We start from the raw sequence: 877,307 nt of genomic DNA, 5'->3' as shown, positions 1-877,307 counted from the left end.
GATGGACCTGTACGCCCTTCAGCTACTCGAGAAGAAGGGCATGAAGCCCATGCTCTACCCGATGGCCAACGCCATAGCCGTCGCCATCAAGAAGTTCAGCGGAAAGAACGTCCTGATTAAGGAAATTCGCGTTTCGGACAAGCACGTTGAAGTTGATATGCTGATTCTGGGGTGATGTGAATGTTTGAGAACGTTATTGCAGACCTTCTCAGGGTTGATGGCGTCAAGGGAGTTGCCATAGTGAGCAAGGACGGTCTCCTCATCGAGGGTCAGGCGAGCGACAGGACGATAGACGTTGAGAGCGTCGCCGCGATGGTCGCGACCATCTACGGTACTGCACTCAACGTGTCCAATGAGGTCTTCCACGAGGAAGCCGTTGACATGGTCACGCTCGAATCGCCGAAGGGCAAAATCATTACCGTCGAGGCGGGTGAAAACGCGGTCCTGACGGTTCTCACAGACCCGAAGGTCAACCTCGGCCTCGTCAGGATTTACCTCAAGAGGAACGCCCAGAAGGTCGCTTCAATGCTTTAGCCGGTGAAAGCGGATGTTTGGGGGCAAACTGATACGGATAGAAACTAATGAAAGCCTTCCCGAGGTCATTAAAAGCCTCGGGGACGGCTACGTTCTCTTTTCTTGGCGCGAGGGAGGGGACCTTAGGAGGGCGTTTCTTTTCGTTAGCTCTGGAAAGGTTGTTGGAGCGTTCGTGGAGTCAGTGCTCCAGGGCTACGCCAGGGAGGGAGAGGTCGCAGTGGAAGACATAGAAAATGCGTTGGCTGGAGGTTTAGTAAAGGCCTACGAACTCTATGCGGCATCATCCAGGGAGATACTCTCCGAAAGACCGACACTCCGCGTGAGTTCGTTTCCCTTCGCGAGCATCAGCGGCGATAACGTTGAGGGCCTACTAAAGCTTTACCGCTCCTTCAGCGGTTGGCTTCAGGTTCGCGCTGGAGACAGAGAGTGGCGCTTGGTCGTTGAAAACGGCATGACACTTAAGGCTCATTTAACTGGAGAGAACCTGCTCGGCGACGAGGCTGTTCTATCGCTCCTCAGGGAATTCGGCCACGTAATCAAAAACGGTACATACCGCTTCTTCTCGGGAACCGCTAGACTCCCCGAGGGAAGTGAAGTCGTTGAACACTCAACTTCCTTCCTTGACGTCGTTGAGTCTTTCCAGCTAAAGAGGGTCATTGAGTCCGGGTTATCCTTTTAAACCCCTTCCTTTTTCTCCAACCGATGCGCTATGAAGCTTGAGAAGTTCATACCCGACGCCAGGACGCGGGCGCTCATAGAGAGGACGCGCGAGTTCGCGAGGGGTTTCTTTGAGAGGGAGGGAACGCACGGATTCAGCCACGTGGAGAGGGTCTTCAACCTCTGCATGCACATAGGCAGGGAGGAAGGGGCGGACCTCGAAGTCCTCGCCCTCGCCTCGCTCCTCCACGACATAGCGAGGCCCCTTGAGGACGCCGGCAAAGTTGAAGACCACGCGATAGAGGGCGCGAAGATGGCTAAGCGCTTCCTATTGAGCCTCGGTTATCCGGAGGAGAAGGCAGAGGCGGTTGCTCACGCAATAGAGGCCCACCGCTTTTCAAGGGGTCCGGAGCCGAGAACGCTCGAGGCGAAGATACTCAGCGACGCGGACAAGCTCGACGCGATAGGCGCGATAGGTATAGCGAGAGTCTTCATGTACTCCGGCGAGCACGGGAGGGATATTGAAGCATCCCTCAGGCACTTTGAGGAGAAGATACTCAAGCTCAAGGACCTGATGTACACCGAAACCGCGAAGCGCATCGCCGAGGACAGGCACCGCTTTACCGTTGAGTTCATCGAGAGAATTCGGCGGGAAATCGAGGGCGAGCTTTGAGTTCTTCCCCTTTCGAGCCACATAATAACCTTTTTAAAGGGCTTCCTGAATTAAGGGTTAGCCCATCAAGGTCATTCTAAGGAGGTGAGAACGTGAAGGCGCCAATCTGTGAGGTTTGTCTCAAGACCGACGACATTCTCTGCCCCGCTGACGAGAAAAAGCTTCAGGAGGGTATAATCTCCGAGCTGGACGTTAAGGTTGCACGCTTACTCTACAAGCTCCTCGGCGACGTTGACATCGAGTTCAAGAAGGCCGTCGAGGCCGGGGACCTTATCGTTATCGTTGTCGGAGAGGGAGACGTCCCGATAACCATCGGCAAGGGTGGGAAGAACATAAAGACCCTCATAAGGGAGCTCGGAAAGCGCGTTAGGGTCATCGAGGGCATGAAGGCGGAATCAACCGACGAGCTCAAGAAGCTCGCCTCCGACCTGCTCTATCCTGCCGGTGTCTTCGGCGTCAACGTCGTTTACAGGCCCGGAGGTGAGACCTACTACAAGGTTCTCGTCTTCGGCAGGGACAGGAAGAAGCTCCCGGAGAAGCCCGAGATACTCGAGAGCGTCCTGAGCCAGATAGTTGGAAAGGAGGTCAAGATTTCGTTTGTCTGACCCTATCTTTTCTTGACTTCCCTTATGAATTCCCGAGCTGTAAGCACGTAAAAATAGTGATTCATAATCCTTGCTCGGCCCGTTCTGGAGTCGTCCTTTAAGACAAAGTTCCCGAAGTGCTTCGTGTTCTCTGTGATGAGATACTTTGCTTTGGACGCGAAAACCGCCTCAAGGAATTTCACATCATCGGGGTCTTGGAGTTTTACAAGAGTCTCCTTATCTCTCAGAGCGTGTTTGGGCTCACGAAACTTCGAATTAGAGCGGATTATGCCCAGTATCCTATTGGCTTTATCCACGAGGTTCCAATACGTTTCGGGAGTTGCGAACTCCATCGCTATCGAGAACAGAGTAATCTCCATCTCATCGAGTATTTCAGGAGTAACGTAGTTTTCAATCTCCTTGGTTTTTAGCATTTCCAGAATCTTCCACGCCGGGCTTCTGGTTTCATCTCTGGATTTAAGCGCGCTCACTAAAATCGACGTGTCAATGACGGTTCGGAGTTTTGGCATTGGCTCACACCAAACCGGCTTTCCTGAGTTTCTCTTCTATCCTCTTGTATTTCCTGAAGTTTTTCTTTCCAGCATCGAGGAGCTTTTCCAGTGACTGGTCTATCCCAACGGATTTATCCGATTTGGGTGCGAGTCTGTCAAGCTTCCCAGAGCGAGAAGCTTCGATGAGGCTCTTAAGCTCAAAGAACCACAGAACATCTTCCGGCTTTTCACCTATTTTCTTCGCTATGCTCTCGGCCATGAGCTTTGTAACCTCGCTGGAAGTGCTCACGGTCTCGCTCATCTTCTCACCATTCCAAACTTCGGTTGGGAGTAGATTAATGTTTTGGTGCAATCGAATACCTTTAAAAGCTCGCCCCTACTCCTTCTGGGGATTGGCCATGTACAGGACGCACTACTCGAGCGAGATAACCGAAGAACTCAACGGCCAGCGCGTTAAAGTGGCCGGCTGGGTGTGGGAAGTCAAGGACTTAGGCGGAATCAAGTTCCTCTGGCTCAGGGACAGGGAGGGAATAGTCCAGATTACCGCCCCGAAGAAGAAGGTTGACCCCGAGATATTCAAGCTCATCCCGAAGCTCAACAGCGAAGACGTCGTCGCGGTCGAGGGAATTGTAAACTTCACGCCCAAGGCGAAGCTCGGCTTTGAGATTCTCCCGGAGAAGCTTGAGGTCCTCAGCAGGGCGGAGGCACCTCTACCCCTCGACCCGACCGGGAAGGTCAAGGCCGAGCTCGACACTCGCCTGGACAACCGCTTCATGGACGTCAGAAGGCCGGAGGTAATGGCAATATTCAAGATACGCTCGAGCGTCTTCAAGGCGGTCAGGGATTTCTTCCACGAGAACGGCTTCATCGAGATTCACACGCCCAAGATTATAGCGACGGCAACCGAGGGCGGAACGGAGCTCTTTCCAATGAAGTACTTCGAGAAGGACGCCTTTTTAGCTCAGAGCCCTCAGCTCTACAAGCAGATAATGATGGCTTCGGGCCTTGACAGGGTTTATGAGATAGCGCCGATTTTCAGGGCGGAGGAGCACAACACGACGAGGCACCTCAACGAGGCGTGGAGTATTGACGCGGAGATGGCCTTCATCGAGAGCGAGGAGGAGGTAATGGCGCTCCTTGAGAGGCTCGTGGCTCATACAATCAACTACGTCCGCGAGCACAACGCGAAGGAACTCGAAACCCTCAACTTCGAGCTGGAGGAGCCGAAACTGCCCTTCCCGAGGCTGAGCTACGATAAGGCCCTTGAGATTCTGGCGGACCTCGGCAAGGAGATTCCATGGGGCGAAGACATAGACACCGAGGGCGAGAGGCTACTCGGGAAGTACATGATGGAGAACGAAAACGCTCCGCTTTACTTCCTCTACAAGTACCCGAGCGAGGCGAAGCCCTTCTACATAATGAAGTACGACGATAAGCCAGAAATCTGCAGGGCCTTCGATTTGGAATACCGGGGAGTTGAGATAACCTCCGGTGGCCAGAGGGAGCACCGCGTTGATGTTCTCGTCGAGCAGATTAAGGAGAAGGGGCTCAATCCAGAGAGCTTCGAGTTCTACCTCAAGGCCTTCCGCTACGGAATGCCCCCGCACGGCGGCTTCGGCCTTGGAGCTGAGAGGCTGATAAAGCAGATGCTTGACCTCCCGAACATCAGGGAGGTTATCCTGTTCCCGAGGGACAGGAAGAGGCTCACACCGTAAGGCCTTTATACCTTCCTCCCTTTCATTGTGTAGGCAATTGTGTACATATTGGTGTACGGAGGTATGCATAATGAGAAAACTCGTGGCTTTAATCTTGGCGGTACTCGTCTCTTTATCCGCACTTCACATCGGGAGTGTCGGTGCGTCGGACATTAAGTACGCCAGTGTCACAGGTATCAGTCTGCCCCTTGGAGGCAGTGCCCAGCTGGGCCCGTACACTGTTAAGTTCACTGATGCGAGCCTTGGCTGGGACAGCGTTTATCTAACTGTTGAAGGTCCTGATGGCAGGATGAGCGCCGTTCTTAAGGTGGGCAAGTCTTTGGCGTATCCCTCCAGTGACCCCGATAAGATGCTCCTCAACGTCTCGGTGCTCTGGATTAAGAGCGACTCCAAATCCGTGCTCCTGACGATAAGCTCACCGCTCACCAAGCTCTACTCGGGCAAGGCCATACCCGTTGGTACTGAGTTCAGCCTTCCCTCCGGATTCCCCCAGATAAAAATAAAGCTCCTCTCCGTTTCCGATACCGAGGCAACTTTCACGGTTAGGATGCCCTACGGAGCCTCATACACCCTTGAAATCCCAAAGGGTCAGTCAAGGTCCGTTTCATACAAGCTGGATGACCTTCACACATACGTTAGCTACCTCTCCATTGAGGTGCTCAACACCACCAAGAACAGCGGTGCGGTAATCAACCTCTACATCCCGAGGGTCGCGTCCACAACGCTCAAGGTGACCGTCCCTGGGGAGGAGACCCAGGAGAACCCAACGACCCCCGTTGTTGAGACAACAATCCTCTACAACGACCTCGTTTATGTGGGTGAGAGGCTTCCGGTTAAGTACAACGGCACCACTTACTACTTCAAGCTCCTCTCAGTAATCCCAGATTTGGCGAGGGTAGAAGTTTACACTGCCAATAAAACCTACGCAACCTACACCCTAGAAGCAGGTGACGTTCCCAAGGCCATACCGGGAACTCCGTTCCTCGTGGCCATCTCCAAGACCCAGCCCGACTACAAGAGGGCCATACTCAAGGTCTACGGCCCAATTGAAGCCGAAGTTAATCCAATACTCCGCTCGGCTCAGGTCGTTGCCAACATAACCGCCGTCCCGAAGAAGGTTCTCCTTGGCCAGGACATAGTGCTCTCGATAGGCGTTGAGAACCTTGGCAGGGGCGATGCATATCAGCTCAACGTCGCGGCTCCGATTCCAAACGGGTTCCAGCTCGTCAGCATGACCAAGAGCTGGCAGATAAAGAACCTCCCCGCCTTTACCAAGCTCCCAATGCTCGTCTACGTCCTCAGGCCCACGAAGGTCGGCAAGTTCGACATCGGCAAGGTTCTCGTGACGTACTACGACGACCAGAGCCTTGAGACCGGCAAGATGAAGACCATCTACTCCGCCCCGCTCACCGACATCGAAGTCTATGCAATACCCAAGCTCTCGCTTAACGCCCTCGCCTACAACGGCACCTGGAGCAACTACGTCACCGCCAAGGTGAACAGCACGGTAACGCTCGCCCTGACCGTTCAGGCCTCGAAGGGCAACCCGACCTACGAGTTCATCAAGAACGCGACGCTGGTGCTTACCTATCCGAAGTCGCTGAAGGGCCAGACCGTGCTGAACCTTGGCACGATAAAGGCCGGCGACGTTAAGACCGTCAAGGTTCCCCTGCAGGTTCTCGGAGAGAACCTCTCCCTCGTAAAGGCAACCCTCAAGTACCTCGACCCCCTCGGAAACGCCCACGAGGTTAACTTTGGAACCGTTGCAACCGTGAACAGCATCCCACCGGAGGTCATTGTCAAGGAAGTCAAGGTCTGGCCCAAGCCCGACGAACTCCCGGCGTACATCAACCAGACCCTCGCGAAGATGGACAACGCCACCCCGCTTGCCGAGCAGATACTCAGCGTTGCCTCAGCTTATGTCCCACCGAAGAAGGAGAGCAACCCCTGGAAGCTCCTGGCGATAATCTTCATCCTGGCGACCCTCGTCCTCGCCGGAGTCACCTACAACTACTGGCGCGAACTCGAGGCCCTCAAGGAGAAAGTCCTGAGGAAGAAGCAGAGGCGCCCAGGAGGACTGCCAAAGAAGGACGAGGAAGAGGATGAGATAGAGCTGCTTTAGCCTTAGTCAATTTTTTAAATCCCTTCCATCCCTTTTCTCCCATGAGCGCGTTCAAGTACAAGCAGGTTATCGTCTCGCGGAAGGACTTAAAGCTCAGCAAGGGCAAGTTCGCGGTTCAGGTGGCTCACGGCGCAGTAACCGCCGCTCTAAAGGCCCAGAAGGAGAAGCCCGAGTGGTTCAAGGCCTGGTTCAACGAGGGACAGAAGAAGGTCGTCGTCAAGGCTGAAAACCTTGAGGAGCTGTTCCAGCTGAAAGCCCAGGCTGAGAAGCTCGGTCTCCCTACGGCACTGATAAGGGATGCAGGATTAACAGAGATTCCCCCGGGGACAATAACCGTCTTAGCCATCGGGCCCGGGCCAGAGGAGCTGGTAGACAAGGTTACTGGCCATCTCAAGCTGGTGTGAGTCATGGATTACCGCGAGTTCTTCTCCCAGTTCCGGCACCTGAGCGAGAAACCGGGCATAGGGGGTAGAATCAAAGCCCTTCCCGAGGACTTCGTTGTCATCGAGGAACCCCTCCCCCAGATTTTTGAGGGGAGGAAGCACGCAATTTTCCTCCTCAAGAAGCGCAACTGGGACACGATGGCAGTTATTAAGGAGATTGCCAAGCGCGCCGGGATAAGCCACCGCGAGATAGGCTTCGCCGGGACGAAGGACAGGCACGCAATAACCTACCAGTACATAAGCGTGCCCGCAGAAGCGAAGGAAAAAGTTGAATCGGTTCAAATCCGGGACGTCGAGCTGAGGTTCGTCTCCTGCGGCCGGTTCATAAAGCTCGGCCACCTGCTCGGCAACAGGTTTAGGATAATCGTCAGAGACGTCGACGAGGACGCCTTTGAAAGGGCTAAGGAGATAATCCGGGAGCTCCGCGAGAAGGGGGGCTTTCCAAACTACTTCGGCTACCAGCGCTTCGGCGAGAGGAGGGTGGTAAACCACCTGATTGGAAAGCTCCTTCTGCAGGGGGAGTTTGAGGAAGCCGCAAGGCTCTTCCTCGGCTACGCCGACGGGAGCATGGAGGGCGATGAAGCCAGAAAGAACTTCTGGGAGACGGGCGACGTTGATAGGGCCCTGAAGGAGTTCCCACGCTTCCTCCGTTACGAGAGAATCCTGCTCTACACCTACAAGAAGACAGGAAGCTGGAAAAAGGCCTTCCTGTCGCTCCCGCTCCCGATAATGCGCATCTTCATTCACTCCTACCAGAGCTACCTCTTCAACCTCTATCTGTCGAGAAGAATCGAGGAGCTACCGCTCAGCGAACCGCTGGTCGGCGATATCGTCGTCCAGGTGAAGGGAGGAATACCGTACCGCGACAGGACATACCGCGTCACCGAGACTAACATCAACTTCGTCCGTGAGAAGGTGGAGAGGGGCGAGGCCATGGTTTCGGGCCCGCTCTTCGGTTTCGCGATGAGAAGGGCGAAGGGAATTCCCGGCGAACTTGAAGGGGGAATCCTTGAAGAGGAAGGAATAACTCTTGACGCCTTCAAAAAGCTCCCGAGGCCGATGGCAGAACCCGGTGGAAGGCGGGAACTCCTCATTCGCCCAATAGGCATGACTTACGGCTACGTTCCCGGAACTGGAATGTGCTTCCGCTTCTTCCTCCCGAAAGGTGTCTATGCAACGAGCGTTTTGAGGGAAATTATGAAGGACCACTGAAAGCAAAGCCTTATATTCCCGCAACCTTTCCCGTCTTCGGGTGAGAGAATGAGGATTAAGGCTATATCCCTCGACATAGACGGCACGATAACCTACCGCGACAGGACTCTGAGCATCGACGCCCTGAAGGCCATAAGGCTCGCCGAGAGGCTCGGCGTTCCGGTCATGCTGGTCACTGGGAACTCCGTTCCCTTCGCCGAAGCAGCCGCCGTTTTCATAGGCACGAGCGGGCCGGTCATAGCTGAAGACGGTGGAGCGCTCTCGCTGAAGGGCGAGGGGACGATGAGGAAGCGCGTTTTTCTGGCAGATATGGACGAGGAGTGGATACTCTGGAGCGAGCTGAAGAAACGCCATCCCGAGGCAGAGCTGAGTTACTCGACGATGGAGCGAAAGGCCGGTCTCGTGATAACCAGAAAAGTTCCCGTTGAGGCCGTTAGGGAAATCATAGAGGGGCTGGGGCTTAACCTGGTGGCCGTTGATTCCGGCTTTGCAATCCACGTGAAGAAGCCCTGGATTAACAAGGGGACGGGAATAGAGAAGGCCTGCGAGTTTCTCGGGATAAAACCCGACGAAGTCGCCCACGTCGGCGACGGTGAGAACGACCTCGATGCCTTCAGGGTCGTCGGCTACCGCGTTGCCATCGCCCAGGCCCCCGAAAGCCTCAAGCAGAGAGCTGACTACGTTACCGAGAAGCCCTACGGGGACGGCGGGGCGGAGGCGGTAATGCACATCCTCAAGAAGTTCGGCTACTTGGGTGAGGACGATGAGAATCCGCCCGGCGACACTTGACGACGTTGGAGGAATCGTTGAGCTCCATACCGTCGGAGAAAAGGTGAGCGGTAGCCTCTACGAGCGCTACACCCAGGGTGGCCCCTGGATGGCCGTTGAGACCTTCTCGATTCACCTCAACAACCTCCTGCTCGATGACCAGCTTATTGCAGTGGCCGAGCTCAACGGAAAGGTTGCCGGCGAGGTTGAGGTGCTGTTCTCAGAGGAGCCAATCAACGGGGAAATCAGACGGATAGGGCACGTTGACGTCATAGAGGTTCACCCAGATTACAGGAGAAAAGGCGTGGGCAGGGCACTGATGGAGTTCGTTGAGGACGTTGCGAGGGAAAGGGGAGTCGAGATGCTGACTGTTCAGCCGGAAGAGGAAGCGGAGGGTTTCTACAAAAAGCTCGGCTTCAACGTTGAGGTCTTTGAGGGGACTACCGTGTGGGTTCCATTGAAGGGTGAGGGCAAGACAGAGCCAACCGCATTTAGCTGGGATGACGTTAAAGAGCTTGAGCTCGTCGCGGGTCGTTTTCAGAGCTCGTACAGCATGTATTTCTCGGCGTTTAAGGACAGCATTGCGGGGATACACTACACGGTCGAGTCCGGAAGGGTTGGGGAGTCCTATTACGCGCTCAGGAACCTTCCGGGCAGGGAAGGGGTTGCGGTTCTTCTCTGGGGCAGGGTCGAGGACCTCAAATCCCTCCTTGGGAGGGCAAGGGCTCTCGGATTCAAACGGGCCCTGACGGTCCTTCCGGGAGAAGTTGAAAGCTTTGGTGCCGAAAAGATACGAAAAATCAAAATACTCGCGAAGGAGCTCACCTGAGGAACTCCCTGGCGAGCGCCACTTCCATCGCGGTGCCGAGGTGAAGGACGTCCTCATCAACGTCGAACTTTGGATGGTGGTGCGGATAGACGATTCCCTTCTCCTCGTTCCTTATTCCGAGGGCGAGGAATGCTCCTGGAACGCGCTGGAGGTAGTAGGCGAAGTCCTCGGCGCCCATAGTGGGGGGAACTTCCCCGTGCCTGAGGCCGTATTTCTCTGCAACTTCTCTGGCAAACTGCGCCATATCGGGGTCGTTGATGGTTGGGGGTGTAAGGTCCTGCACGCTTACCTCGGCCTTTGCTCCGTGCGCTGAGGATACTCCCTCTGCAATCTCCTTTATTCGTTTCTTGAGAAGGTCTCCGACCTCGTTTTTGTAGAACCTGAACGTTCCTTTGAGTGAAACTTCCTCCGGGATGACGTTGAAGGTCGTGCCACCGTTTATCGCCGTAACGCTGACAACGGCCGTTTCCTTTGGGTCAACGTTCCGGCTCACAACCGTCTGCAGTGCCAGAACTATTTCGGAAGCTATTGGTATGGGGTCAACCGTTTCGTGTGGGCTCGCTCCGTGTCCGCCCTTGCCGATTATCTTCGCCTCGAAAAATCCTGCTCCCGCCAGGAACGGCCCCTCGCGGATTCCAATGACTCCGCTCGGCAGGTCCATCCACACGTGGAAGCCGAAGATGGCGTTAACTCCCTCAAGGGCACCCCCTTCAATCATCTTTAAAGCCCCGTTTCCACCTTCCTCCGCCGGCTGGAACACGAGCCTGACCCTGCCGTTGAACTCGTCAATGTGCTCGGCGATTATCTTTCCCGCTCCGAGGAGCATGGCCGTGTGGGCGTCGTGACCGCAGGCGTGCATCTTCCCTGGAACGCGGGACTTGTAGGGAACATCGTTCTCCTCCTGAACAGGCAGTGCGTCCATATCGGCGCGTAACGCTATGGTCTTCTCGCCCTCACCGATGTCGGCTATGATTCCCGTCCCAACGCGTTTTATCCTGTATCCCCACTCGCGAAGGTGCTCCTCAACAATCTTTGAGGTTCTCTCCTCCTCGTACTTGAGTTCCGGCCACATGTGGAAGTCTCTTCTCCACGCTATTATCTGGTCCTTAATTCTCTCGGCTTCCTTGACGGGGTCCATTCCAATCACCGTTTCATCGTTGGTAGAGCTACATATTAACTTTTCGATGGGCATCTAAAAGGATTCCCGACCGCAAAATTTATAAACCCCCCTAGAAAGGAGATAACGGCGTCGTCAGGTGGGCCGGTAGCTCAGCCTGGTATGAGCGCCGCCTTGGCAAGGCGGAGGCCCCGGGTTCAAATCCCGGCCGGTCCACCAACATTTGGGCTGGGCCCGTGGTCTAGACTGGTTATGACGCCACCCTGACAAGGTGGAGGTCCGGGGTTCGAATCCCCGCGGGCCCACCAGTTACAAACTTCGCCTGCGCGAAGTTTGACCAAGGTTCGTAGCTCCTTTTGGAAAGCGATATTCCGGATGATTTTCTCATTGACTTGTCGTCTTGAGTGTGAGAACCTTCCAATTGCTCCTTTTGCAGAGGTTTACTTTTAGAATCGACGCCCGAAGGGCGTCAAAGGAAAATAAACCCTTTGAAGGGTTGTTTTGGGTGATTCTCTCTTAGAAAGCTCGATTTTCCCAATAAAATCCCCCTTCCCTTGAGCCCTTGAGCGAGGAGCTACTAACTTTTGGTGAAGCTTTTCCCAAAAGCTTCAGCGCTGGCGGAAAAGTAGGTGCTTTTTTGAAATTCGGCAACTGTGAGAGAGTTTCTTTTTGACTTGCTCTTTCAAGAGTGTTTCATTTCCCAAACGGCGTCCAAAGGACGCCAAAAATAAGTTGAAACTGTTTCACTGGGCCCCTTTAATGTTAAACTTGTGTTGAAGTTCCCACTTTGAGAGTGCACGACTGACTTCTTGCTCTTTGGTAAGAATGGCGTTCTTTTCGCCAGCCTTTCTTAAAGGCTGTACAAAAGCTTTAGCGCAAGGTTTATTAAGAACGAAAAAGCTCGATGTCCGTAGTTATGCAAAGGTTTATAAAACGTCCCCGGAAACACTTTCCAGTCTTCGAGAATGCTTAACTTTGGGGTGATGCTCATGGGAAGGACTGTTAAGGTCGGTTCAGCCGGAAGGTTCGGTCCAAGGTACGGTCTCAAGATTAGAAGAAGGGTCGCGGCCGTTGAGGCCAAGATGAAGCAGAAGCACGTTTGTCCCGTCTGCGGAAGGAAGGCCGTCAGGAGGATTAGCACCGGCATATGGCAGTGCCAGAAGTGCGGTGCCACCTTCGCCGGCGGTGCCTACCTGCCGACCACTCCGGCAGGAAAGGTCGCGAAGCGCGTTGTCGCTTCCAAGGCCTGATTCTTTTCCTTTGAGGTGATTCCTATGGTAGTTGCCATCTACCGCTGTGCCAAGTGCGGTAAGGAGGTCGAGCTCGACCTCGCCACGACAAGAGAGGTCCGCTGTCCCTACTGCGGAAGCAAGATACTCTACAAGCCCCGCCCGAGGGTCGCGAGAAGGGTTAAGGCCATCTGAGCCTTTTCTTTCGAAAGGCTTTTATCAACCAAACCCAAACGAGTGGTTGCCATGATGCTGATAACGACTTCCCACAGACCGACGAGGAGGACGAGAAGCTTCGGCCACGACCTGGAGAAGGTCTTCCCCAACTCGCTCTACCTGACAAGGGGAAAGAAGACCATCCAGGACCTGCTCATGGAGGCCTACGACAGGAACTACGAGAGGCTCTTGATAATCAACGTCTGGAAGGGCAACCCGCTCAAGATGACCTTCATCAAGGTTGACCCCGACGACTGGGGCTACCTTGGCTACCTCTACCTCCACGGCATCAAACTTCAGCGTGAAATCGGTTTCAGAAACCTGAGGCCAATCCGCGAGGAGATGCCCTTTGTCGTGACCACTGCCAAGCGCGTTGGAATAGACCATACGGCCTTCGCCCAGGCCTTCGCTGAGCTCACCGGCGGAAAATTTGTGCCGAGGGGCAACAAGAGCCTCCAGACGATAGCGGACAAGAACAACACCGATGTAATCGGCGTAATCGAGAACTACCCACGGGGAATGGCCGTCAACTTCTACCGCTTCGACGTTACAAAAGACAGGCCCGTTGGGCCGTTAATCCTCGTGAAAATCTGGATTATGGAGGACGGGCGGAGATGGGACTACAAGGAGGCGCTGGGTCTGAAGAGGTCTGGCCAATCGAGGGAGTGATTGAGCTTGCCTTTCCCGACGAGGAAACGGCCAGGGTTGTCTACGAGAGCGTTCTCTACGAGCACAAGACAGTCCCCTACAGGCGGAGCAGGATTGATTTCCTTCTCGACGGAAGGAAAATCGTAATCCGCTTTTTGGCCAGGGACAACTCGGCCTTACGGGGAACGCTGAACTCCTATTTGAGATGGATTAAGGTCGCGATGGATTCTCTGGAAGTTTAGCCTAAACTATTTAAAGCCCCGCCCTTATTCTAACCCGGCATCACGATTACGGAGGTGTTGTCATGCAGGGTATTCCGCCGCAGGTTCAGTCCATGCTGGCCCAGCTTGAGAGCTACCAGCAACAGCTTCAGCTTCTCGTCCAGCAGAAGCAGAAGGTCCAGCTCGAACTCAACGAGGCCAAGAAGGCCCTTGAGGAAATTGAAAAGCTCCCCGACGACGCGGTCGTCTACAAGACCGTTGGGACGCTCATCGTCAAGACCGACAAGGCCAAGGCCGTCGAGGAGCTCAAAGAGAAGGTAGAAACTCTCGAAGTCCGCCTCAGTGCCCTTGAGAGGCAGGAGAAGAAGCTCAACGAGAAGCTCAAGGAACTGACCGCCAAGATACAGAGCTCGCTCCGCCCGACGGCGGGCTGATTTCCCTTTTCTCCTCCGGTGGTGGGCATGGAGCAGAGGGGCGTTATTAACATCGGCCTTCCAGAGCTGAGCGAGGAGGAGATAATAGAAATAGGAGAGCTGGCGCAGAGGGTCATAATAAAGCACGTCTTCGACGCACTCAATCGGAGCGACGTCAAGGACATCGAGGTAACCACGAGGATAAACCGGGACGAAACGCTCAACCTCGAAATCGAGGTCTACCTCGAAGTGCCGGTCTTCGTCAAGGTGGACGTCGAGAGGCTGATTGACGAGGCCCTCGAGAAGGCCTACGAAGCGGTAGAGAGAAAGCTGAGGGAGATTGCGGGTAAGGGTTAAATTCAGTTTTGACAACATCTTCTCGGTGGGAGAATGAGGCACAGGGAAGTAGCCGAGGCCTTCGCAAGGGACGTCAGGAGACTGCTGGGAGACAACGTCATCGAAATCATACTCTTCGGCTCCGTCGCGAGGGGAGAGGCCAGTGAGGAAAGCGACGTTGATATCCTCGTGATTGTCAAGAAAAACCCTTGGGATAACCAAAAGAAGCTTGCCGACCTCGTCGTTGATTATCTTCTCAAGTACGGCATTTACGTGTCCCCCAAAGTCTTGAGCGTTGAGGAGTTTGAGTTCATGAAGGGCATAAACTCGGCGTTTTACATCAACGTGAGCAGGGAGGGAGTTAGGGTTGGTCACTGAGGTCGAAATACTCCTTAACGATGCCCATGAATCTCTTGAAGCGGCAAGAGTGCTTCTTGAGAATGGATTTTACAGAGATGCGATTAGCAGAGCATATTATGCGATGTTCTATGCGGCAAGTGCCCTTCTTCGTGCTAAAGGGGTCGTCACAAAAAGCCACCGAGGAGTTATTGCAAAATTCGGGCTTGAGTTCGTGAACACGGGTATCGTTGAAAAATACTATGCAAAGGCGCTTTCCCTTGCCGAGACAAGCAGGGAGCGAGCTGACTATGACCCAACATACCGCCCAAGTGAAGAGGAGGCCGAAAGCATAATAGAGGACGCAGAACGCTTTATTGAGCGGGTAGAAAAAGCATTGGAGGAGCTGAAATGAAAGGAAAGCTCAAGCTTAAGCGCTTCCTCCAGCGCTCGCGCGACAAATCCTACCTCCTCCTCTGCCACCACAACGCCGACCCCGATTCCCTCGGCTCGGCGATAGCCTTCGCCCGCTACCTCAGGTTTATCGGCGTTGAGAGGGTTAGAATAGGCGTTGCCCAGAGCGTTTCCTCCTACGCGAAGAGGCTTTTGACGCTCTCGCCCGTTCCCGTTGAGAAAAACCCAACCGTTGATGAAGACGTTGTCGTAATCTTCGACACCTCCTCCCTCGAACAGCTCGAACCGATTGAGATTCCGAAGGGGAAGACGGTAATCCTGATTGACCACCACGTCGAGAAGGAGAGGCCGATTAAGGCCGACATAGCGGTCGTTGACTCCTCAAGGACATCAACCGCCGAAATCGTGTGGGAGCTGTTCAAGTACCTCGGCTTTGCCGATGAGGAAAGCGTGAGGGCTCTTTTGGCGGGAATCGTTACCGACACGGCCAACTTCCGCTTCGCCAACGCGAAGACCTTCAAAGCGGTGAGCGAGATACTGGAGAGGTTTCCGCTCCAGATGGGGGAGGTATTTTCCCTCGTTGCCCCTGCCAGCGACGAAAACACCGACAACGCCCGGAGGATGGCCGTCCTAAAGGCCTGCCAGAGGCTCGAAATCATGAAGTTCAGGAAGTACATCATCGCCGTCTCGAAGGTCTCGGCCTACGAATCCTACGCCTGCAAGGTCTTCCTCCAGCTTGGGGCTGACATAGCGATAGTCGGGAGCGAGAAGAAGGGCGTCAGGATTTCTGCAAGGGCCAAGGAGAGCCTCGTGAAGAAGGGCCTCCATCTTGGAAAAATCATGGAGAAGGTGGGGCCCATCATTGAAGGCTCTGGCGGTGGCCACGCCGGGGCCGCAGGAGCGAACGGAAAGGCCAACCTTGATAAGGCCATAAAGCTAATCCTAAAGGAGATTGAGAAGTTTTTGAAAAGTGTTGATGGACAAACTTGAGAAAGTGGAGAGTTATGAAAATTACAGGCTCTAAAGTTCCCGTTAGCTAAGCTTAACCTCTTTATTGCTCCTTAAAGCATTTTCTTTTGAGCCTTTTAACCACTATCCTGGCCACCTCCAAAGCATTCTCTCCTGAGACCTTCTCTAACAGCCTCTGCGCGCCTGCGGGCCTCCTCGGGAACTACATTCGTGTCGCCACCCATATGTCTGATGAGTTCAATTACAGCGTCATATGCAAGCGACACGAAGGCACTGAGCTCTCGGCCATCGCAGTTCCTGCGCTCCGGTTCATACCACATTTCGCTTGACCAGGGGCTCTGACAGATGCACCCGTTCTCAAGGGCCGTCCTAATGCACGGCGGGAGTGGTTCGTTGTAGAACCATGTCTTGAGCCAGCTGAGGTCATGGAGTATCGCCTCGACGCCGAACTGTGCAAACCTCGTGCCAAGCTTTCCGACAATCACTTGGGCCATCATGGTCTTTAAGTTGCGCGGGTCCATATGCCTAACTGCTTCCTTCTCACGCTCAAAGAGTAGCCTCGCCATCTTGAGCGCGTTTCCTTTAACGCCGGTGCGCTCCTTCCAGCCAAAGACGCCGTACCAGACGAGGGTTGCTATCTGCTTCGGGTCGTTGAGTGCCTCTTTAAATGCTGAGGGAATTTGTTCTGTGGTCCCGGTGTCCATTCCCCCCGTAGGGGCTCGTTTGAACTCCAAGGAGGAGTAGTCTTTGTTCGGTTGAAATATAGAAGCCCTTTCCTTCTCGAATTTTCCCATATAAGTTCCCGTTGTCCCTTTTTTATCCAGCTCCATTCTGAACGCTTCTATTATATCCTTTATTGTTTTATATTTTGGTTTCCACCCCCACTCCTTCCTCGCTCCAGAGTCATCCACTCTCTCTATTTTCACATCACCTAATGCTCTTAATATCTCGGGGTCAGGTTGAATATCAATCTTTGCACCGGGTATTAGCTCCTTGAGTTCATTCACAAAGTCTTTCACGATGACTTCAAGACCAACGACGTTGTATGTCCTTATCCTAATGCGCTCTTCTGGGGCATAGTATAAGTCAACAATTGCTCTCGCGGCGTCTTTGTAATACATGATGGGGACTTTGGCATTCTCCGGTAGCCAAAGGGAATATGGTTCGCCCCTGAGTGCGTGTTCTATTGCCCATGGTATGCACTGAGCGATTCCAGGATGCTTGACACCTGGCCCGATGACCTCGGGATATCTAACGGCGCGGAAGTCTATTCCAAATTTGTGATTGTAATAAAGACCCATAAGCTCGCCGTAGACTTTGGATATTCCATAGAGAAGCCTTGGTCTTTGGATGTCGATATCCGTGATTACGGGACTCGAATCAGGATGAATCATGGATGCTAAGGAACTTGCGTAGGCGATTTTCTCTACATTGAAAATCCTTGCAGCTTCAAGTATGTTATAAGTGCCAGTGAAGTTAACCTTATGACAAGTCCAGGGGTCGCTTTCGCACATTAGGCTAAGCATTGCTGCGAGATGAATGACTCCTTCGGGATGATACTCCTTAAAGACATTCTCAACATGTTCCCTAACTGAGATATCTCCCTTCACAAATCTGGCGATTTCCGTTAACTCTCCTCTGGGCTCATGACGTCCAATAATGATGACTTCCTCTCCCCTCTTTGCTAACTCCTTAACGACTTCCCTACCTATAAATCCCGTGCCTCCAGTAACTAAAATGGCCATAAAATCACCCCAATGTTTGTTGGAGTTCAGGACCTATAAACATTTAGTTAGTTTTGTCCAATATCGTTTCGTGTATCTTCAAGATGGCCTGAACCAATAAACATTTTAATGATACTCCGATTAAACCTTAAAGGTGTTGAAAACATGGCGAAGTGCCCGCTGTGCGGAAAGCCCCTTGACTGGGGGGAGCTGATTGAGCAGATGCTGAGCCTTGAGAACGCCAAGGAGATGCTGAAGGACCGCGAAAAGTTTATCGAGGCCGTCGAGGGCTTTGCCTTCAAGTGCCCCCACTGCGGTGAGGAGTTCTACGGCAAGTACCTGCCGAGGGATGAAGCGGAGAAGGTCTTCGAGCTCCTCAACGAGTTCAAGGGCTCGATAGACTGGGAGAACAAGCGCGTCCGCCTCAGGCTGAACAGCCTTTTAGCTCTCGACAAGATGCTCGAGAACTGGGACAGGAAGATGAAAGGGTAACCCTTTTTAGGTTTTGGCACTATTTCAATCGTCCGGTGGTTTCTGTGGAATCGGTGAAGGAGAGGCTCAACGCCGGTGACTTCAAGGGCGCCCTTGAGCGGGCGAGGTCCTTAGACGACCCTCTGCAGAGGATTTTAGCGCTCAGCCTGGTCATGACCGAGTTCCCGCGCGAGGAGGTTCTCTCCGAGATGCTCGAAGCGGTTGAGAGGGTCACAGGCACCTACGAGAGGGCAATAGCGTATTCGCTCGTCGGCAGGGCGTTCTACATCCTCGACCGCGAGAAGGGCGGTTTCTTCTACTTCGAGCGGGCGGTGAGCCTTGCGAAGTCTCTCCCATCGCCGAGGCTCAGGGGTGAGGCTTTGGCGGGAATCGCGAGGAACCTCGTTTTAGCGGACCGATACGGCGATGCCTACATCCTCTTCAGCGAGGCCGTTGATGAAATCCAGCGCGCGAGGGGGTTGAGTTCAAGGGCCCTTGAAACGCTCCGCCGGGTCGCGAGGCTCATCGAGAAGAGCGCCGACGAGATTCCCAACGAGAAGGCCTTAGCATTTTACCGGCTCGCCCGCGACATCTACGACTCCCTCTTCTTCAAGCTCCAGGCCAAACACCTCTCCGACAAGATTGCGCTCATCGAAGATGTTCTCAAGCACGGCAGGGCCGTCGTCACCGAGCTGATAGAGAAGGGCGACGTCGAGAGGGCTATCGAGGTGATGCGCTTCCTCCCGCTGGAGGACAGGGCCGTTGAGATGCTCCACCTGAGCTACTGGCTCTTCCTCCACGAGAGGCCCTACCTTGCGAGAAAGGTCTTCAACGATGCCCTTGACCTGATTCTCGTCGGAAAGTTCCAGCCGAGGGACGGCGAGATTCTCTCGATAGCCCGGAAGATGCTCAAAATCGGCCGTCTCGAGGAGCCCCTAATCCTGGCCGGCGTCATCAGGGACGGGGGGCTGTCATCGGAGCTCCTCGGCGAGGTTGCACTCGCCTACTCCCGGAAGGACCCGGCGAGGGCGCGCTCGATAGCCGAGGGGATACGGGACGAAAGCGTTAAGAGACGGGTTTTGAATGCCCTCGAGGGTGGTGAAGATGTGGGACACGAGCAAGGACTACCGCTTACTGGTGGCGGAGAAGGCGATAGAGCTCTTCCTGAAGACGGTTGAGGGAGCGAAGTTCAAGGGTCACTGGGACAAGAAGAAGGCGATAAAGCTCGGCAAGGAGATGCTCCCTGAAATACAGGCGATGCGCTACAGCTACATAGAGCCGAACGAGCTAATCGAGACCCCCCAGATGAAGGCCCTGAAGGAGAAGGCCCTTGGAATAATCGAGGCCCTTGGTGGAGAGGACTGGCACCACAAGTTCATAAGCAACGCCTCAAAGGACGAGCGCGAGAAGGTTGAGGAACAGGTTGCGAAGATTCGCTTCTTCCTGAACACGATACTCGGCCTCGACAAAAGGCTCGCCCTCGGAAAGATAAACGACCCGGTCATAGCGGTCGACATCAAGGTCGGCGAAGTTATGAGCGTCGCCAAGCACCCCAACGCTGACAGGCTTCTCGTCACCAACGTGAACATCGGCGACAGAGCCATTACCGTCGTCACCAACGACTTAACGGTTAAGGAAGGAAACCGCGTGGCGGTCGCGTTGCTCCCGCCGGCCAACTTCAGGGGAATAGTCAGCGAGGGCATGTTCCTCGGCGCTGGGGAGGGCGTTCTCAAAGATGTCAAGGGCGAAATCGGTGGCCTGCCCAAGGGCATTCCGCTGGAGGCCTTAAACGAGACGAGGAACTTGGTCGAGGCGTTTTTGAAAGGATGACCTCTTACTATACCCTTTTGTCGCTTTTCAACTCTCCTTAAGTTGCCCGAAGAAAAGTTATAAACGTTTATCCCCAAACATAATAACGGTGACTGGACGTGGGGTGGAGCAGGCTCGTTCCCGTGGTTATCCTTGTCGCCCTCATAGCTGGCACGCTGGTGGCCTTGGGAGGCCTGCCGTCTGACGGGGAGGATTCTCAGGGGCTTTCCTCTTTCTGTCCATCTACGCCCACCGCGAGGGTTGCCTCCTTTGACTGGGGATTCATAGCCCTTGAAAACGCCAGCGAGGTTAGAAACGTTCCCTTCGTGAAGTTCAGCGTTGACCCGTACGGCAGAACGAACGTGAGCACAGGCAACGTGACGGCAAAAGTCCCGGTCATGGTTTTAATGGCCTGTAGTTACGATGGAAAACTCCTCTGGAACCTCACGCTTTCGGGCTACGCCTGGGCCTACGATGACGGGGAATACGGCATCCAAGCAAACGGAACGGAGACTCCTGCCCTCCTTGTGGCGAATACGAGCGACTACCCCTACGTTCTCGTTTATCAAACCACGCCGAGGTCTTATTCTGAATTTAGAAACTACGTGTCAATCAACGACTACTTCTACGTTCTCGGCAGAAACGGAACTGTTAGAGAGTTCGACCTTGGGCGGGGCTTCGTTCCCATCAGGAACCCGTTCCTTATTTCCAACGGTACCTACGTGCTGATGGGCTTTGAAAGGCCTCAGCCGGATGGTTCTCCAATGTCCGGCTACGTCATGATTCTAAACGGAACTAAGGTTGTCTGGAGCAGACTCTTCCAGATGAACGACCCGAGCTGTCTCTGCTACGTCATTCCCGGCTGGGGCAGGATTGACAGAAACGGGTGTGCTGTATTCGGCCTCTACGACGGCGAGGGGAGGTACTGCAACGGGGAGTTCACATACGTAGCCAACACGACGGGGTGAATCGAGGAAAGACCGGAGATGCCGTCCTTGCGGTTCTCTGGGGTGTTCTTTTTCCGTCCATTCTCCCTCCGAAGCTTATCCGTTGTTGAGGCGCCAGCGTTGAGTGGAGCTCCCTTAGAAGTGTCATTAGGTGCGAAATAAAAATGAGACAAGAAAAGGCCTTCACTCTACGCCCATTCTCTTCCTCACAACTTCCAAAGCCCTCTCGGCATCGCTCTTGAACTCCGGATAGCCAAGCTCCTCCATAGTCTCCGGCAACGGGACGCCAAGCTCCTCGTGCCAGCCCCTAAGCCTGTAGAACTCTTTCCTCGTCTCAAGGAAGTCGTTGTAGTCTATGAAGGCCGCGTTCCCCTTGGCCGGCCCGTCCGGCTCCGGCTCCCACCAGCGAGGCGGAATCGTGTCGTCGAGCGGAGGCGTCACCCAGTCGAGGGCGTCGTGAATTCTGGCTATGCTCTCAACTGCCTGGGCAATTTTCCTGAGCCTCTCGACCGTCCACTCCTCGCCGGTCGCGAGCGAGTAAAACTTGGCAAGGTCTTCCATCCTGTAGGACACGAACTTGCATGTTCCGAGCATGTCGGTGATGTAGCTCTCGTCCCTGCCCTCTATGAGCGAAGGCACGAGCTCCTTCGCCGGCCCCTGGTTCGGTAGCTGATGCGGTCTCGGCCAGCCCCTCAGGTGAGACGCTCCAACGTCAGCTGTGGCGTAGCTGAGGGCGTAGGTTCTCCTTCCGCGCGGGTCCCAGGCTGGACTTTCCATGCCCTTCACGTGCACGGCGAACTCGCAACCTCTACCGAGCCTCTCGCAGGCCCTCTTTACACCATCGGCGAGAATCGCTCCGATGCTCTTTCTCTCTGCCATCAGCTTGATGAGCCTCTCCTCGGCCTCCTCGTCGCCGAAGCCCTTGACCGGGAACCCTATCTCCTCCTCGCTTATGAGGCCCCTCTCGACCAGCTCAAAGAACCAGGCTATTGTGTTGCCCGTCGCTATGCTGTCGAGGCCGAGGTCGTTGACGAGCCAGTTGAAGTATGCCACCGCCGGGAAGTTGAAGACGCCCGTTGCCGCTCCAAGCATCGCGATGCTCTCGTACTCGGGCTTGACGCGGATTTTCCTGCCTTTGTACTCGACCTCTACATACCTGGCGCACTTAATCGGACAGCTCTTGCCGTGGACGAACCACTCGGGCTCTACCTCGTACTTCTTGACCTCGTCGCCCCCGAGTCTGCTGGCCAGCTCATCGGGAATGTAGGGCCTTGAGAAGTTGTAGGCCGGGCTCATTCCGAGGGAGGCCGAGCTTCTCAGCGCATCGCTCGTTCCGTAGTTTCTGCTGTGCTCATACTTCGGGTCGGTCGCGAAGTGCTCGTAGAACTCCTGCCAGAGCCTCTGGAACTCCTCTGGGCTGGCGACAGGTGGCTTCTCTCCAGGCTCCACTACAACGGCCTTAACCTTCTTGCTCCCGAGGACTGCCCCGAGACCGCCCCTTCCGCTCGCGCGCTCGGTGTCGTAAATCACGTTGGCAATCCTGCTGAGCCTCTCGCCGGCCGGGCCAATTAAAGCTAGGCTCGCCTTCGGGTGCTCCTTCCAGAGTTCTTTAGCGACCTCGTAGTTGCCCCTGCCCCAGAGGTGCTTTGCATCTCTGATTTCCACCTCCCCGTCGTGGACGTAGAGGTAAACCGGCTCCTCGGCCTTCCCCTCGATGATTATCGCGTCGAAGTGCCCCTTGAGCTTGGGTCCGAAGGCGTCTCCACCGCTTGAATCGCTGATTAGCCTCGTCTCGGGGCTCTTGCTAACGGCTATGACCTTGCTGGAACCCGGAATCAGGCCTGTCAATCCACCGGTGGCGAAAACGAACTTGTTGGCCGGGCTGAGCGGGTCGGTTCCCGGCGGGACTTCCCGGTAAATCAGGTAGTAGCCGAGGCCCTTTCCGCCGACGAACTTCCTTATCACATCATCGGGAAGTTCCTCGTAGGTGACCTTTTCCTCGGTCAGGTTCACTCTCGCTATCCGGTTCTTGTATCCGTACATCAGACACACCTCCTGGCTTTCTCCCTATCTTCCCTACTCAACCTCCAGCCCATCGCTCCGGCGTTCTCTTCCACGTGCTCCTTCCTGCCGGCCTTGGGAATCGCTATAACGTTCTCCTCCCAGATGAGGTAGTTTAGGGCCACCTGAGCTGAGGTCTTGCCATATTTCCTCCCTATCTCGGTCAGGCATTCGTTTTTGGCTAGCGTCCCCTTCTCCAGCGGGGTGTAGGCTATCAGCGCAATCCTCTCCCGCTTCATGTAGTCGAGCAGACCGCTCGTTTCGGGCCAGCGGTCGCGGAGGGAGTACTTTACCTCATTGGCAACGATTTCGTATTTCCTCATCGCCTCCTGAGACCGTTTCAGAAGCTCCAAGTCGAAGTTGCTGACGCCGATGTAGCGGATGAGGCCTTCATCAACCAGCTCCTCAAGGGCGTGGAGGGTCTCCTCTATTCTTTTCCACTCGGTTCCGGGCCAGTGGAGAAGGTGCAGGTCAATGTAGGTGCCGAGCCTCTTAGCGCTCGCCCTTACCGCTCTCTTCGCCCTCTCGTAGCCGAAGTTCGTGGGCCAGACCTTGCTGATGATGAAGAGCTCGTCCCTGTCAAAGCCCTCGATGGCCCGTCCAACCAGCTCTTCCGAGTGGCCGGCACCGTAGAACTCGGCGGTGTCTATGAGGTTTATGCCGAGTTCGAGGCCGTAGCGGAGAACCTCAACGCTCTCCTCGTCCCGCGAGTAGTCGGGGCTCTCGTAGCCACCTATCCCCCAGGTGCCGAGTCCTATCGCGGTTACCCTATCCGAACCGATAGCCTTCAAGTCCTTAAAAACGCCCACAATACCACCTAATAAAATAGAAGCGTTTAACCCCTTTTAAGGTTTCCGTTTGAACGCTAAAATCTATGTCACAAAGTTGTGGAATCAGACCTCTTCGAGCTTCTTCCTGACTTCCTCGGTGTTCCTCCTGGTTTCCTCAAGGGCGTTCTTCAGCTTCTCCAGCTCGACCTTGAACTCGTTCAGGGTCTTGTTTACCTGGTAGAACGCGAATATGAGCACGACGAGTATAATCAGACCGAGGATTATGCTTATCCATCCGCTTGGGGTCGACATATGCTCACCTCCCCAGGGCATTTTCATCCCTCCAGGTTCTTTACCACGTCGTTGTCTATGACGAGCTTGAAGGGCCTGGCCCGGTAGTACTTCTTGGCCCTCGGGTCATCTGGCTCAAGGCGGAGCTCGCTCTCGACGAGTCCTGCCTTCTCAAGCTTTTTGAGGTGGAGATACAGGAGTTGCCTCGATATTCCAAGGGTCTTGGCGAGCTCGTAAACGTACCACTCTTTTTCGCAGAGTAGCTTGAGTATCTTAACCCTGACCGGGTTGGAGAGTGCATCGCATACCTTTGCCAGCTCCTCGACGCTCTGGACCATGGTCAACACCGCTGATTGGGCCTGGAGGGGATAGGAAAAGAAGAGATAAAAGCTTTCCGCTCAGCCCACTATACTCTTGTATTCTTCTTCACTCAACACCTGGGGCGTGTAGGTGACTCCATACCTGTTCTGAAGCAACCTGGTGAACGCCCTCAGGTGGTTTTCACTTCCGCTCCTCAGGCTCTCGAACACCGCTTTTATGTCCTCGTTGTCCGTCCTCTTGAGCCACTCGTCCAGGTCCTTGATGTCAATCTCCTCTATGAGCGCCCCCACCTTGAGCGCCTCAACCTCGCTTTCGCTTCCCTGTGCAACGAGCTTTTCATAGAGTTCCTGCATCTCCGTGCTGTTGAATTCGCCAATCCCCATCCCCGCAACGGGGTCGGTTAGGTTGTATTTCTCGATGAGTTCAAGCACCATGTCCATGTGGGTCTGCTCACTCTGGGCTATGTTGCTGAATATCGGAAGGCCTGTCTTGTTGTAGAGTGTGAGATAGACGTCCCTCGCGAGCTTTTCTTCCTCCCTCATGTAGAGGATTGCCTCAATCTCGTCCTGGCTCAGGTTTTGAGCCGGATAAGCGGAGACGTTTACCATCGTTCCCTCTGGACTCGCCCCGGCGCCGTACCCCTTATCCTCTGGAGGGCCTCGGGTCTCGGGAGGCCCCTGAGTTGTGCTCGTATCCGTGCTCGTTATGCATCCGGCCCCAACCGTGGCCAGGAGGAGCAGGGCAACGAGCAGGAAGCTCATCTTTTTCATCCACTCTCACCCCGGAGCTCGGTTATAATCTCCTCCAGCATGGCCTTGAACTCCTCCCTGTCCAGGTCGTACTTGTACTCAATCTCAGCCAGCTTCTCGTCGGGGGTTGCCTCTATCCCCTTCTCCTTCAGCTTCTCTATCAGTGCGTCCGTTGAAATCCCAAATTCATCGGCGAGCTCCTGGACGGTGTAGTACTTCATCATGGTTCCCGTTATGTAGACCGTTGAGTTGGTTGACTCCTCGTAGTGCACGTCCGTTGTCTCGCCCTCCTCGCTACCAACGTAGGCCGAAAAGGCCTGGTATCCTCCCGCGAGGAGCAGGAGGGGTATTATCAGTCCCGCGATGACCTTTACCTTGGAGCTCTTGAAAGCGGACTTCAGCATGACCCACATGCTCCTGAAGCCAACGGCCAGGTGGACTGCCACGAGACCAATCATGACGAAGCCAAGGTAGGTGTGAACGTTGGTCAGCGTGTCCTTGTCCATCCCAAGGAACGTCCACCCAATGCTGTCCGCTATCCTTCCGCTGGGCGCCAGGTACAGGCCTATTCCCGTTATCGCTATCGCCACGAAGACTATCAGGAGGAGCAGGTCAACGACTCCCCTGAGGAGTGCGGAGGCCCTCATTGGACCACCTCCGGTGGGCATTTTCCTATACAGAGCATCTTTTTCACCTCATCAACGCGTATATTATGAGCCCTATCACGATGAAGGGCAGGAGCAGGAAAGCCAGCTTGGCGAATATTATCAGCAGTGCGAAGGGGAGGAACAGCCAGCCGAAGCCGAATCCCCTCCTCCCGTGCATTGGACCCATTACCGGTCCGAATCCCCTTGGCATTTTCACCACCAAATCACGCCGTCTGCTTTAACTCTCGACGAAAAGAAATGAAAGGCTTCAAATGCCGAACCTTCCAAGGAATCCCCTCATCCACTTCCAGGCGTGGGCGAAGGCGTTGGTGATTGTGCTGGTTATGCCTCCGTCCTGGGCAGTGTTCATCTGACCACCCATGGCGCCGTGGCCGTGGCCCATTCCACCCATACCACCCATTCCGTGGGCCGGTGCGGAGCTTAGTATCTCGTCAACCTGGTCCTGCGGAAGCACCTGGGCGGTGTAGTTGATTCCCATCGCTTCAAGCTGGCCGACGAAGGCCCTGAGGTGGTTCTCACTGCCGGCCATGAGGTTGCTGTAGACGGTCTTGATGTCCTCGTTGTCGGTCTTGGCAATCCAGTCCTCGAGGTCCTTTATGTCGGTCTCCTCGATGAGGGCACCGACCTTAAGGGCGTCCTCGGTGCTCTGGCTTCCCATCTGGACAAGCTGGTCGTAGAGGTTCTGGAGCTCCTCGTTCTGGAAGACTCCTACCTGGTTGAGCGTGTCCGGGGCGGTCAGGTTGTACTTCTCTATAAGACTGAGCACCATGTCCATGTGGGTCTGCTCGCTCTGGGCTATGTTGTTGAATATCGGAAGGCCGGTCTCGTTGTAGAGCGTCAGGTAGACGTCCCTGGCAAGCTTCTCCTCTTCAACCATGTAGAGCAGGCCGTTAATCTCGTCCTCGCTCAGGGGTGCGTAGTAAGTGGTTAGCGTGCTGTTGAGCATGGGCGCCGTCTGGGTGCTCTGGCTCGCGTAGGGGTTGGGTCCCGGCTGACCGCGCCACGCCGCGACTCCTCCCAGGGTCATTCCTATTAACAGGGCAATCAGCCCCAATCCAAACCACATCTTTCTCATGTTCTCAACCTCCTCCATGTGTAACTTTAATGTTACATATGCACGGATGGTTTATAAAGTTTGCGGTTATTGAGAAATGTACCTGGGAGACCAAAAGGGGAACCACTGAAAAAGCAGGGGGACGTTCTACTCAAGAAATCTGTCAGGAAAACCCAGTGATGGTGCAACGCAGTCTAAAAAGTTGAAATTTGGAGAAAAGGATTAAGCTCCGAACTTCTCGGAGCGGTTCATGAGGTCCATCATTATCGGCACTATGTCGTGGCCCCTTATCCTGCCGAGCCCGCCACGCATGCACTCGCGCTCGCCGAAGCTCTCGGTGTGGTCTGGCCTGACGCCACCACCAGCTATGAGAACCGGAACGGGGTCCCCGCTGTGGTTCATGACCTCGCATGGCGTGCTGTGGTCGCCGGTTATTGCTATGACCACGTCCTCGAGGTCAACGTGCTCGATGATGTAACCTATCATCCTGTCGGCCTTCTCAATCATCTCAGCCTTGAGCTTCGGGTTGTTGTCGTGGCCGGCAGCATCGGTCGGCTTGAAGTGGAGGAACACGAAGTCGTACTCCTTGAGCAGTTCGACGGTCTTCTTTGCTTTAGCCATCTCGTCGGTGTTGTACTCACCGGTTGCACCCTCCGGCGTGTAAACGTCGAAGCCTATCGCCCTCGCAACGCCCTTGACGAGTGAGACCGCTATGACGGCTCCTGCCCTGACCTTCCACTGCTCGGTGAACTTCATCGGAATGTTCGGGTAGGTTCCGGCTCCCCTTATCAGGAGGTAATTGGCCGGGGGCTTGCCCTCCTTCCTGCGCCTCTCGTTGATTGGGTGCTTCTCAAGAACCTCGTGGGCCTGCCTGACGAACTCCTCAAGGATTTCCGCGACCTTCTTGCTCTCCTCGTCCTCCCAGGTGAACCTGTGGGGGGGCTTTCCAGCCTCGTGGGGGTCGTTCTCGCCGACACGGTAGCCCTTGGCCATACCCTTGAGAACCAAGACCGCCCTGTGACCGGTGGCCCCAACGAAGATGAAGTCAACCGGGAGCTTCACCTTCTCCTGAATCGCCTTCGCGAGCTCGTGGGCTTCCTCGGTGCTTATCCTTCCAGCCCTCCTGTCAACGATTATCCCGTTCTCGATTGTTGCGAAGTTAACCCTAAAGGCCAAATCGTCCTCATCCAAATCCAACCCGACGCCGAGGGCCTCAAGGAAGCCCCTTCCGCGGTAGACCTTGTAGGGGTCGTAGCCGAAGATGCTCAAATGTGCCGTGTCGCTTCCCGCCGGCTGGCCGGGCTTTATCGGGTCCTGCTGGCCGAGGATTCCAAGTTTCGCAAGCTTGTCCATGTTCGGGGTTTTCGCGTACTCCAGCGGGGTCTTTCCTCCAAACTCTTTAATCGGTCTGTCGCCGAGGCCGTCGAGGATTATGAGAAGTCCCTTCCTCTTCTTCATACCTATCACCGGGGGTGATTAGTCGGGCCGGTTAATAAGTTTGTTGGGCAACCTTTTAAACGGCTCCCGGGAAGGTGTTCAGGGGGAGAAGAATGCTTGAGTTCGCAGTATGGACGCTCTCAATAGTCATCGGAATAGCGATTCTCGTGCTTGCAGGGGACAAACTGTCCGATAAGATAATCGAGGTCGCGAGGAAGGCCGGAATCTCGCCCCTCGTCATAAGCATTGTCCTCGTGAGCCTTTCAACCACGTTGCCGGAGATAACGACGAGTGCCCTCGCAAGCTACCAGGGCGTCAACGGAATAGCCCTTGGAAACGCCCTCGGGAGCATATTCGCCAACATCGCCCTAATCCTAGGTCTCGCTTCGATGATTAGGCCCCTGAAAGCGGGCAAATCGGCCTACGAGAACTCCCTCGTTATGCTCGCCTCCCTCGTCTTCCTAATCCTCCTCTCCCTCGACGGCACCCTCAGCCGGCTCGACGGACTTCTGCTCCTCCTTGCCTACGCTATCTACCTCCGCTGGCTTCTCAAGAAGCACGCGAGGAGCGAGGTCGACTGGGAGCCGAGCGGGAACGTTACTGCCCTCGACTACGTTCTCCTAATCGTCCTCGGCCTCTTCCTCGTCGGCGGTGCTGAGGCTGTGGTCTTCGGTGGCAAGAACATCGCCCAGGCCCTTGGAATCTCGGACTTCGTGATAGGAGCGACCGTCGTCGCAATCGGAACGTCCCTCCCCGAGATGACCAACGCCCTCTACGGGGCAATAAGGGAGCGCGGGAGCATAAGCGTCGGCAACATCATCGGCGCCAACATAATGAACGCCCTCGTCGTCCTTGGAATAGCCTCCGTAATAAGGCCCATTCAGACCGGGGCTTCCGTGCTGACAATCCTCCTCGTGCTCTTCGCAATGATTCCGATGATAGTTTCGCTGAAGAGAACCGGCGGGATAGACAGGCGCGTCGGGGCGTATTTCCTCGTCCTCTACGCCGTCTACCTCGTCCTGATTTTCTCGGGCGTGGAACTGTAAGGTTTTTAAGTCCTCTCCCTTTCTTCCTTCGGTGGTGAGAATGAAGGTCCTGTGGGCACCGTGGAGAATCGAGTACATACGCTCACCCAAGCACGATGGCTGTATCTTCTGCGACTTCCCGAAGGAGAACCGGGACAAGGAGAGGCTAATCCTCTACCGCGGAAAGCACGCCTTCGTCATAATGAACAACTACCCATACAACCCCGGCCACGTGATGGTCGCTCCCTACCGGCACGTCGCCAACTGGGAGGAGCTGACCGACGAAGAGTTGCTCGAGATAATGAAGCTCACCCAGCTCATGATTAGGGCGATAAAGAAGGCCATGAACCCGGACGGCTTCAACCTCGGCGTGAACCTCGGCAGGGTTGCCGGTGCGGGAATAGACAGCCACGTTCACCTTCACATAGTCCCGCGCTGGAACGGCGACACGAACTTCATGCCTGTAATAGCGGACACCAAGGTCATCCCCGAATCGCTTGAAGAAGCCTACGACGAGCTCAAGAGGGCCATAGAGGAAGTCGAGAGGGAAGTTTGAGCTTCCATATGGATTCTCTTTCTTCTGGCAAGCTTTTTATAGTTCCTCGTCCCCCTATTTCTCGAAAACCCTTTGGTGGTGTCTGAGTTGGAGCGGAAAAGCCTTCCCTCCAGGAAGCCCCCCGTAAAGAGGGGCGAGCGCTACAAGGTTCGGATTGAAGGCCTCGGGAAGGGCGGAGACGGCATCGCCCGGATTAAGGGCTTCGTGATTTTTGTGCCGAACACCGAGGTTGGAGAAGAGGTTCAGATTGAGATAAAAAGTGTGAAGGAACGCTTTGCCTTCGGGGAGGTCGTTGGCTGACCTCCCTCATATCTTCCTTGCCCTAATCTTGAACTTCTTGTCGAGGGGAAGGCCCTCGAAGGGCTCGCTCCCGAGCTCTATGACCGGTATCTCGGCCTCGATTACGGACTCCTTCATACCGTGCCTGACCCGTAGCTCCCTCAGCTTGCCGTCCTGAACCTTGACCGCTAGATACGTTCCATCCTCCGCCTCTCCCTCTAAGAGGAAGTCCTTACCGAACTCCATCGCGATTCTCTTGACGAGGGCAGGTGCGGTCTCCGGAGTTATGTGCTCGACCTCTCCCTCGCTTCCGTTGAACCTAACCACCGGGCATGCCATCGAGGAGCAGAACTCCTTTATTGCCTCCGCTATGCCCTTTGCGAAGTTCTCGAGGGGTTTCCCCATAAAAGCCTCCCCAAAGCCCGCCCAGCTTGCCGTGACCTTGAGCTTTCGCCCCTCCATCTTGAACGTGACCGTCAGGATTCCCTTGTCCCCTCTGAAGGTGTAGATTGCCTCCTCCCTCCCCATGCCGACGTCGAGCTCGAACTCGTAGCCGAAGTTGAAGATGAACCGCGGGACTTTGAACCTGACCCGACCGTTCTGGAAGCTCTCGAAGTACGGGAAGAACGGCAGGGTCTTTTCGGGCTCGCTGAGTATGACCTGGAGTGTCTCCCACCCGTACGGCAGTTCAACTTCAAAGCTCTTCGACTTCACGTTTGTCCACCCCTTTTTAAATACGAAGAAAAGACAGTTGAAGGGTTTTTAAAACCTACGGAATATCACTCGCCGTTTGCAACTTTTTCCCACCTTTCTTTCGTCCTCTTCCAGCAACCCGGTGGCATGAGTTCCCTCTCCGGGCAGTAGCCGAGCTGAATGCACCTCGGCCCGAGCTTTGCCCACCTTATAATCGGTCTGAGCTCCTCGTTCTTCGCAATCTCCTCCAGCATCTTCCAGGCCACTTCGCGAATCTCCCATTGAGCCCTCTCGCAGAGCCTGAGGCCAAAGAAGTGCTTCAGCTCGCGCAGGTTCATCGTTACCACTATCTTCGTCCGCACCGCCTGGGGGAGAATGAAGCGCGCGTCCTCCTGATGAATTCCAGCTTTGTAGCTCTCCTCGTAGAGCTCGATGGCTTCGCGCATCAGCTTTTTCCATTTTTCGTAAAGCTCCGGTTTCTCCTTGATGCTCTCGGGGATTACAAAGGTCTCTTCAACATCATTTGGGTTTAGTTTTATGTATCTTTGTGACTGTTGGGTATAACTTGCTATTCTATGACGGACAAGTTGATGCGAACAAACACGAGAACAGCCCTCAATCGAGAACGTCAGGACCGCGTGTTCAAGTATTGACTCGTGGCCGTAGCCGAGAACCCTCGGGAGGTGCATCTCAACATCCTTCTCGGTGGTTCGCTCGAAGGCCTCGCTCTCCCATTCGTCCCAGTAGCTTATGAGGGCCGACCATGTGACGGTTTCAAGGGGCTTTTTCGTATAATTGACGAGCCTGACCCTGATTCCACTCATGCCGAGAATCACCAACGGGCAAAGGTGCTCCTCCTTATTAGGTTTGCTTTGACGCGGGGGAGTTAAAGGAGGGGTTTATTTAGTGTCCCTTCTCGCCAGTTTAAGTCTACGTTTGGAAAGGAAGGAACGAGATGACTTCAAATAATTTCAGGAAAACCGATGTTTTTCCGACGAAAGGGTTATTAAATTCAGGGAACAGCCTTAAACGGTGATGCACATGGTGGTTAGCCTTGCCGGAAGGGACGTTCTCTGCCTCCAGGACTTCACGAGGGAGGAGATTGAGACTATTCTCAAGACCGCCGAGATGATGAAGATTTGGAACAAGATTGGAAAGCCCCACCGCGTTCTCGAGGGCAAAACGCTCGCCATGATTTTCCAGAAGCCCTCGACCAGAACAAGGATTTCCTTCGAGGTTGGAATCTACCAGCTCGGTGGCTACGGCCTCTACCTCAACGCCAATGACCTTCAGCTCAGGCGCGGTGAGACCATCGCCGACACCGCGCGCGTCCTCAGCAGGTACGTCGACGGAATAATGGCGAGGGTCTTTGACCACAAGGACGTTGAGGACCTCGCCAAGTACGCGAGCGTCCCGGTCATCAACGGTCTGTCCGACTTCTCCCACCCGTGCCAGGCCTTAGCCGACTACCAGACCATACTCGAGAAGAAGGGCAGGATTCAGGGCCTCAAGATAGTCTACGTCGGTGACGGAAACAACGTGGCTCACTCGCTCATGATAGCCGGAACCAAGCTCGGAGCCCACGTCGTCGTTGCCACTCCTGAAGGCTTCGAGCCCGACGAGAGGGTCATTAAGTGGGCCGAGCAGAACGCGGCCGAGAGCGGTGGCTCGTTCGAGCTCCTTCACGACCCGGTTCAGGCCGTCAAGGACGCGGACGTCATCTACACCGACGTCTGGGCGAGCATGGGCCAGGAAGCCGAGGCCGAGGAGAGAAGGAAGATATTCCAGCCGTTCCAGGTCAACAAGGAGCTCGTCAAGCACGCCAAGCCCGACTACATCTTCATGCACTGCCTCCCCGCCCACAGGGGCGAAGAAGTTACCGACGACGTCATAGACAGCCCGAACAGCGTCGTCTTCGACCAGGCCGAGAACAGGCTCCACGCCCAGAAGGCCGTTATGGCCCTCGTCATGGGTGGAATAAAGGTTTGAAGCCCTTTTCTCTCTTTGTCCCTCTATTGAACGGTTTTTGTCCGTTGTGAAAGCGGGCTTTCGTAAATGGTGCAATCTATGAAAGTGAGCTTTCATAAAATGTGCAGTTTGTGAAAGTCTTGTTTCACAAACGGGGAACCTTTTAAACCCTCCCCCCAACTCCCCACATGCTCGAAAAGCTCTTCAGCCTCGGTTACTCCAAAACCTTCGCGGAGCGCTATTACGAGCTCTGGGGTGAGAGGGCCTTAGCTATCGCCGAGGCCATGGAAAGGCCCCTGCCGAGGTGCTTCCGCGTAAACACCCTACGAATAGAGGTTCCTAAGCTCACCAAGCTCCTCAACAAGAAGGGCTTTCAGTTTAAGAGGGTCCCCTGGGCGAGGGAGGGCTTCTGCCTGACGAGAGAACCCTTCTCAATTACCTCCACGCCCGAGTATCTGAGCGGTCTCCTCTACATTCAGGAGGCCAGCTCGATGTATCCTCCCGTTGCCCTCGAACCAAAGCCCGGAGAGGTAGTCGCGGACATGGCCTCAGCCCCTGGCGGAAAGACGAGCTATCTGGCCCAGCTAATGGAAAACGAGGGCATTATCTACGCCTTCGACGTCGGTGAAGACAGATTGAAGGAGACCCGCTTAAACCTCTCGCGCCTCGGCGTTACGAACACCGTTCTCTTCCACCGCTCTTCGCTCTACATAGACGAGCTTGGCGTTGAGTTTGATAAAATCCTCCTCGATGCACCGTGCACCGGCTCGGGAACGATACACAAGAACCCCGAGCGGAAAGCTAACAGGACGATGGAAGATGTGAAGTTCTGCCAGAACCTCCAGATGAAGATGCTTGAGAAGGCTTTGAGCGTCCTCAAGAAGGGCGGAATTCTGGTCTACTCCACCTGCTCGCTCGAGCCGGAGGAGAACGAGTTCGTAATCCAGTGGGTTCTCGATAACTTCGACGTCGAGCTGCTTCCCCTCCGCTACGGCGAACCTGCCTTAACGAAGCCCTTCGGAATCGAGCTGAGCGAGGAAATAAAGAAGGCGAGGCGCTTCTATCCTGATAAACACGGGACGAGCGGTTTCTTCGTCGCGAAGCTCAGGAAGCTTTAGCCTTCTCCGCTTCTTCGCCCGTTTCCCCAAGGAGCCTCTCCTCTATCTCGTGGAGCTTTTCCCTGACATCGTCGCTTAGCATCTTTTCCAGTTCCTCCCGCGCCTTCTCGGCCAGCTCGAACTTTGAATTGAACTTTCCGAGCTTCACCCAGTCTATCTTTTTGCCCTCGACGAAAACGTCTATGTCGCAGAGCCTCTTGTAGCCCCTGTATTCGAGCCCCTTCAGCAGGAACTTCACGCGGAGCGGGTCTTCCCACGTCAGGAGCTTGAGCCTGTAGACAGGAACGCGCATGAAGGGCCTCGGGTAGTCCCAGTCCCAGCCCTCACCGACGATGAAACCGAGGTCGAGGTTCTCTATGACGAGCATGAGTCTCTCAATGTTCTCCTCGTAGCGCTTCGCCGTGTCGTAGAGCTTTATCGTTATCTCGTTCCACTCGGGCAGGAGCTTGAGGAGAAGCAGGGGAGTGTCCATGAGCAGTTCCCGATAAACGCTTAGAAAATCCTTTCTCACGAGGACTGCCCCTTCCACGTCTTCTGGCCCTATCGGTGAGCTCAGCTTTTTCCTCGTCAGGCCTATTATGGTGTCCATCGCCTCCCCCTCGTCGAGGGCGGTTCTTATGTCCATAACCTCCCCGCCGTACTTCTCGGCTATCAACCTGAGCCCTTCCTCGACCCTCTCCGGAACCCTGAGGAATATTATCGCGCTCTCAACGTGAACCTTCTCGACGGGCAGGTTAGCGTTTATTATTCTGCTCAGAACCGCCGGAGCGTGGCACCTTATGAGGAACGCACTCTCGGGGGGAATGGTCTCCTTCTTCCACTCGTCCGTGACGAAAAGCACGGTCTCAAATTCACTGCTCTCCTTTATCGCGATGTCAGTTGAAGTCTTTTCGACGCCAAAAAGCTCCCCGATTGCTGATTCGAGGGCTTCTCTGTGTGGAGTCCTCAGGAAGATAATTGAGGGCCCAAAGCGAAGCAATCTCATCACAACCCCCTCCTGAGCCTGTAACCGCGAGCGGTGTCGGTTCCCACGGGGTAGTCCACCTTCACAACTCTCCCGCTCGGCAGGAAGATGAAGTTGACGCCGAGAACAGCGTTCAACCCCTTCGAGATGACCTTGAAGTTGTGGCCGTAGAGCTTGAAGTCGGCATCTTTATCGGCAACGTCCCTCCAGCAGTGGCCGAGGGCGAAGGTCCTCCCGCCAATCTCGACGACGCTTCCCGGCTCAACCAGGTTCTCCCCAAAGAACCGCCTCAAGAGTTCCGGGTCGTCCTCGTTGCCGGGTACGATGTAGAGCTTGGCGCCGGAACCCTTGAGAATCCGCGCGAGCTTCCTCAGGCCGGCCTCGTAGGCTGGCTTCAGGTCGGGCCTCCGTTCGAGCTTGACGTTGTCCACCAAGTCGCCGGTGTGGATTATCACATCGGGCTTGTACTCGTCTATGAGCTCCTCGATGAACCGGTAAACGCTCTCCGGTGTGTCCCCTATGTGCATGACGAGGGTTTCGTCAGCCTTCTGCCTGAGCTTTCTAAGCTTTCTCCTCCTCAGGAAGCCGAGCATCGGAAGCACTGTACGTTAATTGGGGCTTGGTGTATATACGCTTTCCGCCCCCGAGAAGGTTATTAAGGGTTCCCGAGTAAAGCGAATCGGTGTCCAAAATGAAGGTTCTCGTTCTCGGCGCCGGAAACGTTGGAAGGGCCATAGCGTGGGATTTGAGGGACGAGTTTGACGTCCACGTCGCAGACTTAAGCGAGGACAGATTGAGGGCCGTCTCTGAGTTCGCCACACCGCTCAAGCTCGATGCCTCTCGCTTCGACAGGCTCGTTGAGACAATGAAAGGATTCGAGCTCGTTATTGGCGCACTGCCCGGTCGCTTCGGCTATTCATCAATCAAAGCCGCGATAAAGGCCGGCGTTGACATGGTAGATGTCTCGTTTATGCCAGAAAATCCGCTCGAACTCCGCGAGGAAGCTGAAAACGCACAGGTTACGGTGATATTCGATGCGGGCTTCGCCCCCGGGCTGAGCCACATTCTGATGGGCAGAATTTGGAACGAACTTGACGACATGAGCGAGGGCTACATCTACGTTGGAGGCCTTCCAAAGGAGCCGAGACCGCCACTTTATTACAGAATTACATGGTCACCTAAGGATTTAATTGAAGAGTATACCCGGCCAGCGCGGGTTATACGGGACGGCGAAGTTAAGGGGATAGACCCGCTCTCGGAGGTTAAGACCGTTGAAATAGAGGGCTTCACCTTCGAGGCCTTCCCGAGCGATGGTTTGAGGAGCCTGCCTGAGAGCGTGAGGGTTGAAAAACTTGAGGAGTGGACGCTCCGCTGGCCGGGACACCTTGAGAAGATGAAAGTTTTAAGGGAGCTTGGGTTCTTCAAGGAGGAACACGTTGACAAGACGCTCGAGGTTATAACCCCGCTGATGACCTATGAGAGTCCCGATTTCTCGATTATGAGGGTTATCGGAAGCGAGCCCGGAAGGACGATAAGCTATACCCTCTACGATGAGGAGAGGGAATTCACCTCGATGGCGCGCGTAACGGGTTACACCGCCTCCGCCATAGCGAGGCTTGTAGCCGAGGGAAGCTGCATCTTCGGCGTCATTCCGCCCGAGATTCTCGGCATGCGCATAGACACCTTCAGGAGAATTCTCGACGACCTTGAGGAGAGGGGAATAAAGCCGAGGAGGGATGAGAATGCTTCACCTGGTGATAGCTGATTCGGAGCTTGAGCTCGTGCCAAAATCGATAGTGGAGCATCCCGCCGTTGTGAACTACGCGAGGAGGAGGGGCAAGAAGCCGGAGGAAGTGATACTTGACAGCAGTTACCACCACGCGGCGCTCAGGAAGCTCGAAGACGGTGAGAGGCGCGGAAGACCGGACATAGTGCACATCTGCCTCCTCAACGCCTTAGAGAGCATAGCCAACAAGGAGGGGAAGCTCCGCGTTTACGTCCACACGAGGAACGACGAGGTGATATACATAAAGCCAGAGACGAGGCTTCCAAGGAACTACAACCGCTTCCTGGGCTTAATGGAGAGCCTCTTCAAGAACGGGGTCGTTCCAAAGGATTTAGCTCTACTCCGCATCGAGAAGAAAACGCTGGGTGAGCTCGTGGAAGAAATTGGTCCCGACGGGGTCTTCGTGATGCACGAGGAAGGGGAGCTAATGAAGCCGAGGGACTTCGGAAAGGTTCTGGCGGGGCTTGAGAACCCGCTTGTCATCGTTGGTGGCTTCCCGCACGGGGACTTCAGGAGCAGGGTCGAGGGGAAAAAGGTTAGCCTCTACCGCGAGCCCCTGATGGCGTGGACTATCGTTAACGAGGTGCTGGTCAATTTTGAAGCGTTCCTGAACTTTTGAACTTATTCCCATCCTTCTCCGCGTTCCCTATGCACAATGTTTTTATACAATCTATTACATCCCGCTTTGAACGTTCTAAAATATGGGGGTGCTTGCAATGAGGAAGGTAAACGTGATGATGGCCCTGCTTATTACGGGCTATATCCTCGGTGTGTGGAGCTTTCTAGTGGTTCCAAAGTACTACATGGTCTTTGGTCTCAAGGGATTCCTGATTTCGCTGGTTCCGGCTGTCGTTGCGCTGTTCCTGGCATACAATGAGGCTCAAAGCACCAAGAAGACAAGGTACCTCATCTACGAGCTCCTCTTCAAAGTTGCGAGGGTTCCGGCTGTTATATTCACGCTACTGATGTTCCTGCTTGTAATCCTTGGTGTCACCGCTTACGCCTCGGGCTGGGGTCTTGTGTATCTCTTTGGAGGCAACACCGAGTACACGGTTCCCCTGGCCATTCTAACAATACTCCTCGCGGCACTTCTCCTCATGCTCGCTAAGGGCAGAACCCTTGAGTTCATATCTGGAATATCAGTCCTCATGATTCTGTTCACCATTGTTTCAACACTCCTCATCAGGAGCAAGGCCATGAGCGTTGTCACATCCGAGCAGGCGAAGTATTACATGAACCAGGCTGTTTCGAGCATAACCTCCTTCAGCCAGCCACTCACCTTTGAGGGCGTCATTATGCTCCTTGCTTCGGTTATTGTAGCCTTCGGTCTTGGTGCTGGAGTCTACTACGTTCTCGGCAGTTTTGCTCCCGAAGACCTTGATTTCAGGCGCGTTCTAATAGGGGTGTTCTTCCTTCAGATAGTCCTCAGCTTCGCCGCCGCTTACACAATGGCGTACTCCCTCGGCCCCGCGTTCCAGGCCTTTGAGAAGAGTGTTCACAACCCCAACCTTAGCGTCGAAGAGACCTACAAGATGTACTCCCAGTTCAGAGCCCTTCAGGCCTACGCCACCAACAGCACGACCCCACTTCCGCAGTCAATCAAGGTGTTCTACTTCATCCCGCAGATTATCAAGGGCAACGTTCCAGGTGCAAGCGCCATAACGCTCTTGCTCGTCCTGTCGTTCTACTTCGCGGGTCTTACCACAATAATAGTCCTCCTTGAGATGGGAACCCAGATGCTCTCTGAGGTTATGCAGCTCGGCAGAACAAAGGGACTCGCTGGCGTTTCAATAGTGGGCATATTGATTTCAATAGTTATGACACTGGGCTCTGCCAAGACCATGTTCTTCGCAGTTCCCTTCAGCGTTGGTGCGATAATAGCGCTGATTGAAGCATATCCCGTGCTGAAGTCGGACCTGGTCTCTAAGAAGGGCATTGTTTCGATTTCAATGGCTTTCCTGGCATTTGTGGGCATCTCTACACTCTACTACGCATTCAAGAGTTCAAGCGATGCCGTTAAGCTCGGCGCGGTGCTCGGACTCGTTCTCCTGGTGCCCCTCCTGATGAACGGGGTGCTCCTGAAGAGCCGCCGCTGAGCTTTTTCAAAAATTTTTTAAACGCCTTCCCGAACTCAAACCAGAACGCTTACGGGAGGTATGTGAGATGGGAGACAAGACCAAGGTTCAGGTCAGCAAGCTCAAGCCCGGAAGGTACATAATTATCGACGGAGAGCCCTGCAGGATTGTGAACATAACCGTTTCTTCCCCTGGAAAGCACGGTTCAGCCAAGGCCAGGATTGAGGCCGTTGGAATCTTCGACGGCAAGGTCAGGAGCATCGTCAAGCCGACCAGCGCTGAAGTTGACGTCCCGATTATCGACAAGCGCGTCGGACAGGTTATAGCGATAACCCCCGATACTGTTCAGATTATGGACATGGAGACCTACGAGCTCTACGACGTTCCCTTCGAGGGCGGCGTCGAGGACGAGGTCAAGGACCAGCTCAAAGAGGGCATCACCGTCGAGTACTGGGAGACCCTCGGCAGGATTCAGATTAAGAAGGTCAGGGGCGAGTGAGCCCCTTTTCTTTGCACAACCTTTTAAAGCTCCTCTTCTCGAAAACTCTGGGGTGGGCCTATGGTTAACTTCAGCGAGCTGATTCTACGCAAGTTCAGGAACATCGCCGGGTCGCGCTACGAGGAGATAATGAAGGCCTATCAGGAGTTCTTCCTGACGGAGGAAGAGCTTCAGATTCCGGTGATAACTTCGATTCTCCTCGTCGTGGACAGGTTTTCCGGGAGGATTCCCAACGAGGTTTTCGACGTTCTATCCGCTTACCCCGGCGCGCGGGTCGACGTGGTTTACCTGATAGACGAGGGGCTGTTCGCGCTAATCCGCGACACCCTCGGCGAAAGGGAGGCGGAGGAGTTCCGCAGAAAGGAGGAGTCCCTCGGGAGGGAGATAATAACCCTCGCGGAAAGGGCCCTGAGCGAGCTTGGCCTCGATTACTCGGCTGAGATAACCTTCGCCGACAAGGTTGAGTTCATTGAAACCGAGAGCGAGGGCAGGGATTTGCTCGTCATATCGAGACACTTTGGCTCCGAGAGTGTGAAGACCCACAAGGTTAGTCCGGTTGTCTTCAGAATTGTTCAGGGGATTAGGAAGCCCGTAGTCGTTTACTGAGGTGATAGCATGAACGCCCAGGAGATTATAGCGCTCGCAGTGTTCCTCGGGGTTTATGCCTTCATAATAACCGAGAGGATTCACAGAACAGTTGCCGCGATGGTCGGAGCGAGCGTCATCCTGCTCGTCGGCATAGTGCCCTGGGAGAAGGTTCCCGAGTACCTTGACCTGGGGACGATTCTCCTCCTTGCCGGGATGATGGTCGTCGTGAACGTCTCCCGCGAGAGCGGGCTCTTCGAGTACATTGCCATAAAGACGGCGAAGCTCTCAAAGGGCGACCCCATGAAGGTCCTCCTCCTGTTCTCGGTCGTCACCGCGGTTGTGAGCGCTTTCCTTGACAACGTGACGACGGTTCTCCTGCTCACTCCGATGCTCCTCTACATAACGAAGAGAATGAACGTCAACCCGGTTCCCTTCCTGCTCGCCGAGATATTCGCGTCAAACATAGGCGGAACCGCGACGCTAATCGGCGACCCCCCGAACATAATGATTGGCTCCGCCGCGAAGCTCAGCTTCAACGAGTTCCTCACCAACATGGGACCGATAGCGGTCGTTGACCTGTTCGTGACTGTGGCCATCGTCTACTTCGCGTACAGGAACTCGATTAAGGTCAGCCCGTCAAAGAGGGCGGAGATTGAGAGGCTGATAATGGGGATGGACGAGCGCGATGCAATACGTGACAGGGAGCTCTTCAGGAAGTCGGTGATAATAATCCTCGCGATAGTTCTTGGCTTCTTCCTCCACGATACAATGGGGGTTGAGCCAGCGGTCATAGCGCTCCTCGGCGCCTCAACGATGCTCCTCTGGAGCGGCTTCTCTCCCGAGGAGGCCCTAGAAAAGGTCGAATGGGCTACGCTGTTCTTCTTCGGTGGGCTATTCCTCATAGTTGGTGGCCTCGTCGAGACAGGCTTCATAGACGCGCTCGCCGAGAAGATTATAGGCATGATACACAGCGAGGCACAGGCAATATTCGTAATCTCGTGGTTCTCGGCGATATCAAGTGCAATCGTTGACAACATTCCCCTCACTGCCACGATGATTCCTCTGATAAAGGCGATGGGTTCGAGCATGAACACCTACCCCCTCTGGTGGGCGCTCTCACTCGGCGCGTGTCTCGGTGGAAACGGAACCGCCATCGGCGCGAGCGCCAACGTCGTGGTTATCGGTATAGCTCACAGGGAAGGTGTCAGGATAACCTTCGGCGAGTTCCTGAAGGTCGGCGCGGTGATAATGTTCTCGACCGTCGCGGTCGGGAGTCTGATGCTCTGGGTTAGGTACGGACTGTGAGGTGATATCATGAGAATACTCGTACTCGTTGACGGCTCGAAGTGGAGCCAGAAGGCGGCGCTCCATGCCTTTGCCGTTGCGAAGAGCAAGAAGGCCAAGGTGGTTCTGTTCTCGGTTCTCGACAGGAGGGAAGCCCGGGCGATAGCGTTCCACGCCAGCGTTCGGAGCGGAAGCCTGGAGGAAATAAAGCGCTTTGAGGAGACCCTGTGGGAGGAGAACAAGAAGAGCATAAAGGACCTGCTAACGACCCTCCTTGAGCTCGGCCAGCGTGAAGGGGTCAACTGCGCCTTCAAAATCGTTGAAGGCCCCGCAAAGGACAGAATCCTTGAGGAGGCGAACTCGGGCAACTACTCCCTCGTGGTCATGGGCGCCTACGGGAAGAGCGGGAAGACGAGGATAGGCTCGCTCCTCGAAGAGGTCGTCGGCCACATCGAACCGCCCGTGATGATTGTGAGGTAGCTTTAAAACCTCTTCCCCCATCTCGGGCCGGGTGGTGGTATGGAGTTCCTCTACACCTACGAGACCCTCAAGCTTGAGTTTCCACTCGCTGAGCCGGAGGAAGCGAGATACGTTATCCTCGGGGTTCCCTTTGACGGAACAACGAGCTACAAGGCTGGAGCGCGCTTCGGGCCGACGCTGATACGGCAGGCGACGCTGAACCTTGAGAGCTACGTACTGGACTACGACCTTGACATAGCCGAACTCCCGATAGCGGACATCGGCGACATAGCGGTCGTCGCCGGCGACCCGAGGAAAACCGCTGACAGGGTCAGGGAGACGATTGAAGAGCTCAAACGGGTGAACCCGAACGCGATACCGATACTTCTCGGCGGAGAGCACTCCCAGACGCTCGGAGCGGTTGAGGCTTTAAGACCCAAAAGCTACGTCGTCTTCGATGCCCACCTCGACCTTCGCGACTCCTACGAGGACAACCCCTACAACCACGCCTGCGTCGCCAGGAGGATAGCGGAGCTGGGCGTCAGGGAGGCAATGTTCGGAATCAGGAGCGGGACGAGGGAAGAGGTGGAATTCGCAGAGAAGGGCGGAATCCGCTGGGTTCACGCGAGGGACTACGACTTCGATTCTTTTGTCGAACTCGTTGAGCCCCTCCCGGAACCGGTTTACCTCTCTGTGGACATAGACGTCTTTGACTTGGCCATTGTCCCGACGACGGGAACGCCCGAAGCCGGCGGTCTGGGCTTCTGGGAAGTGATGGAGGCAATAGAGTGGCTGGTGGAAAACAAGAGAATAGCGGGCTTTGACATTATGGAGGTAGCCGGAGAAACGCTGGGCAATCCAACAGCTTTGACTGCCGCAAAGCTCCTTTTCTACTTCATCGGGGCAATGGAAAAAATGGGGAAGTTATGATGCCCTTGCCCTCTTCTTTTCCTGGTACTTTCTCATCCTGTCTTCCACAGTTTCCGGCTGGAGGAGCTTGCTCTTTAGGAAAGGCACCCAGATTGTCTCAGTTATCACCGACGCGAGAACCGTTATGACGGTCACCGCGAGAATCACTTCTCCCCAGTAAACCGTCAGTGTACTGCTTTGGTACTTCATTGCGAGGCTGAGTGGCAACGCTGCGAGCGCCGATGGAACCACGCCCCTCGGACCCTCAAGGGCTATGAAGAGGTACTCCTTCGGCCCCCACCACTTGAGGATTGGCAGTGCCGCTATTGGCCTGGCGACGAGCATTATGAAGTATGCCACAAGGATTCCTCCCCAGAGGTTCTCGGCGAGGGGCTTGAGGTCGAGGCTGGCACCGAGGAGCACGAAGATGAAGACCGTCGCAATCGCCGCGAGGCTCTCGTTGAAGTGAACTTCCTTCTCAATGGCCTTCATAACCCTGTTGAGAACCTGCGGCTTCTCCTTCCTGCTGAAGACCTTGTAGTTACCGAGGATTATTCCCGTAACGGTCGCGACGAGGTAGCCGGAAGCCTGAAGCGACTCGCCAATCATGAAGCCGCTGAAGGCCAGGAAGAGTGAGAAAATCTCAATCTCCGGGAACTCGAATATCCTGGTCTTCTTGATGAACCAGTAGCCGAAGGCGCCGACGGCGATTCCCACCGCTATCGAAACTGCAACCTCATAGAGGAAGTACATCACGGCGGCACCGTAGACGTTTATGTGGGAGCTTAGGCTCGCGAAGAGCCCGCCGCTGGCCTGGGGAACGAGCATGGCAATCGCAACCGCTGTCAGGACTATGCCGAGCGGGTCGTTGAAGATGGACTCCGTAACTATGGTTGTTTCGATGTCCTGCTTGACCCTGTACTGCCTGAACAGAGGGATGAGCGTTGCCGGGTCGGTTGCGCTTATGATGGCACCGAAGAGGAAGCCGATGAGAAACGGCGCATGGAAGACGAACGAGAAGAACCAGGCCGACAGAAGAGCCGTGATGAGGAGCCCAACCGTATCGAGGGTTGCTATCGTTGGCAGGTTTCTCTTCAACAGCTTCCAACTCAGGTTGTGTCCCTCCGTGAACAGAATCATGACCAGACCGAAGACACGGACGTAATCAAAAAGCTCGTGGGCAACGTTTCTCGGCATCAGAGTTGCTATCGGACCGAGTATCATACCCGCGATTATGAAGAGCGGGACGTATGAGATGTTGTAGCGCCTGCTTATCAGCATGGCGATTATTCCTGAACCCAGCACCGCGACAAGGACCCTTGCAATGACGTCCACTGCCATGGTATCGCCTCCTTGTTTCTTCGTTCATCGTGTCGTCATCCAGATTTTAAAGCTTTCCCCGGGCATTTTTAAGAATTAGGCCGCTCTAACGATAGAGTTTCGGAAAAAGAGCCCGGAAATTGGCTTTTATGTATAGAAGGTTGAACCACTCACCAGAGGTATATGCCCTCGATGGCGTGATAATACGCGCGGTAGATGTCTTTCTTCGTAACGACTCCGAGGAGCTTTCCGTTCTCATCCACCACCGGAAGAAGGTTCTGGTCGTTCATCAGAATCTTCTCCAGAGCGTCCTGCGCGGTTTCCCTCGGCGTTACAACCGCGAAGTTCCTCCTCATAAACCTCTCGACAGGAAGCTTTTTGATGGACGTTGATTTGCCCAGTATGTCCGGGACCCCTATTATTCCTATGACCCTGCCCTCATCGTCCACAACGGGAAGGAAATCGTGGCCGGTCGATGCTATTATGCGCTCAACTTCCATGAGGGGTCTCTTTGCGTTGATTCTAACGACCCTCGTGCTCATTATCTCGTGAACCGCTATCGTTTCAAGGATTAATGGCCTTCCAGTTTTGACTTTGATTCCCTTGCGTTCGAGTTTGATTGTGTAGATGGAGGAGCCCTTGAAGAAGGCCCTTGCCGTCAGGAACGCAACGACGGAAGTCAGGGCCACAGCCGGGGAGTAGGCGTAGGTTCCGGACATCTCGGTTATCATTATTATCTGGGTCAGAGGGGCCTGCGTGGCCGCCGCGAAGAAGCCGGCCATTCCCGCCAAGGCGTAGGCCTCGACGTTTGCCGGGACGAAGTGAGAAACTATGGTTCCGAAGGCGGAACCGAGCATCGTACCTATGAAAAGGCTCGGGGCGAAGATTCCGCCGGAAAAACCAGAGCTTATCGCCAAAAGCGTTGCTGTCATCTTCGCCAGCGCGAGAATGATTAGCGTCTCAAGGGCGAACTTTCCAAGGAGGGCGTCCTTTATGCCGCCAAAGCCGATTCCAAAGATGCCATCGCGGGGCAGGAGCATTCCGATTAGGCCGATTCCCAGGGCGCCAATTAACAGGCGGAGCTCGAAGGGATACTTTTTGGAGAACCGGTCGAAGGCGTCGGTTGCCATGTAAAGGGCCCTCGTGTAGGCGTATCCGATGAGACCAAGAACGACGCCGAGGAGGAAGTAGAAGGGAATCCCCGCGAGGACGCTGATGTTGGGATTCAGAACCGGAAAGCGAGCCGGATTGTGGAGAACCACGAGGGTTATGGCGTTGCCTATTATAGCGGATACGAATATCGGAACGAGGTTTATCGTTATCGCTCCCATATAGATGACCTCAAGGGCGAACATTGCACCTGCAAGGGGTGTGTTGAAAGTTCCCGCGATTCCAGCTGCCAGGCCGCAGGTCGTTATGAGCTTCCTCGCCTGCGGTTTTGGGAGCTTCTCCGCCAAAGCTGAATCGAGCGCGGCACCTATGAACGCGGCCGGGCCTTCACGGCCGAGCGGTGCTCCAGAACCAATGGAAATCGCAGTTGCAAGGGTTTTCAGAAAAGCGAGCCTCGCACCAATCTTACCGCTCTTGAAGATTATGCCTTCGATGACCTCGGGGACACCGTTTCCCCGTAACTCGGGGTATTTCTTCACCATCGGCGCTATCAGGAGCGCGCCGAACACAGGGAGGAGAATGTACCCGAGGTTGACCCCGTGAAACTCGTAGGAAATCCTTGGAAGCATGGAAGTGAAAAACAGGGAGTGGATGGCCTCGATTAGCAGGCGGAAGGCCAAAGCACCAAGCCCACCAACTAAGCCCGCTATTGCGGCTATCCCGAGGAGGATTGACCATTTTCTGACGTACTTCCCGAGGTCCCACTCCCCGTTCATAGTCCTCAACCGAAGAAGGCTCCCATCATGTCCATCTGCTCGTCGCTCATGGACTTCACTTTGAACTCGGGCATCTCGGCCTTGAGCTTTTCGTACTCCTCCCCTGTTATCTCCCTGGCCTCACCGTTCTCGACGAGGTAGAATATTCCGTAGTCCGGGTCGCGGTAGGCCACGAGGAACTTCCCGACCTCAATGTCGTCGAAGTTCACGAAGATGACGTTTCCGCCGGTGTAGGGCTTCTTGCACTTGAAGGGGAAGCTGGAGGAGTTGAGCATCGCATCACCCAAGGCCTGGTTGGCCCTCTCACCGTTTATCTCGGTCCAGAAGGGTCTTCCCTCGAAGTCGCCCTCGACGACGATGAGGAACCTCTGACCGTCGAGCTCGACTATTGGGGCTCCCTTCTCCTGAAGTATCTTGAAGAGCTCACCGATTGTCTCGGCGTTTCTCAGAGAGGCAACGAATCCCTCAACCTTCATGTCTTTCACCGTTTCCAACTCCAAAATCCGGGTTATAAGCGTTTGGGAGAAGGTTTTTTAGAGGCCCCGAAAACTTTGGGCGGTGGTGAGATGTTAGTAGATGCCGACCTTCACCTTCACTCCCGCTACTCCAAAGCCGTCTCGAAGGCGATGACGATACCGAACTTAGCCCAAAACGCGCGCTTCAAGGGTCTCGGTCTCGTTGGAACGGGTGACATTCTCAACCCCCACTGGGAAGCAGAGCTCCTCAGATACGCCAAGAAAGTCGATGAAGGGACTTACGAGCTCAACGGGATTCGCTTCCTTCTCACGGCGGAGGTCGAGGACAACAGGAGGGTTCACCACGTCCTGATTTTCCCGAGCATAGAAACTGTCCGCGAGATGAGGGAAATCCTTGGGAAGTACTCAAACGACATCGAGACCGAGGGCAGGCCCCACCTGAGCCTCTCCGCGGCTGAAATAGCGGATATAGCCAACGACCTCGATATTTTAATCGGCCCGGCCCACGCCTTCACCCCTTGGACGAGCCTCTACAAGGAGTACGACAGCTTGAAGGAGGCATATGGAAACGCGAGGGTTCACTTCCTCGAGCTCGGCCTCTCTGCCGACAGCGAGATGGCCGATATGATAAAGGCCCACCACAGGCTCACTTATCTCAGCAACAGCGATGCCCATTCGCCGATGCCCCACCGCCTTGGGCGGGAGTTCAACCGCTTTGAGGTTGAGGAGGTTACCTTTGAGGAAGTCCGGAAGGCGATTCTAAGGCGCGGCGGAAGGAGAATCGTCCTGAACGCTGGTCTCGACCCAAGGCTTGGGAAGTACCACCTGACGGCCTGCTCCCGCTGTTACGCCCAATACTCCCTCGGCGAGGCGAAGGCCTTCAAGTGGAAGTGCCCCAAGTGCGGTGGTCGGATAAAGAAGGGAGTTCGCGACAGAATACTCGAGCTGGCGGATACGGAAGAGAGGCCGAAGGACAGACCGCCTTACCTGCGCCTCGCTCCCCTCGCCGAGATTATCTCAATGGTCATCGGCAAAGGAGTTGAGACCAAAGCCGTTCGGCTGATATGGGAGCGCTTTTTGAGGGACTTCGGGAGCGAGATTAGGGTTCTCGTCGACGTTCCCGTTAAGGAACTTGCAAATGTCCACGAGGAGGTAGCTAAAGCCGTATGGGCCTACCGCAACGGGAAGCTCATCGTTATCCCCGGCGGTGGCGGGAAATACGGGGAGATAAAGCTCCCAGAGGAGATTAGAAAGGCGAGGGTTGAAGACCTTGAGAGCGTTGAGGTAGAAATTCCCGAGGAGACCGAGAGGCCGAGGCAGAGGAGCATAACGGACTTCCTCAAGGTTGCCAGGTGAGATTGGCAGGATTCGTGAAAAGTTGCTAAACGTGATTGGCAAGTTTGCCCGAAAGGGTAATAAGTAAGAAAGTAGGAAATTCCTACGGTGATGGGAGTGGAGGTGGTGAAGGTATCCACCAAGGGGCAGGTCGTCATACCCAAGGAAATCCGCGATGCCCTTGGGATACGGAACGGGGATTATCTTGTCGTGATAGAGAAAAACGGCTACATCGTGATGAAGAAGCTGAGTGTTGAGGACGTTTTCAAAGAGGGTGAGGAACTCGCAAAGACCCTTGAAATCACGAGGGAAGACGTAATCAGGGCCGTGAGGGAAGTGAGGTATGAGGATTCTACTTGACACAACCACTGCTTCAAAATCTTAAGCCGGGTGAGTTCAAATGAGGGAATCCGAAATCATAGACCTCTTCCTCAGGCACCTCAACCGGCAGGGTGACCTGCCACTCGGGGACGATGCCGGTGCCTTGAAGCTCGGTGAGAAGTGGCTCGTCGCGACCAACGATATGCTCGTCAGGAAAACGGACGTGCCCGATATAATGACTCCCGAGCAGGTCGGCTTCAAGGCAGTAACGATGAACGTGAGCGATATAGCTTCGATGGGGGCAAGGCCAATAGGTTTTCTCTTCTCGCTCGGGATTCCAGGGGATTTGGATTCGGACTACCTTGAGGGGATTGCGAGGGGAATCGGTGAGGCCCTCAACTTCTACGGCCTCCCGGTTCTGAGCGCCGACACCAACGAGGCCGACGACCTAATAATAGACGGTATATCTCTGGGGCTTGCCGAGAGACCCCTCACGCGCTCTGGAGCGAGGCCGGGTGAATTGCTCTGCGTCACCGGCGACCTGGGGAGGGCTTTGGCCGGCTACCTCGTCTGGAAGAACGGGCTCGAGGTGAGCGACGCCGTCAGGAAGGTCCTCTATGAGAAGTTCCTTGAGCCAAGGGCGAGGGTTGAGGAGGGGATTGCGCTCTCAAAGGTGGCCAGCTCGGCGATAGACATCAGCGACGGCCTCGCGAAGGAGCTTTACCTCCTCGCGGAGATGAGCGGTGTTGGACTCGAGGTTTATCCGGAGAGACTACCCATCGGCGAGGGCGTTGAGGAGGTGGCGGAAATTTTGGGCCTCGACCCGGTGGAGGTCGCCCTCGCGAGCGGGGAGGAGTTCGAGCTGGCCTTCACGGTTCCACCGGACATCGTGGATAGCATTGATTTTGAGTTTTCGGTCATCGGTGTCGTCACTAATCAAAAGGGCGTTTACTCGGTGGCAAACGGGACTAAAAAATGCCTTCCTAGGCTTGGTTGGGAGCACCTGAGCCACCAGAAGGTTTATAACCGCTGACATGGAAGGACTTCCGTATGTTCAGTAGTATCAAAATGGAAGTGCTGACCGGCATTCAGCAAGTGAGATGCGCGAGTTGGCACTACTTCTTTCTCGCCATCGCCACGTATTATGCGAGTGTTCTCCTCTTCGCCCTTCGCTGGAAGTATGTTCTCAAGGGAACCGGCGTTGACGTCCCCCTGGGTGAGCTCTTCAAGGCAAACCTGGCGGGACTCTTCATGAACAACATAACTCCGATGAGCAGAGGTGGGGGTGAGCTTCTCAGGATGCTGTGGGTCTCCAAACTTCGGGGAGTCCCAATGGGAATCTCGGCCGTTACCATAATCTACGAGAGGATACTTGAGTCAATACCTGTCATGGCTATGGTAGCCGTTGGTTTTCTGTACTTCACGACTTCAGAAGCGCTGGTGTTAATGCCCCTCATGGTAGGGCTTGCCCTTATATGGATGAAGTGGGAGAGGTTCATAGAGCTCACCCTTCGTGTCTTTCGGGTAGACCTCTCAAAGGAGGAACGGGAGAGAATAGTTGCCCTTAGAAAATGCAGCAACGTCAACCTAGTTGGAATCGGGGCCAGTTCCCTCGTCTGGATTCTTGACGTTTTGAGGCTCAAACTAATCACACTGGCCTTTGGGTTGAATGTCTCCCTCCCCATCTTGGTGTTCGTGTCGGTGGTTAACCTCATACTTGGCATCGCCGCCTTCACTCCCGGCGGGATTGGGGTTGTCGAGGGTGGCTTGGTCGGAACACTCACATACTTTGGCCTTCCCCCAACACTGGCCGTTTCGGTTGTGGTACTCGAAAGGTTTATCTCCTATGTGTTGGGTAGCCTATCGGGACTGATGGTGCTCCTCACATCCGGGGGAAGGGAAGTATGGAGAGCCTTAAAATCGCGCTAGTGAGCGACTGGTACTACCCAAAGCTCGGCGGCGTCGCGGTTCACATGCACGACCTCGCGCTCTACCTGCGGGGGCTTGGACACGAGGTCGCTATAATCACGAACGACCGCGAGACGGGCAAGGAGGCCGAGCTGAAGAGGGAGGGGATAGATTTAATCAAGGTTCCCGGGTACACCCTCGGGAGCGTTGGCATAAACATGAGTGTATTCTCCCACAACGCGACGAGCATGATTCCTTACATAAAGGATTACGAGGTCGTTCACGGGCAACACGCCTTCACGCCTTTGGCGCTTAAAGCCGTCTCCGCAGGGAGAAAGGTGGGAAAAGCAACCCTAATCACGACGCACAGCATTAACTACGAGAATTCCTCCGCAATACGCGCCCTTGCCAGGATGACCTTTCCCTACTTCAAATACTACCTCCGCAACCCCCACAGGATAATAGCCGTCAGCAAGGCCTCGAAAGAGTTCATAAGGCGTTTTACCCGGGTTCCGGTTGAGGTAATCCAGAACGGGGTTAACGTCGGGTTCTTTGACATTCCACTCTCAAAGGAGGAAGCCAAGGAGAAGATGGGCCTCGTGGAGAGGGTTATCCTCTACGTGGGCAGGCTGGAACCGAGGAAGGGCGTGAGCACGCTCATCAACGCAATGAGGCACGTGGACGGAACCCTCCTGATAGCAGGCCAGGGGAGCATGCTTCCCCTCCTAAGGGAGAGGGCAAAGCTCCTCGGGGTCGCTGACAGGGTCAGGTTCCTCGGCATGGTCGAGTACTCGAAGCTCCCCGTACTGTACCGCGCGAGCGACGTCTTCGTCCTTCCGAGCCTGAGCGAGGCCTTTGGAATAGTCCTGCTCGAGGCAATGGCCAGCGGGACGCCGGTCATCGGGACGAGGGTCGGTGGAATCCCCGAGATAATAGACGGCTGCGGTCTGCTCGTCCCGCCCGGGAACGCCCGGGAGCTCGCCAACGCAATAAACCTCGTCCTTGGCAACCAGAGCGTTGAGAAACGCCTCGGCCGTCTCGGGAAGAGGAGGGTCGAGAGGGTCTACGACTGGAACGTCGTCGTGAGAAGAATAGTGGCGCTCTACCGGGAGGTCCTCGACGAGGTGGCGGAGAATGGCTAAGACGGTAATACTGACCTTCGACGTTGAGCATGACTGCCCACCGTTCGCAGAGACAAGGCGGGGCATGAAGGAGGGCCTCCCTCGCGTTATGGACCTCCTTGAGGAGTTTGGGATAAAAGGGACTTTTCTCTTCACCGGCAGAATCGCGGAGGAATTCCCGGGGCTGGCGGAGCGCGCTGGAAAAAAGCATGAACTCGGCTGTCACGGTCTTGAGCACGAACGCTTTGACCGGCTTTCCTTTGAGGAGGCAAAGCGCAGGCTTGAAGAGGCTAAAGAGATTCTCTCCCGCTTTTCCGAGCCGGTCTCTTTCCGCGCCCCCAACTTCCAGTTTCCGGATAGCTACTACCACATCCTGGCCGAGCTCGGCTTTAGGGTTGACTCAACCAAGGCCCGCCACAAGGGCTGGCGCAAAGGGGTTACCGAAATCAACGGCGTTCTCGAAGTTCCCGCCACGACGACCTCTATAGTCACGCGCCTCCCGTGGGGGATACAGGAGAGGTTTCACAGAAAGTTTGAGAGTCCAGTCGTGTACATCTTCCATCCCTGGGAGTTCGTGAGGATGCCCAAGCGCTTGAGGCCCGACTGCTGGTTCGGGACCGGGGAAGGGGCGTTGGAAAAGCTCAGAAAGCTGATTGAGTTCCATCTCGATAACGGTGCGAGGTTTTTAACGCTCCGGGAGTTCTATGAGGAATACCAAAAGCTTAAACGTGAGTAATTGGAGTTCTTCTTAGGTGAGAGCCATGAAGGAGGCCCTTTACTGGGAGCCCCTTGAGGGAGGCAAGGTTCGCTGTAAGCTCTGTCCTCTCAACTGCATCATAAACGAGGGCAAGAGGGGTTCCTGTAAGATTAGGAAGAACGTCGGAGGAAAACTTTACACGCTCAACTACGGCAAGGTTTCAGCCATCGGAGCCGACCCTGTGGAGAAGAAACCGCTCTTCCACTTCTGGCCCGGCTCGTGCGCGCTCTCGATAAGCTCTGTCGGCTGTAACATGCACTGCAAGCACTGCCAGAACTGGGAGATAAGCCAGGCGGATGAAAGCTTTCCATACCTCCACGACATGACGCCCGAGATGGTCGTTGCCATAGCGAAGCGCTACTCCTGCGAGAGCATAGCCTACACCTACAACGAGCCCGTAATCTGGTACGAGTTCGTTCTCGACACGGCGAAGCTCGCGAAGAAGGAAGGAATCTACAACCTCCTCATCACCAACGGCTACATCAACGAGGAGCCTTTTAGAGAACTCGCGCCCTACATCGACGCGATGAACATCGACATCAAAGCCTTCAGCGACGAGTTCTACATGAAGATAGCCGGAGTTCCGAGCGGTGAGCCGAGCAGGAGGACGGCGGTAATAGCGAAGAAGGACTTTGGAATCCACGTCGAGTTAACGTATCTCATAATCCCGACGCTCAACGATAAGGAAGAGGAGATACGGGCATTCGCCAGATGGGTTGTCGATGAACTCGGCGACGACACGCCGGTGCACTTCTCGCGCTTCTTCCCGCACTACAAGCTCCTCCACCTTCCACCGACACCGCTCGAGACGATAGAGATGGCCTACCGCGTAGCTAAAGAAGAGGGCCTGAAGTTCGTCTACATCGGCAACGTGCCGGGTCATCCGGGTGAGCACACTTACTGCCCCAAGTGTGGAAAGCCTTTAATAGTCCGCTACGGCTTTGAGATTACCGAGTACAATATCACCGAGGACGGAAGGTGTAAGTACTGCGGTGAGAGAATCCCGATAGTTGGCACCTACAAGAAAAGGCGCTATCCGGGGATGTGGTGGTGAAAATGGATAAGATTGAGGCGATTTTTTACATCGAAGGCCTTTCCAACGACAAGAAAGCTTTGGAAAGCGCTGTAGAAAATATCGTGAAAGAGCTAAAGGGGGAGAACCTGGTCGAAGTTCTCGAAATTAACCCCGAGGATATAATGGAGGGGGAAGGGGTACTCAAGTACTCCGCAGTAATAGAGGCGAAAGTTCGGGGAACCTTTGAGGGAGTTGTCAATGCCGTCCTAAAGTACGGTCCTGCCATCGTTGAAGTTCTCGCTCCCGGTAAAATCGAACTGGACTCAAAGAGCCTCATGAAGATTCTCGGGGATGTATCCCTCGTAATGGGGAAGCTGATGAACAAATTTGGCAGTCTCGCGGCCTATCCGGACCTGAGCGAGGTTCCAGAACCTAGGATTGGGTATTCGAGGGAAGAAATTGAATCCCTAATTCTCGACGACAGGTACATCAGATATCGCCTTGTAATAGAGGTTTCCGGCAAAGACAGAGCTTCTGTTGAGGAAACCATGAAAAAGGCCCTGTCGCTGGAGGGGTGTTTGATAAACGTCATGGCACTTGAGGGCTCAGAGGAAGACGGAGAGTTCAAGGGACTCCTTGCGGTTGAGCTCTTGTCGAACTTTGAGACGCTGTTCCAGCTGGTTGGCAAGTACGCTCCTGTTGCCATCTCAATCCTTGAGCCAGAAATCATAGACGTTACCGCGGGAGAACTCCAGAACACTTTGACTGACCTTGGAGGTTTCGTTAACGAGCTCACGAGCAGACCAGTTAAAAAGGCCCTTATGTCAAACCAATGATATTATCGGCAAAAGGCGAATTTGCCATAGGCATTTAGTTAAGCTTTCTTTTATCATTTACGGCAATCGGCGAGCTTTTTTGGGCCAGTGAAAGGGTCTGAAAGCGAAAAGTATATATACCCTTTGGGCGCCAAATGACAGTGACAACACTTAGATGGGGCTTTAGCCCAACAACTTAGGGAGGTGTTGTGAAATGAAGGTGAAGAAAATCGCGGCACTTGCTGTTGGTGCCGCAATGATTGGCGCCACCATCGGCTTCGCCAGCGCCACTACCGATGTTCAGAAGATACCGAAGAGCTTCTTCGTCAAGTCTGACGGTACCCCGAACGTTAAAATCGTGGTTGGAAGCAACGCTGCTGCTATGGACGTTGCGAGCGCCGCTGACATAGCTGTCGCCCTTGGAAGCCTGCTCTACACCACCAAGCAGGTTGAGGCCCAGAACGCTTACGTTAAGGTTAAGGCTGAGTACCCGCCTGAGACCGAGGCCATGTGGACTATCTACGCTTACAACTTCACCACTATAACCGAGGACCACGGAGTTAGCAACATAAGTGAGTGGGCCACCTCTTACAAGGAGCTTCCTGGCGACTACTGGTACAACGGTGCGGCCTTTACTGCCAACTACACCGAGTGGCAGGCTGCATTTAACGTTCCGGTTACCCTTGAGGGTAAGGACAAGGCCGGCAAGTACAGCATTGACTGGCACGTTACCATAGAGAACCCTGCTCTTAAGAGCATCGACCCGAGCAACTGGACTAAGACCGCTCCTCCGCAGAAGGCTGACATCGTCGTCGAGCCGGGTAAGCTCAACATCCTCGTTGACTACGTCCTCTACAACTACAGCGTCACCACGACTAAGAAAGTCACCATTGGAGAGCCCGAGTGGGGTGCCACAACTGAGAGCAAGAGCGTTACCAAGTACTACATCGGCGACGCCGAGGAGGTTGCCGCCAACGGCGGTACCATCGTCAAGGAGGTCTTCCCGGGCGTTGGTGCTGGTATGGACTTCACCGTTCTCGGTAAGGAGTACCACGTCCTTGAGGTTGGCAACGGCACTTTCACCGCCGGTATGATACCTGAGGACAACCCGATGTGGTACGAGGTTGGCCAGAGCAAGACCATTCCGGGAACCAACTGGGTCGTTACCGTCCTCGACATCAACCTCCAGGAGACCAGGGCCCTTGTCATAGTCAAGGACGCCGCCACCGGCGCCCAGACCGGCCAGGTCATCCTTGACAAGAGCTCTCCGAAGTACTTCGTCGAGGAGGACGGCCAGGTTGAGGCCTACGACAGCCTCAGCGAGGCCGGAGGCAAGGCTGGTCTCGTGCTTACCCTTGAGGACACCTTCGTCGGTATCGACAACCACATCATCGCCAGCATCTCTGCTGAGTATGACATCGAGACCCTCGGTCCGGTCTTCCACCCGGCCGACGGATGGAACGCTACCGTCAACACCGCCCTCAAGGACGGCAAGTGGTACATCACTAACATAACCATTGTCAACGCCGTTAAGAAGGAGGGCAACCCGCTTGACGTCTTCGGCGTCTACGACCTCAAGTACAAGTTCGAGAGCAAGACCTACGACAAGTACTACAACCCGGCCACTGAGGAGTTCGTAGAGGCCCCGAAGGGCAAGGCTTACCTTGTTGCCTACGCCTACATCTGCCTCAAGGAGAAGGAGGGCAAGGTCGTCGAGAAGGAGCTCAAGGTCGGCGACAAGATTCCGGACAGCGACTACACCATCGAGGGCATCTACGCCACCGCTACCACCGTTGAGCTCAAGCCGGTCACCGAGCCGATTGTCTACATGGACTACGAGATTAACGTCAACGACCCAGGAAGCAACCTCATCCTCGTCGGCGGTCCGGTTGCCAACAGCGTTACCAAGTACCTCGTCGAGCACAACGTCAGCAAGGTTGACTGGTACAACAGCGCTGGCGACGTTGAGTACCTCCAGGACGCCCTTGGTGGCTACGACGTCGTCATCGTTGCTGGTGCCACCAGGAACGAGACCAGGGTTGCCGCCGAGAAGCTCATGAAGCACATCGCTGAGCTCGCGAAGGAGTGAACTCCTTCCCCTCTTTTATCTTCGCTTCTTATTCCCTGGGAGGTCTTCTGAATGAACAAAAAGACAGTTGCTCTAATCATTGTACTGCTAGTTGTTCTGGCGCCAGTTTCCTACGTTCTCTATAGCTACTCAAAGTTCTCCAATGTCATTAACCCTGGAAATCCCAAGGGCGAATCTCACTACGTGGTTTTGTACTCTGGCGGTCAGTTCTACATCATGAATCCAGCTCAGTACAGTCAGGTTCAGAAGTCTCTTCCTCCCGGTTCAAAGGCCTTTAACATAACACTCAAAAGTTACATAACGGGCAGTCCAGAGGTTGACCTGAACCTTACGCTGAGAGGTCTCTATGATAGGTTTGTGATAGTCTTAGGGAGCCCTGATGTTCAAGAGTGCAAGACTAATCCCAATCTTTACCCTGGAAGTTGCCAGTTCAGGACGGCCGCTGTTACTGAGATTTCCGCACTAGTGTCGAGCATATTTTCAATGAACTACTATCTGCTCGCGAAGTCCAAGGGCTATGACAATGCCAGCGCAAAGGAATACGCCTACGAACAGACCCAGCTGAGACACGATGTGGCCTATCTAAGCTTCTGGACAAAGTTCGAGATAGGTAGGGGAGCCCTCGGAAACGAAAAAGTGCTAACGGTCCTCCTCATCGGGCCAGCTGAAGGCGCGAAGTGCAATTGCGTTTACATCCCCCGCAAGGGTCTTCTCGTTATCGAGGGGACAACGGACGAAACCCTTCGCGCGGAGATAGTTCTCATTGAGAACATCATAGGGTTCCAGTGGCCCGAGGGCAAAAACCCAGAGATAGTCTCGGCTACAGGCTGATTTTTCCCTCCAGGATTTCCCTTTTATCCTCCCCAACAGCCCTGAAGAACTCATTCTCGTCCTTGAAGGGCCTCTTTGCGAGGATTCTGGTTGCGGTCTTCTTTCCGATTCCAGGGATGAGCTGCAGAACCTTCGGACTCTCGCGGTTCACGTTTATCGGAAGGGGAACTCCCGTTATGCTCCTGAAGCCGTGGTCAACTATGAGAACGTCGTAGAAGCGGTTGAGGGAAACTTCCTTGGGAATCCCTACGATGAGTGGGTAGCTCCCTATCTGCCTTCCGTAGGTCAGGCCATTGTCGAAAACCTCTGCCCGAACGTCCCTCAGCACAGTTCCAACGGGGACGACCCTCTTGAGCATCGGCAGGTCAATCTCGTGCCTTATCTTGTGCCGGTAGTGCTGAATCAGCCGCTTGTGCTTTTCAGTCCTGACCTTGTTCCGCATGTGCCACAGGGGCGTTCCTGGGAAGACTACGACCTGCCTTATGTTTATCCTCCTCACCATCAGCCCGTCGTCAAGGAGCCTCTTAAGGAACTGGAAGGTTATCTCGTAGCTCTTTTTCGTCTCGCCCGGCAGGCCGAAGATGATGTTTATCCCAGGCAGGAGCCAGGGCATTCCGTTGTAGCCCCTCCTCGCGCCTACCTCGTTGAGAATCTTCACTGCCTCGTAGGTTTCTTCGGCGGTCGCGTTCAGATTGTTCAGCTTGGCAACCTTGGGGTCGGCGCTCTCAAGGCCGAAGGCAACAACGTTGCCCGGCGTCCCGTACTTTATGAGCGCCTTTGCAATCCTGACGCTCTCCTCCGGGTAGTTGGCTATGACTGCTGGATTCGCGTTGTCCACGTGGAGCGTTTTAACGTCCGGTGCGACCGACCGGATTCCGGCGAAGAGCTTTTCAATGGCATCGGGATTGGGAACCGGAACGCGTCCGTTCGGCCTCGCCATGTAGGAGAATATACAGCTCTGTCTTCCAACCCTGAAGTGCCTCACACCGAGGTTGTAGAGGGCTTTTACTTCCGCAACAACATCCTCAATCGGCCTGTCCTCAACTTTCCTGTATCTCACCGGCTCGGTGCAGAAGGAACAGCCGCCTATTCCCATGGCCTTTGGACAGCCCCGCTGGGTTTCAATCTCCACGATGACGAAGTCGGGATAATCTGGAAACTGCTTCACAACTTCTGACCCAATAATTGCATAATCGCGTAATTCGTTATAGTCTCTGAACCTGAGAGGGTCTGCGTCCTTCGGATTGGTTAGATAATCGAAGAGAAAAGCCTCCAGGTCTCCGTAGACGACGTGGTCAAACACGCTCTCGGCCAGCTGGAGCTCCCTGCTCGTGATTTTAACGCCTCCCATCGAGGCCGAACCCATAAAAGCTGGCCCACCAAGGATTTTGATCGCCTTCACGTCCCTCAGGAACCGTGCCACCTCTTCAACGCTTCCAGGGACGGCTGAGAGGTATTTTCCGGGTGTGTGCAGACCACCAATGTAAACTACCAAATCGGCCTTCTCCAGAATCTCTCTGGTCTTTGGAAAGTTGGGGGTCTTGTTCCTCGTCTCTATCCCCCTCTCACCGAGGAAGGTCGCGCGCAGGTCGTCAATCGTCAGGTAGAATACCTGAGCGTCCTTTCGGGCCTTCTTTATCGCGCCGTAGGCATATCTGGGGTAGATTCCAAGGTAGGGCGGAACGCCGAGACCCGCCGGTTCATCGGTGTAGCCGTCTATCAGCACTATCCGCATGTCCCGCCGTACGCGATGGGTTTTAAAAACCAATCGGCCAACAGTGATGGGGGTAATCATGGAAGGGGGAGCCGTTCCCGACTGGGTTGATGAAGTGCTGAAGGAGCTTTCGAGGCTCGGTCCAAAGGAAATTCTCTCGCATATAATCGCGCAGGAGCTCAAGAGGGCCGAGCTCTACTATGAGCTTTACGAGATGAGCGGCGAGGTAACCTGGGACCAGAGGGTGCCGAGGCTTTTCAAGCACCTTTATGAGAACTCCCTCAAACGAGCAGAGGGCTACGTTAATCTCTTCCGCGAGCTTTTTCCGGGGGAATCTCCGGAACCGCCCAAGGTTGACACACCCGGCCCCAAAATTTTAAAGGACAGGCTCTGGAGGCTGGTCTACTCCGGCAACGTCGGCGAAATAATAGAGTACCTGATTCAGCTTGAAGACCTCTCTGACAGAATCCTGACGAGGCTTGAGGGACTCCTCTCGGAGGACGCTAAGGAGGCCCTTTCCCGGGCAAGGGCGCTTGAAAACACGAACCGAGAACTGTTGAGGGAGCTCTACCGCGAGCTCACGGGTGAGGAGCCCCTATAATCCCCTCATCCCTCAGGCGCTCTTCAATCTCCTTGACTTCAGCCGGGCCGAGCTGGAAGACTCTCTTGCCCGAGTGGGGGACGGAGTTCAGCAGGTTTCTCACTTCTTTGAGCTTTCTCTTGTCAATCCCAAGCATATGGGCTGACTTCTTGAGGGCCGAAGCGACCGTGCTCCTTCTGTGCTGGAAAAGGGCCTTGACGAGGTTCTCGTCGAGCTCTATACGCTCGTCCCCCGGTTTTGGCTCGATTACGACGACGGCTGAATCAACCTTCGGTCTCGGCCAGAAGGCGCCCTTGCCAATCCTCTCGACGAGCTCGACGTTGGCCTTCGCCTGAACCATCAGCGAGAGGCGCGAGTAGTTCTTATCCCCCGGCCTCGCGACCATCCTCTCGGCGAACTCAAGCTGGTAAATCAAAACCGCCCGCTCGAACTCGTGCTTTAGGAGCTTGAATGTCACCGGCGAGGAAATCTGATACGGCAGATTGGAAACCATCTTGTTGAATTCCGGCCACTCGACCTTAACTGCATCCCCCTCGATGAGCTCAACGTTTGGCCAGGCATACTCCTTCCTCAGAATCTCTATTATCCGCCTGTCCTTCTCGATGGCGTAGACCTTTCCCGCCCTCTCGGCGAGCTCCTTTGTGAGAACGCCCAGTCCCGGCCCGATTTCGAGAACGACATCGCGTTCGCTCAGCTCTGCCCTCTCGACGTTCCTCTCGATGATGTCGGGCACTATCAGAAAGTTCTGGCCGAGGTCGCGGTTGGGTCTGAGGTTGTACTTGTAAATAAGGGAGAAGAGCTCGTCCCTCATCCCCTGAAAATCCTCCTGTGGCCGACGAAGAGCTTGTAGCGGTCCTTGTCCTGGAGCTCATCAACGATTCTCTTGGCTATCATCTTGACCGGGTCGGGGAGGCCCTTAACGCGCTTTCTCAGGTCCTCAAAGCTCTTGAAGGGCTCCCTCTGCCTCTCTTCAATGATTTCCCACATGTGCTTCTTTCCTATGCCCGGCAGGAGCTCGAGGCTGTGGAGCCTGTTGGTTATCGGGGGGGCAACGTTGAAGAACTGGATGAAGCGTTCTTCATTGTTCTTAACAATCTCCTCTACGACGTAGGGGAGTTCCGCTTTGGCCGTGTCGGTCAGGTCGTTGTAGGTTATCTTCTTGTTGATGAGGAGGATTTTATCACGGTTCCCCTTGCCGATGAAAACCCTCTCGTAGAGCATTAGGTCCTCTTTGGGCGTTACCTCAAGGAGCGTGAAGGCCTTCTCACCGAGCACCTGGGCAACTGGCTTCCCGCTTCGCCTGCCGGTTGAGATATCGAGGTACCCCTCGGGAAGGTAGTCGAGCACGTAAGCGTACTCCTCATATTCAAGGTTTCGCCTCTTCTTCTCGAGGCTTTCACGGTAAGAATGTCTCCTGTACCTGTCCATTCTCTCTCCCCCAGAACTTATTTTGGCCCGGAGTTTTTATACTTTCCTCACGCTAAGAAAAGGAGAAAATCAGTCGAGGGGCCGGTACTCATCAACGAGCTTGACTATCTCCTCGGCCTCCTCGGGCGAGGGCATGTAGTCCTCCTTCGCGAAGATGACCCTGATGTCGAGGTAGTCCTCGGGGAGGATGTCCACTATCTTCGAGGCTATTCTGTCGTCAATCCAGTCAAAGAGCTCCATGAGCTTCTCTTTGAGCTCCTTCGCCTTCTCTGGGCTGAGCTTGGCGAACTTCTCGGCATGCTCAAGGCTAACCCTTGCCTCGTAGAACATCGGCTCCTCGGGATTCTCCTCCATGCCCTCTTCTTTCCTGCGCTCGAGGAGCTCCCTGGTCTCGGCTATCGTGAGGTAGCGCTCCCCGAGCTTTTTACGGCCTATCATGCTCATCCCTTCTGTGGCCTGAGGTGAACCGGGTGTATGAAGAAGGTCTTAACCTTACCCCCGTCCCTTATCTGGACGATGTAAGCATCGCCGCGCTTGCCGACGACGGTTCCGGTCCTTCCGTGGAACCTCGGGTCGGGCATGCCCTTGTGGTAGCTCGGCTCTATGACGATGTGAACCCTCTGCCCGACCTCAAACTCCTGAAGGAACCTGGTGAGCGGGGGAAGACCCCTCTTTCTCGGCTTCTTGCTGAGCTTACCCCTGGTCTTCCTCCTAAAGCTGTGCGCCTTCTGAACCATTTCCACCACCTCTCAACTTTTACGGGCCCCAACGGGCAAACTCGGATTTACGACACGGGATTTTTCAAGGGGGAACGCTTTTCGCTCCGTTTAGACTTAGGACTAACCCCCTGGGAATCACTAAAACCTACAAGGGCCCCTTTATAAATCTTTCACTCAAAAGGTGGAAAAAGGAAAGTCATCCGCGCCTCCGCAGTGCAACGAGAAGCGAAAGTAGAAGGATGATTCCCGGCCCGCAGATGCTCCCTTCGGGGGATTCCTCTGTTGTGAATACCTTGACAGGAACTCCCTGTGTTTTCTCGATGGTTACTGGTTCGTCCACTGTCTTCACTCCGAGTTCTCCCTTTGTGGCCACTGGTCCGGGAGTTAGTTCAACGTCCACAGGCATTACGTTGACCCTGAAGCCGTACGTTCCAATGACGGGGCCCTCTGGTTTTGATTGCAGGTTGGACAGTATTGCAAAGCCCCGGAAGTACAGCACCGCTCCTGAGGCGGTTGTTTCCCTCCAGATGGCTATGAAGGAATTCCCGTTTGCGCTCACTCCCACGGGCTCTGACAAGAACTCAGGCAGGGTCGTTTTTTCCCATGGCATTCCATTGGAGACCGCGACAAAGCTACCAACCACTATTCCCATCGTGTCGGTTTTTATGACCGCGTAGGTGGTGTTAAGGCCATCGTTGCAGGCCAGCCTGAAGGCCTCAACGACAGTTGGCTGGAAAAGGAGGTAGTTCCCCGAAACGGTCAGCGCCGGTGCCGGTTCCGTTGAAGATGTTCTCGTGCTCAGGACGGTGACGTTTTCACTTTTTTCAGTGCATGTTTTCTCAGGAATCAGGGTGTACAGCTTGGCCCAGATGGTGGAGTTCCCGACGATTGCCCCAAGAACCGTCCCGTTTGAGGAACCTCCGAGAAAGTAGACTGTATTCCCCAGCGAGAGCGCCGATTTTATGAAGAACCCCTTGAGCGAACTCGTCACCTTCCACGTTCCAACTGGGTTGCCCTCTTTATCGAGCCTCAGGTAGTACCAGTTCCTCTCATCGTGCAGTATCAGGTAGTATCCGTCCCCACCCTTTCCAATCGCCGTGCTGTAAAGTTCCCTGGGGCCGTGAGGTATCCTGTACTCCCCGGCCCAGAGGAGTTTCCCGTTTCCGTCGAGTGCCAGGACGACCGGAACCGTGACCTGCTCGTTCCCCCTGAAGCTGTCAACGTGGGTCGCGATGAGTATCTCATTTCCCGCCTGAACAGCGTCGTCAACGGTCATTATCCAGCCCGGGCTCACGTTGAGCAGGTAATCCTTGGACCACAGGAGTTTTCCGTCCCTGTCGAGTTTAATCACCCAGATGTCTGTGTGATTTCCCTCGTCGCTCTGCCCGATGAGAAGGATTGAGCCGTTGGCGGTTGCCCTGAAAATTCTCGGTGAGGGGTACAACGGGGCACATTTTACGTTCTCGCCCCACTTAATCGAGCCGTTGGGGTAGAAGTCCCCAATCCAGGCCCCTGAGACCACTGGCGTTCCATTGGGGGTCAAGTTGAACGGAACAACGACGATGAAGCCTCCAGCCCCATCGTTCCCTACACCCGCTATCACCTCTGGATACGTTGCCATACCTTCTGGCGGTGCAAGTATGACCGCAGAACCGCTGACCAAGCCAATCGTGAGCAATGCAACAAACACCGCTGGGAGAAACCTCCATGACATACCTGCCACCTAATCCAACTCTACAGAGGAAATATAAAAAGATTTCTGGGGAAAACGTTTCTACTCGTCCAGGATGTTCAGCACGTCGAGCCTCTCGCACCAGGCTTTCTTCCCGAGCAAATCGCTAACGCTCGGCTTCGTTCGGCCTTTATCGCCGGAAACAAGTTCCTTGATGTAGAGCCCCCCGTCGGTGACGAGACGAAGCTCGAAGTGCTTCTCGTCAACCCACCTCGCCTCGGCCTCGTGAACCTTCCTCACCCTCACCTTGTCGGCCCTCGCCTTCCTGACGCGCCAGGGTGTTCTCTGGTGTATCTCAAGTCCCCTAAGCTTTCTCGCAACTTCCTCGGCTTCCTCCTGCGTTACGCCCTCTTCGACGAGGACGAGCGCGAGGTATTCCTTTCGGTGATTCTTCGTTAGAACCTCCTCGGCTTCCTTCGCCGAGACGAAGCGAAGATTAAGAACCTCCACCTTCCTACTCGCGTTTATCTCCTCCGCTATCTTCCGGAGGTCAACCCTTCTCCTCCTCGGGCTCTTAATTTCAACTATGAAGGGCCTTCCGTTGCCGAGGGTTCTGACATCAACGTCCTCTCTCCCCGCGCCTTTGAAGACGCACTTACCTTCGAAGGCCTTCGAAAACGCCCGACAGATTATCGAGGCTACGCTGTCCTCGAAGTCGGGCAGGGGCGTCTGGGGAATCCCGCGCACGAGCTTTCTATAACGCCCGTAAACGTAAACCGGGTTGATTTGAAGCTCAACCTTATCGGAGAACGGCTCGACTATGAAAACAAGGTCGGGGTTCTTCGAGGTTTCCTTTCCCGTTGCCCTCCCAAAGGCCTTGCCGAGCTCGCGGTTGAACTCACGGTTTATCGGCTCGGCGGTGTCAATATTGAACTCCTCCCAGATAGCCTTCTCTTTCTCCTTGATTTCCTCCGGGAAGCGGGAACCGACGAGAAACGTCTCGAACTCGATATCCTTGCTCGCTTCCTCCATGGCCTCCACGAGCTCGGGAATCCTCTCAAAGACGTTGTGGCAGAGCTCACACTCCTCTGGCTCAGCTATTGGCTCCAGTCCTCTCGCGGAGCGCTCCATGTTGAGGACGAACCTTATTGCTTTCCCCCGCTCCTCGTTAGTCCCCTTACCGAGCCTGGCGAAGAGCCTGCCGAGGCAGTGGTCGCAGAGTTTGTGCTCCTCAAGAACCCTTTCGGCCTTCTCGACTATCATCGTCCCACCCTAAAGCTTTTTATTCCTCCGCCCAAGTTCCTCCGATGGCCACTCGGAGGGAACGGATAATAAGCCTTTTGGAGGAGCGGGATTATTCCGTGAGCGAGTTAGCCCAGGTTCTCGGAATCCGGGGCAAGGGGAGCAAAAAGCTCATTCTGGAGGACCTCAAGGCGATTCAAAAGACCCTGAAGCGCGAGGGAAAGGTTCTGCTCGTCAAGCCCGCCGAGTGCAGGAAGTGCGGTTTCGTTTTCAGGCCCGAAATCAACATTCCCTCCCGCTGTCCGCGCTGTAAGAGCGAGTGGATTGAGGAGCCGAGGTTTATGATTGCCGAGCGTTGAGGCAAAAGCCCTTATAAGCCGAGCCCCTATTCTCATCGGTTGAAGTGAGCGAGGCGATGCTTATGAGGAAGGTTGAGGAGTTCATGAAGAGACATGGACTTGAGGTAGGCGACCTCGTGAGGGTCGTCAAGAGGGAAGGGGACGAGAGAATTACCTTTGAGGGCCTCGTGATGCCACCCTACGAGCTTTCGCCCGGCGAAACGCTGACGATAAAGCTCGACAACGGCTACAACGTCGGCGTTCTCATCGATGCGATTGAAAGCGTTGAAATCCTTGAGAAGGCCGTCGAGAAGCCGAAGATGGAGTTCAAGGAAGTTCTCCCGCGGAAGGAGGGCCTCCCGAACGTCAGGATTCTCGGAACCGGTGGAACGATAGCGAGTAGGATTGACTACAAGACTGGAGCTGTTCACCCCGCCTTCACCGCCGAGGAGCTTGCGAAGGCCGTCCCAGAGATATTCGAGATGGCCAACGTTACGCCTGAACTCATAATGAACATTTTAAGCGAGGACATGAAGCCGGCCTATTGGGTTAGGATTGCCGAGGAAGTGGCCAAAGCCATCAACGGCGGTGAGGACGGCGTTGTGATAGCACACGGAACTGATACAATGGCCTACACCGCCTCGGCCCTGAGCTTCATGCTGAGGAACCTGACGAAGCCCGTCGTCCTCGTTGGAGCCCAGAGGAGCTCCGACAGGCCGAGCAGTGATTCTGCTATGAACCTCACCTGCGCGGTCAAGATGGCGACGAGTGACGCTGCCGAGGTCATGGTGGTGATGCACGGCGAGACGAGCGACACCTACTGTTTAGCCCACCGTGGAACGAAGGTCAGGAAGATGCACACCAGCAGGCGCGATGCTTTCAGGAGTATAAACGACGTCCCGATAGCAAGGATATGGCCGAAAGGTGGGATAGAGTTCCTCAGGAGCGACTACAGGAGGAGAAGTGAGGGAGAAGTCATAGCCGACACGAAGATTGAGGAAAAGGTTGCAATCCTGAAAATCTACCCAGGAATCAGCGGTGAGCTCCTCGACTTCCTCGTTGATAAGGGCTACAAGGGTGTTGTGATAGAGGGAACCGGTCTCGGTCACGTTCCGCAGGACTTCATCCCCCACGTCCAGCGCGCGGTCGAGGAAGGCGTGGCAGTCTGCGTCACGAGCCAGTGCCTCTACGGCAGGGTGAACCTAAACGTCTACTCCAACGGCAGGAAGCTCCTGAAGGCGGGGGCGATACCCTGTGAGGACATGTTGCCAGAGACGGCCTACGTCAAGCTCATGTGGGTCCTCGGCCACACGAGGGAGCTTAGTGAGGTAAGGAAGATGATGCTGACGAACTACGCCGGTGAGATTACGCCCTACACGAGGTACGACACGTTCTTGAGGTGATTGGGATGGGAATCCGGGCCGTTTACAAGAACGGCGTTTTCAAGCCCCTCGATAACGTCAACCTGCCCGAGGGAACCGAGGTCGAGGTAGTTGTTGCAAATCCGGTGGAGATTGTGAGGAAGTATGCGGGGGCACTTAGGGAGCTTAGGGACACTCAGGACGTTGATTGGGAGGAGGCGTACCATGAGTACGTTCTCAAGAGAGCTAGTAATGGTTGACTCAAACGTCTGGATAGACTATTTGCTTGGCGAAGAGCGTGGAGTCGAGCTAATGGAGCGTTTGGTTAGCGAGTACAACCTCGCAATAACCCCCACAATATACGGGGAGGTCGTCTTTCAGCTACTCGCGAGAAACTACACGAAGCTCAAGGGAAGCTACAAGTTCTACTCGCTCAGGAAAGAGCTTTCCAAAAACCCCGACCTCTACAAGCCAGTTGATACCTTTGATGAACTCCTAACCTCGCTCTTGGCCTCGAATGCTTTGGTTTTCCTCGACGAAACCTGGGAAGTCGTGCGCCTCTCCCGCGAAATACGGAAAAAGTTTGGTCTGCTCCCGAACGATTCCCTGATTGCGTCCGCCTGTGAATATTACGGGATAGGTAAGATTGCAACCTTCGACGATGACTTTTTGAGAACCAGTCTGGAGGTGTTAAGATGACCGAGAAGTTCGATTACAAGGAGCTCGGCCTTAAGGTCGGCCTTGAGATTCACAGACAGCTCGATACCAAGAAGCTGTTCTCGCCCGTTCCGAGCGAGCTGACCGAGAAGGTTGACTTCACCTTTGAAAGACGCCTCAGGCCCACGATGAGCGAGCTCGGAGAAATTGACCCCGCGGCCCTTGAGGAGTTCAAGAAGGGGAGGAAGTACATTTACGAAGGCAACTACGAGCTGAGCGACCTCGTTTACATGGACGAGGAACCGCCAAGGGGGCCTGACAGGGAGGCTTTGGAGGTTACCCTCCAGATTGCCTACCTGCTGAACGCCAAGCCCGTTGACGAGGTCCACTTCATGCGTAAAATCGTCATTGATGGCTCGAACGTTTCGGGCTTCCAGAGGACGGCGATAATAGCGCTCGACGGAAGGGTTGATACTCCGTGGGGAAGCGTTGGAATCCCGACGATATGCCTTGAGGAAGACGCCTGCAGAATCGTCGAGAGGAAGGAGAAGGAGGTAATCTACCGTCTCGACCGCCTCGGCATCCCGCTCGTTGAGATAAGCACGACACCGGACATACACCACCCGGAGCAGGCCAAGGTGGTCGCTAAATACATCGGCGACGCCCTGAGGGCCACCCGGAAGGTCAAGCGCGGCTTAGGAACGATAAGGCAAGATTTGAACGTCTCGATTAAAGGTGGCGCCCGCGTCGAGATTAAGGGAGTGCAGGAGCTCGACATGATTCCGCTCATCATCGAGAGGGAAGTTGAGAGACAGCTCAACCTGCTCAAGATAAGGGACGAGCTCCGCGAAAGGGGCGTTGAGCCCGAGGACATCAAGGAGGAGTTCTACGACGTTACCGACGTCTTCGAGAACACCGGGTCCAAGATAATCGCAAGAACGATAAAGAAGGGCGGTAAGGTTTTGGCAGTCAAACTGCCGAAGTTCAGGGGTTTAATCGGCAGGGAAATTCAGCCCGGCAGGAGGCTCGGCACTGAGATGGCCGACAGGGCGAAGAAGTACGTGAAGGGCATCTTCCACATCGATGAATTGCCGAATTATGGAATTACAGAAAAAGAGGTTAATGCAGTTATTGAAAAACTCAACCTCGGAGAGCTCGACGCCTTCGTTCTGGTCGCGGCGGACGAGGAGACCGCAAAGAAGGCCCTCCACGAGGTGATTAAGCGCGCGAGGGAAGCCATTGAGGGCGTCCCAGAGGAGACGAGGAGGGCCCTGCCCGATGGAAACACTCAATACATGCGCCCGCTCCCAGGAAAGGCCAGAATGTACCCCGAGACTGACATACCCTCGATTTTCATTCCGCCTGAGGAGAAGGAGAGGATTAAGGCGAACCTGCCCGAGCTCCCGCAGGAGAGGGTTGAGCGCTACGTGAAGGAGTACAGGATTGACAAAAGCCTTGCCGAGACCCTCGTAAACGACGAGCGCGACGAGCTCTTCGAGGAGCTCGTGAAGAAGGGAATCAAGCCGTCTTTGGCCGCTTCAATCCTCGTGGTCGTCCTCAAGGGCCTCAAGAAGGAGGTTCCGATTGAGAACATCACGGACGAGCACATCAGAGAAGCATTTGAGCTTTACCTCGATGGTAGGATAGCGAAGGAGGCCTTTGAGGAGATATTCAAGGAGCTCGCGAAGAACCCGGAGAAGACCGCCGAGCAGGTGGCAGAGGAGAAGGGGTTAACGCTCCTCAGCGAGGAAGAGGCTGAGAAAATCATTGATGAAGTAATCCAGGCAAACATAGACGTCATCAAGGCCAAGGGAATGGGCGCGATGGGCATGATAATGGGAAGGGCAATGGCAAAGCTCCGCGGAAGGGCCGACGGCAAGCTCGTGAGCACCTTAGTGAGAAGGAAGATTCAGGAGCTGAGCGGGAGCTAACTTTTTAAGTTCTTTTTCTTACTTTTATTGATGGTTAAGGCGAAGTTCGTTGTCAGATACTTCGTGCTCGACTCTAGGGATGTTGATGTCAGAAAACTGGCGGGGACTTATATAGCCCTGCCTAGCCCTGACGTGGAGAGCCTGTACTGGGCACTTTATCAGATTCTCATGTCGGAGAGTAGTGCAACGGTTATCAAAACGCCAGAAGACATCTATTACGTTGCTGAAGGCGCTCACGTTATTAAAAATGCCAAGGAGAGCTATGAGTTCGTTATACGTAGAGAAAACGGGCTAAGAAGGGTTGCTGAAGAAATACTCGGTGTGAAGAGGCTCAAGCTCGACACCGTTGTGAACATCGTCCAGGCCGCTCTTTGGGGTTTGGCAATCCTCCTCGGCTACTTGGGCTACAAAAACGACGCTCTCAACGAGGTTTCCTCATACATGGCCCTTCTCTTTCTTCTCTCTGGGGTTATTGAGAACTTCAGAAGGGGCTACAAAAAGCGGGAGCGGGTCAGAGCATCGGCTCCTCATCACGCCTCAGAGTGAGGGAAAAGCGCTCATCATCCCCTTTCCCGTTTTCCCTCTGCCCTTTTAAAGCCTGCCTTACCAACGCGGGGCGAAAACCATTTAAAGCGTGAAGTTGTTTTCTCTCCGATGAAGTTCGTCAACGCCGTTCCAATCCTCTACTACGAGCTCAACGTTCCGCCGGAGCGGGTTAGGGCGGCCTTTCCCTCGGCACTAGAGTTCAAGAACCCTACTCCAGAGAGCTTCTCAATCGTGCAGCCACCTGGAAAGAACGCGGGACTGCTCGTGATTGACGTTAAAGGAGAGAACCGCTACGTCTTCGTCCTTTCGGTTAAAGATGAGCTGGTTTTAATCAACGAAACCTTACCGAGAGTCTTTGTAATCCATCCAAAGAACCTCGGAGAGTTTTTCAGGGCCCTCGCTGAGGACGAGCTTGAGAGCCTCAAGGGCACCAAGAGGAAGGGAAAGTGGTGGCGTTTTCTCATAGACTTCGCCGCAACTTCGGGGGTCATTTATATCGAGAACGAGCTTCACATAGGCTTCTGGACGGCGATTCTCCTGGCCGTAATCTTCGCGGAGGTTGAGCACCTCTTCGGCCCCAAGCAGGTCAAGGGGCCTGCCACCGAGCTCGATGAGAAGACGGTCAGGAAAATGTACGAGGTTTCGGAGAAGAAGGGAAAGGTGGTGAAGGTCTCCCTTTAGCGTCCCAGCTCCTTGTGGGCTTTCGCGAGGTGCTTCGCCGCTATCGCCGCGAGGAGCGAGAGTTCCCCAGCCAAAACCGCTCCCGCAACTATCTCCGCGAACTTCTTGGCGTTTGTTCCAGGTGGGTCGCCCCCTCCAGCGACGCCCATAATGCTTAAAGCCTCCCTCTGGGTCGGGACGCGCGTTCCTCCCCCAACCGTTCCGATTTCGAGGCTCGGCATTGTTATGCTGATGTAGAGGTCTCCCTCAGGCGTAACTTCGGCGAGGGTTATGCCGTGTGAACCTTCGGTAATCTGTGCCTCGTCCTGCCCCGTGGCGAGGAATATTGCCCCGACTATATTGCCAAAGTGGGCGTTGAAGCCGTAAGAGCCAGCCTGGGCTGAGCCGACGAGATTCTTGCGGTAGTTTACCTCTGCAATGAGTTCCGGAGTGGTCTTCAGCTTCCTCTCGACTATCTCACGCGGAATTATTGCCTCCGCTATCACCGTCTTACCGCGTCCGTTGATGAAGTTCATCGCGTTGGGTTTCTTGTCAACGCAGAGGTTGCCAGAGAGAGCGAGATAGCGAACGTCGGGGAACTTCTCTTCGATGACCTTCATTATCTCCTCGCTCGCTATCGTCACCATGTTCATTCCCATAGCGTCGCCGGTCTCGAACTCGAAGCGCAGGTATAGGTTGTTGCCCACTATGAAGGGCTTAACGTCCCTGAGCTTTCCGTGCCTGGTGACCTTGCTGACGGCCTTCTCCTGGAGGTAGTCGATGTTCTCCTTCACCCACTCCGCGACTTCCCTCGCCCTCCTCGCATCTGGGCACTTGAGTAAAGGAGCGCGCGTCATTTTGTCGTCTATGAGCGTCGTTTTGACGCCACCTGCCTCAGTCAGGGCGGAGCAACCGCGGTTCACGCTGGCAACGAGCGCCCCCTCTGTTGTGGCGAGGGGTATGTAGAACTCGCCCTTCGCGTATTCCCCGTTGATTTTGAGCGGTCCGGCAACGCCCATGGGTATCTGGACGACGCCTATCATGTTCTCGATGTTCCTGCCGATGACCTGCTCGGGGTCTATGCTGTAGTGCCCGATGTGCTCAAGTTTCACGCCGAGCTTCTTCTCAAGGGCCTTTCTCCTGACCTCGGTCGCGGTTCTCTTGTCCGTGTACTTCTCAACCTGGTGGAGCTTTACCTCTCCCTTAACGACCTTCTCAACGAGCTCCTCAAACTCCATTTCAACACCCCCAGAATCAGCCGAAAATCCATTCCTCGAGGACTTCTCCGATTTCCTTGAACGCGACGGCGGCGTCGCTGTTGGGGAGGTACTTGATTATCGGAACTCCAACGTTTATGGACTCGGGGACGTTGTAGTCGAAGGGAACCCACCCGAGAACCGGGACGTCCAAATCCTCTTCTATGGCTTCTATTATCTTATCAACGACATCGGCGCTCTCGCGAACCTTATTCAGGACGACGCCGATGTTGAGGTTGTACTTCTCCCCGAGGGCCTTCAGTTTTTCTATCTCGTTCTTAACCATAGTCTCGAACGAGTAAATCGGAGAACGCTCTATTTCAACGACTATAAGCTGATAGTTGGCGACCTGAAACGTTGGGAGGGTATCAAAGGGAACACCCGTGGGGGAGTCGACAAAAACGACGCCGAACTTGTACTTCACCCTCTCAAGGATGTCAACGAGCCTCCTCGGAGAGATTCCAAGGACGTCCTGAAGCTGTGTGCTCCCCGGCATCACGTAGACGCCGGTTTCCTTGTGGCGGTATATGGCCCACTCCGGGTCAACGTCCGGGTTCTTTAGGAGGGTGTGGACTGTGTATTTAACCGTGTCTAGGGCGAAGTGAAAACCGAGGTTGGGCAGGTAGAGGTCGCCATCAACGGCCAGAACGCGGTACTCCTTCATGGCAAGGTAAGAGCTAAGGTTCGCCGTTGTGGTTGTTTTGCCGGCTCCGCCACGCCCCGTTACGACTATCAGTGCCATCGCTACCCCTCTAAGCTTCTCTGTTGGGAGTTGAGGATATAAGGTTTCCGATTGAACTTCCGTCGGTACGTCGCTTTCTGCGTATGCACCTACACAATTCTGTCCAGTGATGGGCCTTAAGGACTCGATGAACACAAAAGGTTTATATCGTCCCCGTTTAGATTCCCATTGTAAGGTTAAGGAGATGGTTGCCATGGCTGAAAAAATGCCCGCTATTATGAAGACCAAACCTGCCTACGGGGCGGAGCTCGTTGAGGTTGACGTTCCCAAGCCCGGGCCGGGCGAGGTTCTTATCAGGGTTCTCGCGACGAGCATCTGCGGAACCGACCTCCACATCTACGAGTGGAACGAGTGGGCGCAGAGCAGGATTAAACCGCCCCAGATTATGGGCCACGAGGTCGCTGGAGAGGTCATCGAGGTTGGCCCAGGTGTTGAGGACCTTCAGGAGGGCGACTACATAAGTGCGGAGACACATATCGTCTGTGGAAAGTGCTACGCCTGCAAGCACAACCGCTACCACGTCTGCCAGAACACCAAGATTTTCGGCGTCGATATGGACGGTGTCTTCGCGACCTACGCCATCGTTCCGGCCCAGAACGCCTGGAAGAACCCCAAGGACATGAAGCCCGAATACGCCTCACTCCAGGAGCCCCTTGGCAATGCAGTTGATACCGTTCTTGCAGGCCCGATAGCGGGCAGGAGCACGCTCATAACCGGAGCCGGCCCGCTCGGACTGCTCGGCATAACCGTCGCGAAGGCGAGCGGTGCTTACCCGGTCATCGTGAGCGAGCCGAGCGACTTCAGGAGAAAGCTCGCCAAGAAGGTCGGTGCTGACTACGTCATCAACCCCTTTGAAGAAGACCCGGTCGAAGTTGTCATGAGCATAACCGACGGAGCGGGGGTTGAGGTCTTCCTCGAGTTCAGTGGTGCTCCCAAGGCCCTTGAGCAGGGCCTTAAGGCGACGACCCCTGGAGGAAGGGTCTCCCTGCTCGGGTTGTTCCCGAGGGACGTCACGCTCGACTTCAACAACCTCATAATCTTCAAGGCCCTTGAGGTTCACGGCATCACCGGAAGGCACCTTTGGGAGACCTGGTACACCGTCTCAAGCCTCATCCAGAGCGGAAAGCTCAACCTCGACCCGATTATCACCCACAAGTACAAGGGCTTTGACAAGTTTGAAGAGGCCTTCGAGCTCATGCGCGCCGGAAAGACCGGCAAGGTCGTTTTCTTCCCGAAGGAGTGATTTTTCCTCCTTTTCTTTCACCGCAATTCTTAAGTAAACCCTACCCCACTTCCCCCGGAGGTGTTGGAATGGAGCTGAGCTATCAGGAGAAGCTCACCCTCATCAAGCTCAACGAACTGAAAAAAGCGAAATTCGAGGAACTCGTTAAAGAGACCGGTCTCGAGCAGGTAGCTGTCATGAGGGCCGTTCTCGGCCTGCAGGCGAAGGGTTTGGCCAAGCTCCACGAGAGGAGCGAGAGGGTCGTTAAACTCACCGAGACCGGAAAGAAGTACGCTGAAATTGGCCTTCCAGAGTGGAGGGCCCTAAAGCTCCTCCGAGAGAGGGGAAAGGTCACGCTCGACGACCTCAGGGAAGTCCTCAGCGACGACGAGCTGAAGCCGATAGTTGGCCTCCTCAGGAAGGAGGGCTGGGCGAACGTCAGGAAGGAGGATGGTAAGCTAATTCTTGAAATCACGGAGAAGGGACTTAAAGCTGAGGAGAGGCCCATTGACAGGGCCCTAAAGCTCCTCGCCGAGAAGGAGGTCGTTCCGGTTAACGAAATCGAGAAGCTCGTTCCTGTCAAGGAGCTTAAGAGGAGAAAAATCGGCGAGGAGGAAACCGTAACCGAGAGGGAAGTCGAGATTACACCGGAGGGCGAAAAGCTTGCGCCAAAAGTCGAGCTGAAGCGGGAGGTCTCCGTTCTAACCCCTGAACTCATAAAGTCCGGCAAATGGCGCGAGGTCGAGTTCAGGAAGTTTGACATAAAGGCCCCTGTGAGAAGGATTTACCCGGGCAAGAAGCAACCCTACCGCGCTTTCCTCGACAAGATAAGGAGAAGGCTTATCGAGATGGGCTTCATCGAGATGACTGTTGAGAGCATGATTGAGACCCAGTTCTGGAACTTCGACGCCCTTTTCCAGCCCCAGAACCACCCGGCGAGGGAGTGGACCGACACATACCAGCTCAAGTACCCGAAGAGCGGGCACCTACCCGAGGCGGAGCTCGTTGAGAGGGTCAAGGCGGCCCACGAGCACGGTGGGGACACAGGCTCGCGTGGCTGGGGCTACGTTTGGTCTCCGGAGAGGGCGATGCTCCTCATGCCGAGGGCTCATGGTACTGCCCTTGACGCGAGACAGCTCGCGAAGGGCGTCGAGATTCCTGGGAAGTACTTCACAATTCAGCGCGTTTTCAGGCCAGATGTCCTCGACAGGACACACCTCATCGAGTTCAACCAGATTGACGGCTTTGTGGTTGGAGAAGAGCTCAACTTCAGGCACCTCCTCGGAATCCTGAAGCGCTTCGCGGTGGAGATAGCTGGGGCCAAGAAGGTGAAGTTCCTACCCGACTACTACCCGTTCACGGAGCCGAGCGTCCAGATGAGCGCCTACCACCCCGAACTTGGCTGGGTCGAGTTCGGCGGTGCCGGAATCTTCCGCGAGGAGATGACTAAGGCTCTGGGCATCGACGTCCCGGTCATCGCGTGGGGAATCGGAATCGACAGGCTGGCCATGTTCAAGCTCGGAATAGACGACATACGCTACCTCTTCAGCTACGACCTCCGCTGGCTGAGGGAAGCAAAGCTGGTGTGGTGAGCGAAATGGCACAGAGCGTAAGGTACGACCCTGATGTTGACATCCTCTACGTTCAGCTCTCGAAGAAAAAGCCTGTTGATGCCGACATGAAAGGAGATGTGGTCATAGACCTCGACGAGAACGGAGAGGTCGTTGGCTTCGAGATTTGGCGCGCGAGGGAGCTAATCCTGCCGGAGTTCATGAAGTTCATCGAGAAGATAAAGGCCGAAAAGGCCCACGTGGAGGGTTGAAGATGCCAAAGTTCGACGTGTCAAAGCGGGATTTGGAGAGGCTTGTCGGGAAGGAGTTCACGGTCGAGGAGTGGGAGGACCTCTTCCTCTACGCCAAATGCGAGCTGGACGACGTGTGGGAGGAGAACGGTGAAATCTACTTCAAGGCTGACTCAAAGGACACCAACAGGCCCGACCTCTGGAGCGCCGAGGGGATAGCGAGGCAGATACGCTGGGCGCTCGGTTTCCGGAGGGGACTGCCGAAATACGAGGTCGAGAAAAGCGACGTTACCGTTTACGTTGACGAGAAGCTGAAGGATATCCGTCCATACGGTGTTTACGCAATCGTTGAGGGGTTGAGCCTCGACGAAGAGGCTCTCAAGCAGATGATTAACCTCCAGGAGAAGGTGGCTCTGACCTTTGGAAGGAGGAGAAGGGAGGTAGCAATAGGCATCTTCGACTTCGACAAGGTGAAGCCCCCGATATACTACAGGGCGGGGGAGAAAACCGAGAGGTTCGTACCGCTCGGCTTCGAGGAAGAGCTTACGCTGGAGGAAATCCTCGAAAAGCACGAGAAAGGGAAAGAGTACGGTCATCTGATTAAGGACAAGCCCTACTACCCTCTCCTCGTGGACAGCGAGGGTAAGGTTCTCTCGATGCCCCCGATAATCAACTCCGAAACGACAGGAAGGGTGACAACGGAGACGAGGAACGTCTTCGTCGACGTCACCGGCTGGGATTTGAACAAGGTCATGCTTGCCCTTAACGTCGTCGTTACTGCCCTGGCAGAGCGCGGAGGAAAGATTAAGAGCGTTAAAGTCGTTTATCCCGACTTTGAGATTGAAACGCCCGATTTAACGCCGAAGGAGTTTGAGGTCGAGCTGGACTACATAAGGAAGCTGGCCGGCCTCGAGCTGAGCGACGGCGAAATCAAAGACCTCCTCGAGAGGATGATGTACGACGTAACCCTTGAGGACGGCAAAGCAAAGCTCCTCTATCCGGCCTTCCGCGACGACATAATGCACGCCAGGGACGTTTTAGAGGATGTCCTCATCGCCTACGGCTACAACGAGATTGAGCCCGAGGAGCCGAAGTTAGCGGTTCAGGGCAGGGGCGACAAGTTCATTGAGTTCGAGGACGCCGTTAGGGAACTCATGGTCGGCTTCGGCCTCCAGGAGGTCATGACCTTCAACCTGACCAACAGGGAGGCCCAGTATGACAGGATGAATCTCCAATACGGAAGGGACTACTTCAACAACCCGCCGGCTGAACTCGTCGAGATAGAGAACCCGATAAGCCCGAAGTGGTCGGCGCTGAGAAACTGGCTTCTGCCGAGTTTGCTCGACTTCCTGAGCCAGAACACCCACGAGGAGTACCCGCAGAGGCTCTTTGAGGTCGGCAAGGCCACCCTGATAGACGAGGACAGGGAAACGAAGACCGTCAGCGAGAGCAAGCTTGCCGTCGTGCTGGCCCAGCCGAGGGTTACCTTCACCGACGCGAAGGAAATCCTTGACAGCGTGATGAGGCATCTCGGCTTCGAATACGAGCTTGAAGAGGTCGAGCACCCGAGCTTCATCCCCGGCAGGGTTGGAACGGTAATCGTAAACGGCCAGACCATTGGCGTAATCGGCGAAATTCACCCAGCGGTTTTAGAAAAGTGGGGAATCGAGATGCCCGTTGCGGGCTTCGAGCTGTTCCTAAGGCCCCTCTACACGGAGCCCTACCTTTAGTCCCTCTTTTTCCTCTTCTCAAGGAGGGCGCACATGAGCTCGAAGTTTGTAACACTTATGAGCACCTCAACGTCAAAGACTTCCTCCATTCTCTCACCCCAATTTTAGGTTCTCGTGCCTCTTTATCAAGTTTGCTGGAATTTTTTCGTATTTCGTTCGAATTTTGGATTTACAAAAGTAAAGAAACTTGGAGGATTTTCGGGGAAGGCTTTTTATACCCTCCGCTAAAGCGCCAACCATGAAGCTGGCTCTCCGCGTGGCCTACGACGGAACGGCATTCTACGGCTTTCAAAGACAGCCCGGAGTGAGGACGGTAGAGGGGGAACTCATCCGCGTTTTGACCAAACTAAAAATCATCGAAAGCCCGGAAGAGAACGACTTTAAAGGTGCCTCGCGGACGGACCGCGGAGTTTCCGCGTTCTTCAACGTGGTTTCGTTCGTTCCCGGCGAGAGGAGTGACCTGGCGAGGCCAGAGGTGCTGAATAACCATCTCCGAGATGTCTGGGTTCTCGGCGTTGCCGAGGTTCCCGCTGACTTCCACCCGAGGTTCTGGGCGACCTCGAAGACCTACCGCTACTACCTCGTCGATGAGGGCTTCGACCTTGAGAAAATTCGTGAATGCGCCAAGCTCTTCGAGGGAACCCACGACTTCTCGGCTTTTGCGAAGCTTGAGCCGGGCAGGGACCCGATTAGGGAGATAACGCGCATCAGCATCGTTCCAAGACACGGCTACTACGTGGTTGAAATCACGGGCAAAAGCTTCCTCTGGGAGATGGTGCGGAGAATCGTCAACGCGCTCCGCTTCTGCGGACTCGGTCTCCTCGAGCAGGAGGACGTTAGGGCCATGCTCGCGGGGACTTACAGGAAGAAGGTTCCGCCCGCTCCTCCAGAGAACCTCGTTCTGTGGCATATAGAATATCCGGGCGTCGACTTCAAAACCGACGAGAAGGGCCTTGCCAAAGTTAAACGCGACCTCTTTGAGCGCTACTCAAGAGCTCTGACGAGAGCGGCGCTTTTTGGTGACTGCCTCGTTGAGCTTTGATTCCTTGTCGTAGTACTTCCCGTAGTACTGTTTCAGAGCTTTCTGCCTCTCGATGAAGTGCGTATAGAGAAGCGGGTCGTCGTCCGCGACGTCAACTATAACCGCCCTCATGCCCTTCTTCGGCCTCAAGGCCCTTCCTATGGTCTGTATCGTCATGATGTCGCTCTTCCCTCCTCCTGCGAGGATTATCGCGGAAATCTCAGGTATGTCAACTCCCTCCTTTAGGAGGGTCGAGATTAAAACCGGAATCTCGCCGTTCTTGAAGGCCTCAAGGACCTCCCAGCGGTTCTGACTCTTGGAGCTGAGAAACTCGGCCTTTATTCCTTCTTTTTCAAGCATCTCCTTCAGGATTTTGCCGTGCTCTATGCGCTTTACGTCGATGAGAACGCGGTGGCCCTTTCTGACGAGCTCCTTGGCCTTCGCCACTATCGCCCTGTTCCTCTCGTCGTTGTTCATGACGACGTCCTCGTAGAGCTCCTTGTAGCGCTCGCTGAAGGACGGCATGCTCGACTCGTAGGTTATGACTTCAAAGCGGGGCTTGGCCAGGAAGCCCTCCCTTATCAGGTCCTCGGCCTTTACCTCGTAGATTATCGGGCCGACGACGGCCTCAATCTTTATCTCCTCACCGCGGACGCGCCTCCACGGCGTCGCCGAGAGCCCGAAGCGGTAAACCTGCGGGAGGCTTATTCCAAGCTGGTAAAATTTCTCGGCGGCGGAGGTCCTGTGGCACTCGTCGAACATGACTATCGCGTAGTCGTTCTTCAGCTTGTCAACGCCCCTCGAAAGGAGGGTCTGTATCATGGCCACCGTTACGTTCTCCTCGTTCCACTTGTTGTCGCCGACGATTCCTGCTTTAACGCCGAGGAGCTCTTCAACCTTCTCGGCCCACTGGTAGAGGAGCTCCTTCGTGTGGACGACGATGAGCGCTGAAAGGTCAAGCTCGTGGATTATCCTTAACCCGACAACCGTCTTTCCGCTCCCGACCGGCAGAGCTAAAACGCCCATCTTCTCCTTCAGGGCTTTCCTAACGGCCCTTTGCTGATAGCGCCTCAGGGAGTAGTCCTCGTTCCACGTTGAGTTGAGTTTAACCCCGCGAACCTGCCGTTCGTCCTTGATTCTAACGCGGTAGCCCTTGCTGTTGAGGAACTTCTTGACCCTCGGAAGCAGACCGACGGGGAATGTCTTCTCGTAGGGGTCGTAGAGGCTCTCGGGCTTCTCCCATTTGCCGTAGTCCTTCTTGTAGGTGAGCAGGTCGTAGATTTTGAAGTAGACGCTCGGCTCCGCCTTCTCGACCTTAACCAGTGCCGAACCGTCGGGAATCCTGAGGACAACCACGGGCATGGCCAATCAAAGCGAGTGTGGAAAAAGGCTTTATAGACCTTTTGGAACAACGGCCTAAGGTGGTGGCATGCTGAGGGAAATTCTTCAAACCTTCGACGACCTGATTGTCATAAAGGAACCCGTGAGCAAGGAACTTGAGATAACGCGCTATCTGCTGAAGTACCGCGACAGGCCGGTTCTCTTCGAGGACGTTGACGGCTGGAAGGTCGCCGGAAACATCTGGAGCACCCGTGAGAGGATAGCCCGCTTCCTGAACACGAGCAGGGAACGCCTGATGCACGTCGTGGCGGACGCGATGGAGAACCCCGCCCCTTACAAAACCGTTGAAAGCGCCCCGTTCCTGAAGAACTCGACGGAGGACTTTTCCCTTCTTGAACTGCCTGTTCCGAAGTACTATCCCAAGGACGGCGGGCCATACTTCACCTCGGCGATGGTCATCGCAAAGGACGATAACGGCTTTGTCAACGTGTCCTTCCACAGGATGATGGTCAGGGACGAGAAGACCGTTGCGATAAGGCTCGTCCCTAGGCACCTCTACGCGATGTGGAAGGACAAGGCCGAGCACGGAGAAGAGCTTGACGTTAGAATCGTCGTGGGAAATCCAATTCACCTGCTCCTCGCAGGCGCTACCAGCACTGCCTACGGAATCAGCGAGCTTGAGATAGCATCGAAGCTGAGCGAGCTCGCCTTCGGGAAGCCGGTTGAGGTCGTTGAGCTGGGCGGAATTCCCGTGCCGGTCGAGAGCGAGTTCGTCTTCGAGGCAAAGATAACTCCAGAGCTGGTCGATGAGGGCCCGTTCGTGGACATAACGGGAACCTACGACTACGTGAGGAAGCAACCGCTGGTAGTCTTTGAGAAGATGTACCACGTTGACGACCCGATTTTCCACGCCCTCCTGCCAGGTGGCTACGAGCACTTCATGCTCATGGGCCTTCCAAAGGAGCCTCAAATATACGCGAGCGTCAAGCGCGTTGTGCCCAAAGTTCACGGGGTAAGGCTGACGGAAGGAGGAGCCATGTGGCTCCACGCCGTCGTTTCGATAACCAAACAGCACGACGGCGACGGCAAGAACGCGATTTTAGCGGCCTTCGCCGGCCACCCGAGCCTTAAACACGTCGTCGTCGTTGACGAGGACATAGACATCTACGATGACAGGGACGTTGAATGGGCGATAGCGACGCGCTTCCAGGCAGATAGGGACCTCGTGATAGTCCCCAACGCCCGCGGTAGCTCCCTTGACCCCTCGGCGGAGAAGAGCTTAACCGCCAAGTGGGGCATAGACGCGACGAAACCCCTCGATAGAAAAGAAGAGTTCGAGAGGGCTAAGCTTTAGCCCCCTCCGCTTTTCTCACAATCTTACCCACCAGCAGGTCTATTATCTCCACCTTCTCGTAGAGGTACCAGAGGACGAGGAAGCTAAGCCCCGTCGAGAGGAACGGGTTGATTAAGTAGAGCGGACTGAGGGCGATGAAGACGGCGTAGCCGAGCAGGAACGCCGAGAGCGAGTAGAGAACCTTACCCGCTCCGAGCCTGTAAGTCGCGTAGAGGCCGGCAACCGCTATCGGAACTTCCCAGGGGACGAGTATGAACTTGCCCCAGAGGTGCCAGCCGAGCCTTGGAAAACCGTACCAGACGCCATTCGGGAGGAAGGGAATCCCTCCTGTGAAGAAGTCCGCGAGCAGGTGCAGGCCGTTGCCCAGAACTCCAAGCGGACCGAAGGGGAGCATGTAAATGAACGAGATGAAGCCGTGGTTGAAGAAGGTCCTCGTGAAGTCGCCGGTGATGAGAAGCATCTGAATGAAGCTGTAATCGGGTGCGGAGTTGGCTATGACGAATAGCCCGAGGAGCTTCCTGTTCCATCCCCTCCAGGTCCCTATGAGGTAGGCAACGAAGATGTGCATCGGGAGTAGCATTCGAACACCTCAGAATTCTTCGAAATTAAAACCTAAAAAGTTTTCTGAACAAAATTGAGAAGTTGAAAACAGAACGCAGTCACTTCACGAGGGTTAGGAAGATTTCTTCAAGGCTTGGTTCTTTCACCTGCATTGTCAGAATCTTTGCTCCCTGGGAAGCCACGTAATCGTGAAGCTCCTCGCGAATGTCCTCGGGCGAGACGACACGATACTTGTTCTCCCCGAGAGGAGCGACGTTCCATTCAGCAGAACTCCAGTCTACGGGCCTGTTCGTCTCGATGATGATTGTGTAGCCTGCCTTCTTGAGGAACTCGCGCTTGATGTTCTCAATGCTGTCCTCCAGCACAAGCTTGCCCTTGACGATGACGCCAACGGTATCGCAGACTTCTTCAACATGCGCGAGAATGTGGCTCGAAAAGAAGACAGTCTTTCCAGCCTTCCTCTGCTCTCTGATAATTTCCTTGAACTCGGCGATGCCAGTCGGGTCGAGGCCGGTCATTGGCTCGTCGAGGATGAGCAGTTCGGGGTCGTTTATCAGGGCCTGAGCGAGGAGAAGCCTTTGACGCATTCCCTTCGAGAATTTGCCGACTTTTTTATTCCTGACCTCCCAGAGGTTAACCATTTTGAGAATCTCCTCTGCCCTCTTTTCCCTCTCCACCTTGGGAATTCCGAAGGCCTTGCCGAGTACATCAAGGGTCTGCATGGGGGTTAAGAAATCCCAAAGAGTGGCGTGCTCGGGCATGTAGCCGATTTTGGCTTTGGTCTTTACGAGCTTGCCCTCGTTGAATTTTCCGTCTCTGAAGACTTCCTCGCCGAGGAGCTCAATCCGGCCCTCCTGCGGAAAGACGAGGCCGAGTAAGCTGAGGATTGTCGTGCTCTTTCCTGCTCCATTCGGCCCGAGGAATCCGTAAACGACTCCCCTTGGAACCCTCAGAGTGAGCCCATCTAGGGCCCTAACATCCTTATAGACCTTGACCAGATTCTCAACCGTAATCATAACCATCACCTCATGTCCATACGGAGGAAGCGCCAGGTCGCGATGCCGAGGTAGACCAGGGTCATAACGACGAGCAACGCAACGTTTACCGCCCGCTTCTTCATCGCTTGGTCGATTCCGGCGTATTCGACTTTGTAATCGGTGTAAGTGTGGGTTTCCCCATTGATTTCGACTGTTTTCGTTACCTCCTTGTAGTCGTTAACTGCGTCCAGGATAACGGAGAACTGGGAGCTGGGTGAGTAGAAGAGGTATTTTGTGTAGTAGTCGGCTTTGTAATCTAGGAGCTCCTGCATACTCGAATTCTCGGGGGCATGCTCCCCTGCCTTGTACATGACGAAGGCGGGGAGGAATATGTACAGTAAAAAGAACACACCCAGTGCAACGCCGAGGGACGTTCCAGACGAGCGGACGAAGGTCGATATTATGTAGCCTATGGCAATGAACTCCAGCATCGTTAGGAGGAGCAACAGGTTGAGCAGGAAGACGTCTGAGGTTATCTTTGAAATGGAAACACCAACCCACTGAAGACCAGCGAGGGTGACGAAGCTCGTGAGGAGCAGTGCAACGCCGAAGACAACGAGCTGCCCAACGTACTTCCCAAGGATGTACCCGAGCCTCGTCACGCTCTTGCTGAGGGCTATCCTGATTGTTCCATCCTCAATCTCCTTGTTTATCGCCCCGGCTCCAAAGACTATTGCCAGGATTCCCAGGAAGAAGAGTGCCGTTTTGCTTGAGAAGGTTATTATCGCCGCTATTGCTTCGAGTTCGTTTGTTATCCCCTCCTGTTTCATGTAGTAGAACGCTGGGATGTACAGGGCGATTATTATCGCCATTATAGCCCACAGTTTCTTTGTTCGCATTCCCTTCATGAACTCAAGTTGGAATCCCCAAAACACTGGGAGCACCTCCCTCACTCTCGGTGGAAACTAAAGACGGGAGTATAAAAATTTTGTCCTCAGAATAGGAATGAAATTAGAGTCCCCTAAGTTCAAGAACGAGTTCCGCCCTCGGGCAGTGCCTCTTCAGCCTGTTTAGAACCTCACCCTTACCCCCGAGGACGGGCCAAAGGATTGAGTCTATGTGGAGCGGGGGAATTTCGGTTTTCTCCGCAATCCCCTTCCAGAAGCTAACCGGCGGCTCGGTGGTGAAGTGTTTGGTGTAGGCGTTTATCCTCACGTCGTCCGGAATTTCGATGGCCATCGGGTAGGGAACGAAAGCTCCAAAGGCAATCCTCCCCGCGTAGCCGAACATCTTCACGGCGAAGACTATCGTTTTCGCGCTCCTTTTAGCGTTCATAACCTTCGCGAGGTCGTCTCTAAGCCTTTCCATGCCGTTGAAGTAGTAATCCCTCAGCTCGTCCATCGAGAGAGACTCTAAGAAGGGCTCAACCCTCTCGATTCTTTTGAGCTTTCCGGCAACGAGACGCCTGTTGGTCTTCGAGTTGGGGAGAAACTGGGCGTAGGCCTCCGCTATATCTCTGGGTGGGTTCTCTGAAAAGTGCCTCGAGAACTCCCACCACCAGTCCTCGCCTTTCCCGCTCAGCTGGTAGCTGACGAGCGCGTTGGCCATGACCAGCTTGATGAAGAGTTCGTCGTCCTTCAGGTTCTCCCGAAGGTTTCTCAGTGCATCGAACTGCAAATCAACCTTCTCCTCAATGGTTTTCGCGCAGTCGAGGCCGAGCTCCCGCAGTATTTCCACGAGCCTGTTGACTTTCTCCTTGTCCTCTCTGTATTTTACCCTCACGAAGCGGTCGAGCGTCATTGCGCCACGCTCCTTATCAACCTTTCCAGAAAGGCGTTCTCGCTCACAACCTCGGCCCCGGTGTTCCTCGGAAGGCCGAGCTCGACCTTTGCCCTTATCCCGTGCTCCCTGAGGTGGTCGTTAAGCTCCGCCGAGAGCCTCTGAAACTCCGCCTTCAGGATTAGGCCGTAAACCGTCGGCCCCCAGCTGCTCTGGCCTGCGCCGTAGGTTTTCTTGCCCAGCCAGTCGAGGATTAGCTTAACGTCCTCCCTGAACTCTCCTCCCTGAAACTCCGCGAAGTGCCTGCCGACGAGCCTCTGTATCGCCGAGAGGTGCTCACCGAAGGCCCTAACGTTCCTCTCCTTTAGCGCGGGCAGTAGGCCGAGCAAAATGCGGTGGCTTATCTCCATGGCCACGTTGACGTCCCCAAAGTTTCCGCTCATTATCGGCTTCTCTTCCTCTTCATCGAGGCCCGGCTTGACCTCGGGAATCACGAGCAGGAACGCCCACTCCCCGGGAAACTCCTCGCGGAGTATCAGCGGGGGGATTCCTTCTTTAACCCCGCCATCGAGGACGAAGCCGCCATGGGCGAAGGCGTAAATCCCGGCCCCGCTGTTCTTCCCCCTTCCGAGAACCTCGGCGAGTTTCTCAATCGAAACGTTCAGGTTGTTGAGCCTCGCTATTGCTGTTCCAACGGCTAAGCTCAGCTGTGTTGTTGAGCCGAGACCGACGTGCCTTGGAATTGCCTTCCGCACCTCGATTAGGTACCCGGTTCCCGTTCCAAAGGCCGAGTTCATTCTCTCAACGGCCTTCTTTATTGTCTCCACGTCCTCGCCTTCAGCCTTTACCTCGAGCCGTTCAGCGGGCAGAACCTTCACCTCGTAGCCACCTTCGAGCGCCACCCCAAGGCTCCCGAAGCGCCTTCCGAGCGAGCCCGTTGGGTCTATCAGGCCGAGGTGAAGCCTCTTCGGTGTCCGAATTATCATGCCCATCACCCTTTTATTGACTCCCGAGAATCATCCTCGGTGGTGCTAATGAAGTTTGCGGGAGTTAATCTTGACGAGCCGAGGATAATGGGAGTGATAAACGTCTCGCCCGAGAGCTTCTACAAGGGGAGCGTGAGGAACGACGAGAAGGCCCTTGCCGAGACCGCCGTTAGAATGGTCGGGGAGGGCGCGAGCTTCATAGACATTGGCGCGAAGTCAACGGCCCCCTACCTCGAGACCCAGATTCCACTTGAAGAGGAAATCAGAAGGGCTGTTTGGGCTGTCAAGGTCGTCAAGGACGCGGTTGATGTTCCCGTGAGCATAGACACCACGAGCGCAAAGGTTGCGGAGGAAGCTTTAAAGGCCGGCGCCGACATCATAAATGACGTAACCGGCTTCAAGGGCGACCCGGAAATGGCGAAGGTTGCCTCTGAGTACAGCGCTCCGGCCGTTCTCTGCGCCCATGGGAATGTGAGAAACTTCTCTGACCCGGTCAGAACGGTTATTGAGTTCCTTGAGGAGAGCCTGACGATAGCGGAGGAGCACGGGGTTGAAGATGTTGCCGTTGACCCCGCCATCGGCTTCCTCCGACCGGAGTGGCCACCCTGGTACGAGTGGGACTCGAAGGTCATAGCTAACCTCAACCTGCTCAAGCTCCTCGGAAAGCCAATCCTCGTCGGCATCTCGCGGAAGTCCTTCATAGGTGCGATAACGGGCAGGAAGGACCCATCTGAAAGGCTCGCCGGCAGTCTGTCGGCAACGGCAATAGCGGTTCTGAAGGGTGCAAGAATAGTGAGGACTCACGACGTGAGGGAAACGCTCGACGCGATTAAGGTCGCCGAGTTCATCGGGCGCTTTTCCACTTAGAGTTCTTCGCCCTCTTCCATTCTTCGAGGAGCGTTATCAGAAGCGACAGCGAGACGGGGCCGATGATGATTCCGACGAAGCCGAAGGCAATGTAGCCCCCGAAGATTCCCACGAGGCTGACGAGCGCGTTAACGCCCCACTGCCTCTTGCCGAGCCTCTTGGAGAGGACTATATCCGGCGTTGGGGAAACTAGGATAAAACCGAGAATGCCCATCGCGAGGGCCTTCCAATAGAGACCCGAGGTGAACAGGTAAATCGAACTCGCGCTCCATACAATCCATCCACCAACGACCGGAAGGAGTTCGAGGATGACAACCAGTATTCCAGCTGCTATTGAGCCCCCCGCGTCCGATATTCCGAGAACGTAAAAGAGGAACGCGAGCACGGCACCTTTGCCAACACTGACGAGGAGCCATCCACGTAGGAGGTAATGAAGGGTTTCCGTTGCGCTGTTTATGAGCTTTCTTGCTAGTTCTTCCCTGCTGGGAGGCAGGAGGGCATATATCTCGTCTTTTATCGCTCTCGCGTTCACGAGAACGCCGTAAAAGGCAAAGACCGCAACGATAATCTGGAGGGACAGCTTGGGAAGGGAATAAGTGTAGCCCAGAACGTAGGAGTTGAAGCGCTCCGCTATCGCGCTTGAGAGCTTGTTGAGAAGGTCGTAGACCCCTGATGGCAGGTTGAGGCCGAGAAGCCAGGCGAAGAACGTGTCAACGTAGTCTGTGAGGGAGTGCTTGATATCGTTTATCCAGAGGGCAAAGCCGAGGATGAAGAGAAACGAAAATACAGTCAAGAGCCCCGTGAGAAGAAGTGCAGACCAGCGGTTGCCTATTCTGACACTGAGCCTCTCGTGAAGGGGATAGAGGATGTAAGCGAGGGTAACGGCCACAATAAGGGGAGAAAGGACAGGACTAACGGTCTGCCACGTGAGGTAGAGGACCCCCAGTGAGACGCCAATCCAAACCGCCGTTTCAAGCTCCATCCAGCATCCCCAGGTATTTTAGGATTAGCTCCCTCGCGCTCGGCTTGCTGAAGACTATCAAATAGCCCCTCTCATCGAGGATGAAGTCCTTCCCGAGCGCGAGTAAAGTCTTCTTGAGCTTCACGATTTCGGCCCTCTCGATGTCCACCCGCTCCTTGACTTCCTCCGGTGCATCTATCTCCTTCAGGGCCTTCTCGAGCCTGTTGAGAACGCTCCTGTTGACGAACTTGACCGGGCTGAAGTCCGGCTCCTCCGCGACAATCTCGCCCGGGTCAATGTAGATGCCCCAGTGCTCCTTGGCACACTCGAAGGGGTATACGTAGTCCTCCCCGTAGTCGGGGAGGTAGAGCTCCCTTATCACCGCGAGGAGAAGCCTCCTGGCGTCTTTCCCGTAGAACTCAATCCTGAGCTTGAACTTCCTGTCGTCGAAACCATTCTCGAACACCTCAAGCTTCTCCTCGCAGAGCATCCAATCACCTCCTCAGGTAAGGTTCAAGGTAACTCGGGTCGAGGTAGAGCGCCTTACTTCCGGTTATTCCGAAGTTGCTTGGAGTTTCAAGGTTCTTGTATATCACAACCCTTGCGCTCGTAACGTTCATTAACTTTTCGAGGGTCGCCATGGCAGTGTCCATTCCGCCGGTCTCGTCCACGAGTGTTCCTGTGACGTTCTCTGCGAACCACGTCCTTCCTGTGGCGAACTTCTTGACCTCAGAGACGCTCATGTTCCTGCCCTCGCTCACCGCCTGAAGGAACGCCTGGAAGTAGGTGTTTACCATGTTGGCTATGATTTTCTTCTCCTCATCCGTTAGTCCCCTCCACTCGGCACCCATGTCCTTGTAAGGACCGGTCTTGAAGACCTCAACCTTTACCCCGTTCCTCTGATAGTTCTCCTGCAGGTCGTAGTGAACGTACAGGACGCCGATGCTCCCCACCTCTGCGAGCGGACTCGCGACTATCTTGTCGGCCCCGCTGGCTATGTAGTAGCCGCCGGACGCCATTATTCCGCCGGAATAGGCAACCACTGGTTTGACGAGGGCGAGTTTCTTGACTGCGGAGTGGATGTCCATAACGGGGCCGACATCACCGCCGGGGCTCTCAATCCACAGGAGAACCCCTCCGATTGAATCGTTGCTCGCGATTTTCCTCAGAAGGGGGACGACTTCAAGGGCCGTGTACTCGTTTATTATCCCGAAAATCGGGACGATGGCTATCGTTTTTCCTCCCGTCCCGTTGATGAGCGAGCGCAGGTAGGCAACTTCGTCCTTCAGCTGGCTGAGCTGGTAGCTTGATGTCCCGTTGCAGGTAACGTTTAGGGGAGTTTCCACTACCGCGGGGGCAGTTGCGTTTGGTGAAACCGCTATCGGGGAAGTCGCCTGGTAGAGCACCGCGATTGCCACAACTGAGAGCGCGAGCAGAAGAGCGAGGACGGCCGAGACGTACTTCCATATGTTCTCCTTCATCCTCTCACCTTAGACCCCTTGTCGGGCCAACTTTTAAACCTACCCTCGCTAAGCTTTTTATATTCCCCCGAGAAATTCGGGGCAGGTGATTGCATGGAGATTGGGGTGACAATATATCCCCATTTCGTTACAAAGGACAAGAGCCTCGCGTCAATCCTGGCGGACGTCAAGATTAAGGACTACGACTTCGTTTCAATCTTCCCGCACACGCTCGGGCTAATCAAGAACGGCATCGTCGTCGAGAAGAAGCTCAGGAACATCGAGACAACCCTCAGGGGAGTCGGGATAAGCTACATCGTCAGGATGCCGACTTCGGTCAACCTGCGCGACCACATCTACTACACGCGCCACTTCCGCGTTGCCAAGGCCGTCGCCGATGTTGCAATCAAGCTCGGCGCCAAGGTCATAGTCATGCAGAGCGGAAGGACCGGGAGGCTCGACCTCGAAATCGAGGCCATACAGCAGTTGGCCGACATGGTCGGACCCTTTGACATAAAGATAGCCCTCGAGAACACCTTCAGCGTCAAGGACACGCTCTACGTCGTCGAGAACGTCGAGAGGGACAACGTGGGCTTTGCCCTCGACGTGGCTCATGCCTTCCTCAGCGCCCAGGGCAACGAGGAGAAGCTCTTGGAAGATGTGAAGCTCGGCACCGACAAGACGGTAATCCTGATGATACACGACAACTTTGGAAAGCTCTTCCCGCAGGTCGAGCCAGAAGATGCCCTCGCCTACGGCGTTGGCGACCTCCACCTGCTCCCGGGTGAGGGCAAGATACCCTTCGGCAAGGTTCTCCGCCTGTTTGGCGACGTCCCGTTGCTCCTGAAGGTCAAGGACCCCGAGAAGTTCTCCAAGATACCGAGCAAGCAGGGGCTCATAGAACTGCTAACGAGCCTCTAATTCCAGCCTTTTCCCGATTTCCCTATAGAGAACCGCGAGGGCCTTTCCTATCGCTTCTTTCTTCCTCGTGAAGTGTGTGACGTCCTCGCTCAGATTCTCGCGGATTAGCTTGGCTGCTTCCTCAATCGTTATCAGCCCTTCGAGCCATGCGTAGGCGAATATTGCCTCGGCAACGTCTCCCCTCGCGTGCTTGTCGCTCCTCGGCGGGGCGAGCTTTCTCAATCCAGACATCTCAAGGGCCAGGGCCAGTGAGGCGTTTGGAACCCTTTCGCCGGTCGGCCTTCCGATGTACTCGCTCAACGCCAGGGAGAACGCAAAGTTGAGGAGCGAATCCCCGAACTTGGCCAATCCCTTGTCCGTGAAGTCCCTCTCGTACCTCATCCCCATCACCCGAAGAACGCCTCCATGTGCCACAGCCCCGCGTAGTGAATCCCGACGAGCATCGCTACGAGGAGGGTTATAAAAACGTAGTCCTCGGTCTCGGCAAGGGCGCACCACGCCGGAACGGCCGGAAGGAGGAGCCTCGAGGCGCTCACCGCAGGAACGCCGGTTATGAGGTACTGGAGGGCGACGGTCGGCGCCGAGAACGTGAAGTCCGCCCAGCGCCTCTGCCTCGCGAGCAGGAACAGCCCCACCGTGTAGGGGACGAGAAAGGCCCAGTGGTGGAGGAGCCAGTGTATTCCCCTCAGCCTGAAGTCCCCGACGTGCCAGTTCTGCTTTACGAACCAGCTCCCGAGGAGCCATTCCGCCTGCGCAATGGGTCCGTCGAGGGAGGAATCCCAAGTTCTTTCGATTTCGAAGTACGTGAAAGGACTTCCACTGACTTGAACGAAGAACGCCGCGAGAAGGGCACAGAACACCGCGAAGGGAATCAGGAAGCGCTTCCATTCCCTGGAGAGAATGAAAGCCGGGGCGAGGAGGACCATTGAGTACTTTGCCGTGACTGCGAGCCCGAGGAGAACGCCCGCTGCTTCGGGCTTCCTATCCCTGAGGTCATAGGCCGCGAGAGCGAGGCTCAGCGCGAGGGCTTCACTGTAGGGGGCCGTCGTAAAGAGGACGTACGCTGGGTTGAGGGCCAAGAAAAGGGCCGGTCTCAGGCCCCACCTCCGGAGGACTATAAAGGGCGGTATGAAGCTCAGGAAGTTCGCGAGCAGAAAGGCTGAGAGCCATGTCTCAAGCCCGAGCTTAGAGAGTGCTCGTATCATCAGGGGAAAGAGCGGGCCGAAGGCGAGTTCATGAACGTCAAAGTAGCCCTTCTCAGCTATGGTGATGAAGTGCAGGCCGTCCCAGCGGAAGGAGAACTCCTCGACTCTGAAACCGACCGCGTGGAGCAGAATGAGCTTTCCCGCGAGGACGGCGAGGACGACTATGAGCCCCTTTTCTCTCGGAGTTAGCTCTCTTACTGCCATCAAGATGAATAAGAAAAACGTCTTAAAAGGGTATTCATTCGAGGGCCTTCTTCCAGGCGTCGAGAAGAACCCTCGCGCGGTCGAATATCTTCTGCGCGGCCTCCTCAAGGACTTCCTCCGGCTTGACCTTGCCGTCGGTAACGACCTTGAAGCGGGGCTTTCTGGCCATAAGAATCGGGTGCTCGATGGTGTAGCCGGCGAACTTGACGTGCTCGTTCTCGTGGAGCACCTCGTTGAGCAGGTTAGCGAAGGTGTGGTCCTCTCCTTCAAGATAGAACTCCAGCAGGTTCTCCTCGCGCTTTATAACCTCAATCCTCATCAGCATCACCTGATAAAGCTTTCAACAGCTCTTCTAAGGCCTGCTCCTTGTTCTTGACCAGTTCGTATTTAAACTTATCCTCCTTCCACTCCGCCAGGCCGAGCTCGACAAGCTTTTCAATAACTTCCTCGGGCTCAAGGTTGAAGGCGACGCTGACGGGAACCACCACTTCTCTAATCTGCCTCGTCGTCTGGAGCGCGATTTCGGATAAAACCTCTCCAAGCTTTCTCATGAATTCAACCGCCTCGCCCCAGGGGAGGGAAGTTACGAGCTCATTATCTCTCAGCTCCGCCGTTTCGCCGAGGAGTTCGAGGGTTCTCAGGATTATGGCCGTTGAGACGCTCGTTCCAGCTTCGCGCAGGAGGTCGTCAACGGTGTAGTGGTAGAGCCCGCGCCTGTCAGGATAAAGTTTGGCCCTTACGCGGTTGTGAATCTCTCGTATCTTCCTTATCGCCTCTCTTATGTCGTCCTTCGTACCCTGGACGTTTATCTTCAGCGAGTCGAGCTTGCCGTGGACGTAGATGAAAGCCGGCAGGCGGAGCCTCTGGAGCTCCTTCATGAACTCCTCCTTTTCCACGTCGCTCTTGACGTGAATCGTTATTACCTTCTTGGCCCTCATAGAGACACCTTCAGCTTTCTGTAGTAGGGGGAGAGCTTTCTCGTCTCGACGTTTCCACAGCGCGGGCAGATTAGCTTGTCCCCGCGCCTGATGAGGGGCGTTCTGCAACGGGAGCAGAGGGCGTAAACGACGCCGAGGTCCTTTCCTTTCGTCGAGAGCTGTATCGGGCTCTTCTCGTTGGCTATAACCTTCGCCCTGACCACGTCGCCAATTTTGAACTCCTTGGTTATGTCCTCAACAAACCCTTCCTTGACCTGTGAGATGTGGATTCCGGCGAGCTTTGAGGTCGCTATCTCCCTGTCGTTCTCGCGACCCTCTATCTGGAGGAGCTGGACGATTACGGCCTGTGGCTTGACCTCTATGACCCTCGCGAGGACTATGTCCCCGACCTGCGGAAGGGGCGGGGTATCGGTCACAGGTTCGACGCTTATCTCCATCTTCTCCGGGTTGATTCTAACCTTGCCCGCTCTGGTTGCGTAAAGTTCGCCGTTCTCCTCTCTAACTCCCTCACCGGGCATGAACTCCTCTATAACTCCTAGGTAATCTCCTGGGAGGACAAGGTCACCGTTTTTAACCTTCCTATCTTCCATCCCCTCACCTCCGAAGATTTTCCTACGCCTTCTTTTTAAGCGTTCCCCAACGTTTATAGGCCGAAGGAAAAAGTTTTAGTAATTCGAAACGATGGAAGGGTGGTGGTAGGAATGAGAATGCTTCTGATACACGCCGACTACCTCGAGTACGAGGTCAGGGATAAGGCCTTGAAGAACCCCGAGCCGATAAGCGACGAGCAGAAGAAGGGCAGACTCGACGAAGTTCTGGCGGTTTTCATAAGCGTTGAGAAGGCTGACGAGGCAAACCCCGACGAGGTCGTCGAGAAGGCTATAGCCGAGATAGAGGACGTTGCGAAGCAGGTCAAGGCCGAGAGGATATTCGTTTACCCCTTCGCCCACCTCAGCAGTGAGCTGGCGAAGCCGAGCGTTGCCCTCGAGATACTCAAGAAGATAGAGGAGAAGCTGAAGGAGAAGGGCTACGAGGTCAAGCGCGCTCCCTTCGGCTACTACAAGGCCTTCAAGCTGAGCTGTAAGGGACACCCGCTGGCCGAGCTCAGCAGGACGATAGTCCCTGAGGAGGGCGTTTCAAAGGAGGAGCGCAACATAGCCCTTGAGAAGGAGGAGAAGGAGCTCGTCAGCTACTGGTACATTCTAACGCCGGAGGGAGAGCTCATAGAGGTTGACAAGTTCGACTTCACCGGCCACGAGAACCTGAGGAAGTTCGTCAACTACGAGATAGCCAAGAACAGGATTGCCGACAGGGAACCACCGCACGTCAAGCTCATGCTGGAGCACGAGCTCGTTGACTACGAGCCGGGAAGCGACGGCGGAAACCTCCGCTACTACCCGAAGGGACGCCTTATAAAGGGCCTCCTCGAGCAGTACGTCACCGAGAAGGTCGTCGAGTACGGAGCGATGGAAGTGGAAACCCCGATTATGTACGACTTTGAGCACCCCGCTTTAGAGAAGTACCTCAACCGCTTCCCGGCGAGGCAGTACATCGTCAAGAGCGGCGACAAGAAGTTCTTCCTCCGCTTCGCGGCCTGCTTCGGCCAGTTCCTCATCAAGAAGGACGCGATAATCAGCTACCGCAACCTCCCGCTCAGGATGTACGAGCTCACCCGCTACTCCTTCAGGCGCGAGAAGAGCGGCGAGCTTTCCGGCCTCAGACGCCTCAGGGCCTTCACGATGCCCGATATGCACACCGTGGCGAAAGACCTCAAGCAGGCGATGGACGAGTTCAAGAAGCAGTACAAGCTCAGCATGGAGGTTCTTAAGGGCGTTGGGCTAACTCCAGACGACTACGAGGTTGCCATAAGGTTCACCCGCGACTTCTGGGAGGAGAACAAAGACTTCATCGTCGAGCTGGCCAAGATAATCGGCAAGCCCGTCTTGATAGAGATGTGGGACCAGAGGTTCTTCTACTTCATCCTCAAGTTCGAGTTCAACTTCGTTGACAACCTCGACAAGGCCGCCGCTCTGAGCACCGTCCAGATTGACGTCGAGAACGCCGAGCGCTTCGGCATAACCTACTACGACGAAGAAGGCAAGGAGCGCTACCCGCTCATACTCCACTGCTCCCCGAGCGGAGCCATCGAGCGCGTTATGTACGCCATCCTCGAGAAGCAGGCGAAACTCCAGGCCCAGGGCAAGAAGCCGGCCTTCCCACTCTGGCTCAGTCCGATACAGGTTAGAGTGATTCCGGTCAGCGATGACGTCATGGACTACGCGCTCTACGTGGCAGGAAAGCTCGAAGGGGCCAAGATTCGCGTTGATGTTGACGACACCGGCGACAGGCTCAACAAGAAGATAAGGAAGGCCGAGAAGGAGTGGATACCCTACATCATCGTCGTCGGCAAGAATGAGAAGGAGCAGAACACCGTCACCGTCAGGAGGAGGGAGGACGGCAAGCAGGTCGAGATGCAGTTGGAGGACCTCATCAGGGAAATCAGGCAGAAGACGGAAGGCTTCCCCTACAAGCCGAGGCCCCTACCGCTTCTCCTCAGCAGGAGGCCCAAGTTCAGGGGCTGAAAGCTTTTTCAACATTATCTTTTCTCTTCCCCTGCTTACCTTGAGGGAGTAGACAACAGGCTCGAAGTCCGCGTAAGGCGCCTTCAGGAAGTAGAGGAGCTCCTTGACGTGGTCCTCCATTATCCAGGACTTGGCAAGGAGAACGTAGTCGCTGACGTTGGAGACCCACGCCACAAAGCGCCTTGATACCATGTCGGCGTTGAGGGGCAGTAGGAGCGTTGATTCTGGGAAACGGATGCTCTTGTGTGCTATCGTCTGGTTGAGCAGTTTCAGCGTCTGCTCCTCGCCGAGCATGAGTGAGGCCCCATCGAGGGTGTAAATCATCCGTATGGCCTTTCCAGATTTCAGTTTGTCCCGGAGTGGCCCGCAGTAAATCATGTCCACCTTGGGGTTTATCGTCTCGGGCTCAACTTTATCGAGGTAGAAGACGTTTTCAATCTCGGTTCTCAGCGGGGAGTAGCGGGAGCCAAATATGTCGATTATCGCCATTTTTGAACCTTTGAGGGCATTGTCGGCGTCGAGCCCAACGCTGGCGCACCTGTGGAGCAGACTGCGGAGTGGGACGCTGTAGTTTGATATTACAGTAAAGTAGCCGCTCTCAATGGCCTTTCTCAGAAAGAGGAACAGAATCTGCCATGCGGAGGAGTAGGCGTCGTAGATAACTGCAACGGTAGAGCCCCTCATCCGGGAGGGAGGAAAAACTTCCAGGAGGGTCTCCATTCGTCACCCTCCCGGGGGCGTTCCCGAGAACACCTCGTTCAGGAACTCCCGAGCCTCTTCGCTGAACTGGTCGAGCTTGACCTCCTTGCCGAACTTGTCGTAGACCTTTCCGTCCCTGAAGTTGAGCTCGAATATCTCGTAGTGCTCCTCGCTCTTCTCGTGGAGCTTTATTCCGTGACCCTTCAGGTGGTTCTCAAGGTTCTCGATGTCAACGTACTTGCCGCACTCCTCGCACTTATAGAACTGCCAGAAGATGTAGTCTTGGCCCGCTAAAACGTTGGCCTTTATGTGGTTTATCAGCGCACCGCCGAGGTACTCGTAGACGTCCTCCTGAACGAGCTTGCCGTTGTCGTCAACGACCTTGAAGCCGGCCCAGACTATGTGGTCGTTTATGTCAGCGAGGGTCGCCTTGAGGTAGCGGTAGGTCAGCACGAAGCTCCCGTTCTTGATGTAGAAAACTCCCTTGTCGGGGATGGCCACTATGTGGATTCCCTTAACGTCCTTCCCGGCGAGCGAATCGGCCTCGTCCTTGTTCTTGGCCACATCGATGAAGACCTTGACGTTGCTCTTCTTGTGGATTCCTATTATCGTGCTTCCCTCAATTTCCCAGTGGTAGTCGTCGAGGTAGCGGACCTGCGTGTACACCTTCTTAACGCCGGGACTCAGTTCGCTGTACATGCTCACCACCTGAGAAGGTTCTCGCGGGTGTTAATAAGCTTTAGCGGAAAAGCTTAAAAACTACCGCCCAAAGCGCCTCTGCCTCTTCTGGAACTCGCGGATGATTCTGAGGAAGTCAATCTTCCTGAACTCCGGGAAGTAGACGTCCACGAAGAACAGCTCGCTGTAGGCTATCTGGTAGAGGAGGAAGTTGCTTATCCTTATCTCACCGCCTGTCCTTATCACAATGTCCGGGTCGGGCATGTTGGGATAGTAGAGGTAGCGCTTTATCAGGTCCTCGTCTATCTCTTCCGGTTTGAGCTTTCCAGCCAAAACGTCGCTCACTATCTCCTTCACCGCGTCTGCAATCTCGCTCCTTCCGCCGTAGGCCAGGGCGATGTTGAGGGTGTAGTTGCCGTACTTTCTGGTAACCCTCTCGGCTTCCTCCGCCGCCTTCCTGACGTTCTCTGGGAGCATCTCCTTCCTCCCGATGACGTTGACCCTTATCCCGTACCTGTGAACCCTCTCGTCCTCAACGAGCTCCTTGAACTTCTCCTCGAAGAGGTTCATGAGGGCGTTTACCTCCTCTGGGGAGCGCTTGAAGTTCTCTGTTGAGAAAGCGTAAACGGTCAGCGTCCTTATTCCAAGCTCCCGGCACCACTCGAGGATTTCTTCAAGCTTTCGCGAGCCGAAGAAGTGACCGTACCAGGGGGGCTTCTCAAGCTTCCGGGCCCACCGCCGGTTCCCGTCCATTATGATTGCCACATGCCTTGGAATGTTCCCCGATTTAACCTTCTCCAGGAGATAGCGCTCGTAGAGGTCGTAGGCGGGCTTGAAAATAATGTGGGGGATGTGGGAGAGGAGCCTGTAAATCATGGCCCTCACTCAAGCCTCTTCCTTGATTTGAGGTGCTTCTCGGCGAGCTCCATGTAGATTTCCGCGTTCTTCTTCGTCCACTCGATTTCCTCCTCGGTGAGCTGTCTCACGACCTTGCCCGGGACGCCGAGGACGAGGCTGTAGTCGGGAATCTCCTTGCCCGGCGGGACGAGAGCCCCGGCGCCGATGACGACGTGCTTCCCTATCTTCGCGCCATCGAGGATTACGGAGCCCATGCCGATGATGACGTAGTCGCCTATTTCCGCTCCGTGAACGACGGCATTGTGGCCTATGGTGACGTACTTTCCGATAATCGTTGGCTGGTTGTGGGAGGTGTGTATGCTCACGTTGTCCTGGACGTTTGAGCAACAGCCGATGTAAATCTGCTCGATGTCGCCCCTGAGAACCGCCGAAGGCCAGACGCTCGTCTTCTCCTCCAGAACAACGTCCCCAATGACGGAGGCGCTCTCGTCAACAAAAGCGGTCGGGTGAATCTTAGGCTTCTTTCCGTTGAACTCGTAAATCGCCATTTTTCATCACCGGGTTATAGTCCCGGGGAGAACTTATAAAGATAACCGGCCAACTTAACCGGGGAAAGACCATGAGGTACAGGAGAGGTGCCAGCGCCGAACGGGAGCTGATACGACTCCTTGAGGGGGCGGGGTTTGCGGTCCTCCGCTCGGCGGGGAGCCACAGGGTTGACCTCGTCGCGGGCAACGGAAGGGACTACCTGTGCATCGAGGTCAAGAGCACCCACTCAAAGAGGCTCTACATATCATCTGAGGACGTTGAGAAGCTCGTTTCATTTGCCGAGAGCTTCGGCGGGAAGCCGGTCTTGGCCGTCAAGTTCATAAACGTGGGCTGGCGCTTCTACTTTCCCGGTGAGCTAAGGAAAAGCGGTAAGAACTACCGCGTTGAAGTTAGTGACGCTTTCCACACCCTCGAAGAGCTCGTCGGGAAGCAGAGAACCCTTGATGGGGTGATTGGCGATGAGGTTTAAATTGTGCGCCCTCCTGATTGTCATGCTCCTGCTGGTTCACATACCAGCCGTTTCGTCCGAGGGCTCATCCCTTCTGAGCGTCACGGTTCTCAACGACACCATTCCCGCACTTCCGGGGAGCACCATTGTCGTTCCGTTCTCGATAACCAACCTTGGAAACGAGACGATAAACAACGTTACCGTTTACGTTACCGGGCCTGCTCAGGGCTTTCAGTACAGTGTTAAGGTGATAAGGACCCCCATCGAGCCCGGAAAGAGCGTGAACGACACGATAACGGTCAACGTCCTCAACGTTCCGCCAGGGAAGTACAACCTGACCCTCGTCGCGAGGGCCGGGAACTTCTATTCAACCGCGAAGTTCGTGGTTTCCGTTGGTGTTCTCTCGGACTATTCCCTCTCCGTTGAGGTGGGAGGCAAGTACATATACGGAAACGACGTTGTCATTACCCTGAAGGCAATCTCCAAGTCCAACGGCGTTCTCCTGGGTTCCCTCGGCTATAAAATAGTCAGAGAAGGCGTTATTCTGAAGAGCTACGAGAACTCGACGTACCTGAACCCGGGCGAGGTCTGGGAGAAGGTAATCGTCCTGAAAAAGCCCGACGTTGGCAACTACACAGTGGTGCTCTGGGCGAACTTTGGAGGTAAATACAAGAGGGTCGTGAAGACGTTTGAGGTGTACCAGAGAAAGCTCCAATATGAGGTCTACTTCCGCGACGGTGCTATCTACGTTCGTGTCTTCAACTCCACAGGGGGAGTCCCTGGCATAGCGGTCTCCATAGACAACGTTACCTTCAAGACAGACGTTGACGGTGAGGTTTCCTACCTCGTTAACGAACCCGGCGTTTACAGGGTAACCCTCAACCTCGACGGGAGGATTGTAACGACCTTCGTGGACGTCAAGAAGCTAATCGTCAGCCCGCGCGTCCTCAACGGCTCCATCGTGGTCAGGGTCATGGATTCAACCGGTGTTCCCGTTCCCAACGTGACGGTTGTGGCATCGGGGCCGCTCGGCACGGACTATTCGGTGACCAACTCCTCGGGCATCGCGGTTGTGAACCTTAACAAGACCGGCTACGGAAGCATCGTCATCAAAGCCGAGAGCGACCGCTACCTCCCGGGCGAGGCTGTAGTGACGGTTTCAAAGCCCCCTTCCCCCACAACGTCAAGCTCCAGCCAAACCCAGGCTCCGACTAGCACATCCTTACCCTCGAACACCACCGCCCAGTTCCCTCCCGGGACATCAGAAGCCACACCAAGTGGCTCAACTCACGTAGGACTAATCCTAATCCTCGCCGGGTTAATCCTCGCGGGAACATCCTACCTCGCTTTTGCCGTTCCAGTAATCCACGAGGAAACCCTCGACCGCTACTACTTCCTCAAGGTCCGCGCCCCGAGGCTCCGCCCGCTGAAGAACTACCGCGTTGAGCGTGCAGTTAATGCCGTTGAGGTAAGGACTACAAAGGGCAACGCGAAACTCGAGAACGGAAAACTCGTCTGGGAGCTCGACCTTGAGCCGGGTGAAGAGGCCTATCTCCAGGCCGTTCTCGGCTGACATTTTCTTTCCATTAGTAAACCTTATTAAGCCGACCGAATACATTCAGATGACAGTCTAAAGGAGGCGAAAGCCATGGTGAACCTCGAACTGCTGAAGAAAATCGTCGAGGCCCCGGGCGTTTCTGGATTTGAGTTCCTTGGCATCAGGGACGTCGTTATAGAGGAGCTCAAGCCCTACGTTGACGAGATTAAGGTTGACAAGCTCGGAAACGTCATAGCGCACAAGAAGGGAAGCGGTCCAAAGGTCATGATTGCGGCTCACATGGACAAGATAGGCGTCATGGTCAACCACATAGACAAGGAGGGCTACCTTCACATCGTTCCCGTCGGTGGAGTTGACCCGAGGACGCTCGTTGCCCAGAGGATAAGGTTCTTCACCGAGGAGGGCGAGCGCTACGGAGTCGTTGGCCACATTCCGCCCCACCTCCAGAAGCCCGAGGACAGGAAGAAGGCCGCTGACTGGGATACGATAGTCGTTGACGTCGGCGCCGAGGGCAAGGAGGAAGCCGAGGAAATGGGCTTCCGCGTTGGAACCGTCGGCGAGTTCGCTCCAGCATTCACCCAGCTCAGCGAGAACAGGATTGCGACTCCGTACCTCGATGACAGAGTTTGCCTCTACGCCATGATAGAGGCCGCCAAGGCCCTCGAAAGCCACGAGGCGGACATCTACTTCGTTGCGAGCGTTCAGGAGGAGGTTGGCCTTCGCGGTGCCAGGGTTGCGAGCTACGCGATTGACCCGGAGATAGGCATAGCGATGGACGTCACCTTCGCCAAGCAGGTCGGCGACAAGGGCAAGATTGTGCCCAAGCTCGGTGGCGGACCGGTCATGGACGCCGTTGGCCCGAACATCCACCCCAAGGTTCGCGCCTTCGCCGAGGAGGTCGCCAAGAAGTACGACATACCGCTCCAGGCCGAGGCCAGCCCGAGGCCGACCGGAACCGATGCCAACATAATGCAGATTAACCGCGAGGGCGTCGCGACCGCCGTGCTGAGCATACCGATACGCTACATGCACAGCCAGGTCGAGACCGCGGACATAAGGGACATCGACCTCACCATAAAGCTCGCCAAGCACCTCCTCGAGGAACTTAAGCCGATGGACCTCACTCCGTGATGGAGTTCCGCGATGGAAAGGTTTATTGGCTTTTCTTCCCTTCTTATATCCGGTGACCCGATGATAGCGGTCGTTTCAATTGGCCCCATCGAGCGGTCGCTCGTTGAGGGCGTCGTTGACTTCGTAAGGAATTACTACTCGCGCTTCGGGATTAGTGTCGAGTTCGTTGGTGAGGTTCCGGCCGAGCCCTTCTCGGTTGCCTTCAACGCCAGGAGAAACCAGTACCTCGGGAGGATTTTCCTGCCGACGCTCTCCGCCCTTCGGGAGAAGCTTGGGGCAGTAGCTATTCTCGGCATCACGGAACTCGACCTCTACGAGGAGGGGCTGAACTTCGTATTCGGCCTGGCAAACCCCTCCTTGAGGAGCGCCATCGTCTCGGTTCACAGGCTCAGGAACGAGTTCTACGGCCTCAAACCAGATGACGGGCTCCTCCTTGAGCGGGCCGTCAAGGAGGCGATGCACGAGCTCGGCCACGTTTTCGGTCTCAAGCACTGTCCGAACCCGAGGTGCGTTATGCACTTCTCGAATTCCCTCCTCGATACCGACGCCAAGGGGCCCCTCTACTGCCCGAGGTGCGAAGAGAAGCTTGAGGAAAACCTTAGGAAACTGGGGGTGTTGTCGTGATTGAGGTTGAGGTCAAGGGCTACGCCGACGATAAGGTCTTTGAGCGCGTTAGGGAGAGCTTCCGGCTCATAAGGAAGGAGTACCACGAGGATACCTACTATCAGCACCCGTGCAGGGACTTTTCAAAGACGGACGAGGCCCTGAGGATTCGCGTGAGGCGCTTCAACGGCCACTTCGAGGCCTTCTTGACCTACAAGGGGCCTAAGCTTGACTCTGTCTCGAAGACGAGGGAGGAGATAGAGGTTCCCATCGAGGACCCCGATGCCCACGCGAGGATTCTTGAGGCTCTCGGCTTCCGCGAGGTTCTGACCGTCGAGAAGGTTCGCGAGAAGTACTACGTGGAGAAGGGCATCACCCTGACCCTCGACGAGGTTGAAGGCGTCGGGAAGTTCGTGGAGATTGAGGCTCTGACCGACGACAGGGAGAAGGTCCCCGAACTGGTTGAGAAGCTGAGGGGAATACTCATGGAGCTCGGCGTTACGCGCTTCGAGAGGCGTTCCTACCTCGAGCTACTGCTCGGGAAGGGGGGCTGAATGGGGAAGCTGGATGAACTGTTCGGTGTAATCAAGGGAAAGCGACCGGATACGGAAGTGCTAACCGAGATAGAGGACAGACTGCTCGTTGATGATGTTCCCGGGGCCATAGCTCTCCTAGAAGAGCTCGAGAAGGAGCAGAACGTCGTCATAGCTGTCAGGATGATTCTCCGAAAGATTCTCCGCATGAAGGAATCCGAAGAGACGGAGGTTCGTTTCGTTCCGCTCCTCAAGCAGCTCGTTCCCTACATCAACGGGGTGAAAAATGAGCGCTACCGCGCACTCCTTCTCGGCGAACTGGCGATGGGTTTCTACATAATTGGGGCCGAACTTGAAGGTGATTTCGCCCTTAAAGCCTCGATAAACCTTGCTCTGAATCATCCAGACGTGCTGAGGGACATAATAATGGGCCTCATTAACGCCGGCCTCTTCCCAAAGGCCGGTTACGCAATGAAGTTCGTTAAGGACAAGGAAAAGCTCGACGTTGTTCTCGTTCACCTTGCCGAGGTTCTCTACGAGAGGGGCGAGGCCGAGAAGGCTCTAGCGGTGATAGGTCACATAACGAGCAACTTCCATCGGGCCGTTGCGCTGCTTCACCTGGCCCAGTTTGAGAAGGACAGGGACAGGGAGAAGGCCCTTCAGTTCGTTGACTGGGCAATAAAGCTCGCCGAGAGGATAGAAGACCCCGACGCAAGGTTCGAGCTGATGCTCAAGCTCTACGACCTGAGGCACGAGATAAGCGGCGAGCCCCTCAGTTTCTCCGAGCTACTCGCGAGGGAAACTCCTGAGGAGACAGAGCGGGCGGAAGACCAAGGGCCCTCGACAGGAGGAGGGAGTGAGGAACCTTAACCCCTATCTCGACGAGCTCTTCAACCCGTTCTGCAACCTCTCTGGGGGTTCCCTGGAGGAGTACCCTCCCACCGTTTAAAACCACGAGTCTGTCAGCTTTTCTGAAGAGAAAGCGCGAATCGTGCTCGACCATAACGACCGTTGTTCCTGCCCTGTTGAGCTCCTCAACGACCCTCAGAACCTCCCGCTTCCCCTTTGGGTCGAGCTGGGACGTCGGCTCATCCAGAACAAGGTGGCTCGGCTTCATCGCTATTACGGACGCTATGGCCAGCCTCTGCTTCTCGCCTCCGCTGAGGTTGGGGGGAAACTCGTTTTCGAGGCCCTCGAGACCGACCACCTTAAGGGCCCACTCAACCCTCTCCGCTATCTCCTCCCTTGGAAGGCCGAGGTTTTCAAGGGCGAAGGCAACCTCATCCTCAACGGTCATGTTGAACAGCTGACTCTCCGGGTTCTGGAGGACGAGACCGACGAGCGTTGAAAGCTTTGAAACCGGCGTTTCCGTCGTTTTGAAGGTCTTCCCCGTTCTCGGGTCCCGGACAATGACCTCCCCCGAGAACGCCCCCCCAATCGAGTTGGGAATTATCCCGTTCAGCGTTAGCGTGAGGGTTGACTTACCGCTCCCGCTCGGGCCGAGGATTCCCACGAACTCGCCGTCCCCTATTTTCAGGTTCACATCCATTAGGGCAGGGTTTTTTGAGCGCGGGTACCTGAACGTCACGTCCCTGAGTTCAATCATTTCCTCGCCACCCTTGGGAGCAGGAACGCTATGCTGATTATGAACACCAGGGTCGAGAATATCTCCAGCCTGCCAATCCACATGAGGAGGATGTACAGAATCTTCAGGTCAACCGGCATAGTCGGTGAGGTTATGCCGATGCTCAGCCCGACGTTGCCCTGTGCGGAGGCCACCTCAAATAGTGCGTTCGCGAGGCTTGCCTTGACGCGCAGCATCGTGTAAACGGTGCCGAAGAGCAGGAACGCGAGGTACGTCATCGTGAAGCTCATGACCTCCTGTATGTCCTCCTCGCTGAAGACGTAGTTGCCGACCTTCCTCTTTATGACGGCTCCTCTAGGGAGGATTGCGCTCTCTATGGTCCACTTCAGGCTCTCGTACATCAGGGTAACGCGGATGAGCTTGATTCCACCGGCAGTGCTTCCCGCACCGCCACCGATGACCATAAGAATCGCGATTATGAACTTCGCGACCTCGGGGTAGTTCGAGAGGCTCGTTATCTGGAACCCTGTACAGCTTATAGCCGAGACCGCGTGGAATATCGCCCCCTGAAGGGCCTGACCGACAGGGTCGCCCACCTGATAGAGGCTGTAGGCGATTATCGCGATTGCGGGAATCAGGAATATGAACATGTAGCGGACCTGGATGTCCTCAAAAAAGGGCTTCAGAGACTTGCTCTTGAAGAGCTTGTAGTGAACGGTGAAGTTGACGGCGCCCATTATCATGAGAAAGATAGTGACGGCGTTGATTGCAGGGCTGTGGAAGAAGCCTATGCTCTGGTCGTGGGTGCTCATACCACCTGTTCCAAGGCCCGTCATCGCGTGGGTGAGGGCATCGAACGGGTTCATTCCGTTTATGTAGTACAGGTAAGCGCCGACGAGCGTGAGGGCAAGGTAAATCTCGAAGATGACCTTTGAGGTGTTGACGAGGTTGGGGAGTATCCTCTCGCTCCTCGCCTCGGCCCTGTAGAGCCTCGCCGCCGCGACGCCCGGTCGTATCAGAATCGAGAGGGCCACGAGGACGATTCCGATTCCACCGAGCCACTGCATCCACGCGCGCCAGAAGAGGAGTATCTTCGGGTAGCTGGAGAGGTTACTCATCATGGTAAGTCCCGTTCCCGTCCACGCGCTCATGCTCTCGAAGTAGGAATCCACGAAGCTCATGTTAGCTATCTTCATGAAGGGAACGACGCTCACGAAGGACGCGAAGAGCCACGTGAAAGCGGCCGCAATCATGGCCTGTCTCAGGTTAACGTCCTCGACCTTGCTTGAGTGTCTGCTCAGCCAGGCACCAAAAAGAACGCACGCCATTCCTGGAATGGCGAAGTACGGGACATATTCAATCTGGTCTGGGTAAAACCATACCAGGAGCACCGGGAAGAGGTAGGCGAGACCGACTCCCTGAAGGATTGAGCCTATGAGGTTCTTGACGACGAAGAGGTCAGTCGAGACGTTGATGCGCTTCCTGAATTCGAGCATCGCCTCACCGTCTCGCCTAAGGGTGGCGAGAATAAAAGGTTTTTCGTAAGGTTTAAGGGGAGCCTAACACCACTTGGGTCGGTGGTAGAGGTGGATGAACGGGAAGCGCTGATTAGGGCAGGAGAGATAGCAAGGAAGGTTAAGGAAGAGGTTGTTGACCTAATCAAACCGGGTACGAAGCTCTACGACATAGCGGAGTTCGTTGAGAGGCGCATAGTCGAACTCGGCGGGAAACCAGCTTTTCCCTGCAATCTCTCGCTCAACGAGGTGGCGGCGCACTACACCCCCTACAAAGGAGATGATACCGTCCTCAAGGAAGGTGACTACCTCAAGCTCGACCTCGGCGTTCACGTTGACGGCTACATAGCGGACACCGCGGTGACGTTCCGCGTTGGAATGGAGGAAGACGAGCTCATGGAAGCGGCGAGGGAAGCCCTTGAGAACGCCATAGCAACAGTCAGGGCCGGAGTGATGGTCAGGGACGTCGCGAAGGCCATCGAGGAGACGATACGCGGTAAGGGCTTCAACCCGATAGTTAACCTCAGCGGTCACAAAGTCGAGCGCTACAAGCTTCACGCTGGAGTCAGCATTCCGAACGTTTACAGGCAGGCCGATACCTACGTTCTCCAGGAGGGAGACGTCTTCGCGATAGAGCCCTTCGCGACGACCGGCGCGGGGCAGGTGATAGAGGTCCCGCCGGCGCTGATTTTCATGTACGTCCGCGACAGACCGGTCAGGATGCTCCAGGCGAGAAGGTTGCTCATGCACATCAAGCGCGAGTACAAGACCCTGCCTTTCGCGTACCGCTGGCTCCAGGGCTTTATGCAGGAGGGACAGCTCAAGATGGCACTCGCACAGCTGGACAAGGCCGGTGCGATATACAGCTACCCGATACTGCGCGAGGTCAGGGGCGGTATGGTGGCACAGTTCGAGCACACGGTCATAGTCGAGAAGGACGGGGCTTACATAACGACGTGAGCTCCCTTCTCTTTTGTTTGCTTGAAAATAGCCACGGTATCTCGAGTCCCGCGCTTCTATAGGGGGATGTAAGAGAAGTGTGGGAAGGAACCCCAAACGGGCTCGGCAGTTTGTTTGGCGCCGGGGCAGGGATTTGAACCCTGGTGGGCGGACGCCCACGGGATCTCGAGTCCCGCGCCTTCCCAGGCTAGGCTACCCCGGCGCGGTCTTTGGTTTGCTAACCGGTTTTATAAATCTTTCCGCGAAAACTTTATTAACCTAAGTTAACTAAAATGTCGCCGGTTGCAAAGGTTTAAATCCCAGGAGAACCAATATATAAATTGCAGGAGGTGGCAGAAATGGTCGGAATTCAGGTGCAGGAGGTAATGACGGACAGGTTCCAGAAGATAAACATCGACGCCCCCCTTTCTGAGGCGATAGGAATCTTCGAGAAGGAAGACCCCGACCTCATTCTGGTGTTTGATGGAAACCTGTACAAAGGCGTTCTGACCCAGGACTTGATTATCCGCTCCCACCTCAAGTGGGACCCAACCAAGGCCAAGGTTAGGGACGTTTACAAACCTGCTCCGGTTATAAAGCCTGACGAGGACTTGAGCAAAGCGGCAAAGCTCATGATGGAGGTTGACCTCCGCTCCCTTCCCGTTGGGGAGAGCAAAGCTGAAATCATCGGTGTTATAAACGATATAGCCGTTCTCGATAGGGTCGCCGAGACCGAGTTTGGTAAGAAGACCGTCGAGGAGTTCATGACAAAAGACGTCATAACCCTCAAGCCGGACGACACCGTCGCCAAGGCCCTCGCGACAATGCGCGACCACGCGATATCGAGGATTCCGATAGTTGACGAGGAGGGAAGACTCGAAGGCCTCGTCACGCTCCACGACCTAATCGTTAGGTTCATCAAGCCCCGCTTCAGGGCCAAGGCCGGTGAGCTGGCCGGTGAGAAGATACCACCCTTCAGCATGCCCCTCCGCGATGTGATGATTAGGGGAGTCATAACCATACTCCCGGACGCGAAGGTCAGGGAAGCGGTCGCCACGATGAAGGACAACGATATAGACGGCCTCGTCGTCGTCAACGAGAACAACAAGGTCGTCGGAATACTCACCGTCAAGGACCTGCTCCTGCCCATCTCGAAGATGACGGAGAAGGAGGCAAGGTTCTACCTCCAGCTTGGCGGTGACGCCTCGATACTCAGCGACTTCACGAGGGAAAGGATAATCGAGGACATCAAGCGCTTCGTCGATGGCTACGAAGATTTACTCGGCCAGGAGGGCATAATATACCTCTACATCAGGCGCTTCCCCGAGAAATTCAGGGGAGTTCACCTCTACCAGGCCAGGATGAGGGTCGTCACCGACAGGGGCGTCTTCGTTGCCACCGGCGAAACCTGGGGAGCGATACAGGCGGTTCACGACGCTTTGAGGGCCATCGAGAGGCAGCTCCTCCAGAAGGCAGAATTGGAAAAGGACACGCGCTACGCCAAGAGGTTCCTCGAAAAGCTCGGCCTCAGCTGAGCTCCTCGAACTCCCTTTCTATTATCCTTCTCTGTTTCTCGTTGAGAACCTCCAGGTTTATCACAAGAACGAGTGCTCCTCCCTCTGCAACAACCCTGTCCTTAAGGTTCAGCAGGAACTTGACCGCGTTCTCGAAGCCGTTCTCAAGCATTAAGTACTCGAAGGCCTCGACGTATATCGTTCTGTAACCCTGGGCCAGCGCACGGGCTATTAAATCGGTAAGGATTTCAATTTTCGTTGGGCTTATGGCGTAAACCTGTGGTCTCTCCTCCAGCTTGCCCTCCTTCGCGCGCGTGACCCAGAACACGAGGGTCTCAGGATTCAACGAGTTCTTTAAAGTTCTTAGGTCTTCCCTTGTTAGGACGACGGTTCCGGGCATGGCCCACAGCTTGCCGAGCTTTCTGAAGGCCTCTTCTCTTGAGCGGAAGAGGAAGACTCCTTTCTGGGGGGAAAGTTCTCCGTCCGCTTTGACGGGGGTTACGGGATAGAACACGAACTTCACCGCGCCAATGGCGGCAATCAGGCGGAACATTCCCCCAAGGAAAAACCCTATGGGTGCAAACCAATCTATGAACCTCGTGACGGGGTAGGTTATGTTGAGTGCGCCAAGCAGAATGAGACCCCAGGGGAACATTGCCTCAGGCGTTCCGCGAGAGATAACGTATTTATCCAGAACCCAGCCGAGGTAGACAAGCGACCCTCCGAGAACCAGGGAGGGAAGCACTGCCTCTTGGGTTGGGCTCTTGAAAACATCTGTCGCAAGAAGAAAGAGCCAGATGTACGAGGCAACAGCTAGAATGGAGATGTAAACCGTGTGCCTGAAATCGGTCTTCCCGTACTTCAGATGGAACGCCCCCCAGATTATCAGAATTCCAAAGAAGAAGTTTGGAATCTTGGCGGCTATAACGTAAGCCTGGGGATTTATGTGGACACCCAAGGGGGCCAGAATGTAATCTTCGATTCCAATTGCGTCTATGAAGAACGCGGTGCTAATTAAAACCCACCCCTTATCCCTAGTTTCATAGGCTTTGTAAGCAACGGCAACGAAAAGTACCCACCTTGAAATAAAGTTGAGGTAGGGTATGAGGTTGCTTCCAGGGATGCTCATTTCTCCATCACCAACTTCTCCTGCCTCACTACCACGAGGCTGTTTGGCGGGACGTTGCGGTCAACGATAACGCCCGGCCCTATAAAAGAGTTGCTCCCAATCTTCCTGCCCGGATAGATGCTGACGTTGATACCAACCTTTACGTTGTGCCCGATTATTGCCCCGAGCTTGTGCCTGCCGCTGTCCTCGAGCTTCCCCTTGATTTCAACCTTGACGTTGCCCCTGTCGTGCCTCAGGTTTGCCGTTATCGTCCCCGCGCCGAGGTTCGTGTTTTCTCCTATTATCGAGTCGCCGACGTAGTTGAGGTGAGGCGCGTTGCTGTTGTCCATTATGATGGAGTTCTTGACTTCAACCGCGTTGCCGATGTGGCAGTTGTCGCCTATGCTCGTGTACGGCCTTATGAAGCAGTTCGGCCCTATCCGGGAGTTCCTGCCAATCTTCACGGGCCCGATTATGTAGGCCCCACTCCTGACGATGGTTCCCTCGCCGATTTCAACGGGGGGAACTATCACCGCCCCTTCCTCGACCGTTCCTCTAATCTCGTGCCTGAGCCTGTTCTTGAGCAGGTATTCGTTGAGCTCGAGTAAATTCCACGGCCTTCCGACGTCGTTCCAGTAGCCGTCGTAGGGAACCGCCACAACCTTAAGCCCGGCGTCAATCATGAGGTTAATCGTGTCGGTTATCTCGTACTCCCCGCGCTCACTCAGGCCGGTCTTCTCTATGAATTCGAAGACGCTCGAACGGAAGGCGTAGATGCCAAGGTTGGCGTAACCCTCTATTTTGCCGGGCTTCTCGGCTATGCGCGTTACCCTTGAGCCTTCAACCTCGACCTTGCCGAAGTGACTCAAATCCTCGAAGTGCTTGACGACGATGGCGACGTCCGCTTTCTCCCTCCTGAAGGCCGAGACGAGGTCTCTAACCGCCTCCTCCTCGAAGTAGATGTCGCCGTTTGCAACTATGAACTCGTCCTCCACGCTCTCCCGGGCGCTCTCTATGGCCTTCGCCGTTCCCTCTCCGGGCAACTGCTCCACGTAGGTTATCGGCTTGCCCCCGAACTCGTCTCCAAGGGTCTTCTTTATCCACTCGCTCCGATACCTAACCACAATCACGAACTCGTCAACGAACGGGTACAGGTTCTCGAGGACGTACTCGATTATCGGCCGGTTGGCGACCTTGAGAACCACCTTCGGCCTGTCGTCCGTGAGGGGGCGGAGCCTTTCACCCTTTCCAGCTGCGAGGATTACACCCTTCACATTATCACCTCCAGAGCGTAGACAACGACGGCAACCAAACCGAAGAGGATTAGGAAGTATCTTCCGTTTTTCTCGGCCATGCGCTCAAGGAGGGGCATCAGCAACAGGCTCCCGAAGAAGGCAGAGGCAAAGGCAGTGAAGGGAACCCACGCCGGGTCGCTCGACTGCCAGCTCCCGAGCTGGACGAGACGAAGGATTAGGTAGGCCGGCGCCACCATGAAACCCCACTGAAGGGCTTTCTTGGCGCTGTGGCCGGGTAGGAGGAGCCCGAGGGTGACTGTGCCCGTTCTCGTGAGGGGGCCGAGCAGGGCAAAACCCTGAAGGATTCCGGCGGAGATGGAGTCGAGTATGCTCGGCTGTTCCGGGAGCTTTCTGTCAAGCTCTTTGAGCGGGTTCTTCGCCGGGTTGAGGGCCGCGAGGAGAACTATTGTCACTCCCACGAGGGTGTTAGCTACCGTGGAGACCTCGGCCGAAACCCTGCATGAAAAGCTCGAGACTGGGAGCCCTATCAGAACCGTGAAGAGGGTCGCAAAGAAGAGGTACTTAAGCTCGGCCTCGTAGATGCCCTTCATCGCTTCAAGAAGGAGCCTCGAAAACCTCTCCCTGAAGCGGAACAGAACGGCGAACGTTACACCGAGGTAGGCCGGAACGAGGAAGGAGGAATAGCCCTCGACCAGCGAGGAGACCCAGTTCGCCTCGGGGCTGAGAGGAAGCCACGACGTCAGCGCAACGATGAGCCCCGAGAGGAGCGCTTCTATAGGCGTGCCCATATCTACCACAGCTTGATTTAAAACGGGGAGAACATAAACTTTTCGTGGTGGTGGAAATGAAGGTTACCATCATCTACGAAAACCATTCCGGCTTCAGAAAGGGCCTCCTTGGCGGGCACGGCTTCTCGGCCCTCGTGGAGCGTGGGGGCGTCAGGGTACTCGTCGATACCGGAACGGACGGTAGAGTCCTTCTCAACAACATGGAAGCTCTGGAAATCGAGCCGGACTCGATAGATTACCTCTTCATCACCCACGGCCACTACGACCACACCGGGGGCTTGAAGGCCCTCCTGGAGGCACGCTCGAAGCCGCTGAAGGTAATCGCCCACCCCGGAATCTTCCAGAGGAGGATTGCCCTGAAGCCGAGGAGGAGGGAGATAGGGATTCCCTTCACGCGGGAGGAGCTTGAGGGGCTCGGCGCCGAGTTCGTTCTGAAGGAAAAGCCCTTTGAGTTCGCCGAGGGCTTCATGAGCTCCGGCGAGATTGAAAGACTGACCTGGGACAGGGCCGTCGGCTACTTCCCAGATGGAACGAAGGACCCTGTGAAAGACGATATGGCGCTCATCCTCGACCTCGGCGATTCAACGGCCGTAATCACCGGTTGCGGGCATTCGGGGGTTATCAACATCGTCAGGCACGCCGAGAAGGTCAGCGGAAAGCCAGTGAAGGCCCTAATCGGCGGACTGCACCTGATTGGCGCGAAGGAGGAACTGCTTGAAGACGTCCTCAAAAACGTCAAAGCTAAGCTCTACGCGGGCCACTGCACGGGGCTTGAGAGCTTCGCCTACCTCCGCTGTCGGCTTGGAAAGCTGGTCGAGCCCCTGCACGTGGGCAAGGTCATCGAGCTTTAGCGATACGTTTTTATATTTTCGCACCATTTTGGTTTTTAGAACACACCGAGGGAGGGTGGAAATATGGGACTTGGAGCGATAGTTGACAAACTTAATAGGTACGAAGGCCTCTTCGAAAAACTCGGCCTTCTCCTTGTCGCGGTGTTCTTCCTGATGGTGATAGCAGGCTTCACCGATTCGTCGCACGTCGGGAAGCTGATGAGCCTCGTGTTGCTGTTCCTCGTTGCCCTTGCGTCGCTGATTGGGGTAATCATCTACCGCTCGCTCGATTGAATACCTTTTTAAGGCCCCTCCCCAACCTTTTCTCCGCGAGATTGAGGGAGGGGTGAGAATGAAGAATCCGTTTGAGAAGATGCCGACGGTTCTTACCGCTGACGAGCTCATCGACAAGGCCTTCAGGAGGGCCGAGAGAGCTGCATCTGCCTACAACCCGCCCGGCGGGAAGGTCGCGAAGGCGAGGCAGAGGGAAGAGCTCAGAGTTAGAACCGTCTCGAACGTAGTTCGCGACAACCTCAGGAAGATACTCGACAGAACGCCCGGTGTCTCGACGCTCCCGAAGTTCTATCAGGAGTTGGTTGACACGCTCGTCGATAGGGACCAGTTTCACAAATCCCTCGCGAGGGTCAACTGGGCGATAAAGACCATCAGGAACCTCGAACAGCGCCACGTCGAGAAGATACGCTATGAGCGCGACCCGAAGGAAATAGCCAAGCTCCGGAGGGCCTTCTACGGCCGAGTTGCGGACATACTCCACGAGATTGACGACGATTTGCGCTATCTAAATCAGGCCAGAAACGTTCTCAAGGAGTTACCAGTCGTCGATTTGGAGCTCCCGACGGTGGTTATAGCGGGCCACCCGAACGTCGGCAAGAGCACTCTCCTTCGTGCCCTGACCAACGCGAAGCCAGAGGTTGCGAGCTATCCGTTCACGACGAAGGGCATAAACGTCGGCCAGTTCGAGGAGCACTACCTCCGCTACCAGGTCATAGACACGCCCGGTCTGCTCGACAGACCTCTCAGCGAGAGGAACGAGGTTGAGAAGCAGGCGATACTCGCTTTGAAGCACCTCGGAGACGTCATCGTCTACATCTTCGACCCGAGCGAGTACTGCGGCTTCCCAATCGAAGAGCAGATGCATCTCTTCGAGGAGATACTGAACGAGTTCGGCGAGTTCCCGTTCATAGTGGCGATAAACAAGGTGGACATCGCGGACGAGGAGAAGACAAAAGCCGTCGAGGAGTTCGTTAGGGCCAGGGGACTTGAGCCCATTAAGATTTCTGCCCTAACGGGTGAGGGCCTTGAGGAGCTCAAGAAGAGGGTAATAGCTGTCGTCGAGCCGAAGGCGAGGGAGCTGGCGAAGAAGATTATGGAAAAAGAGCTCTCGAAGTTCAGGGAAGGATAAGGTAGTGCGGAACTTTTATATTTTGTAATACCAATTTCTCTTTTGGTGAACTACATGGGCTCCACGGTGATGAGCATAAGGATTCCGCAGGAACTCAGGCGGGAGATGAAGAAGTACGACATCAACTGGAGCGAGGAGATAAGGGAGTTCATTCGGAAGAGGATTGAGGAGGAAGAGAAAAAACGGGCCCTTCAGGAGGTCATAGAACTAGTCGAGTCACTTCCCGGAGTCCCCGAAGGGACTGCAAAACGGCTCGTGAGGGAGGACCGTGAGGGTCATTGATACCTCGGCCCTCTGCAAGTTTCTGCTGAAGGAGAGCGGGTGGGAAAAGGTCATACCCCACCTTCAGCCCGAGAACGATGCCCGAACTGTTGAGATGCTCATCACCGAGTGCGCCAACGTCATCTGGAAGAACGTTAGGATACACAAAACTCTCCAGAGGGAGGAAGGAGAGAGGCTCCTCGATGCCCTTTGGCTTCTCGTTGATAAGGGAGTCATAACAGTTGAGGAGAACCGAAAATACCTTCGGGAAGCCTTTGAACTGAGTGTTGAGCACTGCATAGCGGTCTACGATGCCCTCTTCATAGCGCAGGCCAAGGAACTCAACGCAACCCTCGTTACCTGCGACGAGAAGCAGGGGCGGATAGCCGAGAAGCTTGGAGTTAGTACAGTAGTTATTTGAGCTCAAACCAAACAGACCAGAACAAGACCAAAGGCAAATTAGAAAAGGGTTCAGGCCTCCTCCTTGAGGAGAACCGCGTTAACAACTCCGTCCTGGCCGGGCCTGCTGGTGACGACGGCCTTGCCAATCTCGGTCTGGATGATGGCGCCCTTGGTGATGATGTTTCTCCTCGCGTACTGCCTGTTGGCCGGGTTCTCGATGACGTTGAGTATCTTGACCTTCTTGCCCTTACCACCGTCAAAGACGTTCGCGTAGAGGGCCTCGACGAGGCGAACCTTCCTGTTACCGCCGTAGGTCCTGATTATCTTCCTCCTCTCCCTGTCCTCGGCGACTCTGGTGTTAGCCGGCTCTCTTCCGAGCTCCCTCTTCCTCTTCTTCCTCGCGAGGACAATCCTTCCACCTGAGGGCTTTTTAAGTGACCTTCCCTGCCAGATAGCCATTTATCTCACCTCGATTAGCCTGATGAACCCATCGCCACTTTCGGGGGTTCGTTTATAAGCTTTTCTTAGGGACAACGCTTTTAAACGCTTCCGTCGTTACTAACATCGGTGGTGTATATGGGAGCGCTGGATGCCTTTTCAAAGGCCTTCTCCCTCGTCGCGGAGAACAAGAGGGCCTACCTCCTCGTCCTCGTGGCGTTACTGCTCCTGTCAGTTCTGAGTTTCTCTCAGTTCACTCACTCGAATGAGGCAATTGTTAGAGAGAAAGCCTACTCAAACGTTCTCTTCGAGGAGTATGGAACGACCTCTGCCTCTCCCGATGCCCTGATTCATGAGCTTGAAGCTTCCCTCTTGGAGCTGTTCATCACTGTAATTGTGCTCTCCCTCGTTGAGTACAGCGTTGTTAAGGCTTACTTCCTCTCGCTTGAGGACGAAGATTATTCCCTTCTCGAACTTCTCACAGAAGCCGTTCCAAGGATTCCGGCGGTGATACTGGTCAACATCCTCGCGTACATAACGGCTCTCCTTGTTGCGGCCATACCCCTTGTACTCCTCCTCGTAGGTGCGGCCACTTTGAATCTTCCCATCGCGTTCTTTGGTCTGTTGCTGTTCTTTGCAATTCTCCCGGTAATTCTGACGTTCTTTGTCCTCGTTGTTCCCGCGTACGTTGAGAGCGAGGGCATTGGGGCGTTTGTTGAGGCTTTTGGGCTTACCTTTAAGAACCTTCTCAGCAGTTTCGGTTACGGTGTTCTTTCGTTCATTCTCGCCTTTGGACTCGCCCTCCTGATGGCGCCGCTCCTCATCCCCTTCATGCTCTCCAACGCTAATCCGCTTGTGATTGCTGTTGTCGAGGCCCCTTTCAAAGCCCTTTTCGTGTGCTTCCTCTGGGTAGGAGGGGTTCTCCTCTACAGGGACTTCAAGGGGATTAAGGGAAGAAAAGAGGAGTTCCTTTACTGATACCTCTTCTTTTTCGCGGCCTCGACTAGCCCCTTGAAGACCGGCGCCGGGTTCATTGGCCTCGACTTGAACTCGGGGTGGAACTGGGTCGCTATGAAGTAGCTGTGCTCTGGCAACTCAAGTATCTCCATTCTCCTCTCGTCGTCGCCCGCGATTCCGCTGAAAACGAGGCCAGCTTCCTCGAACTTCTCAATGTAATCTGGGTTTACCTCCCAGCGGTGCCTGTGCCTCTCGTAGACTATCTCCCTGCCGTAGAGCCTCTTCGCGAGGGTGTTTGGCTTTATGTGGACCGGGTAAGCGCCGAGCCTCATTGTTCCGCCGAGCCTGTCGAGGTCCCTCTGCTCCGGCATCAGGTCAACGACCGGATAAGGCGTCTGCGGGTCAATCTCCGTCGAGTGCGCCCCCTTGAGCCCGAGGACGTTCCTCGCGAACTCAACGACCGTCAGCTGGAAGCCGAAGCAGATTCCGAGGAAAGGAATATCGTTCTCCCTCGCGTAGCGTATCGCCATCATCTTGCCCTCGCTTCCGCGCGCTCCGAAGCCTCCGGGAACGATTATGCCGTCAACGCCCTCGAGGAGCTTAACGCCCTCCCTCTCGACGTCCTCGGCCTCAATCCATCTGATTTTGACCTTGACGTCGTTGGCGACGCTCGAGTGCTTCAGGGCTTCCTTAATGCTGAGGTAGGAATCCGCCAGCTTGACGTACTTCCCAACGATTGCAATCTCGACTTCCTTATCAAGCGCCTTATACTTCTCCACCATCTCGCGCCACTCATCAAGGCTGGGCTCCCTCTCGGGAAGGCCGAGCCTCCTCACGAGGTACCTCGCAAGTCCCTCCTTCTCGAGCATTAAAGGCACTTCGTAGGTGTCCTCGACGTCGTAGGCACTGATTACCGCCTCCTCGGGAACGTTGGTGAAGAGGCTTATCTTCCTCCTCGCGCTTTCCTCAAGGGGCTCCTCGGAGCGAGCCACTATCGCGTCGGGCTGAATTCCAAGAGAGCGCAGTTCCTTGACGCTGTGCTGGGTGGGCTTTGTCTTCTGCTCGCCGACGACCTTGAGCTTGGGCACGTAGGTGACGTGGACGAAGGCGACGTTCTCTCTTCCTTCCTCGAGTTGCATCTGTCTCGCGGCTTCGAGGAAGGGCATTCCCTCAATGTCTCCAACCGTTCCGCCGATTTCAACGATAACGACGTCGTAGTCCCTCGCGATTCTCCTTATGCGCTCCTTTATCTCGTTGGTGATGTGCGGAATCACCTGAACCGTCGCGCCGAGGTATTCGCCCTTCCGCTCCTTCTCGATGACGGCTGAGTAGACTTTTCCAGTGGTTATGTTGTGGTCGAAGCTCAGGCTCGTGTCGAGAAAGCGCTCGTAGTTTCCGAGGTCGAGGTCAACCTCACCGCCGTCGTCGAGGACGAAGACCTCGCCGTGCTGGTAGGGGTTCATGGTTCCGGCGTCGTAGTTGAGGTAGGGGTCAATCTTGATGTTCGTCGTTCTAAAGCCCCTTGCCTTCATGAGCATGCCAAGAGAAGCGCTGGTGATTCCTTTCCCGAGACCGCTAACGACACCACCCGTAACAAAGATGAACTTCGTCATGGCAAAACCTCCAGAGGTTATGTGGGGCTTTGATGGAAGGGTGTTTAAAAAATTAACTTAACTCAGAGCTCGGCCTCGATGCCGTCTTCCTCGTCTTCCTCGAGCTCCCGAATCTCGTAGACCTTGAGGGGAACCTTCTTGAGGGCCTTGCCAACAACCGCCTTGGCTATCCTCTCGGCGTGCTCTATCGTCTGGGCGTTGTAGACCTTGAGCGTTAGATACATGCCGACGAGGCCTACGTTCCCGATTACGAAGGCGCTCTCGAAGTGCGCCCCGCAGACGGGACACTGGGAGTAGCCGAGCTCAACGCGGACGAAGTCAAGCTTCTCCCTGTTGAGTGCCTTCGTTACCTTGCTCACGGCCACGTTTATCGCGTCCTCGCTCGTCTCAACGTCCCTCACGATGATAGGCGCCTCGAGAACCACCAGATAGTCTCCCATCTCGCTCACCTCACCCGAATGCGAAAAGCCTGTCGTCTTCACCCCTAAATACGCCGAGCCTCACGCCGGCATCTATGAACCCGTGTGCGTAGTTCAGCGCGGCAAAGGCCGTGACGTAGTCGCCCTTCTCGTAGTAGTACCTTGCGTCCTCAAAATAGCTCTTTGCCATCGTTAGGAAGTCCATCGCAACCGCGTGGAGAAGGCTCTTCTCGTGAACGGCTACCTCAAGTCGCTTGAGGGCCTCTTCGGTGATTCTAAAATACTTCTGGAGCTTCTCATCGGTTACCTCGCGCTCCACACCGCTCGCCTCGGTCGTGCTTTGAAAGTCCTCTTATAAACCTTACCTCAGAAACTTTGCCTGCGCAAAGTTTCATCAAAGCTAGTAGCTCCTTCTGAAAGGCTAAATTTCAAGTGATTTCTCTATCAATTGGCCCTTTTGAATTTGAGAACTTCTCAAGTTGCTTCTTTGTTTTGGTTTAGATTGTAAAATTGACGCCCAAAGGGCATCAGGGAAGGGTAAACCCTTTTGTATGGCTTGTTTTAGCAGGTTCTCCTTTTGGAAAGCACGATTTACTGGCAAAATCTATTCATTTGGACCTTTGGCGAGGAGCTACTAACTTTTGGTGAAGCTTTTTCTAAAAACTTCAATCACCGACCTTGGTCAAACTCTGTGGGACTTTCGTCCCTCGCGTCGAGCAAAGCTCGACGTTGCGCAGGCGAGCAAGCTTTAGGAAAGCTTGACCAAAGAAGTTCCCTTCTCACCAACGGGGCAAAAAGTCAGTCGTGCACTATCGAGTTGAATAGTTCAACGCGAGTTTAAAATTAGTAGGGACTCAGCGAAACAGTTTCAACGTATTTTTGGCGTCCTCCGGACGCCGTTTATAGAGTGAAACTCTCTCCAAAGAGCAAGTCAAAAAGAAACTCCTTGCAAACTGTTGAATTTCAAAAAAGCACCTAACCTTCCGCCAGCGCTGAAACTTTGCCTTCGCAAAGTTTCATCAAAGTTTGTGATTCTTTTTGTAGGGGTTCCCTTGGGAGTGTTTGCGCTTTTAATGGACTCTTGTAGAATGCGAATTCCCTGATTTTGGAAGCTTTCTCACGCGGGTTTACTTTTCTCGCGCTCCTTTGGAGCGCTTCTTAGAGAAACCCCCTTAAATAGCTCCTTTGGAGAGAATTCTTTGAGAGTACTGGCACTTTAGAGTGCAAACTTCTTAGAGTTGCATTTTTGGAAAAGAATCACAGACCTTTGTCAAACTTCGCGCAGGCGAACAAGCTTTAACAAAGCTTGACCAAAAGACCGCCCTTCTCACCAACGAGCAAAAAGTTAGTCGTGCACTCTCGAATTGGAGAGTTCGATGCGAGTTTAACATTAAACAAGCCTTGTAAAATAGTTTCAAATTCTTTTTGGCGTCCTTCGGACGCCGTTTGGAGGGGTGAAACACTCTTGAAAGAGCAAGTCAAAAAGAAACTCTCTCACAATTGATAGATTTTAGAACATGCACTACTCTTCCGCCAGCGCTTGCGCAAGCAAGGGCTGAAAGGGGGGCAGTAGGGGCTGTCGCCCCCCTGGGGGTCCCGACGTCATCGCAACCCCGTACTCGTCGGGCAGATGGAGTAGGGCAAAGGTCTTATAACCTTCACCCCAACCGAGAACGGTGCGAAACATGGGTGGAACAGTGAGCAAGATAATCCGCTTCCGCGACGAGGAGGAGTTCATAGAGGATATAGACTTCGCCCTTGAGCGCTTTTCCTATCTGGCGAGCAAGTACGGCCACAACCCGGTTGGTGGAATTGTCCTCTGGGACAGCATAGCGGTTAGGGACGACGAGGGGATAAAGCTCTTCCGCGTCGGCGAGTTCCCCTACTTCGAGGGGACTCTAAGGCTCGACCTTGAAACGCTTCGTGTCATGGAGCGCTACTTCGACGAGCTTGAGAGCAGGTGGGACGAGCTCACCGTCGAGGAGATAAACTACTTCGTCGAGATGCTCAACGAAGCTTTAGGTGAGGAGAGGGTTTACTACGACGCCTACTCGCTCGGCCTCGACAGGAACACCGCCTACATAATCCTCGATTTGGTTGCTCTCAACTACCTTGAGAGTGTTCTTGACGGAAGGGACAGAGAAATATTCGAGGAGGCCGTTGAGGTTCTGCTCAAGTACATCTAAACGGTTAATGAATTGTTTACTCGCAGAATTACATAATCCATTGATTGAACAATCGCGGGGTGATGTCGATGCTCTTCAAGAAGAAAGGCGTCTTCACTGAGGAAGACGCGCGGAAGGTAATCGAGGAGATGAGCAAACATCCGGAAGAGAAGGAGCTCATAGTGATGGCCGAAGCGGTTACGGCCGAGGCAAAAAGGCGCCTCTGGGACTACGCGAGGGCAGTAAAGCTGATGGCCGACATGACGGGCGAGGAGAGGGAGGTTCGCGTTGAAATCCTTGAGGGCTACGTGAGCGAGAAGGTTAAGGGAATAGACGTTGAGACCCTGTGAGGTGTGACCATGAAACTCATAATGGCCGAGGTCTTCAACAGCTGGCAGGGTGAAGGGGGGAGCGTTCCGGGAAGTGCCTTCGGGAGAAGGCAGATTTTTGTTAGATTTGCGGGCTGCGACCTCCACTGTGCCTGGTGCGACTCAAGGGAGTTCATTGACGCATCTCGCGTTTCGCGGTGGCGCTACGAGGTCGAGCCCTTCACGGGGAAGTTCGAGTACAGGCCGAATCCCGCGGAGCTTGATGAGGTCGTTGAAGCCATTACTCGACTCGACACGGGGGATATACACTCGATAAGCTACACCGGGGGAGAGCCAACCCTTCAGGTGAAGCCGTTAAAAGCCCTTATGGAACGCATGAAAAGCCTCGGCTTCGACAACTTCCTCGAAACACACGGCGGACTCCCGGAGCTCATAAGAGAGGTCGCCCCGCTCACCGACTACGCGAGCGTTGACATAAAGGACGAGACCGCTAAAGCGACCGAGGACTGGCGCTCCCTGGTTCTCCGCGAGGTTGAGAGCATCAGGATTCTGAAGGAAGCGGGGGTTAAAGTTTACGCCAAGCTCGTGGTCACTTCGGAGACAAAGGTTGAGAACGTCCGCTGGTACGCCGAGCTTCTGAAGGGCCTTGCTCCCCTGGTAATCCAGCCGCGAGAGCCGATTGAGATTAGCCAGGCAAGGCTGATGGAGCTCTACCGCGAGGCCTCGCTCATCATGGGGCGGAAGAACGTTGGACTGAGCTTCCAGGTTCACAAGTACCTCAACGTTCTCTGAGGCGGATGAGCAGGGCGAGGAGGACCATTAGCCCGGGCCTGCAGATTGATTTCTCCTCCTTTCCCCTCTCTGAGGTTGACCCTGTTGTGTTCTCTGGTGGAACTGTGGACGTTGTTGAGTTCGTGGGTGTTATCTTTTCCTTCGACACCTCGTTGTAATCGACGAGTTCAGGATAAATCGTGAATTTTTCGCCCGCGCGGAAGAGGCCGTAAACTGTGCCGTTGGTAAGGAAGGCGTATACCGGCCAGAGCGAGCAGGTTGGGAGTATTCTTTTTCCAACTTTCGCGTATCCAGAGGGGAGCCCGTAAAAACTGACCGAATATCGCGCGGGATAAACGAGTACCCCACCCTTAACCGTAACGTATTCCAAGACCGGGGTCGAGAGGAAGTACTTGGAGTAATGGGAGACGTTGGAAAGCCTGGTTCCCTTTGTTGAAGCCATCATCATTCTCTTCCAGGTTTCATAAGGCACGGAACCTGCCTTAATCCACTCCCTTTTCCCGGGAATAAGGCGTATCAGCGTGATGTTTCTCGAGCCGTTCATTGAGACGCCCAGGTAGGGAGTTCCGTTCACAAAGGCCACGCCGAGGTGGAAGATTCTCTCATTGGCACCACCGAAATAGAAGGCGGGGTTGCCGTAGTCGTCCTCCTCCGGCGGGTCGAAGGTTCTCAGTATGGAACTCAGGTTTACCTGGAAAAGCCTGCCGTCGTAGCCGAAGAGGAGAACATAGTGTATGTCCGCCGGAACGTTGGGGCCACCGGGAATGAGAATTCCGCTGGCGGACAGGTCCAGGAGGAAGAGGGCAAAGGTGCCGTTCGTGAACCCGCTGGTGTCGATGCTGACATTATGAGGAGCGACGTAGACGTAGGAGTAATTCCTCCCTCCCGTGAGCTCAACGAGTGGTTTCACCGGCTTGGGGAGTTCAAGGTTCGGCAGGGAGCAGGCGTAGTAGTAGCATCCCCCATCCCCCTTCCTTCTCTCCGTTTTGAGCTTTAACACGGGTTCCATGCTCCCGTTGCGGTAGGCGAGAATCAGTGGCGGGGCGCTCGGAGTTGAGCCGTTAAAGACTAGGGGTATTATCGGGGAGACGTAGTCCCCTGTCGCGCGAAATTCCTCGGGTATGAATTTATCGCAGTCCACGAACTCGGCCTGGGGAAAGTAGACGTAGATTGTTCCCTTGTAAACGAATCCCCTCATTCTCGAAACGACGTCTGGCGTGCCGTTAAATTTCGCCAGGAGGGGTTTGAGGTCCGGGGAATAGGTGTAGTTCTGGGTGAACGTCCCGGTGATGTTGAGAACCGAGAGGTACGTTTTGAGAACGCTGAACGGAAACGAGACGTTGGAGCCGTTCAGCTTCACAACTGACCCGTTCAGGAGCTTTAGGGGGTATGTTTTCAGCGGAATTCCATTAACACCGCCGAGCCTGCCGACAGCGCTCCCGTTCTCGATGGTGTAGTGAACCCTGAAGTCGAGGGCTTTGGCGTCCAGACACTGAAGCCTGTCGGTTAGGCTTGAAATCGGACACATTCCTTCGTAGAACTGGTAGAAGTAGTAGACGTCCAGCTCAAAGGCGACGGTCTCGTTGACGAGGTAGGGCGTTGTGGCGAAGAGAACGGGGTCCGGCAGTTCGACCTCTGGCGGACAGGTGCCCTTTCCCGAAACTTCGTGAGTTTGATACATTAGAGAAGCTATCAGCAGAATTATTAGGGCGATGCCCTTCATTTTTGCCATCTTACTCACCATAGTTGTTTCTCGCTAAACGTTTAAAAGCGTTTGGTCAACCTTCTTTGGCGATGATGACATTGGCCTTTGGGGTGACCGATGCCCGGAAAACCCACCTGAGCCATAAAGCTTAAATCTTTGCATCTTCTCCTTATCTTGGTGGTAATAATCGAGGTTCTCCGGTGTGAGCACTGTGGAGCACCGCTCGATGTAACCCCCGAGGATATAATAGTGGTCTGCCACTATTGCGGTTATCCAAACGCCTATGACAAAGTTTTCACGGAGAAGAACGTCTTCTTCGTTGAGAGCCTTCCCAAAAAAGAAATCCTTCGCCTTTTCTGGGAGCGGGTTAAGAAAGACCCTGATTACAGCGGGATACGGGGAAAGATAAAGGTTATCAAGGTTGAAGGGGTTTACGTTCCCTTCTGGTTTGGAATCGTTAAGGGGCAGGGTCAAATGAGATATGTCGTCTATGAGAAGAAGGGTAGCCAGACCAGAGCCGTTGTTAAATCCAGAAAATTCAACATGGAGTCCCTCGTCTGCGTTCCAGCCCGGAGAAGCGTCTATGATATTGCAGTTGAAAATTTGGCGCTAAAATTTGAACGATATGGGTATTTATCCTTCAAAAGGCTGGAGGATACGTTGAGGTATATGATGGACATCAAGCCGATAACGGATTTAACTCCTGATAAGTGGGATGGCCTTAAACTGGCGTTTCTGAACGCTGACTTTGGAAAGGACTACGCCAGAATTGCCCTTCAGGACCGGGCCTCCGATGTTGCCAAAGAGCGCCGTGTTCCCGATGATGCTGAACTCCGGTTCTTTAGGTTCGAGGGGGAGACCCTTGACATGGCCCTCGTGTTTTATCCCCTATGGAAGGTCTATTATGACGTCGAGGGTGGGACGTACTTCGTCGCCTACGATGGTCACAGGGGAAAGGAAGTCCTGGCCGTTGAGCCCGTTAGGATATGGAGAAAGGTCTGGTATGCATTGGTTTCCCTACTTGGAATCTCCCTCGCGGGGCTTTTCTCTTCCCTCTACGGGAACATTGGCTACTGGAAGGCCCTCTCGGATGCAGGGAAGAGTGCACTGGGTATACTTGTGCTTCCGGCGCTGGGAGCGTACATCGGCTTTGAGCTGGCAAGGGGCTATGGACGGAAAGTGGCCCGCGATGTGAGGGTTGAGAAATGAAGGTCAGGTGTCCCCACTGCGGTGCGGAGTTTGAAGTCAAGGAAGAGGGCATCGTGGTGTGTCCCTACTGTGGATTCCAGATAAAACTCGGCGAATCCAGAACGTTTACTTACCCCCTGCGGGTCGAAAATCCCTGGAACGTGCTGGCCTCGTTTATACGCCTTCAGCGTCTGTCCCCTGCCGATGTTGAATGGAAAGCCCGTATCATTGAGAGAGAACTCCTCTATGTCCCATTTTATGTCTTCTTCGTGAAGGCAAAAGGCGTTGCCCGAAGAGGTATAATTTCTAAAGAAGGGGCAGGTTACGTTGAGTTCTTTAACTATGTCACCATGCCTGCAGTCGGGGGTTTTGACGAGCTCGTTAACTACCCTTACCCGTGAGAGGCAGGAGGTATTTCGATGGACACGTCAACGGCAGACTTCTTGAAGAGACGATTGAAGCCTCCGAGGCCGTGAAACGACTCAGGGATGAACTCAGAAACATCCTCAAGAACGAAGCGCGACGGTACTTCCACTGGAGCAACGTTGAGGTGGGAATGACAACGTTTGATGTCCACCTTGACGGACTTGTCTATTATCCAATCTGGCGAATCAGGTATAAATATGGCCTTTTCACGTATCTGGCCTACGTTGATGGGGCTGACGGTAGAGTTCCCTACGCTGAGTTTCCTGTGTCTCCTGTTAAACGAATGACGAACCTCTCCCTCGGATTTCTGCTCCTGACCTCTGGGTTTTTAATCGGCAGGTTCCTGTATTCGTATGGTGTAACAGCCCCAATTGGTTCCGTTGCAACTGCGATATGGGCTTCATATCCCTCTTTGAAGAGGGCCTTTATGGTCAAGGGCAGGACGAGTGAGCACAGGCTTTTGTCTGAGGTCGCGGGGGATTACATCCCGGAGGACGAGGTCTTTAAGACAATACGGCGCTTCCTAAAATAACGCCGTCCGTCAAGTTTTTAAATCCCCTCTTTTAGTTACCTTCGGAAAGATTAAGGGGGTGAGACCTTGCCGGCGGTCATAGAGGAGGTCGCAAAGGTTTCCTTCGAGAGGGTTGGAATGCACTCCCACATAAAGGGCCTCGGCCTTGACGAGAACGGAAGGGCCAAGTTCATCGCCGACGGCATGGTCGGCCAGGTTAAGGCGAGGGAAGCGGCCGGAATAGCGGTTGAGCTTATAAAGCGCGGGAAGCTCGCCGGCAAGGGAATTCTCCTCGTCGGCCCGACCGGGAGCGGTAAAACGGCGATAGCGATGGGCATAGCGAGGGAACTCGGCGAGGACGTTCCCTTCGTCCAGATAGCGGGAAGCGAGATTTACTCGGCCGAGGTCAACAAGACGGAGTTCCTCAAGCAGGCGATGAGGCGGGCGATAGGCGTTAGAATCAGCGAGGAGAGGAAGGTCTACGAGGGCGAGGTCAAGAAGATTGAGATAAGGCGCACGAGGCACCCGTTCAACCCCTACGTCGAGATTCCGGAGAGCGTCATCATAACCCTCCGTACGAGGGACGACGAGAAGACGATAAGGGCCGGCAGGGAGATAGCCTACCAGCTCATGGAGCTCGGCGTTGAGGAAGGCGACGTCATACAGATTGACGCCGAAACGGGCAAGGTCTCGAAGGTCGGGACGACGAAGGAGGAAGAGGGGCTCTTCTTCAAGCGCAAGGTCAGCCTTCCGAGCGGGCCCGTGCTCAAGATAAAGGAGTTCACCTACACCGTCACGCTCCACGACCTTGACGTTGCCAACGCCCGCGGAAACATCTTCGGCCTGCTCTTCAGCACAGGGGCGGAGATAAGCGACGACGTCAGGAGACGCGTTGACGAGACGGTTAAGAGCTGGATTGAGGAGGGAAGGGCGACGCTTGTTCCTGGAGTGCTCTTCATAGACGAGGTTCACATGCTCGACATCGAGGCCTTCTCGTTCCTTGCGAGGGCGATGGAGAGCGAGCTCGCGCCAATTCTCATCCTAGCCACCAACAGGGGAAGGACGAAGATAAGGGGCACCGACATCGAGGCACCGCACGGAATACCCGTTGACATGCTCGATAGGTTGCTCATAATCAACACCGAGCCATACAAGAAGGAGGAAATCAGGGAGATAGTCAAGATTCGCGCAAGGGAGGAGAAGATTGAGGTGAGCGAAGAGGCCATAGAGTACCTCGCGGAGCTCGGCGAGAAGACCAGCCTCCGCTACGCCGTCCAGCTTCTCGCCCCAGCGAGCGTCTTGGCCAAGGGCGGAAGGGTCGAAAGGGAGCACGTTGAAAAGGCCAAGGAGTACTTCGCCGACCTCAGGAGGAGCATCGAGTTCGTCGAGAAGCTCGAGGGGATGCTGAGCTGATTTTCCCCTTTCTTTGGTTTCTCTGAGTATCATGTTACAGCGGAGAATGTAGAAAAGGAGAGCTCGTCGCCATCGGCATCGCAACTTCCCTCGCGTTGTCCCTGTGTCACCGGCGATTTCAAAGGTACTGGCGGTCTTCACTCTCCTCCTCGTCCTCGGCGGAAACTACATGAAAGCGCTCTGCGTCAGCCCATAATCTCTACTAGTTCCCTGCTCAGCTTGAGGTGGAACATGAACTCGTTGTAAACCCTGTCCTCCCGCTCGAAGACGAGCTTGAGCTCATCGAGGTTCGCTTTGCCTCCGAACTCGCCGAAGACGAGGATTCCGTTGAGCTCTATCACACCGAAGACTGCCGCGAGATTGAAAAGGAGCGTCCTGAGCTGGTAAGCCGAGACCTCGTGTTTTCCAAGTTCCTCCCTCGGATATTTGAATAGGAAGTACTCAAGCCCCTCCATCTCCGCCACGTCGGTTATCGCTATGTCTGCCGTCAGGAAGACGAGCAGGGTGGGCGTCATTCTGTCGTACCTCTTGAGGGACTTGACGATAATCTCGTCGTTGTTGTGGGCCGGCTCGCTCACGCTCTCGGCGATGATTATCCTCGGCTTCAGCCTCTCGAACTCCTTGAGGGCTATGTAAGCCGCTTTCCGGCTCCTCTTCGTCCGCCTGTTGCTGAACTCCCTCAGGAGGTGGGCGTTGAGAACCTCACGTGAAATCTCCTCAAGCTGTTTGTGCCTGTACTTGTAGTTCATCGCGTCCTCGATTTCCTTCTTGACGCCCTCGGCGACGACTATCTGATAACCCTCAAGCGGTCTGTATGAGGATATGAAGCGGTGGTAGAAGAGGTTCGTATCGGGCGCGAATGCAACGCCTTTCTTCAGCCTCTCGTAGAGCTCCAGCGTCCTTTCAAACTCGTCGAGGTTGTCGTAGCGGAGGATTCCGGCGGAGATGAAGCACTCGTAGAAGTCGCTCCACGTCGGGAGTTCTGAGGAGAGCCTTGGCGGAACGCGGGCGTTGAAGGCCTTCCTGTCCGTCAGGACTTCGAGGCGGTAGCCCCTCTCGCTCGGCTCCGCCCGGAGGAGAGGAAGGCCGTAGAGCGGGTAACTCACCCGTAGCTCGCCCCTCTCGGCGAGGACGTTCATGAGGACCTGCAGTTCTGGCTTCACTATGACCTCAGCGGGCTTCATCTCCATCCCCCAGGAAGTTCTTGATGGGTTGCATGTGGGTTGGAATCATCATGTAGGGCCTGTCCGGGAAGTCCATGTCGAGCAGGCCCATGTAAACTATGAACGACACAGGGAACTCGCGAATCTGGACTATCGCGGCCGCGACCAGGGCTTTCCTGCCGGAGGTTATGTCGAGGCCTATCCTGTAACCTTCACTTTCGAGCTTTGAGAAGAGCTCTTTGAACTTCCTGTCGGCCTCGAAGAAGCCGTAGTCCTTAATCACCACGGCCTCAATCTTCGGCCTGAGGTTGTAGGCTTTGGATATGGTCTCTATGGCCCTCACCACCTTCGGAAGGAGGTTCCTGTAGCGCTCCTCGGTGAATACGTAGACCCGCCGGATTTCCCGCTTTCCCTTGCCCTCCTTCAGGATTTTGTAGTAGGTGTTCACGACCGCCCAGGGCGAGCGACCGAGCAGGGTAACGTACGCTATGGGTGCCATGTTCATCACTCCACCAGTATCATTCCGTAAAGGGCGCTCTCTGAAAAGTCTATTTGAACCAGCGAGCTGATTTCAATCCCAATCGCGTCGAGGCTTGGCCGGACTTTCGTTGGAAGCCGGCAGGGCCCACCGCGCTCGAAGGGGCAGTCCGGGCAGAGGTTGCAGTTGCCGGGGAAGAGAGCCATCGCGTAGAGCTTTCCCTCCCTGAAGAGCTCGGCCTCGCGCTTGAGAAGGTATAGGATTGCCTCCCGTTTCTCCTCCTCAAAGCGCTCCATGTCCACCTCGAACTTTATGAGAATGGCCCTGCTGAAGTGGCTCACCCACTCCCTTGCCTCCCTCCAGTCCGGAACGTGGGGAGGACAGCTCGGCCTCTTCCCGTACATCGGGCAGGTTCGACACTTCCAGACCGGCCTCGGGGAGACGACGATTTTCTCGGCCGGTATCTCCTTCTCCCAGAGCACGCGCATGGTAGGTTAAACGCCCGCGGGGTATTTAACGTTGGCGCAACCCTTTTACGGATGAAGACGTAGGTTTGAACATGAGGAGCTGGGTGCCGTTGCTAATAATCGCGCTTCTAATCGGGTCGGGCTGTATAAGTGGGGGAGGTGAGAAAACGACCGCACCTAAGACCCTTGAGGTCGGTTCAGTCTTCCACAACGGGAGCTACATCCCCGTTAAGTTCACCTGCGACGGCGAGGACATAAACCCGCCGATATTCATAGGGAACATAAGCGAGAAGGCGAAGAGCCTCGTCATCATAGTTGACGACCCCGATGCTCCCGCGGGAACCTTCACTCACTGGATTGCCTGGGATATCCCGCCGGTGGGCGAGATTCCCGAGGCGGTTCCGAAGGTCGGCGAGGTTGAGAAGCCGATTCCGATGGTTCAGGGAAGGAACGACTTCGGGAGGATAGGCTACGGTGGTCCCTGCCCGCCTGGGGGGAGTGTTCATCACTACCACTTCAAGGTCTATGCCCTCGACACGACGCTGAACCTTCCGCCGGGGGCGACGAGAAAAGAACTGGAGAAGGCCATGGAAGGCCACGTTATCCAGTGGGGAGAGCTCGTGGGGCTCTACAGGCGGAGTTAGGTGCTTTTCTTTTCTGTCAACTTCACCACGAGGTTTATCGCGCTCTGCAACGCCGCGAGGAAGTTCAGGGCGAAGAATATCCAGTCCCCGATTATGTAGGAGTATATCGTCAGCAGGGTCGAGGCGGTCACGTAGATTATTATGAACTGCATGTTCAGGGGACACTTTCTCGTCCTTATTGTTTCCAGGGTCTGAGGAACCCAAGCGCTCACGAGGAGCAGCATTCCGAGCAGTCCGATTATCTCTCCGCCGTTCATGGTCTCACCCGGGATAAAAACGGGCTCCCCTAAAAAAGGGTTGTGGCGGGATTTCTGTCAAAAACGACAGATAAAACGGCTGGTTTTAACTTCCTCGCGCTAAAGCTCGCTCGCGAGCATTGAGGTTGCCCACGTTTTGACGTCCTCGTCGAGGATGTCTTCTATGAGCTTCATCGCTCTATCGAGTTCACCCTTCCTCGCGAGTCTGAGCGCGACCTCCGCCTGCACCTTCGACCTGTTGGCGAGGTCGGTTATATGCTCCGCTATGTAGAGGGCGTCGTCGAACTTCCCCATCTCAAGGAACTCAAAGGCCAGCCCCATCAGGTTCTTCGTCGGGTTCTTTGTTGATAGTGCCGTCTCTATCGCCCTGTCAAGGGCATCCCTGTAATCCTCCCCCTCCTTCGCCATCTCCACGACTATTCCGTTGACGGCCTTGGAACGGACGCTCCCGTCAGGTATTCCCCCGGCGAGCTTCATGGCCTCGTCAAATTTCCCTGCCTTCACGAGCTTCATGACTGCATCGTAAAGGGCCCGCGAGCGGTACCATGCCTGCATGAAAACCCCCATATCATTATAACCCCGCCCGATTTAAGGGTTCTGGTTGTGTTAACTTTATAACCTCCCCATCAGATAGAACACCGGTGGTCTGATGAAAAAGGCTGGAGTGCTCCTACTGTTGCTGGTTCTCCTCGGTTTCTCCGCCGGCTGTATCGGGAGCAACGGCACGACGGGCACTTCTTCAACATCGACAACCTCAAAACCGGCCTACGTTGACGTCAACGGCACGAGGATTTACCTGAACGAGATTCACTTCTACATGTACGGTATGAAAACCTGCCCCCACTGCCGGCACATGCATGAGTGGATTCCCCAGGAGTACGGTGAGAAGGCCTTAACCTACTACGAGCTCGTGGACAACCAGACGAACATGATGCTCTTCAACGAGCTCGCCCAGCTCACGGGCATAACCGGCGTTCCGGCGATAGCGATTACCTACAACGGAACACTCTACGCAGTCATAGAGGGGGAGTTCAACGTGACCGCAACGCCTCAAATCATCGCGACGGCAATCAAGAACGACGGCGTGCTACTCCTAACCGGCAAGACCTACCTGCTCTCCTACAAGGACCCCAAGGCCAAGCTTGTCATAGATGCGCTCTACACGATATTCGTGAAGCACCAGTCCGTTGACGTCCAGAAGATTTTCAATGAACTGAAGGCCAACTCGACGGGCTGACCTTTCGTTTTCAACCTTTCGTTTTGGAAAGGGTGAAAAGCCCCTTCGGGTATTCTCCACCATGAAGAGCGAAATCAAGGCCCTCGCGATAATCCTGCTGGCTTCCTTCGGGTTAAGCGCCGTAGTTCTCTACCTCCTGGGCATTCCGGGCTTTATCCCCAAGTTCTACGCCCTGGCGATGAGCGACTCGATAAACCCCTGCACCTTCGTGATTTACACCATGCTCCTCATCGCAATATCAGTAAGGGAAGTGTCGCGGAAGAGACTCTACATCATCGGCTCGGCCTTTATCCTGGCCGTTTACGTCTCGTACTATCTCCTCGGCGTCGGCCTGCTCTTCCTTGGACAGTACATTCCCCTGTGGCTCGCGGGAATCTTTGCGATAGGATTTGGAGTTTACACGATAGTCACAGGGATAATGGAGCGCTCGAGGATAGGCGACAAGGGAAAGATAAGGAAGAAGATATTCAGCGCCGACGCGACCTTTGCCGGCTCCTTTGCCCTCGGCGTCGTGGTCTCGACGACGCTCCTGCCCTGTTCCGCCGGCAGTTACCTCGTCTACGCGACGATAATAGCCCACGGGAGCAGGGCCCTCGCGTTCTTCCTCCTGGCCCTCTACAACGTCATCTTCGTGCTTCCCCTCGTCGTAATCCTCCTCGCCATGGGGAGCGTGAGCGAGAGCAAGCGCTTCTCCCAGGCGATGGTCAGGCACAGCATGGAACTCTCAGTCGTCGCGGGATTTCTGCTCATCGCGATAGGCGTTTGGGTGTTACTGACCGGTGGGGTCTGAGTCGTCAAAAAGTGCCGCTTCCCAGTCCGCATATGCCCGCGAAGGGACAGACCGAGCAGTCCTCTGTGTAAGGCTTGAGCGGGGGTTCACCCTTTACGGCCCTCGTTATCTCCCTCGCCCTTTCCATGGCTTCATCATCGCCCTGAAGCACGAGGGTGACGCTTCCCTCAGCCCCTCCAGCGCCACCGGAGGCTATGGGTACCGCCTCGACTCCTGCCAGTATCTTGTAAGCTTCGACCTCCGTCACAGGGTGTGAGTGAGGTATCGGGACGAGCGCCGCGTAGAGTCCCGTTCCCCAGTCGAAGGAGTATATGCCCGTGAGCTTGGCGCTCTCCTCAACCGGCGTTGGCACGAACTTTTCAAGGCTCACCGGGGTGATTGTGAAAACCCCCTTCGTTATCGTCCATCCGAAGGTCTTGCCTATCGTTCCCCCGTCCGGAGCCGCGGCAAAAACCGCGACGTTCCAGTTTATGTCGATGGCGTTGGCGCCTTTGATAAAGACGTCCTTCGGGCCCATTCTCCGGAGGGCCTCCTGAGGGTCGTCGAAGGGCTCTCCCCGGTACAGAACGAGGTGCTTTGGCCACGTTTTCTTCGGCGTAACGCAGGTTCTTCCATTGCTTATTGTCCCAATCGTCCACTTCTCCTTCTCTATTTCCTTACCCAGTATCTCTTCCGCAATGTATGCGGCAGTTGTTCCCGTTGCTATGTAAACGAAGCCCTCTTTCAGCGCGCGCTGAACTTCCGGCATGGCGACAACGGCCTTCGCTATGAGCCTCTTGCTCTCGGGTGGCGTAAGAGTAACGAGCGCCCTTTTCACGTCAATCACCGGGCTAAAATACGCATCGAAAGGTATAAACCTTCTCTTAGAGGGCCCGAGAAGCCTTAGCTCAGCCGAACAGCTCTATGCAGACCCTGCACTCCGAGGGATTAACCTCTGGGTCTATCTTGGCGTGGAAGGAGCAGACGTAACCCTTGCCGAGCATCTTGAGGGCTATGCCGATGAGCCTCATGTGGATGTCGTACTCGCTCGGCCGGAACTCTGCTATCTCGTCTGCAAGGTTCTTGAGGTCCTCGTCAACGTCTTTGAACTTTGAAACGTCTATGAGCGCACCCCGGTCCATGTTGAGGTAGCGCGAAACCGCCGACTGGGTGACGTGAAGGAGCTCCGCTATCTCGGTCTGCTTCAATCCTTTCTCCCGGAGGTGCTCCACGAGGCGTCTCCTGAGGGAGGGGTAAACGTAGCGAGATGCGACCTCGAAGGCGTTGACCTTCATATGCAAAACATGACCCGCGGAATACTTAAGGCTTTTGGTCCTTTTGAAAACTTAGTCAGCTTATTTTTGTTGATTTGTAAACCGAGAGCTGGCCTTGTTCTGGATAAAAAATTTAAATCACTTACCATAACATTCATATGACAAGTGTCATAATAAGGGGGTGGAAAGATGGCCGTGAAGGTTCCGAACAGCGGAAAGGAAGCGGGCGTTCTGATGAGGTGCGACCAGTGTTCAATGAGCCTGCCGGGAGGGTGTACCTTCAGGGGAATCTGTGGCAAGGACCCCGACCTGAACTCCCTTCAGGAGGCCCTCATCTACGGAATAAAGGGAACCGCCGCCTACTATTACCACGCCTACGAGCTCGGCTACAAGGATGACGAAATCGGCTTCTTCCTGTCAAAGGCCCTCTACTCGACTCTCACCAACGTGAACTTCGACAAGAACCGCTTCCTTGAGCTCATCCTTGAGAACGGAAGGATACACCTCAAGGCTATGGAGCTCCTTGATAAGGCCTACACAGAGACCTACGGAAACCCGGAGCCGGTCAAGGTTCCGACCGGAACCGAGGAGGGGCACGGAATTCTCGTCACCGGCCACACCTACAGGGCGCTCTACGAACTCCTCAAGCAGATTAGGGAGATGGGCCTCGAGGACCAGATTAGGGTCTACACCCACTCCGAGATGCTCCCTGCCCATTCCTACCCGGAGTTCAGGAAGTTCAAGTCCCTCTACGGCAACTGGGGCGGTTCGTGGGTCTACCAGAGGAAGGAGTTCACCGAGTTCCCGGGAGCAATCCTCGGAACCAGCAACTGTGTCCAGCAACCACCGAAGAGTTACGCCGACAGGATGTTCACCACCGACATAGCGGGCCTTGAGGGCGTTCCCCACCTCGAGAACGACTACGAACCCCTCATCAAGCGCGCGCTCGAGACGCCGAAGATGGAAAAGAGGGACGACGGCTACATCGTCACCGGTTTCCACCACACCAACGTGCTCCCGCTCATGGACAAGCTCATCGAGCTGATAAACGAGGGCAAGATAAGGCACGTCTTCGTCATAGGTGGCTGTGACGTCCCCAACCCGAAGATGAGCTACTACGAGAAGCTCACCGCGATGGTGCCCGAAGATGCCATAATCCTCTCGGCCGCGTGCGGTAAGTTCCGCTACAACAGGCGCGACTACGGCGAAATCGAGGGAATACCGCGCTTCATGGACTTCGGCCAGTGTAACAACGTCTACTCGATAATCCAGATTGCCGGGGCGCTCGCGAAGGAGCTGGACGTCGGCCTCAACGAGCTCCCGGTCAGCATAGTCCTCAGCTGGATGGAGCAGAAGGCCATCGGAATCCTCTACAGCCTGCTATACCTCGGAATCAAGGGCATCTACATCGGACCCAAGGCTCCGGAGTTCTTCACGCCGAACGTCTTCGAGACCCTCAGGAAGAAGTTCGACCTCAGGCTCATAAGCGAGCCCGAGGAGGACTTAAAGAGAATGCTCAACTCCACCACCGCTGTGAGCGAGGACTCGCCCCTGCTCGACTGATTTCATATCTCCCTTTTCTTCGTGTTCTTTCATACACATTTCTGCCCAGAAAGACTTAAATATGTCCCTAATGACATTTGTCATGAAGGTGGTATCATGACCGAATTGCTCTCAAACCGTGAGCAGAAGAAGGAAGCCCTGAAGGCCCTTCTCCTCAGGATTCATAACGGTGAGGATGTTAATTCACTTAAGGAGGAATTCCGGGCAGTTCTAAGCTCGATATCTCCCCTTGAAATCCCAATCATCGAGCAGGAGCTCGTGAAGGAAGGCGTTTCCGCCAAGGACATCGCCAAGATGTGCGACCTTCACGTCGAGCTCTTCAGGGAGGCCGTGAAGGGAACGGACGAGGTGGAGGAGAAGGAACTTCCCGAGGGGCATCCCCTCTGGGTTCGCTATATGGAGAACAGGGAAATCCTCAAGGACGCTGAGATGCTGAACCTCTACGCGAGAACCCTCGCAACGACGAGAGATGAGCGCATGAGGGAGGAAATCCTCGGAGTTCTGGAGGAGATAGTTGGAAACCTCCGGAAGGTCGGCTTCACCCACTACAACCGCGACGAGATGCTGACGTTTCCCTACATTGAGAGGAGGGGTTTGACGGCAATAGCAACTGTCCTCTGGACGAAACACGACGAGATAAGGTTCATGCTAAAGCACCTTTACGGACTTCTGGCCCGGAGGGATGAGATGCCCTGGGAGGGGTTCGTTGAGCGCTTCAAGGCGAAAGCCGGCGAGGCATCCTTTGCGCTGAGCGATATGGTCTTCAGGGAGAACAACATCTACTATCCAACCCTCAAGGCCCTCCTCAGCGACGGCGAGTGGAAGGCAGTAAGAATGCAGGACGACGAGATTGGCTACTACAAGGTGAACCCGCCTGCATGGGACCCCGGGGAGGACGTTAAACCGCTCCAGCCCTGGCAAATCAACCCGGAGCTGAGCGCGGAGGAACTGCTAAGCCTCCCAAAGGAGGTTCAGCAGGCCCTTAAAGGCCAGCCCCTGGAGTTTGATAAAGGCCAGCTGAGGCGCGAGGGGGACCTTGACCTCGGCACCGGTTTCGTGAGCGTCGAGGAGCTTAAGGCCATATTTGAGGCCCTCTCCGTTGACGTTACCTTCATAGACAAGGATGACCGCGTTCGGTTCTTTTCCCCGGGCGAGAGGATATTCACAAGGACGCCGTCGATTCTCGGACGGCCGGTCCAGCTCTGCCACCCTCCGAAGAGCGTTCACATCGTTAACAAAATCCTGAGGGCCTTCAAGGAGGGCAGAAAAAGGGAGGCAACGTTCTGGCTCAGGCTCGGCCCGAAGTACGTCTACATCAAGTACGTGCCCCTCTTTGACAGGAACGGGAACTACCTGGGAACCCTTGAGATTACGATGGACATCGGAGAGTATAAGAGGATAGAGGGCGAGAAGAGACTGCTCGACTGGAGGGATTGAGATGCGCGGGGATGAGGGAATCTTTAAAAAACGAGTTGAGCGCTTTCAGGAGCTTTTGAGGGAGAACGAGATAGACGGTGCCGTCATCAGGACGCTCTCCAGCTTCATATACTTCACCGGAACCAAGTGGCTCAGGCCGAGCCTGTTCATACCCGCTGATGGGGAACCCCTTGTTTTTGTTGTTAAGGGTGAGGCGGAGCTGTTCAAGAAGAGGAGCTGGATTGAGAACGTTGTTGAGTACCAGCGCGTTGAAGACCTCATGGCCGGTGTTGTCAGCTGGGTCCACAGGAACGGTATGGAAAGGGTTGGCCTCGAGTTCGGGGTCGAGAGGGACGCCTACCTGATATTCCTGAAGATATTTGAGCGCCTAAACCCGACTGTGGAGATAGTGGACGTGCTCAACCTCACGATGAGCCTGAGGATGATAAAGGACGAGTGGGAGCTGGAGAACATCAGGAAGGCGGGAAAGATAGCGCGGAAGGGAATGAAGGTCGCCGGGGAAGTCATAAAGCCCGGTGTCAGCGAGCTGGAGATAGTGGCAGAGATAACGAGGGAACTCATGCTCAGCGGGAGCGAAGAGCCTAAAGTGTACGTCTCAACGACTCCAAGGGCCCACGCCGAGCCTTTCCGCGACCTGAAGGTTCCCGAAAACGGCGTCGTTACCGTCGTCATCGGAACCGACTGGAACCACTACTACGCCAACACCGCGAGGACTTTCATCGTTGGTGAACCCGGCGAGAGAGTTAAGAAAGCGATGGAAGTCAAGATGGAAGCCTACAAACTCGCTCTGGAGGAGACGAGGGTTGGGGCCCCGATAAATGCAGTTGAAAAGAAGATTGCCAGCCTTTTCAAAGAGAGGGGCTTTGGGGACGCGTACATAGCTGGCTACACACACGGCGTTGGTCTGCTCGTGGAGGAACCTCCCATAGCGACGATAGTGGTTCCGCAGAGGGCCACCCGAGTACAGGAAAACATGGTTCTCACGATAATACACCCGCCTCTAATGATTCCCGAAGGGGCAATAAAGCACGAGGACACTTACATCGTCAAAAAGGATGGGCTGGAGAAGGTGACCTAAAACACCCTTGCATATCCCCATTTCCTGACGCTCGTGAGGATTGATGTCTCTGTGCTCTTTATCCCCTCTATCCTACCGAGCTTTTCAACGAGGAAGTTCTCAAGTTCCTGCAAATCCCTTACCGTCACCTGCATCAGTATGTCGTGGGCCCCGGTCGCTATGCCCAGGACGTCCACCTCCGGGAGCTCCTTCAGCTTCTCAACGGCTTCCTTTATCTTGCTCGGCTCAACGTCCACCGCTATAAAGGCCACTATTGAGTAGCCGGCCTTGAAGGGGTTTATCAGCGCCGCGAACTTCCTTATAACGCCCCTCTCAACAAGCTTTTTAACCCTGAGCCTGACCGTCGATTCCGGCACCTTAAGCCTTCTCGCTATCTCCGAATAGCTGGCCCTCCCGTCCTCCTGGAGGATGTGAAGTATCGCCCTGTCGAGTTCGTCAAGCCGTTCAATCTCAGCCATTTTGACCCACCAATTTTGAATTTTTGTGATGTTATTTTTAAAGTTTTCCGCTAATTTCGCAAAAATTAACCGAAATTCCTATTAATTCCAAACGCATATGGTTAACGGTGGTTCCATGTTGCCCCCAAAGGATGAGGTTATTCAGGGCTACTCCCGCTACATCTCGCGCGCATCCCACGTTACCTACGCCCCAATCGTCCCCTACAAAGCTCGAAACGCCCTCGTCTGGGACGTTGAAGGGAGGGAGTACATAGACTTCCTGAGCGATGCGGCCGTTCAGAACGTCGGGCACAACAACCCGAGGGTCGTTGAGGCCGTCAAAAAGACCGCCGAGAGGTTGCTTCACTTCACCTTTATCTACGGCTTTCCGGTAGAGCCATACCTTTTGGCCAAAAAGCTGAGCGAACTTGCCCCCGTTGAGAACGCGAAAGTTGCCTTCGGCCTCAGCGGGAGCGATGCGAACGATGGCGCCATAAAGTTCGCGAGGGCCTATACGGGAAGGAGGTCTGTAATCGGCTACCTCAGGAGCTACTACGGCTCCACCTACGGCGCAATGAGCGTTACCGGTCTCGATTTTGAGGTTCGCTCAAAGGTCGGCCAGCTCAGCGACGTTCACTTCATCCCCTACCCCAACTGCTACCGCTGTCCCTTCGGGAAAGAGCCGGGGAAGTGCCGTATGGAATGCCTTGAGTACCTCAAGGAGAAGTTCGAGGGCGAGGTTCACGCTGAGGGAGTAGCTCTTCTCTTAGCTGAGCCGATACAGGGCGATGCCGGAATGGCGGTTCCGCCCGAGGGCTACTTCAGAAAGCTCAAAAGGCTCCTCGACGAACACGGCATTCTCCTCGGCGTTGATGAAGTCCAGAGCGGTCTCGGGAGGACGGGCAGGTGGTTCGCCATCGAGCACTTCGGCGTTGAGCCCGACATCATAACCCTCGCAAAGCCCCTTGGCGGTGGATTGCCTATAAGTGCAATCGTCGGAAGGGGGGAGATAATGGATTCCCTGCCCCCTCTCGGCCATGCATTCACCCTCTCAGGAAACCCCGTCGCGAGCGCCGCGGCTTTAGCCGTCATCGAGGAAATCGAGGAGAAGAACCTCCTTCAGAGGGCCGAAAAGCTCGGGAAGAAAGCAAAAGAAAGGCTTGAAAGAATGAAGAAGAGGCACGAGCTCATCGGCGACGTCCGCGGGCTTGGCCTGATGCTCGGCGTTGACCTCGTAAAGGACAGGGAAACCAAGGAGAGGGCCTACGACGAGGCCAAGAAGGTCGTCTGGAGGGCCTACGAGCTGGGCTTAATAGTGGCCTTTCTCCAGGGCAACGTGCTGAGGATTCAGCCCCCGCTGACTATAGAGGAGGAGCTCCTTGAGGAAGGCCTTGATAGGCTTGAAGAAGCAATTGAGGACGTTGAAGAAGGCAGGGTTTCAGATGAAGTCCTTGAAAAGGTGCAGGGGTGGTGATTGACAAAAGCATGCTTATTCTCAACTTTTCCGAAAACTTTTTATACAACTACCTACACAGCCCGAGCGGGCTTCAATGGAAAGCCTGGAAAACGCAAGGAAACCCGTTCTCAAAGTGGGGATAGAGGATAGGGTTGAACCTTCCAAGGCTTTGGTTTTTGGCCTTCAGCACGTTCTGGCGATGTTTGGGGCGACGGTGACGGTGCCTCTTGTAGTAGGCGGGGCGATAGGGCTCAGCGGTTCCCAGATAGCGACGATGATACAGGCCGTCCTGCTGGCGATGGGAATAGCAACGCTTCTCCAGACGACGATAGGCTCGCGCTATCCGATAGTCCAAGGTTCGAGCTTTGCCTTCATCCCAGGGCTGATAGCAATTGGCTCAAGCATTGGAATGGCCGCGGTTCAAGGGGCGCTAATCGTTGGCGGGCTGATTGAGGCCCTAATCGGCTGGCTCGGAATAATCGGAAGGGTCAGGAAGCTCTTCACGCCCCTCGTTACTGGGGTTACGATAACTCTCATTGGCTTCAGCCTCGCCGACGTGGCCGTTAATAACTTCTTCAACGCCTACGCCGACCCCTCCGGCGGGACCGTCGGAAGGGCCGTGCTTGTGGGTCTGATAACGTTTCTCACAACCCTCTTCGTTGCACTGAGGGGAAGGAGAACGAGGGCAATGCCGGTCGTTGTGGGTGCCCTCGTTGGCTACGCGGTGAGCTTTCCCCTTGGCCTCGTCAACCTAAACCTCGTGGAAAGCCTTCCTGCTCTAAGCGTTCCCAAGCCGTTCCCCTGGGGAGAGCCGGTATTCGATTTAACAGCGATAGTGCTCCTCCTCTTCGCCTTCATGGTCAGCATCATCGAGAGCGTTGGTGACTACCACGCGATAGCAACGGTTACCGGTTCCGAGATAACTGAGGGAAGGATAGCAAGGGGTATAGGCGCTGAAGGCCTCGCCTGCTCGGTAGCCGGTTTCCTCGGGGCCTGCGGAACCACGAGCTATTCAGAGAACATAGGTGTCGTTGCCCTTACCAAAGTTGGTAGCAGGCACGTGGTTCAGGTGGGGGCGGTTATCCTGATTCTCCTCTCGCTCCTCCCGAAGTTCGCGGGTATCTTGGCCTCAATGCCCGCCCCGGTCCTCGGCGGCCTGACGCTGGCTCTCTACGGCATGATAAGCGTTACTGGGCTTAGGCTGATAAAAGAAAAGGTTGAGTTCAACGACAGGAACACGCTGATTCTCGCGGCCTCGCTGATAGCCGGGCTTGGCGCACCGCAGCTGCCGCCTCAGCTCCTTGAATCCCTTCCAAGGCTCGTTTCGAGCATACTCGAGTCGGGAATGGCGGTAGGAGCCCTGACTGCAATAATCCTGGAAAGAATCCTTTAAAGGGGAAGAAAAGAGGGGCTCAAGCCCCTTCCTTCTTTTCGACCGGCTTTGATTCCTTCTTTTCGGCGGGTTTGCTGGTCTCCTTCTTTGCAGTGGACTTGGTGGCAGGTTTGGCGGGGGTGGGCTTCTTGGGCGGCCTTATGCCGTAGCCAAGTATCTTGAACTCGAAGACCTCTCCGTCGCGGAGGTGGTAGCGGTAGGTTCCATCTTCCTTCTTCTCAATCTTGACGACCGGGAAGCGGTAGTCGCCGTACTTCTCGTTGAGCTCCCTGACCTTGTCAGGGTGAATCGGCACCCAGTTGAAGAGCTCAAGCGCATCCTCAGTTCCGTCGGTCGTCAGGATGTAGGCCTCGCTGAAGCCGAGCGCTCCCGTTGGGCAGACGTCGACACAGAACTGGCAGAACGTACAGCGGCCGTAGTCAACCTTCGGGTGGGGCCTCTTCTCCATCTTGCCGTCCACTTCGAGCCAGGTCATCTCTATTGCCCTCGCCGGGCATATCTGACCGCAGAAGTTACAGCCGACGCACTTCTTCCAGTCGAGCGTGTGGAATCCTCTGTACTTTGGAGCGGGCTCTATCTTCTCGAAGGGTATCTTTATCGTCACGGGCTTCTTGAAGAGGTACTTGATGCCCATCCAGGGCTTGACGAAGGACTTCTTGAGCTTGACCTTTTCCTCACCAACGACTCTCGCGGGCATCGTCATCACCTGTCTATGTCGGGCGGACAGTTGTCAAGGGTCTTCAATATGACCGGCACGTCGGCGAGGCGGGCTCCCTTGAGGAGCTCCTCAAGCACCGTAACTCCGTGGCTCTGGCTCGGTCCGCGGACGTGGACGCGGTAGGGCTTGTGGCTTCCATCGCTGACGACGTAGGCTCCGAAGTCGCCCTTGGTGCTCTCAACGTGGGCGTAGGCGTCTCCTGCCGGAACCTTGAACCTCGGCAGGTTCTTGAGCTTGGGGTCCTGCACCATGTAGGGCCCGCTCGGCGGCCCCATGTCGAGAAGCTGTTCGAGTATGTAGAGGTCCTGCTCCAGCTCGTACCTCCTGACGAGAACGCGCGCGAGGCTGTCTCCTTCCTTCAGGACCGGAACCTCGAAGTCGAGCTCTGGGTAGAGGTAATAGGGGTCGTCCTTCCTGACGTCGTAGGGAACTCCCACGGCCCTGAGGTTCGGCCCGGTGACCGCGTGCTTGAGGGCGAACTTCTTGTCCATCACGCCAACGCCTTCAGTCCTCTCGAACATAATGTAGTTGTCAAAGAGTATCTCATCGAAGTCCTTGAGCTTGGACTTGATGTACTCAACGGTGTCCCTCAACTGCCTCAGCCACTTGTCTCCTGGGATGTCCCTCCTGACTCCTCCGGGGACGGTGTAGATGTGGTAGACCCTTCCGCCGGTGAGCTCCTCAAAGAGGCGCATGAACCTCTCACGGTAGGCGGCGGCCCACTGGCCCGGGGTGTAGAGGCCTATCTCGTTTCCAAATCCCATTATCCAGAACATCCATGCTGAAACTCTCGCCATTTCAAGCACAACTGTCCTAATCCATATCGCCCTCTCAGGAACCTCCCAGCCGACTATTTCATCAACGGCCATCGAGTAGATGTTTTCCGGAACGTCGCTCTCGGGAACACAGATACGGAGGAGCAGGGCAATGTTGGTGAAGTAGGGCCTCTGCTCGGCGAGCTTCTCGAAACCGCGGTGCAGGAATCCGGGGTTAACTATGGCCTTCTCTATCCTGTTGCCATCCATCTTGAGGATTATGCTGAAGTTCTCGGTCGCCATGTGCTGTGGACCGAAGAACAGCTCGTAGGTGTCCTTGGCTATCGGGGTCAGGTACATGTCGTGCTTTCTCGCTTCCTCCCTAAGCTCCTTTGGAACCTCCAAATTCGCCATGAGCATCACCTCATATCACGTAGTTCGTCTTACTCTCATCGTACCTGTCGAAGTCATCACCGTAGATTGTCTTGACGTAGCTAAGGGTGTTGAAGTCCTTCCTGAGCGGGTGCTTCTCGTATTCGCGCGGCTCGAGTATGAACGGTCCGAGCCTCGGGTTGCCCTTGAAGTTTATGCCGAAGAACTCGTGTGCCTCTCTCTCGTAGGTCTCTGCAACGGGCCAGATGTCCATGGCAGTCGGCACCTCTGCGTTCTCCCTTGGAACCCTCGTTCTGACAAATGCATGAACGCTCTCGCTGACGCTCCAGAGTTGATAGACGAGCTCGAACTGGTTCTCCTTGAGCCAGTCAACGACGCTTATCTGCATGAGCATCTCGAACCTCTCGCTGGCAAGCTCGAGGAACTCGTGTATCCTCTCGGCGGGAACCTTGAACTCTATCCTCTTCTCGCGCCTGACGCTTCCCTCCGCGTAGGGGGCCTTCTCGAGGAGCTCCTTCACGAGCCTGCCCTCCTTGGTGTTCGGGAGCTCGGGCTTTTTCTCCTCGGCCTTCTCAACGGGTTCAACCTTGTTCTCAACCTTGTTATCGTTCACAGCCATGCCAACCACCTCTTGGCGTCCTTCTCACGCCATCCCTCTCCAAAGAGCTCGTCCTGGTTCTTCCTGTACCACTCGTAGTTCTCCCTATACCTCTTCCAGCCGTCCGCTTCCCCGCTCTCTATCTTCCTCATTATCTCCTGAATTCCGTCCATCACCGCCTCAGGCCTCGGCATACAGCCGGCTATTGCGACATCTATGGGAATGTACTTGTCAAGCTGTTTGACAACGTTGTAGGAGTCCCAGTAGACGCCGCCGTTGATTGGGCATGAGCCGTGGGCGAGGATGTACTTGGGGTCGGGCATCATCTCGTAGGTTATGATGATTCTCTTCAGCGTTTTTGGCGTGACGTAACCCGTAATCAGGAACAGGTCTGCCATCCTTGGGGATGGGTTCGGCATCATACCGAATCTCTCAATGTCGTAGCGAGCTGTAAAGAGGGGCGGCATCTCTATGCCGCCGCACCCGGTACAGAACGCCACCAGCCAGATGCTCTTCTTTCTCGCCCACCTGAAGAGCGGCTCGAAGAGCTTGAACTCCTTGAGCTCGTAGCTTATGAAATCCTCTCCCATCTTTCACCACCCCATCGTGAGGATTACGGCTATTATTCCCAGTATGGTCGGCCACTTCCAGAAGAACTTCGCGGCCTGGTCGATGGTGAAGCGCGGGTAGATGCTGGCGACGAATATCGCGATGAAGAGCACCGCTATCTGCTTGACGAGGAGCTCGAGCAGGTTACTCGCTCCGCCAAGGAAGAGCACGGCGAAGAACGCGGTCTCGGCGAAGAGCTGAACCGCGTGCTGGGTGAAGAGCAGTGCCGCGTGCTTGCCGCCGTACTCGACCATTGGACCCATCGAGATTTCCGCGGGGGCGGTGATGATGTCGAAGGGCTCGAGGCCGAGCATCGCCTGGAAGACTATGTCGAAGACGATGAAAGCTAAAAGCAGTGCTGGAACCGTTATGCTCCAGCCGTGAATCCCCTGGAGTGCCACTATGTTGCTCAGCTTGAAGGTTCCCCAGTGCTGGATTAATGCTATCAGCGCGAGACCATACGGTAACTGCATGGCAACCATGGTGAGCAGACCACGCTGGACACCGACCGCTGAATAGGGGTTGCCCGAGCTCATGGCACCGAGCATTATCCCGAGCATCGGCACCTCAAGGAGGTAGGCGACAACTATCAGGTCGGCGTTGCTGCTGAAGAGCTGGAAGTTGGCGATGGGTATGAACAGGAGCGCCGCTATGCTCGCTCCGAGGGCAAAGACAGGTCCGAAGTCGTAGATGAAGCCGTGGCTTATGCTCTCCTTCTTTCCGAGGAGCTTGAGGGTATCGAGGATTGGCTGGTAGATGGGCGGCCCAACGCGCCTCTGGATTCTCGCCATGGCCTTCCTCTCGATACCCATGAAGATGAAACCCATGAAGGTGGCGTAGATTATCATGCCGATGGCCTCAAGTGCTAACTTCCAGTCGAACATTCACAACACCCCCCACAGTGCTAGGATTAGGAGTACCACCGCAAGATACCAGGCGTAGCTCTGGACGTTTCCGTTGTAGAACCCTTCCCTCAGGGAGTCAGCGAAGTCCTCGAACATGCCGGCGAGGCGCTCGTAGAACCTGTCCCAGCTGTACTTGAGCCAGAAGTCGAGGGCTTCAGCGAGAGGCCTGTAGAAGTTCCTCCTCATGCTGAGGTTGTAGTCCTCGGTGACTGGGTTACCTGACTGGTAGGTGTCGGTGACGGGGACCTTCCTGGCCTTCGCTCCGTAGATGAATATGAGTCCCGCTATCGCGAGGCCGAGGGTCAGGATTACGGTGACGAGGAGGGCGTTGTAGGTTCCAGTTGGGGTTACGAGCTTGAAGTAGTCACCGCCGACGGGGTTTCCGAGGAACTTTCCTAGGTACTCAGTAACGAGGCCCGGGGCGATACCGAAGACGAGGTTCGGGATAGCCAGTATCGCCATGCCTATGAGGAGCGGGAGCGGTGCCTCCTCAACATCATCGAGGTCGCTCGGTCTCTGGCCGAACCACACGGCGTAGAGGAACCTGACCACGTAAGCAAACGCCAGACCGCTTCCAAGGAATATCGCGCCCGCGACCAGCGGCATGTGGGCGCTTATGGCGGCCTCATAGAGGAGCCACTTGCTGGCAAAGCCCGCCATCGGCGGAATTCCTGCGAGGCTGAGAACCGCTATGAGGGCCATCGCGAAGGTTATCGGCATCTTCTCCGCCAGACCACCGAAGTCCTCGAACTTGGTCTTACCGGTTCTCAGGATAAGCGCCGCGACGACGAGCCAGAAGAGGCCCTTGAAGACCGCGTGGCTGAGGACGTGGAAGAGCGCTCCCGCGAAACCGAGGGTCGTTCCAAGGCCGAGACCGAGGAGGATGTAGCCTACCTGGCTGACGGAGGAGTAGGCGAAGAGCTTCCTTATGTCCTCCTGGAGCACCGCGAGGAAGCCCGCGACGACGACGGTTATCGCTCCAAGCCAGGCGATGATGTACGAGAACACCATGTGGTTGTGCCAGACGCCGAGGGCGGTGTAGAGTTTGGTTCCCATCAGGATGTAGAGGAGCAGGAATCCGTAGGCTCCAGCCTTGCTGAGGGCTCCGCTGAAGAAGGTCGTGTAGCTCTGGTCAACCTCGCTGTAGGCACCGGGCGCCCAGACGTGGAGCGGAACGGCGCCTGCCTTGACGCCAAATGCCGTCAGGAAGAGCAGGAACACGAGGGCGGTGAGGCTCTTGCTTATGCTCCCGAGCATTGCGTCCATGTAAAGAGCCTGTCTGATTGTTCCGAAGTCGAGAGCGCCGGTCTTTGCGTAGAGGATTCCAATCGCTATGAGCATCGCGTAGGCGCCGATGACGCTGAGCACGAAGTACTTGAGGGACTCGTGCCTGTTCCTCTTAAGCACCATCATGAAGCTCGCGAAGGTCATGAGCTCCCAGAACAGGAAGAAGCCCACGAAGTCCCCGCTGAGGAAGACGCCCAGCACTCCGGTGTAGCTCATGAGGGCGAAGAGCCACTCGTAGGAGCTCCTTGAGGTGCTGGCCATTCCGAAGGCCATCGCAACGCCGACGAGCGAAGCCACCGCCGCGAAGTACCAGGTGATTGTGTTGAGCTGGAAGAGCAGCTTAAAGCCGCCAATCGTTATAGTGTGGGTCACGGTTTCGGGGTTGCTACCCGCTATCGTTGAGTAGTACTTGGCGAGTATCCCCAGGGGAACCGCTGCACCAAGGATTCCAACAATCTCGCGTATTCCCCTGATGTCAAGGGCCCAGGCTATGAAGCCAGCCACCAGAGGTGCGAAGAGCATTATCATGAGCTCGTTCATGCTCCCACCCCCATCAGCGGGACGTTCTTAATGTACTGGGCGACGTTGAAGAGGTCGCTTCCGGCCTTCTGGGAGACGCTCCAGAGGTAGTTCGGGTAGACGCCTATTGCTATTACGAGCACCACCAGAAGGACGACTATGGCCATCAGAGGCACGCTCTCTGAAATCCTCTCGCCCTCTCCCTCGAACCAGATGGCGTGAATCAGCCTGAAGTAATAGACGGCCTCCACGACGCTGGCCGCGAGGACGAGGAAGGCTGCCCAGGTGTAGCCGACTTCAATGGTCGCCAGGATTATCCTGAGCTTGCTCCAGAAGATGTTGAACAGCGGTATTCCAACGGCAGCAAAGGCACCGACCGTTATTCCGAAGGCGGTAACCGGCATCCTCCTGCCGAGTCCGCGGAAGTTCTCAATCTCGGCCCCTCCAAGCTGTACGGCAACGTAGCCAACGCCGAGGAACAGGAGAACCTTCACTATCGCGTGGTTGACCATCTGGAACACTCCAGCGTCAACGCCCGCCTGGGTTCCGAGGGCGAAGGCGAGCGCTATGAGTCCGACCTGGCTGATTGACGAGTAGGCTATCATTCTCTTGACGTTCCTCTGCCTCAACGCCGAGAACTCCGCCACGACGACGGTGAGGGTGGCCATCACTACGAGGAGCCTGAGGACGTTGTGCCAGGTTCCGACCGAGCTCATGAGGTAGAGAACCCTGGCCATCGCGTAGAGGCCGGCCTTGACGACGAAGGCCGAGAACATGGCCGTTACCGGGTGCGGTGCGGCCTGGTATGCATCGGGCGCCCAGGCGTTGAGCGGGAAGAGCTCCGCCTCTACCGCGAGACCGAAGATTATGAGAGCCAGTCCGACCTGGGCAACGGTCGGGTTGATGTGGCCGGCGAGCTGGGCTATCTGGGCCATGTTGAGTGTTCCGGTGGCGCCGTAGATTAGCGCGACGCCGATTAGGAAGAAGCTCGAACCGATTCCTCCGAGAATCATGTACTTGAGCGAGGCTTCAGCAGCTTCGCCGGTCTTGTTGTAAGCCGTCAGCGCGTAGGCCGTTATGGCGGTTATCTCCATGAAGACGAAGAGGTTGAAGATATCGCCGGTCGCTATCATTCCAGTGGCTCCGAGCATCAGCAGGAGGAACAGCATGGCGTACTTGTCTATTGGCTCAACGTCGATTGCCTTGAAGTTGAATACCGCCATGAGGAAGCTAGCTAAGGCCACTATGAGCACGAAGAGCGCCGCGAATTGGCCGAGGTAAAGGTTGATTCCGACCGGAGGCTTCCAGCCGCCTGCCATGACGATTATCGGCTTTCCAGTTGAGTAAACCTGCTGGAAGACCCACGCCGCTATTCCCGTCTGTATCGCGGTGATTATCAGCACGTAGGTCTTTATCGCCTTCTTCCCGAGCCCCTTAATCAGGGGAACGAAGAAGGCACCGAGGAGAGGTAACGCTATGAGGAGTGAAGCGTACTGCCCGTTCATCCTCTCAACCTCCTTATCTCCTCAATGTTGAGGGTTCCGTAACGCTTGTAGAGGACTATAACCGCGCTGAGGGCCATAGCGGTTGTGGCAACGCCTATGACTATCGCCGTCAGAACGAGCGCCTGCGGAATCGGGTCAACGGCCTGGTTGGGCCCTATTCCCTCGCTCAGAATTGGCGCGCTCCTTCCGGAGATGTAGCCTATGCTGACGAGGAGCAGGTTAACGCCGGTTTCCATGATGCTGAGCCCAATGAGCATCTTGAGGATGTTCTTCTTGACGAGTATCGCGTAGAGGCCTATGAGCACGAGGGCAATCGCGCCGAAGTAGAATGCACTGATGTGTGGCACGCTCATTCGCTCACCTCCTCCTTGAGCATGTTGTCAATGATTCCGCTGAGCTCGGTGCCGACCTTGAGGCCTATGATGGTGTATATTATCGGTATGAAGCCACCGCTGAAGAGCCTACCGATGTTGTCGTGTCCCCAGCCCCAGGTCTGCCATATCCAGTCGAAGAGGAAGTAACCGCCTATCGCGAGGCCTATGAGGCCGACGATGACGTAGCCCATTCCAACGAGCCCCTCGGTCTTCTCAAAGGCCTTGTGCGGAATCTCATACATGGTGAATGCCATGTAGAGCAGCAGGAACGCCGTCGCTATGGTGGCTCCTCCCGGGAAACCTCCACCCGGGGTCAGGTGTCCGTGGATGAAGATGTAGGCGCCGAAGAGTATCACGAAGGGGACGAGGAGCCTTGTTCCTGTGGTGAGAACGATTGACCCCTCGGTCTTCGCGGTTCTCCTCTTCTTCCTCTCCCAGAGAAGCGCTCCAACACCGGTGGAGGCTATGAAGAGGACTGTGACCTCACCGAGGGTATCGAAGCCACGGTAGTTGACGACAACAGCGGTAACGGCGTTGACGGAGCCCGTCTGCTCCTTAACATGGTCGAGGTAGTACTGTCCGACGAGCATTTTATCCTGGCCGAAGGGAACTCCAGCGAGTCCCTGGGCGAGCCAGTAGCCGATGATAAGCAGGGTAATTATCGCGAGACCCCTCTTCAGTATGCTCACCATCTTACCCACCACCCGGGCCTCTCTTCCTCCTCTGTCTCAAAGCGCTGGGTTCTCTTTATGGCGAAGATGAATATCGCACCGCTGAGCGCGGCCCCTATGGCCGCTTCGGTCATTGCCACGTCTGGCGCCTGAAGGATTAGGAACAGTATTGAGGCGAACAGGCTTACCGCGGCCATTCCAACGGCGGCCGCGAGCAGGTCCCTCCACTCAACGGCGAGTATTGCCGAGATTATCATAACGCCGATTATGATGTAGTTGATACAGGTTACGCAGTTCATTCGCTCACCTCCTCCGAGGTCTCGGGAGTCTCACCCTCAGCCTTTTCGGCCTGCGCCTTGCTCGCGAGGTGTTCTCCATACTTGTCAACGACGCTACCGTGCCAGAGAGGAATTCCGCGCTTGTAGGCGGCCCTTATGAGTGCGTGGGCGCTTATCGGGTTGGTGAGCAACAGGAATCCCGCGACAGCTATCGTCTGCACTATCCACGCTGGAGAATAGCCCTTTCCAACGGCCCAGATTCCAACGCCCACTATGACGCCCAGCGAACCGAGGGTGGCGCTTTTGGTGGACGTCTGCATCCTGTTGTAAACGTCGGGCATTCTTATCAGACCGAGTGCTGACAGGAAGTAGAAGAACGTCCCTATGAGGACGAGGACTTCACCGATTATCGCCAGAACGCTCATAGGCCTCCCTCCAGGTAGCGGGCAAAGGCTATGACTCCACCGAAGGCAAGGAGCGCGTAGACGAGGGCGACGCTGATGTAAATCATCCTGCCGTAGTAGAGCGCGAAGAGCACCATCAGCCCGGTGGTTATGGTCGTCATAATGTCAACGGCGACCAGCCTGTCAACTGTCGTCGGTCCCCTGAAGACCCTGTAGGTGCTGAGGAGCGTTGCTATCGCAATCAGGGCGAGATAAATGTTAATCCCTATCATCCGAATATCACCCTCAGGTACTTTTCAAAGGGCCTCGTTATGGCCTCGGAGGCCTTTTCAACGTGCTCAGAATCGTCCTTGGCGTTGAGAACCTCGTCCGGAACCCAAATCCAGTGGATGAAGTAGTTCTCCCCGTCGACGTCGAGGGTTATCGTTCCGGGCGTGAGTGTTATCGAGTTTGCCAGAGAAAGCTTTCCGGTGTCGCTGTTGAGAACCGTCTTGCACTTGACGATTCCGGGCCTTATGGGCCTCGCCGGGTGAAGAACCCTGTAAGCAACGTCAAGGTTGGCCATTATCATGGCCCACAGGAAGTACGGTATGTAAGCTATTGCGTAGGCGACCCTCTTTGGATGGAGGTTTGCCAGTCCTGCTTTGGTGAAGACGTCGTGCGTCAGTGCCGCTACTATTAAAGCTATAACGGCTCCGGTTATCAACTCCTGGCTGTCAAGGCTGGCCGTGACGACCAGCCACAGAATAAACAGCACGATAAAAGTGTAGGCGAACTTGCTGGCGCGACTTGCTTCTTCCATACTCAACCCTCCGGAGGTTGATGCACTCATTTGGAGTGACTATCGAAGGTTGCCAACCATAACTTATAAACCTTACCTGGGAAGAAGAAAGGTTTAGAACTTTTGGTTAAAATAGGGGTCTCTAATTTGTCCCATAGTCCGGAAAAGCGTCCACGAGCGTTCATTCTTCGAGAAGAGGTAACAAAATCTTTTGGGGAAAGAGGGGATACTGGCCAAAAAAATTCGGTCAGTAGATGGATATCCTCTTGACGCCTTCGAGCTTTGAGAGCTCGTTGATGAGGTCGCCGGGTATGGGCTTCTCGGTTATGATGGTCAGGGTTGCCTCAGGGTAGAGCTCCGGGTCTTCCGCGACGACCTGAACTATGTTGATGTCGCGCTCCGCTATCTTCTGCGCAATCTTGGCAAGGATTCCTATGGCCCTCGGCTCGGGCTCAATCTCGATGACGCCGTAGCCGACGTGCCTGCCGACGTACTTCATATGGACGGTCGGCTCGAGGTTGGTGTATATTTCCTTGAGTTCCGGAACCTTGAGTATCATGGCAACGGTTTCCTTAACAACGCGCCTGTCAACGTCGAGGGCCTTGGCTATCTTGGTGTAGGGCACCTCGATGTCTCCAGCCTTTATCTTCATGTCCTCTGAGACCTTGAGGCCGTACTTGAGAAGCGTCTTGGCGATTTGCTTTCTGACGGGATACTCATCAAAGTAATGCTCAATCTTCCCCCACATGAGCTACCACCCAGTTCAGTTCACCAGTAGACTCTTTAATCCAATAGTATTAAAATGTTTCCATGCCCGCATGTCTTCAAGGGGGGAATTTAAAAGTCTTCCGGACGGATGTTTTGTCCATCAACGGGTTTTTAAACGCACCGTTAAACTCACGACCATGATAGAGCTTCGCCTTCCCCACGTGACGTTTGAGGATTTGGGAGATACGATAAGGCTAATCTGGCGTGAGACCCTTTACGCGGACTTCCCAAAGCGAGAGCTTGAACGGGTCATCCGGAAGAAGTACCGCGTCTCACCTCAAATCACGGCCCGAAACGGCGCGTTAATCATAGACACCGACTACGAGAAGGTTGAAGGCTTCATAGCGCTCTACATCCAGAACAACCTTGGCGCGCTCCTCAGGAACCGCTACACGAAGAGGAAGGTTATCTACATCCACGAGGGGCTTGGCGTTCCGCTCCTCGGCTACAACGCATTCGGTTTGATAGACAGAGGAACGAACCTGATTCAAATTAGGGGCGTCAGCGGGTGCAACCTGAGCTGTATCTTCTGCTCCGTTGATGAGGGGCCATATTCGAGGACGAGAAAGCTTGACTACGTCGTTGATATCGACTATTTGATGAAGTGGTTCGACGAGGTCGCGAGGATAAAGGGAAGGGGTTTGGAGGCACACCTCGACGGTCAGGGTGAACCGCTCATCTATCCCTTCAGAGTGGAACTCGTTCAGGCGTTGCGGGAGCACCCGAACGTCTCGGTAATCTCGATGCAGAGCAACGGGACGCTCCTCAACGACAAGCTCGTCGAGGAGTTGGCGGAGGCCGGCCTCGACAGGGTGAACCTCTCAATACACTCCCTCGACCCGGACAAGGCGAAGATGCTCATGGGAATGAAGAGCTACGACCTTGAGCACGTTCTGGAGATGGCGGAGGCCCTTGTGAACGCGGGAATAGACGTCCTCATTGCCCCGGTCATAATCTTCGGAATCAACGACGACGAGGCGGAAGCATTCATAGAGTTCGCGAGGAAAATCGGCGCCGGAAAGCGCTGGCCGGCCCTCGGCTTCCAGAACTACATTCCCTACAAGTTCGGCAGGAACCCGGTCATAGCCAAGACTGTCCCCTTCAAGGAGTTCTACGCCTGGCTGAGGGGGCTTGAGGAGAAAACAGGAATGAAGCCCCTCGTCCTGAAGCCGAGCCACTTCGGCATGGAGAAGCGCGAGTTCATTCCCCTCGCCTTCCGGCCTGGGGAGGTCGTAAAGGCAGAGGTCGTCCTTCCGGGCAGGATTGAGGGTGAAATGCTTGCGAAGGCCAGAAACCGGCTCATCGAGGTCGTTGGAACGAAGGCGGAAGTCGGGGACAGAATAAAGGTGAGAATCGTGCGGACGAGGCACGGTATCTACATCGGGACCGAGGTTTGAAAAACTTTTTAAAGTAAATTCCCAACTTCTTTTGATGCGTTATGAGGGGGCGCGCCCTTATTGTCCTCATTGTAGTCGCCGCAGTTATTGGCCTCGGAATAGCTTCGGAATTCTCAGTGCTCTCCGAAGTGTCGGGGGAGTCCCATTTTGATGGTTCTCTTATTCTCAACGATACCGGCTGGAGGAGTGCTCCAGAGAATCCCAACGTCGTTTACGTGGCCCTGCTAGTTTCCGAGCCGCAACTTTTGGAAGCCCTTAAAAGTTCTCTCTCAACAGTTATACGCTCCCATAACTTGACCCCTGAATTCGTTGATGAACCCATGAACTACGACCTCAAGGGACGGCTTGTCGTGGTTTTCCTTCCCCACTCCTTCAGCAAGAACCGGATTCTCTATCGGGAATACGGGGTCTCTGGAATCCTCTACTACTCCTACGCCGGTGATGCCGAGACCTTTACCTTGCTAACAAACGGCAAAACCCTCTCAGGAGAAAACCTGGAGAAGCTTGCCATAAAACTTCGCGTTTCGAGCATCGAAAGGCTAAACGAAGAGCGTATTCTCAACCAGACGGTTTCCGTGACCTACTGGTGGAAACTAAGGGTAAAGGCGGGAATACTCACGGATAGAGACCCCTACAAGACGATTGCCGAGCAGATTGCCCTGGAGCTGGATAGCTTCCTGAGGAGTCATTAGTTCTGTTTTTGGGGTGGAATCCATGCGAACCGGTGCGACCGTGTTCCTCCTCTTACTTCTTGTTGCACTCCTTGTTCACCAGCTCGTGTCCCACAGCACCTCCTGCTGGTGGAGTTCGGAGGTAAACCCCTCGCTGGAACCCGGAAACGGAACCGTGTACGTTTACTTTGATGGAGGGGGCAACACGTACCTATACCTTCCCGTCTACCTGAACGGGTCCCTCCGTCCGCTGGGACTAACTCCGATTTTTGTTGACTGGAACGCTTCCAACGTCACCGGAAACGTCCTTATCGTGTCAGTACCATTCTGGGGCGAATTTGCGGGCTTTCTTTCGGTGACGTACCGTGCTAACGTAACAATTGAATACTACAAGAATGCCAGCGTCAGGGAAGTGGTTCTCAGGCACGTCAACGGGCAGAAAGTTCCGGCCGAGCTCGCCGCGAGGGCTCATCTCACAGTCACGATGAGGGCAGGGTACCTTTCAAAGTTCGACCCGTATCTCGAGCTGGCAAAACTCATCTCCGAGAAAACAGGAAAAATTTTGAGGACGTCAGATAAACCTTGAGCTCCTCACCCTCAGCTCTCCCCTTTCGTGGAGTTCCAGGAGGATTTCTGCTATCCGCTCTCCAGCCCTTCCGTCGCCGAAGGGGTTCGGGGCGTTTGCCATCCTCTCGTAGAACTCTTCCTCATCCATCAGCCGACCAAGATAGTTGAGGGCGCGTTCCTTTTCGAGGCCGACCAGCACGTTTCCGCCGGCCTCAACCGTCTCCGGCCTCTCGGTGTTGTAGCGGAGGGTTAAACACGGCACACCGAGGATTATGGCTTCTTCCTGTATTCCTCCCGAGTCCGTCATTATCGCGAAGGCGTTCTTCTCGAGCCTGAGGAAGTCGAGGTAGCCGAGGGGTTTCGTGACGGTCAGGTTCTCAATAGTCTCTACCCGTTCGAGTAGCCCGAACTCCTCGAGCCTCTTCCTCGTGCGCGGGTGCATTGGGTATATCGCCCTCATCGGCAGGCTTTCGAGGATTTGGACGAGCTTCTCAAGGTTCTCTCGGCTGTCCGTGTTCTCTGCCCTGTGGGCCGTAATGAGGACGTATTCCTTTGGTGTAAGGTTAAACCTCTCAAGGACGTCGCTCTTCTTCTCCGCCACCTCGGCGTTCTGCAAAACCGCATCAACAATCGTGTTGCCGACGACGTAGACGTTCTCGGTTATCCCCTCGCGTTCGAGGTTTTTCCTCGCCTCTTCCGTTGGGGGAAAGAGAACCTCGCTCGCGTGGTCTGCAAGAATCCTGTTTATCTCCTCTGGCATCGTTCTGTCAAAGCTTCTCAAGCCGGCCTCGACGTGAGCTACCGGAATCTTCAGCTTGACGCTGGCCAGAGCTCCAGCCAGAACCGTGTTGGTGTCGCCCTGAACGAGCGTAACATCTGGCCTCTCGTCCATCAAAACCCTCTCTATTTTTATCATCGCCTTTCCGGTCTGCTCCGCCTGTGTTCCAGAGCCGACCTCGAGGTGGTAGTCTATCGGTGGAAGCTCAAGCTCCTCAAGGAAGACGCTGCTCATCTCGTAGTCGTAGTGCTGACCTGTGTGGATTAGAAGGGGCTCTACGCCCCTATCAAGGAACGCCCTTATGACCGGCGCGAGCTTTATTATCTCCGGCCTCGTTCCAAAGACGAAAGCGGGCTTCAAAACTCTCCCCTCCCGATGCCCTTGAAGAGGAAGCCCCTCGGCGGGTTCTCAACCACGTGCCTGCCGTCTATGAGAATTCTCGTCCGCATGAGCTTCCCAAGGCTTTCCCAGTCGAGGGACTTGAACGCCGTGTGGTCGGTCGCTATGACAACCGCGTCCGCGTTTTCAACCGCTTCCTCGACGCTCCCGCTCGTGCCCGGGACGAAGGGGTCGTAGGTTTTAACGGCCTTCACGTCCCCCTCTATCTCTTCGATGAAAGCCAGCGCCGGCGAATTCCTCGTGTCGTCGCTGTCGCCCTTGTATGCCAGTCCGAGGACCGCTATGGTGGCGTCCTCGGGCGGAACGTTCAGCTCCTTAAGCGCCGAGAAGAGCAAATCCTTCGTGAAGAGGGGCATGGAGTCGTTTATCTCCCTCGCGAGCTTTATGAGCCCGAAGTCCTCTTTGGCTGGCCAGAGGAGGAGGTGCGGGTCCTTCGGGAGGCAGTGGCCGCCGACCCCTATCCCGGGGGTGTGGATTCTAACGCGCGGGTGCGTGTTGGCAAGCTCTATTGCCTCGAAGACGTCTATCCCGTACTGGTGAGCGAGAAAGGCGAACTCGTTCGCCAAAGCTATGTTCACGTCCCTGAAGGTGTTCTCCATCAGCTTGACGACCTCACTGACGGTCGAGTTCGTCTTGAACGTCTGCCCCTTGACGAAGGAGCGGTAGAGCCTTTCGGCCATCTCGGCGCTCTCGGGCGTTATCCCGCCGAAGATGCGGGAGTTGTAGACGAGCTCCTTAAAAATCCTGCCCGGCATTACCCTCTCCGGCGCGTGGACCATGTAGAAGTCCTTTCCCGCCTTGAAGCCCGTCAGCTCCTCGATGAGCTTCGCCATCTTAACCGTCGTGAGGGGCGGAACGGTGCTCTCTATGACCACCAGCGAGCCCCTTTTCATTGCCTTTGCAACGGTTTTAACGGCGCTCTCAAGGTAGCTCAGGTCCGGCGTTTTGTCCTCCCTCAGGGGGGTTTGAACGCAGATTATGTACGCATCCTTCCCCCGTATCTCCTCTGGGTCTGAGGTTGCCCTGAGGTTGCCGCTTTCAACGGCCTTTCTGAGCAGCTCGTCTATCTCGGGCTCGACGATGTGGGCTTTCCCCGAGTTTATCTTCTCGACTACTTCTTCCCTTATTTCATAACCGGTGACATTGAAACCGGCGTTCGCGAACATTATCGCCGTTGGGAGGCCTATGTAGCCGAGGCCTATGACCGCTATCTCCCTTATCCCGTCCATCACTTCCACCGGAGCGGGTTGGAACGGCCGGATAAAAGCCTTTTTGAGGTAACGATTTTGAAAGCGTTGGAACCGTTTTGGTGCGCCTATCAAGAACTTCCTTCGCCTGGACACTCTTGTTCACTTAGCCCGGTAGTAGTGGCCCGGCGAAAACCTACATCATGGAAGGAAAGCGTTAGAAAGCGTTTTTCATTGAAAGGAGCTATCTGAAACGTCCGAAAAAACGCTTCTGCAACCGTTTTTTGGAAAGCCTTATATTGGACAAAGCCGTTCACTCATCGGCGGGTGGTAGAATGAAGGTGTGGATTGACATCACAAACGCGCCTCACGTTCACTTTTTCAAGGGCCTCATCAGGGAACTTGAGAAGACTGGCCACGAGGTTCTAATCACGACGAGGGAGTTCGACGGTCTTACCGGAATTCTCGACATGTTCGGTTTCGACTACTACGTGGTTGGAAAGCACGGGGGTTCCACCCTTGAGGGCAAGCTCATCGCGAGCGCCGAGAGGGTTTACAAGCTCAGCCGGCTGATAATCGAGGAAAAGCCGGATTTGGCGGTTTACAAGCACTCGGTCGAGGCACCGCGCGTTGCCTTCGGCCTCGGGATTCCAAGTATAGGCTTCGTTGATAACGAGACCGCCATAGCCCAAAACAAGCTCATACTCCCCTTTACGAAGCTCCTCCTCTTCCCGAAGGCGATAGACGCCTACGAGCTCCTCAAGTGCGGCGCCGACCCCAACGGCATGAAGCCCGTAAACGGCTTCTCGGAACTGGCGCATCTCTACGGCTTCAGGCCCGACAGAAAGGTCCTCAAGGAGCTCGGCCTCAGGAGGAACGGCTACATAGTGATGCGCACCGAGCCGGTCAAGGCCAACTACTTCAACGGGCCCGAGAAGAGCGTCCTCGAGGACGTTATCCCCCTCCTACCCGAGATGCCCATCGTGCTCTTCCCGAGGACTGAGGAGCAGAGGAGGCGCTTTGAGCGCTTTGACAACGTGATAATGCCCGAGAAGCCCGTTGACAGTTTAAGCCTCCTCTACTACGCGAGGCTCATGATAGGAGCCGGCGGAACTATGAACAGGGAAGCAATAGCTCTCGGAACGCCGACAATCTCGACCTACCCCGGAAGGCTCCTCGCGGTCACGAGGTGGCTCGTCGAGCTCGGTGTCAAGTTCCACTCAACTGACCTGGTCGAGGTCGCGGAGGTGGCAGAGCGCATGATAGAGGCCAACGGGAGGTACAGGAACTACATAAGGAGCGTTGTCGCCGGTCTGGAAAACCCGATGGACGCGATACTGAGGGAAATAGAAACATACGAGGAGAGCGGGACCTTCGAGGTCTCAGAGGCCGGCAACCTTCGGGGTTACGTAAGCCTCGATGAGGGCCGCAACTAAGAGCATCCCAACCGTTACCGCGTAGAGCTTCAACGCCTTTTTCATTCCCTCTTTGAAGCCCCCTGCCGGTTCTTCGGCCTCGCGTATGCTCCTGTACCAGAGGATTCCCGCGGTTCCAGCCAAGACGAAGGCCGGGATTTCAACGAGGCCGTGTGGGACGAGCCCGAGGACGATTTTGCTCGCCGGGACGCCTATCTTCACGAAAAACCCCGCAACGATTCCAACAACCAGACCGTTGAAGAGCATCATGACCCAGGGGCCGAGCCCGAAGAACAGCCCCGAAACGAGGACGAGGAGGGCAACGCCGGCGTTGTGGGTGAATATCCTGACGAAGTTATCGAAGGGGTTCGGTGAGAGTCCGCCGAGCTCGTTCGCGAGTTTGAGCACGTACTCCCCGGCTTTCTCGGTCTGAAGGTAGGCGTAGGCAACGCCGAGGACTATTCCAATTCCAAACGTCCCGAGGAGCAGGGAGAAAGTCCTCTTAACGTTCACGCCCTTCACCCTTCGAGGGCCTTCTTGAGGGCAATCTTGAAGTCCTCGACGTTCACGTAGGGCATCTCCACGTCAAGGCGCATAGCGAAGAACTCGTCAATCAGGCTTTCGAGCTCCTCGATTTTATGCCCTTCAAGCTTCCTCTCAAGGTCGTGGACTGCCTCCTCAGGGTGCATGAAGAAGTCTCCCGTAATCCTGACGTGCTCAGCTATGCCGTCCCTCTCGTCGAACTCAATCCTTATGAGGCCCTTCTTGGCCTTGTGCTCACCGACGTGGTGCTTCATACCCATCCCCGTTGTAAGCTCGCGGGAGAACTTTTTAAAGGTTGGGTTAAAGTGGGAGCGGTGGTGAAGATGGTCTATAAGGAGATACAGGAGAGGGCGAGGCTTTCTCTGAAGAAGGCACTCGACGAGATGCTCACCGAGGCCGGAAATGAGTGGGACGGCGAGATAACCTTCGACGATACGCCAAGCCTCGAGCTCGGCGACTTCGGAACGGCCATAGCGTTTCAGCTCGCTAGGGTTTTCAGGAAGGCCCCGAAGCTCATAGCGGAAGAGCTTGTCGAGCGCATCGAGAGGCCCGAGGGCATAGTCGAGGTTAAGGCGGTTAACGGCTACATCAACTTCTACGTTGACTACTCCTACTTCGGGCGCGAGCTGGTTAGGGAAATCCTTGAGAAGGGAAGCGCCTACGGCGAGAGCGAGGTCGGAAAGGGCAAAAAGGTCATCGTCGAGCACACCTCGGTCAACCCGACGAAGCCACTCCACATGGGACACGCGAGGAACGCGGTTTTGGGCGACACGATGGCGCGGATTATGCGCAGGCTCGGCTACAAGGTTGAAGTTCAGAACTACATCGACGACCTTGGAGTGCAGTTTGCGCAGGTCCTCTGGGGCTATCTTAACCTGAGAGAGGAGTTCGAGAGGATTGAGGCCGAGTTAAGGGAGAAGGGCCTGAAGGAGGACTTCATAGACCACGTCATGGGGCTGCTCTACGTGGAGGTCAACAAACGCATCGAGGAGAACCCAGAGGTGGATAAAGAGGTTCGCGAGCTCATGAAGAAACTTGAGGAAGGAAACAACGAGATAGCCGAAATCGGCAGGAAGCTTGCCGAGCGCGTCGTTAGAGCTCAGATGCTCACGACCTACCGTATGGGCATCGCCTACGACCTGCTCAGCTGGGAGAGCGACATAATGCGGAGCGGAATCTTCGAGGAGGCCTACGAACTCATCGAGGCCAACGAGAACTTCTTCTGGGGGAAGGATGGCAAGTACAAGGGAGCGTTTGTAATGGACCTCCGGAAGCTCTTCCCTGACATGAAGAACCCCTTCCTCGTCCTCAAGAGGAGCGACGGAACGGCAACCTACACAGGCAAGGACATAGCCTATCACCTCTGGAAGTTCGGCAAGGTGAAGGCGGACATGCTCTACAAGCTCTGGGACGAGATTGAGAACCACGAGACCTGGACGACGGCTCCGGACGGAGAGGAGATGCCCGGCAGGTTCGGCAGGGGGGATATAGTCATAAACGTCATCGGAGCGGAGCAGAGGCACCCCCAGATGGCGATTAAGTACGCCCTCCAGCTCCTCGGCTTTGATGAAAGCGCGGAGAACTTCCACCACTTAGCTTACGAGCACGTTGTGAGGCCGGAAGGTAAGTTCTCGGGCAGAAAGGGAACCTGGGTCGGCTTCACCGTTGACGAGGTCCTCAACGAGGCCGTTCAGAGGGCGAGGGAACTGGTTGAGGGGAAGAACCCGAACCTGAGCGAGGCGGAGAAGGACAGGATAGCCGAAGCGGTCGGAGTCGGCGCGGTTCGCTTCAACCTCGTCAAGTACAGTCCTGACAAGGTCATAACCTTCCGCTGGGACGACGTGCTCAACTTCGAGGGGGAGAGCGCGCCGTACATACAGTACGCCCACGCCCGCTGTGCGTCAATCCTGAGGAAGGCCGGGGAGAGCGGAGTCGAGACCGACTGGAAAGCTCTGCTTGAAAAGGCTGACTTCTCAAAGCTGACCCTCCGCGAAAAGGAGCTCATCAAGCTCCTCGCCAAGTTCCCGGAGGTAATAGAGAGCGCAGGCAGGGACATCAAGCCCCACCTGATTCCGGCTTATCTCAACGAGCTGGCTTCACTCTTCAACAAGTTCTACATGGACCACCCGGTGCTTAAAGCTGAGGAAGGCGTAAAAGAAGAGCGCCTGCTCCTCGTTCTGGCGGTCAAGCAAGTGCTCAGGAACGGACTCGAGCTGCTCGGCATAGAGGCGCCGGAGAAGATGTGATTGGCCTTTCTTAGCCCTTCAATATTTTTTCCACGAGGGGGTCTATTATCCGGTACTCCCTGTTTTCTTTCCTCACCCAGCCCATTTTCTCAAGGTTCTTCAGGAGCGCAGATAGTCTCGCGTTCGTTATAGGTCCGCTCTTCGCTTCCACGTAGTCTTTAACCTCCCTCCAGCGTGAGAGGCCCATTGCTATCGCCCTGAGAATTAGGGAGTACCTTGGAGAGCGCTTTTCGAGTTCAAGGAGCTCTTCCCGTATCATTGCCCGGACCCTCTCGACAGTTCTCTCCATAGCTCTCTCAAAACTTCCATTCTTCCAGTAATTAAACCCGAACTCCACGAGCCAGCCCGGAATGCCGTCGAGCTCATCGACAGCTCTCTTTATTTCTTCTTCCCGAACTCTTAAGCCGACTTCTTCAAATCCCGCCCGCAGGAAAGCCTCTGAGAGTTCCCTGGAGAATGGTTTGACCTCCACCTCCTCATAGACCCTGCCGAATAGTGGACTTGAGTAGTCGTCGATGCCTATGAAATCATGGAGGAGGCCGACCTCTGAGCCGGTAAACACGAACCCGAGGTTCGGCAGGGAGTCGTAGGCGTGGGCTATCCCCGCCAAAAGGTCTTTTCCACCCCTCGGTCCGTAGAATCGAAGGTACTGGGCCTCATCGAAAGCCAAGACGACCCTTCCGAACTTCTCCCCGAGGCCGTTCAGGAGTTCGAAGATGTCTATTATGGTAGTCTCCTTTGGTTTGATTTTTATCCCGGCCAGATTAACGCTCCCAAGCTTTATCCCACTCAGAAAGCCAAACCTGCCTCTCCCGAGGAGTATCTTTCTAATCTCATCCACAAGAACGGCGGGGCTTATCGTGCCGCCTCCCGCTGCGTAGAGTCTCCTCGCGTCGAGGTAAAGGCCGAGACCATCAAATTCATTAAGAGTCACCCTCAGGAGGGAGCTTTTCCCCACTCTCCGGATTCCGATGAGAACCGTTATCGGGTACTCTTCCATTCCCTTAAGCAGAGAGTTCAGCTCCTTCTCCCTGTCGAAAATTTCCTCCCTCCTGCTCTTCGGCCTCGGGTCAAACAGCATAGGTATCGCCCCCGATACTAAGTATCGGTACCGATACTTAAATGTTGCTGAGGCAAACAACAGCAATATATAATGAAGGTGTAAAAAAGAAGCCCGCAAGTAGCTCAGTGAATCTTGTACCTCAGGAACGCGCCGAGGCCTCCAAAGGCCTTGTAGAACTGCTGGCCCTCCTCGGTGTCGAGGGAGATTATCTCCACGTTCGAGCCGGCTTCCTCCGCCATCTTGATGAGCTCCTCCGCGACGTCCCACTTCTCGAAGGTTATGTTCTGACTGCCGCACTTCGGACAGTGGGTCAGCTTCTTCTTGTAGACGTGGAACTCCTGCTCGCTCATCGTCTTCTCCTCGCTCCAGCCGCAGTTGTTGCACTTGGCCTTGACGCGAACCTTGTCATAGCCCTCGCTGATGAGGAGCGTGTCAACGGCGCCGAGCTCAAGGGCCTGGCGGACTTCCTTCTCACCGTAGGTTATCATGCCAGTGTCCTTGACGAGGTGCCTGAAGAAGTCCTGTATAAGCTTCCTCTCCTTCACCGCCTCGTGGTCCCTGAGTATATCGCTGGCCTTCTCAACGAGCTCCCTTAGGCCGTACTCGCCGTGGTAGCTTATGTCGACGACGCCGATGACCTTCTTCCTCAGCTCGTGGTGGAGGTAATCACCTTCAACGAACTCCTCCTTGGTCGGCCCGGGACCGCCGATGATGATTCCCCTCAGCTCGCCCTTCTCAAGGAGCGGGAGGAAGGCCTTGTTGGCGTGCTCGCCGATGCGCTTCATGAACTCGTGCGTCTCCTGCTCGCGAATCCTCTCGTAACGCCTCGCCGACTGACCACCGGCCCTCGTCTTTCCTGGAACGTTCGAGGTGAGCTCGTCTATAACCTCAATCCTCTTGCCCCTGAGAAGGCCTATCGTTGCCTCGTTCTTCTCGACGGTTATGAGGCCGTACGCGTCCTTAACGCGGAGCATTTCTTCGAGGGGCTCGGTGACGAAGGTCTGGTCACAGCGGTAGAGGCGGACCTTGAGGGGTTCCGGCGGGACTATGGCCCAGAGCCTTATGTCGCTGACACCTTCCTGCTCGCTGACGTTTCCCACGAAGAGGGCGAGGCCGTTCTCCGGGGTCTTGCGGTAGAGCTTGAGGTGCTGCATCGCCCTTTCAAGCGCTCCTAAAACGTTCTTTCGAGTTGACTTGCTCTTGATGTTCTGGGCCGTTCCGTACTCCTCGCGGAGCTGTTGCATGACCTTGTTTATGTCGTAGCCGGCCGGGATGTAGAGGCTGACGAGTTCGGTCGCTCGACCTCGATAGCTCTTGAGTTCTTCAACCTTCTTCTTGAGCTCGTACATTTCCGCTGACTTGTGAGACATGAGCATCACCCCTTCTCTTCCCGTTCCCGGTTAAAAGGGGCCACTTATAAAAGTTGGCCTAGAAGAGGGATAGGATTATGAGTATAAACGCGCCGATGACTCCTCCAATGGCCAGGATTAGCAGTGTCAGCCAGTTTATTGGGACGTGCGTGACCCCAAGGAAGTTCAGGACGCCAATTATGATGAGGCCGGTAATCGCGTTCACCGCGAGCCACTTGAGAATCGCTATGGTAAGGGCCAGGATTGCCCACCCAACGATTGCGAGAAGGAAAAGGAGAACCAGAAGGAGGATAAAATCCGGCATGGTAACACCTCAGAGTTTTTCTAAGGTCTCCTTAGCTATCTGTCCGAGGGGAACCCACTTTTTGCCCTCAAATGGGAGAACGACTTTGTCTTCCACGCCGGTGAGTTCCTCCACGAGGGGTTTGAGCTCGCTGAGCCCGAGTTCTCCTATGACGACCAGCAGAAAGCCCTTCTCGTCCCTTTTGCCCTCGCGAAGGCCCCGCTTTATCTCCTCAACTATCCAGGAGCGGTACTTTCGGGCCAGTTCAGGATAGGTTTTGATGATGTCGTAGGCGAGCACCATGGCGTTTTCTCTGATGTAGGGATTCCTGTGGTGGATTAGGGACATCAGTTTCTTGAAGTTGCCCTCATCGAGGTACTTTGAGAGAACGCTCCTGTCGGTTTCCAATACCTGGGTTAGGGCTAAGAGAGCATCGCCCACTATTCCGGGGTTTTCGTCGTCGAGAAGTTCAACTATCGCGCTCATGACCTTTTTGTCCTTAATGGCATCCTGAACAAGGAGCTCGAACTGTCCCGATTCAAGCATCTCCTTAACTTTCTTCTTTTTGGAGCCGAAGCTGAAGATAGGCATGTAAATCACCGGATAATTTTTATGTTAATCACTTTTTAGTTTTATTCAACAATTCATCCAAACTCGAATTGAGTTCTTGATTTGTGACATTTGAGATATTACCCACTTTTTTTACTGTTCCTACTCGGGGGTCTAAAAATTTTTTGAGAATGAAAACTAATACCACGAGAGAAACCGCAGCCATGAACAGATATTCAATTGCACCCTGGGCCTTTCTTATCAAGAATATCACCCATTATGCTTTCTTAAAATACTAAACTAAAGAGAATAGAATCGAGTCTCTTTAGTTATCACTTCGTAGCATTCTCGCTCATGTTTTCCAGCAAGCCACTAGCTTTGCTACCTGACTCGTTAGCAACCTTCTGTGCAGTGCTGCCCTTTCCTTGGAGCTGCTTAACAACTATCAGTATAATTACCAGCGCCGCGGCAATCATGAAGAGGTACTCAATTGCACCCTGGGCCTTCCTCATCATGGCAAATCACCTCCAAAGGTTTACTTCAACCTAAACTCGACTAAAAAGGCTTATATATCTTTCTACCCAATACTGAGGAGAGGCATACCCAATATTGCAAGGACTCCAAGAGGTGTGCATTCATGTTGGTGAGCTTTCACTGCGAATCATCGAGCATTGAAGATTGCGTTGAAGAAATCAACAAAAAGTCAGAAAATATCCTACGTGACCTCCCAGGCTTTGTAAATTCTGCAAAGATATTGTTGAGCTTTGGAGCCTTCATGAACCTTGGCGTCGTGCTGGCAGTTGACAAATCCCTCACCGCTCACAAGGTTGTTCGGGCAGATTTTTCTTCCGGCAAAAACAAGGAGGATGCCATCAACAAAACACTCGAGAAGCTCAATGCGATAATCCCAGACCGCGCCAAGATAGTTGATTTTGAAGTGAAAACCTACACCACACCTGTAACGAGGAGAACCTATGCAGTGGGGGTAGTGGTCTACAACGTTTTCGAACAGAAGAAGCCCATCGGAGAGTACACCCTCAAAGAGAGACGAAAACTGATAGCGATGGTTCTGGAGGCCTTCAACTACAACCCAAAGGTTCTCAACATCTCAGAGCTCGCGAGGGTCTTCGGGGTTTCCAGGGACAGCATCTACTATGACATCGAGCAGATACTCAAAGAGGCGGGCAAGTCTAAGTAGTCCAAATCGGCCTCGGTGTTGCGGTGAGGATGAATATGATAGCCACCAGTATCGCAAGGGCTATCCTCTTCTTGGATATTGGCGATACCTCGTCGAGTGCTCCGGGATTCCCAGCGGAGCCAATGAGGAGAACGAGCAGTCCCCAAATGAACCAGCCACTCCAGAGGTAGCTCATCCCGATGAGAACGAAGGCCGTGACGTAAGTCACTATTCTGTGTGTCCTTTCGCCGATGAACGCCCTCAGCACGTGTCCCCCGTCGAGCTGGGCAACCGGAATCAGGTTGAGGAACGTGACGAGCAGTCCGACCCAGCCGGCCATCGCTATGGGGTGAAGGAATATCACGTAGTTGTCCGGTATGTGAAGCACTGCTTTTGTAAGGGCCTCGAAGATAAGATTTGTTCCAAAGTAGACTCCTCCCTCCGTCTGGGGCACCATACTCTGCGGAACCACAATCGAGAGCTTCAGACCTATTGCCGTAACTGGAATCGAAACGAGGAAACCCGCTATCGGCCCGCTAACTCCAAGGTCTATCGCCGCGTCCCTTGTTGGTAGCGGGGACTTAACCCTTATCACAGCGCCGAGGGTTCCTATCAAGCTAAACGGGAACGGGATGAAGTAGGGCATCGTGGCTCGAACGCCGTGGTATGCGGCCGCTATCTTATGGCCGAGCTCGTGGGTTCCGAGAATTGCCATGACGCTGACCGAGAAGGAGAGCGCTATAAGGTATGGGTCCCTCATCCCGGGAAGTCCGTAATAATCAAGGGCTGAGATGTAGTTGAGGGCCAGCATGTAGCCGGCAAAGAAAGTCGTCGCTATGGTCGCGAGCAGGAAAACCCAGGGTAGCCACTTGTTGTCTGGCTTGACCTCCCCCGCGGGAAACACGAACAGGAGGACTTTGTCATCACGCTTTTTCAGCGCAACCCAGTAACCGAGCCTCTCCATCTCGCTCAGAACTCTCTCAAAGTTCGGCTCAAGGATATCCTCAACCTCGAAAACGAAGACCCTCCCGTCGAAGCCAGCAAACCGGAGGTTGTAAAACGTCCTGAGTTTGGCCTCGACCTCCGGCGGAAGGCCCGGAGTCTCGGCAACGTGAATCTCGGGGGTGGGGACGGATTCCAGCGATGGGCTACGTGGTCTTTCGGCATCTTCCCTCGCGTAGCCCACGAGAATCATGTCCCCTCCGCAACGGGGGCACGAGCGCTCAAGAAGGGGCTCGGTGGAATCCCTCTCCTCGCGGTAGCCACAGTTAAGGCACTCATAGATTCCCCTCGGCATCTTTTACCTCCTGATTAAAATTGGGGGGAGGGTTAAAAAGTTAGTCCTTTGCCGGTGTCCTCTTCACCGGTATGCCCCATCCCTTGGTTTTATGTCTGTCACGATGATGAGCCGTTCGTCCCAGTAAACCGTGTAGAAAACTCTGTAATCTCCAATTCTAAAGCGATAGGTGTTCGTCTCTTTTGTTTTGCTACCCTTCACGGGCTTCAGGTCGTAGGGTGGTTTCGGGTAGGGGTTGGTTTTCAACGCCTCAAGGAACTCGGCCAGCTTCCGGCGTTGAGCTGGTTTTAGGTATTTTCTGGCCTTTTTAACAACGCTCCTGTCCACAATGACCCTGTACAAAGTTCTCACCTAACTTAGAAGCTCCTTAATTGCCTCGTCTACAGTGAGGCCTTCATCGGGGTTCTCTTTTAGGTGTTCAGCACGTCTTTTGAGCGCTTGGTACTCTTCCTCCGGAATCACATCAGCATCATCTTTTTCCGCCTGAAGCTTTAGAAGCTCCAGCTTCAGCTCTTCAAGTTCCCTCTCGATTTTCTCGATTCGGTTGATGATTACCTGAACGCTCTCGCTCACAATACCACCATTGGGATGTTGTAATCAGACCTCAAAAGGTTTGCGAAGTCGAGAAAAAATGAAAACGGCTCAACCTTCCTCGACCTCAACCTCACCTGAGTCGGCGTCAACCCTAACTTTCATTCCGCTCTTCAGCTTGGACACATCGATTCCCTGAACCATTGGAATGCCGGCTATTATCGCGCCCGTCGCCACTATCGTCTCGGCTTCGCCGACGATTATCGCCTTCGGCACCTTTCCGTTCTTCTTGAGGGCGTAGATTACGTAGGAGCCGACGGTTGAGCCCTTTCCGCGTGGGAAGGCGAGGATTTTGCCCGCTATGCTCTGGCCCCTTATGTCGCTCTCCGCGTCGGTTACGATTCCAGTCTCGGGGTCAACCCCACCGAGGAAGGAGAGCGGTTTCTTCGACACTATCAGCTCGCCCTCGGCCTTCCCGCCGACGACCTTCCTTCCCTTCAGCTTCATTTTACCACCTCACGGTGCCTCCTTTATGAGCCTCTCGGCGTCGTCGAGCCTTACGCTAAAGCCGAATGAGCGGAAGTAGAAAGCTGACTTCCCGCTGTTGGTGGCGATGCCGTTATACCAGCCCTTAATCGGCGACACGACGAAGCACGAATCCGCTATAATCCGCCCGTTGTAGCGCTCTATCGTTTCGGTGTAGCCGAGCGAGTCAGATAAAGCCTTAACGGCCCTGCTCGCGGTTATGAATAGCGGTATCTTTAGGGGCCTTCCGCGCATTCTCAGAAGTTCGGCTACCTCCTTGATTTCCATGAGGGAAGCGTGAGGACAGCCGATGAGAATCATGTCTATTTCACCCCAATCGTCGGAGAAGCTCTCCCTGACGGCCCTCAGGTCGGCGTCTTCAACCGTTATCGTCTCTATCCCGTCAGAAATCGCGTTTCTGTATTCGGGCGTTTCGCCTTCGACGTGGTAGAGCGCTATCGAGCCCGTCGCCGCCATCGAGGCGCCGAGCTCCTTGAGGTAGTCCAGGCTCTCCGGTTTCAGGCCGGTTATGTAGGGCACGTCGTTTCCGAGAGTCTTTCCGAGGTGGTAGCCGAGGGCTGAGTAGTCAACGAACGTTTTGACTTTGGCTTCTACCTTCACCTTCACGGTCGCCTTCCTGTTTTCGTCGAGGTGGAGTCCGTACTCCGGCGTTTTGCCGACTATGGCTGATGCCAGGCTCGACGGCCCGCCCTCGCGGTTGGTTCTGGCCCCTATTATCGAGTTGGCAAAGCTAACCGCCGAGCTCTCGCTCCAGGCCAAGTGGTCCCCGAACTTTGGAAGGTTCGCCCCGTAGTATGGGGTGCAGGTCGAGGTCACCTCTATCCCCATCGCGCGGTAGAGCTCCAAAACTTCCCTCTGCTTCTCCATGAACTCGTCGTCACCTATTCCCGCCGGGTTGAGGGTCGTGTAGACGCTGACCTTCGCCCCCGCCTCCACGAAGTCCCTCAGGAACTCAATGCCGGCCTCGCCGAGGTTTTTGTAGGAAACCCCTGCAATCTGAGCGCTCTTTATGGGAATCAACCGCTCCGCCCCGTAGATGTCACCGAGCGCAACGAGGATTTCCATTGCCTTCTGGAGCGCGTAGCCGTACTCACCGGCCAAAATCAGCTCCTCTTCCTTCGTCAGGTACATAACACCACCGAACTGAGAACGGCCTTGAAGAATATAAAGCCCGCTCCGAAAGATTTATAAAGTCTCTCCTGATGACTAACTAACGGGTCGAGCAGCGGGGTGGGGCAGCTAGGAGTGCCCGCCGGGCTCATAACCCGGAGGTCGGAGGTTCAAATCCTCCCCCCGCTACCAGATTTCTTGTGCCCTCATGCCAATTTCTCTGGGATTCATTCAGGCGATGTCCTTTTTAACCCTTCGAGCGATTTCTCAACGGTGATTTCGATGGAGCGCGTCGTTGAGATTCTGAGGGAGATTCTGGAGATTCCGTCCCCAACTGGATATACAAAGGAGGTTCTGGCGCACATTGAGAAAATGCTCGACGGGGCAGGAATAAAGACGAGGTACACCAACAAAGGGGCGCTTCTGGCCTACAACCACCCGGAGCCTGAACTCGTCATTGCGGGCCACGTGGACACGCTGGGTGCGATGGTTAAGGGAATCCTCCCAGATGGACACCTGAGCTTCACGAAAATCGGCGGGCTTCTCCTCCCGACGTTTGAGGGCGAATACTGCACGATAATAACCCGCTCCGGGAAGCGCTACCGCGGAACGCTCCTCCTCAAGAACCCGAGCGTCCACGTTAACAGAGATGCCGGAAAGAAGGAGCGCAAGGAGGAGAACATGTACATTCGCCTCGATGCGGAGGTCGAGAAGAAGGAAGACACCGAGAAGCTCGGCATAAGGCCCGGCGACTTCATAGCCTTCGACCCGAAGTTCGAGTACGTGAACGGCTTCGTCAAGGCTCACTTCCTCGACGACAAGGCGAGCGTCGCGGTGATGATTGACCTGCTCCTTGAGCTGGCGGGCGAGCTTGAAAAGCTCCCCGTGGCGTTCTTCTTCTCGCCCTACGAGGAGGTCGGCCACGGCGGTTCTGCAGGCTACCCATCAACGACCAAAGAGTTGCTCGTCGTTGACATGGGAGTTGTCGGCGAAGGCGTTTACGGCAAAGAAACGGCCGTTTCAATAGCGGCGAAGGATTCGAGCGGGCCCTACGACTACGAGATGACGACAAAACTCATCGAGCTGGCAGAGAAGAACGACATACCGCACGTCGTTGACGTCTTCCCCTACTACGGCTCCGACGGTTCTGCGGCATTGAGGGCCGGCTGGGACTTCAGGGTTGCGCTCATCGGGCCCGGTGTCCACGCGAGCCACGGGATGGAGAGGACGCATGTCAAGGGCCTCCTCGCGACGAAAGAGCTGATAAGGGCCTACATAGAGGATAAGTTCAGGGTTTAAGTTCCTCTTTCTTCTTACTCTCGAAGTCCGGGCATCCACATATATTCTCGCGGGAATAATTCTCTTGAGAGTTCAATCCGGAAAGAATGTGGAAGGGAAAGCCAAAACAAAACCTTCACTCAATCTTCGCACCGCAGACCGGGCAGAACTTCGCCCCCTCTGGAACTATGTGGCCGTTGGGACAGCGCTTGATTTCGTGCCCGCAGTATGGGCAGAAGCGCGCCCCTGGTGGAATCGGTTTGCCACAATAGGGGCATATCTCCTGTTGCGCTGGCTGAGCTGGAGCCGTTTGCTGGGGTTGCTGTGGAGCTGGGGGCGCACCGGCGTAGGGCTGTGCTGGGGCCTGCTGGACGGGCTGAGCCGGCTGGGCCGGTTGCTGGAAGAGCTGGGGAACGAGCACCATTCCGGTTCCCATTCCAGCCCCTGGGCTCTTGCCAAGTTCTGCCGCGACCTGCTTCACCGTGTCCATCTGCATTACAGCCTGAGCGTTGCCCGTCTGCATGAGCCAGAAGAGCCTCTGGCGCCATTCGTCTGTGGTGTTAACGCCTTCAATCTTAACATCAACCAGCTCGAGGCCCAACCTGCGGAAGTCCTCCATGAGCTTTATCTTCACCTGAGTGCTGACCATGTCGAGGTTCTGGAAGAGGTCAACTATCGAGTAGGCAGAGAGGTGCTTCATCATGCCCTCGTTGAAGTAAGCCCTGATGAACTTGGTAACGTCGCTCGCGTCGTACAGGCTCTGGCCACCAACAACTTCCGTGATGAAGAGAACCGGGTCCGCGACCTTGAACCAGTAGACGCCGTAGTACTTGACAGGTGCCAGCTCCTTAGTCTGCGTTTCGCCACCGTAGCGCCCCTGGAACTGCTTCATGCTGACGAAGATTATCGTTGCCTTGAAGGGGCTGTTGCTCCCGCCGACGAGCTTGTAGAGGAGTGGCAAATTCTGCGTCGTCAGCGTGTGCCTTCCAGGCCCGAGAACGTCGTAGATTTTTCCGTCGCGCATGAAGACGGCCACTTCGTACTCGTGGACTATCAGCTGGGCACCCCACTTTATGACCTCGTTCGGGTACCTCCAGATTATCTCGTCCTCACCTGGGTTGACCCATTCGATTACCTCAACCATATCACTCACCCACCGCGAAGCTCATCCTCTGGTTAAGAACCTCTTCAAAGTTCACGAGCTTGTCGTCGAGATTGAGAACCGCCATGCCAAGGGCCTGAGGGTTCGCCACCTGGGCGTTTAACGCTTTGGCCTCGTTAAGTATCTCCTCAGCGAGCTCAATCATCTTGGCGTCGTACTCGATGAGCCTTTCGAGTTCCTTCTCCTTAAACTTGACCCGGTCGAAGTAACCGTGGTAGCCGGCCTCGGCGTGCTTTACCCTGCTCTCAAGCATCATGAGCTTCTTCCTCAGGTTTTCAATGCCCATCAGCTGCTGGCAGTTCACCATGGCGCACCTCTGCAGGGCCCTCTCAAGTTCTCTCTTTGCCTGTCCCAGAAGGTCGGCCACCTTTCCCCTAATCAGCCTGTCGTCTTCCCTGAGGAGTTCTTTCTTCTTGTAGCCGTGGAATCCGGGCACGATAAGTTCAAGCTTCTCCATAATCGAGGTTTCCTTCCCCATCTTATCACCTCAAATCGGCTGGAAGTAGAGGTTTCCGGAGCGACCCTTTATTACACCGCTCACGATTCTCTTCTTCACGGCGCCTTTAGAGCCTATCCCCCACGCGCCGACCGCCCCGGGGATTAGGCCGCCCAGCAGGCCGAAGGGCGTTCCGAAGATTGCCGACGCTATGAACCCGAGAACCGCCCCGGCCCCGATTACGCCCATCGCCATCGCACTGGCTTTCTTTCTGGCACCGCTTTCAAGGGGGTATTCTGCCGAGATAACCCTTCCATCGGTTCCGTCGACGTAGCCCCAGTATTCCTTTCCGGCATACTCGTAGCGGAGCTCCCAGAGCGGGTAGTGGACGAGACCGAGGTATCTTACTTCGAGTTCGAGCTCGTCTTCGCTGACGCTCTTGTCTTCCTGCCTCGCCTCTCCAATTAGGGCGTTTATCAGCGCAACCCTCGCGAGCTCTTCGGCCTTCTCCTTCGGAACCTCCGGCTCGTAGTAGTGGCCCTTCTTGACGACGTCCTCGCTGAAGAAGACCTTGCCCCTAATCGGGAACGGGTAGCCCTCAAGGAGGGTCTTGAAGGGCGAACCCGCTGGAATTCCCATGAACTGAACTTCCTCAACGGTCGGCCAGAGCCTGCTCCTTCCGTGCAGGTAGAAGAAGTAAACAGGAACCCAGTGAAGTTCTTTCTTGGTTATCTTCGCCCCAGTTATATCAGCCGGAGCGCCGTACTGCCTTGAGAGGAACTTCAGCAGAACACCGCCGGCGTCCTTCTTCATCGGCGGGAAGAAGAAGTGCTCACCGGTTTCCTTCGTGTGAACGTGGAAGGTCGTCCCGCAGTAGGGGCAGGTGGCGACCTCAACCGTGTCGGGAACCTTGAAGGTCGCGGAGCAAGTGGGACAGGTAACCTCCATTTCAACCACCCCTCTCAACGCGCTGGCCCTCGAGGACTTTGAAGCCGAAGTACCCGCTCAGAACCGAGCCGAGCCCTATCGCTATCCCCGTCAGCGCGTAGGCGCTCGCCGCGGCACCGTAGGCCCCGCCTATGGCCCCTATCAGAATCCCGAGAGCGACGCCACCCATGTACTCCGCCCGCCGGAGGGTTGACATCGGTTCCGTCGAGGCGACCCTCTTCCCGTCCCAGCCCGCGAAAACCGAGTGGTATATCGAGTTCTCGAACTTGTAATAAACCGTCCACATCGGCAGGAGAACGAGACGGGTGTTGCTCGGTTCCTCGGCCTTCACGTCAAAGCGGTCTATTCTATCTGCCTTGGCGGAGTAGCGGTTTCTAATGACGTCTATCGCATCTTCGCGCATCATGAGCTTTGCCTGCTCCTCGTCCATCTCCGTGTTGAGTATCTCCAGCTTGAGCTTCTCCCACTGCTCCTCATCGAGGTCGAGCAGGCGCTTTTCTTCCGGCTTCGTCTTGGAGTAGTGCTTTATGATGTCGTCAACTCCAAAGCTCGCCACCTGCCTCCTGGCCGGCCCTATGAGGTGCAGGGTCTCGCTCACGACGTCGTGGTAGTGCCTCTCAACGGTGTGGCACCGCGTTTCCGTGTTCCCCTGGCTGTCAGTGTATGTTTCGCACTCCTCCTCTCGGACGGTGTAGTCCACTTCGCCGCTAACGTAAACGTCACCGACCCAGTACGGCGCGTAGTGGCCCTCAACGCCGACGACCTGAATCGAGTCCTTAATCCGCTTGAGGTCAAAGTCCTTCTCGACCATGCGCCAGAACGCTTCCGCGATTTGGTTCTTGTTGAGCGAAGGAACCAGGAACATGTCCTCCGTCCTGAGGTTCCCGGTTAGGTGGTTAGGGAAACCGCAGTACGGACAGACGGCAACAATCGTTTCCGGGGTCACCTCAAGGGGTGCCCCGCATCGTTCACACTTGAAGGCCTCCATGGGCATCACTCATCTTAGTTATGTCCCAACACCTATTTAAGACTGCCCATGCCCCTTTGCGTTTCGCGGCTCAAACCATTTTATCCTTTGAACTGCTATTATCGAACTCTCTTGCAACAGGCTTCAAAATTCAAAACCATAAGGTTTAAGAAGCAAACTTCATGATTTTGATTATGACTCAACAGGTGCGTTCAGGTGATGGACAATGATGGTAACCGACACCAAATCATCTGGAAGGGGCACGTTCCTATGGAGAATCAACCCCTTTGAGGTTATAGCTTCAATCTGGAAAGACGTCGTCGAGGGCTCCAGGGTCGCGGTTCCCCATGCTGTAGGCACAATGAAGACGAGCCACGGTTCAGTGGTGGAACTCGAACTCAGCGTGGTTCTCTACCCCTCGGAGAAGAGGCTCGTCGTGAAGGACGGTGACGAGGTGTACTTCCTGTTTCCGGTGAGCCCTGCCGACGGCCCGGAGGGACTCTACGTCAAGCTGATAGAGGCGCTGGGGATGGTAGCATGAAGCGCAAGGAAGCCAGCGTTGAGATAAAGTCCGGCATGGGCTCCGTTGAGGCCATACTCCACGACCCGGTGCAGTTCATAACAAACTGGCCCTACGTGGTCAAGGTCAGGGGCAGAAACCCGGTCGTGGCCGAGATAATGCTACCCCGCTTCGTCTTCAAGTTCGGGGACACCTACGAGTTCGAGTTCCACGAGGACTACAACAGCCACATCTACGAGGGAAAGGGAAAGAGGGGCAACCTGACGGTCGTGATAACCCTCAAGGAATGGCAGAAGTACGTTTCTGCCAATGTGGAGCTCTCCTACTCGGGCAGGGGCGAGTTCTTCCTCGGGAAAACCCTGGAGATACTTGTCGAGGGGATAGCCAGAAACCTTAAGGAGCTGGCGGAGGCTTCGAAGCCAATCGAGGTCGGCAAGAAGACCGAAAAGGCCATACTCGAAGTGGACTTCTCCGACCCCATGAGCGTCGCCAACTTCCTGGCAAAGGCCAAGATGGTTCACAGCGGTCTACACGTCATCCCGGAGGGAGGCTTCTTCAACGTTCTCAACGAGATTCTTGAAAAGGCGGGCAGTGAGGTTCTCTACCTCTCGGGAATAACGTCCGATGGAACCAGCGGTTTCAAGGTGCTCGTCAGGGGCAGTCAGGTTCTGGCTGTGGAACTCAGGAACGGAAGTGACGTTAAGACCATCAAGGTCGAGGGAGAGGACGGTGTTAGGGAAGCCGTTGAGCTCCTTTCAAAGGTTTCCGGGGCCTATATGGTAAACGCATGGGTTCCGGCTGGAGGTGTTTGAGATGATTAGGAACATGAACAGCTACCCGCTCTACGACGACGGTAGCCATAAGGTTTACTGGCTTGGAATTGAGGAAAGCGAGGACGAGAAGGGGATACTGACCAACCAGTACCTTGTCATTGACGGAAACGAGGGCGCGCTTATAGAGCCCGGCGGGTTCTTCGTGTTCTCCCGCGTTCTCAAGAACGTCTCCTCTCTGATTCCCCCAACGCAGATTAAGTACCTCATGTACTCGCACCAGGACCCCGACGTAGTTGCGGGCTTAAACCTCTGGTTCGAGTACGCACCGCTGGCGAAGGTCGTCATCTCGGAGCTGTGGGTGCGCTTCATTCCGCATCTGGCAGTAATGAGCGCTGGCAGAACCGTTGGAATCCCCGATAGGGGGGCGGAGTTCAAGCTTGGAAACTCGACGATAAGAGCCGTTCCGGCCCACTACCTCCACAGCCCTGGCAACTTCGCCTTCTACGACGAGAAGAGCGGAATCCTGTTCAGCTCGGACATTGGAGCCGCCGCCTTCTCGAAGGACGAGTGGTACCTCTTCGTTGAGGACTTCGACGAGCACACGAAGCACATGGAGGGCTTCCACAAGAGGTATATGAGCTCAACGAAGGCCCTTAGAGCATGGGTCCGCTCGGTAAGGAAGCTGAAGCCCAAGATGATAGCGCCACAGCACGGGGCGATATTCAGGGATGAAGACGTTGGCAGGTTCCTTGACTGGCTCGATTCGCTTGAGGTTGGAATCGACGCCTTCGAAGAGGAGTTCTACGGGGACTGAGTTCTTCAACCTTTGGTTTTAAATGAAAATTTTTCAAAGTGTTTTTAAATGACGTACGTCATCTAATCCCCGGTGGTTCCATGAACCCGATGGAGAAGGCGTTTGAAGAGGCTATGAAAAATCCCAAACTCCGGAAGAAACTGCGAGTGAAGGCCTTCCTCTCGCTCCTGCTCCTCGTAGGGTTCCTCGGGGTGGTCTTCATAACAATCGGCACGATGATGGCGAGCAAGAACGGAACGTTCCTCGGAATGACTCACCTGGACTTCCTAAAGTTGCGCGCTCGCTACGGTCTCTTCATGATGGCCCTGATAACAATACACATAATCATGAACAGGGGCATAATGCGGAAAGAGCTTGGCCTGCTCTTCGGCTAATTCTTTCGATTTTTACATAGTTCTTCGATTAAAGCTACCGCCCTCGGCACCGCACCCAAAACCTCATCGCTGAGCTCGGTTCCAAGGTCAATCTCCTTCGCAACTATCCCTACGAAGTGAACCTCCGCCCTGGCGAGCCTCTCGTCGAGCTTCATGAGGAGCTTAAGGCCGTCTATCGCCCCCATGAAGTGCGCGCTTCTTATCTCCGCTTTCAGCTTCTCAAAGACATCCTCTCCTTCGAGGTGTATAACTTCTCCCGGCTTGAACTTCTCGCTCAGAATCGCGTCAACGATTATCAGCCTCTCCTCCCCGTTGTAGTGGCTTGAGAGCATGAAGATGTCGGTTCCGACTTCGAGGACGTTGTAGCCCTTCTCGGCGAGGATTCTGCCGACCTTGAGCCCAACTCCGTCGTCCTTCATCAGCTCGTTTCCTAAGGCAAGGATTAGCGTTCTCATTTTGCCTCCCTCACGGAGTTGTCCCGGGGGTTTATGAGCCTTATCGAAACCCTTATATACTCTTTGCAGTAGTTACAACCATATCAAAGTTTAAAAGGAGGATGTTCCGATGACGTGGAAGATTGCGCCGTTGCTTCTGGTGCTCGTCGTTTTCTCGGTGGGTTGTCTAGTCCAGACGGGAAGCGAGACGACATCCCCTGGCTTTGTCCTCAACGTGACTTACGTCCCCTTCAAAGTGTCCCTCAACGTTACTGCTGTCGCGATTAACGTGAGTGCTAACTTCATCGGCTACAAGAGCCTTGTCATAAACGATGTTTATCCCGCCATACTGATAAAAGCGGGTCCGAATGTAAAGAACATTTCCGCCTTCAGACTCTCGAAGGACGTTTATCTTGTCGTTCCCTCCCTCGACGAAGACTCCTCGGAGAAGTTCTACTCCCTAACGGTATGGCTCAAGAACGGCTCCGTTGCGATAGCGAACATAAAGTTCTCCGGAACCCCCGCGAAAGTCGTTGACATGGTCGTCAACTACGAGGTCGAGAAGAACGGGACGCACTACGTCGTCAGGCCCATGAGCTGGTCTATAGGTGAGGTAACACTCTGGAACGAGCCCTTCAACGTAACTGTTGAACTGCCGAAGCCAATTCAAATCGTCAACGCTCCCTCAGTTGAATACAGAAACGGCACCTACGTCCTGCCCGAGGTCTGCAAAACGACGAGCGGAGGCGTTACCGTCCTCTACAGATACTCCATTGGCGACGTTTACGTCGTTGGCCCCATTGGTGAGGGCTTCGTCGGGAAGATATACTTCCCCTGCGAGAAGATGGCGGGAAAGTGATTCAGGAAATCAGCTCAACTTTTTCTTTCTTTGCGGGTTCGATTGGGAAGTAAAAAAGGAAATCAAAGCTTCGCTACATGGACAGAACAGGAGATGCATGGGTCGTAAGCCCTTACCACCATCTCGGTGAGGAACTTAATCCTCTCTGGGTCGTCGTTGTAGTGCTTCTCGGCCATCATCCTGACGTGCTCCTCCATCATGGCGAGGTTGAAGGCGGTTGGCGTTATGATGTCGGCGTAGGCGACCTTTCCGTCCTTCACTTCGAGCGCGTAGACGAGGATTCCGCGCGGTGCCTCGGTCGTGCTGACGCCGAAGCCGTCTTTCACAGTTACCTCGTCCCTCGGCCTTATCGGCCACTTCGCGAGGGCCTCGTCGAGCAAATCGATTCCGCGCTCGATGAAGTAGACGAGCTCAAGGGCCTGAGCCAGGTTGTTGGCGAAGGGATTCGTTGGACGGAGAAGCTCCTTATGAGCATCGTAGAGTTCCTTCGCCCTGCCGTAGAGGAGCTTCCAGTTGTTGACGACGCGCGAGATGGCACCGACCATGAAGGGCTTTCCGTGGTAGTGGGAGTGCTTGGCGAAGCTGTGCTCAACTACGAACTCCTTTATGTGCTCCCTATAACTCTCGCTCGGGAACTCGTTTCCGTCGCTGGCCTTTATGTAGTCGCCGTAGATTCCGTAGACGTCGTTCCTCGGCTTCACGGCGAGGTGCGTTATCGGCCCCTCAACCTCCTCGTACTGCTCCAGCTTGGCGAACAGCTCGAAGGTGTATTCGGCCTTCGGAAGGGCCTCCTTAAGTTTATCCTTCATCTTCTCGAGGATTTCCCTGCTTGGGAGCTTTCCAAAGCCTCCGAGAACGACGTTCTCCTGGTGTATGGCCCTCGCTCCCAGCTCGTCCATCATCCAGCTTCCGAGGTTCTTGAGGTCGAGCGCTATGCCTATCTCCTTCTTGTACTTATCGACCATGTGGAGCGGTCCGGAGTAGCCGAGGTAGTCTGGTAGAACGAGAAGGTAGAGGTGGAGTGCGTGGCTCTCAATCATGTCGCCGATGTAGAGGACCTCCCTCAGGGCCTGAATCTCCTCGCGCGGGGTGAAGCCTATCGCCTTCTCGGCCGCCTCCACGGCGGTGAGCTTGTGCGCCGCTGAACAGAAGGAGCATATCCTCGGGTAAACCGCGAGGGCCTCGTCGAGCTTCTTGCCGATGGTTATGGCCTCGAAAAAGCGCGGCCCCTCTATGATGTTGAGCTTGACCTCCCTGACACCATCGTCGCCGATGACTATCTCGACGCCACCCTTACCTTCTACCCTTGCGATGTGGTCAACGGTGATTGGCAGGTAAACGTTCTTCATGAGCCATCACCCTCAAAGATTTTCTCAACCATCTCCTCAAGCTTCTCGTTGTGGGCGTTGAAAATCTTCATCCTCTCAAGGATTTCCTCCTTGGTCAGGCCCTTCTCCTTGAAGACCCTCGCGAGGGAGTCGAACCAGGCAACGTCGTAGCCTATCGCGCCCCTGCAACCGATGCACGCTATTCCAAAGCTTGGACACCTCGCGTCACAGCCGGCCCTCGTTATCGGACCGAGGCAGGGTTCACCCTTCTCAAGGAGCACGCACGGGTTGCCCTTCAGCCTGCACTCAAGGCAGACCGGGTAGTCTATGTCCTCCGGCCACGAGCCGACGAGGAACGTTCCAAGGGCGTAGAGGAAGTCCTTCTTCTCCGGCGGACAGCCGTAGATGTTGTAGTCTACCTTGATGTACTTCGAGACCGGCTCGGCCATCTTGGGCTGGAACTTCACCTTTCCGTCGCCGTAGACGGTCTTCCAGAGCTCCTCAAGGGGCTTGTCCTTCTCCCAGCTCTGAACTCCCCCCTGAACGGCACAGGAACCTACAGCCACCACAATCTTCGCGTTCTCGCGGATTTTCTTGACGAGCTCAACCCCTTCCTCAGTCGAGACGCTACCCTCGATGAACGCGATATCAACGGGCTCGTCCTCGACGCTGTTCCTGTCGAGCATGTACCAGCAGACTATCTCGGCTCTTGGAAGGAGCTTGAGCAGTTCGTCCATCATCGCCAGCTGGAGCTGACAGCCGTAACAGCTCGTTAGAGCGTAAAACCCAATCCTGACTTTCTTCTCCTCCATCGTCACCACCTCAGTCCAGCAGGCCGGGCGTTGATATTATGTCGAAGTAGCCAAAGACCGGGCCATCTTTGCAGATGTACTTCCAGCTCGTGCTCGTTCCGGCGACGCAGTGGCCACACTTTCCTATTCCGCACTTCATCTTCCTCTCGAGCGTCACGTAGATGTTCTCAGGGCGGTAGCCATAGTTGATGAGGGCCTCGAAGACCGACTTGTACATCCTTGGCGGACCGCAGATAGCCACTGCCGTCTTCTTCGGGTTGGTGTTGGCCTCGACTATGAACTTCTGGGGCCTTCCGTGCCTTCCTGGCCAGTCTGGGTCTCTGGTCACGCTCTGGATTATCTTGACGTTCTCAGCCTCGGCGAGGTCCTTCATGGCTTCGAGCTCCTTGTAGAAGAGCAAGTCCTTTCCGTAGCGGGCGGTGTTGATGAAGGTTATGTTGCCGTACTTCCAGCGGTTGTCCATCGCGTAGAGGAAGACGCTCCTCAGCGGAGCCGTTCCGAGACCCGCCGCTATAAGGAGCAGGTCCATGCCCTCCCAGTCGTCAACTGGGAAGCCGTTGCCATAGGGACCGCGGACGAGAACTGTATCGCCGGGCTGGAGCCTGTGGACGACTGTGGTGACCCTTCCAGCTTTCCTTATGCACAGCTCGAAGAAGCCCTTCCTCATCGGCGAGGAGCAGATGCTTATCGGGACCTCTCCAACTCCCGGAATCGTGAGCTGGACGAACTGGCCGGGCTTGAACGTCCAGGTCTCGGCTATCTCGGGGTCCTCGAAGCGGAAGAGGAAGAGCTTCTCCGTATCGGTGAGCTTGTAAACCCTGAGGACTTTGGCCCTGTGGAGGGCGTAGGGGTTATCGTCGGGCATCATAATCTCCTTGGGAACGACCTCGCTCATACGTCCTCACCCCTTATGTTTTCGGCGTAGGCGAAGCCCTTCTTCGGTATCTCCTCGGCTATCTTGGCCGGACAGGAGCGCTCCTCAAGGCCGAGGATAACGCGCAGGTTGCGAACGAAGCTTATACCGGCGGGACAGAACGCGGTACACCTGCCACAGCCGACGCAGAAGCTTAACCCGAGCTTCTCGTTGTAGGAGTTCTTACAGAGGTAGCGGTTCATGAAGCGGTCCTTTTTGGTGGGCCTGAAGTTGTGGCCTCCGGCAACGAGGCCGTGGCTCCTGAACTGGCAGGAATCCCAGCGCCTCTCGCGGTAGCCGGTTACGCCGTCAAGGTTTACTATGTCCTGCACCTCGTAGCAACGGCAGGTCGGGCAGGTCGTGTTGCAGATTCCGCAGGCGAGGCACTTCTCGGCCTCTTCCTCCCACATCGGGTGCTCCATCTCAAGTTCAAGCAGGTAGCGCAGGTCTCCCCAGTCCTCGTGGTACTTGAAGGCCTCGCTCCTCTTCCTCTCGAACTCCCTGAAGGCGCAGATGTCCTCGGTGGTGACTTCCTCGAAGAGCTTGATGTTCTTGTCAACTATCCTGTGTCCCTTGGGCGAGCCAACGCGGACGAGCCAGCCGTCGGGGAGCTCGTGGAAGAACAGGTCGAAGCCATCATCGGCGAAGTCCGTCTCGCGGAGGTTGCAGAAGCAGTACTCGTCGGGCATACAGCTGATTCCTATTATGATTCCCTTCTCCCTGCGAACTTTGTAGTACTTGTCGGGAAGCTCGTCGAGGTAAACGGTGTCGAGTATCTTGAGGCCGAAGATGTCGCAGGCGTGAACTCCGAAGAGCACGAATGGCTCGACATCCTCAATGGTCTCTCTGTATTCAGGCTTGCTGAGGTCGAACTCGAAGAGCTTCTCCCTGGGCTTGAAGAAGAACTTCTTCGGGGGCATTATCGTTCTCGTATAGTTGAACTCCACCTTCCTGACGTCATCAACTTCGCGGAAGTCGTAGAACTTCTCCGATATCTTGACCGGGGCGTAGAGCTTGCCCCATTCCTTGAGCCTTTCAAGGAAGGCGTAGGTGTTTTCCCTCGGCAACTTAACGTATCTCAACCCCACCACCTCCGATGAACATAAACATACACACGACCATTTTTGTTCCCTCAATAGGGACTTACCCGGAGCCTAAAAAAGCGTTTTTAAACCCGAGAATTCTAAACCAAAGGTTTACATCGTTTGTTTAGCCTAACGAGAGAAGAAAACAAAAGTGCTTTAGCGACCGCACACCGGAAAGCTTTTTATTAGGTGGCCCGAACGAATGCCGGTGTGGGAGATGAAGACCCGAACGCTCGCTGCAATCGCACTCATCCTGCTGGTTCAGCCTTACGTTCTCGCCCTTCAGCCATCCCACCTCTGGAGCTACTCCGATACCTGCGCCGTGTTCTCGATGGCAGTCAACGGGAACGGGACAATCGGCCTCGCCTTCGGCTACTACGCGGAGCTTTTGAGCCCCGACGGAAAACTCCTCTGGAAAGCGCCGACGCGTGGAATAGCGTACTCCTCGGCGCTCTCCGAGGGCGGTATCCTCCTAATCGGAACCGAAGGCAGGTGGCTTCAGGCTTTCAAGGACGGAAAGGTCCTCTGGGAGAGGGAACTGAAAAACGCCGTCGTTAGCGTTTCAATCTCTCAGAACGGTAGCCTCGCCGTCGCAGGCGACGCTTCGGGGTGGGTTTACCTGTTCCGAAACGGAAATCTCGCATGGGAAAAGCGCGTTGGGAACTACACATGGAGCGTTTTGCTCCGGAACGGCACCGTTTTTGCCGGCTCCGATTCGGGGCTCTACTCCTTCTCGGTCTCTGGGAAACTCCTATGGCGCGATAATCCAGGTCCAGTAAGGAAAGTCCTAACGGTCAAAAATGAAGTTTTAGCCCTTGTTGTTCCCCAGTCGGAGTCGTGGAGTGAGGTCGTTGCTTATTCCCTCGATGGAAAGGTTCTCTGGGAGAAGAAATTCAACGGCTACGCGAGGGCCATTTCAACCGACGGAAAGAGCGTTGCGGTTGCCGGAAACTTCGGCAACGTTACCCTGCTCGACCTCGATGGAGAGGCTATTTACTCAGTCCCGCTGATTGGTTACGCCTACGACATCGCAACGATGGGGAACTACACGGTTGTCAGTTACGGAAAGACCGCTGAGCTGATTTCTCCGAACGGAACTGTTGTTTGGTTCGAACGCTTCAATGGGACGGCCTATCACGTGGCTTTCTCTCCGAGGGGCTACTTCCTCACCGAGTACGGCTCCCACGACGTCCAGAACTGCTACAGCGTCATAGAGGCGTGGGCCCTTGCGGGGGTCTCACCGACAACGCCCGCAACCCAAACCTCAACCCGTGAAAGCTTCGGCTTCAATCCGTACGTTGGCGCCTTCCTTATCCTGGCGGTCGTTCTCATGGGGGTCCTGCTATGGCGGAAGCGGTCGTAGCCAACAACCTCGTCAAGCGCTACGGCGATTTCGAGGCGGTAAGGGGAATCAGCTTCAAGGTCAGGAGGGGAGAGGCATTTGCCTTACTCGGCCCCAACGGGGCGGGAAAGACAACCACCGTTAGAATGCTGACGACCCTGACCTCAATAACCTCCGGCGAGGCCTACGTGAACGGCTTCAACGTCAAGACCGAGAGGCTCGCGGTGAGGCGCTCGATAGGCCTCGTTCCGGACGTTTCAAACCTCTACGACGAGCTGACCGTCAGGGAAAACCTGCTCTTCATGGCAAAGCTCTACGACGCCCCCCGTGAGAGGGTCGATGAGCTGATAAGGGAGTTCGAGCTTCCTGCCGATAAGAAGTTCGGCAGGCTGAGCACGGGCTTCAAGAGAAGGGTCACGATAGCCTCGGCCCTCGTCCACGAGCCGGAAGTGCTCTTCCTCGACGAGCCGACGAACGGCCTGGACGTTCACTCCGCGAGGGCTGTGAGGTCTTTAATCCGCGCCCTGAACAGGAGGGGAATGACGGTCTTCATAACGACCCACAACATGGTTGAGGCCGAGACGATTCCCCAGAGGATAGCGATAATGAGAGACGGAAGGATAGTCGCCGAGGGCAAGAGGGGCGAGCTCGCGAAGTTAGTGGGGAGAAAAACCGTCGTCAGGCTCTCCGTCGAACCCCTGAGCTCTTCCCTTCTGAGGGCCCTTGAACGCTACAATCCTTCCTTCGAGGAGGGGAAGCTCGTCTTCGAGGTTGATGATGTTGATGGCTTTCTGGAGGAGCTGTGCTCGCTCAGGGTTGAGCTCGGCTTTAGGGTTACCTCCCTGTGCACCGAGATTCCCGGAATTGAAGACGTTTTCGTCGAGCTGACCAAGTGCCCGTGTGGGGGGTGTCCCCTTTGAAGGTTCTAACAATAGCGGAGAAGGAGCTGAGGGAGTACCTGCTGAAGCCCGGTTCAATAAGCTGGGGCGTCGTTTTTCCGCTCGTCTTCACGCTGGCCTTTGCGGTGCGCTTCGGCGACGTTGACCACCTCGCCCCCGGCCTTCTTTCCATCTCGGTCCTCTTTGGCACGACGTCATTTGTCTCCTCTTCGGTAATCTTCGAGAGAAGACTGAGGACGTTTGAAAGGCTCCTCGTTGCGCCCGTGAGCTACCTTGAGATTGTCCTCGCGAAGGTTCTGACGGGTTCCCTCTTCGGGCTCTTCGTCGGCCTCGTGGGTCTGCTCTTCCTGAGGTTCTTCATGGCCTACCCAATCTGGAACATTCCTCTCCTCGCGGTCTATCTGGTTCTCTCGGCCGTCGCCTTCTCCGCCCTTGGCCTCTACGTTTCCCTCGTCGTTGAGAACCCGATAAACGCGATGACGTGGCTCAACCTGATAAGACTGCCCATGATGTTCACGAGCGGGGCGATAGTTTCGCTCCTCCTCTTCCCGAGGTGGTTCATAGCCGTAGGTCTGCTCACCCCGATGACGTACTCCGTTGATGGCCTGCGCTTCGCGATGCTCCACTACTACGACGTCGTCAATCCACTCTACTCTCTCCTCGTCCTGCTCCTGCTTGCGATGGTCTTCGTTTACCTCTCGGTCACGAGGATTGAGCGCCTTTACTGAACCTGAGGACGAAGAACAGGATTACCATGAAGACGGTTATGTACTCGCTCCAGACGAAGGGGACGATGTCAATAACGCCAAGCGTGAAGATTACCGCGAGGATTATCACGATAACAAGCAGAACCCTGTAGACCGTTTTCCTCTCCATGCCATCACCGGAAAAGAAAAGGGAACGGGGCTTAAAAATCAGCCGGTCGCGTTTGCCGTCGTGTTGGTGGAGCAGACGAGGGGCTGCGGCTGGTACTTGAAGAGCTCTGGGTGAAGCAGTTCTGCCATCTCTTTGATTGCCAGCACAATCCTCGGGCTGGGCCTCTGGAAGACGTTGGGGTCGCTCACGGTGTAGACCCTTCCGTCCTTTGCCGCCTTTATCGTCGAGAGCGGGCCCGAGCAGAATATCTTCGGGTCAACGTAGGCCGAGGCTATAATCACCACATCGGGGTTCCTCGCCACTATCTCCTCGGCACTGACCGCTTTCCAGCCGGTAACGTCCTCGAAGGCGTTCTTACCGCCGGCAATCCTGATTATGCCCTCGGCAAAGGTGCCCTTTCCGGCTATCCAGTAGCCGTTGTATGTGCTGACGAGGTACATCACGCTCGGCCTGCTCGCGTTGGCGACGAGGCCCTCGATGTAGCTTATCTGGGCCTTCATCTCCGCCACGACGAGGGAAGCCTGCTCCTCCCTGTTGAGAACCTTTCCGAGGAGCTCAACCTGCTGGTAAATTCCGTCGATGCTCTTCGGGTCAACGATTACCACAGGTGCAATCTTCTCGAGGTCCTCAAGGAAGCCCTGCTTGTAGAAGACCGCGCTGTCGGCTATAATCAGGTCTGGCTTGAGCTTTGCAATCTCCTCAAGGTTCGCGTAGGCTCCGTAGCCACCGACCTTGGTGATGTTCTTAACGGCTGGAGGCCAGTCCGCGTACTTCGTGACGCCAACGAGCCTGTCGCCGGCTCCGAGGTAGAATATCGTCTCGGTGATGCTCGGGGCGAGTGAGACAATCCTCTGGGGCTCCTTCGGGATTGTGACGGTCCTGTTGGCCATGTCCTTAATCGTGAGCGGATAGCTTGTCTTGAAGGCCTCTGGGTGGAGAATTCTTGCCATGGTCTCGATTCCGCGGATGAGCCTCGGACTCGGATGAATGAGGTCGTTTTCGTTCTCAATCATATAAACGCGGCCGTTCTTAACCGCGCTGGTTCCAGCGAAGAGCTTGTAGGCTTCCTCGACGGTCATACCGCAGTGAGGGGTGAGTATTATGACGTCGGGGTTCCTTGCGAGAACCTCTTCAAGGCTGACCTGAGGCCAGTTCTTGGTGTCGTTGAAGATGTTCACGCCGCCGGCGATGCTGATGACGTCGCTTATAAAGGTGTCGCCGCCGACCGTCGTTAGCGGGTCGTTCCAGGTAACGTAGAAGACCTTAACCCTCGGCTGGTCCTTCATGAGCTCCTTCATTGCATCTACCTTGGCGTTGAACTCGTCGATGACCTCTTTGGCCTTATCTTCCCTGTTGAATACCTTGCCGAGGAGCTCTATCGCCCGGGGTATCTCGTCGAGGCTCTTGGGGGCCACGATTATAACCGGCGCAATCTTTTCAAGGCTCTCAAGGTAGCCCTGTTTGTAGAGAACGGCGTTATCGGCTATGATTAAATCCGGCTTGAGGCTGGCTATCGTCTCGAGGTTCGCGTAGATGCCGTAGCCACCGACGCTGGGGATGCCCTTAACCTCGGGGGGCCAGTCCTCGTAGCCGGTGTCGCCGACGACCCTCTCAATGAGGCCGAGGTAGTAGAGATCCTCGGTTGTGCTCGGGGCGAGCGAGACAATGCGCTTTGGTTCCGCCTTGATTGTTACCGTTCTGTTCGCGAAGTCCTTGACCGTTATCGGGTAGTAGCCCTTCTCGGCTTGGGTCGTGCTGGAGCTGGTTGCTTGACTCGTCGTTGAGGTCGTTGAGCTGGTTGGTGTAGCTGTGGTCGAGGGGGATGAGGTTGAGCTCGTGCTCTCATTTGAGGCGATACAGCCCGTCGCTACAACGGCTCCAAGCAGGAGCAGGACGACGAGGAGTGCGGTTCTCTTCATGGTTATCACCTGGACGTTTTGTCCGGATTAAATGTCCAGGGGTGTTGAGAGGGAAGGGTTTTTAAAGTTGTGGTCGGGGGAGAAAAGTCAGGTTTTGCCGACCCTGAAAAGGTCAACCCGCGTTATGATTCCGACTATCTTGCCCTCCCTGTTCTGGACGAGAACCGCCGGATGGTCCTCCAGGAGGTACTTAACGACCTCCAAATCCTCGTCCTCGTTGACTATCGGGAATGGCTCCTCCATCACCTCCATGACCTTGCGGTCGTAGATGTCCTCGTATTCGAGGCTCTGTCTGACAAGTGTCCGCTCCGTTACCGAGCCAACGACCTTGTTTCCAGAAACGACGGGAATCTGGGAGATGTTGTGCTCGTTCATCAGCTTGATGACCTTCTCAACCTTCTCGTAGGGCTTGACGAAGATTACGGGTGAGGACATAACGTCCTTCGCTCGAGGCTGGGCCTTCTTGCACTCAAGGAGGGCCTGGAGGATTCGATTCAGCGTTGAGAGCCTCGGGTCAACTTTGCCGGCCTCAAGCTTCGCTATGTAAGCCTGCGTTACGCCGGCTTTTCTGGCGAGCTCTTCCTGCGTTATGCCGAGCTCCTTTCGAATTCGCTTGATTTCCCTGGGGTCAATCGGCCGGGGGATGACCACCATAAATAACCACCGGTTATTAAACGCGCCCAGGGGTTATAAGCCTTCCTCAGAAGGGCGTCGAATTGTGGGCCGGGCACAGAGGCCCGCGCTCATTCGCTCACGCGGGTGGATGCTCCCGGCCCTGTGGGCTCGGCGTGAGCACGCTCCGCTCATCGAACCCGACTACCTCGCGGAGGCGGGAAAACCGAGCCCGTGCGAGGAGACGAGTTGTCCCCTCGCTGTCGGCGGTTAAGAATAGGACAGGGGACTTAAAAGCTTTAGCCGATGGATATGAGAATCACGCCGAGGACGGCCAGGATTAGTCCCTCGAATATCCTCGCGTTCGGCTTCTCCTTCAGCAGGAGAACCGCGAGCAGGGACGCTATTATCGGGTTTATTGCCGAGACGGGAGCGGCTATCGGCGAGCCGACGAGGGAGACCGAGTAGACGAAGAGGTACTGGCCGAGGATTAGGCCGAGAACCGCCGCACCGACGAGGACTAGGGCTTCCCTCCTGCTTATCCTCCTTACCTCCTCCCCGTATCTCGGGAGGAAGACCGAAACCCCAAGGGCCGCGAAGACCATTCTAACTCCCGCCAGCTGAAGCGATGGTATGCTCTTCGTCAGGTAGTCCATTATCGTTATGGCGACGCTCCATGAGATTGGTGCTATGAACGCGAAGATGAAGCCGAGTCTGTCGGCGTGCTCCTCTTCCTCGGCCCTCTTGACGATTATTATCGCCAGAACGACGAGAACCGCTCCGATGATTACGTGGGGCTTAACAGTTCTGCCGAGGAAGAGTATCGCCCACAGGATTGCCCACAGCGGATATGTTGAGGTTATGGGCACGGTTCTTGACACGCCCATTCTCTTCAGGGCGTTGAAGTAGAAGTAGTCGCCGATGACGAAGCCGAACTGGGCGGATATGAAGGCCAAGATGAGCAACCTCGTGGGGAGCTTAAAGACGCTCAGGTTCCCGGTGAGCGCGAAGATGAGCAGGAAGAGAGTTGAGGCAACGTAGAGCCTGAATATGTTGGCGCCGATGGGGGAGAGTCTTCTCAGTCCCACCCGGACGAGTATCGTTGAGGATGCCCACGAGAAGGCCGATGCAAGTGCGAGGAGGACACCAAGGATTAGAGTTTGCATGGTTCTCGCTCACGGTGAAGCCTTAAAAAATTAGCGCTTTAACGTTTAGATGAAAGTATGAAAAAGGCCTTAATAATCACGCGCCAACTATCGGCGATGATGACCTCGGCAGGGCTGACGTCAGGATGATGACGATCTTGAGTGCTGAAAATGGAAAGGTCAGCGGAGGATTACGTTTATCTTCTTTGGCCTTATTGCAACGCTGTACTCGCTTGAGACGTCGCGGATGATTCTGTTTATCGTTTCCGTGATATCCCTCTTTATCCTCTCGTCCGAAACGCCCGAGTACGCACCGAAGAGACCGCCAACGCTCTCCTTGACGAAAGAGGCTTCGATATCAACGTAAACCGTCGAGCCCTGAATCTCGTGGTTGAGCTTGAGCCACTTGAAGGTAACCCTCGGTATGAGTTTGAGCTCGGCGTGGATTCTGTTCTTGAGGGTTTCTATTGCCGGCTCGATTCTGCTCCTCAGCAGGGTCTCCTCGGCTTCTTTCTTCTTTTCCTCGGTGAGCGGGGCGAGCTCCTCTATTCCCGCTTCCTTCAGAAGCCTCTCGACTTCCTTCTCAAGCAGTTCCTTCTTGGCAAGTATCTCCGCCGCTTTTCCGCTCGTTACCGTCTTCTTAGCCGGCGCCGGTCTCTTGAGGGACCTCTCCACGAGCTCAACTTCAACGTTGTGGACGGTTATGTAGCGGTTTATTGAGCTTGAGAGCTCCTTGGCGTGCCTGCTGAGAATCGTTCTGATGGTTTTCTCCGTAGTCGCCTTGTCAAAGGGCCCCTCGACGGCAATGGAAAGGTTTATCTCGAGCTCCCTTCTGCCCTTTATGTCAAAGTACGCCTTTGTGACCTTCATTCCGGCCGTTTCAAGCTCTTTGACGACGGTTCTCGCGAAGTTGCTGAAGTACGGCCAGACGTCTTCGAGAACCGAAAGCTGAATCCTTCCGTCCTTCGTTACGGCTCCGGTCTTCTTCTTGTCCTTCTCAACTATCTCCTGGGGTCTAGCCTCCTCGCCGTTGAGAACGACGCTTATGTCCCTGAGTATGGGCTTGTACTCGGCCTCCCTGAGGATTATCGGGGCGTGCTTGCTGACGATGTGGAACAGTCTCTTCTCGGCTATCTCAAGGCTTCTCTTGTCCGTGCTCTCGGAGCTTCCGTAGACGTGAACGTTGAGGTAAACGACTCCCTCACCTACGTTTGCGTCAAACTCTATCCTGTTTATTGAAACGCCCCTTATCCTACTCGCCTCTTTGATGATGTTCTCTGCGTACTTCTTGAAGGCTTCCTCTGGGATTCTTCCTCCGGTGAAGTTAACCACTATCTCTGGCTTTCCTCCAGCGGGTTTCGGAGCGGGTTTGGGGGCCGGTTTGGGGGTGGCGGTTGGAGCAGGTTTTTCCTCAATCGTGGGTTTCTCTTTGGGCTTTTCCTCTGGAATCTGTGTCGGTTGTGGTCTGGGAACTTCAATTTTCGGTGGCTGAACTGGCCCACCGGAGAAGAGCTCCTCCAGAGGTATCTTGGGGGTCTCAGAGTAAACGTCAAGGTTCTCAGCGATTGAAAGCTTCATTTCAATTTCGTCGAGGGAGTAAACGTCAACGACCATTGGCCTGCCGAGCAGAGATTTGAGAAGGTTGACTGCATCCTCTCCAATCAGCGTTTGCTTATTGTCAACTATAAGGCATTCCACCGCCAAAACCTTTGAGCTATCGAAGAGCACCGTTATGTAGTACTTCGCGTTCTTGTCCTTGGCGAATATCTTGAGGAAGGCTCCCTTGCCCTCACTGAGGGCTTTTTTGATGAGTTCATTGAGCTCGCCCGCCGACGTTACCACGACGTTCTCGACGAGCGGTGCCTTGTCCGGTAACTGCATCTCCACCACCATTAGCTATATATATCTCTATCCGCTTAAAGAACTCGGAAGGAATTCACGGCTTAGTATATCAAAGCCCCTATTTAAACATTGTTGTGCAGAAAACGGGTGATGCTGATGAGAATCCTCATCCTCGGTGGAGGGGCCCTCGGACGCTCGATAGCCGAGGCACTCAAGGGAGAGTTTGACATAGTCATCGTTGAGAAGGACGAAATCCGCGCGCGAGCCCTGGAAGAGAGCGGTTTCCACGTCGTCCAGGGCGATTTCTCCTACACCGCTACCCTCCTGAAAGCTGGAGTTGAGAAGTCGGAACTCGTAATAATCACAACCATGGACGTTGATACAATCAAGAAAACTGTCTACGTAATCCGGACCAACAACAAGGAGGTTCCCATCCTCACAGTTCTCCCTGATGAAATCAGCCTTGAGGAGCTCACCGAGAGCATAAAGGAGAGCTTTGAAGCCGACGTCAAAGTTGATTACGCCATCTCCCCGAGAACCGCCCTGAGGGATGCGCTCATCGGTATGGTGAAGCACATCGGCGAGCGGAAGAACGTCAACCTTCTCGTGAAGAAGCTCCGCGAGTTAAAGAACGAGAGCGATTCCCTTCTCATAGTCATGCACGACAACCCCGACCCGGATTCCCTTGCGAGCGCCGCCGCACTGAGCGTCATAGCCCAAACGCTCGGCTTCAAGACAAAGATAGTCCACGGGGGAGAGATAACCCACCACGAGAACCGGGCTTTCGTAAATCTCCTTGGAATCGAAGTTACACGCGTCTCAAGGGGTTCCTACGAGCTGAAGCGCTATCCATTCATAGCACTCGTTGACTGTCAGCCAAACGGGAACCTCACCATTCTTGAAAGCTCCGATTACGGCAGGATTAAAATCGTCATAGACCACCACCAGGTTCTCCAGCATCTCTCGGACGTCATCCCCGAGGACGCGTTCCTTGACATCAGGCCAGACGTTAACTCCGCTTCGTCAATTCTGGTCGAGTACCTTCGGGGACTCAACATCTCGGTTTCGCCACCGCTCGCAACTGCCCTCTTCTACGGAATCTACATAGACACAAAGAAGTTCTCGAAGCTGAGCCCGGTTGACCTCAAGGCGATAGAGTTCCTGGCCGGTAAAGTTGACTACGAGCTCCTCGACAAGATTGAGCACCCAGACATCAGCACGGAAACTGCCGAAATCCTTGCGAGGGCCATAATGCACAGGAGGATTTACAAGAACGTCATAATAAGCAACGTGGGCTTCATAACGAACCGTGACGCCCTCGCGGAAGCCGCTGACTTCCTTCTTCGCCTTGAGGGGATAACAACGGTTCTCGTCTTCGGCATAGTGGACGACAAGATTGAGATTTCCGCGAGGACAAGGGACGTCAGGGTGAACATCGGCGCGGTGATGAAAGAGGCCTTCGGCGAGATGGGAAGCGGTGGCGGTCACGCCAGGGCCGGCGGTGCGAGGATAAGCCTCGGAATCTTCAAGCTCGCCAAGGACAAGAACTCCCTGCTGAAGCTCGTGGAAGAGGCTGTCACAGAAAGGTTCTTGGAAGCGTTAAAGGTGAAAGAGGGTTAATCCTCCTTCGCTTTCACGAGAACGATGTCGCCGATGGCCGTGACGCGGTCGTAGGGAACTCCGACCTTTTCACCGGGCAGGACGAGCGCGAGAACCTTTCCCCTTCCCTGGTCAATATCGATTAGAACCTCATCAACGTAACCAACGTAGTAGCCCTTTGTGTTGTAAATCTGCTTGCCGTAAAGCTTTGAGAGCCTCATCACCATTTCAATCACCGCCTTAGGTTATCAATGAGCATATTTAAGCGTTGCTACTTGCCTTTCCTGCCGAAGTTCCTGAACTTCTCGAAGCCCCACCTGCCGAGCGCTCCAAAGAAGGTGAGCGCCATCGCACTGCCGGTGACGATGAGTATCGCGGTAACTCCGTGTTCCACCGACTGCAGGGGGCCGTAGTCTTTCAGGAGGAGCAACACCGCAGACGCCCCTCCAAGGTACGTCGCGGGGCTTAAAAGGGCGTCCGTGAAGTTCGTGGGCTTGATGAAGAGGCTCGTCCCGAGGACGATTCCAAGCATTACGTTGGCGAAGGTCGCGTTTATTCCCCGGTTCGCCCACCAGAGGGCGAGGGCAAGCGTCACAACCGCGCCGAGGACGAAGGAAACGGCCGAAGTCCGGAAGTCCCATTCTTCGTCGGCCCTCAGGCCGAGAACGGCTCCAATGATGAGACCCACGTAAATTCCGTATGCGAAGAGCTGGTTTTCGTAGGGCCCGTAGGCGAAGACCGCCAGGAGAAAACCGAAGAACGCACCAACCCCTGCAAACGTTAAAGTTGCCCCTACGTTGACCTTCATTCTACCACCTCAATCCTAATCCTGTCGCCGTCGTTGAGGCCGAGCTTTTTCCTCAGGTTTACCGGTGCCACTATCTCGGCAATCTTTGGGGGATGAACCGTTCTTGAGGGTATCACAATCGCTCCCTCAATGCCGTCAATCCTCACGCGGTAAGCCTTGACGTCGCCGAAGGTCCTCCCCTCCTTGGTAAAACCGGGGATTATAACGGGCCTAGCGTTGCAGAGGGCATCGAAGACCGTCTTTGGGAAGAGAACGCGAACGTTCAGTGTTCCGGGATAGGGCTCAAACCCAAGGTACTCCCTAATCAGAGGCGCGTACTGCCTGACGTAGTAGGCACCCTCCCCGAGGCCCGAAACAACCTCCCCGACAATCACGCCGGTCGAGAGGGCCTTTGAAATCTCGTCGCAGAGCCTCTGGAGAAAGCTCGCGCCCTCGGGCGTTACCTCTATGAGTGTCTTCTTACCCTCCACGTTTCTCTCGATTAATCCCTCTTCCTCCATCTCCCTGAGGAGCCTCAAAACGGTTTGAGGTGAGACCTCAAGCTCGTCCGCGAGCTCCCTTACGGTAACCCTTGTCATCTTTCCTACCGCTCCCCTTCTCGCGAGGGAAACGAGGAGTTTTATGTTCTTCATCTTCTCACCTTCGAGAGCTTATCGGCAATCCTGAGCGGTTTTGGATAGCCTTCACCAAGTGCCTTCACGACTTCAACCGCCGACCTCAAATCGACCAGATGTCCGACGCTTACATAAGCTTTTCCTACCCTTTCGTAGAGGTTCTCCGGCACACCGCGGAGCGGTCTCTTCGCCACGCCGATGACTGGCCTTCCGAGGATTAGCCCGATGTGGGAGGCCAGCCCGTAGCCCCTCGGGTGCGCCCTCCCGTGGCCCTCAACAAGAAGAACGTCGAAGTCCGCGTTTTTGACGACCTTCAAAACGGGCATCGTCTCCCTGAGGAAGAAATAGGTGGGGATGTAGGGGAAGCTGACCTTTACCTGGGCGGTTCTCGTCTCGATTGGCTCGCACTCTGGAAAGGTGCATATTACGAGGGCCGAGACGGCATCGTCTCCCCGGTAGGAGACGTCAACCGCTCCAACGGTCTTCACCCTGCTGGGGTCGAGCGGTCTCTCGACTATCCTTCTTGAGAGCCTCCTCTGGAGCTCGGCTATCTTTTTGAGTTTTTCGGTAATTAGGTAATCCTTTAATTCAGTCATTCTTTAGGGCCTTCTCAAGTTTCTCCTCAAGGCTCCTGTTGAGCTTGGCCCTCGTGAGGTCCTCAAGGGTTCTCTCCAGGGCGTAACGTGCTTGGTCTTGCTTCTGTCTCACGTTAACAAGTCCCTTTGGATACTCAAGCGTTATGAGGGCGTTGTAAACCCTCTCCATCTCGCGGTAAACAGTCTCAGCGGTGTCGAGGTCTCCCTCAAGGAGCCTGTGGAGGAAGTACCTCCTGAGCTCACCTATGAAGTCCCCAACGCCGAGAACGTAGTCCGCCTCGGGAACACCGAGCTCACCGGGAGTTGGATAGGGCCTTCCGCGAACGTAGCTGAGAAGAAGGGATGCTTCAACAAACTCCTGATGGGCGGTCTGAACGTAGCCGGAGTAGTAGAGGTCGGGATGGTTTTTCAGCGTCTCCCTCAGCAAGTTCACCCGCTTTCCGGCTTCTCTCAGCCTTTCCTCAGCGAGGTTTAGCTCGTTCCGGTGGACGGCTTTGACGGCGTCCCCGCTGAGCCTCACTATTTCCCTCGTGACCTTGAGCGCCTCTTCCCTCAGGGAATCCTTCTCATCGAGAACTTTTCTGACTGACTCGATTATCTTTTCTATCTCCATGTTCCCACCGGAGGGAGTTGGAGAAGGGACTTAAAAATGTGGGCCCGGCCCATCCCCCACCATCATCGAAGGCGTCGCCATCCTCAGGCGGTCCGGAGGAGGCGGGCCCTGTCCGCCCGGCATCGTCCACGGGACTTCATCGAAGGCTCAGCCCACTCCGTCCGGCGGGCCAACCGGGCGGGACCGTCGTAGAAAATTCTTCGGTCGAAATTTTAAGGCTTTCGAAGTTAATAACCTTCAGGAATGTTAGTTTTCCTAATTCATGCCGAAAATTATATAAGCGTTCCACCGAAGCGGGCCTTGCTAAAAGGAAAGGTGGTGACGCTCATGGCTGAGAAGGTTAGGAACATCGTCGTTGAGGAGCTCGTCAGGACTCCGGTCGAGATGCAGAAGGTTGAGCTCGTCGAGAGGAAGGGAATCGGCCACCCCGACAGCATAGCCGATGGTATAGCCGAGGCCGTCAGCAGGGCCCTCAGCAGGGAGTACATCAAGAGATACGGCATAATCCTCCACCACAACACCGACCAGGTCGAGGTCGTTGGAGGTAGGGCCTACCCGCAGTTCGGCGGCGGTGAGGTCATCAAGCCGATTTACATCCTCCTCTCCGGAAGGGCCGTCGAGATGGTTGACCGTGAGTTCTTCCCGGTTCACGAGATAGCGATAAAGGCCGCGAAGGACTACCTCAAGAAGGCCGTCAGGCACCTTGACGTCGAGAACCACGTCATCATTGACTCCCGCATAGGACAGGGTAGCGTTGACCTCGTTGGAGTCTTCAACAAGGCCAAGGAGAACCCGATTCCGCTCGCCAACGACACCAGCTTCGGTGTCGGCTACGCCCCGCTCAGCGAGACCGAGAAGATAGTCCTCGAGACCGAGAAGGTTCTCAACAGCGACGAGTTCAAGAAGGAGTGGCCGGCCGTCGGCGAGGACATCAAGGTCATGGGCCTTAGGAAGGGCGACGAGATTGACCTCACCATAGCGGCGGCAATAGTTGACAGCGAGGTCGCGAACCCCGACGAGTACATGGCCGTTAAGGAGGCCATCTACCAGAAGGCCAAGGAGATAGTTGAGGCCCACACCGAGAGGAAGGTCAACATCTACGTCAACACTGCCGACGACCTGAAGAACGGAATCTACTACATCACCGTCACCGGAACGAGCGCCGAGGCAGGCGACGACGGTAGCGTTGGTAGAGGAAACCGCGTCAACGGCCTCATCACCCCGAACAGGCACATGAGCATGGAGGCTGCCGCTGGAAAGAACCCGGTCAGCCACGTTGGAAAGATTTACAACCTCCTCTCGATGCTCATAGCCAACGACATCGCCGAGCAGGTCGAGGGCGTCGAGGAGGTCTACGTCAGGATTCTGAGCCAGATAGGAAAGCCCATTGACGAGCCCCTCGTCGCCAGCGTCCAGATAATCCCGAAGAAGGGCTACTCAATTGACGTTCTCCAGAAGCCGGCCTACGAGATTGCCGACGAGTGGCTCGCCAACATAACCAAGATACAGAAGATGATTCTCGACGACAAGCTGAACGTTTTCTGAATTCCTCTTTTCTTCTACTGTTCTGGAGTCCAAAAGTTTAGAAATTAGTAGGGAGCGCTCTGCTTCAGGGCTCTGAGAAGTCTGGCTTCCTCTTCCATTATGGCGAGCTTCTCGCTCTTAACTTTCGCGAGCTTAACGGCAACGTTCTTCTTCTGTTTGGCCATCCTGACGAGCCTTGCCTCCTCAAGGACGAGGAGCTCCTTCCTCTTCTTAACGACCTCAAGCCTCCTCTGGAGGATTGACTTAACCCTCTCCATGGTATCACCTACTCCATTAGGGGGCCCTAAACCTTATAAGGTTTTCGGTGAACGCCAAAGTTCATTTCGTCAATCAGCGAAGTAAAGCTTAAGCGCATTCAGTCTTCCCGGTTACGGGGGTGAAGGGGATGAGGCTCGTCGCGATAACAGACCTTCACGGCAATGTGAAGATGAGCCGAAAGCTCGCCGAGCTAATTGCAGAGGAGAAGCCGGATATCCTCCTAGTAGCGGGCGACATAACTCACTTTTCGGGAGCCGAAACTGCCAGGAAGGTTCTCCAGCCCCTCCTTGAGACGGGCGTTCCGATACTCTCGGTTCACGGCAACTGCGACGGCAGGGACGTTCCGGAGTTGCTCGACGAACTCGGAATCTGGGTTCACGACAGGAGGAGAGAGCTCAACGGAGTTGGCTTCGTCGGAGTTGGGGGTTCAAACATAACGCCCTTCAACACAATCTGGGAGCTCACTGAGGATGAAATTCGAGAAATCCTGCTGAGGAACTACCGCCCCGGCGATATAATTCTCTCCCACGTTCCGCCGAGGGACACGAAGGCTGACCTCGTCCATTCCGGCCTTCACGTCGGAAGCAGGGCCCTCAGAGGGTTCATCGAGGAGAACCAGCCGCCGCTTGTCATCACGGGCCACATCCACGAGGCGAGGAGCGTTGACCATGTTGGGAAAACGGTAATCGTGAACCCAGGCCCGCTCTTCAGAGGGTACTATGCAGAAATAATCTTGGCCGATAATGTCATTAACGTTGAACTGAAGTCCCTCTGAAGTGTTCGTCATTCTTCCCATTTACTTTGGGTTCTGTTTAGTGGTAATTTGGAAACTACCACTTGATAATCATAAAGTCTGTCGCCCGTTCAACACCTACATAAAGAAAGGTTATAACAAATTACCTCAACCCCCACGCGGTGGTAGTTGTGGAAGCGATGAGGGTGAAGCTGCCCGAGGAGACGGTTAAGCGCCTCAGGGCTGATTTGAGAGAGCTAAGAAGGGACATTCAGCGCCTGATGGTGGTTGATAACTATCCTCTCCTTCAAAGGCTTGAAAAAGGCCCCAGTCCCGCCGATTGGGCAACATTCAGTGCCTACCTGCGGATGATTCACCTCAGTGATGATGTAATTCCCCGTGAGGTCAGGGAGCGGATTTCGAGGCACAGAAAGAAGTTTTTAGATGAAATAAATAAACGTCTTGCTAAGACCGGTGGGGGCTACTGGGTGACGATTGAGAACGGTGATACCTTGCTCAACTATTACGATGAGGGGGGCGGTCTCCAGAAGGTCAAGCTTGGCTACGTTGACGTCATGAACATACTCGGTGCGAGAAACGTTGACAGAGTCGTTGAGATAATAATAAAGAGAAGCAGGGGGATTTTTGGAGATTAAACGAGCTTTTTCTCCCTCAAAACCTTCTCCATCCTGTCCATCGCTTCCTCAAGCTGCTCGTAAGCTGTTGCGTAGCTTATCCTTATGTACCCCTCACCGGCCTTTCCGAAGGCCGAGCCCGGAACGACCGCGACCCTTGCTTCTTTCAACATGAGCTCGCTGAACTCCTTGTCGGTTAAGCCCGTGTCCCTAATCCTCGGGAATATGTAGAACGCTCCCTTCGGCTTCACGGTCGGAAGGCCCATCTCGTTGAGGCGCTTCCAGACGAGGTTCCTCCTCCTGTCGTACTCCTTCCTCATCTCTTCGACCGCCTTCCAGCTCCGTTCATCCTCAAGGGCCTTCGCGGCGGCGTACTGGACGAAGGTAACCGGACAGGTGGCGTTGTACATCTGGAAGCGGGTCATCTTCTCGATTATCCAAGCCGGAGCCGCGACGAAGCCGAGGCGCCAGCCGGTCATGGCGAAGGTCTTGGAGAATCCGTTTATGGTTATAGTGCGCTCGAACATGCCGTCGAGAGATGCTATGCTGTGGTTCTTGACGCCGTCGTAGACGAAGTGCTCGTAAACTTCATCGCTGAAGACGATGAGGTCGTGCTCAACCGCGAAGTCTGCAATCTCCTCAACGTCCTTCTTGGTCAGAACCGCGCCGGTCGGGTTGTTGGGGGTGTTTATGATGAGCGCCCTGGTTTTGTCGCTCACGTGCTTCTCAAGGTCGTCAACGGAAAGGCGGAACTCGTTCTCCTCGTAGGTCGGGACCTCAACCGGTTTTCCTCCGGCGAGAATAACGGCCGGAGCGTAGCTGACGAACATGGGACTCGGGATGAGGACTTCTTCCCCGTCCTTGAGGAACGTTGCAAGGCCCATAATAAAAGCCTGGTTCGCCCCAACGAGCACCATTATCTCGCTCTTCGGGTCGGCCTCGATGCCGTTCTGCTCCTTGAGCTTCCTCGCTATAGCCTCGCGGAGCATCGGCAGGCCTGCGTTCGGGCCGTAGTGCGTCATGCCCTTGTCAAGGGCCTCCTTGGCGTACTCCTTTATATGCTCCGGCGTGTCGAAGTCAGGTTCGCCGATTCCAAGTGATATGAGACCCTCAACGCCCTGGGCAAGGTCGAAGAGCTTTCTAATCTCAGAAGGGTTGACGAGTTCGAGTCTGTCGCTCAGCGCCATGAACCTCACCGCTCTTCCTTCTCGCCAATGTTTATAACCTTACCTGGACGAAAAGATGAACATCGAAGTGCTGATATGGACGTTGAGGTATATCTAGGGGGTTGGAGTTTTCTCCTCGCTGGGAAACTTCCAGTTCTTGGTAATCTTTGCGACGTTTCTAACGAGTACTCTCTCCTCGCGGTTTCTCTCGACGAGCTTCTCGAGGAATGAGATTAGGTCGTCGTAGGTTCCCCTCTCGACCGGGAACGGAACGCGGTCCTTTCCGCCAACGGCGTAGGTGAACTTGAAGGGGTCCGGCGGGTGCGTCACCCTGTCCTTCCAGCTCGGGGGCGTCTCGTAGACCAGCTCGACCACGAGCGAGAGGGCCCTCAGCGTGCTCGGCCCGAGCCCCTTGAGGAGAAGAAGTTCCTCGTAGTTCCCGACGCTCAGCTCCCTCGCGAATTCAAGGGCCCTCACGTTGAGCTCCAGCTTCCCGAGGCTCTCGTAGCGCTTTAAAATGGTCCTCTCATCGACGTCCCTTGGACGGTAGTACACCAGCGGGCGGTAGCCCTTTGCGATGGCCTTTATCCTCTCGACCTCGCGCGCCACCTTCTCCGGTCCCTCGCTCACGAGGTCGAGGAGCGTCTTCTGGAACTCCCGGGAGTCCCTTGAGACGGTGTTTAGGGCAAGCTCCCCACGGATTCCCGCTATCGCCTTGTGGGGGTCGAGGGTGAATGTTTCGGCGTCAAACCAGTGGTAGCGCCTCGCGAGTTTGGCTTTCTCGTTCATTCCCTGCTGTATCACCGCCCAGTTGCCCTCTTCATCGAGAAAGAAGGCGTGGTGGTAGAGCTGGTAACCTGCCTGAAATGCAACGGTGTCAACCTTCGCGACGAGCCGGGACGTTCGGATGTAGGGTTCCGGGTCGAGTTCGTAGCGCTCCGCTATGGTTTTCAGCTCCTCCGGCGTTCTTCTGCTTGCTTTCCCTTTGCCACCTGCCACCTTAACGCCAAGCTCCTCCCGCGAGAGGGCCTCCTTTATCATGCCCACCGTTACCGTCGTCGAGCCCGAGGAGTCCCAGTCCATGCCGATGAGGTTGTTGAAGGCCTGGAACCAGACCGGGTCGGAGAGCCTCTCGAGGAGGCCCTTCGTGCCATACTCGTCAACGGCGAGTATTAGAACTAGTCTCGTCAGCTTCCTCATCCTCTGAGCGAGCCACGCGGGAACATGGCCGCCGTGGAGGGGCAGTTCGGCAACGTTCCGCATTGAAGTTGAATAAGCCTTCGGGGTTTTAACCCTTATCCCGATAGATTTTTCGAGTTTTTCGGATGAGTCCTACGAATCTCCATAAAAGTGTTGGAGTTTTCAACGGAAAGCCTTTTTATTGAGCGGTTCGATTCTCATCTGCATAGTCATGGGGGGTTTGAGAATGGGAGTTGAAAAGGTTCCGAAGTATGACATCCCGACGGTCAAGGTGGACTACGTTTTTATCGAGCTTGACAAGATGAAGCCCCACGAGCAGCTCGTCCAGAAGGAGCTTGAGGCCTTCATCGAGAGCGTCACGGGAAGTGGCCTCTTCTGGAAGCCGATGCTCCTCGCGAAGATTCCGGGAACGGACGAGTACCTTATCGTTGACGGCCACCACCGCTGGGCCGGCCTTCAGAAGCTCGGCGCGAAGAGGGCTCCTTCAGTCATACTTGACTACTTCAGCGACGACGTTAAGGTCTACACCTGGTACCCGGCCTTCAAGGGCGACCTCAACGAGGTCATCGAGAGGCTCAAGAAGGAGGGCCTTGAGGTCGTTGAGGACCCCGAGGCCGAGGAAAAGGCCGAGCGCGGTGAGATTGCCTTCGCCATCGTCGGCGAGAAGGTTTTCGCGATTCCCGGAGGTCTTGAAGAGCAGAAGAAGGTCAGCAAGGTCCTCGATGAGATGAGCGTTGAGGGCAAAATTGAGCTCATCTACTACGGCCTCAAAGAGGACGCAAGGGAAGACATGGCCAAGGGCGAGATTGACTACGTCTTCATCAGGAAGGCCCCGACGAAAGAGGACGTCATGGAGCTCGTCAAACGCGGTGAGGTCTTCTCGCCGAAGACGACCAGGCACGTGCTCCCCTTCAACCCGGACAAGATTGACGTCAAGCTCGAGGAGCTCTTCTGAGTTCCAACAGGTTTTTAAATTTTGCATCTTTTATTCATTAGCTCCGATGACGATGGATTAACCGGCTGACGCGTGATGACATCGGCCTTGACTGAGGGCGCACCTACATAACCACTTACAAAAAAGGGATATAAACTCCAGCTCCCAAAACTGGACGGTGGGAAAATGCTGAAGGCGCTCGCTCCCCTCCTCGCGGGGGCCCTCGTGGACAGGCCCGGAATCGGCCATTTTAAAATAGTCCGCTCCATCAAAGAAGTTCCAGAGGAGAGGGCCGTCGTCGTTGGCAGGGCTGGCTCAAGGGTTCCTCGGGGATGGGAGCTCGTGACCGTGAGCGCCGCGAGGGGCTTCTTTGGCCCAAGGGAGCTCCACAGAATCCTTGAGGGCATCGTGGCAAGCCTTAAAGGTGACCCCGATAAGGCAATTGTCATAGCCTGTCCCGAGTACCTAGCGCTCCACAACGGTTTCAACGCGCTGATAAAGTTCCTAAACGACGTTCGCGACTACGCGATTCTCATGGGGGGCAGGGTTTACCTCGTCACCGACGAGCTCGCCTGGGACCCGAGGGAGTTTGCCCTTCTAAAGAGGCTCGAGGATTAGGCCTTTAAACCCTCTCTTCCAACTTCTCTGGGGGTCGTGATGCTCCGAGGTCTAATCTTTGATGTTGACGAGACTCTCGTCTACTATGAGGGTTACAACCTGAGACGTTGGTATGAGGAGGTCGGAAGACCTGCGATGGAAAAACTCGGCGTGGTTCTCGACTGGGAGACATTCAGGCGGATTGTTAAGGGCGAGCTTTCGCGAACCTACGTCGAGCGCTTTGGAATAGGCCACGTCGAGTTCTGGAAGGCCATGGACAGGGCCAACAGGGCTTACCGTGAGAGGCTCCTTCGTGAGGGGAAAATCAAGCCGTTTCCAGACGTTGGGGCCCTTGAAGAGCTGAGAAAACTCGGACTGAAGATGGGGGCGGTCAGCAACGCCTCCCAGGACAACACTGAGCTCGTTCTGAAAGCTTTTGGCCTCGATAAGTATTTCGACGTAATCTTTGGAAAGGATTACCGCTATCTCGACGGCGTTAAGCCCAACCCGTACCTAATCAAAAAGGCCCTGAATGCCCTTAGCCTGAAGCCGGAGGAGGTTCTAATCGTCGGCGACAGCTCCAACGACGTTTTGGCTGGAAAAAACGCGGGTATAAAGACGGTGAACGTCGTCCGCTTTGAAAAAGTCCCGGGAGCGGACTACTACGTAAAAGACCTGTGGGAGCTCGTTGAAATGGTGAAAAATTGGGGCTCACATGCCCCCGCTGACCGCTAGCTCTATTATCTTCCTTATCTCGACGAGGAACTCCATCGGGATGTCCCTGAGCATCGGTTCGAGGAAGCCCTTGACTATGAGCTGTGTCGCCTTCTCCTCGTCGAGTCCCCTGCTCATGAGGTAGAACAGCTCCTCCTCGCGTATCTTGCCTATCGCTGCCTCGTGGCTCAGCTCGGCGTCGTCAACCTTGCTGACCAGCCCGGGATAGGTCTCCATCGTGGCCTTGTCGCTGAGGAGCAGGGCGTCACAGCTTATGTGGCCCTTCGTCTTTGGTGCTTCTGCCCTTATGATTCCGCGTGTTATGACCGTGCTCTCGTCCATTATCACAGCTTTGCTCGCGTTTATTCCCCCGGCGCCTTTGCCCTGGAGGTACATCTCACCGCCCAAATCCACGAACCAGTCTTTCTGACCGAGCAGAATGCCGTTCAGCTCGACGTAGCCGTTCTCATCAACCCAGTACTTCGGATTTGCGACGTTGCTCTTGCCGGTTCCGAGGCCGACGGTGGTGTTGATGAAGCGCGCTCCCTTTCCTATCTTTGCCCTCGTCATGGGCCTCGTGTGGACGTACTCCGGCCAGTTCTGCAGAACGGTCAGCTGGCCTTTGGCGTTCTCGTGGAAGTACGCCTCCGTCATGTCAAGGTGGAGCGAGTGCTTGACGAGAATTGGAGCGGTACAGCCCTCTATGAGGTGGAACTCCGTGTTCTTCTCCGCGATTATGATTATGTGCGGTGCTTGGGCCAGTGCGCTCTCCTGAATCAGGAAGAACAAGTGGAGCGGGAACGGAACCTTGAGGCCCTCCTTGACGTAGAGGAAGATTCCACCGTTCCACACGGCAGTGTGATAGGCCGTAAGCTTGCTCTCGTCAACGCGGAAGAGCTTGAGGAAGTGCTCCTTGACGAGGTCGGGATACTTTCTCACCGCCTCCTCTGTCGGAAGGACTATCAAGCCCTTCTTGGCCCACTCCTGGAGGAACTGGTTGTAGATGACCCCGGTGTCGGTCTGAACCGCTAAGCCGGCTATGTACTTCTGCTCGACCTCGCTGATTCCAAGCCTGTCGAGGAGAGCCTTCATCTCCGGCGGTAGGTCGTCGAGGCTCTCGATGTTCTCGGGCAGGCCCTCGACTTCCGGTTTTGCTATGAAGTGGAGCAGTTCCTCCTCGCTTATGACCGGGTCGTTCAGCGGGGCCCTCTCGAACGCTTCTAACGCCTTGTACCTTATCCTCGTCATCCACTCCGGTTCCCTGTTCCTCTTTGCGAGCTCCTCAATCTGGTTCTCGATTATGGCCTTGGCATCGCTCATGGTTATCGTTTCCGTCATGCTCCCACCTCCTCGAAGATTCCGGCGAAGCCTTCTCTGTCTATCCTGTCAACGAGCTCTCCCCCGCCGGTCCTCACAATCCTGCCGTCCTTCATGACGTGGGCGGTGATTCTGTTTTTGTCGATGTGCTCGAGGATTCTGCCGTAGTGGGTTATCAGGAGTATCGCGGTTCCCCTCTCGTGGAGCTCCTCAATCTTCCTGCTGATTACGCTGAGCGAGTCAACGTCAACACCGCTGTCGGGCTCGTCCAGAATCAGGAGCTTCGGCTCAATGAGAACCGCCTGGAGGAGCTCAAGCCTCTTCCTCTCTCCACCGGAGAAGCCGACGTTCACGTAGCGGTGCAAATCCTCTTCCTTAAACCACAGCTCCTTCGCCTTCTCAACTATAAGGTCGTAGGCCTCCACCGGGTCGAGCCCCTTGAGCTCGACCAGAACCTGCTGGAGGAAGTCAATTATCCTAACCCCCTCCACCTCGGGCGGAACCTGAAAGGCCAGCAGAATCCCGCGCTTGGCCCTCTCGTCCGGGCCGAGTTTGGTTATGTCCTCGCCCTCGAAGAGAATCCTTCCGTCCCTGACCTCGTACTTTGGGTGACCCGCTATCGTCAGGGCGAGAGTTGATTTACCGCTCCCGTTGGGCCCCATTACCACGTGGAACTCGCCGGGTTTGACCTCGAGGTTGACCCCCTTGAGTATCTCCTTGTCCTCAACGTTCACGTGAAGGTTCTCAACTTTGAGCATTAGCTCACCCCCGTGGGTAACGTAGATGGGACGTTTTTTAAGCATTACTGGACACGGATGTGAATTCCAAGAGGGGAAGAAACGAAAAGTAGAAAAGACCGCTCAGTGGGCGAGCGGAAGGGTCTCGCGAATCTTCCTGAGGAGCTCGTCCTTGGCCGGCGAGTCCTCGAGGGCTATCTCAAGCACCTCGTCAATCCGCTCGACCGGGTAAATCTCTATTTTCTCGGCCTTGTCCGGGCTCAGGAAGACGTCCTTCTCGTTGGCCTTGGGGATTATGACCTTCTTTATGCCGGCCTCTATGGCAGCTTCAATCTTCGGCGTCGCACCGCCTATCGGCAGGACCTCACCGCGGACGCTGAGCGAGCCGGTCATGGCAACGTCCTGCCTTATCGGAATGTTCTCAAGGGCCGAGATGACGGCGGTGGCAACGCTTATGCTCGCCGAATCGCCTTCGACGCCCTCGTAGGTCTGGAGGAACTGGACGTGGATATCGTACCTGCTGATGTCCTCGCCCTTGTAGCGCTTGATTATGGCCGAGACGTTCTGAACGGCCTCCTTCGCTATCTCTCCGAGCTTTCCTGTGACGATTATCTTTCCTTCTTCCTTGCTCGCGGCGGGAGCAACAACCGCTTCAATCGGCAGTACTATACCGCTCTCCTCGCCGATAACAGCTAAGCCGTTGACGCGACCGATTTCGCTTCCCTCGCTCTTTATGACCTGGTACTCCTTCTTCCTCTCGATGTACCAGTCGGCGAGTTGCTTTTCGAGGGGCTTCGCGAGCTTGAGGGCCTCGAGAACGTCTTCCCGCTCGACAACCTTCTTGCCCTTCTTTATCGCGATGTCTCCGGCGGCCCTCACTATACCGCCGAGGTCGCGGAGGCGTAGCGTTAGGTGGCCCTTCCTGCCGGCCCTCTTCTGGGCTTCGCGAACGATTTCCTCGACGGCCTCGCGGGTGAAGTGCGGAATCTTGCCGTCGCGCTTTACCTCCTGGGCAACGAACTGGACGAGCTTTCTCCTGTTCTCTATCGTATCGGGCATCGTGGTTCTCATGTAAACCTCGTAACCGTAGCCCCTAATCCTCGAGCGGAGCGCGGGGTGCATCTTCTCTATCGTGTCGAGGTTTCCGGCCGCAACCAGTATGAAGTCACAGGGAACCGGCTCGGTCCTCACCATAGCTCCGCTTGAGAGCTCGCTCTGACCCGTAATCGGGAACTTCTTCTCCTGCATCGCCGTCAGGAGGCTCTGCTGCATCTTGAGGGTTAGTGTGGCTATCTCGTCTATGAACAGGACGCCCTTGTGGGCGCGGTGTATCATTCCCGGCTCAACTCTCTCATGAGCAGGAGTACCTAATCCACCACTCTGGAACGGGTCATGTCTTACGTCGCCAAGTAGTGCACCTGCGTGCGCTCCCGTTGCGTCTATGAACGGGGCCTTGGTTCTTCCGCAGTTGTCAACGAGGAGCTTGGGGACGAGGACGGTGTTCCTGAAGCGCATGTTCGAGAGCGCCATCATGGTGAGGATTATGACGAAGATTCCCATGAGGAGCGTCGTTGCCGTGAACTGCAGGAAGAGGGCGAACATGACGGTGAACATGACAAAGAGCAGTATGTAGGACTTCATGCTCTCCTGGCTCTTTGCCTTCTCGCGGTACTTCTCGACTATCCTCCTACCCTGGCACGCCGGAACAGTTTTGATTTTGGGCATGTTCTCGTCTTCTGGATTCGGGAAAACGAGAATGTCTTCGAGGTTCTCTGTTGGAAGGAGCTCCGCCATCGCCTGGCCGAGCATGGACTTGCCCGTTCCCGGTTCGCCGATTAGGAGGACATGCCTCCTCTGGGTTGCGGCGGTTTTTATGACCTCAACCGCGTGGTCCTGCCCGATGACCTGGTCTATGAGCTTCTCGGGAACCTTGATTTCCTCGGTCGTCTCAAACTCGACGCCAAGGTCCAGTTTTTCCCCGTACTCGCGCGGGAGGGGTTTTTCCTTAACCATCTCCTCCTCGCCCATCTCCTTTCCCTCTCTCATCTCTAAGACCCAATGAACCGGGCGATTTATAACCTTTTTCGACGGCGGTGGAAAAAGATAAAAGCCCGGACGAGAACTCAACTCAGGTGAGAGTATGAAGGTTGAGGAGCACGTTGCGTTCACGGCCAAACACGGGGACTGGAGCGTCGCCAAAAAGCTGACCGACATGGAGAACGAGGGGATAGCGCACTTTTTGGCCGGAGTTTCAAACACGGTCAACGCGAGGATTGGCGGCTACCTGAGCGATGCAGTAGACGTTGAAGGCATAAGGAAGCTCGCCGAGGAGCTCAGGAAGAGCTCACTGGCCGATACCGTCGTTGCCCTCAAGTCCCCCGGAACCGCGAGGAAGCTCGGCAACCTTGTGAACGAGACCGACAAGAAGCTCAGGAAGCTCCTCGTGGATGTTGCCAAGGCCTACCTCGTCAGGGAAACGCTCAGGCCCCTTGTCCCCATTGATTGCCCTGAAGGAATCCTCGAAGGCGTTGACGTGGAGTTCCCCTTCGAGGATGAGCACGTCAACTTTACAGCCAAGCACGGACGCTGGATAGTCGTCAAGAGGCTCATCATAGACGAGAAGACCCCGATGCTCGACGTGGCGAGACTGCTCGCGAGCATAAACGAAACCGTTACCCTCAAGCTCCCCGTTTACGCGGACATAGACGTAGGGGGAATCGAGGAGGAGTTCTCGGCCTTCAAGAAGGTCAAGAAATCGGACATTCCAAAGGTCATAGAGGTTTACGAGGCGTTCGAGCCTTCACTCTACGCGGACGAGCCCTTCGAGGAGCACGCGAGGGTTTACGCCCTCAGGGTGGCGCTCGATAAAATCGGCCTCAACCTTGACGTTCCCGCCAAATCCCTCGAAAAGTACCTCGAAAAGAAAGGATGATGAGGCCGAGGACACCCGAGGAAACGATGAGGAATCTTCGCTTCGCTGACGGAGGTGATTGAGATGGAGAAGAGGGTTGTCTACACGGAGAAGGCCCCCAAGCCGATAGGGCCCTACAGCCAGGCGATACTGGTCGAGGGCGGAAAGTTCCTGTTCGTTTCCGGCCAGATACCGATTGACCCAGAGACCGGAGAGATAGTCGGCGAAACCATCGAGGAGCAGGCCGAGAGGGCCATAAGGAACATGCTGGCGATAGTTGAAGAAGCAGGGGGAAGCGCTGAGAACGTGGTCAAGGTTACCGCCTTCCTCAGCGACATCAACGACTACCCCAAGTTCAACGAGGTCTACGAGAGGTTCTTCTCAAAGGCGAAGCCCGCCAGGGCGGTCGTTGAAGTGGCCAACCTGCCCAAGGGCGTCAAGGTCGAGATTGAGTGCATTGCCGTCCTCTGATTCTTTCCCTTTTGAGGTGGAAGCATGAAGGTTAGGATTAGACGCGAGCTCCTCGAGTACCTTCTCCAGCTCGCGAGAAACGCCTACCCAAACGAGTTCGCGGGTTTCCTGAGGGAGAAGGACGGAATTTTTGAGGAGGTTCTGATAGCCCCGAACCCGCATGCTGGGCCGAGGAGCATATTCTTCGACACGTGGATGCTCCCCTACGACGAGAGCATTAAAGGAACGGTTCACTCCCACCCGAGCCCGGCTCCTTGGCCGTCCGAGGGCGATTTGGAATTCTTCTCGAAGTTCGGCGGGGTTCATCTCATAATAGCCTGGCCCTTCACGGAAGATAGTGTAAGGGCCTACTCGAGCGACGGCGTTGAGTTGCCCATCGAGGTTGTGGATTAAGTTTCATATGAAAAGTTTTATTAATCCCCCTGGCGTTATTCTTTCTCGGTGATGCACGTGAAGGTCAGGGAGCTCTTTGAGAGGCTCGACGAAAGGCAGAAGAAGACCGTTATGCGGTGCGTCGAGAGGTGTGGAATCCCCGAACTGGAGGCCGAGATAGAGCCAAAAGTTAACGAGGATGCCGTTAAGTTCCTCAAGGTTCTATCGAACCCGCTCAGGCTTGCGATTCTGAAGCTCCTTCGCGACCAGTGGCTCTGCGTCTGCCTCATCTCCGAGGCGCTTCAGCAGGACCAGACCCTCATAAGCCACCACCTGAGGACGCTCAAGTCCCTCGGACTCGTTGAGGAGCGGAAAGAGGGAAGGATGCGCTTCTACAGGGCGAAGCGTGACGTTATCGAGGAGTACCTTGCCAAGGTCAGGGGGGAGCTCTTGGGTGAATGAATGGCAGAAGCTCGTTGATGAGCTAATTCAGGAGCTCGGCGGATACTGGGGCCCCTTTGAGATGCTCGCGGCCCTAATGGAGGAGCTGGGGGAGCTGGCAGACGCAATGCTTGGCTACGAGGGAATCAAGGGAAAGGCTGACGAGGAAAAACTCCGCGAGGAGCTCGGCGATGTTCTGTTCGCCATCCTCTGCATAGCCAACCACTACGGGATAGACGCGGGGGAAGCCCTCAAGCTGAGCGTTAAGAAATACCGGTTCAGAGATTCCAAATCAGAGAGTTCGAAAACTCGGTAATTACCAGGGAGTAAACGCCCTTCATTTTAACATCCTGTTCTACATTTTTCCTTAGGATTACCCCAGCTTTGGCGCTTTAGAATAACCGAATGACCCGAAAAAGTTTTTGAGAACGAAATATTTTTATAGGTGTTGGCAAACTTTCCCAGTAACTAAAACGGAGGTGAGCGGATGAGCGATAAAATAACCGCTGTTGACCTTCGGATTTTGAAGTTGCTCGCCAAGAACGCCCGTCTCACTTACAAGGAGCTTGCCGAGCTTCTCGGCACGACCAGGCAGAGGATTTCGAGGAGAATGAACAGGCTTGAGCAGAACGGGGTTATACTCAAGTACACCGTCATACCGAACTACGATGCCCTCGGTTACATTCATGTTATCCTTGGTGTTACCGTTAGACCTGACGTGGACGTCGGTGAGCTCATCGCGACCCTCAAGGAGGACGAGAACGTCAAGATAATCCAGCGCGCCCTCGGTTCCCACAACTTGGTTCTGCACATAATCGGCCCCAAGGACATGAGGGAGCTTGAGAAGATTATAGCAGAGGTCACCAAGAAGATACCGGGCATAGAGCACCTCGACATAACCTTCGTCACTGAGACCGTCAAGTTTGAAGCCCTCTGATTTTTCTTCCACTTCGTAAGGGGAAAGCGTAATAAACCCCATCCATAATTCAGCCCAGGTGTCAGGGATGCTCGAAAGGCTCATCACCGACGTTGCAGTCGTTGCAGTGCTCGGCGTTGGTTCCTACAAACTCGGCGCCCTCGACGGAAAGGGTGCCCTTTCAGCTGCACTTCTCGGACTGGCTGTCATTGAACTCGGTGGCATCTACCCGTTCCTCGCGCTCCTGACGTTCGTCGTCCTCGGTGTTTTGGCGACCAAATACCGCTACGATGAAAAGCGGAAGAAGGGCGTTGCCCAGTCCAACGGCGGGGTGAGGAGCTGGGGCAACGTGATTGGCAACGGTCTCGCGGTGGTTCTCTTCCTCGTCCTTGAGAAGCTCTCAATGATGGACACATTCTGGGCAGCGACCTTCTCGGCGATAGCGACCGTTAACGGTGACACACTCGCGAGCGAGCTAGGAAAGGTCTTTGGAAAAAGGCCGAGGCTGATAACTAACCTCAGGCCGGCGAAGCCGGGAACCAACGGCGCAATCTCGCTCGCCGGCGAGATCTTCGCCCTCCTCGGTTGCCTGGTGATAGTGCTCTTCGCCCTTCCCTTAACCCAGCACAAACTTCAGATGTTCGTGGCGGTTCTTATAGGGGGCTTCATAGGGGTCAACCTCGACAGCCTTATCGGGGCGACGCTTGAGAACCGGGGAATCACCGACAACAACTCGACGAACTTCCTCGCGAGCCTGCTCGGTGGCCTCGCCGGAGCGGGGATATTCTACATCCTTTCGTGAGTTTTAAGAACTTCTTCTCTGAACCCTAGACGGCGGATGATGACTACGGCGGATTCCCGAGCGGTGAGGACGACCTTAGGGTCTGACGCCAGAAAAAAGGAAAGGGGTCACTCCCCCTTCTCGTTCTCCCTCAGAAACTCTTCGTAAACCTCCCAGAGGGAAACGAGCGTCGCCGGAATGCCGTGCTCGGTGGCAAAGGTCATGTACGGGGCCAAGTCAATGACGTAATCTGCGAACCGGAACAGACCGCGCGGGATTCCCTCGCGCGAGCCGATGAAGACAACTACCTCCCTCGCGTGGTGCATGTCCCTGGCGAGCTTATCTTTGACCTCAGCCAGGGTCGGCCCCTTCGGGTCTGTGATTATGAGCAGTCTCTTGTTCCTCCTCTTGTCGCGAATCACCTGGTAGAGGTCCCAGAGCGAGACGGGAACCTTCTCCACCTTCCAGGGGTACGCCTCGCGCTGTATCTTGTAGCGGCTCTCCTGGCCGGCCTTGACGCCCCTCAGGAACTCCATCAGCTCAAAGGCGTCCATCTTCTCCTTGGGCGCTATTATGAGCTCCTTGACCTCGAAGGCCTGTGCCGCTCTGCCAATCTTCTCGCCGAACTTCCTGCAGGCCTTATAGTCGCCCCAGTAGGGCATCTGGACTATCGTCAGCTTCCTGAAGAGCTTCCTCGCGTCAATCTTATCGGGAGTGTACTTCCTGTACTCCTCACCCGGAAGGACGGAGATGTAAGCTCTGTCACCTATTATCTCGACCTGAACGACCTTGTCGGGCCAGCTGAGGTTCACGTCGGCGTTGGTGAGCTCCTTGATTTTGGCCCCGAGAACCCGGTTCACGTCTATGCTTGAGAAGTCGTGCTTCCCGCGCCTCTTGGTTTTGACGGCGTAGGTCTCGTTCTCGCCGATGAGGTGTGCAATCTTCTCGGCGCTCTCGGCTATCCTATCGAGGTCGGCCTCGGTCTCGACCAGAACCGGGATTACCCTCTCGACCTCGGGAATCTCAAGAAGCTTTTCAAGGGCATTTTCATCAGCCTCGACCAGAACCAATCCCGTGTAGCCCATCGGTGCAACCCAGACCTCTGCCTCTGGGATTGCCTCTCTGATGTAGTTGCCGGCAACGGCCTCCATGTCGCGCTGGGTCTTGACGAGGAACTTCATTCTCTCACCCCCTCTGGAGTTGGAAGGGCTTTTAAAAAGGTTCTCGATTTCAAAGCTCCCTGAAAACCCTCTCAAGAACCGGGTCTGGGATTCTATACCCTCCCCCCGTCTTCTCGACGTAGCCGGACTTGACGAGGTTCTCTAGGAGCGCCGAGAAGTTGGAGTCATTTATGTAGCCGAGCTTCATCGTCACGTAGTCCTTGATGTCCCTCCAGCGGGAATAGCCGAGTGCCACCGCCTTCAGAATCACCCGATAGCGCGGGCTGTACGAGAACAGCCTTGAGAGCTCCCTGCCGACTACCGCCTTAGCTTCCTTCAGAACCTCCGCGATGGCATCGTCATGGCCAAGGTTGCGGGTTGTTCTGATGTAGCCGTAGAGGGCAAGCCAGCCGGGTATGCCGTCGAGTTCCCCCACGGCCATTCTGAGCTCGTCGTCTCCCACGGGGACACCTGCTTCCTCAAAGCCCTTTCTGAGGAATTCCTCACTCAGCTCGGGCGAGAACCTCTTGAGCTCGATGTCGTGGTGGTACCTGCCGAAGAGAGGTGCCTCAGGGTCGTGAAACTTCAGAAAGTCGAAGAGCAGACCGACCTCTGAACCGGTAAGTACGAAGGTCAGGTTCTCAAGGTTGTCCACGGCGTAGGCTATTATACCATCGTATCTCGTCGCACCGCCGAACCTGAGGTACTGAGCCTCGTCGAAGGCTATAATCACCCGGCCTTTTCTCTCCCCATACTCGTTAAGGGCCTCGAGCAGTTCCGTGAGCGAGAAACCTTTGGGGGAAACCTCAATCCTCAAGCCCGAAACGGCTATACCGCGAATTCTTGAGAGAAAATCCTTGAGCTCCTCCAGAAGCCGACGTCTGCCTTCCAAAGACGAGACAATCGCCCTTCCTATTGCGTACCTGCTCACGGAAGAATATTCGGAGTACGTCTTCCTCACATCAACCTTCACCGAAGGATAAGGAAGCTCGTTGAGCGCGACGTTGAGGAGCGAGCTCTTGCCAAGCCTCCTGATGCCCAACAGCAGTATAAGCCTTTCCCCGCGCTCAACGGCGTGTTTAATCTCTCTCAACTCTTCATCCCTGTCAAAGAGTTCCTCCCGTTTGGTCTTGGGGTAGGGTGAGAACAGCACAACTTGCACCCCCGCAAGTTACTTGTAGGGGTGCAAGTTAATAAGCCTTTTGGAACGCGTGGGTAATTTGCCAGAGCGGAACCAGAAAAGAGATTTTTCAGGAGGCCATCAGGCCTCCGGCTCGGCGAGGACCTTAATCTTCCTAATCTCGGCGCGCTTAATCGGGTATATCTTCCTCGCTTCCTTGGCAATCTCCTGGGCAATCTGGCCGTTGACGGACTGGAGAACGAAGTCGGCGAAGTTGAGCTCCTCGGCCTTCTTGTAGATGATGTCCTGCATTATCTTCCTTATGGCCCTCTCCTGGCTGGTCTGAATGCGCCTGTAGGCTATGACCATGCCCATAACGCGGAGCTTGTAGCCGTCCTTGGTGGTGATGTTGAAGATTCCGTCAACGCGGGTGGTTCTCCTCCTGACGAGCGAGCGGATGTAGCTCCTCGCGAGGGTGTGGCCCTTGAACTTGGTGTACGCGTTCTGGCCCTTAACGTCGTAAACCTGGAAGTAGAGCTTGACGTGGCTCTTAGTGAAGTCGCCGGTGAGGTCCCTAAGGGTGGTCTCGATAACCCTTCCGACGACCTTTTCTGGCTCGTCGGCCGGGGTGAGGCCAATCTCCTTGCTTCCGAAGAACTCCGGAGCGTAAATCACGAACCACTCTTTCATCTTCCACTTATCCTTGGTAGCGGCTGCCCTACGCCTTGGGTTACCCCTTGCCATCTTAACACCTCCAATTCACACCTTTTCGGTCATTTCCTCGGCGACCTTGACCGAAAACACCAAATCATCGAGCGCTTTGATGAGTGTCTCAATCTCACCCGAGTATTTAACCTTTGTTATGACGTCTCCATCAACCCATCGGGTTCGCACATTTAAACTTTTCTTTAGCTCCGCCGGCATGGCCTCGTTGTCGACCTCTATCGCCTCCGCTACTGCCCTTGCCCTGAGCTCATCGCCGTAGTGCCACCGTATCTCAACGTTCGCCTCAATCTTCATTGCTCTTCACCTGCTTCGCCAGCGCTTCATTGAACAGCTTTATGAACTCGTCTATCCTGCCCTTTGGGAATCTAATGCCCGCGGCAATGGCGTGGCCGCCTCCCTCGCCTCCAAGCTTCTCGGCGACCTCCTTCAGGGCCTCACCGAGGTGGTAGCCCTTTTTGAGCGCTTTCTCGGTTGTCCTTGCTGAGGCCTTAACGAGGTTCTCGTCCTCCTCGCTGTCCGCTATCACAACGACGGGCTTCTCGGGGTTGGCCAGGCCAGCGTTGATGGCCATGTTCGCCACTATGCCCACGAGCGTGTCGCGGATGTTCTTGCCGGCGTAGAAGACGTAGGCGTGCTCGCCTTCCTCGGCCATGCTCCAGTTCTGAATCAGGAACTTTCTCGCCTCTATCTGCTCTCTCTTGTAGTCCTCGAGCATCTTTCTTGCCTTCCTGTAGGCGTCTTCATCGCCGAGGCATATTGCCACTCCGAGCGTTCCCGCGTTCAGACGGCCGGTCGCGTTGAGGAGCGTCGCGAATTCCCTCGCCTCGTGCCTGACGTCGCCCTCGGGATAGAGCGGGCTTATCACCACGTCGCCGATGAGCCTGTCGATGGCCTCTTTCGGCGCGGAGTGCTTTATCATGTGGACGAGCAAAGCCTCGTGGAGCTTCCGTTTTTCCTCCTCGCGGAGCTGCCAGTAGTGGACTTCCGGGTCGAAGCCCCTCGCGCGGAGCCATTCGATTGCCTTCCTCTCGTCGCCGGTAATCTCCGGTATTTCGGGATTGGTTGCGTAAGCCAACATCTGGTAGAGCGGTCTGCTCTCCCTGCCGAAGAGCCTCAACTCCTTCCTGACCTCAAGGATTCCGAGCTTCTTGCCGTCCTCGAGGATTTCAAGGTTGAGGCCGTGGAAGGTGCCGTCTATCTCCTGCATGTCGCCGACCGCGCCAACGGTCGCTATGTAGGCCAAATCCCTGTTCTTCTCGTTCATCTCCCTGGCCAGAAAGTAGGCGACGCCGGAACCGCTCAAATCGCGGACGCTGTTGGCCCCGAAGGGAACCGGGTTTACGAGGACCTTGGACTCGCTCGAAAAGTCGCCCTCCGGCGGGTGATGGTCGGCAACGACAACCGTTCCGTCGAGCTTCTTCTCAATGAGCTCTATGGAACCGCTTCCGAGGTCGCTGAAGACGTATATCTCCCTGTTCTCACGCGCGAGCTCGTCGATGAGCTCTTCACTGACCTGCTTGACGATGCTGAGCTGAAAACTTCCGCCTTCCCTCGCTACCGCTTTGGCCAGAATAGCGCCGGCGGTAATCCCGTCCGCGTCGCGGTGCGAGATTAGCCTTATGGTGTGACCTAACTCGATGTGCATCTTAATAAGCTCGGCTCCCTCGCGAACCCTCTCCAGAAAGGCTTCCCTGTCCACGGGGCATCACCAAGGAAGAAGAAGGAGAGGGTCAGCGAACGAGGAGCTTTGCCTGCTCCGGGTCGTAGCGCCACTTCGCCGGAAGCTTTCCGGTTCTCCTGTAGTACTTGACGAGGCGCCTAATCTTGCTCTCGATGAGCTGGAGACCGCGCCTTGAGTGCTTGTCCTTCGGGTGCTGTTCGAGGTGCTTCCTGAGGTTGACCGCGCGCCTGATGAGGAACATCAAGTCCTCGGGAATCTCGGGCGCGAGGCCGTTCTCCTCGAGAATCTTGGTTATCTTCTTGCCGGTGACGAGCTTGACGCTCGGTATGCCGTACTGGTCGCGGAGAATCGTTCCTATCATGGCGGTGCTGTAGCCCTCTTTCCTGAGCTTGACAACGAGAGCCTCAACCTCCTCGGCGGTGTACTCCACCCAGGTCGGCGGAGCGGTCCTCGGAGGCCTCTTTGAGCCTGACTTACCCCTCTTTCTCGCGTGCATCCTTGCCATACAACCACCTCCCGGTGACGGCCAGCTCCCGCCAGCCGCCCCTTCGCGTTGGGAATTGAGGAGGGATTTAAAAACCTTTGCCCGTAAAAGCTCTGTCCGAATCATTCTGAAGAACAATTGAGAGGAGTTCAAAAATTAAAAAGAACCTCTAAAAAATCCAAATCCTCGCCTCGCGGTACTCCCTGAAGGGCAGGGCCTGGAGCGTGGGCTTTATCTTCTCAAACGTCTCAGTGGGGACGTAGAACTTCACCGAGCCGTTGGGGGCTTTAAGCTCGACAGGGGTCTGGCCGTTGGCCTCGTTGCCGAGGAAGCCCTTTCCGCGCTTTATGGAAGTCTCCCCAATCCTCGCCACGAAACTCCTCGCGCTCTCTTTCGCGTAGTCGTCCACGTGCTCCACGAAATCGGGCGGAAGCTCAAGGGACGAGAGGTATTTCTCAACGGCTTCCTCGTACTCGGCCCTCGCCTTGACGGCGGTGTACAGTGAGATGTAAGCTCCCCCGTACACGAGACCCCTCTTGAGGGCATCGCCCCAAGTTCCCTCCTTCATCCGGATGTAGTAGACCTTATCCCCCACAACGGCCCATATTCCAAACTTGGGCTTTCCCCTCGCTATCTCCTGAACGGGAACTATCAGCTGTGCGTCCATAATTCCTCACCCTTCACCTCTGTTTGAACGACGTAAAAAAAGAAAGGACCGCGTCAGTCAACGTCGTAGGCGTAGCCCTTGACCGAGAAGCTGTAAACCCTACAGCCGAAGTCGTTGCAGGCCTTAACCGTCACGTGGTAGGTCGTCTCGTGCCTTCTGGCTTCGAGCTCGCTCTCGTCCGCGTACTGGACTGCCTTCTCGGTGACGTAGTCGAAGGTTGCATCGACGAGCTTCTCCTTGACCCAGTCGAGCAGGCCCTCCTTGAAGGCCTCCTTCGAGAACTTCTTGGAGTCGCGCGCGTCAATACCCTCTTCCGCTGGCGCGTCTTCGTCCTCGGGGATAAATGCCTCAACACCGCCGACGATTGTTTTTACCCCCTTGGCCGTTGCGACCATGCCGTAGACTATCTTCGAGCCTATGCTCCTCGCCTCGACCATCTTCGCCGTCAGGACGCCGATATCCTTCCCGGTCTTCATTACCTCCACGCTGTCCTCGTACTTCGTGTAAACGGTTCCAACGTCTCCCTCACCCGGAACGGTGTAGCGGTGGGGCACTATCCTCGCGTAGAAGAACCGCAGGCTTCCCGTGGTTCCGAAGTTGATTGTCCTCTTCTCCTGTCCGTTGACGAGGGCCCCGGGGACGGTTATCGTCACGTTCTTGCAGAACCGGCACTCGAACCGTAGCTTTCCGACGTCGAGGTTCTCGTCCCACGTCGCGTTGAGGAGCTTCACCACGGGCTCTGTCCGGTACTTCGCCTCGATGTTGAAGGTGTAGAAATATCTTTTCCAGTCGCCGTAGTTCAGCTCAACGCTGAAGGATACGAAGGAAAAGCCTATCTCTGTAAGGTTCGTGAAGGTTATCGTGTACGTGCCGTTGCCTCCTTCAACGCGGTCATCGTCGTTGCCGTAAATGCCTATGTAGCTGAGATTGTACCGCTCTTCCCGCCCTTCCGGGTAGATGACCGTGACCGGGGGAGCCTCAATCCGGAACTCCGCCGTGTCGCCGTCAAGAACCACAGTTATGAACTCATTGGGCTCTATCTCTTTTCCGTTCAGCAGAAACTTCACTTCACGCTTCACCCTGGGCTTAGGGGGCTCAGTTAGCTTTTCTTGGACTTCTCCGTACTTCGGCACCTCTATCGCGGGCGGGGCCTTCGGGTGGGACAGCGGGTCGGTCGGGTTCGTTCCTTCCTTCCACTCCACGAAGTCCGAGAACCCGTCTCCGTCGGTGTCTGGTTTCGTTGGGTCCGTTCTTATCGAAATCTCCTCGAAGTCGGTTAATCCATCGCCGTCGGTGTCGGGCTTTCTCATGTCGGTGTGCCACCACGTAATTTCGGCGTTATCACTTATCCCGTCCCCGTCGCAGTCCTGGAAGTAGGCGCAGGAGTCCCCTTCGATTATTCCGTCGGAGTCAAGGTCCTGCGCGCTCGGTGAGCCTGTGGAGGACCTGTAAACCTCGGTAACTCCATCCGGGACTACCGGAACAACATCAACCGAGTCCAGAAGTCCATCACCGTCCGTGTCCGGGTTTGCAGGGTTTAGATGAGTAATACGCGTCTCCGTGATGTTCGCGAAGAAATAGGCGTATTCAAAGTTCACCTCCTCGCCATCGCTCAAGCCGTCCCCGTCGGTGTCGGGGGAGAGCGGGTTCGTTGCCGGCGGGATAAAGCAGACCTGACCTTGGTACTCAAAGTAGGAATCGTCTACGATGGGTTCAGGATAGTATGAGAGCAGGTAGTCGTAGTTCTGAACGCAGACCGTGCCCTATGTCATGCTGTAATCGAGTGTCCAGTTGTAGTAATATGCGAGTGTATCGGTTACAACGATCCAGTCCGGAGTTGCGTTGTGGTAGGCGTAATACGCGAGCTCCGGGAGGACTTCCTCAAGGTCGCTCAGTCCATCGCCGTCGGTATCACCTGCCAGCGGATTCGTGCCGAGCCTGACCTCCCAACCGTCGTAGAGGCCGTCATCGTCGGAGTCTATCTCCACCGGGTTCGTCCCGGCTTCCAGCTCGTCCCTGTCGTTCAGGCCGTCCCCATCGCAGTCCGGGCTCGTGAAGCAGATGTAGAACTTCTGGCCGTTGAGGAGGGGGCTCGGGTGAGAGGGCCCGTCCCATTCTACCGCTGAGTAGGGATACATTCCCGGATGGTACGAATCATCGTAGGGCAGAATCTCGTTGCCGTCAACTATTCCGTCGCCGTCCCAGTCGGGATTTAGGTAGAAAGGTCTCTCTTCAGCTCCGTTCCAGCTCAGGGACATTCGAACCTCGAAGTAGTCGTCTATTCCGTCGCCGTCCGTGTCCCAGGACGTTGGGTCCGACGGGGGCAACTTAACTCCGAAATCGCCGTAAACCTCAAACTTGTCGCTCAGGTGGTCGCCGTCCGTATCGGGGCTCCTCGGGTTCGTCCCGTAGAAGGCCTCAATGGCATCTCCAAGGCCGTCGAAGTCCGTGTCGCTCAGAAACGGACTGCTCCCGAACTTCAGCTCGAAGCCGTCAGAGAGGCCGTCGCCGTCAGTGTCCGGGTTGGCCGGGTTGAGGTGGTAAATCATTCCGTAGTGGGTCTCGTTGTAGGCCAGCTCAAATGCGTCGCTTAGGCCGTCCCCGTCGGTGTCAAGGTAGGCCGAAGAATCGGCGACTGCTGGCACCGGCCGGGCCAGTGGAGCCAGTAGGAGGAAGATGAGAAGGAGCACCCTCTTCATTCCCCTTCCTCCGTCCAGACGATTTTGCAGGAGTCCCCGGCGAGGAACGTTACGTAGTCCCGCTCTATGGTCTTCTCCCGGCCGTCTTTGACGAGAACCGCACTGTAGTGGTAGGAGCAGGCCACGAGGTTCGTGCTGACGACGGAGCAGTTGGGCTCGCTTACGCTCAGCTCCCTGAAGTCAACCGCCCGGTAGAGGGCCTCGTGGAGCTCGACGAGAGACTCTTCGTCCACAACGCTCAGGTCGAAGAAACCGCTGACGTTCTTCTCGTCCTTAACCGCCGAGTAGTAAGCCTTTATCAACCCGGGCCCCTTCGAGAGGCAGTCGAAGGTCGAATCCGGGACGAGGGAGGCGTTCACGGCGAGTGTTCTGTTGAAGACCTCCGCCGTCATGACCCCGCTGGGCTTTTCCTCGACTCCGGCGGGCGTTTCCCCGGTCTGCGTCTGTCCGCCGGTCTCGGTTGAAATGGAAGAGGTGCTCGACGAGCTCGTTCCGGTCGCGCCCTGCTCCCCGCCGGGAGTTCCGGTTGTCGGGCTCTGACCAGTGCAACCGTTCGCGATGAGAACAACGGCAACGAGGAGCACGGGCAGAAGCCTTACCGCCCTCACTTCAGAATCTCCCCCTCGCGCTCAAGCATCTTCTCGTAGTTGGCGAGCGTCAGCCGTATTTCCACCTTGTCGTTGGGGTCCTTGTCCATCTTCACGATGTCGCTCTCGCGCCGGTAGTCGAACCAACCGCGCTCTTCCTCCTCGTCCTCGTCGTAGTAGTCCTCGTAGCGCTCGATGTACTCGATGAAGACCCTCTTCACCTTCGACCTTCGTATGAGGCCGACCTCCTTCTCCGCCACGTAGACCCTCGAAATCTCCCACCACCAGTCCCGGTTGCCAGTCCGTATCTTAATCTCCGGCCGGTACCTGCTCAGGACGTTCCACTTCTCCGCGAGCTCGCCGGCCCGGAGCTTGAACTCCTTGTGGCGTATACTCTTCACGAAGTTCGACGTTGCGTTCTTCAACGCGTCCATAAACCCCATTTCAGCTCACCTTCCGGGTCTTGAAATTTGAAAAAAGAAAGCTCACCATCTCCTGTGGTTCGGTCCGAGGAGGACGTAGAAGTCGTTTCCGGCCCAGGCGTAGTAGTAGTTCGCGTGAAAGCTGACGTGGCAGTAGCACTCGTCCTCGCCGTAGACGTAGTCGGGCGTGAAGGGGACGCTGAAGGACTGGTCGAGCGTCAGGTTGAGGTAGTACACCCTGTTGTCGTTCTCGTCGTAGTAGTAGCCGGTCGTTACGTTGTAGAGGGCTATCCTCCCGTCGAATCCAACCGCCAGCTGGGTGTCGTAGGTGTTGAACATTATCGAGAACGTTTTGGCCCCGGGAATCGTAACTGTCGCCGGGTAAACTCTGGCCACCGGGACGTAGACGTCGTTGGAATCGTATTTCCCAGTCAGCTCAATCCAGGTGAAGCGGTCGCCGTTGTATATCACCGCGTCCTCGATGTAGTGCTGGTAGGCGAACTTTCCTGGGACGTTGGTGAGCAGGGTGTAGAGCTTTCCGGCCCCGTACTTGTAGTAGCCTGCGACGTCGTAGAGGTAGAGGCCGGTCTCGGTTCTTATCAGCAGACCTTCCCCGTACTTCATCGGGTAGACCGCCACAATGTCCTCGGGGAGCGTTATTGACTTGGGCGTGACCGCGGGCAGTCCATTCTGGCGGGCGTTGTAGAGCTGGTCGCTTGTGTAGGTAATCACGTAGAGCGTTTTACCCTTCCAGGCCGTGTAGTAATAGTTGCCCCTCCTCGCGAGGGCGGTCACGCCGTCGGCGTCTATGTTCCAGCTCACGTAGCCGGTGGTCTCATAATACCGGAGTTTGCCCTTCGGCGTGTCCTCGCTCTTCAGTTCGTTATCGTAAATCAGGTAGAGCTTTCCGTCGGTTCCAGCGAAGAAGGGCTCGTCGGAGTCGTAGATGTTGATGGAGATGTCCCTTGGCGTCGCGGGGAGAACGTAGACGACGCTCAGGCGGTACTTGTTGATGTCCTCACCGCTGTAATACAGGTTCTTTATCTCACCGCCCCTGACCTCGACGAGGTAATTCCCGAAGGCGAAGTAGACGTCGGGAAGCCCCGCCGCCGCGTACGAGGCCCAGCCCATCCAGTCGTGGACGTTCCTGTAGTCTGGGCTCTTCAGCAGGTGAATCCTCACGCCCTTGAGGTCTCCGAAGTTGACCTCCTCGAAGGTGAACGATTCGAGAACGCCCTCAAGGTTCAGCTCCCCCGGCGCGGAGGTAGAGGTGCCCGTCTCGCCTGCCGTCTCCGTTCCCGTGCTCTCGCTCAGCTCCTTTCCAACACTGAAGGTGTGCTCACCTTTGAGCTCTGAAACGGGAACGACGATGTGGGCGAAGCCCCTGCTCCACGCCACCCCGATTTCAAGCGTGTTGTCGTCGGGCTGAACGAGTTTGACGTCGAGAACGAGGTCGGGGAAGGTTATGGTCCCGACGTAGTGATACGCGCTGTCTTCCCCAAGCTCGTAGAGGTAGAGCTTGTTCCCGTACGCGAGCGCGAGGTAGAACCAGCTGAGCGATGCCGATGACGGCCGTTTCTCGACCTTCAGGGGTTCGCTCACGTAAACCGCGTCGTCGTCCCAGTCGTAGTAGGCCGTGACCACCGAATTGGAGTCGCTTGAGTACAGAACCACGCTTCCAACTTCGTCGTGGTCGTTCGAGACAATCTGCCAGCTGTCATCGCCGAGGCCGGAATCGTGGACGTTGAGGTCCGGGTCAACGTAGTAGAACCCGCAGGTGGTCCCCATGTAGAAGCCCGCGATGGTTCCATCTCCAAAGGCCGGGTGCATCGAGAGGATGGTGCAGTCAAAGGTGTAATCCTCACTCTCGGCGTTGCCACCCTCAAAGGTCGTGACGGTGAGGTTGTCCTCGAAGGACGTCACTATCGCGAGCTTTCCACCTATCACCGTGGTCGCGTAGGCAAGTACACCCTTCTTTTCGCGGTACTTGTTGAGGGAGCGCAGGTAAACGCGAACGACCCCGTTCTCCCAGCCGATGTACTTATCATCGTCAAGCCGTATGAAGTCAAAGAGGTCGCCAACCACCCTCCCTGCCTCAGTGTAAACCCCATCGCTCCTGAGCTCGAAGTAGTAGACGTTCTTTCCGACCTGAAAGACCACGTTGTTGGCGGAAACCTCGTCCGGCGATGCCTCCCAGTTGGCGCTCGTCTTCGCGAAGTCCGCGGGTTTTTCTATAACTATGACCCCCACCTCGGCGTTCGTGCCCGACAGCGAACCCGTGTGAAGGGAATAGCCGAGCTCTTCCGTCGGCTCAAGGTTGAGGCTCTGGTATGCCCAGGGCTCCGCCTTTACGCTTTCCTCTGGCGTGGCCGTTGAACTGGTCGTGGGACTCTCTCCCTGGTTGCCTATCGAGCTTGAGGTAGCGGATTGGCTCTCGGTGGTTGGCGTATTGGTTCCGCCCATACAGCCGGCGGATAGAACCACAAAAACGAGAAGGATTGCAATCAAAACCCTCTTCATGACACCACCCCAAGAAAACGCGGTCCGGAGGGTAATCCCACGGGAAGGTCAGAAGTGGCGGTCTCGGATTGTTGATGTCGTTTATCCCCTGCGCATTTCAGGGAAGCTGGAGGCGATGCGGAGGTATCCGAAGTCGCAAAGACATTGAGAACCGCAGGGTGCCCGGCTGGAAAGCCGGTAACCACTTCCGCCCATCCCTCGTCGGGTGGAACCTGCAACGGGTCAGAGGATGGCCTTTCAATGAACTTCAGAAGAACGGATTCGGGGTCAGGACTATCCCCGTCGTTTCTTGGAGCCACCTCACGCCCCGGTTCCCGCGAATATCCGACGTAGACCGTCCCGGCGACGGCCCCGAGAACAATCAAAAGGGCGACCGCCACCACGACTACCTTCCTCATGGGAAGCCCTCCAAAGAACTAAACGGTACCAGCGCCGGTATTAAACTAACTTGGCCGAGGGGATATATTATCCTTTCCTTAGGTTGCCCTAATTCTCAAATCAGAAAGCGCAGGGCGATGAAAAGCCCGATGACGAGGAGCGTGAGCACGAAGGTTACGCTTATCGCTTCCTCGGCCTTGAGCCTGTATTGAGCCAGAATCGCGTTGGCCGCTATTGCCGGGGGCATGCTTGCCTCGACGAGAACCGAGTAGAAGACTTCAGGTCTGGCCCAGCGGAGGGTGAGGAAAACGAAGGCGAAGGGAATCGCAATCCTGAAGGTTCCAACCTCCAAGAGCTTTCTGACGTCGAAGGCTCTCAGCGTTATCCTCGAGCCGAAGTATATGAGGAGGAGAGGTATGCTGAGCCAGCCTATTGTTTTTATCGGCTCAATGATTCCGGCTGGGGGCTTTATCCCTGCGATAACGAGTGCCAAAGCGATTAAATTGGCCAGCGTCGGCGGGAACTTGAGGGCCTTCAGAAAGCTCTCCCTGACGCTCGCGCCCCCGCTGGAGTAGTGTGCCGCTATGAAAGTCACAATCGGAATTACTATCATCGAGTTGGTCGTCGAGTAGAGTATCGCCGGCGTTATGTCGCTGAGGAAGAGGCTCGCGATTGGAAAGCCCAGCGCGGCGGTGTTGGGGTAGATAGAGAGCACCATCAGCGCGCCGGCCCAGGGGTCGTCCTTGAGCTTGAAGCGCCCGTAGAGATAGGAAGTCGAGAGGCTTATGCCGATGACGAGGAAGACGTAGAGGAAAACGGTCTTTATGCTGAGGAGATATGCCAAATCCTTGCTCGCGACGTTGCCGAAGATGAACAGGGCGAGCAGAACGTCGTTGACGAGAATCCGAAGGTAGTCGAAGGGCTTCTCCGATTTAATCAGCCTTTTGAGAACGTAGCCCAGAGCTATGAGCGCGAGCATCTCGGCGATGTTCATGGTTAGAACTAAAGCTCAGCGTTTAAAAGGGTGTCGAAGCAGTAACTTAAAATCCTCCAAGGATTGTGCTGAGCCTGTTTCGAGATTTTCTACAGGGACTGGAGGTATTCAGCGGGTGTGGTTATTCTGCATTTGGGAATCTCGCCATTTAGCCTAAGGATGTCTGAGTCCCACGTTAAAAGAGCATCAAGTCCCATTTCAATGCAGTTGGCCAGTATTATGGCGTCTCCGGGAAGGAGACCATAACTCTCAATGAGTCCCTCCGCCTCCCACAAAGTGTGTTCGCTTATAGGGGAGTAATTGAGAACCTCAAACAGCCTGAGAGCTGGCTTTAGAGCAGGTGATGATTTAACAACAAGCTCCGGCTTCTTTTTGAGTGTGAACGGCCTTTCACCTGTCTCATTTCGAATGATTAGGTACAGAACCTCGGAATAAACGATGTCGTTGTAATATGGCTCTGTGAGGGCGAGAAGCTCTGAGATATTTCACTCACCAAAAGATGCTTCAGTATAACGTTAGAATCTATCATCACGCGGTCCATGCCTCATCGGCCTCGGCGATAAGCTCGTCGGCGTTTCTCTTCGGCTTGAGAGTTCCAAAGGTCTCGTTGGCAACCTTCAGCCTCTTCAGTGCCCGTTCTATAGCGAGCTTTGCGAGCCTTTCATCTACTCCGTCCGGTATTTTCACAACTATCTCACTCATATGTGGGAGTAATCTCCAGACGATAATAAACCTTTCGCGTGGATTCTTGCCAAACGCCTGTTCACGAAACAAAACGAGAAACGGAATGGACAAAATCAAAAGAAAAGAAGTGGGGGGTCACTTCTTTTCCTTCTTCTCGGCCTTGTGGAGTGGCCACCAGGCCTTCTCGCCGAAGAGGCTCATCATGGCCGGGCCGAGGAAGTAGACCGCCAGGGTTGCCGTTATGAGCACTCCAGCGGCCAGCGCGAATCCTATCTCCCTCGTTCCCCAGGTCGAACTTGTCATCAGCGCCCCGTAGGTCGTCGCCAGCACCGCCGCGAGGCCGATGACGACGAGGTCCATGCTTCCTGCCGCGACTATGAGTGCCTCCTTCGGCGAACGGCGCTCGAACTCATCGCGAGCCTTGACGAGGTAGAAACTGTTGTAGTCTATGCCGACTCCCATGAGCACTACGAAGACCATCAGTGGCAGGAACCACATTATCTCCTGCCCGAAGACCTTCTGGAAGAGCCACGTGGATATCGCTATGCTGAGGAGCACTCCCGTGCCGATGGTGGCCATCGTCGAGATGACCGCTGGAATGCCCCTGAGCGTCGGTATGAGGGACAGGAACATCAGCACGAGCGCCACCGGGAAGATTCTGTGCCAGAATATGTTGTTGATGAGGTTGCTGAGGTCGAGGTCCAAAGCGGCTCCACCGCCGACCATGCCCTTGGCTATCTTTCCGCTGGATTCGTAGCCCTTCATGAGGTCCCTAATCCCCTCGACCATCTGGTGGGCGGGCTTCGTCGTGGCCTCGTACTTGCTGACGACCTCGATGAGCACCATGTTTCCAGTGGTCGAGATGTACTTGTCCCCGCCGATGGCCTTGAGCTCCTCAAGGCTCGCGTTGACCGGCTTTCCGAAGGGCTGGGTAACGGTGTAGACGTACTTGACACCGTCAATCTTCTCGATGTCCCTGACAATCTGGTTGATGGTCGCGAGGTCCTTATCGGTAACCGGGTGGTTGAACTTGATGAGGACGTAGGTTGCGCCCATGACATCAGCACCAAGCTTGCTCTGGCTCACCTCAAGGAAGTGGTAGGTCTCGCTGTCCTTCGGGAGGAAGAGCTTGACGTCGTGGGTTCCGTTGAAGTTGGTGAAGGCGTAAACGGCCGGCGCGAGCAGGAGCAGGAATATGAGTATGACCGCCTTGGCGTGCTTGATTGACCACTTGGCGATTCTGCTCTCCTCATGTACGTTGGTCTCCTGAACGTGCCTGATGTGCCTCGGCCACCAGAATATCGGCTTGTCGCCGATGAGGACGGTTATGGCCGGGATAAAGGTGAGGCTCGCGATGAGGACGACGATGACTGCTATGGGCGCTATGATACCCATCTGCTTGAATATCGGGAACTCCCAGGCGAGTATGAAGCTCGCGAAGGCTATGATGTCGGTTGAGGCGCTGGCTAAAACCGCGTCCTTGGCCCTCTTCAAAGCCTCGCTCGCGGCCCTGTCGTGGTCGTAGCCTTCAGCCAGGTACTCCTTGAAGCGGTGCAGGTAGTAGGTCGAGTAGTCTATACCGAGACCTAACGCGGTCGTCACGGTAATCATCTGGGCCCAGCTTCCGACATTGATGATGTCCCCCTTGGCGAGCAGGTAGAGGATTCCGAGAGCTGTTAGCGTTGCCGTTGCGACGCCGGTGAAAGGCAGGAGCGTTGCGAGGAGGGCAACCCCGAGGATTATGAGGAGCACTATCAGCGCACCGATGAAGCTGAACTTGGTCGTCTTGTTGTTGTCCTCTTTACCGTAGTGTATCATCTCGTAGGTCTGAACCGGCGTTCCGCTGATGTAGGCCTTTGCATCTGGGAAGTACTTCTTCATCTCCTTCAGGAGGACTTCCTTCGCCTTGAGGGTGTTCTCGTACTGGAACTTGCTCTGCTCCTCGAGATTGGTCGTGTTGAGGCTCTTCGGAACCATCGTTATCAGCATCGTCGTGTTGTCCGGGCTCTTGAGCATGCCGATGTAGCTTTCAGCGAGGCTGTAGATGGACGGATAAATCCCCTCCTCTATCGGCTTAACGTCCTCCCTGGTTATCTTTTCTGGGTCGTCCCTGAACTGGAAGGCAATATCCACGAGCTCTTTGGCGTCTATGTTGAGCTCAACTCCGAGGTTTATCTCCTTCACGAACTTCTCGACGAGCTTCGCCGTCTTCTCCTTGACGAGGGCCTCGATATCGGAGTCGCTCATCGGATAGTTCTTCGCGACTGCAAGCATTATCTCCTTCAGCGTCTCCTTGACGTCCTCGGGGGCCGTCACGTTGGCGAGCTTCTCGTTGACGCCCTGCTCAAAGAGCTCGTAGGCTATCGTGTAGGCGTCCTTTCCGGCATAAATGTCGTCAACGACCTTTCCAATGTCTATCGGCGCGTTCCCGGCGAGGCTCGTGATAATCTCCTTGACGGCTTCCTTCACGCCGACTCCCCTGGCGAGCTCCTCAGGGTTCTTGACGACGGCGTTGACCATAACCGTGGCTACATTCTCGTTGCGGAGCTTCTCCGCGGTCTTCTGAATTAAGATTTCCTTCGCTATCGGCGCGACGTTTCCGTTTGAGTCGTAGACCTCGCTTATGACGCTCTCCGGAAGCTCAACGCCCTGTCCCTTCATGAGCTCGGCGAGCAGGAAAACCGTTGCCTTTTTCAGCGCCTCAGGGTTCTTCGCCAGAACGCCGGTTGCGTTGGCGTCGAAGGTAACGACCGTCTTCGCTATCGGCTTGGCTAACGGCTTCTGTTCTGCCGGAAGCTTCTCGGCCAGCGCCCCTGCGAGGAGGTTCTCCTCAAGCTCCCTGGTCGGACCGTAGATGAGGAGCGTCCTCAGTACCTCGTCGGCGTTGGGCATCTGGAGGAGCGGACTGCCGGCCATAAGAGCCTTCGCGACCTCGATTGTGGCGTCCTCAACGGCCAGAGCGCTCGGGTCCCTTCCGAGGCTTATCGAGACGTTGACGATGTAGGCGAGAGTCTTCGCGGGAACCTCACCGAAGCCCGGAACGGTGTAGCTACCACCGGCCATCTCGATGACCGTTGGCAGGTTCTTGAGCGCGTTGCTCGCTATCTCCTCAACGGGCCTGACCGCGTTCTCGCCGAGCTGAATGAGGGCGTAGTTGCTTCCGGCCTGCTCGTCAAACGCAAGAACTCCCTGGTAGAACGCAACCGAGTAAGCCTCCGCGAGGTTCTTCTGCATCGGGTCGGCTATCTGGGTCAGAACTATAGCCTTCGTGACGTTGGCCAGGAAAGCGTCGGTTATGGCCGTTGCCCCGTAAGCAGTGTAGGCAGGATAGGTCGCGTTGTAGACCGCGTAGACGAATTCAACCGGAACGCCGAGCTGGGTCGCTATCGCCTGTGCCGTCATTTCGCTGAGTCCGCTCTGGTAAGCTCCTGCCTGGACGAGGGCCCCGTAGGTTCCGAGGACGCCGAGGTAGGTCTTGGCGTAGCCGTCGCTCAGGTTGTAGAGGCCGAGGTTGAGGCTCGCTATCGTTGAGTTCAGCGTTCTCAACTGCTCGCTTGCATTGGTGAGGTTCTGGTGAAGCTCAACGTAGGCCAAATCCGTCTGGTTAAGCGCCTCCCTGAGGGCGAGGCTCTGGTTGTAGAGGGTCGTCAGGTTGGCTTCGAGCGCGAGATAAGCCCTTGCCAAATCTGGAACGGTTTCGTTGAGAACCTTTACCTGGTTAGTCAGGTTCTCAATCTGGATTAGCGTCATTCTGTAAGCCATGCTGGCGTTGAGGGCCGAGGTGTAGAGAATACCCGTGAGATTTGCGGTTGTCTTCGTGAGGTTGAGGGCTATCTCGTAGGACTTGTTGTGGAGCAGTTCAACGGCATCGTAGTAGGAGGTAAAGTTGCTCCCGTAGGGTTTCGCTTCTGCTTTAAAGCGCTCATAGGCTTCTTTAGCCTGGGGGCTGTTAACGTTGATTCCCGTGATGATTATGTACGTCATGTTGTCGTTCTGGGAGAAGCCCGGAAAGTACTCGCTCATGTTGTTCTGAACCTCAACGCTCTCCACGTGCTTGGGCATGAACTGGCTCATGCTGTAGTTGGTGACATCGCTCAGCTTCATCGCCAGCGGCGTTGCGAGCACTATGACCACTATCCACACCGCGACGATGAGCTTTGCGTGCTTCACAATCCAGTCGTTCCACGCCATCGTTCATCACCTATGTTGCCCTTCAACACTTCTCTTTTAAACATGTCTATTTCCGACATGTCGTCACAGGGAATAGTTTATAAAGGTTTTTGGTCATCCACATGTCAGGGGTGGTTGCGACGGAGTTCGAGAGGAAAATCATAAAGGGCCTCTTCACGGTCCCTTTGAAGAACATAATCCTCGTCATCGTCGGATTAAAGGGAGAAACACACGGCTACGAGATACTCAAGGAGCTGGAGAAGTTCACGGTTGGAATCTGGAAACCGAGCCACAGCAACCTCTACACGCTCCTCAACAAGATGGTGGAGGAAGGTCTCCTAGAACCGAGGGAGGAGTACCGCGGTAAGGTGAGGCGCGTAAAGTACAGGCTCACAGACAAGGGGTGGGAGTACCTGAGGACGTCGAACGACTTAGCTTTGCGCTCGCTCTACACCGCGATAAGCTACCATGAGAGGCTCAAGAAAAAGATTGAGGAAATGGGCCGCGAGAGGAAAATTGACAAGGAAACGTTGAGGGAGTACCTTGAGCTCCTCAGGCAGATTAGGGACCTTCTTGACGACGAAATTAAGGCCATAGAATCCAGGCTCGGATGAATCCAGATATCTTCGGCTTTTTGGCCTTTTCTGACTTTGTTACTCCGTACCTCTTCAGTTTCTTCGATTCATAATTGAGCCGACAAACCGATAAACTTTTATATACCTTTGGCGCCAGTTAAGTACAGAAAATTGTACTACAAAAGTCTGTACCTGGTGGTAGCATGGACGAGCTGAAGGCCCAGCTTGAGGAACTGAGGAGGAAGCTGGCCCTGCTTGAGGAGAGCGTTGACCCCGTTGACGAGGTCATGCTCTCCATAAAGGAGAGGCTCAGGAAAAAGCTGAGCGACGGCCAGCTTCCGGAGCTTGACGAAGAGAAGGCAGCGAAGACCCTCAAAGCACTCGCGAATCCAGACAGGATTAGAATCCTAAAGATGCTATCCAAACGGCCGATGGGTTTCAAGGAGATTAAAGAAGCCCTCGGCGTTGAAAGTCCGACCGTTTCGCACCATCTCAAGCTCCTCCTCAGGACGAGGATGGTCAGAAAAGGGGACAGGTACGAAATCTCGCCCGACGGACGTTTGTTTTTGCGCCTGCTTGAGATTATAACTGCTTTGGAGGGGGTGGAAGAATGAGTTACCCTTTCTATATTGAGGAAAGCCCGCGCTTCAAAATCGCGGAGTACCTGAAGAAGATAACGGCCGTTCTGCTGATAGTCTGGCTCTTCAAAGGTTATCTCGGCCTTGAGCCCTACAACCGCTACCTCGTTTACTCGATAATCGCGCTGATATTCGCCTTTGAGCTGCTGAGCGTCGGCAAATGGGTTGGAGTGACCGTTACGGGAATCGTCTTCGCGCTCGCCAAGGGCTTCCTGTGGACGAGCGTTTTTCTCTACTTCGGCGGCTGGCTTGGAATGCCCGGCGACCTGCACGACTTAGCTGGAAGGGCCTTTGCCTACGCCGTCGTCCTCTCAATAGCGGGACTGCTCATCGGAAAGGGCGAAGAAAAGCGGTTCACTTGGAAGGTCGAGAAGAAGGCTTACGAGTTCAGCGGTGCTGAGTTCGGGGACGTGAGGCTGAAGGGACGCGGGAAGGCATATCCCGTCAAGTTCGGGAACAGGAGGGTTGGCTGGGCCATAGAGGGCGAGGTGGAGGTTGAGGCCGAGACCCCTCTCGGGACTATAAAAAAGGCCCTCTCAAGCCCTGTTGTGGTCTGGGGTGAGCTGACCGTCGGGAAGAAGACGAAGGCGGAGGAGGGCTTTGTCGCTGAAGTGAGCAGGCTAATCAACCCGGACAGGCTCTACAAGAACAAAAAGGGCTCAACGGCCGTGGACCTCGGAATCATTAAGGTCTACGAGGGCGAGGACTTTGAGTATGTCAAGGTTCCCTTCGTGGAGGTCATCGAGACACCCCACGGAGAAGAAGTGAAGATAGGACCCTTCAGAATCCGCGATGGGAACCCTAGAAAGCCGAAGGAAATGCTCACCATCAGGGAACTCCGCAACGGCTTCCAGCTCACAAAGGTTGGCGACCGGCTGAAAATCCAGACCGACGAGTTCTCCATTGAAGTCGACGGGAACAGGGTTGTTTACAGGAGCGGAAACGAAACGCTCAGCCTCGGCGAAGCCGTCTCGCTCCGCTCCGGGGATATATCAGTTACCGTCGGCAAGGGACGGGCAAAGATACGCATCGAGGACGTCGTAATCTCGGCCAGGAACGGAGTCGTCAAGATTAGGGCCGGCGGCAGAACCCACACTATAGAGAACGACGAAGCTTACCGCCTGGTGGTCAGGAAGGCGAAGGAGATAGTGGACGAGCAGAGCGCCGGCCTCATCGAGGGCTTCGGCGTTGACAGGACCATGCTCACGCGGCGCGTTAAGGAGCTCCTAGACGAGCTGATGAACTACGTGGGGTGAGGGTATGGAGCCGGAGAAGCGTCTCAATGGCGCCGAGGAGGCCCTCTTCGACTTCCAGTCCGGGCCGCTGGAGGGATGGCTGTGAGGTTTGAGAACGTCGAAAGGGTCTGGATGAAGCTCGTCGATGCAGATGTGGAGGTACTGCCTTCATCCGACGGAGCGGTTCACGTTGAAGCCGCCCCGGAATCGGCGTTTTCCCTGAAGGAACGCTCCGGGAAGCTCAGCATCCTTACATCCACGGAATGGAAGCTCAAAAATCTTCCAAGGAAAGACAAAGAGCGCGCCCGGCTGGTCGTGAGAGTTCCAGAGGGCGTAGAAATAGCAGGGGGAATGAAGCGGGCCTCTCTGCACGCTGAGGCGGTGAGCTTCGACTCCCTCGCGATTGGAGAAGCCACCGCGGAGCTCTCGGAATGTTCCGTCAGAGACCTCGCGGTCGGTCCTGCAAGGCTTAATGGCTCTCTCTACGTTTGGAAGAAGACGAAGATAGCTTTCTCCATGGGGAGCCTTGAGCTCAAGGTGCTTGAACTGGAGGCACCAATCGACGCCTCGGTCGTCATGGGCTCCCTCAGACTGTCCCTGCCCGAGGACTGCGATGCAACTGTGGAGGTCGCGGGAAACGCTGACGGGGTCATCCTGAATTCGGGACGGCTCCTCGGGAGTGGCGAGCACAGGATTCGGCTCTCAAGCGCGAAAGGTGTCGTTGTGGTTGATACTTGGGGTGAGTTCGATGATGTTTGAAAACGTCCGGGAAGTTGACCTGAAGGCCACGAACGGCCGGGTTGAGATTGAGGGCTGGGAAAACGACTACGTTGAGGTTAACTACACGACACACGGCGAGGTGGAGGTGATAATCGAGAACGAAAACGGGAAGCTCGTCATAAGGGAGGAGCCGAAGAGAAGGTTCCGGTTCGCGGGCGTCCTCAAAGCGGAGGAAGGCTGGGCCGAGATAGAGCTTAAAGTGCCAAAGGGCGTCCCGGTGAAGGCCAAAAACGTGAACGGGGAGATTATAGCTGAAGGCGTCCGCTTCACCGGCGTGACCACGGTGAACGGTGAGATAACGCTCAGAAACTGCGAGGCCGAGCTGATAAAGAGCGTGAACGGCGAGATAGAGGCCCACCTTCCCGTTGCCGGCCCTCTAGAGGTTTCCACTGTGAACGGGGACATAGAGGTGACCCTCGAAGAGCTCGACGGTGACGTCTCGGTGAGCTGTGTCAACGGCGACATAACGCTCCGCCTCACCGAGTTCTGCGACGCGAGGGTTGAGGCAAGGAAAGTGAACGGGGACGTGAAGCTCATCGGAATCCAGGACGGGGTCATCGGCACCGGGGACTTCATAATCCGGGTGAAGACCGTGAACGGCGACGTTCGGGTTGAGCTGATTTGATTCTTTAATTCCCTAATTATCTAATCCTGCAATTCAATGATTGTTGATGGCAAGGGGGTTAGCGGACATGCTCGACTCGAGAATGGGCCGGAACTTCTGGCTCTACGCGGTGGGCAGGTGGATTTCGCGGGCCGGATGGGTGGTTCAGGACGTCGCGGTCCCGCTCTACGTGCTCGATAAGACGGGAAGCGGGGCAATGATGAGCCTCTTCGTGATGGCTGAGCTGATTCCGGGTCTTGTAGTCAACCCGATTGCGGGCGTTGTGGGCGACCGCTACGACAGGAAGAAGCTCATGTACGGTCTCGATATAGCTAGGGGGATTCTGCTCTTCGCCGTTATCGCCTTCAACCTTCTCGGCATCTATCAGCTCCTCGCGGTTCAGGTGGTCATGAGCGTCATGGGGGCCTTCTTCTCGGCGGGCATAGTGGGAATGTTCCCGGATTTGGTGGAGAGGGAGCAGCTGGCGAGAGCGAACTCGATACTGCAGAGCGGGGGACAGGTCATCAGGATACTCGGCCCGATTCTTGGTGGTGTAATCTATGCTCTCGGTGGGATTAAGCTCGCCATGCTGATAAACGCGGTCAGCTTCTTCGGCTCCGGCCTCTTCGAAGTTCTAATTGACTACCGCCGGGAGACGCGGGAGCTTTCAAACCTGCGCGAGGTCTGGTCGGAGATGCTCGACGGCTTCCGCTTCATAAAGGGCTCAAAGAACCTGATGGTCCTCGTGAGCTTTGGCGTCCTCCTCAACACGCTCCTCAACCCCGTCTTCGTCGTGGTCATCCCCTACCTCGCGAGGGTCGAGCTCGGCCTCTCCTCCGTCCAGTTCGGGAGCGTCGAGACGGTTGCAACGCTCGGCGCCCTCGCCGGGAACCTGCTAATCGCTTTGAAGCTCGGCCAGCGGTCGGAGGGTGTGCTCTTCAGGGCCCTGTTTACAGAGCTCGCCTGTCTCACAGCCCTCGCCTTCGTGACGCGCTCCATACTTGGTGAACTTGCGTATCCGGCCCTCCTCGTGACTATCTGCCTCATAGGGTTCTTCAACACCCTCGTGAACGTTCCGCTGTTCACAAAGCTCCAGAAGGCGGTCCCGGACGATTTTCGCTCCCGCTTTTTCATGGCCCTTGAGACTGTCATGATGGCGACGACGCCGCTCGGCATGGCCCTCGTCGGTCCCCTGCTCGACGCCGCGGGAGTAACACCGGTGGTCCTCGCGCTCACGATTCCGAGCGTGCTCATAGCGTTATACTACTACCTCCGCTTCGGGAGAATTGTTATAAGCATCGGTTCGGAAAAGCTGGAGGTGGTACCGTGAGCCTCGGCAGGAACTTCTGGCTCTTTGCCATCGGCCGCTTTATTTCCCAGCTCGGCTGGGCAGTTCAGGACGTCGCTCTGCCGCTCTACGTGCTGGACAAAACGCACAGCGGCTCAATGATGACGCTCTTCATCTTGGCGGAGATAATCCCCTCAATCCTCGTCATGCCCTTCGCCGGCGTCGTCGGCGACAGGTATAACAGAAAGTGGCTCATGGTCGGCTTCGACCTGCTCAGGGGAGTTCTTCTCTTCGGCGTCATAGCCTTCAACTTCCTCGGAATCTACCAGCTCCTGGCGGTTCAAATCGTGATGGCAATCCTCGGTTCGTTCTTCTCCGCTGGGACGGGGGCAATGTTCCCGGATTTGGTTGATAAGGAGCTCCTTGAAAAGGCCAACTCGACGGTCGCCTCGCTGACCATAATAGCGCGCCTCCTTGGGCCGGCCCTTGGCGGTTTAATCTACGGAATCGGCGGGATTAAGCTCGCCATGCTGATAAACGCGGTCAGCTTCTTCGGCTCGGGCCTCTTCGAGATTCTCATTCGCTACGAGTGGAAGGCGAGGCCGATTGAAGGGCTCGGCCAGGTATTGAGCGACATAAAGGAAGGCGTCCGCTTCATTTTCAGACACAGCTACCTTAAGACCCTGATGACGTTCGCGATATTCATGGGAATCTTCGGTGCGCCCTTCGGTGCCGTCCTGCTTCCCTACGCGATGAGGGAAGTGCTCAAGTTCACGAGCGTCCAGTTCGGCCTCATGGAGAGCTTCTTCATGGGCGGGGCCCTGCTCGGAAACATCCTCATAGCGGTTAAGTTCGGTAAGAACGCCGGAAGGTTCCTGTTCAGGGCGATGTTCATAAACGGCTTCGTCATGGTGGTCTTCATTTGGCTCATATCCCCTGCTTCTGGCCTGGGAAGGAACGAAGCCTTCGCCCTTTTGATGGCAGTTTCAATCATCATGGGAGTGGCCGAGGCATTCATAGACATTCCGATACAGTCGAAGATTCAGCGTGCCGTCCCGAGCGAGGTTCGCGGCAGGGTCTTCTCTGCCCTCGGAATCCTCACGAGGATTGCCACGCCCCTCGGTCTCGTCCTCGTCGGTCCCCTCCTGAACATCTACCCCGCGTGGCTCGTGGCGTTTGGGATGTGGTTTGGCATGGCAGTCGTGGTGGTCTACTACTGGGTGAAATACCGGGATGTCCTTCTAAAAGACGTTGACGGGCCACCAGCGGCAGAAGTGGAGAATCCGAGGCCGTAAAACTTTTAAATACTTTTTGTAACTTTTGTTGACGAGCTCGTGGGGGTGGTAAAATGAGTGCGGTGGACCTCGTGATGGGTAAAATACTCACGGACATGCTGGAAATAGACGGGGTCATAGGGACGATAGTGGTCGACAAGGACGGCCTCGTCATCGAGTCGGCGATGAAGAAGAACCTCGACCGCGAGGCCATCGCCGGGGTCCTCCACGAGCTCGTTTCTGCCATAAAGCTGATGGGCGACCAGTTCGGGGCAGGAGAACTCAAGGAGGCCATTCTTGAGTTCAAGAACGCCAGGATGTTCACCAACCCGATAGGAAGCGACTACTACCTGATAGTCATCGGCGACGCCGACCTCAACCTCGGCAGGATGAAGCTTGAGCTCAGGAAGGTCCTCCCGAAGCTCGAGGAGATGCTCTACTGAGGTGGTCGCCATGCCCATCCGTCTCCTTTCCTTTTTGTGGAGGGAGAAACCGGAAATCTATGAGATGGTCATCACCCAGGACGGCCTCAGCCTTGAGGGCAACGAGAGGCTCGGGGCGCACATAGAGGACGTTCTCCACTACATCGAGAAGAAGGCTGGAGAGCTGGGCCTTGAGGGGAGCGTAGAGGTCTTCATCCGCAACGGGAAGAAGGTGATAGCGATAAAGCGAATCGGCGGGCTCGGAGTTGCCGTCGTCAGCCCGAGCCTTGAAGAGGCCGAGAAGGCATTGAAAGACGTGGAAAGCAGGGCAAACGAACTCCTCAGCGACCGCTACGAGGAGGCAATGGAGGAGTACCGGCGCTCTATTTGACCTCCTTCAGCTTCCCCTCGCGCTTTTCTATGAGCCTCGCCATCACGAAGAGCAGGTCGCTGAGCCTGTTGAGGTAGACGAGCACCTTCTCCCCTATGCCGACCTCAAGGTAGAGCTTCGCGACCCTCCGCTCGGCCCTTCGCGCTATCGCCCTGCAGACGTCGAGCTTCGCACTTGCAATCGTTGAGCCCGGCAGGACGAAGGCCCTGAGCTGGAGCTCGTCTTCGTACTTCTTAGTGAGCTCCTCAAGCCAGCGAATCTCGTTATCCCCGACCTTCGCGTACTTTCCCTTGCTCGCGAGTTCTGCCATTAGGTCGTAGAGCTGGACTTGAACCCTCTCAAGAATTCCGGCCATTTCGTCCGGCACGTAGTGCTTTGCCTCGCCGATGAAGCTGTCGAGTTCGTCAATCGTTCCGTTGGCTTCCATTATCGGGGAGTTTTTGGCGACTCTTTCGCCCGTGAAGAGGCCGGTTAAACCTTTATCGCCAGTCTTGGTGGTTATCGGCATTCGCATCACCAGCGTTTTTAACATCTCCATGTTTATTAGGCTTCCGGAAAGCTTTTTAGGGTGACCGTGAAAGAACTGCGGGTGATGCTATGAAGCGCCTGGCGGTTGCAATCGTATTACTATTCTTGGTAGGGCTGATTCCGACGTCGTTTTCTGTCGGGGCAAGCACTACCCACGTTACAAAGACCGTTTCAATAGAACCGACCGATGATACGTGGATAGCGGAAAGCGGTTACGTGGACTACAAAACTTACAGACTCGCCGTCGGTACCTATTATGGCAAGGAGGAGAGGGCCTACCTTAAGTTCAACCTCAACGGGGTCATCCCCAAGGGCGCCGTTATAGTCAGCGCAACCCTCTGGTTGCACGCTTATAACCACTACGGTTACCGCACTCATAACATCTCTGTCTACGGCGTCCTCGATGACAACTGGAGCGAGGATACCCTTAGGTGGTACAATCAGCCCACCGATGCCGTCGGTCCCCTCGACTGGAGAGTCATCTCGCTTCCGGACGGAAACGTCAACGCCGATTTCACCTGGAACGTTACCGAGTTCGTCAGGGAGCAGTTTGAGACCGATGGCGTCGTCAGCTTCTACCTCCACTCGAACCTCAGCCACGTGGACGTCAAGGACTACATATACTTCACCTCCAAGGACAGCAAGTACATTGACGAGCACCCCAAGCTTATAATCGAGTACTACGTTCCCGTCGCCGTTAAGTCTCTCGAAATAAACGAGCCCCTCTACTCTGGAATCCCGAGCAAGGTTTATGTCAGCATTACCAACAGCGGAGACGCGGAGACCAACGTCACCTTCTACCTTAAGATAAACGGCGTTCCGCTCTACACTGAGAACCTTACCCTCGGACCAAAGAGCACCGAGACCCTTGAGAAGACCTGGATTCCGATGGCTAAAGGGGAATACAACGTCACCGCAGAGGTCGTCGGCGATGGAATCAACGACTTCATCACCAAGCAGGTTCAGGTTTACGTTAACCCCTACAGGCTGTTCTACGGCCTCACATACCTCTACGAGAACGGCTACAACAGGATTGCACCCCAGCTCGATGAGCTCTACGAGAACCTGACCGCCACCGTTCAGGAGCTCCAGAAGTGCGGTGTGAACCTCGGCGACCTCTCCGACGACGTCAAGTGGATTGAGACCAACTACAACCTCACCAAGGCCGAGTACGCCAAGTTCCTTGAGATGAAGAACAGAACGGCGCTCTTCCTTTCGGGGAACAGGCTTTACACTTACTCCGTCATGGTTCACATAAGGAAGGCCCGCTTCCTTGCGCAGGACGTTGTTGAGAGAATCGAAAAGGTTCTCCCAATACTCCAAGAGACGCTCGTCAAGGTCGAGCCCCTCTGCCACCCGCCGGTGAACGAGACCAACCAGACCCAGACGAACCAGACGGCCGGAAACGTGACCGCGCCCTCGAACGGAACCGTGACAAACCAGACGATGGCCAACTACACGATTCACATCACCAAGGCCCTCATAGACCTCTCGCACGGCCAGTACTACTTCACCAAATACGGCTTCACCGGCCTCCAGGAGAACATAGAGGAGCTCGGCTGGGAGGTTAACGTCACCTACGCCCCGCTCACCTACGACGAGCTGAAGAAGTACGACGTCGTCATACTCACCAACCCCAAGACGAAGCTGAGCGACGAGGAGATAAGCGCCCTCAGAAAGTACGTTGAGGAGGGAGGAGCACTCTTCGTGGCCGGCGACTGGTACAAGTACCTCAGCGAGGGCCTCAACGTACTCCTCGAAGGCACCGGCGTCCAGTTCGAGAAGACCGAACTCATGGACGACGACAGGAACAGTGGAAAGCTCTACTACCCGTTCGTCGGAATCTACAACAGGGACTGCGCCATCACCAAGTACATCCCCGAGAACTGGACGATGTACTACAACGGCGACACCCTCAAGATTACCGGCGACGCGAAGTGGATAATCAGGGGCTACGAGAGCGCCTACGCAGTTGACGCCGAGGGCAACACCGTCTACGAGAAGGGAAGCGAGCCCGTCGTTGCCGCGGCGGTAACCTTTGGAAAGGGCAGGATAGTGGTCTACGGTTCAAGCAAGGCCCTCAGCGATGCCTACTATGGCAAGTACATCAAGAGCAACTGGCCCTTCATCAAGGGTGCTCTCCTCTGGCTCGTCGGAGAGGAGAGCTGATTTCCTTCCTTTTCTTAAATTTCCCTCGGCGGGACGAGAATTCCGAGTTCCGTTATTATGCCCCGGACGTATTTCCAGGGCGTGACGTCGAAGAGGAAGTTTCTCACGCGGTAGCCCTGCCTCGCGTAAGGTCTCTCGAGTATCTCAACCTCGTCGCTCTTGAGTTCTGGATGGAGCTTGAAGCTCTCGGTTGCGACGTAGAAAGGAACGCCGTTGTCGTGGCACGCAAGAGCGAGGAGGTAGGTGCCGGCTTTGTTCACAACCGCCCCATCGCGCGTTACGTTGTCCGCTCCCACAAGGGCTATCGTGGCGTTCCGGGCGAAGAGGCCGAGCTGAGCATCGGTTATGACCTCGAAGCGGATTCCTTCCCGTTCGAGGGCGCTCGCCAGCGCTATTCCCTCATAGTCGGGGGCGCTCTCGGTGAGGATTACCTTGAAGTTCACCCCCTTGGCCTTTGCCGTCCTGAGTATCTCAAAGACCGCCGACGAGAAGGAGTGTGTTATAACCGTGTCGCCGTCCTCTATGAGCTCGCTTCCGATGTTGCCGATTGTCTTCTTCGCCTCGTCAATCAGGCGGAGGAACTCTTCCGCCCGGGACCTGACGAGGATGGGGTTGTCCGTTACGGGAATGAAGCGCGAGAGGTTGTAGAGCGAAGCCATCGTTGGGTTTATCCTTGGAAGCTCGTGCCTGAGCTCAATGAGGGCCTTCCTCAGCTCGTCGCCCTCAAGAAGGTCTGCCAGAATCAGGTAAGCTTCCGCTCCCCGTCTGGCCATCCAGCTTGCACCGCGTATCCTCTCGGCGCGGAGTTCTTCAAGAACGGATTTGACCTCGGGGGGAAGCATTTCGAACCCTCACGGCACGGTTCTGTCGGGGTGAACCACCATGCCGGTCTCGGTTATCTCGTAGGGTCTTATGACGTTGTCGAAGCCGCTTCCGCGGAACTTGGTGACCTTGATGGCCCTCATCAGCTTTCCATCGCGCTCGAGGAGTTTCATCTCGATGACACCGCTCACAAGGTACTCCTCGATGTCGGTCCTCTCGAGTTCAGACGTTATGAGAACCGTCACCTTGAGACGCATCATGCTCTTGACGAACGTCAGAAACGCCCTGCGGTAGTCAATCTCGTCCTTTGTGGCCAGCTTGAGCATCGTTATCGGGTCAACGACCACCCTCGAGTAGCGCCTGACCCTGAACTGCTCCTTTATTGATTCGGTGAGCTTGTTGAGGTTCTTGGCGAAGGTCTCGAAGAAGTCTTCAACCAAAACGTAGTGCTCGGTTGTTGGGGTAGCGTCAATTAGGGTGAAATCCTCGTGGTAAACGTCGAAGCCCATCCTCCCGAAGTCCTCTCTTATGTTCTCGGCGGGCTCTTCAAGGGTTATATACAGTACACTCTCCCCGTTTGCAACCCCCGCCATCGCAAAGTGCATGGCCAGGGTCGTCTTTCCGGTTCCGGGCGAACCCTTGACGAGGTAAACCCTTCCGGGAATCAATCCACCGTGAAGCATTACGTCAAGCCCAGGGACCCCGGTTGAAATCCTTCCTGCGACCATCGCCTCTCAGCCATAACTTTTAACGACGTTCCCAATATAAGCTTATCTCTTCCCGTGGACACCGAATACCCTTCGAAAGAACTTTGAAAAAGGGAAGGGACGGGAAAGTCCCAACTAACCTCGGTGGGAATCACGAGAGCGTCTTTAGGACGAAGGCGAGCAAATCGGCAAGCTCCCTCGCCCTCGTCTCAGGTGAAGCACCCATGTGCCCGCTCTTTGTCTCGACGCGGAGATAAACCGGTGCTCCTACCTCTTTCAGCTTCAGGAAGAACTTTATTGCATGGGCCGGGTGCACGCGGTCGTCGTGGAGGCCGGTGTAGATGAGCGTCGGCGGGTATTCTGCAGGCCTGACGTTGTGGTATGGAGAGTATCTCAGCAGGAACTCCCTGTCCTTCGGGTCGTCGGGGTTGCCGTACTCCGGAATCCAGACGCTACCGATGTAGAGTTTGTGGAAGCGCATCATGTCTATGACGGGGTAGCCTATCAGCGCCGAGTCCATTACGTCCGGCCTCTGGACGAGGGTTGCCGAGACCAAGAGGCCGCCGTTGCTCCTGCCCCACGCCGCTACCCTGTATCCTTCGCCCTTCAGCTTCTCAAGGACGGCTATGAAGTCGTCGAAGACGTTCTGCTTGTTCTCCCTCATTCCTGCCCTGTGCCACTCCTCACCGTACTCGCTTCCGCCGCGCAGGTTGGCCATTCCGAAGGTTCCCCCGCGCTTTATGAAGGGAATCGCCTGCGGGAAAAAGCGTGGCGTCAGCGAGATGTTGAAGCCACCGTATCCGAAGACCCAGGCTTTCTTCTCGTCCCTCTCGCCCTTCACGAGGAAGTAGTGAACCTTTGTCCCGTCCTTTGAGACCGCGAAGTCCTCTTCGACCCTGAAGTTCCCCTCGATTTCTTGTCCCTCGACGAGCTTGAGCTCTCCGTCGAACTCGTAGAGCCTGTAGGGAACGGTGAAGCTCTCGTAGCGGAGCAAAACCTTCTTTCCGTCGGCGTCGAGCGGGTAAACGCTCCCAGGGAGGTCGAAGGTCATCTCGTCGAGCTTTTCTCCGTCGAGCGAGTAAACCTCAAGCCTGTGGCTCGCGTGCACGAGCCTGCCCGCGAGGATTTTGTCCCCGACCAGAACGGCCCACTCAAGGGGGAACTCGCCCTCGGGGATTACCTCCTCGACTTTTCCGTCCTTGACCGCGATGAGCTTTCCTAAGCCCTTCCCCTCTCTGGTCAGGAGGTAGAGCTTTCCGTTGATTACGTCAACCGGCTCGACCGGAACCTCAGCGGAGTAAACCTTCTCCCACTTCTCGGGCTCGTCTATCGGGCCGGCGTAGATTTCCGCGCTGTTCCAGCCAAACGTTACCGTAACCATCGCCGTTCTCTTGTCACTGCTCTTCCTCAGCGAGATGAAGTAGCCAGACCCGAGGCCCTCGCCGAAGACGAGTTTTTCTCCGCTTGCGTCCTTCCGGAAGAACCTCTCAGCGGGGGCTTTAACTCCGTCGGGGGTCTCTCCACTCCTGTAGAAGCGGGCGAAGTAGTAGCCGTCTTCAAGGAAGGTGACGTTCCACACCGACGGCCTGAGCTCCTCGATTAGCTCGCCGGTTTCGAGGTCGACGATTCTCGTTATTCCCTCGTCGGCACCGCCTATCGAGAAGCTGTAGGCCAAGAACCTGCCCCTTCCGTCCGCGGTGAACCCCTGAAGGAGAACTTCATCGTTGAGCTCCTTCTCAAGCTCCTTCGAGTCAACTATATCCTCTCCGCCGAGCCACATGATAATTTGCCTGTCCCTCTCGCGGTACATCGCTATAACGCCCTTCTCCGTCAGCTTCGCACCTGTTAAGACTGGAATCGAGTAGTACTCCCAGACCTCGGGAAAGAGTTCGTCGCTCAGCTCTCCTATGAACTCTCTAAACCTCCTGTTCTCATCCTCGACGAGCTTTAGAACGCGCTCGTCCTTCAGGTTCTCGGCCCATATATATTCGTCCATGAAAATCACCGTCTTAACGTTCGGCGGAGGGGATAAAAAGGTTTGCCGTCCCGACGCTCCACACATTGTCTTTCACTATCCCAATGGCGAGCACCTTCTTTTCGAAGGGAAGCTCCAAAGCCTTTCTCGCGAGTTCTTCAGCACTCTCGAAAGCCGGGAACTCAAGCTCGGTGAAGCCAAGGTTGTACGTTGCCGTGACGAAGGCCTTTCCTTCCCTCAGCTCCAGCTCTCTCACCCAGAACTCATCTTTTCCGGCGAAGCCGAGCCAGCCCTTACCGCCGGTTCCGATTATCCCGGCTATCCTCGGCGTGCTGTATTCATCTCTCTCGTAGTCGAGGGCATCAAGAACGTGGATTAGGGCCTTCTTCGGGCTTTCCCACTCGAGGGCCTGAGCTATGAAGTCCGTCTGGAGGCCGTTCGTGATTACGGCGTATTCGCTAAGGAGCCTCACCACCGGGTAGCTCACGTAGGGGTTGTCCGTCTCCGTTAGGTTCTCGATGTAGACGGCGTTTCCCCTTACGATTGCCCTCCTCCTCGGAAAGGAGCGGGAGCAGAGGAGGTAGAAGGCGAAGGGCTTCCCCTTCATAAGCCCGACCCCGAGGGTTCTGCCAGTGTAGGTCACGTTACCACCTCCCCGAGCCGGTCTTCCTCGATGGCCAGCTTGATTTCCCGCGCTATCCTCCTTCCGACGCTCATGGGCTCGTTCCAGTAGAGCCTTCCGTACCAGTGGAGGGCGTTCGAACCGCCGTCGATGCGCGAGGCGAAGCCTATCGCCCTAAAGCTACCGTTGTAGGCGAAGTGGAGCGCGAAGGGCCCGATGATTCCGGGCGGTTCGAGCTTCTTCATGGCTTCCACGAATGCCAGACCGTAGTCGTAGAGCCCCGGAAGGAGCGACTCCCTCAAAGCGACGCCAACGTTTCCCGCTATCGTGTAGGGGAGCGGTTTCACCGGCCAACGGGCGTTTCCGTCGGCGATAACTACCCTCTCGTCGACGCCGAGGAGTTCGAGCCTTTCCAGAATCGGCGAGTAGAAGAAGTGGACGTAGAGGTAAACGCCCGGGACGAACTCCTCTATCCTGTGGGGTTCCTTAAGCTCCCCTAACTTCTCATCAAGCTCCTCCCCGCGCGCTATGAAGTGCCCGCTCCCTCCCCTCGGCCCCTCAAGGCGGACGAAGTAGAGTTTCTCCGGCTCAACCTCATCGGGCTCGATGACCCGAATCCTCGGAATTCCCGCCTCGTCGAGGGCTTTATCCTGGAGTTCAAAGTTGGTTTCCCACTTGAGGAAGCGCCTGTTGCCGAAGAACTTTGCTTTGGCTCTCTCTATCCTCTCAAGGCCGAGGTAGGCCACGAAAGAGCCGTGAGGGATTACTATTCCGTCGTCTTCGAGAATCACGCCCATGTCTTCAGTGACTACAAGCTCGTCCGCGAGCCTCGTGGAGGCGTAGAAAGCTTTTCTTTCGGGCTTCACGTAGAGTCTCGTCCTGAACACCTCGTCTTTGGCCCCGAGGAGAATCTGAAGGGAGGAATGAGACGCTATCGTCGAGATTATCATCCAACCACCTCCGAGAGTTCCTCGAGCGTCAGAATCTTCCCGTCCCTCGCGATGCGCATGGTATCTCCGCTCAGCTCATCTATGACGATTAGCTCGCCGTCAAGCCTGCCAAACTCGAGCTTAAAATCAACGAGCTGGAGGCTCTTCGAGGAAAAGAACTCCCGCAGGATTTCCGCGACCTTTCTGGTGGTTTCCTTCATCGCCTCAACCTCTTCTTCCCCCGCGATTCCGAGGGCAGTTACTGCTTCCTCCGCTATGAGTGGGTCGTCGAGCGAGTCGTCCTTCAGGGTGAATTCCACTATCCCGAGCCTCTGGAACGGCCTCACCCAGCCTTTGTAGCGCCGAAGGAAGCTTCCGTAGGCCAGCTCGCGGTAGATGACCTCCAGCGGAATCCTCTCGGCCTTCAGAAAGCGGGCTTTTCTATCGTCAATTCTCTCCACGAAGTGCGTCTTTACGCCGTTCCCCTCAAGCAACCTGAAGAAGAACTCGGTCTGCTTCAAAACGAGGCTTCCCTTCCCGGTTTTCTCGCCGATTACCTCGTTGCCCCCGCTGTCCTCCCTGCCTTCCCTTCCGAGAACCGTGTCCTTGAAGTGGAAGATGAGAAAGGGCCCGTCCTCGTAGACGTCCTTCGTCTTGCCGGAATAGACGAGCCTCAAGCTCTCACCCCTTCCTCAGCATGTCGTTGATGAGCTTTATCGCGCATAAATCACCGCACATCGAGCAGGCCTCAGTTTTCGTCGGCCTCTCCTTCCTTATCTCGATGAACTTCTCCCTGTCCTGGCTCAGCTCGTACTGCTTCGCCCAGTCGAGTTTACCGCGCGCGAGGCTCATGAGGTAGTCCTTTTTAAAGTCGGCCTCGAAGCGGGTCAAATTGACCGCGTGGGCGGCTATCTTCGCCGCTATAACTCCCTCGCGGACGTGCTCAACAGTAGGCAGTCCGAGGTGTTCAGCAGGGGTAACGTAGCACAGGAAGTCAGCGCCGTTCAACGCCGCTATCGCTCCCCCTATGGCGGACGTGATGTGGTCGTAGCCCGGAAAGATGTCGGTAACGATTGGGCCGAGGACGTAGAAGGGCGCGTTGTCAGTTGCAACCTTCGCGAGCTTTATCTGGGCCGGAATCTGGTCAATCGGCACGTGGCCGGGACCCTCGACCATCGTCTGGACCCCGGCTTCCCTCGCGCGCCTTACGAGCCTTCCGAGGGTGTAGAGCTCGGCAATCTGAAGCTCGTCGCCCGCATCTGGAAGACCGCCGGGTCTAAGTCCATCGCCGAGGCTCAGAACAACGTCGTACTCCTTGGCGAGCTCAAGCAGGTAGTCGTAGTCCCTGTAGAACGGGTTCTCCTCGCCCCAGTGGAGTATCCACGCCGCGAGGAAGGTTCCTCCGCGCGAGACCATGCCAACGACTCTTTTCACCCTCTTCATCTTCTCGACGACTTCTTTAGTAACTCCGACGTGAATCGTCGTGTAGTCAACGCCGTCCCTGAAGTGCTTCTCAACGGCCTTCCACATGTCGTCCTCGGTCATCTCGATGATGGCCTTTCCCTTAGCCAGCATCTCCTCGGCGGCCTGGTAGATTGGAACTGTGCCAATGGGCGCGTCAACGGCATGCATGATGGCCTTCCTTATTGAATCGAGGTCACCCCCTGTGGAGAGGTCCATTATCGTGTCGGCGCCGTACTTGACGGCGACCTTAGCCTTCTCTATCTCCGCCTTAACGTCCACTATGTCGCGCGACGTTCCAATGTTGGCGTTGACCTTAACGCGGACGACGTTGCCCACCGCGACCGGCTTAACCCAGTCGTGGCGGACGTTCCTGAATATCACAGTGTGCCCCTTCGCCACGCTCCTCCTGAGCTTTTCGGCGCTTATCCCCTCCCGCTCGGCGATAAACTTCATCTCCTCCGTGATTACTCCCCGCTTGGCATCCTCAAGCTGGGTCATTCCAATCACCCGGTTTTAAAACCTGTTTATAACAAAGTTTTTAAATTTCAAAACTCAGTTTTGAGCGGGACTTAAAAGGTTTTGGGTGGTCGCGATGCTGAGGGAGATAGAGATAAGCAGGGCGATAATAGAGGCCTACACTTCCGAGCTCCTCGAAAGCCTGAGCCTCGACGTCGCTATTGTGGGTGCCGGCCCCTCGGGGATGGTAGCGGGCTACTACCTCGCCAAGAACGGTGCGAAGGTGGCCATCTTCGAGAAGAAGCTCTCAACCGGGGGCGGAATCTGGGGCGGCGCGATGGGCTTCAACAAAATCGTCGTTCAGGAGGAAGCGAGAGAAATACTCGATGAGTTCGGGATAGACTACAGACCATCCGGAAACGGCCTCTACGTCGCTGACGCCATCGAGACGGCAACGACGATAGCGAGCAAAGCCGTAAAGGCCGGCGTGAGGTTCTTCAACATGGTTGAGGTTGAGGATTTGGTTCTCAAGGAGAACCGCGTCGCGGGAATCGTAATCAACTGGACGCCGGTGATGATGACGGGTCTTCACGTTGACCCGCTCACGGTCGAGGCGCGCTTTGTGATTGACGCCACCGGCCACGGAGCGCAGGTTACGCAACACCTCGTCAGGCGCGGTCTCCTCCAGGTTCCAGGGGAGGGGCCGATGTGGGCCGAGAGGGGCGAGGAGCTCACCGTAAAGCACACGAGGGAGGTCTTTCCGGGCCTCTACGTCACGGGGATGGCCGCCAATGCCATCGCTGGAGCGCCGAGGATGGGGCCGATATTCGGGGGAATGTTCCTGAGCGGAAGGAAAGCGGCCCTTGAAATCCTTGAGAAGCTGAGGTGATGGGATGGCCGTCCTGATTGTAGCGGGCCTCGACACCGGGGGCGGGGCCGGTTTAAAGGCCGACATCGAGACGGTCTCCGCCTTAGGCGAGCACCCGCTCCCGGTTCTGACTGCTGTCACCTACCAGAACCCCTCGGAGGTGAGGGGCTATCATCCCCTCCCTCCGGAAGTCGTGAGGGAGCAGATACGGGCCGTTAAGGACGGCTTTGAGGTCAAAGCGGTCAAAATCGGGATGCTGGGGAGCGGTGAGATTGCCCAGGCCGTGAGGGAAGAAACGGAAGGCTTTACCAGGGTTTTCGACCCTGTGATGGCCTCAAGCACTGGTGCGAAGCTCATTGACAACGCTGAATCGCTCAAGACCCTCGTTCCCGGCTCGATAGTCACGCCCAACGTCCCGGAGGCCGAAGCGCTGACCGGCCTCAAAATCCGCTCGGTTGAAGATATGGGAAAAGCCGCGAAGGCCCTCGTGGAGAACCTCGGCGCCGAGGGTGCTGTCGTAACGGGGGGACACCTTGACCTCACCGACGTCCTCTACTGGCAGGGAAAACTCTACAGGTTCCCGGGAGAAAAGGCCGAGGGCTTCACCCACGGAACCGGCTGTGCCTTCTCCTCGGCTCTGGCGACGTTCCTCGCCAAAGGACTTGAGCTCCCTAAAGCCGTCGAGATGGCGAAGCGCTTCGTTGAGAACTCCATCAGGTTTTCAAAGGCGGAAGCCAGAGCCGTAAACCCCCTCTGGGAGCTGGAGAGGGACTCTTACCGCTGGAAAGCTGAGAAAGAGCTTGAAGGGGCCGTTGAGGAGCTGGTGGCCTTTGGAGAGAGTCTCAAACAGTATGTTCCGGAGGTGGGAACTAACTTCGCCCTCGCGACGCCCTTTGGAGAAGTCTTCGCCGTCAAGGGAAGAATCGTCCGCTATGGAAAGACCGTAAAGCCCGTCGGCCCCGTCGAGCTCAACGCCAGCGACCACCTGAGGAGGGCCCTCCTCAGGATGCGCGAGTTCTACCCGGAGCTTAAAGCGGTTCTGAACCTCCGCTACTCGGAGGAGCTGATAGAGAAGACAGAAGAACTCGGTCTCGTCGTTTCGTTCTACGACCGCAGGGAAGAGCCTGAAGAGGTGAAGAGGGCAGAGAGGGGGACTATGGAGTGGGGCATCGAGAGGGCAGTGAAAAGGGCCGGAAAAAGGCCCGACGTGGTTTACCATCTCGGCGACTGGGGAAAGGAGCCGATGGTTCTGGTCTTTGGACGGGACGCAGGGGAGGTCGTGGAGAGGGTGCGGAAGCTCTTGGGCTAACGTTTTAACTCCCTCTTCCCTATTTATCCCGGTGATTCCATGCTCATAAGGGGGAAAGTTGCAGGTAGCGAAATCCCGCGCTTCAAGCACCGCTGGTTCGGAATCCTCGAAGTTGAAGCTGATGGCGAAAAGTATCGCCTCTACATGACGGGCAACGTTGCCCAGTGGTTTCTGAACGGCGATGAGGTTGAGGTTGAAATCCTCCACAAGCCAAAGGAGAAGGACGGCGTTAAGGTTCTCGACTTCGACGATTATAGGCTGTGGAAGTTCTACGAGGGCGATAGAATTCCGGTGTGGCCCCTCTTCGAGAAGGAAGTCGAGGCCAAGCGCTACTCGCCTTTGACCGGCGAGCTCCTCTACACCTACAAAATCCGCGCCCGCGAGGCGAAATACGAGTCCGACTTCGAGGCGATAGCCGAGCTGGAGCAGTACCACTACGCGAGCCAGAAGGAGAAAGTGGCGTTATGGCGCTGTGAGAACGGCCACATCTTCGAGGCCAACACCAAGCAGAAGTGCCCAATCTGCGGGGCTGAAAGCCACATACTCGAGATAAAGGGCTCAACCCCAGCGTCGCGCTTTCTCATCTTCGAGCTCGTCGAGAGGGAAGAATACGAGCCGAGGATTCTCAGCTACGTCCGCGTTGACCCGCCGATACCGCTCATGCACCGTCGCTTGCCGAACGGCGAGGTGGAGAAGAACATCCGCGAGAAGGTCTTTCCCGAGGACTGGTTCCATCCGGCCTTCTGGCCGGAGCGCATAATGAGGGAGCTCTACGAGGAGCTGAAGAGGAAGTACGGGAAGAGGAGAATAGCCCGCTCCTACCTCTGGGAGCAGGCCAAGTGGAAAGCCTTGGCAGAGACCAACACAGCGGGCGCGAGGATTGCGAGGGTTGTGGTTCACCCCGACTACCGCTCCGACGGGCTGGGTCAGTTGAGCGTCAAGTCGGCCCTCGAGTGGATAGCCGAGCGCAGGATTCCCGAGATGCGGAAGAGGAAGCACATCGTCGAGACCATAGCGCAGATGGCCCGCTACAACCCGTTCTTCGAGAAGGTCGGCTTCAAGTTCCTCTGGGAGACCGCGAGCGGAAGGCCGGTCCTCTTCTACCCTCTGACCGAGGAGGCAAAAGAGTACATCGAGCGCTTTTTGAAGGAGGACCCCTACGCGCCTCCTGAGGGCAGGCTCTGGAAGCCGAGCTACGGAAAGGTTGAGCCCTTAGCCGGGCCGATAAAGTTCCTCAACGTCAGCAAGGTCTTCGAGAGCGAGCTCGACATCAAGGGCCTGCCCGAGGAGATTCAGGAACTGCTCAAGGCCTTTGGAGTGAGACACCGCGTTATCCAGAGGCCCGTTTTACGGAATTTGAACTTCGAAATCCAGCCGGGCGAGCTCATAGCTGTTGTCGGCGCGAGCGGGGTGGGGAAGACGACGTTGCTGAGGCTTATCCTTGGAGCGGCCAACGGCTGGTGGGAGGAGCGCTTCAGGCCGACGGAAGGTGAGATTGAGGTTCCCGACAACGCCAAGGTCTCGGTTATGATTCCCGGTGAGTTCGAGCCGACCTTCGGGACGGAGAGCATATTGGAGCACGTTTACAGGAAGATAGGCGACCTCAACGCCGCTGTGGAGATACTCAACAGGGCGGGTTTGAGTGACGCCGTCCTTTACAGGGCGAAGTACGGCGAGCTGAGCACGGGCCAGAAGGAGCGGGCGAGGATAGCGTCCCTTTTGGCAGAGAAGCCCAACCTGCTCCTCATTGACGAGTTCGCGGCTCACCTCGACACGCTGACGGCGATGCGCGTCGCCAAGAAAGTAGGGGAGATAATCCGAGAGGCCGGAATAACGGCCCTGATAATCACCCACAGGCCCGAAGTGCTGAAGGCCCTTGACCCCGACAAGGTGCTCTTCGTGGGCTACGGGACGGCGAGGCTAAAGAACGCAAAGGATGTCGAAAAACGCTGAGCCGAGCCAGTGAAGGAGGAAGCTTGGGGCAAAGCTCTCCCCTTCCAAATCCATTTTTGCGAAGATTATTCCGGCCACCAAAGCGTAGGGCACCTCTACTCCGGGCTTCCCTATATGAACGAGCGTGTAGGGGATGTCCTGGAGGACTATCGCCAGCCACTCGTTCTTTCTGGCGAGCGGGAAGAGGAGGAAGCCCCTGTAAAAGGCCTCGTGGGCGAGCATTATCAGCCCCATGCCGAGCTCCCCGAGGAGGAAGCTTCCCGGGCCCGAGTAGGGAAAGACAGGGTAGTAGTTTCGCATTGAGGGAATCGTAGCCCCGTAGAGGCTGAGCGGAATTGAGAGGGCGAAGAGCAGGAGGAATAGCTTGACGCCTCTGCGGTTCGGTGGTTTGAGCCCCAGCTCTTCCGGCCTGAAGCCGAGGGCCATCGAGATTGCCAGGGGAACGAGCAGGTAGGCAACGAGAACAATCAGAACGTGCCCCCAGAAAGAGGCAGGGATTAGCCAGGGGACGAAGCTCAGGGGAAAGAGAAGGACGTAAAGAAGCGAAGCTCTGTCCATTCTTCACACCATAAAGCTTATCTGGACGGTGTTGGCATAGCGCCTGACCTCGATTCCGCGGTTTGTGAAGGCTATGCCTATCTCAAGGGGCCTCTTGGGGTTCGCCCTCCTGATGACGCGGATTCCGACCTCGTCGCCGATTCTGTCTTTGTTGAGCCTGTTGATGTGGTCGTAGAGCAGTCTGAGGAAGTTCCGGTAATCCTGCATCTCCTCTAAGAATTCTCTCTGCTCCGGGTTTAGCCTGGGGTATAGGTAGCGGTGGAAGAACCAGTCGAAGGAGCTGTAGGTCTCGGAGGCGTGGGCGAAGAGGAGCTTGTAAAAGTCTATGTTCTTGTTGCCAAAGGCCGAGTCCATGTACTCAATGGCCTTGCCGAGGTAGTTCGCGGCCTCGCTGAGCTTCATCCTTATGAGCCTCACGTCAAGGTCGTTGCCCCTGAGGAGGAGCTGGATGTAGCGCCCACCTCCGTAATCCATGTAAATAGTGTTGTAGAACAGCACGAGCCTCGACGGGCGAACCGTCATGTACTGGGCAAGCCTCCGTATGACGTCCGAGAGCCTGTTAAGCCCGCGCGGGTCCCCGATTAGGAGGGCCTCCATTCCGTAGAGGTTCTCCTGGATGACCACGTCGTTGTCGAGCCAGAACTCCACTTCCCTCCTCCAGCCCGGCATGTTGTAGCGGTTCAGGATTCTGAGGTCGAGTATCGAAACGGGAACCTCCTTCTGAACCCTGCCAAAGCGCTTCTTGAAGATGACGACGGGATGATAACCGCTCGAGGGGTTGAGGTACGATACTGGAATCTCCATAACGCGCCTGAGGGCTAAAAGGGCATCCTTAATCTTGGGTATGTCATCCTGAGTGAACCTGCTTCCCAAGTCCTGGAGGAGAATTTCAAAGCGACTCGCCATGCGCACCCCCTAAGAAAGAAGATTGAAAGTGGGGGTTAAAAACTTCACTCAGAGCCCTTCTCCTCAGCGGCCTTGGTCTTCTTCTTGCTGGTGGTCTTCTTGGTGGTCGTCCTCCTGGTCTTCCTGCCCTTGGTGCTCTTCCTGGTTCTCTTCTTGGGCTTCTCTTCCTCCTCGGCCTTCTCGGCTTCTTCCTTTGGCTCCTCAGTCTCCTTGGTTTCCTCGTCCTCTGCCTTCTCCTTGGCAGGCTTCTCCTCCTGAGTGGTCTCGGTGGTCTCCTCGGTGGCTTCGGTAGTCTCAGCAGGCTCGGCCTCTTCAACCTTTTCCTCAATGACCTCTTCCTCGGCTTCGGCCTCCTCTGGAGGCTTGAGAAGCTCCTCCACGTTCGGCTTGAAGGTTATCTCCTCGTAGCCAAGGAACTTGAGGTCGCTCTCAAGGAGTATCTCACCGAGGGCAAGGGTTCCCCTGTCAACCTCGTCGAGAACCGGGGTGAAGTCAACTACGACGTCCTTCTCTCCAACCTCGATGATGACCTTGTTGGCGTCGACCCTCTGGAGGCGGAGCTCAATCATGCCCTTGACCTTCTCTATCGGGTCCTCGACCTTCTCGACTATCTCGACCTCATAGATAAGGTGCTTGCCCGCATACGGGTGGTTGAAGTCGACCCTAACACGGCCCCCGCTGACGGTGAGGACCCTTCCCTTGAGCTTCCTTCCGCTCTCGGTCTCAATCTCGACCGGCATTCCTGGGAACGGGATTATGCCCTGCCTCCTGAACTGGCCGAGGGTGAAGGTCTTGATAAGCTTCCTGTCGCGCCTTCCAAAGCCCTTCTCGGGCGGAATCTCTATCTCGTACTTCTTACCGACCTCAAGGCCCTCCAGGGCTTCGTCGAGACCCTGAAGGACGTGGCCGGCACCGACCGCTATCGGGACCGGACCGTAAACGCCGTTCTCCTTGTAAATGCCAGCCTGCTTGGCTATCTCCTCATCGGTAGTGTCGAAAATCTCGCCGGTTTCCTTAATCTTTCCGGTGTAGCGGAGCTTTATGACGTCTCCCTTCTCAACCTTGACCATCTTTACAACCCCCTTTTTCGGGCTCTAACCGGAGTTGTGGAGTTGGTTTTTAAGCTTTCCCGCAACGATAAGCTAATAAAAAGGCCCTCCCAAAAGGCCCCGGTGGTGGGAATGGCGATTAGGATATACAACACCCTCACGAGGCAGAAGGAGGAGTTCAAGCCCCTTCGCGAAGGCGAGGTTAGAATGTACGTCTGCGGCCCGACGGTTTACGATTACCCCCACCTCGGCCACGCGAGGACTTATATTGCCTTCGACGTCATAAGGCGCTACCTTGAGCACAAGGGCTACACGGTTCTCATGGTCATGAACTTCACGGACATAGACGATAAAATCATCAAACGCGCCAACGAGACCGGCGAGGACCCGAAGGAACTGGCGGAGCGCTTTTTGAGGATTTTCCTCGAGGACATGAAAGCCCTGAAGGTCAAGCCGGCCGACGTCTACCCGCGCGTCACCGAGCACATGGAGGACATCATCAACTTCGTGAAGAAGCTCCAGGAGAAGGGCTACGCCTACGAAGGTAGCGACGGCGTTTACTTTGAGGTCAGAAAGTTCAAGGAATACGGAAAGCTGAGCAAGATAAAGCTCGAGGACCTCGTGAAGGGCGCGCGCGTCGAGCCCGGTGAAGGCAAGAGGAACCCCGAGGACTTCGCGCTCTGGAAGAAGGCGAAACCCGGCGAACCGAAGTGGGAAAGTCCCTGGGGCGAGGGAAGGCCCGGCTGGCACATAGAGTGCTCCACGATGAGCAGTAAGTACCTCGGAGAGAGCTTCGACATCCACGGCGGAGGAAACGACCTCATCTTCCCGCACCACGAGAACGAGATAGCCCAGAGCGAGGCCTGCTTCGGCCACGAGTGGGTTCACTACTGGATGCACACGGGTTTTCTGATGGTGAACGGCGAGAAGATGAGCAAGAGCCTCGGCAACTTCGTAACCGTTAGAGAGCTCCTCAAGCGCTACGACCCGGAGGTTATAAGGCTCTTCGTCCTCCAGAGGCACTACCGCTCGCCCCTCGACTACAGCGAAGAGGGCATAGAGCACGCCAAGAACAACCTTGAAAGGCTCTACAACACGCTCGAAAACATCCGCGTGGCAATGGAGAAGGCGGAGATTTCCTTCCGCTGGGACGAGCCCGAGTTCAGGGCCTACGAAGCCATAAGGGACGCCAGGAAGAAGTTCTACGAGGCCATGGACGACGACTTCAACACGGCCGAGGCCTTGAAGGCGGTCTTCGAGGTCAGCAACGCTATCAATAGATACCTCACCGAGGTGGAAAAGCCGAAGGAGAGCATCCTCAGGAAGGCGTGGGAGTTCTTCAAGGACGTCGGCGAGGTCTTCGGCCTGTTTGAGGACTACTTCAAGGAGCAGAAGGCCGGAAACGAGGAGGAACTCATAAAGCTCCTCGTTGAGGTCCGCGCCCAACTCAGGAAGGAGAGGAAGTTCGATTTGGCTGACAAAATCAGGGACGAGCTGAGAAAGCTTGGAATCCAGCTGGAGGACACACCGCAGGGAACGGTCTGGAAGAGGATTAAGGTTTGAGCTCTTTCGCTTCTTTCCTGCGGGACTACTTTTGGTTCTTCTGGGGTTCTTATTGCAACAACCGCGTAAGCAGGAACACGCGCCTGAGCCGGCTTCTTTCAATTCTCCTCGAGTCTTATTGCAACCTCGACAACCTGCCCGTCCTGGTCAACGATGATGGCCACTTTCAATTCTCTTCGAGTCTTATTGCAACCTATGAGGATTCTCTGGAGGCTGAAAAGCGTATTCTTGCTTTCAATTCTCCTCGAGTCTTATTGCAACACGCTGCCTGGTACGCTCGCTTATATCCCCCTCATAGCTTTCAATTCTCTTCGAGTCTTATTGCAACCTCGACAACCTGCCCGTCCTGGTCAACGATGATGGCCACTTTCAATTCTCTTCGAGTCTTATTGCAACCTATGAGGATTCTCTGGAGGCTGAAAAGCGTATTCTTGCTTTCAATTCTCCTCGAGTCTTATTGCAACACGCTGCCTGGTACGCTCGCTTATATCCCCCTCATAGCTTTCAATTCTCTTCGAGTCTTATTGCAACCTTTTCCAAACCCATTTTTGACCTCCGCTATTTCGCCAACATCTTTCAATTCTCTTCGAGTCTTATTGCAACCAATAAGGGCGATATAGCGTGGTTCACAGAGTAACCTTTCAATTCTCTTCGAGTCTTATTGCAACCACCGCGCCAACCGGACGGCAGTTAAGGAAAATCCTACTTTCAATTCTCTTCGAGTCTTATTGCAACTTACTTTATATCATTGATGAGGCTTCGGGCGTTGATGACTTTCAATTCTCTTCGAGTCTTATTGCAACCATACCTTTGAGATAGATTTCTACGATTTTGTCCCTCCTTTCAATTCTCTTCGAGTCTTATTGCAACGAGAAGTTCGACCTTGACGCCCTACCTCCTCTCCTGCTTTCAATTCTCTTCGAGTCTTATTGCAACCTGACTGGGGCTATTGTGGGCTTCCTTGGCATGATTCCTTTCAATTCTCTTCGAGTCTTATTGCAACCAATAAGGGCGATATAGCGTGGTTCACAGAGTAACCTTTCAATTCTCTTCGAGTCTTATTGCAACCACCGCGCCAACCGGACGGCAGTTAAGGAAAATCCTACTTTCAATTCTCTTCGAGTCTTATTGCAACTTACTTTATATCATTGATGAGGCTTCGGGCGTTGATGACTTTCAATTCTCTTCGAGTCTTATTGCAACCATACCTTTGAGATAGATTTCTACGATTTTGTCCCTCCTTTCAATTCTCTTCGAGTCTTATTGCAACGAGAAGTTCGACCTTGACGCCCTACCTCCTCTCCTGCTTTCAATTCTCTTCGAGTCTTATTGCAACTGCCAGGCTGAAGGAGGGCCTTGCGAGGGACCTTTACGCTTTCAATTCTCTTCGAGTCTTATTGCAACACGCCACCGCGGCCTCGAACATCATGCTCGCCACTTCCTTTCAATTCTCTTCGAGTCTTATTGCAACACGTGAACTACTTCGGCGAGAGGACCAGGATATGGTTTCTTTCAATTCTCTTCGAGTCTTATTGCAACAAAGAAAGTCGATTACGGCACGATACATCAAGAGCTCTTTCAATTCTCTTCGAGTCTTATTGCAACTATTCGACAAGATATCAAGCGTTTATGACTACTTCACTTTCAATTCTCTTCGAGTCTTATTGCAACAGGGCGCAAAACTCGTCCTTCCGCCCAACGAAGAGAAGAGAACACCGGAATATTTAAGCCTTTCTGGAAACCTGCGTTTACCCGGGGTCGGTCGTGCTGACCGTCACGTTGTCTCTCGCGGGGATTGGGTATCGTTCTCATGCCTGGCCCGGGGCACCGGTGGGATTTCTAGACTCACGAGAGCGTTTTAATGTTGGTTTTGAGGCAGTTTTGGTTTTGTCTGGCGGAATAATTGAACCTCATCAGGGTTCCAGTGGAAAGCTCCCCGCTCGTATCCAATCTGTTCGCTTCGAAAAAACTTCGTAACATTCCACCTGGAATCTGGAACACTATGTCGCATTTAAGGATTTGTAAAATCCGATTTCCAACCGCCTCTTCCGCCCGCTTGTTTTGAATTTTCCTCTCTACCGGGGCCCTTCTGGTCTCGGCCCTTTCTCACCGTGATACTCCCCTGAGAAAAGTGCCGGCTGATTTTATATCAAACCATGCATATTTAGCGGACAACTTAATAACCCACCGTAATGTTTAAAACCCGCAGGTCTTATAAGCGCCAGAAACAACGGCCAACGGTGGTTGAAATGGTGCGCTACATGGTAACCTCGGCACTCCCTTACGCGAACGGGCCGATTCACGCGGGCCACCTAGCGGGAGCGTATCTCCCGGCAGATATATTCGTTCGCTATCTGAGACTGAAGGGCGAAGAAGTGCTCTTCATCTGCGGAACCGACGAGCACGGAACACCGATAACCTTCCGCGCGCTCAAGGAAGGCAGAAGCCCGAGGGAAATCGTTGACGAGTTCCACGAGCACATAAAGACGACCTTCGAGAGGGCTAAAATCAGCTTCGACTACTTCGGCAGGACCGAGCTTCCCGTCCACTACCGGATAAGCCAGGAGTTCTTCCTCAAGGCCCTTGAAAACGGCCACCTCGTCAAGAAGGTCACCAAGCAGGCCTACTGCGAGCACGACAAGATGTTCCTCCCGGACCGCTACGTCATCGGAACCTGCCCCTACTGTGGGGCAGAAAACCAGCGTGGCGACCAGTGTGAGGTCTGCGGGAGGCCCTTAACGCCGGAAATCCTCATCAACCCGCGCTGTAACATCTGCGGAAACCCGATAACCTTCAAGGACTCTGCTCATTACTACATCAAAATGCAGGACTTCGAGGAGAGGCTCAAGAAGTGGATTGAGAGCCAGCACTGGAAGCCCAACGTCAAGAACACCGTCCTCGGCTGGATTAACGAGGGGCTGGAAGAGAGGGCCATAACGCGCGACCTCGACTGGGGAATCCCGGTTCCCCTCGACGACGAGGACGTTAAAGGGAAAGTCCTCTACGTCTGGTTCGAGGCACCGATAGGCTACATCTCCATAACCATCGAGGCCCTCAAGCGCGCTGGAAAGGAAAAGGAGTGGAAGAAGTTCTGGCTCAATCTCGACGGCGAGACCAAAGTTATACACTTCATCGGCAAGGACAACATACCCTTCCACGCGATATTCTGGCCGGCGTTCCTGATGGCCTACGGTAAATACAAAGACGAGGAAGTCGAGGCCGAGTGGAATCTGCCCTACGACATTCCCGCCAACGAGTACCTCAATCTTGAGGGCAAGAAGTTCTCGACGAGCAGGAACTGGGCCATCTGGGTGCACGAGTTCCTCGACGCGTTTCCAGCGGATTACCTGCGCTATTACCTCACCGCGATAATGCCCGAAACTCGCGACAGCGACTTCAGCTTCGCCGACTTCAAGGTCAAGATAAACGAGGAGCTGGTGAACAACCTCGGCAACTTCGTTCACCGCGCGCTCACCTTCGTGAACCGCTACTTCGATGGAGTCGTTCCGGAAAGGGGCGAGCTCAACGAACTGGACAAGGAGGCCTTTGAGGAAATCCAGAAGGCCTTCGAGGAGGTTGGTGAGCTCATAAGCCAGTACCGCTTCAAGGACGCGCTCAGAAGGGTTATGGAGCTGGCCATCTTCGGCAACCGCTACTTCGACCACCAGAGGCCCTGGAAGACGGCAAAGACCGACCGCGAGAGGACGGCCACCACCGTGAACGTCTCGCTCCAGATAGTTAAAGCCCTCGGAATCCTCCTTGAGCCGTTCTTACCGGATGCCAGCGAGAAGATATGGCACCTGCTCAACCTTGAGGAGCTCAAGCGCTGGGAGTTCACCGAGATTCCGGCCGGTCATCGCGTCAGGAAGGCAACTCCGATGTTCAGGAAGGTCACCGACGAGGACATCATCTACTTCATCCTCAACTACATCGCCAGAGGAAACCCGGAGAGTGCTAAACTGCTCCTCGACAAGTACTACAAGCGGGACGACGTTGTGAAGGTCGCCCTGGAGCGCTTCAAGAACAAAGAGGAGGCGAGGGCAATACTTAAGAGCGTCTACGGCGAGGAACTCGAGGTTAAGTCCGAAAAGCCCGGAAAGGCCTCGAAGAAGGAGAAGGTGAAGAAAAAGGAGGGTGGAAAGATGGACTACGTCAGCTTTGACGACTTCGCGAAGCTCGACCTCCGCGTTGGAAAGATAATCGAGGTCAAGGACCACCCGAACGCCGACAGGCTCTACGTGGTCAAGGTTGATTTGGGCGACGAGGTCAGACAGCTGGTGGCTGGCCTTAAGAAGTACTACAAGCCGGAAGAGCTCCTCAACAAGACCGTCGTCATCATAGCGAACCTCGAGCCCAAGAAGCTCCGCGGTGTCGAGAGCCAGGGAATGCTTCTGGCCGCTGATGACGGAGAGAACGTCGCCCTGCTCATGCCCGACAAGGAGGTAAAGCTCGGCGCGAGGATTAGGTGAGGCCTTTTTTGAAATCCCTTTCTCTTCCTCCGTTCCTGTACGTGGGGCGTGGTGTTCCCCAAGGGAAGAAAAGCCAAAGAGGTTTCTCTCCAGACTCGGTCGAGAGACTGAGGGAGCTATAGGGCGAACAGGTCATCGAGCTCAAAGACTAAGAAACCATCCTCCCTGAGCTTTTCCGCGTTTTCCACTCTTTTACCAACGAGACCCAGCTTAATCTCTTCCGCCTTGAGCTTAACGAGGCCGCTCTTCCGCTCCAGCTCGGCCAGTATCCTCTCGGCGTCGCGTTTCCTCAAATCGCTCCACTTGACCTCGAAGAAGTATGTCCTGCCCCTTTTCAGCCCCACGAAGTCTATCTCTTCGCTCTTACTCCACCACCTCCCACCCCTCTCGAAGGCAAACTCCCTCCAGAGGAAATCGGCAACGACCCTCTCAAAGACCCGCCCCATGTGGTGGTCGAAGTTTGCTTTGACCTCCTCAAGAACCTCGCAGTAGAGCTCCCGCTCAATCCTCTCCCTGTTCGGATAGACGAAGCGGAACCAGAAGCGGAAGTAGTTATCGGCGAACTCGTAGCGGGTGTTTCTCCTCTTCTCTGGCTCAAAGGCCGGGTGAACCTTGGCTATCACCCTTATCCTCGCGAGGTTGTCGAGGTAGCGCGAGACGGTTCCCCTGTCAAAGCCAGTGAAGTTCACTATCTCCCCGAAGCTCGTCTTCCCGAAGGCTATCGCCTTTAGTATCGCGAAGTAGCGCGCCGGCTCCCGGAATTCCTGCCTGAGGAGGAACTCCGCCTCGGTGTAGAGGGGGCTCTCCTTCCGAAGGAAGAGCCTTTCAACGTTCTCCCAGAATGATAACTTTCCATCAAACTGCCTCAGATATGCCGGAATCCCGTCGGCCACTCCATAGGCCTTCAGCCAGTCCTCCGGAGAGTAGCCCGGAAGGAACTCCCTAACGTGCCAATACATCAGCGGCTTCACGTCGAGCTGCATAGTTCTTCTCCCGTAGAGGGGGCTCTTATGACCAAGGAGTCTTTCCATCATGCCTATCGATGAACCCACGAGCACGAGCTTGACCTTTGAGTTCTGAATGTGTAAATCCCAGGCCTTCTGCAGGAGCGAGGGAAATGCTGGGTTCGAGGAGACAAGATAGGGAAGCTCGTCAATCGTTACGACGACTTTTTCTTCCCTCCTGGCTATGTACTCAAAGAGCTCGACCCAGCCGAGGTCGGAGCGGGCGAGGGGGAAGTCATCGAAGAACTCCCCGACCTTTCGTCTGAACTCCGCGAGGTTCTCCCGCTCGCTCCTCTCGTCGGCGAGGAAGTAAATCAGGGGAACGTTTTGGAATGCCTTAAGAACGAGTGCTGTTTTCCCAACTCTTCTCCTCCCATAAACTACTATCAACTCCGCTTTCTCACTCTCAAAGGCCCCCTTCAACGCCTCAATCTCGTGCTCCCTGTTCACAAATTGTTGTATCATGATTAGACTAATCACGTTGCAACTATTTAAGGGTTTCGATGGGTTGTCCCGTTTGCGGGGTCAGATTTGTCAGAAAGTCGGCTCAAGCGCCGTTGAGAGTGAATGTCAATTAAGGAGAAGTTCTCACTATCTCGTCCACTATGTACTGGAACTCTCTGAGAACCTTTTATCCGACTGAATGAGGCAGGGAAACTCGTCTATCATAACAACGACTCCCTTCTCGGCAAGATACCTGAAAACATCGGAAAAGCTTGAGAAAGAAGCCTCGCTGAGGAAAGCCGAGCTTGTGGGTCTTGACAGCCGGGGAAAGAGTTACGGCCTCATCGCCAAGAGTGTTAATGGAAAAGAAGGGCTGAGAAACGAGGGTTGCCTCGTCTGGGACTTGAGAGACTTCAATATCCCAACTAAGGGCCTCTAAAACACCAGCTCCACCCAGTTCTCCTTTCCCCTCTTATAGACACGCACGAGTCCCTTCTCCTCAAGGCGCTTGAACATCCTCCAGGCGGTCGTCTTCGGAATCCCGAGGGCTTTCCTGACGTCGGCCTGCTTGGCCCTTCCGCCCTGGTCGTAGACGTAGAGGAGTGCGTTGATTTCCTCGTCGGTGAGACCCATCGCTTCAAGCTTTTCCTTGAATTCCTCCCTTGAGAGGGGCAGGTTCCCTGGGTTTCCTCTCTTCTTGGCCCAGTATGCGACTGCTGGTATGCCAATGACCGCCAGAATGCCGAGTATGGGGAACAAGTCTCTCCCGCCGGACGCTGCTGAGGTGCCCGGTTCCTGGGGTGAGGTGCTTTCAGGGATTGTTGCCGGGGAAGTTGACGTTGATGCGGTTGAAACCGTGCTGGATGTTGTGGACTGCGTGTTTGAGATTGGGGTTGTCGTAGTGGAAGTTGTGGTGGTTGAGGGGGGCGAAGTAGTGGTGGTTGGGAGGGGGAGGATGTAGGAAACGCTCTGGTTTCCCGGCGGCATGGTTATCGTGTCGGAGGTTATTTTGAGGGGAACGTCGCTCAAATCAACGACCACCGCTCCTGGGGGGAGCTTTATCGTCACGGGGTATGGGAAGCTGTAGGTTAGGTTCCAGACTTTCCCTTCCTTTGATGTCAACGAAGCCGTAAAGTACGTGACAGTGATTTTAGTCGTCGAATTGAGGACGTAAACAGTTAGAACGCTCCCGTTCTTCTCGAAGAGGAGAGGGTTTCCGTTCTCGTCAAGCACAGCGAGGCCGGTGATGTCTTCGCTCAAAAGGGGAATTTCAACTGCCACTGAGTAGTTCGAGGGAACCACTACCTCAGTCACCTTAACGTATCCGCTGCCGTAAACTTCGACCGAGACGCTCTCGACCGTAGCTTGGGACAAAACCACCGGCAGGGTGAGTAGCAGGAGTACTACTGCCAGGGCTTTTTTCACGGCTCTCCCTCCGGAGTTTATCTTTTATCCCCTGAGCCCTCTCCTGGAGTCTTCTTTGGGGGTGTACTTGGAGAGCCTTCAGTGGAACTTCCGGGGAACGAGGGATGTCCGGGGGTTGTGTGGGTGATTCCCCGTATCTTGCCCCTTCTTTCCAGTTCCACCAGAATCCTGGGAATTTCTTTGAGCAGTCTAAGAACCTCCTCGCTGTTTCCGCTCTTGATGGCGTTCTCAAGTTCTGCCCTTATGGTAAGGAGTTCGGTTGCGTTGGCCCCGCCTTTGATGAGCGCATCAATTCTGCGGAGCTGGGCCTGCCCCATAAGTCTAGCCTTCATCGTAACCGAGTTACGAACCGCCAAGTTCAGGGCCTCCTCAAGCTTCAGCCTAGATGTCTGGAGGAACGCCACCTTGTGAACTATGTCCTGGGTATCGTTCTCCTCAAGGGATTCTTTCAGTCCCTCGTAGACCCATAGCGTTTGGTTGTACTCGGCTTCGAGCTCCCTCAGCTCCTCTCCGCTCAGCTCGCCCGATTCAATTAGCTTCCTAGCGTATTCCAGAACGTTCCCAGCGATGGCCACTTCTGTTTCGGCGATTGAAATCCAGTCGGTTTTCTCCGTCAATTCTTCCCCTCCAAACCGGCAGAACGTTATGGCCGAGTGATAAAGGTTCATCGCCTTTAGGGCCTCCTCAACGCTCTCGTTGTATTTTCCGTCCCTGTACAGCTCCCAGGCCTTTTCGCGAAGGGCGTCAGCCTGTTCAGAGGTGCAGTTGACTGAATGGGTGTAGTTGGCAAGCCGGTCCAGTGCAAGGAGCAGTCCGTTTGCTCTCGTTGACGCAGAGACGGTCTCGGAACTAACCCCGCCGACTGCCGGAACGAGTGAGACGAGGAGTATCCCGATAATCATGAACGCGATTTCCCTCACGGTTATCACCGCTTTAAGTTACGGCTCATCCCTAATTAGGGAAGCGGTGGAACAAAGGACTTAAAACGTTTCCGCAAGTTCCTTTCGATTTCAGGCGGATAGAATTAGGGGCGAGGGGGATATAACGTTTTCTCTAACGCTTCAACTCCACCCAGTTCTCTTTCCTTCCCCGGATGATTCTCACGAGTCCCCTCTCCTCGAGGCGTTTGAACATCCTCCACGCGGTCGTCTTCGGAATCTCGAGCGCGTCCCTTATCTCGGCCTGACTGGCCCGTCCGCCGTGCTCCAGCAGGTATTTCAGCGCAAGCTTTTCCTCCTCCCTCAGCTCGTCGCTTTTAAGGGCATCTTCAATGGGGTCAGCTTTGGTCTCACCGCCATCGTTTCCGGACCGTTTCCTCCACCATATGAAAAACACTCCTCCGACGAGAACAGCCCCGCCAAAGGCCAGGAGAACTTCAAGGGCACCGCTTTTCTGGTTCTTGCCCGTTGGGGGGTTTTCAATGATGTATGAGACGCTCTGGTTGCCCGGAGGCATCGTTATGGAGGTTCCGTTTATTCGAAGGGGGATATCGCTCAAATCAACGATGACGGCACCATCGGGCAGGAGGACCTCAAAGGGGACCTCGGAGGAGAAGTTAACCGTCCAGACTATTCCCCTCTTGGAGGTGAGGTCGGGGGTGTAGTAGGAAATCCTAACGAGCTCGGCGCTTCCGGGGGTAAATCAAGAGAGACTCGTTGGTTTCCTGGAAATCGATGGGGTTTCCCCGGGAGTCCTCAACGATGATGTCTTGGGCGTGTTCGGTAACCGGCACGATTAGCGGTTCGGTGTAGTTATCTGGCACTATCGAGATTTCCACCTTGACGTAACCGTCCTCGTAAACGAAGAGCTTTACGGTCTCCTGGGCGAGGACCGGGGAAGCCAGCAGAAGCAGTGCAAAGACGAGCGCCGTGCATCGGAGCCTTCTCATTCCTCCACCTCCAAAATGAAAGGGGTCAGGAGTGCGCGTTGATGAAGGCCTCCACCTCCCTCAGGAGGGTGACGGCGGCCTCGAAGTGTTCTTTCGCCTTCTCAGGCTGTCCGGTGCGGAGCAGGCGGATTCCGAGCTTGTATTCGTTCATGGCGCTCTTAAGCTGGACTTCCGCCTTCGAGACGTCAACGCCCTCGCGCTTGAGCTTCATGAGCTCCCTGCCGTCGCGGACTATTCTCTCGCGGAGCTCCTTGAGCTTCTCGAAGTTTCCGTCCCACTTGAAGTGGCCCCTTGCCATGGCCTTTCCCCTGCCGAGTTCCATCTGGAACTCCTTGACCACGTCCCTCTTCTCGATTATGAGGTTAAGGGCTTCGTCCCACCTGCCCTCGTCCGCGAGGGTCTTGACGCTCGTGTAGAGCTCAAGGAACGCGGTGTAGGTCTCGTTCAGCTCCGGATTCGGGTTCTCGCTCAGGGTCCTGTTGGCGAGCTGGATTGCCCTCTCGCCCTTTGCAAGGAAGCGCTCAACCACTTGCTCCGCATTCTGATGGAGCATCTGGAGCCTCAGTTCCTTCAACGCGGAGTCGAGCTCGGCCTTCTTCTGGAGGGCAACCTCGTAGTCCTCCCTTGCCTTTGTCAGGTTTCCAGAGCGCACGTCCTCCATCACGAGCTTGAACGCCTCAATGGTCTCGTTGTAGAGTTCCCTCGCCTCGGTGACGTTTAGTCCCTTCTCACCGGCAACGTTGATGAGCCTCTCAGCGTAGCGCAGGTAGGCCCTGGTTCTCTCAACCTGTGCCCTGAACTGGGCCTCCACGTTGGCGCCGGCTCCCTTCATCGGTGCCCTAATCTCCGACAGCACGAGCCGGTAGTAGTGCATCGCCATCAGCGCGTCCACCATGGAGGCGTTGTAGTTCCCCGCCTGGAACTCGCTCAGGGCTTTGTTGTAGTGCTCCTCAGCTAAGGCGAGGTACGTCGAGTTCGTCATGTTCTCGGGAACCTTCGCCTCGGTGAACTCGGCGAGCCTCTTGAGGTTGTTTATCAGCTTTTCAGCAACTACCTTCTCCTGCGGAACCTCGTTTGTCCCTGTGGAGTTCTCTGACCCGCTCGCGAGGGCAAAGGGCACCACGCTCCCCACGAGCAGGGCCGTCAATATTACCACGAGCAACTTCCTCACGGCCATCACCGTTCCCCTCTTGGGGGCCCAAATATTTTAGGGTCGCGGTGGAACGCGCGTTTCAAATCGTTCCTTTTTCCTCAAGCTCCTTAGCCAGGAGCGCAACTGTCAAGATGCCCTCAAAGATGCTCCCAAAGTTCGGGACCTCCCCGAACTGGGCAAAGAGAGTTCCGTAGCGCGGGTGCCACGCATCGACCTGCTTCCTGTTTTTGGCGGTTATGATGTAGACAACCCACTCCCTCTCCTCGAGCCACTCAACGAGCTTCCAAGCGTCGGCCATGTCTTTGACCTCAAGGCCAAACTTCTCGCGGACCTTCCCGGTGAGCTCCTCCATAGTCTCCACCGATTGAGCTTTGCATTGTGATTAATAAACCTTCACAGGAGCATCTTGAGCGCGACGAGGATTAAAACCCCAGCAAATGCCCTTCTAAGGGTCTCTGGATGGGCCCTGTGGGCCGCTAAAGCGCCGAGCCTGCCGCCGATTATGAGCCCCGGAGCAAGGAGGAGGGCCATGTGTAAATCAACCTGCCCAAGGCGGTAGTGCTCGAAGGCTCCAGCCAAGGCCGTGAAAAAGAGGGCAAAGCTCGAGGTTCCAACGGCGTACCTCATAGGTATGCCCACGAAGGTGTGAAAGAGCGGGACGTTGAGAACGCCGCCGCTTATGCCCAAAAGCCCGCTTACGAGGCCCGAGAGGATGCCCACAAGGGGAACGCGGGAGTAGTGGACGGTGCCGTCTTCGTCGTGCGGGTTGCCCTTTCCGCTCGCCATCGTGTAGGCAAGGTAAAAGAGGAGCAGCGCAAAGGCCAGTTTGAGTTCCTTTCCAGGGAATTTAGAAGATAAGTAGGCGCCGATAACTGCGAATGGGACGGAAAAGACCTCTTTCAGGAGAACGACGCGGTAAAGGACCGCACCCCTTCGAATGTGGGTCAGCGAGGCGGAGAGCGAGCTGAGGACTATGCAGGCCAGACTCGTGCCGATGGCGAGGTGTATCGGCTCTCCGAGGAGGACAAGGGTCGGCACTATCAGAAAACCGCCGCCGACACCGAGGAGACCCGCTATAAACCCAATGCCGAGGCCGATGATGAAGTCGAGGAGATACTGAAGCATGAAGGCCATTGGAAGGGTCTCTTAAAAACCTCACGGAACCGCGAAGCCGAGCCCCTTGAGAATCATTCTTAACGCCAGGAGGAACATCACAACGGCGAATGCCTTTTTCAGGGAGGAAGCCTTAGTTCTCTTGGCTATTCCTGCCCCGAGCTGGGCCCCTAATATCAGCCCGGGCACGAGGAGGACGAGCCAGTGGAGTTCTACGTTGCCCATCATGTAGTGCTTTATCGCCCCGGAAGCTGCGGTGAACACTATGGCAAAGCTTGAGGTCGCGACGGCGTAGTGAATCGGCAGTCCAAGGTAGGTCAGGAAGGGCACGTTAATGATTCCTCCGCCGACGCCGAGAAGACCGCTCGCGATTCCCGCGAAGAAGCCACCGACCGGGACGAGCTTGTAGTTCACCTTAACGTCCTCAAGCCTGACCTCGCCCGGCTCTGCCGTTTTCTTTCTGTATATCCTCACTGCAACGACGATTAGCGCCAGCCCGAAGATGACCTTCAGCCCGGAGGCGCTGATGAAGGACGTGAGCCATGCCCCTATGTAGGCGCCTATAACGGCAGTTGAGGCCAGCAAAAGGCCCACTTTGTAGTGTATCCTCCTCTGCCTTGAGTAGGCAATAGCCGAGCTGAGCGATGTGAAAACAACTGCCGCGCTGGAAGTTCCGACCGCGTGGTGCATCTCGACGCCGAGCAGGTTGAGGGTTGGCACTATCAGGAAGCCCCCTCCGAGGCCAAACAGTGCCGCGAGGACTCCGATGAAGACACCGACCGCGAAGTAGCCGAGGTATTTCAGCATTAATCATCCCTCAAAATGCGTCGTATGGCGTCGCTTATGCCCCATACTTCAATAATACCCGCACGGGAAACATTCTCAAAGTGCCTGTCGTTGGTCACGAGGATTGCCCCGCTTTTCAGGCACGTCGCCGCGTGGACGGCATCCGCAAGCTGGGTTTCAGGGAAATACGGAAGAACGCGGAGCACTTCCTCCCTGCTTGGGTTCACAATCGTGACACGCCTTTTAATGAACTCATAGAAGTCCAGCGCGTTGAGCTTTTCGGCGTATTTTCGGTATTCGGCCATCAAGACGTCGTTTGCCACCAGAACGTAGCGTTTGCTGGTTAAAAAATGGAGTAAAAGCTCGGTAGTGTCAGTCCAGCCCCGTTTAACCGCCGCTATGAAGACGTTCGTGTCGAGCAGAAATTTACAGTCTGTAGAGCTCCTTCGCAACTCTGTTCCCCTCTTCCCTGGTTTCAGCCTCAAGCTCCTCTAAATTCACTTCTCTTGAGTTCCTGACGAGTTTTTCGAGCATTTTCTTGACGTTGAAGCGCCTCAGGACTATCGTATCGCCGTCTATCTCCGTAACGAGGAACTCCTCGCCGGGCTTGATGTTAAGCTTTCTCCGGACGTCCTTTGGGATTACGACCCTGCCTTTGGAGTCTATCTTCGTTACTCCCACTTTTCCCACCATTCCCACTTTTGGTCATTGGTGTTTTAAAGCCTTACCATTCAAAGGCAACGGCCTCCACGAGCTTTACCAGGGCCTCAAAGTCCTCCTCCGTGAAGTCCTTCGGAAGGCCAAGCCCTTCCCCCTCTCCCCGATGATACCTGAGTCCGTTGCGCTCCGCTATCTTCACGACCTTTTCGGGAACGTCCCCGATTACCGGCCCCTCTCCAGGTCTTCCGTCGAAGAGGCGGAGCCTGATGAGCGTTCCCTCAAAGTCCGGCTCGAAGCCGAAGGCAAAGACGTTTCTCCCCGGGACGTCGTGGTCGGTTAAATCGGCTATCGCTTTTACCGCAACTTCCACCAGCGGCCACTCCTCGGGCTCCTCGATGACGAAGGCGAGCCTGTCAGAGAAGTCCCCCTCGTCGTCGCCGAACTCGAAGATTAACCCCTTCTCAGTCTCAATAACTTCGCCGTAAGGTTCGAGAAGGCCCTTCAGCCTTTCCCTCCACTCCATTCAAACCACCTCAGAGCATCTTTACCTCCTCGGGCGGACGAACCTTAAGGACTTCGCGGTTCACAAGCGTCTCCGGAACCTCACCGCGCAGAACTGCTAAGAGGTTTCTAACCGCCTGAAAGCCCATGTCCTCCATAGCCTCCTTTGAGAGGCCGGCGTAGTGGGGCGTTAGAACAGTCTCCCACTCGTAGTCGAAAAGCTCGTGCTCCTGAACCGGCTCGTTCTCAAAGACGTCGCTCGCGTATCCCTTTAGCTTACCCTCTTTGAGGGCTTTAACGAGGGCCTTTTCATCGACGAGGGTTCCGCGTCCGATGTTGACTAAATATTTGCCCTCAAGGAGCTTCAGCCTATCCTCGTTGATGATGTGATAGGTTTCCCTCGTCGCCGGGAGGGCGAGGATTACGATGTCGCTCTCCCTCAGCACGTCGTCGAGGGGAAGGTACCTCGCGCCAACTTCCTCCTCGATATCGGGCTTCCGCGAGCGAGACCAGTAGAGTATCTCCGTCCCCATCGCCTTCATTCTCCGCGCTATTGCCTTCCCTATCGCCCCCATGCCGAGGATTCCAACCTTTTTGCCGTAAACCGTCTCGATGCCCTTGAAACCGCTCCAGACCGTCCTGTGGGAGTCCCACTTTCCAGAGCGAATGAACCTGTCGGCGTAGGCGATTTTTCTCAGAAGAGCTATCGTTAAGCCGACGGCGAACTCCGCCACCGCCTCGCTGAGAACGCCTGCCACTTTGGTGACGTAGATTCCCTTCTTGGTTGCGGTCTCGATGTCAACGTGGTCGTAGCCTGCTGAATGACAGCTTATAACCTTCAGCCTTTCAGCTTTCTCAAGGACTTCGCCGGGAACCGGGTTGAGCGGGGAAACTATCAGCCCGTCGTACTTCCCGATGACCTCTTTAAGCTCCTCAACGCTCGGATAGAGGATAACGTCAACGTCCGCCCATTTCTTGAGTTCCTCAAGGGGTTTGCTCTTCATCTTGAAGAGGACGGCCACCTTCGGTCTCATGCTACCACCTTAAGACCCCTATCGAAACGAACCTAATAAGGTTTCTCCCGACGAAGTGGCGAATCTCACCTGAGAAAGCTTAAAAACTCCTTCCAGTTCTCCCTTTAGGTGGTGCAGATGGGGAAGGTAAAGCGTGAGAAGTGGAGCAACGAGTTCAGCGAGTGGTACAACGAGCTCCTCGAAACGGCTGGAATTATCGACAAGCGCTACCCGGTCAAGGGGATGAACGTCTGGCTTCCGTACGGGCTGAAAATCATGCGCAACATCGAGGCCTTCATAAGGGCCGAGATGGACAGGACCGGCCACGAGGAAGTTCTGTTTCCGGCGCTCATTCCTGAAACCGAGTTCCAGAAGGAGGCTGAGCACATAAAGGGCTTCGAGGACGAGGTTTACTGGGTTACTCACGCCGGTCTCGACCCCCTCGACGTCAGGCTCATCCTTCGCCCGACGAGCGAAACTGCCATGTACTCAATGTTCTCCCTCTGGATTCGCTCCCACGCGGATTTGCCCTTCAAGGTCTACCAGATAGTCAACGTCTACCGCTATGAAACCAAGCACACGAGGCCCCTCATTCGCGTTAGGGAAATCAGCAGGTTCTTTGAGGCCCACACGGCTCATGCCGACTTCGAAGATGCCGAGAGGCAGATAAAGGAGGACCTTGAGATATTCGACCGCCTCGCGAAGTTCCTCGCTTTACCTTACATAATTTCAAAGAGACCCGATTGGGACAAGTTCCCCGGCGCCTTTTACTCGCTCGGCGCCGAGATAATGATGCCCGACGGGAGGACGCTCCAGATAGGCACGATGCACAACTACAAGCAGAACTTCGCCAAGGCCTACAACATCCAGTACGAGACCGAGACGGGCGACCACGAGTTCGTTCACCAGACGACCTTTGGAATGAGCGAGCGCCTTTTAGCGGCGGTCATAGCGGTTCACGGCGACGACAGCGGAATGGTTCTCCCGCCGACGATAGCGCCGATTCAGGTCGTTATCGTGCCCATTCCGAAGAAAGACGCAAACGTTGACGTCTTCGCCTACGCGAGGGAGATAACCGAGGAGCTTAGAGAAGCCGGCTTCCGCGTCCACGTTGACGAGCGCGACATAAGGCCGGGAAGGAAGTACTACGACTGGGAGCTGAAGGGCGTTCCCCTCCGCATAGAGGTCGGCCCGAGAGATGTAGAGGGAAGGAAAGCCGTCCTCGCGAGGCGCGACACCTTCGAGAAGGTAACCGTCGAGCGCGATGCCATCGTCGAGGAGGTGAAGAAGACCCTCGACGCGATTCACGAAAACCTCTACAACCGCGCCAAGGAGTTCCTTGAGAGCCACATCAAGCGCGTTGACACGATTGAGGAAGCCAAGGCCGTCTTCGAGGACAGACGTGGCATAGTCGAGATTCCCTGGTGCGGTGACGAGGAGTGCGGGCTTAAAATGGAAGAGGAGCTTGACGCGAAGATGCTCGGAACGCCCTACCCGGAGGAGAAGGCCAGAGAGGGCATCGAAGGCAAGAAGTGCCCGGTCTGCGGCAGGGAGGCGAAGTTCGTGGCGAGGTTCGCGAGGACCTACTGATTCCTTTTCCCTTTTGGTGGTTTCCATGATTCTCGGAGTCCACGACGGCCACGACGCCGGGGCTGTTCTGATAGACGGCGAGAGGATTTTCGCGGTGAACGAGGAGCGCTTGAACCGGGTCAAGAAGTACAGGGGCTTCCCCGAGCTGAGCATCACGGCCGTTCTCGAGATGGCAAACGCTGACCCGGAGGACGTTGAGGTGATAGCCGTCGCCGGGATTTTCAGAAAGCAGAAGCGCCTCATCGAGCTTGAAAGAAGGTTGAAGGCCATCTTCGGCCCGGAGTTCAAGAGGAAGGTCCTCTTCGTCGAGCACCACTTAGCGCACTCGGCGAGCGCCTACTACACCTCGGGCTGGCGCGAGGCTTTAGCTGTTAGCATAGATGCGGCTGGAGACAGCCTGAGCTCCTCGATTTACGTGGCGAGGGACGGCGAAATGATTAGGATAGCGCAGAGCACCTACATTGACTCCCTCGGCGACTTCTACGCCTCGGTTACGGAGCTTTTAGGATTTAAGCCGATGCGCCACGAAGGAAAGGTGATGAGTTTAGCGGCCTACGGACGGCCGACCTACGATTTGAGCGCTATAATCGAGCTAAACGGGCTGACCTTTGACAACCACCTCAAGGTCATCGGCGTTGAAGCGACTAAAAAGCTGGCCGAGTTCTTCGGCTATCCCCTCTCAAGGGCGAAGGAGATAGCGAACCAGATGAAACGCGGGAAGCTCGACGGCGAGCTCCAGAGGAAGGCCATCGAGATAGCTGCTAGCGCGCAGAGACACCTTGAGAAGCTCCTTGAGGAGCTCGGCGTTAAGCTGAGTTCAAAGGGCATTCCCTTGGCCTACGCCGGTGGTGTAGCTCAGAACGTCAAGGCCAACGCGGTTTTGAGAAAAATCTTCGGGGACGACAATCTCTGGGTCTTTCCCGCGATGGACGACGGGGGGCTGGCCTTTGGTGCGGCAATCTTTGTAAAGGCCCAGCTCGAGAGGCTCGACGGAAAATGGAGGCCGTTCAAGCTCAAACACGTCTACCTCGGCCCGTCCTACGGGAGGGCTTACGTTGAGGAGTTCCTGAGAAAAGAGGGGCTTGAGTTTGAGGAAGTCAACGAAAAGTTCGTTGCCGATATTCTTAGCGAGGGGAAACTCGTCGGCTTCTTCCAGGGGGCGATGGAGTTCGGGCCTCGCGCGTTGGGCAACCGCTCGATTCTGGCCAACCCCTCCGACGAAAAGGTTAAGGAGAGGCTCAATCTGGCGCTTAAAAGGGACGTCTTCCAGCCCTTCGCGCCCTCCCTGCTCTGGGAAAAAGCTAAAGAATACCTCGAAGACCTCGAAGGAAGGCCGAACGAGTTCATGACGATGAGCTACACCGCGAGCGAGGAGTTCAGAGAAGCCGCTCCGGCGGTCGTCCACGTGGATGGCACGACGAGGCCTCAAGCAGTGAGGAAAGAGGTGAATCCGAGCTACTACGAAGTCATTAAGGCCTTCGAGAGGAGAACCGGCATCGGGGCCGTTCTGAACACGAGCTTCAACATGCACGGCGAACCGATAGTCTGCTCACCGGAGGACGCGCTGAGGACATTTAGAAAGGCCGGACTGGACGTTCTGGTAGTTGAGGGGTTCGCAGTGTGGAAAAAAGAATGAAATCACCCGCTCGCTACCTCTATCAGCTTCCGCATGTGGATTTCAACGGTGTCAAAGACTTCCGCCTTAACGTCGCCAGGCTTTATTATGAGGGGAAGCTCGGTGCAGCCGAGGATTACGCCCTCAATTCCTTCCCTTTCTATGTAGCGGTTGATTAGCTCGACCACCCAGTCCCTGCTGGCGAAGTTCTCGAACATGAGCTCCTCCTTGATAATCCTGTCGAGCTCGTTCATCTCGTCCTCGCTCGGCGTGACGACCTCGAAGCCCGCCTCGCGGAGGGCGTTCTTGTAGAAGTCCGCGGTCATGGTTGTCTTCGTTCCGAGGAGGAGAACCTTCTTAACTCCCCTCTTCCTCATCTCCTCGATGAGGGCGTCTATTATGCTGACCATTGGGACGTTTACCGCTTTCTGGACGTCGGGAAAGACTATGTGGGGAGTGTTTGCCGTCAGGGCTATTATCTCCGCCCCGGCCCGCTCAAGGGCCTTCGCCGCGTTTATGAGTATCTCCTTTCTCCCCTCCCAGCCGTTCGGGTTGTGGATGAACTCCTTGAAGTTTATCGAGTAGATTATCAGCTCCGGGTAAACATAGGGTTCGAACTTTTCGCGGCTTATCTCAAGGTATTTCTTGTAGTAGTAGAGCGTTGATTCCGGGCTCGTTCCGCCGACGAGGCCTATCCTCCTCATGGCAATCACCGGGTGTAGTAGGTCGGCCCCGCTATCAACCTTTTGGTTAAAAACGAAAGGTTAGTGAAAGAAAAAGTTTACAAAAACGTGAAAAACGGGTGAGAACCCGAAAATCATTCGTTCTTCAGGTGGACGTCGAGCTGCGGGAACGGAATCTCTATGCCCTCCCTGGTGTAAAGCTCGTAGATTCCCCTCGTGAGGTCGCCCTTGACGGCCCAGTAGTCCTCGGTCTTCGCCCATGCTCTGAGCTGGAGGTTTATAGAGGAGTCCGCGAGGGCCGTTATGACGACGCTCGGTTCCGGCTCATTGAGAACCTTCGGGTGGCCCTTCATGAGGTCCATCGCGAGCTTTATAGCCCTGTCAAGGTCGGTTCCGTAGGCGACGCCTATGTCAACGTCCACCCTCCTCGTGGGCATTCGTGTATAGTTGGTTATGACGCTCCCCCAGACGAGCTTGTTGGGAATCGTTATCAGTTTGTTGTCCGGCGTCAGAAGTTCGGTTCCCATTAGACCGATGTTGTTTACTTTGCCCGTTTTGCCCGCGACCTCCACTACCTCTCCTATATCAACGGGCCTCAGCGCGGCGAGCCAGACGCCGGCCGCGAGGTTCGTAAGCGTGTCCTGCAGGCCGAAGCCGAGGATTAGGCCTACCACCGCCGACAGGCCGAGGATTACCGGCGACACCGAGATTCCAACGGCCCCAAGGGCCACGATGAGGACTATCAGGTAGAGGCCAATAGCCAGAAACCTGCCGAGGAACTCGACGACCAGCGGCGGAAGCTTGGTCTTTCTGAGGGCCCGTTTGAAGGCCCCAACGACGGCTCTCGCAATGACGTAACCCACGATGAGAATTGCGAGGGCAGAAATCAGCTGAAACGGCGTCACCCCAACGTAGGGGAGCGCCTGGTTTAGGTTCACCATACCAACAACCTCCATACGAAGTTTTATCAAGAAAGGTGGGAAAAAGGACTTAAAAAGGTTCGGGTTAGATAAGGCGCTCAACCTCGTCCCAGAGCCGCTCAGCAAGCTCGCGCTTGTCCATTCTCGGGAGCTTCTTAACACCATCGCGGGTGACGAGAAATACCTCATTCTCCTCGCTTCCGAACGCTTTGAGGGTGTTGGCAACGACTAAATCACTTCCCGCGCGCTCAATCTGCTTTCTGGCTTCTTCGATGAGCTTATCCTCGCTCGTCTCGGCCTTGAAGCCCACGAGGAAGACCTCAGGCTGAAGCTCTTTAACGCGGTCTATTATCTTAGGCGTCGGCTCGAGTTCGAGGGTTAAACTCCTACCGCTCTTGATTTTTTCGTCCGCCCTGTTCTTGACGCGGAAGTCGCTTACGGCGGCGGCCAAAACGACGACGTCGTATTTCTTCGCCTTCAGCTCGTTTTCTATCGCCTCAAGCATCTCCTCTACCGTTTCCACCTCAATCTGGTTCTCGACGAAGCTCGGGACGCTTCCCTTCGTCCTGATGAGCGTAACCTCCGCCCCCCTGAAGTCCGCCTCTTCGGCTATTGCAACTCCCATTCTGCCACTGCTCGCGTTGGTGATGTAGCGAATCGGGTCTATATACTCCCTCGTCGCGCCTGCCGTGACCAGGACGCGTTTCCCCTCGAGGCTCTTTGGATGGAGCTTCCTGATGACGCGGTAAACTATCTCGTCGGTCGTCGCCACTTTAGCTTTGCCCTCCTCGAACCTCGGCCCTATGAACTCGACGCCCAGCTTTTTGAGCTTCTCGATGTTCTCAACGACTATTGGGTGCTCGTACATGCTGGAGTGCATTGCGGGGGCTATCATAATCGGGGTGTGGGCGAAGGCTGTGGTAACAACGGTCGTGACGGGTGTGTCGTCTATGCCGCAGGCTATCTTGCCTATGGTGTTCGCCGTCGCGGGGCAGACGAGAATCAGGTCGGCCTTGTTCTCGTGGTCTCCGGCCAGCTCGACGTGCTCTATGAATCCCGTAATCTCGGTCACGACTGGATTCCCTGTGGCGAACTCCATCGCGTAGGGGTGAATTATTTTTTGAGCGTTCTCGCTCATCACCGCGTGCACTTCCGCGCCGTGCCTTATGAGCTCCCTTGCCAGCTTGACGCACTCGACAGCGGCTATGCTCCCGGGAATCGCGAGAACGATTTTCTTGCCGACGAGCTTCCGGCTCTTCGTGGCGTAAATCAGCTTAACGTGGTGAAGCATCGAGACCACCGAGAATAGTTGGAGAGAGGGGTTAAGAAGCTTCTGACTTAACCAATGGCTCAGACAAGGACTATCTCTTTGTCGGAAGTGCTGGGCACGTTTGCCCTGAGCTGGATGAAGAGCCCACCATCAACGATTGAGCTCCTAACCTTCTCGGTTTCAAGGAGGTTGACCTTACCGATTGTCAATTTAAGCACGGTGTCAACGAGTTCCTGAGGGGCGTCGGCGGAGGTGCCGACTATTATCGTATCCGGGTAAAACTTGCTGACGTTGTAGAGGAGCAGTATGACCACGGGATAAGAGCCCTCTGAAACGTCCACCCTGAGGAGAAATGCCTCATGGATTGCCCTGCCCGTTTCCCGCTCATCCACTATTGTGACTTCCACTGGCACGTCCACAGCGGAGGCTAACCTCAGCAGGAACGTTTGAAGGGCGTTCTTTGATACCGTCGTTCGGACGACGACGCTCTGCGTATCCTCGCGGTAGTAGACCCACTGGAGCTTGGAGTCCTCCCTAAGTATGACGCCCATAACGTTGTTGAGCCTCTTCACGGGGACCTCGAACTCCAGCGACATCATAGTTAATCCCCTCGCAGGGGTAAGTGTAACTTTAGTTTGTGGGTGAGTCGTTTTGAGCCCTTATTAAGTTATTGGATGTCGGCCTGACTATTCCTCACGGACGGCATCTTCCTCAAATTTTTTGACCTCTTCCTCGGTTCCAACCCATACGACGAGCGTTGGTTCAACGGTTATCATCCCGTCCTTAATCATGGGCTTGATTTCGCATATCGCTTTCTCTATCTTGAAGCCCCTGTCAACTACCTCAATCACGATTGGCAAATCCGTTGAAAGCCTCATGATGTCACTTGAGTGAATCCTGCTCTTCTTTCCAAAGCCGTAGATTCCCCGGTAAACGGTTGCACCGGCTATGTCCATCTCGCGGAGCTTCTCAACTATCGCCTTATACAGTGGCTTTCCGTTCCAGCGGTCGTTCTCGCCGATGTAGATTCTAAGCCTGAGCGTGTTCCAGTGTTCAACTTCAACCATACCCTCACCTCCTCGCCATTATAAACCCAAGAAACACTAGGCTTATGGTTACAAAAACGTTTGCCAGCACGTTGAGGCCCGCTATGAGGTACTCCCTCTCGCGGAGGAGCGAAAACGTCTCATAAGAGAAGGTTGAGAACGTGCTCAGAGCACCGCAGAAGCCCGTTCCAAGGAAGAGCCTCCACTCCGGCGTAACGTCAACGCCCCAGAAGAGCAGGCCGTAGAGGTAGCCGAGAATAAAGCTGGCCACACTGTTCACGAGGAGCGTTCCAACTGGGAAATCCCGGTAAGTGGGGAGCAGTCCTGAGAGGTAGAACCTTGCGAGAGCTCCCAAGGCGCCGCCGAGTGCTATCAGCCCCATCAATCTCGCGTTCATTCCATCACCCCTGCCCTTTGCCTGTTAAATGTCTTCTTCAGCGAGAAAAACGTTCATCCCCAGGCGATTAGGAACCTTTAAAATCTTTTGGTTTTCGTCCAGGGCCATTCTTGTTCCCAAAGGCATAGGAGAGGTAGTAGTGTATCAGCTCCTCCACCTTCGAGAAGTCCCTCTCCCCAAGGCCCAGCATCTTCCTGAGGCGCCTGTTCTCGGCTATCAGCCCTGAAAGGGTTATGGCAAGGTTCTGGTTGTCCAGGGCGGAGTAGTACGTCCTGAACTTCAGGGGGGACCAGTGCCCTTCAAGTTCGTAAAGCCTCTCTTCGAGCCCCTTTATCTCCTCCTCCAGTCTCGCAAGTTCTTCCTCGTCAACTTCCTCATCAAGGTAGCCGTCAAGGAGTATTATCCTAAGGGCCTCCTCCGCTCGGAAACCGTTCCTCCTGCAGGTCTCCTCGATTCTCTTCCAGAGCTCGTCAGGGACGTTGAAATGAACCTTCCTCCACCTGCCCTTGGCCCATACCGTGACCTTCATCGCATATCCCCCAGGCGCTTTCTGAGCTCCGCGTTTTCCCTGCTCAGCTCGCTTCTCAGCTCAAGCATGTAACTCCGGTCCTCTTTCGCCTTCTTCTCGAACTCAACGAGTTCCCTGTAGTTGGTTTCCATTTCTTCAAGCTTCCTGAGCAGTCTTTCCCTCCTCTCGAGGAGGAGCCTGAGTTTTAGGGCCTTCAGTGTTCTTTCAAGGCCCTCCGCGTCCCTAAACCTGTTTTCAATCTCCTTCCGGTTTCGCCTGATTCTATCAAGTTCTTCACCACTCACCTCAATCTCAACAGCCAACGTTTCTCCCTCCTCTCCTTCCGCCCGCGTTCTGGGCCGACTTCCCTACCGGCAAGGAATTCCACTGCTTCAAGTATCGCCCTCCTCTCTGCCTCCGTGGGTTTTCTCCCGGCCCGGTAGTCAAAGCTCTCTATGAGTCCTTTAAGCCTCTTTCTCAGCCCTTCGAGCTTTCTCCTCTGAACCTCTGAGAACCTTTTCCTCAGGCTTTCGTCGGTAATCTCCCTTAGAACTTCCTCGTAATGTCTCCTGCAGAGGATTGCGGGCGAGTTCTCATATGTCTCGATGAGGTTTGGAAGCCTGTCGGCGAGGGATTCGATTAGGATTCGCTCCTTCTCGGCGGTAAGCCTGCAGAGGAGACACTCCTCGGTTTCATTCTCCCCGCGCAGGTAGCTCTCAAGAACGTCCTCGTAAATGACAGATACTCCGTGGGGGCCAAGAAGGGGATTGGAGAGGGCCAGCCGGAGGACCTTCCAGGCGTGTCTCCTGCAGAGACCCCCGCTCCTTCGAAAGGCCCTCCTGACGGCCGGGTCATTGGGATGCTCGTAGAGTATGGTCTCAATCTCTTCATCCTCGAACTTCTCGACTAACCTGCAGACCGGACAGCCCGGTTCTTCCATTGCCCTTCGGAGTTCTGCCTCAATAACGTCCATAGGCTCCACTAAAGGTAACGCATCATCGAGTCAACGACCGCCAGCGCGCGGTAGGTGTTCTGGAAGTTGGATATTCCCAGTTCAAGGCTCCTCCTGAAGCCGCCGTTGGGGTTCTGGAGCTGGCGGATGAACCACACGTGCCTCCTCGGACAGGTGGGGGTCTCGTTCTGAAGCTCAAGGCCCCTCGTTGCGTAGAACGTCGGCTCAAGGTATGGCGGAAGGCTGTAAGGCACCTCGGTGAACCCACCCCAGTCACCGCAGAGCTCACAGTTCCTGAAGTGCGGGCTCTTGGGCGGGCGGTAGCCGAGGGTGTAGAGCGTGAAGAGGGCCTGGTAGGTCATGGTCGTGGTTGGTTGCTTGACGCCGTAGCCGTTTCCGTTGCGGAACTTCATCACAAAGGCCCTAATCGCGTCCTTTTCGGTGGAATCGAACTTCAGACCAATCTGGTTGAAGGCCTTGGTGACCCAGTAGGTGGCTTCGAGTGGTGTCGCCGTTCCGAACTCCTCGCTTCCTCCGAGTCCGACCGCGAACTTGCCTTCCGCGGGGTTGTACTTGGTGAAAACGATGTCGCTCTTCTCCCTCGCGACGTCCTTGGCTCCGAGCAGGGCGAGACCTTCGAGCGCCATCGCTATTGCCACGACTGCAGTCTGGGGCTGGATGGCGTTGCTCAGGAACTCAATGGTTTTCTCAGGTTCCGGGAACTCGATGCCGAGGAGGTTGTAGATTTTAATCGCGTAGTAGGTATCGTTCACGTTGGTATCGTCGAGAACGCTAACGAAGCAGTAACCTCCATCTTCGTGTCGCCTGTCCGTGACGTATCGCAGGACGGCATCAACGTCAACATAACGTCCGATTTCGTAAAGCTTCGAGCCCATTCTCTCACCTCCCGTGGAGAACAGGCGTCATCAGCCCCTTTCGGGCGGTTCGGGCTCGAAGCCCCGGGCGGACGCCATCGCCCGTATTCACTCGGAGTGGTGCCTTAAAAGCGTCGTGGTTCAACGCTCTAAAGAACGCTTATAAATCCAACCCTCCCTAGGTCTGAGCGAGGGTAGAATATGGAGTTCATAGGCTTCACCTACGTCACCAACTTCCTTGAAAACACCCTGAAGGACGCGATGTTCGAGGTCGTTGACGAGGCCAACAGGCTCTTTGCGGACTGGGGCCTGCGGGTGAGGTTCATCTACCTCGACAGCCTGACCCTCGAGCCGGGCTATCTAATCAACGTCAAAACCCCGGAGGGCACGGTAAGGCTTTACCCGCTCGAAGTCCTCGTTGATTTCCTCGACTACCGCCTCAAGGTTGAACTTGAGAAGGATGATGAAATCGCCATGAACAAAATCCTCGGCCTGATAAGCTTCCCGCTCGCGTCGAGGAACCGCTACTTCGACTTCTACGAGAGCTTCTTGGGATTCCAGGCAGAGAGACTCGGCAGGAGGATAATGGTGCTCTCCATGAGGCCCTTTGAGTCGGACGTTCTGCGGATGGCCCTCAGAACCCTTGAGAACCCCCACGTGGAGGAGGAAGTTAAGCGTCTCGCAAGGAGAATTCTCTCGCGCGAGCTTGAAACCTTCAAGGGGCGCCTCCTCAAGGGCATCCTTCACGAGGTCGGCCACGCCTTCGGCCTTGAACACTGCTCCAACCCCTGCGTCATGAATCCTCCGGCAACGATGGAGGAGTGGGACTCCCGGCCGGCGGTCTTCTGTGATTCCTGCATGGAAAAACTGAACGAGAGCTTGGGGAGCTTCACCCTTTGAGTTCCCTGACAACCTTGAGAACCCTTCCTGCGTGTCCCTTTGCCCGGACGTTGCGCTTCTCCCACACGATTTTGCCCTCGGGGTTTATGATGAACGTGCTCCTTATGACGCCCTCGTACTCCTTTCCGTAGCGCTTCTTCTTTCCCCACGCGCCGAGGGCCTTGATGAGCCGAACCTCGGGGTCGCTCAGGAGCTTAACCTTTAGCCCGTGCTTCTCCTTGAAGCGTCTGTGGCTCTCCACCGAGTCCTTGGAGACCCCAATCACCTGGAAGCCGAGCTTCTCGAACTCAGAAAGCAACTCGGTGAACTCCTTTGCCTCGGTCGTACAGCCCGGCGTGTTGTCCTTTGGGTAAACGTAGAGAACCGTCCACCTGCCCTTTACGATGTCCCCGAGCCTGACCTTCCGACCCCCTTCGTCGTAAACCTCAACCTCAAGGAACCCCATGAAACCACCGGGGCTTTTAGGGCGCCCTAATTAATAAACCTTCCGCGGGAAACGTTTTTTAGCGGGAGCGCGTAGTCCCTTCTTAGGTGGTAGCATGAGACTTCCGGGGCAGAAGACGAAGATTATAGCGACCCTCGGCCCGGCTTCACTCAAGGAGAAAACGGTTTCTGCGATGGTTCGCGCGGGGATGAGCGTCGCGAGGCTCAACTTCGCCCACGGCGACCTCAAACAGCATGAGAGGGCGGTAAAGCTCGTCAGGAAGGTTTCAGAGAAGCTCGACAGACCCGTCGCGATACTCGGCGACCTGCCCGGCGTCAAGATTCGCGTTGGGGAGATAGAAGGCGGTTCCGTCAACCTGAGGCGCTGGCAGACGATAACGCTGACCACGAGGGACGTCGTTGGGAACGAAGCGGTAATCCCCGTCGAGTTCAAGGACTTCCCGAGGATGGTCTCCAAGGGCGACGTGATTTACCTCAGCGACGGCTTCATAGCGCTCCGCGTTGAGGAAGTCCGCGGTCAGGACGTTATCTGTAAGGTTCTCGTTGGAGGTACGCTGTTCTCCCACAAGGGCATAAACGTCCCGAAGGCGAGGCTGGCGATAGATGCGGTGACCGAGAAGGACTTGGAGTTCGTGGAGTTCTCCCTTGAGGTCGGCATCGACGCCGTAGGAATAAGCTTCGTGGGCTCGGCCTACGACGTCCTCAAGGTCAGGCGCTTCGTTGACTCCCACCACGGAAAGCTGTTCCTCATCGCGAAGATAGAGCGCCCCGACGCGGTCAGGAACTTCGACGAGATTCTCAACGCCTCCGACGGCGTGATGATAGCGAGGGGAGACCTTGGAGTCGAGATGCCCATTGAAAAGCTCCCGATACTCCAGAAGAAGCTCATTAAGAAGGCCAACTGCGCCGGCAAGCCCGTTGTGACGGCCACCCAGATGCTCGAAAGCATGACGCACGAGAAGCTTCCTACCAGAGCAGAGGTCACCGACGTTGCCAACGCAATCCTCGACGGAACCGACGCCGTTATGCTCTCCGAGGAAACTGCGGTTGGAAAATACCCGGTTGAAGCCGTCAAGATGATGGCGAGGATTGCCAAGACCACCGAGGCTTACCGCGACAGCCTCTGGACGAGCAGAACGGTCGAGTGGAAGATGAACGAGTGGAAGGGACGCGGACCGACGAAGGGAACGATAAAGGACGCGATAGCGAGGAGCATCATAGAGGCCCTCAACTCAATTGACATCAAGTACATACTGACGCCCACCAGAACCGGCCAGACCGCGAGGCTCATAGCGAGGTTCAAGCCGAAGCAGTGGGTTCTGGCCTTCGTCACCAACGAGTGGGTCGCCAACACGCTGATGTTCTCCTACGGAGTCTACCCGTTCAAGGTGGAAGAAACGAGCGAAAGGGAGATAATCCGCCTCATAACGGGCCTCGGGCTCGTGAGCGAGGGCGACACCGTTCTGCTGACCAAGGGAACGCCGATAGGAAGGACCGCGGGAACGAACACCATAAGGATTTTCAACGTCTGACCCTTTCTTTTTTGCCTTCAGTACCTCAGCCTCGGGTTGTACTCGAGGAGCATGAGCCCGTTCTTGAAAATCCTTATCGTCCCGCTCTCCGAGAGGCTAATGGCCATCGCCTTCGTCAGCTTGGTTATTCCAGCGGCCGCGATGTGCCTGCTCCCCAGGCCAGGGGGTAGCATCAAATCGATGACCTTTGGCTCGACCTCGAGGTACCTCCCTGCTGACACTATCCGCCCATCCTCCCTTATGACGAACGCACCGTCGAGCTGGGCGAACTCCTTTATTATCTCCTTGCTGTCCCTGTCAAGAACGTTTATCCGGTGTCCCTTGAATGGGTTGGGAATAAGCTGGTGGGAGTGCTTTAGAACCCTCCTCGTGTCGCCGATGACGAATATCGTTCCGACCGGCGTTCCTTCCCTGCCCTCTATGCTGAGCTCTATGGCAATCTCAAGCATTCTCTGAAGGACGCTCTGGTTCTGGGCGAAGAAGCTCTTCATCGCTGAGATTCCCTTCTTGACGGTCTTGATGCCTATCGCGTCCTCGGTAACGTAGACGAAGGAATCACCCTCGCTGACGATGTTGTGCTCCATGAGAAACGCAGAGAGAAGGTTGAGCACGTTGTTGAGGTCGAGGTTCTGGGGGATGGATACCTTCTTGACCTTCTCATCCTCAACGTCAAAAGATGAACCGACGAGGACAACGGGCAGGTCGGTGTCGGGTATCTTCTCTTCTTCTACTTCCTCCATTATCACGAGGGCTTTGGCACCGAGTCTCTTGGCTATCTCAAGGGCGCTCTCTATGAGAACGGGATGTATCTTCATGGCACTTCGATGTTTTTCGGCCAAAAAGGTATAAAAAGATAGCGGGGAAGCGATAGCGGTGATGTCATGAGGGTAGTGGTTGCAATAACCGGTGCGAGTGGGGCAGTGTATGGAATAAGGCTCGTCGACGTTCTTCGCGAACTCGGCCATGAAGTCATTCTTCTTGCGACGGAGACCGGGATAAAGGTTGCCCGCCACGAGCTCGACGTTGAACTCAAGCCGGATTACCCGGAAGACAATCTCTTCGCCCCAACCGCCTCGGGTTCTTACCCGTTTGACGCGATGGTAATCGCTCCCTGCTCGATGAAGACCCTCTCTGCGATAGCCAACGGTTACGCCGACAACCTGATAACCAGAACTGCGGACGTCGCTCTGAAGGAAAGACGAAAGCTCGTGCTCCTTATACGGGAAACTCCTCTCAACGCCATCCATATCGAGAACATGCTTCGTGTGACTCGCGCGGGAGCGATTGTAATGCCCGCCTCGCCTGGATTTTACACAAAGCCGAAAACTGTGGATGATATAATAAACTTTATAATCGGCAAAATCTTAGATATTCTGGAAATTAACAACGATATTTACCAGCGCTGGGGGATTCCCCATGGTACAGTTGGATGACCTTGATAGGGCTATACTCAGACTCCTCAAGGAGGACGCTCGCCTGACCATCTCCGAGATAGCGGAGAGGTTAAATCGACCCGAGTCAACGATACACTTTAGAATCAAGAAGCTCCTGGAACGGGGTGTAATCGAGCGGTACACGATTATTCTGGGTGATTCACTTCGTCCCAAGGCGGTTGCGCTGATTTACATTCAGGCCGAGACACCAATCATCGAGGACTTCCTTGAGAAGTACATCAGCTACATCATGAAGACCCTCTCTATTCTCCCCAACGTTCTCGCGGTCGCGAGAAGCGGTAAGGACAGCGTCGTTGCCCTCGTCGGCGAGGAGAGCGAGGACAAGCTCAACAAGTTCATTGACGAGACGATAAAGGTATTACCAACGCTGAAGCGCGTGGAAGTGATTCCCCTCCAGGACTTCGTCAAGGGCGAGGACCTCGTGGGCTTCCTCGTGAGGGTCTGACATGGAGGTTGAAGTGAAGTTCAGGGTTGATTTTGAGGAAACGAGGCGGAAAATCGAGTCCCTTGGGGCCCTCTTCGTCAGGGAGGAGCTCCAGGAGGACGTTTATTTCTCCCTACCCCTCCCAAAGCTCCTCCGCGTGAGGAAGCTCGACAACCTCGGGAAAGCTTTTCTGACCTACAAGGAAATCAAGGATTTGGGCAGGAACGAGGAGTTCGACGAGTTTGAAGTTGAGGTCTCGGACTTTGAGGCAACCGTCGAGATTCTCAAGCGCCTTGGCTTTGAGGAAGACGTTGTGGTTAGGAAGAGGAGGCTTGTGTACCGCCTGGGCGATGTCACCTTCGAGCTCAACGACGTTGAAGGCCTCGGCGGTTTCCTCGACATAGAGGTCATCTCAGATGACGTTGAGAAAGCGAAGAAGAAAATCTGGGAAGTTGCAAAGCTCCTCGGCCTGAGCGAAGACGATGTGGAGCCGAGGCTTTACCAGGAGCTCATAAGAGAAGCTATGAGAAACGAGAAGAAGGATGAAAAAAGCTGACCTAGGGCCCGTTCCTCACTTGGCCGTGGCGACTATCTTGATTATGTCGTTGAACTCCAGCTCGTAGTCCTCTCCGACGCGCCTCTTCGTTCTGGCGTTTACCGCGTAGAGGAAAGTCCTTCCAAGGTCGGTGTGAACCTTATAGGCCAAATCCTTCGGCGTCGAGCCCTTCGGGAGCAGGTAGACGTGCGGTAGGACGTTGCCGAACTGGTCGGTGAGCTTGTTCTCGTCCTGAACCGGGTAAACCGGAATGAGGTTAAGCAACTCGAAGACCGCTCTGTTTATGACCTCCTGAACGCCGGTCGAGCCAAAGCGGTCGAGGACTTTCTCCTTAATCAGCTGAAGGGCCTTCTCCTGCTTGGGGTTCATCTTCTTGACGATTTTGAAGTCGCCCGAGCCCGGAATGTATTCAATGAAGCCCGCCTTTGCCGCCTTCCTGAGGGTCAGCTCCGCGGCGGCCGAAGTTGGAACGACGAGGTAGCCCCTCTTCTTTCCCTCCTCGATGAGCCTCTTGATTTGCTCGTCTGTGGCGGCATCTGCCTTGTTTGCGGCTATTATTATCGGCTTGTTGATTTTTCTCAGCTCGCGGACGAAGGCGAGCAAATCCTCGTCGCTCCACTTGGTGGGGTCGCCCGGAAGGCCCACCTTGTGAATCGCTTCCCACACGTCCTCCTCGGTTACTCCAATTCCGGAGAGGTGGTCGGCTATTGCCTGCTCTAATTTCATGTGCTGGAGTTTAATCCTCTTCGCGAACTTCTCCCAGCCCTTCTTGAGGATTCCGTAAATCCAGTAGTCTATCTCCCTCTCAAGGAACTCGATGTCCTCAACTGGGTCGTGGTAATCCGTCGGCTGACCCTCGGCGTCGGTCTTTCCGGTGGCGTCTATGACGTGGATTAAGGCGGAGGCCATTCTCAGGTCGTCGAGGAACTTGTTGCCCAGACCGCGCCCCTCATGAGCTCCTGGCACGAGACCGGCGACGTCAATCATCTTTATCGGAATCAGGGCCTTCCCATCGCGGTACTCGTAGTTCTGGGGGTTCGGCTCACAGCCGAGCTCTTTGCAGGGGTGCTCCGCTATGGCATAGCTCACGCCGACGTTGGCATCGATGGTGGTGAAGGGGTAGTTCGCTATATCAACGTCAACGAGCGTCGCCGCTGAGAAGAACGTTGACTTTCCGACGTTTGGCTTTCCCACAACGCCTATCTCCATTCCTCCCACCGGCCTAAATTGGGGGGAGGGTTTTAAGAGGTTGCGGTGAGGGGAAGTATCGAGCTACAAAAATTTATTTAATTTTGGCCCGTGGTATTCAAAGAGGTGGAGTGAGATGAAAAGGTCCCTTTTCCTTGTCATCGTCCTTATATTGTTGCTATCCCTTGTCCCGGCCCGGGTGATGCCCTTTGAGTTCAATATGGACGGCCTGATGAAAGAGGCTGTCGTAGTGGGAGTGGAAGAGGTGAACGGCACAGTCTATGCTCTCGGCATTGCGTCGAGTGGTGGGGGCTCCTGCGATGGGTACGCGGTACTGCTGGCAATCTCTCCCAACGGCACCCTTGAGTGGTGGAAGGTCTTAGCTAGGGAAAGGTTTGAGGGAATTGACACTGATGTGGAGTTCTGGCCTTACTTTGAGATGGTCTCGGACAAAGGATGGCTGATGGTAAGTGGCGTTGAGTGCGTCGAGAATCCATGGGAAAACAAGTATGGCCTCCAGTCGTGGTATTTTCAGTGGAACGAGCACGGCGATTACAAAGAGGTATCCTTCTCCGGTATCGCCTCTGGGCTCACGGTGTTGAACGGAACCCCCTACGTTCTGATAACCTATCCCGGCCGCGCTTCCCATATCTCTATTTTCAACACCTTTGGAAGGGATTTGGCGGCCTTTCTCAACTTAACCCTCACGGATATAACCACAGATGGGCGGTTCATATACACCGCGGGCCTCGCCGATGACGGTCTTCCCGTGTTCCTCAAACTTTCACCCTCCGGGAAGGTTGTGAAGTCCCTTAAGTTCCACTTCAGGCCCACCGGAGTCACTCCAGTGAGGGTGAAGTTATTGGAAGGTGAACCCGTGCTCCTCATGTGCAGTTCTGGAACAGGCAACGTTATCTACCCCGAAAGGGGCAAAGCCTTTTCCGTTAGGGGTTTCTGTCCCTTTGATGCCGAGTACATTAATGGAACGACCTTTATCGTGGGAGTGTACGATGAAGAGGGCGCCGTTTTGAAAGTCCACAACGACGTTTTCACGCTGACATTAAACCCTGACTATCTCTTTACGGTCATCTCGGGTGAATTCATCGGGGGCGGTGGAAACGGGAGATTTTACGTTGCCACGCTGGAGAACTTTCTGAGGGAAGGGACAACCTTCCACGTCATCCCCAAGTGGGTAGACCCGGATATAGAGCCCTTCAAACCTGTGAGGGGCGGAGTTGGGTATATGGGCCTGATAATGGATATCAAACTTTTGAATCCTCTGGGATACGTGGAGGTATGGCCCAACCCGTTGAATGCCGATGTGTACATTGATGGAAAGCCCGCTGGGAGCGGTGCGACGAAACTCGTACTGCCCGGTGGCAGGTACAACCTGGCAATCTACGCCCACAACTGGACGGCTTACAAATACGAGGGCAATCTCACTGTGATTCCAGGGAAGAAGATGGTTCTCAACCTTCCCCTCACGTGGTACCGCGGGTGGATAATCGTCAACGGTACACCCAGGGACGCTGAAGTGTACGTGGACGGTGAATATGAAGGCAGAATCGGGGACAACATAACCGTTGATGCCGGCAACCATACAATCACGATAAAATCGAATGGGTACAGAACCCTCATCAGGAACGTAACTGTCCCCGCCTTCAAAACGGTTTACCTCAACGTGACTCTTGACCCAGCCGCCGTCCTCTGCCTAACATCGCAGGTGTCAAATACGAAAGTTTACATCAACGGAACCTTCTACGGTGAGATAAAATACCCGAACGATGAACTCAGGATTGAGCTTCCGCCGGGGAAATACGTCCTCACGGCGACGCGTGAGGGCTACCTGAATTACACGGAGGAGCTTGTCCTCACCGCTCCATCGGTGGTTCCTTTGAAAATTTGGCTTAGGTCAGCCTACGGCCTTCTTAACGTTACGACCGAGCCTCCAGGTGCAAGGGTTATCGTGGATGGGAGGGAGCTAGGAACGACTCCCCTCGTTATAAGCCTGCTCCAGGGAAGACACGGAGTAAGGGTTCTGAAGGAGGGCTATGAACCTTATTCCGCCAACATCACCATAACCGCGGAAGAGATGAAACTCCTGCCGCTGAGACTGAAGCCACTCAGAACGACTTCGCCGGAGACAGCTCCTCGGGAAAGCCCTCCTATGGGAGCTGTTCTCGGCGTTACGCTGACAATGCTTGCCGCTGGTCTGATAGTTCTCTGGAGGAGGAGCAGGGGCCCATGACTTTCAGTTTCCCAAGCAGAGTTCACTCGAAAACTATAACTTTTCTTTTTCCTAATCCCTTCGGTGGAAACAATGCGCGTGGTTGTTCTCGTCGAGGACTACTCGGGCTATGAAAGCCCGTTCTTTGCACAGCACGGCGTCAGCTTCCTCATCGAGGCGGACGGCAGGAGAATTCTCTTCGATGCAGGTCAGAGCGCCGAGCCAGTGCTCCACAACATGAAGCTCCTCGGAATCGGGCCAGACTCGATAGACCACGTCTTCCTGAGCCACTGCCACTACGACCACACCGGCGGGCTCTTGGGGATTTTACAGGCCATCGGAAGGCGCGTTCCGGTTGTAGCGCACCCCTCGATTTTCAGAAGGCACTTCATCACGAGGCCATACCTCCGCGATGTTGGCATTCCCTTTAGGCGGAAGGAAGTTGAAGAGCTGGCAGACCTCTACCTCACCGCCGACCCGCTTCCAATAACGGAGAACGTCCTCTCAACCGGCGAAATAACCGCGAGGGAGGACTTTGAAAGGGCCGAGCTTGAAGTTTACACCATCGAGAACGGAAAGGTCGTGAGGGACGAACTGAAGGACGACATGAGCCTCGTCGCTAAGACTCCAGAAGGACTCGTTGTTATAAGCGGTTGCAGTCACGCGGGAATTGTGAGCATAGTGAAGCACGCGATACGGCTGACGGGAGAGGAGCGGGTTAGGGCCGTCATCGGGGGCTTTCACCTGATTGAAGCGAGCGATGAGAGGATAAGGAAGACCGTACAAGAGTTTCAGAGGCTCGGCGTTGAGGAGGTCTACACCGGGCACTGCACCGGTCTGAGGGCGGAGGCAGAGTTCCTGAAGGCCTACGGGGGGCGCTTCCACAAGCTCCACTCGGGGATGGTCATCGAGCTCTGAGCTCCTCAAGGCCGAGGGCAAGCTTTACTGATTTCTCGGCTATGACGTCCATAGGGTCAATCAGGGGGACGCTCAGGTCGTCCGGCTTGAGCGCGACGCTGACCTCAGTACAGCCGGCTATTATTCCGTCAACCCTCTTTTCGAGCTTCTTCGCGACCCGCAGGAGGAGCTCCCGCCCGTAGGCAACGTTTCCGGCTTTGACTCCCCTGTATATCCCCTCCATCACAAGCTCCTGCCCCGTCCTGTCCGGCGTCACGATGGCTATTCCCCTTTTAAGGAGCGCGCGGTGGTAGACGAGGCCCTTTATCGTTCCGTCAGTTGCGAGAAGGCCCACCTTCCTGAGGCCCATCTCCTTCACGCGTTCTGCAGTTTCTTCGACCATGCTGACGAGCGGAATCCGTATGGCCTTCTGAATGTCCTCGGCGAAAAAGTGAGCCGTGTTGCAGGGCATTATTATGAAGTCCGCCCCCCAGCTCTCGAGCTTTCTGGCGCTATTTATGAGCTCGGGCCTCGGGTCCTCGCCCCTGCCGAGGATGTAGGCGGTTCTGTCCGGGATTTTCGGGTTGTTGTAGATGATGATTCGCGGGTGCTCCTGGTCCTTTTTAGCCGGGGTTTTCTCAACTATCCTCCGGAAGAGCTCTGCCGTCGCGAGCGGGCCCATTCCGCCGAGGATTCCGATGACCCTCTCGGCCATCTTCACTCCTCCAGCCACACCGAGTCGTCGCCTTTGTAGTTGAGCTTCACTACGAAGAGCCTGAAGGGCTCGTCCTTCTCGTTGATTACCCAGTGAACGGTCTTCGGCTTGACGAGGAAGATGTCCCCAGGCCTCGCGAGGTACTCGGTCTCGCCGATGCCCAGCCGGGCTTCACCGCTCATTATGTAGAACAGCTCGTACTGGTGGAGGTGGTAGTGCTTCTTAACCGTCTGTCCCGGTTTGACCTCGACTATCTGGGCGTATGAACCTTCAGGGAGTTCGCCCTCGAAGAGAGGTAGTTTCCTGTAGGTGCCCCTGTCTATGAGGTTTTTGATTTCGGCCTTCACCCTCTCACCCCACTAAAATTCGCTCAGGGGTCTGAAAAAGGTTTTCCTTTCGACCCTCATCGAAAGGCTCAAAAGACTTTTATAGTTGTCCATCCCACAATGGATTGGACAAACGTCAACGGTGGTGGACATGGAGGCACTTGAAAGGGCCCTTAAGTGGGCTGAAGAAAACCTGAAGGCTGAGTACATCGAGCTGCGCTACGAGGACCTCAGGAAGACCACGCTCGGCCTCAAGGACGGCGTCTTCACGAGCTTCACGGGGAAGCTCCACAGGGGCGTTGCCATAAGGGTTCTGGCGGACGGTGCCTGGGGCTTCGCCTCGACGAGCGAGCTTGAGAACCTTGAGAAGAAGATTGAAGAGGCCTACAAGCTCGCTAAGGCGGCCGCGCAGACGAAGAAGGAGAAAATCCAGCTGGCCGAGATAAAGCCGGTCGAGGACTTCGTGGAGAGCAAAATGCGCGTCAAGCCAAGGGAAGTTGACATCGAGGAGAAAGTTTCCCACCTCAGGGAGCTTGAGAAGCTCCTCAAGGAGGACAAGGCCGTAAAGAGCGTTCAGATTCGCTACGAGGACGGCGGTGGAAGGAAAATCCTCCTCACCAACGAGGGAACGAGGATAGAGTGGGACTACAACTACCTCTACCAGGGGGCCTACGTTACCGGAAAGGCCGACGGAAAGCTCGCGATGGCGAGGGACAGCATTGGAGCCGTTGACTACGGCTGGGAGCTCATGACCGAGATAGAGCCGAACGAGAAGGTGAAGGAGAGGCTCCTCAGGAAGATGCACAGCCAGCTCAAGGGTGTTGCCCCGAAGCGCGGTGAGTGGCCGATTGTGGCCGGCCCGATAGTCGTCGGAATCATCGCCCACGAGGCCCTTGGCCACCTCGCCGAGGCAGACCTTACCATAAATTCGCCCTTCAAGGACCTCATCGGCAAGCAGATTGCACCGGAGTACGTCACGATGAGCGAGCGCTACGTTGAAGGTGGCTTCGGAAACGACAAGTACGACGACGAGGGCGTTCCGGTTAAGGACATTCACATCATCGAGAACGGAATCCTGAAGGAGATAATGCTCAACCGCGAGTACGCCCACAAGTGGGGCATGGAACCCAACGGCCACGCCAGGGCTGAGAGCTACCGCTATCCGCCGATAATCAGGATGCGCAACACCGTCTTCGAGCCCGGCGACCACTCTTTCGAGGAGCTCATCGAGGACATCAAGTTCGGCTACTACGTCGTTGACTTCCGCGGTGGACAGGCCCAGCTCAACAGCGCCTTCCAGGTCGGAATCCAGGAGGGCTACGTGATTAGAAACGGAGAAATAGCGGAGCCGATACGGGACACCTCGATTACCGGCGTCGCGATAGAGGCCCTCAAGAAGATAAGCGCCGTCGGCAAGGACTTCGGCCTTGAGGTCGGCTTCTGCGGAAAGGGGCAGACTGCCTTCGTCAGCTCCGGTGGCCCGCACATGAGGTTTGACGGGGGAATTCTCATCGGGTGAGGTGGTGACGATGGAGAACCTCATACGCTACGCCGAGAAGTTTTTCGACGAGGTTGAGATTGCAGTTTACCGCTCAAGGGATGTGAGCGCGAACGTCGAGCTCAACGAGATTTCGATGGCCTCGACGAGGAGTGGGGCGGTAACGATAATCCGCGGTATAAAGGACAAGCGCCTCGGTCTGGCCATAGTGGACAGCGACGAGGAGAAGCGCGTTAAGGAAGCGATAGAGCAGGCCGCGAAGATGGCGAGGCTCAACAGCAGGGACGAGAAGTGGGTCTCCCTGCCGGAGCCGGGGAAATACAGGGAGAAACCCAAGCCCAACTACGAGCTAAAAGAAGCTTCTCCCGACGTTCTCGTTGAGATGCTCGTCAGGGCCATAAAGCTCGCCCGCGAGAAGGACAAGCACGTGGTCGTCGCCGGCGGGGAAGGCGGCGTCAGCTGGGAGGAGAGACAGATAGTGAACTCCCACGGAATAGACGTCTTCCAAGAGGGCGGCGCGGCGTTCTTCTTCGTTGAGCTGGTGGGCAGGAAGGGTGACGTTGTAACGCCGGGCATCTTCGACTTCGACGCGAAGAGGAATTTGAACCTCGACGTTGAAGGGGTTGTTGAGAGGGCCGTCCGGAAGGTCAAGTGGGCCTACAGCGTCAAGCCGAGCAGGAACGAGGAGGTTCCGATAATCCTCGGTCCATGGGCGATTGCAGGTCTCTTCAGCTACGCGCTCCTTCCGGCCTTCAGCGGCGAGCGCCTCGTCAAGGAAACCACACCCCTGGCCGGCAAGGTGGGCGAGAAGATTGCGAGCGACGTGATAACGCTCTGCGACGACCCCTTCTACGAGCTGTCGCTTGAGCCCGTCATAGCGGACGGCGAGGGCGTTCCGACGAGGAAGAACGTCCTAATCGAGGACGGAACCTTCAAGGGCTTCGTCTGGGACAACTACTGGGCGAAGGTTTACGGAACCGAGAGCACCGGAAACGGGAAGAGGGATTTAAGGAGCGGCGGAATCAACATCGGCTTCCACAACGTCGTGATTGAGAGTGGCAAGCGCTCCCTTGAGGACATGATTTCGGAAATCGAGCGCGGCTACTTCGTGGACGGCTTCCAGGGCGCACACTCCAGCAACCCAGATAACGGAAACTTTGCCGTAACTGCCAACCCCGCCTTCCTCATCGAGGACGGCGAGGTCGTCGGCTCGAGCGTCTTCCTCATCGCCGGCAACGTCTACGAGCTCCTCAGGCAGGCGAGCGAGGTAAGCAGGGAGCAGACCGTGATGCCCTTCATGAACACCATAACGACGCCCTTCATAAGGTTCGAGAACGTGAAGATAGCGGGGAAGTGAACCGGCCCTTCTGTCATTTTCAATCTTTCCGTTTTTCTAACCTTAAGGGTGTTTTATCGGGAAAACCCCCGCTTTTAAAGTCCCGTTCTCCGCGCAGAACATCACTTCAGAACCCTGAAGTCAATCGCGATGTTGAACTGCCTCGGAGCGTAGGGGCGGACTTTCCTCCGCTCAAGGAACTCGACCGAGAAGCCCAGCTCCCGCGCGACGGCCTTAATCCTCGCCTCGTGCTCCGAGTAGAGGTCCTCCTCCGGACCGAATCCGTAGTAGTGAACAACACCCCCGTTCCTAACGCTCAGCATGGCCTCCTTCAAAAAGCGGTCAGCGAACTTGGGCAGGTTCATTACAACGCGGTCGGCTCTGAGCTTTCCGGCAACTTTTCTCACGTCTCCGAGGATGGGAACGACGTTGCTGGCTTTGTTCAGCCTGATGTTCTCCTCGAGGTAGCGAACCGCCCATGGGTTCAGGTCACAGGCAAAGACGAGCTTCGCCTTCCTCGCGAGGAGGATTGAGTAGGGCCCGACACCGGTGAACATGTCGAAGACGACTTCCCCAGACTTCGCTTTCTTAAAAATTCTCATTCTCTCGGTGGCGAGGCGGGGTGAGAAGTAGACTTTAGCAACGTCGAGCCTGAGCCTTATCCCGTTCTCGCGGTGGAGGGTTTCAGTTCTCTTCTCCCCTGCGAGGTGTATCAGCTCCCTAACGCGGTATTCGCCCTCGACTTTACTCCCCTTGGCGAAGACTGCCCTTATGTGCCTGTGGACTTTGAGAATTGCCTCGCCGATTGCCCTTCTGTAGGGCATCAGCTCCTCGGGGAGCTCGATTACCGCGATGTCGCCGATTATGTCGAAGGAGCTTGGAAGGAGCGGTCTAACATCATCGGGGACGTCAACTACCTCGCGATAGCTGTGGGGTCGCTTCTCAAGCCTTTCAAACTCGGCCTCGACCAGCTCGAAGCCCTCAACTTCTCTCGTGACGGGAAACAGAACGAACTCACCCTCCCGCCTGACGGCGTATCCTTTCGCCAGAACGCCGAGCTCGATGAGCTTCCTCCGCACTTTTTCGGCCTCTCTCTTGGGGACTTTGACGGCGAGCATGACGGTTCACCATGATGGAGTTCAACACGAACACAGTCTTAGCTTCAAAAAACTTTCCGCTGGTTCTCAAAGTTTGTGATTCTTATAGGGCTCCTCTACAATAGAATTTCAAAATCAAGCCCGCCGTTGAAAGTTTGAATTCACAGGACTAAGGCTTTTCCAAGCGGGTTATATTTACCCGCGCTCCAAAGGAGCGCTAAAGACGTGAACCCACTTAAAAGGCGCTTTTAAAGGAATTCGCCCCAAACGAGCAACTCGAAGAGAAATTCACTCAAAAACTGCTCTTCAAAAGGGAATCACGAATTTTGATGAAACTTTGCCCACAGCCTTTAACAAAGGCTGGCGAAAGGAATGCCCTTATAACCAAAGAGCAAAACGTCAGTTGTGCACCAACCAAGTGCAACATTGATAAGAGTTTGAACACTAAATAAAATAAAGCCTCCCGAGTAGTTTCAGCTTATTTTTGGCGTCCGAAGGACGCCTTTCCGGAGGAAACCCTCAACGGTTGGGCGAGTTTGACAGAAACCCACCCGGAAATGAATACTTCCAAAAAAGCACCCTCTCTTCCGCCAGCGCTTGCGAAGCAAGGGCTGTTATGGTGCCCCGGCCGGGATTTGAACCCGGGGCGCGGGCTCGAAAGGCCCGCATGTTTGACCGGGCTACACCACCGGGGCTCGATATTAGGGAAGGGTGAGCGTTTAAAAATCTTTCGTCAGGTCTCGGCAAACCTTTTTAAACCTCCCCCCGAGCCTCAAGCGATGGCCATGAAGACCCTCGCGGACGTTCTCAGGGAGGCACTGAGGGAGAAGGGCATAGAGAGCATCGGAACGCTCTCAAAGCGCTTTAGGAAATCCAAAAACAAACTCCAGGACATCGCGGTTGAGATAGTCCACGGCAAGGGCGCAATCTTCCGCGTCCCCGAGAAGACGGCAGTTGCATGGGACCTGAACGGGAACCGCGTTGAAGGCTCTTACTACGCCTACGCCCCCCTCTGCATGGCGGACAAGTTTGAAATGGTTCTCTCCCCGGAGGAGCTCCGCTCAAAACTTCCGGAGTGGCCCTATTTCATAATCGACCTCCAGCTCTGGGACAAACACACTCAAAAGGAAAAGGGCAAGGTCTGCCTCCAGGTTAACCAGAGCTACGGCCTTCTGCGCGACTACTTCACCGGGAGAGAGCTGGCTGTAACGTGGGCCAACGAGGAGTTTCAAGAGATGTTCCACGGCCCCCTCGACAGGATTACCGCCTACGAGGGTCCGACTGCCGAGTTTTTGAAGGAGAAGGGAGTAGACGAGGTCGTTCTCCTTGACCCCTGGGCGGATGAGGTTTTAAGCAAAAAAGACTTCGGCGTTAAGGCCTTTGTAATCGGCGGAATCGTAGATACCGGTCACGACAAAAAGCTGACGCCGAAAATAGGTGAGGAGCTCGAAAATGCTGGAATCCAGGTCAGACGAAGGAAAATAGTCCTCAGGGGCGACGTTACCGGCGTTCCTGATAGAATAAACAGAATCCTCGGCATAATCCTCAAGATGATGGTGGAAGGAAAGCCAATGGACGAGGCCGTTTACGAGTTCCAGGAACCGCTTCACGCGCGCTGGAGACTCAGAAAGGAGCTTCCGAAGAGGGCAACCCGCTACATGGTGGACGGGAAGACCTATCGCGTTGTCGAGAAGGAACTCTTCAACGAGTACTCGAAGTGGCTCAAAATCCGCTGGGAGGACTTTGTTAAAGTTCTCAGGGAGCTTGACTTGGTCGCGCTCGATAGAAAGAGGATTCACCACCTTAACAAGATTTCGAACGCGAGGCTCATTCGCGGAAAGCTCTACCGCGTGATTCTGCTCAAAAAGGCCGCGATGCTCTGCTACAACTGCTGAAATCGTTAGATGAATGAACCAGATGGCATTTAAACCCTGTCTTCAACTTTCTTCGGGGGTTGACATGGGAGTAAGCGCGCTGATTCTCTTCCGGAATTACAACATTGGAACCCAGCAGGTTATGGGCGGCTCTCCGTGTGAGGTCATACCAAGAATTTACTCCAAGTTCAGAAAGGCTCACTGCCCGGAGCAGGCGATTCTGAACATAATAAAGGAGAACGGCAACGTTGTCTTCGGCGAAGGGGACAACAAGATGTTTACCGGCTATGACTTTGTCTACAAGGTGTGGTACACGGGAAAGACGCTCTTCATCGAGAACGAAGACCTGCTTGAGGATGATATGATTCAGGAAGTCCTTGATGAACTGAGGAAGGAGTTCGGAGAGGTAAAGGTTGAGGTAATAAAGGAGAGAGACGCGACGCTCTTTGAGATTCAGCTCAGATAATCCGCTATCTTATGTATCCCCTCAGTATACCCGCCATCAGGAGCAACCCGAATAGGCCAACGCGTATCGCGAACTTTGTCTCGGGGGGCGTCTCAGGGAGGTCGATTCCGAACTGACCTCCTCCCCGCCCTGAAGGGCGAGGGTTCCAGCGAATTAACCCCTCGCATGGACAGGAAGGTTTGAGGGGTTCTCATTAAGGAACCCGTTGGAACGAGTTCTTCGAACCCCTCGGGGAGGGCCTTCCCCCCGTTACCCCTCCTCTGAGCGTAAAGACCGCTCGGATTAGGGGTTATGGTGTTCACGGCCTTTTTCAAAATGTTAAAGGCACCAACCAAGTCCGCATTAAAAACAAGCCCCGTTGCGGGACACTTAAACAAACCACGAACGAAACGAGCCTCCTCATGAGGCCTCCCGCAAACGGGACAAAGCTTAGAAGTGAAAGCCTCATTAACAAGCTCAACCTGAATACCATACTCCTCTGCAACCTCAGTCAAGCGTTTGATAACGTAATTAAACCGCCAGACGTGAGAGAGGATAAAATTCTGCTTTTTGCTCCGGTCAGAGTTCCTCGCAATTCCCTTTGGATAACCAACGACAATCTTAGAAACGCCCAACTCGTAAAGTTTCCTCATGGTTTGCCTTACCGCCGTGTTAAGGTAGTGTTTCGCCTGAAGTTTGGACCTCCTATGCATTCTCCTGAGTTTTCTACTCGTTTTGGCTCCACTCTTATTGAGTTTAGACTGGTAATCGGCAATTTTTCTCCTCCAATAAAAATCAATACTCTTCAAAGGCCTTCCATTCACGAGGAAGCTTTCCCCGTTTTCCACGTAAACGGCCATGAGATTGTTCACTCCCAAGTCAATTCCTGCTGAAAGGCTTCCCTTTGGAGTTCTCGGGAGTTTAACCCACTCACCACCCTCAAGCTTTTCCTCGACGGTAAAGCTCAAGTGGGCATACCACTTCCTCCTAACCGGGTCATAAGTGATTTCTAAGCGTCCCTGCTTGCCCTTCAGGTGAATTCTGCCTTTGAACTGAATTTCTAAGCGTTTGAATTTGCCAATGCCTTTTAGAATGAGTTTATTACCCTCAATTTTGTATTGGTCGTTTCTGAGGACGATTAAGGGTTTTCTCCTCCCGTTTTCTTTGAGGTAGTTTGGTGGTTTAGGCTTAAGCCAGTTGGGAAGTTCTCCATTTCTCTTCTTCCGGAGGAGTGAGAAGAAACTCCTCCAGCTTTCAGCGTTCTTCCTCGCTATTTGTTGAACGGTTGCAGAGCCAATTTCCCGTTTAAACTCTTCATAAACGGTTTTTTCGGTCGAATTGAAGTCCACGATTTTGCCCTCGAAGAACTGTTGTCTTCGCAGGTAGTTTACGCGGTTCCAGACTTTGGTTCCAGTATCGGCTAATTCGAAGAGGATTTTCGCTTGCTCTTTTGAAGGTTGGAGTTTAACCATTACTGTTCGCTTCATTTTAAAGTATGGTATGAATTTTAAGCTTTAAAAGAGTATCGCTTTCCTAATTGAAGGGCCGTTGAGCAGTTTACTGCATCCCCGCCCTAAAGGGCGAGACTTTCAAAAGAAAAATGTAATACACTACCCACTTTGCCATTGCACCACCGGAGGGATTAAAAAGTCATGCCTTAAAAGAATTACGACATTATGTATTACAAAGAGGACCCGGAAGGGGAGAAAGAAAGAACTCAGAAGAACACTATAACCGCGTCCCCAACGACCGCAGTCTCGACCTCTTCCCCTTCGCTGAACACCGCCTTCCTGATGACGACGTCGTCTTTGCTCAGCTCGACCTTTTCTCCATCGACCTCGAACTCAACCTTTCCGGTCTCCTTGAGGGCCTTTGCCACTTCTTCCGCGTGTTCCTTGAGGTAGGCGGTAATCTTCGGCACGAGCTTGCCGTAGCGCGGCCCGACTGTCCTGAAGTTGGGCTTTATCTCGGTTATGCGCTCCTCGAGCTCAGGCTCACCTTTGATGACCTCGAGTCTCTCGATGTTCATCGTTCCGGCTATGTCCCTCTCGATGGTCTTGAGCTTCTCGTAAGAATCGGTTGCATAGATGGCCACGTGCTTGAGCTTGGCGTTGAGGGCGAGGCCGTGAGAGTTCTTGTAGCGCCTTATCACGCCGACTATTTCTCTCGCCAGCTCGCCGAGCTTCTCGGCCTCTTCGTCAATTCTGTCCTCCCTGAACTTCGGCCAGTCGAGGAGGTGAACGCTTTTAGCGCCAACCCTCTCGCGGAAGAGGTTCTGGTAGAGCTCCTCGGTGATGTGCGGGACGAAGGGCGCCATCAGGAGCATCAGGTTGTAGAGGAGCTCGTAGAGCGCCGCTTTTGCCTTGAGCTTGCTCTCCTCGTCGTCGCCGTAGAGGCGGTACTTAATCATCTCGATGTAATCATCTGCCACCTCGTGCCAGACGAAGGTTATCAGCTCGCGCGTGAGCAGGTTGAAGCGGTAGCGCTCCATCTCCTCGGTGGCGAACTTGATGAGCCTGTGGAGCCTGCTGAGAATCCAGCGGTCGAGAGGTTCGAGCTCCTCTGGCGCTTTGTCCGGGTCGAAATCAGCGAGATGTCTCTCGGCGAAGCGGTAGATGTTCCAGACCTTCTGCAGGAAGCGGAAGTTGTAGTCAACGGTCTCCCACTTGAACGGGTGGTCCTCTCCGGGCGGGGCGAGGGCCGTCCAGAGCCTCAGAGCGTCGGCGCCGTACTTCGGAATGACCTCATCAGGGGCAACGACGTTGCCGTAGCTCTTGCTCATCTTCCTTCCATCGGGCCCGGCGACCATTCCGTTGATGAGGACGTCGCGCCAGGGCTTCTGGCCGGTGAGCATGTAGGTCCTGAATATCGTGTAGAATGCCCACGTCCTTATGATGTCGGTTCCCTGGGGCCTGAGCGCGGTCGGGAAGTTGTGCTCGAACCAGCGCTTGGCTTTTTCGTCGCCCTTGATAGCCTCGTGCCACTTGGTTATTATCAGCGGGGTTATGCTTGAGTCAACCCAGCAGTCGAGGACGTCGGTGACGGGCTTCGGTTCGCTTCCGTCGGAGCACTTCCTAGGAGGCTTGTCAAAGCGCGGGTCAACCGGAAGCTTATCCTCGTCGGGCAGTATTATCTCGCCGTTATCGCAGACCCAGAAGGGAATCGGCGTTCCGAAAACCCTCTGCCTGCTTATGACCCAGTCCCAGTCCATTGACTCGGCCCAGTCCTTGAGGCGGAGGAACATGTCCTCGGGATACCAGTTGATTTCCTTCGCGACCTTCACTATCTCGTCCGTGAAGTCCTTGACCTTGATGAACCACTGCTTCTTGGGCAACAGCTCAATCGGGGCCATACAGGAGCTCCTCTCGGTGTGTCTGAGAACGCGGTGCCTTATCTTCTCCTTCTTGTAGAGGAGGCCCATCTTCTCGAGGTCTTCGGCAATCTTCTTCCTCGCTTCCTCTGTCTTGAGGCCGGCATAGGGTCCGGCGTTCTCGTTCATCGTTCCATCCTCATTGATGGCTATGATGACCGGCAGGTTGTAGCGCTTCTGCCAGACGACGTCCTGCTCGTCACCGTAGGTACAGTTGTAGACCGCTCCGGTTCCAAAGCTCGGGTCAACGTCCTCGTCAGCCAGAACCGGCACCTCGCGCTCGAATATCGGGAGCTTGACCTTCTTGCCGACGACGTCTTTGTAGCGCTCGTCCTCCGGGTGGACGAAGACGGCAACACAGGCGGGCATGAGCTCGGGCCTCGTGGTGGCTATCGGAACGTAACCGGAACCATCGGAAAGCGGGAGCTTGATGTAGTAAAGGTAACCTTCCTCCTCGACGTAGCCGACCTCGGCCTTGGCAAGGCTCGTCCTACAGCGCGGGCACCAGTAAACCGGGTGCTCGGCCTGGTAGAGGAGGCCCTTCTTGTAGAACTCGATGAGGGACTTTTGGACTGCTGCCTTGTACCAGTCGTCCATCGTGTGGTATTCCAGGTCCCAGTCGGCCGAGTAGCCTATCCTGATGAACTGGTTGCGCATGGCCTCGATGGCCTGCCAGGTCCACTCAACGCACTTCTGGAGGAACTTCTCTGGCTGGTCCTTGCTTATTCCGAACTCCTTCTCGACCTTAAGCTCGGTAGGAAGCCCGTGGTTGTCGAAGCCCTGCGGGAAGAGCACGTTGTAGCCGGTCATTCTCTTATAGCGCGCGATGATGTCAATCCAGGTGTGGCTGAGCACGTGACCGAGGTGGAGCGTTCCGCTCGTGAACGGGGGCGGGGTGTCAATCGCGTAGCTCGGCCTCTTCTCGTCGAGCTCGTACTTGTAGATTTTCTCATCGAGCCAGAACTTCTGCCACTTGGGCTCAATCTCATTCGGGTCGTAGTTCTTCGGGAGCATGGACATCACCCTTTAGGTTTTCAAACGATGTTCTACCCTCAGAAGGGGGCTTTAAAAATCTTGGCGGTGCCCTTTTGAAGACTAACCAAGAGGGAAAACCGACGAATTCAGGCGTTGAAATCTGCGTTACGGTGGACGATAGGCACCACCAGTGCGCTGAAATGAACCGGGGCTTAAAAAGTTTGCTACTTAACCGCCACCAGCCAGTACCTCCTGTCGTTGGGCCTCAGCTCGTGAAGGTTTCCGTAGATTTTAACCTTCCTGAAGTGCTTCTCGGCCAAGAGCCTCATCTCCCTCGGCGTGTAAATGTTCAGTTCATCGTCCACCATGAAGGCCCTAACGCTCCCATCGGGCTTCACTATCTGCACGAGCCTCTTGAAGCGGAGCTTCTGAAAAGCCGGCTCCACCTCGCGCCAGTCTGTTATGACCAGCCTCTCATCGCCCTTCCTCTCGTCCCATACTATTGGACCGTCCCTTCCCCCATAGTACCAGCATGGGAAGTCCGCTATGAAGACCCCGCCCGGTTTCAGCGCCTGTTTTACAGAATTAAATAATCGCTGAATTGCAGAATCATCGAAATACATGATTGATGAGAAGAACATAGTTACTGCATCAAACTCTTCCTCGAACTCAAGTTTAAGCGCGTTTCCCTGCAGAAACTCGATGCTGAGCCCTTCCCTTTCGGCCTTTCTTCTCGCAACTGCCAGCATCTCCTCGTGGAGGTCGAGGCCCGTAACCTCGTAACCGCGCCTCGCGAGTTCGAGCGTTGGAATCCCGGTTCCGCAGGCGAGGTCGAGGATTTTCTTTACTCCCCTTTCGGCCTCTTTCCGGAACAGCTCCTCCACGAAGTCAATCTCATCCTTAACCCGCTCGGCCCTTCGCCTGTAAATCGCGTCGTAGTACTCGGCCAGAACGGTGTAGAGCTCGTGCATGGTACCACCTAAGTGAAGTCGAGTTCAATCTTAAAATCCTTCTCCCAGCTCCCTGAACGCTCCAATAAGCCTGTCGTTCTCTTCTGGCTTCCTCACCGAGAAGCGCACGTATTCCGGCAGTCCGAAGCTCGCACAGCTTCTCACGAGGATTCCGCGCTTCTTCATGGCTTCAACGAACTTCCCAGCGTTCCCGACGCGCTTGATGAAGAAGTTTGCGTCGCTTTTAACGTTTAAGGTTTTTTCAAGCCTCTCCTTTTCGCGCCAGATTATGGGCATCGTCTTCCTGAGGTGCTCGAAGCCATCTTCAATTAGGAATTCGAGAAAGGCAACTCCCGTTGAGCCTATGCTCCATGGCATCCTAACGCTCCTGAAGGCCTCTTCAAAGCCGAGAACGTAGCCGACCCTTATTCCCGGCAAACCGTAGCTCTTGGTAAAGGTTCTGAGCTTCACGATGTTCTCTCCCTCAGGACTCTCCGGTTTTTTCACGAAGTCTATGAAGGCCTCGTCGAGGACGAGGAGCGCCCCTCTGTCTTCCACCGCATCGAGGAGTGGCTTGAGCTCCCTAACATGGTAGAACCTGCCATCAGGGTTGTTGGGGTTGCAGAAGAAAACGACCGAGCCTCTCTCGACGAGTTCTGCCAGCTTTCCCGGCTCGTTCGGACCTTTGACGACCTTCGCCCCAAAAATTTTCGCTGTTCTCTCGTACTCGCCGTAGGTGTGCTCCGGTATTATCGCCTTCTTCCCGCGGAGCGCGAGGATTCCAAGCAAATAGAGCGCCTCGGTGATGCCGGCCGTTACAGTTAGAGGCTCGCCAACAAGCCCTTCCAGCTCTTCCTCAAGCCTCTCGTAGTAGGGGTAGCGGTTACTGATTTCTCTCGCGCGTTTGAACATCTCGTCGAGCCACTCCGGCGGGTAAGGATTGAGCGACGCCGAGAAGTCGAGCAAACCTTCCTCCCTCGCGCCTCCGTGGTAGGTCGAGAACTTCACCGGCTCGAGCATGGACACACCCCCGTTGTGAGGAGTAAAAGGACGATTCCAATCCATTCGGCAACGACGAACCAGTAAACCTTCAGGGCTCGTTTTATGTCCTCGTTTTTCGGCTCCCTGCCCGGGAAGTGATAGACGCCGGGCTTCTCAAGCCAGACTCCAAGAACGGCGCTCATAGCTGACATCGGCTTGTCAGAGTTAATCTTGAACTTTGCAAGGCGGTAGTGCCTGAGAACCTTCCCACCGCCGAGGGGGAGGTAGAGGAGAACCGTTAGCCTCGCCGGAATGAAGTTAAGGACGTCGTCCAGCCTCGCTGAAAACTTGCCGAAGAACTCGTAGCGCTCGCTCCGGTAGCCGAGCATGGCATCGAGCGTGTTCACCGCGCGATAGAGCAGGGCTCCAGGGAGGCCGAAGAGGAGGAAGTAGAACAGCGGAGCGATTACGGAGTCGTTGAGGTTTTCAGCCAGGCTCTCTATCGAGGCGGAGTTGAGGTGAGCTTCATCGAGGGTTTCAACGTTCCTGCTCACTATCATCGAGACGGCCTTCCGCTTCTCCTCGATGTCCTCAGTTACAGTCCTCTCTATGTGCTCGTGGAGGCTCCTTACCGCGAAGGAGCTTTTCAGGAGGTAAACTGCCAGAACGTAGTTCAGCGGGGAGGGGAGGTAGCAGGGAAGGAGCGAGAGGACCAAAGCGAAGGCAATAACGAGCAGGGCCGTTAAAGCTCCTGCGAGGAAATCGGAGAGGGGGCCTCTTCTTTTCCACTTCCTGTCGAGAAAGCCTGCTATCCTCCCGAACCAGACTACGGGATGGAGCTTAACAGGTGGTTCCCCAAGGAGGAGGTCCCAGAGGAGCGCGAGGAGAAAAACGATTAGGGCGTCCATTCCCCGAAGGCCTCCCTGATTTTAGCGTACTCGGCGAGCATCTCATCATTCGGCTCGCGGACTCCGCGACGCACGTACCAGGCCGGATGTCTCAGGTACTCCACTTCAAAGCCGAGCTCCCTCAGGGCCCTTTCGGCGGTTCTGCCGAGGGCAAAGACGGCTTCCGGCTTAAGGATTTCGAGTTCCCTCGCGAGGAGTTCGTAAGCGCCTTCCGGAACGCGGGACAGCCTGTTGCTCGGAGGGTTGCACTTCACGACGTTGGTTATGTACACGAAGTCCGGGTTGATGCCGAGGTGAAAGAGAACCTTCCTGAGTAAGCTTCCGGAGGCGTCGCGGTAGAAGCACACGCCGGTTTTTCCGCAACCTCTCCTTCCCGGCGCTTCGCCCACGAGGACGACCCTGGAACCCGTCCAGCCGTTGGCAAAGGGCAGTCCCTCGAACTCGCCGACCTGGAGCTGGTAGCGCAGGTTCTCCTCACCACAGAAGTACTCGGGGTCCGTTAGAAGGGAGCAGTAGAGGGCAGAAAGCTCTATCGCCCGGGCCTCTGAGGACTCATCGGTCACCAAAAACCTTTCCTTCGGGTTGTAAATCGTCCGAGAGTAGGTTCCGTAGGTTTTCTCATCCAGACTCAGGAAATCGCGCCAGGTTTTCAGCGAGATTTGCCCGGTCAGCAGGTTTCGCGGGTTAACATAGACGTCGCCAACCCTCTGGAGTTCATCAATCCGAATCAGCATAATGGATAAAAGCTCCAAACCCTTTATAGGCTTGGTGGTTGGATGAAGGGAGTCGCCTTTTTCTCAGGTGGCAAGGACGGCCTCTACGCGGTTCACCTTGCTGAGAGAAACGGAATCGAGGTTCCCTACCTTCTCGCGCTCAAAACGACTATAGGCCTCTCGCCCCACTGGGAGAACTTCAACGCTTTAAAAACGCTCGCCGACGCGATGGGGAAGGAACTGCTAACCTTCGACATGAGCAGAGGGAGCAAGGCACTAGCGGAATTCATAGCTTCGCTGGACGTTGACTACATCATTGCCGGCGACGTCCTGCTGGAGGACCACCTGAAGTGGATTGAGCTCCTCGCGGAAGAAGCCAGAGTCAAGCCCCTCGAACCGCTCTGGGGGTGTGATACAAGGAAACTCGCCGAGGAAATTTTGAATGCGGGCTTTGAGTACGCGATAATAGCCGTGAACCGCGAAAAGCTCGGCAAAGAGTGGCTCGGCTACACCTTCCGCTCGGTCGCCGACCTAGAGCTCTTCCTCGAAAAGAATCCCGGTGTTGACCCGGTCGGCGAGTTCGCGGAGTTTCACACCGTTGTTTTAGCGTCTCCGCTCTTTGAGGGGCGCTTTGTCCCTGAAATCATCTCGACCGAGGAGAGTGAGAGGTATCACTGGGTTAGGTTCAGGCTGGTGAGAGCATGACCCCCGAAGAACTCCTCTTTAAGCTTGAATCCAAAGGAGTAACCCTCGAAAAGATGCTCGACACCGCGTTAGAGCTCTACATCGGCGACGAGCGCGAGAAAGTCAGGAAAAGGCTGAGGGAGCTGATGCTGAGGTATCTGGGCGACATCAACGTCCAGGCTCTGCTCCTTTCGGCTCTACTGCTCGAAGAGAACTTCAAAGTTGAGGGCGATCCCGTGAACCTTGTGGCTGATGAGCTCATCGGCATGAACATCGCCGAGCTCATAGGCGGGAAGATGGCGCTCTTCAACTTCTTCTACTACGACACCAGAAAGCCCGGAATTTTAGCCGAGCTTCCGCCTTTCCTCGACGATGCGATAGGTGGCTTTATAGCGGGCTGTATGACGAGGCTGTTCGAGGAGGTGTAGCGGTGCGTAATCTTCTACCCTTCTTCACGCGGATTCCGGTCAAAGGTGACTTCGAGAGGGTTAAAAATGAGCTCTGGGCTCTCCCGCTGTTGGCGCCCCTAACGTCGGCCCTGGCGACGCTCGTTCTTTACCTGAAACTCCCACTGAGCAACGTCTTAGCCCTCCTATCCCTCTACCTCACGATAGGCCTCCTCCACCTTGACGGTTTGGCTGACTGGGCCGACGGAGTCATGGTCAAGGGCGACCGCGAGAGGAAGGTTAAGGCGATGAAGGACTTAAACACGGGCATAGCCGGGGTTTTTGCCGTCGTCATGGTTCTCCTCCTGCAGGTTTATTCTCTCCCATTCCTCCCGTTCTACGCGCTCTACCTGGCCGAGCTGAACTCCAAGTTCGCCATGCTCTTCGCCCTCGCAACTAAAAAGCCCCTCGGTCGGGGCCTTGGGGCGTACTTCATGGAGGGCATGAACGGAAGGCAGCTGGCCATCGGAACGGTCCTCTACCTCCTCCTGCTCCTGCCAATAGTCTATATCGAACCCCTCTCGCTCGCGTCTCTCTTAGGCCTCCTTGCGGGAGCCTACGTCGTTCACCTCTCGCTGGAGAACTTCAGCGGGCTGAACGGTGACTGCATCGGGGCTGTGGCAGAGATAACGAGGGCCGGGGCGCTCCTGGGAATGGCGGTGGTTTGGCAAGTGATTTAAAGGAAAGACACTAAAGGTTGAACGGTGGGAGAATGGAGGACATAGAGAAGATATTCACAAAACTCCCCCCAGAGGCGAGAAAAGAGCTGTTGGATTACGCCGAGTTCCTGCTCGCAAAGTACGGGGCAAGGAAAAGAAAGGGGTTCAGCTTTACCTGGGCGGGGAAGCTGAAGGACGTTAAAATGACCTCAGTGGAGCTTCAGCACAGGGCCTTGGAGTGGCGGAGCGATGTATCTGATTGACACCAACGTTTTCCTTGAAATCCTGTTGGGTCAGGAAAAATCCGAGGTTGCAAAGCGGTTTTTGAGTTCGCACGTTGGAGACCTTGCAATGAGCGATTTCACGCTTCATTCCATCGGAGTGATTCTTTTCAGGCTCAAGAGGCCAGAGTTATTTTTGGAGTTCATCAACGACACACTGCCCAATATCGAAGTTGTAACGCTTCCAACTCCCGACTATCCCCGTGTTGTTGAATTTCACGAAAAGTACGGACTCGACTTCGATGATGCTTACCAGTGCGCAGTCGCAACGACTCATGGTCTAACAATCGTAACCATGGACGAAGACTTCAGAAAGGCTCCCTGCGAAGTTAAAGTAATTTTTCTCTGATTCAGGGGATTGCCGATGATAGTCATCATGGCCGGCGGGCGCTCGAGCAGGATGGGGAGGGAAAAGCCAGTTCTGAAGGTCGGTGGAGTGCCGATGCTCCTCCGCGTTCACCGCGAGGCCGAAAAGGTCGGTGAGACAGTCGTTGCCATCTCCAAGAGCACGCCGAAAACGAGGGAGTTATGTCTCCGCGAGGGGATTCCTTTCGTTGAGACGCCTGGAAACGGCTACGTTGAGGACGTTAAGTGGCTCCTCCGCGAGTTCGAGCCGTTCATCAGCGTCTCCGCGGATTTGCCCTTCGTCAAGGCGAACGACATAGCGCGGATTTCAGGGGCCTTTGACGGGAAAACGAGCCTGACGGGGGTTCTACCGCTAAAGCTGGTTCCGAAGGATTTGAAGCCCGTCGTTTACAGGGGCTACGTGATAGTTGGCTTAAACGCCGTCGGAACTGAGGGCGAGCGGTTCTTCGAGCTGAGAAACCCATTGCTCGCTTTGAACGTCAACACGCCGGAAGAGTTAAAGCTCGCGGAGAGGATAGCGGGGCTGGTGGGAAGATGAGGGGGAGCGAGGTTAAAGGGGCGGTGGCGTTCGTCATCTTCCTGGCGCTCGCCGTGCTGTTCCTCCTTGGTTTCCTGCTCTTTGCGGTGGTTTTAATCGCGGTTGGCCTGCTGGTCTTCATCGGGTTCTACATATACATTCGCCTGAAGCTCTGGTGGGCGAGGAGACACCCGCCGAAGGAGCTTGAGAGGCCGGAGGATTATTTTTGAAGTCCCAGCTCCCCTAAAATCCTCTCAACGTCAAGGTTCTCCCCCACGACCCTCGCGAACCTCTCGATTTCCCCCTCGATGCCTCACCGCTCAACTGAAATTGGCTCAAGGCCCTTCTCCGCCCTCAGGAAGTTGAGGAAGCGCTCCGTGAAGGCGAAGTTGTGGAATATTCCGTGAAGGTAAGTTCCAAAGGCCCTCTCGCCTATCGCCCCCTCCGGCTCGAAGGCTCTGACGCCGTTGATTGCCTTAATCACTGAGAACGGCCTTTTTGAGACGCTCCTTCCGAAGCGTATCTCGTAGCCCTCGACGGCCATTCCTTTAGCGGGTTCCCAGAGAACCTCCGCACTCAGGTGGTTTGTCCTCTTGGTTTTCTCGAAGACCGTCTTGGCCGGCAGAAGGCCGATTCCCCTAACCGTTCCGCGCTTGGACTCGACAGTGTCGATAATCTTATCCCCGAGCATCTGGAAGCCGCCGCAGATTCCGACTACAAAGGAACCCTCGCGGTGGGCCTCTATTATCGCGTCCTCAAAGCCCTCCCTCCTCAGCCAGAGCAAATCCTCGACCGTGTTCTTGCTTCCCGGGATTATTATCACGTCGCCCTTAATTTCCTCAGACCTCGTCACGTAGTCAACGCCGTTCGCCCAGTGCAGGGGCTCGAAGTCGGTAAAGTTGCTTATGTGGGGGAGCTTGATTATCTGTATGTGAAGCTCGCCCTTCACCTTGGGGAACTCCGCTAAGGAATCTTCTTCGGGAAGGCGGTGCTCGATGTAAGGAATAACACCGAGGGTCGGCTTCCCGTAGCGCTTCTCAAGGTAATCAAAGCCCGGCTTTAGGAGGGAAGCGTCCCCGCGGAACTTGTTAAAGACAAAGCCGATTATTGCGTCCCTTTCCTCTGGCCTTAAAAGCTCCATCGTGCCGACTATTGAGGCAAAGCTTCCTCCCCGGTCTATGTCGGTAACGAGGATTCCCTTCGCCTTTGCGTGGAGCATGACGCGCGTGTTGGCTATGTCGTAGTCCTTGAGGTTAATCTCGACAGGACTGCCGGCCCCTTCAATTATGACGAGGTCGTGCCTCTCCTTCAGCTCATCTAAGACTACCATCGCCTTCCTGAAGAGTTCCTCCTTCCGCGAGAGCATGTATTCGCGAGCTGAGACGCTCCCAATCGGCCTCCCCATGAAAACGACCTGGCTCCTCATATTTCCTTCGGGCTTGAGCAGAATCGGGTTGAACCTAACGCTCGGCTTTTTCCTGCACGCTATCGCCTGCAAATACTGCGCCCTGCTTATCTCACCGCCTTCGATGCTCGGGGCCGAGTTCAGGCTCATGTTCTGGCTCTTGAAGGGAACGACGTCGTAGCCGAGGTTCGAGAAAACCCTGCACAAGGCAGTAGCGAGGAGCGACTTGCCTGCTCCCGAGGACGTTCCGAGGACCATCAAGGCTTTTCCCATCTCCAACCCCAAAGCCTATAAGCGGGACTGGATAAAAACTCCACGGTGGTTGGAATGGAGAGCCTCTTCCTTCTCGTCCTGGGCAACACCGAGATAAGCACCGTGCTGGGGATAAGCGTTGCCGGAGCGACGCCTGAACTGACGAAGCTGACGCCAGTGGCCGACGCGGAGTACCTATTCCACGAGAAGCCCCTGACGATTGACGTGATTCCCGTAACGCCCGAAGGCCACCCAACGCCGGCCATAATCACCAAGGCCGCGAGGGAGCTTGCCAACTTTCCGATTCTCGTCGTCAGGGGAGGAACGTATTTAGCCCCTCTCGTCCCGCACGTCCACATCAGCGACGCGATTGGAAGGGACTTCAGGAAGGAGCCTGCACTTCCCGAGTTCGGCGATATAATCAAACGCGCCAAGCTCTTCGGCGAGGAGCTTAACAAGACGCCGGTGAAGGAGCTCATAATCGGCGAATCGACGCCGGGAGGAACGACAACCGCTCAGGCCGTCCTCTGGGCGCTCGGCTACGAAGCGAGAACCTCTTCAGCCTCCCCGGATAATCCCCAGAGCCTCAAGGAGAAAGTCATCGCAGAGGCATTCGAAAGGGCAGGAGTTGAGAAAGGTCAGCTGAGGGACAACCCCCTCGAGGCCCTCAGGCAGTTCGGCGACCCGATGATGGCAACGGTAATCGGCATTGCGCTCGGCTTTAGGAAGGATATCGTTTTAGCGGGCGGGACGCAGATGCTGGCAGTTTCGGCTCTCCTTAAGGCCCTCGGCGAGGATTTAAGCAGGTTCATGATTGCCACGACCAGGTGGGTCGTGAATGACAAGAGCGCAACCTTCATCGAGACCGCGAAGGAAATCGGGATAGTGACATATTCGGCCGACCTTGACTTCTCGAAGAGCGAATTCAAGGGATTGAGAGACTACGAGAGGGGCTACGTCAAGGAGGGCGTTGGAGCGGGAGGCGCGACGTGGCTGGCCGTTAAGGCCGGCTTCTCGCCGGAAGAAGTCAGCGCGAAGGTCGAGGAGCTGTACAGAAGGCTCATGGAGATGAAGTGAGTTCCCGCAGGAGTTCAGCTTTTATTTATCCAGCTTTTCCGACTTTTGTAAGGTTAGAAACGTCAGTACTCGAACTCATAGTCCCTCTCCCTCATCTTCCGTATCATCTCGGTTATGTCCTCCACGTCTTCTGTGTACTCCGTTTCATCCTCCGCGAGTCGAATTAGGTCCTCAGGGGTTACCCTGCCCTTTCGAATTTCCTTTAACCGTATTTTCAACAGGAGGTTCTGTGCATCGAGGAACAGCTTCTCGACCTGCCTCTCAACATCCTCCATTCTCTCACCGGTCCTAATAGGAACCGAAACTATTTAACCCTTCCCGCATCACGGAAGCACGGCACTTCAAACTCCCGATTCTCCCGCGCGCTCCTTCTTTAGAGCATCAATTGCGTGGAGTAGTACAAAGGCAAGGGCAGAGACGACGGCCACACCGACGGCCGGCTGGGAGCGCTTCGCGAGGAGGGCCGCGGGAATGGCAAAGGCGTAGAGAAGGGCAACGTCGAGGAGTGCCTTCTTCAGGCGTAGCTTCCGCCCAACGAGTGTGCCGATGTTGATGAGGATGTATCCTAACGCAAGTATCGTGCCGGCGTAAAGGGGAAGCAGGGCAATGCCTCTGCTTGAGCCCACGAGGTAGTAGAAGATTGCTCCGATGGCGATTGCTCTCGCGACGTTCACCAGTAACCGCCGCAATGTCCCACCGGTAAAGCACTACAAAAAGAAGTATTTAAATCTTTTTCCGGTTAGTATGCCTGGCGGTAGCCCAACATCTCGTCCCCCTCCCACTTTCTTAAACTCTCCTCAAGCGCCTCCCTGACCGCCCTGCCGATGCTTATGCCGAGTTTCGTCGCCGTTCCAGCCCACTCCGTTTCGCCCTCGAATGCGAAAACCCCGATGCCGTCGCTCGTCGTCCCGGTGGCATTGTATCCGAGCCTCAGGAGGGTGTAGGTTTTTGCCTCCGTTGCCGTCATTATCGCGTTGGCCATCGCACCGACCGTAAGGCCCTCCTCGATAACGAGGGCGACGTTTATCGTCCCAGGCTCCCACGGTGGTGGCTCTTCGCCTGCTATTGCAGGGTTGGTTATTCCTGCGGTAACGTAGGCCTTAACGCTCCCGCTCCTCGAAATTGCAAGCACTTTGCCGATGTCCGCGGCCGTCATGAAGCCGACGAAGTTTTTCAAACCGTTTTCGCGTTCGAAGGCGAGGCAGTCGGCTTTGTAGTCGCCGGAGTAGTTCTTTGGAACCTTCATGAAGAAGAAGCCGTTTGCTCGGGTTAGACCTCCCCTGTGGGGCGCGTTGCTGAGCGAGAGCATCGGTTCATTGAAGGGCAGGATGAAGTGGTTGAACTCCATGCATACACCTCTTTAGGAGGAGATATAACCCTTCCCCCGGTGATGTTAAACGCTTCCGTTTGCTGAAAGGTTATTAAGGCCGAGAAATATTTTACCCCGGTGGTAATATGGGCGTTGAGGAGCACAAGAGAAAGGCACCAAAGAAGTTTCGCTTTGCTGTCATAACGGTCAGCGATACCGCGAGCAGGGGCGAGAAGGAAGATAAGAGCGGGAAGTTCCTCATCGAGGAGCTGGAGAAGGCGGGACACGAGCGGGTTCTCTACAGGGTCGTGCCGGACGAGAAGATGGCGATAATCGGGGCGGTCGTTGAGGCCTTCGAGAGGGGAGCAGAAGTCGTCGTTACCTCCGGCGGAACGGGGATAGCGAGCAGGGACGTGACGATAGAGAGCCTGAGGCATCTTTTCGATAAGGAGCTAACGGGCTTTGGTGAAATCTTCAGGCTGATGAGCTACGAGGAGATAGGCACGGCCGCAGTCATGACGAGGGCAACTGCGGGCGTCATCAGGAGCTCGGGAAGGGCGATGGCGGTCTTCTGCCTGCCGGGGAGCCTTGGAGCCGCGAAGACCGGAATAAAGATTATCCTCAAGGAGGCCGGCCACGCCCTCAAGCACGGGAGGGAGTAACCTTATAGCCTGTTACTCCGTATCCTCGAAGGGTGAAGCCGATGGAGAGCGTTGATGACGTTAAGAAACACGTTCCCCCGAAGGACGAGAGAGTAAAGGCCCTTCGAAAGTTGCGGGGGGCACTTGGAACGTTCGACGAGGAGACGATTCAGTGGGCCATTCGGGAGGCTGAGGAAATTTGAAGGACGTTGTCTTCATGGAGAAATATCACCTAATGCCCTCCGATGCCCAGATAGTTCTCACCTGCAAGAGCTACGGGGTTGATAAGATTGCAACCTTTGATTCCGACTTTATGAGAGTTGATTTTCTCAAAGTTTTGGGGGTGTGAAAATGAGAGAATTCAAGCGCCTCACTCCCTACCGGGAGGCATTAAAGTTACTCCTTGACGACCTGGGTGAGATTGGGGAAACCGAGGAAGTTCCGCTGGAAGATGCCCTCGGCAGGGTTTTAGCTGAGGATATAGTTTCGCCGATAGACAGCCCGCCCTTTGACCGTTCGGCAGTTGACGGCTATGCCCTCCGCGCAGAGGACACCTTCCCCGCGAGGGAATACAGCCCCGTCGAGCTGAGGGTCGTTGACGAGATTGTCGCCGGCGAGGAAAGTAAAGCGAAAGTGGAACCCGGGACGGCAGTAAAGCTCATGACAGGCTCGAAGATGCCAGAGGGGGCGAACGCGGTTCTGATGCAGGAGATGGCAGAGCGCGAGGGGGACGTGATAAGGGTTCTCCGCCCCGTTGCTCCGGGCCAGAACGTTGCCTTCGCCGGCGAGGACGTGAAGAAGGGGGAGGTAATCCTGAGAAAGGGGCAAGTTCTCAGGCCTCAAGACTTGGCACTCCTCAAGAGCGTGGGTTTCAGGACGGTTAAGGTCAAGAGGAAGCCCCGGGTTGGGATAATCGTTACGGGCGACGAGCTGATTGAGGAGTTCGACGAGGAGGCGTTGAAATCCGGTAAAATCCTCGAGAGCAACTCGGTCATGCTGAAGGGTCTTGTGAGGCAGTACTTCGGCGAGCCGGTTTTTTACGGCGTCGTTCCCGACAACGAAGACGCGATAAGGAATGCAATCGAGAGGGCGAAGGCCGAGAACGACCTCGTGCTCGTCACCGGCGGTTCGGCCTTTGGAGACAGGGACTTCGCCCACAGGTTCGTTAACCTGCTCTTCCACGGGACGACGATAAAGCCGGGCCGGCCGATAGGCTACGGCGAGAGGGTCTTCATAATGAGCGGCTACCCCGTGGCTGTCTTCGCGCAGTTCCACCTTTACGTCAAGCACGCCCTGGCGAAGCTCGTTGGGGCGAGGAACTATGAGGTTCGCGTTAAGGCAACGCTAACCGACAGGATTCCCAGCCAGCTTGGAAGGCACGAGTTCGTCAAGGTCTGGTACGAGGACGGGAAGGCAAGGCCTATCAGGAAGAAAGGTAGCGGGATAATAAGCTCGCTCGTTGAGAGCAATGGTTACGTGGAAATCCCGGAGGACAGTGAGGGGTATCTCGAGGGAGAAGAGGTTTGGGTAACGTTGTACTAAAGGTCCCCCACCAACATCCCGCTGTCCGGGACCTTTATAATTTCTCTAACATCCTCTGGAAGTTCTTCAATAATCTCCAATTCTTTTTGGGTAATATCCTGAATTATCTCCATGACCTCGCGCTTTCTCTGTTCCAATATGTCATAGACTGGATTATCCCTAAGCCAAGGTATAATTTCTTTAACATTTTGCTCGGGAGGTTTCATAAGACCACTCTCAGTCATGGCATTATCTATTATGCGTTTCGTATTAATAACATTTTCTGTTCACTTTTTGCACATTAATTTTAGTGGTAAGCAAAAATAGAAAACAAACCAATTAGGAACAGACTTGATAACCGGAACAAGCAGCGAAATGTCGCCCGCCCGTAACGCCCGCCCTCATCGAAGGCAACGCCACACTCAGGCGGGTTAACCCAGGCGGGCGAGAACTGTGCCCGGCCTGGGTTTCCCGCGGTCATTGTGCTCCGGGACGCGGAAGGCCCTCCCGCGGGGACCTCGCTGAGGCCGGGCTGTAGCCCCCGCATCGCCCCCCGGTTCATTCTCCCCGGGGTCCTCGCGCGGGGGCATTGTTAGGTAGGGGGCGCGGTTTATAAACCCTCACTCGAGGAGTTTTCTTAACTGGTTGAAGAGGCGCTCTTCAACGCTGTTCCTGTCTATTACGAGAATTAAAGTGCCTCCTTTGACCATAACTAGGTCCCTAAGCTTGGATAGAAACTTCATGAGGGAATCCCATGAGTTATACATGCTCAGGTATTCAATGCAGTCAAGAACGACAACACCAGGAATTCCCATTCTAGCGGTTTCCTCCAGATATTGGAAGGTTATTTCAGTCATTTTTGCGAGCTCTGTTGGATTAAGCGTTCCTGCTATGTTCTCCCTTCTAAAGGGAACCGCCGTTACAAAGTATGTTCTCCATCCTTCGCGGGAGTACTCCAAGTCCCTTAAAAACGCCAATACCGGTGCATTTTCAAGCTTTGGTAGCAGGGTCTCAAACTCTTTTGGCTGGACTATAATCGTGCCGCTGTGTATCTCCGGGGCCTTCACATCAATGCTTCCCTCAAGGAATTCCCTCGTGGATGTAAGACGATACATTGAGTACGCCATCATAACCGTTAGGGCCGTTGAGAGGGTAAACCCTATGGGAAGGTACCACTCGTAGAGGCCAAAAAGCGCTGCTGGAACGAGATGGAGGCCAAAAAGAAGAACGCTGAGATAGAGCACCTTTGCGGGTTTCTTGTAAATAGCCTCTATGGGTTTCAGCAGAACACCACTCGCAAAAACAAAGGCACCGCTTACACCGAGAGAAACCCCAGCAGTTAGGGCCCAGTCGGCGTTACCCGTAAACCTATACACGGCAACGACGAATCCGTAGAATATCGGCGCCATCAGGCCCATTTTTTTGAGGGTTGAGTGGGACAGCGGTATCGATTCCTCCTCAAGAAGCCTAACTGCACCAACGAACATGAGCATTGCAAAAATTGTCAGAGAAAGTTCGGCTATTGTCTGTAGAACGCGATTCGTAGATGCAGAAAGGGCAACCATTATGAAATCCGCAATCCATGCCACAGAGAAAAACAGAGCCGACCTGCGCCTGCGCTTTAGGTACACCCTCATTATCAGTGCGAAGGCCGTGAGGTCAGCTATCATGACGAGAAGCCCGCTGACAAAGGGCATTATGTCATTTACCGCCATGGACAACCCTCCTTGGGTCGGTAAAGCCGTCCCATCTAAACGGTCCGGCCGGCGGAGCCCGGACGGCGGTTTCCTCTTCAATCTTCACAACGAGCACCTCCGGTCTGGCTATAACCACGGCCAGCAAACCCCTTTCTCCGTAGTCCACCACGCGGTACCCATCCTCGGTTTTCCTGACCGGGAAAATCAGGGTGAATGGCCAGTTGGGGTAGTAGGATATCCCCCTTCTCCCGGGAACCCCAACGAGGTCACCGAAGAGGTAGTAGCCGTAGAGCGGGACTGCCCTGGCGTTTGGGAACCTCTCCTCAACTTCCTTGAGAAAAGCGACGTCTGTTCCAACACCGCTTAGAATAACGGCCTCTATGTCCTCAGACGCGCTTTCAAAGAGCCCGATTAAAGGTGGTGCGGTTCTCGCAAGGTTTATCCTGTCCCTCCTAAGCACGCGCTCGGTGTAGCGGACGAGAGGGTTGAGAATTCTCAGGACCTCCTCAACCCCTTTCTCCTCCAAAACTCTCTTCAGCCCGTCGGTTTCCATTCCTATGAAGTACAGGTAGCCACCGTAGCCCCACACGAGCTCGCTTATCTCGTCCTGATACCAGCCGTAGGGGCCGTGTGCAAGGGCACGCATCCTGCCCGGGGGAAACGTTTCGTTCAGGCCGTAAAGTTCGTCGAGGGCAGATTTAAGGTACGAGACGAGGTATCTCACGTATGCCCTGTCCCAGTGCCCGATGGCCCTCTCGCGCGTAGTTCCTGAGGACTGGTAAAAGCGAACCATGCCCCGGTAGCCCTCAGGCAGAAAATCGAGCCAGTTGGCACGCAGGTAGTCTTCTTTGACGAAAAAGCCCCTGCTGAGCAGGTTCTCGACGGTCTCTACCACCGTGTCCCCGAGTAGCTCCTCAACCCCGAAGGAGAACTTCCTCCAGTATGGGGATTTCTCAAGATGGAATTCAATGACCCTTTCGAGGTGGCTTAGAACTTCGTCTTCTTCGACTTTAAGGGGTTCCTCGATTAGACCTTTCGGAACATCTTCGTACGTCATGGCATGTAATTGTTCACAGGAGAATATAAGCCTTTCTTAAACGTCTTTCTAAACGAAAGTTGCATTTTGAACCCATAGGGTTAAATAAACCAACGCCCAATGTTGATGGGTGACGCCATGCCCACCGTTATATATCGCAAAACCCTGCTGGATGGGTTTAAATACACCCTGAGCAAGGCCGTGGAAACGACTCCGTTCTGGAAAGAGAAATTCGAGGGTCTTGACCTGGACGGGATTTCTCCAGAAACCCTCGGCGAACTAACGGCCAGGGTAACAATCAAGCCCCACGACCTTTACGAGAGGTCCCGCGTTTGGCCGGACTACATACGGGAGGGCCGTCTCTTCCACGCGGTTATGCGAACCAGCGGGACGACCGGCCGGCCGAAGAGGGTGCCCTTCACCCCGGACGACAAGAGACGAACCGCACGCCAGATGGCGCCGTGGGTCAACGAGTACTTCGAGAAGGGCGAGAGAGTTGCTTCCTTCTTCCCGCCGCTGCCGTCTTCATCGGGCACCTTCGCACTGAGCGGGCTTGAGAACAACAACGCTGGAGTTGCGTACTTCCAGGTGCCGATTACTTACCTCCAGAACAGGGAACTCCTTCTCAAGGAGCTTGAGGACATAAAGCCAACCTCGATATGGGCCCTAACTGCCACCGCCTACAACCTCGGCCTCATCCTGCCGGAGAAGCTCAGGGAGGACGTTAAAACGATAGTCGTCGGCGGTGAGACACTCACTCCAGAGCTGGCCAAGGCCACCCTTGAGCTGTTCCCTAACGCCGTCGTCATAGACAACTTCGGCTCGACGGAGGACGACGTTACCGGCTTCAGGATAGTTATGAGAAAGGGAGCAACGCCCTTCCACTTCGGGGAGTCCGTAATAGTCCTTGAGGACACCGGCGACGAGGATTATCTGGAATACAAGAGGCTCTACATTACCAAGGTCATGCGCGAGGGCGAGCTAACTGGATTACCTCTCTTCAACTACGACATCGGCGATTTGGCGAGGCTCGAAAACGGAGAAGTCGTCAGCATAATCCGCGTTAAAGACGTCGTCGTCCTCTCCGGGGCAAAGCTCCACATAGACCAGGTCATGGAGATAGTCTACGGCCATCCCGAGCTCAAGGACTTCGTGATGCTCTACCACCCGCTCTCGCCGGACAACCCGAGGCCCAAGGTGGTCATAAGGGTTGCCTACGAGGGCGAAAAACCGGCTGGAATCGAGGATGAGGTGAGGGAGCTCATCTACGAGGCCAACAATCCGGTTCGCTACGAGGTCGAGGAAGCGAAGAGCTCTGAGCTCATAATCGAGGCAGTTCCGCTGGAAAAGCTCCGCGAGGGCCTTCCAGTCAGGCCTGGGAAGACCAAGAGAATATACGTCGCCGGAAAGGACTTCTGATTTTCTTCCCTTTAACCACCTTGTCATAATGCCGAAAAGTTATTTAAGGCCCTTCTCAGATTTCCAGCCGGTGGTGGGAATGGCGAAAGCGAAGATTATCCACGACGGAATTCACGGTAGCATGAAGGTCACTGGGGTAATCCTCGAACTCGTCAAAACGCCCGAGTTCCAGAGGCTCAGGCACATAAGACAACTCGGTCTGGCGTACCTCGTCTACCCCGGCGCCAATCACTCGCGCTTCGAGCACTCCCTCGGAACGTGGCACATAGCAAAGCGCCTCTCCGACGAGGTCGGGCTCGATGAAGACGAAAGCCTGCTCCTTCAGGTCGGCGCTCTGCTTCACGACATCGGGCACGGGCCCCTAAGCCACACCTTCGAGGGAATCTACAGGCACTACGTGAAGGAGCGCGACCACATGCGCCTCGGCCAGGACATCATAACCGGAAGGATAAACATCACCGGCGATGAGGACGGGGGGAAGATTCCGGAGATACTGGAAAGCCACGGAATTGAGCCGAAGGAAGTGGCGGACCTAATCCTTGGCAGGGCGAAGAAGCCCTACCTTGGCCAGATGCTCCACGGGGGAGTTGACGTTGACCAGCTCGACTACCTCATCAGAGACGCCCACTACACCGGCGTCGCGCACGGAATAATAGACCTTGAGAGGCTCCTCAAGGTGCTCGAAATCCACGATGACGAGCTCGTTGTCGACGAGAAGGGTGTTGAAGCCGTCGAGGGAATGATGGTGGCGCGCTCGCTGATGTACTCGCGCGTTTACTTCCACCACACGGTGAAGATTGCCGAGGGCATGCTGACCAGAGCTCTGGAGTTCGCCCTCGAGGAGGACCACCTCTGGGACTTCTGGAAGATGACCGACTGCCGGGTTCTGGTCGAGCTGGAGGACTTGGAAGGCCTGCCTGCGGAGCTCACGAGGCGCGTCCTTTACAGGAAGCTCTACAAGGCCGCGGTTCTCGCGAGCGCAGAGGAGCTCAGCCAGGAGGAGAAGAGAGAGTTGCTGTCTGCTTACAGAAACGTCAAGAGGAGGCAGGAGCTTGAGCGGGCCCTGGCGGAAGCGGTCGGCGCAAGCGAGGGCGAGGTAATCCTTGAGTTCAGCATAGCCGACCTGATGCTCAGCGAGCCGAGGCTGAAGGAGACCGGCATAAAGGTGCTCCTCGAAAACGGCGAGGTTCAGCCCCTCTCGAAGGTAACGCCCCTTGCGAACGCCCTCAAGAGGAGGCAGACCCCCAGGTGGGCCGTTCTCATAGCCTCGCCGGAGAAGTACGTCGGAAAGCTCCGCGAGAGCTGGAGAAAGGTGCTCTTCAGCTGAAGAGCTTCGCCTTTATCTCCTTTTTGAGCTCCTCAATCATCTCAATGAGCTCGTCGGCGTCCTTAACTTCCCTGAGGCTCTCCTTCGGGATTATGGGGACCTCCTTGACGACTTCGGTCTTGGTCTTCTCAAGGATGAACACGCCGTCGGAGTTGATTATCCTGCCAACCTCGGCCACCATCTCGGCCCTCTTCACCGTCGAGCGGGTCTTCCTCTCGTCTATCCCCGTCAGGATTCTGAACTCGTCGCCCTTTGAAACCGCGTTGAACGGGGCCTTCTTAACCTTCACGAGGCCGAGACCTAGGCGCTTCAATCTCTCAAAGACTTCCTTTTCGAGGGGGCTCTCGGGCTTAACGTCGAGCTTCGCCTCGACCCTCGCGTTCAGAACGTCAATCGGCTCGGCTAAAGCCTCGTCGAAGAGCTCTTCGAGCCTAATCGCCACCTCAAGTGAAACGGCCTGCTCACCGCGCTCGTAGTTGAGGAGGGTCTTCCTCGAAACCCCGAGGAGCTGTGCCAGCTCGTTGACCGAATAACCGTGCCTCTCGCGAAGCTCCCTGAGGAGTTCGCCGTTTATCCGAACGTAGAGCCCACCGCGCTCCGCGAAGATAGCCGGTAGCTCGTTGTTGGTGAGGACGTCGTAGAGCGTTTCCGGTCTCAAAGCGTAGATTCCGAAGCGCTCGTAAACAACTCCCTCCTCAAGTTCCGCGTTCTTCGAGCGAAGGCCCACTATGAGGGGGGAGGCGTTGAAGAACTTCGCGAGCCTCTTCAAATCCTCGGCCTGCTCCTCGGTAACGGTGTCTATGTTCGCGACGACCTTGAGGAAGAGAAGAACCACTAACCGGCTCGCGACTATGTCGAAGCAGGAACCTCTAAACTCAAGGCGGGCCGTTTTGTAGCCCGCGCTCCTGAGTATCGCCTCAACGGTTTTGATGAGCTTCTCCCTTTCCATCGGGTTTAAATACTCGTAAGGGCTTAATAAAGTTAAGGTGCGCCCGATGAGGCCGGTCGTTCTCAAAGGCAACCTCGTTTCGCTCGCCGTTCCGCTGAGGGACGACGTAAGGAAAGCGTGGCTCTGGTTCAACGACAGGAGCGTGAGACTCTTCTTAACGGCCCCGGAGGAAGTCTTCTTCTTTGAGGACGAGATGGAATGGTATGAGAGGATTAGAAAGGCAAAGGAGCGCGAGAAGGTCTTTTCGATAGTGGAGAACTCAACCTCTTCCCTCGTCGGTTTCATAGGACTCCACAGGATAGACCACCGCGACGGAAGGGCAGAGCTCGGTTACTTCCTCGGAAGGGAGCACTGGGGGAGGGGCTATGGAAGCGAGGCGGTGAAGTTGGCCCTCGATTACGCCTTCAACTGGCTCAACCTCAGGAAGGTCTACGCGAGGGTCTACGAGCCGAACGTTGCCTCGATAAAGGTCCTTGAGAAGAACGGCTTTGAACTCGTCGGGAGACTGAGAAAACACCATCACGTCCCCGGTTATGGCTTCGTGGACGAGCTGATTTTCGAAAGGTTTAGAGAAGAATAGGGAAAGAAGCTCACTCGAGCTTCTTGTAGCAGAACCACCAGTCGTAGCACTCGATTTCGCCCTTGGCCTTGGCCTCTTCTCTCTGCTTTTTCTCCTCGATGGTGCTGGCCGGCGGGATGATGGCCTTGTCGCCGATGAGCTCGTTCTCGGGCCACTTGTGCGGAAGGGCAACTCCCTTCTCGTCGCTGACCTTGAGGGCCTTGACGAGCCTGAGTATCTCGTCCCAGTCCCTGCCGACCTCGGCCGGGTAGTAGACGATGGCCCTTATGACGCCCTTGTCGTCAACGATGAAGACAGCCCTGGCGGTTATCGTTGCTCCGCTCGGAATCATGCCGAGCTTCTCGGCGAGCTCACCGCGGTCGTCGGCTATGACCGGGAACTCAATCTCAACGCCAAGGTTCTCCTTAATCCACTCCATCCACTTGATGTGGCTGAAGACCTGGTCAACGCTCAGTCCAATCGGCTCGACGCCGAGCTCCCTGAACTTGTCGAGCCTCTTCTGCATGGCGTAGAACTCGGTCGTACAGACCGGGGTGAAATCTGCTGGGTGGCTGAAGAGTATGAACCACTTGCCCTTCTCGGCGAAGTAGTCGGGGAGCTTTATCACTCCGTGGGTGGTCTTGACCTCAACCTCTGGGAACTTTTCTCCTATGACGACCATTTTTCATCACCTCTTCTTTTTGTGTGTCGTCTTCACTATAAACCTCATAGGTTCGAATATATAAGTCTTTCGGTTCGTTTTTGGGCAAAAACTTGGCGGATAAACAAAGGCCTTTTAAACCCAGTGAGGAGAAGTCCAGACTCGCTTAAAAATGGTTGTCATTGTGTAAACTGACACAAATTTCCGTTGTCAAAACTCAGTGAACAGGAATGTTTATTCGCCTTTAATCTTCCTAACCTCGACCCACGTTGAATGGTACGCCGAGCCGTTCCCGTAATCCTCAACTGTCCCGTCTGTCGTCAGGAAGTTGGCGTTCCAGCCGAGGAGCCTGACCCAGAAGGCCTTGTAGAGCAGGACAACTCCCCTCGGAACGTCGTCGCTGAGCTTCGCTTTTGTTCTTATCCTCCCGCGGTCGTTGAAGACCTCAACCGTCTCGCCGTCTTCAATGCCCCTCTCCTCCGCGTCAACAGGGTTGATGTAAAGGTTGGGGTCAACCATTCCGTAGGTGTTGTGATACTGGCTCGTTATCGTCATTCTGTAGGTTGGCGTGAGCAGGCGGAGCGGGTACTTTCCTTCAAACTTCTGGTATTGGGGAAACGGGCCTAATCCCCTCTCAACGGCCCTCCGCGAGAAGAACTCGATTTTTCCGCTCTGAGTTTCCCACATTCTCGGCTTTTCAGGGATTTTAACGAAGCCCTTCGCCTTCAGCTCCTCAACGCTAAGCCCGTTGAGCTCAAGGACCTTTCGAATTACTTCCTCGTCGCTCTCGTAGAGGTAGGGATTATCTATCCCGAGGGCCTTTGCAAGCAGTCTCGTTACCTCGCTGTTGCTCTTGCCGTACAGCCTCGCGACCGGCTCGTTCAGAGCAACGTAGCGGTGGTAGTAGGAATCCGCTATGTCAAGCCTCTCGAAGAATGTGTTTGCCGGCAAAACGACGTCCGAGTAGAGGGCCGTGTCTGTGAGAAAGATGTCGTGCATAACGACGAAGACGTCGCTCTCGCTTAAGGCTTTTCTCAGCCGGTTCTGGTTCGGAAGGCTCGCGAGGGGGTTGGAGTTGTAGACGTAGAGGAACTTAATCTCACCCCGCTCGATGTATTCTGCCAGCTTTATCTGGGGAATTCTTTTAGCCGGCTTCGTTCTCAGGAACGCGCCTTCTGCGTAGGACTTGTCTATCATTTTCATGTCGTAAATGAAGCCGAAGCGGTGGCCGACGAGGGCGGGAAGAATCGCTATCGCCCTCACTGCCTCGCCTCCAGCAAGGGAGCGCTGGAATCCGTAGCCGATGTGAACCACTCCCCTCTTCTCCGCGAACTCCCGCGCGAAGGTCTCTATCTCCTCGACGCTCAGCCCCGTTTCTTTGCTTACATAATCAAGCGATAGTGTTTTTACATAATTCCTGAATTCTTCAAAGCCGTAAACGTTCTCGCGGACGAAGGCCTTATCGTAAAGTCCCTCCGCGATGATGACCTTCGCAACGCCCAAAGCCAAAAGAACGTCCGTGTCAGGCTTCACCTGGAAGAACCTGTCGCTTTTCCTGGCAGTTTCGGTTCTGACGACGTCAACCGTCCAGATTTCAAGGCCGTGCCTTTTGGCGAGGGCGAAGCCGTGAAGGTTCGTCCAGAAGGCGTTTATCCCCCAGTAGACGATTAACCGCTGGTTTTTAAGCTCCTCGGGGTCGAGACCGACGGCGGTTCCGTAGACGTCCTTTAACGCCTCCTGCCCGGCCCTGTCGCAGATTCCGTAGTCGAGCACGGCGGTGTTGAGGTAGTGGAAGAGCCTTAACGGGAACGCGTAGTTCACAACTCCCCTGTCGCCGGCGTACTGGTAAACTAAGACGCTCTCACTCCCGTGCTCCTTGATGGTCTCCTTAAGCTTCTTCGCTACGAGCCTTATCGCCTCTTCCCAGCTCGCTTCTCTGAAGGAACCGCTCCCCCTCCCGCCGGTTCGGATTAGAGGGTTCTTTAGCCTGTCCTCCGAGTGGAACCACTTCGGGAGCAGAGCGCCTTTGGGACAGAGAAAGCCGGCCGTTATCGGGTGCTCCGGATTGCCCCTAACCCTGAGCCTTCCGTCTCTGAGCTCGCTCACCATCGAGCAGGTGTCGTAGCAGTCCCGCATGCAGACGGAGAAGGGCATGGCAATCACGGGGAAATCTTAACCTTGAAGGCAACGTCCCTCTCGACGAGAACCTTTCCTATCTCCTCGGGCAGAACCGCCATGTCCCAGGCCTTGAAGGGTCCGTACTCCCTCAGGTCTGGCCCGAGAATCGCTGGAAGCTCGGCGGTGACGATGTAGGCTTCCCGCAGTGGTCTTTTAGTTGGTGTTTCAGCTTCGCCCGGCTCGGGTTCGACCTCCGGAAGCTCTTCCCCGACATCTGGAAGCTCCTCGCGCTCGACGAAGGCCCTGAGAATCCTGAAAATCCTCCTCTCCTCGTCGGTCATCTCCGCTATGGTCCCCTCGACGGCGAGGTCAACAATCTTGTGGAGGCGGAGCTTGATTATCTCCTTCATCAGCTCCTCCGCTATCTTGAGCTGGGCTAAGTAAAGTCTCTCCTCGACGCTTTCGCCCCTCTCGCGGGAGCTCTCGGCGCTCAGCTTGAGGGCCTTGATTAGGCTGTCGAACTCCCTGTAAAAGTCGTCGTCTAACTCCGTCAGTTCGACGCTGGAAAGCTCCTGCTCAAGCAGTTCCCTGAGCTTGACGATGTCCATGCCACCACCTCAGAGAAAAGGAAAAGGGAATCACTCCTCGACGCGCGGGGCGAGGAGGAACACGAGCCTTCCTTCGTCCCTAATCATGTACTCCATCTGGAGGGGCATCTCGTTGCCGAAGCGGAGGATTACCTCATCGGCCTTGCCGATGCCCTTTATCATGTCGCTGAGGTAGCTGATTCCGTAGGCGCTCTTGGTTTCCTCCTCGACCTCGAGGTCAAGCAAGCCTTCGTCCTCAAGGGTGAGCTTAATCTCAACCTCGTTGGTCTCGCCCTCGGCCTTCATGACGAACTCGCTCTCGGTGGCGATGAACTTTATGGCGTCGCTGACGAGGGAGGCATCTTTAACGGCCTCCTTGAGAACCTCGCCGAGGACGACAACCTTGGCCGTGAACGGGAGCTCCGGAAGGTCGAGCTCAAGCTCCTCAACGTCTATGAGCGGAAGGCGGAACGTTCTCTTTGCCGTTCCCTCGAAGGTTATCTCAAGAAAGTTCTCGTCGCCCTTCCTGAGGATGAGCGTGTCCTTGGCCTTTCCGCGCTTGAGTATCTTCTTGAACTGGTCCATGTTGATTCCAACGGTTTCCGGTTCCTCGACCTCGTACTTGGAGAATATGCTCTCCGGGAGGTTGAGGTCTATGAGAACGACCCTGCTCGGGTCCATCGCGCGCATGCTTATACCTTCCTCGGTGAACTTGAAGGCGGCCTCGTCTATCAGGTTGCTCGCTGTCGCGATAAGGTCTGCAAACTCCTTGGCACCGTCAAAAACGACCTCGAACGGCATCTTCATCCCTCCAGTATTTTAAGCATGAGCCTAACCCTTTCTTTTCCGCGGAATAAATAAGCTTTTCCGTTGTCGGTATCAGGAACCCTGCGGTAGGCTTCCTCAAGCTCCTTCAGGGCCTTTCTCGCGAGCCTGATGAGGGTTTCGCGCTCGAGCTCGTTCACTCGTAGGCCCTCCATACGTAGCCGCACTTGGTGCACTTGTAGAATATCGTGCTCGGCTCGTCGCCGGCCCTCGTCTGCATCTCCCACCAGTAGGCCGTGTCGTTGCCGCACTTGGGACAGGTGACCTTGGTGGTCGGCAGGGTCTTGACGTCTTGCTCAATGACGACTATCTCCTCGTCCGGCTTGTGCTCGACCTTCTGCGTTATTCTGGTTTTAGCCCTGTCCTTCTCCTCGTCAAAGGGCTCCTCGTAGCCACAGACGCGACAGACCCAGACCTTCTTCTTCCGGTCAGGGAGCATGAGGTTACCGCACTTCGGACAGAACTTCATGAGCATCACCCCTCTAGCCGGGGGTTGGGTATGTGGGTGGAGAATAAAAAGTTTTGCCAGAAGAGGCGGTAGGAGATAAATGAAACATCAGCCCTCGATGTAGAACTCGGCGCTCACGGTGAGGGTCATTTGTTGAGTTGAAACTTTCTTCACTATCTTATAATGGCCAGATGAGAGCTTCAGCTGGGAGAGGCTGACCTTCTGGGTCCAGCTCTTCCCGGGTTCAAGCTGAACAACCGACTGAATGAACATTAGGTCAACGTTTACCTTGACCCATTTTCCGTTCTCCTCGCGATAGAGCTCGAAGGGATAGCCAACGGTAACGGTCTCGTTGCCGTTGTTGGTAACTGTCAGGACCATCGTGTCCGTCGGTGAGTAGCGCTCCCTATCGAGGGAAAGATTAATCGGGGCCTTCTTTCCCTGTGACGCTTCGGCCGAGCTGTTGGAACCAATGAGGAAGTAACCCGCCACCAATCCGACGATTATTAAAACCGCAAGGACTGCCCTCTTCACGGACACCACCAAGATAAACTCACCACAAGAGTAATTAACGCTTTCGTTCGTTTCAAAATGATTTGAAGGGGTTTGATTTTAGCCGTGATTTAAGCCCCTTATTTGACCCCCTGATTTTACGCGCACGGTTACGGTGCCTGGCGGGGGTGCGCGGTGAATGAAGGCCAGGCACCGCTGGAAACGCCTTGAGAAGGAAGCTTATAACTTTTTCTTCAAGAAAATCCGAGACCGTTGGAGAATCCTTGGAAGTAAACCAAGGTAAGAATGGAAAAGCTGGAGGGAGCCCAATCACTCCCTGAGCGGCAGGCCGTGGTCGAAGGAGTAGTAGACCTTCTGGAACTCGGCGCGGAAGCCGTAGACGTCGCGCCTGACCTTGACCGGGTCCTCCTTGTCGATGAGGACGCGGCGGATGAACCTGGCAATCTCCTTCATGTCGTCCTCGAACATTCCAACGCGGGTCATCTCCTGGACGCCTATGCGCAGACCGCTCGGCTCGTTGACCTTCTCAAGCGGGTCCCAGGGCAGAAGGTTCTTGTTGAGGATTATGCCGGCCTCTTCAAGGAGCGGTGCCGCCCAGCCTCCGGCAGCGGGGTGGAGGTCGCTGACGTCAACGATGACCTGGTGGCTCTCGGTGTAGCCCTTGTCCTCACCGATGACCTTGAAGCCCTCCTCTGCAAGGGCCTCGGCCAGCGCTTTCGCGTTCTTGACTATCTGCTTCGCGTACTTCTCACCGTACTCGAGCATCTCGGCCGCGGTGAGGGTCTTTCCGGCCATGTGGTGGAGGTGGTGGTTGCTAAGGACTCCTGGGAAGATGGCCCACTGGAGCTTGGCTATCTCCTCGGTCTCGCCGAAGCGCTTGTAGATTATGACACCTCCCTGGGGTCCGGGGAAGGTCTTGTGGGTCGAGGCGGTGATTATGTCGGCACCCTCGCGGAGCGGGTCCTGGAACTGCTTTCCGGCGATGAGTCCAAGGACGTGGGCGCCGTCGTACATGACGTAGGCGCCGACCTCTTTAGCTACGGGCGCGAGCTCCTTGACCGGGTGCGGGAACGGGAAGAGCGAGCCACCGAAGACGACTATCTTGGGCTCGAGCTCGCGTATGAGCTTCTCGGCCTTGTCAACGTCGATGTTGAACTCCTCGTTGTCGAAGGGCCAGGTGTGGACGTCAAGGCCGCGCATTCCGGCGGCACCGAAGGGCATGTGGCTTATGTGGCCACCGTGGCTGGTGTGGAGAACTATCGCCTTGTCTCCCGGCTGGGTGAGGCCGAAGAAGACTGCCTGGTTAGCGTTGGTTCCGGAAATCGGCCTGAGGTCGGCAAAATCACTCTGGAAGAGCTTGGTGAAGAGCTCGACGCCGATGAGCTCGACCTCGTCAACGTACTTACAACCCTGATAGTACCTCTGCTTCGGCCAGCCCTCGGCGTACTTGTGCATGAAACCGCTCGCGACGGCCCTGGTAACCGTCGGAGAAGTCACGTTTTCGCTCGCTATGAGGTTTATCGTGTGGGCCCTCCAGTGCTCGTGGTCCTCAATAAACCCCAAAACCTTGTCGCGGTATTCACGGTAGCTCATCGCGGACACCTCGGTTGTGCTTCGAACGACGGGGATATAAACCTTACCACACCTGTGCACACGTGCAGAGTTGTGCATTATCGGCCTCGAAGGGTTCTTAAGCGGGACACTCAAGCGAAGAACATGCCCTCTGGAAGAATCCGCAAACTCAGCGACGACGGCCTCGGGGTTCTTTGTGCGGGGAGCAAGACCGTTTACATCCCCTTCGCTTACCCCGGCGACATGGTTAGGGTCAAATCAACGAGAAGGCGCTTCGGCAGACTAATCGCGAGGGACTTCGAGCTTCTTGAGCCTTCCCCGCTGAGGGTTCTTCCGAGGTGCCGGCACTTCGGGAAGTGCGGCGGCTGTCTCTGGCAGGGGCTGAAGTACAAGGCCCAGCTCAAACTCAAGGCCGAACTCTTCGAGCGAATCACCGGAATAAGGGCCGAAATTAAGGGCTCGCCCAAAATTTGGGGCTTCCGCAACGTCAGCAACTTCATCGTGACGACCAACGGCGTTGGCCTCAAGGAATACGGAAACCCCCTTGGCGTTGTGGACCTTTCGGAGTGCCCTGTCTTCTCGAAGAGAACCCCCGAATACCTGCGCGCCCTCCGCGACTTTCTGGCGGAAACGGGGCTTGGGCCGTGGGATTTGAGGAGAAAAGCCGGCGACGTTCACTACCTCCAGGTCAGGGAGGGCAAGTTCACTGGAGAGGTCATGGTAAACCTCATAGCCCATCGCAGGCCCGCTGAAGAAACAGCCGAGGCCTTCAGGGACTACTTCTCCTTCGCGGATTCCCTTTACTGGAGCCTCAAGGCCGACGACCGGGACGACCCGCGCGGAGAACCCCTGCACGTTGCGGGGAGCCACTTCATAAGGGAGCGGATTGATGACGTGGTGTATCTCATCCACCCCAACAGCTTCTTCCAGACCAACAGCCACGCCCTTGAGCTTCTCCTCAGGGCAGTTGGGAACTTCACCGACGGCGAAAGGGTTCTCGACCTTTACTCCAGTGTCGGCACCTTCGGTGTCTGGCTGGCGAAGAGGGGCTTTGCCGTTGAAGGGGTCGAGGTTAACCCCTTCGCGGTTGAAATGGCCAACAGAAACGCCGAGCTGAACGGGGTAAACGCCCTATTCCGCGTTGGGAGGGCTGAGGAGACCCCGATAGGCGACTACGACACCGTGATAGTGGACCCACCTCGAAGGGGACTGAAGGAAGCCGGGGAACTGCTGGTGAAAAGTGGAGCTGAAAGGGTCGTTTACGTCTCCTGCAATCCAAAGGCGTTCAGGCTCGACTACGAGAACCACCTGAAAAAAGCTTACCGCGTGGATGAAGCGGTTCTCGTGGACATGTTCCCGCACACGCCCCACGTCGAGGCGATTGTTGAACTCACCCGGAGACGTTAGGTTTTTAAATCCCCTTTTGTACTAACAACGGTGGGATTCTATGGTTTTGGGTGGGAGGAAGAAGTTAAAATTCATAAACGGAATACATCACGGGAGTCACCTCGACACCGTCTGCACCTCCCAGAGGGCAGGGTTGAATCTTATCGAGGATGCCGTTCTCGGGAAGTACCCGGCCAGGAGCGTTGAGTTCGAAAAGAAAAAGCTCCTCGGAAAGGAAAAGCTCTCCTATGAAGTTGTGGACGTCCCCCTAGCCCGCGGCCTGGTTCTCAGAGTCGTAAAGCGTGACATGGAACCGGTCACAGCTTTTCCTGTTCTTGAGGGGGTAACGGTTGAGTTCGAGGTTAAAGAAGTCCTTGAGTGGAAGAAGTGGCCCGAAGCTAACGTCTCGGGGGCGGTTTTGAACGAATATTCCCCCGCGGTTACCTTCTACGCAACCGACTACATCGAAAGGAAGAAAGCCTATCTAAACTCCGAGAAGCTCAACGTTAAGCTGGCTTTCTTTGTGTACACGGGAACGGCGGAGGAGCTCAAGAGGGAAACCACGAAACTGCCCGACGGTAAAGAGGTCGTCATTGACCTCAACGAGGCCGAGATACTTCTTCCAGCGGCGGTGAGCGTTCAGGGGGCTTTTATAGACGACTACGTCATGACCACTCATGTCCTTGAGCTTGAGGAAGTCGAAACGCCCTGCGGGGCCGGCTACATGATGCTCCTCAGCAACGAGCCCGTCGGAAAGGTCAGGGCCTTCGCGCTGAAGGAGAACCTGGAGGGAGAAATCGAGAAAGGCGCGAGCCTGAAGCTCGCCGGATGGCTTCAGGGCGGACTTTGACTTTGCTTTTCAATCGAAGTCCCATATAGTCCTTCCTTCGTAGAACAGCATCACGTAGCCGCAGTTTTTGCATATCACAATCTTGACCTTATGGGCAGTGAAGCCCCACTTGCTGTCGAGCTTTCCCTCCTCAACCTGGAAATCAGTTCCCCCACAGAGCGGGCACTTAAGCCGTCTGCCCTCCATAGTGTTCACCACGGATGATAGGAAAGAAGAATATAAAAGTCTGTCGGAATCAGACGGCCCTCCAGAAGGGGTCCTCCTTGGCCTTGACCTTGGCGGTCATCTTGAGGGCCCTCAGGTCGCTCTCATCGAGCTCGTTCTTGAGCTGTTTGAGAAGTATTATGACGTCGTTCTTGGTGAGGTCAACGTAGAGGGTCTCGCCGGGATGGATGTGCCTGCCAACTATCGCCCCCTCAATCGCTATGGCAACAGCGTCCCCCTTCTTGGCCTCCTGAACGAAGTCGTTCTTGTTCTTGATGGACTTGATGACGCCGACTTTCTCGCCCGTTTCCTTGATGAGGGTCACTCCCGGCCTTATCCTGCCCTCAAGAACCTCGACACCGACTATTGCCGGCTTGCTCCTCCTGAAGACGTAGCGCTCGTCAGGGTAGAGCTTGATGACGCCCGGGAAGGTGACGTTCTTGAGTAGCTTGCGCTTCTTCTTCTCCTCTTCCGCTTTCACCCAGGCCTCGTAGTCCTCTATGAGCTTGTAGATAATGTTCCCGACGAAAATCGGCACGCCCTTGGCCTTCGCGACCTCTTCTGCATCTTCGTTCACCTTGACGTTGAAGCCGAGAACCACTCCGTACTTCGGCTCCTCCTCGCGGACGCTCAAAGCCTCCATAACGTCGGTCTTGCTGATGTTTCCAACGTCGGCCTTCCTTATCGGAATGCCCTTCTCCTGGAGCTCCTTGCTCAAAGCTTCGAGGCTTCCGAGGGTGTCGGCCTTGACGATGACGCCGATTTTACCAGTGCTTATGACGACGCTCTGTATCTGGTTCAGGATTTCCTGCTTGGCCTTCTCCACTTCCTCCTCGCTCCTCGCGGCTATTACCGGTGAACCGGCCAGGGCCTCTTCGAGACCCGGTGCGGCTATCTTCACACCGGCAGCGGCGGTGACCTCGTCAACCTGGTCAAAGCGGAAGCGCGGGTCGCGAATCTCGTCGAGGGGCTTGGGCTTGAGCAGGGCGCGGATTTTGGTCACTATCGCCTTGTCCTTTCCGCCAACGACGATTGTATCGTCCTTCCTCAGCGTTCCATCGTAGATTATGACGTCTATCGTTGTTCCGAGGCCCATCTCCTCCCTGACCTCGAGAATCGTTCCGCGCGCCGGTCCCTCGACCTCTATCTTGAGCTTCTGCTCGAGGTACTTCTGGCTGAGACCCGCGATGAGAACGAGAAGCTCGGGAACGCCGATGCCGTATTTGGCCGAAATCGGGACTATCGCCAGCTCGCGCGTGAAGTCCTGAACGCGGTCGAAGCGGTTTGCCTGGAAGCCGAGCTCGTAGAACTTGCCGATGAGCTCCCAGAGCTTGGTTTCGAGCTCCTGAACGGCCCTCTGGTCCTGCTTCTTAATGTTGACCAAAAACGGCTCGTCCTCCTCGACCACCCAGCCTTTTATCCTGTCTATCTTGTTGGCGGCGACTATGAAGGGCGTCCTGTACCTCCTGAGTATCTCGATGCTCTCTATGGTCTGGGGCTGAAAGCCCTCGTTTATGTCAACGACGAGGACGGCCAAATCGGCTAAGCTTCCTCCCCTCGCGCGCAGGCTTGTAAACGCCTCGTGGCCAGGCGTGTCGATAAAGAGAAGCCCAGGGAGCTTTATCTCGCCCTTCCAGAGCTTTATGAGCGGTCCGGCGAGCTGTTTGACGACGTCAATCGGAACCTCCGTCGCTCCGATGTGCTGGGTTATTCCGCCCGCTTCCTTGCCCGCTACGTTGGTGCGCCTAATCCTGTCGAGGAGCGTCGTGTTGTGGACGAGTATCCCGTTGGCGACGAAGTTGTGGGTCTCGGTGGTTAGGTCGTAGACGTAGCCGTCGTAGTCGAACTCCTCGACTTCCTCAACGGGGATGAAAACGAAGTTCTCGGCGAGGTTGCGGACGTAGGCGACATCGCTTGAATCGAACTCCCTGTTGCGCCAGACCTCAAGGAGCTCCCTTCCGAGTTCCGTAAGCTTTCCGTCCTTTATCAGGCCGTCCTTTTCGAGGGCTTTGAGGTAGTTGTGGTCCCCAGACTTGCCCTCAAGCACCGCGAGCTTCCTCGCGAGCGTTGGGGAGCCCCTCTCGATTGCATCGAGAATCCTCATCAGGGTCTCGTAGCTCGGCGCCTCGCTGGACTCGTACTTTGAGTAGAACGGAACGAAGGAGTTGAGCTCCGTCCTCGTGAACCCGAAGAGGAGCCTGAGGCGCTTGAGCTCCTCGAATATCGGGTAGGTTTCGCTCTTCTTGCTCCTCGCTATCACCCTTTCAAGGCGCTCGGCTTTCTCCTTCACGGTAAACCCGATGAACCGCCTGAACGCCTCAAGGTTCCTCCTGCCTGAAATCACGAGGGTTGTGTATTCCGAACGGTAGAGCTTTGAAACTATGCCGAACCTGAGAAGGACGAGTGAAAGCCCCTCAAGGAACTCCCGAGATGCACTCGTCACTTCGATTCTGACGTCCTTGAGGCTTACGTGTCCGTCGGCGTCGAAGTATCCCCTGAGGAACTCGGCAACGTATTCCCTCGGTGCGACGAAGAGAACGTTCGGAACCCTTATGCTCCTCGCCTTCTGCCTCTCTGGATAGTCAAAGAGGGCGCGGATGAGCCTTATCAGGGCGTTCTTTCCATTCCTGATTTCAATCTCCCATGAGGTTTTTCTCCTCACTCTGACGAGCTCGACGCCAAGGGCCTCCACTGCCTTGAGCCTCTCAAATACCTCAACGTCGTTGTTGGCTATCTTCTCCTGGCTCCCGTCGCCAAACATGACGCCGGCGAAGTAGAAGAGGGCCTTCCATTCATCGTCCGTTTTCGGGAGTCTGATGTAGTGGACCGGCTTGCCTGAGCGGTGAATTCTCGGTGTGAACGCTATCCTCTCAACTCTCTCCCAGAGGCCTTCAAGGTCCTCGGCGCGGAAAACGTTGGAGCGGACCTTGTACTCCTTTTCTCCTTTGAACCTGTCCCTAATCTCATTGAGAACGTCTTCCTCAAGCTTCACTATAAGTTCTGGAGTCGAGAGCTTTCTTCTCACAAAGCGCTCAAAGACGTCCCTCTTCTCGTTGGCATGGATGAACCTCGGAACCGCGACGTAGTCGCCGGGCCTGAGCTGGTCCGCCCGTTTCCATCCCATCGTCGTGAGGAACGGATGCTCCGGAGTCACAGAAACGCTGTGCCAGTTCTTCAGTCTGACTCTCACCATCTTGCCCCTGTGCCTGATGCGCCACACGTGGGTTCCCGTGCGGAGAGAAACTCTTGCATCCCCACCTGCAGACGTTATTGGGAGTGAAAGCTCCCTGATTTCCTTTTCACCGTCGCGCTCAACAACCCTCTTTCCCATCCTGAAGAGCTCTTCGAGCGTTACCCTTCCAAGGCCTGGGACGACGACAGTCTCGCTCGGGAGCAGGCACTTGCCGTGGTCAACATGCCCGAGAACCGCTATGATGGGCTGTCTAATCCTCTTTGCCATCTTCATCACCTGAGCATAACTCATGGCTGGCCTTTTAAAGGGTTCGGGGCAAGGATTAAAAAGGCTGGTGGTAACTCTCGACGGTGGTGAGATGATAGCGCTCGCACTCGGCCTGATTGTTGGTCTTGGGCTTGCGTTCCTGCTTGGAAAGGTGAAGGGCAGAAGCTACGAGCTGACGATGGCCCTCTACACTCCTCTGTTCGTCTACATAATCGCCAACGGCCTTTCAATGCACGTGAGCGGAAACTTCTTCGTGAGCACGCCGCTCGGCGACTATCGGCCCGGAGAGCTTGCGGGAGTCCAAACGTTTCTTGCGCTCATTCTGGCTATTATCTACACTGGCTTTCGAGGAAAAAGAGCCCTCACCGTTGATGAGTTCTCGAGCGTCTCACTTTTGACGTGGATACTAATCGCCTTTGGAATTGGGTTGGCCGCCAGTGAAAACCAAGTACTGCTCATCCTGGGCCTTACGCTCTATGTCCTACTCGGGGCACTATCCCGGAGAAACCCCCTCGGGTGGCTCAGGGCAACCCCATGTCAGGGAGAACTTACCGACATCGCCGGTTCCCGCGGTCTCTCGTGTCTAACTGATGAAGACGGTCTCACTATATATCGGGTTGAGAACACCTTGGTCGTCGGCGGAAGACTCCCGCGGGAGTTTTCCCGGTGGAAGGACGTGGTGGAGTGTATGGCTGACCTTAGAACTGACCGGACGCTCCGTGTCATATCTTACCTCGTCCCGCTGGCAATTCCTTTCATCGGGTTTTTAATGGGTCCGGGAGACATTACTGCACTGGTTCTTGCGGTGCTCGTAGTTCCGCTTTACTTCGGCTTGCTGATAATCTCTGTCAGGAAGACGAGGTCGGCGATGGAACGGGAATGCGAGGAGGTCATTGATGAATATGCCAAGTTTGTCCGGGAGAGAAAGAAGGGAAAGAGAGAGTTCGTTATCGGCTAATCTTTCTTTTCTCATTTACCTCTCAAGGCAGTCCATCGTGTCGAGGTACTCCTTCCTTGCCCTCGCGTGTGTGTGGTAGAACCAGTCCGCCGCTTTACAGTAGCTGTAGAGCTCCTCCGGCTTGAAGTAGAGGCTTATCTCCCTTTCGGCGCTCTCTGGGCTGTCGGAGGCGTGGATAACGTTGTATATCGCATCGCCGACGTCGAGGCCGTAGTCACCCCTTATGCTTCCGGGCTCAGCATCCTTCGGGTCGGTGGCGCCGGCCATCTTCCTGACGACGCTTATGGCGTATCTGCCCTCCACGACCATCACGACGCTCGGGGCCTTGGTGATGTAGTCTATCAGAGCCTCGAAGAAGGGCTTACCCCTGTGCTCCTCGTAGTGCTTTTCGGCGAGCTCACGGTCAATCCATATCATCTTCATTCCCACTATCTTGAGGCCCCTCTTCTCAAAACGGCTTATGATTTCGCCCATGAGGCCTCTGACAACGGCGTCCGGCTTCAGAATAACGAGTGTTCTCTCTATCTGCTTGTCGGCCATAGGCAACACCGCTTATAGAATGGGGCGCGCGGTTAATAGGTTTTTTGGAGTCACGGCAGAAACAGTTGGAAAGGATTAGAAAAGAAAGAAATCACTTCCTCTTGGCCCTCTGAAGGCGAGCCTCCTGGAAGGCCTTGGTCCACTTGAGCTTCCTCGGGTTCCTGCCCATGAAGTAGTACTTCTCGCACTTGCTGGAGCAGAAGAAGAGCACTCTGCCGTCGTTCCTGACGAACATCTTGCCCGTTCCCGGCTCGAACTCCCTTCCGCAGTAGGAGCAGACGTTCCAGCGGGCCATTTTCAACGCCTCCTCCTGATTTCTCTCGCCTCACGCTCGGTCTCCCTGAGGATGACTATGTCGCCGACGCGAACGGGACCCTTAACGTTCCTCCTGATGACGCGACCCTTGTCGCGCCCCTCGAGGATTCTGACCTTGACCTGGGTAACGCCACCGGTGACGCCGGTTCTTCCAACGATTTCGATAACCTCGGCGGGGTAGCCTTCGTCGCTCATACCTCACACCTCTGAAAGACTCGCGGGATGAACCTTAAACCTTTCGTGATAAGGAAGGAAAAGGAGCTCACTTCATGAGCTCCCTAACCTTCGTGGCAATCTCCTCAACGAGCTCGCGGGCCTTGCCGGGCTCGATGATGGCGACGCTCGCGGCCGGAACCTCGATTCCAGCGGCGGCGCCGAGTTCCTTCTTGCTCGGAACGTAGATGTACGGAATCTCCTTCTCCTCACAGAGCGGCGGAAGGTGGGCAACTATCTCCTCGGGGTCAACGTCCTCGGCAATTATAACGAGCTTGGCCTGGCCCCTCTCGACGGCCTTGGTGGTCTCGTTGGTACCCTTCCTTATCCTTCCGGTGTCGCGAGCAATCTCAACGGCCTCAAGGGCCTTCTCGGCAAGCTCCTGGGGAACCTCAAACTTCACGTAGCTCGGCTTCGCCATCTTTCATCCCTCCGAAACCTCATCGTTCATCCAGTTTTGCGAGGGGAGTTTGGGCGAGAATTTAAAAGGGTTTCGCTATCTCACCTTCCTCAAAACGAACTCGCAGTGTTCTGCCCCCATCGCCTCGCACTTGGTCTCTTCTCCCTCCCAGCGCTCTCCCGTGAATTCTGTGAGGAACTGGGCAAGCGAGCCGGCGTAGTTGGGGTGGAACGGATAAGGATAACCTTTTCCGCTCGGGAACAGGTTTGTGCCCCTAATTATTATCACTGAATCCGAGAGCTCAACGAGCTCAAGTTTTCCGCCCCCACTGGCAATCGTGAACTTGAAAATATCCTCAAGGGCTTCTTCTATGCTAGTGTTATGCCTCTTCGAGTACTCGCCATAACCAATAAACTGCTTCTTGCCCCAAGTGTAGAGGAGTTCTTTCCCCTTTTCGGGTCCGAGGAAGTCGTAAACAGTTTCTATAAGGCTCCTCTCGGTCACTTCCTCCAGTATTTGAACCCTTAAATCCTTCAGCCAGATAGTTCCGTTCTCACCAGCCCTGAGCTGAGCCTTCAACCCCTCAAGGCTCTGGTAGTGCTCTTTCATTGGACTAATACCATTCCGGGTTCTCATGTAGGCGAACTTTGGCTCAACGACACGAAGGGGCTGGAGGGAGCGCTTGACTTCCACTACTCCCTTGGAAACCTCAACAACGTAGTCAAAGGGGATTAATATTGCGGCTAGGTCTGATTTTTCGAACACATCAGAACAGACCGCGACAAAAGTCGTCTTTCCGAGGGACTTGACAGAATTAACGAGCCTCACAACGGCTTTTATGTAAATCTTCGGACTGGACTGAAGGGTGTACTGGGAGGTAACATCGTCTATGACCAGAATATCGTACTCGTCCCCCTGAAGGGCCTCCCTTATGATTGCCGTCGTTATGCCCAAATCCAGCGGGTTTGGAAGGACGTTCCGCCCGCCCTGAATACCCTGGCCGTAGAGGTTCGAGTAGCCGTCCAGTATCGTCAGAGAGTCGTCGAGAAACGGCTCGTAGTCTATACCGTGATTTCTAAGCTCCTTGAGAAGCGTGGACGGCGGCTGTCTGAAGTCGACCACTAGAACCCGCTTGCCGGCTTTGAGGGCCTCAAGGACCGCCTGATGCATTAGGATGACGTTATCGTACTCTATTGAGCCTACGAAGGCAACGCTTGAGCCCTCCTCAACACCACCCCCCAGGATGTCGTCAAGCTGTCTCACTCCCAGTGATAGCATTTTATCACCTCTGGAGCCTCTGCAGGCCTTCTTATAACCTTTGCGTGTAGTACGATGCGCATTAGAAAAGGTGCATAAAGGTTCAGAATAAACCCAAAGAGGAAGCAGACGGGACGATATCAGTAGCGGCCAAGCTCATCATCCCTGGGGTCAGAAAATAAAGAAAACTCATCACGGCATCACGCGGTTAACTGTTCTCCCTATCGTAGCCCCTGTAAATCTCAAGACTCCTCCTCGCCCTCGCGCGGGGAATGTGGTGTCCCATGAGGGCGACTATTCTATCGGCTTTGGCCTTTCCGTGGTGGAGCATCTTCCTCTCTGTCTTAATCTTCTCAATCCTGAAGGTGTAGCCCCCAACCTCCACGACCTCTCCGACCGCGAACTCCTCATCCCTCGGCACCTTGACGCGGAAGGACTGCGTGAGTCCCTTCGGCATGTAGATGGACACCTTGATGACCTTTGGATACGTCAGGCTCTCGCCCCAGAGAGTCACTATCTCGCCGACCTTCGCCCGGTTCACCCTCTTTCCACCTTCAAGCTCGATTCCGGTAATCCTTACCTCGTCTTCCTCGGTCTCGACGATGTCGCCGACCCTAATCTCCTCGCCCTCCGGAAGCTCTGCCTCGCTCTTGAAGCTCCTCTCGTGCTTGCTGACGATGAGCGGAACCTTAACGAGCTTTGGAAGCGTCACGTGCCATACGTTGCCACATTCGTTACAGCGAAGGGTAAGCTCCCTTCCGCGCTCCTTGATGACCTCAACGTCATCGCTACCGCACTCGGGACAGATGAAGTACTCCTCCATGTCTCTCACCAGAGGGGAAGAGTGGCGGGGGACTTATAAAGGTTCTTTAAATGGTCAACCCAACTTTACCAAATTCTGCAAAAATTGTAAAGTCAAGTTTGCCAAAAACCCAAAAGAGAAGCGAGAACAGGCCAGCTCAGAGCTGGCTCCCTTCCTCGGGGTTCTTAATCTTCAACAGCGGGCAGACCTCCATGCACTCCCTGCAGTGCGTGCAGAGCTCGTAGGTTACCACTATCTTTTTACTCCTCGGGTCTATGCTCAAAGCTTCCTCCGGGCACTTGCCGACGCAGACGCCACAGCCAACGCACTCGTAGGCCCTCTTGACGAGGTGGTAGGCGCTAATCGCTTCCCCCTCGTCCGGCGCCTTAGCTTTCCTCGTCCCCGTGAAGAACTCGACGTTTCCAGCCCTTACGACGTCCCCCTCAACGCTCACCTCGCCAAGTATCGGCGCGACCTGGAGGAGGCGCTTCTTGTTGAGAACCGTGTTGAATTCCAGCTCGTAACCCTCGCCTGTCTCCTCAATTTTAACCTTAACCGGCTCCCACGAGCGCTCCTCGGGAATATCAACGCCAAGCTTCCTCGCTATGGCCTTTTCGCCCTTGCTAAGCTTCTTCCAGCGCCAGAAGCCGTAGGTAATCCACTCCTCTGGAAGGCCGAGGCGCTTCCTCCAGTGCTCCAGGGCATTCCTCCACTTCTCCCAGAGCTCGGGCTTTTCCTTCTTGAGCCTCTCGAATTCTGCCAGCGAAGCGCTCGGGCAGAGGAAACAGCCTATCCTGTCGAAGCCCCTCTCGTAGAGCGGGTTGTAGGGCAGTTTCCTACTGAAGATGTAGAGCCACACCTCAATCGCGCGCCAGTGGAATATCGGCGACGCACCTATCTCGTTTGGCACCCACTCGTTCCTCCACACGCGCGGCTGCTTAAAGCGCTTTATGCTCTCGTATTTCCTCTGACCGACGAACATGAGCACTCCTTTCGGATAGTTCTCCTTTATCGCCAGAGTTATCGGGCCGAGCTTCGTGACCTTACAGCACCAGCGGTAGTCGCGACCGGGCGGTGAGAAAACGTAGAGTGCCCTCCAGAAGGCGTCTCCAGCGTCCGCAACGACGAACTTTATACCCTTCGGCTCAAGCTCTTTCCTCAGCTTCTCCACGTACTCCACAGTTTCGGGGAACTCGATTCCGGTGTTGTTGAAGAAGACGGTGAAGTCCCCACCAAACTCCTCCAGGGCCAGCCCGAGAACCGCTAAACTGTCCTTTCCGCCGGAGAAGGCAACGGCCACCGGTAGGTCTGAGTATTTGCTGGCAACTCTCCGCATGAACTCCCGGCTTTTCATGACCTTCTCCTCGAGCGCTATCGCGTTCGCCCTTAGAACGTCCTCCATCGTCGCCTTCCTGCCCTCGCGGTAGTTGACGCTTTTCTGCCTCTTGGGCTTGACCCCCGTTCCGCGCTCGCCCTGTATTAGGGCCTCGTAGTCCTTCTTCGCTATTCCCGTCGCGAAGACCTTGCCGTCCTCTGAGACGAGAATTACGTCGTCGTTCACCCTTATGCTCGGGTCTGCTTCAAGGACGCCGACAGCCAGGAGGTTCGCACCGTTCTTTATCGGCTCGACGGCGCCTTTATCGACTATAACCCACTTCTTCATCTTCTTTCCAAAGCGCTTCCAGAGCGCTATGGCGCCTTCAACCTTCAGGCCTGCCCTCCAGCGGAGCTCAATCGGGTCGAACTTGACGTAACCAAAGACGTAGCCGTCCACAATGATTTCATAGGCCTCGTCCTCGCTCGGGAGCTTGTTGAGGAGGACGACCTTTCCGTCAAGGACTTCACCGATGTCAACGCCAAAGTGCTCCGCGAAGACCGACTTTATGAACTCCAGGTCCTTCTCAAAGGCGAACCTCAAATCGCCTGGAGGGGTTATGTTCAGCCTGAAGGTGCTTTCCTTTCCGTGAACGGCACAGCTATCGCCTATGAGCGGGACGTTGCATTTCTCGCACCAGTTTATGTACGCCTTTCCAAGGAAAACCGGTCTCCCCATGCTCTCACCTGAGCCTGAGAGGGTGAGGGGGTTTATAAACCCGGTGGCGTCCTAAGTTTTACATCTTTGTAAAACTACGGACTGTGGTGGGAAAATAAAGTCTACACTTTCAATGAAGGAGCATTCAAAGACTTATTAATCCCACGCTTTAACTGCCAAGACATTAACGCCAAATTGTGTCTATTAGGGACATTTTAAGACTAAAAATGTGACAGCAAGATTTAAGAAGGTCCATAATTACGAGGAATAGCAGGCATGGAGGTGAGCACATGAAAAGGAGCATTGGGGTAGCGCTCGTGTTGTTGGTTCTCGCGAGCGCACTTGCGGTGTCAAATCCCGTTGGGGCACAGAGTGTTCAGGGAGATAAGCTCAGAATAGTACAGCTCGCCGCCCAGGGCAGTCTCTTCATGGGCGTCTTCAACCCGTCCCCGAGCGGAATGACTGACACGTACACGAGCAGGGTCTGGTACTTCCTCAACGACCCTGCCGTTGTTACCGGTTCGGACGTTCAGTATCACAGCTACAGGTGCCAGCTCGTTGACGTTAAGTACAACGTTCAGGTTCCAAGCGGTGCCGTAGTTTGGAACGGAACCCAGAAGAAATGGGTTTCACCCAACACCGGAAAAATAGCCAAGAGTGCCGTTACTTGGAAGTGCGGCCTTGGAACCTGGGTTGACGGCCAGAAGATAACGCTCGCCGACTACTTATTCGCCTACGCAATGGACTGGGAGTGGGCATATCAGGACGATAAGGACGACAAGTACTACAGTGAAGACTGGGCAAACGCACTTCAGAGCGTTCTCTCGAAGGTTCTTGGTCTCAAAATTGACGAAGTCACCGATGACTACATCGAGTACACTATCTATCAGGACTACGTTGTCCCCTACAGCAAATGGGGAACTGCCGTTGGAAATTACTACGTCAAGCCGGCCCTTCCGTGGGAGCTTTACAACGTTATGAGTGAGATGGTTGCCCACGGCGTTAACGGTAAGGCATTCTCCTGGAGCGAGCAGCCCCAGAACGGATTCCAGATTGACATGATTGACCCCGACCAGATGAAGTACTTCAAAGCCGAAGCCCAGGCCCTTCTGGAGAATCCGATACCTCTATGGCTCGGCGAGAAGAGCGGCATAGATGCATACCTTCAGATGTGGGGCGTTGACGCTGCTAAGGCAGGAATAACCACCGACCTCGCCAAGGAGGGCTACGAGAGCGTTATCAGCTGGGTTGACAAGTACAACAACGCACTCATCAGCGACGGTCCGTACTACGTTGAGAAGTACGACCCCAAGGCAATGACGCTCGTTCTTAAGCTCGCCAACAACAAGAGGATTGGCTATCCGGGAGAGGTTGATGGAAAGAAGCTTCCGTGGGACCCGTACTGGAAGGAAATTGACATCTACGGAACCCTCAGCGCTCAGACCGCCGTCCTTGCAGTTGCTAAGGGCGAGTACGACCTCTACTGGTACGCGGTGACCTACAACGAGTTCCAGAACATTCTTGAGCAGTACGGCAAGAGCCTTAACCCAATCAAGAGCATCGCCGTCTGGTGGAGCCTTAACGTCAACTTCGCGGGCAACCAGAGCACTGGGCTCGTGGATACCCCCAGCGGAGTGCAGTTCAACCCGTTTGCACTTCGTGAGGTCAGGTTCGCCCTTAACTGGCTCATCAACAGGCAGTACATCGTCAGCCAGATACTCCAGGGAAGCGGAGCACCCCTTTATGGCCCCGAAGTCAGCGGACAGATAGATGCCTACGCCAGAATTTCAACCGTCGCCAAGGCCATGAGCATAACCCCGCAGGGTGACGAGAACTATGCAATTGAACTCATAGACCGTGCGATGAACGCCGCCGCGGAGAAGCTCAAGGTTGAGGGCCACAAGCTTGAGAAGAAGGATGGCGTCTGGTACTTTGATGGAAAGCCTGTCACAGTCAAGATTATCGCCCGTGTTGAGGACAAGAGGCTTGATGAGGGTAAGTACATTGCTCAGATACTTCAGAAGGCCGGCTTCAAGGTTGACCTCCTCCAGTGGCAGAGAACCCAGGCCAACAAAGCAGTTTACAGCAGTGACCCAGCCACCCTCCAGTGGAACATCTACACCGAGGGATGGGTTGTTAGGGGAATTCACCCGGTGACCAGCACTGCCACCGACTTCTGGTTCCTCGACTACTACGTTGCCCCGAACTTTGGAGCAGGAAGCAAGAACCCGTACACCCTGCGTCAGGTCGTTGATGTCGTCTCAAACGGCGACGTCGGTAAGTTCATAACTTCCCTTGGACTGACCTACTACAACACTCCGGATAAGCTCAAGCCGCTCCTCGACTGGACCGGCTACGACTTTGACATGCTCCTATTCCAGAACAGCTGGACGAAGGGCGGTAAAACCGTCAGCATTGAGAGCCTCGACCAGTTCTGGGACCTCTACAAGCTCGCCTACGCACTCCACCTCTACAACGCCCCCAGAATCTACACAGTAGAGACCTGGAGGTTCTTCCTCACCAACAGCAGGATAACCGTCGAGATGCCCGACCCAATAAGCGGTGTTGGTAGCTTTGTCTCAGCCAGGTCAGTCAAGCCAGCATCTGAAGAAAAGCAGACTTCAACCGGTGAATCGGAGACCCCAGGGGAGCAGACCAGCACTCCAACCTCAACCGCTAAGGAGAAGGGCGGAATCTGCGGACCGGCCGCGATAGTCGGACTCGCCATAGCCCCGCTCCTCCTCAGGAGGAGGCGCTGAGCTTTCTTTTCTTCTCATTCCCACCGCAACTTTTATAAAACTGCCCCGGCACCTTAGGAGCGAGGGCCCGTAGCCTAGCAGGATAGGGCGCCGGCCTTCTAAGCCGGAGGTCGCGGGTTCGAATCCCGCCGGGCCCGCCAGAACTCTTTTCGGTGGTGACCATGGAGCTCAGGGAATTCCAGAATATGATTCGGGAGATTTACTTCCACAAGGATTCAAAGAGGGGAGTGGAGAAAACCTTTCTCTGGTTCGTCGAGGAAGTTGGGGAGCTGAGCGAGGCGATAAGGAAAAACGACCGCGAGGCTATGGAGGAAGAATTTGCCGACGTTTTGGCGTGGCTCGCGAGCTTAGCCAATCTACTCGGCGTTGATTTGGAGGAAGCGGCTAAGAAGAAGTACCCAGGCGTCTGCCCCTACTGCGGGAAGAAGCCGTGTGAATGCGAGGAGAAGTTCTGACACTCCAGTCCCAGCTCTTTCCTAGCTTCTTCCCAAAGAATCCAGTTTTCAAGGGTCTCTTGCTCATTTCCACCCCCATGCTCCTATCGTCATGGGTGCTTGAATCTTCCTCCCTTTTCGACCGCCATCTGAACGAAAAGACTTTTATACTCCTCCGTGAACTATTCTATGCAGTAATCCGAGGTGATGTGCATGGAGCTTTTGGAGTTCGCGGTCGAAAAGGCCCTTGAGCTTGGCGCTTCCTACGCCGAGGCCCGCTACGAGGAGAAGAGCGGGACTCACCTGGCCATGAAGAACGGTTCTCCCGAGGGAATGGACATTGAGGCCGACAGGGGAATCGGGATAAGGGTTCTCGCCGACGGCGGAATGGGATTCGCGAGCACGAACGTTCTGACAAGGGAAAGCGTTGCCGAGGCCGTTAAGAGGGCCGTCAAGCTGGCGAAAGCGGCTTCCCAGGTTAGAAACGAGCCGATTGAGTTCAGCGAGGAGGACTTCCACCGCGTTTCCTACAAGGTCAAGATGAAGAAAGACTTCAGGGACATTTCCCCTGAAGAGAAGCTCGAAATCCTCAGGAAAATCGAGGAGGAGGTTAAGGCCACAGGCGTCAACGTGCCGATGCGCTATTTAATGTACTCCGACCAGCTCTGGAAGAAGGTCTTCGTCAACAGCGAAGGCGCCTACGTGAAGAGCAAAATCCCGCGCGTTTCTGTGGTTTACAACCTCGTCGTCTTCGAGAACGGCCAGATGGAGCAGGCTCCGTTCGTGGAGAGAGCCTTTTCCGGCGGTTTCGAGCTAATCGAGAGGGACGAGCCTTGGAACTGGGCGGTGAAGGACGTCAAAGCCCTGAAAAGGCTCATAACCGAGGGCAAGAAACCGCCCGAGGGAAGGGTTGACCTCGTCATAAGCCCAGAAGTTGCTGGTATAGCGGTTCACGAGAGTGTTGGGCATCCCTACGAGTCCGACAGGATTTTCGGCAGGGAGGCCGCTCAGGCAGGTGAGAGCTTCGTCAAGCCCGACATGCTCGGCGAGAGAATCGGGAGCGAAGTAGTCACCGTCATAGACGACCCGACGATTCCGAACAGCTGGGGTTTCTACCTCTACGACGACGAGGGCGTGAAGGCTCGCCCGAGGTATCTGATTAGGAACGGAATCATAACCGAGTTCCTAACCAACAGGGAGTACGCGGCAAAGCTCGGCCAGCGCTCGAACGCGGCCGCGAGGGCGATAAACTACAACCGCGAGCCGATAGTGAGGATGGCCAACACCTACCTCGCGCCCGGTGACCACTCCTTCGAGGAGCTGATTGAGGACATAAAGCTCGGCGTCTACATGGTGTCCTTCAACGAGTGGAACATCGACGACAGACGCTACCAGCAGAGGTACATCGGCAGGGAAGCCTACCTCATCGAGAACGGCGAGATAAAGCACCCGGTCAGGAGGCCAATCCTTGAGATAACCACGAGAGCCCTTTGGAGCAGTGTTGACGCCGTAGGCAAAGACGTTGAGTTCTACCCCGGAACCTGTGGCAAGGGCGAGCCGGGACAGGGCGTCCCCGTCTGGATGGGTGGAGCGCACGCGAGGCTTCGCGACATACCGCTGAGGAGGCCGTGAGGTGGTGGCGATGTTCGAGCTTAACGAGTTCATACTCAAAAAAGCTGAAGAGCTTGGCTTCGGCGACGTCGTCGTTCTGAGCTACGAAACGAACAGGAGGCAGGTGCGCTTTGCCAACAACGAGATTACCGTTGCCAAACACTGGCACGAGAGGAAGGTTGAGCTGTTTGTCGAGAAAGATAAGAGGATAGCGAGCACCACTATAACGGAGCTGAGCGAGGAGAACGTCGAGCGGGTTTTGAAGACCCTCAAGAAGAACATCGAGAACCTCTCGCCCAAGGAGGACTACTACGGCATCGCCGAGGGGCCGTTCCAGTATAAAGACATCCCCGAGACCTTCGATAAGGCGATAGTTGAGCTCGACGAGCCGAACGACTACGTCGAGATTGCCATAAACACCGCCCTGAGCGAGGGAGCGAAGCGCGTGGCAGGGGTTCTCTACACCGACCACAACAGGCTTTACCTGACCACGAGCAACGGGGTGGAGGCCTTTGACGAGGGAACCGGAATAGAGATAAGCGTTAGGGCCTTCGTGGGCGACCTTGAGAGCGGACATGGAACCTGCTCCGCGAGGGTTTTGAAGAAGTTCGACCCCGAGCTTGCCGGAAGGAAGGCCGGTGAGATTGCCCACATGGCGAAAGACCCGGTTCAGGGGCCGGAGGGGAGGTTCGACGTCATCTTCGACCCGCTCGCCTTCGCGAACCTGCTCAGCTACATGGGCTTCATGCTCTCAGCCTACGCGGCCGAGGCGGGCTTCTCGTTCCTGGCCGGAAAGCTGGGCCAGAAGGTCGCGAGCGAGCTGGTAACGCTCAAGGATATAGGCAACCTGCCCAACGGCTATGGAAGCAGGAAGTTCGACGACGAGGGCGTTCCGACGAGGGAGACCACCGTCATAGAGAACGGGACATTCAAGACGTTCCTCCTCAACACGAGCCTCGCCAAGAAGTACGGAACGGAGACAACCGCCAACGCCGGCTTGATAATGCCGAGGCCCTGGAACCTCGTCCTCGAACCGGGCGACTACTCCAAGGCCGAGCTGTTCAGCGAGGTTAAGCGGGGCATCTACATCACCAACGTCTGGTACACCAGATTCCAGAACTACGTGACCGGCGATTTCTCGACGATACCGCGCGACGGAATCTTCCTGGTCGAGAACGGCGAGTTCAAGCCGATAAGGAACATCCGCGTCAGCGACAACCTTCAGAGGATTCTGAGCAACGTAGTTGCCATAGGCAACGAGCCGTTCCAGGTGCACTGGTGGGAGGTTTCGAGGCCTGTCATTACGCCCTACGTTCTCGTCAAGGACGTTGGAATAACGAGGGCGACGAAGTGATTCTCTTTATCCTTTTTCTAGCTATACCTCAGATGCTCAATTTTTCCCTGAAGGAGCTTAAAGAAAGCCCCAGTGGAGAGGAAAAACAGTGCAAACAATAATCTCGCCCTCGAAAGTCCGAGAAAGTCCGTTGCAAAGCCGTAGGCGGTGTAAAAGAGTGATGTTGCGAGGGCCAGAACCATGTTCCTGAGAGATATGACCGTTGCCCTCTTCTCGCTTGAAACCCTTCTCTGGAACTCCACCGAGAAGTTGAAGGTGAAGGCGGAGGCGAGGAGCGTCGCGGTTATTCCAAGGAGCACTATGAGGAAGGGGTTTGGATACAGAACGGAGATAACCGTTGCAAGGGGCACTCCAACGGGCGCAGACTCGTGCAGGGCTCTGCCAACCCTTCCCCTGAGCGCCACGCCGAGGTATCTCGGAAGGACCTTCACGAGCACCTCAACGACCCCAAGGATTCCGAGGGTTCCCATAATCGTCGTGCCGAGGTAGAGGGCCAGGACGTTTCCAAGGTAGGGCTCGAAGAACTTCCTGAACTGGCTGAGGGCGAGGGTGACGGAGAGGAGGTAAGCGATAAGCCACGCTATTTCAGGTTTCTTTAGCTCGCGCCACGCGCCGAGAACGTGGAGCGTGTAAGATGTCTCCGGCCGTGAGAACCCCATCTCGGGTATGCTGAAGGCAACTGGAATCGCCAGGACCTGAAGGAGGGCTGTGAGAAGTATCGCAACTTTAAAGCCCAAAAACTGAGCAATGAAACCTCCAAGGATTGTTGTTGTGGAGCTCACGATAAGTGAAATTTTCTGGGCAGACCTCCAGATTTCTTTGAACTGGCCTTCCAGGCCCTCGGCCTTGAGGTTGTCAAACAACCACGCCTGAAAGCTCCCGCTCACGAAGGACGCCCCAAGGGTTCCGAGGAGCTCCGAGGCGAGGAGAACCCAGAAATTCCTGAGGAAGAGCAGTAGAAGCGTCGCAAGAGGTATTATCGAAAGCCCGACGAGAACGCCCGCCTTTCGGCTCACCTTGTCGCCGACAACACCGGTGGGAACCTCGAAGAGGAAGAAGCCCAGCCCACCCAGGGCTGTGGCCAGGCCTATCTCACCGTAGCTCAGCCCCCGGGAGAGGTAGTAGATTACCGCCATGTTTCCGAGGAATCCCGCATAAGTGAGGGCGAAAAGGAGCTTAAAGCGCTTGAGCCACATTCTCTCACCCGAACAGCCCCAGTGCCGGCAAAACAGTTACCGCCATGCTCAAAAGCCCGCCGAGGATTAAGGCAGGAACCGTCTGCTTTTTCTCGATTCCGAGGAGGTAAGCGGCCAAAGCCCCGGTCCATATCCCGGTTCCCGGCAGTGGTATGGCAACGAAGATTGTGAGGCCGATGAAGCCCCACTTCTCCACGTAGGGGTGCGCCTTTTTCCTAACCCTCTCAACGTAGTAGATGTAGAAGTGAGCCACCTTTCTGAGGGGCGTTTTTTCGAGCCAGAGCATGATTCGGTCTATGTAGGGGAGCAGTGCCGGCAGGAGGAGCGAGAGGAGCAGAACGCCGAGGGAAGCACTCAAGAGGGTTTCCCAGAGGGGATAATCTCTACCGATGCCGTAAACTATCGCGTAGCGCCCCTCAAAGGTCGGCACGAGGGAGAGCAAGAAGACCTCGAGGAAGCTACTCAACGTCGAACACCCCCAGCCCGAGCCTTGAGATTACCCGCCTGTAGAGCGGAAGCCACGAGTCCTGGGTGGCCTTGACGATACTATAGACCCAGGGAGCGAGGAGCAGGCTGAAGAGGACGTCGCCGAACCAGTGGACGTGGAGGAGCAGCCGCGTAATCGCAACGCCGACCGCGAGGAGAACCGCCAGGGGAGTTGCCCGCTTCCAGCGGTTCGAGGCGTAGACCGCGATTATTGCTCCTCTGTAAGTGTGGCCCGATGGAAAGGAGAAGCCCCCGTGGTTGCGGGGTCTCGGCTCGTTGATTGCGACCTTGAGAACCCCGACTATGACAAGGCCGATGACTGCCGAGACGAGGAAAACGAGCGTCTCTCGCGATAGCTTTCCGGAGTTCCTGATGTCGAGGAGTACTGCGAGGAGAGAAAAGGCGATTAGAAAGACGTCACCCCCTAATGCCGTTAGGACGCTCAGCAAACTTGGACTTGGGGATGGAAGGAGAGAATCAACTTTGGTGTTGATGCCTTTCATTAGCCCCGCGAGCTGGAGAATAAGAACGAGCGCCAGCAGCGCCGTGTTCAGCAGGAACTTTCCCTTTAATTTGAGCATGGTTGAGGAAAAGACGCCCTCCTAAAAAGCTTTTCTAAATCAGCCCCTCGTTGTAGAGGCCGTGGTAAACCTTGAGAAGGGCCTGCTGAACCCTCTTCGGTCCGAAGGTTCTGACGGCCTTTCCGAGGCCCTCGTTGTAGATACGGCGCATTATGAAGTCCGTTTCGCGGTTGAAGTTTAACTTTTCCTGGTTTTCGAGGTAGAGGCGCGCTATCTCCTCAGGCTCGCGGTAGTTGAGCCCCTTGAGCCACTTGAGGGGGATTCCGTCCTTGAAGGTCTTGACGACCTCGAAGCCTATCACCGTGACCTCGTCGTCCCCGTAGAGGTCTCCATAGATTTTGTTCAGCTCGCGGAGGAGTTCCTTAACGTCCGAGAAGCCGTCGAGTTTGGCATCTTCGTTGGTGAGCTCTCTAACCTTCTTCCGCTCGACCTTCGTGATTCTGACCTTCGCTATGGCAGTGTCGCTCGGCGTTACCACGAGATAAACCTCGCTTCCCGGCTTCGCCTCGTAGCTACCGTAGCGTATCGTCGTGACCTTGTCTCCCCTCAGGATTCTCGACTTGTAGGCGGAATCAATCAGCATGAACTTCCTAATCTGAACGCTCTTTTTCCTCATTGTTGAGTCCCCTCACAATCTTTGGAACCTCTTCAAGGCTCTCAATCGTGAAGTCGGCGTAGTCGAGGTAGTCGAGCTCCCGGTCGCGGTATTTTCCATACCTGAACCAGACGGTTCTCATTCCCACTTGCTTGGCCCCGTAGATGTCGGAGTAGAGCCTGTCGCCGACCATTATGGCCTCTTCCGGTTTAACACCGAGCTTCTTGAGGGCCCGCTTAAAAATCTTCGGATGGGGCTTCTTGACGCCGAGGTAATCGGAGATGAAGACGTCGTCGAAGAACTCGTCCAGCTCGAGGCGGAGTATCTTCTCCCACTGCTTTATCGGGTCTCCGTCGGTGATTATCGCGAGGATGTAGCCGTCCTTCTTGAGCTCGAGGAGAACCTTCCTCGCGCCCCGGACGCTCTTCAGATAGGCGAACTTCGTGTTGTGGTAGGCTATAACGCCTGAAGCAACCCACTTGGGGTTGTTGGGAAGTTCAAGGCGCCTGAGGAGGTAGTCAAAATGCCTGTTGAAGTTGCTACCGTACTCGTTTATTAGCTCAAGGAGCTCGTTGTAAGCCGTCTCGAAGTCAACGGGAAGACCGTGGCGTATCATGTTCTCTATCGCGTTTCGACGCGCCATCTCGGCGAGTTTGGTCGTATCAACTATGGTGTCGTCAAGGTCAAACAGGACGGCCCTAATCATACCCCGACCCCTTAGGTTTATTCTCGGCGGACTATTTAACGTTGCCGATGTCGAGAAAGAGGCCTCTCTTCCCTTTGGCCTGTTTTTTCGCCTCTCTCATGGCCCTGAAGTACTCATCCTCCTGTCTCAGCTCCTCAAGGAGCTCCTCCAGTGTCCACTTGAGGTTCGTCTCGGTCGTCGTCGCAAAGATTACCCTTCCCTCGGCCAGCTTCCTGACCTCATTTATAACCCTCTTGATGCCCTCGTTGTCGAGGCCGTGCATTATGACGAACCTTTCACCGGCCCAGTCAAGGTTCCCGCCCTCCGTTGTCCTCTCCAGTATCTCCGCCAGGGTGAGCTTTCTGAAGTGCTCGGGAACCGGCAGAACCGGGTAACCGAGCTCTGCAATCCTCTCGATTTCATCTTCGGTAAAACCTATCAGGAGCAACTTCATTTCAACCCCCTCACGAGCTCAACGAGCTTTGGAAGCACTTCGCCCGCCTTCCCGCGCAGGAAAACGTCCGCAATCGGCGTTATTCCGCTCCTCTCAACGTTTACCTCTATGACCCTACCGCCGTGCTCCTTAACGATGTAGGGGATGTATGCGGCGGGATAAACAACTCCGCTCGTCCCGACGACGATGACCGTATCTGCCTTCTCCGCCAGCCGAAAGGCCTCTTCCAGAGCATCCCTCGGCAGGGCCTCTCCGAACCAGACCACGTCGGGCCTGAGGAGGGAACCGCAACGGGGGCACCTCGGGAGGTCCTTTGAGTCCACGAACTCATAAACCCGACCGCTTTCCTTCAGGTTCTCCCTGTAATCGCAGGAAGTACAGCGAACCCGGAAGATGTTTCCGTGGAGTTCTATGAGGTTTCTGGTTCCAGCTTCTCTATGCAAATCGTCAACGTTCTGGGTTATCACCGCCCTTAGAAGCCCCATCCGTTCAAGCTCCGCCAGAGCATAGTGGGCTGGGTTCGGCTTCGCATCCAGAATCTTGCGCATCCTCCACCGGTAGAACTCCCAGACGAGGTGGGGGTCCCGCTTGAAAGCCTCGGGTGTTGCAAGCTCTTCCGGTCGGTAGCGCTTCCACAGGCCGTTGAAGCCCCTGAACGTTGGGACACCGCTCTCCGCACTGATTCCCGCGCCGGTAAAGGCTATCGCAAAGCGCGACCTTGCCAGGATTTTAGCGGCATGGCTCAGCATGGTGGTATCTCGACCGGAAACTTAAAAATTCTATCCAACCCACCGGGCGGTCGAAGGATATTAGAAACCTCCTTCAACCTTCCGAGCGAGGGTTTAAATTGTGTTCATCGGGACATTGAGCGGGGGTGAGAGAATGCCCGTTTCGGAAGGAGTTGAGAGAAGAAAGGTTACCACCTCACACGGTCGTTATTACTCGGCCCGTATAGCGGCGCAGAGGAGGAAAAAGCTCATCCTGATTCAGAATCTCAGGAAGAGGAAGTGCGTTAGGGGCCTTAGGATAAGCACGATTCGCGTTGAGAAGAAGCGCATAACCAAAGGGGAAGCGCTGGCCATCCTCGTGGGGACGCAGATAGGTGCGGGAGTGCTGGGACTGCCTTACGCGGCGAGCAAGGTCGGCCTCATACCTGCCCTAGCAGTGCTCATCGGCGTGATGTTCCTGATGCTCTGGACAGGCTTCATCGTCCTCAAGTTCTCAGCCGGAATGGGCGGGGCGCAGATGAGCACCATAGCCCAGCGCGTCCTCGGAAAGGCCGGCGGCTGGCTGATGTACGTCAGCATCTTCATCATGAGCTTCGGAGCAATCCTCGCCTACATAGCGGGAATGGGAAGCGTCTTCGCGAGCCTCTTCGGGATAAGCGAAACGGCCGGAGCGTTCATATTCTGGGTTCTCGCCTCGATAGTCGTTTACCGCGGTCTTGAGGCGAGCGGAAAGACCGAGCTGGCGATGAGCTACGTAATGCTTGCCCTCTTCATAGCGGTCACCCTTATGCTCGTTCCCCACGCAAAGCTGAGCAACGGCCTCTACACCGACCTCTCGGGAATCCTCAGCATAACCGGTGTGGCAATCTTCGCCCTCGGTTGCCACACGGTGATTCCGGACGTCTACAAGGGCCTCGGAAGCTACGAGGAGACCAAGAAGGTCCTCGTCTGGGCCTTCATCATTCCCACGGCCATCTACGCGATATTCATGGTCGCCTTCCTCCTTGCCTTCGGCAGGAACACCCCCCAGATAGCCACACAGGGCCTTGAGCTCCTCTACGGACACATCGGAAAAATCATCGGTAACCTCATTCCCCTCCTGGCAATAACCACGAGCTACATCGGAATTGCCCTTGCACAGCAGAGCAACAACGAGGAGTTCGTCAGGCTCAAGAGGCCGATAGCGTGGGGCCTAACGGTCATTCCACCTGCAATCGTGTACTTCGCCGGCGTCAAGAACTTCGCTGACGTCTTGGCCTTCGCCGGCGATACTGGAGACATGATGGCCTTCATAGTCCTGCCGATACTCATCTGGCTCGTTGACAAGCTGAGAAAACGCTAAAAGCGTCCCCTCTTTTCTTTATCCGGTGGTGGTCATGCCGAAGGTCTTCATCACGCGCGCGATTCCCGAGAACGGCATCGAGATGCTGAAGAAGCACTTTGAGGTCGAGGTCTGGCAGGAGGAGAGGGAAATTCCCCGAGAGGTTCTCCTCGAGAAGGTTCGCGACGCTGATGCACTCGTCACAATGCTCAGCGAGAGGATTGATAAAGAGGTCTTCGACAACGCCCCGAAGCTCAGAATCGTCGCGAACTACGCGGTCGGCTACGACAACATAGACGTTGAAGAGGCGACGCGGAGAGGAATCTACGTAACGAACACCCCAGATGTCCTCACCGACGCGACGGCGGACTTCGCGTGGACGCTTCTCTTAGCGACGGCGAGGAGGCTAATCGAGGCCGATAACTTCACGCGCTCCGGCGAGTGGAAGAAGCGCGGTATTGCCTGGCACCCGCGCTGGTTTTTGGGCTACGACGTTTACGGCAAAACAATAGGAATCGTCGGTTTCGGCAGAATAGGTCAGGCGGTAGCGAGAAGGGCCAAGGGCTTCGGCATGAGAATCCTCTACTACTCGAGGAGGAGAAAGCCAGAAGCGGAGAAGGAACTCAACGCGGAGTTCAAAGCCCTTGATGAGCTCCTGAGCGAGAGCGACTTCGTGGTTCTGGCGGTTCCTCTAACGAGGGAGACCTACCACATGATAGGCGAGCGGGAGCTCAAACTCATGAAGGAAACGGCAATTCTCGTGAACATAGCGCGCGGAAAGGTCGTTGACACGGAAGCGCTCATCAAGGCCCTAAAAGAGGGCTGGATTGCCGGGGCCGGTCTCGACGTCTACGAGGAGGAGCCGTACTACAACGAAGAGCTCTTCAGCCTGAGGAACGTGGTCTTGGCGCCCCACATCGGTAGCGCGACCTTTGGGGCGAGGGAGGGAATGGCCGAGCTCGTGGCGAGGAATCTGATAGCCTTCAAGAACGGCCAGATTCCGCCGACGCTCGTGAACAGAGAAGTGGTGAAGGTCAGGAAGCCGGGGTTCGGCTGAACCCCTGAACCCCTTCCTTTTTGGGCGATGATGACGACACCCTCGGCTGACGGTGATGAGCTGGACCCGTGCCTGAGCCCAAGGCTTAGAAAAGCATTGCCGAGATACTAAACTTCCCCGGCGTACTCCTCAAGCTCCTCGGCGCTTGCCCTTCCAAGCATTCCGGGGCGGACTTTCTTTTTCATTGCCCTCGCGAGGAACTCTGCGTCAGCTTCAAGGAATTTTTTGAGCCGTTCAATGTTAACTCCCGCCGGAACCTTTATCGTTATCTCCTCCATGCTCCCACCTAATGGGAATTCAATGGAGTTGTATAAATTCCTATCGAAGTTTCACCCTTCTTCTATAATCGCCTTGAACCGCTTCGCGTCCCGGCACATGTCGGTGTTGTTGAAGAAAACGAAGCTCTCGTCCCTGTTCCAGCCGAGGACGCGCTCTCGAACTTTTTGCAGTTCCTCGTCGCTGTAGGAGTGCCGGTAAATTATCCTCCCGTTCTCGTAGCGCCCGTGAAGGCGGTAGTAGTTCGTCTCGCCGTTGTGGAGCGGAATCCTCACGAGCGGGTCAGTCACGTCTATGACGTCGAAGGCCCTAACGAATCTTTTCACGCCCTTCTCGCTCCAGCCCCTCAGCTCAACTGCTATCTCGAAGTTTCCCCTGTCAATCATCTCGAAGAACCTTTCCGCGTTGGTGAAGCTCTCCTCGCTCTCCCTGAAGCTCTTCGGCAACTGAATGAGAATGAAGCGCGCGCCGAGAAGCTCGGCCTCCTTCAGCGTCAGGCGCCAGAAGTGAATGACGTCGCTCGTTGGCCTGAGAAGGCCGACGTTTTTACTTGGCTTCACGTTGCTCCTCCGCCACGTCGGGCTGTTTGGAGGGTGCGTTACGCCCTGAAAGGCTTTCATCGCGAAGGTAAAACCTTTCGGAGCTTCCTTTCTCCAGCGCTCGAGGGTTTTCTCCCCAAGGATTCTGTAAAAGGTCTGCTGGACCTCGACGGCGTTGAAGTCCCGGAAATACTTCGCTCTCCCCTCGCAGAAGCCGCACGTTCCGACCCTAATCATCTCCATCACTCCAGCGGTTCCCTTCCGTAGCGCAGGAAGTTCAGGTAAGCCTCGTCCTCGCCAACTATCGCGCTCAGGATTGCATCAACGTAGGCGTCGAACTCCCTCTTCTTGATTACGACCGAGTGGTGCGCGTACTCGAGCGGAATCACGTACTCATCTTCTGCCACCGAGAGAATTTTTGCCAGCGTCTCCTCGAAGTCCTGCCTCTCCGGAACCTCGAGGAGGTAAATCAGCCCGCCATCGGCGAAGCGGACGTAGGCCGGGTTAATTCTCGCGCCCTCTATCTTCCTTCCGTCGAGGACGAGAATCTCGCGAAGGTTCTCGAAAAAGCCGTGCTCCATGAGGTCGAGGATTAGTTGAGCGAGGGCTTCTTTCTTGCCGACCTTCGACGAGAAGCGCAGGTAACCGCTCTTATCTGTCAGCGAGGCCACGACAGGCGTGTCCACCATTATCGGGACCTTCTTCAGATTCTCCCTCTCGGCTACCGTCCCTATGACGTCGGAGCGGTAGAAGGTCTTGGCTATCGAGGCTATCTCGTTTCCCAAAAGCCTGTCGAGGGCGTGGAGGTACTCAAGGTATTCGAAGAGGACTATCAGGTTTTCGGCATCCACAACCCACCATATTTTCCCGCGAATGCTCCTTGAGCCCTTTTCCTCCAGTATCTTGAAGATTGACTTCCCTTCCCTCCCGCGGGCGAGCAGGGAGGGACCCGAGATGACGCCCTTTTTGAGCTCCCGCCTCCACTCCCTCCACTTGAGGTTCAGGGCATCTAGGAAGTCCAGCGAGGCCTCCAAGAGCGTCCTCCCGTGCCTCTCGTAGAGCTGGTTCGTGGTCGAGTTCGCGTAGCTCGGCGGTCTTATGAGGGCCCCGCTTATCGTGCCGTCCATGAGCACGAGGTCGGACATTTCCCCAACGAGGGCGCCCATTCTCTTCTCTAAGGTGTCCATGTGGACCCTTATTCTATCATCGGCGTTGCTGTAGGGGAAGAGCGCCCCGATGTCGTTCCAGTAGTAGAGGTCGTCGCCGACAGCCGAAGCTGAAACGGCGTAGATTATCGCCCCGCTGAGCCTCCTGGCCATTCTGCTGCCGTCAACGGCGTAAACCTTAGCTTTCTTCGGCTCGGGCAGGCTCTCCCAGCGGTAGTGCTTCCTCACGAGGGGAACGAGCTTTCCAAGCTCTTTCCTGCTCTCCCGGAGGAAGTGTCTGATTTCCTCGAGGTGTCGGTCGTCAATACGCTCCAAGGCTCTCCACCTCCACCCTCGCTTCACCGGCGTTGGTAACCCTTATCACGTAGTCGGCCGCGTCCTTTAGCTCCTCGTCGTGCGAAACGATGATTACCTGCGGTATCTTCCTCAGCTGGCTCGATATAATCTCCACGAGCTTCTTCCTCCTCTCCTCGTCGAGAAACGGTGTCGGCTCGTCCAGTATGAGGAGCTCAAGGTTGCCCACCTTGTAGAGCGAGAGGGCAAGGCGAAAGGCCAGACCGAGCGCTATCCTCTCCCCACCGCTGAGGAAGTCTATTCCCACCTCGTTGCCCGCGTAGAGGACTTTGAGCTCAATCCTCTCCTTTCCGTACTTCTTCTCGCGCCTCAGCCTTATCCCCTGATACTTGCCCTCGGTCATCTCCGAGAACAGCTCTCCGGCCAGCTTCTGCACCTCTTCAAGACCCCTCAGCTCCTCCTCCGCCTTCAGCCGGGCTATCTTCTCCCTAAAGGCCGTTATATCCGCGAGGGCCTTCTCGATGAGCTCGAGCTCCCTCTCGGCCCTTTCAATCTCCCCGAGGTTTGCCTTCAGCTCGTCTATCAGGCGAGCTATCTCGTCCCTCAGGTTTTCCGCCCCCTCAAGCTCGGCCCTCGCCCTCTCGAGGGCTCTCGATTTCTCAAGGTATTCCTTCTCGGCCCTCTCAAATTCCTCCTCCAAGAAGTCCTTTCTGGCTTTCTCCAGCTCTTCTCTCACTTTTTCAAGCTCGGCCTTCAGGCGCTTCATGTTCTCCCTCGACTCCTGCTCCTTCCTCCGCTCGATGTCAAGCTTCTTCTCGAGGGCCTCAATCCTTCTCGGGACGTCCTTCAGCGAGAGGAACTCCCGGTAGGGCTTCTCGAGCTCCCCAATCCTTTCCTCGACCTCCTCAAAAGAATCAAATCCCCTCTCGGAGAGCCTCTTTAGAATGTCTACCTTCCTCTCTTTGAGGGCCTGGAGTTCCTTCTTTACTTCTTCCGTTTCCTTCTCAAGGCCCTCGAGCTCATCAAGCCTCTCCCTCACGCTCCGAATTTCCTTCTTGAGGCCGATGAGCTTCTCTTTCGTTTCCTCGAAGAGGTGGGAGTCCTTTTCAAGCTCCTCAACACCGAGCTCCTCAAGCTTTTCCTCCGCCTCCCTGAGCAAATCAGCCGTCTTCTTGAGGCGGATTAGCTTTGGCTCTCTCGCGAGGAGCTTCTTAAGCTCAACCTCGCGCTTTCTCAGCCTTTCAAGTTCCCCCTCAAGGGTTTTGATTTCTTTCTCAATCCTCGATATTTCCGTTCTATATTCGGCCAGAATTTCGCCTTCCTCGTGCTCCTCTATGGGCCTTCTGCAGAGGGGGCAGATTTTGGCCCCTTCCAGCCTCTCCATGTTGGCCCTAAGCTCCGCCTTTTTCCCCTTCAGCGAGGCTATCTTCTCCCTGACCTTTGAAATCTCTTCGCTCAGTTTTTCAAGCTCCTCCTTGGCTTTCTCGATTTCTTTGAGTTCCTTTTCAAGCTTCTCGACAGTGTAGCCGGCTCTCTCGAGTTCCTTCCTGTGCTTCTCGACCTCGCCGAGGATTGACAGGGTGCGCTGGTAGAGCCTGTGCCTCTCCTTGAGCCTCTCGTATTCCCTCCTCGTCTCGGCCTCTTTCTTCTTCAGCTCCTCAAGCTTTTTCTCCAGCTCAGCACGCTTTGTGGTTTCCCTTTCGAGGGAGCGGAGCTTTTCCCTCAGTGAGGAAAGCCGGACCTCGACCTTCGAGAGCTCGTCCTTCAGCTTCAGCAGTTTACCGAGCTCGGTGTACTCCTCTGCGAGGGGCCTCAGCTCCTCGAGTCTCGCCTTCCTCTCCTCCAGCTCCTCGAGCTCGAGCTTCAGCTCCTCAATCCTCTTCTCCCTCTCCCTCAAAAGTTTCTCCTCGCTCGCCAGCGATTTTTCGAGGAGAGCTATCCTCTTCTCGAGGCCGGCTATCAGCTCTTTCCTCTCCTTCATCTCTTGATAGAGCTTGGAAAGCTTCTCAACCTCGGCCAAAAGCTCCCTCTCCCTCTTCCTCAGCTCACTAATCTTCCTCAGCGTCTCGGCGAACCTCTTCTCGGCATCGCGGAGGTTCTCTTCGATTTCAGCTTTCCTCTCGATGAGTCTCTTGAGGTTCTCCTTCCTCCTCTTCAGCTCGCGGATTACCTCCCCCGAGTTCCTCTCGGCGTTCTCGTAGTCCTCTATGCCGAGGACCTTGCGCAGAACCTTCTCCATGACCTCGCGGTTGGTGATTATGCCCTCAATCTCGCCCTGTCGAATGTAGAGCGCGTTCGTGTAGACCTGCATGGGGTAAACGTTCCGCTCGACCCAGCGCGCTATATCTGAGCTCTTCTCCGCGATGAGCCTTCCGTTCTCGAGGAGCTCGCTCTTCTTCGTTGTTCTGGTTATGCGGTAGGTTTTGCCGTTGTGCTCGAACTCCAGGCTCAGGGAAAGCTCCCCGGTTCCGACGCGGGCGTTTGCCTTCAGGTAACCCTTCGGGAAGCTCGGGTGTCCGAGGTAAAGCGAGGCGAAGATGGCCTCAAGGATTGAGCTCTTTCCCGCTCCATTCTGGCCGATTATCAGGTTTATGCCGTCGCTGAACTCGACAACGCTTTTCCTGTGGGCCCTGAAGTTCCGAATTTCGATTTTCCTGACCCTCATGACTTACCACCCCTGAGCCACGCGTCGAGGCTCGACGGCTTTGCCGGCTTCGGTTTCTTTCCGGTCTTCTTTTCGGGTTTTGGCTTTTCCTGTTTCTCCATCTTCGGAGTTGCTTTCACGTGCTTTTCCTCCTTCGGCGGTTTCTTTTCGACAACCTCTTTCTTCGGCTCTTCCGCTGGTTTGCGGGCCCTTGCACTCATCTCCGCCGGAACGCCGAGGCGGTACTTCTCAAGGAGCCAGTCCATGAACTCGTCGAGCGGGAACTCCTTCGGTTCGCTCCTCATGTGGAAGAAGAGCTCCCTCTCCCACTCGGTCAGTATCTCCTCGCCCACGCGCTCCTTCGAGATTACCGCCTCGCCCGTGACCCTGCTCCTGAAGGCGTAGTAGGCTATGCCCGAATCCTTCAGCAGGTCGTTGAACTCCGCCAAACTAACGCCACCCTTCACCGTCCCCTCGAGATAGATGATTGCAACGGCATCTTTCGGAATCAGTCCCGCTACCTCCTCGACCTTCCGCCTGAGCTCGGCCTTTGAGTTTCCCGAAACCGTAACGCGGTAGAAGGGCCTCGTTTCGACCTCAACGAACTCCGGCTTGAAGTCCTCGACGATGTAGAAGCCCTTTGGCTGGTTGTTTTCCCTGACCTTCGGCTTCTTGTCCTTCTCGCCGTAAACTATTACGTGGCTCGCCTCCCTCACGTCTGTTCTCTCGAGTGAACCGGGATAAACGATTGGCCCGTTCAACCCGGTCTGCTCCGGCTCCGCAACCTTCCTCACGTGGATGTGCCCGAGGGCGTAGTAGGAGAAATTCTCGGGGAGTTCGCTCAGCCTCAGGTCAAAGGCGTCCTGATAAGGGGTGTCCTTCGCGAGGTAGTCAACGGCCTGATGGAGCATCAAGATATCGCCTTTCTTGAAGAGGGCCTTCAGGACGTTGGTGTTGCCCCTTATGAGCTGCCAGCGCGTGTGGTGTCTCAGGCCATAGATTTTGAGGTCTCCAACCTCGGCCCAGACGAGGTAGCGGTCCGCTATTTTCTTGCTCCGCAGGAACTCGTCCCTCTTTTCCTCCCTCCTGAGGCCGAGGGTCCTTAGAAGGCCCAGGTGTTCGAGCAGGTCGAAGACGGAAGCTTCCCGAATCGTCTTGTCGTGGTTGCCCTCGATGGCGAAGACCGGGATTTCCCTTCTCCTCGGGATTTCGAGTATCTCGACGGCATCGCGCAGGGCCTTCGGCGACGGCCTGCTCACGTGGAAGAGGTCTCCGGCGATGAGTATGAAGTCCACGTTAGCTTTAACGGCCTTCTCAACCGCCTCGCGGAAGGCCCTAACGTAGTCCTCGTAGCGGAAGGGCTGGTTGAACTGCTCCCTGCCGAGATGGGCATCGGCTATGTGTGCGAACCTCATCCTAACACCTCACAGCGGGAGGGCGCTTATGGCCTCTTCCTCGCTCACCTCTTCCTCCTTCCCTTCAAGCCACTCCTCAACGATGTCTATGTCTCTTCCTCCATAGTGGCCGTTGAAGTCCTTCTCGAAGTTATAAATCTTCACCATCGCCGGAATCGTGATGGCGTAGCCGACTATAACCGCTTCACCAACGCCGAGGGAGGCTATATCGCTCAGCAGGTCCTCGCTTATCTGCTCACTCGCCTGCTGGACGTAGCGCTGGTCGTTGGGCTCAACCAGCTTGAGGATTATCTTGGTGTTGGTCTGGCTGAGTATGTCGTCGTCCAGCTTCTTCGGCCTCTGGGACACTATTCCAAGGCCGACGCCGAACTTCCTGCCCTCTCGCGCTATCTTGCCGAGCCACAGGGTTGCGGGGTTCTTCTCGCCCCTCGGCGCGAATATATGGGCCTCCTCAACTATGACGAGGATTGGCTTCTTCACGGCCGGGTAAGCTTCCAGTATCTCCCTCGCGGTGAGCCTGTCGTTGGTTCTGACGGCTTTGATGTACTCGATGCGGTTCTTGAGTATGCCCCTCAGAACGAAGCTCGCGAGCGTTATCATCTGCTCCTCTTCCATTCCGCTGAGGTCTATGACGTTCACCATGCCGGGTCTTATCTCGCCGAGGACATCTACCGGGCTTATGAACTCGCCGAAGTTGGCCTTCAGCTCGCCTATGTAGTCCTTCAGCCTTATCAGGGAGTCCAAATCCCTCGCCTGAATCTTCCTCGGCGTCTCTATGCCCTTCTCGTTGTAGTAGTAGATTACCTTGTCGTCGGTGTTCTCGTAAACCCTAATCCACTCCTCTATCTTGTCCTCCATCGCCTCGAGGAATGGCAAGCCTCCGACGACCTTTCCGTCCCTTCTCATCTCCTCCTTGACCGTCCTATAAATCAGCCCGAGGAAGCGTCTCTGGAGGCTCGCGTTTTCGGCTATTCCCAAAAGCGTTGCCAGCTCGCTCAGCCTTATTCTCCCGGGGTCTATCGTGGCCTTTATCGGGTTCACGCGTGCCCCTGGCCAGCTCAACCTCTGATACTCGCCGTGGGGGTCGAGGATTACGACGGTAGCGTTCACGTTGTCCACGAGCTCCTTGGTGAGAACCGCTATGGTATTGGACTTGCCCGCTCCGGTAACGGCCAGAACCGCGAAGTGCCTCGAAACGAGCCTGTTGGCGTCGAGGCGAACCTCTATGTTGCCCCTCGCGATGAGCTTTCCAATCCTGAGGTGGCCATTGGCGAAGATTCTCTCCAAATCCTCGTCTTTAGCTAAATAAACCCTCTCTCCCGGCTTTATGGGAACGCGGTTCGGTGCCGGTTTCACCAGAAACTCGCCGTCCCTCGTTCTCAACACTCCGAGAACCTTGGCGGTAGCCAGTATCTCCTCGCTCTTGTCGAGGATTCCGCGCGAGAAAACGTTGACGGTTTTTTCAACGTAGTCGTAGCTTCCCCTTCCGGCTTCCATAAGCCAGTTGAGGTTTCTGATGGACTTGAGGAGAGCCAAAACCTCGTCTCCCTCGCGGTTTTTGACGACGAGGAACTCCCCGAAGCGCGGGAGCTCGTTCTTGGGGTTGACTATGAACGTGAAGTGGTCGGTGCTCGATTCACCGAACACTATTCCAACCGAAGCGTCGCGACCCTCCATATTACCACCTTGAGTTGATTCGCCCAGCCGAAAACAAAAACCTTTCGATGCCGGTCAACCTTATAAACTCCCGGGCGTAGCTTCCGGGGATGAGGCCGAAGCTGAACCCAGAGGCGAGGGCTGTTCACAGGGCAATCCTGTCGGAGATTCGGAGGAGGCTGAGCCTTCCGGGTAGCGAGGCCCATCTTGAGCGCTTTTCCCTTACCAACGACCCGGACGAGATAATGAGACGGCAGGAATTCCTCAGAGAGGGGCTCTCGAAGGTAAAGCCCGAGATGAGGGGCCTAATCTCGAAGGTTAAACCGATACGGTTCCAGAGGGAGTTCCTGAACGACAGGGTTCTCCTTGTCGACGAGTCCGAGGTTGAAGAGGCCGAGTCTTTGAACCTGTGCCACGTCACGACCGACGTAGAGGAAGCCCGCGAGTATCCAATTGTCCTGAGCACACTCGGCTACGGGGTTGACGTTGAGCTAAAACCTCAGGAAATCGCTCCTGAGCTTTACATTCTACCCCTCTGGAGGAACAGGGAGACGCTTGAGGCCCTCGCCAGAATCGGTGAGCTGACCGGCGAGGGTAGCGTTGCTCCGAGAATGCTTGAGGCCTTGAAGGAGTTCGAGGAGGTAATGGGGCGCCAAAAGGTTCTCGAATCCCTCGACGAACTGATAGCGGAGAAGGAGCGCGAGCTCAACGAGAGAATCGGCGAGAGGCTTGAGAACTTCAGCTTAACCCTCAGCGGAAAGGAGCTTTTAAGCTTCCTCGCCCAGCTCCGCGAGGGGAACTACGATGCCATATTCCGGCACTTCAGCGACGTCGAGGAGGAAATCCTTGGGCTGATAAACGAGGCCGAGCGCGACCTCTCTGAGAGGCTCGGCGTTACGGTGGAGCTCTTCTCACGGGAGGAGCTTTATCCAATTCGCGTTCCTGCAGAGAGGGTCGAAGAACTCAGAAACCTTCTCGAGCGCGAGCTGGCCCTTGAGCGCTACCTGAAGGCGAGGGAAATCCTTGAAGAGATAAGGGAACTCATTCCCAAGCTCAAGGAGGAACTTGAGAGGGTTCACGAGCTCGACTTTCTCTTAGCTGTGAGGGAATTCACCGGAGGCTTTTCGTTCCCGGAAATATGGAGCGGTGGAATCGCGTTCCTGCGCGGGAGGCACCTCTTCATCGAGAACCCACAGCCGGTGAGCTACGTCGTCGGGAAGAGGCCGGAGGGGTTCAATGTCCCCGGCGCGGAGAGGATTATCGATGAAGACGTTGTAATCCTCACCGGCGCGAACAGCGGTGGAAAGACAAGTTTGCTCGAGCTGATAACGCAGGTTGAGATACTCTTCCACATGGGCTTCCCGGTTCCAGCGGAGAGGGCCTGGCTCGAGCCCCTCGACGAGCTGTTCTTCTTCCGGCGTAAGAGGAGCGTTTACGGGGCCGGAGCTTTTGAGACCGCCCTTAAGTCCTTCGTGAGGGCTCTGCGCGGCAAGGGAAGGAAGCTAATCCTGATAGACGAGTTTGAGGCCATAACTGAGCCCGGTGCGGCTGTGAAGATAATCGGCGAGCTCCTCAAGGTGGCCCACGAGAGGGGCTTTAGGGTCGTTATCGTCTCTCACCTCGGCGAGGACCTCAAAAAGGAGCTCCCCTTCGCGAGGGTTGATGGAATAGAGGCGAAGGGCCTCGACGAGAACCTGAACCTCATCGTTGACAGACAGCCAGTCTTCGGAAAGCTCGGCAGGAGCACGCCTGAGTTAATAGTCGAGAGGCTCGCGAGAAAGGCGAGAGGAAGGGATAGGGAAATATACGAGCGGATTCTGGCCTCTTTCGGACGGAATGTGTAGGTCCCTGTGTAGGTAGTTACTACACCTTTTTGGCGTTATGTTCTTACTTTGTTGAATTAGAAAGCTTTAAGTATTTTTAACGCGTACTCCCCTGGGGGATGAGTCATGGATGAGAAGAGCGCGCTCATAGCGTCACCGGTTCTGGCCTTTGGCCTGACGATAGTGCCAGCGTTTCTGGCGGGCCCCATAGCGGGCCTGATTGGCGGCATCATTGGCGTTGGAGCAGGGATAATGCTGACGAAGAACATAGCAGGAAAGGCGAAGATTCCTCCCGAGGTCGAGCAGTACCGCAGGGAGATAGAGGAGCAGATGAACGTCATCATCAGAATCCTCGACAGAATAGCAGAGGGAGACCTAACCGTTGAAGACACCGAACTCAACGGACACCTTCAGGAAATTAGAAAGGCGATTGAAAAAATGCGTCAAAATCTCCACAGAATGGTCTCATCAATCAAGGACGCGGCGGAGATTGTAAACGAGAGGAGTGCCCTCATAAAGGAGAACATAGACCAGATTAGCGAGGCCATACAGCAGGTCGCCGAGGCAATCAACCAGGTCAGCATTGAGGCGCAGAGGGAGCAGGAGAACATCAACCACATGACGGAAACCATGCGCTACATTGACGAGATAGGAAAGGAGACCATAAACACGATGGAGGACTTTGAAAGGTCCATGAGCGAGGTTGTCGGACTTGCCAGGGAGGGCGGCCAGAAGGGCGAAGAGGCCGTCGGGCAGATTGAAGAGATAAGGAACATGATGCTGATGATTGAGGAGACCGTCAAGGGCGTTGCCGAGATGGGCAAGAACATAGCCAACATAACCAACGTGATTACGGGCATCGCGGAGCAGACGAATTTGCTCGCGTTGAACGCGGCTATCGAGGCGGCGAGGGCCGGTGAGGCAGGAAAAGGCTTCGCGGTCGTTGCCGAGGAGATTAGAAACCTCGCGGAGGAGAGCAAGCAGGCCGCCGACGATATCAGGAACATCGTGGAGCAGATTATGGCCAAGATTGACGAGAGCGTTGAGGTCACCGGAAAGAGCGTCGAGACCGTTGCCCAGTCAACCGAAGTCCTCAAGGAGAGCGTCTCGTACCTCACCCACATAGCCGAGCTCATGGAGGAGATGGAGGTCAAGGCCAACGAGCTCAAGAACAAGGTCCTTGAGGAGGGCGAGAAGATAGACGAGGGCCTGCGCTTCCTCGAGAACCTCGCGGCATCCGCGGAGGAAACCACGGCGGCGGCAGAGGAGGTCAGCGCCGCGGCGGAGGAGCAGACCTCGGCGCTGGAGGAGGTCCGCGCAACGCTTGCGGACTTCGAAGAGGTCGTCCAGAGGCTCATGGAAGAGGTCAACAGGTTCAAGCTTTGAGCCAGCTCCGCTCCCTGTACCTTCCCCTGCTCTCTATCTCCTCTATCTTCCCCTCGATTTCCTTCCTAGCTTTCTCGCCGAGAACCTCGCCGTAGCCCTCGAGAACTGCCTTAAAGCCCTCCTCGAACCAGGTGTAGTGCGTGCTCTCCATTGCCCTCCTTAGAAGGTGCAAATCAACGCCCCTCGCCTCGAGCGTCGAATCAAAATCGGCCAAACCGAAGTCTATGAGGTAGACCTTCCCCCCGCGGAGAATCATATTGCTCGTTGTTAAGTCGCCGTGAACGATGCCGGCTTTGTGGAGCCTGCCTATCTGCCTTCCGACTTCCCGGCAGAGGTTTAAGCGTTCGTCCATCGGGACTTCCTCAAGGTGCTCCTTCAGGCGTTTTCCCTCTATGAACTCCATCACTATTACCATATCGCGCAGGTTGACCTCGTAGACGTAAGGGCAGTTCACGCCGAACTCCTTCGCCCTGTGGAGGATTCGGGCTTCTCTAACGGTCCGCTCCTTTCTCAGTTTAACGTCTATCTCCGGAATCCTGTACCTCTTCGGAACCCTGTGCTTCACGATTACCTTCTCCTTCAGCAGGTCAACGCCAAATACTTCCTCAAAGGTGCCCTCGTAGATTTTCGCCTCGGCCCCCTGGGCTATGAGCTTCATTCCATCACCCCTGCTTCCCGAAGCAACTTTTCATACTTCTCGAGCTCAACCCGAATCTCAACAACGTTCTCGACGTTTATCACGAGCGTTCCAGTTCCATCTCGAACGACCAGCACGGCCTTATCAACGTTGCCCTCATTCACTTTCTCCCGCGCGTATTTGAGCTTCTCCTCGTCCGATTTTAGCATGTCGTCGAGGAGGGAAACCCTGTTCTCGACATACACTCCGGCCACTCCGTAGCGTTCAATGTCATCTAAGACCTTTCTCGCGAAGTCCGGGGAAAGGTTGTAGACCTTTACTTCCATGGACTGCCCACCACCCGTCATTGTCCCCCAAGGTTTTAGCCCTTTCCATAACCATTCTCGAATTTTTCTGTCGATTGACCAAAATTAGACCGAAAATTTGAACAATTTGAACCAAAAGTTTATATAGAGCGCTGACGAACTGATTCCGCAAAAAGGCAAAACGTTTGGAGGAATGTCAAAATGAGCATGAGCGGACAGCCCGTTATAATACTCCCGGAGGGAACCCAGAGGTACGTTGGAAAGGACGCCCAGAGGCTTAACATCCTCGCCGCGAGGATTGTCGCCGAGACGGTTAGAACCACCCTTGGCCCGAAGGGTATGGACAAGATGCTGGTTGACAGCCTCGGGGACATCGTCATCACCAACGACGGCGCGACCATTCTCGACAAGATTGACCTTCAGCACCCGGCCGCGAAGATGATGGTTGAGGTCGCGAAGACCCAGGACAAGGAGGCTGGTGATGGAACTACCACTGCTGTCGTCATTGCTGGCGAGCTCCTCAAGAAGGCTGAAGAGCTTCTCGACCAGAACATTCACCCGAGCATAATCGTCAAGGGATACACCATGGCGGCCGAGAAGGCCCAGGAGATACTTGATGAGATAGCCATCAAGGTCAACCCCGACGACGAGGAGACCCTCCTCAAGATAGCGGGGACATCAATCACTGGAAAGAGCGCCGAGGCCCACCGCGAGCTCTTAGCTAAGCTTGCCGTTCAGGCGGTTATGCAGGTCGCCGAGAAGGAGAACGGAAAGTACAAGGTTGACATCGACAACATCAAGATAGAGAAGAAGCCCGGCGAGAGCGTTGACGAGAGCGAGCTCATTCGCGGTGTCGTCATCGACAAGGAAGTAGTCCACCCGAGGATGCCGAGGCGCGTCGAGAACGCCAAGATTGCCCTCATTGGCGACGCCCTCGAGGTCAAGAAGACCGAGACCGATGCGAAGATAAACATCACCAGCCCGGACCAGCTCTTCGAATTCATAGAGCAGGAGGAGAAGATGCTCAAGGATATGGTTGAGGCGATAGCCAAAACCGGGGCCAACGTTCTCTTCGTCCAGAAGGGCATTGACGACCTCGCTCAGCACTACCTCGCGAAGCACGGCATAATGGCCGTTCGCAGGGTCAAGAAGAGCGACATGGAGAAGCTTGCGAAAGCTACTGGCGCCAAGATAGTCACCAACGTTAAGGACTTGACTCCAGAAGACCTCGGTGAGGCTGAGCTTGTCGAGCAGAGGAAGGTTGCCGGCGAGAACATGATATTCGTCGAGGGCTGCAAGAACCCGAAGGCGGTAACCATACTCATCAGGGGTGGTACCGAGCACGTCGTTGATGAAGTCGAGAGAGCTTTGGAGGATGCCATCAAGGTCGTTAAGGACGTCATGGAGGACGGCGCAGTCCTTCCGGCCGGCGGTGCTCCTGAAATCGAGCTCAGCATCAGGCTCGACGAGTTCGCCAAGCAGGTCGGAGGTAAGGAGGCTCTGGCCATTGAGGCCTTTGCAGAGGCCCTCAAGATAATCCCGAAGACCCTCGCCGAGAACGCCGGACTCGACCCGGTTGACATAATGGTCAAGGTCATCAGCGAGCACAAGAACAAGGGCCTTGGAATAGGCATCGACGTCTTCAAGGGCAAGCCGGCGGACATGCTTGAAAAGGGTATCATCGCTCCGCTCCGCGTTCCGAAGCAGGCCATCAAGAGCGCCAGTGAGGCGGCAATAATGATACTCCGCATCGACGACGTCATCGCCGCCAAGCCCAGCAAGGGCGGCGAGGGCAACGGCGGAATGGGCGGTATGGGTGGAATGGACATGGGTATGGGCATGTGATGCCCCCTTTTCTACCCAATTTTGACCAAAAAGATTTATTTTTCGCCATTGTATTCTTCTCCGGGGTGAGACCATGGGGCTCGAAATGTGGCTCCGAACGGGGCTGTTGATGGCAATCCTCACCGGACTGCTTATGGGAATCGGCTACCTCTTCGGAGGGCCCAGCTTAGCGTTCATAATGTTCCTCTTCGCCATGCTCTTCAATTTCATAACCTACTGGTACAGCGACAAAATCGTCCTGAGCTGGTACAACGCGAGGATAGTTGACGAAACCGAGGCCCCAGAGCTCTACGCGATAGTCAGGAACCTTGCCGAGAGGGCCGGGCTTCCGATGCCCAGGATAGCGATAATCCCGACCGAAACTCCGAACGCCTTCGCCACGGGAAGGGACCCGAAGCACGCGGTCGTCGCCGTAACCCAGGGACTCCTCAGAATTCTCGACAGGGACGAGCTTGAAGCCGTCCTCGGTCATGAGCTAACCCACATCAAGAACAGGGACATCCTCATTGGAACCATCGCCGCGGCCATGGCTGGGGCGATAATGCAGCTCGCCTACTGGGCGCGCTGGATAGCGATATTCGGCTCCTACGACGACCGCGACGGCGACAACATCATCGCCGCAATCCTCGTGGCCATACTCGCACCAATCGCGGCGATGCTGATTCAAGCCGCTATAAGCCGTTCGAGGGAGTTCCTTGCTGACGAAGGCGGTGCGAAGCTCAGCGGAAAGCCCTGGGCTCTCGCGAGCGCACTCCTCAAGATTGAGCAGGCCGTCCGCTACAGGCCGATGCGCGAGGGCAATCCGGCAACCGCCCACATGTTCATCATCAACCCCTTCAGGGGAATGAGCATCGCCGAACTGTTCTCAACGCATCCGCCGACAGAGAAGAGAATCGAGAGGCTCAGGAAGCTCGCCGAGGAGATGGGCTACGTCCCCAACTTCTGAATTCAATTTTTGCATAATAATTTAATCCCCCAATTCTTTATTTATGTAATTCTGCTGAAAACTGTCGGTTGCGCTTCTCAACGATATGCATTTAAACGTTAGCGCCCAACTCTTAACGGTGATGAACGTGAAAGCCGTAAGGGCAACCCTTCTCTACGACGGCCTCGGCAACGTCCAGAGGGACGTCTACGTCGTTTTCGACAGGAACATCGTGGACGTAACCAGAGAGAAACCAAAGGATGCAGAAGTAATCGCTGAGGGTGTTGTAACCCAGCCTTCATAGACGGCCACAGCCACATTGGAATGGACCGCTACGGAGAGCCCTACCAGGAGGGTGAGGCCAACGAGCAGATGGATTCGGTTCTTCCGCTCGTCGATGCGCTCTACTCCATCTATATGGATGACAAGGCCTTCAAACACTCCATCGAGTTCGGAGTGCTCTACTCCTCCGTCCTGCCGGGAAGCGGTAACATCATCGGCGGAAAGGCGGTCTTCATAAAGAACTACGGGCGAGACATCGAGGAAGCCTTCGTCCAGTACGCGGGCGTTAAGGCGGCCTTCGGTTACAACCCGCGCTCGACCACGAGCTGGAAGGGAACGAGGCCGAGCACGAAAATGGGCGCGATAGGAATCCTTCTCAACTGGCTCATCAAGACCCAGAAGACGATAGCGCTCCTCGAAAAGGGTAAGAAGGAGCCTGAGGAAGTCGAGCCGACCGTTGAAGCGCTGATTCCTGTCCTGAAGGGCGAACTCCCGCTCCGTGTCCACGTGCACAAAGAGGACGACATAGCTGCTCTGCTGATGATTAAGAGAAAGTTCGGGCTGAAGATTACCATTGAACACGCTGGCGACGTCCACAGCAGGGAGACCTTTGAGAAGATTAAGGCCGAGGGCGTTCCCGTAATCTACGGCCCATTTGACAGCCACCCCTACAAGGTGGAACTCAAGCACGAGGACTGGAAGAACGCCAGGTATTTGCTCGAGGTCAGGCCCCTCTTCGGCCTGATGAGCGACCACCCGGTCACGCTCCAGGCGAACCTCTACCTCCAGCTCAGGCACTTCATAAGGCTCGGCATGAGCAAGGCGGAAGCCATAAGCGTCATCACCCACAACAACGCGAAGATACTCGGCGTCGACGACAGGCTCGGAAGCGTAGAGAAGGGCAAGTGGGCTTCTCTGGTAGTCTGGAACGGAGACCCGTTCAGCCTCGAGAACTACCCGACGCACGTCTTCGCTGAGGGCGAGCTTATTCACGAGGCGGACTGGTGAGTTAAGCCTTTTACCTTCCTTTTTGTTATTCTGTTTCTTCAGAGGTCAACACTTCTCGTCATCGCGCCGTCTATGACGACGGTGGAGCCGAGCATGTATTCGGCATCATCACTGAGCAGAAAGGCCACGAGCGAGCCGAGTTCGCTCCACCTTCCGGTTCTGTGAAGGGGCGTTCTGCCGAGCACCTCGCGTTCCCACGTCTCTTCGAAGGGCTCTCCCCTCGCCTCGGCAACCGCCCTGAGGTTCTCCCGCGCACCGGGCGTGTCAAAACTGCCGAGCAGAACGGAATAGGCCCGGATTCCCTTACACCCGTATGTCCTCGAAACGCTCTTCGCCAGCTGAACAAGTCCGGCGCGCGTTACATCGGCAAGAACGAGCGGCGGCATGGGCTCCTTTATCGAGACCGAGTTCAGGTAGACGAGAACACCCTTCCGCTTCCTTTCGAGCCACGTTTGAACCAGGAGGGTCGTTAGATAGCCCGGCGCGACCGTGTGAAGGGCTGAAGCTTCAATCCAGTCGATATAACCCGCTTCGTGGAGGAGGCACGGCTCACAGCGGACGTTGCCGGCATTCCAGACGAGGGCGTCAACTCCCCCAAGAAGCTCCCAGCTTTCTTTTACGAGGTTCTCAAGGTCGCGCTGGTCAAAAAGATTGGCCTCAACGGCGTAAACCTCGCCGTAGCCCGAGAGCTCGTCGAGGGCCTTTCTCAGGTTTTCCCGGTTTCTGGAGCTTATAACAACCCTCGCGTTCCTCCTCAAAAGCTCCCGCGCGACGTTGAAGCCTATTCCCCGTGAGGAAGCCGTCACTATTACGCCCATTCCCCCGAGGTCAACCTCAATCATGGTAGCGCATACGGGGGTGGGCTAATAACCTTTGTCCCCCTGACGAATTAGGCTTCCCGAATTTGGGAAATCTCCGTCACTATGGCAAAGTTTTTGAAGAAAGAAACTTAAATTGCAAAACCTTCGGTTTTCAACAGGTTTTTCGAAAAACTTTGGGGGTGATAAAGTGAGGTTCTACATCTGCAGGGAGAAGAGCGAGCCAAAGCCCTTCAAGGTTGCAATCATCGGCGCGGGTCCCGCGGGACTAACGGCCGCCGGCTACCTCGCGTGCAGGGGCTACGAGGTTCACGTGTATGACAAAATGCCAGAGGGCGGGGGAATGGTAGCCTTCGCGATTCCTGAGGTTAGAATACCGATAAAGACAGTTAGAGAAGGTGTTAAGGACCTCGAAGAGCTCGGCGTGAACTTCCACTTCAGGACGAAGGTCATCTACGACTCCCCGCGGGAGCTTGGAGACGAGTGGGCTGAGCACTTCATATCGCTTGAGAGACTGCTTGGTGAGTTCGACGCCCTTCTCATTGCAACGGGCGCTTGGCGTCCGAGGAAGCTGAAGGTCCCAGGCGTTGATTTGCCGGGCGTTTACGACGCGCTTAAGCTGCTCCACCACATAAAGATGGCGAGGATAGGTTACTACCCCTGGGACCGCGTTCCCGACTTGAAGGGCAAGCACGTCGTCATAATTGGAGCGGGCTACACCGCGGTTGACGTGGCAATTGAATCGAGACTTTTGGGAGCCGAGAAGGTCACGATGGTTTACAGGAGAACCCTTGAGCAGAGCTACGCGAAGGCAGAAATAAGGAAGCTCATCGAGGAGGGGCTTGAGTTCATCGAGATGGCCTCTCCCGTAAGAATCATCGGCGAAAACAGGGCGGAAGGGGTTGAGTTCGCGAGGACGAAAATCGTTGAGGGAAGCGTCGAGCTAACGGACGAGAGGTTCATCGTTGACGCCGATGTTGTGGCTTATGCCATCGGTCAGCTGCCGACGAGTCCGATTCGCGAAGTTGTTTGTGCGAACGAGGAAATCCTCAAGGAGGCAGGTATTTTCTTCGCTGGAGACGTCGTCGCGCCGAGGAACATCGGAACGGCGATGCGTGAAGGGAGAGCGAGGGCGAAGGAGATAGAGGAGTGGCTCACAAAGAAGGCGCCGAAAAAGGTCTTCCCCGTCCCCGTTACCGCCAGGCTGATAGGCTCCGTCCTGAGCGGGAAGTGCTGACGAAAGCTTTAAACGCCCCCTTCCCAACCCCCTTCCATGACGGAGCCGAAGGACATCGTGCTTAAGGAGAGCGAAGAGGTAGAGGGAGTTCCCGTTGAAGGGCCGTGGCTCGACGACGTTTCAAGCCTTGAGGAGGTTTTGGATTATTACGAGCGCATAGGCTTTCAGGCGACGCACCTTGGCAAAGCAATAGAAATCTGGCGGAAGGTCGAGGAGAAGAGGGCAAAGGGAGAAGAAGTCCGCGTTTTCCTCGGATACACCTCGAACATCATCTCCTCGGGCCTGCGCGAGATAATCGCGTGGCTCGTGAAAGAGGGCAAGGTTGACGTCATCGTCACCACCGCCGGCGGAATCGAGGAGGACTTCATAAAGGCGCTCAAGCCCTTCATTCTCGGCGACTGGAACGTTAACGATGCCCTGATGCGCGAGAAGGGCATCAACAGGATAGGCAACATCTTCGTGCCCAACGACCGCTACATTGAGTTCGAGAAGTACATGATTCCCTTCTTCGAGCGGATTCTCGAGATGGAGAAGGAGCGCGGAAAGCCCCTGACGGCGAGCGAGTTCATCTACGAGATGGGTCGCTACATGGATGAGAAGCTCGGAAAGGAGAAGGAGAAGAGCGTTATCTACTGGGCATACAAGCGGAACGTCCCGATTTTCTGTCCTGCCATAACCGACGGCTCGATAGGGGACATGCTCTACTTCTTCAAGGAGGAGCGCGGGGACAGGGAGCTCATCATAGACATCGCCAACGACATAGTGAAGCTCAACAACCTAGCCGTTACCGCCAAGGAGACCGCCTCGATAATCCTCGGCGGGTCATTGCCGAAGCACGCGATAATCAACGCCAACCTCTTCAGGGGCGGAACCGACTACGCGATTTACGTGACGACGGCAATCCCGTGGGACGGCTCGCTGAGCGGTGCACCGCCGAGCGAGGGAGTGAGCTGGGGCAAGATACGGGCGAAGGCCGACTACGTCGAGATATGGGCCGACGCGACGCTGGTCTTCCCGTTGCTGGTGTGGAAGGTGATGAAGGTTTATAAAAACAAGCTAAAAGGTTAGGAATTGTCAAAAACATAAAAACCTATCTCCCATTCTCCAAGTTTCAATTTTTTAGGTAGAGGTTTTATCCGTATTTCCTCGAATTCTTTTTGAATTTTATCAAAAGAGTGCTCACTGTAAATAAGAAGTTTCTTGAGCCTATTAAGTTCTAAAATGCGTCGGGATAAGTCTCTTGCAATTTCGTCCGTATTATAAAACCTAGCTAATACCCCCAGGATAGCACTATAAAGCAACACCACCAAAAACCCAGAGATTATCCCTGTGATTGACATAGCATAGTAAATTGTTATAATAATCATAATGATAAATATAATCATAAGACATTTAATTAAAATATGGCTGAGTATCTCCTCTCTAATTACAATTTTCTGTAGCTTTCTGCTAATATTACAACCATAAACACTGATATCAGATAAAGTGATGGCCGAGATAAAAGTTAACATTCCAAACAAACCTACCGATATCCGAAACAGCAATTGGATGTTCTGAGACATTTTATCTCCAACTGCTATCATATGAGGGCTAATAGCAAAAGCTACAAGTGCCGACGAAAAGAGAAGTACTATGATAACATTTCCTTTACTCAACTTGGCCTGTGAATTTGCTGTATGCTTCATTTGTTTTCTCGGATTTATTGTCCAAGTTACAGAGAATAAGAAAAGAAACCCGAATAGATAAAACGTAAACGTAAGTGCCAGCAACTTTCTTATTATTCGGACTGTCTCGTCATTAACTGTTTGTGTCTCAGTCTCGAGCATTATCAATGCTACGAGTAATGACAGGATAAATATAAAAATAATAGTTATAAGAGCGTTTCTAAAGGCGATAATCATTGGCCAATATGTAGTGTTTTTCTGTTTGGCATCTATATAAAATGATAGAGCAAATAATACTAGCATGAAAATAAGAACTCCTGAAAAATACGTTAGCAACAAATTCACTTTGTTAACATTGGGAACTGTATAATGAAGTATTACAGTATTTACTGATATGGTTTTGTTTGAAAGAGTTTTTAGATGTTGATTTTCTGAAAATGTTAAATTGACATCTGATATTTTAGCAACTCCCGTACTGACACCAATATTAAGCAGTATAGGAGTTGTCATAAACATAACAGAAAGAACAACTGCAACAAAAAGCTCGACCCAGCCCACCCCTATTAATTCCCGTTGAATCTGAAGCTTCTCTATCTCTACTTGAATTTTATCAAGAAGTGCCTGTTGTTCATGTCCATATTCTTTAATGGTCAACCTCTCAACACCTTTAGGGTATCTTTATAGAATTTTTTTTATTTAAAATTATCCTTTTTGCTAGGGATACTCCAGTATTTTCTCCTCCCCTCCCGGCAGCACCAGCGGCCTCGACAGGTGCTTCCTCGCGTCTGGAGGAACCTCGTAAATCTTCCTCTCCAACTCGCGGGGGACTTCAACCGGAATCAGCTTCTTCGGCATTTTGTAGCCACAGCGCTTGCACTTCAGGTAGTCGCCCTTGCTCTTCATCGTTCCCCCACAGCGCGGGCACTTGGGCTTTCTGTATTCGATTTTCGGGACGAGCTTCACAGGGTAGAACTTCTCAAGGTTGAGGGTCAAGACCCCCTCGTGCTCCTTAACTCCTCCAGCGGCTATGATTTCATCGCCGGGCAGAAGCTTCCGAACGTAGTTCCTGAACTTCTTCGTCGGCTCGAAGGCCGCCACCCTGATTTTTCCGGTCTCGTCCTCCAGCTCGAAGAAAACGTGCCTCCCGCGCTCCCAGTATGGCCCGGAAACCCTTCCCCTGACAACCGCGCTGTCGTATAGCTTCAGCTCGCCGATTTTTTTGGGAGTCAGATGGTCGTCGGTGTTCTGGTTCGTCTTGTAGAGCTGGTAGAAGGCAACGGGCTCCTCAAAGCGAACCATCTCAAAGGTCTGGAGAACCTTTCCCCTGTCAATTCCCCGGATTCCGACGAGAACGGGGTCCTTGCCGTGGGGGGCTATGAGGACGGTTCTCTTGTAGGGGTCAACGTTGTCGTAGGTGAAGGGATAGCTCCACCTATCGGCCAAAAACACGCTTTCGGCGTCGACTTTTCTCTCCTTCCCCCAGTTCTCGGGCTCGCGGTAAGCTAAAAGCTCGTAGGTGAAGGTCTTTAAAGGGTAGCCGATTGAGGCAAGCGCGCCGATTATGCCCCTGCCGAGCTTGAACTTAAAGATTTCAGCCCCCACCTCCTTCGCAACCCTCTCAGCTTCCTCGATGGTAACGTGCTCCCTCAAAGCTTTGAGCGAGAACTCCCTCAGTTTTTCGGGGATTTCACCTTCGAAAAAGGCAACGCCGGGGTTCGTGTTCTCGTGGGTGAAATCTGCCAGCTGGTTGACGTAGAACAGCACGAGGTCCTTAACCTCGGGGACAATCTCCTCATCAACCTCGAACGTCATCGCAACCGCTCCGTTCCCGCGCGTCTTGTAGGGGATGTTCGGGTTCAGCCTTATCAGCCTCGGCAGGTCGATGGGTTCGGCTAAGCGCGACAGCTCGCGGTAGAGGAGCGCGCCGAGGTAGGTCGTGCACATGCCGTTAGGCGAATCAGTGTCGTCGATTCCGATGTGGAGGAGCATGGTTGGAGAAAAGAGGCGGGCCTTAAAAATTAAACGCAAGGATGAGGCCCGCGGAGATTACGAGGACGACGATGAAGTACGGCACGGAATACCTGTGGAAGTCTCTCAGCGAAACCCGGGCTATTCTAACCGCTATTAGGTTGGCTAGGGAGCCTACGACCGTGCCAGTTCCTCCCGCGTTCACACCCACAGCTAAGGGAAGCCACGCGGGTTTGGAGCCGAGGAAGACAACCGTCGCCGGGACGTTGCTTATCAGCTGACTTAATCCTGCAGATGCCAGAACGAGGCCGACCCCTCCGGTCGGGAGCGAGAGACCCGCCTTGATGAGCAACGCCGAGAGCTCGTTGAAGTCTATGAAAATGAACGCGAAGGTGAGCACGAGCGCCCAGTCGAAGCTTAGAAGCACGTCCCGCTCAAGGAGAAGGAAGACCAGCAGAGTGAGCGCAATCGAGAGCTCGTGCCTCCCAGTTTCGCCGAGGTATACGTTGAGACCGAGGAGAAGGGCCGAGACAAGAAACAGGTCCTTTCTGAAGGCAACCGGGGGAAGGGAGCGGACGGAGAGCGGTTCATCTGGAGTGAGGAAGACGATTGCCAACAGCAGGCCTAGCCAGAGGAGAACGAAGGGGAGCATACCCCCGATGAACGCAAAGAAACCCAAGCCGTATTCGCGCCAGATTATGATATTCTGCGGGTTCCCTATCGGCGTCAGGGCGGAACCGACGTTCGCCGATATTGCCGAGAGTGTTACCGCCCTCGCCTTGTCCATTCCCGAAAGCTCTGAGAGGGCCACGACAAGGGGAATGAAGACAAGCATTGCTGTATCGTTCATTATCAGTGCCGAGGAAAGGGCTATCGTTGGAAGTAGGAGGAAAAGCAGTCTTCTGCTCGAACCATTTGTCCGTTCAACGAGCCTCGGCGCGAGCCTGTTGAAGACTCCCGAAAGCTCGAGGCCCTTCGAGGTTATGATTAAAGCGGTGATGAGGCTCAGGCTTCCCCAGTCAACGAGGCCTGGCGTCCTTCCGGGGAGGGAGCGGTCTACCAGGACTAACCCAACGTAGAGGAGGAGCAGAAGGCTCAGGAACCACTCCCTTGTCATGAACTCTTTCAGCCTACATGCCGTGTCGCCTCACCTCTTCGGTTAGATGGTAATCCGGAATCAGCTCGCTTCCGTCCGCCGAGACGCGGACGTGCAGGATTATAAAGCTTTTCCATGCAACCGGCACGACCCAACAGTCCTCAGGCTCCCTGAACTCCGCTCCCTCAAGGACGCGGGCCTCTCTTAGAACCTCGTCTATCCTCTCGCGGGCTCCCTCGGCGCAGGGCTCCGCGTGGGGAGGTGCGCCCTTCGGACTTGGGTTGCCGGTTCGCGGGTCGTAGTGAACCCTGTCTATCGCGAAGTCGAGGTAGAGAACCGGAACGTCCACGTGGTCTGGGTGAACTATCGGTTCTCCCGCCCTGAAGAAGGGCAGTGCCTGCCTGACGAGCTCTATTGCCTTCTCAGCGTCTTCCGGCTTAAGGATTCGGCTTTTCCTCTCGGGCGTTCGCCTTATCGGGGGAAACGGTGCGCTCACCTTTCACCACCTCCAGAAAGCGCGACGACGAGGGTGAAGGCCATGACGAGGATAATTTCATAGGTCTCCAAGAGGGCTGTTGAGGGCCACTTGAAGAGGGTTCCGATTACGGCGAGGACAAAGATAACGAGCGAGACGACCCTAACGTTTCTCTCCGAACCGAGGCCGTAAATCAAAGCTCCCATGAAGAACTGGACGAAGAAGTACGTCGAGACGAAGACGTGGGCCCTCGTTCCCTCGTGGAATATCCCTATCAGGGCCAGGAAGATGGCCGAGACGCTTATGTAGGCTCCTCCAACGGTCTGGGCCTTGTTGACTGCCGTTAAGATTAGATAGACCGCAAAGGCCAGCACGAAGAACGAGGTAATAACTAGGCCGGCGTTGTAAATCCAGGGCGAGTTCGCTCTGGCTCCGCCAAGGTCGCTCAGCGCGTTCCTCCAAAAGGAGAACCAGGGGTTTTCCTTTATGGCCCAGGCGACAAAGAGCCAGTAGACAAGACCGCCCGCAAAACCTGACCACTTAAGCTTTCCGATGTCCATTGAACGGCACCGATAAGGGGTTGGGAAAAGGGCGTAAAAATGTTAGCCGAGGGTCGAGAAAGTAGCCTCCGCCAGCCTCTTCACAGCCTCAACGTAACCCTGCCAGTCCATCGCCTGAACGGAAGCTGGATGGAAGAACCTGTCGATTATCACCGGGGCGAAGAGCCCGAAAGCGACCACGAGGATTCCGAGGACTAAGTTAATTGCCACGAAGAGCGGAACCTCGTGCCTCTCCGGTTCTTCATGTCCTCCGTGCTCGTGGTGGTGTCCCTCGACCGGCTTTCCGCGCCAGAGGGTTATGAAGAGCTGGAAGTAGGCCCATGCGGCTATCGCGCTCGTGATTATCACGACGGAAGCCACGAGCGGGCTCACCTGGAGGAGGGCGTTGAAAATCAGCATCTTGCTGAAGAAGACGTTGAGAGGCGGAACGCCGACGAGGCTGAGCGTCGCCAGGCCGAAGAGGAAGGTATTGAGGGGCATCTCCCTGCCGACTCCAGCTAAGTCCTCGACCTTCACCGCCCCCCTGCGGTAGATGAAAGCTCCAACCGTGAAGAACAGGAGCGTCTTCGCTATCGCGTGGTTGACGATGTGGAAGTCGATTGCCATCAGCGCGAGCTGGGTTCCAACGCCGAGGGTCATGAAGAGGTAGCCCATGTGGAGTATCGTGGAATAGGCAATCAGCCTCTTGACGTTCTTCTGGACGAGCATCATAATCGAGCCGAGGAATGCCGTTGCAGTTCCGAGGACGAGGAAGACGAGCGAGAGGGTCCTCCAGAAGGGAAGCCCGTGGAAGAGCGTGTAGGTGTAGCGTGCGAGCAGGTAGATTCCGACGACCTCGACGAAACTGCTGAGTATCGCTCCGACGGGAATCGGTGCACCGGAGTAGGCGCTCGGGAGCCAGTAGTGGCCGGGGAAGATTGCGCTCTTGACTATTACCATCGCCAAAGTCAGCGCGAAGAAGATGGCCAAAGCGAGCGTCGGGTCGCCAAAGAGCTTCGTCGTTACCGGGAATGAAACCCCGTGGAACTTGGCGCTCAGGTCGGCCATGTTGAGGGTTCCGAAAGATGCGTAGATGAAGCCGAGGGCAAGGAAGTAGAGGCTCGTCGCGACGGCCCCGCTGATGCCGTACTTGAAGGCCCCCTCAACGGCCTCGCTCCTGTTGCGGTAGAAGCCGACTATCGCGTAGGCGCTCGCGCCGATGACCTCGAGCATGACGAAGGTGTTGAAGGCATCACCCGTCATGAAGGCCCCGAGCGTTCCTGCCTCAAGCCCGAGGAGGAAGGTGTAGTAGAACTCGAGGCCGTGCGTTCTTATGAATTTCGCTGAATAGATTCCCGCGAGGAGGAAGCCGAATGTGGCCGTTAAAACGAGCGTCGCCGAGAGCTTGTCCACCTCGAAAACTATGCCTATCGGAGCTATCCAGTTACCGAAGGCGTAGACGAGGGGTTCGTTGCTCGAATAGGCCCTATCGAACAGCCAGATTCCAGCGAGGAACGTAACGGTGAGGGCGATGAGCGAGTAGGCTATTACAATTCCCCTTTTCCTGCCGGTCATGAAGGCCATGAAGGGCAGGAAGAAGGCGAAGCCGAGCGGAATTACCGGAACGAGTCCGACCTGCATGCTATCACCTCAGTCGAAGATTTTCCTCGCGTAGTCCTCGAAGTAGGCAACTATGCTCTCCTTCACTTCCTTCTCGTCGAGCGTGGAAACGTCAATCCAGTGGACGTAGAGCCACTTTCCGTCGTCGCTTATGTCCACCACAACCGTTCCGGGCGTGTTAGTTATCGAGTTTGCAACGAGGACCTTTCCGTAGTCGCTCTTGACGTCGAGGGGAATTCGCACTATGCCGGGGTTGGCCTTGAGCGTGAATACCCTCTTTGCCACGTCGATGTGCGTCTTGGTTTCCTCGATGAAGAAGTATCGGAGGGCGTAGATGATGGCATAGAACCACCTCCTTGGCGAGAAGAACTTGAGCTCGTTCTCAACCAGCCAGTGGCCGACGATGAAGGAAACTATGAGCGCGACTATCGAGCCCGTTATTATGTCGTACTCCGTGGCCGAGCCAGTGTAGAACAGGTACGTTGCCAGGACTATAAAGAACGTCGCCGGTGAAAACCTGAGCCTCATTCGCCCTCACCCCCCATTATCTCGGCCATGTCCCTCGCATCAACCGTCCCGTGGAGGCGGTAGAACTGTATCGCATAGGTAGCCAGCAGTATGTTCATGGCCATTCCGATGACTATGGCGGTGAGAACCAAAGCTTGAGGAACCGGGTCGACGGCCCTGCTCAGGAACTCCTCGAAGCTCAGGTGCTTCTCGTAAATCGGCGGGAAGACGGGGAAGACGAGGCGGTAGCCGATTAAGATGAAGAGCATGTTTATCGCGTCGCCCATGACGTTGAGCATGATGATTTTCTTAATCAGGTTGGAGCGCGTGGCAACTCCGTAGATTCCAAGGAGTATCATGCCGAAGAGCGTCAGCGTGATGTAGGCGAGGAGGAAGCTAATCATCGACCTCACCCCTGAGGACGGTCTTGAATATCCACTCCGAGACACCGAGCACGAGGAACACCGTCAGGAAGCCGAAGGTTACCGCAGTGTATTCGCCGACGTCGAGGTTGAAGAGGCCGGTTTCTCCGGGCAGGAGGTTTATCTCGAGCACCTTACCGCCATAGAGGAAAACTGGAGCGAGCACCGTGGCGAGGATTAAAGCTAAGCCGAGGGCATAAGCTGAAATCGTGTGCCTTAGGTTGAGGCCCTTTCTCTCAAGGGTGAACTTCGAAAACACCGCGAATAGCAGGAGGGAAGCAACTGCCATCGCCGAACCGCCCTGGAAGCCACCGCCCGGCGTCAGGTGGCCGTGGAGCGCTATCGAGGCAGAGATGGCGATTATCATTATCACGACGAGCTTGGTAGTTGACCTCGTGATTAAATCCATCTGCCTGTGCGGTTCCTTCGCCTCGAGCTCCCTTACAATCTTCTCCTGCTCGTCGGTGAGCCTGAGCACACTGAAGGCTCCCATTATCGCGAGGAAGAAGACGAAGGTCTCGAAGAGCGTATCGAAACCACGGTAGTTCCAGACTATGGCAGTAACGACTTCCGGGCTGTGGCTCGTGAGGCCCTCGTGGGCGAAGGCGTGGCCCAGGTAGAACTCGCCGAGGGGTCTCAGCTCGGCCCCGCCTAGGCCCAGGACGTTGGCGTAGACTAAGGCGTAGGCGATGAACGCGAAGGCCCCGAGGAAGGAAACCGCGACGATAACGTCTCTCTTCATTCTCCCACCTCGTAGCGCTCCGTTTTGCTTATGGCGAGGATTACGAGGGCGGTGTAGGCACCAACCGCTATGGCGAGGTAGGCAAGGACTATGTCCGGGGCTGCCAAGATGTAGAAACCGAGGGCGAAGAACGTTGACTGGACGGAGCTCAAAGCGAGGGCCTTGAGCAGGTCGTGCTCCTTCATGGCCAGGTAGCTGAAGGCGAAGCCGAAGGAAACGACTATCGCAAGGATTATCAGGTGAATCTCAATCATCTCGCCAGCCTCCTGAAGGTGAACTTGGGCTCTTCCTCCTCGCCTGGTAATTCTTCATGCTCACGGACGAGCTCTGCAACGTCCTCTCTCGTTGGTAAGTCCTCCTCGAGCTGGTCGACGACGAGGGGCGGTTTCTTTCCGACCCTTCCGAAGTAGACGGCCGAGACGAGAGAGTGAGTTCCGGTGGGCGCTATGAGGAGGATTAAGACGCCGACGGTGAAGGCTATTCCGGCCATAAAGAACCTCTGGGCGCCGAGGGGGTGGTAGACGAGCGCCACCAGACCGGCACCGAAGACCGGCAACGCGGCGCCTCCGACGGTTCCAACGGTCGCGGCGTGGGTTCTCATGTAGAAGTCACTAAACCTGAGCAGGCCTATCGCCGCTATGAGGTCGTAGACCGCCCCAAGGAGTATAGCGACCGAGCCGATGACGAAGATGACGTCCTCGATAATCATACCTCCACCTCCCCGTAGAGGACGTACTTGGTGTAGTAGATGTCCAGCATGAAGGCCCACAGGGCCAGGATTATCGCACCGCTCGCGAGCATGATGGACTTGAAGTAGATTCCTAATATTACCATGAACGCCGCCATGTCGAAGGACAGGCAGTCAACGGCGAGGATTATGTCTGCCGTTGTCGGGCCCTTAATCGCGCGGATTCCGTAGAGCACGAAGGCCAGGGTGTAGATGACAGCCGCGAAGTAGAGGACGTTCAGGAAAACACTTTCAACGTTCATGCGAACACCCCCAGGAGGACTATGAGGACTGCCATCGCAATCGCGAAGCCGCTTATGAGCGCGTTCATGTCGAGGTTCCTTGACCTTCCCCAGCGCGCGAGCCTTTCAACGGCCCTTATGAGTGGCATGAACATCGCCTCGTCAAGGTGCCTCACAGGGTAGTCGAGCGCGTCGTCGTAATCCTTGATGAGCGGGAGCTCATGCTTCGGAACGACCTTTATGATTGGAAGAACCCGCTGGAGGTAAAAGCCCTTGCCCAGCGAGAGGAAGTAGTCCGCCGTGAAGCGCAGTATGTCGCCCATGTTGTAGAAGATGAGCAGGAGCTCGCTGACGCGTTCTGTTGGCATCTTCCCGATTCTCCAGCCGATGACCGCCATAGCCACGAGCGTGACGAGTGCAATGAGCGAACCGGGACTTCCCAGGAAGAGCTGTGACGGAGTCTCTGGCAGGGGGTAGCCGAGTTCTTCGAGTGAACCCGTCAGCCAGGGGAGCAGGATGAACGGGAACACCGCCACGAGGAAGCTCGCGAGCGAGACTATTCCCGTGACGGTTCTTATCGCGAAGGGAACTTCATCCCTTTCAACTTCCCTCTTGCAGATGAGCCTGTTTATCCTCCTGACCTGGATTATCGAGGCCAGCGGGAATATTCCCAGGAACGCTATCGTGACGACCATCAGCCAGAGGAGGACGTTGGTCGTGCCCATTGAAGCCGTGTAAATGAGCCACTTGCTCACGAAGGCTGAGAGGGGCGGAATTCCAGCCATCGAAAAGACGGAGAGCGACATCAGGAGCGCGATGACGTGCCCCTTGAGGAGCTTTCTCATCGAGCATATGTTCGGCTCCTCTCCGTAATGCTCTATCGCGCCGAGGCCGAAGAAGAGAGAGCTCTTGTAGAGCACCTGATACAGGACGTGAAGCAAAGCTCCGAGGAGTGCAACCGTTCCGAGGAAGGTTCCCTGGAGCACGAGGGAGCTTCCAAGGGCGAAGTAGGCTATCCCAACGTCCATAACGCTGTGGTAGGCGAACTTGCGCTTGAGCCTGATTTCCTTGAAGGAGTATAGCGTTGCAAAGGCCGTAACCGTGCCGATGAATGCCACAGCGTAACCGAGCGCCTCTCCAGACGGGAGAACGAAGTGGGCAACCCTGAGGAGCATGTAAACCCCAAGGGCCTCGCCGAGGAGGAAAACCGGAATGAAGGGGCTCGGAAGCGAGCGGTAAACCCTCGGAACCCAGACGTGGAAGGGAAACGCCCCGCTCCTGACGAGGGAAGCCGAGAGGAAGAGGACGAGGAGAAACGCAGGACTGACCGCGAGGTTTCCGAGGTTCTCGCGGAGGCCGTGGAAGGTCAGGTGGTGCAGGCTCCCAACGGCGCCGTAGGCCAAGCCGGTCGCTATGAGGAGGGGGATTATGCCGAAGGCCTGTGTGAGGACGAGATAGCGCCAGGTGGCCTTTCTTGAGCCCCTCGTCTCAGAGGCGAGCACCATCACTGCCGTAAAGACCGCGAAGAGCTCGTAAAAGAGCGTGAGCCTCTCGATGTTGTTCGTTGACAAAAAGGCCACTGCCGAAAGGAGTGCCATGTTGGTGGCCATCGCTAAGAACCTCTCGTCCCCCTTCACCTCATAGGAGAGCAGGTAGAGCGAGAGCGTGAACGTGATGAAGGCAGTGACAAGCAGGAAGAGGGCCGAAAGGGAATCTATCCTGACGGTCGTGGGAAGGAAGGGGATTATCTCACCTGAGAGACCGTTCAACCCCTCAACGGCGCTCGCGAATAGGAAGACGGAAGAGACAAGGGTAACGTAGTAGGCCCGCTTTCCTGAGGCGAGGCCGACGAGTGAAGCTGTGAAGAGCAGTCCGAGGGCCAGCTCCAGGACGTAGAGGCTCATGGTATCACCCCGTAGAAGGTTATCTCCTCCACGAGCGGATAGGCGAGGTAAGCCGAGACCAGCGTCAGGACGATGAGGGTCACGAGCGACGCGGTTATTATCGGGTGGGTGCTGACCTTTTCGACGTTAGGCCTGCCGAAGACGTTCTTCGTTATCCACTTGAGGCCGACCCAGAGGAAGACGGCTGAATCGGTTAGAACCATGATAATCGGGAGCCAGGCCAGGGCGGAAACCTTGACGAGGCTCAGGTTGGTTATCAGCTCGGCCTTGCTGAAGGCTATTCCCATGGGGGGAAGGCCCGCTAAACCGAGGAGCGCCACCGTCCACGCGAGGCCGTTCACCGGCAGGATTTCCCTGAGACCGCTTATCCTCCTCAGGTCGAGAGTTCCAAGGGAGTACGTGAAGGTTCCGGCGGTGAGAAAGGCCAGGCCCTTCACGAAGGCGTGAGTAGTCAGCTGGAACATCGCCGCTTTGAGGCCGATGTCAAAGCCCGGTGCCTTGCCCGTGAGGCCGAGGACGGCGTAGGTCAGGCCGGAGAACATTATTCCGGCCTCGGCAACCGTTGAGTAAGCGAGCAGTCTCTTTGCGTCCTTCTGAACCGGGTAGTTGAGTATCGGAATGAGGAGCGTGAGGGAGACCATGACGGCCATGAAGTAGAAGACCCAGACGGGGAGGGGGCCGATGAACTGGATAACCCTCGCGACGAGGTAAACGCCCATCTCGACCATCGCCGCGCCGTGGAGGAAAGCGCTCGCGGGAGTTGGAGCCTCCATCGCGTCCGGAATCCAGGAGTAGGTCGGGAACTGGGCGCTCTTGGTGTAGCCCGCTATGAGTAAAGCAAGGAACAGCCAGGGCTTTACCTCGGGGGAAACCTTCGAGAGCGAGAACAGGCTGAGGTCGTGGAGCTGGGTGAGGCCGACGTAGATGGCCGTGTAGAAGCCTATCATCGCTCCAACGTTCGGGATTATGAAGGCCTTGAAGCCGGCCCTCCTCGCTTCCCTGGTGTTGTAATAGCTCACGACGCCCCAACAGGCAAGCCCCATCAGCTCGAAGAAGATGAGCAGGCCGAGGAACGTGGAGGAGTAAATGAATCCGAGGGTGGCGCCTTCAAAGAGCGTCATCCAGGCGTAGAAGAGTCCCCTGCCCTTTCCTCCCGGGTGGCCGACGTTCCTCTCGCTCATGTACTCGACTCCGTAGAACATGAATACGAAACCGGCAACGGCAACAACAGTGCCTATCAAAACGCTCATGGGGTCGATTATAAGGCCATAAACCTCGCCGAACTGGGCGCTTTTAAGGTAGGTGATGTGAATCAGCTCCTCGTGGCCGAGGAGATAAAGAACGGCAACGCCGAGCTGGGTAATCATCGCCGAGATGAAGGATGCGAGCATTATCGCGTCTGCTTTTCTCTCGTCGAGCCTGAAGAGGATTAGTCCACCGATGAGCGGGACTGTGAAGGTTAACGTTGCGAGAAGGCCTATCATGGTTCCCCCTCCACGCCGGCCAAAATCCATTAGGTTTGTCTAACGAACCTTTTTAAAGTTTTTCGTTCTTTCCCGAAAGACATTTAGTCAAATGCTCATTTTCGTGAAATCCGATAGGTCATGGCACGACGGCGCTGACCCTCTTAAAGACCCCCTCAAAATATTCCGAAACGAGGTTTACGACATTGCTTCCGTTGAAGGGCAAGTTCCCGACGAGCCCGAGCGCCTCTTTCACGTAACCCCTCGCTCTCGCAAGGGACTCCTCGAAGACACCGGCCTTAACCATCTTCTCAAAGAGCTCGAGCAGGTCCTCCTCCCTCGGGTTCTTGAGGATTCTCTCGACGAGGGAGGAGCCGTAGCGCTCCGTGTAGAGGATTAGCGGGAGGGTCGTCTTTCCGTTGAGCAAATCCTTGAAGCGGTCCTTTCCCGTTCCCGGGAAGTAGTCGAGAACATCATCAACTATCTGAAACGCCCTTCCCACGAGCGTTCCGGCCCTATCGAGCTCCCCCCAGTAGGGCTTTCCGGCGTAGTAAGCGGGAAGCGCAAAGGAGGCGCCGAAGAGCCGTCCGGTTTTTCCGTCTATTATCCTGTAGTAGGTGTCGAGGTCAAGGTGGACGCTCCCCCGCACGGCCTCCTGGAGGATTTCAGCCTTCACCATGTCCTCGACGACCTTCGCAACGTAGTCCACCATCTCGACCCTCTTCCCCGCTATAATCCTCAGCGCGCGGACGAAGAGGAAATCACCGCTGAGAACAGCTAACTCCGGTCCCCAGCGCATGACGACGGTGAGGTTGTTCCTCCTCTTTTCCGCCAAATCAATGACGTCGTCGTGAACCAGACTCGCGGTGTGGATTAGTTCTATCGCGGAGGCGAGGTCGAGGGCATCGCTTTCGTCGAGTTCGAGACCCTCTGCAACTGCCAGGGTTATCCTCGGCCTTATCCTCTTTCCCCCGCTCCGGATTATGTACTCCCCGATTTTCTTGGCGAGCTCAACGCTCCCCTCAAGGGCTTCAATGAGCCTCTCGTCCAGCGATTCCATCGATGACACCCCCGAGCCCGAGTCCCGCCACTATTCCCAGAAGAACGAGCAACAGCGAAAGGCCAAGATGCGAAAGCGACTCCATCACGAGCGCGAGGCCCTCAATCAGGGCAAAGAGAAGGAGGAACTTAACGTCGCGGAGCTTTGAGTACGTCCCGGCCGAAAGCGCGTGGAAAGCGGTGAAGGCCAGCGCGAAGAGAAAGGCCCAGTAGGTCGGCCCCGTGAAGGAAACCGGCAGTTGCATTATGAAGTTCGTCGCCACAAAGGTGCCGATGGAGAGGAGGACGTACTGCCCGATTCCGAGGCCGAGACCGAGGGAAAGGCCGTCTCTGTTCCGGGAGAAGTAGAACTTGACTGCCTCGACAGTTATCGCGGTTGTAAAGGCCGTGAACAGGGCGCGCGCAACCGTTGAGTATGCCACGATGAGGGAGATTATCCCGTAGAAGGGGATTATAACCGACAGGCCGAGCGCAATTCCAGCGCCGAGGACGAGGTCTGGAATTGAGGGCTTCCTGATGAAGTAAAACGCCCCCAGAACGAGCAGAGAGCCGATAATCATCGCGACCATTCCGGCCGGGTTCGGCTTTGCCCTCACCCCGAGGCCGATTCCAACGAGCTCGCCGTTCTCATACGTCAGAGCGACCGGAAAGCTTCCCTTCTCCGCCTTGACCTCGTATTCCAGCTTCACCATGTCCCCTTCACGACTCTCGTTGACGAAGCTGAAGGACAGCAACTTTCCGTAGTTGGTCAGGGTGAACTCCCTGAGCTGGGCGAACTCCCTTTCCCCGAGTTCCTTCTTGAGCCTCTCGCTCATGTAGGGCTCTATTAGGGAGTAGTTGCCGGTGTTCATTGCCTTTATGAAGCTCTCCATGAAAGCGTTTCCCTTCTCGGTGAACTCGTCGGCTGTGACGGGGGCACTGAGGAGCAGAAGCAGGGTTAAAGTTAAAGCGAGGGGCAGTGCCTTTCTCATCTTCATCCCTCACACAGCTGGGGCAAGGGCCCTAATGAGCTTTTTGGCCAGTCCCTCGATGCCGGGAATCCTGTAGGTTTCTCCCCTCAGCATCTTCCAGGCCCCGAAGAGGGCGTAGACGTACCAGAGGGCCAAGACGTAGAGCGACCAGCCGAACTCGGGGTAGCCGGGGTACATGTGCCAGGCACCCATGAAGGCAATCCAGAAGAAAAACCCCACCACGCTGGAGTAAGCCGCGTGGGTCTTCGTCAGCTCGTCCGTATCTTTCATGAGGAGCAGGGGAATTCCCCCGACAAAGCCAAAGACGTAGGCTATGAAAGCGTCGCTAAGCCTTCCCATCTTCCCACCTCCTAAGCTCCTGGGCTATTGCCGAGATGAGGTAATCGTGCCTGTGGTCGAGCTTCGCCCGGTAAAACCTAAGCCCGAGCTTTTCAGCAAATTCCCGGTATTCAACGTCGAGCTCGTAAAGCGTCTCGACGTTCTCAACGAAGAAGCTGAGCGGGTAAACCAGAACCTCCTCAACGCCCTCCTCCCTGAGCCTTTCCAGGACCTCCGGAACCTCCGGCCCGAGCCAGTCGCCTTTGCCGAACCTGCTCTGGAAGGCCATCTCCCACTCGAGGTCAAAGGCCTTCATGACCCTCTTCGCCAGCTCGGTGTGACTTTTCAGGTAGGGGTCGCCCCTCTCGATGACCTTCCTTGGCAGGCTGTGGACGCTTAGAACAACGTAGGGGTTCTCAAAACCGCTCTCAGCTAAGCCTTTCTCGATGTTGTGCCTGACCCAGGCGATGAACCTCTCGTTGCCCCACCACTCCCTGACGTAGGGCTTCTCGCCGAAGAGCTCCCTGACCTTGAGAAGGCACCTTTCGGTTGTCGAGCTGGAGTAAACGTGGTAGAGCGGAAAGACGAGGTCGAAGCCGTCGCTCAGCTCCTCGAGGAGAGGTCTGGAATAGCACATGCCAAGGGTTACCTCATAGCCCGTTCTCTCGCTCACCAGCCCTGCAATCTCGCGCATGTAATCCACGAGGGGACTTTTCCCACCCATAACCGCGTAGTGGCCCCTAACTGCCCGGGCGCGGGCCTTGGCTATGCCCCGGATTATCGCCCTTGCCCCTGGCACGTCGAGGCCTATATCTTTCCTCACGTCGTAGAGAAAGCGGAATATGAAGTCCTCGACTTCATCGGGCGTTGTCGGTGCCCCCATGTATGTGAAGAGAACCCTCAAGGTTTCACCCCCAAAAAGAAAGGAAAGAATCACTTCTCGTTCAACGCCGCCCCGAGGTTCTTTGCGAGGGTCAGGAGGAATCCAAGTCCCTTCTGAACGTCCTCGTCGCGGAGGTAGCCAATCGCTCCCGTCATTCCGACCTTCGGGACCTCCTTGGGGTTTGTTTCGGCTAAAGCCTTCAGTAGGGCTCCAACGAGCTCCTCAACGTTCATACTGATGTCGTTTACTTTCCCAGCTTCAATTTCCCTAACGGGTTCGAGGGCGGCGTTGCCTATCGCGGCGAGCCTCAGTACTGCCTTTTCCTCGGCGATGGTCTCAAGGAGCTTGTCCCCGTTCTCGGTCATGGCCTTGAGGATTCCGAGGGTTCCGCTCTTCTTCAAAGCCACGGCAACCTCAACCAGCTCCTTAACGGCGGAAATCTCTTCGGGGGTGAAATTGAGCTCGCTCATCTTCCTCACCTCACAGCCTCAAACTGTCGAGCCAGCCCCTGTAGAAGGAGTCCTTCATCATCCTGACCAGCGGGCTCTTGAAGAGAAGGTAGCACTCGCGCCTGTACTTGCTTCCGGTCCACTCGTACTCACAGTTGCCGATGAAACCGGTGTTGTAGCCGTGGCCGACGCACATCGTCGGGGCGTACTCTGCAACCGGGAACCCGCCGTGTATCTGGTGGAGTATGCTCGTCGCGGAAACTATCGAGGCGTTGTGGAGCGGAACGCCGGCCGTTAAGAGTCCAAGCGGTGGCATGCTTGCTTCGCTGACGACGTAGACCTCATCGTAGCCGGGGTAGCGGAAGTCCGGTCCCTTAACCTTGGCCCAGCGCGGGTCCTTCTCGTCGGCCATGAATGCCATGACGTCGGGAATCGCTATGGGTGGCACTTTAATGAGGAGGTCGTACTCAACCTCGGCGTTCTTGGTGATGACCTTGTTCGGCGTTATCTCAACGTGCCCCTCGTTCCTGATGAAGTTCACCCTGGCCTTCTCCATCTCCCTCTTGAAGAACCTGACGAGGTCCGGGCCGAGTCCGATGGCCGGCTCCTTGTCCGGGTGAACGACGGTAATCTCGACGTCATCAATTCCGCGGTGCTCGAAGTACATCCTGAGGTTGAGGCCCATCTCGTATGGATAGATGCCACAGCGGTGCGGTGCCTCGGGGGTGTAGATGACTATTCTCTTCCCCTTGAACTCATAGAGGGCCTTTCTCAGCTCGAGTGCGCCTTCAAGAGTGTAGTTGTGGTAGCCGTACTCGGCCAGTCCCTTGTACTTGTCCCAGACGTACTTGACGCCGAGGCCAAGGACGAGATAATCGTAGTCGTAAACCTTTCCGCCCTCGGTCTTTACCTGTCTGTTATCGAGGTCAATCTCGGTAACCTTATCGATGTTGACCTTGAAGCCGTAGACCTTCTCGGCGTTCTTTATCGGCGCCCATGTCTCGTGGGCCTCCGCCGAGCCGAGCGCGACTTCCATGAAGAGCGGTGGCATGTAGTGCCTCTCGCTCGCGGTCACCATCGTCACGTCAACGTCAAGCTTGAGTCTGTCCGCTTCCGCCTTCAGATAGCGCGCCGCCACGAGACCGGCGGTACCTCCTCCGAGGACCAGAACCTTCGCCATGCGTGCACCTCCAGGTCTTCTACCAATTGGAGTGAGGTTTTGGGGTATATAACCCTTTTGATTATCGCACCTATCTGGTTCGGAAAAAGACTCGTCCGAAAGAGATATAAGACCGAAGTTCCGAATTCGAAAGGAGGTGGTGTCATGGCAGTACAGGCGGAGACTGGTAAGGAGGTCCTTGCCGGATTGGTGACAATAGTGCTCGCATTTGTCTTTGTACTGATTGCGTTCTTGATGCACAACGTTGTCTGGGTAGTGCCAGGTATGGTCTTTGGAATAGCCTATATGATTTGGGTTTTCCACCGACACGGCATGCCTTCAGTCAACAGTCCGAAAGCAAAAGTTTAATTCTTTCTTTTATGTTCTCGCTTAAAGGAAAACATTACTTTAATTAGATGCTCCGAAAACATTATAAGTTTGTTTCCCGGTAAGTTCAGTTTGAAGGATGAACTAAGGGGTGGTTCGCTATGGACCCGGTACTGCTGTCGAGAATACAGTTCGCCCTGACCGCGGGTTACCACTGGATTTTCGTGCCCGCGAGCATAGGAATGGCCTTCATGGTCTTCCTGCTCTGGACCATGGCGGCTATAACCAACGAGGAGCAGTGGCACAAGGCGGCGAAGTTCTTCAGCAAGTGGCTTGGGGTTTTCTTCGTCCTCGGTGTCCCAACGGGAATCGTCATGGAGTTCGAGTTCGGAGCAAACTGGGCCAACTACTCGGTCTTCGTCGGCTCAATATTCGGTCCACCACTGATGCTTGAGGGTCTCTTCGCCTTCGCCCTCGAGTCGACGTTCCTCGGTGTGCTTCTCTTCGGTATGGACAGGCTCCCGAGGGCAATAACTTGGATTTCGTCGTTCTTCGTGTTCATCGGTTCGAGCCTCTCCGGCCTGTGGATTCTTATCGCCAACAGCTGGCAACAGACACCGACAGCCTACATCATCAAGGACACGCCCCTCGGCCCGAGGGCCGAGCTGACCGACTTCATGAAGGCCGTCTTCAACCCGCTCTTGGTCAGCCAGTACACCCACACAATAAACTCCGCAATCCTCACCGGTGCCTACATAGTCGTCGCGGTCAGCGCCTATTACCTGCTCAAGAAGAGGCACGTTCAGGTCGCAAGGAGCGCGCTCGCCCTCGGTATAGTCGTTCTCGCGATAAGCTCGGTAATCCAGCTCTACCCGACCGGCCACGAGGAGGGTATGGTTATAGCCAAGTACCAGCCGACGAAGCTCGCCGCCGACGAGGGCCTCTTCCACACAGAGAAGGGTGCGCCGATGGTGGTCTTCGGAATCGTTGACGAGAAGAACCAGCAGGTCAAGTACGCCATCGAGATTCCCAAACTGCTGAGCTGGCTTGCCTTCGGTGACTGGAACGCGCAGGTGCTCGGCCTTCACGACGCGGCCAAGTACGTCTGGTACGAGCAGGTTCTCAACAACCCCAACTACGAGAACGAGCAGGTCAAGAAGCAGGTCATAGACAGCCTCATGCAGGCATATGGAATCGACCCCAACGACCCGCAGGCCAACGAGAAGATGGTCAAGGTCCTTGAGGACGCCCTGCCGGTGGCGTTCATGTTCTACGCCTACCGCGTCATGGTCGGCCTTGGAACGCTCTTCATAGCCATCGGAGGTATTGGAGTGCTCCTCCTCCTGCTCGGCAAGCTCTACGACGCCCGCTGGTTCCTCAAAGTGCTTGTCGTTACCATTCCGCTTCCGTGGCTCGCGGGCGAGGCCGGCTGGTTCACCCACGAGGTCGGCAGAATGCCGTGGATGGTCTGGGGAATGGTAACAACTAACACTGGAATCTCGCCAAACGTTTCAGCAACAAGCGTGCTGATTACGCTGATAGCGTTCGTCGTCGTGTACAGCATACTGTTCTACATCTGGCTCCACTTCGTCAGGAAGCTCATCAGAGAAGGTCCCGAGCCCGTTGAGGGCGACGTCACCGCGAAGCCGGTTCCCGCTGTTAGCACCGCGGGAGGTGGTCAGTGATGGACTACGCGACTGCCTGGTTTTACTTTTCCGCCTTCCTCCTTGGAATGTACTTAGCGTTTGACGGCTTCGACCTTGGAATAGGAACGCTCCTCGCCTTCATTAAGAACCAGAGGGACAGGGACGTCCTCGTCAACACCATCGCGCCGGTCTGGGACGGCAACGAGGTCTGGTTCATCACCTGGGGTGCGGGAATCTTCGCGATGTGGCCGGCGCTCTACGCGACGCTCTTCAGCACGTTCTACCTCGCGGTCTGGTTGCTCGCGTTCCTGTTCATATTCCGCGCCGTCGGCTTTGAGTTCAGGAACAAGAACAAGGACCTCTGGGACAAGCTCTTCGCCCTCGTCAGCGCGTTAATCCCGCTCGTCATCGGCGTCATAGTCGGCAACCTCGTCATGGGAATCCCAATCGACGCCAAGGGCTTCCACGGCTCACTGCTGACGCTCTTCAGGCCCTACCCGCTCATCGTCGGCCTCTTCGTGCTCTTCGCCGTGACCTGGCACGGGGCCAACTGGGGCGCCTACAAGACCACAGGAAAGCTCCAGGAGACCATGAGGAAGTACGCCTTCACATTCTGGGTGCTTACAGTGGTCTTCCTGCTCCTGACGGTAATCGGCATGAAAATCTGGGCCCCGCTGAGGTTCGAGAGGCTCATGACACCACTCGGACTCTTCCTGACGGTCGTAATCCTCGTCGCGGGACTGCTCGACGGTTATCTCATCAAGAAGGGCGTCGACAAGCTGGCATTCTACATCAGCTGGCTGGCCTTCCCGCTGGTCGTCGGGTTAATCTACTACACAATGTACCCGTACTGGGTCATCTCGACCACCGACCCGAACTTCAAGCTCAGCATACACGACCTTGCGGCATCGCCACTGACGCTCCAGGCGGTCCTTGGAGTCTCAGTAATCCTGGCGGTAATCATCATGACCTACACCCTCTACGTCTACAAGATGTTCGGCGGAAAGGTCACCGAGGCAGAGGGCTACTATTAGTTCCCTTTCCTTCTTTCGATATTCGAACTTTTTAGGGAAAAGTTTATAATTCGTTACAGCAAAGTTCTTTTTGGAAACTAAAGACGGTGGTCGAAATGCACAGAGGCAAATCTACCGGCTGGCCCTACGACAGGAAGCCGGTCCTCGTCTTCTGGGAGACGACGAAGGCCTGCCAGCTCAAGTGCAAGCACTGCAGAGCGGAGGCGATACTCCAGGCACTGCCGGGCGAGCTGAGCACCGAGGAAGGAAAGGCCCTCATCGATTCCCTCACCGACTTCGGAAGACCTTACCCGATACTCATTCTCACAGGCGGCGACCCGCTCATGAGGAAGGACGTCTTCGAACTCATCGAGTACGCTGTTGAGAAGGGCATTCGCGTTGGTCTCGCCCCCGCTGTAACGCCCCTCCTGACCGAGGAAACAATCGAGAGAATCGCGGAGAGCGGGGTTAGGGCGGTAAGCATAAGCCTCGACAGCCCGTTTCCAGATGTCCACGACGCAATCAGGGGGATAGAAGGGACGTGGGAGAAAACCGTCTGGGCCATCAAGGAGTTCCTGAAACACGGCCTAAGCGTTCAGGTGAACACGGTTGTGATGCGCGAGACCGTTGAAGGACTGCCCGAGATGGTGAGACTCCTCAAAGACCTCGGCGTCGAAATCTGGGAGGTCTTCTACCTCGTTCCGACGGGGAGAGGCAACTTCGAGAGCGACCTAAGGCCTGAGGAGTGGGAGGACGTCACACACTTCCTCTACGAGGCCTCGAAGCACCTCCTCGTGAGGACCACCGAGGGCCCGATGTTCAGAAGGGTAGCGATAATGAGGAAAGCCCTTGAGGAGAAGGGACTCGACCCAGACGAGGTTCTCAAGCCCGGGGAACTCTACTTCAGGCTGAAGAAGAGGCTCGTTGAGCTCCTCGGTAAAGGTGGAGAGGCAAGGGCACAGACGATGGGAACGCGCGACGGGAAGGGAATCGTTTTCATCGCTTACAACGGCAACGTCTATCCGAGCGGTTTCCTGCCCTTCAGCGTCGGCAACGTCCGAGAGAAGAGCCTCGTCGAGATTTACAGGGAGGGCGAGCTGATGAAAAAGCTCCGCTCTGCCGAGTTTGAGGGACGCTGTGGGAAATGCGAGTTCAGGGAAATCTGTGGGGGAAGCAGGGCAAGGGCCTACGCCTATAGCTTAAACCCTCTCGCCGAAGACCCGGCCTGTCCGTACGAGCCCGGCTCATACCTCAGGCTCGCCAAAAAGTTCAACCTTCACCTTCCGATTGAGATTTTTGGAGCCCAAAAGCCGATTTGAGGTGATGGAAATGAGGTGGAGCGGTCTAATCCTGTCGGTCGTTCTTCTCCTCGCGGTCGTTTCGGCCGGTTGCGTGGGCAACTCAACCGGAACCTCAAGCAAGGCAACGGCAAAGGAGGTAACCGTGAAGGACTTCTCGGGAAGGAACGTTACTGTCAAAGTTCCGGTTCAGCGGGCGGTCGTTCTCTCGACTTCCGCCCTCGAAATAATCCAGCTCCTCAACGCGAGCGACCAGGTCGTCGGTATTCCAAAGGAAGCCCAGTACGACGCTTTACTGAGCGAAAGCCTGAAGAACAAGACCGTCGTTGGCGCGAGGCTCAAGATTGACGACTGGGAGAAGGTTTTAGCCCTAAAGCCCGACCTAATCATCGACCTCGACCTGAAGAAGTTCTACAACGTTGACGAGCTCCTCAACCGCTCCGCCAGCTACGGAATACCCGTCGTCCTGCTGAGAGAGGACAAACTTGAGGACATACCCAGAGCCGTTTCACTCCTCGGCGAGCTCTTCGGAAGGGAGAAAGAGGCCAGAGCCTTCGACGACTACTTCAACGAGCAGGTGAAGGGAGTTCAGGCCATAGCCTCAAAGATTCCAGCGGAGAAGAGGAAGAAGGTGGTAATGATACAGCCGATAATGGGCAAGCTCTACATCGTCAACGGCAACGACGTCCTTGCTCAGGCCGTCAGGCTCGTTGGGGCGGACTACCTCGTGAACCTGACCTTCAACGGCTACACACCGGTTAGGGTCCCGATGGACGGGGAGAAGATAATAGCGAGCTACCGCGACGCCGACGTCGTAATCCTCCTGACGAGCGCCGTAACGTCTTACGACCAGGTCGAGAAGCTCCGGGAGGAGATGCTCAGCGACGAGGCCTGGAGGGGCATAAAAGCTGTAAAAGAGGGCAACGTCGTAATCCTCAGGGCGGACATGGGCAAGGACTCCTTCCTCCGCTGGAGCCCGCGCTTGGCAGTTGGAATCTGGGTCATCGGCAAGGCAATCTATCCCAACTACTACCCCGACTGGAACGACAAGGCCAAGGAATTCCTGAAGAGGTTCTACGGCCTCTCCTGATTCCCTTTTTGGGGTGGGACGATGATAGCGGTCTTTCCAGCGAGTCTCGCGGAAATCGTCAAACTCGTCGGGAAAGCCGGGGAGATAGCTGGGGTGAACGAGGAAATCAGGCTCGACCCCTGCCTGCCGGAGCTGAAGGATAAGCCTGTCATCGGAAAGTACCTCAAGCGGAGCAAGAAGACCTACTGGGACGTTCTGGGGGAGCTTAGGCCGAACCTTATCCTCGACTTCGAGGTTGAGAACCTGCATTCCGGGGACGAGTTGAGGGCCTTTGGGGAACGTATAGGCGCGAGGGTCGAGCTGATTGACTTCGAGACCGTTGAAGGCCTCGTCGAGGCGAGCAGGAGGATAGCCGAACTGACGAACGGTGATTTTTCAAGGCTCGGTGAATTCTATGAGAAGCACCTGACGAGGCTGGGCGAGATAACTGAAGGCATTGAGGAGAGGCCCAAGGTCATGCTCACCTACCGGAACTTCAACGTCGTGACGAGGACCAACGTTCTGAGCGACGCGGTTAGAAAAGCCGGGGCGATGAACCTCGGCGAGAGGATACGGACAAGGCGGAAGGTCTATCCGGTAAAGAAGGAGCGCTTCTTCAGGGCCTTCGGCGATGCGGAGCACCTCTTCCTGCTCACGAGCATAATGACGGACAGGGAGAAGATGGAAGAGATAAGGGACGAAATCCTTGACTCGGCCGAGTGGAGGGCAATCGAAGCCGTTCAGCTCGGAAACGTGCACATAGTTGGCTCGGCCCTCGACCTTGAGAGCTTCATGCGCTGGAGTCCCCGCATAATCCCGGGAATCTACCAGCTCGGAAGGTTTGTTCACGGAAAGGCATTTCCGAAGTGGGAAAGGGTCGCGGGGGAACTCTACTCGCTCTGCGGTGTTTGAAAATGAAAAGAGGACTAACTCTGGTAATCCTTCCGGTGGTGGCGGTGCTCCTCGGGGTCTTCGTGGGTAGCTACCCGACCAACCCGCTCCACCTTGATGGCTTAGCCAAGGCCATAATCTGGAAATTCAGACTTCCGAGGACGCTTATGGGGGTCTCGGCCGGAATGGCCCTGAGCCTGGGCGGAATGACCCTTCAGGCGGTTTTCAGAAACCCTCTCGTTGACACCTACATTCTGGGCGTGGCGTCTGGAGTGGCCTTCGGCGCGGCCCTGGCCGTCGCTTTTCTCCCCTTTATTGGCCTCGCACCGCTCGCGCTCCTCTTTGGCCTCTTGGCGGTTTTCTTAGCGTATTACCTCGCGCGCGTCAACGGCAGGGTCTCAACGGTCTCGCTAATCCTCGGCGGAATAATTGTCACTGCCCTTTTCTCCGCCCTTCTTTCCCTCCTCGAACTGCTCCTTCCGAGCGAGAGCTTATCCGGTTTGGTCGTTTGGCTGATGGGAAGCTTGGCGAGTTCAACGTGGAAGGAGGTAGTCTACTCCCTCCCCGGCGTCGTCCTCATAACCGTGCTCCTCTACCTCCTCCGCTGGAACCTGAACGCCATGAGCCTCGGCGATGAGGCCGAGCTCCTCGGTCTGAACGTCTCCCTCTGGAGAGGGATTTTCGTGTTCCTGTCGGCCCTCCTAACGGTTCTCGTGATTTCCTTCACGGGTATAATCGGATGGGTCGGGCTGATAGTCCCGCACACGGCGAGAATGCTCGTCGGGCCCGAGCACTCGAAGCTAATCCCCGCAACAATCTCGATTGGAATAACCGTCATGGTCTTGGCGGATGTGATAGTCCGCCTTCTCCCGGGGGACGTTCCCGTCGGGATAATAACGACCCTCGTGGGAGTTCCATTCTTCGCGTATCTCCTCAGAAAAACCGGGGGTGGTTGGAGTTGAGGATTCTCATCGTTTACACGACCCGCTACGGAACGACCGAAAGGGCCGTAAAATTGGCCAAGAAGCTCTTCGAGGAGGAAGGCCACGAAGTTGAAATCAGGGAGGTTAAGGAGAACCCCTCGCCAAGAGGCTACGACCTGGTCGTTATGAGCGCACCCGTTTACCGCGACGGCCCGCACTGGGATTTGACGGACTGGATAAGCGAGCACCGAGAGGAGCTTGAGGACGTTCCAAAGGCGTTCTTTCTGGTGGCAATGCATTTGGCCGGCTCGGTCTTCATGGGGAAGCTCCACGGGGGAATAGCCTACTCCCAGCCACTGATAGAGGCCTTTGAGGTTCCGCCCTTCTACGGAACGCTCATCGGGGGCGAGATTGACGTTGAAAAGCTCAGCGACGAGGACAGGAGGAAGATGAGGAGGTTTTACGCCGTCCTCGGGGAGAGGCTCGAAAGCAAGAGCCTTTACAGGGAGGAGGACGTTAAAGCGTTCGTGAGGAGGACTCTATTGTATTACGACTGGTTCGGGAAGCACTTTAGGCGGGGCGAGGTCGATAAAGCTAAGGACTTCGACTTCATGGAGAAGGTAAGGGAGATGGAGGCAAGGCTCGATGCTGAGGGCTGATAACCTCTCGTACTCCTACGGGGACTTCGGAATCGGGGTTAGCCTGGAGGTTGAGACGGGTGAGTTCGTCGCCCTAATCGGACCGAACGGCGCGGGAAAGAGCACGCTCCTGAGGTTAATCTACGGTCTGTTGAAGCCCGAGAAGGGGCGCGTCCTCGCCGACGGAAGGGACGTTCTGAGACTCTCCTCTAAGGAGAGGGCGAAACTGCTCGGCTACGTTCCCCAGAACCACGTCCCGACCTTCTCCTTCAGGGTTCTCGACTTCGTCCTCCTCGGGGCAACCCCCGAACTCGGGGCCTTCGGCTCGCCAGGGAAGGAGCACAGGGAAAGGGCTGAAAGGTTGCTCAAACACTTCGGCCTCGATGCCTATCGGCAAAAGCCCTACACTTCTCTGAGCGGGGGGCAGAAAAGGCTTCTCCTCCTCGCGAGGGCGATGATGACGTCGCCCAAATATCTCCTCCTCGACGAGCCGACGAGCGAGCTCGACCTCAAGAACGCCCTCCTCGTCCTCGGAACCGTTAAGAGGCTCGCGAGAGATGGGGTGGGTGTCCTGGCGGTTCTCCACGACCCCAACTTAGCTTACCTCTTCGCCGACAGGATCGTCCTCATGAGGAACGGAAGGATAGTGGCTGAAGGAAAGCCCTCCGAGGTTCTGTCCGAGGAGCTTTTGAGCGGGCTTTACGGGGTTAAGCTTAAGGTGATGGAGTGCAACGGGGAAAGGGTTTTGAGGGTTCTCCCGGAGGTGCTCCCATGAGGGACGTGCGCGACTACCTCGAGTGGCTTGAGAGGAGAGGCGAGCTGATTAGAGTTGGTGAGGAGCTTTCGCCCGAGCTTGAGATTCCCGTGTTTCTGAGGAGGGCGATGTATGAAAAGGCAGGCGCGGTCCTCTTCGAGCGCGTTAAGGGTTATCCGGAGTGGAGAGTTGCTGGAAACCTCTTCACGAGCGTTGAGACCGTTAGGGAAGCCCTCGGCGTTGAAAGGCTCGAGGAAATCGGCGAGAGACCGCTCAAGCTCATGGAAAGCCTGCCCCTGGGTTTTGCTGACAAGCTCTCCTCGCTGGGGAAGCTCAGGGAGCTGAGCAACTACCTGCCGAAGCTCGTGAGGAAAGCCGAGTTCATGAGGAACGTGGTGGAAGACGAACCCTTGAACTTCGTTCCGGCCTTCAAAACCTGGCCGAAGGACGGTTCACGCTATCTCACCTACCCGCTCGTCTGCTTCTCGGACCCGAGAGGCGTGAATTCAATCAGCGTCTACCGCGTCATGCTCCTCGACGGTGAAAGGGGCGTAATCCACTGGCAGGTTCATAAGCGCGGGAGTCAGGCCTGGAGGGACTACCTCGAGAGGAACGACGGCAGAATGCCGGTCGCGATGGCGATTGGCTCCGATATAGGCACTCTCCTGACGGCAGTTTCTCCCGTTCCCTATCCTATGGACAAGCTCCTCTTCGCGGGCTTCGTCCGCGGTTCAGGTTTAGAACTTTACCGCCTGCCCAACGGCGTCCTCGTTCCGGCAAACGCTGAAGCGGTCATAGAGGGCTACGTTCAGGTTGACGAGCTGAGCGAGGAGGGTCCCTTCGGCGACCACTTCGGCTTCTACGATAAGCCGAGCGAGAGGAACGAGCTCTACCCCGTTTTCCACGCAGAGAGGGTTTACTACCGCGACAACCCGATTTACTACGGCTCCGTCGTCGGGAAACCGCCGTTGGAAGATGCCGTAATTGGAAAGGCTATCGAGAGGATTTTCCTCCCGTTGATGAGGGTCGTTTTGCCCGAGGTCGTCGATGTGAACTTCCCCGAATACGGCGTCTTTCAGGGCGTCGCGATAGTCTCGATAAAGAAGCGCTACCCCGGGCAGGGGAAGAAGGTTCTCAACGCGCTCTGGGGAACGGGGCAGATGGCGCTGACAAAGGTCATAGTGGTTGTCAGCGACGATATCAACCCCCACAACATAAACCAGGTGATATGGGCGATAGCTTCCTTCGTGAACCCCGAGCGGGACGTTTTAATAATCCCAAAGGCGCACACAGACGCGCTTGATCCGGCCGTTCCGAGGCCTCCGCTTGGGAGCAAACTCGGCATAGACGCCACCAGAAAGCTTCCTGAGGAGATGGACGGCAGGGTCGTTGAGGAGGTTAAAGAAGACCCCGAAGTCCTTGGAAGGCTTGAAGACCTATTCGTGAAATACCTCGGTGGTGGCGATGGCCTTTGACCCTGGAGAGGTGAGGGAAGCCAACAGGTTTCACGCCCTCATGAGGCTCGTCAGGATAGAGCACACCCTCTTCAGCCTGCCCTACGCCTACGTCGGCGCTTTCCTCAGCGGTTTCCCCGTAACCCTGAGGGAGCTAATCCTGATGAGCCTTGCCCTGCTCGGACTCAGGACCTCTGCTTTGGCCTACAACAACATAGCCGACCTCGACATAGACAGCCAGAACCCGAGGACGTGGAACAGACCGCTGATTAAGGGGACGGTGAAGGTGAGCGACGCCTGGTGGCTCGTCGTCGTTGGCTCGGTAATCTACTTCGTCTCGGCGGTCCTTCTCAACCGCTGGACAGCCCTGCTCAGTCCGATTCCCTGGTTAACAGCGATGAGCTACTCTGGGGCTAAAAGAAAGCACAGCTTCCCCCATCTCCACCTCGGCCTGACCCTCGCCCTGGCCGTTGCGGGCGGAACTATAGCTGTAGGAGGAAACGCTCCTCTCATAGAAGTTCTCGCGCGGATTCCCTGGGCGTTCTTCTTCGGCGTCCTCTTCTGGGTGGCCGGCTTCGACACGATATACACAATCATGGACTACGAGTTCGACGTGGAGCATGGCGTCGGAAGCATTCCCGCGAGGTTTGGCATAGAGAAGGCCCTCAAGATTGCCCTCGCCTTCCATCTTCTCGCTATAGCCCTCTTTGGCCTGGCTGGATTCCTCTACGGCCTCGGCCGGGTTTATTTAACCGGCTGGCTCGTCTCGAGCGCCCTAATCCTCTACGAGAACGCAATCGTCTGGAAGAGCATTGACAACGTTCCAAAAGCGTTTAACCTCAACATTCCAATCGGCCTAATCCTCACGCTTTCGGCCATAGCGGACAAGCTTTTAGGAGGGGTTTGAATGAGAAAAGCTCTGGCATTGCTCCTAATCGGGCTGGTTGTGATGGTTTCGGGTTGCATAAGCTCGAACTCGACGAAACCAACGAACACCAACGAGCTTCCCACCGTTAAAGCCGCGACATTACTTGGAGGAATCAGCACGCTCGACATAATGGGGGCCAAGGGTTTTGACAGAAAGAACGGCTTCAAGGTCGAGGTTCTCAGGCTCGGCAAGACCCCCGACATAATAGCGGCTCTCGAAAAGGGCGAGACAGACTTCGCGGTCATTCCCGCCGAGATGGCGGCGAAGCTGGCGCAGAGCGGTGTAAAGATTAAAATCATCGGCGTTGACATGTTCCAGAACCAGGCGATAATCGGAAAGGAGAAGATGAAGCCTGAAGAGCTGAAGGGCAAGAAAATCGGTGCCGTCATCGCCTCGGGAACCTTCAAGCTCTTTCAAGCTTACATGAAGGTCCTCTACAACCTCACTCCCGATGATTACACAGTCGTGAACGTCCCGCCCGGCTCGGTTGAGGACTCGCTCAAAAGCGTTGACGCCGTCGTAATCTGGGAGCCGATTGTGAGCCAGCTTATGGCCAAGAACTACACGGTAATAGCGACGTTTTCAGAGCTCTGGAACGAGGCGAAAGAGCGCGGCATAGTTCAGGGACCGCCGGTAATGCTCGTCTGGGTCGTCAGGGAGGACTTCCTCAAAGAGCACGGGGATTTGGTTGATGCCTTCATAAAGGCCCAGATTGAGAGCGCCGAGTTCTGGAAAACTCACCCCGCCGAGACGAAGGAAATCCTCGGAAAGCTCTACCACCTCGATGAAAAAACGCTGGACATTCTCTACAGCAGAACGGAGGTCAACGACGAAAGGCTCAGCGATGAGCTGATAACCGGCATCAAGAGCGAGTGGAAGCTGACCTACCTCGGGGGCTACCTCAAGGAGAACTCCGAGAACCTCGACATCTTCTACAGGGGTTGAGCATGAGGGGCTGGCTCTACCTTTTCCTCTTTGCACTGGCCTCGTGGCTCGTCCTGTCCCACCTGTATCCGGCCCTAATCCCAACCCCAGCTGAGACTTTAGCGTTCTACCGCGAGGTCGGGCTTTCCCTAATCCTCTCCTCGCTCCTGCTGACGCTCTACCACAGCTTCTCCGGCTTTCTGGTCGCTTCCCTTCTGACGGGCCTCGCAATGCTTCTGGCGCTCTACTCAAGGGCCTTCAGGGACTTTCTGAACGCTTTAAACGTCTTCCTCCAGAGCGTCTCGGTCCTCGTCTGGACGATAGTCTTCATAATGCTCTTCGGCGTTACGAGTTCAATCGCGACGATACTCGTTACCGCGATGGCGTCCTTTCCAGCACTGCTTTCGGCTGGAGTGAGCTCGAGCGAAAAGGTGGTAGAAAAATACCGCCCGCTGATAGTTCTCCTCAAACCCTCAAAGCTTCAGCTCTACCGGCACTTCATCGTCCCGGGAACGCTCCCTGAGATGGTCTCGGCAGGCAGAGTCGCCCTGGGAATAGCGCTCAGGATAAGCGTCGTTGCCGAGGCCTTTGGTTCAGCGGGAGGAATCGGCTACCAGCTCGTCTACTCCTACGATTTGGGAATTAAAGCTGGGGTCTTCGCGTGGGCACTACTCCTCATAGCGCTCATGATAGCCCTCGACCAGCTACTCCTGAGGAGGCTCGAGGAATGGGTGAAAGGCTGGTACTGGTGAGGAACCTTAGAAAGTCCTTCACCGAGCCCATACTCGACGGGGTTAGCCTTGAGGTTCGGGCCGGCGAGGTGGTCGGCCTCATCGGGCCGAACGGGACAGGAAAGAGCACCCTCGTGAAGATTTTGGCCGGAGTTGAGATGCCTGACTCGGGCGAGGTCTTCGTAAAGAACCCCTCCGTCCTCTATCAGGAGGACTACCTTCTCCCCTGGAAGAGGCTTAGGGACAACGTCTGCCTGCCGGCCCGCTTCAGGGGAAGGGAGTGCAGGCTCGAATACGTGGAGAGACTCGGCTTGGAGAACTACCTCGACCTCTATCCAAAGGAAGTGAGCGGGGGGACGAGGAGAAAAACTTCTCTCCTGCGCGCCCTGCTCATGGACTTCGACGTCCTGATCCTGGACGAGCCCTTTACCGGCCTCGACGCGCGCTCCAAAGAAGAACTTCTTTCCATAATTCGGGAATTAGCCAATTCTGGAAAAGGTGTTCTGGTCGTCTCGCACCAGCTCGAGGAGCTTTTCAAGGTCGCCGACAGGGTCTACCTCATAGGCGGAAGCCCCGCGAAGATAAAGAAGGTCATCGGGAGGGAGGAGCTTGGTAAGGGAGCTCTTTGACAGCATCGCGAAGCGCTACGATTTAACCAACAGGCTGATAAGCCTCGGTCTCGACAGGTTGTGGAGGAGAAAGGCCTGCGAGGAGGTTTTAAAGTCCCTTGAGGTCCGCGAAAGGCCGTTAAAAATCCTCGACGTGGCCTGCGGAACGGGGGACATGATGCTCTGCATGAGGAAGAGGCTTGAAAAGCGGAATTTGTCGGGCGAGTTCTACGGCCTCGACTGCAGTGAGGAGATGCTCAGGATAGCGAGGAGGAAGGTCCCCTTCGCGAGGCTGAGCGTCGGGACTGCCGAGGAGATGCCCTATCCAGATGGGAGCTTTGATATAGTCAGCGTCGCCTTCGGCCTCAGGAACTTTTCCGACAGGGAAAAAGCTATAGAGGAACTCCACCGCGTTCTGAAGCCTGGCGGAAGGCTCGTAATCCTTGAGTTCTCAAAGAACCCCTCGCTCCTCGGAAAGATGGCCTGGCTCTACACGAGAACGGTTGTTCCCATCATCGGGAAGCTGACCACCGGTAACGGAAAAGCCTACGAACACCTTGTCAACTCGATAGATGCCTTTCCCTCGCCGGAGGAACTTAGGGGAGAGTTCGAAGAGAGGGGCTTTAGGGCGAAAGGCCTCCGCTGGCTCTTCCCGAGGATAGCGTTCATTCTCGTTCTGGAGAGGCACTGATGAGCCTCACGGCACCGTTGACGAGCTTTTCCTCCTCAACGTTGAAGCCTTCCACCCGAAGGAGTTGAGCTATGTCCACCCTGAAGTCCGTTCCCGTGAGCCTTGAGGTTAAAACACTTACCCCTGAGAGCAACGCCCTGAAAGCCCAGTTCTCCGGCGGGGAGCACTCCATCGCGAGGAGAAAGCTGTTCGGCTTTAGAACCCGCTTTATCTCTTGAATAACCTTTTCCTTCTCCGGAACGACACAGAGAAAGAAGGTAGAAACCACAGTATCGAAGCTCTTATCCGGAAATGGGAGACTTCTTGCGTCCGCTTGAATCAGCTTAACCGGGACCTCGGTCCTTTTACTCCTCGCCTTCTCGAGCATTTTTTCGCTGATGTCGAGGCCGATAACTTCCTCAACGTTCCTGTAAAGCGGAAGGTTCAGGCCGGTTCCAACGCCAAGCTCAAGGACTCTACCTTTGGCCTGAGAAATCAGCTTCTTTCGAGCTTTTCTTATCCCGGCCGGCCTTTCGAGGAGACCGTTAATGGGTTCGTAAAAGTGGCTCGCTAAGTCATATTTCACCTCAACCCCTCCGCAGTCCATCTAATTGACTCGTCAATGTCTTTAAGCGTTTCCAAAAGCTCAAGGGCGTCGTTTCTCTCGCAGGTGTTCTCGGTTAAGGCCATGAGGAGAGAACCGTCAAGCCTCCCGAGGAGTCTTATGATTGACTCCGGAGCCGGAAAGAGGAGCACTCTTTTCCCGGCCTCTTTCGTTACTCTCTCCACGAGCTCGCCGAGCGAAATGACTTCCCATCCGCAGGCGTTGAACTCGCCCTTTTTGCCTTCCACGAGCTTTAGGTAAAGCCCAGCCAAGTCCCTCAAATCAATTGGCTGAACCTTTGTTTTCAGGTTGGGGAAGACCTTAAATCGTAGGGCGTCGCGAAAGAGCCTCTGCCCCGGACCAAGGACGAGCGAGGGTCTCACTATCGCGTGCTTTCTAACCTCCTTCACGGCTCTCTCGCCGAGGGCCTTGGTCCTGAAGTAAGGAATCCTTGAGTTCTCGTCCGCTCCAAGGGCGCTCGTGTGAATCAACCGCGAGCCGGTTCTTCTCGCGCCTTCAGCGATAAGCCTTGGAATCTCCACGTGAGCCGTCCAGTAGTCGCTCCTGAGAACCCCTATGAAGTTGACCACCATGTCAGGGTTCAGCTCCTCGATTATGGCCGGTATCTCGGCAGGATTGGAAAAGCGGACGGTTTTAAAGCTCTTAACCGGCCTTCTGACGGCGAGAACTACTTCGTCAACCTCGGAAAGGCGGGAAGAAACGAAGGAGCCGATGAAGCCCGTCCCGCCGAAGACGAGAATCAACTCACCCACCCTGGGCTAAGAGCGTTCTCAGCTGGGCTTTCCTCGCGCCCAGCTCCCTGTCGAGCATGAAGAGGCCGTGCGGATTGTCGCCGATTATCTTCAGCTTGTCCACTATCGCCTTTGTGCTCGCTTCCTCCTCGACCTGCTCCTCGACGAACCACTGGAGGAACTGATATGTTGCCCTGTCCTTCTCCTCCTCGGCCAGGTCAACGAGCTTGAAGATGGACTGCGTGACGCCGACCTCGTGGAGGTAAACCGCCTCGAAGGCCTTGAGCGGGCTCTCGAAGTCCTGCTTGGGCTTCTCAATCCTCTCAAGCTCGACCGTTCCTCCCCTGTTGAAGATGTAGTCGTAGAACTTCATCGCGTGACCAAGTTCCTCCTCGGCCTGCGCCTCCATCCAGCTGGCAAAACCGTCGAGGCCCTTCTCCTTGAAGTAGGCCGCGATTCCGAGGTAGAAGTAGGCAGAGAAGAGCTCCTTGTTGAGCTGTTCGTTCAAAGCTTTGAGCATCCTTTCGCTCAGCATGATACCATCTCACTCTTTCTTGTTTTCGAACCTTATAAGTTTATCCATCGAACCTATAAACTGGGCCGTCAGAGTGAATGTATTTGGGCGTTTCATTGGCAGTTCTCCAAAAACACATCTTTGTGTAATCAAAACGTCAATTTCTTCCCGAAAATTATGGGAAATTTCGTCGTTTCGCCAGAGATGTTTTAGGTTAGTCTACCAAAAGTTCATTAGGGGAACCGAAAAAGTTATATCTCAGAACACCACTGGTCAGTATCGAGAACAAACCCACATAAATGGGTAGGGAGGTGAGTTAAGATGGCGAAGACGACCTTTGAGGAGGAGATTTACCTTAGGGCCCTGACAGGAAGGCTCGTAGGAAAGGCGCTGGCGGACCTTGGCCTCAACAAGGTTGCCGTCGTGGCAAGTAAGAACATCATCTGCTCCAGCATAGCGACCGCGACCGAGGCGACCTTCATAACCCTCAGCGGGGGCGTTACCTATCACTTCCTCGCCGAGAAGGGCAAGGAGGCCGAGCTCGCCGAGCGCGTCAAGGAGTTCGCTCCTCAGGTCACAGTCCTCCAGTTCGGCGGTGAGACTCCGATAGAGGAAACTAAGGAGATATTCGTCGAGACCCTCAGGCAGTTCGCCGAGAAGGACGTTCCTGGAGCATTCGTAGTCCACGTCAGGATTTTTGCCGCTGGCGGACTCAGCGAAGCCCTCAAGGACGAGAAGATTAAGGAGTACCTTAGCAAGAAGGACCTCTTCGTCTACACCGTCGGCTTCGACGAGGGCAAGGTCTACGTCAACAAGATAATCCTCGACGGCGAGGAGCTCAGGCTCGAGAAGCTCGCCGAGTACCAGGTTACCCTCGAGCACGCCGACCTGCTCAACCGCTCGCTGAAGGACAGGAGCGTTACCTTCGCCTGATTTCCCTTATTTTCAGTGCCCCAACCCCCAGAAGAAGGACGCCGATAAGGAGGAACTTATTCCCATTTTCTCCCTTTGTGGGGCTTTTACAGACGGGCAGTCTGTTTTCGAAGCCCCTTGTGAAGTTCAGGACTTCCAGCCTGTTCCCGTCGTAGTAGAGAACCCTAACTTCGTCCCAGTCCAGGGGAGTGTCGTATCGCCCTGGACGGGTGTAGATTAAAACGCCCCTGCCCAAGAGAACAGCCCTCAGGGTAACGTTCGGCGGAAGTTCGAGGGAGAAGTTTTCAGGAAGTCTCAGAGAGAGCGTTAGGTTCCCCGTAGGTGGCACTTTAATAAGGTAGGTAGAATCAACCCCAATAATCTCCAGCGTGGAGCCGTTTAGAACGACCGGATAAGATTTCGACTGGATTGAAACGTTGGCGCATGGGCAGAGTTCCGACTGAATTTCTTCCGGAATCGTGACGTTGTTGATTACGCACAAATCCTTGGGGTTTATCACCCGTCCGTCGCTCAGGTACCAGAGCCCTTTGTAGAACTCGTAGAACAGCTCATACGCCCCGGTGGTGTTTCCGAGGTAGTAAAGCTTCCCGTCCTTGAAGTAGAAGTAGTAATCCCCGACCATGCTCGGCGTCGGCAGGCCTGACATTCCCGGACCGAGGGCGTCCCAGGAGAGGTCTATAATCGCATCGTTATGGCCAACCTTGATGAAGGGGTAAAATGTGCAGTATTCGGTGGGGGCGAGAACCGAGTGGGGACCGCACAGAGACCCGATAGGAGTGGCATGCACTAAGCGTACCGTCGGGAGCATCAAAACGAACAGGAATGCAACGGCGAGCTGGGATTTTGTTTCCATCTGAACACCGTTTGAAGAATCGCGGGAGAACTTAAAGGGTTTCTCTCCCCATTTTTGCCCCATAAGGTCTTTAAACGCATAACGGTACTCTTCTCGGTGTTGCTATGAAGGTTAAGATAATCCTCGGAACGGGGAGAGAGGGCAGGGAGAGCGAAAGAAAGAAGACAACGAGGTCAGGAGGGAGCTGAGATGAGAATCTTTAGGGTTCCGAGGGAGCCCGGGGCTGGAGGAACGATAATCCTCGCCATGATTGGTGGCTTACTCCTCAGCGGTGCCGACCTGAGGGGCTGGCTAATCGGACTCGCCGTCGCTTTAGTTACTTTCTTCACCTTCGACTACGCCTTCGACTCCTACCGCGCGTGGAAGCTGAGGGACATGGCCGTCGCGCTGGGGCTCAACGGTCTGGCGTATCTCCTTCCCACGCTCTACTGGGGAACGGTCGATGAACTCGTCATTCCCCTCGCCATTGTTGGAGTTATCTTCGCCCTTCATTTCGCCTTCTCCAGGGCAAAGGGCTGGAAGAACCCGGTAACGTATGCGCTCGGAAACTTACTACCTGCTGTCCCGGCCCTCTTCGCTCCGGCCGTGTCAGGTAAGCCCTTAAACACCGACGTCCTCGTCTTCTGGTTCCTCCTGGCTTACTACGAGGCCATCGGAGCGGCTTACGTCGAGACGAAGCTCGCCTTCAGGAAGTTCCCGCGGAAGTACCCGCTGATAGCCTGGATTCCCGCTTTCATCGTGGTTCTCTACAACCCCTACCTTGCAATAGCTCTCATCGAGCCAACGGTTAGGCTCGTGAGAAACCTGAAGGACACCACTTACGTGGCCAAGATAGAGGACATCAAAAAGCTCGGCTGGAGCGTCTTCAGGAGCGTGATGCTCCTCTACCTCCTAACGCTGGCGATACTCTACCTGACGTGATGGCCATGCCGTTCAATCCCGCCTTCGCGGACGCTCTCGACAACCCCGAGCGCAGGAGGGCGCTTCCAATAAAGGAGATACTGCGCTATCTCTTGGCTCTAAGGATGAAGAGAAAGGTTGCCGTTGACGTCGGAGCCGGAACCGGCTACCTCACCATTCCTCTCTCGTGGGTCTTTGAGAGGGTCTACGCGGTCGAAGCGAACCCGAAGATGGCAGAGTTACTGAAAGAGAACATCGAGGGCAGGGGCATCGCGAACGTTGAGGTAATCCTCTCCGAGAAACCGCCCGAGCTCCCGGAGAGGCCGAACCTCGTCGCCTTCGCCCTCTCGCTCCACGAGGTCGGCGACTGGCGGGGCTATTTGAGGTGGGCGTCGAGGGCGGACTACGTTCTCGTAATCGAGTGGTGCCCCGACTCGGAGCGCGGTCCGCCGAGGGAGGAGAAGATTCCGCGGGAGGGGCTGATTGAGCTTGATGGCTTTGAGGTAGTTCTCTCGAGGGTGCGGTTTCCTTACTACCTCGTGATTTTGAGGCCGGTGCGAGAATAGTTCCGAAAACCAAAGCTCCCCCTTCTCGCGTGAAAACCTTTTTATTCGGAAAACCGAACTAAAACCGGTGATAGTCATGGTGAAGGCCAGAGTTGAGAAGCTCTGCACCAACCCGGAGCTCTACATCATCAGGGTTGACGATGATGAAATTAAGTACTTCGAGGCAACCTGGTACATTCCCGAGGGGATAACCTACAACGCATACCTGATGAAGCTGAAGGACGCGGTTGTGCTCTTCGACACGACCAAGGCGGACTACGCCGACCTGTTCCTCGAGAAGCTGAGGGAACTCGTGAACCCGGAGGAGATAACGCACATCATCGTCCACCACACCGAGCCGGACCACAGCGGGGCACTGCCAAAGGTTCTCAAGGCCAACAACTATAAAGCCCAGGTCATCGGAACGGCCTTCGCGAGGAACCTGCTCGAGGGCTTCTACGGAAAAGACGTCGTTAGGAACTTCAGGGTCGTCAAGGACGGAGAAGAGATGAGCATCGGCGGAAAGACCTTCCGCTTCATTACTGTTCCCTGGCTCCACTGGCCAGACACGATGATAACCTACGTCGTCGAGGACAGGCTGATATTCAGCTGCGACGCCGGCGGTGGCTACTCGATTCCAGAGACGATAGACGACAGCGACGAGGAGGTCGTTCAGCGCTATCTGCCTTACGTCACCAAGTACATCGTTACCGTCATCGGCCACTACCACAAGTACATCGTCCAGAACATCAAGAAACTCAAAAACCTCGGAATCGTTGACGATGCCAGGATGATTCTGCCCGGGCACGGAATAGCGTGGTGCCACAATCCGAGGAGAATCTTCGAGTTCTACGAGCGCGTCGGGGCCGGCGTTCCCGAGAAGGACAAGGTTCTCATCATCTACGACTCGATGTACGGCTTCGTTGAGCGGAGAATGGAGATAGTGCTCGACGAGCTCAGGAAGCTCGGAAAGAAGCCGGTAGTTTATCGCTTCACCGACAGGGAAGCTCCCGCCGTCAGCGACATCCTCGGCGAGGTTCCGAGTGCCGAAGCCATAATCATCGGTGCATCCACCTTCGAGGCCGAGATACACCCGCGCATACGCTATACGCTCTTCGAGATACTCGACAAGGCCAACTACGAGAAGCCCGTCCTTATCGTCGGAGCGTTCGGCTGGGGCGGAGTTGCAGGAAGGAAGATAGAGACGCTGATAACGAGGAGCAAGTTCGACCACGTTGCAACCGTAGAGAGCAAGGGAATGCCAAGCGAAGAGGACGAGGCCAAACTGAGGGAAGCCGTAAGGAAGCTCGTCGAGTGGACCTCTTGAGTCCCTTCTATCCTTTTCCCATCTCTCTTACTCCGCTCTCCTTCCTCGGAATCCCTGCAAACTTTGTTCGGCTTTTGGAACTTCCGGTTCGAAAAGTGTTATATACTTTCGCTTCCATCTCCCTACGGTGTTTTCCATGCCCGTTGAGAGAGCTATGACTAAGAAGTTTTTGGAGGACGCCTTCGCGGGCGAGAGCATGGCCCACATGAAGTACCTGATTTTTGCCGAGCAGGCCGAGAAGGAGGGTTTTCCGAAGGTTGCCAAGCTTTTTAGAGCGATAGCCTACGCGGAGTTCGTCCACGCGAAAAACCACTTCATAGCTTTGGGTAAGCTCGGAAAGACCGAGGAGAACCTGAAGGAAGCCATAGCGGGCGAGACCTTCGAGGTCGAGGAAATGTACCCCGTTTACAAGAACGCCGCCGAGTTCCAGGGTGAGAAAGAGGCCGTCAGGAGCACACACTACGCCCTTGAGGCCGAGAAGCTTCACGCCGAGCTTTACGAGAAGGCCAAAGAGAGCGTTGCTAAGGGCGAGGATATAGAGGTTGGGAAAGTCTACATCTGCCCGGTCTGTGGCTACACTGCCGTGGACGAGGCCCCGGAGCGCTGTCCCGTGTGCGGTCTGCCGGGCGAAAAGTTCGTGGTCTTCGAGTAATTCATTCGCTTTTCCGTTCCACAGGTTTGAACCACAAACCTTATAAGGCCGAAGTGCCAACAGTAGAATGGTGAAAGAAGTGGCAAAGTGGAGATGCATAATCTGTGGATACATCTACGATGAGGACGAGGGCGACCCGGAGGACGGGATAGAGCCCGGAACCAGGTTTGAAGACCTTCCCGAGGACTGGGTCTGCCCGCTCTGCGGTGCGCCCAAGGACCAGTTTGAAAAGATAGAGTGAGGTGGCTGAGATGCTGAGCGAAACCATAAAGAGTGGAGACTGGAAGGGGGAGAAGCACGTCCCCGTTATAGAGTACGAGAAGGAGGGCGACCTCGTCAAGGTCGAGGTCAGCGTCGGCAAGGAGATACCGCACCCGAACACCCCGGAGCACCACATAGCGTGGATTGAGCTCTACTTCCACCCAGAGGGGGAGAACTTCCCGATTCTCGTCGGCAGGGTTGCCTTCACCAACCACAGCGACCCGCTGACCGAGCCGAGGGCTGTCTTCTTCTTCAGAACTCAGAAGAAGGGCAAGCTCTACGCGCTCAGCTACTGCAACATCCACGGCCTCTGGGAGAACGAGGTCGCGCTCGAGTGAGCTTTCTTTTTTCCGCCCCAACCCCCGTTATTTTTCTCCCGAGAGCTGGAACGTCATGTTTGTCCAGTTCTCAACCCATTCCTGAGCGTAGCCTTCTAGGGTGTGCACGTACTTGACGTTTCGTACGCATACCATAACCGTCACGTTTTCAGGGCTCTTGAAGAGCTCCACGTGGTATCTTATAACCTCGTCGCCGGAGAGGGCGAGGAGTGACTGGAACGGGCCCCAGAATGTCATTGACTCGTACTTTTGCCCAACTTTAATGCCATCAACGTAAACCCCCGCCCCGCAGAAGTTCTCGGGAACCTTGATGAGAACGTCCACGACCGCAGGAGAGTCAGAGGTACTCCAGTAAACGGCAACGCCATTTGAGCGCGCCGAGCCATCGTAGCTCGGGAAGGGAACGTTGAAGAGAACCGGAGAGAGAAGCAGGGAAGCCACGAAAACCGCGAGAACCTTCCTCTTTGAGAAGTTGAAGGGAACGTCCTTCCTGGCAGCTAGGGGCAGATTCCAATAGGAGTAGGCCTCCACGAGGCGGGCGATACTCATTAAAACGACGCCAATCAAGACGGGGAACAGCAGGGCACCGACGAGATACAGATTCCCGGCTAGGTTGAAGTTCAGCTCCCCGGTTGACTCCGCGAACAGGCCCATCCTGAGTCTATAAACGAGTGCGCTGGCAACAAAGGCAGGATACGCCGGTGCCAGTAAGTTAATGAGCTTGTAAATGTCCCACGAGGGTTTGAGGAGGACCCACTTCGGGCTCCAGCTGAGGAGGAAGACGGCAACTAGGAATAGAGCCGTCTCAATCAGGAACAGCTTCAGAGGTCTTGAGTCAACGTCCACGCTCCAGAGGTAGAGACCAATCAGGTAAACCACGAGCCCGAGTCCAAAGGCTATAAGTGAGAAAATGCCGAAGAGATTGGACAGCACCATCAGCAGACTCCCGGCCAGCAGGTATTCCCTGCCACCAACCGGAGCAAACTTTCCTTTAACTGTCACTAATATCACCAATAAAACTTTGAGTTTTAACACTTAAAGCTTTTGGGCAAGGTTTAAAGGCTTAACGCCGTAGGTTCAATGGTTGAGAGTCATGGATTCGTATGCTCTTGTAATGTCCGTTGACGGTCCGCTCGTCTTGGTCGGCGTCTTTCTCACCTGGCACCTGACGAGGCTTGTCGAGCGGAACAGGCTTGGGAAAGAGAAGTTATCCCATTTGATACTCGCCGGAGGTTTAATGACGGCGTTCGGCTTTACGGGCCATATGATTGGCCTCAACGTCTCCTTCCTCGTAATATTTGGGCCCGCGCTTATAGTTTATGCTCTCTCTATGAGCGGCCTCGTTGGAGCAAAGCTTGAGATGCTTGCTCAAATTGCCTTGATGGTTCTTTCAATAGGTTTGAGCGAAGACCCTCGGAACTATGTTTTTTTGATGTTCTCGGATATCTCCCTTCTCCTGCTCATGGATGCGGTGGCTTTCTACTCGAACTCGCCGAAAAAACCTGCCTCAATGGCCCGCCTGTCCGCATGGCTCCTCGTGGCCTTCACGGTGGTGAACGCGATTTACTACCGCTCCCTGCCGGCGCTCCTGCTCTACACGGCTTCCGTGTCGCTGTGGATAACCTCTCTGCTCCTCTCGTATCCCTCGGCTAAAGTTCTCAACTCTGCCCAGGAAGGCTTATAACTGACCAGTCGAAGTGGGAATCGGTGAGAGAAATGAAGGTTTACAGTCCAGATAGGGAGTGGCCCGAGCCATACAGGGCCGTCATCGAGGAGCTGAAGAAAATAACCGACCCGGTTACCGGTGGCGACATCCTCGATTCTGGCGTTGTGGCGGGCCTTGAGGTCACCGACGACACGCTCAAAATATGGCTTCGCTTCGAGAGCCACGCCGAGTACAACATCATAGGCGAGAGCCCCATAGCGTACTCCAAGATAATCGGCGACATAATGGAGCGGTTTGCCCTCGTCAAGTTCGACAACGTCTACGTCTACGACCTCGGGAACAACGTTATTGGAAAGTTCGAGAACAGGAAGGGCTACAGGCCTGAAGATATCTCGGGAGAGAGGGTTTGAATGCCCCTCCTGGACTTTTTACGGCCCAGAAAGAGATCGGAGCCGGGTCCGAGGAAGGACATCCCCGGGGAAGTCAAGCGCGTTGTGAAGTTGCTTGAGAGGGTTAAAGACCCTGAAACCGGCCTCAACATCGTCGAGGAGGGCCTCGTCTACGGCCTCACAGTTGAAGGTAAGCGAGTTGACGTTTTTCTCCTCATGGCGCGCTCAACGCCTGAATGCCACTTCTGCCAGATGCTGGCGATAAACGTCCAGAGGAAGATACTGGACGAGATAGTTTCGATTCTTAAAACGGAAGGGTTTAATACCGTGAAGGCGTATAACGAACTTGGACTGCTTTTAGCGGAGGGATGATGTATGGTTCCGCCCGAACTCGACGAGGGGCTTCCCCTCGAAAGGATTAAGGACTTCTCGCTTGAAGAACTTCTCGGAATGGCCATAAAGGCCGAAATCGGCGCGAGGGAGTTCTACGAGAGCCTCGCAGAGAGGATCGAGATAGGAGAGCTGAAGGAAAAGGTGAGCTGGCTCGCCGGCGAGGAGAAGAAGCACGAGGAACTGTTGAGGAAGATTTACACCGACTTCTTCCCCGGAAAGGAAGTGGTCTTTCCGAAGGAGCACATAGGACCGGAGCTCCAGCCCGTTGCCAGGAAGCTTGATAAAGTGGAAGACATAATAGACCTAATCCGGTGGGCGATGAAGGCCGAGGAGATAGCGGCTAAGTTCTACGCCGAGCTTGAGAACATGGTCGAGGACGAGAGGAAGAAGAGGCTAATGCGCTACCTCAGCGACATGGAGTTGGGCCACTACTACAACCTTAAAGCTGAATATGAGCTCCTCCTAGACTGGGCAATGTACGACCAGATGATGCATGTGGGGCCCTGATGTCCTGTCTTCTCTTATTATCTGGTCATTGTCGTTGAAGCGAGGGAACGGAAGAGCAAGATGAGACTAACCGTGATTACCGCATTTCCACAGCCTGCAAGCAGACGTATCCGGGTGAGTGAAGATGGAGAGAAGTGTTAGAGGGGTACAACCCATTGACTACGACCCGGTAGTGGATTCTCTGTTCGTGAGCGTTCCTAATCGGAAGTATGAGTACTCCATCATGGTCGGCGATGACTTAATCCTCGATTTTGGAAGAATTCCCTCCAGTGAAAAACAGACCATTGTGGGGTTTGAGCTGTTAAACGCTTCAGAAAAATTTGGAATTGACAGACACCTTTTGAAGAACATCAGGAGACTTCACGCGGAGATAACCATCGATGAAAAAACCGTTAAGCTAAAACTCTCGCTGGTCATCTCCCATCGTAGAAAAGAAAGAGAGCGCTCCAAGGTCTTAGAAGTGGCGAATTTAGGAGTTCCACCAATGGTTTCTTCCATCAACATCTGAGCTCAAAGCTCCACCTTTATCCCCGTTTCTTCTTCAACCTCCTCAAAGCCCTCCTTCATATACTTCGCGAGCTCCTCGTCAACGGCGAAGAGAACCGCCAGGAACTCTCCAAAGTGCTCCTTCTCCTCGTTGGCGACGTCGAGGAAGACGTGCCTAATCTTCTCGTCCTCGATGTGCTCCGCCAACTGCTCGTAGAAGCTTATCGCGTCGAGCTCGGCCTCGATGGCCCAGCGCAGGGCCTGGGCGATTTCCTTCTTGCTCAACGGCCGGTCCTTCGGCAACTCAAACGGGTATTTAGCCAGCATGGTATCACCTCCCATCAAACTCCCAGAATCCACAAAAGGAAAGCGTCAGTCCACCTCAAGGCTGAAGTCCTGGTAGTCCATCCAGATGCCGGTCTTCATCACCGAGTCATACTGCGCTTTGAGCAACTCGTAGTGGGCCTTCTCTATCTTCGCCAGCTCCTCGAAGAGCCTTTTAACCGACTCGTGCCTTGCTTCCTTCGCGGCCTTCTCGTAGAACTCCCACGTGAGCTTTTCCTGCTCCATTCCAATCCTCACGGCATCGACTTCGCTTTCAATCTCCCCAGCCTTGACGAGAAGCTTTTCGAGGAGCTCTTCACTTACGGCTGGCAACTTGCACTCCTCTGCGACGCGCTCAAGGAACTTCTCCTCGAACTCCGCCCAGTGGTCGGCCTCCTCCTTGGCCAGGAAAAGGAACATCTTTCTGGCCCTTTCGTCCTTCGTCCTCCTCGCGAGGTCGAGGTAAAAGCGCATCTCGGCCTTCTCAACCTCCAGGGCCAAAGCTAAAGCCTCAAGCTCGTCCATAAAACCACCACAGTTATTTTAACCCCGACCCTAATAACCTTTGGGGGACGAAGATGGGTATCGAGATGGTCAAAGACCCGCTCGCCCTGAAGGAAGAGCTTTTGAGGTTCGTCTTCGATGTTTACCGCTCAACGAACGGCGCTTATCCCGCCCTGGAGTGGGTTGAGGAGAAGCCCTCGCCGGACGACTTCGAAGGTTTCAGGCAGGTTTACGAGCCGTTTCTCGAGTTCAGACTCGGAGAGGAGTTCGACGAGCTCTACCTGCTGAGGGAGGGTGGAAGAATCGCCGGAACCGTGGCGCTCGTTTACAACCTCCAAGGCAAGGAAATCCACTGGGTTCCCGATGAGTTGAAGAACGAGAGGACGGGCCTCATTGAGTTCTTCATGACCCACCCGGAATACAGGGGAAGGGGGTACGGAAAGGCCCTGCTCGATTTCGCGGTGAGGAGGCTCCTTGAGCTCGGAAAGACGCCCTACGTTGTAACGTTTCCCTGGCTTGAGGCCTACGGCTACTACATCAGGAAGGGCTTTGAGAAGGTCATGGACTACGAGGAGTTCGTGGTGCTCAGGTGGGAACAACCTTAAAAACCCCTCATGGGAGGCTGGAACATGCTCTACGTTGAGATACTCGGAAACCTGCCGGAGATGGCGAGGGACGAGGTAAAGGCGATGCTCGAACTCGGGGGAGGGAAGATAGTCGGCCAGGACTACCTCTTTCTGAAGGTTGACGCTCCCGAGAGGGCCTTCCCCTTCCTCGACCGCCTCGGATTGGCTCACGAATACGGTGAGCTACTGGTTGAGGCAGAGTCCGTTGACGAGCTCCTCAGGAAGGCCAGAGAGGTGGATTGGCCGATTGAAGGCACGTTTAAGGTCGACACCGAGACGATGGCCAACTGCAGGCACGACGTCCTCGACCTGCCGAGGAAGCTCGGGGCGGTGATTCACTCCCAGGGTCACCGCGTGAACCTCTCAAGGCCTGACACGCTCGTCCGCGTTTACTGCGGTGAAAGGCTCTACGCGGGGATAAGGCTACGCTTCTTCGACCCTAAGGACTTTGAGAGGAGAAAGGCCCACCACAGGCCGTTTTTCCGGCCGATTTCGCTCCACCCGAGGGTCTCGCGCGCGCTGGTGAACCTGACGAAGGCCACTAAAGAGCTCCTCGACCCCATGATGGGAGCCGGCGGGATACTCATCGAGGCTGGCCTGCTCGGGCTCAAGGTTTACGGCGTTGACATAAAGCCCGAGATGGTTGAAGGGGCCGAGATGAACCTCCGGCACTACGGAGTCAGAGACTTCGAGCTGAAGCTCGGCGACGCGACGAGACTTGAAGAGCTCTTTCCGGGAAAGGAGTTCGAGGCGGTAGCAACTGACCCTCCCTACGGAACCGCTGCGACACTCGCGGGAAGGAGGCGGGACGAGCTCTACAGGGCGGTTTTGAAGAGCATCCACAGCGTCCTTAAACCCAGCGGAAGGCTCGCGGTAGCTTTTCCGACGAGCTTCGACGGAAAGGGCGAGGCCGAAAAGCTGGGCTTCAAAACGCTCGGACGCTACTACCAGAGGGTTCACAAGAGCCTCGAGAGGTACTTCTACGTGTTCGAGAAGTGAAAGGGTGTCCCGAACTGATTACCAATCCAAAAAGTTTTTATTGTTCTTGACTACATGGGTAAATTATGAGACGCGGCGTGTTGCTCTTGGCACTCCTGCTGTCCCTTCCATGGGTTTCGGCATGGAACGCCACCTTTCAGTTTCACCCGTCACATGGCCAGGAGCTCGACGACATTCTAATCAACTACACCTCGGAGTGCTCATCTTGGGTTTTCGGAACCTTTGATGATGGGAGTCTTGTTCAGGATTTTGCGTTTCCCGTAAACGGCAGTGGAAGCGTTGACCTCCAGGACTATCTGAATATGGGGGTTCCTTCCAACTCAACGCTCTACCTGGAATCAAACTGTGAGCTTAACGTCACCGTCCATCCACGCTACGGGATTTACATGCACCCTCCCGAAGTTAGAGCGCTCTCAACGGAGTTTCGTCTTGTTAAGATACCCTTCAAAAAGACTGGTGAAGGCAGGTTTGAGATTGAAACACCCTGGAAACTTGTTGCGGTTTACTTGGAGAGCCACACTGTCTACGACAACGGAACCTATGTTTCCAACCTACCCCTCAGGGTCGAGGTCTCTTGGGAAAACCAAAGCGTTCTAAAAACACCTGAAGGGAGGGGAACGTATTACTGGGTGGATGTAAGCGATTGGAAGCCCCGTGGGAGGGTTATCCTTAAGCTATCGGGCAGGAGAGCGAAGTACATAGACAGCGCGTACGGATATGCCCTCGTTCCCCACAGGGAGAAAAGGCAGTGGTGGCTTGTCTACAACTACAAGGAAGGTTATTATTTTGGAGACGGCAGGCCGTGGAGAGAGATTCTAATCAAGCTGGAGTTTCTGTGGAAGGGCGAAGACTTCACGCTGGCCAGCTTCGTTACACAGGATGAAGAAAAGCTAAGCCTCAAAGTGGAAGGTGGAAGGGTGTGCCTCGAAGGGCCCCATCTGAAAAAATGCGGTTCCAGAATACCCCGAGGTGCCCTAAAGCTCACTGTGGGCTTTCAAAGCGGATACCTGTGGGTTCTTGGCGGGGGAAATGTGTACTTCAACGAATACACCGGAACGGAGGCTGCCGCACTCATAAACCTCCTCTGGGGAGTACCAAAAGACGACAGATACAGCGTAGAGATTCACGCAAAGAATAGCTCCTACTGGAAGCCAAAGAAAAGGATGGAAATCGGATTGGCCGAGATTCTCGGCGGAAGTGCACTGGTGATATCGTTGCTGGCCCTTTACCTGTCGAGGAAGCATTAGTCCTCAAGCCAGATTTCGAGCCTCTGCTTTCCCTTTCCGAGGCTGGAGCGCTTGAATTTCTTCAGGTGGCCGATTTCCTTTATGTCCCTCACGTGGGTTCCCCCGCAGGGAATGACCTCGAAGTCCCTTATCTGGGTGTAGCGGGTGTCACCTTCCCACCATATTCTCATCTCTCCGCCTTCGTCAACGAGCCTGTTGAAGGTCTCGATTATTTCTTGCTTCCACTTGTTCACGTTCTCCGGGTAAACGATGTCGAGCCTGCCCTTCTCGGCGCTCATTCCGCTTCCGTAGGGCTCCCACTTCTCTGGCAGGACGACGTTGAGGACGTGCTCGAGGAGGTGCATGGCGCTGTGGATTCTCATCAGCTTGTAGCGGTAGTCCCAGTCGAGCTTGAGCTCAACCTCGTCGCCGGGCTTGAACTTTTCCGGCTCCGCAACGACGTGCCAGACGTCGCCTTCATCGTCCTTGTAGACGTCCAGAACCTCAACGCCGTTTATCGTTCCCCTGTCGTGGGGCTGGCCGCCGCCGGTCGGGTAGAAAATCGTCTGGTCGAGGAGCAGGGCGTTATCCTTCACTTCAAGAACCTTCGCCTTGGCCTCCTTGAGGTAGGCGTCCTCGTAGTAGAGCTTGCGGGTCATTTAAACCACCGTAGAAAAGAGGGCACCGAGGTTTAAATGAATATCGAAAAAGGGAAGAAGGAAATCACTTCCTCCTCCTGAGGAGGAGCGGGGCTATGGCGAGTCCGACTATCGCGGCCGGTCCACAGATTCCGCCCTTCTCTTTGGCAGTTGACGTCGGAGTAGTCGAGCCCGCGGATGGCTTGCTCTCGGCTATGTTGAGCTCCTTGGTGACGACGGCCTTGTTTCCGTAGAAGTCCTCGGCCACTATCTCAAGCTTGTACTTGCCTGCCTTGAGTCCCGGAAGCTCGACGATGTAGAAGGTGTCGCCGGGCTTTCCGCTTGAGGGCTCGGCCGGGAACTTGTCAACCTTACCGTACTTGACGATGTTGCCGTTCGAGTCGTAGAGAACCGCGTAGAGGTCCCTGATGCCAAGGTTGTCCTGGGCGGTGAAGTAAACGGTGAACTGTGAGTCGGGCTTGGGGTGGCTGGGCTGGAGGTAGGCAATCTGAACGACCGGCTTCTCGGTGTCCTTTCCGGTGTCAACGACGAGCTGGGAGACTCCCTGTGGAATCGTCACGTTGAGGAGCATGTAGTACTGGCCGGCTATCTCCCTTGAGGCTATAACCTTGTAGGTGACGTTGGTGACGCTCGGGTCAACCTTGGCGTTGGCCGGAACCGGGATGACAATCGGACCGGTAACGCTGTTGTTGAGCTCGTTGATGAACTTGAGGGCGGTTCCAAAGCCCGTCTGGTGCTTGAATATCATGAACTCCTGCGGAACGGGGACGCTGATGAAGTCGCTCCTGACCTTGTCGTTCTCAATCTTGACGGGGGTGTAGGGCATTTCTACGTTGCCGTTCTCATCTATGACGACCAAGTTGCTTCCGTACCAGGTCGGGCTGTGCCTCGGGTTGGCCGGCGGGTTGGGCTCCTTGTCGGGAGCACCGGTCGAGGTGAGGGTGAGGAAGTAGTGCTTGTGGCCCTCCTTGTCGATGTAGAGCCAGTACATGTCGTGGTGGATGTGACCGCTCATCGTGAGCGGGATGTTGTACTTAACGACGTCCTCAAGGAAGCGCTTCGCGACCTCCTGGTCGGCACCCCAGTAGCGACCGACGTACTCCTTAATCTGGTCCCAATCGGTGCTCGGGTCAAGGTCCTTGATAACACCGCCAAGGTAGTTCCAGCGCGGGTTGAAGAAGTACGGGTGGTGGTAGAGGACTATTGGAATGTAACCCTTGTGCTCGTCGAGGACCTTCTCCATCCACTCAATCTCGTCCATCGTCGGGTAACCGCGGTCTCCTCCGGTGTCAAGGCCGATTATGATGAACTTGCCGATGGTGACGTAGAAGTACTTGGGGCCGAGAACCTGGGTGTAAACGGTAGGCGGGTCGTCGTGGTTGCCCTTGATTCCAACGACCGGAAGGCCGGAAGCGGAGGCGAGCTTGGTTATGTTGTAGATTATCTGGTATCCGGTAACGTCACCGCTCGTGTCAACCTCGTCACCGGTGTTTATCATTATGGTAGCACCGTTCATGGCCCAGTACTGGTAGGCGCTGTAAGTTGCCACAACGCTGTGGAGCGGAATCGGGTTCGAGCACATCTCCTCAAGCTTGTAGACGTTGCTCTGGAAGTACTGGTCGCAGACGAAACCGACTTTTGCGCCGGTTGTGACGTGGGTGTCGCTCGTCCAGGCAATCTTGAGGGTCTTCGGCCACTCCTTGAAGACCTTCAGACCGTTCGGGAGGACGAGGGTTCCCTTGTCGGTCTTTATGAGGAGGAAGTAGTCATCCGGGGCAATGTCGTCGGGGGTCTGCAGGGTGATGGACTTGTCGTCCTTCGAGACTATCTGAAGGTCGTACGGGCCGTGAAGGATTGAAACGGCAGTCACTGACTCAACCTGAAGGCCTTCCTTGGGGTAGAGCTTGAATGTGCCTCCAGGAATTGCGAAGGCCGGAACAACGGGCGCGGGCAGGTAAACGTAGTCGCTGTAGGTCGTTGAGTAGTCCTGAGCCAGCGCTGGAACCGCTCCAAGTGCAGAAAGTGCGGTCGCAAAAGCTATTAACAGAGCCAACAGCCGTCTGGCCATGGTATCACCGTTGAGAGGGGAGAGAATGCTCTTAAAACCTTTCCCGTTCGAAACCTGTCCAAAGGGACACCATTTAATGTCCCTTTTGAGTCTTCCCTGTCAAAAAAGATACCATGTGGTCGGCCGTTGCGGAACGACCACCGAGGTGTCTATAGAGGGAGTGCATCTCCAGAATTCTGGCCCTTAGCTTCTCCTCCGGTTTCACGAGGTAGCGCGTGAAGAGCACTGCCATCTCAACGAGCAGGCAGTCGGCCCTGCTGAACGGTCGGAGTGGCAGAGTTCCCTCGATTTCGCCTTCTGGAATCAGCTCACAGAGCAGAACCTCTGTCTCGCCGAGTTCATCTTTCCAGCGCTCAACCTTCCACTCCACCCGCCCGTAGAGGCCGGGAAGGCCTTTAATCCAGCGGTGACCTTTCACCTCAACGAACTCCAGCTCGACGGGAAGGTTCAGAGCGGTTCTGACGAGCAGTTCGGGGTCGTTGGTGAGCTGAATTGAGGCCTTACCGGTTTCAAGAACCTCGCGAAAGCTTTTCCCGGGGAAGAGCTTGAACCTCAGCCTTTCGCCCTCCCGGACGACGCCAACGGGTGTAACGTTCGAGCGCGTGACGAGAAGAACCTCGTAAACCTTCCCCTCCTCGAAAACGTCGAGCATTCCTACCACCGGGCCAAAGGGAGAAGAAAAAATCAGAGGTTCTGCTTGGGGAGGACGATTATGTCGTCCCTGTCGATGTAGAAGGTAACCGGCTGGGTCGGCCTGAGGTTGGCTATCTCCTTGTCGCTTATTGCCCTGGCTATGATTCTCGTCTCGCCGAAGAGGCCGACGACCTCGGTGAAGAAGCCGTAGTACTCGATGAGGTCAACGGTTCCCTCGAGCGAGACTGTGTTCTCGCCGGGCCTGAACTTTATGCGCTCCGGCCTTATGACGAGGACGACGTTGTCGCTCTTCTCGGTGTAGTGGAGCCCGTCGAGGTGGAAGCTCTCAAACTCAACGGTAACCTTGTCGCCATTCCTCTCGACGACCTTAGCCGGGATGACGTTGGTCTTGCCCATGAAGCTCGCCACGAACTCGGTCCTCGGCCTCTCGTAGATGTCCCTTGGTGTTCCGACCTGCTCAACGGTTCCGACATTCATGACTGCAATCCTGTCGCTTATGGCCATCGCCTCCTCCTGGTCGTGGGTGACGTAGATGACGGTGATTCCGAGCTCACGCTGGATTCTCCTGATTTCCGAACGCATCTCAAGTCTCAACTTGGCGTCGAGGTTGCTCAACGGCTCGTCAAGGAGGAGGACCTTCGGCTCGACAACGAGAGCCCTGGCTATGGCAACACGCTGCTGCTGTCCACCGGAAAGCTGGGTTGGATAGCGGTTCTCGAAGCCCTTGAGCTTGACGAGCTCGAGCGCCCACTCGACCTTCCTCTTGATTTCCTCCTTGGGGACCTTCCTAATCTTGAGACCGTAGGCGACGTTGTCGAAGACCGTCATGTGGGGCCAGAGGGCGTAGTTCTGGAAGACGAGAACGGCACCGCGCTGGTAGGAGGGGAGATAGGTGACCTCCTCGTCGCCGAAGTAGATGTGTCCGCTGTCGGGGTAGTCGAGGCCCGCTATAATCCTCAGGGTCGTGGACTTTCCACACCCGCTCGGGCCGAGCAGGGTGAAGAGCTCCTTGTGCTTTATGTGAAGGCTTATCCCCTTTAACGCGGTCGTTCCATCGAAGGTTTTCACGATGTTCTCAAGCTTAACGTCAACCATCTCAATCACCACCTCAGGTAAGACCGATGAACGAGTACCTCTGCTTGGTTATGATGTTGGCTATAACTATGGCCGTTATCTGCACGAGCATGAGGAAGACACCCAGCGCCGCCGCGAGGTTGGCGCTTCCAACGGCTCCGATGATGAGCTCCCTCATCTTGGCGGTTATCGGGTACCAGGTAGAGTTGATGGAACCGAGGGTGATGCCGACGCTGGTCTCGCTCATACAGTAGACGAAGCTCAGCATCGCTCCACCGAGCAGGTTGAGGGAAATCATGGGAAGGAGTATGCTGGTGAGGGCCTTCCACCTTCCGGCGCCGAGGTTCATGGCGGCCTCTTCAAGCGAAACGTGGACCTGCTGAAGGCCGGCGGAAATCGAGCGCGCCGCGAATGGCAGACGCCTGATGGAGTAGGCCAGTATGAGCGCCGCTCCAGGGAAGAAGTACAGCAGGTTGGTGGGGTCAAGGATTGTGCCCTTGAACGGCGGGACCGTCGAGAAGAAGAAGAAATAGCTCATTGCTATGACGATTCCAGGAACCGCTATTGGTATGGTGGCAAGGCTGTCGAGTATCGGGGCGAGCTTGGCCTTCTTGAACCTGCCGGAGGCGTAGGAAGCAGTAAGCGAGAGCAGGATGATGATGAATATAGCCACGGTCGAGTAGAGGAGGCTGTTGATGATGACGCGCTCTATGTCGGGCTGGGTGATTATGGCCTTCATGTTTTCGAGGGTGAACCCGCTCGGCCAGGTGCCGTACCAAGTCTTCGAGAAAGCGAGCAGGACGACACCAATCTGCGGGAAGATGGTTATCAGCAGGAGCGGAACGGCGACGAACGCGATGATGAGGGCCTGCCACGGCTTGGGCTTGGCAACCCTCGGCTTCCACCTGCCGCCCTTGCTGAGCATGGCGTACTGCTTGAGGCCGACGTACCAGCGGACGGCGAGGAACATTATGAGGGCGATGGTGAGCATTATCAAGGCCAAAGCTGCCATCTGCGGGTTGCCGACGGCAAAGCCGGAGACGAAGGAGCTGTAAATCTGGTAGGACATGAGCTTCTTGGCTATGGCGCTTCCCTGGAAGACTATCGGCGCGGCAAGGTCCTCAAGGCTGAAGATGCCGACGAGTATCGCACCGGCCATTATTCCCGGCATTGCGAGGGGAAGCGTGACCGTTCTGAAGAGGTGGAAGCCCTTGCTGCCGAGGTTCTCGGCCTGCTCCTCGAGGCTGGGGTCGATGTTGATGAAGCTCGCGTAGGCGTTGAGGTAGACTATCGGATAGTAGGTTATCGTCTGGGCGATGATGACACCGACGAGACCGTCAATCCATATCGGCTTCGGGAAGAGGTGCAGGTGCTCGTAGAAAATCCAGTTGATGATTCCATCCGGGAGGAACATCTTCTTGACAACGACGACGTTGACGAAGGGGGTAACGAGGAGCGGGATGAACAGGAGGATTCTCATTATGTTCTTGCCCGGGAAGTCGTAGCGGGCCATTATGAAGGCGAAGAACGTTCCGAGGAGCGTGGTCAGAATCATGACGCTTATCGAGACGATTATTGAGTTGAGGATGACACCGAAGTCCCAGCCCGAGAAGTGATAGACCTCCTGCCCTCCGTAAATCGTTGTCTTGACGAGGTATCCGTCCGGGTGGAAGTTCACATAGTAGCTCGAGCTAAGGATGCTCTTGAACCAGTAGAGGGAGATGTGTCCGTTGTACTTGAAGGCCGTTCCGAGCATTACTATGACCGGAATCACGAGAAACGCCACCAGGTAGAGCAGCGGGAAGAGGAAGGAGACTATGACAACTGGGTCCGGCAACGGGGTTCCGAAGAGCTTTTCACTCCACTTGCTGACCTTCATTAGCGTTACCTCCTCGCGGTTTTTAACCACTCGCAACTACCTTAGGATTTGCGGGCTCGTTTTAAAGGTTTCTGAAAAGAGTCTGGAAAGTTTGGGGAGAGAGAATGGCTTTTCTTAACTTTGTCCTGTCAAAATGAAGAAAAGAAAGGTCAGCTTCCTTCCATCTTCTTGAGGTCGTCCATGACCTTCTGGTATTTGGCCTGGGCGGCGTTCCTCCACTCCTGGGTGAGCTGGCTCTGGAAGCCGGCGTCAGTGGCAATCTTGTCGTTTATCTTGGCCGCGTACTCCTCGGTGAAGGTGACCATCTTGCCGGTCTCGGGGTCCTTGAACTGAATCGGTGCGGTAAGCTCGTCCTTGAGCTGCTCAAACTGCTCCTTGGTTATCTTGCCGTTCTTGTAGGCGTTGACTATGGCAATCCAAGCCTGGTGGAGCGGGCCGTTGACGTCAATGAGGGTGGCCTTGAAGTAGTACTGGAGGGCGTTAACGGTCTTCAGGGCCCTGTTGTCGTCGAACGGAATGCCCTTGCTCGAGATGGAGAGTTTGTAGGCCTTGAGGAGGGTCGGGCGGGCCTTGGCAAAGGTCTCGCCGGCGTAGTTGCCCTTGAAGAGAACCTTCGCCTCCTCCTCGGTGATGGTCTTGTTGAATATCTCGGCGTTAATCGGAAGCCTGTTGATGTCCGGGCTCATCCAGACTGCCTGGCCCTCGGTGAGGACCCAGTAGATGAAGGCCTGGGCCGCCTCGGGGTGCTTGCTGTACTTGAGGAGCGCTATCGGGTCACCGTTGATGATACTCTCCCCCTCGGGGATAACGTAAACACAGTTCGGGTTCTGCTTCATGGCGGTGTAGCCGTAGAAGTCGATGGTGTTTCCGGCGGCAATCTCACCGTTGATGACGGCATCGCTCGCCTCGTAAACCTTGGAGTTGGCCGCGATGAGGGTCATAATTCTCCATCCCTCGTCCCAGCCGAAGGCCTGGAGGATAATCTGGTAAATCCTCGTGTTCGAGGTGCTCCTGGTCGGGTCGGCTATACCGTACATCGGCGGGTCGCGGGCCCAGTCGGCGGTGGCTATGTCCTCCCACTTGTGCGGGAACGGGAGCCCCTGCTTCTCGAGAACCTGCTTGTTAACGGTGAAACCGAACGATGAAAGCGCGGCGGCAATCCAGTAGACCTTACCGTCCTCCTCCCTAATCATGGGCATTCCGGCAAGCTCCTTGGGAATCTGCTTGCCGATGAGACCGAGAACCTTCTGGTCGGTTATCGGCGCGAGGTAGCCCATCTTGTACATGTCGTCGAAGAGGGTCGGGCCTCCACCCCAGCCGACGTCGGCGCCCTTCTTGATGTACTCAGGCCAGAGAGACTCGGGAACGCCTATGAACTTCAGGTCGGTGATGTGGTACTGCTTCGCAATGTCGCTCTTGAGGAAGAGCTCCTTGACCTTGTACTGGATTGTGGCATCGTGTCTGGTGACGATAACGAGGGTGATTCCACTGGTTCCGCTACTGCCGCTGCTTCCTCCGCTAATACAGCCGCTGGCCACGACGCTGAGACCCAAAACGAGTATAAGGAGGATTCCAAGCATGCGCCTCATGGCAATCCCCACCCCTTTTTCGGACTCCCTTTAAAAAGCGTGTTGGTTCAAAGGTATAAAAAAGAGGGAAATCACTTCCTCCTCCTGAGGAGGAGCGGAAGGACGGCAAGACCAACGATGAAGGCCGGGCCGCAGATTCCTCCGCTGCTTCCGCTGCTCTCCTCGCTGGCCTTGGTCATCTCAAGGCTCCACTGGAGGATGTTCGTAATGACGGTCGGGCCGTCGAGCTTGACGCCGTAGTACTCGCTCGCCCACATGGGCTCGTAGCCGCCAATCGGGGTCTCACCGCTGACGATGATGACATCGTTCTTGCCGTTGACCTTGACAATCTGGGCGGCGACGATTGGGAACTCGCCGGTCTGACCGGCCTGGTAAGCGTTTGCAGCTGGAGCGTTGTTCTCGGTGATGTCAGAGCTTGAGTTGGAGTGGATTATAACGTAGGCGTTGTCGGGCTTGACGTCTGGCTTGAGCGGGTGCCAGTCACCGCTTCCATCCTTGCCGTCAACCCAGGCAACAACGCCCGGACCGTGAGCGAGAACCTTACCTCCGTACTTGAGGTTCTGAACGAGTATCTCCCTCTTCGGGGTGTCCTTCCAGGGGTCATCGTAGGCAACGACACGGTAGGACTTTCCACCTGCGTTGCTCTGGGCATCCTCAACAGAGGCGAGGTCAACACGAAGGTTGGTTATGTTGAGCTGGTCGAGGAGGCTGTTGACGAACTGCTGGGTCTTGGCACCGTTTCCGTAGTCGGAATCGCCGGCGACCCAAAGAACCTTGCCGCCTTCCTCAAGCCACTGCCTTATGGCCTTAATCTCCTCCGGGAGGAGCGGGCTGCTGGGCTGGCCAAGGATGAGGATGGTAACGTTGTTGTTCTTGAGCGCGTCGTAGGTGATTTTGTCACCGAGCCTCTTGATTCCAAGGTCGCTTTCGTACTTGGGGTCGCCGAAGTAAACGAAGGTGTAGTCCGTCAAGGTCTTAAGCATTCCCTGCGTCAGAACCTTGCCCTTGTAGGTAACGTCGTCGAGGCCCTTGGGGTTCTCGCCGTGGGCGAGGTCCACCGCTATAACCACCTTGCCGGTGTCAGCGGCGCTGACCGCTGGGCTGGCAACCACCCCAAAAACCGACAGCAGAACGACTGCCGCCAGGAACATTGCAACCTTCTTCATGGTATCACCGTCCCCTTTAGCGATAATGCGGTTATAAATCTTATCGCCCGAAAGTTTAACAGGGCGGAAAAACTTCCGCAAAGCCCTTAAAGCCTTCTGCCGTTTCAGGCTCAGGTGGTAGTGATGGACGTTGAGGAAAAGATTCAGCTCATAAAGCGCAAGCCGACGGAGGAGCTCCTCACCGAGGAGAATCTTAGGCACCTCTTCGAGGTTGGAATCCCGATGCAGCACTACATCGGCTTCGAAATCAGCGGTTACATTCACCTCGGAACCGGACTCATGGCCGGAGCAAAGATAGCCGACCTCCAGAAGGCGGGGATAAAGACAAGGATTTTTTTAGCTGACTGGCACAGCTGGATAAACGACAAGCTCGGCGGAGACCTTGAGGTCATCCAGAAGGTTGCGCTGAGCTACTTCAAGGAGGGAATGAAGCAGAGCATCAAGGTCATGGGCGGAGACCCCGACAAGGTCGAGTTCGTTCTGGCCAGCGAGATACTGGAGAAAGGTGATTACTGGCAGACGGTGATAGACATCTCCAAGAACGTCACCCTTGCGAGGATGATGCGCTCGATAACGATAATGGGGCGCCAGATGGGCGAGTCAATAGACTTCGCCAAGCTCATCTACCCGGCGATGCAGGTTGCTGACATCTTCTACCAGGGCGTCACCATAGCGCACGCCGGAATGGACCAGAGGAAGGCCCACGTCATAGCCATTGAAGTTGCCCAGAAGCTCCGCTACCACGCCCTCGAATGGAACGGCGAGAAGCTCAAGCCCGTTGCTTTACACCACCACCTCCTCCTTGGCCTGCAGGAACCGCCGGTCTGGCCCATTGAGAGCGAGGAGCAGTTTAAAGAGCTTAAAACCCAGATGAAGATGAGCAAGAGCAAGCCCTACTCCGCTGTCTTCATTCACGACAGCCCCGAGGAGATTAAGCAAAAGCTCAGGAAGGCCTTCTGTCCTGCGAGGGAAGTTAAGTACAACCCCGTCCTCGACTGGGCCGAGCACATAATCTTCCGCGAGGAGCCGACCGAGTTCACCATACACCGCCCGGCCAAGTTCGGCGGCGACGTCACCTACACCACCTTCGAGGAGCTCAAGAAGGACTTCGCGGAAGGGAAGCTCCACCCGCTCGACCTCAAGAACGCGGTAGCGGAATACCTCATCGAGCTCCTCAAGCCGGTTCGTGAGTACTTTGAGAAGCACCCTGAGCCCCTTGAACTGATGAGGCAGGTCAAGATTACCCGCTGATTTTCCTTTCCATTTGCCGGTGATACAATGCCCGGAATTGACGAGAAGGACAGGGAAATTCTGAGAATCCTCCGCTCAAACGGCAGGATTACGCTGACCGAGCTCGGAAAAAGGGTCAACCTCTCCCCAGCGAGCGTGAAGAGCAGGCTTGAGAAGCTCGAAAGGCTCGGCGCGGTTAAGGGCTACTCGGCGGTGATTGACCCGGCATTCCTCGGGAATCTCGTTACAGCCCTAATCTTCATCAGGCTCAAGGACGTTGACCCCTACACTAGGAGCATGCTCCGCGAGCTTGCCTCACTCGACAACGTCGAGTTCCTCTACCTAAAAACCGGAGACCACAACGTACTGCTGAAGGGAGAATTCAGGGACATGGATGAGCTCAGGGAGTTCCTGAAGAGTCTGAAAAAGACCTTCGGCGTAAACGCGCTCTCAATCGAGGCGAACCTCGTCGTCGAGGAGCTCAAGAACTGCTGGCTCGCCGATGAGGACGCCTCCCGACTCTGATGTGTGATGAGTGGACGGCTGGCCGAGGCGGTTAAGATGCTCTTCGTAATCAGGTCCGGAAGGAAGAAGAACGAGCTTGAGGCCTTCTTTATCGAGAATGAGCCAGAAAAGCTGAGCGAGATGAAGAACCTGAAGGCTGACAGGATATTCCGCCTCATAATGAGAGAGGGAAGGCTCTTCAAGGTCCTGGAGGGGAGCAACTACCGCAACCCAAAGGAGATTGAAAAGCTCCTTCGCCAGGCGAGAATCGTTCTCGTCACCGCGGACGAATGGGAGGACTACTTTAAGAGAAGGCTCCAGAACAAAAGAGTGGAAAAGGCCGAGCTGTGCCGTCTCTGCCTCCTTGAGGGCAGGATAACAGTCCTGACGCCCGGCAACAGAATAAAGTACCGCAACGAGTACATCTGCGAGCGCTGTGCGGAGGACGAGCTGAAGAGGGAGCTCAGGTTTAGGTTTAACAGCATAGCGATGTTCGAGCAGGCGAAGAAGCTCCTCGACCGCTTTAGAGACCTCGATAAGGTTTTGTATGCCTTCGACCCGCGCTTCGACCCGACGAAGCACCCGGAAGTTACCAAGTGGGACGAGCTGAAGGCCAAGCACGTCAAGGTCGAAAAGATTCGCGTTGACGAGCTCCCGCTTCCGGAGAGGTTTAAGGAAGTTCTGAAGGCCGAGGGCGTAAGGGAGCTCCTCCCCGTTCAGAGCCTGGCCGTCAAGAACGGCCTCCTTGAGGGAGAGAACTTACTCGTCGTTTCCGCGACTGCGAGCGGTAAAACGCTAATCGGCGAATTAGCTGGAGTCCCCAAGGCGATGGAGGGCAAAAAACTCCTCTTCTTGGTCCCGCTCGTGGCCCTGGCGAATCAAAAATATGAGGACTTTAAGAGGAGGTATTCGAAGCTCGGCCTCCGCGTTGCCATTCGCGTTGGAATGAGCCGCATAAAGACCCGGGACGAGCTGGTGGTTGTGGATACCGGCATTGACGCTGACATCATAGTGGGAACCTACGAGGGAATAGACTACCTTCTCAGGGCGGGGAGGAAGATAGGGAACGTCGGGACGATTGTTATAGACGAGATACACACGCTCGACGACGAGGAGCGCGGACCAAGGCTCGACGGACTAATCGCGAGGCTGAGGAGACTTTACCCGAAGGCCCAGTTCATAGGCCTTTCCGCAACCGTCGGGAATCCTGAGGAGCTGGCCAAAGAACTCGGCCTCAAGCTGGTGCTCTACGACGAGAGGCCGGTTGATTTGGAGAGACACATCATCATAGCGCGCAACGAGTCCGAGAAGTGGCGCCACATAGCCAACCTCTGCAGGGCGGAAGCGATGAGGAAGTCGAGGCAGGGCTACAAGGGGCAGACGATAGTCTTCACCTTCTCAAGGAAGCGCACGCACGAGCTTTCCGCCTACCTCACGAGCAAGGGCCTCCGCGCGAAGCCCTACCACTCCGGTCTGCCCTACAAGCAGAGGAAGCTCACCGAGATGGAGTTCTTAGCTCAAAGGCTCGACGTCGTTGTCACAACCGCCGCGCTGGGAGCGGGCGTTGATTTCCCTGCCTCTCAGGTCATCTTCGAGAGCCTCGCCATGGGCAACAAGTGGCTCTCTGTTAGAGAGTTCCACCAGATGCTCGGGCGAGCTGGAAGGCCCCTCTACCACGAGAAGGGTAAGGTTTACCTCATAGTCGAGCCCGGGCGAAAGTATTCTGCCCAGATGGAGGGCACCGAGGAGGAGGTTGCCTTCAAGCTCCTTACCGCGCCGATAGAACCGGTTCAGGTTGAGTGGAGCGACGAGCTTGAGCAGGACAACGTTCTCGCTCACTCCTGCGTCTTCAACCGGCTTAACGTTATCGAGGAGGTTCAGGAGCGCTGCTTAGGGGCCAACCAGAGCGCCGAGAAGGTCTTGGAGAAGCTGGAGGAGTTTGAGCTCGTAAGGCTCAAAAAGCCCCTCGTCGAGGTCACGCCCTACGGAAGGGCCGTTAGCATGAGCTTTCTGCTTCCGAAGGAGGCTGAGTTCATAAGGAGGAACCTTCGGGAGAAGCCCGCGAGGTGGATTGCGCTCAAGCTTCACCCCTTCGAGAACCTGTATCTAAGCGGAACGCTCCAGCGGGAGCTTGAGGGGGCCGTGAGAGGCAGGATAAGCGCCAACGTCTTCTCGCCGAGCTTCGCCTCCATCCTCGAGGAGCTCGACAAGGTCATCCCGGAGCTTAGCCCGAACGCGGCCGAGAGGCTGTTCACGATTTATCAGGAGTTCTTCATGTGCGGTGAGGAAGACTGCACAGAATACGCGATGGAGCGCGTTGGGAACCTCATAATCGAGCTTCGCAGGAGCGGGAAGCACCCGACCCAGATAGCGGAGCACTTCAGGAAGGTCTACGGCCTAATCGTTTACCCGGGCGACGTCTTCACGTGGTTAGATGGCATCGTCAGGAAGCTTGAGGCTGTTGAGAGAATCGCTAGGGTCTTCCGCGTGAAGAGGGCGGAGGAAGAGGCAAAGCTCCTCAGAAGGGAAATAGAGGAGGGGAGAATTATCCGGAGTTAAAGAGGGCAAATTAAAGTGACACCCTCTTGATGAGGGCAGAAACGATTTTAGTACTTCATATCAAGGTATCCTAGGTGAGTGTAATGCGGCAGGAGATGGTCATTGTCTTGGAGCATCCTGAAAGCGGAGTACATCAAGAATTTAAAATTAGTTCAAAGAATGTTGAAGAGTTACTGCATTTTTTCAGTGTGTTTTCAGGGAAGTGCCGTAATCAGCTACCCAGTTGGAGATTTGTAGAACTCCGCCCTACACGTCCGCATCCCAACAAGTTTAAGCTACTTTTGAGACTTCTCCCAATCACGCATTATCTGATAAATCCATTTGATTTTGTTGAAAGTGTGAAAAATGCTGTTGGAAGTAAGTACCCGCCCCAGTTAATTGAGAAAATAGCCTTACTGTTCGAACCATTGTGCATGTTTGATTCCATGAGTGGAAGTTATATTATTATGCCCCCAGCACTATCTGTGAGAGAAAACGAGGGTGTCTTGGTTGTAAGCAGGGAAAAGGAGTATCTCAAACACTGCAGGAATATAGTTAAGGGGAATACGAGGGACAAAGTTGTCTGGTTTGTGCTGTATCATTGCCCCCATAGCCCTGCAATTATTCAGAAAGGAAACGTTCTAATAGAAAAGCGTGTCAGAGAACTTGGAGATAATATGAAACTTGTGGAGGTAGAAGTGTCTGAGGGGGAAAATTATATCGAGCGTTTCAGGGATGTGATTGTAGATGGCACTAGGCATGTGGATATGAGCACTCGCAAGTTACGGTTTGGTAAGAACGGAAAAATTCTAATTGATTTGAAAATCCCTCCAGAGGATGCATTCAAAATCTTGAGAACAGAACTCTCCCGTGATGTGGTGAAGCGTGACCTCAATATTGTGAAGTTGTTTAATTCTTGCCTTGTTTGGCCCAATACTGGTAAACTTTGCCTGCATACTAGAAAAATCCACGTGTGGCCAAAAGGTACCGGGGCAGTATCCCTCATAGTTGCTGAACTAATGCACATAGCTGATGCAGAAGTTCAGACGAAAGAACAATTTGTCTTTTCGCTAGTTGAGAGAGTTCCTCACAAGATTTTCAGAGATAACAGTGCAAAGGAACTCCTAAGGGTGTATTCCCAGCTGCAGGAGTTCTTTACAAGCAGGGAAGAACTGGTATTCTCCGAAAGCGTTCTTCCCCTCTCTCCTGACAAAATAATTCTTGTGATGAAACCAGTTTTCAGCAATCAGATAGTTCCAATAGTGGTCGCAGATGCTGTATTGGCAAGAGCCACATCCACATCGGTACTTTCTGGAACTGGAGAACCAATTCAGAGAGTTCAGCTTGAGTTTATACTTCCATGGGTGAATAGGAGGGTAGTCACTAACCTTCAGCTCGATGAATTTGAGTTGTTAAAATCTATATGGGACAAAACTTCAACAAGAAAAATAGAGGAGAACCTTCACACCTGAAGAATCATCTGGGCGGGGTCGCGGATTGCCGGACCGAGGCCAAGGACATAAACGGCCAGGTACCAGAAGCGCCTCTCCTCCTCGTCCTGGACGAGCTCCTGGAGGGCGTAATAGACCACGATGAGGATTAGGGTTATCCAGGGGTAGTAGATGTAGGCCCCGAACCAGCTTACGAGATGGCTCTCAATCCAGTGGACCTCCCGGTAGCCGTAGAAGTGGATTCCAACCACAGTTGAGGCTATGTCGAAGTAGTGGGCCAGGACAGGATAGAGGTAGAGCCTGTCAAAGGGCCTCCACTGGTAGAAGGCGAGAACGACGGCCCAGCTAACGGCGGTGTGGATTAAAGTCAGCTCGTAGGGGCGCCAGTCCTTGGCGTGAGTAACGAGCACGTAGTTCGCCCAGAGGGCCAGAACCGTTCCCCAGACTATGGTGACCTTCGGATAGGTTTTGAGCTTTGCATCGGCAACTATCGCCGGAACTATGAGGACGAACGCCGTGAAGAAGATTCCGGGGGTTAAGATTAGCGGGTTCTTCGGCAGAATGCCCCCGTCGACGAGCGCCCTAACAGTTGCTCCAAAGACCACCATCGGCGTTACCGCCCAGAACAGCCTCTCGTCAACCTTGATTTTCAGGGGCTTGATTATGTAGCGGTAGGAGTAGATGACGCCGAGACCGAAGAGCAGTGCGTAGACGAAGGTGTTGACCGCGTTGTAGCCACTCCTCGTGAACATGGGCTCCCAGAAGTAGTTGTAGAAGAAGTCCCACAGAGCCTTCTCGATGCCCATTTTAACCACCTGCTCCCGTTGGAGTCGAACCTTATAGGCCTTTTGGGACAACTTATTAAAGCAAACCACCGTAGGTTAACCGAGGTGATAGCATGTACGGTCATCCCGTTGAGCCCGCGCTTACCGGGCTTGGAACCCTTGCCCTCTTCGGATTTCTCTTTGCGCTCTTCGTCGCCGGACTAATCCTGGCCTTCAGCGCGAAGCTCGTCGGCATAAAGGACGCGTCCATAGTGGGTGCAATGGTGGCCATCGTCGGCGGTGGAATCCTCGGCGCGATAGTGGGTGGAATCGTGGCGCTTGTCTTCGCGATAGCCGGCCCAATGGGAATAGCGCTCGGCTGGCTCGCCTTCATGGTTACCTACGTCTGGGTCATCAAGGTGGTGTTCCACACTGACTGGCTCAGGGCGTTCCTGGCGTGGCTGATAGCGATAGTGGTTGAGCTCATCATAGCCGGATTCCTTGGCCTCGCGGGGGTTGCGACCCTTGGAATGCTTCACCCCTGAGTGGAAAAAGATAAATAGAACCTCCGCGAAGGATGAACGATGCCGGGCTTTTTCCAGCCAGTTGAAGAAATCAGCGGGATAAAACCCTTCGAGGGCTTCCCGGTCGAATTCAGCCGGGGCTCGCTGTCGGCCCTCGTATCAACCGATGAGTTAGCCAGCTCGCTGTTCATCCACACCCTGCTCGGCGAGGCGCTCAAGGCCGGAAAGGCCTACCACGTCGGGCCCAAGAGGGCATTTTCTCCCTCAATCCTGAGGGCCCTTGAAGTCGAGCCGTCCGCCCTATTATCGGCCAGCGTTTACAGCGCCGATGAACTCCTTCAGGCCCTCGATTACGTTGAAGACGGCTCAACGGTCCTCGTTTCCCAGTTTTCTGCACTAAGGGGCGTCTCCGGGGAAACCATTCTTGAGCTGAGGAGAAAAGCTGACGATGGTTCGCTCACGCTCGTCCTCCACCACGAAACCCTTACCTTCAACGAGCTCGACCTTCCGGGAGAGTTCGCCCGGCTCTTCCTCCTGCCCGAGCTCTTTGATTCCCTCCTCGTCCTGAGAACCAGCTCCTACCGCGGGCACTACAAGCTGAACGCCACCGTCCTCAAGGCCCCGCCCGAGCAGATAGCGAACCTTGGAGACCACTCGATTCCCGTTGACTCGCTCGTCAAGGTCATCACCGGTAGATGACGACGTGCCCGAAGCCGAGGGCAAAGCGGAGGTACAGGAGGGACGCGAAGCAAACCAGCAGGATTCCAAGGGCCAGGTAGTCCCTTCCCTTCATCGAAATGTCCCGATAAAAGGTTCTACTCCTGCTCGCCCCAAAGGCCCTGCTCTCAAGGGCTATGCTGAGCTCGTGGGCAGTTTTGAGCGAGGCAACGATGAGGGGAATCAAGATTGGGACGGTCTTCCGGATTCTCTCCAAAAGGTTTCCCCTGTCGAGCTCAAGCCCTCTGCTCCTCTGGGCGTCCATTATCGTGCTCGCAATGCCGTAGAGCGTCGGGATGTAGCGGAGCGCTATCGTGAGGGTTAGGCCAAGCTCGTAGGGGAGGCCGAGCCTGACGAAGCCGAGTATCAGCTCCCTCTGCCTCGTCGTCATCAGGAGCTGGAAGGTTATCAGTCCAAAACCGAGCAGGCGGAGCGAGAACGAGACGCCGAGCAGAAGGCCGGTAAGCCTCGGTTTGTAGACGAGCGGCCAGATTACGACGGTTAACGCAACGATGAAGAGGAGGGGCTTTAGGAGCCTCAACTGCTCCCCGATTCCCAGTCTTCCGAGGAGCCTGCCCGAGAGCAGGATGAGCAGGAACAGGGGGATGAGAACCTTCGGGTCGTTGAAAAGCATCAGAGAAGTTATCCCGATGAGCATCCCGATTATCTTGACGCGGGGGTCGAGCGAGTGCAGGAGCGAGTCCCTTTCGACGTAGAACTGGTAAATCACTTCCTAACCCTCCCCGCAAGCTCCTCAACGCTTCTCACGAAGCCGGCGCCAAGTTTTTCCGCAAGGACGAGCAGTTCGGGCCTCTCAAGCCCGTGGCGCTCAAGGTCGAGGCTGAAGAACTCCTCAACCGGGCCATCGAAGGCCTTCTTCCCGTTCTCAAGGAGAACCACGCGCTCGGCGAGCTCGAGCACCAAATCCATGTCGTGGGTTATGAGCAGAATCCCGTGGCCATCCTCGCGGAGCGATTTAATCGTCTCAACAACGCTCCTCTCGGCCTTCCAGTCGAGCCCCGTCGTCGGCTCGTCGAGGATTAGGTACTTCGGCCTCATCGCGAGCACACAGGCTATAGCCAACCTCTGCTTCTCCCCACCGCTCAGGGAGTAGGGCGTTCTCTCCTCGAATCCCTCAAGGCCAACCGCTCCGAGGGCCCAGCGAACCCGCTCCTCGACTTCCGAATCGCCCAGCCCGAGGTTCTTCGGTCCAAAGGCGACCTCCTTGAAGACGGTCTCCTCGAAGAACATGTGCTCGGGGTTCTGGAAGACGTAGCCGACTTTTCTGCTCAGCTCCGCCACTGTGTGCTCCCTCGTGTCCATCCCGTCCACGAGAACCCTTCCTCTGGTCGGCTTCAGAAGGCCGTTGAGGTGCTTGGCCAGTGTCGTCTTCCCGCTACCGTTCGGGCCAACTAACGCAAGGATTTCCTCCCCAAAGACAAGGTCTATTCCCCTGAGGACTTCCCGTTCGTTGTAGGCGAAGTGAAGGTTCTCTACCCGTATCATCCCACACCTACGGGAGCGCTAAGGCTTTTAAAGATAAGCCCCATCCCGTCAACATGAACGCGAGGGAAGTCGCTCTGACCGGTCTGTTCGTGGCATTAACCGCCGTAAGCGCCCAGATTCAGGTTCCCCTCGGGCCAGTTCCCTTCACGCTTCAGGTCTTCGCAGTCATCCTCTCAGGCCTCTTACTCGGTTCGAGGCTCGGCTTCACAAGCCAGGCCCTCTATATCCTGGCCGGCGCCGTCGGCCTTCCAGTCTTTGCGGGCTTTACAGGCGGTTTCGCGCACCTCTACGGCCCAACCGGAGGTTACCTGCTCGCCTTCCCCATCGCCTCCCTCATGGCCGGACTCTTCGCGGAGCGCTCGGAGAGGGTAGAAGTGTGGCTCCTCGGGTCAATCCTCGGAATTGGCGTGATTTACCTCCTTGGCTGGCTCAGGCTGGGCCTCTACCTAAACGGCGACTTTGGAAAGGCCCTCGCCGTTGGAGTGCTCCCGTTCGTTCCCTTCGACATAGCGAAGGCGGTCCTGGCCGTTGGGGTTGCAAAGGCCGTTAAAAGGGCTCTCCCCTGGCTTTGAGCTCTTCAATCGTTTTCTCCGCGAAAGCGACGTCAAGGGAGTTCCTGACGCGGAAAAAGCTGAGCGTAACCTTGGGGTTTCTCTTCGCCAGCTCTTCTATTGAGACCGGCTCGTAGTCGAGGAACTCGATAACCCTTGAAAAGCTCTTATAACCCTCTGCGAGGGCCGATTCTATCGCATCCCTCAGCGCGTCCGGTTCGTAGACCGCGTGAAATACCTCGGCGCTCCCGTCGTTCCAGACGGGGATTAAAGCTTCCGGTTCGTTCTCGTAGAAGAGGCCGACGAGATAGTTCACGAGGAAGGGCATTATCAGGGGCATATTGCCCTCGACCAGGAAGAAGGGCTCGTCAGGAAGGGCTTTGAGGAGCGCCTCCATCTTGTTTCTCGCGGTCACCGGCACGGGGTTTGAAACGTGGAGCGAGTAAGTCTTCAGCTTGTCCCGTCTAACAATTGTGATGACCTCGTGGATTCTCTTGGCGGTTAAGAGCCTCCTCTCCGTGAGCCTGACGACGGGCTCTTCGTTTACTGGTAGGGTGTAGTTTTCCCATCTCTTCTCCGGAAACGCCAGTATAACGCCGAGCATGTTCCCCGGAACGACAACGGCGTTAAAAAAGCTTTTGGCGAATTTCAACGCTTTTCCAGTTTTTCCGAGAAAATCTTAAAGTCCCAGCGGGGTTTTAATATTAGGGGGACGAATCATGCTCGCGGAGGCACTCTTCGGGTTCCTCTTCACGGTCGCCTGGGCGCTATCCTACGCCCTCGTTATCAAGCAGAAAAGCACGGTAAAGGCTCTTCTCGGAGTTTTTCTGCTTTTCGGAGCGATGCTGGCCTTCAACTCCCTCCGCTTTAGAGGAAGCCTCCTCGGATGGTTCCTCGGCGTAGTCCCGGGTTTCTTCGTCGGCCTGTGGCTCGTCCAGAAGTACGGCCCGGAAAAGCCCACAGAGGAGTCAGCGGTGGCGGTTCTCCTTTTCGGCCCCCTGATTATGGTCGGACTGCTCGTGGCTCTCCTGCTCCTCTGAGCGAAAGTTTTATATACTCAGAGTTACTAAAATTCACCGGCAAGAACGCGGAGGTGATGGGAAATGGCCGAGATGATAATACCCTATCCACAGCTCCAGAAGATTCTGGAGAGGACCTGTGAGCTCGCGGTCATCAAGCCGAGGGCCGAGGAGATGATGGACATCGTTGAGAAGAAATTAGCCGACCTCTTCGAGGTTGCCTACGAGAACGCCAAGGCCGAGCGCTCGAGCACGATAAAGATGCGCCACATACCGATTACCAAGGGCTTCAAGAACAGCCTGAACCTCTTCAGGGCCGTCATCGAGGACGAGAAGGTCGAGATTGAGCCCATCAGGAAGTACGTCCTCAAGAAGATACCCGGCGACATTCCTCTCGAAGAGGACGTTGTCAACGAGCTCCCGATTATCGCGGGAACGCTCTTCGTGCTCATTGGAAGGGTTATCAAGGCTCTCCACCCGGAGATTAAGAACGTCTACCCCGAGCACATCGAGGAGGCCAAGAAGGTTCTGGACTACACGCTCTGATACATGTTATTCGAGATTACTCTTTGAATATTTGGGGTTTATCTTTAGATTCTTTAGATCCTTTTCTGTGTATCCGAGGTTTTTAATAGCAATTTCTTTGAATTTTTTCCAGTCATCTAGATTAGTAGCGAAGTATTTTTTCAAAGCTCTTGCAACCTCATATGGATAATTATCTTTTGAAAAAAGCTCTACTATTTTTTTAACGAAATCTTGTTCTAGTCCAAACACTTTAATAATCCATACACTAAGCTCTGATCTATTATTAGCATACCAAAAGTCAGTTGGATAGTCTAATACTGCTGAAAGTACTGTGTCTTTAAGATGTTCTAAGAACCGGTACCGTATCAGCAGCTTATATTCAATAGAATGGTCATCCGAGATGATTTGATCTAGGACTGAGAGGATATTGTCGGACACGCGTCTTGAGAACTCCTTGGATAAACGTTCTTTTGTTGTTTCATCTAAACATGGGTACTTTAGCAAATATAAAAATACACTAAATTCTTTTTCCCCAATCCGATTTTCTTTCAGTTTATTTATAATTTTAGGGATTATCCCCTCTTGATTAGTGGAGACTATCTCTTCAAAAGATTGAGGATGGTATGTTATAAACATCTCTGGGGTTATCTTTGGATTTTCATTGATGTACTTAAGTAACACTTCATGGTGGTCTTTGAATTCGGGGTTATTAGTTATGTCATATATAGTGGCTAAAAACTCAAGAAATCTATATTCTGCAATTTCCTCTGAGTAAACATTTTGAGATAACCACATCTCAAACTTTTCAAGAAACTCATGTATATTATTGGGAGCGAGTCTATCTAAAACCTCCTGCAAGTACCTCTTAAAATCTGGTGAATTAATGCCAAATGCCTTATATACTTCAATTACATCTGGAAGTATACTTTCTACTTCTCCGTATATTTTAAGGCGATGTTCTGTGAAATCAATTAGGAATTGCCAAAAAGCTTCTACATGAAAATTATGGATAGTGTACCTCTTCCCATGGGCACATATATTTCGTATATCTCTCCAATATCTAATCATTTCTTGATCTTCTTCAGAGATCATGAAGGGCGTCTTATTTTTTCTAAGGAGCAGGTTAAGTACCGTATCATCCCACTTCCGCTCATTCTCAAGGTCTTTTTTAATGCCCAACCAGTTCTCTTTTGTTAGGCCTGTGGCTTCCGGAGGAGAGTTAATTATTATTAATCGTTCTTTTATGATGTTTAGAAATGCAATCCATGCCATAACAATAGCAGCACGATATGCGTTTGCCTTGTAAGATGAGATAGATTCCCTTAGAAGAATTGTAGAGGAGTCGGGTATGGTCTTTATATTTCGCTGTATCCATTCTTCAATAAATAACTGCCTCATTAGTACCCCTAAACTAAACGATAAGATACTTACTTATAAAAGTTACCTAAGTAAGTTAAAGTTAAAAATAAAATATAAAAAGCTCACCCCCTCAGCCATCTCTCCATCCACCCTACGATGAGTTCAAGCCTCTTAACCCTGTGCTTCGGCTTTCCGCTCCTGCTCAGGTCGTGGTTCTCGCCAGGGAAGAGGGCGAGCTCGACGGTCTTGCCGAGGTATTTGAGAGCCGTGTAGAACTGCAACGCCTCCGGAAGCCAGCAACGGTAGTCCTCCATCGAATGGATTATCAGGAGTGGCGTTTCCACGTTCGGCGCGTACTTAAGCGGGCTCTTCTCCCAGTAGCCGTCGGTGTTGCTCCAGGGGTCACCTCCTATCTGGTCTGGAGCAAAGAAGTAGCCGATATCAGTCGTGCCGAAGAAGCTCACCCAGTTCGAAATCGAGCGCTGAGTTACCGCCGCTTTGAAGCGCTTGGTGTGGCCGACTATCCAGTTGGTCATGAAGCCACCGTAGGAACCGCCCGTGACGCCTATACGTTCAGGGTCGATGAAGTCGAATCTCCTTAAGGCCTCGTCAACGACCTCCATGAGGTCCTTATAATCGCGCTCCCCATAGTGGCCCCTTATATCGGCGAACTCCTCGCCGTAGCCGTCGCTACCGCGCGGGTTCGAGAATATCACCACGAAGCCTTTAGCCGTCAAAACGTGGAACTCGTGCATGAAGGCGTAGCCGTAGGCCGTCTTCGGCCCGCCGTGGATTTCGAGAACGGCAGGGTACTTCTTCCCGGCCTCGAAGTCAACGGGCTTCATAATCCAGGCGTCTATCTCAACGCTGTCTCTGGCCTTAACCGTGAAATGCTCCGGTCTGGAGAGCTTGTATTCCCTAATCCAGCCGTTGAAGTCCGTGATTTTCTTCTCCTTGCCGTCGCGGAGGACGTAGAGTTCCAGAGGGGTGACCGCATCCTGGGCGGTGAAGGCTATGTAGTCGCCGATTGCAAAGCTCTCGACGCTCCTATCACCGCTGATAACGCGCTCTACCTTCCCATCGAGGTTCACCCTGAAGAGGTTCGCCCTCGGGCCGTCGGTTGCGACGTAGTAGACCCAGCCGTCCCTGAAGACCAGCTCGGCCCTCTGTGCCCCACGAACGTCACTGTTAAGGGAGTTGTAGGCCGAGCGGTCCAGGTCAGCGGTGAGCTTTCTCATCTCGCCCGTCTCGGGGTTGTAGTGGTAGATGTGCGTGTTCGTCGGAATCCCGCGCTCGCGCGTGTTGGCCTTGAGAATGAAAGTGCCGTCGTCGAGCGGAATGAAGTCGCTCACGCCCCACTCTCCGGGGGTCAGGCGCTTCGCCTTCCTGCCTTCGAGCAGGTAAAGGTCGCTCACCATCGGCTTTCTCTCGCGGTCTTCTTGAGCTATAAAGTAGAGCTTCCCGTTGTGGAAGCGGACCTGCGAGACATCGAGGTTCTTGGGCGTTACGCGCTTTTTCCTGCCGGTTTCGATGTCCACCAGATAAACAACGCTCCTCTTCCCGTAGACCCAGCCGACGCCGTTGAACCAGAAGGGAATCTCCTTGATAAGGTGAACGTCATCTTTGGGCTTCTTCTCGACGTCTATCGGCGTTATAACGGCTATGCTCTTACCGTCCTCGGTGAAGCGGAGGTTTTTAATCCCGTACTTGAACTTCGCTAAAAGCCTCGCCTCACCGCCGTCGGTTGGGATAACGTAGAGCTCGGACTCTTTGCCCTCCTTATCGCGCTTGGAAGTGAAGGCTATCAGCTTCCCGTCTGGCGAAAATCTCGGGTTTGAGTCCTTCTTTCCTGAGGTGAAGGGTTTAACCTTCCTGCCATCGTAGAGGTAGAGCCTTGAGAAGTAGTCGTCCTTCTCGACGCTTATCTCGGTGACCTGGAAGACGACCTTCCGCCTGAAGGCGTCGAGGTTGCCGACGAGCTTGAACTTTCCGAGGTCCTTCTCGGCCAGACCTTTCATAGAAACCACCGGGGTAAGTCGGTGTTTTTCGTATAAAAGCTTAGCGTTTCGATGGATATCGAGACATCTCGAAAGCTCCGAAGGTTTTTAAATTCCCCTTCTCCCCTTTAGCGGGGGAGGAGAGATGACCGTGAAGGTCAGATTTGACAAGGAAGTGAGAGACTACGCGAAGGGCGAGAAGGTTAAGGACTCAATCTTAAAGCTCACCGAGACCGCTTTAGCCCAGGCCCTTGAGAACTTCCACAGGAGAATGATTGTAATCGAGGGCGACACACTGAGAAAGGCCGAGTTAGCGGGAATACTCGCGGGAGCCTCGGCGAGGGTTTTGAGCGGGGTTCTCGACGAGCTGATGAAGAAGCGCCTCCGCGATGAGAGCGAGGATAAAATAGAGGTTCTCTACGCCACCGACGCGCTCGGCGAGGAGACCTTTGGAAGGAAGCGCTACGAGGCCTTCAGGAAGCACTTCGACGTCTTAGCTGGCCCAAACGTCGAGGTAAAAGCCGTTACCTTCAAGCACACCCGCGACATCCTTGGAAGAACCTACGATTTGCTCGTCCTCGATATGAGCTACGACTACTCGCCGAACGACCTTGGAAGGATTATCGAGACCGTTCGCGGTGGAGGGCTGATTTTCATACTGGCTCACCCCTTCGAGAAGTGGAAGAACATGTGGACGGGCTTCCACAAGAGCCTCGTAACGCCACCTTACACGATAGACGACGTCAAGAAGCGCTTCAATAGAAGGCTCATCAGGAAGTTCACGGAGCACGAGGGCATCTACATCATCACCGAGAGCGGAAAGGCCAGGAAGAAGCCGAAGAGGAGCAAGAGCCAGGCGAGGATTAAAGCGAGAAAGGGCGTTCCCATTCCGGAGGAAACCCTCTTCCCGAAGGAGCTCTACGAGATGGCCCTGACCGAGGGTCAGGTTGAGGTTTTGAAGGCCTTCGAGGAGCTGGTAGAGGGCGGAATGCTCGTTCTTACAGCGGACAGAGGAAGGGGCAAGAGCGTTTCCGTTGGAATCGGCGCGATAGGTCTGGCCTTAGCTCTAAAGAAGAGGACGAGGATTGTCGTTACCGCCCCCGAGCTTGAGAACGTTCAGGCACTGTTCCGCTTCGCCAAGCGTGCCCTTGAGAGGCTCGGCTTCAAGCCCTACGTCGTTGAAGAGCGCGGGCTGATAAAGGAGCTCTACGCAAGGAAAATCGGCCTCCGCTATTATCCGCCGGCAGAAGGTTACAAGAAGAGCGCAGACCTCTACATTCTCGACGAAGCGGCAGGAATCCACGTCCCGATACTCCACAAGTACCTCAACAAGGAGCGCGTCGTTTACTCCTCAACGATTCACGGCTACGAGGGAGCGGGAAGGGGCTTCTCGGTGAAGTTCCTCAAGAGAGCCCGGGAGAAGAGGGAGTTTAAGGAGCTCCACATGGACGAGCCGATTCGCTATGCGGAAAACGACCCGATTGAACGGTGGCTCTTCGACGTTCTCCTGCTCGATGCCGAGCCTGTGGAGCTCACCGAGGAGGACTTCGAGCTGATTGAGAAGAAGGAGGTCTATCTGGAAGAGCCCGACCTCGACGACTGGTTCGAGAACGACCGGGAGGACCTCAGAAACTTCGTTGGAATCTATATCTTAGCGCACTACCGCAACAGGCCGAGCGACGTAGCTTTACTCGCTGATGCCCCACACCACGAGGCCAGGGTTTTGAGACTCAAGAACGGCAAGATAGTTACCGCCATACAGATTGCCAAGGAAGGAGGAATCCCGAAGAAGGTAATAGAGAAGATGGCCAAGGGCTACAAGCCTCGCGGAAACATAATCCCGGACATGATGGTCAAGCACCACTACCTCAAGGAGTTCGCGAAGCTGAAGGGTTACAGGATAGTGAGGATTGCAACCCACCCGGACGCGATGGACAGAGGCCTGGGAAGCAAGGCACTGGAGCTCCTTGAGAAGGAGGCTCGCGAAAAGGGCCTCGACTGGATTGGTTCGGGATTTGGCGCGAGTGAGGAACTCGTCCGCTTCTGGGTCAGGAACGGCTTTGCGGTGGTTCACCTCAGCCCCGCGAGAAACCCGGTCAGCGGTGAGTTTACGGCGATAGTACTCAAGCCGATAAGCGAGAAGGCCAAGAAGCTCATCAAGAAGGCCAACGACGAGTTCAGGATAAGGCTCACCGAGTGGCTCGGAGACACCCACAGGGAGCTTGAGCCAGAGATAGCGCGCTGGCTCTTTGAGACGCCCTTCGGCGAGGCCGTTGATTACCCGGTTCACCTCACGGAGATTCAGAAGAAGAGGCTTGATGCCTTCACGGGCAAGGTCCTGACCTACGATACCGTGGTCGATGCGGTGAAGCCGATAGTGAAGCTCTACTTCCTCGACGGCTGGATGAAGCCGTATCTCGACGAGAGGCAGATAAGGCTCCTCATCTACCGCGTTCTCCAGGCCCACAGCTGGGAGGAGACGGCGAAGCTGATAGACAGAACCGAGACCTTCACAATGATTGAGGTGCGCGACATCATAAGGGGCCTCTGGTACTACTACAAGCGGCTCCTCTGACGAACATTTTTATATTATTGGCCCGTAAAAGGCCGTGTTGGGTTTCAGTGATTTCAACGGTGACACCTATGCCAGGCGGAAGCTGGGAAAAGATAATCTCAATGACGAAGGATGGAATCAAGAGTATAGGCATGATTAAGCGAAAGTCCAAGCGCGGGAAGAAGATAGCCCTTCTCATTGACGGACCGAACATCCTGAGGAAGGAGTTCGGAATAAAGCTCGAAGACATCGTTGATGTTTTAGAGAGCATCGGAGACATCCGCGTTGCGAAGGTTATCCTCAACCAGTACGCACCCCAGGGCCTCATAGAGGCGGTCTCGAATCAGGGGTTTGAGGCGGTTGTCGTTTCCGGCGAGACCGGGGTAAAGCTTGCCGTTGAGGCCATGCGCGAGATTTACAACCCCAACATAGACGTAATCGCCCTCGCGACGCGGAACGCGGAGTTTCTGCCGGTTATCCTCAAGGCCAAGGAGAAGGGGAAAGAAACGGTCGTCATCGGCGTCGAGCCCGGCTTTTCGGTTGCCCTCAAGCACGCGGCCGATTACACCATAGTTCTTGAGCCCAAGAGGGAAGGGAGGGAAGAGGAGTGAAAGAAACGCTCATCAAGGTTCTCAAGCGCGAGAAGGAATCACCTGAGGAGGAGATAAGCGGTAAGAGCATCGGGCTCATAATAGACGGACCGAACATCCTGAGGAAGGAGTTCGGAATAAAGCTCGAAGACATAGTCGAGGCCCTTGAGAGGCTCGGAAGGATAAGGGTGGCGAAGGTCGTTCTGAACCAGTACGCGCCCCAGGGACTCATCGAGGCGGTCGTCAACCAGGGGCTTGAGCCCGTTATAGTCGCCGGCGACACCGACGTGAGAATAGCGATAGAGGCCATGGAGCTCATCTACAACTCCGATGTTGATGTTATAGCACTGGCCACGAGGGACGCGGATTTTCTGCCCATAATCCAGGAGGCGAAGCGGAAGGGGAAGGAAACCATAGTCATAGGCACCGAACCCGGCTTTTCTGTGGCCCTTCAGAACGCTGCTGACTACGTCATCAAGATGGTTAGCAAGGTAGAGGAGTGAACTCACCACTAACCAGAACTGGGAAGCAAACCTTTTTTAATCTCCCAATTATCGGGTTATGAAACGGAACAACCTGTTAATCGGGGGGTGGTTCAATGAGGAAGGTTCTGGCATTGCTCGTGGTGACTCTGTTCGTCACCTCGCTCCTTGGGGCGAGGCCCGTTAAGGCCGAGGAAACTCTGACCGTTTACTCCTACGAGAGCATCGAGGGTTGGATGAAGGAAATCATTCCGATATTCGAGAAGGAATACGGCGTCAAGATTCGTCTCGTGACGTTCGGCGACGCTGGAGAAGTGCTCAGCAAGCTGATAATCGAGAAGAACAACCCGCAGGCCGATGTCGTCGTTGGAATAGACAACAGCTACCTCCAGAAGGCCCTTCAGGCGGACATCTTAATCCCCTACAAGCCTGAGAACGCGAAGTACATCCCCGAGTGGATTATAAAGGACTTTGACCCGACCTTCCACCTCACGCCCTACGACTATGGCGCTATAGCGATAGTCTACAAGAAGGACGTCGTGAAGAACCCGCCGAAGACCTTTGAAGACCTGACGAAGCCAGAGTGGAAGGGCAAGCTCATCGTCGAGAACCCGCTGACGAGTTCAACTGGAATGGCCTTTTTCCTCTGGACGATTGGCGTTTACGGCGACAAGTGGCCCTACTACTGGGAGAAGCTCAAGCAGAACGACGTGATAATCGTCAAGGGCTGGGGAGCCGGCTGGGAGATGTGGGACAAGAACCAGGCCCCGCTCTTCGTCAGCTACGCCACCGACCCGGCTTACTCGGCCTGCAACTACAACGACACGAGCATAGGGGCAATCTTCCTCAACGACACCGCCTACGTTCAGATTGAGGGGGCGGGAATCGTCAAGGGAACCAAGCACCTCGAGTTAGCGAAGGAGTTCATAAACTTCCTGATAAGCAAAACCGCTCAGGAGAAGCTCCCGCTCAACCAGTGGATGTACCCGGTTAACAAAGAAGTCAAGCTCCCGGCCTGCTTCAGCTACGCCCTCAACGTCAGCTCGGCGAAGGTCATCACAATTCCCTCCGAAGAGCTCGCTAAGAACACAGACAAGTGGCTCAAGGAGTGGAGGGCTCTGATGGTTGAGGGCAAGAAGCCCGAGGAAATCTCGCCAACGCCGACTTCCACCGCCCCAAACACGAACAAAACCGAGAGCTCAAGCAGTACAGGTTCGAGTATCTGCGGTCCTGGTTTGATAGTCGGACTTGCCATAGTGCCTCTTCTTCTCAGGAGGAGGCCTTGATTCCTCAATCCTTTTTTACTCAGCCTCAGTTTCACCAAAGTCGCCCATTCTTCTTTTTCTCCAAAATGGAGAAAACTTTAAATAGGCAACGACGCCAAATCTTAACGTTTGAGAGAACCAGGGTAGTGATGACGTATGAAGTACTTCGTCGTTGTTTCGTACGATGACGACGCCGAGCGAAAGCGCGTTGATTACCTGCTCTCCAAGTGGGCGGAAAGGGCGGACGTTGAGAAGCCCAGGGGGATGACGTTCATCATCGAAACAGAACAGGAGAAAGAGTTCTTCGAGGAGCTGTTCTCCAGGATAGAGGGCAACCCTTCAGAGAAAGTCAGGATTTACCGTGTAACCGAGGAATGGCCCGAACTCAGGGAGCGGAGCGCGACGAGGGAATACCTGCTCGCGGAGGAAGAGGGCTTCGTTCGAAGGTTTCTAGCGTACCTGTGCTCCAAGCTCGGAGGAACGTTCAGCCCAGAAGAAGGAACCTGCGAAGTCTACACAAGGAAAGGAAGGGGTGTAATCCAGTTTTCCCTTAGAGGAACATCGAGGGGAACCGTTGTCAGGGTCACGGTCTCGGGCTACGGCGAGGTCGTTGACTACCTCCTCTCGCGTGTGGATGAGGAGCTAAAACCTCTGGCGGGTGATTCCTATGGGACTCTTTGAAGAGGGAGACGCGAACTGCGTTAAGGCACTCCTCCGCCCCGCTGAGCGCGTTCTGAGGCTCGGAACCGACGTTTGGCGGGAGAGCTACGGAACCAGGGCAGACCTCTGGGGAAGAATCGTCGAAGCCTACAACCGCTACCAGGAAGGCGAGTGCGGGGACTTTCTGCGCGACCTCGACAGACGCTTCAGGGCCAAGTTTGAGGGAGCACTCGCGTTGCTCGCCTGGTCCTTCGAGCGGAACGGAGAAGACTTCGAACCAGCTAAAAAGAGGTTCACCCCCGAGGAGCTGACCGCAATAGAGAGGCTCTTCCGCTACAACGTCTTCGAGATTTACTCCAAGGACGACATCATGAAGCTGATAATGCACAGGGACAACGAGGTTCTCTCACTCCTCAGGGAGTATTACTCCTTTGACAGATGGCTCCAGGAGTTCCTTCAGAGCCCAAGGCACGGCCTTGCCCTCAGGGACTTCCTGAAATCGACGTGGGACTCGTACAAGGAGAAGATAAACCTCGCGATAGCCGAAGCCACCGCACGTTTCGACTGGTTCAGAGACTTCCTCGAAGAGGCCAAAAAGGAGACAGAAGCCGTTGAGAGGATTTACAGGAAGAAGCTCGACGAGAAGGAGAAGGAAGTCGAGAAACTCAGGAAAGCGATGGAGCTCATCCGAGAGCGCTGGTACGAGGAGATAGAGAAGGCAAAGGCAGAAATCGAGTCCGCCAAGAGGGAGGAAATAGAGGCCCTCAGGAGGAAAAACGAAGAGCTCAGAAGGCGCTTTGAGGAGGAGAAGGCCAAGCTCATCGAGGAAATAGCCAGAATGAAGGACGAGGAGATGAAGGCCAGACTCGAAGAGGAGCTCAGGAAGGCAGAGGAAAGGATGAAGGCAGAGGTTAGGGCCCTTGAGGAGAAGCTGAGGAGAAGGGAGCTTGAGCTGAGGCAGAGGGAGATGGAGCTCAGGAGGAGAGAGCTTGAGCTGTCCAAGGCGGAAGAGGAAGTCCGGAAACGAATAGAGGAAGCCATGAAGATGGTTGAGAAGGCGGAGAAGGGCTCACGCTTTATCAGGAGCGATGAAGCGAGGATAATGGAGATGAACTTCGCCGGCAGGATTAGGAGCAAGCTGAGCGGTGAGCTGAAACTCCTCGGGAAGACCTTTAAGGTCGAGTCCGTTGAGGAGAGGGAAACCTTTGACCGCTCCAGGTACGCTGGAAAGCTCGACGAGGTCGCGCTCAAGAACGTTCCAACCAACGTCGTTGTTGAGGCAACGCTGAAGGAGAAGAAGCTCCTCGGAAGGAAAGAGAGCCTAACCCTGAGGGCGGTCTACCTTTCGAGGCCCGAGCGCTACGCGGAGTACGGCTTCGATACCGACCCGGTCGAGCTCGCCGAGCTGAACGCGCTCCTCGACGACGCGAGGAAAGCGAAGGAGAGGACGGTCCTGCTCGTTGCATCGCCAACCGGTTTCGAGAAGAGGATTCTCAGCTACGTTGCCTCAGATGATTTCCACAGGAACTTCGTGGCCGATAGGGTCTCTCTGCTCCTCCTCGACCTCGGTTCGGGTGAGATGATTCACAACCCCAACGACCCCTACGCGAAGGCCTTTGCTCCTCTCCTCAGGCTTGAGTTCGACGAGGAACTGCTTGAGAAGGCCAGGAGGTTCCTTCTCAACAGGCTGGCCTACAAGCACTACGTCCGCTTTGACGAGGCCATCAGCGAACTCGACCTGCCGGTTGAAATCGTGAGGAAGGCTTTCCTGTCCCTCGGGAAGGAGGGCTACGTTGCCAAGTACGTGGAGGGCGTTGGATACGTCCTCGTTTCGAAGGAGTTTGGAGGTGAATGAGATGGGAATACGCGACGTTTTTGGAAGGAAGAGCACCGTTGAGAGGCTCTCCCTTAGAGAGCTCCAAGAGGAGGAAATTAGGCTCAGGAACAGGCTTGAGAGGCTGAAGAAGGACATAAACGCCATAGAGAAGAAGAAAAAGGAGCTCTTCCAGCAGGGCATAGGCGCGGACAAGCTCAAGAAGAAGATGCTCGCTCAAGAAATCAAAAGCCTCGACATGGAGGAGAAGCTCAAGCTCAAGGAGTTCACGACGGCCCAGAAGCAGTACACCCTCATAAAGAACCTAATCGTCGTCAAGAAGTACGAGAAGGAGCTCCGCGAGGTAGGGGTCTGGGACAAGCTCAAGAAGGTCGAGCCAGGGGAGCTTGAGAAGGCCCTCATACGGATAAACCTCGACGGCAAGGAGTTCAACGAGATGGTGGAGAGCCTCAACAGGGTCTTTGAGATGGAGATAGCCGAGTTCGAGGAGGGCGAAGACGAGACCGAGAGGGAGCTCTTTGAGGCCTGGGCCCAGGTCGAGAGCGGTGAAGCGGAGCCGGACGAGGTTGTGGAGAAAGTTCTGAAGGCTGAGGCGGAGGAGGAGTGACATGGGGCTTCTCTCAAAGTTTTTTGGACCGAAGAACCCTCTAGACGTTCCCCTCAAGGACCTGCTTGAGAACCAGATGAAGCTCGAAGCCCAGATTGAGAAAATCGAGCGCGAGCTCAGGGCGATAGAGGCCGAGATAGCAGAGCTCTTTGAAAGGGCAAAGAAAGCCAAGAGCAGGAGCGAGGAGCTCACGATAGCGACGAAGATAAAGACCCTCAACAAGCGCAAGAAGAACCTCCAGGCAACGCACGCCCAGCTGAACAAGCAGTTGATGCTCGTCAGCAACCTGCTCATCATCAAGGAGAACGAGGAGCTCCTGAAGGGAACGCCAACCTGGGAGATGCTCAGGAAAATGTCTCCGAAGGAGCTTGAGGAGAAGCTAATCGAGATGGAGCTCGACGCCAGGAACTTCAACGAGAGCCTTGAGAAGATGCTCGGCATGACCGACAGGACGATAGGGGTTGAGGACTTTGAGGCCGACGAGGAGCTTGAGGAGATACTGAGCACAATAAGGGCTGTCAAAGAGGGCGAGCTTGAACCAGAAGAGGCCACGAAGAAGGTCGTCGAGGAGGAGACGGAGTGAATGCCGAGGAGGAGCCTTGAAGAGGACTTCGTTCGGAGGCTCATCATCTCGATTTTCCTGATTGCCCTTCTCCAGGGCTTCGGGTTACTCATATCGCTCTTCATATTCCTGCCGTGGATTGAGAGGTTCCTGAGGGAGACGGGCTCCTGGAAGCCCTATCCCGGGCCCGAACCGGTTCCGAGGCCGATGCCCAGGAAACCGCACAGTAGGAGTCCAAATCGTGGAATCTCCCTTACGGACGGGCTGATTTTTGAGGCGCCGAAAAAGCTAATCCAGGGAGCTGAGGCGCTGATAAAGGTCGGTTTCAGGAACAGGACAGGGAAAAGCCTTCGCGTCTCGATAGACCTGTCGGAGCTGGCCCTCTACGGAAAGCTGGAGAGGAGGACCCTCGACCTGTACCTCCTCCCGGGCGAGGAGAGGAGCGAGTACGTGCGCTTCGTGCCCTCGAAGGTTGGGAAGCACGCGCTTACCGTCCGCGTCCGCTCCGGGCCGTTTATGGGGAAGAAGGCCATTGAAATCGAGATTACCGGAGAAAAAGCCGGGGGCAACGGGTTGGAGGCCCTTCTGTCGAGATACGAGAGGGTCGAGCTAATTGGAGAGGGCGGCTTTGGCAAGGTCTACCGCGCCCTGAGGGACGGCCGGTGGGTCGCGCTCAAGGTTCCCCACGTCCTCAACGAGAGAACCGGAAAGCTCTTCCTGCGCGAGGTTTCCATATGGCGCGAGCTGAGGCACGGCAACATAGTGAAGCTCCACGACGCAAATCTGACGCCTTACCCCTACATAGAGATGGAGCTCTGCGACCGGTCGCTCGAAGACCTGGAGAAGCCCCTTCCGGCGGAGCGCGTGGCCGAGATAGCTTTTGAGGTAGCGGAAGGCCTGAAGTACGCCCACTCGAAGGGTATAATCCACCGCGACCTGAAGCCAAGCAACGTCCTCCTCAGGGGCTCCAAGCCGAAGATAAGCGACTGGGGGCTTGCGAAGGTTCTGTTCGAGAGCGGAACCACGACGGTAACGGCGATGACGCCTTACTACGCCTCGCCCGAGCAGATAAGTCCGTCGCGCTTCGGAGGGGTTGACGAGAGAACCGACGTATGGCAGCTGGGCGTTCTCATGTACGAGCTCGCGACGGGGAGGAGGCCCTTCGAGGGGAGCGACTTCGTCGAGGTCGCCGGGAGGATAATCATGGAGGAGCCGCGGAGGCCGAGCGAGCTTAATCCAGAGGCGAAGCCCCTTGAAGGAGTAATCCTCCGCTGTCTGAGCAAGGAGAAGGAGCGGCGCTACGGAAGCGTTGAAGAGCTCCAGCGGGATTTGTCGGGAATCCTCGGCGGGAAGTACCGGGAAGAGCTCAAGAAGAGCGTCGGGCCCTCGCGCTCGGCCTACTACGCGGGCCAGCTGTTCCTCCTCCACCTGCGGCTCGGGGACGCGAAGGAGGCCCTGAAGTACGCGAGGGACCTGCTGAGGTACGCGAGGGGGAGGGAGAGGGAAGAGCTGGAGAAGCTCATCGAACAGATTGAGCTGAGGGTTGAGGAGGGGCTCCCCGTTCCAAGGGAGCTCGTTGAGAAGGGTGAGGTTGTTGTTCACGGAGTTGGCGGCAATCCGTCCAATTGCTCTCATTCTTGAAGGAGGTGTATCAAATGCCCGTTGATTTGACAGGTCCGCTTATGGCGTCCTTCAGAAGGGCCAAGAAGGCCTACGAAAAGGCCCTAGCCGAAGGCGATTACGAGACCGCCAGGAGAAAGGCCCTTGAGTGCGCGAGGATTCTCAAACAGCTCGCCAAGCACGACCCCTACGGTAGGAGCTCTTACCTGGCAAAGGCAAGAAAGTGGGAAGACCTTGCTAAGGGGCTCGAAGAGGGAAGGATTCCGAAGAGGGAGGTCAAGGTAACCTCGGAGGGAAGCGACGAGGACGAGCTAAGAACCTACGTCATGGGACTCATAGCAAGGTCAAACGTCAAATGGAGCGACATTGGAGGCCTTGAGGACGTCAAACGGCTCCTCATGGAAACGGTGGTCGTCTCGGCACTCCAGAGACCGGAAGCGGTTCAGCCCTGGAAGGGGGTTCTCCTCTTCGGCCCGCCGGGAACCGGGAAGACCCTGCTCGCTTCTGCTGCCGCCGGAAGTTTAAACGCAACCTTCTTCTCGGTCAAAGCCAGCAACGTCCTGAGCAAGTACTTCGGCGAGTCCGCGAAGATAATCTCGGCCCTCTACGAGGTCGCCCGCGAGAAGGCCCCGAGCATAGTCTTCGTTGATGAGGTAGATGCCCTCACAACCCGGCGCTCCGGCGAGACGAGCGAGGCCAGCAGGAGAATGCTCTCGACGTTTCTAGCGGAGCTTGACGGCTTTCAGGACAAGGGTAGCGACGTGCTCGTTCTAACCCTCGCGGCAACCAACACCCCCTGGGATTTGGACGAGGCGGTTCTCTCGCGCTTTCCGAGGAGGATTTACGTCCCGCTACCGGACGAGAAGGCCACGAAGGAGATAATCAAAATCAACACGCGCGGGCTCGACATAAGCAGGCTTGACTTGGACGCAATAGCCGAGGAGAGCGTCAGGCGCCTGTACTCGGGAAGGGACATCAAGAACCTCTGCCAGGAGGCGGTATGGAACATGATTCGCGAGGAGAACAGAGACCTCCACAAGCTCGCCGAGCTCCCCTACGAGGAGCTCAAAAAGCGCTCGCTCAGGACGAGACCGCTTGAGATGAGGGACTTCGAGGAGGCCTTCAAGAAAATTAAGAGCCCGCTGACGAGGAGAGATGTCGAGAGGTACGAGAAGTGGGCGGAGGAGTTCGGGGGATGAGAAAGGTTGAAATCGCAATTTTGCTCGTCTTCCTTCTCACGTTAAACCCTGCTTTTGCCGTTACAATCGGAATAGACCTCTTCCACGGCGAGAATCCCAAGGGACTCACACCGATGACCTATAAGAATCAGACGCTCGCCCCTGGAATGGTCGAAACGCTCAGCCAGTACACCTTCGTCTACTTTGGAAACGAGAGCTATCGGGACGAGCTGGGAATCCGCTGGCTGGGCAGGTCAATAACCCCGGGCCTGCTGGAAAACGTTGACGTCCTCATAATCGGACAGCCAACGGCAAACCTCTCAAGCGCTGAAATCTCGGCCGTGAGGGAGTGGTTCTATTCGGGAGGAAAGGTTCTGTGGGTTGCCGGTGATTCGGACTACGGAAACGGCGCCAAGACTCAAGAGATAGTGAACGACCTGCTCAAAGCCCTTGGAGCGCCCCTACGCCTTGACCTGTGCTCCGTTGAGGACCCTGTGAGCAACGCGGGAAGACCCTACCGCCCCATAGCCTACGACAGGCCGAGCAACGATACCCCTTACAGGGTGCTTTTGATTCAGGGAGTGGCTTACGGCATCCTCGCGCACGGGCCTGGGCCGGTGGCGCTCTTCGCGAACGGCACCTGGAAGCCCCTGGGGGATGAAAACAAGCCTTCGGGGGTTTACATCATACTCCGGACGAGCAAAGATGCCCAAATCGTTGAGAACAACGCACCCCCCGCGAAGGCTTACAGGGCGGGAGAAACCGGGGAATTCCCGATAGTGGCGGCATGGGTGTGGAGTTCGGGCAACAAACGGAGTGTTCTGATAGTCAGCGGCGAGACGCCCGTTGGGGGCTACGAGCCCATGTGGGCCAGTCAGTACTACGGTATCAAGCTCGACGGGCCAACCTTTGTCTCGAATGTAATCCACTGGGGCGTTACCGTTGCCTCACGTCCCCCTGAAAACAGGAGCTCACCATCAACAACGTTTACGACGGCCGCATCTCCAACGAACAACCAGGTTGTCCAGCCGTCGAGTTCCCAGCCCGCAACAACGAGTTTAGACGGCGTAGAAAAGAGCTCGCCGGTACCGGCCCTTCCTCTCGCACTCGGAGGTATTCTGGTACTCCTCATCATTGGACTTGTCTTTCTGAAGGGCAGGAGCGGGGGTGAAAAAAGGGCCAACCTCAACGTCCCCGGATTTCCGCCGGAGCTTCTGGAGGGGTATGAGCCCCTTGAGTTCCTCGGGGAGGGCGGCTTCGCCAAGGTCTTCAAGGTCAAGCGCAAAAAGGACGGCAAAACAGTCGCCCTAAAAATCCCGCACCTAACTGAGAAGTCCAGGAAATCCTTCACCAGAGAAGTTCGGGCCTGGAGCATGCTGGAGCATCCGAACATAGTGAAACTCTACCGTGCGGAGGAGACGCCGGTACCATACCTCGAGATGGAGTTCGTTGAGGGTGCCGAGGTTGATGGGAAGCTCGTTAGAACGCTTGAGGAACTGCCAAAGCCCGTTGATGAGAAAACTGCCCTAGAACTCATCAGAGGCATCGCAGAGGGATTGAAGCACGCGCACTCGAAGGGCATAACCCACAGGGACTTAAAACCCGGAAACATTCTCCTGAAGGCCGACTTAACGCCGAAGATAACCGACTGGGGACTCGCGAAAATCGGAACACATTCAACGACCACCACCTCGGGGGTAACGGTTCTCTACGCCGCGCCGGAGCAGCTTGACCCCGAAACCTACGGGCGCACCGACCCCAGGACTGACATTTACCAGCTCGGCCTCATTTTCTACGAACTCCTGACAGGAAAACTGCCCTACGGGGAGAAGGGTCCCGCAAGTGTAATCGCAAAGATTCTCAACCCAGAAATCAAGCCGAAACCGCCGAGTGCCGTTAGGCCAGAGCTTGCGAAGTACGATGGGCTCTTCGAGAAGTTGCTGGCGAAGAGGAAGGAAGACCGCTACGAAAGCGTCGAGGAGTTTCTGGAGGACCTTAAGCTCTTGGAGAGGCTTGAAGGAGAAAGGGCCGACCTCAGAGGGCAGATTGAGGAGCTCAAGAAAACCATCCAAGTAACGACGGACAGGTCGGAGGTTCAGAGGCTCGTCAGGAAACTCGTTGAAGGCCTTGGGAGGAACGCGGTCCTTTCGGCGAGGCTCAACGACAAGGCAGGCCTGATTAGTGCGCTTGAGGAGCTCAGGGAGTTCACTCGGGAAGAAAGGGGAGAGGTTGAGCGGGCGATTGAAACCGTCGAGCTCCTCCTGAGGGAGGGTCTGCCGATTTCCCAGGAACTAGTTGAGAGAGTGGAAGTCCTTGTTGATAGGATTAAACGGGAGGTGGAGAGATGAGGCTAATACTGCCCGAAAATCCATGCGTGGACTTCAGCGGGGCCGGAACTGACTTCGTTTACGGGATAACCCACATTGGAGGACGAAAGCACAACGAGGACGGCCTGCTCATCATGAAGCTCCCCGACGGCTACCTACTTGCCGTTGCGGATGGACTGGGCGGCCACAACGCCGGAGAAGTCGCTTCTAGGCTGGCCCTGGAAACCCTTGCGGAGGGCTTTGGGGAGGAGTACGTTGAAGGCCTTGAAGAAGACCTTCTCGCGATTCTCCTGAGGAAGGCCCACGAGATTGCCCACTCCGTTGTTAGGGAGCGCGCAAAGGGGCCACTTGAGGGAATGGGGACGACCCTCGTCTCGGCCGTAGTTAGGGGAAGGACCGTTATCGTTGCCAACACCGGCGACAGCAGGGCGTACCTGGTTTCCAGGGGGAGGCTCGTCGCGAGGACACTCGACCACTCACCACTTCAGGAGCTCGTCCTCATGGGGCAGGTAAGCGAGGAGGAGGCCATGTACCACCCACTCAGGAACAGGGTGAGTTCTGCAATCGGGCGGCGTCTGATGGTTGACCTCTACCGCTGGGAGGTGGGGGCCAATCACATCCTCCTTCTCAGCACGGACGGCCTTCACGACTACGTTCCAAAGGAGGAAATCCTGCGGGCGCTCACCCCGGGGAAAACGGCACGTGACCTCGCCAAAACCCTCGTGGAAAGGGCCCTGCCTGCCACTGAAGACAACGTCACGGTGGTGGTGTGGAGATGGTGAGGAGATGGGCAGTATTCGTTGCGGTGTTGCTGTTAATATCACTCGTTCCACTAAGCCCGACTTTCGCCCAGTCCACTCAGGAGACTGCGCTTAGAATCGTGTACTTAACTGCCCAGGGCAGTCTCTTCACGGGCGTCTTCAACCCGTCCCCGAGCGGAATGACCGACGTTTACACCCACCGCATCTGGTACTTCCTCAACGACCCGCCCTACGTGATGGGGCCCGACGGAAGCTATCACAGCTACCGCTGTCAGCTTGTCAGTGTCAATTACAACGTTCAGGTTCCGGACGATGCTGTAATCTGGAACGACACCCTCGGCGAGTGGACCTCCCCATACGCCGGCAGAACAGCCAAGAGTGCCGTTACTTGGAAGTGCGGTCTCGGAACCTGGGTTGACGGCCAGAAGATAACCCTCGCCGACTACCTCTTCGCCTACGCAATGGACTGGGACTGGAGTCATGAAGGGGGAGCGTACTACGACCAGAGCTGGAGCGCCAGCGTGGCCGGCAAGCTCCAAGGAATCTACGGTCTCGAGGTGAAAGCCGTCACATCCGATTACGTTGAGTTCACGGTCTACCAGGATTACGCAGTTCCATACAGCAGGTGGACCACCGCCGTTAACTACGTTCCATACCCGGAGTTCCCCTGGCAGCTCTATTATGCAGCCTCCGAGCTCGTGGCAAAGGGATACGGAGGCAAGGTGTTCTCGTGGAGCTCAAAGCCCACCAACGGGTACCAGCTCAACCTGATAGACGGGGAGCAGATGGAGTACATTTCGGGCATGCTCTCAAGGTTAAAGGATGAAACTCCGATTCCGGGCCCCCTGTCGGAGCTTTCAAACGTTCTAGGAAAATGGGGTCTAGACTACTACCACTCCGGCCTTCAGGATGCAGAAAGCGGGTACTCAGCCCTGATAAGCTGGATTTCAAACCACAAAAATGCCCTCGTGACCAACGGGCCGTACTACGTTGATGACTACAACCCCGGTGCAATGAGGCTCGTCCTCAAGCTCGCGAACAACAGAAGGGTTGGATTCCCGGACACCGTTAACGGTAAGACCCTCCCCTGGGAGCCGTACTGGAGAGAGATTGACGTTTACGGCGTTCTCAACGACTACACAGCTATCCTCTCCGTTGCTAAAGGCGAGTACGACCTGTACTGGTTCACCAGGCCTTATAGTACTTTGTCCAGTGCGGTCCAGGAATACGGCAAGAACATCAACCTAATCAAGGCTATCCCCACTTGGTGGAGCATCAACCTCAACCTCGCAGGAGACCCCACGACAGGCCTCGTGGAAACCTCCAACGGAACCCGCTTCAACCCGTTCGCGCTCCGTGAGGTCAGGTTCGCCCTTAACTGGCTCATCAACAGGCAGTACATCGTCAGCCAGATACTCCAGGGAAGCGGAGCACCTCTCTACGGTCCAAACCCTACAGGCCAAGTTAACGCACACGAGAATTACGTAACCGTTGCGAAGGCCATGGGCATAACCCCGCAGGGTGACGAGGCCTACGCCATCAAGATGATTGACGAGGCCATGAACAAGGCCGCCCAGGCCCTCAAGGCCAAGGGCCACACCCTTGAGAAGAAGGATGGCGTCTGGTACTTCGACGGCGAGCCGGTTACTGTGAAGGTTATCGCCCGCGTTGAGGACAAGAGACTTGACGAGGGCAAGTACATTGCTCAGATACTTCAGAAGGCGGGCTTTAAAGTGGAGCTCATCCAGTGGCAGAGAACCCAGGCTAGCAAGGTTGTTTACGGTCAGGACCCAACCACCCTCCAGTGGCACGTTTACACGGAGGGATGGCCTGTCAATGGAATTCAAGACATCACGGACCTCGCCTGGGACTTCTGGTTCTTTGACTCAAATGTCGCTCCAAACTGGGGTTCCAACTACCACAACCCGGTAACGGTCAGAGACGTTCTCAACGCTATCGCCAGCGGTGACGTTGCCAAGTTCATCGGCGAACTAAACCTTAAGTACTACAGCACTCCGGATAAGCTCAAGCCGCTCCTCGACTGGACCGGCTACGACCTCGCCAGCCTGCTCGCTTACTCGAAGTGGACCAAGAACGGACTAACGGTAAGTATGTGGAACATCGACCAGTTCTGGGACCTCTACAAGCTCGCCTACGCACTCCACCTCTACAACTCCCCCAGAATCTACACGGCCGAGTTGTGGGACTTCTACATCACCAACAAGAGAGTGAAAGTTGGAATCCCCGACCCAGTTACGGGACTTGGAAGCTTCCTTGCCGTCCGTTCACTTGAACCCGCTGAAACATTGGTGTCAGGGGAAACAACGGGAACAGGAACAACGACTTCAACACCCTCACAGGTGCAGAGTGATAGGGGAACAATCGAAGTAGTCTCCGCACCTGCAGGCGCTGAGGTTTACGTTGACGGAGGCTACCAGGGAATAGCGCCAATAAACGTCAGTGTATCCCCCGGAACGCACAGGGTTCAGCTGAAGATGCCCGGCTATGAGGAGTACTCGACGACGGTCACGGTAGATGCTGGGAAAACCGTTGTTCTAAACGTAAACCTGGAACCCAAATCCGGAACCCTAGTAGTTGACTCAACACCTTCGGGAGCCAGCGTTTACGTGGACGGCACATACCGCGGGACTACCCCCCTGACCGTTGAGCTACAGCCGGGCCAGCATACGATAAACGTGACTCTCGAAGGCTACAAGCCATACTTGGTAACGGTCAACATTCTCCCAGGAGCAACTTCAAGGGTGTATGCAAAGCTCGAAAAGAAACTGGCCACCGGAACAGTCTGGATAAACTCCGAACCCCCAGGAGCGGACGTCTACGTTGACGGCACGTGGCGCGGGACAACACCGCTGACGCTCACCCTTCCACCGGGTACTCACACAATAGAAATCCGGAAGGAAGGTTATCAACCGACCAGAAAAACGGTTGACATTGCCCCAGGAGAAGAAAAGAAAATAACGCTAATCCTCTCGGTGGTGACCTCTCAGGATACCCAACCGAAAACAACCAGCGAATCCACGCCGACCAACGCAGTTCCAAGGAAGGCCATTGCAGGTGTTCTGGCCGTGTTCATCCTTGTTGGGGCGGTGTTCCTTCTCAAGCGCTCGCGCTCTGGAGGAAAGACCCAAAATGAGCTCTCCAAGGGTTCAATTGAGGGCTTCCCGGCCGAGCTCCTAGACAGATACGAGCCCCTTGAGTTCCTCGGGGAGGGCGGCTTCGCCAAGGTCTTCAAGGTCAAACGCAAAAAGGACGGCAAAACAGTCGCCCTAAAAATCCCCAGAATCGACGAGAAAACCAGCAAGACCTTCCTCCGCGAGGTTTCAACGTGGTTCCAGCTCAACCACCCCAACGTCGTCAAGCTCTACGATGCGGACATCTTACCAGTTCCCCACCTTGAGATGGAGTTCGTTGAGGGCGTGGAAGTTAATGGGAAGCTCGTTAGAACGCTTGAGGAACTGCCAAAGCCCGTTGATGAGAAAACCGCACTGGGACTCATAAAGGGCATTGCGGAAGGCCTAAAACACGCCCACTCGAAAGGCATCGTTCACCGCGACTTAAAGCCCGGAAACATCCTCCTCAAGTCAGACCTAACACCGAAAATAACCGACTGGGGACTCGCGAAAATAGGAACGATGAGCTCGGGAAGGAGCGTGATGGGCTACACCCCACTCTACGCCGCGCCGGAGCACCTGATGCCGAGCAAGTTCGGAAACACCGACCACAGGACAGACGTATGGCAGTTGGGGACGATTTTCTACGAGCTACTGACCGGCAGGGTTCCGTTTGAGGGCTACACCTATGAGGAGGTCTTCGGCAAGATAACTGACGAGAACTACCTCCACAAACCACCCTCAGAGTTCAACCCCGCATTGGCGAAGTACGACGGACTCTTCGAGAAGTTGCTGGCGAAGAGGAAGGAAAACCGCTACGAAAGCGTTGAAGAATTTCTGAGGGACCTTGAGAAGCTCGAAGAGAGCGAGAGGCGGAAGCAGGAGCTCGAGTTCCAGGTTGAGGAGCTGAAGAAAACCCTCGCAAGAAGCGTGGAGGCTCTGAAGAGGAGCAAGACCGCCGAGGAAATCAGGGAGAACAGCAGGCTCGTAGTCCAAACCCTCTCGAAGCTCGCTTTAGCCTACGCGGAGCTCAACAGGAAGGCAGAGCTTCTCAACACCCTGAGCGACCTGAAATTCTATACAACCCAGCACAGAGAGGAGCTCGGGAGGGCAATTGAAGCCCTTGAGCTCATGATTAGAGAAAACCTGCCCGTAAGAGAGGACTTCGTTGAAAGGCTCAAGGTGCTCCTTCACGAGATAGAGCGTGAAAACGGGGTGTGAACCATGAAGTTCTGGAAATCCAAAGAGGAGAAAGAGATAGAAAGGAGGATACGGGCCAAAAAGGCAAAGATGGCCCTGAAACAGTACATAAACAACCTCGAAGCCTTAAAGCGCAGGGTCTTCCTTCAGGGAAAGGAAGCGGCGAAGCTCGGCGACGAGGAACTGCTGAGAAGAAGCGCCGTAAAGTACCTTGTCCTTGAGAATCGAATAAAGCAGGCGAAGCGCCTTCTCCTCCTCATGGAGGAGGCAGAAATCCAGAGGGAACTCGTTAAGGTCTCGGCTGAGTTCCTCCGCTTCAGCAGGGACATCGTTGAGAGCATTGCAGAGGGACCCGGAGCAGAGGACGTTGCCAAGATGCAGGTTGAGTTCGAAAAGGCGATGGCGAAGGTTGAAACCCTCGACGAGGCTCTGAGTTCCATGCTCGACGTAACGAGCGAAAGCATCCTGAGCGGAAACTTTGACGAAGAAACGATAAAAGAGGCAGAGGCGTTCTTCGACGTAGAGCCCTCCGGAGAGAGGCTCAAAGAGATTGAGAAGGCTATGAGGGCTTAGCCCAAGCCACTTTTCCATTTACCACAACCTTTTCCACGTCGCTTCCCCTCGCGGAGTAAACGAGGAGCGAGTAAACGTTTTCCAACGGCCTGAACCACGGTTTATCTGCGTTTATGAGAACCAAATCCGCGAGATAGCCGGGCTCAATGAGTCCGGCCTTTAATCCAAGGGCCCTCGCGCCTCCAACGGTCGCCATTCCGAAGAGCTCTCGAGCTGGAACCGCGTGCGCCTTTCCGGCGGTCAGGTTCGCGACGATTCCGGCTGTTCTCATCTCAATGAAGGAGTCGAGGATTCCGGTTGGATTGGGCGAGTCGTTGCCCAGGGCCACGTTGAGGCCGAGGTCGAGGAGTTTTCTCAGACTCACCGTTCGTGCTTCAAGCTTGACGTTGCTCGTTGGGCAGTGGACGAGGGTCGAGCCGGCCTTGGCCAACCTCTCGAAGTCAGAATCGCTTAGATAAACGCCGTGGACGCCGATTAGACTTTCGTTCAAAAGCCCGGCCCTTTCGAGGAGGCCAACGGGCGAAAGGCCGTAGCGCCTTCTAACCTCGGAAACCTCCGCCCTGCTCTGGGCGAGATGGATGTGAACCCTCGCGCCGGTTTCCCGGGAGAGTTCGGCAAGTTCTTTCATCAGCTCAAGCGAGACGGTGTTCGTTGCGTGCGGTGCAAGGGTAGGCGTTACGAGCCCGCTTTTCTTCCAGCGCTTGAAGAATCGGGAACCTTCCTCAGAACTTGCGAGAGGGAAATCAACCTCGTCCATAACCGTCTGGCCGATGAAGGCCCTTATGCCGAGCTTCTCGGCGACCTCCGCTATCTCGTCCGCGAAGAAGTAGTGGTCGTTTACCGTCGTCGAGCCGTTCATCAAAGCCTCTTTAAGACCGATTTCAGCCCACTCGCGGATTTCCTTCCGCGTCCACTCAAGTTCCATTGGCCAGATGATTTTCTCAAGCCATTCCTCCGTCGGTAGGTCCTCGTCGAGACCCCTAAAGCGCGCCATCGCCACGTGGGTGTGGGCGTTGATTAGGCCGGGAATCACGAGGTAGTTCTCCCCGCCGTAAACTTCGTCAACGCCCCACTCCCCCAGTTCCCCCGCCGGAACGACGGCCCGAATGATGTTATCCTCAACGATGACGGCCCCATCTCGAACGGAGCGGTAATCGACGAGCTTTCCGACCAGCGCGAACATCCTCCCACCGTTGAACATACGGCAGGGAAGAACTTAAACCTTTTGACGTTGTGACATTCAAATGCCCAAAGGATTTAAATCCCAAAATGAAAAATCCCTACCATGCCCCGGCTCGTTCGGATTGAGTCAAGGCTAAGGGTCCTGTCGCTCTGGCTGAATAGCCTCTTCTGATTGGGTTAGCGTTATAAACCCCGCTGAAAAGCTTTTGGAGGTGGTAAAGGTGATTGATAAAGTTTACTGTGCCGACGTTAAGCCCGAAATGGAAGGGAAGAGGGTTAAGCTCGCCGGATGGGTTTACAGAAAGAGGGAGGTCGGAAAAAAGGTCTTCATAGTGCTCAGGGACTCGAGCGGAATCGTCCAAGTAGTTTTCTCCAAGGAACTCAACGAAGAGGCCTACAGGGAGGCCAAGAAGCTCGGCATCGAGTCGAGCGTTATCGTCGAGGGAACCGTTAAAGCTGACCCGCGCGCTCCCACAGGGGCGGAGGTTCAAGCCGACAAGCTTGAAGTTATCCAGAACGTTGACTTCTTCCCGATAACGAAGGACGCAAGCCCGGAGTTCCTGCTCGACGTCAGGCACCTGCACCTCCGCTCGCCCAAGGTCGCGAGCATAATGAAGGTAAAGGCCACGCTCGTTCAGGCGGCGCGGGAGTGGCTCCTCCAGGACGGCTGGTACGAGGTCTTTCCGCCGATACTCGTCACAGGAGCGGTGGAGGGTGGCTCAACGCTCTTCAAACTCAAGTACTTTGACCGCTATGCTTACCTGAGCCAGTCGGCCCAGCTCTACCTTGAGGCGGCAATATTTGGCCTCGAAAAGGTCTGGTCGCTCACGCCGAGCTTCAGGGCCGAGAAGAGCAGGACAAGGAGGCACCTCACCGAGTTCTGGCACCTCGAACTTGAGGCCGCATGGATGGACCTCTGGGACATCATGAAGGTCGAAGAAGAGCTTGTGAGCTACATGGTTCAGCGCGCGCTTGAGCTCAGGAGAAGCGAGATTGAGACCTTCAGGAAGGATTTAACCACGCTCAAGAACGCCGTTCCGCCGTTCCCGAGGATAAGCTACGACGAGGCCATAGACATACTCCAGAGCAAGGGCGTCGAGATAGAGTGGGGCGAGGACATGGGCGCCGACGAGGAGAGGGTTCTTACCGAGGAGTTCGAGGCCCCGTTTTTTGTCTACGGCTATCCAAAGGGCATCAAGGCCTTCTACATGAAGGAAGACCCGGAGGACCCGAGGAAAGTTCTCGCGGCGGACATGCTAGCTCCGGAAGGCTACGGCGAGATAATCGGTGGCAGTCAGCGTGAGGACGACTACGACAAGCTCGTGCAGAGAATCCTTGAGGAGGGAATGAACCCCGAGGACTACCAGTGGTACCTCGACCTCCGGAAGTACGGTTCAGTTCCGCACAGCGGTTTCGGCCTCGGCCTTGAGAGACTCGTCGCGTGGGTTCTCAAGCTCGACCATGTGAGGTGGGCCACACTCTTCCCGAGGACGCCGAGCAGGCTTTACCCGTGAGCTTAATCTTTTACTATTCTCTTCTCTGATTCCTATTTAGATTCGATAAAATTAATAGGATTAGTCCTCCAATACCTTCCAGGATAGATATTAGGAACACTACCATATTTTGTCTTGTAGACATGGCCCAATTCAGTAACTTTTCAATGTCAGTATTATTATTTGTCATCCCAAAATTAACACCCAAAATGACAAACATTCCCCCGCCAAGCACAATCAACAGCATTGAAATGACGTTCTGCAAGGTAAGGAATCTTGCAAGCATCAAATTTTCCTGACTCTCTTCCCAGAGAAGGAGAACAGATGTAAGGGTTATGCCAAGATAAAGAATGACTACACTCTGAAACTGTTGTACCAGTGTGTTGACTGTGTTGTCCGGAAGCCCCATTCCATTTGTGATAGCATAAGCAAAAATGAGAGAGCTAGGGACAATGAAAGCCCCTATAATAAGGTTGTAGAATGTATCTAAGATATCATTGCTCTCTCCTCGCCCAACAGTAGTTTTAATAAGGGCCTGAACAAATACAAGTCCATATCCCACCAGAGCCAGTAAAGCAAGGCCATAGGTAATGAAATTTATAGAAAACAGCGAAGTTACCATAGAAAGAAGAACAATGAGGAGGATACCTAGCGCCCCCAGCAAAATAGTTTCCCAGCGGTTCCAGATTAAAACAAAGGTGATACCCGCCCCAAATACCATTGAGAAGACCCAGATGAGTATGGCAAAGTCTCCCGGATTAACCCCTACCCAAAGGAGAAGGGCAACATTACTAGTAAGAATAAATGTGACAATTAATGAAACAACACCTTCATAGGGAATTTCCTGTAATCCACTTAAGAGAATCAAAAAAGATACAGAAACCAGATATATAATCCAAATCCAAATTCCCATTAAAGTGCGTATATGGAAAAGTTTAGCCAAAGAGAGAGGAACAAATAGATAAACAAACACTCCACCAAAACTAAACAATGCAGTTCTCCCCTTTTCATTTAGTAAACTATCCGAGAACAGAAACGCTATCGTAGGTAATAAAATCAAAAGTAAAATCCACGTTAGAAGAAGGCCCGCTCCAACATAGCTTCGCGAGTTAGTAGAATTCGTAGAGCCTGAAGATACGTTAAATTCTTCACCATTTTCATTTGGTATAAATGTGTAGTTCTTTACTACTCTTTTGCCATCCTCAGTAAACGCAACAACTAGATGAACGGGATTTTTCTCTGGAACGAGCAGACTCATATTGGCTGAATTACTCACAAGAACTGCATATGCGTAATCAATGTATACGGTAGTGCCTGTTAAAGTTACATTTTTTAGAATAAAACCAATTTCAAGGGGGCGAGAACACATATCATTTTCGCAGAGAACTACGTTCCAGTGGTTTAAGTGGCCATAGCTGATGGTAGAATTTAAAATAATGTCTCTGGAACCTTGAGGGGAAATAACAAAAAAAGCTCTTTTGCTGTGAGGTTCATACAGAACTGCCTCAACTTTGAGAATATGTGAGGAGTTTAGAACGCCAACAGTGGCATAAATTGCAATATCGATATCTTGGGCATTTTTTGGAAAGTTAATTATTGTAACGTTGCTGATATTAAAAACAACGTACTTGCTGGTGGATACCACCGCAAATTGATTGTTACTCCTCCAGACTGTCTCAGCATTAGCATAAGAATGGGATATAGAACCTACAATTATGAATGCTAATATTATCGCTAAGATTATGATTTGTAGCTTTTTCATTTTAATCGTTGGTACATAGTATAAGCACAATTTAAAAACGTTTCGTTAGTTAATTAAAAAGTTTAATTTAAAAATTAAAAATCCTCAACGCCAGCGGCGGAAACAATATTGCAAGCCCCAATTAGCACTTTCGAAGAGGCTTTTCAAAAGTTTGTAGCTCTTGCTCAAGGCTTAAATAGAGCAGATTTTGCTCGTAAATCACATTTTCCAAAAAGAACACACCAAAAAGACTGGCGAGTTTGGAAGTAAACCCTCATGAGAACAAGCCATTCAAGAGGCATGCCAACTTTGATGAAACTTTGCGCAGGCAAAGTTTCCTAACGGGGGGCGAAGCCCCACTCCGGGGGTTTGAGAGTACAGAGCAAGCTTTAACAAAGCTTGACCAAAAGCTCGTGATTCCTCTTTATGGCTCCTCTTCAAAGGATTTTAAAATCAAGTCAACCGTTGAGAATTTGAATTCACCTTCTTAAGGACTCCTTCACACGGGTTCTACTTAAACCGCGCTCCAAAGGAGCGCTAAAGACCTGAACCCATTGTAAAAGGTACTATTAAAGGAATTCACTCATCTTTAAAGGGCAACTCAAGCAGAAATCCATTCACAGAATAGACTTTTTTCAAAAGAGAATCACAAACTTTGATGAAACTTTTGCTTGGCAAAAGTTTCGATGGTGGGCCCGCGGGGATTCGAACCCCGGACCTCCACCTTGTAAGACAAGGAAAACTCAACGATTTGTGGGCCATTTACAAAAAGCAGTTTGCAGAATGGCTCTCTGACCAAATAACGCCAGTAGTGAAGAAAGACTACCTCAAAGCGCTCGAAGTCTTCTTTGGTCGGCACTCATTAAAAACGTACGAGGACCTAGAAAAGGCCCTCAAAGCGGAGAACTACAACGACAGAGTAGTGAAAGGCCTCCGCAAGTTCACCACATTCCTTGAGGAGAAACACATCATCGACTACCACCTCGCAGACGACTGGAGGAGAATCATGAAAATCAAGCGGAAGGCTGGAGTTCGGGCCGTTTTCGTGACTGACGAGGAAATCAGAGAAGCATACAAAGCCATCAAAGAGCGCGGTGAAGAAAAGCTCACGCTCTTCAAGCTTTTGGTATTCTCAGGAATCAGGCTGACCCACGCTGTCCAGCTGGTGAACACCTTCAACTGGCAGAACGTCTACATCGTGAACGAGAAGGTCGCCAGATACCCACTGTTTGCATTCTCCCGCGGTAAAAAGAGGGGCTTTTGGGCCTATGCTCCAAAGGAGTTCTACGAGCTCCTTGAGCCGATGAATGTCAACTACGTGAGCGCCAAGGATTGGGTGAGTCACGGGAAAGTTTCTGCCAACACGATAAGGAAGTGGCATTACACTTTCCTCATCCGTCAGGGCGTTCCTGCCGACATTGCTGATTTTATCCAAGGACGTGCAAGCCAGCGCGTTGGAGCGACGCATTACCTTAACAAGACTCTCCTGGCCGATGAGTGGTATTCTGCGGTTGTGGATGAGCTGAAGAAAGTCCTGGAGGGCGAGAAATGAACTGGAGGAAGTTGGGGAGCTTTTTGCTTCTTATTGCGGCTATATTTGCTGGAGTCTCTATACAGATACACTTAGTGCAAACGGGTCATTGGGATTTTGTGAAGGGCTACATAGCAGGTGTCATTGTGTATCAATTCTTAATCGATCCCCAATGGGTCAGAAGGATTACCGAACCAGACGAATTCGTTAGCCTGGTGATGTGGGTGTTCTTCCCGTTTGTAGCTACGCTTGCGACAATGTGGAGGATTATGATGGAAAACCTTGAAAGGAGGTGAGCGGAGGATGGCCCAAAGGTTTGTTCGTGGTGTTTACATCGATAAGGACGTTGAGATGAGGGCAAAAGCCCTTGCAAAGGTGAAAGGGGCCAGTTTTAACCAGGTAGTCAGGGAGGCAATCATCAAGCTCTACAGAATGGAACTTGGGAATGTGCGGCCAGAAGAGATTTTGCAGGAATGACCTTTCTCTTTACGCTTAATTTAAGCTTAAATTACGCTTAATTTGTTCTTATCAGCTTATAAACCCTTCTTTTGCACTTTCAACGTAGAATGGGCCTTCCTCCGCTCAAATCAGTTCTCTAATCAGATTCATAGTTAAGGGCTGAGCCAGCAGGGCGGGCACGCCCGCGGCGATGAGGCCCGACGCTTCCGGAGGCGGTAGTATGGACTCGCTTGAGGGTATTGCTCGGGAAATTGAAGCTCTTGACAGGTATGCAAGCACGCTGAGAAGGCAGATTGATTCAGCACAGCGCGAGCTCGCGAGAGTAACGAGACGAAAGCAACAGCTCCTCGCTGAGCTTTCTCGCATGAAGAAGATGCGAGGGGCGATGGCAGTATGAAGCCTAAGAGCCTTGCTCAGCTGGTTCTTTTCGTCATGATCACTGCCTTCTGGCTTAAGATTGCCTGGCCCTTGATGACAAAAGAAGCCTTGGCAATCGGCGCGGTTGGCGGTGTCTTGATGCATTGGGGGCTCACGAACAAAGGAAGCAAGGCGGTGGCCCTCATCGAGCCTTTCACGAGCGGTTGGAGAGTCATGATGTACGACATGATGCTCGTGGCTTTCTTGGTAGCGCTGGCTCAGTATGCAGGAATGACTTTTCTTGACGCGCTCAAGAACAGCGTTCAGAACCTCGCGCTTCTGCTGGCCCTCGTGGGCGGGATTGGAATTGACTACAGCGTGGGTGGTTGAGATGGGCGTTCTTGGGCTGATTCTGGCAATTGGGCTCATGGCGGTGGGTATCGTCATGTTCGGGCTTGCGGTTGACACGGCGAGCTGGCAGAGGAGGTGATCTAAGTGAAGAGATTCGGCGTTTTGCTCACTCTGCTACTCTTGTTCGGGATGCTGACGGGGGGAATGGGCGCAGTTTCAGCATCACAAACATTAGAACTCTCATCTGCGATTCTAAAGAACGACGCGAAGATTGTTGGTAACTACATAGATCTGTCAGCACAAGACGCACTCGCGATATTCAACATTGCAAACAGCAGTAACTTTGATAGAATAGTGATACACTTTGTCGCAGGAGGCACTAATCAGTATGGTAGAATTTCGTTTGGTTTCATCTTGCAGGATGAAAACTGGACAAATGTAACAATTTCGTTCCAGGGAACAGACGGAGGTAAGGCCCCGTGGGCAGTCGTTCTCTACGAAGACGGACAAGAAATCACGCAGGTAAACGTTGATTCGCTGGATCTGACTGAGTATCAGCTTGCAATCTCCGTGTATAACAACACAATCTCTGTTTTTGACACGAAAAACAATATAACATATTTCTCGAATGTGAAATTGCCAGCGTCATTCGGGCGCGTAACTAAGCTAATCGCGGGTCAGCATGTTGGAGCGGGCGATTGGGCGTGGCACGTGCAGGTGTTCAAGCTCTATAGTGTCGAACTGTCCGGAACGCCAGTCAAATTCAGTTTCTATGATGCTCTCACCAACCAGCCCCTCACGGGTGTTACGGTGAAGGAAGGTGACACGGTTCTCGGCACGATTGACAACGGCGGCTCGCTTGAGCTCGCGAAGGGCACGCATACGCTTACTTTTTCAAAAACCGGCTATTGGAGCGTCACGAAGACGATTGACGTCACTTCTGACATGAGCGTCAGCATTGAAATGTACCCCTCGAGCGCGGCATTCAAGCTTGAGAACTTCCCCTCGAACATCAGCATTCATGAGAGCACAATTTACACGCTCACCTTCACTCTAAGTCCGATTGAGACGAGTGCGACCTATAACACATACTTGAGCCTTTCCGGCCTCTCTGACATCATAGAAGTCAGAAAAGACGGCTCTCTCGTCAGTCCTGAGAACGGGAAGTACTACCTCGGCGACATTTCAGGCCCAACACAGATTTCAATCAAATTCAAGGCCGGCGCGGTCGGCCAGCATGGCTTCACTATCACCCTCACCTCGAACGATGCAATCATGTCAAAGACCTACACGACTACAAAGCAGGTCGTTTACAAGGTTGAGCCGCTGCCTTTCTCCGTCCAGATGCCGAGCGAGTGGCAGGTTGGCGAGAATCAGTTGAGGATTTCAGAGTCGAGCGGCCAGAGCTACCTCGTCACCGCGGTCCTGAAGGATTCAATTGGAAATGAAGTTTGGAGTGCGTCCCATGCTTTCAGCCCGTATGAAGCCTACACGTTCACGCCAAAAATCCCGAAAGAAGGCGATTACACGCTTGAATTGCAGTGGAACGGCCAGACGGCAGTCTATGACGTTACCGTGAACCCGGTCATCACGCTGAAAACGAAGACTCTCACTGTGCAGAAGGGCGGCGGGGGAACGATTGTCCTCCACTTCAAGAACCCGTCAAGCGACGTGCAGTACTACACGATTGTCGTCAGTGGAGGCTTCCTGCCGGCCGAAATAAACCAGAGCATTTCAGTTGCTCCACTCGCAGAGAAAGACGTCAGCATAGCCTTCGCCGTGCCGGAAGATCTCACTTATGATGCCTACGAGTTGAATGTTGCCGTTATGCAGGGCAACGCGACCGTCTTCTCTGACAAGGTAGCCGTGACTATCTCTGACGATTCAGGGTTCAGCCTCTTTGGCGGGGCCAGTTCTGGAGGAAAGATGCTCCTCTACGTTTTGGCCGGCCTGCTCGTCGTGGGCGGGTTGGTTTTGGCACTGAGGAGGAGGTGATAGCATGCTTTCTCTTTTCAACTTTCTGAAGTGCAGGAAGAAGAAAGATGAGGATGGGGAGAATAAGAGAAAGCCTCGCAGGCGCGACGGAGAGAACAAGAGAAAGAGCCTTGCGAGTGCTTTTATCCTATTACTACTCATCAGCTCGACGTTTTCAGCAGGTTACGCGACAGCATGGCCGTGGGATGGTTTGGGAAAAAAGGTGAAATCTGCAGTTCACACACTCACTAACAACATTGGGGGAGGTGCGGCAGGGGCTTTAGCTGGTGCCAAAATTGGAGCAAGCATCGGTGCTGCAGGAGGCCCAATTGGTGTTGCCATTGGCACTGTAGTCGGAGGAATAGTTGGTTATATCGCGGGAGCCCATATTGAGCAAACCATTAAAGACGCCGTCGGAAAGTTTTTCGACCCCCTGAAAAAGCTCCTTTACCCACCAAAGCCAAAGATACCCGGCAACTTTCAAAATCCGAAAAACGTGACTAAACAGGAGTTAGAGGATAACACTGCAGTGATAAACGCCCTCGCCTCAAATCTCACGAAAGAAGCCGACGCTGCAGCAATCAAAGACCTCCAAATTCTTCAAGCAAAACTAAAGAGTAAACTAATCGAGTATTCAATAGAAGAATCAAACGGAACGGGAGACTTTGCCTCATTTGAGCTTCGCGGGCCCGAAAGTATCTACGGTTTTAGCGCGTTTCCCATCCAAATTGACCTGCTCCCCCGTGGGACAAAAGACGTGAAAGACCCTATTTGCTTAACAACTGTCAAAGTCTACGTCAAAGACACCGTAACTGGAGATATCAAGTGGACAAGGGTTTGGAACTATGCTAAAGACTCAAATTGTATCGACCCTGGAGATGAGGACAAAGACAACAACCCCTCTAGTGCTTGGAGCTTTGAGACAATTCTCAAGGGACCTGATGACAATCTTGGCGATTTAATGAGCGTCATGTATGGCAACGCGGACAATGCTACAATAGCGAAGCTGTTCTCGGCAAAGCCCGATAAATTTGAAATCGTCGTCGAAGTGGATGGCTACAGGAAAATCTATTACTATGCAGACGGAGAGTGGCACTTTGACCACGACGAGCCAATTCACGCCCGCTGGCAGAGCCTCTCCGCGTGGAAACACGTTGGTGGCGGAACTTATCCTCTTGGTGGATTTGGGGGCTCACTTCCAGTTGACGCGAAGGACACTCAAGCCGCAATGAGTTTTACAAGGTACAACATTCTTTTCGCCGGAGCAGCCTCAAACCTTCTAACTGTCGTCTATGGGAACCCTGTAAACATTCTCGACGCAACTACGAACTTTAAATTTGTCTTCCAGGGCAACCCTGGCTACTTTGACCCTATGAGTCCAGCAATAATTGATGAAGCCAGGATTGTGGTTTATAGAATCCTCAAAGACGGCAGATGGGAGCTCGCAGAGAGCCAGCCTGTTGACGGCCCCGCAACGCTTGGTGATATCGCTTCAGGAAAGAAGCTCTACATAAGTGTCACCTACCACAACGCGCCTGATGTAGTAACGTACAGGGCATTCCTCGCCCTAAAAGCGGATGTTGAGCGTGATGAGGGTACAAAAATCCCGATTTGGATTCTCGTTGAGCCGAACATCGCGGTTATCCCGCCCAACAGAGTCGTTACATTGGACCAATACATAACTGAGATTGGGGACATAGTCTCTGACAAGGTCATCACTGCTGAAGAAGCTACAAAGCTCAAGACGATGTCAAAGACAATTATCGAAGGACTGAAATCAAAGATAAAAGACGCGGAGGCTTGGAAGGCAAAGGGCGACGCGGAGGGCAAGAAAGACGTTTCTAACTACGCTTCGCTCGCGATAAAGCACTACAACAAGGCAATTGAGTACGCTGAGAAGATGGGTACTGTTGACGACACGAATGACCTTCTCAGGTTCGCGGAGATTGAAAAGGAAGAGGAAATGGCTGGAGACTACTACTTGCAGGCGGCGCAGGCGGCTTATTATGGCCAGACTGAGCAGGCTAAGGCTCTCGCTGAGAACGCAAAGAAGCTCGATGAGAACGCAAAACAGTACGAGGGCGGGTTCATGAACGGTGTTCTGCCAGACCTTAGTGATTGGAGGAGCGTTTTAGCATTCATTCTCCGCATCGGGCTCGCGATTGCAGGGATTTACGTTGCCAAGAATCTGTTTGGCACTATGGGAGCTCTCATCGCGGCTGGCCTGGCGTTTGTGTTTGTCTTCGGGCCAGCAATTGGAATATCTCTGTGAGGTGATGTAAGAATGGCGGATGCAAACGCGAATAGAGGGCTCTTCTCAGGGCCCTCCTCAATATCTTGGGCATATCGAGCCCTCATTTTGGGGCTCCTCGTGCTAATACAGTGGTACGCCGGCAAAGAAAGCATAACCTTTGCAGAATTCAACAAGACCCTCGCGGGAATCCCACTAATCATCCTCGGATTCTACCTCATCCTCGACTACATGATGGACACTGGAAGCCTCTACAGGAAAGTTTGGGGCAGGCAGAAGGGATTCAGTGGCCTCATGACTGCAATGGGAACCGCGGGAATGTTCTTCCTCGTCATGACCTGGCTCATGGCGGGAGCGATTACCCTGAACTTTGCCAGCATCAGTCCAGTAGTTCTCGTGGTTGCAATGTTCCTGACGTTACTCCTCCTCTGGCCAAAAACCGGCACAATGGAGCTCGGATTCTGGATGTGGCTCGCTGCTAACGTCGTTACCCACTTCCAGTACTTCCAGCTCATTCCAAAGCTCGTGTTTGGAGGGTGAGGAGAATGCCAGACCCAATGAAGAAACTCATGTGGGGACGCGCCCTGATGAAGTCAGCGTTCGCAGTGGCCATGATGGCGCTATTGTTCTACTACACCAAGGACAAGAACGTAACCGTCGCAGCGTTCCTCCAGGCTGTTTCCGGAACTTCCCTGGCAGTCGTACTGGTCTTTGAGGCAATAGACCACTTTACCGACAAATCAGACTACACGAACCTCTACTGGTCAGTTGGTGCAAGACTGCGCGGCGGGACTTTTGGAGCTGTGCTTGGAGCACTCGTCGTTTCGGCGGTGATATTCTTCGCCGTCCTCGTTGCAGTAACCGGGACTGTAGCATTCAGCCTCGGCCAGTACAACCCGGCTACTATCCTTTGGGCGGGCATGGTTGCAACCTACACGATGCTACCCAACACCGGCGACGAGCCCCTGTTGCTCTACATCTGGCTCGCAGCCAGCATAGTAACTCACAACTTCGTGCTCCTTCCCGCGTTTGCGATGAAGTTCGTCAAGACGAGGATGATTACGGCCCTGTTGGGGTGAATGGAAGTGAAAGAGTGGCAAGTGCTGGCAGCGTCTTTCATCTTTTACCTCCTCAACATCACAGTGCTCCAGGATACTCTGAAAACGGCCTTGACAGTCCTTGGCTTCCCAACCGAGTGGTATCATCTCGTCGGCTTGGCAGTGCTCATGACTCTGGCCTTTGCGAGATTCATCAGTCCAGTGTGGGGCCTTGCTGACCTCCTCGCTGCAGGCTTCATCGTCGTCGTTTACCTCATTGCAATCTACAAGAATCCAATTTCAGTCGTCGCCGACCTGCTGAAGTCAGTGCTTGGATTTGTAGCTGTGGGAATACTCGCGGGATTGAGCATGAGGGGAGGGAAGAGCTATGGACGCTAACTCAATCGTCAGCCAGCTCCAGAGCTTGGCAAGCCAGCACCCCTATGTTGCCCTTGGCCTGTTGCTCATCATAATCGGAGCATTAATCCGCGGGAAGGCGGCCTTAGTGTTTTACGTCCTCGGCGCTCTCGCGCTGATAAAGGCTTTCGGCCTATTCGACACTTTCGTTTCTTTCCTGAAGCAGGTTCCGACTCTGCTCAAACAGCTCTCAAGTGGATTAGGAGGTGTTTGAAGAATGAAGAGGAAGTATCAGAATTGGTTGATAGCGGGCTTTCTGGCCGTTCTCTTCGTGGTCGGCTACTTTGTCGTTGCTAAGCCGGACAGTGCCGGCCCTGGAGTGCTCCTGAATCTCGACAACCAGACCACCAACAGCACTGAGACCTACCAGCTGGCTATCTCCGACATTTCCGCGGCCGTTGACCAGGCTACCGGGCATGTCTTAGTTAGCTTTAAGCTCACGAATGAAGAGCACTTCAACATCAGTAGCGTCCAGGTCCTCTATGCTCTGAATGTTGCCGACCCGAATAACGCCACTTATATTGCCCTCAACGCCACCGCCGATAACGGCACCTACAAGGCCGAGATTCCCTCAAAGTTTGGAGATGCTGTGTACTACAAGGTCAAGGTGGCTTATGACAGCGGAAAGACTCTCGAGAGCGACGTTCAGAGCATAACTGTGAAGGACACCACTGCCCCGACCGCGACCCTGAGCATTGAATACAACGCCACGACAGGCAACGCGACCATCACTGTCAACGCCAGCGACAACGACGCCATAGACAAGGTTATCCTATTCTATGCAGTCACCGCGGACGGCAACCTAACCAACGTAACATTCAGCAACGTCACCCTGACCACTGCTCCGTACACCTACACGCTCACCGTTGACAGCAACACGACCGACAGCACGTACTACTACCTTGATGTCTATGCAGAAGTCTATGACATCAGCGGTAACATGGTCAGAGTGCCGGCGAACGGCACCGTCCAGCTCTACGCGAACGAGACTAAGACCGCGAGCGGTTGAGGTGGGCTGAAATGTACGCCCACCGCTCCTCTCCTTCATTTTCCCGCGTGATACTCCGCCTTTTCGCGGTTGTTTCAGCGCTGTTCATACTCTACTATGGCTACTCGACATTCCATCACACCGACCCGCTCAAGCAAAGACTGTATGAGTTGGGTTATCCGGAGAAAGGCTACATTGTCGAGAATGGAACTATTCTCTGGAGCGATGGGCATATCACGATAATGCAGGGCGCTTACGTTGAGAACTACCCAATTACCGCCGAGGAAGCCTACAATCTCATCCTCCAGTATCTGGCCAGCTACAACGAGAAGCTGAGGAAGTACGGCTACAGGCTCTACCCCGACAAAGCCAGCCTCACAGAGAAGGAAAAGAACGGGCAGAAATATTGGGTTTTCGAGTTGAAGCTTAAAGCTGGCTCGAATGATATGTTCGCGGGTTTTGCGTGGGTGAATCGGAAGACGGGCGCGGTAGAAGTGAAGGGAATCTTGGGGTGAGAAGAATGAGTTTCAGGAGTATGAAGTTCTGGCTTCCTATAATAATATATATGTTATCCATTGCTCCAGCCCTCGCGGTTACCTTCTCATGGTCAGGGGCCCTTGAGGTCGGACAGAGCATCACCGTGAACAATCTCACACTCACCGTTGACCAAAACAACAGAACAGGCCAGCTCGCGCTTATAGTCCAGAATGGGAGCAGTATACTGGCCTTAATCCAAGGAAACGGGAGCACTAAGGCCGGAAATCTAAGCATCTCATTCATCGCCTTCAACGGGAAGGGCTACATCACTATCAACGGGCCAGAGTTATTCACGGTTGGTCAGCTCTCTTCGGCGAATTCGGCCCTTCTGACCGAGAATGAGAGGCTCAAGGAGCAGGTAGAGAACCTCACGAGGGAAATCAGCGCGCTGAAGAATGAAAACGCAAAGCTCAAAGCGCAGGTTAACTCGCTCGAGAAGGAGAACTCACAGCTGAAAGAGAAACTGAAGAGCCGGCCGAACATCGCCGAGCTCAACGCGAGAATTGTGAACCTCACGAAGCAGAACAGGGCCCTCAAGGCCGAGCTGGCGAATCTAACAAACAAGTACAATCAGCTCAAGGCGAAGGCCGACTTTCTGAGCCAGCAGAACGAGGAATACAGGCAGATAATACAACAGGTGATGAATGAGCAGAGCTCACAGAGTAAGCAGAGCTACATAGAGAAGGCGAAGAAGGAGAGGCTCGTCGGTTCTGTATTGCTGAAAGGCCTAACTGCCAGCCTTGTCGTGGTTGGATTGGTCGGATACGGGCTTTATCGCGCCAAGAGGAGGCATGAGTTTGCAGGGCTGTGATAACCTCAATTGTAAAAGACACAACAGGAGGCTGATGGAAAAATAAAGCTCGCTAAGTCTGCCTTTTACGGGGCACAGTAGTTTTTTGTTAGAAATAAGAAAAATCGTGAAAGAAAACGGAGGGTTGAGATAGATGGCAGTCTCGGCAAAAAGAGTCGGAACCACAGTCGGAATGGAAATTCCGCACTTCAACCCGACGAGTGGGCCCTACCTCGGCAGGCTCATGAGTACCAACCGGAAGGAGAGAGTTTACCTGCCACTCAAAGTCGGCGAGGCTAATCACATCTTCATACTCGGAAAGACGGGCTACGGCAAGACCTCATTCATGAAGGCCCTCGCCGAGGCCCTTTGGGAGTACTATCATGAGAACGGCCGAGAGGTCCTCATCGTCATCTTTGAGAGGAAGTACGACTACTCAAAGTTCCAGCGCCTCAAGGCCTACTGGACAAACCTCGTGAACGAGGCCGGCCTGGACTATGCATCAAAGAAACACCCCTACTTAGCTTATTACTTTGAGAAGAAGCTGAAGCAGGAGCATCTTAAACAGCACCTCGGTTACCCCGGAGACTTCGCAATGAGTCTGCCGAATTACCTCCTCGAGAACGTCCTCGTCTCGAGACGGCCATACCCGGTTACTCTCTTCACCTGGCACGGGCTTGAGGCAAAGGCATTCAAAACAAGGAGAATCGTCTTCAGGCCAACCCGACCCCTCGCGGCAATCAAGCTCGACAACGGCGGAAAACCCGTAGAGGTAGTGGTTGGCCGGATACCTTTGAGGGACATCAGCTTTGACATGCTCGCGAGGAAGTTCGACATTCCGAGGGGGACTGCCTACGGCAGGATTTTGAGGAAATACTGGAAGGTTTACAAAATCCACGACCCCGATGAGATACTGAGAAGAGTTCAGCAGGAGGAAAACATCTCCGGCAGGACCTACGAGAGCCTCAAAAGCATTCTCGACGAGATACGCGCCGACCCGCTTTACCTCAAAGGCTCCGTCCTCAAGCCCAAGGCTGAGAAAGTCGAAGAGAATTCCCCTGAGAAACTGCCAGGCATTTATGATGAACCAAAGCCCTTCACCGACTACCTCACGACTAAACGAATCAACATCATAGACTTCAGCGATAACTCCGAGCTCGACCTTGAGGAACAGAGGCTCATCATGTACCTCCTTTGGCAGAAGATTAAGCTCATCGCGGGCCGGAACAGGGTTGACGTGTGGATATTCTTCGACGAGATACAGGACCTCATAGGCACGGCGGGAGAAGCCAGCAGGCACAACCTCGCCTGGAAGGCCATCGAGGAGATTTACAGAAAGGGCCGTTCCCTCAGCATCAACGTCGTGGCCGGAACGCAGTACCTCTACAAGCTCCCAATGAGTCTCATCATGGGCGCGGCCCACATTGCCGTTATCGGCGCTCTCGCCAGCCCCAAGGACCTTGATATTCTCCGCGTCGCCATCATGGACGGCGACCGGTTGAGGATTCCAGTCGAGCACGGCAGTTTTGAGGAGTTCATGAAGCGCCGGAGGAAGAAAGGCAGAGGTTGGTTTTCGTTTGACCGAGAATTTACCGTTAAAATGTATTTCCGCCCCAATCAAAGCTTTTGAGGTGATGAAAGATGGTGTGGCCGTTTAAGAAGAAAAAGAAGGCCAAACGCCAGCCGGGCATTATTATGAGCGACGACCAGATTGCCGAGCTCGTCCGCCTTGACGAGTTCAGCCTTGAGGAGAAGATTGAGGAGCGCGTTGAGGAGAGGCTGAGACAGCAGAGAATCCTCGCGCAGAAGATGAGCCAGATAAAGCCCGCCTATCAGAAGCTCCTCATCGCGGTAACTCCCGAGGACGGCGCGATAGTCCTCGGCTATCCTGAAAGCTACATGGTGAACTACGACGAGTACTGGATTTACTATCAGGAGCGTCCGCCGAGCTGGCTCGACTCGCTCTGGTGGAGCCTCGCTAGGTTCCTCGGCAAGCAACCACCACACAAGGTCCTCAAGGCCCACAAGAAAATCGTCCAGTGGAACAACGAGACGATAACCGTTCTCGCCAAGACCATAACCGAGTACCACGGGACCGGAATCCAAGAAGCTATTCCCATGACAATACACCCCGCGATTCCAGCCGGTTGGGAGGCTTACGAGGCTGTCAAGGCCGAGAGGGACAAGTACCGCGAGAAGTACTTCAGCCTGCTCCACGAGGCCAAACGCGAGGTCGAACTTGCCCTGCAGATTAATCCGAGGGTCAAAGTGTACTGGAAGGAGAAGGAAGACCCAAGGACCGGCAAGAAAGTTGAGAAGTTCGGTGGCTCTGAAATGGAGTTCAGAGAAGACGAGAACCCGATTAAGAAGGAACTGAGCGCCTTCGTGGGTGGTTGACGTGGAGACAGGAGTAGTGAACATCGGAAGCGAGTTCATTGACGAGGAGATTCCCGAGGAGCCTTCAGCAGACGTCTCAAAGAAGTCTGAAGACAAAGATACAAGCACTTCCAATTGGGGACTGAAACAGAAGCAACAGCTGAACAGGGAGATACTCGACGAGATTACAGTGAAGCTTGCAAAGGCCTACGAGCTGATGGGGAACGAGTACGGGCGAGAACTCCTGAAGGACGTTGCAAAGGAAATAAGAAAGCTGGTGCTGTTGAATGGGCTGATTGGAGAATAGTTAGCATGATAACAACAGGGCTCTTTTCTTCCTCTTTTGTTATCATACTAACACTTCTACGGTAGAAACCTTTATAAAGGCTAACATCTACCGTATAACGGTGGGGCCGATGCTCAAGGTGCAGGTTCGCAAGCAAATCAAGAGGCAGAAGAAGAGGGGTAAAGTCTATAACGTCGAGCAGAGGCTTATTTACGTCCCCTCAAAAGCAGAGCTTCCAGAGGAAGTTTACATCCTCACTCCCGAGGAGCTTAGAGAGCTGGTCGAGTTGATCCCTAAGGAGAAACGGCCGAGCTGGCTGGTGATGGAATGAGCCTGGTAACAGTAATTGATGCAAGCGAGAATGGCAAGTATTTAGTTATTGCAATATTCTCCGTAGAGGAATCTCGTGTGAATATGGTATTCCAAGAAGTTAGAGGCTGGATTAAACACAGTAAGAAGCTCGGTAAAAGAAAAGCGAAGTATTATCAGGCATTCGAGCAGAGGTTTCCAAGAATTAAAGAACTAGCTCACTACTCCAACGCTTTTAGAGTCAAGAAAACCTCAAGGGCAAAGGAATTTCCAAGGAGTTTCTGGAATGCCTTGGACATGTTGGTTAATTCAAGCTCCCTCATAATAGTAGATGATAAACTCGTTCGAGTCATTTCAAGAAGGTATCCGTCCAGCACCATAATTGCCGAGGGCAAAGTAAACAAGAGCAAGAAACAGCTTTTAATCATGGCACTGTTGGCAGACAACATCGCCAATTATGTCCGCTTATACGGGGACTATGACCTTATCAGAAAAGGTTGATGTTAAGCCCGCTCACTCCGTCCCCAACGGGACTTCATGCCAGGCGGGCTCATCGCCCGATCATTCTCACGGGCTCATTAACATGTAAGCATTGTAAACTTTTAAAGGTTTCTAAAGAATTCAAAGAATGAAAACCTCACGGCAACCGGCCGGACCTCATGAAGAACTACGTTGTAGGAGCTTTCCAACCACTACCAAGACGAGACCTGCAATGGCAATTGTTCCAAAGATCAGGAAGTTCTTCCTCTTGAAAGAGTCATCATAAACTGAAATCGTCGCCATAACTGTTGCCTTCCCTGGCCATTTATCAAGGTCCTTTGGCCAATATTCCAACAAAATCTCAAACTCTCCAGTAAAAGGTGCCTTAAAACTATACTCAAATGGGGACATCAAAGGAGTTCTTCCAACGTTATAGAAGAAGTCTTTGGAATCTCTACTAAATTTGACGTGGGACTTTCCATCAATCATAATATTCACAGGCACTAATTCACCTCCAGGGCCCCTCCCCTCACCCTTAACAACAATTAAATTATCCTTCTCTGCAATTAATTTAGTGGGATATCCAGCGCCGACATAAAGTTCCTTATTCAGAGTATATTCCTGTATCAGCTTTGGAGGGGCTGCATAATAATAACCAACTCCAAACATACCAATCGCGACCAGAAGGATTCCAAGCACAACTAACCCTTTTCCACGACTCATCCCTCGGGCCCTCCTCCGCTCTTTTTGAAAACGCATTAGTCGTATTACAACTGACTATAAGAGCATTTCGGAACTCAAACCAATTCAACAACCACCAAAGAATTTTTAGCTACCCATTCACATTGAAAGTGGTGATGGCATGCGGAGGAAGGCCCTTGCACTAAGCCTCATGACGGTCCTTCTCGTGGCCCTCGTTAGTGGATGCATAAGCGAAAGCAAAGCACCAACAGGGACCGCCTCAAAAGCACCCGTCCAAAAACAGAGCTCTGGAACTCCAAGCTCAGAAACCACGACCCATGCAGGCACGTCCACAACACCAACTCAAAGCACGAGCTCTACTGGAGCTGTCCACAGCACCAAATGGGAACCCGTTCCAAAGCCCAAAACCTGCGATAACTGGAGAGACGACTTTGAAAAGGCTATCTACTGCGCTCTGACCTCGACCACTATCGAGAAACTTGGACAAATGATACCTGAAATTGCCCCTCAAGCAACTACTCCCTCAGAGAAGACTTACTACGTCCTTAGCTATGGCACAGTCAATCTGGCAGTTGACGACGTAAAAGAAAACAAGAGCATGAGCATCGGCCATTACTACGACATTAAAACACCATTGGAGACTCTCAATAGCAAAGGAGGCTCCAGAGCGGACATAGCTCTCCTGTATGCAGGATTCTTCCTGAACATTTACAACACGACATACCTCTATTATGCCATTCAGAACTCGACGGCCTTTGATGTTGAGGCGGGCTTTTACTACGCAGGTATTAACTACACAACCCTCTGGCCATACCCCTTCCCGCTACCGTACACTCAATACGAGAGAATGGCTGCCATGCACGCAGGATACGACATACATACCTTGGTATTGTACAGAATAACCAAACAACCTAACGGAGACATCTCTGTAGAAAAACGGTACGTCCCCATTAAAGAACGCGAAAAATGGGACATAGCACTCTCCAATAGTGGAATGCTCCTAAACAGCGAGAACCTTAAAGAGCTCCAAAAAGACATGAACAACCTCTTCCTCCAGGTCGTCAAGTCCAAAGGTTACAACTACACATACAATCCAAAACTCCAATATGACTACCAAGCCAAGAGATACACCTACACATATCCCCTCGGGAGATTCTTCTACACCAAACCCTTCCACAAGGAGTTCGCCACAGGAATGCTAATAGCGCTCCTCTCAGGCTCCAAAGCTATAAACGACCTCGGAAACTACCATGAATATTACATTGAAGTCATGCCATCTCTTGATGACCTGATGATGGCATTATACGTAAAGTGAGCCTCATCCTCTTTTCTTTTTCTCCATCTTCAGGGGGTTCTATAAGTTGGGGTAAAAATCCCCCGCACGGGAAATTTTCTCAAACCTTTTAAGCATTCTTACCGTATGGATAATTCGTAAAATCAGCACAGTTCCGAGGTGAGGCAATGGGCAACGCAAAAGAGCCATTAGCTAAGTTTCATGTGCAGGTGTATAAGAATGGCAGGATAGCGATTCCAGGAAATGAAAGAGAATACTTTGGGTTAGACAAACACGACATTGTCAACCTAGTCATTAGAAAAGTTGTTGGCGGTAAAGTCATCGGAAGGGGACAGTTTTGGGCTCAATTAACTATCCATGGGAGGTTGACAATCCCTAATGGTCTCAGAGCTGAATTGGACATAAAAGAAGGAGACCAGATTGAGGTCCTTCTTATTGACTTCATCAAGCTCAAGAACAAGGTAGGAGATAAAGCATACCAGCTTTTCCAAGCTGTGAAAAGTGGAAAATATTTCGTCATTGGTGAAGACGAAGAGCAGAAAATACTCGAGAACCCATATTTTTTATTGAACGGAAAATGAATTAATCATTTATCTATATCTTCTCTAAAAAGCTTGTTTTAGTTTAGTTTAGCTTTATACGAGCTCTGTTCTTTATAAACCTGTAAATGATTCAAAAACTCTGTTACTATTTTACACTGCGTAGTAACTATTGATGATTTCTGAATCATTTTCACAGATATGGTCAACAATGAGCTTTCTATGACACAAAAACTTTATTAAGTTAATTAAGTCAATATGACTTGAAAAGTCAATATGACTTAATAGGTGATGACCATGAGAAAGATTGGGAGACCTCGCAAGCATGAGGGTGGAACTGTTGTCGTTACCGTGACTATGGGCAGGAAAACCTTTGAGGAGTTTGAGCGCAGGCGCAAGTCTCTTTCTCGTGGAGATTTCATCCGTTGGCTTCTGGACCAGACTAAGGGATTAGAGCCTGAATGAGGGGGACAAAATGCCGCGGCCGCCGAAGCTCAAGAATCCAAGGGCCATCGTTGCACATGTGGAGGCGGAAATCAAAGAGGAGTGGGACAAGCTACGCGGCCGCATGAGTTGGGGTGAGTTTTTCACAACTTGGTATCTCCGTCAGAAAGAAGTCATCAACGCCGCCGTGAAAATTGAGAATTTGGAACGCGAAAATGAAGGATTAAGAAAAGAAAACGAGGAACTCAAGCGTCTCGTCGAGCGCCTTCAGCGGGAGAATGAGAAGCTTCGCTTGGAGAATGAAGCCCTCAAGCAGGGCCGTTCCGTCCGCTCATACCAGGACGCCCTCAAGCTTAAGGAACTCGCCAAGCACGCGAGAGAAGGCGTCAGCTGGAAGGCCCTCTGCGCGGAAGCCCTCGGCCTCCGCGATGAAAAGAAAATCAAGGAGCTCCTCAAGCTGGCTTTTGTCGTCAAGAAGAACGACCGCAACCGTTTCCCGGACAAGTTCTATCCCAAGGACATCGCGGAGGAGTTCCACGGTTGGGTTCTCAAGAGGCCAGAGACAAAGGTCGCGGACATCATTGACTACGAACTCTACCGTGAGGACACGCTGAAGGCGGCCAAAGCCATCAACAAGGGCGAGGCCGTTCCGGAAGTCAAGCCCCTTAAAACCGGCAAGGCGGCGGAGCGCTGGCTCGCGACGTTCTTTGAGGTTGTCGAGAGGCAGTACATGAACCTGCTCAACCAGATGGGTGGCAAGGAGGCAAAGAGGTACTTGGAGGGGAAGGTCCCCGAGAAGCTGGAGAAGGTCCTTCAGGACATTGACCCCGAGGACTGGAGGAGGGCCGTTCTGGCGGTGCTTGACGAGCTTGAGGCCAGGGCCGAAGGTAATGACAGGCGTGAAGTTTTCGTTTCTAACCTTCGGCGCGTTGCTCTGCGCGTTTTGAAGGAAGCTCACTCGCATGCACCGGTTTTGGAGGTGAAGGCCGATGTCTGAGGCGTTTGTTCCGGTTAAGTTCAGGGTTTCGTTGGGAGACTACAAGGAGGGCATGATGTACCTCCTTGAGCCGGAGACTGCAAAGGTCCTTTGGAAAATCGGGGCCATCGAGGTCATTGACGAGCTGACCCGAGTCATAGGAGAAGTGGACAGGGCAATCATGGAGGAGAAAGAGTCAGAGCCTCTCACGGAGCTTCCTAAGAACCTCTATGAGCGGGTAGAGTTCTGGATTTGGTACGCGGAGAATTACGTCAGGGAGAACGCGCCTAACACGGACGCTATTGCGACAAAGTTGGCAATGCTTGCCACTCTCAAGAAGAAGGTTAGGACGTTGAGGACGCTCCGTTTGAGGAAAATTATGAATGCGGCGATGCTGAGGCCTCATTCTGAGGGGATTTTCGCGCGTCTCACTCCCGAGGAGGCTGAGGTTTACGAGTATCTTTCTGACGTCGCCGAGAGGTGGTTGGAATGACCTATGCCGAGGCCCTTCTTCCGGAATCAGAGCATAATGAAAGGCTCGGCAAGCGCGTTCGTATTACTAAACCCTCAGAGGTTCCAGGGGCTGTCGTGCTTAGCCTCACGACTCCGGCCTCGTGGGAGGACTTTCAGGGTTTCCTAAAGGCGGTTGAGGCGTTGCAGGGTGATGGTTTCGTTGTTCGGTCTGTCGAGTCGAGTTACAAGCTGTTCCGCGTATGGCTTAGGAGGGAGGAGGAATGAGCCAGGCGGAGGCTGAGTTCTGGAGTTGGGTTGCGCAGGAGAAGGCGAAGCTGGACGAATACCTTCAGGATAGGGATGAACCGCCTACTATACTTGAGTGGTTGGAGCGGGAGATTCAGGAGGCTCGTGAAACGGCGTTCTCTCTAACGCTAAGGCAGGAGAACGGCGCGGAGTACTGGACTGGTTGGGCTGACTCGCTTGAGACGTTGTTGAGGAAAATCCAGCGGAGGGAGGTAAGGGTATGAGGGAGAATGAGGTTTGGATTTTCATGGGTTCTTACGGGACAACACACAGGGAAGGCAACGCGTATTGGGTGATTCGCAAGTACAAGCGCGGGAACGGATATTCTGCTCGGTATGTGGCGAGGGACTTCTCGGGTTACACCGTCTCAGACCCCGTGAAGAAATTCAAGACGTTTGAAGAGCTCGTCAATTTCCTCACTCGCGAGGCAAACCCAAGGGCGAACGAGAACATGATTCGCTATGCTATCAAGACTTCTGGAAATGAGGAGTTCTGGAGGGAGGAGCTTGAGTGGCTCAGGAGCAGGTTCGCGGTCAAGCGCGAGGTGAAGCCAACGCGCCAAGTTAGCCTTCTGGAGGTGATTTCGTGAGCTTTCAAACGGCTCTCGAAATTTTCTCCGAGAATGAGAGAAGGGAGCGGAAGCGGATTCTCGCGGCGGCGAAGGGTCTCAAGAAGCATGTTGAGGCCTTCGAGCGAACTTACCGCAAGGATATCATGAAGGATGTGATTGCCGTCCTCCTCGGGGGTGAGAGCTGATGGTGGCGGCCCGGGCTCAGATGATTCGCCAAGCGGCTCGCTACGGGCCCTCAGTCTACAAGCCCTTCTTTGACTACATGGAGCGTGAGATAAAGAACGCGGAGAACAGGTACATCTTCAGCACGCTCATCGAGTCGGCCCTGCCGGGCCAGTTCTCGCTCTATGACATTGACTCAGTCATCTTCCGGAAGCGCTCTGATGTCCCCCTTGCGGCTTTCGAGCTGAAGTTCATCAGCTGGCGCGTGGCTAAGGAGTCATGGGCAAGGGGAGAGCTTCTTGTGAACGGCTGGCAGTTTCAGAGGCTCAGGGCGCTTTCTGAGGTTCTCGCGCTTCCGCTTTATTACTTCATTCAAGTCGGCCAAGAGCGGTTTGTGATGTTCAATGTTGCCAGGGTTGAGCCGAGCTTCGAATACAGGCGTGGTGGCTCGGCGCGGGATTATTACGCCGTCATTGACCTCAAGGAGGTTATAGTGAGCAGGAGCGTTGAGGAGCTGAGGGATGATTTGGAGCTGATTCTTGGCTCGAAGTTACCCAAGCCGGCTCAGGCGCGCATTCCTTACGCGGTTGGAGGGAGGAGCTGATGAGGTTGGTCATGAAGGTTGAGGTTATTGAGAACGAGAATGTTCTCGTGGAGTTTGAGGGTGATTGGGCGAAGGGCAGGGTGGAGTTTGAGAGTACTGAGTGGGGACGGGCCGAGGAGTTCATTCACAACCTCCTCAAAGACTTCTTTGACGAGGGGAGGTGACGGGGTGTGGAGGAGTTCAAGTTTTGGGATATCCTCATTGATAAGGGAGAGTTGCGGGTTATTGTAGTTGCAAGGACGGAAGAGGAGGCATTGGAAACAGCACGGAAAGAGTTGAGAGAGTATTACTGCGAGGAAATAGCTGACTGGTTCGAGGAAGAGTACAGGAAGGGAGAGCTGAAGCCCATACCCTTTGCAAAGCCTCTCGACGACTACAATGAACCAGAAGTATGGGATGTGAGCGTGTCCCCCTACTGTTAGAGGAGCGTGATGGCCGTGAGTGAGTTCAAGGCACAGTTGTGCCTTAATTTCTGCAATATTTTCTCTGACCTGCAAGCAAGGTTATTCGGTAGGGTATTTAAAAATAGGAAATCAACACTTCCCTTTAGCGCCCGCGGACTTGAGAAGAAAAAAGCCCTCTCCGGCCTTCTTTTGCTTACCAATTTAGACCAAATGAAAACAAATCTTCCGGGGTGAAAACATGTCTTCCTGGTTAGAGAAGGCATTTGAGTATGGCATCTTCCGGGGCAACCGGATAGCATATGAAAACCTCCTCGACAAGCTCAAGATAGAGTACAACGGCAGGCTCTTCATCGGGGAGCTGAAAAAGTTCAAGGAAGAAGTGGCCAGGGCGAGTGGCATTTCAGAGCGCCAAGTCCACAACATCATTCAGAACCTCAGAGAAAAGGGCGTTCTGGAAGCCGTCATCATTGACAACAAGGAATACCTCGTTCTCTCAAAAACATTCGGCTCCCGCCTCGTCAAGATGGGCCGGAATTATTGGGACTGGTTGAGGTGATAGCCATGTTCCCCGAGGTCCTTATCATTGACGGCGAACCGGCGCAGGTCATCGAGATTGAAGACAACTACGCTCTCGCAGAATCGGCCAAGAACTTCTTTATCATCGTCGAGGGCGACGATGGGAAGCACTACGTTGCTGTAAGGCTGAGCAAGCACGAGTACACGCTCCCTGATGCCATGAAAGAGTTCTATGACTTCGTGGGGGTGTGAACCATGACCGCAGTGTTTATTACCTCCACCCACGAGTGGGCCAAGGGTGGGCCAAAGTGGGCCGTAGTGGGCCGTTTAAACGGGGCTCTCAAACAGCCCAAGGAGCAAAAAGAAGGCGAAAGACGCGCGTTCATCTGTACCTTGATAAAGAAGTGGTCGGCGGTCTCAAGGAAGAGGGTTATAGCTTGTCGGCCCTCGCCAATAAGCTCCTCAAAGAACATCTTGAGAGGGTTCGGGCCATGAGAAGTCTTTTCGAGCTGAATGGTGGGCCCGCGGGGATTCGAACCCCGGACCTCCACCTTGTAAGGGTGGCGTCATGACCATCTAGACCACGGGCCCGCCCACCTTCGAGGACGCTGGAAAATTTATAACGTTTTCGCATTATTCCCTTGGGGATTGGCATGGACAGGATTAAACTTCTCGCGGGACTCTCGGCGGTTCTCATCCTAATCGCAACGGGGGCAACGTGGGTCATTACAAGAGACATCAACACTACCATTGTAATTCTCACGCTTGCCTCGACCCTGGCAACCGTCATGATGGCCGTAACGATATACGAGCTGGACATAGCGCTGAAAGAGCTCAACTTCGAAGCGGTTAGTGCGGTTTACGAGATGATGGACGAGAAGGTCAAAGGCGACATTACAAAGATTAGAAAGTGGCACCAAGAGGATAGTGAAAAAGGGCTGATTTCAAAGGGAGACGAAGTGAAAGAGGAGTTCTACAGAGAGTTCTTTCGGGACAACGAAAAGGTAAAAACCGTAAGCGACGCCAGCAGGGTGCTCAATCGCATAGGATACTTCGTTTACAGGGACTTCGTGGGTGACTGGTTCATCCAGGAGCAGTACGCTGGTTTGATACTTGACTCATTTCTCGCCATGAAGCCATACCTCAAAGCCCTCAGAAACCGCAGAGAATGTGGCGATGAGGATGAGAAAAGCGAAAAGGAAGGTTGCAAAAACGGACCCTGGTTCCTGAGGCGCTTCTACCTTCTTCTGGTCGTGATTAGCTACGACTACCTGTGCAGGGAATTTCAAGAGAACTGCGAGAAAACGTTCAAAAAGTATGGATATCCTGGGCACACAAATCCCATACCCAAAGAGTGGCTCGCAGAAGACGTTAGAAAATGGCTAAAGAAGAAAGGGTACAAAAATTACGTTTAACCAACGCCCCTCCTGACCTTCACGGCCAGGCCACTCTGGAAGACCTTCAGCTCCTCGCCGTTCAGGAGGGTCTGCCCGGTCGCGAGAAGCTCGTCTTTTTCGTTCACCACCAGAACCTCGTCGTAGGGCCTGATTGAGGGGTCGGCATCGACCACGAACTTTGCGAAGACGTTTTTTCCGCGCTTCGCGAAGGGTTCGGCATCTTCGTTGACAACGACACGCATCCTCGGGAACGGCAGGAGCGCGTGGAGTCTCTTTGCCCCTTCGATGCCGAGCGTTAACAGACCGTCCTCAGCCCTGAAGGTCGCGAGGTGCTTGCCCTTCGCCTTTATCTGCCTCGGCATGCCAGTCTTCCGCGATAGCTCCACGAAGGCGTCTTTGAAGGCCTCTCCTGCACCTTCGCCGAACTGATACTCCGCCACCGCCATGACGTACTTCCTCGCTTCCCCTTTCCTCGGCTTCTCTATCGTGAAGTCCTCCTCGCCCTCGCTCTGGGCGAAGGGGTAGCTCAAACTCAGATACTTTGGAATCTCGCCAAATATCGGGTGTTTTACCTTTTCGGGGAACTTTTTGGCGACGCGCTCGGCCCTCTCTTTGGCACGATAAACGATGGGCCATCTCATCGCTTCCTCGCTCACCTTGAAGAAGGCGCTGGACTTTGTAACTGGCTCGTTCTTCTCAAGGTAGTCCTTATACTCAAGCAGTCTCTTGTAGGCGGAGTAAAGCTTCGGGTGACTCCTTGCCCTCTCGTCAACGAGGCGCCAGAGTTCCCCTTCCTTTATCGCCTGCTTGACCCTGTTCAGCTCCTCGCGTATCACCCAGAGGTTGTGGATGGCTAAAAGCCTCGTCCGCTCCTCCTTCGGCATCTCACGCAATTCCTGCGGGGTGTAGCGGGAGCAGACGGGGCAGGAGCAGGGGAAGTACTCAAGCTCTTCGAGCCTTTTCGTTCCCTCGGGTGTCAGATAGCGGTCGTCTTTAGCGTACAAAGCGTAGCTCGCCGAGTCGAATAGGTCAACGCCCATAGCGACTGCCAAAGCGAAAATCATCGGATGGCCTGCACCGAAGAGGTGAACGGGCCTGTCCGGCCTTAGACCGAGCTTGGAAGCTATAACAACGTCCACCAAATCGCGGTAGCGGTAGCTCTCCATTAGTGGGACGACCGCACCAATCGGATGTATCTCGAAGTTCATCCTGCTGAGCTCCCGCGCGGCGTAGGTTCTTAAGTCCGGATAAGTGGACCCCTGAACCGCCGCGTTCATGGCGATGTTCTTTATGCTCTCGGCTTCCTTCGCCCGCTCGAGGGTTATCCTCAGGTCCTCCTGGGCCTTCTCCCTCGGCGCGTCTGGAGGAGTCGGAATGTCGAGGAAAGTGCCTATATCAACGCCGATTTTCTCCTGGAACTCGATTATCTCGCGGTTGGTAACTTCAACCTCGCCGTAGCGCATGAGCTGGAAACTGCCAGAATCAACCTCGATTATCCCGTCGTAGTCGAGGAGCCTATGAATGCCCAGCTCAAGGGCCTTTTCCCTCAGCTCCGGCGTCTTGTAGATGATGTAGGAGTTGGTGATTATCATTCCAAAGCCCATCTCCTTGAGCTCCTTCGGCGTCACGATGAGCTGTTTCGGGTTGATGACGGGCATTATGGCGGGAGTTTCGATGCTCTTGCCGTTGACGGTGAGCTTTCCTATTCTTCCGGCCGCGTCGCGCGCCTTAACCTCGAACCTGAACTCCATGCTCTCACCTCTCAATGCCCTAACACTTCGACCTTAAAAGCCTGCCGAGAAGAGCTTGATGAGCAGGAAGGCGAGGATTCCGGCGAAGAGCGGCGCGCGAACCCAGCTCTTCACGATGTCCACGAGGAGCTTTTTGTTCACGTGCTCCCCTTTGTAGGCGCTCAGCCCGCTTATCGCCCCGACTATCGCCTGGCCCGAGCTGACGGGCAGGCCGAAGAGGTTCGCGGTGCTGACCGCTATTGATGCCCCGAACTGACTCGAGAATGCCGAGGTCGGTCCGAGGGGTGCTATGTCCTTTCCTATCGTCATCATGACCTCGTAGCTGAAGGTGAGCGTTCCAAAGGCCATCACAAGGGCGAGGAAAGCGTTTGGGTCGGACATTCCGCCGGCCTTTGCGAGGCCGATGACGTTCGAGACCTCGTTCGTGCCGAGGTTAAAAGCTGAAAAGGCCGAGGCGAGAAAGACTAGCCACTTCTGGGTGAGTTCGAGGTTCTTGAGGCACTTTATCCTCCGGAGGAATGGCTTGTAGAGCTTGTATATTGCTATGGCCAGGAGGGAAGCGAAGACCGGCGAGAAGAACCACGCCGAGACGATTTTACCTATCGTCCACCAGTCGACGGGAAGACCCAGGGCGAGGGAGGAACCTACGAGCGCGCCTATTATGGACTGGGTCGTCGAAATTGGCCGCCCCCACAGGCTCGCGATTGTAACCGCAGATGCCGCGCTGAAGAGCGCCAAAGCGACTTCTCCAGCCGATAAACCGCTCGCAAGTCCAGTTATCGTTCCTGAAACGGCCGAGTGGCCGATAACTGCACCTAACGTGGTGAAAACCGCTATTATTAGAACGGCCCGTTTAAAGCCCACTATCCCTGAACCGACCGCTGTGCCAACGGCTTTTGCGCTGTCGTTCGCTCCTACGGCCCATGCCATGAAGAACGCCGCTGCGATGAGAGCTATCATCTCCCCACCTCTCTATATTCTATATAGTCTATGTAGCACAGGGTTGGGCACTTTAAAAGGGTTTCGGCTTTAAAAGCGTTGCGGTAGCGGGATGGAAATCGGGGAACAAAGGCAGGATTGAGATTCGCAACGAATCACAACCGCCCTGTAAGAAGCCTGATGTAGCCGTAGACGTGGAGCGAGAGGTAGAAGAGCGCCCAAAACCAGACGATTAGGGGGAAGAGAAGTGCGTTGGAGAGCTTTCCGCCCTCAACGAACGTTGGGAGAAGCATTGTGACAACCTCGAACCCCCACCAGAGGGCGAAGAGGCCAAAGTTGCCGGTCGCGAGCAGTAGAACGGGAACCACAACGTCGAGGAGGGCTATGAAGTCGCCGAGCAGGAGGAACGCCCAGTCCTTGGTAAAGCCACCGCCGAGGTTCTTGAGGTCACCGAGGAACCAGCGCTTCCTCTGGCGCCAGAGAACTGAGAGGCTCCTCGGCATCTCCGTCCAGACCCTTGCCCTTGGCGCGTAGACCACCTTCCCGAGCCTCTTGATGGCCTTTGTGGTGGCGTAGTCCTCGACGATGTCCTCAACGAAGCCCCCGATTCTCTCGAGAGCGCTTCTGCGGAAGGCCGAAACCGGGCCTGGGGCGAGGCTCAGGTCGTCAAGCTCCTTAGCTCGGCGGAACATCGCTATCCTAAGGTGCTCTGCGTCCTGCGCCCTCTCAAGGAAGGAATCCCCCATGACCCTTACCTGCCCTCCAACGCCGAGCACCTCGTCGGAGTAGAAGCGCCTCACGAGTTCCCCAACCGCGGTCGGTTCGAGGTAGCTGTCGGCGTCGGTCGTCACTATTATCTCGCCAGATGCTTTAGAAAGGCCGAAGTTCAGGGCTCTGGCTTTGCCCCCGCGCTCCTTCCTGTAGACCTTCAGGCGCGGGTCCCTCACCGATGAAGCAACCTCAAACGTGCTGTCCCCACTGCCGTCATCGACAACGATGACCTCAAAGTCCGGATAATCCTGAGCGAGCGCCGAGCGTATGGCTCTAAGAACCCTCTCCCCCTCGTTGTAAGCCGGGATTATGATTGAAGCTCTTGGCGCCCATTCTTTAGTTCTGTAGTTCTTGAAAAGACTAATTATGTAATTGAAGAAGAAGTAGCCGTCCCAGAGGAAAATGAGGGCGAGCGCAACGGCGAGGAGAGGTGGGCTCATGTGTGAAAAATCTGCCCGAAGGTTTTAATTCTTACCGTCCACCGTGAGGACGGGCTTTCTCCCGAGCCTGTACCTCACTACGTAACGACCGTGCTCGAAATCGTCTTCCTCGGCCTCAAGAACCTCGACCGGCTCAAGCTCAAGGCCCAAATCCATAGCCTCCCACTTGATGTCGTCGAAGTAGTCATACAGCCCGCAGGTGGCGCAGAAGGAACCCTCGAACTCTATGATGACCTCGTCTCCCTCGAGCTTTAGAATCCTCGCGCTGGCCTCGCTACCGTGAAGGCGGTTGAACTCCTCGAGAACCTTCCTGAGCTTCTCCTCTACCTCCATTCTCCCACCGGATTTAGTTCGCCAAGCCCACTTAAAAAGTTTGCTTAACCAACCGAATAGTTTAAAAACCGAAAGTCCAACGGGTGGCAGATGGCGGGGAAAAGGATAAGGTGGGCGAGACGGGAATACAGCGATGAGGAGATATTCTCAATCCTCAGCGAGCCGGTTAAGGAGTGGTTCAGGCGGAAGTTCGGGAGCTTCACGCCACCACAGCGCTACGCGGTTATGGAGATTCACAAAGGCGAGAACGTGCTCATCTCCTCTCCGACCGGCTCTGGAAAAACGCTCTCCGCTTTCCTCTCGGCCATAAACGAGCTGATTCTCCTCGGAAAGGAGGGAAAGCTTGAGGATAAAATCTACGTTCTCTACGTCTCACCGCTGAGGGCTCTCAACAACGACATAAAGCGCAACCTGGAGGGGCCCTTGGCCGAGATTAAGGAAGTGGCTAAGGAGCTCGGCTACGATTTACCCGAAATCCGCGTCGGCATAAGGACGAGCGACACGTCGAGCTACGAGAAGAGCAAAATGGTGAAGAAACCGCCCCACATTCTAATAACCACCCCAGAGAGCCTCGCGATAGCTCTAAACGCCCCCAAGTTCCGCGAGAGGCTGAAGACAGTTAAATACCTCATCATAGACGAGGTTCACGCTTTGGCTGAAAACAAGCGCGGTTCTCACCTGGCTTTAAGCGTTGAGAGACTTCAAGAGATGGCCGAGGAGAGGTTTGTGAGAATAGGTCTCAGTGCGACGATACACCCGCTCGAAGAGATAGCGAAGTTCGTCTTCGGCTTCGATGACGACGGGGAGCCGAGGCCGGGCCTTATCGTTGACGTAAGCTTCGCCAAGCAGACCGAAATTCAGGTCGAGAGCGTCGTCGAGGACCTAATCTACACCCCTGCCGGAGCGCTGAGCGAGGCGCTCTACAGGAGACTGGCGGAGCTTATCAGGGAGCACAGGACGACGCTAATCTTCACCAACACGAGGAGCGGTGCCGAGAGGGTCGCCTTCAACCTTAAGAAGCGCTACCCCGAGTTCGAGGGCCTCATAGAGGCGCACCACTCAAGCCTGTCGCGTGAGGTTAGGCTGGACGTTGAGGAGAAGCTGAAGAGGGGCGAGCTGAAGGCCGTTGTTACGTCAACGAGCCTCGAACTCGGGATAGACATTGGAACGATTGATTTAGTGGTTCTAATCGGCTCGCCGAAGAGCGTGAACCGCGCTTTACAGAGAATAGGGCGAGCCGGCCACAGGCTCCACGAGGTCAGCAAAGGGGTTATTTTAGCCCTCGATAGAGATGACCTGGTTGAGGTTACCGTTTTGGCGCACAACGCGAGGAACAGACGACTCGACCGCGTCAGAATTCCAAGGAACCCGCTCGACGTCCTCGTCCAGCACCTCCTCGGAATGGCCCTGAACAGAGTATGGGAGGTTGATGAAGCTTACCGCGTTGTCAGAAGGGCTTATCCATTCAGGGATTTGCCCTTCGAGGACTTCATGAGCGTTTTGAGGTACTTGGCCGGAGAATACGCCGGGTTGGAGGAGCGGAAGGTCTACGCCAAGATATGGCTGGAGGACGGGAAGTTCGGAAAGCGCGGAAAGATGACGAGGGCGATTTACTACATGAACGTCGGCACGATTCCCGATGAGGCCAAAATCAGGGTTTACACAATGGACAAAAAGCTAATCGGAACCGTTGAAGAGGAGTTCGCCGAGAGGCTGATGCCCGGCGACATCTTCGTCTTAGCGGGAAGAACCTACGAGTTCGTCAAGAGCAGGGGCAACAAGCTCTACGTCATCCCGCGCGAGGGGGCCAAGCCGACCATTCCCGCTTGGTTCTCGGAGATGTTGCCTTTAAGCTTCGATTTAGCGGTGGACATTCAGCACTTTAGGAGGGAAGTTAAGGGCCTCCTCAGCAGGAAGGACGCCGTTAAAAGGCTCATGAGGAAGTACGGGATAGATGAGAAGGCCTCGCGCGCCATAATCGCTTACTTCCGCGAGCAGGCTAGGTATTCGGTGGTTCCCGACGACGAGACCCTTCTGGTGGAATTCGTTCCGGGAGACAAGAGGAACCGCTACTTCTTCCACACGCTAATTGGGAGACGCGCCAACGACGCTTTGAGCAGGGCCTTTGCGTATCTCGTGAGCAAGAAAAAGAACTGCAACGTAGGGATAGCGATAAACGACAACGGCTTCGCCCTTCTCCTTCCGCCGGAGGTTGAGCTGAGCGAGGAGGAAGTGATGGAGCTTTTCGAGGTTGATGACCTAAGGGAAACGTTAAAGCGGGCCCTGGACAACACCGAACTGTTGAAGAGGCGCTTCAGGCACGTCGCCAACCGAGGGTTGCTAATTTTGAGGCGCTACGTCGGGAGGAGCAAGAGACTCGGCAGGCAACAGGTCATGGCGGTCTCGCTACTCAAGGTGCTCAAGGAGAACTACCCCGACTTCCCGCTCCTGAAGGAGGTCTACCGCGAGATTATGGAGGATAAGATGGACGTGAAAAACGCGGAACTGTTCCTGAGCTGGGTTCGGGAGGGGAAGATAAGGGTGGTCTTCCAGAGGAACGCCGTTCCAAGTCCCTTCGCCTTCAATCTGGAAGCTATTGGCTCGAGCGACGTGGTTCTGATGGAAGATAGAAGAGAGCTGATTAAGGCCCTGCACAGAAAGATAATGGCGATGATAGGGGAGGCTTAGATTAGCTCCCTCTCCGTCCTCGTCAGCCTCTTGGCCCCGTTTTCGGTTATGACTATCGTGTCCTCTATCCTTACCCCACCGAACTTGGGAATGTAGATGCCCGGCTCGACGGTGACGACCATACCGGGCTTGAGGACGGTCTCGTCGCTCTGGTTCACGCCGGGCCACTCGTGTATCTCAAGGCCGACGCCGTGGCCGGTGGAGTGGATGAAGTAGTCGCCGTAGCCGTACTCCCTGATGACGTCCCTAACGATTGTGTCGAGCTCCTTCGCGGTTATTCCCGGCCTCGCCATCTCAACGCCCTTCATCTGAGCCTCAAGGACCGCCTGATAGATGTCCTTCTGCTTCTCGTTGGGACTGCCGACCACGATGGTCCTCGTCGTGTCGGAGTTGTAGTGCCTGTAGAGGGCGCCCTCGTCTATAACGACGAACTCACCCCGCTCGATTCTCTTGTCGCTCGCGACACCGTGGGGTAAGGCGGAACGCCAGCCACTCGCGATTATCGTATCAAAGGCCGGCTTCTCAGCGCCGTTCATCTTCATGACGTACTCCATCTTGGCAGCTATTTCCCTCTCGCGCTTGCCCTCGCTTATCTCCTCTATGGCAACGAGCATCGCCTGGTCAGCTATCTCGCACGAGGCCTGGATGACCTCAAGTTCTTCCTTCGTTTTAACCATTCTCAGCTCCTTTATGACGTCATCAACGGTCACGAACTCCTCAACGCCGAGCTTCTCGCGGTAGCTCTGGACGGTTGAGTAGGCGGTTCTTCCCTCGATTCCGAGCTTCCTCAGCTTGAAGGACTTGAGCCTCTCGAAGAGCTCTGGCCCGCGCTTGAAGGCCTCAACGGGAACGCGCGAGGTTTCTTTGGCTTCCTCATACTCAAGCTGGGGAACGAGGAAGAGCGCCTCGTCAGCCGTTACGAGCAGGTAGCCGCCGAGAACGGGGGCAGAGCCCGTGAAGTAGTAGAGGTTTGGTCTGTGGGTTATTATTACGCCGTCCAGTTCCTTTTCGGCTATGTATTCCCTGAGCCTTTCGATTCTCATGACCACCACCGGGTGAAGTTGGCCGGGCAGGATAAAACGGTTTCGGAAGGAATATAAACTCCGGGGCGAAACCCCGAACAGGTGTTAAGCGTGACGGTTTACCTCTTCGACTTCGACGGAACGCTCGTTGACAGCACCGGCGCGGTAGAGAAGGCGTTGAGGATAGCCATCGAGAAGACTATTCCAGCGGTGATTGAGAGCGACCTTTACGACGAGTATTACAAGGCGCTGTTCCTCTTTATCAAGGGCAAGCTCACCTACGGCCACCTCGGCGTCATACACGAGCTCGTGGCTCAGGGGACAATCCACGAGTACTACAAGCTCATGCCCAAGTACATCAAGGACTTCCCCTTCGCCCGTGAGGTTGTGAGGGAGCTCAGAAAGCGGGGACGGAAGGTAATAAGCTTCTCGGGCGAGCACACTTATCCGGGCGGAAAGGTCATCTTCATGAAGAAGACCAACTGGTACGACGAGTTCGACGAGGTCATAACTTTCAAGGGGACGAAGGACATGCTCAAGAAGTTCCAGACGCTGAGGGAGCTCTATCCGGATGAGCCCTTCGTGTGGGTTGACGACAGCCCGTCGCGCTTCACCTACGTCCTCGACGAGAACACACTCCTCGTTCAGAAGGCCTCACCTTACAAGAGCGACGTTCCGCTCCTCTTTGACAGGGTGAACTTCGTAAAGATAAAATCCATTCGAGAGGTTCTCGAGATAGACGATGGCCTAAGCGAGTTCCTGGGCGATAAAACTTAAAAATCCAGCCCCTAAATCAAGGCCGGGTGAGGGCGATGGCGAGGGTGAAGGCTGTCGTCCTCTCCTACGCGGGTTCTCACGAGCACCAGGACAACCACAGAATGATTCTCAAGCCCATCGGAATCGACGACAGGGGAAGCGCGGCCCAGCTCATCGGCAGGAAGGTCGTCTGGAGGACCCCGACCGGCAGGAAGATGTTCGGCAGGGTCATCAAGACCCACGGCAACCGCGGTGAGGTCAAGGCCGTCTTCAAGCCCGGCCTTCCGGGGCAGGCCCTTGGAGACATCGTCGAGATTCTCTAAACCTTTAAAGCCCCTCAACCCTTTTCTTTAACGGGTGGGAAAATGGAGCTGATTGAGGTCAGTGAAGGTTCCGCGAGGTTCCTCGTACCGAAGGCCGAACGAATTTACGACGCACCGGTCTTCTACAACCCCGTGATGGCGCTCAACAGGGATATAAGCGTCCTCGTCGCCCGTGCTCTTGAACCCAAGAGGGTTCTCGACGCGCTCTCAGCGACGGGAATAAGGGGAATCCGCTACGCCCTCGAAAGTCCAGCGGAGGAAGTCTGGCTCAACGACATAAGCGACGAAGCCTACAGCCTGATGAAACAGAACGTCGCCCTCAACTTCGAGGGGGAGCTCTACGAAGAGGGCGACCGCTCCTACCTCTGGGGCGAGAAGCTAATAGTCATAAACAAGGACGACGCCAACAGGCTGATGGCGGAGAACTTCCGCTACTTCGATTTGGTTGATTTAGACCCCTTCGGCTCGCCGATGGAGTTCCTTGACACCGCTCTAAGGAGTGTGAAGAGGAAGGGCGTTCTGGCCGTTACGGCAACGGATACCGGAGTTCTCTGCGGGGCCTACGCGAGGGCCTGCGTGAAGAACTACCTCGCGAGGCCGATACGGGGCGAGCTGTGCCACGAGGCCGGTTTGAGAATCCTCATCGGGACTGTGGTTAGATACTCTGCCAAATACGACCTTGGAGTTGAAGTTCTTCTCGCCTACTACCGCGACCACTACTTCAGGGCGTTCCTCCGGTTTAAGAGCGGGGCGAAGAAGGCCGAGAAGAGCCTCGCTCAGCTCGGCTACCTCTGGCAAGATGAGAGCGGAAGGTTCACCTACGAGAAAGCCTTCCTCCCGGAGAAGCCCAAGGCCTTCGGCCCGATGTGGCTCGGCCCGCTGAAGGATTCAGAGTTCGTGGAGAGGCTCTCAAGGGAGCTTGAGACCTTTAAACCGGCTCATAAGAAAACGAGGTCCTTTGTGGAGCTACTCGCGAGCGAGCTCGACGTTCCGTTCCACTACGACACCCACGCCCTCGCGCGGAGGAACGGCCTGGAAGTGAGGAAGGTGAGCGAGGTAATCGAGAGGCTCAAGAAACTCGGCCACAGGGCGAGCAGGACGCACTTCTCGCCGACCGCGGTAAAAACCGATGCCCCCTTCGAGGTGGTGCTCGATGTCCTCAGAGGCGATTAAGCTCGCAAGGCGCTTCTACCTTGACGAGTGGGCAGACGCGGAGCTGTACGAGAGGCTCGCCGAGTGGGAAAAGGACGAGAAGATACGGGCGGAGTTCAAGCGTCTGGCCGAGCTTGAGCGCTGGCACGCCGAGTTCTGGAAGTCATTCCTCGAGAGGAGGAACGAGAAACCGCCGAGGCCGAGGGTGAACCGCCTGACGGTATGGGGCGTCAAGCTCCTTCGGAAGTTCCTTGGGCCGGGTTCCGTCGCTTCCCTCCTTGAGATGGGCGAGAACAGCGCGATAGAGAAGTACTTCCGCTTCCTCAACGAATACGCCCGCGAGATGAGCGATGAGGAGCGCGAAACCCTGAGGAGGGTAATCCTCGACGAGATAGAGCACGAGAAGTTCTTCCGGGAGGAGGAGAAGGCCTTCCACGTGGAGAACATCAGGGACCTCGTCCTCGGAATGAACGACGGCCTCGTCGAGATACTCGGAGCGGTTACGGGCCTCTCGGCGGTTTACCCGAACAACCCCCAGCTCGTCGGGATAAGCGGTCTCATCGTTGGTGTAGCGGGAGCGCTCTCGATGGCGATAGGCACCTTCGTCTCGGTCCGCTCGCAGAGGCAGGTCAAGGAATCAATCCGCTCTAGGACCGAAGTCCTCTTCGAGGTCTCGCCCGAGAAAACGGCCGAGGAACTCAGGGAAAAGCTGATAGAGGGTGGAATGCCCGAGGACATGGCGAAGGAGATAGCGGAGAAGCTCAAGGGCAACCCCGATGCCGTTAAAAAGCTCCTTCTTCCAGAGGCCGAGGAGAACGAGGTTCGCGCCGCATTGTATACGGGCTTATCGTACCTTCTCGGCGTCGTCTTCCCGGTTACACCCTACTTCCTGGCCTCGAACTCGCTCACGGCGCTCGTCTTCTCGATACTCTTCGCGGGTTCGGCTCTCGCGATAGTGGCGACGCTGATTTCGCTCCTCTCGGGAATATCGGTCAAGAAGAAGGTCGCGGAGATGGTAACTACTGGCCTCGGTGCAGCGTTCCTGAGCTACCTCTTCGGAAGGGCCATGGAGGCAATCTTCCACGTCTCGGCGCTTTAGAGGTAAACCACCTCAACGCCGAGCTTTTCGGCTATTTTTCCCTGTTTCTCATCGGCCGTCGCGAGCTTTCCGTACTTGAGGGCCTGGGCGATGTAGAGGGCGTCGTAGATGGGTATGCGGTGCTCGACCGCTATTTTCCTTGCTTCCGTTAAGTAGTTGGTCCCGTCCTCGAGGAGAATGACATTCGGGAGGAAGTCTATTACCTTTGACCGCCTCTCAAATTCCTCCCGCGATATCTCCCCGTACAGGACGTGGTGCTTCCAAAGGGCGTTAGAGACCTCCGCGAGGGCGTAGTCCAGCGAAACGGCGTCGCCCATCAGGAGTTTCTCTACTTCCTCCCAGCCCGGCTCGATGAAGACGTACTTCGCCAGAACGGAGGCGTCAATTACTATCACGGTCCTCCCTCACGTACCTTTTTGCGGTTCCCGCCTTGGCTGGCGTTCCACCCGCGAGCAACTCGTGCATCATCTCGAGTGTCCGCTTTTTTTCCTCCTCGCTTATCCTCGTCGCTATGAACCGCCGTATCTCCTCGCTCCAGTTGATGTCGTACTTCTTCATCTTTTCCTTAAGCTCGTCGGGAACGCGGACGCTTATGACCGCCATACGACCACCGTTTACAAAAACGCATTACAGAGATATAAACGTTCCCGTCACACCTTCACGTGCTTCCACTTTCCTTTCTTGAAAATCCACCAGTACATGGCCGCGCTCGTGAATGTTTCGAGGCTCATCGCAATCCACGCGGCTACCACGCCGAGACCTGAGAAGTGAAGCGGGCCGAGGGTAAAGCCGAAGCCGAGAAGGTAGGCTGGGATAATCCTGAAGAGGAGCTTGCTTATTGCCGTAACGTACATCGGGCTCTTCGTATCTCCGGCTCCCCTTAAGGCTCCGCTGAGGACGAAGACCCAGCCGAGCGGGACCTCGCTGATTCCAACGATTATAAGGTAAATCTGGGCGAGGTGGAGAACCTCTGCGTAGTTCGGGTCGTTCGGGTTGAGGAAGGGCATGACGAGGTAGCGCGGGAAGAGGATTAGCACCGCGCCCATGACGCCCATGAAGAGGCCGGCCATCTTCATTGCCTCGTAAACCGTTTTCTCTGCTTCCTCAGGTTTCTTCGCCCCAAGGTTCTGGCCAACGAGGGCTGAAGTGGCGACGTTGAAGCCGAAGGCCGGCATGTAGGCGATGCTCTCAATCCTGAGGCCTATCTGGTGCGCCGCCAGAGCCACGTCGCCGAAGCGGGTGACTATGCTCATGTAGAGGAAGTTGTAGAAGCTGAAGAGGCCCCTCTCAATTAGGGCGGGAATTCCAATGCGGACTATCTTCCCCACTATCTCGGTGTCGAAGCGCCAGCTCGGCTCGAACTTAAGGATGAGCCTGTTAGAGAGAAGGAGAGCCAGGAGTACAAGGAAAGCAGAACTTATGCCTATTCCAGAGGCCCATGCGGCTCCCACAGCCCCGAGCCTCGGAAAGCCGAGCTTCCCGTAAATTAGGAGGTAGTCAAAGAGGGCGTTGAGGACGTTCATCAGGATTCCTACCTTCATCGGGGTCTTCGTATCGCCCGCACCCCTGAGAGCGGAATTAATTGTGAAGACCACGAAGCGGACGGGATAGAACAGGAAAACGACCTTGAGGTAGGCGTAGGCGAGGCTCAAAAGCTCCCCCTTCGCACCCATAATCCTCAGCACGTCGTCGCCGAAGAACCAGCCGAAGAGCAGGACGGGGATTCCGAGGAGGAAAGAGAGGTAGAGGCTCTGCTCGAGAACGAGCTCCGCCCGTCTGAAGTCCTTCGCACCTACCGCACGCGCGACGAGGGCGAGGGTTCCGACGGAGACCGACATCATTATCGGGAACATGAACCAGCTGACCTGTCCGCCGAGACCCACCGCGGCTATTGCCAGGGAACTCACGTGGCCGACCATCAAGGTGTCCACTAAGTTGAGAAGGGTCTGGGAGATGTTGGCGATGATAGCGGGCCACGCGAGCTGCCATATCCTGCGCTGGGTCTCGTTGCGGAGTATCATTAAGACGCCCCTCTAAACGAACAAAGGAGCGTTTTAGTTAATAAGGGTTGCGGTCTCGGGAACGAATGAACAGAATAGAACACGAGGAAACAAAAGAAAAAGGTTCAGAGGAGGTTCCTCTTCTTCTTCCACTTGTGGCTCCAGCTGTACTTCCTCATTCTCCTGCTCCTGCCGAAGCCACAGGCGGCGCAGTAGCCCTTCTTAACGTTGAAGGCCCTCCTACCACAGCGCCTGCACCTGATGTGGGTAGGAGTCCTGTTGCGCTTGCCCTTCGGCGCGGTTCCGGCTCCCATGGTATCACCCCGCTAAGCTCACTCTATCTCGACCGGGGAGATGGCCAAGACGTTGTCTCCCCTGATGACGATTTTACCGTACTTCTTAACCTCCTCGCCGTCCTGCATGAGCGAGGCGTCGGCGAGGACAACGTTCAGGTGGATGTCGTAACCGATGAGCCTTCCCCTGAACTCGCCACCCCTCTTGAGGAGCACGAGGACGTCCTTGTCAAGGGACCTGTGAATAACATCGAGTGGTCTTTCCGCCATTTTCACGCACCTCCAAACAATCAAAGCTCATAGCCTAAACGACGGGAACGGTTTATAACTCTTTCCGTTTTTGGGCTTCGTCAGAGTTCCAAATTGGGCCCCAAAACCTTTTTATGAAATTCGCCCGCTCAACTCTCAGGTGATAGAGCATGGGAGAGAAGCCCGACAAGTACGAGATTCTTCAGGATTTGATGAGGAGGCGAGGCTTCGCGTGGGGCAGCTTTGAAATCTACGGAGGTTCACGCGGATTCTACGACTACGGCCCGCTCGGCGCGACGATAAAGAGGAAGATAGAGCAGAAGATAAGGGAGGCCTTCCAGAGGGAGGGCTTTTTCGAGCTTGAAACTCCTGACATAACGCCCGAGAAGGTCTTCATAGCGAGCGGACACGTCGAGAAGTTCGTCGATCCGCTCGTCGAGTGTAAGAAGTGCGGCGCCAGGTTTAGAGCCGACCACCTCGTCGAGGAAGCCCTTGGCATGGACGTCGAGGGGTTATCGGCTGAGGAACTCACGAAGCTTATTAGAGAACACGACATCCGCTGTCCCGAGTGCGGCGGCGAGCTGTCCGATGTGTGGTACTTCAACCTCATGTTCGAGACGAAAATCGGCCCCTACGGCGACCAGAAAGGCTACCTGAGGCCCGAGACGGCCCAGGGCATCTTCGTGAACTTCAAGCGCTTGAACGCCTTCGCGAGGAACAAGCTCCCCTTCGGCGTCTTCCAGATTGGAAAGGCTTACAGAAACGAGATTTCGCCGAGGCAGGGCATGCTCCGCCTGAGGGAGTTCACGCAGGCAGAGGCGGAGATATTCTTCAACCCGAAGGAAACCGAGCACCCGCACTTCGACGAGGTCAAGGACGAGGTTTTGAGGCTCTACCCGATAGAGCACCAGCTCAAGGGCCTTGGCGAGATTGAGCTCACCGCAGAGGAAGCCGTAAAGCGGGGCTACGTGATGAACACCTTCTTCGCCTACTACATGGTCATGGTGAAGCGCGTCCTCCTCGACATCGGCATCCCCGAGGACAAGATACGCTTCCGCCAGCAGTTGCCCGAGGAGCGCGCCCACTACTCGCGCGACACCTGGGACGCGGAAATCCACAGCGAGCGCTTCGGCTGGGTCGAGTGCGTTGGAATAGCGAACAGGGGAGACTATGACCTGAGCCGGCACATGCGCGAGAGCGGGGCCGACCTTACGGTGCTAATCCACTACGACGAGCCGAAAATCGTGAGGAAGCTGGAGGTTTCCCTCAACCTCAAGCGCGTCGGTCCGAAGCTGAGGAAAGACGCCAAGAGGATAAACGAGCTTATCAAGGGCTGGAACGAGGAGAAAAAGCGCGAGCTGGTTGAGCTCCTTGAGAAAGGGGGCAAAATCACGATAGAGGGCTACGAGCTTGAGAAGGACGACTTCATAATCAGGGAAGTCGAGGAGAAGATTACCGGCGAGAAAATAGTCCCGCACGTCCTCGAGCCGAGTTTCGGCATAGATAGGCCCTTCTACCTGCTCCTTGAGAACAGCCTCGTCATCGAGGAGGACAGGACTTATCTAAAGCTCAAGAAGGACATGGCGCCGATTGAGGTTGCCGTTCTCCCGCTCGTCGCCAAGGAACCGCTCAAGGGCATAGCATACAACGTTTTCAGGAAGCTCCAGAAGGCGGGCTTTATAGTCGTTTACGACGAGAAAGATACAATCGGAAAGCGCTACCTCCGCTACGACGAGATTGGAACCCCCTACTGCGTGACCATCGACAACCAGACGCCCGAGGACAACACGGTGACGATTCGCGACCGCGACACGAGGGAGCAAACGAGAGTTAGCATCGAGGAGCTACCTTCAAAGCTCAGGGAGCTGATTTTCGGGGAGTGAGTCCCCGTTTCCTACACTCTTTCTGGTGGAAGACATGAAAATCCACCTTATCTACCGGAGGATTCCGAACCGGGTTCTGGAGCGGGACGACGAGGTTGTTGCTGATTTGGGCGACGTAATCGTCGCCAAAGCCAGGTTTGAGGGGATGCTTGCCCCGCTGAGGGTGAACGGCGTGGAAGTCATCAAAAACGGCTACACCATGCTCTACTTCGCCTTCGTCGGAAAGAACTACGATATTCTGAAGGTTTACGACGGGGAGGGAAACTTCAGGGGACTCTACGTTGATGTCTTAGCCTACACGAAGCGCGATGGGGACACCTTAGAGATGCTTGACCTCTTCCTCGACGTCTTCATCTTCCCGGACGGGGGAGCGTTCCTCCTCGACGAGGAAGAGCTCGAGATGGCCCTCAGCTACGGGCTGATTGACAGGGAAACCTTCGACTTCGCCTACTCCGTCGCGAGGGAGATACTGGAGAAAGCCGGGCGCGGCGAGTTTCCGCCCGAAATCGTGTGGGAGTACTAGGGCGGGTTCGGAAGGGAGTCGAGGAGTATGTTGATGTAGGCGACGACGTGGGAAGCCAGATAGCTCTTCCTCCCCACGCTCACCCTCTCCGCTACCCCATCGAGGAAGGCCTCATCCTCCCCGCTCAGTCCCTTGTGGTCGCCGAGGACGAAGGCCACGTTCCCGAAAAATTTGACCTCCCCCGCCGGCTTTCCCTCCTCGTGGAGGTAGTAGAGCTTTGAGTTCTTGAGCGTCAGCCTGATAACGTCTTCAAAGGTCCTGTTGCTGACGTATAGACCTGGATAAACCTCGACCTCCTTCCCCGGCTCCCTCAGCCCTTCACCGGCCCTGAGGGCTTTCATAATGAGCTTTGCCGTGCTCCTCTCGTCGGGGTTGAGACGGACCTTCAGCCCCGGTCCCTCAAAGCGTATCGCCTTCGGCGGCTCAGGCGGGCCGTAGAGGAGGAGCCAGACGCGCACGTTCTTCCGGAAGCCGTGCGAGAGCAGGAAGGCGGAGTTGAGGGACCTGCAGAGAACGTCCACCCTTCCGCTCGTGCCAGGCAAATCGCTCAGCTTGAAGTCCGCCCTCGTGCGGGCCTCGCTGGCTTTGATTATGAACGTCCTCATGGAGGCAAGTTGGGAAAGGGGTTTAAAGGCCTTAACCCACAGGCACCAAGAGGTGAGAGAATGAAGTTCCTGAAGGAGGCCAACGATGGAACGCTCCTTCTCGTTTACGTCCAGCCAAAGGCGAAGAAGAACGAGATTGAGGGAATCGACGAGTGGCGTGGGAGATTGAAGGTCAGGGTGAAAGCCCCGCCTGTTGGGGGAAAGGCAAACAGGGAGCTGGTTAAGTTCCTCTCGAAGGTTTTAGGAGCCGAAGTTGAACTGGTTCGCGGAGAGACGAGCAGGGAGAAGGACTTGCTGGTCAGGTTGAGTGCTGAAGAGGTAAAGAAGAGGCTGGGATTTAACCAGAAGTCTTAAATACTAATCATGATTAGTACTAATCATGATTGGTAAATTCATTGACAGGAAAGACGAACTGGACCTGCTGGAGAGGGAATGGGAAAACACGCCGTCCTTTGTCGTGGTGTACGGCAGAAGGAGAGTTGGGAAAACAAGGCTTCTGAGTGAGTTTGCAAAGGGGAAGAAGGTATTTTTCCATACGTTTACTGAGGGCACTAAAGAGGGACAGATAGAAGCCCTCAGAAGGGAACTCGCGGAGTTTTTCGGGGATGAACTGTTCCTCAGCTTCTCGGACTGGTTCCCGCTCTTCAAGTACCTGGCCTCCAAGATACGCGGACGAACGGCGGTAATCCTTGATGAATTTACGTATGCGGTTAAATCTGACAGAGAAATCCTGAGCGCCCTCCAGAGGGCGTGGGACCATGAGCTCTCGCGGAGACAAGTAATGCTTGTTCTCTCCGGCTCGCTCCTCGGAATGATGCGAGATGAGGTTTTAAGCTATTCTTCGCCCCTCTACGGCAGAAGAACCGCGGGCTTCATGCTGAAACCGCTGGGCTTCAGGCACTCCGTTGAGTTCTTCGGCGATTGGGATTACGGACTCAGGGCCTACCTCCTCCTCGGCGGTGTTCCGGCTTACCTCGCCATAGCATCGAGGAAACGGAGCATTGAGGAGCTCGTGAAAGAGGAGTTCTTCTCCCCCCTCGGCTATTTCTATGATGAGCCATACATAGTCCTCGCGGGAGAGTTGAGGGAGCTAAAGGTTTACTTTTCGATTCTCGCGACAATAGCGGGTGGGAAACACCGGCCGACAGAGATAGCAAACAGCCTCGGCATCGAGGGGAGGAGGATATACCCCTACCTCGAAACCCTAATCAGGCTGGGCTTCGTGAGGAGAGAGGTTCCCGTGGTAGGAAAGGAAAAGAGGGGCATCTACCGGATAAACGACCCGTTTCTGCTCACGTGGTTCTCGCTGGTTTATCCGAACAGAACCGCCATAGAGCTCGGTCTGGCCGATTTCGAAAGCGTTTTTGAGAACCTCCAGAGGGTCTACTCCGTGCGGTTTGAGGAACTCGCCAAAGAGTTTCTCGTCGAGCTGAGTAGGGCCGGGAAGTTCCCGTTCCGCTTCACGAAAATCGGCAGATGGTGGCGAAAGGGAGAGGAAATTGACCTCGTTGCCTTGAACGAGCGGGAGAAGAAGGTGCTCTTCGTTGAGGTGAAGTGGAAAGAGCTAAGTGAGCGGGAAACGAGAGGAATTTTGAAAGATTTGAAAAGAAAGGCAGAGTTAGTGGGGCTTGATGGCTGGGAATCGTTTTATGGTCTCGTGGCAAAGCGGGCTGAAGGAAAAGGAGAGATGAGAGAAGGTGGCTGGCTCGTCTGGGACTTGGAGGACTTTAAAAATACCATCCGCTGAGAATCACAGAAAAAGAGAAAAGCCCCTTCCGATAAAAGGCCAATCACTTCAAAATCCCCAAACTCCTGTTCGTCTTCTTTATGCTCTCCCACTTGTCTGCGAGCTCAAACATCGCCCTTATCGCGTCAATGTTCTCCGGAACGACATCGCTCTCCTGGTGAACGGCCTGAATGTAAAAGAGCCTGTTTCCGCGGACGCTGATGCTCTCCTTCCAGACGGCAATCTCGTAGAGGTTGTTCCACTCGCGGTGCAGGTCGCGGGCGAACTCTATGAGCTGGGCGGTGCTTTCGAAGCCCTTCTCCTTCTCGAAGAGCAGAACGCGCGTGGTGTTCTCGAAGATATTGACGACGTCTTTCGCCTCGACCGGCTTCTTCAGCTCGACCATTACGCTGTGAACGTGCATGAGCGTCGTCGGAACGACGAAAGCCGAGGTCTCGATGTTAATCGGAATAACCGTCTGGACGTCCGGGCCGTGGTGGGACGGGACGGTGACGCTCGGCGTTATCGCGTTTATCGGCCCACGCTTGGTGTCGTTGGGGTCGGCCGCTCTTCTAATCATGACCGCGTAAACGTAGTCTATGTACTCCTGAATCGCGCTCAGCGTCCTTGTTAGGCCCGTCGTGTTGCAGGAGACGACGCGGACGTAGTCCTTGCCGAGGGCCTTCTCGTAGTTGGCCTGGGCCACGAAGGAAACATCGGCAACGCTTGCCTTCTCACCGCCCTGGAATACGGCTTTAACGCCGGCCTTCTCATAAATTGCTTTGTTCTTCGCCCCCATTCCTCCGGGGGTGGCGTCAACGATTACGTCAACCTCGTTGAGAAGGTCCTCCAGCGTTCCGGCGACCTCGAAGCCGGCCTTCTCAAACCTCGGCAGGAACTCCTCGCTCGCGGCGTAGACCGGGATTCCAAGTTCCCTCGCGCGGTAGGCCTCGAAGTCCGGCTTGGTCTTGGTTACGCCGATGAGCTTCATATCGTCCTGCTTCGTGACGGCGTAGGCGACGCGCTTTCCTATCGTGCCGTAGCCGTTGATTCCGACCTTAACCCTGGCCATGGCAACCACCGGCGGGTTTTACAGCGATAAAATACTTAAACCTTGTTTTCACTCGTGGTGAAAAGCACTTCAAGAAGTGGCCGTTTTGACATTCTCCTGCAAAATCCCTCCGCTGGCGTTATAAGTCCAGGAGTTGAAACATCTCCGGTGGTGGGAATGTTCGCGGAGATACTGACGGTAGGCGACGAGCTTCTCACAGGGAACACCGTTGACAGCAACTCCGCCTTCATAGCCCAGAGGCTCACCGAAAGGGGCTACTGGGTGCGTAGGAAGACGACTGTGGGGGACGACGTGGAGGAGATAAAGACCGTCCTCAGAGAAATCCTCGGCAGAAAACCTGAGGTTCTCGTTATCTCCGGCGGTCTTGGGCCGACTCACGACGACGTTACGATATTAGCGGTTGCGGAGGCCCTCAACAGGAAGCTCGTCCTCTGCGAGGAGTGCCTTGAGAGGATTAAAGCGTTTTACCGCGAGCTTTACGAGAAGGGTCTCATAGACGACCCCGAGTTAAACGAGGCGAGAAGAAAGATGGCCTACCTGCCGGAGGGCGCGGAACCGCTTGAGAACACCGAAGGCGCCGCGCCGGGGGCTTACATCGAGCACGGGGGTGTTAAGATATTCGTCCTTCCCGGAATGCCCCGCGAGATGAAGGCGATGCTCGAGAAGGAGGTCCTCCCGAGGCTCGGGAAGAAGAAGTTCGTCCAGAGGAAGCTTCTGGCAGAGATAACGGACGAGAGCAAGCTCGCGCCGATACTCAACGAGACGCTGGAGCGCTTTAACGTTAGAATTCACTCCTCGCCGAAGGGCTTCGGGAAGTACATCGGGATAATCCTCTTCGGCGAGAGTGGAGAGGAAATAGAGCGCGCGAAGGCCTTCATGGAGTCGAAGGGAATCCGCTTCGAGGAGGGCTGGTAACCTTTAAATCCTTCCCTCCAAGTTCGTTAGGGGTGAGAGGGTGCAGATACTCGAAGAGAAGCCCAAGGAGGGCATAGTGAAGGTAAAGGCCGAAACGCTGGACGACCTTTGGCACCTCTACCACGTCATAGACCCCGGCGACGTCGTTTACGCGAAGACCCTTAGGAAGCAGGCCCAGAGAACGGACTCGCTGAGGGCCGAGAAGGTCGAGGTCATTCCCGTCTACCTTGGCGTCAAAGCTGAGAAGATAAACTTTCACAAGTTCGCGAACCAGGTCCGCGTTACCGGGCCGATAGTCTACGCGAGCAGAGAAGATGTCCCCCTCGGCAAGTACCACACGATAACGATTGAGGAGGGAACCGTCGTAACAATCCAGAAGCCCCGCTGGAAGGAGCACCACATAGAGCGCCTTAAGGAGGCGATTGAGGCCTCGAAGAGGGCCAAGGTCATGATTGTGGTGATAGACGAGGGAGAAGCCGATATAGCGCTCGTCCGCGAGTACGGCGTCGAGATGGTGGCGAGCATAAGGCGGAACCTCGGCGGGAAGCGCTACAACACCGACCGCGAAAGCGAGGAGAAGCGCTTTTTCCACGACTTGGCTAAGACGATGGCCGAGCTCATGGAGAGGGAGAAGATTGAGAAGGCGATTGTAGCGGGTCCGGGCTTCGTCAAGGAGGACTTCCACAAGTTCCTGCGTGAAAACTACCCCGAGCTGGCGAAGAAGGTCGTCATCGAAGACACCAGCGTAACCGGAAGGACGGGCATCTACGAGGTCATCAAGCGCGGAACCGTTGACAGGGTCTACCATGAGAACAGGGTTGCCAAGGAAGTCCAGCTCGTTGAGAAGGTCCTTGAGAACATCGCGAGGAACACTGGGTTAGCCACCTACGGCCTCAGGGAAGTGGAGGAAGCGGTGAACTACGGGGCCGTTGAGACGCTTTTGGTTCTCGACGAGCTTTTGAAGGGCGAGCACAGGGAGAAGGTTGAAGAGCTCATGGACGCCGTAAGGTATTCACGGGGCGAAGTGGTCATCGTCAGCTCGGAGCACGAAGGGGGAGAAAAGCTGAAGGCCCTTGGCGGCCTCGCGGCGTTGCTGAGGTTCAGGGTGAAGTGAGCCTGGAGCGCACGAAGGAGAGGGTGAGTTCGGCGAGCTTTATCGCGTTCTCCGCCTCTTCTTTATCCGGCTCGTGGAGGGTTGGATACCTCGCCTCAACGGCGTAGGCGGTTAGAACGTCAACATCATCATCGAAGAGCTTTAGGAATTCCGAATCCACTTCAGCGCACAGGAGTATGAGCTCTCCAATATCGTGGGTTCGCTTGATGGGCCTTCCTCTCGATACTAAAAACGCTTTTAGAGCTTTCTCTGCACACTGCTGGGCGTGAAAAGTCGCGTAGTCGTAGAATTTGAGAGAAAGGCTGTTCTTGGCCAGCACGAGGTCTTTCTCGGCCTTCTGGAGCCACTCCCTGAAGCTCAAATTTTCACACCCTCCCTGAGGGCGTAGTAGTAAAGGAAGCCCGTGTCATCTTTGACCTTCTCCAGCTCGTCCCTTGAGATGAAGAGGATATCCGCCTTGATTCCCTTCAACAGAAGCTCCCTGTGCATTCGTTTGTAGGCCTCGAGTTCCATTTTCCTTCCTATTGGCTCCTGCAGAACAACTAAGACGTCCCAGTCGCTTTCGGCTCTGAAATCACCCCTCGCACGGGAGCCAAAGAGGATTATCTCGTCAACTTCAAGGCCCAGTTCGCAGGATACCCTCAAAATCACGTCGCGGATAAGCTCCGAGCTCATGGTTGATGCTACACCTTCCCTCTATTTATCGTTTGCCATAAAGCTCCGCGTAGGGGTCGCCCTCGAACTCCGGGAATGGTCTTTCCTCGCTACCCTCCACGAGGACCCTCTCTTTCTCCTCCGTGAACTCGCCGAGCTCAAAGGCCTTAATTCCATTTTTATGCAATTCTGCAATTAATGAATTAACCTTTTCTAGAGGCGTTATCGCTATCAGCGTTCCCGTCGAGGAGACGCCCCAGGGTTCCAGCTTATAGAAATCGAGAACCCTCTTTACAAGGGGGTTCAGCTCGAGCCTCTCGGCGTAGACCCTGAAGCCGACTCCCGAGTTGTCTGCAATCTCGTGGAGCGCCGTTAGTCCGCCCTCGGTAGCGTCGTGCATTCCCCTGACGAAGGGCTTCGCTATCAGAGCATCTGGAAGGACAGTTTCAAGCCTGTAAAGCGAGCGGAGCTCCTCCATCTCCTCGGGAGTCAGAACCTTTCTCAGCTCTTCGGCGCGGAAGTAAGCTGAGGAGACCGCGAACTCAAGGGCAACTTTGTCGGTAACGATTATCCTGTCTCCCGGCCTCGCGAGGGGAAGCTTGAGCTCCTCCTTCCTCACGAGCCCCATCGCCGTTGTGGTTGCGGTCGGCTCGGAAATCGGGGGATAAACTCCGGTGTGCCCGCCGATTACCGCCGTTTTATACCGCTCGCACTCCCGGTTGAGGTCTTCCATCGCTTTTCGGAGAAACTCCTTCGTTGTTCCCGGCGGGAGGAGCAAATCAACCACGAGCCACCTCGGTCTCGCTCCAAAAACAGCCACGTCGCTTGAGGCAAAATGGTATGTGAAGAAGCCGAAGGTCTCAGCGGGGACGCCGAGCGTCGGGTCGGTTGCGATTACGAGGTAGTTCTCATCGTCGTACTCGAGAACCGCCGAGTCAAAGCCCTCCCTCGGCCCGTAGATTACCTTGGCGTCCTCAACGCCGAGGTTTGGAAAGACTACCTCACGAAGAACGTCGTTCCTCAGCTTTCCGAACGGGAGCATTGGAATCACCTCGGAACTTCTTTATAACTTCCCTCACCTCTCCAAGGGTCTCCTCGTCCGGGCCCCAGGCCATTATCTCGAAGCTCGGCACGCGGACGCTTACCCTGACCTTCCGCCTCCTCGCGATTCTGCTGACCTCGTAGTTCACCCGGTAGGCCAAGTCCATCAGCTCCTTCGTGACGATTTCCTCGCGGTCTATATACTGCAACGGACAGCCCTCGCGCCACTGTCTCCTCCTCGCGTGCTCGTACATGCGATAGGGCCTTATACCTGCCTCCTCGGCGAGCCGTTCAACAACCTCGGCGGGGTATTTAATCAGGGGGCGGAAGAAGGGAACGCCTATCCTTGGAATCTCGCAGAGCCTTATGTCAGTCTTACACTGGTCGAGTAGTGCACCGATTATCTTATCGTTGGCGTTGTCGCCCTTCGCTAAGACGTCAAAGCCGTTGTTGAGGGCGAACCACTTAGCGTTCCAGAGCATGACCTTCTTGCAGTTTATGCACACCGGCCCCTTCCTGCCGGTAGCCTCACGGAGAAGGCCGTCCGTGATGTCAACCAGATAATGTTCAACGCCGAGGTTCTTCGTGAAGCGCATCGCCCAGTTGAGGGTCTCGCGCCAGCTCCAGCGGTGGAAGAACGTCAAAGCGGAAACGTCGAGACCCGCTTTCTTGAGCAGGTAGAGAACGAGCGAGCTGTCCTTTCCACCGGAGAAGAGGACGAGAACCTTCTTGCGGTGAACGCCGGACTTCCTGGAGAACTCCCGGATTTCCTCAACGACATTCTCAAGCATGGAAAAACGTAAAGGACGGGGCTTAAAAACCTGAGCCTTAGAGGTTGACCTTCTCAACCCACTGCTCGGCGAGGTCGCCGAAAACCGGGAACTTGTAGAGCTCGCCCTGATAGGCCTTGACCATGCCCACAATCCAGGCTATAATGGCAACGAGGGACAGCAAGTACGCGATGAGCCAGCCAATAATCGGTATGAACTCGAAAACTTTAATCGCCACCGTGAAGAACAGGAACATCACAGTTGACTGCATCGCATGGAAGCGGACAAAATAGCTTTCTTTCTCCAGCAACAGTAGAATTATTCCGGTTAGCCACCAGAGCAGGTAGGCAAGCAACCCCTCCAAGTTCTCATCCATCCCGAGGGATGTCCTTCCAATCTCCTCACCCATGGTGATACACCTCCATTCTTCTCTATCGGCGCCCCTATAAATACCTTTGCTACGGTGAATGAAAAATCAGGGCGGTTTTCCAACTTCCCCGGTCTGAATTCGAACCTCTGAGTTTTGTTAGGCTCACCAAAGATTTATTAAGGGTCTGAATGAGTTCAAATAGAATTAGGAAAACCTAACGGTGATGAACATGATTGTGCCTTTACTATCACTGGCTCCCGGCGAGAGGGGGGTTGTTGTTGACCTGCGTGGGGGGCCCAACTTCAGGAGCAGGCTCTACGCGATGGGGCTGGCTCCAGGGGCGATTGTCAGGGTTCTTGAGAACTACCCGAGGGGGCCCCTCATCGTCGAGGCAGGCGGAACGAGGCTGGCGCTTGGCAAGGGAATGGCGGCGAGGGTGTTCGTAAGGAAGCTCTGAGGTGATAGCATGGCGATGCGGGTGGTGGCCCTGGCAGGAAACCCAAACGTGGGCAAGACGACGATATTCAACGCCCTAACGGGTATGCGTCAGCACGTCGGCAACTGGCCCGGCGTTACAGTTGAGAAGAAGGAGGGCGTTTTCGAGCACAGAGGGGAGCGATTTCTCGTCGTTGATTTGCCCGGAACTTATTCGCTCACAGCCCACTCCGTTGACGAGCTCGTCGCGAGGAACTTTCTCCTCAACGGAAACCCGGACGTCGTTGTGAACGTGGTTGACGCAACGGCTATTCTGAGAAACCTCTACCTGACGATGGAAATCTTTGAGATGGGTCTGAAGAACGTAATCATAGCCCTCAACAAGGTTGACCTGGCCGAGAAGAAGGGCATCAGAATAGACACCCTCAAGATGTCAAAGGCCCTCGGCGTTCCAGTGGTTCCGCTCAGCGCCAAGGAAGGAACTGGAATCGAGGAGCTCAAGGAGAAGATATGGGAGATGGCGCACGGGAAGATAAAGACGAACCCCGTTTTACCGCGCTACGACCCCGAGGTCGAGAGGGAAATTGAGCACATCTCCAAGTGCCTTGAGGGAACAAAGTTAGCGGGCCGCTACCCGCTCCGCTGGCTGGCGATAAAGCTCCTCCAGCGCGACGACGAGGTTATGAAGCTCGTTTTGAGGTACCTCGGCGAGGAGAAGCTGAAGGAGATAATGACCCACATAGGCGAGGCCGAGGAGCGCTACGGGCGGGCGATGGACCTGATTATAGCCGGCCAGAAGTACGAGTTCATAGACGGCCTTACCCATGAGTTCATGAGCTACGGGAAGGCAAAGGAGACGCTCACAGACCAGCTTGACAGAATCCTCGTCCACCCCGTTTACGGCTTCATAGCGATGGCCTTCGTCTTCTACCTCGTCTTCAAGTTCGTCTTCGCCTTCGGAATGCCCCTTCAGGGGATTCTGGACGATGCCTTCAGCAGGTTCGGCGAGTGGCTCGCTCCCCACATAGCGAACGAGACCCTGCGCGGCCTCCTCGTGGACGGTGTGGTCAGCGGAGTCGGCTCGGTGCTGAGCTTCTTCCCGCTCGTCTTCCTCCTGTTCCTCGCGCTGTCCTTCCTCGAAGACCTCGGCTACATGGCGAGGGTAGCGGTGCTCATGGAGGGCATCCTCAGGAAGTTCGGCCTGCCGGGCAAGGCAATAATACCGCTCATCCTCGGTCTCGGCTGCAACGTTCCAGCTGTTATGGCCACGAGAACGCTCGACGAAGAAAGAGACAGGCTCGTTGCCATGTTCATCAACCCATTCATTCCATGCTCTGCCCGTTTGAGCGTCATCAGCTTCCTCGTTGGGGCGTTCTTCGGTGGAGACGCTCTCGTCGCTCTGGCAATCTATCTGCTCGCATTCGCGGTGGCGCTGCTCTCCGCCAAGCTCGTGAGCAGGTTTGTTTCTGGCGAGGAGAGCCCCTTCGTGATTGAGCTCCCGGAGTTCCTCCTTCCAAGCTGGAGAAGTCTGCTCCTCCACTCGTGGGAAAGGAGCAAGGAGTTCGTCCAGAAGGCAGGAACGGTTATCCTCGTCGGCTCGATAGCGATATGGTACCTCAGCAACTATCCGGTACCTATGGGAACCGGGAAGAGCTACGCCGAGAGGCTCGGCCACCTCGTTGCGCCATACCTCAACCTCATGGGGCTCGACTGGAAGGCGGGGGTGAGCCTAATCTTCGGAATAATCGCCAAGGAGAACGTAATCTCAACCTACAGCATCCTCTACAGCGGTCTAAGTGGTGAGGCCCTCAAGGAAGCCATGATGTCCTCGATGAGCCCACTGCAGGGCTTTGTCTTAGCTGTCGTCACGACGCTCTACATCCCGTGCATAGCCACGATAGCCGCCATAAGGGCCGAGAGCAACTGGAAGTGGGCGCTCGCTGTGACCGTCTACATGATAACCGTCGCCTCGCTCCTCGGAATCCTGATATGGCACGTTGGAACGGCGCTGGGGTTGTGAAGATGGGCAGGATGGAGGAAGTGCTGAGGCTCATCAACGAGGGCAAGCGGTTTCCCCAGGACATCGCGAGGGAGCTCGGGATTACGGTTGAGGAAGTGGAAGGAATAATCGAGCTCCTCAAAAGTCTCGGCTACATCGAAGAGGTTGAGCAGGGGCCGGCCTGCGAGACCTGCCCGCTCAGGAAGGTCTGCTACGGGAAGTGCATCGTGCCGAGGGTGAAGGTGCTTAGGCCGAGCTTTAGGGTGGACAGATAGGGGTATTTATGAACACTTTTTTTCATTTTGTTTTTATGTTCCCCATGACTCCTGAATGTGATAGGGAAGCCCAGTTCAGCCCCGTAAAATGCACCCGTTTTCGCGATTGTCAGGATTTTTGCCGCATTCACGTCAAATTTTTGCAAGTAGTCACCGCCGGTTAAACGTTTCACCCTCGGTAATATATTTTATGGCCGTAAAATATATAAGAGTGCCGATAGTAGGCTTAAACGGTGAGTGCCATGAAAGCTGTCATCCTTGCAGGCGGTTTTGGAACGAGACTCAGGCCACTCTCATCAACGAGGCCAAAGCCGATGATTCCCGTCCTCGGGAAGCCCAACCTTCAGTACATCCTTGAAGCGCTCGAGAAGGTTCCCGAAATAGACGAGGTAATTCTCTCCGTCCACTACATGAGGGGCGAGATAAGGGAGTTCATAGACGAGAAGATGTCCGACTACCCCAAGGAAATCCGCTTCGTCAACGACCCCATGCCACTCGAGACCGGTGGCGCGCTCAAGAACGTCGAGGAGTACGTTAGTGATGACTTCCTCGTGATTTACGGCGACGTCTTCACGAACTTCGACTACCGCGAGCTCATAAAGGCCCACGAGGAGAAGGGCGGACTCATAACGGTCGCGGCAACCAAGGTCTACGACCCGGAGCGCTTTGGAGTCCTTGAGATGAGCGAGAGCGGAAAGGTGCTCCACTTCGAGGAGAAGCCCAAGAGGCCCAAGAGCAACCTCGTCGATGCCGGAATCTACGTCGTGAACAAGAAGGTTCTCGAGGAGATTCCGAAGGGCAAGGAGGTCTACTTTGAGCGTGAAATCCTGCCGAGGTTCGTCGAGCGCGGCGAGGTTTACGCCCACAGAATGCCGAAGGGAACCTACTGGGTCGACCTTGGAACGCCGGACGACCTGTTCTACGCCCACCAGATTGCCCTTGATGAGATGGCGAGGGAGAACGGCTACTTCCACATAGCCGAGAGCGCGGAGGTTCCGGAAGACGTTGAGATTCAGGGGCCGGTCTACATCGATGAAGGCGTCAAGATAGGGCACGGCGTCAAGATTAAGGCCTACTCCTACATCGGCCCGAACACTGTGATAGAGGACAAAGCTTACATCAAGCGCTCGGTCCTCATCGGGAGCGACATAATCAAGGAGCGCGCCGAGCTGAAGGACACGATACTCGGCGAGGGCGTCGTCGTCGGCAGGGACGTAATCATCAAGGAGAATGCCGTCATCGGTGACTACGCGAAGATTTACGACGGACTCGTGATTTACGGGGCGAAGGTCCTGCCCTGGAAGAAGGTCGAGGAGTACGAGGCTTACATCAAGATAAAGCTCGACCCGACGAAGGTCAGGCCCGGCCAGTACCCGGACCGCTGTCCGCTCGGCCTGCCTGAGTGTATATACAAGAAGTTCAAGGCGATAGCCGGCGAGAAGCCGCCGTGCGACGAGTGTATCGAGAACCAGTGGCTCTTCTGAGCTTTTTAATCTTCTTTTAGGCCTTCTTTGGGTCTTATTGCAACTCTACAGAAAGGACGCGCAAAGGTCCACGTTGACCACTTTCAATTCTCTTCGAGTCTTATTGCAACACATGTGCCTTACAAATTGTGAATCAGGCAATATTAACTTTCAATTCTCCTCGAGTCTTATTGCAACGCCTTCGCGAATAGCTCTCTATTACGCTTAACCTTCCTTTCAATTCTCCTCGAGTCTTATTGCAACGAGAGGCTTGAGTATCTTGAGATTGTCGTCTCCCCGGCTTTCAATTCTCCTCGAGTCTTATTGCAACGCTTCCGCTCACCAGAACTCCATCAAACGCTGATAAACTTTCAATTCTCCTCGAGTCTTATTGCAACTCACGAAAATAGTGCTTCTTTTCGTCATTATCCTCACTTTCAATTCTCCTCGAGTCTTATTGCAACGAGCTCGCAGAGATTGACGAGGAGTTAGCCGACCTGCTTTCAATTCTCCTCGAGTCTTATTGCAACCTCTGGGGCCTGGGAAAGGTCGTTCTTATGGTGTTCTCCTTTCAATTCTCCTCGAGTCTTATTGCAACGCGCGTGAACTGGAACAGCTTGGAATAACTGAAAAGTACTTTCAATTCTCCTCGAGTCTTATTGCAACCACGAACGCTGTCATCTATGCAGCATTTGCAGGGAATCTTTCAATTCTCCTCGAGTCTTATTGCAACAGCAATCTTGAGGAGCTCGACCAGGCGCTTATATTCCCTTTCAATTCTCCTCGAGTCTTATTGCAACCTCGGCGTTGGCGATTTGCTCGACAAGTCAACGAATCTTTCAATTCTCCTCGAGTCTTATTGCAACCTCCAACTCGAGGAAGAGCTCGGCGAGCTCTTCGTCTTTCAATTCTCCTCGAGTCTTATTGCAACGCTCGAGGGGAGGTGACGGGGCGTGGCTAGGATAAATCTTTCAATTCTCCTCGAGTCTTATTGCAACGGGGAGCAAAACTCGTCCTTCCACCCAACGAAGAGAAGAGAACGCCGGAATATTTAAGCCTTTCTGGAAAACTGTACTAATGCCCTGATGTGCTGGCCGTTTCCAGAGGCTCCAAAGCCCGTTAAAAAGGGTTTAAAACCTGCCACAAGATGTTTTTAAAAATTAATCGGTTTTGAGCACGCTTTCAATCCAACAGGGCTCTCTCGGAGAGTTATTTAATCCCCTCAAAAAATCTCGTCATGTTATCCATAGTTTGCTGTCACGAATCGTTACAAAACTGTTAACCCTATTTTCGATTTCAAATCCCTTGCCAAGCAAGAACCGGGAGAAATCCGTCTCGATAAACCGGAATTCCGCCGGGGGAAGAACCTATGCGTGCAGATACCAGAAGTTGCTTGCCACGCGTCATCTCGGGCTTTAAACACGCGCCCGTCAAAATCCCCGCCAAAAACCTTAAATAAAAGGTTGTTTTTGCTCCGTTAAGGGAAATCCAATGAAGAAGTTTCCGGCGTATCTTGCTTCTTGGGAAGACATAGAAAGGTGGGCCAAGGAAGGGGCCTGGAAGGTTCTGGAAGACGGCTGGAGACCTGATGTTGTAGTCGGCCTCGCCCGCGGTGGCTGGGTTCCGGCGAGGCTCTACTGCGACTACCTCGGTGTCAAGGACCTGGTCAGCCTGAAGGTCGAGCACTGGGGAGTAACGGCAACCCCGGACGGCAAGGCCAAGCTCAAGTACGGTAGCAACTACAACCTCGAGGGCAAGAAGGTCCTCATCGTCGACGACATCAGCGACACAGGCGAGAGCTTAACCCTCGCGAAGAACTACGTCGAGAGCCAGAAGCCGGCCGAGATAAGGACTGCCACGCTCCTGACAATCAAGGGCTCGCGCTTCAAGCCCGACTACTTCGGCGAGGAAATCGACTGGGCCTGGATAGTCTTCCCCTGGAACTTCGTGGAGGACATGATTAACCTCGTCGGCAACATCCTTGAGGAGAAGGAAGCAGTGAGCACCGACGAGATAGTCGAGCTCTTCAAGGAGCTCCACGGCATGGAAGTTCCAAAGGGCAGGCTCGAGGAAGCCCTCAGGATGGCCGAGCGCAGGAAGGTTTTTAAGTTCCGCGACGGGAAGTGGCGCAAAGCCTGAGGGTGTGGTACCTTGGACAGGGAAAAGAAGGTCCAGGAGATTCGAAACCACAGCGTCTACGCGCGGGAAATCTACGATATGCACAGCGAGAGCATTGACAGAGTTATCGACGACTACGAGAGCCTGAAGGAGGACTACCTCAGCGACCACTCGCGGGCGAGAATCGTCCGCATCGTCTTCAACGAGGACAACGGCCTTCCTTTAGCCATTGAGTTCAATAGGAAAGACGACAGCTTCAAGGGCTTCACCATAGCCATCGGCAAGCCCCACATAAAGAGCAACGGGCTCATGGAAAAAGAAAGTCAGGAAGACTGAAGCGGCTGGACGTAGAACCCAAGCTCTATTCCCTTTTTGCTCCATATCTCGTAACTGCTCAGGTAGTAGGTCGGGTTCGTGAAGAGCGCCGTTAGGTTCCTGTTCTCGCCTGCAATCCATACGAGGTAGTTGCTCTCGTTGTAGGGGTTCCTGATTGCCATCAGAACGCTCGCATTGGCGACGTTTCCAAGGTTTCCAACGGCGACGCTCACGTTTCCGTAAATCCTTCTCCAGGGGCTCTTCTCGTCGAGGAGGACGAAGCTCGTGACGTTCTCGGTGTGGGTTAAGAGCCACGTTCCGTTAACCTTCTCGAAGCGGAGCGGGAACTTGCTATCGAGCTCCCTCACGAGACGGTTCGAGACCGGACCGCCGACGAGGACGACGACCCCTTCAAGGTCAGAGTCCGTGACGTTAACGTCCGCTTTCACCACGACGTCCACAGACCTGACCCACTGGGAGTAGAACTTCTCAAGGTTCTCCGCTATCTCCTCGGCCGTCTCCTTATCCTTCTCCGTCCCGGTCGGGTCCGGGTTGGCCGTCCCGTAGACGATGACGACCCTTCCAAGCTCCGCGCCCCTGTCAAATGCCCTCAGCGGTGTGACCGGAACCTCGCGGGAGTAAACCTCACTGACGTTTTCCGGCGACGCGAAGTTTCTCATCTCATCGAGGATGCTCCAGACGTAGTCCGAGAAGGGGTTGCCCGTTTTCCGGCTCAGCTCCGAGTAGTGGGCGGTTCTGTTGAGGAGCCACCCAACCCAGAACTCTCCCCAGGCCTTCTGCATGTTGATTGCCAGGAGCGTGTAGTTCTCGTTTATCCGGCTTATCGCGTAGTCCTCCCACGCGTCGGCGAAGCCCTCGTAGAGCATCCCCGTCCTGCTCCAGAAGTGCATATCGTAGCGCGCTAAATACGGCATATCGGCCCGTATCGCATCAACGAAGTAGGCGAGATTGGTTAGATTCCTGTATGAGTTGATTGCCGGAACGGTGACGTCATGGCCGAGCTCGTGGTAAATAAAGCCGAGGTACAGCAACTCGTCGAGCCCCGTGCTCACTATGTAGTCCTTGTTCAGCGGAAGCCCGAACATCGTGTCTCGCGCGGTTTTATAGCTCCAAAGGGTTCTCTGGGGGGTTCTCCTGACTAGAGGAAGCATCCCGCCGGCGCCCCAGATTTCCGTGCCGTTAAGGGTCGGGCTGAAGCTGTGGCCGTGAACCGCAACGAGGTAGGGGTGAAGGAACTCGTAGGTAACTCCATGAACCCCCGCGTTCTCGGCCATGAACTCGTCGGGAGGGAGCATTTTAAGGGCGTTCTCGTAGATTCTGAGGTCTTCGTTGTAGTAGTCCATGTGGCTCTCGTAGAAGTTCATGAAATCACTCTCTTCCGCAAACTCCCTGAGCGCGGGCAGGAACTCGTTTTCAAACCATGGGTATCCAAGGGTCGTTAGAGGTCTGAGCTCAGGCGGTTCAGAGCAGAGGAGCGTGTAGTACTCAAGGTTGAGGAGCAGGTAGTCCCTCTCCGGCACGTTTCTTGCCTGAGAGAGATAGGACTTCAAGAGGAGCACTGCCTTTGAGTTCCTGAACTTTCCGAAGTGTGCCTCGACTTCGTCTAGGTAACTCCCCCTGTCGATGACAAAGGGGTCCTTCCCAAAGGCAAGGTAGTAAACGATTCCGAGGAGCTCGGCGTTGGGGCTTATCTCAACCGTTACGTCGGGGCCTATTTTAACGGCCGAAGCCTGGGGGGCCGCGAGAGGTGCGAGCAACAGGGTTAGAATGGTTACCCAAATCAAGAGGCGCTTCATAACATCACCGGGTAGTAGTTAAGGGAACGGGTTATAAGGGTTGCGGGAGAAGTTTAAAAGGCGAAAGCCGAGGAGAATTAGGGTGACCTAAGATGAAGAGGCTCGCGCTCATAATCCTGCTGACCCTGGCGTTAGTCCCACTCAACGGCGTTTCGGCTCAGGAGAACGTCACGGTTGTGGCGACGATAGCGCCAATAGGCTCAATAGTCCAGGAGGCGTTTCCTGGCGTTAGGGTCGAGGTGATAATCCCGCCGGGCGTTGACCCCCACGACTACCAGCTGACGGCCCAGCAGGTCGAACTGCTCTCAAAGGCCCAGGTCATAGTGACGACCGGAGGCCATCTACCCGTTGAGAAAAGGATTGCAGAACTTGAGAAGGAGGGTACCGTAACCGGAAAGGCCCTTTTCATCGACGACTATATGAAATACGGCTTCCACTACGCCAAAGAACACTGGTACAACGGCAAGGACAATCCGCACGGCGTCTGGCTCGACCCCTACAACGCGATAGCGATAGCCGAGGCCACGAAGGAGGCCTTAATCGAGGAGGACCCGGCAAACGCAATGACCTACGAGAGGGACTTTGAGAGGTTCCGCGAGAGGGTTCTGGCGATAGTCGAGGCCTACAAAGCTTTAGCCCCCAAGAACGCGACCGCTGTGATACAGATGCCCCCCGATGAGTACGCCATCGACTGGCTTGGGATAAAGGCCGTTGCCGCGATAAAGCCCGAGGAAGAGGTTCCCGCGATAGGGGTTGACCAGCTCGTCCCAACCGCGGAGAAGAGTTCGCTCATAGTTTACGGCTCCGACAGCCCGGAACAGCTCAAGAAGGCCTCAATTGAGCTCGCCCAGAAGAGCGGAAAGCCCCTGGCTGAGATAACAGTCTTCTGGGCTTCGGGGAACTACACCGACTGGCTAATCAAAAACACCGCCTCGATAATGAAGGCACTCTCGACCCCCCAAAAAACGGCGGAGAAGAACACCAGGGACAACACCGTAGTTACATACGCCCTTCTTGCTCTCATCACAGGCGTTGTCCTTGGAACAGCTCTGGGAGTGATATTGAAAAAATGAAAGGGGTCACTCGCGCTTGTAGGGCCTGCCGTCCCACTTGGGCGGCCTGGCCCTTCCTATTATTCCCGCGACCACTATGAGGGTCACGACGTACGGCAGGGTCGCTATGAACTGCCAGGGTATCGTTCCCGCGAGCCACGGGTTGTTCTGGATGTAGATGGCGAAGTTGTCGAAGAATCCGAAGAGGAACGCTCCTCCTAGTGCTATCAGCGGGTTCCAGCCACTAAAGACCATGTTCGCTAGGGCAATGAAACCCCTTCCAGCCGCTATCGTCTTAGTTACGGTTCCGAGCCAGTCAACGCTGAGGTAGGCACCGGCGACGCCCGCCAAGGCGCTGGCTATGAGGACCGCCGTGAAGCGGTAGAGCTCAACGTTTATTCCGAGGGCATCTGCAGCTTCGGGGTTCTCACCGACGGCCCTGATTCTCAGCCCGAAGGGCGTCTTGAAGAGCACCCACCAGGCTATTATGGCGACCGCTATGGTTATCGGCACCATCGGGCTGAGGGAGTTACCAAAGGCGTCCATCCACAGCGGACTAATCTGGGCGTTGCTTGGAACCTGGTGCTGGCCGGCGGTTCCCCAGTAGGCCCTTATTCCGAAGGCGACTGCACCGTAGCCGAGGAGGTTGAGGCCTATACCAGGAATGACGTGGTCTCCCTTGAGGTAAACCGTTAGAACGCCGTGAAGGACGCCGAACAGCAGTCCTACGAATGCCCCACCGAGAATGCCAACCCAGCCGTTTCCGGCAAGCTCCGCGAACATCGCCCCGAAGAACGCCGCGAACATCAGGATTCCCTCATAGCCGATGTTGACGACACCGGCCCTCTCGCTTATCACCGCGCCTATGCTCGTGAGAGCTATCGGAACCATCGCCGCGAGTGAACCGAGGAGAAGGCTGATTACCATGGTTTCGTTCATGCCTCACCCCTCCTGAAAAGCCTGGCGAAGAGGTCGAGCAACCCGGGCACGGCGACGGCTATGATGATGATTCCCTCGATGACCTTAATCATCTCGAGCGGGACGTGGGCGTGCTGCTGCATCGCGGTTGCTCCCGCGCTCAGGGCTCCGAAGAGGATTCCCGCGAAGATTATGCCGAGCGGATGGTTCCTTCCGACGAGAGAGACGCCTATTCCGTCGAAACCGTAGCCGTAGACGTTGGCCAATCCCTGGGTTATGGCGTAGCTTGGTGGCGTTCCCATGACGAGTCCAGCGCCCGCCAGTCCTGCGGTCATTCCACCGATGACGAACGACCATATGGCCGAGCGCTTGGGATTGATTCCGCCGTATTCGGCCGCCCTCGGGTTCTGTCCGCTGGTTCTGAGCTCGTAGCCCAGTTTGGTGTGCCACATCACTATGAAGACGATTATCGCCGAGAGGATTGCCACTATGAACGCCCAGGAGAGGCTTGTGTTCTTCACGAGAAGCGGGAGCCTGGCTGAGGGGGGAATCGGCAGGGTGCTGTTGGGGTCCTTTGGGTTGTAGTAGACGCTGACCGCGAGCCAGCTGACGAGGAAGAAGGCAATCCAGTTGAACATTATCGTGGATATGACCTCGTGGACTCCCCTGTAAACCTTGAGAACCGCCGCTGGAAGGGCCCACAGGGCTCCGATGAGAAGGCCAGCCAGAAGGCCCGCTATCGGGTTCTGGAGGTACTGGGTCACTATTATCGCCGCCATTGCGCCGAAGTAGACGGTTCCCTCGGCGCCGATGTTGAAGAGGCCCGTTCTCGCGCCTATCGCGAAGGTTATGGCAGTTAGGATTAGTGGAGCAGACTTTGCGAGGGTCTCGGCGATGCCGTCAACCGAGGTGAGAGAGCCCCTTATCAGCCAGTAGTAGGCCTCAAACGGACTGTACCCGCTGAACCAGAGGACGAGGGCACCTATGAACGCTCCAATGAGTATCGCCAAAACGCTCTCGGCCACGGGTTTGGCGTATCCCCTGAGCTCATTTTTGAGGTTCACCCTTAACACCTCCCATCATGAGACCAATCTGCTCCTCGGTAACCTCGTCGGGCCTGACTATTCCCATGAACTGGCCTTCGTACATTATCGCCATCCTGTCGCTGAGCTGGAGAACCTCATCCAGGTCGGCCGAGACGAGCAGAACGGCCTTGTCCTCGTTCCTCAGCTTGACGAGGTAGTTCCTGATGTATTCGGTCGAGGCGACGTCAACACCGCGCGTTGGCTGTGCCGCTATTATGAACTCGGGCTTCTTGCTAACTTCTCTGGCAACGATGAGCTTCTGCTGGTTTCCACCGCTCAGGCTCTTCACCGGGGCCTTGGTTCCGGGCGCACTGACCTCGAATTCCTCTATGAGCCTCTTCGCGTGCTCCTCAACCTTGTCCCAGTCGAGTAGGAAGCCCTTCGAGAACTCCTTCCTCCAGTGCATTCCCAGAATGGAGTTCTCCATCACGCTCATCTCAAGGATTAGACCCATGTGAGTCCTGTCCTCGGGGATGTGGGCCATTCCCATGTCGTAGAGCTCCCTCGGCTTCTTGCCGGTGATGTCAACGCCCTTGAGGTAGACCTTGCCCTTCTCGACCTTCCTCAAACCTGTTATGGCCTCTATGAGCTCGCTCTGGCCGTTGCCCTCGACACCCGCTATTCCAAATATCTCGCCGGCTCTGACCTCAAAGGTAAGCCCCCTGACGGCGTCTTCTCCCCTGTCTCCCTTCACCCAGAGGTTCTCGACGCGGAAGATTACCTCACCGGGCTCCTTCGGGGGCTTCTCAATCCTGAGAACCACGTCCCTGCCCACCATCATCCTCGCGAGGAGCTGGGGTGTTGCCTCACTCGTCTTGACGGTTCCGACGACCTCGCCCTTCCTTATGACCGTGACGCGGTCGGTTATCTCCATTACCTCGTTGAGCTTGTGGCTGATGAAGATTATCGTCTTCCCCTGCTCCTTGAGCTTCCTGAGAACCGCAAAGAGCTCCTTGACCTCTATCGGCGTGAGAACCGCGGTCGGCTCGTCGAGGATGAGTATGTCAACGTCGCGGTAGAGCATCTTGAGGATTTCAATCCTCTGCTGGACGCCGACGGGAAGGTTCTCCACGGGAACGTCGAGGGGAACCTGGAAGTTGAGCTCGTCCATCAGCTTCTGGAGCTTCTTTCTCGCGTTCTCGACGTCAATTTTGGACAGCAGGCTGTGCCCCTCCATTCCGAGGATAATGTTTTCGAGGGCGTTGAAGACCTCGACCAGGGTGAAGTGCTGGTGAACCATTCCGATTCCGTTCGCTATTGCATCGGCGGGACTCTTGAAGCGGACTTCTTTGCCCCTGAGAAAGATTTTGCCCTTCGTGGGCTTGAGCATTCCGAAGAGAACCTTCATCAGCGTCGTTTTTCCGGCACCGTTCTCGCCGAGAAGACCGAGGATTTCGCCCTCGTAGACCTTAATCGTGACGCCCTTCAGGGCCCTTGTGCCGTCGGGATAAACCTTGACTATGTCTCGCATCTCAAGCACTGGAGTTTGCTCTTCCATCCCTTTCACCTCCAAATCTCAAAAGGGAAACAAAAGAGGAAGAAGAAATCACTGCTTGTGGTTCTTGTAGTAGTCGAGGGCCCAGTAGGCACCGAAGCGGTAGCCACCCTCGAACTTGTAGAGAACCGGAATCTCCATACCGAGGACGATTCCTATGGTGTCCTTGTTGTCGTTGAGCGCTATCAGCGCCGCTAAGGCACCGGCCAGGGCTGAACCCTCGTTCTCCTTGAAGAGAACCATCTGGACGTTGTGTGGCATCTCCGGGTCGTAGCCGTCAATGATAACGAACCTCTGGTTCGGGTACTCCTGGGCAACCTGCTTGACGGCGTTGGTCATCATGAAGCCGACCGCGATGATTATGTCGTACTCACCGCTCTTGGCGAGGCTCCTGAGGTTCGGAAGGTAGTCGTTCTCGCTGTTGCTCTGGAGCTCGGTGAGCTGGAGGTTAAACTCCTTGGCGGCCCTCTCGGCACCCATGTAGGCCATATCGTTGAAGCTGAGGTCGCCCCTGCCGCCGACATCGTAAACGATGGCTATCTTTCCGGTGTTCTGCCTCTGGTTGAGCTTCTCGTCGAAGTAGGTCTCGGGCTTGGGCTCCTTGGCGGCCCACTCCTTGGCGTACTGCTCCATTACCGTCCAGTTCTGGGCCTTCCTGAGGAGCTCAATCTGGTCCTTGGCGGTGGCCTTCGGAACGATTATCTGACCGCTGATTATCTGCTTCTGGAGCTCATCAACTGCCTGCCAAATCCAGTCCGGAACCTGCTTCCTGGTCTGCTCAAGGAACTGGATGAGTTCATCTTCGCTCTTGAAGCCGAGGTCCTTGAGCTTCTTCTCCCTGACGTCGGCCGGAAGGGAGTCAAACATCGCCTTGACGTCCTCTATGGTCGAGAGCTTGACACCGCCCTCCTTGAGGCCGAGCTCGACGACACCGCCCTTGAACTGGTTCTCCTCCGCCTCCTTGACGGCGTTGTAAACGCCGACGTCAACGCGCTTCATCATGCTCGCGATTATAACGCCGGGCTTAATCCAATCCTGGGCGGAGTCAACGCCTATAGCGAACGGCGGACCCATCTTCTTGTTGTTGGCCTTCAGATAGTCACCGACGGCCTCGAAGACACCGAGACCGGTACCGCCGGCAACCTGGTAGATAACCCAGGCACCCTGCTGAAGCTGGGCCTGAGCGGCCTGCTTACCCTTGGCAGGGTCGCCAAATGACCCGGTGTAGGTGTAGAGGATGTTTATTTTAGTTTCTGCACTGCTGGAGTTTCCACTTATGCAGCCGCTGGCCACGATGCTAAGGGCCATCAGGCCCACCAACAACAAACCGAACAGCTTTCGCATAGCCTAACACACCCCGTCTTGGTTTGTAAAAGCTTATTCTTTGGGGCCCGATAAATACTTTGCGGTGCCTTTGGGTGTTCAAACGGTCGAAAAAGATTTAACTGCGCAATAAAAGTTAAAGGGAGGCGTATGCTGAGGGAAATACTTACGCTCGAATCCGGAACGGTGATGATTTCTGGCGGAGGTAAGAGGCTCGCGCGGCTCTACTTCCAATCGTGGGCCGAGAGAAAGGGGAGTGCTCTGGCGGAAGAACTTCCGTTCCCCGTTGAGGGAGAAATCTACGTTGGCAACCCCTTCAGGGCGGACTTTCCCGTTTACCTCATCGTCAATCCCCTCACCCGGAAGGGAACCAAGCGCGAGAAACTGCTCCGCTGGCTCGAGATGAAGCGGGAGGAAGGAAAGCTCGTCCTCCTCTACGAGGAGCGCTATGTGGCCGACTCGATAACCCGGTACAGAATCAGGAACCACCTCGACTACCTCATAGCTTACAAACGGGAAACGATGGGAGCCGAGCTTTTAAAGGTTTATAAGCTCGAAAACGGTCGCGTCGTTGAGAGGAAGACCTACGTAAGGCGCCCGATGACGAGTGGCTTCGGGTCTGAGCGGTGATGAAACCAGCTATCGCCGAGGGCTTTTTATAGGCCTTCCCCCTCTTTTCTCCGGGTGAGAGCATGTTCGGAAAGCTCAGGGAAAAGCTCAAGAAGTTCACCAAGCAGGTCGAGGAGAAGATTGAGGAGGAAGAGAAGAAGGTCGAAAAGAAAGTCGAGACCGAGAAGAAGCCCGGCCTCATGGAGAGGCTCCTCCAGGTCGAGATTAAGGAGAAGGACGTTGAGGAAGCTTTGGACGAGCTGGAGCTTGAACTCCTCGAGGCGGACGTTGCCCTCGAAACCGTCGAGGCCCTGAGGGAGAAGATTAAGGAGAAGCTGGTCGGAAAGAAGGTCCGCATCGGAACCAACAAGGGCAAGCTGATAGAGGAAGCTCTCCGCGAGGCAATTCTCGAAATCCTGACGCCCGAGAAAAAGATTGACCTCCTCGAGATGATTCGCTCCAAGGAGGAGAAGCCATTCGTAATAGTCTTCGTCGGCTTCAATGGCTCGGGGAAGACCACAACCATAGCCAAGCTCGCCAACTGGCTCAAGAAGAACGGGCTGAGCGTCGTCATAGCGGCGAGCGACACGTTTAGGGCCGGAGCGATAGAGCAGATAGAGGAGCACGCGAAGCGCGTTGGAGTTAAGGTGATAAAGCACGACTACGGAGCCGACCCGGCGGCGGTTGCCTACGACGCAATCCAGCACGCCAAGGCGAGGGGAGTTGATGTGGTTCTCGTCGACACCGCCGGAAGGAACGAGCTCAACAGGAACCTCATGGACGAGATGAAGAAAATCGTGAGGGTTACCAAACCTGACCTGGTAATCTTCGTCGGCGACAGCCTGAGCGGAAACGCCGTTGTGGAGCAGGCCAAGCAGTTCAACGAGGCCGTCAGAATAGACGGAGTAATCCTCACCAAGCTCGATGCGGACGCGAGGGGTGGAGCGGCTTTGAGCATAAGCCACGCGATTGGCGCGCCGATACTCTTCGTCGGCGTCGGCCAGGGCTACGACGACTTAAAGCCCTTCGACGAGAAGTGGTTCGTGGACAGGATTTTCGGGGAGGAGTGAGCTACAAAATTTCCTTTACGAATTCTTTTGCTTTCAAGATTTTAACCTTTCTCCCGTCGAAACGATAAGTTTTCGTGTCCTCGTCTCTCATTTGGACAATGTGCCTCGTGTTCTCTGAAATGATATAGTCAGCCTTAGCCGTGTACGTCACGTCGAAGAACTTGGCATCGCTCGGGTCTTTCAGCTTTTTGATAAACTTTGCATCCCCAGAAAATTTCGGCTCAGGCTGAACGACGATGCTCTTCCTCTTCACCAATGTGAGTATTTGGAGAGCAAGGATTTCCCTTTTTGTCCCCTCTGCGAGTTCCATTAGAACCCGGCTCATCTCCTCCCAAATCTCATCGCTGAGATAGTTCTCCATTTCCCCACTGACAAGAGCCTTTAGAATTCGCCAAGCTGGAGAACGCTCGGGGTTCTTTGATTTCAGCGCACTAACCAAAATCGAAGTGTCAAGAACGACCCTTATTTTACCGCTGGTCATTCAAATCACTCCAATGCGCCTTAGCTTCTCCTTGATTCTCATGAACTTCTCAATCTTCTTTCTCGCATCTGTTACGAGCTTCTCAGTGCTCCCCCTGATTTCGGGAGCGTTTTCAGCCTCCCTGACTGCAAGCTCAAAAAGCTCCTCTGGTGATAAGTCCTTAGTAATCCCCTCAAACTCCTCGAGCTTTTCGTCCCACTCTTCCCTTTTTCTCATCTCCTCAAAAAACCACACAATGTCCTCCGGCCTCTCGTGAATCTTTCTCGCGAGTTGGACAATCCACTCACCAAACGCCTCCTGGGTCTCTCTCCTCTGAAACAGCTTCACGACCTTCTCAACATCAGACGCCATAATTCTCCCCGTCCTAATCTCTATGGCGAATTATAAAACCCTAACGCCAGCTCAGATTGAGACCCCTAATGACATGCGTACTACACTCCAGACCGCGAGGAAGCTCAGAACAGTCGAGACGACCCATATGGTTTCCTCGTTTCTATCGGGTTGTATCCCCAAAACCTTCTCCCCAGTCCACTGGAGAAGGGGCGTGAGAAGCAGAACGGTGAGCAGAGTGAGCCCCGCGTCAAAGGTCAGGAGCGCCGTTCCCGTGAGCACAGCAATCCCGGCAGAACCCGAAAGCAGGGCGGTTTCTATCCGCTTCCTCCAGAGGGCGTAAACTGTAAGAACGAGGAACGGAAGCACAACGGCGAGGAAAAAGACCAACTATGGGGTGAACTCGGAGGAGCGGGCCGGAGGATTTCTCGACCAGCAAACGGCCTTTATGTAGTCCTCCCGCAGAACTGCAAAGGCAAGCACAACTCGACGGAGAGAAAGAGGAGGGGATAAAGAAGAGAGCGGAGCTTCATCGGGCTCACCCCACCTCCACGCGGGAAATTGAGTCGGCGAGTTTTTTGACGTCATCCTCTCCTCCCCAGGCGAGAATCAGGTACAAGTTGCCCGCGTCCCTTGTCTCAATCACAAGCAGGTAATCACCTCCTTTCTTGAACACCCAACCCTTGGAAAGACCGCCGGAAAGCTCCCTGACTGCAGTATGGCCTGAGTGCTCAAGCTTGGAAATGTAGGCGTCCACAATCTCGCTGGGATTCTTCTCGTAATCAAGTCTAAATGCTTCGGTTATCTTCGACTTCTCCGGCGTGTCCCCGTAATCCACCTTGGCTATTATTGCCGTTCCCTCCAGTGGATACACGTAAAGGGCCATGTGGAGGGTTCCGGAGAGCTTAACTCTTTCAACGTTCAGTCCAGGCCCCATAATTCCCGTCCAGTTCTTGGAAACACCTTCCAGGGATTTAAAGTAGCAGGATGGCTTTTCAAGTGGCCACGACGCGTTTTCAAAGCCAAAAAACCCGATGAGCACGTGCCTTGGGCTTCCGTTTACAACCTCATCGAGTGTTATGCCCTTAAATCCTGCCCAAGGCGGGAACCCCGGCCCGCTGACGATTGGGGGCTTAACATCGCTGACGTTCACCATTACTCTTGAAAAGCAGGAGTCACTACTGCTGACATCTGTGTCCTGAGCATAGAAGAAGACTCCCAAACAGAGGAAAAGGATGAGAGCAAACGGAACCGCGTATCTTTTCATAGAGACCACCACCTTAAGACCCGCCATCGGGTTGGCCAGGCTCTCGGTAGATGTAGTTCTATCCATATTTGATTCTAATTCACCACTGCCCAAGGTAGTAATCCTTATAATGATTTCGTTAAAAAGAGGGTTTAGATGTCTAAATGTTTCACAAGCTCCCCAAAATCCACTCTTGCCGTCATGTCGATGTTTATCGGCGTGACGCTGACCTTCCTCTCGACCTTCAGGGCGTAGGCATCGGTTCCCGGCTCGAAGTCCTGAACGAGTCTGCCGACAATCCAGTAGTAGGGGTTGCCCTTGGGGTCAATCCTTTCCTCGACCGTCGGGGAGTATCGCTTCCTGGCTAAGCGGGTGATTGCTATCTCCGTCTCCTCCGTCGCGTCGCTCGGCACGTTGACGTTAAGCATATCGACGCCCTCTGGAAGACCCCTCTCAAGGACAGCACCGGCTATTCTCCTGAGGAAGTGCGCCGAGACCGAGAAGTCAACCCCTTCACCCTCGCCGAGGGTCTTCTTCCACTCCACCTCGAGGCTAATCGCTATGCTCGGAATCCCGTGAGTGGAAGCCTCTATCGCTGCTGAAGCCGTTCCGGAGACAGTTATCTCCGTGCTCAGGTTCTCGCCGAGGTTAATCCCGCTGACCGCTAAGTCAAAGCCACCGAAGCGAGCCAAAGCGAAAATCACGCAGTCAGTAGGAGTTCCGTCTATTCCATAAGCCACTTTCGCGCCGGGGACGTCAACGCGCTTGGCCCTTATCGGCCTGTGGAGCGTCATGGCCCTGCCGCTCGCACTCCTCTGGAAGAGCGGGGCAACGACGTAAACTTCGCCGAGCTCGCTCAGGGCTTTCACAGCGGCGCGCAGGCCGTTGGAGTAAATTCCGTCATCGTTGGTGAGGAGGATTCTCAAGGCTACACCTCCAAGTCTTCAACTTTTGAAATCGCTAAAAGACCTTCCCGTGGTGCAACGGTAAGCAGGTCAGAATCGAGGCTCACTATCCCGTCAAGACCGTAGTATTTGGCTGTTGCCAAGATTAGCGCATCGCTGGGGAGGAGACCATAAGTGGTGACAATTGTGAGCGCCTCAACTATTATCTCATTCGTTGTATCCAAGAATTTCGGAAACGCGAGAAGGGGCAACACAAAGTCGACAAACTCATTGCCGACCTTTTTAACAAGCTCTGGATGCTTTTTTAAGCCCCAGTATCCCTTACCCGTTCTGTGCTTGAGATACATAAAAAGAACCTCGTTGTAAACCACGTCGTTTATAAACAGAGAGTATCTCCCTGTGAACAGCTTCTCGACGAGTTGTTCGGCTACATGATTTCCTCGAAAGTTCTCGATAAACACGTTGCTGTCAAGGAACAAGCTCATCATACATCTCCGCCTCCAGCTCCTGCCAGGATTTTGCTCCTTTCATGATTCCCTTTGCTCGTTTGAGGGCTTCTTCCACGTTTAGCTTGCCTTGTAGCATTGCCAGTTCAATCTTTAGCCGTTCAACGTTTTTCTGAGATGTTTTAATTACAATATGAACTTCGGTAACTTCTTCCATTTTCCCACCAACAATTTCTCGACGCAAGGAGATTTAAACCTTCACCACCCTGACATCGAGCTTTTCAAAGTCCCTATCGAACGTGTAAATCTCCTCTATGTCGAGTTCTTTCATCTTAACGTAGGCCAAAGCGTCGTTCACGCCGAGGTTTTTCTCCTCGGCTATGAGAGTTGCCTTTAGATAATCACTGGGAGAGACCGGAAGAACTTCAATGTTCTCACTCGTTAAAACCGCCAGAACGACCTCAACGGCCTTCTTCTTTCCTCCCCTGCTCTCGACGACGTTGGCAACCTCGCTCAGGTGGACGACCGTAGTTACAACACGCTCGCCATCGCTCACCCTCGTGAGTATCGCCTTGGCCCGCTCCTTGATTTCCTTAACATTCTCTGGTGGCTCCTTCTTCGGCCTTAGAAACGCGTATATGAAGACGTTGGCATCAATGAACCTCATTCCATCCACAGCTCCTTTTTGAGCTCCTCCCACTCCTTCAGCTCATCAATCTCAACACTGTCGAAGAACTTCCGCAGGTTGGCTCTCCTCCTCGGAAGGAGCTCCACCCTATCGCCAAGGTCAACTATTATGACTTCGTCGCCAAGCTTCTCCCTAATCTCACGGGGAATGAGAAGCCTGCCCTGGGAGTCGAGACGTTTCACCACTATTTCCATATCCTCACCATTTTTTGGATTTACTACCACCCTTAAATACGTTTTGACATGGCCTACCTTTAAAAACCCCTGTCCCAACGCCCCTCAGGTGAGAGCATGACCTACTGGACGAGCGAGGACAACGTTGCCGGAAAGCCGGGAACGGCGCTCTTCATAATCCTGCCCACTATAGGTTGCTACCGCTTCAGAATAGGAAAGGCCTGCTACATGTGCGCCTACCCCACCTCGGCCCCCAAAGTCAAGTGGAGCCAGGAAGCAATAGTGGACTACGTGAGGGAAGCGCTGGAGAAAATAAAAGGCAAAAAAGGCCCTTTCGCGGTGAGAATGTTCACATCAGGCTCTTTCCTCGACAACGGCGAGCTCAAACCTGAAACGAGAAGAAAAATCTTCGAGCTTCTGGCGGAGATGGAGAACGTTGAGGAAATCGTCATCGAGAGTAGGAGCGAGCTGGTTCGCTACGACGCGGTTAAAGAGCTGGCCAAGATAGTTCCGGACAAGCACTTCGAGGTTGCCATAGGGCTGGAAACGGCCAACGATGACATCGCCGACGTCTCGATAAACAAGGGCAACACCTTCGAGGACTTCGTGAGGGCCTCGGAGATAACGAGGAAGGCTGGAGCGAAGGTCAAGACCTACCTCCTGCTGAAGCCGATTTTTCTGAGCGAAAGAACGGCAATAGAGGACGTCAAGGAGAGCATAATCAAGGCCGAACCCTACACAGATACCTTCTCGATAAACATCACCGACATCCAGAAGGGGACTCTCTATGAGAGGCTGTGGGAGAAGAATGAGTACCGCCCGCCGTGGCTCTGGAGCGCGGTCGAGGTTCTAATCTGGGCGAAGAAAAAGTTCCCGAACAAGAGAATCCTGAGCGACCCCGTTGGGGCTGGCTCAAAGCGCGGACCCCACAACTGTCTGACAGACTACGACCGCGTTATCGGCAGGGCGATAAAGAAGTTCTCGGCGACGCAGGATTTGAAATACATCGAAAACCTCAAGCCGGAGTGCAGGGAGAGGTGGAGCTACATCGTCGAGAACGGGCTTTTGGACTGGCAACTGGTTACGTGGTGATTCTTCGAAAGCCCCCTGCCTTCTCCAAAACTTTTATCCCGATGCACGTTTGCCCTCGAATGAACCTTTTCTGGACATCAATGTCCCCCCGCGAAAGCTTTAAATGTTGACAAACGTAAAAGGCCACGTCGAGAGGTGGTCCCGATGGCCGAAAACGCGAACACCGTTGTTGAAAAAAACGGCTACCTTGTCGTCGGAAAGGCGGAAGGAATCGTTGAGATTGACGTTGATACATTTCTCTGCAAGGGCTGTGGAATTTGTGTCGAGATGTGCCCGAGGAAGGTCTTCGAGTGGAGCAAGGAGCTGAGCGAGAAAGGTGTGCACTATCCAGTCCCTGTTCACGCGGAGAAGTGCGTCAAGTGCAAGCTCTGTGAGCTCCTCTGCCCGGACTTCGCCATCGCGGTAAGGTGGTGACCATGATAATCCGCGGTGACGAGCCGGAGCAGATTAGGCTCCTCAGGAAGCTCTACAAGCCCGGCAACTACTTCATGCAGGGCGACGAGGCTGTTGCCTACGGTGCGCTGTTTGCGGGCTGTCGATTCTACGCTGGCTACCCGATAACCCCGTCGAGCGAGATAGCTGAAACCATGGCGCGCGAACTGCCGAAGCTCGGTGGCTACTACCTCCAGATGGAGGACGAAATTGGAAGCATAGCGGCGATGATAGGCGCCTCCTGGACGGGCTTCAAGGTCATGACGGCAACGGCCGGTCCGGGCTTCTCGCTGATGCAGGAAAACCTTGGCTACGCCGTAATGACCGAGACTCCGCTCGTTCTGGTCGACGTCCAGAGGAGCGGGCCTTCAACCGGCCAGGCCACGAAGGGAGCACAGGGAGACTTCTTCCAGGCCAGATGGGGAACGCACGGCGACCACCCGATTGTTGCCGTCTCTCCAACGAGCGGGCAAGACGCTTTCTGGGAAATCATCAGGGCTTTCAACATCGCCGAGAGGCTCAGAACTCCGGTGGTGTTCCTCTTCGATGGCGTTCTCGCCCACACTCGCGAGCTGGTGAAGATTCCGAGTGTGGACGAGGTGGAGATAACCTACCGTAAGCTTCCCCAGAACGAGGAGGAAGCGAAACTCCCCTTCGGCGACCCGCACGGAGACGGCGTTCCGCCGATGCCCCTCTTCGGCCACGGCTACTTCACCCACGTGACAGGCTCGACCCACAAGGAGAACGGCCTGCGCGATGTTTACACGCCGGAAGTCCACGACAGGCTCGTCAGGAGAATCCACCGGAAGATAGAGAAGAATAGGCACGTCTACGAGAAGTACGAGGAGCACTTTACCGATGATGCCGAAATACTCGTCGTCAGCTGGGGTGTTACGGCGAGACCTGCCCTCGGAGCCGTTCTAAAGGCGAGGGAAGAGGGAATAAAGGTCGGCCTCTTCGTGCCGAAGACGGTTCACCCGTTCCCGGGCAAGAGAATGAAAGAACTTGGAAAGCGCGTTAGGGCCATACTCGTCCCCGAGATGAACCTCGGCCAGATGATTCTTGAAGTTCAGCGCTACGTCAACGACGACGTTCTGCTCAAGGGCGTTAACAAGATTGGTGGCGTTCCCCTGACCGTTGAGGAAATCCTGCGCGAGATAAGGGGTGTTGCCTGATGCCCGAGATTTATTCCAAGTACCCGATGGTTAAGTACCTCCGCAAGGAGGCCCTGCCAACCGCTCTATGTCCCGGCTGTGGCGGTGGAACGGTTCTGAACGCCTTCGCCAACGCGGTTGACCAGCTCAAGCTCGACCCGAGGGATTTGGTTGTCGTGAGCGGAATAGGCTGTTCCGCGTGGATAGCCTCCCCCTACTTCCTCGCGGATACACTTCACACAACGCACGGAAGGGCGATAGCCTTCGCTACGGGAGTTAAGGTCGGTTTGCCGGACAAGAAGGTCGTCGTCATAAGCGGTGACGGCGATTTGGCGAGCATCGGTGGAAACCACCTGCTCCACGCCGCGAGGAGGAACATCGACATAACGGTGATTCTCGTCAACAACTTCATCTACGGAATGACCGGCGGACAGGTCGCCCCGACGACGCCCTTCGGGGCAAAAACTACCACCACGCCCTACCGCAACATCGAGCATCCGCTCCAGATTTCCGAGACGATAGCAGCCGCTGGGGCGAGCTATGTAGCCAGATGGACAACAGCCCACGTTTACCAGCTCATCGAGAGCATCAAGAAGGCCCTAACCGTTAAGGGCTTCTCCCTCGTCGAGGTCATCTCGCAGTGTCCCGTCCAGTTCGGAAGGAGGAACAGGATGAAAGAACCCGCGGAGATGCTCCGCTGGTTCCTGAAGAACAGCGTCCCGATAAGCAAGGCGAAGAAGATGTCGCCGGAGGAGCTTGAGGGCAAGTTCGTCATCGGCGAGTTCGTCAACAGGCAGAGGCCGGAGTTCACGGAGGAGCTCAACAAGCTGATTGACGAGGTCCAGGAGCACTTTGGCCTTAAGGGTGGAGATGATGTTTGAGACTGTTGGGAAGAAAGTGAAGGAAGCCTTTGGGGACAGGGTGGAGGAGGTTATAGTCTTCGGCTCCCGGGCGAGGGGTGACGCTAAACCCGAGAGCGACCTCGACGTCCTCGTGGTGCTCGATAAGATAGAGCCTGAGGACTGGGACAGGGCAGGAGAGCTCAGCGCCGAACTAACGCTTGAGTTGGGGATTTCGGTCATGATTGTCCTTCACACGAGGAGGGACAGCCTCTACGAGACCGCCGCAAGGGAGGGCATAGCGGTATGAACGAGGAAATCGGGGCACTCATCAGGAGGGCGGAGGAGAGGCTCAAAGCTTCCTGGGAGCTTTACTCTAAAGGTTACTACGGCTTCGCAATCTCAAGCGCGTACTACTCGATGTTCTACTGCGCCAGGGCGCTTCTGCTCTCGAAGGGAGTTAACCCCAAGAGCCACGCGGGAGTTCATGCCCAGCTCGGAAAGGAGTTCGTGAAGACTGGGATGCTTCCGGCTAAGCTCTACACAGCGTATTCAAAGGCCCTGAACATGAGGCATACGGCCGATTATGACGTTTTCGTTGAATACACCGAGGAAGACGCCCGGGCCGTTTTGAAAGGTGCGGAGGAGTTTTTGAAGTTCACGAAGGAGTATCTGGGGGTGTAAACATGCAGATTAGGCTCGCCGGAATCGGCGGTCAGGGAGTCGTTTTGGCTGGAGTAATCCTCGGCGAGGCGGCCGCGATTGAGGGTTTGAACGTCCTTCAGACCCAGGACTACAGCTCCGCGAGTAGGGGGGGCCATTCCATAGCGGACGTCATAATCTCAAAGGAGCCTATTTACGACGTAATGGTCACTAGGGCGGACGTTCTGGTAGCCCTCGCCCAGCTCGGCTACGACACGGTTAAAGACTCGCTGAAGGAGGACGGGCTTTTAATCATCGAAACGGATTTGGTTAGGCCCGATAGGGACTACGTTGGCGCGCCCTTCACCAGAATCGCCGAAGAGACGACTGGGCTCGCCCTGACGGTCAACATGGTTGCGCTCGGCTACCTTGTTGCGAAAACCAATGTTGTGAAGAAGGAGAGCGTTGAGGAAGCGATTAGAAGGCGCGTTCCGAAGGGAACCGAGGAGATAAACATCAAGGCCTTCAGGGCCGGTTATGAGGAGGGTAAGAGATGATGATTGAACTTACAACTGCTGACGTCTTGGTTATCCGGCTCAGGGATGACGAAGTCGTCGATTCAGTTGACCTCGGCGAGGGCGTTATCGCGCACCTGAACGAGAAAGGGGAAGTCGTTGAGATTGAAATCCTTGATGCGTCCAAGTCCGTTGACTTCAAGGAGCTTGTCCTCAGGATTCCAAGCGGGGTGATAGCATGAGGTACCCGTTTCCGGTCGGCAGGTCGGACTTCATTCAGGGTGATGAGGCCATAGCGAGGGCGGCTATACTGGCCGGTTGCAGGTTCTACGCCGGCTACCCAATAACCCCCGCGAGCGAGATATTCGAGGCGATGGCCCTCTACATGCCCCTCGTCGATGGGGTTAGCATACAGATGGAGGACGAGATAGCGAGCATAGCGGCGATAATAGGCGCCTCCTGGGCGGGAGCGAAAGCGATGACTGCAACGAGCGGTCCCGGCTTCTCGCTGATGCAGGAAAACCTTGGCTATGCCGTGATGACTGAAACGCCGATTGTTGTCGTTGACGTCCAGCGCGGTGGACCTTCGACGGGCCAGCCAACTTTACCGGCTCAGGGCGACATAATGCAGTCCATCTGGGGAACGCACGGTGACCACGTGCTGATAGTTCTCTCCCCGTCAACCGTTCAGGAAGCCTTTGACTTCACGATTAGGGCCTTCAACTTGGCTGAAAAGTACAGGACGCCGGTCGTTCTGCTCACCGATGCGGAGATAGCCCACATGCGCGAGCGCGTTTACATTCCAAAACCGGAGGAAATTGAGACCGTTTACCGTAAGCTTCCCCAGAACGAGGAAGAAGCTAAGCTTCCCTTCGGCGACCCGCACGGAGACGGAGTACCGCCGATGCCGATTTTCGGGAAGGGTTACAGAACCTACGTTACGGGTCTCACGCACGACGAGCGCGGAAGGCCGAGGACTGTTGAGGCGGAAATCCACGAGAGGCTCATAAAGAGGATTTTCAGGAAGATACTCGACCACAAAGACGAGATAATCAGCAGGGAGGAGTTCATGCTCGACGATGCCGAGGTTGCGATAGTCACGACCGGAATAGTTTCGCGCTCCGCAGTGAGGGCCGTCAAGATACTCCGAGAGAAGGGCGTCAAGGCCGGCCTGCTGAAGCTCAACACGATATGGCCCTTCGACTTCGACTACATCGAGGAGCTGGCAGAGCGCGTGCGGAAGATATACGTGCCGGAGATGAACCTCGGACAGCTCTACCACCTCGTCAAGGAAGGCGCCAACGGAAAGGCGGAGGTCGAGCTCATAGCCAAGATAGGCGGTGAGGTGCACACGCCGATGGAGATAGTCGAAAGGGTGGTGGGATGATGTACCTGAAGTCCGCTTACGAAATCCGCGACAAGTACCTGAGGAAGGACATGTTGCCCACTATCTTCTGTCCGGGCTGTGGAATCGGTAGCGTTCTCCAGTTCACACTAAGGGCCATAGACGACCTCGGCCTCAACCAAGACGAGATAGTCTGGGTAAGCGGAATAGGCTGTTCCTCCCGCGTTCCCGGATTTGTGAACTTCGACGGCCTTCACACAACGCATGGAAGGGCTCTGGCCTTCGCCACTGGCATAAAGCTCGCCAACCCCGATTTGAAGATAATCGCCTTCATGGGCGATGGCGACGCGGCCGCTATAGGTGGAAACCACTTCATCCACGCCATCAGGAGGAACCTCGACGTTACGGTAATCCTCATCAACAACTTCACCTACGGAATGACCGGCGGACAGGTCGCTCCGACCGCTCTAAAGGGCCTGCGCGGGACTACTGCACCGTACGGCCAGTTTGAGAACCCCTTCGACATAGCCAACCTGGCGGTTTCTGCCGGAGCCAACTACGTGGCAAGGTGGACGGTCTTCAACTACCTCCAGGGAATCAACAGCATAAAGAAGGCCCTGCAGAAGGAGGGCTTCACGCTCGTTGAGTTCTTAAGCCCGTGTCCGATAAGCTTCGGAAGGAGAAACAGGATGAAGACGGCCCCGGAGCTAATCCGCTGGTACCAGAAGATAACCGTCCCGCTCGCCAAAGCTAAGAAGATGAGCGAGGAGGAGCTTGAGGGCAAGATAGTAATCGGCGAGTTCGCGGACAGGGACAGGCCCGGCCTTGTGAGGGAGTATCAGGAGTACATAAAGAGGGCCAAGAAAATGATGGGGTGGGAGCAATGAGGAAGGAGGTACTCTTCAGCGGGTTCGGCGGTCAGGGTGTCATTCTGGCGAGCGTTATCCTTGGAAGGGCCGCCGCTGTCTACGAGAACCTCTACGCGGTCCAGACCCAGAGCTACGGGCCGGAATCGAGGGGCGGTGCGAGCAGGGCCGAGGTGGTTATAAGCGACGAGCCGATTGACTATCCCAAGACGCTCCACCCCGACTACGCCGTCTTCTTCTCGCAGGAGGCCTACAGCAAGTACCTCCACACCGTGAAGGAAGGCGCCACCGTAATAGTAGAGAAGGACCTCGTTCCCCACCGCGACGAGGAGTTCGAGAAGAAGCTCAACGTCATCGCTTTGCCCCTGACCGAGATAGCCGAAGAGACAACCGGATTAAGCCTGACGATGAACATTCTAACCCTCGGCATACTCGTCGGCGTGACAGGGATAGTGAGCAGGGAAGCGATAGAGAAGGCCGTCCGCGACGCAGTTCCAAGGGGAACGGAGGAGATAAACGTCAGGGCCCTCAAGAAGGGCTTTGAGATAGCGGAGGAACTCAGGAGCTGAGCTTGGAGAGCTTCTCCATTATCTCCTTTTCCTTCTCCCTGAGCCTTTCGATTTCCCTCTTGTAGGCAAGGCGCATTCTCTCGATGTGCTCGATTGCCTCGTCCTTCGTCACCTCAACGAGCAGGTCTGCGAAGGAGCGGTATATCTTCCTCTCGGACTTGGTTGCCGTGATGATTCCCTCGGCGTACTCAAGTTCCTTCATCTTGAGCTCTATCGCCTTCCTGAGCTCCCTAACCTGTCTGAGCTCAAGTTCGAGCTCGTAAGCCTTCACTGCCTCCACGTTCTCACCTCCTAAAAAAGAATGGCCGAGGAGGGGTCACTCCTTCTTGGGGCTCATCTCCTGGAGCTCCTTGAGGAGCTCGTTGACCTTCCTGGTGTCCTCCTCAATCTTCCTCAGCAGGGCCAGGCGGAGGTTCATAAGGGCGTTAATCCTCTTCTCGATGTTCTCTCTGGCCTCGTCGATTGTGGCCCCGACGAGGATTCCGGCTCCAACGTCCATGATAACGTCGTCGGGGTCTTCAATCTTGCCCTTTATCGCTATGCCGCTCCCGAGCGGGATGTAGATTGCCTTGCCCTTGCCCTTCTCCTTGATGTAGGCGAGGGTGGCGTCAACCGTTCTGAGGTCGGCGATGGTGGCGTCTATCGCTCCAACCTGGCTCCTGAGGTACTCGATTTCACCGAGGTAGCTCCTAATCTCGTCCTGAATCCCCTCAAGGGTCCTGACCTTCTTCTCCTCGGCCATTCCCACCACCCCCTTCCCTTTTCGCTCCCATATTTTAGTTACCTTTTGTATTTAAAAGTTTTTCGCCTCACAAGGCTTATTAAGGGACAGGAACAACCGTAGGACATGATAATCAACGAGACGAAGGGCAGGGTCTGGCACGGGCGCGTTGAACTCGCGGACACCTTCTTCAAGCGCTTTAGGGGACTAATGCTCGTGGGCAACGTAAGTCATGCCCTCGTTTTCGTCCTCCCCGTTGAAAGCCGGCTCAACGCTTCAATCCACATGCTCTTCATGCTGAGCGACATCGACGTAATCTGGCTCGATTCGACGAAGAGGGTAGTTGACTTCAAGAGGGCAAAGAAGTGGCGCGTTTACGCCCCAAAGAAACCGGCCAAGTACATCATAGAGGGGCCCGTTGGCCTCATCAGGGCCCTTGACGTGGAAGAAGGGGATTTAATAAGCTGGCAGGTCAGCGAGGAGAAGAGGAAGAGTGTTCCGGTCAGGGTCTCTCTCCCCGGTAAGGTCTCCTTTGACAAGGCCAACGGCTTCGCTATGGCGGAGAGCGTTAAGGAATTGAAAGCCGAGAAGAACTAACCCTGCGTAGTGAGTTTTTGCCAGAAATCTTCTGGAAAGAGCTCAATGATATCCTTCACGGCTCCAAAGTCTTCATCGAGAGTGGCAAGCTTGTCGCAGTTGTACTCGAGGGCAGTTGCTAAGATTCGAGCATCATGTGGAAGAAGAGAGTAATCGTGGATAAGGGTCGCAATTGTCAGCCAATCTCTGGAGTCAGAAACGAGTAAAATTTTCTTTGCATCGAGGAGTGCTAGAATATCCGAGATAACTTCAGAGGCGCGCTTTCTAAACTCAGAATTGCTTCTGAGAAGCTCTTTAACCTTCCAAATTGACCTTGCACCATACTCTTTCTCCCCAAGCTTTCGGATAAGCGCATAGAACAACTCATCAACGACAGTATCTGATGTTACTTTCCCTTCACGAGATTCAATGACCTCAACGGCATATTCGGTCAGACTGGTCTCGACAAGATAGTTGTATAGAACGCTTGTATCCACGAAAATCACTGCTCGTACACCTCGAGCCTGTACTGTTTGAACTCTTTAGCGTTTCCCTTTCCAAACATTCCCGGTCGGATTTCCTTCTTTTTCAGTTCAATGAGCAGTCTAAGCTCGAAGGATTCTTTGGAAAGATGAGAATACAGCCGTAACATCTTCTCAGAGGCAACCTCAGACATTTTATTCACCATTTCACCTTATCAAGACTACAAGATAAAAACATTTTCTCAAAACTCCAGCTCGACCCCGTTCTCGTCGCCCTCCCAGAGTGTCAACCGCTTTAGGGAAACGCCCTCCGGGAGCTTCGCATTAACCTGCTCCGCAATCCAGAGAGCGATGTTCTCTGTTGTCGGGTTCTCAAAGAGGGAGTTGAGGTTTCTATGGTCGAGCTTTCCAATGATTTCCTCCACGATGCGCCTCAGCTTGAGAAAGTCAATCACGTAACCGTTTCTAAGGGGCCCCTCAACGGCAATCTCAAGCCGGAAAGTGTGCCCGTGAATCTCCTCCGGTTTTCCGTTGATGAGAACCGCGTGAGCGGATTCAAACCTGAAGCGTTCAACTACCCTGGCCTTCATTCAAACCACCGGGATAAGAAAACCCCCACCTCTGATAAGGGTTTCCCAGGTGGCGTCCAATTCTCCTTAAGTCTTATTGCAACTCATTTGGATAGCGAAAAGGCTCCATGAGCTGTTGTGCTTTCAATTCTCTTCGAGTCTTATTGCAACCTCGACCCAGCTCCGGTCATCAACCGAGACGAGCTTACTTTCAATTCTCCTCGAGTCTTATTGCAACTAGGCATCAGAGGCACGACAATCCCCTTCGACACCACTTTCAATTCTCCTCGAGTCTTATTGCAACTTTGGACTCGGGAAACAGGGCACGTGGTGAGAACAGACTTTCAATTCTCCTCGAGTCTTATTGCAACGTACTCGCGCGTATTTTCTCAGCTTTTCAAGAAGAAGCCTTTCAATTCTCCTCGAGTCTTATTGCAACGCTCCTCCATCGTATCAGAGTTGAGCATCTTGACCGTGCTTTCAATTCTCCTCGAGTCTTATTGCAACCAAAGAAGGTCTTGAAGCCCTTCGCGCTAGTGCTGATGCTTTCAATTCTCCTCGAGTCTTATTGCAACACCTGTTCGAGCTCCTTCTCGACTTCTGCGAGCTCACTTTCAATTCTCCTCGAGTCTTATTGCAACGTACAACACAAAGCAATACTACGGGCTCTATTTCCCAACGACTTTCAATTCTCCTCGAGTCTTATTGCAACGTTTTAGACCCTCCTTAAATTTATTTGTAAAAAAGAGCTTTCAATTCTCCTCGAGTCTTATTGCAACGTTCTCAAGAAGCGCCTTGGTTGGGCGAGGCAACACACTTTCAATTCTCCTCGAGTCTTATTGCAACTCATCTGTGTATCTCGTAACGTACGGAGCGATAAAGAACTTTCAATTCTCCTCGAGTCTTATTGCAACTTGTGTGCCCACTTGGAAAGGTTTTCGGCAGGATACTTTCAATTCTCCTCGAGTCTTATTGCAACACCGCCGGCTCAAGAAGAAGAAGGAAGAGGAGATAATCTTTCAATTCTCCTCGAGTCTTATTGCAACGTTTTAGACCCTCCTTAAATTTATTTGTAAAAAAGAGCTTTCAATTCTCCTCGAGTCTTATTGCAACCCTACGCGAGGGCAATAAACAGAAACGTGAACTACTTCTTTCAATTCTCCTCGAGTCTTATTGCAACAGGGCGCGAAACTCGTCCTTTTGCCCAACGAAGAAAGAAGGATTACCGGATATTTAAGACTTTCTGGGGATTTCCCAAAAAAGAGCCACCTGGGCCCGTGAATTAAGACTCCCGAAGGAAAATAGGAGCGTGTAGAGGTTCAACGGGCACTCAAAAACTTCTCCTCCATCGGGGATAATTAGTTTTCAGAGCCAGGATAAGCCAACAAATTTAAGACAAACCCCACTAAGAAGGTTAAACTCAGAAAGGCATGATTTCGCCAGGTTTTGGTTAAATCCATAGGCTCCCCGGGCTTTGTTCAGCATTTCGAAGAAAATTCGTTACATTAAATGGCATAAAGTATTACAAGAGGCAACACCAATGAAAAAGCAAAAATCAATTCCCAAACTCCACAGGACAGATTAAAACTGAAATGGGAGCAAGACATGCCTACACTTCAAAAACCCACGCACTTCAGCGTGATAACACATCAAAGCCAAGCTCCCTGAGCTTCCATATTATCTCCATCGGGAAGCCCACGACGTTGTAGTAGTCGCCCTTAATCCACTCAACGAAGAGGCCCGCCTTCCCCTGGATTCCGTAGGCTCCGGCCTTGTCCATCGGCTCACCCGTTCTTATATAAGCCCAGATTAGCTCGTCGTCGAGGTCTCTGAACTTGACTTCCGTCGTCACGGAGCCGGTTATCTCGCTCCCTTCGTGGATTATGCAGTAGCCGGTCGTGACGCGATGAACCCTTCCGCTGAGGAGCTTGAGCATCTCGTAGGCTTCATTCTCGTCCCCTGGCTTCCCGAGGATTTTTCCGTCGATGCTGACGACTGTGTCAGCCCCGATGACCGCTCCGCCGGTTCGGGAGTAAACTTCCCGCGCCTTCAGCCTTGCAAGCTCGACGGCGCACTCCTCGGGAACAGTGCTGGAGCACTTCTCCTCGGCGTTGCTCGGGATTACGTGGAAGTCAGCGATGAAGCGCGACAGTATCTCCCGTCTCCTCGGTGAAGCCGATGCCAGAACGAGCATCCGCCCACCCCCAAACGTTAAAAGGAAAGCGCCCAAGTTGAACGGGCGATGACGACAATTTCGCTAGCTGAACCGTGATGAGTACCCTCGCAACCGAGCCTAAGCGAGGCACTCCTCTATTGCCTCCACTATGCACTCGACGTCCCTCTCGAACTCGAGGACCGAACAGCGGTTCCCGTCTATCGGCGGGCAGTTCTCGGCTATTCTCCTCAGCTTGACGTGGACGATGCCCTTCCTGCCGTCCTTCTCGAGCGTGTACTTCCGGTAGAGAACGTCGCAGTCCTCGCCCTCAAGCTCCTCGACGCTCGCGTTGAAGTTCGCCTTTATGACCCCCTCAACGCCGTTCACTATCTCCATCGCTATGTCGTAGCTCCTGTCGCCGATTACCATCGGGGGGCAGATGTGCTCCATGTTGTGCTTGTCGAACTTGTGGAAGCTCTCCGGAATGATAACGACGTCGTACTTCATGGACACCACCGGAAAAGGAAGGAAGCGGAGGTTTAAAAGCCTGTCTTAGTTGGGGGCTTTCCAAAGTTCTTCTGGATGAAGTTGATGGTCAGGTAGACGAAGGCGCTCAGCCAGAGGAAACCTCCGAGGGGAAACGCCCACGTGGGACCAAAAACGCCCAGTAGGTACGAGACCAGTCCACCGAGAAACAGGGCCCAGAAGAGCATATCCTTCCAAATCCCCATGCTACCATCTCCGGAGTTTATCACTAACAAAAGTTGTAAAAGGTGTTAAAAGGCTTGCGCTTCATTAAGTGCTGGCCCAAATCGGAATTCCCGCATCGAGGAGCCTTTTGAGTTCCTTGCCAATCGGCGTGCTCTTGCTCACCTTGACGAGGCCCTTCTTGCTCGGCGTCGCGGTGAAGACGTACTGCTCGCCACCGTAGAACTTGAGCGGTTTCTTCGCGTAGTCGGGCGAAACGCGAAGGACAATCGTTTTCTTCTTCTCCTCGACCTCGACGGGTATCTTCTCCTTGGGCTTCTGCGCTTCCCTCTCGGCAAAGCTCTTGACGTCTATGCTTATGCCTATCCTCTTCTCCAGCTCGGTTATCCTCTTGCCCTTCTTGCCGATGATTGCCGGGATGTCGAACTCGTCGGCATAAATCACGGCCTTGTGCGGGCTGACTATCTCGACCTCGGTGTAAACATCGGGCAGGAACTTCTTAATCTCCTGCTTGAGTCTCTTCTCGGCGAGCCTCAGTGCCGGGGCCTTCTCCTCCTTCTTAACAGGAACGACGCTTATCTCCTCGCCGTAGGTGTAGATTTCGTACTCAAGCTCCCCAGTCTCGAAGTCCCTGACCTCTATGACGGGCCTCGCGAGGTCCTCTTCCTTCATCCCGCTCGGCACCTTGACGAGGTATTCAAGCGTCAGAACCTTCGCAACCCTGCCCGCCTTGATGAAGAGAACCGTGTCGACTATCTGCGGTATCATTCCAAGCTCGACCCTTCCAATGAAGCGCTGAATGGCGTCTATGGGCTTCGTCGCGTGAACCACTCCGACCATTCCGACGCCAGCCAGGCGGAGGTCGGAGTAAATCTTGAAGTCGCTCGTCTTCCTCATCTCGTCGAATATCGTGTAATCAGGCCTCACGAGAAGCAGTATGTCGCCGGTGAGCTCCATCTTACCGTTTAGAGCGGTGTACTGCGTTATCTCCTCGCTCACCTGCAGGTCCCTCGGCTTCTCCATCGTCTTCACTATCTTGCCCATGCTCGCGTACCACTCAGCTAAAGCCTGGGCGAAGGTCGTTTTTCCTTCACCGGGCGCACCGGCGATGAGTATTCCCTCGGCCTTGTCCTTGAGCCTCTCCAACAGCCTCTCGCTCAGCTCGTAGTCCTCTATGCTCAGCTTCTTGACGGGCCTGACGGCGGTAATCTCTATCCTGTCGGCGAAGGGCGGCTTGGCTATGACGATACGGTAGTTCCTGAGCTGGACGACGGTAGCTCCGGGCTCGTCGAGTTCTATGAAGCTGTCGGGCTCGCGCTTGGCCCGCTCAACGATATCATCGGCTATCTCCTCCAGCTCCTCGTCGCTCAGCGGTTCGTCGCGGATTGGGACGAGTCTCCACTCGCCGGGCTTCCCCTTCTTGGCAAGGGGCCTAACTCCGGCCTTGAGGTGGACGCTCATAGTCGTTTCATCGAAGAAGTCTTCGAGGCGGTGCCTTACCTCTTTCTTGGCGGTTAAATAAATCACGTCGATGCCCTTGGCTACCGCTATGTCCCTCTGCACCTGGTCGCCGGTGATGAGCGTTGCGTTGAGCTGTTTTGCCGTCTCGCGGACCATGTGGTCTATCTCGCCGGCTTTGGCCCGTCTAATCTGCCAGAGCTCCGGCCTCTCGCCGTAGAACTCGAGGAGTATCTCTCCCCTGTCGGCCATGTCGCGGAGCTTTTTGAGCTCCTCAAGGCCCGTATGGCCTATCGCCTTCCCCTCGTTGGCCTGGTGTTCTATCTCGGCTATGACCGCTTCCGGAACGACAACCTTGACCTTCTCGTCGAGGGTTGAGAGGAACTGCGTTAGTCTTCCATCAACTATCACGCTCGTGTCTGGAACGAACACCCTCATCTCTCTCACCGCTCTTCGCTGAGGCTAAAGGTTCATAAAGGTTTAGGCCAACCTTAAAGGGGTGGGATGATGGGCCGGTTAATCTCGATTGCGAGCGGGAAGGGTGGAACCGGGAAAACGACCACCACCGCGAACCTTTCTATAGCACTCGGCAAGATGGGCTACAAGGTTCTGGCGATTGACGCTGACCTAACGATGGCGAACCTGAGCCTTGTTATGGGAATAGACGACGCCGAGACGACGATTCATGACGTTCTGGCCGGAACGGCCCAGATTAATGATGCAATCTACGCGACGAGCTACGATAACGTTTACCTCGTTCCTGCTGCCGTTGACTGGGAACACGTCATAAGGGCCGACCCAAGGCGATTGCCTGGCACGATAAAGCCCCTCAAGCCCCACTACGACTTCATCATCATTGATTGTCCCGCGGGACTCCAGATGGATGCGATGAACGCGATGATGAGCGGGGAGGAGGTAATCCTAGTCACGAACCCGGAAATCTCGTGCATAACCGACACCATGAAGGTTGGAATCGTCCTCAAAAAGGCTGGTCTAGCCGTTCTCGGCTTCGTCCTGAACCGCTACGGCAGGAGCGACAACGACATTCCGCCGGACGTTGCCGAGGAGGTCATGGAGGTCCCGCTTTTGGTTGTCGTCCCGGAGGACCCGAAGGTCAGGGAGGCGACGCTTGAGGGAGTCCCCGTCGTCGAGTATGCCCCCGACTCCGACGGCGCAAAGGCCTTCTACGAGCTGGCCGAGACGGTCGTGAGGATAGCGGGCTTCAAGGCGAGGGTGATGGGATGATTCTGGCCTTCATAGGCACCGCGGGGAGCGGGAAGACAACCCTAACGGCCGAGTTCGGAAAGTATCTTGAGGAGAACGGCTACTCGGTCTCGTACGTCAACCTCGACACGGGCGTTAGAAAGCTCCCCTACCGGCCAGACGTCGATGTGCGCGACGACGTGACCGCGTGGGAGCTCATGGAAGAAGGTTTGGGCCCCAACGGGGCGATAGTCAGGAGCTACGACCTCCTCGTTCCGAAGGTCAATGACTACGCCGAAAGAATCAGGGAGCTCGACGGGAGAAGCGACTACGTTCTCATAGATACCCCCGGCCAGATGGAGACCTTCCTCTTCCACGAGTTCGGGGTAAAGCTGATGGAGGCCTTCCCCGACGCCCTGGGTGTATACCTCTTCTCACCGGAGATACTGAGGAAGCCGACCGACTTCTGCTTCGCACTCTTCTTCGGCCTCATGATAGACCTCAGGCTCGGAATAACGACCGTTCCGGCGCTGAGCAAAATAGACACGGCCAGCGTTGACGAGCTGAGGAAGTACCTCGACGACGTTGAGTATTTAACCGCGAGGCTCAAGCTCGAACCTTCAACCCAGGGGCTTTTGGCGTACAAGCTCTGCTCAACGCTTCCGGAGCTGGCCCCGCCGACGAGGGTTCTCTACCTCTCGGCCAAAACGAGGGAAGGCTTTGACGAACTTGAGACGGTGGCTTATGAGCATTACTGCACCTGTGGAGACCTGACGTGAACGGGCGTTCAAGGAACGCTCTTTTCCCTGCAAACTCTCCCAAGTGGGAAGGGCGAAGGCTTTTCTCCTCCCCCGCGAAGGAAGATGGGTGAGAGCATGTGCCTTATCGCCGGTGGAATCGGTGAGGTCAGGGAGAGGCTCATAAGGATGGCCTTAGCCGGAAAACACCGCGGGCCAGACAGCTTCGGCGTCTGGACGGATGAGGGGGTTCTCAAATCAAGCGACTTCTCAAGGCTGAGCGAGATTCCAGAAGGAAAAATAGGCATCCTCCAGTGCAGATTAGCTATGACAGGCTCAAAAACCTTCACACAGCCCTTCGTTAACGAGTTAGCGCTGGTGCACAATGGCGAAATCTACAATCACATCCAGATTCGGAATTTCCTTGAGGGGAAGGGCGTTTCCTTTGAGAGCGACGTTGACACGGAGGTAATACTTCGCCTAATCGAGTTTTTGAAGGAAAGGGGTTTGAGCTTCCCCCACGCAGTCAAGGAGGCGATGCGCTGGCTTGAGGGCGACTACGCGGTGGCCTTCTCCGACGGAGAGAGGATTTACCTGTTCAGGGACCCGATGGGAATAAGACCCCTCTACTTCTCGCCCAACGGCTTCTTCGCCAGCGAGAAGAAGGTTCTCTGGGCGATTGGGGAGAAAGCAATTCCGGTCGAACCCGGCGAGCTCGTCGTTCTGGGAGAAGGAATCAGGCGCGCGAGGCTGTTCTCACTGGAGTGCCTGAAGGGAAAGCCCCTTGCCGGGGAGAGCGTTCTAAGGGGACTCGAAAACGTCCTTGACTACGCGGTAAAGCTTAGAAGCGCCCAAAGGACGGGGATACTCTTCTCCGGCGGGCTCGACAGCACGCTAATTGCCCACCTCGCTTCAAGACATTCGGACGTTGTTCTATACACCGCCGGAACAGAGGACAGTCCTGACCTGGAGTGGGCGAGGAAAGTGGCAGATTACTTCGGCTGGGAGCTGAGGGAGAGGGTTTTCGACTTGGACGACGTGGAAGAGGCCATCAAAAAGGTCATCTTCGCCATAGAGGAACCGAACCCGATGAACCTCACCATAGGGGTTCCCCTTTACTTCGCCACCGGGCTCGCTAAAAGGGACGGTGTAAAGGTTCTCCTGAGCGGACAGGGGGCAGACGAGCTCTTCGGAGGCTACGCGAAGTACATCGAGAGGCCCGAACTTATGTGGGAGGACCTGCTCAACATAGCCGAGCGGAACCTCGCGCGCGACGACAAGATAGCGATGCTCAACGAGGTCGAAGGACGCTTCCCGTTCCTCTCGCTCCCGGTCGTCGGCATAGCCCTGAGAACCCCTGGCGAGCTCAAGATATCCGGAGGGGAGAGAAAGGTAGTCCTCAGGAGGCTCGCTTTAAGGCTCGGAGTCCCGGAGTGGATAGCAAACAGGGAGAAGAAGGCCATGCAGTACGGTAGCAGGGCGCAGAAGCTCCTTGAAAAGCTCGCGAAGAGGGAAGGGCTCTCGCTAAGAGAATTTGCCGAAAGGCTCTTCCGCGAGACATTTCCAAACGCTTTTTAACTCCCTTTTCCAATCCCGGCACATGAGAATCCTCATGGTCGGCCACTATCCACCGCACGGCGGGGGCGTTGCGAGGCACCTTGACAACCTCGTCCGGGAGTTGAGAAAGAGACACGAGGTTCACGTTCTCACCTACGGCCCGGTCGAGCCGAGGGACTTCGAGAGGGAATTGGTTCATCAGGTCAGGGTTCCGCCGGTTTACGGGCTGAGGGGGACGAGCTTCGCGTTTTTAGGTGCGAGGAAGATAGTAAAACTCCACCGGCGCTTCGGGTTCGACATAATTCACGCCCACTTCGTTGGAACGACCAGCTTCGCCGGGGTTCTGGCGAAAGAACGGCTTAACCTTCCGCTCGTCGTTACCGCCCACGGGAGCGATTTAGAACACACTGCAAAGCTAACCCTCGGCCGGCTTTACGTTAGAAAAAGCCTCGAAAGGGCGGACGCTGTTATAGCGGTCAGCCACTACCTTGCTAAGCTCGCCCAGAGACTTGGAGCAAAAAACGTCAGGGTAATCCCCAACGGCGTTGAAGGGCTGGAGGAAATTCCGGCGGAGAGAAAGTACATCACCTTCCTCGGGGCGCTCAGGGAGTACAAGTCGCCCGAAACCTTCATCGAGCTCGCGAGGCACTTTCCGGGGGAAGAGTTCCTCGTCGTTGGCGACGGCCCGCTGAGAAAGAAGCTTGAAGAGAAAGCCCCGGACAACGTCCGCTTCCTTGGATACAGGAAGGATGTAAACAGAATCCTGTCAGAGAGCAGGCTACTCGTCCTCCCCTCGAAGAGAGAAGGCTTCGGCCTCGTGATTTTGGAAGCCAACTCCCTCGGTGTTCCGGTCGTTGGAAGGCGCGTTAGTGCCGTTCCAGAGCTGATACGCGAGGGGAAGAACGGGCTGACCTTCGAGAGCTTTGACGAGCTCGTTGAGGCAGTGAGAACGCTCCTCGAGCCGAAGGTGAACCGGAAGGCAGGGGCAATTGGAAGGCGCGTCGCCCGGTTCTACTCAGGGAAGAAGGTCGCGATTGAGGTTGAAGCCCTTTACGAGTCCCTCACGGGATAGGTTTTTAACGGCTTTTTTAGGGATTTCCACGGGTGAGAGCATGACGATTGTGATAAACATGCGAGACGGTCTGGACGAGAGGAAGATTAAGGTCGCTGGGAGGCTCATCATAGAGGGAAAGCTGGTCGCGTTTCCAACGGAGACGGTTTACGGACTCGGTGCAGATGCGCTGAACGAAAACGCCGTGAGGAGGATTTTTGAAGCCAAGGGCAGGCCCGCTGATAATCCGCTCATAGTCCACATCGCAGATTTCAAAGACCTGAAGAAGCTCGCGAGGGAGATTCCAGAGGAGGCCAAGCTCCTGGCGGAGAAGTTTTGGCCGGGGCCCCTAACCATGGTCCTGCCGAAGAGGGAAGAGGTTCCGCTCGTTACTACCGGTGGACTCGACACGGTTGCGGTGAGAATGCCGGCCCATCCGATAGCGCTCGCACTGATAAGGGCCAGCACGCCTATCGCGGCGCCTTCCGCCAACATAAGCGGGAAGCCGAGTCCCACCCTGGCAGAGCACGTGGTCGATGACTTCTACGGTAGGATAGAGGCGATAATCGACGGCGGGCCAACGTGGGTGGGTGTCGAGTCGACGGTGATAGACCTCAGCTCAGAGAGGCCGACGCTCCTCAGGCCCGGTGGTTTACCGCTGGAGGAGATTGAGAGGGTCATCGGCCCGGTCGAGATTCACCCGGCCGTTAAGGGGAAGGCCGTTGACCTCGCGAGGGCGCCGGGAATGAAGTACAGGCACTACTCGCCGAACGCCCCGGTTGTGGTGGTCGAGGGGCCGAGGGAGAGGGTCAGGGAAAAGATTGAGGAACTCGTTGCGGAGTACCGCTCGAAGGGCTACCGCGTGGGGGTAATGGCCACCGAGGAGTTCGAGGCCGACGAGTTCTTTCACCTTGGGGAAACCCTTGAGGACGTTGCCAGAAACCTGTTCAGGGCCCTTAGGGAGCTCGACAGGCGCGGAGTTGACGTCATAATCGCCGAGGGAGTTGAAGAGCGGGGCTTGGGCTTAGCCGTCATGAACAGGCTGAGAAAGGCTTCGGGTTACCGAATAATTCGCGCTTAGGCAACGCTTAAATATTGCTTTCGATTAAATCAACCCGATTCGAGTGGGCGGGGTGAGGACTTTGATTTCGCCGGGTATTGACTCTTCACCTGAAGAACTTGAGGAGCTCGGGTTCAAATACGTAGATGAGGGTAAAGCCAAGGAAGGGCTTAAACTAATCCTTCGGGCGGCCAAGGGGTACGAGGCGAGAGGAGATAAGGAGAACGCCGCGAGACTGTACCGTTATCTGGGTTACTTCCTTGCCAAGCGGGCTGGAATCGAGAAGGCTAGGCCTTCGCTCCTCAAGAGTGCTTACCTCTACATAGACCTCATCGAGGAGGAGATTTCCAAGCCAGAGGTAGACATAGACGTCCTCGACGATTACTGCTTCAGCGTTCTTGAGGTCTTCGCTACCCTCAACGACACCCGCTTGCTTGGCAAGTACGCACTGGAGTTCGCCAGCATCTACGAGGACCTCGGAAACTCCTATGAGGAGGCGAGCGACATACCACTCGCAATAAGGGCTTACGAGTCAGCGTTCCGCTATTACAGGCTGGCGGGCTCTGAGGAAGAAGCAAGAAAGGTCGCCGAGAAGCTCATAAGCCTCTACGGCCAGATTGCCGAGGCAAAGCTCGGAGAGGGGGACGCGGGCGCGGCGGCAGATGCGTTTTACGAACTGGCCCGTTACACTAAGGTAATATTCGGTTACGACGCCCACTTCAAGGAGATGATGGACACCGCCGCGAAGAACTACGAGAGGGCCAGCAAGCTGGCGTACTCCGAAGGAGACCTTGACGGAACCACCAGTTACCTCGTTAAGGCCCAGTACGCTTACCTGCTCGCGGGCAACAGCGGGAGGGCAAAGCTGATAGGCATCAACACCATAAGGATGCTCAACCAGGTCGTCAGTGCTCACCGCGCGTCCGGAGACGATAAGATGGCATCGCACAAGCTCATGGAGGTCACCGAGGCACTAATAGGCGTTGGAAAGGTTGAGGAAGCGATGAACGCCTACAAGAGCGCCCTCGAGCTGATGAGCGGACTTCACCACAGAACCCGCGTGAGGCTCGCGGTTGCGAAGGTCTACGCCTCTCAGAAAGGCTCCGCGGAGGTTCTTGATGAAGTTGACGTGGTGGAGTTCCACCTGAAGAAGAACAATCTCCCCAAGGCCTTTGAGGTCGCTGACAAGATACTAGAAAAGAGAGACGAACTGGCGGAGATAAGAAGGAAAATACTCGAGGCAGAGGGCATCACTGAGTTCTGAGCTCGGCCCTCGGAATTGGGACGTGGTAGGGAAGGCGCATCTCCTTTGCTATTACTACCAGCATCGGAGTAAGCTCCATTGAGAGGAAGTTAACGACCTCAACGAGCAGAACGGAGTCCAGCTTCTTTTCGTCCTCCCATGCTGTAAGTATGTCATCAATCTTGTCCTTCTGGGGAGGCATGTAGAGTATTGCCCCTTTCACAGAGGCCCTGGCAATCTGGGGATTGTACTCGACCTGGAAGTCGAAAAGAACCTCGATTCCGTTCATCTTCCCGGTCGGAGTCCTTATTTCACCGAGGCGAAGTTCCTCGATTTTCGGAGAGAGCTTGACCTCAATCTGCCCTGGGGGAATGTTCGACGTCAGCTTTTCCATCTCAACCTTCGTTATGTTGTAGCCCAACACCGGCATCTTCTTTCACCACCCCGAAGTCAACAGAGCTGTATAAAACGATATCGGTAGGCCTTTAAAAGTTCCCGCCGAAGTTGCACCGATGCCGAGGGAAAAGGTTGTCCGTGTCTGGGACGAGAGGGAAATAGTGTACACGCCCAAGAGGTGGCGCTACCTCTGGGAGAAGCGCGAGAAGGCTTTGAAGATAATGGAGCGTCTGGCACAGTTCGACCCCCTGCTCTACGGGAGCGTCGCGAGGGGCGACGTGAGAAGGGACAGCGACATAGACATCTTCATTCCGATTAGGGTTCCGAGCTACCTCATAGAGCTGGCCCTCGAAGGGCTCGTGAGGAGAAGGAAGATAGTCATGGCAACTCCGTGGCACCTGATAAAGGGAGTGATTGAGATTGATGAAGAAACGACCGTGACGTTTCCACTCATCGAGCCGACCGACAGGGAGCTGGACTTCTACCGCTGGGGAGGGGCCGTTGATTTGTGGGGTGTCAAAACTAAGGAGCGCGTTCCGGGAGTAAATAAGAAGCTGATTCTGATAATTCCCACCGAGAGGGGCCACATCGAGCGCGAAGTCGTTGGAAGGGAGAGCGAGGTCGCCAGAACCCTCGGCGTTAGCGTTGACATAGTTACGGAGCGCGTCCACGTCCTCACGAGAAGGGACGCGATTGGAAGGACAGGCATCTACCTCAACGAGGAGGTTCCGGACTGGATGACCTTCGAGGAGGCCTTGAAGATAATCGCAGACCGCGACCCGAACGTCAGGAGGAAGGTGAGGGAGCGGGGAGGGGTTTAGCGCAGAAGCCACTCGTGGAGCGGGACAACCTCAATCCGTTTTCCGTTCAACTCAACGCTCCCCTTATCCGCGAAGGTAACGACCGTGAGCCTTTCGGCATCGGTTCTTTTCACGGCTTTCGCGAGCGCTCCAAGCTCACGCTCCCTGTTGAGCGGGTGAAGTTCGTAGCTAACCTGAATCAGCTCGTCTCCAGCGAGGAAATCCACCTCCCAGCCGTCGCCGGGGACGTAAAACAAATCCTCCCCCGGCTCAAAGCCCCTCCTGAGGAGCTCGACCATGACGAGGTTTTCAAGCAACCTCCCCCTGTCCCGGACACCCATAATTCTGAGCAGGCCGTTATCAACGAGGTAAGGCTTGAAGCCGAGCAGTTCAGCCTTCTTATAGGACTTCACGTAAGGGGGAAGGCGGAGCAGTATGAAGGCATCGCTCAGGTATTCAAGGTAATCCGCAACCGTCCCCTTGCCTATCGAGATTCCGAGACTCTTCATCGTCGAATACGCTTTTGTGAGCGTGAGGTGGCTTGAGCGGGCGAGGATTTTGAGGAGCAAACGTAAAGCGGAGACGTTTCTAACATCCCAGCGCTCCACGATGTCGCGGTATATTGCGAGGTCGAGGATTTCCTTCAGGACTTCAATCCTCATGTGGGGGTTGAGCACGGCCTCGGGGTAGCCCCCCACTCCAGGTACTCCCCAAGAAGCGCCCTGAGGCGGGCCTTTTCGGCGCTCGAAATGTAGCGCTTGAACTGGAATCCCCTGGCCTTCAGGAACTCGCGGAACGAGAAGGGAAAGACGCGAACTGCTACGGAACGCCCTCTCAGCTGGGTCGCTATCTCTTTCGAAAGGAGCTTTGAGGAGGAGCCAGAGACAAAGACCCTGTGACCTGTGTCAAGAAGATATCGAACGAAGCGCTCCCAGCCCTCAACGGCCTGAACCTCGTCGAGGAAGAGGTAGAACTTTTCTCCTCCCATCTCCCTCAGAACTTCGAGCAGGGTCATCAGGTCATCAAGGGAAGCTCCAACGAGCCTTGGGTCCTCAAGGTTCACGTAGGCAATGCTCTCCTCGGGGACGCCCTCGGACTTAAGCCCCTCCATAATCTGGCGCATGAGGTAGGTCTTCCCCACCCTCCTCGGCCCGATTATCGCCACCGCCATCTGGGTGTTGGGAAGTTTAACCTCGATTTCCCGCTCTATGCCCTCGAAGGGAAGCGAATGGTAATCGAGAACGACCTCGGCCCAGGTTTCCCTCTCAATCATGACCCATCATGGACTACATACAGTACAACCCTTTATAAGCCCTTGTACTGTACGCCGTCCAAGAAGCGCGAGACTACGAGCAAACAAAAGAAGAAAGGGATTCAGCCCTGACAGCACTTCTCCTTCATGCTCGCGGGCAGAATCTCCTTGAAGCCCGTGTACTTCCAGAGGGCCTTCGGGAGCTTTACAACGCCCTCCTCAGTCTGGTGGTTCTCGAGTATGGCAACGATTGCCCTCGACGTCGCTATCGCCGTCGAGTTCAGCGTGTGGACGAACTTCGGCTTCTCGTGAGTCTTGTCGCGGAAGCGGATGTTCAAGCGCCTCGCCTGCCAGTCGGTACAGTTGCTCGCCGAAACGACCTCCCTGAACTTGCCCTGTCCGGCCATCCAGGCCTCGATGTCGTACTTTTTAGCCGCTACGTAGCCCAGGTCGCCGGTGCAGATGTTGACAACCCTGTAAGGAATCTCAAGCTCCTGGAATATCTCCTCGGCGTTGGCTATGAGCTTCTCGTGCCACTCCCAGCTCTCCTCCGGGCGGGAATAGACGAACTGCTCGACCTTGTGGAACTGGTGAACGCGGAAGATTCCCTTCGTGTCCTTTCCAGCCGTTCCGGCCTCCTTACGGAAGCAGGGGCTAACGCCGACGTAGAGGAGCGGTAAGTCCTTGCCGTCGAGGATTTCGTTGGCGTGCATGCCCGCTAACGGGTGCTCTGCCGTCGGAATCAGGTAGAGGTCCTCGCCCTCAACCTTGTATATGACGTCTTCAAAGTCCTCGAAGGTGGTGGCACCTTCCTCGACGAAGCGGCGCACCATGTAGGGCGGGACAACCGGCGTGAAGCCCTTCTCGATGAGCTTGTCGAGGGCGAAGCGGATTAAGGCCAAATCCAGTATTACCAGTTCGTTGAGGAGGTAGTAGAACCTCGCACCGCTCACCTTCGCGGCCCTCTCGAGGTCCGCACCGCGGAGGAGCTCAAGCATGTCAACGTGGAGCCTCGGCCTCCAGCTCAAAACCTCGTACTCCATCTTTCCGAGGCTCTGCTCCTTGAAGGTCTCAAGGAAGCCCTCCCAGACCTTGGCCTTGCCCCAGAACCTAATCGGCACGTTGTCCTCGTCGCTTTCACCAACCGGAACGCTCTCGTGGGTGATGTTGGGCAAACGCCACAGGTAGTAGTCGATTTTCTTCTTCAGGGCCTCAACTTCTTTCTCAAGCTCCTCAATCTGCTTCACTATCTCGTTGCTCCTCGCGAGGAGGTCGTCTATCGGCTCTCCAGCCTTCTTGCGCTTGCCTATCTGTATGGCAAGCTGGTTGCGCTCCTTCCTGAGCTGGTTGATTTTCTTCAGGTTCTCGCGCCACTTCCTGTCGAGTTCAAGGATTTCGTCAATCCATTTGACCTTCTCGGTTTCGCCCCTCTTGATGAGGTCCTTCTTGACGACCTCGGGCTTTTCGCGGATGAGCTTTATGTCGAGCATAGCCAACACCTAACCAAAGAACGGGGAGGCCTTTAAAAAAGGTTTCCTAAGCTACACAACCACCTACACAAAAGCGCTATAAGAGCGCGCGCCGAAGTCCTCAGAGGGGCCGGCGCGATGAAGGTGGCTTACTCGTCGCTTCTCCACAGGTACGAGCGCCTCTACGAGAGGGCCCTTGAGGAGGGCAACGCGGGAAAGGCGCGTTTCTTCGCCCTCCAGTGCGCCGGCCTCTTAAGGAAGCTCGCATCCGAGGAGTTGCAGTTCTCGCACTACTACCTCAAGCTGGCCGAGGACTGGGAGCGGAAGGCAGAGAACGTTGAGGTGGACGTTAAAAAGCGCTCGAACGGGGTTGAGAGGCTAATCACAAGCTCCAACGTAACCTGGGAGGACGTTGGGGGCTTGAGAGAAGCGAAGAAGCTTTTAGCTCAAGCCGTCGGAATGACGATGGCGAAGGTTCCCGGGGGCTTCAAGCCCTGGAAGGGCGTTCTCCTCTTCGGCCCGCCGGGGACGGGAAAAACGCTCCTTGCAAAGGCCCTCGCCGGCAGTATGAAGGCCACCTTCATAGGCGTCAAGGTCAGCGACGTTCTCAGCAAGTACTTCGGAGAGTCAAGCAAGATAGCGTCGTCAATCTACGCCCTCGCGAGGCAGAAGGCTCCAAGCGTCGTTTTCATAGACGAGTTCGATGCGCTCGCAATGAAGCGCTCCTCGATGGAGGACGCCGGGCGGAGGCTCCTGGGAACAATTTTGGCCGAGATGGATGGCTTTCAGGATTCCGAGGGGGTAATCACGCTCGCCTCGACTAACGCACCCTGGGACCTCGACGAGGCCATGCTCTCTCGCTTCCCGCTTCGGATTTACGTGCCACTGCCGGATGAAGAAGGCGCGCGAGAAATCTTCGCGATTCACCTGCGGGGGCTTCCCCTAAGGGTAACGCTGGAATCCCTGGCTAGGGTGGCGGTAAAAAGACTCTACTCGGGAAGGGAGATAGCGAACGCCTGCACCTTTGCGGTTCTCCACATGCTGGAGGAGATGAACCCCGAGCTGAGCGACCCCCTAAAGGTGGGCTCGATAGCGGGGAAGGAACTCACGATAAGGCCCCTTGAGGCTAAGGACTTCCGCTACGCGTTCAAAAGGGTGAAGAGCCCCGTTAAGAGGGAACTGCTGAAGAAATACGAAAGGTGGGCGAGGGAGTACGGCGTTTAGCCAAAGAATGTAACCTCAACCTCTTCCCCGGCCTCAAGTATCTCCACGTTCTCCGGAACCTCAATGAAGCCGTCCGCATCAATGAAGCTCGTGACGGCACCGCTCCCCTTGAGTATCGGAACGGCCTTCTCGCCCTCAATCCTCACCGGGAGGAACTGCCTCCTGCCCTTCACCGAGAAGACCTTGTGGGCGAGCCTCTTTTTGACCTTCCTGACCTCGCTCTCCCTTCCGATGAGCCTCCTCAGGAGCGGGGCGACGAGCAGGGTGAAGTTCGTCAGACAGCTCGTCGGGTAGCCGGGGAGGCCGAAGACCGGTTTTCCGTCTATCAAGCCGATTATCGTCGGCTTTCCTGGCTGAATCGCTATGCCGTGTATCTTAACCTCACCGAGTTCCTCGATTATCGAGCTGGTCAAATCCCTTATCCCACCGCTCGCGCCACCGCTGAGGAGCACGATGTCACAGCACTCAACGCCCTTCTCTATCAGGGCCTTCAGGCTCTCTCGGTCGTCCTTCGCTATGCCGAGGAAAACCGCTTCACCTCCAAGCTCCTTGACGGCGTCGGCTATGGCCCTCCCGTTGATGTCGTAAATCTGGCCCGGCTTCAGCCCCTCGCCCGGGAGAACCAGCTCGTTGCCCGTGCTTATGACGGCCACCTTCGGTTTCCTGAAGACCGGAACCTCGGCAAGTCCAACGGCAGATAGAAGGGCGGTCTCCTTGAAGCCGAGCCTCGTCCCGCGCTTCAGGAGGGGCTTGCCCTTGGGTATGTCGGCTCCGGCTTTCATGACACCGAGACCGGGATAGGCGGGCTTGTAGATGATTACCTCGTCGCCGTCCCGGTCAACGTCCTCGAACTGTATCACAGCATCGGCACCCTTTGGTAGGGGCGCTCCGGTTGAGATGTATACGCTCTCGCCGGGCTTCAGCTCGAAGTCTGGAGAGTCGCCCGCGTTCACCTCGCCGGTTACCTTAAGCCTGACGGGCTCGCTCTCGCTCGCCATGAAGGTGTCCTCTGCCCTAACCGCGTAGCCGTCAACGGTTGCCCTGTCAAAGGGGGGCACGTTTATCGGCGAAACGATATCTTCTGCAAGAACCCTGCCGAGGGCTTCGCCCAGCGGAACCCTCTCGACCTTTGGTTCGAGCGGGAAGGAGTCTATGACCTCAAGGGCCTTTTCAAGGGGCACGACTTTGAGGAACGCCATTCTATCACCGGGAGAAAAGAAAAGTCTTGGCGTATAAATGGGTTGCGTAAACGAGAACGTTTAACCGGAAAGCTCACCACTCGTCCTCATCTTCCCAGTCTTCGTCCTCCCACTCTTCCTCCCAGTCCTCGTCCTCCCATTCCTCGAGCTCGAACTCCTCGTCAAGGAACTCCTCTTCCTCATCCACCACTTTCTTCTTCTTGGGTGGGTCCATACTCTCCCCTCGTAAGATGTTCGCGGGGGGAGCCTATAAATTTTACCGCCTCGAAAAAGGTTTATATCCCCCGTGAGAAGTGGAAACCATGAGGGTCGCGATTATCACAAACGACGCGCGGGTCTACTACACTGCCACGAAGGTCCTGAAGGAGTACCGAATTCCCTTCCTGAGCCTGCGCGTTGGCGAGAGGATTCCCTACGACGTTGAGGTCGTCCTGACAGGCGAGAGGGATAAGGTGGACTTCCCGGTCAAGGTCATCGTTCACGATGAGAACTTCATAGACGAACTCCTCGCGAAGCTCGAAGGGAGGGAGAGGTTTAAGAACGTCTTCATCGCAATAGACCCCGGAGCGAGGCCGGGTTTGAGCGTGGTGGCCGATGGAAGGGTTATAGAGGTTCACCGCCTCGGAAGCCCGAGGGACGTTGAAATCGTTGTTGACCTGCTTGAGAAGTACCCAGGTGCGAGGATAAAAATCGGCCACGGCGCTAAAAGGCACAGGACGATGACCCTCAAGGCCCTCGGCGAGATGCTGGGCTACGATTACCCGATAATCGTCGTCAACGAGTTCAGAACGACGCCAAAGGTTGGAGGAATCGAGAGCTCCTCCGTCGTTGACATAGTCGCTTCAATCAACATCGGCCTGAGGGGCGGAAGGGAGACGACGATAGGGGAGCTCCTTGAGGTAAAAGAACCCACGAAAAGGGAAATCGAGGATATTAAGAGAAGGAGTAGGGAGCTGAGCGGTAACATAACAATCCCCTCAAGCCTCGCGAGGGAGGTTGCCCTCGGGAACCTGACCCTTGAGGAGGCGATTGAACTTCACAGGAGGCGTTCAAGATGATATTCGGAAAGGAACCCGAGAGGGTTGATGAGGTTAAGCTCCGGGTTGCCGAGGCCCTGAAGAGGGACGTCGGCAGGGGCATAGTTAGATTTGACAGAAAGTACCAGAGGCAACTCGGTGTTGAACCGGGCGACATCGTCGAGCTCGTCGGCGAGAGGACGACGGCAGCGATAGTGGCGAACCCGCACCCGGACGACAGGGGACTCGACATAATCAGGATGGATGGCTACATTAGGAGGAACGCGGGGGTGAGCATAGGCGACTACGTGACTGTCAAACGCGCTGAGGTTCAGGAGGCGAAGAAAGTAGTGCTTGCACCAGCCCAGAAGGGAGTATTCATCCAGATTCCTGGAGATTTGGTCAAACAGAACCTCCTCGGCAGGCCCGTCGTCAAGGGCGACCTCCTCGTTGCAAGCAACAGGAGCGAGACCTACTACGGCGGCTCCCCCTTCGACGACCTGCTGCGCGGTCTCTTCGAGGCGATGCCTCTCGGCTTCGGCGAGCTCAAGTTCGTGGTTGTAAACACGGTTCCCAAGGGAATAGTCCAGATAACCTACAACACTGAAGTGGAGGTTCTCCCGCAGGCCGTTGAGGTCCGCGAGGAGAGCATTCCAGAGGTCACCTACGAGGACATCGGTGGCCTGAGCGACGCGATTCAGAAGATTCGCGAGATGGTCGAGCTTCCCCTCAAGCACCCAGAGCTCTTCGAAAGGCTTGGAATCGAGCCTCCGAAGGGTGTCCTGCTCTACGGTCCGCCGGGAACGGGTAAGACGCTCCTCGCCAAGGCTGTCGCCAACGAGGCAAACGCCCACTTCATAGCAATCAACGGACCCGAGATAATGAGCAAGTTCTACGGCGAGAGCGAGGAGCGCCTAAGGGAGATTTTCAAAGAGGCCGAGGAGAACGCCCCGAGCATCATCTTCATCGACGAGATTGATGCCATCGCTCCGAAGAGAGAGGAAGTCGTTGGAGAGGTCGAGAAGAGGGTTGTTTCACAGCTCCTGACTCTGATGGACGGTCTCAAGAGCAGGGGCAAGGTCATAGTCATCGCCGCAACCAACAGGCCGGACGCGATTGACCCCGCGCTGAGAAGGCCAGGAAGGTTTGACAGGGAGATTGAGGTCGGTGTCCCGGACAAGCAGGGCAGGAAGGAGATACTCCAGATACACACCAGGGGAATGCCCCTTGAGCCGGACTACGACAAGGCCACCGTCCTCAGGATTCTGAGGGAAATGAAGTCCAAGGGCTCCTTCGATGAGAAAAAGCTTGAATCGCTGATTCGCAGGGTTGAGGAGGCAAGGGACGAAGGGGAGGTCAAGGAGGCCCTCAAGAGCGAGGGTGAAATCTACGCTGAAGTGCGGAGCAGGCTCATCGACAAGATGCTCGAGGAGATTGCCGACAAGACGCACGGGTTCGTTGGAGCAGACCTCGCGGCATTGGCCAGAGAAGCCGCGATGGTCGTCCTGAGGAGGCTGATAAACGAGGGCAAGATAAGTCCAGAGCAGGAAAAGATACCGCCGGAGGTTCTTCAGGAGCTCCGCGTCAGGAAGGAGGACTTCTACGAGGCCCTCAAGATGGTCGAGCCGAGCGCTCTCAGGGAGGTTCTCATAGAGGTTCCCAACGTCCGCTGGGACGACATTGGAGGCCTTGAGGACGTCAAGCAGGAGCTTAGAGAGGCGGTAGAATGGCCCCTCAAGTACCCGAAGGCGTTCGAGAGGCTCGGCATAACGCCCCCAAGGGGCATACTCCTCTACGGTCCGCCGGGAACGGGTAAAACGCTACTCGCGAAGGCCGTGGCAAATGAAAGTGAGGCTAACTTCATCGGAATCCGCGGGCCGGAAGTTCTGAGCAAGTGGGTTGGCGAGAGCGAGAAGAGGATAAGGGAGATATTCAGGAAGGCCAGGCAGGCGGCTCCGACGGTGATATTCATCGACGAGATTGACGCGATAGCGCCCGCGAGAGGTGCTGAAGGCGACCGCGTTACGGACAGGCTCATCAACCAGCTGTTGACTGAGATGGACGGCATAGAGCGGAACAGCGGCGTCGTGGTTATAGCGGCAACGAACAGGCCCGACATACTCGACCCGGCCCTGCTCAGGCCAGGGCGCTTTGACAGACTCGTGCTCGTTCCGGCGCCCGACGAGAAGGCCAGGCTTGAGATACTGAAGGTCCACACGAGGCGCGTCCCCCTCGCGAAGGACGTCAACCTTGCTGAGCTGGCGAAAAGGACTGAGGGCTACTCCGGTGCGGACTTGGAAGCGCTGGTGAGGGAAGCGGCACTGATAGCGATGCGCAGGGTCATGCGCGAACTGCCGAGCGAGCTCGTTGAGAGCGAGAGCGAGGAGTTCCTTGAGAGGCTAAAGGTTTCAAGGAGGGACTTCGAGGAGGCCATGAAGAAAGTCAAGCCCAGCATAACGCCCTACATGATTGAGTACTACAAGAACTTCGAGGAGGGCAGGAAGAGGAGACATGAGAAGGAGCGCGGAGGCGTGGACTACTACACCTTCTGACCGTTTTACAACCGGAAGTTTTTCTAACTTCCTTTTCTCCAAAAAAGGTTAATGATTTAAGGACTTTCCAGCAAGGAATTGCGATGGATTCAGTCAGGTTACTCAGAAGAACCCTCGCGGGCATCCTCGTTGCAATACTAACAGTTGGGTTAAGCTTGGCTGTGCCGGACATCAGCGTGAAGGTTCAGCCCCTCGGCTTGGGAGCATGCCAAGTTAAGAGCCCGATTACGTGGGCGACGATTACCCTTCACTGGTCAAAATCGGGGGGGATTATTCAAACGTGGACGCTCACTGGCGCATCCGTTGTTTTTTCTAATGATGTCCATGGAGAGTTCAATTTTACGATTCAGATTAAAATCCAGGGGTACCGTTCATTTTGGGACTCTACTCCAACCACTGACCTAGTCAAAGGTACTTTTTCAACAAACTCGGGTATCTTAGCCGGGACAGTGTATCAGCTCACGTTGAACGCCAGTCCTAACTATGCAGTGTCCCCATTCTTTAATTTCCCAGAACCAGAAATTGTTAATGCCGTAGGAACCGTAGCTGGCGGGATTGCTTTGTGTCCAGGGGAGATTTCCCTAGTATCCGAGGGAATCGGCACTGGTTCAACGAGCTACTCACCACCTCCACTGAACGTCAGCGAGATTAGAATAACTGTAAACAACACTGGAAATCCAGAGCTGAGAAACTACGTGATTAACTTCACAGTTTCTCCATCGTGCGTTCCGGACCTCTCCAAGGTTTACGTAACGAATTCCTCCGGGAAACAGCTGTATTTCTGGGCGTTCAACGATTCAACCAATGGAAAAATATGGTTCTGGGTGAACTATACCGTGCCAGCAAACTCCGTGCGGGAGATAATAATACACCTCAACGGAACGGGGACGAGTCCGTATTTTGACCCAAACAGGGTGTTTTGGAACTTTACCGAGAATTTAGAGCTGTCCGAGATGATGCTACAAGTGATTGGTGTGAATCTTTCAAGGATTTCCGCACGTGGATACACAGGCTACGTCATTGATACCTATGCCAACTTAGATGTTCCCAATAGCTATCATCCAGGTTCGATGTTTTTGGGATTTTATCAGTATAGGAGGGGTATCTACTATCTACATGGAATCGGTATCAATTACTGGGTATCATTTTCAACGTTATCTTATTCATATCAGCTCGGGTCAGTTACGCTTGCGGGCACCAATCCAAGTCAGCTTAGCCTATGGTCGTATAGTGTGGTGAATGACAACATTCCACTATCCTCAAGTGGATTGTATTCAGTGGCCTTCAACAATCTGACTAAAAACATAGGCCTTTATCTAAACGGGACCTTCCTTGGTTCTACTAAGGTTAGAGGAACCCTAATTCCACCCATCTTGGGGCAGTACAATGCCAATAGTGGCAGTCACTACTACTGGATTGGCGTCCGACCCTTTGCGAGCAGTCCCCCCAGAGTATCCCTCCCCACAACGTGTTCTGCCCCTTCCAGTGGGACCTACACTTTCACCCTCTACTTCCGCCCCTGATACCACTCCACCGTCTTCTTAAGTCCCTCTTCGAGGCTCCACTTCGGCTCGAAGCCGAGCTTTTTGATTTCAGTTATGTCCGCGAGGCTGTGCCTTATGTCGCCGGGCCTCGGCTTGTCGAAGATTATCGAGCTCGTTGTCCCGGTTATCTCGATTATTTTCATCGCGAGTTCGAGAATGCTCGTCTGCTTTCCGGTTGCGACGTTGAAGACCCTTCCGTTGGCGCGCTTGCTCTCGGCCACGAGAATGTTCGCCCTAACGACGTCCTTCACGTAGATAAAATCCCTCGTCTGCTTACCGTCACCGAAGATTACGAGGGGCTCTCCGGCCAGGGCGCGGTTTATGAAGATGCTTATCACTCCCGCGTACTGGTTGAAGCCCTGTCTCGGCCCGAAGACGTTGAAGTAGCGGAGAGAAACCACAGGCAAACCGTAGAGCTCGTGGTAAACGCGAAGGTACTCCTCGGCAGTTGCCTTCGTCACACCGTAGGGCGAGAGCGGTCTCGGCCGTTCCCTTTCCTTCAGCGGGAGGTTGGGGTTATCGCCATAGACCGCCGCCGATGATGCAAATATGAGCTTTCCATGTCCATCAAGAAGAGCCCTGAGGATGTTGAGGGTTCCGAGAACGTTTACTTCCTCGGTGAAGACCGGGTCACGTATGCTCTCGACGACGCTCACCTGGGCCGCCTCGTGGAAGACGTAGTCGGCGTTGCTCACCAGTTCAGCTATCGCCTCGTAGTCCCTCACGTCGGCCTTAACCAGCTTCGCTCCGGGCGGAACGTTTTCGGCTTTCCCGGTGTAGAGGTTGTCAATAACGATGACCTCGTTGTCCCTGACCAGCTCCCAGGCTATGTGCGAGCCTATGAAGCCGGCTCCCCCGGTGACGACGATTAGCTTGTTCCTCATGTTCAACCCCAGGGGAGTAGAACCGGGCCCCTTAAGTCTCTTTCTCCGAGTAGCTCATCCTGAGCTTCACGGCCTTCATCAGGTCGTCCTTCGTGGGGGGTCTCTCGGGGACGTTTGAGTAAGCATCAACGAGGTCGTTTATGATTATGGCGAGCTTTTCTAGGATATCCTTGCTCTTGTTCCAAGGCGTTGCGTAGCGGAACTCAATAATCTCCGCAAGGTCGTCCAGGGTGAACTCGCAGATTATCTCTTCACTTGGGCACTCAACGAGAAGCAACTTGCCGTTTTCCAGGACAACCCTAACGTTAACCTTTGGGGCCTTCACCATTGGGCATCACATTACTACATTGGGCACCAACGTACTTTAAGGTTGTGCTCCGGGACGTTGAAATTCTCAAGACCACCGGCAGAGGATTAACAAATTTCTGCTAATTTCGAAACCATTATAAGGCCCCTATTGACTTAAACATTGGTAAGGAGCCATGCCGAGCTACATCGTTGTTGGCGGTCAATGGGGAGACGAGGGCAAGGGTTCCATCATAGCGTACCTTGCCCTGAAGGATGAGCCTGAGGTCATAGCACGCGGCGGCGTTGGGACGAACGCAGGACACAGCGTTTTTATCAATGGAAAGAAGTACGCGGTGAGACAGCTTCCAACCGGTTTCATGCAAAGGAAGGCGAGGCTTCTCGTCGGAGCCGGCGTCCTCGTTGACCCGGAGGTCTTCTTCCACGAACTTGAACACCTCAGGGACTTCAACGTCGCCGAGAGGGTTGGAATAGACCACCGCTGCGCGATAATCGAGGAAAAGCACAAGCAACTCGACCGCTCCAACAGCCACCTCCACGAGAAGATAGGGACAACGGGAAGCGGTTGCGGGCCGGCTAACGCAGACAGGGTCATGAGAAAGGCAAAGCTCGCAAAGGACATCCCCGAGCTCGAGCCCTACCTGACGGACGTGGCGGAAGAGGTAAACGACGCGCTCGACGAGGGCAAGCTCGTCCTCATCGAGGGGACTCAGGGCTTCGGGCTGAGCCTCTACTATGGAACCTACCCCTACGTTACCTCCAAGGACACCACAGCTTCCGCCATCGCGAGTGACGTCGGAGTTGGCCCGACGAGGGTTGACGACGTCATAGTGGTCTTCAAGAGCTTCCCGACGAGGGTCGGTGCCGGACCTTTCCCGACGGAGATGAGTCAGGAAGAGGCAGAGAGGCTCGGTCTCGTTGAGTACGGAACCGTAACCGGCAGGAGGAGGCGCGTCGGCTGGTTCGACTTCGAGTTCGCCCGCTACTCCGCGAGAATCAACGGGGCAACGATGCTGGCTTTAACGATGCTCGACAAGTACGATAAGAACGCCTTCGGCGTAACCGATTACGATAAACTGCCGAGGAAAGCGAAGGAGTTCGTGGAAGAAATAGAGGAGAGGGTTGGGGTCCCCGTCGGGCTCATAAAGACCGGACCCGAACTGGAGCACATCATCGACAGGAGAGACGTCATTTGACGGCGTACTTGCCTTCGACCTGGGCCAGCTTGAGCTTTGAGGTGATGCCGCTACCGGGAACGAAGTCGTGCTCGATTAGCTCTCCGGTGAGGGTGTTGTACTTGCCGAAGTAGATTCCCCTCCTTCCGACTCCTTTTATTCCCGCGTAGCCCTCCTCAAGGTTGTGCGCTATCCACTCAACCTCTATGGTGTCCCCGTAGCTCTTCTTCACGAACTCCGTGAAGGCCTTGGTTATGACGCTCTCGATGTACTGGTAGTCAAAGTCGAGAACCTCTCCGCTCGTCCTGTGAACCGTCAGCCTTCCAAAGGCCTTCACACCGGTGAACTCCACCTCCCAGTGGTCGGACAGCTTGAGGCCTTCAATTGAGGGGCTCGGTTCGACTTCGCGGATTTTTGCGAGAGCGATTTCCTCAACGACCTCCTTCTTGAGGAAGCGGTCGAGTTCCTGAATTTCGCCGGAGCGGGAGACGAATACCTTAACGACGTCCCTGTCGCCCTCAAGAGTGAGTGTAAACCCTTTCTCAACCTCCTCGGTGAAGAGGACACTGTAACTGCGGTACTTCCTGACCGCGAGTTCAACCGCCACGCTGGAGCCTATCTCAAGGGCTCTCTCAAGGATTTCCCCGGTCTCGCCGTCGTATGCCAGGTACGCACGGAGACCGTTGCCCCCGAACTCCGCCCTGACGACCTCGTGGTCCATAACCTGACAGGACTTCAGCTCAAGGTCCTTGACGACCTCCAGGATTTCACCGGCGGTCTTTCTTAGAAACTCCTCTGGGGAGCCCAGGTCCCTCGTGTCAACGATTTCGCCCGTTTTCTGGTCGAGTTTTAGGACGAGAACCCTTCCCCCCGCCAGAAGGTCAACGAAGACCGCACTGGGGCGCCTCTCAACGCCTATGACGTGCCCATCGCTGTACTTTGAAAGAACGACCTCAAGCATCGCCTCCTCGGTAAGCGCTGGCTGGAATCTCCTAACGCTTCCGCTGTAGGAGTTCAGCTCTATCTCAAAGAGATACCTCCGGGTCTTGCCCCTCATCAAGGTAAAGCGTCCCCTGCGGACGATTTCCAGGGCAAGGGGTTCTTCACCGAGTTCCCTCCTGACGCGCTCCTTAGCCAGCTTAACGAGCTCTTCTTCACTGAGTGGCTCCCCCTCAGCACTCACGCGACCGACCGTGAAGTCGAAGGAAACCTTTACTGTCTGGGGCCCAATGGAGAACAGAATTTCTGCTCCTTCCGGCACGTAAGCCTTCCTCGAGTGTAGAACCCTCAAGTCAAGCCAACCGCGCCGAGCGGCCTCCTCAACGACGGGCTTTGTTGGGTCTGTTTCCTCCCCGACCTCGACTTCGGTCGCCAGAACTGTTGCAACGTCCTCAAGGAGAACTTTCATCGCAAGCCCCTTGAGCTCGCCATCAACGTTCAGAACAAGCTTTTTGCCATCATAAAACGCCTTACCGCTCTCGTTTTCTCTTGACCACGAGACGACGTAGACAGGCCTGAACTTCAGTTTCAGACCCTCAATCTTGAGCTCCTCCGGCCGGACGCTGAATTTATAAGATACAACCCTCTTGGCTTCGTCCACGAGCTTTTGAGACGAAACGGGCTCCACGAGGGGACCATCGAGGACGAACTCCTTCAGCTGTTCGGGTCTCTCACGCTCGGGAATGAACTTCTCAAGAAGGGTTCGTGGGGGCTCTATGGAGTAGCGATTGAAGGCCTCCGCAAGCCACTCTGGCCCAAGCACAGTAATGCCCTCGAGACCGTAGTCAAGCCCGTCGAGGGCTATCAAAACAACCCTGCCGTGCCCGGACAGCGCCTTTTCAAGCCAGTCCCTCCGGGGCTTTCCGCGCAACAGTGCAACGGCAAGCGTCTCTTTTCCATGAAATGGGTCTTCTCTTTCCCCTGTGACTATTATGAGGCGCGATTTACCTCTCCTCTTGTATTCCCTTCCGGTTTCATTAAAGCCGGCCCTGCTGAGGAGCTCGGCTAGTCCCTCAACTATAAAATCCTCGGGTGCGAGCAGTATTATCGAAGGTTCCCATGGCATAGTGACTCCCCATAGAGATTGGGATGCGGAGAATAAATAGTTTATGGCCCGTAAAAAAGGGTTAATTATCACCCCGAGTAAGCCCTATCAACGAGCCACCTGACAATTGTTCTATGAAACTCATCCGCCCACTCGGGGTCTTCGAATATCTCATGATAGGCACCTTCGAACTCCCTGAGCGTTTTATCTTCCACTTTAAGCCTTTCAAAAAGCCTTTTTGAGCCTTCGGGGGGCGTTATTACATCTCCGGTTCCAACGAGCAGGAGAACCGGGACTTTTATCCTGTCAGCCTCCCGGTGGGCGAGCTCCATGTTAACGAAGATGCTCCTTCCGAGCTTCGCCGAAATCCTGTCGTGGACGAGCGGGTCTTCAACGTACCTTCTCACCGCCTCCTTGTTCCTTGAGAGAAGTTCCGGTTTTATGCCGTTGGAGAGAACAAGGCCGGGGGCGACCTTTCCGAGGAATTTCGCAAGGGACACCATGAAGCCCGGCGTCTCGGGGCTCTTGGCGAGGGCCGGCGACGAAGCTATTACGCCCCTAATCTTATCGGGCCTCGTCTCGGCGTATCTGATAACCGTCAAACCGCCGAGGCTGTGGCCGAAGAGGAAAGGCTTCTCACCTAATTCCTCAATTATGTAATCAATTATTTCCATGGCCTCCTCAATGCTTGTGTGCCCCCTCTTTCCGGGGCTCTTTCCGTGACCTGGCCAGTCGAAGGCGTAAACGGCAAAGCCGGCCTCGTTGAGCTCCCTAATCAGCCGTCCGTACCTTCCGCTGTGCTCCCCAAGGCCGTGAACAAGGACGACCCAACCGAGCTCCGGTTCGCCGAACTTGGCCTTGTAAACCTCCATCTCAATCACCCAGCCAAACCCGTTTGAGCGGGAGAACGTCAAAATCCTCATCCTCGCTAACTATGGCCTGCAGACCGTTGTTCTCTATAACCGCAACGTGAAGGGCGTCAGAGGGGCGGAGGTTGTATTTCGTGATTATCAGTCTGGCGGTTAGATAATCAAAGACCGTTAGTGGGAGAACTTCAACGTAGGGAAGAACCTTTTCGTCTATGAACTCAATCGAAAGCTCGTATGGTACACTGTACTTCTTCTTTGCAACGTGAATGGTCTCGTCAAGAACCAGCGGACTTGTGTAAAGGTCGTGATTCTCAATCAGTTCGGCGTAGAACTCGATTATCTTTCTTTCGTCTTCAGGTGTCTTGGTCAGGAGGTAAACGAAAAGGTTGGTATCAATGAAGAGCTTCATTCCTCAATCCCCCAGACCTCATCGAACTCATCTTCGAGGCTTATTCCCTTCAGCTCTCCGAGCCTGGCGGGCTTGCCTTTGGCTCTCTTGTGCTTCCATTCGAGGAGCTCTTTAATCAGCTCCTCTTTGCTTTTCTTGGGCATGATTATCAGTCCCTTATCAGTGGGCTCAACTATAACCTCTCCGCCTTCCTTTATGCCATAAGCTTCACGGAAGACCTTGGGGATGACAATCTGCCCCTTGGGGCCGACCTTGAGGCGTATGCTAACCAAAGGTATCACCATGTATAACTCGCGGTTCAACAAAATAAAGCTTTCGAGAGAAAAGGGCTTAGGGAGAAAACGGACTCTCCCTGAGCTTCTCGTTGGTGAAGCGGACGAGCTTTTCGACGTCCTTCTCTATCGTCTCGGGCTCGGGCTTCATGAGCACGTAGAAGACGTTGGTCTTGGGCGTCAGAGAAACGTGCTTGACGTTGTGGGGCTTTGAAAGGCTCTCAACGAGCTCCTTGAGCTTTACCACGTCCCGTTTCTTCTCGTAGAGGGCCTCGTACTCCTTGCCCGCTATCTCAATCGTCTCCCTCTGGAGAAATTCCTCGTTCTCGATGTTCGGCTTCAGCCTGTAGTAGCCCTTCTGAATGAGGTGGGCCTCGCGCTTAATCTCGGCGAAAGGTCTGATGACGAAGTAAATCTTGTCGTGCCTGCTCGTAAGGAGCGCTATCGGGAAGTAGAGGAGACTGTGCCTCGGCAGGAGCGTTAGCGTGTACTCGAACTTCCTGATGTTGTCGCGGTTCACCTTATAGCTCGCCCTGAAGCCGATGTAGCCGCCGAGCCACACGTAGTCCTTGTCCTCTGGCTTTACGACCTCCTCAATTGAGCGGAGGTAGTGCTGCATCAGCTGGAGGTTGAGCTTCCGGCCCTTGTAGAACTGGAGCGTTGAAGCGCCGGCGATTACGAATATTATCGCGAAAAGCGTTGCATTATCCATCGTCCTCATCCTCCGGGTAGTACCTCTGAAGGGTTCTCATGTCCAGTATCTCAAGGTTTGGGACGTCGGAGAGGGCTTTAACTATTTCCTCGACAATCCTCCTCTGGACGGGCCAGCTGAGGGCGTGCTGGAACGGATGACTGAGCCCCTCCGTAAGCCGTAGATAAATGACAACCCCATCCTCATCCGCCTTAACGTGAACGAGGTTCAGACCTACGATGTCCTCTCCCGTTAGGGGCTCCTTAACTTTCCTGAGGCGGGCGTAGATTTCCTCCTCCCTCAACTATTACCCCTCCAATCTTGCTGAGCCACTCCAGACCCCTGGGCTCCTCCGGAAGGACTGGAATCTCCACGAGGGCAACGTCCCTGAACTTCCGCCTTACCTCCTCAAGAACCCTTTCCTGTGCCTCAAGCTTTGCCTTTAGCTCGGGAACGCTGACACGGAGCACCTTGTTCATAACAATCATATTGAATGGAACCCTGAACTTCTTCAGGCTTTCATAGGCCCTCTCGGTCTCGTAGAGAGGAAGCATTTCGGGATTCATGACGGCTATAACTGAAGTCCTGTCCGGGTCGGTTATGATTTTTTCCACAAACTCCACTTCGGAGCGGTAGGCCTTGAGCTCCTTCATAACGGGGTCCTTGTCCTCCTCGAAGGGCAGCTCACTTTTTCCGTGGATGTTCGCTATCGCGGCACGCCGTTCGAGTATCGCCCGCCGTATCTGAATCAGCTTGTCCGCCCAGATTATGGAAATCCTTGGCAGGGCCAAAACGCGGAGCGTTAGGCCCGTGGGAGGGGTGTCGAAAACTATCACATCCCACTCATCACCGCGCTCGAGGATTTCTCTGACGGCCTCGAGGGTGGCGTATTCCTCTATCCCCGGGGAGTACCTGAGGACTTCGAAGTACTTCTCAAGGTTTATCACCGTTAGATAGCGGTAGGTGTGCTTCATGCTCTCCTCTAAGTGCTTCAGGTAGGCCTTTATGAGGCCCTCCATATCGAGTTCGCTCGCGTAGAGGTTCTCCGCGATTTTCTTTGGTCTGTCGCTCAGCTTCACCATGAAGACGTCACCGAGATTGTGTGCCGGGTCAAGGGAGACTATAAGCGTCCTGTACCCCCTCTCAGCCAGCGCTACTGCCGTTGCCGCGGAGCTCGTGGTCTTTCCGACTCCACCCTTTCCTATGAAGAACAGCACCCGGTAGCCCTTCTTTGGCTGAAGGAAGTCGAGCATGCTCCCACCTCACGTGATTTCAAACATCCCCGCCAGTTCCCCGAGGAGGTCGTCCATGTCAACGGCCCTCTCGTGCATAACCCTGAGCTCGCGCTCCATGTGAGGCAGAAGCCTTATGACCAGCGTCGTGGGAGGACTTGGGATGCCGACGAACGAGCCCATGAGGATTAGGGCAAAGACGTTCTCAAGTTCTCTCAGCTCGAACTCAAGGTACTCCGTTGACTGGTGTTTGAAGGCCCCGAAGAAACCCTCCAGGAACTCTTTAATACCCCTCAAAGGGTTGTCTCTCATTTTTATCACCCGAAAATAAATTGGAAAAGAAAGTCAGGCCGCGCTTGCAGTGTACTCCTCTGTTGGCCTCTTCCAGGCAACCCAGAAGTCCCAGGCGAGGAGCAGGTTGAGGACAAGGCTGACGACGAGCGCTCCCTTGACGGCTATGAGGTACTGGCCGACCATTGGGACGTAGATGAGGTACCAGATTATTGCGGCCGTTACGGTAATCCACAGGAAGAGCGCCGGTATGAGGACGGCCCAGCTCCACTTGCCAGCCCTCTGAACCTTCGCCACCCAGAGAGCGGCTGTCATCATGGCTATGCTGGCGAGCATCTGGTTCATCGCGCTGAAGGCAGGCCAGATGACCTTGTATCCAGCACCCCATGCGAGGTAGGTGCCGAGGCCCGCGATTATTATCGAGGCGACCCACTTGTTGGTGAGGGTCTTGGCTATTCCCTTGCTCGTGTCGGTAACCATTCCAAAGAGCTCCTGCCAGGCGAAGCGGCCGAGCCTCGTCGCGGTGTCGAGTGATGTCAGTGTGAAGGCCGAGACCCAGAGCGTTGCGAAGGTCTTTCCAAAGGTTTCGCTGACCCCGTAGAAGTCGTGGACACCCTTGGCGTAGCCCCCAATGAAGGTTCCAAGGCCACCTTTGGTTATGTACTCGGTGGCCCACTTGTCGGCTGGAATTCCGGTGAGGCCAACTCCGTAAACGGCAATGGCAGTTATGACTATCGTCGCGAGGAAGCCCTCAGTGAACATTCCACCGTAGCCAACCATGAGGCCGTGAAGCTCGTTGTCGAGCTGTTTGCTTGTAGTTCCGGAGCCAACCAGGGAGTGGAATCCGCTGAGCGAACCACAGGCGATTATAAGCGGAATCGTTGGCCAGAACGGTGAGGGAACTGCCTTGGTGCCCTCGCTGGTTATTCCCTTGACGACGTGGGCGCTCCAGCTGGTGAAGGCCGGTGCGGTGAAGTTCTTGGCGAGCAGTATGAAGGCAACACCTCCGAAGATGAGGCCGAACCAGAGGACGTAGGCGTTGAGGTAGTCCCTGGGCTGAAGCAGAATCCAGACCGGGAGCGAGGCCGCTATAATGATGTAGACCATCAGGATTATGTTCCAGTAGTGGTACGCAGTTGTATAAGCGGCTGAAGTTGTATCGGTCTGTCCCTCAACGAAGACGAGCGGATACTTGAGACCGAGCCAGACTGCCACTATGAGCAGGCCGATACCGATTAGGGTCGCAACCTTGAAGTCTATCTTGACCTTGTAGAGCAGGTATCCGAGTATCACCGCGACGACCAGGAAGAGCAGTGTAGCGGTTGCCGCCTGGGGAGTAATGGTCAGCAACTTTGCAGTCACCGCCACGAAGGCCGCAACGACGAGGAGCAGGGCGAACCAGATGTAGACCTCGAACGCCACTCCCGTCCTCTTGCTCATTAGCTTTCCTGCAATCCACTGGACGGACTTACCATCGTAGCGCACAGATGACATCAGGGCCAGATAGTCATGGACGGCACCGATGAAGACGTTTCCGAACCACACCCACAGGAGTCCCGGAAGCCAGCCCCACGCCATCGCCACCGCCGGACCGACGATTGGTCCTGCACCGGCTATTGAAGCGAAGTGGTGGCCGTAGAGAACCAGTGGGTTCGCGGGGACGTAGTCAACCCCGTCGTAGAGCCTGTGGGCCGGCGTTGGCCTGTTGGGGTCGGCCTTGACGACCTTGTTCTGAAGGGCCTTGCCGTAGGTGAAGTACATGCCCAAATAGATGGCGCCGGCCAGCAGTATTATTACAGCGGAGTTCATGGTTGCACCTCCAGGAAAGTTTTGCACTACAGTGTACATATTGCGTACTTAAATGCCTTTCGGCAAAAGCCCGAAAATGTTTCGACTTTTCACAGAAAGAAGGAGAAGAAAAGAGATTTTCAAGGAAGGGCGCTTAACACGGCCCCTCGTCACTCCAGTTCTACTAGTGGGTCGCCGGTGTTGACGGTGTCGCCTTCTTTGACGTAGATTTTTTTCACAACGCCATCTTTCGGAGCGGGGATTTCGTTCTCCATCTTCATAGCCTCAAGCACAACCAAACCCTGACCAGCCTTGACCTCCTGACCCTCGCTCACGAGAACCCTCAGGATTTTTCCGGGCATTGGGGCAGTGACGGTGTTGGGCGAAGCACTCGCGGGAGCAGGCGAGGGTGCAGGAGCACTAACCGGGGCGGGAGCAGGAACTGATGCAGGGGCTGAAGCAGAAACAGGGGCGCTGACCTGAGCCGGAACGGCCCCCTGAACCCCCGACAGATATCTGAGCGCGTTCAAATCCACTCCCTCAATACCGACCTCGAACTCGACGCCGTTGACGTATATCTTCACCTTTGAGGCCTTCTTGGGCGGTTCGACCTTCACCCGCCCTTCGGCCCTCGCCCTAAAGAACTCAAGGGCGACCTCGGGGAAGAGGCAGTATGTTAGAACGTCCTCCTCCTTGTGGAGGTAGCCGAGCTCCTCAAGTTTCTTCCTGCACTCCTCAAGCTGGGGCTTGAGCAGGCTTCCCGGCCTCTCCCTTATCGGCTCCTCGTCGCCGAGGACGAGCCTTTTGAGCTCGGGGTTTATCTCCGCGGGAGGCCTTCCGTAGAGCCCTCTGATGTAGTCCTTGACCTGCTGGGTTATCTGCTTGTACCGGCCAAAGAGGACGTTGAGGACGGCCTGGGTGCCGACTATCTGGCTTGTCGGGGTCACGAGCGGGGGCCAGCCGAGGTCTTCTCTAACGCGCGGAATCTCCTCGAGAACCTCATCGAGCCTGTCGAGGGCGTTCATCTCCTTGAGCTGGGCGATGAGGTTAGAGAACATTCCGCCGGGAACCTGGTACTTAAGGACGTAGGGGTTTACCATGAGCGTCTCCTTGTGAAGTAACCCCCAGTACTTCTCCTCAAGCAGTTTCTTCAGGTAGCGGGAAACCCGGTGGATTAGCTCCCTGTCGAGGTGGCTTCCAACGGCCTCGGGAAGGGCGTGCCATATCGTCTGTATTCCCGGCTGGGCCGTTCCAAAGGCGAATGGACTTATGGCGGTGTCGATGTAATCGGCCCCAGCCTCAACGGCCTTCATGTAAGTCGCCACCGCCATTCCAGTCGTGGAATGGGTGTGGACGTTAACGGGGACGCCGTAGGTTTCCTTTATCTCGCTGACTAGCTCGTAGGCTTTCCAGGGAGTAAGCAGGCCGGCCATGTCCTTAATCGTTATGACATCAACGTCGAGCCTTAAGAGTTCCTCGACCTTTTTCATGTAGTACTCCAGAGTGAAGATTTTGCCGGTTGTGTAAGCTATCGCTCCCTGCACCTCGGCTCCGACTTCCTTGGCCTTCCTTATTGCGACCTCCATGTTCCTAACGTCGTTGAGGGCATCGAAAATGCGGAAGATGTCTATTCCGTTCTTGTGGGCCAGCTCGACAAACTTCTCCACAACATCGTCGGGATAGTGCCTGTAACCGACGACGTTCTGACCGCGGAGGAGCATCTGGAGCTTCGTCTTCCTTATGTGCTCCCTGAGGAGGCGGAGCCTCTCCCACGGGTCTTCCTTGAGATAGCGTATGCAGACGTCGAAGGTCGCTCCACCCCAGACTTCCATCGAGTAGAAGCCTATTTTGTCCATGGTCTCCGCTATCTTCAGCATATCCTCCGTCGTCATCCTCGTCGCTATGAGCGACTGGTGAGCGTCACGGAATGTCGTGTCTATAATCTCAACCCTCGCCAACTCAATCACCTCCGGTGCGCAGAAAAGTACATAGCTTTAAAAGCCTTACGACGGGGAAAGAAGAAGAGTTAGACAGATGTCGAAATCAGAGCAGGCCCTCGGCCTTCGCCGCCTCCTCAGGGTCCTCGTTCCTGTGGACAACGCGAAGGAGGGCTTTTATGAAGGGCTCCGGGTTCTCGCGCTGGAAGATGTTCCTTCCGACGACCGCTCCAGAACCCCCGGCCTCTATGACATCCCACACGAGCTTGAGGAAGTCAACTGGGTTCTCGGTCTTGGCACCGCCGCTCAGCAGAACGGGAACTCCTGCGGCGGCATCGACGACCTTTGCAAAGGTCTCCTTTGAGCCGGTCCAGTAGGTCTTTATCATGTCCGCACCGCTCTCGGCGGCCGCCCTAGCCCCGTACATGACGACGCGGTAGTCCTCTTTCCTGCCATACTTTTCGTTGATGTACGGGCCCCTCGGGTAGGCGAACTGCACAACCGGGAAGCCGAGGTCGTGGGCGTAGCTCGCTATCTCCGCGAACTGGCGCATCATGACGTCCTCCTGAGGCGAGCCCCAGTAGACGGTCGCCGCTATCGCGTCGGCGCCAAGCTTGACGGCATCCTCAACGAAGCCCAGCTGGCTCTGGAGGAGCTGTTCCTCCTTCGGGCGGAGGTTGGTCTTGCTGGTGAGCTTTATCATCAAACCAACGTTGGGCTTGACCTCATCGCCGGCAATCCTCGCGATTCCGGGGAGCATCATCACGCCGTCTATTCCGGCCCTGACAACCTTGCGGAGGATTATCCTCGGGTTAACGTGCTCCCAGTGCTCCTCAAAATCGGTCGGCCCGTGCTCGAAGCCGTGGTCCATCGCGAAGATTAACGCCCTCCCGTCCCTCCTGAAAAACCGCCTGAGCCTTCTCCTAATACCAACGCTCTGGTACGCGTCCATTTACATCACCGTGAGTGATATATTCAAGGAGGATTTAAGGTTTTCCCCAGGATAGGAGTTACTATGAGTAATGGTTTTCCGCAATCGTTTAAACTGCTTTCGACGAACGGTGAAATGGTGTTCAAGTATGGAGTGGCGGATAATTCGGCTCACGGAGGTCGGCTCGACCAATGATTACGCGAGGGAGATAGCGGAGGACGTCCCAGAGGGAACCGTTGTAATTGCACGGAGGCAGAGGGCGGGAAGAGGCCGAAAGGGGCGGAACTGGGTTTCCCCTGAGGGAGGCCTCTGGATGACGGCGATTCTGAAGCCGAAGTCCAGCCCTGAGCACGTTCCGAAGCTGGTCTTTGTTGGGGCTCTAGCGGTTGTAGACACGCTCGCGAGGTACGGAATTCCCGCGGAGATAAAGTGGCCCAACGACGTTCTCGTTGATGGAAAGAAGATAGCCGGAATCCTGAGCGAGTGCAAACTTAACTCCTTTGCCCTTCTCGGAATAGGACTGAACGTCAACAACAGAGTTCCCGAGGAGCTCAGGGACTTGGCAGTTTCAATGGCCGAGCTCATCGGTCGAGAGCTGAAGCTCGAAGGAGTTCTCGATGCCCTACTCAGGTCTCTCTCCTACTGGTACAGCCTCTTCAAGAGCGGTCAGCATGGGAAAATTCTGCAGTCAGTTCGAACTAGGAGTTCGGTTCTCGGAAAGGACGTTGTCATTCTTGAAGACGGAGAAGTGGTGCTTAGGGGAAGGGCCGTTGGAATAGACGACTCGGGGGCCCTTCTCGTGGACACGGGAAAATCCGTGGAGAGGGTAATCTACGGCGACGTCTCCCTTCGCTTTCGATGAATCACGCTTCATATTTTGACGTTTTGTCAAAAATCCTGCGAAAAGGTTAAAATCTTCACGTCTTTAATATTAATCCCGCCGATTAACTTTTGGTATGTTGCTTGAATAGCAGGGGGTGAAGGCATGGGACTGCTGAGAAAATACCTCGACTATCCTGTTCTGTGGAAGATACTCTACGGTTTGATTTTGGGTGCGATTTTTGGACTCATCGCAGGTCACTTTGGCTGGACCGACTTCGTGGCAACGTACATCAAGCCCTTCGGTGACCTGTTCGTTAGACTGCTGAAGATGCTCGTGATGCCGATTATACTTGCATCGCTCGTCGTCGGTGCGGCGAGCATAAGCCCCGCCCGCCTCAGTCGCGTCGGTGTCAAGATAATACTCTATTACCTCGCCACGTCCGCTATGGCAGTGTTCTTCGGTCTCATAGTCGGCAGGCTCTTCAACGTTGGCGCCAACGTCAACCTCGGCTCAGGAACGGGCAAGGCGATTGAAGCTAAAAGCCCCTCCCTCGTTCAGACGCTCCTCAACATAGTGCCCACCAACCCCTTCGCCTCACTGACCAACGGGGCGGTCCTGCAGGTCATCTTCTTCGCCATAATCCTGGGAATCGCCATCACTTACCTCATGAACAGGCAGGAGGAGCGCGTTAGAAAGTCAGCCGAAACCCTTCTCAGGGTCTTCGACGGCCTGGCCGAGGCGATGTACCTCATCGTTGGCGGTGTCATGCAATACGCGCCGATAGGCGTCTTCGCGCTGATAGCCTACGTCATGGCCAAGGAGGGCCTTAAAGTCGTCGGCCCGCTCACCAAGGTCGTTCTTGCCGTTTACCTCGGTCTCTTCCTGCAGATTGTCATAACATACTTTATCCTGCTCAAGGTCTTCGGCATTGACCCGCTCAAGTTCATCAAGAAGGCCAAGGACGCAATGCTCACCGCTTTCGTCACGAGGAGCTCGAGCGGAACCCTGCCAGTGACCATGCGCGTCGCCGACGAGGAGATGGGCGTTGACAGGGGAATCTACTCCTTCACCCTGCCCCTCGGCGCCACGATAAACATGGACGGAACTGCCCTTTACCAGGGTGTCACCGTTCTCTTCGTTGCCAACGCCATCGGCCACCCGCTCACGCTGAGCCAGCAGTTGATAGTCGTCCTCACAGCGGTGCTCGCCTCGATAGGAACCGCGGGCGTTCCGGGAGCTGGCGCCATAATGCTCGCCATGGTTCTCCAGAGCGTTGGCCTCGACCTAACCCCTGGAAGCCCCGTTGCCTTAGCCTACGCAATGATTCTTGGCATTGACGCGATACTCGACATGGGCAGGACGATGGTCAACGTTACCGGAGACCTCGCGGGAACTACGATAGTTGCCAAGACCGAGGGGGAGCTCGACGAGAGCAAGTGGCGCGACTGACCCTTTCCTTTAATTTTGGGCAAACTTAATATACCCTCCCCCGTTTTTAAGGCCAGGACAACTGGAGGTAAAGTTACATGAGGAAGTTTGGATTTTTGGCAGTAGCTCTTCTGCTCGTCGGAATTATCGCGGGAGGAGTTTCAGCGTCCAACGACTACAAAGAGGTGCAGGAGAACGAGTACTGGGTTTCATGGGACGGAAGTGCCAACGTAACTCTGAAGACGATATTTTACAGTCCCGAAGAGATGCTGAACCAGACCAAGGAGAGCATACTTAAAATGGGGCTCAAAAACGCGACGCAGTTGTTCATAAGTCAGGAACAGCAGGCCCTCTCACAGCTCGGTCTCAGCCTGGAGAACGCAACAGCCCAAATCCTCGGCTACAACACAACCGGGCCCCTTGTGACGGTGATAAATGGCACCATACCCAACTTCGCGCGCTACTACTCCTACGACAACGCCTGGGAGATTTCACTAGATGCTTTACGCATAGTTGACCTTTCAAGGATTGACCCGACGGCAGTTAACGGCTCGATGTACCTTGAGAACTACTTCACCGTGCACCTTCCCCCGGGAGCCAAGATTGAAAACGTAACCAAGGGCTTCAAAGTTGAGTCCAACGGCAGTTACATCCAGCTGGACGTCAACGTGACTGGGGACACAGTTAAGGCCCACTCGATTATCTACCTTAAGAAGGGCATTACAAAGGACGACCTGAAGGTTCTGTACGCCAAGCTCGAGCCGGTCATGATTAAGTACACGGGAAAAGCCGGTGTGGAAAACTACACCACCTGGGAGATGAGGATATACAACAACATAACCGTCGAAGGCGACAAAACAATCCTCGACACCGTTGAGGAGTACGTCAAGCCGGAGGCATACATTAACTATATAAAAGTCCAGTTCGCCTACCAGGGACTTCAGCAGGCAGAGCAGAGTCTTTACCAGAGATACGCCCAGATGTTCCAGAGTAAAGGCATAAAGGTCATCTCCGGCAACGTCTCAATACTCAACGTCAACTCAACGGGGCCGCTGGTTGTGAAATACCACTGGGTTCTTCAGGGGTTCGTGAGCAAGGTCAACGACACATACATCTACGACTACGACCCGAAGCTTGAACTCGGAAACATGAGCTTTCCATACAGGCTCAACGCGGCCATCAACGAGACGAAGGTTACCAGGATTAAGCTCCCCGAAGGCTACGAGTTCGTTTCACTCCCCAAGAGCATAGAGGTCAAAACAACGGCAGGCAGTGTCGTGATGAAGGTAACCAAGCTCAACGACCGCGAGGTTCTCATAGAGAGCAACGTGTACATTCGCTACGGCGTCCCGGCCGATGCTTACAAGGCTCTTATGGCCCAAGTTCCAGACAACGTCGAGTTCAAATACGTTGTCAAAGCCGAAGAAGGAAACGGCATCTGCGGACCGGCCCTTATAGTTGGCCTCGCCGTTCTGCCGCTCCTCCTCAGGAGGAGGCGCTGACCCTCTTTTCTTTCCCACACGAAAAAGCTTAAAAACGCATTCCCAAAGCATCAACAGGCATTGTGAGGGGAGGTGTGACCATGTCAAGGAACAAGCCGCTCGCCAAGAAGCTCAGGCTCGCGAAGGCTAACAAGCAGAACAGGCGCGTTCCCGTCTGGGTTATCGTTAAGACGAACAGGAAGGTTCTCACCCACCCGAAGAGGAGGCACTGGAGGAGAACCAAGCTCAAGGAGTGAGGTGATGTAAATGCCGATTGAACCCGGTCAGGAAGTCATATTCGTCGTTCCCATCAGGAAGATAAAGAAGCGCGTTCCGCGCTGGAAGAGGGCCCCGAGAGCGGCTCGCTTCGTCCGCGAGTGGATAGCGAGGCACGCCAAGGCCGAGGAGGTCAAGCTCGACCCGGCCGTCAACGAGAAGCTCTGGGAGCGCGGAGCGGAGAAGCCACCCAACAAGCTCCGCGTTAAGGTCGTGGTCGAGGTAGTTGACGGCAAGAGGGTTGCGAAGGTCTCCCTGGCCTGATTTTAACCACTTTTTAGAGGTGAAGAGATGCACATCGAGAGGCTCGATTTTGAAAACTCCCCATACCTCGGCGTTTACGGCTTCGCCACCGACAGGGTAGCGGTGATTAGAGAGGGCCTCGGCGAGAAGAAGCTAGAGGTCCTCAGGGAAGTTTTGAAGGTCCCGCTCATCGAGACGAGCGTCATGAAGTCGCGCATCGTCGGCATATTCGTTGCCGGCAACTCCAACGCCCTGATAGTCCCCTGGTACATCTGGGACGCCGAGCTCGACTTCATAAACGCCCAGCTCAGGGAGTACGGGATTGACATGGAGGTCGTCCCCTTCCAGAGCAGGCTCACTGCCTTCGGAAACCTGATTTTAGCGAACGACAAGGGCGCTTTAGTTAGCAAGGACTTCACGAGGGAAGAAGCGAGGAAGATTGAGGACATCCTTGGCGTTCCGGTTGAGAGGGGAGTCATAGCCGACTATACAGCGGTTGGAAGCGTCGGCGTCGTCACGAACAAAGGCGGTCTTGTGCACCCCGAGGCGACCGACGAGGAGCTTGAGTGGCTGAGCGACCTCTTCAAGGTCGATATATACGTCGGAACCGCCAACATGGGCGTTCCCTTCGTCGGCTCGTGCATGATAGCCAACTCGCACGGCGTCGTCGTCGGACACCTGACGACGGGTCCGGAGATAGTGAAGATTGAAGAAGCTTTAGGCTTCCTCGGATAAAGCTTAAAAGTTCACCGTCAAAGGCCCGCTGAAGGAGGGATGGAAATGGAGGTCAAGGTCTACCGCGTTAAGGGAACCTTCCAGAGGGGTAAGCTCAAGCAGCCCTTCACCAAGGAGTACCGCGCTCTCAAGCCGGAGCACGTTGAGGAGCTCGTTTACTCCGAGATAGGGAGCAAGCACCGCGTTCCGAGGACCAAGATATGGATTGAGAGCATCGAGGAGATAAAGCCGGAAGAGGCCGAAGACCCGGTCGTCAGAAGGCTCAGCCTTGAGCTCTGATTTCTCTTTTCCACCCCAGAACCCTCGACTGGTAGTGTCTCTTCGGAAAGATTTCGAGCGGGTCAATGCCTTTCTCCCTGAGGAGGTGCCTCAGCTCAACCTCGTAGTCCGCCTTCTCAAGCTCCTCGCTCTCCCGGATTTCGACGACGAAGAGCTTCTCTGTCAGCTCGCGTATCGTCTTGTAGCCAAGGCCGAGGAGGGGCCGAATGTAGGCAACCCCAAAGCGGTCCTCCAGCGACCTCGCCTTAGGCAAATCGAGGAGCGGAACCCTGTCGTCCCTCCGCGTTCCGTCGCTCACCCTTTCTACCTCAGGAAGAGAAGCCAGAGCCTCCAGAGCCCTCTCGTGGATGAACTGTATCGCGTTGTTCGGGTGGCCGTCGCTTATTGCCATCTCCCCGGCTTTTTCAAGGATTTCAACAGGGAGCTCCAGAACCCTGTGCCTGAAGCCGAGCCTTTCAGCGGTCTCCCTCGCGTACCTCCAGTTGTCGAGCAGGCCGAAGGTGACCGTTACGAGCTCGACCTCGTAGCCGAGCTGGCTTAGAATCCACGCGGCCAAGCTTGAGTCCTTCCCGCCGGAGTAGAGGTGGTGAACCTTCATCCTCATCACCTTTTCCCGGGGCTTATTAGCGACCGCAGGGGTTATTAAGGGTTGAGGGTAATACTCTTTTGGTGAAGGTAATGCCAATCGTCACGAAGAAATACCAAGTCACGATACCCAAGGAGGTTAGGGAGGCGCTTGGAATAAAAGCCGGAGACGAGGTGGTTTTCGTTCGGGAGGGGAATCGTTACGTCTTGATGAAGCTTACCGACCTCCTTAAGGAGCTTAGCGAGATAACAAGCGACATAGACGAGACAGTTGAAGAAGTTAGACAGGGACTGGCGAGGGGTATAGAACGCTCTCTGCGCGAGCTGGAGGGAGAGGAATGAACGTTGTACTCGATACCAACGTCTTCAACAACTGGACTTTTCTCGAATGGTTGAGGCACTCAGACCTTGAGCCAGTAACGAGTTCGGTGGTTTATATGGAACTGCTCTACAAATATGCCAGACGAAAGGGTCTCGCCGAAGCTAGGAGCAAGTTAATGGCCGTTTTCAACTCGCTGGCAATTGAGGTTATGGACTTTGATTGGGAATGTGCAGAGCTTGCGGTGGAATCTGCCCTCGGTCGCTGGGACTTCTCAAAGAACGTGAGGGACTACATGATAGGCGCATTAGCTCTGAAGCTCAATGCTCCACTGGTTACCTACAACAAGAAGCACTTCAGCTGGCTTCCGGAGGTTCTAACGCCGGAGGAGGTCATGAAGAGGTTCGGCAAATAGCCTTAAAAGGCCAACCTTTTTAAGGCCCTTTCGGGCGAGAGGTTAAGAGGTGAGAGAGATGGAGAAACGCTTACCCGGTAAGGTGAGGAGGGCTCTGCGCGCGAGATACTACGACATCGAACCGCGAGCGTGGATTGGTAAGAAGGGTCTCGCCGAGAGCGTGATTGAGGAGATAAACACTCAGCTTGAGAAGGACGGTGTCCTTAAGGTCGAGATTAGGAAGGGAGCGCTCATCTCGACCGGAATGGACAGGAAGGCCATAGCGGAGAAGGTAGCCGAGCTCACCGACAGCGAGCTGATAGACGTCAGGGGCAAAAGGTTTATATTGTTCAAACCGAGGGAAGGCTGGGAAAGGTATTTAAGGCGCCTTGAAAGAAAGGCGTCGGCTGAGAGGCGGGAGAAGCCCGTCCGTAAAGTCAGGCTCGACATCGCTAACTTCAGGAAGAAGTTTAGGAAGGGGAGGGATTGAAAGATGGCGACTGTCTATGACGTTCCCGGTGACCTGCTCGTCGAGAGGGTCGCGCAGGCACTCAAAGAGGTTGAGGAGATAAAGCCCCCCGAGTGGGCGCCCTTCGTTAAGACCGGAAGGCACAAGGAGAGGCTTCCCGAGCAGGAGGACTGGTGGTACTACAGGGTTGCCAGCATACTCAGAAAGGTCTACATCGACGGCCCCGTCGGAATCGAGAGGCTCAGGACCTGGTACGGGGGCAGGAAGAACCGCGGACACGCCCCGGAGCACTTCTACAAGGCCGGGGGAAGCATAATCAGGAAGGCTCTCCAGCAGCTTGAGGCGGCCGGCTTCGTCCAGAAGGTTCCGGGAGAGGGAAGGGTCATAACCCCGAAGGGCCAGAGCTTCCTCGACAAGATTGCCACCGAGCTCAAGAAGGAGCTCGAGGAGCAGATTCCGGAGCTCAAGAAGTACTGAGCTCCCCTTTTCTCACATCCCACCCAATACCTTTTTAACTCCCGCTTCTGAGCCTGAACCGGAGGTGAGGGGCATGGCCGAGGACATTGAGGAGATTAGGAAGCGCAAGCTCATGGAGCTTCAGAAGAGGTACCTTGAACAGCAGAAGGCCCAGGAGGAGGCAATGAGGCAGGAGATGGAGCTCCAGGCCCAGCTCGATGCCATAATGAGGAAAATCCTGACGCCGGACGCGAGGGAGAGGCTAGGTCGCGTTAAGCTCGTTAGACCGGAACTCGCGAGACAGGTTGAGCTCGTCCTCGTTCAGCTCTACCAGGCCGGCCAGATAAGGGAACCGATAGACGACGCCAAGCTGAAGAGGATTTTAGCCCAGATTGACGAAAGGACGAGAAGGGAGTTCAGGATTAAGTGGTAGCGGACGGTGCATTAATGGACGCGCGGGAGATAGTGAAGATTCTCGACGAAAAGGGAGAGGTCAGTCTCGACACCTGGAAGGTCGTCTCCGTGAGGAAGAACGAGGACGGCACGGCGGACGTCCTCTACAAGAACCGGCACGTGGGTAGCGAGGAGAACCCCGTTTTCCTCTGGATTTACGCCAACATAGTCGAGGACGACTGGGACGTCCGGGTTTTGGAGAGGATAACCTTCCAGAAGGAAGACCTGCTCTGGCTGTTGAAGTTCGTCTTTCCGAAAGTTAAGGTTTATAAGGGGCTTGCAAAATAGCCCGCCGGCCGGGGGTGTTTGAGTGAGCGGGAAGAGAGTGTGTCCCGTCTGTGGCTCTACCGAGTTCATCTACGACCCCAGCAGGGGTGAAATAGTCTGTAAGGTTTGCGGTTACGTCATCGAGGAGAACGTGGTCGATGAGGGGCCGGAGTGGAGAGCCTTTGACCCCAGCCAGAGGGAGAAGAGGGCGCGCGTTGGAGCGCCGGAGAGCATACTCCTCCACGATAAAGGTCTCTCGACCGACATAGGAATAGACCGCTCCCTCACCGGCCTGATGAGGGAGAAGATGTACCGCCTCAGGAAGTGGCAGAGCCGTTTGAGGGTCAGCGATGCCGCTGAGAGGAATCTGGCGTTCGCGCTCAGCGAGCTTGACAGGATAGCGAGCCAGCTCAAGCTCCCGAGGCACGTGGAAGAAGAGGCGGCAAGGCTCTACAGGGAGGCAGTGAGAAAGGGCCTCATAAGGGGTCGCTCGATAGAGGCCGTCATAGCGGCCTGCGTTTATGCGGCCTGCCGACTTTTGAAGGTTCCCAGAACGCTCGACGAGATAGCGGACATCTCGCGCGTTGACAAGAAGGAAATTGGAAGGAGCTTCCGCTTCATAGCGAGGCACCTCAACTTAACTCCAAAGAAGCTCTTCGTCAAACCGACCGATTACGTGAACAAGTTCGCCGACGAGCTCGGGCTGAGCGAGAAGGTACGGAGAAGGGCAATCCAGATACTTGAGGAGGCCTACGAGAAGGGCCTCACGAGCGGAAAGAGCCCGGCCGGCCTGGTTGCGGCGGCGCTCTACATAGCGGGACTGCTTGAAGGGGAGAAAAGGACGCAGAGGGAAGTTGCCGAAGTCGCGCGCGTCACCGAGGTCACCGTTCGGAACCGCTACAAGGAGCTCGTTGACAAGCTGAACCTCAAGATACCGCTTTAGCGGAACCAGCTCTCGAGCGTTCTCTGTTTTCCCGCCTTCACTGCTTTCTTCAGCCTCTCAAGGCCGTTCTTAACGCGCTCCTCGCTGAAGTCGTGCTCATCGCAGAGGAACCTGAGGATTCCTTCCTCGTCAGGCTCGCGCCACTTGAGCATATAGTCGTCCGTGACAGGGGGATTCAGGAAGAACTCCTTTATCGCGTACAAATCAACGTCGCTCTCTTTCTGGTACTTCTTCAGGGGGTCCTTCGAGCGCTTGACTATCGTCAGGGCCTTCTTGGGCCCGATTCCCTTGATTCCGCCCGGGTTGTAGTCCGTTCCAACGAGAATTGCCAGCTCGATGAGCTTCTCCCTGTCTATGCCGAGCTCGTTGAGAACCTCTTCGAGAATTATCAGCTCCGGCTTAACCTCAACGTAGACGTTCTTGCCGGGGAGCTTCCTCCTTCCCGTTATCGTGAGGTTCCTCACGAGCCTCGGCGCCCCGAAGAGAAGGCTGTCGTAGTCCTGGCTCGCGGAGGCGTAGACGTCCTTCTTGGAGGCCATGTAGGCGGCTTGAGCCTCTCCCTCGCTCGGAGCCTGAACCACCGGAACACCCATTAGCTCAAGGAGCTTCTTAGCATCCTCTATGAGGGTCTGGTTGAGCCTCGTCGCCCTCATCGCGTACTTCTTGGCCTCCTCTATGTCCCCCCTCTCGAGGGCCTCGTGCCACTTCTCCTCGGCCTCCTCCCTGGCCTCACGCCTCTTCTCAAGCTCCCTTTTCTTGAAGGCGGGTGGCTCGCCGTCGAAAACGTAGGCAGGTTTTATGCCGGCCTCCATCAGGTTAATCGTCCTGTAGAAGAACCCGCTCAGGTGAGAGGTTATCCTGCCCTTCGAATCCATTAGGGGCGTCCCGTCGCGCTGTCTTATGGTCGAGAGGAACTGATACATGGCGTTGAATGCATCTATGGCCACCTTCTTCCCGTAAAGCCTCTCCAGCTCGATTTCATTCCTTGGAATAAGCTCGCCGATTTGGACTCCCACCTTCACCACCCAAGAAAAGTTGGGAAAGGAGTATTTAGGGTTTGCCTCGGCCTACCGGGTTATCATCACATCTCAGGGAGGGGAAGGCTCCTCATCGGCGGTAGAGACCCTTCTCGATGAGGAACTCCTCGTGCTTCGTCCTCCTCTGCCTCTCCTGCACGTAAATCCAGCCCATCACGAAAATCAGCGCCGCCATGCCGAGGAGCGTCTGCCAGCCGAGCTGGTTGTAGTCAAGGGTGATTATAATCTTTCGCACCATCGCCAGAACGCCGAGCTCAACGACGTTCCTCATGCTGACGTGGTGCTCCTTGACGTACATGGTGAGCAGTTCAAAGATTTCAAGGAAGATTACAACGAGAACTATCTGGTGCAGTACCTCCTCGATGTTGAAGGCGTGAAAAGTTTCCGTGACTAGCTGGAACATCAGGTACACAACGTAGCCCATAGTTACGGTTGCAAGACCTATGACAACTATGTCAAAGAGCACGCTGAGCCACTTCAGGAGGAGGTTCTCAATGATGCCAACGTCATGGTGCTTCCTTCCCATTTACACACCCAACCAATCCTGGGCCCATTCGCTAAAAACTTTTCGGCAAACCTAAGGGTTCTTTGAAAGCCTAAGAAATCCTCGCTGAGAATTTTGAAACATCAGTTGGGAACTTCAGGTGTTTTAACGTCCGTCGAGTCCGATATCGGCAAAAAGAGAAGGGAAAGGTTTTAACTGCCTTTTACAGACGTAAAAGCGTGAATGTCATCCGAGGTGATAAAAATGGTTGACCCGAACATCGAAGCCCTTTTCAGGCCGAAGAGCATCGCCGTGATAGGCGCCTCCGAGAAGCCGGGCAAGATAGGGTACGCGATTATGAAGAACCTCGTGGAGTACGGCTACGAGGGCAAAATATACCCCGTCAACATCAAGGGCGTTGAGATTAAGATTGGCAACCGCGTTTTCAAGTCCTACAAGAGCATTCTTGAGGTTCCCGACGAGGTCGACATGGCCGTTATAGTCGTTCCCGCCAAGTTCGTCCCGCAGGTCGTCGAGGACTGCGGAAAGAAGGGCGTCAAGGTTCTCCCGATTATAAGTTCCGGTTTCGGCGAGCTCGGAGAGGAGGGTAAGAAGATTGAGCAGCAGCTCGTTGAGACCGCCAGAAAGTACGGCATGAGAATCCTCGGTCCGAACATCTTCGGTGTCGTTTACACTCCAGATAAGCTCAACGCGACCTTTGGTCCGACCGACGTCCTTCCGGGCCCGCTCGCGCTCATCAGCCAGAGCGGAGCGCTTGGAATAGCCCTAATGGGCTGGACGATTCTTGAGAAGGTCGGCCTCTCAGCGGTCGTCAGCGTTGGAAACAAGAGCGACATAGACGACGCCGACCTGCTCGAGTTCTTCAAGGAGGACGAGAACACCAAGGCCATACTCATCTACATGGAGGGCGTCAAGGACGGAAGGAAGTTCATGGAGACCGCGAAGGAGGTCAGCAAGGTCAAGCCGATAGTCATCATTAAGGCCGGAAGGAGCGAGCGCGGTGCCAAGGCGGCAGCTTCCCACACCGGCTCACTCGCGGGAAGCGACAAGGTTTACGATGCCGCATTCAAGCAGGCAGGCGTCATAAGGGCCTACACCATCGGTGAGGCCTTCGACTACGCGAGAACCCTCAGCAACCTCCCCGAGCCCGAGGGAGAGAACCTCGTTATCATAACCAACGGCGGTGGAATAGGAGTCATGGCCACCGACGCCGCTGAAGAAGCCGGTCTTCACCTCTACGACAACCTTGAGGAGCTCAAGGTCTTCGCCAACCACATGCCGCCCTTCGGTTCCTACAAGAACCCAGTTGACCTGACCGGGATGGCAGGTGCCGAGAGCTACGAGGGAGCCATTAGAGACGCCCTCGCACACCCGGAGATGCACAGCATAGCGGTTCTCTACTGCCAGACCGCCGTTCTCGACCCGAGGGATTTGGCAGACATAGTCATCCGCGAGTACAACGCCAGCGGAAGGAAGAAGCCCCTCGTCGTTGCCATCGTCGGCGGAATCGAGGCCAAGGAGGCAATTGACAGGCTCAACGAGGAGGGAATACCAGCCTATCCGGAGCCCGAGCGCGCTATCAAGGCCCTCGCGGCGCTCTACCGCTGGAGCAGGTGGAAGGCCAAGCAGAAGTGAATTTCGCTTCTTCCCCAAAATCTTTTTATACTTCCAACGCGTAATTCAGTGAGGGTCGTGATGAAGCGCTGGCTGAAACTTTTTGGAATCGTTCTCTTCACAATCGGTTTCGTCCTTGCCGCGACCTACGACCGGCCGAACTGCTCGGGAATTGCCTGTCCTTTCACGTTTCCCGCCATTGAGCTAAAGGCTAACTCAGGGAATGTTTTCGTGTGGCCTCCAAATGCCACACCTCCAAACGTCACCTACGATGCCAACGGGGGCTATTTCGTCTTCCTGAGCGATTACTTCGTCCCCCTGCGGGAGTTCTACCTGAAAGTTTCAGGCATGGTGGGGTTCAACGTCAGCGGGACGCTAACGATTTTTCCGGGGAGGGACTTCAGGGAGCTTGAGGCGACCTACATCGACGGCACCCTCCACGTGGGGGACACTCTCTACAGGGGGCACATCCGGGGAATACTCGTAGAGAACGGGACGAGGATAAGGACCATGGCCGTTTACGACGACCCTGCGAGCTACTTTGAGTTCAAGAACTGCACGGAGCATTACCGGGAGATTGTTGAGGCCTGCCGCGCCAGTGGCTCCCCGGAGTACCAGCTTCCCCTCGGCGTCGGGCTCATGGTTCTTGGCTTTGGCCTGTTCTGGCTGGGGATGAAGCTTTAAGTTCCCACCCCAATTTTTCCACGGTGGCGGGCATGCTCATAGCACTCATAAGCGATATTCATTCGAACCTCGAAGCTCTCGAAGCCGTGTGGGACGAGGTTAAGGATGCAGACGCCTTCCTCTGCATGGGCGACCTCGTTGGCTACGGCGCTTCCCCGAACGAGGTCGTTGAGTTTGTGCGGAAGCAAATGGAGAGGAGAACCTTTCTCTGCGTCAGAGGAAACCACGACAACGCCATAGCCTTCGGCGCGGACTGGAGCTTTAACCCATACGCGAGACAGGCCGTGAGGTGGCACCAGCGCGTCATGACAGTTGAAAACCTCGAGTTCCTCAGGCGACTTCCAGTAAGGCAGCTCTTCACGGACGACACGGGCAGAAGCTACCTTCTCATCCACGGTTCGCCGAGGGCGCCCCTCGACGAGTACCTCTTCCCCTGGCTTCCCGAGAGCGAGTTCAGGGCCGTGCTGAGCTATGTCCGCCAGGACGACCTGCTTCTCGGCCACACACACGTGCCGATGCTGAAGGTGATTGAGGGGAGACGGATAATAAACCCGGGCTCCGTCGGCCAGCCGAGGGACGGGGACTGGCGGGCGAGCTACGCGCTGATGGACACGGAAACGGGAGAAGTGACCTTCCACCGGGTCGAATACGACGTCGAAGAGAGCGCGAGGAAGATAATAGAGGCAGGATTGCCAAGGTTTTTAGCGGACAGGCTCTTTGAGGGCCTTTAGTCCTTTTTCTTCAGACCGCCTTCGAGTGTTCCCCTCGGTCTCGGGGAGGTTGCCTTCGGAAGGCGTTTGAGCTTGGAGCGGACTGCGAGCTTGTTGGTGTCTATTATTATGACCTCGCCTATGCTCTTCACTGCACTCACGGGGATGAGGAGAAGCCCTTCGTGGTCGGTAACGAACTCGCTCGTGTCGAGGTCCTCGTCGGGCTCGGCGACGATTACAAGGATTTCACCGGTCTCCTCGTCGAAACTGAGGTCGTAGACCCACCCGAGTCTTATTCCAGTGTCAGTTATGAGCTCAACATCCCTAAGCTTGGATGCCATTATCTTGACCATCTCCGCCACCTCTGGGATTAATCGTGTAACCCCTTGGGGATTAACGTATAAAACCTTTTTCCAAAGGAATCCAAAAACGGGAAGGGAATCAAGCCTTCTTGGCCTGCAACTCCTGCGCCCTCTTAGCCAGCTCCCCGAGCTGGGCCTCAAGCTTCTTGAGCGCTTCCTGGGTCTTCGCGATTGCCTCGTCGTACTCCTTTATGCGCTCCTCGAGGTACTCGATGGCGCTATCGAGGTTCTTCTCGACGGCGTAGCCGGCTCCAACGCTCACAATCGCGTTCTCCTTGTCGGTTATCTTGCCCTTGAGGAAGGAACCGGCCCCAATCGGAACGAGGATTTCAACCTCTCCCTCGGTCTTCTTGAGCTCCTCCAGCGTCTCCTTAACGGCCTTGAACTCGTCCCTTCCGAGGGTGAGGAGCTCAAGGTTCTGGGCCAGCAACTGAGCCTGGGCCTGCAGGAGCTGATACTCGTAAGCGAGCTTCTCCATCTCCTTCTCAACCATCGCTACCACCGGAGAAACTACGGAGGGAGGCTTTTAAGGTTTGGGTTAAAAGAAAGGGGAAATCAGCCAAGGATTTCCTCAGCGATTCTCTCGGCAATCTCCCTGAGCGCTTTACTCGCCGGGCTGTCGGGGAAGGCCTCAACGACGGGTTTAAGCATCGCCATGCTCTTCGGGATGGCCCTGTCGTAGGGGACCTCGCCGATAACGGGAATCCCCTCGGCCTCGGCCCACTCCTTCAAGGCGGTAAAGCCCGGGTTCAGGTCGGCCTTGTTGATTATCAGGTAAGCCGGCTGTCTGAAGTGCTGAACGACCTTGTAAGCCCTCTGAACGTCGCTGAGCGAAGCAGGAGTAGGCTCGGCAATCAGTATCGTCAAATCGGCCCCACCTATGCTCGCTATCACCTGACAGCCGATTCCGGCCGCGCTATCAACAATCATGTGCTCCAGGTTGAGCTCGTCCATCAGCTTCTTCGCCCACTCCTTTTCCTCGGTGACGAGCTTACCGCTCTCGGGCCTGCCGACGTCGAGCTGGGCCGAGATTATCGGGAATCCGTACTTGGTGGTCGCCTTCCTGATGACGCCGGAGCGGGCCTGCTCAAGGGTTATAGTGCCCGGAACTGGGCAAACTAAACCGCAGACGTTGCAGCCCTCGCAGGTGAGCTCGTTGACGATGTAGTTGCCGTCCTCGTCGATGTAGATGCTCTCGTAGGGACAGCGCTCGTAGCAGATTCCACAGCGGACGCAGGTCTCGGTGTTTATCTTAGCCACCTTCGCGCCTATGTGCTCCCTCTCTTCCTCCCACTCCTCAACGCCGAGGAGAAGGCCGAGGTTCGGCGCCTCCGCATCGGCATCGACAGCGATGAGCTTATACCTATCCTTCAGGAAGTAGAGGAGCGAGGCCGTTATCGTGCTCTTCCCGACGCCACCCTTACCGCTCGCAATCGCTACCTGCATCACTCACCACCTCCAAGGAAGCCGGCAACCTTCTCGGCCAGCTCGCGGAAGATTTTCGCCTCGGGAACGTCCTCAAGGACGATAGGCCTTCCGCTTACGTAGCTCCTCACGATGTTTTCGCTGTAGGGGATTTCAGCGACGACCTCAGCGCCGTACTTCTCCGCTATCTCCCTGACCTTCCCGACGTCGCCGAGGTCCGAGCGGTTGACCACGACCCAGGTCTTGAGGCCCATCAGCTTCCCGAGCTGGAGAATGAGCTCGGTGTCGTGGATTCCGAGTGGGGTCGGCTCGGTTACCGCGATGAGGAGCTTCGACCCCTCTATGGCCTTCGAGACTGTGTTGCCGGTTCCCGCCGCCGTGTCAACCATCAGGAGCTCGTAGTCGAGGTTTCTGGCCCTCTTCTTGGCCTCAACGACGAGGGGCATCGAGCGCTCTTCCCCTTCCCTAAGCTTCCCGGTGACGAGGGTGAAGCCGTAGGGCGTTTCCGTCACGTAGGTGTGGCCGATGACGCGAAAGGCTTCCAGAATCGCCCCTGGAACGGGACAGACTATCTCACAGGCCCGACAGCCCGAACAGAGGTTCGGCATGAGGAAGGGCGTCCCGTCCTTCAGGGTTATTATCGCGTGCTCCTCGCAGACTTCTGCACACTTCCTGCACTTGGTGCACTTTGAGTAGTCGAACTTCGGCATGAACTGGTTCACCGGCTCCTCGTTGGCCAGCTCAACGCCGAGGAGCAGGTGGTCGTTCGGCGCCTCTACGTCCAAGTCAGCTAAGACCAGCTTGAAGCGCCTCGCAAGCTCGACCGCGAGGTTAATCGCGACGGTTGACTTTCCGGTTCCTCCCTTTCCACCGCTCACGGCTATCTGCAAGCTCTCACCTCCGGAAATTAGGGAAGCCGAATTCCTTTTAAGCTTTGTGCATAATCACGAAAGTCGCGAAAGATTTTTATTCACTCAAGGTTATTAAAACTCGGTGATGGGCATGGAGAGCGTCGTTAGGATAGAGAAAAAGAAGGCTGAAGTCTACAGAGCCTTACTTCCGCTCGTCCCGAGGGATTTCAGGGACGACCTCAAACTGCTCGCGAGCCACGCCGAGAGGAACGCGAAGCTCCTCGAGGGCGTTGAGTTGCCTGCAGACACGAGGGGACTGAAGGAAGTCGAGGTTGCCCTTGAGTTCCTTGAGAGGGCACTCTCAGACCCCGAAGCGACCGTTGAGGACTACTACTGCTACGCTATCGACGCGGAGGAAGCGACGGCAAAGCTTTACTCGGAGCTGAGCATGAAGGCCAAATCAGAAAAGGCAAGGAGGCTCTTTCGCTGGCTGGCCGAGATAAGCAGGGAGCACGCCGAAATCCTGAGGAGGCACCTCGAGATGTGGGAGTTCATGCAGGAGAACGTTGGGGAGGAAGAAATTCCAGAAGATTTAATCGAGCAGTGGTTCGAGGACATCGACCTGTGATTAGGCTCCCCTAAATCTTTTTAAAGGGCCCTTCGAGCTTTCAGCGGTGGTGCTCATGAGGTGCCTTAAGGTCGCGTTTGGAATGGAGGACGATGAACACCTGATAGACGCGCACTACGGCGACTCCGAGTTCTTCGCAATCTACGAGGTCTGCGAAGACGGGAGCGTAAGGCTCATCGAGAAGAGGCCAAACAAGGCCAAGGACTTCGAAGAAGAGGACGAGGGCCACGGCGACCCGAGGAAGTTCAAGGCCGTCGTAAGCCAGCTCCTCGACGTTGACGTTCTTGCCGCGTTCAGAATGGGGCCGAACTTCCTGAGGATTCGCGACAAGACCAACAAGGTCGCCTTCTTCACGAGGACGAGAGATTTGAAGCTCGCCCTCCAGCGCGTTGTGGAAAACTTCGACGACCTCTGGGAGCAGGTGCAGGCGAAGAAGGCCGAAAAGCCACCAATAGAGGAGTGAACCATGTGCTTCTGGGGCATAGAGCCGAAGGTGGCGCTTTTCGCTTTTCCCTACGCACTCCTCGCCTTCTACCTGAACTCCGCCCTTGGACTCCAGACTTTGCGATTCCCGGAAGTCGGGGCAGTTCTCGTTATCGTCGGAGTTGCACTGTGGCTCATCTGCTACCTTCAGGTTTCAAAAGCTTACAGGGAAGGAGAACTGCTGACGGAAGGCTGTTACTCCCGCGTCAGGCACCCGATATACTCAATCTGGGGCCTCCTGATAATCCCCGGCTTCTCCCTCACCATAGGAGGCTTCATGCTCGGCTTACCCCTGGTTTACTGGCTCGCCGTGGTGAAGTTTATAGGCGATGAGGAGAAGGCTTTGGAGGAGCGGTTCGACGATGAGTGGCGGGAATACGCGGAAAGAACGCCCCGGTTCCTACCGAGGCTTTGAGCTCCTGCCGGTTCACCTCTACGTCTTAGCCCATCTGAAGAAAGCGGGAGTTGACTACGCCAAGATGATGGCGAAGGTGAGCGGTTTACCCCTTGAACTCATCGAAGATGCGATAAACGACCTCCTCGAGCTCGGGTTGATTGAGCGCGACTCGGGGAGCGCGATAAAGAGAAGCAGGGCGCGCTTCAAGAAGGCCTTCGAGGTTCACAAGCACCACACCTACTACCGCCTCTCCCGCGAGGGCGAGCTCTTCGTCCGCTCGATTGACGAGTGGTGGCTTAAGCGGTACTTCAACAGCCTCGTTCCAGACGGCTGGAAGGTCGTTAACGCCCTTGCAGAAAGCAGGGACGTGAGGGAGGCGGGCAGGAAAGTCCCAATAAGCGACGACACCATCGAGGAGCTTAGAGTTCACCGCTTCGTAACGGAAAAGGGCAGAAAAACAGAGTTCTTCAGGAGGCTGTGGGAATTTCTCCAGTAAAGAGGCAACAAAAATAGACTAAAATCAGGAGCGGGTAACGTTCGCAACGGTGGCGTTCTGAATCGCCGTTGTGAGGACTTCGTAGGCGTCCCTGAGGGTGAAGTAAGCGTTCCTGACGAGTATCATGACGCGGTAGCTTCCAAGGCTCGCGAGGATGTTGCCCCCAGCAGAAACCTCAGTTGCCTTCTCCATGAAAGTCGTTGCGTTGGTGTAAAGCTCCATCGCCCTGGAAAGGGTGGTATTGTCCACTCCAAGCTCAACTGCCTTCTGGTATGTGGCGTTGAACTCAGGGAGCAGGGCGTTGTAGTTCCGGTAGTAGAAATACGTCAGCATCATTATTGTCGTTGGGGAAACCCCGCTCGTCGTCGTCAATGAAACTGCACCGGCCTGTGGCACTGCCATTCCGAGGAGAAGCACTCCGAGTATTGCAAGGGCCACCTTTCTCATGGTCTCACCCAAAATGTGCACATTCATTCAGAAATATAAATCTAACGGGCCGGGTTCAGTCAAATATTGGACAGCGAAGACGAGGTTCCAAAGTACTACGGCACTTCAACCACGTACTTCTTGTTTCCCTCCTCAAAACCCTTGAAAGAGCCGAGTTTGAGACCGAGGAGGGCTTTTTCAAGGTCGGTAACCTTCATCGCGGCAAGATGAGTAACGCCCGTACCCTTTAGAAACTCCGGCAAGAGCTGTCCGGTTGGTCCGGTCAGAACGAAGAGCTTTGCTCTCTTAGACCTTTCAAGGAGCATGTCAATGGTTCCGTTTACGAGACAGCTCGCACTCGCTATCACCGCGTCCATCTCGGGAAGCAGGTGGTATTCGAGGGCATCGCTGAAGGTATCCTTGTCCCAGAGGCGAGCGTTCCTCTCAAAGACGTATATCTCATAGCCCCTGGCCCGCAGTTCCCTTACGAGAGGGGGCATGTTGCCTATCAAGGCAACTTTTCCCGCGTTTTCGGGAATCAAGTCCAGTACATCAACCCACTCTGCATCGGCCAAGTCTATGTGGTACTGTGAAACAGCGTTGATGGCCGCCAGGGCGAGGGTTCTCTCAATGGAGTTTATGCTGTCGGCCCGTTCTATGAACGCTTCAAGCGATGGTTCTGTTACTGAGTTTCGGTAGCGCTGAACCTCCTCGGGAAGGGTCATCGCAACTCCCAGGGCCCTTCCTTCCGGCCCTTGAACCAGAACCCACGTGTAGGGCAGTGCAAAACCAAAATCCACCAGCCTGAGACCCTTCGTGAGCTTCAAAGCTTCGCGCTTGATTCTCCCGAGCAGCATTCAACCACCTCCAGACTTTTCGCGTCGAGTTTAATAACGCTTTCCGTTAATAACATCGTTTGCAGTAAAACGCTTTTATTTGCCCCGGGGACGATGACCCTCCGCCCGGCAACCTCGATGACCTCAACCGGCATCTTGTAGAGACGTGAAAGGTTTTCTGGGGTTAGAACTTTTTGGGGTCTCCCAGAAACAAATATTGAACCGCTCCTCAGGAGGAACACGGAGTCACAGAAAGCCATCGCCTGGTTCGGGTCGTGGAGGGAAACCAGTATCAACCTCCCCCTCCCCAGCTCCCGTATTGCCGAAAGGACAACGTGCTGGTTTCTGAAGTCGAGGAAGGAAGTCGGTTCATCGAAGAGGAGAAGCCGGCCACCCTGGGCGATGGAACGGGCCAGCATAACTAGCCGCTTTTGGCCCCCGCTGAGCTCGGTAAATGGTCTCTCAGCAAGTTCAGCCAGGCCGAGAACTTCAAGGGACTTCCAAGCGAGTTCTTCGTCTTCCTCCCCCGGCCCCCTCAGCGGATTTACGTAGGGGTTTCTGCCCATCAGAACGACCTCAAAGACAGTGTAGGGAAAACTCACAGAGAATTCCTGGGGGGAGTACGAGATTAACTTCGCACGCTCCCTCTCCGGCATTTTAAGGACGTCCCTGCCGTCAAGGGTGACCTTACCCTCTCCTTTCAGGATTCCGGCGATGCACTTCATCAGAGTACTTTTACCGGCACCGTTTGGTCCAAGGAGGCAGCCAACTCCCTCGTTGAAGTCAAAAGAGACCCCTCTCAGGACTCTCCGGCCGTTGTAGGAAAACCAGAGGTTTTTAACCCTTAACATGCCACCGCCTCCTCGCGAGTATCGCCACGAGAACTGGAGCGCCGATTAGGGAGGTAACGACTCCAAGTGGGAGCTCAAACGTCGCAAGGCTCCTCGCTATGTCGTCGCAGAAGGCGAGCATCGAGGCCCCAACCAGCGCAGAAACCGGGGCGAGGGTCCTGTTGTCGTGCCCCACGAGGAGCCTCGCTATGTGGGGACTGACGAGGCCAACCCACCCTATCATTCCGGCCATTGCCGTCGAGGCCGATACACCGAGAGCCGCAAGGAGAACGAGAAACCTCCGATAGAGTGAGACGTTGAGGCCGAGGGCCTTCGCTTCCTCTTCGCTCAGGCTGAGGACGTTGAGCAACCAGCGCAGGAGCACTATTCCAACTATCGAAACCGCAAGGGGAGGGAGCATTGGCCAGAGGTTCTCCCAGCGCAGACCGGCAAAGCTCCCGAGGAGCCAGTAGACTATCTCCTGCAGTTTGTCGTAGGGGTCAGCCAGGTACTTGGCGAAGCCCACGAGGGAAGAGAAAAAGGCCGACACCGCTATCCCCGCGAGTACAAGGCTCAGAAGGCCGTCACCTATGAGCTTTGAGAGCCGCCAGACTATGAACACCGCCAATACACCAAAGAGGAACGCCGAGAACTGAATTAAAAGCCCTCCAAAGCCAAGGAGTATAGCCAGGACGGCCCCGAAGGCGGCACCGCTGGTAACACCAAGCAGGTTTGGGCCCGCGAGCGGGTTGCGGAAGACGTTCTGAAAGGTCAGGCCAGCGAGTGAGAGCGAGGCTCCGACGAGTGCGGAGGCAACCACTCGGGGAAGGCGGACGTTGAGGAGAACCGCTTTTTCGAGCTCACCCATTCCGAAGGGAGAAAAGTGCATCCTGCCCACAAAGGGGGATGTGAGAAAAACAAAAAGGGCCAGCAGAAGAACTCCTCTCCCCCTCACGGCATATCACCGACTATTCTGACTTTCTTTGGGTCCAGGCCATACCAGCGCTCGTAGAACTCATAGGCGATTGACTTGACGTCAATATCCTCAAAAAGCTCCGGATGGAGAATCTTGGCGGTCCAGTAAAGGCCCAAAACCCACTTCGGCGCCGGATAATCCCAGCTCTCTCCGTCGTTTGGCATCGCGTAGATTCTGCCCTCCTTTACCGCCTTTATCTGTGCCCATGCAGGGTCACCCATGAGCTCCTTCTTGAGTTCAGTGGCGGGCTTTTTGAGGGAGTAGCTGACGAGGATTATGACATCTGGGTTCCATTCGGCCACCTGCTCGACGTTGACCGTGTTCCATCCCCCAGGGAGGTTCTTGGAGACGCTCTCCCCACCGGCGGTTTCAATCATCCAGTTCTGGAAGAACTCCCTGCCGGGGGCCTTGAAGACCTTGTCCTTCGTGCTGTATTCAAGGAGGAGAACCCTTGGTCGATTTGTCCCAGAGGTTCTGTTTGTGATGAAAGAAACAGCGTTTGTGTAGTATTCAGCCGCTTCTCGGGCTTTTTCTTCTTTTCCAAGGATTCTGCCAATAATCTCTAGACTGTGAATGTAGTCATCAACCCCTTCCAGGTTGAGAACCACAACTGGAATGCCGAGTTCCTCAATAGCCCTGTTTACTCTCTCATCTCCCCAGTAGGCCGTTAAAACAACGTCCGGGTTAAGACTCTTGACCGTCTCTATGTTGGCGTTTTTAGGACTTCCAGTGAACTTCATCCTTTTCTTTACATCCGGGTCAAGAAGGGCTATGAATGCGTCGTTTATCGCTAGAGGGGTGCTCCCAACTATTTTCTTTCCATCTTCAACGCTCAGGAAGTAAACCATTTGAGTGGCCAGCCCGTAGAGCGAAACAATTCGTTCCACAGGAACCCCAACCTTCACGGTCTTGTTCCTCCAGTCGGTCACGATAACGTAGTCGTTCTTTGAGCTGGACTGTGCAATGGAGCTGGACTCTGGTTGAGATGCTGTACCCGAGGGTACACCCGGGCTCTTCGAGCTTATGCATCCCACTGACAGAACGCTCAGTACCAAAACCATAGCTAGGATAACCGAAAGGACCCTCCTCATTTTAACCACCTACCCAGAAATGGCCAGCGACTTTTTAACGATTTGCGTAAACAAAAAAGTTTAAGTAAATAGAAACGTTTACCCAAAATCGATGGGAAGGTTCCTTTCCGCCCCATGGATGTAGTTAATAATGTTTGCACGATTCACATGTAGCTCCAGATGCCCTTACCCCTGTAGTTCTTGACGATGGTCTTCGTCGTCGTGAGGGTCTCGAGGGAGTAGCCTATGCCCTCCCTGCCGATTCCGCTGTCCTTCATGCCGCCGAAGGGGTAGTAGCCTATGCCGTGCCTCGGGAACTCGTTGATGAACACCGCGCCAACCTCAAGCTTCCTTGCGACCTTTCTCGCGCGCTCGTCGCTCCCGCTGAAGACCGCCGCGTCGAGCCCAAAGCGAGAGGAGTTGGCAACGCCTATTGCTTCCTCGTCGCTCCTGACCTTAACGAGGAGCGTCAGCGGGCCAAAGACGTCCTCCTGAAATGCCCTGAGCTTCGGGAGCGTTTCCCTGTCCACTTCAAGGAGGACCGGCCAGACGTAGGTTCCCTCGCGCCTGAACTTCGTCAGCAGGACGGCGCCCTTGTCCACAGCATCTCTGTAGACTTCTTCAATCGCTTCGGCGCTCTTCTCGTCAATCAGCGGGCCCATCACGGCGTTCTCGTCCTCGAGCGGGTTCTTGGGCTCTATCTTTGACAGCTCCTCGACGAGTTTTGCCCTGAGGTCGGAGTAGATGCCGCTCTCCGCTATAATCAGCCTTATCGCGTCGCACCTCTGGCCGGAGTAGCTCACCATGCCCTTTACGAGCTTCTCAACGGTCTCTTCAAGCGGTGCGTCGTCGAGCACTATGGCCGGGTCCTTGCCTCCGAGCTCCATGTGATAGGCCTTTATCCCCCCGACCGCGAGGATGTGCTCCCCGACATCGGTGCTGCCGGTGAACGTGACCGCCCTTATGCGCTTGTCCGCGACGACGGAGTCCATGAGCCTCCCGGGGATTGTGAGGAGCTGGTACGCCTCGGGAGGGACCCCGGCGAGCTGGAGAACCCTCGTGAAGAGCAGTGGCGCGAGCGGGTCAAGGGAGGCAGGCTTGAGCAGGACCGCGTTTCCGGCGAGGAGCGCGGGTATCACCTTCGCGGCCGAGATGAAGAGCGGATAGTTGTAGGGGCTTATCGCTAAAACCACCCCATAGGGCTCCCTCTTGACTATGCCCTCGCTCTCCAGCGTTTCCTCACTCCAGTCGCCGGGTATGTAGTCGCCGACGAGCTTCCTGAACTCCATCGTTGTCTTCTCAAGCCTCTCAACCGTCGCCCTGACCTCACCCCTCGCGTTGGAGAGGGGCTTCCCGGCGTCAAGAACGAGCGCCGTGACGAAGTCCTCAAACGCGTCCCTTATGAGGCACGCCGCCTTGAGGAAGGCTTTGACGCGCCTGTCCCCGGGAGTCTCCCTGATGACAAACCTGCCCCTCTCGTATGCCGTGGAGACGGCTTTCCTCGCGAGGTCGCCGTCGGCGAGGCTCACGCGAGCTATGACGCTCCCGTCAATTGGGCTCCTGACTTCCGCGGTTCTGCCGGTGAACAGCCACTCCCCATCCACGTAGGTGGCGAACTCTGGAACCCCGTCCTCGCCCTCGCGCCACACTCCCCTGAAGAGCTCGGACTTCGGTCTGAAGGGGCCAACCATGATATCACCCAAAGTGATACCGAGCTTGAGTTTAAACGTTTTTCGCAAACATTTCTGTTTTTGATAAGCATTATTGTTTACCCAAACGGGCTTAAGCCGGGGCCCCAAGGGAGAGCGGTGGTACCATGGAAATCTGCTACCGGCCGATTGGGGTCATTCACAGCCCCTTCCGAGAGCCTAATGGAGTTCCGATTCAACCTTCGGCCGCGAAGGGGATTCGCGGAACCGTGGAGGTGTTCCCGGAGTACGCGGACGGGCTGAAGGACATCGAGGGCTTCTCGCACGTAATCCTGATTTACCACTTTCACCTCGCGAGGCCCGGGGAGCTAATCGTCAGGCCGTACATGGACGACGAGGGGCACGGCGTCTTCGCGACGAGGGCACCAGGCAGACCGAACCCGATAGGGCTCTCCGTTGTGCGTTTGCTCGAAGTTCGGGGAAGGCGGCTCACTGTGGGGAATATTGACGTCCTCGACGGGACTCCCCTGCTTGATATAAAGCCCTACGTGCCGGAATTCGATGTTCACCGGGTTGAAAGAATCGGATGGCTTGAGAAAAACGTCCACAAACTTCCAGAGGCGAGGGACGACGGGCGCTTCACGCGTTAGGGTCGCCGAAAAGTTTATAAGTCTGTGCATATGCACAAAATAACAGAAGGAAGGAGGTGATGGGCATGAGGATAGCAATCCCAACCAACGGCGGTGGGAGAAACGACACGGTTGCTCCCGTCTTCGCGAGAGCGCCCGCGTTCCTCATAGTTGACGTTGACGAGAACGGAAACGTCGTGAACGAGAAGGTCATCCAGAACCCCGCCATGAACGCCGCTGGAGGTGCCGGACCGCTGGCAGTTCAGACACTCATCAACGAGGGCGTTGAGGCAATAGTCGCCCCGCAGGTCGGCCCGAACGCCCTTGGAGCCATCCAGGCCGCGGGCATAAGGCTCTACCAGGTCGCTCCGGGAACCCCAGTCGAGGAGGCCATCAAAGCCGTTACCAGCGGAAGCGCCCCGAGCACCGCCGCCCCGGCGCCGGCCTACGGACCGTATCCTGCCGCTCCGACAACTCCAGTGGCCCCAGCCGCACCGGTCTATCCGGCTTACCCAGCCTACGGCTTCGGCTACGGTTGGGGAAGAGGCTGGGGTCGCGGCTGGGGAAGAGGACGCGGATGGGGCCGTGGATGGGGCAGAGGAGGAAGAGGCTGGGGTGCAAGGCTCGGCTACTGCCCCTGGACCGGCCAGCCAAGCAGGAGAACCCTCCGCTGGCTCTACGGTTGGTGGTGAGTTCTCTTCTTTCTTTTAATTGACCGGAGGTTTAAAGATGCCGCGAGGAATGGGTAGGGGCTACGGAAGGAGAGGTTACTACGGCAGAACCTTTTACCCGTTTGGGGACTTCTACGGAATCCTCGACCTGCTAATCCTGTTAGGGATACTCTACTTCCTGTTCAAGCTCTTCATAGTCGCCCTCCCGTACGCCCTCGGACTCGTCGTGTTGTTGCTCCTCCGCTCGTTCCTGAGGGGAAACCGTTTCCGGTTCTGCGGGCCTTTTTGAGCCTATGCAAAATTTTTTAAGTTCGGGTTACCTAAATCAACCGGAGGTGGTGTGAATGAGGATTATTGTGTCCACTATAAACGGCGGACTTGACGACCGCGTTAACCAGGCCTTTGGAAGAACTCCAACTTTCACGATTGTCGACGTCGAGAACGGAGAGATAGTGAACGTCCAGGTCGTCCCGAACCCCGGCTACTCCCAGCCGAGGGGAGCGGGCGTTACCGCGGCGCAGTTCGCCATTGACCAGGGAGCTGATGCAGTAATAGCGGGCCAGTTCGGGCCAAACTCCTACGGCGTCCTTCAGGCGGCAGGCATAAGAATGTACTCAGCTCCCCCGACCATGACCGTCAGGGAAGCCGTTGAGGCGCTCCTCCGCGGTGAACTCCAGCCCGGAATTCAGGGAGGTGCAGGAATGGGTCCCGGCGGTGGCATGGGAATGGGCCGTGGCATGGGCAGAGGCATGGGTCGCGGTGGAGGAATGGGAAGAGGTCGCGGTATGGGCCGCGGAAGGGGCGGCTGGTACTGAACCCTTTTATATCTTCTGTTTTCCACATATTCTGTGATGCCTATGGCGATTGTCAGGCTCTGGCACGGGAAGGTTCCGATTGAGAAGGCCGATGAGTATGAAAAGTTCCTCATCGGGAGGGCGGTTCCGGACTACGGCTCCGTTGAGGGCCTTTTGAAGCTCTACTTCACAAGGAGGGACGAGGAGGACGTTGCCCACTTTCTCCTCATAACGGTCTGGGACTCGATGGAGGCCATAAAGCGCTTCGCCGGCGAAAACCCCGAGCTGGCAAAGTATTATCCCGAGGACGATGAGTTTCTCCTTGAAAAGGAGAAATACGTCCAGCACTATCGGGTTTTCTACGAGAAATAATCGGCGCAACCCTTTTCTATTCTTTCGCCCTATTCTGATGTGGTGGCGATGAGAAAGAGTCAGCTCCTCGCCGGGGTTCTCGCACCGATAGTGGCCCTCACGGGCATAGGGACGGCGATTCTCATAAACCGCTCGTGGTGGCGGCTCACCGACAACGCGATAAGCGACCTTGGAAAGCTCGGCCTGCCCCATAACTGGGTTCTAAACGTTTCCCTCGTAGTCTCGGCCATTATGGCGATTTACTACGCGGTTGGCCTCGTCGAGGAAGTCAGCAACACCACCGAAAAGCTCGGGATTGGAGTTTTCATCGCTGGACTGGCCTTCCTCGCATTAATCGGCCTCTTCCCGGAGGGAACGAGCCCCCACTACTACGTCAGCTGGGGCTTCTTCATCTTCGCGAGCCTCGGTTTCCTTGTCACGGGTATTGGACTGGGCCTCTCTGGAGAAAAGGAGCTTGCGGTCTTCAGCATAGCCCTCTTCACAGTCGGCTGGGCGCTGGCCCTCTGGGCGAAGAACAGCTTCCCAGGGATAGCACCGGCAGAGTTCGTTGGCGTCTTTGGAGTGATTGCGTGGCACTACACAGTAATGTGGAAAAAGTTCAGAGGGGCTCCTCGTCCCAGAGGCTGAGGTTGTTCCCCCTCTCTTTTCTCACCAGCGGCTCCCCCAGGAGTTCCTGCACATACAGCTCCGCGACGAAGACCTCTCCCCTCATCAAATGTCCCCCGAAAACGTCGCCGCTGGCGTTGCCCAGAGTGACGTGGAGGTGCGCAAAGGGCCGTCCATCCTTGATGCTGACGTTGCCGAGCAGGGTCAGCAGCTCGAAGGTTCCCACGAGCTCAATCCGCTTATAGCCGCGAGTTTCCTCCGAGTAGTAGCCCACGACCGGGTTCCTGAGCGAACCTATGCCCTTAACAATCGCCGTCTTTATTCCCTTCTCCTCCGCGAACCTGTTTACAAAATAGAGCAGGTCCTCCCCCTCGGGAACCCTGAGCAAGAAAATTCGCCCCGGCTTGAACTCCATGCTTCCACCTCAAAGCTAATAAGACTGCCACTCTTTAACGCTTTGGGTGGTTCGATGAAGACCAAGGAGGCACTGCTCGCAATCCTACCAGAGCTTGAGGAGCTGAACGATGTTGACTTCAGCCAGTACGCGCCACCATATCCAAACCTACTTACCGCTTTCCTCGAAAGTGGGGAAAAAGGTCTTCCCGCCTTTCAGCGGTTTGCGGAAAGGGCAGTCAGTAAGGAAGTCGTTGGTCAGGTGCTCCTCTCACTCCTCCAGTACCTGCTCATACGCTACCGCCGTTTCAACGAGTACGCCGTTGTTAAACCCGCGGTGAAGGTGTTCCTGACGCTCAAAGGCTGGCTCAACGAGAACGGCTTCGAGGAAGACTGGAACAGGGTTCTTGGCTCCTTTATAGGCTACCTCGTGAGCATGGTGCCCATGATAGCGGAGCATGAAGACAAGGAGACCGCTTTAGCGTATGCGAAGCTAATCGAAGACCTCGCAAGGGAAGCTTCCGAAAAGTTCAACAACGAGTACTACGACGAGCTTCTTGAGCGGGCCATGGAGCTGAGGAAAAAGATTGAAGAAAGCTAACGCTCGAGAACTACCTGCGCGTAGCTCCTCGGGTCTTCCCAGACCTTAACGAGGATTCGCTTCACGTTCTCCCCGGCCTTTTCCGCTATTCTCTCCGCGAACCACTCGGCTATGTATTCGGCGGTAACGTTGGGCTTGTCCAGGATTACAACCTCGTCCTCGGGCAGTTCGAGCTTCTTGCCGTTCTTCTTGACCACGACTCTGCCATCTCTCCTATCGAGGACCCAATTCTCGCTGACGAGAATCCTGTGGTCGAGCCTTTTTATGAGGTTGCCGAGGTGGTTGAAGTCGAAAATCATGCCGTTCTCGTTCAGCTCGCCCCATATCTCCACGTCCACGTTGTAGGTGTGTCCGTGAATTCTAAGACACTTGCTGTCGTAGGGCAAGGCGAGGAAATGCGAGCTGTCAAAGTCCTTGTGCCAGCCAATTTTTCTCTCCACGAGCCTGAACATGCTCCCACCGATTGGGCTTCCCCGTTAAGGTTATAACTCTAACTGGACAAACCTGAGGGGAGGAGGCCGAAGAATGCCGATGGGAGGACCTGGATGGGGACGCGGTAGAGGAAGAAGGCGGAAGATGAGAATGATTGGGTTCATTCCCCAGGTTAGGCACTTCTATCCTGCGTTGCCCCCGGTCAGCCAGCCGAAACCGCCGATTTTTATGACCTACGAGGAGTTTGAAGCCCTCAGGCTGGTGGATTACGAAGGGCTAACTCAGGAGGAGGCGGGAAAGAGAATGGGCGTCTCCCGCGGCACCGTCTGGAGGGCTCTCAATTCGGCCCGAAAGAAGGTTGCCCAGATGCTCGTTGAGGGAAGAGAGCTCATAATTTTGCCCCAAGGGAACGAGGTTCCCAGGAGATTTGAAGAGGAAATCTAAGGTTCTGTCTTTTTAAACTCCTTCTTGGGCATTTTCCTCAGTCCCCTTGCCAAACAATCCTTTCTAAGGTCTCCTTTGTTTTTAGGCATCCTAATTGCCGGGTGCCTTAAAAATTTTCAGAGGGTTTTTACTTTTGATAGTTTCAATATTATGTTTTGTTTTATTTTGATTAGTACAACATAACAAAACAGTTATTAAATATAAGAAAAAGTCGTAAATAAAAATCGTTAAAGTTAAGTTAAAAATTCTCTTTGAAAAATAATAAACTAAATACAACTTAAAAAGATTAAATTCGAAAGGAAATCTACAAGAAAAAGTTGAAAATATGAAACAATAAACAAAAAAGAAGATATTCTTATTCTCAAATCAAGAACCGTGATACGCTTTAAGGATTAGCTCGGGCAGGTGGGGGTCAATTGCAATCCCTTCATTTGCAGGTATAACGAACGCAATGACGACGCCATCTCCAACCCGCACAGGCTGGGGGGAATACCCAACCGCTTTCAGGACTTCCCTCTCCAGCCGATTCAGAGACTTAAGTGGAATGACAAGCTCAACCTCACCTGTGCGGGGGTTCTCCTTGAAGAAAGGCCTGGTGCGGTTCTTTACGAATAAAACTTCTCCAAGCCTTGCCGTGATAATCTCCCACGCCAGGGGGCCAAGGTGTTTGTACTCGCCCATCTCAACTCCCCCATATACGAAGAATTTTTCGTAGTCGAGTCTGTAGAGGATATAGACCGAACCGGTGAGCTCGCCCAGGCGTTTAACTTCTTGACAGAGGGGTGCAAGTAACGAGGTAAGTTACCTGGAATAATGCTTGATATAGGTTGATGCTCTTTAATTGAGCACGATTGGCAATGCATATTTTTATTCAATGTTTTTAGATATAAGGTACATTATATCTCAAACCAACGAGCAGAAAAGTGCATTAGCATGAGAAACGCATGAAGAGTATTTCAGTATTGCCACTCATATCTAAAGGTGAACAGCAAAGGCACCCCCGTGTTCTCTATGTTCCCCGCACAAATCTAAGCCTTCCAGACGTTGACCATATTATTGACCACGATGAATTGTAATGGGAAAAATTGGAATTGATGCGGGCTTCACCACGTGTGATTTCCCTGCAAGAGCAAGCGGGATAGGTGGCCAAATATTTCGGCCAGCATTTTACCCACCAAATAAGTAGATTCTTTGGATTTTATAAAACTTTTTATATGTGAAAATTTACTTGATATAGAGGTTTTAATTCCCTTTTAAAATTAGAAAAAACTAACTAAAATTAGAGCGTTATAAAAATGCTGATGAGAATAATAAAATTACCAAAAGAGTCATAAAACATAATAAGAACATAAACAGTAAACACCCTCCCAAGAATCAAGAGAGTTTGTGGTAAAAATGAAGGAATCAGAGAGAACGCTCACGGATGTGGCGGAGCACGTTGTCAACTATCTGAGGAGCAACACCGATGTAATTCTCGGGTCTCAGCGAGGCTAAATCTTCCTCGCTCAGGTACTTCCTAACTTCCTCGCTCTCCTTCACGACCTCAAGGAAGTCCCTTCCCTCCTCAAAGGCCTTCATGGCCAATTGCCTAACGAGCTCGTGGGCCTCCTGCCTGCCCATGCCCCTCTCGGCAAGCTTCAGCATCAGCGGTTCGGCCATGATGAGGTTCTTCGTCAGGTAGAGGTTGCGCTCGATGTTCTCCGGGAAGAACTCCAGCCCCTTGAGAACGCGGATTGTGACGCGGAGCATCTCGTCAAGGAGAACGAAGCTCTCGGGAAGGATAACGCGCTCGACCGAGGAGTTCGTAAGGTCCCTCTCGTGCCACAGCGGGTTGTTGAGAAGCGCGGGAATAACGTTGGAATAAAGAACCCTCGCCAGACCGCAGACCTTCTCCGTCCTTATCGGGTTCCTCTTGTGGGGCATCGTCGAAGAACCAACCTGCTTCTTTCCGAAGGGCTCGCTGACCTCTAGGATTTCCGTCCTCTGGAGGTTTCTGATTTCAAGGCCGATTTTATCGAGGGTTGATGCAACCAAGGCCAAAAACATCATCAGCTCTGCGTATAAGTCCCTCGGAACGAGCTGGTTGGTTATCAGCGCTGGCTTAAGGCCAAGGTCCTCCATGACGAGCCTTTCAATCTCAAGGGCCTTCCCCCCGAAGGAAGCAGCGGTTCCAACGGCACCGCGCATCTTGCCAACAAGGACGCGCTTCTTGAGCTCTTCAAGCCTCTCAAGGTGTCTCTGAACCTCGTCGAGCCAGAGGGCGAACTTCATGCCGTAGGTCGTTGGAACCGCGTGCTGTCCGTGGGTTCTGCCTATGCAGACGGTGTACCTGTGCTCCTCGGCGAGCTTCATTAGCACGTCGCGGAGCTCCCTAAGGTAGCGCTCGATGAGCTCAAGGCTCTCCTTTATGAGGAGCGCGTTGGCGGTGTCGATTATGTCGTTGGAGGTCGCGCCGAGGTGGACGTACTTCCCGTGCTCACCGCAGACCTCGCTTAAGGCCTTGACGACGGCCATTATATCGTGGTGTATCTCCGCCTCTATCTCCTTGACGCGTTCGAGTTTCACCCACTCAGTGCTGGCCCTCTCGGATATTACTCTAGCGCTCTCCTCGGGAATGTTGCCGAGCTTCGCGTGGGCCCTCGCCAGAGCAGCCTCAACGTCGAGAAGCTTTTGAAGCTTGTTCTCCTCGTCCCAGATGCGCCTCATTTCCTCGCTCCCATAGCGGTAGTCAATCGGGTGAACCGCCATTCCAATCACCATTCTCGTGATTATTTTGGATGTTAAAACGTTTTCTTTTGACAATCATACGTCAATATCGGCCGGGCAAACGAGCGTTTTTGAGATGCGCTCGCCACTTAAAAAGCCCTTCCCACAGATAGAACCGAAAAGTATTTAACCCTATGCCCGCGATAGGCTGATGACAAAACTTCCGGAGGTGCCAGAAATGGCTGAGGAGCACGTCGTCTACATCGGAAAGAAGCCGGTTATGAACTACGTCCTCGCCGTGATAACCCAGTTCAACGAGGGCGCTAAGGAGGTCAGCATCAAGGCTCGCGGTAGGGCTATCAGCAGGGCCGTTGACGTCGCCGAGATTGTCAGGAACAGGTTCCTCCCCGAGGTCAGGGTCAAGGAAATCAAGATAGGCACCGAGGAGCTCCCGACTGCCGACGGCAGGACCGCCAACACCTCGACCATCGAGATTATCCTCGAGAAGCCGTGAATTTAACCCCTTTCCTTTTCCTTCGGGTTTCTTCTGAGAAGCAAAGTTTAATAGCACCGCCCCGTACCCCTTCTGGTGGGCCCGTTGGAGTACGAGACCATAGACGTTACAGATGAGCGGGTTCGCGAGCTCGCGCAGGTTCTCGCCAACGAAAGGGCGATGGCCATTCTGAGGCTTCTCCGCGAGCGTGAGCTCTCGATGAGCGAGATTGCGAAGGAGCTCGACATGCCCATATCCACAGTTTCATACCATCTTGACAAACTTCTCCGCGTGGGTCTCGTTGAAGTGGCCGGGAAAAAGTACGGCAAAAGATTGCAAGAGGTAAAGCTCTACCGAGCATCGGGCCGGCCGATTCTACTGCTCCCGCGCCCAGCCGAGCGGAGAACGTCACCGTTGGACAAACTGCGCGTCATAACCCTCTCGGTTGCAACGGGGCTTTCCGCACTCGTCTACTGGGCCGCGGAGAAAATGTTGTCGTCTGAGAGGAGTAGCGGGACGGGGACAATTAAAATGTTCTCGGCCGAGACGACAAGCAGGACCGGTCACTCGGGGGATTACGTTCCCGCCCTACTCGCGATAATGACGTTCGTCATCGTAATTTCCGCAGGGTGGTTTCTTAAGAAACGTTTTTAAGAAACTCAAATCAACCCCAACTCGTGGGGTGAGATTCCAATGATGGCCGTGGGACAGGTGGTCAAGAGAAAGGCAGTGATTGTGAAGCCCGACGACACCATCGAGAGGGTTGCAAGGATACTCTCAAGACACAAGGTTGGGAGCGCCGTTGTCGTGGACGACGACGAGATAGTTGGGGTCATCACCGACCGCGACATCCTCGACAAGGTCGTTGCGAAGGGACGCGACCCTAAGACCGTCAAGGTGCACGAAGTCATGACGAGGAACCCGATAACGATTGAGGACGACTACGACATAAGCGATGCAATAGACAAGATGATGGAGAAGGGTATAAGGAGGCTCCTCGTAACGCGCCTTGGAAAGCCCCTTGGTTTCGTTACCGCGGCGGACCTGCTGGCAGCCCTCAACAGCATGAACAACGAGGAGGAAGAGGAAACCGTTGAGGAGACCGAGGTTTACGGAATCTGCGAGCTCTGCGGTCAGTACGGCCCGCTCTACAAGGTCTACATAGAGGGCCAGGAAAGGTGGATTTGCGAGAGCTGTAAGGACAGCCTCAACCTTTAGCCCCTCAGCTCTCTCATTATCTCATCGAGGATTATTCCGAACTCCCTGTTCCTGTTCTCAACGCTCAGAACGTGGGTCTTTCCAAGGGGCCTGAACTTGTCAATCATCCTCCTGTGGACAACCGCCAGAAGGGGTTTGTCCGAGTTCAGCACCTCGCCGACGACCTTCACGAACTCGTCGCTCTTGTACTCCATCGGGCCGATTTCGTCTATTACAACCAAATCCGCCTCGACCAGCGCACGCCTTATTGCCGACACCCCTACTCGCTCAAGCTCATCAACGTGGACGACGTACTTTCCGAAGGGAACCCCGGGCAAGTGAGACGTTCCGCGCAGGCTCGCGAGCGTTCCCTCCTCACCGGTGTCGAGGGCGATGATTTTGAAGCCTATTCTCCTTCCGTTTCGCCTTACCTCTTTCGTTATCATGCCCCCAACGATGTAGCCCCATCTCTCGACTTCCCTTGCGACCCTCTCTACGAGCGTCGTCTTCCCAACCCCTGCCGGGCCGGTCACGAAAACCCTGACCATTTTTCATCACCGAAGGAGCTTTAAGTTCCTCCCTTAAACCCTTTGGGGTGGTCGCTGTGGAGATAAGGTATAAACCTGAAGAACTAACGAGGCTCCCGAGGAGCGTTCGCTACGAGACGGGAAAGGTTATCATGATTGACCAGACGCTTCTGCCGAGGGAGTTCAAGAACATCGAGCTGAGAACCGTTGATGAGGTCGCCGAGGCGATTATCACGATGAAGGTGCGCGGTGCTCCGGCCATTGGAGCGGCGGCTGCTTTCGGTCTTGCCCTCTACGCGGACACGAGTAAAGCCAGAACCAAGGACGAGTTCATGGACGGCTTTTACAAGGCCTACGACCGGCTGAGGAACACGCGCCCCACCGCCGTAAACCTCTTCTGGGCGCTCAACAGGATTAAGAAGCTCGTCGAGGAGAACGCCGAGAGTTCTCTGGAGGAAATAAGGAAGCTCATAGTTGCCGAGGCGCAGAGGATAGCGGACGAAGACGTTGAGGCGAACCTCAGGATGGGCCACTACGGGGCAGAGGCCTTACCCGAGGGCAACGTTTTAACGCACTGCAACGCGGGGAGCCTGGCTACGGTCCAGCTCGGGACCGTTGGGGCCGTTCTGCGCGTGATGAACAAGGACGGAACTCTCAGACTTCTCTGGGTGGACGAGACGAGGCCCGTCCTCCAGGGGGCCAGGCTTTCCGCCTGGGAGTACCACTACGATGGAATTCCGCTGAAACTGATAACGGACAACATGGCCGGCTTCGTGATGCAGCAGGGAAAGGTTGACGCGATAATAGTCGGCGCAGACAGGATAGTGGCCAACGGTGACTTCGCCAACAAGATAGGCACCTACACCCTGGCGGTTCTCGCGAAGGAGCACGGGATACCGTTCTTCACGGTGGCACCGCTCTCGACGATAGACATGAGCCTGAAGAGCGGGAAGGAGATACCGATTGAAGAGCGGAAGCCGGAGGAAGTCTTAACCTGTGGCGGTTGCAGAATCGCCCCAGATGTAGACGTCTACAACCCGGCCTTCGACGTCACACCGCACAGGTATCTTACAGGAATAATAACCGACAGGGGCGTCGTCTACCCGCCGTTTGAGAGGAACCTGAAGAAGTTGTTCAGGGGGCAGGAATGAGCTATTCTTTTCCCTTTATTTTCCCAAGCAACTTCCTAATCCTCCCCAGAACAGACCTTTTCCCCTCAACCACCTCTTCCACAAAAACACCCTCTATTTCGCCGAGGCGCTCCTCGAAGGCCGGCAGGAGAAGGTCAACGAGCTCAAGAGGTTCGAGGCATGGACAGTCAACGGAGTAGTCGAGCGGTTCTCCGTCAGGAAACTCCGCCCTGAGCGTTACGCTTCCTTTTTCCTTCCTGACTTCAAAACGGGCGGTGCCGTTCTTTCCGACGACCTCTCCCCTGACGAGCATCGAAGGTAGTGCGAAGGGGAAACTTAAAGGCCTTTTTTGAACGGAGGGTTGAAAACGGGAGGTTAAAGTTCCTTTTCGAGGATGAAGGCCCTCTCGCGGTAGCCCCTGCGCCTGTACCAGTTCAAGGCAGGGTTGTCGAGCTCGACGCGGAGCGAGACCTTTGGGGCTCCTTTCTTCCTCGCCCAGTCCTCGGCCCTTTCGAGGAGCGCCGAGCCGATGCCGAGGCCACTAATTTTCGTCTCGACGTCAAGGATGTATGCCGTTGGCACGAAGTCAACGGTGTCCTCCATGATGCAGACCCAGACGTGGCCGAGGTACCTCCCGTAGGGGTCCACCGCAACAAAAAACTTGTGCTCACCATGAGCCAAGAGGCGGTTTATAACCCTTGAGTAGGCGGAGACGTAGTCCTCATCGCTCAGTTCCGCCCTTGAAAAGCCCCTGCTGACATCCATGTCGTACTCGAAGATTTCGTCGAGGTAGGACTCGCCGTCAACCACTTTGAAGTCCCTCGCCGTCTCTTCAATCGGCGGGAGCTTTTCCTTCGGTTTCTTCCCCAGGAACACCCCTGACAGCCTCCTCACGCGTTATCCTCACCCATTTGTTCCCCTTCAGGTAGGCGTAACCCCTCGTGTAGCCTTCAAAAATCGAGTAGAGTTTTTCTCTGAACTCCTGGGGAATTGCATCAATCCTTGAGCTTTTCCCGTCGAAGTGCACCATCTCCACGTGCCAGTGGGGCTTTCCATCGAGCGGGAAGTTGGGAAAGCGGCGCTTTATTAGGTAGAGCGAGTGTTCGAGCTCATCGCGGTCGAGCCTTACGAGGCCCTTCCTCAGCCTTTCAGGGAGCGTGACTATGTGCCAGTCCCTGTACTTAATCAACCTCGGATTGATGCCGTTGGCGAGCAGGAAGGTAAGGATTCCGTTGCACTTGAAGCAGGTTCCGCAGGGAACGTAGTCGTTGCCCTCCCTGTGGACCGAGTGACAGCTCCTCTGGAGGGCGAAGAGTTCTGGATAGCGGCTGTGGAGAATTCTCTCCACTATGAGACCCGTCAAAGGCCTCACCGCCGACCACTGGCGGATTTTAAGGCCCCTCTCGGCGAACCAGCGCGTCATGTAGAGCTCGAAGTCCTGGCTCTGGTCGTAGGTGGCGTTGTAGTGCTCTATCCCGTGGAACGGTTCATAGGAGCGGGGGTCGTCGTACTCGTTGCCGAAGAGCAGGTTGCCGATGCCGTACTTGTAGAGCAGAGGCAGGAAGGCGAAGGCGTAGCCCTCGAAGAAGAACAGCCTGATTGGATAAACCTCGGCCCTCTTTCTCCTCCCGACGCCGTGCAGGATTCTCATGTTCCGCTCTATGAAGGTGTAGAGCCTGTCGGCGTTGCTCCAGACTTTCCGTGTATTCGGTTCATTCTTTTCGAACCAGCGGTATGCAGGAACCGCAACGCGCCAGTGGGCACCGGATTCGTTGTAGAAGAACGGGTAAACCTCGCAGCCGAGCTCCTTCATGAGGCCGTAGGTCAAAAGGCTTTCCTTCCCACCGCTGAGCATGACCGCACAGCGGGAGTAGTCGGGCTCGAAGTCTATTTCCTCTTCCTCGATTCCCTCTGGAGTTAGCTTCGCCATCGGCTCGGCCATCTCGGGCTTTATCTCCTTTGGCACGAACTCCTGCCTTAGGAACTCGCTCGGATTCGCGATTCTGTTCACGAAGATATCTCTCGCGGTCACGCGCATCATGTCCTCGAAGAACCTCATGTCCCTGCTATCGAGGGTGAACTCGAACCGAATTTCGGGCGTGAAGAGGCCGTAGTTTATAGCTGGGACGATGCTCATGAGCTTGGCAAAGGCTTCTATCTTAGGAATCCTCTCGCGGTAGGAGTGGACGAGCTCGTAGCCCTTTTCCTCGCCGTCAATTCCGAGGACGTAGCGCGCTTTGATGCGCCTCGAAGAAATCCTCGGCCGCTCTATGGCGATGTAGTCAAAGCACTTCAGCTCTGGCAGGCTCACGGCCCGTCACCTCCCGCTTGGAGAGCCGCAGGATAAGCCTCGCTATATCGCCGACCCCCTGGAGGAAGGGGACGCGCGTCATAATCCCGGTCTCGGTCTCTATCCTCCTCGCCCACTCAAGGGCCTCATCCTCGCTCAGGCCGGAGGAGTTAATCGTTATCGCCACGGGCTTCTTCCCGCTGAGGAGCTCTATGAGTTGGATGTAAACTTCAAGCGGGGGAATCCTGAATTCGGGAAAGTCGTCGAAGGTCTTCCTCGCGGGGGCGTGCTGGAGGACGATGAAGTCGGGTCTCGCCGCGGCAATCAGGTCAAAGCCGCCGGGGAATGCCGGATGGAGGAGCGAGCCCTCGCCGTGAGTTACAATTACGTCGGGCCTTTCCTCAACCCAGGCGCGGTAGAAGACGTCCTCTATCGCCCCCGGCACGAAGTCGTCTATTATCGAGTCCGTGACTATAGCGTATCTGAAGCCCTGCATCCAGCCGGTCTGGCCCATCGCTATGAACTCGCTCTTTAAGCCGAGCTCTTTGAACGCCTCGTGGAGCATTATCGCAACGGTTCTCTTTCCTATCGCCGCGTCCGTTCCGAGGACAGCCACCTTTACCGCTTTAACCTCCGCTATCTTCCCAGTGAAGGGAATCCTCGTGTTGTAGAAAATCTTCCTCACGTCAACTATCTCCACGCCGTAGCGCCTCGCAAGGTGCTTAAAGTAGGGGTCGTCGCTCAGGAACTCGTGGAGGCCGTTCACAACGCCGAGGCCGTTCTTTATTGCATTCTCAACGATTTTCCGGTAGTTCTCAGGCAGTTTTCCTCCCGGAGTTGCGACGCCGATGATGAGCCACTTCGCGTTCGGGTTTTCGTGGAGCGCCTCCCCTAAAGAGGCGTATATCGGGATTCCGCGCCTTATTCCGTCGAGGACCTCACCTGCGTCCTTTCCCGCGAGCGTTGAATCTATCAGCCCCACGATTTTGAACCTCTTTGAATAGCGGACGAGGCCGTGGGCGGTCTTTCCGTCGGTCGTTAGATAGCGCCCCTCGGTAAGGATTAGCGCCTCATCCAACCCGGACACCCCCAGTGACGACGAGGACGAACCGTCCGTTCCTCAGGTTAAATTTCCTCACGAACTTCACGAGACCGGCCAGCACTAAAGCCGACGCGGGAAGGGGTCTTATCCCTGCCGCGACGCGCATCAGCTCGGCACACCTCAGGGCGGTGTCGTCGGCGAATCCGAAGACGTAGCCGTTTGACTCGCGGACGGCTTTCAGTGCTCCATCTGCATCGAAGGACCTCTCCGAAACGAGGGGCTCGTTGAGTTCAGTCTCCGCGAAGTCGGGGCTTCCACCGTAGAACCTCCTCAGGATTTCGTTGCCAAAAGCGGTGGTCACGCCGACCATCCTCGGAGCCAGACCGACAGCCTTAAACCCCTCCCAGAGGCCTGCCATCGTCGTCCCGTTGCCGAGGGGCACGAAGACCGCGGTGGGGTTTACCCTTGACGCAATCCAGAGGGCCATCTCGGAGTAGGCCCTTATGTCAACGGCGCGGTTGCTCCCCGGGTTGGCGTCGTAGAATCCGTTTTCCCTCGCGAAGGCCCTGCTGGCCCTGACGGCCTCCTCGTAGGTGCCCGGAACCTCGATGACCTCTGCGCTCATGGCTTTCATCTCGGGAAGCCTTTCGAGGGTGTAGCCTTTAGGGACAAATATCACCGCTTTCAAGCCCGCGAGGGCGGAGTAATAGGCTATTGCCACGCCATAGTTGCCGCACGTGCCGACAGTTATCCCCGGAAAACCGCGTTTAACGGCCTCACCAACGTGGGCAAGGGCAATCCTGTCCTTGTGGGTCCCGGTTGGGTTGACGCCCTCGTAGTCGACGTAGAGCTCTCTAACGCCAAGGAGCTCTTCCAAAACCGTGGCGCGGAAGAGTCTGCCGAGGCCGCCGGGCCCCTCACCTGCCTCGGATTCACTCACTGAAAGGCCTTCTTTGGACCTGTAAGATTCGGAACGGGCTGTTTTTATGGCTTCCATTGTTGAATTCCCCCGATATTTGGAATGGGGCATCATCGGGTTGGGCAATGGTATATAAACCTTTCTCCCAGGTGAGGCCGTTTTTGAGGCCGAACTTTGTTCTCAACAGTTAAAAATTTTAGAAAACCGAATAATTGCCGTGAAAATGGAAAAGAAAAGTTTTTAACCCTTTAACCAACCGTAGAGTGCCCCTGAGCGGGGCGAGGTGGTTGAGATGTATCCGCCGAGGAAGAAGGTTCAGCCCAAGGTTGAGGAGGAAGAGGAGGAGTTTGACCCCCTCGAGAGCGTCGAGGACGCCTACGAGGACTTCGACGAATACGAGGAAGACTGGGAGGACGAAGAAGAGGACTGGAGCTGGGATGACGACGAGGACTGAGGGTTAGGTTTTTAAACCCTCTCCTTTTCTCCCGCGCCCATGGCGGTCAGTCAGAAACGCAAAAGAACGAACCTGAAGAAGCTTGAGAGAAGGAGCCAGATGAGACACCGGCCGAATCCGGAGAGGTGGTTTTACTCCTTCATCCCATTCAAGGTCTCAACCGGCGGAGCGGCTCCCCTGATTCCCCTCCTCACAATGGAGCTCGGTGGTGGCCCGAGGGAAGTCGGCCTCGTGAACGCGGTCGGAAGTCTGTCCTCGATGCTCGGTGGCCTCTTCTGGGGAAAGCTCAGCGACAGGCTCAACAGGCGGAAGGTCTTCCTGATACTCGGTTTCCTCGGGACGGCGCTGTCGACATTTCTGTTCGCCCTCGCGGGGAGCATTCCATCGGTGGTTTTCGCAAACGCAATCTACACCTTCTTCATAGCCGCGACCGTCCCGATTCCCGTCCTCATAATAACCAAGGTCTTCCGCCTTGAGGACTGGGACTACGCCATAGGGAGGTTCAACGAAATAGGTGGCTGGGCGTGGGTGCTCGGGCTCGTGATTGGCTTCATCCTGTCCCACCTGCTCCCCATCAGGTGGATTTTCGCCGTTCTTGGTCTAACCGGTCTGCTCTCCGTCCCGTGGGGAATGCGGACGATAAGGGAGGTCCCGCTTCACCTCGACAGAAAAGTCCTCGGGGTCTACGCGGGCTACGTCGTCGAAAAGTTCCGCTACCTCCCGAACTTTATAACGCACCTCCCAAGGTTCTCCACCTGCGGTTTTGGAAGACTCTATATCTCGGCCCTCCTCTTCTGGTTTGGGGCCATGCTCTACTTCACCCAGTTCCCCGTCCTGCTGAAGGCAAGGGGCTTCGGGGCCTCGGTGCTCTACCTGATGAGCATAGGGAACTCCTCAATCTCGGCCTACATGTACACCCGCGTGGGGAGGCGCGTTAGGGAGAGGGGTGGTTACGGAACACTCAGGTTCGGTCTTATCCTCAGGGGACTCGCGTTCCTCCTGCTCGCCGTTGCAACGCCCACCAAGGGGCCCCTCTTCCCGATTCTCGCCTTCGTATCCTACTTCCTCGCGGGCTACACGTGGGCATTCATCGGCATATCAACGACCGCCGTAATCTCCCGCCTCGCCCCGCCCGAAAAGAAGGGAACGCTGATAGGAGCCTACAACCTCGTGAGCTCCCTCGGGGCCATAGCCGGCAACCTGACGAGTGGTTTCGTCGTTTCACTGCTCGGCTTTGCCGGCAATTTTACCCTCGCGTCCGTCTTCCTCTTTCTCTCGCTCCTTCCCATAGTCCGTCCGAAGGCTAAAGCTCGATAACGCTTCCCGTCCTCACTGCCACGAACTTCCCAGGATACTTTCTCCGCACGTAGGCCTTTGCCTCCTCGCCCGAGCAGTGGGCGGGGGCTATGAACTCCGTCATCTCGGCAAGCCTATCGAGGGTCTTTCTGGACGGATAGTGAAAGCCACCGATTACGAGGTGCGCTTTTTCATAGCCAGAGACCTCAAGAACCGCCCTGGTGAGCCTGTCCACGCCCGGGTGAGAGCAGCCGACTATGACGACGAGACCGGAGTTTGTCTCAACCCCAATCGCCTGCTCGAAGTCGATAACTCCAGAAGTCCAGACACCAGGGGCGAGCTCCCCCTCGCCTGTAACGGGAATTATATTAAAGCCCCAGTCCGGAAAACTATCCGCCGGTGGAGTGTAGAGCCTTATCCCGGGGTTCAGCCCTCCAATCAGCGGAAAGCCGCCGTAGTGGTCGTAGTGCCAGTGGCTGAGAACCGCGAAGTCGAGGTTCGTCAAAGGAACGCCTAGGAGTTCAGCGTTGTGGAGGAGAACTTCTCCCCTCGTGTCGGCATCGAAGAGGAAGCGGTTCTTTCCCTCGACGAGGACGCTCCAGCCCCAGTCGTTGATAAACCCCTCCCCGGGAGCGTTGTCGTTTAGGATTACGAGCCTCATGGGGCCACCTCCAAAAAGAAAAACGTCAGTAGTAGGGGTAATACCAGTATAGGTAAGGCCTCCTCACACCGTATCCCCATCTATACGCCCATCCCGGCCTCTGCCATGGCGGCAGGTAGCTGAAGGGCCCTCTCCCCGGCCAGGGCAACCAGCGGGCAAACCTCCAGCCCCTGCCAAACCCCCTTCTGCGCCCCCACCTCGGCATGGCGACCACCAACTGTGCATATGCACAAAGGGATTAAAACCCTTATTGGACAATTTTGAGTATAACTTGCGGTTCAATAACCGAAAGGTTTATCGTGGGCACAGAAGAGCGCATTTCGGTGGTGGTCCATGGGAGTTGGGAGGAAAGATGCACTTAAAGCCCTCCAGAGCATAAAAGAAAAGATTAAAGCCAAGGAATCGCGCTGGAGATACAAGGTTGCGGTTCTGAGCGGTAAGGGTGGGGTCGGAAAGAGCACAGTCGCGGTGAACCTTGCAACTGCCCTCGCGAAGAAGGGCTTCCGCGTTGGTTTGCTCGACGCTGACATTCATGGGCCCGACGTCGCCAAGATGATGGGGCTGGAGAACGTTGAAGTTCTGGCGGAGAGGCTCGAAGACGGGCGCTTTGAGATGCTTCCTCCTGAGACTGACTTTAATGGAAGAACTGCTCCAATAAAGGTCATGACAATGGGCTTCCTCGTCGGAGAAGACCAGCCGGTAATCTGGCGCGGGCCTTTGGTTACCAAGGCCATCTGGCAGCTGCTCGGTGACGTCAAGTGGGGCGAGCTCGATTTCTTTGTGGTGGACTTCCCACCGGGGACCGGCGATGAGATACTCACCGTTGTCCAGAGTATCGAGCTCGACGCGGCAGTTATCGTTACGACTCCGCAGGAAGTCGCTTTGCTTGACACTGGAAAGGCCGTTAACTTCATGAAGAAAATGAATGTCCCCTACATCGCCGTGATTGAGAACATGAGCTACCTAATCTGCCCGTACTGCGGCAATGAAATAGACGTCTTCGGCAGGGGCGGGGGTAAGAAGCTCGCCGAGAAGGAGGGCGTTGACTTCCTCGGTGAGATACCGATAGACCTCAAGACGAGGGAGGCGAGTGACGCTGGCATTCCAATAGTCCTCTACGGAGACACCCCTGCGGCGAAGGCATTCGAAGAAATAACCGAGGAACTCGTTGGCAGGCTGAAGGAAATGAAAGAGAAGAGCTCCGACTAAAGGCACTCCTCGATAAACTCGGTGAGGGCGTTCAAGAGAACGTCGTTCTCTTCTTTCCTTCCGACCGTTATTCTAACGTGCCCCTCAAGCCTTCCGGAGAGCTTTTTAACCGCAATCCCGCGCTCAAGGAGAAAGTCATGGGCGTCGAGCCTTACCAAGAGGAAGTTCGCCTCGCTCGGGTAGGCGTAAGGCCTGAGGGCATGGTAGAGCCTCTCGCGCTCCGAGACGATGTAGCGGATGATTTTCCTCACGTAGTCGAGATGGTTGAGCATGAAGTCGGCTGTCGCGAGGGAGAGCGAGTTCACGCTGAACGGGGGCCGGAGCTTCCTGAGCTGCTCCATGGTTTCTTCACTCGCCACCGCGTAGCCGAGCCTCGCCCCGGCAAGGCCGAAGGCCTTCGAGAACGTTCTGAGGACTATCAGGTTGTCGTAGTCCTTCACGAGGCCAGTGCTACTCTCCCGCGAGAACTCGGCATAGGCCTCGTCGAGCACCACAGGCGCCCCCGTCTCAAGCACTTCGATAATCCTCTTCCGGGGCTGGATGTTCCCCGTCGGATTATTGGGAGAGCAAATGAAGACGGCCCTAGCGTTCTCCGCGTGGGCCTCAATGTTACCGAGCTCGAAGTTTTCGCCGAGGGGGACGTCCTCAACCTTCAGCCCCTCGATGGCCGCGAAGAAGGAGTACATCCCGAACGTCGGCGAGCTTATCACTACCCGGTCGCCCTCGAAGAGCTTGAGGATTAGGCCTATCAGCTCGTCGCTCCCGTTGGCGAGCATGACGTTTTCGGGGCTTAATCCAAGGGCTTCGGCGATTTTCGCCTCGACGTCGGTGGGAAAAGCCGGAGGATAGCGGTTCAGGGGAATCCGCGAGAGCTCTGAGAAGAGCTCCCTCTTGAGGCCGTGCGGCAGGTCAAAGGGGCTCTCGTTCCTGTCGAGGCGGATTCTCACTTCTGGCTCCCCAACGGGCTCCCATGAGGGAAGGTTCAGCACGTTTTTTCTAATCCTCCACATTACCACCACCGCTTATCTTTTTCGGGCAGTATCTAACCTCACAGAAGGTGCAGACGAGCTTTGTTTTGTCCCGCTCGGGAGTTTTCACGAGGATTCTCGTCACTCCAGGAATTCTTCCGATTTCCTGAAGGGTTCTTCCGCCCAGCGGCCTCTCAAGGACTATAGAAAGGTGAGCCCTTTCCCCTGGCAGGTTCCGGAGGTCAACCGCTATGACGTCGTTTCCCTCCGCGGTTATTTTCCCGAGCACGTTTTTGAGGACTTCTCCAGGGGAGCCACTCACTTCAATCTGAAGGGCCTCCCAGCCCATCACCGGTGCAATCGCTTCCACCCGTAACCCAGGTCTCAGGTTCTGGAAGAGAATGCTAAGGGCCTTTGAAAACTCGATTGTCTCGGCGGTCAGGTAAACAACCTTTCTGTTGACTCCGAGGGCCTTCGCCATTGAGCCAGGGGACAGTTCAGCACCCTCAAGGTAAAAAGAGCCATCGCGGACACTAACTCCGGTTCTGAGAAGGAACTCGGCAACCTTCTTCCTCGCTGGATAGTTCCTGAAGTACTCGTCGATTAGAATCATGCTCCCACCTTCTTCTCCCGGATTATCCTCGCGGTTCTCTCGGCGACCTCCTTTTTGGTCCCCTCGAACATCTCACGCGGGAACCTGAATGGAACCGGACTTTCAGGGGCAACGCCTTTGAACTTCACGGGTTTGATGAAGACCTCTTCGCCTCTCTTGAAAAACTCAAGGACGTTGTCCGCGTTCTCGGCGAGTTTCCTGTTGTGCTCCTCAAACATGGCTGAATTCACTGCCACAAATGAGGTAATCCCCCCTAACAGTTTCTCAAGGAGAACCTCGACAAGCCTTTCCTTTTCCCCGCTCCCTATCAGGAGGAGTGTGAAGGAGGGGATTACGATTATGGTCTTCTCATCGACCATTTCCAGTGCGGCATTGAGCTGTTCTGGCTCTGAAAAGTTGCCAATGTAGTAACCAGAATCCGCCCTCTGGAGTTCCTCGCAGGAAGGCTGATAGTCCAGGAAGGTTATCCTCGAGAGCTCATCATCACCAGCCCCAAAGACGCGAAGGTTTCTCAACACACCACAGACAGGAGAACTCGTTGCAAAGTAGAGCACTTTAAAGTCCCTGTGAGTCTTGAGGAACTCAACGATGAACTTTTGAGCGAAGAGGGGCTTTGCAGCGGCCATAGGTCCCGAGAGAAGGGTAAAAGCGGGAAGCTCAAACTCAAAACCTTCAAAGGTAAACCTCATGGTTCTCACCTCACAGCTTCTTTATAGCGGGAATCAGGTTCTTCTTGCCCCTCTCCGCTTCCTTCCTAATCTCCTCAAGGATTTCCTTCGAGAGAGGAACCTCGATTTCTTTCCGCTCGAAGGGAGCGCCTTTCACCCGCTCGACCCTCAGGAAGAGCCTCATCGGCTTCTCCATCCTGCTGAACATGAGGTTGTCGGCTACCTTCTCCAGCTCCTCCACCATGTCCCTGAAGACGTCGGTGTTCACGGTCAGGAAATACGTCTTCGTTTTATCAACGCTCAGTGCCCCCTTAATCTTTTCGTGGATGGCCCTTCCATAGGTCGGCGAGAAGAAGAGCAGGTTCAGCGCGGAGCCTACCACCATGGTGCCTAAGGGCGGATGGGAGTTGCTGAGGTAGACGCTTCCAAGCGCTATAGCCTCGTCCCAGACGTTGGGTTTCACAAAGTTGGCCCTGATGTGGTTGTCGGAGAGGAGTTCGATTCCCTCAATCGTCGGGTCGAGCTCAACGAAGAAGACCCTTCTCCTGTACCGCTCAAGGCTCGCACCGAGGAGCCTCATCGTGTTCTGAAGGTATTCAACTGTCGTGCTCGTGAGGAGGAAGACGACCGCCCCACCGTTTTTGAGCCAGCCGGAGGCGAAGATGTAGCCGATTAGGGGCTTCCCTGAACCGCCAGGCCCGCTGACGAGTGTTGATGTGTTCGCCGGAAACCCCTTGGGGAGTACTTCCTCAATCCAGGGAATCCCGAGCCTCACAAGCATGGCACCACCCCCCAATTAGGTTAGGCTAACCTAATTCCATGTGCGTGGTGAATTACACGAACTTTAAACCTTGCGCCACAAAAATGTATAATTCATAGACGGGAATGCCCAAATGCTTAAAATCCGTTAGGGCAACCTAACCGGGGGAGGGAAGATGAAGTGGATAGAAATTCTGATGGAAGACATCCTCAGACTCGCAAAGGAGAAAGGGTCACCCCCGACTGTTGAAGATATCGTGGTGGACAGCGGGGTTACAAAGGAGGAAGTCAGGGAAGCAGTGAAGGAGCTTGAAAAGAAGGGTCTCGCCAAGGCTGAAGGTGATAGAATAATTCTCACTAGAGAGGGAGAAAGAGCGGCGGAGGTTATTTACAACTACCATCGGACAGTGGAGAAACTCTTCGGTCACAGCACGGCCCATTCGCTTGAGCATATGGGGGACAGGATTAGTTATCTGGAAAAGGCAGGCAGAGCAAAGCCCCTAACGGAATTCAAAGAGGGAACCGAAGGGGTTATGGTTTTCATGGACATTGAGAACCCAAAGGTAATCGCAAGGCTTATGGGGGTTGGTCTGATTCCGGGGACAAGGTTCAGGGTTGTCAGGTCTGGCAACGTTTACGTCCTTGAAACTGGGGGAAGGGTGGTAGTTATCGACAGAAATGTCGCTGAAAAAATCAAGGGGGTAATCACCGATGAAGGTTCTCCTCGTGGGCCAGCCTAACGTCGGAAAATCAAGCCTTCTCAACGCCCTTACCGGGGCAAAGGTCATAATCTCAAACTACCCTGGAACGACCGTCGATGTAAGCACGGGAGAGGCCGTGATAGGCGGGAGAAAGTTCACTTTCATAGACACCCCCGGCGTGTACAGCTTAACCCCCTCGAGCGAGGAAGAAAAGGTCACGGACGGGATAATTCTGGAGGGCGACTACGATTTTGTCATTCAGGTTATTGACGCAACCGCCCTGGAAAGGGGGCTGATTATTACCCTTCAGCTCGCAGAACTGGGTGTTCCGATGATTGTTGCGCTCAACTTCTGGGAGGAGGCCGAAAAGAGGGGCATCCTGATAAATCGCGACATGCTTGAGAGAATCCTCGGGGTTCCCGTTGTAAACATAAACCCCGTAAAGAGGAACCTGAAAGAGCTCGTTGAGAGACTGGACGAGGCAAAACCATCCCGCTATACCTTCAGCTATGACGACCATATAGAAATTGCCATAGCAGAGGTCATGAAGAGATTGAAATACGAGGGAAAACTCTCAAGGAGGGTATTGCGGTCAAACTCGTCGAAGGTGACCCCGTAGCCGAGGAACTCTTTGGCTTTCCAGAGCTCATTGAGATTAAAGAACACTTCAGGAGAGAACACCCCAACATCGAGAGGGACGTACTCGTTACGAGGGCGGGATACGCCTCCCTGCTCGCGGGGAGGGTTGAGAGGATAACCGCGGGGAACTTCAGGCTGAACTGGTTTGACGAGCTCGTGATAAACAGCACCCTATGGGGACTCCTGTTCACCCTCTCCGTTTTTGGAGGAATTTTTGCGTCTCTCCTGTACATGGGCGGATGGCTTCAGGACGCCCTTGGAGGTTACTTTGAGGGACTTCTCAAGGCGATTCAGCCATGGCTCTCAGGCCAGAGTTACCTTGTGAGGCTCGTTGTTGAAAACGCGCTCGTTGGACTATCTGCTGGAATCAGTGTTGCCGTTCCATACGTAGGAATCTTTTACATAATCCTTGCACTGCTCGAAGATAGCGGGATCCTGGCAAGGTTCATAGTAGTACTCGATAGACTGATGGGAAAGCTTGGGCTGCCCGGAAAGGCCGTGATACCCATTATGCTCGGCTTTGGATGTACGGTTCCAGCTATAAGGGCGACAAGGGTTCTCCCTAACTTTAGGGACCGGCTGAAGGTTGCAATCCTCTACATGACCGTACCGTGCTCCTCAAGGAGCGGGATAATCTTCGGCGTCGTTGGCCACTACACGGGGGCCGTCTATGCCATCGGAATCTACGTGGCGGCATTCTTTGTGTTCATCATCACGGCAAAGCTTCTTAACGTTGTTATCCCCCAAGAAGAGCACTTCCTCATCGAGGAACTTCCGCCGTACAGAAGGCCGCTCCTGAGGAACATGCTCGTTAAAGCGTGGGTCAGAATGGCGGACTTCGTTTACGTAGTGATACCCCTCCTCATAGCGGGAGGCATGGTTTACGGGGTAGTCGCATACTACAACCTCGTTGAGCCCATAGTTGGCCCGTTCCGCTTCCTGACCGTGGGCTGGCTTCACATTCCGGAGGAGACCATAATCCCGCTGGTTTACGGCTTTCTCCAGAAAGACCTCGTCCCTGCAATGCTTGCCAATGCCTTGGGGACAACGGATTTTTCGTCCGTCATGACTCCACTCCAGCTCTTCACGTTCGGACTCGCCTCGACGTTCCAGATACCCTGCATAATTGCCTTTTCAATGCTCGTCAGGGAATTTGGAATAAAAAGGGCGGTGGCAATAGAGGTTGCAACCCTCGCCTATGGCATGCTCTGGGCAGGGCTCATAGCGAGGCTCGTCTCGCTCCTCCTTTAATCCTTTCAATTTTGGTTGTCAGGTCGAGGGGCCTGGCGTAGTAGGGAACGCTCGTCACTATGACATCGGCCAGGCGGGCGTAGTCGGCGATGTTATCGGCGTTTATGTTGCCCGCGACTGCTATCTCAAGCGAGGGGTTGAGCTCCCTAAGTCTCGGCACGAGGTCCTCAAGCTCCTCCGGTGAGAGGTGGTCGAGGAGGAGAAGGTCAGCAGTCTTGGCGTACTTCATGGCTTCCTCGGCAGTGCCCGGCTCCAGCTCGACTTTTCTGAGGGTTTTAAGGTCTCCAAGCCCTTCGAGCCCCTCAACAACGCGGAGGTGGTTCCCGGTTATCAGAACGGAGTCGCTGAGCGAGTTCCTGTGGATTCCTCCGCCGCCGGCTTTAACGGCTTTCAGCTCGAAGTAGCGCATCCCAGGGTGAGTCTTGCGCGTCGTCGCGATGATGACGTTGGGATTTACTTTCCTCGCGAGCTCGACGAGCTTTCTCGTCTCGGTCGCTATCGCGCAGGTCAGCGAGAGGAACGTCTGGCTCACGCGCCAGACCCGGAAGAGCGTTCTCAGGTCTCCCCTCGCCGAGAGGATTGCCGAGCCTGCATCGAAAGTTCTTCCGCTCGGGATGAAGCCGGTCTCAAGTCCAAGGGAGGATAAAAAAGCGGAGAGCTCCTCCGTGCACGCTGAAACCCCAGGCTCCCTTGAGATTATCCTCAGCTCTCCCTTCCCCTCAATGCCGAGCAGCTCGGTCGTCTCGTCGAAGTAGGGACAGTCCTCGTCGAGGTATAGCTCGAAGAGCCTCAGAGGGTTCATTTCACCACCCTCAGAGCGCTCGCTTTGAAGAGGGCGTAGAACCTTTCACCGGGCCTTATCTTGAGCAGCTCGACGGCGTTCGGTGTGACAACCGCGCGGAGCGAGAGGCCGTCTGAGACGAGCGAAAGCCAGACGAGCTGGCCGCGCCTCTCCATCTCCACTATCTCAACGGGGACAACGTTCTGAGCAGAGCATTCCCCGGGCTCCCTGGCGAGTATTATCTCCTCGGGCCTGAGCGAGAGCGTGGCTTCCCCTTCCGCCTCATCAGCGGTGTAGAGGATTACGTCCCCGACCCTAACAGCCGTCAGGCCGTCGTGAAGGCCTTCAACGCGCCCCCTGAGCAGGTTCGTCCCGACGAAGCTCGCTATGAACTCGTCGCCGGGCCGCGAAAAGACCTCCTCCGGCGTTCCAAACTGGACTATTCTCCCGTCTCTCATCACCGCGACGTGCTTTGCCAAGGCAAAGACGTCCTCGAAGTCGTGGGTGACGTGGATTACCGTCGTGCCGTGCTCCTCGATGACGGACTTCACGAGGGAGCGGAGCTTTTCCCTCGTCTTCGAGTCGAGGGCGGAGAAAGGCTCGTCCATCAGGAGGACCTTTGGCCCGACGATTAGGGCCCTTGCGAGTGCAACCCTCTGCTGCTCACCGCCGCTCAGCGTCCCGGGCTTCCTGTGGAGGATGTGGCCTATGTGGAGCTCCTCAGCTATTGAGCGGACCTCCCTCTCAATTTCTCCCCGCGGGAGGCCCTTCTTCCTCAGCCCGAACGCTATGTTGTCGAAGACGCTCATGTGCGGGAAGAGCATGTAGTCCTGGTAGACTATGCTTATCCCCCTCCGCTCGGGCGGCTCGTTGGTGATGTCGCGCCCCTCGAGGATTACCCTTCCTGAGAGGAGGGGGTAAAAGCCGGCTATCGCCTCAAGGAGGACGGATTTTCCGGCCCCTGTCGGCCCGATGACGGTGAGGTAGTCGTTCTCCTCGACCGAGAGCGAGACGTCCCTGAGGTGGAAGTCCCCGAGGTCTATGCTCAGGTTCTCAACCTCTAACAGGGCCATGCTCTCCACCCTCCAGCCTCTCGAAGAGGAGTATCGCGAGGAACGAGACGACGACAAGCACTATGCCGCTCGTTATTGCCATGCCGATGTTGCCGTAGGAGATGTTCAGGTAGAGCGTCACCGGCAGTATCTCGGTGTTCATGTAGCTCCCGCCAGCTAAGATGAGCACGGCACCGAAGGCACCCATCGAGCGCGCGAACGAGATTATGGTCGAGGCGAAGAGGCCGTTCTTGGCCATCGGGAGCGTCACCTTCCTGAAGGTCTCGAACTCAGAGTAACCTAAGCTCCTCGCGACGAGCTCGTAGCGCGGGCTTATCTCCTCAAACGTCGTGTAGATTACCCTGACGGCGTAGGGGAGTGCCGTGAAGAACTGGGCCACGACGATGCCGAGCTTCGTGAAGACAACCTTTACCCCAAGGTCGCTGAGGGCTTCCCCGAGGGCAGTTCTACCGAAGAGGAGGAGCAGAGCGAGACCGAGGACGAGCTCCGGGAAGGCCATCGGCAGGTCGAGGACTGACTTGACCGCGCTCTTTCCAGGAAAGTCGAAGCGTGAGAGGGCGTAGCCTATCGGTATTCCCACGAGGATGACGAGAACCGTTGAGACCGATGCCGTTATGAGCGAGAGCTTGAGCGAGTAGACCATCTCCTCCGACTTCAGCGCCTCAAGGATTTCGTGGGGCCTCGGCACGAAGAAGAGCGTCGCTATCGCCACGAAAAGGAAAAACGTGAAGATGAACGCGACCGCAATCGTGACTCTCCTGAAGCTCAGCCCTTCCATGGCCTGAACCCCCACTTCTCCCAGATTTCCGTGTGATTAGCTACGAACTCGTTGAAGGCCTTCGCGACGGCGAGGTGGCCGTCCTTTTCGGCGCAGGTCGTCACGGCGGTTGGGATGGTTTTAATCGAGTTCTGCTCGCGCGGTATCTGAACCACCTCGATTTTGCCCTTTGACTGAGCCCACGTCACCATGTCCTCCCAGATTATCGCCGCGTCCGCCTGCCCGGTGGCGATGTAGATGAGAAGCTGGTTGACCGTCGGGGTAAAGACCACCACGTTTTTACTCACGTTCTCCCAGAGGCCGTTCTTTTCGAGGATTTTCTTCGAGACCTTGCCGATTGCAGTTGCCTTCGGGTCTCCGAGGACGACTCTAACGCCGGGCTTCGCGAGGTCTTCGAGGGAGTGAATCCCTTTCGGGTTGCCCTTTGGAACAGCTATGACCGGGACGTGCTCCGTAACGTTGATGACGGTGTCGTTGAGGATGTACCCTTTCTTCATGGCCTGCTCGGTGTAGTACCAGGCCCCGGGGATGAAGACGTCGCAACCGCATGTCGTCTGAAGGACGCCGAAGATTTCACTGCTCCCGCCGTAGTGCACCTCGACCTTCGCGCCGGTCTCGTTCTCGAAGAGGCTTATCAGCTCGTTCATGGGCTTCATCAGGCCGGCTCCAGAGCAGACGACGACGGTTTGACCCGAGAAGGGTTTTTCGCTCCCGTGGTGACTTCCCGAGGCTATACAGCCCGCGCCGACAACGGCTCCCAGGAGTAGCAAAACCAAGACAATACCTGTAACACCCTTCATTAGACCACCCGAAAAGGAGGTTCGGGATTCGAATTTAAACGTTTGCGTAAACAAAAGAGTTTTCTGTAAATGAAAGTGTTTTCCAACCCTGCGAGACCGTTAAAAGGACTCCCGCGAACTTAGTCCGGTGGTGGCGATGTTCTGGCTCAAGACGAGAATCATTGAGGGCAAAGGTTCTCTTGAGAAGCTCAGGAAGGAGGCGAGCGGACACGAGAAGGTCCTTATTCTGGCCAGCAACTCGATGAAAAAGCACGGCTTCCTGAGCGAGGCAGAGGACTACGTTAGGGAAGCGGGAGCGGATGTTCTGTCCATAGCCGGCCTTCCGGCGGAGCCGAGCGTGGAAACGATAGAGGAGTTCCTGCCGAAGGTGAGGGAGTTTAAGCCAGACCTGCTGATAGCACTCGGCGGTGGAAGCGTGATAGACACGACGAAAGCGTTGAAGGTCTTCTACGATGCTCCGGGGCTGAACTTTGAGGAGATAGCCTTCATGGACCGCTTTTCAAAGCCCAAACCTGTCCCTAAGCTGAAGACGAAACTCATAGCGATTCCCTCGACGAGCGGTGCCGGAAGCGAGGTCTCCGGAGCGAGCGTTCTGAAGAAGGGAGGAATCAAGTACAACATCGTTACGCCCGAGATAGCGCCTGAGGTTGCGATACTTGACCCCCGCCTGCCGATGACAATGCCGAGGGAAGTGGCGAGGAATTCTGGGTTAGACGTCCTCGTCCACGGAATAGAGGCCTACACCACGAAGGTCGCCAACGACTTCAGCGACGCGATGGCTATCAAGGCAATAAAGACCGTCTTCGGCTACCTCGAGAGGAGCCTCGAGGGCGACGAGGAAGCGCGCGAAAAGATGCACTACGCTTCGACGATGGCGGGGATAGCCTTCCTCAACGCGCGCCTCGGTCTTTGCCACGCGATGAGCCACAAGGCAGCATGGATAGGCCCGCACGGACTGCTGAACGCGATATTCCTGCCCTACGTCATGGAGTTCAACGCGGGCAAAAGCGACTACGCAAGGAGGCGCTACGACGAGATAGCGAGGGAGCTCGGACTGAAGGACTGGAGGGCGCTGGTTGATGCCGTCAGGGAGCTCAACGAGAGGACGGGCGTTCCGAAGCTGAGCAAGCTCGTTGATGAAGAGACATTTATGGCGAGGCTCGACGAGATGGCCGAGAAGGCCTACCGCGACGGCCTCTTGGCCTTCAACCCGGTCGAGGCGAAGCCCGAGGAGATAAGGGAGCTGTATTTGAAGGCCTTCAGGGGAGATTAAAGGGGGAAGAAAAGCAGAGTTCAGCCAACTTCCACTTCCTTTTCTCTCCCGTTCTCGACCTCGCGAATCTTTCCGCCCTTCATAACCTCTACTATGGCCAGGCTTAGTATCGCCAGGAAGAGGTAGATTCCGGCGGAGGTTCCGAAGAGCACCTCGTAGGCCTTCGTCGTCGGTATCTTTATCTTGACCCACGAAGGGGCGCCTGGCGGGTGGAAGAGGGTGTAGTAGGTGCTCATGACGGTTCCAGCGATGGCCGGCCCCCACGTCGAACCGAAGTTCCTGAAGAGACTGTTGGCACCGGTCGCGACGCCCATGACCCTCTGCGGGACGCTGAAGACGAGGACGTTGATGAATGAGATGTTCATCAGCGTTATTCCCGCGCCAACGTAGGTTATCATCGCCACGAAAGCCCAGAGGTGGTTCGGCGGGAATTCGGGGGCGTACTTCGCCAGAACGGCGAGGCCCGAGCTCGCGATGAGCGCTCCAGTTATCGCGAGCGGCTTTGCACCGACCTTCGGCATTATCTTTCCGGCAAGGGGGGCTATTACGAGCATGACGCCCGCCATTGGAGTCATGAGCAGACCGCTGTCGAGTATGCTCTTGCCGAAGCCGTACGGGGGCTTCATCTGGAAGATGTAGGTGTTCGCCTGGCTCATCATCGAGATTCCGAAGGCCGCGAACATGATTCCGAGGTTCACTATGGCAGGATTGCGAGATGTCACGATGTCAAGGGGAATCAGAGGGTTCTCCGCGCGTTTCTCCCAGAGGGCGAGCAGGACCGCGCCGACTATCGAGACCGCGAAGAGGGCAAGGGTTTCTTTTGCGGTCCAGCCGACGTTCGGGGCGCGCGTTACCGCGACGAGTGCCGGAACGACAGCCCAGACGAGGAGCAGAGCGCCCTGCCAGTCGAGCTTTCCGGGGTTGATGTATCTGCTCTCGCGGAGTATCTTCCACGCGAGGATGAACATCAACACGGCGAATGGCGCCGCCGAGTGGTAGGTCCAGCGCCAGCCCCAGTGCTGGGTAACGTAAGCTCCGAGCGGGAGGGCTATGACCATACCGACGCCGAACATCGCACTTATCATTCCCTGAACCTGGGGCACCATCTCGGGCGGGAACTCCTCACGAACGAGGCTGAAGGCGAGCGGGAATATTGCCATTCCAAAGCCCTGGATTGCCCTGCTGAAGAGCAACCAGCGGAAACTTGGGGCAAAGCCGTTGAGTATGACGCCGAGGGTGTAGAAGCCGAGGGCAACGAGAAACATTTTCTTCTTGCCGTACATGTCTCCTAGCTTTCCAAAAACTGCGACGCTGACCGTTCCGACGAGGAGGTAGATTGTGAGAACCCAGCTGACGTCGTTGGGGTTTATCGCGAACTCCTTCTGAATCGTTGGCAGAGCGGGAGTTAGCATCGCCTCCGTGTACATGACGAGGAGCGGGAGGAGAACCACGACGAGCGTGGCCTTCTTCGCATAGCTGAGGTCATAGGTTTCGCCGTTCCTCGTGACGTTCATATCTCTTCACCGATATGTCGAACGATATATCGTCTTATAAAGTTAGCGGTAGGGGTTGAAAGCGAGTAAGGTATATAACCACTATTGAGAAACACCAAACCATGAAAGTCATAAGCGTGAAAGTCCCAGAATGGGTTTCGGAACAGGAAGCCGAGCTCTGGATAGCAGAGGGGCTCGGGAAGAAGATATCAAGAAAGATAGTCCTTGAGGTCCTTGCCGAAGGAATACCCCTGGATAAGAAATTCTTTGAGGAAACAAGGGAAGAAGTCTGGGCCGAAGTAAAGCACAAATATATCAAAATGGGATTGATATGAGGGTCGTTGTTGATAGCAACATTCTGTTTTCCATCATAGTATCTGGAAGGAAATCAAAGGCATTCAGGCTTCTCGAAGAGCACGAGCTTACCCTCTTCGCCCCGGAAGAGGTCATCCTTGAGTTCAGACGACACTCCACTAAACTTAAGAAGTTTGCAAAGGACTTTGAATACCGAACGTTTCTGACCTTTTCACTGGTTCAGATAATCCCGCTTGAGTTTTATTCCAACAAAATCAGAGAGGCCTATCAGATAGCCTCCAAGTTTGATGAAAAAGATACGCCCTTCATAGCCTTGGCCATGAAGCTTGGTATTCCCCTATGGACGGGAGATAAAAAGATTCTGAGCGCGGCAATCTCAACGGAAAGATTTTTGGCCCTCGATTCTACTGCATTAGAGTCTCTGCTGAATGGAGATACGCTGGAAAACGTACTCAACGAAATGAAAACTCGACTTGGTATTTTGAGAACACAGTAAAGTTCAAGAACTGAAGGTTCTCCCTTAAACCATGCACCCCCTCCTCAGAAAGGCCATCAGAGAGCGCTTTGGGAAGCTTAACCGGCTCCAGCAGGACTCGTTCAGGGAGGTTAGCGCCGGGAAGAGCGTTCTAATCATCGCTCCAACTGGTTCGGGGAAGACGGAAGCCGCTGTTCTGCCGGTTTTCAATGAAATCCTTGAGGAAGGACTAAAACCCATTTCTGCCCTCTACATAGCCCCGCTCAAGGCGTTAAACAGGGATTTGCTTGAGAGGCTCGAATGGTGGGGGAGGAAGCTCGAAATAACCGTCGAGGTCAGGCACGGTGATACGTCAGCCTACAGGAAGGCTAAGCAGACTAAGAATCCGCCTCAAATGCTAATCATCACCCCAGAAACCCTCGGCGTGATTCTGACGGTTAAGTCCCTCCGAAAGCACCTGAGCAACGTGAAGTTCGTCATCGTTGACGAGATAGCGGAGCTTGTAGACAACAAGCGCGGTTCTCAGCTCCTCCTGAACCTTGAGCGACTGGCCGAGATTGCCGACTTCCGGCGAATCGGCATGACGGCGACGGTTGGCAACGAGAAAGAGGTGAGGGACTGGCTCAGAGCCGAGGCGATAGTAAAGCCGAACTGGAGGAAAGCCTACCGCTTCCACGTGCTCTATCCAAAGCCGAAAGAGGAAGACAGGGAGCTTGCGGAGAAGCTGAGCGTCTCGCCGGAGATAGCGTCCCGTCTGAGGGTTCTGTGGGAAATCGTGGAGAGGCACGGGAAGGCCCTCATCTTTACCAACACCCGTCAGTTTGCCGAGGTTCTTGCGCACCGCCTCAAGGCCTGGGGGAAGCCCGTCGAGGTTCATCACGGCTCGCTCTCGAAGGAGGCGCGCGTTAGGGCTGAGAAGGCCCTCAAGGAGGGGAAAATCAAGGCCCTAATCTGCACCTCCTCAATGGAGCTCGGCATAGACATCGGCGACGTTGATGTTGTAATACAGTACATGAGTCCGAGGCAGGTGAACAGGCTGGTTCAGCGCGTCGGCAGGGCGAAGCACAGGATTGGCGAAGTCAGCGAGGGCTACGTCATAGCGACGAACGTCGAGGACTACCTTCAGAGCCTCGTCATAGCGAAGAGAGCCTTGGAAGGGCGCTTCGAGGCGGTCGAGCCGATAGGCGGGCTTGACGTCCTGGCTCACTTCGTCGTCGGGTTGCTCATTGAATACCGGAAGCTCCCCCGTGAGAGACCCTACGAGATAGCGAAACGAGCGTACGTCTACCGCGATTTGAGCTGGGAAGATTACCTTGACGTTCTCAGCGTTTTAGAGGACGCTCGCCTGGTCGGCTACGATGAGGAGAGCAACCTCCTCTACCTTAGGCGAGGAGCGTTCCAGTACTACTACGAGAACCTCTCAACGATTCCGGACGAGATTTCCTGGAGAGTTTTCAACGCCAAAAGCGGGCACGTCATAGGAAGGCTCGACGAGAGCTTCGTAATGGACCTCGAGGAGGGCATGGAGTTTGTCATGAACGGGCGGAGCTGGATAGTGCTCAAGATAGACGACGAAAGCCGGCTCCTTAAGGTTAGGGAGAGTAAAAGCCTCGAGAGCGCGATACCGAGCTGGGAGGGCGAGATGATTCCGGTTCCCTTCGGGGTTGCATTCGACGTCGGCAGACTGAGGAGAGAGTTGGCCTTCGACTTCAGAAAGGCGTTGGACCTTCTGGAGGGCGTTGAATTTAGCGAAGAGGAACTTAGAAGGGCTTTCGAGGAAATAAGGGACGAGCCGTTTCCAACCGACCGCGATATCGTCGTCGAGAGCACGCCCAAAGCGCTGATAATCCACGCCGATTTCGGGAGCAGGGCGAACGAAGCGATAGGGAGGATAGTTCACTCGCTTCTCATACTCCGGTACGGCAGGGTTTTCTCGGTAAGGAGTCAGGGGCACGCGATAGTCTTCAAGACCCCGTTCCAGCTCAATCCGGAGGAGGTCAAGCGCTACCTCTATCAGGAACCCGAAAGCGTTGAGTTTATAGTTTCCCGCGCTCTGAGGGATTCCCACGCCTACCGCTGGAGAATGCTGAACGTGGCCAAGCGGTTCGGTGCCCTGAGGCGGGACGCGAGGATAAGGAGAATCGAGAGGCTCTTCGAGGGGACGGTAATTGAGAGGGAAACGCTCAACGAGCTCTACCACGATAAGGTTGACGTCAGGAAGACCGAGCTCGTGATGGAGCTGCTCAAGGCCGGCTCGCTGAGGGTGAAGACCGTCCTGAGGAAGGAGCCTTCAACTCTGGCGAGGCTCAACATGACGGTGAGCGGGGAGTTCCTGCTGTCGGGCGTTCTCGAGAGGGACGAGCTTATTGAGCTGTTCAGGAAGAGGTTGCTCGAGCACGAGGTCGTTCTCGTCTGCACTAACTGCGGGTGGCACTCAAAGACGAAGGTGGCGAGACTTCAAAACATCAAGCTGAGGCAGTGTCCGCGCTGTGGTTCAAAGATGTTAGCTGTGGCGCATCCCATCGATGCCGAGGAGTTCTTTGAAGTCCTCGAAAAAGTCCGCCATGGAAAGCCATTGGAGAGAAAGGAGGAAAGGGCTTACAGGAAGCTGTTAAAGGCGTCTGATTTGGTCGATACCTACGGCTTCGAAGCGGTGCTGGCGCTGGCGAGCTATGGAACGGGGCCCGATACTGCCGCGCGCCTGCTGGCGCAGTACAAAGGGGACGCATTAATCCTCGCGCTCATGGAGAGGGAAAGGCAGTTCATAAGGACGAGGCGGTTCTGGGTCGATAGGAAGGAGAAGGAATATACAGAAAACAGGAGTGCATCTTGATTTTGTGTCCAAACGGGTTCCTTTGACTGAACCCCCACCAGTTACTGGTGATGCCCTACCTGAACGCGTGTTCCACCAGGGGGTCGGGAATGAAGTAGCCCTCGATGGTCTTTTCCAGATAACCGTAGCGGACGAGGTTGTTGAGGACGTTGGAAAAATTCTTGTCGTCTATTCTCTTCCCTTCGAGGAGTTCAACTGTCTCCTTTATCTCCTTCCAGCGGTGTTTTCCGTTGGCTACCGCCCTCATTGCCAGTTCGTACCGGAGGGATAACCGTTTCAGAGCCGAAAACTCCGAAAGAATTAACCTTTTAGCGTCCTCTTTGAGTCTGTTCAGCGCTTCCCTGTGGGACATGCCGAGGTAGCGGTTGTAACCGTAGAGGGTCAGCCAGCCAACTATTCCATCAAGTTCGCCAACGGTTTCTTCAATATCATCCTCCGGAACGTTAAGCCCTATCTCCTCAAAACCCCGCCTAAGGAAGTCTATACTCTGCCTTCTCTCAAACCTTTTCAGTCTTATCTCCCTGTGGGCTCTTCCGAAGAGAGCCGATTCTGGGTTGTGGATGCCTAAAAAATCCTCCAGCAGGCCCACCTCCGAACCCGTCAGGATGAAGCTCACGTTTTGCAGTTCGTCCATAGCCCAAGCTATCAGCTCCGGGTACCTTGAATTTGAGAACCTCAGGTACTGGGCCTCATCGATGGCAATTATGAAGCGCTCTCCGATGGAGTCTATGCGCTCAAGAACCTCGTGAAGACTCACGCTCTTGTCAACGCTCAGTTCTATCCCCAGTCCCCCAATACGAACCCCTTTGAGGGATTTTAGGGTCTCTTTGGCGCGTTCCTTCGTGGAGCCCCTGAGGTAGCCCTGGAGTATGAGCTTCCCGATGGCTTCTTTTGGAACGCTTCCGAACTCGGAGTATACCTTTCTCGCATCAATCTTAATGCTTCTGTAGGGGAGTTCGTTTAGTGTAACGTTCAGAAGGGAGCTCTTGCCGAGACGCCTAATTCCGAGGAGCACTATGAGTGGAAGACCCTTCTCTATCGAGTTTTCAATCAGAGAAAGCTCTTCCTCGCGGTCATATAGCTCCTCCCGCTTCATCTTGGGTTTAGGGTTGAACAGCATACCCCCCACCAGTTACTGGTGGGGGGGCCTGCTTAAAAAGATTGGGTCAAAGGGAAGAAGAAAATCTCACTCCTTCGGCTCGTTCCCGCCGTAAATCTCGTTGAGGGCCTTGAGGAACTCGCTGGCGGTAACGACGTCCCTGACGTCTATGCGCTCGAACTTGGTGTGCGAGATGTCGAGGTTGCCGGGGCCGAAGACTATCGTCCTCGTTCCGTTGTACATGAAGTTTATCGCGTCCGTCCAGCTCCTCATTCCGCCGAACTCGTCGAGGCCCGTCTTCTCCATCGCCTTTTTGGCCAGCTGGACTATCTCCTCGTCGGGCTCGAGCCTGTAGCCGTCCCATATCTCGGTGTACTCGTAGCTCTTGGTGTATTCGTCGAGTATCGGGTCCATCAGGTCCAGAACGTCCTCGACCTCCTGCTCCGGCAGGAGCCTCGCCTCGAGCCTTCCCTTGCACAGGGCGGGGATTAGGTAGACGGGGTTCTCGCAGACGAGCTCCTGAATGCCTATGTGCGGGTCGAAGAACTCGCCCTTGGCCTTGAAGGGTTCGAGCTTCTTGAGCTCCTCTAGCATCTTATATGTCTCTTCAATCGCGTTCACACCGCTCTCCGGGCAGGCGCCGTGGGCTTCCTTGCCGTCCACCTCGAAGTAGGCCTCGATGTTGCCGGCGTGGGCGATGTGAACCTCAAGGTCGGTCGGCTCCAGAACGACGGCCATTCTCGGTTTATAGCGCTCCATGAAGAGTGCGCTCCCGCGACCGCCGAGTTCCTCGTCGCTGACGAAGACGATGCCGACGTTGAGGTCTTTGCCCTCTTTCCTCAGCTCCTCGAGCATGAGCAGAATCGCGGCCGCACCGCCCTTGATGTCGCTCGCGCCGGTGCCGTAGATTATGTTGCCCCTGACGAAGGGCTCTGCGCGAATCGGTATGGTGTCAACGTGGACCTCGTAGAAAAGCTCGGCCTCGGGGTTCACGACGAGGTCTATTATCTCGCCGTCGCTCTCTATCTTGACGTCGTAGTCGAGCCTGTGCAGGAACTCCATGATGTGGAGCATGAGCCTGTCTTCCTGGCCCGAAGGCGAGGGTATCTTCAAAAGCTGGAGGAGTATCTCCTTCGCTCTCTCGGTCTTCATTTGGTTCACCTAATCATACTCCTCACCACGGTTTATAAAGGCTCTTAGGTTCGAAAGTGTAGTTAACGTTTTAAGGGCTAAAACCTAAAGTGGGCATCTTGGCACTTCCAATATAACCGGAGGAATTGAAATGAGAAAGAAAGTCCTTTCGGCTCTTCTTCTTGTGCTCCTGATTGCTTCGACTTTTCCCTTTGGTGGCTTTTGGTTCATCGGCCCCGTTGCTGCCCTCGATTCAAAGCCCGACCTCGAGATTCGGGATGTCAGGTATTCCCTCGATATAAGCGGCAATCCAGTTGTAACTGCCCTTGTGGCAAATAACGGGAGCGATTCCGGCCCGTTTAACGTCACATTCTATTTTGCAGAGCCCTTTGAGATACCAATCCCAGTAGAAACCCAGTTTGAGTGGACAAACGTTTCTAACATCATTGGAAGCGCCGTCGAAGTTCAGGGAAACGGGACCTACGCCGGCACGGTGGTTTTGGAATCGAATGGAAACTTCACGTACAGGATGCCGTTCGCGGTGAACTTCTTTGGAGTGCCCTCGGATAGACTCTTTGTGAGCTCAGATGGCTGGGTTGGGTTCATCCCAGAAGGGGCCGCGATGCCCTTTGCCGGCACCATTGATGGCGGTTTCTGGCATCTGAACGTCTCAGATGGCTACGTTCTCGTGACAAACCTTTCTGAATCGGTCCTTATTGAGTGGCTGGGTTCCGGGGAAGAGACCGTGAATTTCCAGGTGCTTATAACAGAGAACGGAACCGTCGTCTGGCGCTATCTTCTGGGAGGAGATGGAGCATGGGGCGGCTACTGGGTCTCAATCGCAGGCACCTGGAGGGGTTTAAGGCCCGAGAACGGTAAAGCCTATCTGCTGGAGATTCCCGACGTTACACCCATTATCAGAGACGTGCCCGTTGAGGAGCTCTCCGCTGGAGGTGTGAGAAGCATAGACCTCCCGTCGCCTATTTCCCATGGCTACGTCCTCGTTGTTGCAGATAAGGAACTTGAGACCGGCGATGAGAGGCCGGAAAATAACTTTATGAATGCCGGGATATGGCCCGGCGACTACTGGATTGAGAACGCAACAGTAAGGAACGAGCCTTACCCCGGAGGGGACCTGGAGGTTGGTGTAAGGGTAGGAAGCACTTCACAGCGTCCGAGGGCGAGGGTAGAGCTTCTGATGAACGACACAGTTGTTGCAACCACAGAGCTTGCGGAATGGGACTTCAACAACGGAACAGCGGACACAACGGTCAGATGGGATACGGTATTGCCCGGCAACTACACCCTCAGCGTCCGTGTCGTCTCGGATGATGATGTAAACCCGGATAACAACCAATACACGATAGGAGATTACTCCTTCCCACTACCGGATTTTAGGGTGGATGGAATCTCCGTAGAAATGCCCGAGTGTACTGGCGGATGGATGACTGTTCAATTTAACGTAACTAACTCTGGGGGCCAGTGGGATGGGTCCGTTGAATACGAGGTGTTGGTCGGAACATCCAATGGGACCGAGAGCAATAAGGGCAGCGTAATCCTCTGGGGAAACACCGGGCACGCCTTTGAGAGTTTCACCGTCCCCCCGGGAACGATAGAGAACGTAACAGTCATCATAGACCCCGACAACAAAGTCCCCGAGAAAAACGAGGCCAACAACGGGGACACGGATGGGATTGGAAGAAACTACCCACAGGTTGACGTGGCCATAACCGATATGGACGCCCCCGCAACCGCGACCTCGGGGGACTGGTACACCGTCAACATCACACTCGAAAGCAATGCCTGCTTTGATGGCCCCATTGACGTCAGCCTATACGAAAACGGCAACGTTTCAACGTCAGAACGGTACTATGGGATAAACGGTACCAAGGAAGTCAGGCTGAGCTGGAGTCCAAGGGAAATTGGAACCTCAAGCCTAACGGCAACAGTTGCCGTGGAGGGGGACCCAAACGAAGACAACAACAGGGTCTCCACGACGGTAAACGTTCTCGGGCCCGATTTTCTCATAACAAACGTTACCCTTGTGAGCTTTGATGGTATCGCAGGAAGCGAGGCCGTTTTCAACGTTACCGTAAAAAACACGGGAGCGTCGTTCGACGGCTATTTCTCGGTTGAAGTTATGGGCGGCCTAGGGTACAGCTCGGGGCCCGGCACAGACACGACTTATGTCTCGGGACTGGAAAGAGGGGAGTCAAAAACCGTAACGCTAAGGGTCTATCCCAACGGGGGAACCAACGAGCTGTCGTTTGAGGTTGACCCCGGAAACAGAATCCCCGAAACAGACGAGTCCAACAACGGGTTCACGTACGTTCTCAATGTTCCTCGCCCCAACTTCATCGTCGAGGACGTTAATGTACCCAGAGACGTCGTTGGCGACGTGGAGGTAAACGTGACCGTGAAGAACACCGGGGCCCCGTACAACGGCACCCAATATGGGCTTTGGGTCATCCTATCAACAAACGGTTCAACGGACTGGGTACCGTTCTACGGGCTCATCGGTCAAAACGAGAGCACAACACTGAGGGGAGACCTCCATATCCAGGCCCCGGGAGGGGTCGTTAACGCAACCATCGGGAGCAACGTTAACGAAACTTCAAAGCTCGACAACAGTCTCCTCAAGGGGTTCTCAACTGAGTGGCCTGACCTTGTGGTGAGCGTTGAGCCCATGGAGGTTGCCGTTGGGGAGGGAACCTTCAAAGCGAGAGTGGAAAACATTGGAAATGCCACGATAAACCTCAACGGCGGGATATTCCTGACCTACTCGGTTACCTACGAGAACGGAACGCCGTACAACGGGGTTGAGCGGATATCCGGCTATCCCCTGACGATTGCCCCGGGTGCTTCCAGGGAGGTTACGCTAGAAATTCCCCTCAAATCCGGGGAAAACAAAATATCTGTCCTCGTTGATGCTTATGATGACATCTCCGAGGCGAACGAAAGCAACAACGTTGCGAATACAGTTGTTAATGCGGGAGTCCCGGACTTCTCAATTGAACGCATCGCCGTTCCCGAGGAACTGCTCAATGGGAGCGCCTTCGTCAACAAACTCTACACAATCAACGTTACGATAGTCAACAGGGGGAGCAACTTCAGCGCATACGATGACTACCTCTGGGTTTCCCTTTTGGTTGATGGCGTGGAGCAGTCCGTGTACACCACAAGAAACCTGGCCGGTAACGAGTCGTGGAATCTGAGCGTTGCCTCCAGGTTTTCCCCTGGAAAGCACAACGTAACCATAGTGGTTGACCCCCAAAACTATTGGCAGGAGTCCAACGAGTCCAACAACCGGGTTACGTTTGAAACCGGCTTCCTCAAGGGGCCCGACCTTGTTCCTGTTGGGGTTACCTGGAGCCCCCTGAACTTCTCCGCAGGGGACAGGGTGGAGTTCACTATATACCTTGAAAACCGCGGAGGAGGGGTTTACCTCGGCTATTACCCCTCGCCCCTTTACGTCCAGGTTCTCGGTGAAAACGGCGTTCTGGCCGAAGGATACGCCTATTCATGGGACCTCGGGCTTGAGATGAGACTCAACGAAACGGAAAAATTCACGTGGACGTGGAGCTCGGCCCTTCCCGGAAACGTTACCCTGAAGGCCATAGCGGACTACGATGGGGTTATTGAAGAGTCCAATGAGTCAAACAACGTCCTTCTCGTCCCATTGGGAGAGACCGGTAAGTCGGACCTCACCATCCGAAACCTGAGCATCGAAAGCCCCGCGTACTGGAAAACAATCACCCTAACTGCCGTTGTTGAGAACCTGGGAGACCCTCTCAGCCGCCCAATCCCTGTTCAGTTCTCCCTTAACGGACAGAGCAGGACGGTCTGGATTCCAGGCCTTGGAGGGAACGAGAGCAGGAACGTCAGCGCTGAAATGGTTGTCACCGGGGTCGGAAGCATCTCCGCAGGTGCCGCCGTTGACCCGTACAACTACATTCCCGAAACAAACGAGTCCAACAACGCCATCTCCAGAACCCTGGAAGTCCAGAGACCGGACCTGATTCTGGTCAACTACACGTGGGTTGAGGAAGACGTCCCAAGAGGATACCTGAGCTTCGACGTTACCGTTCTGAACGATGGTGGAGACGAGTACAGGGAGTTTGCACTGGGGCTTTACATCAACGGAACTCTCGCCTCGACCGTAAACGTTCCCGGTCTGAAGTCGGGAGAGCGCGCCACGGAGAGAATAAAGGCCCAGCTACCCGGTGAGGGGAACTTTACGATAACGCTTGCGGCCGACGCCCACAACATCGTTCCGGAGCTCAGCGAGACCAACAACAACGCCAGCGAGACCCTTCGCATTGAACTCCCGGATTTGATTGCGGAGGGCTTTGAAGTTCCCGAGATGAACGCCAACGAGAGGTTCATCCTCAACGTCACGGTCGCCAACGGGGGAAACGTCTCATCTCCGGGTTTCTACGTCAGCGTGCTTCAAAACGGGAGGGAGATAGGCAGGACGTGGGTTGCGGAAATCCCCGCTAACTCCTCGCTGATTGTTGGAGTCCCTGTGAAGCCTCTGCCCGGGGATGCAAACATAACCGCAGTCGTTGACTCCAGCGGGGCAATCGTTGAATCAAACGAGGGGAACAACGAGATAACAAGGACAGCCCACGTGAGCGCCCCAGATATAGAGGTTGTCTCATTCAACCCGGGAAGCTTTGAGTACTCCGGTGAAATTGCAAGCGCCACAGTTGTTCTCAGAAACACCGGCGATTATCCGACAGGGGTCTTTGACCTCACGGTCAAGTCAGACCGCGTTCTCGGCTCGACCTACGTGGAATCAATAGGGCCCGGAGAAGAGGTCGAGGTCAGCGTTCAGTGGCTCGTCGAGGGGGGCAACTACACCCTGAGTGCGGTCGCCGATTACAGGGGAGACGTTGTCGAGTACAGGGAAGACAACAATGAGGCCGGTGCAACGGTAAGCGTGCCTCTCCCGGATATCGTTGTTGAGAAAATCAACACCAGCAGGGCCAACGCCGGCGAATGGATGAGCGTGTTGGCTGTCTTGGCGAACAAAGGGGAGACCACGAAAAAGGGCTTCTACGTGGGGCTGTACGTGGACTCCATGCTGGCGGGAATCAAGAGGGTCTACGGGATTGATGGAAACGGAAGCACAACGGTGAACTTCACCTGGAAGGCAACCTACGGAAACCACACGCTTGAGGTCAGGGCGGATATCTACGGCGAGGTTGGGGAGGACAACGAATCAAACAACCGCATCTCAAAGAACGTAAGCGTTGACGACCACGAACCCCCGAGAATTCTCTCGTTCTACCCAACAAACGGCTCCTTCACCTCAGACCCGAGGGTCGGTGCCCTCGTAGCCGATGACGGGGCAGGAGTTTCCTGGGAGGACAGCTTTATCCGCCTGCTCCACAACGGGGTTGAAGTTCCCGGCTCAACGGCATACGCATCAGGCTGGCTGGTCTTCCACAATTCCACACACCTCGAAGACGGCAACTACACTGCCATTGTTTTCCTGAAGGATAGGGCCGGGAACACCGTTATTGGGGCATGGAACTTCGTCGTGGACAGGGAACCTCCGAGGATTGAGGTCAACGTGACGGACGGAGCAACCTACGAGGCCGTCAGTCCCGGGGTTAGGGTCGTGGACGAAGCCCTCAAGGGATACACCGTTCTCCTGAACGGCGTGAGGTTCAGCGGAGGAACAATACGGAAAGACGGACACTACGTTCTGAAGATTCTCGCGGAGGATATGGCAGGAAACATGGCAAACTACACCGTATTATTCTCGGTAAACGGACGGCCGTCGCCTCCTTCTGGTCTCAGCGTTTCGGTCTCGGGAGACACCGTTGAGCTCAGCTGGTTGCCAAGCGGGGACCCCGACGTTCTCGGTTACTACGTGTACCTCGACGGGAAGAGGATTAACGACGAACCCATCGAAGCGACGACCTTCAGAGACGCCCTTGGTGATAGCCTGAACTACTCGGTAACCGCCGTTGACCTCTCGGGAAAGAAGAGCGAACCCGCGTTGCCCACGGGAGTACGGCTGGGCATTGAAGCGGGCAGGCTCGCCGGGGAGTATCCCGCCGAGATTAACGTTACAGCAGAGACCTTAGACCGGCCCCTCAACGGCACCGTAACACTGGAAACCCTTGACGCCACGGGAGCGGTAACCAACAGGGTGGAGAATTACATCGAGCTAACTGACAAAGCGACGGTCGAGTTCAACCTAACGGTGCCTTCATCAACGGTCTCGCTGAGGGCCGTTTTTGTATCCGGGAACTCATCTACTTCCATTGAAATCCCCGTTGAAGTCCAGAAGCCGGAAGAACCGGAAATCGAGGCTGGAACGCTGAGAAGGGGTCTTCCTGAGAAGGTCGTCGTCAGGATAACCAACTGGGGTTCCGCAGACCTTTCAACGGAGGGTGCAGTTCTCAGCGCGGGAGGGGCAACGTGCGAGCTCATAGAGGGAGGGGAGAGCATTAAACCCGGGGAAACGGGCGTCCTCACTTACCGCGTTGTCCCAAGCGAAAGGGGAGTTCTCAACGTGAGCTTCACGCTGGGGAATATCTCCGCGGAGAGGACCGTAACCGTTAGAGACCCCGTTTCGAGCCCCGTTCTCGTCCTTACAGATGAATTTGTAAAAGGCGGCCGGGCCACGATAGCCGTCGTATTCAGGAACACCGGGAGCGCTCCCCTTGAGGTCAGGGGCGTTTCCACCCTTGGAATGAGGCGGGAAGTTTCCAGAACCCTCGAGCCCAACGAGACAGCTAGAGTTCGCTTCACCTACAACGTCCCGCTGGACGCACCCGATGAAATGTCTGTAAAGGCCGTCGTTGAAACCGACGTTGGCAACTTCAACGGCGGAGAACTCGTTGAGACGACGAGGCCACCGTACAACGCGAGGGTAACTGTGGGAGGAACCTACGACCTCGGTCAGGAGGTTTTCATAGCCGGTGAGGCGTACAGCTCCTCCGGCCCGGTTCCCGATGCCATTGTTCGCGTAGCGATAGCTCGCGGCGACTTCGTGAGGGTCTACTACGTGATTACCGACGAAAACGGAAGGTTCAACATGACCTTTAGGCCCCCAAAGAAGGAAGCGGGGCACTTCATCGTCAGCGCAACACATCCAAGCGTCGTTTCCCTCGAAGACGATGGGGAGTTCGACGTCGTTGGATTCACAATATCCCCCGAGGTTTACAAACTCCGCGTCTCCCAGATGTTCAACGGGACGATACGTGTCAGGCTATTCAACCCTCTCGGCTCCTCAAACGTTTCGACGTCCGTAAGCGCGCCTGAAGGCTACACCGTTGGAATTCCAGACAGGTTTGAGATGCCCAATGGAAACAGCGTCGTTGAGATAGACCTCGCCGGCATTGACGTCTCAAACGGCACAATAAACGTAACCTTCACAACAAACCTCCTTGGAAAAACCGTCGAGAGAACGCTCAAAATCGAGGTGGAGGTTCTTCCACCCCGGCCCCTCCTGAGGGCAAACCCCAACCACGTGGAGGCGGGAATCCTGACCAACGACAGCTGGAGCGGGACGGTAACGCTTGAAAACTACGGCTTCGAGGAACTAAGGGACGTAAGCGTGAACTCAACGATTCCCTGGCTGAAGGTCGTCTCAAACGTAACGTCCCTCGGGCCTGGGGAGACCGCGGGGATAGCCCTTTACGCCAGACCTCCCTCAAACGTTACAGGAACCTTCGACGGAGCCATCAGGGTAACGGCCTCGAACCACCCGCCACTGGAGATTCCCGTCAGGTTCGTTGTAACACCAGAAGAGCGCGGAGGAATAATCGTTGTAACGATGGACACGAACGGAACACGGCTTGCGGGGGCGAGCGTTGAGATTCTCAACGATTACTTCCACGCCAATGGAACAACGGACTCAAACGGAACGCTTTTGCTCCAAGACATCCCCGTCGGGGATTACACGGTCTTCATATCGAAGGCCGGCTACTACACCTACAGCGGCAGGATTGTCGTTGAAACCGGAGTCAACAGAACCGTTAACGCCGTCATGGTGCCGTCAACGATAAGCGTCGAGTGGGAAGTCGTCCCGATAACAATCCAGGATGTCTACACGATAAAGCATGAGATTCGGTACAAGACCTACGTTCCGGCACCGCAGATTGACATGCTAGGGGGAGACCTTGAAGTTTTCATTGACTACGAAAAGCTCGCGGAGATGGGCGTTGCGGAGATGAGGGGACAGGTCGTCGTTACCAACTACCACCCCTACGTTTCGGTCTTCAACGTCTCCCTCAAAGCCTCAGGAAGCCACTACGTTGACGTGAAGTTCGCTGTGGACAAAATTGAAGAACTCAAGCCCGGCGAGACGGTAGTTGTTCCCTACGTGGTCAGGGTCTACCACCACAGGTCTCCGCCGATAAACCCCTGCAGTCATGAGGACATGGTGCTGTCCCTGGACGGCGGCATGGTCTGCACAGAGGACGCCGGCCTTGTCCAGATAAACGCCCAGACCATCCATAAGATTTACGTTAAAACGACCTGCGACGGTTGTTTAAAGAGCTCGGCGCTCTTTGCGGGCAAGGCCCTCATGGAGGGGCTCATTAAGATACCTATACTAAATGAAGTGAGCGAAATCATTGATGACGTATCTGACGTGGTGGACTTAATCTCGGTTTTCAACGAGTCCGCGGTCGGGCTTAGCGAGCTCTACGACAGGTACGCCATGATGGTCATGAACCCAACCGACGAGAACATCAAAAACTTCAGCGTTGCTTTCAACGCCGAGAAAGACGCCCTGGCAAAGGCCGTCAAGAACGCGGGGATTGGGACTGCCTACGTTGCCTATCAGATTTCCGCGCTGAGCTTTGTGCCATTGGTTGACGAGAACGGCACTATCATCGGGTACTCGTATACGACCACCGACCCGCTGTATCCAAAGATAATTCAGAACATTGCTCAGGTAAACGAAGAAGAGGCTATTAAAGCGCTTTTAGACTACGAAAAAGACGATAAGATAGATAGCATTATTGACACTATTTCAGAGAAGGTTCCGATAGTAGGAAAGGTGTATGATGCAATGGACTTCCCGAAAAAGGTTGCAGAAGTTACCCCATACGCCATTCAGGCCGTTCTCAACTGCGCCGCCTGCTGGGCCCACTTCATGTGCAACAGCACCTCCTCGGCTAACATCTCAATTGAATCACAGATAGCAACGGCGAATTTCGTCTACGAAGAAGCTAACGGACCCTCCGGCTTCGGAGGCACCAACGTTTCGAATGGGGCCTGCGGTATTATTCCAAACACCACAAAAACCACCACAAGCACTTTAACGGGCATCTCTGACGGGAGCGGGGACTACTCCAGCCTGCACATGTGCGTTAACCTGGTGCTGACCATAGAACAGAAGCTGGCCTTCGAGAGACAGGGTTTCCAAGCATCGCTCAAGTTCACGAACACCAACGCCAACCTAAGCCTCGAAGACGTCAACGTTACAATAACGTTCCTCGATGCCAACGCCTCAAATGCCGACGACATGTTCTTCGTCAGGCTTGAAAACTCCGACGGGCTCTCCGGAGGCACGCTTTCACCGGGAAGCACGGCCAAGCTGAGCTGGCTTATACTACCCAAGCCCGGCTCTGCAAAGTATGCAAGAACGCGCTACTACGTTAGAGCGACCATAACTGGCCGCATTGGCAACGGAACGATAACCTTCGAAACATGGCCCGCGAGGATTGACGTGGAGCCCGTCCCACAGCTTGAGCTGGACTACGTCCTTCCAGGGAGGGTCTACGGGGACGACCCGTACACACCGGAGAAGGAGGAGCCTGTTCCCTTCGTCTTCGGGGTCAGGGTGAAGAACGTCGGTTACGGAACGGCCAAGAACCTGGTCATAGAATCCACTCAGCCGAAGATAGAACGGGCCAACTACCCAGGGATATACATAGACTTCAGCATCATCGGAACAGTCGTGAACGGGAGGAGCGTTCCCAACAGCCTGACGGTTGACTTTGGAGACCTTGGGCCCGGACAGAGCTCAACGGCTGTGTGGCTCATGATTGCCGAGGTAACGGGCGACTTCCTGAACTACACGGCCACGTTTACACACAGCGACGAGCTTGGAGGTGAAGAAACCTCGCTCATCAGGGAGGTCAGGACTCACTTCCTCGTGAGGGCATTTGAGGACACCGCGTACAGCGACGGCATGACGGACTTCCTGGTGGACGACGACCGCGATGGAGTGCCCGACGGGATAATTGACTCAACGGGACTTGACTTCAACGTCGTTCCCGTGAACTTCACCGAGGAATCCACCGGAGAAAGCCTTAGAATTCTGCCCGACGTCAGAACTGGAGGGTGGATTTTCCTGAGAATCCCCGCAGATGGAAACTCCACAGTTTTGAGGGACGACGGCTCAAGGCCGGTTCTCCAGTGGTGGGACAACGGAAGTCTGAACGTTCTCGACGTTGGAACTGCCGGGTTCTACGTGCTCAAGGTGAACAGTCCGCCGGTTCCTGTGATGAGAATCAAAAACGAAACCAACGGGGTGGTCTTAGACGGCTCGCTGAGCTACGACCCGGACGGCGAGATAGTGAAATATCTCTGGAGGCTCAACAACTCAACGTTCGAGGGTGAAACTGTCAGCGCAGCCCTTCAACCTGGAGAGTACAACGTTACGCTCACAGTCTGGGACGACCTTGGAAAGAACGCCTCCACATCACGGATACTCATCGTCTCATCTGGAGCGAAGTTTAGGGTTGCCCTTACAGTGAATCCAAAGGAGGGCACAGTTCCCTTCAACGTAACTGCAACGGCCAACATCACGAACACTGGCGACGAGGCAGGCAACTACACGGCGGAGATTCTCCTCGATGGGGATGCCCTGTTCGAGGACACCGTCTATCTTGAACCGGGCCAGTCAAAGCTCGTCGAGGTTTCAGCGGAGATAACCGAGCCCGGAGAGCACGAGGTCGCTATAGATAACGAGACCGTGAGAATAAAGGCGTATCGGGTAGTAACCGAGGAAATGAACGAGACTCTAAACTACACCAGGGACTTCGGGCACTACCAGAGCTTTACATGGAACCAGTTCCTTAAAGAGTTCTCCAACTGGAGCTCCCTCCTCCTTGATAACATCTCAGTCCCCGAGCTGGGGCTTCAGAACGAGAGCGTGAACGCTTCCCCCTGGGAGCTCGTTTCCACAGAGAGCAACCTGGGAATCGAAAACGGCTCCCTCGTGGCAGTTTATGGGAGAAACATCACGGTAACGGGAGTCCGTGAATGGAACGTTACGACGGTTCTCATCCACCAGAAAGCGGTTCTCAACGGCACGGCCACCCGCGAGGTTGACTCAGAGCCGCCGGTCGTAACGGTGTCTCCCGGAAGCGGAATTTACGACAGCATCTCAATCCTGAACATCACTGTGAAAGACGAAACCAACGTAACGGTTCGTCTTATTGTAAACGGCGTTGAGCAGAACGTTACACTGGTTTCAAGGCACGGCAACACTTCATTCCTGGAGGCAAGGCCCGAGCTGGAGAAGGGCAACAACACCGTCGAGGTCATGGCCAACGACTCCTTTGGAAACGCGGCGAGGGTTGAGAACTGGTACTACATCAACCCGGAGGCACCCAGCATCAGAATCACGAGCCCAGAGGGGAGGGTGTACAACGAAAACTCCGTCTGGCTCAACTACAGCGTGAGCGACGATGACCTCAAGGGGGCTGTAGCGTACCTCGACGGGGAGATAATTGCAGAGGGCTCAAACGGAAGCGTTCTGGCAACTCTACCGAGCGGGTGGCACAGCTTCACGGTTGTTGCGTGGGACGTTGAAAACAACGTCAGCAAAACGGTCTCCTTCAGGATAAACGACCCTCCGTCGGTTGATTTTACTTGGGCGGCGGACATGCTGGTCGTCCACTTCGCGGCGAATTCCTCAGACAGGGACGGTGTGGTTAGATACTTCTGGGACTTCGGGGATGGGAGAACTTCAGACGCACGGAACCCAGTTCACGTCTACGAGAGCGGGGGAACCTACACGGTAACTCTGACGGTTTGGGACGCCTACAACATGAGCTCAAGCGCATCCAAGGTCATTGATGTCTTCGCAAACGTAAGCCTCGCAAGAAACGAGAGCTTTGCTTACAAGAAGGACTTCGGACACTACAACACCTCCTCGTGGGAGGCTTTTGTAAAGGACTACGGAGCGTGGGTGAACGAGACCCTCTCCAAGGTTGCAGTTAACCTGACGCTCGACGAAATCTGGGACGTAAAAACCTCCCGCTGGAGCCTTGAGAACAGCTCCTCAAACCTGAGCTACGGCTCCGGCCATGGTTGGATTAACTCAACGTACTCGCGTCAGGTTATTGTCAGGGGAACTAGCGGCCATAACGTGACCACACTGCTCATCGTCCAGAGGGCAGTTCTCTTCGCCAGCGCCACGAACGAGAAGGACACCACCGGGCCGAACATAGCGATAATCAGTCCGATAAACGGCACATACGCCAATTTCAGTGAGGTACTCATAAGGGTCAGCGACCCCTCGGGAGTTACGAGCGTTGAAGCAAAGCTCGATGGAAAGGGGATAGAGATTGAGGGGTCAAACGGCACCTGGAGAGCGAACGTTACGGTCCCTACTGGCCACCACGTCCTGAACGTAACCGCAAAGGACGGATGGGGCAACGAAGCCTCGGCATCGGTCGGCTTTACCGTCAATGAAACCCTGCTGGTGAGGCACTTCAACGGGACGGAGGTTATAGTCATCCCCGGGGAACTCGGGTGCTCTTTCGGCGTTGACAACGGGACGATAGGAATTAGCCTGTGGCTCGGGGAGAATGGGACATCAATGAGGTTCCCGCTGGAAAGAACGGTTGTGATAGACGAGCGTCTTGGGGCAGAGACCTGGCTCGCCGTGAGCAGTGGTATGGAACTCCAGAGCGTTCTGACAAACGAGCTAGAGCTCACAAGGCGGGGGAAGAAGTACAAGAGAAACGTCATCAACGCAACTGTCGTAGGGGATGGCTACGCAGTTCTCATGATTCCGCGCAACGGTATGGACGTCGTAGCAGTCTATCTATGGAAAAACGGGACGAAAACGGCTCTTTCAACGGAGCGGAACAGGACATACTATGGAATCCTCGGAGATTACGTCTACGTGACAATCACAGAAGACCCAACGGTTGAGGTGATACTCGAAAAGGAACAGAATCCCGCGTTGACGAACAACTGGCTCATGCTCGGATTCCTCTGGGAGAGGTGGTATATGAAACTAAGCGGGGAGTTCTCGGAACTGCTTCAGAACGTTAGCACTACCAACAGCACGGAACTGGAGGGTGCCATTGAGCTCCACGAACAGGCCAAAGAATTCCACGAGAGGGGCCTTAAGTTTTATCCAACGGTTCCAGTGCGTTACGCGATTTATATGAGAAAAGCCTACATCCTTGAAAAGCGGGCACTGAACATTCTTAGAGGCCTTGTGCCGGTTTGAGCTTCTCTCCCCGTTTTCTATTTTCATCCTCCGTAGCCACAGATTTAAAAGGACTCCACTAAATCCATCTTGGGCGATGAAGAGATTCATCCCTCCTGACGGGGACTCGCTCCCCCCGAGATGAAGACGCGGTCCCCCCTCGAGCCCTTTTGGAGGTGGGAGCTTGGAGAACCTTGAGGTAATCTATCCGGACCTGTTCCCAATCGAGATTCCGCCCAACACGGTGATGCTGAAGGGCCTTAACTGGGACTCCAACGTCTACCTCTTCCGCTCCGGAAAGGAAGCCCTCATCATCGACACGGGCACGGGCGAGAACGTCGACCGCTATTTCTCCCTGTGGCTCGGTGAGGGCTACCTCAACGGCCTAAGGAAGGTCGTGATATTCAACACGCACGAGCACTTCGACCACGTCGGCGGAAACCTTGCAATGAAGGAGCTCTTCGAGAGGCTCGGCGTCGAGGTTCTCTTCGCTTCGCACAGGAAAACAGCAGAAGCCCTTGAGCGCGCTGATGAAAGGATAATCCTCGACTACGCCTACGGGAAGAGGTTTCCGGGGCATGATGTTGACATCAAGCTCGATGATGGCGACTACCTTAGGGTTGGCAAGAGAAAACTGCTCCTGCTCCACACGCCGGGCCACACAGCGGGAAGCTCCTGCCTCTACCTCGACGGCGAAGTTAAGCTAATCTTCACCGGCGACACGATATTCAATGGAACCGTCGGGAGGACGGATTTGCCAACCGGAAACAGGGAAGAGCTGAAGAGAAGCATCGAGAGGCTGGCAGAGCTTGAAGTCGACTTCGGCCTGCCCGGGCACGGGTGGGTGATAAAGGACTGGCGCGGGAACATAGAAACCGTGAGGAGGTTCCTATGAGGAAGGGTTCCCTGAAGGAGGTTCTGGCAAAGATTAAGCACGACCCGAGGGAGGACGAGAGGAACTACTACATCGTCATCGAGCATCGGGGAGCGTATGGAAACGAGAAGAGAATCCCGGTTGAGATGATTGAGCTGGGCCACGGCTACTTCTTCATCGGCGAGACGCAGATTCCATACCACAGGATAATCCGGGTTGTCCGGAAAGACGGGAAAGTGGTGTGGGAGAGGCGCTCAAGAGATTAGCTCGAGCTCCGACGTGAGAATCGCCCACTCCTTCTTTTCGAAAGCCTCTGGAATCGCCGTCACTATGAGGTAGCCGTCGTTGATGATTGCGAGGTCCTTGACGTAGAGAACGAAGTCAAGGGTGTCCTTGAAGCCGAGCTGGCTAACGAGGTAGCCGAGGTTCTGGAGGAACACGACGCCGCGCCGTTCCCGCGACGAGCATTCCCTGAAGAAGCGGGACAGCTCGTTCCTCATATCGGGCAGGAGTTCTGGGGGAACGGCACCCTCCACGTCCGTCTTTGTAATCCAGAACACCCTGCCGGAGCCCTCTATGAACTCCCTGAACCTGTGGGGATTCTCGCGGACGAGGGCAAGGAGCTCCTTCGGCTCGTCGAGAAAGTCGAGGAGGAAGTACCTCGCCTTGACGTCGTCCGTGAGCAGGTAAGCCCCGGAGTCGAGCTCCCAGGGAGAACTGTGCCTCCGCTCAAAGGCCTCCATAAGGTCGTAGACCCGCTTTATCTCCTCGTAATGCCCCTGCTCCATCGCCGCGAGGTCGAGGGCGAGCTTCCTGACCTCCTCGTCCCGGGCAACGCTCGCAAGGAGCTCGTAGGTCTGCTTTGCGAAGAGCTCGCTCTCCATACAGTAGCGCAGGGCGGAGACGTAATCCTCGGCGCTCTCGAACTCTGGGTAGAACGGGTAGACCTCCACCGGAGGGGCGTCCACCTTCACGGGCTCCTCACCGGGGAAGAGCTTTTTGAAGAGCTCGCGAAGCATGTTCTCATGAACTTTGCTCTCCTCGCTCATTTTCCTGAAGAGGACATTCACGCTCCTGCGCTTGGCCCTCTTAGCGAGTTCGGCGTAGTACTCAACCTCATCCCTCTCGTTGAAAATTGCGTAGCTCAGCAACTCCTTGGCTGAAAGATTTTTCAGACGATTCACGATTTCCTTCATTACCTCACTCGGGTCCCGCTCCATGACCAACGCCCAAAGTTACTTGGACACACCAGGGGAAAAGCTTTTCTGTTCCCGGCTTAACGAGGGAGCATGATTGACGCACACGCCCACTTCGAGTTCTACAAAAAGGACGCTCCAAAGGTTATCGAAGAGTGCCGGAAAGAGCTCAGGGCGGTGGTAGACTCGATAACCGAGTACCGGAAGGCCCACGTCTGGAAGAGCTGGGAACTGCTCAGGCCATACTTCGGCTTCATCTTTCCGACCCTCGGCTACCACCCGAACGAAGCGCGCAGGGGCAACTGGGAGAAGGTGAAAAAGGTCGAGGACTTCATCAGGGAGCACTCGAAAGAGATAGTCGCCATCGGGGAGATAGGCCTCGACTACCACTACGCCGAGAACGAGAGGCAGAGGGAGAACCAGCGCGAAATCTTCAGGCACTTCCTTGAGCTGGCCGTTGAGCTCGACCTTCCGGTCGTGATACACGCTCGCGAGGCCGAGAGAGAAGCCTACGAGCTGGTTCAGAAAGCTGGCGTTAAGGCCTACTTCCACTCCTACGCCGGGAGCGTCGAGCTTGCTAAAGAGATAGTCGAGAACGGCCACGTCATAGGGATAAACACAGGGATAGTCTTCATTCCGGAAGTTAAGGCGGTTGCTGAAGCCATCGATGTGGATTACCTTTTAGCCGAGACGGACAGTCCATACATGAGCCCCTTCAAGGGACAGCGCAACGTCCCGTGCAACGTTCGCGTTGCGGTTGAGTGGATAGCCAAGCTCCAAGGGCTGGAGTTTGAAGAGGTCGAGAGGGAAACAGAGAAAAAGGCCGTCGAGTTCTTTGCTCTGGAGGTGAAAGCATGAAGGTCGAAGAGGCCGAAAAGGTTCGGGCGCTTTTGGAGGAGCTTGGTGAAGAGACATTAATCGCGAGGCTGGACTCATTCATCGCTTTAAACGAGGGTCTTGAGACCAAGAAGGGCGAGGACTACATAAAGCTCTCGATTCTGAGCTTCCTGGAGGGACTCCTGATGACACTGAAGATGAAGTACCCGGGGAAAGGTGAGGTTGCGGACTTATACGAGGAAATCAGAGCCAAGCGGGCGGAGCTCGACGAGCTCTTCAGGAAGCCGGCGATGCAAAACCTTCAGTGAGAACCACGAGAATAAAACTCCGGGAACAGCTCAACCTCCTGGACGTAGCTCCTCCTCAATTTTAAGGCCGTGTAGGCCCTCTCCAGCTCCCGGCCGAGGTAGAAGGCGTGCCTCGGGTTTATCTCGAAGCGCTCAAGAATCGTGTCGATTATCGCGTTCGGCTCGTCGCCGACGACCGTTAGAACGGCCTCCGTCCCCCTGTGGGCGTTCACCCAGAGTCTCCCGCCTTCAACCCAGACGCGGAAGTAGACGGGCTCGAGCTGGACGGGCCTTTCCCTCGCCTCAACGACCTCCCGAGCCGGCTCGAAGCGCCACTCCTTGGTTCTCTTCTCCTTCAGGATAAGCAGGTCGAAGCCCAAATCCTTTGGGGTTTCAAAGAGGTTCATGTCTACTGCCCTTCTCAGCTCCCTGACGGAGCCTTTAGCCTTTGCGCTCGTTTCCGTCGTGAGGAGAAGGCTTATCGAAAGCTCCTTCGCGATTCCTGCCAATAGGGCGTTCATTCCCACGCTGTCGGCGTCGTAGAGCTCAACCACGTTGCCGACTCCAGCGAGAAGAACGTCGTCCGGGTTCCTCTCGCGGTAGAGCTGGAAGGCCGTAATTGAGCGCGCTAAGTGGGGAACCTGCTCGAGGATTAAATCCGGGATTAGGGTCTTGTAGCCCAAATCCAGAGCTTTCTCCTTGAGCCTCTCAAGGAACTCAACTCTCTCCGAGGGCCTGGGGGGGAAGAAGCCTTCCCTCTGGTTCGTCGGGATTAGAACGACCGGTTTTTCAGTGACGAGCGCCTCAAGGTTGCCCTCGTCGACGCTCAGGAAGAGGTCTGCGTAGCTCAAAGCTTTCTCGATTTCAGCGGTGTTGAGGGAGTCGAAGCTAATCGGAACGTCGAAGCATCTCTCTTTGAGCCTCTCGCGGATTTCGGGAATCAGCTCAATGAAATCGAGGTTCGTTTCTCCAGCAACCATCCCGATGTCGATTATATCTGCCCCCTCGCGGAGGTAGTAGAGGGCCTTCTCAACCGTCCCATCTACGCCGAGTCTCGGGGCGTCAACGACCTCGCCGAGAACCCTCGTCGGGAAGTCCCTTCCAACCGGCAGGTTGCCGATGAGGACATTCCAGGGCTTCTTAAGAGCTCTCTCGATGTAGCGCCTGTCCTTAGTCTTGTTCCTGATGTCCTTGACCTTCTTTATGCCGTCGAGGGAGAAGAGCTCGTCCGCCGGCTTCTCCTTGCTCAGCCTGAAACCCCTCTCCAATGCCCTCAGCACCGCGGGAAGGTCCATCGCGTTCCTCGGCCCTTTAAAGGTTGGAATCCCTATTTCATCCTCGATGGGCTGAGCGGAACCCCTGACGAGACCGGGAATCAGAATTAAGTCGTAGTCCTCGCTTCTCACGCCGGCCCTCTTCAGGTAGCGGACTATCAGCTCGGGAGTTAAGAAAGCCGCGACGCTGACCGGCGTGACGAGGACGTCGCAGCCTTTCCCGTACTTCCTCACGAGCGGTTCGGCGAGTTTACCTGTGACGAGGAGGATTCTCATGATTGAAACTTCAGGATTGGCCTTAAAAGCCCTCGGCCGGTAGGTGGCTCATCACCGCTCAGCCGGGAGTAGCTCGTCATCGGGCAGAGGAGGTAAGGAAGGGAGTATATAAAGCCTCGGAATCCTCCCCCGCACCCTCACCAATCGGTCCGCTGGGCTCTCCTCATCGGCCGGAATCACAGGTAGGGGGCAAAGAGCAAATCCTCAAGCTTTCCGCCGGCTTTTCGGAAGACCGCCACGCTCCAGCCGACGTTTCCAACCTTCTCCGGCCTGTGGGCGTCGCTGGCGAAGGTCAGCTTAACACCCCTCCTTATACACTCCCTCACGAACTCCAAATCCGGAACGTGATAGCGGGAGCTTATCTCAAAGGCCTTTCCCCTTTCCTCGGCAAGCGCGATGAGTTCAAGGAGGTCCTCCCATGAGGGGTAGCCAATGTAGGGAAAGCTCGCCCCGAAGTGACCTATTACATCGACGTTCTCGTCGAGAAGGGCAATCCTGACGAGCTCGACGTACTGCTCTGGTCTATCAACCCACTCGTGAACGCTCGCTATCACGAAATCGAGCTTCTCTGCCATCCAGTCCGGCACGTCAACGCCGTTGGGAGTTATGTTGCCCTCGATTCCGGCCAGAACCGTTATCTCGCTATCCTCGCCCCAGCGCCTTATCTCGCTCAGGTAAGCGTTGAAGTTACCCCGCAGGAGGTAGTGGCTGTGGTCCGTTATCGCAACGAGCGAAAGGCCCTTCCGCTCGGCCTCCGCGATGTTCTCGAAGACCTCCCCGAGGCCGTCAGAGTGGAGCGTGTGGGTGTGCGAATCGTGAATCATGTTCAGGGCTATTCTGAGGCTTTAAAAAAGCTTATGGACAAAAAATCCAACGTAAAGCTAAACCTTGAGTTTTGACAACCTTTAAATACGACAAGAAAGAAACCCTACCCGGTGGTGTCAATGGTCGAGCGCTCAAAGGTTCGCGTCGTCATAGCGAAGCCCGGTCTTGACGGTCACGACAGGGGAGCCAAGGTTGTTGCGAGGGCCCTGAAGGAGGCAGGATACGAGGTCATCTACACGGGAATCAGACAGACACCGGAGCAGATAGTCGAGACGGTCATTCAGGAAGATGCCGCCGTCCTTGGGATAAGCATCCTCTCCGGCGCGCATATGGTCCTGATTCCGAAGATTATCAGGCTCCTTGAGGAGAGGGGCATAAAGCCGAACGAGGACATCGTAATCTTCGCCGGCGGAATAATCCCGCCCGACGACGCGGAGGAGCTGAAGAAGATGGGCGTCGCGGAGGTCTTTGGCCCGGGAACGCCCCTGAGAACGGTGATAGAGTTCGTTGACAGGGCCGTCGAGAACCTCAAGCGCTTCAAGGCTTAACTTTATATTCTCCCTCTGGATAATTTCTCCAGTGATGAAAATGACGCTCGAGTCCCTCATTCAGTCGGCACTATCAGGCGATAAAAAGGCCATAGCAAGGCTGATAACCCTCGTTGAAAACGACGAGGAAAAGGCAAGGGAGATAATACGAAGGATTTATCCCCACACGGGAAAGGCCTACGTCGTCGGCATAACAGGTCCGCCCGGTTCTGGAAAGTCAACCCTTCTCGACAAGCTCATCAAGCTCGCCAGGGACGAGGGACACAAGGTTGGGGTCATAGCGATAGACCCGACGTCGCCATTCACGGGGGGTGCACTGCTCGGCGACAGGCTGAGGATGCAGAGGCACTCGACCGACCCAGGCGTCTTCATCAGGAGCATGGCAACGCGCGGTTCCCTCGGCGGTCTGGCGAAAGCTACCAACGACGCGGTTAAGGTTCTGGACGCTTCAGGCTACGACCTGATATTCGTCGAGACCGTTGGAGTCGGGCAGATTGAGGTTGACATCGTCAAAACTGCAGATACCGTCGTTCTCGTAACCGTTCCGGGCCTCGGCGACGAGGTTCAGGCCATCAAGGCCGGTTTAATGGAGGTTGCAGACATATTCGCCATCAACAAGGCCGACAGGGAAGGAACGGAGATGGTGTACCTCGAGCTCAAGATGGCCCTTGAGTTCGAGAGGGACAAGTGGAGGCAAATCGGCTGGGAGCCCCCGATAGTCGAGACCACAGCTTTCACCCTCAAGGGCGTCAGGCCCCTCTGGGAGGCGATAAAGAGGCACAGGAAGCACATGGAGGAGAGCGGAAGGTTGAGGGAGAGGAGGGCCTTCCGCGCGAGGGAGGAAGTGAAGACGATTATCGCCTCAACGATAGCGAGCAAGGTGGAGGAGAGGCTTGCGAAGGGAGAGGCGAAAGAGCTCATCGAGGAGGTCGTTGAGAGGAAGCTCGACCCCTATTCGGCCTCTCAAATCGTGATGGAGAAGCTTAAGGAGGACCTCTGGAGGTGATTGCATGTTCAAGAAGATAGACCACGTTGGTATAGCCGTTAAGAACCTGGAGGAGGCCATAAAGGTCTGGGAGGGCCTTGGCCTGAAAGTTGAGGAAATCGAGGAAGTGCCTGACCAGAAGGTTAGAACCGCGATAATCCACATCGGCGAGAGCAGGATTGAGCTCCTCGAGCCAACGGCCGAGGACTCGCCGATAGCGAAGTTCATAGCCAAGCGCGGTGAGGGAATACACCACATCGCCCTCGGCGTTACGGACATCGAGGAGCACCTAAAGGAGCTCAAGGAGAAGGGCTACAGGCTTATAGATGAGGAGCCGAGGATTGGAGCCGGCGGAGCGAAGATAGCCTTCGTCCACCCGAAGGCCGTAACCGGTGTGCTTCTCGAACTCTGCGAGAGGAAAGAGTGAACTTCCAAAAAGCGACGATTGCACCTTTTTTTCCTTTTCCCTAAAACTCAAAGCTTATTTGTTGCATCAGTAAAATTTATAAGGAAACTGTCATAAGTGCCAATGAATCAACACAGCCGTTCCAATGTGTTCCATCGTTCATTGAGAAGTGATGTCCTATGTTCCTGAAGGGGAAAATTCGCGGAGGGCCCCAGAAGGTTTTGGATTACAGGGTTCTTCCAACAGTGCTGAGAGCCCTCCCAGACAGGAAAGTTCTGATAACTAGGAAAATGCCGGGCGAGGTTCCAGATTCGGACGTTGTGCACATCTGGGTCACCCGGGTCAGGCATCCTCAAGCGGTTGAACCCACAAACCTCTACGTCATCGAGCAGAGGGTCTGGGACTCCCTTTCCAAAGGTGCCAGGAACGTAATCCTCGACGCCTTTGAATACCTCCTGCTCGAAAACGGACTTGAGAGAACCCTCCGCTTCGTAGGAAAGCTTAGGGATATGACCCTTCTTTCCAACTCAAACTTCTACGTAACCGTCAGCGACGGTGTTGATGAGCGGGTTCTCGCGATGCTGAAGAGAATCGTTGAGTGAGGTTTATATATCACCCGTTCCTCTTCTCCACTTAGGTGTGAGCTATGCCTTACATTGAGAAGATAGAAATGAAGGGCTTCAAATCCTACGGTAACAAAAAGGTCGTCGTTCCGCTCGCAAAGGGCTTCACCGCAATCGTTGGAGCCAACGGTTCTGGAAAGAGCAACATCGGTGACGCCGTTCTCTTCGTTCTCGGCGGGCTCTCAGCCAAGGCGATGCGAGCCAGCAGGATAAGCGACTTAATCTTTGCCGGCTCGAAGGGAGAACCTCCAGCCAAGTACGCTGAAGTTGCGATGTACTTCAACAACGAGGACAGGGGCTTTCCGATTGACGAGGACGAGGTTGTAATCAGGAGGCGCGTCTACAAGGACGGCAGGAGCACCTACTGGCTCAACGGGAAGAGAACAAGCAGAAGCGAGATAATAGACCTTCTCAGCGCTGCGATGATTTCGCCAGAGGGCTACAACATCGTCCTTCAGGGAGATATAACGAAGTTCATCAAGATGTCCCCCACCGAGAGGAGGCTCATCATAGACGACATCTCCGGCATAGCGGAGTACGACGCCAAGAAGGAGAGGGCCCTGAAGGAGCTCAAGCAGGCCGAAGAAAACCTCGCGCGCGTTGATTTGCTCATAAGGGAAGTTAAGGCCCAGCTCGACAAGCTTGAGAAGGAGCGCAACGACGCCCTTCGCTACCTCGACCTGAAGGAGCGCGTTGAGAGGGCCAAGGTTACGCTCCTCCTCGGCGAGATAAGGAAGCTTGAACGGCTTATAGAGGACGAGGGCACGAGGGACAGGGAGATAGAAGCCGAGGTAAACGCTCTCAACGCCAAGCTGAAAGAAATCGCCAAGGAGATAGTAGCGAAGGAAAAAGAGCTCGCCGAAGTCGAGAGGGAACTCGAGGAGAAGAGCGAGGACGGAATACTCGAGGTTACGAGGCGGATAAGCGAGGTAAAGTCGAAGATTGAGATGGCGAAGAGGAACATTGAGAACGCCAACCGGGAAATCGAGGAGAGCCAGAGACGGCTCACCAAAGCAAAGGACGAGCTCAAGAGAATTGGCGAGGAGATAGAGAAGAGCAGGAACGCGATAAAGCGCTGGTCGAAGAGGAGGGAGAAGCTCCTGGCCGACATAAAGACGCTCGAGGCAAGCAGGAACGAGCTCGTCGTGAAGCTCGGCGAAATTGACAGGCGCTATTCCCTTGCGAGGGAGGAGTTTGACAAGGTCGTCGAGGAGCTCGAGGAGGCTAAGAAAGGCCTCTACATGAAGGAGAGCGAGATTGAGAAGTTCACCGAGGAAATCGAGAGGGCCAGAACGAGGATAACGCAGGCCAACCTTAAGAGAAACGCCCTCCGCGAGAGGATTGAGGAAACCAAGAGGGGCCTTGAGGAGAAGCGCTCCGAGCTTTCGGAAGTCGAAGGAAAGCTCTCAAAGGCGGAAGCGAGGCTCAGGAAGCTTGAGAAGGAGCTTGAGGAGAAGACAAAGAAGCTCAGGAAGCTCGAGCCCGAGCTTGCAAAGGCCAAGGAGGAGCTCATAAAAGCCGAGGCGCAGAGGGAAGTCCGCGGAAACAGGGCCGTGGAGTTCCTTAAGAAGAGCAACATTCCCGGTTTGTACGGCACGCTCGGCGAGCTGATAACCGTTAAGGACGGAAGATACGCCCTGGCGGTTGAGGTGGCCCTCGGAGGGAACTACGATAACGTTGTCGTTGAGGACGACAGGGTAGCCGAGAAGGCAATAAAGCTCCTCAAGGAGAAGAAACTCGGAAGACTAACCTTCCTCCCGCTCAACAAGATAAAGCCCCGCTCGATGAGGGAAAAGCCCCCCTTAGGAATCCCCGCCATGGACGTCGTGAGCTACGACCCGCGCTTCAGGAACGCGGTAGCTTACGCCCTCGGAGATACTCTCATCGTTGAGGACATGGACGAGGCGAGGAGCGTAGGGATAGGAAAGGTCAGAATGGTAACCCTCGGCGGTGAGTTGCTCGAGAGGAGCGGTGCAATAACAGGCGGTCATTACAGGCCGAGGGGCAGGCTTGGGGTCAACGTTGACGAGATTAAGGCGAAGGTGGAGAGGCTTGAGCGCGAGAGGGAGGCCCTTGAGGCGGAGGTAAACTCGCTGAAGGCCGAGAGGAAAGGCATCGAGAACACGCTCTTCGAGCTCCGCATGAGGAAGAGCGAGCTATCGAAGGACTTGCAGGTTCTCCAGCGCGACCTTGAGAGGCTTTTGGCCGAGGACAAATCGCTCAGAGATGAAATCGAGGAGAGCGAGAAGCTCATAGAGACCCTCACCGCGAAAATCGAAGAAGCAAAGGGCGAGATGGCGAAGCTCCGCGGAAGGATTGAGAGGCTCGAGAAGAAGAGGGAGAAGCTCAGGAAGGCCCTCGACAACCCAGAGGCGAGAGAATTAAACGCGAGGATTAGGGAAGTGGAAGGCCAGATTGCGAAGCTCAAAGAGGAGCTCAGCAGGGTTGAGAGCAAGCTCGAGAGCCTCGAGAGCAGGATAAACGAGGAACTGCTCCCGAGGAAGGCCAACCTCGAAGAGGAAATTGAAGGGTTAATCAACAGAATAAACGCCCTCCAGGCCAACATAAAGGAGAATGAAGAAGCGATAAAGAGGTTCGAGGCCGAGCTCGAGGAGCTGAAGAAGGCCGAGGAGAACGTAAAGGACGAACTGAAGGAGCTCCGCGAGAGGCGCGAGAGGCTGAAGAAGGAGATAGCCGAGCTGAGGAAGGAGAAGGACGAGCTGAGCTCGAAGCTCCAGGAGCTCAGGATAGAGGCCAACACCCTCAAGATAAAGCTCGCACAGGCCGAGACGACGCTCAAGGAAAAGAGGGCTGAGCTCAAGCACTTCGACGCGAAGCTGATTAAGTCGATAAAGGAAATCCCGCTGGAGCTTGAGGCCTTGAGGGAAGAGATTGAGCGCATGGAGGAGGAGATACGCGCCCTCGAACCGGTCAACATGAAGGCCATCGAGGACTTCGAGGTCGTCGAGCGTCGCTACCTCGAGCTCAAGAGCAAGCGCGAGCAGGTTCTGGCCGAGAAGGAGAGCATAGAGGAGTTCATAGAGGAGATAGAGGGTCAGAAGAAGCAGGTGTTCCTGCAGACGCTCGAGGCCATAGCCAAGAACTTCTCAGAGCTCTTCGCCAAGCTCTCTCCAGGGGGAGAGGCCAAACTAATCCTTGAGAATCCGGAAGACCCGTTCGCGGGCGGCCTTGAGATTGAGGCGAAGCCGGCAGGCAAGGACGTGAAAAGGATTGAGGCGATGAGCGGTGGCGAGAAGGCGATAATAGCGCTCGCCTTCGTCTTCGCGATACAGCGCTACAAACCAGCTCCGTTCTACCTCCTCGACGAGATAGACGCGCACCTTGACGACGCCAACGTCAAGCGCGTCGCGGATTTGATTAAGGAAGCCTCGCAGGAGAGCCAGTTCATAGTTATCACCCACCGCGACGTCATGATGGCCAACGCGGACAGGATTATTGGCGTAACGATGAGGAACGGCGTCTCAAAGGTCGTCTCGCTCAGCCTCGAGAAGGCCAGGAAAATCCTTGAAGAAATCAGGCGGAGAAGCGACGAGGAGCACAGGGAGATGTTTGGCCGTCTGGAGGGCTGACGATGTTTGACATGGAAGAATATGAGAGATGGATGAACCAGGCAGAGTACACACTTAAGAGTGCAGAGAACGATATGAGGGCGGGATTTTACTCGTGGGCATGCTTTAAGGCTCAACAGGCTGGGGAATACGCCGTCAAGGCTCTCCTGTACGGAATGGGAATAATGGCCTATGGGCACTCGATAAAAAAGCTCCTCGATGTGTTATCGCAGAAAATAGACGTTCCCAGCGAACTGTTCAACAGGGCGAGGCTACTTGACAGACATTACATACCGCCAAGGTATCCAGATGCGTATATTGAGGGCTCTCCCTACGAGTACTACGGCGAGAATGACGCCAGAGAGGCAATAAACTCCGCAAGGGAAATAATAGAGTTCATCAGGAGGCTTGCCGATGAGAAGATTGAAAAATCCTGAGAGAATCCCCTACTGGGCAGAAATCCAGCGGTACGTTCAAGACATCGTTAGGGCACTTAACCCAAAGCTAATCCTTCTCCACGGCTCAATTGCGCGGGGGACTTTTGGAATTGGAAGCGATGTTGACCTCTTCATAGTTGCTGAAAGCCTCCCTAAAAACCCCAACGAGCGTCTCAAACTCCTCTATTCCCTCGACAGAACGAGGGCACCCCTCGACCCGAAGGCGTACACCCCAACAGAGGTTCTAAAGATGCTCAGAAAGGGACACCCGCTCATTATGGACGCACTGGAAGATGGGATAGTAATTCATGCGGACGAGAGCTACCTCCGCGAACTAATGAAGACGTTCCAGTCCGCAAAGAGGAAATACAGGCGCTTTGATAGGGGCTGGATTAGGGTGGAGGGCTGACGATGGAATCGAGAAGGGAAGAGGAAATCACCCCGATTGACATACTGCTCCAGCTCGTCCAGATGGGGCGCGTTGACCCGTGGAACATCGACATCGTTGATTTGACCGAGAAGTACATTCAAAGGCTCAGGGAGATGAAGGAGCTCGACCTCCGCGTTTCGGCGAGGGCAATCTTGGCGGCTTCAATCCTCGTCAGAATGAAGAGCGAAGCTCTGCTCTACGAGGAAGAGGAGAGCGAGGAGGAAGAGAAGGAAGAAAGGATTCGCGTTGAGGTCGAGCCCTTAGCGCCTCCGCTCAGGAGGGTGGAGCGCTACTACACCTTTGATGACCTCCTTGAGGCGCTGATGGACGCGCTTGAAGAAGCCGAGCGGAGGAAGCCGAGGAAGAGGAAGCGCGAGGAGATTGAGGAAGAGGTTTTCGTAGTTGATGACTTCCGCGTTGACATTGAGAAGCACGTCAACAGGCTCTACGAGATAGTCAGAAAGCTCTACGAGGAAACAAGGAAGCCCATAAAGTTCTGGGATTTGGTCTTCGACAACACGCCCAAGGTCATCGCGAGAACCTTCCTCTACCTGCTGTTTTTAGCCAATATGGGCAAGGTCGACCTCGTGCAGGAGGAGCCCTTTGGAGAGATACTGGTCGTGCCAATGGTTGAGACCTCAAAGAGCGGGAGCTAGACCCTTTCCTTTACCCACTTCAGAAACTCCACGGGGGTCATGACCCAAATTTCTCTTTCAGCAAGCTTCTCGGAAATATAGTCTGAGACGTTCCACGTGAGTATCACTACCGTATCATATTCCTCACTAAGCATCAGCGCACAGGCTACGAACGGAGCATCGGCGACATCGTGCACGTATTCTTCCGCCACTTCTTTGTATTGACTGAGTTTGGAGGCAGAGACTGGAACCATGGGTTCAAAAATGACTTCCATGGCAATTGAAAGCTCCTCGGGAGTTAGTTTTGATTTTTCGGCAAGTTCCTCAATGTGATTGGCAATCTCTTTTCGAACGACTTCGGGGTAAAAGAACGGAAACATCTCCGGAAAAAGTGTTAGGACGTACCTGTTAACCCCTCCAGAACGGATTAGTGAAGCGAAGACAACGTTGGTGTCCACAACTACAGCGATTTCCATGCGCCCTTCCCCACCTTCCGAGAAAGCTCCATTGCATCTTGGAGCTCGAGTTCAGAATTCATGGATATCGCCTCGAGGACGAGAAACCGCTGGACGGCCCTAACTAAGCGCTCCTCAGGAACGCCCCTGATTCGCGCCAAGGTTTTGAACTCCGGAGGAATTGGAACCTCAACCTTTCGAAACGATGCATCGCTCCCGATACTCAATCCCCTTCACCCAACTAAGTTTCACTCGATTCCCTATTAACCTTTTCCCGCTCCCGTCTTTTCGCCGGCCTCAGAGTTATTGCGAGTAAGGGCTCCTCGCTCCCGATGTAAAGGTTTCTCTTTTCCCTGTTGATGTAGAAGCAGTAAACGCCGTCAGGAATTTCGGAAAGGAACTTGAGCGGGGACGTTTCCCTCGCGAGCCTCTTATCCTGAAAGACACACCTGTAAGTCCCTTTCAGGCCCTCAACGCGCCCTTTAATCTCCTCCAGCGAAAGCCTCTCGCAGTCGAGCCTGGCACAGACGAGGCTCTTTCTCCCGTCGGTGAAGATTACAACGCGCTCGTTGACGTCAATCCTCCGCGAGCGGTCGAGAAACGCCCAGAGTTCCGAGTGGACCCGCTCAAGCTTCCTCCTCTTTGCCAGCCTCTTCACGAGCCTTTCCTCGGCGTGCCTCGTCAGGAGCATGTTGGCTCATCCCCTGAAGCCTTGAAAATTCTTCCCTGCACCTACACGTGCACATACATATGCAGGTTTGAACCATTGAAAAAGGTATTTAAGCATTCGAACCAAGTCATCAGTGGGAACATCATGCAGAGCAAAGTTTACGTAATCACTTTCGTGCTCTTTGCGATAATTGACGCACTTACAACGTGGTTTGGGGTTAAAATGGGCTTTGAAGAGTCAAACCCCCTTCTTGCAGGCAGGATATCCAGCGGGCTGGGATTCTTTGGGAGTTATAGCCTGTACACTGCTGTTGGCGCCGGCGTCATCGTCGTCTCACTTCGGCTGGAGAAGTTCAGCCCCGCGTTCAGGGCCGTGGCAATTGGGATGGTAATCCTCAAGGCGATTCCTGCCGTCAACAACATCCTTCTTCTTGCAGGTGTCCCCGTTTCAGGAATCATCAATTCCACCGTGGGCGCGGTGTTGGAGAATCTTTTTATTGGATGATGCGAGCTGTGTAATATGCAGTACCTTCGCAGGGATTTAATCGAGCCCCGCGTTTACCAGGAGGTCATCTACGCCCGCTGTAAGGAGCGGAACTGCCTCGTCGTCCTGCCAACTGGCTTAGGAAAGACACTCATAGCGATGCTCATAGCGGATTACAGGCTCTCGAAGTACGGGGGCAAGGTTCTTTTCTTAGCCCCGACCAAACCACTGGCGATGCAACACGCCGAGAGCTTCAGGCGACTCTTCAACCTTCCGCCCGAGAAGATTAACGTCCTCACGGGCGAGCTTTCACCCGAAAAGCGCGCCGAGCTCTGGAGGAAGAGCGTCGTCATTACCGCGACGCCCCAGACCGTTGAAAACGACATCCTAACGGGCAGGATTTCGCTTGAGGACGTCGTCCTGCTCGTCGTCGATGAGGCCCACAGGGCCGTTGGCAACTACGCCTACGTCTTCATAGCGAAGGAGTACCTCAAAACTGCAAAGCACCCGCTCGTTCTCGGATTAACTGCATCGCCCGGTAGCGACGAGGAGAAGATTCGCGAGATAGTTGAGAACCTTGGGATAGAGCGCATAGAAATCAGAACCGAGAGCTCGCCGGATGTCAAGCCCTACGTCCAGAGGATAGCCTTCGACTGGGTTAAGGTCGAGATTCCGGGAATCTACAAGGACGTAAGAAAAATCCTGCGCGAGATGCTTAAGGATTCCCTAAAGCCCCTCGCAGATGCCGGACTTGTAAGCTCCTCCTCACCTGACATCTCGAAGAGGGAGGTCCTTCAGGCGGGCTCGAAGATAAACCAGGCGATGGCCAAAGGCGACTACTCCATCGGCTACCTCAAGAAGCACCAGGCGAAGGCCATGAAGCTCCACCACGCGATTGAACTTTTGGAGACGCAGGGGCTAACGGCGCTCAGGAGCTACCTCAAGAAGCTCCGCGAGGACCGCTCAAAGTCCGGTAGAGAGCTTATGGAAGACCCGCGCATGAGGAAGGTCACCTACCTCCTCGTTCAGGCGAAAGAACTTGGCCTCGACCACCCGAAGATGGAGAAGCTGAAGGAGCTTATCCGGAAACAGCTCCAGAAAAAGCCGGACTCGAAGATAATCGTTTTCACGAACTACCGTGACACGGGCAGGAAGATAGTCGAGGAGCTCAGGGAAATGGGCATCTCGGCGGAGCGCTTCATAGGACAGGCGAGCAGGGGAACGGACAGGGGGATGAGCCAGAGGGAGCAGAAAGAGGTTTTGGACAGGTTCTCGCACGGTGAATTCAACGTTTTAGTTGCCACGAGCGTCGGCGAGGAGGGGCTGGACGTTCCCGAGGTTGATTTGGTCGTCTTCTACGAGCCCGTGCCTTCAGCAATAAGGAGCATACAGCGTCGTGGCAGGACCGGAAGACACAGGCCCGGAAAGGTTGTAATCCTAATGGCCAAGGGAACGCGCGACGAGGCCTACTACTGGAGCTCCCGGAGGAAGGAGAAGGGCATGTTCGAGGCGATAAGGAAAGTCGCGAGGGAGCTTGAATCAAAGCTTGAAAAGGAATCCAAAGGCCGGGAGAGGGTTGAGGTGGGGAAGGGTAGGATAACTTCCCTTGATGCGTTCCTGAAGGTTGGCAGGAGCAAGAAGGCCGGGAGCGAGGAGAAAGCGGGAGAATCGGAGAAAAAGGCCGAATCAAAAACTCCGCAGATTCAAGATGAGAAAAAAGCTGAGAGCAAGAGTGGGGAAATCCCAGTTAAGCCCATCTTCGTGAGGAAGCCAAAGGGGATAGTCGTCTACGTTGACTCGCGCGAGCTGAGGAGCGGGGTGCCGAAGATTCTGAAGGAGCTCGGGGCGGAGATTGAAGTTAAAACCCTTGACGTTGCAGATTACGTCGTCAGCGAGGAGGTGGGAATAGAGCGGAAGAGCGCCAACGACTTCATACAGTCAATCATAGACGGCAGGCTCTTCGACCAAGTTGAGAGGCTTAAAAGGGCCTACGAGAAGCCCGTGATAATCATCGAGGGCGAGCTCTACGGCATCAGAAACGTCCACCCCAACGCAATTAGGGGAGCCATAGCCTCTGTAACCGTTGACTGGGGTGTTCCGGTGCTCTTCTCCTCGGGGAAGGAGGAAACGGCCCAGTTCATTTACCTCTTAGCCAAACGCGAGCAGGAGGAGCGGAAGAAGGAAGTGAGGCTGAGGAGCGAGAAGAAGGCCCTAACCTTAGCTGAGAGACAGCGCCTAATCGTTGAGGGCCTTCCAAACGTCTCCTCGACCCTCGCCAAGCGCCTGCTCAAACATTTTGGCAACGTCGAGCGGGTATTCACGGCAACGGAAGAGGAGCTCAAGGAGGTCGAAGGGATAGGCGAAAAGAAGGCGAGGGAGATAAGGAAGGTCATAACGGCCCCCTACGTTGAGGACGAGGGGTGAAGAACTGCCCTCAGAACCGGGAGCCTGTCCCGATACCACGTGAGGTTCTCGATGTTGAAGAACCAGACGTCGGCGTTGATGTCGTAGGGGATTCCGGCGTTCCAGAGGGCCGAAGCCATAATTTTCCCGAAATCCACGTCAGCCTGAATCGGGCACTGAACGCTCCTGTCCTTCTTTGAAAACCAGAACGGCCTCCACGCACCGACCCACGTGGGAATTCCGGTCTCCTTTGACCAGGCAAGAGAAGCGTTTATCGCGCTCTCTATTAAGGTCATGTTGTAGGTGCAGTGCTTTGGGCCACCCGCGTATATGTGCCACTCGGCGAGGGTGTAGCCGTCGTTGGTAACGTTGAGGTACTTGAGGTAGAAGGGGCTTGAGACTCGCGCCGGAGTCACGAAGACGAGCCGGTAGGGGTCGATTTTTCTGATTTCGGCTATCGTCTGGGCGTAAACCTTGTTGAGAACGTCGGGGTAGCCCTTTATAGGCCCGCTCGACTCGATGAGGAGGTCGTAGGAGAGGAGGTAGGAGGTTCCTTTGAAGTACTCGGCGACGGTCTTCCACCAGAGGACGAAATGTTCCTGGGCTTTCTCGCTCGTCGGGTCGTTCCTCAGCTCCGGTGCCGTATATGTGATAATTGGGATAAGGCCTGCTCTGAGGGTGTCGTTGACTATCTCGCCGAGCTGGACCAACGCGGTTTTGTTGTTCACGACGTCGGCACCGACGCGTATCCTGACGTTGGAAAAACCGGCTTTCTTGAAGTACTCCGGTATGTTAACTCCCTTCGAGCGCCAGTAGAAGTAGTAGCGGTGAACCCGAGGGAAGCTCATCCAGTCAACGTCGATTCCAACGCCGAGGAGCTTCTTATACTGCTGGGCCGTTATAGGTTCGTTTCCAGGGGATTGAAGGGACGGGTTAGTAGCAGGGGTAATGGCGTGAGTATGAGTCCGGTTCTCGACGACCCGGGCGTGTATGCTCCACAAGAACGCGAGGAGGATGAGGAGTATGAGCGCGACGCCAAGCCTCTTCATGGAGAGAAGAACGCTCGAGAAAGGTTAAGCCTTTTGGTTCAACGTTCTCAGCAAGGGTGCCAATGGAAGAAACACCCCTAGAATAACGAATTTAGAGGCAGACCCACCCGAAACTTAGCTTTTTAGAAGGAGCTACAAACTTTGATGAAACTTCTCACAGAAAAGTTTCTGGTGCGGGGGCGGGGATTTGAACCCCGGAACCCCTGCGGGACGGGACCCTCAATCCCGCGCCTTTGACCAGGCTCGGCAACCCCCGCGTTGCCAGATATAAGGGCGTTGGGGCCTTTATAAATTTTACGGTTTCTGGAGGGGCAACCTCTCGAACTCCCTCATCAGCATGTTCATCTGCCGGTCATCGAGGGTCTTTGAGTCAACTATTACCACCATTCCAGCGTTCCTCGTGAGAAGGTTGTCCTTCAGGTTCATGAGGAACTTCATAACGGGCTCAAAACCGTTGTTCAGGATTAAGTACTCAAGTCCGTCCACGATTATGAAAGTGTTCCCATCGGCACTTGAGAGCACTTTGTGAAGGAGAGGGGCAAGTTCCGTGGGTCTTACGGCATTTTCAGCCGGAACGTTGCTAATCTAGATATAAGGAATACCATGCTCCTCGTACGGTTTTGGATGTCTCGTGATTGCAAGTAGCTGTCTTCCCTGAAGAAGAGGGAGTATCATAGAAGGCGCCACGAGCCCGGTTATGTATGCCCCGGGTTTTAAAAAGCTCGGTCCTTTGGTCACAACCTTTGGTTTCACTGCCCTGATTTGCTTTCTCATTTGAAACGCCGTCACGACAATTATTGTCATACCAACGGCAACCAAGATATCATCAAGAACCTTTGTGAGCTCCGTCTTGTATAGGTCATTAAAAACGTTCTCAAGATAGCCGAGCCAGAAGATAAATATTCCCAGAAAAACTCCCTTCAAGGTTCTCCTATCGACGTAGCCCGCCAGAACATCACGGAGCGAGTACGCTAACACAACGGCAGATGTAAGGGTAGCGAAGGCAACAATCTCGGCGAGAAGCTTTATAGTCTGAAATTCCCCAGCCAATTCCAGTGCCCCCATAATACTTGGGCCCCGAACCTAATAACAGTTGCGAACAGACAGGACCGAAAAATTTATAAATACACTTCCCCTCTATGGTTTCGGGTCGTGGGCCGGTAGCTTAGCCTGGTTAGAGCGGCGGACTCTTAATCCGCAGGTCGGGGGTTCGAATCCCCCCCGGCCCGCCAAAACGCGTTTCTCCTCGGCGCGTTCTGAGAAGGAGCGCGTTTGAGACTTCAGCGTTAAGGAGACTTGAAAAATGAGTTTTAAGGAGCTTGGCTTATCTAAGGCCTCCGTTGAGGCCGTTGAGAGAAGGGGTTTCTCAGAACCCACAGACGTTCAGAGGGAAGTTGTACCGCTCATTCTCGACGGAAAGAGCGACGTCGTTGGTCAATCAAAAACCGGAAGCGGCAAAACTGCGGCCTTTGGTCTCCCAATCCTCGACCTTGTTGATGAGAGCAGAAAGGAAGTCCAGGCGCTTATTCTAACGCCAACGAGGGAGCTGGCAATACAGGTAAGCGAGGAGCTTCGCTCACTCCGCGGGAAGCGGAAGATAGACATTTACGCTGTCTACGGAGGCCAGCCCATAGGGCCCCAGATAAGGGCCCTTGAGAGGGCTCAAATCGTCGTTGGAACGCCCGGCAGGGTGCTCGACCACATAAGGCGCGGAACGCTCAGGCTTGACTCGCTCCGCTTCTTCGTCCTCGACGAGGCAGACAGAATGCTTGACATGGGCTTTCAGGAGGACATTGAGGCCATCTTCCGGGCCACTCCAAGGGAAAAACGCGTGATGATGTTCTCGGCGACGATGCCGATGGACGTTCTGTTGCTCGCCAAGAAGTACATGAAGAACCCCGAAGTCGTCATCGTGAGCAGGGACGAGCTGGTTCCCGGCGAGGTCGAGCAGGAGTTTATAGAGGCCGTCCCGGCGAGGCGCTATGGAATCCTCAAGAAAATCCTGAGCGAGGACTTCTACGGCATAATCTTCTGCCAGACGAAGGTGGAAACTCGGGAACTGGCGGAGAGGCTCAGGAAGGACGGGTTTAGGGCCGAGGCCCTCAACGGGGACATGAGCCAGCCCTCAAGGGAGAGAACCTTCGGAAGGTTCAAGCGCGGGAAGACAGAGATTCTTGTGGCGACGGACGTTGCCGCGAGGGGACTTGACGTCCCGGAGATAAGCCACGTTGTCAACTACTCAATCCCCATGAACGCGGAGCAGTACATCCACAGGATTGGCAGAACAGGTAGAATGGGGAAGAAAGGGAAGGCCATAACCTTCATCGCGCCCGGTGAACTCAGGAGGCTCAGGTACATAGCGAGGCAGGCGGGAGTTGACGTCAGGAAGTCGGAGCTGAGCGAGGAACTCCCAAAGGAGTACAGGGAAATGGTTCGGCGCGACGAGCTTGAGAACGAATACAGGCACAGGTGGGGCAAGAAGAGGCCGAGGCAGAGGAGAAGGCGCTACTGAGTCCACTTGGTCTCTGTTCTTTTATCTTCTCCGCTTATTAACTCCACTCCATTGAGAATGTTGAATCAGAAAACGTGCTTTTCTGTGTTTGGTATTTGCTCAGTAAATCATCACACGAGAACAGCCCCAATGAGGGGAGATGACAAAAGGAGTTTGGCGCTGGATGTGATAAAAAATTAAGTATAAACACAGAGCTTTTAGATATTAGGACGTTAGAATGTTATGGTTACCTTCAGAAGCCAAAAGTAAAGGATACATGACAACATAAAGAGATAAATTTATTAGTATGTAATGGATATCACAATATAGTTTGGAGGGGTTAACAGTGACAAGTAAAATAAAGGTCTATGTCCCTCGAATAGGGATAGACAATGAAATCATCGAGGATAAAGCATTAGAATTACTAAAAGAAAATAAATTCCTTCTAATTACAGGTCCAGAGGGTTCAGGAAAAACCATGACATCGGAATTTATTGGATGGAAATTGTCAAAAGAGAATATTGTATTTCGCATTATTCCTGTTTATGACATGAGCCCGGGCTTTCACGTTAAGATATCACAGATATTCGAAGGATATCTTGTTGATATTCTTGTTTCTAGTAACACTCTAGGTCTGGAAGCACGACTTTTTGAGGTATTTTTGAGCATGGCAAAATTATCCAAAATAAACTTTGAAAAACTTGAGAAAAACAACAAGTTTATTAACACGATTAGAGGTATATTCGCATCACTTAAGGAAGACAAACTGGATGCTCTAAAAGAAGCTCTTATTTCTTTTTCTTCTTTTCTCCCAGGTTTTAACTTTATAAAAAGCAGAGTAGATAGGAAAGCTCTAATCACACTCGCAGAGTCTATAAGAGATATTATTAGTGATCCAACAAGTTCAGGACTAATAAGTGGAACACTTCTTATTAATGCTAGTGGCCTTTCGGCCATTTCCACAGCGCTAACATTAATCTTGGTAATGACAAATCTTCTGGAACTTAGAGAGATTAAAGAAGTAGAGGGGGATATCGGCAAGAGCCTAATGAAAAAATTCAAAGAGTTACTATCCCATGAAATTAAAGAAAGAGATAGGGGTATAGTAGTTATATTTGATGACATTGCAGACGCCAAGTATGGAATGGGGAAGTCTTACGATGCTTTCCTTGACTTTGCTAAGATTGCATACGATGCTGGTCTCTCAGTTCTTATAGTTCATAGACTTTCTATTGAAAATGAACTAGACAAATTTTCAAAGGGTGAATCGCCTATAACTATTTTAGCAGGTAGAGAAGATTATTTTCCTCAAAGTTGGATCTACGTACCTTATCCTGATTCTGAGGAGTTCTATAAAATAATAAAGTATAATTGGGACTCTATTCTCCCCGAAAGAATGAACAGAAATCTTAAAGGGACTTTAACAGATAATGATCTTGAAGAACTGTTTTTAAAGACTGGAGGGAATATCAAACTTGCCCTTGAGTTAATGAAGCTTGTTGATATTAAAGAGCTTTCAGGTATTTCTAGACATGACACTCCATGGAAGAGGCGGATCAAACTTTATGCTCTTATATTTAGAAAGATTGAAACTGAATATAAAAATAACCAAGATCATAGGTTTCCTTTCCTTTTTGGAATACTATCATTAGATGAAGTGGAAAAATTCAATAAAATATTGAATATCCCCTATGATATCTTGGATGTTGAAGAGACTTGCGATTATGGATGGGGTATTAGGAGATACATGGTGGAAAATGGTATAAATGAGTCTTTCGTCGTTTGTAATTTAAATCCTGAGAATATATGGCTTAGAAGGATACTTGCGATATTAGAAGAAACCGGAGAAGAGTCAACAAAAAAAAGATTAGCAAAATATAGGCAAATTATCCTAAATGTACTAACAGAAAAGATTAAAGATAGGGGTATTTTCTCTGAAAGAATGTTGCTTGTTGCTATCTTTAATATTGAACGGCTTAATGTTTTAGGGAAACTCAACAATGATGATTTGTTATATTGGATGACAATACTACTTAACACTCTATATTTAGAACCTCAATATAATCTCTATAGGAAAGCTATTAATGTTGCACTGAGTAGAAAAGATCTATTGTCTCTCAGTTTTATGGATGCATTAGTTGGGTACCTGAGAAGAAAATATCCAGATGAGAAATTGTTAGATGTCATATTATCCTACTTGGAGCAATATTATTCTAAAAACTTAAAGAGTCCCGTTGAAAAGGCATTTTATATTAGACTAAAAGCAGAGATTTTATTCATTATTTACTCGAACAGAACCGTCCTTAAAAAGAAAAAATTCTTAAAACTGGGGCACACTTTGAGGTTACAGAGAGAATATGAAAAATTAGAGAAACTTGCTAAAAACCTACCCGCTCCATACAACAGGTTTATCCTTCAAAGAGTTCTTTTCTGGAAAGCTGAAATACTAAGAAATGAAGGTGAAAAAGAAAAGGCTCTAGAAACTATCACAAAGGCAGAGAATTTACTTGAAGAAAGTTTGGAGAACATAGAATGGATTCCTAAAGAATTTATCTCAGTGTATACAAAAAATACGAAAGAGAGCTATAAGATGACTATTTTAACTGAGTTAGAAAGCACACTATCCAAGAAAGCTTTTATTTTGACCGAACTTGGAAAGTTGAATGAAGCAGAAAAAATCGCTGAAAGAACTATTGAGATATCTGAACATGAAAGATTAAGCTATAGTACACTACTATCTGCCAAAGAGAGGTTACTATGGATTAAGGTTCTTAAAAATGGACCTTCAAGAGAAATTGTCGAAGAAATCTCAGAACTTTTGAAAACAACTAAAGAGTTGTTGTCTATTTCGTCTGAATTAAAAGCAAGACTGTGTGTAGAATATATATTACTTTCACTAATTTCATCTCGTCCTTTAGAGTGGGATACTATGACCACTATCTGTATTCTACTACAATTATTCTGGAATATGGGCACTTCAGAGTGTCCTATAACTATTCATGAATGCTCTAAAAATCTTAGAGATCCTATACGAGCCCTTGTGGCGGGGACTTTCTTATTAGTTCTTATAAAAGAAAATAAACTAAAATTGCTGAAAAATGAATTTATAGACATAAACGTGTTAATTAAGATACTTTTTATGATATTAAAAAGTAGCACTGAAATATTAGTCTCTTTGAATAGTATTCTAGGCTTATATTCTTTAGCGATAGTACGGTTAGTAGATTGGATATTGAAGAACATTCCAAAAAGAGAAAACGCTCAAGGTGTTATTTTAGAGATATTAACAGAATTTATTGAAAATGGAAAAGAAGTTGCTAAGACAGATTTTGAACGTCAACTTCTGAAGGATATAGAAGAAAACATGAAAGATAACCCCGAGGGATTTATGATGTCCCTTATAAAACTAGTCTACTATCTCATACCAAAAGCTGTTGCAACAACTATTAAGCTCCCAACAATTAGGTACGCAATTCAATTTGGTTCCTAGATATCATCAAATATAACCACAAAGCATACTCAAGAATTGGGTTAAGAGAATATTAAAAGACATTAATGAGAATGTTGTTGTATGAGGAGATAAAAGCAAAGGAAATCAAGTAGATATAACCAAGATAAGAGAGCGTCAAGATAAGATAAATTGAAAGTTGGATCTGAACTGTTCAATATGTATGTTAAAAGCCCGAGAATTAAGAAAGATCAGACTGCAAAACCCTTAAAATGCCGTTACATAGGCACGGAGAGCTCTTGAATTTTTAAATTCGAAAAATTCTCCATTAGATTCGGCAGATAAAAGTTTCATGTCTCCATAATTGACTAACTTTGACTTGAATTCTTCTCAAGTAACACAAAATTAGTGATTAAGATAATAATAACATGAGCAGAGAGTCGAAGGGTTGGAAATGGAAAAACATGTATTCTATTCTTAGAATGTCGAAAAATGGACAGACCTTATAGAAAAGGAAGTGTACCTAGAAAGAACATTACTTGGAAGTAGACAGCGCCATTCATATCCGATAGAAGGAGTTTGGCGCCGGGGCAGGGATTTGAACCCTGGCGGGCAAACGCCCACGGACTCTCCAGGCCCGCGCCTTCCCAGGCTAGGCTACCCCGGCGCATAAAGGAAATCAGGAGATGAGCTCAATCTCGATGGTGACATCCTCGGGAACGCGGATGCGCATAATCTGGCGCATGGCCCTCTCGTCGGCCTCAATGTCAACGAGCCTCTTGTGAACGCGAAGCTCCCAGCGGTCGAAGGTTGCTGAGCCCTCTCCATCCGGGCTCTTCCTGGTGGTAATCCTTATCCTCTTGGTCGGGAGCGGGATTGGACCGCTCATCCTAACGCCGGTCCTCTCGGCAATCTGCCTAATCTGGTCGGTGACTTCGTTGAGGGCCTTAATGTTGGTGCTCGCAAGCTTAATCCTCGCCTTCTGCATTTCCGTCCCTCCTAAAGTTTAGGAAGTAAAGGAAAGGTCAGAGAAGGCCTTCACTCGGCCTTCTGGATGGAGATAACCATACCGGCGGCAACGGTCTGGCCCATGTCACGGATGGCGAACCTGCCGAGCTGCGGTATCTCCTTGACCGGCTCGATGACCATGGCCTTGGTCGGCCTGAGGATGACGATGGCGGAGTCACCGGTCTTGATGAACTGCGGGTTCTCCTCGAGGACGTTACCGGTCCTCGGGTCGAGCTTGGCGAGGAGCTGCTCGAACCTGACGGCGACCTGGGTGGTGTGGGCGTGGAGGACCGGGGTGTATCCGACGGTGATGGCGGTCGGGTGGTTGAGGACGATTATCTGGGCCTTGAAGGTGTCCTTCGGCCTGACGACGGTCGGCGGGTTGTTGGTGTGTCCGGCAACGTCACCGCGCTTTATGTCGTTCTTACCAACGCCACGGACGTTGAATCCGATGTTGTCACCCGGGTAAGCCTCCTGGAGAGGCTCGTGGTGCATCTCGATGGACTTAACCTCACCCTGGATGGGCTTGTGGAAGATGGTGCTGGCCGGCTCGAAGATGACGACGTCGCCAACGCGGAGGATACCGGTCTCGACACGGCCGACCGGGACGGTACCGACACCCTTGATGGAGTAGACGTCCTGAATCGGAATGCGGAGCGGCTTGTCGGTCGGCTTCGGCGGCTCGGGTATCTGGTCAAGGGCCTCGATGAGGGTCGGGCCGTTGTACCAGGGCATCTTGTCGCTCTTCTTGACGACGTTGTCACCGTTCCAAGCGCTAATCGGGATGACCGGGAAGTCCTTGTAGCCGAGCATCTTGAGGAGCTTCTCGACCTGGGCCTTGACCTTCTCGAAGGCCTTCTGGTCGTAGTTGACCATGTCCATCTTGTTGATGGCGACTATGATGTGGCCGATACCGAGGGTCCTGGCAAGGAAGGCGTGCTCCTTGGTCTGGGGCATGACACCGTCGGTGGCGGCGACGATGAGAACGGCGGCGTCAGCCTGGCTGGCACCGGTAATCATGTTCTTAACGAAGTCCCTGTGACCGGGAGCGTCGATGATGGTGATGTACCTGTGCGGGGTCTCGAACTTGGTGTGGGCGACGTCAATGGTGATACCCCTCTCGCGCTCCTCCTTGAGCCTGTCCATGACCCAAGCGAACTTGAAGGACTTACCCTTCTCACCCATCTCCTCGAACTTCTTGATAATCTGCTCCGGAATGTTCGCGGTGTCAAAGAGCAGCCTACCGATGGTGGTGCTCTTTCCGTGGTCGACGTGGCCTATAAAGACGATGTTAACGTGCGGCTTCTCCTTCGGCATTTTCAAACACCTCCAGTTTTTGGTCTAGTCTCGTTGACTAGGACGGCTTTTTAAATCTTTCGAACCTCGGTCCCCTCGGGCGGGGAACCCGCCGTTTACGGGGGGACCTCATGAGTTCCGACCCTAACTTGCGGGGCGAGTTTAAAAAGTTAACTAATCGCTATTGAACGCGTATCTGTCAAAATTGGGCCCCCCATTCTCGGAGCGACGGGATTGGACTGAAGAAAAGACCGGAATGTGAACCAAAGTCAAAATTCAAGAAAGGTGAAGAAACGAGAAGCCGGGACGGCTTCACTGCTGCGGGCAGACGTCCTTCTCGGTCGGCGGGTTCGGGTCGAGGCCCTTCCTCTGGCGTATCTGCCTGATGATGTTGACTGCCAGCTCGTTCGGGACGCGCTTGAATCCGGCGTGCTCGGTGCTCCAGAGGGCCCTTCCGCTGGTCGCTCCACGGATGGCTCCGGCGAATCCGAACATCTCGGCAACCGGGGCCTCGGCAATGATAATCATGACCTCTCCTTCCTGCCTCATGTCGATGAGCTGACCGCGCCTCTGGTTGATTTCCCTGCTGACGGCACCCATGTACTCGTAGGGAACGTTGATGATGACCTTCTGGTACGGCTCGTAGAGGACCGGACCGGCCTTCATCATGGCGCAGTGGATGGCAGTCCTAATGGCCGGGTAAATCTGGGCCGGACCGCGGTGGACGTTGTCCTCGTGTATCTTGGCATCGTGGAGCCTGACGATGACCTTCATAACCGGCTCCTTGGCGAGCGGTCCCTCGTCCATCGCCATGTGGAATCCGTCAACCAGGAGGTCCATGACCTCGTTGAGGTACTGGATACCCTTGGTGTTGTCGAAGAACATGTTGCCGTTGTAGACGTCGACGATGCCCTTGGCCATCTCGTAGTCCATGCCGAGCTCGGCGAGCTTCTTGGCGACCGCCTTCGGGTCCTTTGGCCTGCCCTCTGGGATAATGCCCTCCTTGATGGCCTGGTAAATCTCGTCCGGCATCGGCTCGACTGTGATGTAGAACCTGTTGTGCTTGTTCGGGGACTTTCCTTCGACGATTGGGCTCTTCTTGGTGACGCTCTCGCGGTAGACAACTATCGGCGGGCTGACGTCAACGTCAATCTTCCAGTCTTCCTTGAGCTTGACGAGCTTGACCTCGAGGTGGAGCTCACCCATACCGCTGAGGAGGTGCTGGCCGGTTTCCTCGTCAATCTTGACGTGGAGCGTCGGGTCCTCCTTGGCGAGCTGTCTAAGAGCCTCGATGAGCCTCGGGAGGTCCTTGACGTTCTTGGCCTCGATGGCGACGGTAACGACCGGCTCGCTGACGTAGTGGAGGGCTTCAAACGGCTCAATCGGCTCCTCGGCGACGGTCTCACCGGCCATGGCGTCCCTCAGACCGGTAACGGCGACGATGTTTCCAGCAGGAACGGCCTCCATGTTAATCCTCTCGGGACCCATGTAGATACCGACCTGCTGGATTCTGGCCTTCCTCTTGCTGTTGATGAGGTAAACTTCCTTACCGCTCTTGACGGTACCGCTCCAGACACGGCCGGTAGCAACCTCACCGGCGTGCTTGTCGATGATTATCTTGGTGACGACCATGACCATCTTGCCCTTCGGGTCACACTTGAGCATGGCCTGGCCGACCTCGCTGTTTATGTCGCCCTGCCAGAGGTGCGGAATCCTGTACTTCTGGGCCTCGAGCGGGTTCGGGAGGTGCCTGACGACCATATCGAGGACGACGACGTGGAGCGGGGCCTTCTGCCTGAGGGTCTTGAGGTCACCGGCGTTGGTGAGCTCGACGATGTCCTTGAAGGAAACGCCGGTCTTCTTCATGTACGGAACGCTGAGGGCCCAGTTGTAGTAAGCGCTTCCGAAGGCGACGCTTCCATCTTCGACCTTGACCATCCACTGGCTCTTGAACTCCTCGGGGGCGTAGCGCTTGATGAGCCTGTTGACGTCGGTGATTATCTTGGCGAAGCGGTTGAGTATTTCGTTCGGGCCGAGCTTGAGCTCCTTGATGAGACGGTCAACCTTGTTGATGAAGAGAACCGGCTTGACGTACTCGCGAAGGGCCTGCCTGAGAACGGTCTCGGTCTGGGGCATGACACCCTCAACGGCGTCAACGACGATGATGGCACCGTCTATGGCACGCATGGCCCTGGTAACGTCACCACCGAAGTCAACGTGACCCGGGGTGTCGATGAGGTTGATGAGGTAGTCCTGACCCTCGTAGGTGTGAACCATCGAGACGTTGGCCGCGTTGATGGTGATACCCCTCGCCTGCTCCTGCTCGTCGAAGTCAAGGACGAGCTGCTTTCCGGCGAGCTCCTCGCTAATCATTCCGGCACCGGCGAGCAGGTTATCGCTCAGCGTGGTCTTACCGTGGTCAATGTGAGCGGCGATACCCATGTTCCTGATTCTCTCAGGCTGGGTCATGAGCTCCTTAATCTTCGCAATCATCTCTTCCCTTCTTCCCATAACGCACCACCTTTGGATGAGCTTGTCGGCTTAACTTAAAAGGCTCGGTTATAAAGCTTTTCCTGATTGGAAAATGGAACCGGGGAAGGGATTCAAAACTACTTAAGCCTTTTGGAGACAAACGTCCTGACCTCCTCCACGAGGTCACCTCTCGCGTAGACTCCCCAGCGCCAGTTGCTCTCTTTGGCCTCGACGAGCGCCCTCACGACTGGCGAAACCTCACTGAGCCGTTTAATTTCCCCGTTAAACTCCACGAATGCGTTCCTCTCCTCGAATCTCGGCTTCTCGGGGTAGTCGAGCAACGCGAGGTGGCCGAACTCACTCTCCAGCTCTTTTCTCAGCTCCTTGATTGTCTTCTCATCGAGCTCCTTCCCGCTCCAGACGACGCGCTTGTACAGTCTCCTGTTCTCGATTGCACCGATGAGCTCGCGGACTTCCCTTCTCTCGCTCGCCCTCAACCTCGCCACGAGGTCAACCTCGTCCATTTTCCGGAGCTCCCCAAGCTCAACCCCTTCGAGCTCAACGGCCTTGCACAGCATCGCGCTCGCTATTCTAACGGTGTGGTGCTGGTAAACCGTCGGATACATCATGCTCCTCGATATCAGGAGGTTCTGACCGGCCATTATCCCCTTCTCGCCGAGAATTAGTCTCTCGCCGTCCCAGCGGAGGTTTCGTATAAGGCGCTCAAGGTCAACGAGTCCGTAGGCGACCCCTGTGTAGTAGGCGTCGCGCACGAGGTAGTCCATCCTGTCCACGTCTATGTCTCCGCTCACGAGCGGGTGCTTGAGAAGGCTGAGGAACTCCCCGAGCGAGAAGCGCTCCATCAGAACGTCGCCGATTTCGCCATGCCTTATGAGGAATCTCATATTTTCCTCGTGCCTCGGGAAGAGGCATTCAAGGGTGTGGCTGAACGGGTAGTGCCCGAGGTCGTGGAGCAGGGCCGCGTAAACCGCTTCCTCATCAATCTCCGGGTTTCTTTCCCGTATAAGCCTCGCTATGTGGAAGGTCCCGAGGGAGTGCTCGAAGCGTGTGTGTCTGGCGGAGGGATAGACGAGAAAAGCCAGGCCAAGCTGGGTAATCCTCCTGAGCCTCTGGAACTCCGGCGTGTCAACCAGCTTTACCGCGAAGTCGTCGAGCTCTATTCCGCCGTGTATCGGGTCGTGGACGAGCTTCATGTTGACCGCCATGAGGGAGTAAGAAAAAAGCTAATAAACCTAACCGCCCAAAACTCAACCGTTGGCAGGGTGCGGACCCTCCTGCCCGGAAGGTGAGGGGGCCTCTGTGCTCCCTCCCCTCTTCCTTCTGATGTGCGGCTTGAACAGCCTCTCGACCTCTTCTTGAACCTCCTCGGCTTTTCCGCTCAGAACGAGCTTTCCGTTGCCTATCACGACGACCCAGTCAACGATGGGCATCAGAGGCTCCCATATGTGGCTTATGATTACGAAGTTGGTCTTCCCCCTCGTATCCTCGATGATTTCAATGACTTTTTCCATGCTGTCAAAGTCTATATTGGCGAGAGGCTCGTCGAGGAATACTAGCTCCGGCTTTCCGATGAAGGCCTGCGCGAGGCTCAGTCTCTTCAGCATTCCCGAGGAGTAACCGCTTATGCGCTTATCAATGAAGGTCTTCACCTCAAAGAGCTCCGCCACGCGCTCAATTTCGTCCTCTCCGAAGCCCCTGCTCTCCGCAAAGAGGTTCAACCATTCCCGTCCGGTTGTAAACTGCGGAAAAGCCGGCGGGTCGTAGGCAACGCCGAAGCGGGTTTTAACCCTCCAGTTGTTCCAGGGACTTTCTCCGAACACCTTAATCTCTCCAGAGGTTGGCCTGTAGACGCCGGTGGCGAGCTTAAGAAAGGTGCTCTTTCCACCGCCGTTGGGTCCGAGTATCAGCGTTACTCCCTCCGGAATGCTAACCGTAACCCCGTCAAGTGCGTGGATGCTCCCGAAGTATTTCTTCAAATCCCTCGCCTCGATAATCATTTCCTCCACCTCCAAATGACCAGGGCAAGGAGCAGTGCAAAAACGGTCCCTAGGCCGTAGATTGCGTTCTGAACGTCCTTCGTCGGGTAATTCTTGATGAATCGGAAGGCGCAGGTCAACTTCCCGGTTCCGTTGTTGAGGACAAGGTAGTCCCCTTCACGTGGCAGGACGAACTGATAAGTTAGATGCCCGTAGATGTTCTCCCTGTTCACGAGCTCGCCCGTTATGATGTCGTACACCTCAACGACCCCGTTGCCGTTGCAGGACGCTTCCACGAGGGAGCTCGTTGGGGTGTACATGGTAATCATCATCATGTCCGTCACGTTTCCCTGCCTCTCTATTGGTTGAAGGAAGACTGGGCCAACGGAGCCCACTTTGTTCTCGTATGAGTGGTAAATCCCAATGGAGCCGATTGTGAGTATAAGCAGACCAAGGAGCAACACTGTGAGGAAGCGCCTCATACTACATCCCTCCTCCTAATTAGAACCAGCGCGGCCCCGAGGAGAAGTAGCGGAACTGCGATTCCCCAGCCAAGGTATTGGGCCGTGAAGGGAGTGAAGTCCGTGCTTCCGCATCTGGGAAGGGCGTACGTAAAGAGTGCCGGGGGAATGCTCTCGAGTCCCAGGATTTTTGGTGCGTAGACTACGGTGAAGCCCACCATAAAGGCCAGGAAGGCGTTTGGAGATGCCAGGGAAACAAAGGTTGCGACGGCGACGAGGTATAATATCAGGAAGAGCGCAATAATGAGGGCATCGCTCATGAATCCCGAGGTTACCTCCGGCAGGTAGCCGGCTATGCTGGCGTAGCTCGTTAACGTGACGTATGCAAAGGGGAGAAGAACCATGAGGACGCTGTAGACGAGTATTGAGAGCAACTTGACTCCAAAGATTTCGGTGTTGGAGTACGGAAGCGAGTAAATAGAACGCGCGACCCCGCTGTCCCGGTCGTAGCGGAAAGATAAAGCGCCAAGGAGTAGGGTAAGGAATCCCATTAGAGTCCAGACGTCGCTCAGGTAAAGCATGCCATGTATCTCCCCTGCGACGCCATGTGCCAGGGAGGGCCCAAAAAGCTTTATTTCGGTGCCTGAGGCAAAGCCTGGTATGTAGTTCACGTCCATGATTGACTTTTTCATCGACATCCCCACGAGAACTAATCCAAACAGAAAGAGAACGTTCTTTATAACGTCGTTGAACTCCCATTTCAAGAGCGTTTTAAGCCTGCCCATTCGTTCACCTCCCTTGTAATTAAAATCACCCCAAGGAGGATTAATGATGCACAGAAAGCATACTCAAGCGGGGTTCCCTCCCCTGAGAAAGATACCTTTTCAGTTTCCGTTGCCCCGATGTTCGTCCGGTATAGAACGAGCCCAGAGCCCCACAGCTTTGAATGCTCCTTCTGGACCCGGTATGCAGAGAGTTCATCCGTGAACACGGCAAAGACTATGCCTATTGCTCCAAAGTCGGGTAGCAGGGTCAAGACCCAAGTTGAGGGATATAAACATAGGCCGGAGGAGGGGTCGTATATCCCGTAAATCGCGGGTCCTTGGACATGTAACTCTAGCAGGGTGAACTTTCTTCCATCTCCAAGTTCCTGCGTGACGTTGAAGCCCTCTAAAGTCCTTGAGATTCCTATCAGTGGCGGCCCGAATTCCCTGAAATATGTCATCATCTTCTGGTCTATGGGGGAGACGTTGTAAACCTTCGAGACAACGGAACCGAATTTGAAGAACGTCTCGTTGGACTCCGGAAGCCTTGAAGGGTCAACCCAGAGGGCAGTGTGGCCATAATACCTTCCCTCCATGTCAAAGACCGCACCGTCGCTCAGCCGTATCAGGTATTTCCCGCTTAACGTTAGATGTCCAAGCTTCACCTTCAGCCACTGGCAGTCGAGAAAGCCCGCATCGTGGCTGGGTTCAATCGAGGTAGAGATGACTTCGTTCCTGTCCCAGAACTCGGGGAAAGTTGAATTCTTCAGGCCCATAGAGACTATCGTCACGTTCTCCATCTCTATTCTCGTCTCCACTGTTAGGTAGCCATTCTGGACGGACAGGAATTTGAAAATCACCCTTGTGTCGTTATTTGCATAAACCTCAAATATTGTCCCGTTGATTTTGATGAAAATCTCTGCCGTGTGAATCTGCTCGGGTCTCGCTCCCACGACTAGGGGAAAGTACGGGTCGTACCTTTTAGCTATGTACTCGATGTAAACCCCTGGCCTGACCCAGTAGGGGGCTGCGAGCGCTGAATGGAAGCTCCCAATGAGGATGAACATTGTAACTAACATCGAGGGAATGGCCTTCCTCATTTTATCTTCCCCCAACCTCTTGCCGCCACGATAGAGCCGAGGAGAACCAACGACACCCAGAACGTGTAACTTAATGGTGTTTGGACCTTCGAAAAGGTAATCTTTTGAACTTTCTGGAACTTAGCGTTCGTCCCGTACAGTAGTAATCCGCTCCACGTTGAATAGTCCCTTTTTACCTGGTTGAGGTAGGCTCCCCGCTGGTCGTTGAAAAACCCGAAGATGACTCCTATGGCCTGAAGGTCCGGAAAAGTGAACTCGGTTGGTGAATGTCCTATGATAATGCCCGAATTAGGGTCAAAGAGTACTGTGGAGGTGCTATTTGGGGAAACGGTTCGCTCAAATATCTTGAATATTCTGCCAATTGACACTTCGATTGTGCCCCCTTTGGATTCGAGATTGAGTACCCCAACTGGAGGACCAAAAGTTCCATAAGGTGTCCAGAAGCTTCTTTTCCATGAGCCTGTTTTTTGAATGTAATAACTAACGTTCCCAGGTTCAACTATAAAGGGGAGTGAGGGGTTCCAGTCTTCTGTGGCCTGGTACCACAGGCCGGTATGGCCGTAGAATTTACCGTTCAGGTCAAAAACTGCACTGTCATTAAGCCGGAGTTTATAGACTCCCGTTATGACCGCACGTTTTGTAAATATCTTATACCAGACCATGTCCTCCGGGATGCTTGGGTCGTGAGGCGGTTCTATGATGACATCTGAGGTGCCGACGTCCCAGAACTTGGGTGGTGTTGTGTTTTTCTTAACCAGTGTCAGTATAGAAACGTTGTTGAGCTCAATCCTAACTCCAATTGTGGCCAAGTTATTGCTTATTTCCAATACTCTGAACCTGATTTTAGTGTCGTTGAGTGTCAGAATCCTGAAAACCGTCCCGTTATACTCGTAAAAGATAACCGACGTGGCCTTCGAGATGTTGCTGACATAGCCTTTACCGTTTAAGTACTGGATATATGGGTCATATCTTTCGGCAATGTATTCAATGTAAACTCCTGGCTTGACCCAGTAGGGGGCGGCGGTTACTGCTTCCATTCCAGTCAAGATTAGTAGGAAAATCATAGTGACTCCAAGCAGATGATAGGTGTTGGGTTTCATCGTTTCAACCTCCAAAAATTAAAGAATAGAGGGCTCAGATGTACGGCCAGCCAGCAGAAGCGTAGACCTTTTCCATCACGAAGCCCTCGCTATTCTTGACAACTGTCTCAACAGTGATTCCATTGGGATCCCAGTACTTGTTAACGTTTGCTGTATATCCTGGCACAAGAAGGCCTCCAGTTCCATACCTGTAAGTTATCTGGTAGTTGGTGTACGGATGCTGGACGTCGTACTTAACTCCAACCTCTGCATAGGCCCAGCCGTAGTGTCCTTCGTTCCTTTGGTGCACTGCAGTAACTTCCCAGATGGTTGCTGCTGCAAATCCAGTAGCCACTACCAAGAGTCCAAACAGCAAGGCCACCAACTTCTTCATAATGCGGACCCTCCTGCCCGGGATTATGTCCTTCCGGGCGATTATTGTTATGTCTAGCCGATATTTAAGTCTTACTTAGAACCTTAGGATAAAATGCTGAAAAAAAACGAGCTTGGATAAAATATCCCGAAAAAAGCTCGGGAAGATGCCGTTTATGTTTGACATTAATATTGCTAAAAAGCTATTAATCAGTAATAACTTTGCCATTTTCAAGTCACATCACATTTGGCTATCACGCACGTATTCGGTTAGTTTGGAGTACCAACTTCCCCACCATCAAAGAACTCCCAAGGCAGTACGTGTTTTGGTTATATCTCGGGACGTCCAGACGTGCAAGAGAAAAAGAGGGTGACGCTTCATAGTCCATCGAAGCTTTTTCCCGTTCTCGCGAATCACAGGGAGGAGAGATAAGGAGGGGTAAATAAATCCGAGCTCATGCTTAGCTCCACGTCTCGGCTATGACGTCGTGCTTGTGAATGCTCTCGTTGCTGATTACGCGCACGTGGATTTTGCCCCTAAACTTCTCCCGGGCCTTGGCGAAAATCTCGCGTGCAACATCTTCAACGAACTTCGGGTTCGCGAACATGCCCTGCACAACCGCGTTCTCATCAACCGTCTTCAGGAGCGTGTAGGTCGGGTGGCTGAAGGAGCTCTCGACAACGTCAATCATATCCTCAAGCGCTATCTCCTCGTCGAAGGCCGTTCTGACCTCGAGCTCGCCGATGGCGCGCTGTATGTGGGTCTTTCCGTTGTTGTTGGCCATCGCGTGCGGGCAGACCGTGTTCCCAATCACCTTGACGCGGAGGACCTTCTCAAAGGTGCCGTCCTCGTTCTTTATGACGCCGACCTCGACGTCGTAGGGCTCGTAGCTCGTCTTCCCGCTCGCCGGCGTTTCCCTGGGGATTATGAGGTGGGTCTTAATCCAGACCTCCGCCCTTCTGTGCGGGTGTTTGCTCTCAAGGCGCCTTATGACGGCCCTTCCAAGCTCCTCAAGCGAGCTGTGGGCCTCCCTAACCTCTTCCTCGACGGCCTCGCTCATGGCCTCGGTGATGCTCTCCACGAGACGGCTCATATGGATTCCCTTTTTCTCGGCCGGGACGTCTATCGTGACTTCGAAGAGCGGGAGGAATGTGTAGACCTTTCCCTTCCAGTTAATCTTGGCGACGCTCCTGAGGTTGGTTATGCCGACGCGCCTGAGGGGTTCCCTAATCTCCGGAACTTCTTCCTGGGTCTCAATCACTTCTCTCACCCGGGGTTGGCTTGAGAAAAGGTCTTTTAAAGTTAAGCCCGGAGCTCGTTCACCATGTAGTAAACTGTCCTGAGGGGAATGCCGAGGCGCTCGCTGATTTCCCGCATCGGAACGCCCTTCCTGGCCAGCTCCCGGACGAGCTTCACCGTTTTTTCGTCGTACTTCCTCGGCCTTCCCCTGGGCCTGTTCTCGGGGACGAGCTCTATACCGAGCTGACCGAGGGCGTAGATGACCCTCTTGGAGACCTTTGGATAGAGGCTCGGCGGACAGCTTATCCTCTTCACGTTGGGCGCGTTCTCAAGGATTTTAACAACGACCTCCTTGGTGGGTCTTAAACTAACGTAGACCTCGGTGACGTCCTCGTCGAGCTCGGAAAGCTTCCGCAGAAGCTCGTCGTAGGTTTTGGCACTCACCCGAACCTTCATGCCCTCACCCCTGCAGGAGGTCGAGGAAGCGCTTGGCCTTGTCGCTCTTCGGCATGAACTTCTCGAACTTCTTCAGCTCGCTCTCGCTGAACAGAACCTTGTGCAGGCCGGAAATCACGAACTTCTTTATGGCCTCCTCCAGCTCGGCCTCGTCAATTCCAAGGAGCTCCGCGACTTTTCCCTCGTCGTAGGGGCTCATGCCGTATAGCAGAACCCCACCGAGGAGGTAGTTGGGAATCGTTGTTATGTCCTTCCTCTTCCCGGTCAGCTGTTCCTCCATCTCGCACTTCCTTATGACGTAGATGCTCCCCTGCCCGGTCTTGAAGTCCTTCTCGTGCCGGAAGGGCAAATCGAGGATTGAGTAGTGGCAGTCGACGCAGAGCTTTATTCCAGGGAATATGCCCAGGGTCTCGCGCTCCGTGGAAGAGGTGAGGAAGTAGTAGCGGAAGATGTCCAGGCCGAGCTTTTCGGCGCCGTTCTCGGGGTCGAGGGAGGCGTAGGCCAAGGCGAGGTTGTCAACGGTGTAGTGGTTGTTTATGAGAACCCCCCTCGTCTTCACGAACGTCAGAACGCGCCAGCGGAACCTTCTTCCGAAGCGTTTCCTGAGCTCCATCTCGATGTCGGCATCGGCCGGAAGGTCGAGGCGGGCCTTCTTCAGCCTGTTGTTCTCGAAGTACTCAACCTCAATCCTTATGCTCTTCGTCCTGACGGTTCCCTTCTCGCGGAGCTTGCCCTTGATGAACTTGAAGGTTTCCCTGACCTCAATGCTCTCCCTGGCTAAGAGTCTGAGCACGTCGCCGGAGTAGGCGAGGTGTGGAAGAACTTCAAGCCTGCCGAGCTTCACGGGCTTCTCAACGGCCCTGACCTTCTCAAAGTTCTCCTTCGTTATGGCATCTACCGGAATCTCCTTCCTGCCGAGCTTGAAGGTGTAGTTGGCCGAGAGCAGAGCTAAGGCCATCTTGTGGGCAGTTATAGCCGAACGGAGCCTCTCAAGGGCCAAAGCCCTGTTGTGCTTCTTCCTGTAAATCCACTGGAGGTGGGGGTCCTTGTTCTTCTTGTCCATGAAGCGGACGGACGGAGCCGTTTCCCCAACGCGCCTCTCAAGCTCGTCCTGGAGGTCGTCCAAAAGGGAAACGTTGCGCTGGAGGGTGTAGGCTAACTTAGCGGGCTCGAAGTCCTCGAAGAGCTCGCCCAGGTCTATCCCGATGTCGTCGAGTATCTTGTTGACCTGGGCGACGAGCTCTTCAGTCGTCGTCATGGCAGCAAATCACCGTTGTTTATCTTTTCTGGCAAATACTCCTTGGCGACGAACTCGAGGGACTTATTAGCCAGAGCCTGCTGTTCAATCCTGACGCCCCACTTGAGGGCCATCTTGAGCTGTCTCTGCCACTCCTTGTTCTGGAACCAGGGGTACTCCATCTCCTCCAAAATGCGCTTGTAGTCGCCCGTCGGGCCACCTTTCTTGTTGGGAGGAATCCCCTTGAGCTTCTCGGTGACGTTCTCTAAACCATAGCGCTTTATGTCGTCCATCGTCATGCCCACGAACCTCGCCTCGGGCGTTGCCAGCTTGTCGCTGAGGTAAGCGAGGTTTATCGAGCCCTGCTTTATGGTGGAGTAGATGTACCAACCGTAGGGGTCGCCGTCGGTGAAAACGATGATTGGCAGGCCTTCCTCGTAGTGGAGCCTGTGGATTAGACGCCTGACGCCACGCGAGGCCTGTCCCTGGGTCGCTATGATTAGGGCCTTCTCCTTCTTCGGGAACTTTTCCTCGATGAGACGGTCGGCCATAGCGGCGGTCTCGACAACGAGGGCGTAGTCAACGTTTATCTCCGGGAACTGAATGTGCTCGACCGTTCCCGGGACGGCCCAACCACCGCTTCCGAGCTTGCTCGCGTTGAACTCGTCCTCGCCGTCGCGAATCACTATGTCGCCGTAGATGTAACCGCGCCTGTCCGCTGTGATGTGCATCTCCTCACGCAGGACACCAAGCATTCTCTCAAGGTCTTCTATGATGGGGTCGCTCTCGCGCTGGTCCTCGAAGGTGTTCTCCTTTGTTCCAGGAATCGTGTGCTTGTTGGCGTAGTAGGCTTCACGAAGGCTCGCGTGCTTGCCCTCGGCGACGAGCCTCTTCACGTAGGCCATTATGAGTAAGGTTTGCATGAACTTTCTTGCGTGAGCCACGTTGAGGAAGTAACGCCTTGAGAGCTTGTCGCCCATCTTGATTAGCCTGCTCTTCTCGTCGAAGTAGACGTTGTTGAGTCCGCGCGTCGGTATGTCGAAGTAGGGGTTCTTACCCGACTTAATAGCCTCAAGGACGCTCCTCCCGTACTCTTCGAGCTTGCTCAGGACCTTCTTGGGGTCGTAGGAGAACTTCTCCTTGGGCCTCTCGCGCTTTATTGCTTTAGGCATTCTCGCTCACCTCCGGGGCGGCACCCTCTGAAACGGCCTCCTTCGAGGCAAAGTGGCTCTCAATGAAGTTGAGGAAGTACTCCCTAATCTTCTCCTCCGGCTCGCCGGTCAGTATGCTTAAAGCCCTCGCTATCTCGGGCACGTACTTTTCGAAGGTCTTCTTCCTCTTGACCTGGTAGAGGCGCCTGTGCTTTCCACTGAGGTAAGTCTGCAGCCGTCTCGCCGCGTCCATTATGGCCAAGCGAATCTCGTTGTAGATGTCCTCGTCGTTGGCTATGCTCTGCTTTCCGGTTCCGGTGTAGGGGACGTGGACTGAAACGACGTTAATCATGAGCACGAGCGGGGTTCTGTCGAGGTCGTCAACGCGGTAGCGCTTCCAGTCTATCGAACGGGCTGCCTGAGTGGTCACACACGAGCCGGCGTCGAATAGGAGCGGAACGCGGTTCGCGTAGCGGAGGAGCTCAAAACCGCTCGGTATCTCACCGCCGTAGGCAAGACCGACCTCGACCTGGAAGGGGATTCCGCCCGAGTAGACCTTCGGGGGCCTGGTTACCGCCGTCACGAACTCCGGCTTGAGGATTCCCTTCAAACCCTTCTCAATGTTCTCCTCGCCTATGGGTCTGAGGCCGTGCGTCGGCGGAGCGAGGAACTTCATGTACTTGAAGGCCTCGACTATCTCTTCAGCCTCGTGCCAGGTGAGCTTTTCAGGCGGCTTCTCCATCATCTTCGCGACCTGCTTGACGACCTTGGTGTAGCCCTTGAAGGAGCGGAGAACGGCTTTAACCTCGCCCTTCATGAGCCTCTCGTAGAGCTGTTCCTGAACCTTCTTGTCCTCGACGGTCTTGATGAGCCTCAATGCCGCTATGTACTCGACGAGCTCGTCAACCTTCTTGTCGCTTATCCTCGAGAACTCGCCGACGAGGAAGCGCCTCACCGTTGTTCTCTTCGTCTTCTTGGCCATCCTGTAAACGTCGTCCGTCAGGACGCCCTTCGGGTGGGGCTTCATCTCAACCGGCGGTTCCGGAATCTCGTCGCTCGAGCGCGGGAAGACGATTAGCCTTCCGTCGGGCTCGATGAGCTCGATGTGGGCGTGTGGATTGGCTATCGCGGTGAGCTTGAGGTACCAGTAAACGCCCTGCTTCGAGCGGATGTATTTAACGTTCTTCACCTCGAGCTCTATCCTAGTTCCATGCCAGCCGTCCGGGTTCGGGTGCTTCTCCTTTTTGACGATTTTACCCTCGTTTCTGTCAACGTCTATCTTCACCCAGGCCTCTATTATCTCGTCTCCCGTTGAAGTAATCACGCGGGTCGCCTTACCGCTCGTAATCTGGGCGAACATCACCGCACCGCTTATACCGATACCCTGCTGGCCCCTGCTCTGTATGTTCCTGTGGGCCTTCGTTCCAGCTAACATCTTTCCAAATACGTGGGTTATGTACTTTTCCGGGATTCCCGGGCCGTTGTCCTCAACGACAACCTTGTAGTGCTCCCTTCCGAGTTCCTCAATCTCGACCCTTATGTAGGGCGGAATTCCAGCTTCTTCACAGGCGTCGAGCGAGTTCGTCACCGCCTCGTGGACGAGCGTTGTAAGCGAGCGGACTTTTCCAGTGTAGCCGAGCATTGCCGCGTTTCGCCTGAAGAACTCGCTGACGCTCTGGATTTTGAACTCCTTAAAGAGCTGACTCGCCTCGGCCATCGTCATTCCTCCTCCCAATCCTCAAGCTCGGGCCCGCCCTCAAGGGCCTCGTAGTAGGCGGAGCTCTCGAGCTCCAAATCCTTCTTGCGCCTTTCGAGGTAGCGGTAAACGACGCCGTGGGGCGAGCCCTTGGCGAGCTTTTCTATAGCCGTTCTTGCCACCTCTACCTGAATCGGGTTGCCGATAATCGCGACGGTCTTTCCGTAAACGCTAACGTCAGCGCCACTCATCTCCTCAATAATCTCCCTCGTCCTTCCCTTCCGCCCGATGATTCTACCCCTGACCCTCGGCAGGGCGTTCTTCTCGTTCCCAACCACGATGTCGGTGAGGTTGACAACCTCGAGGATTTCACCCTCGTTGAAGAGCCTGAAGGCCCTCTCGGGGGAGAAACCCCTGCCTATGGCCAAAACCACGTCCCTCGCCTTCCAGACGGCAAGGGGGTCCTTGGTCTTCTTCGTGGCGGTGATGAAAACTTCTCCCGTCTCGCTGTCGACCTCTATCTTGGTTCCGGTGCGCTCCTCGATTTCCTTCTTGGTCTTGCCCTTCTTGCCTATGAGGACCGCTATCCTCTCCTTTGGAATCCTCACAAACTCTTCCTGCTCGCCCTCGGCCACGTAGTCAATCTCGCCGAACTCGGGCTCTTCAATCGGTTTTCCGTCCTTATCAACGCGCTCGTACTTCTTCAGGAGTCTCTCAAACTCGTCCATGCTCTCACCTCTCAATCAGCTCGCGGAGCTTCACCTCGTAGTCCTCAACCTCAACTCCCCTCCTCGCGAAGTAGCTTGTAACGTTCCTCAGGTCGCGCTTTAAAAGCTCGACGCTCATGCGGTTTCTCCTGACGGTGGCCTGCGACCAGTCTATGACCACCGGCCCGTCCCAGAGCAGGACGTTGTACTCGCTCAAATCGCCGTGAACCATGTCACCGCGCTTCCAGAGCCTCTCGATGACGCCGATTAGGTAATCGTAGAGCTCCTCAAAGTCGCTCCTCTCAAGTTCCCTCTCAACGTCCTTCAGCCTTGGAGCTGGCATCTCATCGCCAATGAACTCCATTACCAGGACGTTGTTGCGGAAGATTACCGGTTCAGGAACGCGAACCGCGTACTTTATCGCCCTCTGGAGGTTCTTAAACTCCCTCCGAGTCCAGACGAAGACGAGCTTCCGCATGTCCTTCGGCAGGTAGCCGATGCGGGGGTCAGCGGCTAAGTACTCCCATATCCTCCTGAACTCGGTGGTGTAAGTTCTGTAAATCTTCACCGCTATCCTGTTGCCCTCGGCATCAACTCCCGCGAAGACATTGGCCTCTTTGCCGGTGCTTATTACACCGTAGAGCTCCTCAATTTTACCGCGCCGGTGGAGGTAGGCTAAGGTTTCTTTCGTCGTCCTGTCAAAGACCTCGTTGGCTATCTTGTAGAGCTCGCTGTCCTTCTCTCTTTTATCCCTGAGGCCCAGTATCTCCTCGACTTCCCGCTCAATGGCTTCCTCGCGCATCGCCACCACTCACGGGCTCAGAACAACATCTCCGCACCGGAGAGGAAGTCCTGGCTTATCTTGCCCTTCCTGAGGAGCCAGTCCACCTGGGTTCTCGTGTAGCGGTAAACTATGTCCCCGCGCTCGTCGGTCTGAACGGGCCAGGGCTGGACGATGACGACGTCGCCAACGCGCATCCACATCCTTCTCCTGAGCTTGCCCGGAATCCTGCATCTCCTTATCTTGCCGTCCTCGCAGCGGACGTCCATCCATCCGGCGCCGAGGGCCTGCTCTATGACTCCGAAGAGCTGTCCCTGGCTCCTGTCCGGGAGGGGAACGCGAATAACCTCGTCACCCTCCACCTGCCTGTTCTTTTTACCTTTTCCACCCTTGTACGCCATGAGCATCACCCCCAACCGCTCTGCGTGAGCCCTTATAAGCTTACCCCTGCAAAAATTCTCCAAGTGGCCTTTAGTCCCAAACTTTTAAAATTTTTGCAACGGGATTACCCAGACTTGTCCACCATAGGAACATTAAAGTTTAAAAACGGACCGAAATACTTGGAGTGGGATTGATATGACCGCGGTGGAAGCCGAAAACCTGACGATACTCTACGAGGGCAAACCTGCTTTGAGCGACGTGACGTTCAGGTTAGACGAGGGTAAAACCCTGCTCCTCCTTGGCCCGAACGGTGCGGGAAAAACGACGCTCCTCAAGACGATAGCCTGCTTCCACCGCGAGTACAGGGGAAAGCTCCTCGTCTTCGGAAGGAATCCCTGCGACGCGAGGCACCTGATAGGCTACGTCCCCCAGAGCAGTTCCCTCAACGAGCGCGTTCCCTTAACGGCCCTCGAAGTTGTCGCGATGGGCGGGCTCTACAGGAGGGGCTTCGTCCACTTCAAGATTTCAGAGGAAATTCTAAGAAAGGCGGAGGAGGTTCTAACCTTTGTCGGCCTCGGGCACGTCAAGGACAGGCTCTTCCGCGAGCTTTCTGGGGGACAAAAGCAGAGGGTTCTGCTCGCGAGGGCTTTAATGAGCGACCCCAAGCTTCTCCTCCTCGACGAGCCACTCTCGGCATTGGACCCCAGCGCGCGTGCCGAGGTCACGAACGTCCTCAGCAAGATAAAATCCGAGAAGAACGTCACGATGATAATAACGACCCACGACATAAACCCGCTCCTTGAGATAGGCGACCTCGTGATGCTGATTAACAAGAGGCTGATAGCCTTTGGAAGACCGGAGGAAGTCCTCACAGATGGAGTCATCAAGTCCGTCTACGGCCCGCTGGCGAAGGTAATCCCTGTCGGCGGAAAGCTCTACTGCATAACCGGCGACTTCCACATTCACAGGGACAGGGGTGGTGGCCTGTGATTCCTGAGTTCATACTGAGGGCTATCCTCGCGAGCATAATGGTCAGCGTCCTCCTCGGCCTGCTGAGTCCGCTGATAAACACCAAAGGCCTGGCTTTCCTCACCCACGCGCTCTTTCACGCCCTCCTCTTCGGAGCCGTCCTCGGGATGATTCTCGCGCTCCTCTTCAACAGCTACGCCCTCGTAACCCTCGTGGCGCTCATAGTCACGATAGCAATCGTCCTAATCATAGCCCAGCTCGAAAAGCTCGGCTTCACCCCGGATTCAGCGGTTGGAATAGTGGCGAGCTTCGTTGCCGGACTTACCGTTCTCGGCTTCGGAATCCTTTACAAGGTTATGGCGAGCAGGCCGTATTTCCCGCTTACCGAGAACATCGTGTCCTACCTGACCGGCGACATCTTTCTCATAACGCTCCAAGACCTGGCCGTTCTCATCCTCGGCGGTGCGCTCATCTTCTTCGTCCTCCTCTTCCTCTACCGCGACTTCCTCTACCTCAGCTTCGACCCGGAGGGACTTGAGAGCTACGGCGGAAACGCGAGGGCCTACCTCATGATTCTCTACGTCCTCGTGGGGGCGATTGGCGCTTTAATCGTCCAGACCGTCGGCCTGATAACCCTCCAGGTCGTTGCCGTCCTGCCCGGCGCGATAGCGCTGATGGTGAGCTCGGATTTGAGAAAGGTCCTCGCGGTGAGCCTGCTTTTAACCCTCGCCGTCCAGCTCTCGTCGGTGGTTTTGGCTTACTTCACGGCAATCCCGCCGAGCGGTATAGCGACCATAATGCTGGGCCTAATCTACGGCGCGCTCCTCTTCCGGAGGTGAAACCTTGGGGCGGAAGATAGCGGGCATCGACGAGGCTGGCAGGGGGCCGGTGATAGGCCCGATGGTCATCACGGCTATAGTCGTTGACGAGGAGAACCTGCCGGGGCTTGAGGAGCTCGGAGTTAAGGACTCGAAGAAGCTGACGCCAAAGAGGCGCGAAAAGCTTTTCGACGAGATTCTAAGCCTTGCGGACGATTACGTCGTTCTGGTCCTCTCGCCGGAGGAAATAAGCTCCCGCGAGGGAACGCTCAACGAGTTCGAGGTCGAGAACTTCGCGAAAGCCCTGAACTCCCTGAAGGTTAAGCCCGACGTGATTTATGCCGATGCCGCCGACGTTGACGAGGAGCGCTTTGGGAGGGAGCTGAAGGAGAGGCTGGGGTTTAATGCAGAGGTTGTTGCTAAACACCGCGCCGACGCGCTCTTTCCGGTGGTTTCCGCCGCTTCAATCGTCGCAAAAGTAACCCGCGACAGGGAAATCGAGAAGCTGAAGGCAGAATACGGCGAAATCGGGAGCGGCTATCCGAGCGACCCGAGGACGAGGGCGTTTCTTGAAAATTACTACAGGGAGCACGGTGCCTTCCCGCCGATTGTGCGGAGGGGGTGGAAGACGCTGAAGAAGATTGAAGAGAGGCTCAGGGCTGAGATGGAAACCAAAAAATCAAAGAAAGGCCAGCTCAGTCTTGAGGACTTTCTGAGGAGATAGATTTCTCGGAGCCAAGCTTTTGGAAGGCCCAGTCCTTGAATCCCTTCAGCTTCTCCCAGTAGAAGTCCAAGGAGCTCCTGAAGGCCTCCCACCTGAGGAGCTCGTTCAGCGCGACGCCCATGACGACCGAAGCCGGCGGAACGAGGACTGTTGCGTAGAAGCTGAACTGCGTCTTCCCGCCGAGGACATACTGAAGGGCGAAGAGGCCGATGGTGCTCCAGAAGACCATGAAGGGCGCAAGGATTCCCGGCTTTCTCCTGTGAAGCCAGGGCATCGCGAAGATTAGAACTACCATGCCGAGCAGAAGAACCGGGTCGGTGCTCGCGAAGACGTTGGGGTTGAAGTGGAAGGGAAAGGCCCTGTAGTTGACGAACCACTGCCAGAAGGGCGAGGTGTTCGGGTTCGGACCCTTGTAGCTGAGGTGCCATCTGAAGCTTCCAAGGAACTCCCTAAGCCAGGGAATGAAGCCTATCGCCTTTATTATGGGGAGCTCCGGGAGCAGGAAAACGATGCCAGGAATTACCACGACGATTGAGAAGAACCTTACGAAGGACTTTTCCCTCTTGAGCGCCCTCCACAGGAGGACCGGCCAGCCGAAGGCACCGCTGAGCTTCGTTGCCCCGGCGAGGCCCAAGGATATTGAAGAGCCGAGCTCCATTTCGTAGGCCAGGGCGAGGACGAACAGCGCGACGAAAAACGCCACATGGATGTCGAGCATTGCCGCGACAGAGGTTGCCTGAAGCGTCGGGTCTGCAACCACGAAGGCGAGCGCTATGAGTGAGGCGAGGTAGCTTTTGCTTATCCTGTAAGCGGCGAGAACTACGAGGAGCTCTATGAGGGCGAACTCAATTATACCCGGGAGGCGCCAGCTGATTGGCCTGTCCCCGAGCAGAACCATGCTCAGCATTATGAAGTCCTTTCCGAGGAAGGGGTGCTCCGTGTTGAGATAGTTCTGTATGTTCTCTTTGTCAGGATACCTGAAGCCTGGAACGATGTAGTAGCTCCCATCGGGCAGTTGGGTCGAGAGCTTTTCAAGGAAATCTCGATACTCCTCCTTGGGAATCTCGTAGTAGACACCGGGAAAGTTGTAGTACTCGATTCTAAGCCTCACACCGCTGAAGGCCGCGATGGCATCGGCCGTGCTCAGGTACTTGAACTTGTCGCTCTCGTTTGCGAAGATGACGTTGACACCGTAGGTGCCGTTGAACTCGTAGGTAACGTTGACTCCGAGAAGGTGAAGGACGTTTCTGCTCGCGGGCACGTACCAGACCTCGTCGCCGATGTAGTCGTTGAGGCCTGGCTGAGAAGCGAAGTGATAGGCGAACCACACGGTACCGACCATCGTTAGGGCAACGATGAGCGCAAAAGCGGCCCTCTTCCAGTCCATTATTAACACCGCTGGAACTAAGCGGGCAACGTTTTTAAGCCTCTCCCCTTAGGCGAGAACATGTTGGCGGAAATCACCGAGGAAAAAGTCAGGGAGGCAATGGAGCTCATAAAGCGCGGTTTCGACGAGAAGAAGCTCCGCGCGAGGCTCGGCAAGAATTGGGAGCTGATAGCGGAGATAGCGAGGGCGAGGATTAAGGCTAAAGACAAGTTCTCGCGCGACGACCTGTGGATGGACCTTGAAGGCCTCCGCTACGCCACCCACGAGGTGGTTGCTAAATATCGCGCCGAGCGCCTGAAAGAGTTCGGAGTCCGGAGCATCGCCGACGTCTCCTGCGGAATCGGAATCCAGCTCATCTTCTACGCGATGAAGGTTGAGAAGGCCTACGGGATAGACATAGACCCGCTCAAGATAGAGTTCGCGAGGAGGAATGCCGAGAAGTACGGCGTCGAGATAGAGTTCATCAACGCCGACTCTCTGGCCCCGGAGACCGTGGAGAAAATAGACGCAGAGGTAATATTCTCGGACCCGGCCCGGCCCCCGGAAATGCCCGAGAGGAGGCTTGAGGATTTGCTCCCAAGCCCGCTGGAAATCTACAACGCCTACAAAGCCAAAACAGACGCGTTCATATTCGACTTGCCCCCCCAGATGAGGCGCGAGAGGGTTCCATGGAAGGGCGAGTTCGAGTACGTTGATTTGCACGGCCACCTCAACAGGCTGACCTTCTACACCGAACCTCTCGCGAAAGCCGAGAGGAGCGCCGTAATCCTTCCGGCGGGAGTCAGACTTGAGAGCGACCCGAACCTTGAGAAGGTCGTCGAGTGGACTGAAAAGCCCGGCCAGTACCTCTACGAGATTCCGCAGGCCGTTGATTACGCGGATTTACTCAATGAGCTCTTCCACATTCTCAACGGGAACGCAAAGATGCTCCTTCGCGAGAAGAGGCGCGTTCTGGCTACGGGCGACGAGCCGATTAAGAGTCCCTACCTCAAGAGGACGTATTCAGTCGTCGCGGTTCTGCCGTTCCATCCGGTCAGGATTAACGACCTCCTGAGGAGAGAGGGCTTTGGAAGGGCGACGCTGAAGATGAGCGTCCCGCAGGAGGAGTACTGGCGGATAAGGCGGAAGATAGAGGCCGGCCTGAAGGGTGATAGGCGGGCCTTCGTCTTCAAGGTCGGGGAGAAAGCGGTCATAGCCGAGGCGCTATAGCTCCTCTATCCTCGCGTTCCTAATCTTCTTCGAGCCTATTCTCAGCCCTTTGAAATAGTTAACGTATTCCTCAGGGAGAAAAGAGTCGAGGTTCGTTGACTTCAGTCGTTTTTTCTTCCTTCTGGGCTTCTCATCGGATTTTATCCTGGGCTTCACGTCCCCGATGAACTCGTCAAGCTTCCTGTTCATCCGCCCACCCACCGAAGATTGAAGCCGTTGTATAAAGGCTTTTCCCTGGTTCAACCTTCTTAGGAAAGCTTTTAACTTCCGGGGTTTATCAGGGGAGAGAGTAAGGGCGGGTGGTTGCCATGTGTGGAATCATAGGCTACATCGGTGACAGAAAAGCCTGTGAAGTAATCGTCAAGGGCCTCAAAAGGCTCGAATACCGCGGTTACGATTCTGTTGGCGTTGTAACTGAGGAAAACGGGAAGCTGTACATCAAGAAGGGAGTTGGAAGCGTTGACGAGGTCACGGAGAGGTTAAAGCTTCTCGATATGCCCGGAAAGCGCGGTGTCGGGCACACCCGCTGGGCGACGCACGGCGTTCCGAACGATATTAACGCTCACCCCCAAAAGGACTGCACGGGGAAGATAGCGCTCGTTCACAACGGTATAATCGAGAACTTCGCGGAGCTGAAGAAGGAGCTGGTTGAGAAGGGTCACACCTTTGAGAGCGACACGGACACGGAGGTTATAGCCCATTTGATAGAGGAGGAGCTGAAATCGAACGAGAACTTTGAGGAAGCCCTCCGGAAAGCTCTCCTTAAGCTTAAGGGTTCCTTTGCCCTCGGAATCGTCTACACGGAGGAACCGGACAGACTCTACTTCGTCAGGAACGAGAGCCCCCTCGTGCTCGGAATCGGCGAGGGCGAGAACTTCGCGGCGAGCGACGTCCCGGCTTTTCTCGAATACACAAACAGGGTCGTCTTCCTCGACGACATGGAGTATGCGGTCGTTACGAAGGACTCGTGGGTCGTGAAGAGGCTCGAAACCGGCGAGGAAGTCGAGAAGGAGGTCAAGACGATAGACTGGACGCTTGAGATGGCCGAGAAAGCCGGCTTCGAGCACTTCATGCTCAAGGAGATATTTGAACAGCCGAGGGTTCTGAGGGATGCCATTCACGGGAACGCGAAGGTAATCGGAGATGTCGCAAGGGAGATAGCGGATTACGAGAAAATCTTCATCGTAGCGATGGGAACCTCCTATCACGCCGGCCTCGTCGGCAAATACCTCCTCCAGAGGCTGGCGAAGAAGGTTCCAATCGTCGAAGACGCCAGCGAGTTCCGCTACGAGTTCGAGGATTTAATTGACGAGAACTCCCTCGTCATAGCGATAACCCAGAGCGGTGAGACAGCGGACACGCTTGCCGCTATGAAGCTCGCGAAGAGGAGGGGGGCGAAGGTTTTAGCCATAGTCAACGTGGTCGGCAGCATGGCGACGAGGATAGCCGATTTAACGCTCTACACCCACGCAGGGCCGGAAATAGGCGTCGCGGCGACGAAGACCTACACGACACAGCTCGCGGTTCTCACGATGCTCGCCATCGAACTGGCCAGAACCCTCGGAACGGCCGATGAGGAATATCTCAAAGAACTTGAGGAAGGCTTGAGGGGAATCCCAGACCTCATCGAGGATATCTTGAACCTGAACGAACCGCTCAGGGAGCTCGCAGAGGGTCTGAAGGACAGGGAGAACTTCTTCTACATAGGCAGGGGAATAGGCGTTCCGACAGCCCTTGAAGGTGCCCTAAAGCTCAAGGAGATAAGCTACATCCACGCCGAGGGATTGAGTGCCGGCGAGCTCAAGCACGGGCCGTTGGCGTTGATTGAGGACGGAGTCCCGGTCGTGGCGATAGCGCCGAAAGGGAGGACCTTCGACAAGATGCTGGGCAACATAGAGGAAGCAAAGGCGAGGGGGGCGCACATAATAGCCCTTGGCTCCTCCGAAAGGTTGCGCGAGGTCTCGGATGCGTTCATTGAAATGCCAGACCTTGATGAAATCCTGACTCCGATTCCCTACATCGTCCCGCTCCAGCTTCTGGCTTATCACCTTGCCGTGCTGAGGGGCAACGACCCCGACAAGCCGAGGAACCTGGCCAAGTCAGTTACGGTTGAATAAAAAACAAGAGGTGATAAAAATGGACGTGGACGCAATCCTGAGAGTTTTGGCAATTTTTGGATTTATTATTGGTGCTATCTGGGGATTTAAAAGAACCAAAGCAACCAAAGGGAAACAACAAAAGCCTCATCCTACAACTTCCCATAAGTATGCCCAAGCCTATTTCTACTTCAGAGAGTACGGGTTGCCGATTATAGTGCTCCTCTTCGCGTACGTTGGCTACAAGATAAGGGCAGTCACGTCGAGCTACAAGACGTTCCTCGACCCGGACACCTTCTTCCACTTCGAGATGTACAAACTGGCAATCCACGAGTGGATTCCCAAGTATTACGCCTACGCCGAGCCCCCGATGGGCATAAAGGCCAGCGGTTACCTGGCGCTCTACACGATGCAGGCGCTCTTCTACAAGATAACCCACGCCCTCTTTGGCTGGAGCGAGCTCCAGGCCTTCAAGGTCTGGCCACCGTTCGTCGGCGCGATGATAGTCATAGCCGTCTTCCTCGTCGGCAGGAAGCTCCACTCGAACTGGGCCGGCTTCTGGGGAGCAGGCTTAATGATGGGCTTCTACGGGGCGATAACAAAGACCTACTCCGGAAACAACCGTGGTGAAGGACCCTTCATGATGTTCTTCCTCTTCGCGTTCTACTTCCTGCTCGTTTACCTCGACGAAAAGGACTGGAACTGGAAGAAGATAGCCGGCGCGGTGGCGTTCCTCATACTCAGCCCGATTTACATGGGAGTCTGGACCGGCAGTCCGCTCGGCGTCATGATTTTCCTCGCAACCGGTGCAATAGTCCCGGTCGTGTTCTTCGCATTCGGAAAGATAAAAGAGCTCAGGCGCTTCGTCTTCGAGTACTACCCGATACTCGGCGTCTCGATAGTCCTCGGACTCATCGGGGCCCACGTTGGGTTCGTTGGAATAAAGAGCTTCCTAATCTTCTCCCTTGAGGTTCTCCTCGCGATGGTGGCCCTTGCCGTGGTCATGCTCTACGGCGAGAGGGTAGGCCTCAACTACTCCGACCTGGCGCACAGGCTCGGAACCGTTATCGGCGTCTCGATAGCGGGATTCCTTGCGATATACGCTTACTTCGGAAAGGACCTCTTCAACTTCCTCAAAGCGGCGACGCGCTCAACCCCGCTCTACCAAACTGTTGCTGAGCTCCAGGGTCTCAGCTGGAGCCAGGTCATCAAGACCTTCAGCCTCAAACCCGTTTACAGGAACGGTATCGTCGTTAAGGGCGACAGCATAATATTCCTCCTCTCCGTCGCGGGACTTGCTGTTCTCATATGGAGGTTCTACAGACACGTTAAGGAAGGGAGCTACGAGCTCTACAAGGACTTCATGCCGATATTCTACTACTTCGGCGTCCTCTACCTCTTCCAGCAGGCCGTCAGGTTCTCTTTCCAGGCCTCTGGCGCGGTCATACTCCTCGCGGGCATAGCCCTCGGTGAGGCCTTCATCTTCGTGGAGAACATGAAGGACACGACCACAACGAAAGCCCTCTACGCGCTCTTCCTGGTGCTGATTCTCTTCCCGATGCCATACATAAGCGCCGACTATTCCTACACCAACCAGAAGCTCATGATGAAAAGCTACCGCACCATAAACCCCGAAATGTCCGGTAGCGTTCCCGAGGCGTGGACCGACGCCCTTCTCTGGCTCAGAAACAACAGTGACCCCTACGCGACCGTCCTCAGCTGGTGGGACTACGGCTACTGGGAGGAGTCGAGCCTGCTCAGCCACCGGAGGGCCGTCAGCGACGGTGGTCACGGCTACGACAGGAGGTACATAATAGCGAAGTTCTTCTCGCACTACGACGCGAAGGGCGAGGTCGACCTTGAGGCCTGGGAGGACAAGTACGTCATAACCTTCCTCGACCCCTTCGACGGTCAGAGCGACTTCGGCAAGTTCGGCGCCATTGCCTACCTTGGAGGTGCGATAACTCACGGCGAGAGCTTTGGAATGTTCGGCTACGTCCCAGCCCAGAACATCCTCATCCAGAACAACACCGTCTACGTCAACCTCGGCAACAACCAGTACATAAAGCCCAAGATGACCATTGACCTCGTCAACGGGCACTTCTACAAGGCCAACGGAAGCGCCTCGCCCTACGTGCTTTACGTCGTTCCTTACAAGACCTCCAACAACCAGGTTTACCCCGTTGGAATCCTCGCCTACGAGAAGATAGCCTTCAGCAACTACGTGAGGCTCGCCCTTCACCTCCCGTACTCGATTAACGAGTGGGACGCCCAGAAGCTCTTCGCCAACTTCAAGCTCGTCTACACCGGCTACAACGGCTACCTCAAGAGGCAGGGAATCTACGACCCGAGCGTCAGGGTCTACGAGTTTACCCCCTTCGCGATATACCGGATGGACTTCCTCCAGAACGGAACCTGGAAGCCGTTTTACAGCACCATGGCCGGTGGAAAGCTCCCGCTTGGCAACCAGACGCTCAGACTCTGGATTTCGGCCTTTGGAAGGGACGTCAAGAACGGTACCATAATCTTCGAGGCCTACAACGGAACCAAGCTCATCGAGAGGAAAGTGGTTGCGGAGAACGTCTACGTCAACCACCTCAACGAGACGCCGGTTGAGGTTCACCTCTACGTGCCCAACGCCACCAAGTACCGCTTCCTCCTCATCCAGGACGGGCCAGTTGGAGTGACAAACGGCCCGGTCTACGTTGACGGAAAGCTTGGAAACCCGAGCTGGGTCATTGCCCCAGGCCAGAGCGGAACGATTAAGCTCACCGAGGCCTTCGACAGGAACTACACCAACGTTGAGTTCACCCTCAGGGGCGTCGTCTACTACTACATAGCCCCCAACGGGCCGGACATCTACAAGCCGGACTTCTACCTCGAACCGCACATGGACATCGTGGGCTACATCCCGGTGAAGACCATCCCGAGCGTCAAGAAGGGCGACAACGTAATCACCGGAAAGGCCAGCGTTCCCGCGGACTTCATTGATAGCTACATAAACGAGCTCAAGAAGAAGTACGGCGACAAGGTCGTCATCGTCAGCAAGAGGATTGAGCCGATATTCATCGCGGAGAAGACCTACGTCCTCTGGGAGGGGAGCTGAGCCTTCTCCCCTCTAACAGCTATGAAGGCTCCAAAGCTTTTGCATTTTTTGTAACACTTTTTATCCACTTTCTCCGCGAGGCCAAGGAACGGCCAGAACGAGGGAAAGAATATCACCCCGGCGCTCTCGACGTTCTCGAAGCCGGCGTTTTCTAGGAGGTTCTCAAGTTCCTTTGGCGTGTAGAAGCGCGCGTAGCGATATGCAGTCTCGACAAAGAGGCTTTTGAAACGCTTGAACAGGAACCAGAGGCTCCGCCCGTTCATAGTTCCTATCAGGACTTCCCCGCCAGGCTTCAAAACGCGGTGGATTTCCCTTAAAACCCTCTCCGGCTCGTGAATGAACTCGAACATCGTGACGCTGAGAACGAGGTCAAAGCTCTCATCGGGAAAGGGAAGCGAGTAGGCGTTGCCCTTGATGCAGTTAAGGCCCTTCGAGCGCGCTATTCTGAGCATTCCCTCGCTCGCGTCGAGGCCGATTACGTCGAAGCCCCGCCTTTTGAGCTCGAGCGTGTAGTTGCCCGTTCCGCAACCGAGGTCAAGGGCTTTGCCTGATTTCGTCCTGAGCATCGAGAAGACGAGCCACTTCTCGGTTCTGTCAACGTACCGGCCGGTCTTCGTCCTGTACCAGTCGTCGTAGCGGTGGGCTATCTTATCAAAGTACTCCATCAGAGCTTCACCTTGCCCTCGATTGTCAGCTCCTTGTCGGTTCTATCGTCTATCCTCAGGCTTATAACCACGCGCTTCGCTCCAGCCTTCAAAATCGCCTCGTGGCACTTCTTCACCAGCTCAAGGATTTCGTCTATCGAACCCTCAACGACCGTCCCCATCGGGCAGAGCTGGTATTTTAGGCCACTCTCCTCGATTACTTTGATAACGGGTTTAAGGTACTCGCCGACGCTCGGACTTCCCGTTCCGAGGGGAAAGATGCAGAGCTCAGCAACTGCCATCAGCCACCACCCGCCGGCGGGAAGATGTGCACCTCGTCATCGTCCTTGAGTTCGGTGTCGAGACCCTTCAGGTGGAGAACGTTGTGGCCGTTCACGAGAATCATGCCGTCTACCGGCTTGTTCGGCCCAACGCGCGGACTCTCAAGGAGCTCCTTTTTAATCTCGGGGCTGTAGTGTTCGGCAAGGTAGTCTATGAGCTCCCTCACGGTCCTCACACCATGAACCTCAATCTCCTTCTTTCCAATGAGCTCGCGAAACGTAGCGTAGAACCTCACCCTCATTAGACACACCTAAGGTTAATGGATGGAAACCCTTAAAGCGATTTCCACTTACTATTTTAAGGTGGCGAGAAAGTGCTGAACGTAGAGCCCGGAGAATATTACTCAATCGTTGATAAGCTGTTTGCATCGAGGATAGTTGAGGCAGTTGAACCACTCGGTGCAAGCGTTGAGAGAATTGATGCTAAAATCAGGCACGAGGGAAGGGTTCTCTTCTTGAGCTTCGAGGTGGAGGTTGTCCAGCATAGCCTCGCCGGGATAGTGGACATGGAAACCGTTATCCAGGGAATCGTTGAGAAGCTCATTCAGGAAGCCAACTCATCCTTTGGAAAGCTCTACGGGGTTGCGTTTGCCCTCGAGTTCCTTAAGGTCAGGGAAAACGTGCCGAGGGGAACCGAAAAAACCGAAGTCAAGCTCGTGGTCAGCGGACCGCCCGAACTGGAGGATTCCCTTCGCAGGCTCGGGAGGGGTTTAATGATAACCCTGAAGGACTGGGGAGTGCCCCTCTCATCCCTAACCGTAACAACGGACCTCGTTTCTCCAAAAGTTGTCTCCATCGTCCTCAGGCTCACCAAGAAAATGAGCGAGGCCGAGAAGGATACCCTTAGGGACGCCGTTGAGGCCAAGGCCAGAAACTACGCAAAGGCGCTCCTGCCCGAAGACCTTGAGGTTCAGGTCAAGGTTCTCGACCCGAGCGACAGGAACATCGCCCAGGTCATGAAGCGCGCAAAGGATATAGAGAAGGAAATAGAGATGCTAACGCAGGACGAGGAACTCAGAAAGCTCATGGAAGCTTTAGGTAAGTCTCCCTCGCCCTGATGTAGTCGAGCAACGGCTGAATCCTCTTCCAGACCTCCTCAACGCTTCCGTCACCGTCAACCCTCACGTATATCCCCTTGTTGCGGTAGAACTTTATTATCGGCTCCATGTTCTTCGTGTAGATTCTGTACCTCCGCTCGACAACCTCACGCCTGTCATCCCGCCTCTGAATCAGCTCCGAGCCGCAGACGTCGCAGATTCCGGGCTTTTTGGGTGGGTTGTATTTAACGTGGTAAACCGCGCCACAGTTCGGACAGATTCTCCTCCCGCTTATTCGCTCGACGCTGGTTTCAAGGTCTATGAAAATCTCAAGGGCCAGGTCAAGCCTTATCCCGTGGTCGTATAGGTAGCTCTCCAAGGCTAAGACCTGCTCGGGCGTCCTCGGATAGCCGTCGAGGATGAAGTTCTCCCTCTGACGCCTCAGCTTGGAGATTATGAGCGTGTTCACAATCGTGTCCGGAATCAGTTCACCTCTGCTCAGGTAGGCTTCCATCTCCTTTCCAATCGGCGTTCCGCGCTCTATTTCGCGCCTTATCAGGTCGCCCGAAGAAATGTACGTCAGACCGTAGCGCTCCACTATCCTGTGGGAGTGCGTGCTCTTTCCGCTTCCGGGAGGGCCGAAAATCAGAATGTTCACCGCGCACCACCATTAAACATTTATGCACACGAGTTGAATAAACTTTTGGTGGTGGCCGTGAAGCTGAGCACCGGTTACGTCCGCGCGAGCGGTTACGCCCACAAGGTAAGGCGCGTTCTGTTCGCTCTCGCCAGAAAGAAGGTCGAGCCGAAGGAAATCATACGTGCCTCGGCCGAGCTCAACCAGAGGATTTTTGAGGAGTTCCAGAGGCTTAACGTCTCGAAGGAGGACGTTGTGAGGATTACCGTCGAGTTCCGAATCAAGGACGGCTCGATAGTCTGGGACTACGACTCGCTCAGGATTGAGGTCTACAGGAAAGGCGAGGAAGAGAGGCTCGCGAAGGCGATGGAGGAAGTGGAGGAGCGCGAGAGAGAACTGGAGGAGAAGATTAAGGCCATCGAAGAGGTCGCCCTCAACCTCAAGAAGCTCAGCGACGAGCTAATCGAGAGGATTGAGGAGCTCAAGCAGGAGCACACCTCGCTCAAGCTCAGGGAAGAGGTATAGAGTCGAGGAAGATGTTGACGTAGGCAACGACGTGCGAAGCAAGGTAACTCTTTTTCCCGACGCTCACCTTTTCCGCTATTCCCTCTAAGAATGCCTCGTCCTCCCGGCTCAGTCCCTCGTGGTCGCCGAGGACAAAGGCGACGTTCCCCCCGAAGGAAACCCCTCTATCGGCTTTCCCTCCTCGTGAAGGTAGTAGAGCCTTGAGTTCTTGAGCGTCAGCCGGATAACGTCTTCAAAGGTCCTGTTGCTCACGTAGAGGCCAGGGTAAACCTCAACCTCCTTCCCGGGCTCCTTCAGCCCTTCACCGGCCTTGAGGGCTTTCATTATCAGCTTCGCCGTGCTCCTCTCGTCGGGATTGAGGCGAACCTTAAGCTTCGGCCCATCAAAGCGTATGGCCTTCGGCGGGTTCGGCGGGCCGTAGAGGAGGAGCCAGACGCGGACATTTTTCCGGAAGCCGTGCGAGAGCAGAAAAGCGGAGTTCAAAAATCTGCAGAGGACGTCTACCCTCCCGCTCGTGCCGGGTAAATCGCTCAGCTTGAAGTCGGGGCTCGTTTTAGCCTTGCTGGCCTTGATTATGAAGGTTCTCAACTCACCCCCTCCCGTGCCTCTCGTACCAGCCCCACTCCTTCTTCGGCCCGAAGGCCCTTACTCCCTTCTTGGCGAGCGTTATCCTCAGTTCTTTCGCAATCTCGGGCGTTATCTCGCCCCTGCTCTCCATCCAGTTGATTATCTCCAAAGCTTCATCGTCGGTCTCGCATCTCCTGAGGAAGTCTATGACCGTCGGCTCGTAGCCGGCAAAGCTCCTCGGCTCGGCCTCCTGCTCCCCTTCCTCCTCGTCGGCCCTGAAGGCCTCTATCGGAACCCCACCTTCCTCGAGCTCCTTCGCGAGGGCCGGGAAGCGCTTCTCAAACTCCTCCTTATCGTACTCCTGCCACGCGAAGTCATCAACCGGTTTCTTCTTCTTGCCGTCCATAGGCACACCGATTGGGTTACGGCAGTGGGCTTATAAACCCCACCCCGAAGGGGAGAGCATGAAGGGCTCGTACTTCCTCGTCATAAGGCTCGAGGAAGGGGAGAGGATTCGCACGAAGGGGAAATCCTTCGAGCTCAAACCGGGTTACTACGTTTACGTCGGCTCGGCCATGAACTCCCTTGAAAAGCGCGTCGCGAGGCACTTCCGGCGGGAGAAAAGGTTGCACTGGCACATTGACTACCTCCTCAAGGAGGCCGAGCTCCTGCGGGCCTACCTCATCCCGAGCGAGGTGAAGCTCGAGGAAAAACTCTCGCGCGAGGTTTCCAAGTTTGGAGAGCCGGTTCTGGGCTTCGGGGCCGGCGACGTCAGGGTGAGCACGAACCTCTACCGCTTTGAGGACGAGCCGGACGAAGTCCTAACGAGAATCCTCGATAAGCTCGGACTGGGCTGGAAAATCGTTAAAAGCGAAGACGACATAGGAAAAATACGGTGGTAATATGACAGTCATCGAGGCCGTCTACGACGGCGAGACTTTCAGGCCCCTGAGAAAGGTAAACCTCCCAAAGGGGGGGCGAAGGTCAAGGTAATCGTCGGCGAGACGATATGGGACTTACTTGAGGAGATTAAGGGAATTCCCGTTGATGCAAACGTCGAGGAAGTGCTCGAAGATGTCAGGGGACGAAAAAGTTCTGATTTCGTAGCGTTCATGGTGGGGAGTGGTTAACCTCAGGAGGTGTGAACATGCTCGAAATAGGCAAAGTCGAGCGCTACATTCACGAGAAACTGAAGAAGGAGAAGCTCCACTTCGTTCTTCTCGACCCGGACGACGTTTCACCGGAAACCGCCGGAAAGATAGCTGAGATGAGCGAAAGCATTGGCGTTGACGCAATAATGGTTGGAGGCTCGACCGGGGCCGAGGGAGACGTTCTCGACAGCGTCGTTAAGGCGATAAAGGAATCATCCAGTCTGCCGGTAATCCTCTTTCCCGGCTCGCACGGCGGGATAAGCAGGTACGCCGACGCGATATTCTTCATGAGCCTCCTCAACTCGAGGAACCCCTTCTTCATAACCGGCTCTCAAGCTTTGGGAGCCTTCACCGTCAAGCGCTACGGAATAGAACCGATTCCGATGGCTTACCTGATAGTCGAGCCCGGTGAAACGGTCGGCTGGGTTGGGGATGCGAAGCCGATACCGAGGCACAAGCCGAAGATTGCCGCCGCTTACGCTTTGGCCGGCCAGTACCTCGGCATGCGCCTTGTTTACCTCGAGGCGGGTAGCGGCGCGCCGCAACCGGTTCCGCCGGAGATGATTGCCCTCGTTAGGAAGGTCATAGACGTTCCCCTCATCGTCGGCGGTGGCATAAGGACCGGGGAGCAGGCGAGGAGGGCAGTTGAAGCCGGGGCAGACATCATCGTTACCGGAACGGCGATAGAAAAAGCCGGCTCAATCGAGAAAGCAAGGGAAAAGCTTGAGGAGCTGAATGCGGGGATAAAGGGATAACGGCCTTCCAGGGGTTCACGTTTTGGCTTCCGCTTTTTTCTCAGTCCTTTTGACGGTTGAACCACAACCCTTTTTACTTCCCACCCAGACAGCCCGCGGGGTTCTAAGAAGGTCTCCGGAGGTGGTACTGTTATGGCGGCGAGAGGTGAGGACGATGACGGTGGTAAGGAGTGCAGTGGGGACTTCAAGGACGTTCAGGGGCAAGCTCAGGGACGCGTTTCTGCTGTCGTTTCCGGCCCTGTTCCTGTGCCTGATATTTGACTTCGTCGGCGGTGCTGTTCTCGGTAAGAACTGGGGCACGGTAATGAGCTACTTCCCGATTCTGGTCTTCATAATGCCCGGCCTCATGGATTTGAGGGGCAACATCTTCTCGGCCCTCGCGTCCCGCTTCACGACCAAGCTCAACCTCGGTCTCATCGATAGCGTTCGTGACCCGGAGGTGACCACTCAGATAGTCATGGCAATCCTCAGCAGTAAAATTCCCCTCATCGTGCTCTGGGTTGTCGGCCTGTTCCTCGTCCATAACTTTGTTCAGGACGTCATAGTCCTGCTCATGGTTGTCGCGTCGGCGATATTCATCGGGGTCATCCTTGGCTATGGAACCGCCCTGATTACGATAATCCCCTTCAAGAAAGGCTACGACCCAGATTTAATCGCGGCACCGCTCATAAGCTCAATAGCGGACCTGATAACGATGCCGGCGATGGTCTACTTCGCGCTCCTCTACCTCCACCACGAGCGGGCGTTCTACGCGCTGTCCTTCACAATGCTCGCCCTGCTCGTGCTCTTGGCACTAAAAGCCAGGTTTAAGGGGGAGCACAGGCGCGCCTTCGGAGAGCTGGCGGCGATAATCGGCGCGATGGCGCTCATAGAGACCGTAACCGGAGGCCTGCTCGTAACCTATGAGAAAATAATCAACGCGGTAATCATCGTCAGCGTCATGTGGCCGAGCGTGAACGACAGTATGGGCAACTTCGGCTCGATAATAGCGGCGAAGGTCTCAACCAAGATTCACCTCGAGGGCGTTGAGGCAGTCAAGAGCAGAGAAACGCTCTACGATTTCCTCTCGCTCCTAATCCTCGCGCCGATAATCGGCTACCTGACGAACCTTATCTCGACGTGGGTGGTGGTTCACTACATCCACAGGCCCGCGAGAATCCTCTGGAACTTCGTGCTCGGCTTCCCGGCGATAATACTCGTGGCGATGCTCATCGGACTCGTCGTGGCAATACTGGCAGACAAGTACAACTGGGACCCGGACAACGTGGCGATTCCGGTCGTTACAACTCTCAGCGACGTCATAGGAACGATGTTCCTCGTCTGGGTGGCGCTGAGTGCAATATGAAAAAAGTCAGGCCTCGGAGAGCACCTTAAAGGAAAGCTTCCCGTCCTTCACAATTTTTCTGAGCTCCTGAATGAGTTTCCTATCGCCAACGAGCTCCATTCTGACTTCGGACATACCTGTCGCGTCGGGCGGAAGGAAGTGTATGTCCTTAATCCTGCCACCGACCTTTGAGAGAAGACGACCAAGAATGCTCCCCCTTTCCTTGTAGGGGAGCCTCATGTTAACTTCGAGGATTTGCATACCCATCACCGTTTTATTCTTTGAAAGAAGTCCTATAAAACCTTTTTCATGAGCGGGGATTATCGGCCTTCGTCAAAAATATTCCCGACAGTTATCGAACTTCGTTAGATTTTTATCTCAGCGCTTCTACATTCCTCTGGTGATTGCCATGAGGGCCTTCATTTCTCTCGACCTTGAAGGGCTGCCCTATATCGTCAGCAGGGAGAACCTCTTCGTAAAGGGCGCCCTCTACGCGGAAGCGAGGAAGATAGCGACCGAGGTTGTAAGGGTCGTCGCTGAGACGCTCCACCATGAGCTCGGGGTTGACGAGGTCGTCATAGCGGACAGCCACGGCCCGATGGTTAACATCCTCGTGGACGAAACGCCGGACTACGTCAGGCTCGTCCGGGGCTTTCCGAGGCCGCTGAGCATGGTCGCCGGGGCGAAGGGCTCGGACTTCGCAATCTTCCTCGGCTACCACGCCAAGGCCGGAACCGGCCACGCTACGTTCGACCACACCTACAGCGGTGCAACCGTTGACAGGCTTGAGATAAACGGCGTCGAGGTCAGCGAGACCCTTTTGAACGCCTACCTGCTCGGCGAGTGGAACGTTCCGGTTGCGATGGTCGCCGGAGACAAAGCGCTGATAGAAACGGACGTGAAGACTCACCTCCCCTGGGCGGTCGGTGTTCCCCTGAAGGAGAGCCTTGGTAGGTACTCGGCAGTGAGCCCCGGAATGGAAGGGATAAAGAAGCTCCTCCGCGAAGGAACCGTTGAAGTCTTCAGGCGCGTCGAGCGCGGTGAGGTTAGGCCACTGAAAACCGAGAGGCCGGTTGAGGTCAAGCTCCGCTTCCTCAACAGCGCCTACGCGGAAGTCGCCGAGCTACTGCCCTTCGTCGAGAGGCTCGACGGAAAGACCGTCCGCTTCGAGGCGGAAAGCGTTGAAAAGGCCTACAAGACCTTTGAAGTTCTCGTCCTTGCGGCCGCGGGGGTCAGCTCGATAGTGAACCGCTAACGATTTAAGAGGAAGTCCTCAACTTAAGTCGCCCCCGGGAAACCGCGGGGGATGAGCGCCTCGGCGAGCCGTGAGTCCCCTTCGCTCCCCGGGGGCACAACCACAAACTTCGCCTGCGCGAAGTTTGACCAAGGTCGGTAGCTCCTTATTTCAGAGTTAACTTTTGAGGGATTTTTCTCGTCAGTTGGCAGTTTTGAGTGGGAGAACTTATGACGCTACTTCTTGGTGTGAAGGGTTTAACTTTAAACCGACGCCCGAAGGGCGTCAAAAGAGAGTAAACCCTTTCAGAGGGTTATTTTGACTGGTTCTCTCCTAAAAAGCTCGATTTTCCCAGTAAAATCCGCTCTATTTGAGCCTTTGAGCGAGAGCTACTAACTTTTGGTGAAGCTTTTTTCAAAAGCTTCCTTCGCAAGCGCTGGCGGAGAAACTTTTCTTGTGAAAAGTTTCATCAAAAGCCGGCATGATTTTAAAAGGGTTCATTTTCAGGCAGGTTTGCTCTTAAATTTGCTATTCTCAAGCGTGTTTCTTCCATTAGCGCACTTCGGGCGCTGTTTTAAATTAAACACCTTTCCCAAGAGCCCTTATTAAAGCAAACCCAAAAACCAAACGGGTTACTTGGGAAGGCATGCACTCTATCTTTGCCCTCTTGTGAGGGTTTAACACTTTTGGTCAAGCTTTTCCCAAAAGCTTGCTTGCGAGTGTTCAATTCTTTAAACGGCGTCCTTCGGACGCCAATAGCAAAGTTGGAACTGCTTGAAAAGCCTTGTTTGGTGTTAAACCCGCTCTAAACTTGCACTCGGCCAGTGCACGACTGACTTTTTGCCTATGAGTAAGAAGGACACTCTTTGGTCAAGCTTTGTTAAAGCTTGTTCGTCTGCGCGAAGTTTCATCAAAGTTTGTGATTCCTTTTGAAAAGGCAGATTTGGGAAGTTTTGTCTTCTTTAAACCCAAAATTCCTTTTCCGGGGCAGATGTCAGAGATTCGCTCTAGGGGCGTACTTTTAAAGTGGGCTAACACCGCATCGGTTGCATTTTAAAGTGAGCTCAGGGTTCCAATGAAACTCAGACAAACAAAATTCCCAACACAATGTACATGAAAGTTCGCTCAAGTTAACGAATGGACTTAACTCCCCCAGTTTTGTCAAATGTACCCCTTTTCGAAGCCCTTATATTCCCCTTCCCGAAAAATCTTCGAGGTGGTATCATATGGAAGCCAAGGGTGGCTATTGGGGAAAGATTCTGAGGGTCAACCTGACGACAGGAGAGATTAAGGTCGAACCCCTCCCGGAGGAGTTCCCGAGGAAATACCTCGGCGGCGTTGGATTTGGAACTAGACTTCTCTACGACGAAGTTCCCGCAAAGGCAGACCCGCTCGGACCCGAGAACAAGATGATTATAACCCCTGGTCTCTTCGTTGGCACCGGAATCGGAACCGGTTCCAAGACGGCGTTCAACTTCAAGAGCCCACTCACCGGCGGTTACGGCCGTTCGATGGCTGGCGCCAAGATGGGTGAGGAGCTCAAGAAAGCCGGTTACGACGTTCTCATAATCGAGGGGCAGAGCGAGGAGCCCGTTCTTCTCTACATCAAGGACGATGAGGTCAAGCTCGTTCCGGCAAACGAGTACTGGGGCCTCACCACCGGCGAGGCGAGAAAGAAGGCCAAGGAGGAGTATCCGGGCTTTGCGACCGCCTTCATCGGTCCGGCCGGCGAGAACCTCAGCCTTATTGCAACGATAGACACCGATGAGAGGCAGGCCGGTAGGGGCGGTCCAGGTGCAGTTCTCGGAAGCAAGAAGCTCAAGGGAATCGTCGTCAAGGGAACTAAGAAGATACCGATTGCCGAGCCCGAGAAGCTCCGCGAGCTCATAAAGAAGTGGGCAATGATATTCAAGGACCACCCTGCGACCAAGGCCGACATGGATTACGGAAGCGGTGAGTTCCTCGACTGGATGAACAGGGAGAGGGGAACCTTCCCGACCAGGAACTGGCAGATGGGCTTCTTCAAGAAGGCATACGAGAAGGCCAAGGAGGAGGGCAGGGAGCACATCTACATCGACCCCTACTACTGGGCACCCAAGTACCGCGCCGGCAGGAGGCCGTGCCCGCTCTGTAACAAGCCGTGCAGCCAGTACGTTAAGGTCGAGAGCGAGAAGTGGGGCACCTTTATGACCGACGGTCCGGAGTACGAGACCCTCTACTCCTTCGGTGGAGCCCTTGAGCTCGACGACTTCGAGACCGTCGCGTATCTCAACTACCTCGCGGACGAGCTTGGACTCGACACGATTTCGGCGGGTGTCACAATCGCCTGGGCCATGGAGGCCTACGAGCGTGGATTGCTCACCAAGGAGGAAGCTGACGGTCTCGAGCTGACCTTCGGCAACGGCGAGGCCGCAGTCGAGGCACTCAAGAAGATGGCCTACCGCGAGGGCAACCTCGGAAAGCTCTTAGCAGATGGTGTCAAGAGGGCCAGCGAGAGGCTCGGCAGGGGAAGCGAGAAGTTCGCGCTTCACGTCAAGGGCATGGAGCCACCTGCCTACGACGTCCGTGGTATAAAGGGAATGGCTTTGGCTTTCGCGGTCAACGTCCGCGGCGCCGACCACCTCACCAGCGGTGCCTACGGAACCGAGCTCGTCGGCAAGTGGTGGAAGTTCGAGGGTGTTGACAGGACCAAGGGCGAGAACAAGGGCTTCGAGATTGCCTTCCACGAGAACCTCATGGCAATCTACGACGCCACCGGCGTCTGTAAGTTCTCAAGGCACATGTACTTCCTTGAGGGCTTCCCGGAGCTTGTTGAGGCCGTCACCGGCATGAACATCGGAGAGGCCGAGCTGATGGTCATCGGCGAGAGGATAATGAACATTGCCCGCGCCTTCAACGTCCGCGAGGGCTTCACCAGGAAGGACGACACCCTGCCTTACAGGATTATGTGGGAGCCGATTCCGGAGGGACCGAGCAAAGGCCTCCACGTCCCGCCCTGGGAGCTCGACAGGATGCTCGACGAGTACTACCAGGCTCGCGGATGGAGCAGGGACGGAATCCCGACCAAGGCCAAGCTCATGGCCCTCGACCTGCCAGACATCGCGGACGACATTGGAGCGGGAATCTGAAGGTTTTTATCCCTCCCCCTCTTATTCTCTCAGGTGAGCAAAATGGACGAGAAGCTCAAGGCCTGCAAGAACTGTCGCTGGTTCGGGCCGATTGATTCCTACTTCCTGACCTACGGGATGTGCCGGAAGCACATGAAGACCGTTCACATGAACTTCGTGTGTGAGGATTGGGAGCCGTTATGGGGCGAGCACTAAAGCGTCCCTCCAGTCAAAGACCCTTGCATTCTCGGGCTCCCGTGGGAGGACGCTCCTGTCCGGGACGACGAGGAGGTTAACCTCCGCTCCAGCGCTCTCAAACTTGTTTTCAGCCTTTCTAATGTCCCGCTCTCTAAGTTTCTCCTTCCACTTGACCTCGGCGACCAAGTAGAGCCTCCTGTTCTTCACAAGGGCAACGTCGAGCTCAAGTTCCGGCTTCTCAATCCTGACTGGCTGAAGGCCGTAGTGCTGGGCGAGGAGCCGTTCAAAGAACACCTCTACGTGGTGGGGCAGTTTTTCCTCCAGCAATCTGCGGACGGTTTTCTGGGGAAGACCAGTCTCGAAGAAACCGTACTTTGCGTTCATGTAGTACGCGAAGTCCACGAGGGGCGATACGTGGCGGTAGTGGTAGACCTTTCTCCTCTTTCCAAAGACGGGGATTCTCTCAAGCAAGCCCATTCCCGCAAGGGTTTCGAGGTATGGCGCTACAGCTCCCGGGGAAGCGTTCTCCATCAATCCCCGAGAAGATAGCTCCCCCGCTATTTCCCCCGTGCTTACCTTTCCCCCGGCAACGGCCTCAAGGATTGCCCAGTATCTCCGGGTAAGCTCGCGCTCCTCCTCGGTGAATATCTCTCCCACGAGGCCGGGAACGTAGTCCTTGAGAACGGTACCGAGGACGTCAAAGGTTTCGACGCCGTAGGATTCCACCGTAGGAGCGAGCCACGGTTCCTGAACGAGAACGGCGAGCTCTACGAGGGGCCTGCCTTCAAAACCAATGGAGTGAACGAACTTCAGGGCGTCAGAGGGTCTGATGAGACCCACCTCATGAGCGTGGAAGAGACCCAGCAATGGACTGCTCTCCCCGAAGAACCTCTTGAAATAATGCCTCGTCGAGGTTATGAGGGTCAGTTCACCTTTTCCCGACAGGCCCTGGAGAAGCGAGAAGAACGGCTCTCTGAGGCGGTGAAACTCGTCAACGACTATTCTACCCGTTTGGAGGAGGAGCGGGAGAAACTTCATGAACTCGTCTAGGGTCATTCTCTCTCCGCTATCCACATCAATGAGCTCCGAGCCCCTCGTAACGATGAAGTATCTCGCGTAGTTTCCCCTTTCGCGGACGTAGAAAGTCTTTCCCGTCTTCCTGCGCCCGTAGAGGAGCAACCACTTCGCTTTGAGGGCAACGTCGAGTTTGGGCCTTTCTATAATGGCCATTAGTATAACCACCATTATACTAATTCTACTTATTCTTAAAAGCCTAACGCTTGAACACCCTAACGTCAACGACCACGTGCCAGACGCCGGGGGCGTAGCGCTTGATAACCAGCTCTTTTAGCTTCTCGGCCTCGTAGCCGTATTCTCTCGCTATCCTCCTGAAGGTCGCAAAGGGCTCGTCGGGCATCAGCCTCTCTGGCACGGTGTTGTGGTAGTGAATAATCGCCTCGTCCTTCGCTATGCTCAGGGCCTTCGGTATGAACTCGGCAGTCTTCACGACGTAGCCCATCAGAACCCTATCGGCTATGTTTTCAGCGGGAAAATCGCGGTTATCGATGTTGTAGGGCGTCATTAAGTCCTGGACGTTGTTGAGCCAGATGCTCTCGACCAGGAAGCGGAAGGTGTAGGGGTCCTTCTCAATCGCTATAACCCTCGCCCCCTTGTGGACGGCCATCGGGAGGCTCAGATGCCCTATTCCCGCGAACATGTCAACGACCAGCTCGCCCGGTCTCGCCACCTCCGCCATTCTGACGCGCTCCTTGACGTTGGCCGGCGAGAACATGATTTTGGCAACGTCGAGCTTGTATTTGACGCCGTTCTCAACGTGAACGGTAACGGTATCCCCACCGTAGAGAACCTCGTAGTCCGGCTTCCGGGTTTCGCCGTGTATGTGGCCCTTCCTGAGGACGGTTTTAACGCCCAGAACTTCCGCGTAAACCTCGGCTATCCTGTGTTTGTAGGGCTCAAGCTCCGGCCGGAGGGGCAGAATAAGGACGTCGCCAATCTGGACCCAGTGCTTGGGAAGCAAATTAACCAGCCCGGCCGGAAGCTCCTTCGAGAGTATCTCCCGTATGCGGGGTTTTATGACCTGGGTTCGCTTCGCTCTCATCTTGGTCCCTTCGTCAAAAAGCGATAGGAAAGCCTTAAAAACTTAAAGGACGGATTTAGGGTGAGAACCATCGGAGGTCGATGAACGATATGGAGGACGAGCCCCCGAATAGTGGGCTGTTTTCAAGGCTGTTTGGCCGTAAGGAGGAGGCACTTCTTGAGCAGAGGCTGAGCGAAGAGGCGTATGAAGACTACCGCAGGCTTCTCATGCGCGCCAGGCCCGAGGTGGACGGCTCGAAGCTGACGGTTCGCCTCGCTGATGGGGTTGTCGAGCTCGACAGAGGCGTCCTGAGGGTTAAGGCCCGGGACAAGAGGTCGGCCGAGAAGATTTTGAGGAACCTTCACCACTACGAGCAGCCCCCGAGCATCTGGCCGGCCTACGGGCTCAGCTATTCGATTAAGAGGAAGAGGCGCATGGTTCTCTAACCAACGGAAGCTTTAAATTCTTCCCTTCTACCTTCCTTCGCGGATGACGACCCTTGCCCAGTCTGAACTGTGATGACGTCGGTATTAGCTGACGCAGGGGCGGGGAGGTTCGCGGGCCGATGAACCGCCCACCGGAGGGAAGAGACGTGGGAAACAACGGAAGCGCTGAAAACGACGGGCTGATAGAGTTCTACGCGAGCGAGGCTTTAACCTGTCCAAGGCGGATATACTTCCGCCTGAAAGGCTACCCTCCGAGGTGGCCCGAGAACGTCAAGGTTAGGCTTAATCAGGGCGTTAAAACCCACGAGGTTCTCGGGCAGATTCTTAGCAAACGCTTCGGCTTCGAGCTTGAGAGGCATCTCGTCCTGCGCTCAAGGAAGCTCGGTTTCGAGATTCACGGCAGGATTGACGCCTTTCGCGAGTTCCCAATCGAGATTAAGGGGAAGACGAGCCTGCCGAAGGTGCCCTACGACTACCATCTGGCCCAGCTCAACGTCTACCTGCGGTGGGCCGAGGCGGAATACGGATACCTGTATTATATCAAACTCCACGACGAGCCGACGAAGATAATCGGCAAGCTCGACATGTCGAACTTTCCGGTGATAAAGGGCCCGAACTTCAGGGCCTTTGAGATTCCCTACGACGGCAAGCTCTTCAAGGAAACGCTAAGGCACTTCTATTCGGTCAAAAAGGCCTACGAGAAAGGGAAACCCCCCGAGGGCTGGAGGAGCTACGCCTGCCGCTTTTGCCCCTACCGCTACCTCTGCTATCCCGGGGACGAGTGAGTTTTGTGGTTGGTAATCACAAAGTTCCTGCCAATCTTTGGGGTTTGTGACCACAAAGCTACTCCTTTTTCACAACCCACCTGAGCCCGTTATCGACCACCGCCTCAATGAGCCCGCGGTTGTAGAGTTCGGCTATAAGGGCCCGGAGGGGCACGAGGTTCAGGGCGAGCTTTTGCGGGGTAACCTCGACGCGGTAGTGGCCCATTATTCCGAGCGCGAGCTCTTCAACGGTCATCGGCTTCCGGAGGAACTCAAGGGCGAGCTTCTCAACTTCCTCCAGGCGATTGAGGTTGAATTCGAGCGTTTCAACGGCTTCGTCGCCCTTCACGGGCCTTCCGTGCGAGGGAATGAGCAGGTAGCCCTTCTCGGCAAAGCCCCTGAGCGTTGTGAGGGACTCCCTGAAAAGGGCCCAATCCACGAGGTATGGAACGCCAACCGCACCGATGAGCCTTTCGCCGAAGAAGGAGTCTCCCGCGTAGAGCAGGCCGTTTTCCTCATCGAGGAACCCGGTCATTCCCGGGGAGTGGCCGTTCAGCTTTAAGGCCTCCAGTCCAAAAAGCTCATCACCCCACTCGAAGACCGCGTGAACCTTCACTTCACCGGCAGAGTACGCCAGAAAACCCCTCGGTGCCCTCGAACCGAAGGTCAGGATTTCCCTGTTGAGGGGGCTCTCGGCTATGGAGAACTCGAATCGGTGAACGAAAAGGGGAGCGTCGAGCTTCGGAGAAACGGCCACGTGGTCAGCGTGTCCATGCGTCGCGAGCTGGGCTTTGAGGGGAAGGCCGAGCTTCCGCAATTCTCGCCTGAGGTCCTTGTGCCTCCCGCTTCCGTGACCGGGGTCGACGAGAACGGCCCCACCATCGACGACCCGAAGGAGCGTGGAGGGGCTTCCTGGATAAAGATAAGCAGAATCGCCGAGTTTTCTCAACGCCATACTATCACCGGAGAAGTTAGGGACCAATCAATAAAAGGCTTTGGAAGGAATGGAAGGAAAGGAAAGGTATCAAACGTGCCTGGCGTAGAGGGTCTTCCTTCCCTCGGCCTTGGCCCTCTTGACGGCCTTCTCGACGAGGACCTTGAGCTCCTCCTCAAGGGCGTCGTAGAACTCCGGGCTGACCCTCATCTCGGGGTCGATGTTCTTAACGAGCTCCTTAACCTTGGACTTAACAATCAACTCGGCCATTTTACACACCTCCTTATCTGGCCTTTAAGGCCGTCCTTAGTTCATCGTTCCCCTTTATAACTTTTCTCCTCCGAGAGTGCTTGGAAAAACGGAAAAGGTTAAATTAACCCGAGGTAATCGAGTATGAGGTGAGGGAATGAGGAGGCTCGCCCTAATCGATGGCGAGCACTACCCGCCTGTGACGAGGTGGGCGATTGAAAAACTCGGCGACGTGTGCTGTGCGGTCTTCCTCGGGGGTGGTGAAAAGATAGGCTCGCCCGAGAAGCTTGCGGAAGAGCTTGGGGTAAGGCTTTACGTTGATGAGGACCCTTTGAAAGCCCTTGAACTGGCGCTTTTAGAGAACGATGTTGACGAGGTCGTTGACCTGAGCGACGAGCCAGTCGTAGATTATAGCGCGAGGTTTCAGATAGCGTCAATCTGCCTGCGCAATGGAGTTGCATACAGAGGGGCCGACTTCGAGTTCAGGCCCGGAGAGCTGATAAAGCCGTCAAAACCCACGATAAGCGTCCTCGGCCTCGGAAAGCGCGTCGGAAAGACGGCAATAGGGGGCTTCGTCGCGAGGGTTCTGAAGGAGAGGTACCGTCCCGTGGTTGTCACGATGGGAAGGGGCGGGCCGGAGAGGCCGGAGCTCATAGACGGCGAGAGGGAAGAGCTGACGCCCGAGAACCTTCTAAAACTCGCGGAGATGGGCAAGCACGCCGCTTCGGACCACTACGAGGACGCACTCGTCGCTGGAGTGACGACCATAGGATGCCGGCGCTGTGGAGGAGGAATGGCGGGCTTTCCGTTCTTTCATATCGTCTACGAGGGAATAAAACTCGCGGAGGAGCTTCCTCACGACCTCATAATCGCAGAGGGAAGCGGGGCAACGATTCCACCGGTTTTGGCGGACGGCTACATCACCGTCCTCAGCGCCCTCCAGCCAAGGGAAACCGTCGAGGGCTTCTTCGGGCCCTTCAGGATTGGTCTGGCGGATATAGCGATAATCACCATGGCGGACGTTGAGCCCCGGAAGGCCGAGGAGTTCCGGGACTTCGTGAGGTGGGTTAATCCCAACGCTGACGTCCACTTGGTCCGGTTCACGCCGAAACCGCTCGGCGAGGTCTCGGGGAAGAGGGTTGCGCTCTTCACAACATCGTGGAAGGCGATTGAGAGGGCCGTTGGGGATATCGAGAGCCTCGGTGCCGAGGTTGTCTTCACCAGCGGAAACCTCTCGAAGAGGCCCGCACTCGAGAAGGACCTCGCGGAACTCGGAAGAAAAGCGGGGGTTGAGGCAGTCCTCGTTGAGCTGAAGGCGGCCGCCGTTGACGTCATGACGAGGTGGGCCCTTGAGAGGGGCATCGAGGTAATCTACCTCGCCAACGAGCCGGTCAACGTGGACGGCAAGGACCTGAGGAAGGCAGTTCTGGAGCTCGCCAGGAGGGTGGTGGGGAGATGATAATCGTCACGGACCCAGAGAGAAGGGTTCAACTGCCGTTTTCGCGCGGAATACTCACGCGTTCTATAACCCTAGCCGGGGTGGATGTGGGCATAGCCTACATAATCGCGAGCGAGGTTCAGCGGGAGCTCGTGGAGAAGAGGAAAAGGGTTGTTAGCACTGACGAGATAAGGGAGCTCACCTACCGGAAGCTCATCGAACACGGGCTCAAGAAAGAAGCAGAGCGCTACCTCTTCTGGCGCGAATTCAGGAGGAAAAAGATTCCGCTCGTCGTCCTCCTCGGGGGCGTTACCGGCGTCGGAAAGTCCACGATAGCGACGGAATTGGCTTTCAGGCTCTCGATAAGGACGATAATCGGCACCGACACCGTTCGCGAGGTCATGAGGAAGATAATCGCGAGGGAGCTTCTGCCCGATTTGCACGCCTCATCGTTTTTAGCATGGCGCGAGCTCAAGGGGGCGAGCAGTCTGATTGAGGGCTTCGAGAGCCAGGTTAGGCACGTTTCTGTGGGCGTTAAGGCCGTCCTCGACAGGGTTCAGCGCGAGGGGATGAACGCGATAATCGAGGGAATACACCTAATTCCGGGCTTCATCGAGACCAATGAGAACGCCTTCATGTACATCCTGACGGTGAGCGACAGGAAGGCTTTGGAGGCCCACTTCTACGAGCGTTCGCGCTACAGCAAGAGGCCGGCCGAGTACTACCTCGAGCACCTTGACGAGATTCTCTGGCTTCAGGAGTACATAGTCAGAAGGGCCAAGGAGCACGGGGTAAAGGTCATAGAGAACGTCGAGCTCGAAAAGACCGTGAACGAAATAATGGAGGACCTCATGGAGCGCCTCCGCGAGAGCCTTTGAGCTTCCACACCCCGAGGAGCCTCCGGCTCCCCCACGTCGCCTGCACCTCGAAGGCTATAACCATGCACGGGTAGACGTCTATAACGTTGAAACTGTTTCCAAAGGGGTTCCTGTGGAGCTCCCAGCTGACCGAGCCGGCGTTTATAACGATTGTGTTTTCTACGCGAACTGCAAAGGCGTTGCCCCCGTGCCCGGTCAGGACGAACTCAACTCCCTTCCCGGTCAGGAGCTTCAGCACGTCGCCCGCGTCCTCAAGGAACCCGCGCTCCCTGCTCCTTGGTATCGGAACGACGTTGTGGTGCATGAAGACGACCCGAAAGTTCTCGGCGTTGTCCAGCTCCTCCGCCAGCTTTCTCTGGCCGAACCTTCCCACGACGCCTATCTCGGTCTCGTACTGCGGCGTTGAGACCGGAATGAAAGTGAATCCGTCGAAGGAGAGCGCCTCCGGTTCGCCGAAGTACTCTGAAAAGAGCTCGTAGCCGAGGTAGGTCATGTCGCTGTGGCCGGGGACGACGAGCTTTGGCCTCTCAATCCTATCCCAGAGCTCCCTGGCCCTCTCAAAGTTCCGCTCGATGCCCATGTCAACGACGTCTCCGTTGTGGACGACGATGTCGGGCTTCAGCTTCTCATTTATCAGGTTCACCACGTTCTCGAGCACTTTCCTCCTGAAGTAAACCCTGTCCGAGACCTTGCTCTCGCTGAGCTGGACTATCCTGAGGAGCCTTCTTCCCCTGGGAACGAAGAGCTTCGGCTTAACCGGCCTGTGCTGAGCTTTAACCTCCTCGCCGGTGACGCGCCGTATCGTGACCTCGACTCTGCCATCGTCGTGTATCGTAACGATGTTGTAGCTGTTCACGTCACCACGCCTCGTCTTCCGGCAGGAGGTACATCCGGCGTTGTCCACGACGAGGTCCTCAACGCGGTAAACGTTGGGAACGTGCTTGTGACCGCAGAGGTAGAGCGTGACATCGTTCCTGAGAAGCAAATCGAGAACGTCGCCAGCGTTGAATAGGACGTTTCTCTCGCGTCCGGTGTTCGGGAGCGGGACGAGGTGGTGGTGCGCGGCCACTATCTTGATTCTCCTGTCGGAGTACTCCTCAAGCTTCTTTTTCAGCCAGCGGAACTTGTGCTTCCCGATTCTGCCGTCGCTTAAATCCGGAATCGTCGAGTCCACCCAGATTAGGACGCCGTCCCTGAACTCGTAGACGCCGTTGAGCGGGCCGATGAATTCTTCGAAGAGGTCGTAGCCGACGTTCCTGACGTCGTGGTTGCCCGGAACGACGACGAGGGGCTTCTGAATCTTCTTGAGCTCGTACTCGGCCCTCTCGTACTCCTCACGCAGGCCGTTGTTGGTGACGTCTCCTGTGTGGACGACGAAGTCAAAGTTCAGCCTGTTCACCTCGTTGGCTATCAGGTCGTAGGCGTAGCCCTTGTAGGCACTCTCACCGGTTATGTGGGTGTCGCTTATGTGGGCAATCCTTATCATGGCACATCACTCCGCCGCTATGGCGGTTTCAAGCTTTCTCCTGCTCGCACTCAGCAAATCGCTGAGGCTGAATATCCCGACGATTTTCCGGTTCTCGCTCACGAGCATGTGCTTTATGCCCTTCTTGGCCATTATGTCGAGAACCTCGCGAAGCGGGGTGTTGGCGTCTACCGTAACGAGCTCCCGCGTCATTATCTCCCGAACCGGTGTCGTGTTGGGCTTCCCCGGAATCACAACGCGCCGTATGACGTCGGTTTTCGTGAAGAAGCCCACGACCTCATTGTTCTCCACAACGACGAGCGAGCCTATGTCGAACTCCATCATGACCTCACAGGCCCGCTTTACCGTATCTTCCGGCGAAACGCCAATGAGTTTCCGCGTCATGTAAACCCTAATCGGGGCGTTCTCGTCCATACCATCACCCCAGGGGAAGGCGTTCGATTCCACCGGGCGTTATTAGAAGCGCGGTGCCATTTGGAATGTTCTTCCAATCCGCTTTGTGGTGGAGCTCAAGGGTCGAGCTCGCAACCGCAAAAACGTCGCCGTCGAGCTCAATCAGCCTCGCGTAGTCCCGGTGAAGGTCGTTCTTCCAGTAATCGTCGGTCATGTATGCCGTCACGAAGGCCCTCCAGCCCCCGTCGGGAAGGAGGAAGAGCGTGGCCGTGTTGAAGGTTGTCTTCGCCAGCGAAGCCCCGAGTGAGTAGTGCTTCAGGAGTTCTTCCTTTTCAGGCCTCTGAAGGGCCCTGCACAGGTAGGCTGAAAAGGCGTAGCTGTCCGAGGTGTCCCTCAGGTCCTCTCCCTCGAACTCCGCCAGCTCGATAATCTTTTCCTTGTCGAGGTCGCCGTTGTGGAGGAACCAGAAGGAAAAACCGCGCCTCGTGGAGAAGGCAAAGGGCTGGACGTTGAAGAGCCCGAGCGAGCCCTGGGAAGACGCTCTCGCGTGGGTGAGGAGAACTGCGTTATCGCTTTCCCGAAGGAGCTCAATAAGCCCTGAAAATCCCTTCCCGTCCTCAAAGACGGCCCCCGCCGAGCGGTAGTGATGAACGCTTCCATCGCTCAGGAGGACGTAGCCCCAGCCGTCGCGGTGCTGGTTCTTACCGCTCCTTCTCGCGCGGTAGGGGTCGTTCTCGGCAGACTTCATGAACGCTCTGGCGAGGGTCTCAATCCCCTCCCCCGGCCCCCTGGCAAAGAGTATCCTGCACACGGTGTCCACCTCAATCATCTACGTCCCCAAACCCCAAAAGCTTTTAGGTGGCCTTACCAACGGGGAAAAGGTGAGGGGATGGAGCGCGCGGTTCTCAACGTCATGTCGCGGATTGGCCTCCACAGGAAGCTCTACGAGAGGAACGAGGAGGCGGTAAAGCAACACCTGATAGGCGAGATAATGACGGCCCTCGGCTGGGACTGGAACAACCCGGAGGAAGTTAGACCAGAGGAGAGGACCGAGGACGGGAGGGCCGACTACGCGCTCCTCCTCAACGGCGAGATTGTGGCTTTCCTTGAAGCGAAGAACCTTTCGGTGAACGTCATAAAGCGCGACGAACCGCTCCGCCAGCTCGCCCGCTACTGCTTCAGCAGGGGCGTCCGCTACGGAATCCTCACCAACGGTGCCAAGTGGGTCGTTGCCAAGGCCTTTGCCGAGGGAACTTCCCTCAGGGACAGGATTCTCTTCACGGTGGATTTGGAGGAGGAACCCCTTGAACGGGTGCTCGTAAAGCTCTCCCTGCTCTCCAAGGACAGGATAGGGAAATTGGAGCGCCTTGCCACGCTTCTCAACGCCTTTGAGATAGCCTACAAGAGCCTGGTAAACGAGGGGTTCGACGAAGAAACCTTGCTGAACTACCTCCGCGCGAGGGGCAAACCCTCTATAGTGCCCGTGGACAAGCTGTCGGGCGTTGAGGTTCCGAAGGCAGTCTACGTTCACGAAAACGGCTGGAGACCCCTGCCCCTCGGCGACAGGAGCCTTAAAGGAGCCCTCCTGGCGGTTCTCGACTACCTTGAGGGAAGGTCAAGCGGGGAAAAGCGGGAAGAGGTTAGGAAGGCCAAGAAACTGCTCGCCGGGATGGAACTTCCGCCCGAGAAGGTCGTTCTCCTCCTCCGCGAGATAGAGAAGGACGAGGGAATAAAGATTGGGGTGGAAGTCTAAACGACCTTCCACAGCTCGTCACTCTCGGGTCTCCACGCGGGCCTCTCTTCGTTCTCCTCGACTATGACGCGCTTCTCCTCGGCTAAAAACTCCCCTATGGTGCTCGCGGTTATGCCATGGCTCAAAAGCTCCTCGACGGTCTTTTTAGCATAATCCCTCGGAACCGAGGCGAGGAGGACGCCAGAGCTTATCAGACCGAGCGGGTTCAGGTGGAGGTAGTTGCAGAGGGTCTTTGTCTCCTCGCGGATTGGAATCCTCTCGGCGTAAACCCTGAAACCAAGACCCGAGGCATCGGCCATCTCGTGGAGGCCGTTGAGCACTCCGCCCTCGGTCGGGTCGTGCATCGCGTTGGCAACCTTCCTGAGAATCCTCGCCTCGGGAAGGACGCTCAGGTACTCGATGAGAGACGATGCCCGCTCAAGGAACTCCTCTCCGAGTATCGGCGCAAGCCTTTCCCGGAGCTCCTCCGCGATTATGGCGGTTCCCTCGATGCCGGCCCACTTCGTCATGATTATTGCATCCCCCGGCTTCGCACCATCGGGCCTGACGAGCCTCTCGGCCTCGCCGAGCATCGTTCCCACCACTATGGGCCTGTCGAGGCCCGGGGTTACCTCCGTGTGCCCGCCGACGACCGCAACACCGAGCTTTTTGGCCTCGCGCGAGATTTCGTCGGTTATCTCGCTTAAAAGTCCCTCGTCCGCGTTCTCCGGGAGGAGTATAGTCGTTAGAAACCACCTCGGCTCCGCGCCCATAACCGCCACATCGTTCGCGTTAACGTGGACTGCATAAAAGCCGATTCTCTTCGTTGCCCCTGTTATGGGGTCGCTGGAGGCAACGAGAGTTCCCTCAACCTTCAATGCCGTCCCGTCTATCCCCGTCCCCGGGCCGAGGATGACACCTTTACCCTTTGAGGGAAGCCTTGAGAGAACGAGCTTCTCAAGGAGTTCCGGCGGGAGTTTTCCGGGCTTCATACAACCACCAAGGGAAGTTGGAGGAGGAAAAGAAAAGCCTTTAGGTGTAGTAGTACTCGCCCCTCTCCTTCTGCTCCCTGTCCTTTACGGAGCCCTCCTTGTTGGCCCTCGGCCTGCCGGTGTCGGGGTCGCGCCTGAAGGTTATGCCCACCGATGCCAGGAAGCGGTTCATTCCCTCGCGCATACCCATCGGCTTGCTCGCCTTACCGAACTTGCCGGGCTGGCCCTCAAAGACTATCAGCCTGTCGCTCAGGTAGTCAACCATCATGACGTCGTGCTCGACTATAAGCGCGGTCTTCTCGTTCTTGGCCATGAGCGAGCGGATTGCCTTCGAAACCGCCAGCCTCTGCTCGACGTCGAGATGCGCTGAGGGCTCGTCGAGGAGGTACAGGTCGGCATCGCGGAGCAGGCAGGCCACTATGGCAACGCGCTGGAGCTCACCGCCGGAAAGGTCGTTGACGTTCTTGTCGTAGAGCTCTGGAATCCCGAGCGGGTTCAGGAGCTCGCTCTTGTAGAAACTGCTCATGAGCTTGCTCGCGTCAATCTTGCTGAGGAGCTCGTAAACCGTTCCGTCGTAGTCGGTTTTTATGTACTGGGGCTTGTACGAGACGGTGAGGGACCAGTCTATCTCGCCCTCCGTCGGCTTCTCGACTCCCGCGAGCATCTTCACGAAGGTTGTCTTACCAATTCCGTTCGGGCCGACGATTCCGACGACCTCGCCGATGTAGAGCTCGCCACCCTCAGCCTCAAGCCTGAAGGAGCCGTAGTCCTTAACGAGACTCGGATACTCGACGAGGATTTCTCCCTCCTGGCTCTTGCGCTCGCTCTTCTTGCTGAAGTTTATCTCGTAGGGCCTGAACCTGACGTTCTCGTCCCTCAAATAGCCTCTGAGGAACTCGTTTATGCCGTTTCTCGTTGACTTGGGCTGTGAAAAGATACCGTAGGCACCGGGCTTACCGTAAACGACGTGAATTATGTCGCTCATGTAGTCGAGGATAGCGAGGTCGTGCTCGACCGCCAGAACGTTCTTGCCCGACTCGGCGAGCTTCCTTATGATTTTCGCAATCCTGAGCCTCTGCCTTATGTCGAGGTAGCTCGACGGCTCATCGAAGAAGTAGAACTCCGCGTTTCTCAGGAGGGCCGCGGCTATGGCAACGCGCTGAAGCTCACCGCCCGAGAGATGCCTTATGTCTCTATCGAGAACGTTTTCGAGCTCAAGCTCCTTAACAACCTCGTCGAACCTTCCGCTCTCGTCGGCCTTCCTGAGCAGGTCGCGGACCTTTCCCTTAACGGCCTTGGGAATCAGGTCAACGTACTGGGGCTTCACGACGGGTCGAATCTCCCCGTTCTTCAGCCTCTCAAAGTACGTCTGGAGCTCGTTTCCTCGGAAGGCCTTAATCACGTTATCCCAGGAGTCGTTGTCGCCGCAGAGGTTCGGCAGGAGCTGGCCGGAGAGGATTTTGACGGCCGTCGTCTTACCGGTTCCATTGGGACCGAGGATTCCAACGACCATGCCCTCTTTGACAACCGGGAGGCGGTAGAGGACGAAGCCGTTGATTCCGTAGCGGTGGACGCAGTCCTCGTCAAGTTGCTCCGGCAGGTTGACTATCGTTATCGCGTTGAAGGGACACTTGTGGACGCAGATTCCACATCCGGTACAGCTGGCCTCCTGTATGACCGGTCGGTAGTTTTCTTCGTCTATGATTATCGCCTCGCCGCCCATTCGGTTGACCGGGCAGACTCGCTCGCAGAGGAAGTGACCGCACTTGTCAGGGTTGCACTTGTCGTAGTCGATGACCGCGATTCTCATCTTCACCACCGGGCTAAGCTGAGGACGAGGATTTTAAAGGGTTGCGGGATAGAGCATTGGGGATGCATATGCAGGCTCTAATCTCACTCCACACGGAGGCCGGGAGGCCCCGCTGATGTTTCCCTTTATTTCTCCGGGAAAATTCCTAAAGGGCAGAAGCGACCCGGTCGAGGTTGAACTTCTTGACGGCCTCCCTAAGGAGGGGGTCTTCAATCCAGTAATTCCTTTCAGACGAGCGAATAAAACCTGCTTTTTCAAGGGTTTCAAGGTACTTATAGATGTGCTGAACCCTTGTAGGTGCTAAACCCAGAATTTTAAGCCTCCTGTAGATTTCCGCCCCACGGAGGGCGCTCGGATATGCCTCGGCCAGAACCCTGAGAACGCCGATATAAACCCTGCTGTTGTAGACGTTCAGAAAAGCCTCTATGTCCTTTCTCCACTCCTCAAGCGCATACCTCCTGCTTTCCTCAAGGGCCACTGGGAGGGCTTCTTCTGGGCTTTTTCCTGTTCTCACGAGGTTAACCGCCGTAATGCCGTAGTGAGAGATAAACCCGGGAACTCCCCCCAGCTCTTCAACGGCTCTTGAGAGCTCCAGCTCGTTCGTTACTTTTATTCCGTAGCTTCTGAAGCCCTCGAGGAGATATTCCCTTCCCTCTTCGATGCTCCACCTTGGAAGGGTGAAGATTTCCGCCGAGCGCATGAAGTTTGGCTTTTCGGCGCCCGGGTTTAGATACTCGACCAGCATACCCGGCATTGAGCCCGTGAAAAGGGGGAACACCGCGGTTCTCCTCGGCCCGAGGAGGGTCGGGAAAACAAGTGTGGTTAGTGTAATGGCAGAAAAACTGAGGCGAAAGAGGGGTTACCATTACGTTTATTTCAACTTTTTCTCGCTTCATAGGCTCTCGGGCGATATCAATAGCCGACATAGAACCCAAGAGGACGTCCCTCAAGATGATAACGACGAGCAAAAGCTACAAAATATCATTTCGAGGGGTGAGCGTTGAGGTAAGAAAGACCAGCATTGAGGAGTTCAGCAGGGATTTTTCAACGCTGGTCCGGGTTTTGTCCCAGAATGCCGAGTTGGGTGTTTTGATATTCGACGAAGCCCAGGTTCTGGCCAGGCTGAAGAATCTTGACTTCAGGGGGCTACTGCAGGAGATAACAGACAGTTATCCAAACATCTCTCTCGGTAACACTGCGCCAAGGATGTCCTCAACGGCTTTTCTATGGCCCTTTCCCCAGAGACATTCCTCCTCCATAACCGGCCTCGTCCTGAAGAAATTTTTACATACCATGAAATTTACACCCCGTGTAAATTACATGCCGTGTAAATTTAAGGGTTTCCCTAGGACGTCTAGAACGTCCCTAAATCAGAAAAAACTCATGAGAGTGCCCCTAACCTCACCCCACCCCTCGTCCTTTCCCGCAAAAGCTCCATCAGTTCCTCGGCCTCGCCCTTCCTTACCTCAACGGTGAAGGTAACGTTATTGGAGTAGTCCTCGCCCACGACCCTCGCGCCGGCCTTCTCTATGGTTTCTCTGACCGTGTGGAACAGGTTGTAGGGGAAAGTAATCTGAAAGCGCTCCGTTTCGTAAACCTCAACGATTCCCGCATTCTCAATAGCGAGACTCGCGGCCTCGCTGTAGGCCTTGACCAGGCCGCCGTAGCCGAGCTTTATCCCGCCGAAGTAGCGCGTGACCACGACGACCACGTTGCTCAGGTCTTTGTTCTGAATTACCTTCAGGACGGGCTTTCCGGCGCTCCCCTTCGGCTCGCCGTCGTCATCGTAGCGAACCGCGAAGTTCCTTCCGTCGTTTATAACGTAGGCCGAGACGTTGTGGTTAGCGTCGCTGTGATGGGCCTTGATTTTTGCGATGAAGGCCTTGGCTTCCTCCTCGTTTTTAGCGGGCGAGGCGTAGCCTATGAAAACGGACTTCTTCACAACGAGTCGGGCCGTGCCTGGTCCTTTTAGGGTCCTCATGCTACCTCCTCAGAGTCGCTATGAGCTTCTTCTCGTTGAGGAGCATCTCTATCGCGTCCCTGACATCCGTAACGATTACATCGCTCGCGAGAAGCGCATCAACGCTCGCCCCTTCCCGCCCAATCACGCAGAAGGCCAGTTCCGCCTTCTCAAGCATGGCAACGTCGTTGTTCCCGTTACCCACCGCGACGTAAGGTGCGTAGCCTTCGGCAATCTCGGCCTTTTCGGCACCGCTTGAGACCCTCTCGATTCTAACGGGCAACCCTCTGAACTCCTCCTCCAGAGTTCCGAAGGTGTCGGCGCTGAGAACGACCACCGTGTAGCGGTCGGCAAGCCTCGCAAGGAGTTCCTTGACTTCATCTGAAACTTTCCCATCAACCCCCAGAGTGCCGTTCAGGTCGAAGAGAACGGCGTTGAACTCAAGTTTTCCGTAACCGGGTATCTCCACGCTACCACCCTTCCGAGGTTAAGTGCAAAGTTTTTAAAGGGTTGGCTCCAAATTGCTCTGATACATAACCAACGAGTTAAAGCATAACTCCGGGGGATAAGAAATGAACCCACTCCTCTCGAGGCTTCGCGACAAAGAAGTCCTCGTCAGGCTCAATGCCTTCATCCTCAGCTACTTCGGATGGATAGCGTTTGGCGTTTTATACGGGTACATCGGCAGGTGGAGCGTTGACATCACCCGTGACTTTTTAAAGCTCCCCCTAACCTCCAAATCCCTAGTTCTCGGGCTTCTTGACTATACCCGCTCACTCGTCCCCCTTTACACGACACTTCGGTGGGTGTACTACTTTGGATTCGCAGGGTCAATAGGGTTTATGGTGCTTTACGTTCTTCTCTATCTGCGCGACCTGCAGACGTCAGACGAGCTCCTCGCAAGGTACCTGATGGCATACGCAGGCGCCGGAACGATTTACCTTCTCGTCCACATTCACGCCCCTCACTACGTTTACCACATTCCAGGTTACTCGATGGAGAACACCCTCCTCACGAGACAGGAGTTCGTATTGCCTTCACTGCACAACACCTTCGCTGCGATAAACATAATAACAATCTGGAAGTACAGAAAGCGCCTTGGAGGAAAAGTGCTGATAGGGATAAACACTTTAATTCCCTTTGCGACCGTCTTCCTCGGTCACCATTGGATATACGATGTCCTCACGGGTTTCCTTCTTGCGTGGGCAGTTTCCCGCGTAACGGACGGATGGGCGGTAAGGATTCCCCAGAGCCTCTACCGTCTTGAGCTTAAGTCCCTCGGCGCCCTTACCATGTTCAACTTCGTCCTAGCAACGCTGATGCTCCTTATAGCCCTCGACCCCCAGAAGTGGCTGATGGTAATCCGGAGCATCCTCGGTCAGCCCTGAGAAAAGCTTATAAATCCCGGGCCTGTTCCTTAGAACGGTGCCGGGGTAGCCTAGCTCGGCAGGGCGGGGGACTCGTAATCCCCAGGTCCCGGGTTCAAATCCCGGTCCCGGCTCCATCATTTTACAAGAATTCCGCGCTCTATGGTAACCGTCGCTTCTGCGGGCTTGTCAGATAGTATCACGAGGTAGAACTGACCGTCTTTGGGGCTTCTCCAAACCCTCTTAATGTTCATAACGTCCTGGGCATAGAGGTAGCACAGGGCCCTTCCACCCGCCTCCAACTTTGCAAGACCTGTAGAGTCGGTTATGCAAACCGTAACGGGCTCAGAAGAGGAAACGTCCAGGGAAAGGGTCAGGAAGCCACCTGAAATGGAAAAGTAGTAAAGGGAGTTGGGGCTCAGGGTCACGTGGTAGGTGGCGCTCGAGCCAGTGGCCACTACGAAGCCGATGAACACCACTGCCACCACTGAGAACGCGAAGACCATCGCTAAGAGCCGCTTGTTGCCCCTCGCACCCCTCGTCACGTTGAACACCCTGCCACCACCATTGAATATTCCGCAATAATCCCTTATAAATCTTGAAGTTTAAACAATCCAAAACCACGGAGTGGTTACAAAGAAGGGCTGGAAACACACAAAATTGGAAGGAATCCAAAAAGTCACCGAAAGAACTCAGAGGTCGAGCCTTCTGAGGGCGTTTTTCGCCTTCCTCTCAAAGTCTTCCTTGTCCTGATACTCCCAGTAGTGCTCGGAACTTGGAAATTCTCCAGCCTTGACCTCCCGGTTGTACTGACTCAGGGCCTCCAAGATAATCCCACCCAGCTCGGCGTAGCGCTTGGCGAAGGGAGGCGAGCTTTCGTAAATTCCAAGGAGGTCGTGCCAGACCAGAACCTGACCGTCAACGTATGGGCCTGCGCCAATTCCTATCGTCGGAATCGAGACCTCCTCAGTTACGAGCTTCGCAACATCGGCCAAAACGAACTCCAGAACGACCGCAAAGGCTCCGGCCCGCTCAAGGGCTTTCGCATCGCGCAGGATTTCCTCGATTTCCTCCTCCGTCTCGCCCGTGATTCTGTAGCCACCGAGCCTTAGATAGCGCTGGGGGGTTAGTCCGGTGTGGCCCATAACCGGAATTCCCATCCTCACGAGCTTCCTGACGAGCTTCTCGTGGTCGGCACCGCCTTCAATCTTCACAGCATCGGCTCCGGCCTGAATAAGCCGAACGGCGTTCTTAACGCCCTCCTCGACGCTGACCTCGTAGCTGGAGAAGGGCATATCTGCCAGAACAAGTGCCCGCTTAACGGCCCTTGCAACGGCCCTCGTATGGAAAACCATCTGCTCCATAGTCACGTTGAGCGTATTGTTATCGCCGTAAACGACCATTCCGAGGGAATCGCCAACGAAGACGATGTCAATTCCCGCCTTATCCGCCAGGAGCGCTGAGGGGTAATCGTATGCCGTCACCATCGTGATTTTCTCCTTCCCCTTCATCTCGCGGATTTTCTTCGGCGTTACCTCCCTCATGCAACCACCTGCCTTCGTTTCGACGGCGGTCTAATTAACGGTTTCGATGGTGGAGTTTATTAAGGTCATAAAACGAAGGGAGATATGATGTAGAACAGGGGGATTGCCCCTTGAATCGGTTGGAATTCATGAAGAGTCCATACCCGAAGTTGGTGAAAAAGATGGGAATTTGGAGTACTTGGCCTGCAGAGCACGTTGAAGGGGACAGCGTTGAGAAGGTTCGCAATCTCATGCCCGAAGGGCATATTTCGAGTGCGAACAAACACGAAGAGATGTTAGTTACTGCTCCCCTTCCCTTAGAAGCAAGTTGGACAGTAAGAGATTTCCGCCAGCGCTTTCGTTAGAAAGGGCTGTGGGGGTGAGAGAATGAGAACCTGGGAGCACTACGAGCACACCGCCGACATAGGCGTTCGCGGTTACGGCTCAACGCTGGAGGAGGCCTTTGAGGCCGTTGCGTTGGGCCTCTTCGATGTGATGGTGGACGTGAGGAAGGTCGAGCCGAAGGAGTGTCGCGAGATTGAGGTTGAGGAAGAGGACCTGGAGGCGCTCCTGTACAGCTTCCTTGAGGAACTCCTGGTGCTCCACGATATGGAGGGACTGGTCTTCGGCGACGTCAGGGTCAAGATAGAGAAGACAGAGGACGGCTACCGCCTCAAAGCGAAGGCCTGTGGAGAGGTTCTCGACTACGAGAAGCACGAGCCGAAGGAGGAAGTCAAGGCGATAACCTACCACGACATGAGGATTGAGAAACTGCCGGACGGGCGCTGGATGGCACAGTTCGTCCCCGACCTGTGAGGTGATTGGATGAGCGCGAGGGACGTTATCAAGGAAACCAATCCTGCCTTTTACGAGCGCTACTCAAAGCTCGACGATTCGGACGAGTTCTGGGAGTTCATGGTTAAGCCCCTCAGGCAGAGCATAAGGGTGAACACGCTCAAGGCCCCGCTGGAGGTGGTGGTTGAGAGACTCAAAGAGGAGTTCGAGCTTGAGCCCATTCCCTGGGTCAGGGAGGGGTTCTTCATCAACGTTGACAATCTCGCGAAGGTTCCGGAGCACGGCCTCGGCTTAATCTTCGGCCAGGAAGCCAGCTCGATGATTCCGCCAGTTGTGCTTGAGCCGAGGCCGGGGGAGCTGGTTTTGGATATGGCCGCTGCGCCGGGCTCGAAGACCGGCCAGATAGCCCAGTACATGGAGAACGAGGGGTGCATAATAGCAAACGACCCCAACAGGGACAGGGCCAACGTCCTGATAGCGAACCTCAACAGGATGGGGGTTCTGATAGCGAGGGTAACGACGAGGGACGGGGCCAAATTCGCGCGCTTCGAGAATACCTTCGACAGGGTTCTATTAGATGCACCGTGCTCCTCGGTCGGAATGATACGAAAGAGCTGGCGCTTCCTGAGGGAGTGGCGTGAGAAGGCCGTCGTCAAGTACATGAACATTCAGAAGAGGCTTATCTTGGCCGGTTACAAGGCACTGAAGCCCGGCGGAACTCTTGTTTACTCGACCTGCACCATAGACCCGCTGGAGAACGAGGAGGTCGTTGACTACCTCCTGAGGAAGACCGACGCGAGGCTTGAAAAGATAGACCTGCCCGTGAAGACGAGCGAGCCCGTCCTTGAGTGGGAGGGGAAGACCTACTCGGACGAGCTGAAAAAGGCCCTGCGCATACACCCGAACGACAACGACACCGAGGCCTTCTTCATAGCGAAGATAGTCAAGCCGGGTGATGGGGAATGAGCAACCCGAGGGACGAGATTGGGAAAACCGGCGATGCCGAGCTCGTTAAAAGGCTCCTTATCGAGAACTACGGTTATGCTCCAGAGCTAATCTACGAAATCCGGGGCAACCACAGCAAGGTCTACGCCTACAAGCCTTGTCAGTTGAAGATAAGCGACACTGGCAGGAGGGGAATCTACTTCGGCAGGATAGAGAGCGACGGGATAAGGCTGACGATTGAGGGTGCCTTCCTCGTCGGACCGAAGGCGACGAAGAACGTCGTCGAGCTGGACGACGAGCGGGCGAGGCGCTATTTGGCCGGGGAGAGCGTGGAAGTTGACGCGCCGGACGGCTGGGTGCTCCTCAAATGGCGCTCCTACTACCTCGGTTCGGCCAAGGCCAAGAACGGGAGGTTGCTCAACTACGTCCCGAAGGAGAGGAGGTTAAGGATTGAGTAACATTTCCGTTCCTCGAAAGCTTAAAATAAATCTTAGGCCCACCTAAGGAGGGGGTGAGAAGATGGTTCCGCTGAAGAGGATTGACAAAATCCGCTGGGAGATTCCGAAGTTCGACAAGAGAATGCGCGTTCCGGGCAGGGTTTACGCTGACGACCAGCTCATCGAGAAGATGCGGCAGGACAGGACGCTGGAGCAGGCCGCCAACGTTGCCATGCTACCCGGCATCTACAAGTACTCCATAGTGATGCCCGATGGGCATCAGGGCTACGGCTTCCCGATTGGAGGCGTCGCGGCGTTCGACGTGAAGGAGGGCGTAATAAGCCCCGGAGGCGTCGGATACGACATCAACTGTGGCGTCAGGCTCATCAGAACCAACCTCACCGAGAAGGAGGTAAGACCCCGCATCAAGGAGCTCGTTGACACGCTCTTCAAAAACGTCCCGAGCGGACTTGGAAGCAAGGGAAGGGTGAGGCTCCACTGGACCCAGCTCGACGACGTCTTAGCGGACGGCGCCAAGTGGGCCGTCGACAACGGCTACGGCTGGAAGGAGGACCTGGAGCATCTTGAGGAAGGCGGAAGAATGGACGGGGCAGACCCAAGTGCGGTAAGCCAGAGGGCGAAGCAGAGGGGAGCGCCACAGCTCGGTTCCCTTGGCTCCGGAAACCACTTCCTTGAGGTTCAGGTCGTTGACAAAATCTACGACGAGGAGATAGCCAAGGCGTACGGCCTCTTCGAGGGGCAGGTCGTCGTGATGGTTCACACCGGTTCGCGCGGTCTCGGCCACCAGGTGGCGAGCGACTACCTCAGGATAATGGAGAAGGCCAACAGGAAGTACGGGGTTCCGTGGCCCGACCGCGAGCTGGTGAGCGTTCCCTTCCAGAGCGAAGAAGGTCAGAGGTACTTCAGCGCGATGAAAGCTGCCGCGAACTTCGCCTGGGCCAACAGGCAGATGATAACCCACTGGGTCAGGGAGAGCTTTGAGGAGGTCTTCAAGCGTAAGGCGGAAGATATGGAGATGCACATCGTCTACGACGTGGCACACAATATAGCCAAGGTGGAGGAGCACGAGGTCGACGGGAGGAAGGTTAAGGTCGTCGTCCACAGGAAGGGAGCGACGAGGGCCTTCCCGGCCGGCCACCCGGACGTGCCGAGGGCCTACCGCGACGTCGGTCAACCCGTCCTTATTCCGGGCTCGATGGGAACCGCGAGCTACGTTTTAGCCGGAGCCGAGGGCTCGATGAGAGAGACCTTCGGAAGCTCCTGCCACGGCGCCGGAAGACTGCTCAGCAGGAAGGCCGCAACGAGGCAGTACCGCGGTGACAGGCTCAGGAACGAGCTCCTCCAGAGGGGCATCTACGTCCGCGCGGCTTCGCTAAGGGTCGTCGCGGAGGAGGCACCGGGAGCCTACAAGAGCGTTGATAACGTCGTCAACGTCGTCCACCAGGCGGGCATAGCAAAGCTCGTCGCGAGGATGCGTCCGATGGGCGTCGCGAAGGGCTGACTACGTGTGTTTTTCCCTTCAATCTTGCACTTTTCCTCTTCTGTTCCCCTATAGCATGTCACGCTCCAAAAAATGTATCAGTTGAGGTCCCTCGTCAGGAACCTCACGTAGGAGAACGCGAAGGGTAGGAGAAGCATTACCAGCAGGAGTGCAAGGTTGTTGAAGCCGTATGAGAGAGCATCTCTGAGCGGAGTGTAGTAGTTCGTAAACTCGTCGCCCCCGAAGATGTAAACTATAAGCTGAACGTAGTGGTGCGTCGGATTGAGCATGTTGAACCGCAGAATCCACGCGTTTCTGCTCTCCTCCCACGCGTTGTAAGCCGGTGAGTCCCAGTAGGGCTCGGGGCCGACTATCTTATCTACAATAGCCCCCGCAATGAGGTTGTAAAATATCGGAACGAATATCGCCAGGAGAAGGCCCACTATAAGGGAGTTCTCCGGTTTCTTGAAGAGCGTTGACAGGAACAGGCCAAAGGAAAGGTAAACAAGGGTGTAAAGTGCAGTTACAAGCATCCCCATGAGCCCTCTGATGAATGAATCCATCGTTAGGGGCAATCCCAAGAGAAGTATTAAGCCGACTGTGAGGAGGAAAGTCAGGAAACTCGTAGACAGCACGAGGACCGCAAAGCCCAAGAACTTGCCGTTTATAACCTCGTCCCTGTATATGGGATGTCCGAAGAGCACCTTGGCGGTTCCCTCCTCGACTTCCCTGTTTATCGCGTCCGCCCCGAGGGAGACGCCGAGAACCGCCCCTATGATTGTGAGGAGGCTCATGTTCAGAAGAAACATAAGCGTAAATGGGGTGTAATAGACGTCTCCTCTGACGGCCCACATGTCCCACAGTCCCACTGAACCAACTCTCGCCGAACCCATGTCCATGAGCTCCGACTTTGTTGAATAGACGATGAAACCAAAGAGAAGAAAATAAATGGCCATCACTATCAGGAACCTCTTGGTTCTAACGGCAATGTAGAGCTCCTTTTTGGCCACGTTCCATGAGGGGTTCATCTTCTCCCAACCCTCCTCATCATCAGAATGACCGCCCCAAAGACCACGACGAGCACAAGGACGCCGAGATACGTGCTTCCAGAGCCCCTCTCAACGCGAACGGTGAGCATCGACTTCGACCTGAGCTGGTCGCTGGTTATCTCCACTACGAGTGTGTAAGTGCCGGCGGGCGCCGATGAGGGTACTGAAACGGTGACGTATACGGGTATTGAAGTTGATATCATGACGCTCCCAGAACTTCCGAGCCTTGAAAAGTGGTCGGGACTAACGTCGAGTTTCCAGCCGCTCGGTCCTCTGACGGTGATTTTCACGTTGGTCAAAACGCCGGAGACATCAAGGTTAAGCCTTATTGAGCCACTACCTCCGGGTCTGAGAACCAAGGTATCCCTGTCGGGGATGACGTCGAGCTGGGCGTTGCTGGACACTGCCACGTCAATTGGGTACTCGCGCTCCATTGAATAACCCGAAACGGTAAGCGTTAGCCGAAGAGAACCATGACCCGTGGAGAAATACGGGTAGAGTATGAGGTAAACCGTTTTTGATTCTCCCGGTGCCAGGGAAATTTCTTTAACGGTGTCCTGGCCAGCCGAATCGAGGCTCAGGGAGTAGTCCCATCCCTGGGGCAGACCCGAAAGGGAAACGCGGTATGTGTCCTTCTTGGAGCCTAGGTTCGTTATGGTGAGGGGGATTACTCCCGGCTGGTCAGAGGAAACCGTGAGGGAACTCCTACCGAGGGTCACTTCAAAGTAGTAGGGCTTTCTCTCAAGCCGGAGTGTTATGGTTTTTGTTTCACCGTCTAGGACTGTCACGTTTCTCGAAATCGCGTTGAAAGCATTGCCACCTGCCCTGACCTCATGCACTCCGGGCTTTAGCCGGAACTCCGCCAACGGCCCGGAAACGTTCTTCCCATCAACCCAAATCCAGCCATCCACGGGAGAGCCTGCATCATCAACCAGCCTGACTGTTAGTGTTCCGGGCATTCCAAGGTATGTTTTGTAAACGGTTACGGTCAGGTCGTACGGCTTTCCATTGACGATGACCTCAACCCTGTGGTCGCCGAGGGTGGCGTTTCTGGGAACTGAAATGACCAGGGTGGCCCCCAGGTTGCCCTCAACATTAAAGGACGTTATCCGGTAGTTACCGGAAACCACGTAGGCATCCCATCCTGGAGGAGCGCTCACGGAAAGGTTAACGCCGCCATAGCCCGTAAACGTCAGGGGCACTGTTACGTTTGTACCGGCCGCAACTTCGATTCCCGAATACGGAAAGTTCATGGAGACACCGAGGCTCTGCACGTTCAAAACAAAAGTCTCGTTGCCGACTTCAAAAACCACGCTACCGCTTCCAGACGGCTCAACGTGGAGAACAACAGTGGTGGAACCCTCGGGGGGAAGAATCACCGAGCCAACGATGAGACCGCTCTCACGGAAGCTGGCATCCCAGCCGGCCGGCGTTGAAACGATTCTAAGGGGCACCCTAAGGGTATTCCTCGAGCGGCTTGTAATCGTGATTGGGACATCAACGGGGCCGCTAACAGTTATTGAGTCATAAGGAACGAAAACCGAGTAGTCCTCTGTCTCGGGAATCCTGACCTCGGGCCCGGCGTAAACCTCGAGACTTGAGTTGGCGTAGAGGAAGAGCAGTCCGTCAAACTGGGCCGTTCCGTTGGCAGGAACACGAAACACATCGCCGCAGGACAGAACGAGATATTCATCGGTGACGTTCAGTATCGAGAATACCCTCCCAGAGAGCGAAAACTCAGTTCCAACCTTGGCAGGCACGGTTAGGACTTTTCTCCCCTCGGCAGAAACTATCAGAAACACGGAGTTGTCAAAGTAACTACCAACGGTGACTTCGAGCCCTTTAAGGAATATCGTTCTGCCAAATGTGGCAGGTGCGAGCGCAACAACTTCCTCTCCCCTAAGCACCATAACGTACGGGCTTCCGTTGGACGCGAGAGTTGGAAAGACTGTGTAGTTGCCGACGGCGAGCTTTTCACCGATGGAAATTCTGCCCTGATAAACGGTAACGTACGGATTTGCCAGGGCAAGAGAGGACAGCAACACAATCAAAAGGACGGCAAACCTTTTCAACTTATTCACCCCCGTAAACGGTCTTCAGGAAGACGTCCTCAAGGCTGGGCTCCTCCATCGTCAGCGAAACCACCGCGAGCCCCTTCGAGCACAGATACCGCGAAAGTTCCGCTCTTATGTCGCTTCTTGCAACAACCACGGCGCTGTTTTCGGAGGGACGCTCAATGGAAACAACCCCCGGGAGTTTGAGCTCGGGAATCGGGCCGTCGGTTTCTACCTTTATTACGTAGCCCTCCATCTCCATGAACTTCCTTTTAACTTCATCAAGCTTCCCAACGGCCCTGAGCTTGCCCCTAACTATTATGCCGACCCTGTCGCTGAGTTCCTCAACCTCACTGAGAACGTGACTTGAGAAGAAAACCGTCTTTCCCTCGCGCCGGTATTCCCGGATTATCTCCTTTACGAGAATTGCTCCCTCGGGGTCGAGGCCGCTCGTCGGCTCGTCAAATATCAAGAGCTCGGGGTCGTTTACCAAGGCCTGGGCCAAGAGGAGCCTCTGGCGCATTCCCTTCGAGAAAGTTTTGGCCTTCCTGTGGCGAGCCTCCCAAAGGCCAACGCGCTTGAGGAGCTCGGTGATTCTTCTCTCCATTTCCAGGTGGGGGATTTTGTAAAAGCTGGCGAAGAACTCAAGGTTCTTCCACGCCGTCAGCTCGCCATAAATCGTCGCACTCTCAGGAAGATAGCCGAGCTTTTCTTTGGCCTTGAGGGGTTCAACGGCCATATCATAACCCAAAACCTCAATTCTGCCGGAGTCTGGAACGACTATGCCCAGTATACTCAGTATTGTTGTTGTCTTTCCGGCACCGTTTGGCCCGAGAAACCCAAAGACTTCCCCCTCCTTGACTTCGAACGAGACACCGTCAACGGCCCGAAAGTTACCATAGCTTTTAATTAAGCTGTCCACCATTATGGCTGTGGTTGGCATGGCAACACCTCGGGGTAGGTTCTCCCCAATTCAAAATCGAGACAAGATTTTTAAGAATTTTGTTGGGTCCATCCAAACACACATTGACCGCAGCCGGAAGTTCACAGCAGGGGCACGCTTTTTATATTCTACCTCGAATGAAGGGTGGTGGTCTTATGGAGCTGACGCACGTCGATGAAAAGGGCGTCAAGATGGTTGAGGTCGGCCACAAGGACGTCGTTTTTCGAAAAGCCGTTGCGAAGGGCAGGATTAAGCTCAGGCCCGAGACGATAGAGCTCATTAAGGCGGGAAAGACCAAGAAGGGCAACGTGATAGCGACGGCCCAGATTGCCGGGATTTTAGCGGTTAAGAAGACGCCCGAGTTAATTCCCCTCTGCCACCCGATACCTCTGACCGGCGTTGACATAACCTTCGAGTTCGGAGAAGATTACATCGAGGCCACCTGCGAGGTTCGCGCCTATTACAAGACCGGCGTCGAGATGGAGGCCTTAACCGGCGTGACCGTCGCGTTACTCACGATATGGGACATGGTGAAGGCCGTCGAGAAGGACGAGAATGGCCAGTACCCGGTGACCAGAATCGAGGGAATACACGTTGTGGAGAAGGTTAAACAGAAATGACCAGTAAGGGTTATAAATGACACCTGTAGAGTTGGCCCGGTGAGGAAAATGTACGAGGTCAAAAAGAGCAAGTCAGGCTACGTCTTCGACCTTCCGAGGGAGAGGATAGCCTTCATGTTCCTGAAGGACGGAACCTACATGATGTTTCACGACGAGGAGTTTCTCTGCTACTCAATGAAGCCCATCGAGATTTCGAGGGAGGAACTCGAACGCTTCGAAGAAACCGGGGAGATGCCCGAACTGATAAGGCGCGTAAAGGCCCACGATTTCCCAAACGAGTGCGTCGTCAAGAGACTGCCACCTATAGACGAGGATTTGAAGCCCTTCGACCCGAACAGGAAATGCGTCGTAATCTTCACCGGCTTCCAGGACACGGTTATAGACTACGTTGAGAGGGACGGAATCACCTACGCGGTTGCCAAGCTGGTGGACGAGCCGGAAAAGGTCTGCAGGTTCGTCGGAAAGGGCAACTACAAGATTGCCGCGGTCAGGCTGAAGAGGAACCAGCCCTGCATGAGCAGGGAGGAGTTCAGAAAAGAACTTGAAAAGCTGAAAGAATGAAAGGCTCAGATGTTTCCGATTCGCTGGAGGACCATTCCCTCTATTCTTATCGGCTCTGTCCTTCTCGCGAGAACTATCGCCTGGTCGAGCCTCGCCTCGTGCTCGGCGTGAATCGTGAAGAGCGGGTCTCCTTCTTTGACCTTCTCACCGACCTTGACGTAGAGCTCCAAGCCGGCTCCCTTGTCCTCAGGAGCTCCAGCGGCCCTCGCGATGGCAGTTATCGCCCTGTTGTCTATCGCGGTGACGTAGCCGCTCGTTGGGGCGGTGAAGGTGTAGGTCTTGTCTCCAATCGGAATCTCCTCGGGCTTGATGTTGGGGTCTCCTCCCTGGGCCTCGATGATTTCTTTCATCTTCTCCCATGCCTTCCCGCTTTCAAGGATTTCCCTCGCCATCTTCTTGCCCATTCCAGCCGGAGCAACTCCACCCATCTCGAGCAGGATTCCGGCAAGTCCGGTGGCCTTCTCTATGAGGCTTCCCGGCCCCTTGCCGGTCATCAGAGCCGAGAGGGCTTCCCTGGCTTCGAGCGCCGGACCGACGGTGTGTCCTATCGGCTGGCCACCGTAGGTTATGGCAACCTCAACGTACTGGCCGAGCCTCTTGCCGAGCTCTATGAAGTCCCTCGCGAGGGCCCTCGCCTGCTCGACGGTTTCAACCTTGACGCCCTTTCCGGTTGGAATATCTATGAGGACGTACTGGCTTCCCATGGCGTACTTCTTGGACATTATGCTCGCGAGCATGAGCCCGGTCGGGTCGATGCTGAGGGCGCGCTCGGCCTTGATTGTGATGTCGTCGGCGGGAGCGAGGTTCAAAGCCCCTCCCCAGACGAGGCACGCGCCGACCTTCTCGACTATCCTCTTGATTTCGTCGAGGGAGAAGCTGACGTCGGCAAAAACCTCAACGACGTCGGCCGTTCCTGCGGCGCTGGTTATGGCCCTTGAGCTGGTCTTCGGAATCGTTAGCCCTGCGGCGGCAACAATCGGAACGACGAGTATGTTGGTCTTGTTACCAGGAACGCCGCCGATACTGTGGACGTCCATTATCGGCTTCCTGTCGATGTCGAGCATGTCGCCGGTTTCGGCCATCGCTATCGTTAAAGCCGCAATCTCGTCCATGTCGAGGCCGTTTATCTCGAGTGAAGTCACGAACGCGCTTATCTCGATGTCCCTGAGCTTCCTGTCAACGATGTCCCGTATTATTGCCTCAATCTCGACCTTTCTGAGCTTCGAGCCGTTCATCTTCTTCTTTATGTAGCGGACGCTCTCCGGGGTTCCCGCGGGAATAACCGCGACGGTCTCGCCCTCGGAGAAGCTGTGGAGCTCAAGGACGTCCCTGCTAACTCCAACTTCTCCCCTCTCCACGAGGTTGCTTATGACGACGCTTCCATAGACCGTCTTCTTCCCGGCTTCGAGCTTCACGAGGTCATCCGGGTGGAGCTTGGCCTCCTTGGCGTCCTCCTCGTTTATGAGAACCGAGTACCGGCCGCTGTAGAAGTCGAGAATCCTGACCTTTGCCCTCATTCTTTCACCCCCTGTGAATTTATCTTCTCTGTCAAAGCTTACTTAAATGTTTTCGAGAAGAGCGCGCCAAAAGGTTGTGATGTGAAAAATCCCAATAGTCAGAGACTTGTAGAATCAATCCGAAAGGCTCTCCCCGTACTGAACCTTTGACTGGATAATCGTCTCGAGCTCACCGGTTCTCAGAAGCAGTCTGATGACGTCGTTGGTCACATCCCTGATGGCAGGGGGCAGAACTCCTGAACCGGACAGGTAGTGTTTAATGACCTCCTCAAGGGGGGCGGTGTAGAGCTTTCCATCGAAGACCACAACCTCGTTTTCGGCTATCTCCACGAGTTTGTCTTCATACCCTAACTTGGTCCTCATCGCCCCCCACCTCCAGAATAGGAAGCACAACGGAGGTTTTAAAATTTAACGGCCCAGAAAAGTTTAATAACAGAGGGTAAAAGAAGCTCAGAGGTTCCTGACTTCCTCGTCTATTGACTCTTCGAGGGTCCTCTCCCAGTCGTCAACGTCAAACTGCTCCAGCTCGCCTTCGAGTTCCTCTTTGAGGCTCATGACACGCCTCTTGAGGGCAGTCTTGGTCTCCTCGTCGTAAACGACGTAGTACGGGTTGTTCTTCGCTGAAACGTAGAGGATTGCCAGTATTATGACCAGGATGAAGAGGATTATGACCAGTCCGTAGAGGATGACCTCCGCCATCACTTCTTCCCTCCGAATATGGCTTTGAAGACCCTCTTAATCGGGCTCTCCGGCTCGGGCGGCTGCCACTTGATTCCGGCGAGCTTGGCGGCGAGCTGTTTGATGGCTATGGCAGCAGGACTGGTGGGGTTCTTGATGACGAGCGGGACACCGTAGGCGGAGGCGCGCTTTACCTCCGGGTCCTCAGGAATCATCGCAAGAACCGGAACCTCGAGGATGGCCTCTATTTCCTCCTTGCTGAGTTCGGTCTTCTCGTTGGTGACCCTGTTGAGAACGACGCCGAGCGGAAGGGTTCCAAGCTTCTCGGCGATGAGCTTGGTCTTGAGCGAGTCAGTTATGGCGGAGATTTCCGGGTTGGTAACTATGATGAGCTCCTTACCGATGAGGAGCGCGGTAACAGAGGTCATCTCAAGTCCCGCTGGCGCGTCAATGAGGACGAAGTCCGCCATCTGGCCGATTTCCCTCATAAGTTCCCTGAGCCTCTCTGGCTTGGCCTTCTTGACCTTTTCAAGGCTGAGTCCACCGGGGATTACCTTGACTCCGGCCGGTCCCTCGTAGATTGCGTCCTTAAGGTCAGCCTCCCTCGCGAGAACGTCGTGGAGCGTGATTGGTATGTCCTCCATTCCAAGGACGAGGCTGAGGTTTGCCATGGTCAGGTCAGCGTCGAGGAGAATCACTTCCTTGCCGAACTGGGCTAAAGCAACACCCAGGTTTGCCACGGTTGTAGTTTTACCGGTTCCACCCTTTCCGGATGCAAAAACTATTGAACGCCCTTCCAAAGCCGACACCTCCGGTAAAATCATGATAGGCATGTACTAATTTAAGGCCCATGGTGCACTGCGATTATCGCTTATGGAGAAGTGCTTTTAGCTTTTGCGGTGGAAATAAAAAGAAGTAATCGCCAGAAATGTTCATTCGGCTTTCTCTTCCTTCTCTTCCTTCGTCTTAGCGGTGTATGCCCTCGCGGCATCGCCAACTGCCTGGAACAGCTTCAGCATCTCCATCGGGAGCGGTAGAACTATGACGTTGCTCTTGTCGCTGGCAACGTCGCTTATCGTCTGGAGCGTCCTGAGCTGAAGGGCCATCGGGTGTTCGCTGATAATCTCGGCCGCCTCGCGGAGCTTCTCCGCGGCCTGCCTCTCGGCCTCGGCAAGGAGAATCCTTGCCCTCCTTTCCCTCTCGGCCTCGGCCTGCTTGGCCATTGCCCTCTGCATTCCGCTCGGGAGCTCAACGTCCTTTATCTCAACGGTGGTCACCTTGATGCCCCAAGGGTCGGTTGCCTCGTCGATAATCTTCTGGAGCTGGAGGTTGAGCTTCTCCCTCTCGCTCAGCAGTTCGTCGAGGTGAGCCTGTCCAATGACGCTCCTCAGCGTCGTCTGAGCAATCTGGCTGGTGGCCATTATGTAGTTGCTGACCTGGGTGACTGCCTTAATCGGGTCAACGACGCGGAAGTAGACGACCGCATTGACCCTGACCGGAACGTTGTCCTTGGTTATGGTCTCCTGAACGGGAACGTCGAGAACCCTCGTACGGAGGTCAACTATGACTGCCTTTTCGAAAATCGGGATTATGAAGAACAGTCCGGGTCCTCTGGCACCGACGACCCTACCGAGACGGAATATGACGGCCCTCTCGTATTCCTTGACGATTTTTATGGCACTTGCCAGTATAATCAAAACAAAAAGCAAAACGATTCCCAAAACGATGGTCCCAATCGCCATCAGCTATCACCCCTAACCTTTTCAACTATGAGAGTCAAACCCCGAACCTCAAGAACCCTAACCCGTTCTCCAACTTTAATCGTTGAACCATCCTTTGATACGGCCTTCCAGAGCTCTCCGCGAACTTTGATTACGCCCTCTGGATTGAGGTCTTCGATGACCTTACCAACTTCCCCTATCAATTCTTCCCTGCCAGTCTCGGGCTTTCTGCGATGAGCCCTAACCACCGCCGCCATTCCGAAGAGGAAGAACAACGCCAGCAGGACTCCTGTAACGATTATTGCCACCCTGAGGGTCTCGAAGGTTGAAGCGCTCACGAGGTAAACACCTCCACCACCTTTGCCAAAGAGTATCAGACCGCCGAGGACGAAGCTAACGAGACCAGCAACTGTGAAGAGTCCGAACGTCGGTGTCAGCGCTTCCGCGATGAAGAAAATCATGCCCAGGATTACCAGCACGAGACCGGCTTCGTTGTAGCCAAAGTAGCCCATTCCAATGACGCCGAGAACGAGCAGAATTGCGCCGAGCGTTTCTGGAACGTGCCAGCCGGGCGTCAGGAAGCCGAAGACAAGGCCGAGCATTCCGACCACGAAGAGGAGGTACGACACAGCCGGATTCGCGAGGAACGTGACTATGCGATAGCTAAGCGATGGATTAAGCTCTCTCACTTCAACGTTCGTGAAATTAAGCGTGACGTAGCCTTTCCCAGCAACCGGAACCTTGGTCCGCATGCCGTTAGCCTTCCTGAGCAGGTCGGGGACATCGTTTGCTATGACCTCAATCACATGGGCCTCTAGGGCCTCCTCAGGGGTTAAGCTCAGGTCTTCCAGCACAAACTTCTCCGCGGCGGTGACGTTTCTACCGCTCTCCTCAGCCAGGGAGCGCATGTAGGCGGTGTAGAAATTCCTAATCTTGTCGGGGGCGCGGATTATACTCCCGTTGGAAGCGTAGCCGAGTATCGGCTCGCAGGCTCCTATGCTGGTTGCAGGAGCCATTGCTATCAGATGAGAGCTCATTGCGATGTACGTCCCGGCGGAGGCCGCTATCGCTCCCCTCGGGTAAACGTAGATTATCACGGGAACTGTCGAGTTCTGGATGAGAGAAACGATGCGCATCATCGCGTCGCCCTGGCCGCCTGGCGTGTTGAGCTCTATAATCAGCGCCTCTGCGTTGTTTTCCTCGGCGGTCTTTATGTAGCTCGCGAACTGGTCTGCGGTGTACTGCGTTATCGTGCCCTCTATCTTACCAACGTAGACCACCTTCTTGTCAGCAGATACAAATGGAACCAGCAGCATCGAAACGAAGAGCATTACGAGCAAGGCGCGCTTCATGGCTCTCATCAGAGGAGATACCACTTAAACGTTTAAAACTTTTGCCTGCGGGCGAGAGTTAGGAAAGCCATTTATATGCCCAGCACCAAGGTGAACCATGCTCGCCGAAACCTACAGGAGTTACCGTCTCGCGAAGGGGGATAAGAAAAGGGAACTTGCGAGAAAGCTTGTAATGGAACTCGCAAGGTACTCACACAGAGAGCCCTTCTGGGAAACCGTTCGTGAGCTCGGTCTCAAGCCCGACAGAGTCAAGGAGGTAATGCTCTTCCTCGAGGAGAACGGGGAAATCGAGATAAGGCGCTCCTCCGACGGGAAGAGGCTCTGGGTCCTGACCCTAAGGGATATAAGGCGCAACCCCGTAAGGCTCGACCGATGGTTAGCGTTGAAAAAACAGCAAAGGAAATGATACGCAACGGCACCTGGGCCTTCAGGGACGGCACTTTCTACCAGGCCCTGAGGCTGAGCAACGGGAAGACCGGAGTGGTCGCCTACGACGGGGACTTCCGCTTCCCTGAGGACTGGGGAAGAAGAGAGAGGAGGGAAGCGAGGGAAAAACTAACCTTCATTCTCGGCCTCGACACGGATTTGGATTCATTCTACGCCGAGATAGGCGATTCACCCCTCGCCTTCCTCATCGAGGAGTTCTACGGACTCGTTAGCCCGGCGTCGCCAAGCCCGTATCAGGCCCTCGTCGAGGTGATAGCCCAGCAGCAGGTTAACTACGAGTTTGCCCAGCGGACGATTAGGAACCTCGTCAAACTCGCCGGAGAGCCCGTTGGAGAACTCTACGCCTTTCCCACCGCCGAGCGGATTGCAGGGCTGAGCGAGGAAGAGCTAAAGGAGGCCAGACTCGGCTATAGAGCGGGCTACATAAAGTCCCTCACGGAGCTCTATTTAAAGGGCGAGCTGAATCTCGAACTCTGGGACCGGGACGTTGGAGAGGCCATCAAATACCTCACGAAGTTCAGAGGAATAGGGAAGTGGAGCGCGGAGCTGTTCCTTGCTTACGGCCTTAGGAAGAACGTCTATCCAGCTGGAGACCTCGGCCTGAGGAGGGGAATAGCGAAGATTTTCGACAAAAGGCCGAAGGAGGTCAAGGAGAGGGACGTTAGGGAAATCATTGAACCCTACGGAAGGTGGAAGGGGCTTCTGGCCTTTTACATTCTCTGCTACGACAGGAAGACCGAGATGGAGAGGAGGAAGAGATGAGTGATGTAGTAATTATCCTGCCCCGTGAGAAGTTCAAATCCCTGAAGGGAAGGGACGTTAAGGCCCTAATCGAGGAGAACCTTCCTAAAGTCGAGGAAACCCTCAGGGCCGAGCGGGAGGAGTTCCTTCGGGAGAAAATTGGGAAGCTCGAGGAGAAGCTCCGGGAAATGGAGAACCAGCTCGACGAGCTGAGGGAGTTCTACGAGAAGGCCCTGAGGGACAGGGAGCTAATGATGGCGGAGCGCGATAAGCTGAGAAAGGAAAACGAGAAACTCAGGAGAAGACTGGATGAGAAGGGAAGTTCAGGAAATGTGAACGAATCGTTCACGGAGCGTGAACTAAGATGAAGCTCACAATCAAACCAGACAGGGGCTTCGGGAAGGTTGAGGTCGAGCTCGATAATGCCGAGATTGAGAAGCTCGCGGAGCGATACGGCGTCCCTCCAGAGAGGATTATTGAAATCGCACTCATCGGAGAGTTCAAGGAGTCGAAGGGAGAGCTTGAGCAACTCGAGAAGAAAGCTGAGGAGCTTGAAAAGAGAGTCTGGAAGCTCGAAATGGAGTACGCTCCGCTCCGTTACAAAGCCTACGGCCTTAGCGAGGACAACAAAATCCTCGCAATCGAGCTTTCTGGTTTGATAGCGGAGAACAACCAGCTCAGGCGCTTCTTGAGGCTTCCACTTAACCGAAACATTGAGCTGAGAAAGCTTATATCCTACTACCTTCAAGGTTGAAGCGCGGATGATGACAGCGAATTGCACCGAGCGCTGTGATGACGAGGACTGGCCCTGACGCCGTCCCGGGCCGGCCGTGAAGAATCCAAGACGGGATGAGCGAAGGCGATGATATACCCTATGAGCGCCGAGCCGGTCCGGGGCGCTAAATTGCCCCAACCTTCTCAAGAACGCGCGGTATCTCAACCGGCTCGAGGGCGCTCTCGACGATGTAGCCCTTCTCCACGAGGATTCTCGAAACGAGCTCCTCTCGCGTGAAGCCGTCCAGTGTTCTGTCGCCGTAGAACATCAGCTCCGGGAGCAGGACAAGGCCGAGGTCAACCTCCGGAAGCTTTTCAACGGTTCTGAGAACGTCCCTACCCGTGAGCAGGCCGGCAGTTCCTATGTTCCCGCCGAAGAACTCGTTTTTAACCGCCACAACCGGAATCCTCGGGAAGATTCGCCTCAGCTCTGGATAGGCCAGCTCGCCGGTCAGTATGTAGGTCGGCATCCCGGGCTCGATTTCAAAGGGACCCACATCGAGCCGGAACTCGCCGAGGAGGGCCTTAAAGATGGGCGGAATCACGACCTTTATCCCGGTCTCATTTCCGACATCGAGGGCGGTTTCCTTGACGAAGATTAGCTCGTCCCTCGTTAGGGGCCTAACGTCCCGGTTGTATCTCGTCACCCCAACGGGGAAAAGCCTGACCTCGGCAACGTCCATCGAGGCCAAATCCTCTATTATCTCCCCGATGTCGTCAACGTTGTAGCCCGGCGTTAGGATTATGTCCGCTATGACCCGGAAGGTCCGGGCCACGAAGGGAAGGAGGTCTATAAGTTTACCGGCGAGCGGGCTCCTCATGAGGGCAATCCTCTTTTCCTTCTTCGTCGTGTGGACTGAAATCTGCATCTCGTCGAGGCCGGCGTTCTGGAGGCTCTCAATTCTCTTCTCGTCGAGCCCGACGTTTCCAGCCGTGTCGGTAACTCGAATCCATAGCTCGGGATAGTGCTCGCTCACGTAGGCAATCCTTCTCTCGAGCTCCGGGTCGTTCAGGGTGTCGTGGAAGGAAACGCGGTAAATCATCTCGGGCGGATTCTGCCGGAGGTAGCAGAAGAGGCAGTAGCTCCCGCACGGGCCGGCCCTGCTCGACGGAGGAATGACTACCAAATCGTCCCGCTCATCGACGCCATCGAGCTCGTACTTAGTGATTCTCCTCAGCTTGAAGTCCTCGGTGAACTCGTACATGCTCGAAACTCGGGCTGGGTTTTTAAAAGCTTAAGGTGAACCCGGTACGGTGGTGGCATGATAATCGCGGTAACCGGAACGCCCGGGGTCGGAAAGACGACGGTTTCGAAGCTTTTGGCTCAAAAGCTCGGCTACGAGTACGTCAGCCTGAGGGACTACGCGATGGAAAAGGGCATCGGCGAGATGAAGGGAGATGAGCTCGAGGTCGAGGTGGACGAGCTGGCCTACAACTTCGAGCGGGACTTCAAGGGGAAGAACGTCGTCGTTGACGGGCATCTCAGCCACTTCCTCAACGCAGACCTCGTGGTTGTACTTAGGGCACATCCGAAGCTAATCGGTGAAAGGCTGAAGGAGAGGGGCTATTCGAAGGAGAAAATTGGAGAAAACGTCGAGGCCGAGTTGGTTGATGTCATTCTTGTCGAGGCCCTTGAGGAGAACGAGAACGTCATAGAGGTTGACACGACCAGAAAGACGCCGGAAGAGGTTGTGAACGAGATTTTGGGGCTGATTGAGAAAGGTGTCAGGAGAAGGGTCGGCGTAGTTGACTGGAGCGAGGTCTACGACGAGGTAATTCCCTACCTGCGCCTCTGACGCCTCCTCTTTTTTCTCGGTATGAGCTTAACGGGACTGCCACAGTCAGGGCAGACTCCTCCAGGGGGCATCTCGGAAAAGCGCTTCCCACAGCCAATGCAGACGTAGTTCCAGCGGATTACGCGCTTTATCCCCCGCTTTAGGGTCTTGAAGGGAATCCCAATGGTTTTTGCTATGTTCTGGAGGTTGTAGTCGTCGGTGAGGAGAGTGGCTTTGAGCTCGTACGCCAGGGCGAGAACTTCAACGTCAGCCTCGCTGAGCTCGTTGAGCTCACCCGTCCTTCTTGCGGCTTCCATAACTGCTTCAACGCTCTCCTTTGAGGGAACGAGCACCTTAACCTTTCCCGCGCTTATCAGACCCTCAAGGAAGAGCCTCGACTCTGGGTCCTTGACCTCTTCAACGACCTTCGGCGTCGTGAAGCCCTCGACGTCTATTCCCTGGATGAAGATGGCGGCGTCAATTACCTGCATAGTTCAAACTCTGGGAAAGCCTTTTTTAGATTTCCGTCGAAATGAGGCCGGTGGGAGCATGAGAGTGGATTTGAACTCCGACCTCGGGGAGAGCTTTGGGAGGTACAAGTTGGGTCTCGACGAGGAGGTCATGAACTACATCACGAGCGCCAACGTCGCCACCGGCTGGCACGCCGGCGACCCGCTGGTAATGAGAAAGACAGTCAGGCTCGCAAAGGAGAAGGGGGTTGCAGTCGGCGCGCATCCGGGTTACCCTGATTTGATGGGCTTCGGGAGGAGGTACATAAAGCTCACGCCCGAGGAGGCAAGGAACTACGTCCTCTACCAGATTGGAGCACTCTACGCGTTCACGAGGGCTGAAGGTCTCGAACTCCAGCACGTCAAACCGCACGGGGCACTTTACAACGCCCTCGTTAAAGAGGGGGAGCTTGCAAGAGCCGTGATTGAAGGAATCGCCGACTTCGATAAAAAGCTAATTTTTGTAACGCTCTCAGGCTCGAAACCAGCAGAAATAGCGGAGGAGATGGGCGTTAAGGTTGCCCACGAGGTCTTCGCTGACAGGGCCTACAACCCCGACGGGACCCTCGTCCCGCGCTCGAAGCCTAACGCTGTAATCCACGACAAGGATGAGATAGCGGAGCGCGTTATCTCTATGGTCAAGGACGGTGGGGTTAGAGCAATCAACGGCGAGTGGATTGAGCTTAAGGTGGACACCATCTGCGTCCACGGCGACAACCCGAAGGCCGTTGAGATAGCAAAGCACATCCGGGAGGTCCTTGAGAGGGAAGGGGTTAGAATAGTGCCGATGAAAGCGTTCATCAGGTGAGAGCATGAACTTCAAACCCCTCGGCGACTCGGCGTTGCTCGTCTCCTTCGGAGAGGTCATCGACGAAGAGACAAACGACCGCACTCACGCCCTCGCTGGGGCGATAGAAAAAGCCAACTTCGAGTGGCTCGTCGAAGTCGTTCCGGCCTACTCTTCCCTCGCGGTAATCTACGATGCTAATCATATAGACTTCGAGGGGGTCAAGCAGGCAATCCAGGGGCTTGAGTTCTCGGCCGAGAAGTTCGAAGGGAGGCTCGTTGAGATTCCAGTTCTTTACGGCGGTGAGCACGGCCCGGATTTGGAGTTCGTAGCGGAATACAATGGCCTGACTCCTGAAGAGGTCATTGAAATCCACTCAAAACCTATCTACCGCGTCTACTTCCTCGGCTTCCTGCCCGGCTTTGCCTACCTGGGTGGAATAGACGAGCGCATAGCGACGCCCCGCCTTGAGAAGCCCCGCCTGAAGGTTCCCGCCGGCTCCGTTGGGATAGCGGGGAAGCAGACAGGCATCTATCCCCTCGAAAGCCCCGGGGGCTGGAGGCTCATCGGGAGAACACCACTGAGGCTCTTCAACCCATCGAAGGAACCGCCGACGCTCCTCCAGCCCGGCGACAGGGTAAAGTTCGTACCGATTGATGAAGGAGAGTTCGAAGAGCTCTACAAAGCCGAATGGGGGCGCGAAAATGATTGAACTCCTCAAGGTCCCGTCTTTGCTGACGGTTCAGGACTCCGGCCGGAAAGGATACAGAAAGCTCGGCGTCCCAGTTTCGGGCTACATGGACGACTGCTCCGCGAGGATTGCCAACTACCTCGTCGGAAACCCCGGCGATGCCTCGCTTTTGGAGTTCCTCCTGAGGGGACCAACGCTGAGATTCAACGCTTCAGCGGTTTTCGCCGTTGCCGGCGACGTTGAGGTGAGACTCAACGGCGTTCCCATCGAGCCCTGGACGAGCCACTGGGTGAAGAGGGGAGACGTCCTCAAAGTCGGGACGCTGAGGAGCGGCCTCTACGGCTACATTGCCTTCGCTGGCGGAATAAAGTGCGAGAAGCTCTTGGGCAGTTGCTCGACCTACGCCAAAGCGGGTCTTGGAAGGCCACTAAAGGCCGGCGATAAACTAACCCTCGGCTACGCAATATTGACCGGCAAAGAGGGGCGCAGACTTCCTGAGGGACTGAGGCCGAACTACTCGGCGGAGGAGATAACCGTCGGTGTCGTCCTTGGCCCGGATTTGGAACACTTCACCGAGGAAGGAGTGAGAACGTTCCTGAGCGAGGCCTACACCGTAACGCCGGAATCGGACAGGATGGGCTACCGCCTCGACGGAAAAGAGATAGAGCACTCCGAGAAGGGAGCGGGGATAGTCACTGGCCCGCTCGTCCCCGGAACGGTTCAGGTTCCGGCCAACAGAAAGCCAATCGTGATGATGCGCGACGCTCAAACCACCGGCGGTTACGCGAGGATTGGCGTCGTTGAGAGTGCACATCTGCACCGGCTCGCCCAGCTGAGGCCGGGCTTTAGGGTGCGCTTTAGGGAGACGAGCGTCGAAGAGGCCAGAAACGAGCTCTTGAAGAAGGAGAAGACGCTTGAGGCGATAAGGCTTTTCCTTGCCGGGAGAATGAGGGCATACAGGATAAAAACCGAAAAAGCGGAGACGATAGCATTCGCGGGGGAGTAATCACTCCTTCTTGCGCATTACCTTGGCAATCTTGTAGGTCTTTCCGTCGCACTCGATTTCTCCCGTTATCTCGATGATTTTCACGTGGTCGCCTTCAAAGAGGCCCTCCGGCTTGAAGAGGTCCCTCTTCTTGGGGTCACTGCACTCCTCGAACTTCAGCTGGATTATCGAGCCGACTATAGCTAATCTCGGCTCTATCGCCACCTCAACGCTCGGCTCGACGACTTCAACAACCCTAACCTTGCCCTCGTGCAGTGGACAGGAGTGCGACGGCATGCTCCTCACGCGCAGAATCTTGTACCTCCTGCCCGGTTCAAGGTTTCCGACGCATACCCCTGCCAGCTTGCAGGTTTTGCACGGCTCGGCCGGTCCATAGAATATGAACTCAACACCCGGTTTCGCAAGCTTTTCACCAACTAACGTGATTATGGCCATTCCAAACACCTCCTGAAGTTGTGAGAGATGATAGTCAGATAACTCCGGTGATTTTAGCGGCTTTCTCGGCTGCTTCGCGGGTGAGGCCGTCCTTTCCAAGGATTGTGTAGCGCTCGGGCCTTATCGTGTGGGCGATAGTTAGGGCCTCAATTATAATTTCCGGCTCGATTCCGAGCTCGTATGCTGTAGTTGGTGCGCCGACCCTCTTTAAGGTTTCCCTAACGCGCTCCCACTTCATGCCGTGAAGGTAGGCCATTATAATCGTCCCGAGCCCCGTCTGCTCGCCGTGCAGAGCCGGTTTGTCGAGGAGCATGTCAAGGGCATGGCTGAAGAGGTGCTCCGCACCGCTCGCGGGTCTTGAAGAGCCTGCTATGCTCATGGCAACGCCCGTGGAGATTAGGGCCTTTATAACTTTCCTAACGCTCTCCTCGTTGCCGAGCCGTATTATGTCAGCGTTCCTCATGACCATCTTGGCGCTCATTAGACTGAGCGAGGCCGCATACTCGCTGTAGTACTCTCCCCGAATCCTGTGCGCCAACTGCCAGTCCTTTACGGCCGTCAGGTTGCTTATAGTGTCCCCAACCCCCGCCGCGAGGTAGCGGTAGGGTGCGGTTTTGATGACCTTGACGTCCGCTATGACCGCTATCGGCGGGACGGCCTTGACTGAAGTTTTGGCACCCAAATCCCTTATCGAGGCGTTGGCGCTCGCTATGCCGTCGTGGGAGGCCGTAGTTGGGAAGCTGATGAAGGGAACGCCCGTTTTGAAGGAGGCGAGCTTGGCGACGTCTATTATGCTCCCCCCGCCAACCGCTATGACCCAGTCGGCGCTCTCGTCCTTTATCAGGTCTATCGTCCTCTCAACTTCCTCCATCGTCGCGCCCTTTCTGACGGTGAGCGAAACGACTTCGTACTCGGATTTAAGGCTCTCCTCAACCTCTTTACCCGCTATCTCCTTCGTTCTCGGCCCGTAGAGTATGAGGGCCTTCTCGCCGAGGCCCAGCCGTCTCGCAACGTTCACAACTTCCCCTTTAAGGTCCTCGCCCAGCAAAACCTCGCGGGGAAGCTGCATCAGGTGAAGTCCCTTCATTCTCCCACCCCTAACCTCTCGGAAGGAAAAGCTTTAAGGCTATCGGAACAACCGTCTATGGCGACCTTAAAAAGTCCAGAGACTTCTTGAGTCCCTTTGGAGACCCAGCGTGGCTTGGTTCAAGGGTTCAATTTTGGTCTTCCACATAAGGAAATATTTAAATAATATTTCCTCTCATAAAAGACCATGATTGACAAAGATTTAACCCTCCAGTACCTGGCGGACTTCCAAGAGAAAAAGCTCCCAGAAGCCGTTGAGCGTGAATTGAGAGTTCCCCTAAAGAGCGGGCAAATCATAACCCTAATCGGGCCGCGGCGGAGCGGAAAAACCTTCTACTTCTACCAGCTCATTAAAGAACTCCCGCGCGAGGACGTTCTCTACATAGACTTCGAGCATCCCATCTTCGAGGGATTTGAGTCAAGGGACATCATGGACGTCCTTAAACTCCATCATGAGGCCTTTGGCGAGCCGGCTTACATCTTTCTCGACGAGGTTCAAGCTGTCAAGGGCTGGGAGCGAATGGTCAGGTACCTTCACGACGAAGGGTATTCAGTTTTCGTAACCGGCTCCTCTTCAAAGCTCCTCTCCATGGAGATAGCCTCAAGGCTGAGGGGAAGAACGCTGACCTACACGATGCTCCCCTTCTCGTTTCGGGAGTTCCTGAGGGCGAGGGGATACCGTGTGAGACGACCCCTGAGCTCAAAGCGGGAAGCCGAGCTTAAGGCCCTCCTCAGAGAGTACCTCGAGTGGGGTGGCTTTCCAAGGGTCGTCCTTGAGGATAACGAGACGATTAGGGAGAAGCTCCTCGAAGAGTACCTCGACATGGTTCTCTACAAGGACGTCGTGGAGCGCTACGGCGTTAGAAACCTCCACGTGATGAAGCTCCTCCTCCGCTCGCTGATGCGTTCCTTCGCCAAGGAGTTCAGCGTTCACGCCCTCTATAACGCCCTCAAGTCCCAGGGGATAAAGGTCAGCAAGGGAGTCCTCTACGAGTACCTCAGCTATCTTGAGGATTCAATGAGCGTCTTTCTGGTGAAGAAGTTCAGCTATTCCCTAAAAACCTCGGAGCTTTCGATTCCAAAGGTTTACCCAGTTGACGCCGGCTTTCCACGGCTTTTCTCATTTACACCCGACACGGGCAGGCTCATGGAGCTCGCGGTGTTCCTTGAGCTGAAGAGACGGGAAGTGGAGGTTTACCACTACAAGAACCACAGGGAGGTTGACTTCGTGATAGCCAAGAGAGGCCAGCCAGTCGAGCTGATTCAGGTCACGTACGCGCTGGACTCTGGAGACGTAAGGCCGAGGGAAGTCGAGGCCCTGAAGTCCGCCGGCAGAAAGCTGGGCGTGGAGAGCCTAACGGTGATAACGTGGGACTACAGAGACGAGAAAGATGGAATCCGCTTCGTTCCGCTCTGGTGCTTCCTCACGGAAAAGCTTTAAGGCCATCGGAACAACCGTCTATGGTGGTCGAATGAGCTTTGGGGAGTTTTTTTACCGCTATTTCGTTGAACCTATAAAGTACAATCAAGGTTACAACGTCGTGAACACCCTCGTTTACGCCTTAATCCTCGGCGTCGCCGTTCTGCTCCTGTATAAGATGCTCAAGAGGATGAGGATAAAGGTGGACGAGCGCTTCTTCGTGGCTCTTATGCCCTACATCATCCTCGGCCCGCTGATGAGGAGCATGACCGACATAGGCCTGCTCCCGAGGACCTATTTGACCGTTAGCCCCGGTGGCTACTTCGTTATAGCCGGCTTCGCGATAGCGTCCCTATTCGCCGTCTGGAGGCATCTCGGACCGGACGACAGGCTCTATCCAATCTACCGTGACTTCGGGTGGGTTCTCGTCACGGGCCTGCTCTTCATAATGGTGATTAACTGGGACAGGGTGTCCGTCAGGTGGGACTACTTCAAGTACTTCCTCCCAAGCCTCCTTGTTGCGGAATCCTTCATCTGGCTCCTCTCAAGGAAGTTCGAGCTCGTGGGGAACAACAGGGTACTCTTCTACACACACTTCTACGACGCGACAACGACATTCGTTGGAATCCAGTTCTTCGGCTTCTGGGAACAGCACGTTCTCGCGAGGACGCTGATGAACCTGTTTGGAACGCCAGCCGTCATGTACCTCGAGAAGCTCGTTATAATCACGCTCGTGGTTTACGTTCTCGACAGGCTGATGACCGATGAGGACCCCGAGCTTATAAACTTCGTCAAGCTGACGGTCTTCATCCTCGGATTCGGCCCGGGAACGAGGAACCTGCTCATAACGCTATTGAGGTGATTCGTATGGAGTTCGCCTGGAACGAGATTGCACTCAACATGGCAAAGGATTTGGAGAAAACGATAATGCCCCTCTTCGGCACGAAGAAGGCTGGTGAAAACGTTGGAACGAACGTGAGCGGTGACGTGACGAAATACGTTGACAAGGTCGCGGAAGACCTGATTATAAGGCACCTCAAACCGCTCGGCGTCAACATAGTGAGCGAGGAGGTCGGGGAGATAGACGTCGGGAGCGACTACACAGTTGTTGTTGACCCCCTCGACGGCTCCTACAACTTCTCGATGGGAATCCCGATATTCGCCTTCAGCTTCGCCGTCTTCAAGGGGAGGAAACCCGTTTACGGGGCAATCTACGAGTTCTTCCCGAAGGCCTTCTACGAGGCGATTCCGGGTGAGGGGGCTTACCTTAACGGAAGGCAGATTCACGTCAACGAGCCCGAGCCGGGGAAGGAAGCGATAAGCTTCTACACGCGCGGAAGATGCCTCGGACTCGTGAAGAGGGTTAAACGGGTCCGCGTTCTCGGAGCGATAGCGGTGGAGATGGCTTACACCGCCAAGGGCTCGCTCGACGGGGTCTTTGACATAAGGAACTACGTGAGGCCGACGGACATAGCGGCAGGGGTTATGCTCGTCAGGGAAGCCGGTGGACTGGTGACCGACGAGAAGGGAAAGCCTCTTGAGTTCGAGCTAAAGGCTGAGGTTAACACCAACGTTATCGCCGTCGCGAACGAGAGAATACTCAAAATAATCCTGGAGGAGCTGGAGAATGAGCCTTGAGCGCTACTTCCACCGCTACGGGAAGGCAACCTTCACGCTCTTCCTCATAAACGTCGCCGTCTATGTGGTTGAGGCAATCCTCAGCAGGAACCCGATAAGCATCAGCGGGAACGTCTTAGCGACCCTCGGCCAGTGGAACTACGCTGTTCTGCACCTCGGGGCCTGGTGGCAACCCTTCACGGCGATGTTCGTCCACGTGAACATAATCCACATCTTCTTCAACACCTACTTCCTCCTCGTCATGGGAAGCCAGCTTGAGAGAATACTCGGGCCCAAGCGGGTCGCCATGATTTACATAGTCTCAGGCTTAGCCGGAAACCTCCTGACGCTGTTCCTCATGCCCCCCAACGTCGTCAGTGCGGGCGCGAGCGGGGCGCTCTTCGGTATCGCGGGGGCGTTGATAACAATCACCGGCGTCGTCGGAGGGAACATGCAGGGGGCCCTTATGAACGCCTTCGTGCTGTTCCTAATCAACAGCTTCCTGCCGAGGGTTAACGCCTACGCCCACCTCGGCGGACTTCTCGCCGGAATCCTCATAGGCTACTACTACGGCAAGGTCATAAAGAGGAAGCTAACGTGGGCCTACGCGTACGACTACTATTAGCGAAAGATTTAAAAACGCCCGCCGGAAGGTATAGGTCGAGCGCTCGGGCAGTGCCGGGGTAGCTTAGCCTGGTCAGAGCGCTCGGCTCATAGGGCCACTCCCCCTCGGGGGAGCCTGAGAAACCGAGAGGTCCGGGGTTCAAAGCCCCGCCCCGGCACCACAGAAACTTTTCTGGCGAAAAGTTTCATCAAAGTTGGCGTGCCTCATGAATGGCTTGTTCTTAGGGGGTTTACTTCCAAACCTGCCAGTTTTGAACGTGTTTTCCTCCCGTTAGCGCCCTTCGGGCGCATTACAAGTCAAACACTCTCCCCAAGCGAGCGTGAACGTAAACCCCCAATTGACAGACTGTTTGATAGACATGCGGCTCATCTTCGCCCGTTTTGGGGGTTTGGCACTTTTGGTCAAGCTTTCCTAAAGCTTGCCTGGCGAGTGTTTCACTTAGAAAAGGTGCCCAAAGGGCACGGATAAGAAATTGAAACCATACCAGAGGATTTTGTTGCAGTGTTAAACCCTCTACTGGCTTGCCCCTTGTTAGTGCACGACCGTTTTTCTGCTTCCCGAAGAGAAAGGTGCTTTTCACCGGCCTTCCTTAAAGGATGTGCAAAGCTTCCTCCGGAAAGTTTATCTAAAAAGATGTCAATGTAGACCCTGATGAAGATTGTTAAAGTACCCTCCGATGACAAAGTCGGTGTCATAAACGTCGGCGCACCACCGGAGGTCGAGCTCGACATCGACGTCAAGCCCCGGAAGGGAGAACTCGTCGTCTGGGTAACGAACCCAAACACCTTCAAGGTCGAGACGGACAACGAGATTGAGCTCTACGAGTACGTCGGTTTCTGGCAGAGGCTTGACCCGGGGATAGTGTTTCTAAACCGCAAAATCGTCCTAATCCCCGGTGAAACGATAGAGCAAAAGTTACCGGTGGAGCTCCCGCCAGGAAGATACAAGGTCGTCAAGGTGGCCTATGTGAACGGGGCCAAGGTCAGGGTCGAAAAGGAGTTCACGGTCCGCTGAGCCAGAACCTCTTCAGGTAAAGCCTCATCCTCGCCAGGTCAACGGGCCTCATGGTTTCCACCATCCAGTCTGGAAAGTCCTTCCTGACGTTCCTCCAGAGGACGCGGTAGTCGAGGATTATTATCGAGCCCTTCTCCTCCGCAGAGCGGTGAACCCTTCCGGCTGCCTGAACCAGTTTCCTGTGGGCAGGGAGATAATAACCGTAGTAACGGCCCTTTCCCGGGAACTTCCGCTCGAAGTACCTTATCTGGGCCTGCACGCGCGGAGTTGGCCTCGCGTAGGGAATCCCGACCAGTATAACCCCGTTCATCTCGTCGCCAGAGTAATCCTGTCCCTCGCTGTTCCTCCCGCCCATGACGCCGAGCAGAACCGCCCCGTTGCCCTTCGCATGGGCTTTAAACGAAGCCACCATCGCGTCGTTCTCGGCAGAGCTTACTCCCTGCCTCTCGATGAATACCGCCTTTCCCGTTCCCTCAAGTCTAACCTCGAGGTTGGCCGAGAGGAGGCCCTGGAGAACTTCATAAGAGGCTGTAAAGACGCCAACGTTCTTGGGGATTAGCTTAACGGCCTCGACGATATAATCGACCATCTTCCTGTAAACCTGGAGCGAGCGCTCCTCACCGCGCGTCGAGACGTCTTTGGCGACCAGAACCTGCGCGTTTTCGCGCTTCACCATCCTCGGAAACTTCTTCAGCCTGGCTTTTTCGATGCCCATGACGTCGCGGAAGGCCTCAAGCGGGGTGAGCGTTCCGGAGATGAAGAAGGCACTGTGGACTTCCCTGAGAAAGGTCAACGCCTTCGATGGGTCCAAAGCCACGAGCTCAAGGCTCAGGCCTTTTTCCCTGCTGAGCAGGAAGAGGTAGTCCTCCCTTCCGATGAGCGAGAACCAGAGGAGCAGGAACTCGCCAACGCGACCGATGTAGCTCCTCGGAGGTTTGCCCTTCTCTATCCTGTCCTCCCTTATCGCTTCGCCTATTGAGACCATCTCGTTCAGCGTTTTGACGAGCCAGCGCTCGCTTATCCCGAGGGTTCTCATGAGGTGGACGAAGACCAGCTCGGGCTGAATCGGGGTTTCCTGGATTTCCCTGTCGGCGAGCTTCTCACGGAAGAGCAACTCAAGGCCCCTGCTGAGTATGCTCAGAAAGTTGGCTATCTCGTTCTCCCTGTACTCGTCGGCCTCCTTGATGGCCCTGTTGAGGGTGTGTATGCTCAGCCTGTCGCTCAAAGCCGAGATGGCCTGGTCCGGCAGATTGTGGGCCTCGTCGAAGACGATTATAAGGTCCGAATAATCCACGCCGAGCGAGCTTATCAGGCTCTCCCTTATGCCCGGGCTTATCGCGTAGAGGTAGCTGGCGACGATGACGTCCGCTTTCTCGGCTATCTTCCTCGTCAGGTCGTAGGGGCAGAGCTCGAGCGTCTCCGCGTAGCTCAGGATTTCAGAGGGGTGGGACGGACTCTCGAGGAAGAAGTTGACAAGCTCGCTGAACTCGGCCTTTTTCTTCTTCTCGTTCTCGTAGAAGGGGCACTTTCCAAGCTTCTTCAGGTTCTTGCAGACCACCATGGCTGTGTAGGCGTCGCTCGTGAACTGGGTGAGGTAGTTGTGGAGGCACAGCTCCTTCCTGCTCCTGAGCTCAACCCCAGAAACCCTCGCCTTCCGGTTTATCGCCTTGAGCTCCTCTATAACTCTGTCCATCTGCCTGTGCGTTCGGGCTAAGTAGAGAACCTTGAGGCCGAGCTCTTCAGCTATTGGAAGAACGCCGGCCAGAACGCTCACGGTCTTACCGAAGCCGGTAGGTGCCTCGATTATGGCGTTCTCTCCCCTCTCGGCAGTTTCGCGCACGAGCTCGATAAACTCTGCCTGATTGGGCCTGAGGGTGTCGTAGGGAAAGTACTGGAGGTCTGGTTGCATGGGAAGAGTTTTTAACGGGTCGCTTTTAACCTTTCCCGTGGTGAAGATGGAGGAGCGAGAGAAGAAGCTGGTCGAATACGGCATTGAGGCGGTTATTATAGCGTGGCTCGGCTACCTGTTCCTCTACCAGAACTACCTGCTCCACGAGTGGCATCGCGGTCTCCCACTGCCGAGCAAATGGCCCTTCGCCTTGGGGGGAATAGCAATCGGATTGGCTTTTCTGGTTTACGAGCTGTGGAAGCTTGAGAAGAGGTCACCGACGGAGAACACTGAGGAAGTACTCTCCCCTGAGCTCGAGGCCTGAGAAGTCATCTTCACCGACGCCAAGCAGTGGCTTGTTCACCTCGACTATCGCGCTTCCACCCGAGCTCTCGTGCTCGATGCTTTTCACCACGTCGTTCTCGACGGTTATCCTGAACTCCTCGCCGTTGCCCTTTCCGCGGAGGGAGAACGTCCCGTTCCCGAGGCTGAAGCGGAGGTACCTGAGAAGGTGGGGAAGGTCATCAGATGCCATGTCCTTTATGTAAAACTCCCCCTCCCCAGTCGGAAGGATTTTTCCGACGATTCTCCGGTAGCTTTCCGAGAAACGGCAGACCGCCAGGGCGAAGCCGTTGACAAGGGCTTCCAGCTTTCGACCGAGAAAGCGCTCGACGAGGTCGGCGGAGGCCCTTGACTGGAGGACATCACCGTCAACGGAAGCGGAGAGAATCAGCAGTCCCTTCGGGCCCTTCATCACGTAGGTGGCCGTTGAATCTGCAAATGCCACGTTCATTCGGCCGGAGAACTCAAACTTAAATAATCTCCTCCTGATTCGTATTTGAACGTCGAACGGCTCTTCCCCCGATACCTCTGCCTCGAAGGGCAGGGACTTGAAGAGTTCCCTTGGCTTCGATGTCACCCACCTAACGGCCTCCCAGTCCGCCGAGAAAGGCATCTCTGCCGTCCTTGATTCCATCGCTGGACACCCTTGAGCAGTGCTGAGAAAATTTGGAGGGAGGCTTTTATAAAATTTAAGGGAGAATCAGAGCTTCAGGTTCGGAATCTCCTCGATGACCTTGGTCGTCAGCTTGACCGCGGCATCGACGTCGCGCTCGTCTACGACCTCGGTGTTGGAGTGTATGTATCTTGCTGGAATGCTTATGCCACCCGTCGGAACGCCGGCCTTGTTGAGGTGTATCGCTCCCGCATCGGTTCCTCCGCCGGTGAGGATGTCCCACTGGTAGGGTATCTCGTACTTCTTCGCAAGCTCCTCCATCCACCTGACAATCGTCGGGTGGCAGATGACGGAGCGGTCCATTATCTTAATGGCAACGCCCTTTCCGAGCTGGGTTATCTGCTTGTGCTCCGGAGTTCCCGGAACGTCTGCCGCTATGGTGACGTCGAGGGCGAAGCCGTAGTCCGGGTCAATGCCGAACGCCGAAACCTTCGCTCCCCTGAGTCCTACCTCTTCCTGAACGGTCGCGACGAAGTAAACGTCCGCATCGGTCTCACTCAGCTGTCTCGCCGCCTCAACGAGGGTGTAAACGGCTATCCTGTCGTCGTGGGCGATGCTGACGAGCCTGTGCTTTCCGAGCCTCTCGAGCCTGCCGTCCCAGGTGATGACGGTGCCTATCTTTACGCCCATCTCCTCGGCCTCTTCCCTGCTCTCGGCGCCTATGTCTATGAAAATCTGGTCCCAGGTCGGGGCCTTGTTCCTCTGCTCCGGCTTCTGGATGTGGGGCGGAACGCTTCCACCGACGCCGTAGATGAACTCGTTCGGGCCAATCCAGACCTTAAAGCGCTGCGCTATGAGCGTCCTCGGGTCAACACCGCCGACCGGTGCAACGCGGAGGAAGCCGTTCTTCTCGATGTGGGTCACCATGAGGCCAATCTGATCCATATGCCCAGCGAGCATGACCTTCGGACCTTTTCCTTCCTTGTGCGCTATGACGTTTCCAAGCTTGTCGACCCTAATCTCGTCGACGTAGGGCTTGAAGGCCTCGATTACAACGTCCCTGACGCCGAGAAACTCAAAGCCGGAAACACCGGGGGCTTCAACAATCTTCTTGAGCAGTTCGAAGTCCACCATCGGCACCACCGTTTAGATAGTCATCGTAATGAGCTTTTAAGGGTTTAGGTGGGTGAAATGTTTATCCACCAAATGGATTATCCAAGAACTGGATAATACGGACGGCATCAAGCTTTATATCCCACCCCTCAAAGATTGAATCCATGAAAGGAGTCCTGCTGAAGCTCAACGTGGTTCCCTGCAAGTTCGTGGAGAGGCTCAACCGCTTCGTTGCTCTGGTCGAGGTGAACGGCGAAATTAGAAGGGCCCTTCTCACCAACACCGGTCGCCTGGAGGAGTTTATGATTCCGGGACGAAAGGTCTTCTGCACGCCTAAGAGCGGGGGAAAGACAGACTTCGTTCTAATAGCCTTCGAGGATTTAGGGGGAAAGGGAGCAATAGTGGACACGAGGACTCAGGCGAAGGCCTTTGAAAGGGCGGTTGAGCTCGGTCTCGTCCCCTGGCTGAAGGACTGCTCGATAAAGCGGAAGGAAGTCCGCGTCGGCAACTCCCGCCTCGACTACCTCTTCGAGTGCCCCGGTGGAGAGCTCTACGGCGAGATGAAGAGCGCCGTTCTAAGGGGAGGTGAGAGGGGCGAATACGCGATGTATCCAGACTGCCCGACTTTACGCGGACAGAGGCACGTTAGAGAGCTAATCGAGCTTGCCAAAGCCGGAAAGGACGCGATAATCTTCTTCATCGGGGCAATGCCCGGCGTCAAGAAGTTCCGGCCCTACGAGAAGGGCGACCCGAAACTCGCGAGGCTCCTGAAGGAGGCGAAAAAGGCTGGAGTGCGAATTGAAGGCCTCTCGATTTCGCTCCTGCCCGACGGAAGGGTAATCCTCGAAAGGCCCGAGCTGAAGGTCGAGCTATGAGAACGGTTTTAAACCGGGGCGAGAATTATTGACGGTGGTGAGCATGGCGATAGTTGACGTTAGGATTCTCGTTGAAGGGGCGAGCGACGTTGAGGTCGTCAGCAAGGCCCTGCAGGGGCTCGCGTTGGGGAGCGAGTACAACATCACAATCTCCGCCATAATCCCGACGACCAACGTGGACATAGCCAAGAGTGCCGCGGCAGGAGCGGACCTTCTCATCATAGCGACCGACGCCGACCGCGTGGGAAGGGAGCTCGCGGAGAGGCTCTTCAACGAGCTCGGAGAGATGGTCGGGCACATCGAGAGGATGAAGCTTCCCCTCGGCCACGACCTTGAGCACGTCGATGTGGAGCTCGTGAGGAAGGAACTGAAGAACACCCTCGTCAGGGCAGGACTGAAGAGCCTGCAGGTCCTTCCGGAGTACATGGAGCTCAGGAAACAGCTCCTCGACGTGAAGGGCAAGTACGACCAGCTCGCGAACGAGTACGAGAGCCTTTACAAGGAGCACGAGGAGCTTCAGAAGAAGTACGAGGAACTGCACGCCGAGTACGTCAGGCTGAGGAACGAGAACGAGGGCCTGAGGGAGCTCCTCGACAAGAAGAGCAGGCCGGTTAAGATTGAAGAAGCGTGGACGAACCTCTTCCCGGCCGAGCCCGTTCCGGACGAGAGGATTTTTGCAATAGCGGTTGAGAAGCTCGGCCTTGCAGGAAAGGTCGTGGTCGGCCAGGGCTACGTCTTCGCCGAAGAGAGGGAGCTCGTGGAGGAGCTCATGAAGACAGTTTACCTGAGCCTCGCCATAAAGGAGGGCCTTGAGGAGAAAGCCGAGAGCGAGGAAACCGTTGAGCGGAAGGAGGAGAAGCCCGAACCCCAGGAGAAAGCCGGAGATGAAATCGAAATCATTGAGGCTGAGCTCAAACCGGACGAACTGCTCTAAGGGCTGAGCGATGGACGAGGTTATAGAGGAGTTCGAGACATACCTCGACCTCGAGGGCAAGAGCCCGAACACGATTAGGATGTACTCCTACTACGTCAGGCGATACCTTGAATGGGGCGGGGCTTTGAACGCGCGCTCCGCCCTCCGCTTCCTGGCGAGGCTCAGGAGGGAAGGCTATTCCAACAGGAGCTTAAACCTCGTCGTCCAGGCTTTGAGGGCTTACTTCCGCTTTGAGGGCTACGATGAGGAAGCGGAGAAGCTGAAGCCACCGAAGGTGCCGAGGAGCCTGCCAAAAGCTTTGACGCGCGAAGAGGTCAAGAGGCTCCTCTCCGTTATCCCCCCGACGCGGAAGAGGGACAGGCTGATAGTTCTCCTGCTCTACGGGGCGGGTCTTCGTGTCAGCGAGCTCTGCAATCTGAAGAAGGACGACGTGGATTTGGAGAGGGGCATAATAGTGGTTCGCGGTGGAAAGGGCGCGAAAGACAGGGTCGTGCCGATTCCTGAGTTTCTGGTGAAGGAAATCCGTTCCTACCTCGAAACGCGCTCCGATTCGAGCGAATATTTACTCGTCGAGGAGCGGAGGAAGAACAAGGACAGACTCTCGACGAAGACCGTCTGGTACCTACTGAAGAAGTACGGGAGGAGGGCGGGCGTTGAAGTCACGCCCCACAGGCTCCGCCACAGCTTCGCAACGCACATGCTCGAGCGCGGGGTTGACATAAGGGCCATTCAGGAACTTTTGGGCCACTCCAACCTCTCGACGACCCAGATTTACACGAAGGTCACCGTCGAACACCTCAGAAAAGCCCAGGAAAAGGCGAGGCTCATGGAGGGGCTGGTTGAGTAAGCCCAAGCAGGAACTTCCAGAGGGGGACGACCCTTATCTTCCGTCCCTCAAACTCCAGCACGTCTTCTTCGTTAAGAGTAACGACCGTGAGGTTCTTGCAGTTGAGCGTTTTGGACGCGCGGATAAGGGCTGAAATCTCGCGTTCCCTGGCATCTTCAAGGCTTAGGGTGACCTGAATCAGTTCAACGACTCTCCCGGATTCAGAAACCACGAAATCAACCTCCTTCTCGCCGGAACCGCCATAGTAGTGAATCTCCAGGAGAGGATTGAAGTAGTGCTTCCTCCTGAGTAGCTCAAGGAAGACCGCGTTTTCCATGTCCCTTCCGGCCTCTTTACGCGAGAAGAGGGCAAGGCCAGTGTCCACAAGGTAGACCTTCTTCGGCGCCCTGAGGGATTCCTTCTCAGAGCGGGCGAACCTGGGTAGGAAGAAAACGAAGAACGAGTCTTCCAAAGCCCTGAGGTACTCAAGAACGGTTGTCTTCGACGTCCCGAACTCCGACTTGAGGAAGCGGTGTATCGCGCTGTACGACGTGTACTTGGCGTAACTCGCCAGGAGAAGCTTGACCATGGCCTCAACGAGGGCCACGTTCCTTATCCCGTGCCTCTCAACGACATCCCTCGTTATCATCACCGAGAGATACTCTTCAAGGATTCTAACCCTGTCCTCGAACAGCGCCACTTCCGGAAAAGCGCCATAATAAAGGTACTCGTCGAGCAGTTTCCGCACTCGATTGGCGGTTCTGCCGTAGAGGTCCTTCCGCTCAAAGGATATGCCCTTAAACCTCAGGAACTCCCGGAAGGATAGGGGAAGCAGAGTGTACGCTACCCCCCGTCCCCTGAGCTGGGTGGCAACTTCCCTCGACAGCAACCGCGACGAAGAGCCGGTAACCGCCACGAGGAAACCCTCATCAAGGAGGTATCTAACGCCGATTTCCCAGTCCGGGACGTTTTGAACCTCGTCGAGCAAAAAGTGAACCTTCTTCCCGATGTTTTCGGGGTAGAGGTCGAAGTAAGCATCAACGAGTTTTGGAAAGTCACGTCCGGTTATTCCAAAGAGAAAGGGGTTTTCAAAGTTCAGGTAAACGTAGCGCTCCCGTTCTTCACCTATCAACGAGTAGAGGAGGTACGTCTTCCCCGAGCGCCTCGGGCCGACAATCGCGATTGCTTTGCCCGGAATGAACGAGAGCTTGAGTTCTCTCTCGATTACCTCGGGAAGTTCACGCTCATGGAAGAGCCTTATGTATCGCTTGACGTCCTCGGGGTTCATGGTACTATACACTGTACCAATGCTTAAAAAGGTTTGGTACGCTTTACTGTACCAAAAACGGCTTTTCTTGGTACATCATACAGTACCAATCAAAGGCATGTCTAAAGGTCCCCCTAGAGAGCCCTAGAGAGAACAAGAAAACATTAAGAAGACGTCAAAGCGCGCCCTTCTCCCTCAGAAGCGCGAGGTAGCTCGTGAAGGCTCCCGTCGAGATTGTATCGCCGAGGCCGACCGTCGAAACAGGGTTCTTAACGAGCCTCGTCGGGATTATCACGACCTTGTACTCCCTTGTGCGGAGCCTCCTTTTGGCTTCTTCAAAGCGGAGCTTGACGTACTCCCCGCGCTCGTTGTAGGGAACGCTCAGACCGACCTTGAAATCTTCGGGCGAGCGGATGTCGCCGAGCGAGGCCCTCGCTGCCGCTAAAGTCGTCGCCAGCTCAAGGCTCTTCCTGAGCTCGTCTTCGCTCAACGGGTTGTCAGCGTGGGTGATGTACATGAGGTAGTAAATCGTGTGGATTTGCAAAACTTCGAGGTTCATCTCGTCAATGAGGATTTTCCCGCCTAAGACAGTGTCCTCGATGCGGTTGTAGGTGAATATCCTGTCGGCGAGCTTGGAGTAGCCGAGGGCGCTCAGGACGTAGGCTATCTCCGACTCGTCCATGCCGACGCTGTCAACGAGCGGGAAGAGGTTGTAGATGACCTTCTTCCTGAGTTCTCTGCTCTGTATCGAGGCGAACTCGAGGTGAACCTTAACGTCCTTCTCGCGCTTGAGGAGCATTATGTCCTTCTTCGCCTCCCTAAGGTAGTAGTTCGCGTCCTTCCCGTCGGAATAGCGAAGCCTTATCCCCTGGTAGCCCGAGAGGATTGCACCATCAACTTGGAGGCCAATCTCGGGGAGGAAGGGTTTGAGAGCCTCCTCGGTGTAAATCCTTATGCTCTCGAAGCGGGCCGAAACGATGAAGCGACCAGAGTAAGGAACTGTAATCGTCTCGTCGCCCAGCCTGAAGGTCGTTCCGGCGCGGAACTCGAAAATCCTGTTCACCTTGACCGGGTCGTTCTCGCGGTAGGCCTCGTGGGGGTGCTTTAGAACGAGCTTTCCGTTCTCAACGACGGGGTAGAAGAGGTTCTTCTTTGGAACGAACATCTCGGCCTGCCTCTTCGCGAGGTGTGGGGTGTAGACGATTACCTTCCTGAAGTCGAGGTTGGCCAAGAGGTTCGCTATTATTCCCGCCTGACCTCCGATTCTCTCAACGTCGTACTTGAAGTGGGTGTCAAACCAGCTCTGGAGCTCCTCGTTGACGAGGGGAACGGCCATTGGCTTGCCCGTCTTGAGCGCATGAACGAGCCTCGCGACGAAGTCAATCGGCTCCTCAATCTGCCGGGGAAACTCTTCCATTCTCCTCCTGACGGCATCGGCGCCGAACTCGTCTATGAGCCTCTGAACGGTCTCGCCCTTGAGGTAGACTATCGCGTCAACGTTAGCGTTGTAGGCCGTGAAAATCGACAGCTTCCTTGCCTCGTCGAGGAGCTCCACCATTTGTATCACCCTCAGTGACTAACTATGGAGGAGTTGAGGGAGGACTCTTAAAAGGGTTTCGTTTTAAATTAGGAAAGCAAAAAAGAGTTAGGGAAAGCCGGGTCAGTACTCGGTGAAGAGCCTTCCGAGGCTCGGAATCCGCTCCATGACGTCCATCTCCCTTAAAGCCAGCCAGAGAGAAGCCTGGTTGCTGGTAACCACGGGCACGCCGAGGTCCTTCTCGAGGGTCTCGATGATTTCGAAGGTTCTCCAGTTGGTACAGCTTATGAAAATCGCCTCCGCCTCGTCGGTGAAGCTCGCCTTCGCGAGGCGGTAAGCGGTGTAGGGCTCGAGCTTGCCGATTGCCTGGTTGTCCTCGAGGCCGAGGCCCCTGATGTCGAGAACCGTGAACTCGTTGGCCTCAAGGAACTCCTTCTCGCGCTGGTTAATCTCGTCGGTGTAGGGCGTTACCACGAGTATTTCCCTCGCGTCAAGCATCTTTAGGGCCTCTATCACCGCGGTGCTCGTGCTTATTACCGGGACGTTTACCTCATCCTCGATTTCCATCTCAAGCTTTTTCTCGTAGTCCTTTCCGCCGATGAAGGAACCGCTCGTGCATCCGTAAAGGATTAGCTCAACGCCCGCGTCTCTGAGCAGTCTGGCGCTCTCGACTGCCAAAGTGTTCATCTTCACTAGCTCCTCTTCGGTGACGTTCCTGAGCGGAACCCTGGCAGTGTGAAGCGAAACGCCCTCCGGCAGGTAATCGTGAAGCTCCATCTCCATCGTGGTGTTCGAGGAGGGAACTATAAGACCGAGCCTTCCTCTCCATCCGTACATGCTTTCACCCTCCGGGGTTTCTCGGCGCTTCTATTAAACCTTTGGTTTCATCTAAACTTTTTTATCCCCTTTATCCAAGCAAGGACGATAGCCATGATAGAGTTCGTAATCCTCCTCGGGGTCATAGGTGGCTGGCTCGTGATGACGTCGACGCTCTTCCTCATGCTCGCCTTCGGCAAGATGTGGGGATTAGTCGGGGTACTCTTCCTCGTGGGGTTCATCGTCATGAACCAGAGCTGGAAGGTCCGCTATATGCGCGCCATAGTCGACGCCACCCCGAGGGCGAAGGAACTGGCGAGGCACATCTTTGAGATGAACGAGCTGATTCTGCTCTCATCTTACCTGATGTCCCTCGTGCTCTACACGGTCATCCAGAAGTACATAGAGATTGTTGTCAAGTTCCCGGTGGCGAGGTGATTCCATGAACGTTGTCATAGTCCGCTACGGTGAGATTGGAACGAAGTCGAGGCAGACGAGGAGATGGTTCGAGAACATACTCATGAACAACATACGCGAGGCTCTCGTGAGCGAAGGAATCGACTTCAAAAAGGTCGAGGCCAAGCACGGGAGGATTCTCGTGAGAACGAACAAAGCCAAAGAGGCCGTTGACGTCCTTACGAGGGTTTTTGGCATAGTCTCGCTCTCACCGGCGATGGAGGTCGAGGCGAACCTTGAGAAAATCAACAAAACCGCGCTAAAGCTCTTCAGGAGGAAGAAGAGGGAGCTTGGCCTCGAGAGGCCGAAGTTCCGAGTTACCGCGAGGAGAATCACCAAGGAGTTCCCGCTGAAGAGCCCCGAGGTTCAGGCCAAGGTCGGGGAATACATACTCGAGAACGAGGAGAGCGAGGTTGACCTTCACAATTACGATATCGAGGTCGGCGTCGAGCTGATGGAGGGCAAAGCGTACGTCTTCGTTGACAAGGTTAAAGCCTGGGGCGGACTGCCGATAGGCACGCAGGGCAAGGTGGTCGCTCTGCTGAGCGGGGGCATAGACTCGCCGGTCGCTGCATTCCTCATGATGAAGCGCGGTGTCGAGGTCATTCCGGTTCACATATACATGGGCGAGAAGACCCTTGAGAAGGTCAGGAAAATCTGGAACCAGCTGAAGAAGTACCACTACGGCGGAAAGGCCGAGCTTATAGTTGTCAAGCCGAAGGAGCGCGAGAGAATCATTGAGAAGCTGAAGGAACTCGGGAAGGAGAAGTACACCTGCGTGTTCTGCAAGTTCATGATGGTGAGGCACGCGGATAAGATAGCCAGGGACTTCGGCGCGAAGGGAATCGTGATGGGCGACTCCCTCGGACAGGTTGCCAGCCAGACGCTCGAAAACATGTACATCGTCAGCCAGGCGAGCGATTTACCGATTTACAGGCCGTTGATAGGCATGGACAAGGAGGAGATAGTCAGCATAGCGAAGAGAATCGGCACCTTCGAGCTGTCCACGCTCCCTGAGGACGAGATACCCTTCATCCCGAAGCACCCGGTAATAAGGGGCTCGTGGGAGGAGTTCAGGAAGCTCTACAGGGCGGTCTTTGGCGAGGAGCCGAGGAAGAGGGAGTGCTGATGAAGAAGAAAAGCATTGAGAGAGACCCTATATGGAAAGCCGTGGGAGCGCTAACTATACCGGACGAGAACGCTAGTGAGAGGGAAGATTGGTTGCTCACAGAAGAATGGGAGGACTTCAGCTCCACCAAATCGAACGTCTTCGGCATTTTAAAGGGCTGGAAAACCGATTCACAGAAGCTCAAGGACGAACTTCGGGGGGAGCGGAAATGAGTCCTACACGCTTCGCTTCCTACGTAGCCTTTTCCCTGCTCATCATCTTCATCGCGGGCCTTGCAATAGTCATCCACGCCAACCCGTGGTTCTCCTTCACGAACAACGCGCTGAGCGACATGGGCTCGCTCAAGAACCCCAACCGCTGGCTCTTCAACGGATTCCTGATGCTCTTCGCGGTTGTGGCGATGGTTCCGTCCGTTGTAGCCTTCAAGCACGGCCTCTCCTACCTGATGCCCCTCGCGCTGGTCTTCCTGTTCCTCGTTGGGGTTTTTCCGGAGGAGACCCCTTACCACACCCCCTCGGCGGTGCTGTTCTACGTTCTGGCTTTAGCTGATATAGCGCTCGTCGGGATAAAACTCGGGCGGAAAAACCCTATCAACTACGTCTGGAGCGTTCTCTCTGTTGTCGTGTTCCTCACGATGCTCTACCTGATTAGGGCGCGGATTTTTAAGGGGCTGGCGATTCCGGAGTTGATAGGGGCATCGCTAATCCTCGCGTGGTTCGTCTACATCGGCCTTCTCCTCAGGGGTTTGAAACCCTGAGTTGAAGAAAGCCTCATAAAAGCCCGCCCGAAGTTCCGGTCATGAAGGCCGTCGCACTGCTCAGCTCGGGCATTGACTCACCCGTGGCAATCTACCTGATGCTCCGGAAGGGTGTCGAGGTAGTTCCGGTTCACTTCAGGCAGGATTCCATCAAGGAGGAGAAGGTTCACGAGCTCTGGGAGGTTCTGAGTAAATACGGGGAGCTCGACAAGTTAATCACGGTGGACTTCGCGGAGGAGCACGTCCCGGTGTTTGAGAGGCTGAAGGAGCTCAAGAAGGAGCGCTGGACCTGCGTCTTCTGCAAGTGGCTGATGCTTAGAAGGGCCTGCAGGATTGGGCACGAGGTCGGGGCGAGCGCGATAATAACCGGCGACTCCCTTGGGCAGGTAGCTTCACAGACGCTCGACAACCTGCTCATAATAAGCTCTGCCAGCGACCTGCCGGTTCTGAGGCCCCTGATTGGACTCGACAAGGAGGAAATCGTCAGAATAGCCAGGGAGATAGGGACATTCGAGATTAGTTCTCGCGAGGAGCCGAGCTGTCCCTTCACGCCGAGGTACCCGATAGTCAGGGGCTCGCCGGGCGAGTTCGAGAGGATTAGGGGCCTGCTGTGATTACCCATTTTTGTTCACAACTGAACGTTTTAGGAAGGTTTTTAAGTAAAACCCCCAAACTCCTCCCGGTGACGGCCATGAACGTGTTCGAGAACAGTATCGAGCTGTTCGAGAGATACAAGCCAACGCCCCTCCTCAGGCTGAGGACGAGGGGGGATGTCTTTTGCCAAGTTAGAGTTCTTTAACCCGTTCAGCAGGAGCATAAAGGACAGAACGGCCTACAAACTGCTCTTCTCGGCCCTTGAAAACGGAAACGTTGGGAGTGTTTTTGAGGCAAGCTCCGGCAACACGGCAATAGCACTCGCTTCGCTGAGCAACGTGCTCGGTGTAAAGTTCAGGGCCTACCTGCCGAGGCCAACGCCGAAAGCCACGCGCGTTCTGCTCGGCGTTCTCGGGGCGGAGGTCGTTCTAACGGACTTCGAGACGATAGACCGGGAAATGGTGGAGTTCGTCAGGGAAGAGGCCGGGAGAAGCGGGGCCTTGAACCTGAACCAGTACGAGAACGAGAACAACTTCCTGGCCCACAGGGAGACTGGAAGGGAGATAGCCGAGCAACTGGAGAGCATCGGGAAGAGACCCGACCTCCTCATAGCGGGGGTTGGCACTTCCGGACACATCGCCGGAATTGGGAGCTACCTGAAGGAGCGCTACGGAACGAGGGTTGTGGGCGTCGTTCCTGCGAAGGACGAGAGGATTCCCGGGATAAAGGGCCTCAACACCGGGCCGAAATGGGTTAACCACGTTGACGAGGTCGTCGAGGTTACCCTTGAGGAAGCTATTGCCGGGGTCAGGGAAGTTGCAAGGCTCAACGGAATCCTCGTGGGGCTGAGCTCCGGCGCAGTTTACCGGGCGATGAAGGAGCTAAAGCCGGAAGGAACGACTGTCCTAATCTTCCCGGACGACGGCTTCAAGTACGTCGAGATTTTTGAGAGGTTCTCCTGACGGGGGAAATGCTTTAAAGGCCCCCTCCAACTTTTTCCATGCTCAAACTCAAGCCACCGAGGCTCGCCACATATCTGCTCACGATAAACGGAATACTCCACCTCGGCTACGCCTACTACTGGAGCTCTGTTACGTACCTGTTCTTCGGTCTGCTCAACCTCGTCCTGGCTTACGGCGTCGGGCGGGAGAACAGGAGGGCGATAAAGGTCGCGCTGGTCTACATAGCGATGGAGTTCTTCTTCGCTCTGTTCTACTTAATCTCAGGGAACATCTACTCGGCTGTAGACGCGGCGATAAGCTTCTTCATAATGCACGACCTTTTGAGCTACATCGAGCTCGTCTACAAGGAGGAAAAAGAGGCCGAGGAAAGAGAAGAGAGGCCAGAAAGTGATTAAGCGCACCTCTCATTGTACTCCGAGCTGACCTCGGGCTTCTTCTCCTTCGGCTCCTTGAGGATAATCCTCGCGTCGACTATGACCGCGCCCCTGCCCTTCTCGTAGACGAAGACGGGGTTGAGGTCCATCTCCTTGATGTAGTCCCTGAGCTCATCAACCAGCTGGCTGACCTTGAGGAGCAGGTCAACGATGGCGTCTATGTCTGCCGGCTCCTCTCCGCGCGCTCCGGCCAGAATCGGGTAGCTCTTGATTTCTTTAATCATCTTCCTCGCGTCGCGCTCGGTTATTGGGATAATGCGGAAGGTCACGTCCTTGAGAACCTCGACGAAGATTCCGCCGAGACCGAACATTATCGCGTGGCCGAACTGCGGGTCCTCGGTGACGCCTATGATTATCTCCCTGCCGGGCCTGAGCATTGGGGCGACCAGGACGCCGAGGATTTCGGCGTCGGGGCGGTATCTCCTCGCGTTCTCGTGTATCTCCTCCCACTTCTGCTTGAGCTCCTCGGGGCTCTTGATGTTGAGGAGGACGACCTTCGCGTCGCTCTTGTGGAGTATCTGAGGCGACATCAGTTTCAGGGCAACGGGGTAGCCTATCTCCTCCGCGTACTTCAAAGCCTCATCGAGGGTCTTGGCAAGCTTCTCCTCCGGCACTGGGAGGCCGTAAGCTTTTAAAACCTGCTTGGCCTCGAACTCAACCATGGCCGTCCTGCCCTGGGACAGGACGGACTCAATAACTTTGAGCGCCTCCTCCCTCATGGTATCACCACCGGTGAGTAAACATCATTCCTCTTTAACTTTTTTCACATATTGGGCGTACCTAACGAGACCTGCTAAAGCGCGGACGCCCCTCTCAGGGGTCGGGTAAACTGGAACGCCCTTCTCCTCCAGCATCCTCGCGTAGCGGTCGGTCTTCTTACCGCCCATAGCCACTGCCACAATCGGCTTGTCGCTCTTCTTCTGGTAGTCGGCTATGATGTCGATGACCTTCTCCTCCTCGAGGAGCGGAACCTGGAAGAGCACTATGACGAGTATCGCGTCAACGTTCGGGTCCTTGGTGAAGGCCTCCAAAGCGAGTCTGTAGCGCTCCGCGTCGGTGTCTCCAACGACGTCAGTGGGGTTGCCGACGACCGCGTGCGGTGGGAACTTCTCCTTGAGGAACTTGACGGTTTCCTCGCTGAGGTCTGCCATCTTGAGGCCGAACTTCGCCACCGCGTCGCTGGCCATGACTCCTGCTCCACCGCCGTCGGTGATGATGCCTATCCTGTCGCCCTTTGGAAGCTTGTCCTTGAGCTGGGCGAAGGCCTTGGCCAGGTCGAACATGTGCTCGAAGTCCTCAGCCCTTATAATGCCCGTCTGCTTGAAGACCGCGTCGTAAATCGTGTCAGCACCAGCCAGAGAACCGGTGTGGCTCGATGCCGCTTTGGCTCCGTACTCGGTCCTTCCGCTCTTGAGGGCGATGACAGGCTTGACCTTCGTTATCCTCTTGGCCGCCTCTATGAACTTCCTTCCGTCCTTGACGCCCTCGATGTAGAAGGTAACGACGTTTATGCTGTCATCGTGGATAAAGTAGTCCATCAAATCGGCGTCATCAACGTCGAGCTTGTTTCCGTAGCTGACCATCTTGCCGATTCCTATGCCAGCTCCTGCCGCCCAGTCAAGCATCGCGGCCGCGAAGGCACCGCTCTGACTGACGAACGCTATCGGCCCGCTCTCGGGCCTGTCCATCTTGCTCTCCGGCAGGAAGACGGTGTCAACGCCGGTATCTGGGACGTAAACGCCAACACAGTTCGGACCGATGACGCGTATGCCGTTCTCCCTGGCAATTTCAAGGATTTCGCGTTCGAGCTTCTTGCCCTCTTCACCGAGCTCTCCAAAACCACCGGTGATTATGATGACGGCCTTTATGCCCTTCTTCGCTATCTGCCTCATCGTATCGGGCACGAAGGGGGCCGGAATCGAAATAACCGCCAAATCGGTGTCATCAGGAAGCTCCTCAACGCTGTGATAAACCTTGTATCCGTCAATCTCGTCGAGCTTGGGGTTCACGGGGTAGATGTTGCCCTTGAATACCCCGCGCTCCTTGTTCATCTTGAAGTTCTCGAAGATAACGTTACCAACCTTCCCCTTCTTGTTGGTTGCACCGATGATAGCGACCGCCTTCGGGTCGAAGAAGGGTTTCATTTCCTCCACTATCTTCTCAGCCATGCTCGTCCCTCCAGAAGTTATCCGAGAGTTCCTTCGGTGGGGATGTATAAAAGGGTTGCGTTTTGTAAAAATGGACCTCAATGAACTTCAAAGCTCACCAATGTCTCTGAGAAAGGCCAGACTAACCCGGGCGTCGTCGAGACTCGAGACCTCAAGGGCACGGCTGAACTTTCTAAGCTTGGGCAGGACCTTCCGCCAGGGGACGGTTCCCCTCCCGAGGGGCAGGTGCTCGTCGCTCTTCCCGGAGTTGTCGTGGAGGTGGACGTGAACGATTCTATCGCCGAGGAGCTCCGTAAAGCGCTCGAAGGGAAAGCCGACGGTGTTGAGGTGGCCGACGTCGAGGGTGACGCCCAGTTCCGTCCCCTCTAAAAGCTCGGCCAGCCTCTCGGGCGTTTGGGCGTCGAGTATCGGGAAGCTCGGCATGTTCTCAACGCCAACCTTAACGCCGAACTCCCCGGAGAGTTTTTCAAGCTCCCGAAGGGAATCGCGGTGAACTCTGTTGTAGTCCTCCCGGTACTTCCTGCTCGCCGGCGAGCAGTGGCCAGGATGAACCGTAACCACGAGCGCGTTCAGGCGGGAGGCAACGTCAAGCGTCTCCCGCAGGACTTCGATGGAAGCCCTCCTGAGCCTCTCGTTGAGCGAGCCGATGTTGACGTCGCTGAACGGGGCGTGGACGGTAACCCCAAGCTCGAAGCTCCCGAGAACGTCGGCGTAGGTTTTCCACGTTTCCCTCGTTAGGAAGTTCGGCCACTCGCTGACCAGCTCGACGAAGTCGAAGCCGAGCCCTTCAGCTCCCTCGAGCCAGCGTTCGAACTCCTCAGGAGTTCTACCCGTGTAAGACGTCATCGAGAGCCCTATCATGCTCCCACCATCAGCTTGGCTATCGCGACGACGTAAAGGGTTCCAAATATGTCGCTGTTGTTCGCTATCAGGGGAATGGCAACGCTGTCCGGGTCTATGTTGTGCTGGAAGAGGACGTAGGAGAGCGAGTAGGCGTAGAGCATTATGAAGAGGGCCATCAGGGGATAGGTGACGGCGAGCTCAAGGGCGAACCTTGGCTCAAGACCGAGGAGGAGATAGGCTATTCCCGCGCTGAAGAGGTTGATGAGAACGCCCATTATCGGGGCCGTCAGGAGGAGCGCGAGGATTTCCTCAAAGGGCTCCCGCGAGAAGTAGCTCTCAATCTCACCGAGGTTGAGCTTGGTTGAGGTTTTCGCGGCGATTATGGAGCCGTAGTTGCCGAAGGAGCTGAGGATTGAGGGGTAAGCGAAGCCGAGGATTACGGTCGAGGCTATAAGCCCGCTGAAGCGCTCGAGGGTGAAGCCCGAGATTAGGCTGAGCATCGCGAGGGCAGTTATCGTTGTGAAGAGCTGCTTGTACTTCAGGAACTCGGCAAACCTGACGCGGGAGAGGAACCAGAGGACGAGCAGGAGGAGGATTGAGGCCCCGTTGAGTGTCCAGAACGCCTTACCGCTGGCCTCAAGGAGGAGAATGAATCCAATGAGCGTTGGAATCGTTAGCAAATCACCCATCGAGGCAACCAACGGTGCCGCGAGGCTGTCGGGGTCAACGTCCCTCTTGAAGGCCAGGATTGTGATTCCAGCCGTGAAGTAGCCGAGGATTAGCGAGACGAGTATCGTCGAGCCGATGACTATGAAGAGTATCTCAAACGCGTGGTAGCGGATTCCGCGGATTACACCTATCGCCCAGAGGAGCGTTACGGGAATCAGCGAAAGGAGCATGGCGATGACGACGTTCTCGAGGACCTTTCTGTCCCTCATCGAGGGCTCGAGCTCACCGAGGTAGAGCATCGTGGAAAAGCGCGAGGCCATCGAGCTGAAAACGTTTCCGCGGAGGCCCATCATTCCGGGGAGGATAACGAGCAGGCCCGGGTAGCTTTTCCTGATTCTGTCGAGGTATTTGCCGAGGAACGTTCCCCCGAAGAAACCTATGACTAGCGAAAGGACGAGTGAGGGAAGGGACACCCTGAAGGCGTTTCGAACCTTATCACCAAACGACATCGAGGGAAAGTCGCTGGAGGGCATTTAAACGTTTGTGCCGAAAAGTTAAATAATCGCCCGCCCAACTTAGACCGGTGAAGCGGGAGTGGAGGAATGGGACGAGGTTGAGGTTCCCAAGAACGTTAAGGACATCTTCATCGAGATGAAGAACACGGCCGAGCTCATGGTTGATTTGGCCTATTCGGCGGTTCTCTTCAAGGAGAAGGAGATGGCGGAAGAGGTTTTGGAGCTTGAGGAATACCTTGACATACTGAACTACAACCTCGCGGTGAGGGCCGTTTTGGCGGCGAGGAATATGAAAGAAGCGGAAAGGATAACGTCCATTCTCCAGATGGCCCGCTCCATAGACGATATCTCCGACGCGGCAGGGGATTTGGCGAAAATGGTCCTTGAGGAAAAGCTCCATCCGCTGATTACAGAAGTAATCCTGGAGAGCGAAGAAACCATAGGCAAAATCGTCGTTTCCCCCGAGTCTGTGCTGGTCGGCAAAACCCTTGAGGAGCTCGACCTCGCGACGAACACCGGGGTGAGGATAATCGCGATAAGGCGCGGAAAGAGGTGGATTTTCGACCCCGACGAGGACACCAAGATATTCCCCAACGATATCCTCATCGGCAGGGGGACGAGAACGGCCCTGGACTACCTGAAGGAGATAGCGAGGGGCAACATCAAGGTGATGCCCAATGAATGAGTTCGACGAGATTAGGAACTGCCTCGTCGAGATGAAGGATTTATCGGCCCTCATGATTGACCTGGCCTTTTCATCGGTCATGTACAACAGCGAGGACATAGCGGAGGAGGTCTATCTCTTAGAGGAGAAGATGGACGACCTGACACTGAAGGTCAAAAAGCTCGCCCTCCGCGCGGCTAAGAGGGAAGAAGACCCCGAAAGCCTGCTGAGCATAATAGACCTGGCGGACATCAACGAGCGCATAAGCGATGCCGCATACGGGATAGCGGACATAATCCTCCGCGACATCGAGCCCCACCCGATTATTCAGAAGATAATGGAGGACACCGAGGAGGAGCTGGGAAGGGTAACCGTCAGGCCCGGTTCGGTTCTCATCGGCAAGACCCTCGAACAGCTCAAGCTTCCGAGCAAGATAGGCACGAGGATTCTGGCAATAAAGCGCGGCGACAGGTACATCTACAACCCCGGAAGGAAGGACACGATTGAGGAAGGCGACGTCCTCATAGCGGTCAGCTCGGACATGGACAAGCTGAGAAAGCTGGCGGGCGAGGAAGTGGAAGAGGAGGAGTGACCTCTTTCATTCGAAAACTTTTTATTCTCTGCTGTAGTTTCTCTTGCAGTGGTCGCGGTGAAGCTGAGGACTCTGGCGGTAGTGCTGGGTGTTCTCCTCGCAACTGCGTATTCCCTCGCGTGGCTCCACGAGAGAACCTTAGTGCATCACGGAAGCTCCCGCGTTTTCTGGCTTGAGGGAGAGAACATAACCTCAAACGGCTCCAACCTCTCAAGCATCCTCGGGGACTTCAGGACACTGGGGTTCGTCGAAAGAGAAGTTAACGGCTCCGTCGGCATGAGACTCCGGTATATCCCCCGGGCGCTGTGGGCCACCGCAGGGCAGTGCAGTATTGAGGGGCCACTCCTGATAACGCTGTCCCCAAACCGGACAACTTCAATAGAGCACATCTCGGTAAGGGCCACCCTCGCCGGCGATGGATGGGCCGACGAAATCTGGCCCGATTTTGCAGACCCCAACCCTATCGTCATCCCTCCCAAATTCGAAGGAGGGCCGAGCTGTCCCGGCGAAAGCGACAAAAATCTGTGCGCCAGGTTCTGGGCGGTTAAGCCCCTCTGGGGCAGGGAAGTTGAGCTCTACCTCACACCTGACTTTACACTGCTCCAGAACGGTTCCACCTGCAACGGGAGCCTTCTATTTGAGTTCCGCGTTGAATACCTGGTGAGAACGGGCTTTTTCACGTCCAGGCGGGAAGCGATGGTTGTCAGGCTCCCAGTGAAGCTCCACATCTACAACCTTCCAGAGCCGACATCCAGGATAGTTGTGAGGTACAAAAACGAAACTACCGTATATCCTCGTCCCTAACGAGCCCCTTCGCGTAGGGACAGAGCTCCTTCAGCGGACAGCTTTCGCACTTCGGCCTTATCGGCTTGCATATGCTCCTCCCGTGGTCAACCATCGCGTGGTTCACGTAAATCCACTTGTCCCTCGGAATCAGCTCCATCAGGTACTCCTCAACCTTCTCCGGAGGAACCCTCGGCGGGGCCAGACCGAGGCGCTTGCTTATCCTGTTCACGTGAGTGTCAACGGGAATGGCCTGCCTTCCAAAGCCGTAAGCCAGAACGATGTTGGCGCACTTCCGGCCTATGCCCGGCAGTTTCATCAGCTCGTTGATGTCGTCAGGCACTCTGCCACCGTACTTCTCAAGGATTATCCGCGAGGCTTCCACAATCCACTCGCCCTTCGTCTTCCAGAGGCCGACACCCCTCTTCCTGAGGAACTCGCGCATCTCGTCAACCGGCGTGTTGGCTATTGTCTCGATGTCCCTGTATTTCTCAAAAAGCTCCTCCCAGACGCGATAAGTTACTTCGTCCCTCATGCGCTGGGAGATTATGCAGTGAACCAGCGTCCTGTAGGGGTCGCCGATTAGGAGCTTTTCCCTCGGATGGGTCTTCATGAGGATTTCAACGATTTTTTCGGCCCTTTTCCTCTTCTCCTCCCAGCTCTCCTCGAAGGTGAAGCCCTCAAGGCTCAACGACCGTGACTTCCCTGCCATGCACTACCACCACCTTTCCCTCGGCCACTCTAACCTTTTTCAGGTTCTCGAACTCTCTGCTATAAACCTTTTGCCCGCTCCAGTTGTAGATTCGAACCTCGCTCCCGAGGACGACGACGAGCCCCTTCGCAAAGGGAACGGCATCATTTACCTCCCTCTCGAACTCGAGCGTGAACTCCTCGACCTCCCCAGCGGAGAACTCGATTTTTGTGGCCTTGTCCACCTTCAGGGGGCTCGGCTCCGCTAAGAGAACCTTAAACGGCAGGGGCTTTCCAAGGAGTTCCACCTCGACGGTCTCTCCAGTCTTCAGCTCCCTGCCCCTGAGCTTCTCCCTCACTATATCCTCGAAACCGGCTGGAAGTTCAGCCTCGAAGAGAGGTTTTAAAACGGCCTTCATGGGACCACCAAAAAGGGATTGGGAGGTGAGGAAAAAAGGTTAGCGCCTCCGCGTGGTTAGCGGAAGGACTGCAAGGGCAAGGAGCAGAACTGCACCGGGTCCGCAGATTCCGCTGGACGTCTCTGGCGGCGAGGCCGTCGTCGGCCGCTGAACCTCGACGTGAACCCGCCTGCTGACTCCAAGGACGTGCTCATCGGGAATCCATGCCGGAGGCTTCTCGCCGAGCGTTCTAAGAATCGCGGCGAGCAGGGGATGGCTCTCCGTCTTCGGCTTCCTATCTGCGGTGATTTCCCAGACCATAACGCCCCCCAGGGTGCGGTTGAGGGCGTATTCCACCTTAATCGCTATGCTCTCGGGGTCGTCGTAGGTTATGAAAACGCCCCTGCAGTAGGCCCAGGGCACCTTTGAGGCGCTGCTCCAGTAGCGGGTGCACTTTCCGCTCGCTATCCTGCCGGCTATATCCCAGTAATCCATAACCCCATGCGTTTCCACAGCCGGCCCCCAGGTGCCGGAGGGAGTGCCGTTAAAGGGCTGGTAGAGACCATGATTGGTCGGCGGAACGTTGGCGAAGCTCCTGCCGTAGAAGGGAACTCCGAGGACGAGCTTCTCGCTGGGAACCCTCTTCAGGTACCAGCTTATCGTTTCATTGACGCTCCCGAGCCCGGGCCCGCTGGGGTCCCGGTAGAGGGGCGCGTTGAAGTAGGTGACGTTCAGCCAAGGCCCCGCGTAGTCGTAGGTCATGACGTCTATGAAATCAACGATTTTTGAAACCTCTCCCCAGTTCACCCGGGACGCTATGGTCGTGTCAGCCGGCGCGGCGACGGTCAGGAGGTAATGCTTCCACGTGCTCGCGTTGTCGAGGGCTTTCCTGAGGGTTTTGAGAAGGAGGACGAAGTTCTCTCCGTCATCGGGCCGGACGTGGTTCCCCTCCATGCCCCCTCCGCCGGGGTACTCCCAGTCGATGTCAACGCCGTCGAAGCCGTACTTTTTGAGTATCTCAACGACGCTCCCCGCAAAGTTCTCGCGCTTGATGGGGTCTGCGGCTATGTCGGAGAAGTACTTGCTCAGCGTCCATCCTCCAACGGAGACGAGGATTTTGACGGCTGGATATTTCTTTTTAAGCCTTTGAAGTGCCTCAAAGTTCATTGGGTCCGCGTACGGGTCGGCCCACGTGACGGTTCCGTTCGGCAGGGGCTTCAGGAAGGCGTAGAGCACGTGGGTGACGTTCTCGAAGGGTATGCTGTAGGGTGAGAACGCCCTCGCGTAGATGCCCCAGGAGATGTAGTAGACGACGATGCGGTACGGCTGGGGAGGTGTTTTCACTATTAAGACGTTGGAGGGCCTTCCAAGCTTGCCACCCTTGAAAACCGGCCGGATGAAGTAGTAGTAAGTCGTGTTTCCCCTTAAGGAGTCGTCAACGAAGTTGGTGGCCGGGATTATTGGACCGAGCCTCTCCCAGTCCCCGTCCCCTGGAGGGCTGGACGTGACGTGCTTGGCCCGCCAGAGGGAACCGTTGTACTCCACTATCTCACCGGTAAGGTAGGCCTCCCCGGGATTGAACTTGGAGTAGTTGCTCCAGTTCACGGTGATGAGAAGGCTCTCCGTTAGGTTGTCCATGGAGGTGCTCCGATAAACGCGATATGCTATTGCACCCTTAACCGGGCTCCAAGTGAGGTTTACGGCGTCCCAGCCTAGGATGTTCCCGTTGAGCTGAGGGATGTTGTTTGCAGAAGCCCTTCCAGGAAGAGCCGTCCCGATAGAACAGACAACGAGAAAAACAAGGGGAATAGAGAGGACGCGGTTCATAGAACCACCCCTGAAAAGGAAAGGGAAATCAGACGGGGACGGCGACAGCCTGCGCTGAGGCGCTGGAATCGTTAACAAAGGCGTTCATGAACTGGACGAAGACGTGGCTGTAGGCCCAGTCTGGGTCGCTCGTGCCCCTGTGGAGCGGCGAAACCTGCCCCTCAGGACCGGGATGGTCGCGGTCAACGCTCCAGAAGGCCAGCGCGCGTATCTTGTGTTCCACGGCCCAGTCAACGAGCTTCTGAGCGTCGCTTAGGGTGAAGACGCTGTGGTCGTCGTTTACACCAATCATCGGGGTGAGGCCAATCATTCCCCATATCTCCTCGTCGCTCTTGCTGGGATAGAGGCTCTTGAGCTGGCTGAAGAGGTGCTCGGCAACCTTTATGGCGTTGTCCGCGTTTGATGGCGTCCAGTAGTAGTCCATCGTCATGACGTTGACCCTGTCAATCTTCACCCCCTTCTGAACCATCGTCTGGATTATCGAATAGCCGTTGCCAACGAGGCCCGCTCCAGGGTCGCTTGGGAGGGTGAAGCTTATGCTGACGTTTCTCTCGCGCTGGACTATGAGCAGGGCATCGGCGAGGAGGTCGGCGTTCACGGAGGACTCTATGTCGAAGTCGAGGTAGGTGGCGTTGTACAGGTCAATAACCTGGAGGTACCAGTTCGCGAGCTGTTCGGCATTCTGGGCCTGCTGGCAGAGGTACGGTCCGACCGCACCGCCGAAGGCTATTATGACGTCACCGCCGGCTTCTCTGAGCTCCTTAACCTCGTTGAGATAGTAGTCGAGCGGCAGCTTCCCTCCCCAGCTCGGCCCGTTCTGAGCTGAGCCGTAGAGAACGAAGGCGAGGGTGAAGTAGGGCGTCCCCGTGAGGTTGTAGTACTCGACGAGGGGCCTGTGAACATCGGTGAGGGTCATGTCAATGTATGGCGCGAAGAAGTGCTCTGGAAGCCCCGACCCGGCAGGAACGTAAGCCGTGCCGTTATCGGGAACGGTCTGGTTCTCAGACGGGGTTGAGGGGCTCTCCGAGGTCGAGTTATCAGATGTAGTCTGATTCTCGGTGTTTTCTGAGGGAACGGAGCTTCCCTCGGGCCAGACGTCCCAAACCTGACCGTTCACCTCAAGGACCATCTGCTCAACGGGCTTGCTTCCGCTGGCTATGAATCCGAAGCTGGCGGTGGGGCCCTTGTTCCAGCTTACAGGGGTGAGCACAATCCATCCATTCTCCTCGGCCTTGTTGACGCTCCAAATGCTCGTTATCCTTGAGCCGTCTTTGAGCTTTACCCTGACGACCCAATCATACTGACCGCCCAAGTCCAAGGTCACGTCGTACTCCGTGCTTCCCCAGTCGGTAACCTTGACGCTTATCGCACCGGGCTTAACGAGGTCACCGGTCTGGTCCGCGGGAGTCTCAGAGCCTCCCGAGGTGGAGTCGTCCGGGGCAGTCTGGTTTGAGGAAGTGGTTTCGGTCTGGTTCGTTGGAGTTGTGTTTTGGGGCTCTTCCTGGACGGTCTGGTTGTCCGTGGTGGTTTGGTTGGATGAAGCGCCTCCGTCAGACTGGGTCTCGTTCACCGGAACTGCTTCGGTCTGGTTATCCTCCCTTGGAACCGGACCGAGTTCGGGCGTGAAGCTCAGCGGCGGCAGGTTGCTCTGGTCCGTGTAGAGGTTGAATATCCTGCTGAACTCGTAGTCCTCGATGTCGGGAAGGCTGGAGTGGTGGGGCGAAACGGCACCGCTTCCCGGGTGGTCTCTCGTCATTGACCACATGGAGAGCATTCCAACTCCAGTCTCATTGGCCCAGTCAAGGAGCTTCCAGGCGTCGCTCGGGTAGAAGACCTCACTGGTGACGTCGTTGACGCCAATCATCGGCGTTATGCTAATCATCTTCCAAATCTCGGCGTCGCTCTTGTTGGGGAACAGCTCCTTGAGCTGTTTAAAGGTGTTTTGAGCGGCTTGAATGGCGTAGTCGCCCATCTTGCCGTCAGGATTTGGAGCCGCCCAGTCGCCGTAGTCCATCGCCATTATGTCAACCCTGTCAATCCTGACGCCGTTCTGGATTGCGTTCTTCAGGAGGTCTATTCCCGGCTGGGTGAGGCCACTCGGGAGAACAGGGAGGGTAAAGCCTATGTGAACGTTCGGGTACTTCCGCTGAATTATGGCGAGAGCCTTGGCGCGCCTGTCGTTCTGGGCGGTGTCCTGCAGGTATGAGCCCTCAACGTCGAAGGTGAGCCACGTGGCGTTGTAGGTCTTGATGACCTCCTCAATGGCCTGGGCAAGCTCCTCGGGAGTTGAACACTTCTCCGCGAGGTACGGTCCGTTGGCACCGCCGAAGGCTATGAGGACGTCGCCACCCATCTGGCGGACCTTGTTGATTTCATCGACGTAGAAGCCGTCGCTTACCTTGTAGGCTCCAGCCCACGCCGGGGTGCAGGTGCCGTCGCTCGATGCTATGATGAACGCCAAGTTGAAGAACCTTACACCGGTCTTCTTCATCATCTCGCTTATCGAGGGCGTCGGCCAGAGGGTTATGTCAACGTAGGGCGAGAAGACCCTGTCCGGCCAGCTGACCTTCGCGGCGATTGCCACGTTGGAGTTGTCGGTTCCGCCGTCGGTGGTTTCTGAGGGCACGGAAGAAAGGGAAGAGAAGTCGGCCGGGACGGGCCCCTCTGGCCAGACGTCCCAGACGACGCCGTTGATTACGAGAACCATCGTGATGTTCTCAACGCTTCCCTGATAGGTGAACCCAAAGCTCGCAGTTGGTCCCCTGTTCCAGCTCTTGGGTGTGAACACTATCCAGGTTCCGTTCGTGCTCTTGTCCGCGCTCCAGTAGCTCGCGAGAGTTGCCCCTTCGAGTTTAACGTAGAGCTCCCAGTCGTATTGGCCGCCGAGGTTGAGAGTGATGTCGTACTCACCGCCAGTTCCCCAGTTGGTGTGCTTAACGCTGATTGTTCCCGGTTTGTAGAGGGTGACGTTCTCCGCGGGAGTGCCCGGAGTGCTTCCGGTTTCATTGCTCGGGGTCGTCCCAGTCTGGTTGTCCGGGACTCCGGTGTCGCCGGAGGTCGAGTTGTCGGGGACCGTCTGGTTGTCGGACGGAGCGGAGCCCTCGGAAGTTGAGTTATCGGGGGTGGTCTGGTTGACCGGGCTCTCATTGCCCGTGCTCGGGGTCGTCTCGTTGTAAACTGGCTCAGGAACGGTCAGGTTGGCGGGAACGCTGGAACCGATGTAGTATGTGTCGGGAATCCAGGCCGGCGGTTTTTCCTTCAGGTGCTCCAGGATTGTATCGAGGAGCGGGTGGTCGCTGGTTCCGGGCTTCCTGTCTGCGGTGATTTCCCAGACCATGACTCCGCCTATGCCGTTCTTGAGGGCGTAGTCCACCTTTATTCCGATGCTCTCGGGGTCGTCGTAGCTTATGAAGACCTTCTTGGTGGGCGAGTAGGCGTAGGGAACCATCGCAATCGGGTCCCAGTGGCGCTCGTACTCGCCGCTCGCTATCTTGTCGGCGATGTCCCAGTAGTCCATGACGCCGTAGGTCTCGGAGGCCGGACCCCACGTTCCGTCGGGGGTTCCGCTGAAGCTCTGGTAGAGGCCGTTGTTGGTCGGCGGGACGTTGGCGAAGCTCCTGCCGTAGAAGGGAAGTCCGAGGGTTATCTTGGTCTTATCCGGAACGTGGCTGATGTACCACTGTATTGACGCGTTCACGTTGAAGTTCCACTTGACGTTGGGGTCGGTGTAGGGGGCGTTCGGGTCGGCGTAGAGCGGGGCGTTGTGGCCGGTCACGTTCTCCCAGGCGCCGTGGTAGTCGTAGGTCATGACGTTTATCGAGTCGAGGTACTTGCTCGCCTCGGTCCAGTTGATGCGGGAAGCTTTGAGCGGGTCGGCCGGAACGGCGGCGGTTATGAGGTAATCTTTGTGGTCAACCTTCTCGGCCTGGTCAAAGACCTCCCTTATGGTCTTGAGCAGGAGCACGAAGTTCTTCCCGTCGTCGGGGCTTACGTAGTTGCTCTCAAGTCCCCCTCCGCCTGGGTACTCCCAGTCGATGTCAACGCCGTCCAAGTTGTACTTCCTTATTATCTCCAGCACGCTCTCGGCGAACCTCTGCCTCTTGGCCGGGTCGGCCGCAACCGGTGAGAAGTACTTGCTCAGAGTCCAGCCGCCGACAGAAACGAGAACCTTGACGGCCGGGTACTTCTCCTTGTACTTCTTAATCTCCTCCAGGTTGAGCGGGTCGGCGTAGGTGTCGTAGTAGGTAACCGTTCCGTCCTCCTTGAGGTCGAGGAAGGCGTAGTTGACGTGGGTAACCTTGTCCCAGGGAATGTCGCTCACGTAGAACTTCCTCGCGTAGCGCGCCCATGAGATGTAGTAGACAATGACGCGGTACGGCTCGTAGGGAGTTGTGACCTGAAGGATTCCAGAGGGGGTTCCCTTCGAGCCGTCGCTGAGAACCGGAACGACGGCGTAGAAGTAGGTCGTGTTGGCCTTGAGGTGGTACTGGTCGAGGTACTCCGTGGCCGGCGTTGCATCGCCTATAAGCTCCCAGGCATCCCCTCCGGGCGCGCTCTGGGTCCAGTACTTGGCGCGCCAGATTTTACCGTCGTACTCGACGATGTCGCCCTGAAGGTAAGTCTTCCCGGGCTCGTACTGGGGATAACTGCTCCAGTTGACGACGACAAGCAGGTTCTCGGGGCTGATTACGTTGGTCGGGTCGGTGGAGCGGTAGATTTCGTAGGCCTTGGCGTTCTCAACCGGCGTCCAGGTCAGGTTAACCACATCCCAGGCAACGGCACTGCCGCTCAGCTGGATTTGAGACGCGGAAACAAGGCCGAAGAAAGGCACTACCGCGGGCACCACCGCGAACAGCATAACAGCCACAACGGCCATGCTCAAAAACTGTCTCCGATTCAAATGTGGTCACCTCCGCATGGGTGCTCATTATTTATCAATAACGTCCATCTTATAAATTTCCCGGTTTTTGTAATCTTGTCAAAACTTGGAAATTTTCTTAGATTTGTGGACATAACCTCAACGGGTTGAAGGCAAAATCGCTCAATGAGAAAAGTTCCCAATGACCTCATGAAGGATGAACCACAATGCTTTTAAACAACATATCATCCGATATGTCGAAATTAAACATGTCCAAAAAATGAATATCTGGAGGTCGAGGCCATGGAGAAAGGCAAACCCGAGAACACACCGGACTGGAAGGAGTACTACGAGAGGATGAAGGAAACCGCCCCGCTCGTGATACACTACCCAATCTGCGGCGGAGGGGAGGAATGCATCTTCGTGTGTCCGTTCAGCGATAAAATCTGGGAAGTCGTCCCGATGAAGGTTAGCCTCTTCGGCTTCAAGTACAAGGTAAGGCTCAGGCCATTCATGGCCAATCCGGAAAACTGCAAGAAGTGCTACATCTGCGTTCAGGCCTGCCCAACGGGAGCGCTGAGGCCCGTCGAGAAGCCCGTAAGGCATCCAGCCCCCGTTCTGCTCTACAACACCCTAAAACTGCCCTTCAAGAAGAAGTACGGCGTCAAGTTTGTGTTCCGGAAGGAGCATGCCGAGAAGTTCAAGAAGAACAACTGAAAGCTTTTAAACCAACATGTCGAACGATATATCGGTGAATTATATGGAGCGGCCGAACTTCAGGGGTCAGCTCAAGCTCCTAATCCTTAAGATGCTCGACGAGAAGCCGATGCACGGCTACGGGATAATGGCCGAACTGGAGAGCCGATACGGCGTCCCCCACCCCAGCCCCGGAACCGTTTATCCAATTCTCGCATCGCTTAAGAGAGCCGGGCTAATCGAGACCGTCGGCTCGGGTAAGAGGGAGAAGAAGCTCTACCGAACCACTGAAAGGGGAAGGGAATACCTGCGGGAGCACGAGGAGGAGCTCAGAAGCGTTCTTGAGCTAACCGAGAGGTTCATCGAGTTCAGGAAAATAGGCGGGGTCGAGCTTGCCCGCGCCCTAAAAGACGTCTTCAACTCGATTAACGAACTGAGCGAGGAGCAGAAGAAGACCCTTGCCGAGGAGTTCATGGACTTCACCAAGAGGGTCAGGCTGATTCTCCTCGGGGAAACAAAAGGTCAGGAAAAGAGCTCGTAGCTTATCCTGAAGGCCTCAAGAACGGGAAGCTTTTCCCCTGCGAAGAAGCTGAGCATCGCCCCACCGCCGGTCGAGACGTGGCTTATGCCCGTTATGCCGTAGCGGTAGATGCTCGCTATCGAGTGGCCACCGCCTACGACGCTGAAAGCAGGACTCTCGGCTATCGCCCTGAAGACGCCGACGGTTCCGACTGCAAACTCCTCTCTTTCGAAGACGCCCATCGGGCCGTTGGCAACTATGATTTTCGCCTTCTGGAGAATCTCACGGTACTTCTCCACCGTCCGGGAGCCTATGTCAAGGATTGGGTAGCTGTCGAAGAGCCACTTCTCGTCGCTCAGCAGGTCAACCTCAACGCGCTCTCCGTCGCGGTCAACGGCGAAGTCAACCGGGGTTCTCACGTAGGGGTAGAACTCGTCGAGTATTCTCTCGGCCCAGTCAACAAGCTCGAGGAGGCCCTTCTTTTCCATGAACTCAAGGTTGGCGTCGCCGAGGTTGAAGCCCTTCGCGAGGGTAAAGACGTGGCCGACGAGACCGCCGGTGAGTATTAAGTCGGCCTTACCCTTTCTCAGGACGTTTTCCGCCACCCTGAGCGAGTCGTCAACCTTCGCACCGCCGAGCACGTAAACCCTCGGCCTCTCGTCGCTCTCGTAGGCCCTGCTGAGGGCGTCTATCTCCTTTTCCATCAGGTGACCCATCACCATAGGCTTCAGCCGGGCGAAGCCAACTAAGGATGGCTGACTCCTGTGTGCCGCGGCGAAGGCGTCGTTGACGACGTAGTCTATGAGCGGGGCGAGCTTTCTCACGAAGAAGGTTTTCTCGCACTCCTCAAGGGGCCTGTAGAAGACCTCCTCTGCCGAGAAGCGGAGGTTTTCAAGCATGAGAACTTCTCCGGGTTTCATGGCCCTTATTCTATCCCTCGCGAGCTTCCCAAAGATGTCCTCGACGTACTCAACGTTCACCCCGAGAAGCTCGCCGAGGATTTGGGCGTGCTGCTCCGTCGTTATGTAGTCGCCCTTGTAGGGCCTGCTCTGGTGGGTTCCTATTACGACCTTCGCCCCGTCTTCAACGAGGTGCTTCACCGTCGGTAGAACCGCTCTAAAGCGCGCATCGCTTGTAATCCGTCCGTTCTCGACCGGGGAGTTCAAGTCCACCCTCAGAAACACCGTTTTGCCGTGAAAGTTGAAGTCGGTGAGCCTGAACATTGCATCACCGGGAAAATGTTAAATATGGCCATTAATAAAGCTTATTTGGACACTCCCAGTGAATAATGGGGCTCAAGTAAGTTCTTAAGGGGAAAGTAGTATCTCCTTTCGGAAGGTGAACGGTATGACCTGGACGGCTGAACTCGTGAGAAAACTCCCCCGTGAGACGCTCATCAGCTACATCATCGAGGTCCTCGGGAGGATGGGGTTCAAGAACTACGAGCGCGTCAGCGACCGAAGCAAATGGGGAATAGACATCGTGGCAATCAGAGACGACCCCATAGCGGGGATGGAAAAGCTAATCATAAAAGTTCACACGGACTCCCTTGCCTCTGCCAAGGACATCAACGTCTTCGGCGACCTTCTTGACAAGTACAAAGCCGACAGGGGAATCCTGGTGGCCCCGATAGGCTTTACGAAGGACGCGAGGAGCACCGTCGCCAAGGAGTACCGCGGGAGAATCGTTATGTGGGATGCCGACAAGCTCGCCGTCACATTCTCAAACTACGGCCTAGAGGCTCCGAAGATTGAGGAGGAAAAGGAGGAAGAAGAGGAGAAAAGCCCCCTCGAAGAGTTCGAGCTCGACGCGCCCCTTCTCTACGAGTTCTCGCCCGAGGAGATAACAAGGCTCATAGCAAAGAAGGCGAGCACCGAGTACCCCGTCAAGCCCGCCGAGCTGAGGATAAAATCAATGAAGGTCGTTCTCACGAGCGCTTACATACTCTCCTGGAGCGTTGACGAGAAAAACGAACGCGATAAAGCCGTCGTGTTCTCGAAGGAGAACGTGGTTCCGAAGGCCCTCTCAAGCGAACTCGCCACCCCGGTTAAGAAGGCCCTCCTCAACGACAGCTCCACGATAAAGGCCACCGAGAGGGAAATAATAAACCAGATAAGCCCCAGCGAGTCCGTGATAATCCTCAAAGAGAGGCTCGCGAAGGAGCTCGGCGTTACAGAGGGACAGGTCAGGATACAGGACCGAAAGAAGGTGTACATCCCGGAGAGCGTTGAAGTCGAGCTCCAGGTCGGGGAGAACGAGGGGAAGGCGAGGGTCAACCCCGTCACCGGTGAAGTGGAGTTCGAGATGAAGCCCCTGCCGGAGGAGTTCTTTGAGGAGAAGGTAAGAAAAATAGTGGAAAATCGCATTGGCGAGAGTCCTGAAACGATGGAGCTCACCAGGGAGGGCTGGAAGGTAAAGGTAACCGGAAAAACAAAGCGCTTTACCTTCGAGTTCAAGTTCAACGCCTACACCGGAAAAATATTGATAGCAGAGACTGTTTTAACAGACGAAGCGCTGAAAGAACTTCTCACAAGGACGTATCCTGAAGGCGAAATCCTGAGCCTTGAGAAGGGCAAGAAGGTGGCCGTCGCCGACGTCAAGCTCAGGGACGGGATAGCGGTCGTTGAGGTCAACCTCGAGAACGGAAGCCTGAAGGAAGTCAGAAAGCTCCCCTCACCTGAGGAGGCCCTCGACAACGCAAGGAGGGTCATCGAGGAGAACTTCCCGCTGAGAAACCTTGAGATGAAGGGAAGCAGGGTCATAGAGCACAAGTTCCTTGAACTCGAACTTGAGGGCGAAGGTGGAAAGGCCCTCGTAAAGGTTGACGGCGCGACGAGGGACGTTCTTGACTACATCGTCGAGATAACCCCCGAGAAGGCGAAGGAGCTCGTTAAGGAAAGGTACCCGGACTTCAAGGTAAGGGACGTTGAGGAGAAGGAGGCTTCCTACCTCGTCACCGCAGAGAACGAAAGACACGCGATAAAGGTTAAGGTCAGCAAGGACGGCAAGCTGATAGAGGAAACCGACCGCGTTCTGCTCGAGGACGTTGCGAGGGAAATAGCGGTTGAGAAGGTTAAGCAAATCGACGAGACGGCGGAGCTCAAGTCGTTAAAGCTTGAAAACGACTGGGTTGCAGAGTTCCAGGGCGGAACGAAGGTCGGAAAGCTAATCCTCGACAGGAAGACCGGCGAGGTCAAGGAGGAAGACGTCCGCTTCACAGAGGTTGCCCTCGAGAACAGCTTCCACGAGCACATACGGAAGATTTACGGCGAAACCGAGCTGAGAACAGAGAGGCTGACCCACTACAAGGAGCAGAACTACATCCACATAAAGGTCGCGGGCAAAGACCACCTCTACTACGCGAGGATTGACACGAGAACCGGGAAGATAATAAGCGAAGACAGGGCCCCGGCGAGGGGCCTGACCGCGAAGCTTAAACAGCTCCAGCTGGAGAGCAAGTACAAGTGATTAGGTCATCAGCATGTTCTCTATCATCTTTATTGCTTCCACTATCTTCTTCTCGGGCTTGTCCTCGTTGCGCGGTATCTCGAGGTTTATTACCAGCCTCTCCTCCTTGCCGTCGTCGAAGTCGTAAATCTCAAGCTCCTCAACCTCAACGTCCTCAAAGATGCTCTCAAGCTCTGGGCTGAGGATTTTGCCCTCGTTGCCGTAGACTTCCACGCGAACAACGTCGTCGGTGGTTGAAGCCACCACGACAATCTCGTAGGGGCCGACCTTCTTGACGAAGCGGAGGACGCTTCCGTAGCCCTCGACTGCCTCTTTGAAGCCGAGCTGGAGCATCGTCGAGCGTATCGCCTCGGTCTTGCTCCTAATCCTGTTGAGTATCCTCTCGCGGAGCTTGTAGCTCTCCTCAAGGGCCTTCTTTATGCCCTCTCCCGCTTTTTCAACGGGCCCCTCCCATATGCCGATAACCTTTATACCAGATGAGGTCGGCTTGAGCTCAATCTTGAGGGAATCAACGTCAAAGTCTCTCAAATCATCAATCTTAAGCTCGCCGAGGGTGAGTATGTCGAACTCAATCCTCACGACGTTTCCGAAGGCCTTGCCTTTGAACTTCACCCCCATCACCAAGGGACGCTCAAAGCTACGGTTTAAAAACCCTTCCATGCCGGTCGGGTGAAAGCTATCTCTTCCGAAGGTTTTTCGAGAAAAATCGGAAAAACGGCGGGATTTGGAAAGGTCATCTCAGGCCAGATTTCCAAAAAACAAGGGCCAACACAGACAGAAGCAGAACGGCTCCGGGACCGCAGATTTCCCGGTTTTCTCCCCCCGCCGTGGACGTTTCCGAAAGGGCTGAGGGAGTGCAGTTAAGGCCGGGGCCAACCTTCGGCGGAACCGGAAGGAGTGTGCCGTTGACGGAACGGAACAGGGGGTAGAACCTTCCGTTCACCCATACTGCGAAGGGAACGTGGGGAAGGACCTTTGAAATTTTCCCGTTCAGGATTATAACCGTGTGGTTGTTCGAAAAACCCAGGAATCCCGCTGGATAGCTCACCGTGAGGTTCCCCACCTTCACGGAAGTCCACTCAATGGGAACTTTCGGCACTTCAACGGGACTCACGTTGGAGTCGTTGAGACAGGCGGGATTAAAAGTCGCGTTCTCAACGCTACCGTTCCAGAGGTGGAGCTTAAACCTCCAGAGGCCATCTTCAAACTTCACCACCGGCTCTTCTGGATAGGCGCCGAGGAAGTACGGCCCGCTGGAGGAGACGTAGAAGAGATAGCTGGAAACCATGTCGGGAACGAGGGTGCAGTTGAGCGGATTTCCCGGACACATTCCCGGACTGAGAACCTCGTAATCGACCACGAGGATAACGCCTTCTCCTCCCCTGTAAACGTCCTCCACCTGAATCGCCGTGATGGGGAACTTAACGCTGGCGCTTCTGCAGACCGTCACGTTGACTGTTTTAACATCACTCGGGAACCAGAAGCCCTGAACGAGCATTTCGGGGTTTCTCGTGGTGTTCAGATAGAGGAGCGTTATCCTCCTCGTTGTACCGTCCCGTTTGAGGGTGAAGTAAGCCGGGAATGTGCTGGAGTTTGGAACCGTAATCGGCACAGAAAACCCTTTGCTCGCGTTTTCACTCAGGGCAATCCAGAGGTCGCTCACGTTCGCGTAACCCCACTCGCCGGGGCCGATGGACTGAAGTTCAATCCGCCAGCCGTCTATCGAATCGCTGACGTTTCCCCTCGGGAGCCCAAACCACTCCACGTCGGCGGGTTTGATGCAGAAGTCCTGGAAGTCGAGGCGATAAATCCTATCAACCAGCGTCAAGCAGGCCGGTGGATAGTACTCGGTCCAGACGTACCAGCTCCCGTTGAAGAAAGTAACCCCCCTGTAGGATACCCTCCACGTTGGAAGGCCCAGGGCGGGCGTGAAGTTGAGGAGGTAGAGCTGAGAACCGTTGAAGTAGAGCAGGTAATCGTGGTCGGAGTAGACCTCGGGCCAGCAATCGACCATGCCGCAGGTGATTCCCCACTGGAGGACGTCCAGATGGATTAGGGCGTCGGTTCCGTTCGAGAGAACTGAGTACTTCACCTCGTAGACGGGGCCGGGTGACCTAACTTGATACGCCGAGACGGGAACCGCGAGCAGCAGGAGCGCAATGAGTGGAATCGCCTTCCGCATTCTCCCATCTCCCCTCGTATTGGAAGGATAGATTAACACAGAGTGGTCCAGAGGAGTGGTAATCAACCATCGAGTTGCAGTTAGTGGCAGGACTTAAAAACGTTGCTGGGGGATAAGCGCGTTTAACACTAATGGTTGGAACATTGTATAGGCGGTTCAGCGCAGAATAGAAAGAGACCAAAAGGAAAGGAAATCAGAATATCAACGGCGCCCGGTACTCGCCCCAGACCTCGCGAAGGACGTCGGTGACCTCGCCGAGGGTCGCGAGGTGCCTGTGGGCCTCGATGATGTAGGGCATGAGGTTCTCGTCGTCGGTTTCGGCCGCGTTCCTGAGCTTGTCGAGAGCTTCTTCAACCTTCTTGTTGTCCCTCTCGGAGCGGAGCTTCTTTAGGCGCTCAATCTGCTTCTCGCGGATGCTCGGGTCAACCTTGAGTATCTCGACCTCGAGGGGTTCATCCGTCTGGAACTTGTTGACGCCGACGATTATCCTCTTCCCTTCTTCGATTTCCTTCTGGTACTTGTAGGCGGCATCGGCAATCTCCTTCTGGATGTAACCGCGCTCTATGGCCCTCATCATTCCGCCCATCTTCTGAATCTTCTCGATGTACTTCAGGGCCTCCTCGTAGATGTGGTCGGTGAGCCACTCGATGTAGTAGGCACCTCCGAGCGGGTCAACGGTGTCAACGACACCGCTCTCGTAGGCGATAATCTGCTGGGTCCTCAGGGCAATCCTTACGCTCTTCTCGGTCGGGAGCGAGAGGGCCTCGTCGTAGGAGTTGGTGTGCAAGCTCTGGGTTCCGCCGAGAACCGCCGCGAGGGCCTGAATGGCAACGCGGACGATGTTGTTCTCGGGCTGTTGAGCCGTAAGGGTTGAACCTGCGGTCTGGGTGTGGAAGCGGAGCATCATGGAGCGCGGGTTCTTGGCGTTGAACCACTCCTTCATGATGTATGCCCAGAGCCTCCTCGCGGCCCTGAACTTGGCAATCTCCTCGAGGAAGTTGTTGTGAGCGTTGAAGAAGAAGCTCAGCCTTCCGGCGAACTTGTCAACGTCCATACCGCGCTCGATGACGGCCTTGACGTACTCTATACCGTCGGCCAGGGTGAAGGCAACCTCCTGGACCGCGTTGGCTCCGGCCTCTCTTATGTGGTAACCACTTATGCTTATCGAGTTCCACTTCGGTATGTTCTCGGCGCAGTACATTATGATGTCCGTTGTAAGGCGCATGCTCGGCTGGGGCGGGAAGATGTAGGTTCCCCTCGCTATGTACTCCTTCAGGATGTCGTTCTGAACCGTTCCGCGGAGCTTCTCCTGGGGAACGTCCTGCTCCTCGGCAACCAGAATGTACATCGCGAGTAAATTAGCGGCGGTCGAGTTAATCGTCATGCTCGTTGAAACCTTGTCGAGCGGAATGCCGTCGAAGAGAATCCTCATGTCCCAGAGCGAATCAATGGCAACGCCGACCTTTCCGACCTCGCCTTCCGCCATCGGGTGGTCGGAATCGTAGCCGAGCTGGGTCGGCAGGTCGAAGGCGACGCTCAAACCGGTCTGCCCCTGCTCGAGGAGGTACTTGTAGCGCTTGTTGCTCTCCTCGGCGGTGGCGTAGCCCGCGTACTGCCTCATCGTCCAGAATCTGCCACGGTACATCGTTGCGTAGACACCGCGCGTGAAGGGATACTCGCCGGGGAATCCGAGCTTCTCAAGGTAGTCCCAGTCCTCGCCGAGGTCAGCGGGAGTGTAGAGCCTCTTAATCTCGAAACCGTCATCGGTCATGAACTTCTCCTTTCTCTCCGGCGCCTTCTGGAGGAACTTTTCAACAGTGGTCTCCTCCCAGCGCTTCTCCTCCTCGCGAATCTTGGCGAGCTTCTCCTTATCGAAGGTCATATCAACCACCGCTTAGGGTAGGGTGGGGAACTATAAAAACCTTTTACATAGCGAAAGGAAGCATTTGGCATTGGATAAAAAGTCCATCAGTCCGGAAACTCCCCTTTGACGAGGAGGAGCCACGTGGCGGAGAGCAGGCCGGCGGAGGCGACTGCAAAGGCCACCGCAGTCTTCCAGGGCGTTCCGGCCACGCTCAAGCTTTCAAAGCCTGCCTTCAACATCACGAGGGCCTGGTAGCCGAGGGTCAGCCTCTCGGGGTGCTCGAAGTAGGGAACCTGCGGAAGGAGGAACTGGCCGAGGAAGAGTATCCCGAACGTGGCGAGGGTTGCGTAGAGGGGCCTCCTGACGAGGACCGCCAAAAACATCGAGAGCGCCCCAAGAAAGGCCAGAATTACGGCGGTCGAAGCGAGAACCGCCCCAAAGTCAACGGCGAGGGCCTTAACCCCGGCCAAACCCGCGCGGTAGGGAAGGGGAGCGTAGAGCCAGATTACTGCGTAAGGAACTCCAAAGAGCACGAGGAGTGCAGATAAACCCGCGAGGAACTTTCCGGCAAGGAACTCGCCGATTCCGATGGGCCTCGCGAGGATTAGCCTTATCGTGCCCCTGTCAATCTCTCCGGCGAGGAGGTCGCTCATTATTATGACCGCTATGAGCTGGCCGATTATCCCAAGCCAGTAGTTTGGAAGCAGGTCGGCGAAGAGGGCCTCAAAGCCCCTCCTAAGCGGTTCAACTCCCATCCCGCTCGCGTTGGGGCTGAGCAGGTAGATTACCGCCGGGAAGATTGTGACGAGGAAGAGTAGCTTGAACTTCCGCGAGCGGATTAGCCTTAGAAACTCGGTCTCGAAAACCGGCGTCATTCCTCCCACCCCGCGTTGAAGCGCTTCATGAGGATTCTCTCCAGCGGACTCGTGTGGGGCTTGAAGAGCTTCAGCGCGAGGCCGTTCTCACCTATAAACCGCGGAACCTCCGTGAAGAACCTCTCCGCGAAGCGCTCGTCGAGGCGAACCCGCAGGATTCCCTCTTCCTCCCAGACCTCGCGCACGTAAACCTTGTCGCGCAGGAACTCCATCAGCCGGGCGTTGTCCGAGACGACCACGTCGTAGTCGTTGCTCTCGAACCTCGTCAGGTCTTTGACGCGCCCCTGCTCTATCATCTGGCCGTCCTTGATTATGCCCACGTAGTTGCACGTCCTCTCGATTTCGCTGACTATGTGGCTCGACAGGAAGACCGTCTTTCCAGCCTTCGCCAGCTCGAGGACCTTTCCGACGAACTCTATTCGACCGATGGGGTCGAGGTTGCTGGTCGGCTCGTCGAGGATGAGCAGTTCGGGGTCGCCGATTAGGGCGGACGCGAAGGAAACCCTCTGCCTCTGCCCGCTCGAGAGCTCCCTCACCCTGTTGAAGGCGAGCCTTCCGACGCCGGTGTAGGCCATCAGCTCCCTCGCCCGCGCCCTCGCTTCCTCCCGTCCGAGGCCGGAGAGCCTGCCCATATAAACCAGAAACTCGAAAACAGTCATGTCCTCGTATGCCAAGGGCTTCTCGGGCATGTAGCCGACCTTCCTCATGATTTCAACCCTCTCGCGGGGCATCTCAAGGTCTAAAATCTTAATCTCACCGTAGGTCGGCTTCAGCGCGCCGGTGAGCATCTTGATTGTCGTCGTCTTTCCTGCCCCGTTCGGCCCGAGAAAGCCGTAAACGACCCCCTTCGGAACCCTGAGGTCGAGGTTGTAGACGACGTTGCGCTTTCCGAAGAACTTTGTGAGCTTGTGGGTCTCAATGGCGTAGTCGGCCATCTTAACACCTAAATTGAAATCGAAGCGATGCTAATAAGCTTTGTGCCGGCACATGTACAAAAACGGAGAGAATGGTTGGCGCTCTGACGGAAACTTTCCCAACGCCCCACAGTCGTTTGAACATTTTACAAAGATTGCGCCAAAAGACTAATATTTTTCGAACTTTATTCGAATTCTCGAAAACTTTGCGGAGGTGGTGGCGTGCAGACCGTGGCAAGGAGGGCCAGCTCCAAGTGGGTCACGGGGCTGAGGCCCCGGCTGGAGGAAGCCTTTTCGCGCGGGGCCTTCGAGGGGACCCTCTTTGGCAAGGCCGAGCTCAGGGGGCTCGACATGCTGGAGGTCGTTGAGGTAAAGCTCGTCCCAGGAAAGCCCGAGGGGCCGTCCTTCGAGGTCTCGGGTAGAATCGTGACCTTCAAGTTCCCCGTGGAGAAGGGGGAGAGCCTTGACGACGTCTACTACCCCCTGATGGGCATGCTCAACAGGGTCTAAAGCTTTAAGCTCCCTCCCCAAGTTTTTCTGATGCTCGTCAAAGGTATCGGCCTCGACAGCTCGGCAAAGCTGGCCTTCCAGAGCCACGCCCACAGCGACCACTTCGTCAGCGGGGAGGTTATCTTCGCGACCAGGGCGACGAAGTTCCTCAGCCACCTCCGCAAGGGCGGGTTCTACCGCGAGGTCAGCTTCGGGAAGAGGTTCTACATCGGCGACGTTAAGGCGAAGCTCTATCCAGCCGGCCACATGCTCGGTTCGGCCGGAATAAAGCTCTGGCTCGATACCGGAACGCTCTTCTACACCGGCGACACCAAGTGGTTCAAGCTGAGAACGGCAGAGAAGAGTCGCTTCCCGAGGGCGGACTTTCTGATAATCGAGGCCACCTTCGGCGTTCCGGCCTTCACGTTCCCCTCGCCGAGGGAAGCTGAAAAGAAGCTAATCGCCTTCGTCGAGGAAGCCATTGACAGGGGAAAGAGGCCCGTTCTCTACGTGAACCAGACCGGGAAGGCGCAGGAAGTTATGAAGATACTCGACGTCCACGGGATAACTGTAAAGCCCTCGCGCGAGATGCTGAAGGTTGCCTGGGTTTACTCCAAGTTCGGGGTTCGCTTTGGCAACATCGAGAGGAATGGAGAGGTAATCCTCCGCTCCTACCGCTCGCCGAGGGTCGAGAACTCTTTGAGTCCCTGGGAGCTTACCGTTTCCGGCTTCGGGAGGCTGAGGCTCAGCAACCACGCCGACTTCTGGGAGTTGGTGAGGATAGTGGAAAGGGTGAAGCCTGAGAGAATCTTCACCGTCTACGGCTTTGCCAGGGAGTTCGCGGGAATCCTCCGGGGGCTCGGCTACGATGCCGAACCCGTGGAAAGAACATCAGAGCTCACAGTTTAACTAACCTCATGGAACTAAAATCGAAAAGTTTATAAAGGGTTGACTTTTTAGTAACTATCGGTAACCAAAATAAAGACCGTCGGGAGGTGATGCCCGATGGTCTGGAGGAGGGACCGCTACTGGGACCCGTTTGACATAATGAGGGAAATCCAGGAGGAGATTGACGCCATATTCCGCGACTTCATGAGGGGCCCAAGGCTCTGGAGCTACCGCGAGCCGGAGCGCATTGAAATCAGCGAGACCTGGAGAGAGCCCTTCGTGGACATCTTTGACAGGGGAGACAGGTTCGTTATCACCGTCGAGCTTCCGGGAGTCAGGAAGGAGGACATCAAGCTCAGGGTTACCGAGGACACCGTCTACATCGAGGCCCAGATAAGGCGCGAGAAGGAGCTCGAGGAGGAGGGCGCGATAAGAATCGAGCGCTACTACACCGGCTACAGGAGGGTCATCAGGCTTCCGGAGGAGGTCATTCCCGAGAAGGCGAAGGCCCGCTACAACAACGGCGTCCTCGAAATCGAGCTCCCCAAGAAGGCCCCGAAGAAGCCCGAGGGCGAGGGTGTCGAGATTAAGATTGAGTGAAATTGGCTCTTTCGTTGTTTTTCATTTGAAGGGGCTCCGCCCCCAGGTAAAATAAAGCCCGTCACAATCATCGCTCACAAAACGGAGGTGGTGTATATGAGTGAGAGGAAGGAAATCAAGCTTAAGGTCGCGTCCGCTTATCAGAGGGACGTTGGTAGGGGAATCGTTAGGATTGACAGGAAGGCCATGCGCGAGCTCAACGTCCAGCCCGGCGACATAGTCGAGATTATCGGAACCAAGAACACCGCAGCGGTCGTCTGGCCCGCTTACCCGGAGGACGAGGGACTCAACATCATCAGAATGGACGGAACAATCAGGAAGAACGCCGGCGTCGGACTCGGCGACGAGGTTACGGTCAGAAAGGCCGACGTTAAGGAGGCAAAGAAGGTCATCGTTGCTCCAACCGAGCCGATTAGGTTTGGAAGAGACTTCGTCGAGTGGCTCCACAGCAGACTCGTCGGCAGGCCCGTCGTCAGGGGCGACTACATAAAGATAGGAATCCTCGGCCAGGAGCTCACCTTCGTCGTCACCGCGACGACTCCGGCCGGAATAGTCCAGATAACCGAGTTCACCGACTTCCAGGTCAGCGAGAAGCCCGTCAAGGAGGTCGCCAAGACCGCAACGCTCGGCGTTACCTACGAGGACATCGGTGGCCTGAAGGACGTCATCCAGAAGGTCAGGGAGATGATTGAGCTCCCGCTCAAGCACCCGGAGATATTTGAGAAGCTCGGCATCGAGCCGCCGAAGGGTGTCCTGCTCTACGGTCCGCCGGGAACGGGTAAGACCCTCCTCGCGAAGGCCGTCGCCAACGAGGCAAACGCCCACTTCATAGCCATCAACGGCCCCGAAATAATGAGCAAGTACTACGGTGAGAGCGAGGAGCGCCTCAGGGAGGTCTTCAAGGAGGCCGAGGAGAACGCACCGGCGATAATCTTCATCGACGAAATTGACAGCATTGCCCCGAAGAGGGAAGAGACCCACGGCGAGGTCGAGAAGAGGGTTGTTTCACAGCTCCTGACGCTGATGGACGGTCTGAAGAGCAGGGGCAAGGTCATAGTCATAGGTGCCACCAACAGACCGGATGCAATAGACCCGGCCCTCAGGAGGCCAGGAAGGTTTGACAGGGAGATTGAGGTCGGCGTTCCGGACAAGCAGGGCAGGAAGGAGATACTCCAGATACACACCAGGGGAATGCCCATCGAGCCCGACTTCAGGAGGGACAGGGTGATAGAGATACTTGAGAAGCTCCGCGGTGACGAGAGGTTCAGGGACGTTATAGACAGAGCCATAGAGAAGGTCGAGAAGGCGAAGGACGAGGAGGAGATAAAGAGAGCCCTCAGGGAGCTCGACGAGAGGCTCTACGACGAGGTCAAGGCGAGGCTCATCGACGCGCTCCTCGAGGAGCTGGCCGAGGTCACCCACGGCTTCGTTGGAGCGGACCTCGCGGCTCTGGCGAGAGAGGCGGCGATGGCCGCGCTCAGGAGGCTCATCAAGGAGGGCAAGATTGACTTCGAGGCCGAGCACATACCCAGAGAAGTCCTCGAAGAGCTCAAGGTCACCAGGAAGGACTTCTACGAGGCGCTCAAGATGGTCGAGCCTTCAGCACTCAGGGAGGTCCTCCTCGAGGTTCCGAACGTCCGCTGGGACGACATTGGAGGTCTCGAGGACGTCAAGCAGGAGCTCAGAGAGGCGGTAGAATGGCCCCTCAAGTACCCGGAGGCCTTCCAGGGACTTGGAATCACCCCGCCGAAGGGAATCCTGCTCTACGGTCCGCCGGGAACCGGTAAGACTCTCCTCGCCAAGGCTGTAGCGAACGAGAGCGAGGCCAACTTCATCGCCATCAAGGGTCCAGAGGTGCTCAGCAAGTGGGTCGGCGAGAGCGAGAAGAACATCAGGGAGATATTCAGGAAGGCTCGCCAGGCGGCTCCGACGGTGATATTCATCGACGAGATTGACGCAATAGCACCCCGCCGCGGTACGGACGTCAACCGCGTAACCGACAGGCTTATCAACCAGCTCCTCACCGAGATGGACGGAATCCAGGAGAACAGCGGTGTCGTCGTCATCGGTGCCACCAACAGGCCCGACATCATTGACCCGGCCCTGCTCAGGCCAGGAAGGTTCGACAGGCTGATACTCGTGCCAGCGCCGGACGAGAAGGCCAGGCTGGAGATATTCAAGGTGCACACTAGGAAGGTCCCGCTCGCGGAGGACGTGAACCTCGAGGAGCTCGCCAAGAGAACCGAGGGTTACACCGGTGCCGACATAGAGGCCGTCGTCAGAGAGGCCGCGATGCTCGCCATGAGGAGGGCGCTCCAGGAAGGCATCATCAAGCCCGGCATGAAGGCCGACGAAATCAGGAGGAAGGTCAAGGTCACCATGAAGGACTTCGAGGAGGCACTGAAGAAGATTGGGCCGAGCGTCAGCAAGGAGACTATGGAGTACTACAGGAAGATACAGGAGCAGTTCAAGCAGTCGCGCGGTTGACCGCGTGCTCCCTCAAATTTTTAACTTCTTCCGCCTAACCTCTGAGGTGGTTCGATGAGGAGGAAGCTTGGGGTTTTGGTTTTTCTGGCGGTAGTTCTGATGATGTACCTCTACCCCCTTTCGATAGTCCCGCTCCTGCTCCTCGCGAGGGAGTGGGAGGAATTCCGGGAGGAGTGGAGAAAGTCTGCCCTTTTTATAGGGCTCTCGATACCGCTCTACGGGGCGAAGATTGCCCTCGGCATCTCCGGCTGGGCCAAGACCCTTGGGATAACGCCAATTCACGTTTCGCCGGCGGTCTGGTGGGTGGTTTACCTGACCTTCACGGCCCTTCAGACGTTGGCGGTTTACTACGTCTACCGCGCCGGAAGGAAACTCGGCGACTACGCGAGAACCGGTGGCCTCGTAATGCTGATTGCCGTTCCGCTACACCTGCCCAGTCTCAAGCTCTACTTCATCCTCACGTGGACCGGGTTGCTCCTCTTCCTGCTCGGTCTTGAAAAGGGAAAGGAGGTGATAGGATGATTTACGGAGTGCTCTTGAGCATACCCGAGAAGTTCGTGACCAAGTACGAGGACGAAGTCAGGAAGACCATCGGCTACGGCATAGCAAGGGGCGACATAATAAGCTTCACCGAGGCCCGCTACAAGGGCGACGTCGCCTTCGTGATGCTCGCCCGCTCCAACAGGGCCGCAGAGAGGGTTGTAAACGAGCTCAAGGAACTGCCGATAAACGTCAAGGTCATTGAGATTGAGGGCGAGAGCTGATTTGCCCCCTACTTTTTATTGCGCTCGTTTTCTTTTTAGGCAACCGGGAAAGAGAACGGGAAAAGTTCCGGCCAGGCCGCGGGGCATGAAGGACGGCAGGTTCAACAGGCTTGATTAAGCAACCCACTCGAGCTCGTAGCCCCTCGCGCGGAGCTTCACCATTTCTTCCCTCGCTATTCTCTCGGCCTTCTTTATGTCGTTGGTGACGACTATCTTCTCCTTGGGCAGGGTGTTGTTCATATAGTAGACAATCCTCACGAGCATAACACCACCCCCAATGTATCACTGGTGGTGAGGGGTTTGTCGGAGGTTTTAAAAACATTATTGACCATAGCAATACATCAACGAACAGAATAGTGCGAACAAAATAGTACATTGCAGAACAATTATAGACACGAGAACCAATGTGCTGAAGCATGCAAGGAAGTTAAGAAAGGGGAGGTCACTCAAGCTTCTCAAGCTCGTAAACCACAGCGTCCTTCCGCCTGAGCTCCTGAACCGCGATTCTCCTCGCCTCGTCGGCCGTTTCGGCTTCAAACACTATCGTCTTCCCGCTCTCCTCTCCACCGTGGAGGGTGAGGGCCCACCTCATAGTATCACCGCGGGGTTTGTCATATTGCCAAACTTTATAAGTTTATTGGGGCCAGATTTGTCACATGAGGCTCATTATAGGGCGAGAGATTATCGAAATGCTCATCGAGATGGCCAAAAACGCCAACGTTGAGGTCTGCGGCTTCCTCCTGGGCCGGAGAGATGGAGAGGGGGTTCTGGTTTCGGAAGTGAGGAAAGTCAGGAACAGGCTCAACTCCCCGAGCGCCTTCGAGATGGAACCGGAGGAGATGGTCAGGGTTCTCAATGAGGCCGAAGCGGAGGGCCTTGAAGTCGTTGGAATCTTTCACTCCCACCTCAAATGCCCACCAGTGCCGAGCGAGCGCGACTTGGAGGGAATGAGGAACTGGCCGATTATGTGGCTCATCGTCACACCGGAAGGGGAAGTCAGGGCGTGGGTTCTGAGAGAGGGAGAAGTGGAGGAAGTTGAAATCGAAACCGGCCCATGCGAAAACGTTAATAATCACTAAGCCTTACTCTGGCGGGTGGTTTTGATGGACGTTAATGTTCATTTCCTAACATCCCAGATAAGGCAGGTTGCGAGGGAAGCGACAAACGAGGAGGAGCTCAGATATGGAGTGTCAAAGGTTCTGGAGAGCGTTGTTGTCGAACTGGGAGTTAAAGGGAGGTTCGAGAAGGCAACTGCCTTTCTGGATTCTGGTAGAAAGAGAAAAGGGAGAATCGATGCCCTTTATGGTGTGTTATAATTGAGTACAAGGCTCCAGGAAAGCTTAAGGACAAAAAGACGCTTGAAGATGCCGTAGAACATGTGAAGAAGTACATAACTGGAGAAGCTGGTAGCGTTGAGTTCTATCCCTACTATCTGGGCGTGGTTTTTGATGGACACACCATAGCCTTCGTGAGATACTGGAAGGGTTCCTTTAGGACTATTGGACCTCTTTCGTTCAACGAGGAGTCACTTGAGTACCTGCTCGACGCAATTAGAGGCCTAACGAGAAAGCCTCTTGAAGCTGAAACCCTGCTGAAGGACTTCGGACCAAAGAGCGAAATAGCACATAGGGCACTGAAGGCGTTCTATAACTCTCTTGAACACCCAAAATCAGAGCGTATCGAGCTTCTTTTCGAAGACTGGCGGAGGATATTCTCTCAAGTTTGCTCCTACACACCGGAAAAGCTGAAAAAACTCGCCAAGTTCTACGGCTTTGAGAACGCAGACCCAGAGAAGCTAACCTTCGCACTACATACATACTACACACTTCTTATGAAGCTCATCGTAAGTGAGATAGTGAGCGTTCTCTCCGTGGGACTTGCCAGTTCAATCCTCACAAGACTCCACGAGAGTTATTTGAATAGCTCAGAAAGCCTAAGGTTTGTTCTCGAAGAGGAGCTCGAAGAAGGCGGTTTGTTCAGGCAACTTGGCATAAGGAACTTTCTTGAGGCAGACTACTTCGCCTGGTATCTTGAAGAGTGGAACGAGGAGATAGCAGAGGCCGTTCACGAGATGGTCAGGAAACTTATGGACTACGAGCCTTCAACAGTTGAACAGACGCCCGAAAGGGTTGAAGACCTGTTCAAGAGGCTCTATCAGAACCTCGTCCCAAGGGAAATAAGGCACAGCCTTGGGGAATATTTTACCCCTGATTGGCTGGCCGAGCTCACACTTGAAGAAGCCGGTTACGACGGAAACCCTGACATGAGGGTTTTGGACCCAGCCTGCGGTTCTGGAACTTTCCTCGTTTTAGCCATAAAGAGAGCGAGAGAATGGGCGCTGGAACACTGGGGAGTCTCAGCCGATGCCCAGACAGAACTACTCGAAAAGATAACCAAAAACATAGTCGGAATAGACCTCAACCCACTCGCTGTCCTCGCTTCAAAGGCAAACTACCTGATAGCCCTCGGAAAGCTGATTAGATACAGAACCGGCGATGTGACGATACCCGTTTACCTTGCCGATTCCATTACTGTAAGCACCAAGACCTCAGCAAGAGGAGGAAAGAGAATAGCACTGAAGACCGTGGCAGGGGAATTCGAGGTTCCGTTGGAAATAATAGAGAATGGCCTCGTTGATAAGGTCTTTGAGGCCATTGAAGATGGCCTGAGGAGGAACTACAGTCCTGGAAAGTTCGTGGCATACCTTTACACTTACAAACTGAAGGGAAGAAAGTTCAGCCAAGACACAGAGGATGCACTCAAAGAGCTATACAAAAAGCTCTATCAGCTTGAGCAGGAAGGAAAGGACAGGATTTGGACGAGGGTTTTAAGAAACGCCTTCGCCCCTCTCACCCTCGGGAAGTTCGACCTCGTCGTGGGGAACCCACCATGGATAAACTGGGAGAGTCTGCCGGAAAGCTACCGCGAACTGACGAAACCGCTCTGGCAATACTATGGACTCGAAAAAGGTTCAGGAAAAGGTATGGGACGTGTAAAGAGAGACATGGCCATGCTATTCGTCGCCAGAACCTTCGACCGCTACCTCAAGCCCGGCGGAAGGTTAGCCTTCCTCGTGCCATTCACCCTCTTCAAGACGCAGGCGGGGGCCGGCTTCAGGAAATTTTTAACGTACGGCAGAAGGAGAGAGCCAAAGATACCTGTCAAGCTCCTCAGGGTTCACGACTTGGTGACCCTCTACCCCTTCGAGGGAGCGACCACGAGAACCGGATTGCTGGTCATTGAGAAAACCGAAAAAACAGAGTTCCCGGTGCCGTTGATTGTGTGGAACTGGCCGGACAGCAAGGGGGCGGACGTTGAGGCGACGCTGGAGGATGTTAGGAAGAAGGCGAAGATTCATCAGCTCGTGTTCATTCCGATAGAGGAAGGGAAGCCTGAAAGCCCGTGGATGATGACAACAGAGAAAGCCTACGAGGGGATTAAGAAGGCGCTGGGAAGTTCTGAGTACCGGGCTTATGAGGGAGTTCTCACGGCTCTTAACGGTGTCTACTGGGTCAGAATACTCCAAGATGTCGGTGGAGGAAAGGTTCTGATTGAAAACCTGTGGGATGTTGGAAAGAAAAAGGTGAAGAAGGTCAGGAGAATCGTTGAAAAAGACCTTCTGTACCCCCTCGTCAGAGGTAGAGACCACAACAGGTGGCATGTAGAGGATTCGGGGATTTATATTCTCGTCCTCCACGACCCAGAAACCGGAAAGCCCCTACTGGAAGAGAAACTTCAAGTCGACTATCCCCTCACTTACGAGTATCTGGTAGACTTTAAGAAAGAGCTGGAAATCCGCTCAATACACAAGCTCTGGGGCAAAGGAAATCCGTTTTATTCCGTTTATGACATTGGGGAATACACATTCAGACCATACAAAGTCGTATGGAAATATGTCGCTGGAAAAATCAGCGGAAAGGCTGAGTTCTCGACTGCTGTGATGGCCTACAAGGATGATGAATATCTTGGACAAAAAATGATGATTCCCAATGAGAAAATAATGCTCGTTCCCTTAGAAAATGAAAACGAAGCCCACTACCTTTCGGCCGTTCTCAACTCCACGATAACACAGCTCATAGTGGCAAGTTACACAATTGAAACACAAATTTCAACCCACGTCCTCAACAACGTGAAAGTGCCGACCTTCGACCCCTCCACTCCAACTCACATCGAACTCGCCGAGCTCTCAAAGAAGGCCCACGAAGTTGCCAGAGAAAAATACAAGCTCCTCGACGAGCTGAAGGTACTTAAGGCCTCGCTCAAGGGTAAGCGGGGCAAAGAAAGAGAAGCTATAAAGGCAAAAATCGAGGAGCTCAACGAGAAGATAGCGGAAACCGAAGAAAAGCTCAGAAAAATCGAGGCCGAGATTGACAGGAAGGTTGCAGAGCTCTACGGCATAACCAAGGAAGAGCTCAAGGAAATCGAGAGACTCTATGAAGTGCTTATGGAGTAATCAAATGTTTTAAGCATTGAACCCAAATTACAGTTAGGTGAACCGGAACATGGAGGACGTTACGATAAAGAAACTCATAGGGAACCTCGACGTTAGAACGGTTCGGGAGTTGCTTGAGGCCGAGGAAGTAAGGCGGGAGATAAAAGAACTCGCCAAGACCGTCCGAAGGGGAATGTTCGGCGAGGGAGGAACGAACGAGGAATTCAGAAGGCTCAGGGCTGAGGTGAATGAGCAGTGATATTCATCGACACGAATGTCTTCTATCACTACGTTACCAACGGCGAGTTTGCAGACCTCGCGGAGGAAATACTGACGTCAAAAGAACCCAAAATAACCTCAGACACCGTTGTGGATGAGTTCCTTTTCATTATCATCAAGCGAGAAGTCAAGAGGAACTTTGGCATAAATTCCACGCTCAGCCTCAAAGAGAAGCTTGCAAAAGATGACTCGCTCCTTGAGTTCGTTTATGAAACAGGAAAACAAGCACTTGCAGTTTTTGAAAAATTCGACGTAATGATTGTTCCAGATTCCCGTGACTGGGCCAAGATTCTGGTCCTAATGAAATTTTACAGGCTCCTGCCACATGATGCGAGGATAGTGGCCACCGCCCTTGAATATGGGGCAAGAAAATTGGCAACATTTGACACAGACCTTAAAGTAGCAAAAGAAGTTGTAGAACTTATCCCGCCATCATTTTGGGAAACTACTCGTCCCTAATCACTATCTCTATCCTCCTGCCCTCGCGGTAGCCCTTCATGGCCGAGAGCATGCCCTTTATCGTTTTCTCTACCAGTTCCTGAACCCAGTCCTTCATCGGCAGAACCTGTCCGTCTATCTTGACCGTGACTTTGGGCTTCGAGCTCAGCACAACGCAGTCCTTGAGCGTTTTCTCGCCCCTAACTATCATCCTCGCCATCTCGGCGCACTTGAAGCCGCAGAGGCCGCAGTCTATGTTTGGCAACATAAATGCCCTTTTCTCGATGAGGTCGGCGAGCCTCTCGGGTTCCTTCGTCGCGTCAATAACGGGGAGGCCGTCTATCTCCTTAATCCCCGTCGAAGCTATGACCCCGCTCACCGCTATGGCGAGGCCGTCGTTAAGTTCTCTAACGTCCTCCTCGCTCCTCGCGCATATCACCTTGGGGACGTGCTGTATCGATTTGAATCCCTCAAGCAGGAGGAAATCAGCCGAAACCATTGAGAAGAGCGCGTTTATGTCCTTGGCCTTGAAGAGCACCGCGTCGGTGTCGTGAGCCCTAACGAGAACCGCATCGGCAACCTTCGAGAACCGCCAGGTGTCGCTTCCCTCCCTGTCGAAGTCGGCGTGCATACTCTTCGCTATCGCGACGCGATAGTTTCTCTCCTTCAAAACCCTCGCGACGGCCTCAACCGTAGTCGTCTTTCCGCTCTTCTTGAAGCCGACGAAGGCAACGGCCTTCATGTTCTCACCTCAAAGCAGGGTTATCCAGTTGAGGTCGTCTATCTTGACTATCAGCTCCTTGGCCCTGTTGCCCGCGTAATCGGTAACTTCCTTGAGAAGGATTACCTCCTCGTCAAAATCCTCAAGGATTCCTGAAAAGCTCGTCTCGCTTCCAATGCCCACCGCTACTCTCTTCCCCTTCCAGCGCTCCAGCGTCTTGTCGAGCAGGTACTGTTTCTCGCTCATGGCCACCCCCGCCGTTGCTATGTTAGGGACTTTTAATACTTTCCTGGTTGCCAGATACGATAGCAAGACACTGTGACGAAAAGAGAACGGAAAAGTTTATTAACCTCAATGGTCGCCGATAATATGGTATCACTATCAGTGATACTAAAGGCCGCGGCCAGGTACCGTCACCCGCCTCCCCTTTCTTTTCCCTGCCCTTCTGCCGTGAAAGACAGGATTTCAAAAAGGATATAAACAAACCACCGTTCCCCATTCGGGTGGTGACATGAGACTCGTCACGAAGAACGAAGCCGTTAAGCGCGCGCTCATCGAGGAGCTCAGGAAGGAGGGAATACGCTTCGAGGTCCGCTCAAGGGAGGGCTACGAGGCCTTCGTCGGCTACCTCATCGAGGGAACGCTCAGGGAAATCGAGGAGAAGATTGAGAACCTTGAGGGGGCCGACGTCGAGGCAATCAAAGAGGGCTTCCTCTCGTTCAGGGAGAGCCTCAACCACGTCCTTGAGCACCTCAAGGCCGGAGAGAAGGCCGACGAGCTACTCAAAGAAGGCCTCTGGGTGGCTGAGCTTCTCGACCAGCTCTACCGCAACGGGGCAATAGAGTACGACGGCGTCAACGTCAAGCTCAAGGAGGGAATCAACGTCGATGAACTGAAGTTCGAGTTCAAGTTCCCGTTCAACCTCGTCCACGACCCCGGAAAGGTTGAGGAAAAGGTCAAACAGTTCGCCTTCGTGGATTTGGTCATAGAGCACGAGTTCGAAATCCTTGAGCTGAACATCGCCAAGGTGAACGCCCTCGGAAAGATAGCGAGCAAGTACTTCCCCGAGGACTACCTGCTGAAAGCCTACTTCGCCCTCGTCGGCAGGGCAATCCTCGCGGAGGAAATCCTAAAGGCCCTCGGCGACAAGAAAATCCCCGAGGAGGAGCTCGTCAGGGGCTTCCTGAGGGCCTCGCCGATAGCGGTGCCAACGCCGAAGGGGACGCTCGTCATCAACTACTCGCGCGACTCCTTCGAGGAGACCCTCAGGCTTCTCAAGAGGCTCGGCTACGTCGAGATAAAGGGCGGAAAGGTCAGGAAGCTCAAGGATTTGAGCTGATTCTCCCGTCTCTGATTTTAGAGTAAAACCACTTCCTCTCTCGTCTTTGTCCCTGTTTCAGCACTCCGACGTTTGCACCCTTGGGCAACCTTTATAAATTTGGTCATTCAAATGACCAAAATGGTGATGTTATGGTTCAACCTGATGACTTTATTTTGGAGCACCTCCTCAACACCCAAAACCTGCTCGCTCCGTACAACAAGCCCCACAGAAGGGAGCTGTACCCCTGGCTCTCCTCAAAACTGAACGCATATCTTGAAAATGGAACTCCAGACACGGTTCTTCTGCTCGGCATAAGGGGAGTTGGGAAAACGACCCTTCTCGCCCAGCTGTACTTTGAGGCCATAAAGAGAACGAGCCCGAACAACATACTCTACCTCTCGCTCGACAGGCTGAAGGCCCTTGGTCTGGAACTGTTGGAGGTAATTGACGCCTACCGGCGTCTTGTTCGACCAAAAAACGCGGTGCTACTGCTCGACGAGGTGCAGTACGAAAGGGACTGGGATTTAAAGCTCAAACTCCTCCATGATGAGAGGCGGTTCCTCATAATTGCCACCGGTTCATCGGCGATAAAGCTCAGGGAGAGCCCGGACCTTGCGAGACGGGCACTGCACAGGGAGCTCTTTCCGATGACGTTCAGGGAATACCACCTCCTCAAAACCGGTTGCGAACTTCCCGAGCTAATGGGGAAAATCCTTCGGGGACAGGAAGTTTCAATGCCCCCAATAACGGAAGATGTGGAGCTCTACGTAAGGGCCGGCTCGATGCCACTGATTCTCGAAATGGAGGAGTGGGAGGTCTACGAGCGCCTGACCGCGATGCTCGACAGGGTTATCTACCGCGACCTCAGGGACGTGCACGAGTTCGATGCAGAAACGCTTGACAAAACCCTTGACCTTCTCTACCTGCTTGCAACGCCAAAAGGGGAACGCTTCAGCTACGAGAGGCTCTCAAAGACGCTCGGTCTGGCCAAAGGAACCGTTATAAAGCTGATTGATGCCCTTGAGAAGGCCGGTCTCGTGCATAGGATTCTTCCATGCGGTTCGCTCTCAAAAGCAAAGCGGAAAAGTCCGAAAATAAAGTTTATAGCGGTCCCAATAAAGTCGGCCCTGCTCTTTGGCTCCGGCTTCAGCCTGGGGAAGAAGGAAGTCTTTGCCTCGTTGCTTGAAGATGTCGTGGCGTTCTATCTGTTCCTCCTCGCAAAGTCCAGAAACGGCAAACTCTGCTACGAACCCGGCAAAGGAGGGGCAGACTTCGTTCTCGAGGTGGGTGGAGAGAAGGTCGTAGTGGAAGTCGGCCTCGGCAAGGTCAGGAAAGACCAAGTTGAAAGGAGTATGGAGCGCCTAGGAGCAAAGAAGGGCATCGTATTGGGTAGCAAGTATGAGGTGGGGGATAGGATAGCGTTTTATCCCTGGCAGATGTTTGTGGCAGGATTTTAATCCATGAGCTCCGGGGAAAGGTACTCAATCCTCGCCCTTCCGTTTTTCTCCAGCCACTCCAGCAGTTCCCTTGCGAACTCGAACTTCTTTCTCTTACTCTCCCAGACCGGCGAGTGCTCCCTCAGCGAGGGCTTGCTCCACCTCCCAACGATATCGCCGAAGTCGAAGCCAACCAGCGTTATCTCTCTGGCCCCGAGTTCTTCAGCCAAAAAGGCCGCCCTGTCACCGTCGGTGAAGCCCCCGAAGTTGTAGATTATGTCCAGGGGCTCTGTCTGGCAGGTGCCGAGGATTCTCGACAGGAACGGGACGTAGGAGACGAGCTTATCTCCGTTGTCCCCATGGGCGTGGACGACGAGGAAGGAACCTTTGTCGTTGGCGAGTTTTATGTCAGAAATCCTTCCGTCGAGGTCCGTGACGATTACATCGGGAACGAGGCCGAAGTCGAGCAAAGCCGTCGTCGCCCCGTCTGCAGATATGAGCGTCCCGTCCGAGAAGTCGAACTCGGCCAAGGCCCTCTCAAGGCTCGGACCCGCGCCGAAAACGTAGGCTTTCCGCCCGATTACCGCCTCAAGCTCCTCGCGGAGGATGTACTCATCGCCCTCGAGAAGGAGCGAGCGGAGTAGCTCAGCCGACTTCCGGTCTTCCTCGATTGAGTAGCCCATCTCCCTCACGATGCGGAGGTAGAAGGGCTCCCAGTCCTCCCACTTCATATGCGTGCAATTGGACGGAAGGTTTATGAAGGTTTTCTGGAATGGAGCCAACTTCATGTTACAATCTTGTAAAGCTTAATCCATTGTCGTTTAGACAAATTCAGCCACGAAAGGTTTAAAACATCAACGAACTTAAAGGAACACCCGGTGACAACCATGAGCAGATCAAAGCTTGGACTTTTGGTAGTTTTTTTGGTTGTTTTTTCGGTCGTGGCCAGCGGCTGTATAAGCGGCGGTGGTAGCTCTTCAACGAGCCCCTCTTCGACCCCAACGGCAACGGGCTCGGAGAAGGACACGATAATAATCGGCGTTACCGACAAAGTAACCGACCTCGACCCCGCGAACGCCTACGACTTCTACACGTGGGAGGTTCTCAACAACGTCATGGAAGGTCTTGTCAAGTACAAGCCGGGAACACTTGAGATAGAGCCCGCCCTTGCGGAGAGCTGGGAGGTTAACAAGGACTCAACCGTCTGGACGTTCCACCTCAGGAAGGACGCCAAATTCGCAGATGGGACTCCCCTGACGGCGAAGGACGTCGTCAGGAGCATAAACAGGGTAATGACCATTAAGGGCGACCCCTCCTGGCTCGTCACGAGCTTCGTCGAGAAGGTCGAGGCCAAGGACGACTACACGGTCGTCTTCTACCTCAAGCACCCGACCGCTTACTTCCTCGCGCTCCTAACAACTCCACCCTACTTCCCGGTCAGCCCGAAGTACGACAACGACAAGATTGACAGCGACGCCACCTACGGAGGTGTCGGGCCCTACAAGATAGTCAAGTGGGTCCGCGACCAGGAGCTCGTCCTCGAGGCGAACCCCTACTACTATGGCGAGAAGCCGAAGACCAAGAAGATAATCATCAAGTTCTACAACGACGCCTCAACCATGCGCCTTGCCCTTCAGAACGGCGAGATTGATGTAGCTTGGAGGACGCTGAGGCCGACCGACATAAAGAGCCTCAAGGAGAGCGGAAAGTTCAACGTCATCGAGGTTCCCGGTGGATTCATCCGCTACGTCTGTTTGAACACCAAGATTGACCCGACCAAGGAGGTAAAGGTCAGGCAGGCCCTCGCGGCGGCCGTTGACAGGAACGAGATTTCCAAGATAGTCTACCAGGGAACGGTTGAGCCCCTCTACAGCCTGATTCCGAACGGAATGTGGAGCCACCTCGACGTATTCAAGGATAAGTACGGCGACGGCAACATCGAGCTGGCGAAGAAACTCCTCCAGGAGGCCGGCTACTCAGAGAGCAACCCGCTCCAGATAACCCTCTGGTACACGCCGACCCACTACGGCGACACCGAAGCCTCGTTGGCTCAGGTTCTCAAGAGCGAGTGGGAGAAGACCGGAATGATTAAGGTCACCATCAAGAGCGCCGAGTGGAACACCTACACCGACTACGCGAGGAAGGGCCAGATGATGGTCTACCTCCTCGGCTGGTACCCAGACTACCTCGACCCCGACGACTACACCACGCCGTTCCTTGACAGCGACGCCAACGGCTGGGCCGGAACCGGCTACGAGAACCCGACAGTGAACGAGCTCCTCAGGAAGGCCCAGACCATAACCGACCAGAACGAGAGGGCCAAGCTCTACGAGCAGGTTCAGCAGATACTCGCCCAGGACGTTCCCTACATACCGCTCGTCCAGGGCAAGCTCTTCGTCGTTACCCAGAAGAACGTCAAGGGCGTCGTAATCGGCCCAGACATGATATTCCGCTACTCCACCCTCTACAAGGAGTGATTTCCTTTTCTTTTCCCACTTTAGTGAGGTGATAGAATGGCAAGGGGACTCGGCAGGTACATCCTTATCAGGGCTTTAATGATAATCCCGATGATACTCATCCTCTACACGATTGTCTTCTTTTTCCTGAGAATCCTTCCCGGAAACCCGATTTTAGCCGTTGTCGGAACTAAGAACATCCCTCCAGAGCAGTTGAAGCACCTCGAACACCTGGCCGGCCTCGATAAGCCCCTCTACGTCCAGTACTTCGACTACCTCTGGAAGATGCTCCACGGAGACTTGGGCGTTACGCTCGCCTCGCCGATGGGCAAGCCCGTTTCGAGCTACATAGCGCTCCGCCTTCCCGCGACGATAGAGCTGACCATATTCGCCTTCACGGTCAGCGTGCTCCTCGGAATAGCGACAGGCGTCCTCGGCGCCGTAAAAAAGGGCACGAAAACCGACACCGCGATGAGAGTTTACAGCATAGTGGCCTACACCCTCTTCATTCCCTGGTTCGGCATGATGCTCCAGTACCTCTTCGGCGTCAAGCTCCACTGGTTGCCGACCTCGGGCAGAATTGACCCATCGATAACGTCGTTCCACCCGATAACGGGCCTCTACATCCTCGACAGCATAATCCAGGGCAACTGGACGGCCCTCGGAAGCGTGCTCGAACACCTGATTCTGCCGAGCCTCACCCTCGGAATAGTGCTCAGCGGTGCCTACACGAGGCTCGTGAGAAACAACCTCGTTGACGTCCTCAGTCAGGACTTCGTGAGGGCCTACAAAGCGAGGGGCGTTCCCGATAGAAAGGTCCTGCTCTACGCGCTCAAGAACGCCTTCATTCCCGTCGTCACGCTCATGGGCCTCCAGTTCGCGATACTCCTCGGCGGAGCCGTTCTGACCGAGACGACCTTCAACTGGCCGGGGATGGGAACGTTCATAATGGACAGGATAAGCTACCGCGACTACAACTCGATACAGGGAGCGGTGATAGTGTTCGCCTTCTTCGTCGGCGTAATCAGCCTCATCGTCGACGTCATCTACGCCCTCCTCGACCCGAGGGTGGAGTACTGAGGTGATGGCAATGATGGTCATCGAAGGGTTCGTCAAGCTCCTCCGCGAGAGGAAGCCCGGGAGGGGCCTCTTCATATTCGGCTTCTCCATAGTGCTCATCGTAATCCTGATGGCGATTTTCGCGCCCTGGATAGCGCCCCACAACCCGACGGAGATAAGCGCCGACGTATTCCAGCCCCCGAGCTGGAAGCACCCGATGGGAACCAACAACCTCGGCCAGGACGTCTTTTCAAGGATAGTCTGGGGCTCGCGCGTAATCCTCTACGTCGTTGCCGTTGCGACGACGCTCTCAATAGTCATAGGCGTCCCCCTCGGCCTGCTCTCGGGCTACCGGGGGGGCAAGATAGACAGGGTCTTGAGCATGGTAATGGACAGCATCTACTCCTTCCCGTCGCTCATCTTAGCCATAGTCATCGCCGTCGTCCTCGGCCCGAGCCCGATAAACACCGCAGTCGCGATAAGCTTCGTCTACGTGCCAACCTACTTCAGAATGGTTCGCGGGCAGACGCTCAGCCTGAAGGGTCAGCTCTTCGTCGAGGCCGCAAGGGCCCTCGGCGTCAAGGACTGGGAGACAATGAAGAAGTACATCCTCCCCAACGTCCTGCCGACGGTTCTCGTCGTCTTCACTCTCAGCGTCGCCGATGCCATACTGACGGAAGCCGGTCTGAGCTTCCTCGGGCTCTCTGTAACCCCGCCAACGCCCGACTGGGGCTACGACCTGCGCGTTGGACAGCCCTTCCTGCTCGACGGCTACTGGTGGCTGGCCTTCTTCCCAGGAGTCATGATAATGCTCCTCGCGATGGGCTTTGCCATGATTGGAGAGGCCATCAACGAGAGGCTCTCCCTTGGAACGAGGTGATGAAAATGCTCCTTGAGGTCAGAAACCTTAGCGTTTACTACTACACCCTCTCCGGAGTTGTTAAGGGCGCCGAAGGGGTCAGCTTCAACGTCGAGGAGGGAGAGTGGATAACCTTCGTCGGCGAGAGCGGGAGCGGGAAGTCAACGGTGGCACATGCGGTCATGAACCTCGTTCCCTCACCGGGAAAGGTCGTCTCCGGCGAGGTAATCTTCGAGGGAAGGGACATACTCAAGCTCTCCAAGGAGGAGCTGAGGCAAATCAGGGGAAAAGAAATGACGATGGTCTTCCAGGACCCGATGACGAGCCTCGACCCCCTGCGGACGATAGGCGACCAGATGATTGAGGCCATGACCGTCCACGGCGTCCCAGAGGATGAGGCGAGGGAAAAGGCCAAGGAGCTCCTCCAGAGGGTTAATCTGCCTCCCGACAGGCTCGATTACTACCCGCACCAGCTCTCCGGTGGCCAGAGACAGCGCGTCAGCATCGCGATTGCGATGGCCTTCCGGCCGAAGCTCCTCATAGCGGACGAGCCGACGACTGCCCTTGACGTCATCGTCCAGGACTCGATAATGGATTTGCTCGACGAGATGAAGGCCGAGGGGACGAGCATCTACTTCGTAACCCACGACATATCGCTCGCGGTTGAGAGGAGCGACAGGATAGCGGTGATGTACGCGGGCAAGCTCGTCGAGCTCGGAACGGTTGAGCAGATAGTCGAGAACCCGCTCCATCCGTACACGAAGGCGCTGATAGAGGCGGTCCCGGACCTGTGGAGCGAGAGGCCGGTCAAGGCGATACCCGGCTATCCGCCGGACCTCAGGAACCCGCCGAAGGGCTGCCGCTTCCACCCGAGATGCCCGCTCGCAAAAGCCGGCATCTGCGACGCGGAGGAGCCGGAGCTGAGGGAGGTAGAGCGCTATCACTTCGTCGCCTGCCACTTCCCAGGGGGTGCAAAGGATGAGTGAGCCACTCCTAAAAGTCGAGAACCTCAAAAAGTACTTCCCTGTCAGGAGAAGCCTCATCGAGTCACTGAAGAAAGTCCCACCGAAGTACGTGAAGGCCGTTGACGGAATAAGCTTCGAGATAGCGCGCGGGGAGGTCTTGGCTCTCATCGGCGAAAGCGGTTGCGGAAAAACCACCGCCGGGAGGACGGTGCTCAGACTGATAGAGCCGACCGACGGGAGGATAGTCTTCGACGGGACTGAGGTAACGAAGCTGAGTCAGGAGGAGCTGAGGCCCTTCAGGCGGAGGATGCAGATTATCTTCCAGGACCCATACTCAAGCCTGAGCCCGAGGATGAAAATTGGCGACGCCATAGCGCACCCGCTCCTCGTTCACGGCCTCGCGGAGAAGGAAGAGGCCAAGGAGATAGCCCTAAAGATGCTCAAGCGCGTCGGATTAACCCCGGAGGAGGAGTTCTACGAGCGCTATCCGCACCACCTCAGCGGCGGCCAGAGGCAGCGCGTCGTCATAGCGAGGGCGATGATACTCAAGCCCGAGTTCGTGGTCGCCGATGAAGCGGTCTCGATGATAGACGTTTCAATGCGCGCCTCAATCCTCGAGCTCCTTGAGTCCTTCAGGGAGGAGTACAACCTCAGCCAGCTCTTCATAACCCACGACATAGCGGTCGGAAAGCTCATAGCCGACAGGATAGCTGTGATGTACCTCGGGAAGATAGTCGAGATTGGGCCGACCGACGAGGTGCTGAAGAACCCGGCTCACCCATACACGAAGGCCCTCATAGACGCCGTTCCCTCGATAGCGCGCAGGAAGAAGGGCAGGAAGTTCAGGGTGAAGGGCGAGGTCCCGAACGCTGTGGACGTTCCGCCCGGATGCCGGTTCCACCCGAGGTGCCCGTTCGCGACCGAGGAGTGCAGAACAAAGGAGCCGGAGCTCGTTGAGGTTAGCCACAACCACTTCGTCGCCTGCCACCACCCGCTTCACTGACCCCTCAGCTTTTTATCCATTTTCAGCATCTCCCTCCACTGTTTTCCGGACCAGTAGATTTGTCCACAGTTCTGGCAGACGTAGAATTCGTTGTAATTCTCGTAGACCCCCGGTGGAACCTTGCCCTTAACGGCTTCCTTTGGAACCGCTTTTATGGGCCCGTTGCACTTCGGACAGCGCGCGTTAGATGGAAAGAGCTCCCCAAACTGGACGCCGAGGCGCTTCAGTTCTTCAACCTGCCCCTCAAGCGAGTTGGAGTGTAGCAGGAAAGCTTTGACGCCGAGCCGTTCAGCCCTCTCTGCAAGGGCGACGTCCTTGGTGAGGATTACCCTGCCCTCTTTCCGGGCAACCTCGATTATCTCGTCGTCGTCCTCGATTCCGTAGAGTGTGTCGTAGCCGTAGAGGCGCAACCAGCGGGCGAGTCTTCCGAGCATCATGTCGGCGATGAACCTCATTCGCATCGGAAAAAATTGGAAATGGGGTTAAAGGCGTTTGCGGAGCAGGGGCAGAACCGTTAGGAGGACGATGAAGGCGGGCCCGCAGAGCTTTTCGTTCACCTGCTCGCTGGTGGCGATTGTTGTGCTTCCCGTGGTCGTCGAGACGTTTGAAGGTGCTTCTTCAACGGGCCGAATCGGCGCGCTTCCCCTCATGAAGACGTAGTAAAGCCAGCCCTTTTCGTCGAGCCTCGGCTGAAGAAGCGGATAGGTATAAACGGTACCGTTTTTGGAGATATAGCCGATAAGAGGTGGAAGTTCGCGAAGGGTCATGGTGTAGTCACCGCTGAAATGAGGGGAGAAGTAGTAGGTGCCGTTAAAGAAGACGACCCTGGGACAGCAGTAGTACACTATGAATCCGTCGTTCAGGGGGATGACGTAGAGGTATTTCACAAGCTCCCGGTTGGGCGCGAACTTGAGGAGGGTCTTCAGGGGCAGGTACAGCCTCCTCGGATTGGGCCGGGGTTCTATGAAGGCAACCGAGCCGTTATTGAGAAAGTCATCGAACCAGTAGACCCCTTGCATCTTCCCCGGCTCCACCCATTCCACTCTAACGAGCTTGTTTCCCTCAATGCGGTAATAGCGGTCAACGGTGGTGTTGTAGACAAGCCCGGAGAGATACTCCTTTAACGTCGGTCTTGGCGAGGGGGGATACGGATTAACGAAACGGTCCTCTGTAACTTCTACGTAACTCCCCCCTTTGGAGCTAAAGAAGCCTATGAAAATGTTCGAAGCAATAACCGCATCCTCGCTCTCGCTGGTCGGAATCTTCGGAAGAAACCTCTCCCAGCTTCCCCTATGGCAGAAACCTATGTGAACGCTTTTTGGCTCAATCCCCCTCGAGGGAACCTCAGGAACACTAACCGCGAGAGGGGTTAGGTTCGAGCCAGAGTAATATATTACAATCGGCGGAACCTTCTCGTAAGGAATCGTTCTGTTGCCAAATTCGTTGGGGTTCCCAGAGGATGCCGTGAACACGAAGGTGCCGTTAAATCCCATCAGCGACCAGCCCGGCAGGTAGATTAAGTAACCGTTTCTCACAGGCACCGCCCGGAGGTAAGGCTGAATCCAGTCGAGGACGTAGCGGTCGAGGAGGTCTTTGGGAATCAAGAACGAGAAGCCGCCGCCGGAGAACTCCACGCTCCCGTTCTTTATGGTCGGGGAAAGCACGGGAAGAAGGTTCCCGGATTCCGGAACGTCCGAAACTCTAACGGCGCACATCTTATTCGTGTCGACTCTGTAGGCGTAAAGAATGCCGTGTATGGTGTCGCGCCCCCACAGATACCAGTCGCGGGAGAATGTGGCATTAACAACCTGAACCCCCGCTGGAAAAATTGTCTCGTTGAGGTAGTAGAACCCGCTGGAGTTCAAGAGGTAAAGCGTGCTCCTAACCAAGTCGGGTTCGAACTCGATTCTGGCCAGGTAATCGTCCCAGTCCTCAAGGGGGCCGTTGAGGATGGTGTAAGGGTAGATGACCAGTCTTATCACTGCCGTCGTGCCGTTCGAGAAAACGTCGGTCTGAACCTGAACCGGGTCCATGACGCAGGGCTGAGACTGAACGAATGGCAGGCTTAATGAGATGATTAGGACCATCAGTAAAATCATCGGTATGTAACGTTTCATGCCATTCACCACCAATACAAGGAACAAGCGGTATAAAAACATTGGCATCGCCGTGGAAACCCCACTAGCTCAGGGGGACAACTTTTATAAGCGCACACCTTATTTTACAACCATAAAATAAAAAAACCGGTGGTCATTATGCTCGTCTACTTCATCGGCACCGGCGGAAGCGAGGGGATTCCTGCTCATCTCTGCACCTGCTCGACCTGCAACGAGGCGAGAAAGTTCGGCTTCGCCCAGAGGAAGCCCTCAACGCTCGCGGTAATTACTGGCAAGGGGAAGGCCGTTCTCTTCGACGTCGGGACCGATATAAGGGACTTCCTCAACGTCCCGCTTGAGGCCATCTTCCTGACCCACTGGCACCACGACCACATCTACGGGCTCTACAAGCTCCGCTGGATGGCAAGGGAGACGGTTCTTTATGCACCGGAGGGGAGCGCCGACGCGCTAATCCTGCAGGACCCGAAGAACCTCCGCCCGAGAACGCTCAGGCCCTTCGAAACGGTCGAGCTCGACACGCTGAGGATTACGGCGTTAAAGCTCAACCACGGCGTTGAAACCCTCGGCTACCTCATCGAGGAGGACGGAAAGGGCGTTGCTCTGCTCTACGACACCAAGGGCCTTCCTGAGGAGACGCGGGAGTTTTTAGAAAAGAAAGCCCCGCTCAGGCTGGCGATTGTGGATGCCACCTATCCACCCGGCTTCGACGACCCCTACCACAACAACGTTGACGAAGCGGCCGAGCTCGGACTTAGATTAGCTGAGAGAACCGTTCTGAGCCACATCTCCCACAAGAACCTGCCGTTCCTTGAGCTAACCGACTACGTGCGGAAGAGGTGGGGGAACAGGGTTTTAGTTGCCTACGACGGCATGGTTTTCTACGTTTAGTCATCCTCCAGAAACCCGAGAAAGGCTATCGCTGTTATGGAGGTCGTCTCGGTGTTCGGGTCTCCGACGGGAATTATCCTCCCATCTTTGACCTCGTAGCCCGTCACAATCCCGCCGTCCTTCGACTGGAGCGCCGTCAGAATCCGGGAGCAGGATAGGTAAACGCTTCTTCCCTCCTCCGGTTCTCCAAGGGCCCGGTAGAGGTAGACGAAGAGGGCGCACTTGTAGGACTGGTAGACGCCGGAGAAGGCCCTGTCCCTGAAACCGCTGCCATCCCACATGGAGAGCAGACGGGAGTAGAGGCGAAACGCTTCATCCCTCTTCCCCCGAAGGAGGTCGCTCAAGGCACCGTAAACGACCAAATCGGCGTAGGAGCGCCAGTCGCGCATAACGCACGAGCGGTTCGCGGTTTCGAGCTTCAGCGTGAAGGTCGCGTTGAACCTCTTCGAATTAACCCTGCCGAGCGTTTTGACCTCGGGGCAATAAAAGCCGTCGAGGGGTCTGCCGAGGAGGGGGTCAACCCTGCCGTTGTAGGAAACGCCGTAGGCCGCGAGTGAACGGCTCACGTTCCTCCAGAGAGTTGAGTTGAGGAGTTTCAGCGCCCTAACGGCCAGAATGTTGTCGTTGGCGAGCCATATCGTCTCGTTATCCGGATAGGAGGTCACGGAAGCCCTCAGGAGGCCCGCTTCGGGGACGTACTGGGACTGGAGGAAGGCCCTCATCGCGGAGGCCTCGGGGGTAGGAGCTCGGGCCGGGGGCTCGATTAGGGGAATGGCAACGAGGAGGATGAATAAGAGCGCGAGCAGAGCAAGCTTCCGGGTCATCAAAGGCAATTGGGGTGGGAGAATAAAGGGCTTGCGGTCGCTGACTTTACACCACGACCAAAAGATTATTAACTACCGCAGAGCTATGTGCGAATAACACTTTTTAAAGTACTACGGGGAATCACAAAATCCGGGTGACGAGGATGGGGGTTGGGGAGCTTATAACCGCAGGAAGGCTCGAAGATGCGGAGACAATGCTCCGGAGCGTGAACCGAGCGGGGCTTGACGAAATGAAGCTGCTCAACTACACCCATAACGTTGTGGAGCTTGCACTCGCTTTCCTTCAGAGGGATGGGCTTGACAGGGCAGTCAATACGGTTCTATCACTCATCGATGCCCCCGATGATATTTCATAGGGACTCGAGCGGATTTTTGAGGAATACCTAGTGGAGTGCACACCCGAGCGCGCCCGCAGAGTGTGGAGGAGAGTTCACCTCATTCCAGAACCGGAGAAGAAGGTCGAAGTCCTGCTGAAAGTTTTGGGCTGTCTGGATGGCGAAGAAGAGAGGAGGAAGGTTCTCTCTGAAGCGTTCGGATGGGCCCTTCGAGTTAAGGGACGCTCCTGGAGAACTTACATGCTCTCAAGGGTTCTCTACAGGGTTCACGACCTCGAATACTACGACCTGATGCTAGAGCTCTGCAGAAGGATAAGATGGCGGGAGAGGCGGCTCGTATTCGAGGACTTTCTCTTCGAAGACGAGAACGCGGAAACATGCGAGGAGTTCGTTGAGACCCTGAGGAAACGCCACGAGGCCTCGGAGAGGGCCCTCGATACCGTCATCGAGGTTCACCTGAAGTACGAAAAGGAGCTTCTGCGGGCGAAGGGGCTCAACCCGGGGTTTTACAGGCTCCTGCCCTGGAGAACCCCCGAGGGTGTTATCTTTTACGCGGTTCCAAAACCCCTCTATCCCCTGGCGGTGCTCTACCTGTGGCTGAGGGGTATCGCCGGGAGGCTGAGGAGTTCTGGTATTGGAGGCCGGTCAGAACCCCTGTGAGGCCGGGGAAAAGGCACCTCGAATTGAGATGGCATGTTCATAGGGCTTTACAGGCCGTTACTTGAGCTGGCCGCTTGCGTGTGGGGTAGATGGGAGGTGAAGTTCCCGCTGCTTACCTTTTCCCAAAAAGGACATCATCTTTTCCCGCAGGGCAGGAGGTCGTAGTTCCCGGTGACGTGGGCGCGGAAGGTTTTCCTGACGAGGGAAAGCAGCTCATCATCGTGGACGGGCTCAAGCTCCTCCAGCGGAAGCAATGAAGCCCCCGTTAAATCGAGTGAGAGCCCCATCCCCTCACCGAAGGCGTCGCAGACCTCCTCGGGGTCGCGGAAGTCCACGGCTCCGGCAACCCACGTGACGGTGTAGCCATCGAGGGGTTCCACGAGAACGTAGCCGTAGCGCTCCCTCTCCGGGAGGAAAAACCTGTAGAGGCCGTAGCCGATGTCCAGAAGGTTCCCTTTAGCCAGCGTAAGGGAGGAAGGAACAACGGGCAGGCTCCCGAGGGCCGTCCACTCGGCGAGCCGGGCAACGAAGAGCTCCATATCGTCGAGCCCGAGTGCCTCTTGGAGGTCCGTCCAGTCGTTCAGGCCGGCAATCAGGAGGACGTTCCATTTGAAAAACTGCCTCAGGAATGCAATCATCTCGTGGCTGTAGGCGTCCCACCACCAGCTCCTCGGGTTGGGGTGTAGCTCGAGAACCGAAAGCCAGCCAACGCGGTAAATCGAGAAGTCCATATCACGGATTTCCTTTCCCTCAATCGTTTTGATGCAGCGCTTCGGGAAGAGCACCCCCGAGTACACCCTCACCGGCTCGGGCACTTTTATCCCGTGTCTGTACCACTCCCGGACGAGCCGTTGTCTTATTTTCTCCTCAAACTCCCAGTCGACGGGTTTAAAGGTTACCCTGCCGAGCTTGTTGACGATGTTAAGCACTTCGTCCAGCATCCTGTCAAAGAAGAGATAAACGTAGTGGTCAACGCCCATTCTCCATCACCTGCGCCCTGAAGAACTCTTCGGCCCTTTTAAGCAGTTCTTCGTTCCCGACCTTCTGGCCAATGCGCTTAAGGGGAAGTCCAACGAGTTTCAAACTGAACCATGCTTTGTCCTCTAAGAGGTCGCGATAGCACTCCTCGTCGGTTAAATCACTCTCCCTAATTGAAACGAGCAGTTTGTAGCTGTCCAGACTTTTAATGAGCACGTACTCCCCCTCTTCCCTCCAGGGCCTTTCAAGTAACTCATAGAGCCCGTCCTCAAGGTCGAGGAGTTCTTTCTTCACTAGGGTAAGGCCAGATGGAAGAACCTCAAGCTTTCCGAGCTTAACGGTTTTGACCAACCATTCGTACAGGAGGAACTGGTTATCTTCTTCAAAGCCTGCATCTCTGAGGTCGTGGTCGTCCGTGTAACCGCAGATGAGGACCGCCCCGGCCCGCATCAGCTTTCCGAGGAACTTTATTAGTTCAGAGCTCAGGACGAACATCCACATGCCAGTGGAGACTCCAATCTGGAGGAGTGTTATGTCATCCTTCGAGTACGTTTCAACCTCAAGCCAGTCAAGGGAGTCTCCCTCGGTGGTTTTCAGCTCGTAGTGCAGTTCCCCCACTGCAACAAGTCTAAAGCCCCTCATGTCAAAGATGAACTTCAGGTGCTCCTCCCTTTCCTCCCGCTGGTATGCGAGTTCGCGGGTGTACCTGAACTCGCGGGGGAGGTTCTCAAGTACTTCCTCCCACGGTTTATCGAACACGGCGAGGGTATAATACGTGGTCCCCATGTCACTCCCCCGATTCATAAACGGAAAGAAGGTAAAAAGGTTTCAGTCAAATTCTGAAGCGTACGGAACCTGCCCATCCATATTGGTCCGGGCGGTAAGCTGGCCAAGCCTTACAGGTCTCCCACGGCAGGGTGTAATTTCTGTCTGGGTATACAAAACCCCTAAAACTGCCGACCCCTATTTTATCCCGGTGATGCCATGCGAGTCCTTGAGCTGGCGAGGCGAAGGAAGACCGTGAGGAGTTTTCTTCCGAATAAACCGCCGAGGGAGGACATCCTAAAGGCCCTAAAGGCTGCAAAGGAAGCGCCGAGCGGAATGAACGCCCAGCCCTGGAGGTTTGTTGTTATTGACGACGACTGGCTGAAGGGGAAAATACGGGAGCTCTGCGAGAGAGAAGAGGAGAAGTTCTACTCAAGGACGAAGGGCGACCTGATGGCGTGGCTCAACGCCAAGGGCTTCAAACCGGAGAAGCCGTTCCTCAGCGAGGCACCATATCTGATTCTCGTCTTCGGCCATACCAAAGCGCCGTACTGGCTTCAATCAACTTGGATTGCCGTAGGATACCTACTCCTCGCGCTCGAAGAGCTCGGCCTCGGGACTGTAACATACACTCCACCAAATCCGAAGCCGGTCGAGGAGCTCCTGAACGTCCCGCAGGATTACAAGCTCCAGACGATTCTGCCCGTTGGGTATCCTGCCGACCCGAAGCCGAAGTACGAGAGGAAAAAGCTTGAGGAGGTCGTGAGCTTCAACGGGTTTTGACAGAACGGCGAAAGTCGGGCTCCTCCACAGCTTTGCGTTGTCATTTTTACCAGAGAAACTCGAAAAGGTTTATCATTTTTAAGTCAAAACTCCAAGCTTAGGTGATGCCATGTTCTCTCGGAGAATTCAAAATGTTGATACGAGCGCCCTCAGGAGGGTTCTGTCGCTTATAAGCGGAGGGGAGGTCATATCCTTTGCCGGCGGCGTCCCGAGCCCAGAACTTTTTCCGATGGAGGAGCTGAGGGAGCTCGTGGCAGAGGCGAGCGAAAATCCCCTTGCCTTCCAGTACAGCTCCACCCTCGGGCTGAAGGAGCTCAGGGACGAGATAGCGCGCTACATGGAGAGGTGGGGCGTCAGAACCTCCGCGGATGAAATCATGGTGACCCACGGCTCCCAGCAGGGGATTGACGCCGTCGCAAGGACCTTCGTGAACCCGGGCGACGTGGTTATAGTTGAAGCACCTACATACTTCGTGGCCCTCAACACGTTCCAGATTTACGAGCCGGACTTCCAGCAGGTGCCGCTCGACGGGGAGGGGATTGACATTGAAAGGCTTGAAGACCTGCTGAGAAGGCTGAAGGCCGAAGGAAAAACCGTTAAGCTCCTCTACACGGTGCCGACGTTCCAGAACCCTGCGGGGGTTACGATGAGCGAGGGGCGCAGAAATGCCCTTGCCGAGCTCGCCGAAGCTTACGACTTCCTCATCGTGGAGGACAACCCCTACGGCGAGCTGAGATACAGAGGAAAGGCCGTCAAAGCCGTTAGGGCGTTTGCGCCCGACAGGACCGTCTACCTCGGGAGCTTTTCCAAGGTCTTCGTGCCCGGCTTCAGGATAGCGTGGCTGAACGCGCCGGAAGAGCTCATGGAGCGCCTCGAAGTGGCCAAGCAGACCGCCGACGTCTGCACCAACAGCTTCGGCCAGCACGTGACGCTTCTCTTCATGAAGAAGGGTCTCCTCGAGCGGCAGATAGAGAGGCTGAGGGAGGCCTACGGGCCCAAGATGGAGGCGATGCTTGAGGCGCTCGAGGAATTCATGCCCGAAAACGTCGAGTGGACGGAGCCCGAGGGCGGGATGTTCGTGTGGCTGAGGACGGCGAAGAACACGGACGAGCTCCTCGAGGAGGCAGTAAAGCGGGGAGTGGCCTACGTCCCGGGGAGCGCGTTCTACGCCCTCGACCCGAGGAGGGACGAGATGAGGCTGAACTTCACGTTTGAGCAGATTGACAGGATACGCGAGGGTGTGAGGCTCCTGGCTGAGCTCCTCACTTAACGTGACCCCCAGGCCACAAGGTTTCTGGGGATAACTCCGTTAGATAATCTTCCCCAAAGATAGTGTCTCCCCAAGTCTCTGGAGTATCTCAAGCTGTCCTCGAGTCTCAACTGCACACGGTCTGAGCCTCCTAACCTCGGAGAGGGCCCGTTCGAGGGGCAAACGCTTGGAGTACATCAGCCACGCGACCGCTACCGTACCGCTCCGCCCGCACCCACCGAGGCAGTGGACGAGGACTTTCTTCCCTTCCAGAACCTTCACTTCAATCCAGCGGAGGATTTCAAGGAGCTGGCTCAAAGGAGGGGCGCTGAAGTCCGGAATTGGACTGTGAAATACCTCGACCCCCCTCTTTTCCCACTCATCAAGCGAATACGGGAGCTCGAAGTCCTCAACTAAGACCACCACGGCGTCGAAGATTTCGGCAACTTCGTCCAGTTCTTTCTCCACAGGCATCCGCGAGAAGGCGACGTTCTCATCGACGAAGACCGCGGAGGGATACATACCCTACACCCCCACAATCAGGTGTTCCTCACCGCGGGAGCAGGCTATAAGTTTACCGTTTTCGTCAAAGACCCACGCGCCTCCCGGAGGGTAGCTGTTGACGATGAAGGTTCTAACGCCGAGCAACTTCACCCGCTCAGCCATCGCTTCAACGTCTTCCTCGTTAAGCTCCCCGTAGTCAGGCGAGTACTCCATCGGCACGAACAGGTAATCCGGCCTCTTCCGCTTAACCCACTTCGCTATCCTCTTGTTGTACAGGTCGCCGCAGATGATTACCGCCACCTTTCCAAACTCCGTTCTTGCCGTCACCACCGTGTTGCCGGTGCAGAACTTGTACGGTTCTTGAAACTTGCGGTGCTTCAGCAGAACCTCACCGTTGCGCCCGATGAGGAGGGCCGAGTTGTAGATACAGTTCTTGTAGGGCTCCAAAAGGCCGAATACGATGTAAACGCCCGCCTTCCTAGCAAGCTTGCTCACCCTCGCCACAATTTCGCCGTAAAGCCCCGCCCCGCTGAAGTCCCACTCCTCAAAGCCGGTCAGGCAGTACTCGGGAAAGACGAGGAAGTCAGGCCTGTGTTTCAGCGCCTCTCGAAAGCGTTTCTCGAACTCCCACCAGTTGGCCTCGAAGTTTCCAGTTTCAATGCGCATCGGGATTAGCGCTACCCTCATTCTCCCACCGCGGGTTGTAGTCCTTTACCGACATAAAGTTTTTGAGAACCGAAGGTGTTGGATGTTGGGTAGCCATGGAACTGCTCAACCGCTACCGGCTCCTGATGGTGCTGATGCACACAGGCTTCCTTGGGAACCTCGTGGTCATCTACTACCTCTCCAAGGGGCTGAGCTACGCCCAGATAGGACTCGCCACAGCCCTTACAGCGTGGGGAATAGTCCTCCTCGAGGTGCCCACGGGCATAGTTGGAGACCGGGTAAGCAGGAAGCTGAGCGTTCTAATCGGGCTGACGCTGAACGCCATCGCCACCCTCGTTCTGATATTCCTCAACGGCTTTGCAATGCTCCTCCTCTATGCCCTTCTGATGGCCCTGAGCGTTGCCTTCGTCAGCGGGAGCCTGCAGGCGTGGCTCTTCGACACCATGAGGCATCTCGGCAGGGAGAGGGAGTTCCGGGAGTTCATGAAGGGCACCAAGAGCCTGACGATTCCCGTCTCGGCTCTGACGCTCTTAATAGGCGCCTTCCTCGCCCAGCTCTACGGATTCACCCTTCCGCTGGTTCTCTCTTTCATCATCGAGGTTGCGATGATAATTCTCGCGCTCTCAATTCCGGAGTACGGGTTCGAGCCGGTTAGGGAGAGCTACGGAAAGCACACCCTCGGGGCCTTCAGGGAGCTTTTCAGCGGAAGAATCTTCCCGCTCGTTGCCGTTTCAATCCTCGTCTCGCTGGAGACCAACCAGTTCAGGAAGTTCTTCGAGCCGTACCTCGGCAGGGTTTTGGCCATCTACCTCGGCACGACCCTAACAGGAACCCTCGGACTCCTTGGAATAGCCGAGGTTACGGTGAGAACCCTCCCTAAGTTCATTGGGATTAGAATACGGGACTCGTGGAGCCTCAGGCTCTATTCGGTCGCCCCTGTTCTCGTCCCAATCCTGACGATTTTGTCGGTCCTCTACAAAAACCCGCTCTGAATTGTGCTCCTCGGCGTCGTCGCAACGGTCGTCTCAACGGCCTTTCAGTTCAACATTGCGATAGAGCTTCAACACAGGCTCCCGAGCGAGAAGAGGGCGACGATACTCTCGGCCGATTCGATGGTCTCGGCTCTGACCATGGGGAGCTTCTACACGGTTTACGGCTTCGCCGTGAACGCCCTCGGGCTTGCGAAGGCGAGGCTGGTCTTTGCACTCGGCCTTCTCGCGCTCGGCCTTCTCGTGAAGGCGCTTGAAGTTCTGGGACCTTTGGGAGAAGTTCTTAAAGTGGGGCACATTAAACGGGAACATTGAAGGAACGGGAGGCTTGTAAAATGAGAACATACTCCTTCGGCACCGAAACAGTTCCCGTCGCCCTCGCCGGCGACCTGCTCGTTGGAATCGTCCACGACGGGAAAAACTACAGGATAATGCTCGCAAGGCTCGACGGGGAAGAGATAGTTGAGACCCGCTTTTTGGCTGGAGAGAACGACTGGGAGGGCCACAGCGGGGTTAAGCTCGACGACGGCTACCTCATCGGCGGGGCGGTCGAGGGAATTGCAACGCCAGACGGCGGCGAGGGCTGGAAGGCCTACCTCGCGAGACTTGATGGGAACTTAAACGTTCTCTGGGAGCTGAAGCTCGACGTTAGAAGCAACGGGGCCGTTCACTCAATCCTGCCCGCGGGGGATGGAATCATCATAGCGGACGAAACCGGGAGGCCAGGAAACAGGGGCTTCTTCGTGGGGAAGGTCTCCCCGGAAGGCGAGCTCCTCTGGCTGAAAGATTTTGGAAGCTGGGACGACGTCCTCTTCACGGCTCTTCTTCCATCAGGGAACGGCCTAAAGCTCATCGGGAGCGTCAAAAATGGGTGCTGGGAGGTTAGAGCCTTTGACTTCGATGAAAACGGCGAGCTTCGTGGCGAGGAAGCCCTTGCGGAGGGGATAGCGCTGACGGCCTGCTCCTGGAACGGAGAACTCGTCCTGGCCGGCTACCGCGGGGAGAACTTCTGGCTCAGGATTGGTAAAAGGGATGTTGAGCTCGGGAAGGGTAGCGCGACCTCGCTTCTGCCCCTCAAAAATAAGCTCCTCATTGGCGGCGAGCTCGAAGGGAACGCGGTCGTCGTTGAAATCGCCGGCGGAAAGGAGCTAAAGGTTCGGGAGCTCTGGGAGAACGGCTGGGTCGAGGTTTTGGGGGAGGGCATTGTAGTGGGCGTGACGGAGGATTGGGAGATGGTCATCGCCCGCCTCTCCTCCTAATGGCCTTTATTCCAGCATAGGCAAAGCCAAAGTGAAGACCGCGAGCGGGTTCATCGGCACCACTGAAACCAACGTCATGGAAAACGCTTAAAACTCTTTCGCGTTGTAATAATTGGGGATTTTCATGCGACCGGTAGTCCTCAGGGGAGAAAAGGTCTCTCTGGGAATACTACTCAAAGAAGACCTTAGGAAAAGCTGGGAATGGTACAACGAGAGAAACACGGTCAGGAACTTCTTTAACTCTGCTTACTTCACACTCCCGGAGGAAGAGGAGGAATTCTACGAGGAGCTGAAGAAGAACAAGGAAAAGGCGCCTGCCTTTGCCATCATCAAAAACGATGGGACTCTCATAGGCATCGCGGGCTTCAACTGGGTCAACTGGAGCGCGAGATGGGGTGAGCTGTTCTACTACCTCGCACCGGAGGAGAGGGGAAAGGGTTATGGAACGGAAGTCGTGAGGCTCCTCTGCGAATACGCTTTCAGGCACCTAAACCTGCGCAAGGTCTGGGCGAAGGTTCACAGCGACAACATTCCTTCAATCCGGGTTCTCGAGAAGAACGGCTTCTCATTGAGCGGACGGTTCCGGGAGCACGTCTGGAGCGACGGGAGGTACTTAGACGAGCTGATTTACGAGAAGTTCAGAAGGGATGAAAATGATTAAGCGCTTGGAACTCCATCTGAATCTCAACTTCGAGAGGGGAACGCTGGAAGCAGAGGCGAAGTTAAAGCTGGCCGGAAAAGCGGGAACCTTCCTCCTCAACAGGGGCTTGAGAGTGGACTCCGCGAGCGTCCCGTTTTCATGTCGCTTGGAGGGTCTGAGGGGGTTTGAGACCTTCAAGGCCAGCGTCATTCGGCTTAAAGAACCGCTCGAGGAAGTCGAGCTTAACTATTTGGGAAGGCTTGAGAGCTATGAAAGCGTCCTCCCCTACCTCAAGGACTCCATAAGCCGGGGGTACACCCTACTCAGAACGGACTCGCTCTTTTATCCAATCCCGTCGGAGCCAGACTTTGAAAGCATCATCAAGTCGGTCGTGGGCCCCGAATTTAACGCGGAAATAACGGTTGAGGGCGTTCCAGAGGGGTTGGTGGTCGCTTTTGGTGGAGAAATATGCGGGAACCGGCTGAGAATCGAGGGCACAAACAGGCTCGACATTGCCATAGCGCCCTTCACAGTGATTGAAGAGGAGCCCTTCAGGCTCTTCGTTCTGGGCGAGAAAGGAATTGAAAGAACGCTCAAACTGCTTGAGAAGGCATACGGGTTTTATTCATCCATCTTGGGGCGCAGAGCTGATAAGTTCACCGTCATCGAGACGCCGGAGAACTACGGCGGACAGGCCGGGAAGGGCTACGCGCTCGTCACCGGAAGCTCGCTCAGGGCCGAGATACCCACAAACCTATACCACGAGCTCGCCCACCTCTGGAACCCGAGGGCAACGCCCGAGGCTCACCTGAGCAGATTCTTCGACGAGGCCTTCGCCAACTACCTGACGGCGCTGGCGATTAGGGAGATACACGGCGAGGAAGCGTTCAACCGCTTCATCGAGGGCCTGAAAAGGGACTACGAGGTCATCGTTAGGCGCTTTCCAGAGGCGGAGAAGCTCAGACCGTCGGAGTGGGGAAGGCTCGGCCTCTGGGAGCTCTCCTACACGAAGGGCGCGCTGATTCTGTACGAGCTCCACCGGCGGGCAGGTGATGCCTTCTACGACGTCCTAAGGAGGCTCCTAAAAGAGGAGAAAGTGGGCTTCGAGAGGTTCAGGAGAATCGTGAAAGAGGTCGCGGGCATTGAGGTTACCGTTTGAAAAGAGACGGGAGCTGTGGGGAGAAATGCTCTCCAAGCTCATCCACCACGTCCTCGGGAAGGCCCTCAGCCCTGAGGACACGCTTAAAGCTCCGCCTCGCCCGGTTGGTTATCCTTACGAGACCGGCGATTTTAAACGCGAGCGATGGAAGGCGGAGAAAAAAGCGGAGAAAGGAAAGAGGGTTCATTCACTACCCCCGTCGGTCTTTTTCTCCCCTCCAAACCCCTGAGGAAAGCCTGGAACCTGGAACCTTCCGCCGTGCCCCTTTATAAGGCCGCCGAGCATCTCCATGAGCTTCTTGCCGGGGTTTATCGAGTCCATGTACTCCTTGGTGAGCTCAAGCGCCGCTTCCTTGTCCATCCCTGCCTCGACGAGGTTCTTGTAGAACTCCGCCACGCTCCTACCCATTGCCTGAACCCTCTCCGGGCTGTAGAGCTCGTTGAGGAGCTCTTTCAGCGGCTGGAGGATGTCCTCCACCATGTCGCCAACCTTCTCCATGAGGAGGGGTATCTTCTCCAAATCCTTGTCGCCCTCGTAGGCCTCGATGAGGTCTTCAAGCACTCTCGCCTTCTTCCTGAGAACCTCAAGCTCCTCCGGCGTCTTCGCGTTCCTCATCTCCTCAACAATCTCGTTCAGGAGTTCCTCCAGCTTCTCCGGTGCTCCAACCTTCCCGTTCACCATATCAACCACCTCGATAATCATTAGCCCGGTCAAGGTTAATCGGGATTCCGATTATTTCGAGCCACTTTTTGACCACCTGCCTGGAGAGGGCGTAGGTCTTTCCCCTCTCGCCGGGAACCTCAACGACGATTCCCATCTCCCTGAGCTCCCTCAGCTTGGTCCTCACGGTGTTCCGCGAGGCCTTTCCGCGCCTGCCCTTCAGCTCCCGCGCTATCTCGCTCACGTTCGCCCGCTTGAGGTCGAAGAGAATCCGGACGATTTCCCTCGATATGGGGTCGGTAACCTCTGGAACGGCCACCTCTATTCCCAGCCCGCCGTACTGGGCGTAGAGGTTGATAAGGCGAAGATAAGCCTGCGCCAGCTGGGAAACGAGGGCAAAGCTCTCCCTGAGCTCTTCGAGCGCCTTCCTGAGCTCCTGTACTTCCCTGGCGAGTTCCTCATCGGGCATGGTTAATGATTGGGTGGTCAGTCCTTTAGCGTTTCCGGTCAGCGGTGAGCAGTTTTAATGGCTCACCACGAGAGGCCTTCCGTCAGGTTGAGGAGCTGGGAAGCCATGCTTTCTGTGACGTTGCCCCTTGTCCACGCCCGGTACATCCCCGAAACCTCGCGGTCAATATGCAGGAGGACGTCTAGGTTCTCGGCCACGGGTTTTCTCGGGTCTTTGCTGTTCTTAGCGTGGTTGAAGAAGTCGGCTAGGTTTGAGGCTGCAACGTGAACGTTCCAGTAAATTTCCTCCCCGGTGACCTCGTAAAGGGACGAGGAAGCTTCACTGAGCATAAGGGAGCAGAAGGCGTACCTCCCAACCCTCTCCCTAACGAGTTCCTCGCTCGCGTTGTTTTCGAGCATCGTTTCGAGGGCACCCAGGTCCGACAGACAGAAGAGGGCGGTGTTGGAGACGGCCATTAGGCCAGCCCTGGCTTCATCAACCGTAGCGCTCTTCTCGTGGTAGGCGTAGCCGAGGGAAGCTGAGAGGACGAGCAGGACAACGATGATTGCGACGGGGCGCTTCATTAACACCACCTAGCGTAATTGGGAAAGGCCCTTAAAAGGTTTCCCCAACTTAGGGCGGTGATGTTCATGCTCATACGCGAGGCAAGGCCGGAAGATAGGCCCTTCATTGAGGAGATAGCGAGGCTGACCTGGGACGGAGAGGATTATCTAGCGCGGGTCTTCGACGAGTGGCTTGAGGACGGAGGTTTTTACGCCCTCGAGGTGGACGGAAAGGTTGTCGGCACGGCGAAGCTAACCATTCTGCCCGGAAAGGTCGGCTGGCTCGAAGGATTGAGGGTTCATCCCGACTACCGGGGCAGAGGCTTTGGGCGGAAGCTCCACGACTTCATGCTCCAGCTTGGTGAGAGACTCGCGAGGGAAGGCAGGATTGAGGCCCTTGAGTTCGCAACCTACTTCCTCAACCGCGAGAGCATCTCGATGGCCGAAAAGACAGGCTTCCACGTCAAAGCGAAGTTCTTCGTTTTCGGGGCGAATACAAAGGATTTCCAGCCGGAAGAGCCCGAGCGAATCGAGCCAGAGCTGGGCGACCTGACGCTCGGCCTCATTCCTGTAGGTTGGCGCTTCGTGAGGAGGAGCGAGGAGGCTCTGGAGTGGATTAAGCTCAACGCGGAGCTCTACGACTTCAACGGCTTTCGCTTCCTCGTCTCGAAAAAGGGAGCGACGTTCATACCCCTCGACGTCGGCTTGGCCACGCTCAAGGCGATGCTTCCTGCTATGGCATGGGTGGCCCGCGAGAGGGGGAAGGAGAGATTTGACGTTATGCTCCCGAGCGGGGTCAAACCGCTCCTGCCCGGGCTCAGGAGGCTCGGACTTCTCCCCTGGGACGAGAGGGAGGAGCCGAACGTTCTGGTTTTCAGGAAGAAGCTCACGTGAGAGCAAAACAGGGGGACCATCATGATATTCGCCCTCTCAGCAGAGCGGATGAGAGAGCTGCTGCCTCCAGATAGCCCGGGGCCTTCCAGAGTGGTTCAACGAGGCTGGCCTTAGGGCCATTGAACGGGATTTAAGGACGGAGTAGACCCATATCCCGAGTGGAACGAGCCGGCGCCGATTTACGTAAAATGCCTGCGGTAAAAAGAAAACGTGCGGATGGTCATTCTTCTATAAACTTCTCTATCTTCTCCACCTTCTCCTCAATTCCCCCGAGCCTCTTCTCAATCTCCTCAAGCTTCCTCGTCAGCTGAGACGGGCCCCGGGACTCCTCCGGAATGGTACGAACAACGCCCCAGGACAGGGCCGACGAGAGCAGGAGGACGAACACAACGCCAAAAATCGCGTCATCCGGTGTGAGTTTCATTCCCCAGAGGATTCCTATGGAAACGACGATTGCGAAGGCCCAGATTCCCGCCAGGAAGATGGTTCTACTCCCCATCCAACCACCCCCTTATGGACTCGGGACTTACGTGAAGCTCAAAGGGCAGAAGCTCATAGAATCGAAGGGCCTTGCCCTTCTCCTCATCAATCACAAGCCTGCTTTTCACGATTCCGGCCTTTTCAAGCTTTTTCAGGTGTATCTTTGCCAGCCCCCTGCTTACTCCCAGGGAGCGGGCTATCTCATTGAGGTACATTGGCCTTCCCTCTTCCGCGAGCAAGGCGACTATCCTGAGTCTGAGCGGGTGTCCAAGGCCGTCAAGGAGCTTCGCTATCTCCTCCAGCCGCATGTAATCACTCACTAACATGTAATCATTTGATTACATTTAAAGGTTTTGGCACTGACCAGTCGAACCACAGGGAAGAGAAAAATCTTTAAATCTGGAGCGTAATCTGAACGGGGCTTCAAATGCGCTGGAGCGAGATTCCGAAGGATGCCAAAGCCTACATGCTCTACCACACGCTCATTGCTCCCGGCCTGATAGTCTGGATACTCTTCCCGCTCTACCTCATGGAGACCGGCTACTCAATCTTAGAGGTCGGGGCGTTCTTTACAGCTGTCAACATAATCGCGATTCCCCTAACTTACCTCTTCGGCCGGCTCTTCAACCGCTGGGACATCAAGAAGGGCCTTATCGCGATAGACGTTTTAGACGGCATCGCCTACGTTTTGTACGGCCTTGCCAAGGGTGCGATAGCTCCAATTATGCTCTTCGCCGGCAGAACGATTGAGAAGCTCTCGACGGTTCTCTATCCGCTCTACCGGGCCTACGAGCAGGTAATCTACCCGGAGGACAAGTACGAGGAAATCTTTGCCTGGCATCTCCGCTTGCCCGAGATATCTCGGCTTATCACCTTCCCGATTATGGGCTACATCCTCGGCTACGTTTATCCTGGGCCGGAGAGCTACCGTTGGGCGTTTCTGCTCTTCGGTCTCTTCTCGGCCGTCACGGTAGCGTACATCTGGCGGTTCCTCCCTTCCGTTAGTCGGGAGGAGAGGATAACACCGGAGGGCTTCACCTTCAAGGCCGGCGAGTTCAAGTTCCTCCTCGCCTTCGAGGCCCTGCTGACGCTCGCCTGGTCTTTAGCTCCCGAAATCGTGCTGATTAACTACGTCGTCTTCGTGCTCCACAAGACCGTGTTCGAAGTGACGCTGATAGCCTGCGCGAGCAGTCTGGCTTCGATAATAGGAACCTACGCGAGCGAGAGGGTTCCGAAGGGGAAGGGATTCCAGGCGATAGGGGCTGGCATGCTGATTAACGCATTCTACGCGCTGGTGATGGCGCTCTCACCACCCTTCTGGCTCGCCCTTCTCGTCTACGCGGTCGGCGACTTCGGGAGCACGTTCTGGTTCCCCTTCTACCGCTCCTGGATGTTCAAACTCATTCCAAAGGAGAAGGCCAGCGAGTTTCACTCGGCGATATCGAGCTACCGGAAGCTCCTCGCCCTCTTTACGCCCTTCGTTGCGGGAGCGCTGGCAAGCCTTCACCCAACGCTGCCCTACGCTGTGAGCTTCGGGCTGTTCCTTTTGGCGGGGGCGATGTTCTGGTGGCTGGCTAGGAAAGGTATTTATTCAAGAACCGCGAGTTAGGAACGTGGTAGGGATGAGTGAGGTTGTGGTTTCAAAGAGAGACGTGTTGACATACGAGAGGCTAAGAGTAATCTCCGAGCTGGCCCCTATACGGGAAAGAGTGAGGGCCTTCGAGAAGAAATACGGCATGACGCTGAAGGAGTTTGAGAGAAAACTTACGAACTCGGAAGAATCCTTCGAGGCCTGGGACGACTACATCGAGTGGAAGGCCTATGTCAAGAAGCTTGAGGAGCTGGAGAAGAGGCTAAAGGAGATTGAACATGCTGAGAGAGTTAGAATCGCTTGAGAAGAGCTCAGCAGTCAAAAGCTACGAAATCCTCGACTACAAAGAAGGGGACAGCTTTTATTTCCTGAAAATCGGGGCAGAGCTAATAGATGGGAGCGTTCTTTACATCCGGGAATTCGTATCGGAGGATGAGTATAACTACTCTTTTCAATGGCAGAAGGACGGAAAGCTTATAGTCCGCTGGGACAACGCTCCACACCACAAAGATGTTGAGACTTATCCCCACCACAAGCACGTCGGCTCAAAAGACAACGTCCAGCCTTCAAAAGAAATCTCTCTTGAAGACATCCTGAGAGTTATTGAGGAGAAAATTAAACCCCAGTCCTCAGCCTCCAGCCATCTATGCTGAAACCGCCCATCTTCTCAAGGACGTGGTTTACTAACACCTCGGCGTTCTCGGTTTTGACTTCTTTCATGGCCCTGAGGAAGAGGGCAACGAGTTCATCATCCGGAAAATTCGGGAAGAGATAAGCCCTTCTGAAGGCCTTATCGCTGAAGAGCCGATAAACTTTGTCCGCAGGGGGTATTTCAGTCCCGAGAAATCGGGCGTAGGACTCAAGCGCCCTCTTCAGGGTCAGGTGATAGAGGTAAGCGTAGTCTGGGTTTCCCCTTTCCTCGGCGTTCTTTAAACTGTCCAGAGCGTCCCAGAGGAAGTACTTGGCCAGTTTGACTTTCAGGGGGTCGGGCTTTGGAAACGGCTTCCTCATGTACTCCTCGGCCTCGGCTCGAAGGGTCTCTACAATACCCGCCTTGTCGAAGAGGACTTTTCCGGTTAGGATTATCCTCGCGGTGCCCCTGCTGTTTTGAACCAGCTCCTCCTCAAAGTACCTCCTAATGGCCCGTACTGGGTTCGCGAAGTACTCAATCAAAAAGCCGTCCACGAAAACGTTTCCTCTCTCCCGCCAGCCCACATCGTCGGAGAGGATTACGTAAACGTCCACGTCCGAGCGGGGAGTTTGAAGACCGAGGGCGTAGCTTCCCGTGAGGATAGCGGCCTCAACGACCTCGTTTTCTTCCCAGGGCTTGAGGAACTTTCCGAGGGCAACTTCCCAGGGACGCACCGCAAATCACCCCTCATAAAGCCTCGCGTAGACCTCCTCAAGGCTCGGCTCCGTCCTTTTAATCTCCTCGACCCTCAGGCCGGCTTTCACGAGGAGCGCGTTCACCTCCGACGGCTCGGCGTTCCTCAGGGCTATGTAACCATTCACGACCTCGGGGGAATAGCCCCTCTCCCGGAGAACCGCGATGGCCCTCTCAACATCGGCCACCTTCACGAGGACGGCCTCTTCCGCCGGCGCGCTCTTCCTGAACTCCCCCAGGCTTCCGGAGAAGAGAACCCGACCCTCGCGGATTACCGTCACGGTGTCGCAGACCTCATCGACGTCGCTGAGGATGTGCGTCGAGAAAACGATGGAGGTGTCGTTCTTCCTCGCGTACTCCCTCAGGAACCGCTTGAACCTCAGCCTCCACTCGGGGTCGAGGCCCCTCGTCGGCTCGTCGAGGATTAGAACATCGGGGCTTCCGAGAAAGGCCCGCGCTATCGCGACCCTCCTCCGCGTCCCACTGGAGAGGGAGGAGACCTTTTTGTCCGCGTATTCTTCAAGTTCGAAGAAGTCGAGGAGCTCTCTAAGTTCATTCTCGTCGTAAACTCCCTTCAGCAGGACGTAGCGTCTGAGGTTGTCGAGGACAGTGAGGTTTGGATAGAGGAGGTCGTACTCCGGGAGGTAGCCGATTTCGGCCCTCACCTCAGGGTTCTTGAGCGGATTGAGGCCAAGAACCTCAACCTTACCCGAGTCGGGGACGAGGAGACCGAGAACCAGCCGGAAGGTTGTTGTCTTGCCGGCCCCGTTGTGGCCGAGGTAGGCGTGGATTTCGCCCGGCTTTACGGTCAAGCTTACCCCGCGGAGGACTTCTTTTCCCTTTATGGCCTTCCGAACGTTCTCAAGGACTATCATGGAACCACCTTAGACGAGCACCATCCTCTCGGCGAGGCGGTCGCCCAGGGACTTCACGATTGTGAGTGAGGGAATTGAAATCCCAGCCGAAATGGCAAGGGACAATACGAGGGCGAGCTTCAAGGACAGAACGTTTCCAAAGTATTTCGGGACGTAGAGGGGAACAAAGAACGCCACGAAACCCACGGCAACTTTCACGGCGCTGAACCACGCGGACTGGAAGAGGAGCGTTGTCAGAATCACGAAGAAAGTGAAGGTGAAGAGCAGGGGCATTGAAATCAGCAGGCCAGAGAGCATGAGGGTCAACGGAATGTGAGCCCCGCTGTGCCAGGCGAGGAGCAGTCCGACGAAGCTTCCCAGGAGGATTCCAGTCACTTCAATGACGAACCCGGCAAGCGTTTTGAGCAGGAGGAGGCGCGTGGGAGGAAACGGGAGCGAGAGAAGGAGCTCGTGAATGCCAAGGAGTTTCTCCCGGAAAACCGCCCCGCTGAAGAAGAGCGGGAACATTATGGCGAGCGAAACGCTGGAGAGGCCCACGATTGTCCCGCTCGAAACTGGAAACCAGCTGGACAGCCAGTAGATTGTCGCCGTTACCCAGGGGATGGAAATCAGATTAAGCCCTATGTGCTTCGCGGTGTACTTTACTTCTTCGCGGAGCTGGGCGAGTGTTAGCTTCATTTCTTTGCCTCCGAATATTAAGTTAGGTGCTCACCATTCTAAAAACCCATATGTAAATGAGGCCAAGGAGAGCAAACACAGGTATCATAAGGGCAAAACTTCCGACGAGTCCAGAAAAATTCACCAATCTGCCAATTAGAGCGTAGAACAAGGCGCCAACCAAAGCGGAGGCGCTCATCCTCGTCGAGATTATTGTACTGCGGTACTCGTTTGGAATGACATCATTGATTAAGAGAGTGTAACCGGTGAAGTAAATCGCCTCTCCGAGGGAGTATAGAGCAAGTGCAAAGACACCTATAATTTTGGCGTGCATTCCAGCGAACAGCAGATAGGAGAGGAGCATCAATGAAAGAGAAACCCTAAACAGCGGAGCGTGGGATTCCTTCTTACCCTTTCCAACCCACAAAATCAGAAATCCTGCCAATATGCCCATCACGGATTTCAGAGAGTAGAGCAAGCCAAGAGTTTCCACTTTGAGGTTAAGAACGTTGGTAAAGTATAGTTGCCACACGTATATGAAGTGTAAGTGGGGAAGTGTAAAGAGCATATCCGCGATAAAAAGGTAGCGCAGAATGTGAGTGTGGATAATGAAGGAAATACCCTCCCTAACTATTGACAGGATACTCTTCCCCTTATCTCCGTAGTTTTCGTTAAGAAGGAGAACCGCAAGAAGGGCCCCGAGAAAGTTCAGGACGGCCGCGGCGTAGAAAACACTCCTCATCCCTGTGAGAGCAACGATTGTGGCAGTGATAATACCTATCAGGAGTGAATTCGCACTGTTTATCGACCTCAACAAACCGTAGGCCTTCTTGGTCTCATTCCTTTCCAAACCCCGGGTTTTGACCTCTGTGAAGTACCAAGCCTGAAGGGTCCCCGAGATGAAGGAAGAACCAAGAGCGGCAAGGGCATAGGCTGGAGCACATACGAAGAAGTTACGGAAAGCACCTATGAGTGCCATGCTGAGGCCGTAAAGGAGCAGACCGATGGCGAGGGTTTTCCTTCTTCCGTACCTGTCGGCAATTCCGCCTGTAAAAACGTCGGTTGCAAACATGACGAGAAGATAGAGCGAATACAGGTAGCCAACCTGTGAATAGCTCAGACCAAGGGCATCCTTGAAGTAAACTGTGAGAACAGGCGTTATGATGTTTCTGCTGTAAAAGATAACAACACTAACCAGAATCATTTTCATAGAGATTGAGTTCAGCGATTTGGAAGGGTGGGGAGGAAAGGGAATAGAAACACCCCCCACATCAGATAATAGACAAATCCAAGAACCAAAAAGAATCTCGGAATTTAAAACTTTCTAGATACATGGGTTGACAACCGGACGTTAAAATGAAAATGCCGTCAGAACTCCGGAATCCTTATCGGCGCCTGCAACTCTTTCTCGTTCTTCTCAAGGTTGGTCGCGAGCATTCTGATTCTCTCGCAGCCCTTGATTTCTCGAATGAACTCGGCGACGCTCCTCGGCACCAAATCCTCCCATGGCTTCCCCTCGACCATGCGCTTCCTTATCTCCGTTGCCGAGAGGATGTCCTTCCTGAACATCGGCTGAACGATGACCTCGTAGCCCTTCTCGCGGAAGAGCTGGGCGACGAGCGAGTTCCCGGTGAAGACGACGTCGAAGCGGGGCACCATACTAACCACGTAGGTCGCCCAGATGGCGTTGAAGTTGATGTCCGGGAGAGGAATCAGGTAGTAGCGCTTCTTTGGGAACTCCGCCTCATCGAGGGCCCTTATCAGCATCTCCATCCTCTCGCTCGTCGTGAATGGGTTCTTGAGCGTGTGGCTGGCCTGGGCGCTCCCGATTCCGATAATGACCTCGTCAACCTGCGAGAAGACAAATTCGAGAGCCTTCATGTGTCCGTTGTGGACGGGCTGGAAACGACCGACGAAGAGACCGCGTTTGACCATGCAACCACCTCGTTCAACCTTTTTGAACGACCCGTTCAGTTTCGCCGAACGAATCACCCAGGACAATTTTTACTCCCTCACTTTTGGCGGCATCGACGAAGTCGGAATCGAGGGTAACCAGAGTTAGGTCATAGAATTTCGCAGTGGCAAGGATTAGGGCATCATTGGGGAGCAAGCCGTAATTCAGAACGAACTCAAAGGCCTTTTCTTCTATCTCCTCAGTGAGGGGAAGCTCCGAGAAATTGTCCCTGAGGTAGAGATATACCTTCTCAAGCTTATCCCTGTGTTTTTCAACCTCTTCAGGATTGCCCCTTAGCGTAAGGTAGCTCTTGCCAGTAACGAGTTTTAGAAAAACAAACAGGACCTCGCTGAAAATTATTGGATTTGTAAACTTCGAATCGTTTCCAATTGATTGAAGCACTCGCTTGGCAACGGGATTGCCCTTTAGGGCCTCAATGATAACCGACGAATCAACCAAAGAGCTCCTCATAGGCCTCCAACCTCAGCTCCTTGGCACTCTTCTCGCTCTTCACAATGCCAAACACATCGTCGAGAGTGACCCTCGGTCCCTTCTTTCCGCCTTCGAACGCCCTAACCAGAGCCTTTACTTCCCGCTCAAACAGTCGCTCCATTCCGTCTGGAACGCGAACCCGAAGAGTTATCTCACCCATTCTTTTCACCCATATTAAACTCGTTGCAATTTACTCAAAACCCTTTCTAAACCAGCCTCACCCTGACCTCGTCCCCGACCTTCAGGCTGAGCCTCTCGCTCGCGCTCCCCTGGTTGACGGCAATCTCGAGGTAGTCGTGGCTTCCCGGCAAAGCTAGAAGCTCCCCCGGCTTCACGTAGCCGTAGGCGTCGAGGTAAGGAATCCTCAGCCCGAAGTCGGGTAATTCAACCGCCTTCGGCCTTCCGTAGTTCTCAAGGTTGAGGATGACGTTGCCAAAGTCGTCCACATAGATTACCTTCAGCAACCAGAGGTCGCCTTCCCTTCTCGGCTCGACGTCGAGCTTAACCAGCGAATCGAGCGGAATCTCGCGGGCAAACTCCTCTGGAGAAACTCCCTTCTCTATGAGCGCGCCGGCCGGCCCAAAGACGTCCCTGCCGTGGAAGGTAGAGCTTATCCTCCAGCCGGTGAAGCGCTTAATCCTCTCGAAGTCTATCTCCCAGGCGCATCTCGGGTTTATGTGCTTGAGCGGAAGCGTTGCCAGCCCGTTGTCCGGAACGACCAGCCACTGGTCGCCCTCGATGATTACCGCCTTCCTCTCGGTCCCGACGCCGGGGTCTATGACTCCGACGTGAACCGTTCCGGGAGGCGAGTACTTGACCACCTGCTCCATGATGAAGGAGCCCTCGATTATCGAGTACCTCGTCACCGCGTGGGTGACGTCAACGAGCTTTGCGTTCGGGTTGACGCGGAGCATCGCGACCTTCATCTCGCCGACGTAGGGACCCTTGAGCCCGAAGTCCGTCGTTAGCGTTATCACTCCCACCACCCAAAGTTTAATTAACGGTTCGGCTTTAAAGGGTTTGGAGATGAAGGTGAAGAGAACGGCCGTCCTTCTGATACTCGCGCTCATCGTGCTCGCGTCCGGTTGCCTCGTGAAGCCACCGGCGAAGGTTACCTTCTCGATTGACAAGACGACCGTACCCCCCGGCGGAACGTTCCACATAATCGTGACCGTCAACAACACGGGAAAGGTCGGGCTCGTCGGGGCCACACTAATCCTGGGCAACGACAACTTTCAGATAGTCCAGGAGCCAAGGTTTCCGCCCGTTCTAAAGGTCGGCCAGTCAACCCAGCTCGTCTGGATAATCCGCGCTCCCTCAAGGCCCGGAATATACACCTTCCAGGTCTCCCTGGAACTGCGGGACGAACTTAAGAGAACCTGGACGGGTTTCTACGGCCACTTCAGGATAACCGTCTCCACAGAGGAGAACGTTCCGGTGAGGCTCTCGCTGAACGTGAGCGCACCCAAGAGGGTTTTCGGGGGCGACGAGATTCCCGTAACCGTTGAGATAACCAACGAGTACGACGAAGAGGTCGAGCTCCTCAAGGTGAGCTTCGTGCCCCTGCCCGGGATGAAAGTTCTCGGGGCGCCAACACCTCCGAGGGTTATCCCCCCAGAGGAGAGCGTGACCCTGCGCTACACCTTCAAGGCACCCTACGCCTACCGCGACGGTTTCGTCTCGGTTCTCGTCCAGTACCGCGTCGGAACAGCTGAGAAGAGCATGGCAAAGAGCTTTAGAATTCAGGTCGTCTGGCAGCCCTGGGAGGCAACGGTCGAACAGCTGAAGGAAGCGTACGGGGAGAATTACGCCTGGACAGCCAGCGGGCACATCGTTGACAGGTACTGGGAGGAGAAGTACAACTCAAGCTCGGCCTTCAACGCAACGACGTTTAAACCCGCAACTCTGGCGATAATCGGGAACGCAAGCTCCGAGTACCAGGCGGCGGTTGAGCTTTACAAGTGGATTAAGGCAGTCTACAATTTCACGGACAACACGACGACCCTCAACCCGAAGGAGCTTCTCAGGATGGAAACCATAAGCCCGAGGGAGGCCCAAATCCTAATAACGGCGATGCTCAGGTCAATAAACGTTCCCGCCAGGGTTGTAGGCCTCTACAACGGCGTGGACTGCACTGCACACCCAATTACCGAGTTCTACACCGGCGACGGCTGGTACGTGATTGACTTCAGCCACGACTTCATAGGTCCCCTGGACGAGTACCTAGCCAGTCCATACTTCCCCAGGCTCTACCAGCTCATAACGACCAGGGGCTACCGTCTCGTGGCCCTCAAATACGGAACCGGCCTCCACAACCACGTTGACGTCACGACCCAGTTCACGAACGACCTCGAGGACAGGCTTATGAACGTGATTATGAACCGTGTAAAGCCGTCTCTCCGCTCCAAGCTTGACCTCGTCCTCAACGGCCTGAACGAGCAGGAGAAACTCTACGCGCTCTTCCTCTTTGCGTCGGCACCCAACGAGGCCGAGCTGAACGAGGTCCTCTCAGAGTGGAGCGCGGACAAAATCCAGAAAAACATAAAAGTCCTGTACGAGTTCTACAGGGACATACCCTGGCGCGATGATTTCACCTACTACTGGAGGGTCTTCACGGGTGAGGTGTGATGATAGCGGTGCTCAGACTCGGCCACAGGCCGGAGAGGGATAAGCGAATCACAACGCACGTGGCCCTGACGGCGAGGGCCTTCGGAGCCGACAAAATAATCATCGCCGCCGAGGAAGACGAGCACGTCAGGGAGAGCGTTGAGGACGTCGTGAGGCGCTGGGGAGGGCCGTTCGAGATAACCTTCGACCCCAGCTGGAAGAAAATCCTGAGGGAGTGGCGCGAGAGGGGCGTTATAGTCCACCTGACGATGTACGGGGTGCACATAGACGACGCGATGCCGAAGCTTAAGGAGGAGCTGGGGGCTGGAAAGGACTTCCTCATCGTCGTCGGTGCCGAGAAGGTTCCGAGAGATGTTTACGAGCTGGCCCACTACAACGTGGCAGTTGGCAACCAGCCCCACAGCGAGGTGGCGGCTCTGGCGGTTTTCCTCGACAGGCTCCTCGACGGTGAGGGCCTGAGGAGGGAATTCGAGGGAGCGAAGCTCAAAATAATTCCGCAGGAGAGGGGGAAGAAGGTAATCCAGCTCGACGGGTGAAGGAAATGGTCCTCAACAGGTATCGAGAGAACGTCAGGGGCTACCTCGAGGCGATAGTTAAGCCCCTCGCAAAGGCCGGACTGACGCCGAACGCGGTTACTGTGATAGGCCTTCTCCTAAGCCTCCTCGCGGCCTACCTATACTACCTCCGCGAGCCGAGGTTAGCAGCTTTAACCCTCCTGATAGGTTCTCTCATTGACGCCCTCGATGGAACGCTGGCGAGGCTGACCGGAAAGACGAGCCGCTTCGGGGCGTTCCTCGACTCGACCTTCGACAGGATAAGCGACGGCGCGGTGCTCTTTGGAATAGCGCTCGGAAGTCTCGTCGACTGGCGAGTTGCTTTCCTGACGTTCATGGGAAGCTACTTGGTGAGCTACGAGCGCTGCAGGGCCGAGCTGGCCGGCTCAGGAAAGCTCGCGGTGGGTATAGCCGAGAGGGCGGAGAGGCTGATAATCCTGATGGTTTTCTCGTTCCTCGGGGCGGAATACGTCAAGTACGGCGTCTACATAGTCGGAATACTCGCGTGGATAACCGTCGTCCAGAGGTTTTACGCCGCCTACCAGAGGCTGAAGTGAAGAAGAGGGGAATGACGAAAATTTCGCTATCTGAGGCTCCGATGAAGAGCCCTGCCGTTGCCGACCCCCATCATTTTTCCATCAGGCCCTTCACTATTTCAACGACGTCGCCGAGTTTCGAAACGACGAAGTCGCAGTTGCCCCAGAGCTCCCTCTTCTCAGCCTTCGGGTCGAGGAGAACGCTGAGCATTCCAACGTTCCTGGCCCCAACGCAGTCTTTCCTCGGGTTGTCGCCGACGTAGAGGGCCTCCTCCGGCTTTACACCCGCCTTTTCGAGGGCCAGCTGGAAGGGCCTCGGGTGGGGCTTGAAGTAGCCCGCTTCCTCGCTGGTGGTTATCGAGTCGAAGAGGTCGTAGATTCCGAGTGCTTTTAGGTGGCTCTCGATGTAGTCGTTGTCCGAGTCGGTTATGATTCCCACGTGGAGGCCGAGCGCCTTGAGCGCCTCAATCGTCTCGACGGCATCGGGGAAGAGTTCCCCATAGCGAGCGTGCATTTCAAGGCTGATGTTCCAGAAGTCCTTTGGAACCGAGAAGCCGTAGCGCTCTGCGACGCGCCTTAAAGCTTCCGTATCGACCTCGCGGATTTTCCTCGCTTCTTTGCCTGCCAGCTCGCTGAAGAGCCTCGAGCTCTCCTCCTCGTAGGCCCTCCAGACTTCCTCGGCGTCAAGGTCGGCGTTCGCCCTCCTGAGGACCTCGCGAATTATGTTGAGGTGCGTTACGTTTTCGCCGTCCTTCGTTATGAGCGTCCCGACGAAGTCGAAGAAGACCGCCTTCATTTTCACCACCGTTTTTAGGTTCCAGAAGGGCGTTAAAACGCTTCCCGCCGGGAAGACGAATTTCACCCGAAAATATTTCGAATGGTTGTAGGTCCGACGGAAAAAGCTGAGAAAGGCTTTTATCGTAGGACAACCCCCTTTTATGGCGGAGGTGAGGAAAATCGAGGCCATACTCCTCGTCTGGGGCGTTAGGGACGAGGTTCTGGAGAAGCTCCCCGTGAGCGGGCAGTGGCTCTACGGGGAGTACGACTTCATAGCCAAGGTGGACTTCGCGGGAGAGAAGGAAATGGAGGAGTTTGAGAAGACCCTCAGGCACCTCATCAACGGAAACACCTTCAAGCTCATGCCGGTTAAGCTCTCGGCCGTTAAGAGGGAGGTCGAAGGAGAGGAGACGATAGCGCTCCTTGAGAGCGTTAAAGCTTCGGCCCCATGATTCCTTTCTTCTTCAGCTCCTCGTATGCCCTTCTCAGCGCGTCCCTTATAAGGTAGCGCTTGTTCAGGCCACCGAGTCTGTAGGCCGCTTTCCTCAGGCTTCCCGTTTTGAGGAAAAGCTCTATCAGCTTCCTGTCCTCCTCGGGCAGGTCGAGGTACTTTAACGCCTTCTCGGCTATCTCAACCGGCAGGTTGCCCTCGTAGGCGTAGTCCGAGCTCATAACCGGTTTGTCAAACTTCTCCACGAGGCGGAAGACTATCACGTGGGCCTTGGAGTCGTCGTTTACGTACTTGTAGTGCTCCTTCAAAGCCCTAATCAGCTCCTCCCTGCTCGAGAAGCCGTCGAGGAATGCATCTTCATCTGTGAGCTCCTTCACAGTTTTGCTCTCGACCCTCTCGATTACGGCCTTTCCGAGGGCGTAGCCGCCGGCGTGGATTAGAACCGTGTCCCCCTCCCTGAGGTTCGGTTTTCTGCCCAGCCTGACGGTTGCCCTCTTCTTCCCCTTCAGTATCGCTTCTGCGTACTTCCCATCGAACTCGAGGTGCTTCATCGTCCCTCACCGATGAGCTTGAACTTTATGGCGATAACACCGTAGCGGTTCTCCTTCCACTTGGGGTAGAGGTTGTGGAACCTCTTCACGGCCCTCTCAAAGCTCGGCTCGTCGGGAAAGATTTTCTTTATCGGCTCCTCGCGCAGAACCTGTCTAAACGTCTCGTAGCGTTTGACCTCGGTAACAACGGCCGGAACCGAGTCGTTGAAGATGAGCTTGTCCCCGGGCTGAATTTTCCTGAGTTGCGGGTAAGCGACGCGAACCTCTATCCGTTTCTGGCCGGACTTTATGAAGTCCAGATACTCTTCCTTGACGAACAGTCTGTAAACCTTCATCTTCGCTCCCGAAGAAAGTTCAGGGAAACTTTTAAAGGCTTTGGGGCGTAACCTTATTGGGAGTGACCATGAGAAGGGCTCAAACTGCACTGGAATACCTATTCATGCTCGCAGCGGTTCTCGTGCTCGTGCTCATGGCGACGAGGGTCGTCCTGAACTCAATGAGAGACCTCAACAGGAACGTTAACAACTACGTTGACAGCGTCAGGAAAGAGCTCCTCGAAAACCTGTGAGGTGGAAGCATGGACGCGGTTCCGCTTCTGGCCGGGCTAGTCATGGGTTTGGTTACCTCCTACACCGACCTGAAGACCGGCTTCATCTTCGACAACCACGTCTCGGTTCTTTTAGCGCTCATCGGAAAGTTCCTCGGCTGGGACGAGGGCGAAGAGGAGGTTCCCCTCCCGAAGTGGCTCGTCAAACTGCCGGTTCCGGCCGTTGAAATCGGAATCCTTTACTACCTCTACAAGGGGCTGAGCGAGGGCAGCGTTCTGGTTGCCCTCTCAGGAATAATAGCCCTGTTCGTGGGACTGATTCTCGGCCTGCTCCTATTCTACATCGGGGCGTGGGCGAGCGGCGACGCGGTTATACTGGCCGGCTTCTCCGCGCTCCTTCCATACCCGCCAGACACGGCCAAGATAATCGCCCCCTACTACATCCACTACCCGCTCTATCCGATAGCAATCCTCCTCAACGGCCTCATAGCCGTGTTCCCGTTCATCTTCATCTACGCCTTCGGCGTCATAATCCTGAGGAAGCGCTTCTCGGAGCTCAGAGAGATACTCGTCTCCGGTGCCGGCCTCACCGTCGAGCTGTCCCTCTGGATTATGGGTGCCCTGGGGGTAAGGGTCATCCTGGAAGAGGGACTCGGCGTCTCACTGAACCCCATCCTCGGCTGGCTCCTCGCAATAGTCCTCATAACAATCTTCGGCAAGCTCAGGAGAATCGGAGACGTCGCCGGAGCGCTCGTCCTGGCGTACCTCCTCTACCTCTCCCCTGAGAACACACTCCTGGCATTCCTGAGGCTCCTCGCGTTTCTCTACGCCTTCAAGGTGTTCCTGGCACTCGTCAAGTTCATAAGGAGGAACGTCCTCATCGAGGAGGTTCCGGTTGAGGAGCTGAGGGAGTGGGACATACTGGGAGAAACAATCTTCGAGAAGGACGGGGAAATCGGGCGCGACAGAACCGACCCCTTCGAGAGGCTCAAGGTCGCACTTCTGAAGGCGGACCTTTCGCTCCTCAAGCCGGACTACGGGAAGGTCATAGCATCACCAACGGCGGAGGGGCTCACAAAGGAGCAGATTGAGGAACTCAAACGGCTCGTGGATGAAGGAAAGCTGGAGAACAGGTTCCTTAGAAAGAAGGCGATGCCCTTCGCCCCGGCGATATTCCTCGGTTTCCTGATAAGCTACTTCATCGGCGACCTGTTCTGGCTCCTCGAGCTCAAGCTGATGGGCCTTTAAAGTTTTAAGGCCTTCCCCCCATTTTCTACCGGCCCGGCGCCCGCCCTCCCTGGGGAATCGTGAACCGGGGGTTCCGGCCGGGCCGACAGGGGGATGACGAGCTTTTGCTTTGCCGAGCGGTGAGGAGCACGCCCTTCACCGACCCCCTATCAGTCCCTCAACTATTTCCCGCACTTCTCTCAGGCTCTCGACGACGTGGTCGCCTTCGACTCCCTCGTGCGGGTTTATCGCTATCGCCACGTCCGCCTCGCGGAACATGCTGAGGTCGTTGAAGCCATCTCCAACGGCCACCGTCAGTTCCGGCTTGAGCTCCTCCTTGAGCCTTCTGAGTATCGCGCCCTTCCCCTCGAAGTCCACAGAGGGAACAACGCCGGCAACTTTTCCGTCCTTGAAGATTAGCTCGTTGGCGAAAACGTAGTCCGCTTTAAGCTCCCTCGCGACCCTTCCGGCCAGGCACATCAGCCCGCTCGAGAGGAGGGCTATTTTGAAGCCGTTCTCGCGCAGGAAGTCCATCAGCTCAAAGGCGTAGTCGTTGTACTCGACCGAGTTCGCCCACTCAAGGATTTCCTCCCTGCTTTTGCCGAGCCAGAGGGAAGAGTCCAGCTCCGCCCACTTCGCGTAGTCAATCTTTCCGGCAAAGAAGAGCTCCGCGTACTCCTTCCCCTTCTCCCACGTGCCGAACTTCTTGTGGAGCTCAACCCAGCTCGAGCGCGCCTTTACAAGGGTCCCCTCGACGTCGAAAGCTATGAGCCTCATTCTATCACCGGGTTATGAAGAGGGACCGAACTTAAAAGCCTACTCCCTCCAGCCGTGTTCCCCGATGAGGGGCACGAAGGCAACGCCCCCGTGGTTCTTCACCTTAATCGAGCCATCTTCAAGCTTGATTACCTCAAGAAGGTCCTGCCAGATGTGATAGCTTCCAACGGGGATTATGAGCTTTCCGCCGGGCTTGAGCTGTTCCACCAAGGGCTTCGGTATGTCCGGCGCTCCGGCCGTTACGATTATCCTGTCGTAGGGAGCTTTCGGCGGGAAGCCGAGCGTCCCGTCGCCGGGAATCACGTGGACGTTTTTTACACCGGCACGCTCCAGGTTCCTCCTCGCGAACTCGACCAGCTCTGGAATCCTCTCAACAGTGTAGACGTCGGTCTTGACGAGCTCTGAAATCAAGGCCGCATTCCACCCGCTCCCGGTTCCTATTTCGAGGACGTTCATGCCGGGTTTGAGTTCGGCAAGCTCGAGCATTATCGCGACCATGTGGGGGGCGCTTACCGTCTGTCCGGCCGGAATCGGCAGCGGCTCGTCGAGGTGGGCGTACTTCCGGTGCTTCTCCTCAACGAAGAGGTAGCGGGGGTACTTCAGAAAAGCCCGCCTAACCGCTTCGCTCCGTATGATTCCCTCGCGAACGAGGTTCTCAACTGTTCTCCTCCACAGCTCGTCAAGGTTCATGCAGACCCCCTGCGAAGGTTAGGAAGAAGGGAATAAAAGGCTCACGACGACCTGGCCTGGTACCAGGCTATCGCTATTATTATCCCCGCGCCGATTATCACTCCGATGACCAACCAGATTAGCTTCGTCTTGAGCGGGGTGTAGGGGACGCTTGAGGTGGTCGTTGAGGTTACCGTCTTCGTTTTTATCTCCGTCTGGGTCTTGGTAACCGTTATCGTGACGGTGGAGTTTATCCTTTCCGTAATCGTCTTCGTGGTCGTGAACGTCGTCGGCGCCGTTTGGTTCTCCTTCTCAGTCCCGGCACTGAGGACGGTTATCGAGAGGCCGGTCTCGTTGACGACCCCTGGAACCGAAACCACCGCTATCTTGAAGGATTTCTCTCCGGGGGTGTAGGGAATCAGGACGAAGCTAACGACGCTCTCGTTGCCGGGAGGTAAGTAGAGGGGAAGGACTATCCTGCTTCCGCTGGCGAAAACGTTACCGGATGACGCCATCGCAACACCGGGCGGAACGGTTAGGGTCAAGTTCGCGGGAAGCGTCTCGTCCCCGGTGTTCCTGACAACGACAGTCAGGTTAACGGGCCGGTAGAGGGAGGCGTTGGCCGGGGCCGAAACCCTAAGGGAGTACTCGACCCTGGTCGGCTTAACGTTCAGGGTAAGTTCGTTGGAGGAGAACTTGAGGAGGGTGTATCCCCCGCAGGCGAGCTCGTACGGGGCCATGGCAGTGACGGTGACCCTTCCGGCGGAGACGTTGCCCGACTTCATCGGCAGAACCGCGAGCTTAAACTCCTTCTTTTCTCCCGGCGTCAGGGACTTCAGGAAGAACTCCGTTTCGGAGAGCACCTTGACGTCGCCCGGAACGAACTTGACGGTGAGGTTGGAGAGGGCAACGTTGCCCGTGTTTTCAACTTCAACCGTGAGGGTCGTTGGAAGGTACTGCCTGGCGTTTCCGTCCCTGAGGGAAACGAGAACGTTGGCAACCTTGTCAGGGGAGGGGAGCTCGTTGGGGTTTATGAAGCTCGCGAACTGGGCAGTTCCGTTGGCGTCAATGGAGAGTGGAATAACGGTGAGACCCTTGTGGTAAAGGAGCGTCGAGACGTTGGAAACTATGAGGGAAGTCGAGGCGAGAACGACCTGACATGGGTTGAGGAGGGAAACCTTGAGCTTGTTGCCGAGGTGGTAGTCGTAGCGGAACACGTAGGGGCCGAGGGTCTTGGTCTGGCCCGGAGCGAGGGAGAAGACCTCATTTGGAACGATTGTGAGGTTCATCGAAACGCCGAGGAAGTGAACGTCAACCTTGGTGTAGTTGAGCCCTATGAGGTCGTCCACCTTGACCAAGAACGGGCCGATGACGCTCTCGTTGCCAACGGGCAGGGCGTATGTCGTGTTGTCGTAGGAGAAGAACACCGTCTCGATGAACCCGCTCGTTGCGTTCTCAACCTTTGCCCCGGTGAAGGTTACGGTTTCACCTGCAAAGGAGAAGCTCTCGTTGAGCTTCAAATAGCCAGAGTAAACGGGAAGGAAGCCGGAAACGTTGACGACGAGATTCTCGAACTTGAAGGAGGACTTAAAGGTCTTGCTCTCGTTTCCATAGGTGACCTTCAGCTCAACCCCGTCCTTGCCAACGGAGAGCACCTCTATCGTGTAGGGCCCGAGGGTGACGTTCTGGCCGGGCAGGACGTAGGGGAACTGGGCAGAGAGAAAAACGAGCGACCTGGAGCCAAGGAATACCTTTTCGAACGTCAGGTTCAGTTCACCAAGGGAAAGCACGCTGCCGAGAGGAAGCTTTTTCATCCCGCTCCAGTTGGGGGTGGAAACGTCGAGGAGGAGCGAGCCGTCGTCCAGCGAGACGTCCTTAACCGTCACCGTGTAGTTGCCCACCCCGACGGTCGAGGACACCCCTATGTAACCGGTGAACGTTGATGCCCCAACGAGCGGAAGGAGCAGGATAAACAGGAGAGCGACCAGCCTCTTCATGGAATCACCCCCAGGAGATAGGCCACAATCTCGGCGTTTCCGGCACCCATGCTCATCATCTTCGCCATGAGGCTCTGGCCGAGGTACATTCCAACCGCGAATATCCAGGCGAGTATGACGAAGTACCTCGCGGAGCCGAGGATGTGTCCGCCGTCGGCGAGCTTGATGACCATTGCCGCGAGGAGGGAGTGGAGAACCATCAGGGCGAGCATGATGTAGGTCAGGAACGCCATTCCGGAGGGAGGGATTATGTGGATGAGGTCTCCGATGTAGTTGTTGGCGAGGTTGAGGTTCATCTGGGAGAACATCTGGCTTATCGAGACGGCAACCTGGAACGACGCCGCGAGGGAGAACGCAAAGGCGCCGGTCAGACCGTAGATGATGCCTATGAAGCTCGCTATGCTCTGCTGTCTCTTCCTCCTGAGGCGGACGAGCCTCTCAAAGTTCCTGCTGATGATGAGACCGACGTAATCGGGCTCGGCACCCATCCTGAGGCTCTCGCGGAATATCTCCGAGAATATACCGATTAACCAGCTCCCGGTTCCGGCGATGAAGAAGTCCCAGGCCCTGTCCCTGTCAACGCGGATGGCGAGCCTTCTATACAAGGCCTTGATGTCGTCGGTGAGCGAACCGAAGTCGTGGGCGCTGAGGTACTTAAGGACGAGCACGAGTGAGGCACCGCTCGCGGCAAGGGACGAGCTCAGACTCCTGATGAAGGCCGGAAAGTTCTCGTCCTTCCTGAATATGGATTTCTCCTCCTTGTCCACGACGCGCCCGAGGTAGTAGAACGGGGTCAGGATTAGCGCGAGGGCGAAGGGCGTTGGAATTGCGAAGCGGGGCCTTATAATCAGCATGTAGACCAGCGCGGTTATAATCATGCCCATGACTGAGTAAATCGCGGCGCGCTTTATACGCTCCCTGCGAGGGTCCCGTATTCCCCTGCTGTCCGCCCATATTGGGTCCTCGGGCATTCTGAACTTGACGACGAGGAGTATTCCCAGCTCCGCCGCGAGGGTCATGGCAACGGCGTAGAGGCCCATCCTGCCGATGTCCATACCGGTGATTATCGGACCGATGATGACGAACGAGGCTATGAAGACGACCGAGATGATGATTGACTCGTAAATCTCCTTGAAGATGTCGAGGTCGTAGAGGGCGCCCTCGTAGAAGGTCTGATAGTCGTCCATAACGGTCTGCTGCTCCTGGAAGAGGTACTCCTTCAGGTCAACACCGCTGTCGAGGGAATACGCGAGCCTGTCAAGGAAGTCGGCGAACATCTGGCTCGGAGTTCTCCTAGCGAGGAAGCGGAAGGCCTCCGGCATCGAAAGGTGGAGCCTGTTGACTATGGTGTGAACCTTCTTGAGCTCGCTCGCTATTGCACCGAGCTTAGGGTCCTGGGCGAGGATTTTGATGAGGTCGGAACGACCCATCTCGCTCGTTGAGAGCACGGCGAAGTAGGTTATGAAGTAGGGCATCTTCGAGTTGATTGATATCTTCTTCGAGTCCGCCACGATGTAGGGGTAAACGGCCGCGTAGATGAGGAGGATAATCGGAATTAGGAACATCAGCACCCTTAGACCGGTAGGGATTGGAAAAAGCCTCGCCATCAGGCCGACGACTATGAAGAGAACCGCTGAGATTCCCATGTAGGGCAGCAGGACTTTCTTGAGGTAGGTTTCCATGTTTAGGTCGGCCTTGGTGAAGATGCTGATTTTCTCGTCGGCCATTGGCATCACCTCAGACCCTGAAGCTCAAGCCTTCGAGACCCCTGAGGTAGAAGGCCTTGATTTCCTTGTAGACGTCCCAGTAGTTGGTTATGCCGAGCTCGACCATCCTCTGGAGGATTCTCGCGCGCAGGAAGAGCTCATTGTAGATGTCCTTCGGGTCTTCGTAGCCGGCAATCTCGGCTATCTTCCTCTCAAGGATGTAGGAGTTGTTGAAACCCCTGAAGATGTGCTTGTCCGCAACGGGGTCCCACTCGAAGACGTTCCTCGTCGCAACTCCTCCGAGCTCCTCGTAGTAGCCCTCAATCTCGACGACGCTCACCGTTCTCCTCAGGAACTTACCCCTGACGTAGACCGCCTGCTGGAAGACCGCTATGTTGAGGTTGTCAATGAAGGTTATCGGGACGTTTATCGGATGACCGGTGAAACGCTGTATCATCTTCTTGATGTCACCCGCGTGGAAGGTGCTCATGACCGGGTGACCGGTCTGCATTGCCTGGAACGCGATGGCACCCTCAGCACCACGAATCTCACCGACGATGATGTAGTTCGGCCTCGAACGCAGGGCCGCCTTGAGGAGGTCGAACAGGGTAACACGGCTCTCCTCGGGACCGCGCTCACGCGTGATGAGTCTCTGCCAGACGGGGTGGGGAACCTGAACCTCCGGCGTATCCTCGGCGGTGAATATCTTCGAACCGGGCTTGATGAAGGGGATAATCGAGTTGAGGAGGGTGGTCTTACCGGAAGCCGTCTCACCACATACGAAGACACTCATACCGTACTCGAGGGCTATCCAGAGGTAGGCGGCGACCTCTGCGCTGAGCGTTCCCCACGCTATCAGCTGGGTGATGCTTATCGGCGTCGCCGAGAACTTACGGATTGTCGCGCTCGGACCCTTGATGGAGATGTCCGGCGAGTAGATGATGTTTATACGGGAGCCGTCTGGTAGAGCACCGTCAACTATCGGGTTCCTGTCGCTGACAGGCCTTCCAATGCGCTCCGATATGTTCTTGAAGTAGTCAGCGAGCTTGACGTCGTCGCCGAAGGTTATGTTGGTCTGCATCATCTCGAATATCTTGTGGACGAGGGAGACGTTGTTGGCACCGATGATGTGGATATCCTCAATGTAGGGGTCCCTCGCGAGGGGCTCGAGGGGTCCGATACCTATGATGTCCCTCTTGATGAGGTAGCGGAACTTCTCCATCTCATCCTTGGTTATAACGAAGCGCTGGCCCTTGCCGAAGGGGCTTCCCTTACCGGACTTGACGAGGCTCAAGACGGCCTCATCGAAGAGGGCATCGAGGAACCTCTCAAACTCCTCCTGCTCCTCCGGGATGTCCCTGGTCGGGGCTATCTCAAGGATTTTGTCACGGATTTTGTTGTACTTCTCCTCCTCTTCCCTGCTCTCTATCCTTGGCTCGATGACGATGTAGCGCTTTTCGGCGGTGGCGGGGTCGGCGTAGATGTGGATGAATATCGGGTCTCCCACTGGGTAGATGATGTTGGGGTACATTATCTCCTTCATGTCCCTGCTGAGCTGGGCGTGGAACTCCGGCATCTTGCCGTACTTCTTCCTAAACTGGTCAACGTACTTGCGAAGGTGGGGGTTCCTCGCCATTGCCTCCTCAAGGGTGTCACTGACCACCTGCGCCATATCACACCACCGCCGCTATCTCTACTATCAGCCCCACCTTCGGCTCAACGCGGAAGGGTATAATCTTCTGGAAGACGCCCTTGGCGTTGTTGTACTTGACTATGGTTGCGGAGTTCTTCAGGTCACCACCGAAGACCTTCACGCTCAGCCTTATGAGCATCGTCGAGGCCTCTTCAAGGACGAAGAGCGAGTCGCGGTCAATTTCCTCGGTGTTCGCGGTGAGTATAATCACCTTGTCAAGTGAGGCCATCTTCTTCACGTAGAGGAGGAAGTCCCTAACGGCAGACGGGTCCTGCTCGCGCGAGAGGAGGGATGAGAATGAATCGATTATCATGACGTCGGGCTCCCAGAGGCGGGGCTCACCAAAAAGCCTGCTCAGGAACTTTCTCTTCTCGCTCACACCGCTCAGGAGGGGATAGAGGGAGACGAATATGAGCTTCTTTCTGATTAGAAAAGGGATTATCCCATAGCCCAGGGACTCCATCTGCTTTATGTACTCAACGGTGGTGTACTGGCTTGAGATGTAGCTCGCGGTGTAGCCGTTCATGAGGAACCCGTAGAGGAGCCTCTGGACGAAGATGGACTTACCGCTACCCCTGTCACCCTCGACGAGCATAATCGTCCCGGCAGGGATTCCACCGCCGAGACGCCTGTGAAGCTCGTCGCCCTTGAGCTCTATCTTGAGCAGTTCCTCGACCAATGTGACCACCACCGTCTCGCTTTATTTTAGCCGGTCAGTGGCTCACGGAGCCGTGAATACAAGGCTCCTCTTGACCCCGTTCTCAAGGACAACAGTTATTGTGTAGGTCTGACCTGAAGTGAGGCTATACTGAACCTTAATCACGCCAACCTGGTAGGGCTGGAGGGAGGTTATAGGGTTCCCGCTGGTGTCCTCGAAGGAGAGCTGGCTCGCCGGAATGAGGTTCCCGTCTATGAATACCTGAACGGCATCGCTCGTGAAGGGGATTATCTCCTTGCCCACGTTCTTGATGTAAAACGTGTAAGTATATGGTGTAGTTGATGTATTAACCGGAATGTGATTCGGGTCGTTTATTATCGCGAAGTCCGTCCTCAGCCGGTCAGCCAGCATCGCGCCCCTCTCGTTGATTCCGTGGGCTATGTCGTTGGTAACGTAGGCCAGAGCGCCGGCAACGCTTCCAGCGACGAGTACTGCAACGATGAACATAATGAGCTCACTCGCAGGGCCACTCGCCATTAGCTCACCTCCGTTGGACAGCCTCTGGATGTGTTTACGTACACCACGTTGTTCGTGGTGTTGTAATACCAGTCAAACATAACCCAGCATCCGTTGCCGAAGGTTATCTTTAGAGTATGCTTAGTCTCATCTAGGGGTATGTACGTGACGTTCAGCTGAACGGAATTCCCCGGGAGGAGATAGCCGTAATCGGAGAGGAAACCAACGTTATCGTCGTCAATGTTGTAAAGGGTAATCAGTTTTCCATCATACGTCCCACTCCAATGGGGCACATAGAGGGTGACTCCATTACTTTGGATTGCGAGAGTGAGGTTGTAGTACTGGTTTCCACTACTGTCAGTCCCCGTGCTTACACTACTGTTCTTAGCGTTCAGAGAGGACAGTGTATTCAGCTGGGAAAGCCTCATCTCATACCAATACTCCTGGGCGGCCTGAACGTTGGTGTAGGTGTTGTCCCAGGCTGTGTAGAGCGTCCCAGCCACCATTAAAAATGAAATGAAGATTATCGCTGCACTCGCTGAGACGCTGAATCCCATAGGCCGCCCCCCGGATTGCTCCTTTAGATGCCGTAGAACTCATCGAGCGTCTTCTCGAGCATCTTGATTTCCCTTTCCAGCTTGTCAAGGACGTTCCTGTTAATCCTGAGTCCCCTAAGGCGCTCGATGAAGAGCAGGCTTATGAGGTGGTCCTGAACGGTGAGCTTCTCGGCCGGCTTCCACTCGGGGTCCCTGTGGTGCGGTCTGGTACCCTTGGCGTAGCGGAGCAGCTGGTTGAGCACCTCCTCGCTTATCCAGCCGATTTCGTAGTAGAACTCAAGCACCCTTTCAAGGTTCTGTATGCCGACCCTGTCTATGAGGAACCCGAGCCACTTGAGCGCTATCATGGTGGAAACGATGTCCTCGGGTAGCTTCTCAAGCCTGGCCTTCCTTGGCTCCTCCTCGAAGAGAAGGCTCGCGATGTCCTCGGGAATCTGGAGCTTTTCAGCCATGCCAACACCACCTTCCTCCTTCTTTTCTTCAACAACTTCATGAGCGGGAACCTCTTCAATCGAAACTTCACCAACTTCCTCGGGAAGGGCTTCCGCGACTTCCTCAGCCCCCTCCTCAGGGGCCTCAACTACCTCCACTTCCTCCGGGGCCTCGACCTCAATCTCCTCAACTTCTTCAGCCTCGGGAGCTTCTGGGGCCTCTTCAACGACTTCAAGCTCTTCGCTCGGCGCCTCGACTTCCTCGACGGCCTCTGGAACCTCCTCAACCTTGAGCTCCTCAACTTCCTCGACCTCGGGGACTTCGGTTACCTCCTCAACCTCGGGAACTTCCTCGATTTCCGTGACTTCCTCGGCCTCTTCGGCCTTCTCCTCGGCCTGGGCGAGCTCGGCCTGGGCCTCGGCGACGGCCTGCTCCGCCGCGGCAAGCTCCTCTTCGCTGACCTCTTCGCCGGCCTCAATCTTGGCCTGGAGCTCTTCAAGCCTCTCCTGCGCCTCCTCAAGCTTCTCGGCGGCGGTCTTCTCCTCAACCTTCTCCGCGAGCTCCTCAACCTTCTTGTGGAGCTCCTCAAGCTTCTCAACGAGCTCGGATGGGGCCTCCTCTTTCTCCTCCTCTTCAAGGAGCTCCTCAAGCTTGCCAATCTTCTCGTGGACTTCCTCAACCTTCTTCGAGACGGTTTCGGCCTTCTTCTCGTGGACGTCGAACTTGGCCGTTTCAAGGGTCTCAACGAGCCTGCTCAACTGCATGCTGAGGTCTGTAAGTCTCTTGCCCAGCTCGTCAACGCGCTTGCTGAGCTGTTCGTACTTGGTAACCTGGTTGCCGTAGGTTTCGAGGACCTTCTGGATTATCTTCTCGAGCTGTTCGTAGGTGAGGTTCTCCTTTCTCGCTATCAGCTTCTCCCTGAGGTCGTTGATGATGACGCTGGGAACCTTGCCCTTGAGCTCCGCGAGCTTTGCGTTGATGTCTGCCTCGGTGACGAGCCTTGCCATCTCCATGCGTCACACCTCCGCGAGCACCTCATAGATTATCGAATCGAGGTCAACGCCGTAGCCGGCGAGCACCTTTATGTCATTCTTTATCTGGGCAATTTCAAGCTTTAAGTCTTCCAGTTCCTTCCTGAGCTCCTGTATCTCACTGGTGAGCGGGTTCTCCTGCCCCATCTGCTCCTTGAAGGGGTTTATCTCCTGGCTGATGACCTCGTAGAGCATCATGACGTCCTTGATGGTCTTGTCGAGCCTGTCTATGTCGTCGCGGAGTTCCTGTATCTGCTTCTTGAGGGTGTCAATGCTTATCTTTATCCTCGGGATGTCGTTCTCAATCTCGTTTATCCTCTCGAGTATCTGCGTAATCTGCTCGTTCTCCTGCCTGCTCTCAACTTCCTCTTCGAGCTCCTCAACTTCCATAGGCTCAGGGGCGGCGGGGGTGGGTTCCTCCTTGGGCTTCTTCTTGAATAAAGATGAAAGGAAGTCAAGGGCCATTTTCCCACCCCCTCACTGGAGCTCCATCAGGTTGTCTGTGTAGGTGCTCGGGGTGGTGAAGTCTATGACGCCACCCGCTCCCGTCTCGGGTATGACCTTACCGGTAACCTTGGTTCCGGGGCCGATACCGTAGCCGTCAGTGACGTTGTTGTCGCCGTCAAAGGGTATAGTCCAGAGGGCTATTCCCGCGATGTCGCCCCAGCTCAGGGTCGGGTGCTGCCAGCTTCCGCTGAGGCTCTCGTCGTTGTCAGCAACGACAATGATACCAAAGAGCATCTTGCCATCAACAGTGGCGTTGTAAAGGTTCTTCCAAAGGGTAGCCAAGGTATTGTTGTCTTCAAGTGGTGTCAGACTGGGAGTCGGCGAAATGACCCCACTGGAGTTTTCGCTAACATTGGCAAAGACATTACTTACATCACCGCTGTAGAGGAAATAGTTCTCTGAAAGGTTATCTGCTTGCGGGTCAACGTAACGGTAAACTGCCATCCTTTTGCCGTCGCTGAGGACGACCTTGACGTGAGCGAGGTCAATTCCACCGCTTCCCGCGTTGGGGCTGACGTAGATGACCATCCTGGTTATCTTACCGCTCCCGGGCGGGTCTGCGGGGGTGTAGCCGTAGATGTTGAGCACCTTTATACCGCTCGCCACCTCCTGGGTGGTCTCCCTGCCGGTGGCCATAGCTTTCTGCTGGAGGTAGCCGCTGGTGCTTATGAGCACCCCAGCGGCAACTGCCGCCACTAGCACCATCGCGATGAAGACGATGAGCGTGCCGATACCTATCGCACCTCTCCTCATGGTCACCACCTCACTGCAGCACCATCACGTTGTAGTTGAACGTCGCCGGGGTGGTGAAGTCTATAACACCGGCCGCCCCGACCTCGGGAATGACCTTACCGACTATCTTGGTCGCTGGACCAATGCCCTCCTTGCCGTCCTCGGTCTTGAAGACGACCGTCTTTATGAGCAGAGCAACCATGTCGCCCCACTCAAGGTTCGGGTGCCTCGTGTCCATCTCGCTCCCGCCGTCGTGGATTACAGCGATGGCGAAGTTCGTGTTTGTTAAATTGTTCCAAGTTTGTGTAATGTTGGTATCTGTGCTGTTGAAGAGGTCGTCTATGACGCCCCTGTAGAGGATTCCGCTGTAGTTGTAGACGACAAGCTTAAGGCCGTCGCTGAGGACAATCTTAACGTTGCTCAGGTCGATGCCCTCGCTGCCCGAGTTGGGGGCTATGAAGATGGCCATCTTGGTTATGGTTCCCTTGCTCGGAGGGGTCGTGTTGACGTAGCCGTAGATGTTGATTACCTTGAGACCGCTCGCGACCTCCTGGGTGGTCTGCCTTCCGGCGGCTTGGGCCTTCTGCTCAAGGTAGCCCGCGGTACCGATGATGACACCTGCTGCCACCGCTGCCACGAGGACCATTGCGATGAAGACTATCAGCGTGCCGATGCCTATTGCTCCCCTACGCATAGCATCACCTCCGAAAAATCTTCAAAGAACGAAAGGGAAAGGGGGCAGAATCACTGGAGCTCCATGACGCTCTGGGTGTAGGTGCTGGGGGTGGTGAACTCGATGACTCCTGGGGCACCGAACTCGGGGACGACCTCACCAGTAACCCTCGTGCCTGGAGGTATTCCGCTAGTGTCACTGAACACTGCTCCTGCGTTGACAGCGAGGACGACTATATCCCCCTTGTTAAGAGTTGGGAAGTTCTGCTTGACTGAGCCGTCGCTGTCCTGTATGACGATTATGCCAAAGCCAGTAGCTGCGAGGTCAGCCCAATTTATTGTTGAATCGTTAAATACATCTGCAACAGGACTGTTAGTGTAGACACTCTCATTGTACTTAAGGGTAGCCTCAATCCTGCCGTCACTGAGTGTTATTCTGGTCTTCCGGAGGTCAATACCAGCCGAACCCGCGTTCGGAGTAACATAGATGGCGAGCTTGGTTATATTGTCGAAGGTACCATCGGCGTTCTTCTGGGCCCATCCAACGACGCTGGTGACCTTAATTCCGCTCGCTACCTCCTGAGTGGTCTGCCTTCCCGTGGCCTGGCTCTTCTGCTGGAGGTAACCGCTCGTGTTGATGAGGACGGCCGCCGCCACGGCCGCAACGAGCACCATGGCAATGAACACTATGAGGGTTCCAATACCGACCGCACCTTTCCTCCTCCTAAACATCATCACTCACCTCCTCAAATAAAGTTAGATAAGGAAATCACTGGAGCTCAATGACGAAGCTGGTGTAGCTGGTCGGAGTGGTGAACTCGATGACGCCCGGAGCACCGAACTCCGGAACGACTTTACCCTCAATCTTCTGCCTCGGTGCGAAGCCGCTACCGAACACTGAACTGAAGACGTAGAGGTGGGTTATCTTAGTGATTGATGCTGAAGTTGCAGTGTTGGTGTTGGGATCAACATACTCCAATGTCACGCCACTGACAGCCCTGTCAACCCAGTAGTAGTAGCCTCCAACAGGGACGGTGAGCACGGCAATGTCACCGCCATTGAGGGTCGGGTACTTGGGCTTGAGGGAGTTGTCGGCGTCCTGGATTGCGATTATTCCAAAGTTAGTGGAGCCGGTTATGTTGCCCCAGCTCTCAAGGGTCTTGTCGAAGATATTGGCAACGACGCCATCGGTGAAGGCAGGTCCAATGCTGACGACTTCATTTGTGAAGGTTATGTTGGCCGTGTTAGTTGAGGCGGAGTCATATGAAATCGTGTAAGTGCTTCCACTAACGCTAACCGTAGCACCTGAGAGGATTAGCTTTTTGTTGGCTGCATCCCAGCTTATGGCACTGCTCGGGAAGCCATTTATGATGTAGGTGTTTCCACTAGTGTCTTCAAGGGCAACGTAGTAGGTCTCGTTGCTGGTCTCGTAAGCATTAACGAGTGACGCATTTATCATGGCTGAAAGGTTGGCGTTGTAGTCCTCATACCTGTATGAGAACACTGCCTGAGAGTTGCCATCACTGAGAATTATTTTGGTCTTCCTGATATCTATGCCAGCTGAGCCAGCGTTCGGACTGACGTAGACAGCGAGCCTAGTTATCTTCCCCTGAGCAGGGTTAGCAACACCGTCAATATAACCAACGACCTTAGTGACCTGAATTCCACTCGCTACTTCCTGAGTGGTCTCTCTACCGGTGCTGGAAGCCTTCTGCTGGAGGTAACCGCTCGTGTTAATCAGCACGGCCGCCGCTACGGCCGCGACGAGCACCATGGCTATGAACACAATGAGGGTACCGATACCGACGGCACCCCTCCTTCCCTTCCTCATTCTCTCACCTCCCTCCTAAAATTTGGAAAGGAAACGAAATCACTGGAGCTCCATAACCTGCTCGGTGTAGGTGCTCGGAGTGGTGAACTCGATGACTCCTGGGGCACCGAACTCCGGAACGACTTCACCGGTGACCTTCTTGCCTGGAGCTATTCCGTATCCAAAGACACCGGACTTGTCATCTGCTCCAACGTACACTGTCAGAACGACAATGTCCCCCTCGTTGAGGGTCGGGTAGTCAGCGCTAAGGCTGGAGTCGCCATCCTGGATGACAATAATACCATAGTTGGTCTTGTTCTGGGTTATGTTCTTCCAAGCATCAAGGCTTGTGTTGAAAATGTCGGCAACTGGACCCAAGGTGAACGCTTTGGATGTGCTGGTAGTGTTGTACATGAGAACGGCCTCAACGGTGCCGTTGCTGAGAACAAGCTTGGTGTTCTTAAGGTCAATACCAGCGCTACCAGCATTGGGCGTTATATATATGGCCAACTGCTGGATGTACTCAAGGCTTCCATTAGCCTTACCCACAACCCTCTCAACCTGTATGCCACTGGCAACCTGCTGGGTGCTAGCCCTGCCGGTGCTGGAAGCCTTCTGCTGGAGGTAACCGCTCGTGTTAATCAGCACTGCCGCGGCAACTGCCGCCACTAAAACCATGGCTATGAACACAATCAGGGTACCGATACCAACGGCACCTCTTCTGGTCCTGGCCTTCATTCACCACGCACCCCCGTAGGGTTTTCTGCGTTAGGGGTTACGCCCGGAAAATATAAAGCCCTTTTTTGTTCTTAGTAGTGTAGGTGGTTATGTAGGTGCATATGTAGGTACTAACTACGATGGCCTCGGCGAAACTACCGCTAAGGTATATAAAGGGGACAAGAGCATAAGGTTACGGTGATTCCCATGGTAAGAAGGCAGGGAGCAATAGTGGTGGCATTAATACTGTTGCTCCTCGGCAGTGGTGTGCCCGCTGTCATGGGAGTGAGTTACGCCTACAGCAGAACTGAGAACGTCCAGCTCTTCATCTGGCCGTCGAGCAGGCTCGTTGAGCCGAACCAGACCGTGACGATTGCGGTCGTGCTCTGGAAGCCCGGCGAGGGCGGAATAGCGAACGCGACGGTAATCATCGAAACCGAGGACGGGCTCTACAACGTCACCACCAACGAGGACGGCTTTGCGAGCCTGAACCTGACCTTCGCGGAGGAAGGCGGCTACTGGGTAAGGGCCACGTACGGAAACCTCTCAACGGGCACCTGGATTGACGTCGAGAAAGTTCCGCCGTACCTCTTCATCGAGAAAGACCTGGAGCTCCAGGCCAACAGGAGCTACAGCATCGAGTGGACGCTCGTCACGCCCTACGTCCTCACGCCCTACAGCGGAGCCGTCAACGTGACGGTGCTCTTCAACGGGAAGGAAGTCAGGAGCGAAGTCGTGAACGTCACCGACGGAAAGCTGAAGCTCACCCTCAGGTTCAACGAGACCGGAGCCGGTGAGGTTCTCTTCGACGGCAGAACGGCGTCCCACTTCGAGGTTCGTGAGAAAATAATCCTCGCCAAGCTCATAGGCCCGGATAAAGCATACGTCGGCCAGAACGTGACAGTTCACCTTCTCGTCTGGGACGCCGGGGCAAACGCGCCCTACAGCGGAAACCTCACCGTTGAGCTGAAGAGGTGGTACTACAGCAACTGGACAACCATCACGGACAACATAACGGTTGGCGTGAGGGACGGCTACGCCAACTTCACCCTGACCGTTCCAGACTGCGACAGGATTGAAATCCTCGCGGGGGTCGGCTCCCACGACATAAGAATTGAAAAGTCCGCCCCAGCTCCCCAGCCGCCAACCAACGAGACCTCAAACGAGACGCCCCTAATCTTCACGATAACGCCCGACAGGGTTCTGGCGGAGCCGGGCCAGAGCATTTCCCTCGTCGTCAACACTACCAGGGAAGGCACCTACAACATGACCGTCACCTGGTACCGCTGGGAGTTCCGCTCCTGGGTGTGGGACTGGAGAGGAGAAACCAACACCACCCTCGTGACCTTCAACGGCACCAAGAGCGTCATCAAGAGGATAACCGTTCCGGAGTGGGCATACTACGGCGAGGTCAGGATTGGGGATGCAATGGCAAGGATTTACACCCTGAGGCCGAGCCTATGGGGCAGCGCCTGGGTCAACCTGACGTACAGCCCCGAGACGGGACTTAAGACCGGAGACACCCTCATGATTAGCGGCGACCTCAAGAACAAGACCAAGGACTGGTTCTACGACTGGGAGAAGTTCTACAGGGGACTCGCCAACGAGACCGTGTACATCTTCACCCCCTGGGGCGTTAAAACTGTGAAGACAGACGAAGACGGCAGGTTCAGCGCCAACGTTTCGGTTCCTTCGGAGAGACTGCCGAACACGGTCTGGGACAGGAAGCCCGAGGTTCTCTTCATCCACAGGTCGGGAGCGTACGAGGACACGACCGTTGACACGCCGAGGGCGAGGGTCTTCGTTAACATGACCTCCGACGGAGTCAGGATAAACATCGAGCCGGCGGACGACAGGGGAATTGACTGGGGCCTCAAGACCCCGACCGTTGTTGAGTTCGGCCAGTACTTTGACTGGAACTACATCGGAAACGTGACTTCCCTGTACGTCACCTCGAACGCGACCGTTCCGGGGAACGTAAGCCCAGGGGTTTACCTGTTCAAGATTCTCCCCAACAACTGGCTCTGCTACAGGGACCCGGACGGCGGTGGAGGTTGCAGTGCAGGAAGTCACACCACCGAGAGGATTTACTACGTAACCAGCGGGCTTGAGCTTCCCAGGGACGTCGAATACACCGGCGGTGAGCTGGAGGTTCCAATTAAGCTCCCGGGAAAGGGCGTCTTCTACTACTCCTACTACTCCAACGGCAAGGAGCACAAGGAAATCGGCTTCACCGACGAGAACGGAAATGGAATTGCCAGGATAAAGGTAGAAGACCTTCCGCTGGGTGTATGGAGATGGCTTATCATCAAATTTGGATTCGTGAGCGATAAGGGAGCGCTCTTTGACATAGACTGGGACCTGTGGGTGCACAGCACCGTTGACACCCTCCCGCCGGCAGTAACCGCAACGGTGACGCCCCAGGTTCAGGAGGTCGGAAAGAACGTAACGATTAACATAAGCGTCTGGGACAACGGAGGAATTAAGCAGGTGAACTATACAATCACGAACGTAACGGACGTCATAGAGCGGAACAGCCTGAATTTCACCTATGCAATAAACGGCTATTCGGTCATGTTCAACTTCACCATCAGGGGCCTCGAAGACTACATCCTGAACGTCACCGCGGTGGATGAAGCCGGCCACGTCACAACTAAGCTCGTCAACTTCTTTGGAAAGGCCGTCGAGACGAGGGAGCTCAACCTCACAGCCAACGAGACCCACGAGGTCAACGTCGAGAACCAGACCCAGATAGTCGTCGCCCCGGCCCAGAACGAGAGCGTCACCATGAACGTCACCGTCGCCTCAGGAGTTGAAAACGAAGACGCGAGGGTGAAGATGACTGCCAAGGGCTACGAAGACCTCAAGTACGTCAAGGTCGAGACCAACGAGACGGTAAAGTACTCGTGGGTAATCCTCAACCTGACCTACAGCGACGAGATGCTCAAGAGGCTCGGCATAAGCGAGAACGCGGTGACGCTCCTCTACTGGAACGGAACCGAGTGGATTGACCTCAGCAAGCACGTCGGAGAGACCATCCCGGACAACTCGCCGTACGGCAACATAACCGTCTTCGGCTTCGGAAGGGACCCGGTGCACAACTACGTTTGGGCCAACGTCAGCCACCTGAGCGAATACGCCCTCGGTGTGAAGTTACCCGACCTCAAGGTCGAGGCCATCGGCCCGACTAAGTTCTACGTCGGCGTCCCGCAGACGATAAACGTCACGATAAAGAACCTCGGCGGACCTGTTGACAGGCCCTTCGACGTCGTTCTCTACGTCAATGGAACCGAAGTCGGAAGGGTGACCGTCAGCGAGGTTTCGGAGGGAGCGGAGTTCTCGCTGCCCTTCAAGTGGACGCCCGAGAAGGAGGGCAACTACACCATAAAGGCCGTCGTTGACCCCGACAACAGGATTCAGGAGAGCAACGAGAGCAACAACGAGCTCATCGTCCTGGCGGAGGCAACCAGGGGAGCGTCACTCAGCGCGAGCGGGCTCGTTCTGACGCTGATGAGGGTCAACTACCTCTACTACCTCTACTACACCAGAAACATCGAAACCTTCGAGAAGCTCTACCAGGAGGCTGTAAAGGCCAACGTCTCAAACGCAACGCTCCAGGAGGCCCTCAAGCACAAGGAGCTGGCCGAGGGCTACTACAAGGAGGCCGCCAAGTACGGCCCGGTTCTCAGCAACATCGGCAACATAAGGCTCTTCCCGTACCTGCGCAAGGCCTACGTCGAGCTCAAGAAGGCAATAGAAATCCTGGAAAAGGCCCTCAAGGCCTGAACTTTCCCTTCTTTAAACTTTTTCCACGACGAGAATGCTTCTTCCAGGGCGCTCGGTTTTGAAGTCGAAGCCCATCTTCTCCAGGGCCCTCGTCACTTCCCTCACCGTCGGAAAGCCCGTGAAGTCCCTGTTGAGGGCCTCGAAGAACTCAAGGGCTGAGACGTTCTCAAAGGCGTCCCTGAAGGGCTCGACCATCACCAGCTTGCCCCCGCTCTTCAGCGTCTCGAAGGCGTTCTTGAGAACCTTCACCCTGTCCGGGATGTACTCAAGGACGAAGCTCATCAGAACGGCATCGTACTCGTTGACGGGCCGTATGAGCCGAGCGTCGAGCTCTTTAAGGGAAACTGGAAGGTTCTTTTCCTCGGCCCTGGAGCGGGCTATCTCAAGGAGCGCCGGCGAGTAGTCGAGGCCGAGGTAGAGGCCATCGTAGCCCACAATCCTGCCAAAGAACTCCGGCGAGACCGAACCACAACCTATGTCGAGAACCGCCAAACCCGGCCCCAGGTCGGCGACGTCGGCCATAACCTCACGGTAGGCCCTCGCAAAGGAGGTGCTCATCCTCATGTCCCAGAAGTCGGCATCCTTGTCGAAGTCCATGAGGATGTGCGGATGAGTGGGCGTTATGAAGGCGTAGTCCACCATTCGATAAATCTCCTCGTGGATTGACACCCAGTCCGGGAGAAGGAGGTCGTACTTGTCGGGCGGAATCTCAAGGGTATATGAAAAACCGTTGAGGTGGAGCCTCCCGGCGCGAACCTCGACGATTCGGAGGTCTTGCAGGGTTGAGACGAACTTAACTAGGAGAGCCCTGTTTGGGAGGCCAACCTTGTCAAGGAGCTCCTGAAGGGTGGGTTCCTTCGCGAGGAGGGAAAATATACCGTGCTTCGTGCCGAGGGAAACAATCTGGAGTATGGCAATCCTAACCATGTGGTCAATGTTGGTGTCCACGACCCTCGGGGAGGACATCTCCCCACCTCACAGGAACCGCCTGTAGTAGCGGTAGTATTCCTTCAGGTAGTCCACGACCTTCTTGCCGTATTCCGTGAGGCGGTAGTACTTGAAGCCGTTGCTCGCTATCTCCTCAACGAGGCCGAGATAGACAAGGGAGCTCTCACCGTTGTAGCGGTTACCAAGACCAACGAGAGCGCCCCTAACGTTGGAGGGGTCAGAACCGACGACCCTCGCAATCTCGGACAGGTACGTCGCGGACGGGTATATCTCGTTCAGGTACATCAGTATCTTCTTCCTGAGCTCACTGCGGTGCAATGACCTGAGCACCTGCGGGTCTATCACCACCGAGTTCATCCTTCCACCACCCCGGGCTTTTTCTGAGCTGATTGTACCCCTCTGAACTTTATGTAGCTGGCCATGCAGGTGCATCGTGTTACGTTAGGGACGTCACGAACAAGGTTCTCGCGAGGTACTTCGAACTCAAGGACGACCTCATGGAGCTCGAAGAGAACTTCACCGGCTTCCGTTCTGCCATTGAAAAGAGGATTTCAGAACTGAGAAGCTCCGAGAGAAGCCCGGCCCAAATCCCGGAGCTGAAGGAGATAAGGGAGAAGCTGGCTTCACTTGAAAAGTCCCTGAAGGAGTTCAAGAAGTTCGAGACGAAGTTCGACTTCGAGATTGGGAGCGTTAAGAACGGCCTTGAGAGGCTCGAAGGCAGGGTCGAAAAGCTGGAAAGGGAAGTCGAGGAGAGCAGGGAGCTTATAAAGGAGGAGCTGAAAGAGGAAATCATCAGGGAGCTTGAGGAGGAGATAGAGCACCTCGAAGAGGTCATCGAGAGGCGGAAGAACGAGGAAGTGGAGGAGTTCCTTGAGGTCATCAAGGCCGCGATAACACTGCAGCCGGAGAAGCTCCGCGAGGGCCTTCTCGAAGCCAAGCGCGCGCTCCTCTCGCTCAGGGACATAGCGAAGGTTTACGTCCTGACAGGGAAGGGGCAGAAGGAGTTCCAGGAGCTCAAAGAGAACCTCGTAGAACTCCTCAAGAACCTGAGGAAGCTGGCCATCGTTTCCGTCCCGGACGAGAACGTTTACTCCAAGTTCAACGAGGTCATAGTCAAGACCAAGAGGCTCGAACTCCCGATGAAGCGCGGGGACAAAGAGCTCTCGCCCGAGAAGAGCTTCATCGAGATACACAGGATAACCTACGAGCTGGCCGGTGAGATTGACAGGATTGCCGAGATGCTCGGAGAGCCCGTCCCCGTGACGCCGGTAGAGAAGGAGTTCTACGAGAAGCTGCGCTACCAGTTCGAGGAGCTGAGAAGGCTGGAGGAGCAGGTGCAGAAGTTAATGCTCAAGCTCGGAGCCGTTGAGAAGGAGCCCGAAGAGAAGAAAGACGACATAGAGGAAATTCTAAAGGACCTCAACCTCCTCTAAAACTCGTCGCCGAGGAGCTTGTCGAGGTCAATCATTATGAGAAGCCTCTCGCCGTCGTTTATCTTGGCGATGCCCTTTATGTAGCGTATGTCCACCCTGCTGGCGAGGGTCTTCGGAGGCTGTTCTATCTGCTCGTCGGTGAGGGTTATGACGTCCGAGACGGCGTCAACGATTATGCCGACAACCTCATCCTTGACCTCGGCGATGATAATCTTCTTCTTGGAGAGGTCCTCGTCCGGGTCGTAGTAGCCGAGGAGCTTTTTGAGGTTGACGACGGTGGTAATCTGACCGCGCAGGTTTATGACGCCCTCAACGAAGTCCGGCGCGTTGGGAACGCGGGTTATGGGCATCATCTCCTTGATTTCCCTGACCTTGGAGATGTCAAGGCAGAACTCTTCGTTGCCGACCATGAAAGCCACAACCTGAATCTCCCCCAAGGTATCACCCCCCAACCCTTTCAAGGAGTTCACGTGAACGCGAAACCGATTCGGCAAGCTCCTTAAGACCCTTTCTAATCTCCTCCAGCCTCGTCTGGACGTCCGCGACGAAGGTGGTGAAGCCGTCAATCTCAGTCGAGAGGTCTTCCTGAACCTTGTAAACGCTGTCCAGGGTGTCCATCAGCATCTGAACCGATTGGGCCTGGCCCTCGATGCTGTCGGAGAGCTCCTTTATCATGTTGGCCGTCTCGTTGGCGCGTCTCGCTATATCGTCGAAGGCCGCGATGAGCTCTTGAACGGCGTCCTTTATCTCCTCTGTGACCGTGAACTCCTTCTTTATTGAGCCGACGACCTTGTCAATGCTCTCCTGCATGTTCCTAATCAGCTCTGCAATCTGGTCGGTTGACTTCTTGGACTGGTCTGCCAGCTCGCGGATGTTTTCAGCGACCACAGCGAAGCCCCTTCCGTGCTCTCCGCTCCTCGCGGCCTCTATTGCGGCGTTGAGGGCCAAAAGGTTCGTCTGCTCCGCGATGTTGCCGATGACCTCGACGATTTCGCCGACCCTCTTGGAGTGCTCGACGAGGAGCGAAAGGGCCTTCTCCATGTCCTGGTTGACCTCGTTGATGCTCGCGACGTTCAAAGCCACGTTATCGGAAATCTGCTTGCCCTTCTCGGCCATGTTAGCCGTTTCGAGGGCGTAATCGGTCAGCGCCTGAGCCTGGGTGTTCATCTCTTCAATGCCTGCGGTGAGGGTCTGGATGTAGTCTCCGAGCTCCGCCACGCGGGAGCGCTCGTCCTGAATGAGGGTGAGCAGTCCATTGGAGTCGAGGGAAACCTCAAAGTCGGTGCTCTCAAGAAGCGATGTTGCCTTCTCGTCGGCGTTCCTGAGCTCCTCAAGGGCCTCGCGAACCTCCTCCGGAACGCCGACCCTTTCAATCCTGACCTCCCTCTTTGATTTTGCCTTTTCGGCTATGCGGAGAAGATGGGAGGCCGTCTCCTGGTCAAAGCCCTCAAGGGGAACGTGCTCCCCCTCGATTAGCTTCTCAAGAACGTCGAGGAGGTCTTCCCTTCGGGAGCCGGAGGAGAGGTAGAGTCCAACGACCAGAGCAGTGCCGATGCCCGCTATTGCACCCACCGCTAGAGAAACCGCAGAACCCGCGAGCGTGACCACTGGAACCGATAGCACCGAGGCGAGAGTTACTGACCTGCCCATGGGCGCACCCCCTGACTGGTACTTATTGTCACTTCGGGGATAAAAGACTTTCGTATGTATGTAATAACCAGTGCTACGAGTCACTATAATAACCCTTCGATTCGTAACGACCTGCGTATGCACCTACACAACCATCTACACTAAAGGCTTTTTATGAGAAAAGGCCCATAAACTTGTAGGGAATTTCGTTGAGCCCCCAACGGGCTCGCCTTCATCCCGGACATTCACCAAGGTGAGTGGGCCGTATGATGGACTACAGGGACCCCGGCTACCTGAAGATTAAGGAGGAGCTCTTTCGGCACCTCAAGGTTAGCAGTGACGCCTACAAGGATTCCTACCTTATGAGGAGAATCCGCGCGAGGATGAGAAAGCTGGGGATTACGAACTTCATGGAGTATTACCGCCTGATAAAGACGAACAAGAAGGAGCTTGACGAACTGCTCTTAACGGTCGCTATAAACGTCACCGAGTTTTTCCGCGACCCAATCGTCTGGAAGACCTTCGAGAAGAAAGTCATCCCCGAGCTCGTGAAGATAAAGAAGGAACAGCACAGCTCCTCGCTCAAGATATGGAGCGCGGCCTGCTCCACGGGACAGGAGCCCTACTCAATAGCGATGACCCTCTACGAGGCCCTTGGAGAGAACCTCGGCGGTTTCAGGGTTCAGATACTCGCGACCGATATAGACAGAGAAGCCCTCGCGGTCGCGATGCGCGGCGAATACCCGGTTGACGTCGTCGAGAAGCAGGTTCCGAGGCACATGATACCTAAGTACTTCACGAGGGTCAGCGACGAGCGCTACCGCGTCTCACCGAAGGTGAAGAGGCTCGTTAAGTTCCAGCAGTTCAACCTCTTCAGCCCGAGGTATCCAACGGGTTTCGACGTCATATTCATCCGCAACGTGCTGATTTACATCAAGAGGGAGGCGCAGGAGGAGATATTTGCCAAGCTGTACGACTCCCTCGAAGACCACGGTTTCCTGATTCTGGGTAAAACCGAGACGATACTCGGAAACGCGGCAAAGCTGTTCAAATTGTACGACCTCGTCGCGAGGATTTATCGCAAGAACCTGGAGGTGAAGAAGCATGGCTCGGGTTTTGGTCGTAGATGACGCCGCCTTTATGCGCATGCTCCTGAAGAAGATACTGACCCAGGGCGGCCACCAGGTGGTTGGCGAAGCCAGCAACGGAAAGGAGGCCGTTCAGAAATACCAGGAGCTCAAGCCCGACGTGGTAACGATGGACATAGTCATGCCGGAGATGGACGGAATAACGGCCGTCCGCGAGATAAAGAAAATCGACCCCAACGCCAAGATAATCATGATTACCGCCGTCGGGCAGGAGAGCAAGGTCATGGAAGCCCTCAAGGCCGGCGCCTCTGGATACATCGTCAAGCCCTTCCAGGCCCCGAAGGTGCTTGAGGAAATCAACCGCGTACTGTCGAGTTAGGGTGAGTGATGATGCCCCTGAGCTCACCCAAGAAAAAGATTAGGGTACTCGTCGTTGATGACTCCGCCTTCATGCGCAAGATACTCAGGGATATAATCAACTCCGACCCCGAGCTAGAAGTCTGTTGCGAAGCCCGTGATGGAATCGAGGCCATAAACATGGTCAAGCTCCACAAGCCCGACGTGGTAACGCTCGACATTGAAATGCCACGAATGAACGGCCTCGACGCCCTCAGGGTTATAATGAAGCAGAGCCCGACGCCGGTAATCATGGTGAGCGCACTCACGCAGGAGGGGGCCGAGGCAACGATAAAGGCCCTCGAGTACGGGGCGATTGACTTCATCCCCAAGCCCAGCTCTTCCATTTCCCTCAGCATGAAGGAGATGAAGGACGAGATAATCGCGAAAATCAAGGAGGCGGCGAAGGTTCCAAAGAGGTTCCTTGAGCTCAAGAGGACGAGACTGCTGAGGGCCCAGAAGAGCAAGGTCAAGAGGAAAGGGGTTCCCGCGAGGATTGCGGTTGCAATGGCGGCCTCAACCGGTGGACCGCAGTCCCTCCTCAAGGTTTTCCCCAAGTTCCCCGAGCACCTCGGCGCGGCAATCCTGCTCGTCCAGCACATGCCCCCCGGCTTCACGAAGTCCTTCGCCAAGAGGCTCGACAGCGTCAGCAAGCTCAACGTGAAGGAGGCGGAAGACGGTGAACCCATCGAGGAGGACTGGGCATACGTTGCACCGGGCGACTACCACATGGAGGTCGAGCTGAGGCGCGGAAAGCCCGTGATAACCCTCAACAAGAAGCCGAAGATACACGGCGTAAGGCCCGCGGCCGACCCGATGATGATTACCGCCGCGGAGGTCTTTGGAAGGAAAACCGTCGGCGTCGTCATGACGGGAATGGGACGCGACGGGGCCCAGGGAATAGTCGCCATCAAGAAGAAGGGCGGAATCACCATCGCGCAGGACAAGGAGACCTCGATAATCTACGGAATGCCAAAGGCGGCCGCCGAGACGGGCATGGTTGACTACATCGTGCCGCTCGATAAAATCGCCGACACCGTTGTGATGGCAGTGAACAAGATAAAGCGGGGTGGTGGCGGTGGAGGACCTTTCACAGTACCTTGATGAGTTCCTCGCCGATGCGAGGGATAGGATAGACAGCCTCAGCAACGCCATACTCACGCTGGAGAAGATAGTCAAGGAAGGCGGCAGCGAAGAAGAGAAGAAGGCAATGATAGACCAGATTTTCCGCGACGCCCACACGCTCAAGGGTACGGCCGCGACGATGGGTTTCATGAAGCTCAGCGAAGTGGCCCACAAGATGGAGAACCTCTTCGACCTCGTCAGGAGCGGTAAGATTGAGCCAACTCCCGAGCTTATAGACGTCCTCCTCGAATTCCTCGACATCATCGAGGCCATGGTTGACAACATCGAGGAGACGGGGGAGGAGGGCGACTTCGACGTTGATTCGCTCTTCGAGAAGGCCCAGAAGTTCTTCGACCAGGCGGGGGCAGGCGGCGGAAAGAAGGAAGAGGAAAAGGAGGAGAAAGAGGAGAAAGCCCCCGAAGAGGGAGAAGGGGAGGAAGCCGAGGCGCCAGAAGCTCCCCCCGCCGGCAACCGCTACCTCGTGAAGGTCTACTTCCAGAAGGACGCCCCACTGAGGGGGGTCAGGGCTTTTCTCATCCTCTCCGACCTGGAGGAGCTTGGAGTCGTCGTCGAGACCAACCCCGAGAGGAAGGTCATCGAGGACGGAAAGGCAGACGTCGATGTGCTCGAGTTCGTCATAGAGACAGAAGAGGACCCGGAGAAGATTAAAACAGTCGTTTCTCGGCATCCCGAGGTTGAGAAGGTCGAGGTTCAGACGCTCGGCGGCGAGACCGTTGCAAGCGGAGAAGGTAGAGGAGAAGGAGGAGAAAGGAAGTACGAGGTCACGGTTTACCTCCAGAAAGACGCACCGCTCAAGGGAGTTCGCTCTTATCTCGTTCTCCAAGACCTTCAGAAGGTTGGAGTCGTTGAGAAGACCGAGCCCAACGCGATTGACATCCAGAACGGCGAGCTGATTGACGGCTACTACTTCAGGGTCATTCTGAGGACGAACCTCAACAAGGAGGACATAGTTAAGATAATCACCAAGCACCCGGACGTCGAAAACGCCGACGTTAGGGAGATTGGGGAAGAGGCCCCGGCTCAGGCCCAGCCCAAGCCCGAAAAGAAGGAGGAAAAGAAGGCAGAGAAGGCCGAAAAGAAGGAGAAAAAGGCCGCAAAGGGCCCGACAAAGACCCCGAAGGTCAAGATTTCCAAGATAATCAAGGTTGACGTCAGCCACCTCGACAGGCTGATGAACCTCGTCGGTGAGCTGGTCATCACCAAGGGCCGGCTGGAGCAGATAGCCGAGAGGCTCGGCGACAGAGAGCTTTTGGAGACCCTCTCAACGCTCTCAAGGCTTCTCACCGAGCTGCAGGACGAGATAATGGAGATGCGCCTCACACCTGTCGCCGAGGTCTTCAACAAGTTCCCGAGGATGGTCCGCGAGCTCGCGAGAAAGATGGGCAAGGAAGTCGAGTTCATCATCGAAGGAGCGGACATCGAGGTTGACAGGACGATACTCGACAAGCTCGGCGACGTTCTCGTCCACCTCCTCAGGAACGCCATAGACCACGGTATTGAGCCACCGGAGGAGCGCGAGAAGCTCGGCAAGCCGAGGGCGGGAAGGCTTGAGCTCATAGCAAGGCGTGAGAGGAGCCACGTCGAGATAATCGTCAGGGACGATGGAAGGGGCATAGACCCGGAGAAGATTAAGAGGAAGGCGATAGAGAAGGGTCTCATCACGCCGGAGCAGGCGGCTGAGATGAGCGACGAGGAGGCGATAAACCTAATCTTCCTGCCGGGCTTCAGCACCAAGGACCAGGTCACGGACGTTTCAGGAAGAGGAGTCGGTATGGACGTTGTCAAGGAGGTCGTCAAGAGCCTCAATGGAAGCATAGCCGTTTACAGCGAGGTCGGAAAGGGAACGACCTTCGTGCTCAAGCTGCCCGTGAGCATGGCCATCATCCAGGCGCTCCTCATCAAGGTGCAGGACGAGGTCTACGCGGTTCCGATAAACAACATCCTTGAGAGCATCGAGATAAAGCGCGAGAACCTCAAGAGCATCGGCGGAAAGGAGGTCATAGTTCTCCGCGGCGAGATTATACCGGTCATAATGCTCCACGAGCTCTTCGGCCTGCCGATGCCTGAGCTTGAGGAGTTCCCGGCTTTGGTTGTTGACCTCGGCGCCCAGAAGGTGGCCATAGGAGTTGACGAGCTTCTCCACAAGAAGGACATCGTCATCAAGAGCCTCGGCAAGATGCTCTCGCACATCAGCGGCTTCGCAGGAGCGACCATACTCGGTGACGGTAGCGTCGTGCTGATTATCGAGATTAACGGTCTCCTCGGAGGTGGACGTGGTGGAATCTGAGAACTACGAGGAGTACATAAAGAACCTCGACGAGTTCGCCAAGAGCGCGTTAGTTGAGACCTTCAACATAGGCGCCTCCAGGGCGGCCGATGCCCTCAGCGAGATGACAGGTTTGACGGTGAACATCACGGTTCCGGAGATAGAGATAACCTCAATCAAAGCGGTCCCCGAGAAGGTCGGTGAGGACGTCAAGGTGGCAGTCTACATACAGCTCAGCGGGGGTTTCGAGGGCCACGCGTTCTTTTTCCTTGACTTCGAGGACGCGCTGAGGATATTCGACCTCATGATGGGCCAGGAACCCGGGACGACGACCGAGTTCGACGACATGGTTGCGTCGGCCGTTATGGAGATGGGAAACATCCTAATCTCGGCCTTCGCCAACGCCCTCAGCGAGTTCCTGGGAACGGAAATCAACCAGACGCCGCCGGACATCGCGATTGACTTCACCCCGGCGATACTGGACTTTGCACTGGCCGACGTTGCCCAGCACTGCGACTACACGATGCTCCTCAAAACCGAAATGAAGATTGAGGGAATCGAGTTCAAGGAGCACTTCACGATTATCCCGCACCCGGCCTCGATGAAGAAGGTTGTTGAGACCCTGCTGGGGGGATTCGTATGAGCGGGCACAAGAACTGGTTTTCGGAGTGGTATCAGGACATATTTAGGGAAGCCTCCAACATAGCGATGAGCCACGCTCTCACGGCGCTCTCGAACATGATAGGCGAGATAGAGATGGAGCCCCCTACTGTAAGCGTTCTTCCAAGGGCAAAGTTCCTCCACGAGCTCGCGAGCAGGGGCATAAAGAACAGCTTCGTCGTCATGTTCGACATAACCGAGGGGCTCAGCGGTCTGACGATACTCCAGTTCCCCAAGGAGAGCGCCAAAGCTCTCGTCATGACGCTCCTTGGAATGGACCCCGGCGACGAGGGGATAGACGAGATGGGACGCTCGGCGATAATGGAGATAGGCAACATACTGATTTCGGTTTACACCGACATCCTCGCCAAGCTCATCGAGGAGCCCGTTTCCCTGAGCCCGCCGAAGCCGGCTGAGAGCCTCTACGACGTTGAGAAGGAGCTGTCGAGGCCCGACCTCAGGGACGTCACCGAGGTCATAATGTTCAAGACGCGCTTTTACCAGAAGGACACTGGAATAGAGAGCCTGTTCTATCTAGTGCCGACCAAAGACGCCTTTGACAAGCTCGTCGGCAAGCTTGAGGCCCAGGTGAAGGACGTCGAGCCCGAGATACCGCCCGAGGAAACGATAGAGCCGGGCGAAGAGGTGAAGGAGAGCAAGGTTGAGGAAGTCACCGAAAACGCCCCGGAGGAAGCCCAGGAAAGCCCCACTGAAGGTTCCGAGCCTACAATCAACGAGAAAACCGAGGGTTGAACCTTGCCGGCGGAGATAAAGGTCGGTATCGGCGACTACGCGGTCGGCAAGAAGGAGGGGATAATCAGCACCTACGGGTTAGGTAGCTGTGTCGGTATAACCCTCTACGACCGCCTAACCAAGGTCGGCGGCCTGCTCCACGCGCTCCTGCCCGAGGCGAGCTACTACGGCAACAAGGGAAACCCTGCGAAGTACGTTGATACCGGCCTGCAGCTGCTCATCAGGGACATCCAGAAGCTCGGCGGGAATCCAAGGCGAGCTGAGGCAAAGCTCTTCGGAGGGGCGCACATGTTCACCAACGTGACCAGCGAGAAGCTGATGATAGGCAAGAGGAACGTCGAGGTCGCAAAGAGGGAGCTCAAGAAGTACGGCATACGACTTGTCGCGGAAGACACGGGTGGAAAGGGTGGAAGGACTATCTACCTCGACCTCTCGACGGGTAAAGTCAGGATGAGGCGTGTTTCCGGCGGAAAGGTCATCGAGAAGATTTATTAAATCAGGAGCTCACGGGGGTGGTTCGATGAACTTCAAGACAAAGATGGTGGGCATCGTCGTCGTGGCGTTGCTCCTCGTAACGGTGGTCGCGAGTGCAATGATGCTCTACACCGGCGACCACACCAGCAACATCATAGAGGAGAAGCTCGCGCCCGAGATAGACCAGCAGGCGAGGGACATGACCCTCGCCCAGGCAGAGGCGCTCGCCAACCAGTTCAGCGGGTTCTTCAAGGAGGTCGAAGCCCTGGGAACCGCGACGTCAGAGATGGTAATCCAGGCAATCACGGAACTTAACGAGCAGGGAGTCTCCTTTGGAAGTCCAGGATATGCTGAGAAGCTCAAGCCGGTCCTCCTCGACCACTTCAAGGCCATAGCCAAGGCCGAACCCCTGCTCAGCGGCGTTTACTTCGGCGACGTTAACGGCAACATGTACATCTACCCCGAGCAGGAGCTTCCCCAGGGCTACGACCCGAGGAAGAGGCCCTGGTATCAAGAGGCCGTCGCGAAGAACGGCCCCGTCTGGAGTCAGCCGTATAAGGATGCCTCCAGCGGAAAGTGGGTTATAACCTACGCCGTTCCCGTTTATCTCAACGGTAAGCTCATCGGTGTCGTTGGTCTGGATGTCTTCATTGATACCCTCGCGCAGGCGGTTAAGAAAGTCAAGGTCGGAGAGACGGGCTACGCATACGTTGTCGGTTCGGATGGAACCATAATTATGCATCCCAACGAGAAGTACGAGATGACCCTGAACGTCTTCAAGGAACCCACCCTCAAGCCCGTTGCGGAGATTATCCAGAGTGGGAAGGACAAGGCAACCACGATATACACCTTCAACGGAGTTAGAGCGGTAGCCGCTGGTGTTAAAGTGCCCGAAACCGGCTGGTACGTCTTCGCCAAGGTCCCAGTCAACGAGATAAGTGCGGGAATAATAAAGGCGGTTAACGACACCCGCGAAGCGACAAAGAAGTCAACGGTATTCCTAACCGTGATAATACTAGCCATGTCAGCGATTCTCGCGGGCATATCATACAAGCTCGTCTCAAACTCGCTCAAGCCGCTTGAAAAGCTCAGCGAAGTTGCCAGAGACCTGGCCGAGGGCAGGCTGAGCGAGGTGAGCAGGAAGCTCAAGGGCATCCGCTACCTTGAGGACGATGAGATTGGTGCACTCATCAGGGCCTTCGAGTCCGTTGGAAAAGACCTCGTTGGAACGCTGACGGTAATAGGAGAGAAGCTTGAGCGCTTGGCTGAAGGCGACCTGAGCAACGGCCTAACGGCCGAGGCCAAGGGCGAGCTCAAGGAAATCCTTGAAGACCTCCGCGACACAACTCACAAGCTCAAGGGACTCATAGGAGAAATCGTCAACGTCACTGACGAACTCGAAAAGAAAGCCAACGTGTTGGCGCAGATAGCGACCGACGTTACTGAAGCCATCAACCAGGTTAATGAGGCCGTCCAGCAGGTGAGCATAGAGGCGCAGAGACAGCAGGAGAGCATCAACGAGATTACCGAGGGAATGCGCTTTGTAGCAGAAACCAGCGCCGAGAGCGTCAGGGCAATGGAAGAGTTCGAAGGCGCGGTGAGTGAAGTCGTCAGCATAGCAAACGAGGGAAGGGAGAAGAGCGAGGTCTCGGCCCAGCAGATAGAGAGCATCCAGGAGACCATGAGCAAGATTGAGCACGCCGTTACGAAGGTCGCGGAGATGAGTAGGAGTATTGAGGAGATTACGGATGTGATTACGAATATTGCTGAGCAGACTAACTTACTCGCCCTCAACGCGGCTATTGAAGCAGCGAGGGCTGGAGAAGCTGGTAGGGGCTTCG

General features: G+C 55.2%; 968 protein-coding genes, 12 tRNA genes, 4 pseudogenes, 3 CRISPR repeat arrays and 1 riboswitch (1 of these 988 running past the window's edge). Of the genes and pseudogenes, 488 read left to right on the top strand and 496 right to left on the bottom strand.

Going from position 1 to position 877,307, the window contains the following annotated elements; translation table 11 throughout:
- The 5 genes from E3E30_RS04900 to E3E30_RS04880 all read left to right on the top strand — a co-directional run.
- Positions 1 to 175 carry the final stretch of a hypothetical protein gene (locus tag E3E30_RS04900; protein WP_042689060.1) on the top strand. The gene continues 308 nt to the left of window position 1, outside the view, so only the last 175 of its 483 coding nucleotides appear in the window; the start codon falls outside the window, past its left edge; its stop codon occupies positions 173 to 175.
- A gap of 5 nt (positions 176 to 180) precedes the next feature.
- Positions 181 to 534: a roadblock/LC7 domain-containing protein gene (locus tag E3E30_RS04895; protein ID WP_015859493.1), complete on the top strand. Its 354-nt coding sequence runs from the start codon at positions 181 to 183 to the stop codon at positions 532 to 534.
- 13 nt (positions 535 to 547) lie between these two features.
- Positions 548 to 1,213 (top strand): DUF2226 domain-containing protein, encoded by a 666-nt coding sequence (locus tag E3E30_RS04890; RefSeq protein WP_167728613.1) that lies wholly within the window; start codon positions 548 to 550, stop codon positions 1,211 to 1,213.
- Between the two features lie 30 nt (positions 1,214 to 1,243).
- On the top strand, positions 1,244 to 1,864 hold the full coding sequence (locus E3E30_RS04885; RefSeq protein WP_167728612.1) for an HD domain-containing protein: 621 nt from the start codon (positions 1,244 to 1,246) through the stop codon (positions 1,862 to 1,864).
- 92 nt (positions 1,865 to 1,956) lie between these two features.
- The gene (locus E3E30_RS04880) at positions 1,957 to 2,469 is read left to right on the top strand and encodes a KH domain-containing protein (protein ID WP_042689068.1); all 513 of its coding nucleotides are present in this window, start codon (positions 1,957 to 1,959) and stop codon (positions 2,467 to 2,469) included.
- A 2-nt stretch (positions 2,470 to 2,471) separates the two neighbouring features.
- Here the strand turns inward: E3E30_RS04880 and E3E30_RS04875 are convergent, their stop codons facing one another.
- Both E3E30_RS04875 and E3E30_RS04870 read right to left on the bottom strand, forming a co-directional pair.
- Entirely contained in the window at positions 2,472 to 2,978 is a 507-nt protein-coding gene (locus tag E3E30_RS04875) for a putative toxin-antitoxin system toxin component, PIN family (protein ID WP_167728611.1), read from the bottom strand.
- Between the two features lie 4 nt (positions 2,979 to 2,982).
- Entirely contained in the window at positions 2,983 to 3,261 is a 279-nt protein-coding gene (locus E3E30_RS04870; RefSeq protein WP_167728610.1) for a hypothetical protein, read from the bottom strand.
- Between the two features lie 97 nt (positions 3,262 to 3,358).
- On the opposite strand from E3E30_RS04870, the gene aspS reads away from it, so the two are divergent.
- From aspS to E3E30_RS04840, 6 genes are all read left to right on the top strand, one after another.
- Positions 3,359 to 4,675 carry an aspartate--tRNA(Asn) ligase gene (gene aspS / locus E3E30_RS04865; RefSeq protein WP_167728964.1) on the top strand — a complete coding sequence of 439 codons (1,317 nt, stop codon included), beginning with the start codon at positions 3,359 to 3,361 and terminating at the stop codon, positions 4,673 to 4,675.
- A 70-nt stretch (positions 4,676 to 4,745) separates the two neighbouring features.
- Positions 4,746 to 6,797, top strand: coding sequence for a BatD family protein (locus tag E3E30_RS04860; RefSeq protein ID WP_167728609.1), 2,052 nt, complete (start codon positions 4,746 to 4,748; stop codon positions 6,795 to 6,797).
- A 41-nt stretch (positions 6,798 to 6,838) separates the two neighbouring features.
- Complete coding sequence (gene pth2 / locus E3E30_RS04855) at positions 6,839 to 7,201, top strand: peptidyl-tRNA hydrolase Pth2 (protein WP_167728608.1); 363 nt, start codon at positions 6,839 to 6,841, stop codon at positions 7,199 to 7,201.
- Between the two features lie 3 nt (positions 7,202 to 7,204).
- Positions 7,205 to 8,452 carry a tRNA pseudouridine(13) synthase TruD gene (truD, locus tag E3E30_RS04850; protein ID WP_167728607.1) on the top strand — a complete coding sequence of 416 codons (1,248 nt, stop codon included), beginning with the start codon at positions 7,205 to 7,207 and terminating at the stop codon, positions 8,450 to 8,452.
- Positions 8,453 to 8,500: 48 nt separating this feature from the next.
- Positions 8,501 to 9,241: a phosphoglycolate phosphatase gene (locus tag E3E30_RS04845; protein ID WP_167728606.1), complete on the top strand. Its 741-nt coding sequence runs from the start codon at positions 8,501 to 8,503 to the stop codon at positions 9,239 to 9,241.
- Entirely contained in the window at positions 9,216 to 10,049 is an 834-nt protein-coding gene (locus E3E30_RS04840) for a GNAT family N-acetyltransferase (protein WP_167728605.1), read from the top strand. The genes E3E30_RS04845 and E3E30_RS04840 overlap by 26 nt, the downstream gene beginning before the upstream one ends.
- Here the strand turns inward: E3E30_RS04840 and E3E30_RS04835 are convergent.
- Positions 10,042 to 11,187, bottom strand: coding sequence for an amidohydrolase (locus E3E30_RS04835; RefSeq protein ID WP_206205106.1), 1,146 nt, complete (start codon positions 11,185 to 11,187; stop codon positions 10,042 to 10,044). The genes E3E30_RS04840 and E3E30_RS04835 overlap by 8 nt on opposite strands.
- 120 nt (positions 11,188 to 11,307) lie before the next feature.
- Here E3E30_RS04835 and E3E30_RS04830 point away from each other — a divergent pair.
- The 11 genes from E3E30_RS04830 to E3E30_RS04780 all read left to right on the top strand — a co-directional run bounded on the left by E3E30_RS04830 (position 11,308) and on the right by E3E30_RS04780 (position 15,969).
- Positions 11,308 to 11,385: transfer RNA gene (locus E3E30_RS04830), tRNA-Ala, on the top strand.
- 11 nt (positions 11,386 to 11,396) lie between these two features.
- Positions 11,397 to 11,474: transfer RNA gene (locus E3E30_RS04825), tRNA-Val, on the top strand.
- Positions 11,475 to 12,155: 681 nt separating this feature from the next.
- Complete coding sequence (locus E3E30_RS04820; protein ID WP_014121315.1) at positions 12,156 to 12,416, top strand: 50S ribosomal protein L37ae; 261 nt, start codon at positions 12,156 to 12,158, stop codon at positions 12,414 to 12,416.
- Between the two features lie 24 nt (positions 12,417 to 12,440).
- Positions 12,441 to 12,590 carry a DNA-directed RNA polymerase subunit P gene (locus E3E30_RS04815; RefSeq protein WP_042689082.1) on the top strand — a complete coding sequence of 50 codons (150 nt, stop codon included), beginning with the start codon at positions 12,441 to 12,443 and terminating at the stop codon, positions 12,588 to 12,590.
- A gap of 51 nt (positions 12,591 to 12,641) precedes the next feature.
- Positions 12,642 to 13,280, top strand: a complete 639-nt coding sequence (locus E3E30_RS04810) for a ribosomal biogenesis protein (protein ID WP_042689085.1) — start codon at positions 12,642 to 12,644, stop codon at positions 13,278 to 13,280.
- Positions 13,226 to 13,501, top strand: a complete 276-nt coding sequence (gene pcc1, locus E3E30_RS04805; protein WP_167728604.1) for a KEOPS complex subunit Pcc1 — start codon at positions 13,226 to 13,228, stop codon at positions 13,499 to 13,501. Before E3E30_RS04810 ends, pcc1 begins: the two co-directional genes overlap by 55 nt.
- A gap of 62 nt (positions 13,502 to 13,563) precedes the next feature.
- Positions 13,564 to 13,914, top strand: a complete 351-nt coding sequence (locus tag E3E30_RS04800) for a prefoldin subunit beta (RefSeq protein WP_042689089.1) — start codon at positions 13,564 to 13,566, stop codon at positions 13,912 to 13,914.
- A 27-nt stretch (positions 13,915 to 13,941) separates the two neighbouring features.
- On the top strand, positions 13,942 to 14,250 hold the full coding sequence (locus tag E3E30_RS04795) for a DUF3194 domain-containing protein (RefSeq protein WP_167728962.1): 309 nt from the start codon (positions 13,942 to 13,944) through the stop codon (positions 14,248 to 14,250).
- Positions 14,251 to 14,283: 33 nt separating this feature from the next.
- Positions 14,284 to 14,607: a nucleotidyltransferase domain-containing protein gene (locus E3E30_RS04790; RefSeq protein WP_167728603.1), complete on the top strand. Its 324-nt coding sequence runs from the start codon at positions 14,284 to 14,286 to the stop codon at positions 14,605 to 14,607.
- Positions 14,597 to 14,980, top strand: a complete 384-nt coding sequence (locus tag E3E30_RS04785) for a HEPN domain-containing protein (RefSeq protein WP_167728602.1) — start codon at positions 14,597 to 14,599, stop codon at positions 14,978 to 14,980. The genes E3E30_RS04790 and E3E30_RS04785 overlap by 11 nt, the downstream gene beginning before the upstream one ends.
- On the top strand, positions 14,977 to 15,969 hold the full coding sequence (locus tag E3E30_RS04780) for a bifunctional oligoribonuclease/PAP phosphatase NrnA (protein WP_167728601.1): 993 nt from the start codon (positions 14,977 to 14,979) through the stop codon (positions 15,967 to 15,969). The genes E3E30_RS04785 and E3E30_RS04780 overlap by 4 nt, the downstream gene beginning before the upstream one ends.
- A gap of 95 nt (positions 15,970 to 16,064) precedes the next feature.
- Here the strand turns inward: E3E30_RS04780 and E3E30_RS04775 are convergent, their stop codons facing one another.
- Positions 16,065 to 17,693, bottom strand: a complete 1,629-nt coding sequence (locus E3E30_RS04775; protein WP_167728600.1) for an SDR family NAD(P)-dependent oxidoreductase — start codon at positions 17,691 to 17,693, stop codon at positions 16,065 to 16,067.
- Between the two features lie 144 nt (positions 17,694 to 17,837).
- On the opposite strand from E3E30_RS04775, the gene E3E30_RS04770 reads away from it, so the two are divergent.
- The 4 genes from E3E30_RS04770 (at position 17,838) to E3E30_RS04755 (ending at position 20,920) form a co-directional block, all read left to right on the top strand.
- Complete coding sequence (locus E3E30_RS04770; protein WP_167728599.1) at positions 17,838 to 18,164, top strand: hypothetical protein; 327 nt, start codon at positions 17,838 to 17,840, stop codon at positions 18,162 to 18,164.
- A gap of 35 nt (positions 18,165 to 18,199) precedes the next feature.
- The gene (locus E3E30_RS04765; protein WP_206205066.1) at positions 18,200 to 19,321 is read left to right on the top strand and encodes a tetratricopeptide repeat protein; all 1,122 of its coding nucleotides are present in this window, start codon (positions 18,200 to 18,202) and stop codon (positions 19,319 to 19,321) included.
- Entirely contained in the window at positions 19,248 to 19,973 is a 726-nt protein-coding gene (locus E3E30_RS04760) for a tRNA-binding protein (protein ID WP_042689100.1), read from the top strand. Before E3E30_RS04765 ends, E3E30_RS04760 begins: the two co-directional genes overlap by 74 nt.
- Positions 19,974 to 20,071: 98 nt before the next feature.
- Positions 20,072 to 20,920: a hypothetical protein gene (locus E3E30_RS04755; RefSeq protein WP_167728598.1), complete on the top strand. Its 849-nt coding sequence runs from the start codon at positions 20,072 to 20,074 to the stop codon at positions 20,918 to 20,920.
- Positions 20,921 to 21,082: 162 nt separating this feature from the next.
- Here E3E30_RS04755 and E3E30_RS04750 read toward each other — a convergent pair whose 3' ends face one another.
- The 9 genes from E3E30_RS04750 to E3E30_RS04710 form a co-directional block, all read right to left on the bottom strand.
- A complete protein-coding gene (locus E3E30_RS04750) occupies positions 21,083 to 22,942 on the bottom strand; it encodes an aldehyde ferredoxin oxidoreductase family protein (protein ID WP_167728597.1) in 1,860 nt (619 codons plus the stop codon).
- On the bottom strand, positions 22,942 to 23,769 hold the full coding sequence (locus E3E30_RS04745; RefSeq protein WP_167728596.1) for an aldo/keto reductase: 828 nt from the start codon (positions 23,767 to 23,769) through the stop codon (positions 22,942 to 22,944). The genes E3E30_RS04750 and E3E30_RS04745 overlap by 1 nt, the downstream gene beginning before the upstream one ends.
- Before the next feature lie 84 nt (positions 23,770 to 23,853).
- Positions 23,854 to 24,042, bottom strand: coding sequence for a hypothetical protein (locus tag E3E30_RS04740; protein WP_042689110.1), 189 nt, complete (start codon positions 24,040 to 24,042; stop codon positions 23,854 to 23,856).
- A 23-nt stretch (positions 24,043 to 24,065) separates the two neighbouring features.
- The gene (locus E3E30_RS04735; RefSeq protein WP_042689112.1) at positions 24,066 to 24,359 is read right to left on the bottom strand and encodes a winged helix-turn-helix domain-containing protein; all 294 of its coding nucleotides are present in this window, start codon (positions 24,357 to 24,359) and stop codon (positions 24,066 to 24,068) included.
- A gap of 60 nt (positions 24,360 to 24,419) precedes the next feature.
- Positions 24,420 to 25,112: a DUF2202 domain-containing protein gene (locus tag E3E30_RS04730; protein WP_167728595.1), complete on the bottom strand. Its 693-nt coding sequence runs from the start codon at positions 25,110 to 25,112 to the stop codon at positions 24,420 to 24,422.
- Complete coding sequence (locus E3E30_RS04725) at positions 25,109 to 25,738, bottom strand: translation initiation factor IF-2 N-terminal domain-containing protein (protein WP_167728594.1); 630 nt, start codon at positions 25,736 to 25,738, stop codon at positions 25,109 to 25,111. The genes E3E30_RS04730 and E3E30_RS04725 overlap by 4 nt, the downstream gene beginning before the upstream one ends.
- Before the next feature lie 43 nt (positions 25,739 to 25,781).
- Positions 25,782 to 25,958: a hypothetical protein gene (locus tag E3E30_RS04720; protein WP_167728021.1), complete on the bottom strand. Its 177-nt coding sequence runs from the start codon at positions 25,956 to 25,958 to the stop codon at positions 25,782 to 25,784.
- A 48-nt stretch (positions 25,959 to 26,006) separates the two neighbouring features.
- Complete coding sequence (locus E3E30_RS04715) at positions 26,007 to 26,834, bottom strand: DUF2202 domain-containing protein (RefSeq protein ID WP_167728593.1); 828 nt, start codon at positions 26,832 to 26,834, stop codon at positions 26,007 to 26,009.
- A gap of 201 nt (positions 26,835 to 27,035) precedes the next feature.
- Positions 27,036 to 28,271, bottom strand: coding sequence for a 2,3-bisphosphoglycerate-independent phosphoglycerate mutase (locus E3E30_RS04710; RefSeq protein WP_042689119.1), 1,236 nt, complete (start codon positions 28,269 to 28,271; stop codon positions 27,036 to 27,038).
- A gap of 74 nt (positions 28,272 to 28,345) precedes the next feature.
- On the opposite strand from E3E30_RS04710, the gene E3E30_RS04705 reads away from it, so the two are divergent.
- From E3E30_RS04705 to E3E30_RS04695, 3 genes are all read left to right on the top strand, one after another.
- A complete protein-coding gene (locus tag E3E30_RS04705; protein WP_346765896.1) occupies positions 28,346 to 29,296 on the top strand; it encodes a sodium:calcium antiporter in 951 nt (316 codons plus the stop codon).
- Between the two features lie 40 nt (positions 29,297 to 29,336).
- The gene (locus tag E3E30_RS04700) at positions 29,337 to 29,831 is read left to right on the top strand and encodes an HIT domain-containing protein (RefSeq protein ID WP_042689124.1); all 495 of its coding nucleotides are present in this window, start codon (positions 29,337 to 29,339) and stop codon (positions 29,829 to 29,831) included.
- A gap of 75 nt (positions 29,832 to 29,906) precedes the next feature.
- Complete coding sequence (locus tag E3E30_RS04695; RefSeq protein WP_211233897.1) at positions 29,907 to 30,131, top strand: TRAM domain-containing protein; 225 nt, start codon at positions 29,907 to 29,909, stop codon at positions 30,129 to 30,131.
- Positions 30,132 to 30,137: 6 nt separating this feature from the next.
- Here the strand turns inward: E3E30_RS04695 and E3E30_RS04690 are convergent, their stop codons facing one another.
- Both E3E30_RS04690 and thyX read right to left on the bottom strand, forming a co-directional pair.
- Positions 30,138 to 30,824, bottom strand: a complete 687-nt coding sequence (locus E3E30_RS04690) for a hypothetical protein (RefSeq protein ID WP_042689129.1) — start codon at positions 30,822 to 30,824, stop codon at positions 30,138 to 30,140.
- 65 nt (positions 30,825 to 30,889) lie between these two features.
- Positions 30,890 to 31,627 carry an FAD-dependent thymidylate synthase gene (gene thyX / locus E3E30_RS04685; RefSeq protein ID WP_167728959.1) on the bottom strand — a complete coding sequence of 246 codons (738 nt, stop codon included), beginning with the start codon at positions 31,625 to 31,627 and terminating at the stop codon, positions 30,890 to 30,892.
- 217 nt (positions 31,628 to 31,844) lie between these two features.
- Between thyX and argF the strand changes: the two genes are divergently transcribed.
- Both argF and E3E30_RS04675 read left to right on the top strand, forming a co-directional pair.
- The gene (argF, locus tag E3E30_RS04680) at positions 31,845 to 32,792 is read left to right on the top strand and encodes an ornithine carbamoyltransferase (protein WP_167728958.1); all 948 of its coding nucleotides are present in this window, start codon (positions 31,845 to 31,847) and stop codon (positions 32,790 to 32,792) included.
- A 167-nt stretch (positions 32,793 to 32,959) separates the two neighbouring features.
- Positions 32,960 to 33,889: an RsmB/NOP family class I SAM-dependent RNA methyltransferase gene (locus E3E30_RS04675; protein WP_167728592.1), complete on the top strand. Its 930-nt coding sequence runs from the start codon at positions 32,960 to 32,962 to the stop codon at positions 33,887 to 33,889.
- Here the strand turns inward: E3E30_RS04675 and E3E30_RS04670 are convergent.
- Both E3E30_RS04670 and E3E30_RS04665 read right to left on the bottom strand, forming a co-directional pair.
- Entirely contained in the window at positions 33,876 to 34,874 is a 999-nt protein-coding gene (locus E3E30_RS04670; protein ID WP_167728591.1) for a hypothetical protein, read from the bottom strand. The two genes, E3E30_RS04675 and E3E30_RS04670, sit on opposite strands and share 14 nt — an antisense overlap.
- Positions 34,874 to 35,446 carry a metallophosphoesterase gene (locus E3E30_RS04665; RefSeq protein WP_167728957.1) on the bottom strand — a complete coding sequence of 191 codons (573 nt, stop codon included), beginning with the start codon at positions 35,444 to 35,446 and terminating at the stop codon, positions 34,874 to 34,876. Before E3E30_RS04665 ends, E3E30_RS04670 begins: the two co-directional genes overlap by 1 nt.
- A gap of 98 nt (positions 35,447 to 35,544) precedes the next feature.
- Between E3E30_RS04665 and E3E30_RS04660 the strand changes: the two genes are divergently transcribed.
- The 8 genes from E3E30_RS04660 to speB all read left to right on the top strand — a co-directional run bounded on the left by E3E30_RS04660 (position 35,545) and on the right by speB (position 42,474).
- Positions 35,545 to 36,618, top strand: a complete 1,074-nt coding sequence (locus E3E30_RS04660; protein ID WP_167728956.1) for a saccharopine dehydrogenase family protein — start codon at positions 35,545 to 35,547, stop codon at positions 36,616 to 36,618.
- A complete protein-coding gene (locus E3E30_RS04655) occupies positions 36,596 to 37,258 on the top strand; it encodes a 16S rRNA methyltransferase (RefSeq protein WP_167728955.1) in 663 nt (220 codons plus the stop codon). The genes E3E30_RS04660 and E3E30_RS04655 overlap by 23 nt, the downstream gene beginning before the upstream one ends.
- Positions 37,259 to 37,355: 97 nt before the next feature.
- On the top strand, positions 37,356 to 38,735 hold the full coding sequence (locus E3E30_RS04650; RefSeq protein ID WP_167728590.1) for a sodium-dependent transporter: 1,380 nt from the start codon (positions 37,356 to 37,358) through the stop codon (positions 38,733 to 38,735).
- A gap of 67 nt (positions 38,736 to 38,802) precedes the next feature.
- Positions 38,803 to 39,213, top strand: a complete 411-nt coding sequence (locus tag E3E30_RS04645; protein ID WP_042689148.1) for a translation initiation factor IF-5A — start codon at positions 38,803 to 38,805, stop codon at positions 39,211 to 39,213.
- Between the two features lie 60 nt (positions 39,214 to 39,273).
- Positions 39,274 to 39,819 (top strand): universal stress protein, encoded by a 546-nt coding sequence (locus E3E30_RS04640; protein WP_167728589.1) that lies wholly within the window; start codon positions 39,274 to 39,276, stop codon positions 39,817 to 39,819.
- A 9-nt stretch (positions 39,820 to 39,828) separates the two neighbouring features.
- The gene (locus E3E30_RS04635) at positions 39,829 to 41,106 is read left to right on the top strand and encodes an ArsB/NhaD family transporter (RefSeq protein ID WP_167728588.1); all 1,278 of its coding nucleotides are present in this window, start codon (positions 39,829 to 39,831) and stop codon (positions 41,104 to 41,106) included.
- Positions 41,107 to 41,115: 9 nt separating this feature from the next.
- The gene (locus E3E30_RS04630) at positions 41,116 to 41,565 is read left to right on the top strand and encodes a universal stress protein (protein ID WP_042689154.1); all 450 of its coding nucleotides are present in this window, start codon (positions 41,116 to 41,118) and stop codon (positions 41,563 to 41,565) included.
- A gap of 39 nt (positions 41,566 to 41,604) precedes the next feature.
- Positions 41,605 to 42,474, top strand: a complete 870-nt coding sequence (gene speB, locus E3E30_RS04625) for an agmatinase (protein WP_167728587.1) — start codon at positions 41,605 to 41,607, stop codon at positions 42,472 to 42,474.
- Here the strand turns inward: speB and E3E30_RS04620 are convergent.
- The 3 genes from E3E30_RS04620 to E3E30_RS04610 all read right to left on the bottom strand — a co-directional run bounded on the left by E3E30_RS04620 (position 42,469) and on the right by E3E30_RS04610 (position 46,135).
- Complete coding sequence (locus E3E30_RS04620; RefSeq protein ID WP_167728586.1) at positions 42,469 to 43,794, bottom strand: sodium:proton antiporter; 1,326 nt, start codon at positions 43,792 to 43,794, stop codon at positions 42,469 to 42,471. The genes speB and E3E30_RS04620 overlap by 6 nt on opposite strands.
- A 149-nt stretch (positions 43,795 to 43,943) precedes the next feature.
- Positions 43,944 to 45,659 (bottom strand): chloride channel protein, encoded by a 1,716-nt coding sequence (locus E3E30_RS04615; RefSeq protein WP_042689161.1) that lies wholly within the window; start codon positions 45,657 to 45,659, stop codon positions 43,944 to 43,946.
- 5 nt (positions 45,660 to 45,664) lie between these two features.
- Entirely contained in the window at positions 45,665 to 46,135 is a 471-nt protein-coding gene (locus E3E30_RS04610) for a hypothetical protein (RefSeq protein ID WP_167728954.1), read from the bottom strand.
- A gap of 90 nt (positions 46,136 to 46,225) precedes the next feature.
- Between E3E30_RS04610 and E3E30_RS04605 the strand changes: the two genes are divergently transcribed.
- The 10 genes from E3E30_RS04605 (at position 46,226) to E3E30_RS04560 (ending at position 56,327) form a co-directional block, all read left to right on the top strand.
- Entirely contained in the window at positions 46,226 to 47,491 is a 1,266-nt protein-coding gene (locus tag E3E30_RS04605) for a TIGR00375 family protein (RefSeq protein ID WP_167728585.1), read from the top strand.
- Between the two features lie 90 nt (positions 47,492 to 47,581).
- Positions 47,582 to 47,830, top strand: coding sequence for an AbrB/MazE/SpoVT family DNA-binding domain-containing protein (locus tag E3E30_RS04600; protein WP_206205103.1), 249 nt, complete (start codon positions 47,582 to 47,584; stop codon positions 47,828 to 47,830).
- Positions 47,831 to 47,870: 40 nt separating this feature from the next.
- Positions 47,871 to 48,824, top strand: coding sequence for a thiamine-phosphate kinase (locus tag E3E30_RS04595; RefSeq protein ID WP_167728584.1), 954 nt, complete (start codon positions 47,871 to 47,873; stop codon positions 48,822 to 48,824).
- Between the two features lie 17 nt (positions 48,825 to 48,841).
- Positions 48,842 to 49,720, top strand: coding sequence for a lysylphosphatidylglycerol synthase transmembrane domain-containing protein (locus E3E30_RS04590; protein WP_084606307.1), 879 nt, complete (start codon positions 48,842 to 48,844; stop codon positions 49,718 to 49,720).
- Entirely contained in the window at positions 49,696 to 50,841 is a 1,146-nt protein-coding gene (locus E3E30_RS04585) for a glycosyltransferase family 4 protein (protein ID WP_167728583.1), read from the top strand. The genes E3E30_RS04590 and E3E30_RS04585 overlap by 25 nt, the downstream gene beginning before the upstream one ends.
- Complete coding sequence (locus E3E30_RS04580) at positions 50,834 to 51,556, top strand: polysaccharide deacetylase family protein (RefSeq protein WP_167728582.1); 723 nt, start codon at positions 50,834 to 50,836, stop codon at positions 51,554 to 51,556. The genes E3E30_RS04585 and E3E30_RS04580 overlap by 8 nt, the downstream gene beginning before the upstream one ends.
- 25 nt (positions 51,557 to 51,581) lie before the next feature.
- Positions 51,582 to 52,631, top strand: a complete 1,050-nt coding sequence (gene amrS / locus E3E30_RS04575) for an AmmeMemoRadiSam system radical SAM enzyme (protein ID WP_167728953.1) — start codon at positions 51,582 to 51,584, stop codon at positions 52,629 to 52,631.
- Positions 52,632 to 52,633: 2 nt separating this feature from the next.
- A complete protein-coding gene (locus E3E30_RS04570; protein ID WP_042689176.1) occupies positions 52,634 to 53,428 on the top strand; it encodes a hypothetical protein in 795 nt (264 codons plus the stop codon).
- A 193-nt stretch (positions 53,429 to 53,621) separates the two neighbouring features.
- The gene (locus tag E3E30_RS04565) at positions 53,622 to 55,496 is read left to right on the top strand and encodes an S-layer protein (protein WP_167728581.1); all 1,875 of its coding nucleotides are present in this window, start codon (positions 53,622 to 53,624) and stop codon (positions 55,494 to 55,496) included.
- Positions 55,497 to 55,547: 51 nt separating this feature from the next.
- Positions 55,548 to 56,327 (top strand): hypothetical protein, encoded by a 780-nt coding sequence (locus tag E3E30_RS04560; RefSeq protein ID WP_042689181.1) that lies wholly within the window; start codon positions 55,548 to 55,550, stop codon positions 56,325 to 56,327.
- Here E3E30_RS04560 and E3E30_RS04555 read toward each other — a convergent pair.
- A complete protein-coding gene (locus E3E30_RS04555; protein ID WP_167728580.1) occupies positions 56,317 to 58,062 on the bottom strand; it encodes a radical SAM protein in 1,746 nt (581 codons plus the stop codon). The two genes, E3E30_RS04560 and E3E30_RS04555, sit on opposite strands and share 11 nt — an antisense overlap.
- A 46-nt stretch (positions 58,063 to 58,108) precedes the next feature.
- On the opposite strand from E3E30_RS04555, the gene E3E30_RS04550 reads away from it, so the two are divergent.
- Entirely contained in the window at positions 58,109 to 58,642 is a 534-nt protein-coding gene (locus E3E30_RS04550) for a rubrerythrin (protein ID WP_167728579.1), read from the top strand.
- Here E3E30_RS04550 and rsmA read toward each other — a convergent pair.
- The 6 genes from rsmA to E3E30_RS04520 form a co-directional block, all read right to left on the bottom strand.
- Complete coding sequence (gene rsmA / locus E3E30_RS04545; protein ID WP_167728578.1) at positions 58,620 to 59,453, bottom strand: 16S rRNA (adenine(1518)-N(6)/adenine(1519)-N(6))-dimethyltransferase RsmA; 834 nt, start codon at positions 59,451 to 59,453, stop codon at positions 58,620 to 58,622. The genes E3E30_RS04550 and rsmA overlap by 23 nt on opposite strands.
- Entirely contained in the window at positions 59,450 to 60,070 is a 621-nt protein-coding gene (locus tag E3E30_RS04540; protein WP_042689188.1) for a DUF655 domain-containing protein, read from the bottom strand. Before E3E30_RS04540 ends, rsmA begins: the two co-directional genes overlap by 4 nt.
- Positions 60,071 to 60,139: 69 nt before the next feature.
- Entirely contained in the window at positions 60,140 to 60,508 is a 369-nt protein-coding gene (locus tag E3E30_RS04535) for an RNA polymerase Rpb4 family protein (RefSeq protein ID WP_042689190.1), read from the bottom strand.
- Positions 60,509 to 60,510: 2 nt separating this feature from the next.
- Positions 60,511 to 60,807 carry a 50S ribosomal protein L21e gene (locus tag E3E30_RS04530; protein ID WP_042689191.1) on the bottom strand — a complete coding sequence of 99 codons (297 nt, stop codon included), beginning with the start codon at positions 60,805 to 60,807 and terminating at the stop codon, positions 60,511 to 60,513.
- Positions 60,808 to 60,985: 178 nt separating this feature from the next.
- Positions 60,986 to 62,503, bottom strand: a complete 1,518-nt coding sequence (locus tag E3E30_RS04525) for a CGP-CTERM sorting domain-containing protein (protein ID WP_240922598.1) — start codon at positions 62,501 to 62,503, stop codon at positions 60,986 to 60,988.
- Between the two features lie 60 nt (positions 62,504 to 62,563).
- Positions 62,564 to 63,724 (bottom strand): tRNA pseudouridine(54/55) synthase Pus10, encoded by a 1,161-nt coding sequence (locus tag E3E30_RS04520; protein ID WP_167728576.1) that lies wholly within the window; start codon positions 63,722 to 63,724, stop codon positions 62,564 to 62,566.
- A gap of 44 nt (positions 63,725 to 63,768) precedes the next feature.
- On the opposite strand from E3E30_RS04520, the gene E3E30_RS04515 reads away from it, so the two are divergent.
- From E3E30_RS04515 to E3E30_RS04485, 7 genes are all read left to right on the top strand, one after another.
- Positions 63,769 to 64,062 (top strand): transcriptional regulator, encoded by a 294-nt coding sequence (locus tag E3E30_RS04515; protein WP_167728575.1) that lies wholly within the window; start codon positions 63,769 to 63,771, stop codon positions 64,060 to 64,062.
- Positions 64,063 to 64,124: 62 nt separating this feature from the next.
- Positions 64,125 to 65,444, top strand: a complete 1,320-nt coding sequence (gene gatD, locus E3E30_RS04510; protein WP_167728952.1) for a Glu-tRNA(Gln) amidotransferase subunit GatD — start codon at positions 64,125 to 64,127, stop codon at positions 65,442 to 65,444.
- 5 nt (positions 65,445 to 65,449) lie between these two features.
- Entirely contained in the window at positions 65,450 to 65,662 is a 213-nt protein-coding gene (locus tag E3E30_RS04505) for an antitoxin family protein (protein ID WP_167728574.1), read from the top strand.
- The gene (locus E3E30_RS04500; RefSeq protein WP_167728573.1) at positions 65,628 to 66,101 is read left to right on the top strand and encodes a type II toxin-antitoxin system VapC family toxin; all 474 of its coding nucleotides are present in this window, start codon (positions 65,628 to 65,630) and stop codon (positions 66,099 to 66,101) included. The genes E3E30_RS04505 and E3E30_RS04500 overlap by 35 nt, the downstream gene beginning before the upstream one ends.
- Complete coding sequence (gene gatE, locus E3E30_RS04495) at positions 66,098 to 67,990, top strand: Glu-tRNA(Gln) amidotransferase subunit GatE (RefSeq protein ID WP_167728572.1); 1,893 nt, start codon at positions 66,098 to 66,100, stop codon at positions 67,988 to 67,990. The genes E3E30_RS04500 and gatE overlap by 4 nt, the downstream gene beginning before the upstream one ends.
- 30 nt (positions 67,991 to 68,020) lie before the next feature.
- Entirely contained in the window at positions 68,021 to 68,536 is a 516-nt protein-coding gene (locus E3E30_RS11410; RefSeq protein ID WP_167728571.1) for a hypothetical protein, read from the top strand.
- A gap of 108 nt (positions 68,537 to 68,644) precedes the next feature.
- A complete protein-coding gene (locus tag E3E30_RS04485) occupies positions 68,645 to 69,217 on the top strand; it encodes a hypothetical protein (RefSeq protein ID WP_167728570.1) in 573 nt (190 codons plus the stop codon).
- Here E3E30_RS04485 and hmgA read toward each other — a convergent pair.
- Together hmgA and E3E30_RS04475 are read right to left on the bottom strand one after the other, a co-directional pair.
- On the bottom strand, positions 69,214 to 70,434 hold the full coding sequence (gene hmgA / locus E3E30_RS04480) for a hydroxymethylglutaryl-CoA reductase (NADPH) (protein WP_042689207.1): 1,221 nt from the start codon (positions 70,432 to 70,434) through the stop codon (positions 69,214 to 69,216). The two genes, E3E30_RS04485 and hmgA, sit on opposite strands and share 4 nt — an antisense overlap.
- Before the next feature lie 16 nt (positions 70,435 to 70,450).
- Complete coding sequence (locus E3E30_RS04475; RefSeq protein WP_042689209.1) at positions 70,451 to 71,194, bottom strand: MinD/ParA family protein; 744 nt, start codon at positions 71,192 to 71,194, stop codon at positions 70,451 to 70,453.
- 193 nt (positions 71,195 to 71,387) lie between these two features.
- On the opposite strand from E3E30_RS04475, the gene tdh reads away from it, so the two are divergent.
- The 5 genes from tdh to truA all read left to right on the top strand — a co-directional run bounded on the left by tdh (position 71,388) and on the right by truA (position 76,989).
- A complete protein-coding gene (gene tdh, locus E3E30_RS04470; protein WP_042689212.1) occupies positions 71,388 to 72,437 on the top strand; it encodes an L-threonine 3-dehydrogenase in 1,050 nt (349 codons plus the stop codon).
- A 68-nt stretch (positions 72,438 to 72,505) separates the two neighbouring features.
- A complete protein-coding gene (locus E3E30_RS04465) occupies positions 72,506 to 74,008 on the top strand; it encodes a phenylalanine--tRNA ligase subunit alpha (RefSeq protein WP_167728569.1) in 1,503 nt (500 codons plus the stop codon).
- Between the two features lie 5 nt (positions 74,009 to 74,013).
- Positions 74,014 to 74,238, top strand: coding sequence for a DUF2283 domain-containing protein (locus E3E30_RS04460; protein WP_167728951.1), 225 nt, complete (start codon positions 74,014 to 74,016; stop codon positions 74,236 to 74,238).
- A gap of 2 nt (positions 74,239 to 74,240) precedes the next feature.
- Positions 74,241 to 75,947, top strand: a complete 1,707-nt coding sequence (pheT, locus tag E3E30_RS04455) for a phenylalanine--tRNA ligase subunit beta (protein ID WP_167728568.1) — start codon at positions 74,241 to 74,243, stop codon at positions 75,945 to 75,947.
- 238 nt (positions 75,948 to 76,185) lie between these two features.
- Entirely contained in the window at positions 76,186 to 76,989 is an 804-nt protein-coding gene (gene truA, locus E3E30_RS04450) for a tRNA pseudouridine(38-40) synthase TruA (protein WP_167728567.1), read from the top strand.
- Here the strand turns inward: truA and E3E30_RS04445 are convergent.
- Positions 76,936 to 78,324, bottom strand: a complete 1,389-nt coding sequence (locus tag E3E30_RS04445) for a DEAD/DEAH box helicase (RefSeq protein WP_042693090.1) — start codon at positions 78,322 to 78,324, stop codon at positions 76,936 to 76,938. The genes truA and E3E30_RS04445 overlap by 54 nt on opposite strands.
- Before the next feature lie 73 nt (positions 78,325 to 78,397).
- On the opposite strand from E3E30_RS04445, the gene E3E30_RS04440 reads away from it, so the two are divergent.
- Positions 78,398 to 79,663: a UbiD family decarboxylase gene (locus tag E3E30_RS04440; RefSeq protein ID WP_167728566.1), complete on the top strand. Its 1,266-nt coding sequence runs from the start codon at positions 78,398 to 78,400 to the stop codon at positions 79,661 to 79,663.
- Here the strand turns inward: E3E30_RS04440 and E3E30_RS04435 are convergent.
- The 5 genes from E3E30_RS04435 to E3E30_RS04415 all read right to left on the bottom strand — a co-directional run bounded on the left by E3E30_RS04435 (position 79,653) and on the right by E3E30_RS04415 (position 83,966).
- Positions 79,653 to 80,243 (bottom strand): hypothetical protein, encoded by a 591-nt coding sequence (locus tag E3E30_RS04435; RefSeq protein ID WP_042689227.1) that lies wholly within the window; start codon positions 80,241 to 80,243, stop codon positions 79,653 to 79,655. The two genes, E3E30_RS04440 and E3E30_RS04435, sit on opposite strands and share 11 nt — an antisense overlap.
- A 79-nt stretch (positions 80,244 to 80,322) precedes the next feature.
- Positions 80,323 to 81,240, bottom strand: coding sequence for an ABC transporter ATP-binding protein (locus E3E30_RS04430; RefSeq protein ID WP_167728950.1), 918 nt, complete (start codon positions 81,238 to 81,240; stop codon positions 80,323 to 80,325).
- Between the two features lie 5 nt (positions 81,241 to 81,245).
- Complete coding sequence (locus E3E30_RS04425; RefSeq protein WP_167728565.1) at positions 81,246 to 82,154, bottom strand: ABC transporter permease subunit; 909 nt, start codon at positions 82,152 to 82,154, stop codon at positions 81,246 to 81,248.
- Between the two features lie 58 nt (positions 82,155 to 82,212).
- Positions 82,213 to 83,001: an N-glycosylase/DNA lyase gene (locus E3E30_RS04420; protein WP_167728564.1), complete on the bottom strand. Its 789-nt coding sequence runs from the start codon at positions 82,999 to 83,001 to the stop codon at positions 82,213 to 82,215.
- Positions 82,998 to 83,966 (bottom strand): beta-ribofuranosylaminobenzene 5'-phosphate synthase family protein, encoded by a 969-nt coding sequence (locus E3E30_RS04415; RefSeq protein WP_167728949.1) that lies wholly within the window; start codon positions 83,964 to 83,966, stop codon positions 82,998 to 83,000. Before E3E30_RS04415 ends, E3E30_RS04420 begins: the two co-directional genes overlap by 4 nt.
- A gap of 48 nt (positions 83,967 to 84,014) precedes the next feature.
- Between E3E30_RS04415 and folP the strand changes: the two genes are divergently transcribed.
- Positions 84,015 to 84,833 carry a dihydropteroate synthase gene (gene folP, locus E3E30_RS04410; protein WP_167728948.1) on the top strand — a complete coding sequence of 273 codons (819 nt, stop codon included), beginning with the start codon at positions 84,015 to 84,017 and terminating at the stop codon, positions 84,831 to 84,833.
- Here the strand turns inward: folP and E3E30_RS04405 are convergent.
- From E3E30_RS04405 to sppA, 3 genes are read right to left on the bottom strand one after another with little or no spacing between them, the layout of a single operon-like run.
- A complete protein-coding gene (locus tag E3E30_RS04405; protein ID WP_167728563.1) occupies positions 84,811 to 85,815 on the bottom strand; it encodes an AI-2E family transporter in 1,005 nt (334 codons plus the stop codon). The genes folP and E3E30_RS04405 overlap by 23 nt on opposite strands.
- Entirely contained in the window at positions 85,805 to 86,284 is a 480-nt protein-coding gene (locus tag E3E30_RS04400) for a PH1570 family protein (protein ID WP_167728562.1), read from the bottom strand. Before E3E30_RS04400 ends, E3E30_RS04405 begins: the two co-directional genes overlap by 11 nt.
- A 4-nt stretch (positions 86,285 to 86,288) precedes the next feature.
- Complete coding sequence (sppA, locus tag E3E30_RS04395) at positions 86,289 to 87,275, bottom strand: signal peptide peptidase SppA (protein ID WP_167728561.1); 987 nt, start codon at positions 87,273 to 87,275, stop codon at positions 86,289 to 86,291.
- A 93-nt stretch (positions 87,276 to 87,368) separates the two neighbouring features.
- Between sppA and E3E30_RS04390 the strand changes: the two genes are divergently transcribed.
- Positions 87,369 to 88,175, top strand: coding sequence for a sugar phosphate isomerase/epimerase (locus tag E3E30_RS04390; protein WP_042689249.1), 807 nt, complete (start codon positions 87,369 to 87,371; stop codon positions 88,173 to 88,175).
- On the opposite strand, the gene E3E30_RS04385 is transcribed toward E3E30_RS04390, so the two are convergent.
- From E3E30_RS04385 to E3E30_RS04365, 5 genes are read right to left on the bottom strand one after another with little or no spacing between them, the layout of a single operon-like run.
- The gene (locus E3E30_RS04385; protein ID WP_167728947.1) at positions 88,161 to 88,556 is read right to left on the bottom strand and encodes a ribonuclease III family protein; all 396 of its coding nucleotides are present in this window, start codon (positions 88,554 to 88,556) and stop codon (positions 88,161 to 88,163) included. The two genes, E3E30_RS04390 and E3E30_RS04385, sit on opposite strands and share 15 nt — an antisense overlap.
- 5 nt (positions 88,557 to 88,561) lie before the next feature.
- Positions 88,562 to 89,584: a mannosyltransferase family protein gene (locus tag E3E30_RS04380; RefSeq protein WP_167728560.1), complete on the bottom strand. Its 1,023-nt coding sequence runs from the start codon at positions 89,582 to 89,584 to the stop codon at positions 88,562 to 88,564.
- 34 nt (positions 89,585 to 89,618) lie between these two features.
- A complete protein-coding gene (locus E3E30_RS04375) occupies positions 89,619 to 89,903 on the bottom strand; it encodes a DNA-directed RNA polymerase subunit L (RefSeq protein WP_042689257.1) in 285 nt (94 codons plus the stop codon).
- On the bottom strand, positions 89,893 to 90,522 hold the full coding sequence (locus E3E30_RS04370; protein WP_167728559.1) for a DUF2067 family protein: 630 nt from the start codon (positions 90,520 to 90,522) through the stop codon (positions 89,893 to 89,895). Before E3E30_RS04370 ends, E3E30_RS04375 begins: the two co-directional genes overlap by 11 nt.
- Positions 90,519 to 91,112, bottom strand: a complete 594-nt coding sequence (locus E3E30_RS04365) for an exosome complex RNA-binding protein Csl4 (protein WP_167728558.1) — start codon at positions 91,110 to 91,112, stop codon at positions 90,519 to 90,521. The genes E3E30_RS04370 and E3E30_RS04365 overlap by 4 nt, the downstream gene beginning before the upstream one ends.
- 111 nt (positions 91,113 to 91,223) lie before the next feature.
- On the opposite strand from E3E30_RS04365, the gene E3E30_RS04360 reads away from it, so the two are divergent.
- Positions 91,224 to 93,104: a threonine--tRNA ligase gene (locus E3E30_RS04360; RefSeq protein ID WP_167728946.1), complete on the top strand. Its 1,881-nt coding sequence runs from the start codon at positions 91,224 to 91,226 to the stop codon at positions 93,102 to 93,104.
- Here the strand turns inward: E3E30_RS04360 and E3E30_RS04355 are convergent.
- From E3E30_RS04355 to E3E30_RS04340, 4 genes are read right to left on the bottom strand one after another with little or no spacing between them, the layout of a single operon-like run.
- Complete coding sequence (locus E3E30_RS04355; protein ID WP_042689268.1) at positions 93,063 to 93,824, bottom strand: hypothetical protein; 762 nt, start codon at positions 93,822 to 93,824, stop codon at positions 93,063 to 93,065. The genes E3E30_RS04360 and E3E30_RS04355 overlap by 42 nt on opposite strands.
- 3 nt (positions 93,825 to 93,827) lie before the next feature.
- The gene (locus tag E3E30_RS04350; protein WP_042689270.1) at positions 93,828 to 94,502 is read right to left on the bottom strand and encodes a TBP-interacting protein; all 675 of its coding nucleotides are present in this window, start codon (positions 94,500 to 94,502) and stop codon (positions 93,828 to 93,830) included.
- Between the two features lie 60 nt (positions 94,503 to 94,562).
- Positions 94,563 to 95,357: a polyprenyl diphosphate synthase gene (uppS, locus tag E3E30_RS04345; protein WP_167728945.1), complete on the bottom strand. Its 795-nt coding sequence runs from the start codon at positions 95,355 to 95,357 to the stop codon at positions 94,563 to 94,565.
- Between the two features lie 5 nt (positions 95,358 to 95,362).
- A complete protein-coding gene (locus E3E30_RS04340) occupies positions 95,363 to 95,887 on the bottom strand; it encodes a gamma carbonic anhydrase family protein (RefSeq protein WP_042689275.1) in 525 nt (174 codons plus the stop codon).
- A 71-nt stretch (positions 95,888 to 95,958) separates the two neighbouring features.
- Here E3E30_RS04340 and hjc point away from each other — a divergent pair, with 71 nt between their 5' ends.
- From hjc to E3E30_RS04310, 6 genes are all read left to right on the top strand, one after another.
- A complete protein-coding gene (hjc, locus tag E3E30_RS04335; protein WP_167728557.1) occupies positions 95,959 to 96,357 on the top strand; it encodes a Holliday junction resolvase Hjc in 399 nt (132 codons plus the stop codon).
- Positions 96,347 to 97,909 (top strand): hypothetical protein, encoded by a 1,563-nt coding sequence (locus E3E30_RS04330; protein ID WP_167728556.1) that lies wholly within the window; start codon positions 96,347 to 96,349, stop codon positions 97,907 to 97,909. The genes hjc and E3E30_RS04330 overlap by 11 nt, the downstream gene beginning before the upstream one ends.
- 75 nt (positions 97,910 to 97,984) lie before the next feature.
- Positions 97,985 to 99,025: a lysyl aminopeptidase gene (locus E3E30_RS04325; RefSeq protein ID WP_167728555.1), complete on the top strand. Its 1,041-nt coding sequence runs from the start codon at positions 97,985 to 97,987 to the stop codon at positions 99,023 to 99,025.
- Positions 99,026 to 99,085: 60 nt separating this feature from the next.
- Positions 99,086 to 99,649 (top strand): archaemetzincin family Zn-dependent metalloprotease, encoded by a 564-nt coding sequence (locus tag E3E30_RS04320; protein WP_167728554.1) that lies wholly within the window; start codon positions 99,086 to 99,088, stop codon positions 99,647 to 99,649.
- A complete protein-coding gene (cyaB, locus tag E3E30_RS04315; RefSeq protein ID WP_167728553.1) occupies positions 99,646 to 100,182 on the top strand; it encodes a class IV adenylate cyclase in 537 nt (178 codons plus the stop codon). Before E3E30_RS04320 ends, cyaB (E3E30_RS04315) begins: the two co-directional genes overlap by 4 nt.
- On the top strand, positions 100,183 to 101,031 hold the full coding sequence (locus tag E3E30_RS04310; protein ID WP_167728552.1) for a hypothetical protein: 849 nt from the start codon (positions 100,183 to 100,185) through the stop codon (positions 101,029 to 101,031).
- On the opposite strand, the gene E3E30_RS04305 is transcribed toward E3E30_RS04310, so the two are convergent.
- Positions 100,934 to 101,767: an ATP-binding cassette domain-containing protein gene (locus tag E3E30_RS04305; protein ID WP_167728551.1), complete on the bottom strand. Its 834-nt coding sequence runs from the start codon at positions 101,765 to 101,767 to the stop codon at positions 100,934 to 100,936. The two genes, E3E30_RS04310 and E3E30_RS04305, sit on opposite strands and share 98 nt — an antisense overlap.
- A complete protein-coding gene (locus tag E3E30_RS04300; RefSeq protein ID WP_167728550.1) occupies positions 101,764 to 103,242 on the bottom strand; it encodes a TrkH family potassium uptake protein in 1,479 nt (492 codons plus the stop codon). Before E3E30_RS04300 ends, E3E30_RS04305 begins: the two co-directional genes overlap by 4 nt.
- Positions 103,243 to 103,332: 90 nt before the next feature.
- On the opposite strand from E3E30_RS04300, the gene map reads away from it, so the two are divergent.
- Positions 103,333 to 104,220: a type II methionyl aminopeptidase gene (gene map, locus E3E30_RS04295; RefSeq protein WP_167728944.1), complete on the top strand. Its 888-nt coding sequence runs from the start codon at positions 103,333 to 103,335 to the stop codon at positions 104,218 to 104,220.
- 115 nt (positions 104,221 to 104,335) lie between these two features.
- Here map and E3E30_RS04290 read toward each other — a convergent pair.
- Positions 104,336 to 104,422 (bottom strand) — tRNA-Ser (locus E3E30_RS04290).
- 136 nt (positions 104,423 to 104,558) lie between these two features.
- On the opposite strand from E3E30_RS04290, the gene E3E30_RS04285 reads away from it, so the two are divergent.
- Positions 104,559 to 105,734 carry a CBS domain-containing protein gene (locus E3E30_RS04285; protein ID WP_167728549.1) on the top strand — a complete coding sequence of 392 codons (1,176 nt, stop codon included), beginning with the start codon at positions 104,559 to 104,561 and terminating at the stop codon, positions 105,732 to 105,734.
- On the opposite strand, the gene E3E30_RS04280 is transcribed toward E3E30_RS04285, so the two are convergent.
- From E3E30_RS04280 to E3E30_RS04270, 3 genes are read right to left on the bottom strand one after another with little or no spacing between them, the layout of a single operon-like run.
- A complete protein-coding gene (locus E3E30_RS04280) occupies positions 105,727 to 106,842 on the bottom strand; it encodes a DUF835 domain-containing protein (RefSeq protein ID WP_042689293.1) in 1,116 nt (371 codons plus the stop codon). The two genes, E3E30_RS04285 and E3E30_RS04280, sit on opposite strands and share 8 nt — an antisense overlap.
- Positions 106,839 to 108,095 carry a bifunctional sugar-1-phosphate nucleotidylyltransferase/acetyltransferase gene (glmU, locus tag E3E30_RS04275; protein WP_167728548.1) on the bottom strand — a complete coding sequence of 419 codons (1,257 nt, stop codon included), beginning with the start codon at positions 108,093 to 108,095 and terminating at the stop codon, positions 106,839 to 106,841. Before glmU ends, E3E30_RS04280 begins: the two co-directional genes overlap by 4 nt.
- Entirely contained in the window at positions 108,092 to 108,865 is a 774-nt protein-coding gene (locus E3E30_RS04270) for an undecaprenyl-diphosphate phosphatase (RefSeq protein WP_240922589.1), read from the bottom strand. Before E3E30_RS04270 ends, glmU begins: the two co-directional genes overlap by 4 nt.
- A gap of 56 nt (positions 108,866 to 108,921) precedes the next feature.
- Here E3E30_RS04270 and E3E30_RS04265 point away from each other — a divergent pair, with 56 nt between their 5' ends.
- From E3E30_RS04265 to E3E30_RS04245, 5 genes are all read left to right on the top strand, one after another.
- Positions 108,922 to 109,716 carry an MBL fold metallo-hydrolase gene (locus E3E30_RS04265; protein ID WP_167728943.1) on the top strand — a complete coding sequence of 265 codons (795 nt, stop codon included), beginning with the start codon at positions 108,922 to 108,924 and terminating at the stop codon, positions 109,714 to 109,716.
- A gap of 63 nt (positions 109,717 to 109,779) precedes the next feature.
- A complete protein-coding gene (locus tag E3E30_RS04260) occupies positions 109,780 to 109,989 on the top strand; it encodes a hypothetical protein (RefSeq protein WP_099210379.1) in 210 nt (69 codons plus the stop codon).
- A 58-nt stretch (positions 109,990 to 110,047) separates the two neighbouring features.
- On the top strand, positions 110,048 to 111,118 hold the full coding sequence (locus E3E30_RS04255; protein ID WP_167728546.1) for an NOG1 family protein: 1,071 nt from the start codon (positions 110,048 to 110,050) through the stop codon (positions 111,116 to 111,118).
- A 54-nt stretch (positions 111,119 to 111,172) separates the two neighbouring features.
- Positions 111,173 to 111,400 (top strand): hypothetical protein, encoded by a 228-nt coding sequence (locus tag E3E30_RS04250; protein WP_167728942.1) that lies wholly within the window; start codon positions 111,173 to 111,175, stop codon positions 111,398 to 111,400.
- The gene (locus E3E30_RS04245) at positions 111,387 to 111,800 is read left to right on the top strand and encodes a type II toxin-antitoxin system VapC family toxin (protein ID WP_167728545.1); all 414 of its coding nucleotides are present in this window, start codon (positions 111,387 to 111,389) and stop codon (positions 111,798 to 111,800) included. The genes E3E30_RS04250 and E3E30_RS04245 overlap by 14 nt, the downstream gene beginning before the upstream one ends.
- A 50-nt stretch (positions 111,801 to 111,850) precedes the next feature.
- On the opposite strand, the gene E3E30_RS04240 is transcribed toward E3E30_RS04245, so the two are convergent.
- Positions 111,851 to 112,240, bottom strand: coding sequence for a 30S ribosomal protein S8e (locus E3E30_RS04240; RefSeq protein WP_042689306.1), 390 nt, complete (start codon positions 112,238 to 112,240; stop codon positions 111,851 to 111,853).
- Positions 112,241 to 112,348: 108 nt separating this feature from the next.
- Between E3E30_RS04240 and E3E30_RS04235 the strand changes: the two genes are divergently transcribed.
- Entirely contained in the window at positions 112,349 to 113,197 is an 849-nt protein-coding gene (locus E3E30_RS04235) for a hypothetical protein (protein WP_167728544.1), read from the top strand.
- Here E3E30_RS04235 and pyrG read toward each other — a convergent pair.
- The 3 genes from pyrG to E3E30_RS04220 form a co-directional block, all read right to left on the bottom strand.
- The gene (gene pyrG / locus E3E30_RS04230) at positions 113,191 to 114,789 is read right to left on the bottom strand and encodes a CTP synthase (glutamine hydrolyzing) (protein ID WP_167728543.1); all 1,599 of its coding nucleotides are present in this window, start codon (positions 114,787 to 114,789) and stop codon (positions 113,191 to 113,193) included. The genes E3E30_RS04235 and pyrG overlap by 7 nt on opposite strands.
- Before the next feature lie 62 nt (positions 114,790 to 114,851).
- Positions 114,852 to 115,229: a DUF555 domain-containing protein gene (locus E3E30_RS04225; protein WP_042689311.1), complete on the bottom strand. Its 378-nt coding sequence runs from the start codon at positions 115,227 to 115,229 to the stop codon at positions 114,852 to 114,854.
- A gap of 10 nt (positions 115,230 to 115,239) precedes the next feature.
- Complete coding sequence (locus E3E30_RS04220) at positions 115,240 to 115,527, bottom strand: DUF357 domain-containing protein (RefSeq protein WP_042689314.1); 288 nt, start codon at positions 115,525 to 115,527, stop codon at positions 115,240 to 115,242.
- A gap of 1,366 nt (positions 115,528 to 116,893) precedes the next feature.
- Between E3E30_RS04220 and E3E30_RS04215 the strand changes: the two genes are divergently transcribed.
- From E3E30_RS04215 to E3E30_RS04205, 3 genes are all read left to right on the top strand, one after another.
- Entirely contained in the window at positions 116,894 to 117,394 is a 501-nt protein-coding gene (locus E3E30_RS04215) for a hypothetical protein (RefSeq protein ID WP_167728542.1), read from the top strand.
- 68 nt (positions 117,395 to 117,462) lie between these two features.
- On the top strand, positions 117,463 to 117,723 hold the full coding sequence (locus E3E30_RS04210; RefSeq protein ID WP_167728941.1) for a hypothetical protein: 261 nt from the start codon (positions 117,463 to 117,465) through the stop codon (positions 117,721 to 117,723).
- A gap of 9 nt (positions 117,724 to 117,732) precedes the next feature.
- On the top strand, positions 117,733 to 118,494 hold the full coding sequence (locus E3E30_RS04205) for a 7-carboxy-7-deazaguanine synthase QueE (RefSeq protein WP_167728541.1): 762 nt from the start codon (positions 117,733 to 117,735) through the stop codon (positions 118,492 to 118,494).
- Here the strand turns inward: E3E30_RS04205 and E3E30_RS04200 are convergent.
- Positions 118,481 to 120,235, bottom strand: a complete 1,755-nt coding sequence (locus E3E30_RS04200) for a hypothetical protein (protein ID WP_167728540.1) — start codon at positions 120,233 to 120,235, stop codon at positions 118,481 to 118,483. The two genes, E3E30_RS04205 and E3E30_RS04200, sit on opposite strands and share 14 nt — an antisense overlap.
- Positions 120,236 to 120,376: 141 nt before the next feature.
- Between E3E30_RS04200 and E3E30_RS04195 the strand changes: the two genes are divergently transcribed.
- The 4 genes from E3E30_RS04195 to E3E30_RS04185 all read left to right on the top strand — a co-directional run bounded on the left by E3E30_RS04195 (position 120,377) and on the right by E3E30_RS04185 (position 123,737).
- A complete protein-coding gene (locus tag E3E30_RS04195; protein WP_167728539.1) occupies positions 120,377 to 121,408 on the top strand; it encodes a hypothetical protein in 1,032 nt (343 codons plus the stop codon).
- On the top strand, positions 121,405 to 121,788 hold the full coding sequence (locus tag E3E30_RS11355; protein ID WP_240922525.1) for a zinc-ribbon domain-containing protein: 384 nt from the start codon (positions 121,405 to 121,407) through the stop codon (positions 121,786 to 121,788). Before E3E30_RS04195 ends, E3E30_RS11355 begins: the two co-directional genes overlap by 4 nt.
- Positions 121,785 to 122,345: a hypothetical protein gene (locus tag E3E30_RS11350; RefSeq protein ID WP_240922523.1), complete on the top strand. Its 561-nt coding sequence runs from the start codon at positions 121,785 to 121,787 to the stop codon at positions 122,343 to 122,345. The genes E3E30_RS11355 and E3E30_RS11350 overlap by 4 nt, the downstream gene beginning before the upstream one ends.
- Positions 122,346 to 122,411: 66 nt before the next feature.
- Entirely contained in the window at positions 122,412 to 123,737 is a 1,326-nt protein-coding gene (locus E3E30_RS04185; RefSeq protein ID WP_042689327.1) for a RuvB-like helicase, read from the top strand.
- Positions 123,738 to 123,922: 185 nt separating this feature from the next.
- Here E3E30_RS04185 and E3E30_RS04180 read toward each other — a convergent pair whose 3' ends face one another.
- The 3 genes from E3E30_RS04180 to E3E30_RS04170 are packed head-to-tail and all read right to left on the bottom strand — an operon-like array spanning position 123,923 to position 125,866.
- On the bottom strand, positions 123,923 to 124,927 hold the full coding sequence (locus tag E3E30_RS04180; RefSeq protein WP_167728538.1) for a PIN domain-containing protein: 1,005 nt from the start codon (positions 124,925 to 124,927) through the stop codon (positions 123,923 to 123,925).
- Positions 124,908 to 125,405: a hypothetical protein gene (locus E3E30_RS04175; RefSeq protein WP_346765895.1), complete on the bottom strand. Its 498-nt coding sequence runs from the start codon at positions 125,403 to 125,405 to the stop codon at positions 124,908 to 124,910. Before E3E30_RS04175 ends, E3E30_RS04180 begins: the two co-directional genes overlap by 20 nt.
- Entirely contained in the window at positions 125,405 to 125,866 is a 462-nt protein-coding gene (locus tag E3E30_RS04170; RefSeq protein ID WP_167728537.1) for a DUF2284 domain-containing protein, read from the bottom strand. Before E3E30_RS04170 ends, E3E30_RS04175 begins: the two co-directional genes overlap by 1 nt.
- A gap of 71 nt (positions 125,867 to 125,937) precedes the next feature.
- Between E3E30_RS04170 and E3E30_RS04165 the strand changes: the two genes are divergently transcribed.
- On the top strand, positions 125,938 to 126,489 hold the full coding sequence (locus E3E30_RS04165) for a YbhB/YbcL family Raf kinase inhibitor-like protein (RefSeq protein WP_167728536.1): 552 nt from the start codon (positions 125,938 to 125,940) through the stop codon (positions 126,487 to 126,489).
- On the opposite strand, the gene E3E30_RS04160 is transcribed toward E3E30_RS04165, so the two are convergent.
- Both E3E30_RS04160 and E3E30_RS04155 read right to left on the bottom strand, forming a co-directional pair.
- A complete protein-coding gene (locus tag E3E30_RS04160) occupies positions 126,486 to 126,746 on the bottom strand; it encodes a hypothetical protein (RefSeq protein ID WP_167728535.1) in 261 nt (86 codons plus the stop codon). The two genes, E3E30_RS04165 and E3E30_RS04160, sit on opposite strands and share 4 nt — an antisense overlap.
- 99 nt (positions 126,747 to 126,845) lie before the next feature.
- The gene (locus tag E3E30_RS04155) at positions 126,846 to 127,301 is read right to left on the bottom strand and encodes a hypothetical protein (protein WP_042689336.1); all 456 of its coding nucleotides are present in this window, start codon (positions 127,299 to 127,301) and stop codon (positions 126,846 to 126,848) included.
- A 94-nt stretch (positions 127,302 to 127,395) separates the two neighbouring features.
- Between E3E30_RS04155 and E3E30_RS04150 the strand changes: the two genes are divergently transcribed.
- Positions 127,396 to 127,983, top strand: coding sequence for a glutaredoxin (locus E3E30_RS04150; protein WP_167728534.1), 588 nt, complete (start codon positions 127,396 to 127,398; stop codon positions 127,981 to 127,983).
- Between the two features lie 61 nt (positions 127,984 to 128,044).
- A complete protein-coding gene (locus tag E3E30_RS04145; RefSeq protein ID WP_167728533.1) occupies positions 128,045 to 128,773 on the top strand; it encodes a cytochrome c biogenesis protein CcdA in 729 nt (242 codons plus the stop codon).
- A gap of 4 nt (positions 128,774 to 128,777) precedes the next feature.
- Here the strand turns inward: E3E30_RS04145 and E3E30_RS04140 are convergent, their stop codons facing one another.
- Both E3E30_RS04140 and E3E30_RS04135 read right to left on the bottom strand, forming a co-directional pair.
- The gene (locus tag E3E30_RS04140; RefSeq protein WP_167728939.1) at positions 128,778 to 129,590 is read right to left on the bottom strand and encodes a hypothetical protein; all 813 of its coding nucleotides are present in this window, start codon (positions 129,588 to 129,590) and stop codon (positions 128,778 to 128,780) included.
- A 70-nt stretch (positions 129,591 to 129,660) separates the two neighbouring features.
- Positions 129,661 to 130,047 carry a helix-turn-helix domain-containing protein gene (locus E3E30_RS04135; RefSeq protein ID WP_167728532.1) on the bottom strand — a complete coding sequence of 129 codons (387 nt, stop codon included), beginning with the start codon at positions 130,045 to 130,047 and terminating at the stop codon, positions 129,661 to 129,663.
- Positions 130,048 to 130,215: 168 nt separating this feature from the next.
- Between E3E30_RS04135 and hcp the strand changes: the two genes are divergently transcribed.
- The 3 genes from hcp to E3E30_RS04120 all read left to right on the top strand — a co-directional run bounded on the left by hcp (position 130,216) and on the right by E3E30_RS04120 (position 134,104).
- The gene (gene hcp, locus E3E30_RS04130) at positions 130,216 to 131,589 is read left to right on the top strand and encodes a hydroxylamine reductase (protein WP_240922521.1); all 1,374 of its coding nucleotides are present in this window, start codon (positions 130,216 to 130,218) and stop codon (positions 131,587 to 131,589) included.
- Between the two features lie 96 nt (positions 131,590 to 131,685).
- Positions 131,686 to 133,026 (top strand): DUF438 domain-containing protein, encoded by a 1,341-nt coding sequence (locus tag E3E30_RS04125; protein WP_167728531.1) that lies wholly within the window; start codon positions 131,686 to 131,688, stop codon positions 133,024 to 133,026.
- A gap of 1 nt (position 133,027) precedes the next feature.
- Complete coding sequence (locus tag E3E30_RS04120) at positions 133,028 to 134,104, top strand: Xaa-Pro peptidase family protein (protein WP_167728530.1); 1,077 nt, start codon at positions 133,028 to 133,030, stop codon at positions 134,102 to 134,104.
- On the opposite strand, the gene E3E30_RS04115 is transcribed toward E3E30_RS04120, so the two are convergent.
- Positions 134,101 to 134,562, bottom strand: a complete 462-nt coding sequence (locus E3E30_RS04115) for an Lrp/AsnC family transcriptional regulator (protein WP_167728529.1) — start codon at positions 134,560 to 134,562, stop codon at positions 134,101 to 134,103. The genes E3E30_RS04120 and E3E30_RS04115 overlap by 4 nt on opposite strands.
- A gap of 115 nt (positions 134,563 to 134,677) precedes the next feature.
- On the opposite strand from E3E30_RS04115, the gene E3E30_RS04110 reads away from it, so the two are divergent.
- Positions 134,678 to 136,015: a leucine/methionine racemase gene (locus tag E3E30_RS04110; protein WP_167728528.1), complete on the top strand. Its 1,338-nt coding sequence runs from the start codon at positions 134,678 to 134,680 to the stop codon at positions 136,013 to 136,015.
- A 76-nt stretch (positions 136,016 to 136,091) separates the two neighbouring features.
- Complete coding sequence (locus E3E30_RS04105) at positions 136,092 to 137,390, top strand: nucleobase:cation symporter-2 family protein (RefSeq protein ID WP_042689357.1); 1,299 nt, start codon at positions 136,092 to 136,094, stop codon at positions 137,388 to 137,390.
- A 19-nt stretch (positions 137,391 to 137,409) separates the two neighbouring features.
- Here the strand turns inward: E3E30_RS04105 and nuoI are convergent, their stop codons facing one another.
- The 14 genes from nuoI to E3E30_RS04035 form a co-directional block, all read right to left on the bottom strand.
- Positions 137,410 to 138,087 (bottom strand): NADH-quinone oxidoreductase subunit NuoI, encoded by a 678-nt coding sequence (nuoI, locus tag E3E30_RS04100; protein WP_167728937.1) that lies wholly within the window; start codon positions 138,085 to 138,087, stop codon positions 137,410 to 137,412.
- Between the two features lie 5 nt (positions 138,088 to 138,092).
- A complete protein-coding gene (locus E3E30_RS04095; RefSeq protein ID WP_042689361.1) occupies positions 138,093 to 139,277 on the bottom strand; it encodes an NADH-quinone oxidoreductase subunit D in 1,185 nt (394 codons plus the stop codon).
- Between the two features lie 10 nt (positions 139,278 to 139,287).
- The gene (locus E3E30_RS04090) at positions 139,288 to 139,875 is read right to left on the bottom strand and encodes an NADH-quinone oxidoreductase subunit C (RefSeq protein ID WP_167728527.1); all 588 of its coding nucleotides are present in this window, start codon (positions 139,873 to 139,875) and stop codon (positions 139,288 to 139,290) included.
- On the bottom strand, positions 139,866 to 140,444 hold the full coding sequence (locus E3E30_RS04085) for an NADH-quinone oxidoreductase subunit B (protein ID WP_042689364.1): 579 nt from the start codon (positions 140,442 to 140,444) through the stop codon (positions 139,866 to 139,868). Before E3E30_RS04085 ends, E3E30_RS04090 begins: the two co-directional genes overlap by 10 nt.
- A gap of 3 nt (positions 140,445 to 140,447) precedes the next feature.
- A complete protein-coding gene (locus E3E30_RS04080; RefSeq protein ID WP_167728526.1) occupies positions 140,448 to 141,347 on the bottom strand; it encodes a respiratory chain complex I subunit 1 family protein in 900 nt (299 codons plus the stop codon).
- A complete protein-coding gene (locus E3E30_RS04075) occupies positions 141,348 to 143,195 on the bottom strand; it encodes a proton-conducting transporter membrane subunit (protein WP_167728525.1) in 1,848 nt (615 codons plus the stop codon). It lies immediately after the preceding gene.
- Positions 143,192 to 144,679, bottom strand: coding sequence for a proton-conducting transporter membrane subunit (locus E3E30_RS04070; protein WP_167728524.1), 1,488 nt, complete (start codon positions 144,677 to 144,679; stop codon positions 143,192 to 143,194). The genes E3E30_RS04075 and E3E30_RS04070 overlap by 4 nt, the downstream gene beginning before the upstream one ends.
- A complete protein-coding gene (locus E3E30_RS04065) occupies positions 144,676 to 145,032 on the bottom strand; it encodes an NADH-quinone oxidoreductase subunit K (RefSeq protein ID WP_042689372.1) in 357 nt (118 codons plus the stop codon). The genes E3E30_RS04070 and E3E30_RS04065 overlap by 4 nt, the downstream gene beginning before the upstream one ends.
- Positions 145,029 to 145,736 carry a Na(+)/H(+) antiporter subunit B gene (locus E3E30_RS04060; protein WP_042693102.1) on the bottom strand — a complete coding sequence of 236 codons (708 nt, stop codon included), beginning with the start codon at positions 145,734 to 145,736 and terminating at the stop codon, positions 145,029 to 145,031. The genes E3E30_RS04065 and E3E30_RS04060 overlap by 4 nt, the downstream gene beginning before the upstream one ends.
- Positions 145,737 to 145,738: 2 nt before the next feature.
- A complete protein-coding gene (locus E3E30_RS04055) occupies positions 145,739 to 146,023 on the bottom strand; it encodes a DUF4040 domain-containing protein (RefSeq protein WP_042689374.1) in 285 nt (94 codons plus the stop codon).
- Positions 146,020 to 146,427, bottom strand: coding sequence for a monovalent cation/H(+) antiporter subunit G (gene mnhG, locus E3E30_RS04050; RefSeq protein WP_042689376.1), 408 nt, complete (start codon positions 146,425 to 146,427; stop codon positions 146,020 to 146,022). Before mnhG (E3E30_RS04050) ends, E3E30_RS04055 begins: the two co-directional genes overlap by 4 nt.
- Positions 146,424 to 146,678 carry a monovalent cation/H+ antiporter complex subunit F gene (locus tag E3E30_RS04045; RefSeq protein ID WP_042689377.1) on the bottom strand — a complete coding sequence of 85 codons (255 nt, stop codon included), beginning with the start codon at positions 146,676 to 146,678 and terminating at the stop codon, positions 146,424 to 146,426. The genes mnhG (E3E30_RS04050) and E3E30_RS04045 overlap by 4 nt, the downstream gene beginning before the upstream one ends.
- Entirely contained in the window at positions 146,675 to 147,208 is a 534-nt protein-coding gene (locus E3E30_RS04040) for a Na+/H+ antiporter subunit E (RefSeq protein WP_167728523.1), read from the bottom strand. Before E3E30_RS04040 ends, E3E30_RS04045 begins: the two co-directional genes overlap by 4 nt.
- A gap of 226 nt (positions 147,209 to 147,434) precedes the next feature.
- Positions 147,435 to 147,935, bottom strand: a complete 501-nt coding sequence (locus E3E30_RS04035; RefSeq protein ID WP_042689379.1) for a hypothetical protein — start codon at positions 147,933 to 147,935, stop codon at positions 147,435 to 147,437.
- Positions 147,936 to 148,092: 157 nt separating this feature from the next.
- Here E3E30_RS04035 and E3E30_RS04030 point away from each other — a divergent pair, with 157 nt between their 5' ends.
- Genes E3E30_RS04030 through E3E30_RS04020 form a run of 3 tightly spaced genes read left to right on the top strand, consistent with a single transcriptional unit; the run spans position 148,093 to position 150,609 of the window.
- Complete coding sequence (locus E3E30_RS04030; RefSeq protein ID WP_167728522.1) at positions 148,093 to 149,352, top strand: radical SAM protein; 1,260 nt, start codon at positions 148,093 to 148,095, stop codon at positions 149,350 to 149,352.
- Between the two features lie 41 nt (positions 149,353 to 149,393).
- Positions 149,394 to 150,044, top strand: coding sequence for a hypothetical protein (locus E3E30_RS04025; RefSeq protein WP_167728521.1), 651 nt, complete (start codon positions 149,394 to 149,396; stop codon positions 150,042 to 150,044).
- 22 nt (positions 150,045 to 150,066) lie between these two features.
- Positions 150,067 to 150,609: a hypothetical protein gene (locus tag E3E30_RS04020; RefSeq protein WP_167728520.1), complete on the top strand. Its 543-nt coding sequence runs from the start codon at positions 150,067 to 150,069 to the stop codon at positions 150,607 to 150,609.
- Here the strand turns inward: E3E30_RS04020 and wecB are convergent.
- The gene (gene wecB / locus E3E30_RS04015; RefSeq protein ID WP_167728519.1) at positions 150,595 to 151,728 is read right to left on the bottom strand and encodes a UDP-N-acetylglucosamine 2-epimerase (non-hydrolyzing); all 1,134 of its coding nucleotides are present in this window, start codon (positions 151,726 to 151,728) and stop codon (positions 150,595 to 150,597) included. The two genes, E3E30_RS04020 and wecB, sit on opposite strands and share 15 nt — an antisense overlap.
- Positions 151,725 to 152,996, bottom strand: coding sequence for a UDP-N-acetyl-D-mannosamine dehydrogenase (locus tag E3E30_RS04010; RefSeq protein ID WP_167728936.1), 1,272 nt, complete (start codon positions 152,994 to 152,996; stop codon positions 151,725 to 151,727). The genes wecB and E3E30_RS04010 overlap by 4 nt, the downstream gene beginning before the upstream one ends.
- A gap of 293 nt (positions 152,997 to 153,289) precedes the next feature.
- Between E3E30_RS04010 and E3E30_RS04005 the strand changes: the two genes are divergently transcribed.
- On the top strand, positions 153,290 to 154,390 hold the full coding sequence (locus E3E30_RS04005) for a DUF354 domain-containing protein (protein WP_167728518.1): 1,101 nt from the start codon (positions 153,290 to 153,292) through the stop codon (positions 154,388 to 154,390).
- Here E3E30_RS04005 and E3E30_RS04000 read toward each other — a convergent pair.
- On the bottom strand, positions 154,337 to 154,882 hold the full coding sequence (locus tag E3E30_RS04000; protein ID WP_042689394.1) for a stage II sporulation protein M: 546 nt from the start codon (positions 154,880 to 154,882) through the stop codon (positions 154,337 to 154,339). The genes E3E30_RS04005 and E3E30_RS04000 overlap by 54 nt on opposite strands.
- 5 nt (positions 154,883 to 154,887) lie before the next feature.
- Positions 154,888 to 155,166 (bottom strand): lipoate protein ligase C-terminal domain-containing protein, encoded by a 279-nt coding sequence (locus tag E3E30_RS03995; protein ID WP_042689396.1) that lies wholly within the window; start codon positions 155,164 to 155,166, stop codon positions 154,888 to 154,890.
- Positions 155,167 to 155,235: 69 nt separating this feature from the next.
- Between E3E30_RS03995 and E3E30_RS03990 the strand changes: the two genes are divergently transcribed.
- Positions 155,236 to 157,158 (top strand): arginine--tRNA ligase, encoded by a 1,923-nt coding sequence (locus tag E3E30_RS03990; protein ID WP_167728935.1) that lies wholly within the window; start codon positions 155,236 to 155,238, stop codon positions 157,156 to 157,158.
- Between the two features lie 10 nt (positions 157,159 to 157,168).
- Here E3E30_RS03990 and E3E30_RS03985 read toward each other — a convergent pair whose 3' ends face one another.
- From E3E30_RS03985 to E3E30_RS03965, 6 genes are all read right to left on the bottom strand, one after another.
- Entirely contained in the window at positions 157,169 to 158,239 is a 1,071-nt protein-coding gene (locus tag E3E30_RS03985) for an ATP-binding protein (RefSeq protein ID WP_167728517.1), read from the bottom strand.
- Between the two features lie 104 nt (positions 158,240 to 158,343).
- On the bottom strand, positions 158,344 to 159,591 hold the full coding sequence (prf1, locus tag E3E30_RS03980) for a peptide chain release factor aRF-1 (RefSeq protein ID WP_167728934.1): 1,248 nt from the start codon (positions 159,589 to 159,591) through the stop codon (positions 158,344 to 158,346).
- Between the two features lie 58 nt (positions 159,592 to 159,649).
- A complete protein-coding gene (locus E3E30_RS03975) occupies positions 159,650 to 159,895 on the bottom strand; it encodes a pro-sigmaK processing inhibitor BofA family protein (RefSeq protein ID WP_042689402.1) in 246 nt (81 codons plus the stop codon).
- A 9-nt stretch (positions 159,896 to 159,904) separates the two neighbouring features.
- Positions 159,905 to 160,465 (bottom strand): hypothetical protein, encoded by a 561-nt coding sequence (locus E3E30_RS03970; protein WP_167728933.1) that lies wholly within the window; start codon positions 160,463 to 160,465, stop codon positions 159,905 to 159,907.
- Positions 160,466 to 160,493: 28 nt separating this feature from the next.
- The gene (locus tag E3E30_RS11235; RefSeq protein WP_206205064.1) at positions 160,494 to 160,688 is read right to left on the bottom strand and encodes a hypothetical protein; all 195 of its coding nucleotides are present in this window, start codon (positions 160,686 to 160,688) and stop codon (positions 160,494 to 160,496) included.
- A gap of 67 nt (positions 160,689 to 160,755) precedes the next feature.
- Positions 160,756 to 160,938, bottom strand: a complete 183-nt coding sequence (locus E3E30_RS03965; RefSeq protein WP_167728516.1) for a class III signal peptide-containing protein — start codon at positions 160,936 to 160,938, stop codon at positions 160,756 to 160,758.
- Between the two features lie 122 nt (positions 160,939 to 161,060).
- Between E3E30_RS03965 and E3E30_RS03960 the strand changes: the two genes are divergently transcribed.
- Positions 161,061 to 161,621: a hypothetical protein gene (locus tag E3E30_RS03960; protein WP_042689408.1), complete on the top strand. Its 561-nt coding sequence runs from the start codon at positions 161,061 to 161,063 to the stop codon at positions 161,619 to 161,621.
- On the opposite strand, the gene E3E30_RS03955 is transcribed toward E3E30_RS03960, so the two are convergent.
- The 5 genes from E3E30_RS03955 to E3E30_RS03935 all read right to left on the bottom strand — a co-directional run bounded on the left by E3E30_RS03955 (position 161,614) and on the right by E3E30_RS03935 (position 165,105).
- A complete protein-coding gene (locus tag E3E30_RS03955; protein WP_167728515.1) occupies positions 161,614 to 162,897 on the bottom strand; it encodes a site-2 protease family protein in 1,284 nt (427 codons plus the stop codon). The two genes, E3E30_RS03960 and E3E30_RS03955, sit on opposite strands and share 8 nt — an antisense overlap.
- 63 nt (positions 162,898 to 162,960) lie before the next feature.
- Positions 162,961 to 163,239, bottom strand: coding sequence for a type II toxin-antitoxin system RelE/ParE family toxin (locus E3E30_RS03950; protein WP_167728514.1), 279 nt, complete (start codon positions 163,237 to 163,239; stop codon positions 162,961 to 162,963).
- A gap of 9 nt (positions 163,240 to 163,248) precedes the next feature.
- Complete coding sequence (locus tag E3E30_RS03945; RefSeq protein ID WP_099210499.1) at positions 163,249 to 163,470, bottom strand: hypothetical protein; 222 nt, start codon at positions 163,468 to 163,470, stop codon at positions 163,249 to 163,251.
- Positions 163,471 to 163,539: 69 nt separating this feature from the next.
- Positions 163,540 to 163,935, bottom strand: a complete 396-nt coding sequence (locus E3E30_RS03940; RefSeq protein WP_167728513.1) for a DUF126 domain-containing protein — start codon at positions 163,933 to 163,935, stop codon at positions 163,540 to 163,542.
- A 9-nt stretch (positions 163,936 to 163,944) separates the two neighbouring features.
- On the bottom strand, positions 163,945 to 165,105 hold the full coding sequence (locus E3E30_RS03935; protein WP_167728512.1) for an aconitase X catalytic domain-containing protein: 1,161 nt from the start codon (positions 165,103 to 165,105) through the stop codon (positions 163,945 to 163,947).
- Between the two features lie 93 nt (positions 165,106 to 165,198).
- Between E3E30_RS03935 and E3E30_RS03930 the strand changes: the two genes are divergently transcribed.
- Together E3E30_RS03930 and E3E30_RS03925 are read left to right on the top strand one after the other, a co-directional pair.
- Positions 165,199 to 165,276 (top strand) — tRNA-Met (locus E3E30_RS03930).
- A gap of 90 nt (positions 165,277 to 165,366) precedes the next feature.
- Positions 165,367 to 166,383: a M42 family metallopeptidase gene (locus tag E3E30_RS03925; protein ID WP_167728932.1), complete on the top strand. Its 1,017-nt coding sequence runs from the start codon at positions 165,367 to 165,369 to the stop codon at positions 166,381 to 166,383.
- 115 nt (positions 166,384 to 166,498) lie between these two features.
- Here the strand turns inward: E3E30_RS03925 and E3E30_RS03920 are convergent, their stop codons facing one another.
- From E3E30_RS03920 to E3E30_RS03905, 4 genes are read right to left on the bottom strand one after another with little or no spacing between them, the layout of a single operon-like run.
- Positions 166,499 to 167,506 carry an SPFH domain-containing protein gene (locus E3E30_RS03920; protein ID WP_167728931.1) on the bottom strand — a complete coding sequence of 336 codons (1,008 nt, stop codon included), beginning with the start codon at positions 167,504 to 167,506 and terminating at the stop codon, positions 166,499 to 166,501.
- A gap of 1 nt (position 167,507) precedes the next feature.
- The gene (locus tag E3E30_RS03915; RefSeq protein ID WP_167728511.1) at positions 167,508 to 168,002 is read right to left on the bottom strand and encodes a hypothetical protein; all 495 of its coding nucleotides are present in this window, start codon (positions 168,000 to 168,002) and stop codon (positions 167,508 to 167,510) included.
- A gap of 9 nt (positions 168,003 to 168,011) precedes the next feature.
- Positions 168,012 to 168,908 (bottom strand): hypothetical protein, encoded by an 897-nt coding sequence (locus tag E3E30_RS03910; protein WP_042689426.1) that lies wholly within the window; start codon positions 168,906 to 168,908, stop codon positions 168,012 to 168,014.
- A gap of 1 nt (position 168,909) precedes the next feature.
- Complete coding sequence (locus tag E3E30_RS03905; protein ID WP_346765906.1) at positions 168,910 to 169,902, bottom strand: hypothetical protein; 993 nt, start codon at positions 169,900 to 169,902, stop codon at positions 168,910 to 168,912.
- Between the two features lie 199 nt (positions 169,903 to 170,101).
- Here E3E30_RS03905 and E3E30_RS03900 point away from each other — a divergent pair, with 199 nt between their 5' ends.
- The 4 genes from E3E30_RS03900 (at position 170,102) to E3E30_RS03885 (ending at position 172,356) form a co-directional block, all read left to right on the top strand.
- Positions 170,102 to 170,416 (top strand): hypothetical protein, encoded by a 315-nt coding sequence (locus E3E30_RS03900; protein ID WP_042689430.1) that lies wholly within the window; start codon positions 170,102 to 170,104, stop codon positions 170,414 to 170,416.
- Positions 170,413 to 171,207 (top strand): hypothetical protein, encoded by a 795-nt coding sequence (locus E3E30_RS03895; protein ID WP_167728510.1) that lies wholly within the window; start codon positions 170,413 to 170,415, stop codon positions 171,205 to 171,207. The genes E3E30_RS03900 and E3E30_RS03895 overlap by 4 nt, the downstream gene beginning before the upstream one ends.
- Before the next feature lies 1 nt (position 171,208).
- Positions 171,209 to 171,982, top strand: a complete 774-nt coding sequence (locus tag E3E30_RS03890; protein ID WP_167728509.1) for an MBL fold metallo-hydrolase — start codon at positions 171,209 to 171,211, stop codon at positions 171,980 to 171,982.
- An 80-nt stretch (positions 171,983 to 172,062) separates the two neighbouring features.
- A complete protein-coding gene (locus E3E30_RS03885) occupies positions 172,063 to 172,356 on the top strand; it encodes a hypothetical protein (RefSeq protein ID WP_042689439.1) in 294 nt (97 codons plus the stop codon).
- Here the strand turns inward: E3E30_RS03885 and E3E30_RS03880 are convergent.
- On the bottom strand, positions 172,353 to 172,811 hold the full coding sequence (locus E3E30_RS03880; RefSeq protein WP_167728508.1) for a hydrogenase maturation protease: 459 nt from the start codon (positions 172,809 to 172,811) through the stop codon (positions 172,353 to 172,355). The genes E3E30_RS03885 and E3E30_RS03880 overlap by 4 nt on opposite strands.
- 109 nt (positions 172,812 to 172,920) lie before the next feature.
- On the opposite strand from E3E30_RS03880, the gene E3E30_RS03875 reads away from it, so the two are divergent.
- A complete protein-coding gene (locus E3E30_RS03875; protein ID WP_167728507.1) occupies positions 172,921 to 173,649 on the top strand; it encodes a hypothetical protein in 729 nt (242 codons plus the stop codon).
- Positions 173,650 to 173,711: 62 nt separating this feature from the next.
- On the opposite strand, the gene hydA is transcribed toward E3E30_RS03875, so the two are convergent.
- Genes hydA through hydB form a run of 4 tightly spaced genes read right to left on the bottom strand, consistent with a single transcriptional unit; the run spans position 173,712 to position 177,784 of the window.
- Positions 173,712 to 174,998, bottom strand: a complete 1,287-nt coding sequence (gene hydA / locus E3E30_RS03870; RefSeq protein ID WP_167728506.1) for an NADPH-dependent hydrogenase/sulfhydrogenase 1 subunit alpha — start codon at positions 174,996 to 174,998, stop codon at positions 173,712 to 173,714.
- Positions 174,995 to 175,789, bottom strand: a complete 795-nt coding sequence (gene hydD, locus E3E30_RS03865; RefSeq protein WP_167728505.1) for an NADPH-dependent hydrogenase/sulfhydrogenase 1 subunit delta — start codon at positions 175,787 to 175,789, stop codon at positions 174,995 to 174,997. Before hydD ends, hydA begins: the two co-directional genes overlap by 4 nt.
- Positions 175,790 to 175,799: 10 nt before the next feature.
- The gene (gene hydG, locus E3E30_RS03860; protein WP_042689453.1) at positions 175,800 to 176,684 is read right to left on the bottom strand and encodes an NADPH-dependent hydrogenase/sulfhydrogenase 1 subunit gamma; all 885 of its coding nucleotides are present in this window, start codon (positions 176,682 to 176,684) and stop codon (positions 175,800 to 175,802) included.
- Positions 176,681 to 177,784: an NADPH-dependent hydrogenase/sulfhydrogenase 1 subunit beta gene (hydB, locus tag E3E30_RS03855; protein WP_167728504.1), complete on the bottom strand. Its 1,104-nt coding sequence runs from the start codon at positions 177,782 to 177,784 to the stop codon at positions 176,681 to 176,683. Before hydB ends, hydG begins: the two co-directional genes overlap by 4 nt.
- Before the next feature lie 220 nt (positions 177,785 to 178,004).
- Here hydB and E3E30_RS03850 point away from each other — a divergent pair, with 220 nt between their 5' ends.
- The 3 genes from E3E30_RS03850 to E3E30_RS03840 are packed head-to-tail and all read left to right on the top strand — an operon-like array spanning position 178,005 to position 180,756.
- Complete coding sequence (locus E3E30_RS03850) at positions 178,005 to 179,150, top strand: PQQ-binding-like beta-propeller repeat protein (RefSeq protein ID WP_240922580.1); 1,146 nt, start codon at positions 178,005 to 178,007, stop codon at positions 179,148 to 179,150.
- Positions 179,132 to 180,049 carry an ABC transporter ATP-binding protein gene (locus tag E3E30_RS03845; RefSeq protein WP_167728502.1) on the top strand — a complete coding sequence of 306 codons (918 nt, stop codon included), beginning with the start codon at positions 179,132 to 179,134 and terminating at the stop codon, positions 180,047 to 180,049. The genes E3E30_RS03850 and E3E30_RS03845 overlap by 19 nt, the downstream gene beginning before the upstream one ends.
- On the top strand, positions 180,037 to 180,756 hold the full coding sequence (locus tag E3E30_RS03840) for an ABC transporter permease (RefSeq protein ID WP_167728501.1): 720 nt from the start codon (positions 180,037 to 180,039) through the stop codon (positions 180,754 to 180,756). The genes E3E30_RS03845 and E3E30_RS03840 overlap by 13 nt, the downstream gene beginning before the upstream one ends.
- Here the strand turns inward: E3E30_RS03840 and E3E30_RS03835 are convergent.
- The 3 genes from E3E30_RS03835 to E3E30_RS03825 all read right to left on the bottom strand — a co-directional run bounded on the left by E3E30_RS03835 (position 180,731) and on the right by E3E30_RS03825 (position 183,477).
- Entirely contained in the window at positions 180,731 to 180,904 is a 174-nt protein-coding gene (locus E3E30_RS03835) for a hypothetical protein (protein ID WP_167728500.1), read from the bottom strand. The genes E3E30_RS03840 and E3E30_RS03835 overlap by 26 nt on opposite strands.
- Positions 180,905 to 180,942: 38 nt before the next feature.
- On the bottom strand, positions 180,943 to 182,823 hold the full coding sequence (locus tag E3E30_RS03830) for a helical backbone metal receptor (protein ID WP_167728499.1): 1,881 nt from the start codon (positions 182,821 to 182,823) through the stop codon (positions 180,943 to 180,945).
- A gap of 87 nt (positions 182,824 to 182,910) precedes the next feature.
- A complete protein-coding gene (locus E3E30_RS03825) occupies positions 182,911 to 183,477 on the bottom strand; it encodes a CBS domain-containing protein (protein ID WP_167728498.1) in 567 nt (188 codons plus the stop codon).
- A gap of 64 nt (positions 183,478 to 183,541) precedes the next feature.
- On the opposite strand from E3E30_RS03825, the gene E3E30_RS03820 reads away from it, so the two are divergent.
- Complete coding sequence (locus E3E30_RS03820) at positions 183,542 to 183,709, top strand: hypothetical protein (RefSeq protein ID WP_167728497.1); 168 nt, start codon at positions 183,542 to 183,544, stop codon at positions 183,707 to 183,709.
- 25 nt (positions 183,710 to 183,734) lie between these two features.
- On the opposite strand, the gene E3E30_RS03815 is transcribed toward E3E30_RS03820, so the two are convergent.
- Entirely contained in the window at positions 183,735 to 184,601 is an 867-nt protein-coding gene (locus tag E3E30_RS03815; RefSeq protein WP_167728496.1) for a DMT family transporter, read from the bottom strand.
- A gap of 159 nt (positions 184,602 to 184,760) precedes the next feature.
- Positions 184,761 to 186,473 carry a DUF2226 domain-containing protein gene (locus tag E3E30_RS03810; RefSeq protein WP_346765894.1) on the bottom strand — a complete coding sequence of 571 codons (1,713 nt, stop codon included), beginning with the start codon at positions 186,471 to 186,473 and terminating at the stop codon, positions 184,761 to 184,763.
- Positions 186,474 to 186,578: 105 nt separating this feature from the next.
- Here E3E30_RS03810 and E3E30_RS03805 point away from each other — a divergent pair, with 105 nt between their 5' ends.
- Complete coding sequence (locus E3E30_RS03805; RefSeq protein ID WP_042689467.1) at positions 186,579 to 188,042, top strand: DHH family phosphoesterase; 1,464 nt, start codon at positions 186,579 to 186,581, stop codon at positions 188,040 to 188,042.
- On the opposite strand, the gene E3E30_RS03800 is transcribed toward E3E30_RS03805, so the two are convergent.
- From E3E30_RS03800 to E3E30_RS03780, 5 genes are read right to left on the bottom strand one after another with little or no spacing between them, the layout of a single operon-like run.
- On the bottom strand, positions 188,039 to 188,248 hold the full coding sequence (locus E3E30_RS03800; RefSeq protein ID WP_042689469.1) for a PRC-barrel domain-containing protein: 210 nt from the start codon (positions 188,246 to 188,248) through the stop codon (positions 188,039 to 188,041). The genes E3E30_RS03805 and E3E30_RS03800 overlap by 4 nt on opposite strands.
- A 44-nt stretch (positions 188,249 to 188,292) precedes the next feature.
- Positions 188,293 to 188,829: a hypothetical protein gene (locus E3E30_RS03795; RefSeq protein WP_167728495.1), complete on the bottom strand. Its 537-nt coding sequence runs from the start codon at positions 188,827 to 188,829 to the stop codon at positions 188,293 to 188,295.
- Positions 188,826 to 189,461: a DUF120 domain-containing protein gene (locus tag E3E30_RS03790; RefSeq protein ID WP_167728494.1), complete on the bottom strand. Its 636-nt coding sequence runs from the start codon at positions 189,459 to 189,461 to the stop codon at positions 188,826 to 188,828. The genes E3E30_RS03795 and E3E30_RS03790 overlap by 4 nt, the downstream gene beginning before the upstream one ends.
- A complete protein-coding gene (locus tag E3E30_RS03785; protein ID WP_167728493.1) occupies positions 189,458 to 190,039 on the bottom strand; it encodes an endonuclease V in 582 nt (193 codons plus the stop codon). Before E3E30_RS03785 ends, E3E30_RS03790 begins: the two co-directional genes overlap by 4 nt.
- Positions 190,032 to 190,652 (bottom strand): haloacid dehalogenase, encoded by a 621-nt coding sequence (locus tag E3E30_RS03780; RefSeq protein ID WP_167728492.1) that lies wholly within the window; start codon positions 190,650 to 190,652, stop codon positions 190,032 to 190,034. The genes E3E30_RS03785 and E3E30_RS03780 overlap by 8 nt, the downstream gene beginning before the upstream one ends.
- Before the next feature lie 327 nt (positions 190,653 to 190,979).
- Between E3E30_RS03780 and E3E30_RS03775 the strand changes: the two genes are divergently transcribed.
- Complete coding sequence (locus tag E3E30_RS03775; protein ID WP_167728929.1) at positions 190,980 to 192,197, top strand: methionine adenosyltransferase; 1,218 nt, start codon at positions 190,980 to 190,982, stop codon at positions 192,195 to 192,197.
- A gap of 44 nt (positions 192,198 to 192,241) precedes the next feature.
- Here the strand turns inward: E3E30_RS03775 and E3E30_RS03770 are convergent, their stop codons facing one another.
- The gene (locus tag E3E30_RS03770) at positions 192,242 to 192,454 is read right to left on the bottom strand and encodes a hypothetical protein (RefSeq protein WP_042689481.1); all 213 of its coding nucleotides are present in this window, start codon (positions 192,452 to 192,454) and stop codon (positions 192,242 to 192,244) included.
- A 128-nt stretch (positions 192,455 to 192,582) separates the two neighbouring features.
- Here E3E30_RS03770 and E3E30_RS03765 point away from each other — a divergent pair, with 128 nt between their 5' ends.
- On the top strand, positions 192,583 to 193,230 hold the full coding sequence (locus E3E30_RS03765; protein ID WP_167728928.1) for a metallophosphoesterase: 648 nt from the start codon (positions 192,583 to 192,585) through the stop codon (positions 193,228 to 193,230).
- A 140-nt stretch (positions 193,231 to 193,370) separates the two neighbouring features.
- Positions 193,371 to 193,844, top strand: coding sequence for a hypothetical protein (locus E3E30_RS03760; protein WP_167728491.1), 474 nt, complete (start codon positions 193,371 to 193,373; stop codon positions 193,842 to 193,844).
- Here E3E30_RS03760 and E3E30_RS03755 read toward each other — a convergent pair.
- Both E3E30_RS03755 and E3E30_RS03750 read right to left on the bottom strand, forming a co-directional pair.
- Positions 193,841 to 195,010 carry a pyridoxal phosphate-dependent aminotransferase gene (locus tag E3E30_RS03755; RefSeq protein WP_042689489.1) on the bottom strand — a complete coding sequence of 390 codons (1,170 nt, stop codon included), beginning with the start codon at positions 195,008 to 195,010 and terminating at the stop codon, positions 193,841 to 193,843. The genes E3E30_RS03760 and E3E30_RS03755 overlap by 4 nt on opposite strands.
- Positions 195,011 to 195,103: 93 nt before the next feature.
- Positions 195,104 to 196,252: a DUF763 domain-containing protein gene (locus E3E30_RS03750; RefSeq protein ID WP_167728490.1), complete on the bottom strand. Its 1,149-nt coding sequence runs from the start codon at positions 196,250 to 196,252 to the stop codon at positions 195,104 to 195,106.
- Positions 196,253 to 196,415: 163 nt separating this feature from the next.
- Between E3E30_RS03750 and serK the strand changes: the two genes are divergently transcribed.
- The 3 genes from serK to E3E30_RS03735 all read left to right on the top strand — a co-directional run bounded on the left by serK (position 196,416) and on the right by E3E30_RS03735 (position 198,455).
- Positions 196,416 to 197,144: an L-serine kinase SerK gene (serK, locus tag E3E30_RS03745; RefSeq protein ID WP_167728489.1), complete on the top strand. Its 729-nt coding sequence runs from the start codon at positions 196,416 to 196,418 to the stop codon at positions 197,142 to 197,144.
- A gap of 165 nt (positions 197,145 to 197,309) precedes the next feature.
- Complete coding sequence (locus tag E3E30_RS03740) at positions 197,310 to 197,741, top strand: DUF835 domain-containing protein (protein ID WP_042689494.1); 432 nt, start codon at positions 197,310 to 197,312, stop codon at positions 197,739 to 197,741.
- Between the two features lie 39 nt (positions 197,742 to 197,780).
- Positions 197,781 to 198,455 carry an HAD family hydrolase gene (locus E3E30_RS03735; RefSeq protein WP_167728488.1) on the top strand — a complete coding sequence of 225 codons (675 nt, stop codon included), beginning with the start codon at positions 197,781 to 197,783 and terminating at the stop codon, positions 198,453 to 198,455.
- Here the strand turns inward: E3E30_RS03735 and E3E30_RS03730 are convergent.
- The 3 genes from E3E30_RS03730 to lonB all read right to left on the bottom strand — a co-directional run bounded on the left by E3E30_RS03730 (position 198,432) and on the right by lonB (position 202,516).
- Positions 198,432 to 199,772 (bottom strand): SufD family Fe-S cluster assembly protein, encoded by a 1,341-nt coding sequence (locus tag E3E30_RS03730; RefSeq protein WP_167728487.1) that lies wholly within the window; start codon positions 199,770 to 199,772, stop codon positions 198,432 to 198,434. The genes E3E30_RS03735 and E3E30_RS03730 overlap by 24 nt on opposite strands.
- Positions 199,769 to 200,509 carry a Fe-S cluster assembly ATPase SufC gene (gene sufC, locus E3E30_RS03725; protein WP_167728486.1) on the bottom strand — a complete coding sequence of 247 codons (741 nt, stop codon included), beginning with the start codon at positions 200,507 to 200,509 and terminating at the stop codon, positions 199,769 to 199,771. Before sufC ends, E3E30_RS03730 begins: the two co-directional genes overlap by 4 nt.
- 102 nt (positions 200,510 to 200,611) lie before the next feature.
- Positions 200,612 to 202,516 (bottom strand): ATP-dependent protease LonB, encoded by a 1,905-nt coding sequence (lonB, locus tag E3E30_RS03720; RefSeq protein WP_099212457.1) that lies wholly within the window; start codon positions 202,514 to 202,516, stop codon positions 200,612 to 200,614.
- 112 nt (positions 202,517 to 202,628) lie between these two features.
- Between lonB and E3E30_RS03715 the strand changes: the two genes are divergently transcribed.
- The 7 genes from E3E30_RS03715 (at position 202,629) to E3E30_RS03685 (ending at position 206,401) form a co-directional block, all read left to right on the top strand.
- The gene (locus E3E30_RS03715; protein ID WP_167728485.1) at positions 202,629 to 203,420 is read left to right on the top strand and encodes a DUF2666 domain-containing protein; all 792 of its coding nucleotides are present in this window, start codon (positions 202,629 to 202,631) and stop codon (positions 203,418 to 203,420) included.
- Positions 203,421 to 203,483: 63 nt separating this feature from the next.
- Positions 203,484 to 203,870, top strand: a complete 387-nt coding sequence (locus E3E30_RS03710) for a RidA family protein (RefSeq protein WP_167728484.1) — start codon at positions 203,484 to 203,486, stop codon at positions 203,868 to 203,870.
- Between the two features lie 24 nt (positions 203,871 to 203,894).
- A complete protein-coding gene (locus E3E30_RS03705; protein ID WP_042689505.1) occupies positions 203,895 to 204,263 on the top strand; it encodes a Mov34/MPN/PAD-1 family protein in 369 nt (122 codons plus the stop codon).
- 57 nt (positions 204,264 to 204,320) lie between these two features.
- Complete coding sequence (locus E3E30_RS03700; RefSeq protein WP_042689508.1) at positions 204,321 to 204,704, top strand: metalloregulator ArsR/SmtB family transcription factor; 384 nt, start codon at positions 204,321 to 204,323, stop codon at positions 204,702 to 204,704.
- Positions 204,697 to 204,999: a MazG nucleotide pyrophosphohydrolase domain-containing protein gene (locus tag E3E30_RS03695; protein WP_346765893.1), complete on the top strand. Its 303-nt coding sequence runs from the start codon at positions 204,697 to 204,699 to the stop codon at positions 204,997 to 204,999. Before E3E30_RS03700 ends, E3E30_RS03695 begins: the two co-directional genes overlap by 8 nt.
- Before the next feature lie 171 nt (positions 205,000 to 205,170).
- Positions 205,171 to 205,620 (top strand): Lrp/AsnC family transcriptional regulator, encoded by a 450-nt coding sequence (locus tag E3E30_RS03690; RefSeq protein ID WP_042689512.1) that lies wholly within the window; start codon positions 205,171 to 205,173, stop codon positions 205,618 to 205,620.
- 67 nt (positions 205,621 to 205,687) lie between these two features.
- The gene (locus E3E30_RS03685) at positions 205,688 to 206,401 is read left to right on the top strand and encodes a DUF92 domain-containing protein (RefSeq protein ID WP_167728926.1); all 714 of its coding nucleotides are present in this window, start codon (positions 205,688 to 205,690) and stop codon (positions 206,399 to 206,401) included.
- A gap of 107 nt (positions 206,402 to 206,508) precedes the next feature.
- Here E3E30_RS03685 and E3E30_RS03680 read toward each other — a convergent pair whose 3' ends face one another.
- From E3E30_RS03680 to E3E30_RS03605, 16 genes are all read right to left on the bottom strand, one after another.
- Positions 206,509 to 207,561, bottom strand: a complete 1,053-nt coding sequence (locus tag E3E30_RS03680) for an SPOUT family RNA methylase (RefSeq protein WP_167728483.1) — start codon at positions 207,559 to 207,561, stop codon at positions 206,509 to 206,511.
- Positions 207,562 to 207,610: 49 nt separating this feature from the next.
- Positions 207,611 to 208,693: an ATP-binding protein gene (locus E3E30_RS03675; protein WP_042689517.1), complete on the bottom strand. Its 1,083-nt coding sequence runs from the start codon at positions 208,691 to 208,693 to the stop codon at positions 207,611 to 207,613.
- Between the two features lie 108 nt (positions 208,694 to 208,801).
- On the bottom strand, positions 208,802 to 209,404 hold the full coding sequence (locus tag E3E30_RS03670; RefSeq protein WP_042689519.1) for a 30S ribosomal protein S3ae: 603 nt from the start codon (positions 209,402 to 209,404) through the stop codon (positions 208,802 to 208,804).
- Positions 209,405 to 209,419: 15 nt separating this feature from the next.
- Positions 209,420 to 209,680 (bottom strand): KEOPS complex subunit Pcc1, encoded by a 261-nt coding sequence (locus E3E30_RS03665; protein ID WP_042689520.1) that lies wholly within the window; start codon positions 209,678 to 209,680, stop codon positions 209,420 to 209,422.
- Positions 209,670 to 211,085, bottom strand: coding sequence for a DHH family phosphoesterase (locus E3E30_RS03660; RefSeq protein ID WP_167728482.1), 1,416 nt, complete (start codon positions 211,083 to 211,085; stop codon positions 209,670 to 209,672). Before E3E30_RS03660 ends, E3E30_RS03665 begins: the two co-directional genes overlap by 11 nt.
- 31 nt (positions 211,086 to 211,116) lie before the next feature.
- On the bottom strand, positions 211,117 to 211,572 hold the full coding sequence (locus E3E30_RS03655) for a 30S ribosomal protein S15 (protein WP_042689525.1): 456 nt from the start codon (positions 211,570 to 211,572) through the stop codon (positions 211,117 to 211,119).
- Between the two features lie 148 nt (positions 211,573 to 211,720).
- A complete protein-coding gene (locus E3E30_RS03650) occupies positions 211,721 to 212,218 on the bottom strand; it encodes a hypothetical protein (protein ID WP_167728481.1) in 498 nt (165 codons plus the stop codon).
- A gap of 53 nt (positions 212,219 to 212,271) precedes the next feature.
- Complete coding sequence (locus E3E30_RS11345; RefSeq protein ID WP_346765905.1) at positions 212,272 to 213,882, bottom strand: hypothetical protein; 1,611 nt, start codon at positions 213,880 to 213,882, stop codon at positions 212,272 to 212,274.
- A gap of 99 nt (positions 213,883 to 213,981) precedes the next feature.
- Entirely contained in the window at positions 213,982 to 214,917 is a 936-nt protein-coding gene (locus E3E30_RS11340) for a hypothetical protein (protein WP_240922517.1), read from the bottom strand.
- On the bottom strand, positions 214,914 to 215,525 hold the full coding sequence (locus E3E30_RS03640; protein ID WP_167728480.1) for a hypothetical protein: 612 nt from the start codon (positions 215,523 to 215,525) through the stop codon (positions 214,914 to 214,916). Before E3E30_RS03640 ends, E3E30_RS11340 begins: the two co-directional genes overlap by 4 nt.
- Complete coding sequence (locus E3E30_RS03635) at positions 215,522 to 215,947, bottom strand: hypothetical protein (RefSeq protein WP_167728479.1); 426 nt, start codon at positions 215,945 to 215,947, stop codon at positions 215,522 to 215,524. Before E3E30_RS03635 ends, E3E30_RS03640 begins: the two co-directional genes overlap by 4 nt.
- A 42-nt stretch (positions 215,948 to 215,989) precedes the next feature.
- Positions 215,990 to 218,446, bottom strand: coding sequence for a hypothetical protein (locus E3E30_RS03630; protein WP_167728478.1), 2,457 nt, complete (start codon positions 218,444 to 218,446; stop codon positions 215,990 to 215,992).
- On the bottom strand, positions 218,443 to 218,844 hold the full coding sequence (locus E3E30_RS03625) for a hypothetical protein (protein ID WP_167728477.1): 402 nt from the start codon (positions 218,842 to 218,844) through the stop codon (positions 218,443 to 218,445). Before E3E30_RS03625 ends, E3E30_RS03630 begins: the two co-directional genes overlap by 4 nt.
- A 95-nt stretch (positions 218,845 to 218,939) precedes the next feature.
- Positions 218,940 to 219,818 carry an AEC family transporter gene (locus tag E3E30_RS03620; RefSeq protein WP_167728476.1) on the bottom strand — a complete coding sequence of 293 codons (879 nt, stop codon included), beginning with the start codon at positions 219,816 to 219,818 and terminating at the stop codon, positions 218,940 to 218,942.
- A gap of 528 nt (positions 219,819 to 220,346) precedes the next feature.
- Positions 220,347 to 220,520: a hypothetical protein gene (locus E3E30_RS03610; RefSeq protein WP_156927373.1), complete on the bottom strand. Its 174-nt coding sequence runs from the start codon at positions 220,518 to 220,520 to the stop codon at positions 220,347 to 220,349.
- A gap of 117 nt (positions 220,521 to 220,637) precedes the next feature.
- A complete protein-coding gene (locus E3E30_RS03605) occupies positions 220,638 to 224,693 on the bottom strand; it encodes an MMPL family transporter (protein ID WP_167728475.1) in 4,056 nt (1,351 codons plus the stop codon).
- Between the two features lie 101 nt (positions 224,694 to 224,794).
- Between E3E30_RS03605 and E3E30_RS03600 the strand changes: the two genes are divergently transcribed.
- From E3E30_RS03600 to E3E30_RS03560, 9 genes are all read left to right on the top strand, one after another.
- On the top strand, positions 224,795 to 225,286 hold the full coding sequence (locus E3E30_RS03600; RefSeq protein WP_042689548.1) for a PadR family transcriptional regulator: 492 nt from the start codon (positions 224,795 to 224,797) through the stop codon (positions 225,284 to 225,286).
- Between the two features lie 164 nt (positions 225,287 to 225,450).
- Positions 225,451 to 225,861, top strand: coding sequence for a metalloregulator ArsR/SmtB family transcription factor (locus E3E30_RS03595; RefSeq protein ID WP_167728474.1), 411 nt, complete (start codon positions 225,451 to 225,453; stop codon positions 225,859 to 225,861).
- Positions 225,858 to 227,141 carry a hypothetical protein gene (locus tag E3E30_RS03590; RefSeq protein WP_167728473.1) on the top strand — a complete coding sequence of 428 codons (1,284 nt, stop codon included), beginning with the start codon at positions 225,858 to 225,860 and terminating at the stop codon, positions 227,139 to 227,141. The genes E3E30_RS03595 and E3E30_RS03590 overlap by 4 nt, the downstream gene beginning before the upstream one ends.
- Before the next feature lie 81 nt (positions 227,142 to 227,222).
- Positions 227,223 to 227,879: a hypothetical protein gene (locus E3E30_RS03585; RefSeq protein ID WP_167728472.1), complete on the top strand. Its 657-nt coding sequence runs from the start codon at positions 227,223 to 227,225 to the stop codon at positions 227,877 to 227,879.
- Complete coding sequence (locus tag E3E30_RS03580; RefSeq protein WP_167728471.1) at positions 227,869 to 228,525, top strand: DUF4097 family beta strand repeat-containing protein; 657 nt, start codon at positions 227,869 to 227,871, stop codon at positions 228,523 to 228,525. Before E3E30_RS03585 ends, E3E30_RS03580 begins: the two co-directional genes overlap by 11 nt.
- Before the next feature lie 67 nt (positions 228,526 to 228,592).
- Positions 228,593 to 229,834 carry an MFS transporter gene (locus E3E30_RS03575; RefSeq protein ID WP_167728470.1) on the top strand — a complete coding sequence of 414 codons (1,242 nt, stop codon included), beginning with the start codon at positions 228,593 to 228,595 and terminating at the stop codon, positions 229,832 to 229,834.
- Entirely contained in the window at positions 229,831 to 231,087 is a 1,257-nt protein-coding gene (locus tag E3E30_RS03570) for an MFS transporter (RefSeq protein WP_167728469.1), read from the top strand. Before E3E30_RS03575 ends, E3E30_RS03570 begins: the two co-directional genes overlap by 4 nt.
- A 53-nt stretch (positions 231,088 to 231,140) precedes the next feature.
- Entirely contained in the window at positions 231,141 to 231,509 is a 369-nt protein-coding gene (locus E3E30_RS03565; RefSeq protein ID WP_042689568.1) for a roadblock/LC7 domain-containing protein, read from the top strand.
- 10 nt (positions 231,510 to 231,519) lie between these two features.
- On the top strand, positions 231,520 to 231,879 hold the full coding sequence (locus E3E30_RS03560; protein WP_042689570.1) for a hypothetical protein: 360 nt from the start codon (positions 231,520 to 231,522) through the stop codon (positions 231,877 to 231,879).
- Here E3E30_RS03560 and E3E30_RS03555 read toward each other — a convergent pair.
- On the bottom strand, positions 231,872 to 232,387 hold the full coding sequence (locus E3E30_RS03555) for a cob(I)yrinic acid a,c-diamide adenosyltransferase (RefSeq protein WP_167728924.1): 516 nt from the start codon (positions 232,385 to 232,387) through the stop codon (positions 231,872 to 231,874). The genes E3E30_RS03560 and E3E30_RS03555 overlap by 8 nt on opposite strands.
- Before the next feature lie 89 nt (positions 232,388 to 232,476).
- Here E3E30_RS03555 and E3E30_RS03550 point away from each other — a divergent pair, with 89 nt between their 5' ends.
- The gene (locus tag E3E30_RS03550) at positions 232,477 to 234,576 is read left to right on the top strand and encodes a DUF4350 domain-containing protein (protein ID WP_167728468.1); all 2,100 of its coding nucleotides are present in this window, start codon (positions 232,477 to 232,479) and stop codon (positions 234,574 to 234,576) included.
- A gap of 14 nt (positions 234,577 to 234,590) precedes the next feature.
- Here E3E30_RS03550 and E3E30_RS03545 read toward each other — a convergent pair whose 3' ends face one another.
- The 7 genes from E3E30_RS03545 to thiC form a co-directional block, all read right to left on the bottom strand.
- Complete coding sequence (locus E3E30_RS03545) at positions 234,591 to 235,418, bottom strand: translation initiation factor IF-2B subunit alpha (protein ID WP_167728467.1); 828 nt, start codon at positions 235,416 to 235,418, stop codon at positions 234,591 to 234,593.
- A gap of 9 nt (positions 235,419 to 235,427) precedes the next feature.
- Entirely contained in the window at positions 235,428 to 236,126 is a 699-nt protein-coding gene (locus E3E30_RS03540; RefSeq protein ID WP_042689578.1) for an ATPase domain-containing protein, read from the bottom strand.
- 130 nt (positions 236,127 to 236,256) lie between these two features.
- Positions 236,257 to 238,101 (bottom strand): prolyl oligopeptidase family serine peptidase, encoded by a 1,845-nt coding sequence (locus E3E30_RS03535; protein WP_167728923.1) that lies wholly within the window; start codon positions 238,099 to 238,101, stop codon positions 236,257 to 236,259.
- Positions 238,102 to 238,114: 13 nt separating this feature from the next.
- A complete protein-coding gene (locus E3E30_RS03530) occupies positions 238,115 to 238,723 on the bottom strand; it encodes an IMP cyclohydrolase (protein ID WP_167728466.1) in 609 nt (202 codons plus the stop codon).
- Entirely contained in the window at positions 238,720 to 239,652 is a 933-nt protein-coding gene (locus E3E30_RS03525; protein WP_167728465.1) for a formate--phosphoribosylaminoimidazolecarboxamide ligase, read from the bottom strand. Before E3E30_RS03525 ends, E3E30_RS03530 begins: the two co-directional genes overlap by 4 nt.
- Complete coding sequence (locus E3E30_RS03520; protein ID WP_167728464.1) at positions 239,649 to 240,308, bottom strand: phosphoribosylaminoimidazolesuccinocarboxamide synthase; 660 nt, start codon at positions 240,306 to 240,308, stop codon at positions 239,649 to 239,651. The genes E3E30_RS03525 and E3E30_RS03520 overlap by 4 nt, the downstream gene beginning before the upstream one ends.
- 4 nt (positions 240,309 to 240,312) lie before the next feature.
- On the bottom strand, positions 240,313 to 241,593 hold the full coding sequence (thiC, locus tag E3E30_RS03515; RefSeq protein WP_167728463.1) for a phosphomethylpyrimidine synthase ThiC: 1,281 nt from the start codon (positions 241,591 to 241,593) through the stop codon (positions 240,313 to 240,315).
- 94 nt (positions 241,594 to 241,687) lie between these two features.
- Here thiC and E3E30_RS03510 point away from each other — a divergent pair, with 94 nt between their 5' ends.
- Genes E3E30_RS03510 through E3E30_RS03500 form a run of 3 tightly spaced genes read left to right on the top strand, consistent with a single transcriptional unit; the run spans position 241,688 to position 245,681 of the window.
- Entirely contained in the window at positions 241,688 to 242,440 is a 753-nt protein-coding gene (locus E3E30_RS03510) for a sulfide-dependent adenosine diphosphate thiazole synthase (RefSeq protein WP_167728462.1), read from the top strand.
- 4 nt (positions 242,441 to 242,444) lie between these two features.
- On the top strand, positions 242,445 to 243,728 hold the full coding sequence (thiD, locus tag E3E30_RS03505; protein ID WP_167728461.1) for a bifunctional hydroxymethylpyrimidine kinase/phosphomethylpyrimidine kinase: 1,284 nt from the start codon (positions 242,445 to 242,447) through the stop codon (positions 243,726 to 243,728).
- Between the two features lie 39 nt (positions 243,729 to 243,767).
- The gene (locus tag E3E30_RS03500; RefSeq protein WP_167728460.1) at positions 243,768 to 245,681 is read left to right on the top strand and encodes an ATP-binding cassette domain-containing protein; all 1,914 of its coding nucleotides are present in this window, start codon (positions 243,768 to 243,770) and stop codon (positions 245,679 to 245,681) included.
- Here the strand turns inward: E3E30_RS03500 and mrtA are convergent.
- From mrtA to E3E30_RS03485, 3 genes are read right to left on the bottom strand one after another with little or no spacing between them, the layout of a single operon-like run.
- Entirely contained in the window at positions 245,649 to 246,239 is a 591-nt protein-coding gene (gene mrtA, locus E3E30_RS03495) for a CPBP family archaeomyxosortase MrtA (protein ID WP_167728459.1), read from the bottom strand. The genes E3E30_RS03500 and mrtA overlap by 33 nt on opposite strands.
- Before the next feature lie 3 nt (positions 246,240 to 246,242).
- On the bottom strand, positions 246,243 to 247,145 hold the full coding sequence (locus E3E30_RS03490) for a hypothetical protein (RefSeq protein WP_167728922.1): 903 nt from the start codon (positions 247,143 to 247,145) through the stop codon (positions 246,243 to 246,245).
- Between the two features lie 44 nt (positions 247,146 to 247,189).
- On the bottom strand, positions 247,190 to 248,215 hold the full coding sequence (locus E3E30_RS03485) for a peptidylprolyl isomerase (RefSeq protein ID WP_167728458.1): 1,026 nt from the start codon (positions 248,213 to 248,215) through the stop codon (positions 247,190 to 247,192).
- 111 nt (positions 248,216 to 248,326) lie between these two features.
- On the opposite strand from E3E30_RS03485, the gene cysS reads away from it, so the two are divergent.
- Together cysS and metG are read left to right on the top strand one after the other, a co-directional pair.
- Positions 248,327 to 249,757, top strand: a complete 1,431-nt coding sequence (gene cysS, locus E3E30_RS03480) for a cysteine--tRNA ligase (protein ID WP_167728921.1) — start codon at positions 248,327 to 248,329, stop codon at positions 249,755 to 249,757.
- A 29-nt stretch (positions 249,758 to 249,786) separates the two neighbouring features.
- Positions 249,787 to 251,428: direct repeats of the CRISPR family, unit length 30 nt; unit sequence CTTTCAATTCTCTTCGAGTCTTATTGCAAC.
- Positions 251,429 to 252,006: 578 nt separating this feature from the next.
- Entirely contained in the window at positions 252,007 to 254,226 is a 2,220-nt protein-coding gene (gene metG, locus E3E30_RS03475; RefSeq protein WP_167728920.1) for a methionine--tRNA ligase, read from the top strand.
- Between the two features lie 116 nt (positions 254,227 to 254,342).
- Here the strand turns inward: metG and E3E30_RS03470 are convergent, their stop codons facing one another.
- Positions 254,343 to 255,695 (bottom strand): ATP-binding protein, encoded by a 1,353-nt coding sequence (locus E3E30_RS03470; protein ID WP_167728457.1) that lies wholly within the window; start codon positions 255,693 to 255,695, stop codon positions 254,343 to 254,345.
- A gap of 178 nt (positions 255,696 to 255,873) precedes the next feature.
- Here E3E30_RS03470 and E3E30_RS11440 point away from each other — a divergent pair, with 178 nt between their 5' ends.
- Complete coding sequence (locus E3E30_RS11440; protein WP_346765892.1) at positions 255,874 to 256,113, top strand: hypothetical protein; 240 nt, start codon at positions 255,874 to 255,876, stop codon at positions 256,111 to 256,113.
- Here E3E30_RS11440 and E3E30_RS03455 read toward each other — a convergent pair.
- The 12 genes from E3E30_RS03455 to E3E30_RS03400 all read right to left on the bottom strand — a co-directional run bounded on the left by E3E30_RS03455 (position 256,110) and on the right by E3E30_RS03400 (position 264,234).
- A complete protein-coding gene (locus E3E30_RS03455) occupies positions 256,110 to 257,099 on the bottom strand; it encodes a MarR family transcriptional regulator (protein WP_346765891.1) in 990 nt (329 codons plus the stop codon). The genes E3E30_RS11440 and E3E30_RS03455 overlap by 4 nt on opposite strands.
- A gap of 17 nt (positions 257,100 to 257,116) precedes the next feature.
- Complete coding sequence (locus E3E30_RS03450; RefSeq protein WP_167728456.1) at positions 257,117 to 258,019, bottom strand: hypothetical protein; 903 nt, start codon at positions 258,017 to 258,019, stop codon at positions 257,117 to 257,119.
- A gap of 133 nt (positions 258,020 to 258,152) precedes the next feature.
- A complete protein-coding gene (locus E3E30_RS03445) occupies positions 258,153 to 258,554 on the bottom strand; it encodes a MarR family transcriptional regulator (RefSeq protein WP_167728455.1) in 402 nt (133 codons plus the stop codon).
- Positions 258,555 to 258,711: 157 nt separating this feature from the next.
- Positions 258,712 to 258,987, bottom strand: a complete 276-nt coding sequence (locus E3E30_RS03440) for a hypothetical protein (protein ID WP_167728454.1) — start codon at positions 258,985 to 258,987, stop codon at positions 258,712 to 258,714.
- A gap of 25 nt (positions 258,988 to 259,012) precedes the next feature.
- Positions 259,013 to 260,164, bottom strand: a complete 1,152-nt coding sequence (locus E3E30_RS03435; protein WP_167728453.1) for a hypothetical protein — start codon at positions 260,162 to 260,164, stop codon at positions 259,013 to 259,015.
- 55 nt (positions 260,165 to 260,219) lie between these two features.
- On the bottom strand, positions 260,220 to 260,492 hold the full coding sequence (locus tag E3E30_RS03430; protein WP_042689631.1) for a hypothetical protein: 273 nt from the start codon (positions 260,490 to 260,492) through the stop codon (positions 260,220 to 260,222).
- A gap of 41 nt (positions 260,493 to 260,533) precedes the next feature.
- Positions 260,534 to 261,265 carry a sulfite exporter TauE/SafE family protein gene (locus tag E3E30_RS03425; RefSeq protein WP_167728918.1) on the bottom strand — a complete coding sequence of 244 codons (732 nt, stop codon included), beginning with the start codon at positions 261,263 to 261,265 and terminating at the stop codon, positions 260,534 to 260,536.
- A gap of 30 nt (positions 261,266 to 261,295) precedes the next feature.
- Entirely contained in the window at positions 261,296 to 262,060 is a 765-nt protein-coding gene (locus tag E3E30_RS03420) for a sulfite exporter TauE/SafE family protein (protein ID WP_167728452.1), read from the bottom strand.
- On the bottom strand, positions 262,060 to 262,491 hold the full coding sequence (locus E3E30_RS03415) for a type II toxin-antitoxin system VapC family toxin (protein ID WP_167728451.1): 432 nt from the start codon (positions 262,489 to 262,491) through the stop codon (positions 262,060 to 262,062). The genes E3E30_RS03420 and E3E30_RS03415 overlap by 1 nt, the downstream gene beginning before the upstream one ends.
- Positions 262,466 to 262,732 carry an AbrB/MazE/SpoVT family DNA-binding domain-containing protein gene (locus E3E30_RS03410; protein WP_206205062.1) on the bottom strand — a complete coding sequence of 89 codons (267 nt, stop codon included), beginning with the start codon at positions 262,730 to 262,732 and terminating at the stop codon, positions 262,466 to 262,468. Before E3E30_RS03410 ends, E3E30_RS03415 begins: the two co-directional genes overlap by 26 nt.
- A gap of 31 nt (positions 262,733 to 262,763) precedes the next feature.
- Positions 262,764 to 263,222, bottom strand: a complete 459-nt coding sequence (locus tag E3E30_RS03405; RefSeq protein ID WP_167728450.1) for a hypothetical protein — start codon at positions 263,220 to 263,222, stop codon at positions 262,764 to 262,766.
- Positions 263,223 to 263,232: 10 nt separating this feature from the next.
- Positions 263,233 to 264,234, bottom strand: a complete 1,002-nt coding sequence (locus E3E30_RS03400; RefSeq protein ID WP_167728449.1) for a 2-hydroxyacid dehydrogenase — start codon at positions 264,232 to 264,234, stop codon at positions 263,233 to 263,235.
- 117 nt (positions 264,235 to 264,351) lie between these two features.
- On the opposite strand from E3E30_RS03400, the gene proS reads away from it, so the two are divergent.
- A complete protein-coding gene (gene proS, locus E3E30_RS03395) occupies positions 264,352 to 265,803 on the top strand; it encodes a proline--tRNA ligase (protein ID WP_167728917.1) in 1,452 nt (483 codons plus the stop codon).
- A gap of 25 nt (positions 265,804 to 265,828) precedes the next feature.
- Positions 265,829 to 267,439, top strand: coding sequence for a carbamoyltransferase (locus E3E30_RS03390; protein ID WP_167728448.1), 1,611 nt, complete (start codon positions 265,829 to 265,831; stop codon positions 267,437 to 267,439).
- A gap of 2 nt (positions 267,440 to 267,441) precedes the next feature.
- Here the strand turns inward: E3E30_RS03390 and E3E30_RS03385 are convergent, their stop codons facing one another.
- The 10 genes from E3E30_RS03385 to E3E30_RS03340 all read right to left on the bottom strand — a co-directional run bounded on the left by E3E30_RS03385 (position 267,442) and on the right by E3E30_RS03340 (position 274,090).
- Entirely contained in the window at positions 267,442 to 268,122 is a 681-nt protein-coding gene (locus tag E3E30_RS03385) for an aspartate/glutamate racemase family protein (RefSeq protein WP_167728916.1), read from the bottom strand.
- A gap of 113 nt (positions 268,123 to 268,235) precedes the next feature.
- Positions 268,236 to 269,042 carry a mechanosensitive ion channel family protein gene (locus E3E30_RS03380; RefSeq protein WP_167728915.1) on the bottom strand — a complete coding sequence of 269 codons (807 nt, stop codon included), beginning with the start codon at positions 269,040 to 269,042 and terminating at the stop codon, positions 268,236 to 268,238.
- Positions 269,043 to 269,106: 64 nt separating this feature from the next.
- Positions 269,107 to 270,312, bottom strand: coding sequence for a bifunctional phosphopantothenoylcysteine decarboxylase/phosphopantothenate--cysteine ligase CoaBC (coaBC, locus tag E3E30_RS03375; RefSeq protein WP_167728914.1), 1,206 nt, complete (start codon positions 270,310 to 270,312; stop codon positions 269,107 to 269,109).
- Positions 270,313 to 270,371: 59 nt separating this feature from the next.
- The gene (locus tag E3E30_RS03370) at positions 270,372 to 270,890 is read right to left on the bottom strand and encodes a hypothetical protein (protein ID WP_167728447.1); all 519 of its coding nucleotides are present in this window, start codon (positions 270,888 to 270,890) and stop codon (positions 270,372 to 270,374) included.
- Positions 270,891 to 270,977: 87 nt separating this feature from the next.
- The gene (locus tag E3E30_RS03365; RefSeq protein ID WP_042689668.1) at positions 270,978 to 271,358 is read right to left on the bottom strand and encodes a DUF190 domain-containing protein; all 381 of its coding nucleotides are present in this window, start codon (positions 271,356 to 271,358) and stop codon (positions 270,978 to 270,980) included.
- A gap of 4 nt (positions 271,359 to 271,362) precedes the next feature.
- Complete coding sequence (gene crcB, locus E3E30_RS03360) at positions 271,363 to 271,734, bottom strand: fluoride efflux transporter CrcB (RefSeq protein WP_042689671.1); 372 nt, start codon at positions 271,732 to 271,734, stop codon at positions 271,363 to 271,365.
- A gap of 67 nt (positions 271,735 to 271,801) precedes the next feature.
- Positions 271,802 to 272,263: a hypothetical protein gene (locus tag E3E30_RS03355; protein WP_167728446.1), complete on the bottom strand. Its 462-nt coding sequence runs from the start codon at positions 272,261 to 272,263 to the stop codon at positions 271,802 to 271,804.
- Positions 272,260 to 272,565, bottom strand: a complete 306-nt coding sequence (locus E3E30_RS03350) for a hypothetical protein (protein WP_167728445.1) — start codon at positions 272,563 to 272,565, stop codon at positions 272,260 to 272,262. Before E3E30_RS03350 ends, E3E30_RS03355 begins: the two co-directional genes overlap by 4 nt.
- Entirely contained in the window at positions 272,544 to 273,215 is a 672-nt protein-coding gene (locus E3E30_RS03345; protein WP_167728444.1) for a hypothetical protein, read from the bottom strand. The genes E3E30_RS03350 and E3E30_RS03345 overlap by 22 nt, the downstream gene beginning before the upstream one ends.
- Positions 273,216 to 273,223: 8 nt before the next feature.
- Entirely contained in the window at positions 273,224 to 274,090 is an 867-nt protein-coding gene (locus E3E30_RS03340; protein WP_042689678.1) for a hypothetical protein, read from the bottom strand.
- 14 nt (positions 274,091 to 274,104) lie between these two features.
- Positions 274,105 to 274,181: riboswitch (Fluoride riboswitch) on the bottom strand.
- Positions 274,182 to 274,270: 89 nt separating this feature from the next.
- Here E3E30_RS03340 and E3E30_RS03335 point away from each other — a divergent pair.
- Positions 274,271 to 274,969 carry a peptidase M54 gene (locus E3E30_RS03335; protein WP_167728443.1) on the top strand — a complete coding sequence of 233 codons (699 nt, stop codon included), beginning with the start codon at positions 274,271 to 274,273 and terminating at the stop codon, positions 274,967 to 274,969.
- On the opposite strand, the gene E3E30_RS03330 is transcribed toward E3E30_RS03335, so the two are convergent.
- Positions 274,959 to 275,414, bottom strand: a complete 456-nt coding sequence (locus E3E30_RS03330) for a peroxiredoxin (protein WP_167728442.1) — start codon at positions 275,412 to 275,414, stop codon at positions 274,959 to 274,961. The genes E3E30_RS03335 and E3E30_RS03330 overlap by 11 nt on opposite strands.
- 94 nt (positions 275,415 to 275,508) lie before the next feature.
- On the opposite strand from E3E30_RS03330, the gene pyk reads away from it, so the two are divergent.
- On the top strand, positions 275,509 to 276,945 hold the full coding sequence (gene pyk / locus E3E30_RS03325) for a pyruvate kinase (protein WP_167728441.1): 1,437 nt from the start codon (positions 275,509 to 275,511) through the stop codon (positions 276,943 to 276,945).
- Positions 276,946 to 276,962: 17 nt separating this feature from the next.
- Here the strand turns inward: pyk and E3E30_RS03320 are convergent, their stop codons facing one another.
- Positions 276,963 to 277,760, bottom strand: a complete 798-nt coding sequence (locus tag E3E30_RS03320; RefSeq protein ID WP_042689689.1) for a diadenylate cyclase — start codon at positions 277,758 to 277,760, stop codon at positions 276,963 to 276,965.
- Between the two features lie 66 nt (positions 277,761 to 277,826).
- Between E3E30_RS03320 and E3E30_RS03315 the strand changes: the two genes are divergently transcribed.
- Genes E3E30_RS03315 through cyaB (E3E30_RS03305) form a run of 3 tightly spaced genes read left to right on the top strand, consistent with a single transcriptional unit; the run spans position 277,827 to position 279,379 of the window.
- Entirely contained in the window at positions 277,827 to 278,378 is a 552-nt protein-coding gene (locus tag E3E30_RS03315; protein ID WP_167728440.1) for a flavin prenyltransferase UbiX, read from the top strand.
- Positions 278,362 to 278,844, top strand: a complete 483-nt coding sequence (locus tag E3E30_RS03310; RefSeq protein ID WP_042689695.1) for an Lrp/AsnC family transcriptional regulator — start codon at positions 278,362 to 278,364, stop codon at positions 278,842 to 278,844. The genes E3E30_RS03315 and E3E30_RS03310 overlap by 17 nt, the downstream gene beginning before the upstream one ends.
- Position 278,845: 1 nt before the next feature.
- Complete coding sequence (gene cyaB, locus E3E30_RS03305; protein ID WP_167728439.1) at positions 278,846 to 279,379, top strand: class IV adenylate cyclase; 534 nt, start codon at positions 278,846 to 278,848, stop codon at positions 279,377 to 279,379.
- A 15-nt stretch (positions 279,380 to 279,394) separates the two neighbouring features.
- Here cyaB (E3E30_RS03305) and E3E30_RS03300 read toward each other — a convergent pair whose 3' ends face one another.
- Positions 279,395 to 280,588 carry a redox-regulated ATPase YchF gene (locus tag E3E30_RS03300; protein WP_167728913.1) on the bottom strand — a complete coding sequence of 398 codons (1,194 nt, stop codon included), beginning with the start codon at positions 280,586 to 280,588 and terminating at the stop codon, positions 279,395 to 279,397.
- 115 nt (positions 280,589 to 280,703) lie between these two features.
- On the opposite strand from E3E30_RS03300, the gene E3E30_RS03295 reads away from it, so the two are divergent.
- Entirely contained in the window at positions 280,704 to 282,815 is a 2,112-nt protein-coding gene (locus E3E30_RS03295; protein ID WP_167728438.1) for a PEGA domain-containing protein, read from the top strand.
- Positions 282,816 to 282,887: 72 nt separating this feature from the next.
- Positions 282,888 to 283,712 carry an MBL fold metallo-hydrolase gene (locus E3E30_RS03290; protein WP_167728437.1) on the top strand — a complete coding sequence of 275 codons (825 nt, stop codon included), beginning with the start codon at positions 282,888 to 282,890 and terminating at the stop codon, positions 283,710 to 283,712.
- Here E3E30_RS03290 and E3E30_RS03285 read toward each other — a convergent pair.
- Positions 283,699 to 284,406, bottom strand: coding sequence for an aspartate racemase (locus E3E30_RS03285; RefSeq protein WP_167728436.1), 708 nt, complete (start codon positions 284,404 to 284,406; stop codon positions 283,699 to 283,701). The two genes, E3E30_RS03290 and E3E30_RS03285, sit on opposite strands and share 14 nt — an antisense overlap.
- A gap of 2 nt (positions 284,407 to 284,408) precedes the next feature.
- Positions 284,409 to 284,753 (bottom strand): cupin domain-containing protein, encoded by a 345-nt coding sequence (locus E3E30_RS03280; RefSeq protein WP_167728435.1) that lies wholly within the window; start codon positions 284,751 to 284,753, stop codon positions 284,409 to 284,411.
- Positions 284,754 to 284,883: 130 nt separating this feature from the next.
- Here E3E30_RS03280 and E3E30_RS03275 point away from each other — a divergent pair, with 130 nt between their 5' ends.
- Complete coding sequence (locus E3E30_RS03275; protein WP_167728912.1) at positions 284,884 to 286,251, top strand: TldD/PmbA family protein; 1,368 nt, start codon at positions 284,884 to 284,886, stop codon at positions 286,249 to 286,251.
- 10 nt (positions 286,252 to 286,261) lie between these two features.
- Positions 286,262 to 287,587: a TldD/PmbA family protein gene (locus E3E30_RS03270; RefSeq protein WP_167728911.1), complete on the top strand. Its 1,326-nt coding sequence runs from the start codon at positions 286,262 to 286,264 to the stop codon at positions 287,585 to 287,587.
- 101 nt (positions 287,588 to 287,688) lie between these two features.
- On the opposite strand, the gene E3E30_RS03265 is transcribed toward E3E30_RS03270, so the two are convergent.
- Positions 287,689 to 288,684, bottom strand: a complete 996-nt coding sequence (locus tag E3E30_RS03265; protein ID WP_167728434.1) for a class I SAM-dependent methyltransferase family protein — start codon at positions 288,682 to 288,684, stop codon at positions 287,689 to 287,691.
- Positions 288,685 to 289,280: 596 nt separating this feature from the next.
- Positions 289,281 to 289,358: transfer RNA gene (locus E3E30_RS03260), tRNA-Glu, on the bottom strand.
- Between the two features lie 90 nt (positions 289,359 to 289,448).
- Between E3E30_RS03260 and trm10 the strand changes: the two genes are divergently transcribed.
- Positions 289,449 to 290,558 (top strand): tRNA (guanine(9)-/adenine(9)-N1)-methyltransferase, encoded by a 1,110-nt coding sequence (trm10, locus tag E3E30_RS03255; protein WP_167728910.1) that lies wholly within the window; start codon positions 289,449 to 289,451, stop codon positions 290,556 to 290,558.
- A 64-nt stretch (positions 290,559 to 290,622) separates the two neighbouring features.
- Positions 290,623 to 291,003 carry a hypothetical protein gene (locus E3E30_RS03250; protein ID WP_167728433.1) on the top strand — a complete coding sequence of 127 codons (381 nt, stop codon included), beginning with the start codon at positions 290,623 to 290,625 and terminating at the stop codon, positions 291,001 to 291,003.
- A gap of 92 nt (positions 291,004 to 291,095) precedes the next feature.
- Here the strand turns inward: E3E30_RS03250 and E3E30_RS03245 are convergent, their stop codons facing one another.
- From E3E30_RS03245 to E3E30_RS03220, 6 genes are all read right to left on the bottom strand, one after another.
- A complete protein-coding gene (locus E3E30_RS03245; RefSeq protein ID WP_240922516.1) occupies positions 291,096 to 292,469 on the bottom strand; it encodes a transposase in 1,374 nt (457 codons plus the stop codon).
- Between the two features lie 230 nt (positions 292,470 to 292,699).
- Entirely contained in the window at positions 292,700 to 295,366 is a 2,667-nt protein-coding gene (locus tag E3E30_RS03240; protein ID WP_167728909.1) for a valine--tRNA ligase, read from the bottom strand.
- A gap of 185 nt (positions 295,367 to 295,551) precedes the next feature.
- Positions 295,552 to 296,298: a class I SAM-dependent methyltransferase gene (locus E3E30_RS03235; protein WP_167728432.1), complete on the bottom strand. Its 747-nt coding sequence runs from the start codon at positions 296,296 to 296,298 to the stop codon at positions 295,552 to 295,554.
- Between the two features lie 30 nt (positions 296,299 to 296,328).
- Positions 296,329 to 297,297 (bottom strand): aminotransferase class I/II-fold pyridoxal phosphate-dependent enzyme, encoded by a 969-nt coding sequence (locus tag E3E30_RS03230; protein WP_167728431.1) that lies wholly within the window; start codon positions 297,295 to 297,297, stop codon positions 296,329 to 296,331.
- Entirely contained in the window at positions 297,282 to 298,166 is an 885-nt protein-coding gene (cbiB, locus tag E3E30_RS03225; RefSeq protein WP_167728430.1) for an adenosylcobinamide-phosphate synthase CbiB, read from the bottom strand. Before cbiB ends, E3E30_RS03230 begins: the two co-directional genes overlap by 16 nt.
- Complete coding sequence (locus E3E30_RS03220) at positions 298,154 to 298,900, bottom strand: uracil-DNA glycosylase family protein (protein WP_167728429.1); 747 nt, start codon at positions 298,898 to 298,900, stop codon at positions 298,154 to 298,156. Before E3E30_RS03220 ends, cbiB begins: the two co-directional genes overlap by 13 nt.
- Positions 298,901 to 298,942: 42 nt before the next feature.
- Between E3E30_RS03220 and E3E30_RS03215 the strand changes: the two genes are divergently transcribed.
- The 7 genes from E3E30_RS03215 to E3E30_RS03185 are packed head-to-tail and all read left to right on the top strand — an operon-like array spanning position 298,943 to position 302,062.
- Positions 298,943 to 299,584 (top strand): diphthine--ammonia ligase family protein, encoded by a 642-nt coding sequence (locus E3E30_RS03215; protein WP_167728428.1) that lies wholly within the window; start codon positions 298,943 to 298,945, stop codon positions 299,582 to 299,584.
- On the top strand, positions 299,581 to 299,991 hold the full coding sequence (gene cobZ, locus E3E30_RS03210; RefSeq protein WP_167728427.1) for an alpha-ribazole phosphatase CobZ: 411 nt from the start codon (positions 299,581 to 299,583) through the stop codon (positions 299,989 to 299,991). The genes E3E30_RS03215 and cobZ overlap by 4 nt, the downstream gene beginning before the upstream one ends.
- A gap of 2 nt (positions 299,992 to 299,993) precedes the next feature.
- Positions 299,994 to 300,689, top strand: a complete 696-nt coding sequence (gene cobS, locus E3E30_RS03205; RefSeq protein WP_167728426.1) for an adenosylcobinamide-GDP ribazoletransferase — start codon at positions 299,994 to 299,996, stop codon at positions 300,687 to 300,689.
- Between the two features lie 32 nt (positions 300,690 to 300,721).
- Positions 300,722 to 300,931, top strand: a complete 210-nt coding sequence (locus tag E3E30_RS03200; protein ID WP_042689755.1) for a DUF2281 domain-containing protein — start codon at positions 300,722 to 300,724, stop codon at positions 300,929 to 300,931.
- Positions 300,918 to 301,298, top strand: coding sequence for a PIN domain-containing protein (locus E3E30_RS03195; protein WP_167728425.1), 381 nt, complete (start codon positions 300,918 to 300,920; stop codon positions 301,296 to 301,298). The genes E3E30_RS03200 and E3E30_RS03195 overlap by 14 nt, the downstream gene beginning before the upstream one ends.
- Before the next feature lie 15 nt (positions 301,299 to 301,313).
- Positions 301,314 to 301,853 carry an NTP transferase domain-containing protein gene (locus tag E3E30_RS03190; protein ID WP_167728424.1) on the top strand — a complete coding sequence of 180 codons (540 nt, stop codon included), beginning with the start codon at positions 301,314 to 301,316 and terminating at the stop codon, positions 301,851 to 301,853.
- A complete protein-coding gene (locus E3E30_RS03185) occupies positions 301,850 to 302,062 on the top strand; it encodes a hypothetical protein (protein ID WP_167728423.1) in 213 nt (70 codons plus the stop codon). The genes E3E30_RS03190 and E3E30_RS03185 overlap by 4 nt, the downstream gene beginning before the upstream one ends.
- Here the strand turns inward: E3E30_RS03185 and E3E30_RS03180 are convergent.
- Positions 302,053 to 303,510: pseudogene (locus tag E3E30_RS03180) on the bottom strand (cobyric acid synthase). The gene E3E30_RS03185 and the pseudogene E3E30_RS03180 sit on opposite strands and share 10 nt — an antisense overlap.
- A 54-nt stretch (positions 303,511 to 303,564) precedes the next feature.
- On the opposite strand from E3E30_RS03180, the gene cobT reads away from it, so the two are divergent.
- The gene (cobT, locus tag E3E30_RS03175) at positions 303,565 to 304,566 is read left to right on the top strand and encodes a nicotinate mononucleotide-dependent phosphoribosyltransferase CobT (RefSeq protein WP_167728908.1); all 1,002 of its coding nucleotides are present in this window, start codon (positions 303,565 to 303,567) and stop codon (positions 304,564 to 304,566) included.
- A 62-nt stretch (positions 304,567 to 304,628) separates the two neighbouring features.
- Here the strand turns inward: cobT and E3E30_RS03170 are convergent, their stop codons facing one another.
- The 3 genes from E3E30_RS03170 to E3E30_RS03160 all read right to left on the bottom strand — a co-directional run bounded on the left by E3E30_RS03170 (position 304,629) and on the right by E3E30_RS03160 (position 305,914).
- A complete protein-coding gene (locus E3E30_RS03170) occupies positions 304,629 to 304,841 on the bottom strand; it encodes a hypothetical protein (RefSeq protein WP_167728422.1) in 213 nt (70 codons plus the stop codon).
- Between the two features lie 66 nt (positions 304,842 to 304,907).
- Positions 304,908 to 305,240 (bottom strand): hypothetical protein, encoded by a 333-nt coding sequence (locus E3E30_RS03165; RefSeq protein WP_167728421.1) that lies wholly within the window; start codon positions 305,238 to 305,240, stop codon positions 304,908 to 304,910.
- Positions 305,241 to 305,305: 65 nt separating this feature from the next.
- Positions 305,306 to 305,914 (bottom strand): adenosylcobinamide amidohydrolase, encoded by a 609-nt coding sequence (locus tag E3E30_RS03160; RefSeq protein ID WP_167728420.1) that lies wholly within the window; start codon positions 305,912 to 305,914, stop codon positions 305,306 to 305,308.
- Positions 305,915 to 306,021: 107 nt separating this feature from the next.
- On the opposite strand from E3E30_RS03160, the gene E3E30_RS03155 reads away from it, so the two are divergent.
- The 4 genes from E3E30_RS03155 to glp (E3E30_RS03140) are packed head-to-tail and all read left to right on the top strand — an operon-like array spanning position 306,022 to position 308,058.
- The gene (locus E3E30_RS03155) at positions 306,022 to 306,537 is read left to right on the top strand and encodes a molybdenum cofactor biosynthesis protein B (RefSeq protein ID WP_167728419.1); all 516 of its coding nucleotides are present in this window, start codon (positions 306,022 to 306,024) and stop codon (positions 306,535 to 306,537) included.
- A gap of 32 nt (positions 306,538 to 306,569) precedes the next feature.
- Positions 306,570 to 306,719: a hypothetical protein gene (locus tag E3E30_RS03150; protein ID WP_167728418.1), complete on the top strand. Its 150-nt coding sequence runs from the start codon at positions 306,570 to 306,572 to the stop codon at positions 306,717 to 306,719.
- Entirely contained in the window at positions 306,716 to 306,865 is a 150-nt protein-coding gene (locus E3E30_RS03145) for a PIN domain-containing protein (protein WP_240922514.1), read from the top strand. Before E3E30_RS03150 ends, E3E30_RS03145 begins: the two co-directional genes overlap by 4 nt.
- Positions 306,866 to 306,867: 2 nt before the next feature.
- Positions 306,868 to 308,058 (top strand): gephyrin-like molybdotransferase Glp, encoded by a 1,191-nt coding sequence (gene glp / locus E3E30_RS03140; RefSeq protein ID WP_167728417.1) that lies wholly within the window; start codon positions 306,868 to 306,870, stop codon positions 308,056 to 308,058.
- Here the strand turns inward: glp (E3E30_RS03140) and E3E30_RS03135 are convergent.
- From E3E30_RS03135 to E3E30_RS03125, 3 genes are all read right to left on the bottom strand, one after another.
- Entirely contained in the window at positions 308,055 to 308,282 is a 228-nt protein-coding gene (locus E3E30_RS03135) for a hypothetical protein (protein WP_167728416.1), read from the bottom strand. The two genes, glp (E3E30_RS03140) and E3E30_RS03135, sit on opposite strands and share 4 nt — an antisense overlap.
- A gap of 375 nt (positions 308,283 to 308,657) precedes the next feature.
- Positions 308,658 to 309,752 carry a DUF835 domain-containing protein gene (locus E3E30_RS03130; protein WP_167728415.1) on the bottom strand — a complete coding sequence of 365 codons (1,095 nt, stop codon included), beginning with the start codon at positions 309,750 to 309,752 and terminating at the stop codon, positions 308,658 to 308,660.
- Positions 309,739 to 310,791 carry a hypothetical protein gene (locus E3E30_RS03125; RefSeq protein WP_206205061.1) on the bottom strand — a complete coding sequence of 351 codons (1,053 nt, stop codon included), beginning with the start codon at positions 310,789 to 310,791 and terminating at the stop codon, positions 309,739 to 309,741. Before E3E30_RS03125 ends, E3E30_RS03130 begins: the two co-directional genes overlap by 14 nt.
- A gap of 117 nt (positions 310,792 to 310,908) precedes the next feature.
- Here E3E30_RS03125 and E3E30_RS03120 point away from each other — a divergent pair, with 117 nt between their 5' ends.
- Positions 310,909 to 312,189, top strand: a complete 1,281-nt coding sequence (locus E3E30_RS03120) for a class I adenylate-forming enzyme family protein (RefSeq protein ID WP_167728414.1) — start codon at positions 310,909 to 310,911, stop codon at positions 312,187 to 312,189.
- A 79-nt stretch (positions 312,190 to 312,268) separates the two neighbouring features.
- Positions 312,269 to 313,516, top strand: coding sequence for an HD domain-containing protein (locus E3E30_RS03115; protein ID WP_167728905.1), 1,248 nt, complete (start codon positions 312,269 to 312,271; stop codon positions 313,514 to 313,516).
- On the opposite strand, the gene E3E30_RS03110 is transcribed toward E3E30_RS03115, so the two are convergent.
- The gene (locus E3E30_RS03110; protein ID WP_167728413.1) at positions 313,509 to 314,465 is read right to left on the bottom strand and encodes a transcriptional regulator; all 957 of its coding nucleotides are present in this window, start codon (positions 314,463 to 314,465) and stop codon (positions 313,509 to 313,511) included. The two genes, E3E30_RS03115 and E3E30_RS03110, sit on opposite strands and share 8 nt — an antisense overlap.
- Before the next feature lie 46 nt (positions 314,466 to 314,511).
- On the opposite strand from E3E30_RS03110, the gene E3E30_RS03105 reads away from it, so the two are divergent.
- On the top strand, positions 314,512 to 315,045 hold the full coding sequence (locus E3E30_RS03105; RefSeq protein WP_042689792.1) for a GNAT family protein: 534 nt from the start codon (positions 314,512 to 314,514) through the stop codon (positions 315,043 to 315,045).
- A gap of 10 nt (positions 315,046 to 315,055) precedes the next feature.
- Here the strand turns inward: E3E30_RS03105 and E3E30_RS03100 are convergent, their stop codons facing one another.
- The 8 genes from E3E30_RS03100 to glyA all read right to left on the bottom strand — a co-directional run bounded on the left by E3E30_RS03100 (position 315,056) and on the right by glyA (position 321,769).
- Complete coding sequence (locus E3E30_RS03100; RefSeq protein WP_167728412.1) at positions 315,056 to 315,706, bottom strand: peroxiredoxin; 651 nt, start codon at positions 315,704 to 315,706, stop codon at positions 315,056 to 315,058.
- 213 nt (positions 315,707 to 315,919) lie between these two features.
- Positions 315,920 to 317,839, bottom strand: coding sequence for a molybdopterin-dependent oxidoreductase (locus E3E30_RS03095; protein WP_167728904.1), 1,920 nt, complete (start codon positions 317,837 to 317,839; stop codon positions 315,920 to 315,922).
- Positions 317,840 to 317,844: 5 nt separating this feature from the next.
- Positions 317,845 to 318,411: a hypothetical protein gene (locus E3E30_RS03090; RefSeq protein WP_167728411.1), complete on the bottom strand. Its 567-nt coding sequence runs from the start codon at positions 318,409 to 318,411 to the stop codon at positions 317,845 to 317,847.
- A 30-nt stretch (positions 318,412 to 318,441) separates the two neighbouring features.
- On the bottom strand, positions 318,442 to 319,191 hold the full coding sequence (locus tag E3E30_RS03085) for a DNA polymerase sliding clamp (RefSeq protein WP_042689803.1): 750 nt from the start codon (positions 319,189 to 319,191) through the stop codon (positions 318,442 to 318,444).
- A gap of 2 nt (positions 319,192 to 319,193) precedes the next feature.
- Positions 319,194 to 319,355 carry a hypothetical protein gene (locus tag E3E30_RS03080; RefSeq protein WP_167728410.1) on the bottom strand — a complete coding sequence of 54 codons (162 nt, stop codon included), beginning with the start codon at positions 319,353 to 319,355 and terminating at the stop codon, positions 319,194 to 319,196.
- A complete protein-coding gene (locus E3E30_RS03075; protein WP_099210765.1) occupies positions 319,352 to 319,684 on the bottom strand; it encodes a transcription factor S in 333 nt (110 codons plus the stop codon). Before E3E30_RS03075 ends, E3E30_RS03080 begins: the two co-directional genes overlap by 4 nt.
- An 87-nt stretch (positions 319,685 to 319,771) precedes the next feature.
- On the bottom strand, positions 319,772 to 320,206 hold the full coding sequence (locus tag E3E30_RS03070; protein WP_167728409.1) for an immunoglobulin-like domain-containing protein: 435 nt from the start codon (positions 320,204 to 320,206) through the stop codon (positions 319,772 to 319,774).
- 279 nt (positions 320,207 to 320,485) lie between these two features.
- Positions 320,486 to 321,769: a serine hydroxymethyltransferase gene (gene glyA / locus E3E30_RS03065; RefSeq protein ID WP_167728408.1), complete on the bottom strand. Its 1,284-nt coding sequence runs from the start codon at positions 321,767 to 321,769 to the stop codon at positions 320,486 to 320,488.
- Positions 321,770 to 321,892: 123 nt separating this feature from the next.
- On the opposite strand from glyA, the gene rlmD reads away from it, so the two are divergent.
- A complete protein-coding gene (rlmD, locus tag E3E30_RS03060; protein ID WP_167728407.1) occupies positions 321,893 to 323,155 on the top strand; it encodes a 23S rRNA (uracil(1939)-C(5))-methyltransferase RlmD in 1,263 nt (420 codons plus the stop codon).
- Positions 323,156 to 323,195: 40 nt separating this feature from the next.
- On the top strand, positions 323,196 to 323,984 hold the full coding sequence (locus E3E30_RS03055) for a hypothetical protein (RefSeq protein ID WP_167728406.1): 789 nt from the start codon (positions 323,196 to 323,198) through the stop codon (positions 323,982 to 323,984).
- Between the two features lie 9 nt (positions 323,985 to 323,993).
- Here the strand turns inward: E3E30_RS03055 and E3E30_RS03050 are convergent, their stop codons facing one another.
- Both E3E30_RS03050 and infB read right to left on the bottom strand, forming a co-directional pair.
- Positions 323,994 to 324,179: a hypothetical protein gene (locus tag E3E30_RS03050; protein WP_167728020.1), complete on the bottom strand. Its 186-nt coding sequence runs from the start codon at positions 324,177 to 324,179 to the stop codon at positions 323,994 to 323,996.
- A gap of 40 nt (positions 324,180 to 324,219) precedes the next feature.
- Entirely contained in the window at positions 324,220 to 327,648 is a 3,429-nt protein-coding gene (infB, locus tag E3E30_RS03045) for an intein-containing translation initiation factor aIF-2 (protein WP_167728903.1), read from the bottom strand.
- Positions 327,649 to 327,715: 67 nt separating this feature from the next.
- Here infB and E3E30_RS03040 point away from each other — a divergent pair, with 67 nt between their 5' ends.
- Positions 327,716 to 328,606, top strand: coding sequence for a hypothetical protein (locus E3E30_RS03040; protein ID WP_167728405.1), 891 nt, complete (start codon positions 327,716 to 327,718; stop codon positions 328,604 to 328,606).
- 15 nt (positions 328,607 to 328,621) lie between these two features.
- Here E3E30_RS03040 and ndk read toward each other — a convergent pair whose 3' ends face one another.
- The 7 genes from ndk to E3E30_RS03005 all read right to left on the bottom strand — a co-directional run bounded on the left by ndk (position 328,622) and on the right by E3E30_RS03005 (position 334,186).
- Positions 328,622 to 329,146 carry a nucleoside-diphosphate kinase gene (ndk, locus tag E3E30_RS03035; protein ID WP_042689821.1) on the bottom strand — a complete coding sequence of 175 codons (525 nt, stop codon included), beginning with the start codon at positions 329,144 to 329,146 and terminating at the stop codon, positions 328,622 to 328,624.
- A 91-nt stretch (positions 329,147 to 329,237) separates the two neighbouring features.
- Positions 329,238 to 329,441 carry a 50S ribosomal protein L24e gene (locus E3E30_RS03030; RefSeq protein ID WP_011250260.1) on the bottom strand — a complete coding sequence of 68 codons (204 nt, stop codon included), beginning with the start codon at positions 329,439 to 329,441 and terminating at the stop codon, positions 329,238 to 329,240.
- A gap of 2 nt (positions 329,442 to 329,443) precedes the next feature.
- Positions 329,444 to 329,656: a 30S ribosomal protein S28e gene (locus tag E3E30_RS03025; RefSeq protein ID WP_011250261.1), complete on the bottom strand. Its 213-nt coding sequence runs from the start codon at positions 329,654 to 329,656 to the stop codon at positions 329,444 to 329,446.
- 67 nt (positions 329,657 to 329,723) lie between these two features.
- Positions 329,724 to 330,095: a 50S ribosomal protein L7Ae gene (rpl7ae, locus tag E3E30_RS03020; RefSeq protein ID WP_042689830.1), complete on the bottom strand. Its 372-nt coding sequence runs from the start codon at positions 330,093 to 330,095 to the stop codon at positions 329,724 to 329,726.
- Between the two features lie 75 nt (positions 330,096 to 330,170).
- Positions 330,171 to 331,352, bottom strand: coding sequence for a V4R domain-containing protein (locus E3E30_RS03015; RefSeq protein WP_042689833.1), 1,182 nt, complete (start codon positions 331,350 to 331,352; stop codon positions 330,171 to 330,173).
- A 187-nt stretch (positions 331,353 to 331,539) separates the two neighbouring features.
- Positions 331,540 to 332,154 (bottom strand): HVO_0476 family zinc finger protein, encoded by a 615-nt coding sequence (locus tag E3E30_RS03010; protein WP_167728902.1) that lies wholly within the window; start codon positions 332,152 to 332,154, stop codon positions 331,540 to 331,542.
- Positions 332,155 to 332,290: 136 nt separating this feature from the next.
- Positions 332,291 to 334,186, bottom strand: a complete 1,896-nt coding sequence (locus tag E3E30_RS03005; protein WP_167728404.1) for a phosphoadenosine phosphosulfate reductase family protein — start codon at positions 334,184 to 334,186, stop codon at positions 332,291 to 332,293.
- Between the two features lie 269 nt (positions 334,187 to 334,455).
- On the opposite strand from E3E30_RS03005, the gene E3E30_RS03000 reads away from it, so the two are divergent.
- The 5 genes from E3E30_RS03000 to E3E30_RS02980 all read left to right on the top strand — a co-directional run bounded on the left by E3E30_RS03000 (position 334,456) and on the right by E3E30_RS02980 (position 340,323).
- Positions 334,456 to 336,924 (top strand): ABC transporter substrate-binding protein, encoded by a 2,469-nt coding sequence (locus tag E3E30_RS03000; protein ID WP_167728403.1) that lies wholly within the window; start codon positions 334,456 to 334,458, stop codon positions 336,922 to 336,924.
- A gap of 63 nt (positions 336,925 to 336,987) precedes the next feature.
- Positions 336,988 to 337,064 (top strand) — tRNA-Arg (locus tag E3E30_RS02995).
- Between the two features lie 21 nt (positions 337,065 to 337,085).
- On the top strand, positions 337,086 to 337,379 hold the full coding sequence (locus E3E30_RS02990; RefSeq protein ID WP_167728901.1) for a MazG nucleotide pyrophosphohydrolase domain-containing protein: 294 nt from the start codon (positions 337,086 to 337,088) through the stop codon (positions 337,377 to 337,379).
- 192 nt (positions 337,380 to 337,571) lie between these two features.
- A complete protein-coding gene (locus E3E30_RS02985; protein ID WP_167728900.1) occupies positions 337,572 to 338,990 on the top strand; it encodes a TldD/PmbA family protein in 1,419 nt (472 codons plus the stop codon).
- Between the two features lie 10 nt (positions 338,991 to 339,000).
- Entirely contained in the window at positions 339,001 to 340,323 is a 1,323-nt protein-coding gene (locus E3E30_RS02980; RefSeq protein ID WP_042689845.1) for a TldD/PmbA family protein, read from the top strand.
- 17 nt (positions 340,324 to 340,340) lie between these two features.
- Here the strand turns inward: E3E30_RS02980 and E3E30_RS02975 are convergent, their stop codons facing one another.
- From E3E30_RS02975 to cobB, 7 genes are read right to left on the bottom strand one after another with little or no spacing between them, the layout of a single operon-like run.
- Positions 340,341 to 341,519, bottom strand: coding sequence for an MFS transporter (locus E3E30_RS02975; RefSeq protein ID WP_167728402.1), 1,179 nt, complete (start codon positions 341,517 to 341,519; stop codon positions 340,341 to 340,343).
- A 4-nt stretch (positions 341,520 to 341,523) separates the two neighbouring features.
- The gene (locus E3E30_RS02970; RefSeq protein WP_167728401.1) at positions 341,524 to 341,985 is read right to left on the bottom strand and encodes a COG2426 family protein; all 462 of its coding nucleotides are present in this window, start codon (positions 341,983 to 341,985) and stop codon (positions 341,524 to 341,526) included.
- The gene (locus E3E30_RS02965; RefSeq protein WP_167728400.1) at positions 341,978 to 342,586 is read right to left on the bottom strand and encodes a phosphatase PAP2 family protein; all 609 of its coding nucleotides are present in this window, start codon (positions 342,584 to 342,586) and stop codon (positions 341,978 to 341,980) included. Before E3E30_RS02965 ends, E3E30_RS02970 begins: the two co-directional genes overlap by 8 nt.
- Positions 342,587 to 342,620: 34 nt before the next feature.
- Positions 342,621 to 343,202: an ASCH domain-containing protein gene (locus E3E30_RS02960; RefSeq protein WP_167728399.1), complete on the bottom strand. Its 582-nt coding sequence runs from the start codon at positions 343,200 to 343,202 to the stop codon at positions 342,621 to 342,623.
- Positions 343,177 to 343,887 carry a TIGR02253 family HAD-type hydrolase gene (locus E3E30_RS02955; protein ID WP_167728398.1) on the bottom strand — a complete coding sequence of 237 codons (711 nt, stop codon included), beginning with the start codon at positions 343,885 to 343,887 and terminating at the stop codon, positions 343,177 to 343,179. The genes E3E30_RS02960 and E3E30_RS02955 overlap by 26 nt, the downstream gene beginning before the upstream one ends.
- Before the next feature lie 31 nt (positions 343,888 to 343,918).
- A complete protein-coding gene (locus tag E3E30_RS02950) occupies positions 343,919 to 344,320 on the bottom strand; it encodes a DUF3783 domain-containing protein (RefSeq protein WP_167728397.1) in 402 nt (133 codons plus the stop codon).
- Positions 344,317 to 345,069 carry an NAD-dependent protein deacetylase gene (gene cobB, locus E3E30_RS02945; RefSeq protein WP_167728396.1) on the bottom strand — a complete coding sequence of 251 codons (753 nt, stop codon included), beginning with the start codon at positions 345,067 to 345,069 and terminating at the stop codon, positions 344,317 to 344,319. Before cobB ends, E3E30_RS02950 begins: the two co-directional genes overlap by 4 nt.
- 133 nt (positions 345,070 to 345,202) lie before the next feature.
- On the opposite strand from cobB, the gene E3E30_RS02940 reads away from it, so the two are divergent.
- On the top strand, positions 345,203 to 346,390 hold the full coding sequence (locus tag E3E30_RS02940; protein WP_167728395.1) for an aromatic amino acid transport family protein: 1,188 nt from the start codon (positions 345,203 to 345,205) through the stop codon (positions 346,388 to 346,390).
- Positions 346,391 to 346,424: 34 nt separating this feature from the next.
- The gene (gene gyaR, locus E3E30_RS02935; protein ID WP_167728899.1) at positions 346,425 to 347,426 is read left to right on the top strand and encodes a glyoxylate reductase; all 1,002 of its coding nucleotides are present in this window, start codon (positions 346,425 to 346,427) and stop codon (positions 347,424 to 347,426) included.
- A gap of 107 nt (positions 347,427 to 347,533) precedes the next feature.
- Here gyaR and E3E30_RS02930 read toward each other — a convergent pair whose 3' ends face one another.
- The 6 genes from E3E30_RS02930 to E3E30_RS02905 are packed head-to-tail and all read right to left on the bottom strand — an operon-like array spanning position 347,534 to position 355,437.
- Positions 347,534 to 347,704, bottom strand: coding sequence for a hypothetical protein (locus tag E3E30_RS02930; protein WP_167728394.1), 171 nt, complete (start codon positions 347,702 to 347,704; stop codon positions 347,534 to 347,536).
- 51 nt (positions 347,705 to 347,755) lie between these two features.
- Positions 347,756 to 348,478, bottom strand: coding sequence for a DUF72 domain-containing protein (locus E3E30_RS02925; RefSeq protein ID WP_167728898.1), 723 nt, complete (start codon positions 348,476 to 348,478; stop codon positions 347,756 to 347,758).
- 5 nt (positions 348,479 to 348,483) lie between these two features.
- Positions 348,484 to 349,722, bottom strand: a complete 1,239-nt coding sequence (locus E3E30_RS02920) for a DNA double-strand break repair nuclease NurA (protein ID WP_167728393.1) — start codon at positions 349,720 to 349,722, stop codon at positions 348,484 to 348,486.
- The gene (gene rad50 / locus E3E30_RS02915; RefSeq protein WP_167728392.1) at positions 349,709 to 352,366 is read right to left on the bottom strand and encodes a DNA double-strand break repair ATPase Rad50; all 2,658 of its coding nucleotides are present in this window, start codon (positions 352,364 to 352,366) and stop codon (positions 349,709 to 349,711) included. The genes E3E30_RS02920 and rad50 overlap by 14 nt, the downstream gene beginning before the upstream one ends.
- Positions 352,363 to 353,760 carry an exonuclease SbcCD subunit D gene (locus E3E30_RS02910; RefSeq protein WP_167728391.1) on the bottom strand — a complete coding sequence of 466 codons (1,398 nt, stop codon included), beginning with the start codon at positions 353,758 to 353,760 and terminating at the stop codon, positions 352,363 to 352,365. Before E3E30_RS02910 ends, rad50 begins: the two co-directional genes overlap by 4 nt.
- Before the next feature lie 9 nt (positions 353,761 to 353,769).
- A complete protein-coding gene (locus E3E30_RS02905) occupies positions 353,770 to 355,437 on the bottom strand; it encodes an ATP-binding protein (protein ID WP_167728390.1) in 1,668 nt (555 codons plus the stop codon).
- Positions 355,438 to 355,526: 89 nt separating this feature from the next.
- Between E3E30_RS02905 and E3E30_RS02900 the strand changes: the two genes are divergently transcribed.
- Positions 355,527 to 357,260, top strand: coding sequence for an endonuclease MutS2 (locus E3E30_RS02900; protein ID WP_167728389.1), 1,734 nt, complete (start codon positions 355,527 to 355,529; stop codon positions 357,258 to 357,260).
- Between the two features lie 105 nt (positions 357,261 to 357,365).
- A complete protein-coding gene (locus E3E30_RS02895) occupies positions 357,366 to 358,625 on the top strand; it encodes a methyl-accepting chemotaxis protein (protein WP_167728388.1) in 1,260 nt (419 codons plus the stop codon).
- Here E3E30_RS02895 and E3E30_RS02890 read toward each other — a convergent pair.
- Together E3E30_RS02890 and E3E30_RS02885 are read right to left on the bottom strand one after the other, a co-directional pair.
- Positions 358,615 to 359,283, bottom strand: coding sequence for a Kae1-associated kinase Bud32 (locus tag E3E30_RS02890; RefSeq protein ID WP_167728387.1), 669 nt, complete (start codon positions 359,281 to 359,283; stop codon positions 358,615 to 358,617). The genes E3E30_RS02895 and E3E30_RS02890 overlap by 11 nt on opposite strands.
- Entirely contained in the window at positions 359,280 to 359,588 is a 309-nt protein-coding gene (locus tag E3E30_RS02885; RefSeq protein WP_167728386.1) for a hypothetical protein, read from the bottom strand. The genes E3E30_RS02890 and E3E30_RS02885 overlap by 4 nt, the downstream gene beginning before the upstream one ends.
- A 180-nt stretch (positions 359,589 to 359,768) precedes the next feature.
- Here E3E30_RS02885 and thsB point away from each other — a divergent pair, with 180 nt between their 5' ends.
- From thsB to E3E30_RS02870, 3 genes and pseudogenes are all read left to right on the top strand, one after another.
- Positions 359,769 to 361,412, top strand: coding sequence for a thermosome subunit beta (thsB, locus tag E3E30_RS02880; RefSeq protein WP_167728385.1), 1,644 nt, complete (start codon positions 359,769 to 359,771; stop codon positions 361,410 to 361,412).
- A 73-nt stretch (positions 361,413 to 361,485) separates the two neighbouring features.
- Positions 361,486 to 362,358, top strand: coding sequence for a zinc metalloprotease HtpX (gene htpX / locus E3E30_RS02875; RefSeq protein WP_167728384.1), 873 nt, complete (start codon positions 361,486 to 361,488; stop codon positions 362,356 to 362,358).
- A gap of 127 nt (positions 362,359 to 362,485) precedes the next feature.
- Positions 362,486 to 363,627 (top strand): annotated as a pseudogene (locus E3E30_RS02870) (amidohydrolase).
- Positions 363,628 to 363,665: 38 nt separating this feature from the next.
- On the opposite strand, the gene E3E30_RS02865 reads toward E3E30_RS02870, so the two are convergent.
- Positions 363,666 to 364,445 (bottom strand): SDR family oxidoreductase, encoded by a 780-nt coding sequence (locus tag E3E30_RS02865; protein ID WP_167728897.1) that lies wholly within the window; start codon positions 364,443 to 364,445, stop codon positions 363,666 to 363,668.
- A gap of 190 nt (positions 364,446 to 364,635) precedes the next feature.
- On the opposite strand from E3E30_RS02865, the gene E3E30_RS02860 reads away from it, so the two are divergent.
- Complete coding sequence (locus E3E30_RS02860) at positions 364,636 to 365,682, top strand: FAD-dependent oxidoreductase (protein WP_167728383.1); 1,047 nt, start codon at positions 364,636 to 364,638, stop codon at positions 365,680 to 365,682.
- Between the two features lie 36 nt (positions 365,683 to 365,718).
- Positions 365,719 to 366,750: a deoxyhypusine synthase gene (locus tag E3E30_RS02855; RefSeq protein ID WP_167728382.1), complete on the top strand. Its 1,032-nt coding sequence runs from the start codon at positions 365,719 to 365,721 to the stop codon at positions 366,748 to 366,750.
- On the opposite strand, the gene E3E30_RS02850 is transcribed toward E3E30_RS02855, so the two are convergent.
- The 20 genes from E3E30_RS02850 to E3E30_RS02755 all read right to left on the bottom strand — a co-directional run bounded on the left by E3E30_RS02850 (position 366,747) and on the right by E3E30_RS02755 (position 383,911).
- Positions 366,747 to 368,000: a hypothetical protein gene (locus E3E30_RS02850; protein WP_167728381.1), complete on the bottom strand. Its 1,254-nt coding sequence runs from the start codon at positions 367,998 to 368,000 to the stop codon at positions 366,747 to 366,749. The two genes, E3E30_RS02855 and E3E30_RS02850, sit on opposite strands and share 4 nt — an antisense overlap.
- Before the next feature lie 60 nt (positions 368,001 to 368,060).
- A complete protein-coding gene (tiaS, locus tag E3E30_RS02845) occupies positions 368,061 to 369,335 on the bottom strand; it encodes a tRNA(Ile2) 2-agmatinylcytidine synthetase TiaS (protein ID WP_167728380.1) in 1,275 nt (424 codons plus the stop codon).
- A gap of 22 nt (positions 369,336 to 369,357) precedes the next feature.
- Positions 369,358 to 370,431, bottom strand: a complete 1,074-nt coding sequence (locus E3E30_RS02840) for an SLC13 family permease (RefSeq protein ID WP_167728379.1) — start codon at positions 370,429 to 370,431, stop codon at positions 369,358 to 369,360.
- A 13-nt stretch (positions 370,432 to 370,444) separates the two neighbouring features.
- Positions 370,445 to 370,906 (bottom strand): hypothetical protein, encoded by a 462-nt coding sequence (locus tag E3E30_RS02835; protein ID WP_167728378.1) that lies wholly within the window; start codon positions 370,904 to 370,906, stop codon positions 370,445 to 370,447.
- The gene (locus tag E3E30_RS02830) at positions 370,903 to 371,445 is read right to left on the bottom strand and encodes a DUF998 domain-containing protein (RefSeq protein WP_206205059.1); all 543 of its coding nucleotides are present in this window, start codon (positions 371,443 to 371,445) and stop codon (positions 370,903 to 370,905) included. Before E3E30_RS02830 ends, E3E30_RS02835 begins: the two co-directional genes overlap by 4 nt.
- 42 nt (positions 371,446 to 371,487) lie before the next feature.
- Positions 371,488 to 373,065, bottom strand: a complete 1,578-nt coding sequence (locus E3E30_RS02825; RefSeq protein ID WP_167728377.1) for a proton-conducting transporter membrane subunit — start codon at positions 373,063 to 373,065, stop codon at positions 371,488 to 371,490.
- 9 nt (positions 373,066 to 373,074) lie between these two features.
- Positions 373,075 to 373,572, bottom strand: a complete 498-nt coding sequence (locus tag E3E30_RS02820) for a Na+/H+ antiporter subunit E (protein ID WP_167728376.1) — start codon at positions 373,570 to 373,572, stop codon at positions 373,075 to 373,077.
- A complete protein-coding gene (locus E3E30_RS02815; RefSeq protein WP_042689936.1) occupies positions 373,569 to 373,955 on the bottom strand; it encodes a sodium:proton antiporter in 387 nt (128 codons plus the stop codon). Before E3E30_RS02815 ends, E3E30_RS02820 begins: the two co-directional genes overlap by 4 nt.
- Positions 373,948 to 374,715 carry a Na(+)/H(+) antiporter subunit B gene (locus E3E30_RS02810; RefSeq protein ID WP_042689939.1) on the bottom strand — a complete coding sequence of 256 codons (768 nt, stop codon included), beginning with the start codon at positions 374,713 to 374,715 and terminating at the stop codon, positions 373,948 to 373,950. The genes E3E30_RS02815 and E3E30_RS02810 overlap by 8 nt, the downstream gene beginning before the upstream one ends.
- Positions 374,712 to 374,969: a hydrogenase subunit MbhD domain-containing protein gene (locus tag E3E30_RS02805; RefSeq protein WP_042689942.1), complete on the bottom strand. Its 258-nt coding sequence runs from the start codon at positions 374,967 to 374,969 to the stop codon at positions 374,712 to 374,714. Before E3E30_RS02805 ends, E3E30_RS02810 begins: the two co-directional genes overlap by 4 nt.
- Positions 374,966 to 375,424, bottom strand: coding sequence for a monovalent cation/H(+) antiporter subunit G (mnhG, locus tag E3E30_RS02800; RefSeq protein WP_167728375.1), 459 nt, complete (start codon positions 375,422 to 375,424; stop codon positions 374,966 to 374,968). Before mnhG (E3E30_RS02800) ends, E3E30_RS02805 begins: the two co-directional genes overlap by 4 nt.
- Entirely contained in the window at positions 375,421 to 375,705 is a 285-nt protein-coding gene (locus tag E3E30_RS02795; protein WP_042689947.1) for a monovalent cation/H+ antiporter complex subunit F, read from the bottom strand. Before E3E30_RS02795 ends, mnhG (E3E30_RS02800) begins: the two co-directional genes overlap by 4 nt.
- On the bottom strand, positions 375,702 to 377,588 hold the full coding sequence (locus E3E30_RS02790) for a complex I subunit 5 family protein (RefSeq protein ID WP_167728374.1): 1,887 nt from the start codon (positions 377,586 to 377,588) through the stop codon (positions 375,702 to 375,704). Before E3E30_RS02790 ends, E3E30_RS02795 begins: the two co-directional genes overlap by 4 nt.
- Complete coding sequence (locus E3E30_RS02785) at positions 377,585 to 379,072, bottom strand: hydrogenase 4 subunit D (protein WP_167728373.1); 1,488 nt, start codon at positions 379,070 to 379,072, stop codon at positions 377,585 to 377,587. The genes E3E30_RS02790 and E3E30_RS02785 overlap by 4 nt, the downstream gene beginning before the upstream one ends.
- A gap of 118 nt (positions 379,073 to 379,190) precedes the next feature.
- The gene (locus E3E30_RS02780) at positions 379,191 to 380,111 is read right to left on the bottom strand and encodes a polyprenyl synthetase family protein (protein ID WP_167728372.1); all 921 of its coding nucleotides are present in this window, start codon (positions 380,109 to 380,111) and stop codon (positions 379,191 to 379,193) included.
- Positions 380,083 to 381,087 (bottom strand): DUF3887 domain-containing protein, encoded by a 1,005-nt coding sequence (locus E3E30_RS02775; RefSeq protein WP_167728371.1) that lies wholly within the window; start codon positions 381,085 to 381,087, stop codon positions 380,083 to 380,085. Before E3E30_RS02775 ends, E3E30_RS02780 begins: the two co-directional genes overlap by 29 nt.
- Positions 381,088 to 381,090: 3 nt before the next feature.
- Entirely contained in the window at positions 381,091 to 381,420 is a 330-nt protein-coding gene (locus tag E3E30_RS02770) for a hypothetical protein (RefSeq protein WP_099211004.1), read from the bottom strand.
- On the bottom strand, positions 381,407 to 382,303 hold the full coding sequence (hemH, locus tag E3E30_RS02765) for a ferrochelatase (protein ID WP_167728370.1): 897 nt from the start codon (positions 382,301 to 382,303) through the stop codon (positions 381,407 to 381,409). The genes E3E30_RS02770 and hemH overlap by 14 nt, the downstream gene beginning before the upstream one ends.
- A gap of 29 nt (positions 382,304 to 382,332) precedes the next feature.
- Positions 382,333 to 382,752: a DUF1641 domain-containing protein gene (locus tag E3E30_RS02760; protein WP_167728369.1), complete on the bottom strand. Its 420-nt coding sequence runs from the start codon at positions 382,750 to 382,752 to the stop codon at positions 382,333 to 382,335.
- A gap of 10 nt (positions 382,753 to 382,762) precedes the next feature.
- The gene (locus tag E3E30_RS02755) at positions 382,763 to 383,911 is read right to left on the bottom strand and encodes an FAD-dependent oxidoreductase (protein ID WP_167728368.1); all 1,149 of its coding nucleotides are present in this window, start codon (positions 383,909 to 383,911) and stop codon (positions 382,763 to 382,765) included.
- 144 nt (positions 383,912 to 384,055) lie between these two features.
- On the opposite strand from E3E30_RS02755, the gene E3E30_RS02750 reads away from it, so the two are divergent.
- The 15 genes from E3E30_RS02750 to ubiE all read left to right on the top strand — a co-directional run bounded on the left by E3E30_RS02750 (position 384,056) and on the right by ubiE (position 397,785).
- Complete coding sequence (locus E3E30_RS02750) at positions 384,056 to 384,259, top strand: hypothetical protein (protein WP_167728367.1); 204 nt, start codon at positions 384,056 to 384,058, stop codon at positions 384,257 to 384,259.
- 119 nt (positions 384,260 to 384,378) lie between these two features.
- Positions 384,379 to 385,902, top strand: a complete 1,524-nt coding sequence (locus E3E30_RS02745) for a cytochrome ubiquinol oxidase subunit I (RefSeq protein ID WP_167728366.1) — start codon at positions 384,379 to 384,381, stop codon at positions 385,900 to 385,902.
- Positions 385,902 to 386,897 carry a cytochrome d ubiquinol oxidase subunit II gene (gene cydB / locus E3E30_RS02740; RefSeq protein WP_167728365.1) on the top strand — a complete coding sequence of 332 codons (996 nt, stop codon included), beginning with the start codon at positions 385,902 to 385,904 and terminating at the stop codon, positions 386,895 to 386,897. The genes E3E30_RS02745 and cydB overlap by 1 nt, the downstream gene beginning before the upstream one ends.
- 95 nt (positions 386,898 to 386,992) lie before the next feature.
- A complete protein-coding gene (locus tag E3E30_RS02735) occupies positions 386,993 to 388,195 on the top strand; it encodes a TIGR04053 family radical SAM/SPASM domain-containing protein (protein WP_167728895.1) in 1,203 nt (400 codons plus the stop codon).
- A 4-nt stretch (positions 388,196 to 388,199) separates the two neighbouring features.
- A complete protein-coding gene (locus E3E30_RS02730; RefSeq protein ID WP_167728364.1) occupies positions 388,200 to 389,264 on the top strand; it encodes an ABC transporter substrate-binding protein in 1,065 nt (354 codons plus the stop codon).
- 21 nt (positions 389,265 to 389,285) lie between these two features.
- The gene (locus E3E30_RS02725; RefSeq protein ID WP_167728363.1) at positions 389,286 to 390,155 is read left to right on the top strand and encodes an ABC transporter substrate-binding protein; all 870 of its coding nucleotides are present in this window, start codon (positions 389,286 to 389,288) and stop codon (positions 390,153 to 390,155) included.
- A gap of 2 nt (positions 390,156 to 390,157) precedes the next feature.
- Positions 390,158 to 391,096 carry an iron ABC transporter permease gene (locus tag E3E30_RS02720; protein WP_167728362.1) on the top strand — a complete coding sequence of 313 codons (939 nt, stop codon included), beginning with the start codon at positions 390,158 to 390,160 and terminating at the stop codon, positions 391,094 to 391,096.
- Complete coding sequence (locus E3E30_RS02715; protein ID WP_167728361.1) at positions 391,093 to 391,716, top strand: flavodoxin domain-containing protein; 624 nt, start codon at positions 391,093 to 391,095, stop codon at positions 391,714 to 391,716. The genes E3E30_RS02720 and E3E30_RS02715 overlap by 4 nt, the downstream gene beginning before the upstream one ends.
- A complete protein-coding gene (locus tag E3E30_RS02710; RefSeq protein WP_167728360.1) occupies positions 391,703 to 392,470 on the top strand; it encodes an ABC transporter ATP-binding protein in 768 nt (255 codons plus the stop codon). Before E3E30_RS02715 ends, E3E30_RS02710 begins: the two co-directional genes overlap by 14 nt.
- Positions 392,467 to 393,924, top strand: coding sequence for a UbiD family decarboxylase (locus E3E30_RS02705; protein ID WP_167728359.1), 1,458 nt, complete (start codon positions 392,467 to 392,469; stop codon positions 393,922 to 393,924). The genes E3E30_RS02710 and E3E30_RS02705 overlap by 4 nt, the downstream gene beginning before the upstream one ends.
- Positions 393,914 to 394,810, top strand: a complete 897-nt coding sequence (locus tag E3E30_RS02700) for a 4-hydroxybenzoate octaprenyltransferase (protein WP_167728894.1) — start codon at positions 393,914 to 393,916, stop codon at positions 394,808 to 394,810. The genes E3E30_RS02705 and E3E30_RS02700 overlap by 11 nt, the downstream gene beginning before the upstream one ends.
- The gene (locus E3E30_RS02695) at positions 394,811 to 395,776 is read left to right on the top strand and encodes an ABC transporter substrate-binding protein (protein ID WP_167728358.1); all 966 of its coding nucleotides are present in this window, start codon (positions 394,811 to 394,813) and stop codon (positions 395,774 to 395,776) included.
- Positions 395,777 to 395,778: 2 nt separating this feature from the next.
- Positions 395,779 to 396,507, top strand: a complete 729-nt coding sequence (locus tag E3E30_RS02690) for an ABC transporter permease subunit (RefSeq protein ID WP_167728357.1) — start codon at positions 395,779 to 395,781, stop codon at positions 396,505 to 396,507.
- On the top strand, positions 396,483 to 397,115 hold the full coding sequence (locus tag E3E30_RS02685; RefSeq protein WP_167728356.1) for an ATP-binding cassette domain-containing protein: 633 nt from the start codon (positions 396,483 to 396,485) through the stop codon (positions 397,113 to 397,115). Before E3E30_RS02690 ends, E3E30_RS02685 begins: the two co-directional genes overlap by 25 nt.
- Complete coding sequence (gene ubiE / locus E3E30_RS02680; protein WP_167728355.1) at positions 397,096 to 397,785, top strand: bifunctional demethylmenaquinone methyltransferase/2-methoxy-6-polyprenyl-1,4-benzoquinol methylase UbiE; 690 nt, start codon at positions 397,096 to 397,098, stop codon at positions 397,783 to 397,785. The genes E3E30_RS02685 and ubiE overlap by 20 nt, the downstream gene beginning before the upstream one ends.
- Here the strand turns inward: ubiE and E3E30_RS02675 are convergent.
- From E3E30_RS02675 to E3E30_RS02665, 3 genes are read right to left on the bottom strand one after another with little or no spacing between them, the layout of a single operon-like run.
- The gene (locus E3E30_RS02675; RefSeq protein WP_167728354.1) at positions 397,760 to 398,371 is read right to left on the bottom strand and encodes a class I SAM-dependent methyltransferase; all 612 of its coding nucleotides are present in this window, start codon (positions 398,369 to 398,371) and stop codon (positions 397,760 to 397,762) included. The genes ubiE and E3E30_RS02675 overlap by 26 nt on opposite strands.
- Positions 398,347 to 399,132, bottom strand: coding sequence for an NAD-dependent epimerase/dehydratase family protein (locus E3E30_RS02670; RefSeq protein ID WP_167728353.1), 786 nt, complete (start codon positions 399,130 to 399,132; stop codon positions 398,347 to 398,349). Before E3E30_RS02670 ends, E3E30_RS02675 begins: the two co-directional genes overlap by 25 nt.
- 1 nt (position 399,133) lies before the next feature.
- Positions 399,134 to 399,655, bottom strand: coding sequence for a ferritin (locus E3E30_RS02665; protein WP_167728352.1), 522 nt, complete (start codon positions 399,653 to 399,655; stop codon positions 399,134 to 399,136).
- Between the two features lie 300 nt (positions 399,656 to 399,955).
- Here E3E30_RS02665 and E3E30_RS02660 point away from each other — a divergent pair, with 300 nt between their 5' ends.
- Positions 399,956 to 400,567 (top strand): hypothetical protein, encoded by a 612-nt coding sequence (locus E3E30_RS02660; protein ID WP_167728351.1) that lies wholly within the window; start codon positions 399,956 to 399,958, stop codon positions 400,565 to 400,567.
- Here the strand turns inward: E3E30_RS02660 and E3E30_RS02655 are convergent.
- Entirely contained in the window at positions 400,554 to 401,420 is an 867-nt protein-coding gene (locus E3E30_RS02655) for a hypothetical protein (protein WP_167728350.1), read from the bottom strand. The two genes, E3E30_RS02660 and E3E30_RS02655, sit on opposite strands and share 14 nt — an antisense overlap.
- A 189-nt stretch (positions 401,421 to 401,609) precedes the next feature.
- Here E3E30_RS02655 and E3E30_RS02650 point away from each other — a divergent pair, with 189 nt between their 5' ends.
- The 6 genes from E3E30_RS02650 to E3E30_RS02625 all read left to right on the top strand — a co-directional run bounded on the left by E3E30_RS02650 (position 401,610) and on the right by E3E30_RS02625 (position 405,443).
- Positions 401,610 to 402,341: a hypothetical protein gene (locus E3E30_RS02650; protein WP_167728349.1), complete on the top strand. Its 732-nt coding sequence runs from the start codon at positions 401,610 to 401,612 to the stop codon at positions 402,339 to 402,341.
- Positions 402,341 to 402,886, top strand: coding sequence for a methyltransferase domain-containing protein (locus E3E30_RS02645; RefSeq protein ID WP_167728348.1), 546 nt, complete (start codon positions 402,341 to 402,343; stop codon positions 402,884 to 402,886). The genes E3E30_RS02650 and E3E30_RS02645 overlap by 1 nt, the downstream gene beginning before the upstream one ends.
- Before the next feature lie 76 nt (positions 402,887 to 402,962).
- A complete protein-coding gene (locus E3E30_RS02640; protein WP_167728893.1) occupies positions 402,963 to 404,192 on the top strand; it encodes an FprA family A-type flavoprotein in 1,230 nt (409 codons plus the stop codon).
- Positions 404,193 to 404,328: 136 nt separating this feature from the next.
- Positions 404,329 to 404,844 (top strand): rubrerythrin family protein, encoded by a 516-nt coding sequence (locus E3E30_RS02635; protein WP_167728347.1) that lies wholly within the window; start codon positions 404,329 to 404,331, stop codon positions 404,842 to 404,844.
- Between the two features lie 79 nt (positions 404,845 to 404,923).
- On the top strand, positions 404,924 to 405,085 hold the full coding sequence (gene rd / locus E3E30_RS02630) for a rubredoxin (RefSeq protein WP_167728892.1): 162 nt from the start codon (positions 404,924 to 404,926) through the stop codon (positions 405,083 to 405,085).
- 10 nt (positions 405,086 to 405,095) lie between these two features.
- The gene (locus E3E30_RS02625; protein ID WP_167728346.1) at positions 405,096 to 405,443 is read left to right on the top strand and encodes a desulfoferrodoxin family protein; all 348 of its coding nucleotides are present in this window, start codon (positions 405,096 to 405,098) and stop codon (positions 405,441 to 405,443) included.
- Positions 405,444 to 405,470: 27 nt separating this feature from the next.
- Here E3E30_RS02625 and E3E30_RS02620 read toward each other — a convergent pair whose 3' ends face one another.
- Complete coding sequence (locus tag E3E30_RS02620; protein WP_167728345.1) at positions 405,471 to 406,454, bottom strand: DUF996 domain-containing protein; 984 nt, start codon at positions 406,452 to 406,454, stop codon at positions 405,471 to 405,473.
- A gap of 82 nt (positions 406,455 to 406,536) precedes the next feature.
- Between E3E30_RS02620 and E3E30_RS02615 the strand changes: the two genes are divergently transcribed.
- The 5 genes from E3E30_RS02615 to E3E30_RS02595 all read left to right on the top strand — a co-directional run bounded on the left by E3E30_RS02615 (position 406,537) and on the right by E3E30_RS02595 (position 408,906).
- Positions 406,537 to 407,127 (top strand): hypothetical protein, encoded by a 591-nt coding sequence (locus E3E30_RS02615; protein WP_051482158.1) that lies wholly within the window; start codon positions 406,537 to 406,539, stop codon positions 407,125 to 407,127.
- Between the two features lie 32 nt (positions 407,128 to 407,159).
- Positions 407,160 to 407,519: an iron-sulfur cluster assembly protein gene (locus tag E3E30_RS02610; protein WP_167728891.1), complete on the top strand. Its 360-nt coding sequence runs from the start codon at positions 407,160 to 407,162 to the stop codon at positions 407,517 to 407,519.
- Positions 407,520 to 407,870, top strand: coding sequence for an iron-sulfur cluster assembly protein (locus tag E3E30_RS02605; protein WP_167728344.1), 351 nt, complete (start codon positions 407,520 to 407,522; stop codon positions 407,868 to 407,870).
- A 3-nt stretch (positions 407,871 to 407,873) separates the two neighbouring features.
- Positions 407,874 to 408,398, top strand: coding sequence for a ferritin family protein (locus tag E3E30_RS02600; protein ID WP_167728343.1), 525 nt, complete (start codon positions 407,874 to 407,876; stop codon positions 408,396 to 408,398).
- 124 nt (positions 408,399 to 408,522) lie between these two features.
- Positions 408,523 to 408,906, top strand: coding sequence for a DUF2283 domain-containing protein (locus E3E30_RS02595; RefSeq protein WP_167728890.1), 384 nt, complete (start codon positions 408,523 to 408,525; stop codon positions 408,904 to 408,906).
- Between the two features lie 2 nt (positions 408,907 to 408,908).
- On the opposite strand, the gene E3E30_RS02590 is transcribed toward E3E30_RS02595, so the two are convergent.
- Complete coding sequence (locus tag E3E30_RS02590) at positions 408,909 to 409,211, bottom strand: ferritin family protein (RefSeq protein WP_042689990.1); 303 nt, start codon at positions 409,209 to 409,211, stop codon at positions 408,909 to 408,911.
- A gap of 45 nt (positions 409,212 to 409,256) precedes the next feature.
- Positions 409,257 to 409,733: a ferritin family protein gene (locus E3E30_RS02585; RefSeq protein ID WP_167728342.1), complete on the bottom strand. Its 477-nt coding sequence runs from the start codon at positions 409,731 to 409,733 to the stop codon at positions 409,257 to 409,259.
- A gap of 53 nt (positions 409,734 to 409,786) precedes the next feature.
- Between E3E30_RS02585 and E3E30_RS02580 the strand changes: the two genes are divergently transcribed.
- From E3E30_RS02580 to E3E30_RS02570, 3 genes are all read left to right on the top strand, one after another.
- Positions 409,787 to 410,317: a GNAT family N-acetyltransferase gene (locus tag E3E30_RS02580; protein WP_167728341.1), complete on the top strand. Its 531-nt coding sequence runs from the start codon at positions 409,787 to 409,789 to the stop codon at positions 410,315 to 410,317.
- 24 nt (positions 410,318 to 410,341) lie between these two features.
- Positions 410,342 to 411,337, top strand: a complete 996-nt coding sequence (locus tag E3E30_RS02575) for a TIGR01177 family methyltransferase (protein ID WP_167728340.1) — start codon at positions 410,342 to 410,344, stop codon at positions 411,335 to 411,337.
- Positions 411,338 to 411,402: 65 nt separating this feature from the next.
- Positions 411,403 to 412,584, top strand: coding sequence for a hypothetical protein (locus E3E30_RS02570; protein WP_167728339.1), 1,182 nt, complete (start codon positions 411,403 to 411,405; stop codon positions 412,582 to 412,584).
- Here E3E30_RS02570 and E3E30_RS02565 read toward each other — a convergent pair.
- The 7 genes from E3E30_RS02565 to E3E30_RS02535 form a co-directional block, all read right to left on the bottom strand.
- Positions 412,581 to 413,222 (bottom strand): alanyl-tRNA editing protein, encoded by a 642-nt coding sequence (locus E3E30_RS02565; protein ID WP_167728338.1) that lies wholly within the window; start codon positions 413,220 to 413,222, stop codon positions 412,581 to 412,583. The two genes, E3E30_RS02570 and E3E30_RS02565, sit on opposite strands and share 4 nt — an antisense overlap.
- A gap of 64 nt (positions 413,223 to 413,286) precedes the next feature.
- Positions 413,287 to 415,290: a metallophosphoesterase gene (locus tag E3E30_RS02560; protein WP_167728337.1), complete on the bottom strand. Its 2,004-nt coding sequence runs from the start codon at positions 415,288 to 415,290 to the stop codon at positions 413,287 to 413,289.
- A 73-nt stretch (positions 415,291 to 415,363) separates the two neighbouring features.
- A complete protein-coding gene (locus E3E30_RS02555; RefSeq protein ID WP_167728336.1) occupies positions 415,364 to 415,942 on the bottom strand; it encodes a DUF447 domain-containing protein in 579 nt (192 codons plus the stop codon).
- A gap of 32 nt (positions 415,943 to 415,974) precedes the next feature.
- Positions 415,975 to 417,039: an ABC transporter ATP-binding protein gene (locus E3E30_RS02550; protein ID WP_167728889.1), complete on the bottom strand. Its 1,065-nt coding sequence runs from the start codon at positions 417,037 to 417,039 to the stop codon at positions 415,975 to 415,977.
- Between the two features lie 13 nt (positions 417,040 to 417,052).
- A complete protein-coding gene (locus E3E30_RS02545) occupies positions 417,053 to 418,897 on the bottom strand; it encodes an iron ABC transporter permease (protein WP_167728888.1) in 1,845 nt (614 codons plus the stop codon).
- Positions 418,898 to 419,046: 149 nt separating this feature from the next.
- The gene (locus tag E3E30_RS02540; protein WP_167728335.1) at positions 419,047 to 420,486 is read right to left on the bottom strand and encodes an extracellular solute-binding protein; all 1,440 of its coding nucleotides are present in this window, start codon (positions 420,484 to 420,486) and stop codon (positions 419,047 to 419,049) included.
- A 71-nt stretch (positions 420,487 to 420,557) separates the two neighbouring features.
- Positions 420,558 to 421,652, bottom strand: coding sequence for a DUF4350 domain-containing protein (locus E3E30_RS02535; protein ID WP_167728334.1), 1,095 nt, complete (start codon positions 421,650 to 421,652; stop codon positions 420,558 to 420,560).
- 123 nt (positions 421,653 to 421,775) lie between these two features.
- Here E3E30_RS02535 and E3E30_RS02530 point away from each other — a divergent pair, with 123 nt between their 5' ends.
- The 4 genes from E3E30_RS02530 (at position 421,776) to E3E30_RS02515 (ending at position 427,396) form a co-directional block, all read left to right on the top strand.
- On the top strand, positions 421,776 to 422,903 hold the full coding sequence (locus tag E3E30_RS02530; RefSeq protein WP_167728887.1) for a tyrosine--tRNA ligase: 1,128 nt from the start codon (positions 421,776 to 421,778) through the stop codon (positions 422,901 to 422,903).
- Between the two features lie 27 nt (positions 422,904 to 422,930).
- On the top strand, positions 422,931 to 423,407 hold the full coding sequence (locus E3E30_RS02525; RefSeq protein WP_167728333.1) for an Lrp/AsnC family transcriptional regulator: 477 nt from the start codon (positions 422,931 to 422,933) through the stop codon (positions 423,405 to 423,407).
- A 36-nt stretch (positions 423,408 to 423,443) separates the two neighbouring features.
- Complete coding sequence (locus E3E30_RS02520; protein WP_167728886.1) at positions 423,444 to 425,945, top strand: DEAD/DEAH box helicase; 2,502 nt, start codon at positions 423,444 to 423,446, stop codon at positions 425,943 to 425,945.
- 74 nt (positions 425,946 to 426,019) lie between these two features.
- Complete coding sequence (locus E3E30_RS02515) at positions 426,020 to 427,396, top strand: hypothetical protein (RefSeq protein ID WP_167728332.1); 1,377 nt, start codon at positions 426,020 to 426,022, stop codon at positions 427,394 to 427,396.
- On the opposite strand, the gene E3E30_RS02510 is transcribed toward E3E30_RS02515, so the two are convergent.
- Positions 427,387 to 428,181, bottom strand: a complete 795-nt coding sequence (locus E3E30_RS02510) for a DUF63 family protein (protein ID WP_167728885.1) — start codon at positions 428,179 to 428,181, stop codon at positions 427,387 to 427,389. The two genes, E3E30_RS02515 and E3E30_RS02510, sit on opposite strands and share 10 nt — an antisense overlap.
- Positions 428,182 to 428,273: 92 nt before the next feature.
- Between E3E30_RS02510 and E3E30_RS02505 the strand changes: the two genes are divergently transcribed.
- Both E3E30_RS02505 and E3E30_RS02500 read left to right on the top strand, forming a co-directional pair.
- Positions 428,274 to 428,684, top strand: coding sequence for a hypothetical protein (locus E3E30_RS02505; RefSeq protein ID WP_167728331.1), 411 nt, complete (start codon positions 428,274 to 428,276; stop codon positions 428,682 to 428,684).
- A gap of 39 nt (positions 428,685 to 428,723) precedes the next feature.
- Complete coding sequence (locus tag E3E30_RS02500) at positions 428,724 to 429,362, top strand: hypothetical protein (RefSeq protein ID WP_167728330.1); 639 nt, start codon at positions 428,724 to 428,726, stop codon at positions 429,360 to 429,362.
- On the opposite strand, the gene E3E30_RS02495 is transcribed toward E3E30_RS02500, so the two are convergent.
- Together E3E30_RS02495 and E3E30_RS02490 are read right to left on the bottom strand one after the other, a co-directional pair.
- A complete protein-coding gene (locus tag E3E30_RS02495; RefSeq protein WP_167728329.1) occupies positions 429,349 to 430,110 on the bottom strand; it encodes a CbiQ family ECF transporter T component in 762 nt (253 codons plus the stop codon). The two genes, E3E30_RS02500 and E3E30_RS02495, sit on opposite strands and share 14 nt — an antisense overlap.
- The gene (locus E3E30_RS02490; RefSeq protein WP_167728328.1) at positions 430,107 to 430,886 is read right to left on the bottom strand and encodes an ABC transporter ATP-binding protein; all 780 of its coding nucleotides are present in this window, start codon (positions 430,884 to 430,886) and stop codon (positions 430,107 to 430,109) included. Before E3E30_RS02490 ends, E3E30_RS02495 begins: the two co-directional genes overlap by 4 nt.
- 53 nt (positions 430,887 to 430,939) lie before the next feature.
- Here E3E30_RS02490 and E3E30_RS02485 point away from each other — a divergent pair, with 53 nt between their 5' ends.
- Positions 430,940 to 431,458: a biotin transporter BioY gene (locus E3E30_RS02485; protein WP_167728327.1), complete on the top strand. Its 519-nt coding sequence runs from the start codon at positions 430,940 to 430,942 to the stop codon at positions 431,456 to 431,458.
- Here E3E30_RS02485 and E3E30_RS02480 read toward each other — a convergent pair.
- Entirely contained in the window at positions 431,433 to 432,041 is a 609-nt protein-coding gene (locus E3E30_RS02480; protein ID WP_167728326.1) for a molybdenum cofactor guanylyltransferase, read from the bottom strand. The two genes, E3E30_RS02485 and E3E30_RS02480, sit on opposite strands and share 26 nt — an antisense overlap.
- A 115-nt stretch (positions 432,042 to 432,156) precedes the next feature.
- On the opposite strand from E3E30_RS02480, the gene E3E30_RS02475 reads away from it, so the two are divergent.
- Both E3E30_RS02475 and E3E30_RS02470 read left to right on the top strand, forming a co-directional pair.
- Entirely contained in the window at positions 432,157 to 432,477 is a 321-nt protein-coding gene (locus tag E3E30_RS02475) for a hypothetical protein (RefSeq protein ID WP_167728325.1), read from the top strand.
- Between the two features lie 63 nt (positions 432,478 to 432,540).
- Positions 432,541 to 433,002, top strand: a complete 462-nt coding sequence (locus tag E3E30_RS02470; RefSeq protein ID WP_167728324.1) for a DUF1931 family protein — start codon at positions 432,541 to 432,543, stop codon at positions 433,000 to 433,002.
- Between the two features lie 6 nt (positions 433,003 to 433,008).
- Here E3E30_RS02470 and E3E30_RS02465 read toward each other — a convergent pair whose 3' ends face one another.
- Positions 433,009 to 434,379 carry a hypothetical protein gene (locus E3E30_RS02465; RefSeq protein ID WP_167728323.1) on the bottom strand — a complete coding sequence of 457 codons (1,371 nt, stop codon included), beginning with the start codon at positions 434,377 to 434,379 and terminating at the stop codon, positions 433,009 to 433,011.
- Between the two features lie 83 nt (positions 434,380 to 434,462).
- Complete coding sequence (locus tag E3E30_RS02460) at positions 434,463 to 436,358, bottom strand: S9 family peptidase (RefSeq protein ID WP_167728884.1); 1,896 nt, start codon at positions 436,356 to 436,358, stop codon at positions 434,463 to 434,465.
- A gap of 124 nt (positions 436,359 to 436,482) precedes the next feature.
- Here E3E30_RS02460 and E3E30_RS02455 point away from each other — a divergent pair, with 124 nt between their 5' ends.
- From E3E30_RS02455 to E3E30_RS02390, 14 genes are all read left to right on the top strand, one after another.
- Positions 436,483 to 438,912 (top strand): tRNA(Met) cytidine acetyltransferase TmcA, encoded by a 2,430-nt coding sequence (locus E3E30_RS02455; protein WP_167728322.1) that lies wholly within the window; start codon positions 436,483 to 436,485, stop codon positions 438,910 to 438,912.
- A 68-nt stretch (positions 438,913 to 438,980) separates the two neighbouring features.
- Entirely contained in the window at positions 438,981 to 439,502 is a 522-nt protein-coding gene (locus tag E3E30_RS02450; protein ID WP_042690057.1) for a TIGR00288 family NYN domain-containing protein, read from the top strand.
- Positions 439,499 to 439,984: a TIGR00288 family NYN domain-containing protein gene (locus tag E3E30_RS02445; protein WP_167728321.1), complete on the top strand. Its 486-nt coding sequence runs from the start codon at positions 439,499 to 439,501 to the stop codon at positions 439,982 to 439,984. The genes E3E30_RS02450 and E3E30_RS02445 overlap by 4 nt, the downstream gene beginning before the upstream one ends.
- 95 nt (positions 439,985 to 440,079) lie before the next feature.
- On the top strand, positions 440,080 to 441,249 hold the full coding sequence (locus E3E30_RS02440) for a thiamine ABC transporter substrate-binding protein (RefSeq protein ID WP_167728320.1): 1,170 nt from the start codon (positions 440,080 to 440,082) through the stop codon (positions 441,247 to 441,249).
- Positions 441,250 to 441,384: 135 nt separating this feature from the next.
- Entirely contained in the window at positions 441,385 to 441,909 is a 525-nt protein-coding gene (locus E3E30_RS02435) for a hypothetical protein (RefSeq protein ID WP_167728319.1), read from the top strand.
- Positions 441,896 to 443,743: a hypothetical protein gene (locus E3E30_RS02430; RefSeq protein WP_167728318.1), complete on the top strand. Its 1,848-nt coding sequence runs from the start codon at positions 441,896 to 441,898 to the stop codon at positions 443,741 to 443,743. Before E3E30_RS02435 ends, E3E30_RS02430 begins: the two co-directional genes overlap by 14 nt.
- 1 nt (position 443,744) lies before the next feature.
- Positions 443,745 to 444,329 carry a hypothetical protein gene (locus tag E3E30_RS02425; RefSeq protein ID WP_042690069.1) on the top strand — a complete coding sequence of 195 codons (585 nt, stop codon included), beginning with the start codon at positions 443,745 to 443,747 and terminating at the stop codon, positions 444,327 to 444,329.
- Between the two features lies 1 nt (position 444,330).
- Complete coding sequence (locus E3E30_RS02420; RefSeq protein WP_042690072.1) at positions 444,331 to 444,912, top strand: hypothetical protein; 582 nt, start codon at positions 444,331 to 444,333, stop codon at positions 444,910 to 444,912.
- Positions 444,913 to 446,532 carry a serine/threonine-protein kinase gene (locus tag E3E30_RS02415; protein WP_167728317.1) on the top strand — a complete coding sequence of 540 codons (1,620 nt, stop codon included), beginning with the start codon at positions 444,913 to 444,915 and terminating at the stop codon, positions 446,530 to 446,532.
- A 14-nt stretch (positions 446,533 to 446,546) separates the two neighbouring features.
- Complete coding sequence (locus E3E30_RS02410; protein ID WP_167728316.1) at positions 446,547 to 447,710, top strand: ATP-binding protein; 1,164 nt, start codon at positions 446,547 to 446,549, stop codon at positions 447,708 to 447,710.
- Entirely contained in the window at positions 447,707 to 450,037 is a 2,331-nt protein-coding gene (locus E3E30_RS11330; protein WP_240922510.1) for a serine/threonine-protein kinase, read from the top strand. Before E3E30_RS02410 ends, E3E30_RS11330 begins: the two co-directional genes overlap by 4 nt.
- A complete protein-coding gene (locus tag E3E30_RS02400) occupies positions 450,034 to 450,798 on the top strand; it encodes a protein phosphatase 2C domain-containing protein (protein WP_167728315.1) in 765 nt (254 codons plus the stop codon). Before E3E30_RS11330 ends, E3E30_RS02400 begins: the two co-directional genes overlap by 4 nt.
- Entirely contained in the window at positions 450,792 to 455,129 is a 4,338-nt protein-coding gene (locus E3E30_RS02395; RefSeq protein ID WP_167728314.1) for a PEGA domain-containing protein, read from the top strand. Before E3E30_RS02400 ends, E3E30_RS02395 begins: the two co-directional genes overlap by 7 nt.
- Positions 455,130 to 455,132: 3 nt before the next feature.
- Positions 455,133 to 455,681, top strand: coding sequence for a hypothetical protein (locus E3E30_RS02390; RefSeq protein WP_042690081.1), 549 nt, complete (start codon positions 455,133 to 455,135; stop codon positions 455,679 to 455,681).
- Here the strand turns inward: E3E30_RS02390 and E3E30_RS02385 are convergent.
- Positions 455,668 to 456,864 carry an amidohydrolase gene (locus E3E30_RS02385; RefSeq protein WP_167728313.1) on the bottom strand — a complete coding sequence of 399 codons (1,197 nt, stop codon included), beginning with the start codon at positions 456,862 to 456,864 and terminating at the stop codon, positions 455,668 to 455,670. The genes E3E30_RS02390 and E3E30_RS02385 overlap by 14 nt on opposite strands.
- A gap of 220 nt (positions 456,865 to 457,084) precedes the next feature.
- On the opposite strand from E3E30_RS02385, the gene asnS reads away from it, so the two are divergent.
- Entirely contained in the window at positions 457,085 to 458,377 is a 1,293-nt protein-coding gene (gene asnS / locus E3E30_RS02380) for an asparagine--tRNA ligase (RefSeq protein ID WP_167728312.1), read from the top strand.
- Between the two features lie 13 nt (positions 458,378 to 458,390).
- Here the strand turns inward: asnS and E3E30_RS02375 are convergent, their stop codons facing one another.
- A complete protein-coding gene (locus E3E30_RS02375; RefSeq protein WP_167728311.1) occupies positions 458,391 to 460,148 on the bottom strand; it encodes a hypothetical protein in 1,758 nt (585 codons plus the stop codon).
- 760 nt (positions 460,149 to 460,908) lie between these two features.
- Here E3E30_RS02375 and E3E30_RS11325 point away from each other — a divergent pair.
- From E3E30_RS11325 to E3E30_RS02280, 19 genes are all read left to right on the top strand, one after another.
- Positions 460,909 to 461,649 carry an integrase gene (locus E3E30_RS11325; RefSeq protein WP_346765890.1) on the top strand — a complete coding sequence of 247 codons (741 nt, stop codon included), beginning with the start codon at positions 460,909 to 460,911 and terminating at the stop codon, positions 461,647 to 461,649.
- Entirely contained in the window at positions 461,646 to 461,924 is a 279-nt protein-coding gene (locus E3E30_RS02365; RefSeq protein ID WP_167728310.1) for a hypothetical protein, read from the top strand. The genes E3E30_RS11325 and E3E30_RS02365 overlap by 4 nt, the downstream gene beginning before the upstream one ends.
- A 7-nt stretch (positions 461,925 to 461,931) precedes the next feature.
- Entirely contained in the window at positions 461,932 to 462,105 is a 174-nt protein-coding gene (locus E3E30_RS02360) for a t26-2p (protein ID WP_167728309.1), read from the top strand.
- Positions 462,106 to 462,307: 202 nt separating this feature from the next.
- The gene (locus tag E3E30_RS02355) at positions 462,308 to 462,484 is read left to right on the top strand and encodes a hypothetical protein (RefSeq protein WP_167728308.1); all 177 of its coding nucleotides are present in this window, start codon (positions 462,308 to 462,310) and stop codon (positions 462,482 to 462,484) included.
- A gap of 119 nt (positions 462,485 to 462,603) precedes the next feature.
- The gene (locus E3E30_RS02350; protein ID WP_240922508.1) at positions 462,604 to 462,834 is read left to right on the top strand and encodes a hypothetical protein; all 231 of its coding nucleotides are present in this window, start codon (positions 462,604 to 462,606) and stop codon (positions 462,832 to 462,834) included.
- A 771-nt stretch (positions 462,835 to 463,605) separates the two neighbouring features.
- Positions 463,606 to 464,790, top strand: coding sequence for a hypothetical protein (locus E3E30_RS02345; protein WP_240922506.1), 1,185 nt, complete (start codon positions 463,606 to 463,608; stop codon positions 464,788 to 464,790).
- A gap of 4 nt (positions 464,791 to 464,794) precedes the next feature.
- Complete coding sequence (locus E3E30_RS02340) at positions 464,795 to 467,041, top strand: hypothetical protein (protein WP_167728305.1); 2,247 nt, start codon at positions 464,795 to 464,797, stop codon at positions 467,039 to 467,041.
- Positions 467,042 to 467,140: 99 nt separating this feature from the next.
- The gene (locus tag E3E30_RS02335; RefSeq protein WP_167728304.1) at positions 467,141 to 467,560 is read left to right on the top strand and encodes a hypothetical protein; all 420 of its coding nucleotides are present in this window, start codon (positions 467,141 to 467,143) and stop codon (positions 467,558 to 467,560) included.
- Positions 467,561 to 467,565: 5 nt separating this feature from the next.
- Complete coding sequence (locus E3E30_RS02330) at positions 467,566 to 468,099, top strand: hypothetical protein (RefSeq protein WP_167728303.1); 534 nt, start codon at positions 467,566 to 467,568, stop codon at positions 468,097 to 468,099.
- A complete protein-coding gene (locus E3E30_RS02325) occupies positions 468,100 to 468,456 on the top strand; it encodes a hypothetical protein (protein WP_167728302.1) in 357 nt (118 codons plus the stop codon).
- Positions 468,446 to 468,688 (top strand): t26-9p, encoded by a 243-nt coding sequence (locus E3E30_RS02320; RefSeq protein ID WP_167728301.1) that lies wholly within the window; start codon positions 468,446 to 468,448, stop codon positions 468,686 to 468,688. Before E3E30_RS02325 ends, E3E30_RS02320 begins: the two co-directional genes overlap by 11 nt.
- 3 nt (positions 468,689 to 468,691) lie before the next feature.
- Positions 468,692 to 469,483: a hypothetical protein gene (locus E3E30_RS11320; RefSeq protein ID WP_240922504.1), complete on the top strand. Its 792-nt coding sequence runs from the start codon at positions 468,692 to 468,694 to the stop codon at positions 469,481 to 469,483.
- 11 nt (positions 469,484 to 469,494) lie between these two features.
- Positions 469,495 to 469,977 (top strand): hypothetical protein, encoded by a 483-nt coding sequence (locus E3E30_RS02310; RefSeq protein WP_167728300.1) that lies wholly within the window; start codon positions 469,495 to 469,497, stop codon positions 469,975 to 469,977.
- Positions 469,978 to 469,982: 5 nt separating this feature from the next.
- Positions 469,983 to 470,810, top strand: coding sequence for a hypothetical protein (locus E3E30_RS02305; RefSeq protein ID WP_167728299.1), 828 nt, complete (start codon positions 469,983 to 469,985; stop codon positions 470,808 to 470,810).
- A 133-nt stretch (positions 470,811 to 470,943) separates the two neighbouring features.
- The gene (locus tag E3E30_RS02300; protein WP_167728298.1) at positions 470,944 to 472,419 is read left to right on the top strand and encodes a DUF87 domain-containing protein; all 1,476 of its coding nucleotides are present in this window, start codon (positions 470,944 to 470,946) and stop codon (positions 472,417 to 472,419) included.
- Positions 472,420 to 472,430: 11 nt separating this feature from the next.
- Positions 472,431 to 473,186 (top strand): hypothetical protein, encoded by a 756-nt coding sequence (locus E3E30_RS02295; RefSeq protein ID WP_167728297.1) that lies wholly within the window; start codon positions 472,431 to 472,433, stop codon positions 473,184 to 473,186.
- Positions 473,179 to 473,472: a hypothetical protein gene (locus tag E3E30_RS02290; RefSeq protein ID WP_167728296.1), complete on the top strand. Its 294-nt coding sequence runs from the start codon at positions 473,179 to 473,181 to the stop codon at positions 473,470 to 473,472. Before E3E30_RS02295 ends, E3E30_RS02290 begins: the two co-directional genes overlap by 8 nt.
- Positions 473,473 to 473,581: 109 nt before the next feature.
- Positions 473,582 to 473,782 (top strand): t26-17p, encoded by a 201-nt coding sequence (locus tag E3E30_RS02285; RefSeq protein WP_167728882.1) that lies wholly within the window; start codon positions 473,582 to 473,584, stop codon positions 473,780 to 473,782.
- On the top strand, positions 473,779 to 474,261 hold the full coding sequence (locus E3E30_RS02280; RefSeq protein WP_167728295.1) for a hypothetical protein: 483 nt from the start codon (positions 473,779 to 473,781) through the stop codon (positions 474,259 to 474,261). The genes E3E30_RS02285 and E3E30_RS02280 overlap by 4 nt, the downstream gene beginning before the upstream one ends.
- A 156-nt stretch (positions 474,262 to 474,417) precedes the next feature.
- On the opposite strand, the gene E3E30_RS02275 is transcribed toward E3E30_RS02280, so the two are convergent.
- A complete protein-coding gene (locus E3E30_RS02275) occupies positions 474,418 to 474,963 on the bottom strand; it encodes a hypothetical protein (RefSeq protein ID WP_167728294.1) in 546 nt (181 codons plus the stop codon).
- Positions 474,964 to 475,102: 139 nt separating this feature from the next.
- Here E3E30_RS02275 and E3E30_RS02270 point away from each other — a divergent pair, with 139 nt between their 5' ends.
- From E3E30_RS02270 to E3E30_RS02200, 15 genes are all read left to right on the top strand, one after another.
- Positions 475,103 to 476,257 carry a hypothetical protein gene (locus tag E3E30_RS02270; RefSeq protein WP_167728293.1) on the top strand — a complete coding sequence of 385 codons (1,155 nt, stop codon included), beginning with the start codon at positions 475,103 to 475,105 and terminating at the stop codon, positions 476,255 to 476,257.
- A 146-nt stretch (positions 476,258 to 476,403) separates the two neighbouring features.
- A complete protein-coding gene (locus E3E30_RS02265; protein ID WP_167728292.1) occupies positions 476,404 to 476,817 on the top strand; it encodes an AbrB/MazE/SpoVT family DNA-binding domain-containing protein in 414 nt (137 codons plus the stop codon).
- Between the two features lie 249 nt (positions 476,818 to 477,066).
- Positions 477,067 to 477,240 (top strand): hypothetical protein, encoded by a 174-nt coding sequence (locus E3E30_RS02260; protein ID WP_167728291.1) that lies wholly within the window; start codon positions 477,067 to 477,069, stop codon positions 477,238 to 477,240.
- A 10-nt stretch (positions 477,241 to 477,250) separates the two neighbouring features.
- Positions 477,251 to 478,216, top strand: coding sequence for a hypothetical protein (locus E3E30_RS02255; protein ID WP_167728290.1), 966 nt, complete (start codon positions 477,251 to 477,253; stop codon positions 478,214 to 478,216).
- Positions 478,209 to 478,688, top strand: coding sequence for a DNA replication complex GINS family protein (locus E3E30_RS02250; RefSeq protein WP_167728289.1), 480 nt, complete (start codon positions 478,209 to 478,211; stop codon positions 478,686 to 478,688). The genes E3E30_RS02255 and E3E30_RS02250 overlap by 8 nt, the downstream gene beginning before the upstream one ends.
- Positions 478,685 to 478,933 carry a hypothetical protein gene (locus E3E30_RS02245; RefSeq protein WP_167728288.1) on the top strand — a complete coding sequence of 83 codons (249 nt, stop codon included), beginning with the start codon at positions 478,685 to 478,687 and terminating at the stop codon, positions 478,931 to 478,933. Before E3E30_RS02250 ends, E3E30_RS02245 begins: the two co-directional genes overlap by 4 nt.
- Positions 478,930 to 479,178 carry a hypothetical protein gene (locus E3E30_RS02240; RefSeq protein WP_167728287.1) on the top strand — a complete coding sequence of 83 codons (249 nt, stop codon included), beginning with the start codon at positions 478,930 to 478,932 and terminating at the stop codon, positions 479,176 to 479,178. The genes E3E30_RS02245 and E3E30_RS02240 overlap by 4 nt, the downstream gene beginning before the upstream one ends.
- Complete coding sequence (locus E3E30_RS02235; protein ID WP_167728286.1) at positions 479,175 to 479,543, top strand: hypothetical protein; 369 nt, start codon at positions 479,175 to 479,177, stop codon at positions 479,541 to 479,543. The genes E3E30_RS02240 and E3E30_RS02235 overlap by 4 nt, the downstream gene beginning before the upstream one ends.
- Positions 479,540 to 479,710 carry a hypothetical protein gene (locus E3E30_RS02230; RefSeq protein ID WP_167728285.1) on the top strand — a complete coding sequence of 57 codons (171 nt, stop codon included), beginning with the start codon at positions 479,540 to 479,542 and terminating at the stop codon, positions 479,708 to 479,710. Before E3E30_RS02235 ends, E3E30_RS02230 begins: the two co-directional genes overlap by 4 nt.
- Entirely contained in the window at positions 479,710 to 480,291 is a 582-nt protein-coding gene (locus E3E30_RS02225; RefSeq protein ID WP_167728284.1) for a hypothetical protein, read from the top strand. The genes E3E30_RS02230 and E3E30_RS02225 overlap by 1 nt, the downstream gene beginning before the upstream one ends.
- Complete coding sequence (locus E3E30_RS02220) at positions 480,291 to 480,455, top strand: hypothetical protein (protein ID WP_167728283.1); 165 nt, start codon at positions 480,291 to 480,293, stop codon at positions 480,453 to 480,455. The genes E3E30_RS02225 and E3E30_RS02220 overlap by 1 nt, the downstream gene beginning before the upstream one ends.
- Before the next feature lie 6 nt (positions 480,456 to 480,461).
- Complete coding sequence (locus tag E3E30_RS02215) at positions 480,462 to 480,713, top strand: hypothetical protein (RefSeq protein WP_167728282.1); 252 nt, start codon at positions 480,462 to 480,464, stop codon at positions 480,711 to 480,713.
- Between the two features lie 220 nt (positions 480,714 to 480,933).
- On the top strand, positions 480,934 to 481,251 hold the full coding sequence (locus tag E3E30_RS02210; RefSeq protein ID WP_167728281.1) for a hypothetical protein: 318 nt from the start codon (positions 480,934 to 480,936) through the stop codon (positions 481,249 to 481,251).
- A 5-nt stretch (positions 481,252 to 481,256) separates the two neighbouring features.
- The gene (locus E3E30_RS02205; RefSeq protein ID WP_167728280.1) at positions 481,257 to 481,463 is read left to right on the top strand and encodes a hypothetical protein; all 207 of its coding nucleotides are present in this window, start codon (positions 481,257 to 481,259) and stop codon (positions 481,461 to 481,463) included.
- 3 nt (positions 481,464 to 481,466) lie between these two features.
- A complete protein-coding gene (locus E3E30_RS02200) occupies positions 481,467 to 481,706 on the top strand; it encodes a hypothetical protein (RefSeq protein ID WP_167728279.1) in 240 nt (79 codons plus the stop codon).
- 19 nt (positions 481,707 to 481,725) lie between these two features.
- Here E3E30_RS02200 and E3E30_RS02195 read toward each other — a convergent pair.
- Positions 481,726 to 481,802, bottom strand: a tRNA-Val gene (locus E3E30_RS02195).
- 50 nt (positions 481,803 to 481,852) lie between these two features.
- On the opposite strand from E3E30_RS02195, the gene E3E30_RS02190 reads away from it, so the two are divergent.
- Positions 481,853 to 482,626 carry a hypothetical protein gene (locus E3E30_RS02190; protein WP_240922502.1) on the top strand — a complete coding sequence of 258 codons (774 nt, stop codon included), beginning with the start codon at positions 481,853 to 481,855 and terminating at the stop codon, positions 482,624 to 482,626.
- Here the strand turns inward: E3E30_RS02190 and tgtA are convergent.
- The 4 genes from tgtA to E3E30_RS02170 form a co-directional block, all read right to left on the bottom strand.
- The gene (gene tgtA / locus E3E30_RS02185; RefSeq protein ID WP_167728278.1) at positions 482,623 to 484,359 is read right to left on the bottom strand and encodes a tRNA guanosine(15) transglycosylase TgtA; all 1,737 of its coding nucleotides are present in this window, start codon (positions 484,357 to 484,359) and stop codon (positions 482,623 to 482,625) included. The two genes, E3E30_RS02190 and tgtA, sit on opposite strands and share 4 nt — an antisense overlap.
- 33 nt (positions 484,360 to 484,392) lie before the next feature.
- Positions 484,393 to 485,319: an inorganic phosphate transporter gene (locus E3E30_RS02180; RefSeq protein ID WP_167728277.1), complete on the bottom strand. Its 927-nt coding sequence runs from the start codon at positions 485,317 to 485,319 to the stop codon at positions 484,393 to 484,395.
- A gap of 134 nt (positions 485,320 to 485,453) precedes the next feature.
- Positions 485,454 to 486,509 (bottom strand): glycosyltransferase, encoded by a 1,056-nt coding sequence (locus tag E3E30_RS02175; protein ID WP_167728276.1) that lies wholly within the window; start codon positions 486,507 to 486,509, stop codon positions 485,454 to 485,456.
- A 24-nt stretch (positions 486,510 to 486,533) separates the two neighbouring features.
- Positions 486,534 to 486,842 (bottom strand): hypothetical protein, encoded by a 309-nt coding sequence (locus tag E3E30_RS02170; RefSeq protein WP_167728275.1) that lies wholly within the window; start codon positions 486,840 to 486,842, stop codon positions 486,534 to 486,536.
- A gap of 90 nt (positions 486,843 to 486,932) precedes the next feature.
- Here E3E30_RS02170 and E3E30_RS02165 point away from each other — a divergent pair, with 90 nt between their 5' ends.
- Positions 486,933 to 489,530, top strand: coding sequence for an ATP-dependent helicase (locus E3E30_RS02165; RefSeq protein ID WP_167728274.1), 2,598 nt, complete (start codon positions 486,933 to 486,935; stop codon positions 489,528 to 489,530).
- On the opposite strand, the gene pepQ is transcribed toward E3E30_RS02165, so the two are convergent.
- The gene (gene pepQ / locus E3E30_RS02160) at positions 489,527 to 490,579 is read right to left on the bottom strand and encodes a Xaa-Pro dipeptidase PepQ (protein WP_346765904.1); all 1,053 of its coding nucleotides are present in this window, start codon (positions 490,577 to 490,579) and stop codon (positions 489,527 to 489,529) included. The two genes, E3E30_RS02165 and pepQ, sit on opposite strands and share 4 nt — an antisense overlap.
- A gap of 84 nt (positions 490,580 to 490,663) precedes the next feature.
- On the opposite strand from pepQ, the gene E3E30_RS02155 reads away from it, so the two are divergent.
- Genes E3E30_RS02155 through E3E30_RS02140 form a run of 4 tightly spaced genes read left to right on the top strand, consistent with a single transcriptional unit; the run spans position 490,664 to position 493,882 of the window.
- Positions 490,664 to 491,329 carry an HAD family hydrolase gene (locus E3E30_RS02155; protein ID WP_042690110.1) on the top strand — a complete coding sequence of 222 codons (666 nt, stop codon included), beginning with the start codon at positions 490,664 to 490,666 and terminating at the stop codon, positions 491,327 to 491,329.
- 35 nt (positions 491,330 to 491,364) lie between these two features.
- Positions 491,365 to 491,631, top strand: coding sequence for a 50S ribosomal protein L35ae (locus E3E30_RS02150; RefSeq protein WP_042690112.1), 267 nt, complete (start codon positions 491,365 to 491,367; stop codon positions 491,629 to 491,631).
- 42 nt (positions 491,632 to 491,673) lie between these two features.
- On the top strand, positions 491,674 to 492,804 hold the full coding sequence (locus tag E3E30_RS02145) for a tRNA (guanine(10)-N(2))-dimethyltransferase (RefSeq protein WP_167728273.1): 1,131 nt from the start codon (positions 491,674 to 491,676) through the stop codon (positions 492,802 to 492,804).
- Positions 492,785 to 493,882, top strand: coding sequence for a VIT1/CCC1 transporter family protein (locus tag E3E30_RS02140; RefSeq protein ID WP_167728272.1), 1,098 nt, complete (start codon positions 492,785 to 492,787; stop codon positions 493,880 to 493,882). The genes E3E30_RS02145 and E3E30_RS02140 overlap by 20 nt, the downstream gene beginning before the upstream one ends.
- On the opposite strand, the gene E3E30_RS02135 is transcribed toward E3E30_RS02140, so the two are convergent.
- The 5 genes from E3E30_RS02135 to E3E30_RS02115 all read right to left on the bottom strand — a co-directional run bounded on the left by E3E30_RS02135 (position 493,879) and on the right by E3E30_RS02115 (position 496,445).
- Positions 493,879 to 494,277, bottom strand: coding sequence for a type II toxin-antitoxin system VapC family toxin (locus E3E30_RS02135; RefSeq protein WP_167728271.1), 399 nt, complete (start codon positions 494,275 to 494,277; stop codon positions 493,879 to 493,881). The genes E3E30_RS02140 and E3E30_RS02135 overlap by 4 nt on opposite strands.
- A complete protein-coding gene (locus tag E3E30_RS02130) occupies positions 494,264 to 494,485 on the bottom strand; it encodes a hypothetical protein (RefSeq protein ID WP_042690124.1) in 222 nt (73 codons plus the stop codon). The genes E3E30_RS02135 and E3E30_RS02130 overlap by 14 nt, the downstream gene beginning before the upstream one ends.
- A gap of 47 nt (positions 494,486 to 494,532) precedes the next feature.
- Positions 494,533 to 495,903 carry an MATE family efflux transporter gene (locus tag E3E30_RS02125; protein ID WP_167728270.1) on the bottom strand — a complete coding sequence of 457 codons (1,371 nt, stop codon included), beginning with the start codon at positions 495,901 to 495,903 and terminating at the stop codon, positions 494,533 to 494,535.
- A 104-nt stretch (positions 495,904 to 496,007) separates the two neighbouring features.
- A complete protein-coding gene (locus E3E30_RS02120) occupies positions 496,008 to 496,196 on the bottom strand; it encodes a 50S ribosomal protein L37e (RefSeq protein ID WP_042690131.1) in 189 nt (62 codons plus the stop codon).
- A gap of 18 nt (positions 496,197 to 496,214) precedes the next feature.
- A complete protein-coding gene (locus tag E3E30_RS02115; RefSeq protein WP_042690133.1) occupies positions 496,215 to 496,445 on the bottom strand; it encodes an LSm family protein in 231 nt (76 codons plus the stop codon).
- 149 nt (positions 496,446 to 496,594) lie between these two features.
- On the opposite strand from E3E30_RS02115, the gene glyS reads away from it, so the two are divergent.
- Both glyS and E3E30_RS02105 read left to right on the top strand, forming a co-directional pair.
- Complete coding sequence (gene glyS, locus E3E30_RS02110; RefSeq protein ID WP_167728269.1) at positions 496,595 to 498,307, top strand: glycine--tRNA ligase; 1,713 nt, start codon at positions 496,595 to 496,597, stop codon at positions 498,305 to 498,307.
- Between the two features lie 34 nt (positions 498,308 to 498,341).
- On the top strand, positions 498,342 to 498,830 hold the full coding sequence (locus E3E30_RS02105; RefSeq protein WP_167728268.1) for a DUF402 domain-containing protein: 489 nt from the start codon (positions 498,342 to 498,344) through the stop codon (positions 498,828 to 498,830).
- Here E3E30_RS02105 and trmY (E3E30_RS02100) read toward each other — a convergent pair.
- Entirely contained in the window at positions 498,827 to 499,435 is a 609-nt protein-coding gene (trmY, locus tag E3E30_RS02100; protein WP_167728267.1) for a tRNA (pseudouridine(54)-N(1))-methyltransferase TrmY, read from the bottom strand. The genes E3E30_RS02105 and trmY (E3E30_RS02100) overlap by 4 nt on opposite strands.
- 60 nt (positions 499,436 to 499,495) lie before the next feature.
- Between trmY (E3E30_RS02100) and E3E30_RS02095 the strand changes: the two genes are divergently transcribed.
- Complete coding sequence (locus tag E3E30_RS02095; protein WP_167728266.1) at positions 499,496 to 499,789, top strand: DUF167 domain-containing protein; 294 nt, start codon at positions 499,496 to 499,498, stop codon at positions 499,787 to 499,789.
- 25 nt (positions 499,790 to 499,814) lie between these two features.
- Positions 499,815 to 501,182, top strand: a complete 1,368-nt coding sequence (locus E3E30_RS02090) for an ATP-binding protein (RefSeq protein ID WP_167728265.1) — start codon at positions 499,815 to 499,817, stop codon at positions 501,180 to 501,182.
- A gap of 43 nt (positions 501,183 to 501,225) precedes the next feature.
- On the opposite strand, the gene E3E30_RS02085 is transcribed toward E3E30_RS02090, so the two are convergent.
- Positions 501,226 to 502,233 carry a phosphorylating glyceraldehyde-3-phosphate dehydrogenase gene (locus E3E30_RS02085; RefSeq protein WP_167728879.1) on the bottom strand — a complete coding sequence of 336 codons (1,008 nt, stop codon included), beginning with the start codon at positions 502,231 to 502,233 and terminating at the stop codon, positions 501,226 to 501,228.
- A 156-nt stretch (positions 502,234 to 502,389) separates the two neighbouring features.
- Here E3E30_RS02085 and E3E30_RS02080 point away from each other — a divergent pair, with 156 nt between their 5' ends.
- Positions 502,390 to 503,148: a molybdopterin-binding protein gene (locus E3E30_RS02080; protein ID WP_167728878.1), complete on the top strand. Its 759-nt coding sequence runs from the start codon at positions 502,390 to 502,392 to the stop codon at positions 503,146 to 503,148.
- Between the two features lie 40 nt (positions 503,149 to 503,188).
- A complete protein-coding gene (locus E3E30_RS02075) occupies positions 503,189 to 504,262 on the top strand; it encodes an mRNA surveillance protein pelota (RefSeq protein WP_167728264.1) in 1,074 nt (357 codons plus the stop codon).
- Here E3E30_RS02075 and E3E30_RS02070 read toward each other — a convergent pair.
- Genes E3E30_RS02070 through E3E30_RS02050 form a run of 5 tightly spaced genes read right to left on the bottom strand, consistent with a single transcriptional unit; the run spans position 504,249 to position 507,136 of the window.
- A complete protein-coding gene (locus tag E3E30_RS02070; protein WP_167728263.1) occupies positions 504,249 to 504,623 on the bottom strand; it encodes a HEPN domain-containing protein in 375 nt (124 codons plus the stop codon). The two genes, E3E30_RS02075 and E3E30_RS02070, sit on opposite strands and share 14 nt — an antisense overlap.
- Positions 504,620 to 504,937: a nucleotidyltransferase domain-containing protein gene (locus E3E30_RS02065; protein WP_167728262.1), complete on the bottom strand. Its 318-nt coding sequence runs from the start codon at positions 504,935 to 504,937 to the stop codon at positions 504,620 to 504,622. The genes E3E30_RS02070 and E3E30_RS02065 overlap by 4 nt, the downstream gene beginning before the upstream one ends.
- Before the next feature lie 25 nt (positions 504,938 to 504,962).
- Positions 504,963 to 505,958, bottom strand: a complete 996-nt coding sequence (locus E3E30_RS02060; protein WP_167728261.1) for an AIR synthase family protein — start codon at positions 505,956 to 505,958, stop codon at positions 504,963 to 504,965.
- Positions 505,918 to 506,748 (bottom strand): 7-cyano-7-deazaguanine synthase, encoded by an 831-nt coding sequence (locus E3E30_RS02055; RefSeq protein WP_167728260.1) that lies wholly within the window; start codon positions 506,746 to 506,748, stop codon positions 505,918 to 505,920. The genes E3E30_RS02060 and E3E30_RS02055 overlap by 41 nt, the downstream gene beginning before the upstream one ends.
- A 37-nt stretch (positions 506,749 to 506,785) precedes the next feature.
- Positions 506,786 to 507,136: a DUF4870 domain-containing protein gene (locus tag E3E30_RS02050; protein ID WP_042690169.1), complete on the bottom strand. Its 351-nt coding sequence runs from the start codon at positions 507,134 to 507,136 to the stop codon at positions 506,786 to 506,788.
- Between the two features lie 190 nt (positions 507,137 to 507,326).
- Between E3E30_RS02050 and E3E30_RS02045 the strand changes: the two genes are divergently transcribed.
- From E3E30_RS02045 to E3E30_RS02020, 6 genes are all read left to right on the top strand, one after another.
- Positions 507,327 to 507,554 carry a FeoA family protein gene (locus tag E3E30_RS02045; RefSeq protein ID WP_042690171.1) on the top strand — a complete coding sequence of 76 codons (228 nt, stop codon included), beginning with the start codon at positions 507,327 to 507,329 and terminating at the stop codon, positions 507,552 to 507,554.
- Positions 507,555 to 507,563: 9 nt separating this feature from the next.
- Positions 507,564 to 509,552, top strand: a complete 1,989-nt coding sequence (gene feoB, locus E3E30_RS02040) for a ferrous iron transport protein B (protein ID WP_167728259.1) — start codon at positions 507,564 to 507,566, stop codon at positions 509,550 to 509,552.
- Positions 509,553 to 509,554: 2 nt separating this feature from the next.
- Positions 509,555 to 509,806: a DNA-binding protein gene (locus tag E3E30_RS02035; protein WP_167728258.1), complete on the top strand. Its 252-nt coding sequence runs from the start codon at positions 509,555 to 509,557 to the stop codon at positions 509,804 to 509,806.
- Positions 509,807 to 510,048: 242 nt separating this feature from the next.
- Positions 510,049 to 511,290 carry an NDP-sugar synthase gene (locus E3E30_RS02030; RefSeq protein WP_167728877.1) on the top strand — a complete coding sequence of 414 codons (1,242 nt, stop codon included), beginning with the start codon at positions 510,049 to 510,051 and terminating at the stop codon, positions 511,288 to 511,290.
- 14 nt (positions 511,291 to 511,304) lie between these two features.
- A CRISPR array of direct repeats spans positions 511,305 to 512,267; the repeat unit is 30 nt; unit sequence CTTTCAATTCTCCTCGAGTCTTATTGCAAC.
- A 493-nt stretch (positions 512,268 to 512,760) separates the two neighbouring features.
- A complete protein-coding gene (locus E3E30_RS02025) occupies positions 512,761 to 513,408 on the top strand; it encodes a phosphoribosyltransferase (RefSeq protein WP_042690183.1) in 648 nt (215 codons plus the stop codon).
- Between the two features lie 12 nt (positions 513,409 to 513,420).
- Positions 513,421 to 513,723: a hypothetical protein gene (locus tag E3E30_RS02020; protein WP_042690185.1), complete on the top strand. Its 303-nt coding sequence runs from the start codon at positions 513,421 to 513,423 to the stop codon at positions 513,721 to 513,723.
- On the opposite strand, the gene E3E30_RS02015 is transcribed toward E3E30_RS02020, so the two are convergent.
- Positions 513,711 to 515,519: a DUF4932 domain-containing protein gene (locus tag E3E30_RS02015; protein WP_167728257.1), complete on the bottom strand. Its 1,809-nt coding sequence runs from the start codon at positions 515,517 to 515,519 to the stop codon at positions 513,711 to 513,713. The genes E3E30_RS02020 and E3E30_RS02015 overlap by 13 nt on opposite strands.
- A gap of 92 nt (positions 515,520 to 515,611) precedes the next feature.
- On the opposite strand from E3E30_RS02015, the gene E3E30_RS02010 reads away from it, so the two are divergent.
- Complete coding sequence (locus E3E30_RS02010; protein WP_167728256.1) at positions 515,612 to 516,592, top strand: zinc ABC transporter substrate-binding protein; 981 nt, start codon at positions 515,612 to 515,614, stop codon at positions 516,590 to 516,592.
- Between the two features lie 6 nt (positions 516,593 to 516,598).
- Here E3E30_RS02010 and E3E30_RS02005 read toward each other — a convergent pair whose 3' ends face one another.
- The 4 genes from E3E30_RS02005 to E3E30_RS11435 are packed head-to-tail and all read right to left on the bottom strand — an operon-like array spanning position 516,599 to position 521,413.
- Positions 516,599 to 517,510 carry an ABC transporter permease gene (locus E3E30_RS02005; RefSeq protein ID WP_042690193.1) on the bottom strand — a complete coding sequence of 304 codons (912 nt, stop codon included), beginning with the start codon at positions 517,508 to 517,510 and terminating at the stop codon, positions 516,599 to 516,601.
- Positions 517,507 to 518,553: an ABC transporter permease gene (locus tag E3E30_RS02000; protein ID WP_042690195.1), complete on the bottom strand. Its 1,047-nt coding sequence runs from the start codon at positions 518,551 to 518,553 to the stop codon at positions 517,507 to 517,509. The genes E3E30_RS02005 and E3E30_RS02000 overlap by 4 nt, the downstream gene beginning before the upstream one ends.
- Positions 518,537 to 520,072: an ABC transporter ATP-binding protein gene (locus E3E30_RS01995; RefSeq protein ID WP_167728255.1), complete on the bottom strand. Its 1,536-nt coding sequence runs from the start codon at positions 520,070 to 520,072 to the stop codon at positions 518,537 to 518,539. Before E3E30_RS01995 ends, E3E30_RS02000 begins: the two co-directional genes overlap by 17 nt.
- Positions 520,073 to 520,120: 48 nt before the next feature.
- Positions 520,121 to 521,413 carry a BMP family ABC transporter substrate-binding protein gene (locus E3E30_RS11435; RefSeq protein WP_042690200.1) on the bottom strand — a complete coding sequence of 431 codons (1,293 nt, stop codon included), beginning with the start codon at positions 521,411 to 521,413 and terminating at the stop codon, positions 520,121 to 520,123.
- A gap of 129 nt (positions 521,414 to 521,542) precedes the next feature.
- Here E3E30_RS11435 and E3E30_RS01985 point away from each other — a divergent pair, with 129 nt between their 5' ends.
- Both E3E30_RS01985 and ftsY read left to right on the top strand, forming a co-directional pair.
- On the top strand, positions 521,543 to 522,022 hold the full coding sequence (locus E3E30_RS01985; RefSeq protein WP_167728254.1) for a hypothetical protein: 480 nt from the start codon (positions 521,543 to 521,545) through the stop codon (positions 522,020 to 522,022).
- Positions 522,023 to 522,084: 62 nt separating this feature from the next.
- Positions 522,085 to 523,071 carry a signal recognition particle-docking protein FtsY gene (gene ftsY, locus E3E30_RS01980; RefSeq protein WP_167728253.1) on the top strand — a complete coding sequence of 329 codons (987 nt, stop codon included), beginning with the start codon at positions 522,085 to 522,087 and terminating at the stop codon, positions 523,069 to 523,071.
- 1 nt (position 523,072) lies between these two features.
- On the opposite strand, the gene E3E30_RS01975 is transcribed toward ftsY, so the two are convergent.
- From E3E30_RS01975 to E3E30_RS01935, 9 genes are all read right to left on the bottom strand, one after another.
- Positions 523,073 to 523,552 (bottom strand): putative toxin-antitoxin system toxin component, PIN family, encoded by a 480-nt coding sequence (locus tag E3E30_RS01975; RefSeq protein ID WP_167728252.1) that lies wholly within the window; start codon positions 523,550 to 523,552, stop codon positions 523,073 to 523,075.
- Positions 523,553 to 523,903 (bottom strand): hypothetical protein, encoded by a 351-nt coding sequence (locus tag E3E30_RS01970; RefSeq protein WP_167728251.1) that lies wholly within the window; start codon positions 523,901 to 523,903, stop codon positions 523,553 to 523,555.
- A 51-nt stretch (positions 523,904 to 523,954) separates the two neighbouring features.
- Positions 523,955 to 524,272 (bottom strand): hypothetical protein, encoded by a 318-nt coding sequence (locus tag E3E30_RS01965; protein WP_167728250.1) that lies wholly within the window; start codon positions 524,270 to 524,272, stop codon positions 523,955 to 523,957.
- 148 nt (positions 524,273 to 524,420) lie between these two features.
- Positions 524,421 to 525,158 (bottom strand): hypothetical protein, encoded by a 738-nt coding sequence (locus tag E3E30_RS01960; protein WP_167728249.1) that lies wholly within the window; start codon positions 525,156 to 525,158, stop codon positions 524,421 to 524,423.
- 122 nt (positions 525,159 to 525,280) lie between these two features.
- A complete protein-coding gene (gene surE / locus E3E30_RS01955; protein ID WP_167728248.1) occupies positions 525,281 to 526,054 on the bottom strand; it encodes a 5'/3'-nucleotidase SurE in 774 nt (257 codons plus the stop codon).
- A gap of 2 nt (positions 526,055 to 526,056) precedes the next feature.
- Entirely contained in the window at positions 526,057 to 526,521 is a 465-nt protein-coding gene (locus tag E3E30_RS01950; RefSeq protein ID WP_042690218.1) for a type II toxin-antitoxin system VapC family toxin, read from the bottom strand.
- Positions 526,502 to 526,696 carry a hypothetical protein gene (locus tag E3E30_RS01945; protein ID WP_042690221.1) on the bottom strand — a complete coding sequence of 65 codons (195 nt, stop codon included), beginning with the start codon at positions 526,694 to 526,696 and terminating at the stop codon, positions 526,502 to 526,504. Before E3E30_RS01945 ends, E3E30_RS01950 begins: the two co-directional genes overlap by 20 nt.
- Positions 526,697 to 526,729: 33 nt before the next feature.
- A complete protein-coding gene (locus tag E3E30_RS01940) occupies positions 526,730 to 527,146 on the bottom strand; it encodes a type II toxin-antitoxin system VapC family toxin (protein ID WP_167728247.1) in 417 nt (138 codons plus the stop codon).
- Positions 527,143 to 527,361, bottom strand: a complete 219-nt coding sequence (locus tag E3E30_RS01935; protein ID WP_042690226.1) for an AbrB family transcriptional regulator — start codon at positions 527,359 to 527,361, stop codon at positions 527,143 to 527,145. Before E3E30_RS01935 ends, E3E30_RS01940 begins: the two co-directional genes overlap by 4 nt.
- Before the next feature lie 96 nt (positions 527,362 to 527,457).
- Here E3E30_RS01935 and E3E30_RS01930 point away from each other — a divergent pair, with 96 nt between their 5' ends.
- From E3E30_RS01930 to E3E30_RS01880, 11 genes are all read left to right on the top strand, one after another.
- On the top strand, positions 527,458 to 528,432 hold the full coding sequence (locus E3E30_RS01930; RefSeq protein ID WP_167728246.1) for an archaeosine biosynthesis radical SAM protein RaSEA: 975 nt from the start codon (positions 527,458 to 527,460) through the stop codon (positions 528,430 to 528,432).
- 144 nt (positions 528,433 to 528,576) lie between these two features.
- Entirely contained in the window at positions 528,577 to 528,846 is a 270-nt protein-coding gene (locus tag E3E30_RS01925) for a 2-oxoglutarate ferredoxin oxidoreductase subunit delta (protein WP_014121915.1), read from the top strand.
- A gap of 2 nt (positions 528,847 to 528,848) precedes the next feature.
- Positions 528,849 to 530,039, top strand: a complete 1,191-nt coding sequence (locus E3E30_RS01920) for a 2-oxoacid:acceptor oxidoreductase subunit alpha (RefSeq protein WP_167728876.1) — start codon at positions 528,849 to 528,851, stop codon at positions 530,037 to 530,039.
- Positions 530,036 to 530,899, top strand: coding sequence for a 2-oxoacid:ferredoxin oxidoreductase subunit beta (locus E3E30_RS01915; protein ID WP_206205086.1), 864 nt, complete (start codon positions 530,036 to 530,038; stop codon positions 530,897 to 530,899). Before E3E30_RS01920 ends, E3E30_RS01915 begins: the two co-directional genes overlap by 4 nt.
- Complete coding sequence (locus tag E3E30_RS01910) at positions 530,892 to 531,167, top strand: nucleotidyltransferase domain-containing protein (RefSeq protein WP_042690236.1); 276 nt, start codon at positions 530,892 to 530,894, stop codon at positions 531,165 to 531,167. Before E3E30_RS01915 ends, E3E30_RS01910 begins: the two co-directional genes overlap by 8 nt.
- The gene (locus E3E30_RS01905; RefSeq protein WP_167728245.1) at positions 531,164 to 531,541 is read left to right on the top strand and encodes a HEPN domain-containing protein; all 378 of its coding nucleotides are present in this window, start codon (positions 531,164 to 531,166) and stop codon (positions 531,539 to 531,541) included. The genes E3E30_RS01910 and E3E30_RS01905 overlap by 4 nt, the downstream gene beginning before the upstream one ends.
- A gap of 2 nt (positions 531,542 to 531,543) precedes the next feature.
- On the top strand, positions 531,544 to 532,056 hold the full coding sequence (locus E3E30_RS01900) for a 2-oxoacid:ferredoxin oxidoreductase subunit gamma (protein ID WP_167728244.1): 513 nt from the start codon (positions 531,544 to 531,546) through the stop codon (positions 532,054 to 532,056).
- Positions 532,053 to 532,256: a DUF2283 domain-containing protein gene (locus E3E30_RS01895; protein WP_167728243.1), complete on the top strand. Its 204-nt coding sequence runs from the start codon at positions 532,053 to 532,055 to the stop codon at positions 532,254 to 532,256. The genes E3E30_RS01900 and E3E30_RS01895 overlap by 4 nt, the downstream gene beginning before the upstream one ends.
- The gene (locus E3E30_RS01890; RefSeq protein WP_167728242.1) at positions 532,253 to 533,401 is read left to right on the top strand and encodes a 2-oxoacid:acceptor oxidoreductase subunit alpha; all 1,149 of its coding nucleotides are present in this window, start codon (positions 532,253 to 532,255) and stop codon (positions 533,399 to 533,401) included. Before E3E30_RS01895 ends, E3E30_RS01890 begins: the two co-directional genes overlap by 4 nt.
- Positions 533,401 to 534,246, top strand: coding sequence for a 2-oxoacid:ferredoxin oxidoreductase subunit beta (locus E3E30_RS01885; protein ID WP_014121907.1), 846 nt, complete (start codon positions 533,401 to 533,403; stop codon positions 534,244 to 534,246). Before E3E30_RS01890 ends, E3E30_RS01885 begins: the two co-directional genes overlap by 1 nt.
- Positions 534,243 to 534,794: a 2-oxoacid:ferredoxin oxidoreductase subunit gamma gene (locus E3E30_RS01880; protein WP_167728241.1), complete on the top strand. Its 552-nt coding sequence runs from the start codon at positions 534,243 to 534,245 to the stop codon at positions 534,792 to 534,794. The genes E3E30_RS01885 and E3E30_RS01880 overlap by 4 nt, the downstream gene beginning before the upstream one ends.
- Here E3E30_RS01880 and E3E30_RS01875 read toward each other — a convergent pair.
- Both E3E30_RS01875 and pfdA (E3E30_RS01870) read right to left on the bottom strand, forming a co-directional pair.
- On the bottom strand, positions 534,784 to 535,074 hold the full coding sequence (locus E3E30_RS01875; protein ID WP_167728240.1) for a prefoldin subunit: 291 nt from the start codon (positions 535,072 to 535,074) through the stop codon (positions 534,784 to 534,786). The two genes, E3E30_RS01880 and E3E30_RS01875, sit on opposite strands and share 11 nt — an antisense overlap.
- Positions 535,075 to 535,110: 36 nt before the next feature.
- On the bottom strand, positions 535,111 to 535,536 hold the full coding sequence (pfdA, locus tag E3E30_RS01870) for a prefoldin subunit alpha (protein WP_042690250.1): 426 nt from the start codon (positions 535,534 to 535,536) through the stop codon (positions 535,111 to 535,113).
- A gap of 105 nt (positions 535,537 to 535,641) precedes the next feature.
- On the opposite strand from pfdA (E3E30_RS01870), the gene E3E30_RS01865 reads away from it, so the two are divergent.
- On the top strand, positions 535,642 to 536,112 hold the full coding sequence (locus tag E3E30_RS01865; protein ID WP_167728239.1) for a DUF192 domain-containing protein: 471 nt from the start codon (positions 535,642 to 535,644) through the stop codon (positions 536,110 to 536,112).
- On the opposite strand, the gene E3E30_RS01860 is transcribed toward E3E30_RS01865, so the two are convergent.
- The 7 genes from E3E30_RS01860 to E3E30_RS01830 form a co-directional block, all read right to left on the bottom strand.
- Entirely contained in the window at positions 536,109 to 536,597 is a 489-nt protein-coding gene (locus E3E30_RS01860) for a PIN domain-containing protein (RefSeq protein WP_042690255.1), read from the bottom strand. The two genes, E3E30_RS01865 and E3E30_RS01860, sit on opposite strands and share 4 nt — an antisense overlap.
- Positions 536,594 to 536,779, bottom strand: a complete 186-nt coding sequence (locus tag E3E30_RS01855; protein WP_167728238.1) for a hypothetical protein — start codon at positions 536,777 to 536,779, stop codon at positions 536,594 to 536,596. Before E3E30_RS01855 ends, E3E30_RS01860 begins: the two co-directional genes overlap by 4 nt.
- Positions 536,780 to 536,815: 36 nt before the next feature.
- Complete coding sequence (locus E3E30_RS01850) at positions 536,816 to 537,163, bottom strand: 6-carboxytetrahydropterin synthase (protein ID WP_167728237.1); 348 nt, start codon at positions 537,161 to 537,163, stop codon at positions 536,816 to 536,818.
- A 53-nt stretch (positions 537,164 to 537,216) separates the two neighbouring features.
- A CRISPR array of direct repeats spans positions 537,217 to 538,322; the repeat unit is 30 nt; unit sequence CTTTCAATTCTCCTCGAGTCTTATTGCAAC.
- 453 nt (positions 538,323 to 538,775) lie between these two features.
- On the bottom strand, positions 538,776 to 539,336 hold the full coding sequence (locus tag E3E30_RS01845; RefSeq protein WP_167728236.1) for a Maf-like protein: 561 nt from the start codon (positions 539,334 to 539,336) through the stop codon (positions 538,776 to 538,778).
- A gap of 99 nt (positions 539,337 to 539,435) precedes the next feature.
- On the bottom strand, positions 539,436 to 539,804 hold the full coding sequence (locus tag E3E30_RS01840; protein ID WP_167728875.1) for a hypothetical protein: 369 nt from the start codon (positions 539,802 to 539,804) through the stop codon (positions 539,436 to 539,438).
- A gap of 32 nt (positions 539,805 to 539,836) precedes the next feature.
- Entirely contained in the window at positions 539,837 to 540,052 is a 216-nt protein-coding gene (locus E3E30_RS01835) for a hypothetical protein (protein WP_167728235.1), read from the bottom strand.
- Between the two features lie 40 nt (positions 540,053 to 540,092).
- Positions 540,093 to 541,901 carry a PINc/VapC family ATPase gene (locus E3E30_RS01830; protein WP_167728874.1) on the bottom strand — a complete coding sequence of 603 codons (1,809 nt, stop codon included), beginning with the start codon at positions 541,899 to 541,901 and terminating at the stop codon, positions 540,093 to 540,095.
- A gap of 69 nt (positions 541,902 to 541,970) precedes the next feature.
- Here E3E30_RS01830 and minD (E3E30_RS01825) point away from each other — a divergent pair, with 69 nt between their 5' ends.
- The 6 genes from minD (E3E30_RS01825) to E3E30_RS01800 all read left to right on the top strand — a co-directional run bounded on the left by minD (E3E30_RS01825) (position 541,971) and on the right by E3E30_RS01800 (position 548,335).
- Positions 541,971 to 542,708: a cell division ATPase MinD gene (gene minD, locus E3E30_RS01825; protein ID WP_042690266.1), complete on the top strand. Its 738-nt coding sequence runs from the start codon at positions 541,971 to 541,973 to the stop codon at positions 542,706 to 542,708.
- Positions 542,705 to 543,445, top strand: a complete 741-nt coding sequence (locus E3E30_RS01820) for an ATP/GTP-binding protein (protein ID WP_042690269.1) — start codon at positions 542,705 to 542,707, stop codon at positions 543,443 to 543,445. The genes minD (E3E30_RS01825) and E3E30_RS01820 overlap by 4 nt, the downstream gene beginning before the upstream one ends.
- Before the next feature lie 96 nt (positions 543,446 to 543,541).
- Positions 543,542 to 544,981: an asparagine synthase (glutamine-hydrolyzing) gene (gene asnB / locus E3E30_RS01815; RefSeq protein ID WP_167728873.1), complete on the top strand. Its 1,440-nt coding sequence runs from the start codon at positions 543,542 to 543,544 to the stop codon at positions 544,979 to 544,981.
- Positions 544,982 to 545,003: 22 nt separating this feature from the next.
- Positions 545,004 to 546,032, top strand: coding sequence for a glycosyltransferase family 4 protein (locus E3E30_RS01810; protein WP_167728234.1), 1,029 nt, complete (start codon positions 545,004 to 545,006; stop codon positions 546,030 to 546,032).
- Between the two features lie 40 nt (positions 546,033 to 546,072).
- On the top strand, positions 546,073 to 547,092 hold the full coding sequence (locus E3E30_RS01805; protein WP_167728233.1) for an L-threonylcarbamoyladenylate synthase: 1,020 nt from the start codon (positions 546,073 to 546,075) through the stop codon (positions 547,090 to 547,092).
- Between the two features lie 61 nt (positions 547,093 to 547,153).
- Positions 547,154 to 548,335, top strand: coding sequence for a hypothetical protein (locus tag E3E30_RS01800; RefSeq protein WP_167728232.1), 1,182 nt, complete (start codon positions 547,154 to 547,156; stop codon positions 548,333 to 548,335).
- Here the strand turns inward: E3E30_RS01800 and E3E30_RS01795 are convergent.
- Entirely contained in the window at positions 548,322 to 548,744 is a 423-nt protein-coding gene (locus E3E30_RS01795) for a hypothetical protein (protein WP_042690282.1), read from the bottom strand. The two genes, E3E30_RS01800 and E3E30_RS01795, sit on opposite strands and share 14 nt — an antisense overlap.
- A gap of 82 nt (positions 548,745 to 548,826) precedes the next feature.
- On the opposite strand from E3E30_RS01795, the gene E3E30_RS01790 reads away from it, so the two are divergent.
- Positions 548,827 to 549,531 carry a nucleotidyltransferase domain-containing protein gene (locus E3E30_RS01790; RefSeq protein WP_167728231.1) on the top strand — a complete coding sequence of 235 codons (705 nt, stop codon included), beginning with the start codon at positions 548,827 to 548,829 and terminating at the stop codon, positions 549,529 to 549,531.
- Here the strand turns inward: E3E30_RS01790 and E3E30_RS11305 are convergent.
- The 3 genes from E3E30_RS11305 to serS all read right to left on the bottom strand — a co-directional run bounded on the left by E3E30_RS11305 (position 549,528) and on the right by serS (position 552,252).
- A complete protein-coding gene (locus E3E30_RS11305; protein ID WP_346765888.1) occupies positions 549,528 to 550,208 on the bottom strand; it encodes a DUF4143 domain-containing protein in 681 nt (226 codons plus the stop codon). The two genes, E3E30_RS01790 and E3E30_RS11305, sit on opposite strands and share 4 nt — an antisense overlap.
- Positions 550,169 to 550,783, bottom strand: coding sequence for an AAA family ATPase (locus tag E3E30_RS11300; RefSeq protein WP_240922500.1), 615 nt, complete (start codon positions 550,781 to 550,783; stop codon positions 550,169 to 550,171). The genes E3E30_RS11305 and E3E30_RS11300 overlap by 40 nt, the downstream gene beginning before the upstream one ends.
- 101 nt (positions 550,784 to 550,884) lie before the next feature.
- On the bottom strand, positions 550,885 to 552,252 hold the full coding sequence (serS, locus tag E3E30_RS01780) for a serine--tRNA ligase (protein WP_042690290.1): 1,368 nt from the start codon (positions 552,250 to 552,252) through the stop codon (positions 550,885 to 550,887).
- 117 nt (positions 552,253 to 552,369) lie between these two features.
- Here serS and E3E30_RS01775 point away from each other — a divergent pair, with 117 nt between their 5' ends.
- A complete protein-coding gene (locus tag E3E30_RS01775) occupies positions 552,370 to 553,455 on the top strand; it encodes an ATP-binding protein (RefSeq protein ID WP_167728230.1) in 1,086 nt (361 codons plus the stop codon).
- On the opposite strand, the gene glp (E3E30_RS01770) is transcribed toward E3E30_RS01775, so the two are convergent.
- Together glp (E3E30_RS01770) and E3E30_RS01765 are read right to left on the bottom strand one after the other, a co-directional pair.
- Positions 553,452 to 554,654, bottom strand: a complete 1,203-nt coding sequence (gene glp, locus E3E30_RS01770) for a gephyrin-like molybdotransferase Glp (protein WP_167728229.1) — start codon at positions 554,652 to 554,654, stop codon at positions 553,452 to 553,454. The genes E3E30_RS01775 and glp (E3E30_RS01770) overlap by 4 nt on opposite strands.
- A 73-nt stretch (positions 554,655 to 554,727) precedes the next feature.
- A complete protein-coding gene (locus E3E30_RS01765; RefSeq protein ID WP_156927381.1) occupies positions 554,728 to 554,868 on the bottom strand; it encodes a hypothetical protein in 141 nt (46 codons plus the stop codon).
- 88 nt (positions 554,869 to 554,956) lie between these two features.
- Between E3E30_RS01765 and E3E30_RS01760 the strand changes: the two genes are divergently transcribed.
- The 3 genes from E3E30_RS01760 (at position 554,957) to E3E30_RS01750 (ending at position 559,745) form a co-directional block, all read left to right on the top strand.
- Entirely contained in the window at positions 554,957 to 555,712 is a 756-nt protein-coding gene (locus tag E3E30_RS01760; protein ID WP_042690297.1) for a hypothetical protein, read from the top strand.
- On the top strand, positions 555,709 to 558,222 hold the full coding sequence (locus E3E30_RS01755; protein ID WP_167728228.1) for a CDC48 family AAA ATPase: 2,514 nt from the start codon (positions 555,709 to 555,711) through the stop codon (positions 558,220 to 558,222). The genes E3E30_RS01760 and E3E30_RS01755 overlap by 4 nt, the downstream gene beginning before the upstream one ends.
- A gap of 83 nt (positions 558,223 to 558,305) precedes the next feature.
- A complete protein-coding gene (locus E3E30_RS01750; protein WP_167728227.1) occupies positions 558,306 to 559,745 on the top strand; it encodes a hypothetical protein in 1,440 nt (479 codons plus the stop codon).
- Here E3E30_RS01750 and E3E30_RS01745 read toward each other — a convergent pair.
- Entirely contained in the window at positions 559,730 to 560,650 is a 921-nt protein-coding gene (locus E3E30_RS01745) for an SDR family oxidoreductase (protein WP_167728226.1), read from the bottom strand. The genes E3E30_RS01750 and E3E30_RS01745 overlap by 16 nt on opposite strands.
- Before the next feature lie 31 nt (positions 560,651 to 560,681).
- Positions 560,682 to 560,975 carry a hypothetical protein gene (locus E3E30_RS01740; RefSeq protein WP_167728225.1) on the bottom strand — a complete coding sequence of 98 codons (294 nt, stop codon included), beginning with the start codon at positions 560,973 to 560,975 and terminating at the stop codon, positions 560,682 to 560,684.
- Positions 560,976 to 561,132: 157 nt separating this feature from the next.
- Here E3E30_RS01740 and E3E30_RS01735 point away from each other — a divergent pair, with 157 nt between their 5' ends.
- Entirely contained in the window at positions 561,133 to 562,152 is a 1,020-nt protein-coding gene (locus tag E3E30_RS01735; RefSeq protein WP_167728224.1) for an adenylosuccinate synthetase, read from the top strand.
- On the opposite strand, the gene E3E30_RS01730 is transcribed toward E3E30_RS01735, so the two are convergent.
- The 11 genes from E3E30_RS01730 to fba form a co-directional block, all read right to left on the bottom strand.
- Entirely contained in the window at positions 562,145 to 564,196 is a 2,052-nt protein-coding gene (locus E3E30_RS01730; protein ID WP_167728223.1) for a hypothetical protein, read from the bottom strand. The genes E3E30_RS01735 and E3E30_RS01730 overlap by 8 nt on opposite strands.
- Positions 564,197 to 564,264: 68 nt before the next feature.
- The gene (locus tag E3E30_RS01725) at positions 564,265 to 565,047 is read right to left on the bottom strand and encodes an alpha/beta hydrolase (RefSeq protein ID WP_042690316.1); all 783 of its coding nucleotides are present in this window, start codon (positions 565,045 to 565,047) and stop codon (positions 564,265 to 564,267) included.
- Position 565,048: 1 nt separating this feature from the next.
- On the bottom strand, positions 565,049 to 565,453 hold the full coding sequence (locus E3E30_RS01720) for a type II toxin-antitoxin system VapC family toxin (protein WP_167728222.1): 405 nt from the start codon (positions 565,451 to 565,453) through the stop codon (positions 565,049 to 565,051).
- Positions 565,450 to 565,737: an AbrB/MazE/SpoVT family DNA-binding domain-containing protein gene (locus tag E3E30_RS01715; protein ID WP_240922559.1), complete on the bottom strand. Its 288-nt coding sequence runs from the start codon at positions 565,735 to 565,737 to the stop codon at positions 565,450 to 565,452. The genes E3E30_RS01720 and E3E30_RS01715 overlap by 4 nt, the downstream gene beginning before the upstream one ends.
- 46 nt (positions 565,738 to 565,783) lie before the next feature.
- Positions 565,784 to 566,437: a hypothetical protein gene (locus E3E30_RS01710; protein WP_167728871.1), complete on the bottom strand. Its 654-nt coding sequence runs from the start codon at positions 566,435 to 566,437 to the stop codon at positions 565,784 to 565,786.
- Entirely contained in the window at positions 566,430 to 566,720 is a 291-nt protein-coding gene (locus E3E30_RS01705) for a hypothetical protein (RefSeq protein WP_042690328.1), read from the bottom strand. The genes E3E30_RS01710 and E3E30_RS01705 overlap by 8 nt, the downstream gene beginning before the upstream one ends.
- The gene (locus E3E30_RS01700; RefSeq protein ID WP_042690330.1) at positions 566,680 to 567,669 is read right to left on the bottom strand and encodes an ArsA family ATPase; all 990 of its coding nucleotides are present in this window, start codon (positions 567,667 to 567,669) and stop codon (positions 566,680 to 566,682) included. The genes E3E30_RS01705 and E3E30_RS01700 overlap by 41 nt, the downstream gene beginning before the upstream one ends.
- Positions 567,670 to 567,678: 9 nt before the next feature.
- A complete protein-coding gene (locus E3E30_RS01695; RefSeq protein WP_042690333.1) occupies positions 567,679 to 567,960 on the bottom strand; it encodes a hypothetical protein in 282 nt (93 codons plus the stop codon).
- 33 nt (positions 567,961 to 567,993) lie between these two features.
- Positions 567,994 to 569,748: a carbon starvation protein A gene (locus E3E30_RS01690; RefSeq protein ID WP_042690336.1), complete on the bottom strand. Its 1,755-nt coding sequence runs from the start codon at positions 569,746 to 569,748 to the stop codon at positions 567,994 to 567,996.
- Between the two features lie 149 nt (positions 569,749 to 569,897).
- Positions 569,898 to 571,685, bottom strand: a complete 1,788-nt coding sequence (locus E3E30_RS01685; RefSeq protein WP_167728870.1) for a pyruvate/oxaloacetate carboxyltransferase — start codon at positions 571,683 to 571,685, stop codon at positions 569,898 to 569,900.
- Between the two features lie 85 nt (positions 571,686 to 571,770).
- The gene (gene fba, locus E3E30_RS01680) at positions 571,771 to 572,616 is read right to left on the bottom strand and encodes a class I fructose-bisphosphate aldolase (RefSeq protein ID WP_167728221.1); all 846 of its coding nucleotides are present in this window, start codon (positions 572,614 to 572,616) and stop codon (positions 571,771 to 571,773) included.
- Between the two features lie 127 nt (positions 572,617 to 572,743).
- On the opposite strand from fba, the gene E3E30_RS01675 reads away from it, so the two are divergent.
- The 7 genes from E3E30_RS01675 to rpl18a all read left to right on the top strand — a co-directional run bounded on the left by E3E30_RS01675 (position 572,744) and on the right by rpl18a (position 577,860).
- Complete coding sequence (locus E3E30_RS01675) at positions 572,744 to 573,457, top strand: biotin--[acetyl-CoA-carboxylase] ligase (RefSeq protein WP_167728220.1); 714 nt, start codon at positions 572,744 to 572,746, stop codon at positions 573,455 to 573,457.
- Between the two features lie 123 nt (positions 573,458 to 573,580).
- Entirely contained in the window at positions 573,581 to 574,867 is a 1,287-nt protein-coding gene (locus tag E3E30_RS01670) for a dicarboxylate/amino acid:cation symporter (RefSeq protein WP_167728219.1), read from the top strand.
- 77 nt (positions 574,868 to 574,944) lie between these two features.
- The gene (locus tag E3E30_RS01665; RefSeq protein ID WP_167728218.1) at positions 574,945 to 576,348 is read left to right on the top strand and encodes a CGP-CTERM sorting domain-containing protein; all 1,404 of its coding nucleotides are present in this window, start codon (positions 574,945 to 574,947) and stop codon (positions 576,346 to 576,348) included.
- Between the two features lie 80 nt (positions 576,349 to 576,428).
- Positions 576,429 to 576,584 carry a 50S ribosomal protein L39e gene (locus tag E3E30_RS01660; protein WP_042690350.1) on the top strand — a complete coding sequence of 52 codons (156 nt, stop codon included), beginning with the start codon at positions 576,429 to 576,431 and terminating at the stop codon, positions 576,582 to 576,584.
- 10 nt (positions 576,585 to 576,594) lie between these two features.
- On the top strand, positions 576,595 to 576,867 hold the full coding sequence (locus tag E3E30_RS01655; RefSeq protein ID WP_042690353.1) for a 50S ribosomal protein L31e: 273 nt from the start codon (positions 576,595 to 576,597) through the stop codon (positions 576,865 to 576,867).
- A gap of 27 nt (positions 576,868 to 576,894) precedes the next feature.
- Entirely contained in the window at positions 576,895 to 577,581 is a 687-nt protein-coding gene (locus E3E30_RS01650) for a translation initiation factor IF-6 (protein WP_167728217.1), read from the top strand.
- Between the two features lie 45 nt (positions 577,582 to 577,626).
- A complete protein-coding gene (gene rpl18a / locus E3E30_RS01645) occupies positions 577,627 to 577,860 on the top strand; it encodes a 50S ribosomal protein L18Ae (protein ID WP_167728868.1) in 234 nt (77 codons plus the stop codon).
- Here rpl18a and E3E30_RS01640 read toward each other — a convergent pair.
- Entirely contained in the window at positions 577,844 to 578,458 is a 615-nt protein-coding gene (locus E3E30_RS01640; protein ID WP_167728869.1) for a 7-cyano-7-deazaguanine synthase, read from the bottom strand. The two genes, rpl18a and E3E30_RS01640, sit on opposite strands and share 17 nt — an antisense overlap.
- Positions 578,459 to 578,538: 80 nt before the next feature.
- On the opposite strand from E3E30_RS01640, the gene E3E30_RS01635 reads away from it, so the two are divergent.
- The 7 genes from E3E30_RS01635 (at position 578,539) to E3E30_RS01605 (ending at position 581,746) form a co-directional block, all read left to right on the top strand.
- On the top strand, positions 578,539 to 578,787 hold the full coding sequence (locus E3E30_RS01635) for an AbrB/MazE/SpoVT family DNA-binding domain-containing protein (RefSeq protein WP_167728867.1): 249 nt from the start codon (positions 578,539 to 578,541) through the stop codon (positions 578,785 to 578,787).
- On the top strand, positions 578,784 to 579,179 hold the full coding sequence (locus tag E3E30_RS01630) for a PIN domain-containing protein (RefSeq protein WP_167728216.1): 396 nt from the start codon (positions 578,784 to 578,786) through the stop codon (positions 579,177 to 579,179). The genes E3E30_RS01635 and E3E30_RS01630 overlap by 4 nt, the downstream gene beginning before the upstream one ends.
- A gap of 58 nt (positions 579,180 to 579,237) precedes the next feature.
- Positions 579,238 to 579,648 carry a YhbY family RNA-binding protein gene (locus E3E30_RS01625; RefSeq protein WP_099211331.1) on the top strand — a complete coding sequence of 137 codons (411 nt, stop codon included), beginning with the start codon at positions 579,238 to 579,240 and terminating at the stop codon, positions 579,646 to 579,648.
- A gap of 3 nt (positions 579,649 to 579,651) precedes the next feature.
- The gene (locus E3E30_RS01620; RefSeq protein ID WP_014121790.1) at positions 579,652 to 580,104 is read left to right on the top strand and encodes a 30S ribosomal protein S19e; all 453 of its coding nucleotides are present in this window, start codon (positions 579,652 to 579,654) and stop codon (positions 580,102 to 580,104) included.
- Positions 580,105 to 580,177: 73 nt separating this feature from the next.
- Positions 580,178 to 580,516 (top strand): DNA-binding protein, encoded by a 339-nt coding sequence (locus E3E30_RS01615; protein WP_042690369.1) that lies wholly within the window; start codon positions 580,178 to 580,180, stop codon positions 580,514 to 580,516.
- Between the two features lie 14 nt (positions 580,517 to 580,530).
- Positions 580,531 to 580,824: a hypothetical protein gene (locus E3E30_RS01610; RefSeq protein WP_042690371.1), complete on the top strand. Its 294-nt coding sequence runs from the start codon at positions 580,531 to 580,533 to the stop codon at positions 580,822 to 580,824.
- A 22-nt stretch (positions 580,825 to 580,846) separates the two neighbouring features.
- Entirely contained in the window at positions 580,847 to 581,746 is a 900-nt protein-coding gene (locus E3E30_RS01605; protein ID WP_042690374.1) for a transcription initiation factor IIB, read from the top strand.
- Here E3E30_RS01605 and fen read toward each other — a convergent pair.
- On the bottom strand, positions 581,743 to 582,762 hold the full coding sequence (gene fen, locus E3E30_RS01600) for a flap endonuclease-1 (RefSeq protein WP_167728866.1): 1,020 nt from the start codon (positions 582,760 to 582,762) through the stop codon (positions 581,743 to 581,745). The two genes, E3E30_RS01605 and fen, sit on opposite strands and share 4 nt — an antisense overlap.
- Positions 582,763 to 582,853: 91 nt before the next feature.
- Entirely contained in the window at positions 582,854 to 583,309 is a 456-nt protein-coding gene (locus E3E30_RS01595) for a phosphate-starvation-inducible PsiE family protein (protein WP_042690379.1), read from the bottom strand.
- A gap of 222 nt (positions 583,310 to 583,531) precedes the next feature.
- On the opposite strand from E3E30_RS01595, the gene acs reads away from it, so the two are divergent.
- The 3 genes from acs to E3E30_RS01580 are packed head-to-tail and all read left to right on the top strand — an operon-like array spanning position 583,532 to position 586,317.
- Positions 583,532 to 584,923, top strand: coding sequence for an acetate--CoA ligase alpha subunit (gene acs / locus E3E30_RS01590; RefSeq protein ID WP_167728215.1), 1,392 nt, complete (start codon positions 583,532 to 583,534; stop codon positions 584,921 to 584,923).
- Positions 584,924 to 584,971: 48 nt separating this feature from the next.
- Positions 584,972 to 585,586 carry a hypothetical protein gene (locus tag E3E30_RS01585; RefSeq protein ID WP_346765887.1) on the top strand — a complete coding sequence of 205 codons (615 nt, stop codon included), beginning with the start codon at positions 584,972 to 584,974 and terminating at the stop codon, positions 585,584 to 585,586.
- Between the two features lie 32 nt (positions 585,587 to 585,618).
- The gene (locus E3E30_RS01580) at positions 585,619 to 586,317 is read left to right on the top strand and encodes a metallophosphoesterase family protein (protein WP_167728214.1); all 699 of its coding nucleotides are present in this window, start codon (positions 585,619 to 585,621) and stop codon (positions 586,315 to 586,317) included.
- On the opposite strand, the gene E3E30_RS01575 is transcribed toward E3E30_RS01580, so the two are convergent.
- The 4 genes from E3E30_RS01575 to E3E30_RS01560 all read right to left on the bottom strand — a co-directional run bounded on the left by E3E30_RS01575 (position 586,314) and on the right by E3E30_RS01560 (position 588,973).
- Positions 586,314 to 586,649 (bottom strand): PRC-barrel domain-containing protein, encoded by a 336-nt coding sequence (locus E3E30_RS01575; RefSeq protein ID WP_042690390.1) that lies wholly within the window; start codon positions 586,647 to 586,649, stop codon positions 586,314 to 586,316. The two genes, E3E30_RS01580 and E3E30_RS01575, sit on opposite strands and share 4 nt — an antisense overlap.
- Positions 586,650 to 586,737: 88 nt before the next feature.
- The gene (gene pfdA, locus E3E30_RS01570; RefSeq protein WP_167728864.1) at positions 586,738 to 587,151 is read right to left on the bottom strand and encodes a prefoldin subunit alpha; all 414 of its coding nucleotides are present in this window, start codon (positions 587,149 to 587,151) and stop codon (positions 586,738 to 586,740) included.
- Between the two features lie 62 nt (positions 587,152 to 587,213).
- Complete coding sequence (locus E3E30_RS01565; protein ID WP_167728213.1) at positions 587,214 to 588,104, bottom strand: ATP-binding protein; 891 nt, start codon at positions 588,102 to 588,104, stop codon at positions 587,214 to 587,216.
- Complete coding sequence (locus E3E30_RS01560) at positions 588,104 to 588,973, bottom strand: ATP-binding protein (RefSeq protein ID WP_167728212.1); 870 nt, start codon at positions 588,971 to 588,973, stop codon at positions 588,104 to 588,106. Before E3E30_RS01560 ends, E3E30_RS01565 begins: the two co-directional genes overlap by 1 nt.
- Before the next feature lie 106 nt (positions 588,974 to 589,079).
- Here E3E30_RS01560 and E3E30_RS01555 point away from each other — a divergent pair, with 106 nt between their 5' ends.
- The 4 genes from E3E30_RS01555 to E3E30_RS01540 are packed head-to-tail and all read left to right on the top strand — an operon-like array spanning position 589,080 to position 590,938.
- Entirely contained in the window at positions 589,080 to 589,562 is a 483-nt protein-coding gene (locus tag E3E30_RS01555; protein WP_240922558.1) for a ferritin family protein, read from the top strand.
- A 55-nt stretch (positions 589,563 to 589,617) separates the two neighbouring features.
- Entirely contained in the window at positions 589,618 to 590,025 is a 408-nt protein-coding gene (locus E3E30_RS01550; protein WP_167728862.1) for a NifB/NifX family molybdenum-iron cluster-binding protein, read from the top strand.
- Between the two features lie 3 nt (positions 590,026 to 590,028).
- On the top strand, positions 590,029 to 590,460 hold the full coding sequence (locus E3E30_RS01545) for an isoprenylcysteine carboxylmethyltransferase family protein (RefSeq protein WP_167728211.1): 432 nt from the start codon (positions 590,029 to 590,031) through the stop codon (positions 590,458 to 590,460).
- Positions 590,408 to 590,938, top strand: a complete 531-nt coding sequence (locus E3E30_RS01540; protein WP_167728210.1) for a DUF2250 domain-containing protein — start codon at positions 590,408 to 590,410, stop codon at positions 590,936 to 590,938. Before E3E30_RS01545 ends, E3E30_RS01540 begins: the two co-directional genes overlap by 53 nt.
- Before the next feature lie 24 nt (positions 590,939 to 590,962).
- Here E3E30_RS01540 and E3E30_RS01535 read toward each other — a convergent pair whose 3' ends face one another.
- From E3E30_RS01535 to gapN, 6 genes are all read right to left on the bottom strand, one after another.
- Positions 590,963 to 591,385: a hypothetical protein gene (locus tag E3E30_RS01535; RefSeq protein WP_042690411.1), complete on the bottom strand. Its 423-nt coding sequence runs from the start codon at positions 591,383 to 591,385 to the stop codon at positions 590,963 to 590,965.
- A 95-nt stretch (positions 591,386 to 591,480) separates the two neighbouring features.
- Positions 591,481 to 592,221: a DUF364 domain-containing protein gene (locus E3E30_RS01530; RefSeq protein WP_167728209.1), complete on the bottom strand. Its 741-nt coding sequence runs from the start codon at positions 592,219 to 592,221 to the stop codon at positions 591,481 to 591,483.
- The gene (locus E3E30_RS01525) at positions 592,188 to 593,051 is read right to left on the bottom strand and encodes an ABC transporter ATP-binding protein (RefSeq protein WP_167728208.1); all 864 of its coding nucleotides are present in this window, start codon (positions 593,049 to 593,051) and stop codon (positions 592,188 to 592,190) included. Before E3E30_RS01525 ends, E3E30_RS01530 begins: the two co-directional genes overlap by 34 nt.
- On the bottom strand, positions 593,038 to 593,985 hold the full coding sequence (locus E3E30_RS01520; protein WP_167728207.1) for an iron ABC transporter permease: 948 nt from the start codon (positions 593,983 to 593,985) through the stop codon (positions 593,038 to 593,040). Before E3E30_RS01520 ends, E3E30_RS01525 begins: the two co-directional genes overlap by 14 nt.
- Positions 593,982 to 595,097, bottom strand: a complete 1,116-nt coding sequence (locus E3E30_RS01515; protein ID WP_167728861.1) for an ABC transporter substrate-binding protein — start codon at positions 595,095 to 595,097, stop codon at positions 593,982 to 593,984. The genes E3E30_RS01520 and E3E30_RS01515 overlap by 4 nt, the downstream gene beginning before the upstream one ends.
- Positions 595,098 to 595,240: 143 nt before the next feature.
- Complete coding sequence (gene gapN / locus E3E30_RS01510) at positions 595,241 to 596,767, bottom strand: NADP-dependent glyceraldehyde-3-phosphate dehydrogenase (protein ID WP_167728206.1); 1,527 nt, start codon at positions 596,765 to 596,767, stop codon at positions 595,241 to 595,243.
- Positions 596,768 to 596,892: 125 nt separating this feature from the next.
- Here gapN and tsaA point away from each other — a divergent pair, with 125 nt between their 5' ends.
- The 6 genes from tsaA to E3E30_RS01480 all read left to right on the top strand — a co-directional run bounded on the left by tsaA (position 596,893) and on the right by E3E30_RS01480 (position 599,818).
- A complete protein-coding gene (tsaA, locus tag E3E30_RS01505; protein ID WP_042690421.1) occupies positions 596,893 to 597,375 on the top strand; it encodes a tRNA (N6-threonylcarbamoyladenosine(37)-N6)-methyltransferase TrmO in 483 nt (160 codons plus the stop codon).
- 65 nt (positions 597,376 to 597,440) lie between these two features.
- Positions 597,441 to 598,046: a NifB/NifX family molybdenum-iron cluster-binding protein gene (locus E3E30_RS01500; RefSeq protein WP_167728860.1), complete on the top strand. Its 606-nt coding sequence runs from the start codon at positions 597,441 to 597,443 to the stop codon at positions 598,044 to 598,046.
- A 37-nt stretch (positions 598,047 to 598,083) separates the two neighbouring features.
- Positions 598,084 to 598,314 carry a hypothetical protein gene (locus tag E3E30_RS01495; RefSeq protein WP_167728205.1) on the top strand — a complete coding sequence of 77 codons (231 nt, stop codon included), beginning with the start codon at positions 598,084 to 598,086 and terminating at the stop codon, positions 598,312 to 598,314.
- Positions 598,315 to 598,369: 55 nt separating this feature from the next.
- Complete coding sequence (locus E3E30_RS01490) at positions 598,370 to 598,840, top strand: NifB/NifX family molybdenum-iron cluster-binding protein (RefSeq protein ID WP_099211463.1); 471 nt, start codon at positions 598,370 to 598,372, stop codon at positions 598,838 to 598,840.
- Between the two features lie 36 nt (positions 598,841 to 598,876).
- Positions 598,877 to 599,191 carry an antibiotic biosynthesis monooxygenase gene (locus E3E30_RS01485; protein WP_240922495.1) on the top strand — a complete coding sequence of 105 codons (315 nt, stop codon included), beginning with the start codon at positions 598,877 to 598,879 and terminating at the stop codon, positions 599,189 to 599,191.
- Positions 599,192 to 599,239: 48 nt separating this feature from the next.
- On the top strand, positions 599,240 to 599,818 hold the full coding sequence (locus tag E3E30_RS01480; protein ID WP_167728858.1) for a DUF998 domain-containing protein: 579 nt from the start codon (positions 599,240 to 599,242) through the stop codon (positions 599,816 to 599,818).
- Here the strand turns inward: E3E30_RS01480 and E3E30_RS01475 are convergent.
- Positions 599,790 to 600,212 (bottom strand): PPC domain-containing DNA-binding protein, encoded by a 423-nt coding sequence (locus E3E30_RS01475; protein WP_042690435.1) that lies wholly within the window; start codon positions 600,210 to 600,212, stop codon positions 599,790 to 599,792. The two genes, E3E30_RS01480 and E3E30_RS01475, sit on opposite strands and share 29 nt — an antisense overlap.
- Positions 600,213 to 600,266: 54 nt before the next feature.
- Between E3E30_RS01475 and E3E30_RS01470 the strand changes: the two genes are divergently transcribed.
- Positions 600,267 to 600,791, top strand: a complete 525-nt coding sequence (locus E3E30_RS01470; protein ID WP_167728204.1) for a hypothetical protein — start codon at positions 600,267 to 600,269, stop codon at positions 600,789 to 600,791.
- Here E3E30_RS01470 and E3E30_RS01465 read toward each other — a convergent pair.
- Positions 600,788 to 601,243, bottom strand: a complete 456-nt coding sequence (locus tag E3E30_RS01465; protein WP_167728203.1) for a 6-carboxytetrahydropterin synthase — start codon at positions 601,241 to 601,243, stop codon at positions 600,788 to 600,790. The genes E3E30_RS01470 and E3E30_RS01465 overlap by 4 nt on opposite strands.
- 73 nt (positions 601,244 to 601,316) lie before the next feature.
- On the opposite strand from E3E30_RS01465, the gene E3E30_RS01460 reads away from it, so the two are divergent.
- Positions 601,317 to 601,667, top strand: coding sequence for a DUF134 domain-containing protein (locus E3E30_RS01460; RefSeq protein ID WP_042690444.1), 351 nt, complete (start codon positions 601,317 to 601,319; stop codon positions 601,665 to 601,667).
- Positions 601,668 to 602,033: 366 nt separating this feature from the next.
- Here the strand turns inward: E3E30_RS01460 and E3E30_RS01455 are convergent, their stop codons facing one another.
- Positions 602,034 to 602,348, bottom strand: a complete 315-nt coding sequence (locus tag E3E30_RS01455; protein ID WP_167728202.1) for a hypothetical protein — start codon at positions 602,346 to 602,348, stop codon at positions 602,034 to 602,036.
- A gap of 723 nt (positions 602,349 to 603,071) precedes the next feature.
- On the bottom strand, positions 603,072 to 604,415 hold the full coding sequence (gene purB / locus E3E30_RS01450; protein WP_167728857.1) for an adenylosuccinate lyase: 1,344 nt from the start codon (positions 604,413 to 604,415) through the stop codon (positions 603,072 to 603,074).
- A gap of 196 nt (positions 604,416 to 604,611) precedes the next feature.
- On the opposite strand from purB, the gene albA reads away from it, so the two are divergent.
- The 3 genes from albA to E3E30_RS01435 all read left to right on the top strand — a co-directional run bounded on the left by albA (position 604,612) and on the right by E3E30_RS01435 (position 606,084).
- Positions 604,612 to 604,887 carry a DNA-binding protein Alba gene (gene albA, locus E3E30_RS01445; protein WP_013467275.1) on the top strand — a complete coding sequence of 92 codons (276 nt, stop codon included), beginning with the start codon at positions 604,612 to 604,614 and terminating at the stop codon, positions 604,885 to 604,887.
- Positions 604,888 to 604,962: 75 nt separating this feature from the next.
- Positions 604,963 to 605,520, top strand: a complete 558-nt coding sequence (locus E3E30_RS01440; RefSeq protein ID WP_346765886.1) for a helix-turn-helix domain-containing protein — start codon at positions 604,963 to 604,965, stop codon at positions 605,518 to 605,520.
- A gap of 39 nt (positions 605,521 to 605,559) precedes the next feature.
- Positions 605,560 to 606,084, top strand: coding sequence for a CBS domain-containing protein (locus E3E30_RS01435; RefSeq protein WP_167728201.1), 525 nt, complete (start codon positions 605,560 to 605,562; stop codon positions 606,082 to 606,084).
- Here the strand turns inward: E3E30_RS01435 and E3E30_RS01430 are convergent.
- Positions 606,081 to 606,611 carry an NTPase gene (locus E3E30_RS01430; RefSeq protein ID WP_042690458.1) on the bottom strand — a complete coding sequence of 177 codons (531 nt, stop codon included), beginning with the start codon at positions 606,609 to 606,611 and terminating at the stop codon, positions 606,081 to 606,083. The genes E3E30_RS01435 and E3E30_RS01430 overlap by 4 nt on opposite strands.
- Positions 606,612 to 606,667: 56 nt before the next feature.
- Here E3E30_RS01430 and mtnA point away from each other — a divergent pair, with 56 nt between their 5' ends.
- Positions 606,668 to 607,741 (top strand): S-methyl-5-thioribose-1-phosphate isomerase, encoded by a 1,074-nt coding sequence (gene mtnA, locus E3E30_RS01425; RefSeq protein ID WP_167728855.1) that lies wholly within the window; start codon positions 606,668 to 606,670, stop codon positions 607,739 to 607,741.
- A 1-nt stretch (position 607,742) separates the two neighbouring features.
- Here the strand turns inward: mtnA and E3E30_RS01420 are convergent, their stop codons facing one another.
- From E3E30_RS01420 to E3E30_RS01400, 5 genes are all read right to left on the bottom strand, one after another.
- On the bottom strand, positions 607,743 to 608,033 hold the full coding sequence (locus E3E30_RS01420) for a hypothetical protein (RefSeq protein ID WP_167728200.1): 291 nt from the start codon (positions 608,031 to 608,033) through the stop codon (positions 607,743 to 607,745).
- Between the two features lie 62 nt (positions 608,034 to 608,095).
- On the bottom strand, positions 608,096 to 608,614 hold the full coding sequence (locus tag E3E30_RS01415) for a GNAT family N-acetyltransferase (protein WP_346765885.1): 519 nt from the start codon (positions 608,612 to 608,614) through the stop codon (positions 608,096 to 608,098).
- Positions 608,553 to 610,031, bottom strand: coding sequence for a hypothetical protein (locus E3E30_RS01410; protein WP_167728199.1), 1,479 nt, complete (start codon positions 610,029 to 610,031; stop codon positions 608,553 to 608,555). Before E3E30_RS01410 ends, E3E30_RS01415 begins: the two co-directional genes overlap by 62 nt.
- Positions 610,003 to 611,097 (bottom strand): DUF1611 domain-containing protein, encoded by a 1,095-nt coding sequence (locus tag E3E30_RS01405; protein ID WP_346765884.1) that lies wholly within the window; start codon positions 611,095 to 611,097, stop codon positions 610,003 to 610,005. Before E3E30_RS01405 ends, E3E30_RS01410 begins: the two co-directional genes overlap by 29 nt.
- The gene (locus E3E30_RS01400) at positions 611,081 to 611,992 is read right to left on the bottom strand and encodes a pyridoxal-phosphate dependent enzyme (protein ID WP_346765883.1); all 912 of its coding nucleotides are present in this window, start codon (positions 611,990 to 611,992) and stop codon (positions 611,081 to 611,083) included. Before E3E30_RS01400 ends, E3E30_RS01405 begins: the two co-directional genes overlap by 17 nt.
- Before the next feature lie 271 nt (positions 611,993 to 612,263).
- On the opposite strand from E3E30_RS01400, the gene E3E30_RS01395 reads away from it, so the two are divergent.
- Both E3E30_RS01395 and E3E30_RS01390 read left to right on the top strand, forming a co-directional pair.
- Complete coding sequence (locus E3E30_RS01395) at positions 612,264 to 612,425, top strand: hypothetical protein (protein ID WP_167728196.1); 162 nt, start codon at positions 612,264 to 612,266, stop codon at positions 612,423 to 612,425.
- A 39-nt stretch (positions 612,426 to 612,464) separates the two neighbouring features.
- Positions 612,465 to 613,742, top strand: a complete 1,278-nt coding sequence (locus E3E30_RS01390) for an MFS transporter (RefSeq protein WP_167728195.1) — start codon at positions 612,465 to 612,467, stop codon at positions 613,740 to 613,742.
- Here the strand turns inward: E3E30_RS01390 and E3E30_RS01385 are convergent.
- Together E3E30_RS01385 and E3E30_RS01380 are read right to left on the bottom strand one after the other, a co-directional pair.
- A complete protein-coding gene (locus tag E3E30_RS01385; RefSeq protein WP_167728194.1) occupies positions 613,729 to 614,382 on the bottom strand; it encodes an MBL fold metallo-hydrolase in 654 nt (217 codons plus the stop codon). The two genes, E3E30_RS01390 and E3E30_RS01385, sit on opposite strands and share 14 nt — an antisense overlap.
- Before the next feature lie 25 nt (positions 614,383 to 614,407).
- Entirely contained in the window at positions 614,408 to 614,596 is a 189-nt protein-coding gene (locus E3E30_RS01380; protein ID WP_167728019.1) for a hypothetical protein, read from the bottom strand.
- Positions 614,597 to 614,715: 119 nt separating this feature from the next.
- On the opposite strand from E3E30_RS01380, the gene E3E30_RS01375 reads away from it, so the two are divergent.
- Complete coding sequence (locus E3E30_RS01375; protein WP_167728193.1) at positions 614,716 to 615,591, top strand: Mrp/NBP35 family ATP-binding protein; 876 nt, start codon at positions 614,716 to 614,718, stop codon at positions 615,589 to 615,591.
- Here the strand turns inward: E3E30_RS01375 and hisC are convergent.
- The 4 genes from hisC to E3E30_RS01355 are packed head-to-tail and all read right to left on the bottom strand — an operon-like array spanning position 615,588 to position 618,621.
- Entirely contained in the window at positions 615,588 to 616,601 is a 1,014-nt protein-coding gene (gene hisC / locus E3E30_RS01370; RefSeq protein ID WP_167728853.1) for a histidinol-phosphate transaminase, read from the bottom strand. The two genes, E3E30_RS01375 and hisC, sit on opposite strands and share 4 nt — an antisense overlap.
- Positions 616,588 to 617,172, bottom strand: a complete 585-nt coding sequence (locus E3E30_RS01365; RefSeq protein ID WP_167728192.1) for a regulator of amino acid metabolism, contains ACT domain protein — start codon at positions 617,170 to 617,172, stop codon at positions 616,588 to 616,590. The genes hisC and E3E30_RS01365 overlap by 14 nt, the downstream gene beginning before the upstream one ends.
- Complete coding sequence (locus E3E30_RS01360; RefSeq protein WP_167728191.1) at positions 617,169 to 617,861, bottom strand: hypothetical protein; 693 nt, start codon at positions 617,859 to 617,861, stop codon at positions 617,169 to 617,171. Before E3E30_RS01360 ends, E3E30_RS01365 begins: the two co-directional genes overlap by 4 nt.
- 10 nt (positions 617,862 to 617,871) lie before the next feature.
- On the bottom strand, positions 617,872 to 618,621 hold the full coding sequence (locus tag E3E30_RS01355; protein ID WP_167728190.1) for an ATPase domain-containing protein: 750 nt from the start codon (positions 618,619 to 618,621) through the stop codon (positions 617,872 to 617,874).
- 154 nt (positions 618,622 to 618,775) lie between these two features.
- On the opposite strand from E3E30_RS01355, the gene E3E30_RS11405 reads away from it, so the two are divergent.
- The 3 genes from E3E30_RS11405 (at position 618,776) to E3E30_RS01340 (ending at position 621,190) form a co-directional block, all read left to right on the top strand.
- Positions 618,776 to 619,339 (top strand): FeoA domain-containing protein, encoded by a 564-nt coding sequence (locus E3E30_RS11405; protein WP_167728189.1) that lies wholly within the window; start codon positions 618,776 to 618,778, stop codon positions 619,337 to 619,339.
- Positions 619,311 to 619,919, top strand: coding sequence for a FeoB small GTPase domain-containing protein (locus E3E30_RS01345; protein WP_167728188.1), 609 nt, complete (start codon positions 619,311 to 619,313; stop codon positions 619,917 to 619,919). The genes E3E30_RS11405 and E3E30_RS01345 overlap by 29 nt, the downstream gene beginning before the upstream one ends.
- A gap of 176 nt (positions 619,920 to 620,095) precedes the next feature.
- A complete protein-coding gene (locus tag E3E30_RS01340; protein WP_167728187.1) occupies positions 620,096 to 621,190 on the top strand; it encodes a ferrous iron transporter B in 1,095 nt (364 codons plus the stop codon).
- Here the strand turns inward: E3E30_RS01340 and E3E30_RS01335 are convergent.
- From E3E30_RS01335 to modA, 4 genes are read right to left on the bottom strand one after another with little or no spacing between them, the layout of a single operon-like run.
- The gene (locus E3E30_RS01335; protein ID WP_167728186.1) at positions 621,159 to 621,992 is read right to left on the bottom strand and encodes a nicotinate-nucleotide pyrophosphorylase; all 834 of its coding nucleotides are present in this window, start codon (positions 621,990 to 621,992) and stop codon (positions 621,159 to 621,161) included. The genes E3E30_RS01340 and E3E30_RS01335 overlap by 32 nt on opposite strands.
- Positions 621,989 to 623,044, bottom strand: coding sequence for an ATP-binding cassette domain-containing protein (locus E3E30_RS01330; RefSeq protein ID WP_167728185.1), 1,056 nt, complete (start codon positions 623,042 to 623,044; stop codon positions 621,989 to 621,991). Before E3E30_RS01330 ends, E3E30_RS01335 begins: the two co-directional genes overlap by 4 nt.
- Complete coding sequence (locus E3E30_RS01325) at positions 623,025 to 623,822, bottom strand: ABC transporter permease (protein WP_167728184.1); 798 nt, start codon at positions 623,820 to 623,822, stop codon at positions 623,025 to 623,027. Before E3E30_RS01325 ends, E3E30_RS01330 begins: the two co-directional genes overlap by 20 nt.
- On the bottom strand, positions 623,810 to 624,622 hold the full coding sequence (modA, locus tag E3E30_RS01320; protein WP_167728183.1) for a molybdate ABC transporter substrate-binding protein: 813 nt from the start codon (positions 624,620 to 624,622) through the stop codon (positions 623,810 to 623,812). Before modA ends, E3E30_RS01325 begins: the two co-directional genes overlap by 13 nt.
- A gap of 136 nt (positions 624,623 to 624,758) precedes the next feature.
- Between modA and E3E30_RS01315 the strand changes: the two genes are divergently transcribed.
- Positions 624,759 to 625,895 (top strand): iron-containing alcohol dehydrogenase, encoded by a 1,137-nt coding sequence (locus E3E30_RS01315; protein ID WP_167728852.1) that lies wholly within the window; start codon positions 624,759 to 624,761, stop codon positions 625,893 to 625,895.
- Between the two features lie 20 nt (positions 625,896 to 625,915).
- On the opposite strand, the gene E3E30_RS01310 is transcribed toward E3E30_RS01315, so the two are convergent.
- Entirely contained in the window at positions 625,916 to 627,409 is a 1,494-nt protein-coding gene (locus E3E30_RS01310) for an MFS transporter (RefSeq protein ID WP_167728182.1), read from the bottom strand.
- A 101-nt stretch (positions 627,410 to 627,510) separates the two neighbouring features.
- Between E3E30_RS01310 and E3E30_RS01305 the strand changes: the two genes are divergently transcribed.
- From E3E30_RS01305 to E3E30_RS01295, 3 genes are read left to right on the top strand one after another with little or no spacing between them, the layout of a single operon-like run.
- Positions 627,511 to 627,723 (top strand): hypothetical protein, encoded by a 213-nt coding sequence (locus E3E30_RS01305; protein ID WP_167728181.1) that lies wholly within the window; start codon positions 627,511 to 627,513, stop codon positions 627,721 to 627,723.
- Positions 627,720 to 628,199 carry a PIN domain-containing protein gene (locus E3E30_RS01300; RefSeq protein WP_042690471.1) on the top strand — a complete coding sequence of 160 codons (480 nt, stop codon included), beginning with the start codon at positions 627,720 to 627,722 and terminating at the stop codon, positions 628,197 to 628,199. Before E3E30_RS01305 ends, E3E30_RS01300 begins: the two co-directional genes overlap by 4 nt.
- A gap of 31 nt (positions 628,200 to 628,230) precedes the next feature.
- On the top strand, positions 628,231 to 631,011 hold the full coding sequence (locus E3E30_RS01295) for a DEAD/DEAH box helicase (RefSeq protein ID WP_167728180.1): 2,781 nt from the start codon (positions 628,231 to 628,233) through the stop codon (positions 631,009 to 631,011).
- Positions 631,012 to 631,066: 55 nt separating this feature from the next.
- Here E3E30_RS01295 and E3E30_RS01290 read toward each other — a convergent pair whose 3' ends face one another.
- Together E3E30_RS01290 and E3E30_RS01285 are read right to left on the bottom strand one after the other, a co-directional pair.
- Positions 631,067 to 632,131: an ATP-binding protein gene (locus E3E30_RS01290; protein WP_167728851.1), complete on the bottom strand. Its 1,065-nt coding sequence runs from the start codon at positions 632,129 to 632,131 to the stop codon at positions 631,067 to 631,069.
- Positions 632,132 to 632,197: 66 nt separating this feature from the next.
- Positions 632,198 to 633,262 carry a M20/M25/M40 family metallo-hydrolase gene (locus E3E30_RS01285; RefSeq protein ID WP_167728850.1) on the bottom strand — a complete coding sequence of 355 codons (1,065 nt, stop codon included), beginning with the start codon at positions 633,260 to 633,262 and terminating at the stop codon, positions 632,198 to 632,200.
- Positions 633,263 to 633,392: 130 nt separating this feature from the next.
- Between E3E30_RS01285 and E3E30_RS01280 the strand changes: the two genes are divergently transcribed.
- The 3 genes from E3E30_RS01280 (at position 633,393) to E3E30_RS01270 (ending at position 647,804) form a co-directional block, all read left to right on the top strand.
- Positions 633,393 to 646,685 (top strand): CARDB domain-containing protein, encoded by a 13,293-nt coding sequence (locus E3E30_RS01280; RefSeq protein ID WP_167728179.1) that lies wholly within the window; start codon positions 633,393 to 633,395, stop codon positions 646,683 to 646,685.
- A gap of 226 nt (positions 646,686 to 646,911) precedes the next feature.
- The gene (locus tag E3E30_RS01275) at positions 646,912 to 647,559 is read left to right on the top strand and encodes an MBL fold metallo-hydrolase (RefSeq protein ID WP_084606348.1); all 648 of its coding nucleotides are present in this window, start codon (positions 646,912 to 646,914) and stop codon (positions 647,557 to 647,559) included.
- Positions 647,556 to 647,804 (top strand): DUF504 domain-containing protein, encoded by a 249-nt coding sequence (locus E3E30_RS01270; protein ID WP_042690486.1) that lies wholly within the window; start codon positions 647,556 to 647,558, stop codon positions 647,802 to 647,804. Before E3E30_RS01275 ends, E3E30_RS01270 begins: the two co-directional genes overlap by 4 nt.
- On the opposite strand, the gene E3E30_RS01265 is transcribed toward E3E30_RS01270, so the two are convergent.
- Positions 647,793 to 648,758, bottom strand: coding sequence for a DUF835 domain-containing protein (locus E3E30_RS01265; RefSeq protein ID WP_167728849.1), 966 nt, complete (start codon positions 648,756 to 648,758; stop codon positions 647,793 to 647,795). The genes E3E30_RS01270 and E3E30_RS01265 overlap by 12 nt on opposite strands.
- A 69-nt stretch (positions 648,759 to 648,827) precedes the next feature.
- On the opposite strand from E3E30_RS01265, the gene E3E30_RS01260 reads away from it, so the two are divergent.
- Complete coding sequence (locus E3E30_RS01260; RefSeq protein WP_167728178.1) at positions 648,828 to 649,592, top strand: YchF/TatD family DNA exonuclease; 765 nt, start codon at positions 648,828 to 648,830, stop codon at positions 649,590 to 649,592.
- A complete protein-coding gene (locus tag E3E30_RS01255; RefSeq protein ID WP_167728177.1) occupies positions 649,589 to 649,879 on the top strand; it encodes a DUF3216 domain-containing protein in 291 nt (96 codons plus the stop codon). The genes E3E30_RS01260 and E3E30_RS01255 overlap by 4 nt, the downstream gene beginning before the upstream one ends.
- Here the strand turns inward: E3E30_RS01255 and E3E30_RS01250 are convergent.
- Both E3E30_RS01250 and E3E30_RS01245 read right to left on the bottom strand, forming a co-directional pair.
- Entirely contained in the window at positions 649,873 to 651,408 is a 1,536-nt protein-coding gene (locus tag E3E30_RS01250) for a dihydropteroate synthase-like protein (RefSeq protein WP_167728176.1), read from the bottom strand. The two genes, E3E30_RS01255 and E3E30_RS01250, sit on opposite strands and share 7 nt — an antisense overlap.
- A 176-nt stretch (positions 651,409 to 651,584) precedes the next feature.
- Positions 651,585 to 652,232, bottom strand: a complete 648-nt coding sequence (locus E3E30_RS01245) for a PHP domain-containing protein (RefSeq protein ID WP_167728175.1) — start codon at positions 652,230 to 652,232, stop codon at positions 651,585 to 651,587.
- 120 nt (positions 652,233 to 652,352) lie between these two features.
- Between E3E30_RS01245 and E3E30_RS01240 the strand changes: the two genes are divergently transcribed.
- From E3E30_RS01240 to E3E30_RS01205, 8 genes are all read left to right on the top strand, one after another.
- Positions 652,353 to 652,781 (top strand): cobalamin B12-binding domain-containing protein, encoded by a 429-nt coding sequence (locus E3E30_RS01240; protein WP_167728848.1) that lies wholly within the window; start codon positions 652,353 to 652,355, stop codon positions 652,779 to 652,781.
- 40 nt (positions 652,782 to 652,821) lie between these two features.
- The gene (meaB, locus tag E3E30_RS01235; RefSeq protein ID WP_042690505.1) at positions 652,822 to 653,787 is read left to right on the top strand and encodes a methylmalonyl Co-A mutase-associated GTPase MeaB; all 966 of its coding nucleotides are present in this window, start codon (positions 652,822 to 652,824) and stop codon (positions 653,785 to 653,787) included.
- Positions 653,788 to 653,791: 4 nt separating this feature from the next.
- Positions 653,792 to 654,193, top strand: coding sequence for a methylmalonyl-CoA epimerase (mce, locus tag E3E30_RS01230; RefSeq protein ID WP_167728174.1), 402 nt, complete (start codon positions 653,792 to 653,794; stop codon positions 654,191 to 654,193).
- 158 nt (positions 654,194 to 654,351) lie between these two features.
- On the top strand, positions 654,352 to 654,774 hold the full coding sequence (locus E3E30_RS01225; protein WP_042690509.1) for a DUF835 domain-containing protein: 423 nt from the start codon (positions 654,352 to 654,354) through the stop codon (positions 654,772 to 654,774).
- Between the two features lie 44 nt (positions 654,775 to 654,818).
- Complete coding sequence (gene smc / locus E3E30_RS01220; protein WP_167728173.1) at positions 654,819 to 658,385, top strand: chromosome segregation protein SMC; 3,567 nt, start codon at positions 654,819 to 654,821, stop codon at positions 658,383 to 658,385.
- Positions 658,386 to 658,387: 2 nt separating this feature from the next.
- Positions 658,388 to 658,801: a HEPN domain-containing protein gene (locus tag E3E30_RS01215; protein ID WP_167728172.1), complete on the top strand. Its 414-nt coding sequence runs from the start codon at positions 658,388 to 658,390 to the stop codon at positions 658,799 to 658,801.
- On the top strand, positions 658,779 to 659,210 hold the full coding sequence (locus E3E30_RS01210; protein ID WP_167728171.1) for a nucleotidyltransferase domain-containing protein: 432 nt from the start codon (positions 658,779 to 658,781) through the stop codon (positions 659,208 to 659,210). The genes E3E30_RS01215 and E3E30_RS01210 overlap by 23 nt, the downstream gene beginning before the upstream one ends.
- A gap of 2 nt (positions 659,211 to 659,212) precedes the next feature.
- A complete protein-coding gene (locus E3E30_RS01205; RefSeq protein ID WP_167728170.1) occupies positions 659,213 to 659,887 on the top strand; it encodes a ScpA family protein in 675 nt (224 codons plus the stop codon).
- Here E3E30_RS01205 and E3E30_RS01200 read toward each other — a convergent pair.
- The 3 genes from E3E30_RS01200 to E3E30_RS01190 are packed head-to-tail and all read right to left on the bottom strand — an operon-like array spanning position 659,884 to position 661,012.
- Positions 659,884 to 660,342, bottom strand: a complete 459-nt coding sequence (locus E3E30_RS01200) for a PIN domain-containing protein (protein ID WP_167728169.1) — start codon at positions 660,340 to 660,342, stop codon at positions 659,884 to 659,886. The genes E3E30_RS01205 and E3E30_RS01200 overlap by 4 nt on opposite strands.
- On the bottom strand, positions 660,327 to 660,548 hold the full coding sequence (locus E3E30_RS01195; protein WP_167728168.1) for a hypothetical protein: 222 nt from the start codon (positions 660,546 to 660,548) through the stop codon (positions 660,327 to 660,329). Before E3E30_RS01195 ends, E3E30_RS01200 begins: the two co-directional genes overlap by 16 nt.
- A gap of 14 nt (positions 660,549 to 660,562) precedes the next feature.
- Positions 660,563 to 661,012 carry a hypothetical protein gene (locus E3E30_RS01190; RefSeq protein ID WP_167728167.1) on the bottom strand — a complete coding sequence of 150 codons (450 nt, stop codon included), beginning with the start codon at positions 661,010 to 661,012 and terminating at the stop codon, positions 660,563 to 660,565.
- Between the two features lie 123 nt (positions 661,013 to 661,135).
- Between E3E30_RS01190 and E3E30_RS01185 the strand changes: the two genes are divergently transcribed.
- Positions 661,136 to 661,495, top strand: a complete 360-nt coding sequence (locus tag E3E30_RS01185) for a DUF5658 family protein (RefSeq protein WP_167728166.1) — start codon at positions 661,136 to 661,138, stop codon at positions 661,493 to 661,495.
- A 15-nt stretch (positions 661,496 to 661,510) separates the two neighbouring features.
- Positions 661,511 to 663,898 (top strand): DEAD/DEAH box helicase, encoded by a 2,388-nt coding sequence (locus E3E30_RS01180; RefSeq protein ID WP_167728165.1) that lies wholly within the window; start codon positions 661,511 to 661,513, stop codon positions 663,896 to 663,898.
- On the opposite strand, the gene E3E30_RS01175 is transcribed toward E3E30_RS01180, so the two are convergent.
- The 4 genes from E3E30_RS01175 to E3E30_RS01160 all read right to left on the bottom strand — a co-directional run bounded on the left by E3E30_RS01175 (position 663,877) and on the right by E3E30_RS01160 (position 665,991).
- A complete protein-coding gene (locus E3E30_RS01175) occupies positions 663,877 to 664,926 on the bottom strand; it encodes a cellulase family glycosylhydrolase (protein WP_167728164.1) in 1,050 nt (349 codons plus the stop codon). The two genes, E3E30_RS01180 and E3E30_RS01175, sit on opposite strands and share 22 nt — an antisense overlap.
- 169 nt (positions 664,927 to 665,095) lie before the next feature.
- A tRNA-Leu gene (locus E3E30_RS01170) sits at positions 665,096 to 665,183 on the bottom strand.
- Positions 665,184 to 665,220: 37 nt separating this feature from the next.
- A complete protein-coding gene (locus E3E30_RS01165; protein ID WP_167728847.1) occupies positions 665,221 to 665,511 on the bottom strand; it encodes a DUF835 domain-containing protein in 291 nt (96 codons plus the stop codon).
- Positions 665,512 to 665,991: a hypothetical protein gene (locus E3E30_RS01160; protein ID WP_167728163.1), complete on the bottom strand. Its 480-nt coding sequence runs from the start codon at positions 665,989 to 665,991 to the stop codon at positions 665,512 to 665,514.
- Between the two features lie 89 nt (positions 665,992 to 666,080).
- On the opposite strand from E3E30_RS01160, the gene E3E30_RS01155 reads away from it, so the two are divergent.
- The 3 genes from E3E30_RS01155 to E3E30_RS01145 all read left to right on the top strand — a co-directional run bounded on the left by E3E30_RS01155 (position 666,081) and on the right by E3E30_RS01145 (position 670,907).
- Positions 666,081 to 666,158, top strand: a tRNA-Lys gene (locus E3E30_RS01155).
- Positions 666,159 to 666,229: 71 nt separating this feature from the next.
- Positions 666,230 to 667,438, top strand: coding sequence for a DEAD/DEAH box helicase (locus E3E30_RS01150; RefSeq protein WP_167728162.1), 1,209 nt, complete (start codon positions 666,230 to 666,232; stop codon positions 667,436 to 667,438).
- A gap of 325 nt (positions 667,439 to 667,763) precedes the next feature.
- On the top strand, positions 667,764 to 670,907 hold the full coding sequence (locus E3E30_RS01145) for a hypothetical protein (protein WP_167728161.1): 3,144 nt from the start codon (positions 667,764 to 667,766) through the stop codon (positions 670,905 to 670,907).
- Positions 670,908 to 671,445: 538 nt separating this feature from the next.
- Here the strand turns inward: E3E30_RS01145 and E3E30_RS01140 are convergent.
- The 19 genes from E3E30_RS01140 to eif1A all read right to left on the bottom strand — a co-directional run bounded on the left by E3E30_RS01140 (position 671,446) and on the right by eif1A (position 689,083).
- Positions 671,446 to 671,532, bottom strand: a tRNA-Ser gene (locus E3E30_RS01140).
- 12 nt (positions 671,533 to 671,544) lie between these two features.
- On the bottom strand, positions 671,545 to 671,853 hold the full coding sequence (gene rpsJ, locus E3E30_RS01135) for a 30S ribosomal protein S10 (RefSeq protein WP_042690543.1): 309 nt from the start codon (positions 671,851 to 671,853) through the stop codon (positions 671,545 to 671,547).
- 50 nt (positions 671,854 to 671,903) lie between these two features.
- Positions 671,904 to 673,190 (bottom strand): translation elongation factor EF-1 subunit alpha, encoded by a 1,287-nt coding sequence (gene tuf / locus E3E30_RS01130; protein WP_167728160.1) that lies wholly within the window; start codon positions 673,188 to 673,190, stop codon positions 671,904 to 671,906.
- 291 nt (positions 673,191 to 673,481) lie between these two features.
- Positions 673,482 to 675,680, bottom strand: a complete 2,199-nt coding sequence (locus tag E3E30_RS01125) for an elongation factor EF-2 (protein ID WP_042690548.1) — start codon at positions 675,678 to 675,680, stop codon at positions 673,482 to 673,484.
- A gap of 98 nt (positions 675,681 to 675,778) precedes the next feature.
- Positions 675,779 to 676,855 (bottom strand): HD domain-containing protein, encoded by a 1,077-nt coding sequence (locus E3E30_RS01120; protein WP_167728846.1) that lies wholly within the window; start codon positions 676,853 to 676,855, stop codon positions 675,779 to 675,781.
- A 54-nt stretch (positions 676,856 to 676,909) separates the two neighbouring features.
- Positions 676,910 to 677,659, bottom strand: coding sequence for an ABC transporter ATP-binding protein (locus E3E30_RS01115; protein ID WP_206205057.1), 750 nt, complete (start codon positions 677,657 to 677,659; stop codon positions 676,910 to 676,912).
- Positions 677,656 to 678,120: a hypothetical protein gene (locus E3E30_RS01110; protein ID WP_167728159.1), complete on the bottom strand. Its 465-nt coding sequence runs from the start codon at positions 678,118 to 678,120 to the stop codon at positions 677,656 to 677,658. Before E3E30_RS01110 ends, E3E30_RS01115 begins: the two co-directional genes overlap by 4 nt.
- Positions 678,117 to 678,884, bottom strand: coding sequence for a hypothetical protein (locus E3E30_RS01105; RefSeq protein ID WP_167728158.1), 768 nt, complete (start codon positions 678,882 to 678,884; stop codon positions 678,117 to 678,119). The genes E3E30_RS01110 and E3E30_RS01105 overlap by 4 nt, the downstream gene beginning before the upstream one ends.
- On the bottom strand, positions 678,860 to 679,963 hold the full coding sequence (locus tag E3E30_RS01100; RefSeq protein ID WP_167728157.1) for a hypothetical protein: 1,104 nt from the start codon (positions 679,961 to 679,963) through the stop codon (positions 678,860 to 678,862). Before E3E30_RS01100 ends, E3E30_RS01105 begins: the two co-directional genes overlap by 25 nt.
- Positions 679,960 to 681,063, bottom strand: a complete 1,104-nt coding sequence (locus tag E3E30_RS01095) for a hypothetical protein (RefSeq protein WP_167728156.1) — start codon at positions 681,061 to 681,063, stop codon at positions 679,960 to 679,962. The genes E3E30_RS01100 and E3E30_RS01095 overlap by 4 nt, the downstream gene beginning before the upstream one ends.
- Before the next feature lie 34 nt (positions 681,064 to 681,097).
- Positions 681,098 to 681,436, bottom strand: a complete 339-nt coding sequence (locus tag E3E30_RS01090; protein WP_042690565.1) for a hypothetical protein — start codon at positions 681,434 to 681,436, stop codon at positions 681,098 to 681,100.
- A 439-nt stretch (positions 681,437 to 681,875) separates the two neighbouring features.
- Positions 681,876 to 682,676, bottom strand: a complete 801-nt coding sequence (locus E3E30_RS01085; protein ID WP_167728844.1) for a GTP cyclohydrolase IV — start codon at positions 682,674 to 682,676, stop codon at positions 681,876 to 681,878.
- Positions 682,677 to 682,717: 41 nt separating this feature from the next.
- Positions 682,718 to 683,110 carry a DUF1699 family protein gene (locus E3E30_RS01080; RefSeq protein WP_042690571.1) on the bottom strand — a complete coding sequence of 131 codons (393 nt, stop codon included), beginning with the start codon at positions 683,108 to 683,110 and terminating at the stop codon, positions 682,718 to 682,720.
- A 4-nt stretch (positions 683,111 to 683,114) separates the two neighbouring features.
- Entirely contained in the window at positions 683,115 to 684,368 is a 1,254-nt protein-coding gene (locus E3E30_RS01075) for a DUF530 family protein (RefSeq protein WP_167728155.1), read from the bottom strand.
- Positions 684,365 to 685,519, bottom strand: coding sequence for a DNA topoisomerase IV subunit A (locus tag E3E30_RS01070; RefSeq protein ID WP_167728154.1), 1,155 nt, complete (start codon positions 685,517 to 685,519; stop codon positions 684,365 to 684,367). The genes E3E30_RS01075 and E3E30_RS01070 overlap by 4 nt, the downstream gene beginning before the upstream one ends.
- Positions 685,512 to 687,215, bottom strand: coding sequence for a DNA topoisomerase VI subunit B (gene top6B / locus E3E30_RS01065; RefSeq protein WP_167728843.1), 1,704 nt, complete (start codon positions 687,213 to 687,215; stop codon positions 685,512 to 685,514). Before top6B ends, E3E30_RS01070 begins: the two co-directional genes overlap by 8 nt.
- Positions 687,216 to 687,217: 2 nt before the next feature.
- Entirely contained in the window at positions 687,218 to 687,922 is a 705-nt protein-coding gene (locus tag E3E30_RS01060; RefSeq protein WP_042690577.1) for a KH domain-containing protein, read from the bottom strand.
- Between the two features lie 4 nt (positions 687,923 to 687,926).
- Entirely contained in the window at positions 687,927 to 688,703 is a 777-nt protein-coding gene (locus E3E30_RS01055) for a serine protein kinase RIO (protein ID WP_167728842.1), read from the bottom strand.
- A gap of 17 nt (positions 688,704 to 688,720) precedes the next feature.
- Entirely contained in the window at positions 688,721 to 689,083 is a 363-nt protein-coding gene (gene eif1A / locus E3E30_RS01050; RefSeq protein WP_167728841.1) for a translation initiation factor eIF-1A, read from the bottom strand.
- A 175-nt stretch (positions 689,084 to 689,258) separates the two neighbouring features.
- On the opposite strand from eif1A, the gene E3E30_RS01045 reads away from it, so the two are divergent.
- From E3E30_RS01045 to rnhB, 3 genes are read left to right on the top strand one after another with little or no spacing between them, the layout of a single operon-like run.
- Entirely contained in the window at positions 689,259 to 690,053 is a 795-nt protein-coding gene (locus tag E3E30_RS01045; RefSeq protein ID WP_167728153.1) for a metal ABC transporter ATP-binding protein, read from the top strand.
- Positions 690,050 to 690,871 carry a metal ABC transporter permease gene (locus E3E30_RS01040; RefSeq protein ID WP_167728152.1) on the top strand — a complete coding sequence of 274 codons (822 nt, stop codon included), beginning with the start codon at positions 690,050 to 690,052 and terminating at the stop codon, positions 690,869 to 690,871. The genes E3E30_RS01045 and E3E30_RS01040 overlap by 4 nt, the downstream gene beginning before the upstream one ends.
- A gap of 4 nt (positions 690,872 to 690,875) precedes the next feature.
- Positions 690,876 to 691,574 carry a ribonuclease HII gene (rnhB, locus tag E3E30_RS01035; protein WP_167728151.1) on the top strand — a complete coding sequence of 233 codons (699 nt, stop codon included), beginning with the start codon at positions 690,876 to 690,878 and terminating at the stop codon, positions 691,572 to 691,574.
- Here rnhB and E3E30_RS01030 read toward each other — a convergent pair.
- Positions 691,546 to 692,961 carry a dolichyl-phosphate-mannose--protein mannosyltransferase gene (locus E3E30_RS01030; RefSeq protein WP_167728150.1) on the bottom strand — a complete coding sequence of 472 codons (1,416 nt, stop codon included), beginning with the start codon at positions 692,959 to 692,961 and terminating at the stop codon, positions 691,546 to 691,548. The genes rnhB and E3E30_RS01030 overlap by 29 nt on opposite strands.
- Positions 692,962 to 693,021: 60 nt before the next feature.
- Between E3E30_RS01030 and E3E30_RS01025 the strand changes: the two genes are divergently transcribed.
- Positions 693,022 to 694,170 carry a class I SAM-dependent methyltransferase gene (locus E3E30_RS01025; RefSeq protein ID WP_167728149.1) on the top strand — a complete coding sequence of 383 codons (1,149 nt, stop codon included), beginning with the start codon at positions 693,022 to 693,024 and terminating at the stop codon, positions 694,168 to 694,170.
- On the opposite strand, the gene E3E30_RS01020 is transcribed toward E3E30_RS01025, so the two are convergent.
- Positions 694,165 to 694,359: a PCNA-inhibitor gene (locus tag E3E30_RS01020; protein ID WP_042690597.1), complete on the bottom strand. Its 195-nt coding sequence runs from the start codon at positions 694,357 to 694,359 to the stop codon at positions 694,165 to 694,167. The two genes, E3E30_RS01025 and E3E30_RS01020, sit on opposite strands and share 6 nt — an antisense overlap.
- A 119-nt stretch (positions 694,360 to 694,478) precedes the next feature.
- On the opposite strand from E3E30_RS01020, the gene glmS reads away from it, so the two are divergent.
- Together glmS and E3E30_RS01010 are read left to right on the top strand one after the other, a co-directional pair.
- Complete coding sequence (gene glmS, locus E3E30_RS01015; RefSeq protein ID WP_167728148.1) at positions 694,479 to 696,287, top strand: glutamine--fructose-6-phosphate transaminase (isomerizing); 1,809 nt, start codon at positions 694,479 to 694,481, stop codon at positions 696,285 to 696,287.
- A gap of 184 nt (positions 696,288 to 696,471) precedes the next feature.
- Positions 696,472 to 699,372, top strand: a complete 2,901-nt coding sequence (locus tag E3E30_RS01010) for a peptide transporter (protein ID WP_240922494.1) — start codon at positions 696,472 to 696,474, stop codon at positions 699,370 to 699,372.
- Here the strand turns inward: E3E30_RS01010 and E3E30_RS01005 are convergent.
- Genes E3E30_RS01005 through E3E30_RS00995 form a run of 3 tightly spaced genes read right to left on the bottom strand, consistent with a single transcriptional unit; the run spans position 699,348 to position 700,599 of the window.
- The gene (locus tag E3E30_RS01005; RefSeq protein WP_167728146.1) at positions 699,348 to 700,037 is read right to left on the bottom strand and encodes a class I SAM-dependent methyltransferase; all 690 of its coding nucleotides are present in this window, start codon (positions 700,035 to 700,037) and stop codon (positions 699,348 to 699,350) included. The genes E3E30_RS01010 and E3E30_RS01005 overlap by 25 nt on opposite strands.
- Positions 700,037 to 700,318 (bottom strand): MTH1187 family thiamine-binding protein, encoded by a 282-nt coding sequence (locus E3E30_RS01000; protein ID WP_167728145.1) that lies wholly within the window; start codon positions 700,316 to 700,318, stop codon positions 700,037 to 700,039. The genes E3E30_RS01005 and E3E30_RS01000 overlap by 1 nt, the downstream gene beginning before the upstream one ends.
- On the bottom strand, positions 700,318 to 700,599 hold the full coding sequence (locus tag E3E30_RS00995) for a ubiquitin-like small modifier protein 1 (RefSeq protein WP_167728840.1): 282 nt from the start codon (positions 700,597 to 700,599) through the stop codon (positions 700,318 to 700,320). The genes E3E30_RS01000 and E3E30_RS00995 overlap by 1 nt, the downstream gene beginning before the upstream one ends.
- Positions 700,600 to 700,671: 72 nt before the next feature.
- On the opposite strand from E3E30_RS00995, the gene E3E30_RS00990 reads away from it, so the two are divergent.
- The gene (locus tag E3E30_RS00990) at positions 700,672 to 701,415 is read left to right on the top strand and encodes a hypothetical protein (RefSeq protein WP_167728144.1); all 744 of its coding nucleotides are present in this window, start codon (positions 700,672 to 700,674) and stop codon (positions 701,413 to 701,415) included.
- Here the strand turns inward: E3E30_RS00990 and E3E30_RS00985 are convergent.
- On the bottom strand, positions 701,381 to 702,052 hold the full coding sequence (locus E3E30_RS00985; protein ID WP_042690616.1) for an adenylate kinase: 672 nt from the start codon (positions 702,050 to 702,052) through the stop codon (positions 701,381 to 701,383). The two genes, E3E30_RS00990 and E3E30_RS00985, sit on opposite strands and share 35 nt — an antisense overlap.
- Before the next feature lie 57 nt (positions 702,053 to 702,109).
- Here E3E30_RS00985 and E3E30_RS00980 point away from each other — a divergent pair, with 57 nt between their 5' ends.
- On the top strand, positions 702,110 to 702,556 hold the full coding sequence (locus E3E30_RS00980) for a single- stranded DNA-binding family protein (protein WP_042690618.1): 447 nt from the start codon (positions 702,110 to 702,112) through the stop codon (positions 702,554 to 702,556).
- Here the strand turns inward: E3E30_RS00980 and trmY (E3E30_RS00975) are convergent.
- Together trmY (E3E30_RS00975) and E3E30_RS00970 are read right to left on the bottom strand one after the other, a co-directional pair.
- Positions 702,540 to 703,144 (bottom strand): annotated as a pseudogene (gene trmY, locus E3E30_RS00975) (tRNA (pseudouridine(54)-N(1))-methyltransferase TrmY). The gene E3E30_RS00980 and the pseudogene trmY (E3E30_RS00975) sit on opposite strands and share 17 nt — an antisense overlap.
- A 1-nt stretch (position 703,145) precedes the next feature.
- The gene (locus E3E30_RS00970) at positions 703,146 to 703,529 is read right to left on the bottom strand and encodes a DUF2095 family protein (RefSeq protein ID WP_167728143.1); all 384 of its coding nucleotides are present in this window, start codon (positions 703,527 to 703,529) and stop codon (positions 703,146 to 703,148) included.
- Between the two features lie 58 nt (positions 703,530 to 703,587).
- Between E3E30_RS00970 and E3E30_RS00965 the strand changes: the two genes are divergently transcribed.
- The 4 genes from E3E30_RS00965 (at position 703,588) to E3E30_RS00950 (ending at position 706,374) form a co-directional block, all read left to right on the top strand.
- On the top strand, positions 703,588 to 704,025 hold the full coding sequence (locus tag E3E30_RS00965; RefSeq protein ID WP_167728142.1) for a DUF123 domain-containing protein: 438 nt from the start codon (positions 703,588 to 703,590) through the stop codon (positions 704,023 to 704,025).
- A gap of 1 nt (position 704,026) precedes the next feature.
- Positions 704,027 to 704,116, top strand: coding sequence for an antitoxin family protein (locus E3E30_RS11285; RefSeq protein WP_240922490.1), 90 nt, complete (start codon positions 704,027 to 704,029; stop codon positions 704,114 to 704,116).
- 154 nt (positions 704,117 to 704,270) lie between these two features.
- Positions 704,271 to 705,029: a geranylgeranylglyceryl/heptaprenylglyceryl phosphate synthase gene (locus E3E30_RS00955; protein ID WP_167728141.1), complete on the top strand. Its 759-nt coding sequence runs from the start codon at positions 704,271 to 704,273 to the stop codon at positions 705,027 to 705,029.
- A gap of 154 nt (positions 705,030 to 705,183) precedes the next feature.
- On the top strand, positions 705,184 to 706,374 hold the full coding sequence (locus E3E30_RS00950; protein WP_167728140.1) for a magnesium transporter: 1,191 nt from the start codon (positions 705,184 to 705,186) through the stop codon (positions 706,372 to 706,374).
- A gap of 6 nt (positions 706,375 to 706,380) precedes the next feature.
- On the opposite strand, the gene E3E30_RS00945 is transcribed toward E3E30_RS00950, so the two are convergent.
- Entirely contained in the window at positions 706,381 to 706,614 is a 234-nt protein-coding gene (locus E3E30_RS00945; protein ID WP_042690636.1) for a hypothetical protein, read from the bottom strand.
- A 148-nt stretch (positions 706,615 to 706,762) separates the two neighbouring features.
- On the opposite strand from E3E30_RS00945, the gene E3E30_RS00940 reads away from it, so the two are divergent.
- The 3 genes from E3E30_RS00940 (at position 706,763) to E3E30_RS00930 (ending at position 710,910) form a co-directional block, all read left to right on the top strand.
- Complete coding sequence (locus E3E30_RS00940; RefSeq protein WP_167728839.1) at positions 706,763 to 707,608, top strand: M55 family metallopeptidase; 846 nt, start codon at positions 706,763 to 706,765, stop codon at positions 707,606 to 707,608.
- Between the two features lie 1,205 nt (positions 707,609 to 708,813).
- Positions 708,814 to 710,715 carry an aldehyde ferredoxin oxidoreductase family protein gene (locus E3E30_RS00935; protein ID WP_042690639.1) on the top strand — a complete coding sequence of 634 codons (1,902 nt, stop codon included), beginning with the start codon at positions 708,814 to 708,816 and terminating at the stop codon, positions 710,713 to 710,715.
- Between the two features lie 33 nt (positions 710,716 to 710,748).
- Positions 710,749 to 710,910: a hypothetical protein gene (locus tag E3E30_RS00930; RefSeq protein WP_167728018.1), complete on the top strand. Its 162-nt coding sequence runs from the start codon at positions 710,749 to 710,751 to the stop codon at positions 710,908 to 710,910.
- Here the strand turns inward: E3E30_RS00930 and E3E30_RS00925 are convergent.
- Positions 710,893 to 712,137, bottom strand: a complete 1,245-nt coding sequence (locus E3E30_RS00925; RefSeq protein ID WP_240922489.1) for an ATP-binding protein — start codon at positions 712,135 to 712,137, stop codon at positions 710,893 to 710,895. The two genes, E3E30_RS00930 and E3E30_RS00925, sit on opposite strands and share 18 nt — an antisense overlap.
- Before the next feature lie 28 nt (positions 712,138 to 712,165).
- On the bottom strand, positions 712,166 to 713,011 hold the full coding sequence (locus E3E30_RS00920) for a class I SAM-dependent methyltransferase family protein (protein WP_167728139.1): 846 nt from the start codon (positions 713,009 to 713,011) through the stop codon (positions 712,166 to 712,168).
- Positions 713,012 to 713,100: 89 nt separating this feature from the next.
- Between E3E30_RS00920 and E3E30_RS00915 the strand changes: the two genes are divergently transcribed.
- Together E3E30_RS00915 and cas4 are read left to right on the top strand one after the other, a co-directional pair.
- Positions 713,101 to 713,436, top strand: a complete 336-nt coding sequence (locus tag E3E30_RS00915; protein WP_042693154.1) for a hypothetical protein — start codon at positions 713,101 to 713,103, stop codon at positions 713,434 to 713,436.
- A 119-nt stretch (positions 713,437 to 713,555) separates the two neighbouring features.
- Positions 713,556 to 714,221, top strand: a complete 666-nt coding sequence (cas4, locus tag E3E30_RS00910) for a CRISPR-associated protein Cas4 (protein ID WP_167728138.1) — start codon at positions 713,556 to 713,558, stop codon at positions 714,219 to 714,221.
- Positions 714,222 to 714,279: 58 nt separating this feature from the next.
- On the opposite strand, the gene E3E30_RS00905 is transcribed toward cas4, so the two are convergent.
- The gene (locus tag E3E30_RS00905; RefSeq protein WP_167728137.1) at positions 714,280 to 715,155 is read right to left on the bottom strand and encodes an MBL fold metallo-hydrolase; all 876 of its coding nucleotides are present in this window, start codon (positions 715,153 to 715,155) and stop codon (positions 714,280 to 714,282) included.
- Between the two features lie 69 nt (positions 715,156 to 715,224).
- Positions 715,225 to 715,404, bottom strand: a complete 180-nt coding sequence (locus E3E30_RS00900) for a hypothetical protein (RefSeq protein ID WP_099212296.1) — start codon at positions 715,402 to 715,404, stop codon at positions 715,225 to 715,227.
- Between the two features lie 136 nt (positions 715,405 to 715,540).
- Between E3E30_RS00900 and E3E30_RS00895 the strand changes: the two genes are divergently transcribed.
- Positions 715,541 to 716,842 (top strand): 2,3-diphosphoglycerate synthetase, encoded by a 1,302-nt coding sequence (locus E3E30_RS00895; RefSeq protein WP_167728136.1) that lies wholly within the window; start codon positions 715,541 to 715,543, stop codon positions 716,840 to 716,842.
- Positions 716,839 to 717,699 (top strand): 2-phosphoglycerate kinase, encoded by an 861-nt coding sequence (locus E3E30_RS00890; protein WP_099212291.1) that lies wholly within the window; start codon positions 716,839 to 716,841, stop codon positions 717,697 to 717,699. Before E3E30_RS00895 ends, E3E30_RS00890 begins: the two co-directional genes overlap by 4 nt.
- On the opposite strand, the gene E3E30_RS00885 is transcribed toward E3E30_RS00890, so the two are convergent.
- Genes E3E30_RS00885 through E3E30_RS00875 form a run of 3 tightly spaced genes read right to left on the bottom strand, consistent with a single transcriptional unit; the run spans position 717,671 to position 720,407 of the window.
- The gene (locus tag E3E30_RS00885) at positions 717,671 to 719,185 is read right to left on the bottom strand and encodes a metallophosphoesterase (RefSeq protein ID WP_206205055.1); all 1,515 of its coding nucleotides are present in this window, start codon (positions 719,183 to 719,185) and stop codon (positions 717,671 to 717,673) included. The genes E3E30_RS00890 and E3E30_RS00885 overlap by 29 nt on opposite strands.
- Positions 719,186 to 719,191: 6 nt before the next feature.
- Positions 719,192 to 719,599, bottom strand: coding sequence for a CBS domain-containing protein (locus E3E30_RS00880; RefSeq protein ID WP_042690647.1), 408 nt, complete (start codon positions 719,597 to 719,599; stop codon positions 719,192 to 719,194).
- A 4-nt stretch (positions 719,600 to 719,603) separates the two neighbouring features.
- Positions 719,604 to 720,407, bottom strand: a complete 804-nt coding sequence (locus tag E3E30_RS00875) for a class II glutamine amidotransferase (protein WP_167728135.1) — start codon at positions 720,405 to 720,407, stop codon at positions 719,604 to 719,606.
- A 60-nt stretch (positions 720,408 to 720,467) separates the two neighbouring features.
- On the opposite strand from E3E30_RS00875, the gene E3E30_RS00870 reads away from it, so the two are divergent.
- A complete protein-coding gene (locus E3E30_RS00870; RefSeq protein WP_167728134.1) occupies positions 720,468 to 721,331 on the top strand; it encodes a type I restriction endonuclease in 864 nt (287 codons plus the stop codon).
- On the opposite strand, the gene E3E30_RS00865 is transcribed toward E3E30_RS00870, so the two are convergent.
- The 6 genes from E3E30_RS00865 to E3E30_RS00845 all read right to left on the bottom strand — a co-directional run bounded on the left by E3E30_RS00865 (position 721,328) and on the right by E3E30_RS00845 (position 726,541).
- The gene (locus tag E3E30_RS00865; protein ID WP_167728133.1) at positions 721,328 to 722,302 is read right to left on the bottom strand and encodes an AIR synthase family protein; all 975 of its coding nucleotides are present in this window, start codon (positions 722,300 to 722,302) and stop codon (positions 721,328 to 721,330) included. The genes E3E30_RS00870 and E3E30_RS00865 overlap by 4 nt on opposite strands.
- A 40-nt stretch (positions 722,303 to 722,342) precedes the next feature.
- Positions 722,343 to 724,112, bottom strand: a complete 1,770-nt coding sequence (locus tag E3E30_RS00860) for a ribosome biogenesis/translation initiation ATPase RLI (protein ID WP_167728836.1) — start codon at positions 724,110 to 724,112, stop codon at positions 722,343 to 722,345.
- Positions 724,113 to 724,257: 145 nt separating this feature from the next.
- On the bottom strand, positions 724,258 to 724,890 hold the full coding sequence (locus tag E3E30_RS00855) for an ATP-binding protein (RefSeq protein WP_240922487.1): 633 nt from the start codon (positions 724,888 to 724,890) through the stop codon (positions 724,258 to 724,260).
- Positions 724,891 to 725,281: 391 nt separating this feature from the next.
- Positions 725,282 to 725,407 (bottom strand): hypothetical protein, encoded by a 126-nt coding sequence (locus E3E30_RS11400; protein ID WP_277342776.1) that lies wholly within the window; start codon positions 725,405 to 725,407, stop codon positions 725,282 to 725,284.
- 86 nt (positions 725,408 to 725,493) lie between these two features.
- Positions 725,494 to 726,093: a YigZ family protein gene (locus tag E3E30_RS00850; RefSeq protein WP_167728132.1), complete on the bottom strand. Its 600-nt coding sequence runs from the start codon at positions 726,091 to 726,093 to the stop codon at positions 725,494 to 725,496.
- 1 nt (position 726,094) lies between these two features.
- The gene (locus E3E30_RS00845; RefSeq protein ID WP_167728131.1) at positions 726,095 to 726,541 is read right to left on the bottom strand and encodes an HAD family hydrolase; all 447 of its coding nucleotides are present in this window, start codon (positions 726,539 to 726,541) and stop codon (positions 726,095 to 726,097) included.
- A 103-nt stretch (positions 726,542 to 726,644) separates the two neighbouring features.
- On the opposite strand from E3E30_RS00845, the gene E3E30_RS00840 reads away from it, so the two are divergent.
- Positions 726,645 to 727,460 (top strand): phosphatase PAP2 family protein, encoded by an 816-nt coding sequence (locus tag E3E30_RS00840; protein ID WP_042690657.1) that lies wholly within the window; start codon positions 726,645 to 726,647, stop codon positions 727,458 to 727,460.
- 39 nt (positions 727,461 to 727,499) lie between these two features.
- Positions 727,500 to 727,576 (top strand) — tRNA-Thr (locus E3E30_RS00835).
- On the opposite strand, the gene E3E30_RS00830 is transcribed toward E3E30_RS00835, so the two are convergent.
- Together E3E30_RS00830 and panB are read right to left on the bottom strand one after the other, a co-directional pair.
- Positions 727,577 to 727,984 carry a hypothetical protein gene (locus tag E3E30_RS00830; RefSeq protein ID WP_167728130.1) on the bottom strand — a complete coding sequence of 136 codons (408 nt, stop codon included), beginning with the start codon at positions 727,982 to 727,984 and terminating at the stop codon, positions 727,577 to 727,579.
- Between the two features lie 147 nt (positions 727,985 to 728,131).
- Complete coding sequence (panB, locus tag E3E30_RS00825) at positions 728,132 to 728,983, bottom strand: 3-methyl-2-oxobutanoate hydroxymethyltransferase (RefSeq protein WP_042690660.1); 852 nt, start codon at positions 728,981 to 728,983, stop codon at positions 728,132 to 728,134.
- Between the two features lie 366 nt (positions 728,984 to 729,349).
- Between panB and E3E30_RS00820 the strand changes: the two genes are divergently transcribed.
- The 4 genes from E3E30_RS00820 to E3E30_RS00805 all read left to right on the top strand — a co-directional run bounded on the left by E3E30_RS00820 (position 729,350) and on the right by E3E30_RS00805 (position 732,661).
- On the top strand, positions 729,350 to 729,778 hold the full coding sequence (locus E3E30_RS00820; RefSeq protein WP_167728129.1) for an archease: 429 nt from the start codon (positions 729,350 to 729,352) through the stop codon (positions 729,776 to 729,778).
- 9 nt (positions 729,779 to 729,787) lie between these two features.
- A complete protein-coding gene (locus tag E3E30_RS00815) occupies positions 729,788 to 730,723 on the top strand; it encodes a tRNA (cytosine(49)-C(5))-methyltransferase (protein ID WP_167728128.1) in 936 nt (311 codons plus the stop codon).
- The gene (locus E3E30_RS00810) at positions 730,720 to 731,160 is read left to right on the top strand and encodes a hypothetical protein (protein WP_051482162.1); all 441 of its coding nucleotides are present in this window, start codon (positions 730,720 to 730,722) and stop codon (positions 731,158 to 731,160) included. The genes E3E30_RS00815 and E3E30_RS00810 overlap by 4 nt, the downstream gene beginning before the upstream one ends.
- A gap of 61 nt (positions 731,161 to 731,221) precedes the next feature.
- On the top strand, positions 731,222 to 732,661 hold the full coding sequence (locus E3E30_RS00805; RefSeq protein ID WP_167728127.1) for an RtcB family protein: 1,440 nt from the start codon (positions 731,222 to 731,224) through the stop codon (positions 732,659 to 732,661).
- A 77-nt stretch (positions 732,662 to 732,738) separates the two neighbouring features.
- On the opposite strand, the gene E3E30_RS00800 is transcribed toward E3E30_RS00805, so the two are convergent.
- The 3 genes from E3E30_RS00800 to E3E30_RS00790 are packed head-to-tail and all read right to left on the bottom strand — an operon-like array spanning position 732,739 to position 736,686.
- Positions 732,739 to 733,668 (bottom strand): ABC transporter permease, encoded by a 930-nt coding sequence (locus E3E30_RS00800; RefSeq protein WP_167728126.1) that lies wholly within the window; start codon positions 733,666 to 733,668, stop codon positions 732,739 to 732,741.
- Complete coding sequence (locus E3E30_RS00795) at positions 733,665 to 735,761, bottom strand: NEW3 domain-containing protein (RefSeq protein ID WP_167728125.1); 2,097 nt, start codon at positions 735,759 to 735,761, stop codon at positions 733,665 to 733,667. The genes E3E30_RS00800 and E3E30_RS00795 overlap by 4 nt, the downstream gene beginning before the upstream one ends.
- 1 nt (position 735,762) lies before the next feature.
- Positions 735,763 to 736,686 carry an ABC transporter ATP-binding protein gene (locus E3E30_RS00790; RefSeq protein WP_042690671.1) on the bottom strand — a complete coding sequence of 308 codons (924 nt, stop codon included), beginning with the start codon at positions 736,684 to 736,686 and terminating at the stop codon, positions 735,763 to 735,765.
- Positions 736,687 to 736,823: 137 nt separating this feature from the next.
- On the opposite strand from E3E30_RS00790, the gene moaC reads away from it, so the two are divergent.
- Both moaC and E3E30_RS00780 read left to right on the top strand, forming a co-directional pair.
- Positions 736,824 to 737,306: a cyclic pyranopterin monophosphate synthase MoaC gene (gene moaC / locus E3E30_RS00785; protein WP_042690672.1), complete on the top strand. Its 483-nt coding sequence runs from the start codon at positions 736,824 to 736,826 to the stop codon at positions 737,304 to 737,306.
- A 48-nt stretch (positions 737,307 to 737,354) separates the two neighbouring features.
- On the top strand, positions 737,355 to 737,867 hold the full coding sequence (locus E3E30_RS00780) for a hypothetical protein (RefSeq protein WP_042690673.1): 513 nt from the start codon (positions 737,355 to 737,357) through the stop codon (positions 737,865 to 737,867).
- 5 nt (positions 737,868 to 737,872) lie between these two features.
- Here E3E30_RS00780 and E3E30_RS00775 read toward each other — a convergent pair whose 3' ends face one another.
- From E3E30_RS00775 to E3E30_RS00750, 6 genes are all read right to left on the bottom strand, one after another.
- Positions 737,873 to 739,384, bottom strand: coding sequence for an AMP phosphorylase (locus tag E3E30_RS00775; RefSeq protein ID WP_042690675.1), 1,512 nt, complete (start codon positions 739,382 to 739,384; stop codon positions 737,873 to 737,875).
- Between the two features lie 114 nt (positions 739,385 to 739,498).
- A complete protein-coding gene (locus E3E30_RS00770) occupies positions 739,499 to 739,747 on the bottom strand; it encodes a hypothetical protein (RefSeq protein WP_042690676.1) in 249 nt (82 codons plus the stop codon).
- A gap of 87 nt (positions 739,748 to 739,834) precedes the next feature.
- The gene (locus E3E30_RS00765) at positions 739,835 to 740,083 is read right to left on the bottom strand and encodes a hypothetical protein (protein ID WP_206205054.1); all 249 of its coding nucleotides are present in this window, start codon (positions 740,081 to 740,083) and stop codon (positions 739,835 to 739,837) included.
- Positions 740,083 to 740,862 (bottom strand): cell division ATPase MinD, encoded by a 780-nt coding sequence (minD, locus tag E3E30_RS00760; RefSeq protein ID WP_099211617.1) that lies wholly within the window; start codon positions 740,860 to 740,862, stop codon positions 740,083 to 740,085. The genes E3E30_RS00765 and minD (E3E30_RS00760) overlap by 1 nt, the downstream gene beginning before the upstream one ends.
- Before the next feature lie 132 nt (positions 740,863 to 740,994).
- Positions 740,995 to 741,804: a slipin family protein gene (locus tag E3E30_RS00755; RefSeq protein WP_042690681.1), complete on the bottom strand. Its 810-nt coding sequence runs from the start codon at positions 741,802 to 741,804 to the stop codon at positions 740,995 to 740,997.
- On the bottom strand, positions 741,804 to 743,144 hold the full coding sequence (locus E3E30_RS00750) for an NfeD family protein (protein ID WP_042690683.1): 1,341 nt from the start codon (positions 743,142 to 743,144) through the stop codon (positions 741,804 to 741,806). Before E3E30_RS00750 ends, E3E30_RS00755 begins: the two co-directional genes overlap by 1 nt.
- An 88-nt stretch (positions 743,145 to 743,232) precedes the next feature.
- On the opposite strand from E3E30_RS00750, the gene E3E30_RS00745 reads away from it, so the two are divergent.
- Genes E3E30_RS00745 through E3E30_RS00730 form a run of 4 tightly spaced genes read left to right on the top strand, consistent with a single transcriptional unit; the run spans position 743,233 to position 745,077 of the window.
- Positions 743,233 to 743,541, top strand: a complete 309-nt coding sequence (locus tag E3E30_RS00745; RefSeq protein WP_167728124.1) for a hypothetical protein — start codon at positions 743,233 to 743,235, stop codon at positions 743,539 to 743,541.
- Entirely contained in the window at positions 743,508 to 744,344 is an 837-nt protein-coding gene (locus E3E30_RS00740; RefSeq protein WP_167728123.1) for a DNA-3-methyladenine glycosylase, read from the top strand. Before E3E30_RS00745 ends, E3E30_RS00740 begins: the two co-directional genes overlap by 34 nt.
- A complete protein-coding gene (locus E3E30_RS00735) occupies positions 744,341 to 744,691 on the top strand; it encodes a hypothetical protein (RefSeq protein WP_167728122.1) in 351 nt (116 codons plus the stop codon). The genes E3E30_RS00740 and E3E30_RS00735 overlap by 4 nt, the downstream gene beginning before the upstream one ends.
- A complete protein-coding gene (locus tag E3E30_RS00730; protein WP_167728121.1) occupies positions 744,688 to 745,077 on the top strand; it encodes a hypothetical protein in 390 nt (129 codons plus the stop codon). Before E3E30_RS00735 ends, E3E30_RS00730 begins: the two co-directional genes overlap by 4 nt.
- 145 nt (positions 745,078 to 745,222) lie before the next feature.
- On the opposite strand, the gene E3E30_RS00725 is transcribed toward E3E30_RS00730, so the two are convergent.
- Positions 745,223 to 746,302 carry a DUF512 domain-containing protein gene (locus tag E3E30_RS00725; RefSeq protein WP_167728120.1) on the bottom strand — a complete coding sequence of 360 codons (1,080 nt, stop codon included), beginning with the start codon at positions 746,300 to 746,302 and terminating at the stop codon, positions 745,223 to 745,225.
- A 57-nt stretch (positions 746,303 to 746,359) separates the two neighbouring features.
- Here E3E30_RS00725 and E3E30_RS00720 point away from each other — a divergent pair, with 57 nt between their 5' ends.
- Complete coding sequence (locus E3E30_RS00720) at positions 746,360 to 746,893, top strand: adenylate kinase family protein (RefSeq protein WP_167728119.1); 534 nt, start codon at positions 746,360 to 746,362, stop codon at positions 746,891 to 746,893.
- On the opposite strand, the gene E3E30_RS00715 is transcribed toward E3E30_RS00720, so the two are convergent.
- Entirely contained in the window at positions 746,878 to 747,363 is a 486-nt protein-coding gene (locus E3E30_RS00715) for a type II toxin-antitoxin system VapC family toxin (protein ID WP_167728118.1), read from the bottom strand. The two genes, E3E30_RS00720 and E3E30_RS00715, sit on opposite strands and share 16 nt — an antisense overlap.
- A 58-nt stretch (positions 747,364 to 747,421) precedes the next feature.
- Between E3E30_RS00715 and E3E30_RS00710 the strand changes: the two genes are divergently transcribed.
- From E3E30_RS00710 to E3E30_RS00700, 3 genes are read left to right on the top strand one after another with little or no spacing between them, the layout of a single operon-like run.
- Complete coding sequence (locus E3E30_RS00710; RefSeq protein WP_167728117.1) at positions 747,422 to 748,189, top strand: 5-oxoprolinase subunit PxpA; 768 nt, start codon at positions 747,422 to 747,424, stop codon at positions 748,187 to 748,189.
- 4 nt (positions 748,190 to 748,193) lie between these two features.
- Positions 748,194 to 748,880: a 5-oxoprolinase subunit PxpB gene (pxpB, locus tag E3E30_RS00705; RefSeq protein WP_167728116.1), complete on the top strand. Its 687-nt coding sequence runs from the start codon at positions 748,194 to 748,196 to the stop codon at positions 748,878 to 748,880.
- The gene (locus E3E30_RS00700; protein ID WP_167728115.1) at positions 748,873 to 749,865 is read left to right on the top strand and encodes a biotin-dependent carboxyltransferase family protein; all 993 of its coding nucleotides are present in this window, start codon (positions 748,873 to 748,875) and stop codon (positions 749,863 to 749,865) included. Before pxpB ends, E3E30_RS00700 begins: the two co-directional genes overlap by 8 nt.
- Here the strand turns inward: E3E30_RS00700 and E3E30_RS00695 are convergent, their stop codons facing one another.
- Both E3E30_RS00695 and E3E30_RS00690 read right to left on the bottom strand, forming a co-directional pair.
- A complete protein-coding gene (locus tag E3E30_RS00695; RefSeq protein ID WP_042690696.1) occupies positions 749,866 to 750,300 on the bottom strand; it encodes a UPF0179 family protein in 435 nt (144 codons plus the stop codon).
- 34 nt (positions 750,301 to 750,334) lie between these two features.
- On the bottom strand, positions 750,335 to 751,387 hold the full coding sequence (locus tag E3E30_RS00690; protein ID WP_167728114.1) for an NAD(P)-dependent glycerol-1-phosphate dehydrogenase: 1,053 nt from the start codon (positions 751,385 to 751,387) through the stop codon (positions 750,335 to 750,337).
- Positions 751,388 to 751,573: 186 nt separating this feature from the next.
- Here E3E30_RS00690 and E3E30_RS00685 point away from each other — a divergent pair, with 186 nt between their 5' ends.
- The 6 genes from E3E30_RS00685 (at position 751,574) to E3E30_RS00660 (ending at position 756,062) form a co-directional block, all read left to right on the top strand.
- Positions 751,574 to 752,827, top strand: a complete 1,254-nt coding sequence (locus E3E30_RS00685; protein ID WP_167728113.1) for an ATP-binding protein — start codon at positions 751,574 to 751,576, stop codon at positions 752,825 to 752,827.
- Between the two features lie 31 nt (positions 752,828 to 752,858).
- Positions 752,859 to 753,668: a DUF63 family protein gene (locus tag E3E30_RS00680; protein WP_167728112.1), complete on the top strand. Its 810-nt coding sequence runs from the start codon at positions 752,859 to 752,861 to the stop codon at positions 753,666 to 753,668.
- A gap of 5 nt (positions 753,669 to 753,673) precedes the next feature.
- Positions 753,674 to 754,444, top strand: coding sequence for a bifunctional fructose-bisphosphatase/inositol-phosphate phosphatase (locus E3E30_RS00675; RefSeq protein WP_167728111.1), 771 nt, complete (start codon positions 753,674 to 753,676; stop codon positions 754,442 to 754,444).
- Positions 754,434 to 755,048: a rhomboid family intramembrane serine protease gene (locus E3E30_RS00670; protein ID WP_167728110.1), complete on the top strand. Its 615-nt coding sequence runs from the start codon at positions 754,434 to 754,436 to the stop codon at positions 755,046 to 755,048. The genes E3E30_RS00675 and E3E30_RS00670 overlap by 11 nt, the downstream gene beginning before the upstream one ends.
- A 52-nt stretch (positions 755,049 to 755,100) precedes the next feature.
- Positions 755,101 to 755,208, top strand: a tRNA-Met gene (locus E3E30_RS00665).
- 491 nt (positions 755,209 to 755,699) lie between these two features.
- Positions 755,700 to 756,062, top strand: a complete 363-nt coding sequence (locus E3E30_RS00660; RefSeq protein WP_099211814.1) for a hypothetical protein — start codon at positions 755,700 to 755,702, stop codon at positions 756,060 to 756,062.
- Here E3E30_RS00660 and E3E30_RS00655 read toward each other — a convergent pair.
- Entirely contained in the window at positions 756,049 to 757,971 is a 1,923-nt protein-coding gene (locus E3E30_RS00655) for a helicase C-terminal domain-containing protein (protein WP_240922485.1), read from the bottom strand. The genes E3E30_RS00660 and E3E30_RS00655 overlap by 14 nt on opposite strands.
- A gap of 46 nt (positions 757,972 to 758,017) precedes the next feature.
- On the opposite strand from E3E30_RS00655, the gene E3E30_RS00650 reads away from it, so the two are divergent.
- Positions 758,018 to 758,275, top strand: coding sequence for a hypothetical protein (locus E3E30_RS00650; RefSeq protein ID WP_051482222.1), 258 nt, complete (start codon positions 758,018 to 758,020; stop codon positions 758,273 to 758,275).
- On the opposite strand, the gene E3E30_RS00645 is transcribed toward E3E30_RS00650, so the two are convergent.
- Both E3E30_RS00645 and E3E30_RS00640 read right to left on the bottom strand, forming a co-directional pair.
- Complete coding sequence (locus E3E30_RS00645; RefSeq protein WP_167728108.1) at positions 758,225 to 758,926, bottom strand: hypothetical protein; 702 nt, start codon at positions 758,924 to 758,926, stop codon at positions 758,225 to 758,227. The two genes, E3E30_RS00650 and E3E30_RS00645, sit on opposite strands and share 51 nt — an antisense overlap.
- Positions 758,927 to 758,992: 66 nt before the next feature.
- Positions 758,993 to 760,039 (bottom strand): M42 family metallopeptidase, encoded by a 1,047-nt coding sequence (locus tag E3E30_RS00640; protein ID WP_167728835.1) that lies wholly within the window; start codon positions 760,037 to 760,039, stop codon positions 758,993 to 758,995.
- Positions 760,040 to 760,182: 143 nt separating this feature from the next.
- Here E3E30_RS00640 and sfsA point away from each other — a divergent pair, with 143 nt between their 5' ends.
- Genes sfsA through xerA form a run of 3 tightly spaced genes read left to right on the top strand, consistent with a single transcriptional unit; the run spans position 760,183 to position 762,674 of the window.
- Positions 760,183 to 760,893 carry a DNA/RNA nuclease SfsA gene (gene sfsA, locus E3E30_RS00635; protein ID WP_167728107.1) on the top strand — a complete coding sequence of 237 codons (711 nt, stop codon included), beginning with the start codon at positions 760,183 to 760,185 and terminating at the stop codon, positions 760,891 to 760,893.
- 43 nt (positions 760,894 to 760,936) lie between these two features.
- The gene (locus tag E3E30_RS00630) at positions 760,937 to 761,827 is read left to right on the top strand and encodes a toprim domain-containing protein (protein WP_042690708.1); all 891 of its coding nucleotides are present in this window, start codon (positions 760,937 to 760,939) and stop codon (positions 761,825 to 761,827) included.
- 10 nt (positions 761,828 to 761,837) lie between these two features.
- The gene (gene xerA / locus E3E30_RS00625) at positions 761,838 to 762,674 is read left to right on the top strand and encodes a site-specific tyrosine recombinase/integron integrase (RefSeq protein WP_167728106.1); all 837 of its coding nucleotides are present in this window, start codon (positions 761,838 to 761,840) and stop codon (positions 762,672 to 762,674) included.
- Here the strand turns inward: xerA and E3E30_RS00620 are convergent.
- The 3 genes from E3E30_RS00620 to E3E30_RS00610 all read right to left on the bottom strand — a co-directional run bounded on the left by E3E30_RS00620 (position 762,652) and on the right by E3E30_RS00610 (position 766,294).
- Positions 762,652 to 763,941: an ATP-binding protein gene (locus E3E30_RS00620; RefSeq protein ID WP_167728105.1), complete on the bottom strand. Its 1,290-nt coding sequence runs from the start codon at positions 763,939 to 763,941 to the stop codon at positions 762,652 to 762,654. The genes xerA and E3E30_RS00620 overlap by 23 nt on opposite strands.
- Before the next feature lie 154 nt (positions 763,942 to 764,095).
- Complete coding sequence (gene pfkC, locus E3E30_RS00615) at positions 764,096 to 765,478, bottom strand: ADP-specific phosphofructokinase (protein WP_167728104.1); 1,383 nt, start codon at positions 765,476 to 765,478, stop codon at positions 764,096 to 764,098.
- 102 nt (positions 765,479 to 765,580) lie between these two features.
- On the bottom strand, positions 765,581 to 766,294 hold the full coding sequence (locus E3E30_RS00610; RefSeq protein WP_042690711.1) for an aspartate/glutamate racemase family protein: 714 nt from the start codon (positions 766,292 to 766,294) through the stop codon (positions 765,581 to 765,583).
- A gap of 93 nt (positions 766,295 to 766,387) precedes the next feature.
- Here E3E30_RS00610 and E3E30_RS00605 point away from each other — a divergent pair, with 93 nt between their 5' ends.
- From E3E30_RS00605 to E3E30_RS00575, 7 genes are all read left to right on the top strand, one after another.
- A complete protein-coding gene (locus E3E30_RS00605; RefSeq protein WP_099211841.1) occupies positions 766,388 to 766,711 on the top strand; it encodes a hypothetical protein in 324 nt (107 codons plus the stop codon).
- 4 nt (positions 766,712 to 766,715) lie between these two features.
- On the top strand, positions 766,716 to 767,858 hold the full coding sequence (gene thiI, locus E3E30_RS00600) for a tRNA uracil 4-sulfurtransferase ThiI (protein WP_167728103.1): 1,143 nt from the start codon (positions 766,716 to 766,718) through the stop codon (positions 767,856 to 767,858).
- Positions 767,852 to 768,070: a hypothetical protein gene (locus tag E3E30_RS00595; RefSeq protein ID WP_167728102.1), complete on the top strand. Its 219-nt coding sequence runs from the start codon at positions 767,852 to 767,854 to the stop codon at positions 768,068 to 768,070. Before thiI ends, E3E30_RS00595 begins: the two co-directional genes overlap by 7 nt.
- Positions 768,067 to 768,615: a DUF998 domain-containing protein gene (locus tag E3E30_RS00590; RefSeq protein ID WP_167728101.1), complete on the top strand. Its 549-nt coding sequence runs from the start codon at positions 768,067 to 768,069 to the stop codon at positions 768,613 to 768,615. Before E3E30_RS00595 ends, E3E30_RS00590 begins: the two co-directional genes overlap by 4 nt.
- Before the next feature lie 41 nt (positions 768,616 to 768,656).
- Complete coding sequence (locus E3E30_RS00585) at positions 768,657 to 769,229, top strand: hypothetical protein (RefSeq protein WP_167728100.1); 573 nt, start codon at positions 768,657 to 768,659, stop codon at positions 769,227 to 769,229.
- A gap of 156 nt (positions 769,230 to 769,385) precedes the next feature.
- Positions 769,386 to 770,171 (top strand): PLP-dependent cysteine synthase family protein, encoded by a 786-nt coding sequence (locus E3E30_RS00580; RefSeq protein WP_167728099.1) that lies wholly within the window; start codon positions 769,386 to 769,388, stop codon positions 770,169 to 770,171.
- A 38-nt stretch (positions 770,172 to 770,209) separates the two neighbouring features.
- Positions 770,210 to 770,566, top strand: a complete 357-nt coding sequence (locus E3E30_RS00575; RefSeq protein ID WP_167728098.1) for a DUF2700 domain-containing protein — start codon at positions 770,210 to 770,212, stop codon at positions 770,564 to 770,566.
- Here the strand turns inward: E3E30_RS00575 and E3E30_RS00570 are convergent.
- The 4 genes from E3E30_RS00570 to E3E30_RS00555 all read right to left on the bottom strand — a co-directional run bounded on the left by E3E30_RS00570 (position 770,563) and on the right by E3E30_RS00555 (position 774,794).
- Positions 770,563 to 771,324, bottom strand: a complete 762-nt coding sequence (locus E3E30_RS00570) for an acetate--CoA ligase family protein (protein WP_167728097.1) — start codon at positions 771,322 to 771,324, stop codon at positions 770,563 to 770,565. The genes E3E30_RS00575 and E3E30_RS00570 overlap by 4 nt on opposite strands.
- Before the next feature lie 24 nt (positions 771,325 to 771,348).
- Complete coding sequence (locus E3E30_RS00565) at positions 771,349 to 772,773, bottom strand: CoA-binding protein (RefSeq protein ID WP_167728096.1); 1,425 nt, start codon at positions 772,771 to 772,773, stop codon at positions 771,349 to 771,351.
- Positions 772,774 to 772,860: 87 nt separating this feature from the next.
- Positions 772,861 to 773,634, bottom strand: coding sequence for a sugar phosphate isomerase/epimerase (locus E3E30_RS00560; RefSeq protein WP_167728095.1), 774 nt, complete (start codon positions 773,632 to 773,634; stop codon positions 772,861 to 772,863).
- Entirely contained in the window at positions 773,631 to 774,794 is a 1,164-nt protein-coding gene (locus E3E30_RS00555; protein ID WP_167728094.1) for a magnesium transporter, read from the bottom strand. Before E3E30_RS00555 ends, E3E30_RS00560 begins: the two co-directional genes overlap by 4 nt.
- Before the next feature lie 85 nt (positions 774,795 to 774,879).
- Here E3E30_RS00555 and E3E30_RS00550 point away from each other — a divergent pair, with 85 nt between their 5' ends.
- From E3E30_RS00550 to E3E30_RS00540, 3 genes are read left to right on the top strand one after another with little or no spacing between them, the layout of a single operon-like run.
- On the top strand, positions 774,880 to 775,485 hold the full coding sequence (locus E3E30_RS00550) for a TrkA C-terminal domain-containing protein (protein ID WP_042690728.1): 606 nt from the start codon (positions 774,880 to 774,882) through the stop codon (positions 775,483 to 775,485).
- Positions 775,478 to 776,056, top strand: coding sequence for a potassium channel family protein (locus E3E30_RS00545; RefSeq protein WP_167728093.1), 579 nt, complete (start codon positions 775,478 to 775,480; stop codon positions 776,054 to 776,056). Before E3E30_RS00550 ends, E3E30_RS00545 begins: the two co-directional genes overlap by 8 nt.
- A gap of 48 nt (positions 776,057 to 776,104) precedes the next feature.
- Complete coding sequence (locus E3E30_RS00540) at positions 776,105 to 776,860, top strand: hypothetical protein (protein WP_167728092.1); 756 nt, start codon at positions 776,105 to 776,107, stop codon at positions 776,858 to 776,860.
- Here E3E30_RS00540 and nth read toward each other — a convergent pair.
- From nth to E3E30_RS11280, 4 genes are read right to left on the bottom strand one after another with little or no spacing between them, the layout of a single operon-like run.
- Entirely contained in the window at positions 776,838 to 777,551 is a 714-nt protein-coding gene (gene nth / locus E3E30_RS00535) for an endonuclease III (RefSeq protein ID WP_042690733.1), read from the bottom strand. The genes E3E30_RS00540 and nth overlap by 23 nt on opposite strands.
- Positions 777,520 to 777,948, bottom strand: a complete 429-nt coding sequence (locus E3E30_RS00530; protein ID WP_167728091.1) for an ATPase — start codon at positions 777,946 to 777,948, stop codon at positions 777,520 to 777,522. Before E3E30_RS00530 ends, nth begins: the two co-directional genes overlap by 32 nt.
- Before the next feature lie 39 nt (positions 777,949 to 777,987).
- Entirely contained in the window at positions 777,988 to 779,754 is a 1,767-nt protein-coding gene (locus tag E3E30_RS00525; RefSeq protein WP_167728090.1) for a glycosyl hydrolase family 18 protein, read from the bottom strand.
- A gap of 28 nt (positions 779,755 to 779,782) precedes the next feature.
- Positions 779,783 to 784,597 (bottom strand): glycosyl hydrolase family 18 protein, encoded by a 4,815-nt coding sequence (locus E3E30_RS11280; RefSeq protein WP_346765882.1) that lies wholly within the window; start codon positions 784,595 to 784,597, stop codon positions 779,783 to 779,785.
- Between the two features lie 318 nt (positions 784,598 to 784,915).
- Here E3E30_RS11280 and E3E30_RS00515 point away from each other — a divergent pair, with 318 nt between their 5' ends.
- A complete protein-coding gene (locus E3E30_RS00515) occupies positions 784,916 to 785,329 on the top strand; it encodes a ferredoxin family protein (protein ID WP_167728089.1) in 414 nt (137 codons plus the stop codon).
- A gap of 43 nt (positions 785,330 to 785,372) precedes the next feature.
- A complete protein-coding gene (locus tag E3E30_RS00510; protein ID WP_042690736.1) occupies positions 785,373 to 785,849 on the top strand; it encodes a PadR family transcriptional regulator in 477 nt (158 codons plus the stop codon).
- Here E3E30_RS00510 and E3E30_RS00505 read toward each other — a convergent pair.
- The gene (locus tag E3E30_RS00505) at positions 785,831 to 787,051 is read right to left on the bottom strand and encodes a phosphoglycerate kinase (protein ID WP_167728088.1); all 1,221 of its coding nucleotides are present in this window, start codon (positions 787,049 to 787,051) and stop codon (positions 785,831 to 785,833) included. The genes E3E30_RS00510 and E3E30_RS00505 overlap by 19 nt on opposite strands.
- A 124-nt stretch (positions 787,052 to 787,175) precedes the next feature.
- On the opposite strand from E3E30_RS00505, the gene E3E30_RS00500 reads away from it, so the two are divergent.
- On the top strand, positions 787,176 to 789,296 hold the full coding sequence (locus E3E30_RS00500) for a restriction endonuclease (RefSeq protein ID WP_167728834.1): 2,121 nt from the start codon (positions 787,176 to 787,178) through the stop codon (positions 789,294 to 789,296).
- Here E3E30_RS00500 and E3E30_RS00495 read toward each other — a convergent pair whose 3' ends face one another.
- From E3E30_RS00495 to E3E30_RS00475, 5 genes are all read right to left on the bottom strand, one after another.
- Positions 789,297 to 789,908, bottom strand: coding sequence for a hypothetical protein (locus tag E3E30_RS00495; protein ID WP_167728833.1), 612 nt, complete (start codon positions 789,906 to 789,908; stop codon positions 789,297 to 789,299). It abuts the gene before it with no gap.
- A gap of 121 nt (positions 789,909 to 790,029) precedes the next feature.
- Entirely contained in the window at positions 790,030 to 791,478 is a 1,449-nt protein-coding gene (locus E3E30_RS00490) for a CGP-CTERM sorting domain-containing protein (protein WP_167728087.1), read from the bottom strand.
- A 193-nt stretch (positions 791,479 to 791,671) separates the two neighbouring features.
- Positions 791,672 to 793,360, bottom strand: coding sequence for a methylmalonyl-CoA mutase family protein (locus tag E3E30_RS00485; protein ID WP_167728832.1), 1,689 nt, complete (start codon positions 793,358 to 793,360; stop codon positions 791,672 to 791,674).
- A gap of 86 nt (positions 793,361 to 793,446) precedes the next feature.
- A complete protein-coding gene (locus E3E30_RS00480) occupies positions 793,447 to 794,217 on the bottom strand; it encodes an ABC transporter permease (protein WP_167728086.1) in 771 nt (256 codons plus the stop codon).
- Positions 794,214 to 795,152: an ABC transporter ATP-binding protein gene (locus E3E30_RS00475; protein WP_167728085.1), complete on the bottom strand. Its 939-nt coding sequence runs from the start codon at positions 795,150 to 795,152 to the stop codon at positions 794,214 to 794,216. Before E3E30_RS00475 ends, E3E30_RS00480 begins: the two co-directional genes overlap by 4 nt.
- Positions 795,153 to 795,353: 201 nt before the next feature.
- Here E3E30_RS00475 and E3E30_RS00470 point away from each other — a divergent pair, with 201 nt between their 5' ends.
- The 6 genes from E3E30_RS00470 (at position 795,354) to E3E30_RS00445 (ending at position 800,359) form a co-directional block, all read left to right on the top strand.
- Positions 795,354 to 795,641 carry a hypothetical protein gene (locus tag E3E30_RS00470; RefSeq protein ID WP_167728084.1) on the top strand — a complete coding sequence of 96 codons (288 nt, stop codon included), beginning with the start codon at positions 795,354 to 795,356 and terminating at the stop codon, positions 795,639 to 795,641.
- A 30-nt stretch (positions 795,642 to 795,671) separates the two neighbouring features.
- A complete protein-coding gene (locus E3E30_RS00465; protein ID WP_167728083.1) occupies positions 795,672 to 796,529 on the top strand; it encodes an MBL fold metallo-hydrolase in 858 nt (285 codons plus the stop codon).
- A gap of 96 nt (positions 796,530 to 796,625) precedes the next feature.
- The gene (locus tag E3E30_RS00460; RefSeq protein WP_042690750.1) at positions 796,626 to 797,108 is read left to right on the top strand and encodes an Hsp20/alpha crystallin family protein; all 483 of its coding nucleotides are present in this window, start codon (positions 796,626 to 796,628) and stop codon (positions 797,106 to 797,108) included.
- A gap of 96 nt (positions 797,109 to 797,204) precedes the next feature.
- On the top strand, positions 797,205 to 799,595 hold the full coding sequence (locus E3E30_RS00455; RefSeq protein ID WP_042690752.1) for a CDC48 family AAA ATPase: 2,391 nt from the start codon (positions 797,205 to 797,207) through the stop codon (positions 799,593 to 799,595).
- Between the two features lie 54 nt (positions 799,596 to 799,649).
- Positions 799,650 to 800,117, top strand: coding sequence for a transposase (locus E3E30_RS00450; RefSeq protein ID WP_167728082.1), 468 nt, complete (start codon positions 799,650 to 799,652; stop codon positions 800,115 to 800,117).
- Complete coding sequence (locus E3E30_RS00445) at positions 800,114 to 800,359, top strand: hypothetical protein (RefSeq protein ID WP_042690755.1); 246 nt, start codon at positions 800,114 to 800,116, stop codon at positions 800,357 to 800,359. Before E3E30_RS00450 ends, E3E30_RS00445 begins: the two co-directional genes overlap by 4 nt.
- Before the next feature lie 114 nt (positions 800,360 to 800,473).
- Here the strand turns inward: E3E30_RS00445 and E3E30_RS00440 are convergent, their stop codons facing one another.
- Complete coding sequence (locus tag E3E30_RS00440; protein WP_167728081.1) at positions 800,474 to 800,623, bottom strand: hypothetical protein; 150 nt, start codon at positions 800,621 to 800,623, stop codon at positions 800,474 to 800,476.
- Between the two features lie 178 nt (positions 800,624 to 800,801).
- On the bottom strand, positions 800,802 to 800,951 hold the full coding sequence (locus E3E30_RS00435; protein WP_167728080.1) for a hypothetical protein: 150 nt from the start codon (positions 800,949 to 800,951) through the stop codon (positions 800,802 to 800,804).
- 64 nt (positions 800,952 to 801,015) lie between these two features.
- Between E3E30_RS00435 and E3E30_RS00430 the strand changes: the two genes are divergently transcribed.
- From E3E30_RS00430 to E3E30_RS00410, 5 genes are all read left to right on the top strand, one after another.
- The gene (locus E3E30_RS00430) at positions 801,016 to 801,438 is read left to right on the top strand and encodes a M67 family metallopeptidase (RefSeq protein WP_167728079.1); all 423 of its coding nucleotides are present in this window, start codon (positions 801,016 to 801,018) and stop codon (positions 801,436 to 801,438) included.
- 15 nt (positions 801,439 to 801,453) lie between these two features.
- Positions 801,454 to 801,675, top strand: coding sequence for a hypothetical protein (locus E3E30_RS00425; protein ID WP_167728078.1), 222 nt, complete (start codon positions 801,454 to 801,456; stop codon positions 801,673 to 801,675).
- 62 nt (positions 801,676 to 801,737) lie between these two features.
- Positions 801,738 to 804,812, top strand: coding sequence for an N-6 DNA methylase (locus tag E3E30_RS00420; protein WP_167728077.1), 3,075 nt, complete (start codon positions 801,738 to 801,740; stop codon positions 804,810 to 804,812).
- Between the two features lie 37 nt (positions 804,813 to 804,849).
- Positions 804,850 to 805,050 carry a hypothetical protein gene (locus E3E30_RS00415; RefSeq protein WP_167728076.1) on the top strand — a complete coding sequence of 67 codons (201 nt, stop codon included), beginning with the start codon at positions 804,850 to 804,852 and terminating at the stop codon, positions 805,048 to 805,050.
- Positions 805,047 to 805,529 (top strand): PIN domain-containing protein, encoded by a 483-nt coding sequence (locus E3E30_RS00410; RefSeq protein ID WP_167728075.1) that lies wholly within the window; start codon positions 805,047 to 805,049, stop codon positions 805,527 to 805,529. Before E3E30_RS00415 ends, E3E30_RS00410 begins: the two co-directional genes overlap by 4 nt.
- Here E3E30_RS00410 and mobB read toward each other — a convergent pair.
- Positions 805,516 to 806,250 carry a molybdopterin-guanine dinucleotide biosynthesis protein B gene (mobB, locus tag E3E30_RS00405; protein WP_167728074.1) on the bottom strand — a complete coding sequence of 245 codons (735 nt, stop codon included), beginning with the start codon at positions 806,248 to 806,250 and terminating at the stop codon, positions 805,516 to 805,518. The genes E3E30_RS00410 and mobB overlap by 14 nt on opposite strands.
- A gap of 9 nt (positions 806,251 to 806,259) precedes the next feature.
- A complete protein-coding gene (locus E3E30_RS00400; protein WP_042690762.1) occupies positions 806,260 to 806,475 on the bottom strand; it encodes an LSm family protein in 216 nt (71 codons plus the stop codon).
- Positions 806,476 to 806,740: 265 nt separating this feature from the next.
- Here E3E30_RS00400 and E3E30_RS00395 point away from each other — a divergent pair, with 265 nt between their 5' ends.
- Both E3E30_RS00395 and E3E30_RS00390 read left to right on the top strand, forming a co-directional pair.
- Entirely contained in the window at positions 806,741 to 807,568 is an 828-nt protein-coding gene (locus E3E30_RS00395; protein WP_167728073.1) for a hypothetical protein, read from the top strand.
- 131 nt (positions 807,569 to 807,699) lie between these two features.
- Positions 807,700 to 809,007 carry an ATP-binding protein gene (locus tag E3E30_RS00390; protein WP_167728072.1) on the top strand — a complete coding sequence of 436 codons (1,308 nt, stop codon included), beginning with the start codon at positions 807,700 to 807,702 and terminating at the stop codon, positions 809,005 to 809,007.
- Here the strand turns inward: E3E30_RS00390 and E3E30_RS00385 are convergent.
- Positions 809,004 to 809,717 (bottom strand): 6-hydroxymethylpterin diphosphokinase MptE-like protein, encoded by a 714-nt coding sequence (locus E3E30_RS00385; RefSeq protein ID WP_167728071.1) that lies wholly within the window; start codon positions 809,715 to 809,717, stop codon positions 809,004 to 809,006. The genes E3E30_RS00390 and E3E30_RS00385 overlap by 4 nt on opposite strands.
- A 156-nt stretch (positions 809,718 to 809,873) precedes the next feature.
- Between E3E30_RS00385 and E3E30_RS00380 the strand changes: the two genes are divergently transcribed.
- The 5 genes from E3E30_RS00380 to E3E30_RS00360 are packed head-to-tail and all read left to right on the top strand — an operon-like array spanning position 809,874 to position 815,328.
- Entirely contained in the window at positions 809,874 to 811,463 is a 1,590-nt protein-coding gene (locus E3E30_RS00380) for an ABC transporter substrate-binding protein (protein ID WP_167728070.1), read from the top strand.
- A 36-nt stretch (positions 811,464 to 811,499) separates the two neighbouring features.
- On the top strand, positions 811,500 to 812,522 hold the full coding sequence (locus E3E30_RS00375; RefSeq protein ID WP_167728069.1) for an ABC transporter permease: 1,023 nt from the start codon (positions 811,500 to 811,502) through the stop codon (positions 812,520 to 812,522).
- A gap of 4 nt (positions 812,523 to 812,526) precedes the next feature.
- The gene (locus tag E3E30_RS00370; RefSeq protein ID WP_240922483.1) at positions 812,527 to 813,381 is read left to right on the top strand and encodes an ABC transporter permease; all 855 of its coding nucleotides are present in this window, start codon (positions 812,527 to 812,529) and stop codon (positions 813,379 to 813,381) included.
- A 5-nt stretch (positions 813,382 to 813,386) separates the two neighbouring features.
- Complete coding sequence (locus tag E3E30_RS00365; RefSeq protein WP_206205076.1) at positions 813,387 to 814,346, top strand: ABC transporter ATP-binding protein; 960 nt, start codon at positions 813,387 to 813,389, stop codon at positions 814,344 to 814,346.
- The gene (locus E3E30_RS00360; protein WP_167728067.1) at positions 814,339 to 815,328 is read left to right on the top strand and encodes an ABC transporter ATP-binding protein; all 990 of its coding nucleotides are present in this window, start codon (positions 814,339 to 814,341) and stop codon (positions 815,326 to 815,328) included. The genes E3E30_RS00365 and E3E30_RS00360 overlap by 8 nt, the downstream gene beginning before the upstream one ends.
- On the opposite strand, the gene E3E30_RS00355 is transcribed toward E3E30_RS00360, so the two are convergent.
- Together E3E30_RS00355 and E3E30_RS00350 are read right to left on the bottom strand one after the other, a co-directional pair.
- Complete coding sequence (locus E3E30_RS00355; protein ID WP_167728830.1) at positions 815,322 to 815,783, bottom strand: Mut7-C RNAse domain-containing protein; 462 nt, start codon at positions 815,781 to 815,783, stop codon at positions 815,322 to 815,324. The genes E3E30_RS00360 and E3E30_RS00355 overlap by 7 nt on opposite strands.
- 27 nt (positions 815,784 to 815,810) lie before the next feature.
- Positions 815,811 to 817,445, bottom strand: coding sequence for a CGP-CTERM sorting domain-containing protein (locus E3E30_RS00350; protein WP_240922550.1), 1,635 nt, complete (start codon positions 817,443 to 817,445; stop codon positions 815,811 to 815,813).
- A 138-nt stretch (positions 817,446 to 817,583) separates the two neighbouring features.
- Between E3E30_RS00350 and E3E30_RS00345 the strand changes: the two genes are divergently transcribed.
- Positions 817,584 to 818,333 carry an MBL fold metallo-hydrolase gene (locus E3E30_RS00345; RefSeq protein WP_167728829.1) on the top strand — a complete coding sequence of 250 codons (750 nt, stop codon included), beginning with the start codon at positions 817,584 to 817,586 and terminating at the stop codon, positions 818,331 to 818,333.
- Here E3E30_RS00345 and E3E30_RS00340 read toward each other — a convergent pair.
- On the bottom strand, positions 818,330 to 819,157 hold the full coding sequence (locus tag E3E30_RS00340; RefSeq protein WP_206205053.1) for a hypothetical protein: 828 nt from the start codon (positions 819,155 to 819,157) through the stop codon (positions 818,330 to 818,332). The two genes, E3E30_RS00345 and E3E30_RS00340, sit on opposite strands and share 4 nt — an antisense overlap.
- Before the next feature lie 134 nt (positions 819,158 to 819,291).
- On the opposite strand from E3E30_RS00340, the gene E3E30_RS00335 reads away from it, so the two are divergent.
- The gene (locus tag E3E30_RS00335; RefSeq protein ID WP_167728065.1) at positions 819,292 to 819,513 is read left to right on the top strand and encodes a hypothetical protein; all 222 of its coding nucleotides are present in this window, start codon (positions 819,292 to 819,294) and stop codon (positions 819,511 to 819,513) included.
- Between the two features lie 30 nt (positions 819,514 to 819,543).
- Positions 819,544 to 820,152, top strand: coding sequence for a hypothetical protein (locus tag E3E30_RS00330; RefSeq protein WP_167728064.1), 609 nt, complete (start codon positions 819,544 to 819,546; stop codon positions 820,150 to 820,152).
- 134 nt (positions 820,153 to 820,286) lie between these two features.
- Here the strand turns inward: E3E30_RS00330 and E3E30_RS11220 are convergent, their stop codons facing one another.
- Both E3E30_RS11220 and E3E30_RS00320 read right to left on the bottom strand, forming a co-directional pair.
- The gene (locus tag E3E30_RS11220; RefSeq protein ID WP_206205052.1) at positions 820,287 to 821,132 is read right to left on the bottom strand and encodes a hypothetical protein; all 846 of its coding nucleotides are present in this window, start codon (positions 821,130 to 821,132) and stop codon (positions 820,287 to 820,289) included.
- On the bottom strand, positions 821,122 to 821,916 hold the full coding sequence (locus E3E30_RS00320; RefSeq protein WP_167728063.1) for a hypothetical protein: 795 nt from the start codon (positions 821,914 to 821,916) through the stop codon (positions 821,122 to 821,124). Before E3E30_RS00320 ends, E3E30_RS11220 begins: the two co-directional genes overlap by 11 nt.
- A gap of 198 nt (positions 821,917 to 822,114) precedes the next feature.
- Here E3E30_RS00320 and E3E30_RS00315 point away from each other — a divergent pair, with 198 nt between their 5' ends.
- Positions 822,115 to 822,678: a nitroreductase family protein gene (locus tag E3E30_RS00315; protein ID WP_167728062.1), complete on the top strand. Its 564-nt coding sequence runs from the start codon at positions 822,115 to 822,117 to the stop codon at positions 822,676 to 822,678.
- A 109-nt stretch (positions 822,679 to 822,787) separates the two neighbouring features.
- Positions 822,788 to 823,948, top strand: a complete 1,161-nt coding sequence (locus tag E3E30_RS00310; protein ID WP_167728061.1) for a PLP-dependent aminotransferase family protein — start codon at positions 822,788 to 822,790, stop codon at positions 823,946 to 823,948.
- Between the two features lie 39 nt (positions 823,949 to 823,987).
- Here the strand turns inward: E3E30_RS00310 and E3E30_RS00305 are convergent, their stop codons facing one another.
- The gene (locus tag E3E30_RS00305; protein WP_167728060.1) at positions 823,988 to 824,449 is read right to left on the bottom strand and encodes a dual specificity protein phosphatase family protein; all 462 of its coding nucleotides are present in this window, start codon (positions 824,447 to 824,449) and stop codon (positions 823,988 to 823,990) included.
- Between the two features lie 3 nt (positions 824,450 to 824,452).
- Complete coding sequence (locus tag E3E30_RS00300; protein ID WP_167728059.1) at positions 824,453 to 825,118, bottom strand: carbon-nitrogen hydrolase family protein; 666 nt, start codon at positions 825,116 to 825,118, stop codon at positions 824,453 to 824,455.
- A gap of 74 nt (positions 825,119 to 825,192) precedes the next feature.
- Here E3E30_RS00300 and E3E30_RS00295 point away from each other — a divergent pair, with 74 nt between their 5' ends.
- From E3E30_RS00295 to E3E30_RS00280, 5 genes are all read left to right on the top strand, one after another.
- The gene (locus tag E3E30_RS00295) at positions 825,193 to 826,089 is read left to right on the top strand and encodes an MFS transporter (RefSeq protein WP_240922481.1); all 897 of its coding nucleotides are present in this window, start codon (positions 825,193 to 825,195) and stop codon (positions 826,087 to 826,089) included.
- Positions 826,090 to 826,092: 3 nt separating this feature from the next.
- Entirely contained in the window at positions 826,093 to 826,401 is a 309-nt protein-coding gene (locus E3E30_RS11275) for a hypothetical protein (protein ID WP_240922479.1), read from the top strand.
- 20 nt (positions 826,402 to 826,421) lie between these two features.
- Positions 826,422 to 827,345, top strand: coding sequence for a hypothetical protein (locus tag E3E30_RS00290; protein WP_167728058.1), 924 nt, complete (start codon positions 826,422 to 826,424; stop codon positions 827,343 to 827,345).
- A gap of 124 nt (positions 827,346 to 827,469) precedes the next feature.
- A complete protein-coding gene (locus E3E30_RS00285; RefSeq protein WP_167728057.1) occupies positions 827,470 to 828,006 on the top strand; it encodes a GNAT family protein in 537 nt (178 codons plus the stop codon).
- A complete protein-coding gene (locus tag E3E30_RS00280) occupies positions 827,999 to 829,144 on the top strand; it encodes a M1 family metallopeptidase (RefSeq protein ID WP_167728056.1) in 1,146 nt (381 codons plus the stop codon). Before E3E30_RS00285 ends, E3E30_RS00280 begins: the two co-directional genes overlap by 8 nt.
- Before the next feature lie 183 nt (positions 829,145 to 829,327).
- On the opposite strand, the gene E3E30_RS00275 is transcribed toward E3E30_RS00280, so the two are convergent.
- The 3 genes from E3E30_RS00275 to E3E30_RS00265 all read right to left on the bottom strand — a co-directional run bounded on the left by E3E30_RS00275 (position 829,328) and on the right by E3E30_RS00265 (position 830,836).
- The gene (locus E3E30_RS00275; protein WP_167728055.1) at positions 829,328 to 829,825 is read right to left on the bottom strand and encodes a hypothetical protein; all 498 of its coding nucleotides are present in this window, start codon (positions 829,823 to 829,825) and stop codon (positions 829,328 to 829,330) included.
- A gap of 1 nt (position 829,826) precedes the next feature.
- Positions 829,827 to 830,273 (bottom strand): winged helix-turn-helix domain-containing protein, encoded by a 447-nt coding sequence (locus E3E30_RS00270; protein WP_167728054.1) that lies wholly within the window; start codon positions 830,271 to 830,273, stop codon positions 829,827 to 829,829.
- A 62-nt stretch (positions 830,274 to 830,335) separates the two neighbouring features.
- On the bottom strand, positions 830,336 to 830,836 hold the full coding sequence (locus E3E30_RS00265) for a hypothetical protein (RefSeq protein WP_167728827.1): 501 nt from the start codon (positions 830,834 to 830,836) through the stop codon (positions 830,336 to 830,338).
- Positions 830,837 to 830,896: 60 nt separating this feature from the next.
- On the opposite strand from E3E30_RS00265, the gene E3E30_RS00260 reads away from it, so the two are divergent.
- Positions 830,897 to 831,709 carry a GNAT family N-acetyltransferase gene (locus E3E30_RS00260; protein ID WP_167728053.1) on the top strand — a complete coding sequence of 271 codons (813 nt, stop codon included), beginning with the start codon at positions 830,897 to 830,899 and terminating at the stop codon, positions 831,707 to 831,709.
- A gap of 220 nt (positions 831,710 to 831,929) precedes the next feature.
- On the opposite strand, the gene E3E30_RS00255 is transcribed toward E3E30_RS00260, so the two are convergent.
- Positions 831,930 to 832,208, bottom strand: a complete 279-nt coding sequence (locus E3E30_RS00255) for a hypothetical protein (RefSeq protein ID WP_167728052.1) — start codon at positions 832,206 to 832,208, stop codon at positions 831,930 to 831,932.
- On the bottom strand, positions 832,198 to 832,509 hold the full coding sequence (locus E3E30_RS00250; protein ID WP_346765881.1) for a winged helix-turn-helix domain-containing protein: 312 nt from the start codon (positions 832,507 to 832,509) through the stop codon (positions 832,198 to 832,200). The genes E3E30_RS00255 and E3E30_RS00250 overlap by 11 nt, the downstream gene beginning before the upstream one ends.
- Positions 832,510 to 832,616: 107 nt before the next feature.
- Between E3E30_RS00250 and E3E30_RS00245 the strand changes: the two genes are divergently transcribed.
- From E3E30_RS00245 to E3E30_RS00235, 3 genes are read left to right on the top strand one after another with little or no spacing between them, the layout of a single operon-like run.
- Positions 832,617 to 833,798, top strand: coding sequence for an MFS transporter (locus tag E3E30_RS00245; RefSeq protein WP_167728051.1), 1,182 nt, complete (start codon positions 832,617 to 832,619; stop codon positions 833,796 to 833,798).
- A gap of 13 nt (positions 833,799 to 833,811) precedes the next feature.
- Positions 833,812 to 834,084 (top strand): hypothetical protein, encoded by a 273-nt coding sequence (locus E3E30_RS00240; RefSeq protein ID WP_014121649.1) that lies wholly within the window; start codon positions 833,812 to 833,814, stop codon positions 834,082 to 834,084.
- Positions 834,059 to 834,433: a DUF6516 family protein gene (locus E3E30_RS00235; RefSeq protein ID WP_167728050.1), complete on the top strand. Its 375-nt coding sequence runs from the start codon at positions 834,059 to 834,061 to the stop codon at positions 834,431 to 834,433. Before E3E30_RS00240 ends, E3E30_RS00235 begins: the two co-directional genes overlap by 26 nt.
- Here E3E30_RS00235 and E3E30_RS00230 read toward each other — a convergent pair.
- From E3E30_RS00230 to E3E30_RS00195, 8 genes are all read right to left on the bottom strand, one after another.
- The gene (locus E3E30_RS00230; RefSeq protein ID WP_167728049.1) at positions 834,396 to 835,145 is read right to left on the bottom strand and encodes a nucleotidyltransferase domain-containing protein; all 750 of its coding nucleotides are present in this window, start codon (positions 835,143 to 835,145) and stop codon (positions 834,396 to 834,398) included. The genes E3E30_RS00235 and E3E30_RS00230 overlap by 38 nt on opposite strands.
- A gap of 6 nt (positions 835,146 to 835,151) precedes the next feature.
- Positions 835,152 to 836,039: an ABC transporter ATP-binding protein gene (locus E3E30_RS00225; protein ID WP_240922478.1), complete on the bottom strand. Its 888-nt coding sequence runs from the start codon at positions 836,037 to 836,039 to the stop codon at positions 835,152 to 835,154.
- A gap of 9 nt (positions 836,040 to 836,048) precedes the next feature.
- Positions 836,049 to 836,717 carry a hypothetical protein gene (locus tag E3E30_RS00220; RefSeq protein WP_167728048.1) on the bottom strand — a complete coding sequence of 223 codons (669 nt, stop codon included), beginning with the start codon at positions 836,715 to 836,717 and terminating at the stop codon, positions 836,049 to 836,051.
- A gap of 22 nt (positions 836,718 to 836,739) precedes the next feature.
- Complete coding sequence (locus E3E30_RS00215) at positions 836,740 to 837,900, bottom strand: MFS transporter (protein WP_167728047.1); 1,161 nt, start codon at positions 837,898 to 837,900, stop codon at positions 836,740 to 836,742.
- Between the two features lie 164 nt (positions 837,901 to 838,064).
- A complete protein-coding gene (locus tag E3E30_RS00210; RefSeq protein WP_099212015.1) occupies positions 838,065 to 838,631 on the bottom strand; it encodes a nicotinamide-nucleotide adenylyltransferase in 567 nt (188 codons plus the stop codon).
- Between the two features lie 13 nt (positions 838,632 to 838,644).
- A complete protein-coding gene (locus E3E30_RS00205) occupies positions 838,645 to 839,121 on the bottom strand; it encodes a type II toxin-antitoxin system VapC family toxin (protein ID WP_167728046.1) in 477 nt (158 codons plus the stop codon).
- Positions 839,102 to 839,302, bottom strand: coding sequence for a hypothetical protein (locus E3E30_RS00200; RefSeq protein WP_167728045.1), 201 nt, complete (start codon positions 839,300 to 839,302; stop codon positions 839,102 to 839,104). The genes E3E30_RS00205 and E3E30_RS00200 overlap by 20 nt, the downstream gene beginning before the upstream one ends.
- A 46-nt stretch (positions 839,303 to 839,348) precedes the next feature.
- Positions 839,349 to 840,119, bottom strand: coding sequence for an S-adenosyl-l-methionine hydroxide adenosyltransferase family protein (locus E3E30_RS00195; protein ID WP_167728825.1), 771 nt, complete (start codon positions 840,117 to 840,119; stop codon positions 839,349 to 839,351).
- A 49-nt stretch (positions 840,120 to 840,168) separates the two neighbouring features.
- On the opposite strand from E3E30_RS00195, the gene E3E30_RS00190 reads away from it, so the two are divergent.
- Genes E3E30_RS00190 through pgsA form a run of 3 tightly spaced genes read left to right on the top strand, consistent with a single transcriptional unit; the run spans position 840,169 to position 842,881 of the window.
- Complete coding sequence (locus tag E3E30_RS00190; RefSeq protein ID WP_167728044.1) at positions 840,169 to 841,770, top strand: transglutaminase domain-containing protein; 1,602 nt, start codon at positions 840,169 to 840,171, stop codon at positions 841,768 to 841,770.
- Positions 841,770 to 842,306 carry a tRNA (cytidine(56)-2'-O)-methyltransferase gene (locus tag E3E30_RS00185; RefSeq protein ID WP_167728043.1) on the top strand — a complete coding sequence of 179 codons (537 nt, stop codon included), beginning with the start codon at positions 841,770 to 841,772 and terminating at the stop codon, positions 842,304 to 842,306. Before E3E30_RS00190 ends, E3E30_RS00185 begins: the two co-directional genes overlap by 1 nt.
- A gap of 5 nt (positions 842,307 to 842,311) precedes the next feature.
- The gene (pgsA, locus tag E3E30_RS00180) at positions 842,312 to 842,881 is read left to right on the top strand and encodes an archaetidylinositol phosphate synthase (RefSeq protein ID WP_167728042.1); all 570 of its coding nucleotides are present in this window, start codon (positions 842,312 to 842,314) and stop codon (positions 842,879 to 842,881) included.
- A gap of 70 nt (positions 842,882 to 842,951) precedes the next feature.
- Here the strand turns inward: pgsA and E3E30_RS00175 are convergent, their stop codons facing one another.
- Positions 842,952 to 843,656 (bottom strand): TIGR02253 family HAD-type hydrolase, encoded by a 705-nt coding sequence (locus tag E3E30_RS00175; protein ID WP_167728824.1) that lies wholly within the window; start codon positions 843,654 to 843,656, stop codon positions 842,952 to 842,954.
- A 142-nt stretch (positions 843,657 to 843,798) separates the two neighbouring features.
- Between E3E30_RS00175 and E3E30_RS00170 the strand changes: the two genes are divergently transcribed.
- Positions 843,799 to 844,089 carry a hypothetical protein gene (locus E3E30_RS00170; RefSeq protein ID WP_167728041.1) on the top strand — a complete coding sequence of 97 codons (291 nt, stop codon included), beginning with the start codon at positions 843,799 to 843,801 and terminating at the stop codon, positions 844,087 to 844,089.
- Here the strand turns inward: E3E30_RS00170 and E3E30_RS00165 are convergent.
- A complete protein-coding gene (locus E3E30_RS00165) occupies positions 844,070 to 844,639 on the bottom strand; it encodes an ASCH domain-containing protein (protein ID WP_167728040.1) in 570 nt (189 codons plus the stop codon). The two genes, E3E30_RS00170 and E3E30_RS00165, sit on opposite strands and share 20 nt — an antisense overlap.
- Positions 844,636 to 844,974 (bottom strand): ASCH domain-containing protein, encoded by a 339-nt coding sequence (locus E3E30_RS00160; RefSeq protein ID WP_042690839.1) that lies wholly within the window; start codon positions 844,972 to 844,974, stop codon positions 844,636 to 844,638. The genes E3E30_RS00165 and E3E30_RS00160 overlap by 4 nt, the downstream gene beginning before the upstream one ends.
- 68 nt (positions 844,975 to 845,042) lie before the next feature.
- On the opposite strand from E3E30_RS00160, the gene E3E30_RS00155 reads away from it, so the two are divergent.
- Together E3E30_RS00155 and E3E30_RS00150 are read left to right on the top strand one after the other, a co-directional pair.
- Positions 845,043 to 845,207 (top strand): class III signal peptide-containing protein, encoded by a 165-nt coding sequence (locus E3E30_RS00155; RefSeq protein ID WP_084606322.1) that lies wholly within the window; start codon positions 845,043 to 845,045, stop codon positions 845,205 to 845,207.
- 9 nt (positions 845,208 to 845,216) lie between these two features.
- Positions 845,217 to 846,434 carry an A24 family peptidase C-terminal domain-containing protein gene (locus tag E3E30_RS00150; protein WP_167728039.1) on the top strand — a complete coding sequence of 406 codons (1,218 nt, stop codon included), beginning with the start codon at positions 845,217 to 845,219 and terminating at the stop codon, positions 846,432 to 846,434.
- 135 nt (positions 846,435 to 846,569) lie between these two features.
- On the opposite strand, the gene E3E30_RS00145 is transcribed toward E3E30_RS00150, so the two are convergent.
- The 15 genes and pseudogenes from E3E30_RS00145 to E3E30_RS00075 form a co-directional block, all read right to left on the bottom strand.
- Complete coding sequence (locus E3E30_RS00145) at positions 846,570 to 847,190, bottom strand: HAD-IB family phosphatase (protein WP_167728038.1); 621 nt, start codon at positions 847,188 to 847,190, stop codon at positions 846,570 to 846,572.
- 39 nt (positions 847,191 to 847,229) lie between these two features.
- On the bottom strand, positions 847,230 to 847,880 hold the full coding sequence (locus E3E30_RS00140) for a protein-L-isoaspartate(D-aspartate) O-methyltransferase (protein ID WP_167728037.1): 651 nt from the start codon (positions 847,878 to 847,880) through the stop codon (positions 847,230 to 847,232).
- 41 nt (positions 847,881 to 847,921) lie between these two features.
- Positions 847,922 to 849,856: a hypothetical protein gene (locus E3E30_RS00135; RefSeq protein WP_167728036.1), complete on the bottom strand. Its 1,935-nt coding sequence runs from the start codon at positions 849,854 to 849,856 to the stop codon at positions 847,922 to 847,924.
- Positions 849,853 to 851,583 carry an archaellar assembly protein FlaJ gene (flaJ, locus tag E3E30_RS00130; RefSeq protein WP_167728823.1) on the bottom strand — a complete coding sequence of 577 codons (1,731 nt, stop codon included), beginning with the start codon at positions 851,581 to 851,583 and terminating at the stop codon, positions 849,853 to 849,855. Before flaJ ends, E3E30_RS00135 begins: the two co-directional genes overlap by 4 nt.
- A gap of 10 nt (positions 851,584 to 851,593) precedes the next feature.
- Positions 851,594 to 853,234, bottom strand: a complete 1,641-nt coding sequence (locus E3E30_RS00125; RefSeq protein ID WP_042690848.1) for a type II/IV secretion system ATPase subunit — start codon at positions 853,232 to 853,234, stop codon at positions 851,594 to 851,596.
- 1 nt (position 853,235) lies between these two features.
- The gene (locus tag E3E30_RS00120; protein WP_042690850.1) at positions 853,236 to 853,934 is read right to left on the bottom strand and encodes an ATPase domain-containing protein; all 699 of its coding nucleotides are present in this window, start codon (positions 853,932 to 853,934) and stop codon (positions 853,236 to 853,238) included.
- 42 nt (positions 853,935 to 853,976) lie between these two features.
- Positions 853,977 to 854,450, bottom strand: coding sequence for a flagellar protein G (locus E3E30_RS00115; RefSeq protein ID WP_167728035.1), 474 nt, complete (start codon positions 854,448 to 854,450; stop codon positions 853,977 to 853,979).
- Entirely contained in the window at positions 854,450 to 854,986 is a 537-nt protein-coding gene (locus E3E30_RS00110) for a flagella (protein ID WP_167728034.1), read from the bottom strand. The genes E3E30_RS00115 and E3E30_RS00110 overlap by 1 nt, the downstream gene beginning before the upstream one ends.
- Positions 854,987 to 855,009: 23 nt before the next feature.
- On the bottom strand, positions 855,010 to 856,431 hold the full coding sequence (locus E3E30_RS00105; protein ID WP_167728033.1) for a FlaD/FlaE family flagellar protein: 1,422 nt from the start codon (positions 856,429 to 856,431) through the stop codon (positions 855,010 to 855,012).
- A 3-nt stretch (positions 856,432 to 856,434) separates the two neighbouring features.
- A complete protein-coding gene (locus E3E30_RS00100; RefSeq protein WP_167728032.1) occupies positions 856,435 to 856,914 on the bottom strand; it encodes a flagella accessory protein C in 480 nt (159 codons plus the stop codon).
- Between the two features lie 12 nt (positions 856,915 to 856,926).
- Positions 856,927 to 857,709, bottom strand: a complete 783-nt coding sequence (locus E3E30_RS00095) for a flagellin (RefSeq protein WP_167728822.1) — start codon at positions 857,707 to 857,709, stop codon at positions 856,927 to 856,929.
- A 10-nt stretch (positions 857,710 to 857,719) separates the two neighbouring features.
- Entirely contained in the window at positions 857,720 to 858,382 is a 663-nt protein-coding gene (locus E3E30_RS00090) for a flagellin (RefSeq protein WP_167728031.1), read from the bottom strand.
- 50 nt (positions 858,383 to 858,432) lie between these two features.
- Positions 858,433 to 859,095: a flagellin gene (locus E3E30_RS00085; RefSeq protein WP_167728030.1), complete on the bottom strand. Its 663-nt coding sequence runs from the start codon at positions 859,093 to 859,095 to the stop codon at positions 858,433 to 858,435.
- Between the two features lie 766 nt (positions 859,096 to 859,861).
- A pseudogene (locus E3E30_RS11390) lies at positions 859,862 to 860,191 on the bottom strand (archaellin/type IV pilin N-terminal domain-containing protein); the annotation flags it as partial.
- Between the two features lie 39 nt (positions 860,192 to 860,230).
- Positions 860,231 to 860,908 (bottom strand): flagellin, encoded by a 678-nt coding sequence (locus E3E30_RS00075; protein ID WP_167728028.1) that lies wholly within the window; start codon positions 860,906 to 860,908, stop codon positions 860,231 to 860,233.
- Positions 860,909 to 861,094: 186 nt separating this feature from the next.
- On the opposite strand from E3E30_RS00075, the gene E3E30_RS00070 reads away from it, so the two are divergent.
- The gene (locus E3E30_RS00070) at positions 861,095 to 864,673 is read left to right on the top strand and encodes a CARDB domain-containing protein (RefSeq protein ID WP_240922546.1); all 3,579 of its coding nucleotides are present in this window, start codon (positions 861,095 to 861,097) and stop codon (positions 864,671 to 864,673) included.
- A gap of 12 nt (positions 864,674 to 864,685) precedes the next feature.
- Here the strand turns inward: E3E30_RS00070 and E3E30_RS00065 are convergent, their stop codons facing one another.
- Positions 864,686 to 865,639, bottom strand: coding sequence for a class I SAM-dependent methyltransferase (locus E3E30_RS00065; protein ID WP_167728026.1), 954 nt, complete (start codon positions 865,637 to 865,639; stop codon positions 864,686 to 864,688).
- A 9-nt stretch (positions 865,640 to 865,648) separates the two neighbouring features.
- A complete protein-coding gene (locus E3E30_RS00060; protein ID WP_042690868.1) occupies positions 865,649 to 865,978 on the bottom strand; it encodes an archaellum operon transcriptional activator EarA family protein in 330 nt (109 codons plus the stop codon).
- Between the two features lie 32 nt (positions 865,979 to 866,010).
- Here E3E30_RS00060 and E3E30_RS00055 point away from each other — a divergent pair, with 32 nt between their 5' ends.
- On the top strand, positions 866,011 to 867,054 hold the full coding sequence (locus tag E3E30_RS00055; RefSeq protein ID WP_167728025.1) for a hypothetical protein: 1,044 nt from the start codon (positions 866,011 to 866,013) through the stop codon (positions 867,052 to 867,054).
- Here the strand turns inward: E3E30_RS00055 and E3E30_RS00050 are convergent.
- Both E3E30_RS00050 and E3E30_RS00045 read right to left on the bottom strand, forming a co-directional pair.
- Complete coding sequence (locus E3E30_RS00050) at positions 867,051 to 867,491, bottom strand: chemotaxis protein CheW (protein WP_042690870.1); 441 nt, start codon at positions 867,489 to 867,491, stop codon at positions 867,051 to 867,053. The genes E3E30_RS00055 and E3E30_RS00050 overlap by 4 nt on opposite strands.
- A 4-nt stretch (positions 867,492 to 867,495) precedes the next feature.
- The gene (locus E3E30_RS00045; protein ID WP_167728024.1) at positions 867,496 to 868,704 is read right to left on the bottom strand and encodes a methyl-accepting chemotaxis protein; all 1,209 of its coding nucleotides are present in this window, start codon (positions 868,702 to 868,704) and stop codon (positions 867,496 to 867,498) included.
- A 245-nt stretch (positions 868,705 to 868,949) separates the two neighbouring features.
- Here E3E30_RS00045 and E3E30_RS00040 point away from each other — a divergent pair, with 245 nt between their 5' ends.
- The 8 genes from E3E30_RS00040 to E3E30_RS00005 form a co-directional block, all read left to right on the top strand.
- On the top strand, positions 868,950 to 869,813 hold the full coding sequence (locus E3E30_RS00040; protein ID WP_042690873.1) for a protein-glutamate O-methyltransferase CheR: 864 nt from the start codon (positions 868,950 to 868,952) through the stop codon (positions 869,811 to 869,813).
- The gene (locus E3E30_RS00035) at positions 869,788 to 870,150 is read left to right on the top strand and encodes a response regulator (protein WP_042690875.1); all 363 of its coding nucleotides are present in this window, start codon (positions 869,788 to 869,790) and stop codon (positions 870,148 to 870,150) included. The genes E3E30_RS00040 and E3E30_RS00035 overlap by 26 nt, the downstream gene beginning before the upstream one ends.
- A gap of 11 nt (positions 870,151 to 870,161) precedes the next feature.
- A complete protein-coding gene (locus tag E3E30_RS00030; RefSeq protein WP_042690877.1) occupies positions 870,162 to 871,271 on the top strand; it encodes a chemotaxis response regulator protein-glutamate methylesterase in 1,110 nt (369 codons plus the stop codon).
- Positions 871,246 to 873,600 (top strand): chemotaxis protein CheW, encoded by a 2,355-nt coding sequence (locus E3E30_RS00025; RefSeq protein WP_167728821.1) that lies wholly within the window; start codon positions 871,246 to 871,248, stop codon positions 873,598 to 873,600. The genes E3E30_RS00030 and E3E30_RS00025 overlap by 26 nt, the downstream gene beginning before the upstream one ends.
- Entirely contained in the window at positions 873,590 to 874,222 is a 633-nt protein-coding gene (locus tag E3E30_RS00020; protein WP_167728023.1) for a chemotaxis protein CheC, read from the top strand. The genes E3E30_RS00025 and E3E30_RS00020 overlap by 11 nt, the downstream gene beginning before the upstream one ends.
- A complete protein-coding gene (locus E3E30_RS00015) occupies positions 874,219 to 874,992 on the top strand; it encodes a chemotaxis protein CheC (RefSeq protein ID WP_084606323.1) in 774 nt (257 codons plus the stop codon). Before E3E30_RS00020 ends, E3E30_RS00015 begins: the two co-directional genes overlap by 4 nt.
- 3 nt (positions 874,993 to 874,995) lie before the next feature.
- Entirely contained in the window at positions 874,996 to 875,487 is a 492-nt protein-coding gene (locus E3E30_RS00010; RefSeq protein WP_042690881.1) for a chemotaxis protein CheD, read from the top strand.
- Positions 875,488 to 875,512: 25 nt separating this feature from the next.
- Positions 875,513 to 877,307, top strand: a 1,795-nt coding sequence (locus E3E30_RS00005; protein ID WP_167728022.1) for a methyl-accepting chemotaxis protein, incomplete at its 3' end; no start/stop codon positions are given.

The organism is Thermococcus sp. 9N3 (assembly GCF_012027685.1).
GTDB lineage: Archaea > Methanobacteriota_B > Thermococci > Thermococcales > Thermococcaceae > Thermococcus > Thermococcus nautili.
The sequence above is the reverse complement of the archived record's forward strand: the minus strand, read 5'-3'. Positions and strand labels throughout refer to the sequence as shown.

Bases quoted from the DNA above. Each gene is read 5' to 3' on its own strand.
- E3E30_RS04895 (WP_015859493.1), top strand. From the start codon at position 181: ATGTTTGAGAACGTTATTGCAGACCTTCTCAGGGTTGATGGCGTCAAG.
- E3E30_RS04890 (WP_167728613.1), top strand. From the start codon at position 548: ATGTTTGGGGGCAAACTGATACGGATAGAAACTAATGAAAGCCTTCCC.
- E3E30_RS04885 (WP_167728612.1), top strand. From the start codon at position 1,244: ATGAAGCTTGAGAAGTTCATACCCGACGCCAGGACGCGGGCGCTCATA.
- E3E30_RS04875 (WP_167728611.1), bottom strand. From the start codon at position 2,978: ATGCCAAAACTCCGAACCGTCATTGACACGTCGATTTTAGTGAGCGCG.
- E3E30_RS04870 (WP_167728610.1), bottom strand. From the start codon at position 3,261: ATGAGCGAGACCGTGAGCACTTCCAGCGAGGTTACAAAGCTCATGGCC.
- aspS (WP_167728964.1), top strand. From the start codon at position 3,359: ATGTACAGGACGCACTACTCGAGCGAGATAACCGAAGAACTCAACGGC.
- E3E30_RS04860 (WP_167728609.1), top strand. From the start codon at position 4,746: ATGAGAAAACTCGTGGCTTTAATCTTGGCGGTACTCGTCTCTTTATCC.
- pth2 (WP_167728608.1), top strand. From the start codon at position 6,839: ATGAGCGCGTTCAAGTACAAGCAGGTTATCGTCTCGCGGAAGGACTTA.
- truD (WP_167728607.1), top strand. From the start codon at position 7,205: ATGGATTACCGCGAGTTCTTCTCCCAGTTCCGGCACCTGAGCGAGAAA.
- E3E30_RS04845 (WP_167728606.1), top strand. From the start codon at position 8,501: ATGAGGATTAAGGCTATATCCCTCGACATAGACGGCACGATAACCTAC.
- E3E30_RS04840 (WP_167728605.1), top strand. From the start codon at position 9,216: ATGAGAATCCGCCCGGCGACACTTGACGACGTTGGAGGAATCGTTGAG.
- E3E30_RS04835 (WP_206205106.1), bottom strand. From the start codon at position 11,187: ATGGACCCCGTCAAGGAAGCCGAGAGAATTAAGGACCAGATAATAGCG.
- E3E30_RS04820 (WP_014121315.1), top strand. From the start codon at position 12,156: ATGGGAAGGACTGTTAAGGTCGGTTCAGCCGGAAGGTTCGGTCCAAGG.
- E3E30_RS04815 (WP_042689082.1), top strand. From the start codon at position 12,441: ATGGTAGTTGCCATCTACCGCTGTGCCAAGTGCGGTAAGGAGGTCGAG.
- E3E30_RS04810 (WP_042689085.1), top strand. From the start codon at position 12,642: ATGATGCTGATAACGACTTCCCACAGACCGACGAGGAGGACGAGAAGC.
- pcc1 (WP_167728604.1), top strand. From the start codon at position 13,226: ATGGGACTACAAGGAGGCGCTGGGTCTGAAGAGGTCTGGCCAATCGAG.
- E3E30_RS04800 (WP_042689089.1), top strand. From the start codon at position 13,564: ATGCAGGGTATTCCGCCGCAGGTTCAGTCCATGCTGGCCCAGCTTGAG.
- E3E30_RS04795 (WP_167728962.1), top strand. From the start codon at position 13,942: ATGGAGCAGAGGGGCGTTATTAACATCGGCCTTCCAGAGCTGAGCGAG.
- E3E30_RS04790 (WP_167728603.1), top strand. From the start codon at position 14,284: ATGAGGCACAGGGAAGTAGCCGAGGCCTTCGCAAGGGACGTCAGGAGA.
- E3E30_RS04780 (WP_167728601.1), top strand. From the start codon at position 14,977: ATGAAAGGAAAGCTCAAGCTTAAGCGCTTCCTCCAGCGCTCGCGCGAC.
- E3E30_RS04775 (WP_167728600.1), bottom strand. From the start codon at position 17,693: ATGGCCATTTTAGTTACTGGAGGCACGGGATTTATAGGTAGGGAAGTC.
- E3E30_RS04770 (WP_167728599.1), top strand. From the start codon at position 17,838: ATGGCGAAGTGCCCGCTGTGCGGAAAGCCCCTTGACTGGGGGGAGCTG.
- E3E30_RS04760 (WP_042689100.1), top strand. From the start codon at position 19,248: ATGTGGGACACGAGCAAGGACTACCGCTTACTGGTGGCGGAGAAGGCG.
- E3E30_RS04750 (WP_167728597.1), bottom strand. From the start codon at position 22,942: ATGTACGGATACAAGAACCGGATAGCGAGAGTGAACCTGACCGAGGAA.
- E3E30_RS04740 (WP_042689110.1), bottom strand. From the start codon at position 24,042: ATGTCGACCCCAAGCGGATGGATAAGCATAATCCTCGGTCTGATTATA.
- E3E30_RS04735 (WP_042689112.1), bottom strand. From the start codon at position 24,359: ATGGTCCAGAGCGTCGAGGAGCTGGCAAAGGTATGCGATGCACTCTCC.
- E3E30_RS04730 (WP_167728595.1), bottom strand. From the start codon at position 25,112: ATGAAAAAGATGAGCTTCCTGCTCGTTGCCCTGCTCCTCCTGGCCACG.
- E3E30_RS04725 (WP_167728594.1), bottom strand. From the start codon at position 25,738: ATGAGGGCCTCCGCACTCCTCAGGGGAGTCGTTGACCTGCTCCTCCTG.
- E3E30_RS04715 (WP_167728593.1), bottom strand. From the start codon at position 26,834: ATGAGAAAGATGTGGTTTGGATTGGGGCTGATTGCCCTGTTAATAGGA.
- E3E30_RS04710 (WP_042689119.1), bottom strand. From the start codon at position 28,271: ATGAAGAAGAGGAAGGGACTTCTCATAATCCTCGACGGCCTCGGCGAC.
- E3E30_RS04700 (WP_042689124.1), top strand. From the start codon at position 29,337: ATGAAGGTCCTGTGGGCACCGTGGAGAATCGAGTACATACGCTCACCC.
- thyX (WP_167728959.1), bottom strand. From the start codon at position 31,627: ATGAGTGGAATCAGGGTCAGGCTCGTCAATTATACGAAAAAGCCCCTT.
- argF (WP_167728958.1), top strand. From the start codon at position 31,845: ATGGTGGTTAGCCTTGCCGGAAGGGACGTTCTCTGCCTCCAGGACTTC.
- E3E30_RS04675 (WP_167728592.1), top strand. From the start codon at position 32,960: ATGCTCGAAAAGCTCTTCAGCCTCGGTTACTCCAAAACCTTCGCGGAG.
- E3E30_RS04670 (WP_167728591.1), bottom strand. From the start codon at position 34,874: ATGAGATTGCTTCGCTTTGGGCCCTCAATTATCTTCCTGAGGACTCCA.
- E3E30_RS04665 (WP_167728957.1), bottom strand. From the start codon at position 35,446: ATGCTCGGCTTCCTGAGGAGGAGAAAGCTTAGAAAGCTCAGGCAGAAG.
- E3E30_RS04660 (WP_167728956.1), top strand. From the start codon at position 35,545: ATGAAGGTTCTCGTTCTCGGCGCCGGAAACGTTGGAAGGGCCATAGCG.
- E3E30_RS04655 (WP_167728955.1), top strand. From the start codon at position 36,596: ATGCTTCACCTGGTGATAGCTGATTCGGAGCTTGAGCTCGTGCCAAAA.
- E3E30_RS04650 (WP_167728590.1), top strand. From the start codon at position 37,356: ATGAGGAAGGTAAACGTGATGATGGCCCTGCTTATTACGGGCTATATC.
- E3E30_RS04645 (WP_042689148.1), top strand. From the start codon at position 38,803: ATGGGAGACAAGACCAAGGTTCAGGTCAGCAAGCTCAAGCCCGGAAGG.
- E3E30_RS04640 (WP_167728589.1), top strand. From the start codon at position 39,274: ATGGTTAACTTCAGCGAGCTGATTCTACGCAAGTTCAGGAACATCGCC.
- E3E30_RS04635 (WP_167728588.1), top strand. From the start codon at position 39,829: ATGAACGCCCAGGAGATTATAGCGCTCGCAGTGTTCCTCGGGGTTTAT.
- E3E30_RS04630 (WP_042689154.1), top strand. From the start codon at position 41,116: ATGAGAATACTCGTACTCGTTGACGGCTCGAAGTGGAGCCAGAAGGCG.
- speB (WP_167728587.1), top strand. From the start codon at position 41,605: ATGGAGTTCCTCTACACCTACGAGACCCTCAAGCTTGAGTTTCCACTC.
- E3E30_RS04620 (WP_167728586.1), bottom strand. From the start codon at position 43,794: ATGGCAGTGGACGTCATTGCAAGGGTCCTTGTCGCGGTGCTGGGTTCA.
- E3E30_RS04615 (WP_042689161.1), bottom strand. From the start codon at position 45,659: ATGAACGGGGAGTGGGACCTCGGGAAGTACGTCAGAAAATGGTCAATC.
- E3E30_RS04610 (WP_167728954.1), bottom strand. From the start codon at position 46,135: ATGAAGGTTGAGGGATTCGTTGCCTCTCTGAGAAACGCCGAGACAATC.
- E3E30_RS04605 (WP_167728585.1), top strand. From the start codon at position 46,226: ATGTTAGTAGATGCCGACCTTCACCTTCACTCCCGCTACTCCAAAGCC.
- E3E30_RS04600 (WP_206205103.1), top strand. From the start codon at position 47,582: ATGGGAGTGGAGGTGGTGAAGGTATCCACCAAGGGGCAGGTCGTCATA.
- E3E30_RS04595 (WP_167728584.1), top strand. From the start codon at position 47,871: ATGAGGGAATCCGAAATCATAGACCTCTTCCTCAGGCACCTCAACCGG.
- E3E30_RS04590 (WP_084606307.1), top strand. From the start codon at position 48,842: ATGTTCAGTAGTATCAAAATGGAAGTGCTGACCGGCATTCAGCAAGTG.
- E3E30_RS04585 (WP_167728583.1), top strand. From the start codon at position 49,696: ATGGAGAGCCTTAAAATCGCGCTAGTGAGCGACTGGTACTACCCAAAG.
- E3E30_RS04580 (WP_167728582.1), top strand. From the start codon at position 50,834: ATGGCTAAGACGGTAATACTGACCTTCGACGTTGAGCATGACTGCCCA.
- amrS (WP_167728953.1), top strand. From the start codon at position 51,582: ATGAAGGAGGCCCTTTACTGGGAGCCCCTTGAGGGAGGCAAGGTTCGC.
- E3E30_RS04570 (WP_042689176.1), top strand. From the start codon at position 52,634: ATGGATAAGATTGAGGCGATTTTTTACATCGAAGGCCTTTCCAACGAC.
- E3E30_RS04565 (WP_167728581.1), top strand. From the start codon at position 53,622: ATGAAGGTGAAGAAAATCGCGGCACTTGCTGTTGGTGCCGCAATGATT.
- E3E30_RS04560 (WP_042689181.1), top strand. From the start codon at position 55,548: ATGAACAAAAAGACAGTTGCTCTAATCATTGTACTGCTAGTTGTTCTG.
- E3E30_RS04555 (WP_167728580.1), bottom strand. From the start codon at position 58,062: ATGCGGATAGTGCTGATAGACGGCTACACCGATGAACCGGCGGGTCTC.
- E3E30_RS04550 (WP_167728579.1), top strand. From the start codon at position 58,109: ATGGGGGTAATCATGGAAGGGGGAGCCGTTCCCGACTGGGTTGATGAA.
- rsmA (WP_167728578.1), bottom strand. From the start codon at position 59,453: ATGAGGGACGAGCTCTTCTCCCTTATTTACAAGTACAACCTCAGACCC.
- E3E30_RS04540 (WP_042689188.1), bottom strand. From the start codon at position 60,070: ATGGACAGGTACAGGAGACATTCTTACCGTGAAAGCCTCGAGAAGAAG.
- E3E30_RS04535 (WP_042689190.1), bottom strand. From the start codon at position 60,508: ATGATAGGCCGTAAAAAGCTCGGGGAGCGCTACCTCACGATAGCCGAG.
- E3E30_RS04530 (WP_042689191.1), bottom strand. From the start codon at position 60,807: ATGGTTCAGAAGGCGCACAGCTTTAGGAGGAAGACCAGGGGTAAGCTC.
- E3E30_RS04525 (WP_240922598.1), bottom strand. From the start codon at position 62,503: ATGTCATGGAGGTTTCTCCCAGCGGTGTTTGTTGCATTGCTCACGATT.
- E3E30_RS04520 (WP_167728576.1), bottom strand. From the start codon at position 63,724: ATGATAGTCGAGAAGGCCGAAAGGGTTCTTGAGGAGCACAAACTCTGC.
- E3E30_RS04515 (WP_167728575.1), top strand. From the start codon at position 63,769: ATGGCCACTCGGAGGGAACGGATAATAAGCCTTTTGGAGGAGCGGGAT.
- gatD (WP_167728952.1), top strand. From the start codon at position 64,125: ATGAGGAAGGTTGAGGAGTTCATGAAGAGACATGGACTTGAGGTAGGC.
- E3E30_RS04505 (WP_167728574.1), top strand. From the start codon at position 65,450: ATGGGAATCCGGGCCGTTTACAAGAACGGCGTTTTCAAGCCCCTCGAT.
- E3E30_RS04500 (WP_167728573.1), top strand. From the start codon at position 65,628: ATGAGTACGTTCTCAAGAGAGCTAGTAATGGTTGACTCAAACGTCTGG.
- gatE (WP_167728572.1), top strand. From the start codon at position 66,098: ATGACCGAGAAGTTCGATTACAAGGAGCTCGGCCTTAAGGTCGGCCTT.
- E3E30_RS11410 (WP_167728571.1), top strand. From the start codon at position 68,021: ATGGTTAAGGCGAAGTTCGTTGTCAGATACTTCGTGCTCGACTCTAGG.
- E3E30_RS04485 (WP_167728570.1), top strand. From the start codon at position 68,645: ATGAAGTTCGTCAACGCCGTTCCAATCCTCTACTACGAGCTCAACGTT.
- hmgA (WP_042689207.1), bottom strand. From the start codon at position 70,434: ATGGAGTTTGAGGAGCTCGTTGAGAAGGTCGTTAAGGGAGAGGTAAAG.
- E3E30_RS04475 (WP_042689209.1), bottom strand. From the start codon at position 71,194: ATGGCACTGATAGTCGTAACGGGGCGTGGCGGAGCCGGCAAAACAACC.
- tdh (WP_042689212.1), top strand. From the start codon at position 71,388: ATGGCTGAAAAAATGCCCGCTATTATGAAGACCAAACCTGCCTACGGG.
- E3E30_RS04465 (WP_167728569.1), top strand. From the start codon at position 72,506: ATGGAGCTGAGCTATCAGGAGAAGCTCACCCTCATCAAGCTCAACGAA.
- E3E30_RS04460 (WP_167728951.1), top strand. From the start codon at position 74,014: ATGGCACAGAGCGTAAGGTACGACCCTGATGTTGACATCCTCTACGTT.
- pheT (WP_167728568.1), top strand. From the start codon at position 74,241: ATGCCAAAGTTCGACGTGTCAAAGCGGGATTTGGAGAGGCTTGTCGGG.
- truA (WP_167728567.1), top strand. From the start codon at position 76,186: ATGAAGCTGGCTCTCCGCGTGGCCTACGACGGAACGGCATTCTACGGC.
- E3E30_RS04440 (WP_167728566.1), top strand. From the start codon at position 78,398: ATGCTGAGGGAAATTCTTCAAACCTTCGACGACCTGATTGTCATAAAG.
- E3E30_RS04435 (WP_042689227.1), bottom strand. From the start codon at position 80,243: ATGCTACTCCCGATGCACATCTTCGTTGCCTACCTCATAGGGACCTGG.
- E3E30_RS04430 (WP_167728950.1), bottom strand. From the start codon at position 81,240: ATGATTACGGTTGAGAATCTGGTCAAGGTCTATAAGGATGTTAGGGCC.
- E3E30_RS04420 (WP_167728564.1), bottom strand. From the start codon at position 83,001: ATGACGCTCGACCGCTTCGTGAGGGTAAAATACAGAGAGGACAAGGAG.
- E3E30_RS04415 (WP_167728949.1), bottom strand. From the start codon at position 83,966: ATGATAATTCGGACACCGAAGAGGCTTCACCTCGGCCTGATAGACCCA.
- folP (WP_167728948.1), top strand. From the start codon at position 84,015: ATGAAGTTTGCGGGAGTTAATCTTGACGAGCCGAGGATAATGGGAGTG.
- E3E30_RS04405 (WP_167728563.1), bottom strand. From the start codon at position 85,815: ATGGAGCTTGAAACGGCGGTTTGGATTGGCGTCTCACTGGGGGTCCTC.
- E3E30_RS04400 (WP_167728562.1), bottom strand. From the start codon at position 86,284: ATGCTCTGCGAGGAGAAGCTTGAGGTGTTCGAGAATGGTTTCGACGAC.
- sppA (WP_167728561.1), bottom strand. From the start codon at position 87,275: ATGAAGGAGAACATATGGAAGTACGTCTCGGCCGTCCTCGCTCTTCTG.
- E3E30_RS04390 (WP_042689249.1), top strand. From the start codon at position 87,369: ATGGAGATTGGGGTGACAATATATCCCCATTTCGTTACAAAGGACAAG.
- E3E30_RS04385 (WP_167728947.1), bottom strand. From the start codon at position 88,556: ATGAGGTACGAGAGGGACTTCACGGACAAGGGATTGGCCAAGTTCGGG.
- E3E30_RS04380 (WP_167728560.1), bottom strand. From the start codon at position 89,584: ATGGCAGTAAGAGAGCTAACTCCGAGAGAAAAGGGGCTCATAGTCGTC.
- E3E30_RS04375 (WP_042689257.1), bottom strand. From the start codon at position 89,903: ATGAGGATTGAGGTTATAAAGCGCGAGGAGAACCTGCTGGAGTTCTAT.
- E3E30_RS04370 (WP_167728559.1), bottom strand. From the start codon at position 90,522: ATGAGGGCCAAGAAGGTAATAACGATTCACGTCAAGAGCGACGTGGAA.
- E3E30_RS04365 (WP_167728558.1), bottom strand. From the start codon at position 91,112: ATGGAAGATAGGAAGGTTAAAAACGGTGACCTTGTCCTCCCAGGAGAT.
- E3E30_RS04360 (WP_167728946.1), top strand. From the start codon at position 91,224: ATGAGAATGCTTCTGATACACGCCGACTACCTCGAGTACGAGGTCAGG.
- E3E30_RS04355 (WP_042689268.1), bottom strand. From the start codon at position 93,824: ATGGAGACCCTCCTGGAAGTTTTTCCTCCCTCCCGGATGAGGGGCTCT.
- E3E30_RS04350 (WP_042689270.1), bottom strand. From the start codon at position 94,502: ATGTACAGCGAACTGAGTCCCGGCGTTAAGAAGGTGTACACGCAGGTC.
- uppS (WP_167728945.1), bottom strand. From the start codon at position 95,357: ATGATTTACAGGCTCCTCTCCCACATCCCCCACATTATTTTCAAGCCC.
- E3E30_RS04340 (WP_042689275.1), bottom strand. From the start codon at position 95,887: ATGGCGATTTACGAGTTCAACGGAAAGAAGCCTAAGATTCACCCGACC.
- hjc (WP_167728557.1), top strand. From the start codon at position 95,959: ATGAGGTACAGGAGAGGTGCCAGCGCCGAACGGGAGCTGATACGACTC.
- E3E30_RS04330 (WP_167728556.1), top strand. From the start codon at position 96,347: ATGAGGTTTAAATTGTGCGCCCTCCTGATTGTCATGCTCCTGCTGGTT.
- E3E30_RS04325 (WP_167728555.1), top strand. From the start codon at position 97,985: ATGGTGAACCTCGAACTGCTGAAGAAAATCGTCGAGGCCCCGGGCGTT.
- E3E30_RS04320 (WP_167728554.1), top strand. From the start codon at position 99,086: ATGATAGCGGTCGTTTCAATTGGCCCCATCGAGCGGTCGCTCGTTGAG.
- E3E30_RS04310 (WP_167728552.1), top strand. From the start codon at position 100,183: ATGGGGAAGCTGGATGAACTGTTCGGTGTAATCAAGGGAAAGCGACCG.
- E3E30_RS04305 (WP_167728551.1), bottom strand. From the start codon at position 101,767: ATGATTGAACTCAGGGACGTGACGTTCAGGTACCCGCGCTCAAAAAAC.
- E3E30_RS04300 (WP_167728550.1), bottom strand. From the start codon at position 103,242: ATGCTCGAATTCAGGAAGCGCATCAACGTCTCGACTGACCTCTTCGTC.
- E3E30_RS04285 (WP_167728549.1), top strand. From the start codon at position 104,559: ATGGTCGGAATTCAGGTGCAGGAGGTAATGACGGACAGGTTCCAGAAG.
- E3E30_RS04280 (WP_042689293.1), bottom strand. From the start codon at position 106,842: ATGAGCATCCCTGGAAGCAACCTCATACCCTACCTCAACTTTATTTCA.
- E3E30_RS04270 (WP_240922589.1), bottom strand. From the start codon at position 108,865: ATGGGCACGCCTATAGAAGCGCTCCTCTCGGGGCTCATCGTTGCGCTG.
- E3E30_RS04265 (WP_167728943.1), top strand. From the start codon at position 108,922: ATGAAGGTTACCATCATCTACGAAAACCATTCCGGCTTCAGAAAGGGC.
- E3E30_RS04260 (WP_099210379.1), top strand. From the start codon at position 109,780: ATGGGACTTGGAGCGATAGTTGACAAACTTAATAGGTACGAAGGCCTC.
- E3E30_RS04255 (WP_167728546.1), top strand. From the start codon at position 110,048: ATGAAGAATCCGTTTGAGAAGATGCCGACGGTTCTTACCGCTGACGAG.
- E3E30_RS04250 (WP_167728942.1), top strand. From the start codon at position 111,173: ATGGGCTCCACGGTGATGAGCATAAGGATTCCGCAGGAACTCAGGCGG.
- E3E30_RS04240 (WP_042689306.1), bottom strand. From the start codon at position 112,240: ATGGCTATCTGGCAGGGAAGGTCACTTAAAAAGCCCTCAGGTGGAAGG.
- pyrG (WP_167728543.1), bottom strand. From the start codon at position 114,789: ATGACGAAGTTCATCTTTGTTACGGGTGGTGTCGTTAGCGGTCTCGGG.
- E3E30_RS04225 (WP_042689311.1), bottom strand. From the start codon at position 115,229: ATGGGAGACTATCTGGTGGTTCTCGAGGCGCCTATCATCGTGAGGGAC.
- E3E30_RS04215 (WP_167728542.1), top strand. From the start codon at position 116,894: ATGGGTGGAACAGTGAGCAAGATAATCCGCTTCCGCGACGAGGAGGAG.
- E3E30_RS04210 (WP_167728941.1), top strand. From the start codon at position 117,463: ATGCTCTTCAAGAAGAAAGGCGTCTTCACTGAGGAAGACGCGCGGAAG.
- E3E30_RS04205 (WP_167728541.1), top strand. From the start codon at position 117,733: ATGAAACTCATAATGGCCGAGGTCTTCAACAGCTGGCAGGGTGAAGGG.
- E3E30_RS11355 (WP_240922525.1), top strand. From the start codon at position 121,405: ATGAAGGTCAGGTGTCCCCACTGCGGTGCGGAGTTTGAAGTCAAGGAA.
- E3E30_RS04180 (WP_167728538.1), bottom strand. From the start codon at position 124,927: ATGGAGATGAAGCCCGCTGAGGTCATAGTGAAGCCAGAACTGCAGGTC.
- E3E30_RS04175 (WP_346765895.1), bottom strand. From the start codon at position 125,405: ATGAACATGGCACCCATAGCGTACGTTACCCTGCTCGGTCGCTCGCCC.
- E3E30_RS04170 (WP_167728537.1), bottom strand. From the start codon at position 125,866: ATGCGCGTGCTCTGGGAGAAGGAGATACCGGCCGAGAAAATCGTCGTC.
- E3E30_RS04165 (WP_167728536.1), top strand. From the start codon at position 125,938: ATGAGGAGCTGGGTGCCGTTGCTAATAATCGCGCTTCTAATCGGGTCG.
- E3E30_RS04160 (WP_167728535.1), bottom strand. From the start codon at position 126,746: ATGAACGGCGGAGAGATAATCGGACTGCTCGGAATGCTGCTCCTCGTG.
- E3E30_RS04155 (WP_042689336.1), bottom strand. From the start codon at position 127,301: ATGCAGGCATGGTACCGCTCGCGGGCCCTTTACGATGCAGTCATGAAG.
- E3E30_RS04150 (WP_167728534.1), top strand. From the start codon at position 127,396: ATGAAAAAGGCTGGAGTGCTCCTACTGTTGCTGGTTCTCCTCGGTTTC.
- E3E30_RS04145 (WP_167728533.1), top strand. From the start codon at position 128,045: ATGAAGAGCGAAATCAAGGCCCTCGCGATAATCCTGCTGGCTTCCTTC.
- E3E30_RS04135 (WP_167728532.1), bottom strand. From the start codon at position 130,047: ATGAAGGTCAACGCCTTCGAGGTCGCATCTCGCTACGTTTACCCCTCC.
- hcp (WP_240922521.1), top strand. From the start codon at position 130,216: ATGGCCGTGAAGGTTCCGAACAGCGGAAAGGAAGCGGGCGTTCTGATG.
- E3E30_RS04125 (WP_167728531.1), top strand. From the start codon at position 131,686: ATGACCGAATTGCTCTCAAACCGTGAGCAGAAGAAGGAAGCCCTGAAG.
- E3E30_RS04120 (WP_167728530.1), top strand. From the start codon at position 133,028: ATGCGCGGGGATGAGGGAATCTTTAAAAAACGAGTTGAGCGCTTTCAG.
- E3E30_RS04115 (WP_167728529.1), bottom strand. From the start codon at position 134,562: ATGGCTGAGATTGAACGGCTTGACGAACTCGACAGGGCGATACTTCAC.
- E3E30_RS04110 (WP_167728528.1), top strand. From the start codon at position 134,678: ATGTTGCCCCCAAAGGATGAGGTTATTCAGGGCTACTCCCGCTACATC.
- E3E30_RS04105 (WP_042689357.1), top strand. From the start codon at position 136,092: ATGGAAAGCCTGGAAAACGCAAGGAAACCCGTTCTCAAAGTGGGGATA.
- nuoI (WP_167728937.1), bottom strand. From the start codon at position 138,087: ATGCCCGCGAGAGTCGTTGGTGAGGAAAAGGTCAAGCTCAAGAAGTCC.
- E3E30_RS04095 (WP_042689361.1), bottom strand. From the start codon at position 139,277: ATGGCGAATTTGGAGGTTCCAAAGGAGCTTAGGGAGGAAGCGAGAAAG.
- E3E30_RS04090 (WP_167728527.1), bottom strand. From the start codon at position 139,875: ATGGCTGTGAACGATAACAAGGTTGAGAACAAGGTTGAACCCGTTGAG.
- E3E30_RS04085 (WP_042689364.1), bottom strand. From the start codon at position 140,444: ATGGGAGAGGATTTCATAAGCTACGAGCTCAAGGAGTTCAAGCTCTTC.
- E3E30_RS04080 (WP_167728526.1), bottom strand. From the start codon at position 141,347: ATGTTCGACTGGAAGTTAGCACTTGAGGCCATCGGCATGATAATCTAC.
- E3E30_RS04075 (WP_167728525.1), bottom strand. From the start codon at position 143,195: ATGAACGAGCTCATGATAATGCTCTTCGCACCTCTGGTGGCTGGCTTC.
- E3E30_RS04070 (WP_167728524.1), bottom strand. From the start codon at position 144,679: ATGAACGGGCAGTACGCTTCACTCCTCATAGCGTTACCTCTCCTCGGT.
- E3E30_RS04065 (WP_042689372.1), bottom strand. From the start codon at position 145,032: ATGAGCGTGCCACACATCAGTGCATTCTACTTCGGCGCGATTGCCCTC.
- E3E30_RS04055 (WP_042689374.1), bottom strand. From the start codon at position 146,023: ATGAACTGCGTAACCTGTATCAACTACATCATAATCGGCGTTATGATA.
- mnhG (WP_042689376.1), bottom strand. From the start codon at position 146,427: ATGAGCGTTCTGGCGATAATCGGTGAAGTCCTCGTCCTCATAGGGACG.
- E3E30_RS04045 (WP_042689377.1), bottom strand. From the start codon at position 146,678: ATGATAGGGATTAACATTTATCTCGCCCTGATTGCGATAGCAACGCTC.
- E3E30_RS04040 (WP_167728523.1), bottom strand. From the start codon at position 147,208: ATGGAAGAAGCAAGTCGCGCCAGCAAGTTCGCCTACACTTTTATCGTG.
- E3E30_RS04035 (WP_042689379.1), bottom strand. From the start codon at position 147,935: ATGTGGGGGAAGATTGAGCATTACTTTGATGAGTATCCCGTCAGAAAG.
- E3E30_RS04030 (WP_167728522.1), top strand. From the start codon at position 148,093: ATGATAGAGCTTCGCCTTCCCCACGTGACGTTTGAGGATTTGGGAGAT.
- E3E30_RS04025 (WP_167728521.1), top strand. From the start codon at position 149,394: ATGAGGGGGCGCGCCCTTATTGTCCTCATTGTAGTCGCCGCAGTTATT.
- E3E30_RS04020 (WP_167728520.1), top strand. From the start codon at position 150,067: ATGCGAACCGGTGCGACCGTGTTCCTCCTCTTACTTCTTGTTGCACTC.
- E3E30_RS04010 (WP_167728936.1), bottom strand. From the start codon at position 152,996: ATGGACGGGATAAGGGAGATAGCGGTCATAGGCCTCGGCTACATAGGC.
- E3E30_RS04005 (WP_167728518.1), top strand. From the start codon at position 153,290: ATGAAGGTGTGGATTGACATCACAAACGCGCCTCACGTTCACTTTTTC.
- E3E30_RS03995 (WP_042689396.1), bottom strand. From the start codon at position 155,166: ATGAAGCACCACGTCGGTGAGCACAAGGCCAAGAAGGGCCTCATAAGG.
- E3E30_RS03990 (WP_167728935.1), top strand. From the start codon at position 155,236: ATGGTCTATAAGGAGATACAGGAGAGGGCGAGGCTTTCTCTGAAGAAG.
- E3E30_RS03985 (WP_167728517.1), bottom strand. From the start codon at position 158,239: ATGCTGTTTGACCCGAGGCCGAAGAGCAGGAGGGAGGAAATTTTCGAC.
- prf1 (WP_167728934.1), bottom strand. From the start codon at position 159,591: ATGTCTCACAAGTCAGCGGAAATGTACGAGCTCAAGAAGAAGGTTGAA.
- E3E30_RS03975 (WP_042689402.1), bottom strand. From the start codon at position 159,895: ATGCCGGATTTTATCCTCCTTCTGGTTCTCCTTTTCCTTCTCGCAATC.
- E3E30_RS03970 (WP_167728933.1), bottom strand. From the start codon at position 160,465: ATGCCTATCTTCAGCTTCGGCTCCAAAAAGAAGAAAGTTAAGGAGATG.
- E3E30_RS03965 (WP_167728516.1), bottom strand. From the start codon at position 160,938: ATGATGAGGAAGGCCCAGGGTGCAATTGAGTACCTCTTCATGATTGCC.
- E3E30_RS03960 (WP_042689408.1), top strand. From the start codon at position 161,061: ATGTTGGTGAGCTTTCACTGCGAATCATCGAGCATTGAAGATTGCGTT.
- E3E30_RS03955 (WP_167728515.1), bottom strand. From the start codon at position 162,897: ATGCCGAGGGGAATCTATGAGTGCCTTAACTGTGGCTACCGCGAGGAG.
- E3E30_RS03940 (WP_167728513.1), bottom strand. From the start codon at position 163,935: ATGAAGCTGAAGGGAAGGAAGGTCGTCGGCGGGAAGGCCGAGGGCGAG.
- E3E30_RS03935 (WP_167728512.1), bottom strand. From the start codon at position 165,105: ATGTACCTGACGAAGGAAGAGGAGCTGATTTTGGCCGGTGAGTACGGC.
- E3E30_RS03925 (WP_167728932.1), top strand. From the start codon at position 165,367: ATGGAGCGCGTCGTTGAGATTCTGAGGGAGATTCTGGAGATTCCGTCC.
- E3E30_RS03920 (WP_167728931.1), bottom strand. From the start codon at position 167,506: ATGGTTGAGGTAATCGAATGGGTCAACCCAGGTGAGGACGAGATAATC.
- E3E30_RS03915 (WP_167728511.1), bottom strand. From the start codon at position 168,002: ATGGGGAAGGAAACCTCGATTATGGAGAAGCTTGAACTTATCGTGCCC.
- E3E30_RS03910 (WP_042689426.1), bottom strand. From the start codon at position 168,908: ATGGAGGTTACCTGTCCCACTTGCTCCGCGACCTTCAAGGTTCCCGAC.
- E3E30_RS03905 (WP_346765906.1), bottom strand. From the start codon at position 169,902: ATGCCCATGGAGGCCTTCAAGTGTGAACGATGCGGGGCACCCCTTGAG.
- E3E30_RS03900 (WP_042689430.1), top strand. From the start codon at position 170,102: ATGATGGTAACCGACACCAAATCATCTGGAAGGGGCACGTTCCTATGG.
- E3E30_RS03895 (WP_167728510.1), top strand. From the start codon at position 170,413: ATGAAGCGCAAGGAAGCCAGCGTTGAGATAAAGTCCGGCATGGGCTCC.
- E3E30_RS03890 (WP_167728509.1), top strand. From the start codon at position 171,209: ATGATTAGGAACATGAACAGCTACCCGCTCTACGACGACGGTAGCCAT.
- E3E30_RS03885 (WP_042689439.1), top strand. From the start codon at position 172,063: ATGAACCCGATGGAGAAGGCGTTTGAAGAGGCTATGAAAAATCCCAAA.
- E3E30_RS03880 (WP_167728508.1), bottom strand. From the start codon at position 172,811: ATGAGAACGCTAATCCTTGCCTTAGGAAACGAGCTGATGAAGGACGAC.
- E3E30_RS03875 (WP_167728507.1), top strand. From the start codon at position 172,921: ATGACGTGGAAGATTGCGCCGTTGCTTCTGGTGCTCGTCGTTTTCTCG.
- hydA (WP_167728506.1), bottom strand. From the start codon at position 174,998: ATGAAGAACGTTTACCTGCCAATCACCGTTGACCACATCGCAAGGGTA.
- hydD (WP_167728505.1), bottom strand. From the start codon at position 175,789: ATGGAGGAGAAGAAAGTCAGGATTGGGTTTTACGCTCTAACGAGCTGT.
- hydG (WP_042689453.1), bottom strand. From the start codon at position 176,684: ATGAGCGAGGTCGTTCCCAAGGAGATTATGATGCCCGACGATAACCCC.
- E3E30_RS03850 (WP_240922580.1), top strand. From the start codon at position 178,005: ATGAAGACCCGAACGCTCGCTGCAATCGCACTCATCCTGCTGGTTCAG.
- E3E30_RS03845 (WP_167728502.1), top strand. From the start codon at position 179,132: ATGGCGGAAGCGGTCGTAGCCAACAACCTCGTCAAGCGCTACGGCGAT.
- E3E30_RS03835 (WP_167728500.1), bottom strand. From the start codon at position 180,904: ATGGAGAGGAAAACGGTCTACAGGGTTCTGCTTGTTATCGTGATAATC.
- E3E30_RS03830 (WP_167728499.1), bottom strand. From the start codon at position 182,823: ATGAAGAGAACCGCACTCCTCGTCGTCCTGCTCCTGCTTGGAGCCGTT.
- E3E30_RS03825 (WP_167728498.1), bottom strand. From the start codon at position 183,477: ATGGTGGTCATCCCCCGGCCGATTGACCCCAGGGAAATCAAGCGAATT.
- E3E30_RS03815 (WP_167728496.1), bottom strand. From the start codon at position 184,601: ATGCAAACTCTAATCCTTGGTGTCCTCCTCGCACTTGCATCGGCCTTC.
- E3E30_RS03810 (WP_346765894.1), bottom strand. From the start codon at position 186,473: ATGGTGGTGGAGATGCAGTTACCGGACAAGGCACCGCTCGTCGAGAAC.
- E3E30_RS03805 (WP_042689467.1), top strand. From the start codon at position 186,579: ATGAGAATCCTCATCCTCGGTGGAGGGGCCCTCGGACGCTCGATAGCC.
- E3E30_RS03800 (WP_042689469.1), bottom strand. From the start codon at position 188,248: ATGGTGATGAGGCTCTCAAAGCTTTACGGCAAGCAGATTTACAACACA.
- E3E30_RS03795 (WP_167728495.1), bottom strand. From the start codon at position 188,829: ATGAAGGTCAACGTAGGGGCAACTTTAACGTTTGCAGGGGTTGGTGCG.
- E3E30_RS03790 (WP_167728494.1), bottom strand. From the start codon at position 189,461: ATGAAGAACATAAAACTCCTCGTTTCCCTCGCGAGAAGGGGAGCGGTA.
- E3E30_RS03785 (WP_167728493.1), bottom strand. From the start codon at position 190,039: ATGACTGAATTAAAGGATTACCTAATTACCGAAAAACTCAAAAAGATA.
- E3E30_RS03780 (WP_167728492.1), bottom strand. From the start codon at position 190,652: ATGGAGATAGAAAAGATAATCGAGTCAGTCAGAAAAGTTCTCGATGAG.
- E3E30_RS03775 (WP_167728929.1), top strand. From the start codon at position 190,980: ATGGCTGAGAAGGTTAGGAACATCGTCGTTGAGGAGCTCGTCAGGACT.
- E3E30_RS03770 (WP_042689481.1), bottom strand. From the start codon at position 192,454: ATGGAGAGGGTTAAGTCAATCCTCCAGAGGAGGCTTGAGGTCGTTAAG.
- E3E30_RS03765 (WP_167728928.1), top strand. From the start codon at position 192,583: ATGAGGCTCGTCGCGATAACAGACCTTCACGGCAATGTGAAGATGAGC.
- E3E30_RS03755 (WP_042689489.1), bottom strand. From the start codon at position 195,010: ATGGCGCTGAGCGACAGACTCGAACTCGTCAACCCTTCTGAGATTAGA.
- E3E30_RS03750 (WP_167728490.1), bottom strand. From the start codon at position 196,252: ATGCGGAACGTTGCCGAACTGCCCCTCCACGGCGGCCATGTTCCCGCG.
- serK (WP_167728489.1), top strand. From the start codon at position 196,416: ATGGGAGTTGAAAAGGTTCCGAAGTATGACATCCCGACGGTCAAGGTG.
- E3E30_RS03740 (WP_042689494.1), top strand. From the start codon at position 197,310: ATGCTGAAGGCGCTCGCTCCCCTCCTCGCGGGGGCCCTCGTGGACAGG.
- E3E30_RS03735 (WP_167728488.1), top strand. From the start codon at position 197,781: ATGCTCCGAGGTCTAATCTTTGATGTTGACGAGACTCTCGTCTACTAT.
- E3E30_RS03730 (WP_167728487.1), bottom strand. From the start codon at position 199,772: ATGACGGAAACGATAACCATGAGCGATGCCAAGGCCATAATCGAGAAC.
- sufC (WP_167728486.1), bottom strand. From the start codon at position 200,509: ATGCTCAAAGTTGAGAACCTTCACGTGAACGTTGAGGACAAGGAGATA.
- lonB (WP_099212457.1), bottom strand. From the start codon at position 202,516: ATGGGCGAGGAGGAGATGGTTAAGGAAAAACCCCTCCCGCGCGAGTAC.
- E3E30_RS03715 (WP_167728485.1), top strand. From the start codon at position 202,629: ATGAAGGTTGAGGAGCACGTTGCGTTCACGGCCAAACACGGGGACTGG.
- E3E30_RS03710 (WP_167728484.1), top strand. From the start codon at position 203,484: ATGGAGAAGAGGGTTGTCTACACGGAGAAGGCCCCCAAGCCGATAGGG.
- E3E30_RS03705 (WP_042689505.1), top strand. From the start codon at position 203,895: ATGAAGGTTAGGATTAGACGCGAGCTCCTCGAGTACCTTCTCCAGCTC.
- E3E30_RS03690 (WP_042689512.1), top strand. From the start codon at position 205,171: ATGAGCGATAAAATAACCGCTGTTGACCTTCGGATTTTGAAGTTGCTC.
- E3E30_RS03685 (WP_167728926.1), top strand. From the start codon at position 205,688: ATGCTCGAAAGGCTCATCACCGACGTTGCAGTCGTTGCAGTGCTCGGC.
- E3E30_RS03680 (WP_167728483.1), bottom strand. From the start codon at position 207,561: ATGAAGTTCCTCGTCAAGACCCAGCGCGACATGGAGGCCGTTGCCGGC.
- E3E30_RS03670 (WP_042689519.1), bottom strand. From the start codon at position 209,404: ATGGCAAGGGGTAACCCAAGGCGTAGGGCAGCCGCTACCAAGGATAAG.
- E3E30_RS03665 (WP_042689520.1), bottom strand. From the start codon at position 209,680: ATGAAGATTGAGGCGAACGTTGAGATACGGTGGCACTACGGCGATGAG.
- E3E30_RS03655 (WP_042689525.1), bottom strand. From the start codon at position 211,572: ATGGCAAGGATGCACGCGAGAAAGAGGGGTAAGTCAGGCTCAAAGAGG.
- E3E30_RS03650 (WP_167728481.1), bottom strand. From the start codon at position 212,218: ATGGACGCACAGCTGATAGTTCCCGTTCAGGAGATAGCGAGGGGAAAG.
- E3E30_RS11340 (WP_240922517.1), bottom strand. From the start codon at position 214,917: ATGAAGAGGGTGCTCCTTCTCATCTTCCTCCTACTGGCTCCACTGGCC.
- E3E30_RS03635 (WP_167728479.1), bottom strand. From the start codon at position 215,947: ATGGGGTTTATGGACGCGTTGAAGAACGCAACGTCGAACTTCGTGAAG.
- E3E30_RS03630 (WP_167728478.1), bottom strand. From the start codon at position 218,446: ATGAAGAGGGTTTTGATTGCAATCCTTCTCGTTTTTGTGGTTCTATCC.
- E3E30_RS03625 (WP_167728477.1), bottom strand. From the start codon at position 218,844: ATGAGGAAGGTAGTCGTGGTGGCGGTCGCCCTTTTGATTGTTCTCGGG.
- E3E30_RS03620 (WP_167728476.1), bottom strand. From the start codon at position 219,818: ATGAACATCGCCGAGATGCTCGCGCTCATAGCTCTGGGCTACGTTCTC.
- E3E30_RS03610 (WP_156927373.1), bottom strand. From the start codon at position 220,520: ATGAGTGAGATAGTTGTGAAAATACCGGACGGAGTAGATGAAAGGCTC.
- E3E30_RS03605 (WP_167728475.1), bottom strand. From the start codon at position 224,693: ATGGCGTGGAACGACTGGATTGTGAAGCACGCAAAGCTCATCGTCGCG.
- E3E30_RS03600 (WP_042689548.1), top strand. From the start codon at position 224,795: ATGTCAGGGGTGGTTGCGACGGAGTTCGAGAGGAAAATCATAAAGGGC.
- E3E30_RS03595 (WP_167728474.1), top strand. From the start codon at position 225,451: ATGGACGAGCTGAAGGCCCAGCTTGAGGAACTGAGGAGGAAGCTGGCC.
- E3E30_RS03590 (WP_167728473.1), top strand. From the start codon at position 225,858: ATGAGTTACCCTTTCTATATTGAGGAAAGCCCGCGCTTCAAAATCGCG.
- E3E30_RS03580 (WP_167728471.1), top strand. From the start codon at position 227,869: ATGATGTTTGAAAACGTCCGGGAAGTTGACCTGAAGGCCACGAACGGC.
- E3E30_RS03575 (WP_167728470.1), top strand. From the start codon at position 228,593: ATGCTCGACTCGAGAATGGGCCGGAACTTCTGGCTCTACGCGGTGGGC.
- E3E30_RS03565 (WP_042689568.1), top strand. From the start codon at position 231,141: ATGAGTGCGGTGGACCTCGTGATGGGTAAAATACTCACGGACATGCTG.
- E3E30_RS03560 (WP_042689570.1), top strand. From the start codon at position 231,520: ATGCCCATCCGTCTCCTTTCCTTTTTGTGGAGGGAGAAACCGGAAATC.
- E3E30_RS03555 (WP_167728924.1), bottom strand. From the start codon at position 232,387: ATGCCGATAACCACCAAGACTGGCGATAAAGGTTTAACCGGCCTCTTC.
- E3E30_RS03550 (WP_167728468.1), top strand. From the start codon at position 232,477: ATGAAGCGCCTGGCGGTTGCAATCGTATTACTATTCTTGGTAGGGCTG.
- E3E30_RS03545 (WP_167728467.1), bottom strand. From the start codon at position 235,418: ATGCTTCCCCCCGAGGTCAAATCCGTTCTTGAAGAACTCCGCGCCGAG.
- E3E30_RS03540 (WP_042689578.1), bottom strand. From the start codon at position 236,126: ATGGTCGCAGGAAGGATTTCAACCGGGGTCCCTGGGCTTGACGTAATG.
- E3E30_RS03535 (WP_167728923.1), bottom strand. From the start codon at position 238,101: ATGGACGAATATATATGGGCCGAGAACCTGAAGGACGAGCGCGTTCTA.
- E3E30_RS03525 (WP_167728465.1), bottom strand. From the start codon at position 239,652: ATGATAATCTCGACGATAGCGTCTCATTCCTCCCTTCAGATTCTCCTC.
- thiC (WP_167728463.1), bottom strand. From the start codon at position 241,593: ATGACCCAGCTTGAGGATGCCAAGCGGGGAGTAATCACGGAGGAGATG.
- E3E30_RS03510 (WP_167728462.1), top strand. From the start codon at position 241,688: ATGCTGAGGGAGATAGAGATAAGCAGGGCGATAATAGAGGCCTACACT.
- thiD (WP_167728461.1), top strand. From the start codon at position 242,445: ATGGCCGTCCTGATTGTAGCGGGCCTCGACACCGGGGGCGGGGCCGGT.
- E3E30_RS03500 (WP_167728460.1), top strand. From the start codon at position 243,768: ATGCTCATAAGGGGGAAAGTTGCAGGTAGCGAAATCCCGCGCTTCAAG.
- mrtA (WP_167728459.1), bottom strand. From the start codon at position 246,239: ATGGACAGAGCTTCGCTTCTTTACGTCCTTCTCTTTCCCCTGAGCTTC.
- E3E30_RS03490 (WP_167728922.1), bottom strand. From the start codon at position 247,145: ATGGCGAGTCGCTTTGAAATTCTCCTCCAGGACTTGGGAAGCAGGTTC.
- E3E30_RS03485 (WP_167728458.1), bottom strand. From the start codon at position 248,215: ATGGTCAAGGTTGAGAAGGGAGACGTCATAAAGCTCCGCTACACCGGA.
- cysS (WP_167728921.1), top strand. From the start codon at position 248,327: ATGGCGATTAGGATATACAACACCCTCACGAGGCAGAAGGAGGAGTTC.
- metG (WP_167728920.1), top strand. From the start codon at position 252,007: ATGGTGCGCTACATGGTAACCTCGGCACTCCCTTACGCGAACGGGCCG.
- E3E30_RS03470 (WP_167728457.1), bottom strand. From the start codon at position 255,695: ATGATACAACAATTTGTGAACAGGGAGCACGAGATTGAGGCGTTGAAG.
- E3E30_RS11440 (WP_346765892.1), top strand. From the start codon at position 255,874: ATGAGGCAGGGAAACTCGTCTATCATAACAACGACTCCCTTCTCGGCA.
- E3E30_RS03445 (WP_167728455.1), bottom strand. From the start codon at position 258,554: ATGCCTCCGGGCAACCAGAGCGTCTCATACATCATTGAAAACCCCCCA.
- E3E30_RS03440 (WP_167728454.1), bottom strand. From the start codon at position 258,987: ATGAGAAGGCTCCGATGCACGGCGCTCGTCTTTGCACTGCTTCTGCTG.
- E3E30_RS03435 (WP_167728453.1), bottom strand. From the start codon at position 260,164: ATGGCCGTGAGGAAGTTGCTCGTGGTAATATTGACGGCCCTGCTCGTG.
- E3E30_RS03430 (WP_042689631.1), bottom strand. From the start codon at position 260,492: ATGGAGGAGCTCACCGGGAAGGTCCGCGAGAAGTTTGGCCTTGAGGTC.
- E3E30_RS03425 (WP_167728918.1), bottom strand. From the start codon at position 261,265: ATGCTTCAGTATCTCCTCGACTTCATCATCGGCCTCGGCATTGGGTTT.
- E3E30_RS03420 (WP_167728452.1), bottom strand. From the start codon at position 262,060: ATGCTGAAATACCTCGGCTACTTCGCGGTCGGTGTCTTCATCGGAGTC.
- E3E30_RS03410 (WP_206205062.1), bottom strand. From the start codon at position 262,732: ATGGTGGGAAAAGTGGGAGTAACGAAGATAGACTCCAAAGGCAGGGTC.
- E3E30_RS03405 (WP_167728450.1), bottom strand. From the start codon at position 263,222: ATGGAGTGGAGGGAAAGGCTGAAGGGCCTTCTCGAACCTTACGGCGAA.
- E3E30_RS03400 (WP_167728449.1), bottom strand. From the start codon at position 264,234: ATGAGACCGAAGGTGGCCGTCCTCTTCAAGATGAAGAGCAAACCCCTT.
- proS (WP_167728917.1), top strand. From the start codon at position 264,352: ATGGGGAAGGTAAAGCGTGAGAAGTGGAGCAACGAGTTCAGCGAGTGG.
- E3E30_RS03390 (WP_167728448.1), top strand. From the start codon at position 265,829: ATGATTCTCGGAGTCCACGACGGCCACGACGCCGGGGCTGTTCTGATA.
- E3E30_RS03385 (WP_167728916.1), bottom strand. From the start codon at position 268,122: ATGAGGAGGATAGGCCTCGTCGGCGGAACGAGCCCGGAATCAACGCTC.
- E3E30_RS03380 (WP_167728915.1), bottom strand. From the start codon at position 269,042: ATGGTGAACCTAAACCAGGCGCTCCCCTACGTTGGGGTGACGCCGTTT.
- coaBC (WP_167728914.1), bottom strand. From the start codon at position 270,312: ATGCTTCACCACGTTAAGCTGATTTACGCCACGAAGAGCCGGAAGCTC.
- E3E30_RS03370 (WP_167728447.1), bottom strand. From the start codon at position 270,890: ATGATGTCGCTGGAGTTCGAGGTCCCCGTGAAGAGGCTCAACAACGTT.
- E3E30_RS03365 (WP_042689668.1), bottom strand. From the start codon at position 271,358: ATGGTTGAAGTTGAACACTGGAACACGCTCAGGCTTAGAATCTACATC.
- crcB (WP_042689671.1), bottom strand. From the start codon at position 271,734: ATGAACGCGAGATTGATGGGGCTGATAGCACTCGGCGGCGCCTTGGGA.
- E3E30_RS03355 (WP_167728446.1), bottom strand. From the start codon at position 272,263: ATGAAGGTCACGGTATGGGCCAAGGGCAGGTGGAGGAAGGTTCATTTC.
- E3E30_RS03345 (WP_167728444.1), bottom strand. From the start codon at position 273,215: ATGGACGTTATTGAGGCAGAACTCCGAAGGGCAATGGAAGAACCGGGC.
- E3E30_RS03340 (WP_042689678.1), bottom strand. From the start codon at position 274,090: ATGGGCTCGAAGCTTTACGAAATCGGACGTTATGTTGACGTTGATGCC.
- E3E30_RS03335 (WP_167728443.1), top strand. From the start codon at position 274,271: ATGGAGTTCATAGGCTTCACCTACGTCACCAACTTCCTTGAAAACACC.
- E3E30_RS03330 (WP_167728442.1), bottom strand. From the start codon at position 275,414: ATGGGGTTCCTTGAGGTTGAGGTTTACGACGAAGGGGGTCGGAAGGTC.
- pyk (WP_167728441.1), top strand. From the start codon at position 275,509: ATGAGACTTCCGGGGCAGAAGACGAAGATTATAGCGACCCTCGGCCCG.
- E3E30_RS03320 (WP_042689689.1), bottom strand. From the start codon at position 277,760: ATGAAGATACATCCCGTTCTCATAGAGAGCGCCCTTGAGATAGCCAAG.
- E3E30_RS03315 (WP_167728440.1), top strand. From the start codon at position 277,827: ATGAGGGTAGTGGTTGCAATAACCGGTGCGAGTGGGGCAGTGTATGGA.
- E3E30_RS03310 (WP_042689695.1), top strand. From the start codon at position 278,362: ATGGTACAGTTGGATGACCTTGATAGGGCTATACTCAGACTCCTCAAG.
- cyaB (WP_167728439.1), top strand. From the start codon at position 278,846: ATGGAGGTTGAAGTGAAGTTCAGGGTTGATTTTGAGGAAACGAGGCGG.
- E3E30_RS03300 (WP_167728913.1), bottom strand. From the start codon at position 280,588: ATGGAGATAGGCGTTGTGGGAAAGCCAAACGTCGGAAAGTCAACGTTC.
- E3E30_RS03295 (WP_167728438.1), top strand. From the start codon at position 280,704: ATGAAAAGGTCCCTTTTCCTTGTCATCGTCCTTATATTGTTGCTATCC.
- E3E30_RS03290 (WP_167728437.1), top strand. From the start codon at position 282,888: ATGCGCGTGGTTGTTCTCGTCGAGGACTACTCGGGCTATGAAAGCCCG.
- E3E30_RS03285 (WP_167728436.1), bottom strand. From the start codon at position 284,406: ATGGCCGAGAGGGTCATCGGAATCCTCGGCGGAATGGGCCCGCTCGCG.
- E3E30_RS03275 (WP_167728912.1), top strand. From the start codon at position 284,884: ATGGAGGCACTTGAAAGGGCCCTTAAGTGGGCTGAAGAAAACCTGAAG.
- E3E30_RS03270 (WP_167728911.1), top strand. From the start codon at position 286,262: ATGGAGAACCTCATACGCTACGCCGAGAAGTTTTTCGACGAGGTTGAG.
- E3E30_RS03265 (WP_167728434.1), bottom strand. From the start codon at position 288,684: ATGCTCGCCGTCAAAGTCCCCAAGAGAGAGGCCGAAAAAGTGCGGAGG.
- trm10 (WP_167728910.1), top strand. From the start codon at position 289,449: ATGAAGACCCTCGCGGACGTTCTCAGGGAGGCACTGAGGGAGAAGGGC.
- E3E30_RS03250 (WP_167728433.1), top strand. From the start codon at position 290,623: ATGGGAGTAAGCGCGCTGATTCTCTTCCGGAATTACAACATTGGAACC.
- E3E30_RS03245 (WP_240922516.1), bottom strand. From the start codon at position 292,469: ATGAAGCGAACAGTAATGGTTAAACTCCAACCTTCAAAAGAGCAAGCG.
- E3E30_RS03240 (WP_167728909.1), bottom strand. From the start codon at position 295,366: ATGCTCCCGAAGAACTACGACCCGAATGAGATTGAGCCCAAGTGGCAG.
- E3E30_RS03235 (WP_167728432.1), bottom strand. From the start codon at position 296,298: ATGCACGAGCTCTACACCGTTCTGGCCGAGTACTACGACGCGATTTAC.
- E3E30_RS03230 (WP_167728431.1), bottom strand. From the start codon at position 297,297: ATGCTCGAGCCGGTGAAGTTCTCGACCTACCACGGAGGCGCGAGGGAG.
- cbiB (WP_167728430.1), bottom strand. From the start codon at position 298,166: ATGGACGCCCTAATCGTTTTTCTCCTCGCGCTCCTCTGGGACCTCCTC.
- E3E30_RS03220 (WP_167728429.1), bottom strand. From the start codon at position 298,900: ATGCTGATTCGGATTGATGAACTCCAGAGGGTTGGCGACGTCTATGTT.
- E3E30_RS03215 (WP_167728428.1), top strand. From the start codon at position 298,943: ATGAAGGGAGTCGCCTTTTTCTCAGGTGGCAAGGACGGCCTCTACGCG.
- cobZ (WP_167728427.1), top strand. From the start codon at position 299,581: ATGACCCCCGAAGAACTCCTCTTTAAGCTTGAATCCAAAGGAGTAACC.
- E3E30_RS03200 (WP_042689755.1), top strand. From the start codon at position 300,722: ATGGAGGACATAGAGAAGATATTCACAAAACTCCCCCCAGAGGCGAGA.
- E3E30_RS03195 (WP_167728425.1), top strand. From the start codon at position 300,918: ATGTATCTGATTGACACCAACGTTTTCCTTGAAATCCTGTTGGGTCAG.
- E3E30_RS03190 (WP_167728424.1), top strand. From the start codon at position 301,314: ATGATAGTCATCATGGCCGGCGGGCGCTCGAGCAGGATGGGGAGGGAA.
- E3E30_RS03185 (WP_167728423.1), top strand. From the start codon at position 301,850: ATGAGGGGGAGCGAGGTTAAAGGGGCGGTGGCGTTCGTCATCTTCCTG.
- cobT (WP_167728908.1), top strand. From the start codon at position 303,565: ATGGAGAGCCTCTTCCTTCTCGTCCTGGGCAACACCGAGATAAGCACC.
- E3E30_RS03170 (WP_167728422.1), bottom strand. From the start codon at position 304,841: ATGGAGGATGTTGAGAGGCAGGTCGAGAAGCTGTTCCTCGATGCACAG.
- E3E30_RS03160 (WP_167728420.1), bottom strand. From the start codon at position 305,914: ATGGAGTTCAACCACTTCATCCTGCCCTTCAATGAACCGATGCTCTCG.
- E3E30_RS03155 (WP_167728419.1), top strand. From the start codon at position 306,022: ATGGGCGTTGAGGAGCACAAGAGAAAGGCACCAAAGAAGTTTCGCTTT.
- glp (WP_167728417.1), top strand. From the start codon at position 306,868: ATGAGAGAATTCAAGCGCCTCACTCCCTACCGGGAGGCATTAAAGTTA.
- E3E30_RS03135 (WP_167728416.1), bottom strand. From the start codon at position 308,282: ATGACTGAGAGTGGTCTTATGAAACCTCCCGAGCAAAATGTTAAAGAA.
- E3E30_RS03130 (WP_167728415.1), bottom strand. From the start codon at position 309,752: ATGGCGGTAAATGACATAATGCCCTTTGTCAGCGGGCTTCTCGTCATG.
- E3E30_RS03125 (WP_206205061.1), bottom strand. From the start codon at position 310,791: ATGACGTACGAAGATGTTCCGAAAGGTCTAATCGAGGAACCCCTTAAA.
- E3E30_RS03120 (WP_167728414.1), top strand. From the start codon at position 310,909: ATGCCCACCGTTATATATCGCAAAACCCTGCTGGATGGGTTTAAATAC.
- E3E30_RS03115 (WP_167728905.1), top strand. From the start codon at position 312,269: ATGGCGAAAGCGAAGATTATCCACGACGGAATTCACGGTAGCATGAAG.
- E3E30_RS03110 (WP_167728413.1), bottom strand. From the start codon at position 314,465: ATGGAAAGGGAGAAGCTCATCAAAACCGTTGAGGCGATACTCAGGAGC.
- E3E30_RS03105 (WP_042689792.1), top strand. From the start codon at position 314,512: ATGAGGCCGGTCGTTCTCAAAGGCAACCTCGTTTCGCTCGCCGTTCCG.
- E3E30_RS03100 (WP_167728412.1), bottom strand. From the start codon at position 315,706: ATGGTCGTCATAGGAGAAAAGTTCCCAGAGGTTGAGGTCAAGACCACC.
- E3E30_RS03095 (WP_167728904.1), bottom strand. From the start codon at position 317,839: ATGCCCTTCTCCGTCTGCATGCGGGACTGCTACGACACCTGCTCGATG.
- E3E30_RS03090 (WP_167728411.1), bottom strand. From the start codon at position 318,411: ATGGACATCGTCAAGCTCAGGGAACTGCTTGAGCAGGAGCTTTCCAGC.
- E3E30_RS03085 (WP_042689803.1), bottom strand. From the start codon at position 319,191: ATGCCGTTCGAGGTCGTTTTTGACGGTGCCAAGGAGTTTGCAGACCTT.
- E3E30_RS03075 (WP_099210765.1), bottom strand. From the start codon at position 319,684: ATGAAGTTCTGTCCGAAGTGCGGTAACCTCATGCTCCCTGACCGGAAG.
- glyA (WP_167728408.1), bottom strand. From the start codon at position 321,769: ATGAGCTACCGTGAATACCGCGACAAGGTTTTGGGGTTTATTGAGGAC.
- rlmD (WP_167728407.1), top strand. From the start codon at position 321,893: ATGCCCTCTGGAAGAATCCGCAAACTCAGCGACGACGGCCTCGGGGTT.
- E3E30_RS03055 (WP_167728406.1), top strand. From the start codon at position 323,196: ATGGTTTTGGGTGGGAGGAAGAAGTTAAAATTCATAAACGGAATACAT.
- infB (WP_167728903.1), bottom strand. From the start codon at position 327,648: ATGGCAAAGAGGATTAGACAGCCCATCATAGCGGTTCTCGGGCATGTT.
- ndk (WP_042689821.1), bottom strand. From the start codon at position 329,146: ATGGCCGACAAGCAGATAGAGAGAACACTCGTTATTCTGAAGCCGGAC.
- E3E30_RS03030 (WP_011250260.1), bottom strand. From the start codon at position 329,441: ATGGCCCGCTGGAACGTCTGCTCCTACTGCGGAAGGGAGTTCGAGCCG.
- E3E30_RS03025 (WP_011250261.1), bottom strand. From the start codon at position 329,656: ATGAGCGACGAAGGCTACCCCGCCGAGGTTATCGAAATCGTTGGAAGA.
- rpl7ae (WP_042689830.1), bottom strand. From the start codon at position 330,095: ATGGCGAAGCCGAGCTACGTGAAGTTTGAGGTTCCCCAGGAGCTTGCC.
- E3E30_RS03015 (WP_042689833.1), bottom strand. From the start codon at position 331,352: ATGCTATCACTGGGAGTGAGACAGCTTGACGACATCCTGGGGGGTGGT.
- E3E30_RS03010 (WP_167728902.1), bottom strand. From the start codon at position 332,154: ATGGAGGAGTACTTCATCTGTCCCGAGTGCGGTAGCGATGACGTTGAG.
- E3E30_RS03005 (WP_167728404.1), bottom strand. From the start codon at position 334,186: ATGGGGAGACCGGTTTTCCTTGGAAAGGCGTACATAAACTGGTGCGAG.
- E3E30_RS03000 (WP_167728403.1), top strand. From the start codon at position 334,456: ATGAAAAGGAGCATTGGGGTAGCGCTCGTGTTGTTGGTTCTCGCGAGC.
- E3E30_RS02990 (WP_167728901.1), top strand. From the start codon at position 337,086: ATGGAGCTCAGGGAATTCCAGAATATGATTCGGGAGATTTACTTCCAC.
- E3E30_RS02985 (WP_167728900.1), top strand. From the start codon at position 337,572: ATGGAGCTTTTGGAGTTCGCGGTCGAAAAGGCCCTTGAGCTTGGCGCT.
- E3E30_RS02980 (WP_042689845.1), top strand. From the start codon at position 339,001: ATGTTCGAGCTTAACGAGTTCATACTCAAAAAAGCTGAAGAGCTTGGC.
- E3E30_RS02975 (WP_167728402.1), bottom strand. From the start codon at position 341,519: ATGTGGCTCAAGCGCTTTAAGCTCCTTTTCGCCCTCACTTATGCGGGA.
- E3E30_RS02965 (WP_167728400.1), bottom strand. From the start codon at position 342,586: ATGCTCAAATTAAAGGGAAAGTTCCTGCTGAACACGGCGCTGCTGGCG.
- E3E30_RS02960 (WP_167728399.1), bottom strand. From the start codon at position 343,202: ATGAGGAAAAAGAGCGTTCAGATTAGGAAGTTCATGCTGATTGATTCC.
- E3E30_RS02955 (WP_167728398.1), bottom strand. From the start codon at position 343,887: ATGATTAGGGCCGTCCTGTTTGACCTTGACGACACCATAGTTGATACG.
- E3E30_RS02950 (WP_167728397.1), bottom strand. From the start codon at position 344,320: ATGAAGTTGCTCCTGATAGGTTTTACCGAAGATGAAATCGAGAGGATT.
- cobB (WP_167728396.1), bottom strand. From the start codon at position 345,069: ATGCTGAGCCATGCCGCTAAAATCCTGGCAAGGTCGCGCTTTGCGATA.
- E3E30_RS02940 (WP_167728395.1), top strand. From the start codon at position 345,203: ATGCCCGTTTCGGAAGGAGTTGAGAGAAGAAAGGTTACCACCTCACAC.
- gyaR (WP_167728899.1), top strand. From the start codon at position 346,425: ATGCCGAAGGTCTTCATCACGCGCGCGATTCCCGAGAACGGCATCGAG.
- E3E30_RS02930 (WP_167728394.1), bottom strand. From the start codon at position 347,704: ATGGAGGAGATAACGATAAAGGTTCCGGCGGGAGTTAACATTGAACGG.
- E3E30_RS02925 (WP_167728898.1), bottom strand. From the start codon at position 348,478: ATGATTAGGGTCGGAACGTGCGGCTTCTGCGAGGGGAGAGCGAAGTAT.
- rad50 (WP_167728392.1), bottom strand. From the start codon at position 352,366: ATGAGGGTCAGGAAAATCGAAATTCGGAACTTCAGGGCCCACAGGAAA.
- E3E30_RS02910 (WP_167728391.1), bottom strand. From the start codon at position 353,760: ATGAGGTTCGCACACATAGCCGATGCCCATCTCGGCAGGGAGCAGTTC.
- E3E30_RS02905 (WP_167728390.1), bottom strand. From the start codon at position 355,437: ATGGAGGGTCGCGACGCTTCGGTTGGAATAGTGTTCGGTGAATCGAGC.
- E3E30_RS02900 (WP_167728389.1), top strand. From the start codon at position 355,527: ATGAGGCCGAAGCTGAACCCAGAGGCGAGGGCTGTTCACAGGGCAATC.
- E3E30_RS02895 (WP_167728388.1), top strand. From the start codon at position 357,366: ATGGATGAGAAGAGCGCGCTCATAGCGTCACCGGTTCTGGCCTTTGGC.
- E3E30_RS02890 (WP_167728387.1), bottom strand. From the start codon at position 359,283: ATGAAGCTCATAGCCCAGGGGGCCGAGGCGAAAATCTACGAGGGCACC.
- E3E30_RS02885 (WP_167728386.1), bottom strand. From the start codon at position 359,588: ATGGAAGTAAAGGTCTACAACCTTTCCCCGGACTTCGCGAGAAAGGTC.
- thsB (WP_167728385.1), top strand. From the start codon at position 359,769: ATGAGCATGAGCGGACAGCCCGTTATAATACTCCCGGAGGGAACCCAG.
- htpX (WP_167728384.1), top strand. From the start codon at position 361,486: ATGGGGCTCGAAATGTGGCTCCGAACGGGGCTGTTGATGGCAATCCTC.
- E3E30_RS02865 (WP_167728897.1), bottom strand. From the start codon at position 364,445: ATGGGCGTAATAGTGACGGCTTCCTCACGGGGAATAGGCTTCAACGTC.
- E3E30_RS02855 (WP_167728382.1), top strand. From the start codon at position 365,719: ATGACGGAGCCGAAGGACATCGTGCTTAAGGAGAGCGAAGAGGTAGAG.
- tiaS (WP_167728380.1), bottom strand. From the start codon at position 369,335: ATGCTCCTCCACATCGGAATCGACGACACTGATTCGCCTAACGGCATG.
- E3E30_RS02840 (WP_167728379.1), bottom strand. From the start codon at position 370,431: ATGACAAGGGAGTGGTTCCTGAGCCTTCTGCTCCTCCTCTACGTTGGG.
- E3E30_RS02830 (WP_206205059.1), bottom strand. From the start codon at position 371,445: ATGGACATCGGAAAGCTTAAGTGGTCAGGTTTTGCGGGCGGTCTTGTC.
- E3E30_RS02825 (WP_167728377.1), bottom strand. From the start codon at position 373,065: ATGCAGGTCGGACTCGTTCCGGTAATTCCGCTCGGCTTCGCCTTCTTC.
- E3E30_RS02820 (WP_167728376.1), bottom strand. From the start codon at position 373,572: ATGAGGCTCAGGTTTTCACCGGCGACGTTCTTTATAGTCCTGGCAACG.
- E3E30_RS02815 (WP_042689936.1), bottom strand. From the start codon at position 373,955: ATGATTAGCTTCCTCCTCGCCTACATCACGCTGACGCTCTTCGGCATG.
- E3E30_RS02810 (WP_042689939.1), bottom strand. From the start codon at position 374,715: ATGAAGAGAGACGTTATCGTCGCGGTTTCCTTCCTCGGGGCCTTCGCG.
- E3E30_RS02805 (WP_042689942.1), bottom strand. From the start codon at position 374,969: ATGATTGAGATTCACCTGATAATCCTTGCGATAGTCGTTTCCTTCGGC.
- mnhG (WP_167728375.1), bottom strand. From the start codon at position 375,424: ATGATTATCGAGGACGTCATCTTCGTCATCGGCTCGGTCGCTATACTC.
- E3E30_RS02795 (WP_042689947.1), bottom strand. From the start codon at position 375,705: ATGAACGTTGAAAGTGTTTTCCTGAACGTCCTCTACTTCGCGGCTGTC.
- E3E30_RS02790 (WP_167728374.1), bottom strand. From the start codon at position 377,588: ATGAGCCTCTACGTCCTGGAGCTGGCCCTCGGACTGCTCTTCACAGCT.
- E3E30_RS02785 (WP_167728373.1), bottom strand. From the start codon at position 379,072: ATGATAGGCCTTCTCGCAACGTTAACCTTCACAGTCCCGCTCATCGGT.
- E3E30_RS02780 (WP_167728372.1), bottom strand. From the start codon at position 380,111: ATGGAATCGCTGGACGAGAGGCTCATTGAAGCCCTTGAGGGGAGCGTT.
- E3E30_RS02775 (WP_167728371.1), bottom strand. From the start codon at position 381,087: ATGAAGATGAGAAAGGCACTGCCCCTCGCTTTAACTTTAACCCTGCTT.
- E3E30_RS02770 (WP_099211004.1), bottom strand. From the start codon at position 381,420: ATGGGAAGGCTTAGCGACGCTTTCATAGCCTACGTCTTTGGCTTTGTC.
- E3E30_RS02760 (WP_167728369.1), bottom strand. From the start codon at position 382,752: ATGAGCGAGCTCAATTTCACCCCCGAAGAGATTTCCGCCGTTAAGGAG.
- E3E30_RS02755 (WP_167728368.1), bottom strand. From the start codon at position 383,911: ATGGCGAAGGTTCTGGTCCTCGGAGGAGGTACCGCCGGTCTCGTGGCG.
- E3E30_RS02750 (WP_167728367.1), top strand. From the start codon at position 384,056: ATGGCAGTACAGGCGGAGACTGGTAAGGAGGTCCTTGCCGGATTGGTG.
- E3E30_RS02745 (WP_167728366.1), top strand. From the start codon at position 384,379: ATGGACCCGGTACTGCTGTCGAGAATACAGTTCGCCCTGACCGCGGGT.
- cydB (WP_167728365.1), top strand. From the start codon at position 385,902: ATGGACTACGCGACTGCCTGGTTTTACTTTTCCGCCTTCCTCCTTGGA.
- E3E30_RS02735 (WP_167728895.1), top strand. From the start codon at position 386,993: ATGCACAGAGGCAAATCTACCGGCTGGCCCTACGACAGGAAGCCGGTC.
- E3E30_RS02730 (WP_167728364.1), top strand. From the start codon at position 388,200: ATGGAAATGAGGTGGAGCGGTCTAATCCTGTCGGTCGTTCTTCTCCTC.
- E3E30_RS02725 (WP_167728363.1), top strand. From the start codon at position 389,286: ATGATAGCGGTCTTTCCAGCGAGTCTCGCGGAAATCGTCAAACTCGTC.
- E3E30_RS02720 (WP_167728362.1), top strand. From the start codon at position 390,158: ATGAAAAGAGGACTAACTCTGGTAATCCTTCCGGTGGTGGCGGTGCTC.
- E3E30_RS02710 (WP_167728360.1), top strand. From the start codon at position 391,703: ATGCTGAGGGCTGATAACCTCTCGTACTCCTACGGGGACTTCGGAATC.
- E3E30_RS02705 (WP_167728359.1), top strand. From the start codon at position 392,467: ATGAGGGACGTGCGCGACTACCTCGAGTGGCTTGAGAGGAGAGGCGAG.
- E3E30_RS02700 (WP_167728894.1), top strand. From the start codon at position 393,914: ATGGCCTTTGACCCTGGAGAGGTGAGGGAAGCCAACAGGTTTCACGCC.
- E3E30_RS02695 (WP_167728358.1), top strand. From the start codon at position 394,811: ATGAGAAAAGCTCTGGCATTGCTCCTAATCGGGCTGGTTGTGATGGTT.
- E3E30_RS02690 (WP_167728357.1), top strand. From the start codon at position 395,779: ATGAGGGGCTGGCTCTACCTTTTCCTCTTTGCACTGGCCTCGTGGCTC.
- E3E30_RS02685 (WP_167728356.1), top strand. From the start codon at position 396,483: ATGGGTGAAAGGCTGGTACTGGTGAGGAACCTTAGAAAGTCCTTCACC.
- E3E30_RS02675 (WP_167728354.1), bottom strand. From the start codon at position 398,371: ATGGACTGCGGAGGGGTTGAGGTGAAATATGACTTAGCGAGCCACTTT.
- E3E30_RS02665 (WP_167728352.1), bottom strand. From the start codon at position 399,655: ATGCTGAGCGAAAGGATGCTCAAAGCTTTGAACGAACAGCTCAACAAG.
- E3E30_RS02660 (WP_167728351.1), top strand. From the start codon at position 399,956: ATGGCGAAGACGACCTTTGAGGAGGAGATTTACCTTAGGGCCCTGACA.
- E3E30_RS02655 (WP_167728350.1), bottom strand. From the start codon at position 401,420: ATGGAAACAAAATCCCAGCTCGCCGTTGCATTCCTGTTCGTTTTGATG.
- E3E30_RS02650 (WP_167728349.1), top strand. From the start codon at position 401,610: ATGAGAATCTTTAGGGTTCCGAGGGAGCCCGGGGCTGGAGGAACGATA.
- E3E30_RS02645 (WP_167728348.1), top strand. From the start codon at position 402,341: ATGGCCATGCCGTTCAATCCCGCCTTCGCGGACGCTCTCGACAACCCC.
- E3E30_RS02640 (WP_167728893.1), top strand. From the start codon at position 402,963: ATGGTGAAGGCCAGAGTTGAGAAGCTCTGCACCAACCCGGAGCTCTAC.
- E3E30_RS02635 (WP_167728347.1), top strand. From the start codon at position 404,329: ATGCCCGTTGAGAGAGCTATGACTAAGAAGTTTTTGGAGGACGCCTTC.
- E3E30_RS02625 (WP_167728346.1), top strand. From the start codon at position 405,096: ATGCTGAGCGAAACCATAAAGAGTGGAGACTGGAAGGGGGAGAAGCAC.
- E3E30_RS02615 (WP_051482158.1), top strand. From the start codon at position 406,537: ATGGATTCGTATGCTCTTGTAATGTCCGTTGACGGTCCGCTCGTCTTG.
- E3E30_RS02610 (WP_167728891.1), top strand. From the start codon at position 407,160: ATGAAGGTTTACAGTCCAGATAGGGAGTGGCCCGAGCCATACAGGGCC.
- E3E30_RS02605 (WP_167728344.1), top strand. From the start codon at position 407,520: ATGCCCCTCCTGGACTTTTTACGGCCCAGAAAGAGATCGGAGCCGGGT.
- E3E30_RS02600 (WP_167728343.1), top strand. From the start codon at position 407,874: ATGGTTCCGCCCGAACTCGACGAGGGGCTTCCCCTCGAAAGGATTAAG.
- E3E30_RS02595 (WP_167728890.1), top strand. From the start codon at position 408,523: ATGGAGAGAAGTGTTAGAGGGGTACAACCCATTGACTACGACCCGGTA.
- E3E30_RS02590 (WP_042689990.1), bottom strand. From the start codon at position 409,211: ATGCTGGCTAAATACCCGTTTGAGTTGCCGAAGGACCGGCCGTTGAGC.
- E3E30_RS02585 (WP_167728342.1), bottom strand. From the start codon at position 409,733: ATGGACGAGCTTGAGGCTTTAGCTTTGGCCCTGGAGGTTGAGAAGGCC.
- E3E30_RS02580 (WP_167728341.1), top strand. From the start codon at position 409,787: ATGGGTATCGAGATGGTCAAAGACCCGCTCGCCCTGAAGGAAGAGCTT.
- E3E30_RS02575 (WP_167728340.1), top strand. From the start codon at position 410,342: ATGCTCTACGTTGAGATACTCGGAAACCTGCCGGAGATGGCGAGGGAC.
- E3E30_RS02570 (WP_167728339.1), top strand. From the start codon at position 411,403: ATGAGACGCGGCGTGTTGCTCTTGGCACTCCTGCTGTCCCTTCCATGG.
- E3E30_RS02565 (WP_167728338.1), bottom strand. From the start codon at position 413,222: ATGACCCGCAAGCTCTACTACGAGGACGCCTACCTCAAGGAGGCCAAG.
- E3E30_RS02560 (WP_167728337.1), bottom strand. From the start codon at position 415,290: ATGGCCAGACGGCTGTTGGCTCTGTTAATAGCTTTTGCGACCGCACTT.
- E3E30_RS02555 (WP_167728336.1), bottom strand. From the start codon at position 415,942: ATGCTCGACGTTTTCGAGGAGGGGAAGGTTTACGAGGTTCTTCTCGTC.
- E3E30_RS02550 (WP_167728889.1), bottom strand. From the start codon at position 417,039: ATGGTTGACGTTAAGCTTGAGAACATCGTGAAAACCTTCGATGGAACG.
- E3E30_RS02545 (WP_167728888.1), bottom strand. From the start codon at position 418,897: ATGAAGGTCAGCAAGTGGAGTGAAAAGCTCTTCGGAACCCCGTTGCCG.
- E3E30_RS02540 (WP_167728335.1), bottom strand. From the start codon at position 420,486: ATGAGGCGCATGCTTGGAATCCTCCTTATACTCGTTTTGGGTCTCAGC.
- E3E30_RS02535 (WP_167728334.1), bottom strand. From the start codon at position 421,652: ATGAAGAAGGTTGCAATGTTCCTGGCGGCAGTCGTTCTGCTGTCGGTT.
- E3E30_RS02530 (WP_167728887.1), top strand. From the start codon at position 421,776: ATGGACGTTGAGGAAAAGATTCAGCTCATAAAGCGCAAGCCGACGGAG.
- E3E30_RS02525 (WP_167728333.1), top strand. From the start codon at position 422,931: ATGCCCGGAATTGACGAGAAGGACAGGGAAATTCTGAGAATCCTCCGC.
- E3E30_RS02520 (WP_167728886.1), top strand. From the start codon at position 423,444: ATGCTCTTCGTAATCAGGTCCGGAAGGAAGAAGAACGAGCTTGAGGCC.
- E3E30_RS02510 (WP_167728885.1), bottom strand. From the start codon at position 428,181: ATGGGCATCGAGAAGGCTCTGTGGGACTTCTTCTACAACTACTTCTGG.
- E3E30_RS02505 (WP_167728331.1), top strand. From the start codon at position 428,274: ATGTACGGTCATCCCGTTGAGCCCGCGCTTACCGGGCTTGGAACCCTT.
- E3E30_RS02500 (WP_167728330.1), top strand. From the start codon at position 428,724: ATGCCGGGCTTTTTCCAGCCAGTTGAAGAAATCAGCGGGATAAAACCC.
- E3E30_RS02490 (WP_167728328.1), bottom strand. From the start codon at position 430,886: ATGATACGGGTAGAGAACCTTCACTTCGCCTACAACGAACGGGAAGTC.
- E3E30_RS02485 (WP_167728327.1), top strand. From the start codon at position 430,940: ATGAACGCGAGGGAAGTCGCTCTGACCGGTCTGTTCGTGGCATTAACC.
- E3E30_RS02480 (WP_167728326.1), bottom strand. From the start codon at position 432,041: ATGCTCGGCGTTATACTGGCGTTTCCGGAGAAGAGATGGGAAAACTAC.
- E3E30_RS02475 (WP_167728325.1), top strand. From the start codon at position 432,157: ATGCTCGCGGAGGCACTCTTCGGGTTCCTCTTCACGGTCGCCTGGGCG.
- E3E30_RS02470 (WP_167728324.1), top strand. From the start codon at position 432,541: ATGGCCGAGATGATAATACCCTATCCACAGCTCCAGAAGATTCTGGAG.
- E3E30_RS02465 (WP_167728323.1), bottom strand. From the start codon at position 434,379: ATGAGGCAGTTATTTATTGAAGAATGGATACAGCGAAATATAAAGACC.
- E3E30_RS02460 (WP_167728884.1), bottom strand. From the start codon at position 436,358: ATGAAAGGTCTGGCCGAGAAGGACCTCGGAAAGTTCAAGCTCGTCGGC.
- E3E30_RS02455 (WP_167728322.1), top strand. From the start codon at position 436,483: ATGACCGTGAAGGTCAGATTTGACAAGGAAGTGAGAGACTACGCGAAG.
- E3E30_RS02450 (WP_042690057.1), top strand. From the start codon at position 438,981: ATGCCAGGCGGAAGCTGGGAAAAGATAATCTCAATGACGAAGGATGGA.
- E3E30_RS02440 (WP_167728320.1), top strand. From the start codon at position 440,080: ATGAGGAAGGTTCTGGCATTGCTCGTGGTGACTCTGTTCGTCACCTCG.
- E3E30_RS02435 (WP_167728319.1), top strand. From the start codon at position 441,385: ATGAAGTACTTCGTCGTTGTTTCGTACGATGACGACGCCGAGCGAAAG.
- E3E30_RS02430 (WP_167728318.1), top strand. From the start codon at position 441,896: ATGGGACTCTTTGAAGAGGGAGACGCGAACTGCGTTAAGGCACTCCTC.
- E3E30_RS02425 (WP_042690069.1), top strand. From the start codon at position 443,745: ATGGGAATACGCGACGTTTTTGGAAGGAAGAGCACCGTTGAGAGGCTC.
- E3E30_RS02420 (WP_042690072.1), top strand. From the start codon at position 444,331: ATGGGGCTTCTCTCAAAGTTTTTTGGACCGAAGAACCCTCTAGACGTT.
- E3E30_RS02415 (WP_167728317.1), top strand. From the start codon at position 444,913: ATGCCGAGGAGGAGCCTTGAAGAGGACTTCGTTCGGAGGCTCATCATC.
- E3E30_RS02410 (WP_167728316.1), top strand. From the start codon at position 446,547: ATGCCCGTTGATTTGACAGGTCCGCTTATGGCGTCCTTCAGAAGGGCC.
- E3E30_RS11330 (WP_240922510.1), top strand. From the start codon at position 447,707: ATGAGAAAGGTTGAAATCGCAATTTTGCTCGTCTTCCTTCTCACGTTA.
- E3E30_RS02400 (WP_167728315.1), top strand. From the start codon at position 450,034: ATGAGGCTAATACTGCCCGAAAATCCATGCGTGGACTTCAGCGGGGCC.
- E3E30_RS02395 (WP_167728314.1), top strand. From the start codon at position 450,792: ATGGTGAGGAGATGGGCAGTATTCGTTGCGGTGTTGCTGTTAATATCA.
- E3E30_RS02390 (WP_042690081.1), top strand. From the start codon at position 455,133: ATGAAGTTCTGGAAATCCAAAGAGGAGAAAGAGATAGAAAGGAGGATA.
- E3E30_RS02385 (WP_167728313.1), bottom strand. From the start codon at position 456,864: ATGTTCGCGCTGGTCGGAAAGCTCGTCGATTACCGCTCCGTTCGAGAT.
- E3E30_RS02365 (WP_167728310.1), top strand. From the start codon at position 461,646: ATGAACTGGAGGAAGTTGGGGAGCTTTTTGCTTCTTATTGCGGCTATA.
- E3E30_RS02360 (WP_167728309.1), top strand. From the start codon at position 461,932: ATGGCCCAAAGGTTTGTTCGTGGTGTTTACATCGATAAGGACGTTGAG.
- E3E30_RS02355 (WP_167728308.1), top strand. From the start codon at position 462,308: ATGGACTCGCTTGAGGGTATTGCTCGGGAAATTGAAGCTCTTGACAGG.
- E3E30_RS02350 (WP_240922508.1), top strand. From the start codon at position 462,604: ATGCATTGGGGGCTCACGAACAAAGGAAGCAAGGCGGTGGCCCTCATC.
- E3E30_RS02340 (WP_167728305.1), top strand. From the start codon at position 464,795: ATGCTTTCTCTTTTCAACTTTCTGAAGTGCAGGAAGAAGAAAGATGAG.
- E3E30_RS02330 (WP_167728303.1), top strand. From the start codon at position 467,566: ATGCCAGACCCAATGAAGAAACTCATGTGGGGACGCGCCCTGATGAAG.
- E3E30_RS02325 (WP_167728302.1), top strand. From the start codon at position 468,100: ATGGAAGTGAAAGAGTGGCAAGTGCTGGCAGCGTCTTTCATCTTTTAC.
- E3E30_RS02320 (WP_167728301.1), top strand. From the start codon at position 468,446: ATGGACGCTAACTCAATCGTCAGCCAGCTCCAGAGCTTGGCAAGCCAG.
- E3E30_RS11320 (WP_240922504.1), top strand. From the start codon at position 468,692: ATGAAGAGGAAGTATCAGAATTGGTTGATAGCGGGCTTTCTGGCCGTT.
- E3E30_RS02310 (WP_167728300.1), top strand. From the start codon at position 469,495: ATGTACGCCCACCGCTCCTCTCCTTCATTTTCCCGCGTGATACTCCGC.
- E3E30_RS02305 (WP_167728299.1), top strand. From the start codon at position 469,983: ATGAGTTTCAGGAGTATGAAGTTCTGGCTTCCTATAATAATATATATG.
- E3E30_RS02300 (WP_167728298.1), top strand. From the start codon at position 470,944: ATGGCAGTCTCGGCAAAAAGAGTCGGAACCACAGTCGGAATGGAAATT.
- E3E30_RS02295 (WP_167728297.1), top strand. From the start codon at position 472,431: ATGGTGTGGCCGTTTAAGAAGAAAAAGAAGGCCAAACGCCAGCCGGGC.
- E3E30_RS02285 (WP_167728882.1), top strand. From the start codon at position 473,582: ATGCTCAAGGTGCAGGTTCGCAAGCAAATCAAGAGGCAGAAGAAGAGG.
- E3E30_RS02280 (WP_167728295.1), top strand. From the start codon at position 473,779: ATGAGCCTGGTAACAGTAATTGATGCAAGCGAGAATGGCAAGTATTTA.
- E3E30_RS02275 (WP_167728294.1), bottom strand. From the start codon at position 474,963: ATGAGTCGTGGAAAAGGGTTAGTTGTGCTTGGAATCCTTCTGGTCGCG.
- E3E30_RS02270 (WP_167728293.1), top strand. From the start codon at position 475,103: ATGCGGAGGAAGGCCCTTGCACTAAGCCTCATGACGGTCCTTCTCGTG.
- E3E30_RS02265 (WP_167728292.1), top strand. From the start codon at position 476,404: ATGGGCAACGCAAAAGAGCCATTAGCTAAGTTTCATGTGCAGGTGTAT.
- E3E30_RS02260 (WP_167728291.1), top strand. From the start codon at position 477,067: ATGACCATGAGAAAGATTGGGAGACCTCGCAAGCATGAGGGTGGAACT.
- E3E30_RS02255 (WP_167728290.1), top strand. From the start codon at position 477,251: ATGCCGCGGCCGCCGAAGCTCAAGAATCCAAGGGCCATCGTTGCACAT.
- E3E30_RS02250 (WP_167728289.1), top strand. From the start codon at position 478,209: ATGTCTGAGGCGTTTGTTCCGGTTAAGTTCAGGGTTTCGTTGGGAGAC.
- E3E30_RS02245 (WP_167728288.1), top strand. From the start codon at position 478,685: ATGACCTATGCCGAGGCCCTTCTTCCGGAATCAGAGCATAATGAAAGG.
- E3E30_RS02240 (WP_167728287.1), top strand. From the start codon at position 478,930: ATGAGCCAGGCGGAGGCTGAGTTCTGGAGTTGGGTTGCGCAGGAGAAG.
- E3E30_RS02235 (WP_167728286.1), top strand. From the start codon at position 479,175: ATGAGGGAGAATGAGGTTTGGATTTTCATGGGTTCTTACGGGACAACA.
- E3E30_RS02225 (WP_167728284.1), top strand. From the start codon at position 479,710: ATGGTGGCGGCCCGGGCTCAGATGATTCGCCAAGCGGCTCGCTACGGG.
- E3E30_RS02220 (WP_167728283.1), top strand. From the start codon at position 480,291: ATGAGGTTGGTCATGAAGGTTGAGGTTATTGAGAACGAGAATGTTCTC.
- E3E30_RS02210 (WP_167728281.1), top strand. From the start codon at position 480,934: ATGTCTTCCTGGTTAGAGAAGGCATTTGAGTATGGCATCTTCCGGGGC.
- E3E30_RS02205 (WP_167728280.1), top strand. From the start codon at position 481,257: ATGTTCCCCGAGGTCCTTATCATTGACGGCGAACCGGCGCAGGTCATC.
- E3E30_RS02200 (WP_167728279.1), top strand. From the start codon at position 481,467: ATGACCGCAGTGTTTATTACCTCCACCCACGAGTGGGCCAAGGGTGGG.
- tgtA (WP_167728278.1), bottom strand. From the start codon at position 484,359: ATGGAGTTCAGGTTCGAGGTTAAGGCGCGCGACGCGGCCGGAAGAATA.
- E3E30_RS02180 (WP_167728277.1), bottom strand. From the start codon at position 485,319: ATGATAGCTCTCATCGCAGCGGCGTTCTTCATGGCATGGGCCGTAGGA.
- E3E30_RS02175 (WP_167728276.1), bottom strand. From the start codon at position 486,509: ATGAGCCCACCTCTCCTCGCCGTTGCGCTCGCCCTCATTTTCCTCTGG.
- E3E30_RS02170 (WP_167728275.1), bottom strand. From the start codon at position 486,842: ATGGAGGTAGAGGAGAAGCTCAGGAAGGTTCTCGAGGAGTTCAACCGC.
- E3E30_RS02165 (WP_167728274.1), top strand. From the start codon at position 486,933: ATGGCGGGGAAAAGGATAAGGTGGGCGAGACGGGAATACAGCGATGAG.
- E3E30_RS02150 (WP_042690112.1), top strand. From the start codon at position 491,365: ATGGCGAGGGTGAAGGCTGTCGTCCTCTCCTACGCGGGTTCTCACGAG.
- E3E30_RS02145 (WP_167728273.1), top strand. From the start codon at position 491,674: ATGGAGCTGATTGAGGTCAGTGAAGGTTCCGCGAGGTTCCTCGTACCG.
- E3E30_RS02140 (WP_167728272.1), top strand. From the start codon at position 492,785: ATGTCCTCAGAGGCGATTAAGCTCGCAAGGCGCTTCTACCTTGACGAG.
- E3E30_RS02130 (WP_042690124.1), bottom strand. From the start codon at position 494,485: ATGGCGGTCATAAGCGTCCGCGTTCCCGACGAGCTTAAGGAAAAGATG.
- E3E30_RS02125 (WP_167728270.1), bottom strand. From the start codon at position 495,903: ATGATACTCCGCAACGAGACCCAGCGCAGGATATGGCAGCTCGCGTGG.
- E3E30_RS02120 (WP_042690131.1), bottom strand. From the start codon at position 496,196: ATGGGAGCCGGAACCGCGCCGAAGGGCAAGCGCAACAGGACTCCTACC.
- E3E30_RS02115 (WP_042690133.1), bottom strand. From the start codon at position 496,445: ATGGCGGAAAGACCACTCGATGTTATTCACAGGTCCCTTGACAAGGAC.
- glyS (WP_167728269.1), top strand. From the start codon at position 496,595: ATGGGAGAGAAGCCCGACAAGTACGAGATTCTTCAGGATTTGATGAGG.
- E3E30_RS02105 (WP_167728268.1), top strand. From the start codon at position 498,342: ATGAAAATCCACCTTATCTACCGGAGGATTCCGAACCGGGTTCTGGAG.
- trmY (WP_167728267.1), bottom strand. From the start codon at position 499,435: ATGAGGACGTTCATAATCAAAGCCAGCGAGGCCCGCACGAGGGCGGAC.
- E3E30_RS02095 (WP_167728266.1), top strand. From the start codon at position 499,496: ATGAAGTTCCTGAAGGAGGCCAACGATGGAACGCTCCTTCTCGTTTAC.
- E3E30_RS02090 (WP_167728265.1), top strand. From the start codon at position 499,815: ATGATTGGTAAATTCATTGACAGGAAAGACGAACTGGACCTGCTGGAG.
- E3E30_RS02085 (WP_167728879.1), bottom strand. From the start codon at position 502,233: ATGGCCAGGGTTAAGGTCGGAATCAACGGCTACGGCACGATAGGAAAG.
- E3E30_RS02080 (WP_167728878.1), top strand. From the start codon at position 502,390: ATGTTCGCGGAGATACTGACGGTAGGCGACGAGCTTCTCACAGGGAAC.
- E3E30_RS02065 (WP_167728262.1), bottom strand. From the start codon at position 504,937: ATGAGCTCGGAGCTTATCCGCGACGTGATTTTGAGGGTATCCTGCGAA.
- E3E30_RS02060 (WP_167728261.1), bottom strand. From the start codon at position 505,958: ATGCTCCCGTTCGGAAAGCTGAGGAACGACGTTCTTCGTGAGGTAGTC.
- E3E30_RS02055 (WP_167728260.1), bottom strand. From the start codon at position 506,748: ATGCTTGAGAATGTCGTTGAGGAAATCCGGGAGTTCTCCAGGAAGTCC.
- E3E30_RS02050 (WP_042690169.1), bottom strand. From the start codon at position 507,136: ATGGGTGAGGAGATTGGAAGGACATCCCTCGGGATGGATGAGAACTTG.
- E3E30_RS02045 (WP_042690171.1), top strand. From the start codon at position 507,327: ATGATTGTGCCTTTACTATCACTGGCTCCCGGCGAGAGGGGGGTTGTT.
- feoB (WP_167728259.1), top strand. From the start codon at position 507,564: ATGGCGATGCGGGTGGTGGCCCTGGCAGGAAACCCAAACGTGGGCAAG.
- E3E30_RS02035 (WP_167728258.1), top strand. From the start codon at position 509,555: ATGGGCAGGATGGAGGAAGTGCTGAGGCTCATCAACGAGGGCAAGCGG.
- E3E30_RS02030 (WP_167728877.1), top strand. From the start codon at position 510,049: ATGAAAGCTGTCATCCTTGCAGGCGGTTTTGGAACGAGACTCAGGCCA.
- E3E30_RS02025 (WP_042690183.1), top strand. From the start codon at position 512,761: ATGAAGAAGTTTCCGGCGTATCTTGCTTCTTGGGAAGACATAGAAAGG.
- E3E30_RS02015 (WP_167728257.1), bottom strand. From the start codon at position 515,519: ATGAAGCGCCTCTTGATTTGGGTAACCATTCTAACCCTGTTGCTCGCA.
- E3E30_RS02010 (WP_167728256.1), top strand. From the start codon at position 515,612: ATGAAGAGGCTCGCGCTCATAATCCTGCTGACCCTGGCGTTAGTCCCA.
- E3E30_RS02005 (WP_042690193.1), bottom strand. From the start codon at position 517,510: ATGAACGAAACCATGGTAATCAGCCTTCTCCTCGGTTCACTCGCGGCG.
- E3E30_RS01995 (WP_167728255.1), bottom strand. From the start codon at position 520,072: ATGGAAGAGCAAACTCCAGTGCTTGAGATGCGAGACATAGTCAAGGTT.
- E3E30_RS11435 (WP_042690200.1), bottom strand. From the start codon at position 521,413: ATGCGAAAGCTGTTCGGTTTGTTGTTGGTGGGCCTGATGGCCCTTAGC.
- E3E30_RS01985 (WP_167728254.1), top strand. From the start codon at position 521,543: ATGCTGAGGGAAATACTTACGCTCGAATCCGGAACGGTGATGATTTCT.
- ftsY (WP_167728253.1), top strand. From the start codon at position 522,085: ATGTTCGGAAAGCTCAGGGAAAAGCTCAAGAAGTTCACCAAGCAGGTC.
- E3E30_RS01975 (WP_167728252.1), bottom strand. From the start codon at position 523,552: ATGACCAGCGGTAAAATAAGGGTCGTTCTTGACACTTCGATTTTGGTT.
- E3E30_RS01970 (WP_167728251.1), bottom strand. From the start codon at position 523,903: ATGGCGTCTGATGTTGAGAAGGTCGTGAAGCTGTTTCAGAGGAGAGAG.
- E3E30_RS01950 (WP_042690218.1), bottom strand. From the start codon at position 526,521: ATGATGAGCTTGTTCCTTGACAGCAACGTGTTTATCGAGAACTTTCGA.
- E3E30_RS01945 (WP_042690221.1), bottom strand. From the start codon at position 526,696: ATGGAAGAAGTTACCGAAGTTCATATTGTAATTAAAACATCTCAGAAA.
- E3E30_RS01940 (WP_167728247.1), bottom strand. From the start codon at position 527,146: ATGAGGTTCATTGATGCCAACGTCTTCATATACGCGTTTCTAAGGCCG.
- E3E30_RS01935 (WP_042690226.1), bottom strand. From the start codon at position 527,361: ATGGAAATAGTGGTGAAACGTCTCGACTCCCAGGGCAGGCTTCTCATT.
- E3E30_RS01930 (WP_167728246.1), top strand. From the start codon at position 527,458: ATGACCTACTGGACGAGCGAGGACAACGTTGCCGGAAAGCCGGGAACG.
- E3E30_RS01925 (WP_014121915.1), top strand. From the start codon at position 528,577: ATGGCCGAAAACGCGAACACCGTTGTTGAAAAAAACGGCTACCTTGTC.
- E3E30_RS01920 (WP_167728876.1), top strand. From the start codon at position 528,849: ATGATAATCCGCGGTGACGAGCCGGAGCAGATTAGGCTCCTCAGGAAG.
- E3E30_RS01910 (WP_042690236.1), top strand. From the start codon at position 530,892: ATGTTTGAGACTGTTGGGAAGAAAGTGAAGGAAGCCTTTGGGGACAGG.
- E3E30_RS01905 (WP_167728245.1), top strand. From the start codon at position 531,164: ATGAACGAGGAAATCGGGGCACTCATCAGGAGGGCGGAGGAGAGGCTC.
- E3E30_RS01900 (WP_167728244.1), top strand. From the start codon at position 531,544: ATGCAGATTAGGCTCGCCGGAATCGGCGGTCAGGGAGTCGTTTTGGCT.
- E3E30_RS01895 (WP_167728243.1), top strand. From the start codon at position 532,053: ATGATGATTGAACTTACAACTGCTGACGTCTTGGTTATCCGGCTCAGG.
- E3E30_RS01890 (WP_167728242.1), top strand. From the start codon at position 532,253: ATGAGGTACCCGTTTCCGGTCGGCAGGTCGGACTTCATTCAGGGTGAT.
- E3E30_RS01885 (WP_014121907.1), top strand. From the start codon at position 533,401: ATGTACCTGAAGTCCGCTTACGAAATCCGCGACAAGTACCTGAGGAAG.
- E3E30_RS01880 (WP_167728241.1), top strand. From the start codon at position 534,243: ATGAGGAAGGAGGTACTCTTCAGCGGGTTCGGCGGTCAGGGTGTCATT.
- pfdA (WP_042690250.1), bottom strand. From the start codon at position 535,536: ATGGCCGAGGAGAAGAAGGTCAGGACCCTTGAGGGGATTCAGGACGAG.
- E3E30_RS01865 (WP_167728239.1), top strand. From the start codon at position 535,642: ATGATAATCAACGAGACGAAGGGCAGGGTCTGGCACGGGCGCGTTGAA.
- E3E30_RS01855 (WP_167728238.1), bottom strand. From the start codon at position 536,779: ATGGTGAATAAAATGTCTGAGGTTGCCTCTGAGAAGATGTTACGGCTG.
- E3E30_RS01850 (WP_167728237.1), bottom strand. From the start codon at position 537,163: ATGAAGGCCAGGGTAGTTGAACGCTTCAGGTTTGAATCCGCTCACGCG.
- E3E30_RS01845 (WP_167728236.1), bottom strand. From the start codon at position 539,336: ATGCTCGTTCTGGCATCGGCTTCACCGAGGAGACGGGAGATACTGTCG.
- E3E30_RS01840 (WP_167728875.1), bottom strand. From the start codon at position 539,804: ATGAAGTACGACGTCGTTATCATTCCGGAGAGCTTCCACAAGTTCGAC.
- E3E30_RS01830 (WP_167728874.1), bottom strand. From the start codon at position 541,901: ATGAGGGTGTTCGTTCCAGACACGAGCGTGATAGTTGATGGAAGACTA.
- minD (WP_042690266.1), top strand. From the start codon at position 541,971: ATGGGCCGGTTAATCTCGATTGCGAGCGGGAAGGGTGGAACCGGGAAA.
- E3E30_RS01820 (WP_042690269.1), top strand. From the start codon at position 542,705: ATGATTCTGGCCTTCATAGGCACCGCGGGGAGCGGGAAGACAACCCTA.
- asnB (WP_167728873.1), top strand. From the start codon at position 543,542: ATGTGCCTTATCGCCGGTGGAATCGGTGAGGTCAGGGAGAGGCTCATA.
- E3E30_RS01810 (WP_167728234.1), top strand. From the start codon at position 545,004: ATGAGAATCCTCATGGTCGGCCACTATCCACCGCACGGCGGGGGCGTT.
- E3E30_RS01805 (WP_167728233.1), top strand. From the start codon at position 546,073: ATGACGATTGTGATAAACATGCGAGACGGTCTGGACGAGAGGAAGATT.
- E3E30_RS01795 (WP_042690282.1), bottom strand. From the start codon at position 548,744: ATGCCGGTGTTGGGCTACAACATAACGAAGGTTGAGATGGAAAAGCTG.
- E3E30_RS01790 (WP_167728231.1), top strand. From the start codon at position 548,827: ATGCCGAGGGAAAAGGTTGTCCGTGTCTGGGACGAGAGGGAAATAGTG.
- E3E30_RS11300 (WP_240922500.1), bottom strand. From the start codon at position 550,783: ATGATTGAGAGGGAAACCTGGGCCGAGGTCGTTCTCGATTACCATTCG.
- serS (WP_042690290.1), bottom strand. From the start codon at position 552,252: ATGCTCGACATAAAGCTCATCCGCGAAAAGCCCGAGGTCGTCAAGAAG.
- E3E30_RS01775 (WP_167728230.1), top strand. From the start codon at position 552,370: ATGAAGGTGGCTTACTCGTCGCTTCTCCACAGGTACGAGCGCCTCTAC.
- glp (WP_167728229.1), bottom strand. From the start codon at position 554,654: ATGGCGTTCCTCAAAGTCGTGCCCCTTGAAAAGGCCCTTGAGGTCATA.
- E3E30_RS01765 (WP_156927381.1), bottom strand. From the start codon at position 554,868: ATGGACCCACCCAAGAAGAAGAAAGTGGTGGATGAGGAAGAGGAGTTC.
- E3E30_RS01760 (WP_042690297.1), top strand. From the start codon at position 554,957: ATGAGGGTCGCGATTATCACAAACGACGCGCGGGTCTACTACACTGCC.
- E3E30_RS01755 (WP_167728228.1), top strand. From the start codon at position 555,709: ATGATATTCGGAAAGGAACCCGAGAGGGTTGATGAGGTTAAGCTCCGG.
- E3E30_RS01750 (WP_167728227.1), top strand. From the start codon at position 558,306: ATGGATTCAGTCAGGTTACTCAGAAGAACCCTCGCGGGCATCCTCGTT.
- E3E30_RS01745 (WP_167728226.1), bottom strand. From the start codon at position 560,650: ATGAGGAACAAGCTAATCGTCGTCACCGGGGGAGCCGGCTTCATAGGC.
- E3E30_RS01735 (WP_167728224.1), top strand. From the start codon at position 561,133: ATGCCGAGCTACATCGTTGTTGGCGGTCAATGGGGAGACGAGGGCAAG.
- E3E30_RS01730 (WP_167728223.1), bottom strand. From the start codon at position 564,196: ATGCCATGGGAACCTTCGATAATACTGCTCGCACCCGAGGATTTTATA.
- E3E30_RS01725 (WP_042690316.1), bottom strand. From the start codon at position 565,047: ATGGAGGTTTACAAGGCCAAGTTCGGCGAACCGGAGCTCGGTTGGGTC.
- E3E30_RS01720 (WP_167728222.1), bottom strand. From the start codon at position 565,453: ATGAAGCTCTTCATTGATACCAACCTTTTCGTTTACCTCCTGACCAAG.
- E3E30_RS01715 (WP_240922559.1), bottom strand. From the start codon at position 565,737: ATGGTGATACCTTTGGTTAGCATACGCCTCAAGGTCGGCCCCAAGGGG.
- E3E30_RS01710 (WP_167728871.1), bottom strand. From the start codon at position 566,437: ATGGATAATGCAACGCTTTTCGCGATAATATTCGTAATCGCCGGCGCT.
- E3E30_RS01700 (WP_042690330.1), bottom strand. From the start codon at position 567,669: ATGCTCGACTTCCTTCAGCCAAAGAAGGGCTACCGGGTGCTGTTCTTC.
- E3E30_RS01695 (WP_042690333.1), bottom strand. From the start codon at position 567,960: ATGAGAGACAACCCTTTGAGGGGTATTAAAGAGTTCCTGGAGGGTTTC.
- E3E30_RS01690 (WP_042690336.1), bottom strand. From the start codon at position 569,748: ATGAACTCCGCTGTAATAATACTGCTGGCCGGCGCCATCTATTTGGGC.
- fba (WP_167728221.1), bottom strand. From the start codon at position 572,616: ATGGACGCGTACCAGAGCGTTGGTATTAGGAGAAGGCTCAGGCGGTTT.
- E3E30_RS01675 (WP_167728220.1), top strand. From the start codon at position 572,744: ATGGAGTGGCGGATAATTCGGCTCACGGAGGTCGGCTCGACCAATGAT.
- E3E30_RS01670 (WP_167728219.1), top strand. From the start codon at position 573,581: ATGGGACTGCTGAGAAAATACCTCGACTATCCTGTTCTGTGGAAGATA.
- E3E30_RS01665 (WP_167728218.1), top strand. From the start codon at position 574,945: ATGAGGAAGTTTGGATTTTTGGCAGTAGCTCTTCTGCTCGTCGGAATT.
- E3E30_RS01660 (WP_042690350.1), top strand. From the start codon at position 576,429: ATGTCAAGGAACAAGCCGCTCGCCAAGAAGCTCAGGCTCGCGAAGGCT.
- E3E30_RS01655 (WP_042690353.1), top strand. From the start codon at position 576,595: ATGCCGATTGAACCCGGTCAGGAAGTCATATTCGTCGTTCCCATCAGG.
- E3E30_RS01650 (WP_167728217.1), top strand. From the start codon at position 576,895: ATGCACATCGAGAGGCTCGATTTTGAAAACTCCCCATACCTCGGCGTT.
- rpl18a (WP_167728868.1), top strand. From the start codon at position 577,627: ATGGAGGTCAAGGTCTACCGCGTTAAGGGAACCTTCCAGAGGGGTAAG.
- E3E30_RS01640 (WP_167728869.1), bottom strand. From the start codon at position 578,458: ATGAAGGTTCACCACCTCTACTCCGGCGGGAAGGACTCAAGCTTGGCC.
- E3E30_RS01635 (WP_167728867.1), top strand. From the start codon at position 578,539: ATGCCAATCGTCACGAAGAAATACCAAGTCACGATACCCAAGGAGGTT.
- E3E30_RS01630 (WP_167728216.1), top strand. From the start codon at position 578,784: ATGAACGTTGTACTCGATACCAACGTCTTCAACAACTGGACTTTTCTC.
- E3E30_RS01625 (WP_099211331.1), top strand. From the start codon at position 579,238: ATGGAGAAACGCTTACCCGGTAAGGTGAGGAGGGCTCTGCGCGCGAGA.
- E3E30_RS01620 (WP_014121790.1), top strand. From the start codon at position 579,652: ATGGCGACTGTCTATGACGTTCCCGGTGACCTGCTCGTCGAGAGGGTC.
- E3E30_RS01615 (WP_042690369.1), top strand. From the start codon at position 580,178: ATGGCCGAGGACATTGAGGAGATTAGGAAGCGCAAGCTCATGGAGCTT.
- E3E30_RS01610 (WP_042690371.1), top strand. From the start codon at position 580,531: ATGGACGCGCGGGAGATAGTGAAGATTCTCGACGAAAAGGGAGAGGTC.
- E3E30_RS01595 (WP_042690379.1), bottom strand. From the start codon at position 583,309: ATGGGAAGGAAGCACCATGACGTTGGCATCATTGAGAACCTCCTCCTG.
- acs (WP_167728215.1), top strand. From the start codon at position 583,532: ATGGTTGACCCGAACATCGAAGCCCTTTTCAGGCCGAAGAGCATCGCC.
- E3E30_RS01580 (WP_167728214.1), top strand. From the start codon at position 585,619: ATGCTCATAGCACTCATAAGCGATATTCATTCGAACCTCGAAGCTCTC.
- E3E30_RS01575 (WP_042690390.1), bottom strand. From the start codon at position 586,649: ATGGTCAAGATAATGGCATCCAAGCTTAGGGATGTTGAGCTCATAACT.
- pfdA (WP_167728864.1), bottom strand. From the start codon at position 587,151: ATGGTTGAGAAGGAGATGGAGAAGCTCGCTTACGAGTATCAGCTCCTG.
- E3E30_RS01565 (WP_167728213.1), bottom strand. From the start codon at position 588,104: ATGCAGGTAGCGATTGCGAGCGGTAAGGGTGGCGTCGGGAAGAGCACG.
- E3E30_RS01555 (WP_240922558.1), top strand. From the start codon at position 589,080: ATGGGCATGGAGAGCGTCGTTAGGATAGAGAAAAAGAAGGCTGAAGTC.
- E3E30_RS01550 (WP_167728862.1), top strand. From the start codon at position 589,618: ATGAGGTGCCTTAAGGTCGCGTTTGGAATGGAGGACGATGAACACCTG.
- E3E30_RS01545 (WP_167728211.1), top strand. From the start codon at position 590,029: ATGTGCTTCTGGGGCATAGAGCCGAAGGTGGCGCTTTTCGCTTTTCCC.
- E3E30_RS01540 (WP_167728210.1), top strand. From the start codon at position 590,408: ATGAGTGGCGGGAATACGCGGAAAGAACGCCCCGGTTCCTACCGAGGC.
- E3E30_RS01535 (WP_042690411.1), bottom strand. From the start codon at position 591,385: ATGAGAAAGGTGGCCCTTGCAATACTCGGAGTGCTTCTCCTCGGAATG.
- E3E30_RS01530 (WP_167728209.1), bottom strand. From the start codon at position 592,221: ATGCTGCTCGGGAGAATCAAGCGCGAAGCTTTGAAGCTCACGAAGGGT.
- E3E30_RS01525 (WP_167728208.1), bottom strand. From the start codon at position 593,051: ATGTTAAGGGTTAAAAACCTCTGGTTTTCCTACAACGGCCGGAGAGTC.
- E3E30_RS01515 (WP_167728861.1), bottom strand. From the start codon at position 595,097: ATGAGGAGGGTCCTTTCGGTTATCCTAGCTATGGTTTTGGTACTGAGC.
- gapN (WP_167728206.1), bottom strand. From the start codon at position 596,767: ATGGTTGGCCCCTTCAGACCGAAGTCCGAGCTCTTCAGGGGAGTGTGG.
- tsaA (WP_042690421.1), top strand. From the start codon at position 596,893: ATGGAAATCTGCTACCGGCCGATTGGGGTCATTCACAGCCCCTTCCGA.
- E3E30_RS01500 (WP_167728860.1), top strand. From the start codon at position 597,441: ATGAGGATAGCAATCCCAACCAACGGCGGTGGGAGAAACGACACGGTT.
- E3E30_RS01495 (WP_167728205.1), top strand. From the start codon at position 598,084: ATGCCGCGAGGAATGGGTAGGGGCTACGGAAGGAGAGGTTACTACGGC.
- E3E30_RS01490 (WP_099211463.1), top strand. From the start codon at position 598,370: ATGAGGATTATTGTGTCCACTATAAACGGCGGACTTGACGACCGCGTT.
- E3E30_RS01485 (WP_240922495.1), top strand. From the start codon at position 598,877: ATGCCTATGGCGATTGTCAGGCTCTGGCACGGGAAGGTTCCGATTGAG.
- E3E30_RS01480 (WP_167728858.1), top strand. From the start codon at position 599,240: ATGAGAAAGAGTCAGCTCCTCGCCGGGGTTCTCGCACCGATAGTGGCC.
- E3E30_RS01475 (WP_042690435.1), bottom strand. From the start codon at position 600,212: ATGGAGTTCAAGCCGGGGCGAATTTTCTTGCTCAGGGTTCCCGAGGGG.
- E3E30_RS01470 (WP_167728204.1), top strand. From the start codon at position 600,267: ATGAAGACCAAGGAGGCACTGCTCGCAATCCTACCAGAGCTTGAGGAG.
- E3E30_RS01465 (WP_167728203.1), bottom strand. From the start codon at position 601,243: ATGTTCAGGCTCGTGGAGAGAAAAATTGGCTGGCACAAGGACTTTGAC.
- E3E30_RS01460 (WP_042690444.1), top strand. From the start codon at position 601,317: ATGCCGATGGGAGGACCTGGATGGGGACGCGGTAGAGGAAGAAGGCGG.
- E3E30_RS01455 (WP_167728202.1), bottom strand. From the start codon at position 602,348: ATGGGCGAGTACAAACACCTTGGCCCCCTGGCGTGGGAGATTATCACG.
- purB (WP_167728857.1), bottom strand. From the start codon at position 604,415: ATGGCGGTTCACCCGATTGACTACCGCTATGGGAGCGAGGAAATGAGG.
- albA (WP_013467275.1), top strand. From the start codon at position 604,612: ATGGCTGAGGAGCACGTCGTCTACATCGGAAAGAAGCCGGTTATGAAC.
- E3E30_RS01435 (WP_167728201.1), top strand. From the start codon at position 605,560: ATGATGGCCGTGGGACAGGTGGTCAAGAGAAAGGCAGTGATTGTGAAG.
- E3E30_RS01430 (WP_042690458.1), bottom strand. From the start codon at position 606,611: ATGGTCAGGGTTTTCGTGACCGGCCCGGCAGGGGTTGGGAAGACGACG.
- E3E30_RS01420 (WP_167728200.1), bottom strand. From the start codon at position 608,033: ATGCTCGTCAGGGGAGAGGTCGTCGGAAAGAACGGCACCGCCCGTTTT.
- E3E30_RS01395 (WP_167728196.1), top strand. From the start codon at position 612,264: ATGTATCCGCCGAGGAAGAAGGTTCAGCCCAAGGTTGAGGAGGAAGAG.
- E3E30_RS01390 (WP_167728195.1), top strand. From the start codon at position 612,465: ATGGCGGTCAGTCAGAAACGCAAAAGAACGAACCTGAAGAAGCTTGAG.
- E3E30_RS01385 (WP_167728194.1), bottom strand. From the start codon at position 614,382: ATGAGGCTCGTAATCCTAAACGACAACGCTCCCGGGGAGGGGTTTATC.
- E3E30_RS01375 (WP_167728193.1), top strand. From the start codon at position 614,716: ATGGGAGTTGGGAGGAAAGATGCACTTAAAGCCCTCCAGAGCATAAAA.
- hisC (WP_167728853.1), bottom strand. From the start codon at position 616,601: ATGTGGAGGATTAGAAAAAACGTGCTGAACCTTCCCTCATGGGAGCCC.
- E3E30_RS01365 (WP_167728192.1), bottom strand. From the start codon at position 617,172: ATGATTCTAATCGACGAGTACTTCAGGAACTATCCAGCGAGGAAGAAG.
- E3E30_RS01360 (WP_167728191.1), bottom strand. From the start codon at position 617,861: ATGAGGTTTACCTTTGAAGGTTTTGAGTTTGAGCTTCCCGCTTTTACC.
- E3E30_RS01355 (WP_167728190.1), bottom strand. From the start codon at position 618,621: ATGCTTGTGAGGCTCGGGATTCCCTGGATTGAGGAAGTACTCCCCAAG.
- E3E30_RS11405 (WP_167728189.1), top strand. From the start codon at position 618,776: ATGAAGTGGATAGAAATTCTGATGGAAGACATCCTCAGACTCGCAAAG.
- E3E30_RS01345 (WP_167728188.1), top strand. From the start codon at position 619,311: ATGAAGGTTCTCCTCGTGGGCCAGCCTAACGTCGGAAAATCAAGCCTT.
- E3E30_RS01335 (WP_167728186.1), bottom strand. From the start codon at position 621,992: ATGAACCCTCTGAGGCTCTTCGAGCTATACCTCGACGAGGACTGTCCC.
- E3E30_RS01330 (WP_167728185.1), bottom strand. From the start codon at position 623,044: ATGGCCCTGTTAGAGGTTGAGAACCTGAGCATAGACCTCGGGGACTTC.
- E3E30_RS01325 (WP_167728184.1), bottom strand. From the start codon at position 623,822: ATGGAAGGGCTGAGCTTCAGGAGAGTCACGATTGCGGTCGCGTTCATC.
- modA (WP_167728183.1), bottom strand. From the start codon at position 624,622: ATGAAGGGTGTTACAGGTATTGTCTTGGTTTTGCTACTCCTGGGAGCC.
- E3E30_RS01315 (WP_167728852.1), top strand. From the start codon at position 624,759: ATGTTCTGGCTCAAGACGAGAATCATTGAGGGCAAAGGTTCTCTTGAG.
- E3E30_RS01310 (WP_167728182.1), bottom strand. From the start codon at position 627,409: ATGAACGTCACGAGGAACGGCGAAACCTATGACCTCAGCTATGCGAAG.
- E3E30_RS01305 (WP_167728181.1), top strand. From the start codon at position 627,511: ATGAAAGTCATAAGCGTGAAAGTCCCAGAATGGGTTTCGGAACAGGAA.
- E3E30_RS01300 (WP_042690471.1), top strand. From the start codon at position 627,720: ATGAGGGTCGTTGTTGATAGCAACATTCTGTTTTCCATCATAGTATCT.
- E3E30_RS01295 (WP_167728180.1), top strand. From the start codon at position 628,231: ATGCACCCCCTCCTCAGAAAGGCCATCAGAGAGCGCTTTGGGAAGCTT.
- E3E30_RS01290 (WP_167728851.1), bottom strand. From the start codon at position 632,131: ATGCTGTTCAACCCTAAACCCAAGATGAAGCGGGAGGAGCTATATGAC.
- E3E30_RS01285 (WP_167728850.1), bottom strand. From the start codon at position 633,262: ATGAAGACCGAGAGAGCGAAGGAGATACTCCTCCAGCTTTTGAAGATA.
- E3E30_RS01280 (WP_167728179.1), top strand. From the start codon at position 633,393: ATGAGAAAGAAAGTCCTTTCGGCTCTTCTTCTTGTGCTCCTGATTGCT.
- E3E30_RS01275 (WP_084606348.1), top strand. From the start codon at position 646,912: ATGCTGAAGGGCCTTAACTGGGACTCCAACGTCTACCTCTTCCGCTCC.
- E3E30_RS01270 (WP_042690486.1), top strand. From the start codon at position 647,556: ATGAGGAAGGGTTCCCTGAAGGAGGTTCTGGCAAAGATTAAGCACGAC.
- E3E30_RS01265 (WP_167728849.1), bottom strand. From the start codon at position 648,758: ATGGAGCGGGACCCGAGTGAGGTAATGAAGGAAATCGTGAATCGTCTG.
- E3E30_RS01260 (WP_167728178.1), top strand. From the start codon at position 648,828: ATGATTGACGCACACGCCCACTTCGAGTTCTACAAAAAGGACGCTCCA.
- E3E30_RS01255 (WP_167728177.1), top strand. From the start codon at position 649,589: ATGAAGGTCGAAGAGGCCGAAAAGGTTCGGGCGCTTTTGGAGGAGCTT.
- E3E30_RS01250 (WP_167728176.1), bottom strand. From the start codon at position 651,408: ATGAGAATCCTCCTCGTCACAGGTAAACTCGCCGAACCGCTCGTGAGG.
- E3E30_RS01245 (WP_167728175.1), bottom strand. From the start codon at position 652,232: ATGATTCACGATTCGCACACCCACACGCTCCACTCTGACGGCCTCGGG.
- E3E30_RS01240 (WP_167728848.1), top strand. From the start codon at position 652,353: ATGGTCGAGCGCTCAAAGGTTCGCGTCGTCATAGCGAAGCCCGGTCTT.
- meaB (WP_042690505.1), top strand. From the start codon at position 652,822: ATGACGCTCGAGTCCCTCATTCAGTCGGCACTATCAGGCGATAAAAAG.
- mce (WP_167728174.1), top strand. From the start codon at position 653,792: ATGTTCAAGAAGATAGACCACGTTGGTATAGCCGTTAAGAACCTGGAG.
- E3E30_RS01225 (WP_042690509.1), top strand. From the start codon at position 654,352: ATGTTCCTGAAGGGGAAAATTCGCGGAGGGCCCCAGAAGGTTTTGGAT.
- smc (WP_167728173.1), top strand. From the start codon at position 654,819: ATGCCTTACATTGAGAAGATAGAAATGAAGGGCTTCAAATCCTACGGT.
- E3E30_RS01215 (WP_167728172.1), top strand. From the start codon at position 658,388: ATGTTTGACATGGAAGAATATGAGAGATGGATGAACCAGGCAGAGTAC.
- E3E30_RS01210 (WP_167728171.1), top strand. From the start codon at position 658,779: ATGAGAAGATTGAAAAATCCTGAGAGAATCCCCTACTGGGCAGAAATC.
- E3E30_RS01205 (WP_167728170.1), top strand. From the start codon at position 659,213: ATGGAATCGAGAAGGGAAGAGGAAATCACCCCGATTGACATACTGCTC.
- E3E30_RS01200 (WP_167728169.1), bottom strand. From the start codon at position 660,342: ATGGAAATCGCTGTAGTTGTGGACACCAACGTTGTCTTCGCTTCACTA.
- E3E30_RS01190 (WP_167728167.1), bottom strand. From the start codon at position 661,012: ATGCTCCTGACGAGGCACGCCGAGGAAAGGCTCGTGAAGAGGCTGGCA.
- E3E30_RS01185 (WP_167728166.1), top strand. From the start codon at position 661,136: ATGCAGAGCAAAGTTTACGTAATCACTTTCGTGCTCTTTGCGATAATT.
- E3E30_RS01180 (WP_167728165.1), top strand. From the start codon at position 661,511: ATGCAGTACCTTCGCAGGGATTTAATCGAGCCCCGCGTTTACCAGGAG.
- E3E30_RS01175 (WP_167728164.1), bottom strand. From the start codon at position 664,926: ATGAAGAGGCTTGGCGTCGCGCTCATACTCCTCATCCTCCTCGCGTTC.
- E3E30_RS01160 (WP_167728163.1), bottom strand. From the start codon at position 665,991: ATGGGGGCACTGGAATTGGCTGGGGAATTTCAGACTATAAAGCTTCTC.
- E3E30_RS01150 (WP_167728162.1), top strand. From the start codon at position 666,230: ATGAGTTTTAAGGAGCTTGGCTTATCTAAGGCCTCCGTTGAGGCCGTT.
- rpsJ (WP_042690543.1), bottom strand. From the start codon at position 671,853: ATGCAGAAGGCGAGGATTAAGCTTGCGAGCACCAACATTAAGGCCCTC.
- tuf (WP_167728160.1), bottom strand. From the start codon at position 673,190: ATGCCGAAGGAGAAGCCGCACGTTAACATCGTCTTTATAGGCCACGTC.
- E3E30_RS01125 (WP_042690548.1), bottom strand. From the start codon at position 675,680: ATGGGAAGAAGGGAAGAGATGATTGCGAAGATTAAGGAGCTCATGACC.
- E3E30_RS01120 (WP_167728846.1), bottom strand. From the start codon at position 676,855: ATGAAGCTCGTCCACGACCCGATACACGGCGGAATAGAGCTCGACGAC.
- E3E30_RS01115 (WP_206205057.1), bottom strand. From the start codon at position 677,659: ATGATTATCGAGGCGAGGGATTTGAAGAAATACTTCGGGAGCATCCAC.
- E3E30_RS01110 (WP_167728159.1), bottom strand. From the start codon at position 678,120: ATGAGGCGCTTCCTCACAGTGTTGCTCCTTGGTCTGCTTATACTCACA.
- E3E30_RS01105 (WP_167728158.1), bottom strand. From the start codon at position 678,884: ATGGGCAGGCTTAAAACGCTCTTGAAATGGGAGTTCAACGACGTTATA.
- E3E30_RS01100 (WP_167728157.1), bottom strand. From the start codon at position 679,963: ATGAGGAAGGCCATTCCCTCGATGTTAGTTACAATGTTCATCCTCATT.
- E3E30_RS01095 (WP_167728156.1), bottom strand. From the start codon at position 681,063: ATGAAACCCAACACCTATCATCTGCTTGGAGTCACTATGATTTTCCTA.
- E3E30_RS01090 (WP_042690565.1), bottom strand. From the start codon at position 681,436: ATGAAGAAGTTGGTGGCCTTGCTGTTTGGACTCTTGGTAGTGGCTACT.
- E3E30_RS01080 (WP_042690571.1), bottom strand. From the start codon at position 683,110: ATGAAGGTTCGGGTGAGTGCCAAAACCTACGACGAGCTTCTGCGGAAG.
- E3E30_RS01075 (WP_167728155.1), bottom strand. From the start codon at position 684,368: ATGACGACGACTGAAGAGCTCGTCGCCCAGGTCAACAAGATACTCGAC.
- E3E30_RS01070 (WP_167728154.1), bottom strand. From the start codon at position 685,519: ATGCCTAAAGCAATAAAGCGCGAGAGGCCCAAGGAGAAGTTCTCCTAC.
- top6B (WP_167728843.1), bottom strand. From the start codon at position 687,215: ATGGCCGAGGCGAGTCAGCTCTTTAAGGAGTTCAAAATCCAGAGCGTC.
- E3E30_RS01060 (WP_042690577.1), bottom strand. From the start codon at position 687,922: ATGGACGAGTTTGAGAGACTCCTGAAGAAGTACGAGCGCGTTGATAAG.
- E3E30_RS01055 (WP_167728842.1), bottom strand. From the start codon at position 688,703: ATGCGCGAGGAAGCCATTGAGCGGGAAGTCGAGGAGATACTGGGCCTC.
- eif1A (WP_167728841.1), bottom strand. From the start codon at position 689,083: ATGGCGTACAAGGGTGGAAAAGGTAAAAAGAACAGGCAGGTGGAGGGT.
- E3E30_RS01045 (WP_167728153.1), top strand. From the start codon at position 689,259: ATGACCGCGGTGGAAGCCGAAAACCTGACGATACTCTACGAGGGCAAA.
- E3E30_RS01030 (WP_167728150.1), bottom strand. From the start codon at position 692,961: ATGGACTGGAAGAGGGCCGCTTTTGCGCTCATCGTTGCCCTAACGATG.
- E3E30_RS01025 (WP_167728149.1), top strand. From the start codon at position 693,022: ATGTTGGCGGAAATCACCGAGGAAAAAGTCAGGGAGGCAATGGAGCTC.
- E3E30_RS01020 (WP_042690597.1), bottom strand. From the start codon at position 694,359: ATGAACAGGAAGCTTGACGAGTTCATCGGGGACGTGAAGCCCAGGATA.
- glmS (WP_167728148.1), top strand. From the start codon at position 694,479: ATGTGTGGAATCATAGGCTACATCGGTGACAGAAAAGCCTGTGAAGTA.
- E3E30_RS01005 (WP_167728146.1), bottom strand. From the start codon at position 700,037: ATGGAGTACTTTGATAAGATAGCCCACCGCTACGACGACTGGTACAGG.
- E3E30_RS01000 (WP_167728145.1), bottom strand. From the start codon at position 700,318: ATGGCAGTTGCTGAGCTCTGCATCTTTCCCCTCGGAACGGGAAGTCCG.
- E3E30_RS00995 (WP_167728840.1), bottom strand. From the start codon at position 700,599: ATGAGGGTGAGGTTCTACGCTACGTTTCGCGAGCTCATTGGAAAGAAG.
- E3E30_RS00970 (WP_167728143.1), bottom strand. From the start codon at position 703,529: ATGGACGGCAAGAAGAAGAAACCGGTTGATGACTTCGCGTGGCAGGAG.
- E3E30_RS00965 (WP_167728142.1), top strand. From the start codon at position 703,588: ATGAAGGGCTCGTACTTCCTCGTCATAAGGCTCGAGGAAGGGGAGAGG.
- E3E30_RS11285 (WP_240922490.1), top strand. From the start codon at position 704,027: ATGACAGTCATCGAGGCCGTCTACGACGGCGAGACTTTCAGGCCCCTG.
- E3E30_RS00955 (WP_167728141.1), top strand. From the start codon at position 704,271: ATGCTCGAAATAGGCAAAGTCGAGCGCTACATTCACGAGAAACTGAAG.
- E3E30_RS00950 (WP_167728140.1), top strand. From the start codon at position 705,184: ATGACGGTGGTAAGGAGTGCAGTGGGGACTTCAAGGACGTTCAGGGGC.
- E3E30_RS00945 (WP_042690636.1), bottom strand. From the start codon at position 706,614: ATGCAAATCCTCGAAGTTAACATGAGGCTCCCCTACAAGGAAAGGGGG.
- E3E30_RS00940 (WP_167728839.1), top strand. From the start codon at position 706,763: ATGAGGGCCTTCATTTCTCTCGACCTTGAAGGGCTGCCCTATATCGTC.
- E3E30_RS00935 (WP_042690639.1), top strand. From the start codon at position 708,814: ATGGAAGCCAAGGGTGGCTATTGGGGAAAGATTCTGAGGGTCAACCTG.
- E3E30_RS00925 (WP_240922489.1), bottom strand. From the start codon at position 712,137: ATGGTGGTTATACTAATGGCCATTATAGAAAGGCCCAAACTCGACGTT.
- E3E30_RS00920 (WP_167728139.1), bottom strand. From the start codon at position 713,011: ATGAGAGCGAAGCGAACCCAGGTCATAAAACCCCGCATACGGGAGATA.
- E3E30_RS00915 (WP_042693154.1), top strand. From the start codon at position 713,101: ATGGAGGACGAGCCCCCGAATAGTGGGCTGTTTTCAAGGCTGTTTGGC.
- cas4 (WP_167728138.1), top strand. From the start codon at position 713,556: ATGAACCGCCCACCGGAGGGAAGAGACGTGGGAAACAACGGAAGCGCT.
- E3E30_RS00905 (WP_167728137.1), bottom strand. From the start codon at position 715,155: ATGGCGTTGAGAAAACTCGGCGATTCTGCTTATCTTTATCCAGGAAGC.
- E3E30_RS00900 (WP_099212296.1), bottom strand. From the start codon at position 715,404: ATGGCCGAGTTGATTGTTAAGTCCAAGGTTAAGGAGCTCGTTAAGAAC.
- E3E30_RS00895 (WP_167728136.1), top strand. From the start codon at position 715,541: ATGAGGAGGCTCGCCCTAATCGATGGCGAGCACTACCCGCCTGTGACG.
- E3E30_RS00890 (WP_099212291.1), top strand. From the start codon at position 716,839: ATGATAATCGTCACGGACCCAGAGAGAAGGGTTCAACTGCCGTTTTCG.
- E3E30_RS00885 (WP_206205055.1), bottom strand. From the start codon at position 719,185: ATGATAAGGATTGCCCACATAAGCGACACCCACATAACCGGTGAGAGT.
- E3E30_RS00880 (WP_042690647.1), bottom strand. From the start codon at position 719,599: ATGGACGAGAACGCCCCGATTAGGGTTTACATGACGCGGAAACTCATT.
- E3E30_RS00875 (WP_167728135.1), bottom strand. From the start codon at position 720,407: ATGATTGAGGTGGACACCGTGTGCAGGATACTCTTTGCCAGGGGGCCG.
- E3E30_RS00870 (WP_167728134.1), top strand. From the start codon at position 720,468: ATGGAGCGCGCGGTTCTCAACGTCATGTCGCGGATTGGCCTCCACAGG.
- E3E30_RS00865 (WP_167728133.1), bottom strand. From the start codon at position 722,302: ATGAAGCCCGGAAAACTCCCGCCGGAACTCCTTGAGAAGCTCGTTCTC.
- E3E30_RS00860 (WP_167728836.1), bottom strand. From the start codon at position 724,112: ATGAGAATCGCGGTCATCGACTACGACAAGTGCAACCCTGACAAGTGC.
- E3E30_RS11400 (WP_277342776.1), bottom strand. From the start codon at position 725,407: ATGGTATGTAAAAATTTCTTCAGGACGAGGCCGGTTATGGAGGAGGAA.
- E3E30_RS00850 (WP_167728132.1), bottom strand. From the start codon at position 726,093: ATGAGGACCCTAAAAGGACCAGGCACGGCCCGACTCGTTGTGAAGAAG.
- E3E30_RS00840 (WP_042690657.1), top strand. From the start codon at position 726,645: ATGAACCCACTCCTCTCGAGGCTTCGCGACAAAGAAGTCCTCGTCAGG.
- panB (WP_042690660.1), bottom strand. From the start codon at position 728,983: ATGAGGGAGGTAACGCCGAAGAAAATCCGCGAGATGAAGGGGAAGGAG.
- E3E30_RS00820 (WP_167728129.1), top strand. From the start codon at position 729,350: ATGAGAACCTGGGAGCACTACGAGCACACCGCCGACATAGGCGTTCGC.
- E3E30_RS00815 (WP_167728128.1), top strand. From the start codon at position 729,788: ATGAGCGCGAGGGACGTTATCAAGGAAACCAATCCTGCCTTTTACGAG.
- E3E30_RS00810 (WP_051482162.1), top strand. From the start codon at position 730,720: ATGAGCAACCCGAGGGACGAGATTGGGAAAACCGGCGATGCCGAGCTC.
- E3E30_RS00805 (WP_167728127.1), top strand. From the start codon at position 731,222: ATGGTTCCGCTGAAGAGGATTGACAAAATCCGCTGGGAGATTCCGAAG.
- E3E30_RS00800 (WP_167728126.1), bottom strand. From the start codon at position 733,668: ATGAACCCCTCATGGAACGTGGCCAAAAAGGAGCTCTACATTGCCGTT.
- E3E30_RS00790 (WP_042690671.1), bottom strand. From the start codon at position 736,686: ATGCCAACCACAGCCATAATGGTGGACAGCTTAATTAAAAGCTATGGT.
- moaC (WP_042690672.1), top strand. From the start codon at position 736,824: ATGAAGGGTGGTGGTCTTATGGAGCTGACGCACGTCGATGAAAAGGGC.
- E3E30_RS00780 (WP_042690673.1), top strand. From the start codon at position 737,355: ATGTACGAGGTCAAAAAGAGCAAGTCAGGCTACGTCTTCGACCTTCCG.
- E3E30_RS00775 (WP_042690675.1), bottom strand. From the start codon at position 739,384: ATGAGGGCAAAGGTCAGGATTCTCGACTTCTACAGCGGCCGGTACTCG.
- E3E30_RS00770 (WP_042690676.1), bottom strand. From the start codon at position 739,747: ATGAGGACCAAGTTAGGGTATGAAGACAAACTCGTGGAGATAGCCGAA.
- E3E30_RS00765 (WP_206205054.1), bottom strand. From the start codon at position 740,083: ATGGCGGAGGTCATCCTCTACGGACTGGTCATAATCCTCTTCATCCTG.
- E3E30_RS00755 (WP_042690681.1), bottom strand. From the start codon at position 741,804: ATGGCGATTGGGACCATCGTTTTGGGAATCGTTTTGCTTTTTGTTTTG.
- E3E30_RS00750 (WP_042690683.1), bottom strand. From the start codon at position 743,144: ATGAGAGCCATGAAGCGCGCCTTGCTCGTAATGCTCTTCGTTTCGATG.
- E3E30_RS00745 (WP_167728124.1), top strand. From the start codon at position 743,233: ATGCTCGCCGAAACCTACAGGAGTTACCGTCTCGCGAAGGGGGATAAG.
- E3E30_RS00740 (WP_167728123.1), top strand. From the start codon at position 743,508: ATGGTTAGCGTTGAAAAAACAGCAAAGGAAATGATACGCAACGGCACC.
- E3E30_RS00735 (WP_167728122.1), top strand. From the start codon at position 744,341: ATGAGTGATGTAGTAATTATCCTGCCCCGTGAGAAGTTCAAATCCCTG.
- E3E30_RS00730 (WP_167728121.1), top strand. From the start codon at position 744,688: ATGAAGCTCACAATCAAACCAGACAGGGGCTTCGGGAAGGTTGAGGTC.
- E3E30_RS00725 (WP_167728120.1), bottom strand. From the start codon at position 746,302: ATGTACGAGTTCACCGAGGACTTCAAGCTGAGGAGAATCACTAAGTAC.
- E3E30_RS00720 (WP_167728119.1), top strand. From the start codon at position 746,360: ATGATAATCGCGGTAACCGGAACGCCCGGGGTCGGAAAGACGACGGTT.
- E3E30_RS00715 (WP_167728118.1), bottom strand. From the start codon at position 747,363: ATGCAGGTAATTGACGCCGCCATCTTCATCCAGGGAATAGACGTCGAG.
- E3E30_RS00710 (WP_167728117.1), top strand. From the start codon at position 747,422: ATGAGAGTGGATTTGAACTCCGACCTCGGGGAGAGCTTTGGGAGGTAC.
- pxpB (WP_167728116.1), top strand. From the start codon at position 748,194: ATGAACTTCAAACCCCTCGGCGACTCGGCGTTGCTCGTCTCCTTCGGA.
- E3E30_RS00700 (WP_167728115.1), top strand. From the start codon at position 748,873: ATGATTGAACTCCTCAAGGTCCCGTCTTTGCTGACGGTTCAGGACTCC.
- E3E30_RS00695 (WP_042690696.1), bottom strand. From the start codon at position 750,300: ATGGCCATAATCACGTTAGTTGGTGAAAAGCTTGCGAAACCGGGTGTT.
- E3E30_RS00690 (WP_167728114.1), bottom strand. From the start codon at position 751,387: ATGAAGGGACTTCACCTGATGCAGCTTCCCCGCGAGGTTTTGCTGGGC.
- E3E30_RS00685 (WP_167728113.1), top strand. From the start codon at position 751,574: ATGATTGACAAAGATTTAACCCTCCAGTACCTGGCGGACTTCCAAGAG.
- E3E30_RS00680 (WP_167728112.1), top strand. From the start codon at position 752,859: ATGAGCTTTGGGGAGTTTTTTTACCGCTATTTCGTTGAACCTATAAAG.
- E3E30_RS00675 (WP_167728111.1), top strand. From the start codon at position 753,674: ATGGAGTTCGCCTGGAACGAGATTGCACTCAACATGGCAAAGGATTTG.
- E3E30_RS00670 (WP_167728110.1), top strand. From the start codon at position 754,434: ATGAGCCTTGAGCGCTACTTCCACCGCTACGGGAAGGCAACCTTCACG.
- E3E30_RS00660 (WP_099211814.1), top strand. From the start codon at position 755,700: ATGAAGATTGTTAAAGTACCCTCCGATGACAAAGTCGGTGTCATAAAC.
- E3E30_RS00655 (WP_240922485.1), bottom strand. From the start codon at position 757,971: ATGCAACCAGACCTCCAGTACTTTCCCTACGACACCCTCAGGCCCAAT.
- E3E30_RS00650 (WP_051482222.1), top strand. From the start codon at position 758,018: ATGGAGGAGCGAGAGAAGAAGCTGGTCGAATACGGCATTGAGGCGGTT.
- E3E30_RS00645 (WP_167728108.1), bottom strand. From the start codon at position 758,926: ATGGAATCAAGGACGGCAGAGATGCCTTTCTCGGCGGACTGGGAGGCC.
- E3E30_RS00640 (WP_167728835.1), bottom strand. From the start codon at position 760,039: ATGGTGGACTTCGAACTGCTCAAGAAGATTGTTGAAGCCCCCGGTGTT.
- sfsA (WP_167728107.1), top strand. From the start codon at position 760,183: ATGAAAGGAGTCCTGCTGAAGCTCAACGTGGTTCCCTGCAAGTTCGTG.
- E3E30_RS00630 (WP_042690708.1), top strand. From the start codon at position 760,937: ATGGCGATAGTTGACGTTAGGATTCTCGTTGAAGGGGCGAGCGACGTT.
- xerA (WP_167728106.1), top strand. From the start codon at position 761,838: ATGGACGAGGTTATAGAGGAGTTCGAGACATACCTCGACCTCGAGGGC.
- E3E30_RS00620 (WP_167728105.1), bottom strand. From the start codon at position 763,941: ATGAACCCCGAGGACGTCAAGCGATACATAAGGCTCTTCCATGAGCGT.
- pfkC (WP_167728104.1), bottom strand. From the start codon at position 765,478: ATGGTGGAGCTCCTCGACGAGGCAAGGAAGCTGTCGATTTTCACGGCC.
- E3E30_RS00610 (WP_042690711.1), bottom strand. From the start codon at position 766,294: ATGTACGGATGGAGAGGAAGGCTCGGTCTTATAGTTCCCTCCTCGAAC.
- E3E30_RS00605 (WP_099211841.1), top strand. From the start codon at position 766,388: ATGATAGAGTTCGTAATCCTCCTCGGGGTCATAGGTGGCTGGCTCGTG.
- thiI (WP_167728103.1), top strand. From the start codon at position 766,716: ATGAACGTTGTCATAGTCCGCTACGGTGAGATTGGAACGAAGTCGAGG.
- E3E30_RS00590 (WP_167728101.1), top strand. From the start codon at position 768,067: ATGAGTCCTACACGCTTCGCTTCCTACGTAGCCTTTTCCCTGCTCATC.
- E3E30_RS00585 (WP_167728100.1), top strand. From the start codon at position 768,657: ATGAAGGCCGTCGCACTGCTCAGCTCGGGCATTGACTCACCCGTGGCA.
- E3E30_RS00580 (WP_167728099.1), top strand. From the start codon at position 769,386: ATGTCTTTTGCCAAGTTAGAGTTCTTTAACCCGTTCAGCAGGAGCATA.
- E3E30_RS00575 (WP_167728098.1), top strand. From the start codon at position 770,210: ATGCTCAAACTCAAGCCACCGAGGCTCGCCACATATCTGCTCACGATA.
- E3E30_RS00570 (WP_167728097.1), bottom strand. From the start codon at position 771,324: ATGAGGGAGGAGGCGCTCAAAGTTATTGAGTCCGTCCTGTCCCAGGGC.
- E3E30_RS00565 (WP_167728096.1), bottom strand. From the start codon at position 772,773: ATGGCTGAGAAGATAGTGGAGGAAATGAAACCCTTCTTCGACCCGAAG.
- E3E30_RS00560 (WP_167728095.1), bottom strand. From the start codon at position 773,634: ATGATAGGGCTCTCGATGACGTCTTACACGGGTAGAACTCCTGAGGAG.
- E3E30_RS00555 (WP_167728094.1), bottom strand. From the start codon at position 774,794: ATGTCGTTTGGTGATAAGGTTCGAAACGCCTTCAGGGTGTCCCTTCCC.
- E3E30_RS00545 (WP_167728093.1), top strand. From the start codon at position 775,478: ATGAATGAGTTCGACGAGATTAGGAACTGCCTCGTCGAGATGAAGGAT.
- nth (WP_042690733.1), bottom strand. From the start codon at position 777,551: ATGGCAGGGAAGTCACGGTCGTTGAGCCTTGAGGGCTTCACCTTCGAG.
- E3E30_RS00530 (WP_167728091.1), bottom strand. From the start codon at position 777,948: ATGAAGGCCGTTTTAAAACCTCTCTTCGAGGCTGAACTTCCAGCCGGT.
- E3E30_RS00525 (WP_167728090.1), bottom strand. From the start codon at position 779,754: ATGAACCGCGTCCTCTCTATTCCCCTTGTTTTTCTCGTTGTCTGTTCT.
- E3E30_RS00515 (WP_167728089.1), top strand. From the start codon at position 784,916: ATGGAGAAAGGCAAACCCGAGAACACACCGGACTGGAAGGAGTACTAC.
- E3E30_RS00510 (WP_042690736.1), top strand. From the start codon at position 785,373: ATGGAGCGGCCGAACTTCAGGGGTCAGCTCAAGCTCCTAATCCTTAAG.
- E3E30_RS00505 (WP_167728088.1), bottom strand. From the start codon at position 787,051: ATGTTCAGGCTCACCGACTTCAACTTTCACGGCAAAACGGTGTTTCTG.
- E3E30_RS00500 (WP_167728834.1), top strand. From the start codon at position 787,176: ATGACCTGGACGGCTGAACTCGTGAGAAAACTCCCCCGTGAGACGCTC.
- E3E30_RS00490 (WP_167728087.1), bottom strand. From the start codon at position 791,478: ATGCGGAAGGCGATTCCACTCATTGCGCTCCTGCTGCTCGCGGTTCCC.
- E3E30_RS00485 (WP_167728832.1), bottom strand. From the start codon at position 793,360: ATGACCTTCGATAAGGAGAAGCTCGCCAAGATTCGCGAGGAGGAGAAG.
- E3E30_RS00480 (WP_167728086.1), bottom strand. From the start codon at position 794,217: ATGACGCCGGTTTTCGAGACCGAGTTTCTAAGGCTAATCCGCTCGCGG.
- E3E30_RS00475 (WP_167728085.1), bottom strand. From the start codon at position 795,152: ATGGCCGACTACGCCATTGAGACCCACAAGCTCACAAAGTTCTTCGGA.
- E3E30_RS00465 (WP_167728083.1), top strand. From the start codon at position 795,672: ATGCTCGTCAAAGGTATCGGCCTCGACAGCTCGGCAAAGCTGGCCTTC.
- E3E30_RS00460 (WP_042690750.1), top strand. From the start codon at position 796,626: ATGGTCTGGAGGAGGGACCGCTACTGGGACCCGTTTGACATAATGAGG.
- E3E30_RS00455 (WP_042690752.1), top strand. From the start codon at position 797,205: ATGAGTGAGAGGAAGGAAATCAAGCTTAAGGTCGCGTCCGCTTATCAG.
- E3E30_RS00450 (WP_167728082.1), top strand. From the start codon at position 799,650: ATGAGGAGGAAGCTTGGGGTTTTGGTTTTTCTGGCGGTAGTTCTGATG.
- E3E30_RS00445 (WP_042690755.1), top strand. From the start codon at position 800,114: ATGATTTACGGAGTGCTCTTGAGCATACCCGAGAAGTTCGTGACCAAG.
- E3E30_RS00440 (WP_167728081.1), bottom strand. From the start codon at position 800,623: ATGCTCGTGAGGATTGTCTACTATATGAACAACACCCTGCCCAAGGAG.
- E3E30_RS00435 (WP_167728080.1), bottom strand. From the start codon at position 800,951: ATGAGGTGGGCCCTCACCCTCCACGGTGGAGAGGAGAGCGGGAAGACG.
- E3E30_RS00430 (WP_167728079.1), top strand. From the start codon at position 801,016: ATGAGGCTCATTATAGGGCGAGAGATTATCGAAATGCTCATCGAGATG.
- mobB (WP_167728074.1), bottom strand. From the start codon at position 806,250: ATGAAGGCCGTTGCCTTCGTCGGCTTCAAGAAGAGCGGAAAGACGACT.
- E3E30_RS00400 (WP_042690762.1), bottom strand. From the start codon at position 806,475: ATGAGCGAGAAACAGTACCTGCTCGACAAGACGCTGGAGCGCTGGAAG.
- E3E30_RS00395 (WP_167728073.1), top strand. From the start codon at position 806,741: ATGAGACTCGTCACGAAGAACGAAGCCGTTAAGCGCGCGCTCATCGAG.
- E3E30_RS00390 (WP_167728072.1), top strand. From the start codon at position 807,700: ATGGTTCAACCTGATGACTTTATTTTGGAGCACCTCCTCAACACCCAA.
- E3E30_RS00385 (WP_167728071.1), bottom strand. From the start codon at position 809,717: ATGAAGTGGGAGGACTGGGAGCCCTTCTACCTCCGCATCGTGAGGGAG.
- E3E30_RS00380 (WP_167728070.1), top strand. From the start codon at position 809,874: ATGAGCAGATCAAAGCTTGGACTTTTGGTAGTTTTTTTGGTTGTTTTT.
- E3E30_RS00375 (WP_167728069.1), top strand. From the start codon at position 811,500: ATGGCAAGGGGACTCGGCAGGTACATCCTTATCAGGGCTTTAATGATA.
- E3E30_RS00370 (WP_240922483.1), top strand. From the start codon at position 812,527: ATGGCAATGATGGTCATCGAAGGGTTCGTCAAGCTCCTCCGCGAGAGG.
- E3E30_RS00365 (WP_206205076.1), top strand. From the start codon at position 813,387: ATGCTCCTTGAGGTCAGAAACCTTAGCGTTTACTACTACACCCTCTCC.
- E3E30_RS00360 (WP_167728067.1), top strand. From the start codon at position 814,339: ATGAGTGAGCCACTCCTAAAAGTCGAGAACCTCAAAAAGTACTTCCCT.
- E3E30_RS00355 (WP_167728830.1), bottom strand. From the start codon at position 815,783: ATGAGGTTCATCGCCGACATGATGCTCGGAAGACTCGCCCGCTGGTTG.
- E3E30_RS00350 (WP_240922550.1), bottom strand. From the start codon at position 817,445: ATGAAACGTTACATACCGATGATTTTACTGATGGTCCTAATCATCTCA.
- E3E30_RS00345 (WP_167728829.1), top strand. From the start codon at position 817,584: ATGCTCGTCTACTTCATCGGCACCGGCGGAAGCGAGGGGATTCCTGCT.
- E3E30_RS00340 (WP_206205053.1), bottom strand. From the start codon at position 819,157: ATGACCCGGAAGCTTGCTCTGCTCGCGCTCTTATTCATCCTCCTCGTT.
- E3E30_RS11220 (WP_206205052.1), bottom strand. From the start codon at position 821,132: ATGGGCGTTGACCACTACGTTTATCTCTTCTTTGACAGGATGCTGGAC.
- E3E30_RS00320 (WP_167728063.1), bottom strand. From the start codon at position 821,916: ATGGGGACCACGTATTATACCCTCGCCGTGTTCGATAAACCGTGGGAG.
- E3E30_RS00315 (WP_167728062.1), top strand. From the start codon at position 822,115: ATGCGAGTCCTTGAGCTGGCGAGGCGAAGGAAGACCGTGAGGAGTTTT.
- E3E30_RS00310 (WP_167728061.1), top strand. From the start codon at position 822,788: ATGTTCTCTCGGAGAATTCAAAATGTTGATACGAGCGCCCTCAGGAGG.
- E3E30_RS00305 (WP_167728060.1), bottom strand. From the start codon at position 824,449: ATGTATCCCTCCGCGGTCTTCGTCGATGAGAACGTCGCCTTCTCGCGG.
- E3E30_RS00300 (WP_167728059.1), bottom strand. From the start codon at position 825,118: ATGAGGGTAGCGCTAATCCCGATGCGCATTGAAACTGGAAACTTCGAG.
- E3E30_RS00295 (WP_240922481.1), top strand. From the start codon at position 825,193: ATGGAACTGCTCAACCGCTACCGGCTCCTGATGGTGCTGATGCACACA.
- E3E30_RS00290 (WP_167728058.1), top strand. From the start codon at position 826,422: ATGAGAACATACTCCTTCGGCACCGAAACAGTTCCCGTCGCCCTCGCC.
- E3E30_RS00285 (WP_167728057.1), top strand. From the start codon at position 827,470: ATGCGACCGGTAGTCCTCAGGGGAGAAAAGGTCTCTCTGGGAATACTA.
- E3E30_RS00280 (WP_167728056.1), top strand. From the start codon at position 827,999: ATGATTAAGCGCTTGGAACTCCATCTGAATCTCAACTTCGAGAGGGGA.
- E3E30_RS00275 (WP_167728055.1), bottom strand. From the start codon at position 829,825: ATGGTGAACGGGAAGGTTGGAGCACCGGAGAAGCTGGAGGAACTCCTG.
- E3E30_RS00270 (WP_167728054.1), bottom strand. From the start codon at position 830,273: ATGCCCGATGAGGAACTCGCCAGGGAAGTACAGGAGCTCAGGAAGGCG.
- E3E30_RS00265 (WP_167728827.1), bottom strand. From the start codon at position 830,836: ATGAAGCGCCCCGTCGCAATCATCGTTGTCCTGCTCGTCCTCTCAGCT.
- E3E30_RS00260 (WP_167728053.1), top strand. From the start codon at position 830,897: ATGTTCATGCTCATACGCGAGGCAAGGCCGGAAGATAGGCCCTTCATT.
- E3E30_RS00255 (WP_167728052.1), bottom strand. From the start codon at position 832,208: ATGGGGAGTAGAACCATCTTCCTGGCGGGAATCTGGGCCTTCGCAATC.
- E3E30_RS00245 (WP_167728051.1), top strand. From the start codon at position 832,617: ATGCGCTGGAGCGAGATTCCGAAGGATGCCAAAGCCTACATGCTCTAC.
- E3E30_RS00240 (WP_014121649.1), top strand. From the start codon at position 833,812: ATGAGTGAGGTTGTGGTTTCAAAGAGAGACGTGTTGACATACGAGAGG.
- E3E30_RS00235 (WP_167728050.1), top strand. From the start codon at position 834,059: ATGCTGAGAGAGTTAGAATCGCTTGAGAAGAGCTCAGCAGTCAAAAGC.
- E3E30_RS00225 (WP_240922478.1), bottom strand. From the start codon at position 836,039: ATGATAGTCCTTGAGAACGTTCGGAAGGCCATAAAGGGAAAAGAAGTC.
- E3E30_RS00220 (WP_167728048.1), bottom strand. From the start codon at position 836,717: ATGAAGCTAACACTCGCCCAGCTCCGCGAAGAAGTAAAGTACACCGCG.
- E3E30_RS00215 (WP_167728047.1), bottom strand. From the start codon at position 837,900: ATGATTCTGGTTAGTGTTGTTATCTTTTACAGCAGAAACATCATAACG.
- E3E30_RS00210 (WP_099212015.1), bottom strand. From the start codon at position 838,631: ATGGTCAAACGCGGTCTCTTCGTCGGTCGTTTCCAGCCCGTCCACAAC.
- E3E30_RS00205 (WP_167728046.1), bottom strand. From the start codon at position 839,121: ATGAGGAGCTCTTTGGTTGATTCGTCGGTTATCATTGAGGCCCTAAAG.
- E3E30_RS00200 (WP_167728045.1), bottom strand. From the start codon at position 839,302: ATGGGTGAGATAACTCTTCGGGTTCGCGTTCCAGACGGAATGGAGCGA.
- E3E30_RS00190 (WP_167728044.1), top strand. From the start codon at position 840,169: ATGAAGGTGAAGAGAACGGCCGTCCTTCTGATACTCGCGCTCATCGTG.
- E3E30_RS00185 (WP_167728043.1), top strand. From the start codon at position 841,770: ATGATAGCGGTGCTCAGACTCGGCCACAGGCCGGAGAGGGATAAGCGA.
- pgsA (WP_167728042.1), top strand. From the start codon at position 842,312: ATGGTCCTCAACAGGTATCGAGAGAACGTCAGGGGCTACCTCGAGGCG.
- E3E30_RS00175 (WP_167728824.1), bottom strand. From the start codon at position 843,656: ATGAAGGCGGTCTTCTTCGACTTCGTCGGGACGCTCATAACGAAGGAC.
- E3E30_RS00170 (WP_167728041.1), top strand. From the start codon at position 843,799: ATGGCGGAGGTGAGGAAAATCGAGGCCATACTCCTCGTCTGGGGCGTT.
- E3E30_RS00165 (WP_167728040.1), bottom strand. From the start codon at position 844,639: ATGAAGCACCTCGAGTTCGATGGGAAGTACGCAGAAGCGATACTGAAG.
- E3E30_RS00160 (WP_042690839.1), bottom strand. From the start codon at position 844,974: ATGAAGGTTTACAGACTGTTCGTCAAGGAAGAGTATCTGGACTTCATA.
- E3E30_RS00155 (WP_084606322.1), top strand. From the start codon at position 845,043: ATGAGAAGGGCTCAAACTGCACTGGAATACCTATTCATGCTCGCAGCG.
- E3E30_RS00150 (WP_167728039.1), top strand. From the start codon at position 845,217: ATGGACGCGGTTCCGCTTCTGGCCGGGCTAGTCATGGGTTTGGTTACC.
- E3E30_RS00145 (WP_167728038.1), bottom strand. From the start codon at position 847,190: ATGAGGCTCATAGCTTTCGACGTCGAGGGGACCCTTGTAAAGGCGCGC.
- E3E30_RS00140 (WP_167728037.1), bottom strand. From the start codon at position 847,880: ATGAACCTTGACGAGCTGTGGAGGAGAACAGTTGAGAACCTCGTTCGC.
- E3E30_RS00135 (WP_167728036.1), bottom strand. From the start codon at position 849,856: ATGAAGAGGCTGGTCGCTCTCCTGTTTATCCTGCTCCTTCCGCTCGTT.
- flaJ (WP_167728823.1), bottom strand. From the start codon at position 851,583: ATGGCCGACGAGAAAATCAGCATCTTCACCAAGGCCGACCTAAACATG.
- E3E30_RS00125 (WP_042690848.1), bottom strand. From the start codon at position 853,234: ATGGCGCAGGTGGTCAGTGACACCCTTGAGGAGGCAATGGCGAGGAAC.
- E3E30_RS00115 (WP_167728035.1), bottom strand. From the start codon at position 854,450: ATGGCGAGTGGCCCTGCGAGTGAGCTCATTATGTTCATCGTTGCAGTA.
- E3E30_RS00110 (WP_167728034.1), bottom strand. From the start codon at position 854,986: ATGGGATTCAGCGTCTCAGCGAGTGCAGCGATAATCTTCATTTCATTT.
- E3E30_RS00105 (WP_167728033.1), bottom strand. From the start codon at position 856,431: ATGGAGATGGCAAGGCTCGTCACCGAGGCAGACATCAACGCAAAGCTC.
- E3E30_RS00100 (WP_167728032.1), bottom strand. From the start codon at position 856,914: ATGGCCCTTGACTTCCTTTCATCTTTATTCAAGAAGAAGCCCAAGGAG.
- E3E30_RS00095 (WP_167728822.1), bottom strand. From the start codon at position 857,709: ATGAGGAGAGGTGCGATAGGTATCGGCACGCTCATCGTCTTCATCGCG.
- E3E30_RS00090 (WP_167728031.1), bottom strand. From the start codon at position 858,382: ATGCGTAGGGGAGCAATAGGCATCGGCACGCTGATAGTCTTCATCGCA.
- E3E30_RS00085 (WP_167728030.1), bottom strand. From the start codon at position 859,095: ATGATGTTTAGGAGGAGGAAAGGTGCGGTCGGTATTGGAACCCTCATA.
- E3E30_RS00075 (WP_167728028.1), bottom strand. From the start codon at position 860,908: ATGAAGGCCAGGACCAGAAGAGGTGCCGTTGGTATCGGTACCCTGATT.
- E3E30_RS00070 (WP_240922546.1), top strand. From the start codon at position 861,095: ATGGTAAGAAGGCAGGGAGCAATAGTGGTGGCATTAATACTGTTGCTC.
- E3E30_RS00065 (WP_167728026.1), bottom strand. From the start codon at position 865,639: ATGTCCTCCCCGAGGGTCGTGGACACCAACATTGACCACATGGTTAGG.
- E3E30_RS00060 (WP_042690868.1), bottom strand. From the start codon at position 865,978: ATGAACTCGGTGGTGATAGACCCGCAGGTGCTCAGGTCATTGCACCGC.
- E3E30_RS00045 (WP_167728024.1), bottom strand. From the start codon at position 868,704: ATGGGCAGGTCAGTAACTCTCGCCTCGGTGCTATCGGTTCCAGTGGTC.
- E3E30_RS00040 (WP_042690873.1), top strand. From the start codon at position 868,950: ATGATGGACTACAGGGACCCCGGCTACCTGAAGATTAAGGAGGAGCTC.
- E3E30_RS00035 (WP_042690875.1), top strand. From the start codon at position 869,788: ATGGCTCGGGTTTTGGTCGTAGATGACGCCGCCTTTATGCGCATGCTC.
- E3E30_RS00030 (WP_042690877.1), top strand. From the start codon at position 870,162: ATGCCCCTGAGCTCACCCAAGAAAAAGATTAGGGTACTCGTCGTTGAT.
- E3E30_RS00015 (WP_084606323.1), top strand. From the start codon at position 874,219: ATGAGCGGGCACAAGAACTGGTTTTCGGAGTGGTATCAGGACATATTT.